The organism is Terrabacter sp. R4-6 (assembly GCF_057529065.1).
This window is the reverse complement of the sequence record NZ_CP197224.1, coordinates 3566143-4488888: the sequence shown is the minus strand read 5'-3', so window position 1 is coordinate 4488888 and position 922746 is coordinate 3566143. Positions and strand designations below refer to the sequence as shown.

General features: G+C 71.2%; 793 protein-coding genes, 8 tRNA genes, 6 rRNA genes, 1 other RNA gene, 3 pseudogenes and 5 riboswitches (3 of these 816 running past the window's edge). Of the genes and pseudogenes, 265 read left to right on the top strand and 546 right to left on the bottom strand.

Annotation, left to right across the window (positions count from 1 at the left end; all coding sequences use genetic code 11):
• Positions 1-2, bottom strand: a 2-nt sliver of a protein-coding gene (sufB, locus tag ACSSS0_RS20705; protein ID WP_435986129.1) for a Fe-S cluster assembly protein SufB. 1420 nt of this gene lie to the left of the window's left edge; a 2-nt sliver of its 1422-nt coding sequence is all that appears in the window; only part of the start codon is in view: it crosses the left edge, with 2 bases visible at positions 1-2; its stop codon lies beyond the left edge, outside the window.
• Positions 1-823, bottom strand: the 5' portion of a protein-coding gene (locus ACSSS0_RS20700) for a helix-turn-helix transcriptional regulator (RefSeq protein WP_435986130.1). 2 nt of this gene lie to the left of the window's left edge; the window shows 823 of its 825 coding nt (coding positions 1-823); its start codon is at positions 821-823; only part of the stop codon is in view: it crosses the left edge, with 1 base visible at position 1. Before ACSSS0_RS20700 ends, sufB begins: the two co-directional genes overlap by 4 nt.
• Before the next feature lie 63 nt (positions 824-886).
• On the bottom strand, positions 887-1858 hold the full coding sequence (locus ACSSS0_RS20695) for a CDP-alcohol phosphatidyltransferase family protein (protein ID WP_487229466.1): 972 nt from the start codon (positions 1856-1858) through the stop codon (positions 887-889).
• Complete coding sequence (locus ACSSS0_RS20690) at positions 1855-2520, bottom strand: phosphatidylserine decarboxylase (RefSeq protein ID WP_487229465.1); 666 nt, start codon at positions 2518-2520, stop codon at positions 1855-1857. The genes ACSSS0_RS20695 and ACSSS0_RS20690 overlap by 4 nt, the downstream gene beginning before the upstream one ends.
• Before the next feature lie 139 nt (positions 2521-2659).
• On the opposite strand from ACSSS0_RS20690, the gene ACSSS0_RS20685 reads away from it, so the two are divergent.
• The 7 genes from ACSSS0_RS20685 (at position 2660) to ACSSS0_RS20655 (ending at position 8633) form a co-directional block, all read left to right on the top strand.
• Positions 2660-3370 carry an ABC transporter ATP-binding protein gene (locus ACSSS0_RS20685; RefSeq protein ID WP_435986133.1) on the top strand — a complete coding sequence of 237 codons (711 nt, stop codon included), beginning with the start codon at positions 2660-2662 and terminating at the stop codon, positions 3368-3370.
• The gene (locus ACSSS0_RS20680) at positions 3367-4146 is read left to right on the top strand and encodes an ABC transporter permease (RefSeq protein ID WP_487229464.1); all 780 of its coding nucleotides are present in this window, start codon (positions 3367-3369) and stop codon (positions 4144-4146) included. Before ACSSS0_RS20685 ends, ACSSS0_RS20680 begins: the two co-directional genes overlap by 4 nt.
• Before the next feature lie 122 nt (positions 4147-4268).
• Positions 4269-4724: a DUF2231 domain-containing protein gene (locus ACSSS0_RS20675; RefSeq protein WP_487229463.1), complete on the top strand. Its 456-nt coding sequence runs from the start codon at positions 4269-4271 to the stop codon at positions 4722-4724.
• Between the two features lie 61 nt (positions 4725-4785).
• A complete protein-coding gene (locus ACSSS0_RS20670; protein WP_435986136.1) occupies positions 4786-5751 on the top strand; it encodes a COX15/CtaA family protein in 966 nt (321 codons plus the stop codon).
• Positions 5752-5862: 111 nt separating this feature from the next.
• Positions 5863-6573, top strand: a complete 711-nt coding sequence (locus ACSSS0_RS20665; RefSeq protein WP_487229462.1) for a response regulator transcription factor — start codon at positions 5863-5865, stop codon at positions 6571-6573.
• The gene (locus ACSSS0_RS20660) at positions 6570-7610 is read left to right on the top strand and encodes a sensor histidine kinase (protein WP_435986138.1); all 1041 of its coding nucleotides are present in this window, start codon (positions 6570-6572) and stop codon (positions 7608-7610) included. Before ACSSS0_RS20665 ends, ACSSS0_RS20660 begins: the two co-directional genes overlap by 4 nt.
• A gap of 9 nt (positions 7611-7619) precedes the next feature.
• Positions 7620-8633, top strand: coding sequence for an NUDIX hydrolase (locus ACSSS0_RS20655; RefSeq protein WP_487229461.1), 1014 nt, complete (start codon positions 7620-7622; stop codon positions 8631-8633).
• Positions 8634-8694: 61 nt separating this feature from the next.
• Here ACSSS0_RS20655 and ACSSS0_RS20650 read toward each other — a convergent pair whose 3' ends face one another.
• On the bottom strand, positions 8695-9669 hold the full coding sequence (locus tag ACSSS0_RS20650; protein WP_435986140.1) for a heme o synthase: 975 nt from the start codon (positions 9667-9669) through the stop codon (positions 8695-8697).
• 189 nt (positions 9670-9858) lie between these two features.
• Here ACSSS0_RS20650 and tkt point away from each other — a divergent pair, with 189 nt between their 5' ends.
• Genes tkt through pgl form a run of 6 tightly spaced genes read left to right on the top strand, consistent with a single transcriptional unit; the run spans position 9859 to position 18685 of the window.
• Positions 9859-12222: a transketolase gene (gene tkt, locus ACSSS0_RS20645; protein ID WP_487229460.1), complete on the top strand. Its 2364-nt coding sequence runs from the start codon at positions 9859-9861 to the stop codon at positions 12220-12222.
• 5 nt (positions 12223-12227) lie between these two features.
• Positions 12228-13340 (top strand): transaldolase, encoded by a 1113-nt coding sequence (gene tal / locus ACSSS0_RS20640; RefSeq protein WP_487229459.1) that lies wholly within the window; start codon positions 12228-12230, stop codon positions 13338-13340.
• Positions 13337-14977 carry a glucose-6-phosphate isomerase gene (locus tag ACSSS0_RS20635; protein WP_487229458.1) on the top strand — a complete coding sequence of 547 codons (1641 nt, stop codon included), beginning with the start codon at positions 13337-13339 and terminating at the stop codon, positions 14975-14977. The genes tal and ACSSS0_RS20635 overlap by 4 nt, the downstream gene beginning before the upstream one ends.
• Positions 14974-16515 (top strand): glucose-6-phosphate dehydrogenase, encoded by a 1542-nt coding sequence (zwf, locus tag ACSSS0_RS20630; protein ID WP_435986144.1) that lies wholly within the window; start codon positions 14974-14976, stop codon positions 16513-16515. Before ACSSS0_RS20635 ends, zwf begins: the two co-directional genes overlap by 4 nt.
• The gene (opcA, locus tag ACSSS0_RS20625) at positions 16512-17954 is read left to right on the top strand and encodes a glucose-6-phosphate dehydrogenase assembly protein OpcA (protein ID WP_487229457.1); all 1443 of its coding nucleotides are present in this window, start codon (positions 16512-16514) and stop codon (positions 17952-17954) included. Before zwf ends, opcA begins: the two co-directional genes overlap by 4 nt.
• Positions 17951-18685: a 6-phosphogluconolactonase gene (gene pgl / locus ACSSS0_RS20620; protein WP_487229456.1), complete on the top strand. Its 735-nt coding sequence runs from the start codon at positions 17951-17953 to the stop codon at positions 18683-18685. Before opcA ends, pgl begins: the two co-directional genes overlap by 4 nt.
• A 141-nt stretch (positions 18686-18826) precedes the next feature.
• On the opposite strand, the gene ACSSS0_RS20615 is transcribed toward pgl, so the two are convergent.
• From ACSSS0_RS20615 to uvrA, 11 genes are all read right to left on the bottom strand, one after another.
• The gene (locus ACSSS0_RS20615) at positions 18827-19177 is read right to left on the bottom strand and encodes an RNA polymerase-binding protein RbpA (protein WP_082081065.1); all 351 of its coding nucleotides are present in this window, start codon (positions 19175-19177) and stop codon (positions 18827-18829) included.
• Positions 19178-19189: 12 nt separating this feature from the next.
• A complete protein-coding gene (gene secG, locus ACSSS0_RS20610; protein ID WP_020144105.1) occupies positions 19190-19435 on the bottom strand; it encodes a preprotein translocase subunit SecG in 246 nt (81 codons plus the stop codon).
• 166 nt (positions 19436-19601) lie between these two features.
• Positions 19602-20414 (bottom strand): triose-phosphate isomerase, encoded by an 813-nt coding sequence (gene tpiA, locus ACSSS0_RS20605; protein ID WP_487229455.1) that lies wholly within the window; start codon positions 20412-20414, stop codon positions 19602-19604.
• Complete coding sequence (locus ACSSS0_RS20600) at positions 20414-21622, bottom strand: phosphoglycerate kinase (RefSeq protein ID WP_487229454.1); 1209 nt, start codon at positions 21620-21622, stop codon at positions 20414-20416. Before ACSSS0_RS20600 ends, tpiA begins: the two co-directional genes overlap by 1 nt.
• Before the next feature lie 105 nt (positions 21623-21727).
• Positions 21728-22732 carry a type I glyceraldehyde-3-phosphate dehydrogenase gene (gene gap, locus ACSSS0_RS20595; RefSeq protein WP_487229453.1) on the bottom strand — a complete coding sequence of 335 codons (1005 nt, stop codon included), beginning with the start codon at positions 22730-22732 and terminating at the stop codon, positions 21728-21730.
• 198 nt (positions 22733-22930) lie between these two features.
• Positions 22931-23911 carry a DNA-binding protein WhiA gene (gene whiA / locus ACSSS0_RS20590; protein ID WP_435986150.1) on the bottom strand — a complete coding sequence of 327 codons (981 nt, stop codon included), beginning with the start codon at positions 23909-23911 and terminating at the stop codon, positions 22931-22933.
• A gap of 78 nt (positions 23912-23989) precedes the next feature.
• Positions 23990-24958, bottom strand: coding sequence for a gluconeogenesis factor YvcK family protein (locus ACSSS0_RS20585; RefSeq protein WP_487229452.1), 969 nt, complete (start codon positions 24956-24958; stop codon positions 23990-23992).
• Positions 24959-24972: 14 nt separating this feature from the next.
• Positions 24973-25890 carry an RNase adapter RapZ gene (gene rapZ / locus ACSSS0_RS20580; protein ID WP_487229451.1) on the bottom strand — a complete coding sequence of 306 codons (918 nt, stop codon included), beginning with the start codon at positions 25888-25890 and terminating at the stop codon, positions 24973-24975.
• Complete coding sequence (gene uvrC, locus ACSSS0_RS20575; RefSeq protein WP_487229450.1) at positions 25887-27953, bottom strand: excinuclease ABC subunit UvrC; 2067 nt, start codon at positions 27951-27953, stop codon at positions 25887-25889. The genes rapZ and uvrC overlap by 4 nt, the downstream gene beginning before the upstream one ends.
• A 164-nt stretch (positions 27954-28117) precedes the next feature.
• Entirely contained in the window at positions 28118-28705 is a 588-nt protein-coding gene (locus ACSSS0_RS20570) for a Rieske (2Fe-2S) protein (protein WP_487229449.1), read from the bottom strand.
• A complete protein-coding gene (uvrA, locus tag ACSSS0_RS20565) occupies positions 28702-31893 on the bottom strand; it encodes an excinuclease ABC subunit UvrA (RefSeq protein WP_487231228.1) in 3192 nt (1063 codons plus the stop codon). Before uvrA ends, ACSSS0_RS20570 begins: the two co-directional genes overlap by 4 nt.
• A 128-nt stretch (positions 31894-32021) precedes the next feature.
• Between uvrA and ACSSS0_RS20560 the strand changes: the two genes are divergently transcribed.
• From ACSSS0_RS20560 to ACSSS0_RS20550, 3 genes are read left to right on the top strand one after another with little or no spacing between them, the layout of a single operon-like run.
• A complete protein-coding gene (locus tag ACSSS0_RS20560) occupies positions 32022-33872 on the top strand; it encodes a glycoside hydrolase family 15 protein (protein WP_487229448.1) in 1851 nt (616 codons plus the stop codon).
• The gene (locus tag ACSSS0_RS20555) at positions 33869-34570 is read left to right on the top strand and encodes a maleylpyruvate isomerase family mycothiol-dependent enzyme (protein WP_487229447.1); all 702 of its coding nucleotides are present in this window, start codon (positions 33869-33871) and stop codon (positions 34568-34570) included. The genes ACSSS0_RS20560 and ACSSS0_RS20555 overlap by 4 nt, the downstream gene beginning before the upstream one ends.
• A 2-nt stretch (positions 34571-34572) precedes the next feature.
• Positions 34573-35259: an MBL fold metallo-hydrolase gene (locus tag ACSSS0_RS20550; protein ID WP_487229446.1), complete on the top strand. Its 687-nt coding sequence runs from the start codon at positions 34573-34575 to the stop codon at positions 35257-35259.
• A 96-nt stretch (positions 35260-35355) separates the two neighbouring features.
• Here ACSSS0_RS20550 and ACSSS0_RS20545 read toward each other — a convergent pair whose 3' ends face one another.
• From ACSSS0_RS20545 to ACSSS0_RS20535, 3 genes are all read right to left on the bottom strand, one after another.
• On the bottom strand, positions 35356-36759 hold the full coding sequence (locus tag ACSSS0_RS20545) for an ATP-binding protein (protein ID WP_487229445.1): 1404 nt from the start codon (positions 36757-36759) through the stop codon (positions 35356-35358).
• 19 nt (positions 36760-36778) lie between these two features.
• Entirely contained in the window at positions 36779-38437 is a 1659-nt protein-coding gene (locus ACSSS0_RS20540) for an NAD(P)/FAD-dependent oxidoreductase (RefSeq protein ID WP_487229444.1), read from the bottom strand.
• Between the two features lie 210 nt (positions 38438-38647).
• Positions 38648-38965 carry a hypothetical protein gene (locus tag ACSSS0_RS20535; RefSeq protein ID WP_435986161.1) on the bottom strand — a complete coding sequence of 106 codons (318 nt, stop codon included), beginning with the start codon at positions 38963-38965 and terminating at the stop codon, positions 38648-38650.
• 137 nt (positions 38966-39102) lie between these two features.
• Between ACSSS0_RS20535 and ACSSS0_RS20530 the strand changes: the two genes are divergently transcribed.
• From ACSSS0_RS20530 to ACSSS0_RS20510, 5 genes are read left to right on the top strand one after another with little or no spacing between them, the layout of a single operon-like run.
• On the top strand, positions 39103-40281 hold the full coding sequence (locus ACSSS0_RS20530) for a C39 family peptidase (RefSeq protein ID WP_487229443.1): 1179 nt from the start codon (positions 39103-39105) through the stop codon (positions 40279-40281).
• Complete coding sequence (locus ACSSS0_RS20525) at positions 40281-40859, top strand: hypothetical protein (protein ID WP_487229442.1); 579 nt, start codon at positions 40281-40283, stop codon at positions 40857-40859. The genes ACSSS0_RS20530 and ACSSS0_RS20525 overlap by 1 nt, the downstream gene beginning before the upstream one ends.
• A 34-nt stretch (positions 40860-40893) precedes the next feature.
• Positions 40894-41688 carry a C40 family peptidase gene (locus ACSSS0_RS20520; protein WP_487229441.1) on the top strand — a complete coding sequence of 265 codons (795 nt, stop codon included), beginning with the start codon at positions 40894-40896 and terminating at the stop codon, positions 41686-41688.
• Entirely contained in the window at positions 41685-42560 is an 876-nt protein-coding gene (locus ACSSS0_RS20515; protein ID WP_435986165.1) for an EamA family transporter, read from the top strand. Before ACSSS0_RS20520 ends, ACSSS0_RS20515 begins: the two co-directional genes overlap by 4 nt.
• A gap of 57 nt (positions 42561-42617) precedes the next feature.
• Entirely contained in the window at positions 42618-43991 is a 1374-nt protein-coding gene (locus tag ACSSS0_RS20510) for an MFS transporter (RefSeq protein ID WP_487229440.1), read from the top strand.
• Between the two features lie 90 nt (positions 43992-44081).
• Here the strand turns inward: ACSSS0_RS20510 and ACSSS0_RS20505 are convergent, their stop codons facing one another.
• Positions 44082-45083: an RNA polymerase subunit sigma-70 gene (locus tag ACSSS0_RS20505; RefSeq protein ID WP_487229439.1), complete on the bottom strand. Its 1002-nt coding sequence runs from the start codon at positions 45081-45083 to the stop codon at positions 44082-44084.
• A gap of 140 nt (positions 45084-45223) precedes the next feature.
• Positions 45224-46153, bottom strand: a complete 930-nt coding sequence (locus ACSSS0_RS20500) for an NHL repeat-containing protein (RefSeq protein WP_435986168.1) — start codon at positions 46151-46153, stop codon at positions 45224-45226.
• Between the two features lie 200 nt (positions 46154-46353).
• Between ACSSS0_RS20500 and ACSSS0_RS20495 the strand changes: the two genes are divergently transcribed.
• Entirely contained in the window at positions 46354-46791 is a 438-nt protein-coding gene (locus ACSSS0_RS20495; protein WP_487229438.1) for a VOC family protein, read from the top strand.
• Positions 46792-46937: 146 nt separating this feature from the next.
• Here ACSSS0_RS20495 and ACSSS0_RS20490 read toward each other — a convergent pair whose 3' ends face one another.
• From ACSSS0_RS20490 to rpsA, 14 genes are all read right to left on the bottom strand, one after another.
• Positions 46938-48050, bottom strand: coding sequence for a TerC family protein (locus tag ACSSS0_RS20490; RefSeq protein ID WP_487229437.1), 1113 nt, complete (start codon positions 48048-48050; stop codon positions 46938-46940).
• A gap of 258 nt (positions 48051-48308) precedes the next feature.
• On the bottom strand, positions 48309-48683 hold the full coding sequence (locus ACSSS0_RS20485) for an MmcQ/YjbR family DNA-binding protein (RefSeq protein ID WP_487229436.1): 375 nt from the start codon (positions 48681-48683) through the stop codon (positions 48309-48311).
• A gap of 7 nt (positions 48684-48690) precedes the next feature.
• The gene (gene uvrB, locus ACSSS0_RS20480) at positions 48691-50805 is read right to left on the bottom strand and encodes an excinuclease ABC subunit UvrB (RefSeq protein WP_020144080.1); all 2115 of its coding nucleotides are present in this window, start codon (positions 50803-50805) and stop codon (positions 48691-48693) included.
• Between the two features lie 40 nt (positions 50806-50845).
• A complete protein-coding gene (locus ACSSS0_RS20475; RefSeq protein WP_435986172.1) occupies positions 50846-51229 on the bottom strand; it encodes a YciI family protein in 384 nt (127 codons plus the stop codon).
• A gap of 77 nt (positions 51230-51306) precedes the next feature.
• Positions 51307-52356: a lipoate-protein ligase LplAB gene (lplAB, locus tag ACSSS0_RS20470; protein ID WP_487229435.1), complete on the bottom strand. Its 1050-nt coding sequence runs from the start codon at positions 52354-52356 to the stop codon at positions 51307-51309.
• A gap of 44 nt (positions 52357-52400) precedes the next feature.
• Entirely contained in the window at positions 52401-53609 is a 1209-nt protein-coding gene (gene coaE, locus ACSSS0_RS20465; RefSeq protein WP_487229434.1) for a dephospho-CoA kinase, read from the bottom strand.
• 167 nt (positions 53610-53776) lie between these two features.
• Positions 53777-54238 carry a PPOX class F420-dependent oxidoreductase gene (locus ACSSS0_RS20460; RefSeq protein ID WP_487229433.1) on the bottom strand — a complete coding sequence of 154 codons (462 nt, stop codon included), beginning with the start codon at positions 54236-54238 and terminating at the stop codon, positions 53777-53779.
• A 2-nt stretch (positions 54239-54240) separates the two neighbouring features.
• Positions 54241-54900: a TetR/AcrR family transcriptional regulator gene (locus ACSSS0_RS20455; protein WP_487229432.1), complete on the bottom strand. Its 660-nt coding sequence runs from the start codon at positions 54898-54900 to the stop codon at positions 54241-54243.
• A 252-nt stretch (positions 54901-55152) separates the two neighbouring features.
• Complete coding sequence (locus tag ACSSS0_RS20450; RefSeq protein WP_435986176.1) at positions 55153-56034, bottom strand: glycerophosphodiester phosphodiesterase family protein; 882 nt, start codon at positions 56032-56034, stop codon at positions 55153-55155.
• Between the two features lie 2 nt (positions 56035-56036).
• The gene (locus ACSSS0_RS20445) at positions 56037-57149 is read right to left on the bottom strand and encodes an ABC transporter ATP-binding protein (RefSeq protein ID WP_435986177.1); all 1113 of its coding nucleotides are present in this window, start codon (positions 57147-57149) and stop codon (positions 56037-56039) included.
• A 109-nt stretch (positions 57150-57258) separates the two neighbouring features.
• Positions 57259-58560, bottom strand: a complete 1302-nt coding sequence (locus tag ACSSS0_RS20440) for an ABC transporter substrate-binding protein (RefSeq protein WP_487229431.1) — start codon at positions 58558-58560, stop codon at positions 57259-57261.
• 68 nt (positions 58561-58628) lie between these two features.
• A complete protein-coding gene (locus ACSSS0_RS20435) occupies positions 58629-59561 on the bottom strand; it encodes a carbohydrate ABC transporter permease (RefSeq protein WP_487229430.1) in 933 nt (310 codons plus the stop codon).
• Positions 59558-60520: a carbohydrate ABC transporter permease gene (locus tag ACSSS0_RS20430; RefSeq protein WP_435986180.1), complete on the bottom strand. Its 963-nt coding sequence runs from the start codon at positions 60518-60520 to the stop codon at positions 59558-59560. The genes ACSSS0_RS20435 and ACSSS0_RS20430 overlap by 4 nt, the downstream gene beginning before the upstream one ends.
• 181 nt (positions 60521-60701) lie before the next feature.
• Complete coding sequence (rpsA, locus tag ACSSS0_RS20425) at positions 60702-62213, bottom strand: 30S ribosomal protein S1 (protein WP_435986181.1); 1512 nt, start codon at positions 62211-62213, stop codon at positions 60702-60704.
• Between the two features lie 172 nt (positions 62214-62385).
• Between rpsA and ACSSS0_RS20420 the strand changes: the two genes are divergently transcribed.
• Positions 62386-63207, top strand: a complete 822-nt coding sequence (locus tag ACSSS0_RS20420; RefSeq protein WP_487229429.1) for a class I SAM-dependent methyltransferase — start codon at positions 62386-62388, stop codon at positions 63205-63207.
• Positions 63208-63294: 87 nt separating this feature from the next.
• On the opposite strand, the gene ACSSS0_RS20415 is transcribed toward ACSSS0_RS20420, so the two are convergent.
• The 3 genes from ACSSS0_RS20415 to polA form a co-directional block, all read right to left on the bottom strand.
• Positions 63295-65985 (bottom strand): hypothetical protein, encoded by a 2691-nt coding sequence (locus ACSSS0_RS20415; RefSeq protein WP_487229428.1) that lies wholly within the window; start codon positions 65983-65985, stop codon positions 63295-63297.
• Positions 65982-66605, bottom strand: a complete 624-nt coding sequence (locus ACSSS0_RS20410) for a hypothetical protein (RefSeq protein WP_435986184.1) — start codon at positions 66603-66605, stop codon at positions 65982-65984. Before ACSSS0_RS20410 ends, ACSSS0_RS20415 begins: the two co-directional genes overlap by 4 nt.
• Before the next feature lie 196 nt (positions 66606-66801).
• Positions 66802-69477 carry a DNA polymerase I gene (gene polA, locus ACSSS0_RS20405; RefSeq protein WP_487229427.1) on the bottom strand — a complete coding sequence of 892 codons (2676 nt, stop codon included), beginning with the start codon at positions 69475-69477 and terminating at the stop codon, positions 66802-66804.
• 77 nt (positions 69478-69554) lie between these two features.
• Here polA and ACSSS0_RS20400 point away from each other — a divergent pair, with 77 nt between their 5' ends.
• On the top strand, positions 69555-69992 hold the full coding sequence (locus ACSSS0_RS20400; protein ID WP_487229426.1) for a PaaI family thioesterase: 438 nt from the start codon (positions 69555-69557) through the stop codon (positions 69990-69992).
• Positions 69993-70021: 29 nt separating this feature from the next.
• On the opposite strand, the gene ACSSS0_RS20395 is transcribed toward ACSSS0_RS20400, so the two are convergent.
• The 19 genes from ACSSS0_RS20395 to hisI all read right to left on the bottom strand — a co-directional run bounded on the left by ACSSS0_RS20395 (position 70022) and on the right by hisI (position 92082).
• Entirely contained in the window at positions 70022-70603 is a 582-nt protein-coding gene (locus ACSSS0_RS20395; protein ID WP_435986187.1) for a GNAT family N-acetyltransferase, read from the bottom strand.
• 192 nt (positions 70604-70795) lie between these two features.
• Complete coding sequence (locus tag ACSSS0_RS20390; RefSeq protein ID WP_435987852.1) at positions 70796-71515, bottom strand: ABC transporter ATP-binding protein; 720 nt, start codon at positions 71513-71515, stop codon at positions 70796-70798.
• Positions 71505-72476 carry an ABC transporter ATP-binding protein gene (locus ACSSS0_RS20385; protein ID WP_487229425.1) on the bottom strand — a complete coding sequence of 324 codons (972 nt, stop codon included), beginning with the start codon at positions 72474-72476 and terminating at the stop codon, positions 71505-71507. Before ACSSS0_RS20385 ends, ACSSS0_RS20390 begins: the two co-directional genes overlap by 11 nt.
• A complete protein-coding gene (locus ACSSS0_RS20380; RefSeq protein ID WP_435986189.1) occupies positions 72469-73617 on the bottom strand; it encodes a branched-chain amino acid ABC transporter permease in 1149 nt (382 codons plus the stop codon). The genes ACSSS0_RS20385 and ACSSS0_RS20380 overlap by 8 nt, the downstream gene beginning before the upstream one ends.
• Positions 73614-74603, bottom strand: a complete 990-nt coding sequence (locus tag ACSSS0_RS20375) for a branched-chain amino acid ABC transporter permease (RefSeq protein WP_487229424.1) — start codon at positions 74601-74603, stop codon at positions 73614-73616. Before ACSSS0_RS20375 ends, ACSSS0_RS20380 begins: the two co-directional genes overlap by 4 nt.
• Positions 74604-74715: 112 nt before the next feature.
• Positions 74716-75858: a branched-chain amino acid ABC transporter substrate-binding protein gene (locus tag ACSSS0_RS20370; protein ID WP_487229423.1), complete on the bottom strand. Its 1143-nt coding sequence runs from the start codon at positions 75856-75858 to the stop codon at positions 74716-74718.
• Between the two features lie 151 nt (positions 75859-76009).
• On the bottom strand, positions 76010-76720 hold the full coding sequence (locus ACSSS0_RS20365; protein WP_435986192.1) for an ANTAR domain-containing response regulator: 711 nt from the start codon (positions 76718-76720) through the stop codon (positions 76010-76012).
• 95 nt (positions 76721-76815) lie between these two features.
• Positions 76816-76898, bottom strand: a tRNA-Leu gene (locus ACSSS0_RS20360).
• Between the two features lie 163 nt (positions 76899-77061).
• Entirely contained in the window at positions 77062-78519 is a 1458-nt protein-coding gene (pyk, locus tag ACSSS0_RS20355) for a pyruvate kinase (protein WP_487229422.1), read from the bottom strand.
• Between the two features lie 182 nt (positions 78520-78701).
• Positions 78702-80159 carry a glutamate synthase subunit beta gene (locus tag ACSSS0_RS20350; RefSeq protein ID WP_435986194.1) on the bottom strand — a complete coding sequence of 486 codons (1458 nt, stop codon included), beginning with the start codon at positions 80157-80159 and terminating at the stop codon, positions 78702-78704.
• Positions 80152-84717, bottom strand: a complete 4566-nt coding sequence (gene gltB, locus ACSSS0_RS20345) for a glutamate synthase large subunit (RefSeq protein ID WP_487229421.1) — start codon at positions 84715-84717, stop codon at positions 80152-80154. Before gltB ends, ACSSS0_RS20350 begins: the two co-directional genes overlap by 8 nt.
• 202 nt (positions 84718-84919) lie before the next feature.
• Positions 84920-85999, bottom strand: a complete 1080-nt coding sequence (gene lgt, locus ACSSS0_RS20340) for a prolipoprotein diacylglyceryl transferase (protein ID WP_487229420.1) — start codon at positions 85997-85999, stop codon at positions 84920-84922.
• The gene (gene trpA / locus ACSSS0_RS20335) at positions 85996-86796 is read right to left on the bottom strand and encodes a tryptophan synthase subunit alpha (protein WP_487229419.1); all 801 of its coding nucleotides are present in this window, start codon (positions 86794-86796) and stop codon (positions 85996-85998) included. Before trpA ends, lgt begins: the two co-directional genes overlap by 4 nt.
• A complete protein-coding gene (gene trpB / locus ACSSS0_RS20330; RefSeq protein WP_435986198.1) occupies positions 86793-88052 on the bottom strand; it encodes a tryptophan synthase subunit beta in 1260 nt (419 codons plus the stop codon). The genes trpA and trpB overlap by 4 nt, the downstream gene beginning before the upstream one ends.
• A 2-nt stretch (positions 88053-88054) precedes the next feature.
• Entirely contained in the window at positions 88055-88882 is an 828-nt protein-coding gene (gene trpC, locus ACSSS0_RS20325; RefSeq protein ID WP_487229418.1) for an indole-3-glycerol phosphate synthase TrpC, read from the bottom strand.
• Positions 88883-88887: 5 nt separating this feature from the next.
• Positions 88888-89157, bottom strand: coding sequence for an HGxxPAAW family protein (locus tag ACSSS0_RS20320; protein ID WP_435986200.1), 270 nt, complete (start codon positions 89155-89157; stop codon positions 88888-88890).
• A 58-nt stretch (positions 89158-89215) separates the two neighbouring features.
• On the bottom strand, positions 89216-89857 hold the full coding sequence (locus ACSSS0_RS20315) for a Trp biosynthesis-associated membrane protein (protein ID WP_487229417.1): 642 nt from the start codon (positions 89855-89857) through the stop codon (positions 89216-89218).
• A complete protein-coding gene (locus ACSSS0_RS20310; protein ID WP_487229416.1) occupies positions 89854-91437 on the bottom strand; it encodes an anthranilate synthase component I in 1584 nt (527 codons plus the stop codon). The genes ACSSS0_RS20315 and ACSSS0_RS20310 overlap by 4 nt, the downstream gene beginning before the upstream one ends.
• Positions 91438-91683: 246 nt before the next feature.
• Positions 91684-92082: a phosphoribosyl-AMP cyclohydrolase gene (gene hisI / locus ACSSS0_RS20305; RefSeq protein ID WP_435986203.1), complete on the bottom strand. Its 399-nt coding sequence runs from the start codon at positions 92080-92082 to the stop codon at positions 91684-91686.
• 92 nt (positions 92083-92174) lie between these two features.
• On the opposite strand from hisI, the gene ACSSS0_RS20300 reads away from it, so the two are divergent.
• Positions 92175-92864: a hypothetical protein gene (locus tag ACSSS0_RS20300; RefSeq protein ID WP_487229415.1), complete on the top strand. Its 690-nt coding sequence runs from the start codon at positions 92175-92177 to the stop codon at positions 92862-92864.
• A gap of 6 nt (positions 92865-92870) precedes the next feature.
• Here the strand turns inward: ACSSS0_RS20300 and ACSSS0_RS20295 are convergent, their stop codons facing one another.
• The 3 genes from ACSSS0_RS20295 to ACSSS0_RS20285 are packed head-to-tail and all read right to left on the bottom strand — an operon-like array spanning position 92871 to position 97647.
• On the bottom strand, positions 92871-94682 hold the full coding sequence (locus tag ACSSS0_RS20295; RefSeq protein WP_487229414.1) for an ABC transporter ATP-binding protein: 1812 nt from the start codon (positions 94680-94682) through the stop codon (positions 92871-92873).
• Positions 94679-96544: an ABC transporter ATP-binding protein gene (locus ACSSS0_RS20290; RefSeq protein ID WP_487229413.1), complete on the bottom strand. Its 1866-nt coding sequence runs from the start codon at positions 96542-96544 to the stop codon at positions 94679-94681. The genes ACSSS0_RS20295 and ACSSS0_RS20290 overlap by 4 nt, the downstream gene beginning before the upstream one ends.
• 47 nt (positions 96545-96591) lie before the next feature.
• A complete protein-coding gene (locus ACSSS0_RS20285; protein ID WP_487229412.1) occupies positions 96592-97647 on the bottom strand; it encodes a GNAT family N-acetyltransferase in 1056 nt (351 codons plus the stop codon).
• Between the two features lie 76 nt (positions 97648-97723).
• Here ACSSS0_RS20285 and ACSSS0_RS20280 point away from each other — a divergent pair, with 76 nt between their 5' ends.
• On the top strand, positions 97724-98365 hold the full coding sequence (locus ACSSS0_RS20280; protein ID WP_487229411.1) for a TIGR03085 family metal-binding protein: 642 nt from the start codon (positions 97724-97726) through the stop codon (positions 98363-98365).
• An 18-nt stretch (positions 98366-98383) separates the two neighbouring features.
• Here the strand turns inward: ACSSS0_RS20280 and hisF are convergent, their stop codons facing one another.
• On the bottom strand, positions 98384-99157 hold the full coding sequence (gene hisF / locus ACSSS0_RS20275) for an imidazole glycerol phosphate synthase subunit HisF (RefSeq protein WP_487229410.1): 774 nt from the start codon (positions 99155-99157) through the stop codon (positions 98384-98386).
• Between the two features lie 54 nt (positions 99158-99211).
• Here hisF and ACSSS0_RS20270 point away from each other — a divergent pair, with 54 nt between their 5' ends.
• The 4 genes from ACSSS0_RS20270 to ACSSS0_RS20255 all read left to right on the top strand — a co-directional run bounded on the left by ACSSS0_RS20270 (position 99212) and on the right by ACSSS0_RS20255 (position 105561).
• Positions 99212-99799 carry a uridine kinase family protein gene (locus ACSSS0_RS20270; protein WP_487229409.1) on the top strand — a complete coding sequence of 196 codons (588 nt, stop codon included), beginning with the start codon at positions 99212-99214 and terminating at the stop codon, positions 99797-99799.
• Positions 99800-99801: 2 nt separating this feature from the next.
• The gene (locus ACSSS0_RS20265) at positions 99802-100998 is read left to right on the top strand and encodes an MFS transporter (RefSeq protein WP_487229408.1); all 1197 of its coding nucleotides are present in this window, start codon (positions 99802-99804) and stop codon (positions 100996-100998) included.
• 142 nt (positions 100999-101140) lie between these two features.
• Positions 101141-105007, top strand: coding sequence for an IPT/TIG domain-containing protein (locus ACSSS0_RS20260; RefSeq protein ID WP_487229407.1), 3867 nt, complete (start codon positions 101141-101143; stop codon positions 105005-105007).
• Positions 105008-105078: 71 nt separating this feature from the next.
• Complete coding sequence (locus tag ACSSS0_RS20255) at positions 105079-105561, top strand: globin domain-containing protein (RefSeq protein WP_487229406.1); 483 nt, start codon at positions 105079-105081, stop codon at positions 105559-105561.
• Between the two features lie 95 nt (positions 105562-105656).
• Here the strand turns inward: ACSSS0_RS20255 and ACSSS0_RS20250 are convergent, their stop codons facing one another.
• From ACSSS0_RS20250 to ACSSS0_RS20205, 10 genes are all read right to left on the bottom strand, one after another.
• Positions 105657-106196 (bottom strand): flavin reductase family protein, encoded by a 540-nt coding sequence (locus tag ACSSS0_RS20250; protein ID WP_435986214.1) that lies wholly within the window; start codon positions 106194-106196, stop codon positions 105657-105659.
• Positions 106193-106705: a PH domain-containing protein gene (locus ACSSS0_RS20245; RefSeq protein WP_435986215.1), complete on the bottom strand. Its 513-nt coding sequence runs from the start codon at positions 106703-106705 to the stop codon at positions 106193-106195. The genes ACSSS0_RS20250 and ACSSS0_RS20245 overlap by 4 nt, the downstream gene beginning before the upstream one ends.
• A gap of 43 nt (positions 106706-106748) precedes the next feature.
• Entirely contained in the window at positions 106749-107594 is an 846-nt protein-coding gene (hisG, locus tag ACSSS0_RS20240) for an ATP phosphoribosyltransferase (protein WP_487229405.1), read from the bottom strand.
• A gap of 14 nt (positions 107595-107608) precedes the next feature.
• Positions 107609-107872, bottom strand: coding sequence for a phosphoribosyl-ATP diphosphatase (locus ACSSS0_RS20235; protein ID WP_028785574.1), 264 nt, complete (start codon positions 107870-107872; stop codon positions 107609-107611).
• 44 nt (positions 107873-107916) lie between these two features.
• A complete protein-coding gene (gene ribH / locus ACSSS0_RS20230; RefSeq protein WP_487229404.1) occupies positions 107917-108387 on the bottom strand; it encodes a 6,7-dimethyl-8-ribityllumazine synthase in 471 nt (156 codons plus the stop codon).
• A complete protein-coding gene (gene ribB / locus ACSSS0_RS20225) occupies positions 108384-109625 on the bottom strand; it encodes a 3,4-dihydroxy-2-butanone-4-phosphate synthase (protein WP_487229403.1) in 1242 nt (413 codons plus the stop codon). The genes ribH and ribB overlap by 4 nt, the downstream gene beginning before the upstream one ends.
• Complete coding sequence (locus ACSSS0_RS20220) at positions 109622-110239, bottom strand: riboflavin synthase (RefSeq protein ID WP_487229402.1); 618 nt, start codon at positions 110237-110239, stop codon at positions 109622-109624. Before ACSSS0_RS20220 ends, ribB begins: the two co-directional genes overlap by 4 nt.
• A gap of 10 nt (positions 110240-110249) precedes the next feature.
• On the bottom strand, positions 110250-111350 hold the full coding sequence (ribD, locus tag ACSSS0_RS20215) for a bifunctional diaminohydroxyphosphoribosylaminopyrimidine deaminase/5-amino-6-(5-phosphoribosylamino)uracil reductase RibD (protein WP_487229401.1): 1101 nt from the start codon (positions 111348-111350) through the stop codon (positions 110250-110252).
• Between the two features lie 3 nt (positions 111351-111353).
• Entirely contained in the window at positions 111354-112112 is a 759-nt protein-coding gene (pnuC, locus tag ACSSS0_RS20210; RefSeq protein ID WP_435986221.1) for a nicotinamide riboside transporter PnuC, read from the bottom strand.
• Positions 112113-112228: 116 nt separating this feature from the next.
• A riboswitch (FMN riboswitch) is annotated at positions 112229-112357 on the bottom strand.
• 96 nt (positions 112358-112453) lie between these two features.
• On the bottom strand, positions 112454-112999 hold the full coding sequence (locus ACSSS0_RS20205) for a hypothetical protein (RefSeq protein WP_487229400.1): 546 nt from the start codon (positions 112997-112999) through the stop codon (positions 112454-112456).
• A gap of 170 nt (positions 113000-113169) precedes the next feature.
• Between ACSSS0_RS20205 and ACSSS0_RS20200 the strand changes: the two genes are divergently transcribed.
• A complete protein-coding gene (locus tag ACSSS0_RS20200; RefSeq protein ID WP_487229399.1) occupies positions 113170-113529 on the top strand; it encodes a YciI family protein in 360 nt (119 codons plus the stop codon).
• A gap of 27 nt (positions 113530-113556) precedes the next feature.
• Here the strand turns inward: ACSSS0_RS20200 and rpe are convergent, their stop codons facing one another.
• The 27 genes from rpe to efp form a co-directional block, all read right to left on the bottom strand.
• Entirely contained in the window at positions 113557-114213 is a 657-nt protein-coding gene (gene rpe / locus ACSSS0_RS20195; RefSeq protein WP_487229398.1) for a ribulose-phosphate 3-epimerase, read from the bottom strand.
• A 29-nt stretch (positions 114214-114242) separates the two neighbouring features.
• Positions 114243-115022 carry a methyltransferase domain-containing protein gene (locus ACSSS0_RS20190; RefSeq protein ID WP_487229397.1) on the bottom strand — a complete coding sequence of 260 codons (780 nt, stop codon included), beginning with the start codon at positions 115020-115022 and terminating at the stop codon, positions 114243-114245.
• Positions 115023-115071: 49 nt separating this feature from the next.
• Positions 115072-116622, bottom strand: a complete 1551-nt coding sequence (locus ACSSS0_RS20185; protein ID WP_487229396.1) for an RsmB/NOP family class I SAM-dependent RNA methyltransferase — start codon at positions 116620-116622, stop codon at positions 115072-115074.
• Positions 116615-117571: a methionyl-tRNA formyltransferase gene (gene fmt / locus ACSSS0_RS20180; RefSeq protein WP_487229395.1), complete on the bottom strand. Its 957-nt coding sequence runs from the start codon at positions 117569-117571 to the stop codon at positions 116615-116617. The genes ACSSS0_RS20185 and fmt overlap by 8 nt, the downstream gene beginning before the upstream one ends.
• Before the next feature lies 1 nt (position 117572).
• On the bottom strand, positions 117573-118118 hold the full coding sequence (def, locus tag ACSSS0_RS20175) for a peptide deformylase (RefSeq protein ID WP_487229394.1): 546 nt from the start codon (positions 118116-118118) through the stop codon (positions 117573-117575).
• A gap of 40 nt (positions 118119-118158) precedes the next feature.
• Positions 118159-119493, bottom strand: a complete 1335-nt coding sequence (locus ACSSS0_RS20170) for an MFS transporter (protein WP_487229393.1) — start codon at positions 119491-119493, stop codon at positions 118159-118161.
• Positions 119490-120026 (bottom strand): ArsR/SmtB family transcription factor, encoded by a 537-nt coding sequence (locus ACSSS0_RS20165; RefSeq protein WP_487229392.1) that lies wholly within the window; start codon positions 120024-120026, stop codon positions 119490-119492. Before ACSSS0_RS20165 ends, ACSSS0_RS20170 begins: the two co-directional genes overlap by 4 nt.
• Positions 120027-120104: 78 nt before the next feature.
• Entirely contained in the window at positions 120105-120647 is a 543-nt protein-coding gene (locus ACSSS0_RS20160; protein ID WP_487229391.1) for a dihydrofolate reductase family protein, read from the bottom strand.
• A gap of 26 nt (positions 120648-120673) precedes the next feature.
• Entirely contained in the window at positions 120674-121942 is a 1269-nt protein-coding gene (locus ACSSS0_RS20155; RefSeq protein WP_487229390.1) for a saccharopine dehydrogenase family protein, read from the bottom strand.
• Between the two features lie 89 nt (positions 121943-122031).
• Positions 122032-124068 (bottom strand): primosomal protein N', encoded by a 2037-nt coding sequence (locus tag ACSSS0_RS20150; protein ID WP_487229389.1) that lies wholly within the window; start codon positions 124066-124068, stop codon positions 122032-122034.
• Positions 124069-124084: 16 nt separating this feature from the next.
• Complete coding sequence (gene metK, locus ACSSS0_RS20145) at positions 124085-125308, bottom strand: methionine adenosyltransferase (RefSeq protein ID WP_487229388.1); 1224 nt, start codon at positions 125306-125308, stop codon at positions 124085-124087.
• A 94-nt stretch (positions 125309-125402) separates the two neighbouring features.
• Positions 125403-126641 (bottom strand): bifunctional phosphopantothenoylcysteine decarboxylase/phosphopantothenate--cysteine ligase CoaBC, encoded by a 1239-nt coding sequence (coaBC, locus tag ACSSS0_RS20140; RefSeq protein WP_487229387.1) that lies wholly within the window; start codon positions 126639-126641, stop codon positions 125403-125405.
• Positions 126642-126667: 26 nt separating this feature from the next.
• Positions 126668-126931, bottom strand: a complete 264-nt coding sequence (gene rpoZ, locus ACSSS0_RS20135) for a DNA-directed RNA polymerase subunit omega (RefSeq protein ID WP_020143994.1) — start codon at positions 126929-126931, stop codon at positions 126668-126670.
• Between the two features lie 101 nt (positions 126932-127032).
• Complete coding sequence (gmk, locus tag ACSSS0_RS20130; RefSeq protein WP_435986236.1) at positions 127033-127653, bottom strand: guanylate kinase; 621 nt, start codon at positions 127651-127653, stop codon at positions 127033-127035.
• Positions 127653-127970 carry an integration host factor, actinobacterial type gene (mihF, locus tag ACSSS0_RS20125; protein ID WP_435986237.1) on the bottom strand — a complete coding sequence of 106 codons (318 nt, stop codon included), beginning with the start codon at positions 127968-127970 and terminating at the stop codon, positions 127653-127655. Before mihF ends, gmk begins: the two co-directional genes overlap by 1 nt.
• A gap of 149 nt (positions 127971-128119) precedes the next feature.
• The gene (locus ACSSS0_RS20120; RefSeq protein WP_487229386.1) at positions 128120-128506 is read right to left on the bottom strand and encodes a hypothetical protein; all 387 of its coding nucleotides are present in this window, start codon (positions 128504-128506) and stop codon (positions 128120-128122) included.
• Positions 128507-128642: 136 nt separating this feature from the next.
• Positions 128643-129110, bottom strand: coding sequence for a hypothetical protein (locus ACSSS0_RS20115; RefSeq protein WP_487229385.1), 468 nt, complete (start codon positions 129108-129110; stop codon positions 128643-128645).
• A gap of 49 nt (positions 129111-129159) precedes the next feature.
• Positions 129160-130005 (bottom strand): orotidine-5'-phosphate decarboxylase, encoded by an 846-nt coding sequence (gene pyrF, locus ACSSS0_RS20110; protein ID WP_487229384.1) that lies wholly within the window; start codon positions 130003-130005, stop codon positions 129160-129162.
• A gap of 33 nt (positions 130006-130038) precedes the next feature.
• Positions 130039-130989 carry a dihydroorotate dehydrogenase gene (locus tag ACSSS0_RS20105; RefSeq protein ID WP_487229383.1) on the bottom strand — a complete coding sequence of 317 codons (951 nt, stop codon included), beginning with the start codon at positions 130987-130989 and terminating at the stop codon, positions 130039-130041.
• On the bottom strand, positions 130989-131879 hold the full coding sequence (locus ACSSS0_RS20100; protein WP_487229382.1) for a dihydroorotate dehydrogenase electron transfer subunit: 891 nt from the start codon (positions 131877-131879) through the stop codon (positions 130989-130991). The genes ACSSS0_RS20105 and ACSSS0_RS20100 overlap by 1 nt, the downstream gene beginning before the upstream one ends.
• The gene (gene carB, locus ACSSS0_RS20095; protein WP_487229381.1) at positions 131876-135292 is read right to left on the bottom strand and encodes a carbamoyl-phosphate synthase large subunit; all 3417 of its coding nucleotides are present in this window, start codon (positions 135290-135292) and stop codon (positions 131876-131878) included. The genes ACSSS0_RS20100 and carB overlap by 4 nt, the downstream gene beginning before the upstream one ends.
• Before the next feature lies 1 nt (position 135293).
• On the bottom strand, positions 135294-136628 hold the full coding sequence (gene carA / locus ACSSS0_RS20090) for a glutamine-hydrolyzing carbamoyl-phosphate synthase small subunit (RefSeq protein WP_487229380.1): 1335 nt from the start codon (positions 136626-136628) through the stop codon (positions 135294-135296).
• A complete protein-coding gene (locus ACSSS0_RS20085; RefSeq protein ID WP_487229379.1) occupies positions 136625-137962 on the bottom strand; it encodes a dihydroorotase in 1338 nt (445 codons plus the stop codon). Before ACSSS0_RS20085 ends, carA begins: the two co-directional genes overlap by 4 nt.
• Positions 137959-138972: an aspartate carbamoyltransferase catalytic subunit gene (locus ACSSS0_RS20080; RefSeq protein ID WP_487229378.1), complete on the bottom strand. Its 1014-nt coding sequence runs from the start codon at positions 138970-138972 to the stop codon at positions 137959-137961. The genes ACSSS0_RS20085 and ACSSS0_RS20080 overlap by 4 nt, the downstream gene beginning before the upstream one ends.
• On the bottom strand, positions 138969-139571 hold the full coding sequence (pyrR, locus tag ACSSS0_RS20075; protein ID WP_435986247.1) for a bifunctional pyr operon transcriptional regulator/uracil phosphoribosyltransferase PyrR: 603 nt from the start codon (positions 139569-139571) through the stop codon (positions 138969-138971). The genes ACSSS0_RS20080 and pyrR overlap by 4 nt, the downstream gene beginning before the upstream one ends.
• Before the next feature lie 215 nt (positions 139572-139786).
• Positions 139787-140200, bottom strand: a complete 414-nt coding sequence (gene nusB / locus ACSSS0_RS20070) for a transcription antitermination factor NusB (protein ID WP_487229377.1) — start codon at positions 140198-140200, stop codon at positions 139787-139789.
• Positions 140201-140216: 16 nt separating this feature from the next.
• The gene (gene efp / locus ACSSS0_RS20065; RefSeq protein ID WP_020143980.1) at positions 140217-140780 is read right to left on the bottom strand and encodes an elongation factor P; all 564 of its coding nucleotides are present in this window, start codon (positions 140778-140780) and stop codon (positions 140217-140219) included.
• A gap of 273 nt (positions 140781-141053) precedes the next feature.
• Between efp and ACSSS0_RS20060 the strand changes: the two genes are divergently transcribed.
• On the top strand, positions 141054-143102 hold the full coding sequence (locus ACSSS0_RS20060) for a HelD family protein (RefSeq protein ID WP_487229376.1): 2049 nt from the start codon (positions 141054-141056) through the stop codon (positions 143100-143102).
• 7 nt (positions 143103-143109) lie between these two features.
• On the opposite strand, the gene ACSSS0_RS20055 is transcribed toward ACSSS0_RS20060, so the two are convergent.
• Positions 143110-143403, bottom strand: a complete 294-nt coding sequence (locus ACSSS0_RS20055; protein ID WP_435986250.1) for a hypothetical protein — start codon at positions 143401-143403, stop codon at positions 143110-143112.
• Between the two features lie 35 nt (positions 143404-143438).
• Positions 143439-144359 (bottom strand): intradiol ring-cleavage dioxygenase, encoded by a 921-nt coding sequence (locus ACSSS0_RS20050; protein WP_487229375.1) that lies wholly within the window; start codon positions 144357-144359, stop codon positions 143439-143441.
• A gap of 154 nt (positions 144360-144513) precedes the next feature.
• On the opposite strand from ACSSS0_RS20050, the gene ACSSS0_RS20045 reads away from it, so the two are divergent.
• Positions 144514-144957 (top strand): hypothetical protein, encoded by a 444-nt coding sequence (locus ACSSS0_RS20045; protein WP_487229374.1) that lies wholly within the window; start codon positions 144514-144516, stop codon positions 144955-144957.
• 8 nt (positions 144958-144965) lie between these two features.
• On the opposite strand, the gene ACSSS0_RS20040 is transcribed toward ACSSS0_RS20045, so the two are convergent.
• The 16 genes from ACSSS0_RS20040 to ACSSS0_RS19965 all read right to left on the bottom strand — a co-directional run bounded on the left by ACSSS0_RS20040 (position 144966) and on the right by ACSSS0_RS19965 (position 163133).
• Positions 144966-145493: a hypothetical protein gene (locus ACSSS0_RS20040; protein WP_487229373.1), complete on the bottom strand. Its 528-nt coding sequence runs from the start codon at positions 145491-145493 to the stop codon at positions 144966-144968.
• Positions 145494-145572: 79 nt separating this feature from the next.
• Positions 145573-146010, bottom strand: a complete 438-nt coding sequence (aroQ, locus tag ACSSS0_RS20035) for a type II 3-dehydroquinate dehydratase (RefSeq protein WP_142178275.1) — start codon at positions 146008-146010, stop codon at positions 145573-145575.
• Between the two features lie 10 nt (positions 146011-146020).
• Positions 146021-147148, bottom strand: a complete 1128-nt coding sequence (gene aroB / locus ACSSS0_RS20030) for a 3-dehydroquinate synthase (RefSeq protein WP_487229372.1) — start codon at positions 147146-147148, stop codon at positions 146021-146023.
• Positions 147145-147675, bottom strand: coding sequence for a shikimate kinase (locus tag ACSSS0_RS20025; protein WP_435986255.1), 531 nt, complete (start codon positions 147673-147675; stop codon positions 147145-147147). Before ACSSS0_RS20025 ends, aroB begins: the two co-directional genes overlap by 4 nt.
• Positions 147669-148889 (bottom strand): chorismate synthase, encoded by a 1221-nt coding sequence (aroC, locus tag ACSSS0_RS20020; protein WP_487229371.1) that lies wholly within the window; start codon positions 148887-148889, stop codon positions 147669-147671. The genes ACSSS0_RS20025 and aroC overlap by 7 nt, the downstream gene beginning before the upstream one ends.
• Before the next feature lie 82 nt (positions 148890-148971).
• A complete protein-coding gene (locus ACSSS0_RS20015; protein ID WP_487229370.1) occupies positions 148972-149685 on the bottom strand; it encodes a prepilin peptidase in 714 nt (237 codons plus the stop codon).
• Positions 149682-150548 carry a shikimate dehydrogenase gene (locus ACSSS0_RS20010; RefSeq protein ID WP_487229369.1) on the bottom strand — a complete coding sequence of 289 codons (867 nt, stop codon included), beginning with the start codon at positions 150546-150548 and terminating at the stop codon, positions 149682-149684. Before ACSSS0_RS20010 ends, ACSSS0_RS20015 begins: the two co-directional genes overlap by 4 nt.
• Positions 150542-151765 carry an endolytic transglycosylase MltG gene (mltG, locus tag ACSSS0_RS20005; protein WP_487229368.1) on the bottom strand — a complete coding sequence of 408 codons (1224 nt, stop codon included), beginning with the start codon at positions 151763-151765 and terminating at the stop codon, positions 150542-150544. Before mltG ends, ACSSS0_RS20010 begins: the two co-directional genes overlap by 7 nt.
• Positions 151762-152268 carry a Holliday junction resolvase RuvX gene (gene ruvX, locus ACSSS0_RS20000; RefSeq protein ID WP_435986260.1) on the bottom strand — a complete coding sequence of 169 codons (507 nt, stop codon included), beginning with the start codon at positions 152266-152268 and terminating at the stop codon, positions 151762-151764. Before ruvX ends, mltG begins: the two co-directional genes overlap by 4 nt.
• Before the next feature lies 1 nt (position 152269).
• Positions 152270-154942 (bottom strand): alanine--tRNA ligase, encoded by a 2673-nt coding sequence (alaS, locus tag ACSSS0_RS19995; RefSeq protein WP_487229367.1) that lies wholly within the window; start codon positions 154940-154942, stop codon positions 152270-152272.
• Positions 154943-155364: 422 nt separating this feature from the next.
• Positions 155365-156417 (bottom strand): ABC transporter ATP-binding protein, encoded by a 1053-nt coding sequence (locus ACSSS0_RS19990; protein WP_487229366.1) that lies wholly within the window; start codon positions 156415-156417, stop codon positions 155365-155367.
• Entirely contained in the window at positions 156414-157484 is a 1071-nt protein-coding gene (locus ACSSS0_RS19985; protein WP_487229365.1) for an ABC transporter ATP-binding protein, read from the bottom strand. Before ACSSS0_RS19985 ends, ACSSS0_RS19990 begins: the two co-directional genes overlap by 4 nt.
• Positions 157481-158467 (bottom strand): ABC transporter permease, encoded by a 987-nt coding sequence (locus tag ACSSS0_RS19980; RefSeq protein WP_487229364.1) that lies wholly within the window; start codon positions 158465-158467, stop codon positions 157481-157483. Before ACSSS0_RS19980 ends, ACSSS0_RS19985 begins: the two co-directional genes overlap by 4 nt.
• A gap of 113 nt (positions 158468-158580) precedes the next feature.
• Positions 158581-160359 carry an ABC transporter substrate-binding protein gene (locus ACSSS0_RS19975; RefSeq protein ID WP_487229363.1) on the bottom strand — a complete coding sequence of 593 codons (1779 nt, stop codon included), beginning with the start codon at positions 160357-160359 and terminating at the stop codon, positions 158581-158583.
• Positions 160360-160430: 71 nt separating this feature from the next.
• Positions 160431-161384, bottom strand: coding sequence for an ABC transporter permease (locus ACSSS0_RS19970; RefSeq protein ID WP_487229362.1), 954 nt, complete (start codon positions 161382-161384; stop codon positions 160431-160433).
• Positions 161385-161732: 348 nt separating this feature from the next.
• Positions 161733-163133 (bottom strand): replication-associated recombination protein A, encoded by a 1401-nt coding sequence (locus ACSSS0_RS19965; RefSeq protein WP_487229361.1) that lies wholly within the window; start codon positions 163131-163133, stop codon positions 161733-161735.
• Positions 163134-163153: 20 nt separating this feature from the next.
• Between ACSSS0_RS19965 and ACSSS0_RS19960 the strand changes: the two genes are divergently transcribed.
• Complete coding sequence (locus ACSSS0_RS19960; protein WP_487229360.1) at positions 163154-165349, top strand: MMPL family transporter; 2196 nt, start codon at positions 163154-163156, stop codon at positions 165347-165349.
• Complete coding sequence (locus ACSSS0_RS19955; RefSeq protein WP_487229359.1) at positions 165346-166110, top strand: GNAT family N-acetyltransferase; 765 nt, start codon at positions 165346-165348, stop codon at positions 166108-166110. The genes ACSSS0_RS19960 and ACSSS0_RS19955 overlap by 4 nt, the downstream gene beginning before the upstream one ends.
• 24 nt (positions 166111-166134) lie before the next feature.
• Here the strand turns inward: ACSSS0_RS19955 and ACSSS0_RS19950 are convergent, their stop codons facing one another.
• The 4 genes from ACSSS0_RS19950 to aspS form a co-directional block, all read right to left on the bottom strand.
• On the bottom strand, positions 166135-166569 hold the full coding sequence (locus ACSSS0_RS19950; RefSeq protein ID WP_435986270.1) for a VOC family protein: 435 nt from the start codon (positions 166567-166569) through the stop codon (positions 166135-166137).
• A gap of 9 nt (positions 166570-166578) precedes the next feature.
• The gene (locus ACSSS0_RS19945) at positions 166579-167031 is read right to left on the bottom strand and encodes a helix-turn-helix domain-containing protein (protein ID WP_487229358.1); all 453 of its coding nucleotides are present in this window, start codon (positions 167029-167031) and stop codon (positions 166579-166581) included.
• Between the two features lie 24 nt (positions 167032-167055).
• Positions 167056-168768 carry a peptide-N4-asparagine amidase gene (locus tag ACSSS0_RS19940; RefSeq protein WP_487229357.1) on the bottom strand — a complete coding sequence of 571 codons (1713 nt, stop codon included), beginning with the start codon at positions 168766-168768 and terminating at the stop codon, positions 167056-167058.
• A gap of 124 nt (positions 168769-168892) precedes the next feature.
• Entirely contained in the window at positions 168893-170722 is a 1830-nt protein-coding gene (gene aspS, locus ACSSS0_RS19935; protein WP_487229356.1) for an aspartate--tRNA ligase, read from the bottom strand.
• 151 nt (positions 170723-170873) lie between these two features.
• Between aspS and ACSSS0_RS19930 the strand changes: the two genes are divergently transcribed.
• The gene (locus ACSSS0_RS19930) at positions 170874-171962 is read left to right on the top strand and encodes an acyltransferase family protein (RefSeq protein WP_487229355.1); all 1089 of its coding nucleotides are present in this window, start codon (positions 170874-170876) and stop codon (positions 171960-171962) included.
• Positions 171963-172060: 98 nt separating this feature from the next.
• Here the strand turns inward: ACSSS0_RS19930 and ACSSS0_RS19925 are convergent, their stop codons facing one another.
• Positions 172061-172984, bottom strand: a complete 924-nt coding sequence (locus ACSSS0_RS19925) for a LysR family transcriptional regulator (RefSeq protein WP_487229354.1) — start codon at positions 172982-172984, stop codon at positions 172061-172063.
• Between the two features lie 73 nt (positions 172985-173057).
• On the opposite strand from ACSSS0_RS19925, the gene ACSSS0_RS19920 reads away from it, so the two are divergent.
• A complete protein-coding gene (locus ACSSS0_RS19920) occupies positions 173058-174059 on the top strand; it encodes an EamA family transporter (RefSeq protein WP_487229353.1) in 1002 nt (333 codons plus the stop codon).
• Here ACSSS0_RS19920 and ACSSS0_RS19915 read toward each other — a convergent pair.
• The 35 genes from ACSSS0_RS19915 to ACSSS0_RS19745 all read right to left on the bottom strand — a co-directional run bounded on the left by ACSSS0_RS19915 (position 173964) and on the right by ACSSS0_RS19745 (position 214059).
• Positions 173964-174389, bottom strand: coding sequence for a YchJ family protein (locus ACSSS0_RS19915; protein ID WP_487229352.1), 426 nt, complete (start codon positions 174387-174389; stop codon positions 173964-173966). The two genes, ACSSS0_RS19920 and ACSSS0_RS19915, sit on opposite strands and share 96 nt — an antisense overlap.
• Entirely contained in the window at positions 174386-175063 is a 678-nt protein-coding gene (locus ACSSS0_RS19910) for an NUDIX domain-containing protein (protein WP_487229351.1), read from the bottom strand. Before ACSSS0_RS19910 ends, ACSSS0_RS19915 begins: the two co-directional genes overlap by 4 nt.
• A 7-nt stretch (positions 175064-175070) precedes the next feature.
• A complete protein-coding gene (gene pyrG / locus ACSSS0_RS19905; protein WP_435986279.1) occupies positions 175071-176843 on the bottom strand; it encodes a CTP synthase in 1773 nt (590 codons plus the stop codon).
• A gap of 20 nt (positions 176844-176863) precedes the next feature.
• On the bottom strand, positions 176864-177997 hold the full coding sequence (locus tag ACSSS0_RS19900; protein ID WP_487229350.1) for a glycosyltransferase family 4 protein: 1134 nt from the start codon (positions 177995-177997) through the stop codon (positions 176864-176866).
• Positions 177994-179835, bottom strand: coding sequence for a lipid II flippase MurJ (locus tag ACSSS0_RS19895; protein WP_487229349.1), 1842 nt, complete (start codon positions 179833-179835; stop codon positions 177994-177996). Before ACSSS0_RS19895 ends, ACSSS0_RS19900 begins: the two co-directional genes overlap by 4 nt.
• Positions 179832-180704: a hypothetical protein gene (locus tag ACSSS0_RS19890; RefSeq protein ID WP_487229348.1), complete on the bottom strand. Its 873-nt coding sequence runs from the start codon at positions 180702-180704 to the stop codon at positions 179832-179834. Before ACSSS0_RS19890 ends, ACSSS0_RS19895 begins: the two co-directional genes overlap by 4 nt.
• On the bottom strand, positions 180701-181645 hold the full coding sequence (locus ACSSS0_RS19885) for a copper transporter (RefSeq protein WP_487229347.1): 945 nt from the start codon (positions 181643-181645) through the stop codon (positions 180701-180703). The genes ACSSS0_RS19890 and ACSSS0_RS19885 overlap by 4 nt, the downstream gene beginning before the upstream one ends.
• The gene (gene steA / locus ACSSS0_RS19880; protein WP_487229346.1) at positions 181642-182823 is read right to left on the bottom strand and encodes a putative cytokinetic ring protein SteA; all 1182 of its coding nucleotides are present in this window, start codon (positions 182821-182823) and stop codon (positions 181642-181644) included. Before steA ends, ACSSS0_RS19885 begins: the two co-directional genes overlap by 4 nt.
• Before the next feature lie 120 nt (positions 182824-182943).
• Positions 182944-184737, bottom strand: coding sequence for a DNA repair protein RecN (recN, locus tag ACSSS0_RS19875; protein WP_487229345.1), 1794 nt, complete (start codon positions 184735-184737; stop codon positions 182944-182946).
• Between the two features lie 9 nt (positions 184738-184746).
• Entirely contained in the window at positions 184747-185694 is a 948-nt protein-coding gene (locus tag ACSSS0_RS19870; protein ID WP_435986286.1) for an NAD kinase, read from the bottom strand.
• Positions 185691-186491: a TlyA family RNA methyltransferase gene (locus ACSSS0_RS19865; protein WP_487229344.1), complete on the bottom strand. Its 801-nt coding sequence runs from the start codon at positions 186489-186491 to the stop codon at positions 185691-185693. Before ACSSS0_RS19865 ends, ACSSS0_RS19870 begins: the two co-directional genes overlap by 4 nt.
• The gene (locus tag ACSSS0_RS19860; RefSeq protein ID WP_487229343.1) at positions 186488-186943 is read right to left on the bottom strand and encodes a hypothetical protein; all 456 of its coding nucleotides are present in this window, start codon (positions 186941-186943) and stop codon (positions 186488-186490) included. Before ACSSS0_RS19860 ends, ACSSS0_RS19865 begins: the two co-directional genes overlap by 4 nt.
• A gap of 41 nt (positions 186944-186984) precedes the next feature.
• Complete coding sequence (locus tag ACSSS0_RS19855) at positions 186985-188055, bottom strand: HAD-IIA family hydrolase (protein WP_487229342.1); 1071 nt, start codon at positions 188053-188055, stop codon at positions 186985-186987.
• 116 nt (positions 188056-188171) lie between these two features.
• Positions 188172-188861 (bottom strand): tetratricopeptide repeat protein, encoded by a 690-nt coding sequence (locus ACSSS0_RS19850; RefSeq protein WP_487229341.1) that lies wholly within the window; start codon positions 188859-188861, stop codon positions 188172-188174.
• A 134-nt stretch (positions 188862-188995) separates the two neighbouring features.
• Positions 188996-189991 carry a hypothetical protein gene (locus ACSSS0_RS19845; protein ID WP_487229340.1) on the bottom strand — a complete coding sequence of 332 codons (996 nt, stop codon included), beginning with the start codon at positions 189989-189991 and terminating at the stop codon, positions 188996-188998.
• A 123-nt stretch (positions 189992-190114) separates the two neighbouring features.
• A 5S ribosomal RNA gene (rrf, locus tag ACSSS0_RS19840) occupies positions 190115-190231 on the bottom strand.
• 82 nt (positions 190232-190313) lie between these two features.
• Positions 190314-193445, bottom strand: a 23S ribosomal RNA gene (locus tag ACSSS0_RS19835).
• A gap of 394 nt (positions 193446-193839) precedes the next feature.
• A 16S ribosomal RNA gene (locus ACSSS0_RS19830) occupies positions 193840-195361 on the bottom strand.
• Together the 16S, 23S and 5S rRNA genes form the textbook arrangement of a ribosomal RNA operon.
• Before the next feature lie 670 nt (positions 195362-196031).
• Positions 196032-197291: a tyrosine--tRNA ligase gene (gene tyrS, locus ACSSS0_RS19825; RefSeq protein ID WP_487229339.1), complete on the bottom strand. Its 1260-nt coding sequence runs from the start codon at positions 197289-197291 to the stop codon at positions 196032-196034.
• Positions 197292-197411: 120 nt separating this feature from the next.
• Complete coding sequence (locus ACSSS0_RS19820) at positions 197412-198059, bottom strand: DNA-3-methyladenine glycosylase (RefSeq protein ID WP_487229338.1); 648 nt, start codon at positions 198057-198059, stop codon at positions 197412-197414.
• Positions 198056-198694 carry a DNA-3-methyladenine glycosylase gene (locus ACSSS0_RS19815; protein WP_487229337.1) on the bottom strand — a complete coding sequence of 213 codons (639 nt, stop codon included), beginning with the start codon at positions 198692-198694 and terminating at the stop codon, positions 198056-198058. Before ACSSS0_RS19815 ends, ACSSS0_RS19820 begins: the two co-directional genes overlap by 4 nt.
• A 22-nt stretch (positions 198695-198716) precedes the next feature.
• The gene (gene argH, locus ACSSS0_RS19810) at positions 198717-200207 is read right to left on the bottom strand and encodes an argininosuccinate lyase (RefSeq protein ID WP_487229336.1); all 1491 of its coding nucleotides are present in this window, start codon (positions 200205-200207) and stop codon (positions 198717-198719) included.
• Positions 200208-200271: 64 nt separating this feature from the next.
• Entirely contained in the window at positions 200272-200757 is a 486-nt protein-coding gene (gene argR / locus ACSSS0_RS19805) for an arginine repressor (protein ID WP_487229335.1), read from the bottom strand.
• Positions 200754-201947 (bottom strand): acetylornithine transaminase, encoded by a 1194-nt coding sequence (locus ACSSS0_RS19800; protein WP_487229334.1) that lies wholly within the window; start codon positions 201945-201947, stop codon positions 200754-200756. Before ACSSS0_RS19800 ends, argR begins: the two co-directional genes overlap by 4 nt.
• Positions 201944-202942 carry an acetylglutamate kinase gene (gene argB, locus ACSSS0_RS19795; RefSeq protein ID WP_487229333.1) on the bottom strand — a complete coding sequence of 333 codons (999 nt, stop codon included), beginning with the start codon at positions 202940-202942 and terminating at the stop codon, positions 201944-201946. The genes ACSSS0_RS19800 and argB overlap by 4 nt, the downstream gene beginning before the upstream one ends.
• Positions 202939-204114 (bottom strand): bifunctional glutamate N-acetyltransferase/amino-acid acetyltransferase ArgJ, encoded by a 1176-nt coding sequence (gene argJ, locus ACSSS0_RS19790; protein WP_487229332.1) that lies wholly within the window; start codon positions 204112-204114, stop codon positions 202939-202941. The genes argB and argJ overlap by 4 nt, the downstream gene beginning before the upstream one ends.
• A complete protein-coding gene (gene argC / locus ACSSS0_RS19785; RefSeq protein WP_435987853.1) occupies positions 204111-205157 on the bottom strand; it encodes an N-acetyl-gamma-glutamyl-phosphate reductase in 1047 nt (348 codons plus the stop codon). Before argC ends, argJ begins: the two co-directional genes overlap by 4 nt.
• A 42-nt stretch (positions 205158-205199) precedes the next feature.
• Positions 205200-207758 (bottom strand): phenylalanine--tRNA ligase subunit beta, encoded by a 2559-nt coding sequence (gene pheT, locus ACSSS0_RS19780; protein ID WP_487229331.1) that lies wholly within the window; start codon positions 207756-207758, stop codon positions 205200-205202.
• A 1-nt stretch (position 207759) separates the two neighbouring features.
• Positions 207760-208869 (bottom strand): phenylalanine--tRNA ligase subunit alpha, encoded by a 1110-nt coding sequence (gene pheS / locus ACSSS0_RS19775; protein WP_435987854.1) that lies wholly within the window; start codon positions 208867-208869, stop codon positions 207760-207762.
• 108 nt (positions 208870-208977) lie between these two features.
• Positions 208978-210105 carry a sensor histidine kinase gene (locus ACSSS0_RS19770; protein WP_487229330.1) on the bottom strand — a complete coding sequence of 376 codons (1128 nt, stop codon included), beginning with the start codon at positions 210103-210105 and terminating at the stop codon, positions 208978-208980.
• A gap of 38 nt (positions 210106-210143) precedes the next feature.
• A complete protein-coding gene (locus ACSSS0_RS19765) occupies positions 210144-210947 on the bottom strand; it encodes a TrmH family RNA methyltransferase (RefSeq protein ID WP_487229329.1) in 804 nt (267 codons plus the stop codon).
• 49 nt (positions 210948-210996) lie between these two features.
• A complete protein-coding gene (rplT, locus tag ACSSS0_RS19760; RefSeq protein WP_435986302.1) occupies positions 210997-211398 on the bottom strand; it encodes a 50S ribosomal protein L20 in 402 nt (133 codons plus the stop codon).
• 96 nt (positions 211399-211494) lie between these two features.
• Positions 211495-211689, bottom strand: coding sequence for a 50S ribosomal protein L35 (gene rpmI, locus ACSSS0_RS19755; RefSeq protein WP_020144695.1), 195 nt, complete (start codon positions 211687-211689; stop codon positions 211495-211497).
• A gap of 105 nt (positions 211690-211794) precedes the next feature.
• Complete coding sequence (infC, locus tag ACSSS0_RS19750) at positions 211795-212397, bottom strand: translation initiation factor IF-3 (RefSeq protein WP_435986303.1); 603 nt, start codon at positions 212395-212397, stop codon at positions 211795-211797.
• Between the two features lie 324 nt (positions 212398-212721).
• Positions 212722-214059, bottom strand: a complete 1338-nt coding sequence (locus ACSSS0_RS19745) for an MFS transporter (protein WP_487229328.1) — start codon at positions 214057-214059, stop codon at positions 212722-212724.
• Positions 214060-214185: 126 nt separating this feature from the next.
• On the opposite strand from ACSSS0_RS19745, the gene ACSSS0_RS19740 reads away from it, so the two are divergent.
• Positions 214186-216252, top strand: coding sequence for an elongation factor G-like protein EF-G2 (locus ACSSS0_RS19740; protein ID WP_487229327.1), 2067 nt, complete (start codon positions 214186-214188; stop codon positions 216250-216252).
• A 111-nt stretch (positions 216253-216363) separates the two neighbouring features.
• Here the strand turns inward: ACSSS0_RS19740 and ACSSS0_RS19735 are convergent, their stop codons facing one another.
• Both ACSSS0_RS19735 and ACSSS0_RS19730 read right to left on the bottom strand, forming a co-directional pair.
• Positions 216364-217365, bottom strand: coding sequence for an NADP-dependent oxidoreductase (locus tag ACSSS0_RS19735; protein ID WP_487229326.1), 1002 nt, complete (start codon positions 217363-217365; stop codon positions 216364-216366).
• Between the two features lie 52 nt (positions 217366-217417).
• Positions 217418-217846: an organic hydroperoxide resistance protein gene (locus ACSSS0_RS19730; protein ID WP_487229325.1), complete on the bottom strand. Its 429-nt coding sequence runs from the start codon at positions 217844-217846 to the stop codon at positions 217418-217420.
• Positions 217847-217905: 59 nt separating this feature from the next.
• Here ACSSS0_RS19730 and ACSSS0_RS19725 point away from each other — a divergent pair, with 59 nt between their 5' ends.
• Positions 217906-218367, top strand: coding sequence for a MarR family winged helix-turn-helix transcriptional regulator (locus ACSSS0_RS19725; RefSeq protein ID WP_487229324.1), 462 nt, complete (start codon positions 217906-217908; stop codon positions 218365-218367).
• A 29-nt stretch (positions 218368-218396) separates the two neighbouring features.
• Here ACSSS0_RS19725 and ACSSS0_RS19720 read toward each other — a convergent pair whose 3' ends face one another.
• The 8 genes from ACSSS0_RS19720 to hisD form a co-directional block, all read right to left on the bottom strand.
• Positions 218397-219812, bottom strand: coding sequence for a DUF445 domain-containing protein (locus ACSSS0_RS19720; protein WP_487229323.1), 1416 nt, complete (start codon positions 219810-219812; stop codon positions 218397-218399).
• A 26-nt stretch (positions 219813-219838) separates the two neighbouring features.
• Positions 219839-220630, bottom strand: a complete 792-nt coding sequence (locus ACSSS0_RS19715; RefSeq protein ID WP_487229322.1) for an SseB family protein — start codon at positions 220628-220630, stop codon at positions 219839-219841.
• Entirely contained in the window at positions 220627-221370 is a 744-nt protein-coding gene (gene priA, locus ACSSS0_RS19710; protein WP_487229321.1) for a bifunctional 1-(5-phosphoribosyl)-5-((5-phosphoribosylamino)methylideneamino)imidazole-4-carboxamide isomerase/phosphoribosylanthranilate isomerase PriA, read from the bottom strand. The genes ACSSS0_RS19715 and priA overlap by 4 nt, the downstream gene beginning before the upstream one ends.
• 130 nt (positions 221371-221500) lie before the next feature.
• A complete protein-coding gene (locus tag ACSSS0_RS19705; protein ID WP_487229320.1) occupies positions 221501-221944 on the bottom strand; it encodes a hypothetical protein in 444 nt (147 codons plus the stop codon).
• A gap of 55 nt (positions 221945-221999) precedes the next feature.
• Complete coding sequence (hisH, locus tag ACSSS0_RS19700) at positions 222000-222638, bottom strand: imidazole glycerol phosphate synthase subunit HisH (protein ID WP_487229319.1); 639 nt, start codon at positions 222636-222638, stop codon at positions 222000-222002.
• A gap of 16 nt (positions 222639-222654) precedes the next feature.
• A complete protein-coding gene (gene hisB, locus ACSSS0_RS19695) occupies positions 222655-223263 on the bottom strand; it encodes an imidazoleglycerol-phosphate dehydratase HisB (protein ID WP_435986314.1) in 609 nt (202 codons plus the stop codon).
• Positions 223260-224429: a histidinol-phosphate transaminase gene (locus tag ACSSS0_RS19690; protein WP_435986315.1), complete on the bottom strand. Its 1170-nt coding sequence runs from the start codon at positions 224427-224429 to the stop codon at positions 223260-223262. The genes hisB and ACSSS0_RS19690 overlap by 4 nt, the downstream gene beginning before the upstream one ends.
• Positions 224426-225793 (bottom strand): histidinol dehydrogenase, encoded by a 1368-nt coding sequence (hisD, locus tag ACSSS0_RS19685; protein WP_487229318.1) that lies wholly within the window; start codon positions 225791-225793, stop codon positions 224426-224428. Before hisD ends, ACSSS0_RS19690 begins: the two co-directional genes overlap by 4 nt.
• Before the next feature lie 229 nt (positions 225794-226022).
• Here hisD and ACSSS0_RS19680 point away from each other — a divergent pair, with 229 nt between their 5' ends.
• Entirely contained in the window at positions 226023-227276 is a 1254-nt protein-coding gene (locus ACSSS0_RS19680) for an endonuclease (protein WP_487229317.1), read from the top strand.
• A 33-nt stretch (positions 227277-227309) separates the two neighbouring features.
• Here ACSSS0_RS19680 and ACSSS0_RS19675 read toward each other — a convergent pair whose 3' ends face one another.
• From ACSSS0_RS19675 to ACSSS0_RS19635, 9 genes are all read right to left on the bottom strand, one after another.
• Complete coding sequence (locus tag ACSSS0_RS19675; RefSeq protein ID WP_487229316.1) at positions 227310-229409, bottom strand: S9 family peptidase; 2100 nt, start codon at positions 229407-229409, stop codon at positions 227310-227312.
• Positions 229410-229435: 26 nt separating this feature from the next.
• Positions 229436-229852: a nitroreductase/quinone reductase family protein gene (locus tag ACSSS0_RS19670; protein ID WP_487229315.1), complete on the bottom strand. Its 417-nt coding sequence runs from the start codon at positions 229850-229852 to the stop codon at positions 229436-229438.
• Positions 229853-229950: 98 nt separating this feature from the next.
• On the bottom strand, positions 229951-233373 hold the full coding sequence (locus tag ACSSS0_RS19665; RefSeq protein WP_487229314.1) for an ExeM/NucH family extracellular endonuclease: 3423 nt from the start codon (positions 233371-233373) through the stop codon (positions 229951-229953).
• A gap of 148 nt (positions 233374-233521) precedes the next feature.
• Entirely contained in the window at positions 233522-234415 is an 894-nt protein-coding gene (locus ACSSS0_RS19660) for a pseudouridine synthase (RefSeq protein WP_487229313.1), read from the bottom strand.
• Positions 234416-234485: 70 nt separating this feature from the next.
• Positions 234486-235601: a winged helix DNA-binding domain-containing protein gene (locus tag ACSSS0_RS19655; protein WP_487229312.1), complete on the bottom strand. Its 1116-nt coding sequence runs from the start codon at positions 235599-235601 to the stop codon at positions 234486-234488.
• Positions 235601-239194 carry a DNA polymerase III subunit alpha gene (dnaE, locus tag ACSSS0_RS19650; protein WP_435986323.1) on the bottom strand — a complete coding sequence of 1198 codons (3594 nt, stop codon included), beginning with the start codon at positions 239192-239194 and terminating at the stop codon, positions 235601-235603. Before dnaE ends, ACSSS0_RS19655 begins: the two co-directional genes overlap by 1 nt.
• Positions 239195-239344: 150 nt before the next feature.
• Complete coding sequence (locus ACSSS0_RS19645; protein ID WP_487229311.1) at positions 239345-240277, bottom strand: RluA family pseudouridine synthase; 933 nt, start codon at positions 240275-240277, stop codon at positions 239345-239347.
• Positions 240270-241046 (bottom strand): signal peptidase II, encoded by a 777-nt coding sequence (gene lspA / locus ACSSS0_RS19640; protein ID WP_487229310.1) that lies wholly within the window; start codon positions 241044-241046, stop codon positions 240270-240272. The genes ACSSS0_RS19645 and lspA overlap by 8 nt, the downstream gene beginning before the upstream one ends.
• Positions 241047-241090: 44 nt before the next feature.
• The gene (locus ACSSS0_RS19635) at positions 241091-241573 is read right to left on the bottom strand and encodes a TraR/DksA family transcriptional regulator (protein ID WP_487229309.1); all 483 of its coding nucleotides are present in this window, start codon (positions 241571-241573) and stop codon (positions 241091-241093) included.
• On the opposite strand from ACSSS0_RS19635, the gene ACSSS0_RS19630 reads away from it, so the two are divergent.
• The gene (locus ACSSS0_RS19630) at positions 241557-242165 is read left to right on the top strand and encodes a hypothetical protein (RefSeq protein ID WP_487229308.1); all 609 of its coding nucleotides are present in this window, start codon (positions 241557-241559) and stop codon (positions 242163-242165) included. The genes ACSSS0_RS19635 and ACSSS0_RS19630 overlap by 17 nt on opposite strands.
• A 130-nt stretch (positions 242166-242295) precedes the next feature.
• Here ACSSS0_RS19630 and ACSSS0_RS19625 read toward each other — a convergent pair whose 3' ends face one another.
• The 18 genes from ACSSS0_RS19625 to mraZ form a co-directional block, all read right to left on the bottom strand.
• Complete coding sequence (locus ACSSS0_RS19625) at positions 242296-243525, bottom strand: DivIVA domain-containing protein (protein WP_435986327.1); 1230 nt, start codon at positions 243523-243525, stop codon at positions 242296-242298.
• Positions 243526-243658: 133 nt separating this feature from the next.
• Positions 243659-243943 carry a YggT family protein gene (locus ACSSS0_RS19620; protein WP_020144665.1) on the bottom strand — a complete coding sequence of 95 codons (285 nt, stop codon included), beginning with the start codon at positions 243941-243943 and terminating at the stop codon, positions 243659-243661.
• A 100-nt stretch (positions 243944-244043) separates the two neighbouring features.
• Complete coding sequence (locus ACSSS0_RS19615; RefSeq protein ID WP_435986328.1) at positions 244044-244526, bottom strand: cell division protein SepF; 483 nt, start codon at positions 244524-244526, stop codon at positions 244044-244046.
• Between the two features lie 40 nt (positions 244527-244566).
• Positions 244567-245307: a YggS family pyridoxal phosphate-dependent enzyme gene (locus tag ACSSS0_RS19610; RefSeq protein WP_487229307.1), complete on the bottom strand. Its 741-nt coding sequence runs from the start codon at positions 245305-245307 to the stop codon at positions 244567-244569.
• Positions 245304-246050 (bottom strand): peptidoglycan editing factor PgeF, encoded by a 747-nt coding sequence (gene pgeF / locus ACSSS0_RS19605; protein WP_487229306.1) that lies wholly within the window; start codon positions 246048-246050, stop codon positions 245304-245306. The genes ACSSS0_RS19610 and pgeF overlap by 4 nt, the downstream gene beginning before the upstream one ends.
• A 145-nt stretch (positions 246051-246195) precedes the next feature.
• On the bottom strand, positions 246196-247491 hold the full coding sequence (gene ftsZ / locus ACSSS0_RS19600; RefSeq protein WP_487229305.1) for a cell division protein FtsZ: 1296 nt from the start codon (positions 247489-247491) through the stop codon (positions 246196-246198).
• A gap of 358 nt (positions 247492-247849) precedes the next feature.
• Positions 247850-248626: a cell division protein FtsQ/DivIB gene (locus tag ACSSS0_RS19595; protein WP_487229304.1), complete on the bottom strand. Its 777-nt coding sequence runs from the start codon at positions 248624-248626 to the stop codon at positions 247850-247852.
• The gene (gene murC, locus ACSSS0_RS19590; protein WP_487229303.1) at positions 248623-250098 is read right to left on the bottom strand and encodes a UDP-N-acetylmuramate--L-alanine ligase; all 1476 of its coding nucleotides are present in this window, start codon (positions 250096-250098) and stop codon (positions 248623-248625) included. Before murC ends, ACSSS0_RS19595 begins: the two co-directional genes overlap by 4 nt.
• Complete coding sequence (murG, locus tag ACSSS0_RS19585; protein ID WP_487229302.1) at positions 250095-251207, bottom strand: undecaprenyldiphospho-muramoylpentapeptide beta-N-acetylglucosaminyltransferase; 1113 nt, start codon at positions 251205-251207, stop codon at positions 250095-250097. Before murG ends, murC begins: the two co-directional genes overlap by 4 nt.
• Entirely contained in the window at positions 251204-252499 is a 1296-nt protein-coding gene (gene ftsW / locus ACSSS0_RS19580; RefSeq protein ID WP_487229301.1) for a putative lipid II flippase FtsW, read from the bottom strand. Before ftsW ends, murG begins: the two co-directional genes overlap by 4 nt.
• Positions 252496-253986 (bottom strand): UDP-N-acetylmuramoyl-L-alanine--D-glutamate ligase, encoded by a 1491-nt coding sequence (gene murD / locus ACSSS0_RS19575; protein ID WP_435986336.1) that lies wholly within the window; start codon positions 253984-253986, stop codon positions 252496-252498. The genes ftsW and murD overlap by 4 nt, the downstream gene beginning before the upstream one ends.
• A complete protein-coding gene (gene mraY / locus ACSSS0_RS19570) occupies positions 253983-255068 on the bottom strand; it encodes a phospho-N-acetylmuramoyl-pentapeptide-transferase (RefSeq protein ID WP_435986337.1) in 1086 nt (361 codons plus the stop codon). The genes murD and mraY overlap by 4 nt, the downstream gene beginning before the upstream one ends.
• On the bottom strand, positions 255065-256486 hold the full coding sequence (locus tag ACSSS0_RS19565) for a UDP-N-acetylmuramoyl-tripeptide--D-alanyl-D-alanine ligase (protein WP_487229300.1): 1422 nt from the start codon (positions 256484-256486) through the stop codon (positions 255065-255067). Before ACSSS0_RS19565 ends, mraY begins: the two co-directional genes overlap by 4 nt.
• A complete protein-coding gene (locus tag ACSSS0_RS19560) occupies positions 256483-258057 on the bottom strand; it encodes a UDP-N-acetylmuramoyl-L-alanyl-D-glutamate--2,6-diaminopimelate ligase (protein WP_487229299.1) in 1575 nt (524 codons plus the stop codon). Before ACSSS0_RS19560 ends, ACSSS0_RS19565 begins: the two co-directional genes overlap by 4 nt.
• An 11-nt stretch (positions 258058-258068) precedes the next feature.
• Positions 258069-260396, bottom strand: coding sequence for a peptidoglycan D,D-transpeptidase FtsI family protein (locus tag ACSSS0_RS19555; protein WP_487229298.1), 2328 nt, complete (start codon positions 260394-260396; stop codon positions 258069-258071).
• 4 nt (positions 260397-260400) lie between these two features.
• Entirely contained in the window at positions 260401-261054 is a 654-nt protein-coding gene (gene ftsL / locus ACSSS0_RS19550; RefSeq protein WP_487229297.1) for a cell division protein FtsL, read from the bottom strand.
• Positions 261051-262061 (bottom strand): 16S rRNA (cytosine(1402)-N(4))-methyltransferase RsmH, encoded by a 1011-nt coding sequence (rsmH, locus tag ACSSS0_RS19545; RefSeq protein ID WP_435986343.1) that lies wholly within the window; start codon positions 262059-262061, stop codon positions 261051-261053. Before rsmH ends, ftsL begins: the two co-directional genes overlap by 4 nt.
• A gap of 388 nt (positions 262062-262449) precedes the next feature.
• Positions 262450-262881: a division/cell wall cluster transcriptional repressor MraZ gene (gene mraZ, locus ACSSS0_RS19540; protein ID WP_435986344.1), complete on the bottom strand. Its 432-nt coding sequence runs from the start codon at positions 262879-262881 to the stop codon at positions 262450-262452.
• A 506-nt stretch (positions 262882-263387) separates the two neighbouring features.
• Between mraZ and ACSSS0_RS19535 the strand changes: the two genes are divergently transcribed.
• From ACSSS0_RS19535 to ACSSS0_RS19525, 3 genes are read left to right on the top strand one after another with little or no spacing between them, the layout of a single operon-like run.
• Positions 263388-264446: an AAA family ATPase gene (locus tag ACSSS0_RS19535; protein ID WP_435986345.1), complete on the top strand. Its 1059-nt coding sequence runs from the start codon at positions 263388-263390 to the stop codon at positions 264444-264446.
• A 16-nt stretch (positions 264447-264462) separates the two neighbouring features.
• Complete coding sequence (locus ACSSS0_RS19530; RefSeq protein ID WP_487229296.1) at positions 264463-265707, top strand: DUF58 domain-containing protein; 1245 nt, start codon at positions 264463-264465, stop codon at positions 265705-265707.
• Positions 265704-268013 carry a transglutaminase TgpA family protein gene (locus ACSSS0_RS19525; protein WP_487229295.1) on the top strand — a complete coding sequence of 770 codons (2310 nt, stop codon included), beginning with the start codon at positions 265704-265706 and terminating at the stop codon, positions 268011-268013. The genes ACSSS0_RS19530 and ACSSS0_RS19525 overlap by 4 nt, the downstream gene beginning before the upstream one ends.
• A gap of 98 nt (positions 268014-268111) precedes the next feature.
• Here the strand turns inward: ACSSS0_RS19525 and ACSSS0_RS19520 are convergent, their stop codons facing one another.
• The 6 genes from ACSSS0_RS19520 to ACSSS0_RS19495 all read right to left on the bottom strand — a co-directional run bounded on the left by ACSSS0_RS19520 (position 268112) and on the right by ACSSS0_RS19495 (position 275452).
• Positions 268112-269743: an RNA polymerase sigma factor gene (locus ACSSS0_RS19520; protein ID WP_487229294.1), complete on the bottom strand. Its 1632-nt coding sequence runs from the start codon at positions 269741-269743 to the stop codon at positions 268112-268114.
• Between the two features lie 362 nt (positions 269744-270105).
• Positions 270106-270504: a universal stress protein gene (locus ACSSS0_RS19515; RefSeq protein ID WP_435986349.1), complete on the bottom strand. Its 399-nt coding sequence runs from the start codon at positions 270502-270504 to the stop codon at positions 270106-270108.
• 164 nt (positions 270505-270668) lie between these two features.
• Positions 270669-271931 carry a homoserine O-acetyltransferase MetX gene (gene metX, locus ACSSS0_RS19510; RefSeq protein WP_487229293.1) on the bottom strand — a complete coding sequence of 421 codons (1263 nt, stop codon included), beginning with the start codon at positions 271929-271931 and terminating at the stop codon, positions 270669-270671.
• Between the two features lie 15 nt (positions 271932-271946).
• Positions 271947-272062: riboswitch (SAM riboswitch) on the bottom strand.
• A 96-nt stretch (positions 272063-272158) separates the two neighbouring features.
• Entirely contained in the window at positions 272159-273709 is a 1551-nt protein-coding gene (locus tag ACSSS0_RS19505; protein WP_487229292.1) for a DUF4192 domain-containing protein, read from the bottom strand.
• 161 nt (positions 273710-273870) lie between these two features.
• Complete coding sequence (locus ACSSS0_RS19500; RefSeq protein WP_487229291.1) at positions 273871-274626, bottom strand: YkvA family protein; 756 nt, start codon at positions 274624-274626, stop codon at positions 273871-273873.
• Between the two features lie 127 nt (positions 274627-274753).
• Positions 274754-275452, bottom strand: a complete 699-nt coding sequence (locus ACSSS0_RS19495) for an EcsC family protein (RefSeq protein ID WP_435986353.1) — start codon at positions 275450-275452, stop codon at positions 274754-274756.
• Positions 275453-275668: 216 nt separating this feature from the next.
• Here ACSSS0_RS19495 and ACSSS0_RS19490 point away from each other — a divergent pair, with 216 nt between their 5' ends.
• Both ACSSS0_RS19490 and ACSSS0_RS19485 read left to right on the top strand, forming a co-directional pair.
• On the top strand, positions 275669-276835 hold the full coding sequence (locus tag ACSSS0_RS19490) for a MalY/PatB family protein (protein WP_487229290.1): 1167 nt from the start codon (positions 275669-275671) through the stop codon (positions 276833-276835).
• The gene (locus tag ACSSS0_RS19485) at positions 276828-278579 is read left to right on the top strand and encodes a DNA polymerase (protein ID WP_487229289.1); all 1752 of its coding nucleotides are present in this window, start codon (positions 276828-276830) and stop codon (positions 278577-278579) included. The genes ACSSS0_RS19490 and ACSSS0_RS19485 overlap by 8 nt, the downstream gene beginning before the upstream one ends.
• An 88-nt stretch (positions 278580-278667) precedes the next feature.
• On the opposite strand, the gene ACSSS0_RS19480 is transcribed toward ACSSS0_RS19485, so the two are convergent.
• Both ACSSS0_RS19480 and hrpA read right to left on the bottom strand, forming a co-directional pair.
• A complete protein-coding gene (locus tag ACSSS0_RS19480; protein ID WP_487229288.1) occupies positions 278668-279606 on the bottom strand; it encodes a proteasome assembly chaperone family protein in 939 nt (312 codons plus the stop codon).
• An 83-nt stretch (positions 279607-279689) separates the two neighbouring features.
• On the bottom strand, positions 279690-283769 hold the full coding sequence (gene hrpA, locus ACSSS0_RS19475; RefSeq protein WP_487229287.1) for an ATP-dependent RNA helicase HrpA: 4080 nt from the start codon (positions 283767-283769) through the stop codon (positions 279690-279692).
• A gap of 137 nt (positions 283770-283906) precedes the next feature.
• Between hrpA and ACSSS0_RS19470 the strand changes: the two genes are divergently transcribed.
• From ACSSS0_RS19470 to ACSSS0_RS19455, 4 genes are all read left to right on the top strand, one after another.
• Positions 283907-284602 (top strand): DUF4232 domain-containing protein, encoded by a 696-nt coding sequence (locus ACSSS0_RS19470; protein WP_487229286.1) that lies wholly within the window; start codon positions 283907-283909, stop codon positions 284600-284602.
• Positions 284603-284671: 69 nt separating this feature from the next.
• Complete coding sequence (locus ACSSS0_RS19465; RefSeq protein ID WP_487229285.1) at positions 284672-285544, top strand: hypothetical protein; 873 nt, start codon at positions 284672-284674, stop codon at positions 285542-285544.
• Positions 285545-285844: 300 nt separating this feature from the next.
• Positions 285845-286432 (top strand): hypothetical protein, encoded by a 588-nt coding sequence (locus ACSSS0_RS19460; RefSeq protein WP_487229284.1) that lies wholly within the window; start codon positions 285845-285847, stop codon positions 286430-286432.
• A 66-nt stretch (positions 286433-286498) separates the two neighbouring features.
• Positions 286499-287476, top strand: a complete 978-nt coding sequence (locus ACSSS0_RS19455; RefSeq protein ID WP_487229283.1) for a hypothetical protein — start codon at positions 286499-286501, stop codon at positions 287474-287476.
• Positions 287477-287509: 33 nt separating this feature from the next.
• On the opposite strand, the gene ACSSS0_RS19450 is transcribed toward ACSSS0_RS19455, so the two are convergent.
• The 3 genes from ACSSS0_RS19450 to ACSSS0_RS19440 are packed head-to-tail and all read right to left on the bottom strand — an operon-like array spanning position 287510 to position 289628.
• Positions 287510-288754 (bottom strand): lipid II:glycine glycyltransferase FemX, encoded by a 1245-nt coding sequence (locus tag ACSSS0_RS19450; protein ID WP_487229282.1) that lies wholly within the window; start codon positions 288752-288754, stop codon positions 287510-287512.
• A gap of 24 nt (positions 288755-288778) precedes the next feature.
• Positions 288779-289273 carry a hypothetical protein gene (locus tag ACSSS0_RS19445; RefSeq protein WP_487229281.1) on the bottom strand — a complete coding sequence of 165 codons (495 nt, stop codon included), beginning with the start codon at positions 289271-289273 and terminating at the stop codon, positions 288779-288781.
• Positions 289266-289628, bottom strand: coding sequence for a hypothetical protein (locus ACSSS0_RS19440; RefSeq protein WP_435986364.1), 363 nt, complete (start codon positions 289626-289628; stop codon positions 289266-289268). Before ACSSS0_RS19440 ends, ACSSS0_RS19445 begins: the two co-directional genes overlap by 8 nt.
• Before the next feature lie 137 nt (positions 289629-289765).
• Here ACSSS0_RS19440 and ACSSS0_RS19435 point away from each other — a divergent pair, with 137 nt between their 5' ends.
• On the top strand, positions 289766-291211 hold the full coding sequence (locus ACSSS0_RS19435) for an ADP-ribosylglycohydrolase family protein (RefSeq protein ID WP_487229280.1): 1446 nt from the start codon (positions 289766-289768) through the stop codon (positions 291209-291211).
• Between the two features lie 49 nt (positions 291212-291260).
• Positions 291261-291716: a hypothetical protein gene (locus tag ACSSS0_RS19430; protein WP_435986366.1), complete on the top strand. Its 456-nt coding sequence runs from the start codon at positions 291261-291263 to the stop codon at positions 291714-291716.
• 58 nt (positions 291717-291774) lie between these two features.
• Here ACSSS0_RS19430 and ACSSS0_RS19425 read toward each other — a convergent pair whose 3' ends face one another.
• Positions 291775-295113 (bottom strand): TM0106 family RecB-like putative nuclease, encoded by a 3339-nt coding sequence (locus ACSSS0_RS19425; RefSeq protein ID WP_487229279.1) that lies wholly within the window; start codon positions 295111-295113, stop codon positions 291775-291777.
• Positions 295114-295356: 243 nt separating this feature from the next.
• Between ACSSS0_RS19425 and ACSSS0_RS19420 the strand changes: the two genes are divergently transcribed.
• Both ACSSS0_RS19420 and ACSSS0_RS19415 read left to right on the top strand, forming a co-directional pair.
• Positions 295357-299325, top strand: a complete 3969-nt coding sequence (locus ACSSS0_RS19420) for a S8 family serine peptidase (RefSeq protein WP_487229278.1) — start codon at positions 295357-295359, stop codon at positions 299323-299325.
• 121 nt (positions 299326-299446) lie between these two features.
• Positions 299447-300124: a VOC family protein gene (locus ACSSS0_RS19415; RefSeq protein ID WP_487229277.1), complete on the top strand. Its 678-nt coding sequence runs from the start codon at positions 299447-299449 to the stop codon at positions 300122-300124.
• 102 nt (positions 300125-300226) lie between these two features.
• On the opposite strand, the gene ACSSS0_RS19410 is transcribed toward ACSSS0_RS19415, so the two are convergent.
• The 3 genes from ACSSS0_RS19410 to ACSSS0_RS19400 form a co-directional block, all read right to left on the bottom strand.
• Positions 300227-300814, bottom strand: a complete 588-nt coding sequence (locus tag ACSSS0_RS19410) for a DoxX family protein (RefSeq protein ID WP_487229276.1) — start codon at positions 300812-300814, stop codon at positions 300227-300229.
• 134 nt (positions 300815-300948) lie between these two features.
• Positions 300949-302181, bottom strand: a complete 1233-nt coding sequence (locus tag ACSSS0_RS19405) for an McrC family protein (protein ID WP_435986371.1) — start codon at positions 302179-302181, stop codon at positions 300949-300951.
• A 19-nt stretch (positions 302182-302200) separates the two neighbouring features.
• Positions 302201-305017, bottom strand: a complete 2817-nt coding sequence (locus ACSSS0_RS19400) for an McrB family protein (RefSeq protein ID WP_487229275.1) — start codon at positions 305015-305017, stop codon at positions 302201-302203.
• Positions 305018-305340: 323 nt separating this feature from the next.
• On the opposite strand from ACSSS0_RS19400, the gene ACSSS0_RS19395 reads away from it, so the two are divergent.
• Positions 305341-305991: a DUF6318 family protein gene (locus tag ACSSS0_RS19395; protein WP_487229274.1), complete on the top strand. Its 651-nt coding sequence runs from the start codon at positions 305341-305343 to the stop codon at positions 305989-305991.
• A 149-nt stretch (positions 305992-306140) separates the two neighbouring features.
• Positions 306141-306905 (top strand): hypothetical protein, encoded by a 765-nt coding sequence (locus ACSSS0_RS19390; protein WP_487229273.1) that lies wholly within the window; start codon positions 306141-306143, stop codon positions 306903-306905.
• Positions 306906-306945: 40 nt separating this feature from the next.
• Here the strand turns inward: ACSSS0_RS19390 and arfC are convergent, their stop codons facing one another.
• The 11 genes from arfC to ACSSS0_RS19335 form a co-directional block, all read right to left on the bottom strand.
• The gene (gene arfC / locus ACSSS0_RS19385) at positions 306946-307821 is read right to left on the bottom strand and encodes a channel accessory protein ArfC (RefSeq protein ID WP_487229272.1); all 876 of its coding nucleotides are present in this window, start codon (positions 307819-307821) and stop codon (positions 306946-306948) included.
• Positions 307818-308099, bottom strand: coding sequence for a channel accessory protein ArfB (gene arfB / locus ACSSS0_RS19380; RefSeq protein ID WP_487229271.1), 282 nt, complete (start codon positions 308097-308099; stop codon positions 307818-307820). Before arfB ends, arfC begins: the two co-directional genes overlap by 4 nt.
• Before the next feature lie 124 nt (positions 308100-308223).
• Positions 308224-308658 (bottom strand): hypothetical protein, encoded by a 435-nt coding sequence (locus tag ACSSS0_RS19375; protein WP_487229270.1) that lies wholly within the window; start codon positions 308656-308658, stop codon positions 308224-308226.
• An 80-nt stretch (positions 308659-308738) separates the two neighbouring features.
• Positions 308739-309491: an SDR family NAD(P)-dependent oxidoreductase gene (locus ACSSS0_RS19370; RefSeq protein ID WP_487231227.1), complete on the bottom strand. Its 753-nt coding sequence runs from the start codon at positions 309489-309491 to the stop codon at positions 308739-308741.
• An 85-nt stretch (positions 309492-309576) separates the two neighbouring features.
• Positions 309577-311043, bottom strand: a complete 1467-nt coding sequence (locus ACSSS0_RS19365; protein WP_487229269.1) for an aldehyde dehydrogenase family protein — start codon at positions 311041-311043, stop codon at positions 309577-309579.
• Positions 311040-311870, bottom strand: a complete 831-nt coding sequence (locus tag ACSSS0_RS19360) for an ATP-binding cassette domain-containing protein (protein WP_487229268.1) — start codon at positions 311868-311870, stop codon at positions 311040-311042. The genes ACSSS0_RS19365 and ACSSS0_RS19360 overlap by 4 nt, the downstream gene beginning before the upstream one ends.
• Complete coding sequence (locus ACSSS0_RS19355; RefSeq protein ID WP_487229267.1) at positions 311867-312889, bottom strand: ABC transporter ATP-binding protein; 1023 nt, start codon at positions 312887-312889, stop codon at positions 311867-311869. Before ACSSS0_RS19355 ends, ACSSS0_RS19360 begins: the two co-directional genes overlap by 4 nt.
• Entirely contained in the window at positions 312886-313794 is a 909-nt protein-coding gene (locus ACSSS0_RS19350) for an ABC transporter permease (RefSeq protein ID WP_435986382.1), read from the bottom strand. Before ACSSS0_RS19350 ends, ACSSS0_RS19355 begins: the two co-directional genes overlap by 4 nt.
• Positions 313794-314741 (bottom strand): ABC transporter permease, encoded by a 948-nt coding sequence (locus tag ACSSS0_RS19345; RefSeq protein WP_435986383.1) that lies wholly within the window; start codon positions 314739-314741, stop codon positions 313794-313796. The genes ACSSS0_RS19350 and ACSSS0_RS19345 overlap by 1 nt, the downstream gene beginning before the upstream one ends.
• 99 nt (positions 314742-314840) lie before the next feature.
• A complete protein-coding gene (locus ACSSS0_RS19340) occupies positions 314841-316370 on the bottom strand; it encodes an ABC transporter substrate-binding protein (protein WP_487229266.1) in 1530 nt (509 codons plus the stop codon).
• Positions 316367-317422 (bottom strand): isocitrate/isopropylmalate dehydrogenase family protein, encoded by a 1056-nt coding sequence (locus tag ACSSS0_RS19335; RefSeq protein ID WP_435986385.1) that lies wholly within the window; start codon positions 317420-317422, stop codon positions 316367-316369. The genes ACSSS0_RS19340 and ACSSS0_RS19335 overlap by 4 nt, the downstream gene beginning before the upstream one ends.
• Before the next feature lie 192 nt (positions 317423-317614).
• On the opposite strand from ACSSS0_RS19335, the gene ACSSS0_RS19330 reads away from it, so the two are divergent.
• The 3 genes from ACSSS0_RS19330 to ACSSS0_RS19320 all read left to right on the top strand — a co-directional run bounded on the left by ACSSS0_RS19330 (position 317615) and on the right by ACSSS0_RS19320 (position 322306).
• Positions 317615-319045: an amidase gene (locus ACSSS0_RS19330; protein WP_435986386.1), complete on the top strand. Its 1431-nt coding sequence runs from the start codon at positions 317615-317617 to the stop codon at positions 319043-319045.
• Positions 319038-319817: a FadR/GntR family transcriptional regulator gene (locus ACSSS0_RS19325; RefSeq protein ID WP_435986387.1), complete on the top strand. Its 780-nt coding sequence runs from the start codon at positions 319038-319040 to the stop codon at positions 319815-319817. The genes ACSSS0_RS19330 and ACSSS0_RS19325 overlap by 8 nt, the downstream gene beginning before the upstream one ends.
• A 62-nt stretch (positions 319818-319879) precedes the next feature.
• Positions 319880-322306, top strand: coding sequence for a Tex family protein (locus ACSSS0_RS19320; RefSeq protein ID WP_487229265.1), 2427 nt, complete (start codon positions 319880-319882; stop codon positions 322304-322306).
• Between the two features lie 79 nt (positions 322307-322385).
• Here the strand turns inward: ACSSS0_RS19320 and ACSSS0_RS19315 are convergent, their stop codons facing one another.
• Complete coding sequence (locus ACSSS0_RS19315) at positions 322386-322766, bottom strand: VOC family protein (protein ID WP_487229264.1); 381 nt, start codon at positions 322764-322766, stop codon at positions 322386-322388.
• A 130-nt stretch (positions 322767-322896) separates the two neighbouring features.
• Here ACSSS0_RS19315 and ACSSS0_RS19310 point away from each other — a divergent pair, with 130 nt between their 5' ends.
• Positions 322897-323331, top strand: coding sequence for an SRPBCC domain-containing protein (locus tag ACSSS0_RS19310; RefSeq protein WP_487229263.1), 435 nt, complete (start codon positions 322897-322899; stop codon positions 323329-323331).
• A gap of 29 nt (positions 323332-323360) precedes the next feature.
• Here the strand turns inward: ACSSS0_RS19310 and ACSSS0_RS19305 are convergent, their stop codons facing one another.
• From ACSSS0_RS19305 to ACSSS0_RS19295, 3 genes are all read right to left on the bottom strand, one after another.
• Entirely contained in the window at positions 323361-324284 is a 924-nt protein-coding gene (locus ACSSS0_RS19305) for a universal stress protein (protein ID WP_435986391.1), read from the bottom strand.
• A 176-nt stretch (positions 324285-324460) separates the two neighbouring features.
• Entirely contained in the window at positions 324461-326008 is a 1548-nt protein-coding gene (locus ACSSS0_RS19300) for a S8 family serine peptidase (RefSeq protein WP_487229262.1), read from the bottom strand.
• A 202-nt stretch (positions 326009-326210) separates the two neighbouring features.
• Positions 326211-326648 (bottom strand): ChaB family protein, encoded by a 438-nt coding sequence (locus ACSSS0_RS19295; protein WP_435986393.1) that lies wholly within the window; start codon positions 326646-326648, stop codon positions 326211-326213.
• A 230-nt stretch (positions 326649-326878) separates the two neighbouring features.
• Here ACSSS0_RS19295 and ACSSS0_RS19290 point away from each other — a divergent pair, with 230 nt between their 5' ends.
• The 3 genes from ACSSS0_RS19290 (at position 326879) to ACSSS0_RS19280 (ending at position 330343) form a co-directional block, all read left to right on the top strand.
• Positions 326879-328342, top strand: a complete 1464-nt coding sequence (locus ACSSS0_RS19290; protein ID WP_435986394.1) for an MFS transporter — start codon at positions 326879-326881, stop codon at positions 328340-328342.
• On the top strand, positions 328339-328893 hold the full coding sequence (locus ACSSS0_RS19285; RefSeq protein ID WP_487229261.1) for a universal stress protein: 555 nt from the start codon (positions 328339-328341) through the stop codon (positions 328891-328893). The genes ACSSS0_RS19290 and ACSSS0_RS19285 overlap by 4 nt, the downstream gene beginning before the upstream one ends.
• Before the next feature lie 139 nt (positions 328894-329032).
• Positions 329033-330343, top strand: coding sequence for a nuclease-related domain-containing protein (locus tag ACSSS0_RS19280; protein ID WP_487229260.1), 1311 nt, complete (start codon positions 329033-329035; stop codon positions 330341-330343).
• Positions 330344-330364: 21 nt separating this feature from the next.
• On the opposite strand, the gene ACSSS0_RS19275 is transcribed toward ACSSS0_RS19280, so the two are convergent.
• The 4 genes from ACSSS0_RS19275 to ACSSS0_RS19260 form a co-directional block, all read right to left on the bottom strand.
• Positions 330365-331213: a universal stress protein gene (locus ACSSS0_RS19275; RefSeq protein ID WP_487229259.1), complete on the bottom strand. Its 849-nt coding sequence runs from the start codon at positions 331211-331213 to the stop codon at positions 330365-330367.
• A 76-nt stretch (positions 331214-331289) separates the two neighbouring features.
• The gene (locus ACSSS0_RS19270) at positions 331290-332231 is read right to left on the bottom strand and encodes a universal stress protein (RefSeq protein WP_487229258.1); all 942 of its coding nucleotides are present in this window, start codon (positions 332229-332231) and stop codon (positions 331290-331292) included.
• Positions 332232-332385: 154 nt separating this feature from the next.
• Positions 332386-333777: a pyridoxal phosphate-dependent decarboxylase family protein gene (locus tag ACSSS0_RS19265; protein ID WP_487229257.1), complete on the bottom strand. Its 1392-nt coding sequence runs from the start codon at positions 333775-333777 to the stop codon at positions 332386-332388.
• A 179-nt stretch (positions 333778-333956) separates the two neighbouring features.
• Positions 333957-334913, bottom strand: coding sequence for an IS1595 family transposase (locus ACSSS0_RS19260; protein ID WP_487229256.1), 957 nt, complete (start codon positions 334911-334913; stop codon positions 333957-333959).
• A 120-nt stretch (positions 334914-335033) separates the two neighbouring features.
• On the opposite strand from ACSSS0_RS19260, the gene ACSSS0_RS19255 reads away from it, so the two are divergent.
• A complete protein-coding gene (locus ACSSS0_RS19255; RefSeq protein WP_487229255.1) occupies positions 335034-336602 on the top strand; it encodes an HNH endonuclease signature motif containing protein in 1569 nt (522 codons plus the stop codon).
• Between the two features lie 31 nt (positions 336603-336633).
• Here ACSSS0_RS19255 and ACSSS0_RS19250 read toward each other — a convergent pair whose 3' ends face one another.
• Positions 336634-337062, bottom strand: a complete 429-nt coding sequence (locus tag ACSSS0_RS19250) for a hypothetical protein (protein ID WP_487229254.1) — start codon at positions 337060-337062, stop codon at positions 336634-336636.
• Between the two features lie 275 nt (positions 337063-337337).
• Between ACSSS0_RS19250 and ACSSS0_RS19245 the strand changes: the two genes are divergently transcribed.
• On the top strand, positions 337338-337814 hold the full coding sequence (locus tag ACSSS0_RS19245) for a tetratricopeptide repeat protein (protein WP_487229253.1): 477 nt from the start codon (positions 337338-337340) through the stop codon (positions 337812-337814).
• 93 nt (positions 337815-337907) lie between these two features.
• On the opposite strand, the gene ACSSS0_RS19240 is transcribed toward ACSSS0_RS19245, so the two are convergent.
• Positions 337908-338918, bottom strand: a complete 1011-nt coding sequence (locus ACSSS0_RS19240; RefSeq protein WP_435986403.1) for an aldo/keto reductase family protein — start codon at positions 338916-338918, stop codon at positions 337908-337910.
• A 226-nt stretch (positions 338919-339144) separates the two neighbouring features.
• Here ACSSS0_RS19240 and ACSSS0_RS19235 point away from each other — a divergent pair, with 226 nt between their 5' ends.
• The gene (locus ACSSS0_RS19235; protein ID WP_435986404.1) at positions 339145-339552 is read left to right on the top strand and encodes a transferase; all 408 of its coding nucleotides are present in this window, start codon (positions 339145-339147) and stop codon (positions 339550-339552) included.
• Positions 339553-339588: 36 nt separating this feature from the next.
• Here ACSSS0_RS19235 and ACSSS0_RS19230 read toward each other — a convergent pair whose 3' ends face one another.
• The 10 genes from ACSSS0_RS19230 to ACSSS0_RS19185 form a co-directional block, all read right to left on the bottom strand.
• Positions 339589-340455 (bottom strand): SDR family oxidoreductase, encoded by an 867-nt coding sequence (locus ACSSS0_RS19230; RefSeq protein WP_487229252.1) that lies wholly within the window; start codon positions 340453-340455, stop codon positions 339589-339591.
• A gap of 135 nt (positions 340456-340590) precedes the next feature.
• Positions 340591-341976 carry an NAD-dependent malic enzyme gene (locus ACSSS0_RS19225; RefSeq protein WP_435986406.1) on the bottom strand — a complete coding sequence of 462 codons (1386 nt, stop codon included), beginning with the start codon at positions 341974-341976 and terminating at the stop codon, positions 340591-340593.
• A 266-nt stretch (positions 341977-342242) separates the two neighbouring features.
• On the bottom strand, positions 342243-343928 hold the full coding sequence (locus tag ACSSS0_RS19220) for an exonuclease domain-containing protein (protein WP_487229251.1): 1686 nt from the start codon (positions 343926-343928) through the stop codon (positions 342243-342245).
• Between the two features lie 140 nt (positions 343929-344068).
• Positions 344069-344620, bottom strand: a complete 552-nt coding sequence (locus ACSSS0_RS19215; RefSeq protein ID WP_487229250.1) for an alpha-ketoglutarate-dependent dioxygenase AlkB family protein — start codon at positions 344618-344620, stop codon at positions 344069-344071.
• Positions 344621-345137: 517 nt separating this feature from the next.
• Positions 345138-346091: an ATP-dependent DNA ligase gene (locus ACSSS0_RS19210; RefSeq protein ID WP_487229249.1), complete on the bottom strand. Its 954-nt coding sequence runs from the start codon at positions 346089-346091 to the stop codon at positions 345138-345140.
• A gap of 247 nt (positions 346092-346338) precedes the next feature.
• The gene (locus ACSSS0_RS19205; RefSeq protein ID WP_487229248.1) at positions 346339-347790 is read right to left on the bottom strand and encodes an anaerobic C4-dicarboxylate transporter family protein; all 1452 of its coding nucleotides are present in this window, start codon (positions 347788-347790) and stop codon (positions 346339-346341) included.
• A gap of 102 nt (positions 347791-347892) precedes the next feature.
• The gene (pcp, locus tag ACSSS0_RS19200; protein ID WP_487229247.1) at positions 347893-348540 is read right to left on the bottom strand and encodes a pyroglutamyl-peptidase I; all 648 of its coding nucleotides are present in this window, start codon (positions 348538-348540) and stop codon (positions 347893-347895) included.
• 25 nt (positions 348541-348565) lie between these two features.
• Positions 348566-349498, bottom strand: coding sequence for a DUF979 domain-containing protein (locus ACSSS0_RS19195; RefSeq protein WP_487229246.1), 933 nt, complete (start codon positions 349496-349498; stop codon positions 348566-348568).
• Positions 349491-350192 carry a 5-oxoproline transporter, DUF969 family subunit gene (locus ACSSS0_RS19190; RefSeq protein WP_487229245.1) on the bottom strand — a complete coding sequence of 234 codons (702 nt, stop codon included), beginning with the start codon at positions 350190-350192 and terminating at the stop codon, positions 349491-349493. The genes ACSSS0_RS19195 and ACSSS0_RS19190 overlap by 8 nt, the downstream gene beginning before the upstream one ends.
• Positions 350193-350469: 277 nt before the next feature.
• On the bottom strand, positions 350470-350928 hold the full coding sequence (locus tag ACSSS0_RS19185) for an aromatic ring-opening dioxygenase LigA (RefSeq protein WP_487229244.1): 459 nt from the start codon (positions 350926-350928) through the stop codon (positions 350470-350472).
• Between the two features lie 262 nt (positions 350929-351190).
• On the opposite strand from ACSSS0_RS19185, the gene ACSSS0_RS19180 reads away from it, so the two are divergent.
• Complete coding sequence (locus tag ACSSS0_RS19180) at positions 351191-353938, top strand: cation-translocating P-type ATPase (RefSeq protein ID WP_487229243.1); 2748 nt, start codon at positions 351191-351193, stop codon at positions 353936-353938.
• A gap of 289 nt (positions 353939-354227) precedes the next feature.
• On the opposite strand, the gene ACSSS0_RS19175 is transcribed toward ACSSS0_RS19180, so the two are convergent.
• Positions 354228-354647 carry a DUF7144 family membrane protein gene (locus tag ACSSS0_RS19175; protein WP_487229242.1) on the bottom strand — a complete coding sequence of 140 codons (420 nt, stop codon included), beginning with the start codon at positions 354645-354647 and terminating at the stop codon, positions 354228-354230.
• A 777-nt stretch (positions 354648-355424) separates the two neighbouring features.
• Between ACSSS0_RS19175 and ACSSS0_RS19170 the strand changes: the two genes are divergently transcribed.
• Positions 355425-356822 carry an MFS transporter gene (locus ACSSS0_RS19170; RefSeq protein WP_487229241.1) on the top strand — a complete coding sequence of 466 codons (1398 nt, stop codon included), beginning with the start codon at positions 355425-355427 and terminating at the stop codon, positions 356820-356822.
• A 41-nt stretch (positions 356823-356863) separates the two neighbouring features.
• Here ACSSS0_RS19170 and ACSSS0_RS19165 read toward each other — a convergent pair whose 3' ends face one another.
• From ACSSS0_RS19165 to ACSSS0_RS19140, 6 genes are all read right to left on the bottom strand, one after another.
• Positions 356864-358690 carry a glycoside hydrolase family 15 protein gene (locus ACSSS0_RS19165; protein ID WP_487229240.1) on the bottom strand — a complete coding sequence of 609 codons (1827 nt, stop codon included), beginning with the start codon at positions 358688-358690 and terminating at the stop codon, positions 356864-356866.
• 1889 nt (positions 358691-360579) lie between these two features.
• A complete protein-coding gene (locus ACSSS0_RS19160; protein WP_487229239.1) occupies positions 360580-363507 on the bottom strand; it encodes a vitamin B12-dependent ribonucleotide reductase in 2928 nt (975 codons plus the stop codon).
• Between the two features lie 92 nt (positions 363508-363599).
• Positions 363600-364097, bottom strand: coding sequence for a transcriptional regulator NrdR (nrdR, locus tag ACSSS0_RS19155; protein WP_435986409.1), 498 nt, complete (start codon positions 364095-364097; stop codon positions 363600-363602).
• Between the two features lie 501 nt (positions 364098-364598).
• Positions 364599-365027 (bottom strand): Crp/Fnr family transcriptional regulator, encoded by a 429-nt coding sequence (locus ACSSS0_RS19150; protein ID WP_435986410.1) that lies wholly within the window; start codon positions 365025-365027, stop codon positions 364599-364601.
• A 111-nt stretch (positions 365028-365138) separates the two neighbouring features.
• On the bottom strand, positions 365139-366419 hold the full coding sequence (locus tag ACSSS0_RS19145; RefSeq protein WP_487229238.1) for an MFS transporter: 1281 nt from the start codon (positions 366417-366419) through the stop codon (positions 365139-365141).
• Complete coding sequence (locus ACSSS0_RS19140; RefSeq protein ID WP_435986412.1) at positions 366416-367066, bottom strand: ArsR/SmtB family transcription factor; 651 nt, start codon at positions 367064-367066, stop codon at positions 366416-366418. The genes ACSSS0_RS19145 and ACSSS0_RS19140 overlap by 4 nt, the downstream gene beginning before the upstream one ends.
• A 131-nt stretch (positions 367067-367197) precedes the next feature.
• Between ACSSS0_RS19140 and ACSSS0_RS19135 the strand changes: the two genes are divergently transcribed.
• Positions 367198-368475: a sensor histidine kinase gene (locus ACSSS0_RS19135; RefSeq protein ID WP_487229237.1), complete on the top strand. Its 1278-nt coding sequence runs from the start codon at positions 367198-367200 to the stop codon at positions 368473-368475.
• On the opposite strand, the gene ACSSS0_RS19130 is transcribed toward ACSSS0_RS19135, so the two are convergent.
• The 4 genes from ACSSS0_RS19130 to ACSSS0_RS19115 all read right to left on the bottom strand — a co-directional run bounded on the left by ACSSS0_RS19130 (position 368372) and on the right by ACSSS0_RS19115 (position 371894).
• Entirely contained in the window at positions 368372-369067 is a 696-nt protein-coding gene (locus ACSSS0_RS19130; RefSeq protein WP_487229236.1) for a hypothetical protein, read from the bottom strand. The two genes, ACSSS0_RS19135 and ACSSS0_RS19130, sit on opposite strands and share 104 nt — an antisense overlap.
• Positions 369064-370812 (bottom strand): alpha/beta hydrolase, encoded by a 1749-nt coding sequence (locus ACSSS0_RS19125; RefSeq protein WP_487229235.1) that lies wholly within the window; start codon positions 370810-370812, stop codon positions 369064-369066. The genes ACSSS0_RS19130 and ACSSS0_RS19125 overlap by 4 nt, the downstream gene beginning before the upstream one ends.
• 50 nt (positions 370813-370862) lie before the next feature.
• Positions 370863-371162 carry a hypothetical protein gene (locus ACSSS0_RS19120; protein WP_435986416.1) on the bottom strand — a complete coding sequence of 100 codons (300 nt, stop codon included), beginning with the start codon at positions 371160-371162 and terminating at the stop codon, positions 370863-370865.
• A gap of 318 nt (positions 371163-371480) precedes the next feature.
• On the bottom strand, positions 371481-371894 hold the full coding sequence (locus tag ACSSS0_RS19115) for a LysM peptidoglycan-binding domain-containing protein (RefSeq protein WP_435986417.1): 414 nt from the start codon (positions 371892-371894) through the stop codon (positions 371481-371483).
• A gap of 228 nt (positions 371895-372122) precedes the next feature.
• Here ACSSS0_RS19115 and lexA point away from each other — a divergent pair, with 228 nt between their 5' ends.
• Complete coding sequence (gene lexA, locus ACSSS0_RS19110) at positions 372123-372848, top strand: transcriptional repressor LexA (RefSeq protein WP_435986418.1); 726 nt, start codon at positions 372123-372125, stop codon at positions 372846-372848.
• A gap of 107 nt (positions 372849-372955) precedes the next feature.
• Positions 372956-373891 (top strand): hypothetical protein, encoded by a 936-nt coding sequence (locus tag ACSSS0_RS19105; RefSeq protein WP_487229234.1) that lies wholly within the window; start codon positions 372956-372958, stop codon positions 373889-373891.
• A 3-nt stretch (positions 373892-373894) separates the two neighbouring features.
• Here ACSSS0_RS19105 and ACSSS0_RS19100 read toward each other — a convergent pair whose 3' ends face one another.
• Together ACSSS0_RS19100 and ACSSS0_RS19095 are read right to left on the bottom strand one after the other, a co-directional pair.
• Entirely contained in the window at positions 373895-374938 is a 1044-nt protein-coding gene (locus ACSSS0_RS19100; protein ID WP_487229233.1) for a phosphotransferase, read from the bottom strand.
• Positions 374922-375884 carry a Sir2 family NAD-dependent protein deacetylase gene (locus tag ACSSS0_RS19095; protein ID WP_487229232.1) on the bottom strand — a complete coding sequence of 321 codons (963 nt, stop codon included), beginning with the start codon at positions 375882-375884 and terminating at the stop codon, positions 374922-374924. Before ACSSS0_RS19095 ends, ACSSS0_RS19100 begins: the two co-directional genes overlap by 17 nt.
• An 84-nt stretch (positions 375885-375968) precedes the next feature.
• On the opposite strand from ACSSS0_RS19095, the gene ACSSS0_RS19090 reads away from it, so the two are divergent.
• The 5 genes from ACSSS0_RS19090 to ACSSS0_RS19070 all read left to right on the top strand — a co-directional run bounded on the left by ACSSS0_RS19090 (position 375969) and on the right by ACSSS0_RS19070 (position 381410).
• Positions 375969-376916, top strand: coding sequence for a LysR family transcriptional regulator (locus tag ACSSS0_RS19090; protein WP_487229231.1), 948 nt, complete (start codon positions 375969-375971; stop codon positions 376914-376916).
• A gap of 65 nt (positions 376917-376981) precedes the next feature.
• Positions 376982-378505 carry a gamma-glutamyltransferase gene (locus tag ACSSS0_RS19085; protein ID WP_487229230.1) on the top strand — a complete coding sequence of 508 codons (1524 nt, stop codon included), beginning with the start codon at positions 376982-376984 and terminating at the stop codon, positions 378503-378505.
• Positions 378506-378584: 79 nt separating this feature from the next.
• Positions 378585-379910, top strand: coding sequence for a class I SAM-dependent methyltransferase (locus ACSSS0_RS19080; protein WP_487229229.1), 1326 nt, complete (start codon positions 378585-378587; stop codon positions 379908-379910).
• Positions 379911-379915: 5 nt separating this feature from the next.
• Entirely contained in the window at positions 379916-380791 is an 876-nt protein-coding gene (locus tag ACSSS0_RS19075; RefSeq protein ID WP_487229228.1) for a DUF1295 domain-containing protein, read from the top strand.
• Positions 380792-380855: 64 nt separating this feature from the next.
• Positions 380856-381410 (top strand): cupin domain-containing protein, encoded by a 555-nt coding sequence (locus tag ACSSS0_RS19070; protein WP_487229227.1) that lies wholly within the window; start codon positions 380856-380858, stop codon positions 381408-381410.
• Positions 381411-381445: 35 nt separating this feature from the next.
• Here ACSSS0_RS19070 and ACSSS0_RS19065 read toward each other — a convergent pair whose 3' ends face one another.
• Positions 381446-381667, bottom strand: a complete 222-nt coding sequence (locus ACSSS0_RS19065) for a hypothetical protein (RefSeq protein ID WP_487229226.1) — start codon at positions 381665-381667, stop codon at positions 381446-381448.
• Between the two features lie 147 nt (positions 381668-381814).
• Positions 381815-383875 carry a hypothetical protein gene (locus ACSSS0_RS19060; RefSeq protein WP_487229225.1) on the bottom strand — a complete coding sequence of 687 codons (2061 nt, stop codon included), beginning with the start codon at positions 383873-383875 and terminating at the stop codon, positions 381815-381817.
• Between the two features lie 594 nt (positions 383876-384469).
• Here ACSSS0_RS19060 and ACSSS0_RS19055 point away from each other — a divergent pair.
• Positions 384470-385240 carry a phosphotransferase family protein gene (locus ACSSS0_RS19055; RefSeq protein WP_487229224.1) on the top strand — a complete coding sequence of 257 codons (771 nt, stop codon included), beginning with the start codon at positions 384470-384472 and terminating at the stop codon, positions 385238-385240.
• Between the two features lie 308 nt (positions 385241-385548).
• Here ACSSS0_RS19055 and ACSSS0_RS19050 read toward each other — a convergent pair whose 3' ends face one another.
• Together ACSSS0_RS19050 and ACSSS0_RS19045 are read right to left on the bottom strand one after the other, a co-directional pair.
• Positions 385549-387924: a ComEC/Rec2 family competence protein gene (locus tag ACSSS0_RS19050; protein ID WP_487229223.1), complete on the bottom strand. Its 2376-nt coding sequence runs from the start codon at positions 387922-387924 to the stop codon at positions 385549-385551.
• Positions 387921-388934: a ComEA family DNA-binding protein gene (locus ACSSS0_RS19045; RefSeq protein WP_487229222.1), complete on the bottom strand. Its 1014-nt coding sequence runs from the start codon at positions 388932-388934 to the stop codon at positions 387921-387923. The genes ACSSS0_RS19050 and ACSSS0_RS19045 overlap by 4 nt, the downstream gene beginning before the upstream one ends.
• 155 nt (positions 388935-389089) lie before the next feature.
• Here ACSSS0_RS19045 and purU point away from each other — a divergent pair, with 155 nt between their 5' ends.
• Both purU and ACSSS0_RS19035 read left to right on the top strand, forming a co-directional pair.
• Entirely contained in the window at positions 389090-389932 is an 843-nt protein-coding gene (gene purU / locus ACSSS0_RS19040; RefSeq protein ID WP_435986431.1) for a formyltetrahydrofolate deformylase, read from the top strand.
• Positions 389933-390038: 106 nt separating this feature from the next.
• Positions 390039-390599 carry a tetratricopeptide repeat protein gene (locus ACSSS0_RS19035; protein ID WP_487229221.1) on the top strand — a complete coding sequence of 187 codons (561 nt, stop codon included), beginning with the start codon at positions 390039-390041 and terminating at the stop codon, positions 390597-390599.
• Between the two features lie 96 nt (positions 390600-390695).
• Here the strand turns inward: ACSSS0_RS19035 and ACSSS0_RS19030 are convergent, their stop codons facing one another.
• From ACSSS0_RS19030 to ACSSS0_RS19005, 6 genes are all read right to left on the bottom strand, one after another.
• Positions 390696-392252: an outer membrane protein assembly factor BamB family protein gene (locus ACSSS0_RS19030; protein WP_487229220.1), complete on the bottom strand. Its 1557-nt coding sequence runs from the start codon at positions 392250-392252 to the stop codon at positions 390696-390698.
• Between the two features lie 174 nt (positions 392253-392426).
• Positions 392427-393029, bottom strand: a complete 603-nt coding sequence (gene plsY / locus ACSSS0_RS19025; protein ID WP_487229219.1) for a glycerol-3-phosphate 1-O-acyltransferase PlsY — start codon at positions 393027-393029, stop codon at positions 392427-392429.
• Positions 393026-393922 carry a DegV family protein gene (locus ACSSS0_RS19020; RefSeq protein ID WP_487229218.1) on the bottom strand — a complete coding sequence of 299 codons (897 nt, stop codon included), beginning with the start codon at positions 393920-393922 and terminating at the stop codon, positions 393026-393028. The genes plsY and ACSSS0_RS19020 overlap by 4 nt, the downstream gene beginning before the upstream one ends.
• A gap of 30 nt (positions 393923-393952) precedes the next feature.
• Complete coding sequence (gene leuS / locus ACSSS0_RS19015) at positions 393953-396892, bottom strand: leucine--tRNA ligase (protein WP_487229217.1); 2940 nt, start codon at positions 396890-396892, stop codon at positions 393953-393955.
• Positions 396893-397174: 282 nt separating this feature from the next.
• Positions 397175-398077, bottom strand: a complete 903-nt coding sequence (locus ACSSS0_RS19010; RefSeq protein ID WP_487229216.1) for a hypothetical protein — start codon at positions 398075-398077, stop codon at positions 397175-397177.
• A gap of 279 nt (positions 398078-398356) precedes the next feature.
• Positions 398357-399004 carry a lysoplasmalogenase gene (locus ACSSS0_RS19005; RefSeq protein WP_487229215.1) on the bottom strand — a complete coding sequence of 216 codons (648 nt, stop codon included), beginning with the start codon at positions 399002-399004 and terminating at the stop codon, positions 398357-398359.
• A gap of 110 nt (positions 399005-399114) precedes the next feature.
• Between ACSSS0_RS19005 and ACSSS0_RS19000 the strand changes: the two genes are divergently transcribed.
• Both ACSSS0_RS19000 and ACSSS0_RS18995 read left to right on the top strand, forming a co-directional pair.
• The gene (locus tag ACSSS0_RS19000) at positions 399115-399489 is read left to right on the top strand and encodes a thioesterase family protein (RefSeq protein ID WP_487229214.1); all 375 of its coding nucleotides are present in this window, start codon (positions 399115-399117) and stop codon (positions 399487-399489) included.
• A 40-nt stretch (positions 399490-399529) separates the two neighbouring features.
• Positions 399530-400432 carry a hypothetical protein gene (locus tag ACSSS0_RS18995; protein WP_487229213.1) on the top strand — a complete coding sequence of 301 codons (903 nt, stop codon included), beginning with the start codon at positions 399530-399532 and terminating at the stop codon, positions 400430-400432.
• A 2-nt stretch (positions 400433-400434) separates the two neighbouring features.
• On the opposite strand, the gene ACSSS0_RS18990 is transcribed toward ACSSS0_RS18995, so the two are convergent.
• From ACSSS0_RS18990 to ACSSS0_RS18970, 5 genes are all read right to left on the bottom strand, one after another.
• Positions 400435-400764 carry a 2TM domain-containing protein gene (locus ACSSS0_RS18990; protein ID WP_435986441.1) on the bottom strand — a complete coding sequence of 110 codons (330 nt, stop codon included), beginning with the start codon at positions 400762-400764 and terminating at the stop codon, positions 400435-400437.
• A 140-nt stretch (positions 400765-400904) separates the two neighbouring features.
• Entirely contained in the window at positions 400905-401516 is a 612-nt protein-coding gene (locus ACSSS0_RS18985; RefSeq protein ID WP_487229212.1) for a hypothetical protein, read from the bottom strand.
• Positions 401517-401607: 91 nt separating this feature from the next.
• Entirely contained in the window at positions 401608-402870 is a 1263-nt protein-coding gene (locus ACSSS0_RS18980; RefSeq protein WP_487229211.1) for a neutral zinc metallopeptidase, read from the bottom strand.
• Positions 402871-402989: 119 nt separating this feature from the next.
• Positions 402990-403385 carry a DMT family transporter gene (locus ACSSS0_RS18975; RefSeq protein ID WP_487229210.1) on the bottom strand — a complete coding sequence of 132 codons (396 nt, stop codon included), beginning with the start codon at positions 403383-403385 and terminating at the stop codon, positions 402990-402992.
• A complete protein-coding gene (locus tag ACSSS0_RS18970; RefSeq protein ID WP_487229209.1) occupies positions 403385-403699 on the bottom strand; it encodes a DMT family transporter in 315 nt (104 codons plus the stop codon). The genes ACSSS0_RS18975 and ACSSS0_RS18970 overlap by 1 nt, the downstream gene beginning before the upstream one ends.
• 10 nt (positions 403700-403709) lie before the next feature.
• Positions 403710-403775, bottom strand: a riboswitch (guanidine-III (ykkC-III) riboswitch).
• A 104-nt stretch (positions 403776-403879) separates the two neighbouring features.
• On the opposite strand from ACSSS0_RS18970, the gene ACSSS0_RS18965 reads away from it, so the two are divergent.
• Both ACSSS0_RS18965 and ACSSS0_RS18960 read left to right on the top strand, forming a co-directional pair.
• Positions 403880-406183 (top strand): CHAT domain-containing protein, encoded by a 2304-nt coding sequence (locus tag ACSSS0_RS18965; RefSeq protein ID WP_487229208.1) that lies wholly within the window; start codon positions 403880-403882, stop codon positions 406181-406183.
• Positions 406184-406222: 39 nt separating this feature from the next.
• Positions 406223-408166: a caspase family protein gene (locus ACSSS0_RS18960; RefSeq protein ID WP_487229207.1), complete on the top strand. Its 1944-nt coding sequence runs from the start codon at positions 406223-406225 to the stop codon at positions 408164-408166.
• A 244-nt stretch (positions 408167-408410) separates the two neighbouring features.
• On the opposite strand, the gene ACSSS0_RS18955 is transcribed toward ACSSS0_RS18960, so the two are convergent.
• The 6 genes from ACSSS0_RS18955 to ACSSS0_RS18930 all read right to left on the bottom strand — a co-directional run bounded on the left by ACSSS0_RS18955 (position 408411) and on the right by ACSSS0_RS18930 (position 411205).
• Positions 408411-408483 (bottom strand) — tRNA-Ala (locus tag ACSSS0_RS18955).
• 83 nt (positions 408484-408566) lie between these two features.
• Positions 408567-409232, bottom strand: a complete 666-nt coding sequence (locus tag ACSSS0_RS18950; protein WP_435986448.1) for a histidine phosphatase family protein — start codon at positions 409230-409232, stop codon at positions 408567-408569.
• Positions 409229-409642, bottom strand: coding sequence for a ribosome silencing factor (gene rsfS / locus ACSSS0_RS18945; protein ID WP_487229206.1), 414 nt, complete (start codon positions 409640-409642; stop codon positions 409229-409231). The genes ACSSS0_RS18950 and rsfS overlap by 4 nt, the downstream gene beginning before the upstream one ends.
• The gene (gene nadD, locus ACSSS0_RS18940; protein ID WP_487231226.1) at positions 409639-410265 is read right to left on the bottom strand and encodes a nicotinate-nucleotide adenylyltransferase; all 627 of its coding nucleotides are present in this window, start codon (positions 410263-410265) and stop codon (positions 409639-409641) included. Before nadD ends, rsfS begins: the two co-directional genes overlap by 4 nt.
• Before the next feature lie 17 nt (positions 410266-410282).
• Positions 410283-410501: a hypothetical protein gene (locus ACSSS0_RS18935; protein ID WP_435986450.1), complete on the bottom strand. Its 219-nt coding sequence runs from the start codon at positions 410499-410501 to the stop codon at positions 410283-410285.
• Positions 410502-410575: 74 nt separating this feature from the next.
• Positions 410576-411205 carry a DUF402 domain-containing protein gene (locus tag ACSSS0_RS18930; RefSeq protein ID WP_487229205.1) on the bottom strand — a complete coding sequence of 210 codons (630 nt, stop codon included), beginning with the start codon at positions 411203-411205 and terminating at the stop codon, positions 410576-410578.
• A gap of 108 nt (positions 411206-411313) precedes the next feature.
• Between ACSSS0_RS18930 and ACSSS0_RS18925 the strand changes: the two genes are divergently transcribed.
• Positions 411314-412468: a glycosyltransferase family 2 protein gene (locus tag ACSSS0_RS18925; protein ID WP_487229204.1), complete on the top strand. Its 1155-nt coding sequence runs from the start codon at positions 411314-411316 to the stop codon at positions 412466-412468.
• On the opposite strand, the gene ACSSS0_RS18920 is transcribed toward ACSSS0_RS18925, so the two are convergent.
• Positions 412453-413148 carry a class I SAM-dependent methyltransferase gene (locus ACSSS0_RS18920; RefSeq protein WP_435986453.1) on the bottom strand — a complete coding sequence of 232 codons (696 nt, stop codon included), beginning with the start codon at positions 413146-413148 and terminating at the stop codon, positions 412453-412455. The genes ACSSS0_RS18925 and ACSSS0_RS18920 overlap by 16 nt on opposite strands.
• Before the next feature lie 46 nt (positions 413149-413194).
• Positions 413195-414478 carry a glutamate-5-semialdehyde dehydrogenase gene (locus tag ACSSS0_RS18915; RefSeq protein WP_435986454.1) on the bottom strand — a complete coding sequence of 428 codons (1284 nt, stop codon included), beginning with the start codon at positions 414476-414478 and terminating at the stop codon, positions 413195-413197.
• A gap of 114 nt (positions 414479-414592) precedes the next feature.
• Between ACSSS0_RS18915 and proB the strand changes: the two genes are divergently transcribed.
• Positions 414593-415705 (top strand): glutamate 5-kinase, encoded by a 1113-nt coding sequence (gene proB, locus ACSSS0_RS18910; RefSeq protein ID WP_487229203.1) that lies wholly within the window; start codon positions 414593-414595, stop codon positions 415703-415705.
• An 84-nt stretch (positions 415706-415789) separates the two neighbouring features.
• Here the strand turns inward: proB and ACSSS0_RS18905 are convergent, their stop codons facing one another.
• The 12 genes from ACSSS0_RS18905 to ACSSS0_RS18850 form a co-directional block, all read right to left on the bottom strand.
• Entirely contained in the window at positions 415790-417436 is a 1647-nt protein-coding gene (locus ACSSS0_RS18905; RefSeq protein ID WP_487229202.1) for a solute symporter family protein, read from the bottom strand.
• Positions 417433-417768 carry a DUF485 domain-containing protein gene (locus tag ACSSS0_RS18900; RefSeq protein ID WP_435986457.1) on the bottom strand — a complete coding sequence of 112 codons (336 nt, stop codon included), beginning with the start codon at positions 417766-417768 and terminating at the stop codon, positions 417433-417435. The genes ACSSS0_RS18905 and ACSSS0_RS18900 overlap by 4 nt, the downstream gene beginning before the upstream one ends.
• A 229-nt stretch (positions 417769-417997) precedes the next feature.
• Positions 417998-419629 carry a sodium/solute symporter gene (locus tag ACSSS0_RS18895; protein WP_487229201.1) on the bottom strand — a complete coding sequence of 544 codons (1632 nt, stop codon included), beginning with the start codon at positions 419627-419629 and terminating at the stop codon, positions 417998-418000.
• Positions 419630-419645: 16 nt separating this feature from the next.
• Positions 419646-420026 carry a hypothetical protein gene (locus tag ACSSS0_RS18890; RefSeq protein WP_435986459.1) on the bottom strand — a complete coding sequence of 127 codons (381 nt, stop codon included), beginning with the start codon at positions 420024-420026 and terminating at the stop codon, positions 419646-419648.
• The gene (locus tag ACSSS0_RS18885; RefSeq protein ID WP_487229200.1) at positions 420023-420796 is read right to left on the bottom strand and encodes a LytR/AlgR family response regulator transcription factor; all 774 of its coding nucleotides are present in this window, start codon (positions 420794-420796) and stop codon (positions 420023-420025) included. Before ACSSS0_RS18885 ends, ACSSS0_RS18890 begins: the two co-directional genes overlap by 4 nt.
• The gene (locus ACSSS0_RS18880; RefSeq protein ID WP_435986461.1) at positions 420793-421917 is read right to left on the bottom strand and encodes a sensor histidine kinase; all 1125 of its coding nucleotides are present in this window, start codon (positions 421915-421917) and stop codon (positions 420793-420795) included. Before ACSSS0_RS18880 ends, ACSSS0_RS18885 begins: the two co-directional genes overlap by 4 nt.
• 166 nt (positions 421918-422083) lie before the next feature.
• Positions 422084-423613 (bottom strand): GTPase ObgE, encoded by a 1530-nt coding sequence (gene obgE / locus ACSSS0_RS18875; protein WP_435986462.1) that lies wholly within the window; start codon positions 423611-423613, stop codon positions 422084-422086.
• 131 nt (positions 423614-423744) lie between these two features.
• Complete coding sequence (gene rpmA / locus ACSSS0_RS18870; RefSeq protein WP_020144532.1) at positions 423745-424014, bottom strand: 50S ribosomal protein L27; 270 nt, start codon at positions 424012-424014, stop codon at positions 423745-423747.
• Between the two features lie 39 nt (positions 424015-424053).
• Positions 424054-424362 (bottom strand): 50S ribosomal protein L21, encoded by a 309-nt coding sequence (gene rplU, locus ACSSS0_RS18865; protein ID WP_028785644.1) that lies wholly within the window; start codon positions 424360-424362, stop codon positions 424054-424056.
• Between the two features lie 125 nt (positions 424363-424487).
• On the bottom strand, positions 424488-427787 hold the full coding sequence (locus tag ACSSS0_RS18860) for an Rne/Rng family ribonuclease (protein ID WP_487229199.1): 3300 nt from the start codon (positions 427785-427787) through the stop codon (positions 424488-424490).
• A 209-nt stretch (positions 427788-427996) separates the two neighbouring features.
• Positions 427997-428770, bottom strand: a complete 774-nt coding sequence (locus ACSSS0_RS18855) for a TIGR03936 family radical SAM-associated protein (protein ID WP_487229198.1) — start codon at positions 428768-428770, stop codon at positions 427997-427999.
• Between the two features lie 52 nt (positions 428771-428822).
• Positions 428823-429596, bottom strand: a complete 774-nt coding sequence (locus ACSSS0_RS18850) for a lysophospholipid acyltransferase family protein (protein ID WP_487229197.1) — start codon at positions 429594-429596, stop codon at positions 428823-428825.
• A 72-nt stretch (positions 429597-429668) separates the two neighbouring features.
• Between ACSSS0_RS18850 and ACSSS0_RS18845 the strand changes: the two genes are divergently transcribed.
• From ACSSS0_RS18845 to ACSSS0_RS18805, 9 genes are all read left to right on the top strand, one after another.
• The gene (locus ACSSS0_RS18845; RefSeq protein WP_487229196.1) at positions 429669-430940 is read left to right on the top strand and encodes a DUF2207 domain-containing protein; all 1272 of its coding nucleotides are present in this window, start codon (positions 429669-429671) and stop codon (positions 430938-430940) included.
• 98 nt (positions 430941-431038) lie between these two features.
• Positions 431039-433705: a valine--tRNA ligase gene (gene valS, locus ACSSS0_RS18840; RefSeq protein ID WP_487229195.1), complete on the top strand. Its 2667-nt coding sequence runs from the start codon at positions 431039-431041 to the stop codon at positions 433703-433705.
• A 103-nt stretch (positions 433706-433808) separates the two neighbouring features.
• A complete protein-coding gene (locus ACSSS0_RS18835) occupies positions 433809-434543 on the top strand; it encodes a DUF4129 domain-containing protein (protein ID WP_487229194.1) in 735 nt (244 codons plus the stop codon).
• Positions 434540-435175 (top strand): hypothetical protein, encoded by a 636-nt coding sequence (locus ACSSS0_RS18830; protein WP_487229193.1) that lies wholly within the window; start codon positions 434540-434542, stop codon positions 435173-435175. The genes ACSSS0_RS18835 and ACSSS0_RS18830 overlap by 4 nt, the downstream gene beginning before the upstream one ends.
• Positions 435176-435178: 3 nt before the next feature.
• Entirely contained in the window at positions 435179-436255 is a 1077-nt protein-coding gene (locus tag ACSSS0_RS18825) for an AAA family ATPase (protein ID WP_487229192.1), read from the top strand.
• A gap of 6 nt (positions 436256-436261) precedes the next feature.
• A complete protein-coding gene (locus ACSSS0_RS18820; RefSeq protein WP_487229191.1) occupies positions 436262-437575 on the top strand; it encodes a DUF58 domain-containing protein in 1314 nt (437 codons plus the stop codon).
• Positions 437576-437577: 2 nt separating this feature from the next.
• On the top strand, positions 437578-438183 hold the full coding sequence (locus ACSSS0_RS18815; protein ID WP_487229190.1) for a hypothetical protein: 606 nt from the start codon (positions 437578-437580) through the stop codon (positions 438181-438183).
• Positions 438184-438343: 160 nt separating this feature from the next.
• Entirely contained in the window at positions 438344-438982 is a 639-nt protein-coding gene (locus ACSSS0_RS18810) for a TetR/AcrR family transcriptional regulator (RefSeq protein ID WP_435986473.1), read from the top strand.
• A 58-nt stretch (positions 438983-439040) separates the two neighbouring features.
• The gene (locus ACSSS0_RS18805) at positions 439041-440588 is read left to right on the top strand and encodes a DHA2 family efflux MFS transporter permease subunit (protein WP_487229189.1); all 1548 of its coding nucleotides are present in this window, start codon (positions 439041-439043) and stop codon (positions 440586-440588) included.
• A gap of 56 nt (positions 440589-440644) precedes the next feature.
• On the opposite strand, the gene ACSSS0_RS18800 is transcribed toward ACSSS0_RS18805, so the two are convergent.
• The 9 genes from ACSSS0_RS18800 to tig all read right to left on the bottom strand — a co-directional run bounded on the left by ACSSS0_RS18800 (position 440645) and on the right by tig (position 448451).
• Complete coding sequence (locus ACSSS0_RS18800) at positions 440645-441283, bottom strand: hypothetical protein (protein ID WP_487229188.1); 639 nt, start codon at positions 441281-441283, stop codon at positions 440645-440647.
• 46 nt (positions 441284-441329) lie between these two features.
• A complete protein-coding gene (clpX, locus tag ACSSS0_RS18795) occupies positions 441330-442607 on the bottom strand; it encodes an ATP-dependent Clp protease ATP-binding subunit ClpX (RefSeq protein WP_020144518.1) in 1278 nt (425 codons plus the stop codon).
• A 148-nt stretch (positions 442608-442755) separates the two neighbouring features.
• Entirely contained in the window at positions 442756-443409 is a 654-nt protein-coding gene (locus tag ACSSS0_RS18790) for a hypothetical protein (protein ID WP_487229187.1), read from the bottom strand.
• 125 nt (positions 443410-443534) lie between these two features.
• Positions 443535-444455 carry a hypothetical protein gene (locus ACSSS0_RS18785; RefSeq protein ID WP_487229186.1) on the bottom strand — a complete coding sequence of 307 codons (921 nt, stop codon included), beginning with the start codon at positions 444453-444455 and terminating at the stop codon, positions 443535-443537.
• Positions 444456-444701: 246 nt separating this feature from the next.
• Positions 444702-444956 (bottom strand): acyl-CoA-binding protein, encoded by a 255-nt coding sequence (locus ACSSS0_RS18780; RefSeq protein ID WP_435986478.1) that lies wholly within the window; start codon positions 444954-444956, stop codon positions 444702-444704.
• Between the two features lie 112 nt (positions 444957-445068).
• A complete protein-coding gene (locus ACSSS0_RS18775; RefSeq protein WP_435986479.1) occupies positions 445069-445722 on the bottom strand; it encodes an ATP-dependent Clp protease proteolytic subunit in 654 nt (217 codons plus the stop codon).
• 28 nt (positions 445723-445750) lie between these two features.
• Positions 445751-446353, bottom strand: coding sequence for an ATP-dependent Clp protease proteolytic subunit (locus ACSSS0_RS18770; protein WP_185744906.1), 603 nt, complete (start codon positions 446351-446353; stop codon positions 445751-445753).
• A gap of 276 nt (positions 446354-446629) precedes the next feature.
• Positions 446630-446932, bottom strand: coding sequence for a hypothetical protein (locus ACSSS0_RS18765; protein WP_435986480.1), 303 nt, complete (start codon positions 446930-446932; stop codon positions 446630-446632).
• A 178-nt stretch (positions 446933-447110) separates the two neighbouring features.
• Positions 447111-448451 (bottom strand): trigger factor, encoded by a 1341-nt coding sequence (tig, locus tag ACSSS0_RS18760; RefSeq protein WP_487229185.1) that lies wholly within the window; start codon positions 448449-448451, stop codon positions 447111-447113.
• A gap of 141 nt (positions 448452-448592) precedes the next feature.
• On the opposite strand from tig, the gene ACSSS0_RS18755 reads away from it, so the two are divergent.
• The gene (locus ACSSS0_RS18755; RefSeq protein WP_435986482.1) at positions 448593-449108 is read left to right on the top strand and encodes a hypothetical protein; all 516 of its coding nucleotides are present in this window, start codon (positions 448593-448595) and stop codon (positions 449106-449108) included.
• Positions 449109-449153: 45 nt separating this feature from the next.
• On the opposite strand, the gene ACSSS0_RS18750 is transcribed toward ACSSS0_RS18755, so the two are convergent.
• From ACSSS0_RS18750 to ACSSS0_RS18740, 3 genes are all read right to left on the bottom strand, one after another.
• Entirely contained in the window at positions 449154-449324 is a 171-nt protein-coding gene (locus tag ACSSS0_RS18750) for a DUF2087 domain-containing protein (RefSeq protein WP_487231225.1), read from the bottom strand.
• Between the two features lie 150 nt (positions 449325-449474).
• The gene (locus ACSSS0_RS18745) at positions 449475-449651 is read right to left on the bottom strand and encodes a hypothetical protein (protein ID WP_487229184.1); all 177 of its coding nucleotides are present in this window, start codon (positions 449649-449651) and stop codon (positions 449475-449477) included.
• A 72-nt stretch (positions 449652-449723) separates the two neighbouring features.
• A tRNA-Gly gene (locus ACSSS0_RS18740) sits at positions 449724-449797 on the bottom strand.
• Between the two features lie 133 nt (positions 449798-449930).
• On the opposite strand from ACSSS0_RS18740, the gene ACSSS0_RS18735 reads away from it, so the two are divergent.
• Positions 449931-450004 (top strand) — tRNA-Pro (locus ACSSS0_RS18735).
• Positions 450005-450107: 103 nt separating this feature from the next.
• Here ACSSS0_RS18735 and trmB read toward each other — a convergent pair.
• The 4 genes from trmB to ACSSS0_RS18715 all read right to left on the bottom strand — a co-directional run bounded on the left by trmB (position 450108) and on the right by ACSSS0_RS18715 (position 453272).
• The gene (trmB, locus tag ACSSS0_RS18730; protein WP_487229183.1) at positions 450108-450848 is read right to left on the bottom strand and encodes a tRNA (guanosine(46)-N7)-methyltransferase TrmB; all 741 of its coding nucleotides are present in this window, start codon (positions 450846-450848) and stop codon (positions 450108-450110) included.
• 88 nt (positions 450849-450936) lie between these two features.
• The gene (locus ACSSS0_RS18725; protein WP_435986486.1) at positions 450937-451998 is read right to left on the bottom strand and encodes a PP2C family protein-serine/threonine phosphatase; all 1062 of its coding nucleotides are present in this window, start codon (positions 451996-451998) and stop codon (positions 450937-450939) included.
• A gap of 99 nt (positions 451999-452097) precedes the next feature.
• Positions 452098-452580, bottom strand: a complete 483-nt coding sequence (locus ACSSS0_RS18720; RefSeq protein WP_487229182.1) for a ribose-5-phosphate isomerase — start codon at positions 452578-452580, stop codon at positions 452098-452100.
• Between the two features lie 56 nt (positions 452581-452636).
• A complete protein-coding gene (locus ACSSS0_RS18715) occupies positions 452637-453272 on the bottom strand; it encodes a mycothiol-dependent nitroreductase Rv2466c family protein (RefSeq protein ID WP_487229181.1) in 636 nt (211 codons plus the stop codon).
• Between the two features lie 139 nt (positions 453273-453411).
• On the opposite strand from ACSSS0_RS18715, the gene pepN reads away from it, so the two are divergent.
• The 4 genes from pepN (at position 453412) to ACSSS0_RS18695 (ending at position 458295) form a co-directional block, all read left to right on the top strand.
• On the top strand, positions 453412-455985 hold the full coding sequence (gene pepN, locus ACSSS0_RS18710) for an aminopeptidase N (RefSeq protein WP_487229180.1): 2574 nt from the start codon (positions 453412-453414) through the stop codon (positions 455983-455985).
• Between the two features lie 179 nt (positions 455986-456164).
• A complete protein-coding gene (locus tag ACSSS0_RS18705) occupies positions 456165-457088 on the top strand; it encodes a mechanosensitive ion channel family protein (RefSeq protein ID WP_487229179.1) in 924 nt (307 codons plus the stop codon).
• Between the two features lie 53 nt (positions 457089-457141).
• Entirely contained in the window at positions 457142-457528 is a 387-nt protein-coding gene (locus ACSSS0_RS18700; RefSeq protein WP_435986491.1) for a globin, read from the top strand.
• A 140-nt stretch (positions 457529-457668) separates the two neighbouring features.
• On the top strand, positions 457669-458295 hold the full coding sequence (locus tag ACSSS0_RS18695; RefSeq protein WP_487229178.1) for a hypothetical protein: 627 nt from the start codon (positions 457669-457671) through the stop codon (positions 458293-458295).
• Between the two features lie 97 nt (positions 458296-458392).
• On the opposite strand, the gene ACSSS0_RS18690 is transcribed toward ACSSS0_RS18695, so the two are convergent.
• Positions 458393-458800 carry an NUDIX hydrolase gene (locus ACSSS0_RS18690; protein ID WP_487229177.1) on the bottom strand — a complete coding sequence of 136 codons (408 nt, stop codon included), beginning with the start codon at positions 458798-458800 and terminating at the stop codon, positions 458393-458395.
• The gene (locus ACSSS0_RS18685; protein ID WP_487229176.1) at positions 458797-460008 is read right to left on the bottom strand and encodes an FAD-dependent oxidoreductase; all 1212 of its coding nucleotides are present in this window, start codon (positions 460006-460008) and stop codon (positions 458797-458799) included. Before ACSSS0_RS18685 ends, ACSSS0_RS18690 begins: the two co-directional genes overlap by 4 nt.
• Positions 460009-460063: 55 nt before the next feature.
• On the opposite strand from ACSSS0_RS18685, the gene ACSSS0_RS18680 reads away from it, so the two are divergent.
• Entirely contained in the window at positions 460064-460561 is a 498-nt protein-coding gene (locus tag ACSSS0_RS18680) for a MarR family winged helix-turn-helix transcriptional regulator (protein ID WP_435986495.1), read from the top strand.
• Positions 460562-460615: 54 nt separating this feature from the next.
• On the opposite strand, the gene ACSSS0_RS18675 is transcribed toward ACSSS0_RS18680, so the two are convergent.
• Entirely contained in the window at positions 460616-461470 is an 855-nt protein-coding gene (locus tag ACSSS0_RS18675; protein ID WP_435986496.1) for an LLM class flavin-dependent oxidoreductase, read from the bottom strand.
• A gap of 119 nt (positions 461471-461589) precedes the next feature.
• On the opposite strand from ACSSS0_RS18675, the gene ACSSS0_RS18670 reads away from it, so the two are divergent.
• Positions 461590-463398: a glycoside hydrolase family 13 protein gene (locus ACSSS0_RS18670; protein WP_435986497.1), complete on the top strand. Its 1809-nt coding sequence runs from the start codon at positions 461590-461592 to the stop codon at positions 463396-463398.
• Between the two features lie 102 nt (positions 463399-463500).
• Here the strand turns inward: ACSSS0_RS18670 and ACSSS0_RS18665 are convergent, their stop codons facing one another.
• Positions 463501-466050, bottom strand: coding sequence for a glycoside hydrolase domain-containing protein (locus ACSSS0_RS18665; protein WP_487229175.1), 2550 nt, complete (start codon positions 466048-466050; stop codon positions 463501-463503).
• 243 nt (positions 466051-466293) lie between these two features.
• Here ACSSS0_RS18665 and ACSSS0_RS18660 point away from each other — a divergent pair, with 243 nt between their 5' ends.
• The 4 genes from ACSSS0_RS18660 to ACSSS0_RS18645 all read left to right on the top strand — a co-directional run bounded on the left by ACSSS0_RS18660 (position 466294) and on the right by ACSSS0_RS18645 (position 470811).
• Positions 466294-466647 carry a hypothetical protein gene (locus ACSSS0_RS18660; RefSeq protein ID WP_487229174.1) on the top strand — a complete coding sequence of 118 codons (354 nt, stop codon included), beginning with the start codon at positions 466294-466296 and terminating at the stop codon, positions 466645-466647.
• Positions 466644-469439, top strand: a complete 2796-nt coding sequence (locus tag ACSSS0_RS18655; protein ID WP_487229173.1) for a hypothetical protein — start codon at positions 466644-466646, stop codon at positions 469437-469439. Before ACSSS0_RS18660 ends, ACSSS0_RS18655 begins: the two co-directional genes overlap by 4 nt.
• Before the next feature lie 20 nt (positions 469440-469459).
• The gene (locus tag ACSSS0_RS18650) at positions 469460-469948 is read left to right on the top strand and encodes a DUF2247 family protein (protein ID WP_487229172.1); all 489 of its coding nucleotides are present in this window, start codon (positions 469460-469462) and stop codon (positions 469946-469948) included.
• A 71-nt stretch (positions 469949-470019) separates the two neighbouring features.
• Positions 470020-470811, top strand: coding sequence for a glycerophosphodiester phosphodiesterase family protein (locus tag ACSSS0_RS18645; RefSeq protein ID WP_487229171.1), 792 nt, complete (start codon positions 470020-470022; stop codon positions 470809-470811).
• 69 nt (positions 470812-470880) lie between these two features.
• Here ACSSS0_RS18645 and ACSSS0_RS18640 read toward each other — a convergent pair whose 3' ends face one another.
• Both ACSSS0_RS18640 and ACSSS0_RS18635 read right to left on the bottom strand, forming a co-directional pair.
• Positions 470881-471519: a DUF8185 domain-containing protein gene (locus ACSSS0_RS18640; protein ID WP_487229170.1), complete on the bottom strand. Its 639-nt coding sequence runs from the start codon at positions 471517-471519 to the stop codon at positions 470881-470883.
• Entirely contained in the window at positions 471516-472001 is a 486-nt protein-coding gene (locus ACSSS0_RS18635) for an acyl-CoA thioesterase (RefSeq protein WP_487229169.1), read from the bottom strand. Before ACSSS0_RS18635 ends, ACSSS0_RS18640 begins: the two co-directional genes overlap by 4 nt.
• A gap of 124 nt (positions 472002-472125) precedes the next feature.
• Between ACSSS0_RS18635 and ACSSS0_RS18630 the strand changes: the two genes are divergently transcribed.
• Positions 472126-474267, top strand: coding sequence for a RecQ family ATP-dependent DNA helicase (locus ACSSS0_RS18630; protein ID WP_487229168.1), 2142 nt, complete (start codon positions 472126-472128; stop codon positions 474265-474267).
• A 52-nt stretch (positions 474268-474319) separates the two neighbouring features.
• Complete coding sequence (locus ACSSS0_RS18625; protein WP_435986506.1) at positions 474320-475288, top strand: acyl-CoA thioesterase; 969 nt, start codon at positions 474320-474322, stop codon at positions 475286-475288.
• A gap of 381 nt (positions 475289-475669) precedes the next feature.
• Here the strand turns inward: ACSSS0_RS18625 and treZ are convergent, their stop codons facing one another.
• The 10 genes from treZ to ACSSS0_RS18575 form a co-directional block, all read right to left on the bottom strand.
• Complete coding sequence (gene treZ / locus ACSSS0_RS18620) at positions 475670-477493, bottom strand: malto-oligosyltrehalose trehalohydrolase (protein ID WP_487229167.1); 1824 nt, start codon at positions 477491-477493, stop codon at positions 475670-475672.
• On the bottom strand, positions 477490-479919 hold the full coding sequence (treY, locus tag ACSSS0_RS18615) for a malto-oligosyltrehalose synthase (RefSeq protein WP_487229166.1): 2430 nt from the start codon (positions 479917-479919) through the stop codon (positions 477490-477492). The genes treZ and treY overlap by 4 nt, the downstream gene beginning before the upstream one ends.
• Positions 479916-482087 (bottom strand): glycogen debranching protein GlgX, encoded by a 2172-nt coding sequence (glgX, locus tag ACSSS0_RS18610; RefSeq protein WP_435986509.1) that lies wholly within the window; start codon positions 482085-482087, stop codon positions 479916-479918. The genes treY and glgX overlap by 4 nt, the downstream gene beginning before the upstream one ends.
• A 181-nt stretch (positions 482088-482268) precedes the next feature.
• Positions 482269-483267, bottom strand: coding sequence for a siderophore-interacting protein (locus tag ACSSS0_RS18605; protein ID WP_487229165.1), 999 nt, complete (start codon positions 483265-483267; stop codon positions 482269-482271).
• The gene (locus ACSSS0_RS18600) at positions 483264-484133 is read right to left on the bottom strand and encodes an ABC transporter ATP-binding protein (protein ID WP_487229164.1); all 870 of its coding nucleotides are present in this window, start codon (positions 484131-484133) and stop codon (positions 483264-483266) included. Before ACSSS0_RS18600 ends, ACSSS0_RS18605 begins: the two co-directional genes overlap by 4 nt.
• 1 nt (position 484134) lies before the next feature.
• Positions 484135-485232, bottom strand: a complete 1098-nt coding sequence (locus tag ACSSS0_RS18595) for a FecCD family ABC transporter permease (protein WP_487229163.1) — start codon at positions 485230-485232, stop codon at positions 484135-484137.
• Positions 485229-486344, bottom strand: coding sequence for a FecCD family ABC transporter permease (locus ACSSS0_RS18590; protein WP_487229162.1), 1116 nt, complete (start codon positions 486342-486344; stop codon positions 485229-485231). The genes ACSSS0_RS18595 and ACSSS0_RS18590 overlap by 4 nt, the downstream gene beginning before the upstream one ends.
• Complete coding sequence (locus ACSSS0_RS18585; RefSeq protein ID WP_487229161.1) at positions 486344-487405, bottom strand: iron-siderophore ABC transporter substrate-binding protein; 1062 nt, start codon at positions 487403-487405, stop codon at positions 486344-486346. Before ACSSS0_RS18585 ends, ACSSS0_RS18590 begins: the two co-directional genes overlap by 1 nt.
• Before the next feature lie 202 nt (positions 487406-487607).
• Positions 487608-488384, bottom strand: a complete 777-nt coding sequence (locus ACSSS0_RS18580) for an SDR family oxidoreductase (RefSeq protein ID WP_487229160.1) — start codon at positions 488382-488384, stop codon at positions 487608-487610.
• The gene (locus ACSSS0_RS18575; protein WP_487229159.1) at positions 488384-489529 is read right to left on the bottom strand and encodes an acyl-CoA dehydrogenase family protein; all 1146 of its coding nucleotides are present in this window, start codon (positions 489527-489529) and stop codon (positions 488384-488386) included. The genes ACSSS0_RS18580 and ACSSS0_RS18575 overlap by 1 nt, the downstream gene beginning before the upstream one ends.
• A 98-nt stretch (positions 489530-489627) precedes the next feature.
• On the opposite strand from ACSSS0_RS18575, the gene ACSSS0_RS18570 reads away from it, so the two are divergent.
• Both ACSSS0_RS18570 and ACSSS0_RS18565 read left to right on the top strand, forming a co-directional pair.
• Positions 489628-490254, top strand: a complete 627-nt coding sequence (locus ACSSS0_RS18570; RefSeq protein ID WP_487229158.1) for a TetR/AcrR family transcriptional regulator — start codon at positions 489628-489630, stop codon at positions 490252-490254.
• Positions 490255-490256: 2 nt separating this feature from the next.
• Positions 490257-490799 (top strand): 2'-5' RNA ligase family protein, encoded by a 543-nt coding sequence (locus tag ACSSS0_RS18565; RefSeq protein WP_487229157.1) that lies wholly within the window; start codon positions 490257-490259, stop codon positions 490797-490799.
• A gap of 4 nt (positions 490800-490803) precedes the next feature.
• Here the strand turns inward: ACSSS0_RS18565 and yczE are convergent, their stop codons facing one another.
• Positions 490804-491532, bottom strand: coding sequence for a membrane protein YczE (gene yczE, locus ACSSS0_RS18560; RefSeq protein ID WP_487229156.1), 729 nt, complete (start codon positions 491530-491532; stop codon positions 490804-490806).
• Between the two features lie 52 nt (positions 491533-491584).
• Here yczE and yczR point away from each other — a divergent pair, with 52 nt between their 5' ends.
• On the top strand, positions 491585-493030 hold the full coding sequence (yczR, locus tag ACSSS0_RS18555) for a MocR-like transcription factor YczR (RefSeq protein WP_487229155.1): 1446 nt from the start codon (positions 491585-491587) through the stop codon (positions 493028-493030).
• Positions 493031-493075: 45 nt separating this feature from the next.
• Positions 493076-494116: a magnesium transporter CorA family protein gene (locus tag ACSSS0_RS18550; RefSeq protein WP_487229154.1), complete on the top strand. Its 1041-nt coding sequence runs from the start codon at positions 493076-493078 to the stop codon at positions 494114-494116.
• Positions 494117-494180: 64 nt separating this feature from the next.
• Here the strand turns inward: ACSSS0_RS18550 and ettA are convergent, their stop codons facing one another.
• The 7 genes from ettA to ACSSS0_RS18515 form a co-directional block, all read right to left on the bottom strand.
• Entirely contained in the window at positions 494181-495863 is a 1683-nt protein-coding gene (ettA, locus tag ACSSS0_RS18545; RefSeq protein ID WP_435986522.1) for an energy-dependent translational throttle protein EttA, read from the bottom strand.
• 69 nt (positions 495864-495932) lie between these two features.
• Positions 495933-496541, bottom strand: coding sequence for a single-stranded DNA-binding protein (locus tag ACSSS0_RS18540; RefSeq protein WP_487229153.1), 609 nt, complete (start codon positions 496539-496541; stop codon positions 495933-495935).
• 152 nt (positions 496542-496693) lie between these two features.
• Entirely contained in the window at positions 496694-498382 is a 1689-nt protein-coding gene (locus tag ACSSS0_RS18535; protein WP_487229152.1) for a GTPase, read from the bottom strand.
• The gene (locus ACSSS0_RS18530; protein ID WP_487231224.1) at positions 498379-500070 is read right to left on the bottom strand and encodes a dynamin family protein; all 1692 of its coding nucleotides are present in this window, start codon (positions 500068-500070) and stop codon (positions 498379-498381) included. Before ACSSS0_RS18530 ends, ACSSS0_RS18535 begins: the two co-directional genes overlap by 4 nt.
• Before the next feature lie 151 nt (positions 500071-500221).
• On the bottom strand, positions 500222-501931 hold the full coding sequence (locus tag ACSSS0_RS18525; RefSeq protein ID WP_487229151.1) for a SulP family inorganic anion transporter: 1710 nt from the start codon (positions 501929-501931) through the stop codon (positions 500222-500224).
• Positions 501932-502092: 161 nt separating this feature from the next.
• Positions 502093-502165, bottom strand: a tRNA-Arg gene (locus ACSSS0_RS18520).
• A 56-nt stretch (positions 502166-502221) separates the two neighbouring features.
• On the bottom strand, positions 502222-503412 hold the full coding sequence (locus ACSSS0_RS18515) for a PrsW family intramembrane metalloprotease (RefSeq protein ID WP_487229150.1): 1191 nt from the start codon (positions 503410-503412) through the stop codon (positions 502222-502224).
• 69 nt (positions 503413-503481) lie between these two features.
• On the opposite strand from ACSSS0_RS18515, the gene orn reads away from it, so the two are divergent.
• From orn to ACSSS0_RS18500, 3 genes are all read left to right on the top strand, one after another.
• On the top strand, positions 503482-504105 hold the full coding sequence (gene orn / locus ACSSS0_RS18510; protein WP_487229149.1) for an oligoribonuclease: 624 nt from the start codon (positions 503482-503484) through the stop codon (positions 504103-504105).
• Positions 504106-504240: 135 nt separating this feature from the next.
• Positions 504241-504316 (top strand) — tRNA-His (locus ACSSS0_RS18505).
• Positions 504317-504516: 200 nt separating this feature from the next.
• Positions 504517-505689, top strand: coding sequence for a glutamate--cysteine ligase (locus ACSSS0_RS18500; protein WP_487229148.1), 1173 nt, complete (start codon positions 504517-504519; stop codon positions 505687-505689).
• A gap of 10 nt (positions 505690-505699) precedes the next feature.
• On the opposite strand, the gene ACSSS0_RS18495 is transcribed toward ACSSS0_RS18500, so the two are convergent.
• Positions 505700-506128 (bottom strand): DUF5994 family protein, encoded by a 429-nt coding sequence (locus tag ACSSS0_RS18495; RefSeq protein ID WP_487229147.1) that lies wholly within the window; start codon positions 506126-506128, stop codon positions 505700-505702.
• 432 nt (positions 506129-506560) lie between these two features.
• On the opposite strand from ACSSS0_RS18495, the gene ACSSS0_RS18490 reads away from it, so the two are divergent.
• Both ACSSS0_RS18490 and ACSSS0_RS18485 read left to right on the top strand, forming a co-directional pair.
• Positions 506561-506633, top strand: a tRNA-Lys gene (locus ACSSS0_RS18490).
• A 153-nt stretch (positions 506634-506786) separates the two neighbouring features.
• Complete coding sequence (locus ACSSS0_RS18485; RefSeq protein WP_487229146.1) at positions 506787-507596, top strand: hypothetical protein; 810 nt, start codon at positions 506787-506789, stop codon at positions 507594-507596.
• Positions 507597-507625: 29 nt separating this feature from the next.
• Here ACSSS0_RS18485 and ACSSS0_RS18480 read toward each other — a convergent pair whose 3' ends face one another.
• The 4 genes from ACSSS0_RS18480 to ACSSS0_RS18465 all read right to left on the bottom strand — a co-directional run bounded on the left by ACSSS0_RS18480 (position 507626) and on the right by ACSSS0_RS18465 (position 508897).
• On the bottom strand, positions 507626-507967 hold the full coding sequence (locus ACSSS0_RS18480; protein ID WP_435986531.1) for a GroES family chaperonin: 342 nt from the start codon (positions 507965-507967) through the stop codon (positions 507626-507628).
• A 26-nt stretch (positions 507968-507993) separates the two neighbouring features.
• Positions 507994-508245, bottom strand: coding sequence for a DUF3618 domain-containing protein (locus ACSSS0_RS18475; RefSeq protein ID WP_435986532.1), 252 nt, complete (start codon positions 508243-508245; stop codon positions 507994-507996).
• 29 nt (positions 508246-508274) lie between these two features.
• The gene (bcp, locus tag ACSSS0_RS18470) at positions 508275-508748 is read right to left on the bottom strand and encodes a thioredoxin-dependent thiol peroxidase (RefSeq protein ID WP_435986533.1); all 474 of its coding nucleotides are present in this window, start codon (positions 508746-508748) and stop codon (positions 508275-508277) included.
• 65 nt (positions 508749-508813) lie between these two features.
• Positions 508814-508897: transfer RNA gene (locus tag ACSSS0_RS18465), tRNA-Leu, on the bottom strand.
• Positions 508898-508998: 101 nt separating this feature from the next.
• Here ACSSS0_RS18465 and ACSSS0_RS18460 point away from each other — a divergent pair.
• Together ACSSS0_RS18460 and ACSSS0_RS18455 are read left to right on the top strand one after the other, a co-directional pair.
• Positions 508999-509223 (top strand): hypothetical protein, encoded by a 225-nt coding sequence (locus ACSSS0_RS18460; RefSeq protein WP_487229145.1) that lies wholly within the window; start codon positions 508999-509001, stop codon positions 509221-509223.
• Positions 509220-509627, top strand: coding sequence for a RidA family protein (locus ACSSS0_RS18455; RefSeq protein WP_487229144.1), 408 nt, complete (start codon positions 509220-509222; stop codon positions 509625-509627). Before ACSSS0_RS18460 ends, ACSSS0_RS18455 begins: the two co-directional genes overlap by 4 nt.
• Here the strand turns inward: ACSSS0_RS18455 and ACSSS0_RS18450 are convergent.
• The 7 genes from ACSSS0_RS18450 to clpS all read right to left on the bottom strand — a co-directional run bounded on the left by ACSSS0_RS18450 (position 509614) and on the right by clpS (position 515569).
• Positions 509614-511179, bottom strand: a complete 1566-nt coding sequence (locus tag ACSSS0_RS18450) for a molybdopterin-dependent oxidoreductase (RefSeq protein ID WP_487229143.1) — start codon at positions 511177-511179, stop codon at positions 509614-509616. The two genes, ACSSS0_RS18455 and ACSSS0_RS18450, sit on opposite strands and share 14 nt — an antisense overlap.
• Complete coding sequence (gene rdgB / locus ACSSS0_RS18445; RefSeq protein ID WP_435986537.1) at positions 511176-511796, bottom strand: RdgB/HAM1 family non-canonical purine NTP pyrophosphatase; 621 nt, start codon at positions 511794-511796, stop codon at positions 511176-511178. Before rdgB ends, ACSSS0_RS18450 begins: the two co-directional genes overlap by 4 nt.
• A complete protein-coding gene (gene rph / locus ACSSS0_RS18440) occupies positions 511793-512536 on the bottom strand; it encodes a ribonuclease PH (protein ID WP_435986538.1) in 744 nt (247 codons plus the stop codon). The genes rdgB and rph overlap by 4 nt, the downstream gene beginning before the upstream one ends.
• Positions 512537-512651: 115 nt before the next feature.
• The gene (locus ACSSS0_RS18435) at positions 512652-513521 is read right to left on the bottom strand and encodes an aldo/keto reductase (RefSeq protein ID WP_435986539.1); all 870 of its coding nucleotides are present in this window, start codon (positions 513519-513521) and stop codon (positions 512652-512654) included.
• Between the two features lie 193 nt (positions 513522-513714).
• Entirely contained in the window at positions 513715-514482 is a 768-nt protein-coding gene (locus tag ACSSS0_RS18430) for an MBL fold metallo-hydrolase (protein WP_487229142.1), read from the bottom strand.
• 56 nt (positions 514483-514538) lie between these two features.
• On the bottom strand, positions 514539-515264 hold the full coding sequence (locus tag ACSSS0_RS18425) for a DUF2017 domain-containing protein (protein WP_487229141.1): 726 nt from the start codon (positions 515262-515264) through the stop codon (positions 514539-514541).
• Entirely contained in the window at positions 515264-515569 is a 306-nt protein-coding gene (gene clpS, locus ACSSS0_RS18420) for an ATP-dependent Clp protease adapter ClpS (RefSeq protein WP_435986542.1), read from the bottom strand. The genes ACSSS0_RS18425 and clpS overlap by 1 nt, the downstream gene beginning before the upstream one ends.
• Positions 515570-515642: 73 nt before the next feature.
• Between clpS and ACSSS0_RS18415 the strand changes: the two genes are divergently transcribed.
• The gene (locus ACSSS0_RS18415) at positions 515643-516956 is read left to right on the top strand and encodes a nicotinate phosphoribosyltransferase (protein WP_487229140.1); all 1314 of its coding nucleotides are present in this window, start codon (positions 515643-515645) and stop codon (positions 516954-516956) included.
• 3 nt (positions 516957-516959) lie between these two features.
• Positions 516960-517571 carry a nicotinamidase gene (locus ACSSS0_RS18410; RefSeq protein WP_487229139.1) on the top strand — a complete coding sequence of 204 codons (612 nt, stop codon included), beginning with the start codon at positions 516960-516962 and terminating at the stop codon, positions 517569-517571.
• A gap of 177 nt (positions 517572-517748) precedes the next feature.
• Here ACSSS0_RS18410 and ACSSS0_RS18405 read toward each other — a convergent pair whose 3' ends face one another.
• Entirely contained in the window at positions 517749-518420 is a 672-nt protein-coding gene (locus ACSSS0_RS18405; RefSeq protein WP_487229138.1) for a helix-turn-helix domain-containing protein, read from the bottom strand.
• A 4-nt stretch (positions 518421-518424) separates the two neighbouring features.
• Entirely contained in the window at positions 518425-519699 is a 1275-nt protein-coding gene (locus ACSSS0_RS18400) for a homogentisate 1,2-dioxygenase domain-containing protein (RefSeq protein WP_487229137.1), read from the bottom strand.
• 82 nt (positions 519700-519781) lie between these two features.
• On the opposite strand from ACSSS0_RS18400, the gene ACSSS0_RS18395 reads away from it, so the two are divergent.
• A complete protein-coding gene (locus ACSSS0_RS18395) occupies positions 519782-520642 on the top strand; it encodes a hypothetical protein (protein ID WP_487229136.1) in 861 nt (286 codons plus the stop codon).
• On the top strand, positions 520639-521892 hold the full coding sequence (gene fahA, locus ACSSS0_RS18390) for a fumarylacetoacetase (RefSeq protein ID WP_487229135.1): 1254 nt from the start codon (positions 520639-520641) through the stop codon (positions 521890-521892). Before ACSSS0_RS18395 ends, fahA begins: the two co-directional genes overlap by 4 nt.
• Positions 521893-521944: 52 nt before the next feature.
• Here the strand turns inward: fahA and ACSSS0_RS18385 are convergent, their stop codons facing one another.
• From ACSSS0_RS18385 to hppD, 3 genes are all read right to left on the bottom strand, one after another.
• Entirely contained in the window at positions 521945-523534 is a 1590-nt protein-coding gene (locus ACSSS0_RS18385; protein WP_435987856.1) for a DHA2 family efflux MFS transporter permease subunit, read from the bottom strand.
• Between the two features lie 142 nt (positions 523535-523676).
• The gene (locus ACSSS0_RS18380) at positions 523677-524522 is read right to left on the bottom strand and encodes an RDD family protein (RefSeq protein WP_487229134.1); all 846 of its coding nucleotides are present in this window, start codon (positions 524520-524522) and stop codon (positions 523677-523679) included.
• A gap of 133 nt (positions 524523-524655) precedes the next feature.
• Positions 524656-525888, bottom strand: a complete 1233-nt coding sequence (gene hppD, locus ACSSS0_RS18375) for a 4-hydroxyphenylpyruvate dioxygenase (protein ID WP_487229133.1) — start codon at positions 525886-525888, stop codon at positions 524656-524658.
• 107 nt (positions 525889-525995) lie between these two features.
• On the opposite strand from hppD, the gene ACSSS0_RS18370 reads away from it, so the two are divergent.
• Entirely contained in the window at positions 525996-526505 is a 510-nt protein-coding gene (locus ACSSS0_RS18370) for an Lrp/AsnC family transcriptional regulator (protein ID WP_435986551.1), read from the top strand.
• A 64-nt stretch (positions 526506-526569) separates the two neighbouring features.
• The gene (locus tag ACSSS0_RS18365) at positions 526570-527880 is read left to right on the top strand and encodes an alpha-amylase family glycosyl hydrolase (RefSeq protein WP_487229132.1); all 1311 of its coding nucleotides are present in this window, start codon (positions 526570-526572) and stop codon (positions 527878-527880) included.
• A gap of 293 nt (positions 527881-528173) precedes the next feature.
• On the opposite strand, the gene ACSSS0_RS18360 is transcribed toward ACSSS0_RS18365, so the two are convergent.
• From ACSSS0_RS18360 to ACSSS0_RS18320, 9 genes are all read right to left on the bottom strand, one after another.
• The gene (locus tag ACSSS0_RS18360) at positions 528174-528797 is read right to left on the bottom strand and encodes a class I SAM-dependent methyltransferase (RefSeq protein ID WP_487231223.1); all 624 of its coding nucleotides are present in this window, start codon (positions 528795-528797) and stop codon (positions 528174-528176) included.
• Between the two features lie 94 nt (positions 528798-528891).
• Positions 528892-530742: a bifunctional metallophosphatase/5'-nucleotidase gene (locus ACSSS0_RS18355; RefSeq protein ID WP_487229131.1), complete on the bottom strand. Its 1851-nt coding sequence runs from the start codon at positions 530740-530742 to the stop codon at positions 528892-528894.
• A gap of 136 nt (positions 530743-530878) precedes the next feature.
• Positions 530879-532639, bottom strand: a complete 1761-nt coding sequence (locus ACSSS0_RS18350; RefSeq protein WP_487229130.1) for a DEAD/DEAH box helicase — start codon at positions 532637-532639, stop codon at positions 530879-530881.
• Positions 532640-532762: 123 nt separating this feature from the next.
• Complete coding sequence (locus ACSSS0_RS18345; RefSeq protein WP_487229129.1) at positions 532763-533731, bottom strand: zinc metalloprotease; 969 nt, start codon at positions 533729-533731, stop codon at positions 532763-532765.
• A gap of 158 nt (positions 533732-533889) precedes the next feature.
• Positions 533890-534216, bottom strand: a complete 327-nt coding sequence (locus ACSSS0_RS18340; protein ID WP_056775799.1) for a DUF3039 domain-containing protein — start codon at positions 534214-534216, stop codon at positions 533890-533892.
• Positions 534213-535016 carry a glutamate racemase gene (locus ACSSS0_RS18335; protein ID WP_487229128.1) on the bottom strand — a complete coding sequence of 268 codons (804 nt, stop codon included), beginning with the start codon at positions 535014-535016 and terminating at the stop codon, positions 534213-534215. Before ACSSS0_RS18335 ends, ACSSS0_RS18340 begins: the two co-directional genes overlap by 4 nt.
• 49 nt (positions 535017-535065) lie before the next feature.
• Positions 535066-535626, bottom strand: coding sequence for a YqgE/AlgH family protein (locus tag ACSSS0_RS18330; RefSeq protein WP_487229127.1), 561 nt, complete (start codon positions 535624-535626; stop codon positions 535066-535068).
• Between the two features lie 28 nt (positions 535627-535654).
• Positions 535655-538000, bottom strand: a complete 2346-nt coding sequence (locus ACSSS0_RS18325) for a DEAD/DEAH box helicase (protein WP_487229126.1) — start codon at positions 537998-538000, stop codon at positions 535655-535657.
• A gap of 291 nt (positions 538001-538291) precedes the next feature.
• The gene (locus tag ACSSS0_RS18320; RefSeq protein ID WP_487229125.1) at positions 538292-538660 is read right to left on the bottom strand and encodes a VanZ family protein; all 369 of its coding nucleotides are present in this window, start codon (positions 538658-538660) and stop codon (positions 538292-538294) included.
• Between the two features lie 72 nt (positions 538661-538732).
• Here ACSSS0_RS18320 and ACSSS0_RS18315 point away from each other — a divergent pair, with 72 nt between their 5' ends.
• Genes ACSSS0_RS18315 through ACSSS0_RS18305 form a run of 3 tightly spaced genes read left to right on the top strand, consistent with a single transcriptional unit; the run spans position 538733 to position 540254 of the window.
• On the top strand, positions 538733-539353 hold the full coding sequence (locus ACSSS0_RS18315; RefSeq protein WP_487229124.1) for an SIMPL domain-containing protein: 621 nt from the start codon (positions 538733-538735) through the stop codon (positions 539351-539353).
• Between the two features lie 39 nt (positions 539354-539392).
• Positions 539393-539797 (top strand): thioredoxin, encoded by a 405-nt coding sequence (gene trxA, locus ACSSS0_RS18310; protein WP_487229123.1) that lies wholly within the window; start codon positions 539393-539395, stop codon positions 539795-539797.
• Between the two features lie 4 nt (positions 539798-539801).
• A complete protein-coding gene (locus ACSSS0_RS18305) occupies positions 539802-540254 on the top strand; it encodes a YccF domain-containing protein (RefSeq protein ID WP_487229122.1) in 453 nt (150 codons plus the stop codon).
• Between the two features lie 109 nt (positions 540255-540363).
• Here ACSSS0_RS18305 and ssrA read toward each other — a convergent pair.
• Positions 540364-540730, bottom strand: a transfer-messenger RNA (tmRNA) gene (gene ssrA, locus ACSSS0_RS18300).
• A gap of 212 nt (positions 540731-540942) precedes the next feature.
• On the opposite strand from ssrA, the gene ACSSS0_RS18295 reads away from it, so the two are divergent.
• Positions 540943-544317, top strand: a complete 3375-nt coding sequence (locus ACSSS0_RS18295; RefSeq protein WP_487229121.1) for a pyruvate carboxylase — start codon at positions 540943-540945, stop codon at positions 544315-544317.
• Positions 544318-544458: 141 nt separating this feature from the next.
• Positions 544459-545073, top strand: coding sequence for a hypothetical protein (locus tag ACSSS0_RS18290; protein ID WP_487229120.1), 615 nt, complete (start codon positions 544459-544461; stop codon positions 545071-545073).
• On the opposite strand, the gene ACSSS0_RS18285 is transcribed toward ACSSS0_RS18290, so the two are convergent.
• Positions 545066-545932: a winged helix-turn-helix transcriptional regulator gene (locus ACSSS0_RS18285; protein WP_487229119.1), complete on the bottom strand. Its 867-nt coding sequence runs from the start codon at positions 545930-545932 to the stop codon at positions 545066-545068. The two genes, ACSSS0_RS18290 and ACSSS0_RS18285, sit on opposite strands and share 8 nt — an antisense overlap.
• Before the next feature lie 53 nt (positions 545933-545985).
• Between ACSSS0_RS18285 and ACSSS0_RS18280 the strand changes: the two genes are divergently transcribed.
• Positions 545986-547194: an MFS transporter gene (locus tag ACSSS0_RS18280; protein WP_487229118.1), complete on the top strand. Its 1209-nt coding sequence runs from the start codon at positions 545986-545988 to the stop codon at positions 547192-547194.
• Between the two features lie 39 nt (positions 547195-547233).
• On the opposite strand, the gene ACSSS0_RS18275 is transcribed toward ACSSS0_RS18280, so the two are convergent.
• The 13 genes from ACSSS0_RS18275 to ACSSS0_RS18215 all read right to left on the bottom strand — a co-directional run bounded on the left by ACSSS0_RS18275 (position 547234) and on the right by ACSSS0_RS18215 (position 558582).
• The gene (locus ACSSS0_RS18275) at positions 547234-549210 is read right to left on the bottom strand and encodes a DUF2207 domain-containing protein (protein WP_487229117.1); all 1977 of its coding nucleotides are present in this window, start codon (positions 549208-549210) and stop codon (positions 547234-547236) included.
• 78 nt (positions 549211-549288) lie between these two features.
• Entirely contained in the window at positions 549289-549762 is a 474-nt protein-coding gene (gene smpB, locus ACSSS0_RS18270) for an SsrA-binding protein SmpB (protein WP_056775785.1), read from the bottom strand.
• 95 nt (positions 549763-549857) lie between these two features.
• Positions 549858-551360, bottom strand: a complete 1503-nt coding sequence (locus tag ACSSS0_RS18265; protein WP_487229116.1) for a peptidoglycan DD-metalloendopeptidase family protein — start codon at positions 551358-551360, stop codon at positions 549858-549860.
• Positions 551361-551506: 146 nt separating this feature from the next.
• The gene (ftsX, locus tag ACSSS0_RS18260) at positions 551507-552412 is read right to left on the bottom strand and encodes a permease-like cell division protein FtsX (protein WP_435986572.1); all 906 of its coding nucleotides are present in this window, start codon (positions 552410-552412) and stop codon (positions 551507-551509) included.
• A 24-nt stretch (positions 552413-552436) separates the two neighbouring features.
• Positions 552437-553336, bottom strand: coding sequence for a cell division ATP-binding protein FtsE (gene ftsE / locus ACSSS0_RS18255; RefSeq protein WP_487229115.1), 900 nt, complete (start codon positions 553334-553336; stop codon positions 552437-552439).
• 183 nt (positions 553337-553519) lie between these two features.
• Positions 553520-553990, bottom strand: a complete 471-nt coding sequence (locus tag ACSSS0_RS18250; protein WP_487229114.1) for a hypothetical protein — start codon at positions 553988-553990, stop codon at positions 553520-553522.
• A 102-nt stretch (positions 553991-554092) separates the two neighbouring features.
• On the bottom strand, positions 554093-555205 hold the full coding sequence (gene prfB, locus ACSSS0_RS18245; protein WP_487229113.1) for a peptide chain release factor 2: 1113 nt from the start codon (positions 555203-555205) through the stop codon (positions 554093-554095).
• Positions 555206-555376: 171 nt separating this feature from the next.
• Positions 555377-555898: a matrixin family metalloprotease gene (locus tag ACSSS0_RS18240; protein ID WP_487229112.1), complete on the bottom strand. Its 522-nt coding sequence runs from the start codon at positions 555896-555898 to the stop codon at positions 555377-555379.
• A gap of 314 nt (positions 555899-556212) precedes the next feature.
• Positions 556213-556671: a lamin tail domain-containing protein gene (locus ACSSS0_RS18235; protein WP_487229111.1), complete on the bottom strand. Its 459-nt coding sequence runs from the start codon at positions 556669-556671 to the stop codon at positions 556213-556215.
• A 246-nt stretch (positions 556672-556917) separates the two neighbouring features.
• Positions 556918-557427, bottom strand: a complete 510-nt coding sequence (locus ACSSS0_RS18230; protein ID WP_487229110.1) for a pilus assembly protein TadG-related protein — start codon at positions 557425-557427, stop codon at positions 556918-556920.
• Entirely contained in the window at positions 557424-557900 is a 477-nt protein-coding gene (locus ACSSS0_RS18225; protein WP_487229109.1) for a pilus assembly protein, read from the bottom strand. The genes ACSSS0_RS18230 and ACSSS0_RS18225 overlap by 4 nt, the downstream gene beginning before the upstream one ends.
• Positions 557897-558370 (bottom strand): TadE/TadG family type IV pilus assembly protein, encoded by a 474-nt coding sequence (locus ACSSS0_RS18220; RefSeq protein ID WP_487229108.1) that lies wholly within the window; start codon positions 558368-558370, stop codon positions 557897-557899. The genes ACSSS0_RS18225 and ACSSS0_RS18220 overlap by 4 nt, the downstream gene beginning before the upstream one ends.
• Positions 558367-558582 (bottom strand): hypothetical protein, encoded by a 216-nt coding sequence (locus tag ACSSS0_RS18215; protein ID WP_487229107.1) that lies wholly within the window; start codon positions 558580-558582, stop codon positions 558367-558369. Before ACSSS0_RS18215 ends, ACSSS0_RS18220 begins: the two co-directional genes overlap by 4 nt.
• 181 nt (positions 558583-558763) lie before the next feature.
• Here ACSSS0_RS18215 and ACSSS0_RS18210 point away from each other — a divergent pair, with 181 nt between their 5' ends.
• Positions 558764-560182, top strand: a complete 1419-nt coding sequence (locus ACSSS0_RS18210) for a recombinase family protein (RefSeq protein WP_487229106.1) — start codon at positions 558764-558766, stop codon at positions 560180-560182.
• A gap of 183 nt (positions 560183-560365) precedes the next feature.
• Here ACSSS0_RS18210 and ACSSS0_RS18205 read toward each other — a convergent pair whose 3' ends face one another.
• Positions 560366-560830, bottom strand: a complete 465-nt coding sequence (locus tag ACSSS0_RS18205) for a hypothetical protein (RefSeq protein ID WP_487229105.1) — start codon at positions 560828-560830, stop codon at positions 560366-560368.
• A 393-nt stretch (positions 560831-561223) separates the two neighbouring features.
• Here ACSSS0_RS18205 and ACSSS0_RS18200 point away from each other — a divergent pair, with 393 nt between their 5' ends.
• Positions 561224-562459 carry an IS30 family transposase gene (locus ACSSS0_RS18200; RefSeq protein WP_487228385.1) on the top strand — a complete coding sequence of 412 codons (1236 nt, stop codon included), beginning with the start codon at positions 561224-561226 and terminating at the stop codon, positions 562457-562459.
• Between the two features lie 275 nt (positions 562460-562734).
• Here the strand turns inward: ACSSS0_RS18200 and ACSSS0_RS18195 are convergent, their stop codons facing one another.
• The gene (locus ACSSS0_RS18195; protein ID WP_487229104.1) at positions 562735-563007 is read right to left on the bottom strand and encodes a hypothetical protein; all 273 of its coding nucleotides are present in this window, start codon (positions 563005-563007) and stop codon (positions 562735-562737) included.
• Positions 563008-563206: 199 nt separating this feature from the next.
• Between ACSSS0_RS18195 and ACSSS0_RS18190 the strand changes: the two genes are divergently transcribed.
• Positions 563207-564244 (top strand): hypothetical protein, encoded by a 1038-nt coding sequence (locus tag ACSSS0_RS18190; RefSeq protein WP_487229103.1) that lies wholly within the window; start codon positions 563207-563209, stop codon positions 564242-564244.
• 1531 nt (positions 564245-565775) lie between these two features.
• Here the strand turns inward: ACSSS0_RS18190 and ACSSS0_RS18185 are convergent.
• Entirely contained in the window at positions 565776-566054 is a 279-nt protein-coding gene (locus tag ACSSS0_RS18185; RefSeq protein WP_487229102.1) for a hypothetical protein, read from the bottom strand.
• A gap of 165 nt (positions 566055-566219) precedes the next feature.
• Between ACSSS0_RS18185 and ACSSS0_RS18180 the strand changes: the two genes are divergently transcribed.
• Positions 566220-567104, top strand: a complete 885-nt coding sequence (locus tag ACSSS0_RS18180) for a hypothetical protein (protein WP_487229101.1) — start codon at positions 566220-566222, stop codon at positions 567102-567104.
• A gap of 8 nt (positions 567105-567112) precedes the next feature.
• On the opposite strand, the pseudogene ACSSS0_RS18175 reads toward ACSSS0_RS18180, so the two are convergent.
• Positions 567113-567453, bottom strand: a pseudogene (locus ACSSS0_RS18175) (ATPase, T2SS/T4P/T4SS family); the annotation flags it as partial.
• Between the two features lie 266 nt (positions 567454-567719).
• On the opposite strand from ACSSS0_RS18175, the gene ACSSS0_RS18170 reads away from it, so the two are divergent.
• Positions 567720-569624, top strand: coding sequence for an MrcB family domain-containing protein (locus tag ACSSS0_RS18170; protein WP_487229100.1), 1905 nt, complete (start codon positions 567720-567722; stop codon positions 569622-569624).
• A 167-nt stretch (positions 569625-569791) separates the two neighbouring features.
• Complete coding sequence (locus tag ACSSS0_RS18165; protein ID WP_487229099.1) at positions 569792-570805, top strand: 5-methylcytosine restriction system specificity protein McrC; 1014 nt, start codon at positions 569792-569794, stop codon at positions 570803-570805.
• A 399-nt stretch (positions 570806-571204) separates the two neighbouring features.
• Here ACSSS0_RS18165 and ACSSS0_RS18160 read toward each other — a convergent pair whose 3' ends face one another.
• The 4 genes from ACSSS0_RS18160 to ACSSS0_RS18145 form a co-directional block, all read right to left on the bottom strand.
• Positions 571205-572620 carry an MBL fold metallo-hydrolase gene (locus ACSSS0_RS18160; RefSeq protein ID WP_487229098.1) on the bottom strand — a complete coding sequence of 472 codons (1416 nt, stop codon included), beginning with the start codon at positions 572618-572620 and terminating at the stop codon, positions 571205-571207.
• Between the two features lie 107 nt (positions 572621-572727).
• Positions 572728-575049, bottom strand: coding sequence for a DEAD/DEAH box helicase (locus tag ACSSS0_RS18155; protein ID WP_487229097.1), 2322 nt, complete (start codon positions 575047-575049; stop codon positions 572728-572730).
• Positions 575049-576998: a site-specific DNA-methyltransferase gene (locus ACSSS0_RS18150; protein WP_487229096.1), complete on the bottom strand. Its 1950-nt coding sequence runs from the start codon at positions 576996-576998 to the stop codon at positions 575049-575051. Before ACSSS0_RS18150 ends, ACSSS0_RS18155 begins: the two co-directional genes overlap by 1 nt.
• Positions 576999-577871: 873 nt before the next feature.
• Entirely contained in the window at positions 577872-578297 is a 426-nt protein-coding gene (locus ACSSS0_RS18145; protein ID WP_487229095.1) for a hypothetical protein, read from the bottom strand.
• 225 nt (positions 578298-578522) lie between these two features.
• Here ACSSS0_RS18145 and ACSSS0_RS18140 point away from each other — a divergent pair, with 225 nt between their 5' ends.
• A complete protein-coding gene (locus ACSSS0_RS18140) occupies positions 578523-579512 on the top strand; it encodes a S1C family serine protease (RefSeq protein WP_487229094.1) in 990 nt (329 codons plus the stop codon).
• A 77-nt stretch (positions 579513-579589) separates the two neighbouring features.
• On the opposite strand, the gene ACSSS0_RS18135 is transcribed toward ACSSS0_RS18140, so the two are convergent.
• Complete coding sequence (locus ACSSS0_RS18135; protein ID WP_487229093.1) at positions 579590-580156, bottom strand: hypothetical protein; 567 nt, start codon at positions 580154-580156, stop codon at positions 579590-579592.
• 702 nt (positions 580157-580858) lie between these two features.
• Entirely contained in the window at positions 580859-580981 is a 123-nt protein-coding gene (locus tag ACSSS0_RS18130) for a hypothetical protein (protein ID WP_487229092.1), read from the bottom strand.
• Between the two features lie 272 nt (positions 580982-581253).
• Here ACSSS0_RS18130 and ACSSS0_RS18125 point away from each other — a divergent pair, with 272 nt between their 5' ends.
• Positions 581254-582321, top strand: a complete 1068-nt coding sequence (locus ACSSS0_RS18125; RefSeq protein WP_487229091.1) for a hypothetical protein — start codon at positions 581254-581256, stop codon at positions 582319-582321.
• A gap of 397 nt (positions 582322-582718) precedes the next feature.
• A complete protein-coding gene (locus tag ACSSS0_RS18120) occupies positions 582719-585010 on the top strand; it encodes a UvrD-helicase domain-containing protein (protein WP_487229090.1) in 2292 nt (763 codons plus the stop codon).
• Between the two features lie 93 nt (positions 585011-585103).
• Here the strand turns inward: ACSSS0_RS18120 and ACSSS0_RS18115 are convergent, their stop codons facing one another.
• The 3 genes from ACSSS0_RS18115 to ACSSS0_RS18105 form a co-directional block, all read right to left on the bottom strand.
• Positions 585104-586003: a tyrosine-type recombinase/integrase gene (locus tag ACSSS0_RS18115; RefSeq protein WP_487229089.1), complete on the bottom strand. Its 900-nt coding sequence runs from the start codon at positions 586001-586003 to the stop codon at positions 585104-585106.
• A gap of 287 nt (positions 586004-586290) precedes the next feature.
• Positions 586291-587181: a DUF7662 domain-containing protein gene (locus tag ACSSS0_RS18110; protein ID WP_487229088.1), complete on the bottom strand. Its 891-nt coding sequence runs from the start codon at positions 587179-587181 to the stop codon at positions 586291-586293.
• 207 nt (positions 587182-587388) lie between these two features.
• Positions 587389-587688 carry a hypothetical protein gene (locus ACSSS0_RS18105; RefSeq protein WP_487229087.1) on the bottom strand — a complete coding sequence of 100 codons (300 nt, stop codon included), beginning with the start codon at positions 587686-587688 and terminating at the stop codon, positions 587389-587391.
• A gap of 679 nt (positions 587689-588367) precedes the next feature.
• On the opposite strand from ACSSS0_RS18105, the gene ACSSS0_RS18100 reads away from it, so the two are divergent.
• The 6 genes from ACSSS0_RS18100 (at position 588368) to ACSSS0_RS18075 (ending at position 595381) form a co-directional block, all read left to right on the top strand.
• A complete protein-coding gene (locus ACSSS0_RS18100; RefSeq protein ID WP_487229086.1) occupies positions 588368-589552 on the top strand; it encodes a DUF4192 domain-containing protein in 1185 nt (394 codons plus the stop codon).
• 102 nt (positions 589553-589654) lie between these two features.
• Entirely contained in the window at positions 589655-590554 is a 900-nt protein-coding gene (locus ACSSS0_RS18095) for a hypothetical protein (RefSeq protein WP_487229085.1), read from the top strand.
• Between the two features lie 68 nt (positions 590555-590622).
• Positions 590623-590892, top strand: coding sequence for a hypothetical protein (locus ACSSS0_RS18090; RefSeq protein ID WP_487229084.1), 270 nt, complete (start codon positions 590623-590625; stop codon positions 590890-590892).
• 130 nt (positions 590893-591022) lie between these two features.
• Positions 591023-591625: a recombinase family protein gene (locus tag ACSSS0_RS18085; protein ID WP_487229083.1), complete on the top strand. Its 603-nt coding sequence runs from the start codon at positions 591023-591025 to the stop codon at positions 591623-591625.
• 836 nt (positions 591626-592461) lie between these two features.
• On the top strand, positions 592462-594633 hold the full coding sequence (locus ACSSS0_RS18080; RefSeq protein WP_487229082.1) for a cutinase family protein: 2172 nt from the start codon (positions 592462-592464) through the stop codon (positions 594631-594633).
• A gap of 148 nt (positions 594634-594781) precedes the next feature.
• Positions 594782-595381, top strand: a complete 600-nt coding sequence (locus tag ACSSS0_RS18075) for a recombinase family protein (protein ID WP_487229081.1) — start codon at positions 594782-594784, stop codon at positions 595379-595381.
• A gap of 54 nt (positions 595382-595435) precedes the next feature.
• Here ACSSS0_RS18075 and ACSSS0_RS18070 read toward each other — a convergent pair whose 3' ends face one another.
• From ACSSS0_RS18070 to ACSSS0_RS18060, 3 genes are read right to left on the bottom strand one after another with little or no spacing between them, the layout of a single operon-like run.
• Complete coding sequence (locus ACSSS0_RS18070) at positions 595436-595906, bottom strand: macro domain-containing protein (protein ID WP_487229080.1); 471 nt, start codon at positions 595904-595906, stop codon at positions 595436-595438.
• Between the two features lie 6 nt (positions 595907-595912).
• Complete coding sequence (locus ACSSS0_RS18065; RefSeq protein WP_487229079.1) at positions 595913-597250, bottom strand: hypothetical protein; 1338 nt, start codon at positions 597248-597250, stop codon at positions 595913-595915.
• A 34-nt stretch (positions 597251-597284) separates the two neighbouring features.
• Positions 597285-598517: an MBL fold metallo-hydrolase gene (locus ACSSS0_RS18060; RefSeq protein ID WP_487229078.1), complete on the bottom strand. Its 1233-nt coding sequence runs from the start codon at positions 598515-598517 to the stop codon at positions 597285-597287.
• 768 nt (positions 598518-599285) lie between these two features.
• On the opposite strand from ACSSS0_RS18060, the gene ACSSS0_RS18055 reads away from it, so the two are divergent.
• The 4 genes from ACSSS0_RS18055 to ACSSS0_RS18040 all read left to right on the top strand — a co-directional run bounded on the left by ACSSS0_RS18055 (position 599286) and on the right by ACSSS0_RS18040 (position 603764).
• Positions 599286-599798, top strand: a complete 513-nt coding sequence (locus ACSSS0_RS18055; RefSeq protein ID WP_487229077.1) for a hypothetical protein — start codon at positions 599286-599288, stop codon at positions 599796-599798.
• 49 nt (positions 599799-599847) lie between these two features.
• On the top strand, positions 599848-601119 hold the full coding sequence (locus ACSSS0_RS18050) for a protein NO VEIN domain-containing protein (RefSeq protein ID WP_487229076.1): 1272 nt from the start codon (positions 599848-599850) through the stop codon (positions 601117-601119).
• An 81-nt stretch (positions 601120-601200) separates the two neighbouring features.
• Entirely contained in the window at positions 601201-601458 is a 258-nt protein-coding gene (locus tag ACSSS0_RS18045) for a hypothetical protein (protein ID WP_487229075.1), read from the top strand.
• Positions 601455-603764 (top strand): DUF262 domain-containing protein, encoded by a 2310-nt coding sequence (locus ACSSS0_RS18040; RefSeq protein WP_487229074.1) that lies wholly within the window; start codon positions 601455-601457, stop codon positions 603762-603764. The genes ACSSS0_RS18045 and ACSSS0_RS18040 overlap by 4 nt, the downstream gene beginning before the upstream one ends.
• A gap of 51 nt (positions 603765-603815) precedes the next feature.
• Here the strand turns inward: ACSSS0_RS18040 and ACSSS0_RS18035 are convergent, their stop codons facing one another.
• The 17 genes and pseudogenes from ACSSS0_RS18035 to ACSSS0_RS17955 all read right to left on the bottom strand — a co-directional run bounded on the left by ACSSS0_RS18035 (position 603816) and on the right by ACSSS0_RS17955 (position 622660).
• Positions 603816-604526: a hypothetical protein gene (locus ACSSS0_RS18035; RefSeq protein WP_487229073.1), complete on the bottom strand. Its 711-nt coding sequence runs from the start codon at positions 604524-604526 to the stop codon at positions 603816-603818.
• Positions 604527-605063: 537 nt separating this feature from the next.
• Entirely contained in the window at positions 605064-606554 is a 1491-nt protein-coding gene (locus ACSSS0_RS18030) for a MarR family transcriptional regulator (protein WP_487229072.1), read from the bottom strand.
• Positions 606555-607587: 1033 nt separating this feature from the next.
• Positions 607588-608784, bottom strand: coding sequence for a sigma-70 family RNA polymerase sigma factor (locus tag ACSSS0_RS18025; protein WP_487229071.1), 1197 nt, complete (start codon positions 608782-608784; stop codon positions 607588-607590).
• A 335-nt stretch (positions 608785-609119) separates the two neighbouring features.
• On the bottom strand, positions 609120-609602 hold the full coding sequence (locus ACSSS0_RS18020; protein WP_487229070.1) for a hypothetical protein: 483 nt from the start codon (positions 609600-609602) through the stop codon (positions 609120-609122).
• Between the two features lie 604 nt (positions 609603-610206).
• Positions 610207-610911: a hypothetical protein gene (locus ACSSS0_RS18015; RefSeq protein WP_487229069.1), complete on the bottom strand. Its 705-nt coding sequence runs from the start codon at positions 610909-610911 to the stop codon at positions 610207-610209.
• Between the two features lie 433 nt (positions 610912-611344).
• A complete protein-coding gene (locus ACSSS0_RS18010) occupies positions 611345-613207 on the bottom strand; it encodes a hypothetical protein (RefSeq protein ID WP_487229068.1) in 1863 nt (620 codons plus the stop codon).
• A gap of 366 nt (positions 613208-613573) precedes the next feature.
• Positions 613574-614488, bottom strand: coding sequence for a type II secretion system F family protein (locus tag ACSSS0_RS18005; RefSeq protein WP_487229067.1), 915 nt, complete (start codon positions 614486-614488; stop codon positions 613574-613576).
• Complete coding sequence (locus ACSSS0_RS18000; RefSeq protein WP_487229066.1) at positions 614485-615354, bottom strand: type II secretion system F family protein; 870 nt, start codon at positions 615352-615354, stop codon at positions 614485-614487. The genes ACSSS0_RS18005 and ACSSS0_RS18000 overlap by 4 nt, the downstream gene beginning before the upstream one ends.
• Positions 615351-616328, bottom strand: a pseudogene (locus ACSSS0_RS17995) (TadA family conjugal transfer-associated ATPase); the annotation flags it as partial. The gene ACSSS0_RS18000 and the pseudogene ACSSS0_RS17995, both read right to left, overlap by 4 nt.
• A 266-nt stretch (positions 616329-616594) precedes the next feature.
• Positions 616595-616921, bottom strand: a complete 327-nt coding sequence (locus tag ACSSS0_RS17990; protein WP_487229065.1) for a hypothetical protein — start codon at positions 616919-616921, stop codon at positions 616595-616597.
• Positions 616921-617805 (bottom strand): annotated as a pseudogene (locus ACSSS0_RS17985) (phage major capsid protein); the annotation flags it as partial. The pseudogene ACSSS0_RS17985 and the gene ACSSS0_RS17990, both read right to left, overlap by 1 nt.
• Positions 617806-617906: 101 nt before the next feature.
• On the bottom strand, positions 617907-618092 hold the full coding sequence (locus tag ACSSS0_RS17980; RefSeq protein ID WP_487229064.1) for a hypothetical protein: 186 nt from the start codon (positions 618090-618092) through the stop codon (positions 617907-617909).
• A 13-nt stretch (positions 618093-618105) separates the two neighbouring features.
• A complete protein-coding gene (locus tag ACSSS0_RS17975; protein WP_487229063.1) occupies positions 618106-618543 on the bottom strand; it encodes a hypothetical protein in 438 nt (145 codons plus the stop codon).
• An 11-nt stretch (positions 618544-618554) separates the two neighbouring features.
• Positions 618555-619115, bottom strand: a complete 561-nt coding sequence (locus ACSSS0_RS17970) for a hypothetical protein (protein WP_487229062.1) — start codon at positions 619113-619115, stop codon at positions 618555-618557.
• On the bottom strand, positions 619112-620398 hold the full coding sequence (locus tag ACSSS0_RS17965) for a phage portal protein (protein ID WP_487229061.1): 1287 nt from the start codon (positions 620396-620398) through the stop codon (positions 619112-619114). The genes ACSSS0_RS17970 and ACSSS0_RS17965 overlap by 4 nt, the downstream gene beginning before the upstream one ends.
• On the bottom strand, positions 620395-621861 hold the full coding sequence (locus ACSSS0_RS17960; RefSeq protein WP_487229060.1) for a terminase large subunit domain-containing protein: 1467 nt from the start codon (positions 621859-621861) through the stop codon (positions 620395-620397). The genes ACSSS0_RS17965 and ACSSS0_RS17960 overlap by 4 nt, the downstream gene beginning before the upstream one ends.
• Before the next feature lie 337 nt (positions 621862-622198).
• Positions 622199-622660 carry a hypothetical protein gene (locus ACSSS0_RS17955; protein WP_487229059.1) on the bottom strand — a complete coding sequence of 154 codons (462 nt, stop codon included), beginning with the start codon at positions 622658-622660 and terminating at the stop codon, positions 622199-622201.
• Between the two features lie 15 nt (positions 622661-622675).
• On the opposite strand from ACSSS0_RS17955, the gene ACSSS0_RS17950 reads away from it, so the two are divergent.
• Entirely contained in the window at positions 622676-623056 is a 381-nt protein-coding gene (locus tag ACSSS0_RS17950) for a hypothetical protein (protein WP_487229058.1), read from the top strand.
• A 212-nt stretch (positions 623057-623268) separates the two neighbouring features.
• On the top strand, positions 623269-623508 hold the full coding sequence (locus ACSSS0_RS17945; RefSeq protein WP_487229057.1) for a hypothetical protein: 240 nt from the start codon (positions 623269-623271) through the stop codon (positions 623506-623508).
• Positions 623509-623867: 359 nt separating this feature from the next.
• Here ACSSS0_RS17945 and ACSSS0_RS17940 read toward each other — a convergent pair whose 3' ends face one another.
• From ACSSS0_RS17940 to ACSSS0_RS17920, 5 genes are all read right to left on the bottom strand, one after another.
• Entirely contained in the window at positions 623868-624071 is a 204-nt protein-coding gene (locus tag ACSSS0_RS17940; RefSeq protein ID WP_487229056.1) for a hypothetical protein, read from the bottom strand.
• A complete protein-coding gene (locus tag ACSSS0_RS17935; protein WP_487229055.1) occupies positions 624068-624598 on the bottom strand; it encodes a hypothetical protein in 531 nt (176 codons plus the stop codon). Before ACSSS0_RS17935 ends, ACSSS0_RS17940 begins: the two co-directional genes overlap by 4 nt.
• A complete protein-coding gene (locus ACSSS0_RS17930) occupies positions 624595-624804 on the bottom strand; it encodes a hypothetical protein (protein WP_487229054.1) in 210 nt (69 codons plus the stop codon). Before ACSSS0_RS17930 ends, ACSSS0_RS17935 begins: the two co-directional genes overlap by 4 nt.
• Before the next feature lie 5 nt (positions 624805-624809).
• Complete coding sequence (locus ACSSS0_RS17925) at positions 624810-624992, bottom strand: hypothetical protein (protein ID WP_487229053.1); 183 nt, start codon at positions 624990-624992, stop codon at positions 624810-624812.
• A gap of 179 nt (positions 624993-625171) precedes the next feature.
• Complete coding sequence (locus ACSSS0_RS17920) at positions 625172-625366, bottom strand: helix-turn-helix transcriptional regulator (RefSeq protein WP_487229052.1); 195 nt, start codon at positions 625364-625366, stop codon at positions 625172-625174.
• Positions 625367-625478: 112 nt separating this feature from the next.
• On the opposite strand from ACSSS0_RS17920, the gene ACSSS0_RS17915 reads away from it, so the two are divergent.
• Both ACSSS0_RS17915 and ACSSS0_RS17910 read left to right on the top strand, forming a co-directional pair.
• On the top strand, positions 625479-625946 hold the full coding sequence (locus ACSSS0_RS17915) for a helix-turn-helix transcriptional regulator (RefSeq protein ID WP_487229051.1): 468 nt from the start codon (positions 625479-625481) through the stop codon (positions 625944-625946).
• On the top strand, positions 625921-627051 hold the full coding sequence (locus ACSSS0_RS17910; protein ID WP_487229050.1) for a tyrosine-type recombinase/integrase: 1131 nt from the start codon (positions 625921-625923) through the stop codon (positions 627049-627051). Before ACSSS0_RS17915 ends, ACSSS0_RS17910 begins: the two co-directional genes overlap by 26 nt.
• Here ACSSS0_RS17910 and ACSSS0_RS17905 read toward each other — a convergent pair.
• Positions 627029-627316 carry a hypothetical protein gene (locus ACSSS0_RS17905; RefSeq protein WP_487229049.1) on the bottom strand — a complete coding sequence of 96 codons (288 nt, stop codon included), beginning with the start codon at positions 627314-627316 and terminating at the stop codon, positions 627029-627031. The genes ACSSS0_RS17910 and ACSSS0_RS17905 overlap by 23 nt on opposite strands.
• A 254-nt stretch (positions 627317-627570) precedes the next feature.
• Between ACSSS0_RS17905 and ACSSS0_RS17900 the strand changes: the two genes are divergently transcribed.
• Positions 627571-631911, top strand: a complete 4341-nt coding sequence (locus ACSSS0_RS17900; protein ID WP_487229048.1) for an FtsK/SpoIIIE domain-containing protein — start codon at positions 627571-627573, stop codon at positions 631909-631911.
• A gap of 28 nt (positions 631912-631939) precedes the next feature.
• Positions 631940-632890: an acyl-CoA thioesterase gene (locus ACSSS0_RS17895; RefSeq protein WP_487229047.1), complete on the top strand. Its 951-nt coding sequence runs from the start codon at positions 631940-631942 to the stop codon at positions 632888-632890.
• 38 nt (positions 632891-632928) lie between these two features.
• On the opposite strand, the gene ACSSS0_RS17890 is transcribed toward ACSSS0_RS17895, so the two are convergent.
• Positions 632929-634113, bottom strand: a complete 1185-nt coding sequence (locus ACSSS0_RS17890) for a glycosyltransferase (RefSeq protein ID WP_487229046.1) — start codon at positions 634111-634113, stop codon at positions 632929-632931.
• Between the two features lie 76 nt (positions 634114-634189).
• A complete protein-coding gene (locus ACSSS0_RS17885; protein ID WP_487229045.1) occupies positions 634190-635383 on the bottom strand; it encodes a hypothetical protein in 1194 nt (397 codons plus the stop codon).
• A gap of 266 nt (positions 635384-635649) precedes the next feature.
• Here ACSSS0_RS17885 and ACSSS0_RS17880 point away from each other — a divergent pair, with 266 nt between their 5' ends.
• Positions 635650-637710 (top strand): PhoX family protein, encoded by a 2061-nt coding sequence (locus ACSSS0_RS17880; protein ID WP_487229044.1) that lies wholly within the window; start codon positions 635650-635652, stop codon positions 637708-637710.
• A gap of 97 nt (positions 637711-637807) precedes the next feature.
• Here the strand turns inward: ACSSS0_RS17880 and ACSSS0_RS17875 are convergent, their stop codons facing one another.
• Positions 637808-640000: an FG-GAP-like repeat-containing protein gene (locus ACSSS0_RS17875; protein ID WP_487229043.1), complete on the bottom strand. Its 2193-nt coding sequence runs from the start codon at positions 639998-640000 to the stop codon at positions 637808-637810.
• Between the two features lie 127 nt (positions 640001-640127).
• Complete coding sequence (locus ACSSS0_RS17870; protein WP_435986590.1) at positions 640128-641054, bottom strand: DNA-3-methyladenine glycosylase family protein; 927 nt, start codon at positions 641052-641054, stop codon at positions 640128-640130.
• A 127-nt stretch (positions 641055-641181) separates the two neighbouring features.
• Between ACSSS0_RS17870 and ACSSS0_RS17865 the strand changes: the two genes are divergently transcribed.
• Complete coding sequence (locus ACSSS0_RS17865; protein WP_487229042.1) at positions 641182-641925, top strand: DUF3105 domain-containing protein; 744 nt, start codon at positions 641182-641184, stop codon at positions 641923-641925.
• Between the two features lie 92 nt (positions 641926-642017).
• Positions 642018-642452, top strand: coding sequence for a nitroreductase family deazaflavin-dependent oxidoreductase (locus tag ACSSS0_RS17860; protein ID WP_435986592.1), 435 nt, complete (start codon positions 642018-642020; stop codon positions 642450-642452).
• 30 nt (positions 642453-642482) lie between these two features.
• Here the strand turns inward: ACSSS0_RS17860 and ACSSS0_RS17855 are convergent, their stop codons facing one another.
• A complete protein-coding gene (locus ACSSS0_RS17855) occupies positions 642483-643445 on the bottom strand; it encodes a lysylphosphatidylglycerol synthase domain-containing protein (protein ID WP_435986593.1) in 963 nt (320 codons plus the stop codon).
• A gap of 33 nt (positions 643446-643478) precedes the next feature.
• Complete coding sequence (locus ACSSS0_RS17850; protein WP_487229041.1) at positions 643479-645509, bottom strand: glycosyltransferase; 2031 nt, start codon at positions 645507-645509, stop codon at positions 643479-643481.
• A gap of 98 nt (positions 645510-645607) precedes the next feature.
• Between ACSSS0_RS17850 and ACSSS0_RS17845 the strand changes: the two genes are divergently transcribed.
• Genes ACSSS0_RS17845 through ACSSS0_RS17830 form a run of 4 tightly spaced genes read left to right on the top strand, consistent with a single transcriptional unit; the run spans position 645608 to position 648609 of the window.
• Positions 645608-646294: a glycosyltransferase family 2 protein gene (locus ACSSS0_RS17845; RefSeq protein WP_435986595.1), complete on the top strand. Its 687-nt coding sequence runs from the start codon at positions 645608-645610 to the stop codon at positions 646292-646294.
• The gene (locus ACSSS0_RS17840) at positions 646291-646719 is read left to right on the top strand and encodes a DUF2304 domain-containing protein (protein ID WP_435986596.1); all 429 of its coding nucleotides are present in this window, start codon (positions 646291-646293) and stop codon (positions 646717-646719) included. Before ACSSS0_RS17845 ends, ACSSS0_RS17840 begins: the two co-directional genes overlap by 4 nt.
• Entirely contained in the window at positions 646709-647881 is a 1173-nt protein-coding gene (locus tag ACSSS0_RS17835; RefSeq protein WP_487229040.1) for an LCP family protein, read from the top strand. The genes ACSSS0_RS17840 and ACSSS0_RS17835 overlap by 11 nt, the downstream gene beginning before the upstream one ends.
• On the top strand, positions 647881-648609 hold the full coding sequence (locus tag ACSSS0_RS17830) for a TIGR03089 family protein (protein ID WP_487229039.1): 729 nt from the start codon (positions 647881-647883) through the stop codon (positions 648607-648609). Before ACSSS0_RS17835 ends, ACSSS0_RS17830 begins: the two co-directional genes overlap by 1 nt.
• 11 nt (positions 648610-648620) lie before the next feature.
• On the opposite strand, the gene ACSSS0_RS17825 is transcribed toward ACSSS0_RS17830, so the two are convergent.
• Positions 648621-650456 carry a peptidoglycan-binding domain-containing protein gene (locus ACSSS0_RS17825; RefSeq protein WP_487229038.1) on the bottom strand — a complete coding sequence of 612 codons (1836 nt, stop codon included), beginning with the start codon at positions 650454-650456 and terminating at the stop codon, positions 648621-648623.
• Positions 650457-650723: 267 nt separating this feature from the next.
• Here ACSSS0_RS17825 and ACSSS0_RS17820 point away from each other — a divergent pair, with 267 nt between their 5' ends.
• From ACSSS0_RS17820 to ACSSS0_RS17810, 3 genes are all read left to right on the top strand, one after another.
• Complete coding sequence (locus tag ACSSS0_RS17820) at positions 650724-651515, top strand: CoA transferase subunit A (RefSeq protein WP_435986600.1); 792 nt, start codon at positions 650724-650726, stop codon at positions 651513-651515.
• A gap of 1 nt (position 651516) precedes the next feature.
• Positions 651517-652173, top strand: a complete 657-nt coding sequence (locus ACSSS0_RS17815) for a 3-oxoacid CoA-transferase subunit B (RefSeq protein ID WP_487229037.1) — start codon at positions 651517-651519, stop codon at positions 652171-652173.
• A gap of 246 nt (positions 652174-652419) precedes the next feature.
• Entirely contained in the window at positions 652420-655566 is a 3147-nt protein-coding gene (locus ACSSS0_RS17810) for a SpoIID/LytB domain-containing protein (protein ID WP_487229036.1), read from the top strand.
• Positions 655567-655628: 62 nt separating this feature from the next.
• Here the strand turns inward: ACSSS0_RS17810 and ACSSS0_RS17805 are convergent, their stop codons facing one another.
• The 10 genes from ACSSS0_RS17805 to ACSSS0_RS17760 form a co-directional block, all read right to left on the bottom strand.
• Complete coding sequence (locus ACSSS0_RS17805; RefSeq protein ID WP_435986603.1) at positions 655629-656030, bottom strand: FAD synthase family protein; 402 nt, start codon at positions 656028-656030, stop codon at positions 655629-655631.
• Positions 656031-656100: 70 nt separating this feature from the next.
• On the bottom strand, positions 656101-657075 hold the full coding sequence (locus ACSSS0_RS17800) for a glycosyltransferase family protein (protein ID WP_435986604.1): 975 nt from the start codon (positions 657073-657075) through the stop codon (positions 656101-656103).
• Positions 657075-657881 (bottom strand): CDP-alcohol phosphatidyltransferase family protein, encoded by an 807-nt coding sequence (locus ACSSS0_RS17795; RefSeq protein ID WP_435986605.1) that lies wholly within the window; start codon positions 657879-657881, stop codon positions 657075-657077. Before ACSSS0_RS17795 ends, ACSSS0_RS17800 begins: the two co-directional genes overlap by 1 nt.
• Complete coding sequence (locus ACSSS0_RS17790; RefSeq protein ID WP_487229035.1) at positions 657878-659782, bottom strand: CDP-alcohol phosphatidyltransferase family protein; 1905 nt, start codon at positions 659780-659782, stop codon at positions 657878-657880. The genes ACSSS0_RS17795 and ACSSS0_RS17790 overlap by 4 nt, the downstream gene beginning before the upstream one ends.
• Positions 659779-660534 carry an ABC transporter ATP-binding protein gene (locus ACSSS0_RS17785; RefSeq protein ID WP_435986607.1) on the bottom strand — a complete coding sequence of 252 codons (756 nt, stop codon included), beginning with the start codon at positions 660532-660534 and terminating at the stop codon, positions 659779-659781. Before ACSSS0_RS17785 ends, ACSSS0_RS17790 begins: the two co-directional genes overlap by 4 nt.
• Positions 660534-661304, bottom strand: a complete 771-nt coding sequence (locus ACSSS0_RS17780; protein WP_487229034.1) for an ABC transporter permease — start codon at positions 661302-661304, stop codon at positions 660534-660536. Before ACSSS0_RS17780 ends, ACSSS0_RS17785 begins: the two co-directional genes overlap by 1 nt.
• Positions 661305-661492: 188 nt before the next feature.
• Entirely contained in the window at positions 661493-662713 is a 1221-nt protein-coding gene (locus tag ACSSS0_RS17775) for a CDP-glycerol glycerophosphotransferase family protein (protein WP_435986609.1), read from the bottom strand.
• A 59-nt stretch (positions 662714-662772) separates the two neighbouring features.
• Positions 662773-663765, bottom strand: coding sequence for a glycosyltransferase family 2 protein (locus ACSSS0_RS17770; RefSeq protein ID WP_435986610.1), 993 nt, complete (start codon positions 663763-663765; stop codon positions 662773-662775).
• Positions 663766-663833: 68 nt separating this feature from the next.
• A complete protein-coding gene (locus tag ACSSS0_RS17765; protein ID WP_435986611.1) occupies positions 663834-664997 on the bottom strand; it encodes an acyl-CoA dehydrogenase family protein in 1164 nt (387 codons plus the stop codon).
• A 74-nt stretch (positions 664998-665071) separates the two neighbouring features.
• Complete coding sequence (locus tag ACSSS0_RS17760) at positions 665072-666571, bottom strand: HNH endonuclease signature motif containing protein (RefSeq protein WP_487229033.1); 1500 nt, start codon at positions 666569-666571, stop codon at positions 665072-665074.
• Between the two features lie 231 nt (positions 666572-666802).
• A riboswitch (SAM riboswitch) is annotated at positions 666803-666922 on the top strand.
• A 90-nt stretch (positions 666923-667012) separates the two neighbouring features.
• On the opposite strand from ACSSS0_RS17760, the gene ACSSS0_RS17755 reads away from it, so the two are divergent.
• The 3 genes from ACSSS0_RS17755 to recQ are packed head-to-tail and all read left to right on the top strand — an operon-like array spanning position 667013 to position 671418.
• Positions 667013-668329, top strand: coding sequence for a bifunctional o-acetylhomoserine/o-acetylserine sulfhydrylase (locus ACSSS0_RS17755; RefSeq protein ID WP_487229032.1), 1317 nt, complete (start codon positions 667013-667015; stop codon positions 668327-668329).
• 44 nt (positions 668330-668373) lie between these two features.
• Positions 668374-669432 carry an LD-carboxypeptidase gene (locus tag ACSSS0_RS17750; RefSeq protein ID WP_487229031.1) on the top strand — a complete coding sequence of 353 codons (1059 nt, stop codon included), beginning with the start codon at positions 668374-668376 and terminating at the stop codon, positions 669430-669432.
• Between the two features lie 36 nt (positions 669433-669468).
• Entirely contained in the window at positions 669469-671418 is a 1950-nt protein-coding gene (recQ, locus tag ACSSS0_RS17745) for a DNA helicase RecQ (protein WP_487229030.1), read from the top strand.
• A gap of 13 nt (positions 671419-671431) precedes the next feature.
• Here recQ and ACSSS0_RS17740 read toward each other — a convergent pair whose 3' ends face one another.
• The 9 genes from ACSSS0_RS17740 to ACSSS0_RS17700 all read right to left on the bottom strand — a co-directional run bounded on the left by ACSSS0_RS17740 (position 671432) and on the right by ACSSS0_RS17700 (position 682612).
• Positions 671432-673318 carry a Na+/H+ antiporter gene (locus tag ACSSS0_RS17740; protein ID WP_487229029.1) on the bottom strand — a complete coding sequence of 629 codons (1887 nt, stop codon included), beginning with the start codon at positions 673316-673318 and terminating at the stop codon, positions 671432-671434.
• 47 nt (positions 673319-673365) lie between these two features.
• A complete protein-coding gene (locus ACSSS0_RS17735) occupies positions 673366-674547 on the bottom strand; it encodes a DegT/DnrJ/EryC1/StrS family aminotransferase (protein WP_487229028.1) in 1182 nt (393 codons plus the stop codon).
• The gene (locus ACSSS0_RS17730; RefSeq protein ID WP_487229027.1) at positions 674544-675713 is read right to left on the bottom strand and encodes an SDR family NAD(P)-dependent oxidoreductase; all 1170 of its coding nucleotides are present in this window, start codon (positions 675711-675713) and stop codon (positions 674544-674546) included. The genes ACSSS0_RS17735 and ACSSS0_RS17730 overlap by 4 nt, the downstream gene beginning before the upstream one ends.
• Complete coding sequence (locus tag ACSSS0_RS17725; RefSeq protein ID WP_435986619.1) at positions 675710-676765, bottom strand: nucleotidyltransferase family protein; 1056 nt, start codon at positions 676763-676765, stop codon at positions 675710-675712. Before ACSSS0_RS17725 ends, ACSSS0_RS17730 begins: the two co-directional genes overlap by 4 nt.
• On the bottom strand, positions 676762-677982 hold the full coding sequence (neuC, locus tag ACSSS0_RS17720) for a UDP-N-acetylglucosamine 2-epimerase (RefSeq protein ID WP_487229026.1): 1221 nt from the start codon (positions 677980-677982) through the stop codon (positions 676762-676764). The genes ACSSS0_RS17725 and neuC overlap by 4 nt, the downstream gene beginning before the upstream one ends.
• A gap of 3 nt (positions 677983-677985) precedes the next feature.
• A complete protein-coding gene (locus tag ACSSS0_RS17715) occupies positions 677986-679044 on the bottom strand; it encodes an N-acetylneuraminate synthase family protein (protein ID WP_435986621.1) in 1059 nt (352 codons plus the stop codon).
• A complete protein-coding gene (locus ACSSS0_RS17710; RefSeq protein WP_487229025.1) occupies positions 679041-679685 on the bottom strand; it encodes a NeuD/PglB/VioB family sugar acetyltransferase in 645 nt (214 codons plus the stop codon). Before ACSSS0_RS17710 ends, ACSSS0_RS17715 begins: the two co-directional genes overlap by 4 nt.
• Positions 679682-681100 (bottom strand): hypothetical protein, encoded by a 1419-nt coding sequence (locus ACSSS0_RS17705; RefSeq protein ID WP_487229024.1) that lies wholly within the window; start codon positions 681098-681100, stop codon positions 679682-679684. The genes ACSSS0_RS17710 and ACSSS0_RS17705 overlap by 4 nt, the downstream gene beginning before the upstream one ends.
• 75 nt (positions 681101-681175) lie before the next feature.
• The gene (locus tag ACSSS0_RS17700) at positions 681176-682612 is read right to left on the bottom strand and encodes an oligosaccharide flippase family protein (RefSeq protein WP_487229023.1); all 1437 of its coding nucleotides are present in this window, start codon (positions 682610-682612) and stop codon (positions 681176-681178) included.
• A 94-nt stretch (positions 682613-682706) separates the two neighbouring features.
• Here ACSSS0_RS17700 and ACSSS0_RS17695 point away from each other — a divergent pair, with 94 nt between their 5' ends.
• The 3 genes from ACSSS0_RS17695 to ACSSS0_RS17685 are packed head-to-tail and all read left to right on the top strand — an operon-like array spanning position 682707 to position 685317.
• Positions 682707-683747, top strand: a complete 1041-nt coding sequence (locus ACSSS0_RS17695) for a Gfo/Idh/MocA family protein (RefSeq protein ID WP_487229022.1) — start codon at positions 682707-682709, stop codon at positions 683745-683747.
• Positions 683744-684532 (top strand): acylneuraminate cytidylyltransferase family protein, encoded by a 789-nt coding sequence (locus ACSSS0_RS17690; protein WP_487229021.1) that lies wholly within the window; start codon positions 683744-683746, stop codon positions 684530-684532. Before ACSSS0_RS17695 ends, ACSSS0_RS17690 begins: the two co-directional genes overlap by 4 nt.
• On the top strand, positions 684529-685317 hold the full coding sequence (locus tag ACSSS0_RS17685; RefSeq protein WP_487229020.1) for an SDR family oxidoreductase: 789 nt from the start codon (positions 684529-684531) through the stop codon (positions 685315-685317). Before ACSSS0_RS17690 ends, ACSSS0_RS17685 begins: the two co-directional genes overlap by 4 nt.
• A 31-nt stretch (positions 685318-685348) precedes the next feature.
• Here the strand turns inward: ACSSS0_RS17685 and ACSSS0_RS17680 are convergent, their stop codons facing one another.
• On the bottom strand, positions 685349-686368 hold the full coding sequence (locus ACSSS0_RS17680; protein WP_487229019.1) for an LLM class F420-dependent oxidoreductase: 1020 nt from the start codon (positions 686366-686368) through the stop codon (positions 685349-685351).
• 129 nt (positions 686369-686497) lie between these two features.
• On the opposite strand from ACSSS0_RS17680, the gene ACSSS0_RS17675 reads away from it, so the two are divergent.
• Both ACSSS0_RS17675 and ACSSS0_RS17670 read left to right on the top strand, forming a co-directional pair.
• Positions 686498-686965, top strand: coding sequence for a CoA-binding protein (locus ACSSS0_RS17675; RefSeq protein WP_435986629.1), 468 nt, complete (start codon positions 686498-686500; stop codon positions 686963-686965).
• 7 nt (positions 686966-686972) lie between these two features.
• Entirely contained in the window at positions 686973-687650 is a 678-nt protein-coding gene (locus ACSSS0_RS17670) for an alpha/beta fold hydrolase (protein WP_487229018.1), read from the top strand.
• A 55-nt stretch (positions 687651-687705) separates the two neighbouring features.
• Here ACSSS0_RS17670 and purE read toward each other — a convergent pair whose 3' ends face one another.
• The 8 genes from purE to ACSSS0_RS17630 all read right to left on the bottom strand — a co-directional run bounded on the left by purE (position 687706) and on the right by ACSSS0_RS17630 (position 694923).
• The gene (gene purE / locus ACSSS0_RS17665) at positions 687706-688239 is read right to left on the bottom strand and encodes a 5-(carboxyamino)imidazole ribonucleotide mutase (protein ID WP_487229017.1); all 534 of its coding nucleotides are present in this window, start codon (positions 688237-688239) and stop codon (positions 687706-687708) included.
• The gene (locus ACSSS0_RS17660; RefSeq protein WP_487229016.1) at positions 688236-689432 is read right to left on the bottom strand and encodes a 5-(carboxyamino)imidazole ribonucleotide synthase; all 1197 of its coding nucleotides are present in this window, start codon (positions 689430-689432) and stop codon (positions 688236-688238) included. The genes purE and ACSSS0_RS17660 overlap by 4 nt, the downstream gene beginning before the upstream one ends.
• A 21-nt stretch (positions 689433-689453) precedes the next feature.
• Positions 689454-690107: a GtrA family protein gene (locus ACSSS0_RS17655; protein ID WP_487229015.1), complete on the bottom strand. Its 654-nt coding sequence runs from the start codon at positions 690105-690107 to the stop codon at positions 689454-689456.
• Positions 690108-690148: 41 nt separating this feature from the next.
• Positions 690149-691177: a sensor histidine kinase gene (locus ACSSS0_RS17650; RefSeq protein WP_435986634.1), complete on the bottom strand. Its 1029-nt coding sequence runs from the start codon at positions 691175-691177 to the stop codon at positions 690149-690151.
• 2 nt (positions 691178-691179) lie between these two features.
• Positions 691180-691857, bottom strand: coding sequence for a response regulator transcription factor (locus tag ACSSS0_RS17645; RefSeq protein ID WP_020145846.1), 678 nt, complete (start codon positions 691855-691857; stop codon positions 691180-691182).
• Between the two features lie 108 nt (positions 691858-691965).
• Positions 691966-692811: an enoyl-CoA hydratase/isomerase family protein gene (locus ACSSS0_RS17640; protein WP_487229014.1), complete on the bottom strand. Its 846-nt coding sequence runs from the start codon at positions 692809-692811 to the stop codon at positions 691966-691968.
• A 20-nt stretch (positions 692812-692831) separates the two neighbouring features.
• Entirely contained in the window at positions 692832-693989 is a 1158-nt protein-coding gene (locus tag ACSSS0_RS17635) for an adenylate/guanylate cyclase domain-containing protein (RefSeq protein ID WP_487229013.1), read from the bottom strand.
• 7 nt (positions 693990-693996) lie between these two features.
• Complete coding sequence (locus tag ACSSS0_RS17630) at positions 693997-694923, bottom strand: biotin--[acetyl-CoA-carboxylase] ligase (RefSeq protein ID WP_487229012.1); 927 nt, start codon at positions 694921-694923, stop codon at positions 693997-693999.
• Between the two features lie 24 nt (positions 694924-694947).
• Between ACSSS0_RS17630 and ACSSS0_RS17625 the strand changes: the two genes are divergently transcribed.
• The 6 genes from ACSSS0_RS17625 to ACSSS0_RS17600 all read left to right on the top strand — a co-directional run bounded on the left by ACSSS0_RS17625 (position 694948) and on the right by ACSSS0_RS17600 (position 703925).
• On the top strand, positions 694948-696588 hold the full coding sequence (locus ACSSS0_RS17625; protein WP_487229011.1) for an acyl-CoA carboxylase subunit beta: 1641 nt from the start codon (positions 694948-694950) through the stop codon (positions 696586-696588).
• Positions 696585-696812, top strand: coding sequence for an acyl-CoA carboxylase subunit epsilon (locus tag ACSSS0_RS17620; protein ID WP_487229010.1), 228 nt, complete (start codon positions 696585-696587; stop codon positions 696810-696812). The genes ACSSS0_RS17625 and ACSSS0_RS17620 overlap by 4 nt, the downstream gene beginning before the upstream one ends.
• A gap of 56 nt (positions 696813-696868) precedes the next feature.
• Positions 696869-698521, top strand: coding sequence for a Stk1 family PASTA domain-containing Ser/Thr kinase (pknB, locus tag ACSSS0_RS17615; RefSeq protein ID WP_487229009.1), 1653 nt, complete (start codon positions 696869-696871; stop codon positions 698519-698521).
• A gap of 69 nt (positions 698522-698590) precedes the next feature.
• A complete protein-coding gene (locus tag ACSSS0_RS17610) occupies positions 698591-700285 on the top strand; it encodes a DUF885 domain-containing protein (RefSeq protein WP_487229008.1) in 1695 nt (564 codons plus the stop codon).
• Positions 700286-700510: 225 nt separating this feature from the next.
• Positions 700511-703159 (top strand): carboxypeptidase regulatory-like domain-containing protein, encoded by a 2649-nt coding sequence (locus tag ACSSS0_RS17605; RefSeq protein WP_487229007.1) that lies wholly within the window; start codon positions 700511-700513, stop codon positions 703157-703159.
• A gap of 94 nt (positions 703160-703253) precedes the next feature.
• Positions 703254-703925, top strand: a complete 672-nt coding sequence (locus ACSSS0_RS17600) for a Maf family protein (protein ID WP_487229006.1) — start codon at positions 703254-703256, stop codon at positions 703923-703925.
• Between the two features lie 10 nt (positions 703926-703935).
• Here ACSSS0_RS17600 and ACSSS0_RS17595 read toward each other — a convergent pair whose 3' ends face one another.
• The 3 genes from ACSSS0_RS17595 to ACSSS0_RS17585 are packed head-to-tail and all read right to left on the bottom strand — an operon-like array spanning position 703936 to position 707943.
• The gene (locus ACSSS0_RS17595) at positions 703936-705243 is read right to left on the bottom strand and encodes a hypothetical protein (RefSeq protein WP_487229005.1); all 1308 of its coding nucleotides are present in this window, start codon (positions 705241-705243) and stop codon (positions 703936-703938) included.
• The gene (locus tag ACSSS0_RS17590) at positions 705197-706768 is read right to left on the bottom strand and encodes an acyl-CoA carboxylase subunit beta (RefSeq protein WP_487229004.1); all 1572 of its coding nucleotides are present in this window, start codon (positions 706766-706768) and stop codon (positions 705197-705199) included. Before ACSSS0_RS17590 ends, ACSSS0_RS17595 begins: the two co-directional genes overlap by 47 nt.
• Positions 706765-707943 carry an acyl-CoA dehydrogenase family protein gene (locus ACSSS0_RS17585; RefSeq protein WP_487229003.1) on the bottom strand — a complete coding sequence of 393 codons (1179 nt, stop codon included), beginning with the start codon at positions 707941-707943 and terminating at the stop codon, positions 706765-706767. The genes ACSSS0_RS17590 and ACSSS0_RS17585 overlap by 4 nt, the downstream gene beginning before the upstream one ends.
• 87 nt (positions 707944-708030) lie before the next feature.
• Between ACSSS0_RS17585 and ACSSS0_RS17580 the strand changes: the two genes are divergently transcribed.
• The 4 genes from ACSSS0_RS17580 (at position 708031) to ACSSS0_RS17565 (ending at position 711063) form a co-directional block, all read left to right on the top strand.
• On the top strand, positions 708031-708462 hold the full coding sequence (locus ACSSS0_RS17580) for a MerR family transcriptional regulator (protein WP_435986647.1): 432 nt from the start codon (positions 708031-708033) through the stop codon (positions 708460-708462).
• Between the two features lie 31 nt (positions 708463-708493).
• A complete protein-coding gene (locus tag ACSSS0_RS17575; protein ID WP_487229002.1) occupies positions 708494-709372 on the top strand; it encodes a sulfurtransferase in 879 nt (292 codons plus the stop codon).
• Positions 709373-709397: 25 nt separating this feature from the next.
• The gene (locus ACSSS0_RS17570; protein ID WP_487229001.1) at positions 709398-709853 is read left to right on the top strand and encodes a SufE family protein; all 456 of its coding nucleotides are present in this window, start codon (positions 709398-709400) and stop codon (positions 709851-709853) included.
• Between the two features lie 529 nt (positions 709854-710382).
• Positions 710383-711063, top strand: coding sequence for a helix-turn-helix domain-containing protein (locus ACSSS0_RS17565; RefSeq protein ID WP_487229000.1), 681 nt, complete (start codon positions 710383-710385; stop codon positions 711061-711063).
• 6 nt (positions 711064-711069) lie between these two features.
• Here the strand turns inward: ACSSS0_RS17565 and ACSSS0_RS17560 are convergent, their stop codons facing one another.
• From ACSSS0_RS17560 to ACSSS0_RS17545, 4 genes are all read right to left on the bottom strand, one after another.
• Positions 711070-712515 (bottom strand): APC family permease, encoded by a 1446-nt coding sequence (locus ACSSS0_RS17560; RefSeq protein WP_487228999.1) that lies wholly within the window; start codon positions 712513-712515, stop codon positions 711070-711072.
• Between the two features lie 108 nt (positions 712516-712623).
• A complete protein-coding gene (gene kynA, locus ACSSS0_RS17555) occupies positions 712624-713499 on the bottom strand; it encodes a tryptophan 2,3-dioxygenase (protein WP_435986652.1) in 876 nt (291 codons plus the stop codon).
• Between the two features lie 22 nt (positions 713500-713521).
• Positions 713522-714034 (bottom strand): DUF3806 domain-containing protein, encoded by a 513-nt coding sequence (locus tag ACSSS0_RS17550; protein ID WP_487228998.1) that lies wholly within the window; start codon positions 714032-714034, stop codon positions 713522-713524.
• Between the two features lie 32 nt (positions 714035-714066).
• A complete protein-coding gene (locus ACSSS0_RS17545; RefSeq protein WP_487228997.1) occupies positions 714067-714891 on the bottom strand; it encodes a class I SAM-dependent methyltransferase in 825 nt (274 codons plus the stop codon).
• Between the two features lie 89 nt (positions 714892-714980).
• On the opposite strand from ACSSS0_RS17545, the gene ACSSS0_RS17540 reads away from it, so the two are divergent.
• Positions 714981-715982: a glycosyltransferase family 2 protein gene (locus tag ACSSS0_RS17540; RefSeq protein ID WP_487228996.1), complete on the top strand. Its 1002-nt coding sequence runs from the start codon at positions 714981-714983 to the stop codon at positions 715980-715982.
• Between the two features lie 138 nt (positions 715983-716120).
• Here the strand turns inward: ACSSS0_RS17540 and ACSSS0_RS17535 are convergent, their stop codons facing one another.
• Positions 716121-717071 carry a polysaccharide pyruvyl transferase family protein gene (locus ACSSS0_RS17535; protein ID WP_487228995.1) on the bottom strand — a complete coding sequence of 317 codons (951 nt, stop codon included), beginning with the start codon at positions 717069-717071 and terminating at the stop codon, positions 716121-716123.
• A 102-nt stretch (positions 717072-717173) separates the two neighbouring features.
• A complete protein-coding gene (locus tag ACSSS0_RS17530) occupies positions 717174-718016 on the bottom strand; it encodes an aldo/keto reductase (RefSeq protein WP_435986654.1) in 843 nt (280 codons plus the stop codon).
• Positions 718017-718134: 118 nt separating this feature from the next.
• On the opposite strand from ACSSS0_RS17530, the gene ACSSS0_RS17525 reads away from it, so the two are divergent.
• On the top strand, positions 718135-719919 hold the full coding sequence (locus tag ACSSS0_RS17525) for an acetyl/propionyl/methylcrotonyl-CoA carboxylase subunit alpha (protein WP_435986655.1): 1785 nt from the start codon (positions 718135-718137) through the stop codon (positions 719917-719919).
• A gap of 80 nt (positions 719920-719999) precedes the next feature.
• Here the strand turns inward: ACSSS0_RS17525 and ACSSS0_RS17520 are convergent, their stop codons facing one another.
• On the bottom strand, positions 720000-720530 hold the full coding sequence (locus ACSSS0_RS17520; RefSeq protein WP_487228994.1) for an antitoxin: 531 nt from the start codon (positions 720528-720530) through the stop codon (positions 720000-720002).
• A gap of 119 nt (positions 720531-720649) precedes the next feature.
• Between ACSSS0_RS17520 and ACSSS0_RS17515 the strand changes: the two genes are divergently transcribed.
• The gene (locus ACSSS0_RS17515; protein ID WP_435986657.1) at positions 720650-720871 is read left to right on the top strand and encodes a hypothetical protein; all 222 of its coding nucleotides are present in this window, start codon (positions 720650-720652) and stop codon (positions 720869-720871) included.
• Positions 720872-720983: 112 nt separating this feature from the next.
• Here ACSSS0_RS17515 and ACSSS0_RS17510 read toward each other — a convergent pair whose 3' ends face one another.
• A complete protein-coding gene (locus tag ACSSS0_RS17510; RefSeq protein WP_487228993.1) occupies positions 720984-722387 on the bottom strand; it encodes an NAD(P)H-quinone dehydrogenase in 1404 nt (467 codons plus the stop codon).
• 99 nt (positions 722388-722486) lie between these two features.
• Between ACSSS0_RS17510 and ACSSS0_RS17505 the strand changes: the two genes are divergently transcribed.
• Together ACSSS0_RS17505 and ACSSS0_RS17500 are read left to right on the top strand one after the other, a co-directional pair.
• Positions 722487-723320: a purine-nucleoside phosphorylase gene (locus tag ACSSS0_RS17505; protein ID WP_435986659.1), complete on the top strand. Its 834-nt coding sequence runs from the start codon at positions 722487-722489 to the stop codon at positions 723318-723320.
• Entirely contained in the window at positions 723320-725005 is a 1686-nt protein-coding gene (locus ACSSS0_RS17500; RefSeq protein ID WP_487228992.1) for a phospho-sugar mutase, read from the top strand. Before ACSSS0_RS17505 ends, ACSSS0_RS17500 begins: the two co-directional genes overlap by 1 nt.
• A gap of 59 nt (positions 725006-725064) precedes the next feature.
• Here ACSSS0_RS17500 and ACSSS0_RS17495 read toward each other — a convergent pair whose 3' ends face one another.
• Complete coding sequence (locus ACSSS0_RS17495) at positions 725065-725718, bottom strand: PH domain-containing protein (RefSeq protein ID WP_435986661.1); 654 nt, start codon at positions 725716-725718, stop codon at positions 725065-725067.
• Positions 725719-725773: 55 nt separating this feature from the next.
• On the opposite strand from ACSSS0_RS17495, the gene deoC reads away from it, so the two are divergent.
• From deoC to ACSSS0_RS17470, 5 genes are read left to right on the top strand one after another with little or no spacing between them, the layout of a single operon-like run.
• A complete protein-coding gene (gene deoC / locus ACSSS0_RS17490) occupies positions 725774-726760 on the top strand; it encodes a deoxyribose-phosphate aldolase (RefSeq protein WP_487228991.1) in 987 nt (328 codons plus the stop codon).
• Positions 726761-726816: 56 nt separating this feature from the next.
• The gene (locus tag ACSSS0_RS17485) at positions 726817-728289 is read left to right on the top strand and encodes an aldehyde dehydrogenase family protein (protein ID WP_435986663.1); all 1473 of its coding nucleotides are present in this window, start codon (positions 726817-726819) and stop codon (positions 728287-728289) included.
• Positions 728286-729173 carry an aldehyde dehydrogenase family protein gene (locus tag ACSSS0_RS17480; RefSeq protein WP_487228990.1) on the top strand — a complete coding sequence of 296 codons (888 nt, stop codon included), beginning with the start codon at positions 728286-728288 and terminating at the stop codon, positions 729171-729173. The genes ACSSS0_RS17485 and ACSSS0_RS17480 overlap by 4 nt, the downstream gene beginning before the upstream one ends.
• A 31-nt stretch (positions 729174-729204) precedes the next feature.
• On the top strand, positions 729205-729921 hold the full coding sequence (locus ACSSS0_RS17475) for a uridine kinase family protein (RefSeq protein WP_487228989.1): 717 nt from the start codon (positions 729205-729207) through the stop codon (positions 729919-729921).
• Positions 729918-730613: an aspartate/glutamate racemase family protein gene (locus tag ACSSS0_RS17470; RefSeq protein ID WP_487228988.1), complete on the top strand. Its 696-nt coding sequence runs from the start codon at positions 729918-729920 to the stop codon at positions 730611-730613. The genes ACSSS0_RS17475 and ACSSS0_RS17470 overlap by 4 nt, the downstream gene beginning before the upstream one ends.
• Before the next feature lie 91 nt (positions 730614-730704).
• On the opposite strand, the gene ACSSS0_RS17465 is transcribed toward ACSSS0_RS17470, so the two are convergent.
• From ACSSS0_RS17465 to ACSSS0_RS17410, 12 genes are all read right to left on the bottom strand, one after another.
• Entirely contained in the window at positions 730705-731862 is a 1158-nt protein-coding gene (locus tag ACSSS0_RS17465) for an adenosine deaminase (RefSeq protein ID WP_487228987.1), read from the bottom strand.
• Complete coding sequence (locus ACSSS0_RS17460) at positions 731859-732257, bottom strand: cupin domain-containing protein (RefSeq protein ID WP_487228986.1); 399 nt, start codon at positions 732255-732257, stop codon at positions 731859-731861. The genes ACSSS0_RS17465 and ACSSS0_RS17460 overlap by 4 nt, the downstream gene beginning before the upstream one ends.
• 94 nt (positions 732258-732351) lie before the next feature.
• Positions 732352-732468, bottom strand: a 5S ribosomal RNA gene (gene rrf, locus ACSSS0_RS17455).
• An 81-nt stretch (positions 732469-732549) separates the two neighbouring features.
• Positions 732550-735681: ribosomal RNA gene (locus tag ACSSS0_RS17450) — 23S ribosomal RNA — on the bottom strand.
• A gap of 394 nt (positions 735682-736075) precedes the next feature.
• Positions 736076-737597 (bottom strand): 16S ribosomal RNA (locus ACSSS0_RS17445).
• A 589-nt stretch (positions 737598-738186) separates the two neighbouring features.
• Positions 738187-739476 carry a thymidine phosphorylase gene (locus tag ACSSS0_RS17440; RefSeq protein ID WP_487228985.1) on the bottom strand — a complete coding sequence of 430 codons (1290 nt, stop codon included), beginning with the start codon at positions 739474-739476 and terminating at the stop codon, positions 738187-738189.
• A 56-nt stretch (positions 739477-739532) separates the two neighbouring features.
• Positions 739533-739979 carry a cytidine deaminase gene (locus tag ACSSS0_RS17435; RefSeq protein ID WP_435986670.1) on the bottom strand — a complete coding sequence of 149 codons (447 nt, stop codon included), beginning with the start codon at positions 739977-739979 and terminating at the stop codon, positions 739533-739535.
• Positions 739979-741247, bottom strand: coding sequence for an ABC transporter permease (locus ACSSS0_RS17430; RefSeq protein ID WP_487228984.1), 1269 nt, complete (start codon positions 741245-741247; stop codon positions 739979-739981). The genes ACSSS0_RS17435 and ACSSS0_RS17430 overlap by 1 nt, the downstream gene beginning before the upstream one ends.
• Positions 741244-742362: an ABC transporter permease gene (locus ACSSS0_RS17425; protein WP_487228983.1), complete on the bottom strand. Its 1119-nt coding sequence runs from the start codon at positions 742360-742362 to the stop codon at positions 741244-741246. Before ACSSS0_RS17425 ends, ACSSS0_RS17430 begins: the two co-directional genes overlap by 4 nt.
• Positions 742359-743828 carry an ABC transporter ATP-binding protein gene (locus ACSSS0_RS17420; protein WP_487228982.1) on the bottom strand — a complete coding sequence of 490 codons (1470 nt, stop codon included), beginning with the start codon at positions 743826-743828 and terminating at the stop codon, positions 742359-742361. Before ACSSS0_RS17420 ends, ACSSS0_RS17425 begins: the two co-directional genes overlap by 4 nt.
• A gap of 327 nt (positions 743829-744155) precedes the next feature.
• Positions 744156-745226: a BMP family lipoprotein gene (locus ACSSS0_RS17415; RefSeq protein ID WP_487228981.1), complete on the bottom strand. Its 1071-nt coding sequence runs from the start codon at positions 745224-745226 to the stop codon at positions 744156-744158.
• A 112-nt stretch (positions 745227-745338) separates the two neighbouring features.
• On the bottom strand, positions 745339-746598 hold the full coding sequence (locus ACSSS0_RS17410; RefSeq protein ID WP_487228980.1) for an amidohydrolase: 1260 nt from the start codon (positions 746596-746598) through the stop codon (positions 745339-745341).
• Positions 746599-746680: 82 nt separating this feature from the next.
• On the opposite strand from ACSSS0_RS17410, the gene ACSSS0_RS17405 reads away from it, so the two are divergent.
• From ACSSS0_RS17405 to ACSSS0_RS17390, 4 genes are all read left to right on the top strand, one after another.
• A complete protein-coding gene (locus ACSSS0_RS17405) occupies positions 746681-747397 on the top strand; it encodes a (2Fe-2S)-binding protein (RefSeq protein WP_487228979.1) in 717 nt (238 codons plus the stop codon).
• 10 nt (positions 747398-747407) lie between these two features.
• Positions 747408-748379, top strand: coding sequence for a pseudouridine-5'-phosphate glycosidase (locus tag ACSSS0_RS17400; RefSeq protein ID WP_487228978.1), 972 nt, complete (start codon positions 747408-747410; stop codon positions 748377-748379).
• A complete protein-coding gene (locus ACSSS0_RS17395; protein WP_487228977.1) occupies positions 748376-749257 on the top strand; it encodes a carbohydrate kinase family protein in 882 nt (293 codons plus the stop codon). The genes ACSSS0_RS17400 and ACSSS0_RS17395 overlap by 4 nt, the downstream gene beginning before the upstream one ends.
• A 170-nt stretch (positions 749258-749427) precedes the next feature.
• Entirely contained in the window at positions 749428-750315 is an 888-nt protein-coding gene (locus ACSSS0_RS17390; protein ID WP_487228976.1) for a DUF559 domain-containing protein, read from the top strand.
• Between the two features lie 100 nt (positions 750316-750415).
• Here ACSSS0_RS17390 and ACSSS0_RS17385 read toward each other — a convergent pair whose 3' ends face one another.
• Entirely contained in the window at positions 750416-752008 is a 1593-nt protein-coding gene (locus ACSSS0_RS17385) for an acyl-CoA mutase large subunit family protein (RefSeq protein WP_487228975.1), read from the bottom strand.
• 163 nt (positions 752009-752171) lie between these two features.
• Entirely contained in the window at positions 752172-752687 is a 516-nt protein-coding gene (locus tag ACSSS0_RS17380; RefSeq protein WP_487228974.1) for a GbsR/MarR family transcriptional regulator, read from the bottom strand.
• Positions 752688-752770: 83 nt separating this feature from the next.
• Between ACSSS0_RS17380 and ACSSS0_RS17375 the strand changes: the two genes are divergently transcribed.
• The 3 genes from ACSSS0_RS17375 to ACSSS0_RS17365 all read left to right on the top strand — a co-directional run bounded on the left by ACSSS0_RS17375 (position 752771) and on the right by ACSSS0_RS17365 (position 756462).
• A complete protein-coding gene (locus tag ACSSS0_RS17375; RefSeq protein WP_487228973.1) occupies positions 752771-753676 on the top strand; it encodes an ABC transporter ATP-binding protein in 906 nt (301 codons plus the stop codon).
• Positions 753673-755301 carry an ABC transporter permease gene (locus tag ACSSS0_RS17370; RefSeq protein WP_487228972.1) on the top strand — a complete coding sequence of 543 codons (1629 nt, stop codon included), beginning with the start codon at positions 753673-753675 and terminating at the stop codon, positions 755299-755301. The genes ACSSS0_RS17375 and ACSSS0_RS17370 overlap by 4 nt, the downstream gene beginning before the upstream one ends.
• A 72-nt stretch (positions 755302-755373) precedes the next feature.
• Positions 755374-756462, top strand: coding sequence for a mannose-1-phosphate guanylyltransferase (locus ACSSS0_RS17365; RefSeq protein WP_487228971.1), 1089 nt, complete (start codon positions 755374-755376; stop codon positions 756460-756462).
• 84 nt (positions 756463-756546) lie between these two features.
• Here the strand turns inward: ACSSS0_RS17365 and ACSSS0_RS17360 are convergent, their stop codons facing one another.
• Positions 756547-757515 carry an SDR family NAD(P)-dependent oxidoreductase gene (locus ACSSS0_RS17360; protein ID WP_487228970.1) on the bottom strand — a complete coding sequence of 323 codons (969 nt, stop codon included), beginning with the start codon at positions 757513-757515 and terminating at the stop codon, positions 756547-756549.
• Positions 757516-757615: 100 nt separating this feature from the next.
• Between ACSSS0_RS17360 and ACSSS0_RS17355 the strand changes: the two genes are divergently transcribed.
• The 5 genes from ACSSS0_RS17355 to ACSSS0_RS17335 all read left to right on the top strand — a co-directional run bounded on the left by ACSSS0_RS17355 (position 757616) and on the right by ACSSS0_RS17335 (position 763963).
• The gene (locus tag ACSSS0_RS17355) at positions 757616-758866 is read left to right on the top strand and encodes a glycosyltransferase family 4 protein (RefSeq protein WP_487228969.1); all 1251 of its coding nucleotides are present in this window, start codon (positions 757616-757618) and stop codon (positions 758864-758866) included.
• 101 nt (positions 758867-758967) lie between these two features.
• Complete coding sequence (locus ACSSS0_RS17350; protein WP_487231222.1) at positions 758968-759627, top strand: succinate dehydrogenase cytochrome b subunit; 660 nt, start codon at positions 758968-758970, stop codon at positions 759625-759627.
• A gap of 3 nt (positions 759628-759630) precedes the next feature.
• Complete coding sequence (locus ACSSS0_RS17345; protein WP_487228968.1) at positions 759631-761664, top strand: fumarate reductase/succinate dehydrogenase flavoprotein subunit; 2034 nt, start codon at positions 759631-759633, stop codon at positions 761662-761664.
• Positions 761661-762404, top strand: a complete 744-nt coding sequence (locus ACSSS0_RS17340) for a succinate dehydrogenase/fumarate reductase iron-sulfur subunit (protein ID WP_487228967.1) — start codon at positions 761661-761663, stop codon at positions 762402-762404. The genes ACSSS0_RS17345 and ACSSS0_RS17340 overlap by 4 nt, the downstream gene beginning before the upstream one ends.
• A gap of 74 nt (positions 762405-762478) precedes the next feature.
• Positions 762479-763963 (top strand): D-alanyl-D-alanine carboxypeptidase family protein, encoded by a 1485-nt coding sequence (locus tag ACSSS0_RS17335; protein ID WP_487228966.1) that lies wholly within the window; start codon positions 762479-762481, stop codon positions 763961-763963.
• Between the two features lie 3 nt (positions 763964-763966).
• Here the strand turns inward: ACSSS0_RS17335 and ACSSS0_RS17330 are convergent, their stop codons facing one another.
• From ACSSS0_RS17330 to ACSSS0_RS17320, 3 genes are read right to left on the bottom strand one after another with little or no spacing between them, the layout of a single operon-like run.
• Positions 763967-764656, bottom strand: a complete 690-nt coding sequence (locus tag ACSSS0_RS17330) for a class I SAM-dependent methyltransferase (RefSeq protein ID WP_487228965.1) — start codon at positions 764654-764656, stop codon at positions 763967-763969.
• Between the two features lie 41 nt (positions 764657-764697).
• Entirely contained in the window at positions 764698-765804 is a 1107-nt protein-coding gene (locus ACSSS0_RS17325) for a YihY/virulence factor BrkB family protein (protein WP_487228964.1), read from the bottom strand.
• 3 nt (positions 765805-765807) lie between these two features.
• On the bottom strand, positions 765808-766338 hold the full coding sequence (locus tag ACSSS0_RS17320) for a 2'-5' RNA ligase family protein (protein WP_435986694.1): 531 nt from the start codon (positions 766336-766338) through the stop codon (positions 765808-765810).
• A gap of 91 nt (positions 766339-766429) precedes the next feature.
• Here ACSSS0_RS17320 and ACSSS0_RS17315 point away from each other — a divergent pair, with 91 nt between their 5' ends.
• Positions 766430-767491 (top strand): glycosyltransferase family 4 protein, encoded by a 1062-nt coding sequence (locus ACSSS0_RS17315; RefSeq protein WP_487228963.1) that lies wholly within the window; start codon positions 766430-766432, stop codon positions 767489-767491.
• Between the two features lie 40 nt (positions 767492-767531).
• Here the strand turns inward: ACSSS0_RS17315 and trpS are convergent, their stop codons facing one another.
• Both trpS and ACSSS0_RS17305 read right to left on the bottom strand, forming a co-directional pair.
• Entirely contained in the window at positions 767532-768581 is a 1050-nt protein-coding gene (gene trpS / locus ACSSS0_RS17310; RefSeq protein ID WP_487228962.1) for a tryptophan--tRNA ligase, read from the bottom strand.
• A gap of 53 nt (positions 768582-768634) precedes the next feature.
• On the bottom strand, positions 768635-769441 hold the full coding sequence (locus tag ACSSS0_RS17305) for an exodeoxyribonuclease III (protein WP_487228961.1): 807 nt from the start codon (positions 769439-769441) through the stop codon (positions 768635-768637).
• Positions 769442-769540: 99 nt separating this feature from the next.
• On the opposite strand from ACSSS0_RS17305, the gene ACSSS0_RS17300 reads away from it, so the two are divergent.
• On the top strand, positions 769541-770536 hold the full coding sequence (locus ACSSS0_RS17300) for a TlpA family protein disulfide reductase (protein ID WP_487228960.1): 996 nt from the start codon (positions 769541-769543) through the stop codon (positions 770534-770536).
• Between the two features lie 58 nt (positions 770537-770594).
• Here ACSSS0_RS17300 and ACSSS0_RS17295 read toward each other — a convergent pair whose 3' ends face one another.
• From ACSSS0_RS17295 to ACSSS0_RS17260, 8 genes are all read right to left on the bottom strand, one after another.
• A complete protein-coding gene (locus tag ACSSS0_RS17295; RefSeq protein WP_487228959.1) occupies positions 770595-771215 on the bottom strand; it encodes a hypothetical protein in 621 nt (206 codons plus the stop codon).
• 108 nt (positions 771216-771323) lie between these two features.
• Positions 771324-771665 carry a hypothetical protein gene (locus tag ACSSS0_RS17290; RefSeq protein WP_487228958.1) on the bottom strand — a complete coding sequence of 114 codons (342 nt, stop codon included), beginning with the start codon at positions 771663-771665 and terminating at the stop codon, positions 771324-771326.
• The gene (locus tag ACSSS0_RS17285; RefSeq protein ID WP_487228957.1) at positions 771662-772441 is read right to left on the bottom strand and encodes a hypothetical protein; all 780 of its coding nucleotides are present in this window, start codon (positions 772439-772441) and stop codon (positions 771662-771664) included. The genes ACSSS0_RS17290 and ACSSS0_RS17285 overlap by 4 nt, the downstream gene beginning before the upstream one ends.
• Positions 772438-773607 carry a glycosyltransferase gene (locus ACSSS0_RS17280; protein ID WP_487228956.1) on the bottom strand — a complete coding sequence of 390 codons (1170 nt, stop codon included), beginning with the start codon at positions 773605-773607 and terminating at the stop codon, positions 772438-772440. Before ACSSS0_RS17280 ends, ACSSS0_RS17285 begins: the two co-directional genes overlap by 4 nt.
• Entirely contained in the window at positions 773607-774626 is a 1020-nt protein-coding gene (locus ACSSS0_RS17275) for a glycosyltransferase family 4 protein (RefSeq protein ID WP_487228955.1), read from the bottom strand. Before ACSSS0_RS17275 ends, ACSSS0_RS17280 begins: the two co-directional genes overlap by 1 nt.
• Positions 774623-775780, bottom strand: a complete 1158-nt coding sequence (locus ACSSS0_RS17270; RefSeq protein WP_487228954.1) for a glycosyltransferase family 4 protein — start codon at positions 775778-775780, stop codon at positions 774623-774625. Before ACSSS0_RS17270 ends, ACSSS0_RS17275 begins: the two co-directional genes overlap by 4 nt.
• On the bottom strand, positions 775777-777123 hold the full coding sequence (locus ACSSS0_RS17265; protein ID WP_487228953.1) for an O-antigen ligase family protein: 1347 nt from the start codon (positions 777121-777123) through the stop codon (positions 775777-775779). Before ACSSS0_RS17265 ends, ACSSS0_RS17270 begins: the two co-directional genes overlap by 4 nt.
• Positions 777120-779132 carry a glycosyltransferase gene (locus tag ACSSS0_RS17260; RefSeq protein WP_487228952.1) on the bottom strand — a complete coding sequence of 671 codons (2013 nt, stop codon included), beginning with the start codon at positions 779130-779132 and terminating at the stop codon, positions 777120-777122. The genes ACSSS0_RS17265 and ACSSS0_RS17260 overlap by 4 nt, the downstream gene beginning before the upstream one ends.
• Positions 779133-779246: 114 nt before the next feature.
• Here ACSSS0_RS17260 and ACSSS0_RS17255 point away from each other — a divergent pair, with 114 nt between their 5' ends.
• Positions 779247-780656 (top strand): tyrosine-protein kinase domain-containing protein, encoded by a 1410-nt coding sequence (locus ACSSS0_RS17255; protein WP_487228951.1) that lies wholly within the window; start codon positions 779247-779249, stop codon positions 780654-780656.
• Positions 780657-780676: 20 nt separating this feature from the next.
• Here ACSSS0_RS17255 and ACSSS0_RS17250 read toward each other — a convergent pair whose 3' ends face one another.
• Together ACSSS0_RS17250 and ACSSS0_RS17245 are read right to left on the bottom strand one after the other, a co-directional pair.
• A complete protein-coding gene (locus tag ACSSS0_RS17250; RefSeq protein ID WP_435986708.1) occupies positions 780677-780985 on the bottom strand; it encodes a PqqD family protein in 309 nt (102 codons plus the stop codon).
• Positions 780982-781875, bottom strand: a complete 894-nt coding sequence (locus ACSSS0_RS17245) for a nucleotidyltransferase family protein (protein ID WP_487228950.1) — start codon at positions 781873-781875, stop codon at positions 780982-780984. Before ACSSS0_RS17245 ends, ACSSS0_RS17250 begins: the two co-directional genes overlap by 4 nt.
• A gap of 68 nt (positions 781876-781943) precedes the next feature.
• Between ACSSS0_RS17245 and ACSSS0_RS17240 the strand changes: the two genes are divergently transcribed.
• Complete coding sequence (locus ACSSS0_RS17240) at positions 781944-782591, top strand: phosphatase PAP2 family protein (RefSeq protein WP_487228949.1); 648 nt, start codon at positions 781944-781946, stop codon at positions 782589-782591.
• Between the two features lies 1 nt (position 782592).
• Here ACSSS0_RS17240 and ACSSS0_RS17235 read toward each other — a convergent pair whose 3' ends face one another.
• Positions 782593-783654 carry a glycosyltransferase family 4 protein gene (locus tag ACSSS0_RS17235; RefSeq protein ID WP_487228948.1) on the bottom strand — a complete coding sequence of 354 codons (1062 nt, stop codon included), beginning with the start codon at positions 783652-783654 and terminating at the stop codon, positions 782593-782595.
• Between the two features lie 102 nt (positions 783655-783756).
• On the opposite strand from ACSSS0_RS17235, the gene ACSSS0_RS17230 reads away from it, so the two are divergent.
• On the top strand, positions 783757-784911 hold the full coding sequence (locus ACSSS0_RS17230; RefSeq protein WP_487228947.1) for a glycosyltransferase family 4 protein: 1155 nt from the start codon (positions 783757-783759) through the stop codon (positions 784909-784911).
• A 16-nt stretch (positions 784912-784927) separates the two neighbouring features.
• Here ACSSS0_RS17230 and ACSSS0_RS17225 read toward each other — a convergent pair whose 3' ends face one another.
• On the bottom strand, positions 784928-786514 hold the full coding sequence (locus ACSSS0_RS17225; protein WP_487228946.1) for a lipopolysaccharide biosynthesis protein: 1587 nt from the start codon (positions 786512-786514) through the stop codon (positions 784928-784930).
• Between the two features lie 67 nt (positions 786515-786581).
• The gene (locus ACSSS0_RS17220) at positions 786582-787547 is read right to left on the bottom strand and encodes a glycosyltransferase family 2 protein (RefSeq protein WP_487228945.1); all 966 of its coding nucleotides are present in this window, start codon (positions 787545-787547) and stop codon (positions 786582-786584) included.
• Positions 787548-787617: 70 nt separating this feature from the next.
• Here ACSSS0_RS17220 and ACSSS0_RS17215 point away from each other — a divergent pair, with 70 nt between their 5' ends.
• Both ACSSS0_RS17215 and ACSSS0_RS17210 read left to right on the top strand, forming a co-directional pair.
• Positions 787618-788802, top strand: coding sequence for a glycosyltransferase (locus ACSSS0_RS17215; RefSeq protein WP_487228944.1), 1185 nt, complete (start codon positions 787618-787620; stop codon positions 788800-788802).
• Positions 788799-789932, top strand: a complete 1134-nt coding sequence (locus tag ACSSS0_RS17210) for a glycosyltransferase (RefSeq protein WP_487228943.1) — start codon at positions 788799-788801, stop codon at positions 789930-789932. The genes ACSSS0_RS17215 and ACSSS0_RS17210 overlap by 4 nt, the downstream gene beginning before the upstream one ends.
• Here the strand turns inward: ACSSS0_RS17210 and ACSSS0_RS17205 are convergent.
• The gene (locus ACSSS0_RS17205; RefSeq protein WP_435986717.1) at positions 789925-790518 is read right to left on the bottom strand and encodes a hypothetical protein; all 594 of its coding nucleotides are present in this window, start codon (positions 790516-790518) and stop codon (positions 789925-789927) included. The two genes, ACSSS0_RS17210 and ACSSS0_RS17205, sit on opposite strands and share 8 nt — an antisense overlap.
• Before the next feature lie 54 nt (positions 790519-790572).
• On the opposite strand from ACSSS0_RS17205, the gene ACSSS0_RS17200 reads away from it, so the two are divergent.
• Positions 790573-791676, top strand: a complete 1104-nt coding sequence (locus tag ACSSS0_RS17200; RefSeq protein WP_487228942.1) for an LCP family protein — start codon at positions 790573-790575, stop codon at positions 791674-791676.
• 30 nt (positions 791677-791706) lie between these two features.
• Here the strand turns inward: ACSSS0_RS17200 and ACSSS0_RS17195 are convergent, their stop codons facing one another.
• The 5 genes from ACSSS0_RS17195 to ACSSS0_RS17175 all read right to left on the bottom strand — a co-directional run bounded on the left by ACSSS0_RS17195 (position 791707) and on the right by ACSSS0_RS17175 (position 795806).
• Complete coding sequence (locus ACSSS0_RS17195) at positions 791707-792630, bottom strand: beta propeller repeat protein (protein ID WP_487228941.1); 924 nt, start codon at positions 792628-792630, stop codon at positions 791707-791709.
• A 118-nt stretch (positions 792631-792748) separates the two neighbouring features.
• A complete protein-coding gene (locus tag ACSSS0_RS17190) occupies positions 792749-793381 on the bottom strand; it encodes an arsenate reductase/protein-tyrosine-phosphatase family protein (protein ID WP_487228940.1) in 633 nt (210 codons plus the stop codon).
• Positions 793339-793944: a dTDP-4-dehydrorhamnose 3,5-epimerase family protein gene (locus ACSSS0_RS17185; protein WP_487228939.1), complete on the bottom strand. Its 606-nt coding sequence runs from the start codon at positions 793942-793944 to the stop codon at positions 793339-793341. The genes ACSSS0_RS17190 and ACSSS0_RS17185 overlap by 43 nt, the downstream gene beginning before the upstream one ends.
• 13 nt (positions 793945-793957) lie before the next feature.
• A complete protein-coding gene (gene rfbA / locus ACSSS0_RS17180) occupies positions 793958-794836 on the bottom strand; it encodes a glucose-1-phosphate thymidylyltransferase RfbA (protein WP_487228938.1) in 879 nt (292 codons plus the stop codon).
• 46 nt (positions 794837-794882) lie between these two features.
• Complete coding sequence (locus ACSSS0_RS17175) at positions 794883-795806, bottom strand: hypothetical protein (RefSeq protein ID WP_487228937.1); 924 nt, start codon at positions 795804-795806, stop codon at positions 794883-794885.
• Positions 795807-795954: 148 nt separating this feature from the next.
• Between ACSSS0_RS17175 and ACSSS0_RS17170 the strand changes: the two genes are divergently transcribed.
• A complete protein-coding gene (locus tag ACSSS0_RS17170; protein WP_487228936.1) occupies positions 795955-797520 on the top strand; it encodes a tyrosine-protein kinase domain-containing protein in 1566 nt (521 codons plus the stop codon).
• A gap of 98 nt (positions 797521-797618) precedes the next feature.
• Here the strand turns inward: ACSSS0_RS17170 and ACSSS0_RS17165 are convergent, their stop codons facing one another.
• Both ACSSS0_RS17165 and ACSSS0_RS17160 read right to left on the bottom strand, forming a co-directional pair.
• Positions 797619-798230 (bottom strand): arsenate reductase/protein-tyrosine-phosphatase family protein, encoded by a 612-nt coding sequence (locus ACSSS0_RS17165; protein WP_435986725.1) that lies wholly within the window; start codon positions 798228-798230, stop codon positions 797619-797621.
• A 154-nt stretch (positions 798231-798384) separates the two neighbouring features.
• Positions 798385-799728 (bottom strand): UDP-glucose dehydrogenase family protein, encoded by a 1344-nt coding sequence (locus ACSSS0_RS17160; RefSeq protein WP_487228935.1) that lies wholly within the window; start codon positions 799726-799728, stop codon positions 798385-798387.
• Between the two features lie 74 nt (positions 799729-799802).
• Between ACSSS0_RS17160 and rfbB the strand changes: the two genes are divergently transcribed.
• The 4 genes from rfbB to ACSSS0_RS17140 all read left to right on the top strand — a co-directional run bounded on the left by rfbB (position 799803) and on the right by ACSSS0_RS17140 (position 803938).
• Positions 799803-800816 carry a dTDP-glucose 4,6-dehydratase gene (rfbB, locus tag ACSSS0_RS17155; RefSeq protein ID WP_487228934.1) on the top strand — a complete coding sequence of 338 codons (1014 nt, stop codon included), beginning with the start codon at positions 799803-799805 and terminating at the stop codon, positions 800814-800816.
• The gene (gene rfbD, locus ACSSS0_RS17150) at positions 800813-801682 is read left to right on the top strand and encodes a dTDP-4-dehydrorhamnose reductase (RefSeq protein ID WP_487228933.1); all 870 of its coding nucleotides are present in this window, start codon (positions 800813-800815) and stop codon (positions 801680-801682) included. The genes rfbB and rfbD overlap by 4 nt, the downstream gene beginning before the upstream one ends.
• A 64-nt stretch (positions 801683-801746) precedes the next feature.
• The gene (locus tag ACSSS0_RS17145) at positions 801747-802673 is read left to right on the top strand and encodes an NAD-dependent epimerase/dehydratase family protein (RefSeq protein ID WP_435986729.1); all 927 of its coding nucleotides are present in this window, start codon (positions 801747-801749) and stop codon (positions 802671-802673) included.
• Complete coding sequence (locus tag ACSSS0_RS17140) at positions 802670-803938, top strand: nucleotide sugar dehydrogenase (RefSeq protein WP_487228932.1); 1269 nt, start codon at positions 802670-802672, stop codon at positions 803936-803938. Before ACSSS0_RS17145 ends, ACSSS0_RS17140 begins: the two co-directional genes overlap by 4 nt.
• A gap of 128 nt (positions 803939-804066) precedes the next feature.
• Here ACSSS0_RS17140 and ACSSS0_RS17135 read toward each other — a convergent pair whose 3' ends face one another.
• The 7 genes from ACSSS0_RS17135 to ACSSS0_RS17105 form a co-directional block, all read right to left on the bottom strand.
• The gene (locus ACSSS0_RS17135) at positions 804067-805035 is read right to left on the bottom strand and encodes a hypothetical protein (RefSeq protein WP_487228931.1); all 969 of its coding nucleotides are present in this window, start codon (positions 805033-805035) and stop codon (positions 804067-804069) included.
• 483 nt (positions 805036-805518) lie between these two features.
• Positions 805519-806481, bottom strand: a complete 963-nt coding sequence (locus ACSSS0_RS17130) for a lipopolysaccharide biosynthesis protein (RefSeq protein ID WP_487228930.1) — start codon at positions 806479-806481, stop codon at positions 805519-805521.
• A gap of 302 nt (positions 806482-806783) precedes the next feature.
• Positions 806784-807611 carry a glycosyltransferase family protein gene (locus ACSSS0_RS17125; protein ID WP_487228929.1) on the bottom strand — a complete coding sequence of 276 codons (828 nt, stop codon included), beginning with the start codon at positions 807609-807611 and terminating at the stop codon, positions 806784-806786.
• 206 nt (positions 807612-807817) lie between these two features.
• Positions 807818-808978 (bottom strand): glycosyltransferase family 4 protein, encoded by a 1161-nt coding sequence (locus tag ACSSS0_RS17120; RefSeq protein WP_487228928.1) that lies wholly within the window; start codon positions 808976-808978, stop codon positions 807818-807820.
• Positions 808975-809604: a sugar transferase gene (locus ACSSS0_RS17115; protein ID WP_487228927.1), complete on the bottom strand. Its 630-nt coding sequence runs from the start codon at positions 809602-809604 to the stop codon at positions 808975-808977. The genes ACSSS0_RS17120 and ACSSS0_RS17115 overlap by 4 nt, the downstream gene beginning before the upstream one ends.
• Positions 809601-810734, bottom strand: coding sequence for a DegT/DnrJ/EryC1/StrS family aminotransferase (locus ACSSS0_RS17110; RefSeq protein ID WP_487228926.1), 1134 nt, complete (start codon positions 810732-810734; stop codon positions 809601-809603). Before ACSSS0_RS17110 ends, ACSSS0_RS17115 begins: the two co-directional genes overlap by 4 nt.
• The gene (locus tag ACSSS0_RS17105; protein ID WP_487228925.1) at positions 810731-812554 is read right to left on the bottom strand and encodes a polysaccharide biosynthesis protein; all 1824 of its coding nucleotides are present in this window, start codon (positions 812552-812554) and stop codon (positions 810731-810733) included. Before ACSSS0_RS17105 ends, ACSSS0_RS17110 begins: the two co-directional genes overlap by 4 nt.
• A gap of 284 nt (positions 812555-812838) precedes the next feature.
• On the opposite strand from ACSSS0_RS17105, the gene ACSSS0_RS17100 reads away from it, so the two are divergent.
• The 6 genes from ACSSS0_RS17100 (at position 812839) to ACSSS0_RS17075 (ending at position 818199) form a co-directional block, all read left to right on the top strand.
• On the top strand, positions 812839-813171 hold the full coding sequence (locus tag ACSSS0_RS17100; RefSeq protein WP_487228924.1) for a hypothetical protein: 333 nt from the start codon (positions 812839-812841) through the stop codon (positions 813169-813171).
• Entirely contained in the window at positions 813132-814505 is a 1374-nt protein-coding gene (locus ACSSS0_RS17095) for a hypothetical protein (protein ID WP_487228923.1), read from the top strand. The genes ACSSS0_RS17100 and ACSSS0_RS17095 overlap by 40 nt, the downstream gene beginning before the upstream one ends.
• Before the next feature lie 196 nt (positions 814506-814701).
• Positions 814702-815544 (top strand): aquaporin Z, encoded by an 843-nt coding sequence (gene aqpZ, locus ACSSS0_RS17090; RefSeq protein ID WP_487228922.1) that lies wholly within the window; start codon positions 814702-814704, stop codon positions 815542-815544.
• Positions 815545-815565: 21 nt separating this feature from the next.
• A complete protein-coding gene (locus ACSSS0_RS17085; RefSeq protein WP_435986747.1) occupies positions 815566-816216 on the top strand; it encodes a SatD family protein in 651 nt (216 codons plus the stop codon).
• A complete protein-coding gene (locus tag ACSSS0_RS17080; protein WP_487228921.1) occupies positions 816213-817055 on the top strand; it encodes a hypothetical protein in 843 nt (280 codons plus the stop codon). The genes ACSSS0_RS17085 and ACSSS0_RS17080 overlap by 4 nt, the downstream gene beginning before the upstream one ends.
• 154 nt (positions 817056-817209) lie before the next feature.
• The gene (locus ACSSS0_RS17075) at positions 817210-818199 is read left to right on the top strand and encodes a malate dehydrogenase (RefSeq protein ID WP_487228920.1); all 990 of its coding nucleotides are present in this window, start codon (positions 817210-817212) and stop codon (positions 818197-818199) included.
• An 87-nt stretch (positions 818200-818286) separates the two neighbouring features.
• Here the strand turns inward: ACSSS0_RS17075 and ACSSS0_RS17070 are convergent, their stop codons facing one another.
• The 8 genes from ACSSS0_RS17070 to ACSSS0_RS17035 all read right to left on the bottom strand — a co-directional run bounded on the left by ACSSS0_RS17070 (position 818287) and on the right by ACSSS0_RS17035 (position 830251).
• Entirely contained in the window at positions 818287-819219 is a 933-nt protein-coding gene (locus ACSSS0_RS17070; protein ID WP_487228919.1) for a glycosyltransferase, read from the bottom strand.
• A 10-nt stretch (positions 819220-819229) separates the two neighbouring features.
• Positions 819230-819550 (bottom strand): DUF3017 domain-containing protein, encoded by a 321-nt coding sequence (locus tag ACSSS0_RS17065; protein WP_435986751.1) that lies wholly within the window; start codon positions 819548-819550, stop codon positions 819230-819232.
• Between the two features lie 9 nt (positions 819551-819559).
• A complete protein-coding gene (locus tag ACSSS0_RS17060) occupies positions 819560-820414 on the bottom strand; it encodes a bifunctional methylenetetrahydrofolate dehydrogenase/methenyltetrahydrofolate cyclohydrolase (protein ID WP_435986752.1) in 855 nt (284 codons plus the stop codon).
• A 34-nt stretch (positions 820415-820448) separates the two neighbouring features.
• Complete coding sequence (locus ACSSS0_RS17055; protein ID WP_487228918.1) at positions 820449-821708, bottom strand: NAD(P)/FAD-dependent oxidoreductase; 1260 nt, start codon at positions 821706-821708, stop codon at positions 820449-820451.
• A 499-nt stretch (positions 821709-822207) separates the two neighbouring features.
• Entirely contained in the window at positions 822208-824238 is a 2031-nt protein-coding gene (locus tag ACSSS0_RS17050; protein WP_487228917.1) for an ABC transporter ATP-binding protein, read from the bottom strand.
• Entirely contained in the window at positions 824235-826133 is a 1899-nt protein-coding gene (locus ACSSS0_RS17045; RefSeq protein WP_487228916.1) for an ABC transporter ATP-binding protein, read from the bottom strand. The genes ACSSS0_RS17050 and ACSSS0_RS17045 overlap by 4 nt, the downstream gene beginning before the upstream one ends.
• A gap of 139 nt (positions 826134-826272) precedes the next feature.
• Positions 826273-829263, bottom strand: a complete 2991-nt coding sequence (locus tag ACSSS0_RS17040) for a bifunctional FdrA/YlbE family protein (RefSeq protein WP_487228915.1) — start codon at positions 829261-829263, stop codon at positions 826273-826275.
• On the bottom strand, positions 829256-830251 hold the full coding sequence (locus ACSSS0_RS17035; protein WP_487228914.1) for an oxamate carbamoyltransferase subunit AllH family protein: 996 nt from the start codon (positions 830249-830251) through the stop codon (positions 829256-829258). The genes ACSSS0_RS17040 and ACSSS0_RS17035 overlap by 8 nt, the downstream gene beginning before the upstream one ends.
• A gap of 114 nt (positions 830252-830365) precedes the next feature.
• On the opposite strand from ACSSS0_RS17035, the gene ACSSS0_RS17030 reads away from it, so the two are divergent.
• The 8 genes from ACSSS0_RS17030 (at position 830366) to ACSSS0_RS16995 (ending at position 840551) form a co-directional block, all read left to right on the top strand.
• Positions 830366-832090, top strand: coding sequence for a PucR family transcriptional regulator (locus ACSSS0_RS17030; protein WP_487228913.1), 1725 nt, complete (start codon positions 830366-830368; stop codon positions 832088-832090).
• 134 nt (positions 832091-832224) lie between these two features.
• Positions 832225-833187, top strand: a complete 963-nt coding sequence (locus ACSSS0_RS17025; RefSeq protein WP_487228912.1) for a type IV toxin-antitoxin system AbiEi family antitoxin domain-containing protein — start codon at positions 832225-832227, stop codon at positions 833185-833187.
• 200 nt (positions 833188-833387) lie between these two features.
• Entirely contained in the window at positions 833388-834875 is a 1488-nt protein-coding gene (locus tag ACSSS0_RS17020; protein ID WP_435986761.1) for a uracil-xanthine permease family protein, read from the top strand.
• Between the two features lie 146 nt (positions 834876-835021).
• Positions 835022-835993, top strand: coding sequence for an FAD binding domain-containing protein (locus tag ACSSS0_RS17015; RefSeq protein ID WP_487228911.1), 972 nt, complete (start codon positions 835022-835024; stop codon positions 835991-835993).
• A complete protein-coding gene (locus tag ACSSS0_RS17010; RefSeq protein WP_487228910.1) occupies positions 835986-836534 on the top strand; it encodes a (2Fe-2S)-binding protein in 549 nt (182 codons plus the stop codon). The genes ACSSS0_RS17015 and ACSSS0_RS17010 overlap by 8 nt, the downstream gene beginning before the upstream one ends.
• Positions 836531-838972 carry an aerobic carbon-monoxide dehydrogenase large subunit gene (gene cutA / locus ACSSS0_RS17005; RefSeq protein ID WP_487228909.1) on the top strand — a complete coding sequence of 814 codons (2442 nt, stop codon included), beginning with the start codon at positions 836531-836533 and terminating at the stop codon, positions 838970-838972. Before ACSSS0_RS17010 ends, cutA begins: the two co-directional genes overlap by 4 nt.
• A complete protein-coding gene (locus tag ACSSS0_RS17000) occupies positions 838969-839625 on the top strand; it encodes an SRPBCC family protein (protein ID WP_487228908.1) in 657 nt (218 codons plus the stop codon). The genes cutA and ACSSS0_RS17000 overlap by 4 nt, the downstream gene beginning before the upstream one ends.
• Before the next feature lie 2 nt (positions 839626-839627).
• Positions 839628-840551, top strand: coding sequence for a carbon-nitrogen hydrolase family protein (locus tag ACSSS0_RS16995; RefSeq protein WP_487228907.1), 924 nt, complete (start codon positions 839628-839630; stop codon positions 840549-840551).
• Positions 840552-840688: 137 nt separating this feature from the next.
• Here ACSSS0_RS16995 and ACSSS0_RS16990 read toward each other — a convergent pair whose 3' ends face one another.
• The 4 genes from ACSSS0_RS16990 to ACSSS0_RS16975 all read right to left on the bottom strand — a co-directional run bounded on the left by ACSSS0_RS16990 (position 840689) and on the right by ACSSS0_RS16975 (position 844060).
• The gene (locus tag ACSSS0_RS16990) at positions 840689-841246 is read right to left on the bottom strand and encodes an RDD family protein (protein WP_487228906.1); all 558 of its coding nucleotides are present in this window, start codon (positions 841244-841246) and stop codon (positions 840689-840691) included.
• A 13-nt stretch (positions 841247-841259) separates the two neighbouring features.
• A complete protein-coding gene (locus ACSSS0_RS16985; RefSeq protein ID WP_487228905.1) occupies positions 841260-842252 on the bottom strand; it encodes a hypothetical protein in 993 nt (330 codons plus the stop codon).
• A gap of 150 nt (positions 842253-842402) precedes the next feature.
• Positions 842403-843596, bottom strand: coding sequence for an RNA polymerase sigma factor (locus tag ACSSS0_RS16980; RefSeq protein WP_487231221.1), 1194 nt, complete (start codon positions 843594-843596; stop codon positions 842403-842405).
• A 23-nt stretch (positions 843597-843619) separates the two neighbouring features.
• On the bottom strand, positions 843620-844060 hold the full coding sequence (locus ACSSS0_RS16975) for a YciI family protein (protein ID WP_435986769.1): 441 nt from the start codon (positions 844058-844060) through the stop codon (positions 843620-843622).
• Between the two features lie 197 nt (positions 844061-844257).
• Between ACSSS0_RS16975 and ACSSS0_RS16970 the strand changes: the two genes are divergently transcribed.
• The 3 genes from ACSSS0_RS16970 to ACSSS0_RS16960 are packed head-to-tail and all read left to right on the top strand — an operon-like array spanning position 844258 to position 849282.
• Positions 844258-846393: a hydantoinase/oxoprolinase family protein gene (locus ACSSS0_RS16970; RefSeq protein WP_487228904.1), complete on the top strand. Its 2136-nt coding sequence runs from the start codon at positions 844258-844260 to the stop codon at positions 846391-846393.
• A gap of 1 nt (position 846394) precedes the next feature.
• Positions 846395-848443 (top strand): hydantoinase B/oxoprolinase family protein, encoded by a 2049-nt coding sequence (locus ACSSS0_RS16965; RefSeq protein ID WP_487228903.1) that lies wholly within the window; start codon positions 846395-846397, stop codon positions 848441-848443.
• Between the two features lie 2 nt (positions 848444-848445).
• Entirely contained in the window at positions 848446-849282 is an 837-nt protein-coding gene (locus tag ACSSS0_RS16960) for an SDR family oxidoreductase (RefSeq protein WP_487228902.1), read from the top strand.
• Positions 849283-849305: 23 nt separating this feature from the next.
• Here the strand turns inward: ACSSS0_RS16960 and ACSSS0_RS16955 are convergent, their stop codons facing one another.
• On the bottom strand, positions 849306-849551 hold the full coding sequence (locus ACSSS0_RS16955) for a hypothetical protein (protein WP_020144810.1): 246 nt from the start codon (positions 849549-849551) through the stop codon (positions 849306-849308).
• Between the two features lie 252 nt (positions 849552-849803).
• Here ACSSS0_RS16955 and ACSSS0_RS16950 point away from each other — a divergent pair, with 252 nt between their 5' ends.
• From ACSSS0_RS16950 to ACSSS0_RS16935, 4 genes are all read left to right on the top strand, one after another.
• Positions 849804-850751, top strand: coding sequence for a carbamate kinase (locus ACSSS0_RS16950; protein ID WP_487228901.1), 948 nt, complete (start codon positions 849804-849806; stop codon positions 850749-850751).
• Positions 850752-850756: 5 nt separating this feature from the next.
• The gene (bar, locus tag ACSSS0_RS16945) at positions 850757-851893 is read left to right on the top strand and encodes a barbiturase (RefSeq protein ID WP_487228900.1); all 1137 of its coding nucleotides are present in this window, start codon (positions 850757-850759) and stop codon (positions 851891-851893) included.
• 188 nt (positions 851894-852081) lie between these two features.
• On the top strand, positions 852082-852435 hold the full coding sequence (locus ACSSS0_RS16940) for a PadR family transcriptional regulator (protein WP_487228899.1): 354 nt from the start codon (positions 852082-852084) through the stop codon (positions 852433-852435).
• Positions 852432-853049 carry an HAAS signaling domain-containing protein gene (locus ACSSS0_RS16935; protein ID WP_435986776.1) on the top strand — a complete coding sequence of 206 codons (618 nt, stop codon included), beginning with the start codon at positions 852432-852434 and terminating at the stop codon, positions 853047-853049. The genes ACSSS0_RS16940 and ACSSS0_RS16935 overlap by 4 nt, the downstream gene beginning before the upstream one ends.
• Positions 853050-853200: 151 nt before the next feature.
• Here the strand turns inward: ACSSS0_RS16935 and purH are convergent, their stop codons facing one another.
• Together purH and purN are read right to left on the bottom strand one after the other, a co-directional pair.
• Positions 853201-854835 carry a bifunctional phosphoribosylaminoimidazolecarboxamide formyltransferase/IMP cyclohydrolase gene (gene purH / locus ACSSS0_RS16930; RefSeq protein WP_487228898.1) on the bottom strand — a complete coding sequence of 545 codons (1635 nt, stop codon included), beginning with the start codon at positions 854833-854835 and terminating at the stop codon, positions 853201-853203.
• Between the two features lie 71 nt (positions 854836-854906).
• A riboswitch (ZMP/ZTP riboswitch) is annotated at positions 854907-854983 on the bottom strand.
• Positions 854984-854991: 8 nt separating this feature from the next.
• Positions 854992-855588, bottom strand: coding sequence for a phosphoribosylglycinamide formyltransferase (purN, locus tag ACSSS0_RS16925; RefSeq protein WP_435987860.1), 597 nt, complete (start codon positions 855586-855588; stop codon positions 854992-854994).
• A gap of 113 nt (positions 855589-855701) precedes the next feature.
• Here purN and ACSSS0_RS16920 point away from each other — a divergent pair, with 113 nt between their 5' ends.
• Positions 855702-856094: a hypothetical protein gene (locus ACSSS0_RS16920; protein ID WP_487228897.1), complete on the top strand. Its 393-nt coding sequence runs from the start codon at positions 855702-855704 to the stop codon at positions 856092-856094.
• Between the two features lie 41 nt (positions 856095-856135).
• Here the strand turns inward: ACSSS0_RS16920 and ACSSS0_RS16915 are convergent, their stop codons facing one another.
• On the bottom strand, positions 856136-857452 hold the full coding sequence (locus ACSSS0_RS16915) for a cell division protein PerM (RefSeq protein WP_487228896.1): 1317 nt from the start codon (positions 857450-857452) through the stop codon (positions 856136-856138).
• 182 nt (positions 857453-857634) lie between these two features.
• Between ACSSS0_RS16915 and ACSSS0_RS16910 the strand changes: the two genes are divergently transcribed.
• A complete protein-coding gene (locus tag ACSSS0_RS16910) occupies positions 857635-858342 on the top strand; it encodes a polysaccharide deacetylase family protein (RefSeq protein ID WP_487228895.1) in 708 nt (235 codons plus the stop codon).
• A gap of 144 nt (positions 858343-858486) precedes the next feature.
• Here the strand turns inward: ACSSS0_RS16910 and sucD are convergent, their stop codons facing one another.
• The 4 genes from sucD to ACSSS0_RS16890 all read right to left on the bottom strand — a co-directional run bounded on the left by sucD (position 858487) and on the right by ACSSS0_RS16890 (position 862630).
• Entirely contained in the window at positions 858487-859380 is an 894-nt protein-coding gene (gene sucD / locus ACSSS0_RS16905; RefSeq protein ID WP_435986781.1) for a succinate--CoA ligase subunit alpha, read from the bottom strand.
• A 31-nt stretch (positions 859381-859411) separates the two neighbouring features.
• Positions 859412-860599: an ADP-forming succinate--CoA ligase subunit beta gene (sucC, locus tag ACSSS0_RS16900; RefSeq protein WP_435986782.1), complete on the bottom strand. Its 1188-nt coding sequence runs from the start codon at positions 860597-860599 to the stop codon at positions 859412-859414.
• A gap of 382 nt (positions 860600-860981) precedes the next feature.
• Entirely contained in the window at positions 860982-861935 is a 954-nt protein-coding gene (locus tag ACSSS0_RS16895) for a hypothetical protein (RefSeq protein ID WP_487228894.1), read from the bottom strand.
• 218 nt (positions 861936-862153) lie between these two features.
• On the bottom strand, positions 862154-862630 hold the full coding sequence (locus ACSSS0_RS16890) for a cobalamin B12-binding domain-containing protein (protein ID WP_435986783.1): 477 nt from the start codon (positions 862628-862630) through the stop codon (positions 862154-862156).
• 79 nt (positions 862631-862709) lie between these two features.
• On the opposite strand from ACSSS0_RS16890, the gene ACSSS0_RS16885 reads away from it, so the two are divergent.
• Complete coding sequence (locus ACSSS0_RS16885; protein ID WP_487228893.1) at positions 862710-863702, top strand: esterase/lipase family protein; 993 nt, start codon at positions 862710-862712, stop codon at positions 863700-863702.
• A gap of 213 nt (positions 863703-863915) precedes the next feature.
• On the top strand, positions 863916-864752 hold the full coding sequence (locus ACSSS0_RS16880) for a M23 family metallopeptidase (protein WP_487228892.1): 837 nt from the start codon (positions 863916-863918) through the stop codon (positions 864750-864752).
• Between the two features lie 205 nt (positions 864753-864957).
• On the opposite strand, the gene pcrA is transcribed toward ACSSS0_RS16880, so the two are convergent.
• On the bottom strand, positions 864958-867447 hold the full coding sequence (gene pcrA, locus ACSSS0_RS16875; RefSeq protein WP_435986786.1) for a DNA helicase PcrA: 2490 nt from the start codon (positions 867445-867447) through the stop codon (positions 864958-864960).
• Between the two features lie 79 nt (positions 867448-867526).
• Here pcrA and ACSSS0_RS16870 point away from each other — a divergent pair, with 79 nt between their 5' ends.
• From ACSSS0_RS16870 to ACSSS0_RS16855, 4 genes are read left to right on the top strand one after another with little or no spacing between them, the layout of a single operon-like run.
• Positions 867527-868015, top strand: a complete 489-nt coding sequence (locus ACSSS0_RS16870; RefSeq protein ID WP_487228891.1) for a GNAT family N-acetyltransferase — start codon at positions 867527-867529, stop codon at positions 868013-868015.
• The gene (locus ACSSS0_RS16865; RefSeq protein ID WP_487228890.1) at positions 868016-869476 is read left to right on the top strand and encodes a wax ester/triacylglycerol synthase family O-acyltransferase; all 1461 of its coding nucleotides are present in this window, start codon (positions 868016-868018) and stop codon (positions 869474-869476) included.
• Positions 869477-869486: 10 nt separating this feature from the next.
• Entirely contained in the window at positions 869487-870470 is a 984-nt protein-coding gene (locus ACSSS0_RS16860; protein WP_487228889.1) for a quinone oxidoreductase family protein, read from the top strand.
• The gene (locus ACSSS0_RS16855) at positions 870467-872038 is read left to right on the top strand and encodes an amidohydrolase (RefSeq protein WP_487228888.1); all 1572 of its coding nucleotides are present in this window, start codon (positions 870467-870469) and stop codon (positions 872036-872038) included. The genes ACSSS0_RS16860 and ACSSS0_RS16855 overlap by 4 nt, the downstream gene beginning before the upstream one ends.
• Positions 872039-872140: 102 nt before the next feature.
• Here the strand turns inward: ACSSS0_RS16855 and ACSSS0_RS16850 are convergent, their stop codons facing one another.
• From ACSSS0_RS16850 to ACSSS0_RS16830, 5 genes are all read right to left on the bottom strand, one after another.
• A complete protein-coding gene (locus ACSSS0_RS16850) occupies positions 872141-873070 on the bottom strand; it encodes a type IV toxin-antitoxin system AbiEi family antitoxin domain-containing protein (protein ID WP_487228887.1) in 930 nt (309 codons plus the stop codon).
• Between the two features lie 156 nt (positions 873071-873226).
• Positions 873227-873436 (bottom strand): hypothetical protein, encoded by a 210-nt coding sequence (locus ACSSS0_RS16845; RefSeq protein ID WP_435986792.1) that lies wholly within the window; start codon positions 873434-873436, stop codon positions 873227-873229.
• Positions 873437-873466: 30 nt separating this feature from the next.
• Positions 873467-873820, bottom strand: a complete 354-nt coding sequence (locus ACSSS0_RS16840) for a hypothetical protein (RefSeq protein ID WP_028785695.1) — start codon at positions 873818-873820, stop codon at positions 873467-873469.
• 52 nt (positions 873821-873872) lie between these two features.
• Positions 873873-874583, bottom strand: coding sequence for an NUDIX hydrolase (locus ACSSS0_RS16835; protein ID WP_487228886.1), 711 nt, complete (start codon positions 874581-874583; stop codon positions 873873-873875).
• Positions 874580-875704, bottom strand: coding sequence for a glycosyltransferase (locus ACSSS0_RS16830; protein WP_487228885.1), 1125 nt, complete (start codon positions 875702-875704; stop codon positions 874580-874582). The genes ACSSS0_RS16835 and ACSSS0_RS16830 overlap by 4 nt, the downstream gene beginning before the upstream one ends.
• 35 nt (positions 875705-875739) lie before the next feature.
• Here ACSSS0_RS16830 and ACSSS0_RS16825 point away from each other — a divergent pair, with 35 nt between their 5' ends.
• The 3 genes from ACSSS0_RS16825 (at position 875740) to ACSSS0_RS16815 (ending at position 880886) form a co-directional block, all read left to right on the top strand.
• The gene (locus ACSSS0_RS16825; protein ID WP_487228884.1) at positions 875740-876561 is read left to right on the top strand and encodes a PIG-L deacetylase family protein; all 822 of its coding nucleotides are present in this window, start codon (positions 875740-875742) and stop codon (positions 876559-876561) included.
• A 176-nt stretch (positions 876562-876737) separates the two neighbouring features.
• Positions 876738-879077, top strand: a complete 2340-nt coding sequence (locus tag ACSSS0_RS16820) for a heavy metal translocating P-type ATPase (protein ID WP_487228883.1) — start codon at positions 876738-876740, stop codon at positions 879075-879077.
• 132 nt (positions 879078-879209) lie between these two features.
• On the top strand, positions 879210-880886 hold the full coding sequence (locus ACSSS0_RS16815; RefSeq protein WP_487228882.1) for a long-chain-fatty-acid--CoA ligase: 1677 nt from the start codon (positions 879210-879212) through the stop codon (positions 880884-880886).
• Between the two features lie 45 nt (positions 880887-880931).
• On the opposite strand, the gene ACSSS0_RS16810 is transcribed toward ACSSS0_RS16815, so the two are convergent.
• Positions 880932-883601, bottom strand: a complete 2670-nt coding sequence (locus ACSSS0_RS16810; protein ID WP_487228881.1) for an asparagine synthase-related protein — start codon at positions 883599-883601, stop codon at positions 880932-880934.
• A gap of 188 nt (positions 883602-883789) precedes the next feature.
• Here ACSSS0_RS16810 and ACSSS0_RS16805 point away from each other — a divergent pair, with 188 nt between their 5' ends.
• A complete protein-coding gene (locus tag ACSSS0_RS16805; RefSeq protein ID WP_487228880.1) occupies positions 883790-884266 on the top strand; it encodes a hypothetical protein in 477 nt (158 codons plus the stop codon).
• Between the two features lie 91 nt (positions 884267-884357).
• On the opposite strand, the gene guaA is transcribed toward ACSSS0_RS16805, so the two are convergent.
• The 3 genes from guaA to ACSSS0_RS16790 are packed head-to-tail and all read right to left on the bottom strand — an operon-like array spanning position 884358 to position 887134.
• Positions 884358-885965, bottom strand: a complete 1608-nt coding sequence (guaA, locus tag ACSSS0_RS16800; RefSeq protein ID WP_435986800.1) for a glutamine-hydrolyzing GMP synthase — start codon at positions 885963-885965, stop codon at positions 884358-884360.
• Between the two features lie 9 nt (positions 885966-885974).
• Positions 885975-886370, bottom strand: a complete 396-nt coding sequence (locus ACSSS0_RS16795; RefSeq protein ID WP_435986801.1) for a DUF3817 domain-containing protein — start codon at positions 886368-886370, stop codon at positions 885975-885977.
• Positions 886367-887134 carry an SURF1 family protein gene (locus ACSSS0_RS16790; RefSeq protein WP_487228879.1) on the bottom strand — a complete coding sequence of 256 codons (768 nt, stop codon included), beginning with the start codon at positions 887132-887134 and terminating at the stop codon, positions 886367-886369. Before ACSSS0_RS16790 ends, ACSSS0_RS16795 begins: the two co-directional genes overlap by 4 nt.
• A gap of 71 nt (positions 887135-887205) precedes the next feature.
• Here ACSSS0_RS16790 and ACSSS0_RS16785 point away from each other — a divergent pair, with 71 nt between their 5' ends.
• The 10 genes from ACSSS0_RS16785 to ACSSS0_RS16740 all read left to right on the top strand — a co-directional run bounded on the left by ACSSS0_RS16785 (position 887206) and on the right by ACSSS0_RS16740 (position 900717).
• Positions 887206-887886 carry a hypothetical protein gene (locus ACSSS0_RS16785; protein WP_487228878.1) on the top strand — a complete coding sequence of 227 codons (681 nt, stop codon included), beginning with the start codon at positions 887206-887208 and terminating at the stop codon, positions 887884-887886.
• Positions 887887-888132: 246 nt separating this feature from the next.
• Positions 888133-890547, top strand: coding sequence for an immune inhibitor A domain-containing protein (locus ACSSS0_RS16780; protein ID WP_487228877.1), 2415 nt, complete (start codon positions 888133-888135; stop codon positions 890545-890547).
• Between the two features lie 178 nt (positions 890548-890725).
• On the top strand, positions 890726-893611 hold the full coding sequence (locus ACSSS0_RS16775) for a Na+/H+ antiporter subunit A (protein WP_487228876.1): 2886 nt from the start codon (positions 890726-890728) through the stop codon (positions 893609-893611).
• Positions 893608-894093, top strand: a complete 486-nt coding sequence (locus ACSSS0_RS16770; RefSeq protein WP_487228875.1) for a Na(+)/H(+) antiporter subunit C — start codon at positions 893608-893610, stop codon at positions 894091-894093. Before ACSSS0_RS16775 ends, ACSSS0_RS16770 begins: the two co-directional genes overlap by 4 nt.
• On the top strand, positions 894090-895715 hold the full coding sequence (locus ACSSS0_RS16765) for a Na+/H+ antiporter subunit D (RefSeq protein WP_487228874.1): 1626 nt from the start codon (positions 894090-894092) through the stop codon (positions 895713-895715). Before ACSSS0_RS16770 ends, ACSSS0_RS16765 begins: the two co-directional genes overlap by 4 nt.
• The gene (locus ACSSS0_RS16760; protein ID WP_487228873.1) at positions 895712-896416 is read left to right on the top strand and encodes a Na+/H+ antiporter subunit E; all 705 of its coding nucleotides are present in this window, start codon (positions 895712-895714) and stop codon (positions 896414-896416) included. Before ACSSS0_RS16765 ends, ACSSS0_RS16760 begins: the two co-directional genes overlap by 4 nt.
• The gene (locus ACSSS0_RS16755) at positions 896413-896739 is read left to right on the top strand and encodes an MrpF/PhaF family protein (RefSeq protein ID WP_435986809.1); all 327 of its coding nucleotides are present in this window, start codon (positions 896413-896415) and stop codon (positions 896737-896739) included. Before ACSSS0_RS16760 ends, ACSSS0_RS16755 begins: the two co-directional genes overlap by 4 nt.
• Positions 896736-897101 carry a monovalent cation/H(+) antiporter subunit G gene (mnhG, locus tag ACSSS0_RS16750; protein ID WP_435986810.1) on the top strand — a complete coding sequence of 122 codons (366 nt, stop codon included), beginning with the start codon at positions 896736-896738 and terminating at the stop codon, positions 897099-897101. Before ACSSS0_RS16755 ends, mnhG begins: the two co-directional genes overlap by 4 nt.
• Before the next feature lie 128 nt (positions 897102-897229).
• A complete protein-coding gene (locus ACSSS0_RS16745; protein WP_487228872.1) occupies positions 897230-898942 on the top strand; it encodes an ABC transporter ATP-binding protein in 1713 nt (570 codons plus the stop codon).
• Positions 898942-900717 carry an ABC transporter ATP-binding protein gene (locus ACSSS0_RS16740; protein ID WP_435986812.1) on the top strand — a complete coding sequence of 592 codons (1776 nt, stop codon included), beginning with the start codon at positions 898942-898944 and terminating at the stop codon, positions 900715-900717. The genes ACSSS0_RS16745 and ACSSS0_RS16740 overlap by 1 nt, the downstream gene beginning before the upstream one ends.
• Before the next feature lie 453 nt (positions 900718-901170).
• Here ACSSS0_RS16740 and ACSSS0_RS16735 read toward each other — a convergent pair whose 3' ends face one another.
• The 3 genes from ACSSS0_RS16735 to ACSSS0_RS16725 all read right to left on the bottom strand — a co-directional run bounded on the left by ACSSS0_RS16735 (position 901171) and on the right by ACSSS0_RS16725 (position 905246).
• Positions 901171-901302 carry a hypothetical protein gene (locus ACSSS0_RS16735; protein ID WP_487228871.1) on the bottom strand — a complete coding sequence of 44 codons (132 nt, stop codon included), beginning with the start codon at positions 901300-901302 and terminating at the stop codon, positions 901171-901173.
• 44 nt (positions 901303-901346) lie between these two features.
• Positions 901347-903014, bottom strand: coding sequence for a GMC oxidoreductase (locus ACSSS0_RS16730; protein ID WP_487228870.1), 1668 nt, complete (start codon positions 903012-903014; stop codon positions 901347-901349).
• Positions 903015-903080: 66 nt separating this feature from the next.
• The gene (locus tag ACSSS0_RS16725) at positions 903081-905246 is read right to left on the bottom strand and encodes an acyltransferase family protein (RefSeq protein WP_487228869.1); all 2166 of its coding nucleotides are present in this window, start codon (positions 905244-905246) and stop codon (positions 903081-903083) included.
• Between the two features lie 169 nt (positions 905247-905415).
• Here ACSSS0_RS16725 and ACSSS0_RS16720 point away from each other — a divergent pair, with 169 nt between their 5' ends.
• Positions 905416-906999 carry a glycosyltransferase family 2 protein gene (locus ACSSS0_RS16720; protein ID WP_487228868.1) on the top strand — a complete coding sequence of 528 codons (1584 nt, stop codon included), beginning with the start codon at positions 905416-905418 and terminating at the stop codon, positions 906997-906999.
• A 12-nt stretch (positions 907000-907011) separates the two neighbouring features.
• Here the strand turns inward: ACSSS0_RS16720 and ACSSS0_RS16715 are convergent, their stop codons facing one another.
• From ACSSS0_RS16715 to ACSSS0_RS16690, 6 genes are all read right to left on the bottom strand, one after another.
• Positions 907012-909669, bottom strand: a complete 2658-nt coding sequence (locus ACSSS0_RS16715) for a bifunctional glycosyltransferase/CDP-glycerol:glycerophosphate glycerophosphotransferase (RefSeq protein WP_487228867.1) — start codon at positions 909667-909669, stop codon at positions 907012-907014.
• A 199-nt stretch (positions 909670-909868) separates the two neighbouring features.
• Positions 909869-912661, bottom strand: coding sequence for a CDP-glycerol glycerophosphotransferase family protein (locus tag ACSSS0_RS16710; protein WP_487228866.1), 2793 nt, complete (start codon positions 912659-912661; stop codon positions 909869-909871).
• 88 nt (positions 912662-912749) lie between these two features.
• Complete coding sequence (locus ACSSS0_RS16705) at positions 912750-913871, bottom strand: GuaB3 family IMP dehydrogenase-related protein (protein ID WP_435986818.1); 1122 nt, start codon at positions 913869-913871, stop codon at positions 912750-912752.
• Between the two features lie 107 nt (positions 913872-913978).
• Positions 913979-915496, bottom strand: coding sequence for an IMP dehydrogenase (gene guaB, locus ACSSS0_RS16700; protein ID WP_435986819.1), 1518 nt, complete (start codon positions 915494-915496; stop codon positions 913979-913981).
• Positions 915497-915538: 42 nt separating this feature from the next.
• Complete coding sequence (locus ACSSS0_RS16695; protein ID WP_487228865.1) at positions 915539-916468, bottom strand: hypothetical protein; 930 nt, start codon at positions 916466-916468, stop codon at positions 915539-915541.
• 14 nt (positions 916469-916482) lie between these two features.
• Positions 916483-917010, bottom strand: a complete 528-nt coding sequence (locus ACSSS0_RS16690) for a sigma-70 family RNA polymerase sigma factor (RefSeq protein ID WP_435986821.1) — start codon at positions 917008-917010, stop codon at positions 916483-916485.
• Positions 917011-917424: 414 nt separating this feature from the next.
• On the opposite strand from ACSSS0_RS16690, the gene ACSSS0_RS16685 reads away from it, so the two are divergent.
• Positions 917425-917712 (top strand): WhiB family transcriptional regulator, encoded by a 288-nt coding sequence (locus ACSSS0_RS16685; protein ID WP_020144864.1) that lies wholly within the window; start codon positions 917425-917427, stop codon positions 917710-917712.
• Positions 917713-917915: 203 nt separating this feature from the next.
• Here the strand turns inward: ACSSS0_RS16685 and groL are convergent, their stop codons facing one another.
• Both groL and groES read right to left on the bottom strand, forming a co-directional pair.
• The gene (gene groL, locus ACSSS0_RS16680; RefSeq protein WP_435986822.1) at positions 917916-919532 is read right to left on the bottom strand and encodes a chaperonin GroEL; all 1617 of its coding nucleotides are present in this window, start codon (positions 919530-919532) and stop codon (positions 917916-917918) included.
• 113 nt (positions 919533-919645) lie between these two features.
• Positions 919646-919942 carry a co-chaperone GroES gene (gene groES, locus ACSSS0_RS16675; protein ID WP_020144866.1) on the bottom strand — a complete coding sequence of 99 codons (297 nt, stop codon included), beginning with the start codon at positions 919940-919942 and terminating at the stop codon, positions 919646-919648.
• 238 nt (positions 919943-920180) lie between these two features.
• Between groES and ACSSS0_RS16670 the strand changes: the two genes are divergently transcribed.
• Entirely contained in the window at positions 920181-921422 is a 1242-nt protein-coding gene (locus ACSSS0_RS16670) for a class I SAM-dependent methyltransferase (RefSeq protein ID WP_487228864.1), read from the top strand.
• A gap of 184 nt (positions 921423-921606) precedes the next feature.
• Here ACSSS0_RS16670 and ACSSS0_RS16665 read toward each other — a convergent pair whose 3' ends face one another.
• The 3 genes from ACSSS0_RS16665 to ACSSS0_RS16655 form a co-directional block, all read right to left on the bottom strand.
• Positions 921607-922095, bottom strand: a complete 489-nt coding sequence (locus tag ACSSS0_RS16665) for an SRPBCC family protein (RefSeq protein WP_487228863.1) — start codon at positions 922093-922095, stop codon at positions 921607-921609.
• On the bottom strand, positions 922092-922427 hold the full coding sequence (locus ACSSS0_RS16660; protein ID WP_435986825.1) for a metalloregulator ArsR/SmtB family transcription factor: 336 nt from the start codon (positions 922425-922427) through the stop codon (positions 922092-922094). The genes ACSSS0_RS16665 and ACSSS0_RS16660 overlap by 4 nt, the downstream gene beginning before the upstream one ends.
• Positions 922428-922562: 135 nt before the next feature.
• Positions 922563-922746 carry the end of a PfkB family carbohydrate kinase gene (locus ACSSS0_RS16655; protein ID WP_487228862.1) on the bottom strand. 647 nt of this gene lie beyond the right edge of the window, so 184 of the gene's 831 nt are visible here — the last part of the coding sequence; its start codon lies beyond the right edge, outside the window; its stop codon occupies positions 922563-922565.

Below are 922746 nucleotides of genomic sequence, written 5' to 3'. Positions count from 1 at the left end.
ATGAGGAACCTTCCTTGACGTGCGTGAGCGTGTCGGTGGTGCTCGGGCGAAGTGGGGCAGCCTCGGGGTCAACACCCGGGGGCTGCGTGGTCTTCCTCGGGCGGGAGCCGATCCCACCGGTCGGGACGAACGTCGTGCAGACGTGGTGTCCGCCCGCGAGGGTCGCGAGGCGCTGGACGTGGACCCCGAGCAGTCGGGAGAACGCGTCGGTCTCGGCCTCGCAGAAGGCCGGGAACTCGGTGGCGACGTGCTGCACCGGGCAGTGCCCCTGGCACAGCTGGACGCCGGTCAGGCCGCCTGCGCCGACGGGCCGGGCGGTCGCGGCGAAGCCGTCCTCGCTCAGCGCCTCGACGAGGGCCTCGGTGCGTGCGGCGGGGTCGTCGCCGACGGCCGCGAGCCGGGCGGCGTACCGCTCCTCGAGCGCACCGACGCGGCTGCGGGCGAAGTCGCCGACGGCCGCGGGTCCCGCGTGCTCCTCGAGGTAGCGCAGCACCTCGACGGCGAGCGAGTCGTAGTCGGCCTCGAGGGCGCTGTGGCCGGCGTCGGACACGACGTAGGCGCGGGCAGGGCGCCCACGACCGCGGCGACCACCGGTGGGCTCGTGCGGCACGACGGCGCCCTGCTCGACGAGCGCGTCGAGGTGACGACGCACGGCGGCGGGTGTCAGGTCGAGATGACGCCCCAGCTCGGCGGCCGAGATGGGGCCGTCGGCGGAGACCATGTGGAGCACTCGCGAGCGCGTGCGCGACTCGAGCGGCGAGACGTGCAGGCCGTCCTCGCCGTCCTTCGTCTCACGCGGGGCATGCGCTCCGATAAACACCACACCATTGTGACGTAATTGGGGCCACGACTCCAGTTAGGGCGTCCTTACCGCCCTACGCCGGGCTCAGCGGTCGTCGTCGTCCCCGTCGTCGTCGTCATCGTCGTCGTCCAGGCCCGGCGGCATGATGACCGACGGCATCCGCGTCCGTGGCGGCGCGACGGCGTCCTCGCCGAACCAGCGCCTGCGCAGCGGCGCCGTGACCCAGCCCAGCGGGCAGGTGAGGACGTAGCCGTAGGCGAGCGCCATGCCCGTCGCCCCGGGGAGGAGCACGAGCCCGAGGACGACGACGATGCCGAGCGGGACCGTGATCCGCAGGTGCCGCGGCGAGAGCAGGTCGCGGAAGGAGCGGAAGCGGAACGACGAGGCCATGAGAGCCGCCGGGACGACCCCGGCCACGACGGGCACGAGGGGCGCCCAGTCGTAGAGCGGCTCGCCGATGGCCAGCACCGTCGAGATGACGACGCCGGCCGCACCGGGACTGGCGAGACCGACGAAGTAGCGCTTGTCGGCGAGCGGGTCGATGGTGACGTTGAAGCGGGCCAGGCGGTAGGCCGCGCAGGCCAGCCAGAACATCGCCCCGGCCCAGGCCCACACCGGGTAGGCCGGCAGCGCCCACGTGTAGACGAGCACGGCAGGTGCGATGCCGAACGAGATGAGGTCGGCGAGCGAGTCGAACTGCAGGCCGAACGGCGTGATGGCACCGACCGCGCGGGCCACCGCGCCGTCGCAGATGTCGAGGACGATCGAGATGCCGACGAGCACTGCGGCCGCCCGGAAGTGCCCCTGGAACGACAGGAGCACCGAGGAGAAGCCGCACAGCATGTTGCCGAGCGTGAAGAGGCTCGGCAGGGTCGCGCGGGCTCGGACGCGCGGGTTGAGCCGCTCGAGCGGGATGACCCGGGCGCCCGTGGCCGACACGAGCCGGATCCGCCGGCTCACGCGGTCGCGCCGGCGGGGGCGCTCGTCGGAGGCGGAGGCGGAGGCGGAGGCCGCGTCGGAGGCGGCGTCGGAGGCGGAGGCCGCGTCGCCGCTCACGAGGCGTCCGCCGCCGGGAAGCGGCCCAGCACGGTCTCGCCACCGATGGCGCGCTTGCCCTTGGTGACCTCCAGCTGCACCTCCGGCGGCACGAAGACGTCCATCCGGGAGCCGAACTTCATCAGGCCCATGCGCTCACCGGTGGCGATCTCGTCACCGGGCTCGATGCGGGTGACGATGCGTCGCGCGAGCTGGCCGACGAGCTGGCGGTAGACGACACGGCGAGGGCGGCCGGCGACGACCCGCTCGACGATGATCTCGCTGCGCTCGTTCTTCGTGGCGCTCTCGGCACGGTAGGCGGCGAGGAAGCGCCCCGGCGTGTGGGTGACGTCGATGACGCGGCCACCGTAGGGCGAGCGGTTCATGTGCACGTCGAGCAGCGAGAGGAAGATGCTGACCTGCTGCCAGTCACCGGGCGGGGCGATGCCCGGCTGCGGCTCCCCCACGTGCATGACGATCCCGTCGGCCGGGGCCAGGACCACGTCGGGGTCGGCCACGGGCGTGCGGTCCGGGGTGCGGTCGGGATCGCGGAAGAAGAGGGTCACCCCTGCGGTCAGCAGGCCGAGGGCGGCGGTCGTGCGCGGTCGGCGGGCCAGCGCGGCGATCACCGTGGGCACGGCGGCCATCGCGGTGAAGGGCTTGGCGGCTGGGTCGATCTTCACGGGTGGGGTCTCCGTCAGGGTCGAGTGGGGCGAGCAGGTCGAGTGGCGCGGGCGCAGCTGGGCACGGCGGAGGGGTACGCCGGTGGCGACCGAGGTGCGGTGACCGGGGTCGTCGGCACCGAGCCTAGACTCATGAGCCATGACCGATGCGGTGACACTGTCCGACCTCCGCCGCACCTTCGGTCAGGTGTCGGCCCTCGACGGGCTGACGTGGACGGCCCCCGCCGGGCGCATCACCGCGGTGCTCGGCCCCAACGGCGCCGGCAAGACGACCGCCATCGAGTGTGCCGTGGGGCTCGCGCGACCCGACGGCGGCACGGTGCGCGTCCTCGGCACCGACCCGTGGCAGGCGGACGCCGACCACCGGGCGCGCGTCGGCGTCATGCTCCAGGCCGGCGGGCTGCCCAACGGCACGAAGCCGCTGCGGCTGCTCCACCACCTCTCCCGCCTCTACGCCGACCCCGTCGACGTCGATGCGGTGGCGCGGCGCCTCGGCGTCACCGACTTCGCCTCGACGACGGTGCGCCGGCTCTCGGGCGGCCAGAAGCAGCGCCTCGCGCTCGCCGCGTCGCTGCTCGGTCGGCCCGAGGTGCTCTTCCTCGACGAGCCGGCGGCCGGTCTCGACCCGCACGGCAGGCTCGACGTGTGGGAGCTCGTGGCCGAGCAGCGCGACGCCGGCACGACCGTCGTCGTGACGACCCACTCCTTCGAGGAGGCCGAGCGCCTCGCCGACCACCTCGTCATCATGAACGCCGGACGCACCGTCGCCGAGGGGACCCCTGCCTCGGTGACCGACGGCCGCTCCCTCGAGGACGTCTACTTCAGCCTGACCCGCAAGGGAGCCGCGTGAGCACCTCAGCCACCCCGACGACGCCGACCGCCGCGGCCGCCGCCGCTCCCCGCCGCCGGGTCCTCGCCCAGGCCGGGTTCGAGGTCGGGAGCCTGCTCCGCAACGGTGAGCAGCTCCTCGTCTCCCTCGTGCTGCCGGCCATGGCGCTCGTCGGGCTCAGCGTCACGACGTCACCGTCGCTCGGCCCGGGCACGCGCATCGACGTGGCCACGCCGGGCGTCATCGCCCTCTGCGTCATCTCCGCGGCCTTCACCGCACAGGCGATCTCGACGGGGTTCGACCGGCGCTACGCCGTGCTGCGCTACCTCGGCGTGACGCCGCTCGGACGGGGCGGGCTCGTCGCGGCCAAGGTGCTGGCCACGCTGGCCGTCGAGGTGCTCCAGATCGGCGTCATCTCGGTCCTCGGCCTCGTCCTGGGCTGGCGACCCGAGGTCGCCGGGATCGCGTATGCCGTCCTCTTCGTCGTCCTCGGCACGTGGGCCTTCGTGGCCCTGGCCCTCCTGCTCGCCGGGACCCTGCGGGCCGAGGCCGTGCTCGCGATCGCCAACCTCGTGTGGGTGCTGCTGCTCGCGGTCGGCGGCGTCATCGTGCCCCGGTCGGAGCTGCCGGCGGGACTCTCGCACGTCGTGGGCTACCTGCCGTCGGCGGGCCTGGCCGACGGGCTCCGGTCGGCCCTGGTGGACGGGCAGCTGAACCTTTTCGCGCTCATGGTCGTCCTCGCGTGGGGACTGGTGGCGACGGTCCTCGCGGCGCGTCTCTTCAGGTTCGACGACTGACCGGACGACACTGGCCGCAGCACGACCGCACGACCGCACGCCCGCACGGAGCAGCCGCACCACCCACCCATGACCCCGACCGGCCCGGAGGCGACGTGTTTGACTACATCTTCGGACTTCCGATGCACGCTCTCGTGATCCACGCGGTCGTCGTCCTCGTGCCGCTCTCGGCGCTGTGCGCGATCGCCTACGTCGTGCGCCCCGCGTGGCGACGACTCCTGCGCTGGCCCACGGCCGCCGGTGCCCTGATCTCGGGCGTCTCGGCGTTCGTCGCGGCCGAGAGCGGCGAGGCCCTGCAGCGCCGGGTGTCCGCCGTGCGAGCGAGCACGACCGACGTCGACCTGCTGCGTGAGCACGTCGAGTGGGGCGACCGTGCCAAGCTGTTCTGCCTGCTCTTCATGGTCCTCACCCTTGTGGCCCTGTGGTTCGCGCGTCCGCCGGAGGAGGAGTCGCCGCGCGGCCACGCCTTCGACGTCATCATCGGCACGCTCGTCGTCCTGTCGGCCGTGGCCGCCATCATCACCGTCGTCCTGGCCGGCCACGCGGGATCCCAGGTGGTCTGGAACGGCCTCGCCTGAGCGCGTCCCCGCGACACGGGGCGATGCGGGGGGACCGGGCCGTGCGGCATACCCTTGCGGGGTGTCCTCCACGCCTACCGTGACCGACGCCGACCCGGCGACCGGTCTCAGCCGTCTCGCCCGGGCCGCCGGCCGTCTCCCCGCCGCCCCCTCCCGTTGGGTGCGTCCGCTGCTGCTGGCCAACCTCGTCGGCGAGGTCGGCATCGTCGTGACCGGGGGCATCGTGCGCCTCACCGGCAGCGGGCTCGGGTGCAGCACGTGGCCGGAGTGCCAGCCCGGCTCGTTCACGCCGGTCCGCACGCCCGAGAGTGAGTTCCACGACCTCGTCGAGTTCGGCAACCGCACCCTGACGAGCGTCGTCACCGTGCTCGCGCTCGCGTCGCTGTGGGTCGTGCTCACGCACTGGCCTCGACGCCGTCGGCTGCACCGCGTCGCCATCGGCGTCCTCGCCGGCATCCCCGCGCAGGCCGTGCTCGGCGGCATCACCGTCCTGACGGGCCTCAACCCGTGGACCGTCATGTCGCACTTCCTGCTCTCCATGGTCCTCGTCTCGCTGTCGACGATGCTCGTGCGCGGTGCGCAGGACGACGTGTCCGGCCCCGGCGAGCTCGTCGTGCACCCGCTCGCGCGAACGCTGGCCCTCGGCACGAGCGCCGTGGGGGCGGTCGTGCTGCTCCTCGGCACCGTCGTCACCGGCTCGGGGCCCCACTCGGGCGACGCCGACCGTCCCGCGCGCACGGGCTTCGACCCGCGGTTCGTGTCGTGGATGCACGCCGACGCCGTCATGCTCTTCTGCGGTCTCGTCATCGCGACCCTCGTCGCGGTGCGCATCACGGCGACCACCGACGAGGCCCGCCGTGCCTGGACCATGGTGCTCGTCGTCACCCTCGCGCAAGGACTCATCGGCTACGTCCAGTACTTCACGAAGCTGCCCGAGCTGCTCGTCCTGCTCCACATGCTCGGGGCCAGCCTGCTCGTCGTCGCCCTGACCTTCGGCGTCCTCGCGACGAGACGCCACCCGGTCTGACCGCACCGACCGCACCTGACCGCACCTGACGCACCCGACAACCGGACGACGTCACCGGACCGCAAGGACTTTCGCGGTCCCCGCAGGACCGTCGCTCCGTAGGCTGATGGCGTGCCCACCGTCCTCGTCGTCGACGACGACCCCACCCTGCGCGAGGTCGTCGCCGGCTACCTGACCCGCGCCGGGCTCGACGTCCTCGAAGCACAGGACGGCCACGACGCGCTGGCCGTCGCCCGGGACCGCTCCCCCGACCTCGTCGTGCTCGACCTGACCCTGCCCGGGCTCGACGGTCTCGAGGTCTTCCGCAGGCTGCGCTCGGAGCGCGGCGACCTGCCCGTCGTCATGCTGACCGCCCGGGGCGAGGAGTCCGACCGGGTGCTCGGCCTCGAGATCGGCGCTGACGACTACGTGACCAAGCCGTTCAGCAGCCGCGAGCTCGTGCTGCGCATCCAGTCGATCCTGCGCCGGGCGACGCCCGCCACCACCCCGCCCGCCGCGACCACCCTCGTCGACGACGACCTGCGGGTCGACACCCGACGCCACCAGGCGTGGCTCGGCGACGGCCTGCTCGCCCTGACCAGCCGCGAGTTCGACCTGCTCGCCCACCTCATGGCGCACCCGGGCACCGCCTTCTCCCGGCGCGAGCTGATGGAGCGGGTGTGGGGCTGGGAGTACGGCGACGAGTCCACGGTCACCGTCCACGTACGCCGTCTGCGCGAGAAGGTGGAAACCGATCCCGCGCGACCGGTCCGGCTGCAGACCGTGTGGGGCGTCGGCTACCGCTGGGACGGCGCGGCTCCCGCGACGGCGGCCGGGCCGTGATCGCCGAGGCGGCGCTGCTCGCCGCGCTCGCGGCCGTCGCCGTCGGGACGGTCGGGGCCCTCGTCGTCCGGGCGCTCGCCGCCCGGTCGCTCGTCGCCGCCGCCGTCGTCGCACCCGTCGTCGTCATCCTCAGCGTCGCGCTCGGCGTCGTCGTCACGGCACGCGCGATGTTCATCAACGAGCACGACCAGGCCGTGGTCCTCGTCGTGACGGCGACCTCCCTTCCCATCGCGGCCGTCTTCGGCTGGCTCATCGCCCGGCGGGTGCAGGAGCTGATGCGCGCCTCCGCCGAGGAGGCCGCCGAGCGCGACCGTGACCGGCAGGTCGAGGAGAGCCGCCGTGAGCTCGTCGCCTGGGTGTCGCACGACCTGCGCACGCCGCTCGCCGGCATCCGTGCGATGGCCGAGGCCCTCGAGGACGGCCATGCCCCCGCCGACGGGTCGTATCCCGCACGCATCCGGTCCGAGGCCGACCGCATGTCCGACATGGTCGGCGGGCTCCTCGCCCTGTCCCGCCTGCAGTCCGGCACCCTGCGGCTCGACCGCGCGCCCGTCGACCTCGGCGACCTGGTCTCCGACGCCCTCGCCTCGGCGCGCGTCCTCGCGGACCGCCGTGGGGTGCACGTGGCCGGCTCCGCCCCGGCCGACTCCGTCACCGCCTCGGCCGACGCGGGCGAGCTCTCGCGGGCCCTCGCCAACCTCGTGACGAACGCCCTGACCCACACCGACGCCGGCGGTAGTGTCGACATCTCGCTCGCGGCCGACCACGACGTGGCTCGCATCGCCGTCGCGGACGGCTGTGGCGGCATACCTCAGGACGAGCTCGACCGGCTCTTCGAGCCGGGCTGGCGCGGCACGAGCGCCCGGACGCCGGCGGCAGGAGTCGGCGCCGGCCTCGGCCTCGCGGTCGCGCGCGGCATCGCCAGGGCGCACGGCGGCGACGTGACCGTGACCAACGTCCGCCCCGGCTGCCGGTTCGAGCTGACCCTGCCCCTGTCGGGCCCCCTCACCCAGCCGCTGCCGGGCGGTCATCCCTAGGCTGGGGCGGTGACCGACCAGCCGACGCTCCGTGAGGGCGAGCTCGTGCTGCGGCCGTGGACGCTCGACGACAGTGACGCCACCCGGCCCCTGCACGACCGCGAGATCGCCCGCTGGTTCGACTTCCCCGCGGTCGAACCGCCCCCGGACGAGCACCGGGCGTGGATCGAGCGCACCCACACCGAGTGGACCGCGCGGTCCAAGGTCACCTACCTCGTCGAGTGGCGCGGGCGCGCCGCGGGCACCGTCGACGTCCGGGTGCAGGACCCCGGGGTGGGCGTCCTGTCCTGGGCGGTCTTCGCGCCCTACCGCGGCCAGGGGCTCGCGTGGCGGGCCGTCCGCCTCCTCGTCGAGTGGGCCTTCGACGCGCTCGGCCTCGAGCGGGTCGAGGCGCACGTCAACCCCGACAACCGCGCGTCCGTGCGCACCGCGCTGCGCGCCGGACTACGGCGGGAGGGCCGCCTGCGGGGCAACGCGACCCTCGCCGGGCTCCGGCAGGACACCGTCGTGCTCGGTCGGCGTCGCGACGACGCCCACCCGGACACGCGTGAGGGCTTCACGGCCATGCTCGACTCCACGCTGCCGACCAAGCGCGCCATCGCCCAGGGCGTCCTCCACTCGGACGCGGGTCACCTGCTCCTGTGCGAGCTCGTCTACAAGCGCGAGTGGGACCTCCCCGGCGGCGTCGTCGACCGGCACGAGTCCCCCGCCGCCTGCGTCGTGCGCGAGGTCCGCGAGGAGCTCGACCTCACCGTCACGGCGGGGCCGCTCCTCGCCGTCAACTGGCTCCCCGCGCTGCACGGATGGGGTGACGCGACGGTCTTCGTCTTCGACCTCGGCATCGTCGGGACCGACGTCGTCGAGGGGGTGCACCTGCAGCAGCGCGAGATCCGCGACATCCACTGGACCGGCCCCGACGACTGGCCGGGTCGGGTCGCCCCCTACAACGAGCGGCTGCTCACCGCCCTGCACGGGCACGAGGGCGGGACCCTCTACCTCGAGGACGGCACGCCGAGCCCCTAGCGAGCCCCTAGCGAGCCCCTGACCGCGCCACGCGGCATACGCCCGCTGTGGGCGCCTCCGGTCAGGAGAAGAACGGCAGCGGCAGGTGCCAGATGGGGTCGAGCGCGACACCCACGAAGAGGACCGTGAGGTACGTGATCGAGAAGTGGAAGAGGCGCATCGGCTTGAGGACGTCCTCGGCCGCACCAGCCTTCGCCTTGGCGAGGAGGCGGTGCGCCTCGGTGAGGAAGAGAGCACCGGCGACCACGGCGGCCGCGGTGTAGACCCAGCCGACCTGCTGGACCGGCACGAGCGCGAGGGACGTCAGCACCATGGCCCACGAGTAGGCCACGATCTGGCGCGCGACGACGACGAAGCGCTCGACGACCGGCAGCATCGGCACGTGGGCCGTGGCGTAGTCGTCCTTGTAGCGCATCGACAGCGGCCAATAGTGCGGCGGCGTCCAGAAGAAGATGACCATGAAGAGGATGAACGCCGACCAGCTGAGCGAGTCGGTCACGGCCGACCAGCCGATGAGCACCGGCATGCAACCCGCGGCACCGCCCCAGACGATGTTCTGGGCCGTGCGGCGCTTGAGCAGGAGCGTGTAGCCGAAGACGTAGAAGAGCAGTGCCCCGAGGGCGAGCCACGCGCTCAGCCAGTTGACGAGCAGGCCCAGCCAGACCGTCGAGACGACAGCGAGCGCCACCCCGAACACGAGGGCGCCGCGCGGGCTGACCGTGCCGGTGACGAGCGGCCGGCGGCTCGTGCGGTGCATGACGGCGTCGATGTCGCGGTCGATGTAGCAGTTGAGCGTGTTGGCCGCTCCGGCGGACAGCGTGCCGCCGACCACGGTGACGACGACGAGCCACAGGTCGGGCACGCCCTGCTCGGCCAGGAACATCACGGGGATGGTCGTGATGAGGAGCAGCTCGATGATCCGCGGCTTCATCAGCGAGACGTACTGTCCGAGGAGGAACTTCAGCCCACTGCCGTCGGGACCGTGCAGCGCCGAGAGGTCGGCGCGGGGGTCCACCGTTGTCACTGAGATCCTCACCGCTGGTACGTCGCTCCGACCCGCTGGGTACGTGAGCATTGCGTCGCAAGTCTAGACCGTCACTGCGGACGGCCGGCACCGCACCAGGAGAACGCTGTACCGACCCCCGGGCGAGGTGTCGTCCCTCACAGCGCGGGCACTAGGCTCGTGGCCGTACGTGATCAACCCTTGTTGAAGGAGACCCGTTCCGTGCCCACTGCTGCGTCCAGCACCGCCACGAAGGCGAAGAAGCCCACCCGATCCGGCACCACGCGGACGGCGAAGACGAAGGGCCTGCTGGCACAGCGCGACCCGGGTCTGCCGCTCCCCGTGGCGAAGAAGGCCGGCTGGAACGACCTCGACGTCCGCGCGGTCGACACCACGCGTCTGCTCGCCGCCGACGCCGTCCAGAAGGTCGGCAACGGCCACCCCGGCACGGCCATGTCGCTCGCGCCGCTCGCGTACCTGCTCTACCAGAACGTCATGACGCACGACCCCTCCGACCCGGCCTGGCTCGGACGCGACCGGTTCGTGCTCTCCTGCGGGCACTCGAGCCTGACGCAGTACATCCAGCTCTACCTCAGCGGCTACGGCCTCTCCCTCGACGACCTCAAGTCGCTGCGCACGTGGGGCTCGCTGACGCCCGGGCACCCCGAGGTCCACCACACGCCGGGTGTCGAGATCACGACCGGCCCGCTCGGCTCGGGCCTCGCGTCGGCCGTCGGCATGGCCATGGCGCAGCGCCGCCAACGCGGCCTCTTCGACCCGGACGCCAAGCCCGGGACGAGCCCCTTCGACCACCACGTCTACGTCATCGCCTCCGACGGCGACATGCAGGAGGGCGTGTCCCACGAGGCCTGCGCCCTCGCCGGCCACCAGGAGCTCGGCAACCTCACCGTCGTCTACGACGCCAACCAGATCTCCATCGAGGACGACACCGACATCGCGTTCAGCGAGGACGTCGCCGCGCGCTTCGAGGCCTACGGCTGGCACGTCGTGGAGGTCGACTGGCGCAAGGACGCCGACGGCGCCACCTACGTCGAGGACGTCGACGCCCTGCTCGCCGCGATCCGCTCCGGCGACAAGGTGACGAACAAGCCGACCCTCGTCGTGCTCCACACGATCATCGCGTGGCCCGCACCGACGAAGCAGAACACCGGCAAGTCGCACGGGTCGGCCCTCGGTGACGAGGAGATCAGCGGGACCAAGGAGCTGCTCGGCTTCGACCCGAAGAAGACGTTCGTCGTCGAGCCCGCCGTCCTCAAGCACGCCCGCGACGTCGTCAAGCGCGGCAAGGCCGCCCACCGCGAGTGGGACAAGGCGTACAAGGCCTGGCGCAAGGCCAACCCCGACCGCGCGGCCCTGCTCGACCGCATCCTCGCGGGCCAGGCCCCGGCCGGTCTCGCCAAGGCCATGCCGACCTTCCCCGCCGACGAGAAGGGCGTCGCGACCCGCGCCGCCTCCGGCAAGGTCCTCACCGCCATCGCCGACGTCATGCCCGAGCTCTGGGGCGGCTCTGCCGACCTCGCCGAGTCCAACAACACGACGATGGAGGGCCAGCCCTCCTTCATCCCGACCTCGAAGCAGACGTCGACGTGGAAGGGCGGCCCGTTCGGGCGCACCCTGCACTTCGGCATCCGCGAGAACGGCATGGGCATGATCCTCAACGGGATCGCGCTCGAGGGGCTGACCCGTCCCTACGGCGGCACCTTCCTCGTCTTCTCCGACTACATGCGCCCCGCCGTGCGTCTGGCCGCGATCCAGCAGGCACCCGTGACGTACGTCTGGACGCACGACTCCATCGGCCTCGGCGAGGACGGCCCGACCCACCAGCCGATCGAGCACCTCGCGGCCCTGCGCGCCATCCCCGGCCTCGACGTCGTCCGCCCGGCGGACGCCAACGAGACCGCTGCGGCCTGGGCCCAGATCCTGACGAACACCGACGGCCCGGCCGCGCTCTGCCTGACGCGCCAGCCCGTCCCGACCTGGGACCGCACGACGTACGGCAAGGTCAGCGGCGTCGCCAAGGGCGCCTACGTCCTCGTCGAGGAGTCGCGCGCCGGTGACCCCGACGTCGTCATCGTCGCGACCGGCTCGGAGGTGCAGCTCGCGGTCCAGGCCGCCGAGCGCCTCGAGAAGTCCCGCATCGCGACGCGCGTCGTGTCGATGCCCTGCCGGGAATGGTTCGAGAAGCAGACCCGTTCCTACCAGGACAAGGTTCTGCCGCCGGCAGTCCGGGCCCGCGTCAGCGTCGAGGCGGGGATCTCGATGGGCTGGCACGACATCGTCGGTGACGCCGGACGCATCGTGAGCATCGAGCACTTCGGCGCCTCCGCCGACCAGGCCACCCTGTTCCGCGAGTTCGGCATCACCGCCGACGCCGTCGTCAAGGCCGCCAAGGACTCGATCAAGGCCGCCAAGGGCGCCGCGACGAAGGCCCCCGGTGTCACCGAGACCAACCCGGCCCGCGCCGCCCAGAGCGCCTCCACCGATGTCATGGGTGGCGACGCGCACACCGGCAGCGGCAACGCCGCCGGCGCGGCAGCCGCATCCGCTACGAGCAAGGGGAAGTGACCAGCATGACCAACCCGAACACCCAGGCCCTCTCAGAGGCCGGCGTCTCCATCTGGCTCGACGACCTGTCCCGCGAGCTCATCGAGACGGGCAAGATCTCCGAGCTCATCGACGAGCGCAACGTCGTCGGCCTGACGTCGAACCCGTCGATCTTCCAGGCCGCCCTCTCCAAGGGTGAGCGCTACAACGACGACCTCGCCGCGCTGACGAAGGACGGCAAGGACGTCGAGGAGGTCGTCTTCGAGCTGACCACCTCGGACGTGCGCCGCGCCTCCGACCTCTTCCTCCCGATCTACGAGTCGACGAAGGGTGTCGACGGCCGCGTCTCCATCGAGGTCGACCCGCGCCTCGCCCACGAGACCGACAAGACCGTCGAGCAGGCCAAGCAGCTGTATGCCGCGGTGGACCGCCCGAACGTGCTCATCAAGATCCCCGCCACGAAGGCCGGCCTCCCGGCCATCACGGCGACCATCGCCGAGGGCATCAGCGTCAACGTCACGCTGATCTTCTCGCTCGAGCGCTACCGCGCCGTCATGAACGCCTACCTCGAGGGCCTCGAGAAGGCCCACGCCAACGGTCACGACCTCTCGACGATCCACTCCGTCGCCTCGTTCTTCGTCTCTCGCGTCGACACCGAGATCGACAAGCGACTCGACGCCATCGGCACGCCCGAGGCGCGCGCCCTCAAGGGCAAGGCCGGGCTCGCCAACGCGCGCCTCGCCTACCAGGCCTTCGAGGAGGTCTTCTCGACGCCGCGCTGGGGCTCCCTGGCCGAGGCCGGCGCCAACGTGCAGCGTCCGCTCTGGGCCTCGACCGGCGTCAAGGACCCGGCCTACCCCGACACGATGTACGTCGACGAGCTCGTCGCCGCCGACGTCGTCAACACGATGCCCGGCAAGACGCTCGAGGCGACGGCCGACCACGGCGACATCCACGGCGACACGGTGACGGGCGGCTACGAGCTGGCCGCCAACGTGCTCGACGACCTCGAGCGCCTCGGCGTCTCCTACACGGAGGTCGTCGACCTGCTCGAGACCGAGGGTGTCGACAAGTTCGAGAAGGCCTGGGGCGAGCTGTTGGACGGCGTCACCGCGGAGATGGAGAAGGTGACGGCATGAGCTCGCTGTCCGTCAGCGCATCGGGAGCAGCGGCGGACGCGATCGGGAGGCACGTGCCGAGCCTCGTCGACGACTCCGTCGCGAGCCGCCTCTTCGCCAAGGACGCCACGCTGTGGGGTCCCGACGCCGAGTCCGAGTCGCGGATCCGCCTGTCGTGGGTGGGTCTCCCGCGCTCTTCGCGCCCCCTCGTCGGCGAGATCGCGGCCTTGCGGGACTCCTTCGTCGAGCAGGGCCTGACCCATGTCGTGCTCTGCGGCATGGGCGGCTCGTCGCTCGCGCCCGAGGTCATCTGCGCGACGGCCGGCAAGCCGCTCGTCGTGCTCGACTCGTCCCAGCCCGACTACGTCCGTCGCGCGCTCGGCGACGACCTCGAGCACACCGTCATCGTCGTCTCGAGCAAGTCCGGCTCCACCGTCGAGACCGACTCACAGCGCCGTGCCTACGAGCAGGCGTTCACCGACGCCGGCATCGACCCCGCGTCGCGCATCGTCGTCGTCACCGACCCGGGCAGCCCCCTCGACGAGGAGTCGCGGGCCAAGGGCTACCGGGTCGTCAACGCCGACCCGGACGTCGGTGGCCGCTACTCGGCGCTGACCGCCTTCGGCCTCGTGCCGAGCGGGCTCGCCGGTGTCGACGTCGAGGCCCTGCTCGACGAGGCCGAGTCCGTCGCCGACCTGCTGGCCGCCGACGACGACGCCAACCCGGGCCTGCGCCTCGGCGCCGCCATGGGCGGCACCGACCCGCTCCGCGACAAGCTCGTCCTCGTCGACGACGGCTCCGGCATCGTCGGGTTCGCCGACTGGGCGGAGCAGCTCATCGCCGAGTCCACCGGCAAGAACGGCACCGGCGTCCTCCCGGTCGTCGCCGGAGGCGAGCAGGACCCGGAGGTCGCCTGGCCCGCTGCCGACGTCACCGTGGCGCGTCTCGTCGCCGCCGACAGCGAGGCGATCCCATCCGACGACGTGGCCTCGGAGGTACGCGTGGGCGGCGCCCTCGGTGCCCAGCTGCTCCTGTGGGAGGTGGCGACCGCCGTCGCCGGCCGCCTGCTCGGCATCAACCCGTTCGACCAGCCCGACGTCGAGAGCGCCAAGAAGGCAGCTCGTGCCCTGCTCGACCAGGGGACGGGCGCGAGCGCCGACCCGGCTGCCACGGAGGGTGCCATCGAGATCCGCGCGCTGGGTGGTCCGAGCGACTGGCTCGGCGACGCGCAGACCGTCCCCGCGGCCCTCGACGCCCTCTTCGCGCAGCTCGACCCGGAGCACGGCTACGTCGCCGTCATGGCCTACCTCGACCGGCTGGCCGACGCCGACCTCGCCGAGTGCCGCGTCCCGCTGGCCCGCCGCACCGAGCGTCCGACGACGTTCGGCTGGGGCCCGCGCTTCCTGCACTCGACCGGCCAGTTCCACAAGGGCGGCCCGGCCGTCGGCGTCTACCTCCAGGTGACCACGGCGCCCAAGGAGGACCTCGCGATCCCCGGACGCGAGTTCACCTTCGGTGACTTCATCGCCTCGCAGGCCGGCGGCGACGCCGCGGTCCTCGCCGACCACGGTCGCCCGGTCCTCCAGCTGCACCTGACCGACCACGACGCAGGGCTCGCGCAGCTGCGCGAGGCGCTGCTGGCCGGGGGCCGCGCATGAGCCCGGCGCGCATCTCGCACGGGAACAACCCGCTGCGCACCGCCGAGGACAAGCGCATCCCCCGGATCGCCGGACCCTGCGGTCTCGTGCTGTTCGGGGTGACCGGCGACCTCGCCCGCAAGAAGCTCATGCCGGCGATCTACGACCTCGCCAACCGCGGACTGCTGCCGCCGGGCTTCTCGCTCGTCGGCTTCGCGCGGCGCGACTGGGCGACCCAGGACTTCGGCCAGGTCGTCCACGACGCCGTCAAGCAGCACGCTCGCACCCCGTTCAGCGAGGACGTCTGGCGCAACCTGTCCGAGGGATTCCGTTTCGTGCCCGGCACGTTCGATGACCCCGCGGCGTTCGACCTGCTCGCCAAGACGGTCGAGGAGCTCGACCGGGACCGCGGCACCGGCGGCAACCACGCCTTCTACCTCTCGATCCCGCCGGGTTTCTTCGCGACGGTCTGCGAGCAGCTCGAGCGCTGCGGCCTGACCACCGCCGAGGGCGACAGCTGGCGACGGGTCATCATCGAGAAGCCGTTCGGCCACGACCTCAAGAGCGCACAGCAGCTCAACGAGATCGTCGAGGGCGTCTTCCCGCCCGACTCGGTGTTCCGCATCGACCACTACCTCGGCAAGGAGACGGTCCAGAACCTCCTCGCCCTGCGCTTCGCCAACCAGCTCTTCGAGCCGGTCTGGAACGCGAACTACGTCGACCACGTGCAGATCACCATGGCCGAGGACATCGGCATCGCGGGTCGCGCGGGCTACTACGACGGCATCGGTGCGGCGCGCGACGTCATCCAGAACCACCTGCTCCAGCTCCTGGCCCTCACGGCCATGGAGGAGCCGGTCTCCTTCGACGCCAAGGACCTTCGCGCCGAGAAGGAGAAGGTGCTCTCGGCGGTCCGCCTCCCTGCGGATCTCGACAAGGGTGCCGCGCGCGGGCAGTACGCGACCGGTTGGCAGGGTGCCGAAGAGGTCGTCGGCTACCTCGACGAGGACGGCGTCGACCCGAAGTCGGTCACCGAGACCTTCGCTGCGGTGACGCTCGAGGTCGACACCCGCCGCTGGGCAGGTGTCCCGTTCTACCTGCGCACGGGCAAGCGTCTCGGCAAGCGCGTCACCGAGATCGCGGTCGTCTTCAAGCGGGCACCACACCTGCCCTTCGAGCACACCGCCACGGAGGAGCTCGGCCAGAACGCCATCGTCATCCGGGTGCAGCCCGACGAGGGTGTCACCATCCGCTTCGGCTCCAAGGTGCCGGGTGCCCAGATGGAGGTCCGCGACGTCACCATGGACTTCGGCTACGGCTCGTCGTTCACCGAGGCCTCGCCCGAGGCGTACGAACGCCTCATCCTCGACGTGCTCCTCGGCGACCCGCCGCTCTTCCCGCGGCACGAGGAGGTCGAGTCGTCCTGGCGGATCCTCGACCCGCTCATGAAGCACTGGGCCAAGGCCGGCAAGCCGGAGCAGTACCCCGCAGGCACCTGGGGTCCGCCCTCGGCGGACCACATGCTCGAACGCGACGGACGAACGTGGAGGATGCCGTGATCCGCGACCTGACCGACACCACGACGACAGGGATCAGCAAGACCCTCGTGCGCCTGCGCAACGAGGTCGGCGCCCTGGCGCTGGGGCGGGTGTTGACGCTCGTCGTCGTCGTCGAGGACACCGACGCCGGGCACGCCATCGAGGTGGCCAACCAGGCGAGCCGCCAGCACCCCTGCCGCATCGTCGTCGTGATCCCCGGCGACCGACGAGGCAAGAACCGCCTCGACGCGCAGATCCGCCTCGGCGGTGACGCGGGTGCGAGCGAGATCGTCGTGCTGCGGCTGTACGGCGCACTCGCGAACCACGGGCCCAGCGTCGTCGTGCCGCTGCTGCTGCCGGACTCCCCCATCGTGGCGTGGTGGCCCGGCCAGGCTCCCGCCGACGTCGCCAAGGATCCCATCGGTGCGATGGCCCAACGCCGGATCACCGACGCCGCCGAGCACCACAACCCGCGGCTCATGCTCAAGAAGCGCGCGGCCAACTACGCGCCGGGCGACACCGATCTCGCGTGGACCCGCCTGACCCGCTGGCGCGGCCTGCTCGCAGCCGCCCTCGACCAGCCGCCCTACGAACCGATCACCGGCGCCGTCGTCAGCGGTGCGCCCGACTCCCCGTCGTCGGACCTCCTCGCGGGCTGGCTCTCACGCCGGCTCAAGGTGCCCGTGCACCGGGTGTCGACGCCACGTGGCTCGGGGATCAGCTCGGTGCGGCTGGAGCGCAAGAGCGGTCCGATCGACCTCGTGCGACCCGGCGACGACGTCGCCACCCTCTCGCAGACAGGTCAGCCAGACCGGCGGATCAGCCTGCCCCGACGCGAGCTGCCCGAGTGTCTGGCCGACGAGCTGCGACGCCTCGACCCCGACGACGCCTACGAGGACTCGCTCCTGCACGGCATCCCGGCGCTCCAGCCGGTGCGTCTCACCGCAGCCGCCGCGGCCAAGGTCGGCAAGGCTCCGGACCCTGCGGAGTCCCGCCGCCTCGCGGCTCGCCTGGGCCGTGACGAGTCGGCGCAGGAGGCGAGCGCGATGATCACGGCTCCCCCGGCGCCCGAGCACGCCGAGACCGCCGACGTGCACGCGGCCACCGCGCGCAAGCTCGCCGGCAAGCGGACGCCCCGCGAGAAGCAGGCCGCCAAGAACCGCAAGGCGTCGACGGGGACCGAGACGGCGTCCACGGGCACGGCAGCGACGAAGCGGGCGCCGGCCAAGCGGGCGACCACCAAGCGGGCGACGACGACCACGCGGACCGCGGCGAAGAAGACTGCCGCGAAGACGGGTGGCGCCGCCAAGAGCACGACGAAGAAGACCGCGTCGCGCACCACGGCCGGCACCCGCAAGGCCACGGCCCGCAAGGCGGCGACGAAGACCGCCGCCAAGAGCACGGCGAAGAGCACGGCGAAGAGCACGACGAAGTCGGCGAGCGGGACGGCGACCTCGTGACCGCCGAGCCCCGCCTCGTCGTCCATCCGGACAAGCAGTCCCTGGCCGACGCCGCAGCCGCCCGGTTCGTCACCGCGCTCCTCGATGCCCAGACCCGCAACCCCGAGGCCCAGGTGGCGCTCACCGGGGGGTCCATGGGCTCGGCGATCATCGCCTCCGTCCTGACGACGCCGGGTCGCTCGGCCGTCGACTGGTCACGGGTGCGGGTCTGGTGGGGCGACGAGCGCTACCTGCCGGCGGGTGACCCCGACCGCAACGACACCCAGAACGACGAGGCCGGGCTCAGCGCGCTGGGGCTCGACCCGGCCAAGGTGCACCGGGTGGCCGGCCCCGACGCGTCGGAGAGCGCCGAGGCCAGCGCCGAGGCGTACGCCCGCACCATCCGCGAGCACGGCCAGAAGGCGTGGGACGTGGTGCTCTTCGGCGTCGGCCCGGACGGTCACGTCGCCTCGCTCTTCCCGCACCACCCCGCTCAGAGGGTCACCGACGCCATCGCGGTCGCCGTGCACGACTCGCCGAAGCCCCCACCGGACCGCGTCAGCCTCACCTTCGAATGCTTCGAGCGCTCCCACGAGGTGTGGTTCCTCGTCTCCGGGGGCGACAAGGCCGACGCGGTCAAGGCCGCGCTCGACCCCGCTGCGGACCGATGGGACGTCCCGGCGTCCGGACCCGCGGGCACCGAGGCGACGCTGTGGCTCGTCGACGCCGACGCGGCCTCGGTCCGCGGCTGACCGACGCGGCCGGCAGCGCCGCCCACGGGACGGCATACACCCGCTGACCGCACGCGCGGGCAGACGGCACACACGACGAAGGGCCCGGGAGGATCTCCCGGGCCCTTCGTCGTCAGGTCACCCGCAGGGCGACCCGTGAGGTCACTGGATGAGGCCGCGCTCGCGCAGCGTGCTGAGGGCCTCGTCGAGGATGGCGGCGCCGTCGGCGTCGCTGCGACGCTCCTTCACGTAGGCGAGGTGCGTCTTGTAGGGCTCGACCTTCGGCGGAGCCGGAGGGTTCTCCTTGTCCTGGCCGGCCGGGAAGCCGCAGCGCGGGCAGTCCCACGTCTCGGGCAGCACCATGCCGGGCTCCTCGGCGAAGCTCGGACGCGTCTCGTGCCCGTTGGAGCACCAGTAGGAGATGTGGACGCGAGGGGCGGCGTCGCCGCGCTCGGCCTCGCCCATCGGGCCGGCGCCGACCCGGCTTCCACGAATGGCGTTACCGCTGGCCATCTGTTCCTTCTCTCAGCTCGCGAAACGGGCCAGCAGGCCCAGACCGATGATCGCCGTCGCCCACACGAGCGCCACGGCCACCGTGAAGCGGTCGAGGTTGCGCTCGGCGACCGAAGAGCCACCGAGCGACGTGGACATGCCCCCGCCGAACATGTCGGACAGGCCGCCACCCTTGCCCTTGTGCAGCAGGATGAAGAGGGTCAGGACCATGCTGGACAGCACCAGCAGGACCTGAAGCACGATGCGAACCGCATCCACGTGGTCACTCCAAATCGTCGGGATCTCGGGGTCGTCGGGCCGGACGGCCACTCCCCCGCGTGTTCCGGGGCTCGGGCAAGGATACCTGCCCGAGTGCCCATCGGCCGAACGGCCCCGTCGGAGTCCGTGGGAGTCCGTCGAAGTGCGCCCGACCGACGGGAACGGGTCAGGACGTGCCGACGTGGTCGCGGTAGCGACAGATCGACGCGAACTCCGTCGGGTCGATCGATGCGCCGCCCACGAGGGCGCCGTCGACGTCCTCCTGGGCCATGATCGCCGCCACGTTGCCCGACTTGACGCTGCCGCCGTAGAGGACGCGTACGCCGTCGGCGACGTCGCCGCTGTAGAGCTCGGCGAGCAGCGTGCGGATGGCCGCGCAGACCTCCTGCGCGTCGTCGGGGGTCGCGACCTCGCCGGTGCCGATGGCCCAGATCGGCTCGTAGGCGATGACGACCGAGGCAGCCTGCTCCTTGGTCACCCCGTCGAGGTTCTCGCGCAGCTGGGCGACGACGTGCTCGACCTGACGGCCCTCCTTGCGCACGTCGAGCGCCTCGCCGCAGCACAGGATCGGCGTCAGGCTGTGGGTGTAGGCCGCCTTGACCTTGGCGTTCACGACGGCGTCGGTCTCGCCGTGGCCCTCACGCCGCTCGCTGTGCCCGACGACGACGTACGTGCAGCCGAGCTTGGCGAGGAAGGCGCCGGAGATGTCACCGGTGTAGGCACCCGAGGGGTGCGGCGACAGGTCCTGCGCGCCGTACCTCAGGTCGAGCTTGTCGCCCTCGACGAGCGTCTGCACGGAGCGCAGGTCGGTGAAGGGCGGCAGCACCGCGACCTCGACGGCCGCGTGGTCGTGCTTCGCGTCGCGCAGTGTCCAGTCGAGCTTCTGCACGAGGTGCGTCGCCTGGAGGTGGTCGAGGTTCATCTTCCAGTTGCCGGCCATGAGCGGCACGCGCCCGACCGGCTTGGTGTCCTTGGCCATCAGGCGTCGCCCTCCTCGAGCACGGTGAGTCCGGGCAGCTCCTTGCCCTCGAGGTACTCGAGGCTGGCACCGCCACCGGTGGAGATGTGGCCGAAGTCGGAGTCGGCGAAGCCGAGCTGGCGCACCGCGGCCGCGGAGTCGCCGCCCCCGACGACGGTGAGCGCCCCCTGGGCGGTGATGTCGACGAGCGCCTGGGCCAGGGCCTTGGTGCCGGCGGCGTAGGGCTCCATCTCGAAGGCACCCATCGGGCCGTTCCAGAAGACCGTGCGGCAGTCGGCGAGCTTCTCGGCGAACAGCGCGCTCGACGCGGGGCCGATGTCGAGACCCATCCGGTCGGCCGGGATGGCGTCGGCCGCGACCACCTCGTGGGCGGCGTCGGCGCTGAACGCGTCGGCCGCGACGACGTCGACGGGCAGGACGATCTCGACGCCCTCCTTCTCGGCTCGGTCGAGGTAGCCCTTGACCGTGTCGATCTGGTCGGCCTCGAGCAGGCTCTTGCCGACCTCGTGGCCCTGGGCGGCGAGGAAGGTGAAGACCATGCCGCCGCCGATGAGGAGACGGTCCGCCGTGCCGAGGAGGTTGCCGATGACGCCGAGCTTGTCGGAGACCTTCGCGCCGCCGAGGACGACGGCATACGGCCGCTCGGGGTCGCGGGTCAGGCGACGCAGCACGTCGACCTCGGTCGAGACGAGGTCGCCCGTGGCGTGCGGCAGCAGGCGCGCGACGTCGTAGACGGATGCCTGCTTGCGGTGCACGACCCCGAAGCCGTCGGAGACGAAGACGTCTGCGAGAGAGGCGAGCTCGCGCGCGAACTCGGCACGCTCGTCGTCGCTCTTGGCCGTCTCACCGGCGTTGAAGCGGAGGTTCTCGAGGAGCAGGACCTGCCCGTCCTCGAGCGCGGCCGCCTTGGCCTTGGCGTCGTCACCGACGGTGTCGTGGGCGAAGACGACGTCACGGCCGAGCACCTCGCTCAGGCGCTTCGCGACGGGAGCGAGGGAGTACCTGGCCTCGGGGGCGCCCTTGGGGCGTCCGAGGTGGGCGCAGACGATGACGCGGGCGCCGGCGTCGGCCAGGCCCTTGATCGTCGGGGCCGAGGCGCGGATGCGGCCGTCGTCGGTGATCGTCGAGCCGTCGAGCGGCACGTTGAGGTCGGACCGGACGAGGACGCGCTTGCCGCGCAGGTCCCCGAGGTCGCTGGTGGTCTTCACGCGGGATGCCTCTTCGTCAGTTGGGAATGGGGCGGGCACGGGTGACAAGGGTGCGGCCACCGCCCGGGGTGCTCAGGAGAGCACCGAGGGCGGTGGCCGAGTGGCTCAGAGGGACGTGCCGACGAGCGCGACGAGGTCGACGAGGCGGTTGGAGTAGCCCCACTCGTTGTCGTACCAGCCGACGACCTTGACCTGGTTGCCGATGACCTTGGTGAGGCCGGCGTCGAAGATGCACGAGGCGGGGTCGGTCTCGATGTCCTTGGAGACGATCTCGTCCTCGGTGTAGACGAGGAAGCCCTTCATCGGGCCCTCGGCGGCGGCCTTGACGGCGGCGTTGACCTCTTCGACGGTCGTCTCGCGGCCGGCCTCGAACGTCAGGTCGGTGGCCGAGCCGGTCGGGACCGGGACGCGGAGCGCGTAGCCGTCGAGCTTGCCCTTGAGCTCGGGCAGCACGAGCGCGACGGCCTTGGCGGCGCCGGTCGTGGTCGGGACGATGTTGAGGGCGGCGGCGCGGGCCCGGCGGAGGTCCTTGTGCGGCGCGTCCTGGAGGTTCTGGTCCTGCGTGTAGGCGTGGATGGTCGTCATGAGCCCCTTGACGATGCCGAACTCGTCGTTGAGGGCCTTGGCCATCGGCGCGAGGCAGTTCGTCGTGCAGGACGCGTTGGAGATCACCGTGTGGGCGGCCGGGTCGTACAGCTCGTGGTTGACGCCCATCACGATCGTGATGTCCTCGTTCTTGGCCGGTGCCGAGATGATGACCTTCTTGGCCCCACCGTCGATGTGGGCCTTGGCCTTCTGGGCGTCGGTGAAGAAGCCGGTGGACTCGACGATGATGTCGGCGCCGACGCCGGCCCAGTCGATGTTGGCGGGGTCGCGCTCCTCGAAGACACGGATGGCCTTGCCGTCGACGATGATCGACGTGTCGTCGTAGCTGACCTCACCGGGGAAACGGCCCAGGATCGAGTCGTACTTGAGCAGGTGGGCGAGGGTCTTGTTGTCCATGAGGTCGTTGGTTGCCACGACCTCGATGTCGGCTCCGGACGCCACGATGGCGCGGAAGAAGTTGCGGCCGATGCGGCCAAAGCCGTTGATACCAACGCGAACGGTCACTGCTGTGCACCTCTTCGGTGAGACTGTGTGTCGGACGAAAATGCCGGACCTCGGACCGCCCCGTTGCGACCTCGATCACACCACACCCTAGTGCGTCGCCTCCGACGCCGAAGCGGCAGTCTCAGCGCTTGGTGAGCGCGCGCTCAGCACGCGCCACCCCGGCGGGCAGGCCCCGACCACCCCCGTGGACGGGCGCGTTCAGCTCTCGAGCATGTCGGGCGTGAGGTTGGCGTCGGTGCCTGCGACGCCGAGCTCCTCGGCCCGCTTGTCGGCCATGGCGAGCAGGCGGCGGATGCGCCCGGCCACGGCGTCCTTCGTCATCGGCGGCTTGGCCAGCTGGCCGAGCTCCTCGAGGCTCGCCTGCTTGTGCTCGAGGCGCAGCACCCCGGCCTCGCGCAGGTGGTCGGGGACGTCCTCGCCGAGCAGCTCCATCGCGCGCTCGACCCGGGCTCCGGCCGCGACCGCGGCGCGCGCCGAGCGGCGCAGGTTGGCGTCGTCGAAGTTGGCCAGTCGGTTGGCGGTGGCCCGCACCTCGCGGCGCATCCGCCGCTCCTCCCACGCCATGACGGCGTCATGGGCGCCGAGACGGGTCAGCATCGCGCCGATGGCGTCGCCGTCGCGGATGACGACGCGGTCGACGCCGCGGACCTCGCGGGCCTTGGCCTGGATGCCGAGCCGACGGGCAGCGCCGACGAGGGCCAGTGCGGCCTCGGGCCCGGGGCAGGTCACCTCGAGCGCGGACGAGCGGCCGGGCTCGGTCAGCGAGCCGTGGGCGAGGAACGCACCCCGCCAGGCCGCCTCGGAGTCGCACGTCGCGGCGCTGACGACCTTGGGCGGCAGGCCGCGGACGGGACGGCCACGGGTGTCGATGAGCCCCGTCTGCCGAGCGAGCGTCGCCCCCTCCTCGACGACCCGGACGACGTAGCGCGAGCCACGACGCAGGCCGCCGGCCGCGAGGACGAGCACGTCACTCTTGTGGCCGTAGACCTCGGCGATGTTGCGGCGCAGGCGGCGTGCGGCGTTCGCGGTGTCGAGCTCTGCCTCGACGACGATCTGTCCCCCGATGATGTGCAGGCCGCCGGCGAAGCGGAGCATCGTCGAGACCTCGGCCTTGCGACAGCAGGGTTTGGTCACCTCGAGGCGTGAGAGCTCGTCCTTCACCTTCGCTGTCATGGCCATGGGCGACATCCTGCCACCCTGATCAAGCACCCTCGTGCGGGAGCGCCGGCCCTCTCGGTGAGCGGCGTCGCCGCGCGCTCAGGAGATGACGTCACGCAGCGCCGCCGCGAGCCGCAGCGGGTCGTGCACCCCGGGCTCTCCCCGGGCCGCCACGGGCGCGACGACGAGCTCGGCCCCGAGCTCGGCCGCGGCCGCGCGCAGGGACGCGTCGTCGGGCACGACGCTCGGGTCGGCGAGGACGACGTCGAGCCGGAGGTCGGGCGCGTTGGCGGCGAAGGAGGCGAGGTGGTCCTCGGCGCGGAAGTCGCGGGTCTCCCCCTTGTGCACCTCGAGGTTGAGGTTGAGCAGTCGTTTGGCCGGCGTCGAGACCAGGGCGTCGACGAGGTCGGGCACGAGCAGGTGCGGCATGACGGACGTGAACCACGACCCGGGGCCGAGCATCACCCAGTCGGCGTCGCGGACGGCCGAGAGCGCCTCGTGGCAGGGCTCCGGGCAGGTCGGCACGATGCCGATGGACGACACGATGCCCGGCGACGACGCGACGCGGTGCTGCCCGCGCACGTCGACGGTGGCGTCGGGGTGGGCGGGGTCGTGGCCGCGGATCTCGGCCACGATCTCGAGCGGCTCGGCCGCCATCGGGAGCACCCGGCCCCGCGCGCCGAGCAGGCGCCCCACGAGGTCGAGGCCCTGCACCGTGTCGCCGAGCAGCTCCCAGATCGAGACGATCATGAGGTTGCCGAGGGCGTGGCCCCGGAGGTCGCCGGTGCCGGCGAAGCGGTGCTGGAGCACGTCACGCCAGGTGTGGCCCCAGTCGCTGTCGTCGCAGAGCGCCGACAGCGCCATCCGCAGGTCGCCGGGAGGCAGCACGTCGAACTCCTCGCGCAGCCTCCCGCTCGACCCGCCGTCGTCGGCGACCGTGACGACGGCGGTGACGTTGTCGGTGAGCAGCCGCAGCGCGGTCAGCGCTGCTGCCAGGCCGTGGCCACCGCCGAGCGCGACGATGCGCCGGTGGTGCGACGAGCCGAGGGGCAGTCTCTGGGTCGTCACCGCGGTCGTCCCGGTCACTCCCGACCCAGGTCGCGGTGGACGACGAACGTGTCGACGCGGTCGCGGCCGCCGAGCCGCTGGCTCAGCGCCTCGGCGATGGCGACGGAGCGGTGCTTGCCGCCGGTGCAGCCGACGGCCACCGTGACGTAGCGGCGCCCCTCTCGGACGTAGCCGTCGATCATCGTGTCGAGCAGGTCGCCGGCGCGGTCGAGGAACTCGTCGGCGCCCTCCTGCCTCATGACGAACTCGCTGACGGGAGTGTCACGCCCGGTCAGCGACCGCAGCTCGGGCACCCAGTACGGGTTGGGCAGGAAGCGCATGTCGAAGACGACGTCGGCGTCGAGCGGCAGACCGTACTTGAAGCCGAACGACATGACGGCGATGCGCAGCTGCACGCGTCGGTCGCCCGCGAAGAGCGAGGAGAGCTTGGCGCTCAGCTGGTGGACGTTGAGGCCCGAGCTGTCGATGACGACGTCGGCCGACGAGCGCAGGTCGAGGAGCAGCTCGCGCTCGCGCTGGATGCCGTCGAGGAGGCGGCCGTCACCCTGGAGCGGGTGCGGCCGGCGCACGCTCTCGAAGCGGCGCACGAGCGCCTCGTCGGTGGCGTCGAGGAAGACGAGGCTGGGACGCTCGCCGCGCTCGCGGGCCGCGCCGATCGCGCCCTCGAGCTGGGCGAACCAGCCGCGTGAGCGCACGTCGACGACGACCGCGACCTGCTGGAGGTGGGCCTCCGGGTGCTGGGCGCGGGCCTCGTCGCGCAGCTCCGCGAGGTGGGTGAGCAGCTGGGGCGGCAGGTTGTCGACGACGAGCCAGCCGAGGTCCTCGAGGACGTTCGCGGTCGTGCTGCGTCCGGCCCCGCTCATCCCGGTGACGATGACGATCGGAGCATCGGCCAAGGGCGTCTGCGGTGTGCGCCTGGTGTCGGCGGTCATTCGAGCACTTCTCCCGTCGTGAGGTTCACGGCTGGCTCCTGGGGTGCTCCCTCAGCCAAGTGGTTGACGACGGCCGAGGCAAGCGACCGGCCGAAGCCGGGTACGGCCATGATGTCCGTTGTGTCCGCCGCGCGAAGGCGTTTGACCGAACCGAAGTGGCGCAGCAGCGCCTTCTGACGGCTCGCGCCGAGCCCGGGTATGCCGTCCAGCTGGGACGTCGTCATCGCCTTGGACCGTCGCTGGCGGTGGAACGTGATCGCGAAGCGGTGCGCCTCGTCGCGCAGCCGCTGGAGCAGGTAGAGCCCCTCGCTCGTGCGGGGCAGGATGACCGGGTGGTCGTCCCGAGGGACCCACACCTCCTCGAGGCGCTTGGCGAGCCCGACGAGCGCGACCTCCTCGATGCCGAGCTCGTCGAGCACGGCCTGGGCGGCGTTGACCTGCGGCAGGCCGCCGTCGACGACGACGAGGCTGGGCGGGTAGGCGAACCGCCGCGGGCGTCCGGTCTCGGGGTCGATCGGGCCGGAGACGGACGGCTCGTCGTCGTCACCGGACGACTCGGCGCCGGTGGACCGGTCCGGGCTGTTGGGGCTGTCGGCCGATCCGCCGACGACCCCGGTGGACAGGTCGAGGTCGCCCGCACCCTCGGCGTCCTCGAGGTAGCGCCGGAACCGGCGGGTCAGCACCTCGCGCATCGCGGCGGTGTCGTCGACGGTGGCGGGCTCGCCGCCGTCCTCGGTGGCCGCGCCACGGACGATGAAGCGGCGGTACTCGCTCTTGCGCGCGAGGCCGTCCTCGAAGACGACCATCGACGCGACGACGTTGGTGCCCTGGACGTGGCTGACGTCGTAGCACTCGATGCGCAGTGGCGCGTCGTCGAGGCCGAGGTAGTCCTGCAGCTCCTGCAGGGCCTTGCTGCGCAGCGTGAGGTCCCCGGCGCGGGCCACCTTGTGCCGGGCCAGGGACTGCTCGGCGTTGCGCCGGACGGTCTCCATCAGCGTGCGCTTGTCGCCCCGCTGCGGGACGCGGACGCTGACGGCCGAGCCGCGCACCGACGAGAGCCACTCGGTGACGGCCTCGACGTCCGCGGGGTCGGTCGGGACGAGCACCTCGCGCGGGATCGCGTCGCGCTCGGCGTCGCCGTAGACCTGCAGGAGCAGGTGCTCGACGAGGGTCGGGAGGTCCTCGCTCTCCTTCTCCACGACCCAGCCGCGCTGGCCGCGGATGCGCCCGCCGCGGACGTGGAAGACCTGCACGGCGGCCTCGAGGTCGTCGTCGGCGAGGGCGAAGACGTCGGCGTCGGTGGCGTCACCGAGGACGACGGCCTGCTTCTCGAGCGCCTTGGTCAGCGCCCCGATGTCGTCGCGCAGACGGGCGGCCTGCTCGAAGTCGAGCTCGGCGGCCGCCTCCTTCATCCGCGTCTCGAGGCGCTTGGCGAAGCGTGTCGTGTTGCCGGCCATGAAGTCGCAGAAGTCCTCGGCGATGGCCCGGTGCTCCTCGGGGGTGACGCGGCCGACGCACGGGGCGGAGCACTTGTCGATGTAGCCGAGCAGGCACGGGCGGCCGCTCGCCGTGGCGCGCTTGAAGACGCCGGAGGAGCAGGTGCGGATCGGGAAGACGCGGAGCAGCAGGTCGAGGGTCTCGCGGATGGCCCACGCGTGGCCGTAGGGCCCGAAGTAGCGGGTGCCCTTGCGCTTGGCGCCGCGCATGACCTGGGCGCGCGGGAACTCCTCGCCCATCGTGACGGCGAGGAAGGGGTAGGACTTGTCGTCGCGGTACTTGACGTTGAAGCGCGGGTCGAACTCCTTGATCCAGGAGTACTCGAGCTGCAGCGCCTCGACCTCGGTGCGCACCACGGTCCACTCGACCGAGCTCGCCGTCGTGACCATCGTCGCGGTGCGCGGGTGCAGCGCCGAGATGTCCTGGAAGTAGGACGACAGCCGCGGGCGCAGCGACTTGGCCTTGCCGACGTAGATGACCCGGCCGTGCGCGTCGCGGAAACGGTAGACGCCCGGGTCGGTCGGGATCTCCCCCGGCTTCGGTCGGTAGGTCGTCGGGTCCGCCACGTTCCCACCCTATGTCGGGCCACCGACGTCGCCGCAGGGCGTCCTCGCGTATGCCGTGTGGCCGCGGGCGCAGGGCCGCCGGGTGGGCGTCCGGCGGGGCACGCACGACGCCCGGCCGGCGCCGAGGAGGCGCCGACCGGACGGCATACGACAGCAGGTGGCTCTCAGCCGACGGTGAAGGTGTCTCCGGTGACCGTGATGGTCTTGGCCGTGAGGCCGGTCGGTGCGGGACCGGACACACGGTCGCCGGTCGACGCGTCGAAGTGGCTCTGGTGGCAGGGGCAGATGATCTGGCCGCCCTCGACGGAGCCGACGGTGCAGCCCTGGTGCGGGCACACCGCGTCGAACGCCTTGAACGTACCGGCCGCCGGCTGGGTGACGACGGTCTTGGTGTCGGCGAAGATCGTGCCGCCGCCGACGGGGATCTCGGACGTCGGGGTGCCGCCCGCCGCGGCCGACGTCGCGTCGGAGGTGGCGCCGGAGGCCGGCGCCGCTGCACTGCTCGACGACGAGTCGGCCGGAGCCGTGGGGACGGGCGGGCTGCTGCAGGCCGCCAGCGCCCCGGCCCCGACGACGACGCCGGCGACGCGAAGGACGCCGCGCCGGTCGGTGAGGATCGAGATGCGGTCGCCGAGGCTCGGCTCGGCCGTGCTGGTGGTGGATGGGGTGGTGGATGGGCTGGTGGATCGGCTGTCGGAGGTGCTCGTGCTGCTGGTCGGCTCGGTGGTGCTGGAGTGCGTGCGCTCGGTCATGCGTTCCTCTTCCGGGTCGGGGTCGACCTCGTCTTGCTCACGGTGGTGCTCGACGTGGTCTTCTTCGCAGCGGCGGTGGTGGCACCTCCTCGTGCGCGACCGCTCGCCTTCGGTGCCGTGGTTGCCTTCGCCGTCTTCGTCGCCGTCTTCGTCGCCGTCTTCGAGGTCTTCACCGTCTTCACGGTGCGGGACGCGGATGTGCCCGCGCCGTCAGCCCGCTGTGAACCGGCCGAGTCCGCGGGGCCCGAGGACGCCGTGGCCTTCTTCGCGCGGGTGCGGGCCGGGCCGCGGGTCGTCGTGCGGGCCGTGCGCTCGAGGATCGGCTTGAGGAACCGGCCGGTGTGGCTGGCGGCCACCTCGGCGACGTCCTCGGGCGTGCCCTCGGCGATGACCGTGCCACCGCCGGAGCCGCCCTCGGGGCCCATGTCGATGATCCAGTCGGCGTTCTTGATGACGTCGAGGTTGTGCTCGATGACGATGACGGTGTTGCCCTTGTCGACGAGGCCCTGGAGCACGTCGAGGAGCTTGCGGATGTCCTCGAAGTGCAGGCCGGTGGTCGGCTCGTCGAGGACGTAGATGGTGCGTCCGGTGGATCGCTTCTGCAGCTCGCTGGCGAGCTTGACGCGCTGGGCCTCACCACCGGAGAGGGTCGGCGCCGGCTGGCCGAGGCGCACGTAGCCCAGGCCGACGTCGTTGAGGGTCTTGAGGTGACGCGCGATCGCGGGAACCGCCTCGAAGAACGTGGCGGCCTCCTCGATCGGCATGTCGAGCACGTCCGCGATCGTCTTGCCCTTGAAGTGCACCTCCAGCGTCTCCCGGTTGTACCGGGCCCCGTGGCACACCTCGCACGGGACGTAGACGTCGGGCAGGAAGTTCATCTCGATCTTGATCGTGCCGTCGCCGGAGCACGCGTCACAGCGTCCGCCCTTGACGTTGAAGGAGAACCGGCCCGGCTGGTAGCCGCGCACCTTGGCCTCCGTCGTCTCGGCAAAGAGCTTGCGCATGTTGTCGAAGACGCCGGTGTAGGTCGCAGGGTTCGATCGGGGCGTGCGTCCGATCGGGCTCTGGTCGACGTGGACGACCTTGTCGAGGTGGTCGAGGCCCGTGACGGACTTGTGCCGGCCGGGCACGTGGCGCGCACCGTTGAGCTTGTTGGCGAGGACGTTGTAGAGGATGTCGTTGACGAGGGTCGACTTGCCCGAGCCCGACACGCCGGTGACGGCCACGAGGTTGCCGAGCGGGAAGTCGACCGACACGTTCTGGAGGTTGTTCTCGCGGGCGCCGTTGACCGTGATCTGGCGACCGTCGTGGCCGCGGCGCACGTCGGGCGACGGGATCTCGCGGCGGCCGGAGAGGTACATGCCGGTCAGCGAGTCGGGGTGCTCGAGCAGACCCTTGACGGTGCCGGAGTGCACGACGTGCCCGCCGTGCTCACCCGCGCCGGGGCCGATGTCGACGACCCAGTCGGCCGTCGCGATGGTGTCCTCGTCGTGCTCGACGACGATGAGCGTGTTGCCGAGGTCGCGCAGACGGGTCAGCGTCTCGATGAGGCGGTGGTTGTCGCGCTGGTGCAGGCCGATCGAGGGCTCGTCGAGGACGTAGAGCACGCCGACGAGGCCGGAGCCGATCTGGGTCGCGAGTCGGATGCGCTGGGCCTCGCCACCGGAGAGGGTGCCCGCGGGCCGGTCGAGCGAGAGGTAGTCGAGCCCGACGTCGAGCAGGAAGCCGAGCCGCGCGTCGATCTCCTTGATGACGCGCTCGGCGATCTGCTTCTCGCGCGCCGTGAAGTCGACGGTGTCGAGGAAGCCGGCGGCCTCGTTGATCGCGAGGCCGCAGACCTCGGAGATGTTCTTGCCGCCGACGAGCACCGCGAGCGACTCGGGCTTGAGGCGGGCGCCCTTGCAGACCGGGCACGGGACCTCGCGCATGAAGCCCTCGTAGCGGTCGCGGCTCCACTCGGAGTCGGTCTCGGAGTGGCGGCGCTTGATGAACGGGACGACGCCCTCGAAGCCGGTCGTGTAGGAGCGGTCGCGGCCGTAGCGGTTCTTGTACTTGACGTGGACCTTGTAGTTCTGGCCGTGCAGCAGCGCCTCCTTGGCGCGGGCCGGCAGCGCCCGGAAGGGGGCGTCCATCGAGAACTTCATGTCCTCGGCGAGCGCGCCCATGACGCGCTGGAAGTACTCGGCCGAGCCGGACCCCTGCGCCCAGGGCGCGATGGCTCCCTCGGCGAGCGACAGGTCGTCGTCGGGCACGACGAGCTCGGGGTCGACCTCGAGCTCGGTGCCGATGCCCGTGCACTCGGTGCACGCGCCGAACGGCGAGTTGAACGAGAAGGACCGCGGCTGGATCTCGTCCATGCCGAGCGGGTGGTTGTTGGGGCAGGCCATCTTCTCGGAGAAGCGGCGCTCGCGCTCCTTGTCCTTGGCATCGCGGTCGACGAAGTCGATGATGACGACGCCGCCGGCGAGGCCGAGGGCGGTCTCGACGGAGTCGGTGAGGCGCCGCTTGGAGCCGGCGTCGTCGCCCTTTGCGACGAGGCGGTCGACGACGACCTCGATCGTGTGCTTCTTCTGCTTCTCGAGGGCCGGGGGCTCGGCCAGGGACACGACCTCGCCGTCGACACGGGCGCGCGAGAAGCCCTTGGTCTGGAGCTCGGCGAAGAGGTCGACGAACTCGCCCTTGCGGCCCTGGACGACCGGCGCCAGCACCTGGAAGCGGGTGCGGTCCTCGAGCGTCAGGAGCTGGTCGACGATCTGCTGCGGCGACTGCCGGGTGACGGGCTCGCCGCAGACCGGGCAGTGCGGCCGGCCGGCGCGCGCGAAGAGCAGTCGGAGGTAGTCGTAGACCTCGGTGATGGTGCCCACGGTCGAGCGCGGGTTGCGGTTGGTCGACTTCTGGTCGATGGAGACCGCGGGCGACAGGCCCTCGATGAAGTCGACGTCGGGCTTGTCCATCTGCCCGAGGAACTGCCGGGCGTACGCCGACAGCGACTCGACGTAGCGACGCTGCCCCTCCGCGAAGATCGTGTCGAACGCGAGGCTCGACTTGCCCGACCCCGAGAGCCCGGTGAAGACGATGAGGCTGTCGCGTGGGAGGTCGACGGACACGTCGCGCAGGTTGTGCTCGCGCGCGCCGCGGACGACGAGGGAATGGGCGTTGCCGGTGGGCGTAGCAGTCACGCGCAACATGCTAGGTGGGGTCACCGACAGTGCCCCCATCGGCGGCTCAAGGCTGGACATGACACGAGACGTACCCACCCCGCCACGCGCCCGGGCGACAGGAGCGCCCGACCCGGCTGGACGGCATACTCGCACTCATGAGTGAGCCCGTGCCCACGCCGATCGAGGACTACGCCGTGCTCGGCGACCTCGGCACCGCCGCCCTCGTGAGCCTCCGGGGCTCGGTCGACTGGCTGTGCCTCCCCCGTTTCGACTCGCGTGCCTGCTTCTCCGCGCTGCTCGGCACGCCGGAGCACGGTCGCTGGCTCATCGCCCCGGTCGACCCGGACGTCGTGACGACGCGCCGCTACGTCGGCAACTCGTTCGTCCTCGAGACGATCCACGAGACCGCCACCGGCCGGGTCCGCGTCACCGACGTCATGCCGCTCGGCGACGGGCGCTCCGACCTGCTGCGCCGGATCGAAGGGCTCGAGGGCACGGTGCGCATGGTCCACGAGTGGACGGTGCGCTTCAACTACGGCCGCACCCGCCCGTGGGTCATGCGCCACACGGACGACCGCGAGGACCACACCGACGAGATCATCACCGCCATCGCCGGTCCCGACATGCTCGTCCTGCGCGGCGCCCGCCTCCCCCACGCCCAGGACGGCCACCACGTCGACGAGTTCGACGTCGTCGCCGGCCAGACCCTCACCTTCTCGACGACGTGGTTCCGCAGCCACGAGGAGATCCCGCCACCGCTGCGGGTGCGCGCCCGCATCGACGAGACGATCGCGCTCAGCGAGGAGTACGCCGCGCGCAGCGACTACGTCGGTCCCTACGAGGAGGCCGTGACGCGCTCGCTCCTCGTGCTGCGCGGCCTGACCCACCAGGCGACCGGCGGCATCGTCGCCGCGGCCACGACGTCGCTGCCCGAGGAGTTCGGCGGCGAGCGCAACTGGGACTACCGCTTCTGCTGGCTGCGCGACGCCGCGCTGACGCTCGAGGCGCTGCTCGGCTGCGGGTACGTCGAGGAGACAGCGCTGTGGCGTGACTGGCTGCTGCGCGCCGTCGCCGGTGACCCCGAGGACATGCAGATCATGTACCGCGTCGACGGGGGCCGTGACCTCCCCGAGCGCGTCCTCGACCACCTGCCGGGGTATGCCGCGTCGCGCCCCGTGCGCGTCGGCAACGCGGCCGTCGACCAGCGCCAGACCGACGTCCTCGGCGAGGTGATGATCTCGCTCGACCACGCCCGGTCGAAGGGCCTCGTCGAGACGGACGACTCCTGGCACCTCCAGCGGGCGCTCGTCAACCACCTCGCCGAGCACTGGGAGGAGGCCGACAACGGCCTCTGGGAGATCCGTGGCCCGCTGCGGCACTTCACGCACTCGCGGGTCATGGTGTGGGCCGCGTTCGACCGCGCGATCCGCGCCGTCGAGCAGCACGGCGTCGAGGGGCCCGTCGAGCTGTGGCGCGAGCTGCGCGACCAGGTGCGCGACGAGGTCATGGCCAAGGGCTACGACCCCGAGCGCAACACCTTCGTCCAGCACTACGACACGACCGAGGTCGACGCGTCGCTGCTGACGCTCTCGTCGATCGGCTTCGTCGCGGGCGACGACCCGCGGATGCTCGGCACCATCGCCGCCGTCGAGTCCGACCTGCTGCGCGAGGGCCTCGTCATGCGCTACCGCACCGACACCGGCGTCGACGGTCTTGCGGGCGACGAGCACCCCTTCCTGGCCTGCTCCTTCTGGCTCGTGACCGCCTACGCCAAGGCGGGTATGAGGACGGAGGCCACCGAGCTGATGGACCGGCTCGTCGGCCTCACCAACGACGTCGGACTGCTCTCCGAGGAGTACGACCCCGTCGCGGGGCGCATGGTGGGCAACTTCCCGCAGGCGTTCTCGCACCTGACGCTCGTCGGCGCTGCACTGGCCCTCGCGAAGGCGTCGGGCGAGGCGTCCGACACGGAGACCGAGAAGCAACCCGGGAGGGCCACGGCATGAGGCACGCCGACGTGACACCCGCGCTCGTCGCGGCCGAGACCGACCGGGTCGCCTCGACGGCGGCCTCCTTCCGCAACGACGCCGTGCTCGCCCCCTCGCTGTGCGCGGGCTGGTCGCGCGGCCACGTCCTCGCGCACCTCGCCCGCAACGCCGACGCCCTCGTGCGGGTGTGCGACGTCGCCCTGACCGGCACCGCCGACACGATGTACGACGACACCGAGTCACGTGACGGCGACATCGAGCAGGGCGCCCGACGCTCGGCGCACGACCACGCGACCGACATCCGCGACACCGCGGCCCGCCTCGCCGAGCGGCTCGAGGCGCTGCGTCCCGAGCACGCCGACGTCCGGGTCGAGCGCACCCCGGGCGGCTTCCCGATCCCGGTCGGGATGGTGCCGTTCATGCGGCTGCGCGAGGTCGTCTACCACCACGTCGACCTCGACGCCGGCTACACCTTCGCCAGCGCTCCGGCCGAGGTCGCGTCCCTCTTCCTCCGCGACGCGGCCAACCGCCTCGCCCACGACGACGCACCGCCGTCGCTGCACATCGTGACGACCGAGGGCGACGAGCACGTCGTCGGTGACGGCGCGACAGGGGTGACCGGGTCCGTCGCCGACGTGCTGCTGTGGCTCGCCCGCGGGCGCACCGACGGCGTGACCTTCGACGGCCCCGTCCCGACCCTGCCCTTCGGAGGCTGACCATGACGCACACACCCGACGACACCTACACCGGCCACGTCACCGCGACCGGTCCGGCGGGCGTCCGCGAGCTCGCCGACCTCACGATCCGCAAGCTCGAGGTCGGCGGCTTCGGCAACAACGCCTACCTGCTGACCTGTCGCGCCACCGGCGCGCAGCTGCTCGTCGACGCGGCCGCCGAGCCGGACCGCCTGCTCGAGCTCGTGTCCTCCGGTGGCGGCGGCCTCGACACCGTCGTCACGACCCACCAGCACCACGACCACGTCGGCGCGCTCGCCGAGGTCGTCGCCGCGACCGGCGCCCGCACCGTGGCCGGCGCCGACGACGCGGACGCGCTGCCCGTCCCCGTCGACGAGCGCGTCGGCCAGGGCGACACGGTGTCCGTCGGCGACGTCACGCTCGACGTCGTCCACCTGCGGGGCCACACGCCGGGCTCGATCGCGCTCGCCTACGCCGACCCGGCGCCCGGTGGGCACACCCACCTCTTCACGGGCGACAGCCTCTTCCCCGGCGGCGTCGGCAACACGAAGAACCCCGGGCAGAGCTTCGACTCGCTCATCGAGGACGTCACGACCCGCGTCTTCGACGTCTACCACGACGACACGTGGTTCTACCCGGGCCACGGCGACGACTCGACCCTCGGCGCCGAGCGCCCTCACCTGGCCGAGTGGCGCGCCCGCGGCTGGTGACCGCCTGAGCCGGCCGGACGGCATACGTCCTCCAGGACGACGCCATGACGACGCCATGGCAGGGCGATGGCGTATGCCGTCCGGCGCGGCGGGCGCTCAGGGGGCAGGTGGGTGGGCGGCGCGGACCGGCAGGCGCACCCGCAGGCGGGTGCCGCCCGGCCGGGACTCGATCTCGATCGACCCGCCGTGGCGGTCGACGACGATCCGGTGCGCGATGTCGAGCCCGAGGCCGGTCCCGCGGCCGACGTCTTTCGTCGTGTAGAACGCCTCGAAGGCGCGCTGCTGCACCTCCGGGCTCATCCCCGCGCCCGTGTCCGCGACCTCGACGACGACCGCGTCACCGTCGAGGCGCGTCGACACGCGGAGGGTGCCGTGGCCGTCCATGGCGTCGACGGCGTTGTCGACGAGGTTGGTCCAGACCTGGTTGAGCTCGCCCGGCATCCCGTCGACGAGGGGCACGTCGGCGCCCCAGTCGCGCACGACCGTGACGCCGGGACGCAGCCGCGGGCCCATGACGAGCAGCGTGCTCTCGAGGCCCTCCCGGACGTCGACGCGCTGGTGCGAGGCGCGGTCCATCTGCGAGTAGGACTTGATGCCGGCGACGAGCTCGGACACGCGACGGGTCGACTCACGGACCTCGCCGAGCAGCGACGCGACGTCGATGGTGCGCGCGACCCAGCCGAGGCAGGCCCCGAGGCCGTCGGGCGGGGACGCGGCGGCGGCCCGCTCGAGCCAGCCGACGTCGGCGCCCGCGGAGACGAGGGACGCGGCGAGCTCCCACGGCCGCTCGACCCCGGCCCGGTCCAGCCACTCCCCCAGCGCCTCCTCACGGTCGGCCGTCTCGAGCGGGTCGGGCAGCGTCGTCGGCGGCTCGAGCTCGCGGCGCAGCGCGTCGAGCTCCCCGAACTGCGCCGCGGTCAGACCGGCCGTCGCCATCTGGCGCAGGGCGTCGAGCAGACCGTCGCAGGCGTGCTCGAGCTCGGCGGACGACCGGGCCGCGGCCGCGGCGGGGTTGTTGATCTCATGGGCCAGACCGGCGGCGAGGGTCCCGAGCGTCACGAGGCCGCTGCGCTGCCGGGCCGTCGCCTCGATCGACCGGGCCGTGCCGTAGAGGCCGGCGACGAGGTGCGCGGCGAAGGGGAACCAGACGTTGGCGAGCTCGTGGAGGCGTTGCGCCGGGACCCGCAGGAGCCGCCCGGGCGCGACGCCCCGAGCCGTCGCGAGATAGACGCCGTGCTCGTCCCAGGCCCGGAACCCACCGGCCCAGCGGCCCGGCACGTCCATCCGGCCGACGACGACGTCCTCGCGGCCGATGTGGCGCGAGAGGTCGAGCGACCCGTCGACGACGACCCACCAGTAGTCGGCGCGGTCCCCCTCGAGCCAGACCACCTCGCCGGGGACGATCGGCACCTCCGAGCCCCCGTCGAGCAGCTGCACGAGCTGGTCGTCGTCCAGCCCGTCGAAGAGCGGCACCGTGCGGAGGTCGGGCAGCTCGAGCATCGCGGGTCCCGTCTGCCGGTCAGATCGTGGCGAGGTAGCGGTGGACGAAGTAGACCGACATCGATCCCTCGCCGACGGCGGACGCGACGCGCTTCATCGAGTCCGAGCGCACGTCGCCCGCCGCGAAGACGCCCGGCAGGCTCGTCTCCAGCGCGAACGGCGGACGGGCGAGCGTCCACCCGTGGGCCTGCTGCCCGGTGACGAGGTCGTGGCCGGTGACGACGAAGCCGTGCTCGTCGCGCACGACGTCGGCACCGAGCCAGTCGGTGCGCGGCGACGCGCCGATGTAGACGAAGAGCCAGGCGGCCTCGACCTCCGCCGTGGCGCCGGTGTGCCGGTCCGCGAGGGTCAGCCGCTCGAGGTGGCCGTCCCCGTCGGCGCCGACGACCTCGGTGCGACACAGCACGCGGATCCGCTCGTCGGCGCGGATCCGCTCGACGAGGTACTGCGACATGCTCGCCTCGAGCGACTCACCACGTACGACGAGGGTGACGCGGCGGGCGTGGCGGGCGAGGTTGAGGACCGCCTGGCCCGCGGAGTTGGCGGCCCCGACGACGTAGACCTCGTCACCCTCGCACGCCGCCGCCTGGCCGGCGTTGGACCCGTAGTGGACGCCGCGTCCGGCGAGCGCGTCGACACCCGGCGCCTCGAGCCGCCGGTAGGAGACGCCGGTCGCGAGCACGACGCTGCGCGCCTCGATGTCGTCGGCGCCGTCGAGCCGGACGGCGCGGACGGGTCCGCGCTGCTCCAGCGCCACGACGTCACGCGCGAGGACCATCTCGGCACCGAAGCGGCGGGCCTGGGCGATGGCCCGCTGGGCCAGGTCGGCACCGGAGAGCCCCCGCGGGAAGCCGAGGTAGTTCTCGATCGCCGCGCTCTGCCCGGCCTGGCCGCCCGGGGCGTCGTGCTCGACGACCACGGTGCTCAGCCCCTCGGATGCGGCGTAGACCGCGGCGGCGAGCCCCGCCGGTCCGCCGCCGACGATGCAGAGGTCGTAGAGCGCGCGCTCGGCCCGGGTGCGCAGCCCCAGGGCCGTCGCGACGGCGACGGGCGTCGGCGCGCGGAGCGTGTCGCCGTCGGGGACGAGGACGAGCGGCAGGTCCTCCGGGCCGGCGTCGGCGAGGTCGCGCAGCCTGGCCCCTTCCTCGTCGCGCTCGACGTCGAGCCAGACGTAGGGCACGTGGTTGTTGGCGAGGAAGGTCTTGACGAGGTGGCTCGCCTCCGACCACCGGTGGCCGACGACGCGGACGTCGGACGAGCGCTCCGGGTGCGCGTTGTGCCAGTCGGAGAGCAGGTCGTCGACGACGGGGTAGAGCCGGTCCTCGGGCGGGTCCCACGGCTTGAGGAGGTAGTGGTCGAGCCCGATGTCGTTGATGGCCGAGATCGCGACGTCCGTGTCGGCATACGCCGTGAGCAGCAGCAGCTTCGCGTCCGGGACGTCGACGCGCACCCGCGCCAGCAGCTCGATGCCGGTCATCCCGGGCATCCGCTGGTCGGAGGCGACGAGCGCGAGGGGCTGACCCCGCAGGACGAGGCGGGCCACGAGGTCGAGAGCCTCGGCCCCGGAGGAGGCGCGCAGGATGCGGTGCTCGGCGCCGTAGCGGGCCCGCAGGTCCCTGGCGATCGCGGCCGAGACCGGCGCGTCGTCGTCCACGGTGATGATCGCGGGTCTCGCCACGCGCTCAGCGTACGAGCGGGACCCGGCGCGTGGGGGTGAGTCGGGCCGGTTCACCCCGTCGAGGTGAGAGGGACGAGAGGGGCGGACCGGGGCACGACGTCACGAACCGGGCACGCGCGGGTGAGGTGGCCGCGTCGGCCGACGCCCGCGGCGCCCGCGGCGCCCGCGGCGGCCCCGGCGCCCTCGGCGCCGCTGCCGCGTGGCGTCCGGCTACTGGGCGTCCTCGAGGTCCGACGTCGCGTCGGGGTCGAGCTCCGCGATGAGCGACTCGAGCTCGGACCGGAGGAAGTCGAGGTCCGGCGGGACGTTGGTCAGGAGGATGTGGCGTCGCGGGTTGCCCGCGACGGAGAGGCCGACACCGAGGCGCGACCGGCCGTGGCGCTCGCGCCAGGCCCGCTCCAGACGGGGCCCGCCGATCCAGTCGACGGGAGCGTGCAGCCAACCCTGGACGTCGACGAGGTCTCCGTCGGGGCCGTGACGTCGGTTCTTCGGGGGATCGAATCCCTCGAGGGTGATTCGCTCTTCCATACCTCTGACGGTACGGGTCCGGGAGCCCGCGGACCAGTACCTCGCGCAGGTCCACACCGATTCGTGAGGGAAGAGACAGGCAGGTATCAGGCAACGCATCGGCGGCCACTGACCGGCAACCGTGCGAAGGAGCCACCATGTCCGTCACCACCCCCGTCGTCAGCCAGGAGTCCGAGCGCCACGTCGCGCTCGCCGCCGCCCACGCCAGCCTCCTGCTCAGTGTCGACGCGCTCCCGCGCTCGCTCGCGGGAGCCGACGTCGAACCGGCCGCGACACCGGTGCACGACCTGTCGGGAGACGTCCTCTTCTGGCGGGCCCGTCTCAGCGGCAGGAAGGCCCGCGGCTACGTCGATGTCGGGGCCAGTCCTGCGATGGGCGCCGTCCTCGTCGCCGCGTCGCCCGACGCCGTCTGGGAGCCCGAGCGTCTCGTCGAGCAGGCCTTCGAGGTGCTCGCCAAGCAGAACGACGGCACCCAGGTCGAGGTCGACGAGGTCCGCTTCGTCGACTACAGCCACCCCAAGCTCGCGCTCCAGCTCCTGCGCGAGGGCCGCGAGGTCGCGATGCTCGAGCTGCACACGTGGGAGGTCGTGCCGCCGGCGAGCAAGCGCGAGCGTGGCGCTCCCCCGGGGAACTTCGAGCGTTGGTCCTTCCTCGGGAGCCTCACGGCGAAGGCGCGCGAGTCCCGGACCGCGCGCTACGACACCGCGGTCGGCGAGCTGTCGCGGCTCGTCGAACGCCTCGACCGGGACCGCTACACGGTCTCCGTCGTCGACACCGTCGACATCCTCCTGCGCACCCGCCGCCGGGACCTGCACTACAGCACGCGCAACAGCGACCACCAGGTCTGCTACGAGCTGCGGGGCCAGCAGACGAACGTGTGGTGCGTCGCCGCGAGCGTCCAGATGGTCCTCGACTTCTACCGCTACGAGTACGGCCAGGTCCGCATCGCCGCCGAGCTCGGGCTCGGGACGCTCGCGAGCCCGACGGGACTGCCGTACGCGAACGACGCGCTCGTCGTCACCGTCCTCGAGCGGCTCAGCAGCAACGCCCTCGACGCGACGATGTACACGACGAACCCCTTCTCGCGGTTCGTCAGCGAGATCAACGCCAACCGGCCGCTCGTCAGCTTCGTCCCAGGCCACTCGCGCACCGTCGTCGGCTACTCCGAGACCGTCTGGCTGCTCCTCACCGCCACCGACCGTGGCCTCACCGTCTTCGACCCGTGGCCGCCCAACGCCGGTGTCATCACGCGGTGGGAGAACTTCGACGCCACGACGTACCGCCGCACCTTCACCGCGCAGGTCACACTGGCCTGATGGAGCGCGACGCCGACCGGACGCGCGAGCCGCCCGACGCGGGTTCGCTCGCGGCGCAGGCCCGGACGGCGACGCTGCGGCTCGTCGCGGACGTGGGCCGGGTCGGTCCGCTCGTCCACGGCCGGGGCGTCGTCGGCCGGCCGGTGCCGGTCCGGGCGCCGGCCCCGCCGACGTCGTCGGGCCCGTCGGGCTCGTCAGGCGGCCCGGTCGCCGGGGTCTCTACGTGGTTCGTGCCGGTCACGACCGGCGACCGCCTCGCCGGTTTCGCGCTCGTCGACGTCGAGACGACCCCGCCACCCGCGGACCGCGCCGACGCGCGCGAGCCCGCTGCACGCATACGCCGGTGGTCGACGTTCCAGCGCCACGAGGGCGACCTCGAGTCGTGTCCCCCGGCCCTTCTGTGGACCGACCCGCCGACGATCACGGCCACGGCCGTGGCCGCCGTCGGCGCGCCCGACGGCGTGGTCACGGGCGAGCCGACCCTGACGTGGGAGCGCACGCCCGAGCACCTCGTGTGGGAGGTGACCGTCGGAGGCCGGTCCGTGCACGTCGCGGGGTCCAGCGCCTGGCCGGCGTGAGCGAGGCGCGGAGCGTGGTGCGAGGATGACGGGCGTGAGCTCGTCCGTCGCCGTCCACGCCGTCACCGCCACCCACCTCGTCCGCGTCCCCGTGACGACGGTGTGGTCCAGTCCCGGGAGCCCCCGGCCCGTCGACGCGCCCGTCGTCGCCGACGAGCCCGATGCCGCCGCCTGGCTCGCGGCGCTCGACGCGCACGCCTCCGACGACGAGTCGGGCCAGGGGCGGCTCGGCCTGCACGGCCGCGTCGAGTCGCAGCTGCTCGCCGGCGAGCCCGTCGTCGTCACCGACACCGCCGAGTCCGGCGCCTGGTCGCACGTCGTCGCGCCGTGGCAGCTCTCCCCGAAGGACGACCGGGGCTACCCGGGCTGGGTGCCGTCGGCCCACCTGGCACCCGTGACCGACCCCCTGATGGAGGGGCCGACGCCCGTCCTCGACGCGGCGGGCGCGGCAGACGGGGACGACACGCACGCGGCCGTCGCCGAGGCCCGCCGCCACCTCGGGCTGCCCTACCTCTGGTCGGGCGTCTCGCCGCTCGGCTTCGACTGCTCCGGTCTCGTGCTGCACACGTGGCGACTCCTCGGCGTCGTCGTCGCGCGCGACGCGTACGCCCAGGCGGAGCTCGCGACGCCGGTCGAGCTCGACGCCGTGCAGGCGGGCGACCTCTACTTCTTCGCCCGGCCCGGTCGGCGCATCCACCACGTCGGCATCGTCGTGCGCCCCGGTCGCATGGTCCACGCCTCGGAGACCGGCGGCGTCCTCGTCGAGGAGGACCTGCCCGCCGAACGCGTCGCCACCCTCGTCGCCGCCGGGCGCCTGCCGATGCCGTGAGCGTCGACCACCGCACTGCTCCCCTTCTCGTCCTCGGCGGCGTCGTCTCCGTCCAGTTCGGCGGCGCCTTCGCCGCCACGCTCGTCCCCCGCATCGGGGCGCCCGGCTCGGTGCTGCTGCGCCTCTTCTTCGCGATGGTCATCCTGTATGCCGTCGCGCGGCCCTCGTGGCGGGGGCGCAGCCGGTCCGACTGGGGCACCGTCGTGCTCTTCGGGCTGGCGCTCGCGGCGATGAACACCTCGTTCTACGCCTCCCTGGCCCACCTGCCCATCGGGGTCGCGGTGACGATCGAGTTCCTCGGCCCGCTCGGGCTCGCGGCCGCCCTGAGCCGTCGGCCGCGGGACGTCGTGGCCGTCGCGGCGGCGGCCCTCGGCGTCGTGCTCGTCTCCGGGGTGCTGCACACGTCGTGGGACCGGCTCGACCTCGTCGGCGTCGGGTTCGCGGCACTGGCGGGCGTCATGTGGGCGGCCTACATCGTCCTCAGCCAGCGCACCGGCAAGGCGTTCGGGGGCCTCGACGGCCTTGCGCTCGCCCTCATCGTGTCGACGGTCGCGGTGGCCCCGCTCGGTCTGACCTCCGTCGACCGCTGGACGCCGCGGGACGTCGCGCTCGGCCTCGGCATCGCCGTCCTGTCGTCGGTGCTGCCCTACTCGCTCGAGCTCGTCGCGCTGCGTCACCTCGCGCAGCGCGTGTTCGGCATCCTGCTCAGCCTCGAGCCGGTCGTCGCGGCCGTGGCCGGCTTCGTCGTCCTCGACCAGGTGCTCGACCGGGGACAGGTCGCGGGCATGGCGCTCGTCGTACTCGCGAGCGTCATCGTGCTCGGAGCCCAGTCCCGGCCCGAGTCGCCGGACGCCGCGATGGGGCCGGGTTGATGCGCCGTGTGGCCGACTGCTTGACCTCAAGTGCGCGTGAGGTCCTAACGTCGCCGGATGACCTCGAGCACGATGCGCCCTGACACCGGCACGACCGTCCCCGAGGAGGGCGGCGGCATCATGGCGCCGGCCCTGCGGGCCACGACCATCGGCGTGCTCGCCCTCGTGTCCCTGCACGCCTTCGAGGCCCTGGCCCTGACGACCGTCATGCCGACGATCGCCCACGACCTCGACGGTGCCTCGCTCTACGCGATGGCCTTCACGGCGACGCTCGCGTCGGGGATCGTCAGCATCGTCTGGTCGGGCAACCTCGCCGACCGGCGCGGGCCACGGCCTCCCCTGCTCCTCGGCCTCGTGCTCTTCGCCGCCGGCCTCGTGGTCGCCGGCCTCGCGCCCTCGATGGGGGTCCTCGTCGCTGCGCGGGTCGTGCAGGGCCTCGGCGCCGGGATGACGAGCACGGCGCTCTACGTCCTCGTGACTCGCGTCTACCCGCAGCGGCTGCACACGGCGATCCTCGCCGGCTTCTCGGCAGCGTGGGTCGTGCCGTCGATCGCGGGGCCGTTCGTGGCCGGCCTCATCACCGAGACGATCGGCTGGCGCTGGGTCTTCGGGCTGGCGCTCGTCGTCCTCGTCGTGGCGTCCGTGCTGCTCGGCCGCATCATCACCGGCCTGCGGCAGGACGTCGTCGACGTGCCGTGGCGGTGGCGGACGATCGCCGCGTCGGTCGTGCTGGCCGTCGCCGTGCTCGGTCTCAACGCGGCCGCCGAGCGTCTCGACGCCGTCGGCGTCACCCTTGCGGTGCTCGCCCTCGTCGTCGTGGGCCTCACCCTGCTGCCGCTCACACCGCGGGGGACGTTGCGGGCCGCCCGTGGGCTGCCGACCGACATCGCCCTGCGCGCGCTCGCCTTCGCCGCCTTCAGCGGCGCCGAGGTCTACCTGCCCCGTCTGCTGACCGAACGCGACGGCCTCAGCCCGAGCCTCGCGGGCGTCGCACTCACCGTCACGGGCGTCACGTGGTTCGCCGGGTCGTGGGTCCAGGGACGGTGGGACCGGCGCTTCGAGATCGGTCGCACCGCGGCCGTCTCCCTCGCGGCGATCGCCCTCGCTCTCCTCGCCCTGGCCGGCGCGGTGGCGCTCGACGCGCCGACGTGGGTCGTCATCGCCCTCTTCCCCGTCGTCGGCCTCGGGATCGGGACGCTCTACCCCCGCGTCACGGCCCAGGCGCTCGCCCGGGCCCAGTCGACGGAGCAGGGCTTCGTCAGCTCGGCCCTGCAGATCGGCGACTCGTCGGGGGCCGCGACGGCGATCGCGCTCTCGGCCATCGTCTTCGCCGGAGCGGGGTCGACCGTCCCCGGGGCGTATGCCGTCGTCTTCGCCGTCACGGCCGTGCCCGCCCTGCTCGGCTGGGTCGTCGCCCACCGGGTCCGCTGACGACCGCGAGCGCCGGGACGAGCGCCGGGACGGGCGCCGTCCTCCGCCCGCCACCTCGTCACCCGCGGTCGTCGCCCGGTCACTGGTCGCCTACTCCGTGCCGAGGGCCGGCAGGCGCTCCGGCAGCCCCAGGCACGGGAACCGGTCGGCGTGGAACGTGGTGATCTCGGCGACGGCCCCGCCCGTGACGCGCAGCGCGTCCACCGTCAGCGGCAGGTACGCGGCCTCCGCCTCCTGCCAGAGGTAGAAGGCCACGGCGGGCTGCCGGTTCAGGGCGGTGGGGACGGTGCGCAGGTGTCCCAGCTCCTCGAAGCCGCCCTCGACCCAGTCCTGCACCACGGCCTCGCGGCCCACGAACAGCCCCGGGGTGGGCGGCATCGAGCAGCGGACGTCGTCCTGCACCAGGGCAGCCAGCCCGTCGATGTCCTTGGCCACGCTGGCCTCGGTGTAGCGGCGCACGAGCTCTCGCGTGCCCGCGTCCTCGTCGCCGCCGGTCCAGTCCTGGCGCTCCGCCGGCAGGTGCTCCCGCAGTCCTGCGCGGGCGCGCTGCAGCGCGCTGTTCACCGAGTTCACGGAGTCCCCGAGCAGGTCCCCGACGTCCTTGGCCGGCCAGCCGAGCACGTCGCGCAGGATGAGCACGGCCCGTGGGCGGGGCGCGAGGTGCTGGACCGCGACGAGATAGGCCAGCTCGATCGTCTCGCGCGCGAGGGCGACGGCTTCCGGCTCGTCCCCGCCGTCGGCGGGCAGCTCGTCGAGCAGCCGGTCCGGATACGGCTGGAGCCACGGCACCTCACCGCCGGTGGCGGCCGTCGGGCGGCGCTTGGCGAGCAGGTCCAGACAGGTGTTCGTCGCGATCCGGTAGAGCCAGGCCCGGAACGTGGAGCGCCCCTCGAAGGTCTCTCTCCGGCGCCACGCCCGCAGGAACGTCTCCTGCACGGCGTCCTCGGCGTCCTCGAAGGACCCGAGCATCCGGTAGCAGTGCACGTGCAGCTCCCGGCGGTGTCGCTCCACCGTTCCCGAGAAGGCCGGCTCGTCGACCTTGTCCAGCTCGTCCCGCTCGTCCAGCTCGTCCACCCGTACGTCCGCGCTCATCACGTCATCCTTCCGTCTCACCGTGTTCCTGTCGTAGGTGAGACGGCTGCCGGGCCCACAACTCATCACCGGCGCCCAGGGCGGTGCGGAGCGGGCGGCCCCCTGTCACTCGTCCGAGATGACAGGGGGCGCGCCGTGCCTCAGAGGATGTAGCCGCTGGAGGCGCTCCAGATCGCGTGGGTGCGGCAGTTCGAGTCGGCGTACTCCTTGGAGGTCGACTCGAAGACGGAGTAGAGCCGCTTGACCGACGAGCCGGCCGACTGCGGGGCCCAGACGATCCCCTCCATCATCGGCAGCGTGTTGTGGCTCGAGCGGGCGCCCGTGGACCGCACCTGCGTCGTCACCTTGCTCAGGTTGTCCCGACCCCACGAGCGGCTGAAGACGAAGTGGCTGCCGGTGACCTGCACGCCCTGGACGATCGAGGGCGTGCCGTAGGCCGCGTTCGACGTCACGGTCACGTAGCCCGCGCTCGACGTCGCGTAGCGGCGCATGAGGTTGGAGTAGAAGTCCCCGACGTAGAGGTTGCCGCCGTAGTAGTCGACGTACGAGGCGTGCGTCAGGCCGCCCATGGTGTACCGCGCGGCATACGACACGGCCCGGCGCGCGCCCGCGGGGACGGCCCGGATGCGGTCGATCGGGATGCGGTAGACGTAGGCACCGCCCTCGCTGTCGGAGACGTAGAGGTTGCCCCGCCCGATGGTCACACCACCCGCGTGCCCCTTCTTGGGGACCCCGCTCAGCTCGATCGTCTTGACCCACGCGGACGTCGACCGCTTGTAGACGACGACGCGCGGCACCTCGAGGGCGTCGCGGTGGTACATCGAGACGTAGAGGTAGTCGCCGTTGGAGTCGTAGGTCATCCCCTGCGGCACCCAGTTGGTGTCCTTGTAGGCGCCGAGCGTGTGCCCCGACCAGTTGTCGAACGCGTTGAGCTGCGGATCGGCGCAGCTGCTGACCTTGGCGAAGCCGACCGGCTCGATCGCGCTGGCGGGACTCGCGGCGACGACGCCGAGGGTCGATGCGAGTGTCAGCGCGAGCCCGGCGGCCGCGGTGCGAAGTCGTGTCCTCATGAGGTTCCCCTGTGCTCGTCGGAGGACCTCTTCCCCCGATGCTCGGACCCTACTCGTCGTCATCGGCCACCGGCGGCAACGTCACGAGGTGATTTCCTCCCGGCACCGTGGTCGACCGGGCGGAACCTGGACCGATGGGTGGTCGAGCGACTCCCCTTCGCCCGAGCGACGCGTCATCTCGCTTCGGTAGCGTGCCCCTCATGCCCATCAAGCTCGAGAACGTCGGGATCGCCGTGCAGGACCTCGAGGCGACGATCGCCTTCTTCACCGACCTCGGACTGACGGTCCTCGGTCGAGACACGGTCAGCGGGGAGTGGACCGACACCGCCGTGGGCCTCGACGGCAACCACGCCAGGATCGCCATGCTCCAGACCCCCGACGGCCAGGGCCGCCTCGAGCTCTTCGAGTACATCCACCCCAGCGCCATCGAGACGACCCCCACGCTGCCCAACGAGATCGGCATGCACCGGGTCGCCTTCTCGGTCGACGACATCGACGAGGCGCTCGAGATCGCCGCGAGGCACGGCTGCCACCCGCTGCGCGGGGTGGCCACGTACGAGGACGTCTACAAGCTCACCTACGTCCGCGGACCCAGCGGCATCCTCGTGATGCTCGCCCAGGAGCTCACGGCGAGCTGAGCCGGGCGGCCTGCCGCCCACGCAGCGTGGACCCAGCTGTTTCGCGGTAGCCCCGGCCGTACGACGGTGGAGGCCTCCCGCACTCCCGACGCGACCCCGCCCGCCGACCAGGCGGTCGGCGGGCGGGGTCGTGACGGCATACGTCGTCAGCGCTGGTCGTGCGTGGCGTGGGGTGTGGTGACACCCTCGTCGCCTGCGAGCCCCGCGGGGTCCTGGGACGCGCCGCTGGTGCCGGCCTCGCCCTCGTCTGCGCTGTCCACGTCGGAGGTGCCGTTCGCGGCCTCCAGCTTGGCGTCGCGGCTGGACTTCCAGAGGCTCGCGACGGTGGTGACACCGAGGATGAGGACGATCGCACCGAGCGAGACGAGGATCGGGATGTCGGGCACGCCCTCGATCGGCTGGCCGCCGTTGATGAACGGCAGGTTGTTCTCGTGCATCGCGTGCATGACGAGCTTGACGCCGATGAACGCGAGCAGGACCGCGAGGCCGATGCTGAGGTAGACGAGCTTCTTGAGCAGGCCACCGATGAGGAAGTAGAGCTGCCGCAGTCCCATCAGGGCGAAGATGTTGGCGGTGAGGACGAGGTACGGCTCGTTGGTCAGGCCGTAGATCGCCGGGATCGAGTCGAGCGCGAAGAGCAGGTCGGTCGTGCCCAGAGCCAGGATGACGATGAGCATCGGCGTGATGAGGCGCTTGCCGTTCTCGATCACCGTGAGGCTCGTGCCGTGCCACTCCTTGGTCGCCGGGAAGCGCTTCTCGACCCAGAGGAGGAAGCGGTTCTCGTGGTACTCGTCGTCGTCGCTCTCGCCGCCGGTCGCGAGCTTGATCGCCGTGTAGACGAGGAAGGCGCCGAAGATGTAGAAGACCCACGCGTACGCGTTGATGACGACCGCGCCGAGCCCGATGAAGATGCCGCGCAGGACGATCGCGATGACGATACCGACCATGAGCGCTGACTGCTGGAGCTTCTTCGGCACCTTGAAGCTGCCCATGATGAGCAGGAAGACGAAGAGGTTGTCGACCGAGAGGGAGTACTCGGTGAGCCAGCCCGCGTAGAACTCGCCGGCGTACTGGCCGCCCCACTCGAACCAGACGAAGAGTCCGAAGAGCACGGCCGCCCCCACGAAGAAGGCCAGGTGTCGGCCCGCCTCGGCCATCGACGGCACGTGCGGTCGCCGCGCGATGACGAAGACGTCGACGAGGAGGAACACGGTCATCAGACCGATCGTGAGGAACCAGCCCCAGGCGGGAACGTTCATGGGCACAACCTTCCGGTCACCAGATCAGCAACCGGAGGTCTCTCCCGCCCGGAGCGCCCGAGGCGCTGCCGGACCGACGGGACCGGGAGCGGCGGTGAGACCCACTCCGTGATGACGAGCCCGTCGTGTCGGGGATACTCCCCTCCGTGAACGCCTGAGTCTTTCACTCCCGGTGCCATGCCTCAAATCGGTCCCGTCCCGTGGGCAGGCCGTGGGCGTCACGAGGCATCCTCCGGCGGGAGCTCACGCCACCGACGCTCAGTCCGTGGGCCCGGGTCGCCTGCTGCGCGGCAGGCCCGACACGACGATCTCGTAGGAGGTCTCGATCGCCTCGAGGAGCTCGTCGGGGTCGATCGCCCCGGTCGTGCGCAGGGTGTTCCACCCGTGCCGGCCGATGTAGGCCATGACCGATGCGTCGTCGGGGTAGCGGTGCAGCCACTCGTCGGCCTCCGTGCGGCTGCGGGCGCTCTTGACCCCGATCGACTCCCCGCCGAGGAAGACGAAGATCTTGTCTCCGACCTTGGCGACGGTGTCACCGTCCCACGGCGAGTCCTCCCACGCCCCGGGCAGCGCGAGGGCGGCGGCACGAAGCCGGGCAGCCACGCTGCCCTTCCCGGCCCCCTTGGGCGTCATCGGGCCATCACCGGGTCGCGGCACTCATCTGCCGGAGCTCCTTCTTGAGGTCGCCGATCTCGTCGCGCAGGCGCGCGGCCAGCTCGAAGTGCAGCTCGGCCGCCGCCTGGTGCATCTGTGTCGTGAGCTCCTGGATGAGACCGGCGAGGTCGGCCGCCGCCATGTCGGCCGGACGGTTGGTCGTGCCGCCGGCCGACACCCCGACGTCGGCGGCCATGGCGCCGCGACCGGCACCGCTCTTGCCGCGGGACTGCATGCGCCCGGAGCCGAGCAGCTCCTGCGTGTCGGCGTCCTCGCGCTCGAGCAGGTCGGTGATGTCGGCGATCTTCTTGCGCAGCGGCGTCGGGTCGATGCCGTGCTCGGTGTTGTAGGCGATCTGCTTCTCGCGACGCCGGTTGGTCTCGTCGAGCGCCTGCTCCATCGACGGGGTGATCTTGTCGGCGTACATGTGCACCTGGCCGGACACGTTTCGGGCCGCGCGACCGATCGTCTGGATGAGCGACCTGGCCGAGCGGAGGAAGCCCTCCTTGTCGGCGTCGAGGATCGACACGAGCGAGACCTCGGGCAGGTCGAGGCCCTCACGGAGCAGGTTGATGCCGACGAGGACGTCGAAGACGCCGGTGCGCAGCTCGCGGAGCAGCTCGACCCGCCGCAGGGTGTCGATGTCGCTGTGGAGGTAGCGGACCCGGATCCCCTTGTCGAGGAGGTAGTCGGTGAGGTCCTCGGCCATCTTCTTCGTCAGGGTGGTGACGAGCACGCGCTCGTTGCGCTTCGTGCGCTCCTGGATCTCGTGCATGAGGTCGTCGATCTGGCCCTTGGTCGGCTTGAGCACGACCTCGGGGTCGATGAGACCGGTGGGTCGGATGATCTGCTCGACGGGCGGGCCGGACTTGGCCAGCTCGTACTCCCCCGGCGTCGCCGAGAGGTAGACCGTCTGCCCGATGCGCTCGAGGAACTCCTCCCACTTCAGGGGACGGTTGTCCATGGCGCTCGGCAGGCGGAAGCCGTGCTCGACGAGCATCCGCTTGCGGGACATGTCGCCTTCGTACATCGCGCCGATCTGCGGGACCGTCTGGTGCGACTCGTCGAGGACGAGGAGGAAGTCCTCGGGGAAGTAGTCGATGAGGCAGTTGGGGGCCGAGCCGGACGTGCGACCGTCGATGTGGCGGCTGTAGTTCTCGATGCCGTTGCAGAAGCCGACCTGACGCATCATCTCGAGGTCGTAGGTCGTGCGCATGCGCAGCCGCTGGGCCTCGAGGAGCTTGCCCTGCTTCTCGAAGAGCGCCAGCTGGTCCTCGAGCTCGAGCTCGATGCCGCGGATCGCCCGCTCCATGCGCTCGGGGCCGGCGACGTAGTGCGAGGCAGGGAAGACGTACATCTCCTGCTCCTCGTTGACGACCTCGCCGGTCACGGGGTGCAGGGTGTAGATGCGCTCGATCTCGTCGCCGAAGAACTCGATGCGGATCGCGAGCTCCTCGTAGACGGGGATGATCTCGACGGTGTCACCCCGGACGCGGAACGTGCCGCGCGTGAAGGCGAGGTCGTTGCGGGTGTACTGCATCTCGACGAACCGGCGCAGCAGGTCGTCGCGCACGACCTCCTGCCCGACCTTGAGGCGGGCCATCCGGTCGACGTACTCCTGCGGCGTGCCGAGGCCGTAGATGCACGAGACCGAGGCGACGACGATGACGTCACGCCGGGTCAGCAGCGAGTTGGTCGCCGAGTGCCGCAGCCGCTCCACCTCGTCGTTGACCGAGCTGTCCTTCTCGATGTAGGTGTCCGTCTGGGGGATGTACGCCTCGGGCTGATAGTAGTCGTAGTAGCTGACGAAGTACTCGACGGCGTTGTTGGGCAGCAGCTCACGGAACTCGTTGGCCAGCTGCGCGGCGAGGGTCTTGTTGGGCGCCATGACGAGGGTCGGGCGCTGGACCTGCTCGATGAGCCAGGCCGTCGTCGCCGACTTGCCCGTGCCGGTGGCGCCGAGCAGCACGGTGTCGGTGTCGCCTGCCCGCACGCGCTTGGCCAGCTCGGCGATCGCCGTGGGCTGGTCACCGCTCGGGGTGTACTCGGAGATCACCTCGAAGGGTGCCACCGTGCGCTGGAGGTCGGTCGTGGGACGCATGGCTCAACCGTACGTCGCACGACCGACAGCGCCCATTCGCCTACTCCTCCCAGACGTACGCCGGACGCAGCTCGATGGTGTCGCCGGGCCCCGCGAAGTTCACGGCGAGCTCCTCCGCCCGCTCCCGCGACGCCACGTCGAGCAGGAAGAAGCCGGCGAGGTGCTCCTTGCTCTCGGCGTACGGCCCGTCCGTCGCGACGGTCCCGCTCTCGCTCCACCGGTAGATGCGCGAGGAGGCGGGGTCGCCGAGCGCCTCACCGCCCTTGAGCTCGCCGCTCTTCGAGAGCTCCTCGAGCATCGCGTCGAAGGCGGCGCCGCCGGCGTCGCGCTCCTCCTGCGGGCGGGCCAGCGCCTCGGCGACGAAGTCACCGGTCGGGTGGCCCCACGGCTGCGGGTTGGAGTGGATGAGGATGACGTACTTCATGGGGTGTCCCTTCGGTTCGCGGGCGGCCAGTCTGCCGCCTCGGGAGGGACGTCGGAGCCGACACGCCGGTCTCGACATCACGGCACGCGGTGGGTCCACTCCGGGGTCGCGAACTTGTCGTCGACGAGCCGCTGGGCCTCGGCGAGCTCGGCGTCGGTGTAGTCGGAGAGCGTCGTCCGGTAGCGCCGGGCGAAGGAGGCCGCGAACGACTCGAGGATCGCGTCACGCGTCATCCCGGTCTGCGAGCGCATCGGGTCGACGCGCTTGTTGGCCGACTTCGTGCCCTTGTCGCTCATCTTCTCGCGGCCGATCCGCAGCACTTCGAGCATCTTGTCCGCGTCGATGTCGTAGGCCATGGTCACGTGGTGCAGCACGGCGCCCGACACGAAGCGCTTCTGCGCGGCACCGCCGATCTTGCCGCGGTCGCTCGCGATGTCGTTGAGCGGCACGAAGTGGGCGGTGACGCCGATGTCGGCGAGGGCCTCGATGACCCACTCGTCGAGGAAGGAGTAGGAGCGCTCGAAGCTGAGCCCCTCGACGAGCGAGGTCGGCACGACGAGCGAGTACGTGATGGTGTTGCCCGGCTCCATGAACATGGCGCCCCCGCCGGAGACGCGCCGCACGACGTCGATGCCGTGCCGTTCGGCCCCGTCGGGGTCGACCTCGTTGCGGACCGACTGGAACGAGCCGATGACGACGAGGGGGCTGTCCCAGTCCCAGAAGCGCAGCGTCGGCGGCCGCTCACCGGCGGCGACCTCGCGGGCGATGACCTCGTCGAGGGCGACGTGGAGGGCCGGGTCGAGCACGCGGGCCGGGATGACGTCGAAGTCGTGGTCGTCCCAGCCGGTCGCCTTGCCCAGGGCGCGGCGGATCGCGATGCCGATCGACTCGGCGGTGAAGCCGATGAGCGACACGTCGTCGGAGAGGGCGCCGGTCACGGCGCCGGCCAGCTGCTCGACCCCGGCGTCGACGGGCATGCCGGTCAGGGCGGCGTTGATGTCGCCCAGCGCCTCGTCCGGCTCGAGGAAGAAGTCGCCCGACACGCTGACGCCTGCGAGCCTCCCGTCCACCTCCTCGACGTCGACCGCCACGAGCTTGCCACCGGGGACCTTGTACTCACCACGCATGTCACGCTCAACACCGCACACGGCGTGGGTATGCCGGCCGCTCCCTACCGCGGCTGCCACCCGGTGCGCTCGGCCCAGTCCGTCGCGCGCTGCCACGCGCCCTCGAACCACGCCTCCTTGGCATCGACGTAGTCCGAGGTGGACTCGTGCAGCCCGAGCAGCCGGTGCTTCTCCGCGGCATACGCGTCCCGCTCTGCGGGCTCGTGGCGCAGCCAGTCACGGAAGAGCAGGGCGAAGCGCCAGCCGGCGGAGCCGTGCTCGCGGACGTGGACGTGGACGTGGTTCGCCGGGTCGCAGCCGCCGAGGAAGCGCTTCGTCCAGTCGGCCGGGTCGGACCCGAGCGGGTGCGCCGTGTCGCTGTGGTTGCCGTGGGAGAACACGTAGCCGGCGTCCCGGAAGGCCTGCTGCACGTCGTCCCGGTCGGCGTCGGACAGGTGGTGGACCCCGACCTGCACGTCGATGACGTCCTTGGCCAGGAGGCCGGGCACGGCCGTCGACCCGACGTGCGACACCTCCGTGGCCACGCCGCACGGCGCGAGGGCCGCGGCGAGACGGGCGACGACGCGCTCGGCTCGTGGCTCCCAGTCCGGGCGGGGGTCGACGACGCAGTCACGGGCGAGGTCGGGCCGCCGTGACCGGGTGCCGGTCACGAGGTTGCTCTCGTAGGGCACGAGCCGCTCGTGCCAGAGCGCGTCGACGGCGCGGACGAGGTCGTCGGGGCTGCCGGTGTTGTCGAGGACGACGTCGGCGACGGCACGGCGCTGGTCGTCGGTCGCCTGTGCCGCGATGCGGTGCCGGGCGTCCTCCTCCCCGAGCCCGCGCTGCTCGACGAGTCGGCGCACGCGCGTCTCGACGTCGGACTCGACGACGACCGTCAGGTGCTCGTGCACCCAGAGCCCCCGCTCGACGAGGAGGGGCATGTCGTAGACGGAGACCGTGTCGTCGGGTGCGGCGGCCCGCTGCTCGGCGACACGGGACGCGATCGCGGGGCCGGTGATGGCGTCGAGCGCGTCGAGTGCGTCACGGTCGGGGAAGACGATCGCGGCCAGGGCCGCGCGGTCGAGGCTGCCGTCGTCACGGATGACCGCGTCGCCGAAGCGCGCCCTGATCCGGTGCAGCGTGGGCTCGTCCGGCTGGACGACCTCGCGGGCGACGGCGTCCGCGTCGATGACGTGCGCGCCGAGCTCGCCCAACCGTCGTGACACCGTGGACTTGCCCGACCCGATCCCTCCGGTGACTCCGACGCGCAGCACGGGGGTCAGCCTACGGGCGGGTCCCGGCGCCCGCCCGGGCGGAGGGCCCCGTCACACCGCCGCCTCCGCCCACCGAACGCCGCATTCGGTCTCGACAGCCGTGCTGGAGCAGCGGGTTCGGCACCGAACGCGGCGTTCGGTGAGGTGGGCGGAGGGGACGGGAGACCTCACGCGAGGCGGGCAGGGAAGCCGCCCCTGGCCACCGGACTCCACCGCGTCGGCGTGACGCGGAGCAGGGACTTGCCCTGGTCGCGCATCGCCTGGCGGTACTCGTCCCAGTCGGGGTGCTCGCCCGAGATGGCGCGGAAGTAGTCGACGAGCGGCTCGACGGAGTCCGGCAGGTCGATGACCTCGCAGTCACCGTCGACCTGCACCCACTCGCCGCCGAAGTCGTCGGAGAGCACGAGGACGCTGACCTGCGGCCGACGGCGGGCGTTCGTCGTCTTGGCGCGCTCGGGGTAGGTGGAGATGACGATGCGGCCCTGCTCGTCGACTCCGCCCGTGACCGGCGAAGCCTGCGGCCGGCCGTCCGCGCGCTGCGTCATGAGCACCATGGAGTGGCGCGGCCGCACGAAGTCGAGCATCGCGTCACGGTCGACCTCGGTGTTGGTCGCGATCTGACGGGGCATGGTCAGTCCTCCTGCTGGGTGCTGGCGCGGTCGAAGATCGCGACGACCGCCTCGGCCAGCCAGGCGGCATACATCGCGTGGGTCCACCCGCAGCGTCGCACGAAGCGGTCGTAGATCTCGGGCGAGGTCACGGTCCAGACGATGTCGATGAACCGCTCGCGGTCGAGCTGCGGCGGCAGCCCGTGCGCAGCCTCCAGGGCGTTGAGGGCATTCGTGTTCCCGGCGCGACGCTCGCGGTCGATCGTCGCGACGAACTCCTGAAGGCCGGCGTCGCCGCCGGCTCCCTGGGCGAGGAGCACGCCGAGGAGGGGCCCGACGCGTTCGTAGATCGTCGCGCACAACGCGGCGTACGCCCGGACGAAGCCCTCGCGGTCGGGGGCCGTCGACATGGCGCAGAACTCCGGGCGGTCCTGCATCGCGACGGGCGCGTCGTCGCCGACGAGGAGCACGTCGTAGACCGCCTTGACGACCGCCGCCTTGCCACCGACGGCGTTGTAGACGGTCTGCGCGCTGACGCCGGCGTTCGCCGCGAGCGCGCTGACCGACATGGCGTGGTAGCCGTCGCGCAGGAGCATCTCGCGGGCTGCCTCGATGATCCGGCGCCGGGTGGCCTGGGCTGCTTCCGCACGCGAGCTGTTGTCGTACGCCCGGTCTGTTGACATCGGAGCCCTTCGAAAGCATCATGAGTTCGCTGGAACGGCGTTCTAGCGAATGGGTGGGGTCCAGGGGTCCCCACCCAGCTGCTGCACCGGACGGTGGCAGCGCCGACATCGGCGCCTGTCGACCGCACGAGTGTGCCACGGGCGCCGAGTCCCCCGCCCCGGCGGGGCACCGGGAGGGGGAGCGAGGGGCCGGACCACGGGGGTCCGGCCCCTCGCTACGGGGCGAAGTCCGGTCCGCGCCGGAGGGTCCGCTCAGGCAGGCGCGGGGGCCAGCACCGACAGGGCGCGGTCGGGGTAGTCCGACACGATGCCGTCGACCCCGGCCTCGACGAGCTCGACCATCCGCCGGGGCTCGTTGACGGTCCACGGCAGCACCGCGAGGCCGGCTGCGTGCGCACGCTCGACGAAGTCCGGGTCGACGAGCACGTGCTCGGGTGAGATGACGGCGGCGCCGACGGCGGCGGCCCCCGCACACATGTCGTCGTGCGACTCCCCCACCGTGACGCTGCCGGTCCACGGGCTGCCCGGCACCCACGTCACCGAGGCCTCGACGAGGGCCGAGCGGACCACGTCGGGTGCCAGCTGCGCCGAGAGCTCGAGCACGGTCCAGTCGAACGAGTGCATGAAGCACTGCCGCTCGAGGCCCGCCTCGTGCACGCTCGCGAGGACGCCCTCGAGGAGCCGACGGCGTCCGGCGGACTCCCCCGCGTCGAGCGGGTTGACCTTGAGCTCGATGGTCCACCACACGTCGGGCGCGCGCTCGAGCCCGTGGGCGAGCACCTCGTCCAGCGTCGAGATGCGGGCGCCCGGCGACGGACGCTGCTCCGGGAAGCCGGCGAGGGTCTGGCTGCCGACGTCGACCGTGCGCAGCTGCTCGAGGGTCAGGTCGGCGACCCGGGCACCGACGAGGTCGGGACCGGTCGGCCGGCACTTGAGCGGCAGGAGCACGGGGTCGTGCCAGACGACGACCTCGCCGTCGGCCGTGAGACGGACGTCGAGCTCGACGCCGGTCACGCCGGCGTCGTAGGCGGCGGCGAAGCTGGCCAGCGTGTTCTCGACGACGAGCCCCTTGGCACCGCGGTGCCCCTCGACGTCGAAGCGGCCCGAGGCCCAGGGGCCGGGGCGTGACGCCATGCTCAGGCCTCGATCCGCTCGCCGGAGGCCGCGTCGAAGAGGTGGACCTCGCCGTGGTTGGGCTCGACGTGCACGGTGTCGCCGACGGTCAGGTGCGTGCGCTTGTCGAGGCGCACGGTGACGCGGTCGGAGCCCTCCTCGGCGCCGACCGGGCGACCGTAGACGAACGACTCCGAGCCCAGCGACTCGACGAGCTCGACGTTGAGCGCGAGGGCCGAAGGGTCGGACCCGTTGCTCCCCCCTCCCGCGGGCGTCTCCACGACGTGCCACGACTCCGGGCGCAGACCGACGACGACCCTCTCCCCCGCGCGACCGGCGACGGCGCGGTCGAGGGGCACCGGGACGCCGTGGACGCGGGCCACGCCCTCGCGCACGTCGGACTCGACGAGCGTGATCGCGGGCGAGCCGATGAAGGCCGCGACGAAGGTGTTGACCGGGTGGTCGTAGAGCCGCTCCGGCGTGTCGACCTGCTGGAGCTTCCCGTCGCGCAGCACCGCGACGCGGTGGCCCATCGTCATCGCCTCGACCTGGTCGTGGGTGACGTACACGGTCGTGATGCCGAGCCGGCGCTGGAGCCCGGCGATCTGCGACCGCGTGGAGACGCGCAGCTTGGCGTCGAGGTTGGACAGCGGCTCGTCCATGCAGAAGACCTTGGGGTTGCGCACGATCGCACGACCCATGGCGACGCGCTGGCGCTGACCGCCCGACATCTGGCCGGGCTTGCGGTCGAGCAGCGGCTCGAGCTCGAGGATCTTGGCGGCCTCGGCGACGCGCTGCTTCGTCTCGGCCTTGCTCACCTTCGCGTTGTCGAGCGCGAAGGCCATGTTCTGGGCGGCCGACATGTTCGGGTAGAGCGCGTAGCTCTGGAAGACCATGGCGATGTCGCGGTCACGGGGGCGCACCCCCTTCTGGTCGTGGCCGTCGACGAGAATGCGCCCGCCGTCGACGGGCTCGAGACCCGCGAGCATCCGCAGGGTCGTCGACTTGCCGCAGCCCGAGGGGCCGACGAGGACGAGGAACTCACCGTCGGCGATGTCGAGCGTGATGCCGTCGACCGCCGGGGCGTCGTCCTTGGAGAACCGACGAGTCGCCTCGTCGAAGTACACGGTTGCCATCGGTGGCCTCTCGGGTCGTTCTGGTTCGGGGGTGGTAGCCGTCCGGCGGGTCCGTGCGGAGCCCGCCGGACGGCATACGACCGGGGTGGAGCGGTGGTGCGGTGGCGCGTCAGGCGCCGAGCTTGCTCTTGATCTGCGAGTCGAAGACCTGCTGGCTCTCGGCGTCGAGACCCTTGAAGACGGTCGCGACGTCCTGGCCCTGGACGATCTGGTCGAGGCCCTTGCCGATGCGGGCGCCGCCACCGGGCAGCAGCACGCGGACGTTGTCCTGCGACCGCGTCTTGGGCAGCTGCTCGATCGCCGTCTTGGCGTTCGGGTTCTTCTCGAGGAAGGCCTGCTCCGCCGGGAGGTCGACCGCCGACTTGCGCACGGGCATGTAGCCGGTGGCCTGCGTGAACGTCACGGTGTTCTCGGCGTTCGTGAGGAACTCGATGAACTTCAGGGCGTTCTTCTTGCGCTCGTCGGAGATGTTCGCCGGGATGCCGACACCCGCACCGCCGGTGGGGCAGTTGCCGTCACCGGGCAGGAAGGCCGTGCCCACGGGGAACTTCGCGTCCTTGGCCACGCCGCCGAGCGAGCCCGTCGACATCATGCTGCAGCCGACGATGCCCGCCGTGAAGTCGGGCGCCGGGTCCTTGGACAGCTTGAGGTAGCCGTCCTTGGCGAGGTTCTGCAGGTAGGTGCCCGCCTTGACCGTGTTGGGGTCCGAGAACGTGGGCGTCCACTCCTTCGAGTAGGCACCGCCGTAGCCCCACACGATGTTCTGGAAGACCCAGTCGAGGTAGTTCGAGCCGTCGGGCAGCTCCATGACGATCTTGTCGGAGCCGGCAGCCGCCTTGAGCTTCGGTGCCCACGTGAGGAACTCGTCCCAGTCCTTCGGGCCACGGTCCTCGAGACCGGCCGCCTTCCAGAGGTCCTTGTTGTAGTAGAAGAGCGGCGTCGACCGCGAGAACGGCAGCGCGTAGTGCTTGTCGTCGAGGTTGTAGTCGTTGTACAGCGCGTCGACGTAGTCGCTCGTGTCGAGCTTCGCCGTCGACAGCAGCTCGTCGAGCGGGCTCAGCTGCTTGTTGAGCGCGAAGTTGAACCACGTGACGTCCGAGACGACGACGACGTCGGGCAGCGAACCGCCGGCGAGGGAGGCGTTGAACTTCTGCGCGACCTCCTCGTAGTTCTTGCCGGCGTCGACGAGCTTGACCTTGAGGCCCGGGTTGGCCGCCTCGAAGGCCTTGATGATCTGCTGCTCGACCGGCTTGCTGTTGCCGGGGTGGTTGCTCCAGAACTCGATGGTGTTGCTCGAGCCGCCACCGCCGCCGGTCGTCGGCGAGGTACCGGTGCCCGCGCAGGCCGCGAGACCGGCGACGCCGGCCGCGCCGGCGAGACCGAGGAAGCCTCGACGTGAGAACTCGTTCATGGATGGTGCCTTTCCCTGTGGTGGTGGGTGGGGTCGTTGAGATGGATCGGTATACAGCAGAGCCGGGTTCAGCTCTTCACGGCCCCCGCCGTGAGTCCCTTGATCATCTGGCGCTGGAGGAAGAGGAACAGCACGAGGATCGGCAGCATCGCCAGCACGGTGCCTGCCATGACTGGTCCCCAGTTCGTGACGCCGTCGTTGTTCTGCAGGAACGTCAGACCGACGGGCAGGGTGGCCGTCGACTCGTCGTCGGACATGAGGAACGGCCAGAGGTACTCGTTCCACTCGTTGACGACCGTGATGAGCGCGAACGCGACCAGCGTCGGCCACGACATCGGCATGACGACCCGCCACAGCAGCTTCATCGGTCCGGCGCCGTCGAGGCGGGCCGCCTCGATGATCTCGCCGGGCAGGTTGAGGAACTGGTTGCGCATGAGGAAGGTGCCGAAGGCGACGCCGGCCAGCGGGATGATGATGCCCTGGTAGGTGTTGCGCCAGCCGAGCTGCGCCACGAGGGCGTAGTTGCTGATGACGGTGATCTGGTTGGGCACCATGAGTGCCGCGATGACGACGAGGAAGACGATCGAGCGTCCCGGGAAACGCAGCAAAGACAGGGCGTACGCGCTGATAACGCCGAGGATGATCTTGGCGAGCGACGTCGCCGTCGTGATGATCACCGAGTTGCGGACGTAGTCGAAGAACGGGATGCGGGTCGTCAGCTCGCTGTAGTTCTGGGTCGTCGCGGGGTCCGGCCACCACTGGGCCGGACGCACGTAGATGTCTCCCCGCTCCTTGAACGAGGTGAGGAGGATCCAGAAGAGCGGGACCGCGACGACGAGGACGACGAGGACCATCCCGGCGTAGCCCGCGGCGGTCCAGACGGGTCCGCGGTTGTGCGTCGAGGCCTCGACGTTGTGGGCTTCCCGGCGACGCTGCCGGCGGGTCCGGGTCGGCGGGGCCTTCTCGTCGTCCAACGTCCCGACGATGGTGGAGGTGCTCATGCCTTCTTCCCCCTGTCCATGAAGCGCACCTGGACGACCGTGACGGCCAGCAGGATGACGAACATGACGGTGGCGACGGTGGCGCCGTAGCCGGCGCGCTGGTTGACGAACGTCTCCTGGTAGACCTGGTAGACGAGGGTGGTCGTGGCGTTGCCCTGCGGGCCGCCGCGGGTCATGACGTTGATGATGTCGAAGACCTGCACCGAGCTGAGCAGCACCGTGATCGACAGGAAGAACGTCGTCGGGCGCAGCTGCGGCATGAGGACGCGCCGGAAGCGGGTCCAGGCGGAGGCGCCGTCGATCTCGGCCGCCTCGTCGAGGTCGGCCCGCCGGCCCTGCAGGGCGGCGAGGTAGATGACGAAGGTGTAGCCGATGTTCTTCCAGATGTAGGTCACGGTGACCATGAACAGGGCCCAGCCCGGCTGCTGGTAGAAGTCCGGCACCCCGACGCCGATGCGGACCAGCAGGTCGCGGATGAGGCCGTAGTTGGGGTCGAAGACGAACTGGAAGGCGATGCCGATCGCGGCGCCCGAGATGACGAACGGCGCGAACACGACCGAGCGGACGAGGTTGCGACCCCTGAGCTTCTGGTCGAGCAGCAGGGCGAGGCCGAGCCCGACGGCCATCGAGATGCCCACCGTCGCGACCGTGAAGACCAGCGTGTTGCGCACGATGATCTTCGTGTCGTCGCGCCCGAACCACTCGATGTAGTTCGACAGGCCCACGGGGTTGGCGATGGGCGAGGAGATGTTCCAGTCCGTGAACGACAGCCTGATGTTGTCGAGCAGCGGACGGTACGTGAAGACGATGAGCAGCACGAGGTTGGGCAGCAGCAGGAGGGCCGCGAGCGACCACTCCCAGGCCCGTCCACTCGACCGTCGCGGGGGCGGCCCCACCTCGGGCGGGGGTCCCCCGGATCCGGGCGTGGCACTGCGGGGTTGGGTCACCGATGACTGCACTCGGCAAACCTAGCCGCGTCGGTGCACCGATTGCGGCTTTGGTGCGTCGGGCATTCAACGCGTGTCTGAACTCCTGTCCCCAGCGGACCCGTGCGGTCCACGCGCGCAGCACGCGAAAGAGCCCCGGACCACAGGGGTCCGGGGCTCTTTCAGAGCGTGTCGCTCCGAGCAGTGACTGGCGTCAGTTGCCCGTCAGCTTCTCGCGAAGCGCGGCGAGCGCCTCGTCCGAAGCCAGGGTGCCCTCGGCCGGGGCCGGGGCGTTGCGCGGTGCGCGCTCGCCACGGTCGGCGTCAGCGGCCTCGGCCACGTCACCGGTCGCGGACGAGTACGACGTCGCGGAGCCGGCGTTGGCCGCAGCCTCGGCGTCGGCCTTCGTCGCGGCGTCGACCTGGGCCTTGTGGGCCTCCCAGCGGGCGTGGGCGTCGGCGTACTGACGCTCCCACTTCTCGCGCTGGGCGTCGAAGCCCTCGAGCCACTCGTTCGTCTCCGGGTCGAAGCCCTCGGGGTACTTGTAGTTGCCCTGCTCGTCGTACTCGGCAGCCATGCCGTAGAGCGTCGGGTCGAACTCCGACGCCGCGACGGCCTGGTCGTTGGCCTGCTTGAGCGACAGCGAGATGCGACGACGCTCGAGGTCGATGTCGATGACCTTGACGAAGATCTCGTCGCCGACGTTGACGACCTGCTCCGGCAGCTCCACGTGGCGCTCGGCCAGCTCGGAGATGTGGACGAGGCCCTCGATGCCGTCCTCGACACGCACGAACGCGCCGAAGGGGACGAGCTTGGTGACCTTGCCGGGGACGACCTGGCCGATGGCGTGCGTGCGAGCGAAGTGCTGCCACGGGTCCTCCTGCGTCGCCTTCAGCGACAGGGAGACACGCTCGCGGTCCATGTCGACGTCGAGCACCTCGACGGTGACCTCGGTGCCGACCTCGACGACCTCGGACGGGTGGTCGATGTGCTTCCACGACAGCTCGGAGACGTGGACGAGACCGTCGACGCCGCCGAGGTCCACGAACGCACCGAAGTTGACGATGGAGGACACGACCCCCGAACGGACCTGGCCCTTCTGGAGCTCCTTGAGGAACGTCGTGCGCACCTCGGACTGCGTCTGCTCGAGCCAGGCACGGCGCGACAGGACCACGTTGTTGCGGTTCTTGTCGAGCTCGATGATCTTGGCCTCGATCTCCTTGCCGACGTACGGCTGGAGGTCGCGGACACGACGCATCTCGACGAGCGAGGCCGGGAGGAAGCCGCGGAGGCCGATGTCGAGGATGAGACCACCCTTGACGACCTCGATGACGGTGCCGGTGACGACGCCGTCCTCCTCCTTGACCTTCTCGATCGTGCCCCAGGCGCGCTCGTACTGCGCACGCTTCTTGGACAGGATCAGACGGCCTTCCTTGTCCTCCTTCTGGAGGACGAGGGCCTCGACCTCGTCACCGACCTTGACGATCTCGCCCGGGTCGACGTCGTGCTTGATGGACAGCTCGCGCGAGGGGATGACGCCCTCGGTCTTGTAGCCGATGTCGAGCAGGACCTCGTCCCGGTCGACCTTGACGATGCGACCCTCGACGATGTCGCCGTCGTTGAAGTCCTTGATGGTGGCGTCGATCGCCGCAAGGATGTCTTCCTGAGAGCCGATGTCGTTGATGGCGATCTCAGGCGCGGTCTTCTCGACCGTGTTGGCAGTCATGTAGTAGGAACTCCGATTGTGGACAGTTAGATTGGGGACCTCGGGGCGGCTGACCTGACGGCCTGCGCCACGATGCCTTGTGGACAGGTGCAACATTGATCGTGCGCACACGGATGTGCACGGCAATCCTATCCGTGCTGTCACCAGCCGGTCAAAAGAGAGCACGTATGCCGTGAGCACGCCCACCGAGGCCACCCGCCGTCCCGCCCCCCCGGACGAGACGGTCGCCGCGAACCGCACGTGGTGGGACGCCGAAGCCACGTCGTACTACGTCGAGCACGGGTCGTTCCTCGGTGACACGGACTTCGTCTGGGGTCCCGAGCGGCTCCGCGAGGAGGACGCCCAGCTCCTCGGCGCCCCCGAGGGCCAGGTCGTCCTCGAGATCGGCGCCGGCTCGGGCCAGTGCTCCCGGTGGCTGGCGGCCCACGGCGCGACCGTCGTGGCCACCGACCTGTCCGCGGGGATGGTCGCCACCGGCGTCGCCGTCAACGAGGCCCTCGGCGACGGCCCGGGCGACCCCGTCCGGGTGCCCTTCGCGCAGTGCGACGGCCGCGCCCTCCCCTTCGCCGACGCGTCCTTCGACACGGTCTTCACGGCATACGGGGTCGTGCCGTTCGTCGCGGACTCGGCCGTCGTCATGCGGGAGGCCGCCCGCGTGCTGCGCCCCGGTGGGCGCTTCGTGTTCTCGACGACCCACCCGGTGCGGTGGGCGTTCCCCGACGACCCGGGTCCGGGCGGCCTGACGGCACGCCACTCCTACTTCGACCGGACGCCCTACGTCGAGCAGGACGACCGGGGCCACGCGACCTACGTCGAGCACCACCGCACGGTGGGCGACCGGGTGCGGGAGATCACGGCGGCAGGGCTCGTCCTCGTCGACCTCGTCGAGCCCGAGTGGCCCGAGGGGCACGAGGAGCCGTGGGGCGGCTGGTCGCCCCTGCGTGGACGGGTCATCCCCGGCACGGCCGTCTTCGTCTGCCACAAGCCCGCTTGACGGCATCGACCCCGGCGACGACCGCGTCCCGGCACACGACGGCGGCCACGGACCCGAAGGATCCGTGGCCGCGTCGTCACACTGCCGTCAGAGGAAGCGGCGCCGCAGGAGGACCGCGCCTCCGGCGAGGCCGAACACAGCGGCTGCCGCCGCGGTCCGACCCAGGTTCGCCGAACCCTGCCCGTCGACACCCGCGAGCTCGTACGAGTACGCCGTGGCGCCCATGGCGCCCTTGGGCGCGCCGTACGCCATCCCCTCGGCCTTGGCCCGCCGCGCACCGATCTCGATGAGGGCGTACTTCTCGCCGTAGTCCGCCGCCGTGGCCTTGCCGGCCGCGACGAGCTTCTTCGTGCCCTCGTCGGAGAGACGCTGCGCGCCGTCCTTGAGCCGGGGCGCGCCGGCTGCCGCGTCGGTCAGGCCGGCAGCGAGCTGGCTCGTGCCGTCCGCCGCGTCGGCAAGACCGTCGGAGAGCTGACCGGCACCGTCACTGAGCTTGCCCGCGCCGTCGTCGAGCTGACCCGCGCCGTCCGCGAGCTTGCCGACGCCGGCATCGAGCTGACCCGCACCCGAGGCGACCTGGCTCGACCCGTCGGCGAGCTTCGAGGCCCCCGCGCCGAGGTCCTTGGCGCCCTGGGCCACCTGCGACGTGCCGCCGTGCACCTGGTCGGCCCCGACCGTGAGCTGGTCGATGGCGTCGAGCAGGTCGAGGCCACCGAGACCGAGGAGGTCCACGCCGTACTGGAGGTCGTTGACGCCCCCGCGCAGCGTCCGGTTCTTCGCCGTGTCGGTCGGGCTGCCGATGCCGCCCTGGACCTTCGTGACGACGCCGTCGACGAGCGTCGACACGCCGGCGTCGACGAGGTCGACGCCCTCGAGCAGGCCCGGCACCTTGGGGTCACAGATCCCCTTGAGCGTCGTGTTGCTCAGGCCGCACTCGACCTTGGCGAGCCCGAAGGCCGCGTCGCTCAGCTTGCCCTTGAGCAGACCCAGACCACCCGACACCTGACCCAGGCCCGTGGACACCTGACCGAGGCCACCGGAGACCTGACCCAGACCGTCCGACACCGAGCCGAGCCCGCCGGCTGCGGCCGTCGTCTTCGTCCGGAGGTCTCCGAGTCCTGCCTGCACCTGCCCGAGGATCCCTTGGCACACCGCGCCGCAGTCGGTGGTCTTGGCCAGCGCCACTCCACCGTCGAGCTGGTCGATGCCGCCCCCTGTCTTCAGGGCGTCCTGGAGGCCGGCGCGGACCTGGTCCACGCCGCCCTTGGACTGGTCGACCCCACCCTTGGACTGGTCGACCCCCCCCTTGGACTGGGTGACCCCGCCCGTGAGCTGGTCCAGGCTCCCGCCGTCCTTGGTGGCCTCCGCCAACCCGCCGCGGATCTGGTCGACGCCGTCGATGAGGGTTCCGGTCTGGCCCTTGTCGCCGAGCCCGGCACGCACCTTCGCGATGCCCGCGTGCAGCGGCTTCGCCTGGTCCGGCAGCGCACCGACGCCGTCGTAGAGCTGGGTGAGACCGGCATCGACCTGGTCGAGACCGTCGGCCACCTGTGCGAGCCCGTCCAGCAGGGCCGGCGCGTTCTCGCCCACGAGGTGCAGACCGCCGGCCACCTGGCCGGCACCGTCGTCGACCTGACCGGCGCCACCGCTCAGCTTCTGTGCGCCCGCGTCCAGCTGCTTGTTGCCGTCCGCGACCTGGGTCGCGCCGTCGGCCAGCTTGGCCGAGCCGTCCTTCGCGTCGCCCGCTCCGGCGCGCAGCTTGGACGTGCCGTCCTTGAGCTGGCCGGCGCCACTGGCGAGCTCGCGCGAGCCCGGCAGGGCCTGGGCCCCGAGGCCGGCATCGAGCTTCTTCGCGCCGTCACGCAGCTGGATCAGCCCCGCGAGGAGCGTGCTCGCCCCGTCACGCAGCTTGAGGAGGTTCGTGTCGATCTCGGTCGCACCGGCCGTCAGGGTGGCACCCGTCGTGGCACCGCCCTTGTAGCTCTCGGCCCCGCCCTTGAAGGACGGGCTCTCGAGCGGGCTGACCGGCAGGGCGGACACGGACGCCTTGGGAAGCGTCCCGTCCACGATGTCGGCGGCGTACCCGAACGTCGCGGTGGGCGTCCCGATGGGGCCGAAGAGCGTCATCGTGAAGGTCAGCTTCGTGCCGCCGCGCCCGTCACCCGCGAGGTTGGCCTCCTTCGAGCTGACGTTCGTGAACGTGCCCGGCAGCGTCGTGGTGAGCGAGCCCACCATGGGGATGACGACGTCCTCCGTCGCCGACGCCTGGTTGCCCGTCCCGTCGTCGAAGGTGACGAGCTGCGAGGAGCCCGTGACGTTCTTGACCGTGTAGCGCACCTCGAGACGGCCGCTGCGGCCGAGCAGGTCACCGGGCTCGACGGGCTGACCGTCCAGCGTGTAGGCGGCCCGGACCTCGAGGGGCAGCTTCTTCGTGAAGTCGCTGACGGTGCGCAGGCGCTGCTCGCCGTCCACGTCGAAGCTGCCGGTCATGACGCCGTCCTTGACGTCGAACCCGCTGAAGCCGTCGAGGTTGCGCAGGCCCTGGGTCTCGATGGGGTTCTGCAGGTCGACGGTGCCGCGGCCCTTCATGGCCACCTGCTCGTAGACGCGCGCGACGTCCACGTTGCCCGTCGCGTCGAGGTAGGCCTGCACCGTCTCCGTGTTGGAGACCTGCACCGATCCGTCCCCGGCGGCAGCCGCCGGCGACGCTGCCAGCAGCAGGAGGGTGGGCATGGTCGCCAGGCCGGCGACGATGGTGGCGAGGGTCCGCTTGCTCACTGTGCTGCTCCCTTCACGAGGTCATCGAGGTCTGTGGTGCTGGAGGAGTCGTCGTGCTGGTCGTGCTGGTCGCGCTGGTCGCGCTCGGCACGCCTCGCCTCGACGGCCGGCTGCGGCCGCGCCGACGCGTGCGGTTCCGACTGTGCTGCAAGCAGGTTCGTGGCGAGATAGCCGAGACCCACGGCGAGCAGCACCGTGGTGGCGGCCGCGGGCGACTCGGTGAGGAACTGCGAGGGCGCGTTCGTGTAGACCGACTCGTAGGCGCCGACGATCGAGGCCGCACCCACGAGCCCGCTCCACAGCGGGAGACGGCCACGGCTGACCGCGGCGACGACGGCGATGAGCGCCACGACGACGAAGGCCGCGACGGCGCGCCCCGCGGACGAGTCCGGGAGGACGGCGGCACGCAGCGCGAAGCCGAGCCAGGCCAGGAGGAAGCCGGCGAGGAAACCCGCCACCTTGCCCCAGGCAGGACGGTGCGGGACGAGCCCGAGAACACCGCCGAGAGCCGCGCCGAGAAGGGCGACGTGCTCGAGGTCGAGACCGAGCAGGTCGCTCAGTCCGATGATGACCGCCGCGAAGACGGCGAGACACAGACCTGTGACCAGGCTTCTGACCATGTCCACCTCACAGTAAAAGCACCCGTCTCCGATGACGGGTGCAAGTTACCGAGCAGTATGCAGGTGCGGTGGGGTCCGTGGTGTGTCAAGTGGTGGACACCACGTCGCCGTTGCCAGAACGTGACCTAACGGACATCGTGAAGTGGGTAGGCGGGCCACGGAGCGTCGCGCGGACGGTGCCGGGTGCCCAGCCCCGTCAGTGGGCGGCGTCGTGCCAGGAGTGACCGACGCCGACGTTGATGTCGAGCGGCACGTCGAGCTCGGCGGCGTGACCCATCTCGTGGCGCACGAGCTTCTCGACGTCGTCGCGCTCCCCTGCGGCGACCTCGAGGACGAGCTCGTCGTGGACCTGGAGCAGCACGCGCGACCGTGCGCCCGCGTCGGTGAGCGCGCGGTCGACGCCGATCATGGCGACCTTCATGATGTCGGCGGCCGAGCCCTGGATCGGGGCGTTGAGCGCCATCCGCTCGGCCATCTCGCGGCGCTGGCGGTTGTCGGACGTCAGGTCGGGCAGGTAGCGCCGTCGGCCGAACATCGTCGCGGTGTAGCCGGTGCCGCGGGCCTCGGCGACGACCTCCTTGAGGTAGTCGCTGACGCCGCCGAACCGCTCGAAGTAGCCGTCCATGAGGCCGCGGGCCTCCTCGGTGCTGATGGTCAGCTGCTTGGACAGGCCGAAGGCCGACAGCCCGTAGGCGAGGCCGTAGGACATGGCCTTGACCTTGGAGCGCATGGCCGAGGTGACGTCGTCGGGCTCCACCCCGAAGACCTTCGAGCCGACGAAGTTGTGGAGGTCCTCGCCGGTGCGGAAGGCCTCGATGAGGCCCTCGTCGCCGGACAGGTGCGCCATGACGCGCATCTCGATCTGGGAGTAGTCGGCCGACATCAGCGCGTCGTAGCCGTCACCGACGACGAAGAGCTCGCGGATGCGTCGACCCTCCTCGGTGCGGATCGGGACGTTCTGGAGGTTGGGCTCGGTCGAGCTGAGGCGGCCCGTGGCGGCGATGGTCTGCAGGTAGGTCGTGTGGATGCGCCCGTCGTCGGCCACCGACTTCTGCAGTCCCTCGACCGTCACCCGCAGGCGAGCGGCGTCGCGGTGGCGCAGCAGCGCCTCGAGGAACGGGTGCTCGGTCTTGGTGAAGAGGTCGGACAGCGCGTCGGCGTCGGTGGTCCAGCCCGTCTTGGTCTTCTTCGTCTTGGGCAGGTTGAGCTGGCCGAAGAGCACCTCCTGCAGCTGCTTCGGCGACCCGAGGTTGACGTCGCGACGGTCGATGGCGTCCCACGCGTCCTCCTGCGCCTGGGCGACCTTGGCGGCGAAGTCGCCCTCGAGGGACTCGAGCCCGGCCACGTCGACGGCGATGCCGGTGCGCTCCATGCGGGCGAGGACGCCGACGAGCGGGATCTCGACCTCCGCGAGCAGCTGCTCCCCGCCGGTGGCGCCGACCTGCTCGTCGAGGACGTCGGCGAGGTCGCGCACGGCGGTCGCGCGCACCATCTCCTTCTGCGCGGCGACCTCGTCGGCGTCGCCGCCGAAGTCGAGCATGCCCTGGCCGTCGGTCGGCGCGGCACCGCTGAGCTCGCGGTGCAGGTTGCGCAGCACGAGGTCGTCGAGGTGGTAGGTGCGCTGGTCGGGCTTGACGAGGTATGCCGCGAGCTGGGTGTCGCTCGTCAGGCCGCCGAGCGTCCAGCCCCGGGCGCCGAGCGCCTCGATCGGCCCCTTGGCGTCGTGCATGGCCTTGGGTCGCGCGGCGTCCTCGAGCCACCCGCCGAGCGCGGCCTCGCCCTCGGGGGTCAGGGTCTGCAGGTCGATCCACGCGGCGCTGCCGTCGGGTGCGGCCACGGCCACGCCGCTCGCGTCACCCGTGCCCCGAGCCCACGTGCCGGCCACGGAGAGACCGGCACGCTGGTCGGACGCGAGGTGCTCGGCCACCCAGGCCGGCACGGCCTCGGGTGCGAGGACCTCGCCGTCGACGTCGAAGCCCTCCTCGGCCTCGGGTGCAGCGGCCTCGACGGTGGCGAAGAGCCGGTCGCGCAGCACGCGGAACTCGAGCCCGTCGAAGACCGTGTGCACCTCCTCGCGGCTCCACTGCGTGCGCTGGAGGTCCTCGACCTCGACGCCCACGGGGCTGTCCTTGACGAGCTGGTTGAGCCGACGGTTGCGCAGGACCTGGTCGATGTGGTCGCGCAGCGACTGCCCGGCCTTGCCCGGGATCTTGTCGATGCTCGCGACGATGCCGTCGAGGTCGCCGTACTGGGTGATCCACTTCGCCGCGGTCTTCGGGCCGACACCGGGCACGCCCGGCAGGTTGTCGGAGGTCTCGCCGACCATGGCCGCGAGGTCGCTGTAGCGGGTCGGCGGGACGCCGTACTTCTCCTCGACCTGGGCAGGGCCCATCCGCGACACCTCGGAGACACCACGGACCGGGTAGAGGATCGTCACCTTGTCGGAGACGAGCTGGAAGGTGTCGCGGTCGCCCGAGCAGATGAGGACGTCGATGTCCTGGGCCTCGGCCTGCGTCGCGAACGTCGCGATGATGTCGTCGGCCTCGTAGCCGTCGAGCTCGACGTAGCGGATGCGGAGCGCGTCGAGGATCTCCTTGACGAGCGGGATCTGGCCCTGGAACTCGTCGGGTGTGCGCGCCCGGCCCGCCTTGTACTCGGCGTACTCGTCGGTGCGGAACGACTGGCGGGCCTTGTCGAAGGCCACGACGACGTGCGTCGGCTCCTCGTCGCGCAGCATGTTGATGAGCATCGAGGTGAAGCCGTAGACGGCATTGGTGTGCTGCCCCGTGCTCGTCGAGAAGTTCTCGGCGGGGAGCGCGAAGAACGCGCGGTAGGCCAGCGAGTGTCCGTCGAGGAGGAGAAGTCGGCTCACACCGCAACCCTAGTGGCGGCCACCGACGGGGTGAGCCCCGGCACCGGGAGGGCGGGAGGGCGGCATACGATCCCGGCATGACCGACTCTTCGACGCAGGCAGCCGACCATAACCTCGACGACATGCGGTCGATGGCCGAGGGGACGCTCCTCGAGCGGATGCACATCGAGCTGACCGAGGTCTCCCCAGAGCGCCTCGTCGCGACGATGCCCGTCGCCGGCAACACCCAGCCGTACGGCCTGCTCCACGGCGGGGCCAGCGTCGTGCTCGCCGAGACCCTCGGCTCCGTCGGCGCCCAGATCCACGCCGGCCCGGGTCGCGTGGCCGTCGGTCTCGACATCAACGCGACGCACCACCGTGCCGCTCGCACGGGCGTCGTGACCGGCACGGCGACGCTGCTGAGCGCCGGCCGCACGCTCGTCAGCTACGACGTCGTCGTCACCGACGAGGACGGCAGGCGCGTCTGCACGTCACGGATCACCTGCCTGCTGCGCGACGCGGCCCCGGGGGCCTGACGCCGGACGCGCCGACCTCCTGAGCGGTCTCAGCCGGCGATCTTGGGGTCGTGCCGCGGCGCCCGCGCCCGCAGGTCACGACGCCGCTGGAGCAGGTCGAGCGAGACCCGCTGGGGTCGCGGCTCCCCCGCCAGCTTGCGCTGCATCGTCGCCGAGGTCGCGACGCGCCGCACGGTCTCGGGTGCGAAGCCGAGCCGGGCGAAGAAGCGGTTGGCCTCGCGGTCACCTGCGGGCACCGAGCTGGCCAGGTGCTCGCAGCCCTGGCGGTCCGCGTAGCGCCCCGCGGCCGTGAGCAGGGACCGGCCGACGCCCTGACGGCGGAACTCGGGGTGGACGAAGAGCATGTCGATCGACACGCAGGGCGAGTCGACGAGCAGGCTCCGCGTCGAGTCGGCGAGGACGACGTAGCCCGCCGGACGTCCGTCGATGGACGCGATGAAGGCGCAGATGTCGTTGCGCTGCAAGGCATTTCGCAGGGTTCCGTCGAGCGCCAGCCGCTGGGCCGCCTCTGGGGTCGTGCCACCCTCGATCCGGTGCGTGATCCACAGCTCGATGAACTGCGAGTGCAGGCTCTCGTCGACCCGCTGCACCGAGACCAGTGCTCGACCCATCATCCCTCCCGTTCCTGCCCCGAGGTCACCCGGGAGACACTACGACCAACGAGGCCGGGGCGGAAGAGGAACGCGCAGGTGCACAGCTGGCGAACGGGGCGTCACGACCGTGGTCGTGACGCCCCGTTCGGATTGCTGGACCCGGCACCAGGTGCCGGGATGCCGAGCCGACCGTCCGGCCCGGAGGCCGTCCTAGACGTCGCCGCCGAGGTAGGCGGCCTTGACGGCCGGGTCGTCCGCGAGGTCCTTACCCGTGCCCTCACGGACGATCTCGCCCGTCTCGAGGATGTAGGCGCGGTGCGACCTCTTGAGCGCCTGCGCGGCGTTCTGCTCGACGAGCAGCACGGTGGTGCCCTGGCTGTTGATCTCCGTGACGATGTCGAAGATCTGCTTGATCAGCTTCGGCGCAAGACCCATCGACGGCTCGTCGAGCAGCAGCAGCTTCGGCTTGGCCATGAGCGCGCGGCCCATCGCGAGCATCTGCTGCTCACCGCCCGACATCGAGCCGGCGGCCTGATTGCTGCGCTCCTTGAGCCGCGGGAAGAGCTCGAAGACCCGGTCGAGGTCGTCCTTGACGGCCTTGCTCTTGCGGTCCGGACGGGCATACGTGCCCATCTCGAGGTTCTCCATCACGGTCATGCCGACGAAGCACCCACGGCCCTCGGGCGACTGCGAGATGCCGAGGACCGGCCGCTCGTGCGATGGCAGGTGCGTGATGTCCTTGCCGTCGAAGACGACGGACCCGGCGCGCACGGGGCGCAGACCGGAGACCGTCTTCATCGTCGTCGTCTTGCCCGCACCGTTGGCGCCGATGAGGGTGACGATCTCACCCTCCTCGACGGTGAAGCTGATGTCGCGGATGGCCTCGATGCGCCCGTAGTTGACGCACAGGCCCTTGACCTCAAGAAGCATCTTCCTCATCAACTCCCAGGTAGGCGGCGATGACCGCCGGGTTGTCGCGGATCTCCGCGGGCGAGCCCTCGGCGATCTTGCGGCCGAACTCGAGCACGACGATCCGGTCGGTCACGCCCATGACGAGCTTCATGTCGTGCTCGATGAGCAGCACCGTGTAGCCCTGGTCGCGGATCGTGCGGATCAGCTCCATCAGCTTGGCCTTCTCGGCCGGGTTGAAGCCGGCCGCCGGCTCGTCGAGGCAGAGCAGCTGTGGGCTCGTGGCCAGGGCGCGCGCGATCTCGAGACGACGCTGGTCGCCGTACGGGAGGTTGCGGGCCAGCTCGTCGGCCTTGCCGTCGAGCCCCATGAACGTCAGCAGCTCCATGGCCCGGGCATAGCCCTGGGCCTCCTCCCGGCGGTGCTTCGGCAGGCGGAACATCGCCGAGACGACCCCGGTCGAGTGGTGCGCGTCGACCCCGACGAGGACGTTCTCGAGCGCCGTCATGTTGGCGAAGAGGCGGATGTTCTGGAACGTCCGCGCGATCCCGAGCTTCGTGATCGCGAACTTCTTGCGCTTGCCCAGCGGCTTGCCGAGGTAGCGGACGCCACCCGAGGTGGGCTGGTAGACGCCGGTCATGACGTTGAAGCACGTCGTCTTGCCGGCACCGTTGGGCCCGATGAGGCCAAGGATCTCGCCCTTGTTGATGTGGAAGCTCACCTCGTTGAGGGCCACGACACCGCCGAAGCGGAGGGTGACCTCGTCGACCTCGAGCAGTCGCTCGCCCTCGGACACGACGGGGACGCCGATGTCCTCGGGGGCGATGTCGACCTCGGGGTTGATCTCGGTGACCTCGTCGGCCGGGTCGGCGAGCGTGCGCTCCCCGGCCGGTTCGGCGAGCGTGCGCTCCCCGGCCGGTTCGGCGAGCGTGCGCTCCTCGGCGGGCTCGTCACCCGTGGCGGGTCGTGTGGGGTCAGACATGGGCTTCTCCTTCCTCGAGGACGGCCTGTCTGTCGTCGGCCCGCTTGGCGCGGACCGTGCGCCGCGGGGGCAGCAGCCCCTGAGGACGGAAGATCGCCAGCAGCATCAGGGCGAGACCGAAGACGAGCACGCGGAAGTCCGCGAACTCGCGGAAGCGCTCCGGGAAGTAGGCGACGACGATCGCACCGACGATGACGCCCCAGCGGTTGCCGGCGCCACCGACGACGACGGCGGCGAGGAACAGGATCGACAGCAGCAGCTGGAAGCTGTCCGGCGAGATGAAGCCTGCCTTCGTCGCGAAGAGGGCACCCGAGAGGCCACCGATGGCAGCGCCGAGGGCGAAGGCGAGCAGCTTGAACCGGAAGGTCGGCACACCCATGAGCTCGGCGGCGTCCTCGTCCTCACGCGTGGCCTCCCAGGCACGACCGACCCGGCTGCTCTTGACGAGAATGTCGAAGAGCAGGACGAGCCCGATGATGCCGAGGGCGAGCCAGTAGTACGGCACGAAGTCGTTGATCCCGAACTTGAGGAACGTCGAGGTCGTGTCGAGGTCGACGACCGGGGTACCGCTGCTCCAGTCGATGCTCGGGACCTCGAACAGCTCGAGTCCGGGCGGCTTCGGGATGTCGGAGATGCCCTGGGCGCCGCCCAGCCACTGCGAGTTGACGAGCGTCAGACGGACGATCTCCCCGAAGCCGAGCGTCACGATGGCGAGGTAGTCGCCGCGCACGCGCAGGGTCGGAGCACCGAGGATGATGCCCGAGATCATCGCGACGACGATCGCGATGGGCACGACGACGATCCACGACATGTGGGCGTGCTCCGAGGTCAGGACGCCGACCGTGTAGGCGCCGATCGCGTAGAACCCGACGTAGCCGAGGTCGAGCAGTCCGGCGTAGCCGACGACGATGTTGAGGCCGAGGGCGACGAGCACGTACGTCGCGACCGTGAAGAGGACGCCACCGAAGTCGGAGCCCTCGGTCGTGATGAACGGGATGTTGAGCAGCGGGAGGAGGAACAGGAAGATCGCGAAGAGCACCCAGAGGGCGATCTTGACGGCCTTCGGCAGGGTGTCGACCCGCTCCTTGAACCCCGGCGAGGACGGCTTGCGAGCCGCCGGGGCTGACGTCGAGGTGCTCATGCGCGCGCCTTTCCGAGGGACTCACCGAGCAGGCCGGTGGGTCGGAAGAGCAGGATCAGGACGAGGAGCACGAAGGCCACGACGTCCTTCCACTGCGAGCCGACGACGGCGGAGCCGTAGTTCTCGGCCAGCCCGAGGATGAAGCCACCGAGCAGCGCGCCGCGCAGGTTGCCGATGCCGCCGAGGACGGCCGCGGTGAAGGCCTTGACGCCGAGGATGAAGCCGGCGTCGTAGCGGGTGATGCCGATCTTCAGCATGTAGAAGACGGCTGCGGCACCGGCCATGACGCCACCGACGAGGAACGTCACCTGGATGACGCGGTCGCGGTTGACGCCCATGAGGGCGGCGGACTCGGGGTCCATCGCGACGGCGCGGATGCCGCGGCCGAGGCGTGAGCGCTTCACGAACTGGTCGAGGACGACCATGATGACGATGGCCCCGACGATGACGAACACGTCGACGTTCGTCACGTTGTAGCCGCCGATCGTGAAGATCGGCTGCGGCGCGATGATCGTCGGCATGCCCGCGTTGTTGCGCGAGTTGCGGACGTAGTCGCGCAGGTTGTCGTCGAGGCCGACCCAGCCGCTGATGCGGCTTCGCAGACCCATGATCTCCGCGAGGACGAACGAGGCACCGATCGCCGAGATGAGCGCGATGAGCGGTGGCGCGTTGCGTTTGCGGAGTGGCCGGTAGGCCACCCGTTCGAGCAGCACGGCGATGAAGCCGGACATCGCCATGGCCGCCACGAACATCATGGCGACCCAGAAGACGACCTGCCCGACGCCGGCACCGGGTCGGCCCCCGAGGAGCATGACGACCCACAGCGCCGCGAAGGTGCCGTACATGAACACCTCGGAGTGGGCGAAGTTGATGAGGCGCAGGACGCCGTAGACGAGGGTGTAGCCGAGGGCCACGAGCGCGTAGACCGCGCCGATCGTCAGGCCCGTGATGGTGTACGCGAAGAAGTTGTCGATCAGGTTCTGCATCCAAGACCTCCTGGGCCGGGTGCGGTGGACGGGACCAGAGCTCGCGCGTCAACCGAACGGAGGGGCGGTCGGAGCGTACTGCCCCGACCGCCCCCCTTCGATGACGTTCGCGCTACTTGATCTCGCCGGTGCCGACGATCTTGCCGCCCTCGACCTTGTAGGCGAAGACCTTGATGTCGGCGGACTCGCCCTTGTCGTCGAACTTGAGCTGCTTCGTCACGCCCTTCTTGTCGTACGCCTTGACGAAGTCGACCATGCTCGCGCGGTCCTTGCCGGCGGCGATGCCGTCGAGCAGGATCGTGGCGGAGTCGTAGCCCTCACCGGAGTAGGTGTTGGGGTCCTCGTTGTACTTCGCCTTGTAGGCGGCCTGGAAGTCCGGGGCCACGTCGGCCGGGACGCACGGGCAGGTGATGACGGTGCCCTCGGCGGCGTCCTTGGCGTTGTCGATGAAGGACTGGTCCTTGACACCGTCGGCCACGACGAACGTGCCCTTCCAGCCGGCGTCGCGCAGCTGCTTGATGAGCGGCGCGGCCTCAGGCGAGTAGCCACCGAAGAACAGCGCGTCGGCGCCCGAGCTCGTCACCTTGGTGACGGAGGCGCTGAAGTCGGTCTGCTTCTGCTGGATGGTGTCGTTGCCGGCGACCTGGGCGCCGAGGTCCTGACGGACGATGTCGGCCAGGCCCTTGCCGTACTCGGACGCGTCGTCGATGACGAAGGTCTTCGTCGACTTGACGGTGTCCTTGATGTACTTGGCGGCGGCGGGACCCTGCGTCGCGTCGTTGCCGAGCGCGCGGAAGAACGTCTTCCATCCGTTCTCGGCGAGCTTCGGGTTGGTCGCGGACGGCGTGATGGTGACGAGGCCCGCCTCGTTGAACGCCGGGTCCGCGGCCTTGGACTCACCGGAGAACGCGGGACCGACGATGCCGACGACCTTCTTGTCGTCGATGGCCTTCTTGGCCAGGGCCGGAGCCTGCGTCGGGTCACCCTGCGAGTCGTAGTTCTCGAGCGTGACCTTGCAGTCCGCGTGCTTCTTGTTGTAGTCGTCGAGGGCGAGGTTCACGCCGTTCTGGATGTAGATGCCCAGGTTGGCGTTCGGGCCGGTGAGGGCGCCGAACATGCCGATCTTGTAGTTGCCGCAGGCTGCAGCACCACCGCTGGCGGCAGGTGTAGCAGTGTCGCCACCCTTGGTGCCACAGGCGCCGAGGGCAAGCGCTGCGACCGCGAGCGGCACAGCGAACTTGAGGGTAGAACGCACGGGTGTCCTCCTGATGTCACACATCCCTCGGTCGAGGGCTGACTGGAGACTAAGCCCCACCCTGCGCCGGGGTCACGGGAAACTCGCGATGAGTGACCGTGTCGTGACCTGTTCGGGACGTGCTCCCGGAGGATGTGCGGTCGAGGACGCGTCAGGACGCCGGAAAGCCGTTGATGACGGCCTCGGCGACCTCCTTCATCCCGAGGCGGCGGTCCATCGCGGTCTTCTGGATCCAGCGGAAGGCGTCGGACTCGCTCAGCTTGAGCTGGGTCATGAGCACACCCTTGGCACGGTCGACGAGCTTGCGCGTCTCGAGGCGCTCGCCGAGGTCGGCGATCTCGGCCTCGAGCGCCTTGAGCTCCTGCCAGCGCGAGGTCGCGATGTCGATGGCGGGGCGCAGGTCGTCGGCGGTGAACGGCTTGACGATGTAGGCCATGACGCCGGCGTCGCGGGCGCGCTCAACGAGCTCGGTCTGCGAGAAGGCGGTGAGCATGATGACGGGGCACAGCTTGGCCTCGTGGAGCTGCTCGGCGGCCGAGAGCCCGTCGAGGACGGGCATCTTGACGTCCATGATGACGAGGTCGGGCTTGACCTCCTTGGCGAGCTCGACGGCCTGCTCGCCGTTGCTCGCCTGGCCGACGACGTCGTAGCCCTGCTCCCCGAGCATCTCGACGAGGTCGAGACGGATGAGCGCCTCGTCCTCGGCGACGAGGATGCGGGTGGCCCCGCTGACCGGCGCAGCGGCGCCGGCGTCCTCGGGTGCCGGCGTCGCCTCGGGGACGGCCGGGGCCGCGGAGGCCGCGGAGGCATCGGCGGCGGTGGCGGGGGTCGGCCTGGGGGTCGTGCTCTCGTCAGTGCTCACGGGCAAAGCGTAGCCGGGGCCACGTTTCCGGCGCGTTTCGGGACCGTCGACCCGGCAGTCGCGCCGGGAGCGGGCGCGGTCGTGGGCGCCCAGGGTGCCGAGGGCGGGACTCGAACCCGCACGGCCTTGCGGCCAGAGCATTTTGAGTGCCCCGTGTCTGCCATTCCACCACCCCGGCCGGAGTGCCGCGCCAGCATACCCGTGGCGACGTGGGAGCCGCGGCCGCCGGCCGCGCCGCACTCCCCCGGACACACGTATGCCGCCGGGCGGGCCCGGCGGCATACGTCATCGGTCGCTTCTGGCGAGCCGTGCGTGACGTGCGTGACGTGCGGTGGCACGCCTCAGCTCGTGACCTCCTCCGGCCGGTAGGCCGGGGCCGCACGGTTGACGGCGTCGCCGACCCGGTGCACGCGCAGCGCGTTCGTCGAGCCGGGGATGCCGGGGGGCGACCCGGCGACGATGACGACGCGGTCGCCCTCGGTGACGCGGCCCTCGGGGATCAGCTTGAGGTCGACCTGCATGGCGAACTGGTCGGTGTGGTGCATGCGCGGCACGAGGTAGGTCTCGATGCCCCAGACCAGCGCGAGGCGCGAGCGGACGCGGGGCTCGGAGGTGAAGGCGAGCATGGGCAGGCGCGGACGGATGCGGGCCATCCGCGTGGCCGACCCACCCGTCTCCGTGAAGGTGATGAGGAACTTCGCCCCGACGACCTCGCCGATCTCGGCCGCGGCCTTGGTCACCGCTCCCCCGACCGTCTTGGGGTTGGTCTTCATCCGGGCGATCTTGTCGTAGCCGTGCACCTCGGTGGACTCGATGATGCGCGCCATGGTGCGCACCGAGTCGATCGGCCAGGCACCGACGGACGTCTCGCCCGACAGCATGAGCGCGTCGGCGCCGTCGAGCACCGCGTTGGCGGCGTCGGACGCCTCGGCGCGGGTCGGACGGGGGTTCTCGATCATCGACTCGAGCACCTGCGTGGCGACGATGACCGGCTTGGCCTCGCGGCGGGCCAGCTCGATGGCGCGCTTCTGCACGAGCGGGACGTCCTCGAGGGGCATCTCGACGCCGAGGTCGCCGCGGGCGACCATGATGCCGTCGAACGCCGCGATGATGCCCTCGAGGTTGTCGACGGCCTGCGGCTTCTCGATCTTGGCGATGACGGGGATGCGCTCGCCGAACTCGTCCATGATCGCGTGCACGTCGTCGATGTCGTCGGCCGAGCGGACGAACGACAGCGCGATCATGTCGACACCGAGGCGCATGGCGAAACGGAGGTCCTCGCGGTCCTTGTCGGACAGGGCCGGCACGCTGACGGCGACACCCGGCAAATTGATGCCCTTGTTGTTGCTGACCTGGCCGCCGATGACCGTCTCGGTGAGCACGTCGGTGTCGGTGACCTCGACCGCGCGGAGCATGACCTTGCCGTCGTCGATGAGCAGGACGTCGCCGGGAGTCACGTCACCGGGCAGCCCGTCGTAGGTGGTCCCGACGATCGTGTCGTCGCCGTCGACCGCGCGGGTCGTGATGGTGAAGCGCTGGCCGGGGCTCAGCGTGACCGGACCGCCGGAGAAGCGACCGGTGCGGATCTTGGGGCCCTGGAGGTCGACGAGGATGCCGACGGCTCGGCCGGACGCGTCGCTGGCGGCGCGGACGTCGCGGTAGACCTGCTCGTGCACGGAGTGGTCACCGTGGGAGAGGTTGAGGCGGGCGACGTCCATGCCGGCGTCGACGAGGGCGCGGAGCTGGGTGGGTGATGAGGTCTTGGGTCCGATCGTGCAGACGATCTTGGCGCGACGCATGCTTCAACCTTATGGGTGCTGTGACGTGGGTCACCACACGGGTTCGTCCTGTGGACGCCCCGCGGCGTCGTCGGCGCGGGCTCCGTTGTGGCTCAGGGTGATCATGAGCGTATGCCGTGTCGCCGAGGTGGCGACACGGCATACGCCGGGATGCGGCGGGGTGGCCGGATGCCGGCCGGTGGTCAGACGGTGACCGGGCGGTCGCTCGGGCCGATCGGACGCGGGAGCGAGCTGGACCCGGTGAGCCACGCGTCGACGCCGGCGGCCGCGGCGCGGCCCTCGGCGATGGCCCAGACGATGAGCGACTGGCCACGACCGGCGTCGCCGGCGACGAAGACGCCGGGGACCGAGCTCATGAAGTTCTTGTCCCGCTGGACGTTGCTGCGCTCGTCGAGGGCGACGCCGAGCTGCTCGACGACACCCGGGCCCTGCGGACCGAGGAAGCCCATCGCGAAGAGGACCAGCTGCGCCGGGATCTCGCGCTCGGTGCCGGGCTTGGAGGTCGGGCGGCCGTCGACGAACTCGACCTCCGTCAGGCGCAGCGCCGAGACGTTGCCGTCGTCGTCACCGACGAACTCCGTCGTGCTGACGGCGTAGAGGCGCTCGCCCCCCTCCTCGTGGGCGCTCGCGACGCGGTAGAGCATCGGGTAGGTCGGCCACGGCTGGTTGCCCGGGCGGTCCTCCCCCGGCTGCGGCATGATCTCGAGGCTCGTGACGGACGCCGCGCCCTGGCGGTGCGCGGTGCCGATGCAGTCGGCGCCGGTGTCACCGCCGCCGATGACGATGACGTGCTTGTCGGTGGCGAGGATCTGGCCCTCGACCTGCTCGCCGAGCGCGGCCCGGTTGCCCTGCGGGAGGTAGTCCATCGCCTGGTGGATGCCTCCGAGCTGACGGCCCGGCACGTCGAGGTCGCGCGGGACCGTGGCCCCGAGGGCGAGCACGACGGCGTCGTAGCGGTCGCGGAGCTGTCGGCCCGTGATGTCGACGCCGACGTTCATCCCGTTGCGGAAACGGGTGCCCTCGGCCGTCATCTGGTCGAGTCGCCGGTCGAGGACCGACTTCTCCATCTTGAACTCGGGGATGCCGTAGCGCAGCAGCCCGCCCGGCTTGTCGGCTCGCTCGAAGACGGCGACGGTGTGGCCCGCGCGCGTCAGCTGCTGGGCCGCGGCGAGGCCGGCGGGGCCCGACCCGACGACGGCGACCGTCTTGCCCGAGAGCCGCTCGGGCGGGAGCGGCGTGACGAGACCCTCGTCGAAGGCACGCTCGATCGTCGTCACCTCGACCTGCTTGATCGTCACGGCAGGCTGGTTGATGCCGAGCACGCACGCGGTCTCGCAGGGCGCCGGGCAGAGACGTCCGGTGAACTCCGGGAAGTTGTTCGTCGCGTGGAGCCGCTCGATGGCGTCGGACCAGTCACCGCGCCAGGCGAAGTTGTTCCACTCGGGGATGAGGTTGCCGAGCGGGCAGCCGGAGTGGCAGAACGGGATGCCGCAGTCCATGCAGCGCCCGGCCTGGCGCTGGAGCTGCCCGAGCTCCTGCTCCTCGTAGACCTCCTTCCAGTCCCGGATGCGCACGGGGACGGGGCGGCGGGCCGGGAGCTCGCGCTCTCGGGTGGTGAGAAAGCCTTGGGGGTCAGCCACGGGAAGCCTCCATGATCCGGTTCCACACTTCGGGTCCGTCGAGGTCGAGGCCTTGCGCCTCCGCCTCGGCCCGGACGTCGAGGACACGCTGGTAGTCGCGCGGCAGCACGAGCGTGAAGCGCTCGCGGGCGTCCGCCCAGTCGTCGAGCAGGGCTTGCGCGACCGGCGACTCGGTCCACCTGACGTGTCCCTCGAGCAGCTCGCGGAGCGGCTTCTCGTCGTCGGGTCGCAATGGCAGGAGGTCGACCATCTCGCGGTTGACGAGATCGGCGTCGAGGTCGAGGACGTAGGCGACGCCGCCGGACATGCCGGCCGCGAAGTTGCGACCGGTCCGACCGAGCACGACGGCCGTGCCACCCGTCATGTACTCGCAGCCGTGGTCACCGACGCCCTCGACGACCGCGTGCGCGCCGGAGTTGCGCACGCAGAAGCGCTCGCCGACGATGCCACGCAGGAAGAGCTGGCCTGTCGTCGCGCCGTAGGCGATGACGTTGCCGCCGATGACGTTCTGCTCGGCCACGAGCGAGGCGTCACGGTGCGGCCGGACGGCGACGCGACCACCGGAGAGGCCCTTGCCGACGTAGTCGTTGGCGTCACCGAAGAGCTGCATCGTGACCCCCGCCGGCAGGAAGGCCCCGAAGGACTGCCCACCGGAGCCGGTCATCGTCAGCTCGATCGTGTTGTCGGCGAGACCGTGCGGGTGCGCCTTGGTGACGTGGTGCCCGAGCATGGTGCCGACCGTGCGGTTGACGTTGCGGACGGCGATCTCGGTGCGCACCGGCTCACCGGTCTCGATGGCCGACAGGGCGCGGCTCAGCAGCTCGTTGTCGAGGGCCTTGTCGAGGCCGTGGTCCTGCGTGGCCGACTGGTGGAGCGTGCCACCGGTCGGGTTGTCGGCGACGGCGAGGATCGGGCTCAGGTCGAGACCCGACGCCTTCCAGTGCGCGATGGCCTTGTCGAGGTCGAGGCTGCCGACCTGGCCGACGGCCTCCTCGATCGAGCGGAAGCCGAGCGAGGCGAGGTGCTCTCGCACCTCCTCGGCGATGTACTCGAAGAAGGTCTCGACGAACTCCGGCTTGCCGGAGAAGCGCGAACGCAGCTCGGGGTTCTGGGTCGCGATGCCGACCGGACAGGTGTCGAGGTGGCAGACGCGCATCATGATGCAGCCCGAGACGACGAGCGGCGCGGTGGCGAAGCCGAACTCCTCGGCGCCGAGCAGCGCGGCCACGACGACGTCGCGACCGGTCTTGAGCTGCCCGTCGACCTGGACGACGATGCGGTCGCGCAAGCCGTTGAGCACGAGGGTCTGCTGGGCCTCGGCGAGGCCGAGCTCCCACGGCGCACCGGCGTGCTTGAGCGAGGTGAGTGGCGAGGCGCCCGTGCCGCCGTCGTGGCCGGAGATGAGCACGACGTCGGCGTGCGCCTTGGACACGCCCGCCGCCACGGTGCCCACGCCGATCTCGGAGACGAGCTTGACGTGGATGCGGGCCGCCGGGTTGGCGTTCTTGAGGTCGTGGATGAGCTGCGCCAGGTCCTCGATCGAGTAGATGTCGTGGTGCGGAGGCGGCGAGATGAGGCCCACGCCCGGCGTCGAGTGCCTCGTCTTGGCCACCCACGGGTAGACCTTGTGGCCGGGCAGCTGTCCGCCCTCGCCGGGCTTGGCGCCCTGGGCCATTTTGATCTGGATGTCGTCGGAGTGGGTGAGGTAGAGGCTCGTCACACCGAAGCGTCCGGACGCGACCTGCTTGACGGCCGAGCGGCGCTCGGGGTCGAGCAGGCGGTCGATGTCCTCGCCGCCCTCGCCGGTGTTGGAGCGACCGCCGAGGTGGTTCATCGCTACAGCGAGGGTCTCGTGCGCCTCCTTGGAGATCGAGCCGTAGCTCATCGCGCCGGTGTTGAACCTCTTGACGATCTCGCTGACCGGCTCGACCTCCTCGATCGGCACGGGAAGGCGCCCGGTGACCCCGGTCGGCCGGAAGCCCATGAGACCGCGCAGCGTCATGAGGCGCGACGTCTGGTCGTCGATGCGCCCGGTGTACTGCTTGAAGATGTCGTAGCGACGCTGGCGCGTCGAGTGCTGGAGGCGGAAGACCGTCTCGGGGTCGAAGAGGTGCGGCTCGCCCTCGCGTCGCCACTGGTACTCGCCACCGACCTCGAGGGTGCGGTGCGGCTGGTGGACGCCGTCCGGCGGGTAGGCCCGGGCGTGGCGCTCGGCCGTCTCGCGGGCGATGACGTCGAGACCGACGCCGCCGAGCTGGCTGACCGTGCCGGTGAAGTAGCGGTCGACGAGCGGCTGCGCCAGGCCGATGGCTTCGAAGACCTGCGCCCCGCGGTAGGAGGCGACGGTCGAGATGCCCATCTTGGACATGACCTTGAGGACGCCCTTGCCGAGTGCCTTGATGAGGTTGGCGACGGCCTTCTCGGCCGTGACGCCCTCGATCTCGCCGGCCCGGACGAGGTCCTCGACGGTCTCCATGGCGAGGTACGGGTTGACGGCAGCGGCGCCGAAGCCGATGAGCAGGGCCACGTGGTGCACCTCGCGCACGTCGCCCGCCTCGACGAGCAGGCCCACCTGGGTGCGGGTCTTCTCGCGGATGAGGTGGTGGTGCACGGCGGCCGTGAGCAGCAGCGACGGGATGGGCGCGAGGTCACGGCCCGAGTCACGGTCCGAGAGCACGACGAAGCGGGCTCCGCGGCGGATCGCCTGCGAGACCTCGGCGAAGATCTCCTCGAGGCGGTCGCGCATGGCGGCCGCTCCCCCGGTGACGTCGTAGAGGCCGCGGACGACGTGCGTGGCGTAGCCGGGCAGGTCGCCGTCGGCGTTGATGTGCACGATCTTGGCGAGCTCGTCGTTGTCGATGACGGGGAAGTCGAGGACGAGCTGGCGGGCGTGCGACGGCGTGGCCGACAGCGCGTTGCCCTCGGGGCCCATGTAGGTGCCGAGGGAGGTGACGAGCTCCTCGCGGATCGCGTCGAGCGGCGGGTTGGTGACCTGCGCGAAGAGCTGGGTGAAGTAGTCGAAGAGCAGCCGCGGCCGCGACGACAGGACGGCGATGGGCGTGTCGGTGCCCATCGAGCCGAGCGCCTCGCCGCCCGAGCGGGCCATCGGCGTCAGCAGGATGCGCAGCTCCTCGGCGGTGTAGCCGAACGTCTGCTGACGTCGCGCGACCGAGGCCGCGGTGTGCACGATGTGCTCGCGCTCCGGGAGGTCCTCGAGACGGATGAGGCCCGCGTGCAGCCACTCGGCATACGGCTTGGCGGCGGCGAGCTGGCTCTTGATCTCCTCGTCGCTGACGATCCTCCCGTGCTCGGTGTCGACGAGGAACATCTTGCCGGGCTGCAGCCGGCCCCGCTGGACGATCGTCTCGGGGTCGAGCTCGAGCACGCCGGACTCCGACGCCAGCACGACGAGGCCGTCGTCGGTGACGGTGTAGCGGCCGGGGCGCAGGCCGTTGCGGTCGAGGACCGCGCCGACGAGCGTGCCGTCGCTGAAGCAGACGTTGGCCGGCCCGTCCCACGGCTCCATGAAGGTCGAGTGGAACTCGTAGAACGCCTTGCGGGCGGGGTCCATCGTGGCGTGGTTCTCCCACGCCTCGGGGATCATCATGAGCACGGCGTGCGGGAGCGAGCGGCCACCGAGGTGGAGCAGCTCGAGCACCTCGTCGAAGCTCGCCGAGTCGGACGCCTCCGGCGTGCAGACCGGGAAGATCCGCTCGAGGTCGCCCGGGATGATGTCGGACGTCAGGAGGCTCTCCCGGGCGTGCATCCAGTTGCGGTTGCCCTTGACGGTGTTGATCTCGCCGTTGTGCGCGATGAACCGGTACGGGTGCGCGAGGGGCCACGACGGGAACGTGTTGGTCGAGAAGCGCGAGTGCACGAGCGCGAGCTCGCTCTTGAACCGCGGGTCGGACAGGTCGGGGAAGAACGGCTCGAGCTGGCCGGTCGTCAGCATGCCCTTGTAGACGATGGTGCGCGAGCTGAGCGAGGCGAAGTAGACGTCGACCTCGTGCTCGGCACGCTTGCGCAGGCAGAAGGCGAGCCGGTCGAGACCGAGGGCCACCTGGCGACCGATCGAGCTGCTGACGAAGAGCTGCTCGAAGAACGGCATGCAGTCGCGTGCGACCGTGCCGACGAGGTCGGCCTCGACGGGGACCTCGCGCCAGCCGAGCACCTTGAGGTTCTCGGCGACCGCGATCTCCTCGATGCGGGCCTTGGCCGCCGCCCGCTCGATGGGGTTCTGGGGCAGGAAGGCGATGCCGGCGGCATACGCCCCGCTGTTGGGGAGCGTGAAGGGGACGCTCGCCCGGAAGAACTCGTCGGGGACCTGCGTCAGGATGCCCGCGCCGTCACCGACGAGCGGGTCGGCGCCCGTGGCGCCACGGTGGTCGAGGTTGCGCAGCGCCGTGAGGGCGTGGTCGACGATGTCGTGACCTGCCGTCCCCCGCATCGTCGCGATGAGGGCGACGCCGCAGGCGTCGTGCTCGAACTCGCGTCGGTAGAGACCGGAGTTCTCCGGGTGTGCACTGAAGAGGGCACGGGTGCGGGTGTGCGGCGGCATCTTCACCGTCCTTCTGCTGGGTCCCAGGCGGGCGACCGCGACGGGGCCACGCGACATGACTGAGGGCATGTGGACGGCACTGGCCACAGGCGTTGCTGACGACGATATCGGAGGGACCGCTCGTCCTACCTGTTGATACGGCGGATTCCGAATCGTGAGACGTCGTGCTCACGTCCACGGTCGGGACGTGACGCAGACCGCATCAGCACTGCGCCGGACGGTCCACCTTCGACGCGGTGTCCGCGGTGTCGTTCGGCCGGTCGGCGAGGGTCTCCGCCGAAGGATCTTCGGAGCCGTCGGCGTCCGGGCGCTCGCCCGCCTCGGTGGCCTGCTCACCCTGCTCGGCCCGCTCGTCGCCGTGGTCGGGCTGGTCACTGCCCTCGGCGAGGGCCGGGTCGTCCGGAGCGGTCGGGCCGGGGGGCTGCTCCATCCGGCCGAAGTGCCGCCACAGGTAGACGCCGAGGAGGAAGACGAGGATCGAGACCCACGTGTTGACGCGCTGCCCGAGGATGAGGTTGGCCGAGTCGGTGCGCATGTTCTCGATCACGATGCGGCCGATCGGGTAGCCCATGACGTAGGCCGCGAAGACCTGGCCCGCCTTGAGCCGGCGGTGGTGGCCGAGCCAGATGAGGAAGGCCGCGAGCAGCAGGCACCAGAGGGCCTCGTAGAGGAAGGTGGGCTGGAAGTAGCCCTTGACGACCGGGTTGCCCTGCGCGTCGACGACGGCGCGACCGAGCGAGGTGTCCCACTCGTAGATGCGCAGCCTCCACGGCAGGTCGGTGGGCGCTCCGTAGATCTCGTTGTTGAACCAGTTGCCGAAACGGCCCATCGCCTGGGCGATCGCGAGACCGGGAGCCGCCGCGTCGACGAAGTCACGGAAGGCGACGCCGTTCTTGCGGCAGCCGATCCACGCGCCGACGGCGCCGAGCGCCACGGCGCCCCAGATGCCGAGCCCGCCCTCGTAGATGGCGAACGCCTTCCACGGGTCGCCGTTCTCGCCGAAGTACGGCTGCGGCGTCGTGATGAGGTGGTAGATCCGTCCGCCGACGATGCCGAACGGCACCGCCCACGCCGAGATGTCGATGGCGATGCCCTTGCGGTGACCACGGGCCTCGAGACGCTTCTGCGTCAGCCAGACCGCGACGACGATGCCGGCGAGGATGCACATGGCATAGCCGCGGATCGGCAGCGGGCCGAGGTGCCAGACCCCGACGCTCGGCGACGGGATGTCGGCGGGCAGGGCGGCGCCCAGTGCGGCGGGGACGCCCGCGAGCACGCTCATGACCGGCCCCGACGGACTCCGTCGGCGAGCTCACGGGCCAGGGCGCCGAGCGCCTCGAGACCCTGCTCCTCGGAGTCGGCCTCGGTGAGGCAGCGCACGAGCGCCGAGCCGACGATGACGCCGTCGGCGTAGCGGCCCACCTGCGCGGCCTGGTCGCCGGTGGAGACGCCGAGCCCGACGCAGACGGGCAGGTCGGTGTGCTCGCGGGTGCGGGAGACGAGCGCGTCGGCGGCCTCGCCGACGCTGGCGCGCGCGCCCGTGACGCCCATGACGGCGGTCGCGTAGACGAAGCCGCGGCACTGGGCGGTCACGGCCTCGAGGCGCTCGGGCGTCGAGCTGGGCGCGACGAGGAAGACCTTGTCGAGGTCGTGGGCGTCGGCGGCAGCGATCCAGTCGCCGGCCTCGTCGGGGATGAGGTCGGGCGTGATGAGCCCGGCTCCCCCGGCCGCCGCGAGGTCGGCGGCGAAGCGCTCGACGCCGTAGCGCAGGACGGGGTTCCAGTACGTCATGACGAGCGCACCGGCGCCGGCGGCCGAGACCTCACGGGCCGCGGTGAAGATGTCGGTCAGGTGCACCCCGGCGGCCAGGGCACGCACGGCGGCGTCCTGGATGACGGGGCCGTCCATCACGGGGTCGCTGTAGGGCACCCCGATCTCGACGATGTCGACGCCGGAGTCGACGAGGACCTTCATCGCGGCGATCGACCCCTTGACCGACGGGAAACCGACGGGGAGGTAGCCGATGAGCGCGGCGCGGTCGTCGGCGCGGCACTTCTCGATGATCGTGGCGACGCTCACTGCTGCACTCCCATGCCCTTGGCGCCGTCGTCGTCGGGCAGGCGCGCCGACCCGTCGTCGCCGATGAGGCCGAACCACTCGGCGGCCGTGTGGACGTCCTTGTCGCCGCGGCCCGAGAGGTTGACGAGCAGCACGGCGTCGGGGCCGAGCTCGCGTCCGACCTTCATCGCGCCGGCGAGCGCGTGGGCGCTCTCGATGGCGGGGAGGATGCCCTCGGTGCGCGAGAGCAGCGAGAACGCCTCCATCGCCTCGACGTCGGTGACGGGGCGGTACTCGGCCCGCCCCGACTCGAGCAGGTGGGCGTGCTCCGGACCGACGCTGGGGTAGTCGAGACCGGCCGAGACGCTGTGCGACTCGACGGTCTGGCCGTCCTCGTCCTGCATGACGTAGGTGAAGGCGCCGTGGAGCACGCCGGGGATGCCGGCCGAGAAGCGCGCGGCGTGCTTGCCGGACTCGACGCCCTCGCCACCCGCCTCGAAGCCGATCAGCCGGACGGCGCGGTCGTCGATGAAGCGGTGGAAGATCCCCATCGCGTTGGAGCCGCCGCCGACGCAGGCGAGGACGGCGTCGGGCAGTCGACCGACGAGGTCGAGGACCTGCTGGCGCGCCTCGACCCCGATGACGCGGTGGAAGTCGCGGACCATCTCCGGGAAGGGGTGCGGCCCGGTCACCGTGCCGAGGACGTAGTGCGTCGTCGACACGTTGGCGACCCAGTCGCGGAACGCCTCGTTGACGGCGTCCTTGAGCGTCTTGCTGCCGTTGTCGACCGGGACGACCTCGGCGCCGAGCAGGCGCATCCGGGCGACGTTGAGTGCCTGGCGCTCGGTGTCCTTGCGGCCCATGTAGACGACGCACTCGAGACCGAGCAGGGCCGCCGCGGTCGCCGTCGCGACGCCGTGCTGGCCCGCGCCGGTCTCGGCGATGACGCGGGTCTTGCCCATCCGCTTGGTCAGCAGCGCCTGGCCGAGCACGTTGTTGATCTTGTGCGAGCCGGTGTGGTTGAGGTCCTCGCGCTTGAGGATGACGCGGGCTCCGCCGCAGTGCTCGGCGAAGCGCGGCACCTCGGTGATGATGCTCGGCCGTCCCGTGTAGGTGCGCTGGAGGCGCTCGAGCTCGCCGACGAACTCCGGGTCGACGACGGCCTTGCGCCAGACCTCCTCGAGCTGCTCGAGGGCGGGGATGAGCGCTTCGGGGACGTAGCGTCCGCCGAAGCCCCCGAAGCGGCCGTATGCCGGCACGTTGGATGTCGTGGTCATGCTCACTCTCCTGCCGCGCCGGGGCGGGCCGTGGCCCGGACCGCGGTCGCGGCGTCGATGAAGCCGCGGATCGCGGCCTCGGGGGCGCCGTCCTTGACGAGGGCCTCGCCGACGAGCACGGCGCCGGCTCCGGCGCGCACGTAGACGGCGACGTCCTCGGGGCCACCGACTCCGGACTCGGCCACGCCGACGACGCTCTCGGGCACGCGGGGCAGCAGATCGGTCACGGTGCGGGGGTCGACCTCGAGGGTCTTGAGGTTGCGGGCGTTGACGCCGACGAGCGCGGGGTCGAGCGCGAGGGCCCGGTCCAGCTCGGCGGCGTCGTGGACCTCGACGAGCGCGGTCATGCCGAGCTCGCGGGCCTGGTCGTGCAGGTCACGCATGAGCGCGTCGTCGAGAGCCGCGACGATGAGGAGGATGAGGTCGGCGCCGTGGGCCCGGGCCTCGGTCACCTGGTAGGCGTCGACCATGAAGTCCTTGCGCAGCAGGGGGGTCCGGACCGCCGCGCGCACCTCGTCGAGATCGGCGAGGCTGCCGGAGAACCGGCGCTCCTCGGTGAGCACGCTGATGGCGCTCGCTCCCCCGGCGGCATACGACCGCGCGAGCAGGCCGGGCTCGGGGATCTCGGCGAGCGCACCCTTGCTGGGGCTGGACCGCTTGACCTCGGCGATGACGGCGACACCCTCGGCGGAGCGGATGCCCGGCATCGGGTCGAGCGCCGGAGGGACCGAGGCGAGGCGCGCCTCGAGGTCCGGGAGCGACAGCGCGGCACGACGGCGCCCGAGATCCTCGCGGACGCCGCTGATGATCCCGTCGAGAACCGTCGGCACTGCTCTCAGCTCTTGCCGATGGTGTCGGCGCCCGCCTCGTCGGGGGCGTCGACGATCGAGCCCGCCTGCGCGTGGTGGCCGTTGCTGCCGTAGCCGGCCATGGACATCGTCTTGCCCGCTGCGACCCCGGCGACGATGACGGCGGCACCGATGATGCCGAGCAACAGGCTGGGGATGACGACGGCCACGGACGCGATGGCCGTGCCGAGCAGGATGATCCCGACCCCGGTCCAGGCGGCGGTGCTGTGACCGTGGTCCTCGTGCTGCTCTTCCATGGCGTCCTCTCTGGTCCGGTCGGCTCCACTCTCGTGCGGGCCGACGACGTTCATTCTGTCAGGTCTCGTCGGGGGCGTCGCGCAGGGTCGGGTCCCGGCCCTCGGACAGCTCGTCCCACGTCGTGCGGACCTCTCCCCGGGGCCCGCTCGTGGGCTTGTCGCCCCGCTCGTAGCGACCGGAGAGGCCGGCCCACGTGCGGCTCGACACGGCGGCGAGCACGGAGCCGAGGACCAGCAGGACCGCCGCGGCGACGGCGAGCCAGACCCAGACGGTGCTCGCCCCGGTGGCGGCCGGCGCCGTCGTGCGGGCGAGCTCGCGGGCGACGGCGTCGGCCACGGTGTCGACGGGGCGCAGGGCCACGAGGAGCGTCATCCCCAGCGCCCCGAGCGAGGCGAGCACGATGACGGCGGCGGCGACGGCGCGGATGACCCGACCGCCCGTCATGAGGCCGAGCAGCGCGACGACGCAGACGACCGTCAGGCCGACGACGCCCGGTGCCGCGGTGCCGCCGGTCACGTCGGTGACCGCCTGGCTGAGGACGTCCTTGGACTCACCACTGGCCCACGTGCGCGTCGTGAGGCCGAGCAGCAGGGCCGCGGGCACGAGGACGACGAGGGCCGCGCGCTTCTTGTCGAGCGCGACGGGCCGGGTGTCGGACGGGGTGCCGGACGAGGTGCCGGACGGGCTGCCGGAGGTCATGGGCGGTGCTCCCCCAGGGGTCGCAGGCCCGCGGCGGCGGCCACGGCGCGCAGGGCGGCGGCGGCCTTGTTGACCGTCTCCTCGTACTCGAGGTGCGGCACCGAGTCGGCGACGATGCCGGCGCCGGCCTGGACGTGCGCGAGCCCGTCCTTGATGAGGGCGGTGCGGATCGCGATGGCCATGTCGAGGTCGCCGGCGAAGTCGAGGTAGCCGACGACGCCGCCGTAGAGGCCGCGGCGCAGCCCCTCGTAGGCGTCGATGAGCGCCATGGCCCGCGGCTTCGGCGCCCCGCTCAGGGTCCCGGCGGGGAACGTGGCGACGAGCGCGTCGTAGGCGCTCTGGTCGTCGCGGAGGTCACCCACGACCGTCGACTCGATGTGCATGATGTGGCTGTAGCGCCGGATCGCCATGAAGTCGACGGTGTCGACGGTGCCGGCGCGGCAGATGCGCTGGAGGTCGTTGCGGGCGAGGTCGACGAGCATGAGGTGCTCGGCGCGCTCCTTCGCGTCGCCGAGCAGCTCCTCGGCGAGGTGCGCGTCGTGGTCGGGGCTCTTGCCACGCGGGCGCGACCCGGCGATCGGGTGCGTGATGGCCTGGCGCCCGGTCACCTTGATGAGGGCCTCGGGGCTCGAGCCGACGATGTCGTAGGCCGTGCCATCCGGGTGGGGCAGCCGCAGGAGGTACATGTAGGGGCTGGGGTTGCTGACCCGCAGGGCGCGGTACACGTCGAGGGCGTCGGCGCGGCAGGGCACGGTGAAGCGCTGCGAGACGACGATCTGGAAGGCCTCGCCGGCGCGGATCGCCTCCTTGGCCTCCTCGACCATCTCCTCGTACTCGGTCTGCGTGTGGCTGCTCGTCGGGTTGCTCGGGGTGGGCTCGATCGTGGCCACGGTGCTCGGCGCGGGGGCCGCGAGCTCGTCGGTCATCCGGTCGAGGCGGCTGACGGCGTCGGCCCACGCGTCCTCGATGCGCTCGTCAGTCGCGTCGTGGTTGACGGCGTTGGCGATGAGCAGCAGGGACCCGTCGCTGTGGTCGAAGACGGCGAGGTCGGTGGCGAGCATCATCGCCACCTCCGGCAGGTCGAGCTCGTCGCGACCGCCGTCGGGCACCTTCTCCCAGCGCCGGACGGCGTCGTAGGTGATGGCGCCCACGAGGCCCCCCGTCAGGGGCGGCAGACCGGGCGTCCGGGGCGTGGCGAGGGCGGCGACGGTGTCGCGGACCGCTGCGGTCGGGTCGCCGTCGGTGGGGAGCCCGACCGGCGGCTCGCCGATCCAGTGGACGCGGCCGTCCTTCTCCGTCAGCGTCGCGGCGCTCCGGGCGCCGACGATCGAGTAGCGCGACCACACTCCGCCGTGCTCCGCCGACTCGAGCAGGAAGGTGCCCGGGGCGTCCTTGGCGAGCTTGCGGTACACGCCCACCGGCGTCTCCGCATCGGCGAGCACCCGCCGCACGACGGGGATGACACGTCGGTGCTCGAGGGCGAGCTCGGTGAAGACCTCGAGGCTCGGCCACGTGCGGCCCCACGCGAGGTCGGCGTGTGGCGCGGGCGCGGCGGCGAGCGAGGTGTTCGAGTCGGGCACCGAGCCATTCTGGCCCACGCGGTGGTATGCCGTGTCCCCGCCTCACCCGTCGAGCACCACCCCCGCTCGCGAACCCACCTCGAGCGAGCGCGCAGCCACGGACGCTGCGCGTAACCACCGACGAGCGAGCGCCACCTCCGGAGCCGGCGGGACGGAGCGCTCACTCGAGTGGGACGGAGCGCTCACTCGACGTGGGGGGTCTGGCTGTGGCGGTGGGGTCAGGCGGTGGCGTCAGGCGGTGGGGGGTCAGGCGGTGGGGGTCGGTTCGCCGACGGTGGCGGGGAGGACCCGCGCGTCGAAGCACGTGCGGTCCCCGGTGTGGCAGGCCGCGCCGACCTGGTCGACGGTCACGAGGAGGGCGTCCCCGTCGCAGTCGAGGCGCACGCCCTTGACCCACTGCACGTGGCCGCTCGTGTCGCCCTTGCGCCAGTACTCCTGCCGGCTGCGGGACCAGAAGGTCACGCGGCCCTCCCCGAGTGTGCGACGCAGGGCCTCGTCGTCCATCCAGCCGACCATGAGCACGTCTCCCGTGTCGTGCTGCTGCACGACCGCGGCGACGAGGCCGTGCTCGTCACGCTTGAGCAGCTCGGCGATCTGCGGGTCGAGCGTCGTGGGGTCGGGGATCGGGTCGAGGGCGTCGGTCACCCACCCATTGTGCCGGGCCACCCGTCAGCCTTCCGGCCCGGTCCCGGTCCGGCCCCGGGCCGAACCGGACCGCCCGGACCTACGATCGGCGGGTGGTGACCGACCGAGCGACCCGGGCCGTGCTCCTGCTCCCGAGCCCGCTCCTGCCGGGCTCGGTCCACGACGGCCTGCGCGACGCCCTCGGTCGCCACCGCCTCGAGGCCTCCGTCGCCCCAGCACGACTCAACCGGGGCGAGGGGGCCGTCGACCTCGTCACGCGCTGGCTGCGCCTCGTCGGTCCCGGCACGGTCCTCGTCGCCCACAGCAACGCCGGCTACCTCGCACCGCTCGTCCGCGCGGCCGGCGACGCACCGCCTCCGGTCGTGTTCATGGACGCAGCGCTGCCGCCGGCCGACGGGTCGTGCGCTCTCGCTGCGGCCCCGTTCCGCTCCTGGCTGGCGACGCTCGCCGACGCCGAGGGGCTGCTCCCGCCGTGGACCCGGTGGTGGCCGCGGACCGACCTCGAGGAGGCGCTGCCCGCGGACCGTCTCGACGCCGTCGACTCGGTCTGCCCGCGCCTGCCGCTGGCCTACTTCGACACCGAGGTGACGGCGCCTCCCGGATGGGTCGACGGGCCCAACGCATACCTCGCCTTCGGCGACACGTACGGGGACGAGCGGGCCTTCGCCGAGCGCCACGGCTGGCCCGTCGCCGACCTCGAGGGGTCGCACCTGTGCTTCGTCACCGAGCCGGACGACGTGGCCTCGACCATCGCCTCGCTCGTGGAGCGGCTCAGCGCGTAGGAGCGGTCAGACCGCCTGCTGCTGGGCGACCCACGACTCGTGGAGCTTGGAGTAGACGCCTCCGAGGCGGACGAGCTCCGTGTGGTGGCCGCGCTCGACGATGCGCCCGGCGTCGACGACGATCACCTCGTCGGCGGCCTGGGCCGTCGAGAGCCGGTGCGCGATCGCGATGGACGTGCGGCCACGGGTCAGCGAGTCGAGGGCGCGCTGGATGCGCACCTCCGTGCTCGGGTCGACGGCGGACGTCGCCTCGTCGAGGACGAGCAGGTCGGGGTCGGCGAGGTAGGCGCGAGCCAGGGCCACCAGCTGCCGCTCGCCGGCCGAGAGCGACTCGCCGCGCTGGCCCACGTCGGTGGCCAGCCCGAGCGGCAGGGTCGAGACCCACGGGTCGAGGCCGAGCTCGGTGAGGGTGAGCCGTACGTCCTGCTCGCTCGCCTGGGGCCGCCCGAAGCGGATGTTGTCGAGCAGGGTGCCGTCGAAGAGGAACCCCTCCTGCGGCACGAGCACCACGCGCGACCGCAGGGACGAGAAGCGGATCGTGCGCAGGTCGACACCGTCGAGGAGGACCTGGCCGCTGCTGGAGTCCATGAGCCGCGTGAGCAGCTTGGCGAGGGTCGACTTGCCCGAGCCGGTCTCGCCGACGATCGCGACGCGGCTGCGCGGCGCGATGGTGAGGTCGATGTCGTGGAGCACGGGAGCCCCACCGGGGTAGGCGAACCCGACCTCGTTGAACTGGACGGTGATCGGTCCGCGGGGCAGCGTCACGCCTTCGTCGCCGGGGTCGGAGACGTCGGCCGGGGTGTCGATGATGCCGATGACCCGGCGCCAGCCGGCGACGGCGTTCTGCATCTCGTTGAGGATCTCGGTCGCCTGCTGCACCGGCTGGGTGAAGAGGTTGACGAGGAAGAGGAAGGCGAGCAGCTCACCGAGCGTCAGGCTGCCGCGCGCGGCCAGCACGGTGCCCACGACGAGGACGACGGCCGTGGTCAGCCCGGAGACGAGCTGGCCGGACGTGAAGGCCACGACCGAGCGGGCCTGCGCGCCGATGGCGGCCTTGCGGTGGGCCTCGACCGCGGCGTCGATGCGCTCGGCCGTGCGGTCCTCGACGCCGTAGGCGCGGATGGCCTGGGCCCCGACCACGGCCTCGGAGATGGCGCCCAGCATGTCGCCGACCCGCTCGCGGACCGTGGTGTACGCGCGCCCGACGATGCCCTGGAACTTGCGGATGATGACGAAGAGCGGCACGAAGCAGAGCCACACGACGAGGCCGAGCAGCGGGCTGTAGACGACCATGAGGACCGTCGCGAGCGTGATCTGCGCGATGTTGATGAGGAGCATGAGCCCGCCGAACTGCACGAACATCGAGATCGTGTCGACGTCGGAGGTCACGCGGGAGACGAGCGACCCGCGGCGCTCGGTGTTCTGGGTGAGCATCGCGAGGTCATGGATGTGACGGAACGCCTTGAGGCGCAACGTCGCCAGGCCGTTCTCGGAGGACCGGAAGAGGCGGATGTTGACGAAGTAGGCGGACACCGCCGTCACGGCGACGCCGACGAGGGCGATGCCGATGTAGACGGCGACGACCTGGGTGTCGGGGCCTCCCTCGGCGAGGATGCCGTTGTCGGTGATGCGCTGGACGACGAAGGGCACGAGCACCCGGCCGAGGGTCGAGAGCACGGCGAGCAGCACCGTGACCCAGATGCCCCTGCGCAGCTCGGGTGAGAGCTCGACACCCCGACGCAGCGTCTGCGCCGTCGTCATCTCCTTGCCCGTGGCGACACCGTGGTGCTCGACGAGGACATGGGACCGCATGCTCATCGGGAGACCTCCTCGGCCGCGTCGGCGCCACGGCCGTGGTCGTCGAGCTCCTCTGCGGCCGCGATGGCCTCGCGCTCTGCCGCCTCGCGGGCGTATGCCGTGACGAGCCTCTCGTAGCCGACGCACCGGCCGAGCAGCTGCTCGTGGGAGCCGTGGTCGACGACGCGTCCGCCCTCCATGTAGACGACCTCGTCGGCGAGCAGGATCGTGGCCATGCGGTAGGCGACGACGAGGACGGTCGTGCCCGAGCTCGCCTCACGCAGTCGGGCGAGGATGGCCTGCTCGACGCTGGGGTCGACGGCCGAGGTGGCGTCGTCGAGGACGAGCAGCTGGGGCTCGCGGATGACGGCGCGGGCCAGGGCGATGCGCTGGCGCTGCCCGCCCGAGAGGCTGGCGCCGCGCTCGCCGACGTGGGTCTCGAGACCGTCGGGCAGGCGCTCGACGAAGCCGGCGCCCTGCGCGACGTGCAGCGCACGCCAGACGCTCACGTCGTCGTGCTCGGCCCCGAGCGTGATGTTGCCGCGCACGCTGTCGTCGAACATGAACGTCTGCTGCGCGACGAGTGCGGCGACGTCGCTGACGCCACCATGGCGAACCTGGCGCAGGTCGACCCCGTCGACGAGCACGGCTCCCGAGTCGGGGTCCACGAGCCGCATGACGAGGTTGGTCAGCGTCGACTTGCCGCTGCCGGTGGGCCCGACGATCGCGACGGTGGCGCCGGGCGCGACGTCGAGCGTCACGTCGACGACCGCGGGGTTGAGGTCGGGCTCGCCCGTCTCGGACTCGATCTCGTAGGCGTACGCGAGGCGCTCGGCCTGCAGGTGGCTCGCGGCGCCTCGGGGCAGCGACCGGTCACCGAAGGTCATGCTGCCCGTCGCGTCCAGGACGGCCGAGACGCGATTCCACCCGACGACGGCCCGCGGCAGCTCGGCGAGGACCCACCCGAGCGCACGGACGGGGAAGGCGAGGATGGAGAAGAGGTAGGCGATCTGGACGACCTGGGCGGCCGTGATCTGGCCGCTGCTGACCCGCAGGGTGCCGACGAAGAGCACGGCGAGCGTGCCGATCGTCGGGATGGCCTCGATGGCGGGGTCGAACCGGCCGCGGGTGCGGCCGACCTCGATGTTGGCGTCGCGCAGCTCGTGGGTGACGACGCGGAAGCGCTCGGCCTCGTGGTCCTCACGGCCGAGCGACTTGACGATGAGGGCCGCCTCGAAGCTCTCGTGCGCGACCTCCGAGACGTCGGCGCGCAGCTGCTGCGCGCGGGTGACCCGCGGCGACATGGCCCGCTGGAAGGCGACGTTGGCCAGGAAGAGCATCGGGAAGACGGTGAGCCCCACCAGCGCGAGCCAGGGGTCGACGATGACCATCTGGACGATGCCGAAGACGAGCATGACGACGACACCGAGGGCCATGGGCAGGGGCGCGAAGATGTTCCACGTCGCCTCGACGTCGGCGTTCGCGTTGGAGAGCAGCTGACCGGACGGGTGCTTGTGGTGCCAGCTGAGCGGGAGCCGGAGGTACTGGCGGGTGACCTGGCGGCGGTACATCGCGCCGAGGTTGTACATCGCGACGCCGCCGGCGATGCGGCGGCCGATGACGCCGATGATCGTCGTCAGCACGACCGCGGCCATGACACCGCCGATGAACCACAGCTGGGACGCGGTGACGTAGCCGGCCTCGATGGCGGGCGAGATGGCGTGCTGCACGACGAAGCCGATGGCCGCCGCCGTCAGGCTCGTCATGACGCCGTAGACGACGCTGCCGACCACGGCGAGGGAGAACCAGCGCGGCTGGCCCTTGATGCCCCGACCGATGACGGCGAGACCCTCCCGAAGGGTCGAGGTGGGCGGGACGTTCACGGTGTTGCTCCCCTGGTGACGTGCTCTGTGGTCGACCCCTCAGCCTCTCACGCGTCACCGACACCTCTGACATCCGACCGTCTGGCCCAGAGCCACTCGGCGCCCGCCTCCCGGGGCCGCACCGGCTCCCCCGGCTCCCTCGGCTCGTCGGCCCGCTCGAACCCGAGGCGGGCGAGCACGCGGTGGCTGGCGACGTTCCCGGGCTCGGTGTGGGCGACCACGGAGAGCCCGGCGGCCTCGAGCGAGCGCACCATCCCCGACAGGACGTCGGTCATGAGGCCACCTCCCCGGGCCTGCGGGACGAGGCCGTAGCCGACCTCGACGACGCCCGCGTCAGGCGGTCCGAAACAGCCGATCGAGCCGACGACGAGCCCGTCGGACCTCCGGACGACGTGGCGCGGTGACCACGCGTCCGGCCCCGAGGCCATCATCCCGACTGCATCGAGGTCGTCCTCGCGCGGGTAGCCCTCGGCCCAGCCGGCCCGCCTCTCCCCCGCGCGCATCGCCGCGGCCTCCTCGGACGTGACGGGCACGAGCCGGGCCTCACGCGTCTCGACCGGGCCGGGACCGATCGGCCGCGCCGGCGCGCCGGTCCGGACCCAGTGCCGCAGGACCCCGTCCCGCTCGTCCTCCAGGACGCCCCCGCACGAGGTGATGGTCCTCGCGGACGCCGTGTTCGTCGCGTCGCACGTCACGAGGACCGGGTCGATGCCGCGGGACGCGGCGAGGCCCAGTGCGAGTCCCAGCGCCTCGCGGGCGATCCCCTGCCGCCGCACAGCCGGCGCGACGGCATACCCGATGTGGCCGCCCTCGACGAGGAGGGACGGGGTGAGCGCGTGGCGCACGGCGATCGTGCCGACGACGCGACCGTCACGGACGATCCACCGGTTCGACGACGGCACCCGGCCCTCCGGGAGGGCCTCGTCGGAGCGCTCCATCCGCCCGAGCCAGTCGACCCACTCCTCGAAGGCCGTGCGGTCCCGGAGCAGCTCCCGGTCGCTCGAGCGGTAGCTCGAGCCGTGGACGGTCTCGCCGCCGAAGTCGTCGACCATCTCCCACCACGAGTCCGACAGGTCGACGGTGGGGCGCACGAGCTCGATCACCGTCCGACCCTAGGGACCACGCACCGCCGGGTGCCACCGGATTCGACTCGCCCCGCGACCCTGAGAGGATGGGGCCATGACGCGCCACGCCCAGTCCGAACGCCTCCAGCTCTGCGACGAGCTCGACCGGCTCGGCCCCGACGAGCCGACGATGTGCGGCGGGTGGGACACCCGCGACCTGGCGGCGCACCTCGTCATCCGTGAGGGCCGGCCCGACCTCGCCGTCGGCACCCTGGTGCCGTTCCTCGCGGGTCGGCTCGAGAGGGAGCAGCGCCGGATCGCGCACGGCGACTACCCCGCCCTCGTCGAGCGCATCCGCAAGGGCGCCCCGGTCTGGAACCCGATGGCGCACCCGAAGGTCGACGAGCTGACCAACCTCATCGAGTACTTCGTGCACCACGAGGACGTGCGCCGCGCCCAGTCCGGCTGGGAGCCGCGCGAGCTGCCCGCGGCGCTGCAGGGCAAGCTGTGGTCGGCGCTCAAGCGCTCCTCGCGCCTGATGTTCCGCAAGTCGGCGACGGGCATCGTCCTCATCGGCGAGGGGCAGGGCCGGTACGCCGCCAAGCTCCCGGACGAGCACGGCACCGTCGTGCTCCGCGGGACGCCCGCCGAGCTCGTCCTCTACGCGTACGGACGCAAGAGCGTCGCGCGGGTCGAGTTCGAGGGGGACGCCGACGACATCGCCGCCCTCCAGAAGGCCGAGCTCGGCATCAGCTGAGCCGGCCGGCCCTCACGCTCAGCGCACGGTCACGCCGGCTGCCCGCAGGGCGTCCTTGACCTCACCGACGGTGAGCTCGCGGAAGTGGAAGACGCTCGCGGCGAGCACCGCGTCCGCGCCCGCCTCGACGGCCGGGGCGAAGTGCTCGACGCGCCCGGCTCCCCCGCTCGCGATGACGGGCACCGACACGGCCGCACGGACGCGGCGGATCAGCTCGAGGTCGAAGCCGTCCTTCGTGCCGTCGGCGTCCATCGAGTTGAGCAGGATCTCGCCGGCGCCGAGCTCGGCGGCGCGCGCGCACCACTCGACGGCGTCGAGATCGACGGGCGTGCGCCCGCCGTGCGTCGTCATGACGAAGTCCTCCGTGGGGCGGCCGTCGTCGCCGATGCGCCGGCGGACGTCGGCCGACAGGACGAGCACCTGCGCGCCGAACCGCGCGGCGATCTCGGCGATCAGCTCGGGTCGGGCGATGGCGGCGGTGTTGACGCCGACCTTGTCGGCGCCGGCCCGCAGCAGCCGGTCGACGTCGTCGACGGTGCGGACGCCGCCCCCCACCGTGAGCGGGATGAAGACCTGCTCGGCGGTCCGGCGCACGACGTCGTAGGTCGTCTCCCGGTCTCCGCTGCTCGCCGTGACGTCGAGGAAGGTCAGCTCGTCGACGCCCTGGTCGTCGTAGAGCTTCGCCAGCTCGACGGGGTCGCCCGCGTCACGGAGGTTCTCGAAGTTGACGCCCTTGACGACGCGCCCCGCGTCGACGTCCAGGCAGGCGATGACTCTCGTGGCGACCGGCATACGACAAATCTAGGGCAGCCCGGGTGACACCCCCGGGTCGGTAGGGTCGCGCCCATGTGGGACGAGGTGACGCGGCCGCCGCGCGAGGAGCACGTTGCCGCCGTCGTGTCCCTCGCGCTCGCGGCCCAGGCCCGCTGCGGCGACGTCGTCGTCATCGCCCTCGACGGGCCGAGCGGCGCCGGCAAGACGACCCTGGCCCGCGGCATCGAGCTCGCGCTGGCGCCGTCGGGCCCGGTCGCCGTCGTGCACATGGACCACCTCTACCCGGGCTGGGACGGGCTGGGCCAGGCACCAGGGCTGCTCACGACGCAGGTGCTCGAGCCGCTCTCGCGCGGCGCGCGGGCGGCCTACCGGCTGTGGAGCTGGGTCCGCGAGGAGTGGTCGGGCACGCGCGAGGTGCCACCGTGCCGTTTCCTCGTCGTCGAGGGGTGCGGTTCCAGCGTCGAGCCGGCGGGGTCGTATGCCGCCGTGTCCGTCTTCGTCGACGCCGACACCGCCCTCCGGATGCGCCGCGGGATCGAGCGCGACGGCGAGGCCTACCGGCCCCAGTGGCAGCGCTGGGCCGACCAGGAGGCGGCCCTCTTCAGCGCCGACGCCACGAGGGAGCGCGCGGACCTCGTCCTCGACACATCTAGTCTCTGATGGTGCTTCGACGAGACCGACCGCTCCGCCCGCTCCCGCCCGTCTGGGTCATGGCGCTCGCGCTGGTCGCGGTCGCCGCCAACCTCCGGATCGCGATCACGAGCGTCCCCCCGCTGCTCGACGCGATCTCCGCCGACCTCGGCCTCAGCCACGCCGCCGCCGGGGCGCTCACGACGTTGCCGGTCCTCTGCATGGGCCTCTTCGCCCCGGTCGCGAGCCGCATCGCCCACCACATGGGGGCGGCCGCCGCGGTCCTCGGTGCCGTCATCAGCATCCTCGTCGGCACGGCCAGCCGTTTCGCCGGCGACCACGTCGTCGTCCTCTATGCGGGGACCTTCCTGTGCGGCGTCGGGATCGCTGTCGCCGGCACCCTGCTGCCCCGGCTCGTCAAGACGTTCTTCCCACCCGAGCGGACCGGGCTCGTCACGGGCCTCTACATGCTCGCGATGATGGGCGGCGCGGCCCTCAGCTCCGCGGTCGCCGTGCCCCTGGCCGACCGCTTCGGCAGCTGGCAGGCCTCGCTCGGGTCGTGGTCGCTCGTCGCCCTCGTCGGCGCGCTCGCATGGGCGCCGTTCACGGTCCGGGCCAACCCGCACCACACCCCCGACGAGGAGGGTCCGGGCCGGTTGCCCTGGCGGCACCCGACGGCCTGGCTCGTCGCCGGCTACCTCACCCTGCAGTCCTGGTGCTTCTACTCGGCCGTCACGTGGCTCGCGCCGACCTACGTCGAGCACGGGTGGTCGCGGGGCTCGGCCGGCTACCTCGCAGCGGTCTTCAGCGGGGCCCAGATCGTGTCGGGCCTGCTCGGACCCGTCCTCAGCGACCGGACCCGGGACATGCGCCGCCTGCTGTGGCCGGCCGCCGTGCTCGGGACCATCGGGTCCCTCGGGATCTGGCTGTCGCCCCTCACGGCGCCCTGGGTCTGGGCGGTCGTCACCGGGCTCGGCCAGGGCGCGGCGTTCTCCCTCGCGCTCGTGCTGCTCGTGCGCTACGCCGTCACCCCCGAGGCGAGCGGGCGCCTCACCGGGATGGCCTTCCTCATCTCCTACGGCATCGCCTCGATCGGACCGCTCGCGATGGGGCTCGTGCGCGACGTCACCGGCAGCCTGTCGCTCGTGTGGGGCATCCTCGCCGCGATCGGGATCGTCCAGATCGTCGTCGTCGTGCGCCTGCGCCCCGACCTGCGTCGCGTGGAGTAGCCCGCCGGACCACCGTGCCGACCCCTACATCTGGGGCTCGTGGTGCGTCTGGGACGACCCAATTAGGGCGAAACGGCGTACAAGGGACGATTTGCCTGTGCAGAATGCTCGCCGGACGTGCTGACTGCAAGGAGACGGACGAATGCTGCCCCGCCCCACCCCGCTGACCGAGCGTCACCGCGACGTCGACCGCAGGACGACGACCGGGCGCCTGCTCTCCGTCCTCGTCGTGACCGCCCTCCTCGCCGGCGTGCCCGGGCTCGCGACGGCACCGACGGCGTCCGCGGCCGGGCTGTCGGCGGTCCCGTCGCTGTCCGCCGTCACCGGCACCGCCCCGACGGCCGTCAGCCTCTCGGTCGTGGCGGGACCGACCCGAGGCGGCACGACGGTCGAGCTGTCGGGCACCGGCGTGGGGGCCACGACGACGGCCTGGTTCGGCTCGACCGCCGTCACACGCATCACGAAGGTGTCGAGCACCCGGGTCCGCGTCGTCACCCCGGCACACCCCGCCGGCGTGACCGGCGTCCGCGTCACCACCCCGGCCGGCACGTCGCCCCTCTCGTCGCGCGCGAGCTTCGCCTTCGACGCCGTCCCGACCGTCACCGCCCTGTCGTCCCGCACGGCAACGACGCGTGGCGGCACCACCGTGACGCTGACCGGCACCGGCCTCTACCGCACGAGCGTCGTGCGCTTCGGCACCACGCCTGCGACGGGCCTCACCCGTCTGTCCGCCACGCAGGTCCGCGTCACCGTGCCGGCACACACGGCCGGCGCCGTCGACGTCCGCGCCACGACGCCGGGCGGCACCTCGCCGGCGACCGTGGCCACACGGTTCACGTACACGACCCCGCCGGTGGTCACTCCGCCCACGGTCACCCGGCTGTCCGTCACCGCCGGCCCCGTGCGGGGCGGCACCGTCGTGACCCTCACCGGCACCCGGTTCACGGGCGCGAGCGCGGTGACCTTCGGTGCGACCGCGGCGCGGTTCACGGTGCTGTCGAGCACCCAGATCCGCGCGACGTCGCCGGCGCGACCGGCCGGGCTCGTCAACGTGCGGGTCCGGACCGCGGCCGGCACGTCGTACGGCTACTCCGCGAACGCCTTTGCCTACGAGTCAGTCCCGACCCTCACCGGGATCTCCTCCACGACGGGCCCCACGGCCGGTGGCGTCACCGTGACCCTGACGGGCACCGGTCTCGGCCGAGCCACCAGCGTCGCCTTCGGCTCCACGACGACGACGAAGGTCGTGCCGGTCTCGGCGACGACGCTGCGCGTCACCACCCCCTCGCGCCCGGCGGGCACCGTCGACGTCCGCGTGAACACACCGGGCGGCACCTCGGCCGTCACCTCGCGAGCCCGCTACGGCTACCAGGCGCCGCCTGCCGTCGCGTCCCTGTCCACCACGGCCGGGCCGGTCCGCGGTGGCACGGTCGTCACGCTCACCGGGGCGAGGTTCACGGGCGCGACCCGGGTCGCCTTCGGCGGCACGGCCGCCCGCTTCACCGTCCTGTCGGCCACGAGCATCCGGGCCACGGCGCCGGCCCACACGGCCGGGGTCGTCCCCGTCACGGTGACGACCCGCGACGGGACGTCGGCCCAGCACACGTCGAGCACCTTCGCGTACGTCCCGGTCCCGACCATCACGTCGCTGACCCCCCAGACGGGCCCACCGGCCGGCGGCACCGTCGTGACACTGACCGGCACCGACCTGGGCCGCGCCACCGCGGTCCGCTTCGGCACGGCCGCCGCCACCACCGTCGTGCGGGTCTCGGCGACGACCGTGCGCGCCACGACACCGCGCCACGCATCCGGCCCCGTCGACGTCCAGGTCATCACCCCGGGTGGCACGTCGGCCACCGGGGTCGGCGCACGCTTCGCCTACGGCTCTCCGCCGGTGGTCACGGGGCTGTCCATCAAGGCCGGCCCGCTGCACGGCGGCACGGTCGTGACGATCTCGGGTGCCCACCTGGCCGACGCCACGTCGGTACGCTTCGGCGCCGTCGCGGCCACCGGTCTCGTCCGGCTCTCCGACACCAGCATCCGGGTCACCGCCCCGGCACAGGCCGAGGGAAGCGTGGCCGTACGCGTCACCAACCCCAACGGCACGAGCCCCGAGAGCGCGACCGGCCGGTTCACGTACGTCGGCGTGCCCGCCGTGTCCGCCCTGTCGGTCCCGGCGGGTCCGCTCCGCGGCGGTGCCGTCGTCACGGTGACAGGCACCCGGCTGGGCCTCGCGACCGGCGTCGACTTCGGCGGCGTGGCCGGGACCGGGCTCGTGCGGGTCTCCGACACGACACTGCGGATCACGGCACCCGCCCACGCCGTCGGCACGGTCGACGTCCGCGTCACGACCCCCGGCGGCACGTCCCCCGTCATCCCGGCCGGTCGCTTCACCTTCCAGGCCGTGCCGACCGTCGTCGCTGTCTCCCCCACCCTCGCCCCGACGCAGGGGGGCGGCACCGTCGTCCTGACCGGCACGGCATACGACCGCGTCTCGTCCGTGACGTTCGGCGGTGTCGCGGCCACGGCGGTGACCCGCCTGTCCGCGACCCAGCTGCGGGTCACCCTTCCGGCCCATGTCGAGGGGGACGTCGACGTGCGCGTCACGACCCCCGGCGGCACCTCTCCCGTCGTCCCGGCCGGTCGCTTCAGCTTCCAGGACCCGCCCGTCGTCGCGTCGGTCTCGCCGGCCGCGGGGCCGCTCGCCGGTGGCACGGTGGTCACCCTGCGCGGCACGTCGTTCACCGACGTGCGCGACGTCCTCTTCAACGGCGTCGCGGCGACCGCGTTCACCCGGGTCTCGGCGACGCAGCTGACCGCGGTCGTCCCGGCGCGGATCGCGACCGGCACCATCCCGATCCGGGTCACGACCCGGGCGGGAACCGTCGTGCGCACCGACGGGTTCACGTACATCGCGGGGGCCACCCTGCGGACCGGGCAGTACCTCTCCTCCGCCACGGCCCTGCGCTCCTCGACGGGCGCGTTCGTCGCGACCATGCAGGCGGACGGCAACCTCGTCATCAGCACCTCGGCTGGCGTCCGTCGGTGGTCGAGCGGCACGACGGGCGCCGGCAACCGCCTCGCCGTCCGGGCCGACGGCAACGTCGTCATGCTCCGCACCAACGGCACGGTCGCGTGGTCGAGCGGGACCAACGGCTGGACGGGAGGCCTGCTCACCCTGACCAACGACGGCCTGCTCCAGGTGCGCCAGGGCACGACGACGGTGTGGGACCAGCGCGGCTACCGCTACGACCGGATGCTGCCGGGACAGGTGCTGCGTTCCGGTGAGTCGATCCTGTCCACGAGCCAGGCGTGGCGTCTGACGATGCGCTCCGACGGCAACCTCGTGCTGACGTCCGCCGCCGGTGTGCGGGAGTGGGCGACCTTCACCACGGGGACCGGCAGCACGGCCACGATGCAGACCGACGGCAACTTCGTCGTGCGCAACTCCCGCGGTGTGACGCTGTGGTCGACCGGGACGAGCGGGAGCGGGTCGGTCGTGCGCGTCCTCGGCAACGCCAACGTCGCCGTCTACCGCTCCACGACCGTCACGTGGGCCATCACCGGCGGCCCCGCACCGTCGAGCTGGAAGTGCTACTCGCGCGCCACCCAGGACTGCATCGAGCGGTTCGGCTACTACGGCCAGCGCGCGTGGAACTACCCCGTCGACCCGTGGGGCAACAACTGCACCAACTTCTCCGCGTACCGGCTCTCGCGGGACGGGGTGAAGAACCCGGGCAACCTCGGCAATGCCACGAGCTGGGACACGAACGCCCGGGCCAAGGGCTTCGCCGTCGACCAGAAGCCCCGCGTCGGCGACATCGCCCAGTGGAACTCCAACCACGTCGCCTACGTGGACTGGGTCAGTGCCGACGGCGACACCGTCGCGATCTCCGAGAGCGGTTACGGCGGAACGGTCCTAGGGGCGACGTACACGTCGATGAGCGGTCGCCGCATCCTCGAGCGCGGCAGCTACTCCTGGCCCTCGAACTTCATCCACTTCCGCTGACGACGAGGCCTCGGGACCCCGGACGGTCCCGAGGCCTTGTCGTGCCGCGCGCCGGGTGGGAGCCTGCGACGGTGACCCGGACCCTCTACGACGCCGTCGGCGGGATGCCCGCGCTCGTCTCCCTCGCGCACGCCTGGCACGAGCGCTGCCTCGCCGACCCGGTCGTCTCGCACGCCTTCTCGCACGGCTTCCACCCCGACCACACCGCGCGGCTCGCGGCCTACTGGGCCGAGGCGCTCGGCGGCCCACGGACCTACACGGAGTCCGTGACGAGCGAGTCGGAGGTCGTGCGGATGCACTCCGGCAACGGCCCGCACCGCGAGATGGACGAGCGTGCGGTCACGTGCTTCGAGCGGGCCGTCGAGGACGCCGGCCTCGCCGGCGACACGGACGTACGCGATGCGCTCGTGGCGTACTTCACCTGGGCCGTGGGCTACATGGGCTCCTACCACGGCTCGGCGGGCGAGGTCCCCGACGACCTGACCGTGCCCCGGTGGTCGTGGGACGGGCTCGTCGACGGCACCGACGCCCGTCTCCCGCAACACACCGAGTAGGTCACAACCCACCGCGATCCGATCCCGGTGGGCTGTGACCTGCTCGGTGTGTTGGCGGCGTTGCGTCGTGAGCGGGGTGGCGCTCGGCGGGTGGGTCAGCCCCAGTAGTCGTCGATCGTCTCGGGTCCCTCGTCGGTCCCGGCAGACGTGCGCCGCTCGGTGACCGTCAGACGCCCGCGGTAGAAGAGCATCGGCCGGCCGGACTCACCGTCCTCGAGGTCGAGCACCCGACCGACGACGACGTCGTGGTCACCGGCGACATGGACCTGCTCGACCGAGCAGTGCACGCGCATGAGCACACCGGGCAGGCTCGGACCACCGTGCTGCGACGGCTCCCAGTCCAGAGACTCGAACCGCGCGCCGCCCGCGGAGCCGAACCGTGCGATGAGGTCGTGCTGCTCGTGCCCGAGGACGTTGACGGTGAAGCGCCCGTCGTCACGCATCCGCGGCCACGACCTGCCGCGGTGGTCGGCACAGAAGAGCACGAGCGGCGGGTGCAGGGAGACCGACGCGAAGGACTGGCAGGCGAACCCGACCGGCTCACCGCCGTCGGCGAACCCGGTCACGATCGTCACCCCGGTGGCGAAGTGGCCGAGCGCGTGGCGCATCCGCTCCGGAGTCGGCTGATGCGTCATGCCGGATCCTGCGGACGGCCGGGCTCACGCGCCTCGCCGAACGCCTGCACGAGGGCTGCCAGGCGGGACGCCTCCCGGCCGGCGAGCGGACCGTCGGCCTTCTGGATCGCCATGACGGCGACCGTGTCGCCGTCCTCCAGGTCGAGGGTGACCCAGGGCTCTCCCCCACCGAACTGGATACCGACGATCTCGGCCCACTCGAGCGTGCGGGTGAGCACGAGGTTGCGCACGACGAGACCGGCGCGGCTCGGCACCGCGCGGATCGACGCGTAGCGCCAGGCGAGGAAGGCGACCACGACACCGAGTCCGAAGAACATGAGACGGTCGCCGAGGCCCCACCGGCCGTCGACCTGCGCCGGCATGACGACGGCGATGATGCCGAAGACGGCGAGCGAGGCCCAGACGACGCCGAGCGCGACGGCGCGACCCCGCTTGGGCCGGAAGGGTGCCCACGCGGCGGAGTCCGCAGCCGGGTCGTGCTCCGGCCGGGAGGAGGGTTGCTGCGTCATCGGGTCACGTCCGTCGCCCACCGTTGCCCACCCTTGCCGACCGTCACAGCCGGCAGGCGGCGATGTCGGTCACGAGGATCGCCCGCGCGCCCAGGTCGTAGAGCTCGTCCATGAGCCGGTTGCGGCCGACGCGCGGCACCATGGCCCGCACGGCGACCCAGGCCTCGTCCTGCATCGGCGAGACCGTGGGCGACTCGAGGCCCGGCGTCAGCCGGCAGGCCCGGTCGACGAGGTCCCGGGGGCAGTCGTAGTCGAGCATGACGTAGGTACGGGCCGTGAGGACGCCGGCGACGCGTCGCTGGAGCACCTCGATGGCCTGGTCCTCGCCGGGGCCGTCGCCGCGGATGAGGACGGCCTCGGACTGCAGGATCGGCTCGCCGAACACCTCGAGCCCCTGCTGGCGCAGGGTCGTCCCGGTCTCGACGACGTCGGCGATGCAGTCGGCGACCCCGAGGGTGATGGCCGTCTCGACCGCGCCGTCGAGGCGCACGACCTCGGCCGACAGCCCTCGCGCGGCGAGGTCTGAACGGACCAGGTCGGCATACGACGTCGCGACGCGCCTCCCGGCGATGTCGTCGACGGTGGCCACGTGGCCGGGCTTGCCGGCATAGCGGAAGGTCGAGGCCCCGAAGCCGAGCGACATGACCTCGACCGCGCTCGAGCCCGAGTCGAGGAGCAGGTCGCGGCCGGTGACGCCGGCGTCGACCGTGCCGGAGCCGACGTAGACCGCGATGTCGCGGGGGCGCAGGTAGAAGAACTCGACGTCGTTCTCGGCGTCGGTGACGACGAGCTCCTTGGTGTCACGGCGCACGCGGTAGCCCGCCTCGCGCAGCAGCTCGACGGTCGCGTCGGAGAGAGAGCCCTTGTTGGGCACGGCGATTCGCAGCATGGGGATGGGAGTCCTCAGAGGTGGGAGTAGACGTCGTCGAGCGAGATGCCCTTGGCGAGCATGAGGACCTGCAGATGGTAGAGGAGCTGGCTGATCTCCTCGGCGGCCTCGTCGTTCGACTGGTACTCGGCGGCCATCCACACCTCGGCCGCCTCCTCGACGATCTTCTTGCCGATCGCGTGGACGCCGGCGTCGAGCTGCGCGACGGTGCCCGAACCCTCGGGTCGCGTCTGCGCCTTCTCGGCCAGCTCGGCATACAGCTGCTCAAAGCTCTTCACGGTGCCCCAGCCTACGGGCCGGGCAGCCGTGCCCCCGACGGTGCTCACGTCGTGGCGACGCCACGGAGGGCGGCGACGGTCGCCACGGCCGCCGACGCGGCCTCGTGACCCTTGTCCTCCGCGGACCCGGGCAGCCCGGCCCGGTCGAGGGCCTGGGCCTCGTCGTCGCACGTGAGGACCCCGAAGCCGACCGGCGTGCTCGTGCGCACCGAGACATCCGTGAGGCCGACGGTCGCGGCCTGGCAGACGTAGTCGAAGTGGGGCGTGCCACCGCGGATGACGACGCCGAGCGCGACGAGGGCGTCGTAGCGGTCGGCGAGGCTCGCGCACGCGACGGGCAGCTCGAACGTCCCGGGGACGCGGACGACGTCGACGTGCGTGACGCCGGCGTCGGCGAGGCCGCGGCGCGCGCCGTCGAGCAGGCCGTCCATGACCTGCTCGTGCCAGCTCGCCGCGACGACCGCGACCCGCAGCCCGGTGCCGTCGGTGGCGATGGTGGGGGCGCCGTCCTTCATGCCGTCTCCTTGCCGTGCCGGTCGGTCGTGACCGGGATGTCGTGACCCATGCGCTCGCGCTTGGTCGTGAGGTACTGCTCGTTGTCCGCGCCCATCGGCCCGTGCAGCCGCTCGACCGCGACGACGTCGAGACCGAGGTGCCGCAGGGCCGAGACCTTGTTGGGGTTGTTCGTCAGGAGCACGACCTGCGTCGCACCGAGGTCGTGCAGGATGGCCGCGCCCGCGGCGTACTCCCGAGCGTCGACGGGCAGCCCGAGCGCCGTCTGGGCGTCGACGGTGTCGGCGCCCCGGTCCTGCTGGGAGTAGGCACGGAGCTTGTCGACGAGGCCGACGCCGCGGCCCTCGTGGCCGCCGAGGTAGACGACGACGCCCCCGTCGCGCCCGACGCGCGCCAGCGACGCCTGCAGCTGGGGCCCGCAGTCGCAGCGCAGGGACCCGAAGGCGTCGCCGGTCAGGCACTCGGAGTGCAGGCGCGTGACGACGGGTCCGCTGCGGCCACGGCCCTGCAGCCCGCGCGGGCTGACGAGGGCGACGTGCTCGTCGCCGGTGAGCGTGTCGCGGTACCCGTGCGCGGTGAACGTGCCGTGGACGGTCGGGATGCGGGTCGTCGCGAGCCGCTCGACCCGGTCGAGGCGCTGGCGGTGGTCGATGAGCTGCTCGATGGTGATGACCGGGAGGCCGAACTCGCGGCCGAGCTCGAGGACGGCGTCGAAGCGCATCATCGTGCCGTCGTCGTGGACGAGCTCGCCGATGACCCCGACGGGCGAGAGGCCCGCGAGCCGAGTCAGGTCGACGGCCGCCTCCGTGTGGCCCGGACGCGTCAGCACGCCGCCGTGGCGGGCACGCAGCGGCAGGATGTGCCCGGGCCGGATGAGGTCGGCGGGCGTCGAGTCCACGTCGGCGAGCACCCGGACGGTGTGCAGGCGGTCGGCCGCGCTGATGCCGGTCGTGACGCCCGAGGCCGCGTCGACCGACACGGTGTAGGCGGTGCGCAGCGGGTCGCGGTTCTCGGCGACCATGAGGGGCAGCTCGAGCCGGTCCGCGATCTCGTCGGGCATCGGCGCACAGAGGTAGCCGGACGAGTGGCGGATCGTCCACGCCATCCAGTCCTCGGTGGCCGTCTCCGCCGCGAGGACGAGGTCGCCCTCGTTCTCGCGGTCCTCGTCGTCGAGGACGAGGACCGGCCGGCCGGCCTGGAGTGCCTCGAGGGCCACCTCCACGGTGGAGAGGCTGGTCATGACTCGACCTCCTGTCGGTCGCTCCGTCGGCGGGTGAGCAGTCGCTCGACGTACTTCGCGATGACGTCCACCTCGAGGTTGACGACGTCGCCGACTCCCTTGTGCCCCAGGGTGGTCAGGTCGAGTGTCGTGGGGATGAGCGAGACGCCGAACCCGTCGTCGCCGACGTGGGCGACGGTGAGCGAGACGCCGTCCACGGTGATCGAGCCCTTCTCGACCACGTATGCCGCGAGGCCGGGCGGGAGCGTGAAGTCGACCGTCTCCCAACGGTCCCCGGGCGTGCGCGCCGTGATGGTGGCGGTGCCGTCGACGTGCCCCTGCACGACGTGACCGCCGAAGCGGCCGTCGGCCGGCATGGCGCGCTCGAGGTTGACGCGGTCGCCGGGGGCGAGGGCCCCGAGGCTGCTGCGGTCGAGGGTCTCGGCCATGACGTCGACCGTGAAGCCCGACGCGTCGTGCTCGGTCACGGTGAGGCAGACACCGTTGACGGAGATGGAGGCGCCGTGCGTGGCGTCGCTGACGACGAGGGGGCCGTCGATGCGCAGCACGGCCGAGTCGGCGCCGTGCTCGATGGCTGCGACGGTGCCGAGCTCTTCGACGATTCCGGTGAACATGTCTGTCTCCTCAGGGTTCTGCGTGCACTCGCTGGGTGGCGCCGTCCGGCTCGTCCCTGGTCAGGGCGTCTCCCGTCGCGCCGTCAGCGCTCGGCTCGTCGGCGGCGGGCACGGCGTGGATGCGAACGTCTCCCCCGACGACCGTCACGTCGACGAGGTCGAGGCGGCGGACGTCCGCGATGGTGGCGATGCCCAGGTCGGCCACCGCGGCCCGGCCCGAGCCGAGCAGCGCGGGCGCGACGTAGGCGTAGACGTCGTCGACGAGCCCGGCCCGGAGGAACGCTGCCGCCAGCCTGGGGCCGCCCTCGAGCCACACGTCGCGGACTCCTCTGTGCCACAAGCGATCCAGGGCCTCGCGAGGGTCACGGGTGGTCAGGTGCAGCACCTCTCCCGGCCCGTCGTGGAGACGCGCCCCGGCCGGCAGGGGGCGCTCTCCCATGACGACGCGGAGAGGCTGCTGCGGCGCGAGCGCGCCACCCGGCATACGCACGGTGAGGCGGGGGTCGTCGGCGAGCACGGTGCCGGTCCCCACGAGGACGGCGTCGCGGGTGGCGCGCAGCGCGTGCACGTCGGCGCGAGCCGCGTCTCCCGTGATCCACTGGCTGCTCCCGTCGGCCGCCGCACTCCTGCCGTCGAGGGTCGTCGCGAGCTTCCACGTGACGAGCGGTCGACCGCGGGCCACGCTGCGCGCCCAGCGCTCGTTGAGGGCGGCCGCCTCGTCGGCGAGCACTCCCCCGGTCACCTGGACCCCGGCGGCGTGCAACCGCTCGGCGCCGCCGGCGGCGTCCGGGTTGGGATCGGACTGCGCGAAGACCACGCGGGCGACACCCGCCTCGACGAGAGCCTCCGCGCACGGGCCGGTGCGGCCCGTGTGCGAGCAGGGCTCGAGCGTGACGTAGGCGGTCGCCCCCCGTGCGGCGGCACCGGCCGCGCGCAGGGCCTCGATCTCCGCGTGCGGCGTGCCGGCCCCGTGGTGGTGGCCCTCACCGACGACGGCGCCGTCCGCGGCCACGATGACGCAGCCGACCCGCGGGTTGGGGTCGGGCCACGGCCCGGAGGCGGCGAGCCGGAGGGCTCGTCGCATCCACGCCGGGGCGGCCGTGTCACCCATGGGTCAGCTCGACGTCCCGGTCAGCTGCGGCTCGACGTCGGGCTCGCTGACCCGCGAGACCTTGACCCACTGGGTGAAGCCGTAGATGACGAAGAGGCCGTAGAACGTGTAGAGGACGCCGGTCGGCACGTAGTCGGTCGCGAAGGCGAACGGCACGCCGACGAGGTCGACGGCGATCCAGGCCAGCCAGAACTCGTTCCAGCCGCGCGCCATGGCGTACGTCGCGACGATCGATCCGACGAAGATCCAGGCGTCGCACCAGTAGAACCACCACTCGGGCGTGAAGAACGGGTTCGGCGAGAGGTTCCACAGCCAGACGAACGCCTGGTGCACGACGACCGTGGCGACGAGCCAGAAGGCGACGACGGCGACGCGCTCGCGGGTCGTGGCCCACCGCGGGGTGATCGCGACGCCGCTCGAGTCTCCGGCGTGGTTGAGCCGGCGCACCTGCGACCAGCGCCACCAGCCGTAGATGCTCGTGATGATGAAGAAGACCTGCCGGCCGGCCTGCCCGAAGAGCGGGATGCGCTCGTCGGCGCCGAAGACGGCGCCCAGGTAGACGAAGAACAGCATGATGTTCGCGAGGATCCCGACGGGCCAGGCCCAGACCCACCGGCGCATGCCGAGGTAGGCGGAGGCGAGTCCGATGAGGACGCCGATCAGCTCGAGCCAGTGCAGTTGGTAGGGCCCGATCGGGATGGTGGCGTCGATGGCCTGTTGGAAGACGTTCTTCGTCTGGTCAGCCAGAGCAAGAGCCTGCATGTGGTGTTCGTCCTTGGTCGTTCGTCGTGGCACGGACGAACTCCGGGGTAACTCCACACGCCAACGTGGTCGAGCCGGAACGGACGACGCCGACGGCCCAGGCCACGACGGCCTGTTTCGTGCTGCCTCCCATCCGGACTTTCACCGTCGGTCCCGGAATTTCACCAGGTCAACCGGCCGCTGGATGCGGTCGGGTCGCGGACTGTAACCGCCGGCTCGGAATTACACCGACCCCGGAGCACGTACAGCCAGTATGCACCCGCGTCGGTGGGCGACGCACGTCGCGCCCGCGTGACGGCCACCACGACAGGTCTGCTCACCGTCCGTGGGCGCCCCCCTGTTCAGCGCTGCTGCCCCCGCTGCAGTGCCAGATGGACGGTGGTCGGGTCACCGGGGTCCACGAGGGCGTACCGGGACCACGCGGGATGCGTGGTCGAGGTGCTCGCGCACCATCGGGATCCCTCGGTCACGCGAGGACTGCCGAGGGCGACCATGACGTCGTCCGACACGTCGCCGGGCACCGCGACCGCGCCGCCGAGACCACCCTGCTCGCAGAACGCGGTCGCTGTCGACCGGTCGACCCGGAAGGCGAAGAGATAGCTCTCGGTACCGATCGGACCGCCGTGGGTCCCGACCTCGGTGACCGTGGCCGTGGCCGGCAGTCTGAGCCCGGACCGCTCGACCGCGTCGACGGGTGTGCCGACCGGCCTGCCGGACGCGTCCGTCGAGCCGAGCGGCGCGTAGGCGAACCAGCCGAAGCCGACGCCTCCGTCCGGCACGGCCGTCGTGCTTCCGCCCGGCTGGTTCGGGGTGCCGCACCCGGCGACGGCCGCAGCGGTGGCGACGGACACGAGCGCGGCCATGAGGACTCGTGGCCCGCGTGTCATGTCTCCCCCGTCCCGGCCATGTGTGTCACCGCCCTGGGCTCCAGTGTGGCGCGCCGCGTCCACCGACCACGGCACAACACGATCCTCGATCGTGTCGAAATCGCCGTCAGCCGTTCGTGTAGTAGGCATGACGCGGACAACAGGGTCCGCCGCAACAGAAGGAGCCCGTCGTGGCCGAGTACCTCCTCTACTTCAACCAGCAGTGGGTCGGTGACCACTCCGAAGAGTGGTTCCGTGGTCGCGGACCGCTCGCGATGGCGGTCGTCAACGAGATGAAGGCCGCCGGCGTGTACGTCTTCGCCGGGGGCCTCGAGGAGGAGGACGGTCCCGTCTACCACGCCGACCCCACGAGCGGCAGCGTGCTGGTCACCGACGGGCCGTACGTCGAGACCAAGGAGTTCCTCGGTGGCTTCGCCATCGTGAGGGTGCCCGACGACGAGACGGCGAAGATGTGGGCCGGTCGGATCGCCGAGGCGTGTGGCTGGGCGCACGAGGTCCGCCGCTTCAAGCCGCAGCCGAAGGTCGACTGACCGCGGCGGTCGCCGTGGCTGGCGTCGTCAGTGCCGGTGCGTGAGCGCCAGCGCGCGCAGCTCGTCGACGGCGGCCGCGGCGTCCTCGGCCCCGTAGACCGCGGAGCCGGCGACGAACACGTCGGCGCCCGCCTCGGCGCACTGCTCGATCGTGTCGGCGCTGACGCCACCGTCGACCTGGATCCAGATCTCGCCGCCGTGGCGGCGCACCGCCTCGCGCACCTGGCGCACCTTCGGCATCTGGTCGGCCATGAAGGACTGGCCGCCGAAGCCCGGCTCGACCGTCATGACGAGCACCATGTCGAGGTCGGGCAGCAGGTCCTCGTAGGGCGCGAACGCCGTGCCGGGCTTGAGCGCCATCGACGCCCGGGCCCCGGCCGCGCGCAGGGTCCGCGCCAGCGCCCGGGGGTCGCGGGCCGCCTCGACGTGGAAGGTCACCGACTGGCAGCCGGCCTCGGCGTAGGCCGGCGCCCATCGGTCCGGGTCCTCGATCATCAGGTGCGCGTCGATCGGGACCGGGGTCACCTTCAGCAGCGCCTCGACGACCGGGAGGCCGAGGGTGAGGTTCGGCACGAAGTGGGCGTCCATGACGTCGACGTGCGCCCAGTCGGCGTTCGCGATGCGCCCCAGCTCCGACTCGAGGTTGGCGAAGTCGGCGGAGAGGATGCTCGGTGAGATCTGCACGCGCACAGCCTAGGGGCCGGTGGCCGGCGTCAGGCAGCACCCTTCGTCCACACCGACACGTGCGACTCCGACTCCGCGGTGAAGGGAGTGCGGTCCCAGTCCGCCCAGCGGTGCGTCAGGGTCAGGCCCGCGATGCGCGCCATGAGGTCGAGCTCCGACGGCCACACGTAGCGGTGCGCGGAGCCGGCATACCTCGCCACCTCCCGACCCTGGGCGTCGTGCAGCCCCTCCCGGACGTAGTGGTGCGACACGCACTGCTGCGTGACCACGTCGACCGTGTCGAAGCCGACGTGGCGGCTCCCGACGTGGAAGGGCACGGCGGTCTGCCCGGGCGGCATCCGACGCAGCTGTGGCACGAAGACCTCGACGACGAAGCTGCCGCCGGGCGCGAGCTGCTCGGCGACGGTGCGGAAGCACTCGACCTGCTCGTCCTGGGTCAGCAGGTTCGTGATCGTGTTGTAGACGAGGTAGGCCACGCGGTAGCCGCTGCCGACGCGGGTCGTCGCCATGTCACCGATGGTGACGGGGATCCCGTCCCCGCCGGGCTTGCGTCGCAGCTCGGCGACCATCGCCTCCGAGACGTCGATGCCGTGCACCTCGACGCCGCGCTCGGACAGCGGCAGCGCGACCCTGCCCGTGCCGATGGCGAGCTCGAGCGTGGCTCCGTCGCCGGCGAGGTCGTGCAGCACGTCGACGGTCGGCCCGAGGACCGCCGGCGCGAACATGTGTGCCGATCCCGCGTCGTACGTCGGTGCCACCCGCTCGTCGAAGGGGGTGGGCTCGAGGTCGTCGATCGCGTATGCCGTCACGGCCCCACCCTGCCCACGGCTGCGCGGGCGCGCGAGCGCTTTTCGGGCGCTACCGCTTGCGGAGCAGGGCGAAGAACATCGCGTCGGTGCCGTGGACGTGCGGCCAGAGCTGGACGTAGGGCCCCTCGCCGAGACCCGTCAGCTCGCGACCGGACGCGTCGACGAAGAGCGGCCGTGCGTCGATGAGCTCCACGTCGTCGCGCCGCTTGAGGATGTCGGTGACGACGAAGCGTGTCTCGTTGAGGTGGGGGCTGCACGTGGCATAGCCGACGAGCCCTCCCGCCGCGGTGGCCTCGATGCCGGACTCGAGCAGCTCCCGCTGCAGCCCGGCCAGGGCCGCCACGTCTCCGGGGCCGCGCCGCCAGCGCGCCTCGGGACGACGCCGCAGCGCCCCGAGACCCGTGCACGGGGCGTCGATGAGGACGCGGCTGAAGCCGCCGGGCTCGAGCTCGCCGAGCTCGCGCCCGTCGCCGTGCCGCACCTTGAGGCTCGTGTCGAGCTCGCGCGCCTCGGCGCGCGCGGCCGCGAGGGTCTGCCAGACGAGGTCGGCGCGGTGCTCGCTGATCTCGTTGGCCACGAAGGGGATCCGGCGCTCGATGGCGAGGGCTGCGAGCAGCCCGGCCTTGCCGCCGGGTCCGGCACAGAGGTCGAGCCACCGCTCGTGCTCGGCGGCCTCTCCCTCGGTGTCGGCAGCGGCCAGGGCGAGCACGAGCAGCTGGGAGCCCTCGTCCTGCACGGCCGCGCGACCGTCGCGCACGGCCGCGATCGCTCCGGGGTCGCCCTCGGGCAGCGTGGCACCCACGGGACTGAGCCCGGAGCGCTCTGCGCCGGCATCCTCGAGCTCGTCGAGCGAGGCGAGGCCCGGGCGCGCGACGAGCGACACCTTGGCCGCGGCGTTGTCGCTCTCCAGGAGCGCTGTCAGCGACTCCCCGACGTCGGTCGGTCCCGCGGCACCGTGCCCGATGAGCGCGGCCCTCAGGGCCTTGGCGATCCACACGGGATGAGACGTGCGCAGCGCGAGGCGCTCGACCGGGTCGGCGACGTCCCGGGTGACGAGGTCGGTCCACTCCTCCGGCTCGCGCTCGCTGATGCGCCGCATCACGGCGTTGACGAAGCCGGCGGCACCGGCGCCGTTGACCTGCCGCGCCAGGGCCACGGTCTCGTCGACGGCGGCGTGGCTGGGCACGCGCATGCCGAGCAGCTGGTGCGCCCCGAGGCGCAGCGTGTCGAGCACGTTGGCGTCGATCTTGTCGACGGGCCGACCGGCGGCCGACGCGATGATCGCGTCGTAGAGACCGGACAGGCGCGTGGCGCCGTAGACGAGCTCGGTGGCAAAGCCTGCGTCGCGGCCGCTGATCCGCTTCTCGCGCAACAGCTTCGGCAGCGCGAGGTTGGCGTAGGCACCGTCGGCGATCTCGCGCATCGCGGTGTAGGCGGCGAGCCTGGGCGCGTCGGTGCGCCGGGCCCGCTCTGACGGCCGCTGCTCGGACCGGTGACCGGCCGATCGCTCCCGGGCCTGGGGCCGCTGGCGCTCTCCCCGGCGCCCGTCGCCCGGTCGTCCGTCGCCCGGTCGTCCGTCGCCCCGTCGCCCGTCACTCATCGCCGACCCGCTCCCCCGCCTCGATGCGCGTGCCTCGCGCCCAGTCGGCGGCCGGCATCGGCTTCTTGCCGTGCGCCTGCACCGTGCCGAGGCGCACCGGCCCGGTGCCGGTGCCGACGAGGACGGCCTTCTTCGTCACCCGCAGCTCGCCGGCGCCGAGGGCGTCCCCGGTGGACGCGTCGGCGCCGTCGGCGCCCTCCGCGAGGGTCACCGGCGACACCTTGAGCCGCTCACCGCGGAAGGTGGTCCATGCGCCGGGCGCCGGCGTGCAGCCCCGCACGAGCCGGTCGACGGCGGTCGCCGGACGGGTCCAGACGATGTGGGCGTCCTCGACCTCGATCTTCGGGGCGAGCGACACGCCCTCGGACGGCTGCGGCACGGCGACGAGGTCACCGGACTCGAGCCCGTCCAGGGTCGCGACGAGCAGGCCGGCCCCGGCTGCCGACAGCCGACCCAGCAGGTCGCCGGCGGTGTCGGTGGGCCGGATCGTCTCGGTCATGACGCCGAGGACGGGGCCGGTGTCGAGACCGCGCTCGATGACGAACGTCGACGCTCCGGTCACCTCGTCGCCGGCCATGATCGCGTGCTGGACCGGCGCCGCCCCCCGCCACGCGGGCAGGAGCGAGAAGTGCAGGTTGATCCAGCCGAGCCGCGGGATGGCGAGCGCGTCGGGCGGGATGAGGTTGCCGTAGGCCACGACGGGGCACGCGTCGGGCGCGAGCGCCGTGAGGGCCTCGAGGAAGTCGGGGTCCTTGACCCGTGCTGGGGTGAGCACCGGGATCCCGAGCTCGTCCGCCCGGCGGCGCACGGGCGAGGCCTCGAGCCGCCGGCCCCGGCCCGAGGGGGCGTCAGGGCGGGTGACGACGCCGACGAGCTCGTGGCCCGAGGCTGCGACGGCATCGAGGCTGGGCACAGCCGCCTCGGGGGTGCCTGCGAAGACGACTCTCATGTCACATCGCCCGGCCGAAGGTCGAGTGCGGGCTGATCCGCACCTCGGGTGGGTCCTCGGCGAACCACTCCGCTGCTCGGATGGCCCGCATCGCCTCGCGGCGTGCCTCGGGGTCGAGCCGGTCGAGGAAGAGGATGCCGTCGAGGTGGTCGGTCTCGTGCTGGACACAGCGCGCGAGCAGCTGGGTGCCCTCCAGCACGACGGGCTCCCCCCACATGTTCTGGCCCTTGGCGACGACGGACAGGGCGCGTCTGGTGTCGAACGCCAGACCCGGGATCGAGAGGCAGCCCTCGGGACCGTCCTGCTCCTCGTCGGAGAAGTCGAGGACGGGGTTGACGAGGTGGCCGAGCACGCCGTCGACCCAGTACGTGAAGACCCGCAGGCCGACGCCGATCTGCGGGGCCGCGAGGCCGGCGCCGGGGGCGTCGAGCATCGTGTCCTCGAGGTCCTTGACGAGCACGCGCAGCTGCTTGTCGAAGTCGGTGACCTCGGCGGCGGCGGTCCGCAGGACCGGGTCACCGAAGAGTCGGATGTCCTTGATCGACACAGGTCTCCAGGGGTCGGGAAAGGCGTGGGGCGCCGCCAGTCTAGGACCGCGGCGGCCCGTCGGCCTCGGCGCCGGCGGCTGCACCGGTCACGTCGCGGGTCGGGTCAGGCGTGGCTGCATCTCCGGGCGACCCGACCGCGGCCGGGTCTTCGCTGCTGCGCCCCAGCTCACGCACCGACCGCGACAGCAGCGCGGAGAGGGAGATGACGACGTAGACGCCGGCGCTGACGAGCATCAGCACCTCGGTGTCGACGGTCGTCGCGAGCCAGCCGTAGAGGAACGTCCCGATGGGGATGGCGACGAACGACCCGAGCGCGTCGTAGCTCGACACGCGTGAGAGCACCGAGACGGGGACGTGCTCGTGCAGGGCCGTGCTCCAGCCGACGCCGAAGACCTCCACGGCCGCGCCGGCGAGGAAGAACCCGATCGCGACGGGTACGATCGCCGGCGCGACGCCGAGGAGGACCATGGGGACGGCAAGCACGCAGATGGCGAGCATCCCGGCGCGAAGCGGTCTCCGCAGCTGCAGCCGCAGCATGACGATGGTCATCAGGACGGTGCCGGCGGCCTCGGCACTGAGCACGACGCCCCACCCCGCCTCGCCGATCGAGGCGGACGACTTCGCGATGAGCGGACCGAGCACTCCGACGATGCCGGAGTGGATGGCGTTCGTCAGCCCGAAGACGAGGACGATGACCCACAGCCACTCGCGGCTCGTGAACTCGCTCCACCCCTCGCGCAGCTCACGCACCATCGAGTGCTGCGGGCCGCCTGCCTCCTGGGACCGACGGGGCAGACCGACGCGCGTCAGGCAGACGATCGCGACGACGTAGGTCAGTGAGTCGACGGCGAGGGCCCACCCGGGCCCGACACCGACGACGAGCAGGCCGGCGATCGCCGGTCCGATGATCGACAGGCCGCTGCGGCTGAAGGAGAGCAACGCGTTGGCCTGCTGGAGCCGTCGGCGGTCGACGACGAGCGGGACGATGCCCATCATCGCGGGCATCGTGAAGGCCGACACCGCGCCGTTGACGCCCTCGATGACGGTCAGCTGGGTCAGTGTGGCGTCGCCGCTGATGATGAGGTACGCCGAGAGCGCCTGGGTGAGGCACGTCAGCACGTGTGAGACCTGGAGCACGACGATCCGCGAGAAGCGGTCGGCGACGACTCCCCCGACGAGGAGGAAGACGACCATCGTCAGGGTCCGCACGCCGAGCACCTGCGCGAGCGCCGCCGCCGACTGGTCGATGTGGAGCACGGCGAACGCGAGGGCGACGGGCACCATGACCGAGCCGGCCGTCGAGACCGTCCGGGCCGCGAAGTACCACGCGAACCTGCTGTCGGCCAGGGCGCCCAGCGACTCCCGGACCTTCATGACGTCTCCTTCCCGTCGCGGAGCCGGAAGGCGGCCACGGACAGGGCGGTCCGGATGGTGCCCTCGGTGCGTGGCGGGCGTGCCGACGCGTGCAGCAGGGCGCTCGCCTCGTGGACGAGCGCCGTGACCTTCTCCCAGACCTCCGGCTCGACCCAGAGGTCGGCGTCGGTGAAACGGCTCTGCGTGCCGGGAGCGAGCTCGAGGAAGCGCCGCGGGATCATGTCGGCGAGCACCCGCACGTCGGCGAGCCGGTCCTCGTTCCGCGCGGCCTGCGGACGCACGACCGCGGCGTCCCACGGGTGGCGGTACTTCTTGGCCCTGCCGCCGCGCACCGTCTCCTCCCCCGCGACCTCGAGCAGGCCTGCGGCGTGCAGCAGGCGCAGGTGGTAGCTGGCGTTGGCCTGGGTGACGTCGAGCTCGCGTGCGACCTCGGCCGCGCTCAGCTCGGCGCCGGTCAGCAGCGAGAGCATCTGCAGCCGCAGCGGGTGGGCCGTGGCGCGGAGCTCGCTGATCCGCTCTTCCTCCAAAGACATGTTTGGGAGTATGCCGTCCGGCTCAATCGACCGTCAAGCATTCCTTTGGAGGTCGTCCCTTCGGTCGGTCCGAAGGCTTCAGCCCTGGCCGTAGGCGAGGTGCACGACGCCGCTGTCGTAGGCCTCGGTCTCGAACAGTCGCAGCCCCGTGACGCCCTCGTCGGCGAAGAGCCGCTCCCCCGCGCCGAGCACGACGGGGAAGACGAAGAGGTGCAGGCCGTCGACGAGCCCGTCCCGCAGCAGCGCCCGGACGAGCGTGCCGCTGCCGCTGACGTAGAGCGACCCGTCCACCTCGTCGCGCAGGCCGCGGATCACGTCCGCGTCGTAGGGGCCCAGGACGCGGGAGTTGTTCCACTCGGGATCGCGCAGCGTCGAGGAGACGACGTTCTTGCGGGCGCCGTTGAAGAAGGACGCGCCGGGGTCGTCGTCGTCGCTGCGGGCCGACCAGGCGGGCGCGAACATCTCGTACGTCCGGCGCCCGAGGAGCAGCTCGGAGCCGGGGGCGGTCAGGCGCGCGATGGCCTCGCCCATCTTCGGATCGAAGGGGAACTCGGCCGTCCAGCTCGGGCTCTCGTACACCCCGTCGAGCGAGATGAACTCGTGGACCTCGATGCGTCCCATGTGCTGCCTCCTGTCGGTCGTGGTGCTCAGTCGGTGGGCCGGTCGTCGCGCTCGACGTCGAAGGTGAAGCCCTGCTCCCGCAGCCGCTCGACGAGGACCTCCCCGAGCGCCGTCGCGGGCGTGCAGACACCGCTCCGTCGCGGCAGTCCGTCGTCGAGGGCAAGGGCCAGGGCGGTCTGGCCGAGCATGACCGCCGTGCCGCCGTAGCCCGGGTCGTAGTCGGCCCCCACGCGCGTGCGGTAGCGCGCACCCGTCGTCGTCGTCGAGCGGATCTCGAGCCGGAAGCGGCCGGCGGCCTGAGCCTCCGGGCTGGGACCCTCGCCGGGCCTGGGCAGGAAGCGGTCGATGACGGCCCGGGTCGGACGGAACGCCATGCCTGCCACCACCCCGCCGAGCCCGACGGCCATGCCACCGGCGAGGACTGGCGACATCGGGCCGGAGCCGAAGTCGGTCGCCTCGCGGTAGCGCAGGTCGCGGCCGTAGGACCAGTCGGTGAGCGTGTTCGACAGCCGCACGATGCGCGTGTTGAACGACGCCATGACGAACGGCCCGGTCCAGCGACCGGTCGACGGGTCGCGGTCGACGGGCACGAGCCGACGGAGCCGACCGAGGACGCCGGTGGCCGGGCGACGACCCGAGGACGGCTCCTCGGAGCGTCGGGGGCTGAGCGCATACGAGTCGCCCAGCACGCGGCGGGCGCCTGCGTCGGCACGGGCCGTGATCGCCTGCTGGCGGGCGGAGTCGATGGTGCCGCCGGAGAAGCCGCCCTTGAGCGAGCGGACGAGCAGCGTCGTCTCCGCCAGGGTGCCCTCACCGTCCGCGGCCACGCGCTGGGCCGTCGTGAGGACGCCGAGGTCGGAGGGGATGGAGTCGAAGCCGCAGGCGTGCACGATGGCGGCGCCGGTCTCGCGGGCCCGGGCGTCGAGCTCGTCGAGGGACCACCGGACGAAGAGCACCTCGCCGGTGAGGTCGGCGTAGTGCGTCCCTGCCTCCGCACAGGCACGCGCGACCTCCTTGCCGTACGTGGCGTACGGGCCGACGGTCGTGGCGAGGACGCGCGTGCGTCCCGCCAGGGCGCGGAGGGCGGGAGCGTCGGTCGCGTCGACGGCCACGAGCTCCCAGCCGGCCGCGGCCCGGCCGAGCTCGATGCGCAGGGCCTCGAGCTTGGGGCGCGACCGGCCGGCCAGGGCGATCCGCACGTCCGGCCCGGCGTGGGCGGCGAGATGGGCGGCGGTCAGGGCCCCGACGAAGCCGGTGGCGCCGTAGAGGACGATGTCGAGCTCGCGTTCGGGCATGCCGTCACTCTGTCACGACGGCGTCCCCGTGACGCCACGGAGACGCCCGCGAGACGCCGGCGAGACATCACCGGAGACCCGACGGCGGGTCAGAACGTGTCGAGCGGGTCGACCCGCACCGCCACGACGTCCGCCTCCTTGCGCGCCGAGCGAAACGCCTTGAGCGCCAAGAGCGCCCGGGTCAGGGACTCCGTCTCTGAGGCAGGCACCCGCACGAGCACGTGGTGGTCGGCGACGGCACGCTCGGGCTCGCCGTCGACCGCGGACCGACGGGGCGGGGCACCCGCGTGCGAGAGGCGGACCGGACCGAGCACCTGGGCGGCTGCGGGGAGGTCGGCCTGCTCGAGCGCCTCCTCGAGGGCGCGCCGGCCACCGGTCAGCTGGGCCACGCGCACGGCCGGCGGGAGGCCGAGCTCACGCCGCTCCGCCAGCTCACGGGCCGCGAGCCACGCGGGGTCCCATCGCACGAGCGCTTCGACAGCAGGCAGCGCGACGGCCTCCGGGGCGCCGCTCAGCACGACGGCACGCCCTTCGCGGGCCAGCGCGGCCGCAGCCATCCACCGGCGCACCGCCTCGAGGGGCGCATCGAGCACGGGGAGGTCGAGGCTCGCCCACGCGTCGAGCAGCAGCACCGCGGTGTAGCCGCCGTCGGCGACCGGCTCGGCTCCAGGGGTCGCGATGACGAGGGACGGCTCGCGCCCGACGACGGCGAGCACCTCGCCGGAGCCCGACGTGTGGACCGGGAAGCCGGGGAAGGCGCGGCCGATCTCCTCGGCGGTGCGCCGCGCGCCCGTGACCGACGAGCGCAGGCGTCGCGAGCCGCAGTGCCCGCACTCGAAGCCGTCTCCGGTCAGTGCCAGCCCGCACCACCGGCAGGCCGGGGACGTGCCCGCGGCACCGAGGGCGACCGGGCCCTGGCATCGGACGCACCGCACCGGTGTCCGGCACTCGGCACAGCTGAGGGAGGGCAGGTAGCCCCGCCGCGGCACCTGCACGAGGACCGGTCCGTCGACGAGGGCGTCCTTGGCGACCCGCCACGCCCGGGAGGGGATGTGGGCCCGAGCCGCCGGGCCGTCGCGCTCCTCGTCGACGCCCTCACCCGCGATGGTGACGCGGGGGGCAGCTGCGCGCACGGTCGGGGCGTCCGCCTCGACGGGCACGAGGGCGCCCGCCTCGACGGCGACCTGGACGCGCAGGCTCCGCCCGAAGCCTCCCGTGAGCAGGGCCGCCCCCGTCGCGGCGGCCCGCAGCCCGAGCACGACCCCCACGTGGTGGTAGGGGGCACGCGGCTCGGCGAGCAGGTCGTCACCGTCGTCCCACCAGACCACGAGGCCGAGGTCGTGCACGGGGGCGAAGGCGGCCGCGCGGGTGCCCATGACGACCCGGACGTGGCCGCGCAGCACCTTGAGCCAGGCGGTGTAGCGGGCCTGCGGGCCCTGGTCGGACGTCAGCCGCACGTGCCGTCCCTTGCCGAGGACGGCGGTCAGGGCCGCGTCGAGGCGGTCGACGTCGCGGTGGTCGGGCACGACGACGACCGCGCCCCTCCCCGCGGCCAGCGCCGTGGCCACGGCGACGGCCAGGGCGGCCGGCCAGTCCGCGACTCCCGCGCGCCCAGGCAGTGCGGCCCACGCCGCGGCGGGAGCCTCACCGGAGGCGACGCGACGCAGCCACGCCGGACCCGCCGGGTAGGCGGCCCACGGCCCGGGGTCCGGCGCGGCGAGCTCGTCCTGGGGCGGGCACTCCATCGCGAGGTTGCGCTCGGCCGTGGCGTGGCGCTTCGGCACCGCGAGGCGCAGGACGTCGCTCAGCGTGCCGGCATACCGGTCGGCGACGGCGCGGCAGAGGGCGAGGACCTCGGGGGTCAGCACCGGCTCGGGACTGACGACCCGGCGCAGCGGCGTCAGGCGGCCGTCGTGCTGCGGCCGATCCCGTCGTTCGACGACGAAGCCGTCGAGCTCACGGCCCGAGAAGCGCACACGCACCCGCGCACCGGGGACTGCGGTCGCGTCGAGCTCCTCCGGCACGGCGTACTCGAAGACGCGGTCGAGGTGCGCGAGCGGGGTCTCCACGACGACGGCAGCGACCGGCCGTCCGGCCGGTCGCTGCTTGGTCTCGTCGTCGCCCACGGGGGCGAATCTAGCCTCAGCGGGAGACGGCCGTGCGCAGGGCCTCGACGCGGTCGGTGCGCTCCCACGTGAACGGGTTCTCGACGCCGTCGGCCTTGGTGCGGCCGAAGTGGCCGTAGGCGGCCGTCGGGCGGTAGATCGGGCGGAGCAGGTCGAGCGCGTCGACGATGGCGGCCGGGCGCAGGTCGAAGACGTCGCCGATGGCCTGCTGGATCTTGTCGACCGGGACGGTCTCGGTGCCGAAGGTCTCGATGTAGAGGCCGACGGGCTGTGCCTTGCCGATGGCGTAGGCGACCTGGACCTCGCAGCGACGGGCCAGACCCGCGGCGACGACGTTCTTGGCGACCCAGCGCATGGCGTAGGCGGCCGAGCGGTCGACCTTGCTCGGGTCCTTGCCCGAGAAGGCGCCGCCGCCGTGGCGGGCCATGCCGCCGTAGGTGTCCACGATGATCTTGCGTCCGGTGAGACCGGCGTCGCCCATGGGGCCACCGATCTCGAAGCGGCCGGTCGGGTTGATCAGGGCCCGGTAGGCGGAGACGTCGAGGTCGGTGCCGCTCTCGCGCAGCTCGGCGAGGACGGGCTCGATGACGTGGGCCCGGATGTCGGGCTCGAGCATGCCCTCGAGCGACACGTCGGGGGCGTGCTGGGTCGAGAGCACGACGGTGTCGAGGGAGACGGCGCGGTCGCCCTCGTAGGCGATGGTGACCTGCGTCTTGCCGTCGGGGCGCAGGTAGGCGAGCTCGTCGCTCTTGCGCACCTGCGTCAGGCGCTCCGAGAGGCGGTGCGCGAGGTGGATCGGCAGCGGCATGAGCTCGGCCGTGTCGTCGCACGCGTAGCCGAACATCAGGCCCTGGTCACCGGCGCCCTGCTTGTCGAGCAGGTCGTCGACGTCACCGGTGCGGTGCTCGTGCGCCGTGTCCACGCCCTGGGCGATGTCGGGCGACTGCGCGCCGATGGAGATGGAGACGCCGCACGTACGACCGTCGAAGCCCTTCTGCGAGCCGTCGTAGCCGACCTCGAGGATGGTCTCGCGCACGATCTTCGGGATCTCGACGTAGGCCGTCGTGGACACCTCGCCGGCGACGTGGACGAGTCCGGTCGTGACCATCGTCTCGACCGCGACGCGCGCCTGCGGGTCGTCGGTGAGCAGCGCGTCGAGGATCGAGTCGCTGATCTGGTCGCAGATCTTGTCCGGGTGTCCCTCGGTGACGGACTCGGACGTGAACAGACGTGCGGACACTTGCTCTCCCTCGGTCGGGTGCGGAGTTGGTGCGGGTGGTTCGGCGGCCCCGGTCCTGCGGATGGCAGGCCATGCTGGGGCGAGAGTCTAGTGCTCAGTCCAGCAGGGGCGAGATGGTGTCCCACAGCGCGTCGGCGACGGCGTCCTTGGATGCCGGTCCGACCGTCGTCGCCTCGTCGCTGCCGCGGCGGAGCAGGTGCACCGTCGTGTCGTCCTTGCCGAACGTCAGGTCGGTGCCCACCTCGTTGACGACCTGCAGGTCGCTGCCCTTGCGGGCGAACTTCGCGCGCGCGTGGTCCATGACGCTGCCCCGGGCATCGCCCGTCTCGGCGGCGAAGCTGACGATGAAGGGCGTGGCCTCTCCACGCGCCTCGCGTGCTGCGACGAGACCCCGGACGATGTCGGGGTTCTCGACGAGCTCGACCCGCAGGCCGGCGTCGGGGTCCGAGGACTTCTTGATCTTGCTCTCGCTCACGTGTGCCGGGCGGAAGTCGGCCGGCGCGGCAGCCATGACGACGACGTCGGCGTCGGCCGCCGCGTCCTCGACGGCGCGCTGCAGCTCGAGCGTCGTCTCGACATGCACGACGTCGATGCCCTCGGGCACCGGGAGAGCGACGTTGGCGGCGACGAGGGTGACCTTCGCCCCGCGGTCGGCGGCGGCGCGCGCGATGGCCACGCCCTGCTTGCCGGACGAGCGGTTGCCGAGGTAGCGCACCGGGTCGAGGGGCTCGCGCGTGCCGCCGGCGGACACGACGACGCGGCGACCCTCGAGGTCACGCGGCGGCTCGCCCGCCACGACGGCGCCGTCGCCCGACACGATCGCCAGGCACGCGGCATACAACGCCTCGGGCTCGGGGAGCCGGCCGGCGCCGGTGTCCTTGCCGGTGAGGCGTCCGACGGCGGGGTCGATGACGTGCGCCCCGCGCGAGCGGAGCGTGGCGACGTTGGCCTGCGTGGCCGGGTGCTCCCACATCTCCGTGTGCATCGCCGGCGCGAAGGCGACCGGGCACCGGGCGGTGAGCAGGGTGTTGGTGAGGAGGTCGTCGGCGAGGCCGTGCGCGGCCTTGGCGAGCAGGTCGGCGGTGGCCGGGGCCACGACGACGAGGTCGGCGGACTGGCCGATGCGCACGTGCGGGACCTCGTGGACCGACGCCCACACCTCGGTGCTGACGGGCTTGCCCGAGAGGGCCGACCACGTCGGCGCCCCGACGAACTGGAGCGCCGCCGCGGTGGGGACGACGGTGACGTCGTGCCCGTGCTCGGTGAAGAACCGGAGCAGCGAGCACGCCTTGTAGGCGGCGATGCCGCCACTCACCCCGAGGACGACGCGCATCGGCTGCTCCGGACCCGTCGGGTGGCTCAGGCCTCGGTGGGCGTCGAGGTCAGCAGGCCCTCGTTGATCTCGCGCAGCGCGATCGACAGCGGCTTCTCGTGGACCTCGGTCTCGACGAGCGGGCCGACGTAGTCGAGCAGGCCCTCCTGCAGCTGGGAGTAGTAGGCGTTGATCTGGCGCGCGCGCTTGGCGGAGTAGATGACGAGCGCGTACTTCGAGTCGGCGGCGGTCAGGAGGTCGTCGATCGGCGGGTTGGTGATGCCGATGGGAGCAGCCTGGGTACCGGACACAGTGATCTCGTTTCGTTGGTTTCAGCGGGCTTGAGGTGCGTGCCGCGACGTCGACGGCGGTGCGGTCGTATGCCGTCGGCTGGCACACATCACGTCGGGACTCACCGGTCGGCGCGTCCCGATCTCATCAATGATACGAGTTCTTCGCTCGCCCGACGAACATCGTCGTTGACGATGACCTCGTCGAACTCGCTCTGGGCGGCCAGCTCGGCCCGCGCGGTCGACAGGCGACGCTCCCGCTCGGCCTCGTCCTCGGTGCCGCGGCCGACGAGCCGCCGGACCAGCTCGTCCCAGCTCGGCGGCGCGAGGAAGACGAAGAGCGCCTCGGGCCACGTGTCGCGCACCTGGCGGGCACCCTGCAGGTCGATCTCGAGCAGGGCGTCGCGGCCCTCGCGGATGACGCGCTCGACGGGACCCCGTGGGGTGCCGTACTTGGCGGCCCCGTGCACGACGGCGTACTCGAGGAACTCCCCCGCCTCGACGAGGCGGTCGAACTCGTGGTCGTCTACGAAGTGGTAGTGCACCCCGTCGACCTCGCCCGGACGCGGGCGGCGGGTCGTCATGGAGACGGAGAACCACACGCCCGGGAAGTGCGTGCGCACGTAGGCCGCGATGGTGCCCTTGCCGACGGCGGTTGGGCCGGCCAGCACCGTGAGACGGCCACGCCGGGGGCCGGCTGCGTCGTGCTGGGGCTCCGCGGGCGTCGTCGGGTCAGCCGACATCACGGCTTCTCGAAGCGGTGGAGCAGGGCTGCGACCTGGTTGGCCCCGAGACCACGCACGCGGCGCGACTCGGCGATGCCGACCTCGGCCATGATCGCCTTGGCGCGGACGCGTCCGACGCCGGGCATCGACTCGAGCAGCTCGGTGACCTTCATCTTGCCGATGACCGGGTCGGCCTTGCCGTCCTCGAGGACCTCGGCGAGCGAGCCGCTGGAGTACTTGAGCCGGTTCTTGACCGCTGCTCGCTCCCGACGTGCGGCTGCAGCCTTCTCGAGTGCTGCGGCCCGTTGCTCAGGGGTGAGCGGTGGAAGCGCCACGGTCTTCGGTCTCCTCGCTGCCTGCGGGGAGCGCCCTGCGCCCCCTGCCGTTCTTCACGCCTCGCGTGTTGTCTCCGCCGAACCTAGCGATCCGGCCGTCCGCGCCGCAACGCGGGGGCCCAGCCCGACGGCCGCCCGTCCCGCTCTGCTCAGCTGCCGAGGTCGATCCCGCACGTCTCCTTGGCGTGGGTCTCGATCCGCTTGGCCGAGCTCTCGAAGCCCTGCATCTGCTTCGTCAGCGCCGTGAGGTCGGGCTGGTCCACCGTGAACTTCGCCACGAGGGCGTGCAGCGAGGCCCAGTCGGCCTTGACCTCCTCGGGGGCGCTCGCCTCGACCTGCGTGATGGTGGCGACGAACCGGGTCGCGGCGGCGGGGTCCTTGAGCGTCGCGCCCGCGTCCTTCCAGTCCGCCTCGGCGGTCGTCAGGGCGTCGCAGTAGGAGCCGGTCGACCCCGACGAGCAGGCGCCGAGGGAGGTCGCCGAGAGGAGCAGCGCGAGCGCCACCGAGGGGCCCCTGCGCATCGCGGTCGTTCGCATCCCCACACCGTATGCCGTGGGGTCGGCGCCGGTCCCGCGACTGCCCGAAGCGAGTCGCTCCGGCCGGTGGAGAGCCGGTGACGTTTGGAGCCACCCCCGGGGGCGTGGGGAGCCCGGGGGCGTGGGGAGCCCGGGGTCAGGAGATGTCGAGGTTGCAGGTCGCCTTGGCGTGCGCCTCGATCTTCGTGCTGGAAGCGTCCATCTTCGCCGTCGCAGCGGTGACGGCGCTCTTGTCGCCCGACGCCGCGGCGTCGACGAAGGCGATGAGGTCGCCCCAGGCCTGCTTGACCTCGTCGGGTGCGGCGGCCTCGATCTTCTCGAGCACGACCTTGCCCTGCTCGAGGGCGGCCTTGTCGCTGATCTTCGACGACATCGACTCGAGCTCCCTCTGCCCGGACTCGAGCGCCGTGCAGTAGGCGGAGTCGGCTCCGGACGGGGCACTCGTCGTGCTCGGCGTCGCGCTCGGTGCCGAGGACGCGGATGACGAGCTGCTGCCGGCGGCGGTCGTCGGCGGGGTGCTGGAGCCGCACGCCGTCGCGAGCGGGATCGTCGCGGCGAGGGCGACGGTGACGAGCAGTCGGCGTACGCGTGGAGTGTGAGTCATGCCACATCGCATACCCGGCTGGGAACGTGCTGTGACACGGCTGGGAACGTCAGGTCGACCGGAGCGTCTCGGCGACCTCCGCCGTCCGGGCGACGAGGCGGCGCGGATCGGGACCGGCGCCGAGGATCTCGCGGCTGGAGGCGGCGAGCACCTGACCGCGGGCTGCACCGAAGGTCGACGCGAGCGACTCGACGGTGCCGCCCTGGGCTCCGAAGCCCGGTGCGAGCACCGGCGTCGCGGCTCCCACGAGGTCGAGCCCGAGGTCGTGCACGGCCGTGCCGACGGTGGCGCCGATGACGAGTCCGATGCTGCCGAGCTCGCCCCTGCCTCGCGCCGGGGCGTTGTCGCCCGCGGCGCCGTCGACGACGGACGCGGCAACGGACCGGCCGTCGCGGACCGCGTGCTGGACGGAGGCGCCCTCGGGGTTCGACGTCAGGGCGAGGACGAAGAGCCCACGTTCCGTCTGCTCCGCGAGGTCGATCGCGGGACGGAGCGACTCGTAGCCGAGGTAGGGGCTCACGGTGAGGGCGTCCGGTGGGGCGACGGCGTCCGGGCCGAGGTAGGCCTCGGCGTAGGCACCCATCGTCGACCCGATGTCGCCGCGCTTCGCGTCGAGGACGGTCAGGGTGCCTGCCTCGCGCAGCTCGGTGAGCACCCGCTCGAGCACGGCCAGGCCGCGGCTGCCGAAGACCTCGAAGAAGGCCGACTGAGGCTTGACGGCCGCGACCCGGCCGGCGAACGCCTCGACGCAGGTCAGGGCGAAGCGCTCGAGGCCGGCGACGTCGTAGGACAGGCCCCACGACTCCACGAGCCCCCGGTGGGGGTCGATGCCGGCGCACAGCGGCCCGTGGGTCTGCATGGCGTCGTGGAGGCGGGCCCCGAAGGCCTTGCTCATCGTCGGTCTCCGTTCAGGGTGTCAAGTGGCTCGTCAGCGGCCGTGGGCCACGGCGACGGCATCGGTGAAGTGCTCGAAACCCTTGGCGTCGAGCAGCTCGCAGAGCTCGCGCAGGACGCGGACCGGCGCCGAGGGGTCGTTGAAGACCGCGGTGCCGACCTGGATCGCGCTCGCGCCGGCAGCGACGAGCTCGAGGGCGTCACGACCCGTGCGCACTCCCCCGACGCCGATGATCGGCACGGTGGGGATGCGCCCCTCGAACATCGCCTGGCGCACCTGCCAGATGGCACGGACCGCGACCGGCCGGATGCCCGGACCCGAGAGGCCGCCGGTGACCCCGCCGAGCTGCGGCCGCATCCGGTCGGTGTCGATGACCATGCCGAGCAGGGTGTTGATCATCGTCAGGCCATCGGCGCCGGCCTTGACGCAGGCGGCCGCGATGGCGGTGATGTCGGTGACGTCGGGGCTCAGCTTCGCGAACACCGGGATGTCGCGCGGGAGCTGCTCGCGCACGAGGGCGATGACCTTGGCCGAGGCCAGCGGGTCGCAGGCGAAGACCAGTCCGCGGTTGGCGACGTTGGGGCACGAGATGTTGACCTCGACGCCGATGACGGCGTCGAACGCCCGGCTCGCGCGCAGCGTCGCCGCGACGTGGGCGTACTCGGTGCTCGAGCTGCCGGCGATCGAGGGCAGCACGCGCGCGCCCACGGACTGGAGCCACGGCAGGTCCTCGTCGACGAACGCCTCGATGCCGGGGCCCTGCAGGCCGATCGAGTTGAGCATCCCCGACGGGGTCTCCGCCATGCGGGGCGTGCCCCGGCCGGAGCGCGGGTCGGCCATGACGGACTTCGTGACGAACGCGCCGAGGTCGGCGACGTCGAAGAAGCGGTGCAGCTCCCTGCCGTTCGCCGCGCAGCCGGAGGCGGTCATGAGCGGGTTGGGCAGCCGGTGGCCGCCCCCGAGGTCGACGGAGAGGTCCACCATCAGTGACCACCCACCTTCGGGGCGCCGACGGCATCGTCCGGGACGCGCGCATGACCTCCGTCGAAGGCGTCCCAGCGGACGCGGTCCCCGCGGAAGACGGGTCCCTCGACGCACGAGCGCACCATCCGGGTCCTGCCGTCGGAGCCGACGACGGGCATGACGCACGTCATGCACACGCCGACGCCGCAGGCCATCGACTCCTCGACGGCGACCTGTGCGACGGCGCCGTGCGCCTGGGCGACCCTGGTGATCGACTCGAGCATCCCCATCGGACCGCAGCCGTAGACGACGCCCGCCTTCGTGCGCTCGATGATCTCGGGCAGCGGGTCGCTGACCCAGCCCTGCTGACCGGCGGAGCCGTCGTCGGTCGTCACCGTGACGCCGTCGCAGCTGCGGCGAGCCTCGACGACGCCGAAGAGGCGGTCCTCGCTGGCGGCGCCCAGGACCATCTCGACGTGGCAGCCGCGCTCGCGCAGCTCGCCGGCGAGCCAGAAGAGGGGCGCGCTGCCGTAGCCGCCGCCGACGAGGACGCAGGCGACGGGCTCGGTGGGCAGCGGGAACGCCTTGCCGAGGGGTCCGACGACGTCGATGGTGTCGTGCGGCGCGCGGTCGACGATCCATCGCGTACCGGTGCCCACCGCCGAGACGACGACCTCGACGGTGCCGCCGTAGGTGCCGCTCGGGCTGACCTTGTGGATCGAGAAGGACCGGCGCAGCAGGGTGCCGGACGTCTCGCCGCCGACGGCCAGCGCGACGAACTGGCCCGGGCGGGCGAGCTCGGCGACGCCGGGGGCGACGAGGGTGAGGTGCTGGTAGGCACCGACCCGCCGGGTCGCGATGACCTCCGCGACCTCCTGGGTGACCCGGGCCCGCAGCTGGCGCTCGCTCATGCGGTCGCTCCGGCCGTCGCCGTGGCTTCCGCCGATGCCGTGGGCGTCGCCGTGGACCGCGCCGTGGTCGCTGACGTGGTCGCTGAGGTGGTCGCTGAGGTGGTCGCTGACGTGCCGCGTCCGTAGAGGTCGAGGTCGCGCGCGTGGTCCTGCAGCGACTTGACCCGGATCTCCTCGGTGAGACCCGCCTCGATGCCGAGGACGGCGGCGGCGAGCGTCGCGATGGTCGTGATGATCGGCTTGTCGGCGCTCGTCGTCGCGGCACGGATCGCGTAGCCGTCGGCACGCGCGTCCTGCCCCGACGGCGTGTTGACGACCATCTGGACCGTGCCCTCACGGATGAGGTCGACGATCGACTTCTCGCCCGGCGCGTCGCCGTCCCGCTCGGTGATCTTGCGGACCAGCGTCGCGGGGATGCCGTTGCGCTTGAGCACCGCGGCCGTGCCGCTCGTCGCGAGGATCGTGAAGCCGAGGTCGACGAGGCGCTTGACCGGGAAGAGCATGGCGCGCTTGTCGCGGTTGGCCACCGACACGAAGATCGCACCGGAGCGCGGCAGCGCCGACCCGCCTCCCTGCTGGGCCTTGGAGAAGGCAGAGCCGAAGTCGACGTCGATGCCCATGACCTCGCCCGTCGAGCGCATCTCGGGGCCGAGGAGCGAGTCGACCGCGACGCCCTCCTTGGTGCGGAAGCGCTTGAAGGGCAGGACCGCCTCCTTGCACGAAACGGGTGCGTGGTCGGGCATCCGGCCGCCGTCGCCGGTCGGGGGCAGCATGCCCTCCTCACGCAGCTCCTTGATCGTGGAGCCGAGCATGACCCGGGCCGCGGCGCTCGCGATGGGCACGCCCGTCGCCTTGGCGACGAACGGCACGGTGCGCGAGGCGCGTGGGTTCGCCTCGATGACGTAGAGGATGTCCTGGGCCAGCGCGAACTGGACGTTCATGAGGCCGCGGACGCCGATGCCCTCGGCGAGCTTGCGCGTCGCGATGCGCACGCGCTCGAGCTCGCCGTCGCCGAGCGTCGCCGGCGGCAGCGTGCACGAGCTGTCGCCCGAGTGGATGCCAGCCTCCTCGACGTGCTCCATGATGCCGCCGAGGTACATGTCCTCGCCGTCGAAGAGCGCGTCGACGTCGATCTCGATGGCGTCGTCGAGGAAGCGGTCGATGAGGATCGGGTGGTCGGGCGAGGCCTCGGTCGCCTTCTCGACGTAGGTCACGAGCGAGTCGTCGTCGTAGACGATGACCATGCCGCGGCCGCCGAGGACGTAGGACGGACGCACGAGCACCGGGTAGCCGATCTCTCGCGCGACGACGAGGGCCTCGTCCGAGCTGTAGGCCGTGCCGTGCTTCGGGGCGATGAGACCCGCCCGGGACAGGACCTGACCGAACGCACCACGGTCCTCGGCGAGGTGGATCGCGCTCGGCGACGTGCCGACGATCGGGACCCCCTCGTCCTCCAGCGCCTGCGCGAGACCGAGGGGCGTCTGCCCACCGAGCTGCACGATGACACCCGCGATCGGGCCGGCCTGGCTCTCGGCGTGGATGACCTCGAGGACGTCCTCGAGCGTCAGCGGCTCGAAGTAGAGACGGCTGCTCGTGTCGTAGTCGGTCGACACCGTCTCGGGGTTGCAGTTGACCATGACCGTGTCGAATCCCTTGTCGCGCAGGGAGAACGACGCGTGGACGCAGGAGTAGTCGAACTCGACACCCTGACCGATGCGGTTCGGGCCCGAGCCGAGGATGATGACGGCGGGGCGATCGCGTGGCGCGACCTCGGTCTCCTCGTCGTACGAGCTGTAGTGGTAGGGCGTCGTCGCGGCGAACTCGGCCGCGCACGTGTCGACGGTCTTGTAGACCGGGCGCACCCCGAGGGCGTGGCGCACGCCGCGGACCACGGCTTCCGGCATACGCCGGACGGACGCCACCTGCGCGTCGCTGAAGCCGTGGCGCTTGACGAGGCGGAGCAGCTCCGGCGTCAGCTGGGGGGCGTCGGCGAGCATCGTCGCGACGTCGTTGATGAGCGCGATCTGGTCGAGGAACCACGGGTCGATGCCGGTGGCGTCGTGGACCTCCTCGACGCTGCACCCGCCGCGCAGCGCCTGCTGCACGAGCACGATGCGGCCGTCGGTCGGGACCGTGGCCTCCTCGAGCGCCCGCTCGGCGGCGGCCTTGGTGATCTCGCCGTCCCAGTGGAAGCTCGCGCCCTTCTTCTCCAGCGAGCGCAGCGCCTTCTGCAGCGCCTCGGTGAAGTTGCGCCCGATCGCCATGGCCTCGCCGACCGACTTCATCGTCGTCGTCAGCGTCGGGTCGGCCGCCGGGAACTTCTCGAAGGCGAAGCGCGGCACCTTGACGACGACGTAGTCGAGCGACGGCTCGAAGCTCGCCGGGGTCTCGCGGGTGATGTCGTTGGGCACCTCGTCGAGCGTGTAGCCGATCGCCATCTTCGCCGCGATCTTGGCGATCGGGAAGCCGGTCGCCTTGGAGGCCAGGGCGCTCGACCGCGAGACGCGCGGGTTCATCTCGATGACGATGATGCGTCCGTCGTCGGGGTTGACGGCGAACTGGATGTTGCAGCCGCCGGTGTCGACGCCGACCTCACGGATGACCGCGATGCCGATGTCGCGCAGCCGCTGGTACTCGCGGTCGGTGAGCGTCAGGGCCGGCGCCACGGTGATGGAGTCACCGGTGTGCACGCCCATCGGGTCGAGGTTCTCGATGGAGCAGACGACGACGACGTTGTCGGCGTGGTCGCGCATGACCTCGAGCTCGTACTCCTTCCAGCCGAGGATCGACTCCTCGAGGAGCACCTCGGTCGTCGGGCTGTACTGGAGGCCGGCGCCGCCGAGGAGGCGCAGGTCCGCCTCGTCGTAGGCGAAGCCCGACCCGAGGCCGCCCATCGTGAACGACGGGCGCACGACGACCGGGTAGCCGAGCTCGTCGGCGGCCGCGATCAGCTCGTCCATCGAGTGGCAGATGAGGGACTTCGCGGACTCCGCGCCGCACCGCTCGACGACACCCTTGAACTTCTCGCGGTCCTCGCCGAGCTGGATCGCCTCGACGTTGGCGCCGATGAGCGGGCAGCCGTACTTCTCGAGGACGCCGTTGTCGTGCAGGGAGATCGCGCAGTTGAGCGCCGTCTGACCGCCGAGGGTGGCGAGCACGGCGTCGGGACGCTCCTTGGCGATGATCGCCTCGACGACCTCGGGGGTGATCGGCTCGACGTACGTGGCATCGGCGAACTCGGGGTCGGTCATGATCGTCGCGGGGTTGCTGTTGACGAGGATGACGCGGATGCCCTCCTCGCGCAGCACGCGGCAGGCCTGGGTGCCGGAGTAGTCGAACTCGCAGGCCTGGCCGATGACGATCGGGCCGGACCCGATGACGAGGACGCTCTTGATGTCGTCGCGCTTGGGCATGTTAGTTGCTCCCGCTCTGCTCGTGGCTTGCTTCGCTCGCGTGTCCGGCGCTCTTGTGCGTAGCGCCTTCCCGCCTCGGCTCGCTCGCTTCGCTCGCATCGCTCGTCTGTCCGGGCGCTACGCGCGCCGGACCGTTCTGCTGGGTGGTCTTGCCAGTGCCGCTGGCTTCCATCAGCTCGATGAAGCGGTCGAAGAGGTAGGCGGCGTCGTGCGGTCCGGCCGCGGCCTCGGGGTGGTACTGGACGGAGTAGGCGGGACGGTCGAGGCACTCGAGACCCTCGACGACGTCGTCGTTGAGGCACACGTGCGAGACACGCACGCGGCCGTATGCCGTGTCGCTGTCCTCGTCGAGGGGCGCGTCCACGGCGAAGCCGTGGTTGTGGGCGGTCACCTCGACCTTGCCGGTCGTGCGGTCCATGACCGGCTGGTTGATGCCGCGGTGGCCGTACTTCAGCTTGTAGGTGCCGAAGCCGAGGGCACGCCCGAGCAGCTGGTTGCCGAAGCAGATGCCGAAGAACGGGATCCCCCGGTCGAGCACGTCGCGCAGCAGCGCGACCTCGCGCTCGGCGGTGGCCGGGTCACCGGGCCCGTTGGAGAAGAAGACGCCGTCGGGGCCGGACTCCCCCACCGCGAGGACGTCGTCGATCGTCGCGGTGGCCGGCAGCACGTGCACCTCGATGCCGCGCTGCGCCATGAGCGCCGGCGTCATCGCCTTGATGCCGAGGTCGACGGCCGCGACGGTGAACCGCTTGTCGCCGACGGCCGGGACGGCATACGGCTCGGTGGTGGTGACCTCGGCGGCGAGCGCGGCGCCCGCCATCCGGGGGCTCGTGCGGACCGCGTCGAGCAGCTCCGCCTCGGGGCGCGCGGCGGCGTCACCGCTGAAGATGCCGACCCGCATCGCGCCGCGCTCGCGCAGGTGGCGTGTCAGGGCACGCGTGTCGATGTCACAGATGCCGACGACGCCCTGGTCGACGAGCTCGTCCTCGAGGTCGCGGGTGGCACGCCAGTTGGACGAACGGATGGCGGGGTCGCGCACGACGTAGCCGGCGACCCAGATGCGGGTGCTCTCGTCGTCCTCGGTGTTGACGCCGGTGTTGCCGACGTGCGGGGACGTCATGACGATGACCTGCCGGTGGTAGCTCGGGTCGGTCAGCGTCTCCTGGTAGCCGGTCATGCCGGTGGAGAAGACCGCCTCGCCGACGGTCTCGCCCAGAGCGCCGTAGGACGACCCGCGGAAGGAGCGGCCGTCCTCGAGGACGAGGGTCGCCGCCACGCGAGTGCGGGTGGGCCACCCGTCACGGCTGGGCACGGTCAGGGGGGTCTGGGTGGTCACAGGTCTGCTCCCGAGGTCGTCGCGTTCGTCAGTTCTCGTCGGGTGCCCGCGCCGTTGCGGACGTCGTGGGTGACGCGTCCCGCGTGGACCGTCGCGAGGACGGCTCCGCGCAGGGTGCGCCCGTGCCACGGGTTGTTGCGCGAGCGGCTGCGGCTCGCGGCGGCGTCGACCGTGATCTCGCGGTCAGGGTCGACGAGGGTGATGTGGGCGGGGCTGCCGACGGCGAGCTCCCTTCCCTGGTGGGCGAGCCCGCCGATCCGGGCCGGGGCGGTCGACATGACGCGCGCCACGTCGGCCCAGTCGAGCAGGCCCGGTCGCACGAGGACGTCGCTGACGACCGAGAGGGCCGTCTCGAGGCCGAGCATCCCGAAGGCTGCGTCGACGAAGGCGTGCTCCTTGTCGTGGCGGGCGTGCGGCGCGTGGTCGGTGGCCACGGCGTCGATGGTGCCGTCGGCGAGGGCGGAGCGCAGGGCCTCGACGTCCTCGGTCGGGCGCAGCGGCGGGTTGACCTTGTAGACGGGGTCGTAGCCCAGGAGCAGGTCGGTCGTCAGCGCGAGGTGGTGCGGCGTGACCTCGGCGGTGACGTCGATGCCCTGGGCCTTGGCCCAGCGGATGACCTCGACCGTGCCGGCGGTCGAGACGTGGGCGACGTGGACGCGGGAGCCGGTGTGGCGGGCGAGCATGACGTCGCGCGCCACGATCGACTCCTCGGCGATGCCGGGCCAGCCGGGCAGGCCGAGCCGGCCCGAGACCTCGCCCTCGTGGCAGCAGGCCTCGCGGCCCGCGAGGCGAGGGTCCTGCGCGTGCTGGCTGACGACGCCACCGAAGGGCTTGACGTACTCGAGCGCCCGGCGCATGATCCGCGCGTCGTGCACGCAGTGGCCGTCGTCGCTGAAGACCCGCACCCTGGCCCGCGAGCGGGCCATGAGACCGAGCTCGGCGAGCTCGGCGCCCTCGAGGCCCTTGGTCACGGCGCCGACCGGGACCACCTCGGTGAGCCCGCAGGCGCGCCCGAGGTCGAGCACGCGTTCGGCCGCCTCGGCGGTGTCGGTGACGGGGCTCGTGTTGGCCATGGCGAAGACGGCGGTGAAGCCGCCGGCGGCCGCCGCGGCCGAGCCGGTGGCGATGGTCTCGGCGTCCTCGCGGCCCGGCTCACGCAGGTGGACGTGGAGGTCGACGAGGCCGGGCAGCGCGACGAGTCCGTCGGCGTCGAGCACCTCGGCGTCCGAGGGTGCCGAGACCGAGCCGACCTCGGTGATGACGCCGTCCTCGACGAGCAGGTCGGCCGAGTCGGCGCCGAGCAGGCGGGCGCCGCGGATCACGAGGCGGGTCATCGGACGGCTCCTTCACTGGGCGCGGTGGCGGCGGTGGCGGCGGGCACGGGCGCGGGCGTCTCCTCGCCGGCGAGCAGGTGGTAGAGCACGGCCATCCGGACCGCGACGCCGGCCGAGACCTGGTCGAGCACGACCGACTGCGGGGAGTCGGCCGCCTCGGGGGCGATCTCGAGGCCGCGGTTCATCGGGCCGGGGTGGAGCACGAGCACGTCGTCGTTGCGGGCGACGAGCCGCTCGAGCCGGTCGCGCGTCAGGCCGTAGCCGACGGTGTACTCGCGCGCCGTCGGGAAGTAGCCGCCGCTCATCCGCTCGCGCTGGACGCGCAGCATCATGACGGCGTCGACGGGGCCGTGCTCGCCCTCGCCGTCGAGGACGGGGTCGAGGTCCCAGCTCGTGGCGAAGCCGTCGGCCGCGCTCCACGCCCCGATACCGCTCGGCATGAGCGTGGGCGGAGCGACGACGGTGACGCGTGCACCGAGGGTCTTCAGCGTGATGACGTTGCTGCGGAAGACCCGGGAGTGGGTCAGGTCGCCGACGATGACGACGTGCTTGCCGTCGAGGTCGCCGAGGCGGGTGCGCAGCGTGTAGGCGTCGAGCAGGGCCTGCGTCGGGTGCTCGTGGGTGCCGTCGCCCGCGTTGATGACGCTGCACCGGACCCACTGCGCGACCTGGTGGCAGGCGCCCGACGCGTTGTGCCGGATGACGAGGGCGTCGACGGCCATGGCGTCGACGGTCATGGCCGTGTCCCGCAGGCTCTCGCCCTTGCTCGTCGAGGAGCCCTTGGCCGAGAGGTTGATGGTGTCGGCCGACATCCACTTGCCCGCGATCTCGAACGAGCTGCGGGTGCGAGTCGAGTCCTCGAAGAAGAAGTTGATGATCGTGCGCCCGCGCAGGGTCGGCACCTTCTTGACCTCGCGTCGCTGGAGGTCGTGCATCGAGGCCGCGGTCTCGAGGATGTCCTCGACCTCGGCGCGGCTGAGGTCCGCGGAGGAGATGAGGTGCTTGGTCATCGCGCGTCACCCCCGCTGATCCGTACGATGTCGAGACCGTCGACCTCGGCGACCCGGACGTGGACGCGCTCGTCGCGGGAGGTGGGGAGGTTCTTGCCCACGTGGTCGGCGCGGATCGGCAGCTCCCGGTGGCCCCGGTCGACGAGGACCGCGAGGCGCACGGCGCGGGGACGGCCGAGCTCGGAGAGCGCGTCGAGGGCGGCGCGGATCGTGCGCCCGGAGTAGAGGACGTCGTCGACGAGGACGACGACCTGGTCGTCGATGCCGCCCGCCGGGATGCGCGAGCGGTGGGCCGTGCGCACCGGGTTGCGGCGCAGGTCGTCGCGGTGGAGCGTGATGTCGAGCTCGCCGACGGGGATCGCGGTCCCCTCGACCTCCTCGATGCACGCGGCGAGACGGCGCGCGAGCGGGACCCCGCGCGAGGGGATGCCGAGGAGGACGAGCCCCTCGCTTCCCTTGTTGCGCTCGAGGATCTCGTGACCGATGCGCCGCAGCGCCCGGGAGATGTCCCCCTCGCTCATGACGTCGCGAGCGTCCTCGGGGATGCTCGAGCGATCTGTCGATGACTGGTCGGGTGCGCTCAGGTCAGGGCAGGGCATCGCCGCTGGACCTCCTTCCCCGCCTCACAGGACGGTGGTTAAAGGATGTCTTCGCGAGGGAGTCTAACGCGGCCCCGCTCCCCAGCCGACACCGGTCCGCCCCTCGGCACGGCGCCACCCGCGGTGTCGGTCCGCGGAGCCCCCTGCACCCGGGACGCCGCGAAGCCACCCGCGCAGGGGTGGCTTCGAGGAGTCGTGCGGGCACGGTCGGGCGTTCAGACGATGGTCGCCTTGACCTCGGCGATGCGCGCGAGCAGCCCGTTGACGAAGGCCGGAGACTCGTCGGTCGACAGGTCGGTGGCGAGCGCCACGGCCTCGGAGATCGCGACGCCGTCGGGGATCTCGTCGTTCCAGAGCACCTCCCACGCGCCGAGGCGCAGGATCGCGCGGTCGACGGCGGGCATCCGCTCGAGGGTCCAGCCCTGGCTGTAGTCGGTCAGCGCCGCGTTGATGTCGTTCCAGCGCCCGACGACACCGCGGACGAGGTCCGCGGTGTAGGGGTTGTTCGCCGCCCGGGACTCGCTGTCGGCCAGGCGCTCGTCGAGGAGCGTCTCGGCGTTGAGACCGCGCTGGTCCGCCTCGAAGAGGATGTCGAGCGCCCGCGTACGGGCCTTGCTGCGTGCTGCCAAGGGAATTCGCGTCCGCTCAGTCGTTGACGCGGCCGAGGTACGACCCGTCGCGGGTGTCGACCTTGACGCGGGTGCCGGACTCGAGGAAGAGCGGCACGTTGATCTGGGCACCGGTCTCGAGCGTGGCCGGCTTGGTGCCGCCGGTGGAGCGGTCGCCCTGCAGGCCCGGCTCGGTGTGGGTGATCTCGAGGACGACCGACGCGGGCAGCTCGACGTAGAGCGGCAGGCCCTCGTTGGTGGCGACGAGCGCGTTCTGGTTCTCGAGGAGGTAGTTCGCGGCGTCACCGACGACGGTCTCCGACACGTTCAGCTGGTCGTAGGTGTCGGTGTCCATGAAGACGAAGTCGGTGCCGTCCTTGTAGAGGTACTGCATCGTGCGCTTGTCGACGTTGCTCGTCTCGACCTTGGTGCCAGCGTTGAACGTCTTGTCGACGACCTTGCCGGAGAGGACGGCCTTGAGCTTGGTGCGCACGAACGCGGGGCCCTTGCCGGGCTTCACGTGCTGGAACTCGACGACGGACCAGAGCTGTCCCTCGATGTTGAGCACCATGCCGTTCTTCAGGTCGTTGGTCGAAGCCATCGTCACAAACCACTTTCGTATGCCGGCCGGTCGGGGCGCGCGCCTGCGGGCACGCCGGATCGCCGGGCGTTCACTGTCTTGGGGAGTTGCCGCACGAGTCTAGCCGTGCGGCCACCGGATCGCGGAATCGCGCCCGTCCGCGCGACCCCTGCGCGGTGTACCCTGGTCCGTTCCCCCCGCCCCGCAACACACCGAGCAGGTCACGACCCACCGGCGTCCGATCCCGGTGCGCCCACACCTTCTCGGTGTGTTCCGCTGCAGAAAGGTCCTCGCGTGCCCTCGCCCGACCACGGACTCGCCACCGAACTCGCCCGGGAGCAGGCCTACCTCGACGACGCGCGCGAGCAGCTGGCGCGGATGCGCCGGCTCGCGGAGTCGCTCGACGCGTCGAAGGCGAGCGACGCGGTGTCGGGTGAGGTCCTCGGCTGGGTGCTCGCGCGACGCATCGCCTCGCTGCAGGACGACCCGCGCACGACCCTCTTCTTCGGCCGCATCGACGTCGACCCTGCCGACGGGCCGGCCGAGCAGTTCCACATCGGCCGGCGGCACGTGTCGGACGAGGCGGGCGACCCGGTCGTCGTCGACTGGCGCGCCCCGATCTCGACCGCGTTCTACCGGGCGTCGCCCCTCGAGCCGATGGACGTCGTGCTGCGGCGACGGTTCGGCGTCGACCGCGGGCGCCTCACCGCCCTCGAGGACGAGCACCTGCGCGAGCCGGAGCAGTCCCGCGGCACGGCCGGCTCGATCCTCGCCGCCGAGATCGAGCGCCCGCGCACCGGCCCCATGCGCGACATCGTCTCGACGATCCAGCCGGAGCAGGACGAGATCGTCCGCAGCGACGTCGCCGTCAGCGTCTGCGTCCAGGGCGCGCCGGGCACGGGCAAGACCGCCGTCGGACTGCACCGGGCGGCCTGGCTGCTCTACTCCTTCCGCGAGCGGCTCGACCGCTCGGGAGTGCTCGTCGTCGGCCCCAACCGCGCCTTCCTCGACCACATCGGCGCCGTCCTGCCGTCGCTCGGCGAGGTGCGGGTCGGCCACGCGACGATCGAGAGCCTGCTCGACCACGGCCGGGTGCGCGCCGACGAACCGGCCGACGTCGCCACCCTCAAGGGCGACGCACGGCTGGCGGCGGTGCTGCGCCGCGCGGTGTGGTCGAGCATCGTGCGCCCGACGGATGCGGTCGTGGTGCCGCGCGGCGTGCGCAAGTGGCGCGTACCGGCATACGAGGTCGCTGACGTCCTCGACGAGCTCGCAGCCCGCGGCGTGCGCTACTCCGCCGCACGTGACCTGCTCCCCCAGCGGCTCGCCCACCACCTGCTGCTCGAGATGGAACGCGCCGGCGACGCGCCCGACGACCGGGTGCAGGACGCCGTCGCGAAGTCGGCCGCGGTCAAGAAGTACGTCTCGTCCGTCTGGCCCGCCCTCGACCCGCAGGGGGTGCTGCACCGGCTGTGGTCCGACGCCGACGCGCTGCGGGCTGCCGCCGGTGACGACCTCACCGAGCGGGAGCAGTCGATGCTGCTGTGGGACAAGCCCGCCCGCACCAAGGGCGCAGCGCGCTGGTCGCGCGCCGACATGGCCCTGCTCGACGAGCTCGACGACCTCCTCCGTCGCGTGCCGAGCCTCGGCCACGTCGTCCTCGACGAGGCGCAGGACCTCTCCCCGATGCAGCTGCGCGCCGTCGGCCGACGGTGCTCGACGGGGTCGGTGACCGTGCTCGGCGACATCGCCCAGGGCACGACGCCGTGGGCGACCGCGTCCTGGGACGACGCGATGCGACACCTCGGCAAGGACGACCACGACCTCGTCGTGCTCGACCGCGGCTTCCGCGTCCCCGCTGTCGTCATCGAGTACGCCGCCCGGCTGCTCCCCGTCATGGCGCCGGGGCTCGGCGCGCCGGTGTCGGTGCGCGACAACCCGGGGCGGCTCGAGATCCGGCCGGCCGACCCGAGCGCCCTCGACGCCGAGGTCGTGCTGGCGGTCGAGCGGGCTGCGAGCGCCGTCGGTTCGGTCGGCGTCATCGCGCCGGACGCCGACGTCGAGCGGGTCTCGGCCGCGCTCGCGGCCGCCGGGGTCTCCCACGGTCGGCTCGACCGCGACCACGGCGACGACGAGGACCACCAGGTCGAGGTCGTGCCGGCGAGCGTCGCCAAGGGTCTGGAGTTCGACCGCACCGTCGTCGTCGAGCCGGCAGCGATCGCGGCGGCCGAGCCCGACGAGCGAACCGGCCTGCGGCGCCTCTACGTCGTGCTGACCCGCGCGGTGTCGGAGCTGACGATCGTGCACGCCCAGCCGCTGCCAGAGGCTCTCGACGCCGCCTGACGCCCGCTCAGCGGAGGCCCTGGTGGGCCGCCCACCTGTCAGCGGCTCGGTCCGCGGCGGCCGCGACGAGCGCCGCGAGCTCGGGTCGCTCCGGCACGGTGAACGAGACGTAGGCCCCGCGTCCGCCCTCGACCGGTCGCCCGTAGGCCTTGGCCGCGAGGTGTCCGTCGGGGAGCATGCGGACGTTCAGGGTGTCGAGCCGGAACTCCTGTCCGCGGCGGCTGTCGGTCCAGCGCAGCGACTCGGGGATCGTCACGTTGATCGCCATCGCGCTGACGACGAGGTCCTCGTCCTCACTCATGGGAGCAGGCTCCCACGCGCGGGCCGGTCGGCGGGTCAGACGCCGATCGTCAGCGCTGCCGTGTAGCCGGACGTCGCGTTGCCCGACATCGTCGCGAGCTGGTGGATGCCGCCGTCGTCACCGAAGACGTTGTCGCGCTGGAGACTGACCTGCGAGAGGTTGCCGACGCTCTGCTCGTAGCCGCTCGTGGCATAGACCGTCTCGCAGGTAGCCTGGGGCAGGGCGATCTGCGAGGTCTTGACGATGGGGCCTCTCGACGTCGCGTCGCTCACCTTCGAGTAGACCTCGAAGTGGATGTGCGGCCAGCGTCCCGAGTAGCAGGCCGGGAAGATCGACGTGAAGGTCGCCGTGCCCGAGTCGTCGGTGGCCTGCACGCCGCGCAGGTAGTTCTCGTCGGCCGCGCCCTGGCTGTACATCGAGTAGCGCCCGTCCCGGTCGCAGTGCCAGACGTAGACGGCAGCGCCGACGAGCGCAGAGCTCGTCGCGAGGTCCTTCACCGTCAGCTTGATGGTGAGGGGAACACCCTGGGCCGTCGTCGTCGAGGAGCCGAAGCTGCTGCGGATGTCGCGGCGCACGATCCCCGAGTCGTCGAGGACGTTCTGGCCGTTGGAGCCGTCGCCCGGGAAGGGCCCGGCCGTCTCGTCCGGGGCCTCGACGAGGTCGGCGTCGGTCACGGCGGCGGCTGGGGTCGTCGAGGTCGCCCCACTCGTCGTGACCGCCGAGGATGTGGCGCTCGTCGGGATGCCCGTCGAGCCGCTCGTCGCGACCGGTGCGGCGCCGGTGCTGCATGCCGCGAGCGCGCCCGCGACGCCGAGACCACCGAAGAGGGACAGCGCCCGACGCCGGTCGACGAGCGTCTGGAGGTCGTAGACGAGGCCTCGGTCGTGGTCCTCGATCTCGTTGCCGTGCTCGTCGAGCCACTCGTGCTCAGGAGCCGAGGGAGTGCGCGGTGCCATGGTCCGACCTTTCGTCGTGGGCCCGGCGGGCCCGTCTGGCAAGACTCTGGGAGCCAGGCCGTTGAGACAGCGATGCAGCGTCTGTGCCGTCGCTGTGAAGGGGACGGACCGCGCTCGGCGGACGGGCCGAGCCTGCCGGTGCTCTCATGATGAGGTGAGATTCGACCTGGAGACGCGAGCGTCACCGGGACAGGTACGTCACGCCCTGACGGACTTCAGCGAGCACCGTCTCCAGACCTGGCGCCGGAGCCTGGACCCCAGGACGTATGAGCTGCGCGACCACGGGGAGGGGTCGGCGGTCGCCCGCGAGAGCAGCTCGGGATCGCCCGCCTGCGTCGTCTCCCGCTACGACTGGTCCGATCCCGACGTGGTCCGCTGGACCGTGGTGGAGAGCAGCTACGGGGGCGGTGGCGACGGGTTCGTCCGGATCACGCCACGCGAGGACGGTGGGAGCAGCCTGCACGCCGAGTGGAGCGCTGCGGACCCCACGCGTCAGAAGCTGCTCCTCTTCCTCATCCACCACGGCCCCATGAACAGGCTGATCGCCCGGATGTGGGCGTCCGCGCTGGACGACGTAGGCACGGAGGGCACGCACTGACCGTGAGGTCATGAGCGCGCGTCCTGCGTCGACCGTCCCGGGTCGAGCGCACACTCCTTGAACCTCGAGGCCTCGGGAGTGTCGACCGTGGCGAGGTAGACGAACCAGCTGCCGTCGTGCTGCGCCGCGAGACGGCACGCGGTCGGCCAGCCCGACAGCCCGTAGACGGGTGACCAGGCCGGGATGAAGCCGGCCGAGTGCTCGGTCGCCTCCGGCAGCTCCGACTGCGTCAGCTCGTTGAGACTCGAGTACGTGCAGGAGACGCGGAAGACCTTCGGTCCGAGCCGGTCCGGCGTCAGAGCCTGCGACCGGTCCGGGCGCGAGCTGTACGTGACTCCGTCGTGCACCACGAAGTCCGTGAAGTCGATGAGCGCCCGCTGCACCGGCTTGACCACCACCGGCGGGCAGCCGGGCACCACCACGGTCGTCGACGCCGGGGCCCGGGCGGGCTGCGGAGACGGTTGGGCGCACCCCGACAGCACGGCCGCGGCGACGAGCACCGCGGTGCCGATGCCGAGCCGCCCCGCGTGGGTCACGTCGGCACCGTACGACGCCCCGTGGCGGTGAGGATCGGGACGGTCGTTGCCGTCACCACATCGTGACGGCCGTCGCCCCTCAGACGAGGGCGCGCAGGGCCAGCAGGTAGGACTGCAGGCCGAAGCCGGCCACGGTCCCGGTCGCGACGCCGGCGACGACCGACGTGTGCCGGAACTCCTCCCGCGCGGCCGGGTTGCTGAGGTGCACCTCGACGAGGCTGCGACCGCTCGTCGTCACGATGGCGCACGCGTCGCGGACGGCATACGAGTAGTGCGTGAACGCGCCCGGGTTGAGCACGACGTCGGCGCCGACGTCGACGGCCTCGTGCAGCCAGTCGATGAGCTCGCCCTCGTGGTTGGTCTGGCGGCAGTCGGCGACGAGGCCGAGGTCACGCGCCTCGCGCTGGACGGCCGCGTGCACGTCGTCGAGCGTGTCGGAGCCGTAGACCTCCGGCTCGCGGGTGCCGAGACGGTTCAGGTTGGGGCCCGACAGGACGAAGACCGTGGGTGCCGTCATGCCCGCGAGTCTAGTGAGCGGACGCGTCGGGGCGCCGCGACACGAGGCCGTATGCCGCCCGGAGCAGTGCGTCGTCAGGCCCGGCCAGTCGGCTGGGCCGGCCCAACCCGTCGAGCACGACGAAGCGCAGCGTCGAGCCGCGGGACTTCTTGTCGCGGCGCATGGCCGTCAGCAGATCGTCCCATCGCCCGGCGGCATACGTCGTCGGGAGGCCGAGCGACGCGAGGACGGAGCGGTGTCTGGCCACGAGGGCGTCGCCCTCCGTGCCGGTGAGGTGACCGGTGAGCCGGGCGAGCTCGGCGACGTAGACCATCCCGACCCCGACCGCCTCTCCGTGCCGCCACGAGTAGTGCTCGACCTGCTCGATGGCGTGGCCGAACGTGTGGCCGTAGTTGAGGATCTCGCGCAGCGAGCTCTCGCGCAGGTCGGCCGCGACGACGTGCGCCTTGACCCGGACCGCGCGTTCGATGAGCTCGCGCAGGTGCGGGTTGCCCGCGGTGCGGGCCCGCTGCGCGTCGTCCACGACGGAGGACTCCACGAGGTCGAGGATGACGGGGTCGGCGATGAAGCCGCACTTGACGACCTCGGCGAGGCCTGCGACGAGGTCGGCCTCGGGCAGTGTCGAGAGCACGTCGACGTCGCACAGCACCCCGGCCGGCGGGTGGAAGGCACCGACGAGGTTCTTGCCCTCGGCGGTGTTGATGCCCGTCTTGCCGCCGACGGCCGCGTCGACCATGCCGAGCAGGGTCGTCGGCACCTGGACGACGCGCACCCCCCGCAGCCAGGACGCCGCGACGAAGCCGGCGAGGTCGGTGACGGTGCCGCCACCGACCCCGACGACGGCATCGGTGCGGGTGAAGCCGGCCCGGCCCAGCTGTGCCCAGAGGGCCGCCGCGACCTCGGCCGTCTTGGCGGCCTCCGCGTCGGGGACCTCGGCCACGTGGACGGCATACCCCTGCTCCGCGAGGGCAGCGGTCACCCGCGACGTGAGATCCGGCAGCGTCGGGGGGTGGACGACGAGGACGCGCTCGACGTCGTCGCCGAGGAGGCCACCGACCCGGTCGAGCACACCGGACCCGATGACGACGTCGTAGTCGTCGCCGACGGGGATCGTCGTCGGGTCGGTCGCAGCGCTCACGCGCGGGCCGCCTCGAGCTCGGCGACGACGACGTCGACGACCTCGTCGGGCGTGCGTCCCGCGGTGTCGACGCGCACGGTCGCCACGCGCTCGTAGGTGGGACGGCGGTCGTTCATCATCCGCACCCACGAGGCACGCGGGTTGACCGACAGCAGTGGTCGCGAGCGGTCGAAGCCGATGCGCCTGCTCGCGTCGGCGATGGCGACGTCGAGGAAGACGACGGCGTGACCGGCGAGAGCCACCTCGGTGAGCGGGTCCATGACGGCTCCCCCGCCGAGCGAGACGACGCCCGGCTCCTCGCTCAGCGCGCGAGCCACCTCGGCGCGCTCGAGGTCGCGGAAGACCGACTCGCCGTCGTCGACGAAGATGTCGGAGATCGAGCGGCCCTCGGCGGCCTCGATCGCGGCGTCGACGTCGTGGAAGGCCACGCCGAGGCGCGCCGCGAGGGCCTGGCCGACGGTGGTCTTGCCGGCGCCGGGCGGCCCGACGACGACGGCGACCGGGCGGGTCACCTGCTCGTTCACCATGTGCGCAGCCCCTCCCGGATGCCGGCGAGGTATGCCGTGTGGTTGCGTGACGTCTCGGCCACCGAGTCTCCCCCGAACTTCTCGAGGCACGACTGCGCGAGCACGAGCGCGACCATCGCCTCGGCGACGACGCCGGCAGCCGGCACCGCACAGACGTCGGAGCGCTGGTGGATCGCGGTGGCGGCCCCGCCCGTCGCGACGTCGACCGTCGACAGGGCGCGGGGCACCGTGCTGATCGGCTTCATCGCGGCGCGGACGCGGAGCACCTGACCGGTCGACATGCCGCCCTCGGTGCCGCCGGCCCGACCGGTGCGACGGGTGATGACGCCGTCGACCATCTCCATCTCGTCGTGCGCCTCCGAGCCTCGACGACGGGCCGTCTCGAAGCCGTCGCCGACCTCGACGCCCTTGATCGCCTGGATGCTCATGAGGGCCTGCGCGAGCTGGCCGTCGAGCTTGCGGTCCCAGTGGACGTGTGACCCCAGGCCCGGCGGTACGCCGTAGGCCAGCACCTCGACGACGCCGCCGAGGGTGTCACCGTCCTTCTTCGCCGCGTCGACCTCTGCCACCATGGCCGCCGAGCCCGACGGGTCGAAGGCCCGTACCGGGTCGGCGTCGAGACGCTCGACGTCGTCGGGCGTCGGCAGGGCGGCGCCCTCGGGCACGCCCGCCGTGCCGATCGAGACGGTGTGCGAGACGAGGCGGATGCCGTAGGACTGCTCGAGGAATCGGGCGGCGATCTCGCCGAGGGCCACGCGGGCCGCGGTCTCGCGGGCCGAGGCGCGCTCGAGCACGGGGCGGGCGTCCTCGTGGCCGTACTTCTGCATCCCGACGAGGTCGGCGTGACCGGGCCGCGGGCGGGTCAGCGGCTTGTTGCGCGCGACCTCCTTCTCGGCGTTGACGTCGTCGGAGGCGGCGTACGCCTCGTCGCTGACGGCCTCGGGACTCATCACGGTCGTCCACTTGGGCCACTCGCTGTTGCCGATGCGCACCGCGATCGGCGAGCCGAGGGTCAGTCCGTGGCGCAGGCCGCCGAGGAACTCCACCTCGTCCTGCTCGAACTTCATCCGCGCGCCGCGGCCGTAGCCGAGACGGCGACGGGACAGGGCGGCCTGCAGGTCCTTCGCGCCGACCTCGACGCCGGCGGGGAGTCCCTCGATCATGGCGACGAGTGCGGGACCGTGCGACTCACCGGCCGTCAACCAACGCAACATGACCCGATCCTCCCACGCGGTCCGTCGTCGCCCCCGACCCGCCCGCTCCGCGGGACCGTCGGGCGGTGGCCGGCTCCGGCCGTCAGACGAGCGGGCGCACCTGGACGACGAGGGAGATGAGCAGACCGAGCAGCATCCACGGGCCGAACGCGATGTCGTCCTTGCGGGTGCCGCGTCGCAGCACGAGGCGGACGAGGCCGTAGACCCCCGCGAGGATGAACGCGGCATACGAGGCGACGAGGGTCGTCGACACGCTGACGTAGCCCGTCGCGAGACCGACGAGCCCGGCGAGCGTCACGTCGCCGTAGCCGAAGCCGCTGCCGAGCAGCGCCGCCACGAGGGCGAGCACGAAGTAGATCGTCCAGAGGACGGCGCCGGCGACGGCCGCCCGGCGCAGCGCCTCCCAGTCGCCCGAGGCGAGGGACGCGAGCGCGAGCTGGGCGACGAGCAGGGGGTATGCCGGCCGCGTCAGTCCGCGCGGGAGGCGGTGCACGTCCGCGTCGATCCAGGCGAGGGCGACCGCGACGAAGGCGAACGCGAGGTAGGCGGGCGTCAGCGCCCACTCCGACAGGGGTCCGAACCGCCAGCCGAGCAGCGCCCAGAGGACGGCGAGGGCGACCGGCACGACGGCCGACGGGACCCGCGGCAGCGGACCGGTCTCGTCGTCGAGGCGGTAGCCACCCGTCGCGAGGCGACGCCGGAGCACCTCTCCGACGAGCCCACCGGCCACGGCGAGGGCGACGACGAACCACCACGGCGCCCCGGGCCCCTCGGCCCACATGAGCGGCGGGATCACGAGCCGTCGCGCCGTTCGCGCAGCGCCGCGCGGAGGGCGTCGGACATGGCGCCCAGGGGTGCCTCGCGACCCGTCATGAGGCGTACCTGCTCGGTGGCCTGGTGCAGGAGCATGTCGGTGCCCCGGGCGATGGCCCAGCCCCGCTCGCGGGCCGCGCGCTGGAGGGGCGTCTCGCCCGAGCCGTAGACGACGTCGAGGAGGACCGGCCGGCCGCCGCCGGCCTGTGACGCGACGGGGAACACCCCGAGGTCGGGCACCGACGTGGGTGGCACGGTGCTGACGACGGCGTCGACCTCGCTCGCTGCGGCCCACTCCCCCAGCCCGACGACGTCGACGGCCAGTCCGGCGGCCTCGGCCTGTCGGAGCGTCGCCGGACGCACCCGGTCACGGACCATGAGCACGATGCGGCCACCGTGGGCCGTCACCGCCGCGACCGCCGAGCGCGCCGTCGCGCCCGACCCGACGACGAGCAGGCTCGCGGGGGCGGTGCACCCGGCGAGACGCAGTGCCGTGGTGAGGCCGTGGACGTCGGTGTTGTGCGCGGTCCAGCGAGACGGGTCGTCCGTGTCCCGGACCAGCGTGTTGGCCGCCCCCGTGGCCACCGCGAGCGACGTCGCCGTGGTCGCGGCGCGCAGCGCGACCTCCTTGAGCGGCATCGTCAGGGAGAGGCCGACCCAGGTCTCGTCGAGCCCCGCGAAGGCGTCCGCGAAGCCGGCCTCGTCGACCTCGCGCCGCTCGTAGGACCAGCCGTCCAGGGCGAGTGCCGCATATGCCGCCCGGTGCAGCAGGGGCGAGAGCGAGTGCTCGATCGGGCTGCCCCACACCGCGCAGTGCCGGGCGACCCCGCGCCCCTCGCTCAGCACTTGCCCTTGTTGTCGGTGCACCACTTCTGGAACTGCGCCACGTTGCGCTGGTGCTCCTCGTACGTCGCGGCGAACTTCGTCTCGCCCGTGTCGAGGTTGACCGTCACGAAGTAGAGCCACGGCCCGGCCACCGGGCTGGCGGCCGCCTCGAGGGCGCTCTCGCCCGGGTTGGAGATCGGTCCGGGCGGCAGGCCGGTGAAGCGGCGCGTGTTGTAGGGGTTGTCGCTGTCGAGCATCTGCTGGGTGGGCACGCCACGCTTCTTGAAGATGTAGTTGACCGTCGAGTCGAACCCGAGCGACATCTTCGCCGCGAGCCGGTTCTCGACGACGCGCGCGACCTTGGAGCGGTCGGCCTCGATCTGGGCCTCACCCTCGACGAGGCTCGCGACCGTGACGACGCGCTCCATCCGGTCGGGCGTGATGCCGAGCGCATCGAGACGCTTCGTCGACTCGGCGACCATCTGCTTGAGCTGGTCGAGCGCCGTGGCCGTCGGGCCGAACTCGTAGCTGGCCGGGAAGAGGTAGCCCTCGAGGTTGCCCTTCGCGGACGGCGGCAGGCCGAGCTCGTCGACCTGCTTGGCCGCCGCGGTGTACTGCGCCACCGGGATGCCCGAGGACTTGGAGAGCTTGGCGTAGATCTCGCTCGCCCACAGCCCCTCGGGGATGGTGACGCGGGTGATGAGGCGGTTCTTGGGGTCCACGAGGATCGAGAGGGCGTCGGACGCCTTCATCTGCTTCTTCATCTCGTAGACGCCCGGCTGGATGCCGGCGCTCTTCGGGTCGTTGTTGGCGGCCTCGATGAAGGCCTTGCTCGACTTGACGACGTCCTGGTCGGCGAGGGTCTTGGCGATCGCGCTGCCGCCCGCGCCCTGGTCGACGGTCACGCGGACCTCTCCCGTGCCCGGCCCCGGGTAGTCGTTGGACTCGAGGAAGCCCTCGACGACGGGCCTCAGCGCCTTGTAGGCCACGGCCACACCGCCACCGATGACGGCGAGCGCCAGCACCATGACGACGAGCCTGCGGAAGATCGAGGGCTTGCCCTTGGGAGCGCCACTCTTGGTGTCCTTGCCGGACCGGCGGCCGCCGCGCTTGCGGGCGGCGAGCTCCTGCTCGCGCATCTCGCGTCGGCTCATCGGGGGCGCGGCGTGCGTCTCCTCGACGTGCTCGACGGTCTCTTCGTGGTCGCCGAAGATGGATGTCTCGAGATGGTCCTTCATCGGCGACGTTCCTTCTTCCGTTTGCCCCCCGGCGTGACGGTCTCCCCGGGCGGCCTGCCCGACAGCGCTTCCGTGTCGAGGGCCGATTGCAGGATGAGCACCGCGGCAGCCTGGTCGACGACGGCCCGTTGCCCCCGACCCGGGACGCCGCTGTCGCGTAGTCTGCGATGCGCATCCACGGTGGTCAAGCGTTCATCGACCATCCGCACCTCCACCGTACCCAGACGGGCCGCCAGCCGACCGGCGTAGTCGCGCGCGATGCGTGCGGCCTCGCCCTCCTGGCCCGACAGCAGCCGAGGCAGGCCGACGACGACCTCGATCGCGTCCAGTTCCTGCGTCAGGGCGACGATGGCCTCGACGTCGCTGTCGGCCTCGACGTCCCGGGGCAGGGTCCGCACCGGGTGGGCGAGCACCCCTGAGGCGTCGGACGCCGCGACGCCGACGCGGGCATTGCCCACGTCGACGCCGACGCGTGCACCGGGACGGGTGCGGGGTTCGGTCAAGTCAGGCGCCTCGGTTGCGGAGCTGGTCCTCGACGGTGCCGAGAGCCACCGAGACACGAGTCGCGTCGGTGCCTCCGCCCTGGGCGAGGTCGTCCTTGCCGCCGCCACCGCCGCCGAGTGCCTGGGCGGCGAGCTTGACGAAGGCGCCGGCCTTGAGACCGATCTCGCGGGCGCGCTCGTTCGTCGCGACGATGACGACGGGTCGACCGGAGGCGACGGAGGCCATCGACACGAGCACCGGCCGGTCGTTGCCGAGGCGACCGCGCACGTCGGTGACGAGCTTGCGCAGGTCCTCGCCGGTGACGCCCTCACCGGCGTCGTGGCTGACGAACGTCACGCCGTCGATGTCGCGAGCCGACTGGACGAGACCGGACGCGGCCCCCAGCACCTGGCTCTGGCGCACGGCGGCGATCTCCTTCTCGGCCTCGCGCAACCGGCCGAGGATGCCTGCGATGCGGTCGGGCAGCTCGTCCCGACGGACCCCGAGCGTGTCGGTCAGCTGGCTGACGATCGTGGCCTCGCGCGCCAGGTGGGTGTACGCGTCGGCACCGACGAGCGCCTCGACGCGCCGCACGCCGGAGCCGATCGAGCTCTCACCGAGCAGCTTGACGACACCGATCTGGCCGACGCGGGGCGTGTGCGTGCCGACGCAGAGCTCGCGCGACCACTCGCCGATGGACACGACGCGGACCCGCTCGCCGTACTTCTCGCCGAAGAGCGCCATGGCTCCGAGCTTCTTCGCCGCATCGATGTTCATGACGTCGGCCGTGACGGGCAGGTCGTCGAGCAGCACGGCGTTGATCCGTCCCTCGATCTCGCCCATCGCCGCGGCCGGGACGGCCTGGAGCGACTTGAAGTCGAAGCGGAGCCGGCCCGGGGAGTTCTCCGAGCCCGCCTGCGTCGCCGTGTCACCGAGCTCGTCGCGCAGGGCCTGGTGCACCATGTGCGTCGCGGTGTGCGCGCGCGAGATCGACCGGCGGCGCACGACGTCCACCTCGGCCTCGGCGTCCTCGCCCACTCCCGCCTCGCCCTCGAGCACCGTCGCGCGGTGGACGACGAGCCCGGTGATGGGACGCTGGACGTCGGTGACCTCGATGAGGGCGCCGTTCGCGAGACGGATGTGGCCGTGGTCGGCCTGCTGGCCACCGGACTCGGCGTAGAGCGGCGTCCGGTCGAGCACGATCTCGACCTCGTCGCCGGGGCCGACCCGGTCGACGACGACGCCGTCGCGGATCAGGCCACGGATGCGGGTGTCGGTCTGGGTCTGGTCGTAGCCGGTGAACTCGACGTCGTGGCCGATGGTGTCGGACAGCTGCCGGTAGACGCTCGTGTCACCGTGCGCCGACTTCTTCGCCCTCGCGTCGGCCTTGGCGCGGTCACGCTGCTCACCCATGAGCCGGCGGAATCCGGGCTCGTCGACCTGCAGGCCCTGCTCCGCGGCCATCTCGAGGGTCAGGTCGATCGGGAAGCCGTAGGTGTCGTGCAGCGCGAACGCCTCCGCCCCACCGAGGGTCGTCGCCCCGGACGACTTGGCCCGCGCCACCGCCGTGTCGAGGATGGTCGTGCCCGAGCTCAGCGTGCGCCGGAAGGCCTCCTCCTCGGCGTACGCGACCTGGCTGATCCGGTGGAAGTCGGTCTCGAGCTCCGGGTAGGAGGCCTTCATCCGCTCCATGCTGACCGGCAGCAGCTGCTCGAGGGTGGGCGCGTCGACGCCGAGCAGGCGCATCGAGCGGACCGCGCGGCGCAGCAGACGGCGAAGGACGTAGCCGCGGCCCTCGTTGCCGGGAGTGACGCCGTCACCGATGAGCATGAGCGAGCTGCGCACGTGGTCGGCGACGACGCGGAAGCGCACGTCGTCCTCGTGGTCGGAGCCGTAGCGACGGCCCGTCAGGTCCTCCGCGGCCGCGATGACCGGGAAGACCTCGTCGGTCTCGTAGATGTTGTCGACGCCCTGGAGCAGGAACGCGACGCGCTCGAGCCCCATGCCGGTGTCGATGTTGCGCTTGGGCAGCTCGCCCGCGATGTCGAAGTCCTCCTTCGACCGGACGTTCTCGAGCTCGTACTGCATGAACACGAGGTTCCAGAACTCGAGGTAGCGGTCGCCCGCCTCCCAGTCGCCGTCGGCGCCGAACTCGCGGCCACGGTCGAGCAGGATCTCGGAGCAGGGGCCGCCGGGACCGGCGACGCCCATGTTCCAGTAGTTGTCCTTGCGTCCGAGGCGCACGATGCGGTCGTCGGAGAGGCCCGCGATCTTCTTCCAGAGCGCGATGGCCTCGTCGTCCTCGTGGTAGACGGACGCGTAGAGGTCCTTCTCCTCGAAGCCGAGACCGCCCTCGGCCTGGCTGCGCGTGATGAGCTCCCACGCGAGCTCGATGGCGCCTTCCTTGAAGTAGTCGCCGAAGCTGAAGTTGCCGTTCATCTGGAAGAACGTGCCGTGCCGGGTCGTCTTGCCGACCTCCTCGATGTCGAGGGTCCGCACGCACTTCTGCACGCTCGTGGCGCGCGAGAACTGCGGGGTCTCCTGGCCGAGGAAGTAGGGCTTGAAGGGGACCATGCCGGCGTTGACGAACAGCAGGTTGGGGTCCTCGTGCACGAGCGGGGCGCTCGGCACGACGGTGTGGCCGCGGCTGCCGAAGTACGAGAGCCAGCGACGCCTGATCTCAGCGGTTTCCATGATGAGTCCTTGGGGTCGACGGGTGTGGTCTGCGGGAGGCCCGTCGCACGTGCGGACGGGCAGGCGGGGCGGGGTCAGCGAGGCGCCTCACTCGGGCGCGGCTGACCCCCGGAGAGCTCGCCTCGCCGGCTGCAGGCCACCGCTGCGGGTCGGCCTGGGTCCCTTGTGGGCCACGGTCATCGTCCTTCGGTCGTCGGCGCACGCTCGCGCCGAGGTGGTTCAACCCTAACGGACCGCGTGAGACTCGTCCCACCACCTTTGACCGGGTATGCCGCTGGGCCGGCTCCCGCGTGCGGGAGCCGGCCCAGCGGCATACGTCATCGGGCAGCAGCCCGTCGGTCAGGCGGAGTCTCTGCCCGCCTGAGCCGAAGCGGCGCTCCGCTCCTCCCTCGCTGGCGCTCGGTCGATGCTCACGCCTTGGCTCAGGCGGTGTGCTCGACCTCAGCCACGAGGTCGGTCTTGACCTCCGGGAAGTGGCACGCCTGCAGGTGCACGCCGGCCTCGCGGTACGTGCGGGTCGACGCCTCCGAGGTCGCCGAGACGAGCGGCGGCTCCTGCTGGGCACAGATGTCCTGGGCCTTCCAGCAGCGGGTGCGGAAGCGGCACCCGCTCGGCGGGTCGATCGGGCTCGGCACGTCGCCGACGAGGCGGATGCGCTCCTTCGGGGCGATGCCGCGGGCGACGTTGATGTCGGGCGCCGCCGAGAGCAGGGCCTGGGTGTAGGGGTGCTCCGGTGCCTCGTAGATCTTCTTCTTGTCGCCGTACTCGACGATCTTGCCGAGGTACATCACCGCGACCTGGTCGCAGAAGTGACGCACGACGCCGAGGTCGTGGGCAACGAAGATGAACGCGAGGTCGAGCTCGTTGCGCAGCTTGGCGAGCAGGTTCATCACCTGCGCCTGGATCGACACGTCGAGGGCCGAGACCGGCTCGTCCGCGATGATCAGCTTCGGCTCGACCGCGAGGGCGCGGGCGATGCCGATGCGCTGGCGCTGACCGCCGGAGAACTCCGAGGGGTAGCGGTTGATGTGCTCCGGGTTGAGGCCGACGAGCTCGAGCAGCTCCTGCACGCGGGCCTTCTCCTTGCCCTGGTGCAGGCCGTGCACGCGCAGCGGCGTGCTGAGGATCGCCCCGACCGTCTGCCTCGGGTTCAGCGAGGAGTACGGGTCCTGGAAGATCATCTGCACGTTGCGACGGATGTCGCGCAGCTCGTGCTCCTTGAGGTGCGTGATGTCACGCCCCTCGAACTCGACCGTGCCGCCGGTGGGCTCGTCGAGCCGCGTCACGAGCCGCGACGTCGTCGACTTGCCGCACCCGGACTCGCCCACGAGGCCGAGGGTCTGGCCCTCGTTGACCGTGAAGCTGATGCCGTCGACGGCCTTGACCGTCGCCTTGACCATCCGCAGGCCCTGGACCTCGCGGAACGGGAAGTAGCGCTGGAGGTCGGTGACCTTGAGCAGCGTCTTGTCGCTCATCGGGCTCCCTCGTCGTGCTGCAGCGTGGCCACGGGGTCAGCCAGGTGGCAGCGGATCTCACGGTTGGACAGACCCGGCGTCGGACGCCACTCAGGGAGCCGCGTCCAGCACGCGTCACCCTCGACCTGCGTCTTGAACTCGCAGCGCGGGTGGAACGAGCAGCCGGTGGGCAGGTTGAGCAGGCTGGGTGGCGTGCCCTTGATGGCCTTGAGCTCTGCGAGGTCCTCGGAGTGGGAGGGCAGGGACTGGAGCAGACCGTAGGTGTAGGGGTGCGACGGCTGGGCCAGCACCTCCTTGGCACTGCCCTTCTCGACGCCGCGACCGGCGTACATCACGAGGATGTCGTCGGCCGTCTCGGCCACGACCGCGAGGTCGTGCGTGATGAGGATGACCGCCGAGCCGAACTCCTTCTGGAGGTCGTTGACGAGGTCGAGGATCTGCGCCTGCACCGTGACGTCGAGAGCCGTCGTCGGCTCGTCGGCGATGAGCAGCTTCGGGTTGTTGACGAGGCCGAGCGCGATCATCGCGCGCTGGCGCATGCCGCCCGAGAACTCGTGCGGGTAGGAGTTGGCACGTCGCTGCGGGTTGGGGATGCCGACGAGGTCGAGCATCTCGACCGCGCGCTTGAGCGCGACCTGCTTGCTCACCTTGTTGTGGGCCTGGTAGGCCTCGGCGATCTGCTTGCCCACCTTGTGGAACGGGTGGAGCGAGCTCTGCGGATCCTGGAAGACCATCGCCGCCTTCGTGCTGCGGATCTTCTGGAAGGTCGAGTCCGGGGCACCGACGAGCTCGATGCCGTCGAGCTTGATGCTGCCCGTGATCTGGGTGCGCTTGGGGTTGTGCAGGCCGAGCACTGCCATGCTGCTCACGGACTTGCCGGAGCCGGACTCGCCGACGATGGCGAGCGTGCGACCCAGGCGGGCCTGGTAGTTGAGGTTGGAGACGGCCCTGACCACGCCCTCCTCGGTGGGGAAGGCCACCGAGAGGTCGGTGACGTCGAGGACGACGTCGCCGGCGTTGCGGGCTTCGGCGCTCTGGGTCGAGATGGTGTTGACGGTCGCGGTCACGAGAGCCTCACTCGCGGGTCGATGAAGGAGTACGCGATGTCGACGACGAGGTTCATGACTACGACGACGACGGCTCCGATGAGAACCGTCCCCATGATGACCGGCAGGTCGAAGGTCTTCAGGGCCAGGAGGCCGCGCTTGCCGATGCCGTCGACACCGAAGATCTGCTCGGTGATGAGCGTACCGGTCAGCAGGGCGGCGATGTCGAGGCCCAAGATCGTGGCGATCGGGCTCATCGCGGCGCGGAAGCCGTGCTTGAACAGGACGGTGCGCTCGTTGATGCCCTTGGACCGGGCCGTGCGGATGTAGTCCATCGACAGCGTCTCGATCATCGAGTTGCGGGTGTAGCGGACGTAGGACGACGCCGTGACGAGCCCGAGGATCAGGGCCGGGGCGAGCATGCCCATGAAGTAGGGGCCGACTCCGGCGGATATGGAGGAGTACTGGGGAAGGATGTTCCACAGGATGACCGGGTAGAGCGCGACGAGCAGCGCGAGGACGTAGTACGGGATCGAGCCCATCACCTGGGAGGCACCGACGAGACTGCGGTCGGCTGCGGAGCCGCGGCGAACCGCGGCGATGATGCCCAGGGTCACACCCACCGTGACGAACACCACGGCGGCCATGAGGGCCAGCACGACGGTGTTCGGGAAGCGGGTGAAGAGCTCCTCGTTGACGGAACGACGCGTCACGAAGGAGAACCCGAGGCAAGGGGCGCCGCAGTGGACGGTGTCGCCGGCGTACACGAAGTCGCGTCCGACGAAGAGGCCCTTGAAGTAGGTGAGGAACTGCTCGATGAGGGGCTTGTCCAGCCCGATGCTCTTGGTGATCGCCTCGAGCCGTGCGGGGTTGCACTTGGTGTCCGGGCACATGGCCTGGGCCGGGTCGGAGGGCCCTGCGAAGAACAGCAGGAACGCCGAGACCAGGGTGGCCATGATGACGCTCAGGGCGAGAGCCAACCGCCTGAGGATGTACGTGAGCACGTTTTGCCTTCCAAACGAGGTGGGCGCCGGTGGTGGGGGCCCGGGAAACCCGGACCCCCACCACGGCTTCAGTTCAGATCCTGCTCCCCCGGAGGAGAACTGTCACTGACGACTTACTGGTCGAGCCACACGTCGGTGAGGTCCGGCATGCCCTTGTTCGGGTTGTTGTGGACGTTCATGACCTTCGTGCCGAAGACCGAGTTGCCCTTGTCGTTGTTGTCCGGGATGGCCAGCAGGTAGTTCTCCGTCAGCCACTTGTCCATCTTGCCCCACTCCGGGCCCTGCTCCGTGATGGAGAGGTTCTGGATGCGCTTGATCTCGGCGTCGATCTTGGCGTCGGAGAAGTTACCGAACGTCGTGCCACCCTGCGAGAGGGCGATCGTGCCGAAGGTGGGCGGGATGATCGAGTCGGCGGACGGCCAGTCGAAGCACCAGCCACGCGGCGACTGGAGCATGTTGTACTTGCCCTTGGGGTCGCCGACGAGCTTGCGACGCTCGGCGTTCGGCACACCGATGTCCTGAACCTTGAAGCCCGCGGCCTCGAGCTTCTGCTTGCGGACCTGGTTGACCTTCTGCGCGATGTCGTCGTCGTTCGTGTAGTAGTAGATGAGCTCGAACGGCTTGTCGGGGCCGTAGCCGGCCTTGGCAAGCATGTCCTTGGCCATCGTCGGGTTGCCGTCGCCCTGGCCGTTCATCTTGAAGCCCGGGGCTGCCTCGGCCGTGTAGTCCAGGTGGCCCGCGATCTGCGGCGGGATGATCGTGCTGGCGGGCGAGAACGAGTGCGTCGTCTCACCGCCGGCCTTGTGGATCGAGTCGAAGGGCCACGCGACGGCGATGGCCTTGCGGATCTCGAGCGGGATCTTGCGGGCGTCCATGTTGACCATGAGCACGCACGAGGAGGGGCCCTCCTCGAACTGGGCCTTCTTGTCGCCCTCGATCTGCGGGATGAGCGAGGAGTCGATCGGGTCCCAGTTGAGGCTCGTGGCGTCGTCGCCGTTGGAGGCGAGGATGGCCGTCTGCGTCTTGATGGTGTCGACGCCCCACTTGAAGTGGAACCCGTCGGGGTAGGCGTTGCGCGCCGGGTCGGTGGCCGGGTCCCAGTTGGGGTTGCGCTTGAGGACCAGCTCGGTGCCCGGGGTGTACTTGTCGAACATGTACGGGCCGGTGGCGAGCGGGTGCAGCTGGTAGTCGGCCTTCTTGTCCTTCGCCTCGGGGATCGGCGTGAACTGGTTGAAGGAGACGAAGTAGGGCAGCGTCTCGAAGCGCTTCTCGAGGTGGAAGACGATCGTCTTGTCGTCGGTGGCCTCGACACCCTTCCAGTTCTTGTCGCCCTTGTAGGGGCCCTGGTAGTCGGCGCCACCCTTGAAGAACTCGCGCTGGTACGTCGGGCCGTTCGCCGCGAGGTCGGGGTCGAAGGACCGCTTGGCCGCGAAGACGATGTCGGCGGCCTTGACCGGCGCGCCGTCTTCGTACTTGATGCCGTCCTTGAGCGTGAAGGTCCAGGTCAGGCCGTCCTCGGACGCCTTGCCGAGGTCCGTGGCGAGGTCCGGAACGAGGACCTGCTTGCCGTCACGGCTGACGTAGGTCGTCAGGGCACGATGCGTCAGCGAGAAGATGACGGCCGTGTCCTGGTAGAACTGGTCGCTCGGATCCATGTTGGCGGGCGTCGAGGCGTAGGGCACCGTGAGGATGCCACCCTTCTTCGCACCGGGGACCTCGGGGGCGGGGCCCTTGGCGTTCGGGTCGAGGGCGGCACCCGCCTGGTCGACCGGCGCGTTTCCGCCGTTGGTGCCGTTGCCGGCACCGCCGTTGTTGGCTGCGGGGGCGCCGCAGGCCGCGACGAAGCCGAGGGAAGCCGCGGCTCCCACGGTCAGGACTTTGGTCCAGCGCATTGTTGTTTGCTCCCTTTTGTGCTTGTCCCGGCGCTTTGCCGAGAACATCTGGTGACCGTGACCCGGTGGGGTCAGCGGCGGCTGGTGGGGTCGAAGGCGTCGCGGATCGAGTCGCCGAGCAGGCTCAGGGCGAGCACGAGGAGCGACAGGCCGATGACCGACGGCCAGAGCCACAGGGGGTACGTGGCGAAGAGGTTCTGCGCGTCGGCGATGGTGCGGCCCCATGACGCGGTGGGCTCGACGAGACCGGCACCGAGGTAGCTCAGCGTCGCCTCGTAGGTGATGTAGGCCGGGACCGCGATCGACGCCGAGACGATGATCGGACCGACGAGGTTGGGCAGGATCTCGCGGAAGAGGATCGAACGGGTCGGGACACCGATGGCCCGGGCGGCCTGGACGAACTCTCGCTCGCGCAGGCTCTTGACCTCGCCGCGTACGAGTCGCGCCAGGCCCATCCAGCCGAAGACGACGAGGATGACGATGAGGACCCAGAACCGGACCGTCGAGGTCTCCTGAGCCGTCAGGTTGCCACCCGCGGCGATGCGCTTCTGCATGATCGGGATGATCGCGAGGACGAGCAGCAGGATCGGCAGCGACAGGAAGAAGTCGATGACCCACGAGACGACCTTGTCGGAGGCGCCGCCGAGGTAGCCGGCGACAAGTCCGAGCGTCACGCCGATGAGGGTCGACGCGAAGGCCGCGACGAAGCCGATGATGAGCGAGGGCCGGGCGCCGTAGGCCCAGCGGGCGAAGAGGTCGCGTCCGAGGCGCGGCTCGACGCCGAGCCAGTGGGCCGAGCTCGCCCCGACGGTCGGCAGGCCGTTGAAGTCGACGAGCTCGGTGTGCACGGTGCTGGGATCGGCCTTGGCCCCGGTGATGGGGTCGACGGCCTCGAGCGAGACGAGGAACGGGGCGAAGATCGCGACGAGCAGGAAGAAGAGGATGATGGCGGAGCAGACGATCGCGACCTTGTCCCGCTTGAGCCGGGCCCAGGCCACCTGACCGGGAGAACGGCCGGTGCGCACCTCCTGGTGCTCAGGCGCGGTGGTCGAAGCGTTCTCCTCGGATTCCTCTACCAGCGTGGCTGCTGAGGGCTCCGGCATTGCGTTCAACGCGTTGTCTCCATCCTTGTGGGATCACATCCGACCCGGGGATTGGTCACCCGAGCCGCCCTCGGGAGCACACCAGATGATCCGGATGCCACCCCCGCCGGGACGACGCGAGCCTGCCACACAGTTTCGCGCTGTCCAAGCATCGAGACGTGCATGGATGACAAATCGTTACCGAGCACGACGTCCCGCCACACATTGTCCGTTCATGCCGCGCAGGCCCGAAACAATCCCCGACGACGCACGGGCCGACGGTCCCTCCGGTCACTCCCCGCGCGTGCGCCCCAGTCGTCCCGAGAGCCATTCCCAGCGCGCCCGGAGACGCTCCTCGAACCCGCGGTCGGTGGGGCGGTAGTAGCTGACGGCGTCGTGGAGGTCGTCCGGGAGGTACTGCTGCGCAGCGACCCCGTCGGGCTCGTCGTGGGCGTAGACGTACCCCTTGCCGTGGCCGAGCCGCTCGGCCCCGGCGTAGCCGCTCCCCCGCAGGTGCGCGGGGACGACGCCACCACGGCCCGCGCGCACGTCGGCGATCGCCTCGTTGATCCCGAGGTATGCCGCGTTGGACTTGGGTGCCATGGCGTTGTGCACGACCGCCTGGGCGAGGATGATCCGCGCCTCCGGCATGCCGATCTGGGCCACCGCGTGCATCGCGGCGACGGCCGTCTGCAGGGCGGTCGGGTCGCCCATCCCGACGTCCTCGCTCGCCGAGATGACGATGCGGCGGGCGATGAAGCGGGGGTCCTCCCCCGCCTCGAGCATCCGCGCGAGGTAGTGCAGGGCGGCGTCGACGTCGCTGCCCCGCATCGACTTGATGAGGGCGCTCGCGACGTCGTAGTGCTGGTCTCCGGCGCGGTCGTAGCGGACGGCCGCCTGGGCGACGGCCTGCTCGACGTGGGCGAGGGTGATCTCGACGGGGTCGTCGGACACGCGACCGGCAGGCTGCGCGTCGAGCGCGACGCCGGCAGCGGCCTCGAGGGAGGTCAGCGCCCGGCGGGCGTCGCCGCCGGCGATCCGCACGAGGTGCTCGGTGGCGTCGGCGGCCATCGTGTGCGCGCCGCCGAACCCCCGCTCGTCGGTGAGGGCCGCGGCGAGCAGCTCGGCGATCTCGTCGTCGGACAGCGACTCCAGCGTGACGAGCACCGACCGCGACAGCAGCGGCGCGATGATGCTGAACGACGGGTTCTCGGTCGTGGCGGCCACGAGGATGACGGTGCGGTTCTCCACCCCGGGCAGGAGCGCGTCCTGCTGCGCCTTGGTGAAGCGGTGGATCTCGTCGAGGAAGAGCACCGTCTGGCGGGCGTAGAGGTCGCGCTCGCGCACGGCCGACTCCATGACCGAACGGACGTCCTTGACCCCGGCCGTGACGGCCGACAGCTCGACGAAGCGGCGTTCGGCGGCCGTGGCGACGAGGTGGGCGAGGGTCGTCTTGCCCGTCCCGGGAGGGCCCCAGAGGATCGCCGACAGCGGGCCGGCGGCACCGCCCGAGCCCTCGATGAGCCGGCGCAGCGGACTGCCGGGACGCAGCACCTTGGCCTGGCCCCGCACCTCGTCGAGGGATCGGGGGCGCATCCGGACGGCGAGCGGGGCGACGCCGGCCGACGCCGGCTGCTCGCCGCGCTCGGCGGCGGAGGCCGCACCGAAGAGGTCCTCCGTGCTGTTCGACATCACTGTGGAAGGCTATCCGCGTGCAGAACCCCTCACCCGCGGGCCCGGCGCCGCGCACCCGTCTGGCTCGTCTCGGTGCACTCATCGCGCGGCACCCGCGCTCCTGGGTCGCCGCCTGGGCCGTCGCCGCGATCGCGTGCTTCGCCGTCGCCGTCGGCGGTGTGACCGGGGAGTCGCTCTTCGAGCGGCTGCACTCGGGTGCCCCGACCGTCGAGTCGGAGTCGTCGCAGGCTCAGGAGATCATCGCCGAGACCCAGCCGGCGCTCGAGACGCTGACGATGCAGGTGAACGGAGCCGACCTGGCCGATGCCGCGACGGTGCAGGCCGGGGCGTCGGCGACGCGCGAGGTGGCGCAGGTCCCCGGGGTCAAGAGCGTCCGCTCGCCCCTGCTCGCGCCGGCGGGCCTCACCGACCCGTCCGTGGCGCCCCTGCTCAAGGGCGGGACCCCGACGGCGGGCGGGTTCGTCACCGTCGTCGACTTCGAGCCGGGGCTCGACAAGGCTGCGCAGGACTCGGCCGAGACCCAGGCCGAGACGCGACTGCTCGCGGTCGCCACCGCCATGGACGCCCAGGGGTCGGTGGGCAGCACGAGCAAGGTCATCCAGGCCATCACGAGCACCGTCGAGCGCGACCTCCTCCGCGGCGAGGGCATCGCCCTGCCACTCACGTTCATCGTCATGTTCTTCGTCTTCGGCGGCTTCGTCGCGGCGGGCATGCCCATCGTCGGGGCGATCGTCTCGATCGGTGGTGCGCTGCTGTCGCTCTTCGGCTTCTCGCACGTCGTCGAGCTCGACGCGACCGTCGTCAACATCGTCACCCTGCTCGGTCTCGGGCTCTCCATCGACTACGGCCTGCTCACCGTCAGCCGCTTCCGCGAGGAGCTCGCGCACCGGGAGCACGAGGTCCCGACCCGCGAGGAGGTCGCCCACGCAGCCGAGCGGACGGTCGCGACGGCCGGACGCACCGTCCTCTTCTCCGGCCTGACCGTGGCGATCGCCCTCGCGGGTCTGCTGATCTTCGAGGCGTCGATCATGCGCGCCATCGGGGTGGCCGGGGTCAGCGTCGTGCTCGTCGCGATGGTCGTCGCCATCACGCTGGTGCCGGCGCTGTGCGTCGTGGGAGCAAAGCGGTTGTCCCGCAAGGCAGTCGAGAAGCCGTCCGACGTAGGGCTCTTCTCGCGCCTCGCCGTCGGCGTGCAGCGGCGCCCGGTGGCCGTCATCATCGGTGTCGTCGTGGTGCTCGTCACGCTGGCGCTGCCCACCCTGTCGATGAAGCTCACCTCCTCGGGCACCGAGCTGCTCCCGAAGGACGCCCCGCAGCGGGTCTTCTTCGAGCAGCTCGACCGTGACTACCCGGCCCTGTCCGCCCCGGAGGTCACCGTCGTCGCCCGCACGGCCGACACCGCCGCCGTCACGGCGTGGGCCGAGCAGTTCCGCACCCGACCGGGGGTCGAGGGTCTCGTCGTGCGCCCGCTCGGCAGCGGCGACCAGCGCGTCGACATCCGGGTCGCCGGACGTCCGACCTCCGACGAGGCGCAGGACCTCGTGTCGACCATCCGCGGGACGAGTGCCCCGTTCGAGACACTGACGACGGGCCAGGCCGCAGGACAGATCGACTTCCTCGACTCGATGTCGGACCGGGCGCCGTATGCCGTGGCGCTGGTCGTGCTGGGGACGTTCGTGCTGCTCTTCCTCATGACGGGGTCCGTCGTCCTACCGATGAAGGCGTTGCTGCTCAACGTCATCTCGCTCGGGGCCGCGCTCGGCGTCGTCGTGTGGATCTTCCAGGAGGGCCACCTCGAGGGCCTGCTCGGCTTCTCGTCGGTGGGCGCCCTCGAGTCGATGGTGCCCTTCCTCGTGCTCGCCTTCGGGTTCGGGCTGTCGATGGACTACGAGGTGTTCCTGCTCTCGCGGATCGTCGAGTTCCACCGGCACGGCGCCGACAACGACCGCGCCGTCTCACTGGGCCTCCAGCGCACGGGCCGCATCATCACGTCAGCCGCACTGCTCATCGTCATCGTCTTCGGCGGCTTCGTCGCCGGCGACATCCTCATCATCAAGCAGATGGGCGTCGCGCTCGTCGCAGCCGTCGTCATCGACGCGACACTCGTGCGGATGCTGCTCGTCCCGGCGACGATGACGGTGCTCGGCCGGTGGAACTGGTGGGCACCGGCGCCGCTGCGTCGCCTGCACGACCGGTTCGGGATCACGGAGTGACGGCCGTCGTCACGGCGCACGGCCTCGACGACCTGCTCGACGCGACCGGTCGCCACCCGTTCGTCCGCTGGGAGGTCACCGACGACCTCGCCGCGACGTGGTGGGCCTCGTCCGACGCCGTCGCCTTCCAGCGCACCCGCAAGGCCGTGCACCGCACCGTGAACGTCCTCGGCGACGACGACGGGGTCACGACGCTGCTCGACCACCTGCCGGAGATCGCGGCGACCGTCTCCCCCGCGCGCCGCGCCTTCTCGGTCAGCGTGCCGCAGCACCTCGAGCCGCGGCTCCGGGAGCGCTACCGCGTCATGGACGGCGGCGACTGGGAGTGGTTCCACACGACCACCGCCCCGGACGAGCACCCCTCGTACGAGCGGGTCGTCGTCCTCGACGACGTCGCGCGAGCCGATGAGGTGAAGGCCTTCCTCGAGGCGCACTCCCCCACAGCCGACACCGTGCCGGGACAGGGAGAGCGCTGGTTCGCCGTCGAGGCTCCCGACGGTTCCCTGCAGGCCGTCGCGGCGTGCGGCACCACGCGGGGCGGCGCACCACACCTGTCGTCCGTCGCCGTCGACACCGACCTGCGCGGGCACGGCCTCGGACGCACGATCGTCGGCGCGGTCACGAGGAGGGCCGTGGCCGAGAGCGGCGTGTGCACGCTCGGGATGTACTCCCACAACGACGTCGCGCGCGGGCTCTACCTCTCGCTCGGATACGACCGGCTGTGCGCGTGGTCGAGCCGCCCGGTCGTCATCGACCGCTGACCGGGCGGCGCACCGCGTCGCGCGTCAGGCGAAGTCGGCCGCGGTGACGGTCCGGTCGGCCGGTTCCACGAGGACGACCCAGTTGCCCGAGTTGTCGCGGCAGACCGCCTCGGTGCCGTAGGGGCGGGCCGACGGCGGCTGGAGGAACTCGACGCCCTTGGCCGACAGGTCGGCATACGTCTGCTCGCAGTCGTCGACGGTGAGACCCAGGCCGTTGAGCCCGCCGGCGTCCTGCGCCCGCTTCATGGCGGTGACGAGCTCGTCGGGGAAGGGCGGCCCGGGGATGGCGAGGCTGACCTGCAGCTCCGGCTGGCTGGGGTGCACGACCGAGCACCAGCGGTAGCCGTCGCCGAGCGTGATGTCGTCCTTCTCCTCGAAGCCGAGGACGTCGACGTAGAAACGCTTGGACTCGTCGATGTCCTTGACGAAGACGCTGACGATGGAGATGTTCGTGATCATGCGACCACGCTAGGCCGGGTCCGGCGCCTCGCGCTTCTCCTGGGTTGCGGAGCCCTCCACGAGCCCCCACATGAACAGGACGCAGCCGGGGATGTGCGGCGCGCCTGTCGCGGCATACCTCGCCTGGAAGTCGCTGGGGCTCTCGCCCACGACCGACCGGAAGCGGCTGCTGAAGGAGCCGAGGCTCGAGAAGCCGACCGCGTGGCACACCTCGGTGACGGTGAGGTTGGTCGCGCGGAGCAGGTCCTGGGCGCGCTCGATGCGGCGGCGCGAGACGTACTCGGCCGGCGTCACGCCGTACGTCGCGCGGAAGAGCCGGAGGAAGTGGTACTTCGAGAGGCGCGCCTCGGCGGCGAGCCCGTCGAGGTCGAGCGCCTGGGCGTAGTTCCGGTCCGCGTGGTCGCGAGCGCGGCGCAGGTGGACCAGCACGTCATCGGGCGCGCGTCGCTCCGTCGTGGTCACCCGCCCATTGTCGCTCTCCGCGCCTCAGCCGACGGCATCCGTGACGAAGGTGCCGTTGACGGCGCGCAGCCGGTGGTCCCAGGACGTCGCGGGCCGGCCGAGGACCTTCTCGCTCAGCGTGGCCCGGGCACTCGTGTCGGCGGTCGCGTGCCGCTGGTCACGCGGCACCCCGTAGATCCAGCTCGCCTGCCCGTCGTAGGACGAGGTCTCCGACCTGCTCGACAGGCGCGCAGCACCGCGCGTCAGCGAGTCCTGGCGCGACCACGTGATGGCCAGGTCGCCCGTGACGTCGTACGCACCGGCGACGTCACTGCGCGGGTGGAAGCCGAGGACGCCGTCCTTGACCCAACGGTGCTGGGTGCGCTCGACGGTCGGGGTCGCGTTCCCGTGGCCGGTCGCCACCTCCTGGGTGTCGGTCCACGACGCCGCGAGCGTGTCGTCGGCCTCGTCGTCGGTCCACGAGTGTCGCGACGTGTTCTCGAGCCGGCGCGTGACCGTGGTCGTCACCGGGCCTCGTGACGTGGACAGGGTCCCCGTGACGCGGAGCTGACGTCTCGCGTCCAGATCGACGTGGCCCGCCTGGTCGCCGGCACCCGACACGGTGCTCTCGACGACAGGGTCACCTGCGTATGCCGTTCCGGTCGTCCCTGCCACGACGCTGCGGCCCGCGTCGCGCCAGACCCGAAAACGTGGAGCGAGCGTCCAGCCGCCCTGCCCGGCCGGCAGTCCTACGACGGAGATGCGCACCTCGTGGGGGCGACCGTCGTTGAGGCGCCCGAGGTAGGGGGTGAGGTCGTAGCCGAGCGAGGGGATGTCGAACGCCTTGGGCGAGGGGATCGTGTACCAGAGGAAAGGGTTGCTCCAGCCGCCGGTGTAGACGACGGGGTACGGCGCCGCGATCCCGGCGAGCTGCCCGTCGATGCGCACGTCGACCTCGCGGTACGGCAGTCCGTCCGGACACGAGTAGCCCGTGCTCGCAGGGGCGCTCGTGTCCCAGAACTCCTCGCAGCCACCGCCGGACCCGGTCGCGAAGACGTCCGCGAGCAACCGCGTCGAGTTGCGGGGCACCGTCAGCGTGCCGACGAGGTCGGTGCCGTCGCGGGAGGTGTCGGAGAGGGGAAGGACCGCGTCGGACGTCCGGGCCGCCGGGGCGTCGCGGCCCGTGGTGTAGAAGTCGAGGTCGACCGTCACGTGGATGACTCCGGTGTACGTGGAGTCGACGACGTTGCCGATGAACGCCTGCACCTGCTGCGGGTCCGCGAGCAGCGGTGCAAGGTCGGTGACGTCCTTCTCGACGTGCCACCGGATCCCGTCGACACTCGGCTCCGGCGTCGAGAGCGTCAGCATGCGCACCCCCCCGACGTCGACGTAGCCGATGCGGTCGAACTGCCTCCCGGCCACCGAGCCCTCGAGCCGCATGACCACCGTGGACCACGGACCCGCGCACCCGGCGGGCGGGGTGTAGCCCCGTGTGTGGACGTCGAAGTCGTCGAACGCGTCGTCGACGACTCGCACGGTGCAGTGGCGTGTGGCCGGCACGGGGACGGGCGGCTCCGGCGTGCGCGGGTCGTCCCAGTCGGTGCCGAACTCCGGTGGCGGCGCGGCGGCGGGCACCACGGACGGGCCGGCGGTGGGGGCGGCGGCGGAGGGCAGGCCCGTTGCCGCGGTCGCACCGGACAGGACGAGGACCGTGCCCAGGAGCACCGCCGTGACCGGACGCCGACGTGGTGTGCGCATGGCTCCGACCGTAGGACGGCGCAGGTCAAGGATGGGCAAAGCGCGTGGCAGGTGACGGCATACGTGCGGAGGGGCTGTCGTCACCGAGGTGACGACAGCCCCTCGCCGGGCACGGGTGCCGAGGTCAGCTCTGCTTCGGGTTCACCTCGGGGGCGCCCTGGGCGGCCGGTGCGGAGGCCGCCGGCTTCGCGTCGACGCCGGCCTCCTTGCGCTGGGCGGGGGTGATCGGCGCCGGGGCCGCGGTCAGCGGGTCGTAGCCGCCACCGGACTTCGGGAACGCGATGACGTCGCGGATCGAGTCGGTGTGCGCGAGCAGCGAGACGATGCGGTCCCAGCCGAAGGCGATGCCGCCGTGCGGCGGGGCACCGAAGGCGAAGGCGTCGAGGAGGAAGCCGAACTTCTCCTGCGCGTCCTCCTCGGACAGGCCCATGACCTGGAAGACGCGCTCCTGAACGTCGCGGCGGTGGATACGGATCGAGCCGCCACCGATCTCGTTGCCGTTGCAGACGATGTCGTAGGCGTAGGCGAGCGCCGGCGCCGGGTCGGTGTCGAAGGTGTCGAGGAACTCGGGCTTGGGCGAGGTGAAGGCGTGGTGGACGGCCGTCCACGCGCCGGCACCCACGGCGACGTCGCCCGAGGCGACGGCGTCGGCCGCCGGCTCGAAGAGCGGGGCGTCGACGACCCAGAGGAAGCTCCAGGCCTCCTCGTCGATGAGCTCGCAGCGACGGCCGATCTCGAGACGGGCGGCGCCGAGGAGGGCCCGCGACGGCTTGGCCGCACCGGCGGCGAAGAAGATGCAGTCGCCCGGCTGGGCGCCGACGTGCTCGGCGAGGCCCGCGCGCTCGGCGTCGGTGAGGTTCTTGGCGACCGGGCCGCCGAGCTCGCCATGCTCCTGGACGAGGACGTAGGCGAGGCCACGGGCGCCGCGCTGCTTGGCCCACTCCTGCCACGCGTCGAGCTGCTTGCGCGGCTGGCTCGCACCACCGGGCATGACGACGGCACCGACGTAGTCGGCCTGGAAGACGCGGAAGGTCGTGTCGGCGAAGTAGCCGGTGCACTCGACGAGCTCGTTGCCGAAGCGCAGGTCGGGCTTGTCGGAGCCGTAGCGGGCCATCGCGTCGGCGTAGGTCATCCGCTGGAACGGGGCGTCGAGCTCGACGCCGATGAGGCGCCACAGGGCCTGGACGATCGACTCGCCGAGCTCGATGATGTCGTCCTGCTCGACGAAGCTCATCTCGATGTCGAGCTGGGTGAACTCCGGCTGGCGGTCGGCGCGGAAGTCCTCGTCGCGGTAGCAGCGGGCGATCTGGTAGTAGCGCTCCATGCCGGCCACCATGAGCAGCTGCTTGAACAGCTGCGGGCTCTGCGGAAGGGCGTACCACGAGCCGGGCGCGAGGCGCGCGGGCACGAGGAAGTCGCGCGCGCCCTCGGGCGTGGAGCGAGTCAGGGTCGGCGTCTCGATCTCGACGAAGTCGCGGGCGCCGAGCACGGCTCGCGCGGCGGCGTTGACCTTGGAGCGCAGGCGGATCGCGGCGCCGGCCGAGCTGGCACCGGGTCGGCGCAGGTCGAGGTAGCGGTGCTTGAGGCGCGCTTCCTCGCCGACGGTGACGCGCTCGTCGATCTGGAACGGCAGAGGGGCGGCGGGGTTGAGGACCTCGAGCTCGCTGACGATGACCTCGATGTCGCCCGTGGGCAGGTCGGGGTTGGCGTTGCCCTCGGGGCGCTCGCGCACCTCCCCGGTGACCTTGACGCAGAACTCGTTGCGCACGTCGTGGGCACCGCCCTGGGCGAGCACCTCGTCACGCGCGACGACCTGGGCGACACCCGAGGCGTCGCGCAGGTCGAGGAAGGCGACCCCGCCGTGGTCTCGACGCCGCGCCACCCAACCGGTGAGGGTGACGGTCTGGCCTGCGTGGTCGGCGCGGAGAGTGCCGGCCTCGTGAGTGCGGAGCACGGAGGGTCCTTCCGGGACGTGGTTCCCGCGGCACGAGGGCCGCCGGGGCTGAGCGAGGTGGTGAGCGAGTGTCGTGAGCAGGTGCCCGGCCGCTGGTCGGCCGTGGGCACCGAGGACCAATCCTAGACCGCCTGCACCTAGGCTCTTCGCCGTGCAGCACTCCCGCAACCGCGACCTCGACGGCGTCCGAGGTCTCGCGATCCTCCTCGTCGTCGCCGCCCACTCCGGGTTGCCAGTGCGCTGGGGCGGGCTGTCCGGGGTGACGCTCTTCTTCGTCCTGTCCGGCTACCTCATCACGAGCCTGCTCATCCGGGAGTGGGACCGCTGGGGCTCGGTGAGCCTGTGGCGCTTCTGGGGACGTCGGGCCCTGCGCCTGCTGCCCGCCCTCGTGCTCCTGCTCCTGCTCGCTCCCGTGCTGCTGTGGGCGACCGGCGACGACCGGCTCTCGACCTACCCGACGGCGGCGCTCGCGTCGCTCTTCTACGTCGGCAACTGGGTGCGCATCGCCGGGACGGACCTCGGGGTGCTCAACCACCTGTGGTCGCTCTCCGTCGAGGAGCAGTTCTACGTCGTCTGGCCGGCGATCTTCATCGTCCTGATGACGTGGCTACGCAGCCGGGCGCTCGCGGTCGTCCTCAGCCTCGCGGCGCTCGCGACCTTCTACTCGGTGTGGACGGTCGGCAGCGCGATCCGCCTCGACATCTCGACCGAGACGAACGCGTTCGCGCTGCTGCTGGGCGTGGCGCTCGCCTTCGCGCTGGCGGCTGTGCAGTCCCGGGGCTGGGAGCTGCCGGCCACGAGCCCCCTCGTCCCGTTCGTCGTCATGGTCGCCGTCTCGGCCTTCCCGGGCCACGGGCTCGCGGTCGACCACCCGCTCTTCCGCCCCCTCGGGGCCGTCTACGCCGTCGTCGGGGTGTGGCTCGTGTATGCCGCCGTGTCGGGTCACTCGCGGGTCGTGGGCTCCCGCTTCATGGTCTTCTTCGGCACCGTCAGCTACGCGCTCTACCTGTGGCACCAGACGTTCATCAACAGCTTGCTGCTCGGTGAGCACACGACGCCACGCAACCTGCTGCTCATCGCGGCCGCGGTCCTCGTGTCGTGGCTGTCGTGGGTGCTCGTCGAGCGGCCCGTCGGTCGGCTGCGCGGACGTCTCCGCCTCGACCAGCCGTCTCGACGCCAGCAGCAGTTCGCCGAGGCGCGCGACGTGCCGGCCGGTCCGCGCGCCAATCCGACGGCGTAGGGAGGGGGTCCCACAGGGCGTGGCCCTTCGGTCCTGAGAGCTCCCATGCGGTCCCGGCCGTCGTCGGCTTCGTCGTCGGCACGGCCGACACGGGCCGGTCACTGTCCTGAGAGGGGCTGGAGATCCCGGGAGGCTTCTGCCGCAAGGCAGTCCACGGCCACGGCCAGCGCGGGACTCGCCGTCATGGTGCGCCGCCAGACGAGGCTCACGGTGCGCTCGGAGACCGGGTCGACGATGGGGACGGCGACGACACCCGCGGGCAGCGGTCCCCGGCCGAGGCGGGGCACGAGGGCGATGGCCTCCCCCGCCGCGACGAGGGCGACGTGCGTGGCGAACTCGAGCGCGACATGGGCGATCCGCGGAGCCCGGCCGACGTCGGCATACATCTTCTGGAGCCACTGGTGACAGATGGATCCGGGCGCGACGCTGGCCCAGTGCACGTCGAGCACGTCCCTCACGCCGATGCTCCGTCGCGTGGCGAGGGGGTGGTCCTCGTGGACGAGGACGTCGGCGCGGTCCCGGCCGAGGTGGCGCACGTCGAGGTGGTCGGGGATGGCGAGCGGCAGCGGCTCCCAGTTGTGCACGAGGGCGAGGTCGTGGGTGCCGGCCGCGACGGCATCGACGGCGTCCCAGGGGTCGATCTCGTCGGGCCGCAGCACCACCTCCGGCGCGGCCTCCCGCAGGCGACCGATGGCGCCGACGACGACACCCCGGTAGGCCGTGGCGAACGTCGCGAGGCGCACCGTGCCCACGGTCTCGCCGCTGGCGCCGTGGAGACCGGCCTCGAGTCGCTCCATGTCGGCCAGCAGTCCCCGCGCCGCCCCGGAGAGCGTGCGACCGGCCTCGGTCAGCAGCACGCCGCGCCCCTGCCGCTCGAGCAGCTGCACCCCCGTCTGGGTCTCGAGGCGCTTGATCTGCTGGGACACCGCGCTCGGGGTGTAGTCGAGCGCGGCCGCGGCCGCGCCGACGGAGCCGTGGGCCTCGACGGCGACGAGGGAGCGCAGCGCGACCGGATCGATCATGCAGTGATGCTACACATTCGATGCCAGAACAGTTTGATGGACGTGAACAGTCCCGGGCCGCCACGATGAGGACATGCGCCGCCGTGACACCGCCCTCGCCGTCCTCGTCGCCCTCATCTGGGGCACGAACTTCGTCGCCATCCGCACCGGCATAGACTCGGTGCCGCCGCTGCTCTTCCTCGCGGTGCGCTTCGTCGTCGTCTGCGTCCCTGCGGTCTTCCTCGTCCGGCGCCCTGGCCTCCCCTGGCGCGACCTCGCGCTCATCGGGCTCTTCACGAGCCTCGGACAGTTCGCCCTCATGTACCTCGCCCTGCACCTCGGCATGCCGCCCGGGCTCGCCTCGCTCGTGCTCCAGGCGCAGGTGCTCCTCACCGTGGTCATCGCCGCGGTCTGGCTGCGCGAGCGCCCTTCGACGGCGCAGCGCCTCGGCGTCGCCCTGGGCGGGGCGGGACTGCTGACGATCGCGGTCGGGCGCGGGTTGTCGGCGCCGCTGCTCCCCCTCGTCGTGCTCGTCCTCGCCGCCGCGTCGTGGGCCGTCGGCAACGTGCTGACACGCCGAGCCGGAGCCCTCACGGGTCCGGGAGCCGGCCTCGGGGTCACCGTCTGGTCCGGCCTCGTCGTGCCGCTGCCGGCTCTCGCCCTGTCGTTCGTCTTCGAGGGACCCGATGCCATCGGGGCCGCTCTGGGCCATCTCCAGTGGCAGGCCGTGGCCTCGACCGCGTTCACGGCCTACCTCTCGTCACTCGTCGGCTACGGCATCTGGAACACCCTGCTCAGCCGCCACCCCGTCGCGAAGGTGACGCCGTTCGCGATGCTCGTCCCGGTCTTCGGCATGGCCGCCGCGGCCGTCGCCTTCGACGAGCGGCCCAACGCCCTCGAGCTGACCGGCGGGCTGGTGCTGCTGGCGGGCGTCGCCGTCGCCGTCATGCGCCGACGCGGTGACGTGACGGCTCCTGCGCCGACCGTCCCCGCGGACGGATCACCCGTGCTCGCCGTCGACGTAGAGCCAGCGGCCACCCCGGCGGCCGAAGCGGCTCACCTCGTGCAGCTCGCCCCGACCCACGGTCCCCGCTGACGGCTCGGCCCACCGGGCCACGAACTCGACGACGCCGTCGACGTCATCGGGCCCGCCGCGCTCGGTGCGCAGCACCGTCAGGCCCGTCCAGCGGGTCTGGGGGTCGAGCCCCACCCGCTCGGGCCGCGTCCGCGGGTGCCAGGTGCGCAGGAGGTACGCCTCGTCCCCCACGACGAAAGCCGTGTAGCGCGAGCGCATCAGCTCGTCCGCGGTCCCGGCCGGACGGTCGCCCGCGTGGAGCGGACCGCAGCACACGGCATACGCGAGCCCCTCGGTGCCTCCTCCGCACGGACACGTTCCGAAGAGCCCGGGGCCGAAGGGACCGCTCACGACCGCTGGGCGCGCTGGGCCTCGCGGGCGGGCCACGGCGCGTCGTGCGGCCGCAGGGTCGACCAGCCACGCCTGCGGGACAGCCCCGCGGACAGCAGGCCGACGAGCGTGGCCGAGTTGCTGATGCGTCCGTCGAGCGCCGCGTCGACGGCGTCGTCGAGGGACACCCAGAGCGGCCGGATCCCCAGCTCCTCGGCGGTGCGCTGGTGGGCGTCGGCGGCGGCGACCTCGTGGAGGCCACGAGCGAGGAAGATCCGCACCGTCTCGGGGAAGGCCCCCGGCGACGTGACGTCGTCGGCGAGCACGTGCCACTCGTCGGCGGTCAGGTCGACCTCCTCGGCGAGCTCGCGCGCGGCAGCCTCCCACGGCGGCTCACCGTCGACGTCGAGCAGGCCCGCGGGCAGCTCCCACACGTGGCCGCCGCTCGCGTGGCGGTACTGCCGGATGAGCAGCACGTGCGGGGTCCCGTCGAGCTCGCGCAGGGCAAGCACGGCGACGGCGCCGGGGTGCGTGACGAAGTCACGCGTCACGAGACCCCCGGCGCCGAGGTCGACGCGCTCGCGCACGACGTCGAAGATGATCCCCTCGAAGGGCGTCGACGACTCGACCACCGGCTCGGCGGTCCAGTCCTCGACGAGGTCGGCTCCAGTGCCTCGCGGCGCGTCCAGGCTCACCCGCGGCTCAGTCGGCGTCCGGGCCGGCACCCGACGCGGACACCGAGGCGAGCTCGTCGTGCGCGGCCCGCGCGCTCGCGTCCCGCTCGACCTGGCCGGCGTCGACGGCGGCACGGTGGCGCTCGACCTCGACGAGACGTTCGCTGCGCTGGCGCTCCAGGGCGGCCCCGACGAGACCCGCGAAGAGCGGGTGCGCGCGGTTGGGGCGCGACAGGAACTCCGGGTGGGCCTGGGTCGACACGTAGTACGGGTGGACCTCGCGCGGCAGCTCGACGAACTCGACGAGGCTGCCGTCGGGCGAGGTGCCGGAGAAGACGAGACCCGCCGTCTCGAGGTCGGCCCGGTAGGAGTTGTTGACCTCGTAGCGGTGGCGGTGGCGCTCCTTGACCTCGGCCTCGCCGTAGGCCTCGCGGATGACACTGCCCTCCTTGAGAGCGGCCGGGTAGAGGCCGAGGCGCATCGTGCCACCGAGGTCGCCGGCGCCCTCGACGAACGCCTTCTGCTCCTCCATCGTGGCGATGACGGGGTGCTGCGTCTCGGGGTCGAACTCCGTGGAGCTCGCGTCCTGGTTGCCGAGGACGCTCCGGGCGTACTCGATGACCATGCACTGCAGGCCGAGGCAGATGCCGAGGGTCGGCACCTGCTTCTCGCGGGCCCACGTCAGCGCACCGAGCTTGCCCTCGATGCCGCGCACCCCGAAACCGCCGGGCACGAGGACGGCGTCGACGCCGCCGAGCGCCTTCTGGGCGCCCGCCGGGGTCTGGCACTCGTCGCTGGCCACCCAGCGGATGTTGACCTTCGCGTCGTGGTGGAAGCCGCCGGCGCGCAGTGCCTCGGTGACCGAGAGGTAGGCGTCGGGCAGGTCGATGTACTTGCCGACGAGGGCGATCTCGATGTCGTGCTCCGGGTCGTGGACCCGCTCGAGCAGCTCGTCCCACTCGGTCCAGTCGACGTCGCGGAAGTTGAGCCCGAGCCGGCGGATGACGTAGGCGTCGAGACCTTCGCGGTGCAGCACCTTGGGGATGTCGTAGATGCTCGGGGCGTCGACCGCCGCCGCGACGGCGGTGACGTCGACGTCGCACATGAGCGAGATCTTGCGCTTGATGGGGTCGGGGATCTCGCGGTCGGCGCGCAGCACCAGGCCGTCGGGCTGAATGCCGACCTGGCGCAGCGCGGCGACGGAGTGCTGGGTCGGCTTCGTCTTCAGCTCGCCGCTCGGCGCGAGGTAGGGCACGAGCGAGACGTGCAGGAAGAAGCTGTTGTCGCGACCGATGAGGTGGCGCACCTGGCGCGCGGCCTCGAGGAAGGGCAGCGACTCGATGTCGCCGACCGTGCCGCCGATCTCGGTGATGATGACGTCCGGGGCGTCCGGACCTCCCGTGGCGAGCGCGCGCATCCGGGCGACGATCTCGTTGGTGATGTGCGGGATGACCTGGACGGTGTCACCGAGGTACTCGCCGCGGCGCTCCTTGGCGATGACGTTGTTGTAGACCTGCCCCGTCGTCACGTTGGCACTGCCGACGAGGTTGACGTCGAGGAAGCGCTCGTAGTGGCCGATGTCGAGGTCGGTCTCGGCCCCGTCGTCGGTCACGAAGACCTCGCCGTGCTGGAACGGGTTCATCGTCCCGGGATCGACGTTGATGTAGGGGTCGAGCTTCTGCATCGTGACCCGCAGGCCCCGCGATCTGAGAAGTCGTCCGAGGCTCGAGGCGGTGAGCCCCTTGCCGAGCGAGGAGGCGACGCCCCCGGTCACAAAGATGTGCTTCGTCGTATCCACCACGGGCTTTGAGTCTACGTCACTCAGCGAGGGTCCGTGACGTAGCGTTCCACCCACCGGCGCGTCTCGTCGTCGGGAGTGGGCCACCCGGCGGCCCGGGCACGTCCCGCGGCGCCCTCCCGGAGCCGGGCGTCGGCGTCGGTGAGCAGGCGGTCGACCTCGGCTGCAACTGCGGCCGGGTCCCCCACGGGGACAAGGGATCCCGTGTCACCGACGAGGTCGGGCAGACCGCCGGTGCGGGTCACCACGACCGGCACGCCGGCGGCCATGGCCTCCTGCACGACGAGCGCCCGGGCCTCCCAACGGCTCGTGAGGACGAACACGTCGGCCGCTCGGAGCCATTCCGACACATCGGTGCGCGCCCCCACGAAACGGACCTCCGCCCCCGCGCCCTCCCCGTGTCGTATGCCGTCCGCCTCCTCCTCGAGCCGCGCGCGGAGCCGCTCGTCCCCGCTTCCGATCACGACCCACGTCGCGACCGTGCGGGAGAGCCGGGCGGCCTCGACGAGCGTCGGAAGGTCCTTCTGGGGCGCGAGGCGCGACACCGTGAGCACGAGCGGACGGTCGGTCGGCACGCCCGCCCCGGCGAGGAGCTCGGCCCGCTCAGCCGGTTCGAGAGCGTGACGGTGGAGCAGGGCGGCGACGGCGGAGGACGGCACGAGGGCCAGCTCGGTCCGCCGGGCCCCGAGCGCGTCGGCGAGCGAGACGAGGTCGGCGCTCGCACCCGTCACGAGGTCGGCGCGCCGCAGGGACCAGGCGAGCAGTCGCCGGGCGGCGGACCCCCCCGCGCGTGCGGCCGCCGAGCGGGAGACCGGTGGGAGGTCGTTGTGGAGCGAGACCACGAGCCGCGGCCGGGGCCGCGCCCGGGCGACGGCCACGGCGGCGACGACCGCACCCTGGTGTCCGTGCGCGTGGACGACGTCGACCGTGCCCGCGAGGCGCATGATGCGGTGCCAGTCGATGAGGCCGCGAGGCGCGCGCAGCCCCCCGTAGACCGGCCAGAGGCGATGGGCGTCGGCCCAGCCGAACGTCCGCGCCGTCGAGTCCGCCGTCACGACCTGCACGTCGTGACCGTGCTCGCGCAGCCCCGACACGAGGGTGTCGACGTGCGCGCCGACACCGCCTGCGGCGCGGCCGAGGACCATGAGCACCCTCATGACGTCTCCGAGGGCCCGGCCGCGCGGGGGTCGGACCCTCCGGTCGGGGAAGACGTGGACGCGGCGTCGTCGGCCGGACCCCGACCCGGCGAGGTCGGTGAGGTCGGTGAGGTCGGTGAGGTCGGTGAGGTCGGTGAGGTCGTGGCGGGCGTGGTCGACGTGGTCGTGGTCGACGAGGGCCGGCGCAGGCGGGTGAGGACCGAGCGGTCGAGGAGGAGGACGACGACGACGAGCGTCACCGCGGCCGCGAGCGCCACGGCGAGGCCCTGCGCTGCGGCGACGAGCAGTCCGTCCGCGGTCCAGAGGCCGCCGAGCCACCAGCCGAGGACGGCTGCCGACGCGGCGCCGGCCAGCCCGGCGAGGACGGGCCGGGCGGGGACGGCCAGCGCCGCCGCGCCCCAGCTCCAAGCGACGAGGACCGCGAGGGCGAGCGCCCCGGCCACGAGCCCGACGCTGGTGCCGAGGGCAAGGGTGCGCACGGTCGCCGCGGGTCCGGGCGCGCCGTCGAGGGCCAAGAGCGGGACGACGGTCGTCGCGAGCCACGCGACGGCGACCACGGCGCCGGCGACCCGGGCGCGGCCGCGCACGTACGACGCGCGGGTCAGCAGGCCGATCGCGCAGAGCCCCACGATGCCGGGCGCCACGAGCACGAGAGCGTCGGGGATGGCGGACAGCGCGTCGGCTCCGTCGCCGTCCGCGCGCCCCGCGTCGAGCAGGGCGAAGAAGGCGCCGACCGGGCGGGCGACGGCCACGAGCAGGCCCCCGGCCAGCAGTCCGGCCAGCAGGGTGGCGAGCCACGTGCGCCGCAGCACGTCCGCGGCAGCGGGCCCCGGCTCGGACCCCACGGGATCGCGCTCCGGGCCCCGGCGGCCGGCCTCCGCACTGCCCGCCAGCGTCGGGAACGCCGCGGTGGCGAGCGGGACGGCGAGGACGGCATACGGCAGCAGGGAGACGGCCTGGACGTAGGTGTAGACGTTCAGCGTCCCGGGTCCGCCGCGGTCGTTGGCGAGGCGGATGAAGACGAGGGTCGCGAGCTGCTGACCGGCCACGGCGAGCAGCCCCGCCACCGCGAGCCGCCGGACGCGGGCGGCCACGCCGTGCGGGAAGCGCGTCGTCACGGTGAGGTGGACCCCGGCGCGACGCACCGGCACGAGGAGCGGCAGGGACAGCGCGACGACTCCGAGGGTCGTGCCCACGGCGAGCACCGTCGTCGCGGACGTCGGGACCTCCGCGATCGGAGCGGCGGGGTCGGTGGCGGCGGCGGCGTAGGCGACGTACGTCGCGATGACGACGAGACTGGACAGGAGCGGTGCCAGGGCCGCCGCGACGAAGCGGTGGTGCGACTGGAGCACCCCACCGAGCACGATGCCGATGCCGTAGAGCGGGATCTGGATCGCGAACACCCTCAGGAGGTCGGCGCCGAGACCCACCGCGCCGGGACAGGCGTCTCCCGCTCCGAGCAGACCCCGCGCGATCGGCTCGGCGGCGAGGGCGACGAGCAGGCCCAGCGGCACGAGGACGACGACCACCCACGTGAGCAGGGCGGAGGCGGTGTGGTCGGCCTCGACCCGGTCGCCCCGAGCCAGGGCGCCGGCGACGAGAGGCACGGCGACGGCCGCGAGCACTCCCCCGGCCGCGATCTCGAAGAGCACGTTGGGCACCGCGTTGACCGACTGGTAGACGCTGCCGACGCAGGTGGCGCCGACCGAGTGCGAGAAGACGAACCACCGTCCGAAGCCGACGACCCGGGCCACGAGCGTGATCACCGCGATGGTGCCCGCGGCGGCGAACATCCCGCGGCGGGAGACGGGCCCGGTCCCCGGGGTCCGCTCGGTCATCGGAGGTCCCGGCCCCACTCGTCGAGACGGCGCAGGACGGGGTGGTCCTCGATGACGCGGGTGAAGCTGACGCGCTCCGAGGCGATCGTCAGGGCCGCGAGGCCGGCGAGCGCGACGGCCCGGCCGGCGAGCCCGGTGCGCTCGACGATCGCGAGACCGACGAGCGCCCCCGCGGCGTTGGCGCCGGTGTCGCCGAGCATGGCGGTGGCCCGGAGGTCGTCGCGGACGACGCCGAGCGAGGAGCCGACGGCGGCCGCGGCCGGCAGCCCGCCCACGAGCGGGAGGCCGGCGGCGACGGTGACCTTGAGCGCCCGTCCGGGACGCAGGTCGAAGAGGTTGACCGCGTTGGCGGCCCCCGCTACGACGGCACCGCCGACGAGCGTGGCCAGCACCCCCGGACGGGAGGGACGGGTCGCGTCGGAGAGCGCCGCACCGATGAGACCGGCGGCGCCGAGACCGACGATCTTGACCGTGCCAGTCGTGACCTCGCCCCGCGCCAGGGCGCCGAGGTGGCCCTTGAGGCCCTTGTCCGATGTCCCGCCCGCGAGGTCGTCGAGCGCCCCCAGAGCGCCCGCGGCCACCGCGACCACGACCGCAGAGCGCGCCGACCCCCGGACGGCTCCGCCGGGTCCGACGGGTCCGCCGGCCAGACGTGACGCGGCGGCTCCGGCGACGGCACCGCCGACCCAGGCGGGACCCTCGAGCAGGGTGACCGGGTGGCCGGCGTGGTTGATGCGCTCCCAGGGCTCGCGGAGGGCAGGTGCCCCCCTCCGGCCGAGGCGCAGGAGGGCCCAGGACGCCGCCGCCGAACCGAGGACGGCGGCCAGCGACGCGACGGCGGACGAGCCCGCGCGCGAGGTTGGCGTCACGGAAGCACCCGCGGGACGGTGGCCGTGGCTCCCGCGGCGACGCCGTAGTGTCCGACGCGCTCGTCGAGGACACCCTCGATCGCGAGGACCACGGTCGCCGGACCGTCACCCGCCCGGGCGTGGTCGACCGTGGAGGCGATCCCGGCCGTCTCGGACTTCTCGCGGACGGCCTGGACGGCGTTCGACGTCACGGGCTGGCCTGCGGCCGCGGCCGTCTCGCCACCGGCGACGACGGTCGCCCGGGTCGAGCCGGCGAAGGACGTGACCAGGGCGCGGACTGCGTCGGAGCGCGCGTTCACGACGGACTCGGTGCCGGCGTAGTCGCCGGACACGACGACGGCGAGGTCGGCGGGCGCGAGATCGGCCACCGAGCTGTCGACGAGGTCCGCGTCGACGAGCACCTTGAGGGCGGCGGTGCGCTGGGCCGAGGTGCCGGTGTCGCTCGTCGAGACCGTGAGATCGGTGAGCACCTGCACGAGCAGGTCGTCGCCCGTCGCGGTCGACTCGACGCCGTATGCCGACGCGGCCTCCTTGGCGGCCTGCGCGCGATCGGCGGCCTGGGTGGGGTCGAACCAGTCGGGGCTGAGCGTGACCGTCCCGGTGAGGACCGCGCCGCTCTGCGTGACGACACCCTCGAGGTTCGTGACCATCGTGCCGTCGGCGGACGGCAGCACGACGACGACCGTGCGGTGACCGGACAGCCGACCCTTGACCACCCGCTGCTGCACGGCGGTCGCGTACTCGTCGGACGCGTCCACGAGCTTCTCGCTCGTGGCCAGCTTGTCGTTGAGGGTCTGCTTCTCGGTGCGCAGGGCGGCGACCTGGTCGCTCAGCTGGTCGCCGAGGTTGGCCTGCAGGGGCCCCGCCCCGAGGACGATGCCCACCGCGAGCGCGAGGAAGACCGAGATGATCGAGACGAGGTGGTAGCGGAAGTCGATCACGTGAAGATCCCAACGATGGCGGTCCAGAGGTCGTCCCAGCGGGCGGCGAGGACCTGCAGCCACGCCTGACCGGCCGGTGTCGACGCGAGGGCTGCGAAGAAGGCGAGGACCCCGGCGAGCAGCATCGTCACGAGCAGCCGGCCCGGGATGCGGGCGCGGTAGAGCTGGCTGACACCCTTGGCGTCGACGAGCTTGCTGCCGACGCGCAGGCGGGTGAGGAACGTCGACGCCTGGCCGTCGCGCCCCTTGTCGAGGAACTCTACGAGCGTGACGTGGGTCCCGACGGCGACGATGAGCTCGGCACCGGAGTCGTCGGCCAGGAGCATCGCGACGTCCTCGCTCGTGCCCGCCGCGGGGAAGACGACGGGAGTGATCCCGAGGGCCTCGACCCGCGCGAGGCCCGGGGCGCGCCCGTCACGGTAGGCGTGCACGACGATCTCGGCGCCGCAGCGCAGCGCCTTGTCCGAGACGGAGTCCATGTCGCCGACGATGAGGTCGGGCTGGTGACCGGACTCGAGGATGGCGTCGGCGCCGCCGTCGACCCCGATGAGGATCGGACGGTACTCGCGGATGTAGGGCCGGAGGGTCTCGAGGTCCTCGCGGTAGTGGTAGCCGCGCACGACGATGAGGCAGTGCCGGCCGTCGAGCTGGGTGGTGATGGGTGGCACGCCGATGCCGTCGAGGAGCAGGTCGCGCTCCTTGCGGATGTACTCCATCGTGTTCGTCGCGAAGGCCTCGATCTGCACGGCGAGCCCGGCCCGAGCCTCGTGCATCTGGGCCTGGACGGCCTCGGCGTCGAGCAGCGTGCCCGTCGCGACCTGGGTCTCGCCCGCCCACAGGTCGCTGCCGTCGAGGCGCACCGTCTGGCCCTCGGTGAGAGCCATGACATCGGGCCCGGCGGCGTCGAGCACGGGGATGCCTGCCTCGACGAGGATCTGCGGACCGAGGTTCGGGTAGCGACCGCTGATCGAGGCGCTGGCATTGACCACCGCGGCGGGCCGGACGGTGACGAGGGCGTCCGCACTCACCTTGTCGAGGTCCGCATGGTCGATGACGGCGATGTCGCCCGGCTGCAGCCGCTTCGTCAGCGCCTTGGTGCGCCGGTCGACACGCGCGGGGCCGACCACGCCGGGACCGGTGTCCCGGGCGTGCGAGCGACGTCGGATGGAGAGGGCCATGATGGCCTCAATCGTGCCACGTCGGAGGATCGGCGACCCCATCGGTCCGGGCCGTGGCGCGGCGCTCGGGACGCCACTCGGAACGGCGGTCCGACCGATGCTCGGAGGCGTGTCCCAGGATCAGGCGCGGGCGCCGCTGCGGTCGGTCGGACGCGTGCCGACCCGGGCGCCGCTGGTCTGCTCGAGCAGGTCACCGGCGTGGGCCAGCCCGGCCTCGGAGTCGGGGTCGCCGCCCATCATCCGGGACAGCTCCCGCAGCCTCGCGTCACCGTCGACGACGGTGACGCTGCTCGAGGTGATGCGGCCGTCGTCGGCCTTGTGCACGACGAGATGGCGGTCGGCGAAGGCCGCGACCTGGGCGAGGTGGGTGACGACGATGACCTGGGCGTGCTCGGCGAGAGCGGCCAGTCGCGCACCCACGTCGAGAGCCGCCCGACCGCCGACCCCGGCGTCGACCTCGTCGAAGACGAACGTGGGCGGTCCGCTCGCGGCCTCGCCCGACGCGCTGCGCGAGCCGACGACCTCGAGCGCGAGCATGACGCGGGAGAGCTCACCGCCCGAGGCGGCCCGGGCGACGCTGCGCGGCGTGGCTCCCGGGTTGGCCGCGAGCAGGATCTCGACGTCGTCGATGCCGTGTCGGGCCAGCCGTACGCGGTCGCCGTCGGGCAGCGCCACGCCCTCGGGGTCGGTGCGGCGGCGCAGCTCCACGTGGACGACAGCCTTGCCCATGGCCAGGTGCGAGAGCTCGTCGGAGACGCGGGTGCCGAAGTCGTCCCCCGCGGCGCGGCGGGCCTCGGACAGCGAGACGGCGGCCGCGACGACGGCGGCCTCGAGCTCGGCCACCTCGGCGCCCAGCCGCTCGACGCGGTCGTCGGCGGTCACGAGCTCGTCGAGGCGAGCAGCCCCTCGACCCGACCACTCGAGGACCTCGTCGACGGTCTCGCCGTACTTGCGGGTGAGGACCCCGAGCGCCGCCCGACGCTCCTGGACGTAGCCGAGCCGCTCCGGGTCGAGGTCGACGTCCTCGAGGTATGCCGTGAGGTCGGCGGACAGGTCGGTGACGAGCGTGCCCACCTCGTGCAGACGCTCGTCGAGGCCCGCGAGGGCCTGGTCGTGCGCCGTGGCCGGACCGAGGGCACCGCGCGCCGAGCCGATGAGGTCACGGACGTTGGGAGCCGGCTCGGCGGCATACTCGTCGCCGCTGAGGTCGGCGAGTGCCTGGGCTGCGGCCAGGCGAAGGGTGTCGGCGTGCGCGAGGCGCTCGTCCTCGGCACGCAGGGCCGCGTCCTCGCCCGGCTGGGGGTCGACGGCCTCGATCTCCTCGAGCGAGGCGGTGAGCGAGTCGATCTCACGGGCACGCTCGCGAGCCTCCGAGACGAGCCGCTCGTGCTCTCGAGCCGACCCGCGCCAGCGGTCGTAGAGCTCGCCGACGCGGTCGCGGAGCGCCGTGAGGTCGGGCCCCCCGAAGTCGTCGAGCACCACCCGGTGGGCGTCACCCTGCTTGAGCCGCCACTGGTCGGCCTGCCCGTGCACGGCGACGAGCATCTGGCCGAGCTCGGCGAGCACGGAGACGGGCGCCGTGCGACCACCGACGTGCGCGCGCGACCTGCCGGCCGCGGCGATGGTGCGGGCGATGACGAGCTCGCCGTCCTCGTGGTCGGCGCCCGCCTCGTCGGCCCGGACGAGGGCCGGGTGGTCCAGGGGCAGCTGCACGACTCCCTCGACGAGGGCCGAGGCGGATCCGGTGCGCACGAGGCCGGAGTCTGCTCGCTCACCGAGCAGCAGTCCGAGACCCGACACGACCATGGTCTTGCCGGCGCCGGTCTCACCGGTGAGCACGTTGAGCCCGGGGCTCAGGTCGAGGACGGCGTCGTCGATGACACCGACGCCCCGGATCCTCATCTGGCTGAACACGGGTCCACCTTAGGGCCGGGCACCCTCACCGCCGTCGACGTCGTCCACGGGCGGGGCGGTGTCGCCGTTGCCGCGCCACCCGGCGACCGAGAGGTTGAACTTCGCGACGAGGCGGTCGGTGAACGGTGCGCTCGTCAGCCGGGCGAGGCGCAGCGGACGCAGCCCGCGGCGTACCTCGATGCGGGCACCCGGCGGGAGGTCGACGTGGCGCCGGCCGTCGCACCACATGACCCCCGCTCCCTCGGTGGCCGCCTTGATCTCGACGGCCAGGTGGGTGTCGGGACCGAGCACGAGCGGCCGGGCGAAGAGGGCGTGGGCCGCGCTGGGGACGAGGAGCATGGCCTCGACCTGTGGCCACACGACCGGCCCACCGGCCGAGAAGGCGTATGCCGTCGAGCCCGTCGGCGTGGAGACGATGACGCCGTCGCAGCCCCAGCTCGACAACGGTCGGCCGTCGACCTCGACGGTGACCTCGAGCATGCGCTCGCGGGCCGCCTTCTCGACGCTGACCTCGTTGAGGGCCCAGCTGCTCGCGATGAGGTCGCCGTGCAGCTTGGCGTCGACGTGGAGCGTCATGCGCTCCTCGACGGCGTAGTCGTTGCTCGCGATGTGCTCGACCGTGGCGTCGAGGTCGTCGCGCTCGGCCTCGGCGAGGAAACCGACGTGGCCGAGGTTGACGCCGAGCAGCGGCACGTCGACGCTGCGCGCGAACTCGGCGCCGCGCAGGATGGTGCCGTCGCCGCCGAGCACCACGACGAGGTCGCACCCCTCCGCGACCTGCTCCTCGGCCGACGCGACGTGCACGCGCGAGCTGTCCTTGAGGTCGAGGGCCTCGGCCTCGTCGGCCTGGAGCGACACGTCGATGCCGAGGTGCGTGAGGCGTTGCACGACGCCCTTGGCGACCGTCAGCGCCTCGGGGCGCCTCGGGTGGGCCACGAGCAGGATGCGGCGCGTCACGGGGCTCCTTCCAGGTCGACGGCCTCCAGCATGTCATCCACCGCCGTCACGGAGGCGCCCGGGACCGGTCTCGGCGCGAGCCAGAGGAGGAACTCGCGGTTGCCGTCACCGCCCGCGATCGGGCTGGCCGTCGCGCCGTGCAGGTGCAGGTGCAGGTCGGTCGCGACCTGGACCACGTCCCGCAGCACTCGGCGGCGCTCGTGCGGCGAGGTGACCACGCCCGTGCGGCTGAGCCGCTCGCGCCCCACCTCGAACTGCGGCTTCACGAGGACGACGACGTCGCCCTCGTCGGTGACGAGGGGTCGCATGGCGGGCAGGGCGATGGCGAGTGAGATGAAGCTGAGGTCGGACACGACGAGGTCGAAAGGGCCTCCGAGCGTCTCGGCGTCGACGTCGCGGATGTTGGTGCCGGGCAGGTCGCGCACCCGCGGGTCGGCACCGATCGACGCGACGAGCTGGTCGTGGCCGACGTCGAGCGCGGTCACGTGAGCGGCGCCGCGCTCGAGGAGCACCTGGGTGAAGCCGCCGGTGCTCGCCCCGACGTCGAGGCACCGCCGGCCCTCGACGGGGACCGGCCACGCGTCGAGGGCGTGGAGCAGCTTGACGGCCGCGCGCCCCACCCAGCGGTCGGGCTCGCGGGTCAGCTCGACGGTCGACGAGTCGTCGACGGGCAGGGCTGGCTTGCTGGCCTGCCGGCCGTCGACGAGCACCACACCGGCGGTGACGAGCTCACGGGCCTGGGTGCGCGACCGGGCCAGGCCACGGGCGACGAGCTCGACGTCGAGACGACGCGTCACGCGCCACCCAGACCGCCGAGGCGGCTCTGCAGGCTACGGTGGGCGTGCTCGCCCGACTCGATGCGCTCGGCGAACGACCCGGCCTGCGACTCGGCCAGGCGCATCATCGCCTCGTCGACCGCCTGGTCGCCCGTCAGGGGCGGGGTGGGCACGTCGGGCGTCGCGTCGAGCGGGGCATAGGGCACTTCGGCCGTCGCGGTGTCGGCGTCGCTCGCGTCGTCGGACGGGTCGTCCTCGTCGTCCTCGTCGTCCTCGTCGGTGAGGTCCTCGAGGTCGTCTCCGGACACGTCCGCATCGCTCGAGTCGTCGGACTGGTCGTCGGAGTCGTCCCACTCGTCGGTGGTCTCGTCGCCCGCGTCGGAGTCCGAGTCCATCGGGTCGAGCTCCTCGGCGACCTCGAGCGGTTCGCCGGACCCGAGGTCGTCGCGCCGAGCGTCACTGTCGCCGAACATGTGCTGCCTCCGTGCCGAGTGGTTGGTTCGCTGCGGTCACGCTACCGGGTCGGGGTCGCCGAGTCGTCGACCAGGCGGTCGAGCGTCGCTGCCTCGCGGCGCAGCTGCTCGCGCGGCACTCCCTCGCCACGCGCGTCCAGCAACGCCGCCAGGCCGGCCCGCACGAGCTGAATGCCGCCCGCACCCCGCCGCTCGATGACGAGGTCGTCGCCGTTGCGGGTCACCCGCGCCGCACCGCACCGCCAGCCTCCGGCGTCGGCCACCGGAGCGGCATACGGCATGAGCAGCTCGGCCAAGGAGGCGATGACGTAGGTCGGTGACGACTCGCTCACGACGAGGTCGGAGGGTCGGTCGACGCCGGTCACGACCCACGCCGAGTCGAGACCGGTCGCCTCGGCGCCGACGATGTCGGTGCCGATCCGGTCGCCGACCGCCAGCGTCCTGGCGGCGGTGGTGCCGAGACGCTCGAGAGCGAGGCCGTAGAGCGGCGGGTGCGGCTTGCCGACGACGTCTGGGCGACGCCCAAGCGCGGCGGCGAGCAGGTCGACGTAGGCACCGTTCCCCGGGGACTGGCCCCACGGCAGCGGCAGGGTGGCGTCGTCGTTCGTCGCGACCCACGGCAGGCCGGTCGTCAGGAGTCGCGTCGCCGTCTCGAAGTCGCGCACGCGCAGGTCCTTGCCGAAACCCTGCAGCACGGCATCGACCTCGTCCGGGCCGGGTCCGTCGTCGTCGCCGACGACGACGGGCGTGAGGCCGGCATCACGCAGCGCCTCGACGACACCCTCTCCCCCCAGCGCGAGGACGGCAGCGCCCGACGGAAGGTCGTCGGCGAGGCGGGCAGCGCCTGCCTGCGCACTCGACACGACGTCGGATGCCGTCGCTGGAGCGCCGAGGCCGGCGATCTGGGCGGCCACCTCGGTGGGGACCCGGGAGGCGCTGTTCGTCGCGTAGACCACGCGGATCCCGCGACTCACCAAGTCCTGCAGCGCTTCCGGCGCCCCGGGAACGGCGTCCGCACCTCGGTACACGACGCCGTCGAGGTCGCACACCACTGCGTCGTAGCCCGCGATGAGCGGCTGCGCCGGCGCCTCCGTGGCTGTCTCCGTGTCCATGCGACCTCCTGCGCCAGACCCTACGACGAGCGGTGGCCAGGCACGCCGGTCGGTCCGGAACGCAGAACGGGCCCGACCGCGGCGGTCGGGCCTGTTCTGCGTTCACCGCTTGGTGCTCAGCGCTCGTCGGCATCCTCGTCGGCGTCGGCGTCGGCGTCGTCCTCGTCGGCGTCGTCCTCGTCGGCGTCGTCCTCGCCGTTGCCGTAGGACTCGAAGGCGTCGTCCTCGTCCTCGTCGCCGAGCAGGTCGGTGACATCGACTCCGTCGAGCTCCTCGAGACGTTCCGCCGCGTCGGTGGTCAGCTCGTGGTCGGCGTCCGCGGCCCGTGCGAACCAGTCACGCGCGACCTCGAGGTCACCGGCGGCGAGCTTGGCGTCCGCGTAGGCGTAGAAGAGCCGCGCTGCCGAGGGACGGTTCGGGTTGATCCGCTTGACCAGGTCGCTGAGGCCGGCGACAGCGGCATCGAGCTGACCGAGGTCACGGCGGATGCCGGACACCACGATCGCCAGCTCGACGCGGTCGTCGATCGCCAGGTTGGCAGCCTCGTCGGACTGGGCGAGCTCGAGCGCCTTGTCGTGACGACCGAGGGCTCGCTCGCAGTCGACCATGAGCGGGAGCAGGTGGCTCGAGCCGGAGAGACGCCGGACCGTGCGGAACTCCCCCAGCGCCCGAGCCCAGTCGCCGAGGCGGTAGGCGACGAGACCCAGTGACTCCCTGGCCGCCGGGACACGGCCGGCGCGGCGCACCGCGGTCTCGGCGTGGGCGAGGGCGGCCTCGGGCTCGACGTCGAGCAGCTCGGCCACCATGACGAGGTGCTGGGCGACGCCCTCGGCGTTCTCCTTGGAGAGCGTGCGCAGCTGGTTCTTGACGCCTCGGTCGACCTCCTGGCCGGTGACACCCTCGCGGATGGCGGGCTCCGGCTTCCTCGGCGACTTCGGCGTCAGACGAGCACCACCGCGCCGCTCGTCGTCCTGAGGACGGCCGGACCCGCCGCGCGGCCGGTCGTCGAAGCGACGCGGGCCTCTGTCGTCACGACCGCCACCGGAGCGACGGTCGTCAGAGCGGTAGCCACCACGGTCGCTGCTGCCACCGCCGGAGCGACGGTCATCGGACCGGTAGCCGCCACGGTCGCTGCTGCCACCGCCGGAGCGACGGTCGTCAGAGCGGTAGCCCCCACGGTCGCCGCCGCCACTGTTCGAGGGGCGGTAGCCGCCACGGTCGCTGCTGCCACCGCCGGAGCGACGGTCGTCAGAGCGGTAGCCCCCACGGTCGCCGCCGCCACTGTTCGAGGGGCGGTAGCCGCCACGGTCGCTGCTGCCACCGCCGGAGCGACGGTCATCGGACCGGTAACCACCACGGTCACTGCCACCGCCCGAGCGACGGTCGTCCGACCGGTAACCACCACGATCACTGCCACCGCCGGAGCGACGGTCGTCCGACCGGTAACCACCACGATCACTGCCACCGCCGGAGCGACGGTCGTCCGACCGGTAACCACCACGATCACTGCCACCGCCGGAGCGACGGTCGTCCGACCGGTAACCACCACGATCACTGCCACCGCCGGAGCGACGGTCGTCCGACCGGTAACCACCACGATCACTGCCACCGCCGGAGCGACGGTCGTCCGACCGGTAACCACCACGATCACTGCCACCGCCGGAGCGACGGTCGTCCGACCGGTAACCACCACGATCACTGCCACCGCCGGAGCGACGGTCGTCCGACCGGTAACCACCACGATCACTGCCACCGCCGGAGCGGCGGTCGTCAGACCGGTAGCCCCCACGGTCATCTCGACGCGGTCCCGCTGAACGGGGGGCGCCCGACCGGGGAGCCCCCGAGCTCCGGCCGGCGCCGCTGCCCCGTGCGGGACCTCGCTGGCCGCCGTCGCGGTCGCGTCGGTCGCCTCGGCTGTCGTTGCCGTCCTGGTCACTCATGTTGTTCATCCTTCCGCGCCGACCGCGGTCGGCGCCACCTCTGGTGTCGTCGAGCACAAAAAGAAAGAGCGCCCCAGTCGGATCAATGAAGTTCCGTCTGGGGCGCTCTGACAAAGTGTGTCCGGCTGCGTCCTACTCTCCCACACCGTCACCAGTGCAGTACCATCGGCGCTGAAGGGCTTAGCTTCCGGGTTCGGAATGGAGCCGGGCGTTTCCCCTTCGCTATGACAGCCGAAACTCTATGGAGATATCAATTCAGTGGGTGTTGGTGTCCCGTTTGTATCTCGGGAACCGCACAGTGGACGCGTAGCATCTTTGTAAGTCAAGTTATCGGCTTATTAGTACCGGTCAGCTCCACACATTGCTGTGCTTCCACATCCGGCCTATCAACCCAGTAGTCTAGCTGGGAGCCTCTCGCCCTCGCGGGCCTGGAAACCTCATCTTGAAACGTGCTTCCCGCTTAGATGCTTTCAGCGGTTATCACTTCCGAACGTAGCTAATCAGCGGTGCTCTTGGCAGAACAACTGACACACCAGAGGTTCGTCCATCCCGGTCCTCTCGTACTAGGGACAGCCTTTCTCAAGTTTCCTACGCGCACAGCGGATAGGGACCGAACTGTCTCACGACGTTCTAAACCCAGCTCGCGTACCGCTTTAATGGGCGAACAGCCCAACCCTTGGGACCTACTCCAGCCCCAGGATGCGACGAGCCGACATCGAGGTGCCAAACCATGCCGTCGATATGGACTCTTGGGCAAGATCAGCCTGTTATCCCCGGGGTACCTTTTATCCGTTGAGCGACGGCGCTTCCACAAGCCACCGCCGGATCACTAGTCCCGACTTTCGTCCCTGCTCGACATGTCTGTCTCACAGTCAAGCTCCCTTGTGCACTTACACTCGAAACCTGATTACCAACCAGGCTGAGGGAACCTTTGGGCGCCTCCGTTACCTTTTAGGAGGCAACCGCCCCAGTTAAACTACCCACCAGGCACTGTCCCTGATCCGGATCACGGACCGAGGTTAGATATCCAGAACGACCAGAGTGGTATTTCAACGTTGACTCCACCATCACTGACGTGACGGCTTCACAGTCTCCCACCTATCCTACACAAGCCGTACCGAACACCAATACCAAGCTGTAGTAAAGGTCCCGGGGTCTTTCCGTCCTGCTGCGCGTAACGAGCATCTTTACTCGTAGTGCAATTTCGCCGAGTTCGTGGTTGAGACAGTGGAGAAGTCGTTACGCCATTCGTGCAGGTCGGAACTTACCCGACAAGGAATTTCGCTACCTTAGGATGGTTATAGTTACCACCGCCGTTTACTGGCGCTTAAGTTCTCAGCTTCGCCGTGAGGCTAACCGGTCCCCTTAACGTTCCAGCACCGGGCAGGCGTCAGTCCGTATACATCGTCTTGCGACTTGGCACGGACCTGTGTTTTTAGTAAACAGTCGCTTCTCCCTGGTCTCTGCGGCCGATCACGCTCAGGAAGCAAGTTCCGTCACGATCAGGGCCCCCCTTCTCCCGAAGTTACGGGGGTATTTTGCCGAATTCCTTAACCACGATTCACTCGATCGCCTTGGTATTCTCTACCTAACCACCTGAGTCGGTTTGGGGTACGGGCGGCTCGAACCTCGCTAGAAGTTTTTCTCGGCAGCATAGGATCACCCTCTTCCCGCATTCGCGGTCACTATCAGGTCTCAGGCTTATGTGCGATCCGGATTTGCCTGGATCGCGCCCTACACCCTTGGACGTGGACAACCATCGCCACGCGGAGGCTACCTTCCTGCGTCACTCCATCGCTTGACTACTACCAGATCGGGTCGTGCGCTCCACGCGCCCTGTGGACCCGAAGGTCCGGTGGGCGTGCTTCAGGCACTGAGCATCACTGGGTTCATCATGGGCGGTCCTTCGCCGGTTCCGGAATATCAACCGGATGTCCATCGACTACGCCTGTCGGCCTCGCCTTAGGTCCCGACTTACCCAGGGCAGATTAGCTTGACCCTGGAACCCTTGGTTATTCGGCGGACGGGTTTCTCGCCCGTCATTCGCTACTCATGCCTGCATTCTCACTCGTGTGGCCTCCACGGCTGGTTCACACCGCCGCTTCCCTGGCCACACGACGCTCCCCTACCCATCAACACGCCTGGACACCGAACCCGCAGGTGTCGGTGCCGAGCAGTATGTCAATGCCACAGCTTCGGTGGTGTGCTTGAGCCCCGCTACATTGTCGGCGCGGAATCACTTGACCAGTGAGCTATTACGCACTCTTTAAAGGGTGGCTGCTTCTAAGCCAACCTCCTGGTTGTCACAGCAACTCCACATCCTTTCCCACTTAGCACACGCTTAGGGACCTTAGCTGGTGATCTGGGCTGTTTCCCTCTCGACTACGGAGCTTATCCCCCGCAGTCTCACTGCCACGCTCTCACTTACCGGCATTCGGAGTTTGGCTAACGTCAGTAACCTGGTGAGGCCCATTAGCTATCCAGTAGCTCTACCTCCGGCAAGAAACACGTGACGCTGCACCTAAATGCATTTCGGGGAGAACCAGCTATCACGGAGTTTGATTGGCCTTTCACCCCTACCCACAGCTCATCCCCTCAGTTTTCAACCTAAGTGGGTTCGGTCCTCCACGCAGTCTTACCTGCGCTTCAACCTGGCCATGGGTAGATCACTCCGCTTCGGGTCTAGACCCAGCGACTATGGGCGCCCTGTTCGGACTCGCTTTCGCTACGGCTTCCCCACACGGGTTAACCTCGCCACTGAGCACTAACTCGCAGGCTCATTCTTCAAAAGGCACGCTGTCACCCCACACGCCCAACGGCGGGAGGCTCCAACGGATTGTAGGCACACGGTTTCAGGATCTATTTCACTCCCCTCCCGGGGTACTTTTCACCTTTCCCTCACGGTACTTGTCCGCTATCGGTCACCAGGGAATATTTAGGCTTAGCAGGTGGTCCTGCCAGATTCACACGGGATTTCTCGGGCCCCGTGCTACTTGGGAAATCCACCGGGAGTCCACACCATTTCGTCTACGGGGGTCGCACCCTCTATGCCGAGCCATTCAATGCTCTTCGACTATGACGCAGATTTCTTACTCCCCGACGACCTGTCAGAGCCGGCTGGTGGGTCCCACGACCCCGAACGTGCAACGCCTGACAGCTATCACACACGCCCGGTTTAGCCTCATCCGCTTTCGCTCGCCACTACTCACGGAATCACATGTTGTTTTCTCTTCCTGTGGGTACTGAGATGTTTCACTTCCCCACGTTCCCTCCACACACCCTATATATTCAGGTGCGGGTGACTGGACTTGCCTCCAGCCGGGTTTCCCCATTCGGAAATCCTCGGATCACAGTCTGGTTATCGACTACCCGAGGCTTATCGCAGATTCCTACGTCCTTCTTCGGTTCCTGGTGCCAAGGCATCCACCGTGTGCCCTTAAAAACTTGACACTACAAAGATGCTCGCGTCCACTGTGAAGTTCTCAAAATACAACCGGCACCCCACACCCACCACAAGCACAGCTCGCGATCTCGGCAGGGCCCACAACCAGAAGAACCAGCCCACACACACCACCCGAACCGTCCCGACCCCGCAAGGCCAAGACCGGCTCGAGCCGGCATGCGTCGTCCGATCCTTCAGGACCCAACAACGTGTCAAGCACCGCCCTGCCCAGACCCCCTCGTTCCACTGCTGTCTCCAGCTTGTACTTGAGGAAGGCCGACCAGGTCGGTGCCAAAATCGATGTTCCACCCTTGAGCACCCGCTGCCCCACATTCGGGGACAGACCGGGCTCTGGCACCACACCCGGATCCACGAGGGACCGGTGTGGGCAGTGCTCCTTAGAAAGGAGGTGATCCAGCCGCACCTTCCGGTACGGCTACCTTGTTACGACTTAGTCCCAATCGCCAGTCCCACCTTCGACGGCTCCCCCCACAAGGGTTGGGCCACCGGCTTCGGGTGTTACCGACTTTCGTGACTTGACGGGCGGTGTGTACAAGGCCCGGGAACGTATTCACCGCAGCGTTGCTGATCTGCGATTACTAGCGACTCCGACTTCATGGGGTCGAGTTGCAGACCCCAATCCGAACTGAGACCGGTTTTTTGGGATTCGCTCCACCTCGCGGTTTCGCAGCCCTTTGTACCGGCCATTGTAGCATGCGTGAAGCCCAAGACATAAGGGGCATGATGATTTGACGTCATCCCCACCTTCCTCCGAGTTGACCCCGGCAGTCTCCTATGAGTCCCCACCATGACGTGCTGGCAACATAGAACGAGGGTTGCGCTCGTTGCGGGACTTAACCCAACATCTCACGACACGAGCTGACGACAACCATGCACCACCTGTACACCAGTCCGAAGACGCACCCATCTCTGAGTGATTCCGGTGTATGTCAAGCCTTGGTAAGGTTCTTCGCGTTGCATCGAATTAATCCGCATGCTCCGCCGCTTGTGCGGGCCCCCGTCAATTCCTTTGAGTTTTAGCCTTGCGGCCGTACTCCCCAGGCGGGGAACTTAATGCGTTAGCTGCGGCACGGATCTCGTGGAATGAGACCCACACCTAGTTCCCAACGTTTACGGCATGGACTACCAGGGTATCTAATCCTGTTCGCTCCCCATGCTTTCGCTTCTCAGTGTCAGTAATGGCCCAGAGACCTGCCTTCGCCATCGGTGTTCCTCCTGATATCTGCGCATTCCACCGCTACACCAGGAATTCCAGTCTCCCCTACCACACTCTAGTCTGCCCGTACCCACTGCAAGTCCGAGGTTGAGCCTCGGATTTTCACAGCAGACGCGACAAACCACCTACAAGCTCTTTACGCCCAATAATTCCGGACAACGCTCGCACCCTACGTATTACCGCGGCTGCTGGCACGTAGTTAGCCGGTGCTTCTTCTGCAGGTACCGTCACTTGCGCTTCTTCCCTGCTGAAAGAGGTTTACAACCCGAAGGCCGTCATCCCTCACGCGGCGTCGCTGCATCAGGCTTCCGCCCATTGTGCAATATTCCCCACTGCTGCCTCCCGTAGGAGTCTGGGCCGTGTCTCAGTCCCAGTGTGGCCGGTCGCCCTCTCAGGCCGGCTACCCGTCGTCGCCTTGGTGAGCCACTACCTCACCAACAAGCTGATAGGCCGCGAGTCCATCCCAGACCGAAAAACTTTCCACACCATGGTCATGCGACCTGGTGTCATATCCGGTATTAGCTCCGGTTTCCCGGGGTTATCCCAGAGTCTGGGGCAGGTTACTCACGTGTTACTCACCCGTTCGCCACTGATCAGACCAAGCAAGCTTGATCGTCACCGTTCGACTTGCATGTGTTAAGCACGCCGCCAGCGTTCGTCCTGAGCCAGGATCAAACTCTCCGTTGATGTTCAAACACCCACCACCAGGCCCGAAGACCCAAACAGTGAGCAAACTTTGAACCCGTTGAAGGGCTCGAAAACCCGACTGAAGTCGAACAACCAGCTCAAAAAGAGTTGATCATTCAGTTTCAACCAAAGGATAATTCGTTCCGAAACAGACACAGACACCACCAAACGGTGGCACCGCGCCAGCCCCGAGACGAGGTAATTGGCATCGATTTTTGACACGCTGTTGAGTTCTCAAGAATCGGACACACACCATCAACCACGTCAACGAGGAGGCCTCCGGGGCAACCCTTCAAACTTACCCGCCGCAAGCTTGGGAGTCAAACCCGCGAACCGTCCTTCAGGACGACCGGATCCGACCCGCTTGGTGTCAGCGGTCCTGCTCTCCGAGAGTACCCGATGAGATCGAGTGCCGCGGACCTTCTGCCACCCCCGGGACCGGCCTGCTTCGCGTCGCGATCACTCGCTCTGCGGTGGTGTCCGGTGCTCCCCGTCGGGCTGACGAAGAGAACATTAACCCGGCCCTCCGGGGAAACACAAATCCGCCTCCCCGAACGGAGCGGGCAGGCACGGAAGGGGCGGATCCCGTTGCGGCCCAACGGAATCCGGCCCTGTGTGCGCTTGCAGACGCGTGGTTCAAGCCCAGGTGGGTGCCGATCCACGCCCGGTCTCAGGCGCGTCGCGCCGCCGCCAGGTTGCGCCGACCTCGCTTGAGGACGGCCACGCTCCCGTGCAGGAAGTCACCCTCCCCCAGCACCTGATCCGGGTCGGTGACCTTGACGTTGTTGAGCGAGGCTCCACCGTCGCCGATCGCCCGCCGCGCGGCGTTGCGCGAGTCGACGAGACCGACGGCCACGAGGGCGTCGACGACCGATGTCCCGACCGCCACCGCGGCCCCCGGCAGCTCGGCGGTGGCGTCCCGCAACGTCGATGCGTCCAGACCGGCCAGGTCGCCCTTACCGAAGAGCGCCTCGGAGGCCGCCTGGACCGACGCCGTGGCCTCGGCTCCGTGGACGAGGGTCGTGACGTCGGCGGCGAGCGCCTTCTGGGCAGCCCGGCGGAACGGCTCCTCGGCCACCTGCCTCTCGAGCTCCTCGATCTCCTCGCGCGAGCGGTCCGAGAGCGCCTTGAGCATGCTGACGACCGAGGCGTCCTCGACGTTGAGGAAGTACTGGTAGAAGACGTACGGGCTCGTCATGTCGGCGCTGAGCCAGACGGCGTTGCCCTCGGACTTGCCGAACTTGCGCCCGGTGGAGTCGACGAGCAGCGGCGTCGCGAGCGCGTGCACGGACGTGCCCTCGACCCGGTGGACGAGGTCGACGCCGGCCGTGATGTTGCCCCACTGGTCGCTGCCACCGATCTGGAGGGTGCAGCCGCGGCTCCGGTGCAGCTCGAGGTAGTCGAGCGCCTGGAGCATCTGGTAGCTGAACTCCGTGTAGGAGATCCCCTGGTCGCTCTCGAGCCGGCGCGCCACCGCCTCCTTGCGGATCATCTGGTTGACGCGGAAGTGCCGGCCGACGTCGCGCAGGAAGTCGAGCGCGCTCATCGGCGCCGTCCAGTCGAGGTTGTTGACGAGCACCGCGGCGTTCTCGCCCTCGAAGTCGAGCAGCGGCCCGACGAGCTGCTGGATCCGGCTCACCGCAGCAGCGATGGTGTCCTTGTCCTGCAGGACGCGCTCGGCGTCGGGCTTGGGGTCACCGATGAGTCCCGTCGATCCCCCGACGAGGCAGATGACGTGGTGGCCGGCAGCCTGCATCCGGCGCATGACGGACAGCTGGACGAAGTTGCCGAAGTGCAGCGAGGGCGCGCTCGGGTCGAAGCCGCAATACAGCGTGAGGGGTCCCTCCGCGAGTGCTTCGCGCAGCGCCGCCTCGTCGGTGGTCTGTGCCACCAGGCCGCGCCACTGCAGCTCGTCGAAGATGTCCGTCACGGGTATCGGTGTCCTCTCGTTCGAGTGGGCTCCCTGCCCACCGGCACACAGCCTGCCGTATGCCGCCGCGCCCGGGCCACCGAGTACCACCGAGTACCGCCGGGTCCCGCATGGCGGGCGTCACGGACGTCGCCGACGGGCGCCCGGTCGGTAGGCCGAGACGGTGGGGTCACCGTCGAGCCAGAAGCGCCACGGGAAGGCGGTCCCGTCTCCCCCGGGACCGCTGACGCCCACGCGCGGTCCGGTCCGGACCGAGCGCCGGTGCACCACGTCGCCGTCACCGTCGCCGTGCACGTCACCGAGCGCGTCGCCGTGGCCGAGGACGAGTGGCGATCCCGTGCGGCAGACGTCGACCCCGGAGATCGAGCCCGTCACCGCCAGAGCGCTCGTCAGCCGGCCCGGGCCACGGCACCAGTCGCGCTCACGCACGCCCGCGCGGCGAGCGGCGGCGACCTCGTGGCCGGCCACGACCTCACCCGCGCGGAGCAGGACCACCTCCGGCACGCCCTCGTCGCCCGTCGCGACGCAGAGCATCCAGTGGTGGCCGTAGGTGACGTAGACGAAGGCGTGCCCGGGCGGCCCGAAGACCGGGGCGTTGTGAGGGTTCGGCCGGCTGAGCACGCGTGACGCGGGGTCGACGAGACCGGCATACGCCTCGGTCTCGGTGACGCGCACGGTGACCCCGCCGTGCTCGACGTGCCGGCCGAGCAGGTCGGGTGCCACGTCGAGCACGGGGCGGGCGAAGAACGACCGCGACAGCCGACTCACGGACGTCGGCGCCGCTCGACGCCGGGACGGTAGGTCGAGACGAACGGGTCGCCGTCGACCCAGAAGCGCCACGGGTATGCCGTCCCGTCGCCCCCGGGCCCGCTGACCCCGACCCGGGGTCCCACGCCCACGCGCGCCGCCGCGACCGGCTCGCCCCCGGACACGATGAGGTCGATCGGCTCCCCCACCGGCGGGCGACAGAAGTCGAGACCGGTGTGCTCCTTGGTCATCGCGAGCGCCTGCCCGAGCCGGCCCGGGCCGCGCGCCCAGTCACGCTCTCGCACCGGCCCCCGTCGGGCCCGGACGAGGTCGTGACCAGCCACCACCTCACCGGCCCGCACGAGGACGGCCGAGGCGGCGCCCTCCTCGCCGACGACGAGGTTGACGCACCAGTGGTGGCCGTAGGTGAAGTAGACGTAGGTGAACCCGGGGGGCCCGAACATCGGTCGCGTGCGTGGCGTCTCGCCCCGGTAGGCGTGCGACCCGGGATCGAGGGCACCGGCATACGCCTCGAGCTCGGTCAGGCGCAGCACGACGCCACCGAACGCCAGGTGCCGACCCAGCAGGTCGGGCGCGACCTCGACGGACGGCCTGGCGAAGAACGCGCGCGGCAGGCGGGTGTCGTCGGGGCTCACGGACGACACGCTAACGGCAGGGTCAGACGGTTGCCGAGGTCCAGGTGCGGGCGCCGGCGAGACGCTCGCGCGCGGCCGCCAGCTGCTCGGTGACGCGCACCGGGGCAGTGCCGCCGAGGGCGTCGCGCGACGCGAGCGACCCCTCGACCGACAGGACGGATCGCACCTCGGGGGTCAGGTGCTCGCTGATCCGGGCGAAGTCCTCGTCGGTGAGGTCCCACAGCTCGATGCCGCGCGGCTCGCACTCGCGGACGCACGCACCGGCGACCTCGTGAGCGACCCGGAACGGGACCCCCTGGCGCACGAGCCACTCCGCGATGTCGGTGGCGAGGGCAAAACCCTGCGGCGCGAGCGACGCGAGGCGCTCGGTGTCGAAGGTCAGCGTGTCGACCATCCCGGAGAAGGCCGGCAGGAGCACCTCGAGCGTGTCGACGGCGTCGAAGACGGGCTCCTTGTCCTCCTGCAGGTCGCGGTTGTAGGCGAGTGGCAGGGCCTTGAGCGTCGTCATGAGGCCCGCCAGGTCGCCGACGAGACGACCTGCCTTGCCGCGGGCCAGCTCGGCGACGTCGGGGTTCTTCTTCTGGGGCATGATGCTCGACCCCGTGGAGTAGGAGTCGTGCAGCGTGACGAAGGAGAACTCCTTGGTCGCCCAGATGACGACCTCCTCGGCGATCCGGGAGATGTCGACCGCGGTCATCGCCGACACGAAGGAGAACTCGGCCACGAAGTCGCGCGAGGCGGTGCCGTCGATGGAGTTCTCGACCGCATGGTCGAAACCGAGGTCGTGGGCGACGGCCTCCGGGTCGAGCCCCAGGGAGGAGCCGGCGAGGGCGCCGGAGCCGTAGGGCGAGGCGTTGGCACGGACGTCCCAGTCGCGCAGCCGGTCGACGTCGCGGAGCAGCGCCCACGCGTGGGCGAGCAGGTGGTGCGAGAGGAGCACGGGCTGGGCGTGCTGCAGGTGCGTGCGCCCCGGCATGGCGACACCGAGGTGGCGGTCGGCCTGCGACACGAGGGCGTCGACGACGTCGAGGACGAGGCCTCCGACCACGCGCGCGTGCTCGCGCAGGTACATCCGGAAGAGGGTCGCCACCTGGTCGTTGCGGGACCGCCCGGCGCGCAGCCGTCCGCCGACGTCGGTGCCGACGCGCTCGAGGAGACCGCGCTCGAGCGCCGTGTGGACGTCCTCGTCGTCCTCCGCCGGCGCGAAGTCGCCCGACAGCACGTCGGCCTCGAGCCGGTCCAGGCCCTCGAGCATCGCCGTGAGGTGCTCGTCGGAGAGCAGCCCGGCGGAGTGGAGCACACGGGCGTGGGCGCGGGACCCGGCGATGTCGTGCGGCGCGAGACGCCAGTCGAAGTGGGTGCTCTTGGACAGCGCGGCGAGCGCCTGGTCGGGACCGCCGGCGAAGCGTCCGCCCCACAGGCTCACCCGCGCGGCCGGTGTGCCCTCCGTGCCCTCCGTGCCCGGCGCGCTCTCCGGGTCGTCGGTGGAGCTCGGGTGGGTGGGGTCGGTCATCGCTGGGTCTCCTCGTCCGTGGGTCTGGTGGTGCTGCGTCGGGTGCCGGCAGGTGCCGGAGGTCTCAGTCTCGCGTGCCGGAGAGCGCCTGGAGCCGCTCGGCCACGGCGCTCGCCTGCTCGGCGCTGCCGGTCACGAGCAGGATCGTGTCGTCACCGGCGATCGTGCCGACCACCTCGGGGTCGCGGGTCTGGTCGATGGCCGACGCGAGGTAGTTGGCGGCGCCCGGAGGGGTGCGCAGCACGACGAGGTTGACGGCGGCTGCGGCCGACACGAGCAGCTCTTCGCAGGTGCGCCGCAGGCGCGCCGAGGCCGCGTCGCCGATGGACCCGACGGCGGCGACCTCGCCGCCCTCCCCCGGGACGGCATACGCCAGGGCGCGGCCGCGCCTCACCTTGACGGCGCCGAGCTCGACGAGGTCCCGCGAGAGGGTCGCCTGGGTCACCTCGGTGCCCTCGGCAGCGAGGAGGTCGGACAGCTCGCCCTGGCTGTGCACCTCGTGAGCGCCGAGCAGCTCGACGATGCGGCGTTGTCTCTGGGTGCGGCTCACGGCGTCGCCTCCCCCGCCGCGCGAGCGGCCTCGAGGATCGAGGGTAGGGCGTCGAGGAAGCCCTGGAGCTCGTCCGTCGAGATGACGAGCGGCGGCGCAAGGCGCAGCGCGGTCGGGGTCACCGCGTTGACGATGAAGCCCGCGTCGCGGGCGGCCGCCATGACGGCCGGAGCAGGTATGCCGTCCAGCTCGATCGCCCGCAGCAGACCGCGTCCGCGCGTGCCGCTCACGCCCTCGATCTCGACGTCGTCGAGCAGCGCGGCGACGTCGCGGACGTGCTCGAGCAGGTGGTCGCGCTCGATGGTGTCGAGGACGGCGAGGCCCGCTGCGCACGCGAGCGGGTTGCCGCCGAAGGTCGTGCCGTGCTGGCCGGCGCTGAGCAGGGCGGTGACCTCGGGGCCGAACGTCACGAGCGCGCCGATCGGCACGCCACCACCGAGACCCTTGGCCAGCGTCATGGCGTCCGGGACGACGCCCGACTGCTGGTGCGCGAACCAGTCGCCGGTGCGGCCGATGCCGGTCTGGATCTCGTCGACGACGAGGAGGGCACCGTGGGCCGAGGTCACCTCGCGGGCGAGGCGTAGGTAGTCGGTCGACAGCTCGCGGACGCCTGCCTCGCCCTGGACCGGCTCGACGACGACCGCTGCCGTCGTGTCGTCGACGGCCGCACGCAGGGCGTCACCGTCGTTCGGCGGGACGAAGACGACCTCAGGGATCAGTGGCTCGAACGGCTCGCGGTAGGCGGCCTTGTGGGTCAGGGCCAGCGCCCCCGTGGACCGGCCGTGGAAGGACCCCTCGAGCGCGACGATGCGGGTGCGACCCGTGCGCCGCGAGAGCTTGATCGCGGCCTCGGTGGCCTCGGTGCCGGAGTTGGCGAAGAAGACGCCGGAGCCCTCCGGCGCCGCCGCGACGGCGAGGATGCGCTCGGCGAGCGCGATGGCCGGCTCGGACGTGAAGAAGTTGGACACGTGGATGGCCGACTCGGCCTGCTTCGTCACGGCCTGCACGAGCGCCGGGTGCCCGTGGCCCAGGGCGTTGACGGCGATGCCGGAGAGCAGGTCGAGGTAGCGCTTGCCGTCGACGTCTGTCACCCAGCAGCCGTGGCCGGAGGCGAGGACGAGCTGGGGCGTGCCGAAGACCTGGACCATCGAGCCGGCGTAGCGGCCGAGCAGGTCGCTCCCTGCGGTCATGAGACCTCCTCGGTCGTGGCGGGTGCGCGCGGTGTCGTCGGCTCGGAGCCGGTGATGTCGGGCAGGACCATGGTGCCGATCCCCTCGTCGGTGAAGATCTCGAGCAGGATCGAGTGCGGCTTGCGGCCATCGACGACGTGCGTCTGGGGCACGCCGCCCTCGACGGCGCGGATGCACGCCTCGAGCTTGGGCACCATGCCGTGGTCGACGCGCGAGAGCAGCTCCCGCGCCGCGCTGACCGTGATGGTCGAGAGCAGCGACCCGCGGTCGGGCCAGTCGGCGTAGATGCCCTCGACGTCGGTGAGGACGACGAGCTTCTCGGCACCGAGCGCGACGGCGATCGCCGCAGCGGCGGTGTCGGCGTTGACGTTGAGCACCTGTCCCTCGACGTCGAGGTCCGGCGCCACCGTCGAGACCACCGGCACGCGGCCGGCGTCGAGGATGTCGATGATCGCGGACGGGTTGACGCTCTCGACGTCCCCGACGAGCCCGAGGTCGACCTCCTGGCCATCGACGATCGTGCCGCGACGTCGAGCGCCGAGCAGCGCGGCGTCCTCGCCCGACAGTCCGACCGCGATCGGGCCGTGCTGGTTGAGCAGGCCGACGAGCTCGCGCCCGACCTGACCGGTGAGCACCATCCGGACGACGTCCATGACCTCGGGCGTCGTGACTCGCAGGCCGCCCTTGAACTCGTTCTCGAGCCCGACCCGCTCGAGCATGGCCTTGATCTGCGGACCGCCGCCGTGCACGACGACGGGGAGCAGGCCGGCATACCGGAGGAAGGCGATGTCCTCGGCGAAGGCGGCCTTGAGGTCGTCGTCGACCATGGCGTTGCCGCCGTACTTGACGACGACGAGGGCGCCGCGGAAGCGCTCGAGCCACGGCAGTGCCTCGACGAGGGTCGCGGCCTTGCCCGCGGCGACACGGAGGGCCGCGGCGTCGATGAGGCCCCGCAGGTCGGCGGGCTGGTCGGGACGCGTGCTCGTGCTGCTCATGTGCTGTAGGCCGAGTTCTCGTGGACGTAGTCGTGGGTCAGGTCGTTGGTCCAGATCGTGGCGGCCTCGGGGCCGGCATGGAGGTCGACGAGGACGTGGACCTCGCGCGGGGCGAGATCCACGAGGCTGCGGTCCTCCCCGACCCCGCCGGCGCGGCACACCTGGACGCCGTTCATCGTCACGTCGAGCGTGGCCGGGTCGAACGCCGCCTTCGTCGTGCCCACGGCCGCGAGCACGCGCCCCCAGTTGGGGTCGTAGCCGAAGATCGCGCACTTGAAGAGGTTGTTGCGGGCCACCGAACGCGCCACCTCGAGCGCGTCGTCGACGCTCGCCGCGCCGACGACCTCGATGGCGACGTCGTGCGCCGCGCCCTCGGCGTCGGCGATGAGCTGGCGGGCGAGGTCGGAGCAGACGGCGGTCAGGCCCTCGGTGAGGTCGGCCCGGTCGACGGTGACACCCGAGGCCCCGGAGGCGAGGACGACGACGGTGTCGTTCGTCGACATGCAGGCGTCGGAGTCGATGCGGTCGAAGGAGACGGCGGTCGCGGCCCTCAGCGCCGCGTCGAGGTCGCCCTGGTCGACGACGGCATCCGTCGTCACGACGACGAGCATCGTCGCGAGTGCCGGCGCGAGCATGCCGGCGCCCTTGGCCATGCCGGACACCGACCAGCCCGCGCCCGCGTGGGTCGACACCTTGTGCACCGTGTCGGTCGTCTTGATCGCGACCGCGGCCGCCTCGTGCCCGTCCGGCGACAGGGCTGCGGCCGCGGCGTCGACGCCGGCCGTGACCTTGTCCATCGGGAGCAGCTGGCCGATGAGGCCGGTCGAGCAGACGACGACGTCACCGGCCGAGAGGCCGAGCGTGCCGGCGACGTGCTCGGCGGTGCGGTGGGTGTCGAGGAAACCCTGGGCGCCCGTGCAGGCGTTGGCGCCACCGGAGTTGAGGACGACGGCGTCGACGCGGCCGTCGGCGACCACCTGGCGCGACCACGTGACCGGAGCCGCCTCGACACGGTTGGTCGTGAAGACCGCTGCCGCGTGGTGGTCGGGACCGTCGTTGACGACGAGCGCGAGGTCGGGGGTGCCGCTCGCCTTGAGGCCGGCGGTGACTCCCGCGGCACGGAAGCCCGCGGGCAGCCGGACGGGCGGGTGGACGGGCGGGTGGCCACTCACGGTGCGACTCCTGCGATCGGGAGGCCGAGGGTCTCCTCGAGGCCCAGGGCGAGGTTGGCGCACTGCACGGCGGCGCCCGCCGTGCCCTTGGTGAGGTTGTCGATGGCCGACACGACGACGACGCGACCGAGGCGCTCGTCGACGGCGACCTGGAGCTGCACGTGGTTGCTGCCCACGACCGATGCCGTGGCGGGCCACGAGCCCTCGGGCAGCACGTGGACGAAGGGCTCGTCGGCGTAGGCCGTCTCCCAGGCGGTGCGCACGGCTGCAGGGTCGGTGCCGGGGCGCAGGCGAGCCGTGCACGTCGCGAGGATGCCGCGCGGCATCGGGGCGAGCGTTGGCGTGAAGGACACCGTGACCGCCTCACCGGCGGCCCGGGAGAGGTTCTGCTCGATCTCGGGGGTGTGACGGTGCACGCCGCCGACGCCGTAGGGGGACATCGAGCCCATCACCTCGCTGCCGAGCAGGTGGGGCTTGAGGGACTTGCCGGCACCGGACGTCCCGGAGGCGGCCACGACGACGACGTCCTCGGCCTCGAGGAGCCCGGCCGCGAAGCCGGGAGCCAGCGCGAGCGAGATGCCCGTCGGGTAGCAGCCAGGCACGGCGATCCGGCGCGCGCCGGCGAGGCGTTCGCGTTGCACCGAGCCCGCTGGCCCGGGGAGCTCGGGGAGGCCGTAGGGCCACGAGCCGGCATACGCCGTGTCGTAGAAGGTGGTCCAGGCCGACTCGGACTCGAGCCGGAAGTCGGCCCCGCAGTCGATGACGACGACCGAGTCGGGCAGCTGCGCGGCGAGCGCGCCCGAATGGCCGTGCGGCAGCGCGAGGAAGACGACGTCATGGCCGGACAGCGTCTCGAGGGTGGTCACCTCGAGCACGCGGTCCGCGAGAGGGACCAGGTGCGGGTGGACGCCCCCGAGTCGTTCACCCGCACTGCTGGCCGCCGTGACGGCGCCGACCTCGAACTGCGGATGGGCGAGCAGCAGCCGGAGGATCTCTCCTCCGGCGTAGCCGCTCGCCCCCGCCACTGCTGCCCTGATCACGATGCATGACTATACACGCTCATGCATATTCGTGCATTCAAGATCTCAGCGCTGCACGGCTCCCGTGGCCGAGGCGGCCGCCGCGACGGCCGCGTCACGGAAGTCGTTGACCTCGTCGGTCGTCAGCGTGCGGTCGGGTGCCCGGAAGGTGAGGCGGTAGGCCAGCGACCGGTGCCCGGCCTCGATGCGCTCCCCCTCGTAGACGTCGAACAGCACGACCGACTCGAGCCACTCCCCCGCGCCGGAGCGCAGGGCGGTCTCGACGTCTGCGGCGGGGACGTCGGCCGCGACGAGCAGCGCGATGTCGGTCATCGCCGGCGGGAACGTCGAGAACGGCCGCGCCTGGACGGGCTCGGCGCTGGCGGTGACGAGCACGTCGACGTCGAATTCGGCGGCCACCGTGCGTGCCGGCAGCTCGAGGGCGGCGACGACCTTGGGGTGCAGCTCGCCCGCGTGACCCACGAGCGTGCCGTCCTCGAGCGTGATCCGCGCGCACCGGCCGGGGTGCCACGGGGCGTGGCCGGGGTCGTTGGCCACGAGGATCGGCACCGCGAGCGCGGCGGCGACGGTCTGCACGGCGGCGACCATGTCGCTCCAGTCGGCGGCGCGTCCCGGGCCCCACCAGCCGGCCTCCTCCGCCTGACCCGTCGCGAGGATGCCCGCGCGACGCGGCTGGGGGGGCACGGCGGCATACAGCTGCTCGAGCGTCTCGGCGTCGGGTCGCTCGGAGACGCCCGGGATCGGCGCGGTGCCGATCGGGCCACCGGGACGGAAGACGAGACCGAGCTCGTAGATCGCGACGTCCTTGAGACCGCGGGCGATGTTGCGTCGCAGCGGGTCGACGAGGCTCGCGAGGACCGACGTGCGCAGCAGGGGCCGCTCCTCCGACAGCGGGTTGGCCAGCCGGACGGCGTGGCGACGGTCGTCGTCGGCGGGCAGCATCAGCTGGTCGGCGAGCTCCTCGGACACGAACGGGTAGCTGAGGACCTCGGTGAGACCCGCGCCGGCCAGCGCGTCGGCAACGACCCGACGGGCCTTCTGCGCATGGGTGAGGCCTCGGCCGTCGCTCGGCGTCGGGGTGATCGACGGGATGTTGTTGTAGCCGTCGATCCGCGCGACCTCCTCCGCGTAGTCGGGGGCGTCGACGAGGTCGGGTCGCCACGACGGCGGGGTCACGAGGACGTGCGTGCCGTCGGCACCCTCGCCGGACTCGTCGACGACGCAGCCGAGGTCGCGCAGGATGCCGACGACCCGCTCGCGGGGGTAGTCGACGCCCACGATGCGCGCCGGCTCCGTGACGTCGAGCAGGTATGCCGTCCGGTCAGTCGTGCGGTCGACGTCGGTCACGGCGTCGTCGACCGTGCCGCCACCGTGCTCGACGAGCAGGTCGACGGCGAGCTGGGCGGCCGCCGCGGTCACCTTCGGGTCGACGCCGCGCTCGAAGCGCTTGGACGCCTCGGTGACGAGGCGGTGCCGGCGCGACGAGCGCGCGACGGTCGTCGGGTCGAAGTGCGCCGCCTCGATGAGCACGTCGGTCGTCGTGTCGGAGACCTCGGAGGAGGCACCACCCATGACACCGGCGATGGCCAGCGGCTGCTCGCCCCCGTCGGTGATGAGCAGGTCGTCGGCGTGCAGGGTGCGCTCGACGTCGTCGAGGGTCGTCAGCACCTCGCCCGAACGGGCCCGCCGCACGACGATCGAGCCCGAGAGCCGGTCGACGTCGAAGGCGTGGAGGGGCTGGCCGACCGCGAGCATGACGTAGTTGGTGACGTCGACGGCGAGCGAGATGGGACGCATGCCCATCTGCGTGAGGCGCCTGCTCATCCACGGCGGCGAAGGCCGCGTCGGGTCGATGCCGCGCACGATCCGCGCGACGTAGCGGTCGCACCCCTCGTTGCCGTCGATGGGAGAGTCGTCCTTGAGCTCCACCGGGTAGCCGCCAGGCGTGGCCGCCGGCGTCGCGACGTCGGCCGGGTCGCGGTAGCCGCCCTCGGGGCTGCCCTGCGCGTGCCAGTACTCACGGGCCAGGCCGCGGACCGAGAAGCAGTAGCCGCGGTCGGGCGTCACGTTGGTCTCGACGATCTCCTCGCCCAGGCCGAGGAGCGCGATCGCGTCGTCGCCCGGCTGGAGGGTCGCCGCCTTCTCCTCGCCGAGCAGGCGGCTGAGCACGATGATGCCCTCGTGGTCCTCGCCGAGACCGATCTCGTCCTCGGCACAGATCATCCCGTGGGAGACGTGGCCGTACGTCTTGCGCGCGGAGATCGCGAAGCCCCCGGGCAGCACGGCGCCCGGCAGCACGCACACGACGAGGTCGCCGACCTCGAAGTTGTGGGCGCCGCAGACGATCTCCTGGTGCTTGCCCTCGGTCAGCATCTGGCCGTTCTGGCCGACGTCGACGGTGCACCAGCGGATCGTCTTGCCGTTCTTCTGCGGCTCGAGCTCGAAGGACAGCACGCGCCCGACGACGAGCGGACCGACGATGTCGCCGCCGTGGAGGTCCTCCTCCTCGAGACCCACGCGGACGAGGCTGGCGGCCACGTCGGCGCCCCGGGTCCCGGGCGCGAGGTCGGTGTACTCGGCGAGCCAGCTCAGTGGCATACGCATGTCAGACCCCCATCCCGAACTGCCGCGAGAAGCGGACGTCGCCCTCGACGATCTCGTGCATCCCCTGGACCCCGTGACGCAGCTGGAGCGCCCGCTCGATGCCGAGCCCGAAGGCGAAGCCGGAGTAGACGTCCGGGTCGATGCCGCACGTCCGCAGCACCTTGCGGTTGACCATGCCGGAGCCGCCGAGCTCGATCCACCCGGAGCCGCCGCACGTGCGGCACGGCTCGGCGCTGCCCCACGTCTCCTCGCCGTGGCAGGCGAAGCAGAGGAAGTCGGTCTCCATGCTCGGCTCGGTGAACGGGAAGTAGTTCGCGCGGACGCGGGTGCGCGTCTCCTCGCCGAACATGATGCGCACGAACGCGTCGAGCGCGCCGCGCAGGTGGGCCATGGTCAGGCCCTTGTCGATGGCGAGGCACTCGATCTGGTGGAACACCGGCGTGTGCGTCGCGTCGAGGTCATCGGTGCGGAACACCTTGCCGGGCGCCACGACGTAGATCGGCGGCTCCTGTTCGAGCATCGTCCGGATCTGGACCGGTGACGTCTGCGTGCGCAGGACGAGACCGGAGTCGACGGGGTCGAGGAAGAAGGTGTCCTGCATCTGCCGGGCGGGGTGGTCGGGCCCGAGGTTGAGGGCGTCGAAGTTGAGCCACTCGCTCTCGAGCTCCGGGCCCTCCGCGACCTCCCAGCCCATGCCGACGAAGGCGTCGACGAGGCGCTGCGAGACGAGCTCGATCGGGTGGCGTGCTCCGGGCTCGCGACGGAGCGCCGGGAGGGTGACGTCGACGCGCTCGTCGACGAGGATGCGCTCGTCACGCTCGGCCTCGAGCTCGGCCTGTCGGACGGCCAGGGCCTGTCCGACGCGACCCCGGGCCTGTCCGACGCGCTTGCCGGCCTCGGCCTTGGCGCTCGGCGGCAGGGCGCCGATCTCGCGGTTGGCGAGGGCGAGCGGGCTCTTCTCGCCCTGGTGGGCGATGCGGGCGGCCTTGAGGTCGTCGAGGGACGCGGCCGCGCTGATCGCGGCAAGGGCATCCTGCACCGCTGCGTCGACGTTCGCCGGGTCGAGCGCGGAGACCTCGACCGGGTCGTAGTTCGTGTTGGGTCCGGACATCGGCGTGCGTTCGCTGCTCTCGCTCGGGTTCACGGGTGGCTGTCGTGCGGGTGCCCAGTCTAGGGGCGGCGTCGAACCGGTGTGCCGGGCCATCCGCCCCGCGGAGGGTCAGCTGCCGACGACGTCGGGCAGCCCCGCCGGGAGCGTCACGACGAAGCGCGCGCCGCCGGCGTCGTTGTCGCGGACGAGCACCGAGCCGCCGTGGGCCTCGACGAGACCCCGCACGACGTAGAGACCCAGGCCGGTGCTCGCGTTGGAGGGGCCGTGCCAGAAGCGCCCGAAGATTTTCTCGCGGTCGGACGGGGGGATGCCATCCCCCTCGTCGTCGACCTCGACGACCACCGACTCCGGCGCCTCGCCGAGGGCACCGCCGCGGTCGAGGGTCACCGTGACCTTGCCGGCGCCGTGCAGCAGGCCGTTCTCGATGAGGTTGAAGAAGATCTGCTCGAGGCGGTCGGTGTCGGCCCACATCTCCGGCAGCCCGTCGGCGAGGGCGGCCTCCCCGAGCCCGAGCTGGACGACCCCGGACGAGCGACCGAGCTCGTAGCGCACGACGTGCGTCGTCAGCAGGGCGTGGAGGTCGACGGGACCCCGCCGCAGGTTGAGGCTGTCGGAGTCGAGCCGCGAGATGTCGAGCAGCTCCGTGATGAGCCGGGTCAGGCGGGTGGCGTCGGCCTCGATCGTCTCGATCATGAGGCGCTTCTGCTCGTCGGTGAAACGGTCCCAGCGGCGCAGCAGGCTGCTCGTGAAGCCGGTCACCGACGTCAGCGGAGCGCGCAGCTCGTGCGCCACGGTGGACAGGACCGTCGCCTGGTCGCGCTCGGCCCGCTGCCGCGCCTCGGCGTCACGCAGCCCGAGCATGACCCGCTCGACCGTGCCGCCCGGCTCGGACCGCACGTAGCGCGCCGTGACGAGGACGTCCTGGCCCTTGGGTGCGACGAGCAGCTTCTCGCGATGGCCGGGCCGCGTGGCCAGGCCGTTCCAGGGGTCGGTGTGCGCCCACCAGTCCCGGCCGTACTTGTCGGTGAGCGGCAGCCCTTCGTGGAGCGTGCGACCGACGACGTCGGCGTGGTCGCAGTCGAGGATGCGCAGCGCCTCGGCGTTGGCGAACCGGATGTGCCGGTCGCCGCCGATGACGACGAGCCCGTCGGGGAGCAGCTCGCCCAACATGGCGACCGGGGCAGTCGCGCCCGCCGATCCGGGCAGCTGCGCACCGGTCCCGTCGACGGAGGTCATGGCCCGAGGATAGCCATGAGGCTGCCGGGAGGGGTCGGTCAGCGGCTCGTGCGGCGCGCCTCGGCGGAGGCGTAGAGACAGATCGTCGCGGCCATGGCGAGGTTGAGCGACTCCGCGTGGCCGTGGATGGGGACACGGACGACGTCGTCACAGGCGTCGCGCACCTCCTGCGGCAGTCCCCACGCCTCGTTGCCCATGACCCAGGCGTGGGCCCCGGAGAGGTCGGCGTCGTGGAGCAGGGTCGTCCCCGCCCCGTCGGCGGCGAGCAGCCTGACCCCGCGCTCACGCAGCGCCGCGAGGATGTGGGGCACGGACGCGCCGAGGCTGAGGGGAAGGTGCCACAGGGACCCGACGGTCGACCGGACGACCTTGCTGTTGTAGACGTCGACGCTCGCGTCGCTGACGATGACGGCATCGGCGCCGGCCGCGTCGGCGCCCCGGATGACGGTGCCCGCGTTGCCGGGGTCACGGACGTTCGTCAGGACGCACACGAGCGCGTCCGGCGGCAGGTCCGCGAGGACGGCGTCGAGCGGCACGTCGAGCACCCGGCACACGGCGGCGATCCCCTGCGGGGACTCCGTGTCGCACATGGCGGCGAGGACCTCCGGGGTCACCTCGTGCACCCAGAGCTCGGCGGAGCGGGCGGCCTCGACGATGTCGGGGTGCCGGTCGGCCGCCTCGGGCGTCACGTAGACGTCGCGGACGAGGTCGGGACGGAAGGCGACCGCCTCACGGACGGCCTGGGGCCCCTCGGCGAGGAACTCACCCGTGCGCGAACGCACCGAGCGCCGGGACAGCGCCCGCACCGCCTTGACCCGATCGGATCGGGTGTTGGTCAGCACGGGGGTGTCCCGGCGCTCGTGATGCTGGTGCGTCGTCGGTCGACGTTGCTCAGGCGGCGTCGCCGGCGACCTTCGCCTCGGCTGCGTTGACAGCGGCCGGGACGTTGGCGCGGGAGAGCTCCACGAGCGCGGCGAAGGCCGGCGCGTCGTTGACGGCGAGGTCCGCGAGGATCTTGCGGTCGACCTCGACACCGGCGACCTTGAGGCCCTGCATGAACCGGTTGTAGGTCATGCCGTTGGCGCGGGCCGCGGCGTTGATGCGCTGGATCCAGAGGCGGCGGAAGTCACCCTTCTTGGCGCGACGGTCACGGTAGGCGTAACCCAGCGAGTGGGTGACCTGCTCCTTGGCCTTGCGGTAGAGGCGCGACCGCTGACCGCGGTAGCCGCTGGCGCGCTCGAGAACGACTCGACGCTTCTTCTGGGCGTTGACCGCCCGCTTCACGCGTGCCACGTGAATACTCCTTCTCTGCTTGACGCAGTGCTTGCTGCTGCTGGCTTACCGGAGACCCGGCTGCTCAGCGAATCGCTGATGGGTGGGGGTCCCGGCTCACTTGCCGAGGAGCTTCTTGGCCTTCTTGGCGTCCGGCTTGGCGAGCTCGACGTCGTTCGCGATGGAACGCATCTTCTTGCTCGACTTGTGCTCGAGCAGGTGGCGACCGCCGGCCTGCTCACGCATGACCTTGCCGGTGCCGGTGAGGCGGAAACGCTTCTTCGCACCGCTGTGCGTCTTCATCTTCGGCATGGGGGCCGATCTCCTTCGTGTTGCGTGCGCCAGTGGACGCACGTGGTGTGTCGTGCCGGTGGCTCGAGACTGGGCTCGCGCCTCCGGCGGGTCACCGCCCGCCGATCACTCGGCGGCGGCGGTGGCCTCGTCGGTCTGCGGGGCCTGGGCCTCCGGCTGCTCGCCGGACGCGGCCGGCTCGCTCGCGGGGCGCTGGTCGTGCTGCTCGCGGGAGCGACGCTGCTCGGCCTTGGCCTCCGCCTTCTTCTTGGTCGGGCCGATCACCATGATCATGTTGCGGCCGTCCTGCTTCGGGGCCGACTCGACGAAGCCGAGCTCGGCGATGTCGTCGGCGAGACGCTCGAGCAGGCGGCGACCGAGCTCGGGACGCGACTGCTCGCGACCGCGGAACATGATCGTCACCTTGACCTTGTCGCCGGCCTTGAGGAACCGCTCGACGTGGCCCTTCTTGGTGCCGTAGTCGTGCGGGTCGATCTTCGGACGGAGCTTGATCTCCTTGATGACCGTGTTGACCTGGTTCTTGCGCGCTTCCCGTGCCTTCATGGCGGCTTCGTACTTGAACTTGCCGAAGTCCATGAGCTTGGCGACCGGCGGCTTGGCCATGGGGGCCACCTCGACGAGGTCGAGGTTCGCCTCCTCGGCCAGACGCAGCGCGTCCTCGACGCGGACGATGCCGACCTGCTCGCCGTTGGGGCCAACCAAGCGCACTTCCGGGACCCGGATGCGCTCGTTGATGCGAGGCTCGCTGATGTGGTGCTCCTAAGTTCGATGAATGGTGTGACCAGACGGGGTGGTGCCTGTCCTGCTGCGACCACAACGAGAAAAGGGCTCCCCGTGTGTGCACGAGGAGCCCAAGGGTCGCGTATGCCGGACGGTCGCCGTCGCGTCACACGGCTCGAGGCGCATGCCGCGGACGGCATCCGGTCGAGCAGACCTTGACCCGGCGACCGTGAGGTCGACGCGGGTGGAAGCGAGCTTCTCTTGCACGTCGTCACCGGCCTCCGCCGGAGCGGGAGCATGGGTGACGGCTGGTCAGTGCTCCATGCTAGCAGTCGTGACGCCGTGCTCCGAATCGGTGGCGGCGCCGCGGCTCGCCCGCCGGCCCGACCTCCGAGTGGTGCGCGACCCGAGGAGGCCGGCGACGGCGACGAGGACACCGAGCGCGGACACGACGAGGAACCCCCACTGCCAGCCGCCCTGGTCGATCGCGAAGCCGGCCACGGGGGCCCCGACGGCCGAGCCGGCCGTCATGGCCGACCCGTGCCAGCCCATCATCTCTCCCCGGAACCGCTCCGGGACCTGACGGCTCAGCTGCTCGACCGTGGCCGTGATGGTCGGGGCGCACAGGAAGCCGGACACCGTGATGAGCACGGCGAAGCTCGGCACGCCGACGGCGAGGGCGACTGGGGCGGTCGTGGCCGCCAGCCCACCCAGGAGCCAGAAGACGGAGAAGGACCGGTGCCAGGCGCCGTAGAGGATGCCGCCCACGAGGGACCCGGCGCCCCAGAGCGCGAGGACCCAGCCGATCGAGCCGGTGGCCCCGAAGGAGCGCAGCGCGGCGACGATGCCCACGTCGGTGCCGCTGAGGACCAGGGTCGAGCAGGCGGCGGCGAGGTAGACCGCGGCGACCGGGACCGTGATGAAGCCGCGGACCCCCCGGCTCGGCGCGGGGTCGTCGGGAACGGCCGGGGCGGCGATGGACTCGGCCCGGGCGGCCTCGCCCTGCTCGTCCAGGGCACCGGACTCCCCCGTCGGCCCACGGTCGGAGTCGGCGTCTCCGTGACCGGGCTCCGACGTCAGGCGAGGGTTGACGACCCACAGGACGAGTCCCGCTGCGGCGGAGGCGAGCTCGCACACGAGCAGGGCCCACGCCGTGTCCCAGGACGTCGCGAGCCACACGCCGATGGCGGGACCTGCCATGAACGACAGCTCGGTCGCCGACGAGTCGAGCGAGAGGGCCGTGCGGCGCTGCTCGCTCGGCACCGACCGGATGATGACCTGGCGCAGGATCGAGAAGGTCGGCACGACGAAGAGCCCGGCGAGCGCCGCGAAGGCGACGAGCGGGGCGTAGCCCACCCACGGCGCGATCGACCAGCAGACGACCTGGACCACGAGCGAGGGGCCGACGGTGCGGCGCAGGCCGATCCGGTCGAGCAGCCGGCCTCGCCACGGGCCCGAGACGGCGATGGCGACGGTCGACGCGGCGGTGACCAGGCCCGCCGCGCCGTAGCTGCGCCCGAGGGACGACACGACGTGGAGGGTGAGGATCACCCCGCCCGCCCACATGGGCACGCGGATGAGGAAGCCGAGCAGCAGCGCGTTGCGCGTGTCCCGGTTGGCCAGCACCGGCCGGTAGGCCCCCAGATCCATGGCGCCAGCCTGTCACCCCGCGCCGACGGTCCGCACGCGGGTTTGCCGGACGGGACGCGCGGGAGGTGTCGGCCGGCATACGCCCGGGGTCTTGTGACGGCTGGGCGACAGGTGAAGGGTGGGGGCATGGCAAAGACGCCCGGCAGATCAGACCTTCCTGCGGCCCCCAACCCCGCCTCGCCGCAGGACATCCGCAACGTCGTGCTGGTCGGACCCGGCGGGGCCGGAAAGACCGCACTCTTCGAGGCGCTCGTCGCGGCACGCGTCCCCGGTCAGCGCACCGGCACGGGTGACCACGTCCGCACCACGACCCTCACCGCCGCCTCGTTCGAGTCCGGCCAGGTCACCCTCAACCTCCTGGACACCCCCGGCTACCCCGACTTCGTCGGGGACCTCCGCGCCGGTCTCCGGGCCGCCGACGCCGCGGTCTTCGTCATCTCGGGCGCCGACGACATCGACCGACCCGTGTCGCTGCTGTGGCGCGAGTGCGCGGCCGTCGGCATGCCACGAGCGGTCGTCGTGACGCACCTCGACCAGCCGCGCGCCGACTTCGCCGCGACCGTCGAGACGTGTCGTCGCACGTTCGGCGACGCCCGGGCCACGCACTGGCCGGTCGTCGAGGACGGCTCGGTCACCGGGGTCGTGGGCCTGCTGACCGGCGAGACGTCCGACGAGCACGAGGACGCGAGGTCCGCCCTCATCGAGTCCGTCATCGAGGAGTCCGAGGACGCGACCCTGCTCGACCGCTACCTCGAGGGCGAGACCATCGACACCGAGTCGCTGCTCGGCGACCTGCGCACCGCCATCGCGCAGGGAACCTTCTTCCCCATCGTCCCGGTGTCACCGCTCACCGGTGCGGGCGTCGCGGAGCTGCTCGCGATGGTCGAGCAGGCCTTCCCCGACCCGACCGTGCACCCGCTCCCGGCCGTCACGTCGCCCGTCGGTGGTCCCCTGTCCGGGGTGGCGTGCGACCCGTCCCAGCCACTCGTGGCCGAGGTCGTGCGCACGACGACCGACCCCTACGTCGGGCGCCTGTCGCTCGTGCGGGTCTTCTCGGGGACGCTGCGGGTCGACGAGACCGTGCACGTCTCGGGTCACCTCGGGGACTTCGTCGGGCACGAGGTCGCCGGCCACCCGGCCCACGACGACGACGAGCGCGTGGGCCCGCTCGCGTCACCTTTCGTCGACGGGCACCGCCCGCGGGGCACCGCCATCGCCGGTGACCTCGTGCTCGTAACCAAGCTGACCCGGGCCGAGACCTCCGACACCCTCTCCTCGGTCGACCGGCCCGCGGTCGTCGCCCCGTGGCTGCTGCCCGAGCCGCAGCTGCCCGTCGCGATCCGCGCCGCGACGAAGTCCGACGACGACAAGCTCGGTGGCGCCCTACAGCGCCTCGTGGCCGAGGACGTGACGATGCGCATGGAGCACTCCCACGAGACCGACCAGGTGGTCCTCTGGACGATGGGCCAGGCGCACGTCGACGACCTCATCGGCCAGCTCGCCGAGCGCTACGGCGTCACCGTGACGGCCGAGCCCTACCGGACCTCGCTGCGCGAGACCTTCGTGCGCCGGTGCTCGGTGCAGGGCCGCCACGTCAAGCAGTCGGGCGGCCACGGACAGTACGCCGTGTGCTCGATCGACATCGAGCCGCTCCCCCGGGGCGCGGGCTTCGAGTTCGTCGACAAGGTCGTCGGCGGCTCCGTGCCGCGCCAGTTCGTCCCGTCCGTCGAAAAGGGCGCCCGGCTCCAGCTCGAGAAGGGGCTGCTCACCGGCCACCCGGTCGTCGACGTGCGCGTCACGCTCACCGACGGCAAGTCGCACTCCGTCGACTCGTCCGACGTGGCCTTCCAGACGGCCGCGGCGCTAGCCCTCAAGGAGGCCGCGAACGCCTCGACGATGGCACTGCTCGAGCCGATCGACCGCGTCGACATCACCATCGCCGACGAGTATCTCGGCGCGGTGATGTCGGACCTGCGTGGACGGCGGGGCCAGGTGCTCGGCACCGAGCCGGCCGACGGGATGGGCCCCGAGGGCGGCTGGACCGTCGTGCACGCCGAGGTGCCGCAGGCCGAGCTGTCGCGCTATCCCATCGACCTGCGCTCGGTGTCGCACGGCACCGGGTCGTTCGTGCGCGAGCCACTGCGCCACGACCTGCTGCCGGCCGACAAGGCCAAGGAGCTGCTCGGGGGCTGAGCGGCGCGAGGACGTGCGAGGACGTGCGAGGACGTGCGAGGACGGAGGAGGGCGGGCGCCGCAGCACCCGCCCTCCTCCGATGCGTCCGTCGGACGTCCGGGTCGTGCGCCTCAGAGGCGGACGACCATCTTGCCGACGTTTCCCCCGCGCAGGACGCCGAGGAAGGCGTCGACCGCGTGGTCGATCCCGTCGCCGAACGTCTCGCGCGAGGTCAGCGTGCCCTCCGCGATCCACCCGGCCGCGCGCTGGGCGTACTCGCCGGCGAGGTCCCAGTGGTCGCCGACGAGGAAGCCCGTGATGGTGCCGCGGGTCTGGATGAGGCGCGCGAGGTTGCGCGGCCCCGGGGCGGGCTCGGTGTTGTTGTAGACCGAGATCGCGCCGCAGATCGCGATGCGGCCGCCGAGGCGCAGCGAGCCGATCGCGGCCTCGAGGTGGTCGCCGCCGACGTTGTCGAAGTAGACGTCGATGCCGTCGGGTGCCGCCTCGCGGAGCAGGTCGGAGACGCGGCCGTCCTTGTAGTTGAACGCGGCGTCGAAACCGAGGTCGTGCAGAAGGTGGTCGACCTTCTCCTGGGAGCCGGCACTGCCGATGACGCGGCTCGCGCCGAGCGCCTTGGCGATCTGCCCGACAGCGCTGCCCACGGCGCCTGCGGCGCCGGACACGAAGACGACGTCGCCCTCCTTGATCCGGGCGACGCGCGTCAGGCCGGCGTATGCCGTGAGGCCGGTCATGCCCAGCACGCCGAGGTAGGCGGACGCCGGGGCCACCGACGTGTCGACGACGCGGACGGCGGAGCCGTCGACGACGGCCTCCTCGCGCCAGCCGAGGCCGTGCAGGACGTGGTCGCCGACGGCGACGCCGTCGGCCCGCGACTCGGTGACGACGCCGACCGCGCCGCCGTGCATGGCCTCGCCCAACGCATACGGCTCGGCGTAGGACTTGGCGTCGCTCATCCGACCCCGCATGTAGGGGTCGACCGACATGACCTCGTTGCGGACGCGGACCTGGCCGTCGGCGAGGTCGACGGGCGCGCTCTCGACGAGGGCGAAGTCGTCAGGCGTGGGCCAGCCGACGGGGCGGCTGACGAGCTGGACCTCACGGGGATTGGTCATCGGGTCTCCTTCTGGGACAGGGGTGCTGGGTCGTTGCGTGTGGCGCCGGCAGTCAGTCGACGACGATCTCGACGGGGATGTTGCCGCGCGTGGCGTTGGAGTAGGGGCACACCTGGTGTGCGGTGTCGACGAGCTCACGGGCCAGCTGGGGGTCGAGGCCCTCGGGCAGCTCGACGTGGAGGACGACCCCGAGTCCGAAGCCGGTGCCCGACGACCCGGAGAGGCTGACGTCGGCGGTCACGGCGACGTCGAAGTCCTCGACGCGGCGCTTGCGCGCGACGAGCCCGAGAGCGCTCGCGAAGCACGCGGCATACCCCGCGGCGAAGAGCTGCTCGGGGTTCGTGCCCTCCCCGCTGCCGCCGAGCTCGCGGGGTGCGGCGAGCGTGACGTCGAGGCGGCCGTCGGAGGTGACGGCACGGCCCTCACGTCCGGAGGCGGTGGCCGAGGCGACGTACTGGGCGGTCTGGGTGGTGGTGCTCATCGGGGCTCCTTGTATTGCCAACAATTAGATTGTGCGCAATTTGATAGTACGCTTGGGTCATGAGCCCGTCCAATCCGCCGTCCGCCGCGACCGGCACCCTGAGCCTCGAGCAGCAGATCTGCTACGCCATGCACACGACCGTGCGCGCCTTCGACGCCGTCTACCGCGAGCTGCTGTCGAAGCACGGGCTCTCCTACCCGCAGTACATCGCCCTCATGGCGGTCGGCGAGCACGGGCCGCTCACCGTGAGCCGTCTCGGCGAGCACCTGCGCCTCGACTCGGGGACGCTGTCGCCGCTGCTCAAGCGGATGGAGGCAGCCGGGCTCGTGGAACGCGTCCGCGACCCCGAGGACGAGCGCCGCGTCCTCGTGTCGGCGACCGCCGCGGGCCGCGACCGCCTCGCGGGCCTCGGCGACCTGCCGCACCAGATCGCGGTCCGCAGCGGGCTCTCGCGGCAGGAGCTGCTGGACCTGCACCGCACGCTCCGCCAGGTCACCGAACGACTCGACACCGGGGTCTGAACGCGTCCGGGTCGACCGGCAGGGCCACCTCAGGAGGGCAGCACGATCGAGACGGCGTGGATGAGCATCCCGATGAGCCCGCCGACGAGGGTGCCGTTGATGCGGATGAACTGCAGGTCGCGACCCACCTGGAGCTCGACGCGCTCGGCCGTCTCCTTGCCGTCCCAGCGGTCGACGGTGTCGCTGATGATCCTCGTCAGCTCGGTGCCGTAGCGGTCGATCGCATAGATCGTCGCGTCGCAGATGCGGGTGTCGATGCGCTCGCGCAACGACGCGTCGGCGAGCAGCCGCTCGGCCAGCGCCGCCACCTCGGTGACGGCGCGGGCGCGCACCGGCCCGTCCTCGTCCTCGAGGGCGGCGACGACGACGGCGCGGAGCGAGCCCCACAGCGACATCGCCGTGTCGGCCACCTGCGGGTGCGACAGGACCCGTTCCTTGAGGCGCTCGGCCTTGGCCTGCGTCACGGGGTCGTGCTGGAGGTCGTCGGCGAGGTCGATGAGCAGCTTGTCGAGCGCGAGGCGCACGTCGTGCCGCGGGTCGTTGCGGATGTCGGCGAGCCACTTGAGCGCCTCGACGTGGACCTTGCGGGCCACGATGTCGTTGATCGCGTCGGGCACCCACGCCGGGGCGCGCTGCGTGATGAGCGACTCGAAGACGTCCTCGTTGTCGACGAGCCAGACGCGGACCTCGTCGAGCGCGAGGTCGACGAGGCCGACGTGCGCCTCGTCGCGCACCACCTGGTCGAGCAGCCCACCGGCCAGGGAGCTGATCGGCTCCTGCGCGAGACGCGGGAGCAGGGCCTGCTCGATGACGGCGCGGACGTCCTCGTCGGGGATGCGGTGCAGCGCGTGGACCGTGACCGTGGCCACCTCGTCGACGAGCCGCTTCGCGTGACCGGGGGCCAGGGCCCACTCGGCCGCCCGCCGGGTGGGCTCGGCGTCGAGCACCCGCTCACGGATGATGTCCTCGCGCATGAAGTTCTCGCTGACGAACTCCTCGAGGCTGCGGCCGATCATCTCCTTCTTGCGCGGGATGAGGGCCGTGTGCGGGATCGGCAGGCCGAGCGGGTGCCGGAAGATCGCGGTCACGGCGAACCAGTCGGCGCAGGCGCCGACCATCGAGGCCTCGGCACCGGCGTTGACGAAGCCGAGCAGGCCGTCGTCGTGTCCGCGGGTGAGGACGTAGACGATGGCGGCGAACACGAGGAGCCCGGTGGCGACGAGCCGCATCTGCCGGAGGTCACGGCGGCGCTGGGCCTCAAGGGCCGGGTCGACGATGAAGCCGAGAGGGCCGCTGGCACCTCCCGACCGTCCGCTCGAGCGTCCGCCCGACCGCCCGCCGGAACGGCCGGGGCCGGTCGAGGCGTCACGGGCTCCTGCGGCGCCGCCCGTCGCGGGAGGGACCTCGGGGTCGCGCTCCCGAGTCGCCTGGGGTGTGGTGTCCACGTCCGGCACCTCCACGGGTGATGTGCTCAGCGCGCCGCTTCGAGCGCGAAGGTCAGAGCATCGATCCTCGCACGGGTCTCGCCGTCGGTCGCGATGCGCTCCCCGATCCGTGTCGCGACGGCCCCGACGAGGGCGGCGTCGAGGCCCGGCTCGAGGGTCAGCACGACCCGCAGCACGCCGGCCCCGGCCGGGTCTCCGGCCTCCAGTCGGTGGCTCGTGACCTGCGGCTCGCGCTCGACGGCCGCTCGCACGGCCGCCGCGACATGGGCGTCCCGGTGGCTGGGCTCCCACGCCCGCTCCTGCGCGAGCGCCCACAGCATGCTCGGCCGCAGCACCGTCGCGTGGGACGAGGCGACGTCGACGAGGAGCACGTGGCAGTCCTCGCCGATCGCCGCCTGCGCGGCGGCGGCCGCGCGCACCGGCACGGGCCGGGCGCCGGCGTCCCACGCGGCGAGGCTCTCGAGGGAGGTGAACATCGGCAGCGCCCGCGACCCGTCGGGGGAGGTCAGCGTGACGGCGGCCATGTCGCTGCGCGTGTCGACGGCGTGCGGCCCGGAGTCGTCGACCTCCGACGCCACGGCGACCACGGGGACGAGCCAGCGCGCCTGCGCGACGTGCTCCATGACGGCGGTCTCCGCGTCGTCGCCCGGGGTCGCGTGTGCCGCCACCAGCGCCGCGACGAGCGCCGCGTCGGCCGCGCCCGGGTCGCCGGAGAAGCCGTGGGACGGGATCGACTTGCCCTCCCACGCCTGGCCGGCCGAGTCGGCGGGACGACCCTGCCCGTCGTGACGGCCCGAGCCGGGCGGCGGTGTGGTCATGCGCCCGGGCGCCCGGCGACGTCGAGGGCCTCGGGCAGCGTGAACGCGCCGCGGTAGAGGGCCGAGCCGACGATGGCCCCCTCGACCCCGTCGCCGACGAGCTCGCGGATCGTCACGATGTCCTCGAGGGTGGAGACGCCGCCGCTGGCGACGACCGGACGGTCCGTGCGGGCACACACGTCGCGGAGCAGGTCGACGTTGGGACCCTGGAGCATGCCGTCCTTGTTGACGTCGGTGACGACGTAGCGGGCACAGCCCTCGGCGTCGAGGCGCGCCAGCGTCTCCCACAGGTCCCCGCCCTCGCGGGTCCATCCCCGGGCCGCGAGCGTCGTCCCCCGGACGTCGAGGCCGATGGCGACGCGGTCACCGTGCGTGGCGATGATCGTCGCCGTCCACTCGGGGTCCTCGAGCGCGGCGGTGCCGATGTTGACGCGGCGGCAGCCGGTGGCGAGCGCCGCGTCGAGGGAGTCCGTGTCGCGGATGCCACCGGAGAGCTCGACCTGCAGGTCGAGCCGGCCGACGATCGAGGCGATGAGCTCGCGGTTGCTGCCGCGACCGAAGGCTGCGTCGAGGTCCACGAGGTGGATCCACTCGGCACCCTGCTCCTGCCAGCGCAGCGCCGCCTCCCACGGGTCGCCGAACTCGCCACCGCTGCCGGCGACACCCTGCACCAGCTGGACGGCACGGCCACCGGCGATGTCGACGGCGGGCAGCAACTCGAGATGGGGCTGGTCGGTCATGGCGTCGTGTGCTCCTCGGGTCGTGGTGTGGCCACCCGAGTATGCCGTGGGCCACCTCCCCCGTGCCGTCCGGCCCACGTCGTGGCCGGGTCGACGGGCACCCTCGACCTCGTCGGGGTCGGGTGTCACCTCACGCTGTCGGCGGGGCGGGGTCCGCCGGGTCGCCGGACGCCCCGTCAGGACGCGTGTCCGTGCCCGCCGAGAGGGCTGGGGGTGCGTCGGCAGCCGCCCCTGCGCCCTCCTCTGCAGCGCTGGGTGCGGCCGCGATCTCGGCCCGGTGACGCCAGAGGACGTAGCCCAGCCCGGCGACGACGACCACGACGACGAGGGCGATGCGCACCGGCCACGACAGGTCGAGCAGGGTCGTGACGAACAGCGTGCCCAGCGCCGTGCCCACCGTCGTCGGCAGGCCCGGCTGGCTGCGCCGACGCCTCGGGTAGAGCGCGCCGGACGACGTGCGCCTCGCCGACGACGTGGTCCGCCTCGTCGTGCTCCTCGTCGTGCTCTTCGTCGTCCTGGCCGTGCGCTTCCGGCCCGCACTGCTGGAGCTGCTCGCCGTCTTTCTCGTCGCCACGGGTCCACTCTCGTCGAGGCCGCGGCCGCCGGTCAGTCGGCGGACGTCGGCACGGTCACAGGTCGCGGACCCAGTTCTCGAGCAGGTGCAGCCCGGCGTCGCCGGACTTCTCGGGGTGGAACTGGGTCGCGCTCAGAGGCCCATTCTCGACGGCGGCGACGAACTTCGCACCGTGGCGCGCCCACGTGACCGCAGGCGCGACGCGGGCGAAGGCGCCGGTGGCCTCGAGCGACCACTGCTGCACCGCGTACGAGTGGACGAAGTAGAAGCGCTCGTGCTCGACGCCGGCGAAGAGACGCGAGCCCTCGGCGACCTCGACCTCGGACCAGCCCATGTGCGGCACGACGTCGGCCGGGAGCCGCTCGACGGTGCCGGGCCACTCCGCGAGCCCCTCGAGGGGGTGGTCGGAGGGCTCGGTCGAGCCGTCGAAGAGGGCCTGCATGCCGACGCAGACCCCGAGGACGGCTCGGCCGCCGCTGATCCGCCGGCCGATGATGCGGGGACCGTGCGCCGCCGCGAGTCCGGCGATGCAGGCGTGGAAGTTGCCGACACCCGGCACGAAGAGGCCGTCGGCCTCGAGCGCCCGGACGGGGTCGGACGTCAGGGTGACCGTGGCGCCGACGCGCTCGAGGGCGCGCACCGCCGAACGGACGTTGCCGCTGCCGTAGTCGAGGACGACGACGTCGGCGCTCATCGACGACCCACCATCGTCAGAGCGCTCCCTTGGCGCTCGGGATGCCGACGACGCGCGGGTCGGGAGCGATGGCGGCCCGGAGCGCCCGCGCCACGGCCTTGAACTGCGCCTCGACGATGTGGTGCGGGTCGCGGCCGGCGAGGACGCGCACGTGCAGGCAGAGGCCCGCGTTGTAAGCGAAGGACTCGAGGACGTGACGGGTCATCGAGCCGGTGAAGTGTCCACCGATGAGGGCGTACTGCTGCCCCTCCGGCTCGCCCTCGTGCACAACGTACGGACGGCCGGCGACGTCGACGACGGCGTGGCACAGCGCCTCGTCCAGCGGGACGGTGGCGTCACCGAAGCGGGAGATCCCGGACTTGTCTCCGAGCGCCTCGCGCAGGGCCTGTCCGAGGACGATCGCGGTGTCCTCGACCGTGTGGTGCACGTCGACGTCGACGTCACCGGTGGCCTTGACCGTGAGGTCGATGAGCGAGTGCTTGCTCAGCGAGTGGAGCATGTGGTCGTAGAACGGCACACCGGTCGAGATGTCGGACGTGCCGGTGCCGTCGAGGTCGAGCCAGAGCTCGACGGAGGACTCGGAGGTCGCACGGCTGATCTTCGCGGTGCGGCTGGTGGGGCTCATGCGGATGGCTCCTGCCGGTCGGCGCTGCTGGGGAGGACGTGGGTGGGAGCGAGGCGGGTCATGGCCTCGAGGAAGGCCGTCGTCTCGTGGGGGTTGCCCGCCGTGACGCGCAGGTGGTGGGCGATACCCATGTCGCGGACCAGGACTCCCTCGTCGAGCAGGGCGTTCCACGTGGCCTTCTCGTCGCGGAGTCCGCCGAAGAGGACGAAGTTGCTGTCGCTGGCGACGGGCCGCGCGCCGAGCTCCGCTAGACGGTCGACGATGCGGTCGCGCTGGTGCTTGATGACCTCGACCGTGCCGAGCATGACGTCGGCGTGCTCGAGCGCGATCCGGGCGATCGTCTGCGTCGGGCTGCTCAGGTGGTAGGGCAGCCGCACGAGACGGAGCGCGTCGACGAGCTCCGGGGCCGCGACGAGGTAGCCGAGGCGGCCGCCCGCGAAGGCGAACGCCTTGCTCATCGTGCGCGTCACGACGAGCCGAGGGTGCTCGGCGAGCAGCGTGAGCGCCGATCGCGTGCCAGGGCGGGCGAACTCGGCGTAGGCCTCGTCGACGACGACGACGGCGTTCGGGGCCGCGTCGAGCACGGCACCGATGACGTCGAACGGCAGCGCCGTGCCGGTCGGGTTGTTGGGCGAACAGAGGAAGACGATCGACGGGTCGTGCTCCCGCGCCTGCTGCGCTGCCGACTCCGCGGTCAGGTCGAAGGCATCGGGATCGGTTGCCGCAGAGCGAAGCCCGTCGACCCACGTCGTGCCGTGCGTCTCGCTGATGATGGGGTGCATCGAGTAGCTCGGCGTGAAGCCGAGCGCGACCCGGCCGTGGCCGCCGAAGGCCTGCACGATGTGCGAGAGCACCTCGTTGGAGCCGTTGCCGGCCCACACCTGCTCGGGCGTCACCGACACCCCCGACTGCTTCTCGAGGTATGCCGTCAGCGCCTTGCGCAGGTCGGTGAACTCGCGGTCGGGGTAGCGGTTGAGCGAGGCCACGTCGTCGGCGAGGGCCGCGACGACGGCGTCGACGACGACCTGCGGCACCGGGTAGGAGTTCTCGTTCGTGTTGAGCCGCACCGGCACGTCGAGCTGCGGCGCGCCGTACGGGGTGCGACCCCGCAGGTCGGGACGGAGCAGCCGCTGCACCTCGTCGGCGGCGCTCGGCCGTTCGCTCACCGGGGCACCTCGTCGCCGAACCGCGCCGTCACGGCCTCGCCGTGGGCCGGGAGGTCCTCGGCCTGGGCGAGCGTCACGACGTGGCGGGCGACGTCCCGCAGCGCGGGCTCGTCGTAGTCGACGACGTGGATGCCACGCAGGAAGGACTGCACGGACAGGCCGCTCGAGTGGCACGCGCAGCCGGCGGTGGGCAGCACGTGGTTGGACCCGGCGGCGTAGTCGCCGAGGCTGACCGGGCTGTGCGGACCGACGAAGACGGCACCCGCGTTGCGCACACGGGCAGCGACGCCCGCGGCGTCGCGCGTCTGGATCTCGAGGTGCTCGGCGGCATAGGCGTTGACGACCTCGAGGCCGGCGTCGACGTCGTCGACGAGGACGATCCGCGACTGCGTGCCCTCGAGGGCCTCGGTGACGCGCTCCGCGTGCTTGGTGGCGGGCACCCGGCGCGCCAGGGCACGTCGGGTCTCCTCGGCGAGCACCTCACTGTCGGTGACGAGCACGGAGGCCGCGAGCGGGTCGTGCTCGGCCTGGCTCACGAGGTCGGCCGCCACGTGGTCTGGGTCGGCGGAGTCGTCGGCGAGGATCGCGATCTCGGTGGGGCCGGCCTCGGCATCGATGCCGATGAGTCCCTTGAGCAGCCGCTTGGCGGCGACGACCCAGATGTTGCCCGGGCCTGTGACGAGCGACACCGGGTCGCACACGACCTGCTCACCGTCGACGTCGCCCCACTGCGGGTCGTCGTCGACGAAGCCGTGCGCGAACATCGCGACCGCCTGGGCGCCGCCGACGGCATACACCTCGTCGACGCCGAGCAGGGCGCACGCCGCGAGGATCGTCGGGTTGGGGTAGCCGGCGAACTCGCCGACGTTCTCGCGCTGCGGCGGCGAGGCGACGGCCAGCGAGCCGACCTCCGCGAGCTGGGCCGGGACGACGTTCATGATGACGCTGCTCGGGTAGACCGCGAGGCCACCGGGCACGTAGAGGCCGACGCGGTCGACGGGGACCCAGCGCTCGGTCACGGTGCCGCCGGGCACGACCTCGGTGGTCGTGTCGGTGCGGCGCTGGTCGGCGTGGACGATGCGGGCGCGACGGATGGACTCCTCGAGCGCGGCACGCAGGTCGGGGTCGAGGCGGTCGAGGGCGGACTGCAGCACGGCCCGCGGCACCCGCAGGTGGGTCGGCCGGACGCCGTCGAACCGCTCGCCGAGGTCGCGCAGTGCGGCGGCCCCGCGATGCTCGACGTCCTCGCAGATCGGCCGCACCTGCTCGAGGGCTGCCGTGACGTCGAACTCTGCTCGTGGCAGGGCCTTGCGCAGGAAGCGCACGTCGAGCGTGCGACCGCGCAGGTCGAGGGAGGACATCATGGGTCACCAGTCTAGAAGGCGTCGCGCGGGGCGCTGACCACTGTCCAGGGTGCGGAGCGAGCGGCGCAGGGACGACCGCTCGGCCTGCCGAATCTTGGACCGGGCCTGACGAAGGTCAGACCAACGACTGACCCGGCGTTCACGGGCGGTCCGCCACGCTCGTGCTGCCGCCGTCCGACCGGGCGAGAGGCGCACACGCCCACCGACTTCCCGTCCCGACAGGAGAACCGTGCCCGTCGTCATCCCCCGGCGTCGCATCGCAGTCGTCGTCACCGGCCTCGCCATCGCCCTCGTCCCACCGAGCGTCGCCCTCACGAGCGCCGCCGGCGCGCCGGCCACGACCCTGCCGGTCCCCCACGTCGCCGCCGCGCCGGCCCTCGCCACGGCTGCCCCGCTGACGGTCTCCCAGGCCATCGGCTCGCAGACCGGCGAGAGCGCCACCGTCCGCGGCTACATCGTCGGACAGCCGACCGCGACGAGCACCGTCGTGCGGTCGGGCTTCCCCAACGACTACGCGCTCGCCATCGCCGACTCCGCCGCCGAGACGTCGACGAGCCGGATGCTCTACGTCCAGATCCCCTCCGCGTTCCGGTCCTCGTGGGGCCTGCGGAGCAACCCCTCGCTCATGGGACGCCAGCTCGACGTCACGGGTGCGCTGTCCGCGTACTTCTCCCACCCGGGTATGACCTCGACGAGCGCCTTCGCGTTCAGCGGCACGTCGACGACCACGACGACGAGCCCGACGAGCACGACGACGAGCCCGAGCCCCACCGGCACGACGAGCCCCTACGACTCGACGTACTACGCATCGGCCATCGGCAAGTCCGGCTCGGCGCTGCACACCGAGCTGCACCGGATCATCTCGAGCGGCGTCACGACCCTGACCTACGACCAGGTCTGGACCGCCCTCAAGGACACCGACCAGGACCCGAACAACACGAGCAACGTCATCGAGATCTACTCGGGACGCTCGATCGCCAAGTCCGACAACGGCGGCGGCGTCGACCAGTGGAACCGCGAGCACGTCTGGGCCAAGAGCCACGGCGACTTCGGCACCGTCAACGGCCCCGGCACCGACGTGCACCACCTGCGTCCCGAGGACGTCACGGTCAACAGCACCCGCGGCAACCTCGACTTCGACCTCGGCGGGTCGGCGGTGTCGCAGTGCACCGGCTGCCTCAGCGACGGGGACTCCTTCGAGCCGCGGAACGCCGTCAAGGGCGACGTCGCCCGGATGATCCTCTACATGGCGGTGCGCTGGGACGGCGGTGACGGTTTCGCCGACCTCGAGCCCAACAACCTCGTCGGCAACGGCACCGCGTCCTACATCGGCAAGCTCTCGGTGCTCAAGCAGTGGAACCTGCAGGACCCGCCCGACGCGTTCGAGAAGCGCCGCAACCAGGTCATCTTCGACACCTGGCAGCACAACCGGAACCCGTTCATCGACCACCCGGAGTGGGTCACGGCGATCTACGGCTCCTGACCCGCGCCACGGTGCGGCCGGGGGACGGCCGGCTCACGACGTCTGGTCGATGAGAACGGCCGTCTCCCACGCCCACTGGCGCCACAGGTCGTAGCGGCCGGAACGACCACCGTGGCCCGCGGACATCTCGGTGCGGAAGAGGATCTGCGCCGGGTCGTCGACCTCGAGGTCGGCGTGCCGCAGCGCCGCGACCCACTTGGCCGGCTCGGTGACGTAGACGCGGGTGTCGTCGAGACCGGCCGTCACGAGCAGGCTCGGGTGACGCGTCGGCCGGACGTTCTCGTAGGGGCTGTAGGACTTCATGAGGGCGTATGCCGCGGGGTCCTCGAGGGGGTTGCCCCACTCCTCCCACTCCACGACAGTGAGCGGCAGGCTGGGGTCGAGCACCGTCGTCAGCGCGTCGACGAACGGCACCTGGGCGTGGACGAAGCGGAAGCGCTCGGGCGCTAGGTTGACGACGGCCCCCATGAGCAGGCCGCCGGCCGAGCCGCCCTCTGCCGCAAGACGGTCCGGGGCGACGATCCCGGTCTCGACGAGGTGGTCCGCGCAGGCGATGAGGTCGGTGAAGGTGTTGGGCTTCGCCTCGAGCTTGCCGTCGTCGTACCACGACCGCCCCATCTCCGACCCGCCGCGCACGTGCGCGATGGCGAAGACCCAGCCGCGGTCGAGCAGCGAGAGGCGCAGGACCGAGAACCACGGGTCGCTCGAGATGCCGTAGGCGCCGTACGCGTTGAGCAGGCCGGGCGCCGAGCCGTCGGCCGTGACGTCGTGGCGGTGCACGACGGAGATCGGGATGCGGGTCCCGTCGGGCGCGGTGGCCCACTCGCGTCGCTGGCGGTACTGCGCCAGGTCGACGTCGCCGCGCACGTGCTGCTGCTTGAGGAGCGTGAAGGTGCGCGCGCGCACGTCGTAGTCCTCGACGGTGCGGGGCGTGACCAGGGACTCGTGGACCACCTGGAGCGTCGGCGTGTCCGCCTCGGGGTTGACGCCGACGTGGAGCGTGCCGATGGGCTCGCCGACGGCGATGTCGTGGGCCTCCCCCAGACCGTTCGGGGCCGCAGGGTCGCGCAGCACGACCCGCACGCCCGTGCCGCCCTCTCGTCGCAGCGAGACCGCGATGAAGTCGTCGAACCCCTCTGCGCCCGTGACGTACTCGTCGTCCGTCGTGACACCCAACGGCACCCAGTCGTCGGCCGTCGTGCTCGTCACGGGAGCGGTGGCGAGCTCGAAGTTGACCCGGTTGGCGTTGTGCGTGACGAGCAGCTGGTCGCCGAAGGGCTCGATGTCGTACTCGACGCCCTGGCGGCGCTCGGCCACGACCCTGGGCGTCCCCAAGGGATCGTCGGCGTCGAGGAGTCGGAACTCGCTCGTCGTCTTGGACCCGATGGCGATGATGACGAGCCGGTCGTCGCGCGAGGTCCCCACCCCGACGAAGAAGCGCTCGTCGGTCTCCTCGTGGACGAGCACGTCGTCCGCGGCGGCGGTGCCCACCTCGTGGCGCCAGACCTGGTACGGACGCCAGGCGTCGTCGACCCGCGTGTAGAAGAAGTGTCCGGCGTCGAGCGACCACGCGAACGAGCCGCCGGTGCGGCGCACGACGTCGTCGAGGACCACGCCGTCCTCGATCCTGCGCACGCGCACGTCGTAGCGCTCGTCGCCGACGACGTCGACGGCATACGCGAGCAGGTCGCCGGACGGCGACACCTCGCTCACGCCGACCGCGAAGAACTCGTGGTGCCGGCCCTCCTCGTTCTGGTCGAGGAGCACCTGCTCACCGGCCGGCGGACCTCCGTCGTCAAGGGTCGGCCGCTGCGGGTGGTCGGCGACGAGCACCCGCGCCTCGACGGCGTACTGCTCCCCCTCGACCGTGCGCGAGTAGTACCACCAGCGGTCGTGGCGCACCGGCACCGACAGGTCGGTCTCCTCGATGCGCGAGCGGAACTCCTCGAAGACCTGCTCGGCGAGCGGACGCAGGTGCTCGGTGCGCTCGGTGGCGTGGGCGTTCTCGGCCGCGAGCAGCTCGCGCACCGCGGCCGAGTCCCGGTCGGCCATCCACGCGTAGGGGTCGTCGAAGCGGTCGCCGTGGTGCTCGCGGGCGACGGGGTCGCGCCGAGCGGTCGGGGGGTGCTGCATCCGCGCAGTCTAGGTCGCGGTCCCGGTCAGTCGGTCGTCGGCGTCAGTCTCACGACGGCGATCCGCCGGCTGACCTTCGCCTGGTAGGAGTCGAAGTCGAAGACGCGGTCGTTGAGCTCGGCCCAGAGCCGCTCCCGCTCGGGGCCGGTGACCTCCTCTCCGCGCACCGGCACGGCCCGGCCGTCGACCTCCACCGTGCCGACCCCACCGGCTCGGAGGTTGAGCCACCAGCCCGGCTCCCAGTCCGCTCCGCCATTCGAGGCCACGACCAGCCAGCCCGCGTCGCGCGCCAGGTGCAGCAAGGGCGTCGTGCGGCGCTTCCCGCTCCTGCGTCCGATCGTCGTCAGCATGAGCAGGTCGCCGCCCCGGAAGCGGCGCAGCCCGAGCCGACGCACGACGACGTTCGCGACCCTGTTGACCCGCACGAACAGCGTTCGTCTCATGGGGTCACGGTAGCCGCCGCACGGCCCCGCGCAGGGCCGTGCGGACACGCCGTGCGGCCCGGGATCCGAAGATCCCGGGCCGCACGTGTCGTGGGCGGTCAGTGGATGACGATCTGACCCTTCACGGCCTGCGTGCCGGAGTCGTAGGCCACGGAGCCCGAGGCGGCCGTCACGACGAGGCGGAACGTGTCGTTCCTGCCCTTGTCGGTCACGGTGACGACGGCACGGTAGCCGACGGTTCCGTCGACCGTGACCGGGGCCGAGAACGTCGCCGTCGTGCCCGTCACGACGAGCCAGTCGAACGTCGTCGCGGCGACGGCGAAGGACGTGCCCGCGAGGCTGTACGTGAACGACCCTGACGGGACGGTGGCCCCGCGGCCGTAGGCGACGGACAGCTCCAGGCTGCCCTTGCCGCTGTGCGACGGGTTGTCGGCCAGAGCGCCGGCCGGGGACGCGATGGTGCCACCCCCGGTGACGAAACCGGCCGCGCGGTCGTAGACGACGACGGTCGTCGTGCCCGCGCCCGCGTTGCCCCACTGGTCCGTGACGGTGACGGTCACGGTGTAGATGCCGGCCGCGGTGTACACGTGGCTGCCGCTGACGGTGCCACCGGTCACGGTGCCCGCCAAGGACTGCCCGTCACCCCAGGCGATGCTCGCCGAGTGGGTGTCGAGGCGGTCGGCGTCGGTGAACGTCGCGCTGACGCCCGCCGGGGCGCCGACCGAGACGGCCGAGGTCGGCCCGGTGACGGTGCCGACGACCGGGGCGGCGTTGGTCAGGTCGAGCCCCACGACGACCGGGTCGTGGTCCGAGACGCGGAACTGGTCGGGCGCGTACAGGCTCGTGACCTGGGCCGCCGTCTTGAACTCGGTGTTGTAGTCGAGGATCGAGGGCTCGTCGGCGTTGACGTGCCAGTCGCCGACTCCCGTCACCTGGCTGGTGATCGACGCCGAGCCGAGCGCGTGGTCGAGGTAGCCCCACTGCCCGTCGAAGGCGTAGGAGTACGCCTCGCGCCCGTTGCGCTGCTCGATGAGGTTGGTGAAGCCGGCCTTCTCGAGCGTCGTGATCGGGTCCTCCTTGGCGTAGGAGTTCATGTCGCCGAGGATGAGGACGTCGGGGTCACCCGTGCCCGTCGGGTCGCCGGCCAGCCACGTGGCGAGCAGCTGTGCCGAGCGGACGCGGACCTCGGTGCAGTTGCCCTGGCCGTCGCCGGCATCGGGCTTGTCGCACGCGCTTCCCTTGCTCTTGAGGTGGTTCGCGACGGCGACGAACGTGCCACCGGTCGTGTTGTCGCGGAACGCCTGGGCGAGCGAGGGACGGTTGCGGGGGCCGGAGTCGCCGCCGTTGACGAAGTCGACGGAGTTGAGCGCCGCGGTCGTGCCCACCGGTGTCACCGCGCCCGGCTTGTAGAGCATGCCGACCTTGATGGCGTCGTTGCCGAGGGCGTCGGTCTGACCCGTGCGCGCGTCGGCGTCGATGAAGGCCCACGTGCCGGCGCCGTCCTTCTCGTTGAGCTTGCCGACGAGGAACTGCTCGGCGCTGTCGGCGCCGTAGCCGTCGTTCTCCATCTCCATGAAGGCGACGACGTCGGCCTGCGTGCCCGAGACGGCGGCCAGCGTCTTGTGCCACTGGCGGTCGAACTCCGTGGCGGTGTTGGCGCCTCGGCAGTCCATGGCCGCGCCGGTGAGCCCGCCACGACAGTTGTTGCCGGTCGTGTCGAGGGTGTTGAAGAAGTTGAGCAGGTTCATCCCGACGACGCGGGTGTCACCGCCGACGGCCGGCGGGGTCGTCGGTCGTGGGTTGGTCGGCTGGAAGTCGACCGTCGCCGCCGGGGACACCGGGCGGATGCGGTAGGCGTTGCCGCTCGCGGCGTTGCCGCCCCACGTGTAGTTGAGGACACCGGTCAGGTCGGTGACGGTGTCGCCCCCGCGCAGCGTGTTGGCCGCGGTGAGCGGCTGGCCGCCCCGACCGAAGACGATCGGGTCGACGTTCTGGGCCTGCGTCGTGTCGTCGAGGATGATCTTGCGCAGGTTGTTGGACGCCTGGAGCGCGGCGGCGGGGGCGCCCGGGGCGACGACGTTGGTCGGCTGCTCGAGGCGGCCGCCCTCCGAGAGCGTGACCTGGCCGAAGCGGCCGAGCTGGAAGTGCTCGGTGACGGACATGTCCTGCGGCAGGGTGACGAGCATGCCCTCGTAGCGCTCGAGCGCCGTCGGGCTCGCCACGGGGAACCGCACCTCGGTCGGGGCGACCGTGCCGGTGCCGCAGACCGTGATCGCGCCGGCGCTGACCTGGGTCTGGCCCTGGTTCTCGCCCGCGTTGCCCGTCACGGTGACGAGGTCACCGAGCTTGACCGTGTTGGCGTTGCTGCCCTCGAAGACGAAGATGCCGTCGGACGTCGCGGCGTCGCCGTCGCCGTTCGGGTCCTGGATGAAGAAGCCGCGCAGCGCGGGCGACGGGCCCTCGTAGTCGCCGACCACGACGCCGCGCGTCGTGACCGAGCCGGTGACCGCAGCCGTGTCACCGCTGCCCTGGATGGTCGGGATCGAGGTCGGGGTGACCTCGCACGGGCTGACGGCGGGGACCGAGAAGCGCACGACGACGTCGCTGGCCAGGGAGTCCGGCGGGTCGATGGCGTCCTGGTCGGTGACGGCGGCCGCCGAGACCGTCAGGCTGCACGCGTCGCCGAGGGCGAAGTCGGCCGACGGGTCGAGCGTGAACGTCGAGGGACCGCCCGTGACGGCCAGCGTCTTGGCTCCCGAGAGGGAGCAGGTGACGGTGAAGGCTCCGGCGGCGTTGACCGGCTCGGAGAAGGTGACCGTGGGGCTCGCGTCGACCGCGACGTTCGAGGAGCCGTCGGCCGGGGTCGTCGAGGTCACGCTCGGGGCGACGTCGGTCGCCGGACCGCCGTCGACGGTGTGGGTGCCGAGGCCGTCGAAGGTGCCAGCAGGGAAGGAGTCCCACTCAGTGGCCGGGTCGAAGGCGTCAGCACTGTTCGTGTCGCCGACAGTGATGCTCGACTTGCGCCGCAGCGTGTGGTCGGCCGTCGTCACGGGAGAGGTCCCCCACGCAGTGCCCGGGTCGACGCCGACCTGGCCGATCGAGTCGACGACGGTCGATCCCTTTCGCAGCTCGATGGCGTCGTCACCGTTGAAGGTCAGGGAGCCGCTCAGCTGGTCAGCCGCGAGGATCGCCGGGTCGTTCGTCGTGCTGCTGTTGCCCACGAAGAAGGCGTCACCCGGCTGCACCGTGCCGACCAGGGCGATCGTCGAGTTCGACGAACCGCCGTTGATCGAGGTGTAGAGGCTGTAGGTGCCGGTGAGCGTCACCGGAGCACTCGTCGGGTTGTAGATCTCGATGGCCTTGTTGTTTCCGGTGGCCGGTTCGACGTACTCGCTGATGAACAGCTCCGTCGGGGCCGCCGCCGAGGCCGGTGCGGCCACGACGAAGGGGGTGACGCCCACAGCGAGTGCGGCGGTGGTGACCGCGGCGACCCGGCGCAGGGCAGGACGAGAATGACGCATGGATTTCCTCCCTGGGACCGGCTCTTCCGCGCGGTCTGCGGGTCACCCTAGACCGGAGCGGTCCGTCTCGCGCGTCGAGAGGCCCACGGGATCCTGAACACCCGGTGACATCGCGCGGTCGGCCCCGAGGCAGGCCCGGGGGCGGGTCTCAGAGCGCCGGCCAACGGCCAGGCCACCGGGCGAGACGGCGTCGCGTCACGAACCGGCGCGGCGTCCCGTCGACGGGGTCGTCGAAGGCCAGCACGGCCGCGAGCAGCTGCAGCGGGGCGCTGAAGTCCTCCGCCGGCACGTCCCGCTCCACCGGGTAGAGGGGGTCGTCGACGATGGGGATGTCGAGCCCCTGGAGCTGGCACCGCAGCTGGTGCGTGCGCCCGGTGCGCGGCGTGAGGCGGTAGAGCCCCAGGTCCGCTCCCGATCCTCCGGGACCGGACGCCGTGCCCACGAGCTCGACGAGCGTCTCGGCGTTGGGCTCGGCCCCGTCGACCTCGTGCGCCTGGTGCGTGCCGTGCTCCTTGACGAGGTGCGTGCGCCGCACGAGGGGCAGGGCGAGCCCGTCGCGGACGGGCGCGACCGCGAGGTACTCCTTGTGGGCGAGCGCCTCCGCGAAGACGCGTTGGTACGGGCCACGCCACCGCTGCTCGGTCGTGAACATCAGGACGCCTGCCGTGGGTCGGTCGAGCCGGTGGGCCGGGGTGAGGCGGTGCTCGCCCGTCAGGACGCGGGCACGGGCCAGGGCGCTCTGCACGACGTGCCGACCCCGCGGCATCGTCGCCATGTCGTGGGGCTTGTCGACGACGACGATCCGCTCGTCACGGTGCAGCACGACGAGCTCTTCGGGGTGCGCGACCTCGACCGGCAGGTCGCGGTGCGCCCACACGGCCGACTGGGGCACGAACGGGGCGTCCGCCGGCACCGGCGCTCCCGAGCCGTCGACGAACTCCCCGGCCTCGAGCATCCGGTCGACCTCGTCGGGCGTGAGCCCGGGCGCGAGCCGCTCGACGAGGTGGTCGCGCAGCGACGACCAAGGGCCTGCCTGCGGCATCCGGAAACGCTGGGCGTCGACACCGTGGCGCGGGGGCAGCGGGGAGGGTGGGACCGGCCCACGCGCCACGTCAGCCGGTCCTCTCAGCCGGCCCGACGCGTACGACCTCGGCCTCGGTGTCGAGGAACGTGCCGTAGGCGGCCGCGGCCGTCTCGACCTCGCGCCACCGGCGCGCCGAGAGGTCGACGAACGGCGAGACCTCGATGACCACGTGCTCCCGCTTCTGGACGCGACGCCACGTGCCGGCAACCTCGCCGTCGACGACGAGCGTCGGCTTGAACACCATGTTGCGCCCGGGCACGACCTTGACGAAGTGCTCGGGCGGCAGCGTCACCTCGCGCGACTTGTAGCCGAGGAGGAACTCGTCCCACTGGGGCAGCAGGTGCACCCCGCCGGGACCGTCGGGGACCGGGCGCGCGTCCACGTGAGTGAGCCACGTCTGCCCGTCGAGCTCCGCGCGCACGATGCGGTCGCCGACGAGCGCGAGCGCCTCGCGCGTGAGTCCGAGCGGCTTGAGGAGCCAGCCGGCAAGGTCCTTCTCCGTGACGGGTCCGTGGCTCCGGACGTAGCGCTCGGCCACCGTCGCGAGTCCCTCCTCACGGGAAGGCTTGCGGGAGTGGGGAACCCACGAGTCGATGAGGACGAAGCTCGGTTGCCTGCCGATGACCGGCCCCTGGCAGATGAGACCGCTCATGCAGTGGTGGCCGATGAGGTGGTAGTTGCGCTGGTCGGTGGGGTCGATGCCGTGGGCGACGAGCAGGGCGGCGACGTCGGGACGGCTCATCGGCTCCCGCAGGTGCTCCTCGAAGAGCCGTCCGGACAGCTCGACGTCGGCCTCGGTGAGGCCGAGCTGGGCGAACCGCGTGGCCAGCGTCGTGCTGCGGGGCGCCGCGAGCAGCTCGCACATCCAGCGGGCGTCCTCGGCCGGGACCCAGTGGATCGTGCCGCGCATCGGCCACGTGCGCACGACCTCGCGGTCGACGACCGCCCGCTCGACCTGCTCGAGCGTCAGGCCCGAGCGCACCCCGAGCGACCACGCGCCGCTGCCGTAGTCCTGGGCCTGCAACGCGCCGAGCTCCCGGGCGACCGCCAGCGCCGACACGGGCCCGTCGCTGCCGAGCGCGGGCGCCAGTCCGAGCGCGGCCATCCGCGTCCGGCGCATCTGCCGGCGGTCAGCCTCGCGCATCAGCTGAGGCAGGCCGGACCGAGGAGGGCCTTGAGGTCACCGAAGAGCGCGGAGGTGGCGTTGACCCGGAGGGAGTCGTCGAGGGACATGAGCACCGAACGCCCGGGCTGGGTCAGCTTGACCTGCACCTCGGTGGCACCGGGGTGCTCCCCCAGCACGCGCTTGAGGCTCTCGGCCACGGCCGGGGTGGCCCGACCGAGCGGGAGGGTCAGCACGACCGGACCGCGCGGGCCCTCCTTGATGTCGGGGATCGTCAGCTCCTGGGCGAAGATCGAGATCGAGTCGTCGCGGGCGCTGATGCGACCCTTGACGGCGCAGACGGTGTCCTGGGCCAGCATCGTCGAGTAGGTCATGTAGGCCGAGGGGAAGAAGAGGCACTCGATGGCGCCGTCGAGGTCCTCGACGGTCGCGATGGCCCACAGGTCGCCCTTCTTCGTGCGCTTGAGCTGGAGGCTCGTGATGAGCCCCGCCACGGTCACCGGCGTGCCGTCGGCCTTGGGGTCGTCGCCCATGAGCGAGGCGATCGAGGTGTCCGCGTGCGTGGCGAGGATGTGCTCGATGCCGAAGAGCGGGTGGTCGCTGACGTAGAGGCCGAGCATCTCGCGCTCGAAGGAGAGCAGGCTGGCCTTGTCCCACTCGAGCGTCGGCACGGGCGGCAGGCCGTCGAAGGCCCCCGGCCCGTCGGCGGCACCGGCGTCGGCGTCGTCGCCGAAGCTGCCGAAGAGGCTGTCCTGGCCGATGGCCTCCTGCTTCTTGACCTCGACGAGCGCGTCGATGTAGCGCTCGTGCACCTCGACCATGCCGCGACGGCTCTCGCCGAGGGAGTCGAACGCGCCGCCCTTGATGAGCGACTCGATGGTGCGCTTGTTGCAGACGACGGCCGGCACCTTCGAGAGGAAGTCCTTGAACGAGGCGAAGGCGCCCTTCTCCTCGCGGGCCTTGATGATGGCCTGCACGACGGGCAGGCCGACGTTGCGGATCGCCGCGAGCCCGAAGCGGATGTCGGTGCCGACGGCGGCGAAGTTGGCGATCGACTCGTTGACGTCGGGCGGCAGCACCTTGATGCCCATGTGCCGGCACTCGTTGAGGTAGAGCGCCGACTTGTCCTTGTCGTCGCGCACGCTCGTCAGCAGGGCCGCCATGTACTCGGCGGGGTAGTTGGCCTTGAGGTAGCCCGTCCAGTACGACACGAGGCCGTATGCCGCCGTGTGCGCCTTGTTGAACGCGTAGTCCGAGAACGGGACGAGGACGCCCCACAGCGCCGCGATCGACGCCTCGTTGAAGCCCTGGGACTTCATGCCCTCGGAGAAGGGGACGTACTCGGCGTCGAGGACCTCCTTCTTCTTCTTGCCCATGGCCCGGCGCAGCAGGTCGGCGTTGCCGAGGGTGTAGCCGGCAAGCTTCTGGGCGATCTCCATGACCTGCTCCTGGTAGATGACCAGGCCGTAGGTCATCCCGAGGATGGGGTCGAGGGCGTCGATCATCTCCTGCTGGAGCTTGCCCTTGAGCTGGGGGTCGAGCGGGACGACCTCCTGCTTGCCGTTCTTGCGCAGCGCGAAGTTCGTGTGGGCGTTGACGCCCATCGGGCCCGGTCGGTAGAGCGCGAGGGCGGCCGAGATGTCCTCGAAGTTGTCGGGCTGCATGAGGCGCAGCAGCGAACGCATGCCGCCGCCGTCGAGCTGGAAGACGCCGAGGGTGTCGCCGCGACCGAGCAGGTCGTAGGTCGCGCGGTCGTCGAGGGTCTTGGACAGCTCGTCGAGGTCGATGTCCTCGTCGCGGTTGAGCTTGATGTTCTCGATGGCGTCGTCGAGGATCGTCAGGTTGCGCAGGCCGAGGAAGTCCATCTTGACCAGGCCGAGCGACTCGCAGCTGGGGTAGTCGAACTGCGTGATGATCTGGCCGTCCTGCAGGCGGCGCATGATCGGGATGACGTCGACGAGCGGCTCGCTGGACATGATGACGCCGGCCGCGTGCACGCCCCACTGGCGCTTGAGGCCCTCGAGGCCGAGCGCCGTCGCGACGACCTCCTGCGCCTGGGGGTCCTCGTCGTGGACGACACGGAAGTCGGCCGCCTCGTTGTAGCGCTTGGAGTCGGGCTTGAAGACGTCGGCGAGCGGCATGCCCTTGCCCATGACGTCGGGCGGCATCGCCTTCGTGAGCTTCTCACCCATCGCGAAGGGGTGGCCGAGGACGCGGCTCGCGTCCTTGAGGGCCTGCTTGGCCTTGATCGTGCCGTAGGTGACGATCTGGGCGACGCGCTCCTCGCCGTACTTCTCCGTCACGTAGCGGATGACCTCACCGCGGCGGCGCTCGTCGAAGTCGACGTCGAAGTCGGGCATCGACATGCGCTCGGGGTTGAGGAAGCGCTCGAAGATCAGGCCGTGCGGCACCGGGTCGAGGTCGGTGATGCCCATGGCGTAGGCGCACATGGAACCGGCACCGGAGCCACGGCCGGGTCCGACCCGGATGCCGTTGCGCTTGGCCCAGTTGATGAAGTCGGCGACGACGAGGAAGTAGCCCGGGTAGCCCTTGGAGACGATGACGTCCTCCTCGAAGGCCGCCTGCTTGCGGGCGTAGTCGGGCACCCCCTCGGGGAAGCGGCGCGAGAGGCCGGTCTCGACCTCCTTGATGAACCACGACGTCTCGTCCTCACCCTCGGGGCAGGGGAAGCGGGGCATGTAGCGCCCCTCGCCCTCGGTGAAGGAGACCTCGCAGCGCTCGGCGATGAGCAGGGTGTTGTCGCACGCCTCGGGCAGCTCGCGCCAGAGGTGACGCATCTCCTGGGCGGACTTGAGGTAGAAGTCGTCGGCGTCGAACTTGAACCGGTTGGGGTCCATCAGGGTCGAGCCGGACTGGACGCAGAGCAGGGCGGCGTGGGCCTTGGCGTCCTCGGCACGCGTGTAGTGCAGGTCGTTGGTGGCCACGAGCGGCAGCTTGAGGTCGCGCGCGAGCCGGATGAGGTCCTTCTGCGTGCGCCGCTCGATGTCGAGGCCGTGGTCCATGAGCTCGACGTAGACGTTCTCGTTGCCGAAGATGTCGCGCAGCTCGCCGGCGACCTCGCGCGCCTCGTCGTACATCCCGAAGCGCAGCTTCGTCTGGATCTCGCTCGACGGGCAGCCCGTCGTGACGATGAGGCCCTTGCCGTAGGTCGAGAGCAGGTCGCGGTCGATGCGCGGCCACTTCGTGTAGACCTGGTCGAGGCTCGCGATGGAGCTCATCCGGAAGAGGTTGTGCATGCCCTGGTTGTTCTCGGCGAGCATCGTCATGTGCGTGTAGGCGCCGCTGCCCGAGATGTCGTCGCGCCCGCCGTCGCCCCAGCTGACCTTGGTGCGGTCGGTGCGGTGCGTGCCCGGCGTGATGTAGGCCTCGACCCCGATGATCGGCTTGACCCCGGTGCCCTGCGCCTTCTTCCAGAACTCGTAGGCGCCGAAGACGTAGCCGTGGTCGGTCGTCGCGAGGGCCGGCATGCCCATCCGCGCCGCCTCGCTGAAGAGGTCGCCGATCCGGGCGGCCCCGTCGAGCATGGAGTACTCCGTGTGCACGTGGAGGTGCACGAAGTTCGGGTCGTTGCGCGGGGCGGCTTCGGTCGACATCGTGGACGAGTCTAAGCCTCCGCGAGGACACTCCTCGGCGTGTCGGGACCGGGTGTCGTGGGCCCGGTGGGCCGAGACGCCGACGACCCCACCGTGCCGACCCGACGGCATACGCCATCAGCCTTGACGGTGAGGTCGAAGGTCAAGCTCTCAGAGGGTCCCGATGATGTCGAGGGCGCGCTGGAGGTCGTCCGGGTAGGTGCTCTCGAAGTGGACGTACTCCCCCGTGCCCGGGTGCTCGAAGCCGAGGCCCACGGCGTGCAGCCACTGGCGGTCGAGCTTGAGCCGCGCCGCGAGCGTCGGGTCGGCGCCGTAGGTCGGGTCGCCGCAGCAGGGGTGGTGCAAGGCCGCGAAGTGGACGCGGATCTGGTGGGTGCGCCCCGTCTCGAGGTGGATGTCGAGCAGGCTCGCGTAGCGGAACGCCTCGATCACCTCGTAGTGGGTCACCGACGGCTTGCCGCTCTTCATCACGGCGAACTTGTAGTCGTGACCGGGGTGCCGGCCGATCGGGGCGTCGACGGTGCCGACGACCGGGTCGGGCAGGCCCTGGACGAGGGCGTGGTACGTCTTGTCGACCGTCCGGCTCCGGAAGGCCTGCTTGAGCCGCGAGTAGGCGGCTTCGCTCTTGGCGACGACCATGAGACCCGACGTGCCGACGTCGAGACGGCTGACGATGCCCTGGCGCTCCGGGGCTCCCGAGGTGGAGATGCGGTAGCCCGCCGCGGCGAGCCCGGACACCACGTCGGGACCGCTCCAGCCGACGCTCGGGTGCGCGGCGACCCCCACCGGCTTGTCGACGACGACGATGTCGTCGTCGTCGTGGACGATCGACATGCCCGGGACCGGCTGGGCGACGACCTGCAGGCCCGGGCGGTCCTCGGCGCGCGGCAGCGACACCTCGAGCATCGAGCCGGCCGAGAGCCGCTCTGACTTCGCGACCGCCTTGCCGTCGATGACGACGTGGCCGTCGGCGGCGAGGTCGGCGGCCTTGGTGCGCGAGACACCGAAGAGCCGCGCCACACCGGCGTCGACGCGCTCGCCCTCGAGGCCGTCCGGCACGAGCACGGTGCGCACGTCAGGCATGGTCGCCCCCGTGGCGCCGCGCCTCGTGCGTCTCGGGCGCGTCGGGCGTCAAACCGGCCTGCTGCGTCATGTCGGTCTCGCCGTTCGTGGTGGTCGCGCCGGTGGTGCGGGCGGTGGTGTCGTCGATGGTCTGTCCGGAGGCCTCGCCGGTCGTGGTCTCGCCGGTCGTGGTCTCGCCGGACTGAGGCTCGGTCGCTGTCGCGGTGGCGGCGCGACCGTGATCGCGCCGGCCGTCGACGCCGATGCCGAGCAGCGCCAGGAGGACGACGAGGCAGGCCGCCGAGACGATCCAGATGTCGGCGACGTTGCCGATGAACCATCGGTTGTAGTCGATGAAGTCCACGACGTGGCCCTGGCCGCCACCCGGCGGGCGGACGAAACGATCCGTGAGGTTGCCGACCGCGGCGCCGAGCAGCAGGCCGAGCGCGACGGCCCAGGCCAGCGACCCGAGCTGGCGAGCGACGACGATGATCGCGACGAGCACCGCGAGGGCGATGCCCGTCATGACCCAGGTGTTGCCCGCCCCGAGCGAGAGGGCCGCTCCGGGGTTGCCGATGAGCTTGAGCCGGATGAAGTCTCCGACGAAGGGACGGGACTCGCCGTCGGCGAGCACGTCGAGGGCGACCATCTTCGTCAACTGGTCGGTGACGAGGGCGAGGACGGCGACGACGCCGAGGACGACGAACAGTCGCCTGCGCCGGTCAGGCGTGGGACGGCTGTCGTCGGCGGGCGTCGAGCTCACGATCTCGGTCGAGGTAGTGGTGGACACGCCGTCGACCCCCGCGCGGGGGGTCGACGTGGCGTGCGTGGACGTCAGTGGCGGTCTTGCTTCTCCTGGCATGTCATGCACAGGGTCGCACGAGGACGGGCCTGAAGTCGAAGCTTGCCGATCGGGTTGCCACAGTTCTCGCAGATGCCGTAGGTGCCGGCCTCGAGCTGCTCGAGCGCGTGCTCGGCCTGGCGCAGGCTCGCGCGAGCGTTGGCGGCGACCGAGATCTCGTGCTCGCGCTCTGCCGTCTTGGCACCGGCGTCCGCCTGGTCGTCACCCGACCCGTCGCCCGAGGCGCGCAGCAGGTCGTCGAGCTCGTCCTCGGCGAGCTTGAGCTCGACGCGGTGCTGCTCGATCTCCTCGAGGAGGACACCGCGCACCTCGCTGATCTCGTCCTCGCTCCAGGGGCTCTCGTCGTCCTTGACCCGCAGCTGCTCGGCGATCTTGCGGGCGCTAGTCCGGTTCGTCGTGGTGCTCGCGGCCTTCTTGGTGGCCGTGCGGGGTCCTGCAGTGGAGCTCGTCGTCACGGATGCCTTCTTGGTTCGGGTCGCCGGGGCCTTGGCGGCGGACTTCGCGCTCGCGGCACCGGCTCGGGTGGACGTCGTGGCGGACGGCTTCTTCGCCGCCGTGGACCTGGTGGTGCTTCCAGCCGCCGGAGCGGACTTCTTGACAGGCGCGGTCTTGGTCGCGGTCTTCTTGGCCGGCGCGGCCTTCGTCGCGGTCTTCCTGGCCGGCGCGGCCTTCGTCGCGGTCTTCCTGGCCGGCGCGGCCTTCGTCGCCGTCTTCTTGACCGGCGCGGCCTTCGTCGCCGTCTTCTTGACCGGCGCGGCCTTCGTCGCGGACTTCTTGACCGGCGCGGCCTTCGTCGCCGTCTTCTTGACCGGCGCGGCCTTCGTCGCGGCCTTCTTGACCGGCGCGGCCTTCGTCGCCGACTTCTTGGCCGGCGCGGTCTTCGTCGCGGACTTCTTCGCAGTCTTCGCCGCAGGCGCCGCCTTCCCGGCTGCGCCCGTCGTCCTGCTCGCGGTGGACCGCTTGGCCGCGGTCGTCGCCGCTGCCGTCTTCTTCGCCGCCATCAGACCCTCCGTCGCTCAATCCGTCGACGCTGACAAGTGGGGCTGACAATAAGCCCCGCACGGGTCGTGCACAAACGCGAAACGCTTATGCGGGCGAAGTGTTCGCTCTTCGGATACACCTCAGGCCGCCCGGGACGATGCCCGGACGGCCTGCGTGCGTCTGTTCGAGGTGGGACTCAGCCCTGGTTGCCGTCTCCGGCACCGGCGTGCGCCGGCTCCTGGACGCTCGAGTCGAGGTCGTGCAGCTGGCCCTCGATGTAGGACTTGAGGTTGCTGCGGTAGTTCTTCTCGAAGCCACGCAGCTCGGCGATCTTGCGGTCGAGCAGGCCCTTCTGCTTGTCGAGCTCCTCGAGCAGGGCCGCCTTCTTCTGCTGTGCCTCGGCGACCATGCCGGTGGCGCGCTCGCGTGCCTCGGTGAGCATCTCGTCGCGCTTGGACGTCGCCTCGGCGATCATCTGGTCGCGCTGCGAGGTGGCCTCGGCGATCATCTGGTCACGCTGGGACGCGGCTGCGGCGGAGATCTGCTCGGCTTCCTGAGTGGCCTTGTCGTGACGGCTCTGCCCGGTGTTGATGAGGTCGTCGTGGCGGGCCTGGGCCGCGGCGAGCAGCTCACGGTGACGGTTCTCGGCCTCGGAGATGAGCTCGTCGCGGCGGGTCTCGCCGGCGGCCACGTGCTCGTCGTGGAGGCGCTGGGCGAGCGCGATGACGCCCGCGGCGTCGACGTTGCCGGTCGCGGCGGCAGCAGCCGGTGCGGCAGCGGCAGCGGCGGCAGCAGGGGCGGCCGCCGGCGCCTTGGCGGCCTCCTCGCGCAGGCGGGCCGCGGTGGCGGCGGCTGCCTCGGCGTCGGCCTGGGCCTTGGCGGCCCGCTCCTCGGCGGCGCGGGCGTTCTCCTGGGCCTTGGTGAGCTTGCCCTCGGCGTCGGCGACCTGGGAGTTGAGGCCGTTGAGCTTGGCCTGTGCGTCGTTGAGCGCCTGCGAGTCGACGGCGGACTTGGCGGCTGCCTCGGCGCGGTCGGCCTCGGCCTTCGCACGGTCGATGCGCTCCTTGGCGACGCGCTCGGCGTTCTCGGCGTCGGCCTTGGCCTTGGCCGCGCGGTCGGTGGCGGCCTTGAAGGCACGCTCCGCGTCCTGGATCTTCGCGGTGAGGCCGCCGAGCTTGGCGTCGTCACCGGGCCGGCCGACGGCCGGCATCGCCGCGGTCGCGCCGTCGGCTCGCACGGCCGACTGGTTCTTGCTCGCGCGGCAGTCGTTGAGCTGCTTCAGGTAGTCGTCACGCTGCTCGATGAGCGAACGCATCTCCGCCACGATCTCGTCCAGGAAGTCGTCAACGTCCCGCTCCTCGTAGCCACGACGGAACTGCGTGGTCTGGAAGTGCTTGTTGAGCACCTGTTCAGGCGTAAGCGCCATGTGTCACCTCGATACAGACGTAATGGTTCGGGTCAACGGTATCTAACGTTCCGGTCACGAACCAAAGCCATGCTCACCGGTCGGCGTGTGGACACCCGCGGTCCGTGCTGCGGGACGGGTGACCGCCGGTCGGTCAGAAGAAGCTCGGCACGTTGAGAGCGAGAGAGGTCAGCAACATCAGGACGAGGAAGCTGAGGTCGAGTCGTACGCCACCGAGGCTCGGTGACGGGATGACCTTGCGCAGGGCGCGCAGGGGCGGGTCGGTCACGGTGTAGACGGCCTCGGCGAGGACCAGGACGACCCCCGTGGGTCGCCACGACCGGGCCAGCACCTGCACCCAGTCGATGACGAAGCGGCCGATGAGGGCGATGAAGAAGGTGAAGACCACCACCCCGTAGATCGTCCAGAACGCGTCCATGTCGGTCAGTGTCCCTGATGTCGGGGCAGGAGTGTGAACCGGGGCCCAGGTCGATGGTCCTGTGACCCCGGTTCGCGCTCACGGCGGTGGACGGTCGGGCTCAGCTCTGGTTGAAGAAACCGCGCGTCGAGGCGGCCGGCGCCTCGGGCTCGTCGGCGGAGATCTCGACGTGGGCGGGCGAGAGGAGGAACACCTTGGAGGTGACCCGCTCGATCGTCCCGTGGAGGCCGAAGACGAGGCCGGCCGCGAAGTCGACGAGACGCTTGGCGTCGGCGTCGTCCATGTCGCTGAGGTTCATGATGACCGGCACCTGGTCGCGGAACCACTCGCCGATGTTCTTGGCCTCGTTGTACGTGCGGGGGTGGATCGTCGTGATGCGGTTGAGCGAACCGACCTCGACGTCGCGCACGACGGCGGCGACCGGCCGCTTCGTGGGCAGCTGCGTCACGGCAGCGGTGTGCTCGGTCTCGTCGTCGTAGCGGTCGGACTCGTCGTACGCGTCGTAGTCGTCGTAACGGTCGTGACGCTGGTCCTCCTCGCTCAGTCCGAGGTACACCATCGTCTTGCGCAGTGCCCCTGCCATGGCCAACTCCCAAAACGTCGGATTGTGATCGTTGACGACGTTACAGAAGTGACGGGCGTGAACCGAGGATTGCCGTGCCGACACGCAGGAGTGTCGCTCCGTGGCGCAGCCCCGCCTCGAGGTCGCCGCTCATGCCGGCGGAGATCCAGTCGGCACCGGGGTGCCGAGCACGTATGCCGTCCGCCACCTCCCGGAGGCGCGCGAACGCCGCGTCGGGGTCGGCACCCAGGGGCGCGACGGCCATGACGCCGCGCAGCTGCAGGAGCTGTTGTGCCGCAACGGCATCCGCGAGGGCCTCCGCGTCGGCGGGCAGGACGCCGCCGCGCGAGGTGTCGCCGTCGAGGCTCACCTGCAGCAGCACCTGGACGGTCCGGTCCGCGGCGTGGGCGCCCTTGGCGAGCGCGCCGACGAGCTTCGGGCGGTCGACCGACTGGACGACGTCGGCATAGCCCGCGACGTGCGCCGCCTTGTTGCTCTGGAGCTGCCCGATGAAGTGGAGGGTCAGGCCCGGCGCGCCGGCCTCCGAGAGGGCGAGGCGGACCTCGCGGAACTTCTCGGCCGCCTCCTGGTCGCGGTTCTCGCCGAAGTGCCGGACGCCGAGCTCGTGGAGCAGCAGCACGTCGGAGGCCGGGAAGTACTTCGTGACGACGACGAGGGTGACGTCGCCGGGATCGCGTCCGGCCTCGGCACAACCGCGCTCGATGCGCTCGTGCACGGCGGCGAGACTGTCGCGCAGCTGCTCCCGCCGGGCCGGGTCACCTCCCGACACCACGCCGGTCATGGACCCACCGGCCGCAGCGCGACGATGCCGGCGAAGCGGCCGGTGCGGCCGTCGCGCCGGTAGGAGTAGAGGTCACCGGTCTCGCGGGTGCATCCCGGAACCCATTGCACCGCGACGTCGGCCGCAGCAAGCTGCTCGACGACTCCGGCTGCCACGTCGATGGCCGGCGTGCCGGTCCAGGAGCGTGCAGCGGCCGCCGCCGAGGTCTCGGCGGCGGTGCGCGCCATCTCGGCGGGGACCTCGTAGCAGCGGCCGCAGACGGACGGTCCCACGGTCGCCGAGACAGTCGTCGCGCCGAGGTCACGCATCGCCGAGACGGCCCGACCGACGATCCCCGCGAGCATCCCGGGGCGGCCGGCGTGCACCGCCCCCACGACGCCGGCGTCGGCATCGTGCAGCAGCACGGGGACACAGTCGGCGACCAGCACCCCGAGGGCGAGATCGGTTGCGCGCGTGACGATTCCGTCGACGGCAGGCGGCTCACCGACCCACGGCCCCTCGACCTGCACGACGTCGGCGCCGTGCACCTGGTTCATGAGGACGAGACGCTCTCGCGGGAGGTCGATCTCGTGGGCGACGGCGGTGCGGTTGCCCTCGACGTCAGCGGGGTCGTCGCCGACGTGCCCGCCGAGGTTGAGGCCGGCATACGGCCCGCTCCCCCGGCCGGCCGACCGGCCCGTGAAGGCGAGGTCGACCGCACGGGCGTCGCCGTCGCTGGGGGTGGTGGTGCGCCAGTAGAACACGATGACAAACCTATCCCGCGGACCCGCCGGGCCCTGCGACGGACCTCCCCGTGGCGGGTCCGGCGCCGGGACGCCGACGGGTGGGAGACGCTGAACGCGTCTCCCACCCGTCGAAGCGGATCTCGGCCTCGGGCCGCCCTCGCTCCTACTTGAGGAAGTCGGGCACGTCGAGGTCGTCGCCCTCGTCGAACGTCACCTGGCGTGGCGGCTGCTGCGCCGGCTGGGCCGCGGGGGCCGGAGCGTGGTGCTGGGGCTGCTGCGCCGGGGTCGCAGGCTGCTGGGTCGGCAGCTGCTGGGCGGGCTGCTGCTGGTGGTGCACCGGAGCCGGCTGGCCCTGCTGGGGCGCTGCCGGCTGCGGAGCGGCCTGTGGCACGCCGTTGGAGTGCTGCGGCGCCGACTGCTGCGGGGCCGGCGTGGCCGGACGCTGCTGGGCCGGCTGCGACCGGCCCATGACCTGTCCGAGGGCGCGGTCGTCGTGCCGCTGGCTGGGGCCGCCGCTGTCGAAGCCCGCAGCGATGACCGTGACCCGGACCTCGTCGCCGAGCGCGTCGTCGATGACCGCACCGAAGATGATGTTGGCCTCCGGGTGCGCGGCCTCCTGGACGAGGCGGGCGGCCTCGTTGATCTCGAAGAGGCCGAGGTCGGAGCCGCCCTGGACCGAGAGCAGGACGCCGTGGGCACCGTCGATGGACGCCTCGAGCAGCGGGCTGCTGATGGCCAGCTCGGCGGCCTGGACGGCCCGGTCCTCACCGCGCGCGGACCCGATGCCCATGAGGGCCGAGCCGGCACCCTGCATGACCGACTTGACGTCGGCGAAGTCGAGGTTGATGAGTCCGGGGGTCGTGATGAGGTCGGTGATGCCCTGGACACCGGAGAGCAGGACCTGGTCGGCCGAGCGGAAGGCGTCCATCATCGAGACGTTGCGGTCGCTGATCGACAGCAGCCGGTCGTTGGGGATGACGATCAGGGTGTCGACCTCCTCGCGGAGGCTGCCGATGCCCGACTCGGCCTGGTTGGCGCGACGGCGACCCTCGAAGGTGAACGGGCGCGTCACGACACCGATCGTCAGGGCACCGAGCTCGCGGGCGATGCGGGCCACGACGGGAGCGCCGCCGGTGCCCGTGCCGCCGCCTTCACCGGCGGTGACGAAGACCATGTCGGCCCCCTTGAGGACCTCCTCGATCTCCTCGGCATGGTCCTCGGCGGCCTTCTTGCCGACCTCGGGGTCGGCGCCGGCGCCGAGTCCGCGCGTCAGCTCGCGGCCGACGTCGAGCTTGACGTCGGCGTCGCTCATGAGCAGCGCCTGGGCATCGGTGTTGATGGCGATGAACTCGACACCCTTGAGGCCGACCTCGATCATGCGATTGATGGCATTGACGCCGCCGCCGCCGATGCCGACGACCTTGATGACGGCCAAGTAGTTCTGCGGTGCTGCTGCCACGAGAGTGGGCCTTCCTGACTGGTGGTGCCGGTGCTGCGGGTGGTCTGGGGGACGGGCGGTGCGTGGTGTGGGTGGTGCGGCTCGTTCCGAGCCTGTAGCCCTCAAACCTTAAACGTAGACATAAAGGTTACAGTTTGGTCACGAACCAGTGCCCTGACGGTATGACGAGGCACAGGGTCGATCAACCCACGGCGCGGCGTGTCGTCGCGGGGATTGCCCCAATTCCGAGGGCCGCGCCCCAAGGGCCACACCAGCACCACCGGACACTCGGGTCCCGACCGCCGGGATCACCCTCCCACGGCCGGACTGCGGCCCCGTGGCCGGGTCCCCGCGTCGGACGGCCGGCACCACGTGGGCGTCAGCGGGTCACCGGCGACGACGGGACGCTGACGTCGATCGTCGAACCCGGTTCTGGCAGAAGGATCTTCACGAGGTCGGCCTTGCGCTTGCCGTGATCGGCGCCACCCCAGACGACCGTCTTGCGCTTCTCGCCCTTGGCCTTGACCGTGAAGGAGACCTGGTCCGCCGTCGACACCGACACTCCGGAGACCTCGGCGCGCAGGGTGGGGTCGAGCGACCCCAGCGCCGCCAGCGCCGCCTCGACCCCGGCCTTCGTGACCTGCGACGCCCCGGAGCTGACGAGCGGCACGCCGGCGGGGGCGCGGTCGACGGTGCGGAAGGCGACCCCGTCGCGGTCCACGACGTCCACCTCACCCTGAGGGTTGCGGACCGCGAGCACGGCGACCCGGGGGGTCACGGTGATGACGACGGTGTCGGGCAGCCCTCGGCCCACCGTGACCGCGCTCCATGCCTTGCCGGCGAGCAGCCGCTGGGTGACGGCGTCGGTGTCGACGCGCATGAGGGGCCCGCCGAGCGGCACCCGGGCGACGGCGCGCACCTGTGCCGAGGCGGCCGCGCTCACACCGTGGACCTCGATCCGCGACGCCGTGAGCGCGTTGCTGAACCAGCCGACCCACACGAGCAGGCCGGCGAGCAGCACCACGCCCGCGAGCACCCCGGCGACGAGGCGGGGCCGTCGACGGGCGGCTGCCGCGCGTCGCTCGAAGCGCGTGCGCGACGAGGCGAGGCCGGTGCCCGCGACGCGACGACGGGCGGTGCCGTGCTCGAGCATCATGGCGTCCCTCCCCCGAGGATCCGCAGCACCTCCGGGCCGATCATGGTGACGTCGCCCGCGCCCACGGTGAGCACGAGGTCCCCGGGACGGGCGAGGGCGGCGACCCGACCGGCGACCTCCGACCACGAGGGCACGTAGTGGACCTCGACCTCGGGGCGGGCGGCGGTCACCGCATCGGCGACGAGGCGGCCGGAGACCCCGGGCACGGGATCCTCGCGTGCGGCGTAGACGTCCATGAGCACCACGACGTCCGCCGGCGACAGGCCGGCGCCGAGCTCGGCGGCGAAGTCGCGCGTGCGGCTGTAGAGGTGCGGCTGGAACACGACGACGAGCCGGCCGCTGTCACCGACGAGGGCCTTGGCGGTCTCGACGACCGCCGCGACCTTGCCCGCGTTGTGGGCGTAGTCGTCGACGACGACGACTCCTCCGGCCTCCCCCTTCGGCTCGAAACGGCGACGCGTGCCCGTGAAGGACGCCAGCCCGGACAGGACCTGCTCCGGTGCCTGACCGAGGCCGTGGACGGCGGCGGCGTACGCGGCCGCCGCGTTGAGGGCGTTGTGGCGCCCCGGCACGCCGAGGGTCATGCGTCGCTCGGTGCCCTCGTCGAGGAGGGTGACGGAGGACGTGACGCCGTCCTGCTGGTGGTCGGCGAGGACGACGTCGGACGACGGGTCGAAGCCGTACGTGACGACACGCGTCCCCGCCGCGCGGGCACGCTCCGCGAGCGCCACCGCCCCGGCGTCGTCGTCGCACGTGACGAGCAGGCCTCCGGGACGGATCGTGCCGACGAACGCGTCGTAGGCCGCCTGGACAACATTGAAGTTCGAGTAGAAGTCGAGGTGATCCGGCTGCACGTTCGTGACGATCGCGACCTCGGGACGGTAGACGACGAACGAGCCGTCGCTCTCGTCGGCCTCGACGACGAAGATGTCGTCGGAGCCGTCGTGGGCGTTGGTGCCGTGCTTGGCCAGCTCACCGCCGACGGCGAACGACGGGTCGAGTCCGCAGCCCTGCAGCGCCACCGTCAGCATCGAGGTCGTCGTCGTCTTGCCGTTGGCGCCGGCCACGGCGACCGGTCGGCGACCCTGCATGAGCGCAGCGAGCCCCTGGGCGCGGTGCAGCACGGGCACGCCCCGCTCCCGGGCGGCGACGAGCTCGACGTTGTCGTCACGGATCGAGGAGCTCATGACGATGGCGTCCGCGCGCTCCTGGTGCCCCTCGTGGAAGCCCACCCAGACGCCGGCGCCCTCGCTCTCGAGAGCCTTGAGGACGGGCACGTCCTTGGCGTCGCTGCCCGTGACGCGGATGCCGCGCGCGAGCATGATGCGGGCGACCCCCGACATGCCGGCCCCGCCGATGGCGAGGAAGTGCACACGACCGAGCTCGTCGGCACCGGGCACGGGAGCCCGGAAGTCGAAGCGCGCCGCCGCGAACGGGTCGTCGACGGTGGGGGTGCGCGGGGTCTGGGTCACGTGCGGTTCCTGCCTTCTGCGGCCTGGTCGACCAGGTCGGCGAGCTTCTCGTCGGCGGCGGGTTCGCCCAGCGTCCGGGCGGCCGCCGCCATCCGCGACACCCTCTGGCGGTCGGTCGCGAGCCCGACCAGCACCGCGTCGACCCACGCCGGGCTCAGGTCGGCGTCGTCGACGAGCAGGCCGCCACCGGCGGCGACGACGTCGGCGGCGTTGACGCGCTGCTCGCCGTTGCCGACGGGTAGCGGGACGTAGACGGCCGGCAGGCCGACGGCCGTCAGCTCGCACACCGTGTTGGCACCGGAGCGTGCGACGACGAGGTCGGCGGCGGCATACGCCAGCTCCATCCGGTCGGCGTACGGCACCACGACGTAGGGGGCACCACCGGAGGTGGGCTCGGGGACGAACTCCTTGCCCAGGCCCGTCACGTGCAGCACCTGCACTCCCGCGCTGCTCAGCTCGGTCACGCGCGCCCGGAAGGCGTCGTTGAGGCGCTGCGCGCCGAGGGATCCTCCGGTGACGAGGACGGTGGGCCACTGTGGCTGGAGCCCGAAGTGCTCGAGGGCCTCGGCACGGACGGCAGCGCGGTCGAGCGTCGCGACCTCTCGGCGCAGCGGCATGCCGATGCGCTGCGCGTGCGGCAGCGAGGTGACCGAGAAGGTCGTCGCCACGGCGCTCGCCCAGCGGGCGCCGAGACGGTTGGCCAGACCCGCACGGGCGTTCTGCTCGTGGACGACGATGGGGACGTGACGGCGCCGCGCGGCGAGGTAGGCCGGGGTGCTGACGTAGCCGCCGAAGCCGACGACGACCTCGGCGCCCGTCTCGTCGATGGCGGCACCGGCGGCGTCGACAGCCGCCTTGAGCCGGCCGGGGAGGCGGAGCAGGTCGACGCTCGGGCGACGCGGCAGCGGCACCTTGGGCACGACCCGCAGGTCGTAGCCGCGCGCGGGGACGAGGCGCGCCTCGAGCCCCTCCTGCGTGCCGAGCGCCGTGACCTGCAGATCGGGGTGGCGCCGACGGAGCGCGTCCGCGAGGGCCAGCAGCGGCGACACGTGGCCGGCACTGCCTCCCCCGGCGAGCAGGACGGAGGTGGGCGAGGACAGGGGGATCACCGGCTTCTGCGACGTTGCGGGACGGACCGCACGCGGGACGGGAGCACCGCGAGCGACCGACGGACGAGACTCGGGCGCGCGTCGAGCAGGGCCTTGCAGCCCGGCTCGTTGCGCGCGAAGGACAGCAGGATGCCGAGGGCGAGCAGGGTCGTCACGAGGGAGGACCCGCCGGCCGAGACGAGCGGGAGCGGGACCCCGATGACGGGGAAGAGCCCGATGACGGCCCCGATGTTGATGATGGCCTGGCCGAGGAGCCACGCCATGATGCCGAAGCCGGCGATGCGCACGAACCGGTCCTGGGTGCGGCTCACGAGCCGGAAGCAGGCCCACGCGAGGATGCCGAAGAGGAGCAGCACCATGAGCGTGCCCGGCAGCCCCAGCTCCTCGCCGATGATCGCGAAGATGAAGTCGTTGTGGGCCTCGGAGAGCCACTCCCACTTCTCCTTGGACGCGCCCAGGCCGACGCCCCACCACCCGCCGTCGGCGAGGGCGTAGAGACCGTGGACGGACTGGCCGCACCAGCCGTCGGGGTCGGCGTTGCACGAGGGGCTGAGCCAGTTCGCGATGCGGCTCGTGCGGTTGTTGCTGCCGGTCACCATGACCACGACCCCGAGGGCGGCGAAGCCACCCGCGATGGCGAAGACGCGCTTCGGCGCGCCCGCCACGAGCAGGACCGCGGCGACGATGACGAGCACGACCATCGCCGTGCCGAGGTCGTGCCCGGCGAGGATGAGCCCGATGACGATCGTGGCGATGGGCACGAGGTAGGGCAGCACGACGTGGAGCATGCTCGCCATGCGCGACGACTTGTTGGCGAAGATCACGGCACCGACGAGCACGAGACCGACCTTGGCGAACTCGGCCGGCTGGAACTGGATCGGCCCGATCGCGAGCCAGTTGCGGTTGCCGTTGACGGTCTTGCCGAACGGGATGACGGCCGCGAGCAGCAGCACCGACACGATCATCGTCGGGAAGGCGAGGCGCTTCCACGAGGCCACCGCGACCCGGCTCGCCGCTCCGGCCGCGGCGGCGCCGATGACGGCGAAGAGCAGCTGGCGCAGGAAGACGGTGTAGGAGGCCTCGTCGGCGAGCAGCTGCTCGACGCTCGAGGCCGAGAAGACCATGATCAGCCCGAAGACGACGAGCGTCGACGTGGCGCCGAGGATGAGGTAGTACGTCGTCAGCGGCGACTCGAGCTTGCCGATGACGGGCAGCGACCGGTGGCCCGTGTCCACAGCGGCGCCGTTGGCGCCCGGGGCGCCCGACTTCTCGTCAGCGGTGGTCGCGCTCACTCCAGCCCCCCGTGTGCCTCGAGGTGCCGCCGGACCGCCTCCTCGAAGGCGTCGCCGCGGGCTCCGTAGTTGGTGAACATGTCCATCGACGCCGCGGCCGGCGCGAGCAGCACGACGTCGCCCGGCTGGGCGAGGCGGGCAGCCTCCCTGACGACACGGTCCATGACCCCAGTGTCGGTGTCGGACACGTCGACCACCGGGACATCCGGCGCGTGTCGGGAAAGGGCCTGGGCGATCTGGTCGCGGTCGGCACCGATGAGCACGACGCCCCGAAGCCGGGACGCCATCTCCTCGACGAGGCTGTCGACGTCGGCTCCCTTGAGCAGGCCGCCCGCCACCCAGACGACGGAGTCGAACGAGCGGATCGCCGCGGCGGCGGCGTGCGGGTTGGTGGCCTTGGAGTCGTTGACGAAGCGGACGCCCTTGACGGTCGCGAGCTCGGCGATGCGGTGCCGGTCGGGACGGAAGGCCCGCAGACCGTCGCGCACGGCGATGGGTCCGACGCCGTAGGCCCGGGCCAGCGCGGCGGCCGCCAGGGCGTTCGCGACGTAGTGCGGTGCCACCGAGGGAGCGTCACCCCGCAGGTCGGCGATCGTGCACAGCTCGGCCGCCGAGCGCTGGCGCTGCTCGACGAACGCGCGGTCGGCGAGCACGTCCTCGACGACGCCGACCATCGACGGGGCCGGGATGCCCGTCGTGAAGCCGATGGCGCGGCACCCCTCGACGACGTTGGCCTCCATGACGAGCTGCTCGGTCTGGATGTCGGCCACGTTGTAGATGCACGCGAGGTGGGTGTTCTCGTAGATCTTGCCCTTGGCCCGGAGGTACTCGGCGTAGCTGCCGTGCCAGTCGATGTGGTCGGGCGCGACGTTGAGCACGGCGGACGCGACGGCCGAGACCGACCGCTGCCAGTGCAGCTGGAAGCTCGAGAGCTCGACGGCCAGCACGTCGTAGGGCTCGGGGTGGAGCACGGCCTCGAGCAGGGGGGTGCCGACGTTGCCCGCGGACGTGGCGCGCAGGCCGGCCGCGCGGAGGATCGAGGCGAGCATGTTGACCGTCGTCGTCTTGCCGTTGGTGCCGGTGACCGTGAGCCACGGGGCGGCGCCCTCCTGGGCGCGCATGCGCCAGGCGAGCTCGACCTCCCCCCACACGGGTATGCCGGCCGTGGCCGCCGCGAGCATGAGCGGGTCGTGCGGGGGCACCCCGGGCGAGGTGACGACGAGCTCGGTGCCTGCCGGCGGCTCGACGACGTGCTCGGGGCCGAGGCGGACGTCGACGTCGAGGATCTCGAGGATCGTCGCGCGCTCGCGGATCGCCTCGGTCTCGTCGCGGGAGACCGCCGTGACGCGGGCGCCGCGGTCGGCGAGGGCGTCGGCCGCGGCGAAGCCGGAGACCCCGAGACCGACGACGAGGACGTTGATGCCCGACCAGTCGGCGTCGCGGTGGGTCAGCCCCTCGCGGGGCTCGTAGAGCGGGTCGAAGCTCACTGGGACCCCACCACCCACTCGGCGTAGAAGACGCCGAGGCCGAAGGCGACGAAGAGCCCGGCGATGATCCAGAAGCGGACCACGACCGTCACCTCGTTCCACCCGACCATCTCGAAGTGGTGGTGCAGCGGCGCCATCCTCAGCACCCGTTTACCGGTGGTCTTGAACGACGCCACCTGGGCGACCACCGACAGCGTCTCGAGGACGAACATGCCGCCGAGGATGATGAGGAGCAGCTCGGTGTGGGTCGTGATGGCGAGACCGGCGAGCGCGCCACCGAGGGCGAGGGAGCCCGTGTCGCCCATGAAGATCTTGGCGGGCGTCGCGTTCCACCAGAGGAACCCGAAGCAGGCGCCCATGCCCGCGGCGGCGACGAGCGCGAGGTCGTGCGAGTCGCGCACCTCGTAGCACTTGATGCCCGGGTTGGTCTGGCAGTTCTGGTTGAAGGTCCAGATGCTGATGAGGACGTAGGCGCCGAAGACCATCGTCGAGACGCCCGTCGCGAGGCCGTCGAGGCCGTCGGTGAGGTTCACGCCGTTGGACGCGCCCGCGATCATGACGTTCGCGAAGATGACGAAGAGGATGACCCCGACGACGGTGCTGCCACCCAGCGCGAGGCTGATGTTCGTGTCGCGGACGAACGACACGAGCAGGGACGCAGGCGTGCGGTACTGCTCGTTGGGGAACTGCAGCGCGAGCCCGGCGAAGGTGACGCCGACGAGGGCCTGCCCCAGCAGCTTCTGCTTCGACCGGAGGCCGAGGCTGCGTTGCTTCGTGATCTTGATGAAGTCGTCGAGGAAGCCGACGAAGCCGAGCCCGGCCATGAGGAAGAGCACGAGCAGGCCGCTGGCCGTCGGCGGGTTGAACGTCAGCAGGTGTGCCAGGAAGTAGGCACCGAGCGTCGCCGCGAGGATGACGGCACCACCCATGGTCGGCGTGCCGCGCTTCGTGTGGTGCGACGTCGGGCCGTCGTCGCGGATGAACTGGCCGTAGCCGCGCTTGACGAGGAACTTGATGAACAGCGGGGTGCCGAACAACGAGATGAGCAGCGAGATCGATGCTGCGAGAAGGACGCCCTTCACCGCGAGACCGCCTCTCCGGAGGTCGTGGGGACGGGTGTGGTGGTGCGCGCGCCACCCTCGGAGGCGAGGCGGTCGCCGAGCCAGCGCAGTCCGCTGTCGCGGCTCGACTTGAGCAGGACGACGTCGCCGGCCCGCACGCGGGCGGCGAGCAGGTCGTGCGCTGCGTCGGTGTCGGGCACCCACTCCGAGCCCGGGACGGCATCGGCGAGCGGGCGGGCGCCCTCGCCGACGGCCACGACGTGGTCGAAACCGCGCGACACGGCATACGAGCCGACGGCCGCGTGATCGGCGTCGCTGTCGGGACCGAGCTCGAGCATGCCGCCGAGGACGGCCCACCGCTCCCCCGTCGCGTGCATCGCGGCGACGGCGTCGAGCGCGGCCCGCATGGAGTCGGGGTTGGCGTTGTAGGCGTCGTTGACGACGACCACGCCGTCGGGCCGGTCGGTGATCTCCATCCGCCAGCGGCTCACGGCCTCGGCGGCGCCGAGCCCGGCCACGACCTGGTCGAGCGACAGCCCGAGCTCCAACGCAGCGGCGGCAACGGCGAGAGAGTTGCCGACGTGGTGGGCACCGCTCTGGCGCAAGGAGACCCGGGCCGAGCCCTGCGGGCACACGAGGGTGTATGCCGCCCTCCCGCGCTCGTCGAGGCTGACGTCCTCTGCCCGGACGTCCGCCTCGGGCGAGAGCCCGACGAGCTGGACCCGCGACGCGAGACCGGTGGCCATGGCGGCGACGACGGGGTCGTCCGCGTTGAGGATCGACAGCCCCTCGGCGGGGACGGCCCTCGGCAGCTCGGCCTTGGCGCGGGCGATGTTCTCGCGCGACCCGAACTCGCCGATGTGCGCGGTGCCGACGTTGAGCACGATCGCGACCTGGGGCGGTGCGATGCGGGTGAGGTAGTCGATGTGTCCGATGCCCCGGGCGCCCATCTCGGCGACGAGGAAGCGGGTGGACGGGGTGACGCGGCACACCGTGAGCGGCACGCCGATCTCACCGTTGAGGGAGTTGACCGGTGCGACCGTCTCGGCCACCGACGACAGGACGGAGGCGAGGAGGTCCTTGACGCTGGTCTTGCCCGACGAGCCGGTGACGCCCACGACCCGCAGCTCCGGCGCGCGGTCGACGACGCCGCGGGCGAGCCGGCCGAAGGCCGTCTGGACGTCGTCGACGACGACGCACGGCACGCCCTCGACCGGACGCGAGGTGAGGGCGGCGACGGCTCCGGCCGAGACGGCGGCCGCGACGAAGTCGTGGCCGTCGGCGGTCTCGCCGAGCCGTGCGACGTAGAGGCTGCCCGGGCCGCACTCGCGGGAGTCGGTGCTCACCGGGCCGTCGACGACGACCGCCTCAGGCGTGTCGGTGCCGTGGACGGAACCGCCGGTGAGATCGCGAACCTCGCTGAGGGACAAGGCGATCACGACGTCACCCCCGACGAGGTCACGGCTGCGAGGGCGGCGCGCACGGCGTCGCGGTCGTCGAACGGGTGCTTCACTCCGTGGATCTCCTGACCCTTCTCGTGTCCCTTGCCGAGCACCACGACGGTGTCGACAGGGCGGTCCTCCCCCGTGTCGACCACCGCGAGCGCGATGGCCTCGGCGATCGCGCTGGAACGCGCGCCGCCGTCGATGATCTCGGACGCCCGCGCCGACCCGGCACCGACCTCCTCGCGAGCCCCGGCGATGACGGCCGAACGGATCTCGGCGGGGTCCTCGGAGCGCGGGTTGTCGTCCGTGACGACGACGACGTCGGCGCGGCGGGCTGCGGCAGCGCCCATCGCCGGTCGCTTGCCACGGTCACGGTCGCCCCCCGCGCCGAGGACGGCGATGAGCCGTCCCTCGGTCGAGGCACGCAGCGCGGCGAGGGCCGCGTCGACGGCGTCGGGAGTGTGGGCGAAGTCGACGACGCAGCGCGGACCCTCGGGGCCGCCGGCCGCCACGACCTCCATGCGGCCCGGGACGTCCGGTGCCACGGACATGGCGGCCTCGACCTCGGTCGGCGAGAGGCCGATCCGCAGGAGCGCGAGCGCGGCGAGGGCGGTGTTGGCGACGTTGAAGTGGCCGGGCAGGTGCGAGACGAGGCGCAGAGCACGGCCCGACGACCGCTCCCGCAGGGTGAACGCGCCACCGTCGCCCTCCTCGGCGACCCAGTCGGCGTCGCGGCCGCCCTCGGTGGTCGTCGCGAGGGTCGTCACCGGGACGGTGGTCTCGGTCGCGAGGCGTCGGCCCCAGGCGTCGTCGACGCACACGACCGCGGCGCGGGAGCGCAGCGGCGTGAAGAGGGAGGCCTTGGCCGCGAAGTAGTCGTCCATCGAGGCGTGGAAGTCGAGGTGGTCCTGCGAGAGGTTGGTGAAGAGTGCGACGTCGTAGACGACGCCATCGACCCGGTGCAGCTCGAGGGCGTGGCTCGACACCTCCATGATGCAGGCGTCGATGCCCCGCTCGGCCATGAGTCCCAGGAGGGCGTGCAGGTCGGTCGCCTCGGGCGTCGTGCGCACCGACTCGACGCGCTCGTCACCGATACGCGTCTCGACGGTGCCGATGAGCCCCGTGCGCTGGCCGTGCGCCCGCAGCGCCGACTCGACGAGGTAGGCCGTCGTCGTCTTGCCGTTGGTGCCCGTGACACCGAGCATCGTCAGCGACTCCGAAGGCCGGCCGTAGACCTGCGCCGCGACGTCGCCGAGGACGCCCCGAGGGTCCTGCGTCACGATGACGGGCACCGGGAGGTCGGCCAGCTCGGCGAGGCCGGCCGTGTCGGTGAGGACGGCGACGGCTCCGGCGGCCACGGCGTCGGCGACGAAGCGCGCGCCGTGCACGTTGAAGCCGGGCAGGGCCGCATACAGGTCGCCCGGGAGCACGGCTCGGCTGTCGAGCGTGACCCCTGTCACGACGGCGTCGACGCCGGCTTCGGAGGCCACCTCGGCCCGGATCCGGGTCGTCAGGTCGCGGAGGTGCACACCCGACGTGGCGGGTCGAAGGGGGGAAGGTGACACGTCATCCCAACTTACAGGCCATCCCGCTTCGCCCGCGCATTGCTGATGACCTCGGGGTCGTCGGACGACAGGGGCTTGTCGGCCCAGACGTGGTAGTCGAGGGTCGACTTGGGGCTGGGCGGTGCGCCGGTGCGCTCGAGCAGGTAGGACATCACCTGGTTGAAGACGGGTCCGGCGAGCGCGCCACCGAACATGCCGGCGCTGGGCTTCTGGATGAAGACGGCGACGACGTACTTCGGCGCCTCGGCCGGGGCGAAACCGATGAACGAGGCGGTGAAGCCGTTGTAGCGCCCCAGCTTCTCGTCGTAGCGGTCGGCCGTGCCGGTCTTGCCGGCGACGCGGTAGCCCTTGATGCGGGCCGCGCTCGCGGTGCCGTTCTCGCCCGTGACCTCCTCCATCATCCGCGACAGCTTCACCGCGGTGTCCTCGGTCACGACCCGGCTCGGCGTCGTCGGCGTCGACGGGATGAGGGTGCCGCTCTCGTTGACGGTGCCCTCGACGAGCGACGGCGGCACGCGGACACCCTTGTTGGCGATGGTCTGGAAGACGCCGGCCTGCTGGATCGCCGTCACGGCGTAGCCCTGGCCGAAAAGGATGGTGTAGCGGCGCGTCGAGACCCAGTCCTTGGCGCCGGCGAGCAGACCCGCCGACTCCCCGGGGAAGCCGACGGGAGTCTTGGAGCCGATGCCGAACTTGCGGTAGTACGCCTCCATGATGGCCGGCGAGACCCGCTCGCCGATGAGCATGGTCCCCATGTTGGACGACTTGGCGAGCACGCCGGTGGCCGTCATGTTCTCGACCCCGTGCGGCTCGTTGTCCTTGAACGACGTGCCGGCCCGAGGCAGGCGCGACGGCACGATGACGCCGGTGTCGGGGGTGATGACGCCCTGCTCGAGGGCGGCCGCCATCGTCATGAGCTTGCCGGTCGAGCCGGGCTCGAACGCGTCGTTGAAGGCGTAGTTGCCGAGCGAGGCCTTCGTGGCGTCGCCGAGGTCGTTGGGGTCGAACGTCGGGTAGCTCGCGGCGGCCCGCACCTTGCCCGTGGCCACCTCGATGACGACAGCGGTGCCGGACTCGGCCCCCACGCCGGTCACCTGCTTGGCGAGGGCGTTCTGGGCGTACCACTGGAGGTCGGCGTCGATCGTCAGCTTGACGTCGCGCCCGTTGGCGACGGGTGTGTCGACGCGCTGCGAGCCGGGGATGATGTAGCCGTCGCGGGCCCGCTCGGCGACGCTGACGCCGGGGGTGCCCTTGAGCGCCATGTCGAGCATCTGCTCGACGCCGCCGGCACCGCTCTGGTCCGAGGGGCGCACGAAGCCGACGAGCTGACCCAGGGCCATGGAGGTCGGGTAGATCCTCTGGGCCGTGCGCTCACCGGTGATGCCGGGGATGCCCAGCGCCCGGATCTCACGGTAGATCGCGGGGTTGACCTCCTTCTTCACCACGACGTAGCGCGTGTTGGAGCGCGTGAAGAGCTTCGTCAGCGCCGACGGCGTCATGTCGAGCAGGGGCGCGAGGTCGGCGGCGGCCCGGGTGACCCCGACCTCCTGCCGCACCCCGTCGATCTTGACGGTGTAGCCCGGGATGATCTTCGGGTCGGCGGCGATGGTGAACCGCTCGACCGAGTCGGCGAGGACCTGCCCGTTCGTGTCGAGGATCTGGCCGCGCATGGCCGGCGTCGTCGTCTTGACCGACCGCTTGAAGAGCGCGGCCTCCTGGGTGGCCGAGGCGTCGAAGGCCTGGATGCGCAGCAGCTGCCCGGCGAAGATCGTGAAGACGAAGAGGATGGCGACGAAGATGACGCGCGCCCGACGACGCGGGTTGGCGCGCGAGATCTTGAGCGGGCGACGGGGCCCGCGCGGACCCCGCGGACCTCGTGGACCTCGTGGTCCGCGTGCCGCAGCGGCCCGCTGCTGGGCCGGCCCGCGATCGCGGCTCGGCGCCGCCTGGGTCCGGGGAGCGTTCGTACGCGTGGTGGCTCGTGCGCTGCCGCCCGACGTGCCGCTGCGGCTGCGGGCCGGCGCGGCGCCCCGACCCGCCGGGGTCGCGCGCGCCGACGAGCTCGCGCGTGCGCCGGCGGCCGCGCCCGACTTCTGGCCGGACTTCGGGCTGGGCTTCTGGCCGGGCTTCGGGCTGGGCCTCTGACCCGTGGAACGCGCGGGAGCGCCCTGCCGGACGGCGGCCGGCTGACCGGACCGAGTCGGGGTGGCTCGACCCTGGCTCGTGCGCGCCTGGCCCACGCGGGTCGTACCCGTCGCGGAGGAGGCGCGACGGTTGTCCGCTGCGGGCGCAGGACCGCGACCGGTCCGTCGTGGATCGGTCGCTCGGTTCTGCGTCACGGGATCACCTCACCGTCGTCTGCTGGGCCTGCCCTGCCTGGCCCGCCGCGTTCCCGCCCGTGGCCCGGCCGGACGCTCCGGGCGTCGTGCCCAGTGTGGGCGCTGCGGGGGCCTCCGGCTCGGCACCCGGCGTCGTCGGCGTGGCGGCCTGGGCCGGCTTGGCGGAGGCCGCCTTGCTGGCCTTCGTCGCCGAGGACAGGACCTTCTTGACCTTGGCCGTCACCGCGGGAGGCGTCGGGCTCGTGACGATCGGGAAGGCGTTGTTCTTCGTCGCGGGCTCGGGCTCACCCGACACCGTGCCCGTGGAGAGGTCGATGTAGCCGCGGGTGTTCATCCGCACCATGCCGATCTCGGCGGCGCTGCGGGCGAGGGCGCCCGTGGCCGAGGCACGGTCGATGTCCTCCTGGAGGTTGCCGGCCGTGTCGCTGAGGCGCGCCGACTCGCGCTGGAGGTCGCCGAGCGCGAGCGATCCCTGCGCGAGGGCCGTGTTGAGCAGGAGCAGGGCGATGAGCCCGGCGGTGAGCAGGCCGATGCAGATCGTGGCGAAGGCGCCGTTGCCGGTGCGCGTGATGCTGCTCGGGATGACCCGGAGGGGCGTGGGGGCTGGGCCGCGTCGCGGCGCGCGGAGCGGCCGGGCCGTGGCGGTCATCTGGCTCATCGGGTGGGTCCCTTCCTGGTCCTGCTGGCTGAGGTGTGCGTGGAGGTGTCGCGCACGCGCTCTGCGACGCGAAGTCGGGCCGAGGCGGCCCGTGGGTTCGTGGTGACCTCGTCGTCCCCGGGCGCCTCGGCGCCGCGGGTGACGAGCGAGAGGTAGGCCGCGTGCTCGGCGAGCTCGACCGGCAGCCCTGCGGGGGTGCTCGAGGTGGCGCCCGCGGCGAAGGCCCGCTTCGTCGCGCGGTCCTCGAGCGAGTGGTAGGACAGGACCGCGATCCGGCCGCCGACGGCGAGGACGTCGATCGCCTCGTCGATGGCGCGGCGCCAGACCTCGAGCTCGTCGTTGACCTCGATCCGCAATGCCTGGAAGGTGCGCTTGGCCGGGTGGCCGCTCTGGCGCTGCGAGGCCGCCGGGATGACGCGTCGCAGCATGTCGACGAGACGACCGGACGAGGTGTACGGCTCGACGGCGCGGTCCTGCACGACGGCCCGGGCGATCTTGCGCGCGTAGCGCTCCTCGCCGTAGTCGCGCAGGATGCGGGTGAGGTCCTCGACGGAGTAGGTGTTGAGCACGTCGGCGGCGGTCATGCCCGTGGACTGGTCCATCCGCATGTCGAGCGGCGCGTCGACCCGGTAGGCGAAGCCACGGTCGGCCTCGTCGAGCTGGAGCGAGCTGACGCCGAGGTCGAAGAGGATGCCGTCGACGGCCGGCACGTCGAGGTCGGCGACGACGTCCTTGATGTCGTCGTACACGGCGTGGACCGGACGGAAGCGGTCACCGAACCGGGCGAGCCGCTCCCCCGCGAGGGCGAGCGCCTCACGGTCGCGGTCGATCCCGACGACGACGCACTCCGGGAAGCGCTCGAGCACGCCCTCCGCGTGGCCGCCCATGCCGAGCGTGCCGTCGACGTGCACGGCGCCGGGACGCTCCAGGGCGGGCGTGAGCAGCTCGAGGATCCGGTCGCGCATGACGGGGACGTGACGCTCCTGCGCCTGTCCTCGATCGCTCATGGTGCGTCCCTCTCACGCTCGTGCTGCTGGGCCCGTTGTGGTGCGCCTGTGGTGCACGGGGCTTGTGTGACTCGTGTGACCTGATGGCGGATAGGCATCCGCCTTGGCTGGTGGTGGTGGTGGTGGCCGGTCGGCCGCAGTGGCAGCGATCAGGTGGAGGGAGCTGATCGGGTGCCGGGGGGTGTGGTCGTGTGGTGCCGGTCTGCTGGTGCCCGTCGACCTGGGGGCTGGTCCCCATCCGCTGCCTCGCCCGGGACGGGGGAAGTCGTCCCGGGAGTGGAGCGGCTGGAGGCCGGCGCTCAGGTGCTGGCGGTGGTGTCGGGTGGTCCGGGTGGCTGGTCTCGCCGGCGGGTCTCGTGGCGGTGTCGGTGGAGGTGGTCGTCCGGACTCAGAAGAGCCCGGGGATCACCTCCTCCGCCGTGTCGGCGAAGCTCTGCTCGGTCTGCTCGAGGTAGGCGTTCCACACCGCGCTGTCCCAGACCTCGAGGCGGGCGCCCGCGCCGATGACCGTGACCTCGCGGTCGAGGCCGGCGTACTGGCGCAGGTTGGCCGGGATGGTGAACCGGCCCTGCTTGTCGGGGATCTCGTCGGACGCACCGGAGAGGAAGACGCGCATGTAGTCGCGGGCGACCTTGCTCGTCGTGGGGGCCTGGCGCATCTGCTCGGCGACCTTGACGAACTCGTCCATCGGGTAGATGAACAGGCTGCGTTCCTGGCCGCGCGTGACGACGAGCCCGCCGGCCATCCGCTCGCGGTACTTCGCGGGCAGGAAGAGCCGGCCCTTCTCGTCGAGCCGGGGCGTGTGCGTCCCGAGAAACATGGTCCGCCACCTCCCCTTTGTCGACCCGAAGGCGTCCCCATTCCTTACCTTGGAGCCCCACGATACTCCACTTTGCTCCACCGTCAACGAACCTTGCCCTTTCTGGGAGCGGCGAGTCCCGTGTTTTCGCAGGTCAGCAGGGGTGGAGCGAAGTGGAGGGGTTGGGGCGCCGCCGCGCGACGGAGGCCCATGCGACGGTCACGGTGACGCCCGACCAGGGCGGACGGCATACGGCCACGAGCCTCGGCTCGTGCTCAGCGGCGGCCACGGCGTCACGTCGAACCGCTCGGACCCGCACGGAACCGAACCGAACGGCCACCCCGGACGTTGGAGGTGGAGGAAAGTGGAGGTGGTCCCGGGAGCGCTCCCGGGAGCGTCCACCACGAGCCCTCGGGCAAGGTCTCCATCCGGTCACGACCGGAGCAGCCCTACCGGTGTCGAGGGTCCATGGGAGAAGATCACCTGACGGGTCGCGCAGCCCGCCACGAGCAGTGCTGCGCCACGACATGGGGACGACGACGGAGGACAGTGTGACGACGACGGACACGGGGCTCGGGACCACGGCATCACCGGGCTCGGGGACGGGCTCGACCGCGAGCCCCACCACGGGCGCGGCCGACCTCGGCCTCATCCATGACGTGGCAGAGCGCCTCATGGGCGCCATGACGAGCGTCATCGAGGGCAAGCCGGACGTCGTCCGCACGACCGTGACCGTCCTCTTCGCCGGCGGTCACCTGCTCATCGAGGACGTCCCCGGCGTCGGCAAGACGATGCTCGCCAAGACCCTGGCGCGCTCGATCGACGCCACGGTGCGCCGCATCCAGTTCACGCCCGACCTGCTGCCGAGCGACGTCACGGGCGTCAGCATCTTCAACCAGGACGCCCGGCGCTTCGAGTTCCGACCCGGCGCCATCTTCGCCAACGTCGTCGTCGGCGACGAGATCAACCGCGCCTCCCCGAAGACGCAGTCGGCCCTGCTCGAGTCGATGGAGGAGCGCCAGGTCACGGTCGACGGGACGACGTACACCCTGCAGGCCCCGTTTATCGTCATGGCCACCCAGAACCCCATCGAGATGGAGGGCACCTACCCCCTCCCCGAGGCCCAGCGCGACCGCTTCATGGCCCGCATCTCGATGGGCTACCCCGCACCCAGCGCCGAGCTCGACCTGCTCGAGACGCACGGCTCGAGCTCACCGCTCGACGCCCTGACACCGGTGACCGACGCCGAGACGATCAACCGCGTCGTGCACGCCGTCAGCCAGGTCCACGCGAGCCCTGCGATCCGCCAGTACATCGTCGACCTCGTGACCCGATCCCGGTCGACGACCGCGCTGCGGCTCGGCGCGTCGCCGCGTGCCGCCCTGCACCTGCTGCGCGCGTCCCGGGCCTTCGCCGCGCTCGAGGGGCGTGACCACGTGATCCCCGACGACGTGCAGGTGCTGGCCGGACCGGTCCTCGCCCACCGGCTCATGCCGTCGAGCGAGACCCAGCTCGCCCGCCGCACCACCGCCGAGGTGGTCACCGACCTGCTGCGCCAGGTGCCGGTGCCGCCCGCAGCCCGCTGAGCGGGGGCGCGCGCCCATGCGCTCGCTGCGCAGCGTCCTGACGACGAGGGGCCGGGCCTTCACGGGCTCGGGTGCCGTCCTCGTCCTCGCCGGGGTCATCTTCGGCTTCCGCGACCTCACCCGGTTCGGGGTGCTCCTCGTCGCGCTCCCCCTCATCTCCGCCGTGCTCGTGCGCACCCGCAAGACGCGCATGCGCATCGAGCGGCACACCCACCCCGAGCGCATCAGCGTCGGGCAGGACGCACACGTCACGCTCTCGTTCGAGAACGTCTCGACGAACACCACGCCGATCTTCCTCGCCGAGGAGCGGCTCGACTACGTCCTCGGCGACCGGCCGCGCTTCGTCGTGGGCCGGATCCCCCCCGGCCGCGTCCGCGCCATCGACTACGCCGTCCGCTCCCACCTGCGCGGACGCCACCACCTCGGGCCGCTCGGCGTCCAGGTGCAGGACCCGTTCGGTCTCGCCAACCGCAACGCCGTGCTCGAGGGCACGGCCGACCTCGTCGTGCTGCCGGCGGTGCACCCGCTGTCGTCGAACCGGCAGCCGAGCGCGGGCGTCGGCTCCGAGGGCGAGCAGGCCCACCTCATCGCCCTGCACGGAGAGGACGACGTCACGATCCGCGAGTACCGCGACGGCGACGACCTGCGCCGCATCCACTGGCCCGCGACCGCGCGCACCGGCGATCTCATGGTGCGCCAGGAGGACCGTCCGGCGCAGCGTCGCGCCGTCGTCCTCATCGACCCGCGGCCCTCGGCACACGGGGGGACGGGCGTGAGCAGCTCGTTCGAGTGGGCGATCACCGCGGCCGCCTCCATCGCTGTGCACCTGTGCGACTCGGGGTACGCCGTCCACCTCGTCTGCGCCGAGACGGTCGAGACGTCTCGCGCGGCCGAGACGATGACGCCCGAGGAGATCCTCGACGTGCTCGCCGTGGCGACACCGCGCGACGACACCGGCGAGGACGAGATCCTGCGCGCCGGACAGGCGCTCGCCGCGGCCGGAGGCTTCCTCGTCGCCATCGTCGGGCCGTCGGGACGCGACATCACCTCCCGCGTGGCGAGCCTCCGCCAGCCGGGCACGACGGGCCTCGCGCTCGTCCTCGATGCCCGAAGCTTCGGCACGACCGATGCCGACGAGGCCGAGCCGCACGTCGACACGCTGCGCCTCGCCGGGTGGCGAGCCGTGTCCGTCCAGCGCGACGAGGACGTCGCGCACGTCTGGGCCGTGCTGACGGCCGCCACCGTGGGAGGCAGCCGATGACCCGCCGTCGCTGGAGGATCACCGTCCTCGCCGCGCTCGCGACCCTGGCTGCGGTCTACCCGATCACGAGCCTCTTCGTCGAGACGACGTGGCTGCCGCAGGCGGCGTTCGTCATCGCCCTCGTCGCCGGACTCGGCCTCGTCGGCCGCGGACTCACCCGCTCGCGCGGCCTCGTCGTGCTCCTCCAGGTGCTCGTCACGGCCTACGTCATCCTCGCCCGCTACACCGGCGAGACGTTCACCCTGCTCGTGCCGACCCCGGCGACGCTCGAGGCCGCCAACACCCTCGGGCTGCAGGCGCTCGAGACGATCAACCGCTACTCGGCGCCCGCGCCACTCAACGACGGCATCACGTTCTGCCTCGTCGTCGCCGTCGCCCTCGTGGCCATCGCCGTCGACGCGATGGCGGCCACGTGGCGCAGCCCCGCGGCCGCGGGACTGCCACTGCTGACGGCATACCTCATCACGGCGGCCAACGGCGACGCGGCCCTCGCGCTGCGCTACTTCGTCGTGCCCGTCGTGCTGTGGCTCGTCATGCTGCACACGACCGCCCGAGCCCAGTTCGGCCGCTGGGGCACCGCCAGCGCGGCCGACCACAGCGAGATCGACGAGGCCGCGCACGACCGTGACGCCCTGCGCTCGTTCACGGCAGGGGCGCTCAAGCTCGGGGCCGTCGGTGTCGTCGTCGCGCTCGTCGTGCCGGCCGTCATCCCGCACTTCCCTCCGCGCTACCTCACCGAGGGGCTCGGCCGCTCGGGCGGCGGCGGCGGCGAGGGGTCCGTGGGGTTCAACGACACGCTGGACCTCTCGCGCAGCCTCAACAACCAGGACCAGTCGCCCGTCCTCACCTACACGACGACCGCCTTCACGCGGTCTCCCCTGCGGGTGCTCGCGACGTCGTACTACTCCCGCGGGCAGTGGAGCGTCGCCGGCGCCACCGGCGACCGTCCCGACAGCCCGGCGCCCCTCCCGCCTCCGGACAAGCGGCGTGACTACGAGATCACCGTCACGGACAACACGCTCGCCGCTCCCCGTGTCGCCGCGCCCTACCCCGTCGTCGCCGTCGCGATGGAGGGCACGCCGTGGAGCATCGACCCCGTCACGCGCGACGTCCGCGTCGACCGTGCCGTGAGCAGCTACCGCGTGACCTACTCCGACCTCGCCCCGTCACCGCCGCAGCTGCGGGAGTCGGGAGCGCCGGACTCTCCCGACATCACCGACGACGACCTCACCATCCCCGACCGCTCACGTGACCTCATCCAGCAGTGGTCCGACGAGGTCACCCGCGGCGAGGACAACCCCCTCGACAGGGCCATCGCGATCCAGAACCACCTGCGCGACACCAGCCGCTACACGTACTCGCTCGACCTCGGCGAGCAGCTGCGCGACAGCCAGGGGCGCCTGCTCGAGCCGATCCAGAACTTCTACCAGACCCGGCGCGGCTACTGCGTGCAGTTCGCGACGGCGATGATCATGCTCGCTCGGGCCCAGGGCATCCCCGCCCGCATGGCGATCGGCTTCCTGCCGGGACAGCTCTCGGGCGAGCGCTACATCGTCCGCGCCAGCGACGCCCACGCGTGGCCCGAGCTCTACTTCCAGGGATACGGCTGGCTGCGCTTCGAGCCGACCCCGGGTGCCCGCGCGGGCTCACCGCCGCCGTATGCCGTCCTCGGCGCGGACGGCGGGGCGACCGGTGGTGGCCGCGAGGTCAGCGAGACGAACACCGCGAGCGGCGGATCCACCGCCACGCCCTCGACCACGACGGCCACGAACGCACCCGTGCAGCCCGAGACGTCGTTCCTCGACTCGGTCGGGCAGGCGTTCACGCTGCGCAACGTCGTGCTCGCCCTCGCGGTGCTCGTCGGGCTGCTGGCCGCCTTCGCGATGCCCATCACGGCGTGGCTGCTGCGGCTGCGCCGCCGACGCGCAGCCGTGACCCAGCAGGACCTCATCGAGGCGGAGTGGGACGACCTCACCTCGCACTTCGGTGACCTCGGGCTCAGTGCGCCCGAGGGCGTCACCCTGCGCCAGCTGCGCGAGCGCTACGTCGCCGACGGGCACCTCGACGAGGAGAACGCCACCGCCATGCGACGGGTCACGGCCACCCTCGAGAAGTCCCGCTACGACCTGCCCGAGCGCACGACCCCGCAGGAGGCCTTCCGGCTGCACGACGACATCCGGTCGATCCGGCGTCAGGTCGGCCGCACCCGGGCCTGGCAGACCCGGGCACGGTCCTTCTTCTGGCCCGAGGCGGGCGTGTCGTTCTGGCGCTCGCTCCCGGACCGCCTGCTCCCTCGGCGCCGCTGACCCCGGCACACGGCAGCCTGCCGAGCACGGACGCGAAGGAGCCCACGACGACGAGTCGTGGGCTCCTTCGGTGCCGGACCGACCGGCGCGGCGCGACCTCAGTCGAGGTAGTCGCGCAGCACCTGGCTGCGGCTCGGGTGACGCAGCTTGCTCATCGTCTTGGACTCGATCTGGCGGATGCGCTCGCGCGTCACGCCGTAGACCTTGCCGATCTCGTCGAGCGTCTTCGGCTGGCCGTCGGTCAGGCCGAAGCGCATCGAGACGACGCCGGCCTCGCGCTCGGACAACGTGTCGAGCACCGAGTGCAGCTGCTCCTGCAGGAGCGTGAAGCTCACGGCGTCGGCCGGGACGACCGCCTCGGAGTCCTCGATGAGGTCACCGAACTCGCTGTCGCCGTCCTCGCCGAGGGGCGTGTGCAGGGAGATGGGCTCGCGGCCGTACTTCTGGACCTCGACGACCTTCTCAGGGGTCATGTCGAGCTCCTTGGCGAGCTCCTCCGGGGTGGGCTCGCGGCCCAGGTCCTGAAGCATCTGACGCTGCACGCGGGCGAGCTTGTTGATGACCTCGACCATGTGCACCGGGATGCGGATGGTGCGAGCCTGGTCGGCCATGGCGCGGGTGATCGCCTGGCGGATCCACCACGTCGCGTAGGTCGAGAACTTGTAGCCCTTGGTGTAGTCGAACTTCTCGACCGCACGGATGAGGCCGAGGTTGCCCTCCTGGATGAGGTCGAGGAAGAGCATGCCGCGACCGGTGTAGCGCTTGGCGAGCGAGACGACGAGTCGCAGGTTGGCCTCGAGCAGGTGGTTCTTGGCCTTCTTGCCGTCCTGGGCGATCCACCACAGCTCGCGCTTGAGCTTCATGTCGATCTTGTCGCCGGAGTTGAGCTTCTCCTCGGCGAACAGGCCGGCCTCGATGCGCTTCGCGAGCTCGACCTCCTGCTCGGCGTTGAGGAGGGCGACCTTGCCGATCTGCTTCAGGTAGTCCTTGACCGGGTCGGCGGTGGCGCCGGCGGTCACGACCTGCTGGGCCGGGGCGTCGTCCTCGTCGTCGTCACGGATGACGAAGCCGGACTCCTCGGTCTCCTCGGTCTTCGCCGCGGCGGCCGGGGTGGCCTCGTCGCCGTCCTCGGCGTCGTCGTCCACGTCGACGGGCTCGACGACGACCTCCTCGAGCTCGCCGACCGGGGCGTCCTCGGGCTCGGCGTCACCGGCGACGACCGTGCCGTCGGCCGACGTCGTGGCCTTCTTCGCCGCCGTCTTGCGGGTGGCCGTCTTCTTGGCTGCGGGCTTCGCAGCCGCCTTGGCGACACCCGCGTTGGTGGCGGCCTTCTTGGCCGTCCTGGCTGCGGCCGCCTTCGGCGCGGCAGCTGCCTCGTCGTCGGTGGCGGCGGCCCGGGCCGGCGCTGCCTTGGCCGTCGCCTTCTTGGCGGCGGTCTTCGTCGTCGCGGTCGTGGTCCGCGTCGCGGACTTCGTCGCCGCGGCGGTGGTGCTGCGTGCGGTGGCCACAGTGCCTCCCTTGGTCCCTGTACGGGTCTTCTTCGTCGTGCTGGAGTGCGGCGCGTCGACGACGATCTCGATGTCGTGGGCCTCGAGGGTCGTGAGGACCGGCTTCATCTGCTTCAGGTCGAGTCCTGCATCGACCTGGGCACGCGCGATCTCCGTCCCGGTGATGGTGCCGCTGGTGCTGCCCTTGACCAGGAGCTGCATGATCGCCTCGTGCTGGAACACCTTCGGCAGGGTCTTGGGAGCTCCAGCGGTTGTTGCCTTAGGCACGGATGCAGTCGCCTTTCGTCGCAGGTCTCGTCAGATGATCGACCCGAATCCGGGCATGCACCATCACAACGAACGAGAATGGGGGTTGGTGCCGGAAGAGCTTGGCCTGTCGGAGTCGATCCCTGTTTCGAGCTCTCGGTGCGCCTCGTGCGATCCGGTACTCGGACATTATAAAACGGCGCACGCCCTCCGAGCGAACGCACGTCGAACCCGCGCGCCGGACCAGGCCCACACGGCCGCTCTCCGGGCCACCGGGACGGAGGCCGGGCGCGGGTAGACGGGCCCGCAGGAAGGGCTCGGGAGGCCTGCCAGGAAGGTCAGTCGCCCTTGACCGCGAGCACGGGACAGCTCGCGTCGAGCAGGATGCGCTGCGCGTTGGATCCGAGGATGAGCTTGCCGACGGGGCTGCGGCGACGCAGGCCGATGACGATGAAGTCGGCCTTCTCCTCCTCGGCGACGGAGATGAGGTCCTCGGCGGGGTCGTTGCCCCGGACGAGCTGGCGCACCTCGTGCTCCAGGCCCTTGTCCTCGAGGAGCGCCTGCACGCGGCTGAGCTCGCTCTCGAACTGGCTGGCCTCGTTCGCGTCGAAGTCCTTGCCACCCCGGTGGGAGCTGATGACGACGAGCTTCGCTCCGCGCAGGACGCACTCCTCGGCGGCTCGCTTGAGCGCCGCGCGACCTTCCTTGGTGGCGACATAACCAACGACGATGGCCACTTTCCCGGACCTCCTTGGGACGGAAACAACCAGTGCTCGCACCGTACCCGATAACGCGACGTCCGGCGCGTCCCGCGCGAAGTCTCACCGCGTCGTCGGCGGCGCACACGACTGGGCCGTGGCCTCGGCACGGATCTGCGAACCCGCCCGGGCCGCAGAAGGGTTCAGTCGCGACGGCGCTCGAGCGCGTCGCGGACGATGCGACCCACCTGGTCCTCCTCGATGAGGAAGCCGTCGTGCCCGAACTCGGAGGTGATGTGCGCGCGCCGCGACCCGGGAAGGGCCGCGTGCAGCTCGTCCGAGAGCCGGGGCGGGTAGAGGCGGTCGGTGTCGACCGAGACGATCGTGCAGTCGGCGCGCACGCGCTCGAGGGCGGCCTCGAGACCGCCGCGGTCGCGCCCGACGTCGTGGGAGTTCATCGCCTCGGTCAGCACGACGTAGGAGTTCGCGTCGAAACGCCGGGCCAGCTTGCCTGCGTGGTGGTCGAGGTAGGACTCGACGGCGAACCGTCCGCGGTCACCCGCACGCAGCGGGTCCTCGCCGAGCTGGGCCTCGCGTCCGAAGCGCGAGCCGAGCTCGGTCTCGGTGCGGTAGGTGATGTGGGCGATGCGCCGGGCGAGGCCCAGGCCGGTGTCGGGACGCGCGTGGCCCTCGTAGTAGTCGCCCCCGGCGAAGTCCGGGTCGTTGCGGATCGCGAGCAGCTGCGGCTGGCACCAGGCGATCTGGTCGGCGGTGGCGTACGCGGTCGACGCGAGCACGATGCAGCGGTCGACGTCGTCCGGGTGCGAAACGGCCCACTCCACCGCGCGCATCCCGCCCATCGACCCGCCGACGACGGCTGCGAGGCGGCGGATGCCGAGCCCGTCGAGGAGGCGGCGCTCGACGGCGACCTGGTCGCGGACCGTGACGTAGGGGAACCTGCTCCCCCACGGCCGACCGTCGGGTGCGGGGCTCGCGGGGCCGGTGCTGCCCTGGCAGCCGCCGAGGACGTTGGACGCGATGACGAACCATCGGTCGGGATCGACCGGGCCGCCGGGGCCGATGAGGGCGTTCCACCAGCCGGGCGAGGCGTGTCCGTCACCGGCCTCGCCGATGACGTGGCTGTCGCCGGTCAGTGCGTGCTCGACGAGGATGACGTTGTCGCCGGCGTCGTTGAGCCGGCCCCACGTCTCGTAGGCGATGCGGACGTCGGGCAGCATGCCCCCGCGCTCGAGCTCCACGTCGCCGATGTCGGCGAACTGGCGCCGACCGACGGGGTCCCCGTCGCGCCAGGCGCCGTCGGGCCGGCGCGGCCCCGGGGCCATCGGGTCGACGTGGCTCCTCGCTGCACGGGCGGGCGCTGCTGCTGCGTCGCCGGTCTGGCCGGTGCCAGCGGCCGCGAGCCGCGCGGGTCGGCGCGTGCTCTGCTTCCGGTGGGTGACGGTCATCGGGGTACTCCTCGGTCCTCGCGCTTGCGCACACCCGGGGACAGGTGCGGCCTGGTCCTCACCCGGGGCACCCCACCGCGAAGGAGGGTTGCCGACCAGCGAGCCGGGGCTTGTCGCTGGTACTCATGACCTGGTCCAACCATACGCGAGGCCTCCGCCCGACGAGATCGACCGGTCCACGACATGGACTCCCGCGCCGCGACCCGCCACGCCGGAGCGCGGGTGGGTCAGGCACACCGGCGGGGCCGGAGGCCGTGGTCGAGCGCGTCTCGCACGAGCGTGCCCAGCGAGTGGTCCGGCTCGAGCGCGAGGGCGTGGTCGACCGCGACACCGGCACGCGCGCCGTCGCCGCACCACCAGGCGAGCGAGGCGACGACCGACAGCAGCGGAGCAGCGTGGGCCGCCGGGGTGAGGCGACACACCTGCTCGAGCCGCGACAGGAGCAACCGGGGCGTCGCGGCCCCGTCCCAGTCGTCCCAGCCGGGCTCGCCTGCCGGCCCGTCGATGCCGTCCCACGCCTCGCGCTCGACCCGCTCGAGCAGGCACGCGAGCGCGTCGAGCTCGTCCAGCTCGTCCGTCTCGTCCAGCTCGTCCATGTCCTCGAGCTCGTCCAGCTCGTCCAGTGCGCGGCGGGTCGCGAAGGCGTCACTCTCGGGCACCTCGTCACCCCCTTCGTCGGCGTGCTCGCCGCCGTCCGTATCGGGACCCGTCCCTGACGCCGCGTCCTCGCGGGCCAGCAGCTCGCGCAGGGCGCGCAGGGCGTCACGGTCGGGGTCGGGCAGTCGGGCCCCGACGTCGGCCCCGAGCCCGCGGCCTGTCGCCCCACCACCGGTCCGCCCGGACGGCCCCGGGACGTCGTCGAGGTCGCCCGAGGCCGGGGCCATGCGCACGTCCGGCCCGAGCAGGAGCTCGAGCAGCACGGCGACGTCGTCGGAGCAGGTGTCGGTCGGGAGCATGCCCGGGCACAGCCAGCTCATGAGGGCGTCGCGGACCTCGCGGTCACGCAGCGGTCCGACGAGGGACGGCAGCCAGTGCTCGACGCCGAATCCCTCGATCTCGCCGCGCAGCACCCCGCCCCACGCCACGAGGGACTCGTTGACGAGGAACTGCCGGGCCGTCGGTTCGCCGCCGTCGAGGAGCCCCAGACGCAGCTCGGCCGGTCGAGTGCGACGTCGCGGGCTCGGGCGGCGCCCGGGCGGGTCGGGCTTCTCGGAGATCGGCCCGCCGGCGGCGGCATACCGACGCTGCCAGTCCTCGATGGCCGCGACCGCCAGGTCGTGCCGGGGCTCCGAGGAGTCCAGCGGGGCGACGAGCCGCGCGAGCTCGTCGCGGTCCGGCAGCACGGCGTGACCCAGGGCGACATAGCTCGCGACCGCGGGCACGTCGGCCTGCTCGGGGAGGCGCCACCCCTCGTCGGGACAGCAGTCGCAGCCCACGGAGCGCCACCGTCCGTCGCGCACGACGAGCCGCTCCCGGACGACCACGCGCTCGGACTCGACCCCGGCGGCCAGCGCCTCGAGCAGCGGCAGGGACTCGTCCTCGTCGTCCTCGAAACCCACGAGGGCCACGGACGACGGAGAGCCCTGCAGGAGGGTCGGCAGCGTCTGGGCGACGGCCTCAGGGGCCAGGGTCTCGTCCACGAGGTCGAGCCGGGCGACGAGCCCGAGCCGTTTGCCGTGGAAGCACACGACGACGACGCTCCGCGTCGGCTGGAAGCCGAGGTGGAAGGGGATGACGGTCAGCAGCTCGGCCGGCCCGGACAGTGAGATCTTCGGCATGTCCCGAGCCTGTCCACCGAGCGTGGCGGCCGACAGACCCGACCGCGCGCCTGTGGACCACCGCCCTCCCCCGGAAGGGGGTGTGGATCGACGTCCTCCGAAGGACGCCACGTCCCAGGCCCCCAGGCCCTCTCAGCACCCGGGGCGGCCGCCCCGGGTGCTCAGCGCTCGAGGCGCTTGCGGACCGACTCGAGCACGTAGTCGGTCGCCGCCTGGCGCGTGCCCTCGGGCAGGCGCACCCGCTCGTTGCCACCGGGCCCACCGGGCCCACCCGGCCCATCGGGCCCGCTCGCGCTCCCGGCACCGCTCGCGGTGCTGCCGCTCCCACCCCGGGCACCGCCCGGCCGGCGGAACGAGCCCGTGACGCGCGTGACGCGTCCGGCGATGCGGCCGGGCGCTGCGGCACCGGTGGTGTCGCGGTCACGGCGGAGGCCGTCCTCGAACCCTCCGGTCCACGCACGCGTCTGCGCGTCCTGCTCCCCACCCAGGGGCACACCGGGAACGGTGGCCCGTGACGCATCCGACGGGACGCCGCTCGCGGGCGCCCACGGCGCGGGCCCCCGCCGGGAGCGCGGAGGGTGCAGTCCCTGACCGGCCTCCCACGCGATGAAGCGCTCGGTCTCCTCGAAGAAGGCCTTGACCGCCCACGAGATGACGACGGCGTCGTCGGCCGCGCCGATGACGGGCAGGACCGCCTCGGGCAGAAGGTCGACGGGCGAGGCGACGTAGACGACCGCCCCCGCGACGAGCCCGAGTCGCTTGAGGGTCGTGCCGGCATACGACCCGTCGCGCGTGGCGCGCACGAGGCGCGGCACGGCCTGCACCCGCTCGGGGAGGCTCGGGGCGCCGGGGCGCGTGGAGGCACGCACGACCGACGCGACGGTCGCGGCCATCTTGATGCGGGACGCGCTCTTCATGCCTGACCCAACGAACGGCCGCCCGGGGCGATTCCCCGGCGCGGACGGCGATGCGGAACGGTGATCTCGGGGCTCATCACGGGCTCATCACCGGCTCATCACGGGTCAGGCGTTCCCGTCGGGGCGGTCAGCGACCGAACGTCTCGACGGGAGGGAACTCCTTGGCGGCCTGCTTGCCGATGCGGCCCAGCATGTAGACGTCGACCGCCGCGCCGATGAGTCCCCCGACGACGGGCACGAGGCGACCGAGCCGGGCGAAGGTGCCCTGCCCGATGCGACCCAGCAGGCGGAAGCCGATGGCCTTGTTGAGGACCATGAGCGCCGGGGCCGGCAGACGGTCGAGGGCGACGGACGACAGCTTGCCCCCGGGGGCCTGCAAGCCGGCCTTCTTGAGGAGATCGTCGCTGTCGGCGCCGGCGAGGGTCAGCAGGATCGCGGAGCGGATCTCGGGCTGGTCGATGTCGTAGCCGCGCACCTTGGCGGTCGCCGCGGTCATGCGCGTGGCCAGCAGGTAGAACTCCAGGACGTTGGCCGGCAGCGAGATGGGCATCGTGAAGAAGCCGCCCAGACCCGTGACGAAGCCACCGACGGCACCGAGCTGCCGGTGGTCGCGGACGATGATCCGTAGCGCCTGGTCGCTGTCGCCCCGGGCGTGCTTGAGCGCGTTGGCGGCGATCTCGTGGGCCGGGTCGAACGGGCCCTGGCCGTCGATGCCGACGTCGAGGAGGCGCTCGACCAGCCGGGTCGCGGCTCCCGAGAGTCCTCCCTCGGCGGGCATGGCGGCACGCTCGAGCGCGCCGGCGTCCTTCGCCGTCCGCAGCTTCACGGCGGTCGCGTCCGATGCCTCGACGGTCTCGTCCCTGCCCCAACCCAAGATGCCCACCGGCTCCACCCCTTCGTCCGTCGTCCCTGTGTGGCGGCTGTCGATTCGCCGCCGACGACACCGTATGCCGCCCGGGTCGCTCGTGGCACCCTCGTACCCAGTCGAGTCGCCCGGGGACCGCGGGAGACGACGTCGGCTGGCTCTCGTAGGGTCGATCCCATGGGTGAGAGCCGCGGGAGCAGCGCGACGATCTTCGGCGTGCCGCTGGCCGACCTCCGGCGCGACCGCACATCGGTGAAGTGGGGACGCTACGACCCCGACGTCATCCCGATGTGGATCGCCGAGATGGACTGCGCGCCGTGCCCGGCCGTCGTGGACGCCGTGAGCGCCGCCGTGGCCCGGGGCGACACGGGCTACGCCCTGACGCAGGAGTATGCCGCCGAGATCGCCGCGTTCGCCGATGCCGAGTGGGGCTGGGGCTTCGACGCGCACACGACGACACGGGTGGCCGACGTGCTGACCGGCGTGACCCACCTGCTCGGCCTCCTCACCGACCCGGGCGGTCCGGTGGTCGTCAGCCCGCCCGTCTACAACGCCTTCTACGAGGTCATCGAGGCGTGCGGGCGCACGGTCGTCGAGGCGCCGCTCGGCCCCGACCACCGACTCGACCTCGACCGTCTCGCCGACGTCTTCGCCGAGGTGACCGCGCGGGGCGACCGGGCGGCATACCTTCTCTCCAACCCGCACAACCCGACCGGCACCGTGCACACGCCCGACGAGCTGGAGGCCCTCGCCCGGGTCGCCGACGAGCGCGGCGTCCGGGTGGTCTCCGACGAGATCCACGGTCCGCTCGTCCTGCCGCCGAGCACGTTCACGCCCTACCTCACCGTCGCGGGCACCGAGCGCGGCGTCACCGTCACGTCGGCCTCCAAGGCGTGGAACCTCGCCGGGCTCAAGGCCGCGATCATCGTCCCCGGCGCCGAGGCCGTCGACGACGTGCGCCGGCTGCACCCGTGGGTGACGTTCGGCGCGAGCCACCTGGGCGTCATCGCGCAGACGGCCGCCTACCGCGACGGCCGCGAGTGGGTGCACCGTCTCGTCGGCGAGCTCGATGCGAACCGCCGTCTGCTCACCGACCTCGTGGCCGAGCAGCTGCCCGGCGCCCGTCTCGTCGTGCCCGACGCGACCTACCTCGCGTGGCTCGACCTCTCGGGGCTGGGGCTCGGCGACGACCCGGCGGGTGAGGTGCTGCGGCGCGCACGCGTCGCGCTCTCCCCCGGGCCGATCTTCGGCTCCGGCGGTGCGGGACACGCAAGGCTCAACTACGCGACCTCGCCCGACATCCTCCGCGAGGCGATTGAGCGGATCGCGGGCTGCCTTGACTGACAAGGCTTCCGGTCCGCCGCTCGTCGCGCTCGTGGTCGGCCCCCAGGGAGCGTGTGCCGTGGGGCCGGGTGTCGACGAGGCGTGGCCGCTGGGCGACGTGGTGCGGCGGTTCGTCGACACGACGACGCGTCTGGGCCCGCGCTGGGTCGTCTGGTCGGCCGCGTCGACCCTGACGGGCGTCGTCGCGGCCGGGGTCGACGTGTCCCGCACGTGGGACCTGGCGGAGGCGCACCGGATCATCCACGGCGGATGGTGGGCCACACCCGGTCACGTCGTGGCTGGGTGCCGCGGGCTCGACGAGGCCGACGTGCCGGCGCCTCGCTCGCCCCGGCTCAGCGGGTTCGACGGCGACCTCTTCGACGTCGCGGCCGGCGAGGACGTGTCCTTGCTGACCGCCGCCGGCCACCTCCGTGCCGACGCCCTCGCGTGGGCCACCGACGACGCCCGGCTGCGTGAGCTGGCGGTGCTGGCCCTCGACTGCCGGTCGGCGCAGCTCGAGGCGCTCGCCCGCCTCGGCGGCGTCCACGTCGGCCGCCTCGAGCGCACCGTCTGGTCCGAGTCCGCGGCGGCCGTGCTCTGCCTCGAGCTCGAGCGCGACGGGCTGCCCGTCGACCGCCCCGCCGCCGAGGACCTCATCGCGGCGTCGGCCGGGGCCCGTCCGCACGACGAGGCCGACGCGGCGCGCATCCGGGCCGAGCGCGACGCCGTCGTGCTGCGCCTCGCGCCCGGCCGTGAGCGCACCGACCTGCGCAACCCTGGCCAGGTGCGCGACCTGCTCCTCTCCGTCGGCGTCGACGTGCCCAACACGCGCGCCTGGGTGCTCGAGCCCTACCGGCACACGCACCCCCTCGTCGACGCCCTGCTGCGGTGGCGCAAGGACGAGCGGATCGCGACCACCTACGGCTACCGCTGGCTCGACGACCACGTCGGCGCCGACGACCGGCTCCGCGGCGGATGGACCGCGTGCGACGGGGCAGCCGGGCGCATGACGGCGCAGAACGGCCTGCACAACCTCCCCGCTCCCCTGCGCCCCGCGATCTGCGCCGCCCCGGGTCACATCTTCGTCCGCGCCGACCTCGGCCAGATCGAGCCGCGGGTGCTCGCCGTCGTCAGCGCCGACCGGGCGTTCGCCGAGGCGACCAGGGCCGACGACCTCTACGCTCCCGTCGCCGCCAAGCTCGGGGCCGACCGGCCGCGGGCCAAGGTCGCCGTGCTCGCAGCCATGTACGGCCAGCGCTCCGGTGCGGCGGGCGAGGCCCTCAAGGACCTCGAGCGGGCCTATCCCGTGGCCATGAGCCTGCTCGACCGGGCCTACGCCGACGGGGTCGCGCGTCGTCCGGTGCGCACGTGGGGTGGCCGGCTCATCCGCTTCGGCGGAGTGCCCGTGCCTGCGCTCGAGCCGGGCGCGCCCGAGCCCTCGGGGAGCGCCGAGTTCTCGGCGACGGGCGCGGACGGAGCGCGGGGACGCTACGCGCGCAACGCGATCATCCAGGGCTCGGCCGCCGAGCTCTTCAAGGCCTGGGCGGCGACGGTGCGCCACGCGGTGCGCCCGCTCGGCGGCCAGATCGTGCTGTGCCTGCACGACGAGCTGCTCGTCCACGTGCCCGAGCAGCACGCGGCGGCCACGGCGGCCGCCGTCGAGGGCATGCTGACGAGTGCGGCGCGCACGTGGGCCGGCACCGACGAGGTCCGGTTCGTCGCCGACACCTCGGTCGTCCGCCGCTGGAGCGAGGCCAAGGCCTGACCCGAAGCGGCCGGCCGGGCGCGAGCGGCCCCAGCATCACGAAGGCGGGCCCGACCAGCTGGTCGGACCCGCCTTCGTGATGACTGCGTCAGCTCCGGTCGTCGCCGGACTCGTCCTCGGTGACGTCCTTGAGGAACGCCTCGAACTCAGCGCCGATCTCGTCGGCGGTCGGCAGGTCCGAGAGGTCGGTCGCGAGCAGGTTGCGCTGCTGGCGACCCTCGAGGAAGGTGTCGTACTGCTGCTCGAGGGCGTGCACCACCGCGGTGATCTCGTCGGACTCCTCCATCTGCCGGGTGATCTCGGCGCGGTTGAGCCCGGCGGTCGCGGCGAGCTCGCGCAGGTCGAGGTCGAGGCCGGTCGCCGCCCGCACCCGCTCGAGTCCGAGCACGGCCGCGTCGGCGAACTCGCTCTGGCCGAGGTAGTGCGGCACGTGGACGGCGAAGCCGATGGCGTCGAGGCCCGCCTCGCCGAGCCGCAGCTCGAGCAGGGACGAGAAGCTCGCCGGCACCTGGACCGTGCCGAAGGCCGGGTCGTTGCCGGTGACGAGGCGCGGGTTGGTGCCGTGGGCGGTCACGCCGAGGGGGCGGGTGTGCGGCACCGCCATGGGGATGCCGTGGACGCTCACGGTGAGGTCGACGCCGAACGCCTTGACGAGCATCGAGGTCGCCTCGACCATGCGGTTCCACTGGTAGTCGGGCTCGGGGCCGACGAGGAGCAGGAAGGGCACGCCCTCCTTGTCGAGGACGCGGTGCAGCAGCAGGCTCGGGTCGTCGTAGCTGCTCCAGTGGTCGCGGTCGAAGACCATGACGGGACGGCGGCCGCGGTAGTCGAGCAGCTGGTCGACGTCGAAGGAGGCGATGACGCGCGACTCGTGCGTCTCGAGGATGTGGTCGGCCATCAGTCGCTGGGTGTGGCCGGCGTCGATGAATCCGCCGAGGGCGACCACGAGCACCGACGCCTGCAGCTGCTGGAGCTGGCTCGGTGAGGTGTCGCTCTCGAACTGGAAGAGCTCGGTCGGGTCCTGCACGGGTCTGGCCTTTCGTCGTACGGGGTCCTTCGTGCAACGCTCCGCTGCATCCCATGATTCCCCACCGGTGGGCGCGGGACGGGTCAGGCGTCCACCTTGGCGATCGCCTTGAGGATGCGCTGCGGCGAGACGCTGTATGCCGTGCCGACCGTCTGCGCGAAGAGCGAGACCCGCAGCTCCTCGATCATCCAGCCGATGTCGACGACGGCAGCGGCGCCGCGCTGGGCGGGCCGTAGTGCGTCGAGCAGGTCCGCGTAGCGGCCCTCGACGAGGTCGACCTGCTCGAGCGCCTGGGCGTCGCGTGCCAGGTTGGCCGGTGCCTTGTCGAGCCGGTGGGCGATGCCCCGCAGGTAGCGGTCGAGGTCGGGCAGGCGGCGCAGCCCGGTGTCGGCGACGAAGCCGGGACGCACGAGCTCGCGCAGCTGGGCCCGCACGTCGGCGAGCATCGGCCGCACGGCCGGGTTGCTCGACCGGTCGAGCTCGGCGAGCCGGTTCGTCAGGGCGAGGTGCTTGGCGAGGATCGGCTCGACGAGCCCGACGACCTGGACGACCTTGGCGGTGGTGTGGGTGCGCACGGCCGACAGGGCCCACTCGAAGTCCTCTCGGGTGCGCACCGTGTGGTCGGACCGGTCGGTGACGGCGTCGTCGCGGATCGCGTCGATGGCCGCGGCCAGGCAGTCGTCGAGCAGGGCCGGGACGCTGCCGTGCGGGTTGTGGCCCAGGGCGAGCTTCTGGGTGTTGGTGAGCCGGGCGAGGATCTGCTTCCACGGCGGCGAGATGCCCAGCAGCAGCAGCCGTCGCACGCCGAGGCGGTGCTCGGCGTCGGCCTCGGCACGCGTCGGGAGCACCCGGAGGTCGACGGCCGAGCCGGTGTCGACGAGGGCCGGGTAGCCGTGGACGCCCTGCGCGCTCTCGAAGGACTCGGCCACGCCCTCGTCGGGGAACGAGGTGAGCCCGGTGCGCTCGAGACCGGAGCCCGCGCGGCTGACCTGTCGGCGCAGCTGCGGCGCTGCGGTGTCGCGGACGGCCTCGAGGTCCTTGCCGGTGGCGACCGGGCGACCGTCCACCCCGTCGACGCTGAAAGTGACCTGCAGGTGCGCGGGGACGCGTTCGACGTCGAAGTCCGCCGGGGTCACCGCGACACCGGAACGGCGCCGGAGCACGGCTGCGAGCGCCGCGAGGAGCGGGCCGGAGGTCGGGTCGAGCTCGGGCAGGACGGCGCGGGCGTGGTCCGGCGCCGGGACGAGGTTGCGGCGGATCCCCTTGGGCAGGCTGCGGATCAGGGCCGTGACGAGCTCCTCGCGGAAGCCGGGCACCTGCCAGTCGAAGCCGTCCGGCGTCACCTGGTTGAGGCGCTCGACGGGGATGTGGACGGTGACGCCGTCCTGTGCCGAGCCCGGCTCGAACTGGTAGGTCACCGCCAGGACGTTCTCGCCCTGCGTCCACGTCGTCGGGTGGTCCTCGTCGGCGATGCTGCCCGCGCTCTCGCGGAGCAGCAGCTCCTCGGTGAACGTCAGCAGGTCGGGCGTCTGGCGCCGGGCCTTCTTCCACCATGTGTCGAAGTGGCGCCCCGACACGACGTCGGCGGGAATGCGCTTGTCGTAGAAGGCGATCAGCGTGCTGTCGTCGACGACGATGTCGCGGCGTCGGGTGCGGGCCTCGAGCTCGCCGAGCCGCTCGACGAGCGCGGCGTTCTCGCGCAGGAAGGCGTGCTCGGTGTGCCAGTCGCCCTCGACGAGGGCGTGCCGGACGAAGAGGTCGCGCGCGAGCTCGGGGTCGACCTTGCCCAGCCCGACGACCCGCCCGACGACGAGCGGGACGCCGTAGAGCGTGACCCGCTCGGTCGCGACGGCCGAGCCACGCTTGCCCGACCAGCGCGGCTCGGAGTACTGCCGCTTGACGAGGTGCTCGCCCAGCTGCTCGGCCCACACGGGGTCGATGCGGGCGTTGACCCGCGCCCACAGGCGGCTCGTCTCGACGAGCTCCTCGGCCATGACGAACTGGGGCTGCTTGCGGAAGAGCGCCGACCCGGGGCTGATGCCGAACCTCGTGCCGCGCGCACCGGCATACTCCCGCTTCTGCTCGTCACGGACGCCGACGTGCGAGAGGAGGCCGGCGAGCAGCGACTGGTGGATCGCGTCGACGTCGATCTCGCCCTGCGCCACGTGGGTGCTCCCCCGGCCGAGGTCCAGACCGGCCTGCTTGGCGGCCTGCTTGACCTGGCTGTGGAGGTCCTGCCACTCCCGGATGCGCAGGTAGTGGAGGAACTCGGCCTTGCACATCCGTCGGAAGGCGCTGCTGCTCAGCTCGTGCTGCTGCTCCTTGAGGTAGGCCCAGAGGTTGAGCCACGTGACGAAGTCGCTCGTCTCGTCGGCGAAGCGCTTGTGCGAGGCGTTCGCGAGCTCCTGCTTGTCCTGGGGGCGCTCGCGCGGGTCCTGGATCGAGAGCGCGGCGACGATGACGAGCACCTCGCGGAGCACGCCGCGCCGGTCGGCCTCGATGACCATGCGGGCGTGGCGCGGGTCGATCGGGAGCGCCGCGATGGTGCGGCCGTATGCCGTCAGGCGACGTCCCGGACGTCGCCTCCCCCGCGCGGCGGCGGGTTCGTCGTCCTCGGGCGAGAAGGCCTGGAGCTCCTCGAGCAGCCGGACGCCGTCGGTGATCTGGCGGCTGTCGGGCGGGTCGACGAAGGGGAAGCGCGCGATGTCGCCGAGCCCGAGGCTCGTCATCTGGAGGATGACGGACGCGAGGTTGGTGCGCAGGATCTCGGGGTCGGTGAACTCGGGACGGCTGTCGTAGTCGTCCTCGGAGTAGAGGCGGATCGCGATGCCGTCGGAGACGCGGCCGCAGCGACCCGAGCGCTGGTTGGCCGACGCCTGGCTGACCGGCTCGATGGGAAGGCGCTGGACCTTGGTGCGCTGGCTGTAACGACTGATGCGCGCCGTGCCGGTGTCGATGACGTAGCGGATGCCCGGGACCGTCAGGGAGGTCTCGGCGACGTTGGTGGCCAGGACGATCCGCCGGCCGGTGTGCGAGGAGAAGACGCGGTGCTGCTCGGCCGCCGAGAGCCGCCCGTAGAGCGGGACGACCTCGGTGACCGGCAGCTTCATCCCGTTGAGGGCGTCGGCCGCGTCGCGGATCTCCCGCTCGCCGGAGAAGAAGACGAGGATGTCGCTGCTCGTGCCGGTGTGTCGCTCGGTCCACAGCTCCTCGACCGCCTCGCAGACTCCGGTCACCATGTCGCGCTCCTCCGCGTCGGGGCGGTCGGGGTCGACGAGGGGGCGGTAGCGGATCTCGACGGGGAAGGTGCGGCCGGACACCTCGATGATCGGCGCCGGCTCGCCCGTGGTCGGGTCTGCGAAGTGCTCGGCGAACCGCTGGGGGTCGATCGTCGCCGAGGTGATGATCACCTTGAGGTCGGGGCGCCGAGGCAGCAGCTGCTTGAGGTAGCCGAGGATGAAGTCGATGTTGAGGCTGCGCTCGTGGGCCTCGTCGATGATGATCGTGTCGTAGCGGCGCAGCTCGCGGTCGCGCTGCATCTCGGCGAGCAGGATGCCGTCGGTCATGACCTTGACGAGGGTGTCGCGGCTGCTCTGGTCGGTGAAGCGCACCTGGTAGCCGACGGCGGTGCCGAGCTCGACGGCGAGCTCCTCGGAGAGCCGCTCGGCGACCGCTCGGGCAGCGATGCGCCGGGGTTGGGTGTGCCCGATGACCCCGTCGAGCCCGCGCCCGAGCTCGAGGCAGATCTTCGGGATCTGGGTCGTCTTGCCCGACCCGGTCTCACCCGCGATGACAACGACCTGGTGGTCCCGGATGGCCGCGGCGATGTCGTCGCGCCGCTCGACGACGGGCAGGTGCTCGGGATAGGTGATGGGAGGGACCGTGGCGGCGCGCGCAGCGCGCCGGGCCTCCCTCTGCTCGGGTGTCAGGGTGCGGCCGCCCTGGCGGCGAGGGGCCCCGGCACGGCCGTGGTCGCGCCTCCCCCGGTCGTCGGGCCGGTCGGGGCGGTCGGGCCGGTCATGGCGATCGCCGGATGCCTGGGGAGCAGCCGTTCCCGGGGCTGCAGACGTCGACGGCGTCGGCTCCGCGCCGGCCGGGCGTCGGCGTCCTCTCCGACGGGGTGGCCGCGAGCGCGCGCGTGCGGTCGCAGGCTCGTCGGACATGCTCGACAGGATAGGCGGGCCACGAGGCCGGCTCCGAACGGATATCCCGGCCTCCGGCTGTGTGGTGACGGTGAGGACCTCGTCGAGGACTCGTGGGACCGGTTCGATACAGCCCGGCCCTCGCCTAGCGTGGAGGCATGGGAGCGACGGGCGTGGACGGGGCGGCAACAAGGACGCGGACCGGATCCCTCGCGGCCGCGGCAGCCCTCACGTTCGTCGCCGTCCTCGTCGCCGGCTGCGCGAGCCCGCCGCCCGAGCCCACCCTCGACGCGACCGCCCCACCGGCCACCGAGCCACCGACCGGGCAGACGCCGACGGTGCTGCCCACCGAGCCACCGCTCGCGCTGCCGCCGAGAGGGAGCCCCAGCGCACCGGGAGGCGACCTCGACGCGGCGCCACTCTTCCCGGACGGGCCGTGCCAGCCGAGCCGGCTCGACGTCGCGGCGAGCCCGGTCGACCCCGCACTGGGGTACCGCCAGATGCGCGTGCGCGTCACGAATGCCGGCCGGGTGCCGTGCGTGCTCACCGGGTACGCGGTGGTCTCCGCGCGCGGATCGTCCGGGACGGTCTTCGCCAACCCTCGCGGTCGCATGCACGACTCCGAGACGGCGAGCGCGCAGACCGTGCCCCTCGACCCCGGCGACACCGCCCACGTCGACCTCGGGTGGCGGGGTGACCTCGCTGCCGCCGGTGTCGAGCAGACCGCGTCGATGACGATCGTCGTCACCGAGGGGTCGTCACCCGTGGCCGTGCCGCTCGACCCGACCTCGTCCGTCGACATCGTCGACGGCACGGAGATCAGGGTCGGCGGCTGGAGGCCCGGCGCCGACTGACCAGGCCACCACGCGGGGTGGGCCCGGTGGTTGGATGGGCGGACCGTCACCACGAACAGGGGCTCCGCCGTGACCAACCATCCTCCGACCGACCCGTCGTCGGCCACCGTCGACCCGATCAGCTCGGACCCGCTCGCCGACGACTACGGCTCGGTCCTGCAGCCTGCGTCCTCGGGATCGGCGATCCCGCCTGCGCCGTCAGGGTCTGCGATCCCGCCTGCACCGTCGTCCGCGCCGATGCCGGACCCGACCTCCGACCGGTTCTCGGCGTTCGACGACCCCGCGGCCACGCCGCCCCCGAAGCCCGCGCGGGGCACCCGCAGGCGTAGCCGCACCAAGGGCCGCGCCGGCTCCGCAGCGTCTCGCCCGAAGACTGCGCCGCAAGTGGGCAGCCCCTCGGGTCAGGGTGGTTCGCCGTCCTCCACCCCACCTGCCCGTCCCTCGGGCCGTAGGACGTCCGGCGTCGCGCGCGGCGTCATCCTCGTCGTCGGGGCCCTCGTGCTGCTACCCGTGGTCGTCGGGTTCGCGCTGAGCCGCCTCGTCGGTGGCGATGACGGTGACGGCGCGGACTCCTCCGACCCGGCCGACCGTCCCCTCGTCGCCACCGAGGTCTCCGTGCCGGCGTCCTCCGTCGCGGAGGTGCCGGCGACCGTGACGTCGGTGCGTGTCGAGCTGCAGGGGCCCGGCCGCACCGCGGACGTACGCCTCTTCACCCCCGACGGGACGAGCAACCTCAGCAACCGGGTGCTGCCGTATGCCGTGGACGTGCCGGTCGCCACCGACGACGCCTACCTCTCGGTGTCGGCCGACGACTACGGCTACCGGGGGAGCCAGCCGATGCGATGCACCATCTCGGTCGGCGACACCGTGCTGGCGACCGCGGTCGGCACCCGGTCCGTCGACTGCAAGGTCACCGACTCGACGTGGAGCCGCGTGCGCTGAGCCCGCACCATCGCCCGCGGTCCGAGTGGACCGAAGCACGGAACGCGCCGGGCCTGCGCACGGTCTGAGGTGCGACGACCCCGGCACCGAGGACCCACCGGGGTCCCACCCGTCTGAAGCGAGGCATCGTTGTCCGAGCCCGACCGCACGCGCCCGGCCCTCCCGGACCCTCAGCGGGACCGCCACGTGTCCTTCCCGGACGACCGGCCGAGCGCAGACCCCGCCCCCTCCGGCACGTCGATGCCACCGGAGGCCTGGGCACCGCGGTCCTCGCCCACGCCACCCTCGTGGCAGACGCCCGTGCCGCCCGTCCTCGCGTCCGCGCCGGTTCGGCAACCGCCACGACGGCGCCTGCCGGGCTGGGTCGCACTCTTCCTCGTCCCGCCGCTGCTGCTCGGCATCTCGAACCACACCGACGCGACCGAGGTCGACGGCTGCTGGTCCTACGACACGGGCGCGGGCCCCGGCGTCTCCGACTGCAACGGCACGATCGACGGCAACGGTGAGGTCCCCGGATCCGTGGAGGGGGTCTGGGTCGAACCCATCACCGACCCCACCGGCTTCGCCGAGGTCCTGACCGGCACGCCGCAGGTCCGACGCGTTCCCGTCGACGCCTCGCTCCTGCGGGTCGAGGTCGTGTCGACGACGGGACTCGACGGTGACCCGATCGAGGCGCAGGTCGACACCACGGTCGGAGACGTCACGCTGGACTCGTCGTACGGCCCGCTCCCGACAGCCTTCGAGATCCATCTGGACACGCACCCGAAGGATCTGTCCGTCTCCGTCGTCGTCGGCTCGGGCACCGTGCAGTGCCGCGTCTACGCCGACGACCTCCTCGTCGCCGTCTCCACGTCGACCAGCCACGCGACGTGCAGCCCGAAACTCTGACATGGCCGGGTCCGACGCCGGGCCGCACTACATTGAGCAGTCGCACGCACGAGACGAGGGGACCCCGTGTCTGAGATTCCGCCCTACCAGCCCGACCCGACGCGCGACACGACAGGAGATGTCGCGCCCGAGCGGACCGACGCCGCTGACGGGGGCCTCAGCACCGACACCGGCGACCCGGCCGGGTCGCTGGACCCGGCCGACCTGCCCGCCGACGCGTCGGCGCCCTCGGATGTGACGGCATACGACACGAGCTTCGGCCGGGAGCGGCCGGCGGCGACGAGCTGGGTGCCGCAGAAGGCGGGGCCACCCCTCGCGGCGCCGCCACCCCCGCCTCCCCCACCGACCTCGCCGGCCGTGACCGAGCGCCTGCGCACCGTCACCCTCCCGGGCGTCGCGGGACGGTCGCTCGGCGGCCGACTCCAGGCGTGGCACGTCGTGGCGGTCGTGGTGGGGCTGCTCGTCCCCCTCGGCTTCTGGGCGGCGACGAGCCTCGTCGACGACCTCGACCCGGTCGCCCGACCCGCCATCAGCGTGACCCGCAACCGTCCCGTCGTCACCCGCACCTTCCAGGTCCCCACGATCACCCCCGTCGTGCCCGGCGTCAGCCCGACCCGGTCGGTCCCCGGTGCGACCACGAGGCCGACCACCCCGACCCGCGGCGCCATGACGTCGCCGCCCACGCTCCTCCCGGTCCCGGCCGTCCCCGTGACGCCCGTCCCCGCGGACGCGCGGACGATCCGCTTCGAGGCGTACGCCGAGAAGGGCGCTCGCATCGAGGTGTCCCTGTCGGACGCGACGCACCAGCGCTACGACTACCCCGCTCAGGCCGCGCCCCTCGGCTTCGAGGTGCCCGTCAAGCCGGGGGCCACGAGCAACGACTACTTCAGCCTCCGGGTGCGCACGAGCGACCCGACGGGGTCAGGCGCCCGCGGCGCCGTGTCGTGCCGGGTGCTCGTCGACGGGATCGTCGTCACGGCGCAGCAGGGGCAGGGCTACGCCACGTGCTACATCAGCCCGTACTTCGACATCCAGCGCCGCTGAGCCGCCGTCAACCGGGTCTCCGCCACGGTCCGTTCAGATGTCGGCGGCGTCGGCCGAGGCGCGAGCGGCCTTGCGGCGCTTGTTGATCGCGATCCGGGCAGCCATGGCCTTCTCGAAGGCGAGGTGCCAGAACCTGCTGATGACGAGCTCGCGCTCCCCCACCATCTCGACGACGTCGGCCCCGGCCCCGAGCTTGAAGAGCAGCAGACCGGTGAGCGGGCTCGTCGCACCGAGGGAGGTGTTGAAGCCGCGGAAGTCGTAGGCCTCACAGCCCGCCGCGGCTGCGTCACGCATCGCCTGCCACTGCAGGGCGTTGGAGGCTCGGGCATCGCGGTTGCGCTCGGTCGAGCCGCCGTAGAGGTAGGAGAACGTGCGGCCGAAACGGATCATCAGCGCCGAGGCGAGCACGTCACCGTCGACGTGGGCCTCGTAGAAGCGCGCCGACACAGGTCCGTCGGAGTCGCCTGAGCCGTCGGACGCGAACGAGCGCGCCATGACGTCGAAGTACGCCTTGGGGCGGGGCAGGAAGTTGTCGCGCTCGGCCGACTCGACATAGAGCGCGTGGAAGGTGTCGAGACCCTCGGGCCCGACGGCACGCACCTGGACGCCGGCCTTCTCGGCCTTCTTGACGTTGCGACGCCACTGCTGGTTCATGCCCTTGAGCAGCTCGGCGTCGGAGCGGCCCCGGAGGTCGACGATGCAGAGCAGACGGGGCTGGCCCACGGCGACGCCGTCGGCGCCCAGCGGGAGCCAGTGGTTGCGGTCGAGCCAGGCCTCGAGGGTGCGTGCGGCCGGGTTGTCGACGGCCGTGGGCAGGCTCGTGAAGCTGAGCAGACCGTTGTCGACGACCTGCTTCTTGACCGGCTCGCGGTCCCAGATGCGGGAGACCACGGGGTAGCCGAGTCGGAGCGCGAACGCCTTGTTGGCCTTGGCCCAGGCGACGAGCGGGTCGAGCCACGCGGCCGGGTCGGTCGCCACGACGTCCCACGGCAGTCCGGGCCCCTCGGGCAGGTAGGCGTAGGAGCGGGAGAGGCGCGGGATGGTGCGCGAGAGCGCGAGGCCCGCGCCGACCCGGGCACCGGAGGCGTCGAACCAGCCGAGGTGCGTGCGCCGCCAGCCCGCCTTCGCCCGGCCCCAGGCGGGCGTCTGGAGGAAGCTGCCGCCGAGCTCGAGGAGTGTCTCGACAGCCTCGTCTGCGCTGATCTCGCGCACGGTGAGCGGGCCGGCGACGGGTGTCGCGTGCGGGGTCGGCGCAGGGGCAGGGGTCTGCTCGGTCATGGCGGCAACCCTATCGGCGGCGCGTCACTCCGCCGACCGCGCCACCTCGGCGTCGGACGCGGCACTCGCGCGGGCCGTGCGGCGGATCCACCACAGGCCGACGAGCGGCAGCACGAGGGGCACGTAGCCGTAGCCCGCCCCGAAGTGGGACCAGACGGTCTTCTCGGGGAAGGCGGCCGGCTGCCTGACGCTCCATGCGCCCACCGCGAGCACCCCGACGAGCTCGACGGTCAGGGCCACCGTCGCAAGTCGCACGGAGGCGCGGTCACCGCGGGCCAGGCCGATGGTCGCGACGAGGTAGATGAGCGCGGCGAGCGCGGACAGCAGGAACGGGACCGGCGCCCGGTCGAAGTACTCCGTGATCTGCAGGATCGACCGGCCGGTGGCGGCGAGGGCGAGCAGGCCGTAGACGGCGACGAGCACGCGACCGAAGCCGTGCCCGGTGTGGGGTCGCTCAGCGGTCTCCGGGCCCGGGGTCTCCGGGGCAGGGGTCTGCGGGGTGGGGGTCGGCTCAGACATTGAGGGTCCAGACCTGCTGCAGGCGGGCGACGAGGATCGCCACGACGAGGGCCCCTCCGAGCACGACGGCCATGGCCCACTGCGTCTTCTCCTTGACGGCGATCACGATCGTCGCGGGGATGACGAGCAGGACGGTGAAGAGGTAGGCGATGAAGGTGGCCCGCTCGGCGCCGTCGCCGATCGCGGACGCCTTGGTGAGTCCCACGACGAGCTGCACGAGGAGGGCCACCTCGATGGCGGCGCCGACGATGATGAGCGGGTCGTCGACGAGACGGCCCCGGAGCAGGTGGTGGGCGGCCAGCAGGCCGAGCAGTCCGCTCGCGACGAGGAGCACGACGGTCAGGGGTTGGAGCACGCGAGAAGCCTACGGCGTCGGTCACACGCTGCCGGAGCCGGCGTCGAGGGTTGGACCGGGCCTCGGGCCGGCCCCGCGCGGGCGGTAGTTTCTTCCCGGAGCATCCCCACCCACCCCAGCGTCACCGAGGAGCCGTCGTGTCGATCCGCCCCATCGCCGTCGATCGCGCGGCGGGGGTGCTGCTCGGCGAGGCCTGCGGAGACGCTCTCGGTGTGCCCTACGAGATGGCCGCTCCCCCGGTCGGCGAGGCCGTCATGAAAGGTGGTGGCCTCGGGCCGTACGAGCCCGGCGAGTGGAGCGACGACACCCAGATGACGCTCTGCGTGGCGCGCATCGCCGCCCAGGGCATCGACCTCACCTCCGCCGAGGGACTCGACGGCGTGGCCGACGCGTTCACGGCGTGGCTCGACGGTGGCGCAACGGACGTCGGGATCCAGACGCGCTCGGTGCTGACCGAGGCCAAGGAGCTCTCCGGCGCCTCGCACGAGCGCCTGACCCGGGCGAGCGAGGCGCTGCACGCCCGCACGGGGCTGACCGCCGGCAACGGCGCGCTGATGCGGACGCCCATCGTCGGCCTGTCGGCTCTCGACGACCGTGACGCGACGGCGCGCGCCGCACGCGCCATCGCCCTGCTCACCCACGCCGACCCGCTCGCCGGCGACTCGGCGGTGCTGTGGTCCGAGGCGATCCGGGTCGCCGTCACCGAGGGACGTCTCGACCTCGCGGCCGGTCTCGACCTCGTGAGCGCCGCGAACACCGGGCGGTGGGGTGACTGGATCGAGGCCGCGACCGGCGCCGAGCCGGGACAGTTCGGCAACAACGGGTTCACGGTGACCGCGCTGCAGGACGCGTGGGCCGCGATCACGACCACCGACCGCGGCGACGGGTCGGCGATGCACCTGCAGCGGGGACTGCAGGCGGCCGTCCGAGCCGGCAACGACACCGACACCGTCGCGGCCATCGCCGGCTCGCTGCTCGGCGCCCGCTACGGCGCGTCCGCCGTGCCCACCCAGTGGCGTCGCATGGTGCACGGGTGGCCGGGTCTGCGCGCCCACGACCTCGTCGAGCTCGCCGTGTCGACCTCGGAAGGTGGGCGTCGAGTCGGTGAATGGCCGTCGGTCGTCTCGATGGGCGACGCGCAGATCCCGACGCTGGGCATCCCGCACCCGATCGACCCCGACATCGTGCTGGGCACCATCAGCGATCTCGCACGCGTGCGCGAGCTCGACGTGCAGGCGATCGTCTCGCTGTGTGCGCTCGGCCTGGAGGACATCCCCGCCGCCGGCATGACCGCCCGCGACCACATCGAGTTCTGGATCAACGACGAGGAGCAGGAGGAGAGCAACCCCCACCTCGACTTCGTCCTCGACGACGCCTCGTCAGCGCTGCGACAGTTCCGCGCCGAGGGCAAGCGGGTGCTCGTGCACTGCCGCCAGGGTGTCCAGCGCACCCCGGCCGTCGCGCTGCGGTATGCCGTCGACCTCGGCGTCGCACCCGAGCTCGCCGAGCGGTCCATCCGGGAGGCCCTGCCGGGCATCCGCGGTGAGGGACGCCTCTGGGACGTCGCCGCGCACGGCGCCTGACGCACGTCGGGTCTCGCCGCGACGACGGGCACGGGACTAGGTTGCGGCCATGAGCGAGATCGACCACCGCCGCCTCGGCGTGGACCTCTACAACGCGACGTGGGATCTGCTCGAGCAGACCGACCGGTCACGGGAGGACGACGACGAGATGCTCGCCCGCGCGCACGCGTCGATGTACCACTGGGGCAGGTTCGAGGGGGTGCAGCCGGAGAACCTGGGCCGTGGTCACTGGCTCGTCTCCCGTGTGCACGCAGTGCTCGGGCAACCCGACGCCGCGGCGTACCACGCGGGCCGGTACGTCACGATCGCGCGGAGCGGGGCCGGCGAGCCCTGGGACCTCGCGGCTGCGCTGGAGGCGTCCGCGCGGGCAGCCGCGGTCAGCGGGGACTTCGACGCGGCCGAGCGCTTCGAGGCGGAGGCCCGTGACGTGCTGGCCACGATGGACGACCCGGAGGACCGCGAGGTCGTCGAGAAGGACCTGGCCACGCTCCCACGCCGCGCCTGACGGCTCGGATCTGACGGCCCGGACCGCAGCGGGCCGGCGATGACGACGGCGTCGCGGGTCAGACCGTCTTGGCCTCGTCGACGAAGCGGCACAGCGCGTTGACGGCCCGCAGCTCCTCCGGCGTGTGGACCTCGGCGTCGGTGAGCAGCGGACTGCCGACGATGACGGCCATCGCCCGGGCCCGGGAGATCGCGACGTTGAGCCGGTGCAGGTCGTAGAGGAACGAGACGCCGCGGGGGGCGAGCGCAGCCGTGGTGCTCGCCATCGAGTAGATGACGACGGCACCCTGCTGGCCCTGGAACTTGTCGACGGTGCCGACGCGGGCGCCGTCGGGCAGCTCGGCCGCGAGCGTCGCGACGTGCGCGTTGTAGGGCGCGACGACGAGGATGTCGGCGAGACCGATCGGGCGTGAGTCGCCTTCTGCGGTGGTCCAGCTGCCGCGGAGCAGGTCGTCGACGAGGGCGCGCACGACTCCGGCCTCCTGGCGGCTCGACTGCTCGCACAGGGCCTCGTGCTCGACGGGGACCCAGCGCAGACCGTCGCCCGACAGGGCACCCGGCGCCTCGATGCGGAGCCGCTCGCGCCCCGGCGCCGACTCGAGCCGGCCCTCGTAGGCGAGCTGCGACACGAACGCCGTCAGGCTCGGGTGCATCCGGTGCGTGCGGTCCAGGAAGACGCCACGGTCGTCCGGGATGACGTCGTGGACGAGCCCGTCGTCGTCGGTGCGGAGGTGGTCGAGGGCCGAGACGCCGGACCCGTAGGGGTGGACGGCCTTGGTGGGCTGCGTCAGCTGCTGCGGGTCACCGAGCAGGACGAGCGAGCGGGCCGCCGGGGCCACGGCCACGGCGTTGGCGAGCGAGAACTGACCTGCCTCGTCGATGACGAGCACGTCGACGGCGTCGACCATGTCCTCACGCGACCACAGCCAGGCCGTGCCCCCCACGAGCGCCGCGTCCCCGCTCGCGAGAGCGGCCGCGATGGCGGCGTTGTCGGAGGTGTGACGGATCAGGGCGTCGGGGTCGTCGGGCTCGTCGCCCTCCTCGACGTTGGTGCCGTCCTTGTGCCAGGCGGGCCGCGCCACCTCGTCGAGGAGGTTGAGCACGACGGCATGCGACTGTGCGGTGACGCCCACGCGCAGACCGGCATCGAGCAGCTCGCGGATCAGGGCCGACCCTGCATACGTCTTGCCGGTGCCCGGGGGGCCCTGCACCGCCAGCACCTCACCCGCCAGGCCGCGACCGACGCGGACGACGACGTCCTTCGGCGACTCGCCGCCCCGGGCGGCGAGGACCTCCGGGGCCGGGACGACCCGGTCGACGAGCCGCGTCGCGAGGTTGGTGCCGCCGGCCAGGGCGAGCTCGCCGGTGCGGGCGATGCTGGCCCGCAGCGCCTGGTCCATGACCGGGCCGGGGCCACCGAGCCCGCGCGGGCGTGGCGGCTCGAGCGACTTCTTCATCGACAGCTCGACCCAGCCCTCGACCGGGTCGAGGTCGACGACCTTGCCGACGGGCGCGTGGGTGTCGACGTCGGGGACGTACTTGCCGACCGACACCTTGCAGTCCTGCGGCGGGAAGGGGTAGCGCCAGACCTTGGAGAGCTTGACGATCCGCATCTCGCGGGGCTCGCCGAGGTCACCGATGGCGGTGCCGTCCTCGACGAGCTCGGCCGTCTCGAGCTCCTTGTAGCGGAAGAAGTCCCACCACTCGGGTCGCTTCTCGCGCCGGTGCCACCCGACGAGCCCGGCGAGGAGCGGGTGTTCGTCGGCGACGAGCCGCTCGGAGAGCGCGATCTCGGCGCGCTCCTCGTCACCGATCTCGCGCAGCTGCTCCGGCACCGGCCGGCTCAGGGTGTGCCCCGTGCGCGCGAGCTCGGTGCGCCGCTCCTCGAGCCACTCGTGCAGCGCGAGCGTCGAGCGGACGTCCTCCTCGTTGTAGCGCCGGATGTCGTCGAGGATCGCCTGGTCTGCCGACCCGTCGTCGCGACCGGCGAGCCAGCGTTCGTACTCGACGACGGACGACAGGCCGTCGGCGACTCCGGCCCCGTCGGCGGATCGCGTGTGACCCCAGTAGAACTCCTCGAGCTTCTTGATGGAGTAGGAGCCCTTGCTGATGCGCACGCCCTGGCGCACGACGGCGTAGAGGTCGACGAAGACCTCGTGGCGCAGCAGCTGGTCGAGCTCGGCCTCGCGGGTCGCGTGCTGCCCGACGAGCCGCTTGAGGGCCGTGGTCTCGTAGGGGGCGTAGTGGTAGACGTGGAGGTCGGGGAATCGCTGCCACCGCTCGGTCAGCCAGTCGACGAGGTCGGTGGTCAGGCGCCCCTCCTCGGCGAAGTCGTGGGCCCAGAACTCGACGAACTCCCCCTGCCGCGTCCAGATGCCGGCGAGGTACTCGCGTCCCGCGCCGCCCTCGGCCCACGGGTCGCCCTCGAAGTCGAGGTAGACGTCGCCCTCGTCGGGCTCGGGCAGCATCTGCAGCCCTCGGGCGGGCTCCGGGTCGAGCAGCTCGTACTGGGCCTGTCCGGTCTCACGCTCGGCGAGCTGGAGCCGGGCCTGCTGGAGCAGGCGCCGTCGGCTCGCGGTCGACAGGGCCGGGGCCAGCCGCTCCTCGCTGGACTCGGCGAGCGAGCGCAGGGTCGGGATGCCGAGGTCGATGAGAGCGGCGCGGTGGTCGGCGCGCATGCCCGCGACCTGGATGAGGTCGTCGCGGTCGAGCCACTCCTGGGCGCACCGCTCCTTCCACCGGCACTGGCCGCAGTGCTGGACGCGCGCTGACTCGGTCTCGCGGGGGTTGGCGATGGCGTCGAGCAGCTCGGCACGTCGACGGCGGGCGTAGGGCGCCACGTCGACGAGCCGCCACGGGTGCGACTCGGTGTCGCCGGTGACGACGGTCAGCCACTGCGGCGGCACGCCCTGGAGCACCTCGAGCCGGGCGGCATACGTCGCCATCTGGAGCAGCGCCGGCACCTTGAGCCGGCGGGCGAGCTTGGTGTCGGCGATGTCGTAGCGCCACGGGCCGAGGTCGCTCGGCTCGTCGACGCGCAGGAGGAAGTCGGCCAGGCCCACCCAGTGCCCGTCGAAGAAGGTCGCCTGGTAGATGACGTCGACCCCCCGGCGCATGGCGTCGAGCGTCGCCGCCTCCGCCTCCACACCGCGCACGCCGAGGGCCGCGATGTCCTCGACCACGCGGCCCTCGGCGACGAGACGCTCGAGGTAGGCGCGCTCGTGGTCGAGGCCCTTGGCGAAGACGAGGTTGAGGGAGTCGTCGGCCCCGCTGGCCCGGGCAGGCGTCCCGCTCCCGGCGTCGAGGGCCTCGAGGTCGAGCGTCGTTATGTGCGCGCAGGCCACGTGCTTCGTCAGGTCCGTGGGGCTCAGGACGAGGTGACCGTCGATGCGCTGCATGGCGCCGAGTATGCCGTCCGGCACCGACACCCTCGACACCCCGCGAATCAGTTTCTCCCGAACGCGCACGAACGACCCGAACGGGGATAGGTTGCATCCGGCGTGGCAGGCAAGTTCGGGGGCGAGCGTCCCTGCGCACGCGATGCGCTGACGCGTCGCGTGCGAATGGAGCCACGCAAGGAGGATCCGTTGTCCGACAACACTCGGGGACCATGGCGCTCGCGCCGTGGCGTGATGAGCTCGGTGAGCGCAGGTGCCATCGCGGCCCTGGCCGCCACCACCCTCGGGGCCACGCCGGTGTCGGCGAGCCCTGACCCGTCCGTCAAGCACCGCAGCGACCGCTCGGTTCCCGACGGCCTCACGAGCGCCGGCTCCCTCGCGCTCGGCACGCAGCGCGTGGCGTCCGGCGACAAGGTCGACGCCGGCCTGCGCAAGGCCACGGGGCCTGTCGACGTCATGATCGAGCTCGACGCCGCGCCCGCGACGACGGCGTTCGGCCAGGCTCGCGGACGCGGTCTCGCCGCCGCCAAGAGCGCGGCGCGCACCCAGACCTCGACGGTCAAGGCCGCCCAAAAGGGGGTCGAGTCCCGCTTCGCCGCCACGGCGACGAAGGCACGGACGCTCTACAAGGTGCACGCGGCATACGCCGGCATCGCAGTGCGCACGGACGCCGCGAAGCTCAGCGCCCTCGCGGCGATCCCCGGCGTCAAGGCGATCCACCGCCTGACGCCCAAGGCGCCGACCAACTCCTCGTCCGTCCCGCTCATCGGCGCACCCAAGGTGTGGCAGGCGATGTCGCAGACGGGCAAGGGCGTCCGCGTCGGCATCATCGACACCGGCATCGACTACACCCACGCCGACTTCGGCGGCCCGGGCACGGTCGACGCGTTCGAGGCTGCGGGAGCCTCCAACACCTTCACGCCGACCGCCAAGGTCGTCGGCGGCTACGACTTCGCGGGAGACGACTACAACGCCGACCCGGCCTCGGACACCTACGACCCGAACCCGCAGCCTGACCCCAACCCGCTCGACTGCAACGGCCACGGCTCGCACGTCGCCGGCACGACCGCCGGTCTCGGCGTCGCGTCCGACGGCACGACGTGGTCCGGCGGCTACAGCTCGGACATCGACCCGGCCAGCCTCGACATCGGCCCCGGCGTCGCCCCCGAGGCGAGCCTCTACGCCCTCAAGGTCTTCGGCTGCGACGGCTCCACCAACGTCGTCGGCGAGGCCCTCGACTGGGCAGCCGACCCCAACGGTGACGGCGACCTGTCCGACCGCCTCGACGTCGTCAACATGTCGCTCGGCAGCTCCTACGGCTCGCCCGAGGACCCCGACGCCGTCGCCGCCAACAACCTGGCCGCGCTCGGGACCGTCGTCGTCGCCTCGATGGGCAACTCCGGCGACGTCTACGAGGTCGGCGGCTCCCCGGGCGACGCGCCGCGCGTGCTCGCGGTCGCCGCGTCCGACGACGGCAACGACGTCGTCGACGGCCTCAAGGTCGACTCCCCCGCCGGCATCGAGCCGGCCGACACCGTCGACGGCACGCAGGACAACGTCTTCGCCGCCCTCAAGTCGGTCGCCTACGACTGGGCCGGCCAGCCCGGCGTGACGAACGTCCCGGTCGTCACCGTCGGCGACTGGTCCCAGGACCCCAGCGCCGGCAACAACACCGACGGCTGCTCGCCCTACTCCGTCGCCGACCAGGCGAAGGTCACCGGCAAGGTCGTCATGCAGATGTGGCTCGACGGCACCGGGCGCCGATGCGGCTCGAAGGACCGCGCTGGTCTCGCCAGGGATGCCGGCGCCGTGGGCGTCATCTACGGCAGCGACGTCAACGCCTTCTCGGCCGGAGTCACCGGTGACACGGTCATCCCCGCGATGCTCGCCGTCAACCAGGCGACAGTGGCCATCAAGGCCCAGCTCGACGCCTCCACCGAGGTCCGCGTCACGCTGACGAACGACCTCCGCAACGGTGTCACCATCCGCAACCCCAAGGCCATCGACCAGCTCGCCGGCTTCTCGTCGCGTGGCGTCGGGGTGGCCGGTGGCGTCAAGCCCGACGTCGCTGCCCCTGGTGTCACGACGTTCTCCGCGGCCGTCGGCACGGGCAACGAGGGCATCGCCGAGAGCGGCACCTCGATGGCCTCGCCGCACGTGGCCGGTGAGGCGGCGCTCGTGCGCGGCTCTCACCCGACGTGGACGGTCGAGGAGGTCAAGGCCTCGATCATGAACACCGCGACCCAGGACGTCTTCGTCGGTCCCGACCACACGGGCGACGTCTACGGTCCCGAGCGCGTGGGCGCCGGCCGCGTCGTGGCCGACGCCGCCGTCGGCACGAGCACGCTCGCATACGTCGCGGACGACAAGGGCGCCGTCAGCGTCTCGTTCGGTCCCGTCGCGGTGACGGCTCCGACGCAGACCCTGACGAAGACCGTGCGCATCGTCAACAAGCGCCCCGTCACGTCGGCGGCCTACGTCCTGTCCTACGACGCGGCTCACCCGACGCCGGGTGTGACGTACTCGTTCAGCCCGTCGCAGGTCCGCGTCCCGGCCAACGGCTCCGTCGACGTCACGGTCACGGCGACGTTCACGCGCTCGGCGCTGCGGGCCGTCGCCGACCCGACGACCCAGGCCGACCCGCTCGAGATCGGCATCCAGCGCAGCTACCGCGCCGACGCGAGTGGCCGCATGGTCCTCGAGCCTGCCCAGGGCACGTCGGGCGGCGCGCTGCGCGTGCCGGTCTGGTCCGCGCCACGCGCGGCGTCGACGATGTCGTCGCCCGCGAGCACGACGGTGACGAGGCAGTCCGGCCTCCCGGCCGGCATCGCCACCTCGACGCTCCCGCTCACGGGCACCGGCATCGACCAGGGCAGCGACAGCACGTCGTACGTCTCGACGGTCTCGACGTTCGAGCTGCAGGGCACGAGCCCGCGCCGCGCGGACTGCTCGGCCACTCGCGTCGTCGACTGCAACGCGACCGCCGACGACCGTGGGGCCGACCTGCGTTACCTCGGAGCGGCCACCGACGCGCCGCTCATGCCCAGCCTCGACCAGGCGATGCTGACCTTCGGGATCAGCACCCACGGCCCGTGGCGCACGCCGGCCACGTCCACGGAGTTCGACGTCTTCCTCGACACGAACGCCGACGGCACGGCCGACGCCGCCGTCTACAACACGCGGCTCTCGACGACCGACGACTACGACTACTTCGTGGCCGAGCTCGTCGACCTGCGACCGGGTGACGGCTTCGGCGACGTGCTCGACCAGGCGCTCGTCAACGGCGTGGACGGGTCGTTCGACACGAACGTCTTCAACAGCGACTCGCTCGTCATGCCGGTCTCGGTCAAGGTGCTCCAGGACGCGGGCCTCGTGACGGGCTCCGCACCGAAGGTCCGCTACTGGGTCAGCTCCTACGCCCAGGGCGCGTCCGTCGACGCCGTCGGCTCCGCCGCGAAGCCGATGACGATCAGCCTCGCGTCCCCCGGCCTGTCGGCCTACGGGGACTACGGCACCCTCCTCAACACCGACCTCCCCGGCGAGAAGCTCGAGGTCCGGCGCGACGAGGCCACGGCCGCGGTCGACAAGCCGCAGGGTCTGCTCCTGCTGCACCACCTCAACACCAACGGCTCCCGGGCCAAGGTCGTCACGGTGCGCACGACGTCGGCCACGAAGCTCACGGCGAGCCCGTCGAGCTACACCTACGGCGGGCACACGACGCTCACGGCGACGGTGTCCCCGTCCACCGCGACCGGCACCGTGACGTTCATCCTGAGCGGCAAGGTCGTGCGCACGGTGGCCGTCACCGGCGGCAAGGCGGTCCTGCCCCTCAGCAGCAGCCTCGGCCGCGGCGCCCACGCGTTCACCGCCCGCTACAACGGTGACGCGAACCTCGCCGGCAGCACCTCGGCCCCCGCCGTGGTGACCGTCAAGGGGCTGGCGAGCCGCACGAGCGTCTCGTCGAGCAGCACCGGCTACCGCTACGGCGGGCGACCGGTGCTGACGGCGACCCTGTCGCCGAGCGCGGCCACGGGCACCGTCACCTTCCGTGACGGCTCGCGCGTGCTGGGCACCTCGACGGTGAGCAAGGGCAAGGCCACCCTGTGGGCCCCCGTCCTCTCGCGCGGGACGCACTCGGTCAAGGCGACGTACAACGGCTCCGGCGCCTACGTCCCCTCGACCTCCACGGCGGTGACGCTCCGCGTGAGCTGAGCGGTCTCCCGCACCATCCCGACGACGTATGCCGTCCGGCCCCCTCGGCCGGACGGCATACGTCTGCCCGTGGTCGGCGAAGGCCGGGCGGCACGGCGGCGCAAGGGACTACGGTCGGTCCATGCCGCTCGCGACGTACAAGGACCTGTGCATCGATGCCGTCGACCCGCACGCCCTGTCGGCGTTCTGGGGACCCTTGCTCGGCTGGGAGTCCCACCCGCACGAGGACGGGGACTCGTGCCTGCGCGTCGGCGAGGAGGTCAGGGTCTGGGTCAACCGCGTACCCGAGCCCAAGACGGTCAAGAACCGGCTGCACCTCGACGTCCGGGCCGCCTCGCTCCAGCCGGCGCTGGACGCCGGCGCCGTGGTCCACGACGAGCAGGCCCGCTGGACCGTGTTGCTCGACCCCGACGGTCAGGAGTTCTGCGTCTTCGTCCGGGACGAGTCCGTCGTCGACCCGGTCTACGAGCTCGTCTGGGACGTCACGGGCGAGGAGGGCGACGCCCTCCGGGTGGCGCAGTGGTGGGCCGAGACCCTCGGCGGCACGGCCGTGCGCGACGAGGGTTGGAGCCACGTCGAGGGCATCAGCGGGCTGCCGTTCGAGTCGATCGTCTTCCAGCCGGTGCCCGAGGACAAGACGGCGAAGAACCGCATCCACGTCGACGTCACGACCGACGACGTCGGGACCCTCGTGGCCGCGGGTGCGACGTCGGTGCGCGAGAAGGGCGACGGGGGCATCGGCTGGACCGTCATGGTCGACCCGGCCGGCAACGAGTTCTGCGCCTTCACGCCGGACTGACGCCACGCAACAGAAGGCGGCCCTCCGAGGAGGACCGCCTTGCTGCTCGGGCCCGAGGGCCCGTGCTGGTGACCGTGTCAGGGAACGCGGCCACCGACCCATTCACCGAAGGAAGCCGTTACCGACGTGGCGGCCCCACCACTTGCCAAGGCCCCAGGTGTCCCCGGCGAGCGTCGTGGCGAGAACCGCAACGCCCAGTGCCTCGATCCAGTGGCTGTCGATGAGCGGGTTCGTGTAGGCGCCGGTGGTGCCGAGGGGGAACTCGGCGAGGTACATCAGCGCGAGGAGGAGGCCGGCGGTCCAGGCGGCGATCTTGAGGCCGGCGCCGGCAAGGAGGGCGATGCCGATGCCCAGGAGGCCGGCCATGAACAGCCAGTCGGCCCACGGGCCGGCGATGTTCTTGAAGAAGGAGGCGAACGGGCCCTCGGCGTTCTTCATGAAGCCTTGGGCGGGCGTGCCGCCGTTGATCCAGGCCCTCGCCGTGGGGGTCATGTAGCCGAGACCGAACATCTTGTCGATGAAGGGCCAGAGGAAGGTGAAGCCGAGCACGATGCGCAGACCAGCGAGGAACTTGCGAGCAACGGCCGAACGGACCACCTCCTCCTGGAAGGTGACGACGCCCTGGGTGGGGTCGTGCGCGCTGACTGGCGTGGCGCCTTGGGCGTGCGTTCCGCGTGGGATGGTGCTCATTGAACTCAACTCCAGAACTCGGTGTGTGTTCCGGCAGCTTCTCTGTCGGTACTACAGAGCGTAGTAGCAGCTTCCTGACAGGCGCTACACAATCGCGTGTGATGTAGAGGACAGCGGCCAGCTCTCCGGCGGGGTCAGCGGCGCGAGCGGATGAGGGTCGGGACCTCGAGCTCCCCTGGTGTCTCGGCTAGCTCGCGCACCAGCTCGGCGAGCGCGTCGAGCGAGCGGCACACGGCGGCATACGAACCGTCGAGGCGGATCGGGCGGCAGAGGATCCGCGTGCCGGCGTTGCGGATGACGATCTCCGACTCCGGAGCCCGGTCGGTGTTGCAGTGGATGAGCAGGCCGGTCGGCAGGCCCATGGCGGTCGTGTACGCGATCAGCTCGAGGTAGTCGCGCGACGCCATGTAGCCGTCCGCACCCATCGAGTACTTCGCGTCGCCGACGAGGACGACCTCGCTGCCGCGGCGCACGACGAGGTCGGGCGCCATCGTGACGGCACGACCCTCGTCGAGCCAGACGTCCTCGTCGCGCTCGATGCGCATCTGAGGGGCGAGCCGGAGGTCGAGCTCCTGCGCGATCCAGCGCTGGAAGAGGTCGTCCATGTCGACCATGAGGCTGTTGGCCTGCTGGTCCCCGGCCTCATGGCTGAGCGACATCGCCTGCAGGACAAGGCGACTGAGCCGCATCGCGTCCTCGTAGTGCTCGTTGAGCCGCGTGATCGGCAGCGGCGCCGCGTGCTTCGTCGCCGGTGTGTCGGCGACGCCGTCGAAGCGGCCGAGGACACGCAGGGCCTCGCGGCGGACGTGCGGCGCGAGCTGGGGCCACGACAGCATCGCCTGCAGGGTGCAGCGGAAGAGCTGGTTCTCGACGATGTCGGCGGTGAAGTCGTCGAAGCGGCACTGCGGCTCTGCGGCGCTCCACGGCCGGCGCGCGAACTCCTCGACGAGCAGCCGCCCGCGGATGGTGCGCATCCGCTCCTCACGAGGGACGTAGCCGTGCACGAGGCCGCGCATCGTCGCCGAGTCGATGAGCCGGATCGCGAAGTAGGCGACGCCGTCGATGAGCTCGTCCGTGTCGCTCCACGTCACGTGCTCGTGGTCGAACGCGTCGGGTGAGACGCCCGCGCCGAGCATCGCGAAGAAGTTGGTGACCGACACCTTCGGCGTGACCCGCACGACGAGGCCCGGGACGGCGAGCGCGCCGACCCAGCTCGTCGCACCGATCGTGACGACGTCGGGGTCCGCGGTCGCGTGGATGACGAGCCGCTCCCCCGCCGCTGCGACGAGAGCCGCACGGGTCTCCCGGGACAGCCGGACCGGCCCCGAGCGTCCGTGCTCGGGGATCGGGGCCAGCTCGATGGTCATCGGCGCGTCGACTCCACCGTCACGGCCTCGTCAGGTCGAACTGGCCGTAGCGGGCTCGGACGTTCTCCCAGCGGAACTGGGCCAGCTCGTGCTCGCGACCGTAGAGCTGGTCCTCGATGAAGGGGTAGACGTTGTAGTCCCAGATGCGGCGCAGGGTCGCCTCGTCACCGTCGAGTCCGGGGCGCATGAAGTAGCTGTGGCCGATCTGCAGGTGCGGGCCGCGCAGCGCCCGGCGCAGGTCCTCGTTGACGCGGTCGACGAGCTCGGCGACCCACACCGGCCCGTCGTGGACCTCGAGCCACCGGCGCAGCAGACCCTCCATCGGCCCGTCGTGCGGCATGAACGGCACGAAGTCGAAGCGCCGTCGCAGGGCCGCGTCGACGAGCGCGATGGACCGGTCGGCGGTGTTCATCGTGCCGATGAAGTAGAGGTTGGGCGGCAGCTCGAAGCCCTCGTCGGGTCGGTAGCTCGTCTTGACCGAGTGCGAGCGGTACTCGAGCAGGAAGAGCAGCTCACCGAAGACGCGCGGGAGGTTCGCGCGGTTGATCTCGTCGATGATCATGATGTGCGGCGTCAGCGGGTCGGCCTCGGCCGCCTCGGCGAGGAGGGCGAGCGGACCCTTGCGCAGCTCGTAGACCATCTGGCCCTGGTGGTCGATCTGCGGCCGGAAGCCCTCGAAGAAGTCCTCGTAGCTGCTGCTCGGGTGGAACTGGACGATGTCGCGCTTGGCCGGGTCGGGCTGCAGCGCCTGCGCGAACCGCTGCGCGAGGTAGGTCTTGCCGGTGCCGGGGGGACCGTAGAAGATGACCTGCTTCTTCTCCTCGAGCAGGCCCTGGATCTCGCGGAGGAAGTCCTCCTCGATGAGCAGCTCCTGCGCGGCCTCGCCGAGGGCGTCGTGGTCGGGCATGAGCGCCTTGTCGGAGCGGCGCATGAGCCAGTAGGCGAGCTGCGCCTGGCCCCACGGGTCGTCCGGCAGCAGCGGGTCGAGCGTCTGCTTGAGCAGGGCGTTGGTCTCGACGTGCGTGCGGCCGCGGGACTTGCCCTCGGTCCAGCGCGCCGGTCCGCCGAGGCGGCCGAGCATCGCGATCTTGCCGGAGTCGCCGCCGAGGGCGAAGAGCGGCAGCCAGTGCTCGGGGTGCGCGATCGAGAAGAGCTTGAGCACGACGCTCTCGCCGAAGCCTTGGACCGGCACGTCATCGGAGCCGAGCACGCGGTTGATCCGCTCCTCGTCGCGCCCCTCGCCCCAGAGCAGGTCGCGCACCATGACGCGCAGCTCGTCGATGCCGGCGGCGTCGAGGGCGTTGATGCTGCTGATGAGGACGGACTGGGCGCCGATGTCGCCGTAGCCACGCGTCGACACGATCCGCTTGAAGGTCGGCAGGTCGAAGGCCTCGAGGCCTTCACGCGACAGGCAGGCGGCGAAGACGCGACGCTGCTCCTGGTGCCAGGCGTCGCGCTCGCTCGGGTAGGGCCTCTCGGTCTTGAAGATCTCGACCTCGCTGTCGAGGTCGACCATGGAGGCCAGCTCGAGGCTGGGGTCGTCGAGGGGCCCGCGCTGGCTCGAGGTCATGAAGCGCAGCAGCGGCGTCAGGGCACGGGCGGTCGCGATGACGTCGTCGGCGAAGTCGGCACGGCCGACCGCCTCCTCACCCTTCCACCACCGGCCGACGAAGGCCTCGCCGCCGGGGTACTCGCGCCCGACCGGCTCGAGCCGGTCGGTGCGGCCGTCCTCGTGGACGCGCAGGAAGCTGAGGCCGCGCGGGAGGTGCTCCTGGACGATGGTGCCGACCTCGCGGTGCTGCTGGTCGCTCTCGCCCTCCCAGCCGCCGTGCAGGCCGAACGCGACGCCCGACGGGGTGACCCAGAGCCGGAAGCCGGGGGCGCCGGCGCCGCCGACGAGGATCCACGCGGCATACAGGTCGGAGCGGTAGGCGGCGTCCTCGCCCGCGTGCTGCTGAAGCGCGAGCGTCGGGGCCTCGAGGTAGAGGCCCGTCTCGCTGGAGAGCCGGTCGATGAGGCTGTCGCTGATGTGGTCGGCCTCGCCGCGCAGCTGGCGGGCGAGGTCGGCGGCGCGGTCCTCGCGCTTCGCGTCGCCGTAGCCGGTCGACGCGCGGAAGTCGGCCGCGATCTCGGCCGCCTCGACGCACACGTCGAGCACCTTGGGGGCGATGCCGACGAACGCCCCGGTCTCCTTGAGGTACCAGAGGATGCGGGCGGCATACTTCGGGTCCTCGGGCCGCAGGGCCGCGCAGAGGTCGGCGAAGGCGACGTAGCGCTCCGCGTGGCTCAGACCGCGCTCGAGCCAGCCGAGGCGCTGGAGCATGTGCGGGGCGTTCTCCCACATGAGCGGCCACTCGCCGCCGTCGTCCGTGGACCAGAAGAGCGAGAGGACGTATGCCGTGTGGCCGGGTCCGGGGGCCCGCTGGCCGCGCGAGCCGCCGCGGGCGAGGAAGGCCTCCATCGCCTGGAGCTTGTCGCCCGCGTCCTGCGGGGAGGCCGGGGTCTGGAGGGTGAGCTTGAGCAGGCCGACGACCTCGGCGTACTCCTCCTCGGCACGCCGCACGAGCGAGGCGAGCCACGGGCCGCCGATGGGGCCGAAGCCGACGTAGGGACCGTCCTTGCGGGTCCACTGGTTCATCGCCTCCTTGAAGGCGACGAGGTCGCTGGAGGCCACGAGGTCGGCGAGGATCTCGCGCAGCTCGCCGTTGCGGGCGCCCCGCTCGGAGTCGAGCTCGGCGAAGAGGGCCTGGGCGTCCTTGTCCGCCTCAGCGGCACGCTCTATGAGGGCGTACTTGGCGCGCCAACGCTTGACGTCGACGGTGTCGGTGCGAGACATGGGGCTCCCTTGCACGCCCACTTCTAGGGCGCATAGCTACTGCGCGCGTGGAGGTGCGCGCAGGACCGCGAAAAGGTTACCTGCCGGTCGCCCATGCTCCGAACTCGTGGGTGTGTCGCCGGTGAGACCCCAGTAATCGCAGCGTCGAACGGCCCCTGACGGCAGCGAATCGCCACCATTGTCACCCGAGCACCCGGGCACTGCGCACCCGGGGTGCCTGTGGATGACGGATCGGCCTCGGCGTGCGGGTGCGGCACGATCGTCGTAGGTTGCCGTCGAGGAACGAAGGGTGCGAAACGCACCTCACACGACACAACCGCACGATGATCGACGATCGACAGGGGACGCCGATGACCGCCGCCGCACGCCCGCACCGACACCGCTCGCTCCTGGCGTATGCCGTCGCCCCCGTCGCGCTCGCGACGCTCGGTGCGTGCACGGGCGGCGACCCGGCTCCCGCGGTGACGACTCCCCCGTCGACCTCGGCCGTCCCCAGCTCCGCAGCCCCCACGACCACCACGTCGACGGCACCCAGTCCAACTGGCTCGGTCGACCCCGTCATCGCCAAGATCCCCGCCGCCGCCCGCCCCCATACACAGGATGGGGCCGAGGCCTTCGCACGCTTCTACATGGAACAGGTCAACCAAGCTTTCACGACCGCTGACCCAACGGCGCTGACAGCGCTGGCGGGAGCCGACTGCAAGACGTGCTCAGCATTTCTGGCTGGTGCCAAGGACCTAAAAGACAAGGGTCACCGGCACAAAGGCGTCTCGATAAGCGTCGACGGGGCGCCAGCGAACACTTACACGCCGACAAAGGCCGTGGTCCAGATCTTCGTGACGCAGCATTCCGTACCTGTCATCGATCAAAGCGACAACAAGGTGGAGCAGACGAAGGAAGGGCAGGGCATCTTCCTCGCGACCTTGACCTTCGACAAGCATTGGGTGGTCCAGCGACTGCAGGTCGCAAAGTGAGGCCCTTGCGATGGATCCCGACGTGCGCGATGGCCTTGTTGGCTAGTCCGCTTGCAGTGGCACTGCCTGCTACAGCGGACGATCAGCCGTGCACGATTGACATCTTTCACGAGTGCGAGACCGATCCCGACGCAGTCACAATCGGGCTGATGACCCGAGATGAGGTGCTGGCCCTCGAACAGTTCCCTGGGGATAAAGGCGGCCCGATCGTTGACAGGCCCAAGAATGCCCCCGTGTACGAGTACGTGTCTCTCAATGACTGTCCACAGGCAAAGCCGGAATCCATGACCGAGCAGGTTTCGTGCGCTCACGCGCTGCGCGACTGTCCTGAAGGCGAGCTCGGCCCCCTTCTTCGTATCTGGCGACGCACCATGACGGCCGGCGAGGTGACCGAGCCCTGGCGCGCCCGCGGCCTCACCTGCGCGTCCGACGTCGCACCGGGCGCCCGGCCGACGTTGACGATGGCTGACCTCAAGGCAGCGTTCATGCGGACGCCGTGGTCGAAGCCGCAGATCTCCAGCCAGCCGGCCGGCAACACGACCCTCGTCAACCTCCGCACCTTCTACCGGGTGAACTGGACGTCGCAGGGCTTCCAGCCGGGCGAGGTCGACCGGTCCGTGCTGCGAGGGATCCCGGTCCAGATCCGTCCGAAGCTGGTCGGTTTCACCTACGTCTTCGGCGACGGATCGAGCACCGGCCCCACCACGTCGACCGGTGGTGTCTACCCGGACGGAGACATCACGCACCTCTATCGCGCCAAGGGTGAGTATCCCGTTCGCGTCGACACCACGTTCGGGGCCGACTTCAGCCTCGACGGGTCGACCTGGGACGAGATCCCCTCGACGGTGACCGTTCCCGGCCCGTCGACGACGGTCACGGTGCGGGAGGCGAAGGGCGTGCTCGTCAACCACTGACCCCTTCCCAGCGGTCGCGTGCGAGCGAGAGGGAGCCGGGTCAGGGTTGGTCCTCCGGGGGGACGGACTCCTCGGGCTCGTCGAAGGTGAGCTCGCCCTGCGTCGGCCGTGCCCGCGACCCGCCGACGCCTGCCACGTCGCCACTCGGGGTCGCGTCCGCGACGGGCACGACGCCGTCGGCCGGCTCCACCGACACGTCCGCGTCGAGGTCGTCCTCGGGGCTCAGCCCCACGTCCGGCACCTCGTGCGCGCTGGACGCCGCGTCGTCGGCCTCGACCGCCTCGTCGAGTGCTGCCACCACGACCGGCTCACCGACGCCGGCCACGTCACCGTTCGGGGTCGCGTCGACGACAGGCGCGGCGTCTGCGACCCCATCACCGTTCGGGGTCGCGTCGACGACAGGCGCGGCCTCGTCCCGCTCCGTCGAATCCTCGGTCAGCAGCGCATCCTCGTCCTGTGCGTCACGGTCCCACGACTCCGCCGCACCTCGAGGCTCGGAGAGCGGCGTGTGGGCCCCACCGAATCCGGTCCCGTCCGCGTCATCCGCCTCGTCGGCGTCCGCCCCCGCGGCCGCGGCGACGTCGTCCGCCTCGTCCCGCGAACCAGCATCCGGAGCGGCTTCGGTCGTCTCGGCGGCCATGGCCCCTGCACCGGCCGCGGCGGCGAGGTCGGCGCCTCCGGCGATGCCCACGGCACCCGTCACCGGCTCGCCCGGGGAGACCACCGGCGTGAGCTCAGGCCCCGTGGGGTCGGCGTCAGCCTGCACGCCGGCGCCGGCCTGCTCGCTCGCTGCAGCGGCAGGCGATGCACCCGCGCCCGTGCCTGCCTGGACCGTCCGGCTCGCGCGCCTGACGGTGAGGAACCACGTGATCGCCGCACCGAGGACGAACGCCAGCACGAGGAGCAGCCACTTCATCGCGTGACCTCCGAACCGCTCGCGGCGCCGAGATCGGCGAACGCCTCGTCCTCGGAGCGCGCCGGCACGAGCCGTCCGGCCACCGCGATGGCGACGAGCGACCCCACGACGAAGCCGACGATGCTCCACAGGAAGCCGCTCCAGAAGCCGCTGTCGCTACGACCGAGGAAGCCGAGCAGCACGGTCACGACGACGAGAGCCGCCCACCAGGTGCCACCGACACCGGTGCGGTACGAGCGCGTCACGGTCTTCCCACTGCTGTGGGCCTGCTGGGCCATCGGTCCTCCACGGGTCGGGCGTCGCGCGGTCGCGACCACGGCTTGGACGCTACCTCGCCCACCCCCGACGACGCAGGGAACGCCACGGCATCTTCCCCACGAGGTGGCGCCCTACGTGCCCGTCTCAGGCCGCGGCGCAGTCACCCTGCGGCGGCAGCACCGCAACGGCTTCCGGGGCCGCGATCGCGACGGCGTGCAGGGTGAACCCAGCCGTGCGGCAGGCGCCTTCGAAGGCTGCGCGCAGGTCGTGGTCGCGCGGGGTGGGCGTGGCCCGGCCGGGGCGGGCGATCACCATGACGACGTCGTGCACGTCATGGCGCGCCACCTCGGCGAGCAGCAGGCCGACTCCCTCGAGGACCTGGCCGACGTCGACGCGGCGCGGCTCGTCGGGCAGGCAGATCGGCTGGAGCAGCCGCCCGTTGGGGTGCATTAGGAGCAGGTAGGTCGCTCCGTCGGACCTCGTCTGCTCGGTGACGATGAGGTCGACGACCCCCTCGAAGACGTCGGGGTCGGTGATGGGTCGCTGGGCCCAGTCTCGCGGTAGCTCGTCGAAGCGCATGCCACGAGCATGGCCGCGACCGGTGACAGTCGACCGGCGTCGTCCACAGCCCCCGAGCCCGCCGGGAGCCTCACAGCACGTCAGGTCGGAGGCGTGTACCGGCCGTCGATGACGGTCCAGCCGCCGTCGACGAAGAGCTGGCTCCCGGTGACGAACGACGACGCGTCCGAGGCCAGGTAGACGACGGCCCCGACGAGCTCGTCCGGCCGTGACCAGCGTCCCAGGGCACTCTTGCTCGCGTACGCCTCGGACCACTCCGGTACCGAGCGGATCTGCGCCGTGAGGGGTGTGTCGACGATGCCGGGGGCGATGGCGTTGACGCGCACGCCCTGCTGACCCAGCTCGACGGCCGCCGTCCGCAGCAGCTGCACGAGCCCGGCCTTGGTGGCCGCGTAGACGCCCTGCCCCGGCTCGACCGTCACCGCACGGATGGAGCTGAACCCGACGATGCTCCCGCGTCCCCGCTCGGCCATGCCCGCACCGAAGGCCCGCACGAGGTCGAAGGAGGCGCGCAGGTTGAGCCCGACGACCCGGTCGAACTCCTCGGGTGTGTAGTCGAGCAGCCGCTTCCGCACGTTGGTGGCGGCGGTGAAGACGAGCACGTCGACGTCGCCCAGGTCCGCTGCGGCGCGGCTCACGGCGTCGCCGTCGGTCACGTCGAGCTCGTACGCCTCCGTGCCGGCTCCCAGGGCCACCGTCTCCTCGGCGGCGGCGAGGTCGCGGTCGGCACAGACGACGTCCGCGCCGTGGGCGGCGAGCGCCAGGGCGCTCTCCCTGCCGATGCCGCTGCCGGCGCCGACGACGACCGCGCGCCGTCCGTCGAGCCGGAACATCCTCGAGTAGTCCGGGCGCCCGGTCGGGTCGGTCGTCGTGTCGGTCGTCGTGTCGGTCGTCGTGTCGGTCGTCTGGGTCATCTGGTCACTTCCTCGTGCGTGCTGACGGGCGGATGATCGCCATCCGGGTCACGGTCAGCTCCTCGATGGCGAAACGGGGCCCCTCGCGGCCCACGCCGCTGTCCTTGACCCCGCCGTACGGCATGACGTCGGACCGGAAGCCCGGCACCTCGTTGACGACGACGCCGCCGGCCTCGATGCGGTCGATCGCCGCGAAGGCCGAACCGAGCCCCTCGGTGAAGACGCTCGCGTGCAGTCCGTAGCGCGAGCGGTTGACGACGTCGATGGCGGCGTCGAGGTCGGGCACCGAGCGCACGACGACGACCGGCCCGAAGACCTCCTCGTCCCAGGCGAGCTGCCCGTCGGGGACGTCGAGCAGCACCGTGGGCTCGATGACCCCGTCCCGTATGCCGCCTCCGTGCACGAGAGTGCCCCCGGCGTCGCGGGCCGCGCGCACCCACTCGACGACGCGCTCGGTGGACCTCGGGTCGATGAGGGCCGAGACGCGGGTGGCCTCGTCGCGCGGGTCGCCGACGACGACCTGGCCGATCCGTGCCGACAGGGCGGCGAGGAAGCCCTCCCGTGCGGACTCGACGACGACGACGCGCTGCACGCTGATGCAGGCCTGGCCGGACGCGTAGTAGCCACCTCGCACGACGGCGTCGGCGGCCGCGTCGAGGTCCGCGTCGGCGGCCACGACGAGCGCCGCGTTGGAGCCGAGCTCGAGGAGCACCTTCGTCGGCGCGGCATCTCGCGCGATCCGGTGCCCGACCGAGGCCGAGCCGGTGAACGAGACCGCAGCGACGCGCGTGTCGGTCGTCAGGGCGACGCCGACCTCCACCCCGCCGGTGACGAGCTGGATGCCGGCCCGGGGTCCGCCGGCCGCGGCCAGGGACTCCCTCAGCACGTGCACGAGCCACAACGTCGCGAGCGGCGTCTGCGGGGCCGGTTTGACGACGACCGGGCAGCCCGCCGCGAGGGCAGGAGCGAGCTTGTGGACTGCGAGGAGCAGGGGGTAGTTGAAGCCGGCGATCCCGACGACGACCCCGACGGGCTTGCGCACCCAGAAGCCGATGAGTCCCTCGCCGCTCGGCAGCAGGTCGAGGGGCACCGTCTCGCCGTGCAGACGGGCGACCTCCTCGGCGGCGGTCACCAGCGTCAGCAGGGTGCGGTCGACCTCGACCCGGCAGTCGACGAGCGGCTTGCCGGTCTCGAGCACGAGGAGCCGCTCCACGTCGTCGCGCCGCTCCGACAGGATGCGGTGCGTCTCGGCGAGGGCGGCGCGGCGGACGTGCGACGGGAGCGAGCCCATCTGCTCACGGACGTCAGCGGCATACGCAATCGCTCGTGCGGCAACGTCGCTCGTGCCGACGGGCGCTTCCGCGACTGCCTCACCGGTGAAGGGGAAGGTCACCGTCGCCGTCTCGTCGACGGCGACCCAGCCGTCGCCGACGGGCAGGCCTGCAGGGTGCTCAGGGGTGTACGTCGTCACGATGCGTCTCCGAGGAGGTCGGCCGCGCCGGCCCCGGCGAGGGCGCGGCGCATGCTGGGCGCCGCCCGCAGGAGGCGCTGGGTGTAGGGGTGCTGGGGGTCGTCGAAGATCTGCTGCGTCGGCCCGGTCTCGACGATCTCGCCGTCGCACATGACCACCACCCGCTCGCACACGTGACGCACGACGGACAGGTCGTGCGAGACGAAGACCAGGGTGAGCCCGAGGTCGCCGACGAGGTCGGTGATGAGGTTGAGCACCTGCGCGCGCACCGACACGTCGAGGGCGCTGACCGGCTCGTCGGCGAGCAGGATGGACGGCTTCGGTGCGAGGGCCCGCGCGATCGAGATGCGCTGGCGCTGACCGCCCGAGAACTGGTGGGGGAAGCGGTCGCCCGCCTCGGGGCCGAGACCGACGGCCTCGAGCAGCTCGGCGACGCGGGCCTTCCGGTTCGGGAGACCCTGGGCCACCAGGGGTTCCGCGATGATGTTGCGGACCCGCATCCTCGGGTCGAGCGAGCCCATGGGGTCCTGGAAGACGAGCTGGAGGCTCGAGCGCAGGAAGCCGAGCTGCTTCTCGGGTAGCCCGGAGACGGTGCGCCCCTCGACCTGCACCTCCCCGCTCGTCGGCTGGTCGAGTCCGGCGAGCAGGCGCATGAGCGTCGACTTGCCGCAGCCGGACTCGCCGACGATGCCGAAGCGCTCCCCGGGCGCCACCTCGAACGACACGCCCTTGAGGGCCTCGACGACCGGCCCGGGGCTGCGCAGCGAGGATCGTGGCCGCCGGTAGTCACGGCGCAGGTCGCGCACGCTGATCGCGGGGGTCGTCATGACGCACGCTCCTCGTCGGCGGGGTGGTGGCAGGCGAACCCGTCACCCGGGTCGGGGCCGGTCCACGGGGGCTCGGTCGCGCACTCGTCGGTCGCGTGGTCGCACCGGCTGCGGAAGACGCAGCCGTCGGGGAAGGACCCCGCCGAGGGGACCGTGCCCCGGATCGTCGGCAGGCGACCGCCCGGGGCGGCGGAGTCGAGGTCGGACGCGGCGAGCAGTCCCTGCGTGTAACGGTGGCGCGGCCGTCGGAAGACGTCCGTCACGGGCCCGGCCTCGACGACGCGACCGCCGTACATGACGAGGACGCGCTCGCACACGGTCGCGACGACGGAGAGGTCGTGGGTGATGAAGAGCATCGCGGCGTCGCGCGCGGCCACGCCCTTCACGATGAGGTCGAGGACCCTCGCCTGGACGGTGACGTCGAGAGCCGTGGTCGGCTCGTCGCAGACGAGCAGCGCCGGGTCGTTGGCCAGGGCGATCGCGAGGACGACGCGCTGGCGCTGCCCGCCCGACAGCTGGTGGGGGTATGCCTTCGCCGCCTCCCCGGGGTCGGGCAGGCCCACCTGGTCGAGGAGCTCCACGGCACGTGCGCGGGCGGCGCGCCGGTCCGGCCCGGTCCGGCCCGCGTGGACCGTGATCACCTCGGCCACCTGGTCCCCCACGCGCATCGTCGGGTTGAGGGCCGTCATCGGCTCCTGGAAGACCATGGCGACGTCGCGGCCGCGCACCGCGGCCAGGTCGCGCTCGCGCGCCCCGACGAGGTCGTATCCGACACCGGCCAGGCGGATCGAGCCGCCCACGCGCGCGTCGTCCGGGAGCAGGCCGAGCAGTGCGAGGCTCGTCAGCGACTTCCCGGAGCCCGACTCGCCGATGAGGCCGACCCGCTCCCCACGGTCGATGCTGAAGGTCACGTCGTGGAGCAGCTGGAAGCGTCCGAGCCGCACGTCGAGCCCCTGCACGTCGAGCACGCGCGACGTCGGGACCTCGACCGAGCGGGTCTGTGCTGCAGGGGCGCTCATCGACGGTCCTCCATCCGGGGGTCGTAGTGGTCGCGGAGACCGTCGCCGAGCAGGTTGAAGCCGAGCACGGCCAGCGCGATCGCGACACCGGGCACGATGGCCAGGCGCGGAGCCGCGAAGAGCAGCTCCTGGCTCTCCTGGAGCATCCGGCCCCAGCTCGGCGTCGGCGGCGGGGTGCCGAAGCCGAGGAACGACAGCGCGGCCTCCGCGAGGACCGCGATGGCGAAGGACACCGACGCCTGCACGATGACGAGGCCGTTGACGTTCGGCAGCACGTGGTGCACGCCGATCGCCCAGGGGCCGCGCCCGGCTGCCCGTGCCGCCAGGACGTACTCGGTGCTCATGACCTGCAGCGAGCCGCTGCGGACCACTCGCACGAAGCTCGGCACCGACGCGATACCGATCGCGACCATGGCCACGAGGGTGCTGCCGCCGTAGACCGCGCTGAACATGATGGCGAGCAGCAGTGCCGGGAAGGCGAGGAGGAGGTCGATGCCGCGCATGAGCGGCTCACCGATCCTGGCCGGGGCCATCGCGGCGACGATGCCGAGCGGCACCCCGACGAGCCCGGCGACCCCGACGGCGACGAGCCCCACGAAGAGCGTCGTCCGGGCGCCGACGAGGATCTGGCTCAGCACGTCGCGGCCGAGCTTGTCCGTGCCGAGAAGGTAGTCGGGGTCGCCGATGGGGCGCAGCCGAGCGGACGCGTCGACGAAGGTCGGGTCGTGCGGCGTCCACACGAACGATACGAGCGCCATGAGCGCGACGACGCCGACGATCGCTGCCCCGACGAAGAAGCTGGCACCGGGCCGACGCCGCGTCGGCGGCGCCCCGGGCGGCCCGGGCGGCGCCCCGAGTGGGGCGACGGCCGCGTCGGCGGGACGGGGCGTCAGGTCTGCGCTCATCAGGTGGCCACCTTCAGTCTCGGGTCGATGACGAGGTAGAGCAGGTCGACGACGAAGTTGACGAGGAGGACGGCGAGGACGAGGAGCATGACGATGTCCTGCACGAAGATGAGGTCCCGGTTGGCGACCTGGTCGAGCAGCAGGCTGCCGAGACCGGGGATGACGAAGACGCGCTCGACGACGACGGCCCCGATGAGCAGGGTCGCGAGCTGGAGCGCCAGGACCGTGACGACGGGGATGGCCGCGTTGCGGAAACCGTGCCGTCGCAGCGCCCGGGAGGGCCCGAGCCCCTTGGCACGTGCCGTGCGGATGTAGTCCTCGCGCTGGACGTCGAGGACCGCGCTGCGCACGTAGCGGGTGAGGACCGCACCCTGGACGAGCCCGAGGGCGAGCACCGGCAGGATGAGCTGGCGCACGAACTGCACGGGGTCCTCGCTGGGTGGGGTCCAGCCGTTGGCGGGCAGCCACTGGAGCTTCACGGCGAAGACCGTGATGAGCAGGATGCCGGCGAGGAACGCGGGCACGGCCACACCCACCTGCGAGAGCGCCGAGAGCACGAGGCCGCTCGGCCTGCGGTGCCGCAGCGCCATGACCGTGCCGAAGGGCACGGCGATGACGAGGGCGAGCACCATGGCGCACACGACGAGCCACAACGTCACCTGGAGCCGGTCCAGGATCTGCGGGGCGATCTCGGCCTGGGAGACGTAGCTCGTCCCGAGGTCGAACCTGACGAACCCGCCCATCCACGAGAGGTACTGGCTCACGAGCGGCCTGTCGAGACCGAACTCCTGACGCAGCTGCGCGACCGACGCCTCGGAGGCGTTGACGCCCAGGGCGACCCGGGCCGGGTCGCCGGGCAGCAGCGCCATGAAGACGAAGACGAGCATGGAGCTGACGACGAGGCTCGCGACGAGGGTCGCCGTGCGTCTGAGGATCTGGAGCAGCATGATGTCCTGTCCTGGGTCAGGCGGGTCGGCCGCGGACGGCCACCGGGTCGTGCGGGACCGGCCGGCCCGGTCGAGCAGCCACCGGCCGGTCCCCGACGGTCACGACCGGGCCAGCGGGGCGAGCTCGAACGACTCCGTGATCGCGTTCTTCGGCAGCCCGGTGATGCCCTTCTCGGCGACGATGAGGTTCGGCAGGACGAAGAGCACGTCCCCGGCTGCGTCCTCGGACAGCTCCTTGGCCGCCTTCTTCATGAGCGTCACCTGCTCCTCCGGCGTGCCGGAGTCGGCGGCGGCCAGGTCCGACTGCAGCTGCTTGTTGTCGTAGCGCGTGTAGTACTTCGGGTCGCCGAAGACGGCCGGCAGGTCCCGGGGCTCGACGTGCGCGACGATCGACATCTCGTAGTCGGCGTCGGTGAAGACGGTCGAGAGCCACACGGCCGGGAACTCGAGCTGGTCGAGGGTGACCTTGAAGCCTGCCTGCTCGAGCTGGCTCTTGACCACCTGACCGCACGACACGGCATACGGCAGGGACGGGATGCGCAGGCGCACGGGCGTCGCGGCGGCGTTCGTCTGCGACAGAAGAGACTTCGCCTTGGCGACGTCGTGGGGGTAGAGGCCGGTGAGGTCCTCGTACCACGGGTCCGTCGGCGGGACCATGCTGCCGACGAGCGTGCCGCGGCCGGCCCAGCAGGTGTCCATCAGCGCCTTGTGGTCGATGGCGTAGCGCGCCGCCTGGCGGACCTTGAGGTCGTTGAAGGGAGCCTTGCCGTTGTTGAACGACAGCAGCACCTCGCCGTTGGTCGTCCCCTCGATGATCTGGTACGCGTCATTGCCCTGGAACTGCGCCAGCGACTCGGGTGCCTGCACCGTCCCGATGACGTCGATCGTCTTCGTCAGCAGCGCGTTGTTGAGGGCCGTCGGGTCCTTGAAGTACTTGAGGGTGACCTGCTGGAAGTAGGGCTTCGTGCCCCAGTAGGCGGGGTTGGCCTTGAGGCTGATCGAGTCGCCCCGGCGCCACTGCTCGAAGACGAACGGGCCGGTGCCGACGGGCTTGGTGGCGAGGTCTGCCACGGCCGTCTCGGTCATCATGGCGCCGACGCGCGTCGACATCCGGTAGAGCCAGTTGTTGCTCGGCTTGCTCAGGGTCACCTGGAGCTGGGTGTCGCTCAGCGCCTTGGCGTCCTGGACGACGTCCATGGCCGCCTTGAGCGAGACGGTCCAGTCCGTCTTGACGCGGTTGATCGAGTAGACGGCGTCCTTGGCGGTGAAGGGCTGGCCGTCGGTGAACTTCGCGTTGTCGACGAGGTCGAACGTGTACGTCTTGCCGTCGTCGGAGACCTTCCACGACTTCGCGAGCGAGGGCTTGAGCTCACCCTCCTGGTCGACGGTCACGAGGGTCTCGTAGACGTTGTCGAGGAGGGCCTGCGGGATGGCCGCGCCGTCCTTCGTCGTGAAGTCGAGGCTGACGGGCTCGGCGACGAGCCCGACCGTGAGCGAGGTGTCAGCACCGCCGCCGCCCCCTCCCCCGGTGCCGCCGGAGCCCGATGAGCCGGAGCCCGCGGAACAGGCCGCCGTGAGGACGAGGAGCAGCGCCGCGGACGCCGCCGTGCCGATGCGGGTGGGCTTCATCGTGACTCCATCTCGTGCAGGACCGCTGCGGCCAGCTGCGAGGTGCTCGCAGTGCCGCCGAGGTCGGGGGTGTGGTGGTGTGCTGAGCGGAGGGTCGCGGCCAGGGCCGCGCGGACCGCTTTCGCGGGTCCGGTGTGGCCGAGGTCGTCGAGGAGCATGGCCCCGGAGAGCAGGCAGGCCGTGGGGTTGGCGATGCCGCGTCCGGCGATGTCCGGCGCGGAGCCGTGCACCGGCTCGTAGATACCCGGCACCGTGCCGCCGGGCAACACGTTGGCGCTGGGCGCCATCCCCATGCCACCGGCGAGCACGGCCGCGAGGTCGCTGAGGATGTCGCCGAAGAGGTTGCCGGCGAGGAGCACGTCGAGCGAGTGGGGGTGCTGGACGAGCCGGGCTGCCATGGCGTCGACGAGCACGATCTCGAGCTCGACGTCGGGGTGCCGCTCTCCCACCTCGCGCACGACGGCGTCCCAGAGCGGGTAGCCGTGGCGCATGGCGTTGGACTTCGTCACGAGGGAGAGGCGACCGCGCCGCTGCTCCGCGAGTCCGTACGCGTGCTCGGCGGCCCGCTCGATGACGCGCCTCGAGTGGACGGCCACCTCGATGCCGAGGTCGTGGCCGGTACCGGCATGGGCGAGGCCACCGGCGCCGACGTACTCGCCCTCGGTGTTCTCGCGGACGATGACGAGGTCGACGCCCTCGACGTCGCGGACGCGGCTCGGCACGCCCTCGAAGGCGCGCACGGGTCGCACGTTGACGGCGAGGTCGAGCTGCTGGCGCAGGCCGATGATGAGGCCCCAGACGAGCTCGTGGTCGGGCACGTCGGGACGTCCCACCGCGCCGAAGAGGACGGCGTCGTGGCGGCGCACGATGTCCGCGCCGTCGGCCGGCATCGCGGCTCCCTCACGGAGGAACCGGTCTGCGCCCCAGTCGAGCTCGGTGACCTCGAGACGCTCGCCGTGGCTCTCGAGTGCTGCGTTCAGCACCGGGAGGGTGGCGGCGACGACCTCGGGACCGACACCGTCGCCCGGGATCGCTGCGAGTCGCACCGTCATGGCTCTCCTTGTCCGGGGCAGGTCGTTCGTGGAGGGTCCGACGTCGTCATCGTCGCCGGTCCGCGATGTTCACTGGTCTGACCAGTGGACTTTCTCGCCGTGAGAGGTACCGTTGCCCTCATCAGGCCGGATGTCAAGACCTCGTCCGGCGGACCAGGCGGCCCGAGGGCCGTCCGACGCGGAAGGACGTCCATGCCGCACCCGTCTGGCCGACCGGCCGGTCTCACCGCCACCGAGCTCGTCGCCGCGTACGCATCGCGAGACCTCTCCCCCGTCGAAGTGCTGCACGACGTCGCCGACGTCATCGAGGCCCGTGAGCCCGAGCTCAACGCCTTCTGGCACCTCGACCTGGAGGCCGCCGCGACTGCGGCACGTGCGAGTGAGGAACGTTGGCGCAGAGCGGAACCCGCGGGTCCCATCGACGGCGTCCCGGTGACGGTCAAGGAGAACCTCGGGCGCGCCGGCGTGCCGATGCCTGCAGGCAACGCCGGTGTCGAGCCGGTCGTGCCGACCCGCAGCAGCCCCGTCGTCGAGCGTGTCGAGGAGTCCGGCGGCGTCATCCTCGGCTCCACCGTCATGCCGGACTGGGGCATGCTCAGCTCCGGCGTGTCGAGCCTGCACGGCATCACACGCTCCCCGTGGGACCCCACCCTGACGACGGGCGGCTCGAGCTCGGGCGCCGGTGCCGCGGCCGCGGGTGGCTACGGGCCGCTCCACGTCGGCACCGACATCGGCGGCTCGATCCGCCTGCCCGGCACGTGGCTCGGCCTGACGACGCTGAAGCCCAGCGCGGGTCGCGTGCCCCTCGACACCCCCTACCTCGGACGCGTGGCGGGACCCCTCACCCGCTCGGCCGGAGACGCGGCGCTCCTGCTCTCGGTCATCAGCCGACCTGACGCGCGTGACTGGACGAGCCTCCCCCCTGTCGACCTCGGCACCGTGCTGCCGGCCGAGCCGCTCGACGTCAGCGGGCTGAGGGTCGGTCTCCAGCTCGACGCCGGGTGCGGGCTGCCGCTCGACCGCGAGGTGCACGCCGCCGTCGAGGCGGCCGCCGAGGTCTTCGCCGCAGCCGGTGCCGACGTGGCGCCCCTCGGGCCCTTCATGACGCCCCAGATGCTGCGCGACCTCGACGAGTTCTGGCGGGTGCGGTCGCTGACCGACTTCGACGCCCTGTCGCCGGAGGCCCGCGATCGCGTCCTCCCGTTCATCCAGCGGTGGGTGCTCGCGGTACGCGACGTCGACGGGCGCTCCGTCCTGCGCGACTACGCGAGCATCATGCAGCTCCAGCAGGCGACGGTCGCGGCCACTGAGGCCTTCGACCTCGTCCTGTCTCCCGTCGCCCCGGTCACGGCCTTCTCCGCCGAGTGGCCGATGCCGTGGGGCGAGGACGACAAGGGCATGGCGCACATCGGCTTCACGGCGCCCTACAACATGTCCGGCCAGCCGGCCGCGTCCGTCAACTGCGGCTTTACCGCCGACGGGCGGACCATCGGCCTGCAGGTGTCCGGACGTCGCTTCGACGACGTCGGTGTGCTCCGCGCCGTCGACTGGTACGAGCGACACCGCAGCGAGGCGGCGACACCCCGGTGGCCCATCCCCCAGACAGGAGCAGCACGTGCCTGACGCCCCGGTGACCCCAGCGGCCACGACCGGCTTCGAGCCGGTGCGCTCGGTCCGGCTCTACGAGCGCATCGTCGAGCAGGTCGAGGAGGCCATCGCGCGAGGCGAGCTGCGCCCCGGCCAGCGGCTGCCGAGCGAGCGCGAGCTCGTCGTGCAGTTCGGCACGAGCCGCGCCACCGTCCGCGAGGCCCTCCGGGTGCTCGAGAGCAACGGCGTCGTGCGCTCACGGGCCGGCGACCCGAACGGCCCCGAGATCATGCCCTTCACGACCGGCGGCCTGACCAAGCAGATGCGCCGCCTCGCTCGCGCCGACGGGCTGTCGCTCTCGCAGCTGCTCGTGTCGAGGATGATGCTCGACTCGACCGCCAACCGGCTCGCCGCCGTGCTGCGCACCGAGGCCCAGCTCGCCGAGATGGACGCCGCCATCGAGCAGATGCGCGCAGCCGTCGAGGGCGGCTACGGCTCGTTCAGCGAGGCCGACTTCGCCTTCCACGAGGCGATCGCCCGCGCGAGCGGCAACACCCTCATTCAGGTGTGCAACTCCGTCGTCCGCGACACGGTGCTCTCCCTCATCTCCGACAAGATCGCCCACGCCCGCAACGCTCAGGCGCTCATGAAGCGCTCGCTCGGCCACCACGAGCAGGTGCTCGCCGCGATCCGCGCCGGCGACGGTCCCGAGGCGGGTCGGGCCTCGCTCCACAGCCTCTACGACTACTACGCGAGCTACGTCCCCAAGGCCGAGCGCGTCGCCCTCGAGGCCCTGCTCGACGACTGACGGGGCCCGCACGGCAGAATGCGGGGCTCGGTGTGTCGTCGACGTCAAGGAGTTCAGCCCCCGTGAGCGTGCAGGTGAAGGTGCAGTCCATCGAACGTCGCATCGCAGAGGAGCTCGGCGTCCGCGACGGACAGGTGACCGCGGCCGTGGGCCTGCTCGACGGCGGATCGACCGTCCCCTTCGTGGCGCGCTACCGCAAGGAGGTGACGGGCGGCCTCGACGACGCCCAGCTGCGCACCCTCGAGGAGCGCCTCGGCTACCTCCGCGAGCTCGAGGAGCGGCGCGCAGCCGTGCTCGCCTCCGTCGACGAGCAGGGCAAGCTCGACGACACACTGCGCGCGCAGATCCTCGCCGCCGAGACCAAGGCGCGCCTCGAGGACATCTACCTCCCGTTCAAGCCCAAGCGACGGACCAAGGCCCAGATCGCCAGGGAGGCCGGCCTCGAGCCGCTCGCCGAGCTGCTGCTCGGCGAGCCGGGCACCGACCCGGCCCAGGCTGCGGCGCGGTTCGTCGACACCGACCGCGAGGTCGCCGACGCAGCCGCTGCCCTCGACGGGGCGCGCGCCATCCTCGTCGAGCGGTTCGCCGAGGACGCCGACCTCATCGGCGACCTGCGCGAGCGCGTCTGGAAGCAGGGCCACGTCGGCTCGCGCGTCCGCTCCGGCAAGGAGGAGGAGGGCGCCAAGTTCTCCGACTACTTCGACTTCTCCGAGCCGCTGTCGAAGCTGCCGTCCCACCGCATCCTCGCGCTCTTCCGGGGCGAGAAGGAGGACGTCCTCTCGCTCGAGATCCACCCCGAGGACCCGGCGGCCGAGCAGCAGCCCGGCCCGACGGCATACGAACGGGCGATCGCCCACCGCTTCGGCATCGAGAACGCCGGGCGGCCGGCCGACCAGTGGCTCGCCGACACCGTCCGCTGGGCCTGGCGCACGAAGATCCTCGTCCACCTCGGCATCGACGCCCGGATGCAGCTGCGTCGCGCCGCCGAGGAGGAGGCCGTACGCGTGTTCGCCGCCAACCTGCGCGACTTGCTGCTCGCCGCCCCCGCCGGTGCCCGGGCCACGATGGGCCTCGACCCGGGCTTCCGCACCGGCGTCAAGGTCGCCGTCGTCGACGGGACCGGCAGGGTCGTCGCGACCGAGGTCATCTACCCCCACGTCCCGCAGCACCAGTGGGACCGCTCGCTCGCGACCCTCGCGCGGCTCGCCGAGGAGCACTCGGTCGACCTCATCGCCATCGGCAACGGCACCGCGTCGCGGGAGACCGACCGCCTGGCGGCCGACCTCATCAAGGCACACCCCGAGCTGCAGCTGACGTCGGCGGTCGTCTCCGAGGCCGGCGCCTCGGTCTACTCCGCGTCGGCGTTCGCCTCGCAGGAGCTGCCCGGGATGGACGTGTCGCTGCGCGGAGCCGTGTCGATCGCCCGTCGCCTCCAGGACCCGCTCGCCGAGCTCGTCAAGATCGACCCGAAGTCGATCGGCGTCGGGCAGTACCAGCACGACATCAGCCAGACGGCCCTCTCGCGCTCGCTCGACGCGGTCGTCGAGGACTGCGTCAACGCCGTGGGCGTCGACGTCAACACCGCCTCGGCTCCCCTGCTCACCCGCGTCTCGGGCATCACGCCCGGGCTCGCCGAGAGCATCGTGGCGCACCGCGACGCCACCGGCCCGTTCCGCACGCGGAAGGCCCTCAAGGACGTGCCGCGCCTCGGGCCCAAGGCCTTCGAGCAGGCGGCCGGCTTCCTCCGCATCCCCGGCGGCGACGACCCGCTCGACGCGTCCGCCGTGCACCCCGAGGCCTACCCCGTCGTGCGTCGGATGCTCGAGTCGACCGGGCAGAAGCTGACGTCAATCATCGGCAACACCGTTGCGCTGCAGTCGATCCGACCCGCGGACTACGTCGACGACACGTTCGGCCTGCCGACCGTCACCGACATCATCAGCGAGCTCGACAAGCCCGGCCGCGACCCGAGACCGACGTTCAGGACGGCGACCTTCAAGGAGGGCGTCGAGGAGATCAAGCACCTCCGGCCCGGCATGACCCTCGAGGGCGTCGTGACCAACGTCGCGGCCTTCGGCGCGTTCATCGACATCGGTGTCCACCAGGACGGCCTGGCCCACGTCTCGGCCCTGTCGAAGAGCTTCGTCCGCGACCCGCACGACGTCGTCAAGTCCGGCGACGTCGTCATGGTCAAGGTGCTCGACGTCGACGTGCCCCGCAAGCGGATCTCGCTGACCCTGCGCCTCGACGACGAGGTGACCCCGGGCGCGCCGCGGGAGCGCAGCGGGCAGGGGCGCGGCGGGCAAGGGGGCAGCGGACAGCCGCGCGGCGACGGGGGCGGCAGCGGACAGGGTCGCGGCGGCCAAGGCCGTGGTGGCCAGGGCCGTGGTCAGGGTCAGGCCGGTCAGGGCACCCGCCCCCGCAGGGACGAGGCCCCGGCCGACAGCGCCATGGCCGACGCCCTGCGCCGCGCCGGCTTCACCGGCTGAGCGCCGGACCGGGCGCCGGGTGGGCGCGTCGCGCGTCACACGCAGCGTGGGTGAGACGCAGCGTGTCAGGCGCGGCGCGTCACGCGTCGGGTCCGGCGCGGTGGAAGACGGCCTCGACGTTGTTGCCGTCGGGGTCGCGGACGAAGGCGCCGTAGTAGCCGGGGTGGTACTCCGGCCACAGCCGCGGCTCGTGCAGCGACTCCACCCCGAGCTCGAGCCCCTTGGCGTGGAAGGCTCGCACGGCCTCGACGCCGTCCGCCTGGAAGGCACAGTGCATCTCGCGGTTGGGCTCGGTGCCCGACCAGCGGCTGATCCAGAAGTCGGGGTGCCCCTCGGTCCCGTAGCCGATGGCCACGCCGACGTCCATCTGGCGGCTGTAGCCGAGCACGCCGAGCACCTCGTCGTAGAAGCGGGCGCTGGCCTCGAAGTCGGAGCAGTTGATCCCGAAGTGGTCGATCATCCCCCGAGGCTAGGCCCGGACGGGACCGAAGAGGGGCCCTTGACCCATTGTCATCGGCGCCAGTCTTTGGTCGACTGTCTGTGGTGGGTCCGGCCCATCAGGGGGCCGGTCCGTAGACCCGGAGGTGCCCATGAGCAGTTCAACGCAGTCGATCCCCGAGAACGCAGAGGATGCCGAGCTCGAGGGATCTCCCGCGGGCGTGCACTCGACGCTGACCGTCGAGGCGCCCGTCGACCGGGTGTGGCAGCACCTCATCAGTGCCCGCGGCACCGAGGCCCTGCTCGGCCCCGGCGTCACGCTCGGCAACAAGGGCGAGTCGTGGCACAGCGCGGACGGCCCGCACGGCGTCGTGCGCAGCTACCACCCGATGGAGCAGGTCCGCGTGTCGTGGCACCCGCACGAGGACGGCCCCCTCAGCATCGTCGACCTCCAGCTCAAGCCCGACGGCGACCGCACCCGCGTCGACCTGTACCACGAGGGCGAGGGCATCGCCGAGGACGGCGCAGGCGACAAGTCGCGTTGGGACGACGCGCTCGGCCGTTTCGCGCAGGCCCTGGACGCCTGAGACGGACGCCCGGAGCTCAGCGGGGACGCTCAGCGGACGACCATGACGGGGCAGGCCGCGTCATGGATGGCGCGATGGCTGACCGAGCCGAGCAGCATGCCCGTGAACCCGCCGTGCCCGCGCGAGCCGACGACGATGAGCCCTGCCGTGGCGCCCAGGTCGGCGAGGGACTGGCCAGGGTCGCCGTAGAGCACCTCGGTCGTCACGATGACCTTGGGGTTGCGCGCGCGCACGCGCTCGGCCGCGCGCAGCACCGACTGCTCGGCGTGGTCGCGGATCGCGTGGGTCTCCTCGGTGCCGCCCTTGGCGGTCTCCACGTACGTCCATGCCTCCATCGAGCGCGAGTGGGCGACGCGGACGATGTGGAGCACGGCGTGCTCCCGCTCGGCGACCTCGACGGCGGCATCGACGGCGCGCATCGACGCGTCCGAGTCGTCGATGCCGACGACGACGTCGTGTCCGCGGCCCGGTCGAGGCGGGGCGGGGACGTCGTCGGGTGCCTTGCCCTCGGGTCCGCGCACGACGACGACGGGGCAGTGCGCGTGCGCGGCGACGGCATACGACGTCGAGCCGAGCAGGCCGGCCAGCAGGCGTCCGCGGCCGCGGCTGCCGACGACGACGAGGTCGGCGTCCCTGGACATCTCGACGAGCTGGGCGGCCGGGCTGCCGAGCCAGTACTGCGTCGTCACCTGGGACGCGTCCAGCGTGGCGCCGGCCCGGACCGCGCCCTCGTCGACGATCGCCTTGGCGGCGTGCTCGAGCGAGGGCTCGATCTCCGAGAGGTCCATCGCCGGGAACGCCGGGGTGGAGGCCAGGTTGACGCTGTGCATGAGGGTCAGGTGCTTGCCCTGCTGCCGAGCCGTCTCCGCGGCCCACTCGAGCGCGAGCTGTGATGATGCCGAACCGTCGTAGGCGACGACGATCCCGTTCGTGGTCCGCACCGGGCCGTTCATGGTGCTCCCCTTCTCTCGTTCGCATGGCCGGGCCTCTGCTCCGTCCACCTCCATCGTCCCGCCCGGCCCGCGGCCCGTCGGTCCTTTGTGACCACTCAGACAGGGGGACGCGCCCCCCGAGGGCGTATGCCGCCGGGCCGGGTCATGCGCCCCGGCCCGGCGGCAGACGTGGTGGGTCAGCCGACGGCCTTCAGCGCGTCGACCTCACCCGCCCCGAACCAGCTGTTCTGCGTCAGCGTGCCCTCGCAGGTCTGCGGCGCTCCCCCGTCGACCGCCGGGTAGAAGGCGTACATCGAGACGTCCGTCGGGCACGGCATCGGGTTGACAGCGTCCTGCAGCGCCGCGGACAGCGCCCCTCCCGTCTTGCCGGTGACGCTGGCGACGAGGGCTGCCACGCCTGCCGCGTGGGGTGACGCCATGGAGGTGCCCTGCTGGTAGCAGTAGGCCGCTCCGCTCGCGTCGACGACGCGTCGTGCCGGGAGGCACGTCACGGTGAGCACGGAGGCGGGCCACGTCGAGAGGACCCGTCCGTTGGGAGCGGCCGGCGTCAGCTGCAGGACGGAGTCGCCGCCGGGTGCTGCGACGTCCACCTCCGAGATGCCGTAGGACGAGTAGAACGACTTCATCTGCTTGTTCCCGGTGGCGCTGACGCCCACGACGCCGGGCACCTCGGTCGGCACGACGGCGCACGCGTTGCTGATGTCGCGGAGGACCGGGGTCGAGTCGTCGGGGCTCGTCGCGTCCTGGGTCGGGTGCGACAAGTCGTCGGCCTGGTTGCCCTCGGCCGCGACGACGAGCACGCCCTTGTTCTGGGCGTACTTGATGGCGCGACGCTCGGCGGTCCAGATGGCTCGCTGCTCGGCGTCGTTGCGGCAGTTGAAGAGCCACGGGTCGGCGAAGTAGCTGTTGTTCGTGACGTCGACGCCGTGGTCGGCCGCCCACATGAACGAGCAGACGACGGCCTCGGGGAAGAAGAAGCCGGCAGCATTGCCTGCCTTGATGCCGGCGATCCTGACGCTCGGTGCGACACCGACGATGCCGAGGCCGTTCGCGGCTGCGGCGATCGTGCCGGCCGTGTGCGTGCCGTGGCCGTTGTCGTCGGCCGCGGCCGCAGCGCCGGGCACCGCCGCCCCGCTGACGCAGTTGGCGCTCGCGGCGGAGTCGACGTTCGGTGCGAGGTCGGGATGCGTGTAGTCGAGGCCGGTGTCGATGTCCCCGACGAGGATCGAGGGGTCACCGGTGCTGACGGCGTGGGCCTCGCCGACCTTGATCTGGGTCATGTCCCACTGCAGGCCTGACAGCGAGTCGGCGAGGCCCGGGAGCCCGGCGCCGTTCTGGGTGGTCTGGGTCGTCGTCGAGTCGTCCGCGCTGTCGCCCGAGACCGCTCCACCGTCGATCGCGCTGGCGAACCTCGTCGTGGCGACGGCGCCCTCGACACCCTTGACGTTGCGCATCTTCGCGGCGAAGTCGGGGCTGGCCGACCGTGCGACGACGACGCTGATGGGGGCGTAGGTCGCGACGACCTGGCCGCCCGCTGCGGTGACGGCGCTCCCGGCGCCGTTCGTGGAGGTCTTCTCCCTGTAGACGACCAGATAGGTCGAGCTCGCACCGGTCGTGGAGGCGTCGGCCGACGCCACCCCGGTTGCGAGGGCGGCGGCCGCGACGACCGCGACCGCCCCGAGTACTGCAGTTCCCCGAGATCCACCCCTTCGTGACACGGACATGGCTCTCTCCTCCGCGGCGGCGGCGTGTGCGTCCCGCCGCTCCGGGCCGACTCCTGTGGCGGCCCAGTTGTCCACGCTAGGGCCGTCGAGTCGCCGGCACGGCTCTTCGCCGGAGCCTGTGAGTCCGCTCGGAGATCGCTGGGACCGATTCAGGCCATAAGGGCCCCGTCGGGCGAATCCTCCCGTGGGAGTGGCGGACTCGTCAGCCGGAGTCGCGGGCTGCCGCCGTGGCGCGGTCGTTGGCGCGTTGGATCGCCTCGACGAGCTCGTCCTTGCTCATGCTCGAGCGGCCCGGGACCTCGAGGCGTCTCGCGATGTCGTAGAGGTGCCGCTTCGAGGCGTTGACGTCGACACCCCCGGCGGAGTCGCCGTCGTCCCGGTGGGCGCGCGCCTCGGCCCCTCGCCGTTCGGCCTGGGGGTCGCTCGGGCCTTTCTCGGCCTTCTCCTCCCAGTGGTCGCCGACCTTCTCGAAGGAGTGCTTGAGAGAGGCGAACGCCGTGCGGTGGGCACGCTCGCCCTCCCCGTACTGCTCGACCGCGGCGTCGTGCGTCGCGAGCCACGTCTCCTGCGCCTTCTTCGAGGACCGCTCGAGGGTCGAGGGCAGGTCCGTGCTGGCGCTCGATCGCTTCTTGCCCGGCATGTCGTTCCTCCTGCGCTGTCGAGGGGGGCGTCGGTGCCCTCGCCCGTGACGTACCCAGCCGGAGTGCGTCAGGGCACCCCACGGCATACGCACCACGGGAGCGCACCGGGACAAACCGTCACGAAGCACGTTCGTCGCGCCCCGGCCCGGGGTACGACCTCCCGCGGTGAGGACGCGGCGCCGCGCGCCCTACCCGACGGTTCACTGCGATTCGGATCGAAGGAGATGGGATGAGCGAGGCTGTCGCACAACGCACGGACGGTGCCATCAGGAGTCTGGTGCCCGCCCGCATGGACCGGCTTCCGTGGACGAAGTTCCACTGGTCGGTCGTTCTCGGACTCGGGGTGTCGTGGATCCTCGACGGACTCGAGATCCAGATCGTGTCCGAGTCGGGCTTCCAGAAGACGCTCGGCATGTCCGCCGCGCAGGTCGGGCTGACGGGCACCGTCTACCTCATCGGCCAGGTGGTCGGAGCGCTGACGTTCGGTCGCCTGACCGACCGCCTCGGGCGCCGCAAGCTGTTCATCATGACCCTCGTCATCTACCTGGTCGGGTCGGGTCTCGCAGGCCTCTCGCCGAACATGTGGTTCCTGTGGGTCTGCCGGTTCGTCGCCGGCATGGGCATCGGCGGCGAGTACACCGCCATCAACTCGGCGATCGACGAGCTGATCCCGTCCCGCTTCCGAGGCCGGGTCGACATCGCGATCAACGGGACGTACTGGTTCGGCGCGTTCTTCGGTGCGCTCGCCAACCTCTACCTGCTCAACCCCGACAACGTCGCCGAAAACGTCGGCTGGCGTCTGGCGTTCTTCATCGGCCCGATCCTCGGCCTGTCGATCATCTGGCTGCGCCGGCACATCCCGGAGAGCCCGCGGTGGCTCCTGACGCACGGTCGCGCAGAGGAGGCCGAGCGCACGGTCGACGAGATCGAGGAGCGGGTGCGTCGCGAGGGCGGCGACATCCCGGAGGTCGATGACAGCAAGGCGATCCTCGTCAAGGCCGAGGACCGCATGGGGCCGAAGGTGCTGTGGGACGTCTTCGTGCGCCGCTACGGTCGCCGCACGGTGCTCGGCCTGACGATGATGGTGACGCAGAGCTTCCTCTACAACGCGATCTTCTTCACGTACGCGCTGGTCCTGACGAACTTCTACGGCATCAGCAAGGCCCAGACGTCGCTCTACTTCCTGCCGTTCGCGGCCGGCAACCTGCTCGGGCCGCTGCTGCTCGGTCATCTCTTCGACACCATCGGGCGCCGCAAGATGATCTTCAGCACCTACACGATCGCGGGCCTCGTCCTGCTCGTGTCGGCCTGGGCGTTCCACGCCGAGATCCTCACCGCGACGACGCACACGATCTTCTGGTGCGTGTCGTTCTTCTTCGCGTCGGCCGGCGCGTCCGCGGCCTACCTCACCGTCAGCGAGATCTTCCCGCTGGAGGTGCGCGGCCAGGCGATCAGCTACTTCTTCGTCGTCGCCCAGTGCGCCGGCGCCGTCGCGCCCGTGCTCTACGGCGTGCTCATCGGCGAGGGCACGGACCGCGGCCCGCTCACGTGGGGCTACGTCGCCGGTGCGGTGATCATGATCATCGGCGGGGCCGTGGCCCTGGCGATCGGGATCGACGCCGAGCAGAAGTCCCTCGAGGACGTCGCCGACCCGCTGAGCAAGGTCTCGGAGGAGTCGGGGGTCAGGGTATGAATGTCGCGGACCTCGGGCGCGAGCACACCATCGTCGTCGGTGTGAGCCCGACGAGCGGCTCCCCCGGCGCCCTTCGGTGGGCCGTCGAGCAGGCCGCGCTGCGCGGTGGCCGCGTCGTGGCCGTCAGGGCCTGGCGCCCGCACGCCCCCGAGACGGCGACCGGCGGCCGCGTGCCGTCGGTCGTCTCCGACGACAGCGCGCTGTCGGCCGAGCAGTCGCGCCTGGCCGAGGACGTCGCGCACGTCCTCGGCCGCGACAACCTCGTCGAGACGCGCGTCGTGGCGGGCAAGCGCCGCGCCGTCCTCGTCGAGGAGAGCCGCGGCGCCGACCTCGTCGTCATCGACGCCGGCCACTCCACCGAGGTGGGCGCCCGCTGGCTCGGAAGCCGCCTCGTGCGCGCCTCCCACTGCCCCGTCGTCGTCGTGCCGCCCGCGCTCGGCGACCGTGGGTCGAGTCCTCTCGGGGCCGCGGCAGGACGCTTCGGCCGCTCGGTCGAGCGTGCCGCCGGCACGGCCGGTCGCCCGGGCTTCCAGCGCCCGCCCTCGGGCTGACGTCTTCGTCACCCCCACGCGGCCGTATGCCGTGTGGCCCGGTCCCGGGACCCGAGTCCTCTGCGAGTTGCATCGATTCGGGCCCGGGACCCACCGCGCCGTGCCTAGAGTCTCCGGCGACAGGGCACAGGGGGCTCGGATGGCAGCAGGTGGTTCGGCGCAGTCGCGCGCCGAAGAACTCAGGGCACAGGCCGCGCAGGCGCGTGCCCACGCGGACGCACTCGAGGAACAGGCCGGTGCCTGGGCAGCCGGCGCCGACGGTGAGCGGCGCGTGGCCGCGACTCTGGCACGTCTCCCGCTCGGGTGGCACGTCCACAACGACCGTCTCCTGAGACCGGGTCGCACGCAGACGAACCTCGACCACGTCGTCGGACCGTCCGGCGTCTACCTCGTCGACACGAAGAACTGGGCGGGTGGCACCAGCGTCCACGAGGGAGACCTGTGGCAGCACACGAGCAGCAGCTCATCCAAGGGACGAGAACTCGACGCCGTGGCGCGCTTCGCAGGTGAGATGGAGAAGACGCTCGGCCTGCCCGTCGTACCCGTCGTCGTCCTGGCCGGTGCGCGCTCCACGTCCTTCCCGAGACAACGCGTGCGTGGGGTCGAGATTATCCCTCTCGACGACCTCGTGGCCTGGCTCCTGACCCAACCCTGGACGGCCGAGGCCGAGGGCGCGGACCTGTTGTCCCGCAGAGTCGCCCACACCTATCCCTCGGCGTCGGAAGAGCCTGCAAGCACAGACCCCGACGTGCTCACGGTCGCCGACGTCCTCGGCGCAGAACGATCGACCTCACGTCGCACGCCGCCGCCGGCCCACCTCCCCTTTCGGCCCCCTCGCCGGCAGACCCACCGCCGGTCACGTCGGCGCGGGTCGGTGGTCTCTTGGCTCGTGGGACTGGTGGCCCTGTGGGCTTTCAGCCAGGTCGGTCCGCACCTCTTCACCGGTCTGCTCTCACCCCGGGGAGGCGACTCCGTGCCGAGGTCGGTCGGGGCCCTGACGCCGACGGGGGATCCCGGCCTGTGCCGATCCTTGACCGCTACGACCATTCGGAAGGTGACCGGTGCGAAGACGGCAATCGAGAAGCCCACGGCCAACAACGGCATCTGCATGTGGTGGTTGTCCAAACCGAGGTACTCGACCGACGGTGCTGACGTCACGGTGGAGATGGGGCGGGTGGTCCTGGTTCGCTTTGCAGCATCCGGAACCGCGAGACCTCGCACCGACATGAGTCCCGGCGGGGTGTCAGCGTGGCTGCCCCAGAACACTGCCCTGCCGGGCTGGAAGGCGGGGCTCCGGACGAGTCAGCCGTTCTTCCTCTCGTGCCGCTTCAGCTACCCCGAAGGTGCGAGTGAAGCCAAGGCCCGGGCTGCCGAGGCGGCTGCCGAGAAGAAGGTGACGCGGTTGGCCGAGGAGCTCGCGAAGGCCCTCGCCCCTCGGCGAGCCACCTGACCCCGGCGGAGGGGACGTCCGTCAGGGCACGAGCATGACCGGGCAGGTCGCGTCGTGGATGAGCCGGTAGGACGAACGCCCGGCCAGCACCGCCCCGACGCCGCCTCGGTGGGGAGCGCCGACGACGAGCAGACCCGAGCCACGCGTGGCCTCCGCGAGCGTCGGAACCGGATCACCGGTGAGGGTCTCGACGGTGACCACGAGCCCGGGATGCCGTGACGTGAGGGACGTGACGGCATACGGAAACCGCTGTCCCCCAGCGTGACCGCGACTTCCGGGCAGGACCGTGACGAGTCGCAGCGGGGCCGCGCAGGCGGCCGCGATCCGAGCCGCAGCGGACACGATCCGCTCCACCCGCGCCAGGTGCGCCTCGTCTCCGCCACCAGTGACGGCGCAGACGACCTCGTGGCGCAGACCGGGAATCGGGATCTCGTGGTGGGCACCGCGCGCGAGGTGACCGAGGTCGTGCAGGACGACGACGGGGCAGTACGCGTGGGCGACGACCGCGAAGGACACGGAGCCGATGAGCGCACTGCGGGTCCGTCCGCGCCCGCGGGTCCCGAGCACCACGAGCTCGGCCGACATCGACGCGTCGACCAGCCCGGCGGCCGGACCACCGAAGGCGTGGACGGCACGCACGCGCGACCGGGCGAGCGGTGGGCCGGGCCAGGTCGACGGACCGCCGACGAGCGTCTCGGCCACCATCTCCAGCGACGGGCTCAACGGACGCAGGGCATAGCCGCGTCGGCTCGGCACGAGGTCGAGCTCGACGGCGTGGACGATCTTGAGCGAGTCGTCGAGCGCCCGTGAGACCGCCGCGGCCCAGACGAGGGCACGCTGCGAGGCCGCGGACCCGTCGTAGCCCACCACGACCTGACCGTCGGCCGGAGCGACAGCGTGGACGCGAGTTCCCTTGACCACCAGCAACGTCGACTCACTGATCGCGTCAGCGGATCACCATGACCGGGCACGGCGCGTCGTGGACGACCCGGTGGCTCACGGATCCCAGGAGCATCCCGGTGAATCCGCCGTGACCGCGGGACCCCACGACGACGAGGCCTGCCTTCTCGTCCACGGCGTAGGCGGCGATCGCCGGGCCGGCACCTCCACCGAGGACAGCGGTCTGCACGTCGAGCCCGGGGTGAGCGCGCCGCGCGTCGTCCGCGACGTCGCGCAGCACCTGACCGACGCGGCGGTGCATCTGGTCGATCATCTCCTCGCGCCCGAGGATCGTGTCGGTCTCGGGCCACGCCTCGAGGCCACCCACGTTGTCGACCGCGACGATGTGCAGCGACGCCTCCGCAGCCGTGGCGATCTGGACGGCCGTCTCGAGCGCCCTCGGCGAGTACTTGGAGTCGTCGAAGGCGACGACGACAGGGTTCGACGGACCCGCGTGGATCACGGACGACCCGCGCACGACGACCGCGGGGCAGTGTGCGTGGGCGGTGACGGCATACGACGTCGAGCCCAGCAGACCGGCGGAGACCGCGCCATGACCGCGCGACCCGGTGACGACGAGGTCGGCCCGGGACGAGATCCCGACGAGCTCGGCAGCCGCGCCTCCGATGACGCTCAGTGGGTGGACGTCCTTGCGATCCAACGTCTTCGCGGCGATGTCGATGGCCTCCGCGAGGACACCCCGGGACATCTCGTCGTACGCGTGAGCCTGGACTCCGGGGTCGTAGGCTCGGAAGGTCGGCGTCATCGTCAGGCCGACGCAGTGCAGGAGCGTCAGCTGGCGGTCGTCCCGCTTCGCTGTCTCGATGGCCCAGTCGAGGGCCAACCGTGCTCCCGGGGACCCGTCGTAGCCCACGACGATGCCCAGGTCCGTCGTCTCGTCGGTCGACTCGTGCGTCGACTCCGTCGTCGAGCTCTCTGCGGCGCTCATCGCTCTCCCCTTCCACGGCGGTCGGGGCCGCATGCTCCGGCCACCCCCATCGTCCCGCGTCGGGCGTGAGTCGGCAGGCGGTTGTGACTGCTCTGACATGCCGGATGCGAGAGCAGGCCGCCGTCACGGGTATCGGTCCGGCCGACCGGCACCCTCAGGGCAGTGTCGCGGTGCCGGCGGCCCGGAGGATCCCATCGGCGGACACGTCGATGTCACGCTCGGTGGTGGTCGCGTTGGACACCGAGACGCGGATGAGTCGCCGGCCGTGCCACGTCGTGCCACCGACCCAGCACGTGCCCTCGCGCTGGACGGTGTCGACGATGGTGTCGGTGCGGCTGGGGTCGCCGATGCTCACGAGCACCTGGTTGAGGACGACGTCGTTGTGGACGGTCGCCCCACCGGCCGCGAGGCGTTCGGCCATGCGGACCGCCAAGGCGCACGACCGGTCGACGAGGTCCGCGACTCCGTCCGTGCCGAGCTCCCGCAGGGCGGCCCAGACCGCGAATCCCCTTGCCCGTCTTGATGACTCGGGCGTCAGATCGCCGAGGACGGGGTCCGACACCGCGCCCGACCCCGTGAGGTATGCCGCCGCGTACGACATCGTGGCAGCGTGCAGCTCCGCGTCGGCGCAGAAGGCGAGCCCGCAGTCGTAGGGGACGTTGAGCCACTTGTGGGCGTCCGTCCCCCACGAGTCGGCGAGCTCGACGCCGTCGACGAGGCGGGCGGTCCGGGGGCTCGCGGCCGCCCAGAGTCCGAAGGCGCCGTCGACGTGCACCCATGCGCCGTGCTCGTGCGCGACGGTCGTCGCCGCCCTGAGGTCGTCGCACGCTCCGGTATTGACGTTGCCTGCCTGGAGGCAGACGATCACCGGTCGGTCGCGGACGGCATCGAGGGTGGTCCGGAGACCGTCGACGTCGATGGCGCCCTGCGAGGTGGCGGCGACCGGCTCGATGCTGCCCGTGCCGAACCCGAGCAGCCGCGCGGCCCGGTCGATCGTGGCGTGTCGCTCCTCGCTCGCGACGACGGCCACACGGGGCGCACCGAAAAGACCATCCCGCGCGACGTCCCACCCGACGTCGGCGAGCACGCGTTGTCGCCCGACCGCGAGGCCGACGGTGTTCGCGGCCTGCGCGCCGGTGACGAAGCCGACCGAGGCGGTTTCCGGCAGCCCCAGCAGGGCCTTCGCCCAGCCGCCGGCCGCCCGCTCGGCGGCTGCGACAGCCGGCGAGAGGACCTCGTTGTAGGCGCACTGGTCCCAACCCGCGGCGAGCAGGTCTGCGGCCGTGGCAGCCGGCGACGCGCCGCCGATGACGAAGCCGAAGAAGCGAGGACCGACGGTGCCGACGAGACCGGGGCGGGCTGCAGCGATCAGCTCGTCGACGACCTCACGCGGATCGGTCGGTGCGGCTGGTAGCGCGCCACCGAATGCCGCCGCCAGGGCTGCGTGGTCGGGCGATGGCTGGACCGGGAGGTCGGCGACGGCAGCGCGGTGCCGAGCCCCCTCGGCGGCGGCCCGGGCGAAGAGCTGGTGCAGGTCGACATCCATCCCTGCACGTTCCTCCGCACGGCGGCGGGGGCGCAAGGGGATGGCCGGGCTCCGTCGATGCTCGGCTGGGACTAAGACGTTCGAGAGCGCGTATCGCGAGTCAGTTCCTCTGTGCAGCAGCGGATCTGAGGTGGCTTGGGTCTTGACGGTGAATTCGAACACATGTACTACATATCTGCTTAGGTGAAGTCCGGTATGCCGGTTTCTGGCTTGAGGAGGTCCTTCAGCGGATGCGGGGTTGTGTCGACGGCTTGCTCGAGCAGGCGATAGAAAAGGAGGCCGCGTGACTTGGCGTTGCGGCGGTTGAACCGGAAGGTGTACTCGTCGAGGTAGTAGGGCAGGTGCGCTTCCTCGACGCGGAAGTGCAGGGTGCCGATGAGCCAGCGCTTGAGCAGCGATGCGACCAGGTGTACGCCGGGCAGCACGCTGGCCTTGTCGGGGGCGGAGTAGCCGAGGGTGAACTCGTGGGTGTAGCCGAGGTCGGCGAGCCGGCGCAGGGTGCGGGCGCCGTCGGTGCGGATCGTGGAGCCGGGCTCGATGACGGTGGTGGCGAAGTCGACGAGCTGGGCTGTTCCGGGGTGGTCGGCGACGGCGAGCCGCACCCGGCCCAGACGATGAGTCTCGTTGCGCTCTATGGCAATCATGACCGCGACCTTGTCGCCGTAGCCCCCACCGCTGTTACGAGTGGCGCCACCGATCATCGTCTCGTCGAGCTCCACGATGCCGGAGAGCTTGTCGCGTTCAGGCCGGACCATGGCCCGGCGCAGCTTGTGCATCCACGCCCACGCCGTCTCGTACGAGCCGAACCCGAGGACCCGTTGCAGCCCCAGCGCGGACATCCCGTTCTTCTGCGAGGTCAGGAACCAGATCGCCGCGAACCAGGTCGACAACGGCGTCCGCGTCCGGTCGAAGATCGTCCCTGCGGTCACCGACGTCCGCCGCCCGCAGGCCCGGCACATCCACAACCCGGCACCCGTGCGCCAGAACTCGCGCTGCTCACACTTGGGGCACACGAACCCGTCCGGCCACCGCAGCCCGGCCAGGTAGTCCAGGCACGACTCGTTGTCCGGGAACCACTCCAGCAGCTGCTGATACGTCGACGGATAATCCACACCCCGAACCGGATTCGCGGTCATCCACAGATCCTACTTCACCCAAGCAGATATGCAGAACACATGTTCTAATTGACCATGGACGACGCGCTGGAGGTGAGAGGCCACTCTCCGCTCCATGCTGTGCGAGGTGCCGACGCCATCGTGGATCTCGAGCGTCTGGCCGATGTCTACCGCTCGCGCGCCGTCGGCCGCGTGCCGCTCCGCCAACGCCACCTGTCGCTCCTCGAGCGGACGCTGCGCAAGCAGGTGGCAGAGACGCTGCTCACCCACCTGCTGCCGGCGCTCGTCAGCGAGCTGCTCGAGGCCGCAGCCGACGACCTGTCCCACGCGGGGCCCGAGGATCCGCTGTCGGAGCTCGAGTCGCTGGCCGACGCCGAGCTCGGGGTCGTCGAGTCGGTCGAGCGCTGCAAGGCGGTGCTCGACGCCGCGGGCCTAGAGTCACTGGCCCGGCTCCGCTCGACCATCGAGTCGGCCGAGCTGGCGCGTTTCGCCGAGCTCGACCGACCGCGACCCCCGGGCTGGGTCGACGCCGACGAGCTCACGGCCATGGAGGTCTCCACGGCCACCGGCCTCGGCACCTACGAGGTGCGGGCACGGCTCGACCTCGCCACTGCGCGCACGCCCGGCGCGACCGCGCTCCGGGGACGCCTGCGGCAGGGCGCGGTCACGCTCTACCGGGCGTGCACGATCCAGAGCGAGATTGCCACGTTGCCACCCGAGTCCGGGCCCGGCATCGTCGACGCGGCGCTCCGGTTCAAGGACGACGCTCCGCCCTCCCCCAGCCTCTTCCGCCAGCGGCTCACGCGCGCCTGCCTTGCCGCCGACCGCGAGGCCGCCGAGCGCCGACGCGCAGCCCGACGGCGTCGGAGCGCCTACGCACAGATCGACCGCGACGGCCTCGGGGTGCTGACCGTCGTCAACGACGCCGACAAGATCATCGCCGCGATGGAGCGAGCGGATGCCGTGGCCAGGGCAGCGCGGGCGCAGGGCGACCCACGCGATCTCGACTCCCTGCGCGCCGACGTCATCACCGACACCCTGATGTTCGGATGGCCCGTGCCCGCCCCAGACGCTGCTTCGTCTGCCCGGAGCACGGTGGACGATGACGTATGCCGCCCCGGCAGTGAGTGGTTCACGCGCCTCGGTCGCCGGCCGGCGGCGACGGTGACCCTCGTGGTTCCCTTCACGACGGCGGTCGGCCTGACCGACGCGCCGTGCGAGGCCCCGGGCCATGGCTGGGTGACGGCCGAGCACGCCCGTCAGATCATGCTCAACGACGGCTCGACGTGGCGCCGCCTGGCCGTCGACGCCGACACCGGCGCCGCCGTCCATCTCGAGACGCTCGCCTACCGGCCGACGGCGGAGATGCGAGCCCATGTCGAGGCCGTCGACGGGACGTGTCGCGCACCCGGATGCACCGTGCCGGCCGCGCGGTGCGACCTCGACCACGACGTCCCGTGGCCGCATGGCCCGACCGACGTCACCAACCTCACGAGCAAGCACCGGCAGCACCACAACGTGCACACCCACGGCCACTGGCTCGTCCGCCGCGATGGTGACCGAGTCCGTTGGCGCACCAAGGCCGGGCGGGTCTACGACACCCACCCGAAGGACTGGCTCGACGGGGTGCGCGACGCGCGACCGCTGGCTCCCACACCGGGACGACCAGCCATCGGGTCGTCGCGCGAGAGCGAGCCGCCGCCCTTCTGAGCCCGTGCGTCATGCCCGCCCTCGCCTGCGCTCAGGATGCCGCCGTGAGCGGCTCGGGCAGACGGAAGACGCCGTCACGGGTGGCGAGGTAGAAGCCGAGCAGGTCGACCCCGTGGACCGCGCAGCGGTCGATCGCCAGCTGGTGCCACGCCCGGTCGACGTCATCAGGCCCCGTCCCTCGAGGGCGGCCTCGACCGATGAGGACCGAACCGTCGTTGTCGGCCACGAGCGGCAGGAGCAGGCTGAGCAGCTGGGCCAGACCACTCGCCTCGGCGTCGGGCGGCACGTCGTGGAGCAGGATCGGCTGGATGCCCCGAGCCTCGGCGTCGCAGATCACCAGGGCGACACAACCGGTGGCGCGGTCCGTCTCGCCGACGATGAGGTCGATCACGTCCGAGGCGACGCGGCGGTTGGTCAGTGGGATCTCGCTCGCCCGAGGGGGCAGGTCGTGGAAGGTCATGCGCCTCATCGTCGCCAGAGTCGGGCGAGGCGTGCCGGAGTTGTCCCCAGCCCCGTCGCGGGCCACTGTCGTCGGCACCCTCCGGTCCGCGGTCGGCCACGATCTACGGCGAGCAGCGAGCCGGCGCGCGGGACGCGTCGACAGCGAGGGACCGCCTCTCGGGCCTCATCGCCCGCCTCGACGCCCTCCCCAAGGAGAACGCCTCTCTGATCGCGCAGTATGCCGACGACCCCCAGACCCTGGCCAACCTCGGGTCATCCACCCAGACCGAGCTGGTGGTCACCTCGCAGCAGGCAGCGGACATCACCTCGGTGATCCCGGACGATGTGTCCGGTGCCGAGTACTACGCCGTCGGGGCCGGACTCGCGTTGGCAGGCAACTACGGCAGAGCCCAGGCGATGTTCGATACCGGACTCACGCGAGAGAGCGACCCTCAGACGCAGGCCGCCATCTGGCGTACCAAGGCAAGCATCTACTTCGGTTCAGGCGATCTGGATCGTGCCCGCACGGCGATGTCGGAGGCGTTGAGCGTCTTCACCAGCGCCGGTGACAGCGGCTCGGAGCTGCAGGCCACCTACACCGAATGGCAGTGGTCGCTCGGCGAGCTGTCCGCCCGCCAGTGCTCGGACGCCCAGGTGCACCTCGGTCGCGCGCGCGAACACCTCGCCAGGACGCCCGCGAGCCCGGTCGCGCAGATGTACGACGGGCTGGTGACGCAGACCGAGTCGGCCGCCCAGGAGTGCGTGCCCTGAGGGCCCGGTCCGGGATGGACCGGACACGACAGGGCCGGGAGCACCGCCATCTGGCGCGGCTCCCGGCCCCCTCCCGCTGGCTTACGGCATACGTCAGGCGACGCGCTGCTGCGGCGCGGTCTCCTTCGTCTTGCCCGGGTCCTTCTCGACGATGTCGCCGAGGACGTCGTCGATCTTCGTCATGAGCTCGGGCTCGAGCTTCACGCCGGCCGCCTTGACGTTCTCGGCGACCTGCTCGGGACGCGAGGCGCCGACGAGGGCAGCCGCGACATTGGGGTTCTGGAGCACCCAGGCGACGGCGAGCTGCGCCATGGTCAGACCGGCCTCGTCGGCGATCGGCTTGAGGTTCTGCACACGGGTCAGCACGTCGTCGTTCATGAAGCGCTTGATCATGTCGGCGCCGCCCTTCTCGTCGGCGGCACGCGAGCCCTCGGGCGGCTGCTGACCGGGCTGGTACTTGCCCGTCAGCACGCCCTGGGCGATGGGGCTCCACACGATCTGGCTGACGCCGAGCTCCTCGCACGTCGGGACGACCTCGCCCTCGATGACGCGCCACAGCATGGAGTACTGGGGCTGGCTCGAGATGAGCTGGAAACCGAGCTCCTTTGCGAGAGTGACGCCCTCACGGATCTGGTCGGCCGTCCACTCGCTGACGCCGATGTAGAGCGCCTTGCCCTGGCGGACGACGTCGGCGAAGGCCTGCATCGTCTCCTCGAGCGGCGTCTCGGTGTCGTAGCGGTGAGCCTGGTAGAGGTCGACGTAGTCGGTCTGCAGACGTTCGAGCGAGCCGTTGATCGACTCCATGATGTGCTTGCGCGACAGGCCCGTGTCGTTCTTGCCACCGGGGCCGGTGGGCCAGTAGACCTTCGTGAAGATCTCGAGGCTCTCGCGCCGCTCGCCCTTGAGGGCATCGCCGAGGACGCTCTCGGCCTTGGTGTTGGCGTAGACGTCCGCCGTGTCGAAGGTGCTGATGCCGGCGTCGAGCGCGGCCCGGACGCACTGGGTCGCGACGTCGTTCTCGACCTGCGACCCGTGGGTCAGCCAGTTGCCGTAGGTGATCTCGGAGATCTTGAGTCCGCTGTTGCCGAGGTATCGGAAGTTCATTCTTCTACCGTATGCCGCCCCGCAGACGGCGCCAGAGGCGCCCGGTCGACTGGTGAGACGGTGCGCGACGAGTGCACGCGGAACTGCCGGGGCGGGTACGAGCGTTGCTCAGTGACCGGCGGCCCGACCGCCGCGTGAAGCGGAATCTTCACGTTCACTTGAACGTTGGACTGCTTGAGGAACGCGTGGACAGAGGGTCCACGCCCGAACCCGGAGGGGGTGCACCATGAGGCGAAGGAAGTACGAGGAGTTCGAAGAGGACAACGGAACCGTGCTGCGCTACGCCCGCCACGACAACGGTGGCGGTTTCGTCGAGTCGCACGCCCACGTCGACCCGGCGGCCTACGTCGCCGAGAACGCCTATGTCGACCGCGGAGCCGTCGTCGGCGCAGGGGCACGCATCGCGACCGGCGCCTGGATCGACCGCGGCGCGGTCGTCCACGCCGGAGCCAGCATCGGCACGACGGCCCACGTGGCCGCGGGCGCCGTCGTCGGACGCGACGCCCGGATCGGCGCACGCGTCAAGATCGGCGCCAACGCCCATGTCTGGGACGGCGCCCGCGTCGACAGCGACGACGTCATCGCCGAGAGCTCCGTCGTCCGCACCGGCTCGCAGCGCCGCCGCGCCGCCTGACCCGCGCCACCCGACGCGCGGACGGCAAGGCCGGAGTCACCCGGCCCGCCGTCCGGCGTCGCCGGCGAGCGAGCGCACCGACGTGCACGACAGCCAGGGGTATGCCGTCCGGCTGGCTGACGGGTCGAAACGCAGGTCGGCGCGGTCCATCGCCAGGCTCATCCGGGCCAGGCGGGCCAGGGACGGCCGAACGGGGCGCGCGGCCTGACCCATGACGTGCAGCACGAGTCGCGGCACGTGACGCGGAGCCTGACCCGGCCGGACGAGACCGGCGAGCTCGTCGAGCGTGAGGTCGTCGGGGCCGCCGACGTCGACCACCTTCCCCCTCAAGGTCTCGTCGGTCGCCGCACGCGCGACGGCGGCCGCGACGTCCTCGACGCTGACGAAGTTCATGGGGTTCTCCCCGTCGCCGAAGACCTGTGGTCCCTTGCCGCCCGCGGCCGACTGCTGAAGCATCTCGATCCACATCTCGGCGAACGCCGAGGCCCGCACGATGGTCCAACGGACCCCGCTGGCACGGAGGTGCTGCTCGGCGGCCCACTTCATGCGGTGCAGCTCGAGCGCATGGTCGGGTGACGCGTCGACCACGGAGACGAGCACGACGTCGGCCCCCCGGGCTCGCGCTGCGTCGATGAGCGCGATGTTCCCATCGCGGTCGACGCCAGCCGGCGACTCGCCCTTGGTCGGGTCCATCCCGTGTGCCGCGGCGACGACGACGCGGGCCCCTTCGAGTGCCCGATCCAACGTCTCAGGGCGGCGCAGGTCCGCGGCGACGAACTCCGCACCCGGGACCGGGGACGCGGGAGCAGCGCGGGCAACGACCCTGACCCGGTGCCCTCCGTCGACCAGCCGAGCGGAGACGAGACGTCCGAGGCGGCCGGTGCCGCCGATGACCGCGATCATGGCCACTGTCCTTCCGTGGACTGCCCTGGCGTGGGCGCGCGGCGCGGGAAGATGCTCGCGTCCCTCCCAGACTCCCACCCGGCCGGGCGCGAGGGCAGCGCGTCGCGGTGATCTCCCGGTCACACCGGTCCGCCGTCAGTGGGTGCCGGCCACCCGGCATACGGCAGCGGCGACGGCCGGGGCGACGCTGGCGTCGAAGACACTGGGGATGATGAAGCTCGGGTTGAGCTCACCCGGCTCGACCGAGTCGGCGATGGCGCTGGCCGCGGCGACCATCATCGCGTCGGTGATGTCGGAGACACCCGCGTCGAGCAGGCCCCGGAAGAAGCCCGGGAAGACGAGGACGTTGTTGATCTGGTTCGGGTGGTCGGAGCGACCCGTGGCGACGACGGCGGCGTGCTCGCTCGCGGCGATGGGGTCGACCTCGGGCACGGGGTTGGCGAGCGCGAAGACGATGGCATCCGGCGCCATGGTCGCGATGTCGTCACCCGTGAGCAGGTCCGGCGCCGAGACGCCGATGAAGACGTCCGCACCTACGAGGACCTCCTTGAGCGTGCCGCTCTGGTGACTGGTGTTCGTGTGGTCGGCGATCCACTGGCGGAAGGGCTCCATGCCCTCGTTGCCGTTGTGGACCGCACCGGTGCGACCGCAGGCGACGATGTCGCGGGCACCCTGGGTGAGCAGGAGCCGGATGATGGCGTGGCCGGCGGCGCCGACGCCGGAGACGACGATGTGCACGTCGTCGATGGACTTGTTGACGACGCGCAGGGCGTTCTTCAGGGCGGCAAGGACGACGATCGCCGTGCCGTGCTGGTCGTCGTGGAAGACCGGGATGTCGAGGAGGTCACGCAGTCGTGACTCGATCTCGAAACACCTCGGGGCAGAGATGTCCTCGAGGTTGATGCCGCCGTAGACCGGGGCGATCGCGCGCACGATGTCGACGATCGCGTCGGGGTCCTGGGTGTCGAGGCAGACCGGCCAGGCGTCGACTCCCCCGAACTGCTTGAAGAGCGCTGCCTTGCCCTCCATCACCGGCAGCGCCGCGAGCGGGCCGATGTTGCCGAGCCCCAGGACCGCCGACCCGTCGGTGACGACGGCGACGGTGTTGCGTTTGATGGTGAGCCTGCGGGCGTCCTCCGGGTGGTCGACGATGGCCTGGCAGATGCGCGCGACGCCTGGCGTGTAGGCGCGCGACAGGTCGTCACGGTGCTTGAGTGGCACCTTGGGGTTCACCTCGATCTTGCCGCCGAGGTGGAGCAGGAAGGTCTGGTCGCTGACCTTGCGGACGACCGCCCCCGGGATCGCCGCGATCGCCTCGGTGATGAGGTGACCGTGGGCCTCGTCCCGTGTGTCGCACGTGACGTCGACGACCAGTCGGTCGGTGCGGCTCTCCGCGACGTCGAGCGCCGTGAGGGCTCCACCGGTCGAGGAGACGGCGGTCGTGAGGGCCGAGGTCGCGTTGGCGGCAGCAGGCACCTCGACCCGGACGGTGATCGAGTAGCCAGGACTCGGGATGGCCATGACAGTCCTCTCGCGCAGAGCAACGTTGCCTGACGAGCCCATCCTCTACCCGCCACGCCGACGCGGCGGGACCTCGCGGATCTGTGGGCCGGCCACCAGGGCTCTGACACTCCATGACTGCACGAAGAGGGTGACCCGGACGGGTCACCCTCTTCGTGGTGGGCCTACGGCGTGGTCAGCTGTCATCGGTCAAACGATGTCCGTTCGACTGTCACGATGACATTGCGACGTGCTCGATCACACGCACCAGTCGTATCGGCGGGCGCTCACGCAGGAGCCGACGACGCCGCCTGCGCGTCCACGAAAGCTTGCACCACGTCTCTCGGAAGCCTTCCACGGACGCCGACCTCGAGGCCGTTCGCGCGAGCCCAGGAGCGAACGTGCGCTGGGTTCGGTGCCGCGAGGTCCGGGCCGCCAACCGCGGGCTTCACGAACGGCGTGCCGATCGACACCTCAGCGGATGCCGGCGCCTCATCAGGCTGCCCAGCCGATGCCGGACGGGTGCTTCCCCACGTCCGCGGAAGTGACGGCTGAAGGTAGGTCAGCATGACCCCGTAGACGTCAGGATGCACGACGCGAGTGCCCAGCTCCGCGGCCCTTCGCGCCTTGCCGCCATCCATCGAGCCGTCACTGACCAGGAGAGCTACCTTGGCAGACACCGCTCCCAGCACCCGTACTCCGAGCCGCTCGGACTGTGCCTCCAAGCGGGTCCTCTCCGCTTCACCGCACCCGGTGAAGACGACCTTGTCCCCGACGCGAAGTGGCTCCCCGTGCTGCCACGTGTCGGGCAGGGCCTTGAGGCCTTCGCTGAGCCGCATGTGCCGCGCATCCTCTGCTCGATCCAGCAACGCTGGGATGACCGTCGGACTCACGCCCAGCAGGTGCGCGACGGTCGTCAGCTCCTCGCGTTCAGCCCGGGTGACCTTGCCATCGGCGAGGGCCTCGTGCGCCAGCGCCTGGACGAAGGCCTGGTTGGCTGCGGCAACGTCGTCTGGCGTCAGCGCCATCGCGGTCGTGACGGCGGCGAGGTCCGCAGCCTCTTCCTCGGTGATCTCACCGTCCTCGAGCACTTCCGCCAGCTTCTCGAGGTAGGCCAGTGACCCCTGCGGCGCACCCTCGTCGAGCGCGTCGACGAGGGAGAACCGCTCGATCAGCTCCAGCAGGCTGGCAGCGGGCGTCGCGGTCGACTGAAGCGCGATCACGTGCCGCGCCCGCGGGCTCAGCGCCCCACTCCCGCCGGAGGCGGATCCCACGACAGGCACCGGCGGCAGGTCGGCTCGTGTTGGCCACTCGACCGAGAACGCCTGCTTGAGCATCGTCGTGTGCTGAGGCAGGGGCGGGTACCCGGTGGTGGAATGCATGAAGGCCGCAAGGAGCGAGGCTGTCGCTCTCGCGTCGCCCAAGGCCGAGTGAGCCCCGTCCAGGCGAGAGCCGACCGCCCAGCAGCAGTCGGACAGACGTCGCCGGTCAAGCGTTGGCAAGTGGTAGGTGGACGCCTCCAGGGTGCAGAGTGCCGGCACGAAGGGCAGGCTCCAGCCCGCCCTGCGGTACTCATGGCGCAGGAAGGCCAGGTCGAACCTGGCGTTGTGCGCCGCGACCGCCGCCTTCGACAGGCGTCGGTTCAGCTCCGGGAGCACCTCGGCGAAGACGGGTGCGTCTGCGACGTCGTCCTGCGTGAGTCCGTGTATGCGGGTCGCACCGACTGGCCCTTGCGGATTCACGCGCGTCGACCACTCGTCGAGCACGCGGCCACGTGCGTCCGTCGTGACCACCGCGACCTCGACGACTCGGTGCTCGTCCGCACGCAACCCTGTCGTCTCGACGTCGACCACCGCGAACCGCGGGAGTTCCCAGAGATTCCCGGAGGAGGCACCGGGCGCCTCGCCGCTCCGCGACTGCGATGGCGTCGTTGTCGGCCCTTGTCGGCCCAGCAGCCGTCTGAAGAAACCCATTCTCGCTCCCCTGTCCTGTCCGGTTTGATCCAAGGGGATCCAAGGGGATGATGCCAGCGACGGCCTCCGCGGACAGAGAAACGGGGTGCGTGTCCCCGGCCCACTCGAGCCTGCTCATGGCGGCCAGGAGTGGGCCGGCGTCACTGCAGCGATTCGGTCGGCGCTTCTCCCTCGGTGTTCAGGGCGTACCGCCTGAACGTCAAGGAAAGCCGCGGCCCGGCATCGGCCTGTCGGTTGATGGCGTGCTGGAACTCGGACTGGGTGGCGCCACCCATCATCAGCAGGTCTCCCGCCGCGAGATCGAGCGTTGTGAGCGTTGGACCCGGCCCCGGGGGCTTGAACCGCATCCGCCGGGTGGCCCCGAACGAGACGCTCACCACGACCGGGTCCACGCCGAGCGCCGGCTCGTCGTCCGCGTGCCACCCGATGGAGTCCGTCGCGCCGCGGAAGAAGTTGGCTATGAGTCCGTTGGGTCGCCAGCCGTCAGCGACCGTGCGGACCGCCCCGGCGACGGCGTCACGCAGCTCACTCGCGGTCGGCGTCCAAGGCACGTCGGGGTTGGGGCGCCGGTAGCGGCTGGCGGGGTCCATCGACCGTCCGGCCACGGCGGTGAGGCGTGGCTGCTCAAGCACCCTGCCGTACATGGGGATGTGCTCCTGCCGCAGGCGCAGCTCGCGCAGTAGCTGCTGCATCGTCTCGTCCGGGCTGGGCCACCAGCCGGGGCAGTGGATGAGCCAGCTGCGGGCGCTGAGCTGGATGCGAGGCGAGTCAGGGGTGAGGGCATGTCGCATTGGTCTTCCTTCGGTGCGGCTGAGTGTGTCAGTGGGAGAGTCCGAGGTCAGCACCTCGGCGCAATCCCCCAGCGAGCGCATTGCCCTGGAGATGTCCCGTCAGCGGCCGACCGGGCGGCACCGCCTCGCCGGGCAGCCACTGCTCGACGAGCCGGCACTGCTCGGTGTCCAGGTACACCACGCGCGCCCACCACTGGGAGTCATGCTGGCGCCATTCGACGAGCAGGGCCGGGTGGGGTCCGCCCCGCCCCGGGTGCCGGGTGACCCAGCAGTGCTCACGCGCTGGAGGAACAGGTGGGATGGGATGCTCATGCCCTCGCCCGGAACCACCCGCCATGATTCAAGTAGAACACGTGTTCGAGGCACGGGGTGAGGAGGCACTCATCAACCGGCCGAGGCTGCAGGCCGGTACAGAGGGTCAGTTCGCCTCCGCCGGGTCGACATCCGGCCTGGCCCGGTGCAGCTGGGCCGCGTGACGCAGCACGCCAGCCGGCGCCGAGGCGTCTGCTTCGACTTCGACGACGAAGGGCGTCACGACCGTGACTCGCGTCGGCGCGCCGGCCCGCCACGCAAGGGTGCGCTCGAACGTCTCCCCCGTCGGCTGCAGCAGGCGCGACAGGCGCTTGCCGACAGCCTTCGACAGCACGGTGGTGGACCCTGCCGTGACCGGGCGTCCTTCCTCGTCGACATCGCCGGGGAACGCGAGGACTAGGGCGTTGGGAGCGTCCGGGTCACCCGTGAACCCGACGACGAGCATGTCCAGCATCCGTTGCGCCTTCACCTTGGCCCACACGCGCTGCTTCGGCACCGTCGGGTAGCTGCCGCCGGCCTCCTTGATGACCAGCCCCTCGATGCCCCCGGCGGTGAGCGTGCGGAACCACTCACGGGCCAGCGTCACATCGGCTGTCTGCTGACACAGGACGATCGGAGACGACAGCCCGGCCAGAACCTCCTCGAGCACCGCCCGGCGCTCCCGCAGCGGTTGGCCTCGCAGGTCCTGCGTTCCGGCTGCCAGAACGTCGAAGGCGACCAGCTGCGCCGGGCGTCGAGCGGCGACCGCCCGGATCCGTCGTCCTGCGGTCATCCGTGCCTGCAGCCCCTCGAAGTCGAGTCGACCACCGCCCGGGTCCCACGCGATGATCTCCCCGTCCAGCACCAGGTCCGACGGCAGTCGGGCCTTCAGGACTGGCGTCAGGTCCGGGAACAACGGCGTGAGATTGATGCCGTTGCGCGAGTAGATGCGCCCGCCGGAGACCAGCACCCGGTACCCGTCCCACTTGGGCTCCCACACCAGGTCCCTGGCCCCGGCAGGGATGAGGTCATCCACTCGACGGGCCAGTGCGACCGGCGCATGCAGGGAGACCGCGGGCATGCTCACACCCTCCCACTACGTCACAGCCCGACGGGAACACGCTTTAGCCGGGCGGCAGCCAGCGCGCCGACACATCCGGGTGAGCGGTCGCAGGCGTCGCAAGCCCTTCCGCGATGGCGCGCACCGTGATGCGATCTGATGCGTGCGCGGAACGCGGAAGCAGTCTTCCTGTCATGCCGATGTCCGCGCGTTCTGTCATCGCTGCGGAGGTGAGCAGGTGAGGCAACTGGGCTCTCGAGCCCTGGTCTCAGAAGAAGACCGCTCCGATGGCCGTGCCGACCACGACGGTGGTGAACGACAGGACGAGCATCGGGATGAAGTAGCTGTGGTCGATGAGCTTCGTGCCGAGCTTCGTGGTCCCGGACAGATCGAAGTTGGCGCCGGCGATCTGGGGGCCGCCGGTGGGGAGCGTGTAGACGCCGCCGATGGCTCCTGCCCACATGCCGGTGACGACGCCCGTGGGCAGGCCGGCCGCCAGACCGATCGGGACCATGGTCCGCGTCGCCGTCGACTGGCTCGTCGTCAGAGCAGCGACGATGAAGACCGAGAGCGCGAAGACGAACCGGTAGTCGTTGACCCACCCTCCGACGGTGTTGACGATCGCCTCCTCGTTCGCCGAGATGAAGGTGGCGGTCAGCCACGCGATGCCGAAGAGGGCGATGGCCGACATCATGCCGGCCTTGAACACCGACTGGTCGGGCACGGTCTTCACCGACGGCTTGCCCAGGAAGAGGATCGCGACGCCGACCACGAACATCACCATGACGATCGTCGTGGTCATGTCGATCGGGACCGCTCCCTCGCCGGTGTCGAAGGCCGGACGCAGGTCGGGGAAGAGACCCAGGACAACGATCAGTAGCACGCCGGACAGGAACGCCATGGCCGCGTTGCGCCCTTCCTTGGTCGCGGTCAGCCGCGCGGAGGCCGGCTCCACCGGGTCGCTGACGACGGCGTCGGGCCCATCGGGGCCACCCGGTCCACCCGTGGCTCCCGCCACCCCGCCCGACGACAGTGCCACGGCTCTGGCCGGGGCGCCGGCGTGGCCGGGGGCGGTCAGGAGCCCGGTGCGGATCCGCTCCTGCACCTCGGGGTCGTCGTCTAGCTCCGGACCCAGGCGGTTGACGACGAGAGAAGTCACGACGATGCCGATGACACAGGCCGGGAAGGTGATGAGCAGGATCTGGGTGAGCCCCAGGCCGTACGTCGGGGTGTCCGTGAGCGTGAGCATGGCCGCCATCGCTGCCGACACCGGGGAGGCCGCCAGAGCCACACCGGACTGGACCACGCTGACGCTGATCGGCCGGGACGGGCGTATGCCGTTGCGGTACGACACGTCGTAGATCACCGGCAGGAGGGGGTAGAGGATGTTGCTCGTCCCCGCCCCGACCGAGAAGAGGAAGGCCGTCAGCGGGGCGATCAGGGTGATCTGCTTCGGTCGGCTCTCGATGATCTTCGCGGCCACGAGCACCATCCAGTCGATCCCTCCGGCCGCCTGCATCATCGAGGCAGCCGTCACGACGGCCAGGATGATGGCGATGGCTGCCGCGGGCGGCTCACCCGGGGGCTCACGGAACACGAAGACGAGCACGAACACGCCAAGGCCTCCCCAGAGCCCGACGCCGACGCCGCTGACCCGGGTGCCCATGAGGATGCACCCCAGGACGACCAGCGCTTCCAGGACGAAGATGATGCCGTCCATGCCTGGACCTGCCTCTCGAGACGAAGTGTCCGGGGCGGACCGTGGTCCACCTGTGACGTGTGATGAGGCACGAGTACCGGAGCTGAGGCTCCGGGACGCCGCCTAGTGGATGGATCCGCCGACGGTGCGCTCGTCCGGTTTGCCGTCGTACTCGACGATGGCGCCGATGCCTGCGGCGAGCGCCGTCGTCATGTCGTCGATGCCCATCGACGGTTGGGGAGGCTGGTTGACGACCTGTTGCGGCGAGTAGGGCACGTGGATGAAACCGGCTCTCTTGCCGGGGAACTCGTGATCGCTCATGTAGAGGGACTGGTACATGATGTGGTTGCACACGTACGTCCCCGCCGTGTTGGAGACCCGCCCCGGGATGCCGGCCTGCCGCATCGCGGTCACCATCGCCTTGACGGGCAGCGAGGTGAAGTAGGCCGCCGGGCCGTCCTCGCGGATCGGGGTGTCGATGGGCTGCTGCCCGTCGTTGTCCGGGATGCGTCCGTCGTCGACGTTGATGGCGACGCGCTCCGGGGTCACCTCGAACCTGCCGCCGGCCTGCCCGACGTGGAGCACGACGTCGGGGTCGTGCTTGACGATGGCCTCGTGGACGACGTCTGCCGACCGACCGAACACGACCGGGATCTCCACCTTGATGATCTCGGCGCCGGAGATCGTGTCGGGGAGGTGGCGGACTGCTTCCCACGAGGGGTTGATGGGCTCGCCGCCGAACGGCTCGAAGCCCGTGACCAAGATCTTCATTGGGAGCTACCTCCACCTTCCCTGGTCAGAACGCCCAGAAGTACATCAGGACGACCTGGATGACGAACAGGATTGCTGCAAGTGGTGCTTGCGCCTTGATGACCCCGTAGGTGTTCTTCATCTCGAGCAGGCCGACGGGCAGGGCGTTGAAGTTGGCCGCCATGGGGGTGACCAGGGTGCCGCAGAATCCCGTCGTCATGGCGATCGCCCCGACGATGACGGGGTTGCCCCCGAGCGCGATGACGAAGGGGATGCCGATGCCGGTCGTGATGACGGTGAACGCGGCGAACGTGTTGCCGACGATGATGGTGAACAAGGCCATCCCGACGCAGTAGGCGATGACGCCGGCGAGCTGGTTGCCTTCCGGGACGATCTTGGCGATGCCGTTGGCGACGACCTCTCCGACGCCTCCGTTGGTGAAGACGACCCCGAGCATGGCGAGGAACTGCGGGAGCATGCCGATCGGTCCGACCTGCTGGATCATGCGGTCGGACTGCGCCACGACCACGGGGGCCGGAGCACGCGTCAGGACCCAGGCGATGACCAGGGCGAGGACGGACGCGATGCCGATAGCGATCGAGCCCGACTGGTCCCCGAACGGCGCCCAGGTCGAGATGAGGACTGCGATGGCGGCCAGGGACAGCGCTGGGGCGAAGAGCCAGTTCCCGAGCCGTCGGGCGTGTGCTCCTCGGTCCTCGGGTGTGCCCTCGTCGAACGTTCCGGTCTTGACCCCCCGCGCCAACGACAGCGCGCCGATGGCCAGGACGATGACGCCGGCGAGCCGGTCCGGCAGCACGGCACCGAAGGCGAACGTGATGCTGAGCAGCAGCCAGAACGCTGCCGTGGTCACCCGGCGGGGGTTCGAGTGGTCGAGGAACGCGCGGATGCCGGTGACAGCCAGCAGGACTCCGATGAGCACGAAGGTGGCTTCGAGGAGCCCCGGTCCGAGGTCACTCATCGCGGGCCACCTCGCTCCCCTCAACGTCAGCGGTGTGTTTGGTCAGGCGGCGGTCGACGTTCCAGAAGTGCACGCCTGCGACGATGGCTGCGATGAAGATCATCGGCAGTGACGCTGCCGCGATGAGCTCCGGGGTGACGTCGTAGCCGGCCTCCGTCAAGGTACCGACGATCAGCAGGACGCCCGATGCGGCGACGAAGCCGTTCTGTCCGAAGAAGTTTCCGATGTTCTCGGACAGCGCGCTCTCCGCCTTGACCAGCTCGGTGTCCGACTCCGAGCTCGCGCCACGGCTCCTCGCCGCGGCCGAGCTCATCGGGTGCACGATCGGACGCACGAACTGCACCATGCCGCTGATCCGGATCCCGAATATGCCGGTGAGCTGCCGGATCACCGTGTAGATGGTCAGGAACCTGCCCGGCGTGAGCGCATGCAGCTTGCTGATGAGGTTGATCGCCTGTTCCTTGAGGCCGTACCGCTCCGACAGGGCGATCATCGGCAACGTCAGCAGGAACAACGACACCGCACGGTTGTCCACGAACGCCTTGCCGAGCAGGTCCAGGAACGCCAGGAACGACTCCCCCGCCGCAAGGGTCGTCACCAGTGCAGCGGCGATGACCACGGCGATGACGTCGAGTTTGAGAAGAAACCCGACGACGATGACCAAGACACCGACAAGCACGAACCATTCCGGCATGGCGACCTCCCTGTATCGGCTGACCTGCCCGGGCACAGCTCCCGAATGGGAACCACGTTCATCCCGCCCGACCACCGTGACAGCGCACAACTACTCCGTACTCAGCCCTTGAGAGTGAGAAGTCGCTTCGGCCTTTCGCAGGACTCGACGTCCTCGCGACGTTGCCACGGGAGCCAGAGTCTTAGCGCTAAGTCCACCGCACGGGTGTCACCGGCCAGATGGAGGTTGCTTGTCCAGGTGCCCCGCGCGTCGGCTTCTCCCCAGCAACGCGGGGCAGCTAGAGGTCTTCTTCCGTCGGTCGCGTCATGCTGACGACCGCGCGGGAGTCGCCCAGCGACCTGAAGGCCCAGCCGATCATCACGAGCACGATGCCCAGCACGACGGCGAGGGCGGCCACGCCGAAGGCGACGACCGAGGTGAAGAGCGAGGCTCGCAGGAACGAGGCCTGCATGGCCGTCGTCCGGGCGGGGTCGTCCTTGGCGAGCTCGGCATAGGTCTTGCCGCCGGTGGCCTCGAGGGCGTGCTTGTTGATCACCTGCGCCTGGGCGTAGGCGGTGAAGGGCCCGGTGACGTCCTGGCCGGCCAGGAAGTCGGCGTCCTCGGACACCGTGATCTTCTCGGCGGCGAGCTGGTTGTCGACGACGATCCACGTGACCACACCTGCGACTGCGAAGATCACCCCGACGATCGCGATGATCATGCCGATGGTTCCGACCCGTCCTGCCGTGCGCGCCATGGGAGTCCCTCTCGCTCTGTCGATGTCGACCCGGCAAGTCTGGCGCTCGCCCCCACCTGAGGTGGTCACTCGCGCGGGGTGAGAACGACGGCCGCTTGTGGGACGCACGAGCTCGACTTAGGTCGCCCTGATGGGGTGATCCCTTCGTGGCTTCTCATCCGTAGCGTCACACCTGCACGGACATCACGACGGCCGCACGGATGCCATCTCCACCACCTCGGAAAGAGGCTGGGTCGGTCGTCCTCACCTGAAGGAGCGCGTCGTGACGACACCGATCCGGACAGAGGCGTCGGACCCGGGTCCGGCACGCGATGAAACCGTGTGGCATGTGCTCGGCGCCGACGAGGTGCTGCGACGCATCGGTGCCGACGCCGCGGGCGGCCTGACCTCCGCCGAGGTGGAGGACCGGACCCGACGCTTCGGTCCCAACCGGTTCACTGCCGGGGCGTCGGAGACGCGGCTGCACGCGTTCCTGCGCCAGTACGCCGACCCGATGCAGGTCGTGCTCCTGGTGGCGGGGATCGGGAGCCTGTATCCCCTCAAGGAGCTCGGGACCGGCATCCTGCTGCTGCTGCTCACCGTGTTCAACGCCGTGCTCGGCCTACGCCAAGAGGGCAAGGCCGCCGCTGCGGTCGCGGCACTGCAGAAGATGATGATCGTCAAGGCCAGGGTCACGCGGGACGGACAGCTCACGCAGCTGCCCGCCGAGCAGCTGGTGCCGGGCGACATCGTCGCGATCGAGGCGGGCGACATCGTCCCGGCCGACGGGCGGTTGCTCCGTGCCGCCACGCTTGAGGTCGCCGAGTCGGCTCTGACGGGCGAGAGCCTGCCCGTGTCGAAGGGCACAGCAGCCGTGGAGCAGCCGGAGACGCCGCTCGGAGACCGCAGCGACATGGTCTACATGAACACCAGTGTCACGCGAGGTTCCGGCGTGTTCGTCGTCGTCGCCACCGGGATGTCGACGGAGGTAGGCCACATCTCGGGCATGTTGCAGTCGACGGAGGAGGCCAAGACCCCTCTCACGCGCCAGCTCGATGCGCTGACCCGACAGATCTTCCTCATCGCCGGACTGGCGCTTCTCGTGTCGGTGGTCCTCAACCTCGCGAGGGGCGAGACCTCCACGGCCATCTTCCATGCCGCGGTCGCCTTCGCCATCGGTGCGCTTCCCGAGAACATGCCCGCGGTGGTCACGACGATCCTCGCCTACGGCACCCAGGCGCTGGCCAAGGTCGGCGCGATCATGAAGCGTCTGCAGTCCACAGAGACCTTGGGCTCCACCTCGGCGATCAACTCCGACAAGACCGGCACGCTCACCCTGAACGAGATGACGGCGGTCCAGATGGCCTTGGTCGGGCGGCGCTACTCCATCGAGGGCTCGGGCTACTCACCCCAGGGGCGGATCACCCGGGTGGCTGGTCAACCCGAGATCGGCCTGGACCCGTTCCTGCTGCCGATGGTCCTTGCCTCTGACGCGGTCCTCGACGGCGGCGCCCTGATCGGTGACCCCACCGAGGGTGCGCTGGTCGCGCTGGCCGCCAAGGGCGGAGTGGACGCCGTGTCCACTCGTCAGGCATACCCGCGCGTGGCCGAGCTCCCGTTCGACGCGGCGTACAAGCTGATGGCCACCTTCCACCGCATGTCCGACGGGTCCGGCACCGAGGTCGTCCGGTGTTTCGTCAAGGGCGCCCCGGACGAGCTGCTGGCGCGGGCCGCCTTCGTCCACGACGCCGACACGGGCCCGGTCCCGGTCGACGAGAACGCCCGGGACCTCTACCTCGCCGAGAACGCCCGACTGGGTCAGGAGGGGCTGCGCGTGCTGGCCACGGCACGCAAGGACTTCGACGCCGCGACCTTCGACTCCCGCGCGGACCTGCTGCCGCTCGTGTCGGACGGTCTCGAGCTGATGGCGCTGGTCGGGATCGTCGACCCGCCCCGGCCGACCGCGAAGGCCTCGATCGCGTCGGCCCGTGGTGCCGGCATCAGGGTGCGGATGATCACAGGAGACCACGCCGTGACGGCCGGCGCCATCGCCCGCCAGCTCGGCATCGAGGGGGGCGTCATGACGGGGGCGGAGTTCGCCGGCCTCGACGATGACCAGGTGCTCGGGCGAATCGACGAGGTCGGGGTCATCGCCCGGGTGACGCCGGAGGACAAGGTCCGACTCGTCGACCTGTTGAAGCGACAGGGACACATCGTTGCGATGACGGGTGACGGCGTCAACGACGCGCCCGCCCTGAAGAAGGCGGACATCGGCATCGCGATGGGGATCACCGGCACCGAGGTCGCCAAGGATGCGGCGGTCATGGTCCTCACCGACGACAACTTCTCCTCGATCGTCAAGGCCGTGGAGCTGGGTCGTGGGCTCTACGACAACCTGGTGAAGTACATCCGGTTCCAGATGGGCTGCCTCTTCGGCTTCATCGTCTCCTTCCTCGGGGCGGCCATCCTCAACATCGCCGGCGGGGTCCCGTTCCTCCCGCTGCAGACGCTGTGGATCAACTTCACGACGATGCTCTTCCAGGCGGTCGGCCTGGGCTACGGCGAACCCGGCGCCGGCCTCATGGAGCGGCGCCCGCGCGACCCGGAGGAACCGATCCTGTCCCGACCGACGATGCTCTGGCTCGTCACCATCGGCCTCGTCATGGGCGCTGCCACCTTGGGCACCATCGCGGCGGCCGAGAGCGCCTACGGCCGTCCGGTCGCGCTGACGATGGGTGTCGTGACCTTCTCGTTGGCCTGCCTGGTGTTCTCCCTCGCCACCAGGGACGAGGCCCGCACCGTCTTCAGCCTCGACACCCTGGCCGACAAGACCCTCGTCCGGTGCACCGCGGCGACGGTGGTCACGCTCCTGCTGACCACCGTGTTCGGGCCGCTGCAGACCTTCCTCGGGACCGTCGCGCTGAGCACCATCCAGTGGCTGATCTGCGCTGGTGCCCCGCTGCTCGTGCTGATCGCTTCCGAGCTGCGGGTTCTCGTCCGTCGCAGGCAGGCCGGCGTCATCGCCGCATGATGGGGCCCGGTTTGGTGGTGGCTTCCGTGTTACACCAGACGCGGTACCTAGGACCGGGGATGGTCCAGCATCGGCTAGGGGTGATGCGCCGGATGCCTGCAAGCCGGATAGAGCTCCTCGGTGCGAGGCCGTCGGAGGCACCGTGCGCCGCACCAGCGCGACCGCATACGGGGATACGTCGCCGGTGCCACCCACTCGACGACGACACCACGTCACGCGCTGGGACGCCGTCCGACCGTCGTTGTGAAGGACGGTCGCAATGATCTCGCGTCGGCCCCATGACCGGGCGTCACATGTGGCCGAGGTTGCTCTTGGTCAGCCCCCAGACGACCAACACGTCTAGGGCGATCACGATGATGCCCCACAGCGGGTAGTAGGGCAGCCACATGAAGTTGGCGATCGCCGACAGGATCGCCGCCGCGATGCCGACGGACCGCGCAACCACGTTGCCGGTGAAGATGAACCCACCTGCCAGGGCGAGCACGAGACCGAGGATGAGGTGGATCCAACCCCACGTGGTGGCGTTGAAGGTGAAGACGAAGTTCGGCGTCCTCACGAGGAAGTCGGTGCCGTTGATGAGCGCGGTGAGACCCTGGATGATCTGGAACACGCCGGCTGTGAGCATCATCAGGGCGGCGAAGATGCTTGCTCCGCCCGCCCAGAGAGACTGGGTGCGACCGGCGGCGGGGACAGGGCGGGCCTGGGACATGGAATCCTCCGTTTCACACGGTGTGCAGGTGACTTCGAGGCTATGAAGTGCGTACGCCGCGGCGCGCCATCCCAAAAGGGTGAGATATGCCGGGGTCCGCCGGCGGGGTCAGTCGAGGCGGTCGCGACCTCGACTCGCACGGTGCCGTGATGCCAGAGACTGACGGACGCGCAGGTGGCGCCGCCGATCGCTGCCACCGCTGCGGCGGCGACTTCGGTCAAGGGCCCTGCGCTGCGTTCGGGTCGGGCATAGAAGTGGTCCAGCAGTGCGAACTTGGCCAACAGCCGCTTCGGATCCTCGCTGGCAACACTGGCCGCCCCCCTGCGTGCCACGTCGGCGGGCACGTCACCGGGCACGGCCGGGGCGGCGCGTCAGGGGTCTGGTGTCCCCGTCCCTGCTGGGTCGAACGTGCGCGACCACCTACGCCTCAAACTGCGGATCTAGAGCAGCCCGCTCGGTGACGGTGCAACCGGGTAGGTCGTGCGGATCGCTGGTGTCAAGGCCCGTGACATGAGCGATGTCAATGATCCGTGCCGGGACTCCCACACGTTACGGACGGCGCTCGAGGCGGAGATGCCCGACGGTTGGCTGGGGAACCAAGGCGTCCAGCGAGGGGTGACTGACCTGCGACGCCTGGTAGCGCCGTCGTCGCTCGCGCCGGCTCGCTGCCTCGGTGTCGCGCCAAACCCGAGAGCGTGGGACCTGTCGGTGCCGGGAGAAAAAGGGCAGCATGGCTCCCAGTCGTCCCAAAGCTGGTTGTCCGGGCTTGGAGGATCTATGAGTCAGTCCAAGATGTCGCCGGTCGCCCCGTCCCTCCGGGCGGCCTTGGTTCCGCTCGCGCTGGCACAGTTCATCTGCAGCTTTGCCGGCTCGAACATGAACGTCATGATCAACGACATCAGCAGGGACCTCGGCACGAGCGTCCAAGGGGTGCAGCTCGCCATCACGTTGTTCCTGCTGGTCATGGCCGCGTTGATGATTCCGTGCGGCAAGCTCACCGACCGTTACGGACGAAAGAAGTGCTTCGTCACAGGGCTGGTCGTGTACGGCGCCGGGGCGCTGATGAGCGCAGTGTCGCCCGGTCTGGGGATCCTCATCCTCGGGAACTCCCTTCTCGAAGGCATCGGTACCGCGCTGCTGATCCCGCCGGTCTACATCCTCACGACGTTGCTGTTCAAGGAGCTGACCAGCCGTGCTCGCGCCTTCGGCGCCATCAGCGCGATGGGCGGCATCGGGGCGGCTGCCGGACCCCTCATCGGCGGCTTCATCACCGCGGCCATCAGCTGGCGGGCCGCGTTCGTCTTCCAGACGGTCGTGATCGCGGTGATCGTGCTGCTCAGCCGTTCGGTCGACGACCCGCTGCCGCCGGAGCCCGACCGCCCGTTCGACGGTGTCGGCGCGGCGTTGTCGGCCACCGGGCTCGTCCTCGTCGTCACCGGCATCCTCGCCGCCGACGACAACGGCTGGCTGTGCGTCGCCCTCATCGTCGCGGGCGCTCTGGTTCTCCTGTGGTTCTTCGCGTGGATCCGGGCCAGGGAGCGTGACGGGGTGGAGCCGCTGCTGTCGACGAGCATGTTCCGCAACCGCACTTCGAACCTCGGGCTGGTGACCCAGAACGCCCAGTGGCTCCTGCTCACCGGCGTGTCTTTCGTCGTGTCTGCGTACCTGCAGGTCGTGCGGGGGTACGACGCCATCGAGACCGGCGTCATCTTCACGGCCGTGACAGCGGGGCTGCTCGTCACCTCGCTCGCGGCAGAACGCCTTGCCAAGCGGCGCCCGCAGCGCACCCTCATCCTGACCGGCTTCCTCGTGACCATCGGCGGGATCGTGGGGCTGCTCGCCATGGTGATCGGCAACCCCAGCGTGTGGGCGTTCATCCCGGGCCTGCTGCTGGTCGGGCTGGGGCTCGGGCTGATGCTCACACCGTCTGTCAACGTCGTGCAGTCCAGCTTCGCCGAGGACCAGCAGGGCGAGATCTCTGGCCTTTCGAGGAGCATCTCCAACCTGGGCTCGTCGCTCGGGGCGGCAGTCGCAGGCACGGTCCTGGTGGCCGGCCTGACCGCGACGCCGGAACGGGCCTATGGGTTGGCCATGGCAGTGCTCGGGGCTGCGGGACTGCTGGGGCTCGCGGCGGCGCTGCTGCTACCGCGCGAGCCGGCACCGCACCGGCCCTAGGCCCTTCCCGTCGCCTGCTCGCCCTCGCACGTCCCCGGTCGTCAGGAATCCAGTGCTGCGTCGAGGTTGATGGCGGCGTCGATCAGCGCCAGATGGGTGAAGGCCTGCGGGAAGTTGCCGAGCTGTTCGCCGGACGGCCCGATCTCCTCGGAATAGAGGCCCAGATGGTTGGCGTAGGTCAGCATCTTCTCGAACGTCAGCCGTGCGTCGTCGACGCGGCCGCCACGAGAGAGTGCGTTCACGTAGTTGAAGGTGCACAGCGAGAACGTGCCTTCCGAGCCCTGCAGCCCGTCGGGGGTCGCCGAGGGGTCGTACCGGTAGACCAGGCTGTCCGTCACGAGCTCTTTCTCCATCGCGGCGAGGGTGGAGGTCCACATGGGGTCTGTTGCCGAGACGAATCCGACCATGACCATCTTCAGCAGGGACGAGTCCAGGACGTCGCTGTCGAAGTGCTGCCGGAACGCCTGTCGTTCGACACTCCACCCGCGCTCCATGATCTGGGCGTAGATCGCGTCGCGTTGCGTCGTCCAGTTCTCGATCGAGCCCGGCCGGGACCGGCTCGTGGCCAGGCGGATGGCGCGGTCCAGTGCGACCCAGCTCATCAGGCGCCCGTAGGTGAAGTGCTTCTGGCCCCCGCGGGTCTCCCAGATCCCCTCGTCTGTGGCGTCCCAGTGGGCAGCCACCCAGTCCACGACCTTGCGCAGTGCCAGCCACCCCTCGTGACCGAACTGGAGACCCTGCTGGTCGGCGGCATAGATGGCATCGAGGGCCTCGCCGTAGATGTCCAGCTGAAGCTGGTCACTGGCACCGTTGCCGATCCGCACCGGGCGCGACCCGCGGTATCCCTCCCAGTGCTCCAGGGACTCCTCGTCCAGGTCGGAGGACCCGTCCACCCGATACATGATCTTCAGTGGCCCGCTGGACTCGCCCACCTGCTCGGTCACCCGGTTCCGCAGCCACCGCGCGAACGCGGCGGCCTCGTCCGTGAAGCCTAGGCCGAGCAAGGCCGAGACCGAGAACGACCCGTCTCGCACCCAGGTGTATCGGTAGTCCCAGTTCCGCTCGCCGCCCACCTGCTCCGGCAGGCCCGCCGTCGGCGCAGCGATGATGGCACCGGTGGGCGCGTAGGTCAGCAGCTTCAACGTCACCGCTGAACGAAGCACCGCCTCGCGCCACCGACCCCGGTACGTGCAGTGTCCGAGCCAGCCGTCCCAGAACTGGCGCGCCTCGCCCATCGCCGCATCGGCTTCTTCCGGCGAGATCCGCCGTGGCGGTCCGGAGGAGGCGTACTCCAGGACCACGCCACGCAGCTCGCCCACCCTCAGTGACAGCGAGGCGCGTACGTCCCCTTCCTCGTCAAGACCGGCCAGGGCAAGCGGTTCGTCGCTCGCGTCTCGCACCACGTGGAGGGTGACGGCCTCCTCGCCCGACTCGAACACGGCCCCGAACTCATGGAGCTGGGTGCGGTGCTCACGCCGGCCGTAGTCGAACCGTGGGGCGACCTCGATGTCGAAGGTCATCTGTCCCCGCACGCAGCGCACCAGGCGGTACAGATGGTGTCGCTCGGAGGCGCTCTCGCCGAGCACCGGCATGAAGTCCAGGATCTCGCCCACGCCCTCCTCGGACATGAACCGGGTGATGAGAATCGCCGAGTCGGGCAGGTAGAGCTGCCGCGACGTGAACGGCCCCCTGGCCGGAGAGATCCGGAAATGGCCGCCCTTGCCCGCGTCGAGAAGGCCCCCGAAAAGACTGGGCGAGTCGAACCGGGGACAGCAGAACCAGTCGATCGTGCCGTCGCGGGCGACCAGCGCACACGTCTGGAGATCTCCGATCAGCCCGTGGTCCTCGATCGCGGGGTAGCCGTCCACGGGGGAATCCTCTCGCCGGGTGCAGAGTCATTCCGAACGCTATGCGAGCCGCCTTGTGAAAGGAAGGTTGTACGGCTCGGCCCCGGAGGCCGTGTCGCACTCGCCTGCGCGGCCCGAGGCACCACAAGAACTGGATAGCCGCCCGAAGCACTAGACGAGGTCACTGAACCCGTCGTCTACAGGTGATAGAGCCGACGTGAGGCTGAGATGCTTCCCCACGAGGGCCGCGTCACTTTCAACGGTGGTTTCCCGCTCCGGCCATGCGGCAAGCGCGATGCCTCTGGGATGTGTCGATCCCATCAGTGATTCGATCGACTCATCCGCTCATGCCGCTGTCGGCGCAGCGCCGGATGTCGTGGATGTCGCAGTCGGGCACGTGTCACCACGGTGCGAGCACCGTCGGGGGCCGGGCGTCATGGGAGACCGTTGACCCGCTGAACGGAACATCTTTCACAGCGCCTGCGCGCTGCAGGCCTCGGAGGGACGATGGGGGTGCGACAGAGGACCGACTCACCCCCTGAAAGAAGGTGGCCCTCGATGACCACAAACACTCGACCGAACCCAGGCCCAGCACGAGCTGAAGACGACGTCCCGCCGCCGGCCCCGGCGGAGAAGCGGCCATGGCTCATCCCGGTCGTGGTCGGCGTCGTCGCCTTCGGCGCCGGTGTCGGTGTCGGCTCGAAGCTGTCCTGGCGGTTCTCGGCCTGGTGGAAGCCGACCTGACGGCAGGAACGTCAGAGTTCTGCAGCCTCTGTCCAAGACGATCGCGGCTCAGCGTGCTGCGGCAGGCGCGAGCTCTACCTCACCTGCAGGGCTGTTCACGTTGCTGAGGGCGTCTCGCGAGGTCGGCGCCGGGGTGGGCCGTGGATGGTGGATCGCCCATACATGCTCTGGCCACGCGGCCACCTGCTCCGTCGCCGCGTAGCCCTCGACGGTCGTGTCGAAACCGGCCGCCGCCCAGGATGGTCTCGTCAACGGACATCACCTGGATCCTCAGTCTGCGCCTGTGCGGGTCCTTCGCGAAGACGACCCGCGGAACCTGCGGCACCATTGCCATCGACGGCCGGTGGGAACCACGTGCAACGCAATCGTTCGGGAACGCTGCGCCTCCGCTCTTCAGAGATGATTGCGTTGCTCCCGCCTCGCCGGAGGCAATCCCGATTGTGTTTTTGCCGGGCCTTGAGTACCGCTCCGCGAGTGGCGCCACCCTGAGTCTCGCGATGCACTGGCTGCTCGAGCGCCGAAGGGCGCGCCAGCCGGATGTCGACGACCGGCAATAACGAGTTCAGGGCTCGTCGTAGCTGGTGATGACCGAGCTGATTACGGCACCAAGGGCGCGTCGTGCCCAGTTCCGATGGTCCCAGCGGTCGGCGTGTGGCGCCTGGCCAGCGAGCTGCGCGAACGCCCGCGCGGCGTGGCCCGCACCTGGACTGCTGCCCAGCTCGCGCACAGGGATGGGCCGCCCCTGGACTCGAGCTGGTGGTGTATGCCGGGGACGTGCCGCCACGAACATGAGATCCAACGTCCACGACTTCAGCGGCCCCGACTCGCTCCCATCCCGGGCGACCGTCATCCGCCGCGCATGCCGCCTTGCTGACAACAACAGCGATCTCGATGAAGACCAGAGCCGCGTCAATGACTCCTAGCGCTGGCAGTACGCGCGGGTCCAAGGCGCGAACCGCCACTGCGAAGCTGGACGTGTCGCGCGTATCGACCGACGACTCACGCCCGGTAACGCTCTTGCTCACCCTTCACCCCCAACCTCATTCGGGTGGTGGCCCTCCCCAGGGCCACCACCCGAATGTCACAGTGCCTCAACCAACGACATTGCTGACCAAGCGAATGTCACTCGTGACCGAGGTCCGCATGACATTTCTTGACCGCTGACATCAGCTGCAGCCGCTGGTGCTTCCGCAGCCCTCGCAGACGTAGCAGGAGCCGGCGGGACGCATCTTCGTGCCGCAGGTCATGCAGATCGGCGCGTCGGCGGTGATGCCACCGAACTTCTCGAGCAGCTCGGCCGAGCTGTGCACGTCGTTCGAGATCTCGCGGGCCGAGGCCGCGCCGGCACCCGACTTGACCTCGGCGGCCGCGGCCGGGGACTCGGCCTGGACCTCCTCGGCCTTGTGCTCGGCCTTCTTCGAGACCGGCGCCGACTGCTGGAGCGACTCGAGCTCGTCCTCGAGGTCCTCGTCGGACTCGTCGGACTCGGTGGCCTCGTAGGAGCCGGTCTCGACCTGGCGGGCCCGCTCCGACGCCGTGTGGATGCCCATGAAGGAGCGCGTGTCGAAGTCGAGGTAGTCGAGCGCGAGGCGGCGGAAGACGTAGTCCATGATCGACTGCGCCATGCGCACGTCCGGGTCGTCCGTCAGGCCGGCCGGCTCGAAGCGGAGGTTCGTGAACTTCTCCACGAACGTCTCGAGCGGCACGCCGTACTGCAGGCCGATCGACACCGCGATCGAGAAGGCGTCCATCACGCCGGCCAGGGTCGAGCCCTGCTTGCCGAACTTGAGGAAGATCTCGCCGAGCTGCTGGTCGTCGTAGGTGCCGGCCGTGAGGTAGCCCTCAGCCCCACCGACGGCGAACGACGTCGTCTGCGAGGTGCGGCGCTTGGGCAGGCGGCGACGGACCGGGCGGTACTCGATGACCTTCTCGACCTTGACCTCGGCAGCAGCAGCGTCAGCAGCGGCCTTGTTGTCCTTGGCCGTCGAGCCACCGTCGGACAGCGGCTGACCGACCTTGCAGTTGTCGCGGTAGATGGCGAGCGCCTTGATGCCGAGCTTCCAGCCCTGCATGTAGACGTCCTGGATCTCCTCGACCGTGGCCGTCTCGGGCAGGTTGACCGTCTTGGAGATGGCACCGGAGAGGAACGGCTGCGTCGCGGCCATCATGCGCACGTGGCCCATGGCCGAGATCGAGCGCGCACCCATCGCGGTGTCGAAGACCTCATAGTGCTCGGGCTTGAGCCCGGGGGCGTCGATGACGTGGCCCTTGTCGGCGATGTACTCGACGATCGCCTCGACGGTCTCGCCGGTGTAGCCCATCTTGCGCAGCGCGCGCGGGATCGTCAGGTTGACGATCTGCATCGAGCCGCCACCGACGAGCTTCTTGAACTTCACGAGCGAGAAGTCCGGCTCGATGCCGGTCGTGTCGCAGTCCATCATGAAGCCGATGGTGCCGGTCGGGGCCAGCACCGACGCCTGGGCGTTGCGGTAGCCGTGCTTCTCACCGAGCTTGACGACGTCGTCCCACGCCTTCGTCGCGAGCTTGTGGACGTCGGAGTCCATCGTGTCGAGCGTCTTGATGTTGTCGTTGGCGGCCTGGTGCTTGCGCATGACCCGCTTGTGCGCGTCCGCGTTGCGGGCGTAGCCGGCGTAGGCGCCGACGACCGAGGCCATCTCGGCGGAGCGCTTGTAGGCGGCACCCGTGAGCAGCGACGTGATCGAGGCAGCGAGCGCGCGGCCACCCTCGGAGTCGTAGCCGTGGCCGGTCGCCATGAGGAGCGCACCGAGGTTGGCGTAACCGATGCCGAGCTGGCGGTAGTTGCGCGTGGTCTCGCCGATCGGCTCGGTCGGGAAGTCCGCGAAGCAGATCGAGATGTCCATCGCCGTGATGACGAGCTCGACGACCTTCTGGAAGGTGACGGCGTCGAACGTGTCGTCGTCGCGCAGGAACTTCAGCAGGTTGAGCGAGGCGAGGTTGCACGAGGAGTTGTCGAGCGACATGTACTCCGAGCACGGGTTGGACGCGGTGATGCGGCCCGTCTCGGGGTTGGTGTGCCACGCGTTGATCGTGTCGTCGTACTGGATGCCCGGGTCGGCGCACTCCCACGCGGCCTTGGCGATCTTGCCGAAGAGCTCGCGGGCGTCGACGGTGTCGATGACCGAGCCGTCGCCGCGCGAGCGCAGCCCGAACTCCGTGCCGTCCTCGACGGCCTTCATGAACTCGTCGTTGACGCGGACCGAGTTGTTGGCGTTCTGGTACTGGACGGAGACGATGTCCTTGCCGCCGAGGTCCATGTCGAAGCCGGCGTCACGCAGGGCGCGGATCTTGTCCTCCTCGCGCGCCTTCGTCTCGACGAACTCCTCGATGTCGGGGTGGTCGACGTCGAGCACGACCATCTTGGCTGCACGACGCGTGGCGCCGCCCGACTTGATGGTGCCGGCGGACGCGTCGGCGCCGCGCATGAAGGACACCGGACCCGAGGCCGTGCCCCCGGAGGAGAGCAGCTCCTTGGAGGAGCGGATGCGGGAGAGGTTGAGGCCGGCGCCGGAGCCGCCCTGGAAGATCTTCCCCTCCTCCTTGTACCAGTTGAGGATCGAGTCCATCGAGTCGTCGACGGCGAGGATGAAGCAGGCGGAGACCTGCTGGGGGCTCTTGGTGCCGACGTTGAACCACACGGGCGAGTTGAACGAGAAGACCTGGTGCAGCAGGGCGTGGGTCAGCTCGTGCTCGAAGATCTCGGCGTCGTCGGGCGCGGCGAAGTAGCCATTGCTCTTGCCGGCGGCGACGTAGGTCAGCACGACGCGGTCGATGAGCTGCTTGAGCGAGACCTCACGGGCAGCCGTGCCGACGGCGCCGCGGAAGTACTTGGTGGTGACGATGGTGCTGGCGTTGACCGACCAGAAGTCGGGGAACTCGACCCCGCGCTGCTCGAAGATCGTCTCGCCCGTCTTCCAGTTCTGCTGGACGACGTCGCGCTTCTCCCACGTGACCTCGTCGTACGGGTGCACGCCGGGCGTGGTGTAGATGCGCTCGATCTTGACGCCCTTGGCGCCTGCCTTCGAGCGTGAGCTGCGGTTACCGATCTCCGTCATGTCGTGCGGCCTCCCTGACCGAATCTGCTGCTGGTTTAAGTGTTGCGTGGGCCACCGACAGTGCGGGGCCCCGGACGTGCTGTGGAGGGTGGTTACCGCTGGACGTCGAGCCGGGACGGAGCGGTGGGCTCCTCCCCCAGCGCGTCGTGCTCGGCTCGGAGGAGCGCGATGGCTCCCTCGAAGTCCTCGAGGCTCTCCCACGCCTGGTAGACGCTGGCGAACCTGAGGTACGCGACCTCGTCGAGCTCGCGGAGCGGTTCGAGGACGGCCATGCCGACCTCGTGCGCCTCGATCTCGGCGTTTCCCTGCGACCGGATCGTCTCCTCGACCTTCTGGGCGAGAAGGGCCAGGTCGTCCTCGCTGACGGGCCGCCCCTGGCATGACTTGCGCACGCCGGAGAGGACCTTGGCCCGACTGAACGGCTCGGAGGCCCCCGACCGCTTGATCACGTTGAGGCTCGAGGTCTCGAGCGTCGTGAAGCGGCGGTTGCACTCGGGGCACTGGCGCCGACGCCTGATGCAGGCGCCGTCGTCGGTCGTGCGTGAGTCGATGACCCGCGAGTCGGTGTGGCGACAGAACGGACAGTGCACGTCTGGTCACCTTCCCTTCCCCGAGACCCAGTCGTTCAACGGTTCCAGGCCCTCCCGTATGCCGCCTCGAGCCCGGCCCGCACCCGCCCGGTGTTCGTGGGACCGGTCGGGCCTTGGGGACGGATCTGGGGATGACGTGGGGATGACCTGTGCGTAACCCCCGCTTGCCTGGGGACTACATGTGGATGTCTTACATCTGTGTAACTACTAGATGTAGGGGTAACTGTAGGCATGGTGTGACCCCGATCGCAAGCACGTCAGCGCGGTCCGGCGCGTCGCGCCCCTGACCTGCACAAACGTCACTCCAGTCCCAGCCCTCCCGGCGCGTCGCGAGACGTCGACCCCCAACATCTAGGGGTGGACCATGCCCTCCACTCCCCCATCTGCGGGTCCACGAGCGTATGCCGTCCCGCCGCGATCGCGGTCAGCGACCCCTGCGCGCCCGGAAGTCCCACCCGGCCCGGCGGACCGGGCGCGGGCGCGACCCGCGCCGCGGGCGCGTCAGCGGGCTGCGTCCTCGCCGACCTGTGCCTCGAGCTGGCGAACGCGGGACACGAGGCCCTTGAGAAGCAGCACGGCGGTGTGCGGGTGCTGGTCGATGAGGTCGGTGAACGCGGCCGGCGACAGCCGGAAGGCGGTGAGGCCCTCGGGCCCGCTCGTGACGGTGGCCGTGCGCCCCGACCCGTCGATGAGGGACATCTCCCCGAAGTAGTCGCCCTTCGCCAGCGAGCCAACGGCACGACCGTCGACGTCGACGTCGGCCGAGCCGTCGAGCAGCATCACCATGCCGGCGTCGCGGTCGCCCTGCTTGACCATCGGCACACCGGGGCTGACCTTGACGGTGGAGCCGCGGGCGATCACCTCCTCGACGAGGTCGTCCGGCAGCTCGCAGAAGAGCTCGACCGCGCACAGAGAGTCCTTCAGGCTCATGCTTGCCTCCCACACCCGGGCCCGCCACACGGGCCAGCCCTTCGACGGTAGCCCTCCGGGGCACGCGTGGGGTCCGCATTCGACGAAGATCCGTGGAGGCTCAGGGGTCGGTCAGCGTAGCCGCGCGATGCCCGGCCGCGTCGCGAACCACAGGCAGAGCACCGACATGGCGGCACCGTAGACACTGGCGGCCGTGAGGACGGAGGTGGCGGCCGCGAGCGCACCGAAGGCCGGGATCGCGAGCGGCACCAGCGCCATGTCGCCGAGGCTCGAGACCGACGAGACGCGTCCGAGGTGGCTCGGCGCGATGGTGCGCTGGTAGGTGCCGGACAGCCAGACCGACGCCGCGCCGGCCGCGACGCCGACGAGGAGCATCGACACCAGCAGGACGGCGCGCGAGCCGACGCCGGTCCCCGCGATGCACACGCCCTGCCCGACGAGGACGGCGAAGCCGGCGCGGGCCGGGCGGGCCACGCGCCACCGGATCCCGAGGACGCTCCCCGAGATCGCGCCGACCGCGAACGCGGCCTCGGCGGCGCCGAGCCAGGCCGGGCCCCACCCCGAGCCGCTGACACGCAGGGCGATCCCGAGGGCGATGACCGGCGAGACGAAGACGTTGAGGGCCGCGAGCCCGAGCACGAGAAGCCGGGCCGACTCGTCCCGACGCAGGTATGCCGCCCCGTCCCTCAGGCTGGCCGTCCACGACGAGAGGGGCACCCGAGGCATCCGGAAGCGTGGACGCACCACGACCGCGAGGACGGCGGCGACCGCGAGGAAGGTGACGGCATTCGCGAGCATGGCCCCGGCGGGGCCGAACGCGGCCACGGCCACGCCCCCGGCCGGGGCGCCCAGCAGGCGCGCGACGCGTCCCCCGATCTGGTTCCAGCCACTCACGGTCGCGAGGTCGGCGGGCCGCACGAGCTGGCGGGCGAGCGTGGCCCCCGCCGGCAGGGTGAGCCCCGTGGCGGTGCCGAGCAGGACACCCATCGTGACGAGGAGCGGTGCGCCCTTGACTCCGGCGGCCCACGCGGCTGCGCCGCCGAGCAGCACCACCGCCTGGGCGAGCCGGCCCGTCACGAGGATGCGACGGGTGTCCCACCGGTCGGCGATGACCCCGCCGAGGAGGACGAACACGGCCTGCGGCAGCGTCTCGGCCCCGAGGACGACGCCGGCCATCGCCGGGGACAGCGTGTGCACCGCGGTCCAGGCCAGCGCCACCGTCCACACGGCGTCGCCGAACCACGAGAGCGCCATCGAGCCCACCCAGGTCTGCACCATCCGGTCGCGGGTGACGGGCGGAGGTGCGGCGCCGAGGAGGGTCGGCTCGGCCGGCTGCGGGTCCGCGGCCGCGCGCGCGGTGAGGGTGGTCGTGGCGTCGGTGCGGTCGCTCACGGCTTCACCGGCCCGCTCGGGAAGACGCGCGCTGCGACGCGGACCGGGAGGCGCTCGGCGTCCGGGCGCGCCTGCGCGTCGGCACGGCACTCCTCGCTCCACTCGACGACGAGGTCGGTGAGCCGGCGACTCAGCTCGCCCATCTGGTCGACCGTGGCGGTGACGAGCGTGTCGGACGCGACCGACGCGTGCCGCACGTCGGGCGGGGCGGACTCGCCCTCGGCCAGCCACCGCTGGACCGCCCGCACGTGGTGGCGGAAGTTCTCGGCCTCCGCCGCCCCGGCGATCCGTCGCGCCACGGTCCCCTCGCCGTAGTCCGTGGCGTCCCACGAGAGCTGCCGAGGACGACTGCGCCACCAGCTCTCCCGGGTGTCCCGGGCCAGCTCCGGCGCCGGTTCGACGAAGCCGTAGCGGTGCAGCGTCCCGAGGTGGTGGCTCACCGAACCGGCCGCGAGGCCCGTGCGCTGTGCCAGCCGCCCGACGGTCGCCGGGCCCTCGACGGCCAGCAGCTCGCACAGCCATCGGCGCGTCGGGTGGTGGAAGGCCGTGAGCACGTCGAGCAGGGCGTTGCCCCTCTCGCTGCCGAGCTCGTCGCCGTCAGACGGACGAGTGGCGGTGTGGCGTTCGGAGGCGGTGCGACGTGGCATGCGACCCACCCTCAGGGTCCGCGGCCACGTTGCACAAGACTTCTTGTATAACTGGGTGGGCGTCGCCGACCACGAGACATGGCGGGGTGGGTTCTTGCCCTCGAGCGCCTCCATGACAGAGTCTGCCTATCGTGACAAACCGGACATCATCACCAGACGTCCTCGACCCCGCCCAGCGACGCGAGGACGCGTTGGCGGGCTACGACGTGCTCGGCAACGCGCCCGAGCGCGAGCTGCAGGCCCTGGTCGACATCGCGGCACAGGTGTGCGCCGTCCCCCGGGCGGCGATCAACCTCATCACTGCGACGCACCAGCAGCAGATCGCCACCACCGGCTTCGCCGCCTCGATCTGTGCCCGCGAGGACTCGATGTGCGCCGCCGTGCTCGAGCACACCGACCGGGTCGTCGTCCCGGACGCCAGCCTCGACGCCAGGTTCCGCGAGAACCCTTTCGTGACAGGCATCCTCGGCACCGTCCGCTTCTACGCGTCAGCACCACTGACCACACCGGACGGCGTCATCATCGGTCGCCTCTGCGTCTTCGACTCCCAACCCCGTGAGCTCGACGAGTCGCAGGAGGAGGCCCTCGTCGCCATCGCCGAGCGCGTCGTCGACGTCCTCGAGCTGCGCCTGCGCACCCGGGAGCTCGAGGACTCGCTCGCCGCACTCACCGAGACGAGGGACGAGCTCCACCGTTCCAACGAGGCCCTCTCGGTCTTTGCCGGACAGGTGAGCCACGACCTGCGCACCCCGCTCACCGCGATCATGGCGAGCACCGAGATGCTGGGCCAGCAGCCCGCGGTCGCTGCGGACGAGTGGTCCGAGCGTCTCGTCGCCACGGCCTTCCGTTCCGCGACACGCATGGCCGGCATGATCGAGCAGATCCTCGCCCACGCCAGGGTCGGGGCCGAGCTGCACCGCAGCGACACCGATCTCGACGGCGTCCTCTCCTCGGTGCTCGAGGACCTCGCCCCGACGCTCAGCGCCCGGTCGGCCACCGTCACGGCCGGCGCCCTCCCGACGCTGCCCGCGGACGGGCAGCAGCTCTACTCGGTGCTGCTCAACCTCGTGTCCAACGCCGTGAAGTACGCCCGGCCCGGTGTCGCTCCCCTCGTCGAGATCTCGTCGACGCGGGTCGACGGTTCATGGCGTGTCTCGGTGCGTGACAACGGGATCGGCATCTCGGCTGCCGACCGTGACCGCGTCTTCGGTCTCTTCAACCGGGTCGAGACCTCCGTCGACGGCAGCGGCATCGGCCTGGCCACGGTCAAGCGCATCATCGAGGCCCACGGCGGGTCGATCGGGATCAGCTCGGTGGACGGCCCTGGGACCGACGTGTGGTTCGAGCTCCCGGCGGAGCTGCCGGGCCGGGACGGTCAGGACCAGCCGGACGGCACCCGCGCGGACTGACCGGACGGCGCGCCCGGGTGAGCACGACGAGCGCGACGACGGCGGCCAAGGGGGCCCGCACGTCCATGAGGAGCACGTGCAGGACCGTGGCGACGTAGGCCCAGACCGCGGATCCGTCGTCGAGGGCCTCGCCCACGGCGAACGCCCCCGAGCGTGCGGCGTCGTCGAGCAGTACGGCCCCCGCGTGGGCCGCGGCGCCACCGATGGACGCGAGACCCGCCCACCGCAGTCGCGTCAGCACCGACCTCGTCGTCCGGGCCGCCCCCGTCCCGCCCGACGCCAGGAGCGGACCGGCTGTGCCGCCGCCGGCGGCCGCTCCAGAGTCGACCCGTGGCCGCAACCCCGGCCGGGACAGTGCGACGGCGAGGACGACCCCGAAGCCGACGACGCCCAGCAGTGCGCGGGGCGAGAGCGCGTACAGGGCCCCGTCTCCGGCAGCGGTCCCGCCGTCGATGACCCAGCCCACCGCGACGTAGGGCAGCGTCTGGAGCGCGACGAGCCACCCGCACGCCCAGAGGACGAGGCGATCTCGGCGGATCGCGACAGCCAGCGCCTCGAGGTCGCGGGTCGGGCCGTCGGCGACGGTCCTCACGGGACGAGCCTCGGCCAGCGCATCGGGTCGGTCCCCAGACTCGGGCCGGTCGTCGTGCACGCTCGTTCGTCGGCGCCCTGGAGCACCCGCAGGTCGGGACGACCCGCCGCGACGGCGACGAGGTTGCGCGCACTGTCGGTGCCGGCCCGGAGGTAGTCGGAGTGGCCTCCCGACGTGCGGCCCGTGTCGACGAAGTCGGATCGCGAGTGGAGCCAGTGGTTGCACCCCGTCCCGGACAGCTTCAGGGCGAAGGTCGAGAGCCGGGTCGCGCCGGAGACGTCAGCCGCCGACGTGCCGTGCACCAGCCAGCCGTAGCTGAAGACGTCGTCTCCCACCGCGCCGAGGACGTTGAGGGACCCGGGCTTGAGAGCCGTGCGGGCGACGTCGCTGAACGGCAGACCCGGCACACCGAAGACCGCGACGTCGTCGACAGCGCTCGTGCGCAGCGCGGCGTAGCCGGCCAGGGTCCCGCCGTAGGAGTGGGCCCAGAACGTCTGGTGGGCCGGTCGTTCCCGAGCCGCCTCGACGCCGGTGACGAAGTCGGACAAGGCACCGGCGTTGTCGCGGGCGAGCTTGGCGCTGAGGACGTTCCGGTCGACGGAGGTGACGATCTCGTGGACCTGCGGCGCGTCGTAGCCCATCCACGTCACGACCGCGACGTCCTCGCCGCGCGCCACCTCGCGGGCCTCCGAGCGCATCCGCACGAAGGTCTCGTCGTAACGACGCAGGTCGGCGCCGACCATGGTCGAGAGCCCACCGACGAAGGTGACGACGTGCTCGGCCCGGTCGACGTCGCCGACCGCGACGACCGCCTTGACGTCGGGCCCGGTCGCGTCGACGAGGAGCAGGCGCCGCTGTCCGCCGTCGCGCCGTGACAGCACGTCGCGCACCGCCTGCAGGGCCGCGACGTGCTCGGCCGAGCGGGTGCGCTCGGCGGCATTGCTCACGGACGCCCGAGCCTGCGCCTCACGAGCACGGGCCCGGGCTGCCTGCTCCGCTCGGGCCAGCAGGGTGAGGTTGGCCTCGTGGCGAGCGGCGGCGGGCACCCCGTCGCGGGGACCCACCCACTCCGGACGATCGCGGACGACGCGGCGCCGCTCCTCGTCGGTCAGGGACCGCCACCAGGCGGCGGAGGCGAACACCTCGCCGCCGGGTCCACCGGCCGCCGACTGCTCCGCCGGTGGGGGTGGCAGCGGCGCCGGGAGCACATGGGCAGCGGTCCCCGGCGGCGCGGTAGAGCCACGAGCCGCGGTCAGCAGTGCCCGCCACAGCTCGTCGTCGGTCTCGAACGCCGATCGTCGGGCCTGCGTCAGGCAGGCGTGCACCTCCACCCTCAGCAGCTCGTCGAGCCGGGCCCGGTGCGCCTCGCCCGCAGGGTCTCCGAGCGAGGCGCGCACCGGCAGGAAGAGGCGACCCTCACCGTCGACCCAGGCACCCTCGTCGGCGGCCCGCCGGTCGGCGCGACCGACGAGGTCGAGCGCGGACTGGAGGCGTGACGCGGCGTGCCCGACGGCGTGACCCGTCGCGGCGATGCTCCCCGCGAGCCTCCCGAGCCCGGCGACGACGAGACCGTAGCGGTCGACTGCTGCCGACGAGGCGGCACCGGACCACCGGGGAGCAGCCGAGCGACGCCAGAGCACGAGCTCGGCCAGACCGAGCACCCGGCACCGGCGCTCCTCGAGACGCCGACTCAGCTCGACCAGGGACTGCGGCCGGCAGGCGCGCAGGTCACCGACCGTCATCATCAGCGACGCGCTCGAACCGGTCCCGCCCGGGCTCCCCGGGCTCCCCGGGCTCATCGGGCGCCACCGGGCGACCGCACGGCCAGACGCGCCGCCTGCTCGACCGCGTCATAGGTGTCGGCCGCGGCGGCGAGGCAGCGACCCAGCTCGCGCAGCTCCCAGCGCATCCCGGCCAGCCGCGCCTCCCAGGCCGCCGCCACCTGACCGAGGCCCGAGGCGACACGACCCCCGGGCACCGCCGCGCCCAACGGCCGCAGCTCGGCGGCGATCTCCAGCCGTTGCACCCGCGCCAGCACCTCACCGATCGAGGTGGCGTCGTCGCGCAGCGCGTCGGTGTCCACGTCGTAGCGCATCCCCTGCTCCCTTCCCGAGGCAGCAACGCTAGGCCGGGCCCGGGACGGCGGGAGCCCGTCATCCACGGGACCGCGGTCGAGCCCGGTCGCGCGGGCGACCTTGCGCCACAAGGACGGCGCCACGGCCAGGGGTGGGGACAGCAGGACGCCGCACCCCCGGTCAGGGGTGCGGCGTCCGGGGCAGGAACGGCGGGGTCGAAGCGCCGCTACCGCCAGCCGCTGAAGGTGGAGCCAACGCGGCGGATCAGGAGGGCCGGGACCGGCGCAGCCGAGCACACGGCATACGACACGGGACGGGCCCTGGACGGGCTGGACGGGTCAGCGACCCGGGACGACGAGCTGCTGGCCGCTGTGGATCGCTGTGGTGCTGAGGGCGTTGGCGATCTGGAGCTCGACGACGCCCTCGGCCGTGGTCAGCTCGGGAAGCTCGCGGGCGGCGATGCCCGACAGGGTCTGGCCGGACTGGACCGTGATCGTGCGTGGCTCGCCCGTGGCCGACGCGAGCTGGCCCGCCAGGCCGACACCGAGGACGGAGACGACGCCCGCGACGAGGAGCGTGACGACGAGGCGGCCGAAACGCGTCAGGCGCATCGGCGGCCTCGCGGCACGGGCCGCACGCGCGGCCTCGGGCCCGGTGGGGACGAGGACGAGGCGAGGCCGGCCGGTCGACTGCGACCGCGCGGGCTCCTCGGTGTGCGGCTGACGAACGGCCTCGAGGACGATGGCGCTCATGGTGACCTCCCCTTGCTCCTGAACTGGCGAACACATGTTCGATAGAACGTCTGTACGAGTTGTAGCACGGATGTTCGACGAAGTCGAGACACGCATCGAACAGGTGTTTGGCAACTGTGTTCGAACTGCGTAGTCTTTCCTCACACCACAGACCTCACCAGCCACCACTGACACTGGCCCCACACCCAGCGTCACGACGCGGTCTGACGAGCCGACGAAGGGGACACCATGGGCGTGACCGAGCTTCCCGATCGCGAGACCGGCGACGGTCTCACCGTCCGCCAGCGGCGGGTGCTCGAGGTCATCCGCAACTCCGTCGACCGGCGCGGCTACCCGCCGAGCATGCGCGAGATCGGCGACGCCGTCGGCCTCGCCAGCCCCTCGAGCGTCTCGCACCAGCTCAACGCCCTCGTCGCCAAGGGCTACCTGCGCCGCGACCCGAACCGGCCGCGGGCCCTCGAGGTCGTCTCGCCCGACGCGAAGGCCGAGGAGCTCGGCTACCGCGGGGGCGACGCCACCGCGCCGCGTCCGCGCGGCGACCACTACGACACGGAGACCGACTCGGGCGATGCCCGCCCCGAGGCGTCGTACGTGCCGGTGCTCGGCCAGATCGCGGCCGGTGTGCCGATCACGGCCGAGGAGGTCGTCGAGGACGTCTTCCCGCTGCCCAAGCAGCTCGTCGGCGAGGGCGACCTCTTCCTCCTCAAGGTCAACGGCGACTCGATGGTCGAGGCCGCGATCTGCGACGGTGACTGGGTCGTCGTGCGCCAGCAGCAGCACGCCGAGAACGGCGACGTCGTGGCCGCGATGCTCGACAACGAGGCCACGGTCAAGACGTTCAAGCGCACCGACGGGCACGTGTGGCTCATGCCGCACAACCCCGACTTCTCGCCCATCGACGGCGACCACGCGACGATCCTCGGCAAGGTGACGGCGGTCCTGCGCCGGCTCTGACAGCGCCCGCTCCCCCACCGACGACGATGCCGTCGGCGCCCTCCGCGCCGACGGCATCGTCGCGTCCCGGGAGGCGTATCGGGTGAGGCGGCGACAGACTCTGACCCGTGAGCCCTGCGAAGGAGACCGCCATGGCACCTGGCCGCACCCGCGACGTCGTCCTCACCTACCGCTACCTGCGCGGCGCGATGATCGCGCTGCTGCTCATGCTGCTGCTCTCGGTCGGCTACCAGTGGTGGTGGGAGACCGACCACTCGTGCTGGCTCGGCTCGATCAGCGCGTACTACTACACGCCGGCGCGGACCGTCTTCGTCGGCTCGCTCTGCGCGCTCGGGGCCAGCCTCATCGCCTACAAGGGCCACTCGCCCGAGGAGGACGTGCTGCTCAACTTCTCGGGCTTCATGGCCTTCGTTGTCGCCATGGTGCCGACGGTGCCGGACGGACGGTGCGGGCCGAACGCGTACACCCAGACCCCGGCCGAGATCGCCGCGGCCGTGCGCAACAACATCTGGTCGCTCGTCATCGTCGCCGTGCTCGCGGCCCTGGTGGCCGCCTGGCTCAAGCGGGGCGCGATGACGCGCGACCCGTCCGAGCGGCCCACGGTGCGCTCGGTGGTCGTCTCCGTCGTGTGCGGTGCGGTCCTGCTCGGTGAGCTGACCCTCTTCCTCGTGCTGCGCGACCGCTTCATCGCGCTGAGCCACGGCGTCGCCGCGGGCACCATGGTGGCCGGGGTCATCGCCGTGATGGTCCTCAGCGCGCTGAGGGCCGAGGAGCGGCACCGGGGCGCAGCCGGGGCCGCGGGGGCGAGCGGGACCGCCTACAAGCGCATCTACATCGCCATCGCGGTCGCCCTGGCCGTCGCCCTCGGGGTGACGGTGCTGACGGCCCTGACGGTGAGCGGCTTCGACCACCTCGTCCTCATCGCCGAGGTCATCATCATCGTGCTCTTCGCGGCGTACTGGGGCGTGCAGACCAAGGAGCTCTGGGACTTGCGCGAGGCCGACGGCGCCGAAGCGCGGTCGGCCCGGTCGGTGGCCGAGTAGCCCTCAGGACAAAGGCGGTTCGTCGCCCAGGGCACCGAGCCACCAGGTGCCTGCATCGCCGTGCTCGACGGCCTCGGCCGGCGTCAGCGTCGCGGTGACCCGTAGCCACGACTCGGCCCGGCCGAGCCGACCGAGCCGCAGCGCGGACGGCAGCGCCGCCCGCAGCTCACCGGCCGGGACGACGTCGCCCCAGACCTCGAGCGCGGCGTCCCCCACCCGCCGCAGCCGGGGATCGTCGGGGGTGGTCTCGAAGCGGTGGAGCAGCACGTTGAGCGGGACGAAGAGCGCCGAGAGCGGGTGCGCGAGCAGGGCGTCGCCGAAGTCGAAGAAGCGCATCCCGTCCGCCGTCGCGAAGACGTTGCTGGCGTGGAGGTCGTTGTGCACGAGGCTCTCGGGCAGGCCGAGTGCCTGGACGTCCTCGGCCCACGCCGTGACCGCGGGGAGCAGGGCGCGCAATCGGTGCGCGACGTCGCCGGACATGCGGCGCGGGTCGTCCGTGGGCAGCCCCGTCAGGGACGCGACCCGCGCCTCGACGTACGCCGCCGCCTCGGCCGGGCACAAGCTCGTGACGCCCGCAGCGACGAGGTCTGACCCGTGGCCGACGAGGTCACGTTGGAGGCGCATCGCCTCTGCGGCGACTCGGCACCAGGCATCGACGTCATCGTCGTCGACCGTCTCGGCGAGGACGGGACCCTGGTCGGGGACGAGGTGCAGAGCCCGCTCGAGGTCGACCGCGACGACCGGGACGACCCGGCGGGGCGAGAGCCGGTCGAGCACGACGAGCAGCGCCGCCTCGAACGACTGGTGGTCGCAGTTCTGCTTGGCCCAGTAGGTGGCGCCGTTCGACGCGACCGCGCGCCACACCGTCGACCACGGACGCTGGTGCACCGCCTCGAGCGACACGAGGTCGGCGCCGAGACCGCCCAGGACCCCACCGACCCAGTCGCGCAGCTCGCCCTCGAACGCGGCCGAGGTCCAGCGGACGGACGGCCCGGGCCCGGACTCCGGGAGGGCGGCATACCAAGGAAGCTCAGTGCCCGAGAGCATCACGCAGCTCCGTCAGGGTCGTGCCGAGAGGCGCGTGGAGGCGCAGGGTGGCCTCGGCGTCGCCGCGCGTCGCCGAGCGGGTGACGATCGCGACGGGCACGTCGCGCTGGTGCGCGCGACGGACGAAGCGGTAGCCGCTCATGACCGACAGCGACGACCCGAGGACGAGGACGGCGCCGGCACCCTCGACGAGCGAGAAGCAGTGCTCCACCACCGCCTTGGGCACCGACTCGCCGAAGAAGACGACGTCGGGCTTGACGGTGTCGTGGCCGCAGACGAGGCAGCGCGGGGCGTGGAAGGACTCGACGAGCGCGTCGGCGAGCACGATGTCTCCGTCGGGACGCACCTGCTCCCCCCACTGCGAGCCCACCGCGTGCGCCGCCTCGGCGAAGCGGTCCATGAAACCGGGGTTGGCCTCGGTCATCCTCTCGTGCAAGCCGATTCGGGAGGTGTACTCACCGCACGTGAGGCAGACCGCGCGCTCGAGCGACCCGTGCAGCTCGATGACGTCGGTGGCGCCCGACGCCTGGTGCAGGCCGTCGACGTTCTGGGTGATGATCGGCCCGACGTAGCCCGCGCGCTGGAGGTCGGTGACGACGCGGTGGCCCTCGTTGGGAGCGGCGGCGTTGAACCGTTGCCAGCCGATGTAGCTGCGGGCCCAGTAGCGTCGACGGGCGTCGCTCGACCCGGCGAACTCGCCGTACGTCATCGGCTCGACGCGACGTGTCCCGTCGGGTCCGCGGTAGTCGGGGATGCCGGAGTCGGTCGAGAGCCCCGCGCCGGAGAGCACGACGACCCCTCCGCCGCTGACGAGGTCGACGAGGTCGTCGAAGCTGCCGAGGTCGTGCGTCCGGAGGGGAAGAGTGCGCGACGTGGACAGCCGGGTGGTCGCCGTGGTGACCGCCGCGGCCGTCGTCTGCGCGGGTATGCGGTCCGGCTGCTGCACCCGGTCAGCCTACGTGCCTCTCGGGGACCATTGCCTGCCGACCGGATCCCGCATGATTCCATAATCATCGGTTATGATCAGGGCATGATCGATGCTGCCGGCCTGCGGGTCATGAAGGCGATTGCCGACGAGGGAAGCTTCACGAGCGCCGCCAACGCGCTGGGCTTCACGCAACCGGCCATCTCGCAGATGGTCCGGCGCCTCGAGCAGCGCACCGGGACCGTCCTCGTCGAGCGCTACGGCCGCCAGGTCCGCCTCACCGAGGCCGGTCAGGTGCTCGCGCGCCACGCCGTCGGCGTCCTCGCCGCCCTCGACGCGGCCGAGGAGGAGATCACCGCGATCGCCGGCCTGCGCGCGGGACGCGTCCGCCTCCAGGCCTTCCCCAGCTCGTCGGCGACCCTCGTGCCTCGCACGCTCGCGATCCTCAAGGCCCGCCACCCCGACATCACCGTCACCTTCACCGAGGCCGAGCCGCCCGAGTCGCTCGCGGCCCTGCGCAACGGCGACTGCGACGTCGCGGTCGCCTTCGCCTACGAGGGAGGCGACCTCGGCGAGCTCGAGGAGGACCTCTCGCTCCTCGTGACGCGCCGGCTCATGGACGACGAGGTGCGTCTCGTCGTCCCCGGCACGCACCCGCACGCCGACGACGCGGCCGCCTCCCTCGCCGACTTCTCGGACGAGGAGTGGATCGCCGGCTGCCCCCGCTGTCGCGGCCACCTCCTGTCGCTCGCCGACACCGCCGGCTTCCGCCCCAACGTCGCCTTCGAGACCGAGGACTACGTCGCCCAGCTCGGGCTCGTCACGGCCGGGCTCGGCGTGGCCCTCGTGCCCGACCTCATCCTCAACGCGGCCAAGCACGACGAGGTCGCGACCCTTCCCCTCTCCCCCGCGTCGCGCCGGCAGATCCTCGCCGTGACCACGCCCGACCTGCAGCGCGTCCCCGCCGTCGCCGCTGCGCTCGACGCGCTCTGCGAGGCGGCCGGGGCCGACCCGCTCGTCTCCACCGCCGAGCTCGTCGGCGCCAAGGCCTGAGGGCCGACCACTCCGGCAACCAGCACCACCACGCGCCCGGCCACGACCCGGCATACGGTGGCCTCATGACCAGGGTCGCCCTCGCCGCTCCCAACGCCTCCGCGCTCGACGCCGGTCTCGAGGTGGCCGCCGAGGGTGGGAACGCCGTCGACGTGGCCGTCGCCGCATCGGTGGCCGCCATGAGCACCGAACCGGGCGTCGTCAGCCTCATGGGCGGCGCCTTCGTCAACGTCTGGCTCGCCGGCGCCGAACCGGTCGTCATCGACGGCAACGTCGAGATGCCCGGGCGCGGCCTCGACGCGTCGGCGTTCGGGCACGGCGTGCGAGAGGTGCGCACCGACTACGGCGGCGGCGTGGCGATCGGGGCGGGCCACGGCTCCGTCGCCAACTCCGGCGCGCTGCAGGCGCTCTCGGCGGCACGGGACCGCTTCGGAGTCGTCCCGTGGCGCCGCCTCGTCGAACCCTCGGCGCGGGCGTGCCGCGAGGGCTACCGGATCGGCGCGGCCGCAGCGCTCTACCTCGGCCTCGTCCGCGAGAGCCTCTTCGGCGACGACCCCGAGGCGCACGCGCTGGTGACGGGGGCCGACGGGGGTCCCCTCGAGCCGGGCGAGACCTCGCTCAACCTCGACCTCGCCGACATCCTCGACCTCCTGGCGGCGCAAGGCGTCTCGCTCGTCACCACGGGCGCCGTCGGACATGTGCTCGTCGACGACATGGCCGCGAACGGCGGGCTCGTCACCCAGGCCGACCTCACGGCATACGCGCCCGTCGTGCGCAGCCCCACGATGCGGACCGTCGGGTCGTGGCGCATCGCCCTCAACCCGCCGCCCTCCGTGGGCGGCCCGATGCTCGCCGTCATGCTGGGAGAGCTCGCGCGGCACGAGCACTGGACGTGGAGCGAGGTCATCGAGATCCAGCGCCGGGTGCTCGCCTACCGCCTCTCGGTCCACGACCGGAGCCACGACCTCGAGGCCGACGGCCACGCCCTCCTCGAGGCGGTCGAGCGATACGGCCTGCCGGGCCTGCCGACATCCGCCTCGACGGCCCACGTCTCGGTCGTCGACGAGCACGGAAACGCCTGTGGCATCACGATGTCCGCCGGCTACGGCGCCGGCATGGTGATCCCGGGCACGGGCATCCTGCTCAACAACGCGCTCGGCGAGCCTGAGCTCAACGGGCTCGGGCTCCACGCCGTCGCGCCGGGCACGCGTCTCGCGTCCAACATGGCGCCGACGACCGGCCGCAGCGCCAGCGGTGGGGCGCTCGCCGTCGGCTCGCCCGGCGCCGACCGGATCACGACCGCGCTCATGCAGGTGCTCGGGCGGGGCCTGCTCCGCGGCGACGACCTCCAGCACTCGATCGACGCCCCGCGGCTGCACGTGCGCTTCATGGCGGACGGCTCCCCCCGGGTCGAGCACGAGCCCTCCGACGACATCGCTGCGGCCGTGCAGGCGAGCGGCCTGCCCTCCCACCACTACCCCGGACCCCACATGTACTTCGGTGGCGTCGGTGCGGCCGTGCTCGGTCCGGACGGCCTCGTCGCCGCCGGGGACGCGCGACGGGAGGCAGCCATCGGGGTATCTCCATGAGGACCTGCCGAGCGGTCCCATCCGGGACGCGGCCGGCACCGAATCATCTCGAGTCGACCCCCAACGAGAGGCCACCCCGATGACCATGACCGACGACCGCCCCGACGCTCCCGCCCCCTCCACGGCGTCCTCCCGTCCGAACGGCATCGCCGCCCGGCTGGCGGCCGTCGTCGAGCCCCTCTTCGGCGGGCAGCTGCCGGTGCGCCTCAAGGCGTGGGACGGCACCGTCGCCGGACCCACCGACGCCCCGACCGTCGTCCTGCGCGACCCGGCCGCCCTGCGCCGCCTCGTGCGCCACCCCGGCGAGCTCGGTCTCGCGCAGGCCTACGTCACCGGCGAGCTCGACGTCGAGGGTGACCTGCTCGACGGCTTCCGGCGCGTCTGGTCGACAGCCCGCACGCTCGCGGGTGGGCGTCCTTCGGCCGGCACGGTGGCCGCCGTCGCGAAGAACGGCATCCGGACCGCGTTCGACCTCGGGGTCGTCGGACTGCCGCCCGAGCCTCCCGTCTCGCAGGCCCGCCTCCGCGGTCGGCTGCACACCAAGACCCGCGACCGCAGTGCCATCGAGCACCACTACAACCTCTCCAACGACTTCTACTCGCTCATCCTCGACCCGCACATGGCCTACTCCTGCGGCTACTGGACGAGCACCGAGCCCGGCTACACCGTCGAGGACTCCCAGCGCGACAAGCTCGACCTCGTGTGCCACAAGCTCGGCATCGAGCCCGGCGGCCGGCACCTCGACATCGGCTGCGGCTGGGGCTCGCTGTCGCTCCACGCGGCCGAGAAGTTCGGCGCCCAGGTCGTCGGGGTGACGATCTCGAGCGAGCAGAAGGCCTTCATCGACGAGCGGATCCGCGAGCGTGGCCTCCAGGACCGCGTCGAGATCCGGCTCCAGGACTACCGCGAGGTGCCGGACGGCCCCTTCGACACCATCTCCTCGATCGAGATGGGCGAGCACGTCGGAGAGAAGAACTACCCGACGTTCACGGGCCAGATCCACCGTCTGCTGCGACCGGGTGGCCGCGCCCTGATCCAGCAGATGTCGCGCACGACGCGTCCGGGCGGCGGTCCCTTCATCGAGGCCTTCATCGCCCCCGACATGCACATGCGCCCCGTCGGCGAGACCGTCGACCTCATCGAGCAGGCCGGCCTCGAGGTGCGCGACGTCCACGCCCTGCGCGAGCACTACGTGTGGACCGTCAACGCCTGGTACGACACGTTCGAAGCCAACTGGGACCGCGTCGTCGCCATGGTCGGCGAGGAGGTCGGCCGCGTCTGGCGCCTCTACCTCGTCGGTGGCGCCCTCGCCTTCGAGGAGGGTCGCATGGGCGTCGACCAGATCCTCGCCGTCAAGCCGACGGCCGACGGCCGCAGCGGTATGCCGCCCGTCCGGGCCGGGTGACCACCGTGACCTCGGTCTGGGCGACCATCGCCCCCGGTGTGGCTCCGGCGGCCGAGGCCGCCGGCTTCGACGGCGGCGCCTTCGGGCGCACGCTGCTGCTCACGGCCCTCGCGGTCGTCGTCGTCCTCGGCATCACCTTCGCCGTGGCGATGCGCGTCGGCAAGCAGGCCGTCATCGACGTGACCTGGGGGCTGGGTTTCGTGGCGATCGCGCTCACGGCCTTCGTGACGAGCGGCGGTCATGGCGACGCGCTCCGCCGCTGGCTCGCGCTCGTGCTCACCGCGCTCTGGGGACTTCGTCTCGCGGCCCACATCTTCAGCCGGTCGCGCGGCAAGGGCGAGGACCCGCGCTACGAGGCGATGTTGAAGCGCGCCGACGGCAACCCGAGCACGTACGCGCTGCTGCACATCTACCTGCCGCAGGGCGTCATCATGTGGTTCGTCTCGCTGCCGGTCCAGATCGCGATGTTCGTCGAGGGCGGCATCGGCTGGGTGCTGTGGCTGGGCGTCGTCGTCTGGGTGATCGGCTTCTTCTTCGAGTCGGTGGGCGACCTGCAGCTGACGCGCTTCCGCAACGACCCGGCCAACAAAGGCACGGTGCTCGACACTGGCCTCTGGCGCTACACCCGGCACCCGAACTACTTCGGCGACGCGAGCGTCTGGACAGGGCTCTTCCTCGTCGCGGCGAGCGCCTGGCCCGGCGTGCTGACGGTCCTGTCGCCCGCCGTCATGGTGTGGAACCTCTACGGCGGCACCGGCAAGAAGCTGCTCGAGAAGGACATCGGCGACCGCCGCCCGGACTACGCCGACTACGTGCGGCGGACAAGCGGCTTCTTCCCCTGGCCGCCGAAGCCCGCCGACCCGTCGGTGAAGCGCGGCTGATCGCGGCCGAGCACGGCCGAGCACGGCCGAGCGGACGGTGCGAGGGGCGGGGATGATGGACGGCATGCGCCCGCCCCTCGCCGACGTCCTCGACCTGCAGCCCCACCCCGAGGGTGGCTGGTTCCGCCAGACGTGGGTCTCCCCCGACAGCGTGACGCTGCCGGACGGTCGCGTGCGCGCGACCGCCACCCTCATCCACTTCCTGCTGCCCGCCGGCCAGTCCTCGGCGTGGCACCGGGTGGCCTCGGACGAGGTCTGGCTCGCCCACACCGGCTCGGTCGTTCTCGAGCTCGGCGGGGCCGGGGCACAGCCGCCGTCCGACGGTGACGTGGAGTCGGTCGTGCTCGGCCTCGACCTCGCGGCAGGCGAGGTGGCCCAGGCGGTCGTCCCCGCGCACGTCTGGCAGCGCACCGTGCCGGGCGGCGCCGACGCGCTCGTCAGCTGTCTCGTGTCGCCCGGCTTCGACTTCGCGGACTTCGAGCTCGCCGGGCCTGCCACCGAGGTCGCCGACGAGGTCGCCGACGAGGTCGCCGACGATGTCGACGGCGACGTGCCTCGCGCTCCGGCAGGCCCGGAGGACGCGCCGGTCGACCCCTCGACACCGACGAACCCCGCCTGACGGGACCCGGCGCGGGGTGTCACCCGCGACGGCCGTCATCCCGAGACGGCCCGGACGCCGTCGGCGTCGCTGACGATCGCGACGTCGCCCTCGAGGTCGGTGCGGTGCACCTCGAACCCCCGCTCCTGCAGGGCCTTCATCGTCGCGGGCGCCGGGTGGCCGTAGTCGTTGCCGGCGCCGACGCTGATCAGGGCCAGCCGTCCGTCGACGTGGTCGAGGATGCGGTCGTCGCGGTTGCTCGACGCGTGGTGGGCCACCTTGAGCACGAGGAACGGGCGGCATCAACGAGCACGAGGCAGACCTGACGGCGAACGGAGCTGATGCGCTCGGGGAGGGCATGGTCGGACGTCCCGTTCTCAACCCCACGGGCGAGCGTCAGCACCGTCGAGGCATGCTCGGCAGATCTATTCCACGGGGAGCGTCGAAGATAGGCGATCAGGGTTTTGGCACTCGTAGTGGGCTGCTAGCCGGTCCTGCAGTTCGGCGTGGCGGAACTGGTACACCGTCCCTGCCTGCCGCAGGACCTGCCGGTCAAATGCTTGGTCAAGCAGGGGCATGAAGCGGACTTGTCGCCGGGTGGTCAACCACAACCTAAGTTCGGCGACTGACAGGATGACCGCCGGGCTCTCAGAGCCGATCCAGAGCATGCCGCATGTCCCGGCCACGATCCCGGTCGCGAGTCCGCCCACGAGTCCGAGCTGGAGATAGCCCGAGCGCCCGAAAACGAGCCCCATGGCGAGGCAAGTCCCGAGCCCGACCACCAGCCCGACCGCGACGGCCGCAGTGAGCGAGTAGCGCCTGTCCGCCCGATGAGTACGCCGCGGCGACATGTCCGTTGCTGCAGACGTCGGCCCCGCCCAGATTTCGAAGAGAGCAAGGCCGAAGGACATGAGCCCGATCAACAGCCCGACGACGAGGCCTGCCAAAGGCCCGTCCACAGGCCCGCCTGTAATCTTGCGCGCGAGCCCGACCGCAAGTCCACTCGCGAGCCCAGTCACGAGCATGGTCGGAAGCGTCCATCGGAACACCTCCGCGACTTCCTGTCGCGACAGCCGTCGCGGCGCAAACACTTTGGGTTCGAGCACTTCTGGCGCCGTCCGGGCAAAGGGCCGGCGGCGGCGCGGGAAGTAGGACGGGATGTGCCACCAGGGAAGGTCGCGCGTGGGTCCCCCGGGGCGGGTGTTCATGTGGTGGGCGAGCGAGCCGAGCCAGTATCGGGCGTGGTCGCGCTCCTGCCGGTCGGGGTAGGCGTTCGTGAAGGCATGGTCAATCAGGTGTCCCCGCACGGCCCGCGGGGTGTCGAGGTCTTGATGAAGGAGCAGGCCGGGGTCGGTGTCGGGGTGCTGATAGGCGGCCCGGGCCAAAGACAGGGCCAAGGGGGTGCTCAAGGCATCGGCGAGGACGCCCTCCGGATGGGTAGTGAGGTGGGCGGTGAGCTTGGTCCAGCGGCCGGCGTCGGTGGGGGTGCGGTCCGCAAGCAGGTATTGGGCGGAGGCGCCGACCCCGACGGGCCGCATCTCGAGGACGGCGGTGTTGGGTACCTGCTCACCGGCATGCAAGATGGCGCGGTACTCATCAGGTCGGCTTGTGAGCACCACGCGCAAGCCGGCGGACTCCTCCCGCAGTCGCTGCGCGGCGCGTGGGCGCTGGGCTTCCGGCATCTCGTCAAGGCCGTCGAGAAACAGCGCGATCCTGGCCGTGTTGAACAACCGAGCGGGCGCATCCGGGCCGAAGTTGGCGGCCCTCAGGTAAGGGTGGTCCCGTTGCAGAGAGCGAATGACCCAGTCCTGCAGTCCTTGCTGATCGGGGTCCCATGATCCAAGGGTTAGCCAGACCGGCACGGGCACCTGAGCACGATGCTCGCGGGGGGAACCGCTGCGGTGGCGCAGGGCGGCGAGCAAGAGCAGGAGCATCGCGCCGGTCTTTCCCGTGCCCGCGCCCCCGATAAGCACGAGCCGGCCGTGCCGCAGCCGGGTGTATACCTCGTCGTGCAAGCGGGCCACCACACCGGAGGCAAGCACCTCGCCGCCCAGTTCGCGTATCGGTGCGGGGTCGACGGCGAGTGCGGGGGACCGGTTCACCTCATCCCGGGACGCGCCGAGGTCCGAGGTCGCCCACCGCCAGCGCACACGGGCAGGGGCGGGGGTCACGATGCCCCGCGCGGTGGCCTGCTGCGCCCAGGTTTGGAGGGTTCGCTCGGCGAGAAGGTCCGCGGCGGCCTCGACCTGGTCCAGAGTCGCGGTCGCGATCTCCGCGCTGGTGATGTTCTGCCACCGTGAAACGAACCAGACGATGAGCGCCACCACCGCAGCACCGATCGCCCAGAATGTCCCGTTCACCTGCGCAAGGTCCGCCGCGGTCACGGGCGCGGTACCTTGCCGAATCCACAGCACGACGACCACCGCGGCTATTAGCACGAGAGCGACGCACAGGATGAGCACCGCGCGCCGCCACCACTTGTTCATGTCGGACATCGTCGCAGCCGGAGGTGGCCCGCGGGGCGGGGACGGACGGGTGCCCTCGTGGCAGGTCCCATCTAAAATGCCCGGTCATACGCTTGACGGGCTTGCCGAACGTCCCGGCCAGAAGTCAGTTATCGATACCCGTCGCCCGTCACCCGGTGAGAGCGCTCGGCATCCGCGACCCAAACCCACACACGGCCAGACCTGTCGATACGCCAGGGGTCGTCGACACAGCCTGCTCCAGGCGCTCGTGTATGAGCTCAGCATCTTCACGGGTCGTGTCCTGCGGCCGAGGCGCTCGCTCCCGGTCATGGTTCCCTGTCGGTATAGGCCCGGCACTCAAACTGTCTGATGTCTCCTCTACACACTTTCGGTACGACGATCGGGAAGCATCAACGACGCATGAGGCTGACCTGAAGGTGAATGGAGCTGATGCCCTCAGCGCGGCAGATGCGCATGTCCTCGCCGGCCGGTTCAAGATGTGCGAATCCGCTGGGCTCGACGCACCTAGACTGGTTCGCCGTGTCTCTTGAAACGAGCAGGCTGCGGCCCGACCAGGTGGCGCTCCTAACCCGCTGGGTCCCAGATGCGCGGGTGGTGGCCGACCTCAGCTGGGGCTTGGTCGAGACGAGAGTCCTGAAACTGACGAGCGCAGAGGGCCCGCTGATCCTCAAGGCGGGCGGCCCCAGTGATGGACACATCGTCCGTGAGCTCCGAGCCCACCGCGAGTGGCTGCAGCCGTGGGTCAGCACCGGTCGCGCCCCGCAGATCCTCTTCGGCGATGAGGCAGCCAAGGTACTTGTGACCGGCTATCTGCCGGGCGAGCTCGTCGAGGGCACAGCCGCGCAGGACGACCCCGACACATACCGTCAGGCCGGTTCGCTGCTGGCGCGCTACCACGCGCAGACGGCGACGTTCGACCGCGCGTGGAACCGCAACTTGGGCGCCCGCGTCCAGCGGCACCTCTCGATGCCACACCGGATCGACCCTGAGGTCGTGAGCGACGTCCGCGAGGAGTTGTCTCACTGGCCCGACGAGGGCGCCTGGGTAGTCCCAACGCACGGTGACTGGCAGCCGAGGAACTGGCTCGTTGACGGCGGACTGGTCCGGATCATCGACTTTGGGCGTGCGGACCTCCGGCCTCCGAGTGAGGATTTCGTGCGTCTCGCGCGACAGGACTTCGCGCGGAACCCGGAGTTAGAGACCGCTTTCATGACCGGCTACGGCGAGGATCCACGCGAGCCACAGGACTGGCGCCGAGCGATGGTCGCCGAGGCAGTGGGGACAGCCGTCTGGGCGTTCGGCGTTGGAGACCAGGACTTCGAGCGGGTGGGCCATCGCATGCTGGCCCAGCTCTACTCAGCCTGACCGTCGGGTGAGAGCCCGTCCCACTCGCCGCGCTTACGGCCCCCACGTAATCATCCTCCAGGCGGCGAACCGGAACGCCCTGACATCGGCATGACAGGAAGTTGTCGAACGTCCCGGCCCTGGGACCTACCGGTGGGCGCCCTCCGGTCGTCTGGAGAGAGCGCTTCGGCAGCCGCGAACCAAACGCAGGCGCAAAGTCGGTCCCGTCGGGACGACAGCGGTCGTCGACACGGCCTGCTCGAGGCGCTCGCGTATGAGCTCAGCGTCTTCACGGGTCGTGTCGTGCGGCTGGTGGCGCTCGCTGGCTGTCATGGTTTCCCCTGTCGATCTAGGCTCGGCTTCTGCCGCGGTCCGATGTCTCCCATACACACCTTCGGTACGTCGACGCGGCCCCAGCGCTGCGGGTCGAGCTGCGACTCGTGGAGCACCTGCCCGGCGGCCTCGCGCTCGATGTCACCCGCGAGCAGCACGGTCAGCCCGTGGACGTGCATCGTCATCACGACCGAGCCGTTGTTGGGCACGGAGCCCGCGTCGATGCGCCGGGCGGGCCACCAGACGTCCGCGCTGACCGCGCCGACTGTGAGGCGCTCCCCCGCCCGCAGCTCGCCCAGAGGGATGCGACGGGCCGCGGCCAGCCGGGCGACGCGGGCTGCCTCGGCTGGCGGGTCGAGGACGGGCGAGGCCCGGATCTCGGCGACCGGTCGCTCGAGCACCGCGGCCAGTCCGCCGACGTGGTCGGCGTGGTAGTGGGTCAGCACGACGAGGTCGACGGCCGTCGCGCCGATGCGGTCGAGGCACGCCCGCATCGGCTCGGGGTCGGGGCCGGCGTCGACGACCACGACGTGCCCGCCGCCGTTGTCGACCACGAGCCCGTCGCCCTGCCCGACGTCGCAGGCGATGAGGGCCCAGCCGGGTGGGGGCCACGCGATCGGGGCGGTCGGCGCTGCGAAGCCCGCGGTGAGCACGACCACCGCGACCGCGACCGTGGGTCGGTGTCGGGTGCGGAGCCACGCCCAGGGCGCCGCTACGACGACGCCGACCGTGAGGAGCGCGAGCAGGATCGCCGCGCCGGCGGAGTCACCCCAGGCGATGGCACCGAAGGGCAGGTCGGCGCACGACCGGGCCACGGCCGCGATGGCCTGGGCAGGCAGGGCCGCCACCCACGCGAGCCAGCCCGCACCCGTGACCCAGACGACCGAGACGAGCGCGACGATGACTCCCACGACGGTCGTCGGCGCGACGAAAGGCGCTGCGAGGAGGTTGGCGAGCACGGCGACGACCGAGACGCTCCCCTGCAGCGGCACGACGACCGGTGCGCAGACCACCTGTGCCGCCACCGGGATCGCGAGGACGGGTCCCAACGGCTTGAGCGGGCCGGGGAGTCTTCGCGCGAAGACACGCCCCCACGGGCGGGCCAGGACGAGCAGACCGAGCGTGGCGATGCTCGACAGGGCGAAGCCGTAGGAGCGGGACAGCCACGGGTCCCAGACGAGCAGCACGACGATCGCCCCCGCGAGCGCCGGGATGCCGGCTCGGCGCCGTGACGTCGAGAGCGCGAGCAGCCCGACGAGACCCATGACGGCGGCGCGCACGACGCTGGGCTCGGGCCGCGCCAGGATGACGAAGCCGAGCAGGCCGAGCGCAGCCGCCGGCGGGCGCCAGCGGCGCCGGACGCCGACCAGTCCGCAGAGCCAGACCACCGCGGCGAGCACGAACGTGACGTTGCTGCCGGACACGGCGCTGAGGTGGCTGAGGCCCGTCCCGAGCATCGCCGCGGTGAGGTCGGCCGGGGTCTGGGTGGTGTCGCCGACGACGAGCGCCGGGACGAGGCCGCGCGCATCGGGCCAGAGGGACTCGGTGGCGGCCCGGAAGCGCTGACGCACGACATCGGCCGCCTGGAAGACCCCGCCGGCTCCCCCGACGACCTGCACGGCTCCCTTGGGCGTCGCGACCGCGACGACGTCGTCACCGGGCTCGGCCGGCCCGAGCCGCAGGACGACGTCGACCTCGTCGTGCCAGTGGAGCCTCGACCATTGCGGGCCCCGTCCGATGACGAGCACGGGAGCCGTCACCGCCGTCGTCCGGCCCCGGCCCGCGACCTGGGTCACGTCGAGTCGCACGACGCTCACGGACGGGGCGTCCGGACGGTCCGTCCCCGCCCCGGTCCCGCTGCGGACCGCCCGGGGATCGGCGGCCACCGTGGCCCGGACCGTGACGATGGCCCGCTCGGCGGCGAGGTCCCCGACCGGACCGGCGGTGCGCACGGCCCGGTGGCCGACGGCGGCGCCGAGCAGGAGGGAGAGGACGGCGCAGACGGCTGCGACGCCGCGCAGGGCAGGCGGACCGAACGCCACCGCACTCGCGCGCACGCCCCCACCGCGACGCGGCAGCCGCACGCAACGCAGGCACGCGGTGACCCCGCGCCGTGCCGCGGTGGCAGCAAGGACCCCTCCAGCGATGGCGGCCAGGGCGACCGTGGCGACGACCCAGGTCGGGGCGAGGAGTCCCCAGAAGGCCACGGCGGGCCAGGCGAGCAGCACCGGCACGAGCAGCCGCAGGTCGAGACGGCGCGAGGCGCGTGGCCGGACCCGACGCACGGTCTCCCGACCGGTCAGCACGACGAGCGACGGACCCCGTGGCGCCTGCTCGCGCTCCCTCGGCGGCACGGGTGCCCGCCGCGTCACAAGGTCACCTTCGGGCGTAGCTGCGCCATGAGCTTGTCGCCGATGCCGCTCACCTCGCCGAGCTCGTCGACCGAGGTGAAGCGGCCGTGCTCGGTGCGCCAGTCGATGATCCGCTGGGCGAGCACCGGACCGACACCGGGCAGCGTGTCCAGAGCGGCTGCGTCGGCAGCGTTGAGGCTCACGGGACCGCCCGAGCCCCCGGACGAGCCGGACCCGCCCGTGCCCACCGTCCCGGCGCCGCCGGACCCACCGGCACTCCCGACAGCAGCCGGCGGCTCTCCCGGCCTGGGCACCCGGATCTGCTCCCCGTCGACGACGAGCCGCGCCAGGTTGAGGGCCGCGAGATCCGCCCCCGAGCGGGTGCCCCCGGCCGCCGTGATGGCGTCGGCCACGCGAGCGCCCTGCCGCAGCCGCACGAGCCCCGGACGCACGACCTGCCCCACGACGTGCACGACCAGCTCCGCGCCGGAGGTCGGCGCACCCGTCGGCGCACCCGTCAGGGCGGCCGGTGACCCACCCGCCGGCGCACCCGTGGAGTCGACCGCCGCCGTCCCACCCACGACCTGGACCGTCCTCGACGGTCCGGGCGTGACGTCGGGCGCCGACGCCGATCGTTCGGCCCACAGCACGCGCAGCACGAAGACGCAGCCCACGGCCACGACGAGGGCGAGCAACGAGACGACGGCGGAGCTGCTCACCCCACGCCGCCCACTGCGCAGCTCGTCCGGGACCGTGAGCACGCCCGGCCGGCGGGCCCGGCGCAGGTCGGCGTCGAGACGCTCCACCTCGTCGTCGTCCGTGGCCCGTTGGGTGAGCCTCCGCACCGCTGACGCCACCGGGCTGCCAGCCTCACTCGCACCGGGGGCGCGCGGCACCCAGCCACCGGCCTCCTCCTCCGCCACGACGAAGCCGGCCGCGTCATCGCTCGGCCCCGCCCGCACCCCGCCGGCCCCGAGGATCCGCGCCACCCGCTCGAGGTCCGGCGGTCTCTGGGCGAATCGGAACGGCATACCCCGACGCTAGGAAACCGGCCGCGCACCCGCCCGCGCCCGGGCACCCGCTGGGGACAACCGGTCCCGCGCCGGATGGGGTGTGGACGGCCACGGCCCGAGACGGCCCGCGCGTCGATTCACGCCCTCACGCCCGGCTGGTCCAGACTGCTCCAATGGCTCGGCACATCATGACCCTCACCTGCGACGACCGACCCGGCATCGTGGCGGCCGTCTCCGCGGCGCTGCTCGCCGTCGACGCGAACATCGTCGAGAACCAGCAGTACTCCGACGAGGACACCGACCTCTTCTTCATGCGCACGGTCTTCGACGCCGAGCCGCACGAGGTCGAGCAGGTCCTGGCCGCGGTCCGCGAGAGCCCCGCCATCGCGCACCACCACCTCGCGGCCCGGCCCGAGGACGAGCACTGCCGCACCGTCATCCTCGTCAGCAAGTTCGACCACTGCCTCCTCGACCTGCTCTACCGCTGGAAGTCCGGCGACCTGCCCATCGACATCGTCGGCGTCGTGAGCAACCACGAGGACTGCCGCGGGCTCGTCGAGTACTACGGCCTGCCCTTCACCGTCATCCCCGTCACCAAGGACACCAAGGCCGACGCCGAGGCCGAGCTCCTGCGTCTCGTCGAGGCCGAGGACGTCGGGCTCGTCGTGCTCGCGCGCTACATGCAGATCCTCAGCGACGACCTGTGCCGCGCGCTCGAGGGCCGCGCCATCAACATCCACCACTCGTTCCTGCCGGGCTTCAAGGGCGCCAAGCCCTACCACCAGGCGCACGACCGTGGCGTCAAGCTCATCGGCGCCTCGGCCCACTACGTCACGGCCGACCTCGACGAGGGCCCGATCATCGAGCAGGACGTCGTGCGCGTCACGCACGCCGAGTCACCCGAGCGGCTCGTCGCCATCGGCCGCGACGTCGAGCGCCGCGTGCTCTCCCGCGCGGTCCGCGACCACGCGGAGTCCCGCGTCTTCCTCTCGGGTCGCCGCACCATCGTCTTCTGAGCCGTCACCCGCTCGCGTATGCCGTGTGCCCCGGGACGCTGACCGGGCACCGCCGGCCACGTGGCTCGGTCACCTGCCGGACCCAGCCGGTCTGTAGCGTGCTGGCATGAGTGGGTCGAGGTTCGTCGTCGGGGACCCGCACTTCGGACGGTTCACCCGGACGGCGGAGGAGGACGACGCTGCCCTCGAGGCCGCTCGCGCCGACCTCGCGTCCGCCGTCGAGGCAGCGCCCGGCGACGGCGCGGGCGCAGCGGTGCTCGACGCCGCCGTCGACCTCGCCGAGGCCCTCACGATCGCCGGGCAGGAGCAGGAGGCGGTCGCGCTCGCCCGCCCGGCCGTCCGCGTCGCCCGGGAGACAGGCCGCGACGAGACACTGCGCTGGGCGCTCCTCGTGCTCGGGACGGCCGAGCACTACGCCGACGAGACCGCCGCCGCCGAGGCGCACTTCCGCGAGGCCCTCGACCACGCCCGCTCGTCCGGCGACCGGGTCCTCGAGCACTACACGTTGCACCACCTGGGCCGGTTCCTCGTCGACACGGGCCGCACCGACGAGGCGGTGGTGTGCTTCGAGGCGTGCCTCGTCATCCGCGAGGAGCTCGGCGAGCCTCGGGCCGAGACGACGCGGGCGGCCTTGGCCGCCCTCACCGCCCTGACCGAGGGCTCCTGACGGCCGGCGCGGAGCCGCTGACCACGTCGGACGGGGTTTGGGGCGCGGCTCGTCCCGCCGTGGTGGCAGCACCACGGCGGGACGAGCCTGCACACGTCAGAGCCCGAAGGCGTACAGCTTGTTGTTGAAGGTGCCGAAACCGAAGTTGCTGTAGCCGGAGCCCCAGTAGACGCTGCCGTTCGAGATGGCCGCGCCGGAGAGGCATGACCCGCCGCTCTCGAAGCTCCACAGCACGCCGCCCGTCGCAGCGTCGAGGGCGTACATGTGCCCCAGCGAGTCGAGGGAGCAACCGAACACGACGCCGTTCGCGGTGGTCACGGGTCCGGAGGTGCTGCCGCCGTCCGGCGGACGCGTCTCCCACACCCTCTGTCCGGTGACCGCGTCGAGCCCCGACCAGACGCCGCTCGTCTGACCGCTCGGGCCCCACGGGACGAGGTTGCTGTTGGCGTTGGCGGTGTAGACCCGCTTGCCGTCTACGGCCGACCCCCACTGCAAGCCTCCGGCGGTGCCGCCGGGACCGGCCTGGGTGCGCCAGATGAGCGCACCCGTGTCGGCCCGCAGGGCCCAGTACTGACCGCTCTTCTGACCGGCACCGACGACGTCGACCGAGCGGCCGCCGGCGTCCTTGACGGTATAGAGGTTGGGTGCCTGCCCGAAGTCGTAGTCCGGACCGGCCGGCTCGGGACAGTTGACACCGTCACCGAAGAACGGGATGCACCCGACCGTCCAGGCATCGAAGGGCAGGGCTTGAGTGGCCCACTTGATCGCGCCCGTGCGCATGTCGAGCGAGAGGATCGAGTCGAAGTGGTCGTCGGCCGGCAGGCAGGCTCGCTTGGCCGCGTCCGTGGGCGCCGTCGCAACGCAGTCGAGGACGGTGTCGGGCACGTCGTAGTTGTTGCCCGTGGCGATGTAGACCGAGCCGCGCTTGGTGTCGATCGCGGGCGAGCTGCCCCACACCGCGTTGCCCGGGTAGCCGACGGGAGTCAAGAACGTCTTCCAGAGGATCGCTCCGGTCGCGAGGTCGAGCGCGGCCATGCTGCCGCGGAACGAGCAACATTCGTAGTCGCCAGACGCCGAGAAGGCCTCCTCCTGCGAGGCGACGCCGACGTAGACGACGCCGTCGAACACGGTCGCCGACTGCGTGATGATCGCTGCGGGGTGGCTCTCGACCTGGGTCTTCCACAGCAGGGCGCCGGTGTTCTTGTCGACGGCCATGACGGCACCGCCACCGCCGAACGGCCCTTGGTTGCCGATGACGAGCGCGCTGTCGGTCACGGCCGGGGTGGCCCGGGCCTTGTCCCCGGGGATTCCCGTGTAGCTGGTGATCGTGCGCTGCCACACGACGGCACCGGTAGAACGGTTGACGGCGTAGAGGTTGCCGGCCCAGTCAGGGACGTACACCCGGCTCCCGTCGACGGCAGGAGTGGCCGACACGTCGCCACCGGTCGTCAGCTCCCACTTCTTCGTCAGTCCCCCGACCGTCGCCGCGGAGATCTTCGTCTCGCTCGCGGCGTACCTCGTGTTCTGCCGGTCCCCGCCGGCAGAGTTCCATCCGTTTCCCCCTGGAGCGGCTGCTGCCTGTCCCCCGACGAGCAGGGTCCCTGCGATCCCTGCTGCCACCCACAGCCGTGCATGACGCATCATCCTGGTCATCTCAGCTCCTAGCCCGACGACCCCTCGGGGGTCGCCATGGTGACCCCCGAGTGGACGTCTTCGAAAATAGACCCGTCGGACGGGCGCGGTACGCGGTTCCGGCCAGACTGACGACGGACTCGGGGGACGCAGCGGTCGAAGTGGGACAAGCCGCTCAGGGCAGCTCAGGGCAGCTCAGGGCAGGTGTCGCTGGCGCCACCAGCCGACGACGTTGTTCTTGTGGCGAGCGAGGACCAGCAGCCCGATCGCCATGAGCCACAGGCCAGTCCACACATCACCGGGTGCATGGCCGGTCCAGATGAGGACGGCCACGACGAGCATCGCGAGGGCGCCGAAGATCGAGCCGGCCGCGACCCAGCGGGTGACGGCGACGGCGACGCCGAAGACCACGACGACGACGAGGGCCACCCACGGGTGCACCCCGAGGATCGCGCCCAGCGTCGTCGCGACCCCCTTGCCGCCGCGTCCCTTGAGGAAGGGCGACCAGATGTGTCCGAGCACCGCGGCGATGCCCACAGCGTAGGCCGCGTGGGCGCCGAAGAGATGACCCGCGACGAACGTCGGGACGAGTCCCTTGAGGACGTCGAGGACGCCGACGACGACACCCCACTTGCGCCCGAGGACCCGGCCGGCGTTCGTCGCACCCGGGTTGCCCGACCCGGACGAGGCGAGGTCCTCGCCGAGGAGACGGGCGATCATCGTCGCCGGGTTGAGCGAGCCGACGAGGAAGGCGGCGACCACCCCTCCCGCCCAGGCGAGACCCGTGCCGACGTTCACGACCCGGGGACCTCGCCGGGTGACGGACGGTGAGCGAGAGCGTCGCCGGGACGCGGGCTGACGGCGATGGCCACGGTGCCGGGCCCCACGTGGGCGCCGACGACCGCGCCGAGCTCGACGACGAGCACCTCCGGCGAGCCCGGGACCATCGTGCGCAGCTCCGACGCGATCTGCTCGGCACGAGCCGGTGCGTCGAGGTGGTGGACGGCGATGTCGACGACGACGCCGCCCTGCTCGACCTGCTCGACGACCATCGCCTCGATGCGGGCGACGGCACGCGAGGACGTGCGCACCTTCTCGACCGGCACGATCCGGCCCCCGCGCACGGCGAGGATCGGCTTGATGGCGAGGGCCGACCCGAGCAGGGCCGACGCGGCGCCGATCCGGCCGCCACGGCGCAGGTGCTCGAGCGTGTCGACGTAGAAGAGGACGCCCGAGGGCTCGAGCCGCGAGCGCACGGCCTCGAGGACGGTCGGCACGTCGGCTCCCCCGGCGGCCGACTCGGCGGCGGCGATGACGGCGAAGCCCATGGCCATCCCGATGGTCTCGCTGTCGACGACCTCGACCGGGACCGGCGCCTCGGCCGCCGCCAGCCGGGCCGCCTCCACGGTCCCCGACATCTGCGACGACAGGTGGATCGACACGATCGCCGTCGCGCCCTCGTCGGCGAGCCGCTGGTAGGTCTCGGCGAACACCTGCGGCGTCGGGCGCGACGTCGTCACGATCGTGTATTCGCGCAGGGCCGCTGCGACCCGCTCGGCGGAGATGTCCCGCCCCTCGACGTGGTCACGGCCCCCGACGACGACGTGGAGCGGGACGACCTCGATGCCGTGCTCCTCGACGACCTCACCGGGCAGGTAGGACGTCGAGTCGGTGACGATCCTCGTGGTCACGTCCCGCTCCCTCCGTCGTCGGTCAGGTCGTCACATCGGGACGACGTTGACGAGCTTCGGTGCCCGCACGATGACGGTGCGGATGCCGCCCTCCGTCGCCGCCCTCACCTTGTCACGACCGAGCGCCAGCTCGCGCAGGTCGTCCTCGGAGATGTCGGGGCTCACCTCGACGCGGTCGCGGACCTTGCCCTTGATCTGGATGACGCAGGTGACCTGCTCCTCCACGATCTTCGCGGGGTCGCTGACGGGGAAGGCGGCATACGCCACCCCACCGTCGTGCCCGAGCCGCTGCCACATCTCCTCGGCGATGTGCGGGGCGACGGGCGCGAGCATGAGCACCATGGCCTCGACGACCTCACGCGGCGGCGCGTCGAGCTTCGTCACGGCGTTGTTGAGCTCGATGAGCTTGGCGATGGCCGTGTTGAAGCGCAGACCCTCGAAGTCCTCGCGCACGCCGGCGATCGTCTGGTGCAGCTGCGTCGTCAGGGCCTGGTCGAGTGGCGCGTCGACGACCCGCACCTCGCCCGTCGTCTCGTCGACGACGTTGCGCCACAGGCGCTGCAGGAAGCGCTGGCTGCCGACGACGGCGCGGATCTCCCACGGCTTGCTCAGCTCGAGCGGGCCCATCGACATCTCGTAGACACGGAAGGTGTCGGCGCCGTACGCGTCGTACATCTCGTCGGGGCTGACGGAGTTCTTCAGCGACTTGCCGATCTTGCCGTACTCACGGTTGACCTGCTGCCCCTGCCACGTGAACGTCGGCTCGGCGCCGTGGCTGCCCGCGTGCTCCTCGACCTCGGACGCGGTGACGTACTGGCCGCGGCTGTCGGTGTAGGCGTACGCCTGGATGTAGCCCTGCGAGAAGTACTTCCGGAAGGGCTCCTCGCTGCGCACGTGGCCGAGGTCGTAGAGGACCTTGTGCCAGAAACGGGCGTAGAGCAGGTGCAGCACAGCGTGCTCGACCCCGCCGACGTAGAGGTCGACGCCACCCGGGTCGCGGGTGCCGGGCGGGGCGCCCTCGACGGGGGTGTCGTGCCGGCCCAGCCAGTACGCCTCGTTGGCCGGGTCGACGAACGCGTCGTGGTTGGCCGGGTCGAGGTAGCGCAGGTAGTACCAGCACGAACCCGCCCAGTTGGGCATGGTGTTCGTCTCGCGGCGGAACTTCCGCAGGCCCCGGCCGTCGCCGAGGTCCTGCTCGACCTCGACCCACTCGGGCACACGCGACAGCGGCGGCTCCGGGCTGCTCTGGGAGTCGTCCGGGTCGAACGTCTTGGGGCTGTAGTCCGGCACGTCCGGGAGGGTCAGGGGCAGCTCGTCGTCGGGGACGGCATACGCCACCCCGTCCTCGTCGAACATGATGGGGAACGGCTCGCCCCAGTAGCGCTGGCGGCTGAAGAGCCAGTCGCGGATGCGGTAGCTGATGGTGCCCTCGCCGAGCCCCTCGGCCTCGAGCAGCTCGATGATGCGCGCCTTGGCCTCGGCGACGTGGAGGCCGTCGAGCGAGACGCGGTCGTTGGCCGAGTTGATCGCGACGCCGTCGCCGAGGAACGGCTCGTCGTCCGGGTGTCCCTCGGTGGGCTGGACGGTGCGGACGATCGGGATGTCGAACTTCTCGGCGAACTCCCAGTCGCGGGTGTCCTGACCGGGCACGGCCATGATCGCGCCGGTGCCGTAGCCCATCAGGACGTAGTCGGCGACGAAGACCGGGATGCGCTCTCCCGTCAGGGGATTCGTGGCCCACGAGCCGGTGAAGACACCGGTCTTGTCCTTGCCCTCGGTCTGCCGCTCGACGTCACCCTTGCGCGATGCCGCGAGCTGGTATGCCGTCACGGCCTCCGTCGGGGTGCCGGCCGCGTCGGCGTCCGCCCCCTTCCAGGCGTCCTGGGTGCCCTCGGGCCACGGGCCGGCGGGGACGAGCGCGTCGACGAGCGGGTGCTCGGGAGCGATGACCATGAAGGTCGCGCCGAAGATCGTGTCGGGGCGGGTCGTGAAGACGTCGATGCCGTCGTCCTCGCCGGTGCCGGTGACGACGGGGAAGGTGACGCGGGCGCCCTTGGACCGACCGATCCAGTTGCGCTGCATGAGCTTGACCTTCTCGGGCCAGTCGACGCCGTCGAGGTCGTCGGCCAGGCGGTCGGCGTACGCCGTGATGCGCATCTTCCACTGGCTGAGGTTGCGCCGGAAGACCGGGTAGTTGCCGCGCTCGGAGCGACCCTCGTTGGTGACCTCCTCGTTGGAGAGCACCGTGCCGAGGCCGGGGCACCAGTTGACCGGGGCCTCGTCGGTGTAGGCCAGACGATGACCCTCGAGGACCTTGGCGCGCTCGGTCGCGGAGAGGTCGGCCCAGCCGCGGCCCTCCGCGTCGACGACGCCGCGGGCGCCGGACTCGAACTGCTCGACGAGCTCGCTGATGGGGCGGGCCTTCCCGCGGCCGCCGTCCTCGCGCACGGCGTCGACGTCGTACCACGCGTCCCAGATCTGCAGGAAGATCCACTGCGTCCAGCGGTAGTAGTCGTCGTCGATCGTCGCGAAGGTGCGGCGGTTGTCGAAGCCCAGCCCGAGGCGGCGCAGCTGGCGCTTCATGTTCGTCATGTTCTCCTCGGTGGTCTTCCGAGGGTGCTGCCCGGTCTGGACGGCGTACTGCTCCGCGGGCAGGCCGAAGGCGTCGTAGCCGAGGGCGTGGAGGACGTTCTTGCCGAGCATCCGGTGGAAGCGGCTGTAGACGTCGGTCGCGATGTAGCCGAGCGGGTGGCCGACGTGCAAACCGACCCCCGAGGGGTAGGGAAACATGTCGAGGACGACGAGCTTCTCGCCGCGCGCCGCGACCTTCTCCGGCTCGGCCCACGGGCCGGCGGGGTTCGGGGCGTTGAACGTGCCCTCTTCCTCCCAACGGTCCTGCCAGGAGGTCTCGATCTGCTGCGCCATCGCCGCGGTGTAGCGGAACGGCGTGTCGTTGCTCTGCTCGCTCATGTCTTCTCTTTCGTCGCTGCTCGGTCTGGGCAAAAGAAAACCCCTCGCACAGGAGGGGAAGCCGCGTTGATGTCGGGAGTCCCGACCTTCGTCAACGCGGCTGCGGAAGGAGCAGCAGGCCAGCCATGCGCCCAAGGTTAGCGCAGCCCCGCTCCCCACCCATGTCGAGTGGCCCCGTAGTCACAGGCACGAGCGCCGCATGCAGTCGAGTGGCCCCGTAGTCACAGGCACGAGCGCCGCATGCCGTCGAGTGGCCTCGTCGTCACAGGGCGGCGAGGGGTGTCAGCCGCACGCGGAGCGCCGCATCTGCCGTTGGATCGCGACGTCGATGGCGTGGCTCGAGAAGAAGCGGGCATCGACGTCAGCAAGCCTCAGCGTCTCGTGCGGCACGCGCAGGGCATCGGCGAACCGCACCAGCGTCGCCCTCCGGGACGTCGAACCGTTCAGGTCGTCGTTCCAGATCTCCTGCACGTCCCAGCCATCGGCCTCCAGCCCATCTCGGCGGTAGCCGTCCGCGACCCGTTGCTCGTCGTCGGAATGGTAGAGCGCGCCCTGGTACTCGCCGACGACCTTGACCACCCTGCCGTCGAGGTCCAGCACCCGCCAGACGAGGTCACCGACGCCGAGCAGCACCGTGGGGTCCCAGGAGGCGTGGATCGGCTCGTTCAGCGTTGGCTCCGGGAGACCGCCACGCGTCAGGATGAGCCGAGCGAGCGACTCGCGCGGCGACGCCGAACCGACCCGGATCTCCTCGTACGCCTCGAGCAACGTTTCCTTGCCGCGTGGCCGGTTACGGCTCAGACACCTCTGCATGAGTGGAGTCCGCGCGTTGAGTCGTGTGGCACAGGCGTCCCCGAGCACCACCAGGTCGTCGAGTCCCACCGGTTTGCCCCGACCGACCAACTCACCCAGGTCGACCCACGTGTCAGCGACATCGACGACGGGAAGACCGTCGATGTCGACGATCTGCCGAGCATGCAGAGCCCGATGTCCGATGACCCCGGGGAGCCTCACCCGGTTCCTGACGATCGGGCGCATCACGTGGAGGCGCACGTCCTCCTCCACGGCATACGACATCGGGAGTCCGAGGAGCCGGGCGGCGGTCACGTGGGAGAAGGCACTGTCGGCCGGGAGCGCCGACAGGGTCACGCGACACTCCTGCAACAGAGCCTGCCGCGCAGCCATGACTGCCTCGTCTGAACCTGAGGCCCGGGTTGTCGATGGTGCCGCCACGCTCACACCTTGCGCCGTCGGCTCCCCCTCGGGCACGGCGAAGTCCGCGCCTGTGCACAAGCCCGCGAGTGAGGAGAGGGATGTGGACGGTGCCGTGTGACGACGGGGCCACTCGACGGCATACGTCGTCTGGTCCTCGCGACGACGGGGCCACTCGACGAGGTGGGTGGGGACGCCGGTGAGGCGGATGGGACGGGGAGGCCACTCGACGGGCTGGGGTGGGTGGCGGCGTCAGCGGTAGAGGGCTACGACGATGAGGGTCTGGGCCACGTGGTAGGTCACGATGACCGTGAGCGGCGCCCAACGCCTCTCGTGGACGAAGCGGTCGTGGCCCAGCACGGTGTCGGAGACGACGAAGACCATGCACCCGAGCAGCAGCAGCCAGTCGCCCGTGCCGGCCGCGACGAGCACGAGCACGAAGAGGACGAGCTGGTAGACGAACACCGGCCCCCGCTGCGTCCCGGAGTGGCGCACGATGTCCCGCCCGGCCTTCGCGTGCAGCACCGCGAGGAAGGGCACGGCCACGAGGATCGGCCAGGGGAAGCCGTCCGCTCGGACCGTCTCGAGGATCGCCCAGACGTAGGCCAGGTGGCCCACGAGGAAGGCCCCGAGCCCGACGAGGAACCGCGTCTCGGTCGCGTGCAGCAGCGCGACGTCGCCGAGGAGGCAGAAGGCGAGCGCCACGATGACGGGCAGCAGCGGCGGAGAGCCCGGCACGCGTCCTTCCCAGTAGAGCGACCAGGCCAGCCCCATGAGGAGCAGCACGACGAGCGGCTTCGTGATCCGCTCGACGACGTGGTCGCCGCGCAGGACGGAGCCCCAGTTGATGAGCGCCGTCACCCCGAGCGCCACGCTGATAACCCACAGATGGGTGGTCACGTGCCCACGTTCCCAGCCGCGGCTCAGGTTGGCGGCGCAGACACGCTGCGGAGGCCCACCACCTGTCGAGACGAATCGGCGTACGTCCAGTTCTCTGCCAGACTCGTCCAATGCCCATGCGCAAGTTCCAGCACACGGTCACTGCCGACGACACGTCTGCCCGGGTCGGCAGCGGTGACCTCGACGTCCTCGCGACCCCGCGTCTCATCACGTGGTGCGAGAACGCCGCGTTCCAGGTCTGCAAGCAGAACATCGACGCCGACCACACGACGGTCGGCACCATGGTGAAGATCGAGCACGTGAGGGGCAGCGCGGTCGGCTCCGAGATCACCGTGCTGTGCGCCGAGCCGATCAACGACGGACGCCGGCTCGTGTGCCACGTGACCGTCAGGGACTCCGACGGCGAGGAGCTCGCCAAGGGCGAGTTCCACCGGGCCGTCGTCGACCCGGACCGCTTCATGAGCAAGTGCCAGCGGGTCCTCTGACCCGCAGCCACCTCCCAGCCGCGGTTGCCACGATGACCGTGTGACGCTCGGACTGCTCGGTGCGCTCCTCGCAGCGCTCGCCTACGGTGCGGCCACCGTGCTCCAGGCCGTGGGTGTACGTCGTGCCGCCGCACTGCCGCCCGGCACTCCCTGGCGCGGGCGCGTGCGGGCCGGCCGGCCGTATGCCGTGGGCCTCGCCCTCGACGGGATCGGCTTCCTCGCGTCCGTGGCCGCCCTGCGCACGCTGCCGCTCTTCCTCGTCGAGTCCGCGGTCGCCTCGTCGGTCGCGGTCACCGCCGTGCTCTCCGTCGTCGTGCTCGGCGTCCGTCTCGGAGCGGCCGAGGTCGTCGCGCTGCTCGTCGTCGTCGCCGGCCTCACCGGCCTCGCCCTCACCGCGGCGGCCGGACCGGCCGTGCAGCCCGGACCCGGGGCGACCTGGTGGCTGCTCGCGTCAGCAGCGGTCGTCGCCGTGCTGGGCGTCGTCGGGACCATCGATCACGACCGACGACGCGGGTCCGTCGTCCTCAGCATCGCGGCAGGCCTCGGCTTCGGCGGTGTCGGCGTGGCGGCCCGTCTGCTCGAGGTCCCCACGCCGGTGTGGCGCCTCGCGACGGACGGCGCCACCTGGGCCCTCGTCGCCCACGCCGTGCTGGCCACCGTCGCCTACGCCCTGGCCCTGGCCCGGGGCCGGGTCACGACCGTCGTCGCCCTGACCTTCGCCACCGAGACGGTCGTCCCCGCCCTCGTCGGGGTGATCCTGCTCGGCGACCGGGTCGGACCGGGCCGTGGTCCCGCGGCCGTGCTGGCCTTCGTCGCCACGCTCGGAGGGTGCGTCGCGCTGGCCCGTCGCGCCGAGCCCACCGCCGCCCGATCCCCACCCCCCGGGCGACGAGGCGAGGCGCCAGACCGCCCCGCAGGACGCGTCCCGGCGGCGCTGACCTGAGGTCACCGACGCCGCAGGCGCTCCATCTCGGTCTCGATCTGATCCTCGGTCGGCGCGTCGACCGCATAGGCATCGACGGCGTTCGCCACGATGCCGATGCCCCACCCTGCGATCGGGAAGATGGGCCAGAAGAAGGCCGCGCCGGTCACGGCCCAGAACACCACGAGCATCCCGTTGACGAGCACGTAGATGAGCAGGTGGGTGCGGAAGTCGGCCTTCTTCTTGAGCCTGGCGAGCGCTCTGCCGCGCAGGTCGACCTCCGTGACGGCGCGGTCGACCGTCGGGTCGGGCACGTCGTGGTCGGGTTCGACCGGAAGCTGGTTCGCGGTCATGGTCGTCACCGCTCCTTCGCGGGCCGCTGCGCAGGAACTCCGCGCAGCTCCCTGCTTCCAGCGTAGGCCGGGCGCGGTCGCCCGGTCGGCGAGCGTGCCGGACGTCACCGTCGCACCGGCACCGCCGGGCTCTCGTGCCGTCAGAGCACGTACGCGTCGCCGTCGCGGCGGTAACCGAGGCTCTCGTAGTACGGCTCGACCATGTCCGGTGGCGTCAGCACCCGCCGGAACCCGCGCCGACGGAACGGCCCCTCGGGACCGAAGACGAACTCCCCCGGCATGACGTCGCGGTGGCGCGGGGTCACCCAGTCGAGCAGCAGCTGGGCGGTGCCCTCTCCCGCGTCGTGAATGAGGACGACGCCGACCATCTCGTCGCCGCGCAGCACGAGGTAGGACGGGTTCCCCGCGAACGGGTCGTGCACGAACTCCGGGTTGTAGCGGCGGATGTCGCCCTCGTGCACCCGCAGGACGTGCCGCAGGTAGGTGTCGTCGCCGGCGACCTCGAGCACCTCGTAGACGCCGGAGTCGTGCTTCTCACGCGACATCCGCGTCAGGTAGTAGACGTTGATGCCGGCGAGGACGACGTTGAGCCCCACCATCGGCCAGACGTGGTTGACCGCGTTGTAGGCGATGAGGACGACGCAGCCGACGAGGTTGATGATCCGCAGCCGGCGCAGCTGCGTCTGCAGCAGCGACCAGACGAGGATCGCCGACCCGATCCAGCCGACGGCCTCGAGCCACCAGGTACCCATGGCCGCGACCCTAGCGCCCGGGACGCCCCGGCTCGCCGGGATCGGGGTGGTCCGCGTCGTGCCCGGCGCGGGCCACCCCCGTCACGACGACTCAGGCGTCGGGCGCGACGAACTGCGGGAGTGCCGCCTCGAACCGGGAGTCGAGGGTGAGCGACGGCAGGACCTGCCCCTGCTTCTGCGCATCGGCCGCGACCGACGCGCCCCACGACGAGGCCCGGAGCCGCTGGTCGGGCGTGCCGTGGTGACCCGCGCTCGCGAAGTCGCAGTCGCCCACCTGGTACAAGGACTGCTCTGCCTCGAGGACGCGCCGCGTGTTGAGGGCGAGTCCGCGCTTGTGGGTCACGAAGTACGTGCCGAACGCGTCGGCCATGAGCTCGGTGCGGCGCGTCGCCTCCGGACCGGTGAGCGGCGAGGCGAACAGGTTCTGGTCGTACTGCACGTGGTGGCCGTACTCGTGGCCGAGGACGGCACGGGGCCCGACGTCGCCGACCCCGATGGCGGCGAGCGCGTCGAGCATGCCGTCTCCGAAGACGAGCTTGTCCGGCAGCGAGGAGATGACCGGGTCGGGGTCGCTCACACCGCTGAAGGCGAAGGCGTTGAGGGTGAAGATCGGGCTGGCTCCGCCGGCGAGGCCGGGGTCGGACGTCACGACGTCGACGACGATGGCGCCGAGCTCCGCCGCGTCGGCGTCGGACACCCCGTAGAGCACCGCGATGAGCCGGGCGAGCCGAGCCGGGTCACGCATGACGTCACCGTGCATCGCCATGAGGTGGATGTCCGTGCCGTCGGTGTCCCAGAACCTCTGCGCGGCCCGGAACGAGCTCGTCAGCTCGTTGCGGGACGCCTTCGTCAGGGCGTAGGCCGGGTCAGCCGTCGACCCGAAGAGGAGCGCGTCGTAGGTCGGGAAGTCGAAGCCGCCGAGCAGTGAGAGCACGAAGAGGCTCGACGGGTCGATGCCGGCGATGATGCCGTCGACGTAGGCGTCGAGCCGGGTCGGCGCGCACTGGTAGGTCGTCGGGTCGATCGCGCGCCCCAGGGCGTCCTGCGCTGCGGAGGGCTCGACACCGAACCTCTCGAGGGCGCTCGCCCGGCGGGTCCGCCAGTCGGCAGGCAGGTGGGCCCGCGCCGCGGCGATCAGCGCCGACGCCCTCGGGTCGTTCGTCGTGCCCGCGACGTAGTCGTACGTGTGGCCGGTTCCGGCGACGGACGTCGGGACGGCCGTGCCTGTCGCTCGGGTCTGGTCCTGGGTCTGGGTCTGGGCTGCGGGAGCCGCCGTGGCGACCGCCGATCCGGTGGCCCCCGAGATGGCCAGCGACGTGACGAGAGCGATCGTCCTGGTCGTGGTCCTGCGCACGTGAGAGCTCCTTCGTGTCGTGCCCCCGCCCGATGCCGGGGCGACGCGCCCATCATCACCGCCGAGGACGACACCAACCCCCGAAACAGCCCATATCCGGGTGAACGGTGCGATGCGTCTCAGCCCGCGGGAGCGTCGTCCGTCCCGGAAGCCTCGGAGGCCTCGGAGGCCTCGGAAACCTCCGCGGTCCCGGAGGGCTCGTGACCGACGAGCTTGAGCCCCACGACGGCGCCGACGATCCCCGCGAGCAGGACGACCTTGACGGCCGAGAACGCCTCCCCGCCCGTCGTCATCGCCCACGTCACGGTGAGCGCGGCCCCGAGACCGGTCCACACGGCATACGCCGTTCCGATGGGGATGGAGCGCACGGCGTGCGCGAGCCCGGCCATGCTCAGCGCGCCGGCGACGAGGAACACGACGGCGGGGACGGGGCGCGAGAGTCCCTCGGACGCGGCGAGCGCTGAGGCCCAGACTGCCTCGAGGACGGCGCTGGCGAGCAGGACGACCCACGGCATCACGCCACCGCCTTGAGGCCGGCGACGCACGCGACGAGCACGAGCAGCAGGGCGGCACGGGCGCCGCCGAGGCGCTCCTCGCCGCGGGCGACCGCGAGCAGGACGGTGCCGACGGCGCCGATCCCGACCCAGACGGCATACGCCGTGCCCGTGGGCAGGCCGGTCATGGCCCACGCGAGGCCGACCATGCTGAGCACGAGCGAGACGGCGAAGAGCGCGGTCGGTCGGGGACGGCGGAAGCCGTCGGACGCGGCGAGCGCGGTGGCCCAGACGGCCTCCAGCGCGCCGGAGAGGATGAGGACGAGCCAGTGCACGGCGATTCCGATCCGGCCGTCTTGTCGCTGTGCGGGTACGGCTCCCTCGTCCGCGAGCGCGGCTCGCGCGCTCACCGACGATTCTACCGAAGGGGCGCGTCCCGGTCGAAACGGCGTATCAGGAGCACCCGCCCGGCGTACTGTCGGGTGCAGGCGCGCTCCTGCGAACAGAGGATCGCCATGAGCCGTGACTATCTCGACTTCGACGTCGCCGTCACCCGTGAGGGCCAGGGGTATGCCGCTCACGTCCTCGCCTCGCCCGCTGGCGAGGCGTCGGCTCCCTTCACGCTGCCGTTCGCGGCCACGGACCTCGCCCAGTTCATGATCGCGGTGGGCCCACCGCGCGTGTCCTCGAGGCGCCTCGTGCCGGCGGAAGCACGGGTCGTCGACGTCAAGGAGTACGGCCGCCGCCTCGGTGACGCCCTGCTCTCGGGCGAGGTCGGACGGGCCTTCCGTGACAGCCTCACGACCGCCACCGGCCAGGGCAAGGACCTGCGCCTGCGGCTGCGCCTCGACGCCGTCCCCGACCTCGACCCGGTGCCGTGGGAGTACCTCTACGACTCGCGGCTCGGCCGCTTCCTCACGCTCTCGCAGGAGACCCCGATCGTGCGCCTGCTCGACTCGCTCGAGCGCCCGCCGGTCGTCCACGTCGACGCGCCGCTGCGCGTCCTCGTCATGATCTCGAGCCCGAGCGACATGCCCGAGCTCGCCGTCGACCGCGAGCGGCAGCTACTCACGGCGACGACCGGCGACCTCGTCGCGAGCGGACGTCTCACCGTCACCGGCCTCGAGGACGCGACCCTGACGGGGCTGCAGCGGGCCCTGCTCGACGACTTCCACGTCTTCCACTTCATCGGCCACGGCGGCTTCGACCAGCAGGCGCAGGAGGGGGTTCTCGTCCTCGAGCGCGAGGACGGCACGGCGCACCGGGTCTCGGGCGCGCGGCTCGGGACGCTGCTCCACGACGCCCGCACCATGCAGCTCGCGGTGCTCAACGCGTGCGAGGGGGCGCGCACGTCAGGACGCGACGCGTTCTCCGGGGTCGGCCAGGCCCTCGTGCGCCAGGGGCTGCCCGCGGTCGTCGCGATGCAGACCGAGATCTCCGACCGGGCTGCGCTCGTCTTCAGCCACGAGTTCTACTACTTCCTGACCCGAGGGCTCGGCATCGACGCCGCGATCTGCGAGGTGCGCAAGGCCATGGCCGTCTCCGACGAGGCCTCGGAGTGGGGCACCGCGGTGCTGCTGCGGTCGGGTGCCGACCAGCCGTTCTCCTTCACGGCGAGCGCCGGCGTCGCGACCGAGCGGCCCGAGAGCCGGCTCGAGTCGCTCTACGACGCCGCCAAGGACGCGCTGCTCGCCCGGGCCCCGGCGACCGCGCTACCGCTGCTCGAGCAGATCGCGGCTGAGCACCCCGACTACCAGGACGTCACCCAGCTGCTCGAACGGGTCCGGCCGGAGGCAGCCCCCGTCGACGACGGGCCGGTGCCTCGGCCGCGGCCCGAGACGGACACCCAGGGCGGCCGCACGCCGCCGCCGACCGAGCCCGACACAGACACCGACACAGACACCGACACCCACGACACCGACACCGACACCGACACCGACACCGACAACGACACCGACAACGACACCGACAACGGCCGGGGGCGCAGGGGCAACGGCTTCGTGCGCAGCCTCATCGGCCTCGTCGTGCTCTTCGGCCTCTTCTGGCTCGGGGCGACCCAGGTCCCGAAGTGGTTCAAGGGGGCCACGGGCGACGTCACGAGCGCCTGCGGGCCGGCGCCCGCCGCCGCGAGCAGCGCGGCGACGACGTTCGTCGCGGGCTGCGCCACGACGACTCCTGCCGTCGACGGGGACTTCGCCGACTGGGACGGCGTGCCCTCGCACTCGATCCCTCACGTCATCGCCCAGCAGGGCACGCCGCAGCGCGAGTTCGGCGGCGACTGGCAGGTCGTCTGGGACAGCAGCGCGCTCTACCTGCGCGTGCACGTCGTCGACCCGGACGTGCGCAGCGTCAACCTCGCGACCCCCGGCGCCTGGTTCAACGGCGACGGCTTCTCCTTCGAGTTCGGCCCTGACGCGCGGGGCCTCGACCCCGCCGCGACGACCCGGCGCGGGCAGGACGTCCACGTCATGGTGGGGCTGTCCCGTGACGCGCCCACCTCCGGCGTCGCGTCGATCAACCCGGCCGGGCGCGGCACCTTCACCACCGGCACGCGCCACCCCGAGATCACCGTCGGACGCGCCGACACCCTGACCGGCTACGACCTCGAGGCCCGGGTGCCGTGGTCGTCCCTGCAGCTGAAGAAGGCGCCGGTCCGTGGCTCGGTCTTCTCGATGAACGTCAACCTCAGCGACGCGACGAGCGCCCCGGCGGCGTGGAAGCTGCGCACCATGAAGAGCACGAACGCCGCGCGCACCGCCGAGACGCAGGGCTTCCCGCACGGCTGGCAGACGATCACCCTCGCCGACGAGGCCTCCTGAGATGACCCCTGAGATGACTTCCTGAGATGACTTCCTGAGATGGCCGGACGACTCCTCGCCCTCCTCGTCGGGATCGACGCCTACCCGGCACCGATCCCGCCCCTGTCGGGCTGCGTCAACGACGTCACCGGGTTCGCCGAGGTCCTGCGCGACCGCGTGGGCGCGGACGCGCTCGACCTCGTCGTGCTCACCGACGCCGAGGCCACCCGCGCCGCCGTGACCGGCCGCCTCGCCGAGCACCTGGGCCGGGCCGGCCCGCAGGACGTCGCGCTCTTCTACTACAGCGGCCACGGTTCGCAGCAGACGACGCCGGAGGAGCTCTGGTCCATCGAGCCCGACCACCGCAACGAGACCCTCGTCTGCGTCGACAGCCGCTCCCCCGGCAGCTGGGACCTCGCCGACAAGGAGCTGGCGGGCCTGCTCGACGCCATCTCGTCATCGGGCTGCCACACGCTCGTCGTGCTCGACTGCTGTCACTCGGGCGACGGGACGCGTGACGCGGAAGAGGTGGTGCGGCTGGCGCCGCCGGACCCGCGCGCCCGACCCGCGTCGACGTTCGTCGGGCTGGGCGACGTGACGACCGGCTCGCCCACCCGCGGCACGGCCAGATGGACCCCGGCCGGCCGACACGTGCTGCTCGCCGCGTGCCGGTCGTCGGAGAAGGCGAAGGAGGTGACCGTCCTCGGCCGTCAGCGGGGCGCCCTGTCGGCGGCCCTCGAGGCAGCGCTCCTCGGCAGCGACGGACGCCCGTCCTACCGCGACGTCCTGCGGATGGTGACGGCCGACGTGACGAACCGCGTCACCGACCAGCACCCCCAGGTCGAGACGGCCGACGCGACCGAGCTCGACCGGCCCTTCCTCGGCGGCGCGATCCCGGCCACCGCGAGGCCGCTCACCCTGAGCCGGCTGCCCGACGGCTGGTCCATCGACTCGGGCGCCGTCCACGGGGTGCCCGAGCCCATCGGTGACGACACGACCGAGCTCGCCGTCTACCCTCTGACCGGCGAGACGTCGGGCTCACCCCTCGCCACGGCGCTCGTCACGAAGGTCCTGCCCGACCGGAGCCTGGTCCGCCTGACCCCCGAGCTCGACGAGGCATACGTCTATCGCGCGGTCGTCACGTCCATCCCGCTCGCACCGCTGCGCGTGGGAGTCGTCGGCGACGCCGCCGGGACCGCCGCGCTCCGCACCGCGGCGGACGCCGCCGACGAGACGCTCGTCGACCTCGTCGAGGGTGCGGGAGACGAGGACGGCGGGGCCGACCTGCTCGTCGAGGCCACCCCGGACGGCTTCGTCATCACCCGTCCCGGCGTGACGCGTCCGCTCGTCCCGGTCGTCGCCGGCGAGGCCCGTGAGGAGCGCACCATCCTCGCCCTCGAGCGCGTGGCCCGCTGGCTGCGCCTGTCCGCCCTGACCAACCCCGCGACCCGCCTGCCCGACGGCGCCGTGCGTGTCGAGGTGGACGCGGGCACGGGCCCCGTCGGTGCCGGCGGCACCCTCCGGATCGCGTATGCCGGCACGGACGCCCCGCGCTTCACCGTCCGTCTCGCGAACACCACGTCCACCCCCCTGTGGGCAGCGCTGCTCGACCTCACGGAGACCTACGGCATCTTCACCGACGCCTTCCCTGCCGGTTCGGTCGCGCTCGGACCGGGTGAGGCGGCGAGCGTCGACCTCATCGGGCAGGTCGCCGACGCGCTGTGGGAGGCGGGGACCGTGTCGCTGCGCGACCAGCTCATGGTCGTGTCGAGCACGCTGGAGTTCGACCCGCGGTCGCTCGAGCAGGAGGAGCTCGACGTCAGCGCGGTGCCTGCTGCCGGGACGACGAGAGGCGCCGGCGTGCCGCCCGCGCTGCGCTCCAACCTCGAGCGGGTGCTCGGCGGCACGCGGACGCGGCGCCTGGGCCCGAGCGCCGCGGCCGCCGCGGTGGCCGACTGGCGCACCGACTCCGTCTTCGTCGTCACGACCCGACCCCGTCCCTGACCGACCACGGACGCGCCACGGACGGGCCACGGACGGGCCACGGACAGGCCACGGACAGGCCACGGACAGGCCACGGACAGGCCACGGACAGGCCACGGACAGGCCACGGACAGGCCACGGACAGGCCACGGACAGGCCACGGACAGGCCACGGACAGGCCACGGACAGGCCACGGACAGGCCACGGACAGGCCACGGACAAAAAGAAGGACCAGACGGATTCCGTCTGGTCCTTCTTCGTTCGGTGGAGCTGAGGGGACTCGAACCCCTGACCCCCTGCATGCCATGCAGGTGCGCTACCAGCTGCGCCACAGCCCCTTGCGGGTGTCACCTCGTCGAAGCGACTGCGTAACCATAGCGGGTCTCCGGCCGAGAGCCAAAATCGGGGGCGGCCTTTCGGGTCAGACGTTCCAGGGCCCGAGGTTCCAGCCGCTGATGCGCCACCGGGTGATCTCGGAGAAGCTCTTGCCCGCCTCGACGAGCTCGATCCAGTGGCAGTTGTCGAGCCCGCGGAACACGGCGTCCGACACGTCCTGGTCGAGCCCCACGAGGGCGCTGGCCGCGACGCGGGCGGAGACCCCGTGGGCCACGACGACGGCGGTCTCGCCCGGGAGCAGCTCACGGGCGACGTCGCGCAGGGCAGCACCCGCCCGCTCGGCCACCTGCGCCCGGGTCTCCCCCGTGACGCCGCGCGGGGTGTCCTCGCCACGGTCGAGGGCCGCGATGACGTCCGGGTAGCGCTCACGCACCTCGTCGGCGTGCATGCCCTGCCACTCGCCGACGTGCACCTCGCGCAGGCGGGCGTCGAGGCGCACCTCGAGGCCCGTGAGGCCCGAGATGGCGTCGGCCGTCGAGGCCGCGCGCCGCAGGTCGCTCGAGACGATGAGGGCGGGCGCGTAGGCGGCGAGGTGCGGCGCCGCAGCCTCCACCTGCTCGTGTCCGCGGTCGGACAGCTCGGTGTCCTTGTGGCCCTGCCAGACCCGGGCCGCGTTGTCGACCGTCTCGGCGTGCCGGACGATGACGATGCGGCGCGGCCCCACGGGCGGCACGGACCCGGCTGCGGTCACGCCTCGTCGGCCTCGTCGCTCGCGCCGTCGGCACCCGGACGGGCCGGCGCCTGGACTGCCCCGAGGTCGATCTCGGGGCAGTCCTTCCAGAGGCGCTCGAGCGCGTAGTACTCGCGCTCCTCCTCGTGCTGGACGTGGACGATGATGTCGCCGAAGTCGATGAGGACCCAGCGGCCCTCGCGCTCGCCCTCGCGGCGGATCGGCTTGCTGCCCAGCTCACGCAGCCGGTCCTCGACCTCGTCGACGATGGCGCCGACCTGCCGCTCGGACGGTGCCGAGGCGATGACGAACACGTCGGTGAGCGGCATCTGCTCGCTCACGTCGATGGCCATCACCTTCTCGGCGAGCTTCTCCTCGGAGGCCAGGGCGGCCACCTTCGCGAGCTGGATCGAATGGTCTGCTGCGGTCACGAATCTCCTCGGGGCGGTGCCGGCGACAGGTGCGTCGGCACGGTGCCTGCGCTCGCCAGGTCGGCGGCATACAGGCGGTACTTGTTGATGTACTGGACGACCCCGTCGGGCACGAGGTACCAGACCGGGGCGCCGTCGGCGACGCGCGCCCGGCAGTCGGTGGAGCTGATCGCCATGGCCGGCACCTCCTGCAGCGTGACGCGGTCCTCGGGCAGCCCTTTGTCGGACAGCTCGTGGCCGGGCCGGGTGACGCCGATGAAGTGGGCCAGCTCGAAGAGGTGCTCGGCGTCCTTCCAGGACAGGATCTCGGCCAGGGCGTCGGCGCCGGTGATGAAGAACAGCTCGTCGTCGGGCCGCTCGGTCCTGATGTCGCGCAACGTGTCGATCGTGAACGTCGGCCCGGGCCGGTCGATGTCGACCCTGCTGACGGTGAAGCGCGGGTTGGAGGCCGTCGCGATGACGGTCATGAGATAGCGGTCCTCGGCGGGCGAGACGCGACGGTCCGCCTTCTGCCACGGCTGTCCCGTGGGGACGAAGACGACCTCGTCGAGCTCGAAGCGCGACTGGACCTCACTGGCGGCCACGAGGTGGCCGTGGTGGATCGGGTCGAACGTCCCGCCCATGACGCCGAGGCGCATGGTCAGTGGTGGGCCCCGTCGGATCCGCTCGTGCTGCCGTGCGTGCCCTCACCGCGCCGCGGGGACTGCACCTTGTAGGCGGTGTTGCGGAAGCTCCACGTGACGCCGAGCGCCACGAGGAAGAGCGCGAACGTGATGAGGAAGTAGGCGATCACCGGCATGGGAAGCTCGCGAGCGGCTTCCTCCCCCTCGGTGACGAGTGCGAGGACACGATCAGACATGCGCCCAGCCTAGCGCCCGCACGCCCCGGCCGACGCAGCGCGTGCCCACCGAGGGCGTATGCCGTCCGCCCGGCTCAGTGCCCGCCCGTCCCCTCGGCGCCACCGGGCGCCTCCTCCCCCGGGTCCGCGCCTCGCAGCCACGCATGACCCACGGTCGCGAACGGCTCGTCACCGGCGACCACCGCCGCGAGGACGAGGTCGCGCCAGCGCTCGGCGAGAGCGACCACGTCCGCCGGGTAGCCGAGCTCGACCCGGTGCTCGGCGAACTCGTCCTCGTCGTCGACGAAGAGATGTCCGTCGCGGGTCAGCACGACGTCGAGGTCGAGGTCGACCATCGTCACCTCCCACTCCGGCCCGCCGTGGGTGGCCTCGCGGCGCTGCCAGACCGGTTCGGTCGTCATGTCGACGTAGACGCTGATCTCACGGTGCCCCGGGTAGAAGCCGCCGACGTACGCCCCCTCGTGCGGCACGAGCGAGACCCAGCCGCTGGACTCGACGAACTCCGCACCGGGGCGCGCGCAGCGCGTGCCGGCCGGCGCGTACCACCAGTGGCCGTGCTCGTCGGACCCGAGGTAGCGACCGTCCCACTCCCAGTGACGGCCCCCGCCCCACTTCGTGAACCGACCCGCGACCGGGGTGCCGGGCTCGAGCCCGCCCGGCGGCATACCTCGTCGGGACGGGCGGTCAGCGGCGGAGGCGGTCACGCCCGGCACGTTACCGGCGGCGCCGTGGACTTGCAGGGTACGAGCGGGAACAGCATCCGCACAGCGAGGTGACAGGCGCAGCCCATCGGCGGCCGTACCCTAGAACCCATGGTTCCCGAGTTGTCCGTGGTCATCCCGATGTACAACGAGGAGGAGGTGCTCCCCCTCCTCGTCGAGCGGCTCCGACCGCTCCTCGACGGCATGGGCACCACCTACGAGGTCGTCGCCGTCGACGACGGCAGCAAGGACCTGACGGCCGCGCTCCTGCAGCGCTACCACCGCGAGTGGTCCGAGCTGCGCGTCGTGCGCCTGCGCGCCAACGCCGGGCACCAGGCCGCGATCTCCGCCGGCCTCGTCAGCGCCCTCGGCGACTACGTCGTCACCATCGACGCCGACCTGCAGGACCCGCCCGAGATCATCCCGCAGATGCTCGCGGCCGCGAAGGACGACGGCGTCGACGTCGTGTACGGCGTGCGCAACGACCGCTCGACCGACACGTGGTTCAAGCGGGCCTCGGCCCAGGCGTTCTACAAGCTCATCGGGCTCATGTCGCAGACCTCGGCGCATGCCGACGCCGGCGACTACCGCCTCATGTCGCGCGCCACCGTCGACGCCATCAACAGCCTCCCCGAGCACAACCGCGTGCTGCGCTTCATCGTGCCGGCCCTCAACTTCCCGTCCGACACGGTCGAGTACAAGCGCGAGGAGCGCGCCGCCGGGGACTCGAAGTACCCGCTGCTCAAGATGATCAAGCTCTCGCTCGACTCGCTGACCGGCTTCTCGACGGCGCCGCTGCGGCTCGCGACGTTCGCCGGCTTCGGCGGTGCGGTCCTGGCCGTGCTGCTCGTGCTCTACACCCTGATCTCCCGGTCGCAGGGCCACACCGTCGCCGGCTGGACCTCGACGGTCGCCATCGTCGCGGGCGTCGGCGCGGTCCAGCTCGTCTGCGTCGGCATCCTCGGCGAGTACATCGGCCGGATGTACGGCCACATGCAGGGCCGCCCGACCTACTTCATCGCCTACGACTCGAAGACCGCCGACACCGGCGCGCACGGGCCGACCGACACGCCCCTGCCGGCCCAGCCGAGCGAGGCGCACATCCGCACGACGTCGGAGGAGCCGGACACCGACGCCGTCGACACCATGCCCGACACCGCGTCCGACACCGTGCACGACACCGCGTCCGACACCGTGCCCGACACCGTGACGGTGCTGGACCCAGAGCCCCGGACCGAGCCCGAGCGCACTCAGCTGCGAGGCTGAGCCCGCACGAGCAGGCTGACGCCGGGCAGGCCTCCGACGGGCAGGTAGCGCTCGGCAGTGATGATCGTGCGCAGGCCGAAGTTGACGACCGGGTGCAGGTTCTCGAGGTCCGAGCCGGAGCTCGTCCGGCGCCGCATCGCCACGACGGGGCGCAGGAGCACGTTCCACGACCGTACGTCGGTGACGTCGAAGCCGCCGCGGTCGAGCAGGTCGAGCAGGCCCTCGCGGGTGTAGCGACGCACGTGGTCGACGGCCTCGTCGTGCTCTGACCACAGCCTCGGGTCGGCCGGCACGGCCACGAGGTACGTGCCGGTCGGCTTGAGCACGCGACGCACCTCCGCGACGGCGGCGTCGTCGTCCTGGAGGTGCTCGAGCAGGTCGAAGGCCATGACGAGGTCGAGGGAGTCGTCCGCGAGAGGCAGCCGCGTCGCGTCGCCGCGCAGCGTCGCGAGTCCGCGACCGTGGGCGACCTCTGCGCCGTCAGAGCCGTACTCGAGCGCGACGGCGTCCCAGCCGTGCTCACGCAGGACACGGGTGTTGCCCCCGCCTGCGGCGCCGATGTCGAGGGCGCGTCCGGGCACCAGCCCCGCGATGGCCTTGGCCAGGAGGTGACGCCGCTCGCGGTACCACCAGTGGTCGTCCTCGAGCTCAGCGAGCTTGCGGACCTCGGTGCCTTCCATGGTGGGCCATCATGCCATCCGGGGTGCCCGGATGCGGCAGCGCCCGTCAGCGGGTGTGGCCGTCGCCCTCGACGATCCACTTCGTCGTCGTCAGCTCGGGCAGCGCCATCGGTCCGCGCGCGTGCAGCTTCTGGGTCGAGATGCCGATCTCGGCGCCGAAACCGAACTCGCCGCCGTCGGTGAACCGGGTGCTCGCGTTGACCATGACGGCCGCCGCGTCGACCTCCGCGGTGAAGCGCCGGGCGGCCGCCCGGTCCTCCGTGACGATCGCCTCGGTGTGCCCGGTGCCGAACCGACGGATCCGGTCCATCGCCTCGTCGAGGTCGTCGACGACGGCCACGCTCATCTCCAGGCCGTGCCACTCCGTCCCGAAGTCCGCCTCGCTCGCGAGGTCGTATGCCGCGCCGGCCGCCTCGGCGTACTGCGTGACCTCGGGTGCCACGTGCAGTCGCACCCCGGCGCCGGCGAGGTCGGTGAGGGCCTTGGGCAGGAAGTCCGCGGCGACGTCACGGTGGACGAGGAGCGACTCGGCGGCGTTGCAGACGCTGGGCCGGTGCGTCTTGGCGTTGAGGGTGATGGCCCGGGCCCGGTCGAGGTCGGCGGCACGGTCGACGTAGACGTGGCACACGCCGACGCCGGTCTCGATGACGGGGACCGTCGACTCGCGGACGACGGTCTCGATGAGGTCGGCTCCCCCGCGCGGGATGACGAGGTCGACGTGGCCGCGAGCGGTCATGAGGGCCCGGGCGGCGTCGCGACCGCCCTCCTCGAGCAGCGTGACGGCGTCGACCGGAAGGCCCTGGGCGGCGAGGGAGCCGCGCATCGCCTCGACGAGGGCGTGGTTGCTGCTGGCGGCCGCGGAGCCACCGCGCAGCAGGACGGCGTTGCCGGACTTGAGGGCCAGGCCTGCGGCGTCGACGGTGACGTTGGGCCGCGCCTCGTAGATCATCCCGATGACACCCATCGGCACCCGCACCTGACGGATCTGCAGGCCGTTGGCGAGGGTCGAACCGCGCACGATCTCACCGACGGGGTCGGGCAGGGCCGCGACGTCGCGCAGCGCCTGGGCGACGGCGGCCACGCGCGGCTCGTCGAGCCGGAGCCGGTCCTGCAGGCTCTCGCTCATGCCGCCCGCGCGACCGCGCTCGATGTCCTCGGCGTTGGCCGCGATGACCTCCGGCGCGGCGGCGTCGACGGCGTCGGCGAGCAGCAGCAGGGCCGCGTCCTTCTCCGCGCGGGACATGAGGGCGAGCCGTCGCGAGGCGGTGCGCGCGCGCTCCGCCAGGGCCGTCACGTGCTCGACGACGGCAGGGTCGATCGTCTGGGACATGCCTCCAGCGTAGGTCGTCGTGCAGGCCGTGAGCCGTCCGTCTCCGGGGGCTGGACCGAAGGCCCGGTCCGGACGGCCCTGCGTGCGCCCCTGCCCGTCACTAGAGTTCGACGTGTGTCGCCCCACTCCGTCATCAGCACCGCGCGACGGCTCGTCGTCAAGGTCGGCTCGAGCTCGCTGACCGGCGTCGACGGCGGCATCGACCACGGCCGCCTCGTCGCCCTCGCGAACGCCTTGGCGCACAAGCACCTCGACGGCACCCAGATCGTCCTCGTCAGCTCCGGTGCCATCGCGGCCGGCATCCACCCGCTCGGCCTGACCGCCCGACCTCGCGACCTCGCGACCCAGCAGGCCGCCGCCTCGGTCGGCCAGGGCGCCCTGCTCGCCGGCTACACGCAGGCGTTCGGCCGGCACGACATCACGGTCGGTCAGGTGCTGCTCACCGCCGACGACGTCACCCGGCGCACGCACTACGCGAACGCCCGCCGCACCCTCGAGCGGCTGCTCGACCTCGGGGTGCTGCCCATCGTCAACGAGAACGACACCGTGGCCACGAGCGAGATCCGCTTCGGCGACAACGACCGGCTCGCCGCCCTGGTCGCGCATCTCATCGACGCCGACGCGCTCGTCCTGCTCTCCGACGTCGACGCGCTCTACGACGGGCCTCCGAGCCGACCGGGAGCCCAGCGCATCCCCGTCGTCCGCGGACCGCAGGACCTCGTCGGCGTCGAGATCGGCGGCAGCGGCTCGAAGGTCGGCACGGGCGGCATGACGACGAAGATCGAGGCGGCCCGCATCGCGACCGCCGCCGGCGTCGTCACGTCCGTGACGGCGGCGGACCGGGTCATCCAGGTCCTCGCGGGCGAGGACGTCGGCACCGTGTTCCTGCCGATCGGGGTCCGCGGCCGGTCGAGACGGCTCTGGCTCGAGCACGCGACGACCGCACGCGGCCGCCTCATCATCGACGACGGCGCCGTCACGGCGCTGGTCCAGCGCAAGAAGTCGCTGCTCCCGGCCGGGATCACGGCGGTCGAGGGCAGCTTCCACGACGGCGACCCCGTCGACGTGTGCTCCCCCGACGGCACCGCGATCGCCCGTGGTCTCGTCAACTACAGCTCCGCCGAGCTGCCCTCGCTGCTCGGCCGGTCGACGAGGGAGCTGGCCCGCGAGCTCGGCCCGGAGTACGAGCGCGAGGTCATCCACCGCGACGACCTCGTCGTCATCTGAGGCAGGACGCGCGAACGGCCGCGCACACCCCTGGCGTGCGCGGCCGCTCCGCGTCCCCCGCGACCTCGCGGGGGACGCGTCGGATCAGTGGTGGGTCGCCGTCTCGGCTCCGTGACCGGTGAGCGAGCGCACCTCCATCTCGGCGTACTTCGCCGCGTTGTACTCCTTGCTCGTGACCGTCCCGATGTAGCCGAGGACGAAGCCGAGCGGGATCGAGATGATGCCCGGGTTGTCGAGCGGGAACCAGTGGAAGTCGACCCCCTGGAGCATCGAGGGGCTCTTGCCGGTCACCGGGTCGTTCGGCTTGCCCGAGACCACGGGGCTGAAGATGATCAGCGTGATGGCGCTGATCAGGCCGCCGTAGATGCTCCACAGCGCACCCCTGGTGTTGAACCGCTTCCAGAAGAGCGAGTAGAGGATCGTCGGCAGGTTCGCGCTCGCCGCGATGGCGAACGCCAGCGCCACGAGGAAGGCGATGTTCTGGCCGAGGGCGAAGATGCCGCCGATGATGGCGATCGCGCCGAGGACGAGCGCTGCGATGCGCGCGACCTTGACCTCCTCCTCCGGCGTGGCGGTCCCCTTTTTGACGACCGTGTTGTAGATGTCGTGCGACAGGGACGCGCTCGCCGTGATCGTCAGACCGGCGACGACCGCCAGGATCGTCGCGAAGGCGACCGCCGAGATGATCCCGAGCAGGATCTCGCCGCCCAGCTCGAAGGCGAGCAGCGGGGCCGCCGAGTTGACGCCACCCGGTGCCGCCTTGATGGCTGCCGCTCCGACGAGCTCCGCCGCCCCGAAGCCGAGGATGAGGGTGAAGATGTAGAAGATGCCGATGAGCCAGATGGCCCACACGACGGACCGACGGGCCTCACGCGAGGTCGGCACCGTGTAGAAGCGCATGAGCACGTGCGGCAGGCCGGCCGTGCCGAGGACGAGCGCCATCGACAGGGAGATGAAGTCGACCGGGTTCTTGTACTGAAGCCCGGGCTGGAGCAGGTCCTTCCCGCCCGCCTCCTGCGAGGCGGTCGTGGCCTCGCCGAGCAGGTTCGAGAGGCTGACGCCGAACTTGGCGAGGACCCAGAAGGTCATGATCGCCGCGCCGATGATGAGCAGCACGGCCTTGATGATCTGCACCCAGGTCGTGCCCTTCATGCCGCCGAAGATGACGTAGAAGATCATGAGGATGCCGACGACGACGATGACGAGCCGCTGTCCGACGGCCCCCTCGACGCCGAGCAGCAGGGCGACGAGACCACCGGCCCCTGCCATCTGGGCGAGCAGGTAGAAGAACGACACGACGAGCGTCGAGATCGCCGCGGCGATGCGGACCGGGCGCTGTCGCAGCCGGAAGCTGAGCACGTCGGCCATCGTGTACTTGCCGACGTTGCGGAGCAGCTCGGCGACGAGCAGCAGCGCGACCAGCCAGGCCACGAGGAAGCCGATGGAGTAGAGGAAGCCGTCGTAGCCGTTGATGGCGATGGCGCCGGCGATGCCGAGGAACGAGGCCGCCGACAGGTAGTCACCGGCGATGGCGATGCCGTTCTGGCGGCCGGTGAAGGCACGCCCACCCGCGTAGTACTCCGCGGCACTGCGGTTGTTGCGCGAGGCGCGGATGACGATGGCGAGGGTGACGACGACGAACAGGGCGAAGATGCCGATGTTGATCGCCGGGTTGCCGACCGTGGTCGCCGCGGGGACGAGCGACGGGGCGGTGGTGAGGAGGGCGCTCACTGCTGCACCCCCATCTTCTGGGCGAGGGCTTCGGCCTCGGGGTCGAACACGCGGTCGGCCCAGCGGGCGTAGACCATCGTGATCGTGAAGGTCGAGACGAACTGGAGGAGGCCGAGGATCAGGCCCCACGTGATGTTGCCGACGACCCTCGTCCCCATGAAGTCCTTGGCGAAGACGGACAGCAGGACGTAGAGGAAGTACCACGCGAGGAACAGCGCGGTCAGCGGGAACACGAACTTGCGGAACTTGCTGCGCAGCTGGGCGAACTCGGGCGAGTCCTGCATGGCGACGTTGGGATCGTCGGCCACGCGCTCTGGAGCGTCTTTGCTCACTGGGGCCACCTCCGGGGCGGTTGGGTCGTGCCTGGTCTGCTGGGCGGTCGGCGCGGGTCCTGCTGCCGCCGACGCTCCCCGGACGGTCCCGTGGTGAGTCGACGCCCCTGTCGCTCCGCGCTGCCGGCACACGGCCGGCGAGAGCCAAGGTAGGAGCCGGCGGGGTGCCACGGCAGGCTCGGCGGAGGCGACATCGCTCAGTGGGGCCGACGGCTCGCCGTGCGCGGGATCAGCTGCGACGAGCGGTCGTCCCCGGGCGACGAGCGGTCTCCTCCGTGCTGCCGTATGCCGGGTGCTGCGTGCCGTCGGACGCCCCCTCCGCGGTCGGCGGGCGGCGGTACCAGCGCTCGGGGTGGAACGAGCCACGGTTGAGGTCGATGTGCTCGGGGGCGTGCAACCGGACCATCGTCTGCACGACGTGCTCCGGGGTGCTCGACCGGGTGGCCAGCGACACGAGCACCATCGTCGTGAAGGCCAGCGGCACGCTGACGGCCGCGGGCTGCGTCAGGACGACACCGAACCAGCCACCGGTGGCGATGCCGAACGTCGTCGTGACGACGGCGCCCATCGACAGCGCACCCCCGACGACGAGGCCGGCGATCGCCCCGCGCGAGGTGAGTCCCCGCCACCAGATCCCGAGGAGGAGCATCGGGCAGAACGTCGATGCAGCCACCGCGAAGGTCAGCTCGACCGCGTGGGCGACCGGGACCCCGGCCGAGACGACGGTGAGAAGGAGGGCACCCGCCACGACGGCGACCGTCGTCAGACGGAAGGTGCGGATGCCCTGGCGGTGCCCCGCGCCCCAACGCACGAGGTCCTGGCTGACGACGCCGGCGACCGACACGACGAGACCGGTCGACGTCGACAGGAACGCCGCGAAGGCGCCTGCGGCGAGAACGGCGGTCAGCCCCTCCGCGACGGGACCGTCGAAGAGCCGGCTCGGCAGCTCGAGCACGACCGAGTCCGCACGCCCGGCGGCGACGAGGTCGGAGGCAACGTAGCGGCCGATGACGCCGTAGACGACGGGCAGCAGGTAGAAGCCGGAGAGGAGCACGAGCACCGCGAGCGTCGTCCGCCGGGCGGCCCGCCCGTCGGGGTTGGTGTAGAAGCGGACGACGACGTGGGGCAGGCCCATGGTCCCGAAGAAGGTCGCCAGGACGAGGGAGTAGGTCAGGTAGAGGGCGTGGTCGCCCTGGAGCGGCTCGACCCAGTCCGACACGAACACCGCTCCGACGTCGGGGTCGTCGCGGCGCTCGCCGACGGCGCCGAGCAGGAGGAACAGCGGCGTCAGCAGTGCGAGCAGCTTGAGCCAGTAGTGGAAGGCCTGCACGAGCGTGACGCTCCGCATGCCACCGGGCAGGACGTTGAGGCAGACGACGAGGGCGACGGCGAGCTGCCCGACCCAGGACGGGGCCCCGGTGAGGGTGCGCAGGGTCAGTCCGGCGCCCTGGAACTGCGGGATGAGGTAGAGCAGGCCGATCGCGACGACGAGCAGGCTCGACGCCCGGCGGGCCACGACGGACTCGAGGCGCAGCTGGGCGAAGTCGGGAAGCGTGTAGGCCCCGGAGCGACGCAGCGGCGCGGCGACGAAGACGAGCAGCAGCAGGTAGCCCGCGGTCCAGCCGATCGGGAGCCAGAGCATGTCGACGCCGCGCGCGAGGATGAGCCCCGCGACCCCGAGGAACGATGCGGCAGAGAGGTACTCGCCGCTGATGGCCGATGCGTTGAGCACCGGGCTGACCCCGCGCGAGGCGACGTAGAAGTCGCTCATGGTCCGCGAGAGGCGCAGCCCGAAGGCGCCGACCACGAGTGACGCGACCGAGACGAGGACCACGGCGACGATGCTCGCGGAGTTGTTCACCCGTGACCCACCCGGCTCATCGACCGTCGAGGAGGTCGCTGAAGGTGTCCTCGTTGCGCTCGGACCGCCGCACGTAGAACCAGCCGAGGCCGATGATCTCGGCGAAGGCGACGACCGTGAGCAGCATCCAGGGCAGGGGCACCCCGAGCACGTCGACGTCCGCGATGCCGGGGACGGCCGTGAAGAGCAGCGGCAGCAGACCCAGCGTCGAGGCGAGCACGAGGAGCACGCCGAGCGCCAGCCGCAGCTGGCTGCGCATGAGGGAGGTGATGTAGACCTCGCCGAGCCGGGTCTGCTCGTCGATCTCGGAGGCGATCGAGACGCTCCGGGTGCGCGCGGCCGAGGTCCGGGGGCTCGTGACCCGGACCCGCGCCCGTGGCGGCTCGGGCGGCGTCATGACCCGCCGCGCCCGAGGGGCTGGGCACGCCGCACGAGCAGGTCGCGCAGGGCGCGCGTGTGGCGGCGGCTCACGACGAGCTCGTGGCCGCCGACGACGACCGTCGTGCGCCCACCCTCGGTGCGCCACTCGGTGATGTGGCCGAGCGAGACGAGCGAGGACCGGTGGATGCGCACGAACCCCGCCTCGCGCCACTGGTCGGCCAGGGTCGTCAACGGCACGCGGACGAGATGGCTCTCGCTCGCCGTGTGCAGGCGGGCGTAGTCGCCCTGCGCCTCGACGTAGAGGACGTCGGACCGCGGGACGAGCCTGCTCACCCCGGCGAGCTCGACGACGATGCTCTCGTCGGCCGCCGACGGGGCCGGTTCGCGGCCCTGGATCTGCCGGACGACGCGGCGCACGGCCTGGTCGAGCCGCTCGTCGCGCACCGGCTTGAGGACGTAGTCGACGACGTTGAGCTCGAAGGCGTCGACGGCGTGCTGCTCGTGGGCCGTGACGAAGACGATCGGGGGCTGGGTCGTGAAGCGTGAGAGCACGCGGGCGAGGTCGAGCCCGCTCAGGCCCGGCATCTGCACGTCCATGAAGATCGCGTCGACCTGCTCCTCGTGGAGCACCCGAAGCGCCGCCTCCCCCGAGCCGGCGGGGACGACCTGGCGCACGCACTCGTGCCGGCCGAGCATCCAGGTGAGCTCGTCGAGGGCCGGCGCCTCGTCGTCGACGGCCAGCACCCGCAGCAGCGGCGCCGGCTCGGTGTCCGGGGCGGCGGTCACACGTGCACCCCCGGCCGGAACTTCGGCAGCCGCACCACGACCTTGGTGCCGGCGCCGGGCGCGGTCTCGACGACGAGCCCGTAGTCGTCGCCGAAGGCGGTGCGGAGGCGCTCGTCGACGTTGGCCAGGCCAACGGAGTCGCTCCCCGGGTCGCCGGCGAGCACCCGGCGCACCCGCTCGGGGTCCTCGCCGACGCCGTTGTCCTCGATCGTGACGACGCACTCGTGGTCGGCGTCCTGGGCGAGGATGCTGATCTCGCCACTGCCCGCGCGGCCCTCGATGCCGTGCTGCACGGCGTTCTCGACGAGCGGCTGGAGGCACAGGAACGGCACGACGACGGGCAGCACCTCGGGGGCGACGCGGACCGTCACGGTGAGGCGGTCGCCGAAACGGGCCTTCTCGATGACGAGGTAGGCCTCGATGGACCGCAGCTCCTCGGCCAGCGTCGTGAACTCGCCGTGCCGTCGGAAGGAGTAGCGCGTGAACTCGGCGAGGTCGACGAGCAGCTCACGGGCCCGCTCGGGGTCGGTGCGCGTGAACGACGCGATCGCGGTCAGCGAGTTGTAGATGAAGTGCGGGCTGATCTGCGCCCGCAGGGCGCGCACCTCGGCCTCCATGAGCCGGGTGCGTGAGGCGTCGAGCTCGGCCAGCTCGAGCTGGCCGGAGACCCAGCGCGCCACCTCGTTCGTGGCGCGGACCAAACCCGCCGAGGCCCGGCCGGTGAAGACCTGCAACGTCCCGACGACCTTCTCGTCGACGTCGAGGGGCGCGACGATGGCCTGTCGCACGACGCACGACGGCTCGGGGCACGCGACGTCCGCGCCGTCGACGACGGTCGTCCGCCCGTGGCCGAGCGTCCCGGCCGAGATGACGGCGGGCTGGTGGGCGTGGTGCGAGCGACCGCCCTCCCAGGCGAGCAGAGAGCTCGTGTCGGTCATCGCGACCGCCGGCGCGCCGAGGAGCGAGCGCAGGTGCCTGAGCGACCGCTCGGCAGCCGCCGGCGTCAGGCCCATCCGCAGCGGCGGCGAGGCCAGCAGCGCGGTGTGCAGGGTGCGGTACGTCGCGCGGTCGGCCTCGGTGCCGAGGTGACCGCGACGCAGCAGCGCGCCCCACGAGCTCATGCGGCCACCCTATGCGGTCACCCATCGTGGGGGCGCGGTCCTCGCGGACCTCCCGGAGCAACCCAGCCCCAAGCGCAACACACCGTGCAGGTCACAACTCACCGAGATCGGATTCGGGCGAGTTGTGACCTGTTCGGTGTGTTGCCGCAGGAGAGGTGCGGTGGGCTCAGGCGTCGTCCTCGTCGGCGGCGACGTGCCACAGACCGGACCGGCGCTCGGCCTCGAGCTCCTCCTGCGTGGCCGCGCGGGCCGCGTAGCGGTCCTTCTGGGCCTCGCGCTTCTCGTCACGCGTCGGTCGCGAGGACTCCGCGAGGCGCAGGTCGGTGCCGCGGGTGCCGAGCAGCTCGGCGCCCGCCTGCAGGGTCGGCTCCCAGTCGAAGACGACGGCGTCCTCGGCGGTGCCGATGACGACGGTGTCGCCGGCGACGGCGCCGACCTTGTAGAGCTCCTCCTCGACACCGAGACGGCCGAGACGGTCGGCGAGGTAGCCGACGGCCTCGTCGTTGGAGAAGTCGGTCTGGCGCACCCAGCGGTACGGGCGCTCGCCGGCGACCCGGAAGATCGGCCCGTCGGGACCGTTCTCCTTGACGATGGTGAAGCCCTTGTCGTCGACCGACTTCGGGCGCAGCACGACGCGCTTGGGCACGGCGGCCTCGGCCTCGATCTCGGCGCGGGCGGCGTCGACGTGGCGGGCCATCGCGAAGCTGAGCTCGCGCAGGCCCTGGTGGGCCACCGCGGAGACGATGAAGACCTCGATGCCGCGCGCCTCGAGGTCGGGCTTGACCATCTCGGCCAGCTCGCGGGCCTCGGGCACGTCGGCCTTGTTGAGCACGACGATGCGGGTGCGGTCGGCGAGCGGCTTGCCGCCGAGGTCGGCGTCGGGCACGTAGAGCGACAGCTCGTTCTCGATGACGTCGAGGTCGCTCATCGGGTCACGGCCCGGCTCGAGCGTCGCGCAGTCGATGACGTGGACGAGGACCGAGCAGCGCTCGACGTGGCGCAGGAACTCGAGGCCCAGGCCCTTGCCCTCGTGGGCGCCCGGGATGAGGCCCGGGACGTCGGCGACGGTGAAGCGGGCCGAGCCCGCCGTGACGACGCCGAGGTTGGGCACGAGGGTCGTGAAGGGGTAGTCGGCGATCTTCGGCTTCGCGGCCGACAGCACCGAGACGAGCGAGGACTTGCCGGCGCTCGGGAAGCCGATGAGCGCGACGTCGGCGAGCGTCTTGAGCTCGAGCACGACGTCGACCTCCTCGCCCGGCTCGCCGAGGAGCGCGAAGCCGGGCGCCTTGCGCCGGGCCGACGACAGCGCCTTGTTGCCGAGACCGCCGCGGCCACCACGCGCGATGACGTGCTCGGTGCCCATGCCGACGAGGTCCATGATGATCCGGCCCTCGCCGTCCTTGACGACCGTGCCCTCCGGCACCGACAGCACGAGGTCGTCGCCGTCGGCGCCGTTCTTCTCGTCGCCGGCACCGGGCAGCCCGTTGACCGCCTTGCGGTGCGGGTGGCGGTGGTAGTCGAGCAGCGTCGTCGCCTGCGGGTCGACCCGCAGGATGACGGAGCCGCCGTGGCCGCCGTTGCCGCCGTCAGGACCGCCGAGCGGCTTGAACTTCTCGCGCTTGACGGAGGCGACGCCGTGCCCCCCGGCGCCGGCGCTGAGGTGCAGCACGACGCGGTCGACGAAGGTCACTGCCATGGGGTCACTCTTCCAGATCAGGGTGGGCGGACGGCATACGCCGGTTGGGGGATGCTGTGTGCCCGGGAAAGGCGGAAGGGCGGGCCACGCGGGCCCGCCCTTCCGGTACAAACTCAGTGGTGATCAGCAGATCACTCGGCAGCTGCGGTCTCGACCTGCTCGATGTTGACCGTCTTGCGGCCGCGCTTGGAGCCGAACTTCACGGCGCCGGCGACGAGGGCGAACAGCGTGTCGTCGCCACCGCGACCGACGCCCTCGCCCGGGTGGAAGTGCGTGCCGCGCTGACGGACGAGGATCTCGCCCGCGTTGACCTTCTGGCCACCGAAACGCTTGACGCCGAGGAACTGTGCGTTCGAGTCGCGACCGTTGCGGGTCGAGGACGCACCCTTCTTGTGTGCCATGTCAGTCCTTCTCTCGTGAGTCTCTGGGTTCCGGGTGGATCACGCGTTGATGGCGGTGATCTTGACCTGGGTCAGCGGCTGACGGTGGCCCTGACGCTTGCGGTAGCCGGTCTTGTTCTTGTACTTCATGATGACGATCTTGGGGCCCTTGGCGGCCTTGACGACCTCGGCCTTCACCGACACCTTGGACAGCTTGTCGGCATCGGACGTGACCGTGGTCCCGTCCACGAGGAGCAGCGGCGTGAGCTCGATGGCATCGCCGGGCTGACCCGTCACCTTGTCGACGAGCAGGACATCGCCCACCGACACCTTCTCCTGGCGACCGCCAGCGCGAACAATCGCGTACACAGTGAAACTCACTCTCTCATCAAGGGTTGGTATCGCCGCTTTCGGCACCGGCCCGTCAACACGGGCCCGGTGGGCGCACCAAGGAAGAAGATTACCGGCTGAACGGCCCCAGCTCCAAACCGAGGTCAGCCCTCGCCCGAGGCGCCGGGCTCGCTGCTCCCACGCGGCGGGCCGGCGGGCGCGACGACCCGGCCACGACGGCGACGGCCGCGTGCAGCGGGCTGCACCTCGACCGCGGCCTCGACGGGTGCGGCGCCGCTCGTCTGCACGCTCGCCTCCGGCTGCGTGGCCGGCGGCTCGTGCTCCGCGTCGGCGGACGAGGACACGTCGTCACTGGCATCGGGAACGTCGGCGGCACCGGCCACGTCGGACTCGAGCTCGACGTGGGCGCCGCCCTGGGTCGCCTGCTCGTCGCCGGGGTCGACGTCGTGCGCGTCGTCCCCGGACCACGGGCCGTCGTCCTGCGGGAAGCCCCGGCCGCCGCTGACCTCGGCGACGGCCTCGGCGGCAGCCTCGCCCACCGGCTGGCCGGACGCGCTCTTGAGCGCGGCCGCGTGCGCCGCTGCTGCGATCTGGGCGGCGGTGGGGCCGTTGCTCTTCGACTCCGGCTGACCCTGGCCCGACTGCTGGCCCGACTGCTGGCCACCGTTGTTCTGGTTGCCGCCCTGGCTCGCACCCTGACCGGTGTTCTGGCCACGGCCCCGACGACGGCTGGTGCTGCTGCCGACGTTCTCGCCCGGGCTCTGCTCGTGCTGGTGCGCGCCCTTGTCGACGGGGTCCGTGTGGATGATGAAGCCGCGGCCGTTGCAGTGCTCGCACGTCTCGGAGAAGACCTCGATGAGGCCCGACCCGACACGCTTGCGCGTCATCTGGACGAGACCGAGCGAGGTGACCTCGGCGACCTGGTGCTTCGTGCGGTCGCGGCCGAGGCACTCGAGCAGCCGACGCACGACGAGGTCGCGGTTGCTCTCGAGGACCATGTCGATGAAGTCGATAACGATGATGCCGCCGATGTCGCGCAGCCGGAGCTGGCGCACGATCTCCTCGGCCGCCTCGATGTTGTTCTTGGTGACGGTCTCCTCGAGGTTGCCGCCCGAGCCGACGAACTTGCCGGTGTTGACGTCGACGACCGTCATGGCCTCGGTGCGGTCGATGACGAGGGAGCCACCGCTCGGCAGCCAGACCTTGCGGTCCATCGCCTTGGAGAGCTGCTCGTCGACGCGGTGGTGCGTGAAGAGGTCCTCCTCGGAGGTCCACTTCGTGACGCGGTCGGCGAGGTCGGGAGCGACCGAGGAGATGTACGGGTGGATCTCGTTCCACGCCTGGTCGCCGGCCACGACGAGCTGCTTGAAGTCCTCGTTGAAGACGTCGCGGATGACCCGGACCGTGAGGTCGGGCTCGCCGTGCAGCAGCATCGGGGCCTGGCCGCCCGTGGCGGACCCGGCCGCGCCGTTCTTCTTCTTGCCCTTGCTCTTGCCCGCGCGCGGGGAGGAGGCCGCCTCGGCCTTGGCCTGGATGTCCTCCCAGGTGCGCGTCAGTCGCTCGACGTCGGCGCGCAGCTCCTCCTCGCTCGCGCCCTCGGCCGCGGTGCGGACGATGACGCCGGCCGAGTCCGGCACGACGTCGCGCAGGATCTTCTTGAGGCGGGCGCGCTCGGTGTCGGGCAGCTTGCGGCTGATCCCGGTCATCGAGCTGTTGGGGACGTAGACGAGGTAGCGGCCCGGCAGCGAGATCTGCGAGGTGAGGCGGGCACCCTTGTGGCCGATCGGGTCCTTCGTGACCTGGACGAGCACGGTCTGGCCGGAGCCGAGGGCGTTCTCGATGCGCTTGGGCTGGTTGGCCTCGAGACCGGCGGCGTCCCAGTTGACCTCACCGGCGTAGAGCACCGCGTTGCGGCCCTTGCCGATGTCGACGAAGGCGGCCTCCATCGAGGGCAGGACGTTCTGCACGCGACCGAGGTAGATGTTGCCGGCCATGGAGACGTTCGTGGCCTGGTCGATGTAGTGCTCGACGAGGACGCCGTCCTCGAGGACGCCCATCTGGGTGCGCCCCTCCTTGTTGCGCACGACCATGACGCGGTCGACGGCCTCGCGGCGGGCGAGGAACTCGGCCTCGGTGATGATCGTGCGTCGGCGTCCGGCCTCGCGTCCCTCGCGGCGGCGCTGCTTCTTCGCCTCGAGGCGGGTCGAGCCCTTGACGGCGACGGGCTCGTCGCTCTGGCTGCGCGGCTGGCGCACCCGGGTCGAGACGTTGGGGGTGTCGTCACCGGAGTCCGAGGAGGAGCCGGCCCGACGGCGGCGACGGCGACGACGGCTCGAGCCGCCCTCGTCGTCCGAGTCGCCCTCGGAGTCGGCGTCGCCGGTGCTGTCGTCGCCGGAGTCGACGGAGTCGTCGGTGTCGAGGGTGTCGCCGGACCTGCCGCGCGCGTCGCCCGAGCCACGGGAGTCCCGCGAGTCACGGGAGTCCTTGGAGTCCTCGGCGTCGGGCTGCTGGTCCTGGGTGTCCTCGTCGTCGGCGGCGCGGCCGCGACGGCCCTTGCCTCCGCGGCGACGGCGCGACCGGCGGGGGCTGGTCTCCTCGTCGGGCTGCTCGTCGGCCTGTCCGTCGAGCTCGGTCTGGTCCTCGTCGGCGACGGTGGGCTCGTCCTCGACGTCGGGGGCCGGCTCCTCCGCCTCGACCGGCGGCGTGCCGCGGCGTCGGCGCGTCGGCACGGCCTGGCTCGCGTCGGGCGCCTGGAAGAGCACGCTGAAGCTGGGCACGACGGCGGCCTGACGGGCGGCGTCGACATCGCCCGCGGCGGCCGCGGCGTCGTCGGTGTCCTCGGACTCGTCCAGGGCGTCGACGTCGATGAGGTCGGAGATGTCGATCGCGCCGGGGTCGGCCGCGGTGGACGTCGCCGTGCTCGTGTCGGCGGACGTCTCGGGGGCGGTGCCTGCGTCGCCCGAGAGGGTGCCCGCGACGAGCTCCTCGACGGCGGCGCTGGCCCGGTCGGCCTTGGTGCGCGAGCCACGCTTGGTGGCCCGAGCGGCCCGCGGGGCCTTCTCGGCCTTGGGTGCCTTCTCGACCGGCGTCGCCTCGGCGGACCCCTCGGTGACCTCGGCGGTCACGTTCGTGCCGTCGGTGTCGGAGGTCGGCGCGTCCGGAGCGACGGTCGTCTTCTTGCGCGTCGCGCGCTTGCGGGCCGGACGCTTGGTCTCCGGGGCGGCGTCAGCCACGGCCTCGCCGGTGGAGCTGTCCTCGGGTGCTGTGGCGACCGAGGGCTCCTCGGCGGGAGCCACGGCCGGGGTGTCGGCGGTGGGCACGATGGTCGTGGCCTTCTTCGTCGTGCGACGCGTCGCACGACGACGCGGTGCCGGAGCGTCAGTGCCCTGCTCGGAGGGGAACAGCGTGGCTTCGTCGCCGTTGGTGGTGTCGTTGGGTGCCATCAGGCAGCCTCCCGTCAGGTGCGGTGTGACCCACACGCGGCCGGGGCCGTCGACACCGCACGAGTGCGGTTGCAGTCGTCGCGCCGCGTGTGCGACGGGACGGAAGTCGTCTCGCTACACCCGAAAACGGTTCGCGCTGGGCGCGGCCCCGTGATCGAATGCCGTCGGCGTCCTGGTCGGCAACCATTTCGTCGTCATGACCTGGCAGGTCATTCCAGCGGGTCGGTCACCCGCACGTTTGCGGTGTCGAGCGGTCCCTGCGCCAGTCGCGTCACCAGTGGGGGGCGCGGAGGCTGCAGGTCGGCGATCTCACGCAGCGCGGTCAGAATGTCGTCGGGGCGTACAGCAGGTGTGGTGTGCCGTACGACCATGCGCAGTATCGCACAGTCGGTCCCGACTTCGTGAGTCGTGACCGTGTCGTCGAGCGCGTCGCGCGGGTCCAGCACGCGTGCGGCCACGATCGAGCCACGCACGTCGAAGGTGCGCGGACCCGACTTCGTCAGGCGTGTGACCTCGGCTGTGGCGCGCCCCATGAGGGCCGCGACAGCCGCCTCGAGGACCTCGAGGGAAACCCCGGCGAACTCGAGCACCCAGTCGCTCGCCTCGAGACGGTCGGCGAGCGCCCCGGGGGCGGCTTCGACGACCTGGAGGATGTCGATCCCCTCGGGCAGGGCCTCGTCGAGCGCGGCGCGCACCGACTCGGGCTCGACGCGCTGGGTCACCGAGATCTCGAAGTACTCCGCCTCGCTGCCCGTGCCCGTGGCCGCCGCGTTGGCGTAGCTGATCTTCGGGTGCGGGTGGAAGCCGGCCGAGAAGGCCATCGGCACGTCGGCGCGGCGCAGCGCCCGCTCGAGCGCGCGCTGGAAGTCGCGGCTCGAGGTGAACCGCAGCCGACCCCGCTTCGTGTAGCGGATCCGGAGCTTCTGGACCGCGGGGTCCGGGGCCGGACCCTCGGGGACGCGCTGACGTGCCTGACGAGCCATGCCCGGAAGGCTACCGGCGCCGAGGCGCCGGCCCGAACCACCGGCCACCCGCTCAGTCGGTCGCGAAGCCCCGCTGCTCGTCGGCTCGGCGCTGACGCTCCACCGTGTCGGCCTCGTCGAGGCGGGTCGCCTCGGCGAGGGTCGGTGCGGTGCCGCCCATGCTCGCCGGGAGGAACTTGAGGTCGGGCCCGGTGAGCGGCTCGTACGCCGCCCGGGCGACCGCGAGCAGGTCGGCCAGGACGGCCTTGTACTGCTCGGTGACGGCCACGGGGTCGGCGTCGGGCGCGACGGCGATCGGCTCGCCGACGTTGATGAGGATGGGCACGTTGGTGCGGCCGAGGCGCTTGGGGTGCCCCTTGGTCCAGACGCGCTGCGAGCCCCAGATGACGACGGGCAGGATCGGGACGCCGGCCTCGATGGCCATCCGGGCGGCGCCGGTCTTGAACTCCTTGAGCTCGAACGACCGGGAGATCGTCGCCTCCGGGAAGACCCCGACGATCTCGCCGGACCGGAGCGCGTCGACCGCGGCGGCGTACGACGCGGCACCGGCGGTGCGGTCGACCGGGATGTGGTGCATGCCGCGCATGAGCGGACCACTGACGGCGTGCGAGAAGACGCCGTCCTTGGCCATGAACCGCACGAGGCGGTCGGACTTCTGGGCGGCGAGGCCTGCGTAGGCGAAGTCCATGTAACCGGTGTGGTTGATCGTCATCACCGCACCGCCGACGCGTGGGACGTTGTCGTCTCCGAGGATGGTGAACTTCAGCCCCTGCATCGCGAACACCCCGCGGGCGAAACCGATGACGGACGAGTAGACGGGCTCCATGGGGACACTCTGCCCTGCGTCGCTACGCTTCGGCACGCCGATGGGTCGATCGGCCCTGCCGACGAACAGGGGATGACCGTGATCGCGAGCGCCGCAGTGACGCACGCCACGCCGGACAGGGGCCTGAGGGCCCTCGGGTATGCCGCGGCGCCGGCTCTCGTGGACCGTGACACCGTGGTGGGCGCCGCACTCCTCGGGCTCGTCCCCCTCGCCGTCGCCGGTGTCGTCGTGCTCGTGAAGTGGTGGCGCGGACGAGACGAGATGTTCGACGACGTGACTCCCGGTCTGCTGCCCGCCGATCCCGCGCGGGCCTCCCGGCGCCGTGTCCGGGGCGGCGAGTGGTCCGGCGTGGTGGCCCCCGCCTTCGCTCCCCCGCGCGACGTCCGGCCCGGCGCCGTCGGCACGGTCGTCGACGGCGTGGCCGATGCCCACGACGTCAGCGCCACGCTGCTCGACCTCGCGGTCCGCGGTTGGTTCCGCATCGTCGACGTCCGCGAGCAGGAGGGCGAGCGTCCTCGCGACTGGGCGCTGCGCCGCAGCGAGCCGGCGCCGGACGAGACGCCGACCGCCTTCGAGCAGCTGCTCCTCGACCGGATCTTCGACGCACGGGACCGGGTGCGGCTCTCGGCGCTCAGGGGCTCGTTCGGCCTGACGATGCGCGAGGCCCAGATCGGGCTCTACCGGGAGGTCGTCGACCGCGGCTGGTACGCCCGGCACCCGCGCGCCCGCAACGGCCGGACGCGCGCCGCCGGACTCGCCGTCCTCGTCCCGCTCACGGTCGTCGCGGCCGTCGTCGTCGGAGCCGGGCTCGTGGACGCCCACGACTGGTCGCTGACCCCGGTGCTCGTGGGGCTGGTCGCGGCGCTCGTCGTGCTGGCCCGCTGGGGCGGTGCACGGACCCCGCGCACCGCCGAGGGCACGGCACTGCGCATCCAGGCGCTCGGCTTCCGCGAGTACCTCGCGACGGCCGAGGCCGACCAGCTGCGCTTCGAGGAGAAGCGGGCGCTGCTCAGCACCTACCTGCCGTATGCCGTCGCCTTCGGGCTGACCGCCCACTTCGCCGACCTGCTCCGCGCCCTCGCGCAGGAGAGCCACTGGACCGACTACGTCGACGGGCTCGACTGGTACGACTTCGGCGGCTCCGGCCCGGACGGCGCGGACCTCTCGCTCGGTGACGCGCTCGGCGACATCGGCGACGCCTCGACCTGGCTCACCGACCCCGGCGACCTCCTCGACGGTGTCGACGGGTTCACCGACGCCGCCGACTCGCTCTTCTCCTTCGACGGCCTCCCCGGCTGCGGTGACGGCTGCGACGGGTGCGACCTGCCCGGCTGCGACGTCTGAGCCGGCGCGCGGGCCGCGCCGGACGGCATACGCCCGCTGCTCGCCCGCTGAGGAAAGGCGGTCGAGGGCACCCCCGCGCGCATGGAAGGATTGGGCGCATGACTGACACACCTGCACCCACGACCTCGCGGATCCCCGAGCGGCCCACGCTCGACGGGCTCGAGGAGAAGTGGATGCAGGTATGGGCCGACGAGGGCACCTACTCCTTCGACCGCGAGAAGGCCCTGTCGCTGCCCCGCGACCAGGTGTTCGCCATCGACACCCCGCCGCCCACGGCGAGCGGCAGCCTGCACGTCGGCCACGTCTTCAGCTACACCCACACCGACTGCATGGCCCGCTACAAGCGCATGCGCGGCCTCGAGGTCTTCTACCCCATCGGCTGGGACGACAACGGCCTGCCCACCGAGCGCCGGGTGCAGAACTACTACGGCGTGCGCGGCGACGCGAGCCTCCCCTACGAGGAGGGCTTCACGCCGCCCTTCGAGGAGGGGGTCGACAGCAACGGCAAGGCCATCAAGGCCGCCGACCAGCGCCCCATCAGCCGCAAGAACTTCATCGAGCTGTGCGACGTCCTCACCGTCAAGGACGAGGTGACGTTCGAGTCCCTCTTCCGTCGCCTCGGCTTCAGCCTCGACTGGGACATCTCCTATCGCACCATCGACGAGCGCTCGCGCGCCGTGGCGCAGCAGGCCTTCCTGCACAACCTCGAGCGCGGCGAGGCCTACCAGAGCGAGGCCCCGGGCCTCTGGGACGTGACGTTCCAGACGGCCGTCGCGCAGGCCGAGCTCGAGGCGCGCGACTACCCCGGCGCGTACCACCGGGTCGCCTTCCACCGGGACGGCGGGGAGCCGGTCTTCATCGAGACGACGCGACCCGAGCTCATCCCGTCGGTCGTGGCCCTCATCGCCCACCCCGACGACGAGCGCTACCAGCCGCTCTTCGGCACGACGGTCACCTCGCCGCTCTTCGGCGTCGAGGTGCCGGTCCTGGCCCACCGCGCCGCCGAGATGGACAAGGGTGCCGGCATCGCCATGTGCTGCACCTTCGGCGACCTCACCGACGTCATGTGGTGGCGCGAGCTGCAGCTGCCGATCCGGTCGCTCATCACCCGCAACGGCCGCCTCCAGGCCGAGACGCCCGAGTGGCTCGCCGGTGGTCCCGGCGAGGCGTTCTACGCCGAGTCGCTCGCGACGAAGACGACGTTCAGCGCTCGCGAGGCCGTCGTGGCCGCGCTCCGCGAGTCCGGCGACCTCGACGGCGAGCCGCAGAAGACCCAGCGCAAGGCGAACTTCTACGAGAAGGGCGACAAGCCGCTCGAGATCGTCACCTCGCGCCAGTGGTACATCCGCAACGGCGGCCGCGAGGAGGCCCTGCGCTCCAAGCTCGTCGGCATGGGCGACGAGGTCGACTTCCACCCCGCCTTCATGCGCTCGCGCTACAAGAACTGGGTCGAGGGCCTCAACGGCGACTGGCTCATCTCGCGCCAGCGCTTCTTCGGCGTGCCGTTCCCCGTGTGGTATCCCGTCGACGCCGCCGGCGAGGTCGACCACGACCACCCGCTGACGCCGCCGGCCTCGGCGCTGCCCGTCGACCCCCAGATCGACGTGCCGGAGGGCTACGAGGAGTCACAGCGCGGCCAGGCGGGTGGCTTCGTCGCCGACCCCGACATCATGGACACGTGGGCCACGTCGTCGCTGACCCCGCAGATCGCCGCCGGCTGGCCGGTCCGCGAGGGCGCCCCCGACGGCGACCGGCTCGGGTCGGACGAAGCGCTCTTCGCGAGCATCTTCCCCTACGACCTGCGCCCCCAGGGCCACGACATCATCCGCACCTGGCTCTTCGCCACGGTGACGCGCTCGTACTTCGAGCACGGCGTGGCTCCGTGGAAGCACGCCGCGATCAGCGGCTGGATCCTCGACCCCGACCGCAAGAAGATGAGCAAGTCCAAGGGCAACGCCGAGACGCCCGAGGACGTCGTCAAGGCGAACGGCGCCGACGCGGTGCGCTACTGGGCGGCCTCCGGGCGCCTCGGCACCGACGCCGCCTACGACACCGGCCAGATGAAGGTCGGGCGCCGGCTCGCCATCAAGGTGCTCAACGCGAGCAAGTTCGCCCTCGGCTTCGGCGACGTCGACGGCGACCTGCGGGCAGCCGTCACCCACCCCCTCGACCTGTCGATGCTCGCGGCCCTCGCCGACGTCGTCGACAAGGCCACGCAGGGCTTCGAGGGCTGGGACTACACCCGCTCGCTCGAGGCCACCGAGACCTTCTTCTGGACGTTCTGCGACGACTACCTCGAGCTCGTCAAGGACCGCGCCTACGGCGGCCAGGGCGACGAGGCGGCCGCGAGCGCCCGGGCCGCGCTGCGGCTCGCGCTCGAGACGCTGCTGCGCCTGCTCGCGCCGTTCATCCCCTACGCGACGGCCGAGGTGTGGTCGTGGTTCGGTGAGGGTTCGGTGCACCGCCAGCCCTGGCCGACCCGCGACGAGCTGCCGACCGGTGGTGAGCCCGCGCTCCTCGCGTCGGTCGGCGCCGCCCTCGCCGGCGTGCGCAAGGTCAAGTCCGAGGCCAAGGTCGGCATGCGCGCCGAGGTGCGCACCATGACGCTGGTCGCCCCCGCCGCATCGGTGGCCCACGTGCAGGCGGCCGAGTCCGACCTGCGGGCCAGCGGCCGCATCAGCGAGCTCGCGTATGCCGAGGGTGAGGTCGTCGAGGTGCGTGACGCCGAGCTCGTCCCCGTCGAGAAGGCGCCGGCCCAGGGCTGACCCCCGAGCGACCCGTCGGTCGTTGCCACCCCGACCTATCGGGACGGCAACGATCGGCCGGCTCCGCGACTGTCGGCGACCGCGCTGGCATAGGGTCACTCGCATGTCGAGGCGGGGGGCTCAGGTCACCATCGTGGGTGGCGCCGTCGTCATGGCCGCTCTGGTCGTGGCCGCGCTCGGCCAACCCGTGTCGCTGCTCTCCCGCCCGGTCGACACGCAGACGTTCACGCCGCTGCCGACCCTCACGTCGCTGCCGCCGTCCGCCACGTCGTCGCGGCCCACGTCGACGTCGACGGCGATGCCCTTCGACCCCTCCCCCGTGCTCGTCACCCTCGTCCAGATCGTCCTCGTCCTGGCCGCCCTCGTCGTCCTCGTCGTCCTCGCGCAGCTGGTCCGGTCGCTGCTGCGCCGACGACCGCACCTCGAGCTGCACGAGGAGCCGGACTTCGCGATCCCCCTCGTGCCGATCGAGCTGCTCGAGGGGGCCCGGGACCGGCTGCGGGACCTCGAGACCGGCGAGCCCCGCAACGCCATCGTCGCGGCCTGGCTCGGCCTCGAGACCTCGGCCGCAGCGACCGGCCTGCCGCGCCTGCCCGCCGAGACGTCGACGGAGTACACCGAGCGCGTCATCGGCGTGTGGCCCGTCGACTCCGCCCGCCTCGGCGACCTCGCGGCCCTCTACCGCGAGGCGCGTTTCTCGGTCCACGACCTCGGCGAGAGCCACCGCGACCGGGCGATCACCGACCTCCGGGTCCTCATCGCCGACCTCGAGCAGGTGGCCTCGCGCCACGCGGCCGAGCGGGGCGCGTCCGCTGCCGTCGGGGAGGAGGGATCGTGAGCAGCGAGCCGGACGGTACACCTCCTCGGACCCGGCGCGAGGCGCGCGAGCGCGCAACGGCGGCGGCAGGACGGCCGCTGCCCCGCGGCGCGGTCCGGCGAGCGCCCTCCCGGACGCGGGAGCTCGCCGCGGTGCTGCGCCCGTGGCGTCGACGCCTCGTCGGGTTGCTGCTCACCTGGGTCGTGCTGGCTGCGCTCACGGCCGGGCTCGGCCTCGCGCCCGACGTGCCGGTGCTCCTCGCGATCCTGCTCGCGGGGGCGCTGCTGGTCTGGCACCTCATCGACCACACCGCGCCACAGCACCTCACGGTCTGGCCCCTCGTCGACGGCGACCTCGGTGGACACTCCCGCGGCAACGACTTCCGCGTCACCAACCTCGCCGGGCGCCTCGAGGCGGCCAACACCCGGCGAGAAGGACGCGAGAGCGTCGTGCACGACCTCCACCTGCAGCTGCAGGTGCTGATCCGCGAACGGCTCTACGCCCGCCACGGCATCGTCGCGGAGGAGGAGCCGAAGTGGGCCCAGAGCGTGACCCCACCCGAGCTGTGGGACCTGCTCGTCGGGCTCCCCCCGACCGACCTGTACCGTCCCCAGCGCCTCGACCCCATCCTCCGACGAATCGAGCAGTGGTAGAGCATGACCGAGATGAACCTGACCCGGGTCAGTGAGCTGAGCAGCGCCGTCCTCGACGAGGTCGACCGGGCGGTCGTCGGCAAGCGCGAGGCGCTGCGGCTCGTCCTCTCCGGCATCCTCGCCGGCGGCCACGTCCTCATGGAGGACTTCCCCGGCCTCGGCAAGACGCTGGCCGCGCGCAGCTTCGCCCAGACCCTGGGGCTCGACTTCAAGCGCGCCCAGTTCACGCCCGACCTGCTGCCCGGCGACATCACCGGCTCGTTCATCTATGACCAGCGGGCGGGCGAGTTCGAGTTCCGCGCGGGGCCGCTCTTCGCGGGGCTGCTCCTCGCCGACGAGATCAACCGCACGCCACCGAAGACGCAGGCCGCGCTCCTCGAGGCGATGCAGGAGAAGCAGGTGACGGTCGAGGGCCGCACCTTCCAGCTGCCCCGCCCCTTCCACGTCCTCGCGACCGCGAATCCCGTTGAGTACGAGGGCACCTACCCGCTGCCGGAGGCACAGCTCGACCGCTTCCTCATGCGCATCTCGTTCGGCTACCCGACCCTCGACGAGGAGTGGGAGATCCTGTCGAACCGCATGGCCCGCCAGCGGGAGGAGCAGGAGCTGGGCCGCATCGTCGACGCCGAGCAGCTGCTCGCGATGCAGGCGGCCATCGAGGCAACGGCGGTCGACGAGTCGGTCGGGCGCTACTGCGTCGCGCTGACGGCGGCCAGCCGCACCCACGGCGACGTCCTCATGGGCGCCTCTCCCCGTGGCGCCCTCGGTCTGCTCCTGTGCGCCCGGGCGTATGCCGTCGTCGACGGCCGCGACTACGTGACCCCCGAGGACGTCAAGGCGGTCGCCGTGCCGGTCCTCGCGCACCGCATCACGGTCAAGCCGGAGCTGTGGATGAGCAACGCGTCGGGGCGCAGCATCGTCGAGAGCCTGCTGCGCACCGTGGCCACCCCGTCGGCCCGCGAGCACCTGGCACCGGGGCCGGCCGCCGACCCTTCCGCGAGCCCGGCAGCGGGCCGGGCAGCGGGCCCGGCAGCGGGCCCTTCGATGGGCCCTCCAACGGGCTCGGCAGCGGGCGGCTGAGGACCCGTGCAGCCCTGGCGTCCGCACCGGACCGCCACGCGCCGGCTCGGCGGGTGGGAGCCGACCGCTGCCCACCAGCGGGCGATCCTCCTCGCGGCGGGGGGCGCGATCGTCGCCGTCGTCGGCCGGCGCGCCGACCTGCTCGTCATCGTCGCGCCGCTCGTCGTCGCCGCCCTGTGGGGTCACCTCGTGCGGCCGCGCACCGAGGTGACCGGCACGGCCCGCCTCGGCGACACGACGCTGCGCGAGGGGTCGGTGACCGGGGTCCACGTCACCACCGAGCCGTCCCTGCCCGACGTCCACGGCATCGTCACCCTGGCCCGGGCCCCGTGGGTCGAGCGCAAGCCGTCGAGCGGGATCGCCGAGCTCGAGGACGGCCGCGCGACCCTCGGGCTGAGGTCGACGCGCTGGGGGCGCCGCCGGGTCGGCACCGTCAGCGTCGCGCTCGTCAGCACGTGGGGAGCCTTCCGCGCCGGTCCCGTCGACCTGCCCGACCTCGACTCCGCCACCCTCCCCGTGCCTGCGTCCTTCGACGCGAGCGCCCCGACACCGCACCCGCGCGGCATCGTCGGGCTGAACCGGTCGAACCGGCCCGGCTCCGGCTCGGAGTTCAACACGATCCGCCGGTTCCACCCGGGTGACCGTCTGCGGCGGATCCACTGGCCCGTCTCGATGCGCACCGGGGCCCTGCACGTCACCTCGACGTTCACCGACGAGGACGCCCACGTGTTCCTGCTCGTCGACTGCTTCAGCGACGTCGGCCCGCGCGAGGGCATCGACGGACGCCCGACGAGCCTCGACGTCACGGTGCGTGCCGCGGGCGCGATCAGCGAGCACTTCCTCCGGAGCAACGACCGGCTCACGCTGCGCACCGTCGGTGCGGCCGAGGTGCCGACGCTCGGCGTCGGCTCGGGCACAAACCACCTGCGCCGCGTGCTCGACACGCTCGCGGCGATCTCGCCGGCCACCGAGCGCCGCGACACGGGTGAGCACGCGATCCGCGGCGTCGACCCGCATGCCCTGTGCCTCGTGCTGTCCCCGCTCATCGACCCGACCATGGTGACCCTGGCCCACACGCTGGCCGCGCGCGGCATGACCGTCGTCGTCGTCGACACCTTCCCCGACCACCTCGTCGCCGACCCCTCGAACGTCTACCAGGCGCTGGCCTGGCGGATCCGGCTGCTGTCGCGCGACGCCGAGGTGCACAACCTGCGGCTGCGCGGCGTCCCGGTCGTGCCGTGGCGTGGCGCCGGCTCGCTCGACCAGGTGCTGCGCGACATCGCACGGCGAGCGTCGGCGCCCCGGATGGCGAGGCGGTGACCGTGCCCGGACCTGCTGACGACCCGCTGCGCTCGACCCGGACGCCGTGGAGCCCCCGCCGCGTCCGGCTGCGCCGGACCGTGCGGTTCGGCGCCGGCCCCGAGTGGTCGCTGAGCCAGCTCGGTGTGACCGCCGCGGCCATGGGCGGCGTCGCCGTCTACCTCGCGAGCCTCTCCCTCGCGGTCGGCGGGTTCGACTCCCTCTGGTGGGGGCTCGTCCTGCTGCCGCTGGTCACGATGACCTGGGCCGGCTCGGCCGGCCCGCTCGCCTACTGGACCCTGCTGCTCTACGGCTGGTTCACGCTCACCCCGGCCGGGAGCTTCTCGTGGTGGTCGCTGCCGGCCGCGGCCGGGTGCGTCGTCGGCCACGCGGCGACCGCGCTCTCCGCGTCGTCGCCGCCGGCCGGCTCCTTCACCGCCTCCACCGCCCGTCGCTGGGTGCGGCACACGGCCCTCGCCTTCGCGGCGGCCGTCCCGGTGGCGATCCTCGCGGGGCTGCTCGTCGGGCGTTCCGCGGGACTCGTCCCGGCGGCATACGTCATCGGGCTCGGCGGCGTGGCCGCCGGCCTGTGGTTCGTGCGCACGAGCCCGCCCGTCGAGCGGGTCTGAGCCGCGCCGACCGTCGCTGAGGGCACTGACGGGGACGAACGGGGACGGACGGGACGTCCGGGCCCGAGGCTCGACAACGGGTTTGCCAACGCCGTCGACCCGACCTACTCTTTGATGAAACGAAACAGTTTCGTTTCATCGGGGTGGGACCGGGGTGAGCATGAGCACGACCAGCGCGAGCACGACGGACGCGGCACACGCGAGCCGTCCACGCGTCGCCGGTGACCGCGAGGTCGAGATCCTCGAGGCCGCGATCGACGTCCTGCGCGAGACCGGCTACGACCGGCTCACGTTCGACGCCGTCGCCACGGCTGCACGGGCGTCCAAGGCGACGCTCTACCGACGCTGGCCGCACAAGCGCGACCTCGTCATCGACGCCGTCGGGCTCTTCATCGACTGCCCCGCCGAGCAGGACCCCGACACCGGGAGCCTGCGCGGCGACCTGCTCGCCCAGGCCTGCGCCGACGGGGGCCTCGACGACGAGGTCGTCATCGGCACGTGGGGGGCGCTGCTCCCCGTCATCCACCGCGAGCCAGAGCTGGCACGCGGCATCCACGAGCGGTTCCTGGCCCCGAAGATCGAGGCCACCCGCACCATCTTCGAGCACGCCCGAGAGCGCGGTGAGGTCGCCGCCGACGCCGACCTCGACACCCTGCTGATGATCCTCCCGTCCCTGTCGATCCACGAGGCGCTGCTCTCGGGACGTCGACCCGGGCCGGACCGCATCGCCGAGTTCGTGGACAGCGTCGTCCTCCCGGCCTGCGCCGCCACCCTCGCGCCCGCGCCCAGCACTCGCTGAGCCGGCCCGCGACGGGCGACACCACCACCACACCTGCACGTCTTCGAGAGGAACACCCATGTCTTCGACCACGGTCGAGCAGGTGGACGAGCCCCAGGGCGAGTTCACCTCCCACGACACGCCGCCGAAGCGCCTCGGCCTGGCGCTCTTCGTCATCTGCGCGGCCCAGCTCATGATCGTGCTCGACGGCACCATCGTGAACATCGCGCTCCCCCACATCGAGGCCGACCTCGGCTTCAGCCAGGCGAACCTCCAGTGGGTCATCACCATCTACACGCTCGCCTTCGGTGGCGTGCTGCTCCTCGGCGGTCGCCTCGGCGACCTCTACGGCCGGCGTCGGCTGTTCTTCTGGGGCATCGTGCTGTTCACGCTCGCCTCGCTCGTCGCCGGTCTGGCCCAGAACGAGGCGATGATGCTCGGCGCCCGCGCCGTCCAGGGCCTCGGTGGCGCGCTCGCCGCCCCGAACGCGCTCGCGCTCATCACGACGACCTTCCCGGCCGGCAGGGAGCGCAACCGCGCCATGGGCGTCTTCGCCGCCATGTCCGGTGCCGGCGCCGCCATCGGCCTCATCCTCGGCGGTGCGCTGACCGAGATCGACTGGCGCTGGAACTTCTTCATCAACCTGCCGATCGGCATCGTCGTCGCGTTCCTGGCCCAGCGGATCCTCACGGAGTCCGAGGACGGCGGCGGCACGCTCGACATCCCCGGCGCCATCACCTCGATCGCGGGCCTCTCCTCGCTCGTCTACGGCCTGACCCACGCCGCGAGCACCTCGTGGAGCGACCCGACGACCGTGACCTACCTCGCCATCGGCGTCGCCCTGCTCGTCGCGTTCGTCGTCATCGAGACGCGGGTCAAGCACCCGCTCCTGCCGATGCGCATCCCCGGCGACCGCACCCGCGGCACGTCCTACTTCGTCATGCTCGTCGTCGGCGCCGGCATGTTCGCGATGTTCTACTTCCTCGGCATCTACATCCAGACGATCCTCGGCTACTCGCCGCTCAAGACGGGCCTCGCGTTCCTGCCCTTCTCGGTCGGCATCGTCGTGGCCGCGCAGGTCGCGTCGTTCCTCATCGCCAAGGTCGACCCGCGCTGGATCTCCGGCGCGGGCGCGGGCTTCGCGGCCCTCGGCATGTGGGGCTTCACCCACCTGACGCCGCAGAGCACGTACGCCGCAGACCTGCTGCCGTGGATCGTCGTCCTCGCCTTCGGCCTGGGCCTGATCTTCGTGCCGCTCACCCTGACGGCTGTCCACGGCGTCGCGCACGAGGACTCCTCGGTGGCCTCGGCGGTGCTCAACACGATGCAGCAGGTCGGCGGCACGCTCGGCCTCGCGACGCTGAGCACGATCTTCGTCAACAACATGGGCGACAAGGTCGCCGAGCTGACCGCGAAGCTGCCGCAGGGTGGCCCGGCTCCCTCCAAGGAGCAGCTGGCAGCTGCCCAGAAGATGATCGCCGACGAGGCGTTCACCTACGGCGCCAGCCGCGCCTACCTCGTCGCGGCGATCATGATCGCCGTCGCCGGCGTCGTCACCCTCGTCGCGCTGCACGTGCGACACGAGGAGCTCGCGACCGACGGGGCGGCCCCGGCCCACATGGGCTGACCCGCACCACCCGCCGAGAGGCCACCGTTCGTCGCGAACGGTGGCCTCTCGCCGTGTCAGGGGTGGGGATCGGCCCAGACGGCGGCCCACGGGACGTCCCAGCCGGCGATGGCGAGGCGACGCTCGACGAACGCGTGCTCCGGCAGGTCGACGACGCGCCCGACCGAGGGCTCGTAGACGTCGAGCTCCTGCTCCCCCGTCGGCGGCAGGACGAGCACGACGTGCCGCGGCGCCCACGCGTTGCCGACGTAGAGCAGCGCGGGACGGCCCGGGCGCACCCGGGCACGGAGGGCGGCATACGTGTGCTGGAGACCGACCCGACCACGCTGGCGGAACCACGCGAGGTCGTAGTCGGCCGCGGGGTCGGCGGCGCCGTACTCGAGCTCGTTCAGCGCGCCCCACGGGGGCGTGCCGAGCGCGCGCGGCCACGGCAGCTGGAGGCGGCGCCCCGCGCCGACCAGGGCGTTGGTGCGCGACGCGACAACCTGCTCGTAGGCGGCGAAGCGCTGGGCCTCGCTGCCACCGTCGGGGACGTCGCCGTCACGTGCGTCCTTGCGTATGCCGTCCCGGATCCACTGCGCGAACGCGGGGTTGGCGAGCATGCGGGCCACGGTCAACGACGCCGACCCGCACGTCGTGCTCGTCTGCTGCACGGGCGCATGGTCACCGGCGACGAGCCGGAAGGGAGCGGTCACGGGTCAGTCTCCGTTCACGCGGACGCGGCGCGGGCGACCTCGAGGGTCAGGCGGACTCCTTGCGCGGACGCTTGGCCCGCGGCTCGGCCTCGCGGCGCACGATCGTCGGGTTGACGTTGTCGAGGACGACCTCGCGGGTCACGACGACCTTGGCGATCTCGTCGTCGCTCGGCACGTCGAACATCACGGGGAGGAGGACCTCCTCCATGATGGCGCGCAGGCCGCGGGCACCCGTGCCGCGCAGCAGCGCCTGGTCGGCGACCGACGCGATGGCGTCGTCGGTGAACTCGAGGTCGACGCCGTCGATCTCGAACATCTTCTGGTACTGCTTGACGAGCGCGTTGCGCGGCACCGTGAGGATGTTGACGAGGGCCTGCTGGTCGAGCGGCGCGAGCGTCGTCAGGACGGGCAAGCGGCCGATGAACTCGGGGATGAGACCGAACTTCAGCAGGTCCTCGGGCATGACGTCCTGGAAGGAGTCGCCGAGGTCCTTGGGGTTGTGCAGCGGCTGGCCGAAACCGAGGCCCTTGCGACCCGAGCGCGACTCGATGATCTTCTCGAGGCCGGCGAAGGCGCCGCCGACGATGAAGAGCACGTTGGTCGTGTCGATCTGGATGAACTCCTGGTGCGGGTGCTTGCGCCCGCCCTGCGGGGGCACCGAGGCGGTCGTGCCCTCGAGGATCTTGAGCAGCGCCTGCTGGACGCCCTCACCGGAGACGTCGCGGGTGATCGACGGGTTCTCGCTCTTGCGGGCGATCTTGTCGACCTCGTCGATGTAGATGATGCCCGTCTCGGCCTTCTTGACGTCGTAGTCGGCGGCCTGGATGAGCTTGAGGAGGATGTTCTCGACGTCCTCGCCGACGTAGCCGGCCTCGGTCAGGGCCGTCGCGTCGGCGATGGCGAACGGCACGTTGAGCATCTTGGCGAGCGTCTGCGCGAGGTAGGTCTTGCCCGAGCCCGTGGGGCCGATGAGCAGGATGTTGGACTTCGCGATGTCGATGTGGTCGTCGTCGCGCTTGACGCCCTCACCGGCCTGGATGCGCTTGTAGTGGTTGTAGACGGCGACGGCGAGCGACTTCTTGGCGACGTCCTGGCCGATGACGTAGTTCTCGAGGAAGTCGAAGATCTCGCGCGGCTTCGGCAGGTGGTCGAGGCCCAGCTCGCTGCTCTCGGCGAGCTCCTCCTCGATGATCTCGTTGCAGAGGTCGATGCACTCGTCGCAGATGTACACACCGGGACCGGCGATGAGCTTCTTGACCTGCTTCTGGCTCTTCCCGCAGAAAGAGCACTTGAGGAGGTCTCCGCCTTCTCCGATGCGTGCCACCGATTCGCTCCTGGTTCGTCGGCGCCGAACGCTGGGGTGCACCCGGCCGGCCCCAACGTAGGGGCCGACTCCTATTAGACGACGGAGGGGGCCACCCCCGCTCGCGCAACGCCGTTTGTCCGCTGATGGCGGACAAACGACGAGGCTGTCACTTGAACGGCGTTCCAGCCGAATCGGGCTGTGTCCCATCGTCGCTGCCGCCGGTCCGTCCACGCCGACGTCGCGTCAGGAGCCCGAGCCCGACCGCCAGCGCGAGACCCCCGAACGTCACGACGAGCAGGCCCACGAGCCCGATGACGAGCATCGTCGTCAGCGACATCCCTTCCCCGTCGCCCAGGTCGAGGTCGGCTGAACCCGGTAGGGCCGTGCCGCCTACCGCCGGCGCGTGTGCGGGCCCCGCAGCGTCCGTCAGGGCGGCGGCCTCGTCGGTGCCGGCGGCCACGACGTCCTGGCAGCCACTGGCCGTGAGCGCGCTGCCGGACACGACGAGGGCGAAGACGTAGCTGCCGCCGATGCTCACGAGGTCGGGGCTCTCGGGCGTCGCCCAGACGTGCGTGGTCTGTGCGGCGTCGCCCTGGTGCACCGCGCTGACGGCGACGGTCCACGCGACCGGCCGGGGGTTGTAGTCGCCTCCCGGGTCGTCCACGGCGGTGACGCGGCCGGTGAGGACGACGTCCGCGTCGGCGACCACCTGTGCCGGCTCGCGGCCCGCGCACGACGCGTCCGCGGCCGACGGTGCGGCACCCAGCGCGACGGCGAGCAGACCGAGCACCGCGACCAGGCGCACGGCATACGTCCTCATGCGCTGAAGCGTACGCAACGTCATGGGGGCATCCGCCTGCGCGCAACAACCGACCAGGTGGTGCGATGCGGTGGTCCCAGCGGTCGGTCGGACGCGTCAACCGACCAGATGGTGCTCTTCCCGGTTCACGCGGGCATCGAGGCGTCTCCCGGCAGGCTCGGGAAGTGCCGCCGCCACTCGTCCGCGAGCCGCGGCACGCGCATCCCGCGAGAGCGCATCACGGCAGTGATCCGAGAGAGCGTGCGAGCGGGGGTGCGGTAGATGTCCTTGGACCGCACGACGACGAGGCGCACGCCGTTGCCGTCCATCCACTCGCGCCGGTCGATGTCGCGGTCCCACTGCTCGTCGGACTCGGCGTGCTGTCGACCGTCGTACTCGATGACGATCCCGACGGCCGGGAACGACAGGTCGAAGCGCCACCGCACCCGGCCGTCGGGCCACCGCACCGTGTGATTCACCACCGGTTCCGGCAGCCCTGCGAGGACCATGAGCATCCGAACACGCGACTCCATCGGGGAGTCCACGCCGTCACGGACCAGCGATGCCGCTCGGCCTGCCAGCCTGCGGGCCTTGCCAGCGTAGGTCGCGGCGGCCTCGACGAGCTCGCTCGGCGTGGTGCGTCGTGCGCGGACGAGGGAGTCGCCGAGGACGACAAGGTCCACGAGCCCGAGCTCGTCGCTGAGGTCCAGGAAGGTCGACGCCGGTGTCGTCACGGCGACGTCGGCCATCACGGTGCCCCGCTGACCCGCCTTGGGGCGATGCGCCTTGAGGCCGGCTCCCCTTGGACGTCGCACACAGGTGACGTGGACGAGGCCGTCGTCGGGCACGATGCCGCCCCAGAGCCGCGCCGCGGTCTGGTGTGACACCACCGCTCCCTCCCCCGCGGCGAGAGCCCCGGCCCGAGCCAGGACGAGGGGCGTCACCGACACCGACGCCTCGACGTAGACGCCGCGCAGCAGCCGGCGGTAGCGCCCCGAGCGCAGGTCCCACGGTGTGATGCCAGGAGGCGGGTCGGGCACGCGCCGACCGGTGGCCGCGTCGGTCACGGAGCCGACGCGAAACGGTCCACGGGTCGAGGTATCCACGCCAGCGATCGTGGATCACGGACGTCGACGTCCGGGCCGCTCATCCACAGGCCACCCACGGTCGCCACGACACGGCACCAGATGGTCGGTTGATGTGGCGCCCGGTCGCGGTCCGACACCACGAGCCGCCACGTGGCGGAGTGTGGCGGGGTGGCGGGGTGTGGCGGGGTGGCGGGTGGCGGGGTGTGGCGGGGAGCGCCGGCCCGGTCAGGCGGACGTGAGGTCGCGGACGATCGCGACGTACTGCTCCTGGGCCGCCTCGGGCGAGGTGCCCGAGAGCTTGGCCCACGCGTCGTACTTCGCGCGCCCGACCGGGTTGGTGAAGCCCGGACGCGAGCCGCTCACGTCGCCGGCCGTCGCCTGCTTGAACAGGCCGTAGAGCCGCAGCTTGACCTCGTTGCCGGGGTCGGTCGTCAGGCCCTTGACCGACTCGACCGCCTGCTCGAACTCCGCACTAGCCATGACCGGACCTCCACGCTCGACACCAGGTTCAGGCCCATCCAAGCAGGTACGCCGAGGGCCGGGTCCCAGCGGAACCCGGCCCAGCGGCATACGTGCTCTGACGAGCGGGAGGTCAGTCCTCGAGCGAGGCCTTGCGCGAGGCGAGGACCTCGTCGATGAGGCCGTAGGTCTTGGCGTCCTCGGACGACAGGATCTTGTCGCGCTCGATGTCGGTGCGGACCTGCTCGGACGTGCGGCCCGTGTGGTGCGCGAGGGTGTCCTCGAGCCACGTGCGCATGCGCAGCACCTCGTTGGCCTGGATCTCGATGTCCGAGGCCTGCCCGTAGTCGCCACCCGAGAGCGCCGGCTGGTGGATGAGGATGCGGGCGTTCGGCAGGGCGAAGCGCTTGCCCGGCGCACCGGCGCCGAGGAGTACCGCGGCCGCCGAGGCCGCCTGGCCGATGACGAACGTCTGGATGTCGGGCCGGACGAACTGCATCGTGTCGTAGATCGCCGTCATGGCGGTGAACGAGCCACCCGGGCTGTTGATGTACATGAGGATGTCGCGGTCGGGGTCGAGCGACTCCAGCACGAGCAGTTGGGCGATGATGTCGTCGGCCGACGCGTCGTCGACCTGCACGCCGAGGAAGATGATGCGGTCCTCGAAGAGCTTGTTGTAGGGGTCGGACCGCTTCATGCCGTAGGAGGTGCGCTCCTCGAACTGGGGCAGGATGTAGCGGCTCGAGGGCTGGGCCACCGCGAGGCGGTTGGTGGGTTCGATGTTCATGTGTGTCTCCAAGTCCTGGTGGCCGCGGTCAGTTCTCGGCCTTGGCGTCGGCCTGGCCGACGCCCTTGCCCTCGACCGCCTGGTCGGAGCGGCTGAAGACGTGGTCGACGAAGCCGTACTCCTTGGCCTCCTCCGCGCTGAACCAGCGGTCGCGGTCGGAGTCCTTCTCGATCTGCTCGATGGTCTGGCCGGTGTGCTCGGCGATGAGCCGCGCCATCTGCTTCTTGACGTAGAGCATCTGCTCGGCCTGGATCTTGATGTCGGTGGCCGTGCCGCCGATGCCGCCCGAGGGCTGGTGCATCATGACGCGGGCGTGGGGCGTCGCGTAGCGCTTGCCCTTCGTGCCGGCCGAGAGCAGGAACTGGCCCATCGAGGCGGCCATGCCCATCGCGACGGTGGCGACGTCGTTGGGGATCCAGTTCATCGTGTCGAAGATGGCCATGCCGGCGGAGATCGAGCCGCCGGGGCTGTTGATGTAGAGCCAGATGTCCTTCTCGGGGTCCTCGGCCGAGAGCAGCAGCAGCTGCGCCGCGATGGCGTTCGCGTTGTCGTCGCGCACGTCGGACCCGAGGAAGATGATCCGCTCCTTGAGCAGGCGGTTGTAGATGTGGTCGTCCAGACCACCCGGCATGCCGTTGCCGTTGGCGGAGGTCTCCGAAATCACCGTGTCTCCATCGTCGAAGTGGTCCAGCCTCTCGCCACGGGATGTGGCGCCTGGCTGGCTCGTCACTGACCCTAACGCCCGACCCCTCGGCCAGATTTCCCGAACCGCGCCGTGTTCGCCGTGAGCGCACAAACCTGAGCGGAAGCGGCGCAACCACACGCACGGACCCCACCGGTCGTATGCCGTCCGGCGGGGTCCGTGACCAGGTGCGGTCCCCGGGTCGGTGCCCGGGCGGTCAGGCGCTCAGCTGTTCAGGCCGTTGTCCTGGCCCGAGTCGCCGAGGTCGGAGGCGTCGCTCTCGGTGCCGGTCTGATCCGACGCGTCGTCGAACGAGCCGTTGCCGCCGGCGTGGTCGAGCGAGCGGTCCCGCGGCTCGTCCACGGCGTTGCTGCCGTCGAGGTTGCCGCGCTCGGCGTCGTCGCCCTGTCCCTGCGGCGTGGGGCCGTCGCTGCCGTCGTCGTGACCGGGCACGTTGGTGCCGTCGGCGTCGGTGCTGTTGATGTCGGTGTCCGCCATGCCGGCGCCCGACTCGTCGGTGCTGCTCATGTCTGGCTCCCTCGTCGAGGTGCGTGCCGCCGGACGGCGACCGTAGGCGACGTACCCGGGCCACCGGGTGGACAACCGTGGGGACCGTCTGCCGGACGAGCGGTCGGCCGAAGCCGGACACGGCGAGAGGCCGGCTCCCGAGCGGGAGCCGGCCTCACGGCACACGTGGTGGTGACGCTCAGGCGTCGGCCTTCTCGGCCTTCGGCTCGTCGGCGTCCGTCGCGTCGGCGGCCTCGTCCTCGTCGCCCTCGGTGCCGGGGACGGCCTCGTTGAGGTCGATGACGTTACCGGCGGTGTCCTTGACGGAGACCTTCTCGAGGACCGTGGCGAGCGCCTTGCGGCGGGCGACCTCGGCGACCATGGCGGGGATCTGACCCTCCTGGTCGAGCGACTGCGCGAACTGGTTGGGGTCCATGCCGTACTGCTGCGAGCTCATGACGAGGAACTCGATGAGCTCCTGCTGCTCGACCTTGACCTCTTCCTTCTCGGCGATGGCGTCGAGGACGAGCTGGGTCTTGAGGCCCTTGCGGGTGCTCTCGCCGACCTCGGCACGGTGCTCGTCGTCCTCGAGACGACCCTCACCCTCGAGGTGGCTGTGCACCTCGGCCTCGACGATGCTCTCGGGGATCGGGACCTCGATCTTCTCGAGGATGGCCTCGAGGAGCTGGTCGCGAGCCGCGACGCCCTGGGCGAACTTCGCGTCGACCTCGGCCTTGGCCGTGAGGTCGGCCTTGAGCTCGTCGAGCGTGTCGAATTCCGAGGCCAGCTGGGCGAACTCGTCGTCGAGCTCGGGCAGCTCGCGCTCCTTGACCGCGGTGACGGTCACGGTGCAGTTCGCGTCCTGGCCCTCCTGGTCGCCGCCGGCGAGCGGGGCGGTGAACTGCTTGGTCTCGTCGGCCGTCATGCCGACGAGCGCCTCGTCGAGGCCCTCGAGCATGTTCTTGCTGCCGACCTCGTAGGAGACACCGGTGACCTCGTCGATCTGCTCGCCGTCGATCTCGGCGGACAGGTCGATGGAGACGAAGTCGCCGTCCTGGACGGCACGGTCGACGCCCTTGAGCGTGCCGAAGCGCGCGCGCAGGTCGGTGAGGCGCTGCTCGACGGCCTCGTCCTCGACCTTCGCCTCGTCGACGGTCAGCTCGATGTCGCTGAAGTCGGGCAGGTCGATCTCGGGGCGCTTGTCGACCTCGGCGGTGAAGACGAAGTCCTCGCCGTCGGTCGCGGGCACCTGCAGGTCGGTGATCTCGGGCTGGCCGAGCGGGCGGACCTCGTTCTCCTCGAGGGCCTGGCCGTAGAACGTCGGGAGGGCGTTGTTGACGGCCTCCTCGAGGACGGCCGCGCGGCCGACGCGCTGCTCGATGATGCGGGCAGGCACCTTGCCCTTGCGGAAGCCGGGCACCTGGATGTGCTCACCGATGTGCTTGATGGCCGCGTCGAGGCTCGGCTTGAGCTCCTCGAACGGGACCTCGACGGTCATCTTGACCCGGGTCGGGCTGAGGGTCTCGAGCGCACTCTTCACTGCGGGGTACTCCATAGGGGCTGGTGCCGACGTGGTCGTCGACGGTGAACGGACGGGCCAGCGCACCATGCTATAGGCCCCGCGGCCGATGGCTAAATGCGCGGATCGTCCGCGGGCCGCCCCCGCCTATGCTCGGTAGCCATGAGCACCCCTCCCGGCCCCTTCGCGTCTCCCGAGAGCGCGGCCCTGCGCCCGATCCAGATGGTGTCGGTCGCGGTCGGCATGGGAGCGCTGATGCTCAGTGCCGTGCGCATCCTCGTCGACCCGTCGGCGCCGCTGCCGTCGGCCTGGGCCGTCGGCATCGTGCTCGCCTCGCTCGTCGGCTCGGCCACCCTGATCCGCTACGTCGGCTACGCCGTGCCCGCTCTCCCGCACGGCCTGCCGCGCGAGAACGCCGAGGCCACGAGCCTGCGCTACTTCACGTCGACGACGACCCTGCGCACCGCGCTCGCCGAGGCTCCCGTGCTCGTGGCGTTCGCGTGCTCGTTCGTCTTCACCCCGCACTCGTGGCTGACGCTGCTCATCGCGCTGCCGGGCGGGCTCGCGCTCTTCTGGGTGCACGGGTGGCCGTCGCCGCGCACGGCCGCCGCCGTCGAGGAGGGTCTCGAGGCCGACGGCGCGGAGAGCTGGCTCAGCGAGGCGCTCGGCTTCCGCTGAGGCGCCTGTCGTATGCCGTGTCGCCGGCTCGGGTCGGGGGTGCGGTCAGTCGACGGTGCCGCCACTGCGCCAGTAGAACCCGTCCGCCCGGTCGAGGAAGCCCTCCTCGACGAGGTAGCGGCGCAGGGCCGCCACGTCGGGGTGGAAGGCGCGGAGCCGGTTGTTGACCTGGGTCTCGTCGTAGCGCTCCCCCGGCTCGAACTCCTGCGAGAGCAGGTCGAGGACGACGAGGCGCTTGCGGATCTTGGTCGGGGATGCTCGTCAGGGTGCCGTCGGAGGCGACGAAGGAGCGGAGGACGGCGTCGCGGTCACGCAGGGCGTCCTGCAGGTCTGGGCGGAACATGCGTCCACGCTAGGCGCGGGTCCTCAGGCGTCGCCATCCGTTTTGGGCGCCCGGCGGCGGTCGCGCCGCTTCGGCAGCGGGCTCAGGATCGTCGACTGCACGGCGGGGTCGTGGGTGGCCATCGCGTCGTGCGTGCGGGCGACGACAGCGAGCGGGAAGAGCAGCACCGACGTGGCGCCCTCGACGAGCCAGGTCCTCACGCGCCCCCCCTCGGGCCTCGTCCCGTGAACGGCGCCACCCCCGCCCGAGGATCCGGACGGGGGTGGCGATGCTGGAGCGGGCGACGAGAATCGAACTCGCGTGATCAGTTTGGAAGACTGAGGCTCTACCATTGAGCTACGCCCGCGGGGCACCGGTCGAGCCGGCGATCCGAGGCGTCAGCCTACTGGTTCGCGCCCGATCCGCAGAAATCGACCCGCCCGCGCCGCGTGGGAGCCGGTCGGTCCGCCGGCCGGTTGTCGGCTACGATTCCGACGCCACGGGGTGTGGCGCAGCTTGGTAGCGCATTGCGTTTGGGACGCAAGGGCCGCAGGTTCAAATCCTGTCACCCCGACTTCGCAGCACGGCAGCATGGCAGCACGGCCCGGGGTCGTGGAGGTCCACCGGCACCAGGTGCCGACAGGACTCCACGACCCTCGCGTCCCTCACGACCGACGTCAGGGCAGCAGGTCGAGGCGGAGCTCGTTGATCGTGCGCCCGGCCGCAATCCCCTTGGCCTCGAAGCCGTCCCGCGGCCGCCACTGCGGCCGGTCAACGCGGTGGGCCTCGAACCGGGGGTGAGCCGCGACCTCGGCGAGGGCGTGCTCGGCGTAGAAGTCCTGGTCGGTGGCGACCAGCACGTGGCCGCCGGGCTTGAGCACGCGCGCGAGCAGGTCGAGGTTCGCGGGGCTGACGAACCGTCGCTTCGTGTGCTTCTGCTTGCGCCACGGGTCGGGGAAGAACAGGTGGACGGCGTCGAAGGTGGCGGCGGCGACCCGCTCCTCGAGGAAGAGCACCGCGTCGCCGATCTCGACGCGCAGGTTCGGCACGCCGGCCTCGTCCGCGTCGGCGAGCATCCGGGCGAGGCCGGGGGTGTGGACGTCCATGGCGAGGATGTCGCGCTCGGGGAACGCGGCGGCATACGCGATGGCGGCGTGGCCGTGCCCGCAGCCGATCTCGAGGACGACGGGGGCGGTGCGGCCGAAGGCGGCAGCGGCGTCGAAGGGGCCCTCGGGCAGGGAGCGGGCGGGCGCGAGCCGCTCGACGCGGTCCTTGGTCAGGGACGACAGCCGCCCCCGGCGCACGAAGGTGCGCACCCGGGCGGGGGTGACGCCCGGCGGCAGGTCGGGCACGACGTGCTCCTTGCGCCGTTCGGGGCCGGCCTCGTGGATCGTCGCTTCGGGGGGGTGCTCGCTCACGCAGGCATCGTAGTGACGGGGGCGCGTCGACCCGAAGTCTGCGGCGACGGCTCCCCGCTCCGGACGGGAGGACGGCTACTCGGACGGGTCAGGTACGCCAGATCGTGACGACGGCGCGGTCGTCGCCGAGACCCGCCGCAGCCTGGTCGCAGAGCCGTTGGGCGAGCCCCTCGAAACCGGTGCGGATGAACGACTCGGCGCGGCCGAGCATGCGGTCGATGCCGTCGACGAGGGCCTTGTCGCGGGCCTCGATGACGCCGTCGCTGTAGAGCACGAGGGCGTCGCCGCGACGGATCGTCCCGGACTCGCGGGGGTACTCGGCGTGGTCGATGACGCCGAGCAGCGGTCCGCGGCCGCCGGAGAGCATCCGCCAGCGGCCCGACCCGGCGGCGAACTGCGCGGCGGCGGGGTGGCCGGCATACCCGATGGTGAAGTTGCCGGTCTCGAGGTTGACGGCCACGTGCACGGCCGTCGCGAAGCCCTCGGGCCAGCGCAGCCGGAGCAGGTGGTTGTTGGCGGACTGGAGGAAGCCGCGCTCGCTCATCTCGCCGAGCAGGCCACCGAGTGCGCCGGACAGGAGCAGCGACCGGGCACCGACCTCGCGCCCCTTGCCCGAGACGTCGACGAGGGCGATCTCGAGGGTGCGGCCGTCGGTGGAGCGACTGGCGACGACGAAGTCTCCGGCGAAGCTGTCGCCGTAGGCCGACTCGAGGGCGACCTCGGCCCCCCACTGCGGCGGCAGCGGGGGCAGCTCGCCCTGGGCCCGGAGGCGGTCGCGCATGTCGACGAGCATGGACTCACCCGTGACCCCGACGACGCCGACCTGGGCCCTCGCGTGCGAGAGCCAGATCATGAGGAGCATCGTGACGACGGTGACGATCTGCGCGCCCGTCGTCGTCGGCTTCGCGGGACCGAGGTAGGCCCCGAGGATCGCCATGGCGAGGAAGAGGCCGATGTAGACGACGAGCAGGTAGCGCGGCTCGAGGAACAGCCCGGCGGCCACGACGATGAGGCCATACACGCCCCAGGGGATCACCGTCGGCCACACGAAGACGGCGGCCGTCGCGAGGATGCTGAGGACGAGGAAACCGGTGACGACGGCCCACGGGGCACGGCTCAGCCACGGGCCCAGGAGTCGGAGTCGTCGCATCGGTCCGGCAGCGTAGCGCGGGCGTCGAGAGACGGAGCTCTCGTTGTGGGCCACGTGCCTCCCTTGCGGCGATGAAGGGGGACGGCGGACGTCGCGACGTCAGCGTGCGTCCGAGTCCGGCAAAGCCGGCAAGTCCCCCGTGGTCTCGTACGCGGAAACCATACCCAGACGGCGGCTGTGGCGCGCCTCATCGGTGAAGTTCGTCGCCACGAAGGTGTCGACGATCTCCTTCGCGACGTCGTCGGGGGTGAAGCGTGCCCCGATGGAGACGACCTGCGCGTTGTTGTGCTCGCGCGCAAGGCTCGCCAGCTCGGCGTTGTAGGCGAGCGCGGCCCGGATGCCGGCGACCTTGTTGGCCGCGATCTGCTCGCCGTTGCCCGACCCACCGAGCACGACGCCGAGCGATCCCTCGTCGGCCGCGACGGCCTCGGCGGCCCGCAGCACGAACACCGGGTAGTCGTCCTGGGCGTCGTAGGCGAAGGGGCCGTGGTCGACGACCTCGTGGCCTGCGTCGCGCAGGTGGGTGACGAGGGACTGGTGGAGCTCGTATGCCGCGTGGTCGCCGCCGATGTGGATGCGCATGTCCGTCCTTGGTTGCGTCGGTGGATGTCTCGGGTGGAGCTGGAGGGCGTGGGTGCTCAGGTGAAGATGGGTCCGAGGGTGCGGGTGCGCTTGAGCTCGAAGAAGCCGGGCGTGCTCGCGACGAGCACGCAGCCGTCCCAGAGCCGGGCGGCGTCGTCGCCCTTGGGCGCGGGGGTCACGACGGGGCCGAAGAAGGCGACGCCGTCGACGGCGATGATCGGCGTGCCGACGTCGGTGCCGACGAGGCCGATCCCGCGCTTGTGGCTGCGGTGCAGGGCCGCGTCGTGCTTCTTGTGGTGCGCCTCCTTGGCCAGCTCGGCGGGCAGGCCCACCTCCTCGAGCGACTCGCGGATGACCTCGTCGAAGTCGTTCATCCTGCGCAGGTGGATGCGGGTGCCCATGGCGTCGTAGAGCGGCTTGATGACGGAGTCGCCGTGCGCCTCGACGGCGGCGATGATGACCCGGACCGGGCCCCACGCCTCGTCCATGCGTGCGCGGTAGGCGGCGTCGAGGTCGTGCCGGTGCTCGTTGAGCACGGCGAGGCTCATGACCGACCACGTCACCTCGATGTCCCGCAGGGTCTCGACCTCCATGAGCCAGCGTGACGTCATCCACGCCCACGGGCAGATCGGGTCGAACCACATCTCGACGGCGTCGCGGCTCGTCTTCGGGCTGTCCTTCGCATCGGCCATGCGGCCCATCATGGCACTGCCCCCTGCATGCCCATCGCGGTGGTGGACGGGTCGGGGTTCCGTGCGAGGATGGCCCGCGACGACGGCGTCCGACCGACGATCCGTCGCGCCCCCAGCACCCTTCCCAGGAGGTCCCTACGTGCCCGGCAAGAACCTGACCCGCGACGAGGCGGCGAGCCGCGCCAGCATCCTGCGCGTCGACTCCTACGACGTCCGTCTCGACCTGACGACGGGTCCGGAGAACTTCCACACCGTCACCACGGTCACGTTCACCTGCTCCGAGCCCGGCGCCGACTCGTTCATCGACCTCATCGCCGACTCGGTCGAGAAGGTCACGCTCAACGGCGTGGACCTCGACCCCGCCGCGGTCTTCGCGGACTCGCGCATCGCGCTGCCCGGTCTGGCCGCCGAGAACGAGCTCACCGTCGACGCCACCGGCCGCTACACCAACACCGGCGAGGGGCTGCACCGCTTCGTCGACCCGGTCGACAACGAGGTCTACCTCTACACGCAGTTCGAGGTCCCGGACTCCCGCCGGATGTACGCCGTGTTCGAGCAGCCCGACCTCAAGGCGTCCTTCCGCTTCACGGTGACCGCACCGGCGCACTGGAAGGTCATCAGCAACTCCCCCACCCCCGCCCCCGAGGCGGCCGGTGTCGCCGACGGCGTCGAGCGCGCGACGTGGGCGTTCGAGCCGACGCAGCGCATCTCGTCGTACATCACGGCACTCATCGCCGGCCCCTACGACGAGGTCCGTGACGAGGTCGAGACGCGCAAGGGTGTCGTGCCGCTCGGTGTCTTCTGCCGCAAGTCGCTGACGCAGTACCTCGACGCCGACAACATCTTCGACTGCACCAAGAAGGGCTTCGCGTTCTTCGAGGAGGAGTTCGACCAGCCGTACCCCTTCGAGAAGTACGACCAGATCTTCACGCCCGAGTACAACATGGGCGCGATGGAGAACGCCGGCGCCGTGACCTTCGTCGAGGTCTACGTCTTCCGGTCCAAGGTGTCCGAGGCGAAGATCGAGCGCCGGGCGCTGACGATCCTGCACGAGCTGGCCCACATGTGGTTCGGCAACCTCGTGACGATGAAGTGGTGGGACGACCTCTGGCTCAACGAGTCGTTCGCCGAGTGGGCGTCGACGACGTGCCAGGCCGAGGCCACCGAGTGGACGAGCGCGTGGACGACCTTCGGCACGTCGGAGAAGGCGTGGGCCTACACCCAGGACCAGCTCTCCTCGACGCACCCGATCGCAGCCGACATGCGCCACCTCGAGGACGTCGAGGTCAACTTCGACGGCATCACGTACGCCAAGGGCGCGTCGGTGCTCAAGCAGCTCGTCGCCTACGTCGGGCGCGAGCCCTTCGTGGCCGCGCTGCGCGAGTACTTCCGCAAGCACGCGTGGGGCAACACGACCCTGGCCGACCTGCTCGGTGAGCTCGAGAAGGCCTCGGGCCGCGAGCTGGGCGAGTGGAGCAAACTGTGGCTCGAGACGGCCGGCGTCAACACGCTGCGTCCCGTCTTCGAGGTCGACGCCGACGGTCGCTACAGCTCGTTCGCGATCACGCAGACCGCGACCGAGGAGTACCCGACGCTCCGCCCGCACCGCATCGGCATCGGGCGGTATGCCGTCCGGCCGGGTGCGGACGGCGACGTGCTCGAGCGCGTCGGCTACGACGAGGTCGACATCGCCGGCGAGCGCACCGACCTGTCCGAGCTCGTCGGCCAGGAGCAGCCCGACCTGCTGCTCCTCAACGACGACGACCTCGCCTACGGCAAGATCCGCCTCGACGAGCGGTCGCTCGCGACGGCGCTCTCCCTCCCCCGCGGTTTCACCGACTCGCTGCCGCGCTCGCTCGTCCTCGGCGCGACGTGGGACATGACGCGCGACGGCGAGATGCCGGCACGCGACTTCGTCCGCTTCGTCCTCGAGTCGATGCCGGGCGAGACGGACTCCACCCTGCTGCGGGTCCTGCTCGGCCAGGTGTCGACGGCGGCCCGGCTCTACACGGCCCCGGAGCACCGCTCCGAGGTCTCGGCTCTCCTGTCGTCGTCGCTGCGCTCGCTCGCCGAGACGGCCGAGGCCGGCAGCGACGCCCAGTTCCAGCTCGTCGAGGCGTGGGCGGGCTCGACGTCCGACCCGGCCGACGAGGCCCGCCTCCGCGCCCTGCTGACCGGGGCCGAGTCGCTGCCGGGCCTCACCACCGACACCGAGCTCCGGTGGACCTTCGTCAAGGCCCTCGCGGCCCTCGGGGTGGCCGACGACATCGAGATCGAGACCGAGCTCGACCGTGACCCGACGGCCACGGGCAAGGAGCGCGCCGCCGAGGCGCTCGCCGCGCGCCCCACGGCGGAGGCCAAAGCCGACGCCTGGGCCAAGGCCGTCGAGCGCAACGACCTGTCCAACCAGATGGTCGAGGCCGTGAGCGCCGGCTTCCGTCGCAGCAGCGACCTGTCGCTGCTCGAGCCCTACGTCGAGAAGTACCACGCGATGCTCGTCGACGCGTGGGCCGAGCGCAGCGTCGCCATCGGCGAGCGCGTCGTCGGCGGCTTCTACCCGTTCTCGCTCGCCAGCCAGGAGCTCAAGGACGCCTCGGACGCGTGGCTCGCAGCGAACGCCGACGCCGCTCCCGGCCTGGTGCGCACCGTCGCCGAGAACCGCGACACGATCTCGCGCGCCCTCGTGGCGCAGGAGCGCGACCGCCGCGGCTGAAGCCCGGGTGCGGGGCCGTCCAGCCGGGCGGCCCCGCACCAGTCTCCACCTGAACCCGACCCCTGACTGAGACCTCTGTGATCGACGCCTTCACGAACCTGACCCCCTTCTCCTCCACGCCGACCCCGACTCCACCCCCGACTCCCGGCCCGAGTCCGTCTCCCTCGCAGGAGCTGCCCGTGACCCTCTCGATGCCCGACCTGGCCAGCCTCACGTGGGAAGAGGTCACTGACTGGCTCGTCGGCACACCGTTGCTCATCATCACGGTCATCGTCGTCGGCCTCGTCGCGCGGTTTCTGCTGCACCGGCTCATCAACCGGGTCGTCTCGACGGCAACGTCACGCCGCGCGGAACGCCTCGCGAGCATCCCGGGCGCCGGCCGGGCGCTGCAGGCCGTCGGGGTCGCCAACGTCCGCCACGTGCAGCGCACCCAGACGATGGGCGCCCTGCTCAAGAGCATCACGACGTTCGTCGTGGGGGGCATCACCGTCCTGACCGTCCTCTCACTCGTCGGGATCCCCCTCGGCCCGATGCTGGCCTCCGCCAGCGTCGGCGGAGTGGCCCTGGCCTTCGGTGCCCAGAGCCTCGTCAAGGACTTCCTGTCGGGCGTCTTCATGATCGTCGAGGACCAGTACGGCGTCGGTGACGTCATCGACACCGGCGAGGTCGTCGGCACGGTCGAGAACGTGTCGCTGCGCGTCACCCAGCTGCGCGACGCGGGCGGCATGACGTGGTACGTCCGCAACGGTGAGATCGTCCGCATCGGCAACAAGACGCAGGGCTGGTCGACGGCGATCGTCGACGTGCCGATCGCCTACGACCAGGACGTCGAGAAGGCGATCGCCGTGATCCGCGACGTCGTCGGCTCCATGGACGACGACGACGCCTTCAAGGACATCCTCCTCGAGGAGCCGAACGTCGTCGGCGTCGAGTCGATCGCCAACGGCGTCATCACGATCCGCATCATCGCCAAGACGATCGCCAACGAGCAGTTCGGCGTCCAGCGCGAGATGCGCGAACGGGTCAAGGCCGCCTTCGACCGTGCGGGCGTGCGCAGTCCCGTGCCCGTCATGCCGCCCTACGGCGGGGCGGCCCCGCAGTGACCTCGCAGTGACCCCGCAATGATGACGGGCACCGCTCTGGGAGACTGGCCGACGTGACGTACTACGACGACTTCGGTGGCCACGAGACCTTCGCCAAGCTCGTGCACGAGTTCTACCGCGGCGTCGCCGAGGACGAGCCGCTGCGCGCCCTCTACCCCGAGGACGACCTCGGGCCGGCCGAGGAGCGCCTGCGGATGTTCTTCGAGCAGTACTGGGGGGGACCCACGACGTACTCCGAGCAGCGTGGCCACCCGCGGCTCCGGATGCGCCACATGCCGTATGCCGTGACGCCAGACATGCGGGACCGCTGGCTGCTGCACATGATGAACGCCGTCGACACCCTCGGGCTCTCCCCCGAGAACGACGACCGGCTGCGCGACTATCTGACGCGGGCGGCCTACTCCCTCGTCAACGCGCCGGGGCCCGACGGCACCTTCTGACGAGCTTCTGACGGCTTCGCGACTCTCACAGCAACTCACAGCCCATTCACGGGTCACGGCCCTCGCTGCGGGTGTTCTCTGGAGTCAGGTGTTTCCACGGTCGGGCCGCGCGTCCGACGACCACGACGGAGGGATGCGGCATGGTGTCGATCAACAAGAAGGTGGCAAGCGTCGCGGCGGTCGGTGCCGCAGCCGCCGCCATCGGCCTCGGCGTCTCCCAGGTGGCCCGCGCCGACGACGCGACGACGACCCCCACCCCGTCGGCGACCTCGACGCAGGGCGACCCCAACCAGGGCACGACCGACAGCACGCCGGGCAACGGCCGGGGCTGGGGTCCCGGCGGCCGCCACGGCGGCCTGGGTCCCGGCATGGGAATGGGCAAGGGCATGGGGAAGGGCGCGGACCTCGCGGCGCTCGCGACGACGCTCGGCGTCGACCAGACCAAGCTCGAGGACGCCCTCAAGGCCGTGCGGGACGAGCTGAAGGCCGGCCGCACTCCCGGGCAGGGCGCTGCCACGAAGCCCGACCCGGCGACGATGCAGGACGAGCTGGCGACGAAGCTCGCGAGCAAGCTGGGCATCGACGCGGCCAAGGTCAAGGCGGCCTTCGCCGACCTGCGGGCTGCCCACGAGGCCGACGAGCAGAAGGCGTTCGACGACCGCCTCGCCCAGGCCGTCAAGGACGGCACGCTGACGCAGGCGGAGGCCGACGCGGTCGAGAAGGCGGCCAAGGCCGGCGTCATCGACATGCACGGCGGTCCTCGCTGACCGTGCCGTGAGCGTGCCGTGAGCGTGCCGTGAGCGTGCCGTGAGCGTGCACGGAAGGTGCGAGCAGGGCGTCACCCGGGTCCCGGGTGACGCCCTCTCAGCGTGTCGCGAGGTGCGCCCGCAGCGACGGCACGACGTGGTTGCGCAGCAGGGGCGCGAGGTCTGCCGGGAGCTCGTCGTCGAGGCCCAGCCACCGCTGCTCGGCGATCTCGGCGAGCGGTGCCGGGGCGTCGTCAGGGCGCAGGTGCGTGACGTACACGGTCGCGTCGACCCAGGCGTCCGGCTCGTTGGCCGCGACGTCGTGGAAGCGCCCCAGCGGTTCGCCGACCCCCGAGACGTCGAGCCCGACCTCCTCCATGACCTCGCGGACGGCTGCCTCCCGCGCGGACTCCCCCGGGTCGATCTTGCCGCCGGGCAACATGAAACGGGTCGAGCCGGCCTTGCGCACGGTCAGCAGCCGACCGTCCCGGACGAGGCAGAAGGCAGCGGTGACAAACGTCGTCATGACCCCGACGGTAGTGCGGGCGCGTCGGCGGGCTCCCAGCGGACCCGGTGGCCGGTGACCCAGGCGCTCGAGCGCTCGGTGACGACGAAGCGGAAGACGAGGCGCATCATCGCGTCGCGCACCGCCCGCCCGGCCCGACCCGGGATCTTCGAGCTGCTGCTGCGCGCTCCGGCGGCCACGATGCGCTCGACGCGTCGCCGCCGCGCGGTGTCGTATGCCGTCAGGGCCTCCTCGACCGTGCCGGCGTCACGCAGGCACGTGGCGAGGACCACGGCATCCTCGAGGGCCAGGGCCGCTCCCTGACCCGAGCTCGGTGACGGCGCGTGCGCGGCGTCGCCCACGACGACCATGCGGTCGCGGTGCCAGCGGGCGACCCGGGGCAGGTCGTGGGTGTTGTCGGCCCACAGCTCGAGCCGGCCGGTGCGCACGAGCTCGGCAGCGGGGCCGGCATCGTCGGCGAGCAGGTCGACGAGGAGGCCGCGCCACTGCTCGGGGGTGCGGGCGGCGCGCTCGGCCGGCGTGATCGCCGGGCCGGGCACGTTGACGAACCACACGACGTCACCGTCCGGGGTCGGGTGGGCACCGAAGAAGGCGCGGGACCCGAAGACGAAGTGCCACTCCCGGGCAGGGAGCGTCGCGGCGACCGATGTCCTCTCGGTGATGCCACCGAAGTTCGTCAGCCCGACGTAGCGCGCCGCAGCCGCCTCGGGGTCGATGGTGCGACGGACCAGCGAGCGGACACCGTCGGCGCCGACGAGCAGGTCGCCGTCCGCCGTCGACCCGTCCTCGAGGGTCACGGTCACCCCACCGGGCCGGCTCGCGACGTCGACCACCCGGCTCCCGTGGCGCACGACGATCCCGCGTCGTTCGGCCTCGTCGACGAGAGCCGCGGCGAGGCGGGAGCGCTTCATGGTCACGGCGACGGTGCCGTCGTCGAGCGGGACGCCGAGGCTCATCGTGCCGAGCACCCGACCGGTGGCGCCGACCATGACGTTGCGCTCGCTCGGGAAGCCGATCGGTGTGACGAGTCGCCGGGCGCCGACCAGGTCGAGGGCGTGCAGGCCGTTCGGGGCGAGCGTGAACCACGAGCCGGCCTCGCCGTCGGACCGCGGCCAGGCCTCGAGGACGACGGCCTCGATCCCGGCCTGCTGCAGGGCAAGCGCGGTGGCCGGACCGGCGATGCCGCCTCCCACGACGAGAGCCTTCATCTTGGTAGCCTTCCTTACGAGAATCGAATGTTTCGAGATTCGAAAGGTAAGGCCGATGTCGTCCGCCCGTCAACCCCCGCTCCCCGACAGCCGCGAGCAGCTCGTCCACGCGCTCGGCGACGCGATGCAGCAGTACCAGCGCTCCGTGCAGGCGTTCGACGACACCGTGGGGCGCGCGCTCGGCCTGGGGCCGGCCGACCTGCGCTGCCTCGACTGGCTCGTCGACGGACCGAAGTCGGCGGGCCAGCTGAGCACCGCGACGGGTCTGCGTCCGGCCGCCACGACGGCGCTCATCGACCGCCTCGCCAAGCGCGGGCTCGTGCGGCGGACGCGTTCCGAGACCGACCGACGCACCGTGCTCGTCGAGATGACCGAGCTCGGCCAGACGCGGACGTGGGAGGCCTACGGGCCTCTCGTCCGCGCCGGGCAGCCGATGCTCGACGAGCTGAGCACCGAGCAGCTGGGGTTCATGGCCGACTACCTGCGCCGGATCACCGCCCTGACCGACGAGCACCGGGCGCTGCTCGCGCAGCACCCGCCCGAGCCCGCCTGAGCGGGCGACGCCGCCCCCGGCATACGCCGTCGTCGTGGCCCGGCGGAGCCGCGCTCAGCGGGTCGCGGGCGGTCCTGCCTCGACCCGGCGACGGACCTCGGCGAGGCCCTGCGGCCCCGGATCGAGGTCCCACCAGCTCTCGATCCACCACGTGGCGCCGGCCTGCTCCCAGGCGGCGGGCTCTGCCGGCTCGAGCGAGGTGAACGAGCCCCACGAGTCGGCCTCGATGACGACGTCGTAGTGCTCCCAGGGCAGGCCCGCCTCGGTGCGGAGCCGGCGCACCGGGTCGACGACGGCCGCGAACGCCTCGACCGTCTTGGCCTGCCCGTCGGGTGGCGCGATCGCGGGAACGAGGCCCTGCCATCGGGCGGCGCGCTCGAGCGAGCGCTGGCGCCCACCCCCCGGCGTGGGCGCCCCGACGACCCAGACCGGCGGGTGGGGGCGCTGGGGGGTCGCCGGCGGCAGCATGAAGTCGTTGGGGCCAGCGCTGTAGTGCTCACCCGCGTACGTGAAGGTCGCGGCGTCCTCGAGCAGCCCGGCGTAGATCGCCAGGCACTCGTCGAGCTTGCGGGCGCGCACGGCGCGCCCCTCGTCTGCCTCGAACGCCGTCCAGCCGGGATGGAGGGCCCCGAGACCGACCGACATGAAGGCCCGCCCGCCGCTGATGCGGTCGACCGAGCCGACCCGGGAGGCGAGGTCCCACGGCCGGTGGCGGGACGCCGGCGTCAGGAGCGTGCCGAGCCGGATGCGCTCGGTGACCATGGCGGCCGCGCCCAGCTGCACCCAGGCGTCGACGCCGTAGAGGGCCTCCCAGCCCAGGACGGCGTCCCACCCCCGCTCCTCGCCGAGGCGCGCCAGCTCGGCGAACTCGCGCTCGGTGGCGTACGGGACGACGAAGCCGCTCTTCATGCTCCGTTCCTACCAAGGGGTGGGGACAGCGGGGCCCTCGTCGCGCGAGAGACGACGCGTTGCAAGAAGTTGCAGAACTTTCTTTGAGTTTTCGGCCTGATGCGGAACGATGGTGGCCCGTGACGCGATCAGCAACCCAGACCCTGACCCACCCGGCGCGCGACCTCGAGGTGCGCGAGGAGGCGACCCCCGTGCACGCCGCGGACCGCCCGGACGCCGCCTGGTGGCGCCAAGCGGTGATCTACCAGATCTACCCGCGCTCGTGGGCCGACAGCGACGGCGACGGCATCGGCGACCTTCCCGGCATCACCTCGCGCCTGCCCCACCTGCGCGCGCTCGGCGTCGACGCCATCTGGCTCTCGCCCTTCTACACCTCGCCGCAGGCCGACGCCGGCTACGACGTCGCCGACTACCGCGACATCGACCCCATCTTCGGCACGCTCGCCGACGCCGACGCGATGATCGCGCGCGCCCACGAGCTCGACCTCAAGGTCATCGTCGACATGGTGCCGAACCACTCCTCCGACGAGCACGTGTGGTTCCAGGCCGCCCTGGCCGCCGGCCCCGGCTCGGCCGAGCGTGAGCGCTACATGTTCCGCGAGGGCCGCGGCGAGCACGGCGAGCTGCCCCCGAACAACTGGGAGTCCGTCTTCGGCGGCGCCGCGTGGACCCGGGTCACCGAGGCCGACGGCAAGCCGGGCCAGTGGTACCTCCACATCTTCGACACGAAGCAGCCCGACTTCAACTGGGAGCACCCCGAGGTGCGCGCCGAGTTCGAGTCGATCCTGCGCTTCTGGCTCGACCGCGGTGTCGACGGCTTCCGCGTCGACGTCGCGCACGGCCTCATCAAGGAGCAGGGCCTGCCCGACACCGAGGAGGAGCGCACGACGATGCTCGGCCACTCCGAGCACGAGCACGGCCTCGAGGGCCTGCACGAGGCGGCTCCGGTCGAGGAGGCACCGCGGATCGACCACACGAAGCGCAGCCCCATGTGGGACCAGGACGGCGTGCACGAGGTCTACCGCGCGTGGCGGCGGATCCTCGAGTCCTACGGCACGCCCGACCGCATCCTCTGCGCCGAGGCGTGGGTCGAGCCGCAGGAGCGGGCCGTCGCCTACGTCCGTCCGGACGAGATGCACCAGGCGTTCAACTTCGACTTCCTCACCGCCTCCTGGACGGCCGAGGACCTGCGCACCGTCATCACCTCGTCGCTGCACGCCGCCGACTCCGTCGGCGCTCCGTCGACGTGGGTGCTGTCCAACCACGACGTCGTGCGCCACGCCTCGCGCCTCGGCTTCGCGCCCGGCACCCCGCGGATGAACGGTATCGCGGCCACCGACCCGCAGCCCGACCGCGAGCTCGGCCTGCGTCGGGCGCGGGCCGCCACGGCGCTCATGCTCGCGCTGCCCGGCGGCGCGTACATCTACCAGGGCGAGGAGCTCGGCCTGCCCGACTCCACCGACATGCCGGCCGAGTTCCGGCAGGACCCCACCTTCGCGCGCACCGACGGTGCCGAGACCGGCCGCGACGGCTGCCGCGTCCCGATCCCGTGGTCCGCCGACGGCCCGTCGCTCGGCTTCGGCCCCGGCGACAGCACGTGGCTGCCGCAGCCCGACGTCTACGCCGACTACGCCGTCGACCGCCAGGAGGGTGTGGCCGGCTCGACCCTCGAGCTCTACCGCGCGCTCCTCGCCGCCCGTCGTGAGCTGTCCCTCGGGACCGGCTCGCTCACCTGGGTCGAGGGGTATGCCGGCGACGTCGTCGCGCTGACCAACGGCTCCTCCCAGCGTGGCCGGGTCCTCGTCGTCGCGAACCTCGGGGCCGAGCCCGTCGCCCTCCCCGAGGGCGCGGAGCTCGTCGTGGCCTCCGGGCCGCTCGAGGACGGTCTCGTCCCGACCGACACGACGGTCTGGGCCCGCTGGTCCTGACGTCCTGACCACAGGTCCCCGACCCGCTCGCGCGTGAGGCCCCCGTCCTGCTGGACGGGGGCCTCACGGCATACGTGCTCGCGACCTGCGGCGCCGGTCAGGTCACCGGCGCCCGGGCCCGGACCCCGTCGACCGGGTGTAGTCGGCGGTGGCGCCCGACGGTGGGGTCAGGGAGTCCGCCGACGCCCAGGTCGTCGGCCGGGGCGCCAGCGCGAACCTCACGTCGGCGCCGTTCCTGACGGAGCGCAGCGGCAGCCACGAGCCCGGGTGGGTCGCGCCGTCGACGGTCATGCCGGCGATGAAGGGCGACGACGCCGCGTCACGGTCGGTGGTGATGCGAACCGCCTTGTTGCGCAACCACATCGTGACGCCCGGGAACTGGGGCGTGGACAGCGCCAGCCCGGACGACGAGCCGACCGTCGGGTACATCCCGAGGGCGGCGAAGACGTACCAGCTCGACAGGGCTCCCATGTCGTCGTTGCCGGGCAGGCCGTCCCGACCGGTCCCGAACGTCACGTCCATGAGCTTCTGCACGATGTACTGCGTGGACGCCGGCGCGCCGGCCCAGTTGTACGCCCACGGGGCGTTGAACCCCATCTCGTTGCCCATGTAGAAGGTCTCGGAGTCCTGGCCTCCGTTGAGCTGCTGCATCGTCGGCACCGTCGAGAGGGAGGCGTCGATGGAGAAGAGCCGGTCGAGGCGTGCGACCGCCTGCTCCTTGCCGCCGATCGCCCTGATGAGGTCGGTCCACGCGTAGCCGAACGACCAGAAGTAGTTCGGCTCCGTCGACTCGTGGAAGGTGCCGGGCTGGAGCGCCCCCGGCGTTCCCGGGGTCGTCGGGGCGGCGCGCGTCGCGATGCGGCCGTGGTCCGCGTCGAAGATGTGACGCCACCAGCCCGTCCGGTCCACCAGCGTGTCGAGGTCGGACTGGGTGACGTCGACACTCGGGTCGGTACGCACGGACTGCGGGATCTCGGCGAGGAAGGCCGCGGCGGCACGGTCGCTGTTCCAGCGCTCGATGTTGCTCGAGGACCACTCCGGGCTCGGGTAGTAGCCGTCGCGGAGGTACTGCTCGGAGCTGCTCATGCTCTTGTTCGCGTTGCACGTGCTGCTCTGGTCGAAGACGGACTGCTTCACCAGTCGGGCCGCGTTCCTGACGTCGAAGTCCCTGGCCCCGAAGGAGTAGACGCCCGCGAGCACCGGAAGGGCGTTGTCGCCGGCCATGGGGGTCGAGTCGTCGCTCGCGTCGACCCAGTGCGGGAAGGCACCGCACTGCTCGGCGTCCACGACGAGCGACTGCATCATCTCGCTCGACTCCTTGGGCGCGAGCAGTGCGAGCAGCTGGGCCTGGGAGCGGTAGGTGTCCCACAGGGAGAAGCTGCTGTAGTGCGTGCCGTAGCCACCCGTGCTGCCGTCCGGGCGGGTGTACGCGTAGTCCGCCACGTTGGCGACGGGTCGCTGCTCGATCCCGCCCGTCGTGTCGACACCGGTGGCGAGGGGCCGCCCGGCCTTCATGCTGCGGAAGTCCCCGTTGACGTCGGAGTAGACCGTGGGCGAGCCGAAGACCCGGTAGAGCGCCGTGTAGAACTTCACGAGCCCGTCGCGCTGCCCGGGCGTGAGCGTCGTGGGGTCTGCCGCACGGTCGACCTGGATCGTGTTGAGCCGCGCGTTCCAGGCGGCGTCGGCGGCCCGGCGGGTCTGCTCGAAGCTGTTCCGGGCGTTCTCGGCGTGGAGGTTGCGCTCGGCGTTGGCCACGCTGACCGCGGAGATCCCGACCCGCATCGTCAGGGTCGGGTCCGAGGCGGGCAGGTCGTAGTGCAGCAGGGCGGCCCCGTCGCGGACGGTGTTGACGCCGGGCTCGGCGGCGTGGGTCAGCGGACGGTCGAGCTCCGCGTAGAAGTGGACCGGCGAGTTGTACGGCGTGCCGTACGGGGTGCAGAACGCCGGGGCGACCGACGTGCCGGACAGGACCCGCCCGGAGCTGCTCACGGTCAGCGACACGTGGTCCGACGTGATCTTGCCGGCCTCGGTGGCGCGGTTGCTGTTCCCGTTGAGCCTGGTGTCGATGGAGAAGTAGCCGGAGCCGGCGTCCGGGTAGGTCAGCTGCGCCATGCCCGTGCGGGTCGTCGCCGTCAGGTCGACCTTGACCTTGTTGTCCATCGTCACGCCGTAGTAGCCGGGTGACGCCGACTCCGTCTCGGTGTGGAAGCCGACACCCGTCGGGACGCCCGTGCTCGATGCGACGGCGGTGGGCGTCGAGGCGGGCATCATGCCGACAGCTCCCTGCCCGGGGCAGCCCACACCATTGAGGTGCGTCAGGCTGAAGAAGTTGATGCGTCCCGTGGGCGCCTCGGGCGGGTTGAGGTAGCCGCCGGACCCGTTGAAGTTCGTCCGCGGCATGTCGGGGCCGAAGTTCGTGAAGCCGAAGGGGACCTTGGCGCCGGGGTTGTTGTTCCCGGCGTAGCCGCTCGTGGCAGAGACCGCCGTGCCGATGAACGGGTCGACGTACTGCGTCAGGGGCAGCACCTCCCGGTGGTGCGGGGGGACGGCCGGATGGCCCTCGGCGAGAGCCGTCGCCCCCGAGCTCGCTGCGAGGAGGCCGACGGCCACGAGCGCGACGGCCCGCCTCCTCCGGTAACTGGGATGGGACATGGTTGGCGCTCCTTCTCCCCCGACGCTGGGGGGTGGTCGTCTGGCCGGGCCACCGTATGGGCGTGCCGGAACGGCGGACAAGGCGGATTGCCCTCTTTGTCCGATCAGGACGTCCGGCGGGACACGTCGTGTCGGCCACCGGCCACGAGTCCTGCGCCTGCCCCGGGACGCGCTCGTCACGGCATACCCGGGCCTGTGGATGACGGCCGAGGGGGCACGCGCGGCTCTCCTACGGTCGAGGACATGACGCGCTACGCCATCGACGCCCACGGGGTGTCCCGTGAGCGGCTCGCGCTGGCGCACGACCCCGCCGAGCTGCGCGAGTGCGCGTCACTCGTGGGCGCGTCGACCTCTGGTGGGCTGGCCTCGCTGGGTGACGAGGGTGACGTCCTGAGGGTCGCGCTCGAGCGGTTCCGCGTCGTCCACACCCACGCCCTCGATGCCGTCGCCGACGCGGCCGACGCGCTCGGCGGCCGGCTCGACCGGTCGACGCTCGAGGCACGGGCGGCGGAGCTGTTCGTCACCGCCCAGTTCGCCGGAGTGACCACGAGCAGCGCTGTGGCTCTTGGTGATCCGACCAACGCAGCGGCGTCGTGAGTCGCGTCCACGAGACCGGTCACGCGTCCGTGACGATCCCCGGCGACGTCGCGCTCCCGCTACCGAGGGGTGACGTCGCAGGCCTCCGAGCGGCCGCGCGCTCGCTCGACCGGGCCGCATCTCGAGCCCGTTCGACGGCCACCGTGCGCGGGACGCTGGGGACGCGGCTCGCAGCCGTCTGGACCGGGGACGCCGCGACCGCGGCCTGTTCGGAGGCCGACGAGCTGGGCGTCCGGGCGCGTCGCGTGGTCGGCGCGCTGCCCGTCGCGTCCCGGTCCCTGCTCACGTATGCCACCGCGCTCGACCACGCCCAGGCGCGCGTTCGCTCGTTGCAGCGTCAGTGGGACGCACTCGACACCGAGCACGCGCTGGCTCTCCTGCGTGTCGCGGCGCTGCCCGACCCGACGGGCGCCGTCGGACTGCTGGCGACGGAGCAAGCCCGCTCGGAGCAGGCGGTAGGCCGCAGCCGGCTGAGCCGCACGTACGCCGGCGTCCTCGACGACCTGCGCGCGGCGGCACGACGTGGTGCGGGGCTCGTGGCCGGCGCCACCGACGTGACGCTCCCGTCCGGCACGGTGGCCGGTGCGGAGCGGGTGCGGTCTGCCGTCACGGGTGGCCTGTGGTTCGCGGATGGCGTCGTGACCGCACGCGTGTCACGTGACGCCGCGCTCGCCGACAGCCTCCTCGTGCGCCGGGCCCTGACCGCGGTGGGGGCAGCGCGCGCGACGGGCGACGGGAGCACCGCGCAGGTCGTGAGCCGTGTCCGGGCACGAGTCGACGACCCGGTCTACGCGCAGGCGCTGCTGTCGGAGCTCGGTCCCGACGGGCTCGCCCGGCTCCTCATGGCCGCCGGTGTGACCCGGAGCGCATCGGGTGCCCGCGTCGACAGGGTGCGCGATCTCCTGGGCGCGTTCGGTTCGCTCGTCATCACGGCCACGAGCCACGCAGCGCCCACCGGGACCGACCCGCGGACTCGTGCCCAGCTGGCGTCGAGTGCCGCCCTGCTCGCGGACGACCTCGTCGCCGGTGTCGACACGGTTCACGTCGACCCGGTGGGCGGGGGCAGGGCGACCGGGGCGTGGCTGCTGGGCCAGCTGCTCTCGGGGGCCCGGTCCGCCGGCGACGACCGCCGGCTCCCGCCCGGGCTCGCACGACGCGCGGCCGCCGCGGCAGCCACCGCGGAGATCGCCGGGACCCGCGACGCCGACGTCGCGCTGACGCACGGGACGACGCTGCTCGCCGACGCCGGGGCGGCCTTCGCCTCGTGGTACGACGACGGCACGCTCACCGGTGACCCGGTGCACGTGCTGCTCGGTCAGGTCGGCAACGACCCCGTGGAGCAGTCGGCTCTGCTGGCCGAGCCGCTGCCCGGGTCGCCGACCGCCGGGGGTGCGTTGTCCAACGCACGGGGCGACCGCCTCACCCTCGGTGAGCACCTCGTGCGTCGATGGGTCACCCACGAGGCCAACGGGATCGAGAGCCACCCTGATCTCCGGCTGTCGACCGACACCGACCTCGTGCGGCTTCTCACGAGCGTCGCGACGTCCACGGACGAGGGAGCAGCCGAGACCCGCGCGCGGGTGATGCTCGAGGTCTCGCGCACGAGCGCGCACGCGATGCTCGAGGCGTCGACGACGCGCATCTACGCCGGGGCGACGGCGCCCGTGGAGCACCTCGTCGTCGACTGGTTCTCGGCGATGCGCGAGAACGTCGACCGCGCTCTCCGGGCGCCGATGCTGGGCTCGGAGCCTGCCTCGGGCTATGCCGTCGCGACCTCACACGGTATGCAGCCGTGGCTCGACGGTCCGGAGCTGACCGGAGTCGTCGGCGCCCTGGCGCTCGACACGGGCATGGGCCTGCGCGCCAAGGACACTGGTGTCGCCTACCAGCGACTCGTCGACCGCGAGCTCGGGGCGGCGCGGGAGACCGTGGAACGCGGGGGCGACGTGAGTCGCGACGTCGTGCGGGTGGGCTTTCTCGACCAGGCGGCGTCCGCGTCGCTCGTGGCCGTCGCCCGACGCCAGGACGCGCTGAACCGCTCGGCGTGGCAGTCGCTCGCCGAGGCCGGTCACGTCATCGCCGAGGTCCGACGCAGGGGCGTCAGCGGCCTGGTCGCGACGGTGCACACCTACGTCGACGGCGGGACGATGCGCACGTCGACCGACGACCTCGTCATCGCCCTCGTCCGTTCCCACGTGGAGCTGGCCCAGACCGAGCTCGACGACGGTCGTCGCGCGGAGCTGGTCGCCCGCATCGAGGCGATCACCGGAGACTGCACCGACGTGCTCCCGGCCATCCGACTCGGGGCCGGCCGCGCTCCTCTCCTCCCGACGGTCGCCGACCTGCGGGCGGCTCGGGACGCCGAGATCCGGGCCGCGTTCGACGCCGCCGTCAAGGACGGCGCAAGCAGCAGCGCGAGCTCGGCCACGGACCGCCTCAGACAGCACACGGGCCCTCTCGACCGGACCCATGTCGTCCCCGGGCGGGCGCAACCGTGGGAGCCTTCGCCCGCCGATGCGGAGACTCGAGTACGCGACGCGCCGCTGACGGGGTCGGCGCAGAAGGCCGATCCGTGGCATCGCGCCGGTTCCTGGGTGATCGACGACATAGGCGAGCGCGCAAGCGTGTTCCCCCTGCTCGGCGGGGACGGGCGACGACGGACGCTCATCCAGATGCCCGGTAGCGTGAACGGGGTGCCCGGCCGGTTCGAATGGATCCTCGACGGGGACCACCTCACTCATCAGCTGTTCGTCCGAGACGGAAAGATCAACGGGGTGCCCATCAAGCCATGAGTCACGAAATCCGGACACCGATGGCGGCCGACTTCGTCGCAGAGCACGTCGAGCTGACGCCCGCTGAGCTGGCTCGTGGCTTTCGCCTGCGGTTCGTGGACGAGGCCGCCGTCGTCCACCTCGCCGAGCGGTCGATCTCCGACGGAGGCTCGCCCGATCCCGCCCTCGACGCGCTCAGTCTGCTGCTCGCCGACGAGCTCGACCGCGTGGAGCCATTGATCTCCGACGTCGAGGAACGACATGCGGTCGACGGCACCGAGGCCAGCAGGATCTGGCTCTACCTCGTGCTGCTCCTCGCCTTCGAAGGACGCAACGCCTCCGGCAATCCGATGTCCGAGATCGAGCGAATCTACGCCGACTTCGACTATCCCGAGGAGATCGAGAACTTCGTTCCCTTCCTCCCCGCGCCAGAGGGGCAGGCTCCGGGACCCGAGGGGATCGAGGCGCGCTGGGTTTCCTACCTTGAGGCTCGTGACATCGAGTTCCGCGAGCGCGGCAGGAGTGACTGACCCGTCGCGCACGAGGCAGACGGACGTGGTGGTCCGACGTGACCACCACACAGGCGGATAGCCTCGGAGACATGGTGACGACGCGGGCCTACCTCGCACACACGCCCGTGGCACTCGCCCACCGAGGCGGGTCGCTCTATGCGCCGAACGTCGGCCTCGAGAACACCATGACCGCCTTCAGCAACGCCGTCGACCTCGGCTACACCCACCTCGAGACCGACGTCCACGTCACCCGTGACGGGGAGCTCGTCGCATTCCACGACACGAGGCTCGACCGGGTCAGCAACGCCCGCGGACGCATCCGCGACCTGCCCTGGTCGGAGGTCTCACATGCGGAGGTCGGCGACGGTGGCCATGTGCCGCTGCTCACCGACGTGCTCGACGCGTGGCCGGAGGTCAACCTCAACATCGACCTCAAGGCGCCCGGCACGGCCGAGCCGCTCTGGCGCATCATCGAGGAGCGCGGCCTGCACGACCAGGTCTGCGTCGGCTCCTTCTCCCAGCGCAACATCTCGCACTTCCGCCGTCTGTCGCGGGGCACCGTCGCGACCGCTGCGGCTCAGGTCGGCACCGCCCTGGCGCGCTTCGGGCCCGGCGCGCTCACCGCGGTCTTCCGCACCCCGGCGGACGTCTTCCAGGTGCCGCCGTCGGTCCCGCTGCGAGGGCGTTCGGTGCCGGTCGTGACCCGGCGCCTCGTCGACACGGCCCACCGCTTCGGCAAGCAGGTCCACGTCTGGACCATCGACGACGCCGACGAGATGCGGCGCCTGCTCGACCTCGGTGTCGACGGGCTCGTCAGCGACCGCATCGACGTGCTCAAGGAGGTCCTCGTCGAGCGCGGCGCCTGGACCGGTCGCGCCTGAGCGCCGGTCCTGCACCACGGCGCGACCTGGCGGAGACGTCAGCCGCAGCGGACGGCATACGCCATCGGGTCAGCGGACGAGGACGTGCCCCCGCGACGTGCTGAGACGCGTCCAGCGGCCGTGGGCCGCGATCGACGCCGGCTCGCCCGGCGCCGTGAAGCCGAGCACGTGCGCGCCGAACGCGAGTCCTGCCGCGATGGGCGGCACGGTGTCGCTCATCGTGCCCCAGGTGCGCCGCCGGAGAGCGTCGACCGCGTGACCCCCGGCATTCTCTGGAGTGCCCTCTGCGACCTGCGAGATGCCTTGGCGCGCAATGGAGTCGATGACCTCACCGTCGAGCTGACCGACTGGCTCCCATCCGTCCCGTGGAGGGGTGAGCCCGCTCCATGGCGCGCGGACGGTCGTCGGCGGGACGCTGAGGACCGCACCCGCACCGTCGCGGGCGAGTCGGTCGCTGACCGACGCGAACGACACGGTGGTGTCGACCGCGTCGGACGGCGCGATCGTCACGACGCGCATGCCGAGCACCGTGCCGTCCCCCATGAGACCGGTGCCCTCGATGACCGCGACCGTGGTGACGAGGAGGGTGCCGAGCACCTGGAGGCGCACGGCGCCGTCGGGGTTGGCGCGGCCCGCGCGCGCGAGGTAGGTGCCGAGGTCGGCGAGCCCTCGCTGGTCGCCGAAGTCGATCTGCGGCGTGCCCGTCATCGACGTCGCCTCCGGAAGGGTGCGGGGGCACCGACGTGGGACTGCACCGATGCACGCTCGTCGGGTCGCATGCGCCTCGGCGACTCGCTCGCGAAGTCGTAGAGGGCGAGCTCGGTCTCGGCGACGGCGTAGACGGGCCGCTCGCCCTCACCGACGTCGTCGGGGTCGGTGACGATGTAGGCGACGTCGAAGCCCGCACCCCCGACCCGCGAGACCCACATCTGGATCTCGACCGGTGCGTGCCGGAAGCCGAGGGGGCGGCGGTACTCGATCTCGTGGCGCGACACGAGCACGCCCTCGTCGAGCATCGTCTTGTCTCCCGCTCCCCCGCCGTCGAACCAGTCGCGGAACGCGATGACGCGCGCGTCCTCGAGCAGGCGCAGGAACTGCACGTTGTTGATGTGCGCGTACGCGTCCATGTCGGACCAGCGCAGCGACACGTGCGCGGCATACGGCGTGGTCTGCGGTTCCGTCTCCGTCATGCCCCCATCCTTCCAGCCGCGCGGGCGCGGCCTCGTCCACATCCCCCCCGTGGACCGGCCGTCGGTCCACAGCCACGGGGTATGCCGGTCGGCCCGGTCGCTGGCGCCCCGTAGGTTGGGTGCCATGACGTCACCCCCCGCCGCTCCCCCCGTTGCCGACGTCGACCCCGACCTGCGCGAGCGCGCGACGACCGCGCTCCGGCGCCTCGTCGGCCGCGACGACGTCGACTTCCGCGACGGTCAGCTCGAGGCGGTCAACGAGCTCGTCGCCGGACGACGGCGCGTGCTCGTCGTGCAGCGCACGGGGTGGGGCAAGTCCGCGGTCTACTTCGTGTCCACCGCGCTGCGTCGAGCCGAGGGTGCCGGGCCGACCGTCATCGTGAGCCCGCTCCTCGCCCTGATGCGCGACCAGATCGCGGCCGCCGAGCGAGCCGGCATCAAGGCCGTCACCCTCAACTCGACGAACGCCGACGAGTGGGGCGCCGTGTCCGGCGCGCTCGCGCGTGGCGAGGTCGACGTGCTGCTCGTCAGCCCCGAACGCCTCAACAACCCCCGGTTCCGCGACGAGCAGCTCCCTGCGCTCGCGGAGTCGTGCGGTCTCCTCGTCGTCGACGAGGCCCACTGCATCAGCGACTGGGGTCACGACTTCCGCCCGGACTACCGGCGCATCCGCGACCTGCTGACGACGCTGCCCGAGCGCACTCCCGTCCTCGCGACGACGGCCACCGCCAACGCTCGGGTCGTCACCGACGTCGTCGAGCAGCTCGGCGCCGGCGGGCGTGACGTCCTGACGCTGCGCGGCCCGCTCGCCCGGGCGTCCCTTCGGCTCGGCGTGCTGCCCCTCGCGGCACCCGAGCAGCGCCTCGCCTGGCTCATCGCGCACCTCGGTGAGCTGCAGGGGTCGGGCATCGTCTACGCCCTGACGGTCGCCGCCGCGGAGGACGTCGCGGTCGCGCTGCGCGAGGCGGGACACCAGGTCGCCGCCTACACCGGACGCACCGAGCCCTCCGAGCGGATCCGGCTCGAGGAGGCCCTGCGCGACAACGAGGTCAAGGCCCTCGTCGCCACCTCGGCCCTCGGCATGGGCTTCGACAAGCCCGACCTCGGCTTCGTCCTGCACCTCGGGGCCCCCTCGTCGCCGGTCGCCTACTACCAGCAGGTCGGTCGAGCCGGCCGAGCCACGGAGCGCGCCGACGTCCTGCTCATGCCCGGGCCGGAGGACAAGGACATCTGGCGCTACTTCGCCTCCGCGTCCATGCCCAGGCAGGACCAGGCCGACGCCGTCATCCGCGCACTGTCCGAGTCCCCCAAGGCGCTGTCCACGGTGGCCCTCGAGTCCATCGTCGACGTGCGCCGCACGCGCCTCGAGCTGCTGCTCAAGGTCCTCGACGTCGACGGCGCCGTCCACCGCGTGCCCGGAGGATGGACCGCCACCGGACAGCCGTGGACCTATGACGCCGAACGCTACGGCCGCGTCTCCGAGGCCCGTGAGCGCGAGCAGCAGCTCATGGTCGACTACGAACGCACCGACCGCTGCCGCATGGCCTTCCTGCAGGAGACTCTCGACGACGACTCGGCCGAGCCTTGTGGTCGCTGTGACCGGTGCACCCAGCCCTGGTTCGACACGACGATCCCCGAAGCCGCCGTCAACACCGCCCGGTCGCGCCTCGAGCGCCCCGGCGTCGTGCTCGAGTCGCGTGCGCAGTGGCCGTCGGGCATGGACCGCCTGGGAGTCCCCCTCAAGGGCAGGATCGCACCCTCGGTGTCGATGCAGGAGGGGCGAGCCGTCGCCCGCCTCAGCGACCTCGGGTGGGGCCAGCGGCTCCGCGAGCTGCTCCGCGGTGAGGACCGGGAGGTCCCGGCCGAGGTCGTCCGCGCCTGCGTCGACGTGCTCGCCGGGTGGGGCTGGCAGGAGCGGCCAACCGCCATCGTCTCCGTGCCGTCGCGTCGGCGCCCGATGCTTGTCGAGTCGCTCGCCACCGGCCTCGGACAGCTCGGACGTCTCCCCTACCTCGGGGCGCTCGACCTCGTCGAGGGCGGGCCGGTCGGCGAGCCCGGCGGCAACAGCGCCTTCCGGCTCGCCAACGTGTGGGGTCGGCTCGCCGTCGGCTCCGAGCTCGCGGCCTCGCTGAGCGGCGTCCCGGGTCCGGTGCTGCTCCTCGACGACGTCAGCGACTCACGGTGGACGCTCACCGTCTGTGCCGGGCTCCTGCGCGAGGCCGGCGCGCCGGCCGTCCTGCCGATGGCCTTGGCGATGGAGGCGTGACGCGGGTCGGGGGTCGCAGCGAGCACTCGCCCGGGGCCACTAGGGTCGACCTGTGAGTGCCGACGCCCCCGCCGAACCGCGCCCGCTGCCCCCGCTCGAGGACCTCATCGAGGTGCTGACCCTCCGCGACGTCGGCACCGCGCAGATCGCCGTCACCGACGTCCAGGGACGTGACGCCGCCGAGTCGATCGGCGCGTCGTCCGCCCGCGTCTTCGAGGGTCGCAGCCAGAAGATGCCCCACGGGCGCGTCTTCGGTGGCCAAGTCCTCGCCCAGTGCGTCATGGCCGCCGGCATCACCGTGCGCGACCTCAACGACGGCGACGGTGCACGACCGATCCACTCGCTCCACGGCTACTTCATGCGTCCGGGCGACGACACCCTGCCGATCCGCTTCGCCGTCGAGGAGATGCGTGACGGCAACTCGTTCTCGACGCGCCGGGTCCACGCCGTCCAGAAGGGCGCGCCGATCATGTCGATGGTCTGCTCGTTCCAGGAGCGTGCCGGGGGTCTCGACCACCAGAACGCGATGCCCCAGGTCGCCGGACCCGACGGGCTCACGTCCCTCGCCGACGCCTTCCGCGGGGTCGACCACCCCGGCGCCCGGCACATCTCCGAGTCGCGCCCGATCGAGCTGCGACCCGTCGAGAGCAACATGTTCCTCGACGCCGGGCCCGAACAGGTCGCGACGAACCACGTGTGGATGCGGGCCATCGACCGGCTCCCCGACGACCCGCTGCTGCACGCCGCCGTCCTCGCCTACTCCAGCGACTACTCGCTGCTCGAGCCGGTGCTGCGCCGGCACGGCCTCGTCTGGACCGACCGTCGCCTGCGGGTCGCGAGCCTCGACCACTCCATGTGGTTCCACCGCGACGTGCGCCTCGACGAGTGGCTGCTCTACGCCCAGCAGTCGCCGTCGGCCGTGAGCGGCCGTGGCCTGTCCATCGGCGAGATCTTCAGCCAGGACGGCACCCTCGTCGCCACGACGGCCCAGGAGGGCATGGTCCGCGTCAAGGAGTCCTGACACACGAGGTCGGCTCCGCCCCGGAGGGCATGGTCCGCGTCAAGGAGTCCTGACACACGAGGTCGGCTCCGCCCCGGAGGACGGGCAGCCCGCCCGTTCAGCACATCGCCTCGCAGACGCGCACGCCGCCGCACTCCTTCGCCTTGGGCGGGCCATTCCCCCTCGCTGCTCGCCCGCTCGCCCGCCCGCTCGCCGGCTCGAGCGAGCCCTCACAGTCGAGTGGCCTCGTGGCCCCACGTGCACCAGGTAGGCATGGGACCACTGTGACGTCGCGGCCACTCGAGCGGCGAGCGTGGTGGGGCCACTGTGACGTCGCGGCCACTCGAGCGGGGAGCGTGGTGGGACCACTGTGACGTCACGGCCACTCGAGTGGGGGTGAGGTCAGACGGCTGTGCGCAGGACCGCGACGTCGTGGCCGTCCAGCCTGACCCCGTGGGAGTCGACGATCGGCGATCGGCCCCACGACGCGAGCACGTGCTCGACCTCGCCCGCGAACGGGACGACGCCGGCGCGCCCGGCGAGGTTGGCGACGACGTGGACGGACCCGCGCGACATGATGAGCCACCGGGCGTCCTCGTCGTAGGTCACCGACGTGCCGCGCAGGTCGCCGGAGGCGACGTCGGGCTGCGTGCGCCGCACCTTGATGAGCTCGCGGTAGAAGTGGAGCATCTCGTTGTGTCCCGGAGCGTTCGGCTCGCTCCAGTCGAGAACGCTGTGCGCCCGGGTGGCCGGGTCCTGCGGGTCGGGGACGTCGGCCTCGTTCCACCCGTGAGCGGCGAACTCGGCACGCCGGCCCGTACGCACGGCCTCGGCCAGCCACTCCTCCTCGAAGGAGGTGAAGAAGGCGAATGGGGTGCTCGCTCGCCACTCCTCTCCCATGAAGACCATCGCCGTGAACGGGGAGAGCAGGTAGAGGGCGGCACCGATCGCCTGCTGACCGGGCGAGACCTGGTCGCTGATGCGGTCGCCCGTGGCACGGTTGCCGACCTGGTCATGGGTCTGGAGGTAGGCGAGGAACTCGTGCCCTGAACGCACCTCCGGGTCGACCCGTGCGCCCCAGACCTCGCCGCGGAAGGTGGAGAGGCGCCCGTCGTGGAGGAACGCGTCGGTGAGCGTCTTGGCGAGCACCGAGATCGAGCCGCCCTCGGGCCACGCCTCGTTGCTGCCGGCGAAGTCGGCGTAGTACCCCTGCGTCTCCCCGGTGAGGGCGACGTGGAGCGCGTGGTGGATGTCGTCGTCCCACTGGGCCGTCATGCCGCGACCGCCCTCGACGGTGGGCGTCACCATGATGGCGTCGTTGAGGTCGCTCTCGGCGATGAGGTCGAGCGGTCGCCCGAGCTCTGTTGCGAGAGAAGCGGTCTCGTCGGAGAGCTGCGCGAGGATGTGCGGCTCCGACGCGTCGCGCAGCTCGTGCACGGCATCGAGCCGGAGGGCGTCGACGTGGAAGTCGCGGAACCACCGGAGGGCGTTGTCGACGACCCAGCGCCGCACCTCGTGGCTGCCGTCGGCGTCGAGGTTGACGGCCGGGCCCCAGGGCGTCGTGTGGGTATCGGTGAAGTAGGGCCCGAACTCGGCGAGGTAGTTGCCGGTGGGACCGAGGTGGTTGTAGACGACGTCGAGGCACACGCCGAGGCCACGACCGTGGCACGCGTCGACGAAGCGCTGGAAGGCGGCCGGTCCGCCGTAGGCCTGCTGCACGGCATACGGCGCGACCCCGTCGTAGCCCCAGCCGTGCGTACCGCCGAAGGCGGCGACGGGCATGACCTCGACGACGTCGACGCCGAGGTCGACGAGGTGCCCGAGGTGGGCGATGGCTGCGTCGAAGGTGCCCTCCGGCGTGAACGTCCCGATGTGCAGCTCGTAGAGGACGCCGCCGAGGACGCCACGGCCGTCACGGGTGCCACGCCACTCACCGTCTCCCCAACGGTGCGCCGCCGCGTCGAAGGTGCGGCTCGCGGCGTGGACGCCGTGCGGCAGCCAGGCGCTGCGCGGGTCGGGCCGCGGGTCGCCGCCGTCGATGCTGAACGCGTAGTCCAGGGTGACGTCGTCCGGACGCGCCCACGTCCACCACCCGTCGTCGCCGGCCGTCATGGCGTGCCGTTGCGCCGCCGAGGTCGGCTCCGCGCCGGACCCGTCGACACGGGCGACGACGACGTCGACCCTGGACGCTGATGGGGCCCAGACGCTGAGCATGTCGGAGGTCATGACTCGTCCCGTACCCGCACGAGCAGCGCGACGGGCAGGGCGCCGTCGCCGACGAGGTCGGCCAACGGCGTGGGTCCCCCGTCGAAGGTGCGCGCGGAGACGACGTCGGACCATGGTCCCTCGGGCAGGTCGAGGGCTGCGTCCCCGAAACCCCCGCTGTCGGCGAGCCGACCGGCGAGACGCGTCACGACGGTCACGACCTCCACGTCCTCGCCCGTGCCCCGCCCGAAGGCGACGACGTGCTCGGAGCCGGTCACGACAGGGACATACGTCGCGTCCTCACCGGTGAAGCACTCGGGCCATTCACGACGCGTGCGCAGGGCGGCTGTCGTGACGAGGAGCTTCTCGTCGTCGAGGTCCGCCGGGGAGCCGCCGCCGTCGAGACGCGCCAACCGGTCGCGACGGTCGTCGTAGTCGACGAGCCGCCGGTTGTCGGGGTCGACGAGCGACAGGTCGACGAGGTCGGTGCCCTGGTAGACGTCGGGCACGCCCGGCATCGTCAGCTGGACGAGCTTCTGGCCCAGCACGTTGGCGCGTGTCTCGCGCTCCGTCGAGCCGACCCAGGCCTCGACGTGCGCCACGATCTCGGGTGTCGTGACGACGCCCGAGACGAACCGCTCGACCGCGGCCTCGTAGGCCTCGTTCGGGTCGGTCCACCGCGTGTGCAGCTTCGACTCGCGAATCGCCTTGAGCGCGTAGCCCTGCAGCCGCTCCTCGCTGATCGGCCAGGCGCCGACGACGGTCTGCCAGAGGAAGTACTCGGTCAGCGCGTCGAGCTCGGCGGCCCGCACCGGTGCAGCGATCTCTCGAGCCGCCCGCACCCAGGTCGCCCACGCCTCGGGCCGCTCGGCGAGCACGAAGAGCCGCGCCCGCACGTCCTCGGCACGCTTGGTGTCGTGGGTCGAGAGCGTCGTCATCGACTGCGGCCACTGCGCGAGCAGGTCCTGCGCGAACGAGTGGAACTCCGCGGTCGGAAGGCCCACCTGCGTCGGGTCGCCGCCGACCTCGTTGAGCCCGACGAGCCGGACGTAGCGGTAGTAGGCCGTGTCCTCGATCGCCTTGGCCATGGCCGGACCGCACGTCTGCTGGAAGCGCACGACGAACTCGTCGCGCGCCGCGTCGTCCCGGACGTCTCCCTCGCCGAGGGCGAGCCCGACGAGGCCCTGGACCACCGCGTCGTCCAGGGCACCTGAGGCGCTCCTCGCACCACGTGCGGCGGCCGACCGGAGCTCGGCCGCGTCCTCGCTCGCAGCGGGGACTCCCGGCCGGACGTAGACGCGGTAGCGGTCCATCCCGACGAGCATCGCCTCGAGCACCTCCCGCGCGGCGGCCTCCTCGAGGTCCGGGCGCGCGCGGGCGACGAGCCTCATGAGCCGGCTCACCTCGGTGGCGAGCATGACCTGCACGACCCATCGCTTCGACTCGGTGACGATGGCCCCAAGGTCCTGCCGCTCGCCGAGCAGCTCGGTCGAGAGGTCGTCGAGCGGGGCCGCCCCGGCGGGGTCGACGAAGAGCCCGCTCATGCGCAGCAGGGCGTCGTAGCCGGTCGTGCCGGCGGTGCGCCACGCGTGCGGCAGCGGCTCCTCCCCCTCGAGGATCTTCTCGACGACGACCCAGGCGTCGCCCGTGGCAGCACCGAGCCGCTCGAGGTAGCCCTCGGGGTCGGCGAGGCCGTCGGGGTGGTCGATCCGCAGGCCGTCGATGGCACCCGAGCGGATCCCGTCGACGAGCAGTGCATGGGTCGCGTCGAAGACCTCGGGCTCCTCGACCCGCACGGCGATGAGCGAGGTGACGTCGAAGAAGCGGCGGTAGTTGAGCTCGGAGTCGCCGACGGTCCACGACGCCAGGCGGTAGTGCTGCGCGTCCAGCAGCTCACCGATCGGCAGCCTCGGGTCCGTGCCGGGCGCGAGGGGGAAGACGTGGTCGTAGTACTGCACGACCGGTTCGCCCTCGTGCTCCGCGATGGAGATCTCCCCGGCCGCAACCGCCTCGTCGAGCGAGGCCCCGAGCACCGGCATGAGGATGCGGCCGTCCTGGGCGTCCCAGTCGACGTCGAACCACGTGGCGTATGCCGACTGCCGGCCCTCGCGGAGCACCGACCACAGCGGGCGGTTGAGCGAGAGCGGCGTCGGCGTCGTCATGTGGTTGGGCACGACGTCGACGACGACGCCGAGTCCGGCCGCGTGCGCCGCCTCGACGAGCCGCTCGAAGGCGGCGTCGCCGCCGAGCCCCTCGGCCACCGTCGTGTGGTCGGTGACGTCGTAGCCGTGCTTGGAGCCCGCCGTGGCCTGCAGCACCGGCGACAGGTAGAGATGCGTGATCCCCAGTGCCGCGAGGTGCCTCACCTGCGCGACCGCGTCGTCGAGCGTGAAGTCCGGTTCGAGCTGGAGCCGGTGGGTCGAGACGGGTGCGCTGGCATACCTCACGCGGTGGCCTCCTCCGTGACGCCCGGGATGATCGGCGAGACGATCTCGCGCGGGCACCTCAGCACGACGATGCTGCGCGGCTGGACCTGGATCTGCCACGTCGCGTCGAGGTGGTTGGCCTCGACCTCGTGCAGTGCCGTGTCGATGACCGGGATCCACTCCGCGCCGTACTCCTCGTCGGGCAGGGTGAAGGTCAGCGGCTCGTCGTGGGCGTTGAACATCACGAGGAACGAGTCGTCGAGGATCTGCTGGCCGCGCGGGTCCGGCTCGGGGATGGCCGAGCCGTTGAGGAAGATCATGAGCGACTTGGCGAGGCCGTTGCTCCAGGCCTCCTCGTCCATGTGCTGCGCCTCGGGCGTGAACCAGGCGATGTCACCGAGCTCGCTCTCGCCGCCGTGGTCGGCGTTGCCGGCGAAGAACCGGCGGCGACGGAACACCGGGTGCTCGCGGCGCAGCTTGACGAGCGACTGCGTGAAGACGAGGAGCTTCTGGTCGTCCTCGTCGAGGACCCACTGGATCCACGAGATGTCGTTGTCCTGGCAGTAGCCGTTGTTGTTGCCGCCCTGGGTGCGGCCGAGCTCGTCACCGTGCAGCAGCATCGGCACGCCCTGGGAGAAGAGCAGCGTCGTGAGGAAGTTGCGTTGCTGGCGCAGGCGCAGGTCGCGGATCTCGGGGTCGTTCGTCGGCCCCTCGACGCCGCAGTTCCACGACCGGTTGTGGCTCTCGCCGTCGTTGTTGCCCTCGCCGTTGGCCTCGTTGTGCTTCTCGTTGTAGGACACGAGGTCGCGCAGGGTGAAACCGTCGTGGGCCGTGACGAAGTTGATCGAGGCGATCGGCTTGCGGCCCGAGTGCTCGTAGAGGTCGCTGGATCCCGTGAAACGAGAAGCGAACTCGCCGAGCGCGCCGCCCTCGCCGCGCCAGAAGTCGCGCACCGTGTCGCGGAACTTGCCGTTCCACTCGGTCCACAGCGGCGGGAAGTTGCCGACCTGGTAGCCGCCCTCGCCGACGTCCCACGGCTCGGCGATGAGCTTGACCTGGCTGACGACCGGGTCCTGCTGGATGAGGTCGAAGAAGGCCGACAGCTTGTCGACCTCGTGGAACTGGCGGGCCAGGGTCGCGGCGAGGTCGAAGCGGAAGCCGTCGACGTGCATCTCGGTGACCCAGTAGCGCAGCGAGTCCATGATGAGCTGCAGGACGTGCGGGCTGCGCATGAGGAGGCTGTTGCCGGTGCCGGTCGTGTCGTAGTAGTGGCTGAGATCGTCGCTGACGAGGCGGTAGTAGCTGTTGTTGTCGAGCCCGCGGAACGCCAGCGTCGGGCCCATGTGGTTGCCCTCGGCCGTGTGGTTGTAGACGACGTCGAGGATGACCTCGATGTTCGCCGCGTGCAGCGCCTTGACCATGGCCTTGAACTCGAGCACCTGCTGCCCGCGCTGGCCACCGGCGGCGTACTCGTTGTGCGGGGCGAGGAAGCCGATGGTGTTGTAGCCCCAGTAGTTGGACAGGCCGCGGTCGACGAGCGGCGCGTCCTGGACGAACTGGTGCACGGGCATGAGCTCGATGGCAGTGATGCCGAGGTCGCTCAGGTGCTTGATCATCGCCGGGTGCGAGATGCCGGCATAGGTGCCGCGGATCTCCTCGGGGATCTCCGGGTGGAGCATCGTCAGGCCCTTGACGTGGGCCTCGTAGATGATGGTCTCGTGGTACTCGTGGCGCGGCGGGCGGTCGTCGCCCCAGTCGAAGAACGGGTTGATGACGATGGAGTGCATCGTGTGGCGCACGTTGTCGTCGGTGTTGATCTTCGTCGTCGTCGCGGCCTTGGCGTCGCCGAAGGTGTACGAGTAGAGCGACTGGTCGTTCTCGGCCTGGCCCTCGATGGCCTTGGCGTACGGGTCGAGCAGGAACTTGCTCGGGTTGCAGCGGTGACCGTTCGCGGGGTCGTAGGGCCCGTGCACGCGGAAGCCGTAGCGCTGCCCGGGCTGCACGTAGGGCACGTAGCCGTGCCAGACGAAGCCGTCCGTCTCGGGCAGGTCGAGGCGCGTCTCGTTGAGGTCGTCGTCGAGCAGGCAGAGCTCGACGCGTTCGGCGACCTCGGAGAAGACGGCGAAGTTGACCCCCGAGCCGTCGTACGTCGCTCCGAGTGGGTAGGGCTTGCCCGGCCAGATCTCCATGGACCTTCTTCCGTCGTTCGGTCGCGGCAGCGCCGCGGCGCCACGGCGTGGCGACCTGCGGACGACGGTGGCCGCACAGCGCATTCTCCCCTGCCGAGGCCCGTCGAGCGCAAGCGGCCGTATGCCGGTCGGCGCGCCGCGCGGCGACGCGCCGTCCGGGGCGTGGTGGAGAGGGCGCTGGTCAGCCGGCGCGTCCCTGCTTCCAGTACCCCATGAAGGCGACCTGCGGACGGGGCATGCCACCCTCGCCGACGAGGAGGCGCCTACAGGCCTTGACCGTGTCGGAGTCCCCGGCGACCCAGGCATACGTGTCGACACCGCCTGATCGGGGCCGCGCTCGGGCCGTTGCCGTGACGTCGTCACCCGAGGAGCTGTAGGCCGGCGTCTCCCACACCTCGTCGTCGTCGAGGTCGGCGGACGGTCCGAGCAGCCCACGGTCCGCGACAGGACGCGCGTCCGCGTCGAGGCCAAGGCACTCCCGCAGGGCAGCGAGGGTCTGCTCACCCCGGGGGTGGGACCCCCGCGCGATCCAGTGACACCGGACCCCGGCCGGGAAGCGGACGTCGAGGAAGTCCGCCGCGCCCGGCACCTCCACGACCGCCACGCCGCGAGTGCCGGCCGGCAGGGACTCGACGATGGAGGCGAGGGCGGGCAGGGCCGTCTCGTCGGCAGCGAGCAACAGACGCCGCCCGGTCCCCGGCTCGAACTCGATCCCGCCGAAGGCGCGTTCGTGACCGCGGCGGGGGGCGAGCAGGCCGATCTCGTCGCCGACGGTCGCAGCCGCCGCCCACGTGCCCGCCGGTCCCGCAGCCGCGTCGGACGCGCCGGGCGTGGCGGGCATGCCGTGACCGTGCAGCACGAAGTCGACGACGAGCTGGCGCTCGTCACCCTCCCCCTCCACGGCGCGGGCGGTGTAGGTGCGCAGGTGCCCACGCTCGGCCTCGGGGAGCGCGAGCCACGCGGCATACCACCCGTCGGGTTCGAGGAGCATGCTCGGAGCCGGCTTCCCCGGCGACGGGATGAGCAGCTTGACGCGCTGGTCGAGCGTCGGCCCCTCGGGGCCGAGGTGCTCGAAACCGTTGCCGCCGAAGCGGATCCGGACGAAGGACGGACTGAGTCGCTCGACCCGGCGGACGACGGCGGTGAGCAGCAGGACGGGACTGACGGTGGTCGTGGTCACGAGGTGGGTCCGCTCTGGTGGTGGGTGGAGGTGGGCACGACGAGCGGGGAACCGGTGACGGGGTCGGCGATGACGCGGCAGCCGAGGCCGAAGACCTCCGCCACGAACTCCTCGTCGACGAGGTCGGCCGGTGCGCCGCTGCCGACGAGACGGCCGTCGCGCAGGGCGACGACGTGGTCGGCGTAGCGGGCCGCGAGGTTGAGGTCGTGCAGGACCATGACGACGGTCGTCCCCCGGCTGCGGTTGAGGTCGCGCAACAGGTCCAGGACGTCGACCTGGTGGGCGAGGTCGAGGTAGGTCGTGGGCTCGTCGAGGAGCACGACGTCGGTCTCCTGGGCAAGGGTCAGGGCGATCCAGACGCGCTGTCGCTGGCCGCCGGACAGCTCCTCGACGTGTCGCTCGGCCAGCTCGACGGTCCCGGTCGCCTGCATGGCGCGGACGACGGCCTCGTCGTCCGCCGCCGACCAGCGCCGGACCAGCGTGTGGTGCGGGTGTCGGCCCCGACCGACGAGGTCCACGACGGTGATGCCCTCGGGCACCGGCGGACTCTGCGGGAGGAGCGCGACGCGACGGGCGAACTCCTTGGGTCGCAGCGACCACACGTCGTCGTCCGTGCTGCCGGGCCCCCCGGGGCCGCCGGAGACGAGGTGGACGCTGCCCTCGGCGGGACGTAGCAGGCGTGAGAGGCCGCGCAGGACCGTCGACTTGCCGCAGCCGTTGGGCCCGACGACGACCGTGACCCGGCCGGCCGGCACGTCGAGGTCGAGCCCCTCGACGACCCGGCGACCGTCGTAGGAGAGCGCCAGTCCGCGGGCCTGCAGGGCGACGCCGTCCGTCCTCGTGCGGGCCAGGGTCGTGGAGGTCATGTCAGGCCTTTCCGGCTCGGCCCGCGGTGACGACGACCGCGAGCATGAGGGGGGCACCGAGGGCGCCGGTGACGACGCCGACGGGGAGGTTGACGTCGGGGATGAGGTAGTCGCCGGCGAAGTCGGCCAGCACGACGACGACGGCGCCCACGAGGGCGGCCGGCCACAGGGAGGGCCGGCCACCGCAGAGCCGGCGCGCGACCGGACCCGAGAGGAAGGCGACGAAGGCGATCGGGCCGGTGGCGCTCGTCGCGACGGCAGCCAGCGCCACGGCCACGACGAGCCCGAGACGAGCCCGGCCCGCGGGCGCCCCGAGGGTCGTCGACAGGTCGTCCCCGAGCTCGGCGAGCCGCATCCACCGGGCGCACACCGCGAGCAGGGGGGCCAGCACGAGGACCCCGGCCGCGAGCAGCCCGATGGCGGGCCACGTGGCGCGCGCGAGGCTCCCGGTCAGCCACACGAGGGCCGCCTGGGCGTCCTGGATCGACGTGCGCGTCATGACGAACTGGATGACGCTCGACAGGAGCGCGGCGATGCCGATGCCGACGAGCACCGTGCGCTGGCCGGCGAGGACGGTGCCGCGGCCCACCGCATACATGAGCAGGCTGACCGCCACCGCGCCGACGAGGGCCGCCGCCGGAAGCCAGAGCCCCTGGGCGTCGAGGAACGTCAGGGCGATGACGGCGGCGGCGGACGCGCCGAGGCTGATGCCGATGATGTCGGGGCTCGCGAGCGGGTTGCGCAGGGTCGTCTGGAACATCGCCCCCGCGGCCCCGAACGCCAGCCCCGCGAGGAGTCCCATCAGGGCCCGCGGCAGCTTGGCCTCCATGACGATGAAGGAGGCGCCCGGGGCGTCCGGCAGCGTCTCTCCACGCAGGATGGGCAGCAGGTCGGCGAGCGCGACGACGTAGTCCCCGAGGAGCACGCGCACGAGGACGGCCGCGACCGCGGCCACGGCGAGGGCCGCGATGACGAGGCGCACCCGACGCGCGGGAGCTCGCCGGGCCCGGACGACGCGCGCGAGGTCGGCCGGACCGTCCACCGTCCCGCCGTGGGCACCGGCCTGAGCCGCGGTACGGGTGCGCACGTCGACGGTCACAGGCTCGCCATCCGTCCCCGGCGCACGAGCACGACGAAGAAGGGCACGCCGACGACGGCGGTCATGATGCCGGCCTGCACCTCGCTCGGCTGGGCGACGAGCCGGCCGACCGTGTCGGCGGCGAGCAGCAGCGTCGGCCCGGCGACGAGGCACACCGGGATGATCCGACGGTGGTCGGGGCCGACGACGAAACGGGCGACGTGGGGCACGACGAGGCCGAGGAAGCCGATCGGCCCGGCGAGCGCGGTCGAGGCACCGCAGAGGACGGCGACACCCACGGCGACGGTGGCCCGGGCCAGCAGGACGTTCTCGCCGAGACCGCGGGCCAGGTCGTCGCCGAGGGCGAGGGCGTTGAGCCGGCGGACGGCGAGGAGCACGACGACGAGCCCCACGGCGAAGAACGGCAGCACGGAGACGACGAGGTCGAGCCCCCGCCCCCCGATGGTGCCGACCTGCCAGAAGCGGAAGGAGTCGAAGGACTGCCGGCTGGAGACGAGCAGGCCCGACGACCAGCTGGCGAGGCCTGCCGTGACGGCAGCGCCGGCGAGCGTGAGGCGCAGGGGCGTCACGCCCCCGCCGAGGCCCGCGAGCGCGTGGACGAGGACGGCCGCGAGGCCCGCGCCCACCATGGCCCACCAGACGTACCCGCTGAGCGAGCCGACGCCGAAGACCGAGATCGCGACGACGACGGCCAGACCGGCGCCGGCGTTGACGCCGAGCAGGCCGGGGTCGGCGAGCGGGTTGCGGGTGAGCCCCTGCATCGCGGCACCCGCGAGGGCGAGCGCCGCGCCGACGAGGACGCCCACGACGGTGCGCGCGACTCTGGCCTCGACGATGCCGCGGTCGGCAACGGTGTCGCCGTGCCCCGTGAGCACCTGGAGGACGTCGCCGAGCGGGATGGCCTTGGAACCCAGCACGATCGAGGCGACGACGGCCACGACGAGCAGCACGAGGAGCAGGGCGGCGAGCGCGGGGGTGCGGCGGCGCGCACCCCCGGCTCCCCCGCTCCGACCTCCGCGGCCCCCGCCCACGGAGGTCGACGGGGCCGCCGGCAGGGTCGCTTCGGCCGAGGCCGTGAGCCCCTCCCGGTCGGCGGTCCGGGTGGCGCCCATCAGGCTGCGTCGGCCTTGTCGGCCGCGGCCGCCACGAGCGGCACGAAGAGCCGGGTCATGTACGGGATGGACAGCGGCGTCGGCGAGCTCATCGTCAGCCCCACCTTCTGGTCCTTCGTCGCCACGATCGCACCCGCCTTGATCGCCGGCACCTGTCCGACGAGCGGGTCCTTCGTCATGACACCGACCTCCGAGTCCTCCGTGATGTAGGTGAGGAAGACGTCGGCCTCGAGCGTCGAGGCCTGCTCGGCGCTGACGGTCAGGTAGAACTCCTTGGAGCCCTTGGCCTTCTCCTCGACGACGGGCGCGTTCTTCATGCCGAGCTCGGTCAGCATCTGAGGTCGCAGGTCGCTCGGGGTGTAGAAGCCGATCTGCGAGAGGTCGGTCGGCGCGACGTAGCCGTAGATGAAGGTCTTGCCGGCGAGCTGCGGGTACTTCGCCTTTGCCGCGTCGAGCGCCGCGACGGTCTTCGCCGCGACGGCGTCAGCCTGCGTCGAGCGGCCGAGCGCCTTGCCGATCGTCTCGAGCGAGTCCTGCCACGGCGTGCCGTAGGCGACGCCCGGGTAGGCGACGACGGGGGCGAGCTTGCTCAGCTTGTCGTACTCGTCCTTCGTGATGCCGGAGTTCGTCGCGAGGATCAGGTCCGGCTGGAGCCTCGCGATCTCCTCGACGGGGTTGCCGTCGGCGTCGTCGAAGCGCGTCGGGGCGGCGCCGCCGAAGGTGGCGAGCTGCGCGTCGAACCAGTCGGTCGAGAGGTTCGCGTTGCCGCCCCAGGTCACCTTGGGAGCACCGACGGGGGCCACCCCCAGCGCCGCGACGTGGTCGGCGTCGGACCAGCCGAGGGTGACGACACGCTGCGGCTCCTTCGTGATCGTGGCCGTGCCGAAGGCGTCCTCGAGGGTGACCGGGTATGCCGCCGGGTCGGCTCCCGGGGCGCCGGCAGCTGCCGCTGCCGTGCCCGCGGGAGTCGGGGCGGCGCCCCCGGTGGGGCCGGTGGTGCAGCCGGCGAGGACGAGGGCCGCGGCGACGGCGGCGAGGAGGGCGGTGCGAAGGCGCGACACGGTGACGGTCTCTCTGTCGGGGACGGGACCCACGCCACCCCTGTCGGACACTCCCCCGAGACGGCATTAGGTGAGGCTTACCTTAGTAAGTCTCACCTAACTGATGTCAAACCCGGCCCGGCATGCGTCCGGCCCCGTGCGAGCGCACGGGGCCGGACGGCATACGTCGTCGTCGAATCGCCTTGTGGCGGAACGGATCCGCCTAGAGCGCGCCACCGAGGGTGACGCCGCCGTCGATCGTCAGCGTCTGACCGGTGACCCACGACGCGTCGCTGCTGAGCAGGAAGCTGACGGCGCCGGCGACGTCCTGGGGCAGGCCGAGACGCTTCATCGGGTACGCGCGGACGACCTTCTCCTCGCGCCCCTCGTAGAGCGCCTCGGCGAACTTCGTCTTGACGACGGCGGGGGCGACGGCATTGACCCGCACGTCGGGACCGAGCTCGTAGCCGAGCTCGGTCGTCAGGTGGATGAGCGCCGCCTTGGACACGCCGTACCAGCCGATGACGCCGCTCGCGCCCTGCCCCGCGACGGAGGCGAGGTTGACGACCGACCCGGGATGCGCCTCGTCGCCGAGCCCCGCCGCGACGGCCTTCTTGATCCACGAGAAGGCGGCGACGACGTTGACGTCGAGCACCTTGCGCGCGATGTCGAGCCCGGAGTCGAGCATCGGCCCGTAGACGGGGTTGATGCCGGTGTTGTTGACGAGCAGGTGCAGGCCGCCGAACGTCTCGCGGGCCGCCGCGATCACCTCGTCCTGGTGCGCCTCGTCCGCCGCGTTGCCCGCGATGCCGAGGGCGTGCTCGGGGCCGCCCAGCTGCTCGACGGCCTCCGCCAGGGCCTCGGGCCTGCGAGCCGTGATGACGACCTTGGCCCCCTCGGCCACGAGGCACTCGGCGATGCCGAGGCCGATCCCCCGGCTGGCACCCGTGATGATCGCGACGGCGCCCTCGTGGCGCGCGCCGCGTGCGTCGACCCCCATCAGAAGCCGAGGTCCCGGCCGATGAGCTCCTTCATGATCTCGTTGGAGCCCGCCCAGATCTTCGTGACGCGGGCGTCGCGCCAGGCGCGGGCCACGCGGTACTCGTTCATGAAGCCGTAGCCGCCGTGCAGCTGCACGCAGTGGTCGAGCACGTCGTTCTGCACCTCCGAGCTCCACCACTTCGCCTTGGCGGCGTCGACGGCGGACAGCTTGCCCTCGGCGTGCGCCGCGATGCAGTCGTCGACGTAGGCCTCGGCGACCTCGATCTTCGTCACGAGCTCGGCCATGAGGAACTTGTTGTGCTGGAAGGCGCCGATCGGCTGGCCGAAGGCCTTGCGGTCCTTGGCGTACTGGATCGTCTCCTCGAGGATCGCCTTGGCGTGGGCGACGTTCGAGACGGCCGCGCCGACGCGCTCCTGGGGCAGGCGCTGCATCATCGAGATGAAGCCCATGCCCTCCTCACCGAGGCGGTTCTCGTCGGGGACGCGGACGTTCTCGAAGACGAGCTCGGCCGTGTCGGACTCGTCCATCCCGACCTTGTCGAGCTTGCGGCCGTTCTGGAAGCCCTCCATGCCGCGCTCGACCATGAGCAGCGTGATGCCCTTGGCACCCTTGGACGGGTCGGTGCGCGCCGCCACGATGACGAGGTCGGCCTGGTAGCCGTTGGTGATGAAGGTTTTGGAGCCGTTGAGGATCCACGAGTCACCGTCACGGACCGCGGTCGTCTTGAGAGCGGCGAGGTCGGAGCCGCCGGAGGGCTCGGTCATGGCGATGGCACAGATGAGCTCGCCGCTCGCCATGCCGGGCAGCCAGCGCTGCTTCTGCTCCTCGGTGCCGAGGTCGACGATGTAGGGCGGGCACACGTCGGAGTGGATGCCGAAGCACGAGCTCGTCGCCGCGTTGAAGCGCGACATCTCCTCGGCGACGACCGCGTTGAAGCGGTAGTCGTCGACGCCGGCGCCGCCGAACTCCTCGGGGATGTCGAGGCCGAAGAAGCCCTGCTTGCCGGCCTCGAGCCAGATGTCGCGCGGGATCGACTTGCCTTCGATCATCTCCTCGGCGCGGGGCGCGAGCGTGCGGGCGACGAACTCCCGCGCCGACGCGCGCATCGCCTCGTGGTCCTCGTCGTAGATGTTGCGGGGCATGGCGTCCTCCATCGGGCGTGCTCACGGGTGCGATGCGCCGGTACCCGTCGGTAACTAAGCGCTTGCTTAGTTTCCCTCCCCTGCGGCATGCTGTCAACGTGCCGCAGCCCACCACGACCCCGCCGACCGTCGGCGCCCGGACGTCCGACCCCGACGCCTCGACCGTCGAGCGGCTCCTGCAGGCCGCGGCCCATGCGTTCGCCGACACGGGCTTCCACGCGACGACCACCCGCGACATCGCCTCCGGGGCGGGCCTCTCCCCGGCCGGCGTCTACGTGCACTTCGGCTCCAAGGAGGAGCTGCTCTTCGCCCTGAGCCGCAGCGGGCACGAGTCGGCCCTGCGTCTCATGCGCTCGGCCATCGCCGACGGCTCGACACCCGCCGAGCAGCTCGTCACCGTCATGGCGCGCTTCACCGAGTGGCACGTCGAGCAGTACCAGGTGGCACGCGTCGTGCAGTACGAGCACCACCACCTGACCCCCGAGCACCACGCCGAGGTCCTCGCCCTCCGCAAGGAGATGGACTCCCTCGTGCGCGACGTCCTCGACCGCGGCGTCGCCGACGGCACCTTCTCCGTCGACGACAGCGCCGACACCGCGCTGGCGCTGCTCTCGATCGTCGTCGACGTGGCCCGTTGGTACTCCCCGACGATCCGACGCACTCCTGCCGAGATCGGCGCGACGAACGCCGCCCTCGCGCTGCGGCTCGTGGGCGCCGGGCACTGAGCGTGACGCCGGCCGTCACCGGCCACACGGTCCTCCAGGTGCCGGTGCCCGCGCTCGAGCCGTTCGTGCTCGCCCGCACGCAGCACTACGACACCGACTACGTCTCCGCCGACCCGGACTTCGTCCACGCTCACGTGACGGCCCTCGCGCCGTTCCTGGGCGAGGAGGCCCTGACGGGGGCGGATCTCGACGTCGTCGCCGACGTCGCGGCCACGACGACGCCCTTCGACTTCGTGCTCCGGACCGTCGACACCTTCCCCAACGGCATCGTGCACCTCCTGCCCGAGCCATCGGGCCCCTTCGCGGCGCTCACCGCGACGCTCTGGGCGGCTTTCCCGCAGTGCCCGCCGTATGCCGGCCGCTTCGGTGACGTCGTCCCCCACCTGACGCTCGACGCCCTGTCCGACGAGGTCACCGAGCGGTCGACGCGCCGACTGGTCGCCCCGCACCTCCCGGCCCGCTGCCGGGCCAGGCGACTCGACCTCGCGTGGTACGAGCCGGGCGCGTGCCGGGTGCTCCGCTCCTGGCGCCTCGGCGGCACCTGAGGGGTCAGCTCGTCGTCGAGCCCAGCGCCGACGTCGGCGTCACGGGCACGACACCCTCCTCGGGGACGGCCAGGGGCGCCTGCTCGCGGCGCAGCTCGACGGTCAGGCGGGGGAGGAAGAACTGGACCAGCGGGCCGATCGACACGGCATACAGCACCGTGCCGAGGCCGACGGGTCCACCGAGCAGCCAGCCGACGGCCAGCACGACGACCTCGATGGTCGTGCGGACGAGTCGGATCGACAGTCCCGTGCGCCGCGCGAAGCCCGTCATGAGCCCGTCGCGGGGGCCGGGACCGAGCTGGCTGCCGATGTAGAGCCCTCCGGCGACGCCGTTGAGCACGATGCCGGAGCCGAGCAGCAGCACGCGCGCCCACATCGACTCGGGCGGCGCGATGAGCGCGAGGCCGGCGTCGGCGGCGAGACCGATGACGACGACGTTGGCCACGGTGCCGAGGCCGGGCCACTGCCGCAGCGGGACCCAGAGCAGCAGGACGAGGGCCCCGACGATGATCGTCACCTGCCCGAACGACAGCGGCACGTGCGAGGCGATGCCGGCGTGGAAGACGTCCCACGGGTCGAGGCCGAGCGTCGAGCGGATCATCATCGCCATCGAGACGCCGTAGAGCACGAGCCCCACGAGGAGCTGGACGACGCGGCGCGGGAGGTGGCCGGCGCGCAGCTGCTGGCGCGGGGTGAGGTTGGCGAGGGGGACGTGACGTCTCACACCGTCCATGATGGGTGCCGGTGGACTGCCTTTTAAGGGCCAGTCGTGGGACAGTGGACCGGTGCGCACCATCTCGGCCCGGTCACTGGCCCTTCTTCTCGGGTCCGGTCCACTCCCCCGGCCGGCCTACCGCGGCCTCGCCGACGGCATCCGCCGGCTCGTCTCCGACGGACGGCTCCTCGTCGGGACGCGGCTGCCGAGCGAACGCACGCTGATGACCGAGCTGGGCCTCAGCCGCACGACCGTGGGCGCGGCCCTCGACACCCTCCGCGACGAGGGCTTCGTCGCGACGCGCCGTGGTTCCGGCAGCGTCGTCTGCCTGCCGGCCGGCCCGTCCGGCCTCGCGCTCTCGCAGGCGGGCCTCATCCCCACCGACGTCCCGCCGGACGTCATCGACCTCACGTATGCCGCCCTCCCGGCCGCGGCCGGCGTCACCGCGGCCTACGAGCGGGCACTCCTGGAGCTCCCGCGCTTCCTCGCGACCGCGGGCTACGACCCGCGGGGGCTCCCCGAGACCCGCGCCGCCGTGGCTGCCTGGTTCGAGGGGCGGGGGCTGCCCACGTCACCGGACCAGGTCGTCATCACCTCGGGCGCCCACGGCGGCCTGTCGGCCGTGCTCCGCTCCCAGCTCGAGATCGGTGACCGGGTCCTCGTCGAGAGCCCCACCTACCCGAACGCCTTGGTGGGGGTGCGCCGTTCGGCGTACCGAGCGGTGCCCGCCCAGCTGACGGCGACGGGGTGGGACGTCGAGGCGATCGAGGTCGGGCTCCGTCAGAGCGGCGCGCGGGCGGCATACCTCATCCCTGACCACCAGAACCCGACCGGGCTCGTCATGGACGGGCCGACGCGACAGGCGCTGGCGGGCGTGCTCGCCCGTGCGAGCTCCGTCCCGGTCATCGACGAGACGTTCGTCGAGCTCGGCCTCGAGGACCACCCGACGACGAGCCGGCCGTCGCCCTTCGCGGCCTCGTCCGCCACCGCCCACACCCTCGGCAGTGCCGGCAAGACGTGGTGGGGCGGTCTGCGCGTCGGGTGGGTCCGTGCTCCCCGCGGCGGCGCCGAGGCCGTCATCGAGGCCCGCCACAGCCTCGATCTCGGCACGGCCATCCTCGAGCAGCTCGTCGTCACCGACCTGCTGCACCAGGGCGAGAGCCTGCTGACCGAACGCCGGCGCGAGGCGCGCGCCCGACGCGACGCCCTCGTCACGGCGCTGCGCGAGCACGTGCCCGACTGGCGCCTGACCGTGCCGACCGGCGGCCTCAACCTCTGGTGCGAGCTGCCGGAAGCACGCGGCGACGAGCTCGCGCGCGTCGCCGAGTCCGCAGGCGTCCGACTGGCCCGAGGTGGGCAGTTCGGGGTCGAGGGCGGCTTCACCCGCTGGGTCCGCGTGCCCTTCTGCGTCGCACCTGACGAGGCCGACGAGGTCGGCCGACGGCTCGCCGCCGCCTGGCAGCTCGCGCTCGGCGAGCGCCCCACGACCCGCGAGGTCACTCCCCTCATCGCCTGACCGTCCCTGACCGTCCCTGAGCCGTGGGGCTGCGAGACTGATCGGGTGAGCAACGACGGAGCCGGGCGCATCACCTCCTTCCGGTGGGAGCACGGCAAGGTCGTCGACGAGGGCTTCCCGCTCGAGGACGTCTCCGAGCTGCTCGGGCGCGAGGACTCGCTGATCTGGGTCGACCTGTGCGAGCCGGACCACGCCGGGCTCCGGGCCCTGTCCGAGGAGCTCGGGCTCGACCCGCACGCCGTCGAGGACGCCGTCTCCGCGGGCGAGCGACCGAAGGCGACCCGGCACGCCAGGCACACCTTCCTCACCGTCTACGCCACGCGGCTCGAGCCCGGCGTCACCCCGACCGGAGCCGAGGACCGCGAGCCGCTCGGGCCGGAGTCCCGGCTGCGCACCGCACGGATCTCGGCCTTCGTGCTCCCCGGCGGCATCATCACCGTCCGCGGCAGCGACGACGTCGACATGCAGCAGGTGCTCGACCGGTGGAACGACGACCCCCAGCTGCTCGAGCTCGGCGTCGGCGCGCTCGTCCACGGGCTCCTCGACACCGTCGTCGACGGGCACTTCGAGGCGATCCAGCAGCTCGACGACGCGATCGAGGACCTCGAGGACCTCCTCTTCGACGAGAGCGGCCGCACCCACGCCGTCCAGGTGCGCACCTACCGGCTGCGCAAGGAGCTCGTCGAGCTGCGACGCGTCGTGCTGCCGATGCGCGACGTCGTCAACGCCGTGCTGCGGCACCGGGGCGAGCTGGACCAGCGGCACACCGAGCTCGACGGCTTCTACGACGACCTCTACGACCACGTCCTCCGGGCCGCCGAGTGGACCGAGTCGCTCCGCGACATGGTGACGACGATCTTCGAGACGAACCTGTCGCTGCAGGACGCCCGCCTCAACACGGTCATGAAGAAGCTCACCGGGTGGGCCGCGATCATCGCCGTCCCGACCGCGGTGACGGGCTGGTTCGGCCAGAACGTGCCCTACCCGGGCTTCGGGCAGCCCTGGGGTGTGCTGTTCAGTGCGGCCGTCATCGGCGGCGTAGCCCTCACGCTCTACGGCGTCTTCCGGCGCAAGGGCTGGATCTGACGCGAGAGGGCCGGGATGCGGTGCATCCCGGCCCTCTCGTCGACGGCGTGGCCGACGCTCGCGGTCAGTCGCGTGTCAGCTTGCGGTAGGTGACGCGGTGCGGGCGAGCGGCGTCGGGGCCGAGACGCTCGACCTTGTTGGCCTCGTAGGACTCGAAGTTGCCCTCGAACCAGTACCAGCTGGCCGGGTTCTCCTCGGTGCCCTCGTAGGCGAGGATGTGCGTCGCGACGCGGTCGAGGAACCACCGGTCGTGGGTGATGACGACGGCGCAGCCGGAGAACTCGAGCAGCGCGTTCTCGAGGGAGCCGAGGGTCTCGACGTCGAGGTCGTTGGTCGGCTCGTCGAGGAGCAGCAGGTTGCCGCCCTGCTTGAGGGTGAGCGCGAGGTTGAGACGGTTGCGCTCGCCACCGGAGAGGACGCCCGAGAGCTTCTGCTGGTCGGGGCCCTTGAAGCCGAACTGCGACACGTAGGCCCGCGACGGGATCTCGACGTTGCCGACCTTCATGTGGTCGAGGCCGTCGGAGACGATCTCCCACAGGCTCTTCTTCGGGTCGAGGCCCTCGCGGCCCTGGTCGACGTAGGAGATCTTGACGGTCTCGCCGATCTTGACCTCGCCGCCGTCCGGCTCCTCGAAGCCGACGATCGTCTTGAAGAGCGTCGACTTGCCGACGCCGTTGGGGCCGATGACGCCGACGATGCCGTTGCGGGGCAGGGAGAAGGAGAGGTTGTCGATGAGGACGCGCTCGCCGAAGCCCTTCTTGAGGTTCTTGACCTCGATGACGGTCGAGCCCAGGCGCGGGCCCGGCGGGATCTGCAGCTCCTCGAAGTCGAGCTTGCGGGTGCGCTCGGCCTCGGCCGCCATCTCCTCGTAGCGGGCCAGACGCGCCTTGCTCTTGACCTGACGGCCCTTGGCGTTGCTGCGGACCCACTCGAGCTCGGTCTTGAGCCGCTTGGCCAGCTTGGCGTCCTTCTTGCCCTGGATGGTGAGTCGCTCGGACTTCTTCTCGAGGTAGGTCGAGTAGTTGCCCTCGTACGGGTAGAGGCGGCCTCGGTCGACCTCGGCGATCCACTGCGCGACGTTGTCGAGGAAGTAGCGGTCGTGGGTGACGGCGATGACGGCGCCGGGGTAGCCCTCGAGGTGCTGCTCGAGCCAGAGGACGGACTCGGCGTCGAGGTGGTTGGTGGGCTCGTCGAGCAGCAGCAGGTCGGGCTTCTGCAGGAGCAGCTTGCACAGGGCGACGCGGCGGCGCTCACCTCCGGAGAGGTTGGTGACGGGCGAGTCCGGCGGCGGGCAGCGCAGTGCGTCCATCGCCTGCTCGAGCTGGCTGTCGAGGTCCCACGCGTCGGCGTGGTCGATGTCCTCCTGCAGCTTGCCCATCTCGGCGAGCAGCGCGTCGTAGTCGGCGTCGGGGTCGGCCATCTCGGCGGAGATCTCGTTGTAGCGGTCGAGCTTCGCCTTGATCTCGCCGGCGCCCTCCTCGACGTTGCCGAGGACCGTCTTGTCCTCGTTGAGGGGCGGCTCCTGCAGCAGGATGCCGACGGTCGCCCCGGGGGCCAGACGCGCCTCGCCGTTGCTCGGCTGGTCGAGTCCGGCCATGATCTTGAGGATCGTCGACTTGCCGGCGCCGTTGGGGCCGACCATGCCGATCTTCGCGCCGGGGTAGAAGGACATCGAGACGTCATCGAGGATGACCTTCTCGTTGTGTGCCTTGCGCGCACGGGTCATGGTGTAGATGTACTCGGCCATGCGCAGAAGGCTATCTGTCAGCGAGCGCGGCACCGAATCGGTGTCCGCGCTCGCGGACCGTCACCGACCTCAGGCCGTGAGCCGCTCGACGACCTCGTAGTCGTCGGTCTCGGGATCGCCGGTGGCCAGCACCGTGCCGGTGTCGTCACGCGCGCCGTCGACCGCGTCCGCTCCGGGGTCGTAGTCGTCGTCGACGACCCCGTCGGCGTCGACGTGGGCCGGGCGCTGACCGGCCACCGCCGACTCGCCCTCGGCCATGGCACGCACCGTCGCCTGGACGTCGGGGTCGGCCGTGCGGTCCTGGCCGAGCGCGGCCGCGCGGCTGACCCGCTCGAAGCTGGCGCGACCCCACGACAGGTCGTGCCCGACGTGGTCGGCGTCGATCTCGGGCGAGGTGCGTGGCTGGCCGTCGTTGCCGACGTACTGCTTGATCGACAGGTTGCCCTCGACGATGACGGGCTGGCCCTTCCGCAGCGCCGAGGCGGCGTTGGCCGCGAGCGCGTTGAAGGCGATGACGCTGTAGAAGCTCGTGTCGCCGTCGACGAAGCGTCCGTCGGCCGTGCGGCGGTAGGGCGTCGTGGCGACGCGGAAGGTCGTGAAGATGCTGCCGTTGCGTCCCTGACGCTCGACGGGCTCGGACACGACGTTGCCGTGCACGGTGATGCGGGTCTCGTTCATCGCTGCTCCTCGGGGGTTCCAGGGGCGGCCTCGCGCCGCCTGCAACCACCTTCTGACCCGGCGGGACGGCACGACAGTCGCCACCGGTCCCCTGTGGACAGAAGGGCATCGGGCCCGAGGGGTGTGGACGACGCCGAGGCGCCGGAGCCGCGTCAGCCCGCTGCGGCCTCGAGGTGCTCGCGGGTCTCGCGGTGACGGAGGAGGACCTCGTCGACGGGGATGAGGATGTGCTCGTCGGCCACCGCTGCGACCGACTCGGTGAGCCGCTTGCCGACCACGGTCCGTCGGTGCCTGGCACCGACGCGCGCCCACCACCGCGACAGGATCCCGAGCCCGACACCGAGCAGCACGCCGAGGATGAGCATGACGAGCGGCAGCGGCAGGATGCCGACGGCGGGGGTCTCGGGGCGCGGGAGCTGCAGCAGCGCGAAGACCCACAGCACGGCGTACCAGACGAGCCCTGCGAGGGCGACGAGACCCAGCACCCACTGGAGGATGTTGACGACGAACCACCAGACCGGGCGACGTGCGCGCAGGGACGTGCCGATGACGGCGCGGTCGAGCGAGTCGCTCAGGGCGCCGTCGCCGCCGTCGACGGCGTCCTCGACGGCCTGGGCCCAGCGCACCGGCAGTCCCTCGGACGCGTCGCGCACGAAGCTGCGCGTGGCGAGGTCGACCGCCGACACGGTCGACACGGTCGGTGCCGGGATCGACGAGCGGCCGAGCACGGCGCGCACGTCGGCGCCGTCGATCTCGACGGGGATCGGCGGACGTCCACCGGTGCGGTCGAGCCGGAGGCGACGCAGCGGGTCGGCGGCGAAGCCCTTGGTCCAGCGAGCGAAGAGCCAGCCGGTGTGCGCGAACGCCTCGCGGCGGTAGTCGCGCGCGACGGCGTCGAGGACGATGGGCACACCGGCCGCACGAGCCAGCGACGCGTCGAGCGCCTCACGCGGGACCCGTCCCACGTCGGCCTCGGAGTCAGCGACACCCGGGCGAAGAGCCGTCGCCGCACCGACCACGTCGGCCTTGAGGCGCTGACGCGAGGCCGCATGTCCTGCAACGGCATTCGCGAGTCGCTGCTTGAGCTCGAGGATGCCCTGACCGGTCACGGTGGAGGTCGCGAGAACCTTCGCGTCGGCGACGCCGTCGGCCACGAGGAGCTTGGCGAGATCCTGGGTCACGGTCTTGGCGCTCTCCCCGGTCAGGCGGTCGGACTGGTTGAGCACGCCGAGCGTCACGGCGTCGTGGTGCGACATGAGGCTCACGAACTCGTCGTGCAGCCGGGCGTCGGCGTACTTCTGCGGATCGGTCACCCAGACGAAGACGTCGACGAGCTCGAGCACCCGCTCGGCCTCCCGTCGGTGCTCGAGCTCACGGGAGTCGAAGTCCGGCAGGTCGAGGAGCACGAGCCCGTCGAGCGAGCCGGCGACCTGGACCGGCCCCTCCCCCGCGTCGGCCGGCGTGTCGACGACGTGACGGGCGGCGACCCCGAGCCAGTCGAGCAGCTCGGACGCGTCGGCGTCACCCCAGAGTCCGGCCGTCGGGAGGGAGGTCGTGGGCCGGCGCGCGCCGATGGTGGCGACGTCGGCGCCGACCAGGGCGTTGAAGAGCGAGGACTTGCCGCTGCCCGTGGCACCGGCGAGCGCGACGACCGTGTGGTCCCCGGCGATACCGGAACGCTCGACGGCCTTGTCGACGACCCGCCGGGCGACATCGACGCCCGAGGGGTCGAGCTCGTCGGCACCCGACACGAGCGCCATCGACAGCTCCGTCGTGCGCGTCCCGAGCTCGGCCGCCGAGACCGTCGCCACCTTGGCGCGGCCCATCCTGATCGGGCTCATCGCGCAGCCTTGACCGCTGCAGCGGCCGCGGTCAGGTGCTCGGTCTGGTCGGTGTCGACGTGCAACGTCGTGACAGCTCCTTCGTAACGGGCGAGCTCGGCGGCATACAGCTCGTCGACGCGCGCGGTCAGCTGCTCGCGGGCCTTGCGCGCGAGCTCTCGGACGGCCTGGTCGCCGAAGACCGCCTCGAGCAGCTTCTGGCCGACGACGGCCGTGCCACCGGCGATGCCGACCTCGGCGCCGGTGATGCCGGCCGTGCTCGCGAAGGTCACGAGCATGAGGACCACGCCGAGGCCGTTGACGCCGTAGGCCATGATCCGGGCGGTCGTGCGTCGGTCGCGACCCTCGTCGCGAACCATCTGGAGGATGTCGCCCTGCCAGTCCCGCACGAGGCGCTGGATGCGCTTGTCGACGTCGGTACCGGACCGCGCGAGCGTCGGGTCGGCCGTGAGCAGCTGGTCGCCACCGGGCAGGGTGCGCCACGAGCGCGCGATGGCGCCGGCGGCGAGCTCGGCGCGGTTGACGACGAGGGACTCGACGCCGGACTGGAGCGCCTCACCGAGGTGGTCGGCCCGTGCGGGCTCGCCCTTGAGGAACGAGGTGAACCGGTCGCGCACCCGGGAGACGGTCGACTCGACCTGCCGGAAGAACTCTCCGGTGCCGACGAACTCCTGCCACCGCGCGAGGACCTCGCCGCGAAGCAGCGTGCCGTCGAGCATGCCCTCGTGGACCTGCGCCTTCGCATCGTCGTAGGCCGCAGCGGCCGCGGCGACGAGCGCCTGGCCCGCCGCCGTCTGCTCCTTCGAGGCGGTCACGAGCGACTGCGTGCGGGTGTCGAGGGAGACGAGCGCACCCTGGAGCGTCTGGCGCACGACGTCGGCCCGGGCCTGCGCGTCGCCGGCGAGCGCCGCGAGCCAGCCCCGCAGGCGCTCGGTCTGGTCGGCGGGCAGCAGACCGTCGACGAGCTCGGACTCCACGACCGTGAAGATCGGCGCCTGGTCGAGCCCCTGCTCGCGCAGCATCGACGCGAAGTGCGTGCGGATCTCGTCGACGGCCCCGACGGGCACGCGGTCGAGGACGACGGCGACGGCGGTGCCGCGCTCCGAGGCCTCGCGCAGCAGCTCCCACGGCACGGCGTCGGCGTAGCGGGCGGCCGTCGTGACGAAGACCCAGAGGTCGGCGGCGGCGAGCAGCTGCGTCGCGAGGTCGCGGTTGGCCTCGACGACGCTGTCGATGTCCGGCGCGTCGAGCAGGGCCAGGCCGGCGGCGACCTCGTCGGTCGAGACGAGGCGCACCGCGCCCGGGCCGTCGGACGACGAGTGGCGACCCGTGATGCGCGCCAGGGTCGGCAGGATCCGGGGCCCGGAGAACCACGCCGCGTCGGAGGGGTGGTGGATGAGCACCGGCGAACGGGTGGTCGGTCGCAAGACGCCGGGCAGCGTCACCTCGCGCCCGACGACCGAGTTGACGAGCGTCGACTTGCCGGCGCCCGTCGAGCCGCCGACGACGGCGAGCAGCGGGGCGTCGAGCGAGGTCAGCCGCGGGATGACGTAGTCGTCGAGCTGGTCGAGCAGCCGCGTGCGCGCCAGCCGGGCAGCCGGGGCGGACGGGAGGTCGAGGGGCAGGGTGGCGTCGTCGACGGCAGACCGAAGTGCCTGAACGCTCGAGAGGAGACGGGCATTGCCCACCCCTGAATCACCTGCCACGCCCGTATCCTTCCGTGTCGCACTGGCACAACCAAACCGAAAGGCGGCGCGCCACCACGACATACCCCGAGTCGTGACCTGAGAGTGCCACGGGCAGACGTGATCCGCCCTGCTGACACGGCTGTCCGGCGGGTCAGTCCTCCGGCGGTCCGGCCTGCACCCGGCGCTCGGCCTCCACCGCCCGGGCGACGTTGCCGTGGACGTGGTCGGCACCGAGACGCTCCATGACGCCGTCGACCTCGAGCGTCGACCGCACCGCCGCCTTGAGCCTGGCCAGTCGCAGGACGACACCGGAGTCCTCGGCGAGGTCGAGCACGTCGGCCATCTTGGCCGACCCCTGGGAGTCGACGAAGTCGATGCCGCCGCAGTCGAGCACGATGGCCTTGACCCCCGGGTTCTCGTGGATGACCTCGCGGACGCGGTCCTCGAGGGCGTCCGACGTGGCGAAGAACAGCCCGCCGTCCATCCGGATCACCACGATGCCGGGGATCGTCTCGCCCTCCGGGTGGTCGGCGAGGTCGCGGTAGACGTCCGTGCCCGGCTCGCGAGCGAGCGTCGGGATGTACGGTCGGGTGGAGACCTTGATGAGCCAGAAGATCGACAGCGCCACCCCGATGACGACGCCGGCCAGCACGCCGAAGACGAGCGCGCCCAGCAGTGCGGCGACGGCCACCGCGAAGTCGAACGGCTTGACGCGCAAGAGGCGTCGCATCTCCGGCAGGTCCATCATCCCCATGACGACGGCCTCGATGATGATGGCGGCCAGCACCGGCTTGGGCAGGTCGGAGAAGAGCGGCGCCAGCAGCAGCAACGTCAGCAGGACCGCGAACCCCGTCGTCAGCGAGGCGAGTCCCGACCTGGCTCCCGAGTGGTCGTTGAGCGAGCTCGCCGACAGGCTGGTCGACACCGGCATCCCCTGGAGGACCCCCGACCCGGCGTTGGCGAAACCCTGCGCGACCGACTCCTGGTCGATGTCGATCTGGTAGCGGTGCTTCGCGGCGAAGGCGCGTGCGTCGCCGGCCGTCTGCGAGAAGCCGATCAGCACGAGGGCGAAGGCCGCCACGGCCCCGACACCGACGTGGTCCCACATCAGCTGCATGTCGGGCAGGACGACCGTCGGCAGACCTCTCGGGACCTCGCCGACGAGCGCCACACCACGGTCACCGAGACCCAGCAGCCACGAGCCGAGCAGGCCGCCCACGACGAGCACGAGGGCGCCCGGCACCTTCGGGGCGACGACGCGCAGACCGAAGACGACGGCGAGGGAGACGAGCCCGACCACGACGGTCGTGCCGTGCGCGTCACCGAGGGTCGTGAACCAGGACCGCAGCTCCTGCAGGGGGTTGCTCCCCGAGACCTTCGTGCCGGTGAGCTTGGGCAGCTCGCCGATGACGACGTCGATGGCAGCACCGAAGAGGAACCCCGTGACGACCGCACGCGAGAGGAACTGCGCGATCCACCCCATCTTCAGCACCGCGACGAGCAGGTAGAGCACCCCCGAGGCGAGGGTGATGCCGGCGACGAACGACGCGACGGCCTTCTCGTCGACGATGCCGGCGGCGAGGACGGCGCTCGCGGCGACGGCCGCCAGTCCTGAGCTCGGCCCGACCGAGATCTGCCGGCTGGTGCCGAAGATCGCGTAGAGGATCGCACCCGCGGCCGCGGCGTAGAGACCGTTCTGGACGGGGATCCCGGCGATGCCGGCGTAGCCGAGGTTCTTCGGGACGACGAGGGCCAGCACCGTCACGCCGGCGATGAGGTCGCCGCGCAACCAGCTGCGGTCGTACGAGCGCAGCCAGCCGAGGATGGGGATCCGGCTCGTTCCCGTGGTCCGACCCGCCATGAGAGCGTCATCCCTCCCGTCAGGCCGCGAGGCCGAGACCGTTGGGTGGACGAGGTCCCTCGCGGGCCGGCTGACGACCCCATGATCGCAGCAGGTGGCGGCGTACGTCCCGGTTTCCGAAGCGTCGCCGGCGGCGCGCGTGCTGCGTCGCCATCGGAGAGTGCCCCCGGCAGGACTCGAACCTGCGACCAAGAGATTAGAAGGCTCTTGCTCTATCCGCTGAGCTACAGGGGCGGGTCGCCCGATCCGGGCGCCGTCCAATGATAGGCACCGCGGGGCGGCACGCCCGCTCAGGTCACGGGCGAGCCGACGAAGTCACGGCGGTGCGAGGTGATCGCCTCGAGCAGCACCATCTCGCGCTGCGACGCGTCGTCCTCGGCCGTGCCGTGGACGAGCCGCGAGCGCAGCAGCGCCAGGTCGCTCGCGCTGTCCTGGAAGGCGTCCATCGAACGCCTCGCCGGACGACCACCGTTCTGCCGCGCCCAGGCTCGCGCCGCCCGGCGCAAGCGCAGGTTGGAGAGCATCATGACCTCGGCGTGCGTGAGCCAGCCCGCGTCGGCGTACGGCGAGAGGTAGCGACCGATGAGCCGGCCCTCGCGACGACGCAGCCAGAAGAGGAAGCCGACGAAGGCGAGGAAGAGCGGCACCTGGTAGGTGACGTACGCCGCGAAGAAGCCGTCCATGCCGGCGAGCGCGGAGAGGTTCCAGAGCCCGTGGAGCAGCATGGCGAGGACCCAGCCGGCGAGGATCGCGACGACGCGCACCGCCGGGCGTCGGGCGGACACGGCGATGCCGATCCCGATGCCGGTCAGCGACGTGAAGAGCGGGTGGCCGAACGGGCCCATGAGGCCGCGGACGAGGAAGGTCGACGTCAGGCCTTCGCCGCCGTACTCGTTGTAGGCCTGCCCGAGGTAGAGGATGTTCTCGCTGAAGGCGAAGCCCGCCCCGATGAGCCCGCCGTAGACGATGCCGTCGATGATCCCGTCGAACTCGCGCCGACGGACGAGGTAGATGAGCAGGATGCCGAGGCCCTTGAGCGTCTCCTCGGTGACGGGCGCGAGGTAGACGGCGCCCGTCTCGAGCGGGTCGGTCCAGCGCGCCTCGACGAGCATCTTGAGGCCGAAGGTGTTGAGGAAGAAGGCACCGACGACGGCGACGAGCGCGCCCCAGAGGAACGCGAAGACGATGTAGCGCGCCGGCTCCGCCTCGTAGCGGTCGAGCCAGAGGAAGGTCGGCACGATGATGAGCAGCGGGATGACCGCCATGAGCGCGGACGTGATGATCGTCTGGGCCGTCAGCCGCTCGCCGAGGATGCCGACGAGGATGAGCAGGCAGACGAGGAAGGCGGATGCCGCGACGCCGATGGTGAGGGCGGTGCGCAGCATCGGCCGCCGGGTCGGGTTGCGCACCGGGCTCCACTGCTGCGCCTGCCCGTCCGGGCTCGCGCCCGTCCCCTGTGTCGTCACGTCCCCTGAGGTCATGAGGGCAGGCTAGTGCAGCGCCGGGGCCGCGCACCCGGGCTCGTCCTCCTCAGCCTCTATGGTGGACCGGTGAGTGACACCAACCACCGAGCCATCGCCGACCGGATCATCTGGATCGACTGCGAGATGACGGGCCTGTCCCTGAAGTCCGACGCCCTCGTGGAGGTGGCCGCCCTCGTCACGGACTTCGAGCTCAACCAGCTCGGTGACGGCATCGACGTCGTCGTCAAGCCGCCGGACGAGGCGCTGGAGCAGATGGACGACTTCGTCCGCGACATGCACACGAGCTCGGGCCTCATCACCGAGCTCGACTCCGGGGTGACGCTCCAGGAGGCCGAGCACATCGTCCTCGACTACGTCCGCACGTTCGTCCCCGAGCCGCGCAAGGCCCCGCTCGGCGGCAACACCGTCGCCACCGACCGTGGCTTCCTCTCGCGCGACATGCCGGTGCTCGAGTCCTACCTCCACTACCGGATCATCGACGTCAGCTCCATCAAGGAGCTCTCGCGCCGGTGGTACCCCCGCGTCTACTTCAACGCCCCGAAGAAGTCCGGCGGGCACCGGGCGCTCGCCGACATCCGCGAGTCGATCGCCGAGCTGCGCTACTACCGTCAGGCGGTCTTCGTGCCGCAGCCCGGCCCCGACAGCGCCACCGCGAAGGCGCTCGCGTCGCCTCACGTCATCGAGCACTGAGTGCTCCCGGGCAGCCCTTCGGGCGATGGCGTATGCCGTCGGGCGGGGTGGTCACGAGCACCTCACGAGAGCCTGTAGCATTGTCGACGCCGTGACACGGCGCCGAGCCTTCGGGCCCGGCTCGTGTTGTGCATGGTGGGTGTAGCTCAGCTGGTAGAGCACCTGGTTGTGGTCCAGGTGGCCGCGGGTTCAAGTCCCGTCACTCACCCCACGGTCCTGCTCGTCAGGACGAACGCATGGCCCGGTTCCCCCGCGGGGGAACCGGGCCGTGCTGCTTCCACGGCACGGTCCGAGCCTGGTCCGAGGCGGGTCCGAGCCTGCGCGGCTAGGCTCGTGGCAGCCGCTCACACCAGCCCGCAGCCCGCAACGCTGCCCTGCGGTCGCTTCCCCGCCGACCCCCGAGGTGACCCCATGAACGACCCGAGCGTGCCGTCGGTGGACGCGCGGTTCTCCCCGTCTGCAGGTCAGACGCTGGGCGTCGAGTGGGAGATCGGCCTGCTCGACCCGGCCACGCTCGACCTCACCTCGCGCGCCGTCGAGCTGCTCGGCCTCGCCAACGGGCCCGAGGACACCGGGCATGCCCGACCGACGAAGTCGCGGTCGACCGTGACGCAGGAGCTGCTGCGCAACACCGTCGAGATCGTCACCGGCATCTGCGCGAACGCCGAGGAGGCGGCTGCGGATCTCGCCGACGGCCTCGGGCGCGTCCAGCGCGCGGCCTCCGAGCTCGACGTCCTGCTCTACGGGGGTGGGGCGCACCCGTTCGCGCGGTGGGAGGACCAGGAGGTCACCGAGGGACAGCGCTACGCGACCCTCATCGACCGCACCCAGTGGTGGGGCCGGCAGATGGTGATCTTCGGGGTCCACGTGCACGTCGGCGTCCGGTCCGCCGCGAAGGTGTGGCCCCTCGTCAACGCCCTGCTGACCTACCACCCGCACCTCACGGCGCTGTCGGCGTCGTCGCCCTACGGCTCGGGGGCCGACACCGGCTACGCGAGCAACCGCACGATGCTCTTCCAGCAGCTGCCGACGGCGGGCCTGCCCTTCCAGTTCGAGACGTGGGCGCAGTACCGCGCGTACCTCCACGACGTCTTCACGACCGGGGTCGTCACCGACGCGAGCGAGCTGCGCTGGGACGTCCGACCGTCGCTGCGCCTCGGCACGATCGAGGTCCGGGCCTGCGACGGCTTCTCGCGACCGCAGGACGTGGCCGCGATCGCGGCGCTCATCCACTGCCTCGTCGCCCATCTCGAGCACCAGCTCGACGAGGGCGTGCTCGCGCGCCCGCTGCCGCCCTGGCACGTGCAGGAGAACAAGTGGCGGGCGGCGCGCTACGGGCTCGACGCCATCATCATCCGCGACGCCGACAACACGGAGGTCCACGTCGTCGACGACATTCACGACCTGCTCGAGCAGCTGCAGCCGACGGCGCGACGCCTCGCCTGCACGCGCGAGCTCGCGGGCGTCGAGGACATCCTGAGCGACGGGGCCGGTTACCAGCGGATGCGCGCGGCCGTCACGGACGACGGCACCGGTGACCTGCGGGCCGCGGTGCGCGCCATGCTCGTCTCCGACGGCCGGTGAGACCTGACAGTTACTCCGCGACGCTCGCCATCGCCGTCCGGGCGGTCTCGCCGTCGGTGTCGGGGGGCAGGACCGTGAGCACGAGCCGGCCGTAGTTGCTCAGGGACAGCAGGACGTGGTCGGGGAAGCGGCTGTGCTCGAACCAGCCGAGGTGCGTGATGCCGATCGGGCTGCGCACGGTCCGGGGTCCGTCCTCCCACCCGGCGCGCTCGTAGCCGAACCGGGCGATCCGCGCGCGGGTGCGGTCGTTCACCGCGACGTCGAGCAGCGGCACCTCGACGCGGAGGTCGCTCGACCGGGGCCACCACACGCCGTCGGAGGCGTCGACCCCCGGACGGGGCGACAGGGCGAGGCGGCTCGAGAGATCGTCTCCGGGCGACTCGGCGGCGGGGGCCGGCAGGGGGGTGGACACTGGCGGGGACAGGGGCAGGGCGTTCACGGTGGCTCCTCGGGGAGCAGGTCGAGATGGGTGGCCGCGGCTCGCTCGTCACTTCCTGCCCTGGAGGACCGACGCCGCGCAAGGGTCGGTTCCTCTCCTGCCGACGGGCACCCTGACCGGGTGACCCTGTCTCCACCCCAGCGTACGCCCGCGTCGTCGCACCGGCCCCGCGACGGCATACCGCACAATGGGGTCATGCTCATGGGAAACAAGAAGGCCCAGCGGATCACGGTCGGTGTCATCATCGGCGTCATCGTCGTCAGCCTCGCGCTGTCCCTCATCTCGACGGCGAGCGCGACCCCGTAGGCACGCGAATCCGCCCGCAGCGCCGGGTCGCCCGGTCAGAGGCAGGGGTGGGTCGCGCGGCTTTGGACGCCTCGCGCCGACCGATTTTGTCCCGGCCCGGGACGGCTGCTAACGTTTCCCCTCGTTGCGCCGCTAGCTCAATTGGCAGAGCAAGTGACTCTTAATCACTGGGTTCGGGGTTCGAGTCCCTGGCGGCGCACTTCAAGACCCCCGTTCTGAGCGATCTGGACGGGGGTCTTCCCTTTGCCCGTCCTGATTCGCGTATCAGGCTGACAACGCCACGACTCCCTTGGACGATGGACGTACCACCCGGGACGCGGGTGACCGCGTCACCGGCTCGAGGGGAGATGCGATGAGCGGCTGGGACGACGAGCTGGACCGAGGCGACCAGGGCGAGCGTGAGGTCACGCCCGACCTGCCGTGGACCGACGAGCCCCCGCCGCCGGGCGGGGGCGACCGCGACGTGACGGTGCGCGGGCCGGGTGCGAGCGTCGGCAAGGCGCGGGCCTTCACGACGTACCTGCCCGTCGGAATGTGCTGCAACTTCGTCTGGAACTGCATCGCCGCCCCGCACCGGTTCGGGCTGGCCGACGCCAACGCCGCCTGGGCGCGTGCCGCGAAGCGGCGCGGCGGCACCGACGCCCCGGCCGGCGCCCCGGTCTACTGGGCGGGCGGCAAGCACGGCCACATCGCCCTCTCCGTCGGCGGGGGCCGCGTCCGCTCGACGGACTGGCCCGCCAAGGGCAAGGTCGGCGAGGTCGGCATCGCCGAGATCACCAAGGCGTGGGGCATCACCTACCGTGGCTGGTCGGCCGACTTCGCCGGCACGACGATCCCAGGGCTCGGCGGCGACGGCCTGACCGCCCTCGCCGGTGGCGGCGCGGCCGTCGACGACGAGGCGATCCGGCCGGGCAAGCGCAACGCGGCGGTGCGGCGCTTCAACAAGGCGCTGTGGGACTCGATGCCGGCCGACTACCGCGCGTCGCACCAGAAGGCGTGGATGAGCGAGGCGGCCGACCTCTACGGACCCGTCGCCCAGCAGGTCTGCTTCGACAAGTACGTCATGCTCAACCGCAAGGACCCGAAGAAGTGGCCGCTACCCAGCAAGCCGGTGTGGCCCGGTCCCGGCCTGCTGCGCAAGCTCGGGCTGCGCCCCGACTGACGTCGGCCCGCACGGCGGGCGAGGGTGGCTCAGAGGTAGAGGCCGGTCTGGCCGTCCTCGACGCGCCGGGCCGCGACGGCGTGGATGTCGCGCTCGCGGAGCAGGATGTAGTCCTTCCCGTGCAGCTCGACCTCGCCACGGTCCTCCGGGTCGAAGAGGACGCGGTCGCCCAGCTCGACCTGGCGCACGTTGGCGCCCGTCGCCACCACTTCGGCCCACGCGAGGCGCTTGCCGACCGACGCGGTGGCGGGGATGAGGATGCCGCCGCCGGAGCGCCGCTCCCCCTCGCTCTCGATCGAGACGAGGACGCGGTCGTGCAGCATCCGGACCGGCAGCCTGGCCGCCGACGCGGCAGCATCCTTCTTCGCCATGGGACTGGTCGGACCCGCCGGCCGGCTCAGCGCCGGCGGCGCAGGAAGCCGATGGCGACCACGACGACGACGGCCGCCGCCACGACGGCACCGATGCGCTCGATGCGCAGCTCGCCGTCCTCGGTGTGCGTGGCCGCGGCGAGACGCAGCCGGAGGCCCTGCACCTGGCGCTGGGCGATGACCTGCGGCTGGGCGCGGTAGGCCAGCTCGTTGACGGTGCCCTCGAGGCGCGCGCGGGCGGCCTGGATGTCCTGCTCGATCCGTACGGTGTCGCTCATCTGGCTTCCTTTCGGGGGACGGTGCGACTCTAGTCGGCGATGCCGAGGTCGCGACGGAGCTTGGCCACGTGGCCGGTCGCCTTGACGTTGTAGAACGCGTGGCTCACCTTGCCCTCCTCGTCGACGACGAAGGTCGACCGGATGACGCCCTCGACCGTCTTGCCGTAGAGCTTCTTCTCACCCCAGGCGCCGTATGCCGTGTGGACTGCGAGGTCCTCGTCGCTGAGCAGCGGGATGGTGAGGTGGTCACGCTCGCGGAACGCGGCGAGCTTGGCCGGCTTGTCCTTGGAGATGCCGACGACCTCGTAGCCGTCCTTCTTCAGCGAGTCGAGCGACTCGCTGAAGTCGCAGGCCTGCTTGGTGCAGCCCGGGGTCATGGCGGCCGGGTAGAAGTAGACGATGACCTTGCGGCCCGCGAAGTCGGCGAGGCTGACGGTCTGGCCGGTGTCGTCGGTGAGGCTGAAGGCAGGGGCCTGCTCGCCGGGCTCGAGTCGTGCGGTCACGATCTGCTCCTTCGTCGTCATGTCTGCCGGGCTCGTACCCGTTCCGGACACCAGGTCGGTCCGGCTGGTGCGGACGGCGGGACTCGAACCCGCACACCTAGGGCACAGGAACCTAAATCCTGCGTGTCTACCAGTTCCACCACGTCCGCTCGCGTCATGCGCGGCCCCCACTGTAGTTGGCGGCCCCCGGGTATCAGGAGCCACCGTCCCGCCCTCCGTCTCCCATGAGCCACGGACCAGGAGGTACGTCATGGACGGCACGAACGCACCGGCGGGGGCCGCGCTCGACACGACGACGTGCCCGGAGTGCGGTGCCCTCGCCGAGGTGACGGAGCGGGCGGTGCTCGAGAGCACCGGCGGGCCGGTCGAGCACGCCCGGGTGCAGTGCGTCGCACGGCACTGGTTCCTCCTGCCCGCCGCGTCGCTGACGAGCCCCTCCGCTCCCACGCCGGTCAGGACTAGCCTTCGGTCATGAGGCGGAACATCGCGACGGGCAGCGCCTGGGAGGGTGTCGTCGGCTACTCGCGGGCCGTCCGCGTCGGGGACACCGTCCACGTGGCGGGGACCACGGCGATCCGCGACGGACGCGTCGTCGCGCCCGGCGACGCCTACACCCAGGCGAAGGTCGCGCTCGAGATCGTCGTCGAGGCCCTCGCGGCCTGCGGCGCCGCACCGGCCGACGTCGTGCGGACCCGGATGTTCGTCACCGACATCCGCGACTGGGAGGCGGTGGGCCGCGCACACGGCGAGGTCTTCGCCGACGTGCGACCGGCCTCGACGATGGTGCAGGTGACGGCGCTCATCGACCCCGACCTTCTCGTCGAGATCGAGGCCGAGGCCGTCGTGGGCTCGGGGGCGACCGAGGTCACTCCACCCTGACGTTGACGACGTGGATGCCGGTGGCGCCGTCGGGCGCCGGCGCCGCCTCGAGCGGCGACTGCACCTGCCCCTTGGCGTCGTAGGCCCGCACCCGGATGTCGTGGCTGCCCGGCGTGGCGTCCCACTCGTAGACCCACTGCCGCCACGTGTCGATGCTCGCGTCGGCCGCGAGACGGGCCTCGGTCCACGGCTGCTGGTCGACCTGGACCTCGACCTTGGAGACGCCGGTGTGCTGCGCCCACGCGACCCCCGCGACGGCGACGGTTCCGGCCTTGACGCTGGCCCCCGCCGTGGGGACGTCGATGCGCGATGCCGTCTTGATGGGTCCCGTCGCCGACCAGCCACGCGGCGTCCAGTAGGCCACGTCGTCGGCATACGTCGTCACCTTGAGCTCGGTGACCCACTTCGTGGCCGACACGAAGCCGTAGAGGCCCGGCACGACGACGCGCACGGGGAAGCCGTGCTCGAAGGGCAGGGGCTCGCCGTTCATCCGGATCGCGAGCAGGGCGTTGCGATCGTCGGTGAGCGCGCCGAGCGGGGTCGAGGCGGTGAAGCCGTCGATGCTCGTCTGCAGCACCATGTCGGCGCCCGCCTGGGGGCCGGCCATCGCGAGCAGCTCGCGCACGGGCCAGCCCGTCCAGACGGCATTGCCGACGAGGTCGCCGCCGACCTCGTTCGAGACGCACGTCAGGGTGACCAGCGCCTCCTGCATCTGCTTGCCCTGCAACGTCTTCCAGTCGATCTCGACCTCGCGGTCGACCAGGCCGGTGACCTTGAGCTTCCAGTCGTTGGCGTCGATGCGAGGCACGACGATCGCCGTGTCGATGCGGTAGAAGTCGGCGTTCGGGACGATGTACGGCGTCAGGCCCGGCACCTTGAGGTCGGCGCCGGCCGGGATGGCGAGCTTCGTGCCCTTGAGCGGCGTGCTCTTGAGGGCGTCGCGCGAGACCGTGGCCGCCGCGGAGTCACCACCGAGGTAGCTGCCGGCGTATGCCGCCACGGCACCGACCGCTCCCCCGATGATCCAGCGTCGGCCGGGACCGGCAGCGCCCGTCGCGCTCGCCGACGGGGCCGCGGCGCGGCTGAGGAACCAGAGACCGGCCGCGGTGCCGAGGATCGTCGGCAGCACGTCCGCCGGGCCGGCGCCGGGTCGGGTGAGCACCGCGGCCGCGCCGATGACACCGATGACGGCGAAGACGACGAGTCCCGCGACGAGCCGTCGGCTGGCGAGGATCCCCACCGCCGCACAGGCCAGGGCGAGCACGACGACCGTCCCGACGAGCAGGGCCCGTTTGTCGTTGGTGCCGAAGGTCGCGATGGCGAAGTCCTTGAGCCACGGCGGCGTCCGGTCGATGAAGGCCCCGCTCACCGCGGCGATGGGCGCTGGCTGGCCGGAGGACTGCCCGACGGCCGTGAGCAGCGCCGCGGCGAGCGTCGCCAGCCCGACGGTGAGCAGCCCGGCCACCAGCCCGTCGAGGGCTCCCCACCAGAGCGGACGGGCCGCCTGCTGCGGGGCGGTCTCGGGACGCGTGGCCGGGCTGGTCGTGGTCATGGCCTCAGGTGCTCCTTCAGGTGTGGCACGAGTGCACGGAAGGCGAGCGCCCGGTGCGAGACGTGGTTCTTCTCGTCGGCGTCGTACTCCGCCAGTGTGCGTTCGTTGCCGTCCGGCTGGTCGGATGGGACGAAGATCGGGTCGTAGCCGAAGCCGTTGGTCCCTCTCGGCTCACGGCCCACGGTGCCCGGGAAGCGCCCGAGCTCGGCGGCCGAGCGACCATCGGGCAGCACGAGGGCTGCGGCGCAGACGAACGCCGCGGCGCGGTGCTCGTCGCGGACGTCGCCGAGCTGAGCGAGGAGCAGCTCGAGGTTGGCGCGGTCACCGCCGCCACCGGACCAGCGGGCGCTGAAGATGCCGGGTGAGCCGCCGAGCACGTCGACGGCCAGGCCCGAGTCGTCGGCGAGTGCCGGCAGGCCCGTCACGTGTGCCGCGGACGCGGCCTTGAGGATGGCGTTCTGCTCGAACGTCACACCGTCCTCGACGACGTCCGGCGCGTCGGGGAAGCCGTCGAGCCCGATGATCTCGAGACCGAGGTCGGCGCTGACGTCGGCGAGGATCTCGCGCAGCTCCTCGACCTTGTGGGCGTTGCGGGTGGCGAGGACGACCCGCGTCACGAGGCGACCTCCTGGGCGGCCAGGGCGGCCTGCTGCCGGTCGGTGAGGTCGGCGCAGCCCTTCGTGGCGAGGTCGAGCAGCTGGCCGAGCAGGTCGCGGTCGAAGGGCGCACCCTCGGCGGTGCCCTGGACCTCGATGAACCGGCCGTCGCCGGTCATGACGACGTTCATGTCGGTCTCGGCGGTCGAGTCCTCGGGGTAGTCGAGGTCGAGGACGGCACGTCCGCCGACGATCCCGACGGAGACGGCTGCGACCGAGCCGGTCAGCGGCTGGGCCTTCGCGCCGATGAGGCCCTTGGCTCGGGCGTGCTCGACGGCGTCGGCCAGGGCCACGTACGCGCCGGTGATGGCGGCGGTCCGGGTGCCGCCGTCGGCCTGCAGGACGTCGCAGTCGAGGACGATGGTGTTCTCGCCGAGGGCCTTGGTGTCGATGACGGCGCGCAGGCTGCGGCCGATGAGTCGGCTGATCTCGTGGGTGCGGCCGCCGATGCGGCCCTTGACGCTCTCTCGGTCGGAACGGGTGTTGGTGGCGCGGGGCAGCATGGCGTACTCGGCGGTGACCCAGCCGGTGCCCTTGCCCTTGAGCCAGCGCGGGACGCCCTCGGTGAAGGACGCCGCGCACAGCACGCGCGTGCGCCCGAACTCGACGAGGACGCTGCCCTCCGCGTGGTCGAGCCAGTTGCGGGTGATCCGCACCTCTCGGGTCTCGTCGGGGGCACGGCCGTCATGTCGGTCAGTCATGCCCACGAGGCTAGCCATGACTCCACGCTAGGCCTCAATCGCGGGTGCGGGGACGGGCCCCGACGGCTCGTTCGCGAACCGTAAGGACCCGTCCCTGCGACGCCGCGAGGGCTCGTCAGTCGAGCGTCTCGGCCGAGAGACGCTCGACCTCGTCGGCCGTCAGCTCGAGGTCGGCGGCCTGCACCGAGTCCTCGATGCTCTCGGGACGGGAGGCACCCGGGATGGGCACGACGGTCGGGGCGAGCGCGAGCTCCCACGCGAGCGCCACCCGCTGGGGGCTCACGTCATGGGCCTTCGCGACCTCCGCGAACGCGTCGTGCCGGCTGCCGAGGTCGCCCGCCCTGCTGATGCCGCCGAGCGGGCTCCACGGCAGGAAGGCGATGCCGAGCTCGGCGCAGAGGTCGAGCTCGGCCCGGCTGCTGCGGAAGGCGGGCGAGAACTGGTTCTGCACGGAGACGAGCCGGCCACCGAGCACGTCCTGGGCCTCGCGGATCTGCGCGGGGTCGGCGTTGGAGATGCCGGCCATCTCGATGACACCCTCGTCGAGCAGCTCGACGAGCGCACCGACGGACTCGGCGTAGGGCACGTCGGGGTCCGGCCGGTGGAACTGGTAGAGCCCGATCGCGTCGCCGCCGAGCCGCTGGAGCGAGGCCTTGGCCGCCTCCTTGAGGTGGTCGGGGCGGCCGTTCTGCGTCCACGAGCCGTCGCCGGGGCGCAGGTGGCCGCCCTTGGTCGCGACGAGCACGTCGGCCGCGCTCCCGGACCACGACGAGAGCGCCTTGGCGATGAGGGACTCGTTGTGACCCACCTCGCCCGCGTCACGGTGGTAGGCGTCGGCCGTGTCGATGAGGGTGACGCCGGCGTCGAGCGCGGCGTGGATGGTCCGGATCGAGCGGTCCTCGTCGGGCCGGCCCTCGATGGACATCGGCATGCCCCCGAGACCGATCGCGCTGACCTTCCTCGATCCGATGGTTCGCTGCTGCAACGGTGCCTCCTTGGTTCGGTCGTTCCGGTCGTCGGCGCTCGGCCCGGCGACTGCCGGGCGCGCGCCGCACCGTCACGGTCCATACCCGGCTGCTCGGGCGGACCACCCGCGAGGTCAGGCCCGTCAGCGCCCGTCAGCGCCCGTCAGCGCCCGTCAGCGCCCGTCAGCGCTCGTCAGTGCCCGTCAGCGCCTGTCAAAGGCGGTAGGTGGCGTCGGGCTCGGCGAGCTCGACGCAGCCGGGCCACACCGCGGCGGCCTGCTGACGGCACACCTCGGGGTCGTTCCAGGCAGGGATGTGGGTGAGCATGAGTCGCCCCACTCCCCCGGCCCGGACGGCCGCCTCGGCGGCGCGACGACCGGAGAGGTGGATGTCGGGCACGGTGTCGCGCCCCTCGACGAAGGCCGAGTCGGCGAGCACGAGGTCGGCGCCCGCCATGAGCTCGTCGAGCTGGTCGCACGTGTCGGTGTCGCCGGTGTAGGCGAGCACGCGGCCGTCGGCCTCGACGCGGAAGCCGTAGGCCTCGACGGGGTGGTTGACGCGGACCGGGGTGATCGTGAACGGCCCGACCGTCACCGGCTCGCGGTGGCGCAGGTCGTGGAAGTCGAAGACGCCGAGGACGTCCTCGGCCTCACCGCCGCCGTAGGCCCGGGCGAGGTGCACCCCGGTGCCGGGTGGGCCCCAGACCGGCATCGTCGCGCGACCCGGCCCGCCGGGGAGGTAGCGCATCATGACGTAGAGGCCGCACATGTCGATGCAGTGGTCGACGTGCAGGTGGCTGAGCAGGACGGCGTCGACGGCATACGGCTCGACGTGGCGCTGGAGGGCGCCGAGGGCGCCGTTGCCGAGGTCGAGCACGATGCTCCACGTGCGGCCCTCGTGCTCGGCGCGGACGAGGTAGGACGAGGCGGGCGAGCGGGGCCCCGCGAAGGATCCCGAGCACCCGACGATCGTGACGTCCACGTGACGAGCCTAGGTGCCGACGCCGACGACGGCCCGACGACGTGGCGTCGGGTGCGTCACATCGTGTCGTCCGGCCGCGCGCCTTCGTCGTCGTCGAGGTCGTCGTCGACGCCGTCGTCGAGGTCGTCGTCGTATGCCGCCACGACGTCGCGCAGGTCCGTGCCCATGAGCGCCTGGGTCAGGGTCTCCTGCAGCCAGGTGAGGAAGTCGTACCACGCCATGGCGTAGCCGAGGGGGTCGTCGTCGTCGATGTCGTCCATCGCGGCGTGCAGCGCCTCGGCGTCCTCCTCGGTGCGCATGCCCATCCGCTCGCCGAGCAGGAGGCGGACGTCGGTGAGGGCCATGAGGAAGGCCGGCGCCTGGGACTCGTCGAGCACGACCCGGTTGCCGACGGCCTCCTCGACGCACGCGAGAGCGACGTCGAGGTTGCCGCTCTTGCGCTGCCGAAGGCCCTCCTCGGTCAGGCGACGGAACTCCGCCGCGATCTGGTCGTCACCCCGATGGGCCGTCGGCAGGAGCCGGTCGAGGGCTGGGTCGCGGTCGGCCAGCGATGCCGAGTCGGCCTGTGCGGCAGGGCCGCCCGCGTCGTCGGCCTGCTGGTCCGCGGCACTCAGCGACAGGCCCATCGACGCCACGAGGTCGTCGAACGCGTCGCCGGTCGGCTCGATCTCCGGAGAGAGCAACAGTCGCGTCTGCTGCATGAGGCCGAGGAGCACGGTGCGCTCGGTGGACTCGAGGAGACCGACGTAGTGGTCCTGCTCGCGCAGGAAGGCGCGTGCCATCAGCGGTCCTTCTCGAACGTGGCCCAGAGGCCGTAGCCCTGGAGCGCCTCCGCGTCGCGCTCCATCGACTCGCGGGGGCCGTTGGAGACGACGGCACGGCCCTTGACGTGGACGTCCATCATCAGCTTCTCGGCCTTCGGGCGGGCATAGCCGAAGTAGGTCTCGAAGACCCACGTCACGTACGTCATGAGGTTGACGGGGTCGTTCCAGACGATCGTCACCCACGGCACGTCGGGTGCGACGACCTCGTCGGTGGAGGTCACCTCTTGCTCGGCGGGCGCGAGGGAGAGGGTGGCTGCGGTCACAGGGCCACCCTAGGTCCACCGAGGCGCGTGGGGCAGACGGTCCCCGGGACCTGCTGACACCTAGGGTGGGCACGTGAGCCCGACGAGCCCTCGCGCCGCGAGCACGGCGCTGCTGACCGACCACTACGAGCTGACGATGCTCCAGGCCGCCCTCGCCTCGGGCGAGGCGCACCGGCGCTGCGTCTTCGAGGCGTTCGCCCGCCGGCTTCCCGACGGGCGCCGCTACGGGGTCATCGCCGGAACGGGCCGGGTGCTCGAGGCGCTCGAGGAGTTCCGCTTCGGCGACGACGAGCTGCGCTTCCTGTCCGACCGGAAGGTCGTCGACCGCGCCACCGTCGACTGGCTGGCGGACTACCGCTTCTCCGGTGACGTCAGCGGATACGCCGAGGGTGAGTGCTACTTCCCGCAGTCGCCGGTCCTCGTCGTCGAGTCGACCTTCGCCGAGGGCGTCATCCTCGAGACGCTCGTGCTCTCGATCCTCAACCACGACACGGCGATCGCCTCCGCGGCCTCGCGCATGACGACCGCGGCCATCGGCAGGCCCTGCATCGAGATGGGCTCACGACGCACCCACGAGGAGTCGGCCGTCGCGGCCGCTCGCGCGGCCTACGTCGCCGGCTTCGACGCGACGAGCAACCTCGAGGCCGGGCGCCGTTACGGCGTGCCGACGACGGGCACGGCCGCGCACGCCTTCACCCTCCTCTACGACTCGGAGAAGGAGGCCTTCACCGCCCAGGTCGAGTCGCTCGGCAAGGGCACGACCCTCCTCGTCGACACCTACGACGTCCGGACGGCCGTCGCGCTCGCGATGGACATCGCCGGCCCCGAGCTCGGGGCGGTCCGTCTCGACTCGGGCGACCTGCTCATCCAGGCCACCGAGGTGCGCGCCCAGCTCGACGCGGCGGGCAACACCGACACCAGGATCATCGTCACCTCCGACCTCGACGAGTACGCCATCGCGGGCCTCGCGGCCGGCCCCGTCAGCGGATACGGCGTCGGCACGGCGCTCGTGACCGGCTCCGGGGCACCGACGGCGTCCATGGTCTACAAGCTCGTCCAGCGCGAGGACGCGTCGGGACGGATGCAGGGCGTCGAGAAGAAGAGCAAGGACAAGACGTCGGTCGGCGGGCGCAAGTGGGCCATGCGCCGCCTCAGCGACTCCGGCGTCGCCCAGGCCGAGGTCATCGGCATCGGTGAGCAGCCGCACGACGACGGCAACGACCGACGCCTGATGATCGACCTCGTCCGCGGCGGCGAGGTCGTCGACCACCAGGACATCCACGAGGCGCGCGCGCGACACGAGGCGTCGCGGGCGGAGCTGCCCCGGGCGGCTGCCCAGCTGTCACGAGGCGAGCCCGTGATCCCCACGATCTACGAGAAGGACTGAGCCATGGCCGGATCCACGCATGACGGCGGACGCGCGCTGATCATCGTCGACGTGCAGAACGACTTCTGCGAGGGCGGGTCCCTCGCCGTCACCGGCGGCGCCGAGGTGGCGCGGGAGGTCACCGAGCACGTGAGTCGCCACGCTGCCGACTACGACCATGTCGTCGCGACCGCCGACTGGCACGTCGACCCCGGGCCGCACTTCTCGTCGACCCCCGACTTCGTCGACTCGTGGCCGGTGCACTGCGTCGCGGGCAGCGAGGGCGCGGAGTTCCACCCGAGGCTCGCGGGTGCCCTCGGGCACGTCGAGGCGGTCTTCCGCAAGGGCGAGCACGCCGCCGCCTACAGCGGCTTCGAGGGGCGCTCCGACGACGGCCGGGACACCACGCTCGCCGCCTGGCTCACGGAGCGCGACGTCTCCCGCGTCGACGTCGTCGGCATCGCGACCGACCACTGCGTCCGGGCCACCGCGGCCGACGCGCGACGCGAGGGCTTCGAGACCACCGTGCTGCTCGACCTCACGGCCGGCGTCTCCCGGCCCACGACCGACGCGGCCCTCGCAGAGCTGCGCGAAGCCGGCATCCACCTTCTCGGCGCCCCCAGGGTCGGCGGCTGACCCAACCGTTCCCCCACGTCGCCGGCTGACCCCAGCCCGTCCCCAGCTCGAGTGGCCAAGCAACCCCATCAACCCCATGGGTCACCGATTCGGGGTGTGACGACGCGGCCACTCGACGAGCCTCGGATGTCTGGCGTGTGACGACGGGGCCACTCGACGTGAGAGGAGGCCGAGGGGTCATCGGAGGACGGCGCGCAGGGCCCGGGCCGCGTGCTCGAGCCGTGGACCCACGGTGCGCACGTCGAGGGGCTCGAGGGAGACGACCCCGACCGAGGCCTCGACGCCTCCGGGGGCGGGGTCGGTGCGGGTCGACAGCGACACGGCCAGGCCGTGCGCCCCCGCCTGCAGCTCGCCGTCGGTGCCGACGACACCACGCTCCCCCGCCCGACCGGCGAGGATCGCCCGCCCGGCGGCGCCCTGGTCGAGCCGGTGCCGGGCCCCGGAACGGTAGGCGACGTGGACGTCGGTCCACGACGGCTCGACGACGACGAGCGCGAGCGCCTCCTCACCCTCCGCGATCGTCAGGTGCGCCGTCGCCCCCACGGCGTCGGCGAGGTCGCGCAGCGCGGGCCGTGCCTCGGTGCGCACGACGGGAGTGACGGCCGACGCGAGGCGGCTGATGCCGAGCGCGAGACGGACCCTCCCGTCGGCGGCCCGTGAGACGAGGTGGTGGTCCTCGAGCGTCCTGACGAGGCGGTAGACGACGGGCCGACCCACACCGAGCCCGGCCGCGAGCTCGGTGATCGTCAGGCCTGCCGCTGCGCCGGTCCCGGCCAGCGCCTCGAGCACCCGGATGCCACGGTCGAGCGTCTGGGAGGACTCGCCCCGCGGCGCAGCCTGTCCTGGCACGCGCTCAGCCCTCGGAGTGGGGGCGGCCCGTGGGCGAGCCCCGGTCGCTCCCCTTCGACCACGACATCGCGTAGAGGCCGTCGTCGACCGCGAGGCCACCCTCGCCGAGCTCGAGCGGGCGGAACGTGTCGACCATGACGGCGAGCTCGTCGAAGCTCTCGACGCCGATCGAGCCCTCGGTCGCACCGGGCTGCGGCCCGTGGGGGTGCCCACCCGGGTGGACAGAGATCGATCCCCTGCCGATGCCCGAGCCCTTGCGGGCCTCGTAGTCGCCGTCGACGTAGAACATGATCTCGTCGCTGTCGACGTTCGAGTGGTAGTAGGGGACGGGGATCGCGAGCGGGTGGTAGTCGACCTTGCGGGGCACGAAGTTGCAGATGACGAAGTTCGAGCCCTCGAAGACCTGGTGCACCGGCGGCGGCTGGTGGATGCGGCCGGTGATCGGCTCGAAGTCGCGCACGTTGAAGACGTAGGGGTAGAGGCAACCGTCCCAGCCGACGACGTCGAGCGGGTGGAACGGCAGCGTGTGGATGGTGCCGACGACACCGCCGGGGGCGTTGCCCCGGTGCTTGATGTAGACCTCGGTCTCCTCGTCGGGGCTCGCGCCGACGTCCTCGGCGAGGAGCGGACCGTCCGGCTGGCGCAGGTCGCGCTCGCAGTAGGGGGCGTGCTCGAGGAGCTGGCCGTACTTGCTGAGGTAGCGCTTCGGCGGGGCGATGTGGCTGTTGGCCTCGATGCAGTACGCGCGGAGCGGGTCGGTCGTCGACCGCTCGGGGAGCCACCGGTGGGTCGTGGCGCGCGGGATGACGACGTAGTCGCCCTCCCCGACCTCGAACGAGCCGAAGACGGTCTCGACGCGGGCTCGGCCGCGCTCGACGTAGACGCACTCGTCGCCGATGCCGTTGCGGTACCACGGGCTCGGCGCGCCGGCGACGGCATACGAGATGCGCACGTCGCCGTTGCCGAGCACGAGGCGGCGGCCGGTCACGACGTCCGTGCCGTCGACCGAGGCGGCGTCGAAGAGGTCGTGGAGCTTGAGGTGCCGGGGCGTGAGCGGGTGGTTCGGGGTCGTCGACTGGTCGGGCACCTCCCAGACCGCGGCGCCGACCGTCGTCGACGGGATGTTGCGGTGGTAGAGCAACGAGCTGTCGGAGCTGAAGCCCTCCTCACCCATGAGCTCCTCGTAGTAGAGCTCGCCCGGCGTGCTCCCCGGCCCAGGACGTCGGTGCTGGGTGTGCCGCTTGGGCGGGATGCTTCCGACTGCCTGGTAGTGCGCCATGGGCGGGGGCCTCTCCGTCGAGCGCGTCCGTTGAGCGGACGCTGGTGTATCACTATTGCAACAGTGGAGTACGCTCCCAGTCATGTCAAGGACGCCCTTCGCGCCCCTCTTCGACCGCCTCGTCGACGACGCCGCGGTCTTCCCACCGGGGCTGGCGCCCCTCGACGTCGCCGTGCGCGAGCACCTCGATCGGCGCACGGGGCCGTATGCCGTCCACATCGGCCCGCTGCTCGTCCCCGCCACTGCGGCGGGTGAGCTCGCGACCCTGGCCGCCGCGGACCCGCGCACCGCGCAGGAGCCCCTCGAGGTCAGCCTCGTCGTGCGCCCCGGAAGCCCGGCGCAGCCCCTCCTCGACGCCCTCACCACGCTGCGGCACGACGACCGGGTGCTCGTCACGGCCGCCGAGCTCGGCTGGGCCGGCGGGTGGCGGCAGGTCCTCGACGCGGAGGTTCCCGTCGTCGTCGAGGTCGGCCTCGGCGACGACCAGGCGCGCGGGCTCGACGACATCGCCGCCGCCGTCGACGACGAGCACGACGTGACGGCGAAGTTCCGCACGGGACCGACCCCGGCCTGGCCGTGGCCCGACGAGGCGGCGCTCGGCGGCTTCCTCGACGCGGTCGTGCTGCACGGACTCCCCTTCAAGCTGACCGGAGGCCTGCACCACGCGATCCGGGGCACCCACGGCGGCGAGCCGATGCACGGCCTGCTCAACGTGCTGCTCGCGACGCACGAGGCGCTGGGCGGTGCCGAGGCGCACGAGCTGTCCGGTGCCCTGGCCCGCCGCGACACGGAGGTGCTCGTCACCGCACTCTCGAGCCTGTCCACCGAGGACGCCGAGCAGGTCCGCGACAGCTTCACGGCCTTCGGCTGCTGCGGTGTGCTCGACCCGCTCACCGAGCTCGAGGCGCTCGGGCTGATCACCATCGAGGAGTCCCACGCATGACGCCGCCCACCCGGACGAGCACCTGGCTCGACGTCCCCGCCGACCACCCGTTCGGCATCGACACCCTCCCCTACGGCGTCTTCAGCACCGCCGGCGACCCGGTCCGGCGCGTCGGCGTGCGCATCGGCGACCACGTGCTCGACGCCGGCGCCGTCGCCGCGATCGGCCGGGACGCCGGGCTCGTCGGTGACGGACCCGACCTCGCGACGGCGTGGCAGACCCCGACCCTCAACGCCTTCCTGGCCCTCGGCCGCCCCGCCTGGACCGTGGCCCGGGAGTGGCTGACCGAGGTCCTGCGCGACGACGTGCACCGCGACGGCGTCTCGCCGCACCTGCACCCCCTCGCCGAGGTCACGCTCCACCTGCCCGTCGAGGTGGCCGACTACGTCGACTTCTATGCGAGCGAGGACCACGCGAGCAACGTGGGCCAGATCTTCCGGCCCGACAACGCCGCCCTGCCGCCCAACTGGAAGCACCTGCCCATCGGCTACCACGGCCGCGCCGGCACCGTCGTCGTGTCCGGCACCGACGTCATCCGACCGACGGGGCAGCGCAAGGGTCCGAACGACCCCGCCCCCGTCTTCGGCCCGAGCATCCGCCTCGACATCGAGGCCGAGCTCGGCTACGTCGTCGGTGGCGCGACCGCGCTCGGGTCCCGCGTCTCGGTCGACGAGGCGCAGGACCACCTCTTCGGTGTCGTCATCCTCAACGACTGGAGCGCCCGCGACCTGCAGGCCTGGGAGTACGTCCCGCTCGGTCCGTTCCTCGGCAAGTCCTTCGCCACCTCCGTCTCGGCGTGGGTCACGCCGCTCGAGGCCCTCGCTGCGGCGCGCGTTCCCCTTCCGGGACAGGCGGATCCGCAGGTCCTGCCCTACCTGCGTGGTGACGCGTTCGGCCTCGACGTGCACGTCGAGGTCAGTCTCAACGGGACCGTCGTCTCACGCCCGGAGCACGCGGGGATGTACTGGTCTCCGGCGCAGATGCTCGCGCACCTCACGGTCAACGGTGCGTCGATCCGGGACGGCGACCTCTTCGGCTCCGGGACCATCAGCGGTCCCAGCCGCGACACCCGCGGCAGCCTGCTCGAGCTGACGTGGAACGGCACCGATCCGCTGACGCTCGGCGACGGCACGACGCGCGGCTTCCTCGAGGACGGGGACACCGTCACGATGACGGCGTGGGCACCCGGACCGGGGGGCGCGCGCATCGGTCTCGGCGAGGTCACCGGCACGATCCGCCCGGCCGTCTGAGCCGTGCCCGCTCCCCGACGTCGGGGAGCGGGCTCTCGGTACCGCGACGGGATCAGTGGATGACGACCGGTGCCGCGTCGGCCTGGTCGTCGAGGAAGTGCGACTCCTCGTGCTTGCGGGGCAGGAACGAGGCGGGGATCAGCGTCAGTGCGACGAGGATCGCGGCGACGAGGAAGGTGGCACCGAACGCGTCAGCGGCCTCGACCAGGCCCTGCTGGACGGCGGCCGGCCCACCGACGTCGTCGACGAGGGTCGGGTCGTGCAGCGCCGCGATGGCCGGCCCCGCCAGCGCCGAGGCGCTGAGGTAGTTCGTGAAGACCACCGAGATGACGGCGACGCCGACGGAGCTCGCGATCTGCTGGGTGATGTTGAGCAGCGTCGAGCCACGCGCCACCTGGTGGCTCTGGAGCGTCTTGAGCGCCGAGGTCATGAGCGGCATCATCGTGCCGCCCATGCCGAGTCCCATGACGAAGAGCACCGGGATCATGAAGCCCCAGTACGGGGTGTCGACGCCCACCTGCGTCAGGGCGAACATCCCGCCCGTGATGGCGAGCAGACCGAAGGGCACGATGCGGCCCACCGGGATGCGGTCCGACAGGGCGCCGGCGATCGGCATCGTCACCATCGCGCCCAGGCCCTGAGGCACCATGAGGAAGGCCGCGTGGAGGGTGTCGAGCCCCCGCACCTGCTGGAGGTAGGTCGGCACGAGGAGCAGGCCACCGAAGAAGGCGGCGGCGAAGAGGAACATGGTGATCGTCGCGACGCTGAGCCGCCGGTTTCGGAAGAGCCGCAGGTCGAGCAGCGGGTGCTGGGGGCGGAAGCTGTAGAAGACGAAGGTCACGAGCATGGCGAGCCCGATGCCGAGCGGGATGAGCACCTTCTTCGAGACGAAGGTCCCCTCACCGGGGATCGAGCTGATGCCGTAGAGGAAGAGCGCGAGGCCGGGCGACATGAGCAGCATGCCGACGACGTCGAAGGACTCCGACGGCTCCGGCGCGTCGGACGGCAGGGCCCACAGCGCGTAGAGCGCCGCGACGACGCCGATCGGCACGTTGATGAGGAAGATCCAGTGCCAGCTCGCGACCTCGATGAGCCAGCCACCGAGGATGGGTCCGAAGATCGGGCCCAGCAGCATGGGGACGCCGAGGATCGCCATCAGCCGACCCATCCGGGCCGGGCCCGCGGCGCGCGTCATGATCGTCATGCCGAGCGGCATGAGCATGCCTCCGCCGAGCCCCTGGAGCACGCGGAAGCCGATGAGGAGCTCGATGGACCCGGCCGTGGCGCACAGGGCCGAGCCCGCCGTGAAGAGGACGACGGCGAGGACGTAGAGCCGCTTCGTGCCGAAGCGGTCGGCGGCCCAGCCCGTGAGTGGGATGACCGTCGCGAGCGCCAGGGTGTAGGCCGTCACGGTCCACGCGACGGTGGAGTAGGGCAGCGGCTGGTCGGGACTCTCGGCGAAGACCGTCTGGAAGGTCGGCAGGGCGATGTTGACGACGGTGATGTCGAGGATCGACATGATCGCGCCCAGCACGACCACGCCGGCGATCTTGAGGACCGGCCCGTCGATCTTGTCGGGGTAGGTGGACTGGCCGGTGGCGCTGGGAGCAGACACGATGACTCCGGTTCGGGCGAGGGGCATCGACGGCATCGGGTCGTCGACGCCGAGGGCGCGGGCCTGCCCGCGCACCCTCCATTCTCGCGCCGACCACCGACAGCGACGCAACCGAGTTACGCCGTCGGCCGACCCACCCGGACCGCGGCGCGGAGCCCCGTCAGACCGGTCAGCCCTGCTTGCGCGGCTGCTTGCCCTCGACGACCTGAGTGCTCGCGACCTTGTCGTGCAGGGCCTGGCGCTTGTCGTCCCAGAGCGGCCACAGGCCGTCGAGCAGCGACAGGAAGGGGACGAACTGGCCGGCCAGCGGGACGAGCCGACGCATGACCGCGGTCCCGAGCGGCAGGGGTCCGGGCTCGGCGGCCCGGCGCACGCTGATGCCGAGCGCCATCTTGCCCGGGGTCTGCGCGATCGTCGTCCAGAAGACGAGGCAGTAGGCCGTCGCCACGAGCCACAGGAAGAGCGAGAACTGCACGGCGGGTCCCGTCAGCTCGTTCTGGATCTCGACGAGGCGGGTCTGGTCGCCGGCCTGTGCGGCGGTGACCATCTGGGAGAAGAGCTCGGACAGTCGCGGCGTCGCGGCCCACGAGATGATCCCGCCGACGACGGCGAGGATGAGGCCGTCGATCACCCAGGCAGCGAAACGCTTGCCCCACGAGGCGAGCGGCACGCCGTCGGCGGTGGTCTTGATGTCGTGCATCCACTGGGTGTTGGCCGGCGCCTGCTGGTAGTAGCCCTGCGGCGCCTGCTGCTGCGGCACCTGGGACTGCGTCTGCCACCCGCTGCCCTGCGGCATCGGTGTCGTCGGCGTCGGCGCCCCGGTGCGGTCGGACGGCACCTGCCCCTGCTGGCCCGCCTGGCCCTGCGGGCTCTGCTGCGGCAGGCCGATGGTGCTCTGCGCGATGGTCGGCGACTTCTTCGGGGCGGTGTGGTTGGTCCACGACACGCCGTCCCAGTAACGGAGCATGTCGGTGTTGCTGGGGTCGTCGTACCACCCGGAGGGCTGCTGGCTCATGCCCCAACTGTGCCACGGCATCGGCGTTCCCAGACCGGCGGCGCCCCGACTGGTCCCGGGCGCGCCTCGGCCCCGGCCGGTTCCCGCCCGAAGGCAGGGACCGGACCGGGGCCGAGGGCCACGTCGGAGCGGGTCAGAGGTTGCCGCGCTTGTCCTGCTCTCGCTCGATGGCCTCGAAGAGCGCCTTGAAGTTGCCCTTGCCGAAACCGAGCGAACCGTGCCGCTCGATGAGCTCGAAGAAGACCGTCGGGCGGTCGCCGAGCGGCTTGGTGAAGATCTGGAGCAGGTAGCCGTCCTCGTCGCGGTCGACGAGGATCTTGCGCTTCTGCAGCTCCTCGATCGGGACCCGGACGTTGCCGATGCGCTCGCGCAGCTCGGCGTCCTCGTAGTAGCTGTCGGGGGTGTCGAGGAACTCGACGCCGTTGGCGCGCAGGGCGTCGACGGAGGCGAGGATGTCGTTCGTCGCGACCGCGAGGTGCTGGGCGCCGGCGCCGCGGTAGAACTCGAGGTACTCGTCGATCTGGCTCTTCTTCTTGGCGATCGCCGGCTCGTTGAGCGGGAACTTGACGCGGTGGTTGCCGTTGGCGACGACCTTGCTCATGAGGGCCGAGTAGTCGGTGGCGATGTCGTCGCCGATGAACTCGGCCATGTTCACGAAGCCCATGACGCGGTTGTAGAAGGAGACCCACTCGTCCATGTGACCGAGCTCGACGTTGCCGACGATGTGGTCGAGGGCCTGGAAGAGGCGCTTCGGCTGGCCGTCGCGCTTGACGTACGTCGACGCGGTCGGGACGTAGCCGGGGAGGTACGGGCCGGCATACGTCTGGCCGTTCACCTGACGCTGGACGAGGGTGTGGCGCGTCTCGCCGTAGGTCGCGATGGCGGCGGTGCGGACCGTGCCGTGCTCGTCGGTGTGGTCCGTGGGCTGCTCGAGGACCGTGGCGCCGGCCTTGACGGCCTGCGCGACGCACCTGTCGACGTCGGGCACCTCGAGGGCGATGTCGACGACGCCGTCGCCGTGGCGGCGGTGGTGGTCGGCGAGCGGGCTGTCGGGGTCGACCGCGCCCTTGATGACGAAACGGATCGAGCCGCTCTTGAGGACGAACGCCTTGTGGTCGCGGTTGCCGTTCTCGGGACCCGAGTAGGCGACGAGCTCCATGCCCCAGGCGCTCTGGTAGTAGTGCGCGCTCTGCGTCGCGTTGCCGGCGACGAAGACGATCGCGTCCCATCCGGTGACGGGGAAGACGTCGGTGTTCTCGTCGTACTCGACGAGACCGACGAGCTGCTTGAGCTGGTCGAGGTCGAGGTCGGCCTCGCGCTCCTGGTCGGTGAGGTCGGTGGCCGGAGACGGCATCGTGTCGGTCATGGAGCGAGAGTGACCGAGAGCGTCGAGGTGTGCAACAGCAGCCGGGGCGGCTGAACACAGTGCACAAAGTGTTGCCTGTATGCCGGATCGTGCTGGACACTCTGTCCATGACGTCTCCGGCGACGCCCTCGGCGCGCGCACCTGTCGACGCGCTCGACTGCCGCATCCTGCTCCTCCTGCTCACCGAGCCGGGCATCGGCGTGCTCGGCGCCTCGCGCCGGCTGGGCGTGGCTCGCGGCACGGTGCAGGCCAGGCTCGACCGGCTCCAGCGGACCGGCGTGCTGCGCTCGATGGCCCCGGACGTCGACCCGGCCGCCATCGGCTACCCCGTGACGGCGTTCTGCACCCTCGAGATCCGGCAGGGTCGCGGCGGGCACTCCCCCGTCGTCGACCACCTCGCCGCGATCCCCGAGGTGCTCGAGGCGCACACGATCACCGGCTCCGGAGACGTGCTCATCCGGATCGTCGGGCGCGACAACGCCGACCTCCAGCGGGTCATCGACCGCGTCGTCGACGACGCGCACGTCACGCGGGCCTCGACCGTGATCTCGCTCGCCACCCGCCTCGACCACCGCACCATCCCGCTCGTCGAGCACCTGCTCGACGAGTCGTCCTGACGTGCGACCCTCGCACGAGCCCCACCGCACCGCCGATCCCACCGACCCGGACCAGGAGCCACCCGTGACCGCCAACCCCTACGCCCCCCGGCCCGACGTCGAGCTCACCCACCCGGAGTGGAGCCGCAGCGCGACGATCTACCAGATCAACCAGCGCCACTTCACGCCCGAGGGCACCTTCCGGGCCGCCGAGGCCCACCTGCCGCGCCTGCGCGACCTCGGCATCGACATCGTGTGGATCATGCCGGTGCACCCGATCGGCGAGCTGAACCGAAAGGGCGTGCTGGGCAGCCCGTACGCCGTCAAGGACTACCTCGGCGTCAACCCGGAGTTCGGCACGCTGGAGGACCTGCGCCACTTCGTCGACACGGCCCACGCCCTCGGCCTGCGCGTCATCCTCGACTGGGTCGCCAACCACACCGCGTGGGACAACCCCCTCGTCGAGGAGCACCCCGACTGGTACGCGCGTGACTGGAAGGGCGACCTGCGTCCCACGCCCTGGTGGGACTGGGACGACATCATCGACCTCGACTACGACAACCCCGAGCTGCGCCGCTACATGACCGAGGCGATGAAGTTCTGGGTCCGTGACGTCGACGTCGACGGCTTCCGTTGCGACGTGGCCGGATTCGTGCCGGTCGACTTCTGGGACAACGTCCGCCGCGAGCTCGACGAGATCAAGCCGGTCTTCATGCTCGCCGAGTGGGAGTCGCGCGACCTGCACGTCCGCGCCTTCGACATGACGTACGGCTGGAGCTGGAACGAGACGCTGCACAAGATCGCGCACGGCAAGGCCGACGTCGAGGCGCTCAAGGTCTACTACGCGTGGAACGACCGCTTCTACCAGCGTGACGCCTACCGGATGCTCTTCGTCAGCAACCACGACAAGAACGCGTGGGAGGGCACCGAGTACGAGCAGTTCGGCGAGGCACTCCTGCCCTCGATCGTGCTGTCCGTCGTCAGCGAGGGCATGCCGCTCGTCTACAACGGTCAGGAGGCGGGCAGCGACAAGCGGCTCGTCTTCTTCGACAAGGACGAGATCGACTGGCGCGAGGACGATCAGGGCGAGCTCTACCGGCAGCTCTTCGCCCTCAAGAAGGCGCACCCCGCGCTGTGGAACGGTGCCGCGGGCGGGCGCATGGTCCGCGTCCCGAACTCGGCCGAGGCGTCGGTGCTGAGCTTCGTGCGAGCCGTCGGCGACGACCGGGTCTTCGGGGCCTTCAACTTCAGCGACGAGGACCGGACCGTGACGCTCGGCGACGGCCCGCAGGTCGGAGCGTGGCGCGACGCCTTCACCGGCGAGACGCTCGAGCTCGAGCAGGGCCAGGAGTACTCCCTGCCCGCCTGGGGCTACCAGGTGCTCGTCGGCGCCTGACGCCTCGGAGCAGGACCCCGAGCCGCTCCTCCACGGGCGGCCCGAGGCCCCGGACGGCACAGGGGTCGTGTCCCGTCGACTGGTAGACGATCGAGCGCGCAGATCATGACGTGATCCCGTCGAAACCGTTCACGCAGCGGCCCTCGATCCGAGAGAATGGAGCTGCGTACCCGTCGGTGCTCCCCTGTCCCGGCGGGTACGCCTCTGCCGTGCCGACGTCCCACCAACCGGTCGGCCGGGGCGGGGCGTCCTGCTGAACTCCCAAGCGGCGGGACGCCCCCGGGCAGGCCGGGTCAGCGGCGGCGGCGCGCCTCGATCAGGTGTCGCGTCGAGTGCGCCACGAACGGACGGCCGGCCCTGAGCTCGGCATCGAGGCGCTCCAGCGCGTCACGGTAGCCCTCCACCGAGAAGTCCGGCACCCACCAGACGCACGTGCGCAGGAGCCACACCACCGCGCCCACGTCGCGGATCTCCATCCGGCACCGCGCGGTCCGCAGGTCGACGACCTCGAGGCCCGCCGCGCGGGCCGCCCGCGCCTCGGCGTGCGGGTCGCGACCGAGCCGCTCCTGAGGGAGGGGCCCGAGGAAGTACTCGATGAGCTCGAACGCCGAGGCCGGGCCCACGTGCTGGGCCAGGTAGGTGCCGCCCTCGACGAGGACCCGGGCGATCTCGTCCCAGTCCGGTCGCACCGGGTGCCGGCTCGTCACGAGGTCGAAGCTCGCGTCCGGGAAGGGCAGCGAGTCGCCCTGCGCGACCGGCACCACCTCGACGCCTCGGTCCGCGAGCAGGGCGCGCGCCCGCTCGACGTTGGGAGCCCAGCCCTCGGTGACGACCATGCGGTCCGGCAGCACCGGTTCCTCCGCGACGATCTCGCCACCGCCGGTGTCGAGGTCGAGGGCCGCCGCGGCCTTCGGCAGCCGAGCGGCGAGCAGCCGCGCGTCGCCCCGGCCTCCACCGGATATCGACCGACGTGCCGCGGCCCGGCCGGTGACTCCGGCCGGGCCATCGACATCAGGGCGTGACGGTGATCGCGCTGCCGTTGCTGACGAGCCTCCAGTCGAGGCTCGAGAAGGCCGCCGGGTCGATGACCTTGTTGGCGGTCGCCCAGTCGATGAGCAGCTGGCGGATCTCGATCTGACGGTTGTAGACGACCGGGGCGGCCACGACGCCCGGGAAGTTGCCGCCGCCCGACTGGCGGTAGTTGTTGATCGCGACGACGAAGCGCGCGTCGAGCGCGACCGGGCTCCCGGCATACGCGAGGTTCACGATGCGCGAGCCGACCCCCTTGGCAAGGTCGATGTCGTAGGTCAGGTCGGCGTCGAGCCCGCCCATGACGTCGTAGTTGTAGTCGGGCGTCGCGTTGGCGTTGGTGATCGCGTCGGCGGCGACCGGGCCGGTCGTCGTGCACGGCTTGAAGTACTCCGCGCTCTTCTCGAGGTAGGCCTTGACCTGGGCGCCGGTGAGGACGATGCCGAGGAGGGTGTTGTCGTAGATGTAGAGCCCGGCCACGTCGCGGATCGTCACGTCGCCGGCCGGGATCGCGGCGAGCTTGTTGAACGGCGCGGCGATCGACAGGACCGGCAGCGAGGCCTCCGGCGTGCCGGCGAGGGCCTTCTTCACCGCGTCGGCCTGGACGTAGTTGATGAAGTCGATCGCGGCGGTGTCCTCGTAGCGCGACGTCGCCGCCGACATCGCCTGCGTGCACGTCCCGATGACGCCGTTGACGTAGGTGAGCACCTTCTGGTGGGCCGCGGCCACGGCTCCGGTGACGGCGGGGTCCTCGGGCGCGACGTTGCAGTTGTAGAGCGTCGCCTCGGAGTGGACGACCTGCCACTGGCCGCGGACCTTCTGGACGTCGATCGACATCCGGGTCACGCGCATGCCCCAGTAGTAGGGCTCGGAGAGCAGGACCTGCTTGCCGGTCGCGGCGTTCGTGACGTAGCGCTGCGGGATCTCGAGGTGCGCGTGGCCGACGAGCACGGCGTCGATGCCGGGGACCTGCTCGGCGAGGAGCGCGCTCGCGTTCTCGACGTAGGGCAGCGCGTCGCCCCACGACGACTTGCCGTTGTCTCCGGAGTGGCACGCGACGATGACGACGTCGGCGCCGGCGGCCTTGAGGCGGGGCACCATGACCTTCGCCTGCTCGATGATGCCGGGGAACTTCACCTTGCCCTCGACGTTGGCCTTGTCCCAGATCGCGACGCCGGGGGTCACGAGACCGAGGATGCCGACCTTGATCGCCTTGGTGTCGGGCAGCTTGACCGTCTTGATGACCCACGGCTTGAAGACGGGGGCACCGGTGTTCCAGTCGACGGAGTTGGCCGAGAGCAGGGGGAAGTCGAGCTGCTTCTCGAACGCCCGCAGCGTGTCGAGGCCGTAGTTGTACTCGTGGTTGCCGAGGGCGGCGGCGTCGTAGCCGACCTGGTTCATCGCCGCGGCCATCGGGTGCGTCGAGCCGCCGGTGACGGGGTCGATCTTGGCGTAGTAGTAGGCCAGCGGCGTGCCCTGGATCGTGTCGCCGGCGTCGATCGTCAGGGTGCGCTCGGCACCGACCTCGGCCCGGATCGCCTTGATGATCGAGGAGGCCTTGGCCACGCCGATGTCGTTGGCCTTGGAGTCGGTGTACTCGGCGTTCTTGAAGTAGTCCCAGTTGTAGACGTTGCCGTGCAGGTCGGTCGTGCCGAGCACGGTCAGACGGACGACCTCGCCGTTGGTGCCGGGGCCGGCCGCAGCAGCAGCGGCGTCGGCGGGCGCGGCCGAGCGCACGGCCGCGAGGCCCGCGCCACCGACGGCGGCGAGGGCCAGCAGCTGGCGACGGGTGGTGGAGGATCCGAGGAGGTCAGGGGTGGGGTCGGTGCTCATGTCGTCCTTCGCTGTCAGGTGCTCGATCGGAGCAGTCCCGGTTCACGGTGCGCGGCTCGCCCCCGAGGCGCAGGGCACGACCATAGCCGGACACGTCCGCCGACAGGCCGACAGCACCGGTCGGTTTCGTGAACCCTCAGCGTCGACCGACGAGCCAGAGCCGGATCTTGTCGATCCGCTCGGTGACCTGCTCGGACGAGGCGGCCGCCAGGTCGGGTCCGCCGCAGACGCGCCGGAGGTCCATGTGGACGTTGGCGTGCGGCAGGCCCTTCTGGCGGGCGTACGTCGAGACGAGCTTGTTGAGCTCCTTGCGCTGCGCGGCGAGGGCGCGGTGCGCGGCGACGGGCACGGGGGCGGAGGCGCCCTGGGGCGCCTTCCTGACCTGCCGGCTCTGGCGCTCGCGGAGCAGGGCCGACACCTGGTCGGGCTCGAGGAGGCCGGGCAGACCGAGGTACTCCTCCTCGTCCTCCGACCCGATCTGGGCGTGCATGCCCCACTGCTGCTTGTCGAAGAGCACGTGGTCGAAGTGGGCGTCCGACTCGAGCGCCTCGAAGGCGCCCTCGTCGAGGGCACCGCTCGCCTTGTCGGCGCGGTTGGCCTCGTCGAGCAGGCTCTGCTCCTCGGCCCACATCTGGCCGATGTCGTCGGGGTTCGGCTTGCGGTCGAGCGCGTGGTCGCGCTGCTCCTCGAGCCGCGCCGCGTGGTCGAGGACGACCGGCACCGACGGCAGGAAGACGGACGCGGTCTCGCCGCGCCTGCGGGCACGCACGAAGCGTCCGACGGCCTGGGCGAAGAAGAGCGGCGTCGACGTCGACGTCGCGTAGACCCCGACCGCGAGGCGGGGCACGTCGACGCCCTCGGACACCATGCGGACCGCGACCATCCAGCGCTCGTCGCTCGCGCCGAAGTCCTCGATGCGCTTGCTCGCGCCGAGGTCGTCGGAGAGGACGACCGTGGGGGCCTCGCCGGTCAGCGAACGGAGGATGGCGGCATACGCCCTCGCCTGGGTCTGGTTGGAGGCGATGACGAGCCCGCCGGCGTCCTCGACGTGACGGCGGACCTCGGTGAGGCGCCGGTCGGCGGCGGCGAGGACCGCGGGGATCCACTCGCCCTTGGGGTCGAGGGCCGTGCGCCACGCGTGGGCCACGAAGTCCTTCGTCATCGGCTCGCCGAGGCGGGCCTCGAGCTCGTCGCCGGCCTTGGTGCGCCAGCGCATGCTGCCGCCGTAGGCCATGAAGAGGACCGGTCGCACGACGCCGTCGCGCAGCGCCTCGGCGTAGCCGTACGTGTAGTCGCTCGAGCTGACGAGCGTGCCCTCGGCGTCGAGCTCGTAGGTGACGAACGGGATCGGCGAGGTGTCCGAGCGGAACGGCGTCCCGGTCAGCGAGAGCCGGCGGGTCGCGGGCTCGAACGCCTCGCGGATGCCGTCGCCCCAGCTCTTCGCGTCACCACCGTGGTGCACCTCGTCGAGGATGACGAGGGTCGAGCGCGACGTCGTCAGCTCGCGGTGCAGCGACGGGCGCGACGCGACCTGGGCATAGGTCACGGCGACCCCGTGGTAGTCGTCACTGTGCCGGCCGATGCTGTTGCTGAACTTCGGGTCGAGGCTGATGCCGACGCGGGCGGCGGCGTCGGCCCACTGGGTCTTGAGGTGCTCGGTGGGGGCCACGACGGTGACGCGCGAGACGATGCCCGCGCTCAGCAGCTCGGTGGCCACGCGCAGGGCGTACGTCGTCTTGCCGGCGCCCGGCGTCGCGACGGCGAGGAAGTCGCGCGGCGCCTTGCCGAGATAGAGGTCGAGCGCCTCCTGCTGCCACGCGCGCAGCTTGCTGGCGGTACCCCACGCAGCCCGCTCTGGAAAGGCGGGTGGGAGGTGGAAGGCGGCCCCTGAACTCATAGAGAGGCCACCGTAACGAATCCCCGGGGACGACATGCCGAGGCCCCGCCTTGCGGGCGGGGCCTCGGACTGGATGGTAGGCCGCTCAGTCGCTTTCGCGGCCGGGCGCAGGTGGGAGGGGGCTCAGTTGCCGGCGCGGTAGGCGGTCCACTGGGCCTGCATGCGCGAGACCTGGCCGGTCGTGAAGGTGTTCATGCAGGAGTCGTAGGTGTAGTCCATGAAGTTCTTGATCGGGTCGAGGCCGGGGCTCGTGCACGTGTCGCGACCCGTCGGGCACTCGTAGGCGGGGCTCGCCTCGGCGGGCGTGTCGGCGACGTAGTCGCCGTTGCCGTTACAGCCGCCCTGGAAGGTGTGGTAGAGCCCGACCCAGTGGCCGACCTCGTGGGTGGCCGTGTCGCCCTGGTTGTAGTTCGTCGCGCTGCCGCCCGGGAGGGACGCGGTGAGGACCACGACGCCGTCCATGGGGTCGTAGGTGCTCTTGGGGAAGGTCGCCCAGCCGAGCAGGCCCTGACCGATGTTGGCCGAGTAGAGGTTGAGGTCGGCCATCGTGCCCTTGCGCAGCGCGGTCTTCATGTTGCGCTCGGCGCTCGAGCCCGGCGTCACGGTGTACCAGGACGAGTTGCTCGTCGAGTCGGACCCGGCGAGGCTGAAGCTGAGACCCGTGCCGGCGTAGGCGTTGTTGAGGACGTTGATCTGGCTGCTGATCGTGCTGCTGCTGACGGAGCCGGTCGTGCCGTTGGTGATCGTGTGCCAGTAGACCTTGACCGTCGTGGGCGCGAACGTGCCCCCGGTGCCGGGCTTGCCCTTCTGGCCCTCCTTGACGACCTTGCCCGACGAGTCGCGGGTCAGGCCCTTGGCCTCGAGGGCCTTGGTCAGGGCCGCCTCGTTGGCGCGCACCTGTGCGTCCGTGAGCTCGTGCGGGTCCTTGGCGGTGCCGTGGGTGCCGCGGGCTCCGACCGCGCCGACGGCCGCCGGGTCGAGGCACGCGGCGCTGCCGCGGCCGTCGAGCACGGGCGCGGCCTGCGCCGGCGCGCCGAGGGATACCGCGGCGAGTGCGAGCGGTGCCGCGAGCATCAGGGAGCGAAGCTTCATGGGGTGACCTTTCTCGTCCGACACGACACCCGATCGGGGGTCGATCCCAGCGACTGTAGGTACGCGACCGTCAGTGGCGGAGCCGGGGCGAGTAAAGAACCGTTAAGGAAAGCGCAGCCGGTCGGGTGCCGGGGTTCGGGCGAGGAGGGAGCCGCCGGTCAGGACTGGCCGCCGCCGCCCTGGTCGCCGTCGCCGCCGTCCTGCGGGTCGCGCAGGCCTTCGTAGATCTCCTTGCAGACCGGGCAGACCGGGAACTTCTGGGGGTCGCGGCCGGGCACCCAGATCTTGCCGCAGAGGGCCACGACGGGCTCGCCCGACAGTGCGCTCTCGAGGATCTTCTCCTTGCGCACGTAGTGCGAGAAGCGCTCGTGGTCGCCGGGCTCCTGGAGCTCCTCGCGGACCTCCTCGCGCTCGATCGTGGCCGTGCTCGTGCGCCGCAGGGGCTCGGGCTCGGGCTCGAAGGGGTCGGGAGGCATCGTGCTCATGACGAGAGTGTATGCCGCCCTGCCGCACCCCGAAGGAGCCGCTCCCCCGCCGGGTAGGCCCCCCAGGACGCGGGCAGCGAGCCGGGTCGGCCGCTGAGCAGCACCGCCTCGACACCGGCCTCGGGGGCCGTGGGGTCGGGCTCGAGGCCGATGCGGCGGAGGGTCTGTCGGGCCACCGCGACGGGCGAGTCGAAGATCGTCACGCCTCGACCCAGGGCCGCGACGATGCGCTCGACGACGAGGCCGTAGTGCGTGCAGCCGAGCACGAGCGAGCGCACGCCCGCCGGGGTCTGCGACGCGGCATACGCGATGCACTCGTCGACGGCGTCCGGGTCACCGGACTCGATGGCCTCGGCGAGGCCGAGCGCCGCGACCGCGTAGGTCTCGACGTCGGCGGCGAAGGCGTCGACGAGTCCCCGGAGGTAGTCGCTCGACGTCGTGGCCGCCGTGGCCCACACGGCGACCGGCCCACCCCCGGCGGCTGCCGGGCGGATCGCAGGCACGGTGCCGATGACGGGGACGGCCGGCTCGAGCTCGGCACGCAGGGCCCCGAGGCCGTGCACCGAGGCCGTGTTGCACGCGACGACGATCGCGGCGGGCTCGTGGGGCAGCGTGGCGCGCGCCGAGGCGAGGATGAGGCGCTGGACCTCCTCCGGCGACCGCGGGCCGTAGGGCATGTTGTCCGGGTCGAGCGACAGCACGAGGCCGAGGTCGGGTCGCAGCGCATGGAGCGCGTCGGCATACCCGAGGAGCCCGAGCCCGCTGTCGACGAAGGCAACTCGCCTGGTCGACGTCGGCATCTCGGGATGCTCCTCGGTGTCGGGCCGCACGGGCTCCGTGACGCCCACGTCAGTTCATCGACGGGTCGTCGGGGAAGTTCGCGACGTACGCGAGGCTGTCGCGCTGGCGTCGGAGCACCTCGCGCCACAGCCCGTCGGGGCGCGGGGTGAAGGCGTCGCGCACCTCCGCGTCGACGACGTACCAGTCGCCTCGCAGCACCTCGTTCTCGAGCTGGCCCGACTCCCACCCGGAGTAGCCGGCGAAGATCCGCAGACCCGCCAGCTCGGCCGCGACGACGGGGGTCGGCACGTCGAGGTCGACGAGACCGATCGAGCCGAAGAGTCGCTTGACCCCGAGCGGCTCGGGCTCGTCGCCCGGCACCGTGACGAGCCCCAGCGCCGACGACGTCGACACCGGCCCGCCCTGGAAGAGCACGTGCGGCGCTGTCACGACGCGCTGCCAGCCCGGCAGCACCGAGTCCACCTCGGCCGACAGGGGCTTGTTGAGCACGACGCCCTGGGCGCCGCCGTCGTCGTGGTGGAGCATGAGGATGACGGACCGGTGGAACACGTCACCCCCGACGGACGGCGTCGCCACGAGGAGGCGGCCGGTGTGGAACGTCGAGCTCACGGGCCCAGCCTTCCACACCGGCGACTGCTCAGAAGCGCGCGCCCCGCTGACCACGGCGGTCGTCGTCGCCCCAGCGGGACACGAGACCGTCACCGCGGTCGTTGCGGCGGCCCCGACGGTCGTCGGAACGACCGCCACCGTGCTGCGGACGCGAGCCGCTGCGCTGGCCCTGGCGCGGACCGCGCGGGCCGGCAGGTCCTCGATGGTGCTGCTTCGGACCGGCGATGAGGCGCTGGAAGTCGTCCTCGGCGATCGCGACACCACTGGGGGTCGTGGCACCGGTCGCCGCGATGATCGCGTCGCCAGGCGTGGCCCGGACGGGCGAGATCTCGAGTCCGGCGTCCTTGAGCTGGCGCTCCATCGTGCGGCGCTGGTGCGGCAGGGCGAGGGTCACGACGGTGCCCTTGTCGCCGGCGCGGGCCGTACGGCCGGAGCGGTGCAGGTAGTCCTTGTGGTCGGCCGGCGGGTCGACCTGCAGGACGACCGAGACGTCGTCGACGTGGATGCCGCGGGCGGCGACGTCGGTGGCGACGAGCACCGGGAGGGTGCCGTCACGGAACGCACCGAGGACGCGGTTGCGCTGGCCCTGGTTGAGCCCACCGTGCAGCGCCGCCGCCATGACGCCCTGCTCGCGCAGCTGGAGCGCGATGCGGTCGGCGCCGAGCTTGGTGCGGCAGAACACGACGGTGCGGCCCTCGCGGTTGGCGACCTCGGCGGTGATGACCTTCTTGTGCTGCGGGTCGATGAGCAGGACGTGGTGGTCCATGCCCTCGACCGATGCGGTCGCGTCGTTCGTCGAGTGCGTCACCGGGTCGGTGAGGTACTTCTCGACGAGCGCGTCGATGCCGCGGTCGAGCGTCGCAGAGAAGAGCAGGCGCTGGCCGTCGGACGGGATCTTGTCGAGGCTCGTCGTGATCTCGGCCATGAAGCCCATCTCGGCCATGTGGTCGGCCTCGTCGAGCACGGTGATGGCGATGTCGTCCATCTCGACCGCGCCGCGCTCGAGCAGGTCGTTGAGGCGGCCCGGCGTCGCGATGAGGATGTCGACGCCCTTGTTGAGCGCGTTGATCTGCGTCGTGTAGCTGAGGCCACCGGCGACGAGCTTGTGGCGCAGGCCGGCGACGTGCACGAGCGGCTCGAGCGCGTCGGAGATCTGCATGGCGAGCTCGCGGGTCGGCGTGAGGATGAGGGCGTGGGGCTTGCGCGGGCGACGCTTGAGGTCGGCCTCGAGCAGCCGCGCGATGAGCGGCAGGCCGAAGGCGAGCGTCTTGCCCGAGCCCGTCTGGCCGCGGCCGAGGACGTCCTTGCCGGCCAGGGCGTCGGGGATCGTCGCGGTCTGGATGGGGAAGGGCGAGGTGATGCCCTCGCGGGCGAGACGCTCGACGATCCGCTCGGGCAGGCCGAGGGCGGCGAAGCCGTTGTCGGCGGCGACGTCGACGGGTCCGTCGGACACGTCGGCGCGGGTCGACTTGGTCCAGCTGTCGGCGTCCATGCGCTCGGCCTCGGCGTCGTCGAAGCTCACGGGAGCACGGTCGGGGAAGCGGTCGGCGCCGCGGTCGGTGCGGCGGTCGAACGACGGACGGTCGTCACGACGCTGGAAGCCACGGTCACCACGGTCGTCACGGCGCTGGTAGCCACCACGGTCGCCACCGCGGTCGTCACGGCGGTCGAAGCTCGGGCGGTCCTCACGACGCTGGAAGCCACGGTCACCACGGTCGTCACGACGCTGGTAGCCACCACGGTCACCGCCACGGTCATCGCGGCGGTCGAAGCTCGGGCGGTCCTCACGACGCTGGAAGCCACGGTCACCGCGGTCGTCACGACGCTGGTAGCCACCACGGTCACCGCCACGGTCATCGCGGCGGTCGAAGCTCGGGCGGTCCTCACGACGCTGGAAGCCACGGTCACCGCGGTCGTCACGACGCTGGTAGCCGCCGCGGTCGCCGCCACGGTCATCGCGGCGGTCGAAGCTCGGGCGGTCGTCACGACGCTGGTAGCCACCACGGTCGCCACCGCGGTCATCACGGCGGTCGTACGACGGACGGTCGTCACGACGCTGGTAGCCGCCACGGTCGCCACCGCGGTCGTCGCGGCGGTCGTCGCGGCGGTCGAACGACGGACGGTCGTCACGACGCTGGTAGCCGCCACGGTCGTCACGACGGTCGGAGGAGCGGTGCTCGTCACGCGGGGCGCGCCACTCGCGGCCGCCGACGTGCGAGGAGCCCGACGATGCCGGGCGGGAGGTCTTGGGACCGGAGAAGGAACCGGACTTCGGTCCGCCCTGTCCGCGGTGCGGCTTCTTGGTCGCGGCGGACTTCTTCTCGGTGGACCATCGGGCCTTCTTGGGCGCGCCGGAGGAGGTGTGCTTGGGCATTGCGTATTCAACTCTCTTGACTCGATGCAGACTTCGCCTCGAGCCGTGAGTCACACCACGACCATGCAGACGAGCCTCAGGCGCAGGAATCTCTGCGCCCCATGTGTACCGGTCCCCGGCATCTGTGCCGTCCGGTGTTCGGATCCGCTCCGCGTCGGTGCCGGGCCGCGCCGTCTGCGCGATCTTCCGGTAGGGGTGTCACCCCGTCGGACGAGCCTGCCCGCCGGGCATCCCCGGCGCCATCTCTTCCGTCGTGATCCGAGGAGACCTCGGAGTCGGATGCCGGCAAGTCTACCAGCGACGCAGCCTGGCCCCGACCACGAGCGCGACCGCCCCGAGGGCCACGCCGACGAGGTCGAGGACGGCGTCCCACACGTCGCCGGAGCGGCCGGGGAGCAGGAAGTGCTGCACGAGCTCGCTCACCGGGGCGTGGATCGCGAAGACGACGACGGCGGTCCGCACGGACCCCAGGGCCCGCCCGACGGCATACGTCGGCACGGCGAAGACGAGGAGGTGGACGACCTTGTCGGTCCAGCTCACCGGGCCCTCGACCGTGACGACGGGCCAGTAGAGGACGAGCAGCTGCGCCACGACGGCCACGACCGCCAGCCCCACGACGAGGCGCGAGGCGGGGGCGGAGCGTCGCGGAAGGCTCGTCATGGCACCGCAGTCTAGGTAGGTTGCGACGAGGGCCCCGACCCCCTCGGCGAGGGCCGCGACGAGAGGAACCCCATGGGCAAGCGCACGGTCACCGTCAACGGCGTCGGCAGGGCGGCCGTCTCCCCCGACGTCGTGCGGCTCGATCTCCGCGTCGGGCACGACGCCGACGACGTCGCGGCGGCGCTCGCCGGCGCGGCCGAGGGCATCACGAAGGTCGGGGCGGTCGTGCGCGACCACGACGTCGCCGACGCCGACATCCGCACGCTCGACGCCGGCGTCAACCAGCGCTGGGACGACACCGGTGTGGCCGTCGGCTTCACGGCCCAGCAGCGGCTCGCCGTCACGGTGCGCCGGCTCGAGTCGGTCGGCGAGATCCTCGAGGCCGCCGCGTCCGCGGTGGGCAACGCCCTGCTCGTCGACCAGGTGCGGCTCGACGTGTCCGACCGCAGCGACGGGCTGCGACGCGCCCGGGACGCCGCCTTCGCCGACGCCAGGGACAAGGCGCAGCAGTATGCCGTCCTCTCCGGCGCCGAGCTCGGCGCGGTCCTCGGGGTGGCCGAGGCGGGCGCCGTCCCGGTCCAGCGCCGCGAGATGAAGCTCATGGCGGCGTCGATGGACGCCGGTGGCATGCCGGTCGAGGGCGGTGACCTCGACCTCGGGGCCTCCGTCACCGTCACCTGGGAACTGCGCTGACGGCGGAATACCGCTCACACACCGATCGTTGGGAGAGACATGGCTACCACTGACCTGACCGCGCAGTCCTTCGAGAAGACCGTTCTCGACAACGACATCGTCCTGGTCGACTTCTGGGCGTCCTGGTGCGGCCCGTGTCGACAGTTCGCCCCGGTCTACGACGCCGCCTCGCAGAGCGGCGACAACGAGGGCATCGTCTTCGGCAAGGTCGACACCGAGGCCGAGCAGTCCCTCGCGTCGGCGGCGAACATCACCTCGATCCCGACCCTCATGGCCTTCAAGGAGGGCGTGCTCGTCTTCGCCCAGCCCGGTGCGCTGCCGCAGTCCGCGCTCCAGGACGTCATCGAGCAGGTCAAGAACCTCGACATGGCCCCGATCAAGGAGCAGATGGCGGCCGAGGCCGCCGCGGGCGCCGCCCCCTCCGACTCGACCGGGCAGGCCTGAGTCCTTGCGGCTGGTCCTCAACGTCGTCTGGGTCGTCTTCGGCGGCTTCTGGCTCTGGCTGCTCTACCTGCTGGCCGGGGTCGTCGCCTGCGTGACGATCGTCGGGATCCCGTTGGGGCTGGCCGCCTTCCGCATCGGGTGGTTCGCGCTGTGGCCGTTCGGGCGCACGGTCGTCGACCACCCGGCCGCCGGCGTCGCCTCGACGCTCGGCAACGTGCTGTGGGTCGTCTTCTTCGGCTGGTGGCTCGCACTCGGGCACGTCACGACGGCCATCGCGCAGGCCCTGACGATCGTCGGCATCCCGCTGGCCCTCGGCAACCTCAAGCTCATCCCGGTCTCGCTCTTCCCGCTCGGGAAGCGGATCGTGCCCGTCGACGGCGGGTCCTGGTCCGCGTTCGGACCGGACCTCGTCGGACCGGGCCGCACGGGCGGCAGCGAGGACCTGCGCCTGCGCTGAGCCGGCCGGCCCGCGCGACCGGCGTGACGGCATACGACAGGAGGGCGTCCCGCGAACGGGACGCCCTCCTGCGCTTGTCGGCGACAGCGTGACGTGGCCACCACGTGAGTGGTGGAGGTGGCGGGAATTGAACCCGCGTCCGATGACGAGAAACCAGGGCTTCTCCGGGTGCAGTGCGCTATGGCTTTTCTCGGCCCCAGGGCTCGCACGCACGCGTCCCCTGACAGGCCCAGTTGAGTAAGAGTCCCGCGCAGCCCCCCAACATGACTGCGCAGCAAGTTTCCTAGCTGATGCCAGACACTGAGTCGGAAACTAGCTCAGGCTGACAGACTTCGAGGCTCGCTCAGGCGGCGAGGGCGAAGTCGGTGCGCTTGGAATTGGCACCTATTGTTGTGCAAGGAGCGTTTACGAGATAACCCTGCATCCTCGACCCGCTTCCCCTGATGTGTCGACCACCGTCGAAACCGATCACCCCCGTGAGGGGTGTCCACGTCGCGCTGTTCACTTGTCAAGCTGCCCTGTGCTCCACCGGGGTGAAGTCCACAGTATGCAGGAGGAACGTCGGGACGGTCCAAGGCATTCCCGTCTCGAAGGGGAGCACCGCGCCCGGGGGTCAGGGGCCCGCCACTAGGCTGCCGACCGTGGTCGACGCGGACCACACCAGTCGCCCCCGCACCCTGGAGGTCCGATGTTCCGCAAGGTACTCGTCGCCAACCGTGGCGAGATCGCCGTCCGCGCCTTCCGGGCCGCGACCGAGCTCGGCGCGCGGACGGTCGCCGTCTTCCCCTACGAGGACCGCAAGAGCGAGCACCGGCTCAAGGCCGACGAGGCCTACCAGATCGGCGAGGAGGGCCACCCGGTCCGCGCCTACCTCGACCACGGGGCGATCGTCGCGAAGGCCGTCGAGGCGGGTGCCGACGCGATCTACCCCGGTTACGGCTTCCTCTCGGAGAACCCGCTTCTCGCCGAGGCGTGCGACGCGGCCGGCATCACCTTCATCGGGCCCCCGGCCTCGGTGCTGCACCTCACGGGCAACAAGGCCCGCGCCATCGCTGCCGCGCGTGACGCCGGCCTGCCGACGCTGCGCGGCTCCGAGCCCGGCACCGACCTCGACACCCTCGAGGCCGCGGCCGAGGACATCGGCTTCCCCGTCTTCGTCAAGGCGGTCAGCGGTGGTGGCGGCCGGGGCATGCGCCGCGTCGAGGCCCGCGAGGGTCTGCGCGACGCGCTCGAGGCCGCCCAGCGCGAGGCCGAGTCGGCGTTCGGGGACCCGACCCTCTACCTCGAGGAGGCGGTGGTCAACCCGCGCCACATCGAGGTCCAGGTGCTCGCCGACAGCACCGGCGAGGTCGTCCACCTCTACGAGCGCGACTGCTCGCTCCAGCGCCGCCACCAGAAGGTCGTCGAGATCGCGCCGGCGCCCAACCTCGACGCGGCGACGCGAGAGAGCATGTGCGCCGATGCCGTCGAGTTCGCGCGCTCCATCGGCTACGTCAACGCCGGCACCGTCGAGTTCCTCCTCGGTGAGGACGGCCGCTACGTCTTCATCGAGATGAACCCGCGCATCCAGGTGGAGCACACGGTGACCGAGGAGGTCACCGACATCGACCTCGTCGTCATGCAGATGCAGATCGCGTCGGGCGACACCTTCACGTCGATGGGTCTGCGCCAGGACGACATCCGCACCAAGGGCTTCGCCCTGCAGTGCCGGATCACGACCGAGGACCCCGCCAACGGCTTCCGTCCCGACGCCGGGACCATCACGGTCTACCGCTCGGCCGGTGGCAGCGGTGTGCGCCTCGACGGCGGCACCGTCTTCGTCGGCGCCGAGATCAGCGCCCACTTCGACTCGATGCTCGTCAAGCTGACGTGCCGCGGGATGACGTTCCCGATCGCCGTGCGACGGGCGCAGCGCGCGCTCGCGGAGTTCCGCATCCGCGGCGTCTCGACCAACATCCCGTTCCTCGAGGCGGTGCTCGGCGACCCGGTCTTCCAGGACGGCCTGGCCACGACGTCGTTCATCGACCAGCGTCCCGAGCTGCTCTCGGCGCGCGTCAGCGCCGACCGTGCGACGAAGCTGCTCAGCTACCTCGCCGACGTCACGGTCAACCAGCCCAACGGCCCGGTCACGACGCGGATCCGCCCCCGCACCAAGCTCCCCCCGCTCCCGGACGCCCCGCTGCCTCCCGGGGCCCGGGGCCGGCTCGTCGCCGAGGGGCCGGCCGCCTTCGCGCGTGCGCTCCGCGCAGCGAACGACGTCGCCGTCACCGACACGACCTTCCGCGACGCGCACCAGTCGCTCCTCGCCACGCGCATGCGCACCCGCGACCTGCTCCACGTCGCCACGCACGTCTCGCACCTGACCCCGCAGCTGCTCTCGATGGAGGCCTGGGGCGGCGCCACCTACGACGTCGCGCTGCGTTTCCTCGCCGAGGACCCGTGGGAGCGCCTCGCCGCCCTGCGCGAGGCGATGCCCAACATCCCCCTCCAGATGCTGCTCCGCGGGCGCAACACCGTCGGCTACACGCCCTACCCGACGGCCGTGACCGACGCCTTCGTGCGCGAGGCCGCGTCGACGGGCCTCGACATCTTCCGCATCTTCGACTCGCTCAACGACGTGTCGCAGATGCGCCCGGCCGTCGAGGCCGTGCTCGCGACGGACACCGCGGTCGCCGAGGTCGCGCTCTGCTACACCGGCAACCTCATGTCGCCCGGCGAGAAGCTCTACACGCTCGACTACTACCTCCGCCTCGCCGAGCAGATCGTCGACACGGGGGCCCACGTGCTCGCCATCAAGGACATGGCCGGACTGCTCCGCGCCCCGGCCGCGGCCCGCCTCGTCCGGGCGCTGCGCGAGCGCTTCGACCTCCCGGTGCACCTGCACACCCACGACACGGCCGGAGGCCAGATCGGCACGCTGCTGGCCGCCATCAACGCCGGGGTCGATGCCGTCGACGCGGCCACGGCGACGATGGCGGGCACGACGAGCCAGCCCTCGCTCTCGGCACTCGTCGCCGCGACCGACGACACCGACCGCCCGACGGGTCTCGACATCGAGAACGTCTTCGCCCTCGAGCCCTACTGGGAGGCGGTGCGTCACCTCTACCGGCCCTTCGAGTCGGGTCTCGACTCCCCCACCGGGCGCGTCTACTTCCACGAGATCCCCGGTGGCCAGCTGAGCAACCTCCGCCAGCAGGCGATCGCCCTCGGCCTCGGCGACCGCTTCGAGGCCATCGAGGACATGTATGCCGCCGCGAACCGCATCCTCGGCAACGTCGTCAAGGTGACACCGAGCTCGAAGGTCGTCGGTGACCTCGCCCTCGCGCTCGTCGGCGCGGGCGCCGACCCCAAGGACTTCGAGGACGACCCGCAGCGCTTCGACATCCCCGACTCGGTCATCGGCTTCCTCAACGGAGAGCTCGGCGACCCGCCCGGTGGGTGGCCGGAGCCCTTCCGCACCAAGGCCCTCGCCGGTCGCCGCTCCAAGCCGCGGCTGACCGAGCTCACGCCGGACCAGGAGCGTGCCCTCGACGAGGCCCCCCGACGCACGCTCAACGAGCTGCTCTTCCCCGGACCGACGAAGGAGTTCGAGAGCTCCCGCGAGTCCTACGGCGACCTCTCCGTGCTCGGCACCGTCGAGTTCCTCCACGGCCTCGAGGCCGGCGAGGAGTACGAGGTGGAGATCGAGCCGGGCAAGCGGCTCATCCTCGGCGTCCAGTCCATCGGCGAGGCCGACTCCAAGGGCATGCGCACCGTCATGTGCACCCTCAACGGACAGTTCCGCCCGATCCAGGTGCGCGACCGGTCCGTCGAAGCCGACGTCAAGTCCGCCGAGAAGGCGGACCCGGGGGCCACGGGCCAGGTCGCTGCACCCTTCGCCGGCGTCGTGACGCTCGCGGTGGCCGAGGGCGACGCGGTCGAGGCCGGCGGCGTCGTCGCGACGATCGAGGCCATGAAGATGGAGGCCAACATCACGAGCCCCACGGGTGGCACCGTCTCGAGGGTCGCCATCGGTGCGCACCAGCAGGTCGAGGGCGGAGACCTGCTCGTCGTCATCGGCTGACCGCGGGTTCGCCCACCGCAGCAACCCACGCACGGCGCGTATGCCGTCACCCCCGCCCGGCGGCATACGCCCGGTTCTCGTGTGCACCGGTGTCCGACGTCGCTACGCTCGTGGTCTCGGGGAGATCGAAGCAGGTGCGTCATGGGCGATCCCGAGGAGCTCCGCCCGGACCCCGAGCCATCGGGACGCGGAGGGCTCAGCGCGAGCGGATGGGCGGCCGTCACGGCGCTCGGAGCCGCCGCGATCACCGCTGCCGCGACGCTCGTCACCCACTTCCTGCCGCCTCCGGGGTCGCAGCAGGACGTCGTGGCCGGGTCGGAGGCCTCGGGTTCGTCGCGAGCCGGGTCCCTGGGCAGCGCCTCCTCCACAGCGCGACCCCTGACGCCCGTCCCCGCACCGGTGCCCGCGCCACGGTCGGAGCTGCTCGAGCGGCTGACCGGGACCTGGTCGGGTCCCGCCCGGTCGGGGGCGCTCGACTACACGCTGACGCTCGTCGTGACGAGCACGTGCGCCGAGAGACGGCCGTGCGGCACCATGACGACGAGCCTGCTCCCCTGCGTCGGCAGCATCACGCTCGTCAAGATCGACGACGGCCCGGCCTTCGACTTCGCGACAGGGTCGTTCAGCCCGGACAGCTCCTCGTCCTGCGAGCTGCGGACGGGCGGGGGTGACTACTTCGTGCTCGGGGATGAGGTCCTCGCGTACCGCACCGGCTACGACAGCGGCACGCAGGGCATCCTGCACCGCGTCAGCTAGGCCTCACGTCGGGCTCGGCGACGGACGCCAGCTCGCGGACGAGCCGCAGGGCGTCCTCGACCGAGCCGGTGACGTCGGGGATCGGGAAGAGCGTCGCGCGCACGACGCGGTCGCGGTCGACGACGAGCGTCTGGCGCTTGAGCCGGGTCGTGCCACCGGCGCGGAAGGTCGGCAGGCGCAGCGCCGTCGTCAGCTCGAGGTCGGCGTCCGAGAGCAGGGGGAAGCGGATGCCGTTCGCGGCGGCGAACTCGGCCTGCTCCGCCGGGCGCTGGGTCGAGACGCCGACGACGGCGGCCCCGAGGCCGGCGAGCTCGCCGAGCCGGTCCCGGTAGGTGCACGACTCCAGCGTGCACCCGACGCCGCCGGGGATCTCGTCGGCCCCGGGGAACGCGTTGCCGGGGTAGCAGTAGACCACCGTGAACGGCTGGTCGGTCACGGGGTCGAGCGCGTGCAGGCGCGGGATCCTCTGTCCGATGAGGCTGCTCACCCGCATGACCTCGTTGGAGTCGGTGGCGGCACCGGCGTCGGGGCGGCCGTCGCCGAGCAGCCAGGTGTCGCCGAACTCCTGCAGGGCGCTGAGGACCGGGAGGGCGCCGCGGCCGAGGGCGGTGAGGACGTACTCGTGACGGGGCGGACGCTCGGAGTAGGCGCGGCGCTCGAGGACGCCGTCGGCGACGAGGGCGTCGAGGCGTTGGGTGAGGACCTTGCGGGAGATCCCCGTCTCGGCGACGAGCTGGTCGAAGCGGGTGCACCCGCCGGCGACGTCGCGCAGGACGAGCAGGCTCCACGGGTCTCCGAGGACACCGACGGCGTGGGCGATGCCGCACGGGTCGACGGCGCTCGCGTGTCGCCTCGTCATGTCGCCATCCTAACTTAGTTCCCAAAAGAGACTCACTGTGGTCTGATGTCGGGGTGCGCGACCTGCGAGACCTCCCGAGAGTCGTCTGGGTGCTGGCCGCCGGGCGGTTCGTCAGCTCGGCCAGCGCCTTCCTCATGCTCTTCCTCGTGCTCTACCTCACCGGGCCCCGAGGACTCGGGGTCGTGCCGGCCGGCATCATCGCCGGCTCGAACGGCGTCGGAGCGCTCCTCGGGAACGTGACGGGCGGTCGGTTCGGCGACCGCTACGGCCACCGCCGCGTCCTGCTCCTCGCGGCGAGCGTCGTCGGCGTGCTCACGGCGCTCATCCCGTGGCAGCCGGTGTGGCTGCTCGCCGTGACGATGCCGGTAACCGGCTACCTCGGGGCCGTCGCCTCCCTCGGGCAGGGTGCGCTCGCGGCCCTCGCCGTCCCGGCTGGGTCGCGTCGGTCGTCGGTCGCCGTGAGCCGCGCCGCGTCGAACGCCGGCTTCGTCATCGGCCCTCCCGTCGGAGCACTGCTCGCCGGCCACGGCTACGACACGCTCTTCGTCCTCGACGGCGTCCTCACCCTCGTGCTGCGCCACGTGACGTCGCGCTTCCTGCCCGAGGACGCGCCGGTGGCGCCCGCACCCGACGCCCCGGCCGGGCTCTGGCGGGCCGTCCGTGGCGATCGCTCGCTCCTGATGCTCCTGCCGGGGGTCGTGCTCGTCGACCTCGTCTACCGTCAGCTCTACTCGACGCTGCCGCTGCACCTGCGTGACCACGGCCAGCCACTGGCGCTCTACACGCTGCTCGTGGCGGTCGGGTCGGGGCTCATCCTCGCCCTCGAGATCCCCGTGGCCCTGTGGCTCCGGGACCGGCCCTCCATCCCCATCATCGCGACCGGATACGCCCTCGTGGCAGTCGGCTTCGTCATCTTCGGGCTGACCTGGCTGGGTGTCGCGGCCGCGGCCGTCGTCGCCATGGTGGTGCTCACCGCCGGCGAGATCCTCTACAAGACGACGGCCACCGCGCACGTGCTCGACGCAGCACCCGCTCACCTCGTCGGGCAGTACCAGGGCCTCTACACCGGCGCCGCGACGAGCGGGACGATGCTTTCCGCGCCGCTGGGCGGGATCGTGTATGCCGCCGCCCCCAATCTGCTGTGGCCGCTCTGCGGCGTCGTGGCGGGCGTCGGGGCCCTGCTCGCCCTGGCCTCGGCACGGGTCCCGGCGCGGGTGCCCGCGCCGGCGACGCACGAGGCCCGGGCCGCCCGACAGCGCTGAGGGGACACCTTGCGCCGGGCGGTGCCGTGTCTCACTGACCTACCACGAGCCGGACGACGAACCGCCGCCACCACCACCGGAGAAGCCGCCTCCGCCTGAGAACCCGGACGAGCCGGACGATCCAGGCGTCGAGGTGAAGGTGCCGGTCGACGTCGTCGAGAAGGAGTCGACGCCGTCGGCGATGCTCGTGAAGTCGGGGAACGCGTTGCCGCTCCAGACGTACCACGTCGGCATCACGAGCGGACGGTTCGCGGCCTCGGCCGCCCTCGCGACGTCGGCGAACGTGCTGGCCCAGCGGTCCGCGACACCGAAGACGACGGCATACGGGAGGTACCGGCTGAAGATGTTGGACGCCTCCTCGAACTCGATCTGCCCGGCCTCGGCGGTCGTGAGGTACTCCTTGAAGCCGAGGGACTGGGCGAGCACGGCCGAGCCCTCGGCGGTCTTGGCGGCCATCCGCCCGCCGAGGATCCAGACGATGAGGCCCGCGACGACGAGGCCGATGCCGAGGGCGACCCCGCCACCGAAACTGCCGCCGAGGATCGCGCTGATCGCGGGGCGGCCGTAGAAGAGCATGAGGCCGCCGAGCACGGCGATGACGAGCCCGAGGCCCTGCCACGCGCTGCGCTGGGTCTGGGGTGAGGACCGGAACCAGCCACGCGTGACGACCTCCTCGTACATCCCGGCCTGGATGCGCTTGAGGGTGCTCGCGAAGGTGTTCTTCAGCTCCGAGAGGCGCACGACGTCGCCTCGGCTGGCGAAGATGCCGTCGAGCAGCTGGCGCTCGTAGGGCAGCAGCCGCTCGTCCGGGGGTGGCGCGAGCCGGGTCAGCGTCCAGTCCGTGCGGCTGAACACTCCCCCGCCGCCGCTCTCCTCGATGCGGATGAAGCCGCGCACCGCGAGGTCGATGACCGTGGCCGAGACGTCGATGGGGTTGGCGGTCTCGTCGATGATGGTGCCGACCATGCCCGGCTGCACGCCCTTCGGCGGCTGGAACTGGACCGCGACGGTGGACGACCCGCCGCGCACCGTGGTGGCACTCGGGGTCCCGTCGCCGGTGGCGCCGGTGCCGTAGGCGGGCGAGAGGCCCGGCGTGAGGTCGGCGTAGCGCTCGTCGCGGCCGCGGGTCCACACGAGGGTCCCCATGACGGCCAGCGCGAGGACGGGGGCTCCCACACCGCCCACCCAGGCGGCGGCGTTGGCGGCCGGTGCCGCGTCGGAGCCGATCGTCGAGCCGGAGTCGCCCTCGCGCACGTCGGCGCGCACGTTGTCGAACGCCGAGGCGGGGTAGGCGGCGAGCACAGACATGGCATCGCCGGCGGTCAGACCGCTCGCGGAGAAGCGGGCCGGGTCGCCGGCCGTCGCCTGGCAGGGCGTGTCGGACCGGTTGACACCCTGGTAGCAGGCCACCTGGCTCGGGGTCGCCGGCGACTTGACGGTGATCGACACCCGGTCCCGGGCGGTCATCTCGTTGGTCCCGAAGACGTTGTAGTAGAGCTCGACGGTGTCGGCCTGGCTCGAGTCGGGGGCGGGCTTGCCGTCGGCGGTGATCGGGTTGAGCACGTCGTGCAGGGTGTAGCTGACGGTGTAGACCTGCGTGCCGCTCGTGAGCTCGTCGGCCGAGCCGATCCGGATCTCCTTGGCGGCACCGTTGTCGCTGACGCGGAAGGCGTCCGGTGCGCCGCTCGGGCTCGACACCGCGACGTCGGTGAGGTCGTAGTAGCGGTAGCGGTTCTCCTCGCCGTTCCACCCCATCCGGACGACGATGTCGCGGAAGATCCCGTGCCGCTCCTCACCGCTGGGGAAGCGCCAGGTGATCGTCTCGGTGACCTTCATGCTGCCGTCGGGCTGCAGGTCGTAGACCGCCGCGAAGGAGTCCATGCCCTCGTCGGCGGCGGCCTGCGCGCCGGACGCGGGGGCGAGCAGGAACAGTGCGGCCGCCAGGAGCAGTGCCAGCACGCCGACGCGCCGGGCGCGGGTCACGCTCGATCGGGTCGATCCGGTCGGTCCAGCCATCGGGGTCCCTCCACGTCGTTGGTCCCTTGCATCCTGACACCGGACGCGGGATCGGGGCCCGTGGTTCCGGTCGGAGGGTCAGCGCCGGCGGTTGGCCGCGCTCATCGCCCGGTCGGCCTCGCGGTTGTCCTGGCGCTCGCGCAGCGCATGGCGCTTGTCGTACTCCTTCTTGCCGGTCGCGATGGCGATCTCCACCTTGGCGCGGCCGTCCTTGAAGTAGAGGGCCAGCGGCACGATGGTGCGCCCGCTCTCACGGGTCTTGTGCGCGATCTTCGTCAGCTCGGCGCGGTGCAGGAGCAGCTTGCGCTTGCGGCGCGGCGCGTGGTTGTTCCACGTGCCGTTGAGGTACTCGGGGATGTGGACGTTCTCGAGGTAGAGCTCGTCGCCGGTGAACATGGCGAAGCCGTCGACGAGCGACGCGCGCCCCATCCGCAGCGCCTTGACCTCGGTGCCGGAGAGGACGATGCCCGCCTCGAAGGTGTCGTCGATGAGGTAGTCGTGTCGGGCCTTGCGGTTGCTCGCGATGAGCGACCGCCCCTTCTCCTTGGGCACCGGACCGTCCTTCCGCCTACTGGGTGTGTGGTCAGCGCACCAACGCTACCCCGAAGGGACCCTCGGCTCAGAGTCGGTTTTGTCCGCGGGCCGGCTCAGAGCCACTTGCGCGGGTTGACCGGCGTCCCGTCCTCGTAGGTGCCGAAGTGCAGGTGGCAGCCCGTCGAGTAGCCGGTCGTGCCGGAGTAGCCGATGAGCTGGCCACGCCTCACACTGCCGCCGAACTTCACGATGCTCGACAGGTGGTTGTAGCTCGTGACGAGGTCGACGCCCCGGTGGATGCCGTGGTCGATGAGGACCTGGTTGCCCCAGCCGCTCGCGCGCCAGCCGGCGCGGATGACCTCGCCGGGCGCCGCGGCATACACCGGGGTGCCGCAGGCGATGCCCCAGTCGAGACCGTCGTGGAGCATCCACTTCTGCAGCACGGGGTGCCACCGCATGCCGAAGCCGGACGTCGTCGGGCCGATGGCCGGGTAGCTGAGGTAGTTCGAGGGCGTCGGGTCGCTCTGCACCGGCGGCGGGGTCTTGGGGATGTAGACCTGGCCCCGCTTCTTGGCGGCTGCGGCCTTGGCCCGCTCGGCGCGGATCTTGGCGGCGCGCTCGGCGCGCAGCTTGGCCTGGCGCTTCTGCTCCGCGATCCGGGCCTGGCGGGCCCGCTCGACGAGGATGGCCTGCAGGCGGGACGACTCTGCGCGGGCGGCGGCGAGGTCGGCGGCCTCGCTCTTCCTCTGCACGGCGAGGTCGGCGGTGTAGGCCGACTGCTTCGACTTCAGCTGGTCGAGCTGGGTCTTGGCGGCGGCGGCGTTCTGCGCTGCGGTGACGGCGTTGTTCTTGGCGATGATCGCCTGGTTCTTGGCCTGGGTGGCTGCCGCGGCCGCAGCCTCGGCGCCGCGCAGCGCGGCCTCGGCCTGGCGCTTGAGCTCGGCGATCTCGCCCCGCACCGACGTGAGGTAGGAGCGGGTCGAGGTGTTGTCGGCCGTCATCGCGGCGAGCTTGTCGATGGTGTCGCTGGCGACCGCGCTCGCGGTGTCGGCCATGACGAGCCGGTTGGCGAAGTCCTCCGGCGAGGTGGAGCCGAAGACCATCCCGAGCTGGGACTCCTGGCCGGACCCCTGGAAGACCTCGGCGGCATACGAGTCGAGGGCGTCCTGGCTGCTGACGAGGTCGGCCCCGCTCTTGGCGAGCTGCTCCTTGGCGCGCTGCTCGTTGGCCAGGGCCACGGCGAGCTTCTGGGCCACGGCCTCGTTGTGCGCGCGGGCCTTGGCCTCGGCGGCGATCGCCCTGGCCTCGGTGGCCTCGGCCGCGACCTGGGCGGCCTGGGCGCGCATCTGGGCCGCCTGGGCCGAGGCGACCCGCTGCTGGGCGATCGGGAGCGCTGCGTTGGTGCGCTGGAGGTTGACGTAGGCGCGCGCGAGAGCGGCGTTCGTGCCCTCGAGCTGCTGGCCGAGCGACGCGATCTTCTGGTCGTTGCGCTTCTTCTGGTCCGACACCGAGTCGGCGCGGGCGACGAGCGCCGAACCCAGGGAGACGGAGCACGCGATGACGAGCCCTGCGGCCGTCAGTCGGGTCGCGGGTCCGCTCGTCTCAGAACGCCTCATGAGCCACATATGCTCCATTGGTACCACACGTCACTCGCGTTGGGGAGAGTTCGTCATGATCAGGGCCGAAGGTCGGCCCGGGACAGCATGCGACGGCGCCCGATCGCCCCGCGGCGAATTCGGGAAATCTTGCAGTTCGTGCCGGGTCAGACGCGCAGGTAGCGGCGCAGCGTCACCCAGGACGTCAGGCTCGAGAGCACGATGACGCCGAGGATGACGAACGGTGCGACGTAGTAGACGTCCGCGACCCCGATGAACGCCGTGTCGGTCAGCGTCTGGCTCAGGAAGCCGACGACGCCGTAGCGCACCGTCGCCCACAGCATTCCCATCGCCAGGACCGCCCCGAGCACGCTCGACAGGACGGTCTCCATGACGAAGGGGAAGCGGATCGTGAAGTTCGAGGCACCGACCAGCCGCATGATGCCCGTCTCGCGCCGGCGGCTGAAGGCGGTCTGGCGAATGGTCGTCGAGATGAGCATGACGGCGGCGAGCACCATGAGCGAGGACAGCGCGATCGCTGCCCAGGACACGGTGTTCATGAAGGTGAAGAACTTCTCGAGGAGCTTCTTCTGGTCCTGGACGTCGGCCACGCCGGGCATGCCCTTGATCGAGCTCGCGACGACGTCGAACTTGCCGGCGTCGTTGAGGTTCACCCGGTAGGAGTCGGCGAAGTAGGACTCCCCCGCCCGCGCGAGCGGCGAGTTCTTGTAGGTCTGCTTGAACCGCTCGTACGCCTCGTCGCGCGACTCGTAGTACACCTCCTTGACCGTCGGCTTGAGGGCCTCGAGCTCGGCCTTGATCGCCGTTCGCTGGGCGTCGGTCGTCGCCTCGCCCGCGCAGTTGGTGAAGCGGGTCTTCTCGGCGCAGAGCATGACCGTGACCTGGACGCGGTCGTACCAGTAGTCCTTCATGGTGTCGACCTGCCGCTGGCCCATGAGGCCGAGGCCGAGGAGGTACATCGAGATCATCGTGACGATGACGACCGAGACGGCCATCGAGAGGTTGCGTCGGAGGCCGTTGCCGATCTCGCCGAGGAGGAACTGGAATCGCATGTCGTGTCTCGCTTCGTCTCGCGCTCAGCGGTCGCTCGTCTGGACGGCCTTGTGCCGCCGGAAGATTCCGCCCTTGCTGCGTGGCGCGTCGGCGTCGCGCCCGATGGGCGGCAGCCCGTCCGGCTCGTCGTCAGTGTCGTATGCCGTGGGGTCCCCGTCGTCGTAGCCGTCGGACACCTCGGGCTCGACCGCGCGGCGCGGCGCCTCGGGCTCCTCGTCGAGCCGGATGCGCGGGATGGAGCCGGTCGTGTAGTCGCCGGCCTCCATGTCGCTGACGAGCACGCCACGGTCGAGGCGGATGACGCGCTTGCGCATGGCGTTGACGGTGACGGTGTCGTGGGTGGCCATGACGACGGTCGTGCCGGTGCGGTTGATGCGGTCGAGCAGCTGGACGATGCCCAGGCTCGTGTCGGGGTCGAGGTTGCCGGTGGGCTCGTCGGCGAGGAGGATCGGCGGCCGGTTGACGAAGGCGCGGGCGATGGCGACGCGCTGCTGCTCGCCACCCGAGAGCTGGTGGGGCAGGCGCTTCTCCATGCCGGCGAGGCCCACCAGCTCGAGCGTCTCCGGCACCGTCTGGCGGATGCGGGCGCGGCTGCTGCCGAGGACCTGGAGGGCGTAGGCCACGTTCTGGAAGACCGTCTTGTTGGGCAGCAGGCGGAAGTCCTGGAAGACACAGCCGATCTCGCGGCGCAGGGCCGGGACCTTGCGCTCGGGCAGGCGGTCGAGGTCACGCCCGGCGACGAGGATGCGGCCGCGGGAGACGTCCTGCTCCTTCATGACGAGCTGCATCATCGTCGACTTGCCCGAACCGGACGTGCCGACGACGAAGGCGAACTCGCCGCGCGGGATCTCGAGGCTGACGTCGTCCAGGGCCGGACGAGTCGTCCGCGGGTAGGTCTTCGTGACGTTCTCGAAGAGGATCATGCGACGGGCCTCGACTCGTACTGGACATCAGCTGGGCATCAGCGGGACAGCGGCTGGGCCGGGAGGCACGTGACGGCATACGCCGGCGTGCACAGGGCCGGCTCCGAGGCTACGGGCCGACAGGCGAAACCCCCGGAAAACGGCCGGGCCCGGCGTGGCGGCGTGCTGCGCCCGTCCGGGCGCTCAGCAGACGAGCGTCGTGAGGCCCTGGGCCGACTCGGAGCCGGCGCGGTAGAGCTTGCCCCAGCCCTGCGTGCAGAGCGAGGTCGTGCGCACCGGCGTCGAGTAGCTCAGCTGCTGGCGGTTGGCGCTCGAGGTGAAGCCGCGAGTCTCGGGCTCGCCGCGGACGGCGACCCCGGAGTACGAGCGGTAGGCGAAGCCCCGCGCGTGGTACTGGTCCCAGACGTAGACGGACGCGAAGTTCATCCACGCCGAGCCGCGGGAGTCGCTGCACCACCCGATGTACTGGCGGACCGTGAAGGCGGACATCCCGAGGTCGGAGACGACCTTCCGGTCGCCGATCTGGCGGACGCTGCTGCACGGCTGGGAAGCGCTGCCGGTGGCCGCGGACGCCGCGGGAGCCAACCCGACGGCGACGACGGCGGCCGCGACGAGCGCGGCGAGGGTCATGACGAGACGGTGGAGGGGTGACATGGGTGGAACCTCTCGAGCGGGAGCCGTCGGGTGGAGCCGACGACGCGACCCTACGAGGGCTGCGGCCGGCGCGCCCGGCGAAAGCCGAGATCGCCCGAGATGTCAGTCCTCGCGGCGGTTCTCACCGATCTGCCACCGGATGCCGGCCTCGATGAAGCCGTCGATGTCGCCGTCGAAGACCGCGCTCGGGTTGCCGGTCTCGAACTCGGTGCGCAGGTCCTTGACCATCTGGTACGGGTTGAGCACGTAGGAGCGCATCTGGTCTCCCCAGCTCGCCTTGACGTCGCCCGCCATCTCCTTCTTGACCGCGGCCTCCTCGGCCTTGCGCTGCAGGAGCAGGCGCGACTGGAGCACGCGGAGGGCGGCGGCGCGGTTCTGGATCTGGCTCTTCTCGTTCTGCATCGAGACGACGATGCCGGTCGGGATGTGCGTCATGCGCACCGCCGAGTCGGTCGTGTTGACGCTCTGGCCGCCGGGACCGCTCGAGCGGAAGACGTCGACCTTGAGCTCGTTCTCGGGGATCTCGATCGAGTCGTCGCTCTCGATGAGCGGGATGACCTCGACCGCAGCGAAGCTCGTCTGGCGACGGCCCTGGTTGTCGAACGGGCTGATCCGGACGAGGCGGTGCGTGCCGGCCTCGACGGAGAGGTGGCCGAAGGCGTACGGCACGTTGACCTCGAAGGTGGCGGACTTGAGGCCGGCCTCCTCGGCGTACGAGGTGTCCATGACCTTCGTCGGGTAGCCGTGGCGCTCGGCCCAGCGGAGGTACATCCGCATGAGCATCTCGGCGAAGTCGGCGGCGTCGACCCCACCCGCGCCGGCGCGGATGGTGACGACGGCCTCGCGCTCGTCGTACTCCCCCGACAGCAGGGTGCGGACCTCGAGCTCGCCGACGTCCTTCTTCAGCGTGGCGAGGTCGCGTTCGGCCTCCTCGAGGGTGGCGGCGTCGCTCTCCTCCTGGCCCATCTCGACGAGGGTCTCGAGGTCCTCGATGCGGGCGTCCATCCCGAGGATGCGGTCGCGCTCGGAGTTGGCGCGGGACAGGGCGCTCGTCACCTGCTGGGCCGCGTCGGGGTCGTCCCACAGGTCGGGGGCGGAGGCCTGCTGCTCGAGCTCGTCGATGGTCCGGGCGAGCTCGTCGAGGTTCGTGACCCCGCGCACGGAGTCCATCGTCGCGCGCAGGTCCTTGATCTCTTGCGTGAAGTCAACAGCCACGATGGAACAGCCTACGGCAGCGGCGAGCCGCGTCGCGCACGCCGGGCTCCGCTCCGGCGCCGTCACTCACGCCGCGGACTGGGTCGCCGGGACGCGCATCGGGCCCACGGCGTACGCCGTGGGCCCGATGTGGTTGCGGTGCAAGCTCCCCCGAGCAGTGGTGCGGGTCGATCAGTAGTTGCCGCCCATCCAGCGGATGTCCTGCGCTGTGGGCTTGGTCAAGGCCGTGTTGGAGTTCGTCGACGGGTACATGACGCTCTTGGACGACGTCGAGTGCGGCAGCCCGCCGCAGTGGCCGAGCTCGTGGATCGCAAGGTGCTCACCGGCGTACATCGTCGCGAACAGGGGGTCGAGACGAACCGTGCAGCCAGTGATGGCGCTTCCGCTCGTTACGAGCGTGGCGTCACCGATGGCCCCATCTGATGTTGCCTGCGCCGCGAGGACCTTGATGTTGGCCTTGGTGGCGTCCGACGTCATGACGACGTTCCAGCCTGACTTGCGCCACTCGGACACGGCCTCAGGGACCTTGAACGAGTTGTTGCCTCCGGTCGCGTCGTAGACGAGGGCCTGGGTCGTCCAGTGACCCCAGTAGGCCGCCGTGACGGTGGGGCTGGGCTTGGCGGCCTGCGAGGGCGCGGCCGCGCCGACGGCGAGACCGATGGCTGCGAGGACGACGAAGATGATCCGCTTCATGTGCCTTCTCCTGCTGTGGGGGATGTGCTGGGGGCTCAGGACTGATGGGGCTCCATGCGGTGTGTTCGGACAGACGCCGAGACCACCCGTGGGGTAGGTGGTCTCGAGGGGGTTGGCGCTGTTTGTCCAAATTATCGATTTCGTGGCGTAATGAGACCTTTTTGACGATCTCTTGACCTTTACTGGCGGGTTGCTGGGACAACTCCCAGTTCCGCGGGGACGACGAAGGCCCGCCCCCGGGTGCGGGGCGGGCCTTCGTCGTGCGCTGTCTCTCGTGCCGGGCGGGTCGTGCCGGGCGCGCGGGGCTGGCTGGCTCAGCAGTACTTCGCGGTGCCGCCGCCGCTCCATGCACACGTGTCGACCGTCGTGCCCGAGGCGTTCTTGAGGTATGCCGTGTCGCCCGAGTTGTTCCAGACGTACCAGGTCTTGTTGTAGTAGCGGTGCGTCGACGTCGCCGACCCGCGGCCGGTGTGGACCGTCACGGTGGCGCCGGCCTTGAGGGTGAAGGTCGGGAACCGGTAGGTGTAGCCGGTCTTGTCGCGCAGGGTCCAGCCGGTGAGGACGCGGTTGCTGCGCGTCGTGTTCTTGATGACGACGTACTCGGCGTTGAGGCTCGTGTTGCTGCCGGTGTCGGAGCCGGGCGAGTCGTACTGGACCTTGTAGATCATGATCGCCGGCAGGGCCTGGGCCGAGCTCGCGGTGGCGATGGGAGCGGCCACGGCGAGGCCGAGTCCGGCGGTGGCCACGAGGGCCTTGGTGATGAACGTGCGCATGCTTCCCTGTCTGTCGTCGCGGCCCCGTGGCCGCGGCACGTGCGGATGGCGCCGCCCGAGGGGCGGCGCCATCACTCCCTGTCTCGACGCGCCACGCCGCCGGGCCTTGGACGTGCTGGGCGGTGCGGGCGTCGTCAGCGGACGCTAGTGCGTGTCCACCTGTCGCGTGAGCGTTTTGGGGTTTTTGCGTCCTTGCTGCGCGGGCCGTCCGCGGGCCGGAGTGCGACGGACGTCGTCAGACTCACGTCACCCGAGCGGAGCGCGGGCCCGCGACGTCACGGTGATGGTGACGCTGCCCCCGAGCGACTCGAGGACCCAGCCGCTCATCGGCAGGGTCGCCGTGCCCTGGATCGTGACGACGGCGGTCGCACCGTCACTCATTCCGGTGTCGGGGACCACCGACCAGGACGTGATGCCCGACGGCAGCGGCGTGCGTGCCAGGTGCGCGGCAGCCGCGTCGGCCACGGACTCGTCGGTGAGTGCGAGCTGGTCGAGGACGCCACCCTCGTAGGCGTCGCGCTCGTCGAGGGCGTCAGCGGCGTCGAGTGCCGCGGAGTCGGCAGTGTCGAGCAGGCGCATCCGCGCGAGCTGGGCCGCCGTGACGTCGACGGTCCCCAGGACCAGGAGTGCCGCGAGCACGAACAGGCCGAGGGCGAGCACGCCGATCTGGCCGTCGTCGCCGGCTCGACGGTGAGCCGACCGGGAGCGGAGCCGACGGTGGACGTGCCGGAGGCGGACGGCATACGTGCTCGTCATCGCGCCACGAACCGGTCGACCGAGGCGACGTGCGTCGACGTGATGGTGACGGAGGCCGGGACGTGGGCCGCGATGAAGTCCGGTACGAGCGGGAGCTGGACCTCGATGGACGCGGTGGAGGTGACCGTTCCGTCGGGGCGCAGGCACGGGGAGCCGTCGCACGTCACCGAGACGGCCGCGCCGTCCTCGAAGGAGAAGTCGGTGAAGGCGAGCTGGGCCGCTGCGCGGGCCCGGGCGTAGCCGTCGTCGTCGGACGGCGCCGTGACGAAGGCCCGGCCGGCCTCCCGGCCTGCCAGCGACGCCGAGAACGACGCAGCCTGCAGGCGGGCCGCCGTGAGCACGAGGTAGGTCAGCGGCAGCAGGAGCAGGATGCCGAGGAAGATGAACTCGAGGATGGCGCGGCCGGCCTCGCCGTCGGTCCGGGTCACGGCTCGGCCGGCGGCCCTGGTAACGACGTCCTGCGGCCGGATCATCGACTCGCTCCGGCCGTGACCTGCTCCTCGCTGAAGGCGCGGCCGGACACCGTGAGCGCACCCGCCGGCCCGACCGGACCGATCACGGGCAGGGGTGCAGTCACGCGGACCTCGACCACGCGCACTCCCGAGGCGGTCACGGAGCGGGTGGCGCTCACGTCCTGGGCGAACGTCGAGCTCAGCGCCGAGGTGATCAGCGCCTCGGTGCGCGCGATGCCGTCACCGGGCTGAGCATCGGCTCGAGCGCCGTAGCGGGCGCCCTCGGACGCCGCCGAGATGAGCGTGTTGCGCACGTAGAGCGCCAGACCGAGCTGGAAGACCCCGAGCGCCACGAACAGCAGGAGCGCCGCCACCATCACGAACTCCGCGATGGCGGAGCCGCGCTCGCGGTCCGCGGCCGTCGTCGAGCGGCGCTCCAGACGAGCCAGGACCGTCCCGGGGCTCGGCACGGCCGGGCCGACGAGCCTCACGGGCCCTTGACGTCCGAGATGGCGTCGCTGAAGAGCTGCCCCAGCTGGGGGCCGGCGAGGGCCCAGAGCGCGGTGACGAGACCGGCGGTCATGATCGTGATGAGGACCCAGCCTGGGACGTCGCCGCGGTCACGAGGGCCGGCGATCCGACGCGATACGACGGTCGCGACGGCTGCCAAGGCTCGGGTGCGGGCCGTGATGATGTGGTTCATTCTCTTTCTCCCTGTGTCGGATTCGTGCCGGATTGCGATGAGGACACTCGGTGGCCCGGGTGTCAGAGCTTGAGGTGGAGGAAGCTGAGTCCTGGGTAGAGCGCGAAGAGCACCGTCACCGGCAGCGTGAGGAAGACGATCGGGAGTATGTTTGTCTAGACCTTCTCTCTCGGAGCGTGCCATGACTCTGCCAGCAGGCATCTACGTGCGGATCTCTCGTGACTCCGAGGGTCTGGGTCTCGGGGTCAAACGTCAGCTCGCCGACTGCGAGCGGCTAGTCGCGCAGCTGGGCTGGGCCGTCGCCGGCCTCTACGAGGACAACGACGTGAGCGCCACCCGCGGCAAGCCCCGGCCGGCCTACGAGCGAATGATGCGCGACGTCGGTCACGGGGTCATCAAGGCTGTAGTCGTGTGGGACGTCGACCGACTCACCCGGACGCCGAGAGAACTCGAGGACGTCATCGACCACGCAGACCGACTCGGGCTAAGACTCGCGTCCGTCGGCGGTGATATCGATCTGGCCACCGAGCAAGGCCGCATGATGGCCAGGATGAAGGGCACGGTCGCCCGGTACGAGGTCGAACAGCAACGCCGCCGACTCAAGGCCAAACACCGCGAGCTCGCGGCCAACGGTGCTCATATCGGCAAGCGCCCCTACGGGTGGGACTTCCGTTCCGACCGAACGCTTGCGATCAACCCAGAGGAAGCAGCGGTCGTCCGCGAGTGCGTCGACCGCGTGCTCTCCGGCCAGGGGCTGTGGAAGATCTGCAAGGACCTGAACCGTCGCGGCATCCGCACGAGCACCGGGAAGCCCTGGCAGACCGTCGTCCTGCGCCAGATGCTGCTGCGCTGGCGCAACTGCGGGGTGCGCACCCACCTGGGCAAGGAGGTCGGGCCCGGACAGTGGGAGCCGATCATCGACCGGCCGACCCATGAACGCGTCGTCGCCCTCCTCACCGACCCCGGACGGCGAAGCAACAACCGCGGCACCGAACCCAAGTACCTGCTCACCTCCATCGCCCACTGCGGCGTCTGCGGCGGCCCGCTGGTCGGCACTAACGAGTACACCTACGTGGTCAAGAACGGACGAACGCGCGTCTACCCGCACAGCTACACCTGCGCCCACGCCGGATGCATGAAGGTCCGCCGCCGCATGGCTGACCTCGACCAACTCGTCACCAGCGTGGTCCTGGGTGTCCTCAAGCGCGACGGCGTCCGACTCCTCGGCGGGGATCCCGCCGCCGATACCCGCGCCCGGGACCGAATCGGAGGCCTGGAGGCAAAGCTCGCCCTTGCAGCCGACCAGTTCGCCGACGACACCATCACCGGCGACCAGCTCCGCCGGGTCTCTGAGCGCCTCAAGCCGCAGCTCGCCGAAGAGCGCGCCCGGCTGGCCGCGGCCCAACCCAACCCCGAGCTGGCGGAATTCGCCGGTACGACGGTCGACGGCGCCTGGAACACGGCCGACATCGAGACGCGTAAGCGCATCATCCGTCTCCTCGGCATGCGCATAACCATCAACCCCATCGGCTCGGGCCAGGGACGGACCTTCGACCCCGAATCCGTCACAATCGAGTGGTCGGCCGCAATCGAAGCATAGGAGCCCATTCCAGCCGCGAGCCGCCTTGCCGTGTACGGCATGAGCCCCGAAGGGGCCTGCAGTCTTGAGGTCGGCGGCCGGTCCCGGTCCCCGCGGCTTCCACATCTCTTGAGCCTTTGTCCTCATCGCTTGCCAGCGTTGGCCGCGGACTGCTCCACCATCGCACAAGCCCAGGGGACCTCGTTACAGATGGCTTAACGTGACAACTTCCCATCCAGGTTCATACGTGAGAATCGCCCCCGAGAATTTGTCAGTGAACTCGTCCCGAATGAGGTTGACGACGGCCGGAGAGTTCGTTGCCACGTCCAGCATCATCTGCGCCGATGTCTGAACCCCCGGCGCGATCCAGGAGTTTCGCACTTTAAAGGACCACACGACGATCCACGTCCCGGCCGAATCTGGCGCAAGCTTCACAGCGCCGAACGGGATCGTGGAGTTGATATCAGCCACCGCATTAAGGAGCTCGACCGTGGCGCCCATCTCAGTCATGACGAGGGCCCCAAACTGCGTTATATCGTCTGCGACTGTGCCAACGACTCCCACGTTGTCACGAACGTAGGAGAATCCAAACTGGGGGACAAACTCAGAAACGTAGACACCGAATGCATGCGTCGCAGCGCCGAGGGCGAAGTCGTAGTGCTCGCTCATTTCTACTGCTCGATAATCTTGCGACAGTGTTCACAAGGATCGTTATACCCACGACGCACCCAGGTCTGCCTCCCGCAGTGAGGGCAAGTCACTTTGATGTTTTCCCACATTTCCCCTCCGGAGTGCCAGTGTCTGGATCGACTCTCAAGGCCCGACCGCTTGGCCTCAGACTAGGAGGGGATCGCACGGGGCGAACCCCAAACCGCAACATGTGTTCACCGGCTTGGCCGTGACGGTTCGCCTCCCTGTCGCACATCCGGGGTCCATCAAAAGCCACAAGGTGTACGCCGCTCGTGTCCACCTCCAGCACCGCCGACTGAGCGCTCGCGTAACCTTGAGGCGGGGCGGTCTCAGATCGTCTGCGCAACACGGATGTCGTGTGGAGGCGGGACGATGGCTGGTGGACTGAGGAGGTATTCGCTATCTCAGCGGGAGCAGGCGTTGGGGCTGCTCGAGCAGGGGCTGTCGGGGCTGGAGGTCGCCCGGCAGGTCGGGGTGGACCGGTTCGCGGTGGCCCGGTGGGCCAAGGTGGCCGGCATGAGGATGCGGATCGGACCGGTCGGTGGGATGGTCAACCCGACCTTGGCGGCGCCGTCGGTGCGCGGTGACTTCACCGACCCGCGGGGCCGGTTGACCGAGGCCGGTCGGGGCCTGATCGCGCTGCGGCTGCGTGAGGGCCGGTGCCCGGCCCGGATCGCGGCCGAGCTGGGCGTGCACCGCTCGAGCGTGACCCGGGAGCTGCACCGCAACCGCGTCGCCGGGGTGTACTCGGTGCGGGTCGCGCAGGCCCGCACCCGCGCCAACCGGGCCCGTCCCCAGCCGCGGAAGCTGGACCGGCCCGAGCACGCCGCGCTACGCGCGGTCGTCCTGCACGGGTTGACCTCGCACTGGTCCCCGCAGCAGATCCAGGGCGAGCTGGTCCTGCGCTTCCCGGACGATGAGTCCATGCGGATCTGTCACGAAACTCTCTACCAGGCCCTCTACGTGCAGGGCCGCGGCAGCCTGCGCGCCGAGCTGGCCCGGGAGAAGGCGCTGCGCAGCGGGCGCACCTCGCGGGTGCCGGCCTCGAAGCTGGCCGCCCGGCCCCGGGGGAAGTCCTGGGTCGGGGACGCCGCGATCACCGCCCGCCCGGCCGAAGCGGCCGACCGCGCCGTTCCCGGGCACTGGGAAGGCGACCTGGTCATCGGCGCCCGCGGCTCCAGCGCCGTGATCACGCTGGTCGAGCGGGCCACCCGGTACCTGATGCTCGCGCGGCTGCCGGGCCGGCGCGACGCTGCCACCGTCACCGACCGGCTCACCACGATGATCACCACGCTCCCGGCCCACCTGGCCAAGACCCTGACCTGGGACCAAGGCGCCGAACTGGCCGACCACGCCCGGTTCACCGTCGCCACCGACTGCACGGTCTACTTCTGCGACCCGCACTCGCCCTGGCAACGCGGCACCAACGAGAACACCAACGGCCTGATCCGCGAGTTCTTCCCCAAAGGCACCGACTTCACCACCGTCCCCGACGAGGAGATCACCCGCGTCGAGCAGCTGCTCAACACCCGGCCCCGAGCCACCCTCGGCTTCCAGACCCCCGCCTCTAAACTCAACGAACTACTCACCGTTGCGCACACGCCCTGAAACCGCCCGGTGTCGCTCAGCGACCTCAATCGCGTCTGCGGCGATTCGCGAGCGTCGTGCTGGCGGACCATCTCCCGCCAATCCGCGACCGTTTGACGGCAAGGCTGGGCTCGACGATCGGCAGGCCGACGCCGAGCGGGTCGGAGCCCACGGGTCGTCTCGAGGACCGTTCCGAGGCTGAATGGAGTCAAGCTGGCCTGCACCGAGTGGCGCAGGACGCGCTCCACGGCTCAGGGCTGCCAGTTTTCGGACCGGCCGGCCACCCTCGGGACGCCCTACTCGGTGAGCCGCAGCGCGGTCGAGTAAACCCTGTGGCCCTCCCGCGCGCGCCGGACAGCCTCGCGCAGCCATTCGGCGGCTTCGGGGGGCCTTGTCGACCACCTTGCCGCCCACGACGCGGCCCTGCTGGAACAGGCGCCCGCAGGGGCGCGGCGACGTGCTCGCTGAGGTTCAGTGCCGTCATCGGCGACGCCGGCGAGGACCGAGGCGATGATCGTGCTCGTGTCGGTCCAGAGGTCGACGTTCTCCAAGGCGCTCGCGAGGCTCATCCGTACTCCTGCAGGTCGCGCACCGTGTCCCAGAACCGGAGGAAGTTCCGCGGCCCTTCAGGCCGTCATGCGTGCGGTATCTGCCGGCCGATACCCCCCCTCCCCCCCGAGCGCGAGCCGCCACGCTGCGTCCAAGACGGCGACTGCGAGGGCGCGAGGAATGCCTTGTCCTATGTATCCCCGACGCAAGCCCTAGCAGATGCGTGGTCAGTCCAACGTCCAGCGGCGCGCGACTGAACACGGTTCAAACTTCGATTTCGCCGATGCCGGAGCTCATCTGGCTTACTCTTGCCGCGTGACGCCTTCCCGGGGAACAACGCCAGTGTCCTCTCTCATTGTCGATGGACAGAACGCGGAGCGCGGGAGAACCAAGTCGACAATTATTGCCTCCATCCTCGCGATCATAGTGCTGAGTGGGCTCTACTTTCTCGCGGCCAGTTGGGATGCGCCTGATTGGAAGACTTTCGCGCAGAGCCTCATACCGAACGTAATAATCGTGCTGATCGCGTTCGTCTTTGTCGCCCTGTCCAAAGGGCTTGGCCTTTGGGGTCGAGGGGACAAGTTGGACGCGATCGTGGAGTTTCTTGAAGCGGAGATGCGAGCGCGAAGGGATGAGATTAAGGCATATTCGTCGCCCCATGAAGTGCCTTGGAACACCGTTTTCGGCCCGCCGGGCCCGATCCAAGTGCTGTGCAACTTCGCTGCACTGCCGCTTAGGCAAGGTTCCCATGCCTTGCGGCAGACTCTGGCGGACCACCGTTCTGGCCACATGTTTGTCTTCTTGGATCCGAACGCAACCGATGCGGTTTCGTCGGTGGCCACCATTCGATCGAAACTGAATTTCGCAAATGACGCTGACAGTGTGCAGGCAGCCATCCACGAATCGATCGCCCTGCTGCTCGAGCTGCTCCCCCATGCTGGTGGCGATCCGACTCGCCCCATCCCTGGCGTCAGAGTTGTCCTTGCATCATCTCCGGTACCGTACACGAGCTACTGGACACCATCTGTTGTGGCTCTCATTGGCCACGAGGTCTCCCCGTTAGGTCTTCTAGGCGCTCCCAAACTGTTTACTCGAGGGGAATCGAGTTCATCCCTGCGCGAGTTCAATGACCTGTTAGTCAAGTCAATCCTGGAAGACAATTCCACAGAACCGACCCTAGATGAATTGTTGGATATAGCCACCCATGTGCGAGACGCCAAATGGGCGGCTCGGATGAAGCGGAAGTTGGTGTCGTGAATGAGTGAGTTTGTAACGATGGTGCGCGAACGTACGGGGGACGACCCCCTGACGGCTTCACATCGCTGCACTGAGCTGGTTCGTTTTCTACGCCTCGTCCATGAGTCAGGAGAACCTCAGGTTCCCTCTAGGTGGGTAGACGAGGCCTGGCATGTGCTGCTCGAGAATAGGGAAACATATGCCGCCTTTCTTGCGCAGAATGCACTCTCCTACGTGCTTCATGTTCCCGGCACCTCGACGCCAGAGCGATACTCCGGCACACGATCCCGGGTGCTCAGGCAAGCAGGCACATACGTTCCCGGTTGGCCACCGGCCCAGGGCGCGGAATGTGAAGGATGTAGCGGAGATGGCGGGGGCACTGGCTTGTAGCGCCATACAGATGAACTGCCCGGGCTCCCCGTCGGCGCAGAAGTGGATCCTGCCGACGCGATCCGCGCTTGGCTGCGTCCCGGCGTCACTGTCCCGAGGAGCCGCCGGAGGTTCTAGCCAAGTAGCCGATCGCCATCATCGACCCTGCCCGGAGGCGCGGAAAGGTCACCTTGCCCCAGAACTGCATGGTTAAGGGTTTCAAGGGGTCAGTGCTTCGGCCAGCGCTTTAGCGCCGCCTCTGCGAGCGTCTTCGTCCGCGCATCGATTCGGTCCGGAAGTCCATCGCTTTCCTCTCGAAAACGAGTTGTGCAACTTGAGGTCAGCGGTCGCTGCGACTAACAGTTGCTTCTCGGCAAACCGCTTCTTGCCAGACGGAGATGACCATCGTCGCGGCTGACCTCGGTCGACGGCGCTGTGACGGCAAGCGACTTCGCGGTCGGTGCCGCCTCGCTCCCCCGCGGCTACCGAGTTCGAGCGGAGAACACAGCGGCGTCCGCCACGATCGGCACGACGGTCGGCGCCGCAACCACCAGCGAGTTGAACCGACTCATCTGGACACGTCATGTTGTTGACGTTTGCCATGAAGAGGTGGCACGGCGGGTCATCGATCACGAGCCCCGGCGCCCAATGTGAGCCCGACCCTGCCCTGTGTTGGCGATCGGTAATACAGTGAGGCCGTACCGACGAGCGTCGATACGGCCTCACGCGGCTACCGGATGGGCGGCCAGTAGGTCTTGAGGAGATCGACCGCGGCGAGCATGTACGGGACCAGGGCTATCAACCAGATCCGTACATCCGCCGCGGTCGGCCACTCCGACCTGTGTCGCTTGGGGCCTTCGGGCTCCCGCGACGCTCGTGGTCTTCGTCTCTTTGCCAATCGTCCTCCTTGGCTTGCCATCCGTGGGATCCGCTGCTCGGAGCCCTCCTCAATTGGACAACGTGACGCCGACAGCGCTCGGTGTCCCTGAGGTCACCCAGGCTGGTAAATCCCAGCGGTGTTGTTCTCCTCCATTGTCACGAATCCCGGGGACCTGCACCACAGACACTCCTCCCTGCACGTGTGGGCCTGTGGACAACCGGTGGACCCAGATGCACGACACGCCGTCCACGGGTGTGGACAAGCTGTGTGGATTACTGTGCAAACTCATCGGCCATGTCGGGCTCACATGCCTGCTGAGCAGGGCAAACATGTATCCACGCCCTGTGGACAACAAATAACGCACCCGTGTGTGTCGTCCACAGATGCCCAGGACACGCCGATAGCCGTGCAGTCGGCGTCGTCGACCTTCTCGCCGTCGATGTCGATCTCGACGAGGTTGAGGGCCTCGTCGTAGATCAGCTCGTAGTCGCGACGGTAGAACCCCTCGCGGCCCCACGAGTCGTTGAGCACGATCTCCCTGTTCATCACGCCGATGACGATGTCCTCGTGCTTGAGCATCATCTTTAGTCCCGTCCTGTGGGGCGCGGACGCTTCGCCTGCACCTTGCCGCATCGCTCGCCGCCCGCCTGTTCATCTCGTTACACGAGAGGTATGGATGCATGCGACGCGGCGATCCATAGTCGGGTCCGCCACCGTGGGACGTCGCCGGGTGGTTCGGTATGGGACATGCAGATTCTTGCCAACGCCCTGCCAGGCTTCCGCGACATGCGCGCACCGCTGACCGCGGGGTACCTGTGGCTGGTGTTCGCGTGGCTCGTGGCGCGGCCGGACGTCTCGAAGACGCCGGAGAACCCCATCGCTCGCTCGGCATACCAACTTGCAACCGGGGTGGGTCCGCTATGGGTGGGTATTGCGGTGGGCACTCTCGCGTATCTCGCTGGGTCGGTGACGCAGATCGTCACCGACTACCTCGAGCGTGAGCTTTCCCCCTCCGCGAGGCGGCGCATGGCCCGGGAGTTCCAGGCCGACCCGGCACACCAGAATCTGCGTGTTCGAGACATGCCGAGCGGCGCACTCATCGAGGAAACACGGATGGCGGTAGATGAGGCGATTCTGGGCGCCAACCCAAGCGATGTGGAGCTAGAGCGGTGGGTGTTGCGCGCCCAGTCGGCACATCGCGAGGCGCTGGACCGAGCGACATCGGAACTCGACCTACCTGCAACTCTCCTCGTCGGCAACGAACCCGCCCTCTTCGCCGAGGTCGATCGCATGCGTGCCGAGGGCGAGCTTCGAATTACGACAGCCCCAGCACTGATCCTGATCACAATCCTCATCGCGGTCGACTGGACCCCTTGGGCATGGTGCGGGCTCCTGGCCGTGGTCGCCCTCGTTTGGCAAGGCGGCAGCCGTAAGGCCGAGTCTCGTCAACTGATCGAGGATGCCATGCGCACCGGGCGCATCGAGTCTGCCGCCGCAAGGGCCTACAAGGACTCAATGGATCGACTGCTGGCAGAAATAGCAGCTGCGGTGGCCGCACGGACGTCAAACGCAGAGATCGCGACCCCCTATGACGTCACGATGACCCGCGCGCGCCTTCAGAACAATGATTAAGCAGCATTCTCCAACTCGAAGACCTCCTCGCACGTGACGATGCGCTCGCGCGGCAGATGGCTGCGGCGAGGCAGTTGAGGAGCGTCGTCTTGCCTGCCTGAGTTCCTCCTGCGACGAGCACGTTGAGACCGCTCGCTACCGCGGCCTCGAGGAACGTCGCCGCCTGTCGTGGCATCGTGCCGAGCCGGACGAGATCGTCGAGGTGGTCGGCCTTGACGACGAACTTGCGGATGTTGACCTGCCAGTGGGCTCTGCTGATGTCGGGGATGACGACATGGAGCCGTGAGCCGTCGGCGAGCGTCGCGTCGACGAAGGGGCTGCTGAGGTCGACGCGCCGGCCGCTGCTCTTTGAGCATCCGGGTCCGGGTGAGTCGGTCGACGTCCCACACGACCTGAGATCCGGAGAGCCCGCATGTTGGCCCGCGACGCCGCCTGAGTGTTCTGCGCTACTTCTACGTGGCGAACCATGCGTGAGAGGTCCTTGAGACCTCACGAGAACTTGGCCAATAGATACGGACTGTGTCCGCGGCAGGCGAGGGGCTGGCGCGTATAGGTTGCCTGACATGCCCAAGAGGGCGGTATCGCGTGGAGGTAGAGATGGCATCATTGCGTTCGTTGCTGCTGACTGCGGCCAGTCGTACCAAACCTGACCGCAGCCAGGACGAGCGAACGGCTCTTCAGGTCGCATTGAAGGAGGTCCGCGCGGCGATCGAGGAGCTCTCGCCAGGCCATGTCACCCGACACAGCGAGGGACAGACCATTCCCGCCGACATCCCTTGGGTGATTGCCTTCCCGAAGGGCGTAGAGACCCCTGACCCGCAATCGGGCTACTACGTGGTGTACCAACTCGCGTCGGACGGGAAGGCGGTGAATCTGAGCTTTGGTCTGGGAACCTCCAAGGTAGGGAGCCTCGGTGCCCTCCGGGCACGTACGACTGCCTTGCGCGAGTTCTGCCCGAACAGCGCGGACCTCTCCTTGGTCCCCGAGCTCTCGAAACAGGGGGGGCGAGCGGCGGAGTACATCAAGGGAACTGTGGTGACAAAGGTCTACCCCAGGGAGCAGATGCCGCCCGAGGAGGAACTGCGTGAGGACCTCGACCGATTCCTTGAGTTCGCCGACAACGCATACGCGGCAGGACTCCGATTCCACGAATCGATGGAGCCGACGCATCTTGTCTACCCATGGGTTGAAGACCTATCGGGGCCTGGCATAGTCACGTCGCGCAAGGCGATCGCGGACTCTAATGGCTCTGCCTGGTGGGTCACGAACACCCGGATCGCGACCCCCAAGCTGGAGCAGATGCGAGCGCAGCTCGCACAGGACATAGACACATACGTGTACCTGTACGCCGCCGGCGACTCGTGGCGGACCCGACTTGTCGACCTGACCACTTCCAAGGTCGACGTTGAAGCGGAGCCCCAGTTGCTTGCGCCAGGCGCCGCGCCCATCGATGGTCGGCTGGCCATGAAGTTGGCCGACTTCGAATCAATGCCTACCTCGTGGGCCGGCGAGGGCTTGTTCTCGGCCGGCAACGGAACGTCGGTGCAAGAGAGCTTCGCTGGTCGACCTAGCTTCACCTACGTCCACAGCGGCTTCCCGGGTGATGCAGGCACCCCCACAGCATCGATGCCCAAGCCCGAATCGATCAGGAAGCCGCTGTCCGCCACGAGCCCAACCAACGCAGGCGACGAAATTGAGAAGCTAGCAGCGGATTCGGGCATCTCCGTTGATGTACTGCAGGAGATGGTTGACGTACTCCGAGGCCGCCAACCTCAACTGATCCTTGCGGGACCTCCCGGGACAGGGAAGACATGGCTCGCGAAGCGTCTCGCCCAGATTGGCTCCTCGGCCGCATCATCGGCATATGACCTGGTCCAGTTCCACCCCTCCTACGCATACGAGGACTTCATCCAGGGCCTCAGACCTGTGGCGAAGGACGGGACCGTGGTCTTCCAGAACGAGCCTGGGCATCTCTTGAACCTGGTTCAGGCACTCCCCAACGGCCCAAGCACGTTGATCATCGATGAGATGAACAGGGCAAACATTCCGTCGGTGTTCGGGGAACTCATGTATCTGCTCGAGTACCGGGGTGAACGAGCGAGGCTCCGACTCTCAGGTGAATTCGCGTTACCTGCGGAGGTGCGGATCCTCGCAACCATGAACACCGCCGACAGGAGCATTCGCTCGGTGGACGCGGCGCTCCGCAGGCGGTTCGAGTACTTCGAGGTCTTCCCAGACCATGCGGCCCTGGCCAACTACTACGCCGGGTCTGCCGTCCTTGAGGTGCCTGATCTCATCCAAGGGTTCGTTGAATTAAACAGGCGACTGGAGGCTGCCATCGACCGTCACCACGGCGTCGGCCACAGTTTCTTCATGCGCGAGCGTCTGGACTCCCGGACCCTACGGGGAGTCTGGCATCGCCAAGTACGACCGCTCATCGAGGAGTACTTCTTCGATGAGCCGAACCGCGTTGACGCCGAGTTCCAGCTGACCGAGCTATGGCCCAGTCAGTCGGTTTGACCCGGCTCCGCGAGTCGACTTGGTGCCGAGTCCCAGGGCTCACTCAGGAGGGTGCTCGGGCGCTAGAGGGTCTAGGCGAGGAACTCTCCGCAGCCGACCAGGAAGGCGAACTCGCGACGAGCCTCATCCAGTGTCGGTTCACGACATCGGGCCAATGGGAGGTCCGCGTGGCGGAGGCAATCGGACTGGTTGGAGTCGGATCGGACTCTTGGCCGGTTGACCCGAAGATCGAAACCGACCACCTCTTCTACCTCCTGCAGCGTGGCCACATGCTCCCAACGACGTCGAATCTGGCGGCGGAGATGGCGTCGGGAGAGAGCCTATGGCACCTCCTCTACGACTGGTTCCTGCGCAGTACGGAAGCTGTTGTGAGATCGGACCTCGCCAAGGGCTACGTCTCCGAGGCTCGGGAACTGTCCTACATCAGAGGGACCCTCGACTCCTTGAGCCTCTCGAGGGCCTTGCTTCGCGGCCACACACGGATCCGATGTTCATATGAGGAATTCCGTTCGGACATCGCCCTCAACAGGGTCCTAAAGTCCGCCCTGCTACTTGGGCTCAGTTCCGGGACTCTCCCCGCCGACGCTGCGCGGCGCACCAGACGCCTCCTCGCCCGCTTCACTGATGTATCAGAGGCGTCGGCACATGACCTTCGCGTCGGGATCGACAGGCAGACAACCCGCTATCGGGACGCCGTCCCCCTCGCGCTCCACATCCTCCGTGGCCGACAGCGAGAGCTTGCCATCGGCACGACTCGCGCCTGGTGCTTCCTCTGGCGCACACCGGAAGCCGTTGAGGCCGGCATACGTGAAGTCCTTCGCGAGGGCCTTCTAGACACGACGGGGGTCAGCAAGGAATCGAGGCACTACCCCCCGTTGCGGTTCACCCCTGACCTAAGACTGGGTGACGCTGCGATCGGGGATGTGAAGTACTCGATCGACTCGGGGTCGTGGAGGCGCACGGACGTGTACCAGCTCCTGGCCTTCGCAGTCGCACACCAGTGCACTCGCGCACTGCTGGTCAATTTCAACCCTGCATCTCCCCCGCCGGCGCGCGTGAATGTCGCCGGGATAGAGCTGGAACGGTTTTCGTGGCAGCTCGACGCCGCCCCTGAGAAATCCGCCGAGCTGCTGGTCCACCAGACCCGCGTGTGGTTGGCTGCCTCGGGGCCGGTCAGCTGACCAACGCCATCGGGATGACGTCCTCAATGGGTCGGAGACAGTCGAGACGCCGACACCGAGGCGCTCCGCTGAGTCGTGTAGACGGCGACGGCGACGGATGGTCACGTGGGCGCATCACCTTCAAGCACGGCACTCGAGAAAAGGCAGTGCAGCTCCATCGTCATGCCGGTGGTCCGCTCCAAGCAGCGCTGGCGACGGACGTGGAGACCCGGCTGGCCTAGGTCGCACGCCCGCCGGCTTGGCTGGTCCGCCCCCCGGTGAGCCGAGATCTGGGCCGGAACTTCCGCCCGCACGGACGCGAAAGTGAACCGCCCGGTAAGTCCGGAGACTTCTCTCGGCATCGCGCCACGCGTTCTCCGAGCGCTTCGCGCTTTGGCCCACGCTGGATGAGTTGCTGCACTAGTTACGACATGTAGGGCTGATCGTGATTGTCGGACCATCGACCGCGAACACGACGGTTTTGCTCGACTTGTCTTTGAGGTGGCGGCAGCGGGTGCACGCTCGGAGTTCGCGGTGCATGTCGAGGTACTGCTGCGAGGTCCCCTGCGATCCGGTTCCGCCCGCAAGGAGCACGGGAATCTTCCGGTCGAATACCTTCTCGGCCTCGGCAAGTGCAGCCCAGATCTCCTGATGTGGCTCCCCCTTCGAGCCGTGATGAGGGGCCGTCATCGCGGCGATGTGCTCCCAGGGCACAAGGTCGTTCTCCACTCCCCCTACCCATCCGACCCGACAGGACTCGCCAGCGCCGTCGCTCCAGATCAATACGCCCCATGGCTTGACGTACTGGTTGCGGACGAGTGGGGTCTCCCAGATGTTCATGGGGATGTCAGTGGCTCGTTCCAGGTCCAATCTGGCGCGGATCTGTTCGACCCCGCAGAGGCAGGCTCGCTCCCACAGGAACACGGCCAATGCCCGACGGTTCTGCACAGTCAGCTGGTGTGCGAGGTAGAGGGCAAGCGCGGGTTCACGGAACTTCGCGGGGAGCCGATGGACCTCGACGGCGTTAACGACGGTGGCGACCCCTGCCATCCCCTCGATGGTCCAGGGTTCGGCTCGGTCTCCTCGGACCGCGTCTGTCGAGAAGTAGCGGACCCGCGCCCCGTGCAATGCAGCGTTGGCAAGGATTTCAAGGATCGCACCCGACTTCTTGATGACATCCTTCGCAACGCGCTGCGCCTTCGCAGGGTTCGGTACCGGCGGCCAGGTGGGGTTGGCCTCACGCTCCTTCTCGATGACCTCGGTGATCGCACCCTCGAGGACATCGGAGTCGATCACCTCGTCTACCTCGCCGTGGACCAGGTGGCGCATTTGCCCCCACGTGAACTCGAATGGATATCCCAGTACCTCGTCATCGCTGTCGCCGTTGATAACTACGGCGGCTGGCACAGGAACCGGTTCTTCAATCACCCCGAGCGCTCGAATCTGATGAGGCCGCAGCTCTCGTTCTGGTTGAGGGTGATCCCGTCCCGTCACCGCAGCGCGCGCCTCGGCGAGAAGACCCCACTCATACGGCACCCAGACCTCACGTAGCCGATCCGGCCATGCGCTCGCAAGCGCCTCGAAGCCTCCGATATGGTCATCATCTGAATGAGTCAGGATCAAGATGTCCGGGTTGAACTCGGCCGCCCGCTCGCCGGCGCCGCTGCTCCGCTTGCCGAGGTCCACAACCACCTTCGCGGCTTGGTCGCGGATGAAGCCCAAGGCGGAGCCGCAGTCCCCGCACCAAGCCGTGGATGCGGCCCACATGTGCGACTCCCCGAGGAAGGCATCCTGTCCCCGTCTCCCCGTCCCGCCAGGGTTGATCAGCGTTGCCACAAAGTCACCCTGCCTTCCGAATCATGACTCCTCTACAAGCGACTCCGCGAATCATCCGGGTCGGAGCTGTGCCGTTCGGGATGGCGCGAGCCAGCGCCCCGCCGTGCTCAGGGGTGCAGCTTGTCGTCCACCAGGTACTTGATCAGCGCCTTGAGGTCATCGAAAGACCTCACCGTGATGGTGCCGTCGTCCGCGAGACCCCACGCCGTGTACCCCTCCCGGCTCGTCTGGTTAAGGCCGTCGTCGTAGTGGCCAACGGAGACGAACTGCACGTCCAAGCGAGGACCTATCGAGGCCGCCTTGATCCTGAGCATCTTCCGCGCTGCGGTTTCTCTGATCAGGTGCTCGCCCTTCGTGTCCACCAGGACGACCCGCTCCTCCGTCCAGACCAGGAAGTCCGGGTAGAAAAAGGAGGTGGGTCCGACGGTGATCAGGGGCAGCTTGTAGCCGCTTCGGACGGGGTTCCGGGCCCAGGTCAGTCCGGTGTCGTCGATGGCGGCTGCGAATGCCTTCTCCTCACCGTTTAGCCCTGAGTACCCGTCGTGCACCGCGTTGTCGTACTTAATCAGCTCATCAGGTCTGCCCATAACGGAGCCGACTGTGAACGGGTTAGATCTACGCTGCACGAGACGGACACCTTTTACGTAGGCCTTCACAACGTCATCGGCCAGCCTGATCACCTGCTTCTGCGCGGCAGAGCCGATACCGATGATGGCGTCCAGTTTCTTGTCCGCGAGGTTGACCACACCGAGAGCCTCTTTAAACTGCCGCTGTATCTCTCGGTGAAAGACCCATCTCGCCGATGCCTCTGCGGAGTGCTGGTACTCCTCCCAGCCCTCCGCCTGGCCGGACTGGCCGACCCTCAGGCGGAGCACACGGCGGCTGCCGGCACCCCTGGTGTTGGTCTGATCCGTACGGTAGTCCGCGAACCCATCCAGCAGCGTGGCGATGTCAGACTGGGCCAGTGAGGAGTCGGAACCAGTTTCGGGGACGGTCACCGTCACCTTGGGCATGTATTCATCGGGCTTAGTAGCACCTGGTTTGGTGACCACGATCCTGATGCCGGATTCGTCGCCACCCAGCTGCTTCTGGACGTCCTCCATGACGTCGTTGAAGACAGAGTTCTTGTCCACCCGAACGTAGAAGTGCGCAGAGTTGAGCCGATCCGAGGGGTAGTGCTTCGCCCCCGGTTGACGGAGCACGCGGCCGATCACTTGTGTGATCTGAACCGTGGACTCCATGGACTTGTCGATATAGGCGAAGTAAACCGAGGGGTCATCCCAGCCCTCTTGCAGCGTCAGGTTGAAGATGACGTGCTGGTAGTCCCCGGAAGTGAACGCCTCGTAGTCCTTGTCCCCACCCTTGAAGAGGACAAAGTCGTCCGGGAGCGGGAACTCCTTATCGGTCTTCAAGTCCGAGTACACCGCCACCTTCACCGGGTCTACACCCATCTGCTCGGTGAGATACCGCCAGATCAAGATGGGCGGGGCCTGGCGCTGCGCGAAGGGTTGCTTCGGGCTGTCGATCTGGTTGGGCGTGTTCGCGACCACGTTGGTGTTGCAGACGTAGATCGCCTTGGGGTGGAGGTCCAGACCCAGAATGGTCGCCTCATCCGTGGCCGACTTCATGTCCGCGAGGAGCTGAGCGACGGTCTCCTCCATCGGGGTGTTGTACCCCTCCAGGAGGACCGTGCTCTTGACCAGACCCTCTTTGACCACGTCCGCCGTCTTCACTTTGGTGATCAGCTCGGACTCGGGGTATCCGGCGGTCTGGATGTATCCGATCTCGGTGCCGATCTTGGTGGGCAGTCGCATCGTCGCGGAGGCGACCAGAAAGCCGTCCGGCTCCAGCTCCATCAGCAGGTCGGTCTGCTGATTGGAGAGGTTCTGGGCCTCGTCGTAGACCACGATCAGCGGACGCCGGTTGCCCTCGGAGTCGAGGCGCTTCCCGAGCGCCTTCCAGACGGACTGCTCCATGTTGTCCACTTCGGACTTGTGGATCAGGAGGGTGGACCCCTCCTTGTCTTTCTGGTTGAACGTCCCCACCGTGGCGAAGTAGACCAGCGGCTGGCTGGCTTCCTCCACGACCTCCGGCTTGTAGTTGGCCAGTGCATCGACGGCCATGCCATCGAGGAGATGGTGGTACTTGCCGCCCGCCGAGAGGTTGGCGTAGGTCTGCTGCACCACGACCTTGCCCTTAGACAGCCACAATATGACTGGCTTGATTGGCATCAGATCCGAGATCTGAGACACGGCCTCAGCGAGGATCACGGTCTTGCCGGCGCCGGTGAGCGCGCCCAGCGACTGGAAGAACGGCGCCACGTGCGGCTTCCGGTTGACCGTCATCCTGGCAGGGGCCTCCAGGTAGTCAGACACCCGCTGCGAAATGGTCGCCGCCGCATCCTCCTGGAACTGGAACAGAGACAGCATCAGTGATCCTCTTCAGTGAATGCCTCGGTGCGGATGTCTAGGCCGAAGTCGGCCAGAATCCGATCCGGGATTTGGTACCAGTGCACCCCGGGGGTCATGAACACGTTGAATCGCGAATATACGTGGTACACCGGCTTGAGGCTGGCCTTCTCCCCTTCGGCGACGCATGCCTCGTACACGTCCTCGTTGAAGTCGGTGTTGCCATCCACACCGCCCCAGACGAGGTAGAACCCTTCGTCCTCGGCGTTCCGGGCGACGAGATACTCGTAGGCAGGGTCGGAGACTCGGATCAGCGACTGGCCCCGTCGTCGGGCGGAGTCGAAGTAGGACGCGACCACCGTGTCCACCATCTCCTCACGCTCCATGGCGAGTAGTGCGGTAGCGTCGACGGTTTTGGTTAGTGAGCGGAACTCGTAGCCGCCACCCAAAGGCACGCCCTTGCGATTCGCCCAGTCGCCGGACACGACGCGCTGCAGCCGATCCGCGGTGAGGGTCTTGGCGTAGGAGTCACCCTTCTCAGGGCGCCCCTGCTCGATCAGGACGAACCGCCGATCGGCGCCGACTGCGTCGTTGAGGGCAAGAACGGCATGGCCGCTGGTCCCAGATCCTGCGAAGGGGTCCAGGACGGTGCCGCTGTCCGGGCACCAGATCTGGATGATCTTCTCGAACAGCCTGAGTGGCTTGACCGTCTTGAAGTTGTGATCCTTGCCCACGATGGCGCTCAGCTCGTTGACCCCGGTCTGGGAGTGCCCCGACTGTTCGTGCTCCCACGACACCGAGCCGAGCATCTCCGGAAACTCGTGCTCATCGCTGGCCCAGAAGGTCATCGGCACGACACCCTTCTTGACGTCCTCGAGGTACCGCTTGTGGGCCGGCCGTCCCTTGCCATCGACCCCGAAGTACACGATGGGCCACGGCCCCGTGTCGAGCACCTTCGCCGCCGCCGCCTTGGCCACATTCAGTTCGTCAGCGAGCACCAGGCCCTTGACGCGGGGCTGGATCTCATCGGCCCGCACTCCCGCCGCCGTAGCACGACGGGCGTCGTCCTCGAGGTCACGCTCCACATAGCGAACGCCCCACTGCTCCAGAATCTTCTTGACCTCGCGGCGAGGGATCCGCCAGCAGTTCCCCTCCGGCGGGTAGTGCATCTCGCCGGTGAACGGCGACTGGATCGCGTACACCATCGGCTGGTTGGTGGGCCCCTTACCCGCCGAGAGATCACCGGACTTCCATGCGCGCTCGTCCCCATCACGGCGCTGGTACCGGGCGTCCATCTCCTCGCTGCGAGGCATCAGCGCAGTCTTTGCCCGCTCCTCGTCCTTGGCGTACACGAGGACGTACTCGGTGGCAGTGGAGACGTGCTCCTTGTCCGAGCGGGGCGAGTACGACTTCTCCCAATTGATGATCGCCAGGCGGTTTGTCTCGCCGAATAGTTCATCGAGCATCTGCCCGAGGTGGAACAGCTCGCGGTGGTCGATGCAGATGGCCAGCACCCCGGTCGGCTTGAGCATCTGCTTCATTAACAGCAGCCGCGGGTACATGAACTTCATCCACTTGGTGTGCTTAGCGGTGTCATCGCTCCGGACTAAATCACCGATGCCGGGGTCGTTGGGGTCTTCGTCCCACTTGTCGTTGTACCGCCAGTCGCCACCGGTGTTGTACGGCGGATCGGTCAAGATCAGGTCGACCTGACCCCGCTCTCGGTACAGCGTGGCGAGAGCTTGGAGGTTGTCGCCCTCGATCAGCAGGCTCTTAGCGCGTTGCTCCGCGGAACCAGCGCCGTACTTGGCGATGGTCCTCTGCACCCGCGGCCGGACCCGTCGCGTGATCCTCCGGGACATCGCCTTGCCAGGGAAAGTTAGCTTGACCCCGGCCTCGGTGGCCTGCGCACGGAGCATCTCGATGAGTTCATCCTTGCTCAGCAGTTCAAGATCATCCAGCGCGTCCACGTATCCCTCTTTCGTTCCACAAGTCGTAGCCGACCCTAGTCGCCCGTGCTCCTCGCATAGTCGATCAACAAGGACCGACAGTGCCCATCCTTCCCGTGCCCGACCGTCGTCGAGACGGTGGGGTCGATTGGTCGGGCGTGATGCCCGCGCCGGGGCGAATGATGGCCGCGGCTCAAGGGTCAGCGCCTGACGGCACCTTCTAGAAGGAGCATCGCGCCCACCTCATCCTCCGCGGCCGCAGAGGTGGGTGTTGTCGCCGCGAGCCGTGCGCACGACGCGATGAGGCGGCTGGATGAGGGTGGATCTCTCGCGTGGTAACCACCTGATCGCAGGCAGGTTTGCTCCTCGCGGAACGGGCGCCGCAGGCCGCTCAGCTCATCGGCGACGTCGCAGCGCCGTGATTGACGCTCTGTTAGCCGCTTCAGGAGGGCGGCTGACGGCCATCCTCCTGAACTTCACACCTTCGGAGGTCGCGGCGCAGCTGGACCAGCGCGCCCGCTCGGCCTTCCTCCTGAGTTGGGTGATTTTCACAGGGCGCGGCAGAGTTGGCTTGCAGGGTCGCTGACCTGCTGTTAACAGGCCACTTGCCCACGGGCCCCGGGTTACTCATCCTGCTGGCTGCACTTGTCACTGCCGTGTGGGAGCCCGGACCGACACCGTCGTGAGTCGTCCGATCCGACGAACCTTGTCGACTGGTCGTGCCGCGAAGATTGCGTGGAACGACCGTCGGAAGCAATACGTCGAGCCCGCAGGTACGAGCCGCCAACGACCCCCCTCCACCTCTGCGGGAGGGGGCCGGTGCCCTTTTTGCGTCCACTGGTCCCTGATCACATCGCCCTAACGGCGCAACGCAAGACATGCAACGAATAGGCGCTAGAGATCGAGCAGCTCGCGGTCCTCGTCTGACAAGACCACGGTCAGCGGAGTAAACCCGGCAGGGGGCTTCGACTGCTCCCTCAGCCCGAGCAGCCGGCAGCGAGCTTCAATGATCGCCCGGACTTCACGCGCCGCTTCCACATCGCCGGCCATCGCCTTATCCCACAGGGCGGCCTGCAGAACGTCCAGCCGTGCCAGCTCGAGCTGCTGGTGGTCGTCGACAGCGTCCTTGCGGTCACGGGCCAGCGCGTCGTGCACGATGTGGTGCACCGTGCCGCGGTTGGCGTAGCCGAGCTCGTCGGCGATCTCCTGGTAGGTGCGGCCCTCGGTCGCGAGCTGGATGGCGCGGGCATGACGGGCAGAGGCGAGGGCCCGATTGCGGTGACGGCCGCTGACAACCGGAAGGGCTGCGAGAACGCTCATGGCAATCATTCTCGCTGTGAGTCTCGTCGTCGTGCAGCAACCCCGCCGGTCACGTCAACCCTCGACGCGTGCCGATCGTCCGGCCATCCTCGGCGCGGCCCGTGGCTCGAAAGTCCCGCACGGCGTGAAAACCGATAACGACAAATCACCCGCTCCTGTGGTGCGACGATCAGTGGACAGGGGGCCAGGGATCTCGAGGCCCGGATATACCGTGTGGAGGATCTCGTGAGCACCAGCCCATACCGACCCGTTCGTGAACCAGAAACGCTGAACGGTTCACCGTTGCCCGAAGCCCTTTCTCCGGTACCTGGCCGAGGTCAAGGAAGAGTCGCGACCTGGGTGGTCGCGGTTCTCCTGCTCGTGAACTTGGGGGTTGTGGGTTACGGTGCCGCGCAGCAGCGTCAGGGCGATGCCAAGGTCACCGAGTTGACAGCGGCTTTGGGTGAGCAGGCCTCACTGATCAAGGATCTGCGCACGGACCTCGGTACCGTGAGCAAACGAGCGGCGGGGGCTGAGGCTGCAGCCAAGGCCGCCAGCAAAGACGCGGGGAATGCAAATGACGCCGCGTCGAAGGCAAACAGTGAGGCCTCCAAGGCGAACGACCAAGCCTCGAAGGCCACTAAGGCGCAGCAGGAGGCAAAGGCAGCCACGCTCGATACCAAGAGCGTCGCCGACAAGGCGACGCCTTCCATCGTCACCGTCCACTGCGGCACGGCCCTCGGGTCAGGGTTCGCCATCAAGGCCGCGTCACCCAGCGGTTACCAGACGGCCATCCTGACCAACGAGCACGTCGTCGACGAGTGCACGTTCGTCGGCGGGCCCGACCCTTACGCCTCGCAGGGGACCACCAAGTTTGCCGCGACGCTAGGCGATTACGACACCTACAACGACCTCGCGATCCTCTACATCAAGCCGAAGCTCTCACCACTTGAGGTCGCCGCATCCGCGACCGTCGGCGACCCCGTCGTTGCTATCGGCTCCCCGTACGGTCTGGAGGGGACTGTCACCACCGGGATCATTTCGCGCATCGAGCGGGACTGGTACCAGACCTCTGCGCTCATCAATCACGGCAACTCAGGCGGACCACTGCTCGATCGGAAGGGCGACATCTTGGGCGTGAACACGATTGACGTCGGGGGCGGGGGCACCGGGCTCGGTGGCTCGATCAGGTTCCGCCTCGTATGCCAAGTCATCGCCAAATCGGCGTGTAGCTGACCTGCTCAGCTACCAGGCAGTCCGGCCGCCCGAGCGCGAGGTCGGACCACAGACTGAGCGCTAGTGCTCCACGGCGGTCACTGCCTGAACGCGGCCTCGTACTTCTTGGCGACAGATGGCTTCAGCTTCCCCGTGACGCGCAGCAGGACTGGCCCGTTCTGCGTGTGATACTCCTCCCCCAGCGCCCCGTTAGCGCCCTTCAGGATCGCGAGGATGTACTGGGAGCGCTGCGTGGCCGACGCCTCGTCCGGCCAGACCTCGACAGATGCGCCGCACTCAGCTCCGAGCTGGGAACAGGACACGCCCTTGTCGTACAAGGTTGCGGCCGACACGTACCCGCCCGGACGGCCGACCTTGTTGTTCGGATCGTTGTCCTCCGTAATGGTGACGACCTTGGTCACGGACGGCACCGCCGCCTTCACCCGGGCAGCCACCGCCGACGCGTCACGCGCGGCTGACATGGTCGCGGTCGTCGTCGTGGCCGACGGAGGCGAGCTCACGGTGGCCGACGTCGCCACCGACGGGCGCGGGACCGATGGCGAAGCGGCTGCCGGCGCGGCTGTCTGGTCAGCCGCGGTGCCGCAACCAGTCACCGCCAAGGACACCAGAAATAGAGGTACAGCTGCCCGCGCCAGGTTCGTCATGGCGCTCAACGTACCCGCCAAGGGGACAAATGAGCGCAAGTGCCTCGTCTGGGCCCACGGCGGAACTCCGGAAGGTGACGAAGGTCCCGCCAACGTCCAAGGGCCCAAGCCCCGACACGGATGTCGGATGCAGATGCCCAGCCATAACGTGAACAACAGAAGACACCTCCGCCAGTGGTGTTCTCTGTTGTTTCCTTGTGGCTCGTTGTTTCCTTGTGGCTCCGAAGACCCGACCCAGACCGATAGCCGACACTAGCTCGCAGGGGAAGCCCTGGGCCCGAGCGGCGCGGTGCCCGGATGAGCTCTGTTTGGGACGGCACAACAGGAAGCCTCAGTGACGATGCTGATCTCACTACCGTCTCCCCGTCCGTGGAGAACCACCGAAGTTGACGCCGCTCAGCCCTCCGCGCTCCATGTAAGACCGCACCGCTCGCATTGCCGGTCGTACCCCGGGTGCATGCACCCGACCCACTCCACCCAGGACGGCGTCGCGGTCAAGGCATCTGCCGCTGCGGGGAGCCCGATCACAAGATGCCGGACATGGCTGCTCCCGCAGGCCGGGCAAGCGCCCCGAGGAAGGTCATAGGGCGAAGCGTCGTCGGCGTCGCTTCCACTGGTGGGAATCATGATCATGCCCGATTCTCTGTCTAGGCGGTGGCACTGCGCAGCGCTTCGGTGACCAGACCGGGAGGCAGGCGCCGGTCAACCGATTCGGGTGAGCAGCTCGGCCGAGAGCCACTGCTGCACGAGGACGCGGTCGGCCTCGACGACGTAGGCGACGAGGGCGAACCATGCGCCGTCGCGCTGCTGCCACTCGAGCACCATGCCGGGGTGAGGCCCAGGCGCATCCGAACCACCTCGAACCCAGCAGTGGCGGCGGCTGGGTGGCACGGGAGGGATCGGGTGCTCGTGTCCCCGTCCTGAACCACCTGCCACGTCACCAGTGTGGCGCATACTCGAACGCGTGTTCGACAGTGGCTTCTCCTGCATGACACGGGGCTGGTAGCCGCGGTCCGGGGCATTTGCTACAAATCCCATGCCGCGGGGGGAGATGCGCGACAAGATCGGGTATCAGCTCGTTGAACAGGGGAACCACCGTGATCATTGGCCTCATCTGCCTTCTTCTCGCCCTGGGCGCCTTCGCATCAGGCAGTCCCGCAGTCGGGGTCGTTCTCCTGGTGGTCGGTCTCGCTGGTATTGCTTGGAACCGCCTGGGCAAGACACCGCCGGAGGCGCAGGTCCGCGACGGCGCGGCTTCGCCATCGGCCGGACAGCTCCACGACGCCACGCCGGCGCCTGCGCCGGGGCAGGCCTCGGCCCCACGGCCATCGTCGAAGAAGAACTACCGGAGTCCGGCGCCGACCGGCCGCGCGGTGGAGTCGTGGGCACCGAGCTCGGTCTACACAGCCGTCGTTGGCGAGGCGTATCGGGATGACGAGATCAGGTCGCTGTTCAAGAAGCGCGGGATGCGCATCCCTCAAGAGGGGCGGGAGATCGACGATGCCACCGCACATCTGGAGCCCGACCCGACCAACCCCGACGACCCACAGGCCGTGTCGGTGTGGGTCGAGGGTTGCATGGTCGGCTTCCTCGCCCGGGAGACCGCCAGTGAGTACCACGGGCCGCTCTCCGAGCTTGCTGAGGAGGAGACCCACCTGGCAGTCCCGGCGCGGGTGTGGGCCATGCCGCGGCACGGGGGCGGGCTGAACTCCAACGTCGTGGTCTGGCTCCCGCCGGCTCGTGGGGTTCAGTCCTTCAGCGCGTTTCCGGATGAGCCGTACCACGTACTCCCGCGCGGCAAGTCGGTGCAGGCGACCCGCGAGGAATACCACATGGAGGTGCTTACTCGGTACGTCAGCGACCACGAGCGCTACTTGGCGGTCACTCTCCACCTAGCACAGGAGGCGAGGACGCAGCGTTCGACGCCCTACGAGGCCGTTGAGGTCCGACTGATGGGCGAGCGGGTTGGCGTGCTGACGAAGGCCATGTCGGCGCAGATGCGAGATCTCGTTGCTCAGGTCGCCGCTCGAGGCAGGATGCCTGTCTGCCGGGCCACGCTCCGGGGGTCGCCGCTCCGAGCGGAGGTCACCCTGCAGGTCGCTAGGTCTACCGACGTGACCCGGGACTGGCTCGAGGACGTCCCGCTCGCCCTGCCTCACGCCTGACGGTCCGGGAGACCTCAACATGAAGGTCGACGCGCCGGCATGGTCTCCGGCGAATGAGCGCTGGTCCCTCTCGATCACCAGGGACGGGCTTCTCGTGCGGGACGACCAGGGCGAGGTTCTCATCCCGGCCGAGCAGGCGAGCCACATCCGAGTGAGCCGGCAGCGATGGCGGTGGTGGCGGGCTGACGTGACCGTTCAGGACCACGAGGGGTCCGACCGTGACGTCCTTCGCGGGCTGCCTTGGTCACAGGCACGGACCCTTCGTCGTGCGCTGCGCCAAGCCGGGGCGCGGGCCCAACTCGCCGCCACTGCCGCATGGTCCGCTGAACTCGATGCGGTCCTCGCCAGCGCGACGCATGCCCTCCGGTGGGTGACCACTGAGCAGGTAGACGACCTGGTGGCGAGCCGCCCAGAGCCGCCCGTTGGATTGACGCAGGAGCTCGGGCCCCTGACGCCCGCGGAGGAGCACGCCCTCGGCACCACGGGGGCCGACGTCAGAAGAAGAGCCGCGGCCGACAACGAGGCGATCGCTGCCCGAACCGTCCAGGAATACAAGTCCTTCTTCGATACCATCGAGACCAGCCCGCTCACCGCGGAGCAGGCCCGAGCCGTCTACACGTACGACAACAGGGTCCACGTCATCGCCGCCGCCGGCTCGGGCAAGACGTCCGTCATGGTGGGGCGTGCCGCGTACGCCGTGCACCGCGGCCTCACCACCCCAGACCGGATCCTGCTGCTGGCATTCAACAAGGCCGCAGCCGCCGAGATGAAGGAGCGCATTCGCGCCCGCTTCAGAGCGGCCGGCATCCCTTCATCCGGGGTGCACGCCACCACGTTCCACGCCTTCGGGCTCGAGGTCATCAGTCACTCGACCGGCACCCGGCCCTCGGTCGCGCCGTGGGTCGCCGAGGGCCACGACGCCGAGATGCTCGCCGACATCGTCGCCGAGCTGCGCCGCTCCGACGCGGCCTTCGCCGTGGCGTGGGACAGCTTCCGGCTGCTCCACTCGCGTCTGCCGGATGACCCGGACGCGGAGCCGGAACCCGATGCGTGGGATCCGAAGCGTCACCTGGCCGGGTTCGCCACCTTCGGCGGGCACGTGGTTCGCAGCCACGGCGAGCGGATGCTGGCCGACTGGCTGTACCTGCACCATGTCCCGTTCGAGTACGAGCGGCCCTACACGCACCGCACCGCCACGGATCGCCGACGTCAGTACCACCCGGACTTCTACTACCCGAGCATCGACGTGTGGCACGAGCACTGGGGCATCGACGCCGACGGGAACCCGCCGGCGCACTGGCACGGCTACGTCCAGGACATGGCCTGGAAGCGCGACCTGCACCGCCGGCACGGCACGAAGCTGCTCGAAACTACATGGGCCGGTGTCATGAACGGGACCGACCTTCCGCGCCTGGAGGACGAACTGCGCCGCGCCGGGGTGCATCTGCGCTGGGACCCGACCCGCGCCGACTCCCATCGGGCGCTCCCGGAGGAACAGCTGATCCGACTGGTCCGGACCTTCATGACGCACGTGAAGTCGAACTCGCTCACCGCCGAGCAGGTCCAAGGCAGGGTTTCAGGCCGGCTGCGCAACGCCCACCGGGCCCACCTGTTCCTTGATCTGTACTGGCAGATCCACCACGAGTGGCAGCGCCGGCTGGCGGCCGGTGGCTACGTCGACTTCGAGGACATGCTCGTGCAGGCCGCGGAGCACCTCGAGGCCGGCGCCTGGAGAAGCCCCTACGACCTCGTCATGGTCGATGAGTTCCAGGATGCGAGCCAGGCCCGGGCCCGGCTCACCCGGGCCCTCGTGGACGGCCGTGGCCGACACCTGCTTGCGGTCGGCGACGACTGGCAGTCGATCAACCGGTTCGCCGGCGCCGACGTCAGCCTCATCACTGGCTTCCACGACTACTTCGGCCCCGGGCCCGACCTGCAGCTGAGCACAACGTTCCGGTGCCACCAGTCGATCGCAGACGCTGCCAGTGGGTTCATCATGAAGAACCCGGCCCAGTTGGCGAAGACGGTCACCTCGGAGCACACGGCGCCAGCCCGCCCCGAGGCGCTCGAGGGCATCCACCTTCGACAGGTCGCCACGAGCGCTGACACGCAGGCTGCGGTCGGTGACGTCCTGGCCCAACTGGAGAGGGACGTCGCCGCCGGGGCAGTTCGGGGGCGCGGCTCCGAGATGGTGAGCGTCGACGTCCTCGGTCGGTACGGCTTCGACCGCAAGCACGTCCCGACTCGCCCCTACCGCAACCTGCGCGTCACGTTCCGCACCGTGCACGCCGCCAAGGGCCTCGAGGCCGACTACGTCATCGTGCCGAACCTGACTTCCGGCACCTACGGGTTCCCTTCGACCATCACCGATGACCCTGTGCTCGCATTGGCGATGACCGACCCCGACCCGCACCCGCACGCAGAAGAACGTCGACTGCTCTACGTGGCACTCACCAGAGCTCGACGTGGGGTCGTGCTCGTCTTCCCGGACGCGACTCCATCCCGTTTCGTCGCGGAACTACTGCGCGACGGGACGGTGACGGTCGCGGGCGGCGTCGGCCCGCCACCGGTTGTGTGCCCCTCGTGTGGCACCGGAGTCCTGCGACAGCGGCAGGGTAGGTACGGGAGGTTCTGGGGGTGCAGCACCTTTCCCCGCTGCTTGCACACCACCAATAGGTCGCCGACGTAGCCGAGCAAGGAGTCTCAGACCTGTCTCTGCCCTCCCCCCGGCTCGAGACGCTCGCCCGAAGTGGGGCATCGCTCGCGATACGAGCCACGTGTGTCACGTCGCTTCGCGCTCTCCCTCGCCGGGAACGATGAACGAGACGAGCGCGTGGACGGCATGGTCGTCCAATTGAGTGCGATTCCGGTCGTAGCGCATCGTCGTGCGTGGCTCGCTGTGCCGGGCCAGATCCATCACCTTCCTGAGCGACGCCCCCGCCTCCAGGGCGTTGGTAATGGCGCTGTGGCGCAAGACGTGAGAGCTGATCCGGTGCTCGATGCCTGCCCGTCGTCCCATCGTGGCCACGATCGTGTTCAAGCCGGAGCGGCCCAAGGGCAGGCCATCCAGGCGAAGCAGGATGTGACCGTCGGTTCGCTCGCCCACCGCGGCGTCCAGAGCGCGGAGCACTGGCACGGGTAGCGGCATCTGGGCGGGCAGACTCGCCTTCCCGATGAAGTCGAGGACCCGATGCCCGCGCACCGTCTGCTGGTAATCGCCCACTTGCAGGGAGCAGGCTTCGCTGGCGCGCAGGGCCATGCAGCCGAGGAGGAAGGCGGCCGCGTAGTAGCGCCCGCCCATGGAGGCCCCCGCGGTAAGGAAGGCCGTAAGCTGAGCCCGCTCGAGCCCCAAGGTATCGCTGGGGCGGTAGTAGTACCGGGGGCGCCGGGCGTGGACGGCAGGATCCCGGTCCATGGCCCCCTCGTGATACCCGAAGCGGTAGAACCCGCGGACCGGGGTCAGGGCCGTGGCCACGCTCGACGGGCGCAGGCCGAGCTCGATGTGGAGGTGGTGGACGTAGCGCTCGACGTCCGCTCGTGTGACAGTCAAGGGCTCGTACGTCTGGAGAACGCACCAGTCGAGGTACCGGTCGAGGTAGTAGGTGTAGAGGGCGCGGGTGCCGCCGACGTAGGGCAGCAGGTACTCGTCGCGAATCACTTGGACATCTGTGTTGAGGGTCATCTACCTCATGGAACTCCGCCACGCACGCTTCTTGCCAGAGTGCCGGCAGTCGCGGGGGACGGACGGGCAAGGGGCCTCTCGCTTGACCCGCTCGAGGTTGCATCCCTTGCTTTGGGGCCTGAGCAGCCAGCTGGATGGCACTGGCGTGCCGGGCAGCAGCCAGGGCCCGGTTCCGCCGCCGACCGCTGACCAAGGGTCCAGTACTGGGGCGACGCTCACGGAAATCATTATGGGCGCGCTCCTCCCCAAATTCACGAACGCGCAGCCTCAGTCGCACGTCGCCTGAGTTAGCCGAGGTTTTCCAAATCGTGTCCAGCTCTGTGCGCGAGGACCAGGGCAGCGCTTTCGGCGAGTAGCCGGCCGGCCTTCTTACTCAAGTCCAGAGGCTCAGGATCGCTGTCGGCGACCCGCAGCGCGGCCGCCATTGACACGTCAAGGCTCACCTCTCCCCCGAAAAGCAGGTGCCTTCTCAAAGCGCCGTTCACTCGCAGGCTCGTCTGTTGTCGCGGTCCGGGGTTGCGGTAGTTGGAGCCGAGCCGACGGCGCAGGTTGTCTGTCTCCCCAATGTAGTAGCGCTCCACTTCGCGGCCTGCACCGGTGAAAACCAGCCGGTACAGCCCCGGAGTCATCGGCAGAGGACGGGGGAACTCGAGCTTGCCGACAGAGTCCAAATGCAGGACGCCGAGCCGCTGCCAGACAAAACTCACTGCCACCACCACGTCACGTGCCTGGCCGAAGAACTGCACGGCACCGACGACGGCCGAACCAGAAGATGCCGTGGCCGGGAGCGTGCCGCCCGAGGTGACCGCGGCCCTGCCCTGGCTAGCGATGGCGGAATGGCTCTCCATGAGCTCGATGGTTGGGTCCGCGACGTCCGGCGTTGTACCGGGCGCCTGGGTCGCGGCTGCCCAGTTGTCGGCGCGCGAGCCCCCGACGCGGCCGCGACCGAAGCGGACTCGGCGTGCCGCCATCTGTACGGTTTCGACATGCCAACCAGCGTCGCGCCAGGCCAAGGCGTGACCATGGGAGTTGTTCGCCCACCATGTGCGGTGGATCCGTGCCGACGTCGGCAAGCCACCAACCAGTCGGTCAACTCGCTCAAATGTCAGGTCCACCGTCGCCTGGGCCGCCGGCAACTGCGCCAAGTAGTCGGCCAGAGGTAGATACTTGCCTGCCATTGATCCCACCCCTTCTGGCGGACCGCACTGGCTCCTAAGCCGAGCCTACGGCGACTACGCCGCACAGGCGGCTGTGGCCAACGCCATGTGTCGAGCCGGCAGCCAACCTCTTCCTCGAAGCCCCAACTGGCGGCGTTGCTCGGCGGTGCTTGCGGCTGACCTTGCTACCCGGTCAGCCGCAAGTAGCGGACGGCTAACTGCTCCTTGTCAGGAGCTGGAAACGCTCTGCGAGCGGTCCGGCTCCTGGTCGATGCGGCGGTGCAGAACGTCAATCTTTTCGGCCATCGATGTCAACCCGTTGGCGAACACGAGGAATCCGATCAGTGCCATGACGGCGCCGACGAGGACGAATACGACAGGCGCGGACGAATTACTTGAGTAGCCGTACGTGGGCTGCATGGAGATTGGCAGAGCTATGCCGAAGGCGAGGCTGCCAATGAACCAGAGGAAGATGCCCCATCCCATCTGACGGGAAGTTGACGTGCGAGCAAGGCGGGTGGTTTCCACAGTTCTCCTTGGGGTGGGACGGGATGACAATGAGGGCCAACATAACGCCGCACACACATTCCTATGAGCAACTTGTGCGGGACGCCGTCGTTCTTGACGAGCACGCGGCGGCCTGCGCGGCCCGGAGGGCGACGGCTCGGGTGTCCGGACCGGAATCGGCGCGTTCGACGTCCTCCGGGACTTCAGTGAGGCGCGGAAACTCAGCCCTGCCCACCTCGGGACGCCGTGCACGGTTCGAGTTGGCGCCAGTTGCAAGCCGATCGACAGCCCGAGTCCTTTACTACCGGCGCGACCCGGGTGTGCACTTAGTTGCCAGCACCAAGCGGAGCGCCGCTCTTGAGGGGCGGTCAAGCCCGTGCGTGCTCGATTCTCCGGAGGACGTTCTCGAGCCGATTGATTGCGATCTCGCTGTTGGCCCGACCGCGTTCCATGTCCGCCTCGATCTGGGCCATCGCCGCCACCAATCGGTCCGTGCGCGATCGCACAGTGTCCACCTTCGCGGATCCCCAGCGCTGGCGAGCCGCTTCGATGGCGCAGGCCCAGCACCACCGCCGCGAGCTCCTGCGGGTAAACGAGGTGCTTGTCATGCACCTAGAGTACGAAGGTAGAGCGGATCCAGCCACGAGCCACGCCGCACTCGCCGCACTCGCCGAAACCTATTCTCTCGCAACGTAATTGGATGGTAGAATGGGTACCACGAGGCATTGGGACAACCACGTCCAACAAAGGACTGGAGAAACCCCTCGCACGAGTTCACGAAGGGCCTGTCACATCAGTGGCGGGCCCTTTTGCATGCCCGGACTCGCCGGGCCCCATCGAAAGGAAGACCATGACCGCACCACCTGTCACCCTGCGCACCCCCGCCGATCTGCTCGCCGTCATCCCCCACCTGCTCGGCTTCGAGCCGCGGCAGTCCATCGTCGTCGTGGCCATGCGCGACAACAAGATCGGCCTGACCCAGCGGATGGACCTCCCCGATGCCGAACGCGTCCAGGAGCTCGGACGCGCCCTCGTCGCCCACGTCCTCAGAGATCGCGCCAACGCTGCCCTGCTCGTCGGCTACGAAGAGTCCGACGGCGAGAGCCTGCCCCTCGTCGAGACGGTCAACGAACGACTGCAGCGGAGTGACGTGTCGGTCCGGGACCGGATCGTCGTCCGCGACGGTCGGTGGCGCTCCCTCGACTGCGACCGCCCGTCCTGCTGCCCACCCGAAGGCAACCCGCTACCGTCCCCAGCCCAGGCCGCGTCCGTAGTCGCCGAGTTCATCGGCGTGGGCAGCGCTCCGCTACCCGACCGGCAGACACTCGCAGCCCAGCTCGAACCTGGCCCGGCCGCTTATGTGGTCGCCGAGCTGCTGCGTCGCGGACAGGAGGCAATGTCGACCATGACTGACGCGGAGGCGCGTGATCGGCTCGCTGACGTCTGGGCCCGGGTCCTCACCATCGGGGATGCTCCGATCACAGCGACGGACGCAGCCGTCGCCCTGCAGTCCCTGACCGACGTCAGCACCCGGGACGGCATCACTTCGCTACTCATCCCGAACAGCCTCGGCCTCGACGTGCTGCCTGAGGGCATCCAGTCGCTGATCCGACGCATCCACACCGTCCGTGGCACCCACGAAGATCACGACGCGGACCCGACGGCAGGGGCCATGAAGGCCCGGCTGATCGACCTGTGCCAGCAGGCTACCGACGAGCATGCAGCACCCGTGACAACCCTGCTGGCCACTTACTCCTGGTGGCACGGCGACGGAGCCCTCGCCCGGGTCGCGATTGAACGGGCGCTGGCGTGCGATCCCAGATACCGACTGGCCCGGCTGTTGTGCCTGATGCTCGACGAGGGCATCCGACCCGAACCTTCCTGACACCTCACCACCCGAAGAACCAGGCCTGCCGCCCGATGCGGCAGGCCTTTCTCATGCCCGAACGCAGCACGCGGCCGGGTTTCAACCAGAAGGAGACCCACCATGTCCACAGCCACACCCATCGACCGGGGCCTCTACGCCGTCCCGGCCCCACCACAGCAGAAACGGTTCGCGCTCCTGCTCCGCCTCCGACGGGCCGCCCGACAAGCTTTTGACACCCTCCTCGCCCTACCCCGCGGCGCTGCCGGCTGGGTCTTGCGACAGGCCCGCACAGTCCTGACGGCAGTCGGTGGCAACCCGGTCCTTCAGCGTCTTGGCGCACGGCTCGCGAGCCTCAGCGACCTCCTCAGGTCCGTCGGCCCCCTCACAGCCGCGGCAGCTGTCCTCAGCATCCCTGCCGTTTGGAACGCGATGCTTCGAGGGGGACGGTTCCTCGGGTCGAAGATCGCCGCCGGCGCCGGCACCCTGTGGCAGCAGACCACCTCGCTGCTCGGGAAGCTCGGGCCGACCGGCATCCGTGTCGCTTCCGGCCTCGCCAACGCTGGCACGGTGGTCCGCCGAGTGTTCGCCGCATTCGTCACCCACCCGGTCACCCAGTATGTGGCCCGCGGGGTGGCTGCCCTCGCTGGCCTGGTTCGTCCGGTCAGCCAGACCACCGTCCTGCACCGGCTCCTCGGCCGGCTCGTCGGGTCCGCCTGGCTGCGCTGGGGTCTCGAGGTGATCCTTCTGCCGCTGGTCCTGCTTCCGGGCATGCTCGCGGATCTCACCGGCGGACTGCGCGCTACGCCAGCGTCCTCGACGAGGGCCACGTCACAGCATGCGGACCGTTCGGCGCCCTTCGCCCCCGACCTTCACACGCCCATGGACGAGAACGCCGTCCCATCAGAACCCCCAATCAAGTCGGACAACTGGGGCGACACCTCTGGTCCACGCAACCGGGCCGAACGCCGCGCTGCACAGCAGGCCCAGACCCACGCCAAGCGCACCCGCGCCCGGCATTGACCGAACACCCTTGGGAGGAGGTTCGCCGCGCTACGGCGGGCCTCCTCCCCTGTGCCAGAGGAGAACCCATGCTCATCGTCCTGTCCGTGGCCGCCGCGGCGGCCCTGGTCGTCGTCGCCTATAGCAGGCTCCGAGAACACGAACCCGAGACCGCGACAGCAGGTCTGCGAGCCGTGCGCGACCTCGCGGACGTCGTCATCGTCTGCGTCAAAGCCGTGGAGGGCGTCGTAGACGTGCTTTCACGTCCCGCGCGCCTCAAAGACGGAACGCGGGACCGCCACTGGTCCTACGGTTCCGAAGAGGGCAGCGACTACGACCTTGAGGACGAACCGCTGTGAACGCCACGCGTCCTCACCTCGAGGTGTCCAGCGGGGTAGACCCCAAGGAGACACCACGGGCCCACTGCGCAGCGCGTCGGACTGGGGTCCCTTTCGATGTTGCTGGACACATTCGAGCGGTGGTCTAGAGATGCCTGGACAGGTCCTCGCCTACGTCCGTGTCTCCACCGTCGACCAGCACCCCGACCGGCAGGTCGCCGCCATCCGCGATGCGCTTGGGGGCGAGCCGGACCGGTGGTTCACCGATCACGCGTCCGGGGCAAGCACCGACAGGGCCGCCCTGACCGCCATGCGGCAGCACGCCCGGGACGAGGACACGCTCGTCGTCTCCTCGATGGACCGCCTCGCGCGCAGCGTCGTGGACCTGGACCGGCTCGTCACCCAGCTCACCAGCGAGGGCGTCACCGTGCGCTTCCTCAAGGAAGGCTTGATCTTCCAGCCGATGACGCGCGCCGATCCGCTGGCAGTGTTTCAGCTCCAGGTCATGGGCGCGTTCGCTCAGCTCGAGCGGGCGCTCATCCGTGACCGGCAACGGGAAGGCATCGAGGCGGCCAAGGCGCGCGGTGCCTACCGAGGCCGCCGGCGCAGCCTCACGCCCCAGCAGGTGGACTCCGCAGTGGCCGACATCGAGGCCGGCGTGCCGAAGGCTGCTGTCGCTCGCCGGCTTGGTGTCGCGCGACAGACGCTCTACACCGCCCTACGCCCTGGTCCTTCCTCGTCCACGGGGGCGTGAGACTACGGCCCGTTCCACGAACCACCATGACCGGAACCCACTCTCGCACTCGCGGCGAAAGGGCCACGCGGTCCCTTTCTTAGCCTGAAGGGGCTTCAACGACATCGGCAAGGGCGAGTCCGCGCGGTGGCCGAGACAGCTTGGCAAGCGCGCCATCCTTTGGTGTCAGCGCTTGGGTGAGACGGGCCTATCGTCGGCGTCACTCGACTGGATCTGGAATCGACCGCATGGCGGTGAAGGTCAGATCAACGTCCCGCGCCTGGCGACCTTCGGCGGTGGACCGGACTCACGAGCGAACTTTCGTTGGGTGGGACATTGACAACGCTGTCCGGGCACCGTCCCCTACCGTAGTAGTGGATTGCGTGGCCCCTTCAGGCTGCCTAGAGATCGCCCACAGACGCGCTTGAAAATCGATCGTGGGCACGCCAGCGGCCACCGACTCGCCCCGAGTCAGCGGCAGCAAGGTCACTCGGTTCGAGCTCAGCCGCCGGACCCGTCGAGAGGCCCGTCAATGGCGACAACGTCGACCTCGAGACCCGCTTCCTGCTCATCGCCACGCTCGCGAGGTTCATGCCCGCGACTCCGTCAACGTTGCCGGGGCACTGCTGAAGCTCAGGTGCAAGGCTGCCACTCCGTGACAACGTCCAAGGTGTGGCTGAGCCGCCAGTAAGGATGTCGCGTTGGTGGCGACGTCCAAGGCCTGTCGTCACTTCGCGGTCACAGCGCCTGCGGCGCGATGAACTTTGTCGCGGCTCGCGCGGGCGCCAGGATCGTGGCCTGACCCAATAGTTCATGTTTCAGCAGTGAGAGCGATTTTAAGGTGCCATCCTCCTTCCATGCGTCGCCGAATAGTCGCCCTCCTGGTCGTCCTCTGCGCTGTGACGATGGCTGGCTTAGCTCAGGGAGAGTTGCCCCTAGCGGTTGCTTCGGTGGGACCTCGACAACTGGCCGCCAGGTCAGACGCTTGTCAAGACGTGCTATTTGTAGGCGCCCGAGGGTCTGGCCAACCGTTCGATGCTTCAACTCGGTTCATGGGTCAGCAAGTCTCCGGCGCACTGACCGAATACGCGAACCGTGTCACTGCGCGTCGCGTCGGCTACTGGCCAATCGCCTATCCAGCTCAGCCGGTGTCCAAATTGCTCACTGACCCGAAATCATACTTCCAGGGTTTGGACCAGGGCGTTACATCGACACTCAGCCTGCTAAAGGCTCGGACCGCAATCTGCCCTCGGGAGAGGTATGTCTTATCTGGCTACTCTCAAGGCGCGATGGTAATGCATCGGGTGCTGTCGCGCCTCCCCGGAGCTGGCATTAGTTGGCGAAAGCTCGATGGAGCGATACTAATCGCGGATGGTGACAGGCAAAGGAATCGTACCGAAGTGAGCCTAGGGACCGCCGTGAGCCCAGCCGGGCGGGGAATAACCTGGCGCCTGTATTCAGTTTCGCAAGCCATTACGGCGCAAGACGCTTTTACGTCACTTCTTCCGAGCGATTGGGCAGCTCGAACTTATTCCATTTGCGACCTTGGAGACTCCGTTTGTGACGCCGATTATGCATTGGCCACTCTCGCTAGGACAAAGGCGGGCTTTGCAGTTCACACTTCGCACTACCTCAGATCTGGCGCTATCCAGACTGCGGCTATTGGGACGGCGAGACGCACTATGGCTATAGCGGCGGTCCCCGCAATGGCGATATCGCCGAGCGCGCTCGCAAGCGCCATTTGGGGCAAGCCTTACGCTCTCCAACTTGCCGGTCTACATGGCGTCTCACCCTACCGATTCTCCCGCACCAACGCAGGCGCTTGGCCTGCGGAGCTCTCAATCTCGGCGAGCGGCCTGATCTCAGGTCTTCCAATGTCTTCTGGCGCCTATTCATTGGGCGTGTCGATGACTGACGCGAAGGGTCAATCCATCACGCGAAGCTTCAAACTGCAGGTCGGAGCGCCAGTCGGCCTTGGACCTGAGCGCGGGCACATCAGTGCTGAGTTCGACCAGACATGTGTCATCAGGGATGCCGACGGCGTATCATGCTGGGGCCCTGGCACGACGGTCCTGCCTTTGGGCGGATTTGGATCGTCAAGCATCCCAGTTCCCGTTCCGGGACTGCAGGGCGCCACGTCCGTGTCCGCTGGTCCGGACGCCGCTTGCGCCGTCGCCAACTCTTCTTTGTACTGCTGGGGAAGCATTCCACTTGATCAACCGGAGGGCTACACGAGGGTCGACACGGCGTCTCCCGTGGTCTTCAGCGTTGGGGCACCCGTTATAGGATCCAGCGCTGGCTTCCTTCATTCATGCGCTACGACCACGGAACAAGCCGCTACCTGTTGGGGAAGGAACACCGAGGGTCAAGTGGGGCCATCGGTGGAAAGGTTTGGGTTGCAGCGACCCAGCATCGTGCCCGGGATATCGGATGCGATACAGGTTGCTGCCGGTGGCCATTACACATGCGCTCTGAGGGCTTCAAGGAAAGTTTCTTGCTGGGGCAACAATGGAGCCTGGGGCTTGGGCGACGGAACGACGAACGCAAGCCGTACCCCTGTTGATGTCAGCGGCGTCACAGATGCCATCCAAATCAGTACAGGGAGTGCGACCACCTGCGTAGTGACCGTAAGAGCCACGGTACAATGCTGGGGCGACAATTCCTATGGCCAACTGGGAATCGGCGACAACGCGCCACCGGTAGCACTAAGTGCGGTGCCAGTACCGAACTTGTCAGGCGTGACACAGGTCTCGGTCGGCTCGTTTCATGCCTGCGCACGTATCGTCGATGCAACGGTGAAATGTTGGGGATACGGTCCTTTCGTGGGTCTTGAGCAGCCTGTCAGGGCCTACGCCCCCATAGCCATCCCGACTCTTACAAGGGTAGATGAAGTTGCCGCTGGCCAGTTTCACACTTGCGCCCTGCTTCTAGACGACTCGGTGAAGTGCTGGGGATCGAATGAGTCGGGGCAACTTGGCAACGGGTCCACCGTCGCTGCCGTGCTCCCCCAGGCGGTCGCCTTCCCTTAACGACGGCCACGGATGCCGCCACGACTGCAATAGGGCTGCTCCATTGATACAAGCGGTTTTGAGACGCCCCGCCACCAGCCCGGTGGCGGGGCGTCCTGCTGCTCCATAACCCGTCTTCAGAAACAACGTCTCAGAAGGAGGCTCAACCATGAGAAGTGAGACACCCAGCGCTGGCTACCGAGTCGGGTACGCCCGCGTCTCGACCCTCGATCAGGACGCCGCCCTGCAGAACGACGCCCTGGAAGCGGCCGGCTGCCAACGGGTCTTCCGCGACCAGGCCTCCGGCAAGCTCGAGCATCGTCCGGCCCTCGACGCGATGCTCGACCAGCTTCGATCGGGTGACACCGTCGTGGTGTGGCGACTCGACCGGCTCGGCCGCAACCTGCGTCACCTCATCGACACGGTCCAGACGCTCGAGAGCCGCGGCGTCGCCTTCCGCAGCCTCACCGAGAGCATCGACACGAGCACCCCCGGTGGCAAGCTCATCTTCCACGTCTTCGGCGCCCTCGCCGAGTTCGAGCGCGACCTCATCCGCGAGCGGACGATGGCCGGTCTCGCCGCGGCTCGCGCCCGTGGCCGCAATGGTGGTCGGCCGACCGTATGGACTCCCGAGAAGCTGAAGGTCGCACGCAGCATGTACGACAGCCGTGAGCACGACGTTGCCAGCATCGCTCGCGTCGTGGGTGTGAGCAGAGCAAGCGTGTATCGCGTGCTTTCACAGGCGAACACCGCCGGGCCCCCGACTTGACCAACTGGCCGGCTCCTCTCGTTCCAACTGGACGGGCGGAGCCGGCGAGGCAATTTATTCGTGCGTTCGGGAGTCGTTGCCTCGACGTGCCAGAGAGACAACGACGAGCTCCACGGGAGACGCTTCCGCTAGATCCCGCAGGGATGTTTTGACGTCCGCCCAGGCGGGGCCGCCAATGCCAGCACCAAGCCTCGGCAGCCCGAGTTCGCCGATTCCCCGCTGGGCCAGGTCGGCAAGGGCTGCGGCGACGGCGGCATCGACCGCATCGAGACTCGCGTCCGGGCCGGGACGTACCTGGGTGGCCAGGTTGTATATGAGCTTGTCCCCGACATCGAAGGCGTGGAAGGACCCGAGCGGGAACTGCCCGGTACGGCACCGTTGCGCGGACTCGGCGTACAGCTGCGGCCACCGGTCCGCGATCTGGCGTGCGATCCCGCCGGCCATGGAGCCTGCGGTGTTGCAGCCGTGCCCGATCGCGGGAAGATCGAGTGTGAGCAGGTCGCCGGTGATCTCGGTGTACCCCACGGGTGGCTACACCGCGTGCGGGATCGCGTGCAGGGCTGCGTAGGTGGCCGGCACCAAGAAGAGTTCGAGGCCGAACATCTGGCAGAGCGCTAACTGGCGGTCGGCCAGGTTCCCCGAACCTGCGGTCAGCTCGGGGAGCACGACTCCGGCGCGGACCTTGACTTGATCGAGGCCGTAACGGTCGAACCAGGGCCGCAGCGGGGTGGCGGTCTTGATGAACTGGGCGTAGAGCACGGCCTGGCCGACCGCGTGCCGGTAGTAGCCCCGCAGACCGCTGCCGGGGAGCGCCGCCTTCAGCTCGAGGGCCCACGGGGTGTCGCCGTCGCGCAGCAGCGCGTCGAGGTACCGGGCCGAGTTGCCGCCGTCGTGTCCCCACCGGGTCGGGAACTGGCTGCCCCAGTTGACGACTCGCGTGTGGTCGCCGCCGCGCTCGCCCGGGTCGAGCAGCTGCAGGCGCGTGCCACCGCCGCGAGGCGTGAGCGCGACGAGCCCGCGCAGCACCCGGGACTCCAGGGCGTGCTCTTCCTGCTTGGCGTCGGCGTGCAGGCTCCCGCGGGCGGGCAGCCAGGCGTCGGCGAAGGCGGCGAGCGCGGTGACGGCAGCGGAGAGGTCGTCGTCCTCGCTGATTACCAGCGGCGACGTCAGGCCGGTTGCCTGCTGCCATTTGGCGCGCGGCGAACTCAGCCGGCGAGTGCCAGAGACGGGGTCCGTGGCTCCGTCCTTGCCGACGCTGAGGGTCAGCTGGCCCTTGGCGTACCGGCCCGCCTCGACGCCCTCGATCCGCAGGGACCACTGGCCCTTGGCGGTGAGCTGGGGGTAAGCCCGCAGCTCGGGGCGGCCGGCCTTGTCGAAGACCTCGGCGAGCAAGGCAGGGGGCGCGCCGACACCCATGAGCAGGTCGTGCCACCGGGTGTACCTGTACTCCTTGACCGGGTCCGCTCCGGCGCCGAAGTCGACCGGCTCGGGCTCGACGCGCGTCGAGGATCCGTCCGGGGTGACCTGGACGAGGTTGACGCGGGGCCCCGCCACGACGCTGCCGGCGAGGGTTCGGAGCGCGTCCGCCCCTTCCCGATGCTGCGGGTCGGCCGCGAACATCATCGTGACCTCGTCCGGTGCCACCGAGGCGTCCCCGGGAGCCGGCTGGTTTGACGCGTGCAGGTCCAGCAGATCGAGCAGGGCCCCGCACATGAGCTTGGTGTCGCCCGACACGGCGACCGCGCGTGTCCCCTCATAGACCCCGCGGATCACCGCGGTCCCGATGCCGTTCGTGAAGTCCTTGCGGTTGTGGGCGTGCTCGAGGCCGAGCAGGGTCGCGGCATCCATCAGGTCTTCACGGGTCAGCATGTGGCGGTCCTTCTCTGGTGGTGGATCAGACGGCTCACCAGTCGCCGTCGGCGACCGGGGCGGCGCGGGGGAACATGCCGGCGAACGCGTGCGGTGTGTCGGTGTGGATGGGCACGACTCGGCCGGGGTTGATGACGGCCACGAGCCGTTGCAGATCGGGCACGGTCGCGTGGCCGGAGCTGTGGGCCTCGATCAGCCGCACCCCTGCAGTCGCGAGCGTCTCCTTTAGGCGTCGGCCGGAGGCCTCGCGCAGGTATCCGGACCAGAGTGACCATATGACGGCCCCGTCCGGTCCGAGGGCGCTTTGTGAAATGAGCTCGGGGACGGTGGATCCGCTGGAGAGCACGACGTACCGGCTGGGGGCCTGGGCGATCTGCTCGGGGAAGACCCGCACCGAGCGGATCTGCTCGGTGCGGTGGAACTGGCGGCTGGCCTTGACCGCGACACGCTGCCGGTTCGGCACGTAGACGACGAGGTCGGGGAATCCGGGCTGCGGGATGGTCGCCCGCCCGGTTGCGACTGCGACGGTCGCCGTGTACAGGTCCACCAGCAGGATGCGGTTGCAGCGTCGGGCTGCGCGATAAACGGTGACCAGCCGGTCGATGTTCTGGGCCGAGGACGCCACCGCGAGCAACCCCTCGGTCAAGCTGAAGATCTCCGTCATGCGCTGCTCGAGGTCATCCTCGGACCCGCCCCGCGGTGCGTCGCCCCCCGACGGCGTCGGGACTGTTGAGGGGTCGGCGACCTGGGTTCCCTCCATCAGTAGGACGTCGACGTCCTCGGGGGGAGTCCGGAGCATCGCCTCGAACAGCGACTTCTTGCGGCCGAGACCGCGCACGTCGCCGGTGTACAGCAGTCGGCGACCGCCGGCCTCGACGAGCAGCGCGTACGAGTCGAACGCAGAGCGGTCCACGAGATACGGCGTCACCGTGAAGGGGCCGAACGGTTGCGGAGTCAGGTGGCGCCAGTGGCCAGCAGGCGTCAGAAGGGGTCCTGAGGTGTTGAAGAACGAGGCCGCCTCGATGATCGCTGCCGCCTCACTGCCCACGAAGAGCGGCACAACCGCCGAGACCTGATCTACAAGGCCGTAGTGGTCCAGGTGCGGGTGCGAGATCAAGAGGCCCAACAGGCCCGGGTCAGAGCCATCCGCCAGACCCGGCACGTCAGGCAGCGGAATGGTCTCTCCCCAGCCTGCGGTCAGTGGCTTGCCGACGTCCAGGACCAGCCGAGAACCGTCGTGCTCGACCTCGACACAGGAGCCGCCCACCTCGTGGCTGCCTCGATAAACCCTCACTCGCAACTCCAACCCTCCTGCGTCGTGGCTGGACCGTAGCGCTCGGTTCGGACAGCGCTGAGCCGACACAGGTAGTGGCCCATTCCGCTGTCAGTTGAGAATCAGGACACGGCTCGTCGACCCGGGACTCAGCGAATTTGCGGGCTTGGGCCTCGCCCATGAGATTAGGGTCGCCCGCAGCATGTATGACAGCCGTGAGCACGACGTCGCTGCCATCGCTCGCGGCGTCGGCGTCAGCCGGGCCTCCGTATACGGAACCTCGCACAGACGAACATCGACAAGCTCCCGCCTTGAAGGACCGGTCGGCTCCTCTCGTCATGCGTCGGGCGGGGCAGGACATTACCCTCTCTGCGTTTCCGGTCCCGCTCGAATTCCGCTTCCCACTTCGCCACTCGGCCAGGACCTGCTTGGCGGTCTTCGGCCTCGCCAGGTTCGGCGCCCTCACACTCCTCCCTGATCAGCGGCGCTCGCTCCAGCTCCGTAGCCTCCTCGTCCATCGGCCAGCGGTTCCAGCGCTGGTCCTTGGTGCAGATTGATGAACAGCGCTCTGGCTGCGACGTGCTCCTCGAACGACGACATCGCCCCCGCCTTGGCACGCCACGCGCGGCCCTCAGGCTCAAACTCTTCGTCCGGGTGATGCAGTAACCGTCGACTTTGGGCGTGCCTCCGACTGCGTCCGGCCCCTGCCTCGCGCGCCAGGGACCGTCTCAATGCCGTGCGATCGGCCCTACCCTGAGTCTCGTGGACGATCTTCCTGACCCGCTCCTCCGCCTCCCGGACGAGACCATCCGCGTCCCCGAGGGACTCACTGGCGACGAGAAGCGCGAAGCCGTCATGCGGGACGCGCTTGACCACGTGAACTTCCACGCCATGTCGTGGCCGGCCAAGAACCGCGAGGGTGCGCTCGTTCCTCCGCCGCCCGAGCATGTCCTCGACCAACTCGCGCGGGATCACGACTTGGCCGACGAGATCGAGATGCTGGTCCACCCTGGAGCTTGTACTACCGCCATCCTAACGGAGCTGCCCACCTGCGACTTCTGTGACAACTTGGCGCGCTACGACGGTCGCGTCGGGCTAGAAGAGGGACGGACGGGGGGCGCCTACCTCTGCCCGGACCACTACCTCGAGTTCGGATGCGGCTCGCTCGGCGCGAGCGGCGACACCTACCTCATGCTGTACTCGGAGGTGCCCGCGTCCGTTCAAGCGACCTGCAACCGGATACGCGCGGCCCAGGGCAAGGACCCGATCTTCTGACCCTAAGTCCTCCCAACTCGGCCGAGGTCGTCCTGACACACTGATCTCCGTGGCTGTGAACATCAAGGTGACTCCGCGATTCGACATCGACACCGCGACCGACTCGATGGGGCGCAACTGGGCGGGTTGGGACGAGAATGGCTCTGACCAGGTCAACTGGGACCACAACCGCGGGCGTCACACCTTGGGCCGACGCGTAGATGGCGAGCGATACGCCACGATCTCGTTTGACGGCCACATCCGCCTTGTCGCACAGATCACCGGGCGGAAGGAAGAGTCGAACCCCAATGGCACCGGTCGGAAGTGGTCATTGGAGGGCGCAGTCCTGCCACCTGGTCACCCGGTGCGCGAAGCCTTCCTCAAGCTCCCAGCCCCGACCAGCCGCAGCACCATCGAGTACATCCAGGATCCGGACGTCGCGACTGCGACCGACACCTTCCTGCTCACCAACAACCCGAGCAAGTGGGATCTCGATCCCGACGAGCTGGCCGACTGGGTGGATGCCACCACGGCCGGGCACCCGGTTGAAGGACGGTGGTCGACGGGAGCGACTACCAAGAAGATCGCCCCTGGAGACCGGGCGTTCCTGCTCCGCCAAGTCGTACCGCAGCGCGGCATCTTCGCGAGCGGCATGTTCGACTCGCACGTCTACCAGACTGAGCACTGGGACGGCCAGGGTGGGTTCGCCAACTACGCCGATGTCCTGTGGGACACGGTGCTCGACCCTGAGGATGCCCTTCCCATCGAGACGCTCTTCGCCGAACTCCCAGAGGGTCAGTGGGAGCCCCAGGCAAGCGGAAGTCAGGTCAAACCTGCGGTCGTCGAGCCGTTGGAGAAGCTCTGGGCCGAGCACGTCGTCCTCGTTCGCGGCGCTCTGGCGCCTTCAACTGGCCCGAAGCTCAGCACCGGGCAGGGACGGCATCTGGACGCCAAACTCCGCAGCGAGATCGAGAATCTCGCCCAGGCCCGCCTGACGAAGCTCTACGAGAACCACGGCTGGTCGGTGGACGACCTGCGCTATGGCAACCCCTTTGACGCGAAGGCGACCAAGGGCGACGACGTGATCTACCTCGAAGCCAAGGGCACGGTCACCAGCGGCGAGCGCGTCATCGTCACCCGTGGAGAAGTGGCTTGGGCGCGCAGCCACCCTGGCCAGTGCATCATGGGGATCTTGTCCGGCATCACGCTTCAGAAGGATGGCTCGGTCGACCCAACGAGCGGCACGATCCGGCAGTACACCTGGGAACCCGAGGACGATGACCTCGATCCACTGGACTACGACTTCTACCCGCCGGACGACGCCAGGATCGAGGAGAGCTGAGAAGAGCCGTGGCGAACGGCTTCCGCGGCGCCCAATGCGCCGCGTTACGTCAACAGCGCCTTGAACAACAGCGTTTTCGAGGTGAAGCGGCGCAACATCATCGAGCAGGACAAGGCAGGCGCCTACATCCCGGTCTGCACGCGCAACGCGTTCTTGAAGTACTACACAGCGGCCGAGGCTCAGCAGATCCACTTCTGGAGCGCTCAGGACCGGGAGGGGTACCTCGAGGAGCTGGTCGCCACCGTGGCTCCGTACCTGCTCCCGAACCCACAGCCCGAAGACACCGGGGCGACAGGCGCGGGGTCGGCAAGCCAGCCTGAGGGACGGGACGGACAGTGACTGAGAAGCGCGAGGGCTACCTCACTTCCTATGTCGGCTTGTTCGACGGTCCTCCCGACCGCCCGCCGATCACGAGCATCCGCATCCCTCTGATCCAGCGCGACTACGCTCAGGGTCGACCCGGACGCCAGGTCGCCGAGATCCGGACGTCCTTCCTCGAAGTCCTTCACAGTGCCGTTAGTGGAGGCGAGCCCGTGGGTCTCGATTTCGTCAATGGCGATGTCGACAACGGCACGCTGCTTCCACTCGACGGGCAGCAGCGCCTCACCACCTTGTTCCTGCTGCACTGGTACTTGTGCACCCGGGCGGGCAACGCCCCCGCCGCTCAGGCATGGAGCCGATTGAGTTACGACACCCGGGCTAGCGCGCGGCGCTTCTGTGAACGCTTAGTCGCCCACACCCCACCGGCGAACCAGGTCGAACTTGCCGACTGGGTCCTCGACCAGCCATGGTTCCTGCACGGCTGGACTCTCGACCCCACGATCAGCTCGATGCTGACCATGATCAAGAGCATCGAGCACCGATTCGCTGACACCGATCCTGTCGCCGCCTGGTCTCGCCTCGTCGACCCGGACCAGTCCGCGATCTCGTTCCTGCTCCTGCCGATCGACGAGATCGGTGCCGGCGACGAGCTCTACATCAAGATGAACTCGCGCGGGAAACCGCTGACACCGTTCGAGAACTTCAAAGCGCGCCTGGAGCAGACACTCGCGTGGTCCCCGGATCGAGCCGACGAGCTGGCCCACAAGATCGACGGGCCCTGGGCAGACCTGCTCTGGCCCTTGCGTGGCGACGACGACATCGTCGACGACGAGTTCATGCGCCTGCTCGAATTCGTCACCGAGCTCTGCGAATGGCGAGAGAACCGCACCGACGCCGATGACCTCCTCCACTGCCGCGCGGCCACGGTGTTTGGTGCCGACAACCCAAGGACGGAGCAGCATCTGTCGGTGCTCTTCGACACCTTCGATGTCTGGCCGGACTACCAGGAGATCAACCGCACCTTCCGAGCGTTGCTCACCACGACCCACCGTCCTGCCGCGGAGGGTTCTCCGCAGTCCGTGGTCCTCTTCGGGAACGACGTCCAAATCGACCTATTCGCCGAATGCTGCAACGAGTACGGCACCATGCGCGGGAAAGTCCGAGTGTTCCCACTCATGCAGACCCTCCTGCTGTACGCGGTCCTGCTCCATCGCATCAAGGCCAGCGCTGACCTCCCGCGCCGATTGAGGATCCTGCGCAATCTGCTCGCTGCCTCTGGCGATGAGGTGCGCCGCGAAAACATGCCCAAGCTCGTCGCTGACGTGGAGGCGCTCGTCCTCGGAAATTCCGCGACGCAGGCCCTCAGCGAGACCAGTGGCTTCACCCGGGCACTGGTGGCCGCGGAGCGCGAGAAGCTGGACTTCCTGCAGGCACACCCAGAGCTCGCGCCGGTCGTCTATCGCCTCGAGGACCACGACCTGCTCCGCGGATCCCTCGGCGTCTTCGAGCTCGACGCGGATCACCTGTCGCGTCGTGCGGACGCATTCACGGAACTCTTCAGAGACCCCGCGCATTGGCCGAGCCTGACCGGCGCCCTGCTCGCGGCAGGCGACTACCAACGACGCCGGCCGAACTCCGAGGCGTGGCAGTTCGGCACCGGATCTGCCGCCAACGACGGGGTGTGGCGAACCGTCTTCACCGCCGCGCGCGCCGACCTCACCTCAACGCGCGAAGCGCTCACAGTTCTGCTTGACGACCACAGCGCAGCCGCCCGTCCGCCCGCCCAGTTCCTGTCAGCCTTCACCGACACTTGGCTGCAGCAGCGCCGACAGCAGGCGTACTTGGACTGGCGGTACTACCTGGTCCGTTACCCCTGCATGCGCGAGGGCGCCACCGGCATCTACTTCGGCAGCGACGGCACACTCGGCTACTCCCTGTGCATGTTACGTAGGACACAACTGAACAGTCTTTATCGAGACCCGTTCCTGCTCGCCATCCTGCGGGAAAGCGCAATGGCCGAGCACGTGACCGACCCGTGGTTCACCGGGTATCCCAACACGCCCCGCTGGATGCAGTTGCGACGTAGCAGCACCGGGCTGCGTTCGGTCCAAGCCGGCATCGCACTCGAGGCCCCGGGTCTTGCGGATCACCGGAGCATCTTCGAAAGGTTCTGCTCCGAGCGAGAGGACGTCGTCGCCGACGATGAGGGTTTCCGCATCCGAATCGCCCAACGGGAACTCGAGGACGGTGCCCTTGTCGACCTGGAAGACAGGGTCGTCAAGGGAGCCGAAGTTCTGCAAGGCCTGGTCGACGCCGGCCTCTAGTTCAATCATTTCAACGCAGAACAACGCGCCTCGCGCCTTCGGCGCGAGCGGTCAGGTCGATGTGAACCAGTCGTACGGCCGCGGTTCCGCCGGGCCGGGGCGTCCGTGCCTCAGACGGTCCTGGTGGCTCCACTCCGGGACGTCATCCGGCGGTGGCGAAGCGGTCTGGACGGGATGGGTGGCCTCAAGGTGCGCCTTCCCCCACTCGATGTAGGTCGCGAACGAGACCGCGCGAGGGCTCGCCTCCAAGGCCTCCAGCCACGCCGCTCTGCGGTTGTGAAGCTCCCACGCGTCTGCACCCGCGTCGAGCTCGACCTCCCACGCTTCGTAGGCGGCTCGCAGCCTTGCGGTGCGCTCTCGTTCCTTCCGGTGTTCCTCGGCGGCCATCGCCTCGAGGCGTTGGCGTTCCCGTCCCTCCCGAACCAGGTGCGTGGCCGTCGCGATGGCCTGGATGACCCGGGCCAGCTTGTGCTCGATCGGCGTCCGCGTGGTGTCCTCGAAAGCCTTCACCTTGGAGCCGCCGTGAGTCAGATGGAGCCTCAGGACGTCGGTGGGCACTTGGTCCCAGCGCGGCGCCCACGAATACCGTCCCGCCTCCCGAGCACTTCGCTCCCGGTCAGTCTCCACGTGGTCGATCCGTTTGGTCTTGATCGTGAACTGAATTCCCACGGGGCATGCGCCGGCGTCGACGACAACCAGGTCGGGCGCGTCGTACTGCGACTCCGCCTTCCCCCACGCGTCGCGCCGCGTCCGTGCGCTCACTGTCCGTACGCTCCACCCGCGCCGGACCGCTTCCTGTCCAAGTGTGTGGAGCATGAGCTGGCACCGACGACGGTAAGGGCTCGGGAGCCGGCCCGGCCTGTCGATGACCGCTCGGATCGCCGGGTGCGGTCGACGCAGTGAAGTTGACACAGGGAGCTCGGGCGGCCGGTCCAGCCGTTCAACCTTCGTAGGCGGTGACAGCGACGGTGTCGGCGCCACTGACGTCAACCGCTCTGGCACATGCCGACCGGAGCGCCTTGCTGGGCGCGCGGCCGGGTAGTCCCCATGCTGGACGTAGTGGAGACCCGCCTCCGTGAGCGCGGCCGTCCAGACACCGCCAGATCGCCGCACCTTCATCAGCCCCCGCGACTTCAACGCCGCCGCCGAGATCTTGTAGGTCTCCGATGGTGGTTCCCCCTGCGAGCCGGCGGCGACCCACGCCAGCCCGCCTTTCTGGGCATCGTTCAAGGGGCGATTCATGTCCACGACGCTACGACGATGTATCCAGGGCAATCTCCTGGGCTGCGGCGCTCATCGTCAGTCGCCGCCTGTCCCGCCGAGGACGTAGGTGGACTGGCATCCCAGAGCCGCCCACGAATTCTCGGTCGACCAGGCCGGCTCTGGTGGGAGCGCCCACCAGGAGATGCTCGGGTTGTAGGACCAGAGGCCGGTGGCCGGTCCTCGGCGCTGAAGGACAGTGCCGGCCCTGCCCAGTTGCACCAGTGTTCGGCTGATGTACGCCGAGGCTGTGTAGCCCGGCACTGACAGCATCCGATGTCCGTACCTAGCGAGGAGCAGTTCGAAGGCCTCCGGATTCGCGTGGGCGTATTCATGCTCGAGAACCCCGTACTCCACCCAAGAGCCAGCAAAGGGACAGAGGGCTTGCAGCAGGCCGGCGGCCAGCCCAAGCTGCGAAGCGATCGTGTCTACAGCAACATCGAGGGGAGCTTGGGCGCGGGGGAAGGCACCCCGGACTTCACCAGTTGAGGTGTCGACGAACATCGAGCCATCAGCGTTCTCGTGTCTCTCCACCAGCGGCCGTTCAGTGCGAGACAGTGCCTCGAGGTTCGCTTCCCTCTGCCTTTCGTGCCGCTCCCTGCGTCGCAGGGTGCGCGTGCCAGCGTTGCCTCCTCGAGAAGGTGCCTGATCGACCGGTAGGCGCCACCAGTGCGATGCACCTGACGTGCGCGTCGCTTTGCGGGCAAGATCTTTCGTGGCCAGTTCGTCCAGGTGCCGGGCGACCGTTGTCCGGTGTAGCCCCGCCGCGTCTGCCAGAGCGGCCACGGTGAGGCCCACAGCGTTCTCCTCCCCAGTCCATTCCGTAAGCATTGAATAGGTCGGTGCCAGCGCTCCGGAGATCCCGACTCCGGCGAGGGCCTGAAGTGTCCGCGTGTGCGTTAGAGCATCAATCCCAGTACCCGCGGATAGGAGGGTAATGGGGGTGGCGTCGCTCTCGACGTTTGCGTCGTCCTGACTTGAGTTTGGCGGCGGCAGGAGGCGGAAGGGATCTGGCGCAAGAGGGTCGACGGCCCGCACCTTCCGGATCCAACCAAGTTCCTCGAGGCGGTCTGTGGCTCGGGAGACGGTGGACTGCTCCAGGTCTATCGCCTCGGCGATGTAGCGCTGTGACTCGCGCACGAGTTGGGAGCGAGCCTTGGTGGCGGCGTGGATCAGGTGGGCCACGATGCGTCGTTGGGTGGTTCCTTTACGTCCGCGGTCGAACCGGGTGGGGTCGTGAGCGGCTCGAGTCAGGTCCTGCAGGAAGCAGTCACAAGCCTTGTCGCGAGGGAAGGAGCCTGCGGTCCCGAGCACCTCGGCGAGCGCACCGACGAGGGCCCGTTGGAACTCCGTGTGAGCTTCGGATGCGCCGCCCGGTCGATCGGGCGCGACGAGGTGAACGAAGTCCTTCTCCAGGCTGACCAAGCCTTTCACCAGGCCCTGATGGCCTTCCCTGCCGAGACGGATCAACTGGACCAGGGGTCCGAGGATGACTTGGTGCCGGTTCGAGGACTGCAACTGCTCCGACATCGTTGTGACCTGGGCTTGCGTTGCGGTGCAGGGCTGCTCGCGAGAATTCAGCACCTCAAGGCGATCGAGGACGTGCCGCCCAGGGGCTGATCCGCTCTTGCTTGGCTCTGACTGACGATTGTTTGCAAGGAGATCTGCGATCGCCGAGCCGGATCCGTCGGGTCTTGGCGGAGGGCCGGTGGGTGGGACCGTCCAGCGGTAGGCGATGAGCCCGCCTGTCGACTTGGACTTCCGGATCGTGGGGGCGATGAAGGCGAAGCCATGGCCTCGTCCGTCGACGCCGGCCTTCAGGTCCAGGCCGGGCAGCACGGCGTCGCGCGAGCGCAGGCCAAGTGGCGCGGTGAACTCGTGGCGTCCGCCGGAGGGGGTCGCCGCCTCACACCACACTGTCGGCCAAGCTCCGGCACGCACCAAATGGTCCCGAGAAGCCTCAGCCCCATTCCGGGGGTCGGTGTCCAAGAGATCGATCCCGAATCCCATGACGGCGCACAAGGCCACGCCGGGGCGCCAGCGCGAGAGCACCGTCGGTCTCGGCCGTGTTTTGTGCCAACGCTTCGGGAACCAGTAGCCGGTGCCGCGGTGACCCCCGTCCGGGTCCCAGAGCCCGTCGGGTCCGATGGCGGGATAGGCGAGGAACAGGGGCACCCTCCATGCGAGGAGTTGTCGGGCAGCCTGCATGGCTGCGCGCATCTCGGGGCCTGATAGCGCCGGTGCGGAGACCTGCCTCGACGACCGACGGGAGGAGCGTGCGTCTCCCTTCCTCACGATTCGCCCTCCAGCCAGCACGCGGCACACCGTGCGACGAAACGGTCGGCCAGCTCGACGGGAACTGAGTAGAACCCGCCGCTGGCCCACTGCCTGTCGATGGCCCGAGCACGGCCGGCGCGCAGGGCGGGGCAGTCAAGACTGCGATGACTGGCCTGCCCCCGGCCCGCCACGACCACCTCTCCGGGTCGGGGCGTCTCTCCCAAGTGGATCCGGCGACCGCCGTTCCAGGACCAGCGGATGTGGCTGGGAAGGTCTCTGCTGGAGCTCATAGCTGCTGCTCCAGATCCGGGGGTGCTGACGCCGGGTGGCTGGGGACCTGTCCATGGAGCTGCTCTGGCTCAGGTACGTGGGCGCGATCATGGCTGACCGCCAGCCTGGGTCGAAGGCGGGACAAGGCAGCGCTTTCGATCTGGCGTACGCGCTCCGCAGTGACACCCAGCCTGCGCCCAACGTCGTGTCGGCTCAGCGGCCGGCCGTCTTCGAAGCCGAAACGGAGCCGGATCACCTCCGTCTGACGGATGTTTAGAACCGTCATGGCGGCACGAACGTCAGGTCGGGTGCGGGCCACGGCGCCGGGGACGCGTAAGCTCGGCTGCCCGCCAATGAGCTCGTGCATAGGCGCGAACCGCTCCGACTGCTGCTCGTCGTCATCCATCCATCGCCGTCCCAGCTTCCGGTCAAGAAGGCAGAGCCTGTCAAGGGAGCCTGGAGTGTCCGCCAAGCTGAGCGCGGCATCCAGCTCGCTGCGCAAGACGCCCAGGTGGTCAGCTAGCTCCTGACGGGCGGGGGTCCTGCCTAGGTCAACTTGAAGGCATGCCTCGGCTCGGCGGATCGCTCGTAGGTCTTCAACTACGTGGTGTGGGAGCTGGATCAGTCGATGCTGCCGGCCCCCTCGCTGGAGGGCCTGCCAGATCCACGGGGTCGCGTAGGTCGAGAACTTGTGGCCCTTGGTGTAGTCGAACTTCTGCGCCGCATGGATGAGGCCAAGATTGCCCTCCTGGATGAGGTCCAGGAACTCCGTGCCGCGCCCGATGTGGCGCTTGGACAGCCTGACGACCAAGCGAAGGTTCGCCTCGATGAAGCAGGACTTGGCGGCCCTGCCCTCCTCTGCGATCTGCGAGAGGTCTCGCTCAAGCTCGGGATCCCTCCCGCGGCCGTCGGCCAGCTGGTGCTCGGCGAACAGCCCCGCCTCAATTCGCTTGGCGAGCTCGACCTCCTGCTCGGCGTTGAGGAGGGCGACCTTGCCGATCTGCGACAGGTAGACGCTAACGGCGTCCGGACCCGACGGGACCGCCGTCGCGTGCGGCGTCGGAGTCCGCCCCAGTTGTGCTGCCTTCGCAACGGCCAATACGTCGCGTCCGGCGACATGCGACTCGACTGCGGAGGGAAGGTCAGTGGCTGGCCTTGATGTTGAGGCAAGCGTGAGGTTGGCAGCCGAATCGCCCTGCGCTGCTTCGGACATGCGTCCGGGGCGGCGCAACCCAGCGCTCACCGCTTACCGCCATGCAGAAGAGCCGAGATGGCGTCTCGCTGATCCTGCGTGAGCCGGGGGGAATCGGCCAGAACTCGCTCGACGTAGTCGCTGATTCTCGCGGCAGCGAGGTCCCTGGGGGGCGCCTCGTCGGGCGACCGCCACCTCTTTGCGGCACCAGCCTTGGCTACAGCAACGCGAAGGTGCTTGCGGTTTGCGGGCATGTAGAGACTCCTATTGAGCCTCAGACCGCTACCCGTCTGCCAAAGTGCGCCGCCCACGGCGCGTCGGAGGAGCTTATGTGTTTGTGCTGTCGACGATAGCAGTCAGACGTCGATCTGAGCTGCTGCCGGCGAGTCTCCCTCGTCGAGGTGAGCAGAGAGCCATGACTCAAAGGTGCCTGGCTCAGTAAGGTACCGGCTCTTCTCGGCCTCGAACTCCGACAATTCGAGCTCGTACTGGGCGATCTCTTCGGGTGATGCGTAGCGGCGCGGCCGGACCAATCGGGGACGGCGGCCGATGACGGTCTCAGCGTCCCTGTCGTATGCCTTGCGCACCGCCGCCACCATGCTCGCCCTACTAGGCGGGTTGAACTCGCGGCACGACGCGCAGGTTGCATCTCGTACATCCAACTGGCGCCACTGACCATGGGACAGAGCGTCGTCACTTGAGGAAGTGCGGGACTTGTCCACGACAAAGTAGGCCCGGCGCTTGTGACACTGGTCGCACCGTGCTAGCAGCACCCTTCTCTCCGGAATCCCCGCAGCGACGTCGGCCGCGATCATGCGGCCGAAGGGGTTCTCCAGCATCGGACCTCCTGGGGGATTCGTTGTTGCAGACAGTGTGAGGCGCCTCTCTCAGCTGGCTCGCCGGCTGCGACGGGCCCAGCCCCCGTGTGCAGGGTCAACGCTACGTCGCGCGGCTGGGGCGATGAAGCCGCGGGCTGTAGCGATCGTCGGGCCAAGGCAAGGGACGAGTCTGCCACTCCCCTGGCCCTGGCCGCCGTCCCGACATCCCACCTAGATGCTGTGCCTTCAGCTACGTCGCCCTAGCACGCTCGGACTGCGGGTCTCCGCGTTGCAGGGTCACGGGCCACGGAGGAGTGGTCTGCTGCACGAACGGGTGACAGGTTCGGTTAGGCCGCCTGGGTGGCGGTTGTCGTCATGATCAACCCGTATTCGATCCGGCCCCAGACCGGTAGCCCGTCTCACGCATCTCGCAGCCACATGGAAGGACGGCCCTGTTTTCACAGGCTCGACGTCGCCGGACGCGGGCGAGGACGGCTCCTGATCGTCGCCCGCAGTGTGGACCCGTGTCGGCCTAACCGCGAGAGGCGCACAAGCACGGGGCCCAGCCCGAAGCGGCACACGCGCCCACACTGCGCCACGAGCGCGCCAACTGCGCCCCGGCCGATCACGGCTGAGGCGCAGCCGTCGTCGCTGTGGGAGCGCTGAGGTGGTCGTAGAGCTTCCAGCCGAATCTGGTCGTCACGAACGCGACGTGCCACGCCTTCCACGTGTACAGCGGGCTGCCGCCGCTGCTCATAACGTGCAGACCGCCGGGCGCCCGGTTGTGAATCGTCGGCCGTCGCGCGGTGATCGACCAGCCCGACCCGTGAGCGTCAGCACTCGTGCTGTGCCAGAGCCCTGCCGCCTGGTCCACCCAGCCGCTCACCTTGCCCCCCAGCTCAATCCTCATGGCTGCGTGCTCTATGACCGCCCCACCGCCGCTCTTGCCGACCCTCCGTGGGTCCAGCGTGAGCTTCAGCCCTGCGCTCCGCAGCCGAATATGACCGCCCAGCAGCGCCGCCTTCTCCCAGATAACGCCGGCCCCGGACGCCGTCCGCTTCAGCCATTCGAGGCGATACCGAAGGTCGCGATCAGCGACGCTCATCCCACGCTGCTGACGAGTCGGCGGGTCCGGGTCCATCAGCCAAACCGCCTCACTGGCCGACAAGAGCGCAGACCGTGTCAGCGTGAACGACGCGCTTGGATGCCACGAGTCGGCCTCACACAGCACCCGCAGAGCTTGCAGGTGATCGACCGCAGACGCGAGCCGCACCCCAATCTGAGCCGAAAGCGGCTCATACGGCCAGGCCATGTCGTCGGCGGCGAGCACCGAGGTCGGCGCCGGGAGTAGTCCACTCGGTGATCGAACCCGCTGCCTCCACCGATCCAGAAGTGGGTAGTCCCCGGCAAGCTCAGCTCGAGCCGAAGCATCGTCGGTGGGGGGCCTCGAGGACCGGCCGGTCATGGGAGAGCTCCGTCCGTCACGGCTGACGTCTATCGGCCTTGATCCTCTCCCCTCTGGCCCGGTCCACCGAGCAGCCACGCCCAGAAGGGCACCTGCCGCGCCGGCTTGTGGTTGCGCGTAACGGTCGCCAACTCCGGCCCGATTGTCACGGTGCGGTGGCTTATCCATGACGCCCTACAGCGGTGTTGTACTACCGCTAAAGTAGAGGGCAGCCGCCGGTAGCCCCGAGTTGCGACTTTTCTGGTCGTCTCAAAGGAGGCGAGCCACGGGCGCCGGCGGCCCCCCATCCAACACCTGCTCAGCTAGCTCGCGTCCCCCTGCGTCCCGGAACGACTAGGACCGGAGATAGGTCCCACAGATCAAGGTCCGTGGACAGATTGAGGGCTTCTCGTAGTTGTTCGATGTGTTCACCCTCGGGGCTCGACGTGTAGAGGTTGTGAGCGAAGCCTGCAAAGCCACCTCCTGGTTTCTTGAGCGCGAGCTCACGTATCCACGATCCGAAGATGTTGTGCAATGGTCCGCCGATCGGGTCGCCCTTGACGAAACCTTCAACTGGAAAGTACATATTCGTCCACCTCGTGAGCGCGAACAGGGCGCCGAAGTGCGGCACGAGGACAGACCGGGAACCTTGACCACTAGGGTCTGGGTAGGCATGCGTGAAAGTGAACGCGTCTCGCGTGCGGCCGTGGGTCGCCGTCCTAGTCGGTTCAGTTTGCGGCGGGCAAGTAGGGAACGTTCTATCGCCGACAAGCTCACCAAATGGTGTCTGCCGGTCGAGATTCAGCAGCATCCTCGCGTGCGTTAGCGGGGAGCCCGCTGTCACGAAGTCTGACACGCGCCAGTCGAACCCATTACGGCGGTACTCTCGCCAAGCTGAATGCTGCCTCGCTTGAACTACATCGATGGACGGCGCTGGCGCATCGGGGATCCGAGGATTGAGCAGGTCCTCGACCCGCAGCAACCCCCTGCTGCTCATGGCGCGATCTGACCTATGCATGCGGGATCGGCGGATCCAAGCGAAGCTCAGGATGTCGTAGGCAATGACGCTACCCAGGCTGTGACCGTAGACAATGATGCGGTTGTAACGGCCAGAGTTATGCAGGGAATCAATTAGCTCCGCCCCGGACTCACGAATTGCTTGCCGCTGCAAAATGTTCCCGGGAAGGGGCTCCAGATAGCGCGCCGCATCACCAAGAAAGCCAAGCACGAATCGGTTCTGCATGAGCTTCCCGACTGACCAAAACAGCCCGGGAATAAGCGCAAATGCACTCACGGCGACCGCGCCTCCCCACGCGGCCCAGACACCACTAACGGACAGGCCCAAAAAGGTCAGCGCGACGATTACGGCAACGATGCGCAGAACCCAGACTTTGCCTAGGAGCTCCGATGAAAGGCTCCGGTTCGGGGCGATCATAAGCCGTGAAAGCCACCCATATACTTGAGCAAGGGTTGTGTCTCTAATCAGGTGGGCCCAGTACAGCTCGTAGACGTCTGTCGTGGGACGCCTCATCTCTTTGCTTCCCGGAACCGAGACGCTACGCAGCTCGAACAACTTCGACACGTAGTCAGGCTTGAAATATCGCCGCTGTTGACTTGAGGCATCCGGGAACACGGCGTCGACGAACCGACGCAGGGTTTGCCCCGGACGTTGTTCCCCGATCCCATGCACGACTATGAGCGCCTGTCGCATCCTGCGTCGATCCCGAGCTAGTGGGGCCAAGAGGCTATCCAGCCGGTTAAGCGCGGCCTGCCAGTACCGGAGGACGAGAGCGCGGCTGTTCCCGTCGAGCACCCCCGACTCTGAGATGCGAACGTAGCTCCGCCCGCCGGGCCGTGGTGTCACCAAGAGCCGGAATCCTCTCGGACTGGCGGCGTTGAACTCTATGACTAGTTCGAAGACCTCGCGAGTGAATCCCGAGTGATAGACGACCCCATGCTGCGGAAGTGGCTCATCGGGGGGATAGAGCGCATCGAGGTCGCGCCGGGGCAAGCGCACATTGTCGCCAGGTGCGATGCTAAGTACCCCTCCCGCCCCGAGCCACTCGCCCTGGATGTCCGCGCGAATCATGAATCGGATCAGGTCCTGCGGAGCAAATTCCGTAGGGAGGCTGACCTTGACGTGGCGGGCAGCTGGTCCCTGCACTTCGGAAGACGCGGTCACGCGGAGCCCCTCTTCTTTAACCTACGCGTGCTGCCCACCACAGGACTCTCCTAGAACCAGCACCGTCGGACGTTGTTTGAGACGATTCATAAGCCTAACGGTCGGGTCACCTATACAGCCGGCGCAACGGCAGATTCGATCAATTCAGGCCATGCTCGAGCGCTTGCGGCGACCAGCCATTATTCGCGCGGTCCCGCCGATCTTGGCCGACGTGGCGGCAGCTTGTCGGCCGGACCTGGGAAACACGTTGCCTGGGCGCATGGCGCGGACTCGCGGACGGAGCGGTCCTGAGACACGCGACGCGATCTCCTGGCGGACGTCGTGCGGGAACCGACCGACCCTTACGACAGGGACGGAGAAGGCGGTCTAAAAGATGACAGCTGGGACCATCATGTAGATCTCCTTCTTCCCGCCCTCCTCCATGAGCGTGCGTCGCCCGTCCTCGCGGACGTCCTGCGCCTGGGCCCGGAGCACGTCGGCAAGAGGCGTTCCGCGCTCGACCGCGACGACGATGCCGTCGACGAAGCGGGTCAGGCTCATCAGCCCGGTGCGGTCGGCGAGGCCTTGGAGCGCCGTGGGCAGGTTGGCCCCCGCGCGTGCGTCGGCCAGGCACCGGCGCAGCTCGTCGGACAGCTCTCCGCGGGAGAGACGGCAGACGCGTTCGAGCGCGCCGACGGCTCCTTCTCCTGCGCTGACCGCCAGTGCGAGCAGCTCGGCGACGGTGGGGAACTCGGTGAGCATGCGGGCCTCGCGCCGGGTCGCGGCACGGCTGAGGAGGTAGTCGCGCCCGGCGATGCCGCCGAGCACGCCGACGAGCACCATCGACACGAGGACCGGCACCGGGAATCGTCGTTGCGCGACGGCGACGACGGCGGTGAAGACGAGCCCACCGAGTGCCCCGATCGCCCCGAACATGACCTGCTCGGCGCGGAAGCGGTCGACGTCCGCGGCCTGGCCGGCCCGCAGCTGACGACGGACCACGGAGGGGGCACCACCGACGAGCGAGCCGACCCCGGACCCCAGCCGGGCCACGTAGGGGGCGAGCAGCTCACCGAAGCCGAACGGCCCACGAGGAGGAGCCGGCCGGGCGAGCAACGTCGACGGGCGCGGGGTGTCACGCAGGTAGGGCTCCAGGCGGTCGTCGAGAGTCGGGCGACGGCTCGCCGGCAGACCGGCGACGACGAGTGCGAGACCCGCGACGACGAGCACACCGGCCGTCGCGCCCGCCCACGACCACCCGTCGCCGAGGAGCTCGCCGAGTCGACCCGTCAACCCGTTCACCGCAGGACCCGCTCTTCCTCGGGAAGCCGACCGATCCAGACCATGACCCGGTAGGCCACGACGCAGAGGCCGGCGCCGACCGCGAGGACGGCCCAGCCGGTGGGCGACGAGTAGGCCGCGAGCGAGCTGCCGTTGAGGGCGAGCAGACCGAGGATGACCCAGGGCGCGAAAGCCGCGAGGCGGGCCGCGTTGACCGTCCAGCTCTGCCGGGTCTCGAGCTCGGAGCGGGTGCGGGCGTCCTCCCGCAGGAACGACGAGAGCGTGCGCAGCAGCTTCCCGAGGTCGCTGCCACCCACCTCGCGGGCGATCCGGAGCGACTCGACTATCCGGTCACCGACCGGGTCGCTGAGCCGGTCCTTGAGACGGTCCAGGCAGTCATGGAACCGACCCGTCGTCCGGTAGTCCTCCGCGAACGCGGCGAAGGCGGGACGCAGCTCGGCCGGACCGCGGACAGCGAGCTGAGAGAGCGCCTCGGGCAGCGCCAGTCCCGCTCGCACACCCGACGTGATGTTGTCGACGACGTCGGGCCACAGGTCACGGAGCTTGTTGCGGCGCTTGCGCGCCCGCATCCGCACGAGCGACAGCGGGATCGCGCCGGCCATGAGGGCGAAGCACAGCGAGATCGGCACGACCCGTGTCAGGGCGAGGACCATGACGAACGCGATGACCAAGAGGACGACCGATCCGACGACGACGTTGCCGGGTGTGACCGAGGAGTAGCCGGCCTGGGTGAGGTGGTCACGCAGCTCGACCGTGAAACCGCCCTTGCCGGTCTTCGCGCGCGCGGGCTCCTGCGGCCAGAACGACCAGTAGACGAAGAAGACGCCTACGCCGAGCACCAGGCCGACGACCAACGGCGAGATCATGAGCTCGCCTGCCCGAGAAGGGCCGCCACGTCGTACCCGGCCCGCTCGAAGGCCTCTCGGTGGGGTGGGAACCCGTCGGCGCGTCTCAGAGCACCGTCACGCGTGACGAAGAGGTCGGCGATCTCGATGACGTCGCCCTCGGCCCGTCCCGGGATGGCGACGATCTCGCGGACCCGCCGGACGCCGTCACGCTCGAGGGCCACGTGGACGACGACGTCGACCGCGGCCGCCACCGTCGGCACGACGAACCGGCTCGAGACGTTCTCACCGGCGAGGAGAGGCAGCGTGCACATCTTCGTGACGGCCTCGCGGGCGCTGTTGGCGTGCACGGTGCACATGCCGGGCACGCCGCTGTTCAGGGCGATGAGCAGGTCGAGGCTCTCCTCCTGCCTGACCTCGCCGACGATGATCCGCGACGGACGCATCCGCAGCGCCTCCTTGACGAGGCGGCGTAGCGGGACCTCCCCGGTGCCCTCGAGACTGGGCTGACGGCACTGCATGGCGGCCACGTCACGCTGCGGGATCTTCAACTCGAAGACCTCCTCGCACGTGACGATGCGCTCACGCGGCGGGATTGCGGCGGCGAGGCAGTTGAGGAGGGTCGTCTTGCCCGCCTGGGTGCCTCCGGCCACGAGCACGTTGAGGCCGCTCGCGACCGCGGCCTCGAGGAAGGTGGCCGCCTCTCGGGGCATCGTGCCGAGCCGGACGAGGTCGTCGAGGTGGTCTGCCTTGACGACGAACTTGCGGATGTTGACCTGCCAGTGGGCCCGGCTGATGTCGGGGATGACGACGTGCAGCCGCGAGCCGTCGGTGAGCGTCGCGTCGACGAACGGGCTGCTGAGGTCGACGCGACGGCCGCTGCTCTTGAGCATGCGCTCGACGAGGTCGCGCACGTCGTCCGCCGTGAGGATCGTCGGGGTCAGCTCGGCGATACCGCCGCGGGCCACGAACACCCGCGAGGGTTCGTTGATCCAGAACTACCCCAGCGTGATTGACGATTCATGGTGATGACGATCGCTGGCCGTCTGACGTGCGCAAACACGATGGGGAGCGTTGGCAGCGTCCGGCGGTGTTCGACTCTCTTGCGGACTTGGGGCGGACTAAGCACGAGACCCCCGGAGCGGGCACTCCGGGGGTCCCTTGTTCGGCGCAGGTCGACACCCGGGGGGCCATGTGCTGTCGGCCATCGTTCCTGGACTCGGCCGAAAGTAGACCCCGCGAGGTGGCCGTTTACGCCGGCCTACCGAGCGCGAGCTCGGTAGGAGTGCAGGATGGCCAGCTCGGGCAGGGTCCAGCCGTTGAAGGTGCCTTGCCGGACCTGCGCGTCGTCGACGGCCGCGAACTGGGTCATGGTCGGGTTGCTGACGAGGCGTGCCGTCGAGGACACGATGACGGCGGCCAGAGCGTCATCGGGCTGGCCAGGGTCGGCGAGGCTGAAGCCGACTCCTCGCACGTACCGCTTGACCATCTGGGTCACGACGGCGAGGTGTGCCTCGATCTGGGTGCTGGAGGCTCCGGCGTCCCGACCGAGGAAGGCCTGCACGTCGGCGACCGTGGGTGTGTCCATCAGATCGTGATGCCGGTGAGCTTGATGATCGCCTCGGGGTTGAGCGGGGCGGCGTCGTAGCGGGCCACGACGCGGATCGCCTGCTGGTCGTAGTCTCCGAATGTCTGGTCGAGGATCTTGACGCTGGGGGCGAGGTCGCGGGCGACGACGATCTGGGAGAAGTCGACGAGGGCGGCGCGGCCGGTGTTCGGTGTGCCGGTCGTGTCGGGGACGCGGTTGGTCACGACGACTGGCTTGCCGAAGATCGTGTAGCCGCCGGCCCTGGTCATGTCGGGCTGCAGGACGTAGGCGTTGGAGCCGGTGCCCTGCTTGATCTTGCGGAGGGCGATGAGCTCCCGAGACGTCATGACCCACTTGAGGGCGTCGGTGTTGACGTTGGCACCGAGAGCCAGGGCCTCGGCGTCGAGGAGGGCGTCGAGGGTGAGGGTGCCGATGGTAGGGAGGGTCTGGGTGCCGGGGTAGGCGAAGAGGCCTCGTGGCTTGGTGGTGCCGTCGCCAGAGGCGCTCCAAAGTTGCGCGTCGAGGGTGTCTGCCACGTCCTTGACGAGCCGTTCCTTGAGGGCGGCGTCGAGGGCGATGACGGACTGGCGGGCAAGCTCATTGCTGAATCGGGTCAGTGTCTTGATCGACTTCATCGTCGAGGGCAGGAGGGTGACTTCGTCGAAGTCGGGGTCGACCTCGGTGATCTGCTCGTTCTCGCCGTGCCAGGCCGGGGCGGTGGCTCCGCCCATCTTGGGCAGGCGCAGCGGGCCGGCTGTGTCGATGATCCGCGGCCCGGCGGCGAGAAACGTCGAGCGGGCCTCGAGGGGCTGGACGAGGACGGCCTGGACCTGCTCGGCGGTGAGCTCGGCGGCGGAAGATGCGGAAACGGCCATGACGGGACTCCTTGGGACTGAGGCGGATTGGTCACGCGCTCCGTCCGGGAGCCACGAAGGGGAGCCGCACCAGGCGACTCCCCTTCATTGTATCAGACTGAGAACGATTCTCAACTCAGGACGCGGCCCGGCTCTCGCGGCGCGTTCCCATCGTGCTGTGCGACGAGGGCGAAGGCCTCCGCCAAGGACCTCAGACCATCCGTGTTCCTATTCTGTATGGTCGGTGCTGCTTCCTTTATGGCGTCGAGGAGGACCTTCGCGGTCTCCGAGATGAGATCGGCGTTCTGCTTGGCCATGTGAGCTGCCCTTTCAGCCGGCGTTGGTGCGGAGGATTCCGCTCAAATCGACAATAGGTGTGACCGGCGACGCTCCCTGCCCAACGTCTCCGAGGATGCGGCGTGTCGCGAGGTAGGGCTTGCGGGCGAGGAGGTCGTCGATCGCGGCCGTGAGGCCGTCCGGGTCGCTCAGGTGGCCTTCGTCGAAGGTGAGCTCGTCTGGGGCGGCGAGACGGCCGTCTGCGGCGGCCAGGGCGGCGTGGAGACGCAAGGCGAGGGCGTCTCGGTCCTTGGCTCGGTCGCGGTAGCCGGCGTTCTCCTTGCGGAGCTTCTCGACGTACTCGCGCGGGAAGGCGTCTGGCTCGTCCTGGATCTCGTCTGCCTCGGTGGGGTCGAGTTCGGTGGGCTCGTCGGTGGGCTCGAGCTGTGCGTCGGGGACGTTCCCGGTGGCGGGGGTCTGGTTGTCGGGCAAGGGGTTTCCCTTCAGTGCTGGACCGGGCGGACGCGCTCGGTCACGACGGGGACTTGGGTGCAGGTGCAACCCTTGTGGCGGGGCATGGTGTGGTCGGCGGGCCAGACGCGGCCGTCGCGGCTCCACCAGGTGCAGAGCTGGCAGCCGGAGCCGGAGACTGATCGGACCCATCCCTCGACGAGGTCGGATCGGGCGATGCCTTCCCCACGCGCCGTCTGAGCGCTTGTGAGCAGCTCTGAGCGGCCGAGGCGCTCGACTCTGGCTTGCGGGTCAGGCGTGTCCGGTAGGAGCGTCAAGAGCGTTCTGGCCGCCTTGTTGAGCCGTGCGACGTCGTCGGCCGCCGGAAGGAGTCCCAGGGGCGGCACCGGCGTCCTCGTGGCGAGAGTGAGGGTCGCGGCGAGCCCGAGGTCGGCCAGGACGGTGGCGCGGCTGTTGGCGGTGGCGACGATCGCAGCGATCAGGGCGACGGCCTCATCCTCGCTGATATGGCCGGCTTCGTGGGCGGCGAAGGCTGCGAGGACCTTTGCGGCGGTGGCGTCCCCGAGCTGGCGGAGGATGTCGCGGTAGGTCATGAGGCCAGCGCGGTCAGGTCGAGGCCAGCTCCGTCGAGAGCTTCGGCGCGGCGGGCGGTTCGGATGGCGGTGATTTCGTCGTCGGAGTAGCCGAGGCGGGCCAGGGCGTAGTTGGTCGGGAGGATGCCTGCGGCGTGGAGCTTGACGATGGCGTCAGCCTCTTGCGCCACGGACCTTGTCGACGGGTCGGCCCACTTGACCTTCACGTCGACTCTGGCCGGGTCGACGCGGTCGCGGACGGCGACGACGAGACGGGCGACGTCCTCCCACGACCTGCCGAAGGTGCCTTGCCGTGATTCGGCTTTGGCGGTTAGGGCGGCCTCGGAGGCCCGGATCGAGTCGGCGCTGGTGGGGTTGTCTCCGCCGATGCCGAGCATGTGCTCGGGGAGGCCGGACACGGCGGAGATCTGGCGCATGATGACGCCGACCGCGTTCTCGTAGCCGGCGAGGTCGGAGCCGGGGAGCTGGCCGAACTTCGACTCGGGGGCCTCGGAGACGAGCATCCGGTCCCCTTCGGGGAATGGGTTGACGGCTTCGCCGGTGTCCTCGTCCTCGACGAGCTCGACGCCGGTGGCCCAGCGGCGGGGGCGGGCGCCGTACTCGCTCGCGGTCAGCAGGTCGGTGGTGAGCTTGGTGACGGCGTCGGTCAGGGTCAGGACGTCGGTCATCTCGGAGACGCCGTCGTCGAGGAGGCGGCCGCCGTTGCGGAACCGGACGACCGGGACGACGCCGAGCGGGTTGTCGAGGGTCTCGACGAGGCGGAAGCCGGTCGTCGTGGCTCCGGGCTGGTTGCTCGCGTAGCGATCGATCCGGTCGGGGCGGTAGAGGACCGCGAGAGTGCCGGTCGGGGTTTGCCAGCGCTTGACGGCAGTAAGGATCTTCCTGGTGCCGGGGTCGGTGAGGGCAATCACCTGTTCGGCGGACTCGATGCTCACCTTCGGGGTGCCGTCTGGGTTGGCCCACACGATCGCGTAGGCGTCGCCCAGGACGAGGGCCTCGCGGTGGGCGACTCCGGCGAGCTGGTCGAGGTCGTTGCGTGTCCAGTCGGCCCAGAGGTCGGCGCCGGCGAAGCCGCTCACGCGGAGGCGCTCGGCGATCGCGTCGACGAGCAGGCGTGGAACGTTGACCGAGACGCGGGACAGACGGTTGTTGAGCTGGCTCCGGATCTCTGGGGCCAGGAACGTCAGAGGCTGCTCGCCGGCGTAGTAGCGGTTCAGCGTGCCGTACCGGGCGGTCCGCTCGTCGAGGGACTGCAACAGGGTGGTCAGGGTGTCGGTGCTCATGCGGCGAAGCTCCTTGCTCGTCGTCTGGTCTTGGTATTGGTGTGGAAGGCGGCTCGGTCGAGGGCGACGATCGCGGCGACAGCGGCGTCGATCTTGCGCGGAGACCCGCGTTTGTCCTTGGAGACGAGGTCGCCCATCGGGGTCCGTTTGGCGATGCAATGCGCGACATGCGCGGCCAGGCGCGGGTCGCCGTCGTGGGTGAAGCCGTGGTCTGCGGCGGCTTGGTACAGCCGGTCGGTGGCCGGGGCCATTCGGGCCGCGTGAGCGGTGTTCCACTCGATGACCCGCTTCTCGCCGTGCCGCTCGGCCCAGGCCTCGAGCTCAGATCGCCACCCCCACGGGTCCGCGGCCAGCTCGAGGACGTCCCAGGTGGCGAAGGCGGTGTCGACGGCCTTGTCGACGTCACCGCGCGGGACTCTCCAGCGCGGTTCGCCGGGGTTCTCCCAGAGGCCGATCACAAACAGGTGAGGATCCGAGCCAACGGTGCAGCCGACGAGGGCGGTCGAGTCGCCGGAGGCGCTGCCGTCGAACGCCAGGACGACCTTGGACCTGGGCTCGACGTGACCATGGTCGTCCTTGAGCTGGTCCCACAGGCCGAATGGCATCCATGCGTCGGAGCCGGTGACCCACTGGCCAAGGCGAAGCTGCCGGAAGACGGGCTCGCGGAGCGTCCGCCTCGCGGCGGCCATGCCGTCCTCGGAGAGGAAGGGCCGCTTGCACGCCAGGGCCGGGTTCGCGGTCCGCCACGCCTCGACGTCGTCGGTCGCGCACCCGGCCGGCGCGGCGAACTCCCGGAGGTAGAAGGCCGGGTCATCGCGGTGGCGGCCGTGCGCGACGAGCTTCCACATGATGCTGTCCGGCGAGGATGCCGGCGTCGAGATCGCGAGCGTCAGGGACTCAGGGCGTTTGCCGGTCACGGATGAAACGGCCTCCCAGACGTCCTCGGTGACAACGTGCAATTCGTCCACGACGAGGAGGCTCGGGTCGTGACCGTGCAGCGCTCCCGGCTCCGCCGGCAGGGGCAGGAGCAGCCCGTCGTTCTCCGGTACGACGATCCGGTCGGCGTAGATGTGAGCGCGCTCGGCCAGCTGTGAGTTGAGCTCGATCATGCGCTTGGCCATTCGAAGCGTGATACCAGCCTGACGGGCATCGGAGGCCACGACGAGGACCTCGGGCGACGGGTCCCCGACCCAGAGCTCCGCGACGGCCAGCATCGCGGCAAGGGCGGTCTTGCCGTTGGCGCGCGGGAGAGACACGAGCGCAGTCCGGACGCCCGGAGCAAACGAGCCGCGCACGATCTCCTTCTGGAACTCCCGGAGCGCTATCGGTTTGCCAGCGCCGACACCTTTCGGGATCACGAGGTACTCGCGGATGAAGCGCTCTCGGCGCTTGGCGCGGTCCTTGGGCCAGCCGGTGAAGTCCAGTGGCTCGACGGTGATCTCGCCCTTAGGGCCGGCTCTCATGAGAGGCTCGCGAAATGAACGCGGAGATCCAGGGTCCGGGACCGGGCGGAGTCGATAGGCAGCCACAGGAGCTCGTCCAGAGTCCCGTTGTGCGAGTCGTCCAGAGTCCCGTTGTGCGAGTCGTCCAGCGTCCCGTTGTGCGAGTCGTCCAGCGTCCCGTTGTGCGAGTCGTCCAGCGTCCCGTTGTGCGAGCTTCGGACGAAACAGACGGGCCGGCTGAGGGGGAATGACCTAGCGAGGTCTTCGTCAATCAGACGCTCACGACTACCCGCGCGGTCTTTGGGCCAGCCGGCGAAGTGGAGCGGCTTGGCCCTGATCTCACCCTTGAGTCCAGCCCTCATGAGAACCTCGGCCAATGACGGACCAAAGTGCTCCCGAGCCGCCGGGAAGGCAGCGCCAACAGCGCCAACAGCGCCAGGTCGAGGCGGTGGTCGAGCGCACTCCAGCTGAGAGAACGCAGCCTGAGCGCCGGCAGCCAGAGCGCCGGCAGCCAGAGCGCCGGCAGCCAGAGCGCCGGCAGCCAGAGCGCCGGCAGCCGGAGCGTCGCCAGCATGAGCGAAGGCGACACGAGCGACGGCAGCATGAGCGAACGCAACACGAGCGACGGCAACCTCCTCCCGAAGGCGTCGACAGTCTCGACTGACCGAGACTCCGCCTTACGGAACCTCCTCGCGCCCTCACCCAGGGTCGGGCGCAATGGTGTGCGGCTGACGCAATTCCGTTGCCGGGCGCGGTCCTTGTGCCGCCGGATGAAGTCCAGCGGTTCTGCTTCAATCACACCCTTCGGGCTGGCCCTCATGGCAGGCTCCCGCGCATGAAGAAGATCGACTACGCGGACGGCGTCGAGCGTTGGCGTGCCGCGAACCACGACCTGTTGATGGGCCTGGTTGGCGTCGTGCAGGGGCGCCGGGACGTTGTCGAGGTCTACGACGATTTTTGGGCCACGGACACCACGGGCAAGATGAAGTCGCAGATGATGTTCCAGGTGCTCCTGGGGCTCCTCGGGGCGCACGTGCACGAGGTCGGGGAGCAAGCCGCCTCTGCGAGGCTTATGGAGATCCTGTCGAAGACAGACGACCGTTTCGCCGAGATGGAGAGCGAGGAGGCCCTCGATTTCGTTGCCCAGCTTGAGAAGGCGATTGCGAAGAAGGAACGCAAGAAGGCAAGGCAGGAGCGCAAGGAAGGTCACAGCTGACGTGCAGGTAGCCACCGTGGCGGCGAAGCCTCCCGAGACTGAATCGAACTTCGCGATCTCCGGGCTGCCAGTACCACCGCTCTTGGACACCAGCTGGAACTCCCGGACGAAGCGCTCGCGACGCTCGGCTCGGTTAGCCGACCAGCCCGACAAGTCGGGAGGCTCAGCCTTGATGGTGCCCAGAGCGGCAGCCTTCATGACAGACTCCCGCGATGGACATCAGAGTCGAGCTGCCGAGCGGCGAGAGCGAAATCTTCCGTGATCAGCACAACGGCAGGGCTGGACGTAACGAGATGACGATCGTTCACGAGTTCACCGTCGATGGTGACATCCTCACCATCTCGGCTCAGGAGCATTGGCCCTATAACGGCGAGCTCAGCGAGCCCTTCCCAGTCGCCCACTACAGGGCCAAGACGTGGGTCACAGTCCGACGGGCCCGCCTGGATGAGTGACTCGGACTCTGCCTTCCCCGGGGGTCCTGCCGAGGCGGGGGGCGGGTCGACTCGGGCTGGTCTCGCTGCTCCTCGTCTCGCGTTGCATCCGCGGCAGACGACCGCCACGTCGCTGAGCCTGATGGGCTTGCCTTCGGCTTTGCGCTTCCATGCCGCGGGCGTGTGGTCGACTGTGAGGTCCTCGGTGGTGCCGCAGTCGGTGCAGAAGGGCTGGAGCCGACGGGCTCGATGCGAGAGCCGGTTCCAGGCGGCGTCGTAGCCTCGCCTTGTGGCGCTCGGCTTGTCCTGGGGCGGGCGGCAGTCCTCGCAGCGTGCGCGGTCGGTGAGCTCGCCGCAGTCGGCGCAGGCCTTGAGCAGGTTCACTGGTCGTCGCCTAGGACTTTGGGGTGGAGGAGCGCGACGACCGCTTCGACGTGGTCGCATACGTCCTCGTCCGCCTCAACGAGGCAGTCGCAGTCCCAAGCGGTGCGCGGCTGCCATCGGACCCGGAGCTCGTCGACGATCGCTTGGACGACGGGACCGCGTGCGCGGACTCCGAGAACGCGGAGGATCTGGACCTTCACGAGGCCTCCCTGTTTGGTGTGTCGACGGGTGGGTGGAGAAGAGAAGAGGGATTGAGCGTGAAACGACGTTCGCGAGATACGTCGTTCTGACCAAAACGACCAGTTTCGTTAACGTCGTTTCGAGGGAAAGGACGTTGTTCAGGTACGTCCTTTCGCAGGCGCGTCCGGACCGCGTGGTCGCGGTCGCAGCGCCGGTCCGGGTCGCCGATGCCGCCTTGGACGTGGTGGCTGCTCACCACCAGACACAAGGCCTTCGAGCCGGCCGTGAGGTACCCGAGGCCGATGGCCCGGTCGATTGAGTGCCGCACGTTGCGTCGGTCTGGCAGGGTGCCGTCCTTGCGGACGAGGAAGCGTGACAGCTCACCTTGGTCGAGGCGCGCGTGACCGTTGGCGGCGTGCCGCCCGTATGCGACGAACACGATGCGCAGATAGTCGGGGAAGTTGGGGTTGCCGGCGAAGTCGAGCCAGTGGTCCTGGGCGTGTGCTGCCCAGTCGCGGCCGCCGAAGTCGATCCTCCTGATGCTCAACCGATCGGGCCTTTCGCCGTGACCCGGAAGCCATCAAACTCTGCCCTTGCGATGAGGTCGGCAACGCGCTCGGTCCGCACATGCCAGCCGCCGTTGGCCGCAGACCACATCGCTGGGATTCTGTTGTGGCGCAGCCAATCTCGGATGCTTCCTTGTCCTCGCAGTAGTGAGTAGCGCTCGTTCTGCGGCAGTTCGTACAGATACACGATTCTCATCGGCCATCACCGAAACCGCGCTCCAAGGCGCTCAACAGGGCGTGGATGCCTGCGGCGTTGTGTCCGACGACCTCGACGCCGGCGCAGGCGCGCAGCTCAAGGGCCAGCGGCCCGGGCGTGACTACGAACGATGCATGACCGATCTCGAGGCGCACGAGGCGGCCGGTGACGTCTCCCATGTTCAGAACCAGGCGGGCCGCCTCGCGGCCGTCGAGGCAGTGGCTCTCGACGCAGCGCGACAGGTCGAGTGTCGCAATGCCTCGAAGTGCTGGGAGCCCGATGGCTCGTTGGGGTCTTGCGCTTACAGACACTCGATCACGACCTCTTTGCTGGCGAGGGTGGTGGTCATGAGGGCGGCCTAGGCCGTGGCCCTCGGTTCGGCGTCGAACTGGGCGTCGATCCAGTCCTCGACGTCCTGCTCGCGGTACATGATTCGGCCGGCGATCTTGGCTGATCGTGGCCCAGAGTCGTTGTGGCGCATCCAGCGCAGTTGCGCAGGTGAACGGCGGAGCCGGTTAGCCACCTCATCCAGGGTGAGCAACTTCTGGAACATGCTTGATCCTCTGGTGCTTCATTGGTGTGTGCTGCATGACACTGAAATGGTACACCCAAACTGGTTGCTACTGTCTAGTGCCGTTCTGGTGTGTCGCGCTATGGTGTGACGCGTGACGACGAGAGACGAGTTGATCGGCAAGAACATCAAGGCCCTTCGAGAACGAGTCGGCCTTTCTCAGGCGACACTCGCAAGTGCCCTCGCTAGCGAGGGAGTGCCCTCGATGCATCCGCAGACGATCACGAAGCTGGAGGCAGGGACCAGAGCCTTGAAGTTCGACGAAGCGGTGGCGCTCGCTCGAGTCTTCGAGGTCAGACTGGACGATTTGGCGACGCTTGCCATGGGCGATGACGCAGCATCCGAGATGGCAGAAGCAGAGAAGCGTCGTGTGATGTTGGAGGCTGAGTTTGCCCACTTAAGCGCCGAACTCAGGGCAGCCGAGAAGCGAGCAACCGAGACGATCGCAGAACTCTCCAACCGTCGGGAGCGAGCGCGACGCGAACTGCAGCTCATCCGATCGCGGATCCCATCCACCGCGACAGGGGGTGGAATCCATGGCAAGCATCAAGAAAAGGACTGACGGCGTCTGGCGCGCCCGTTACCGAGACGCGGCCGGCAAAGAGCACGCTCGACACTTCAAGCGGAAGATCGACGCTCAGGGCTGGATCGACGAGGTCACAACGGCGGTCGTGACCGGGATGTACGTCGACCCACGGGCGGGCACTGTTACCTTCGACGGCTACTTTCAGAAGTGGGCGGCGAGGCAGATCTGGGCTCCCATGACCGAGGTGTCGAACAACCTGGTCCGCAGGTCAGTCCCGTTCCGCTCAATGAAGATTGGCTCGATCCAAAGGTCGACTCTCGAAGAGTGGGTCAAGGACATGCAGGTCGCGGGGTACGCGCCTACGACGATCGCCACGAGGATGAACATCGTCAGGGCCGTATTGAAGGCCGCTGTCGCGGACCGCGTGATCGCGGTGGACCCCTCCCCCGGCATCAAGCTGCCAAGGCGCCGTCGGGCGGAGGTAGGGATGAGCATGCCTTCCGAGGACCAAGTCGCGTCGCTCATCGAGGCATCGGACGAGTCAATGCGGGCTTACATCGGGGTGTGTGCCTTCGCTGGACTACGCCTCGGCGAGGCGTCTGGGCTGAAACTCGACGACGTTGACTTCCTGCGTCGCACGCTCACCGTGGCCAGACAGATCCAGCGGCGCGTCGGAGGCCCCGCCGAGATCCGGCCGCCGAAGTATGAGTCAGAGCGGATGATCTTCATCCCCAACGAACTGGTGGGGATGCTTTCGGCCCATGTCGATCGCTTCGGGACAGCGTCGGAAGGATGGCTCTTCTTCTCGGGATCGGGGCGCGCACTGCCACCGACGACGGTGAACTCGTGGTGGCAGCGGACGACGAGGGGGGCCGGAGTCTCTGGCGTCCACATTCACGGACTGCGTCACTTCTATGCATCGGGCCTGATCGCGGCTGGGTGCGACGTGGTGACGGTGCAGCGGGCCCTCGGGCACTCGAAAGCGAGCGTCACGCTCGACACCTACGCGCACCTGTGGCCCACCGCGGAAGACAAGACACGAGCGGCTGCAGCCGGGATGGCGGCGGCGGTGCTTCGTCCTGCGGACTCTGAGCGGACTTTGGCGTCTCCGCTGCAGGTCAGCCACCGTTTAGGTCGTTGATCCAGATCTCTTCGACCGTGGGGTCGTCGAAGTACTGCTGGAGCGGACCGTAGCCGGCGACGACCGCGAGGATGGAGTGGACCGCCAGGCGCTGGTCGCCGAGCGACGGCAGCCCCCCGTGGAGGGAGCGCTCGTCGTAGTCCTGGACGGCGTCCTGGACGAGGCGGCGGACGGCCTTGGCGTCGCTGGCGGGATCGAGACCAGAGCGACGGATCAGCTCACGGACCTCGCCCTCGACGTGGCGCACCGCTTCCTGTGTGGACATGCGTTCCCCTGAACCCTGTGAGTTGCTACGCCCGACATCCTGCCCGGACTGTCGTGATCTGGCGCGTCCAAGCTAGGTCAAATGCGCGCAAACACGTGGTCCTCCTCCACAGGCGTGCCGTGGACTCGCGGGTGGGCCGAGCACCGTAGCGGGCGCCGGGACAGCCCCGCCGTCGTCGTCCACACCTGTGCACGCGACGGTGGGCGGCCGGCTGGCCGGCGGTCTCATGGGGGCACCACGAGAAGGAGGAGCCGGTGCGCCTGACCATGACCGTCGTCGCCCCCCGTCAGGTCGGCGTGCCGCCGCGACACGTCACGGTCGAAGCCCCGTCGGGCACGACCTTCGGCGCGGTCCGTCCCGAGCTCACCGCCGTCGCCGGTGTCCCGGGCTGCGGCTTCAGCGTCGGCGGCCGCGTCGTCACCGACGATGCCGTGGTCGGGTCACCGCCGCTTCTGCGGGGGGCCCTGCTGACCATCACCCGGCCGGACGACCCCGTGGAGGCCGCGCCGGGTCGCGGCGCCGTGGAGCTGCGCCTGGCCGGTGGGGTCGGGGCGGGAAGAGTCGTGTCTCTCGGCCGCGGTGAGCACGTCATCGGCCGGGCCGCGTCCGCGGACGTCCGCCTCGACGACCCTGGCGTCTCGCGCGTGCACGCGGTCGTCACCGTGGCCCCCGACCACATCAGCGTCACGGACCACCACCCGACCAACGGTTCGCGCATCGACGGGGTCTTGTTGCCGAGCGAGGGTGCGCGGCTGGAGCCCGGCCGGCTGTTGACCGTGGGGTCGACGACGCTCGTCCTCGGCAGCGTGGACGTCCGCAGCGGGCACCACGACATCGTGGACGGTGAGGTCCGGATCCACCGCCAGCCACGCTTCCGCGACCCGGGCACGCCGCCGTCGGTGATCTTCCCCGAGGCCCCGTCGCGCCCGGAACGACACCGGATGCCGCTGCTCACCTCACTGGCTCCCGTGGCCCTGTCGGCCGTTCTCGCCGTCGCGCTCTCCTCACCGGCCCTCCTCCTCTTCGCCCTCATGTCACCGCTCCTGCTCGTCGGCCAGTGGTGGAGCGACCGGCGCGCCGGTCGGGTGTCGTACCGCAGGCAGGTCCGGGACCACGCCGTGCTGCTCGCCCGGGCCCGCGCTCACCTCGCTGAGGCTGCCGCGGCGGACGCCGAGCGACGACGCGAGCACCATCCCGACCTCGGCCACCTCCAGGCCGTCGTGCGGCGGCGCGGCACCCGCCTGTGGGAGCGCCGCTCGTCGGACGACGACCACCTGGTGCTCCGGCTCGGCACGGCGACGCAACCGGCCGCGGTCGACGTGTCCGGTCCGGCGCCCGAGGGCATCCCGCTCGTGGACGGACTGCCTGCCCTGCTCAGTCTCGGGACGTCCGGCGTCGTGGGGATCGCCGGCCCACGTGAGCACACGGTGTCGCTCGTCGGCAGCCTGCTCCTGCAGGTGGCGACCTGGCACACGCCGCGCAGCGTCCAGGTGCACGTCCTCGCCGACACGCACCAGCGCGCGCTCGACTGGGAGTGGGCTGCGCACCTCCCCCACCTCCGGGAGGACGACGGCTCGGGGGCGCGTCTCGCCGGCGCCGCGACCGACGTGGCAGGACACGTGTCCGCGCTCCGCGAGCTCGTCGACAGCCGCCTCGCGGCGGACGACGGTCGTTGGACGGGCACGCACCGTCCCTCCCCTGACCTCGTCGTGCTCCTCGACGGAGCCAGCGGGCTGCGTGCCCGTCCCGGGGTCGCAGACCTGCTGCGGGCCGGGCCCCTGGCCGGGCTCACCTTCGTCTGCATCGACCGCGACGTCGCCTCGCTCCCGGCCGAGACCCGTGCCACGGTCGAGCTCGCCGACGCGGCAGCCTCGGCCACGGTGCGCGAGGACGGCCACACGCTCACGGGAGTGGTCCCGGACCTACCCGCCGACAGCTGGCTCGAGGACGTCAGCCGCTCCCTGTCGCCCTGCGTCGACGCCACGCCGGAGGCCGGGTCTGCAGCCCTGCCGCGCACCGTCTCGTTCGTCGAGCTGCACCGGGGCGTGGGCATCGACCCCACGACCGCCGACGGTCTGGCGCGGTCCTGGTCGCGAAGCACGGGTCGGCCGATGGCTCTCCTGGGCCGGACCACAGATGGCGACCTCGCGGTCGACCTGGCGACGGACGGTCCGCACGTGCTCGTCGGCGGAACCACCGGCTCCGGCAAGTCGGAGCTGCTCCAGACCCTGGTGACCGGCCTCGCCGTCAGCAACCCGCCGGACGAGCTGGGCCTGCTGCTCGTGGACTACAAGGGCGGCTCGGCCTTCAGCGACTGCGCGCGACTACCGCACACGGTCGGCCTCGTCACCGACCTCGACGCGCACCTCACCGCACGAGCGCTGACCTCGCTCGATGCCGAGATGAAGCGCCGCGAGCGGCTGCTCTCACAGGCGTCCGCGCGCGACCTCGACGACTACTGGCGCACCGCGGGCGTATGCCGTGAGCTCCCACCGTTGTCCCGGCTCGTCATCGTCGTCGATGAGTTCAAGGCCCTCGCGGACGAGTTCCCGGAGTTCGTCGCCGGCCTGGTGCGCGTCGCGGCCCTCGGCCGCTCGCTCGGGCTCCACCTCGTGCTGGCGACCCAGCGCCCGGCCGGCATCGTCTCCGCCGACATGCGTGCCAATGTGGCCCTCCGCATCGCCCTGCGGGTCCGTGACCGCGCCGACAGCGAGGACGTGGTGGACGCCGCAGACGCCGCGTCGCTCGACCCGCGAGCGCCCGGACGGGCCTGCGTGCGCTCGGGCGACCGAAGCCTCACCACGGTGCAGACCGCCTACCTCGGGGATCCCCTGGGCGACGGCCGCGAGACCACGGACCGCGTCCGTGTGGTCGTGCGCGACCTGCTGTCCGCGGTCGAGGCGCCCGCGGACGCCGCGGACGAGCCACGCCCACCGAGCGAGCTCCTCGCCGTCGTAGACGCGGCGCGCGCCGCCGCTCACCGCTCCGGCGTCGGGACCCAGCCCCCGCCCTGGCTGCCGCCGCTCCCGACAGAGCTGACCCCGACCGAGCTGACCCCGACCGAGCTGACCCGGGCCGAGCCGACCGGGCGTGACGAGGCCGCCGACGGCGGGCACTGCTCGGGCTCGACGGAGGCACTCGACGTGCCCATGGGCATGGTCGACGTGCCCGACGAGCAGCGACGTGACACCTTCCGGTGGTGTGCGAGCGACCATGGGCACCTCGGGATCGCCGGCGGTCCACGGTCGGGTCGCTCCACCGCCCTGCTCACGCTCGCCCTCGGCCTCGCCGCGAGCGCCTCACCCGACGATCTGCACGTCCATGTGCTCCAAGGTGTCGCCGGACCGTGCTCCGCCCTCGGGTCGCTTCCCCACGTCGGGACGGTGACCGACGGTGGCGACCCGACCCGCACCCGACGCCTCGTCCGCCGTCTCCTGCAGCTCGTCGAGGGGGACGAGCCCGGACCGCCCCGCACAGTGGTGCTCGTCGACGGCTGGGAGTCGGTCGAGGAGTCCTTGTCGCGACTCGACCACGGCGCACCCGTGGACGAGCTGCACCGCCTGCTCCGTGACGGGCCCGGCGCCGGCGTGAGGTTCGCCGTGACGGGTGGCCGGGCGATCCTCTCCGGCAGGCTGCCCGGGCTTCTCGACCACCGGCTGGCCTTGCAACTGCCCGACCCGCTGGACCTCACCCTCGCCGGCGTCTCCCCCGAGCTCGCGGCCACGGCAAGGCCGCCGGGACGGGCGGTCGACCTCCGCACCGGACGCGAGGTGCAGCTGGCCACGCCCGGCCCCGGCCTCTCCGCCGTCGCGGACGCCGTCGAGCGCACCGCGGCAGCACATCGCGCGACCCCGGGCCAGAGGCCAACCCGCGCCCCGTGGCGCCTCACGGCGCTGCCGGAGCGGGTGCGGCTCAAGGACCTGACGCCGACGCGCGACGGCGTGTGGGTCGGCGTCGGGGGTGACGACGCGGTCCCTCTGGCGGTGCCGCTCGGTGCCGGCCACCGTCGCGTCCTCGTCGCCGGCCACCACCGGTCCGGTCGATCGACGACCCTGGTGACCATCGGTGAGCAGCTGCTCCAGCAGGGACGACACGTCTGCGTCGTCAGTCCGCGACACTCCATGCTGTCCGTCTGGGCGGCCGGCCAGGAGTGCCCACTGCTGGCCCAGCACGACTCCACGGACCTCATCCGCATGAGGCGCCACGACCCCGACCTGTGTCTGCTCGTCGACGACGCGGAGCTCGTGGACGGCAGCCCCACCGAGGCCGCGCTCGTCGAGGCGGCTCGGGTCGTCGACGGCACGGACGGGGTCGTCGTGGTCGCCGCCGACCTTTCGCGCGCCAACGGGGCCTTCCGCGGGCTCGTGCCGGAAGTGGCCCGCGACGGCGTCGGCATCCTCCTCGGTGCGACGTCCTCCGGTGACGGCGACGTGCTCGGCGTCCGCCTCGAGATCGGGACGACCCGTCGGCCCGGCCAGGGCCATCTCGTGCTCGACGGCCGCTCGACACCGGTCCAGGTGGCCCAGCTGGACCCGCCGGCGTGCCGGACGTCGGACTCACCACCCACGACGGCTCCCTCTCTGCCACTCTCGTGACCCACACCCCAGGCCCCGAGGAGGACCCATGCCGCGTGGCGCCCGAGAGATCACCCTCCGTTTCCTCGCCGCGCCCACCGACGCCGGGTACTCCGGCACGGTCGGCGGTGGACGCGTCCTCGAGTGGATCGACAAGGCGGGCTACGCCGCAGCCGCGGGGTGGAGCGGGACCTACAGCGTCACGGCATACGTCGGCAACGTGCGCTTCACCCGGCCCGTCGAGGTCGGCGACCTCGTCGAGGCCACGGCTCGTGTCATCCACACGGGCACGACGAGCATGCACATCCTCGTCACGGTCTCGGCCGGCAACCCCAAGGACGGCGACCTCCGGCCGACGACCGACTGCATCATGGTCTTCGTCGCCGTCGACGAGCACGGCCGGCCGACCCCGGTCCCCCAGCTCGTCCCCGAGGACGAGCACGACCGCGAGTGGCAGGAGAGCGCGGTCACCCGGATCGGGCTGCGCAACGAGATCGCCGCCGCGATGTCCGCCCAGACCTACAGCGACGCCGGCACCGCACCCCGCGCCGTGCTGCGTTTCCTCGCCGCCCCGACCGACGTCAACTGGGGAGGCAAGGTGCACGGCGGGATCGTCATGCGCTGGATCGACGAGGCCGCGCACGTGCTCGCCACCCAGTGGACCGGCTCGGCGTCCAACGTCGCGGTCTACGCCGGCGGGGTCCGCTTCTACCGGTCGCTCCGCATCGGCCACCTCGTCGAGGTGGAGGCGCGGCTGCTGCTCACGGGCACGTCGAGCATGCACATCAGCGTGCACGTCCGCTCGGGCGACCCGTCCACCGGCGACCTCGACCTGACGACCCACTCGCTCATCGTCTTCGTGCCGCTCGACGTCGACGGCAACGCCGTCGCCGCGCGCCCGTGGGTGCCGGTGAGCGACGAGGACGTCGCCCTGCGCGACCATGCGCAGTCGCTCGTCGAGATGCGCAACGAGGTCGATGCCGAGCGCCACATCCCCTGACGCCGGGACGTGCCCCACCCGTCACGCCGATCGCGGCGTCACGTCACGTTGGGGCGGCCCACGGCAAGCCCTTCGACGACCTCGACGACCTCCGAGATGTCTGGCAGAGAGGCGATCTCGTCAGCAAGTCCTCTGGCCGCCGCTCGCATGGTCGGGTCCGCGAGGACCCGTGTCACAGCCTCGGCCAGGTGCTCCGTCGCCCGTGTCCGGCCGCCCAGTCGTATGCCGGCACCTGCCTCGTGGACGCGCGTCGCGTTGATCTCCTGGTCGGACGCGAAGAGCGGCAGGACGACCTGCGGAACCCCGGCGGCCACTGCCGTCATGGTCGTGCCGAAACCGCCGTGCCCGACCATCGCCGACGCGAGCGGCATGATCTCGTCCTGGGGCCACCACTGCTCGACGTGCGCGTTGTCAGGCCACGGACGGAGCGCCTCCGGGTCGCCGGCGTGGCCCGTGGTCAGCAGCACCCGGACGGGCAGGCCCGCAAGCGCCTCGAGCGATCCACGGAAGACCGGGCTCAGGTCATCGAGCCCGCCCGTGACCGACCCGAAGGTGACGTAGACGAGCGGCTGGTCGCCGTCGCCCCACGCCGCCGGGAGCGAGCCCTCACGAGCCTCGACCGGTCGGGCGCGATAGCGGATCGTGGCCTGGCTCGGCGATGTCCCCGCCTCGCCGTCGAGCGACGCCGGGACGGAGGTGAGCACCGGCGCCGTCGTCGACCCGCGAGTGCACGTGCCGGACGCGAGTCCGGCCATCTCGTCGAGCTCGAGCAGCGGCTCCACGAGGTACTCCCCCGCCCAGGCGCGAACCCGGCCCACCCCGATCGCCACCTCCGCGTGTGGCACACCGGACCGCTCGGCGGCGGCGAGCGACCCGAACTCGCAGGGCTCGCGGAGGATGACGTCCGGCGCCCAGTCATCGACGACCTGCTGCACCCGCGGATAGGCCGCTCGGGCGTCGAGCCGGCCGAAGACCTCCCGGACGACCGTGGCGTTGGCCTCCTCCGGCGTCATCGACGGGATCCGGGCGAACACCGCACCCATGACCTCCGGTGGCACGTCGTCGAACGGGACGTGCTCGAGACCGGCCCGGGCCACGTGATCCGCGAAGGATCCCGGTGCCGCGACCCGCACCTCGTGTCCCGCAGCCACGAGGGCGTGGGCCACGGGGACCATCGGGCCGAAGTGTCCTGCCCCTGCAGTCGACGCGAAGAGCATGCGCATGGTTCTCAGCGTCCCACCGCCGCGCCGGCCCCACACCGGTTCCTCACCATCCAGGGTGACGCGTCACCGGCGGCGATCACTTGGCGAGGGTGTACCGGGCCAGCTCGGTCGGCGGGCTGCACGCGGCTCCTGAGTCGCAGAAGACGCCGGCTACCGTCCACGTCTGGCCCTTGACGGGCTTCACCGTGCCGGTGAGCGAGAAGGTGCCGTCGGCCTTCGCCGCGACGACGGACACGCTTCGCGTCGCGGACGGCGCCGTCGACGAGACGACGACCCGGTACGTCCTGCCCGGCAGCACGTCGTAACCCTCGACCGCATAGGCCACCTCGGCTCCCGTCGCCGAGGTCATCGAGGCCGTCACCCGCTCGCCGGCCCGGGGCACCTGCAGCGTCACCTGGTCCGTCCACTCCGTGCAGTCCTGGGAGCCTGGCCGGGGAGCCGCCGCGTCGGTGCTGTCGGGGACATCCGCCTGCACCGACGGCTGCTTCTGACAGGTGTGCACCACGACCTTCGCTGCGCTCATGGGAATCAGGACCGCCGTCGACCCCTCGAGCTTGCCACCGCGATCCGGAGCGAACTGGGCCGAGCCGAAGGTGCTCGCGCCGCCGTCGTCGACCTTGACGTAGACGGTCGAGTAGATCGCGTCGCCACCGACCTTCACCGTCAGCTGCCCGGGGCTAGGTGCATCGCCGAAGGACGCGGTGGCGGTGATGGCGCCCTCGGTCGTGCTGTCCAGGATCGTCGTCTTCGCCGCGATGTAGAGGCCGGCACTGACCAAGGCCACCGCGAGGACGGCGAAGGCATAGGACCACGGCATCCTCAGGCTCGTGAACCTGAGCAGGACGATGACCGCGACGGACACCACGGTGAGGGTGATCTTGGCGGTGTTGAACTGGCCTGACCACGGGGAGCCTGCGAAGTCCTTGCTGAGCCACTCCGTCGCCAGCATGAGCGCCACGATGACGAGGAGCAGGAACCACAACGGCGCCCGGGCCGCCCCGGCTCCCATCTTGATCGACGGCGCAACGACGGCCAGCAGCACCCCCAGCCCGAGAAAGAGCAGGATGCCCATGGCGGCGAGGGGGTTGTCGTGCACGACCCGGGCCAGCACGCCTTCCTTGATGCCGAAGAAGGTGAGCAGTCCTGTCAACAGTGCGAATCCGCCCCCGGCCCAGGTGAACAGGGTGTTGCCACTGCTCTCGTCGACCTCCGGCGCGCTCGCTCGGAGGGCTGCGTCGACACGATTCAGCGGGGTCACGGGTTCGGTCATCGGACGCTCACTCTCACTCGCGTTGCGATGGGCTCTCAGTGTCGTCCAGATGCACGAACGGCGTGTCCTGATACGAGAAGTCGACCGCCGGCCGCAGCACGAGGCGCCCTCGTGGCCGTCGTCGGCCTGAGCAGACACGCGGAGTTCACCAGATGGCCACCGCAGCAGCACCCGACCGCTCCCCCACCGCTCATAGCGTCACAGGCGGATCCCGGCCGCGCCGACCCCAGGGGCGCGGCGGACTCACTCGCCGAAGGAGCGCCCGCGTGACCCCCAAGCTTCTCCCCCTGATCGCCACACCCCGGCACGGCTCGCGCAGCCGCATGACGTGCCACTACCGCTGCAACAACGCCTGTGACGCGCCCGTCCCCAACGAGTCGGCCGGTCCCGCCATGCGCGACCTCGTCGAGAGCGCCCTCGCCCGTCGGTCCCTCCTCAAGGGTGGCGCCATCGGCGCCGGAGCCCTCGTCGTCGGCAGCCTCGCGAGCGCCACGCCCGCCGCGGCGGTGGGCACCGGCGCCGGCACCGCGGCCGGTCGCAGCCGCACCTCCGGCGACGTCGGGCGCGCTGCCTTCACGCCGGTCGCGCCGAACCGCGCCGACACCGTGACGAACGCCCCCGAGTTCACCCACAACGTCGTCATCCGCTGGGGCGACCCGGTCGAGGCCGGTGCGCCGCGCTTCGACGCACACGCCCAGACGCCCGAGGGCCAGGCCAGGCAGTTCGGCTACAACAACGACTACGTCGGCGTCCTGCCCCTCGACGGCCGGCGCGCGCTGCTCGTCACGAACCACGAGTACACGGACGAGAACCTCATGTTCCCGACGGGCGAGTACGACGACGCCACCATCAAGAAGATCGCGATGGCCGCCCACGGCATGTCGGTCGTCACCATCGAGCGCGGCCGGGCCACTGGCTCGTGGATCCGCTCGGACCACCGCCGCGCCCACCACAACCGCCGCGTCACGGTCCACACGGAGTTCGCCTTCCACGGCCCGGCTGCGGGTCACGAGCTGCTCCGCACCGCCGCCGACCCGACCGGCACCCGCGTCCACGGCACGTTCGGCAACTGCGCCGGAGGCACGACGCCATGGGGCACCGTCCTGTCCGGCGAGGAGAACTTCAACGGCTACTTCGACGCGAGTGGCACCGTCGACCCCGCCGACGCGACCTCGTTCAAGCGCTACGGCCTCGCGACGGCGGCCGTGACGAACCGCGGCTGGTCGACCGTCGACGAGCGCTTCGACCTCAGCAAGCACCCGCACGAGGCCTACCGCTTCGGCTGGGTCGTCGAGGTCGACCCCTTCGAGCCCGACTCGACGCCGGTCAAGCAGACGATGCTCGGCCGCTTCAAGCACGAGGGCGCCAACGTCACCATCTCCGACTCCGGCCACGCCGTCGCCTACATGGGTGACGACGAGCGCGGCGACTACCTCTACAAGTTCGTCTCGGCCGACCGCTTCCGCAAGGGCGGCTCGCGGGCTGCCCGCGCGCACAACAAGACCCTCCTGACGAAGGGCACGCTCTACGTCGCGAAGTTCGTCGGCGACGGCACGGGCGACGGCGAGTTCGACGGTGCCGGCACGTGGGTCGCGCTGACCTCGGACACGACCTCCCACGTCGCGGGCATGAGCGTCGCCGAGGTGCTCGTCAACACCCGCCTCGCCGCCGACACGGTCAGCCCGACGAAGATGGACCGTCCCGAGGACGTCGAGCCCAACCCCGTCAACGGCAAGATCTACGCCGCCCTCACCAACAACTCCGACCGCGGCGTGAAGTACCCGACCGACGAGACCAACCCGCTCGCGTCGAGCATGGTCCGCTCGGCCCTCGGCGCCCCGCTGACGAGCAAGTCGGGCAACCGCAACGGCTACGTCCTCGAGCTCACCGAGCACGGGAACGACCACACCGCAACGACGTTCACGTGGGACCTCTTCCTCGTCTGCGGTGACCCCGCGGCCCCGGAGACGTACTTCGCCGGCTACGACAAGTCGAAGGTCAGCCCGATCAGCTGCCCCGACAACGTCGCCTTCGACGCCGTCGGTAACCTCTGGATCTCGACGGACGGCAACGTCCTCGGCTCCAACGACGGCCTCTTCCGGGTGCCGGTCGCCGGCCGCGACCGTGGCCGCGTCGAGCAGTTCCTCACCGTGCCGTTCGGCGCCGAGACGTGCGGCCCGCTCGTCTCCGAGGACCAGCGCTCGGTCTTCATCGCCGTGCAGCACCCCGGCGAGACGGACGGCGCGACCTTCGAGACCCCGTCGAGCACGTGGCCGCACACCGACGGCTTCCCGCGCCCGAGCGTCGTCGTCTCCTACCGCCGCTGACCGAGCGTCACGACCGGCGAAGGCCCGGCACCGTCAGGGGGTGCCGGGCCTTCCTGCGTCCGAGGACGTATGCCGTGTGCTGCGACCGAGGGGACGCTCAGGCCGTGAGCAGCATCGTCTTCCAGCCGCCGCCCTCGCTGAAGACCTCGCCGGGGACGAAGGTCCCGTCGGCGTAGAGCTCGTAGCCGACGAGGTCGCCCGTCGCCGTGCGGGCCCACACCTGAGCGCGGCCGTAGGTCGTCTCGGTCACCGTGAGCGAGGTGAAGCCACCCCAGCCGGTGCCGATCTGACGACGGGCGAGGAAGCCGCCCGTGCCGTTGCCGGGGTAGACGAAGAGCTTGCCGAGGCCGTCGCGGGCGATGAGGTCGGTCTTGCCGTCGAAGTCGGCATCGCCGCTCGCGACGATCGCCGTGATGCCCGACCAGCCCGTGCCGATCTGGACGCGCGGCGCGAGCGAGCCACGGCCGGTGCCGGCGTAGAGCCAGAGGACACCCTTGCCGTCGCGGGCCACGATGTCGGCGCGGTCGTCACCGTTCCAGTCGCCGGGGCCGACGATCGTGTAGCTGCCCCACCCGGTGCCGAACTGCGTGCGGGCGAGGAACCCGCCACCGCCGGGACGTCCGCGGTAGAGCCACAGGGTCCCGGCCGAGTCGCGGGCGACGAGGTCTGCCTGGTCGTCGCCGGTCAGGTCACCGACGGCGACGACGGTGTTGTAGATGCCCCAGCCGGAGCCGATCTGTGCCCGGCCGGTGAGCTCCCAGCCCGTGTTGCGGTAGGCCCACAGCGCGCCGGCGCTGTCGCGGGCGATGAGGTCGTGGTGGCCCTCGGCGGTCCGGTTCGAGCTGCCCTTGGACTGCGGCTGGCGCACGTCCCAGCCGGCGAGGCCGGTGCCGTCGGGGGCGTCCTCCCAGCCGATCGCGGTGAGCTCGTCGTCGTCGCCGTTCGTGGCGCCACCCGGGGCCACGACGTACACGCCGACGGAGTACGCGTCGGGCGTGACGGGGTCGGGGGTGTCACGCTCGACGTAGAGCGTGCCGTCCAGCGTCAGGCGCGGCGAGGTGTACGAGTCGGTCGTCGACGTGCGCAGCGTGGTCACGGCGCCCGCGGCCGTGCGCTTCTTCAGCGTGCTCGCCGTCCCGTTGTCGGTCGTGAACCACACGGTGCCGTCGGGGCCGACCTCCGCGGTGTAGCCGCCGGCCGTCCCGGACAGCGGGGTCACCGTCGCGCAGGTGGCGCACAGGGTGCCGAGGCCGTCGGCGTCGGTGCCGAAGGTGCTGACGACGAGGGTCCCGTCGGGACGCCAGGCCGGCTCGGCCGCGGCCGGCTCCGTCGTGACGGAGCGCTTGGTGTGGGACCCGAAGACGTCGACGAAGCCGAGCCCGACCGGCTCGCCGTTGGCGTCGTAGCGGGAGTACGCGAGCGTCTGCCCGTCGTAGGAGAAGGCCGGGTCGGCCGGGATGAAGCTGCTGCCCAGGTCGACGGTGAAGGCGACCGCGGACGTCGACGAGCGACGGACCTCGAGCACCGGGTGGCCCACGGCCGCGTCGGTGCGCGTCACCGCGAAGAGCCGGCCGTCCGTGGAGTAGGCCGGCCCGACCCAGTCACCGGTGGTCGAGCGGTCGCCCGGGTCCCAGCGGCCCTGCTGGTAGATGCCGGACGTCGTCGCGACGACGGCGTCGGACTCTCCCCAGCCGTCGCGGGTCCAGGTGCCCTGGAAGTCCTCCGTGACGCAGTCCTCGAGGACGGCGCCCGACGAGGTCTTGGCGATGAGGCGGTACTTCGTGAAGGCGCGCTGGTTGTTCGTCCGGTCGTCGACGACGACCGAGCTCGTCGACGCCGAGCCGACGGTCCGCCACGTGCCGTACTCGCGCTGGCGCTGGACGGTGATGCTCGCGGCGCCGGCCGAGCTCGCGTGCACGACGGTGCGATCGGCGAGGGTGTTGAGCCAGAAGTCGTCGGGCACGCACGCCACCGCCTGGGCGGAGTAGGTGGTGTCGCCCGGGGCCGCCAGCGACGCACCGTCGCGCGCGCTCGGGTCCTGCTTCGTGCGCGACGGCTTGGTGCGCCCCGTCGACGCGGCGGCGACCTTCTCGGCACCCGTCCGGACGTGGGCGTCCGAGGCGTCGAGCTGGCCCGCGAGGACCTGGCCGGCTCGGCCGCGCAGGTTGCCGGGGTCGATCGAGCCGGCATCGGTGGCGGCACCTGCCGGTGCCGAGACGGCGATGGGTGCGAGCAGCGCCGCGGCGAGCCCGATGACGAGGGCGCGCGCCCCCTGATGCTGACGAGCCACGTGGCTGTCCTTCCCTGTGTGGACGAAGGCCGTTCCCCCGGACGGCCGACGCAGAGCATAGATGACATCCCCGACGAACCGGGCAGCGAGCGAGCGACCGCCTCGGTCGGTCCCCCGGCGGCGCGGGTCAGCGGGTGCGCGTCGGCAGGTGCGTGCGCGGCGCCATCCTCGGACCACGGCGCGGCCGGTGGTGGCCCGCGAGGCCGAGCAGCTGCTGCACGCGGTAGCGGTGACCGCGGTAGGGCTCGAGCAGCTCGGCGAGCCCGTCGTCGTCGACCGGGGTCCCCGTCAGCGCCCACCCGATGTCCTTTGCCACGTGGTAGTCGCCGAACGACACGGAGTCGGGGTCGCCGAGAGCCCGCTGCGCCACCTCGGCCGCCGTCCACACCCCCACGCCCGGCAGGGCGCGCAGGCGACGGTTCGCCTCGGCGACGGACACGGAGGCACCCTGCTCGAGCCGGCCGGCATACCCCGCCGCCCGCACGATGGTGCGCGAGCGCGCGCCGTCGACGGACGCCTGCAACCACGCCCACGACGGGACCGCCGCCCACCCGGCCGCGGTCGGCGGGGCCATGAGCCCCGGGAACGGCCCCGGCGCCGGCTCGCCGAAGCGGCGCACGAGCACGCGGTAGCCCGAGAACGCCTCCTGGCCGGTGACCTTCTGCTCGATGACGGCCGGCGCGAGCGCGTCGAACACGAGGCCCGACCGCGGCACCCGCCAGTGGGAGAAGCGCCGCCACGCCTCGGCGACGAGGTCGTGGTGCGGCTCGAAGCCCGAGGGGTCGTCCTCCTCGCCGAGCAGCGCCGGCACCGCGTCGAGGAGCCACGCCGCCCCCGGACCCCACGCCTGCGCGTGCACCTCCGAGTCGCCCGGGCGGCACGCGAGGTGGAGGGTGCCGACACCCTCGGGCGTCTGCGCCGCGCGCGTCACCGTGCCCTCGCGTCCGAAGCGCGAGGTGGGGTCGCCCGAACCCCGGCGGAAGACACCGAGCTGGGCGCGCAGCGCGATCTCACGGTCGCTGCGCCACAGGCGGGTCGAGGCTTCGGGCACCACAACATCCTCGCTTACACTCGGCACCGTCGCCGCACGGGACGACCCGTCCGTCGACAGTGCGACTCACACCGCCCCGCCCCACCGGCCCCACCGGCCGCCGCCGACAGACCGACAGGAACGAGGAACGATGGCCCGCGAGACGAGCCGAGACCGCCGCGAGCGCGTCGCCGAGATGCAGGCCGCCCAGAAGAGGGCCGAGCGACGTCGCCTCCTCGTCGTCATCGGGGCCTGCGTGGCCGTCATCGCCATCATCGGCGCAGCCGTCGCCTGGGCGATCATCGGTGAGCAGAACAAGAAGGACGAGGCGCTCCAGAACATCAGCGGCGACGTCGCGGCCGCATCGTGCGACCCCGTCACCAACGACCCCGCCAGCGGCTCGAGCGACCACGTCGGACCCGGCACCAACCAGGCCGACGTCACGAAGATCGAGTACTCCACCGTCCCGCCGTCGAGCGGCAAGCACTTCGCGGTCCCGGCCGTCGACGGGCGCCGCGTCTACACCGTCGCGGACGCCCCGCAGATCGAGACGCTCGTGCACAACCTCGAGCACGGCTACACGATCCTCTGGTACGACCGCTCCGTCGAGAAGGAGCAGGCGGCCGCGTTCGAGGCGCTGTCGACGAAGGTCAACGCCATGAAGGAGTCGGCCAACAAGTTCCTCATCAGCCCGTGGGACCCCGCCTACGGTGCCCTCCCCGCCGGCAAGAAGTACGCCCTGTCGCACTGGTCGGCCGACGTCGACCAGGCGAGCGGCAAGGTGTCGAACCAGATGGGCCACCGCCAGCTGTGCGGGGGCCTCAACACGACGGTCGTCGAGGACTTCGTCAAGAAGCACCCGTGGAGCTCCGCCCCGGAGCCCGGCGCCGCCTGAGCAGCCCGCTGGGCGACGCCCACGCACCCGCCTCCCGGCCCCCGGTGACCCACCGGGGGCCGGTCGCGTGCCCGCCGGGTTACCCTGCCGTCATGGCGATCACCGGCGAGTACGTCCCCAGCCCCAGCGAGTGGGTCCGCAACCAGGTCGAGACGATCGAGAGCACCGGCACGACCGACTCCGTCGACATCATGGGCCTGCCCGTCGTCATGCTGACGATGCGCGGCGCGAAGACCTCGGCGATCCGCAAGGTCCCGCTCATGCGCGTCGAGCACGACGGCTCGTTCGCGGCGGTCGCGAGCCAGGGCGGGGCGCCGACGCACCCGAACTGGTACCACAACCTCCTCGCCCACCCCGACATCGACCTGCAGGCCGGCACCGAGACGTTCCCCGTGCACGCCCGCGAGCTCGAGGGCGAGGAGCGCGAGCAGTGGTGGGAGCGGTGCGTCGCGGCCTACCCGCCCTACGCGGAGTACCAGACGAAGACCGACCGCCTCATCCCGGTGTTCGTGCTCGAGCGCCGCTGACCGCGGGCGCGGGCCTGCTCACACGCCGGCTCAGACGCTGACGTCGCTCTCCGCGGCGGCGTGCCGCTCGCTGATGAGGTGGTGCGAGCGGGCGTAGAGCCACCCGCCGAGCGCTGCGACGACGTCGACGATCGTCACGATGAAGCGCGACATGATCGCGACGGCGGCCGCGGCCGGCGTCGGCATCGCCGTGGACAGGATCAGGGTGAGCAGTCCCTCGCGGGCACCCAGGCCGGCCGGCAGGACGATCGTCAGCATGCCGAGCGACACCGACAGGGCGTAGCCGGTCATCGCCGCGGTCGTCAGGTCGGGGTGCGGCGAGGCGTCGCCGGCGACGGCCCGGGCCAGCAGCAGGGTGTGCACGCCGAAGGCGACCCACACGAGGATGAAGATGACGACGGCGCGCAGCACGGCTCCCGCCGACAGCCCGTGCTCGAGCGGCTCGCGCTTGATGGTGCGCAGCATCTTGTCGATCACCGCGTTGAGCAGCTTGGGCACGCAGAGCACGACGAGGATCGGGATGCCGAGCAGCAGCCACCAGTCGAAGCCGGCCGAGCTGCTCGTGAGCAGGAACGATGCGGCCGGGAGCCCGACGAGCAGGCCCGTGAGCAGGGCGAGGCCGAGCGCGAGGAGACCGGTCACGGCGGTGCGCCGGCGCGGGACCTTGAGGTGGCTCGCGATGTCGGCCTGGACGAGCACCGACCACAGCGACCCGGGGAGGTACTTGCCGAGCTGGCCGACGAAGTAGACGCCGGAGGCGGGTGCCAGGTGCAGGTCGGACCCGAGGTCGCGCAGCAGCGTCTTCCAGCCGATCATCGTCAGCCAGGTGCCGAGGGCCGCCGCGAGGGTCGACCACACGAACGTCGTCCACGAGATCTTGTCGAGGTGCACCGACACGTCGGCCCAGTTGTGGACGACCGCGTAGACCACGGCGGCGAGGGTGATGACCGCGATGGCCACGCGGAGGGCGGTGAGGATCTTCTTCCGGGTCATGTCGCCACCATCATCGCAGTGTCACCCGGGTGCTCAGCGCCGTCGCAGGGTCAGGCGCACGAGACCGTATGCCGCGTCGTCGGCTCGCGCGCGTGACGCGGCCTCCCGCATCCGGGCGTTGACGTCGCCGTCGAGGTCCCCGATGAGCACGAAACCGAGGTCGTGGGCGCGGGCCAGGATGCCGCGCACGTCGGCGGGCCCGACGGCGCCCTCGGCCGCACGCGGGCCGATCGGGACGGTGACGACGAGAAGCCCGCCGGAGCGCAGCGCCCACGAAGCCTGCTCGAGCACGTGGTCGACGTCGTCGGCGTCGCACCCGTGGGGATGGATGCGCACGATGACGTCGAGGGAGCCGGTGTCGACGTCGAGCGCCGCGACGCTCGGGTGCGATCCCGTGAAGTCGATCTCGACGGGAGCGAAGCCGACCGCACGGGCCCACCGCGACAGGAGCGAGCGCGTGCCGCCCTCGTCGACGATGACCGCGCTGCGACGGCCGTCGTCGCGCACGCGCAGGATCGCCGCGAGGCTGCCGAGCGCCGCCCACGCCGAGACGCTGTCGAGCGACCGGGGCAGGCCGAGGATGCGCGAGAGACGGCGGGCGTCGTCGGCCTCGTCGGGCTCGCCCAGCACGTCGGTGGCGAGCACCCACTCGGGCAGGTCGTCGGGACGGAGGGAGACCAGCGGTCGCCGCGCCGCGATGGCCCGGGTCGCGCTGCGTCGGGCCCGGCCGGCGACGCGGCGGGCCCCTCGACCGAGGACGCGACGCGCCCGCGGGACCAGGCCCCGGCCTGCTGCCTCGGCGCCGTCCGCGACCTCGAGCGCGTCGGGGTCGTCGGGGTCGTCGGGTCCATAGGGGTCATGGGCACCCACGACGGGGTCGGGGTCGTCGGCGGGCGCGCCGACGTCGCCGAGCAGCACGCTCTCGTCGACGGACAGCGCCTCGAGCGTGCCGAGGTAGTGCGCCCACGGTCCCGAGAGGTCCGGCGTCTGCACTCCCTCGGCGAGACGGCGGCGGACGTCGGGGTCACCGAGTCGCCGCAGGGCTCCGGCGAGCGCCCGCTCGTCCTCCGGCGGGACGAGGATCCCGTTGACGCCGTCGGCCACCTGCTGCGAGAAGGGCGCGATGTCGGAGGCGAGGACGGGCAGGCCGTGGGCGTGCCCGAGGATGACGTTCTGCGAGGCCGTCGCCGAGCGGTAGGGCAGGGCGAGCACGTCGTGGTCGGCGAGGAGCGAGGCCAGGGCGTCGGCCGGGACGTAGCCGTCACGGATCTCGACCCGGCCGGCGAGAGCCGGGTCGGACGCCAGGCGGGCGATGACGCCGCGGTTGGCGCCCCAGATCTCGCCGGCAATGGTGAGGGTCACCTCGGGCACGGTCCGCATCGCGCGCAGGAGCACGTCGATGCCCTTGTACTCACGGATGAGACCGAGGGCGAGCAGCCGGGTGGGCCCGGGTCGCGGGCCCCGGTGGATCGGGTCGCCGCCGGGCAGGTGGGGCGGGAGGTCGGCCACGGACACGCGACGCGCCCCGAGGTCGTGGGCCACCGTGGCCTGCTCGGCGCTGTGCACGAGGACGGAGTCGACGCGCGAGAAGAGCACCGACATGAGCCTGGCGTCACCCGGGTGCGGCTCGTGGGGCAGGACGTTGTGACAGATGACGACCGACTGGGGTCGCGGTCCGGCCCCGCCCGGCACGGCGCCGGCGGCCCGCAGCAGCGCGAGGTGCGCCGGCACGACGGGGGGCATGACGTGGACGACGAGGATGGCATCGACGTCGCGCAGCCGCCGACCGGCTCGCACCCACGTGTCGGGACGAGCCCAGCTGAGCGCCCGGATCGTCCGCGGGAACGGCGGCACCTCGGGCACCCCGTCGGGCACCGAGGCGTCGGCGTGGTGCAGCTTCGAGGGATACAGGTGCGCCCACGACACGAGCGTCACGTCATGCCCGGCGTCCGCGAGGTGGTGGGCGAGCATCGTCGTGTGCGCGGCGACGCCGCCCTTGTGCGGGTGGGTCGGGCCGACGATCGCGATGCGGAGCGCGGCCGATCCCGTCGAGTCGTCCGTCATGGTGTCCCGACTCTAGTTCCCGGTGGGAGCCCTCAGGCGTGCTGCCGCGCGCGCCTCGCGTGTCGGTCAGAGCACCGGCGGCGCTCTACGCTGGGCGCATGCAGAACGAGGACGTGTGGCTGGTCGTGCCGCTCTACGACGAGGCAGCCGTCATCGCCGACGTCGTGCGCGAGGCCCGCACGGTCTTCCCCAACATCGTGTGCGTCGACGACGGGTCGCACGACGCCTCGGCCGAGCGTGCCGAGCAGGCCGGTGCGGCCGTCGTGCGCCATCCCGTCAACCTCGGGCAGGGAGCGGCCCTGCAGACCGGCTTCGACTACGCCCTCGGTGACCCGGCCATGCGCTACGTCGTCACCTACGACGCCGACGGCCAGCACCAGATCCATGACGTCGAGGTCATGGTCGAACGCATCCGACGGGGCGACGTGCGTGTCGTCTTCGGCTCCCGCTTCCTCGACGAGCGCACCGAGGCCTCGGCCTCCAAACGGCTCGTCCTGCGGGCCGCGGTCGCCTACACGAACTTCACGACGGGCACCCGCCTGACGGACGCGCACAACGGCCTGCGCGTCCTGCATCGTGACGTCGTGCAGCGCCTCGACATCACCCAGAACCGGATGGCGCACGCGTCCGAGATCGTCGCCCAGATCGGCTCGATGCGCTTCGACGGCGCGAAGGTCGCCTACGCGGAGGAGCCCGTGCACATCCTCTACACCGACTACTCCAAGGCCAAGGGCCAGTCGCTCTGGAACGCCGTCAACATCCTCGCGGAGCTGATCTGGCGATGAGTCGACAGAGCGTCATCCAGATCCTGCTCATCGCAGCCGTCCTCGCCATCGCCTGGCGGCTGCTCATCGGCTCGGGCCAGCGCACGCAGGCGCTGCGACGGCTCGGGCTGCTCTTCCTGCTCGGCATCGTCATCTACTCGATCATCGACCCGAGCAAGACGTGGACCAACCTCGCCAAGGCGCTGGGGATCGGACGTGGCGCCGACCTCATCCTCTACGGGCTCGTCGTGGCCTTCCTCGGCTTCGTCGTGACGACGTACAAGCGCTTCCGCGCGATGGAGACCCGCTACACCCGCCTCGCGCGGCGCATCGCGCTCGACGAGGCACCGACCGCGGCCGAGCACGTGAGGTCGACAGGTTCGGCTGTCACACTGTCCGGCGAAGTTCCCCCGTCCCCGAGCGTGAAGGCAGCCGATGCCGACTGATCCGAGCACTCCGCGCCGTCCCGGCCGCGACGACGCCTACGTCGTCGACACGCGCCGTCGCCCCAGGCGACCCGGTGGAGGGGCCATCGCCCCGTCGCGCGACGACGAGCGGGACGCCCGGCCGGAGGCCCGGCCCCGGGAGCCCCGGGAGCCGCGCGAGCCCCGCTACCGCTGGCGCCGCGGACGCATCGCGCTCATCGTGCTGCTCGTGCTGGTCATCGCCTGGATCGGCTTCATGGTCTGGGTGCCGATGCACGCCTGGGGCGCCGTCAACAAGGTCGACAACATCCCCGACGGGGAGCGCCCGACCGACACGTCGGGCTACAACTACCTGCTCGTGGGCTCCGACAGCCGCGAGGGCCTGACCAAGGAGCAGCGCAAGAAGTACGCGACGGGCAACGCCGCGGGCAACCGCACCGACACGATCATGCTCGTCCACGTCCCCGAGAGCGGCGGCAAGCCGGTCATGGTCTCGCTCCCCCGCGACTCCTACGTCCCCATCCCGGGCCACGGCTCCAACAAGATCAACGCCGCGTACTCCATCGGTGGACCCAAGCTGCTCACCAACACCGTCGAGCAGGTCACCGGCATCCACGTCGACGGCTACATCGAGATCGGCCTCGGTGGCTTCGCCGCCGTCGTCGACAGCGTCGGCGGCGTCGACCTCTGCGTGCCGCGCGACATGAAGGACAAGAAGGCCGGCATCGACCTCAAGAAGGGGTGCCAGACCCTCGACGGCGGCAACGCGCTCGGCTACGTCCGCTCCCGCTACGAGGACCCGCTGGGCGACATCGGCCGCGCCGCCCGCCAGCGCCAGTTCCTCGGCGCCCTCATGAAGAAGGCGGCCACGCCCTCGACCGTGCTCATCCCGTGGCGCTACAAGAGCTTCGCCGACGCCTCCGCCGCAGGCCTCGCCGTCGGCCAGGAGACGGGGATCATGGACGCCGTCCGCGTGCTCCAGGCGATGCGCGCCGTGAGCAACGACGAGGGCCTCTCGCTCTCCGTCCCGACCTCCGACCTCGCCTACCGCACGAGTGCCGGCGCCCTCGCCGTCAAGTGGGACACCGAGCGCGCCAAGGCGCTCTTCAAGGCGCTCAAGGACGACGAGCCGCTGACGGAGCCGCCACCCGGCACCACCGTCGAGGGAGCGAAGAACAGCTGATGGCCGACCTGCTGCCCGCCGACGTGCTCGCGCGGATGGTCGTCTCCGACCCGGGCCGGCCGCGCCTGACGTGGTACGACGACGAGCCGGGACCGACGTCGGGCGAGCGCATCGAGCTCAGCGCGCGCGTCCTGGCCAACTGGGTCTCCAAGGCCGCGAACCTCCTGCAGGACGACGCCGCGGCGGGACCGGGCACGACGGTCGGCCTCGACCTGCCGACGCACTGGCGCTCGCTCTACTGGGCCCTGGCGACGTGGTCGGTCGGCGCGACGGTCGTCCTCGGCAGCGCGGCCGCCGGCGCCGACGTGCTCGTCACCGACTCCCCCGCTGCCGCCGCCGGGCACGGGGGCGACGCGGTGCTCGTCTCCCTGCCGGCGCTGGCCCGCCGTCACCCGGAGGCGGACGAGGCCGGTGGCGCCGTCGACGAGGCCCGCGAGCTGGCCACGCACGGCGACCTCTTCTCGCCGATGTCCGACCCCGAGCCGGGCGACGTCGCCCTGGCCGCGGACGGCGTCGACACGGCATACGGCGCCGTGGTCGTGCCCGACGAGGGCTGGGGCACCCTCCCCCGCGTCGCGCTCGGCGGCCGGCTCGAGCCGGTGCTGCGCCTGGCGCTCGCCGCGTGGGCGGTCGACGGGTCGGTCGTGCTCGTGCGTGGCCGGCGCGACGACCTGGCGGACCGCTTCGCGTCGGAGGGCGTCACCGTCGACGCGCGCGAGACCGCCTGAGCCCCAAGGGTCTACGCCGAGAGCCGGTCGAAGAGCGACCAGGTGCGCGACGCGACGACACCGGTGCTCGCGAGGCCCGCTCGCGCCTGGGCGGACTTGACCGCCTCACGGGTGGCCAGGTCGAACACGCCTGTCTGACGCACGCCGAGGAGGCGTTGCACGGCGACGACCTGAGGCCCCGTGTCACCCGCGCGCAGGACCGTCGAACGGTCGGCCACGAACGGGAAGTCGCGCGCCTCGAGCACGTCCCACAGGTCGGGTGTCATGACCCCGGTCTGCGGCAGTGCGAGCGAGCGCTGGAGCGAGACGACCTTGTCGCGCGTCACGGAGCCGAAGACGCCGTCGACGGCGAGGCCACCGAGCGCCCGCTGGAGGACGCGCACCGCGGCGCCGCGCGAGCCGGTCGCGAGCGTCAGGCTCTTGTATGCCGTGTAGCTCGTGCCGATGTCGACGCTGGCGACCCCGGCGCTGCTGCGTGACGACGTGCTGGCGTAGGCGGTCATGGCGAGGTCCCTCCCGGTCGTGGTGCTGCTGGTGACGAGCGCGACGGTGCTCGCCGTGGCGGACCAGCCGCGCGTGTAGAGCCGCTGCTGCGTGGCGGAGTCCGCGACACCGGTCTGCGGCAGCCCGGCGAAGCGCTGGTAGGCCGTCACCCGGGCCCGGGTCATCGTGCCGTAGTAGCCGGTCGTCGGCAGCGAGCCGAGCCGGGCCTGGAGGGTCTTCACGGCCGCGGAGGTCATCCCGAACCGCAGGGTCGGGTAGGCCTTCGTCGTCGTGCCGGACGCCGCCGCGGTCCCGGTCCAGCCGCGGACCCACAGCCGAGCCTGGGTCACGGGGTCGGCGACGCCGGTCTGAGGCAGCCCCACGAACTTCTGGTACGCCGTGACCCGGGCCTTCGTCAGGCTGCCGTAGTAGCCCGTCGTGGGCAGCGAGCCGAGCTTGGTCTGAAGGACCTTGACGGCGGCCGAGGTCATGCCCGGCTGCAGCGTCGGGTAGGCGGCGGTGACGCTCTTCCAGCCGCGCGCGGCGAGGATCTCCTGGGTGCGCAGGTCGGCGACGCCGGTCCGGGCCAGCCCGACGAAGGTCTGGTACGCGATGACGCGGGCCTTCGTCTGGTCGCCGAAGTAGCCGGTGGTGGGCAGGTTGCCGAGCCGGACCTGCAGCTGGCGCACGGCCTCGGAGCGCATCCCGTAGGACAGCACGACGGGCTTGGTCGTCACCGGGGTCGTCGGCACCGTCGACGCAGCCGCCGGCGGCAGCGAGGTGAGGTAGCTGCGGGTCGCGACCCCGGTCCACCACGACGTGCGGCCGGCGGCCCCGTCGTAGTTGAAGCTGAAGTGGATGTGGTCGGTGTGCGGCGAGGTGCCGTAGTACGGCGCCCAGCCCCGCTCCGGTGCGTACGAGCGCCACATCTTCCGGTTGTGGATGATGTACATGATCCCGAAGCGGCGGGCCATGGCGCCCTTGACGCCGTTCCTGTCCGGCGCCGTGAGCCACGCGAGCACCGACTGGGCGACCGCCTCCTGCGAGGGGTTGCTGACGTTGAGCATCCAGTCCCAGGCCCGGCCGTCGTAGTGCTCGGACGGGCCGCTGCCGCAGGTACGTCCGATGAGTCCCGTCGACCCCATCCCGTAGTGCGAGGTCATGAGCCGGGCGAAGGCGAGCACGCCGGGACGCGCCACGGGGTCGCAGATCGTCTGCTCCTGGTAGGGCACGTACACGTCGAGCGCGCTCGGGAGCGTCCGGGTCGGTGGTGCCTGGACCGCCGCGGCCGGGCTCGCCGCCAGGGGCACCGTCAGTGCGGGCAGGGCGAGGACGAGGCCCATCGGGCGTCGGCGCAGGGCCATGGTGAACCTCTTGTCAGGGGTGGAACGGGGCGGAACAGGGGTCGAGCAGGTTTACTCCCGCACCATTTATGCACTCCAGTCACACCCATCACAAGGCGGTCCGCCGAATTACAGCGCTGTTCTTATCGGAGGGGTGCACATGACAGCGCTGCCATTCGGCACCCGCCCGCGCCGGACGGCATACGTGCTCGGCGACCACACGTCGGTCCGCTCGTGTGGGTCGACCCCACGGCACCGACGCGCGGCGGCGCGGATAGAGTCCGACCCATGGACAAAGTCGTCTCCACCCCCCAGGAGGCCATCGCCGGGATCAGCGACGGAATGTCGCTCTCGGTCGGCGGCTTCGGCCTCTGCGGCATCCCCTCCGTCCTCATCTCGGCGATCCACGACGCCGGCCTCACCGACCTCGAGGCCGTCTCGAACAACTGTGGCGTCGACGACTGGGGGCTCGGCATCCTCCTGCGCGACAAGAGGATCCGCCGCATGGTCAGCTCGTACGTCGGCGAGAACAAGGAGTTCGAGCGGCAGTACCTCTCCGGCGAGCTCGAGGTCGAGCTGACGCCGCAGGGCACGCTCGCCGAGCGGCTGCGCGCCGGCGGCTCCGGCATCGGCGCCTTCTTCACGATGACCGGCGTCGGCACGCAGATCGCCGAGGGTGGGCTCCCCTGGCGCTACGACGACTCCGGCAACATCGCCGTGGCGTCCCCGCCGAAGCAGACCCAGGACTTCGAGTGGATGGGCGAGACGAAGACCTTCGTCCTCGAGCAGGCCATCACGACCGACTTCGGGCTCGTGCGCGCCGCCAAGGGCGACCGGCACGGCAACCTCGTCTTCAACCAGTCCGCCCGCAACTTCAACCCGCTCTGCGCCATGGCCGGCCGCGTCACGGTCGCCGAGGTCGAGGAGCTCGTCGAGCCGGGCCAGCTCGACCCCGACGAGATCCACCTGCCGGGCATCTTCGTCCAGCGCGTGCTCCCGCTGACCCCCGAGCAGGCCGCCGAGAAGCGCATCGAGCGGCGCACCGTCCGCCCGCGCACGACCACCGAGCAGGAGGCCTGAGATGGCTCTGACCCGTGAGCAGATGGCGGCCCGCGCCGCCGCCGAGCTGGCCGATGGCGCCTACGTCAACCTCGGCATCGGCCTGCCGACCCTCGTGCCCAACTACGTCCCCGACGACGTCGAGATCGTGCTCCAGTCCGAGAACGGCATCCTCGGGGTGGGCGCCTACCCGCTCGACGGTGACGAGGACCCCGACCTCATCAACGCCGGCAAGGAGACCGTCACCCTGCGCAAGGGCGCGGCCTTCTTCGACTCGGCGACGAGCTTCGGGATGATCCGTGGCGGCAAGGTCGACGCCGCCATCCTCGGCGCCATGCAGGTCTCGCAGGGCGGCGACATCGCCAACTGGATGATCCCCGGCAAGATGGTCAAGGGCATGGGCGGCGCGATGGACCTCGTGCACGGCGCCAAGAAGGTCATCGTGCTCATGGAGCACAACGCCAAGGACGGCTCCTACAAGATCGTCAAGGAGTGCTCGCTGCCCTACACGGGGCGCGGCGTCGTCCAGCGCATCATCACCGACCTCTGCGTCCTCGACGTCACCGGGGCCGGCCTCGTGCTGCGTGAGCTCGCCCCCGGGGTCACCGAGGACGAGGTGCGCGAGAAGACCGAGCCCGAGCTCACGGTCGACCTCCAGCCGGCACCCACGCACGGCTGACCCTTCAGTCGGCCCGGACCTCCCGAGAACGCCGAAAGGCGCGGTCATGAATGTCATGACCGCGCCTTTCCGTTATTCGGCGCGGACCGCGGAATTTACCTCCCGCTGACATTTCATGGACGGATCATGGCGCCTTTCCTGTGAATTCGGCTGGCACGGTCACGAATTGGCCACCAAAGCCTTGCGCTCACCGCGATGAATGGGACATTTGGGACCATTGTGTCTTCCGACCCAGGAGTGACTTCCGTGCGCCCCATCCCCACCTCGCTCGCCGTCGTCGCGATGGCGGCCACCTTCATGGTGGTCCCCACCGTGACGTCCGGCGCCACGCCGCGCCCGGTCTCTCCGGTCGTCCACGACGTCGCCATCCCGGCCGTGGCCGGCGTCGGCGCGGGCACCGCGAAACGGTCCGCGACGACCTCCACGGCGACCTCCGGGACCGGCGTCGCGGCCGGGGACCGCCACGGCGCGGGCGACCCCGTCGTCGCCACGAAGCAGGTCCAGGGCGTCGACTTCGACCTCGCGGGCGTCACCTTCGACGCGGCTCCGCCCGCCGGCACCCACGTCGAGGTGCGCACCCACGGCGAGAGCGGCTGGTCGGGCTGGACCGACCTCGGCCTCGACGGTGACGGCCCCGACCCGGGATCCGCCGACGCCCGCCACGCCCGCCCCGGCACCGAGGCCGTCGCCGCGGCGGACTCGGACGGCATCGACATCCGGGTGACGACCCCCGACGGCACCGTGCCGCGTGGCCTGCGGGCGAGCCTCGTCGACGGCGGCCGGTCGAGCGCCGACGACGCGCTGTCCGCACCCGCCGGCTCGGCCGTCGCCGCCGTCACGCGACCGACGATCATCTCGCGCGCGCAGTGGGGAGCCGACGAGAGCCTGCGCACGTGCGACGCCGAGCGCCTCCCCGGGTTCAAGGCCGTCGTCGTGCACCACACCGTCAACTCGAACACCTACAGCGCCGACCAGGCTCCCGCCATCATCCGCTCGATCTACGCCTACCACACCCAGAGCCAGGGCTGGTGCGACCTCGGCTACCAGCTGCTCGTCGACCGGTTCGGTCGCGCCTACGAGGGCCGCAAGGGCAGCCCCACCGGCTTCGTCCAGGGCGCCCAGGCCGGCGGCTTCAACGCCGAGACGACCGGCATCTCCGTCATCGGCGACTTCACGTCGGTCCCCTTCCCGGCCGCCACCCAGAGCACCGTGACCAAGCTCGTCGCCTGGGAGGCCGACCGCTCCCTCTTCGACCCGACAAGCTCGGTGACCCTGACCTCCGCGGGCAACTCGAAGTTCGACCCGGGCGAGAGGGTGACGCTGCCGCGCACGATCGGCCACCGCAACCTCAGCCTGACCGGCTGCCCGGGCGACACGGCATACGCCCAGCAGCTGCCGGCGATCCGCAGCAACGCCGGCACGATCTGGCGCGACGGCCAGTGGGACCCCCAGCCGGCCGTCACCGCCGTCGAGACGTACGCGCTCCCGGCCTCCTCGACGTACGCCCTCTCGGGCCGCGGGTTCGGCCACGGCGTCGGCCTCTCGCAGTGGGGTGCCTACGGCGCGGCCACCAAGGCCCTGACGTGGCAGGCGATCGCCGGCTTCTACTACCCCGGCACGACGCGCACCTTCCAGAGCGACCCGACCCTGCGCGTCTGGCTCTCGGCGGTCGGGACGTCCGGCGTCCAGCTCTCCCAGCTGAGCGGGCTCGTCGTCAGCGACGGCACCCGGACCTCGTCCCTGTCGAGCTCCTACCGCTGGCGGGTCGTGCCGGAGGGCTCGGCCGTGACGCTGCAGGCGAACTCGGGCTCCGGTTGGGCCCCCGCGACGAACTGGCGCGGCTCGACGAAGCCGCTGACCGTGAGCCGCCCCTCGACGTCGTCGATCCGGGTCCTGCTGCCCAGCGGCACCCAGCGCGAGTACTCCGGCTCGGTGCGCGTCGTGCCCGTCTCGGGCAAGGCGTATGCCGTCAACATCCTCGGCTTCGAGCGCTACACCCGGGCCGTGGTGCCCGTGGAGATGTCCCCGAGCTGGCCGGCTGCCGCCCTGTCCGCCCAGGCCGTCGCGGCGAGGACGTACGCCGCCCACTCACGGGCGGCCGCCGGCTCGCGCGTCTACGACATCTGCGACGTCTCGTGCCAGGCGTACAACGGCGTCGCCGACTACAGCTCGACGGGCACCCTGGTGCGCCGCTACGAGGACAGCCGCTCGACGAACGCCACGGCGGCGACCGCCGGCACCGTCCTGACCTACGGCGGCAAGCCGGCCTTCACCCAGTACTCCGCCTCGAACGGGGGTCGCACCGTCAGCGGCGGCACGGCCTACCTCCCGGCGAAGACCGACCCCTACGACGGCGCCGTGGCGTCCTCGGCCAACCCGGGCCGATGGACGTTCTCGCTGCCCGCCGCCTCGGTCCAGAAGGCCTTCCCGACGGTCGGGACCCTGCGCACCGTTGCCGTCGGCTCCCGCTCGGGCGGCGGCGGCACGGGGACGTGGGGCGGGCGCGTGGCCTCCGTGACGGTCACCGGGTCGGCCGGCACGAGCACGGTGAGCGGCGAGACGTTCCGCACCCGGCTCGGTCTGCGCAGCACGTGGTGGACCGTGACGTCGGCCCCAGTCCGGTCCGTCCCGATCTCACCGCGCGATGTCACGGGTGAGACCCTGCCCGACGTCATCCTGCCCTACGGCTCGACGCTGAAGACCGTCAGCTACACCGGCTCGATGGCCTTCACGACGAAGCAGATCCTCTCCGGCGGCTTCAGCGGGATGCGAGCCGCGGCGGCCGTCGGGCCGTGGAGCCAGGACAGCCTCGGGGACGTCGTGGCCATCGACGGTGCCGGCACCGCGTGGTACTACCCCGGGCTCGGCAAGAGCGGCCTCAACGCGGGCCGCTACCAGCTCGCGACCGGCTGGGGGTCGGTCAACCTCGTGGTCCCCGTCGGCGACTGGGACGGCGACGGCAAGACCGACATCGCCACCCGGACGACCGACGGTCGACTCGTACTGCACCGGGGCGACGGCACGGGACGCATCGTGTCGAGCGCGACGATCGGGACCGGATGGAGCGGCCTGAGCCAGGTGACCTCCGGCGAGTACGACGGCGACGGCCGACGGGACCTCGTCACGGTGCGCGCCAAGGACGGCGCCCTCGTGCTCTACCCGGGCAACGGCACCGGCGGCTTCCGCTCCCCCGTCGTCATCGGCTGGTCCGGCTGGAACGCCATGAGCGCCGTCCGTGGCGTCGGGGACATCACCGGCGACGGGCGAGACGACATCCTGACCCGACGCGCGAGCGACGGGAAGCTGCTCGTCTACCGCGTGCAGGGAGCGGCCCGGCTCACGCCGCCGCTCTCCGCGGGGACGTATGCGTCGACGGCCGCCTGGGGGCAGTGAGGCCGTCGTCGGCGGGACCCGGGACCGGGTGCATCGGTCCCGGGTCCTCTGCGCGACCGGCCTCAGCCGAGGCTGGCGATGTGCTCGATGAGGCCCGTGGTCGACACCGAGGGCGTGCGCGGCAGGTAGACGACCTCGCAGACGTCGCCGACCCAGTCGAACTTGCCGGCCCAGTCGTCACCCATGACGAGGACGTCCGCGCCGTGCTCGACGATGTAGTCGCGCTTGAGCTCGAGCGACTCCTCGACGAAGACCTCGTCGACGACCTTGAGCGCCGAGATGATCTCGAGGCGCTCGTCCTGGTTGAAGACCGGCGGCCGGCCCTTCTTCGCGATGTTGAGGGCGTCGGCCGAGACCCCGACGACGAGGCGGTCGCCGAGCTCGGCGGCTCGCTGGAGCACTCGGACGTGCCCGACGTGGAAGACGTCGAAGGTCCCGAAGGTGATGACGGTCCGCTGGCTCACTCTTCTCCTAGGGCAGGTGGACGGGTGGGGAGGCCCACCGCGTCGTCAGCGAGGGTACCGGTCCCCGTGCTTAGCGACGAGCCGCCGCGGACTCGGCGGCCCGCACCGCGTCGGCGAGCGTCGTCTGGGCGAGACCGCTGCCGTCGCTCACGGGTCCCCCGTCGGTGACGGCGGTCGCGAGAGCACGCGCCTCGAGCGGGGCCAGCACGACCCCGGCCGGCCGGGGTGCCGCGTCGCTGGCCACGACGGTGGCGCCGGCAGCCTGGGCCTCCCGGACGATGACGGAGTCACCGTCCCAGCTCGTGGGGCGCAGGAAGGTGCCGACGCGCGACAGGACGGCCGACACCTCGTCGGCGCTCGAGTCGAAGGCCACGGTCAGCCACGGCTCCGCGTCGGCGAGACGACGGAGCGCCTCGACCTCAGGCGTGTCGTTGCCGTAGGCGAGGACGGTGAGCGTCGCGTCGCCCCAGCGCTCGCGCACGACGCGGGCCGTCTCGATGCCGAGCAGCGCGTTGTAGTGCGGCAGCCCGGCGTTCGTGGCGAGGGCGAGGGCGTGCGGCTCCCGCTCGTAGGGGCTCGGCACCGGTGCCGCGGACGAGTCGAAGGGCGTCACGACGGTGATGCGGGCGCGCAGGGCTGCGGGGAGGATCGCCCCGATCTCGTCGTTGACGGCCCAGATCTCGTCGTAGGCGTACAGCGCGAGCACGAGAGCCCGCCGCCGCCAGGCCGTCATCCGCGCGACCTGCCCGCCCGTGGAGCCCGAGTGGAGCACGAGGACGGTGCGACCGGGCAGCAGTGCGAAGGCCGGCGCGAGCAGCATGGCCCGCCACAGGCGCGTCAGGTGCAGCAGGTGGAGGGACCGTCGGGCCAGTCGTGGCAGCATCGCGGCCGCGCGCCGGGCCGAGCCGGTGTCGACGTAGGAGACCGGGATCCCCTCGGCACGCAGGACGGACGTCAGCTGGGCATGGCTCGTGCGCACGCCGCCGACCTCGCCGTGCTCCTGGGCCCACTGGACCACGGGCAGCGGCGTGGCGTCGGCCGACATCAGTCGAGCCTCGAGCTGGACAGCACGCCCAGCAGGTGACCCCCGGCGGTGACGACGATGAGCGGCACCATCGCGACGACGAGGACCTGCGTGCCGAGCAGGTCGCCGTGGACGGCGTCGACGACGGCTGCGACGAGCGCGAGGATCGAGGCCTCGACGGCGACGAACGCCCGGAAGATCGGCACGTAGTCGAAGGCGCGCCGCAGCCGCGCCATGCCCGACGCCTTGGGGCGGGCCGTGCCCTCGACGTCCTCGAGCGGCGGGCGTCCGGTCTTGGCCCGGGCCACGTGGACGAGGTCGGTGAAGGCCTTGTTGAGCAGGACGCCGAGGGCCACGAGCATGCCGAGCGCGGTCCAGCCGCCGACGTCGCCCGGCGCCGACAGGCTCCACCCGTCGGCCCGCAGCCCGATCGCGACGGGGATCGCGCCCTCGGTCACGTAGTGCCCGATGCGGTCGAGGTAGATGCCGGCGGGCGAGAACCGCTGGCGCCACCGGGCCACCTCGCCGTCGGAGCAGTCGAGCAGGATCTGCAGCTGCATGGCGACGACGGCGACGATCGGGCCGACGAGGCCGCCGAACGGGATGGCCAGCGCGCCGACGAGGCCGGTGAGGATCATCAGCCAGGTCACGCCGTTGGGCGAGATGTGCGTCGGCAGGAGGGCGCGCGTCGCGTAGATCGAGAGGTGACGGATGTAGAGCGCGCCGGCCCAGTGCTCCGCGTTGTAGCGGGCGATGTGCTCGGGCGGCTGGGCGACGGCCTTGAGCTCGGCGATGCTCGGGCGGTCGTTCGTCGGGTCGTGCGTCACGAGGAGCCATCCTGCCGTGTCGCCGGGCTCGACGCCGCATCGGCCGGCGCCCCGATGACCGCGCGCCACGCGCGGGCCGACTCCGCGGCATACGCACCGAGGAGCAGGACGGCGCCGACGAGCAGCGGCACGGCGGGGCGGTCGGTGAAGCCGCCGATGACGGCGAGGACGACGACGCGACCCTCGACGCCGAGGGTGGCGCGCACCAGGGAGAGCGGCGTGCCGCGGCCGGTCTCGCGCAGCCGGTAGACGTTGTCGTAGACGTGCCAGCACACGGCGGCGAGCCAGGCGTAGGCGGCCGCGCGCGCGACGGGGTCCCCGCCGGCGGCGAGGAGCAGCGCCGCCGCCTCGACGGCGACGAGCAGGCCGGGCACCTGCCAGGCGAGCCTGCTCCGGCCGGTCGGTCGCGGCAGCACGGCGAGGTCGACGAGGTGCGGCAGCGTGGGGTCCGGCTGGTCGGCGCGGAAGCGGTCTCGCCCGGTCAGGGCCTTGCCGAGACGTCCCACCTGGGTCCAGGCGAACGCGAGGGCCGACGCGATCCCGAGCGCCCACAGCAGGAAGGCGGGGCTGAAGACGAGGAGCCCGACCGACATGACGAGGTAGCGCTCGGCGATGGGCAGGTGCAGCACCTGCTTGACGTCGCGGACGACGCGGGCGCGGCCCCTCGGGGCGGGCGGCACGTCGGTGCGAGCTCCCTGCGCTCCCCCGTCGCCCGGCACGTCGAGTGCCCGTGGCACGACCGGGCGGGCCGACAGGGCACGGTGGCGCATCGCGTAGGCGAAGTCCTCGGCGTGCCGGGCCGCGAGGAGGGTCAGGACGACGATGGCGAGCCACCACAGGTCGTCGCCGCGGCGCGCTGCGACCCAGGCGACCGCCGCCACGAGGGTGAACTCCTTGATGCGGTCGCTGACCGCGTCGAGCCACCCCCCGAGCGGGCTGTAGCGACGGGTGAACCGGGCGATCTCGCCGTCGACGCAGTCGACGACGAGCGACGCCTGGAGCAGCACGGCGGCGAGCACCCACGTCCAGCGCGTGTCGACGGCCGCGAGACCGCACGCCATGAGGCCGAGGAAGAGGCTGACGAAGGTGACGACGTTGGGCGTCCAGCCGCGCCCGAGGCCGTATGCCGTGAGGCGCCGTGAGAGCGGACGGATCGCGTGCGTCGAGAAGACCCCGTCGTTGCCGCGCGACGCGGCCCGGAGTCGCTGCTGCCACGCGGACCCGGCGGCACCCGGACGCTGCTCGTGCCCGCGCTCGACGGTGACGTGGGCCAGGGGCAGGGCGGCGACCGGGACCGTGGCGTCGCGGACCACGGCCAGGAGCGCCAGGTCGAGGGGCTGCATGCCGGGCTCCCGCGCCGACTCGCTCGTCGCCGCCGCGCGCAGGACCTCACCCGCCCGGGCCCGGTGGGCTGCGGCGACGCGGAGGATCCCGGCGGCATAGGTCGTCGGTCCGCTGACGACGTGACGCACGGTCCCCACGGAGGTGACCCGCCGGGACACCGGGTCGACACGCACGGGGGTGAACCCACCCGGTGCCTCGTCGGACCCGTCGCCGCGCAGGTCGGTGACCGGGCCGTCGACGACCGCCGCCGAGGTCACGTCGCGCGGGCCGTCCAGGACGTCGAGGAGGGCCACGGGGCTGATCCGCAGGTCGTGGCTGACGAGGACGAGCGGGACGTCTGCCGACCTCGCGGCCGCGTCCGCCGCGGCCGCGAGGGCCGAGGAGACGTCGTGCCCGTCGCTCGGGCCGGTGAGGTCGGTGAGGCCGAAGGGCTCGAGCGACTCGAGCAGGTCGGTCACCGGGGCACCGCCGAGCACGACGAGGTCACCACCGGACGACCGGCCGTGCACGGCCCGGGCACGAGCGTCGCCGACGAGCGGGCGCTCGTCGAGTCTCACGAAGCGGCGTCCGCGTCGGCGTCGGCGTTGTACTGGGCGATCACCTCGTCGATGGGGCCGTCGTCCTTGAGCTCGCCCGCGCGCAGGTAGAGGCCGCGCTCGGAGAAGCGGCGCAGGTCGTGCTCGCTGTGCGACACGAGGAAGAGGGTCTTGCCGCCCGACAGCATGTTCTCCATGCGCTGGTAGCACTTCTCGCGGAACGTGCGGTCACCGACGGCGAGCACCTCGTCGACGAGGACGACCGGCTGGTCGAGCGTCGTGATGAGCGCGAAGGCGATGCGCACCTGCATGCCGGACGAGAAGTGCCGGAAGGGCATGTCCATGCCCGCCTGCACCTGGGGTCCGGCGAAGTCGACGATCTCGTCGTAGCGGGCGTCGATGTCGCGCTTGGTCAGGCCGTGGAGGCCGGCCGCGAGGTACACGTTCTCGCGCGCGCTGAGGTCTCCGAGGAAGCCACCCGTCAGCTCGATGAGTGGGGCCACCCCGCCACGGATCTTGGCATGGCCCTCGTCCGGGAGCATGACGCCGGCGATCATCTTGAGCAGCGTGCTCTTGCCGCTGCCGTTGCCGCCGACGAGACCCACGGCCTCACCCTTGTTGACGTCGAAGGAGATGTTGCGCAGGGCCCAGAACGTCTCGTTGGTCGCCCCGGACCTGCCCTTGAAGACCATCTCGCGCAGCGACATCCGCCGCCGCCGCGAACGGTAGAACTCGATTCCCAGGTCTCGGACCTCGATCACCGGCTTGGCCATCAGATCTCCTTGAGCACGGCCGGCTCGAGCCGCTTGAACACGAACGCCCCGGCGAGGAGCAGGACGACGGTGAGGACGCACGCCGACGCGACCGAGAGCAGGTTCATCTCACCCTTGAAGAAGCCGGACCGGAAGAGCTCGAGGATGCCGCTCATCGGGTTGAGAGCGAGGACGGTGCGCAGGGTCGGCGGTGCCATGTCGGCGCTGTAGAGGACCGGTGTCGCGTAGAACGCGAGCCGCAGCACGATGCGCACGACGCGCGCCATGTCGGTGACGAGCACCGTGACGGGCGCGAGGATCATGCCGATCCCGACGGACAGCAGGAAGGTCAGCAGGAGGGCGACCGGGATGAAGACGAGCGTCCAGTGCAGCTTCGTCTGGCCGGTGGCCACGTAGTAGATCGTGAACGCGATGATGACGGGGAGCGTGAGGATGAACTCGATGCCCTTGGCCAGGACGACCCGCACGACCCACAGCTCGCGGGGCAGGTTCGCCGAGCGCACGAGCTTCGACTCGGACAGCAGCGCCCTGGAGGTCTCCGACATGTTGGAGGCGAACCACTGCCAGAGGAAGAGGCCGGTCACGAGGTGGAGGAAGTAGGGCTGGTTGCCGCTCGTGCGCGCCGTGAAGATCACGGTGAAGACGACGAAGTAGACGAGGGCCATGAGCAGGGGGTCGAGCACGGTCCAGATGTAGCCGAGCACGCTGCCGGCGTAGCGGACCCGCAGGTCACGCTCGACCAGGGTGCGCAGCACTTGGCGTTTGGCCATCAGGCCTCGGAACTGGGACACGCCGATCATGCGCGCAGACCACCTTCTCCTTCGTGCTCGGGGGCCCTCTGCATCCAGGGCCGGGCTGGGCGATCCCCTGCCCGATCCTCGCCGAAGTCTAGGGGTGCTCGCCGTGTGCCGCGTCCAGGCCCGCGCGGGGCGCGTGGCGGGGCACGGTCAGGACGGACTCAGGTCTGGTGCACCATCCGGTCGACCCGCGCGTCGATGAGCTCGGTCGCGGCCTGCACGAAGCGCTGTGTCGCCGCGCCCGGGCTGGTGTCGCCGAAGTAGTGACGCACGACCTCGGCACGCGAGTCCTCGGGGGCCGACATCGCGTCGTCGAGGATGCTGACGATCTCGCGGGCGCGGTCGACCTCGACCATGGGCACGCTCGTGTTGAGCCGGGTCGGCTCGACGTCCGCGAGCGGGCTCGCGGGACGCGTCAGCACGAGCGGCTTCCCCGTGGCGAGCCAGTCGAGGGCGACGGCGGAGATGTCGGTGACGCACGCGTCGAGGCGGGCCAGGTGCCAGCCGAAGGCCGTCTCCGTGTCGACGAGGTGCCCGGCCGTCGGGTCGGCGTGGTTGGCCTCCGCGACGAGGCGGGCCAGGTGGGTGGACGCCGTGCCGTATGCCGGGTCGAACGTCCCGGAGCGCGGGTGCGGTCGGTAGACGACACGGAACCTGCGGTCGGCGAGCAGGCTGGTCAGCAGCGCCGCGCCGTGGCTGGCGATCGACCCGTAGGCCATGCTCTGGCGGTCGCCCTCCCAGGTCGGGGCGTAGAGGACCGTAGTGCGCCCGTCGTCGGGCAGCTGCGGCGCCTCGTAGGTCACGTCCGCCTGGGGCCGACCGATCTCGACCGCCCGCGTGGCGACGTCGAACTCGACGAGCGCCCCGCGGAGGCGCTCCGCGGCGGCCGGTCCGGCGATGAACACCCGGTCGTAGGCCTTGAGCTGGTTCGAGGCCATGTAGGACTTGTCGCTCTCGCCGTGGCTCACGAACACGTGGGCCGGGTCGGCGAAGCGGAGCATCTGGAAGTTGCGGACGTTCTGGTTGACGTAGAGCACGAGCCCGATCTCGTGTCCCGCCATGAAGGCCTCGATGTCGGTGACGCGCGGGCCGTGCACGACGGGGAGCGGGCACTCGTCGAGCAGCAGGCTCGTCGTCTCGGGCATGCGCGAGATGACGACCACGGGCTGCGTCTTGGCGAGCTCCTGCAGCGGGGCGTACCACTGCCGGATCTGGTAGAGGTTCACCGGGTCGTCGGAGAAGTAGACGGCGCACCGGAACGGGGCGTCGGCGCCCGGCTCGAGGCCGGATCGCTGCAGGCGCTCGGAGAGCCTGCGCTTGGCCAGCTGGCGGCGAACGACCTGTTGGCCCAGCTGCACCAGCAGCTTCGCGTTGTCGAGCACGATCGACGTCCCTTTCCGATGCGGTGTCGTGAGGTGAGGTCGGGCGGTGGCGCCCTGGGTCAGCGCTTGAGGCGGCTCGGGCTCGTCAGGAACCCTATGCCCCACGACCAGTGCATCGTCGCCAGGACGACCGGCGTCACCGCTCGGGTCGCGGGTGACTCTCCCCTGCTGATGGCGAGGCCTCCTGCGGTCACGCCCGCGGCATACGCCGCCGGGACGAGCCAGGCAGGCGCCCAGACGAAGCCGGCGATCGTGGCCACCGTGGTGACACCGACCATGGTCGGTGGTGCGAGGTAACGCGGGTTGATGGTGCCCTCGTGGTGACGGGCGACGACGCGGCGCCAGCGTCCGTAGTGGAAGTACTGCTTGGCCAGGGCCTGGACGGACGCACGAGGGCGGTAGGTGACCTTGAGCGCCGGGGTGAACCACACCTTGCCGCCCGTCTCGCGGATGCGGTGGTTCATCTCCCAGTCCTGGGCCCGGGCGAAGTGCGGGTCGTAGCCACCGACCCGCTCGAGGGCTGCGCGGCGGAAGACTCCGAGGTAGACGGTGTCGGCGTCACCGGCCTCACCACCGGTGTGGAAGCGTGCGCTGCCGACGCCGAGCGGGCTGCGCATCGCTGCGGCCACGGCGCGTTCGAAGGGCGACGTCCCCTGGGCGTCCATGATCCCGCCGACGTTGTCGGCGCCGACCCGCAGCAGCTCACCGACCGCGACGCTGATGTAGTCGTCGGGGATCTCGGCGTGGCCGTCGACGCGGACGATGACCTCACCGGTGCTGGCGCCGATCGCGGCGTTGAGCGCGTCGGGCGTGCGACCGGTCGGGTTGGCCACGACCCGCACGCGGGCATCGGCTGCGGCCAGCTCGGCGGCGACCTCGTCGGTGCGGTCCGTCGACGGCCCGAGCGCGAGGACGACCTCGAGAGGTCCGGGGTAGTCCTGCGCGAGGATCATCGCGACGGCGTCGCGAAGGTGCCTCTCCTCGTTGAGGATCGGCATGATGACGCTGACCGTGGGCTGGGGGTCCGGCTGGGGGTCAGGACTCAGGTCCACAGGCGTCCTTCTCGTCGTCGGGTGTCATGGCGCGATGGCCCGGCCTCCCCGCGCGAGCGGCGCCCAGCCTACTTGAGGACCTGGCGGGCCATGACCAGGCGCTGGACCTGGTTGGTGCCCTCGTAGATCTGGGTGATCTTCGCGTCACGCATCATCCGCTCGAGCGGGAAGTCGCTCGTGTAGCCCGCCCCGCCGAGCAGCTGCACGGCATCGGTCGTGATCTTCATCGCGACGTCGGAGGCGTAGCACTTGGCGGCTGCGCCGAAGAAGGTGAGGTCCTTGTCGCCACGCTCGGACTTGGCGGCCGCGACGTAGACCATCTGACGGGCGGCCTCGAGCTCCATCGCCATGTCGGCGAGCATGAACTGGATGCCCTGGAAGTCGGCGATGCGCGTGCCGAACTGCTTGCGCTCCTTGACGTAGGCGACCGCCTGGTCGAGGGCGCCCTGGGCGATGCCGACGGCCTGGGCCCCGATGGTGACGCGCGTGTGGTCGAGCGTGCGGAGGGCGATCTTGAGGCCGTCGCCGACCTCGCCGACGACGCGGTCGCCGGGGATCCGCACGCCGTCGAAGATCAGCTCACGGGTGGGGCTGCCCTTGATGCCGAGCTTGCGCTCCTTCTCACCGAACGTGAAGCCCTCGTCGGACTTCTCGACGACGAACGCCGTGACGTTGCCGCCGCGGGGTCCGTCGGGGTCGGTGACGGCGAGCACGGTGTAGTACTCCGACACACCGGCGTTGGTGATCCACGACTTCTGGCCGTTCAGCACCCAGCCGTCGCCGTCCTGGCGGGCACGGCACTTCATCGCGGCCGTGTCGGAGCCGGCCTCGCGCTCGGACAGGCCGTAGGAGAAGGTCGTCTCGCCCTTGGCGAGCGGCGGCAGGTAGCGGGCCTTGACGTCGTCACTGGCGGCGAGGATGAGCGGCAGCGACCCGAGCTTGTTGACGGCCGGGATGAGGGACGCGGAGGCGTCGACGCGCGCGACCTCCTCGATGACGATGCACGTCGCGAGGGCGTCGGCCCCGACACCGTCGTACTCCTCGGGCACGTGGGGGGCGAAGAAGTCGGACGCGACGAGGGCGTCGTGCGCCTCCTGGGGGTAGCGCGCCTCCTCGTCGACGGCCGCGGCGTACGGGGCGATCTTGTCCTCGGCGACCGCGCGGACGGCCTCCCTCAGGGCCTCGTGGTCCTCGCTGGTCCGGAACAGGTCGAAGTCGGCATTCGTGCTCACGGATCGTGATCCTACTCGCGAGTTCGGTTTAGTAGGACGTCCTCGTGATTCACGCCACGGAGGCTTCGACCGGGTCAGAAGGGCGGCGACTCGTCGTCGGTCGCGGAAGGGGTCTGCGGGGTCGGGCTCTGGAGGCGTCGTGCGTCGGGAGGGTCCGGTGGGGAGACGCCGGCGCGCCAGTTCTTGGGGTGGGTGGTGTAGCTGCGGCCGGTGAGGGTGGTCCAGGTGAGGCCGTGGTCGGTGTCGGGTGCGGAGGTCCAGGTGCCGGTGGTCTTGAGGTTGTGGTGGAGGCGGTGTTTGGCGTGGAGGTTGTCGGTGCTGGTGGGTCCGGTGGGCCAGGGGGTCTCGTGGTCGAGGTCGCAGCGGGTGGCGGGGACGTGGCAGCCGGGTCCGCGGCAGGTGCCGTCGACGGCTTGGACGTGCTCGAGGACGGCTTGGGTGGGGCGGTAGGTGCGGGTCGGTCGGGTGAGGGCTCGGCCGGTGCGCAGGTCGACGGGCAGGGTGGCCCAGACGGAGCCGGGTCGGGTGATGATCTCGCGGGCGTGGGTGGCGGTGACCCAGCCGTGGCCGGGCAGCTCGCACGCGGTGTCGGACTGTCCGGTGGCGACCTCGAAGGGCACGACGATCCACGCCAGCGATGCCGCCTGACCAGCGGCCGCGTGGGCGGGAGCGGGCTCGGTGGTGCCCGATCCGCGCAGGAGGGCGTCGGTGGCGAGGTCGGCGCGGAGCTGGTCGAGGCTGCGCGGGTCGCCCGCGACGCGCAGTCCCCGTGCGCTGGTGTCGAGGCGGTCCATGACCGCGGCGACGGACGCGGCGTCGGTGGTGACGGTCAGACAGCCCATCCCGTCGTCGGTGACCCGGCCGAACACCCCGCGTCGGGCCCGGGCGTGCGCGTGCCGCTCGGCGCTGCCCCGGGCATCGACCGAGGCGACCGCGCGCCGCAGCCGGGCGGTGAAGGTGCGCTGCGGGACGGGCTGACCGTCCCGGGACGGGGCGAGCACCGCGTCCGTGACGATGGCGAGGTCCGCGTCCGGGAGCGGGCCGGTCTCGGAGGCGACCTGCAGCACCCGGTGCAGCGAGGTCGCCCCGGCGCGGAGCGCGCCGAGCAGCGCCCGGTGCCGTCGCGGGCGGGTGGCCACCGCGAGCCGGCGGCCGACCTCACCGGTGCCGACGCCGGTCGCGAGCGCGATCTCCTCGGTGACGACCCGCTCGGGAGAGACCCGCGCGGACACCCGGGCGGCGGCACCGGCGGGCAGGGCCTGGATCTGCTGGGCCTCGATGGTGGCCAGTGCGCCGTACGCGGCGAGCAGGTCGGCCTCGAGGCGGGCCTTGGCGACCTCGAGCGCCTGGATCTCGGCGAGCACCCGCTCCCCGGCCCGCGCCAGCCCCTCCAGCGCCGCCGCCGCTCGGGCCCGCCCGCGCCCCGCGCGCAGCCGCTCCAGGACGGGGTCGAGGACGGGGTCGAGGGTGCGCGCCCAGTGGTCCGGGTCGGAGGACCATCGGGCACGCAGCACCGGCCAGGGCCCTCCGGAGCGCGCGCCGGGCGGCTCGACCGGTGACGGGGTGAACGGCACGGTGAGCCTCCTCTCGATGGTCCTTGCCTCTCCCTCGATGAGAACACGTGTTCGAACGACTCGCAAGACCCGCTGGCACATCTGTGGACAACGAACTCCTCTGCCCTGCAAGCGATCCCACCCGAGCCGGCACTTCCCAACACGCGCCAGGCGCCCACGCCGGTGACGACGCGTCCACGATGAGGACACGCCCTCCCACGTGGCGGACACGCATACGTAGACTCGCCGGTAGGTCATGAGCGCCAGCGACAAGCCCCGGCTCGCTGGCCGGCAACCCTCCAACCGCGGTGGGGTGCCCCGGGTGAGGACCTGGCCCGTCGACGCCACCCGGCGCGCGGGCAAGCGCGGAGAGCCTCTCTCCCGCACCGACCCGTCGGTGCACGGGGCCCGGTGACACGGGACCCCGGTCAGCGACACGACCCAGGAAGAGCAGGACGACCGATGACCGAGCCCAACTGGTCCTTCGAGACCAAGCAGATCCACGCCGGCCAGGCCCCTGACAGCGCCACCGGAGCGCGCGCGCTGCCGATCTACCAGACGACGAGCTACGTCTTCAACGACACCGACCACGCCGCGAACCTCTTCGGGCTCAAGGAGTTCGGCAACATCTACACCCGCCTGATGAACCCGACGACCGACGTCGTCGAGCAGCGCATCGCGGCGCTCGAGGGTGGCGTCGGCGCCCTGCTCGTCGCCTCGGGCCAGGCGGCCGAGACCCTCGCCGTGCTCAACATCGCGGAGGCCGGCGACCACGTCGTCGTCTCCCCCAGCCTCTACGGCGGCACCTTCAACCTCTTCAAGCACACGCTGCCCAAGTTCGGCATCGAGGTCGGCTTCGTCGAGGACCCGACGTCGATCGACTCGTGGCGCGCTGCCATCCGGCCCAACACGAAGCTCCTCTTCGGCGAGACCATCGCCAACCCCAAGAGCGAGATCCTCGACATCGAGGCCGTCGCGGCCCTCGCGCACGAGCACGGGGTCCCGCTCGTCGTCGACAACACCGTCGCGACGCCCTACCTCATCCGCCCGATCGAGTGGGGAGCCGACGTCGTCGTGCACTCCGCGACGAAGTACCTCGGCGGCCACGGCACCTCGATCGCCGGTGTCATCGTCGACGCGGGCAGCTTCGACTTCGGAGCCGACCCGGAGAAGTTCCCCAACTACAACACGCCGGAGGAGAGCTACCACGGGCTCGTCTTCGCCCGCGACCTCGGCGTCGGCAGCACCCTCGGGGCCAACCTCGCCTTCATCCTCAAGGCGCGCGTCCAGCTGCTGCGCGACCTCGGCCCCGCCGCGTCGCCCTTCAACGCGTTCCTCATCGCCCAGGGCATCGAGACGCTGTCGCTGCGCATCGAGCGCCACCTCGAGAACGCCCACAAGGTCGCAGCCTTCCTCCAAGGGCACGACCAAGTCGAGAAGGTCGTGTGGGCGTCCTTGCCGGACAGTCCTTTCCACGCCCTGGCGGAGAAGTACACGCCGCGCGGCGCGGGTGCCGTGCTCTCCTTCGAGATCGCGGGCGGCCTCGAGGCGGGCAAGAAGTTCGTCGAGGCGCTGACCCTGCACAGCCACGTCGCCAACATCGGTGACGTGCGCTCGCTCGTCATCCACCCCGCGTCGACGACGCACTCCCAGGGCCCCGACGAGGACCGTCTGGCCGCCGGCGTGACCCCGGGCCTCGTGCGCCTCTCGGTCGGCATCGAGCACATCGACGACATCGTCGCCGACCTCGAGCAGGGCTTCACGGCCGCCAAGGCCTGAGGCACCGACGGGCCGGGCCCGATATCGGGCTGAAGCGGATCGGCATGGCTGGCACGATGGCAGCCATGCCGATCCGCTACCCCGCCCCGCTGCGCCCCGGCGACCGGATCGGCGTCACGTCGCCGAGCTCCGGCGTGTCCGATGCCCTCTGGGGACGGTTCGCGTATGCCGTCCAGTCCCTCCGCGACCGTGGCTTCGACGTCGTCGTGGGCGAGCTCAACCACGCGCCCAGCCACGTCAGCGGGCCGCGCGAGGCACGTGCCGCCGAGCTGATGTCGATGCTCCTCGACCCGAGCATCCGTGCGGTCGTCCCGCCGTGGGGCGGTGAGACCGGCATCGACCTGCTCGACCTGCTCGACCTCGACGCGGTCGCCGCCACCGAACCGACGTGGTGCGTCGGCTTCTCCGACACCTCGACGTGGCTGACCCCACTCACCCTCACCACGGGCATCGCGACGATCCACGGGCAGAACCTCATGGACACCCCGTACGCCCTGCCGGACGGCATACTCCACTGGGTCGACGTCGCGGGCACCGCGGGCGGGGACGAGCTGCGCCAGCACTCCCCCGGCCGGCACCGCTCCGGCGGCTGGGACGACTACGCCGACGACCCGACGGTGTCCGAGATGACGCTCGACGGCCGTGGCACGTGGACGCGGATCGACCCGGGCCACGAGGACGAGCCGGTCACGTTCTCCGGGCGTCTCGTCGCGGGCTGCGTCGAGACGGTGAGCTTCCTCGCGGGCGGGCGCTTCGCCGACATCGGCGCCTTCACCCGCGACCACGCGCCCGAGGGCACCGTCGTGCTGCTCGACATCGCCGAATGGAGCTCCTACGACATCTGCCGAGCCCTGCACGCCATGCGCCTGAGCGGCTGGTTCGACGCCGCCAACGGCGTGCTCGTATCGCGCACCAGCGCACCCGAGCCGCACGGTTTCACCCAGCACGCCGCCGTCGTCGACGCCCTCGGCATGCTCGGCGTGCCGATCGTCGCCGACGTCGAGTGCGGCCACGTGGCCCCGTTCCTCGCCCTCGTGCAGGGCGCGACGACGACGGTCGTCCAGGACGGCGGCACGCACACCGTCACGCAGCGCCTCGACTGAAGGCCGGTCCGCGGTGACGGGTACGCTCGCCGCGTCATGGAGAAGCACCTGGTCGGGTCCGAGCTCGAGGTCGTCGCCGCCGAGGTGACGGGCGACGCGCCCGTCGCTCCGGACGAGCGCCCGCACGACGGCGGGGCCGCAGGTCGCGTGCTGCACGACGTCTTCGGCTTCAGCTCGTTCCGCGGCGCCCAGCAGGCGATCGTCGACCGCGTCGTGACGGGTCACGACACGGTCGTCCTCATGCCCACCGGTGGCGGCAAGTCGCTGTGCTACCAGCTGCCCGCGCTCGTGCGGCCCGGCGTCGGCATCGTCGTCTCGCCGCTCATCGCGCTCATGCACGACCAGGTCGAGGCCCTGCGCCTGCTCGGTGTGCGGGCGGCCTTCTGGAACTCCACGTCGTCCGCCGAGGAGTCCGACGCCGTCCGCCGCGACGTGCGTGAGGGCCGCCTCGACCTGCTCTACGTCGCGCCCGAGCGCCTGCTCATGCCCTCCTTCCTGCGTCTGCTCGACGACGCGGCCACCGGAGCCGGCATCGCGCTCTTCGCCATCGACGAGGCGCACTGCGTGTCGCAGTGGGGCCACGACTTCCGGCCGGAGTACCTCCGCATCGCCGAGGTCACCGCACGCTTCCCCGGGGTGCCGCGCATCGCGCTGACCGCCACCGCCGACGCGCTCACCCGCAGCGAGATCCACCAGCGGCTGCGCCTGGACGGCGCCGCCGAGTTCGTCTCGAGCTTCGACCGGCCCAACATCCGCTACGTCGTCGAGGAGAAGAGCGACGCGCGCGCCCAGCTGCTGCGCTTCCTCGAGAGCGGCAACGACGGTGCGAGCTTCCGCGGCTCCGCCGGCATCGTCTACTGCCAGTCACGCAAGCGCACCGACGAGATCTCGGCGTTCCTGCGCCAGCAGGGCTACGACGCGATCGCCTATCACGCCGGCCTGCCCAGCGAGGCGAGGGCCGCCGCCCAGCAACGGTTCCGTCGTGACGAAGGCGTCATCGTCGTGGCCACCATCGCCTTCGGGATGGGCATCGACAAGCCCGACGTGCGCTTCGTCGCGCACGTCGACCTCCCGAAGAGCCTCGAGGGCTACTACCAGGAGACCGGTCGGGCGGGCCGCGACGGCGAGCCGGCGGTGGCGTGGATGGCCTACGGCCTCGCCGACGCCGTGCAACAGCGCTCGTTCATCACGAGATCCGACGGCAGTGCCGAGCACCAGCGCGTCGACTCGATGAAGCTCGACGCCATGCTGGGCTACGCCGAGGCCTCCACGTGCCGCCGGCGGCTGCTGCTGGCGTACTTCGACGAGGAGTCAGGCGACTGCGGCAACTGCGACACCTGCATGGAGCCGCCCCAGATGTGGGACGCCACCGTGCCCGCGCAGAAGGTGCTCTCGGCCGTGATCCGCACCGGTCAGCGCTTCGGCGCCGGGCACGTCATCGACGTGCTGCTCGGCAAGCGCACCGACAAGATCGCGAGCTGGGGGCACGACCAGCTGCCGACCTTCGGGGTGGGCAGCGACCTCGCCGACCGGGAGTGGCGCTCGGTCATCCGCCAGCTCGTCGCGCGCTCGGTGCTCGTCCCCGACCCGGGTCGGATGGGTGCTCTCACCATCACGGAGGCGGCCCGTCCGATCCTCGACGGAGCGGAGAAGGTCGAGCTGCGTCGGCTCTCGGCCGCGCCGGCACGCAGCCGTTCGTCGTCGGGCTCACGCTCGGCCGGGTCCGGGTCTGGAGCCGCGACTGGGGCCGGAGCCAGCCCTGCCGACCGGGCGCTCTTCGAGCTGCTGCGCACCGAGCGGCGGGCGATCGCCGACGCCGAAGGCGTGCCGGCCTACGTCGTGCTGCCCGACCGCACGCTGTGGGAGCTGGTGAGGGCACGACCGGGCAGCACCGCCGCGCTGCTCACGGTCAACGGCATCGGGCCGGTCAAGGCGGAGAAGTACGGCGCCGCGTTCCTGGACCTGCTGGCCGAGCACACCGGCTGAGCGATCCCGGGGTTCAGCCGACGACCTCGTCGACGAAGCACCAGCGCCACGCCTCACCCGGCTCGATGGAGCGCATCACGGGGTGCTGCGTCTCGTGGAAGTGCGCGGTGGCGTGCTTCATCTCGGAGGAGTCGCAGCAGCCGACGTGCCCGCACTGGAGGCACAGACGCAGGTGCACCCACGTCGTGCCGTCGCGCAGGCACTCCTCGCACCCCTCCGGCGTGCGCGGCTCGACGCACGTGTCGGTCTCCTGCAGGTGCTCGCACGGGGCTTCGATCGTGTCCACGGGCAACATCTCACTCTCTGCCAGGCGGCTCTCCTGGTCGTCGATGCGGTCGAGCATGGTCTCTTCGAGGTCGAGGGTGCTGAGGACGACACGGAGCACGACGTGGTCGGCTCGCCCCTCGTCGCGCAGCCGGAGGACCTCGTCGCGCTCGGCCTGCAGCATCTGCATCCGGGCCCGTCGGTAGCGGACGCTCGGCGTCTCGTCGTCGTTGCCGCTGCGCGGTCCGAGGCGCTCCCACATCTGGTTGAGCCGGTCCTCGGAACGGGACCGCAGCATCTCCCGCGTCGCCTCGTCGACGTCGTCCATCCGGTCGAGCACGTCGAGGCCGGACCGCGTCGCGGCCTGCAGCACCGTGGCCGCTTGGAGCGCGTCCTCGCGGGGGTCGGGTCCGCGCACGTCGAGCCAGCGGGCCAGGGCAGGCAGCGTCGTGCCCTGGATGAGCAGCGTGCCGATGGTGACGACGACCGCGATGAGGACGAGCACCTTCTGGTGCGGCGTCTCCGGGGGCAGCAGCAGGGCCGCGGCGAGCGTCACCACACCACGCATGCCGGCCCACGACAGGACGACGGTGTGCGTCCACGGGGCATGGGCCTCGATGCGGAACACGCGTGTGCTGAGGAAGCGGAACGGCACGATCCAGAGCGGCCGCAGGACCAGCACCGCGACGAGCGTGCCGACCGCGGCGAGCGTGATCTGCCCGGCCGACAGGCTCGAGGTGCGGACGTCGGCGATGACGTAGAAGACCTGCAGGCCGATGAGCAGGAAGACGGCGTTCTCGAGGAGGAACTGGATCGAGGTCCAGTTGATCCGCTCGCTGAGGCGCGAGGCGCCGGTCTGGGTGCGAGGCGACTTGTGGCCGAGGACGAGACCGGCCGTGACGACGGCGATGACCCCGGAGGCGTGCAGCTCCTCCGCCGGGACGTACGCCGCGAAGGGCACCATGAACGACAGCACCGTGTCGAAGGCGGGCTCGGTCGAGAAGTGCCGGCGCAGCACGGAGACGACGAGCGCCACGGCGACCCCGATCGCGATGCCTCCGACCGACGCCCAGGCGAAGTCGAGCACGACGCCACCGAAGGACACCCCGCCGGAAGCCACCCCCGACGCGAGGCCGGCCGCGGCCAGGGCCGTGCGCAAGGAGACGAGGGCCGTGGCGTCGTTGACGAGCGACTCGCCCTCGAGGATCGACACGAGGCGTCGTGGCAGCCCGATGCGGCGGCCGACCGCCGTGGCCGCGACCGCGTCGGGCGGCGCGACGACCGCGCCGATCGCGAAGGCGACCCCGAAGTCGAGACCGAGCACCCACCGGAGGAAGAGCGCCACCCCGAGCGCCGTGAAGAGCACGAGCCCGACGGACAGGCTGAGGATGACGCCCCGGTTGTTGCGGAAGTCCACGAGCGAGGTCTGGATCGCGGCGGCATACAGCAGCGGCGGGAGGATGCCGAGCAGCACGATGTCGGGGCTGAGGGCCACCTCGGGCACGAACGGCAGGTAGGAGCCGAGGATGCCGATGACGATGAGGACGAGGGGCGGCGGCAGGTCGAACCGGTCAGCGAGCCACGACCCGCCCAGGACGGTGGCTGCGATCGCGAGCAGCCCGATGGCGATCTCCACGTCGACATCCTGCCCCACCTCGGGGCTCGGCGCGTCGGCCGTCCGGACTAGACGAAGAAGGAGCGCACCGCCGCGACGACGCGGTCCTGGTCGGCCTCGGTCAGCTCGGTCGCGCAGGGCAGCGAGAGACCGCGCGCGAAGAGGCCGTCACCGACCGCCCCGCCGACCAGTGGCGCCGACAGGAACGGCGGCTGGTCGTGCAGCGGCCGCCACAGGGCCCGCGCCCCGACGCCGAGCCCGTTCAGGTGGTCGAGGAACTCGTCGCGTCCACGCCCGTCGGACTCGGGCACGAGGACCGAGTAGAGCCAGTACGTCGCGTCGAGCCCCTCGACGCGCGGCGGCAGGACGAGCGGGAGGTCGGCGAAGGCCTCGTCGTAGTGGGCCGCGATGCGGTGCTTGGCCGCGACGAACTCGTCGAGCCGCTCGAGCTGGGCCAGGCCGAGGCCGGCCGCGATGTTCGTGAGGCGGTAGTTGTAGCCGACCTCGTCGTGGAGGTAGCCGACGTCGGGCACCTTCGCCTGCGTCGTCAGGTGACGGGCGCGCGCCGCGAGGTCGTCGTCGTCGGTGACGATCATGCCGCCGCCGCCGGTCGTTGCGATCTTGTTGCCGTTGAAGGAGAAGCAGCCGATCCGGCCGACCGTGCCCGTGTGGCGTCCGGCGTACGGTCCGGCCGTCCACGTCGCGCCGAGCGACTCCGCCGCGTCCTCGAGCACGGGTATGCCGTGTCGGTCGCAGGCGTCCATGAGGGGTCCCATGTCGGCGGGCTGCCCCAGCACGTGGACGACCTCGACGACCTTGGGCTGGGTCTCGCCCGCGGCGGCGCGGCGGTCGAGCTCGGCGGCGAGCAGGGCGGGGTCGATGTTCCAGGTCGTCCACTCGGCGTCGACGAGCACGGGCCGCGCGCCGCAGTAGGCGATGGGGTTGACCGAACCGACGAAGGTGAAGTCGGAGCAGACGACGTCGTCGTCGCGTCCGACCCCGAGCAGGAGCAGGCCGATGTGGATCGCGGCGGTGCCGGTGGCGCAGGCGATCGCGTGCCTCGACCCGACCCGCTCGGCGAAGCGCTGCTCGAACTCCGAGACGAAGGGTCCGACGGACGAGACGAAGCCCGACTCGACGGCCTCGAGGACGTAGCGGCGCTCGAGCTCGCCGATGTTGGGCACGGCGAGCGGGATCGTGCCCTCGGGGCCGCGCGCTCCGGGAGCGTGGGCCTCGCCGGTCGCCGTCACCGGTGGTACCGCCCGGCGGTCTCGGGGTCGACGCGCGGCCGCAGCCACTCGGCCGTGGCCGCGAGGCCCTCCTCGAGCGACACCGTGGGCGCCCACCCGAGCACCTCGTTGGCGAGCGAGGGGTCGGACAGCAGGATCTGCACCTCGGACCCCTCGGGCCGGATGCGTTCGCTCTCGGTGACGATCTCGGCGTCGCTGCCGGTGACCTTGCGGCACAGCTCGACGACGTCGCCGACCGAGACCGTGCGTCCGGTGCCGAGCTGGATCGTCGTGCCGGGGGCGACGTCGGCCAGCGCAGCGCGGACGAAGCCGTCGGCCGTGTCGGCGACGAAGGTGAAGTCGCGCTTGGGCGTCACGTCACCCAGCCCCAGCTGACTCGCCCCGGCGAGCAGCTGCGACAGAACGGTCGGGATGACGGCGCGCGTCGACTGGCGGGGACCGAACGTGTTGAACGGGCGCAGCGTCGTCACCGGCGTCTCGAAGGACAGGGCGTACGACTCACACATCTTGTCGGCCGAGATCTTCGTCGCCGAGTAGGGCGACTGGCCGCGCAGCGGGTGCGCCTCGGTGATCGGCACCGACTCCGGCGTGCCGTAGACCTCGGAGGTCGACGTGTTGACCATCCGAGGCGTCCCGTGACGGCGTACGGCCTCCAGGACGTTGAGCGTGCCGATGACGTTGGTCTCGACGTAGGAGCGGGGAGCCACGTAGGAGAAGGGGATCGCGATGAGCGCCGCGAGGTGGAGCACGACGTCGACGCCCTCGGTGGTGGCCATGACGTGCTCGGGATCGCGGATGTCGCCGAGGACGACCTCGGCCTGCCCGTCGCGGACGGCGGCCTTGAAGGCGTCGGACTCGTCGAGCCAGCCCGTCGACCCGTTGGAGTTGTAGAGGCAGAAGGCGCGCACGTGCGCGCCGTCGGCGAGCAGCCGCTCGACGACGTGCGACCCGATGAAGCCGTCGGACCCGGTGACGAGGACGGTCTTGCCGGCGACCGATCCCTCGACGGGTCGCGCGGCCAGCTCGATCTCGGGGATGTCGCCGTTGGTGCTCTGGCCGGAAAGTGTTGTCACAGCTGCCTTTTCGTCGTACGTGTGTGCTCGTATGCCGTCCGCCACGTCGAGCGTGACCGTGGCGCTCGCGTCGTCGCTCACGCGGGCGCTCACGTCTCGCCCTTCGCGCGGGCCAGGTCCTTGGGGGTGCCGACGTCGATCCAGTCGCTCTGGATCGGCCACGCCGTCACCGGCTCGTCGCGCTCGAGGCACGTCTCGACGAGGCCCGGCATCGTGCTGGCGCGCCCGGTGGGCAGCCAGGCGAGCGCTCGCGGCTCGACGGCATACACGGCGGCGTTGATGTCGAAGCTCAGCGTCGGCTTCTCCGAGACGCCGGTGACGCGCCCGTCGGTGCTCTCGACGACGCCGAACGGCACCTCGTGCTGGTAGGTGCGGGTCGCCACGGTGACGGCGGCGCCGGTGCGTCGGTGGGCGTCGAGCAGGTCGCTCGCGTCGAACTCGACCATGAGGTCGCCGTTCATGACGAGGACGGCGTGCTCGAGGTCGGGTCGCTCGTCGCGCAGCAGCGTCAGGGAGCCCGCTGTACCGAGGGGTCGCTCGGGGTCCTCGCGGAGGTAGCGCACGGTGCAGCCGAGGCGCGACCCGTCCCCGAGGTGCTCCTCGATCTGCTCGGCGAGGTAGTTGACGCTGACGTAGATCTCGCGGATGCCGTCCCCGACGAGCCCGAGGACGATCCACTCGAGGATCGAGCGCCCCGCCACGGTCATGAGCGGCTTCGGGGTGTCCTTCGTCAGGTCACCGAGGCGCGTGCCGCGGCCGCCGGCCATGACGACCGCGACGTTGGGCAGCGGCGCCGACCCGACGACGTCGGAGAGCGTGTGGAGGCCGACGAGGGTGCGGTCGTCGGCGAGCTCGGGCACGGCCGAGATGCGCAGCGCCTGCATGAGGTCGAGGACGAGTGCCCGCGGTGACCCGGCGGCGACGAAGTGCGGCGTGCGCGTCGCGTGGTCGAGGGCGAGGTCGTCGAGGCTCGTGCCCTTGAGGAAGGCACGGCGCAGGTCTCCGTCGGTGAGCAGCCCGGCGAGGCGGTTCTCGTCGTCGACGAGCAGGCACACGAGGTTGCCGCTGCGGTCGACGACCTCGAGGGCGTCGCGGATCGTCGCGGTGGTCGGCGCGCACGCCGCGCGCAGGTCTCGCGCCGTCACTCCTCCTCCTCCTCGTTCGTGTCGCGGGTCCGCTGCCGGCCCGGCGTCGGCGCCGGCCGCAGGTCCACGAAGTGCTTGGACCGCGGGGCGAGCGCCGCTGTCCGAACGATATCGAGGATGGCGGCACTCGCCCTACCGGTGCCGTAGGGGTTGGCGACGTGCGCCGAGTGCTCCCGCCACCGGGGGCTGAGCGCGGTGCGCAGCGCGGCCTCCACGGCCTCCCGCCCCTCCCCCGCGTGCACGACGTTGTCGCCGCGCAGGCGACCGCGCTGGCGCTCGCCGATGTCGACGGCAGGCACGTGCAGGGTGGCGGCCTCGATGACTCCGGAGCTCGAGTTGCCGACGACGACGTCGGCGGCCGCGAGGACGCGCGGGTAGTCGCGGCCGAGGGCGGCGACGAGCCGGAGGCGGGGCTCGCTCTCGGCGAGAGCGCTCAGCGCCGTGAGGATCTCGTCGCGCCCCTCGTCCATGCCGGGGTGGGTGGCGACGACCGTGCCGCACGTGGCCAGCGCGGCCTCGGCGGCCTCGCGCGCCCACTGCCCGACGGGCGCATCGGGCTGGGCGGTCGGCGGGTGGTAGGTGAAGAGCCCGAGCGGTCGCTCGACGCTCGTGCCGAGGAGGTCGCCGAGGTCGGCGTCCGAGATCGGCGACGCGCTGGCGAGCCGGTCGAGGCCGGGCGCTCCGGTCACGTGGACGCGGTCGGCCGGCTCACCGAGCTGGCGCACCCGCGCCGCGGCGTCCTCGGACGCGACGCAGTGCTGGTCGGCGAGCTTGGTCACGGCGTGGCGCACCCGTTCGTCGAGCGCCCCTTCGGTCACCTCTCCCCCGTGCAGGTGCACGACCGGCACGCCGAGCAGGACGGCCGGTGGCACGACGTAGAGCAGCTCCCAGCGGTCGCCGAGGACGACGAGGACGTCGACGTGCCCGTCACGGAGGGCACGGCCGGCGGCGCGGGCGAGCAGCGCACCCTGCTCGAGCTGGGCGTCGACCGTCACGTCGGACATCGGCTCGGCGAGCGGCACGACGATCTCGCGCCAGACCCCCCGCGGGGCGCTCGTCGGCAGGGCCGCGACGAGGTCGTCGGCGGCATACATGACCCCGGTCAGGACGCGCAGCGTCACGTCGTCGGCCGACTGCAGGGCCTCGAGGACCGGCGACAGAGGTCCGAGGTCGGCGCGGGTGCCGACGAAGACGGCGACCGTGGGCGTGGCGGCCACAGGTCAGCCGACGAGGTCGGTGTCGGTCACGGGAGCCCCGGCCTCGACGGCGCGGGCCAGGACGCGTCCGCGGATGTCGACGGCCGGGCTGACGCCGCCCTCGGGGCGCAGCAGCTGCAGGTCGGTGCCCGCGAGCTCGGTGCCGGCCGGCATCGCGTGCGCGGCGTGCCACGACCGGCGGACGAGGACGGCGTTCTCCTCCTCCGAGGGCATGCGCACCTTGACGCCGTCACCGAGAGCCAGGGCGAGCTGCTTCGTCGTCGCGACGTAGTCGGTGAGGGCGTCCGGCTCGAGGCTGGCGAGGTGGTCCGGGCCGGGGAGCGTGCGGTCGCTCGTGAAGTGCTTCTCGAGGATCGGCGCCCCGAGCGCCACGGCGCCGAGCGCCGTCGTGAGCCCGGGGGTGTGGTCCGACCACCCCACGGGTATGCCGTGCAGCTCGGTCAGGCGCGGGATGACCCGCAGGTTGCACTCCTCGACGGGCGCCGGGTAGGCCGAGACGCAGTGGAAGAGCACGAGCCCCGGCGCGTCGGCGCAGGCCTCGACGGCTGCCTCGACCTCGTCCTGGGTGCCCATACCGGTGGAGACGAGCAGGACGACCCCGAGCCGTGACATCTCGCGCAGGTAGGGCAGGTTCGTCAGCTCTCCCGAGCTGACCTTGAGGGCGGGCAGCCCGAGCTCGACGAGCATCTCGGCGCTGTCGAGGTCGAACGGGGTCGACAGGAAGGTCGTCCCCGCCTCGGTCGCGTGGTCGCGCAGCTCGACCCACGCCTCCTTCGGCAGGGTGAGCGCCTCGAGCAGGCTGCGCTGGTCGGCGCTGCCGCCGCGGTCGCGCTGGTAGGGCGTCGTCGCTGCCGCCGACGAGACGAGCTTGTCGGGTGAGAACGTCTGGAACTTCACGGCATCCGCGCCGGATGCGGCTGCGATGTCGACGAGGCGGTGGGCCAGCTCGATGTCGCCGTTGTGGTTCACGCCGGCCTCGGCGATGACGTAGACGTCGCCGGGGGTCGGGACGTCGACGTCGCCGATCGCGACCGGTGTGACGGCGTTCAGGTGGTCGCTCATGCGGTGCCTCCGGTGGGGCGCGTGGCTGCGGGGACGCCGACGACGGTCTCGCCGTCGGCGACGTGGGCGGTGACGACGGCGCCGGCCCCGACGGTGACGCCCGCCCCGACGGTGACGCCGGGCAGGACGCGGGCGCCGCTGCCGACGAGCGTGCCCTCGCCGACGGTGGCGGCGCCCAGGAGCACGGCGCCGGGCGCGACGTGGGTGCCGGCGCCGACGGTGCAGTCGTGCTCGACGACGGCTGCGGTGTTGACGACGACCGCGTCACCCAGGCGGCTGGCGGGTCCGACGTGCGCGTGCTCGAGCACGACGCTGCCCGCCCCGAGGAGGCTGCGGGGCGAGACCGTCGCGGTCGCGGCGACGACCGGCGGGACGGAGAGCCCGCGTGCCACGAGCTCGCGCACGAGCCGCGCCCGGGCCGGGTTGGCGCCGATGGCGACGACCGCGTGCAGCCCCTGCGCCGCGACGAGCTCGAAGGCCGCCCGGTCGTCGGCGAGCACGTCGACGTGCCAGGGCTCGCCCGCCGGGGCGGCGCCCGAGACCGCGACGACGGTGTGGCCGGCGCGCTCGAGGACGTCGACGACCGAGCGAGCGTGACCGCCCGCGCCGAGGACGACCCAGCCGGGCTCGCCGGACGTCATGTCGGACCGCCCCCGTGGCCGAGTGACGCCGCGGCCTCGCCGAGCGCACCACCGACCTTGCGGATGTTGTCGGGCTCGAGGACGGCGGGCACGCGCGGCGGGTCGAGCACGAGGCCCTCCCACGAGTTGCGCACGTAGTCGTGGACGAACCAGTCGTCGATCGAGGTCTGGTCGGCGCGCAGCGACTCCCAGCCACGGTCGGCGACGAACTGCGTCAGGTCGTCCGGCGAGTCGAGCCGCGCGACGTTGCCCAGGCCGCTCCACGGCATCTCGGCGCCGGTGACGACGGGCAGGCCGAGCAGGCCCGCCTCGAGGCCGACCGTGCCGGTCGCGGTGACGGTGAAGACCGCCTGCTTCATCAGCTCGCGCGAGTCGGCGAACGGGTCGATCGTCGCGATGTTGGGGTGGGCGTCGAACTGCGGCCAGTAGTCGGGGTCGCGGCGCCACATGAAGTGCGCGTGCTCCTTGACGGCGACACCGATGTCGAGCGGCGCCAGCGCCTCGGCGAGCACGCGGGCGGTGTAGGCCTGGTCGCGCCACTCCTGGCCCATGACGTCGGCGCTGGACTCGGGCTGCACCTGCAGCGGCAGGAAGACGAACTTCTCCGGCACCGGGTCCCACCGCCGGTCCTGGTACTCGCGCAGGTTGAGGCGGGCCTTGACGGGGTTGAGCCACGGCAGTCGGGCGTAGTCGGAGGGGCGGGGCAGCTGGAGGTTCGCTCCCCGGTCGACGGCGAACTCCTTGAGGCGGTCGCTCGCGAGACGCCAGATCTCCTGACCGGTCTCGACCCGGAGGTTGCGGGCGAAGCCCATCGGGCGGCCCTGCTCGGCCCGCCACGTGTCGATGAACGCCCGGCCCGCGGCCTCTGCCGACGGGTCCTCGACCTGCCGCTCCCACAGGGTGATCCCCTTCGGCGCGCCGATGAGGCCGAAGCGGTCGGACGGGAGGCGTATGCCGCGTGGCCAGGTCGCGAGGCCGCCGTGGTGGGTCACGAGGCCCGCCGTGAGCAGCTCGGAGGTCACCGTGAACTCGACGAGGGCGAGCACGGGGCCGCGACCGGCGACGGCCACCTCGAGCTCCTCGGCGGCGAGGTTGAGGAAGTTCATCGCCGTGTCGACGCGGTTGCGGCGCAGGGCCCGCTCGGACACGAGCAGGTCGAGCGGGTCGAGCCCGACGCCGGCACAGGCCCGCTTGAGAGCCGCGTGGGGCGCGAGGCCACTGACGACGTTGGCCTTGCGCGCGGCGGCATACGGCAGCCGGACGGTCGTGGCACGCGGCGCGTGCCTGCGCACCCACGCGAGGTTGGCGTCCGTGCGGACGACGAGGATGAGGTCCTTCGTCTCGAAGCCCGCGTGCACGAGGGCCGGGACGAGGAGGTCGTCGTAGCCCAACCCCATGTGGACGAGCGGTGTCACCACGAAAGCGTCTCTCCTGCGGTCGGTGCGGGTCGGTGCGTGCCGGATCGAGGTGAGCCGGGCGAGCGCCTCATCCTATCCGCGCAGCGTGCGCAGGATCCGCGGCGCGACGGCGGCGGCACCCGCCCCGACGAGGACGGCGAGGACGACCCGCAGCCACGCGGCGGGCCCCTCGAGCGGCAGCACCGCACCGACGAGCGCCAGGGCGACGCCGGCGAGCGCCACGGCGGCGGCCCGCGGGGGCCAGCGCAGCGGCGAGTGGGTCCGCGCGAACCACGTCGTCAGCGCCATGAGCACGACGTAGCCCACGGCCTTGGCGACGGCGACGCCGACGACCCCGCCCGTCGGGCCGGAGCCCGGTGCGAGCCAGAGCGAGACGAGGACGAGGACCGCGAGGGCGACGAGGGCCGCCCACGCGAGCCGGCCGGTGCGCTCCGCGTCGAGCACGGCGAGCGACGATCCCTGGTAGAGCATGTACGACACCGACACGGTGCAGATGACGCCGAGCGCGCCGACCATGGCGACGTGGTCGAAGCCGGGGTCGGCCATGACGGCGACGAGCCACGGCCCGAGCAGCGCCACTCCCGCCGCGCCCGCGGCGACGACGGTCGTCAGGGCGGTGCCGGTGCGTGCCGTCCAGGCCCAGCGCCGCTCCAGGGGGTGAGAGAGCACGAGCGGTCCCCAGGCGTTGAAGAGGGCGACCGCGAGGACGAACGGCATGTTCCCCAGCTGGAGCGCCACCTGGTAGGTGCCGGCCCCGGCCTCACCGACGAGGACGCGGGCGAGCAGGACGTCGCCCGAGAGCAGGCCGAGCATCGCGGCCGCCTGCGGCAGCAGCGGCGTGGCCAGGCGGATGCCCGCCCGCACCCGCTCGCGCTCGACCGTGGGCGGCAGCGGGCGACCGAGGACGAGTGCCAGGACGGCCGTGAGCACGACGACCCCGGCGTATGCCGTGAGGTACGTCCCCGCGGTGGGCTCGTCACGCGCTGCGAGGAGTCCCGCGAGCTGTGCCCCGACGGTGGCGAGCACGGCGAGCGCGAGGAAGCCCCAGGGCTGGAGGCGCGCCCGCATCAGCGTCTGGCCGGCCACGACGGTCGTCAGGGCCACCGCGGCCACGACGAGCGGCACCCACTGGCGGAGGTCGGCGTGCCCGGCTGCGGAGAGGACGAGCGCCAGGACCAGCCCGACGACACCGAGCGCGAGGGCGAGCAGGACCATCGTGCCGGCGAGCGCCCGCGCGACGCGCGGCCCCTCGGCGCCGCGGTGGTGCTCGCGGAGCACGACCTGGGGCAGTCCGGCGGCGGCGATGGTGCCGACCATCTGGACGACGACGAGACCCGTTGCGACGCGACCGAACTCGACGGCTCCGAGCACGCGCGTGGCGAAGGGCAGGACGAGGAGCACGCCGAGGCCCTGCAGGGCCGTGCCGACGAGGTAGACCACCGAGTGCGCCCCGAGCGAGGCGCCGGGACGGCCGTCGGGGGGCGCGGGGCTTCCGGGCGGGCTCGTCACAGACCGAAGGTACCGGTGCCGGGCCTGCCGACCGGTCAGCCGCACAGGGCGGTGGACGTGCGCGCCCGGACCTCGCGTCCTCTAGCCTGCAGGTGTGCCCAGCCCGTCTCCGTCGCCACTGCCCGTGGTCGTCCGCGGCTCCGGCTCGATCGGGCAGCGTCACGCACGCGTCTTCCGGCAGGAGGGCGCCGACGTCGCCCTGTGGCCGGTGCGCGACCGTGGACTCGGGCCCGACGCCGTCGACGACGCCACGGGAGCGCGCCTCCTCGACGACGCGACGGGCCGGGCCGCCATGGCCGACACCCTCGTCGTCGTCGCGACCGACACCGCCCGGCACGTGGCCGACGCGATCGAGGCGCTCGACGCGGGGGCGCTCGCCGTCCTCGTCGAGAAGCCCGTCGCCGCGACGGTCGACGACGTCCTCGCCCTGCGCGACCACCCGCGGGCGGTCGACGTCTGGGTCGCGGCCCCGCTGCGCGCTCACGAGGCGTTCCGGCACCTGCGCCGTCTCGTCGGGCGCATCGAGGGCAGCGCATCGGCGCACGTGAGATCCCAGTCGTGGCTCCCGGACTGGCGACCCGACCGCGACTACCGCGCGTCCTACTCGGCACGACCCGGCGAGGGCGGCGTGCTGCGCGACATGGTCCACGAGATCGACTACGCCACCGTGCTCTTCGGCCGTCCCGACCTCGTCGGCTCCCACCTCGAGACGACCGGCCCGCTCGACATCGAGGCAGAGCAGGCCGCCACCCTCCTCTGGACGACCGAGCACCCCTTCACCGTCACCACCCGGCTCGACTACGTCACCCGTCCCACGTCCCGCGGGGTCGTCGTCCACTCCCCCGACGGCATCCTCGAGTGGGACGTCACGCGGGCGGTGGTGCGGCACACGACCTCCGAGGGCGAGGTCAGCGAGCAGGTCTTCGACCACGACCTCGACCGCGACATCGTCATGGGCACGCAGGCCCGGGCCGCCCTCGACCTGCGGCCGTCGGCACCCGCCGCCCAGCGCCTCACCCGGGGTGCCCCGGCCACCCTCGCCGAGGGCATCGACGCCGTGCGGCTGTGCGACGAGGCCCGTGCCGCCGGGGTCCGAGCGGCCCCCACCGACACCGACCCCGAGGACGCCTCGTGACCGACCTCCGTCCACCCCGCGTCCTGGCGGTCATCCCCGCGCGCGGTGGCTCGAAAGGCCTGCCGGGGAAGAACATCCGCCCGATGTGGGGTCTGCCGCTCATCGCGCACAGCGTCCGCGCGGCAGCCCTGACACCGGAGGTGACGCGCTGCGTCGTGACGACCGACTCGGCCGAGATCGCCGACGTCGTGCGCGCCCACGGCGGGGACGCCCCCTTCCTGCGCCCGGCGGAGCTCGCGGCCGACGACACCCCGATGGCCCCGGTGGTCCGGCACGCCCTCGAGTGGGTCGAGCACGAAGAGGGCACCGCCTACGACGCCGTGCTCCTGCTCGACCCGACGAGCCCGGCCCGCGTGCCCGCCCAGCTCGCCGGGGCCGTGACGCGCCTCGCGGGCGACCCGGCGCTCGACGGCGTCATCAGCGTCTCCGAGCCCACCTTCAACCCCGTCTGGGTGGGGGTGCGGCCCGACGACGGGCGCGCCGGCGCCCTCTCGCGCTACTTCGAGGCCGGCACCGGCATCACCCGACGCCAGGACGTCGGACGCTTCCTCCGGATCAACGGCAACTTCTACCTCTGGCGGGCCGACTTCGTGCGCCGCCTCGAGGCCTCGTGGTTCGACGAGGGCACCCACGCGGGCCTCGAGATCCCCGAGGCGCAGGCCTTCTCGATCGACGACGAGTACGAGTTCCGGCTCATCGAGGCCCTGATCGGTGCCGGCCTCATCACGCTGCCCTGGCTGGACGTCCCTGCGCCGGCCCAGGCCCCGACGGAGGAGTCCCGATGACGACCGCACCCATCACGTCCCTCGAGGGTCGCACCGCGGTCGTCACCGGAGGCGCCGGCCCGCTCGGCCGCGTGCTCGCCGACGCCCTCGCGACCGCGGGCGCCCGCGTCGTCGTCGTCGACCTCGACGAGGCCGTCTGCGCTGCGACCGCGAACGGGCTCCCCGGCGCCACCCACGTGCCGCTCGGCGCCAACCTCCTTGATCCGCAGGGAGTCTCGCGCGTCGTCGATGCCGTCCGTGACATCGGCGCCTGTGACGTGCTCGTCAACAACGCCGCCTTCACCGGCACCTCCGGGGTCCCCGGGTATGCCGTCCCGTTCGACGAGCAGACCGACGACGCCTTCGCGATGGCGCTGGCGCTCAACCTCACCGCGCCCTTCTCGCTGACCCGGCAGCTCGCGCCCCTCCTGCGCGCCTCGGGACACGGGAGCGTCGTCAACGTCTCGAGCATCTACGGGCTCGTCGGGCCCAACATGGGCCTCTACGAGGGGACCCGGATGGGCAACCCCGCCGCCTACGCCGCGAGCAAGGGCGGCATCGCCCAGCTGACGCGCTACCTCTCCACCGTGCTGGCCCCCGAGGTGCGGGTCAACGCCTTTGCCCCCGGCGGCATCGCCCGTGGCCAGGACGACGCCTTCGTCGAGCGGTACGAGCGCCTGACCCCCCTGGGCCGGATGGGCACCGAGGACGACTTCCGCGGTGTCGTCACGTGGCTCGCGTCGGATGCCTCGGCCTACGTCACCGGCCAGGTCGTCGCCGTCGACGGCGGCTGGACGGCCTGGTAGCAGGCCGTCCAGCCGAGCGCCACGAAGACCGTCAGCCCTTGAGCTCGGGAGCGACCGTCTGCTCGAAGAGCTCGATGCCCGAGCGGTCGTAGGCGGCCTCCGCGAAGTACGTGATGGCATACGTCATCCCGCGGGCCTCCATGTCCTTGAGGGTCGTGACGATCTTGTCCGGCGTGCCCACCGCGGGCTGCTTGCGGAGGTCCTCCACGGACGCGGCGGCTTTGTCGTCGGCCACACCGCCCTTGCGGAGCAGCTCGCCGTAGAACTGGAGGCGGTCCTCGACGTCGGCGTCCGTCTCGCCGATGACGACGTTGTAGTTGGCCGAGCGCACGATCTCGCCGAAGTCGCGGCCCCGGTCGTTGCAGTGGCCCTTGAGGATCGCGCTCTTGTGGTCGAAGCCCTCGGCGGTGCCGTCGAAGTTCGTGTAGTCGGCGTACTCCGCCGCGATCTTGAGCGTCACCTTCTCGCCGCCTCCGGCGATCCACATCGGGATCCCGTTGAGGGCGCTGCCCGGGTGGCTCGTGCCCTGCAGGGGCCGCGGGGCGCAGAGGGCGCCGTCGACCTGGTAGTACTTTCCGTCCAGCGTGGCCGAGCCCGTCGTCCACATGTCGCGGAAGACCTGGACACCCTCGCGCAGGGCGCCGAGGCGGTCGCCGGCCTTGGGGAAGCCGTAGCCGTAGGCACGCCACTCGTGCTCGTACCAGCCGGCGCCGATGCCCATCTCGGTGCGGCCGCCCGAGATGACGTCGACGGTCGCGGCGACCTTGGCGAGGTAGGCGGGGTTGCGGTAGGCCATGCACGTGCACATCTGGCCGAGTCGCACCCGGCTCGTCGCGGCCCCGAAGGCGGCCATGAGCGACCACGCCTCGTGCGTCGCCTCACCCGACGGCTGCGGCACCGTGTGGAAGTGGTCGTAGACCCAGATGGACTCGAAGACGTCTCCGTCGTCGGCGTGCTTGGCGAGGTTGACCATGGCTTCCCACTGCTGGGCCGGCTCGATGCCGACGAGGTCCATACGCCAGCCCTGGGGAACGAACATTCCGAATCGCATCCCGCCATCCAATCACGGCCGGCTGGACGTCGTCGGGGCGCGATGCGCGCGGGATCCGGGCGCGATCCGGGTCCGATCCGGGCGCGATCCGGGCGCGATCGGTGGGACGACGCGTGTGAGGATGGCGACATGAGTCCGCACCACCACAACGACCCGGACGTCATCCGGGACCTGCTGCACACCCCGGCCACGTGGGCCGTCGTCGGCCTCGGTGACAACCCCGACCGCACGGCCTACCGCGTCTCCCTGTGGCTCCAGCGCGAGCTCGGCATCCGTCTCGTCCCGGTCCACCCGAGCGCGGCCACGGTGCACGGCGCGACGGGTCACCAGACCCTCGCCGACATCCCGGACGGCACGGTCGTCAAGGTCGTCGACTGCTTCGTCAACAGCAGGCGCGTGGGTGCGGTCGTCGACGAGGCGATCGCGGAGCGGGAGCGGCTCGGCATCGAGGCGCTGTGGCTGCAGCTCGGCGTCGTCGACGAGGACGCCGCCGCCCGCGCCGAGGCGGCCGGGCTCTCGGTCGTCATGGACACCTGCCCCAAGATCGAGTACCCCCGCATCCAGCCCGGTGACGGCGCGTCGGCCGTGACCGACTGACCCGACCGTGGCTGCGGTCGCGCTCCACGCCCGGCGCTGGGGCGGGCCGGGCGGTCTGCCGCCTGTCCTGCTCGTCCACGCCACGGGAGACACCTCGGCGGACTGGGGCGAGGTGGCCGAGGGCCTCGCGGACGACCGCCTCGTCGTCGCCGTCGACCTGCGCGGTCACGGCGCGAGCCCGTGGCCCGGCAGCTACGCGCTGTCCGAGCTCGCCGACGACCTCGTCGTGGTCGCCGCCGACCTCGCGGCCGAGGCCGGTCGACCGGTCGACGTCGTCGCCCACTCGCTCGGCGGCCTCGTCGCGTGCCTCCTCGCGAGCCGTCGGCCCGATCTCGTCCGGCGCCTCGTCCTCGAGGACGTGCCCGTCCCCCACCCGCGCGAGCCGCGTCCTGCGCACCGTCCCGGCGGCGACCTCCCCTACGACTGGGAGGCGGTGCTCCAGGTGCGCGCCCAGATCGACGACCCCGACCCGCACTGGCCGCACGTGGTCGCCGGGGTCACGGCCCCGACGCTCGTGGTGTGGGGCGGTCCGAGCAGCCCGATGCCGGCCGAGCACGTCACGGAGATGGCCGGGACCGTCGCCGACGGCCGCCTCGTGCGCATCGACGCGGGACACCTCGTCCACGCCCACCAGCCCGGCGTGTTCACGGCCGCCGTGCGCGGCTTCCTCGCGCAGCCGGACTGACGACGGGCGTACGCGGGCAGCCCGGTCCGCAGCCGCCGCGGGGTGGGACGACGGCTCAGTCCGTGAGGCCGCGGGCGACCTGATCGCGCAGCGACGCCCCCTTGGCGTGCGCCTGGTCGCGCAGGTCGGCCTGGAAGGTGACCATCCGCTCGCGCACGTCGGCGGCGAGTTCGTCGGTGCCGGTGCCGACGATGCGTGCGGCCAGCAGTCCGGCGTTGCGCGCGCCACCGATCGACACGGTCGCGACCGGCACGCCCGCCGGCATCTGGACGATCGAGAGCAGGGAGTCCATGCCGTCGAGGTACTTCAGCGGCACCGGCACCCCGACGACCGGCAGCGGCGTCACGGACGCGAGCATCCCGGGCAGGTGAGCGGCTCCCCCTGCGCCGGCGATGACGACGCGCAGGCCGCGCTCGGCGGCGTTCTGGCCGTAGGCGATCATCTCGTCCGGCATCCGGTGGGCCGACACGACGTCCGCCTCGTAGGGGATGCCGAACTCCTCGAGCGCACGGGCGGCCTCGCGCATGACGGGCCAGTCGCTGTCGCTGCCCATGACGATGCCGACGACGGGCGCGGGGCTCTCGGTCATTCGGTGATCACTCCTCGGAGGTAGTCGGCGGCGTGCCCGGCACGCTCGCGGGCCTCGCCCAGGTCGGGGCCGCTGACGTTCACGTGCCCGATCTTCCGGCCGGGGCGCACCCCCTTGCCGTAGACGTGCACCTTGGCGCCGGGGTCGCGAGCCATGATGTGGCGGTAGGCCGGGTAGAGGTGCTCGTAGTCGCCGCCGAGGACGTTGGCCATGACGGTCCAGGGCGCCCGGGGGCGGGGGTCGCCGAGCGGCAGGTCGAGCACGGCGCGCAGGTGCTGCTCGAACTGCCCCGTGACGGCGCCGTCCATGGACCAGTGGCCGCTGTTGTGCGGCCGCATCGCCAGCTCGTTGACGACGTAGGCGGACGTGCCGCCCGTCCCGGGCCGCACCTCGAACATCTCGACGGCGAGCACTCCGGTGACACCGAGCTCGCCGGCGATCCGCAGGGCGGCCTCGGTGGCCACCGAGGCGAGGTCGGCGTCGAGGGCCGGGGCGGGGGCGAGCACCTCGGTGCAGATCCCGTCGGTCTGGACCGTCTCGACGACGGGCCACGCCGCGGCCTGGCCGGACGGACTGCGAGCGATGAGGACGGCGAGCTCGCGGACGAAGTCGACCTTCTCCTCGAGGAGCAGGCCGTGCTCGAGCGGGCCGGGCTCGCCGATCCGCGAGATCCAGTCCGTGAGGTCGCTCGCCGAGGACGCGACCGCCACGCCCTTGCCGTCGTAGCCGCCCCGCGGGGTCTTGGCGATGATCGGCCAGCCGACGTCGTCACCGAAGGCGGTGACCTCCTCGGCGGTCGTGGCCCGCACCCAGCGGGGGCACGCGATCCCCAGGGCGGTGAGGCGCTCGCGCATCGCGAGCTTGTCCTGGGCGAAGTTGAGGGCGGCGCGCGTGGGGTGGATGGCCACGCCGTCGGCCTCGAGCGCCTCGAGCACGGCCGGCGGCACGTGCTCGTGGTCGAAGGTGATGACGTCGCAGTGCTGCGCGAAGGCGCGGACCGTCTCGAGGTCGGTGTGCTCCCCCACGGGTGAGCTCGGCACGACGAGGGCCGCTGCCGCGGTGTCGCTCTCGGCGAGCACCGACAGCTGGACGCCGAGCTCGACCGCTGGGCCCTGCATCATGCGGGCGAGCTGTCCGCCGCCGACGACGCCGACGACGGGGAATCCTCCGGGGGCGCGCTTCGGCTGGGTCACGACGCCCAAGCGTAGCCGTCGTCAGCCGAGCGGGTCGTGGCGGCCCGGGACGGCGCCGGCCCTCCGGTCCGCGTCGCTCGGCTCCGGCAGCTCCTCGCCCTCGTCGGAGAGCACCGCCTCGACGTGGCTGGGATCGGCGAGGTCGGGGTGGTGGGCGCGCACGGCGGCGAAGGTCCACAGCTTGTTGAGCACGAACGAGACGGGGGTGACGACGGCGATGACGATGAGCTGCGCCCAGTAGAGCCGGGTGCGGAAGCCCGTGGAGTCGTCGAGCACCGTGGGCGAGAGGTGGATCGGTGAGTCGAGGTGCATGAGCAGCGTCAGCAGGACGAGGCCGATGACCTGGCCGAGCAGACCCACGGCGAGGAACGGCCAGTACTCGTGCCACCAGCGGGCGTGCTTGCTCGTGCGGAACGTCCACGTGCGGTTGAGCTGGAAGTTCCAGAGGTTGGCGACGAGGAAGGCGATGGTCGAGTAGACGTGGTACCAGCGGACGTTGAACTCGGTGCCCGGCACGCCGACGATCGCCTGGTCGAAGCTCGGTCCGAGCTTCTTGACGACGACGAGGGTGAGGAGGTTGACGAGCACGCCCGAGGCGCCAACGGCTCCGAACCGGAGCAGCAGCAGCCAGTTGTGCCGGTGGCGCACGAACAGGAACTCATGCAGGCGCCTCACCGGGGCACCCTACCCCGGCCGGTAGGGGGTCCCGTGGGCGTTCAGTCGGTCTCGGCCTCGGAGAGGAAGAGCGCGAAGCGTGCCGGCTGGGCCTGGACGAGGTCGAGGCGACCGCCGTTGGACTCGGCGAGGTCGCGCGCGAGGGCCAGACCCAGACCGGTGCTGCCACCGGCGCCGCTGCTGACCGAGCGCTCGAAGATGTGGGGGGCCATCGCGGCGGGCACGCCGTCGCCCTGGTCGCTGACCTCGACGATGACCGACGGGCCGGAGCGGCGCGCGTGCACGTCGACGGTGCCCCGACCGTGCACGAGGGAGTTCTCGAGGAGCGTCGAGAGCACCTGGGACAGCGCGACCGGCGTCGACCGGACGAAGAGGCCGCGCTCGCCGCGCACCCGCACCGACCGGCGGGCCTGCTCGAAGGCGGGCTGCCACTCGCGCTGGAGGGCGGCGATGACGGAGTCGAGCGACACGGCCGGCGACGGCCCACCGGATCCGCGGGTGCGGCCGAGCAGGTCGTCCACGACCCGGGTCAGCCGCTCGACCTGCGCGATCGCGATCGTCGCCTCCTCCTTGACGACCTCGGCGTCATCGGTCTCGGAGATCTCCTCGAGGCGCATGAGCAGGGCCGTGAGCGGGGTGCGCAGCTGGTGCGAGGCGTCGGCGGCGAAGTCACGCTCGGCCGCGAGCGACTTCGTCATGTCGTGGGCCCGACGGGTCATGACGCCCGACACGTGGTCGATCTCGTCGATGTCGGAGTGCACCGGCGTCAGACGGGCCTCACCGGCCGCGAAGCGGGTGGCGAGGTGGACGAGCTCCTGGGAGGACCGCTCGACGTGGGCCCGGGTGCCCGAGGTGGCGAGGTAGGCGGCGGCGCCGCTCAGCGCACCGACCCCGAGCATGACCGCACCGAACCGGGCGATCCCGACCGAGGGCTCCGAGGCGATCCACGCGGTGACGGTGCCGGGTTGCTGCGTCACCGCCCAGACGACGACCACCGTCGAGAGCAGCACGAAGAGCCCGGCGCAGACGACTGCCCCGACGAGCGCCATCCGGTCGAGCACCCGGCGCACGGTCAGTCGACCTGGGGACGCTCGAAGCGGAAGCCGACACCACGCACCGTGGCGATGTACTGCGGGGAGGTCGCGTCGTCGCCGAGCTTCCGGCGCAGCACCGAGATGTGCATGTCGAGGGTCTTCGTCGACCCGAACCACGCGGTGTCCCAGATCTCGCGCATGAGCTGCTCGCGAGAGACGACCTTGCCCTGCTCGCGCACGAGCACCCGCAGCAGGTCGAACTCCTTGGCCGTCAGCTGCAGCTCCTCACCCTTGAACCAGGCGCGACGCCCGTCGGAGTCGATGCGGACGAGCTCACCGGAGGCGACGACCTCGGTGGGGGTGCGCCGCAGCAGCGCCCGCACCCGCGCGAGCAGCTCGGCGAGACGGAAGGGCTTGGTGACGTAGTCGTCGGCCCCGGCGTCGAGCCCCACGACCGTGTCGACCTCGTCGGCGCGGGCCGTGAGGATGAGGACGGGGATCGCGCGCCCCTCGGCCCGGATGCGGCGACACACCTCGAGCCCGTCGATCTTCGGCAGGCCGAGGTCGAGGAGCACGAGGTCGGGGTTCTCCTTGGCACCGTCGAGCGCAGCGACACCGTCCTCGCGCACGTCGACGTCGTAGCCTTCTCGCCGCAGCGCACGCGCCAGCGGTTCGGAGATGGCTGGGTCGTCCTCCGCCAGGAGCACTCGGGTCATGTCACCGTCCTCAGGATCTGCCGGCCCGGGGGTGCACCGACCGTCGTGAGCCTATCGACAACGGCCCGATTCGCACCCTGACGCCCCCGCGACACGGCAGATGGGGCCTCAGCGACCCGGCCAGACCGGGCGCCGCTTCTCCGCGAAGGCGGCCACACCCTCGCGGCGATCGCCCGAGAACGCCGTCGCGCGCCAGCAGCCGTCCTCGATCTCCAGGCCCGCGTCGAGACCCACGTCGGCGCCGAGACGCATGGCCCGCTTGGCGTTTCGCAGCCCGATCGGCGAGTTCGCCGCGATCGTCCGGGCCAGCTCGAGGGCCCGGTCACGCGCGGCGCCGGCCGGGACGACCTCGTCGACCGCGCCGAGCTCGAGGGCCTCGGCGGCCGGGAGGCGCGCGGCCGTGAAGATGGCCCTCGCCGCGCGCGACCACCCGACCCGACGCACGAGCAGCTGGGTGCCACCGCCCCCCGGGATGACACCGACGCTGACCTCCGGCAGCCCGACGACGGCGCCCTCGCCGGCGACGACGAGGTCGCACGACAGGGCCAGCTCGAAGCCACCCCCGAGCGCGAAGCCGTCGACGGCGGCGATGGCCGGCACCGGCAGGTCGAGGACGCCGCCGTAGGCCGCCCGGGCGACGGGGCGCTGCTCCATGAGGTCCGCGTCCGAGAAGGCGTTGCGCTCCTTGAGGTCGGCGCCGACGCAGAACGCCTTAGCGTGGCTCGAGGTCAGCACGACACAGCGCACCGACTCGTCCGCCGCGACCTGAGCCGTCGCCGCCGCGATGGCGCGGGCCATCGCCGTCGACACGGCGTTCATCGCCTCGGGTCGGTCGAGGACGATCTCGGCGACGTGGGCGAGCTCGGGGTCCTCGAAGCGCTCGACGCGCACGAGGGCGGGCTGCCCCGACCCCGCGCTCGCGGTGGCGTCGGCTGCGGTCGGCTCTGACGGCATGCGTTGGTCTCCTTCGGGGGTCACGCGTCGGTGCGCGACGTGGCTCGGTGGGTGGTGTCGGGGAGCGGCTCGCCCGAGACGGAGCGGCGCCCGGCCGACGTCGCACGGCGGAGCAGCGAGGGCGTGACGGGCCCGACGCCGCGCAGGATGCGCCGGCGCTGCCCCGTCAGCTCGAACCCGGAGAGGCTCGCGAGCTCTCGCGCCATCGTCGCGTCGACGAGGACGCTGCCGGCCTGGGCCACGGCGGTCAGGCGCGAGGCGCGGTTGACGGTGGTGCCGAAGACGTCGCCGAGGCGCGAGATGATCGGGCCGCGCGCCATCCCGCACCGCACGTCCGGCAGCACGTCGTCGTCGGTCATCGTCTCGACGAGGTCGAGCGCGATCGCCGCGGCGGGTGCGGCCCCCATCGTCGTGAAGAGCACCTCGTCGCCGACGGTCTTGATGAGACGGCCGCCGTGGGCCGTGATGACGTCGGCCGAGAGCGCCTCGAAGCGCGACACGAGTCGGGCGAGGTCGCGCTCGGACATGCGGCGCACGAGCGCCGTGAAGTTGACGAGGTCGGCGAAGCCCACCGAGCGCATCTTCGTCATGCCGTAGGACTCCGGGTCGGCGTCGGCGAGCATGCGCGCGACGGTGGCCGACAGGTGCCGGCGCCAGGCGTAGACGAGGAGCGGCTCGAGGCGGTCGGTGAGCACGGCGAGGCGCTTCGCGGTCTCGGTGGCGGTCTCGAGGCTAGGGACCGAGCGCGACTCGTGCTCGTCGTCGTCGCCCTCGTCGGCCAGCGCCGCCGTCATGTGGTTCTCGACGGCCTCGGCGATGAGCTGCGACTGCCAGCCGGCGAGGCGGTCGGCCGAACGCGCGAAGGCACGGGTCATGGCGAGCGCCGTGGGCTCGTCGAGCAGACCGTCTCGCACGATGCCCGCGACGGCGGCGAGCGCCTTCTGGTCGGCCTCGGTGAACAGCTCGTCGTCGGTGTCGACGACGGGGAAGCCCAGGGCGTGCCAGAACTTGCGCGCCGAGAGCAGGGAGACCTCGGCGCCGCGGCTCACCTCGCGGCGGCGCAGCTCGAGCGGACGCCCCAGCAGCCGCTCCGTGTAGTCCTCGCTCGCCCGCCCGACCGGCTCTGAGCCCTCTGCGCCCTTCGAGCCCTGGGTGGCCTCGGTGCCCGGCTCGGTCATGGCCCGATCATGCCAGTCCGCCGGCCGCGGGCCGGACGTGGACGACGTCACCGGCCGCGAAGGTCCGCACGCCGTCGTCGGTGCGCACGACGAGGGCGCCGGCGTCGTCGACGCCGACCGCGGTGCCCTCGACCGCGACCCCCGTGGGCAGGTGCACCCGGACCGTGAGCCCGATGGTCGAGCAGGCCTCCCGGTATGCCGTCCGCACCCCGGCGGCCCCGGCCGCCCCGCCCACCCCCTCCACCCCGTCCGCGCCCGACGGGCCGGTGCCGACACCCGCTCCGGCGAGCACGGCCGTCAGCTCGTCGAGGTAGGCGACGAGCACGTCCTCGCGCCGCACCCGGGCCCCGGCGAGCGCCAGGGACGTGGCGGTGTCGACCGGCAGCTCCTCGCGGGTCTGGTCGACGTTGACCCCGGTGCCGACGACGACCGCCTGCCCCCCGACGCCGGACCCGAGCGTGACGAGCTCGCAGAGGATGCCGCTCAGCTTGCGGTCACCGTCGTCGGCCAGGAGCACGTCGTTGGGCCACTTGAGCCTGGCCGTGAGGGCGTGCCCGGAGGACTCCGTCACCCGGCGCACGGCCCGCGACAGCGCGAGCCCGGCGAGCAGCGGCATCCAGCCCGCCTGCCCCGGGTCCGTGACCGGCACGGCCACGCTGACGGCGAGCGAGGCCCGGTCGGGCACCGTCCAGGCCCGGCCGAGACGCCCGCGCCCGCCGGTCTGGTGGTCGGTGACGACGACCCACCACAGCCCGCGGTCGTCAGGAGCCCGCCCGGCGGCATACGCCCCCGTCGGCTCGGCCGCGCCGGTCAGCAGCTCGCGCAGGCGGGTGTTCGTCGACCCGAGGGCGGGGTGGAACTCCACCCCGCGCCACGGCCGTCCGGACGTGACCAAGGCCGCACTCACAGTCTCGATGTCGAGCGAATCGCGCACGTCCACAAGGCTAGAGTGCCGAGCATGGCCACCGATCACGCCGTCGCAGAACAGCCGACCAGCACGTCGCCGGAGAGCCCCGGGCCCGACCTCGGCACGACCGCCGGAAAGCTCGCCGACCTCAAGCGGCGCGTCGCCGAGGTCGCCAACGCCGGCTCGGAGCGCGCCGTCGAGAAGCAGCACGCCCGCGGCAAGAAGACCGCCCGCGAGCGCATCGAGATGCTCCTCGACGAGGGCACCTTCATCGAGCTCGACAAGTACGCCCGGCACCGCAGCAACACCTTCGGCCAGGACAAGAACCGTCCCTACGGCGACGGGGTCGTCACGGGCTACGGCATGGTCGACGGTCGCCAGGTGGCGATCTTCGCGCAGGACTTCACCGTCTTCGGCGGGTCCCTCGGCGAGGTCTTCGGCGAGAAGATCGTCAAGGTCATGGACTTCGCGATGAAGATCGGCTGCCCCGTCATCGGCCTCAACGACTCCGGCGGCGCCCGCATCCAGGAGGGGGTCGTCTCCCTCGGCCTCTACGGCGAGATCTTCTTCCGCAACGTCCGCGCCTCGGGCGTCATCCCGCAGATCTCGCTCGTCATGGGCCCGTGCGCGGGCGGCGCGGTCTACTCCCCCGCCATCACCGACTTCACCGTCATGGTCGACCAGACCTCGCACATGTTCATCACCGGTCCCGACGTCATCAAGACCGTGACCGGCGAGGACGTCGGCTTCGAGGAGCTCGGCGGCGCCCTGACCCACAACAGCAAGTCGGGCGTCGCGCACTACATGGGCACCGACGAGCAGGACGCCATCGACTACGTCAAGGCGCTCCTGTCCTACCTGCCGAGCAACAACCTCGAGACCCCACCCTCCTACGGCGAGGGTGAGGCCGACCTCTCGGTCACCGACGACGACCGCTGGCTCGACACGTGCATCCCGGACTCGCCGAACGTCCCCTACGACATGAAGCAGGTCATCGAGCACGTCGTCGACGACGGCGAGTTCCTCGAGGTGCAGCCGCTCTTCGCGCCCAACATCCTCACCGGGTTCGCCCGCATCGACGGCATGTCGGTCGGGATCGTGGCCAACCAGCCGCTGCAGTTCGCCGGGTGCCTCGACATCGACGCGTCTGAGAAGGCCGCGCGCTTCGTGCGCACGTGCGACTGCTTCAACGTCCCGGTGCTGACGTTCGTCGACGTGCCCGGCTTCCTGCCCGGCACGAGCCAGGAGTGGGACGGCATCATCCGTCGCGGCGCGAAGCTCATCTACGCCTACGCCGAGGCCACGGTCCCCAAGATCACCGTCATCACGCGCAAGGCCTACGGCGGCGCCTACGACGTCATGGGCTCCAAGCACCTCGGTGCCGACATCAACCTCGCCTGGCCGACCGGCCAGATCGCCGTCATGGGCGCGCAGGGGGCCGTCAACATCCTCTACCGCAAGGAGCTCAAGCACACCGCTGAGCAGGGTGGCGACGTCGACGCCCAGCGCCAGGAGCTCATCACGCACTACGAGGAGACGCTGGCCAACCCGTACGTCGCGGCCGAGCGCGGCTACATCGACACCGTCATCAGCCCGTCCAACACGCGGATGAACGTCACGCGGGCCCTGCGCGCGCTGCAGAACAAGCGCGAGACGCTCCCGCCCAAGAAGCACGGGAACATCCCGCTGTGAGTGATCCCACGACGTCCGCTGCGGGGCCCGTCCCGCCCACGATCCGTGTCTCCGGGCGCCCGACGCCCGAGGAGGTCGCGGCGCTCGTCGCCGTGCTGTCCGCCGTCGGTGGGGACGAGCCTGCTCCCGAGCACGACCGCTCGGCCTGGTCCGACCCGTCCTGGCGGCTCGTCGGGCCGTCGGCCCGCAACGGCGGGTGGCGCCGCACCGGCCTGCCGCGCTGAGGCGGGACCCGTTTCGGTTGGCCGTCACCCGACCCGCTGCCCTACGCTCGTTGCCCATGTCTGTCGAGTCGAGCCCCACCGTCCGGATCGCCGAGCGCTACTCCCTGCGTGAGCGCCTCGCCGTCGGCGGCATGGGTGAGGTCCACCTCGCGACCGACGACCGCCTGGGTCGGCTCGTCGCCGTCAAGGTGCTCGCCGCCGGCTTCGCCGACTCCCCCGACTTCGTCGAGCGCTTCCGCCGCGAGGCCCTGACCGCCGCCGCGCTCTCGCACCCGAACATCGCGCAGGTCTACGACTACGGCGTCGACGGCGACTCCCACTTCATCGTCATGGAGTATGCCGAGGGCCAGGACCTCGCCCACGTGATCCGGGAGCACGGCCGGCTCACCCCCGGCGACGCGGTCCGCGTCGCCGAGCAGGTCTGTGCGGCGCTCGGCGCCGCCCACCGGGCCGGCGTCGTCCACCGTGACGTCAAGCCCGGCAACGTCATCGTCCGTTCCGACGGCACCGTGAAGGTGACCGACTTCGGCATCGCCCGGGCCCTCGGGCAGGCCTCGCTCACCGACACCGGCACCATCATGGGAACGGCCGCCTACGTCGCCCCCGAGCAGGCCCGTGGCGAGGCCACGACGCCGTCGTCCGACCTCTACTCGCTCGGCATCCTGCTCTTCCAGATGCTGACCGGCTCGGTGCCCTTCGAGGGCGACACCCCGGTCGCGATCGCGATGCGCCACCTCGACGAGCCGGTGCCGCTGCCCAGCTCGCGCGTCGCCGACCTCCCCGCCGACCTCGACGAGGTCGTCGTCCGCGCCACGGCCAAGTCTCCCGCCGACCGTTACGCCGACGCCGACGCGATGGCCGCCGCCCTGTCCGGTCACGAGACGCGCGCCGACGCCGCCACCCGCGCCCTGCCGGCCGGCGAGGCCACCTCGGTGCTCGACCTCGCCGCCGGCGGCGCCGGCGCCAGCACGGCGATGATGCCCACCGTCGGCGTGCCGTCGAGCGTTGCGCGCACCGCTCCGACGACGCCCGTTCCGGCCGCGACGCGGCGCGGCGCGGCACACCGGCGCAGGTCCGGACCGAGCCCTGTCGTCTGGGTGCTCCTCGCCGCCGTCGTGGCCCTCGTCGGGATCCTCGGCTACGTCCTGCTGTCGGGCTCGGACGCGCCGACGGCGGCCGCCCCCGGCAGGCGCCCGTCGGCGACCTCCGGAACGCCGAGCTCCCCGCCGTCCACGACGGCCGCGCCGTCCGACGGCAGCACCGTCCCCGGCGGGCTCGTCGGCCAGCAGCGCGATGCCGCGGTCGACGAGCTGATCGGGCTCGGCGTCAACGTGCGCTGGGTGCTCGTGCGCTCCACGCAGCCGGACGGAGCGGTCATGGGCAGCTACCCCGCCGAGGGCCAGCCCATGACGAAGGGGCAGACCGTCGCCCTCGTCGTGAGCCGCGGCCACGCCCCCGACCGGGTCAACTCCTCCTTCGTCGTCCCCGACGGTCTCGTCGGCACGGACGCCAAGGACGCGGAGAAGACCATCGACGGCGAGGACGTGCGCGTCACCCGGGTCACGGTCCCCTCCGACGGGGACGGCGGCCAGGTCATCGCGACGTGGCCCGCGGCCGGCACCCCGACGGCCGACGGGATCGTCGTGCTCGTCGTCTCGGGCGGCGACAAGGGCGGCGACAAGGGCGGCTCGTCCGACGGGGACGGCTGAGTCCCGGCCGCTCCACCCCGGGCCCACAATGCACTGGCACGTGACCGCGGGCTGGATTACGTTCGCCGGGTGACCGCCAACACCCAGACCGCGCGACCCCAGACCGACGTCGACCGCATCGCGGAGACCTACTTCGACGCCTCCGTCGCCCTCAGTCCCATCAACGCGACCTTCCTCGGTGTCCCCGGCGCCGAGGAGGAGCTCGACGACCTCTCCCCTGCCGGCAACGCCGCCGCCTCCGAGCTGCGCCGGGCGACGCTGGCCCGGCTCGCCGCCGCGAGCCCGACCGACGACGTCGACCGGGTCACCGTCGACGCCATGACCGAGCGCCTCCAGCTCTCCGAGGACCGGTATGCCGCCGGCCTTGACGAGATGTCCCTCAACGTCCTCGCGTCGCCGCTCCAGGCCGTGCGCGACGTCTTCGACCTCATGCCGCAGGAGACCGAGGACCACTGGCGCACCTTCGCCGTCCGACTCACGAAGATCCCGGCCGCGCTCGAGGGCTACAAGGAGTCGCTGCTCCTCGCGCGAGAGCGCGGACAGGTGTCGCCGCGCCGCCAGGTCGAGGCCTGCGCCGAGCAGTCCCGTGACCTCGTCGCCGACGACGGCTACTTCGCCAAGGTCGTCACCGACGCGACGGTGGGGGACGCGCCGCTCGCGGGCGACGTCAAGGACCAGCTCGCCGAGGGCGCGAAGGTGGCCGCTGCGGCATACGGCGACATCGCGGACTGGCTGGAGCGTGAGCTGCTGCCGCACGCCCCGGAGGCCGACGCCTGCGGCATCGAGCGCTACCGGCTCGAGTCGCGCTACTTCCTCGGCGCCACGGTCGACCTCGAGGAGACCTACCGTTGGGGCCAGCAGGAGGTCGCGAGCCTGCACGCGCAGATGAGCGAGATCGCCGAGGGCCTCGAGGCCGGCGCGAGCGTGCAGCGCGGTGTCGAGATCCTCGACGCCGACGACCGCTACGCCCTGCACGGCACCGACGCGCTCAAGGCCTGGATGCAGGAGCGCGCCGACGAGGTCATCGCCGACCTCAAGGACGTCCACTTCGACATCCCCGAGCCGGTCCAGCGCATCGAGTGCATGATCGCCCCGACGCAGACCGGCGGCATCTACTACACCGGCCCGTCCGACGACTTCAGCCGGCCCGGCCGGATGTGGTGGTCGGTGCCGAAGGGCAACACCGAGTTCCGCACGTGGAACGAGCTGACGACCGTCTACCACGAGGGCGTCCCGGGCCACCACCTGCAGGTGGCCCAGACGGTCTACCGCTCCGAGCTGCTCAACAAGTGGCGGCGCCTCGAGGCCTGGACCTCGGGTCACGGTGAGGGCTGGGCGCTCTACGCCGAGCGGCTCATGGCCGAGCTCGGCTACATGGACGACCCCGGCAACCGGATGGGCTGGCTTGCGGGACAGTCACTCCGGGCTGCCCGCGTCGTCATCGACATCGGCGTCCACTGCGGCTTCGACGCCCCCGAGGAGGTCGGTGGCGGCGCGTGGGACTACGACAAGGCCTGGGCCTACCTCACCCGCTACGGCTTCATGGACGAGAAGATCCTCCGCTTCGAGCTCAACCGCTACCTCGGCTGGCCGGGGCAGGCGCCCAGCTACAAGATCGGCGAGCGACTGTGGCTGCAGCTGCGTGACGAGGTCAAGCAGCGCGAGGGCGACGCCTTCGACCTCAAGGCCTTCCACCGTCGCGCCCTCGACATCGGCGGCGTCGGCCTCAACACCCTCCGCGGCGCGGTGCTGCAGGAGATCTGACGGTCTCAGGAGGCCCCCGACCCAGCCGGTCGGGGGCTTCCTGCGTCCCGGGCACCGCTCCCCATGGTCACCGTGTCGACACGCACCTATGCTGACGTCGCGTCCGACGACAGCGCGGGCGCCGACACAGCTCACACAGGGGAGACAACAGTGTTCAGCCACCGCCTTGCGGTCGGCCGGGCCCGGGGGACGATCGCGCGCCGTGCTGCGCGCCGCCTCCTGACCGTGCTGACCGCCACCACCGTCGCGCTCGGGCTGCTGCCGCTGGCAGCCCCGTCCGCCAGCGCCGCCACCTACACCATCACGGGCAGGGTCACCGGACTGTCGTCGACCGGCACCGTCGTCGGCGTTCCCGACGCGGGTCTCTGGATCTACGACGCCGACTACGACTACGCCGGCTCGGTGACGTTCAGCAGCGATGGCACCTACACGGCGACGTTCGGCTCGCCGGGCCCGTACAAGATCCAGGCGGGCTGCTGGGGCACCATGACGTGCGCCTCGCAGTGGGGCATCGAGTGGTATCTCGACAAGGGCAGCTTCGAGGACGCGGCCGAGGTCACCGCCGGCGCCACCCCGACCGTCGCCGACATCCGGCTCGACCGTCGCTCGACGATCAAGGGCACGGTCCGGAACATCCTCGGCCAGCCCGTCCAGGCCGCCGAGGTCAGCGTCTCCAAGAGCACGGGTGGGCAGGTCGTCACGGCCACCCCGGCTAGCGATGGCACCTTCACGCTCACCGGTGTCGAGGCCGGCCCGAGCAACCTGCACGCCGAGGACACCTCGGGCCAGCACCTCTACGAGGGCGAGAGCTGGAACGGCACCGCGAGCACGCCCGACTACGTCGACTGGTCGGTGCCTGCCGGCGCCACCGTCACGGGCGTGAACTTCGTCCTCGACCCCTGGACCGGCGTCGTCGTCACGGTCACGGACGCCGCAGGCACCCCGCTCCAGAACATCAACTGGAACCTCTACGAGTACCGCCCCACCGAGGGCGACTGGTTCGGCCGGCAGTACGGCCCCCTGCTCACCGGGGCCGACGGCACCTTCGCCGAGGGCACCGACGTCGGCACGACGTACAAGATCTGCGTCTACGACACGTGGTACCAGGACTGGGCTCCCGCGACCCGCTACCAGGACCGGTGCTACGACGACGCGGCCACCCTCGAGACGGCGACGCCCTTCACGGTGACCACCGACACGCGGCGACGTGAGCTGACCCTGGTGCTGCCGGTCGCGGGCAAGGGCCTGACCGCCCGCGAGCCGTTCGTGAGCGGCACCGGGTCGGTGGGCAGCACGCTCAGCGTCGACGCCGGAGCCTGGGGACCCTCAGGAGTGGCCCTGTCCTACCAGTGGATGAGCGCCAAGGGCAATGGGGGCCTCGTCGCCATCCCCGGCGCCACGGGCCCGAGCTTCACGCTGACGAGCGACCTCGCCGGCGCCTACGTCACGGCCCGGGTCACCGGCACCCTCGCGGGGTACCGCACCGCCCAGCTCCTGTCGAACGGCGTCGAGGTCCGCACCTCGGCCGCCACGTTGTCGAGCCCGCTCACCATCTCGGGCACCGGCGTCGTGGGATCCACGCTGACGGCGAGCCACGGCACGATCAGCCCGGCCGACGACTGGTACCCGACCTACACCTGGGTCGTCGGCGGCGTCCCGCGTCCGACGGACTACGGCGGCGTCCAGCCGCTGACCGTCACGAGCGACATGGTCGGCAAGCGGGTCACCCTCCGCATGGCCGGCTGGACGGAGACCAACGGCAGCCTCCAGCAGGCCGCCACCGGACCCGTCGTCACCGCGGGCACGCTCACGGCCGCGACCCCGACGGTCACGGGCACGGCTCGTGTCGGCACGGCGCTCACCGCGGCGCCGGGGACCTGGGGTCCGGCACCGGTCAGCCTCGCCTACCAGTGGCTCGCGGGCGGCGTCGCCGTCAGCGGTGCCACGGCGAGCACCTTCACCCCGACGGCGACCGAGCTCGGCAAGACGATCACGGTCCGAGTCACGGGCAGCAAGGCCGGCTACACGAGCGTCTCGCGGACCTCCGCGGCGACCGCGGCCGTGGTCGCCGGAACCCTGACGGCACCGACACCGACGATCAGCGGCACCAAGGCCGTCGGCTACACCCTGACGGCCGTGCCCGGCACGTGGGGCCCGGCACCGGTCACCCTGGCCTACCAGTGGTACCGCTCCGGCGTCGCGATCTCGGGTGCCACGGCGAGCACGTACAAGCTCACGACCACCGACCAGACCAAGACGGTCACCGTCCGGGTCACCGGCAGCAAGAGCGGCTACACGACGGTCGCCCGGACCTCCGCGGCGACGACGGCGGTCCTGGGCGCGCTGACGGCACCGACACCGACGATCAGCGGCACCAAGGCCGTCGGCTACACCCTGACGGCCGTGCCCGGCACGTGGGGCCCGGCACCGGTCACCCTGGCCTACCAGTGGTACCGCTCCGGCGTCGCGATCTCGGGTGCCACGGCGAGCACGTACAAGCTCACGACCACCGACCAGACCAAGACGATCACCGTCCGGGTCACCGGCAGCAAGAGCGGCTACCTCACGACGGCGCGCACGTCAGCCGCCACGACCGCCGTCCTCGCCGTCTTCACCGCGCCGACCCCGACACTGTCGGGCACGCAGCGGGTCGGCTACACCCTGACGGCCAACCCCGGCACGTGGAGCCCGACCCCGACGACCCTGACCTACCAGTGGTACCGCTCGGGCACGGCGATCTCGGGAGCCACGGCCAAGACGTACAAGCTGACGACCACCGACAAGGGCACCTACGTCAAGGTCCGCGTCACGGGCGCGAAGTCCGGCTACCTCACGAAGTCGATCTACTCGGCTCAGACGGCAGCGATCGGCTGACGTCGGTCCCGCGCAGACGGCCGACGGCGCCGCTCCCCATGGGGGGCGGCGCCGTCGGCCTTCCACCCGCGGGCGTGCCGCCTACCATGGCGTCATGCCGCCGAGCCCCCTCCCCGACGTGCCCGCCGTCCAGATCGTCCTCGCCTCCGCGTCGCCCGCTCGCCGCGCGACGCTCCGCTCCGCCGGCATCGAGCCGGTCGTCGTCGTGAGCGAGGTCGACGAGGACCTCACCGTCGCCGAGGCCACCGACCGCTACGGCCCGCTCGAACCCGCCGACATCGCGCTGCTCCTCGCGCGCGCCAAGGCCGAGGACGTCGCGGCCCGGGTCGACGCCGGGGTGGTCGTGCTCGGCTGCGACTCGGTGCTCGAGCTCGACGGTGAGGTCCACGGCAAGCCGGGTGACGCCGCCGAGGCCGTGTCCCGGTGGCGCCGGATGCGAGGCCGGTCAGGGGTGCTGCACACGGGGCACTGGCTCGTCGACGAACGCGGCAGCGGCGGGGCGACGCTCGGCGCGACGGCGTCGACGACCGTCCACTTCGCGACGCTCTCCGACGAGGAGATCGAGGCCTACGTCGCCACGGGCGAGCCGCTCACGGTGGCCGGGGCCTTCACCATCGACGGTCTGGGCGGAGCGTTCGTCACGGCTGTCGAGGGTGACCACCACAACGTCGTCGGCCTGTCGCTCCCGCTGCTGCGCGATCTGCTGGCCGACGCCGGCATCGAGTGGTTCGACGTCGTCGGCAGGCTCCGTCGCGAGGCCGAGTGACCAGGGCCCGTCAGGGGTAGAGGTCGTCGGTGAGGTTCTCGATGACGAGGTAGTGCTCGGTCCACCACCACATCTGGGCGGCGCCGATGACGACGATGAGCCCGAGCAGCCAGTAGCGGTAGCGCCGCCACCACCGCAGCTTGAGGAACCACGCGATGATGAGCGTCATCGGGAAGGCCAGCAGGGCGTAGCGCACTCTGCTGGGCGTCGTGCTCGTCACGAGGACGATGTAGGCCGGGTAGGCGCCCGCCCAGCCCCAGATCTCCGGGCCCCAGCGCCACGAGTTCTTCGTCAGCATGAACCACGTGAACGCCGCGATGCCGAGCACGCCCGCGACCTGTCCGACGACGCCCCAGTAGTCGTAGAGCAGGTTCCACCACAGGTAGAGCTTGATCTTCGTCTCGATGTTCCAGGCGAGCATCGTGTCGTTGTACGCGTTCGGCGTGTCGGTCGCGATCGTCACGATCGTCGGCCAGAGGAAGGTCAGGGCGCCAGCGTATGCCGCGAGCGCTCCCAGCGCGACGCGCAGGCGCACCGGGTGCTCCCCCTCGTCACCCTGCCGCCAGCGGACGACCGCGTGGGCGATGATGACGGGCACCATGGCGATGACCACGTTGCGGCTGAGGGAGAGCACGAGCAGCGCCAGGGCGACCCACCAGTACTGCCGCCGGCGCAGCAGCCACAGGACGGTGACGACCCCCAGCAGGGCGGTCGACTCGGTGTAGGAGGCCGAGAAGGCCGGCGACGCGATGAAGAAGCAGGTCGCGACGACGGCGACGATCGCCTCCCAGCGGCCCACGGCCTGGTCGACGAGCTTGAAGAGGACGTGCATCGCCGCGAAGCCGATGACGATCGAGAGCGTCGGCGCCACGACGGCGAAGGGCAGGCCCGTCACCGTCATGATGAGGCCGGCCGTCATCGGGAACACCGGGAAGAAGGCCCACGGGTTCATGTCGATGCCGCCCCAGCCGACGCGGGGCAGCACGGCGGGATAGCCCTGTTCGGCGATGACGCGGTACCACTGGCCGTCCCAGCCCGTCATGACCGCGGCGTAGCCGGGGTCGGCGGGCGAGGGGTAGAAGATGCGGATGTTCGCCGTCCCGATGGGCAGCGGGATCTGGTAGCGCGAGAGGTAGGTCGCGGCGACCCAGACGAAGAGACGGGAGATGCCGAAGACGGCGAACGGGAACCACACCGGGAAGCGGCGCCAGAACGGCTGCTTCCGCTCGAGGTCGCGGTCCGGGTGCTCCAGCTGGTGACCGAGGCGCGGCTCAGACCGGCGGGACGGCGCGTCGGCGCTCGCTGAAGTGACGGTCACGCCGGGAAGCATAGGCCAGTCGGCGCACCAGGTCCGAGCGCAGCTCATCGGCCTCGATGATCGAGTCGAGCACGAGGTCGGCCGCGAGACGCTCGATGTCGACGTCCTCCTCGTACTCCCGGCGGCGGTCTGCGACGAATCGTGCCTGTTCGTCCGGGTCGGCGATCTCGGCGATCTTGTTGGCGTAGACGGCGTTGACGGCGGCCTCCGGTCCCATCACCGCGATGCGCGCGGTCGGCAGCGCGATGGTCGCGTCGGGTCCGAAACCGGGCCCGCCCATGGCGTAGAGCCCGGCGCCGTAGGCCTTGCGCACGACGACGCAGAACTGCGGCACGGTCGCGGACGAGACGGCGCTGACCATCTTGGCGCCGTGGCGGATGATGCCGCCGCGCTCGACCTCGGATCCGATCATGAAGCCGGGCACGTCGGCGAGGTAGACGAGCGGGATGTTGAAGGCGTCGCACAGCCAGATGAAGCGCGCGGCCTTGTCGGCGCTGTCGGTGAAGAGCACGCCGCCCTTGACCATCGAGTTGTTCGCGACGATGCCGACGGTCTGGCCCTCGAGGCGGCCGAAGCCGATGACGAGCTCGGCGGCCCACAGGGGCTTGAGCTCGAAGAAGGAGTCGTCGTCGACGAGACCGTCGATGACCTCGTGGACGTCGAAGGGGACCGACTCCCGCTCGGGCACGGTCTCGCGGGTCAGTGGCGTCGCGGGCTCCTCGGCGGCATACGTCGGCGGGTGGTCGCGCCAGCTGCCGGGGACGTAGGAGAAGTAGAGCTTGGCCAGCTCGATGGCCTCGGCGTCGTCGTGGGCGAGCAGGTCACCGACACCGGAGACGGTGCAGTGCATCCGGGCGCCGCCCATCTCCTCGAGCGAGACCTTCTCCCCCACGACCATCTCGGCCATGCGCGGGCTGCCGAGGTACATCGAGGCGTTGCCCTCGACCATGATGATGAGGTCGCAGAAGCTGGGGATGTAGGCCCCGCCGGCGGCGCTCGGGCCGAAGAGGCAGCAGATCTGCGGCACCTTGCCCGAGAGCGCGACCTGGTTGTGGAAGATCCGGCCCGCGCCGCGGCGACCGGGGAACATCTCGACCTGGTCGGTGATGCGGGCGCCTGCCGAGTCGACGAACCAGAAGACCGGAAGCTCCTCGCGCAGCGCCATCTCGGTGGCGCGGACGATCTTCTCGACGGTCCGGGCTCCCCAGGAGCCGGCCTTGACGGTGGGGTCGTTGGCGATGACGATCGCGGCCCTGCCGTCGACGGTGCCCCGGCCCGTGACGACGCCGTCGGCCGGCAGCCCCGGCTGCAGGGCGTTGGCGTAGCGGCCGTCCTCGACGAAGGAGCCCTCGTCGAAGAGCAGGGCGATGCGGTCGCGGACGTAGATCTTGCCCTGCGCGTCGAGCTTGGCCTGGGCCTTCTCGGGCGCGGCCGCCGACGCCGCGTGGGCGGTCGCGAGCCGGGCCCGGACGTCGGCCACGCGCGGGTCGCCCTGCGAGCTGGGGCTCGCTGCGGCCTCGTTCATGCGGGCAGCCCCAGACCACGGGCGATGAGCATGCGCTGGACCTCGGAGGTGCCCTCGCCGATCTCGAGGATCTTGGCGTCGCGGTAGAAGCGGGCCACGGGGTACTCCTCCATGAAGCCGTTGCCGCCGAAGACCTGCGTCGCGATCCGGGTGGCGGTGACGGCGGCCTCGGTCGAGTAGAGCTTGGCGATGGCGGCGGCCTGCTTGACCTCCTTGACCGATCGCTTGCCGGCGTGGAGCTCGTCCTTGAGCCAGGCAGCCTTGTAGGTCAGCAGGCGGGCACCCTCGACCATGACGGCGAGGTCGGCGAGCTGGAAGGACACGCCCTGGTTGACGCTGATGGGGCGGCCGAACGCGATGCGGGTCTTCGCGTAGTCGGTGGCGAGCTCGAGGCAGGCCTGGGCGCAGCCGACGGCGAGCGCCGAGATGGCGATGCGGCCGTCGTCGAGGGTCTTGAGGAACTGCTTGAAGCCCTCCCCCTCCTCGCCGAGGAGGTGGTCGGCGGGGACGCGGCAGCCCTCGAAGGTGAGGCCGTGGGTGTCGGAGACGTGCCAACCGAGCTTGTGGTAGGCCGGCTCGACGACGAAGCCGGGGGTGCCGGCGGGCACCATGATCGCCGAGATCCGGGGCGAGCCGTCCTCGTTGGTGCCGGTGCGTGCAGTCACGGTGACGACCGACGTGATGTCGGTGCCGGAGTTCGTGATGAAGGCCTTGGCGCCGTTCACGACCCACTCGTCCCCCTCACGGACCGCACGCGTGCGGGTCGCTCCGGCGTCGGAGCCGGCCTCGGGCTCGGTGAGGCCGAAGCCGGCGAGGGCGCGGCCCGCGACGAGGTCGGGCAGGAAACGCTGCTTCTGCTCCCCGGTGCCGTAGGTGAGGATCGGGTTGATGCCGAGGCCCACGCCCGCGGACAACGTGATGCCGATCGACTGGTCGACCCGCCCGAGCTCCTCGATGGCGACGCAGAGACTCGTGAAGTCGCCGGAGTCTCCCGCGCCGCCGTACTCCTCAGGCACGACGAGCCCGAACAGCCCGAGGTCACCCATCTTCGGCACGAGGTCGGCCGGGAAGTGGGCGGCGGCGTCCCACTTGGCGATGTGGGGCGCGACCTCCTTCTCGGCGAAGTCGCGGACGACCATCCGGAAGTCCTCGTGGTCCTGGCTGAGCTCGAACATCGCTGTTCTCCTGAAGGGTGGTGGCGGCCATCACGCGCTCGTGACGCGTGCTTGACGTTGACGTAAACGTAAAGCACTATCGACCTCATGACAAGCGACACCGCGACCGCGTCGACGGGGCGCCCGTCCTCGCGGACCGGCGAGACCTGGACCATCGCCCAGGTGGCCGAGGAGTTCGACGTCACCCACCGGACGGTGCGCCACTACGAGGACCTCGGGCTCATCTCCCCCGAGCGTCGCGGCACGCAGCGCGTCTACCACCGCCGCGACCGCACACGCCTCGGCCTCATCCTGCGCGGCAAGCGGCTCGGCTTCCCGCTCGAGGAGATCCGCACGATCATCGACCTCTTCGACGCCCCGCGTGGGCGGCGGACCCAGCTCGAGTACGTCCTCGGGCAGATCGACGAGCGCCGCACCGACCTCGAGCAGCGCCTGAGAGACGTGCAGGACGCCATCGCCGAGCTCGGCGAGTTCGAGCGGCGCTGTCGCGACGACCTCGGGCGCCTCGACCACGTGTGAGAGGCTCGGCCCCGCGTGACACGATGGGGTCATGAGCGCTGAAGACACGAAGATCTCCGCCTACGCCCACCCCGAGCGCCTCGTCACGACGGAGTGGCTCGCGGAGCAGGTCGCAGCCGGTGGCATCGGTGGCCCGGACGGCATCGTGCTGCTCGAGTCCGACGAGGACGTCCTCCTCTACGACACGGGCCACATCCCGGGCGCGCTCAAGATCGACTGGCACGTCGACCTCAACGACCCGGTGACGCGCGACTACGTCGACGGCGCCCGGTTCGCCGAGGTGATGGGCCGGCGCGGCATCAGCCGCGACACGACCGTCGTCATCTACGGCGACAAGAGCAACTGGTGGGCGGCATACGCCCTGTGGGTCTTCAGCCTCTTCGGACACGAGGACGTCCGCCTGCTCGACGGCGGCCGCGCCAAGTGGGTCGCAGAGGGCCGCGAGCTCACCCGCGACGTCACGTCGCCGGCGACGGCGGACTACCCCGTGGCCGAGCGTGACGACGCGCCGATCCGCGCCTTCAAGGACGACGTGCTCGCCCACATCGGCAAGCCGCTCGTCGACGTCCGCTCCCCCGGCGAGTACTCCGGCGAGCTGCTCCACATGCCCGACTACCCCCAGGAGGGGGCCATGCGCGGCGGTCACATCCCCGGCGCGAAGTCGGTGCCGTGGGCGCGCGCCGCCGCCGAGGACGGCTCGTTCAAGTCGCGGGAGGACCTCGAGGCGATCTACCTCGAGGAGCAGGGCCTCGCGCCCTCGGACGACGTCGTCGCCTATTGCCGGATCGGCGAGCGCTCCTCGCACACGTGGTTCGTCCTGACGCACCTGCTCGGCTTCGAGGCGGTGCGCAACTACGACGGCTCGTGGACCGAGTGGGGCAACGCCGTGCGCGTGCCGATCGAGAAGTGACCCGGACGCGAGTCAGGAGCCTCTCGTGAGCGACACCCCACTGCCGGCCTCCCTCGCCGAGATCGTCGAGGACTTCCGCTCGGCGAGCAACGACCTCAAGCTGCAGCTGCTGCTCGAGTTCAGTGACGAGCTGCCGGGACTGCCCGAGCGGTATGCCGGCCACCTCGACCAGCTCGAGCGGGTCGACGAGTGCCAGTCGCCGCTGTTCCTCACGGTCGAGGTCGCGGACGGCACCTCGCTCGACGACCGCGTCGTCAGCCTCTTCTTCGACGCTCCCGCCGAGGCTCCGACGACCCGCGGTTTCGCCGGCATCCTCCACGAGGGGCTCGACGGCCTCTCGGCCGCCGAGGTGCTGGCCGTCCCCGACGACGCCCCCATGCGCTTCGGCCTCGCCGAGGCGGTGTCACCCCTGCGCATGCGCGGCATGGTAGCCATGCTCGGCCGCATCAAGCGCCAGGTCCGCGCCAAGACCTCTGGCTGAGCACCTGAGCTCGGCGCCTGCTACGTCACTGCCCCACTCACCGGAGCACTGACGTAGCGGCCGCGCACCCCCGACCCCGCGAGCCCCACCCACGGGCTACGTCACTGCCCCGCCCACGGGAGCACTGACGTAGCGGCCGGGCACCCCCGACCCCGCGAGCCCCACCCGCGGGCTACGTCACTGCCCCACTCACCGGAGCACTGACGTAGCGGCCGCGCACCCCCGACCCCGCGAGCCCCACCCACGGGCTACGTCACTGCCCCACCCACCGGAGCACTGACGTAGCGGCCGGGCACCCCCGACCCCGCGAGCCCCATCCACGGGCTACGTCACTGCCCCGCCCACGGGAGCACTGACTAGCTGGTGACGCCGCTCCTCGACGGTTCCACGCCCACAGGGTCGGTCACTGCTCCGTGGTGCGGGGCACTGACGTAGGGGTCGTCCACATCCCCTGCCCTGACGGCTGCGTCTGTGGATGTGCGGCCGGGGAGACCCGTGACCTGTCGGTGCGCGTCCTCAGGATCACCTCATGAGCGCCGATCCCGCGAATGAGCAGAGACGAGATGAGGTCGCGCGCTACGTCGTGCGCGCCCGACGGATGGCTGACCTCAGCCAGCGCGATCTGGCCGCGCTCCTCGGTGTCTCCTCGAGCACGGTCGGCAGGTACGAGACGAACGTCGCGGCGCCGCCTCTTCGGCTCTTCGAGGAGATCCTGGCCGTGGCCGGGTTGCGTCTCGTCGTCGTCGACGGCGACGGGAACGAGGTGCGGCCCGTGCCGGTCGACACCGTGCGGGACAACCAGGGCCGACGGTTCCCGGCCCACCTCGACGTCGCCCCACCCGACGAGGTGCCGTTCGAACGCTGGGCCTTCCCGCGGTACGACCGGCCCGAGGCTCGGGGCTGGTTCCGCCACCGCGCCGCCCGGGACGACCTGGCCGAAGCCGCACCGCACCGCGAACGCCCGACCGACCACCCGACCGAGCCCACGCTCGCCCTCCGGCGCCGTCTCATGCGAGGACGGCAGCCACGCGTCGAGGCACCACCCGTCGCCGACGTCGAGTGCGCGTGCCCCGACGTCTGCTTCGAGGAGCTGTGCATCGCCGAGTGCCCGTGCCAGTGCGAGCCGCGCCGATACCGGGACCGCAGACACCTCGCGCTCCCCGTCGAGACCGACGAGGAGCGCGAGGGCACCGATGGCCGGGCGAGCTGAGCAGGCCTAGTTGACGGGCCCACCGCCGCTGAGGTCGTCCGTGTCCCGGAAGTACGTCTTCTTCGCGCGCAGGCCACGGTTGGCCATCCACGTCAACGCCCAGAGCACGACGCCGAGGGCGAGCAGGCCGCCGCCGATCGTGTAGTGCTCTCCGGGTCGGCCGGAGAAGGGCAGCACGAGGAAGAAGCAGCAGATCGCCCCGATGACCGGCAGCACCGACGGGGTGACGAAGTGGTCGCTCTGCTGCGGGTCGCGACGCAGGACGAGGACGACGATGTTGACGATCGTGAAGACCCCGAGGAGCAGCAGCGACGTCGTGCCACCGAGGGCCGAGACCGCGTCCTCGCTCGCTCCCGACACGTAGATGATGAGCCCGAAGGCCAGGAGCGTCGTGAAGACGATGGCCGCCCACGGCGTCTGGCGGCGCGGGTGCACCTTGCCCAGGAAGTGCGGCAGCACCTCCTGGCGGCTCATCCCGTAGAGCAACCGCGACGCCATGAGCATGTTGATCAGGGCCGAGTTCGCGACGGCGAACATCGAGATGAAAGGGAGCAGGTCCTTGATCGGCACACCCGGCGCCGCCCGTTCGACCACCGTCACGAGGGGCGTGTCGCTGGCCGCGAGGTCGCCCACGGGCACGATCGCGACAGCGCACAACGACACCAGGACGTAGATGACCCCGGTGATGCCGATGCCCGTGATCATCATCTTCGGGAAGATGCGCACCGGGTCCTTCGTCTCCTCGGCCATGTTGACCGAGTCCTCGAAGCCGACCATCGCGAAGAACGCCAGCGAGGTCGCCGCCGTGACGGCGAAGAAGGTGGACTTGTCGCTCGGCGACTCGAAGATCATCGTTCGCGAGAAGTCACCCTTGCCCGCGAAGATCGCGAAGAAGCCGACGAAGATGACGAGCAGCAGCCCCGACAGCTCGACGAGCGTCAGGACGATGTTGGCCTTGACGCTCTCCCCCACACCGCGCAGGTTGACGAGGGCCACGACGGCCATGAACCCCAGCGCGACGAGCATGATCAACGTCGCGTTCTCGTCGTCGAGGCCGAAGCCCTTCGCGAGGTTCGACGCGAACGCGCGCGACGCAGTCGACGCCGACGTGATGCCCGAGCACATGACGGTGAACGCGACGATGAACGTCAGGAAGTGGATGCCGAACGCCTTGTGCGTGTAGAGCGCCGCCCCCGCCGCCTGCGGGTACTTCGTCACGAGCTCGAGGTACGAGAAGGCCGTGACCATCGCGATGGCGAACGCGACGATGAACGGCGCCCACGCCGCTCCCCCCACCTCGGCAGCGACGTCTCCCGTCAGGGCGTAGACGCCCGTCCCGAGGATGTCGCCGACGATGAAGAGCAGGAGCAGACCCGGCCCCATGACCCGTTTGAGCTCGCCGCCCTCGTGCGTCTCCTGATCCGTTGCAACCTGAGCCACGTCGCCTCCCATGCGTCTGGTGTGGTCGCGCCACGAATGTCGCTGTGACACCACCGTGGCGCATGACACCTACCCCGGCAACGTCAGACACGAGGGCGGCACACCGGAAGGACCCTCCGGTCAGCCCCCGATGCGGGTGCGCACCTCATAGAGCTCCGGGAAGAAGGTCAGGTCGAGCGCACGACGCAGGAAGTCCACTCCGGTCGAGCCCCCGGTCCCGGTCTTCTGCCCGATCGTGCGCTGCACCACCTGGAGGTGCCGGAACCGCCACTGCTGGAAGTTGTCCTCCAGGTCGACGAGCTCCTCGCACGTCTCGTAGACGCCCCAGTGCTCGTCGGGCTGGGCGTAGACGGCCGCGAAGACGTCGACGAGGCCCTCGTCGTGGCGGTAGGGCTGCGTCCAGTCACGGTCGAGCAGGCCGGCCGGGACGGCATACCCCCGTCGTGCGAGGTAGGCGAGGAACTCGTCGTAGAGGCTCGGCTCGTGCAGCAGCGCGTCGAGCGCCGAACGGGCGCCCTCGTCGTGGGAGAACACCGCCACCATGTCGGGGTTCTTGTTGCCGAGGAGGAACTCGACCTCGCGGTACTGCGCCGACTGGAAGCCCGAGCTCGCGGCGAGGAAGGGTCGGATCTCGGCGTACTCGCTCGGCGTCAGGGTCGCGAGCACCGACCACTGGTCGGTCAGCGTGTGCTGGATGTGCTTGACGCGCGCGAGCCGCTTGAGCGCCGGCGCCAGCTCGTCCGCCTTGAGCAGGCTTCGGGCAGAACGCAGCTCGTGGATCAGGAGCTTGAGCCACAGTTCCGAGGTCTGGTGCTGGATGATGAAGAGCAGCTCGTCGTGCTGCGGCGGCTCGCTCAGCGGCTGCTGCGCGCTGAGGAGGGTGTCCAGCCGCAGGTAGTCGCCGTAGGACATCTTGCGCGTGAAGTCGCGCTGGATCCCCTCCTCCAGGTCGCGCTTGCTGCGTCGGTCGGGCCCGTCCGGGGCGGCACTGTCCATGCCGGCGATCCTAGGGGCCTGCTCAGCGGGAGCGAGGGCGGATGCCGACGAGGTGGGAGACGACGCCGGGGATCCAGCCGGTCTCGCCGCGCATCCACCGTGCTCCGACGAGGTTGTGCGGCACGACCACCGTGTCGGCGCGTGCCGCCACGAGGCCGAGATCGGTGCCGAAGACGTCGGTGACGATCGCCCAGTCACGCGCGCTGTGGCGCGCGAGGTGCTCGCCGATGGCGACCGCATACGTCTCGACGACGACGTCGGGCCCCTCCCCGGAGCCGCCCTCGTCGGCCCAGCGACGGTAGGCCGAGTCGTAGTGGGCGCCGATCGACGTGAGGTCGTCGACGTCCACCCCGTCGGCGGCGGCGTGCTCGAGCGCCGAGGCGATGCGCGCCCGCTCCTCGTCGCCGAGCGGCACCGCCACGGGTCGTCCGGTGAAGTCTGGGCCGAGTGCATCGTCCGAGTCCTCGCCGACCGCGGGCTCGACGTCCGAAGGCTCGTCGGTGTCGTCCTTGCCCTTGCGCGAGAACAGTCCCATGGCCCCAACGTACTGCCGCCCCCGGAGTCCTCCTAGGGCCGCACCCTGCGGATGGCGATACGTGGCGCGGGGCTGCCAACCGGCTCGAGTTCGGGAAACGCATCGTCCCATGCCGCGACGGTACGACGCTCGTCGTCTCGGTCGACATCGTCGAGGACGACGATGGCGCCGGGAGCGAGCCGGTCGCGAAGGAGTGGCAGTGCAGCATGTCTGGCCTCCGGGCCCGTCGCCCCGGGCGGCCCGTCAACGACGAGCATTCCGATGGGTTCGACCCCGCTCAGCGCGGACAGGTCGTACCACCGCACCGAGCGACCCCCCACCTCGATGTCGACCAGAGCGGCCACGACCACCGTGCACGTGTCCCCCAAGCCGTGCGCGTCGACGGCCTCACGGGTCGCCCGACCGAACGCCTCTTCATGGTCCAGCGAGACAACGCGGCCGCCGAACGACCGGACCGCGTGACCGAGGATGACGGTGGATGCGCCACTGCCGAGCTCGACGACGACTGCCGGACGATTCCTCCGCGCGAGGTGAAACATCGTGACGAGGGCGCTCGGCTGCATGGCCCAATCGCCCATGGCGGGTAGCGGAGCGGTCGCGTCTATGAGCGAGACGAGCTGGGTCGCCGCGGTCGACTCGCGGACGGCCTCACCGACGTGGAACCGGGTTGCCTGATGTTCGAGGCGCAGCTTCCGGCGCACCTCGACGAGCAAGACCGCAATCAGTCCCAGCAGCACGAAGCCGACGACGTAGGGCAGGATGGATTCGCGGAGCACGATCGACGTGGCTCCGATGACGCACAACAGCGCCAACGAGATCAGGGCGACCTGTTCCAGACGGTCGTAGCGTCGACGCACGCGTGGAGGCTAACAGGTGCGGATGGCTGCGCGCCTGCGCGTTGCTCGCTAGCCTTGGTCCCGCCCGGCAACGTCTCTGGAAGGTCGCGATGCGGGAATTCGAATACACCGTCGTCATCCCGACACACAACCGGCGCGACCTCGTGCTCCAGGCGGTCGAGAGCGCATGGGCGCAGACATGGCCACCCCTCGAGGTTATCGTGGTCGTGGACGGCGACGTCGACGGCACGGCGGAGGCCCTGGGGTCGGCCTACTCGCATACGCGCGTGCACACCCTCGACGGCAACACGGGTGCGGCGGGCGCCCGCAATGCCGGCATCGCGCTCGCCACTGCGCCGTGGATCGCTTTCCTCGACGACGACGACTTGTGGCACCGGGACAAGCAGGACGTGCTTCGACGGTATGTCGAGGCGCATCCGGACTGCCTGGCAGTGCGCCCGGAGTTTTGGTTGTTCCACACGCCCGACGAAGACCCGGGCGGCGCATTTGGCCTGCTCCCAGAGCTCGTTGGCGCCAGTCGTGAGCAGCTCGAGCGAGCAGCCGTGGGCGCGACGCCCCTCAACGACCTGTCGTACCTCGACACAGAGGGACGCAGCCTCGAGCTCATGCTCGAACGCAACCGTGGGGTGATCTCGGGCTCCGTCGTTCGACGGGAGGTCATCGACGCGTTACCGCCTGTGCCTGACGGGCTCCGACGCGGGCAGGACTGGCTTCTGTTCATCAACATCGCTGCAGTGACCGAGTGGCACCTCGTTCCGGAGCGGCTCGTGTTCATCCGGCTACACGCTGCGCAGATCACGCGCACCAAGCGAAGCGCGGGCCCGGAATACATCACCGCCGTGCTCAACGAGGTTTGGGACCGTTACGGCAGTCGGCCCGCCATCGACCTCGACGACTACCGTCGTGAGTACCGCGGCATGGTCCAGGGATGGGTGTGGTCACGAATTCGAGCCGCCGACGTGCCCGGTGCGCTGTCCGCGTACCGGGGCGCGCGGCGGTTCCTGCCCCACGTGAGCGACCGCGTGCATGTGTGGACCCCACCCCCCCTGACCTGGCGACTCGAACGCCTGCGTTTCAAGCTCGTGCACTGATCCCCCCGTCGGAAGGGGATGTCGGTCACATCGGCTCTGGTCCATTCGGCCTCGGCTCCATCAGGCGCCCTGACGTTCAAGGCGGGGTAGTCGTGGCCGACTTCTTTGCCACTTCTAGATCGCAGGATCGCAGCCGGTCTAGGTCTCCACGTCCCTGTTGACTCCGCGGCTAAGGACGACGCGGGCCAGTGGTCGGCGGGGGATCAGGGCCGCAGCGCGCATCAGGTCGTCCTGGCTCGCCCGTACGCGATCTGCGTCTGCGGTTCGGACCGACCGGAGCACCTCAGCCAGTGTTGTCGACGGGTCGAGCGCGATCTCGCGAGTACGGCCCGGAGTGACGACCTTCTCGTAGTCCTCGAACTTGAAGCGGCCCCCCATGAGCTCTTCCGGCATGGCCCAGGCCGCTGGAATGCCGAAGGAATCCGCGACGATGAGTCCATGCAGCGACGTCGTCAGAATCGTTTCGCACGAGGCGATGTGACGCAGCACGCGATGGACGGGTTGGTACGTCAGCACCTGACTCACCTCGCCCGGTGCTGCTGATGTGAGTGCCGCGAACTCTGGACGGCCTCGGTGGCTGCCGTGCGGGACGACCCCTACTGCGTGCTTCACGGAGGGGCGACGCATCAAACGCGCGACGAGCAGGCCCGGATCCCCAAGCGCCACCGATCCCTGTTGCTCCACATCGAGCAGATCGCGCGTCAGCGGTCCCCGGACGGCCGCCACGGTCGCATCAGGGAGCCGCAGGGGCAGGCCATACATGCTCCCTGAGCCCCAGATGACTCCCCCGAACTGCTCAGGGAGCATCTCGAGGATGCTGCCGACGCCCGCGACCTGAGCATCGGAGGGTGCTGCAAGGACCGGCACGACGCCGAGGTGGGGCAGGAGCCACGGCGTGAGGGCGTCGCCGAAGTTGGGGTGGCCGTCCCACCAGAAGGTGCCGACCCCGCTGGGCAATGGCCAAACCTCCGGGCGAGTCAGCGCTAGAGCTGTGCGCAGCGCCTGGCGGGCACGCCGCCGCGGCGGCGCCTCGTACGCAGGCAGCCGTGCGCGGAATGCCGCCAGCCTTCGTACCTCCGCGGGTGACACGTGTCCTCCTTTCCGGGCCAGGCGCCGTATGTCGGCTTCGGTCCCGACGCTGCCAGTCGGCGCGGCGCGCCGAGCGTACCCGACCGGGTGCTTGACGGAGCCTCAGCCGAAGGTGTCCGGGTCGGGTCCGGTGCGCGTCCCCCGGTCGAGCCCGGCGAGGGCCTCGAGGTCGTCCTCGCCGAGGCTGAACCCGAAGATGTCGACGTTCTCGACGATGCGGGCCGGGGTGACCGAACGCGTCAGCACGACGTTGCCGAGCTCGACGTGCCAGCGCAGCACGAGCCGGGCCGGCGTCACCGCGTGCTTCGCGGCGAGGTCGACGACGACCGGGTCGTCGAGCAGACCGGCACGCACGGCGAGCGGGCTCCAGGCCTCGGTGACGATGCCGTGCTCGGCGTGGAAGGCGCGCAGCTCCCGCTGCTGGAGGTACGGGCTCAGCTCGACCTGGTTGACCGACGGCAGGACCCCGGTCTCGTCGAGCAGCCGCTGCAGGTGGGGCACCTGGAAGTTGCAGACACCGACCGAGCGGACCCGGCCCTCGCGCTGGAGCTCGAGCATCGCCCGCCAGGCGTCGACGTAGGCGTCCTGCTGCGGGGCCGGCCAGTGGATGAGGTAGAGGTCGAGGACCTCGATGCCGAGGCGCTGCATCGACGCGTCGAAGGCGGCGGGCACCTGCGCGTGGTCGTCGTTCCAGACCTTCGTCGTGACGAAGACGTCGTCGCGGTCGACGTCGTCCCGGGCGAGGACCCGACCGACGCCCTCCTCGTTCCCGTAGATGCGGGCGGTGTCGATGTGGCGGTAGCCGGCGTCGAGGGCCTGCCCGAAGGCGGCGTCGACGGCGGCGTCCGGCACCTCCCAGACACCGAAGCCGATCTGCGGGATCGTGAGGCCGGGGGTGGAGGCGTGGCCGAGCTCGAGGGTGGGGACTGACCCGTGTGTCGTCATGGCGTCCACGCTAGGCCGGACCCGACCGCGGTGGTGTGCGCGACCTCACTCCGAGACGACCGGGAATACGGCCGAGGAGGCCGAATTGACGTGACGTCAGCCCGATAGAGTCCGAGCCATGGCACCCATCAGCAAGGTACTGATCGCAAACCGTGGTGAGATCGCCGTCCGCATCGCGCGGGCGTGCGCGGACAGCGGGATCGCCTCGGTCGCGGTCTACGCCGACCCGGACCGGGATGCCCTGCACGTCAAGGTCGCCGACGAGGCGTACGCCCTCGGGGGCTCGACCCCCGGCGAGAGCTACCTCGTCCAGGAGAAGCTGCTCGACGTCGCCCGCCAGGCCGGCGCCGACGCCGTCCACCCCGGCTACGGCTTCCTCGCCGAGAACGCGTCGTTCGCCCAGGCCGTCATCGACGCCGGACTGGTCTGGATCGGCCCCGGGCCGCAGGCCATCGACTCGCTCGGCGACAAGGTCAAGGCGCGCCACATCGCGACGAAGGCCGGCGCCCCGCTCGTGCCCGGGACGAAGGACCCCGTGTCCGGGGCCGACGAGGTCGTCGAGTTCGCCAAGGAGCACGGGCTCCCCGTCGCGATCAAGGCGGCCTACGGCGGCGGCGGACGCGGCCTCAAGGTCGCCCGTGCGATGGAGGAGATCCCCGACCTCTACGACTCTGCGGTGCGCGAGGCCGTGACGGCCTTCGGCCGCGGCGAGTGCTTCGTCGAGCGCTTCCTCGACCACCCGCGCCACGTCGAGACGCAGTGCCTCGCCGACCAGCACGGCAACGTCGTCGTCGTGTCGACGCGCGACTGCTCGCTCCAGCGCCGCAACCAGAAGCTCGTCGAGGAGGCTCCCGCGCCCTTCCTCACCGAGGAGCAGCACACCGAGCTGCTCCGCGCGAGCAAGGCGATCCTCAAGGAGGCCGGCTACGTCGGCGCCGGCACGTGCGAGTTCCTCGTCGGTCCGGCGGGCGACATCAGCTTCCTCGAGGTCAACACCCGCCTGCAGGTCGAGCACCCCGTGACCGAGGAGGTCACCGGCATCGACCTCGTGCGCGAGCAGTTCCGCATCGCGAACGGCGAGTCCCTCGACTACGGCGACCCCGAGCCGCACGCCCACTCGATCGAGTTCCGGATCAACGGCGAGGACGCCGGTCGTGGCTTCCTCCCGGCACCGGGCACCGTGAGCCGCATGGTCGTGCCGCAGGGACCCGGCGTGCGCTGGGACGCCGGCATCGTCGAGGGCGACACCGTCGCCGGCGCGTTCGACTCGATGATCGCCAAGCTCGTCGTCACCGGCCGCACCCGGGAGCAGGCCATCGAGCGCTCCCGCCGGGCGCTGGCCGAGCTGACCATCGAGGGCATGCCGACCGTCGTCCCCTTCCACCGGGCCGTCGTCGCCGACCCCGCCTTCGCGCCCACCGACGGCGCGCCCTTCTCGATCCACACGCGCTGGATCGAGACGGAGTTCGACAACACCATCGAGGCGTATGCCGGTGGGTCGGCCGAGTCGGCCGAGGCCGAGGAGCGTCAGACCGTCGTCGTCGAGGTGGGGGGCAAGCGCCTCGAGGTCTCGCTCCCGGGCGGCCTGTCGCTCGGTGGTGGCGGGACCGCGTCCGCGGCGAAGAAGAAGGCGCCGAAGCGGTCCGGTGGGGGCAAGTCCGGTGGCGCGGCCTCCGGCGACTCCCTCACGGCGCCGATGCAGGGCACCATCGTCAAGATCGCCGTCGAGGAGGGCGCGACCGTCGCGGCGGGCGATCTGGTCATCGTCCTCGAGGCGATGAAGATGGAGCAGCCGATCACCGCGCACAAGGCCGGTGTCGTCTCCGGCCTGACCGCGAAGGTCGGTGAGACCGTCACGTCGGGCGCCGTGCTCGCCGAGATCGCGGACGCCGCCGAGGGCTGAGCGCCGCAGGACACACGACGAGGGCCGACCTGCCGCGAGGCAGGTCGGCCCTCGTGCGTCGCCGGGTGGGCGGTGTCGCGTCAGCCCTGCTTGGCCGGCGGGTCGCCGAGGGTGATGTCGCCCTCGCCGGTGCCGGGCAGGTTGGGGTCGGGGACGCCGGGCAGGTCCTGCTCACCGGCGGGCTCGCCCGCGGGCGGGATCTCCGAGGGGCCGGGTCCACCGGGCAGGTGGGGGTCGACGGGGGCCGGGTCGGTCGGGTCGACCGGGGGCCTCGGCTCCGAGGGCCCCGGACCGGGGGTCGGGGTGGGAGCGGGTTCCGGTGTCGGCGCCGGCTCCGGGGTCGGCGCGGGCTCGGGCGTCGGCGTCGGCGCAGGGCTCGGGGCCGGCACCGGCGGAGCCGGCGGCTCGGGGGTGCCGGGCGGCTGCGTGCCCTCGGCGTCGGGCGGCAGGCCGAGGCCCTCCTTGAGCTTGTCGGTGCCCTGGTCGACCTTGTCTGCGTACTTCCCGCCGGTGCGCTCGTTGATGAGCTCCTCGGCCTTGTCGAGACCCTGCTGGGCCTGCTCGGGGTGCCCCTTGACGAAGTCCTTGGCCTTCTGGATCCAGTCGCTCACTGCGTGTGCCTCCACGGTCCGACCTGCTCAGGGACCTCCGCCCGCAGCACGGGCGGCCTCCCTGACGTGGCGACGACGCCGCCACGGGCCCGACGCTACGCCTCTGGCACACTGCTCATGTGTTTGCGACCCTCCCCACTGCCACGGCCGACCAGCCCGTCTTCTCCGTGGCGAACCTCGTCATCCTCATCGTCGTGGCCGCGGTCGTGTACCCGCTCCAGAAGAAGCTGCGCCAGGTGGTCTCCCGTCGCCGCCGCGAGCGGTGGGCCGAGGAGGACCGTCTCGCCGAGCTCGAGCGCGAGCAGGCGGACCGCCCCGCGCCGGGCGACGAGCGGCACTGACCCGCCACCGACGACGTATGCCGTCCGGCCGGGTCCCGGGGCGGCGCGCAGTGCCGCGGGCCTCCGGGGTCGCCGACGCGCCAGTCGGGGCGCCGGTCGGGCGTCGGTCGGGTCAGTCGGACTGGTGCAGCTGGCGCGCCGCCTCGGCGATCGAGCCGGAGAGCGACGGGTAGACCGTGATGGTGCTCGACACCTGGTCGACGCTGAGCCGGTTCTGCACGGCGAGCGCCACGGGGTAGATGAGCTCGGAGGCCTTCGGCGCGACGACGACGCCGCCGAGCACCGTGCCGTAGACCTTGCGGCAGAAGAGCTTGACGAAGCCGTCGCTGATGCCCTGCATCTTGGCGCGCGGGTTGCGGGCGAGGGGCAGGGTGACCGACTCGACGTCGGGTGACTCGTCGGCCGCGTTCTGGCTGATCCCGACGGTCGCGATCTCGGGCTCGGTGAAGATGTTGGCGGCGACGCCACGGACGTTGAGCGGCGACACGGCGTCGCCGAGCGCGTGCCACATGGCGATGCGTCCCTGCATGGCCGCGACGGAGGCGAGCGGCAGCACCCCGGTGCAGTCGCCGGCCGCGTAGACGCCGCCGACGCTGGTGCGAGAGACGCGGTCGACCTGGACGTGCCCGGAGGGGCTGAGCTCGACGCCCGCCTCCTCGAGGCCGAGGCCCGCGGTGTTGGGCACGGAGCCGACGGCGAGCAGGGCGTGCGAGCCCTCTACCGTGCGTCCGTCGACGAGCGTCACGACGACGCCGTCGGCGGTGCGCTCCACCGAGGCCGCCCGGGACTTGCCCATGACCTCCATGCCGCGCTTGCGGAAGACGTCCTCGATGACGGTGGCGGCGTCGGCGTCCTCGCCGGGGAGCACCCGGTCGCGGGAGGAGACGAGCACGACCTGGGAGCCGAGGCCGAGGTAGGCCTGGGCGAGCTCGGCGCCGGTGACGCCGGAGCCGATGACGATGATGCGCTCCGGGAGCTCGTGGAGGGAGTAGATCTGCTGCCACGTGAGGATGCGCTCGCCGTCGGGTCGCATCGTGTCCATGATGCGGGGCGCCGCGCCGGTCGCGACGAGGACGACGTGGGCGGTCAGCTCCTGCGTCGTGCCGTCGGCGAGCTCGGCCGCGACACGTCCGCGGCCGGCGAGCCGGGCGGTGCCACGCAGCACGGTGACGCCGACCTGCTCGAGGCTGCCCTGGATGTCGGCGCTCTGGGCGGCGGCGAGCTCGAGGATCCGGTCGTTGACGGTGTCCGCCTGGGCGACGGCGTCGGACACCTCGTCGCCGTCGTCGTCCTGCAGCCGCACCCCGAGGCGCGAGGCCGTCTCGAAGTCGGACATGTAGTCGGCGGTCGCGATGAGGGCCTTGCTGGGCACGCAGTCGGTGAGGACCGCCGCGCCGCCGAGGCCGTCCTTCTCGACGATCGTGACCTGCGCCCCGAGCTGGGCCGCGACGAGGGCCGCCTCGTAGCCCCCGGGGCCGCCGCCGATGATGACAACGGATGTCTCGCGCGTGATCACGGGACCATCCAACCATCCTCCGCGCCGGGCCCGGTCGGCCCCTGCGGCACCACCGGGGATCGGTTCCTGCCCCGCGTCGACCTCGCTAGAGTCCTGAGCGTGACCCGTTCCCACCGTGATCTCAGCGACCCCTCCACCGACCCCTTCGACGTCGCCGCCGACGCCGCCGCCGTCATCGCCGAGCGCACCGGCGTCGACCACCACGACGTCGCGCTCGTGCTCGGCTCGGGCTGGGGCCAGACCGCCGACCTCATCGGTGAGACGCTCGCGACCGTCGAGAACGCCGACGTCCCCGGCTTCCACAAGGCCGCCGTGGCCGGCCACTCGGGCAGCATGCGCTCCGTCGCGATCGGCGACACCGGCCGTCGGGCTCTCGTCTTCGGCACCCGCACCCACTTCTACGAGGGACGCGGCGTGCGCGCGGTCGTCCACGGCGTCCGCACCGCGAAGGCCGCGGGCTGCTCGACGATCGTGCTGACCAACGGGTGCGGCGGCCTCAACCCCGCGTGGTCGCCCGGCACCCCGGTCCTCATCCGCGACCACATCAACCTCACCGCGCACTCCCCCATCGAGGGGGCGAACTTCGTCGACCTCACCGACCTCTACACCCCGCGGCTGCGCGACCTCGCCCGCGAGGTCGACGCCGACCTCGACGAGGGCGTCTACGTCCAGTTCCGCGGACCGCACTACGAGACCCCGGCCGAGGTCCAGATGGCCAAGGTCATCGGCGGCGACCTCGTCGGCATGTCGACGACGCTCGAGGCCATCGCGGCCCGCCAGAGCGGGCTCGACGTGCTCGGCATCTCGCTCGTCACCAACCTCGCCGCGGGCATCTCGGACCAGCCGCTCAGCCACGCCGAGGTGCTCGAGGCCGGCCAGGCCGCCGCCGATCGGTGTGGCCGGCTGCTCGCTGCGGTCGTGGGGCGCCTCTGATGACGACCGTCGACACCACCGAGACCCTGTATGCCGCGGCGCGGGCCTGGCGCGACGACGACCCGGACCCGACGACGCGTGACGAGCTCGACGCCGTCCTCGCGCGTGCCACGGAGGGTGACGCGGACGCCGCGGCCGACCTCGCCGACCGCATGTCCGGCCTGCTCGAGTTCGGGACCGCGGGGCTGCGCGGAGCCCTCGGTGCCGGTCCCAACCGGATGAACCGCAGCGTCGTCATCCGGGCGGCCGCCGGCCTCACGGCATACCTCAAGGACGAGGGGCGCTGCGGCGACGCACCGACCGTCGTCGTCGGCTACGACGCGCGCTACAACTCCGACGTCTTCGCCCGTGACACCGCGGCCGTCGTCGTCGCGGCCGGTGGCCGGGCGCTGCTGCTCCCCCAGCCGCTGCCCACGCCGGTCCTCGCCTTCGCGATCCGCCACCTCGGTGCCGACGCGGGCGTCATGGTGACGGCGAGCCACAACCCGCCCCAGGACAACGGCTACAAGGTCTACCTCGGCGACGGCAGCCAGATCGTGCCGCCCGCCGACGCGCAGATCGCCGCCCACATCGGACGGGTCGAGCGGGTGGCCGACGTGCCCCGCGCCGCCGAGGGCTGGGAGACGCTCGGCGACAACCTCCTCGAGGACTACGTCGACGCCGTCGTCAGCGTCGTCGACCCGCACTCACCGCGTGACCTCCGCATCGTCCACACGAGCCTGCACGGCGTCGGCCACGGCACGGTGCACACGGCCTTCGTCCAGGCGGGCTTCGCGGCACCCGTCGTCGTCGACGAGCAGGCCGTGCCCGACCCGGACTTCCCGACCGTCGCCTTCCCCAACCCCGAGGAGAAGGGTGCGATCGACCTCGCACTCGCGCGAGCCCGCGCCGTCGGGTGCGACCTCGTCATCGCCAACGACCCCGACGCCGACCGGTGCGCCGCGGCCGTGCTCGACCCCGCCCTCGGCGACTGGCGGATGCTGCGCGGCGACGAGGTGGGGGCGCTGCTCGGTGCGCACATCGTGCGGCGCGGCGTCTCGCGCCGGGACGTCTTCGCCAACTCGATCGTGTCCTCGCGCCTGCTCGCCTCGATCGCCAAGGCCGCCGGGCTCGCCCACGAGGAGACGCTGACCGGCTTCAAGTGGATCTCCCGCGTCGACCGGCTGCGCTACGGCTACGAGGAGGCCCTCGGCTACTGCGTCGCCCCGCAGCTGGTGCGCGACAAGGACGGCGTCAGCGCCGCCCTGCTGCTCGCCGAGCTCGCGGCCACCCTCAAGGCGCAGGGCCGCACCCTCATCGACCTGCTCGACGACCTCGCGATCGAGCACGGGGTGCACGCGACCGACTCGTTCTCGGTGCGCGTCTCGGACCTCGCCCAGATCGAGACCCTCATGGGACGGCTGCGCGCCGAGCCGCCGACCACCGTGGCCGGCGTCGACGTCGACCGCGTCGACGACCTCGCCGAGGGCGACGGAGGGCTGCCGCCCACCGAGGGCCTGCGCTACCACCTGACCGACCTCTCGCGGGTCATCGTGCGCCCGAGCGGGACCGAGCCCAAGGTCAAGGTCTACCTCGAGGTCATCGAGCCGGTGGCCGGTCCGGCCTCGCTCGGTGAGTCCCGCGCGGTGGCCGAGACCCGCCTGGCCCGGGTCCGGGCCGACCTCGAACGCCTCACGTCCCTGTGAGCGAGCCCCGTGCGTAGCCGTCGACGGCGTACGCGTGGGGCGGGGTCACCCGCGGACCGTCAGACGACGAACGTCCCGATGACGAAGAAGGCCGCGGCGGCGAGGAGCAGGCCGACGGAGACCGGGTCCCAGACCTGGTGGGCGATGCGCGGCGTCCGGCCGTCCTTGCGCTTGCGGTCGGCGCTCATGCGCGCCTCGACCTCGGCCGCGACGGCCTGCGCCTCGACCTTGGACTTCGTCGGCTCCTCGGTGGTCCCCTTGCCGCGCACCTTGTTGGCCCCCACGGTCAGCATGCCGCGGCCGTACCTCGGGCGGCCCGGGTCGGCCGGGACGCCCCACGCGGTGTAGCGACGGCCGTCCGCGACGAGCTCGAGGGCCCATCGTGACCGGACCTCGCTGATGGCGGGCCACGTGACGTCGACGACGCGCACCGGGTTGACGAGGCGGATGCCCTCGGCGTGGATGACGACGCACGGGCGCACGACGAACAGCCACAGCAGCACGAGGGCGAGCACCACCGTCGAGATGAGGGTCCAGCTGCGCGGCTCGGTCAGCACGGCGGGCACGAGCAGGGCGACACCGGCGACCGCGCCGATGACGCCGACGGTGACCGACGAGCCCGGCCGGAGCGTGCGGGCGTCGCGCAGGGCGACGCGCTCGAGGTGCTCCTCGGCGGGTGAGTCGGAGGGCGGCGGGGACACGTCGGGGCTCACGGACAGACTCTCTCACGCGTCACGGGCCGTCTCGATAGGTGGATAGACTCCGGTGGTGACAGTTAGCACCACGACGCGCTCCGCGCAGGACCTCACCGCGCAGGCGCGGGACGTCCTCGGGGTGTCGCGCCTGACGAACCATGCCCTGACCTCCTGGCTGCACGGCCTCCCCGGCGTCGACCAGGTCGGCTGCGAGGCCCGGGCCGCGTCGCTCGGCACCCGCTCGATCAAGACGACGAGCAAGGCCTGGGCGATCGACACCGCCATCGGGATGATCGACCTGACGACCCTCGAGGGCTCCGACACGGTCGGCAAGGTCCGGTCGCTGTGCGCCAAGGCCCTCGTGCCCGACCCGCTCGACCCGACGACGCCGCGGCCCGCCGCGATCTGCGTCTACGGCGACATGGTCGCGACCGCGAAGGCCGCGCTCGGCGACAGCGGCATCCACGTCGCTGCCGTGGCGACCGCCTTCCCGTCCGGGCGAGCGAGCATGCCGGTCAAGCTCGCCGACACCCGCGACGCCGTCGAGGCCGGTGCCGACGAGATCGACATGGTCATCGACCGCGGGGCGTTCCTCTCGGGCGACTACCTCACGGTCTTCAACCAGATCGCCGAGGTCAAGCAGGCCTGTGGCACGGCGCACCTCAAGGTCATCATGGAGACGGGCGAGCTCGTCACCTACGACAACGTCCGCCGTGCCTCCTACCTCTCGATGCTCGCGGGCGGCGACTTCATCAAGACGTCCACCGGCAAGGTGCAGCCCGCGGCCACCCTCCCGGTCACGCTCATCATGCTCGAGGCCGTGCGCGACTGGCGCGAGCTCACCGGCAGCCAGGTCGGGGTCAAGCCGGCCGGTGGCATCAAGACCACCAAGGACGCCGTCAAGTACCTCGTCATGGTCAGTGAGATCGCCGGCGACGACTGGCTCACGCCCGAGTGGTTCCGCTTCGGCGCCTCGAGCCTGCTCAACGACCTCATCCTGCAGCGTCAGAAGCTCGCCACGGGTGCCTACTCCGGCGCCGACTACGTGACGATCGACTGACCGCGCCTGACTGACCGACCGCGCCTCACACGACAGCGCCCACGAAAGACACCCTGATGCCGAAGTTCGAGTACGCCCCCGCGCCGGAGTCGCGCGCCATCGTCACGATCGAGAAGTCCTACGGGCTCTTCATCGACGGCGCCTTCACGCGGCCCAAGGCGACCTTCCCCACGATCAACCCCGCCGACGAGACGGTCCTCGCCGAGGTGAGCCAGGCCGGCCCCAAGGACGTCGACAAGGCCGTCGCCGCGGCCCGCCGCGCCTACGAGGGGGTCTGGGGCCGCATGAGCGGCGCCGAGCGCGGCAAGTACCTCTTCCGCATCGCCCGCATCCTGCAGGAGCGGGCCCGCGAGTTCGCCGTCCTCGAGACGCTCGACAACGGCAAGCCGATCAAGGAGACCCGCGACGTCGACGTGCCGGTCGCCGCCGCCCACTTCTTCTACCACGCGGGCTGGGCCGACAAGCTGGAGTATGCCGGCCTGTCCGCCTCGGGCGCCGACGTGCCGCGCCCGCACGGCGTGGTCGGCCAGGTCATCCCGTGGAACTTCCCGCTGCTCATGCTCGCCTGGAAGATCGCACCGGCCCTCGCGACGGGCAACACCGTCGTGCTCAAGCCCGCCGAGACCACCCCGCTGAGCGCGCTGCTCTTCGCCGAGGTCTGCCAGCAGGCCGACCTGCCGGCCGGCGTCGTCAACATCATCACCGGTGACGGCCGCACGGGTCAGGCGCTCGTCGAGCACCCGGACGTCGACAAGATCGCCTTCACCGGCTCGACCGAGGTCGGCAAGGCGATCGCCCGGTCCATCGCGGGCACGTCGAAGAAGGCGACGCTCGAGCTCGGCGGCAAGGCTGCCAACATCGTCTTCGACGACGCCCCGCTCGACCAGGCGGTCGAGGGCATCGTGGGCGGCATCTTCTTCAACCAGGGCCAGGTCTGCTGCGCCGGCTCGCGCCTGCTCGTCCAGGAGAACGTCCACGACCAGGTCGTCGCCAAGCTCAAGCGTCGCCTCGGCACGCTGCGCGTCGGTGACCCGATGGACAAGAACAGCGACCTCGGCGCGATCAACTCCAAGGCCCAGCTCGACCGCATCACCTCGCTCGTCGAGGCCGGTGTGGCCGAGGGCGCCGAGCGCTGGAGCCCCGAGTGCACGCTGCCCGCCAAGGGCTACTGGTTCCCCCCGACGGTGCTCACCGGTGTCTCGCAGACGCACCGCGTCGCGACCGAGGAGATCTTCGGGCCGGTCCTGTCGGTGCTGACCTTCCGCACGCCTCAGGAGGCGGTCGCCAAGGCCAACAACTCGGCCTACGGCCTCTCGGCCGGCGTCTGGACCGAGAAGGGCTCGCGCATCCTCTGGATGGCCGACCAGCTCCGCGCCGGCGTCGTCTGGGCCAACACCTTCAACCGCTTCGACCCGACCTCGCCCTTCGGTGGCTACAAGGAGTCGGGCTACGGCCGCGAGGGCGGCCGCCACGGCCTCGAGGCCTACGTCACCACCGCCCCTTCGACCCTGACGGGAGCCGCCCGATGAGCCGCCTCGACGTGCGCAAGACCTACAAGCTCTACATCGGTGGCGCGTTCCCGCGCAGCGAGTCCGGTCGCTCCTACGAGGTCGTCTCGGCCTCGGGCGAGTTCCTCGCCAACGCCGCGATGGGCTCGCGCAAGGACGTCCGTGACGCCGTCGTCGCGGCGCGCGGCGCGCTGGCCAAGTGGTCCGGGGCCACCGCGTACAACCGCGGCCAGGTGCTCTACCGCGTCGCCGAGGTGCTCGAGGGCCGCCGCGCCCAGTTCGTCGAGGAGGTCGCCGCGAGCGAGGGCCTGTCGGTCCGCGCCGCGGGCGCCGTCGTCGACGCCTCCGTCGACCGCCTCGTCTGGTACGCCGGGTGGACCGACAAGATCGCCCAGGTGCTCGGCAACCTCAACCCCGTCGCCGGCCCCTTCTTCAACGTCTCGGCGCCCGAGCCGACCGGTGTGGTGGGCGTCCTTGCACCGCAGGCCTCCTCGCTGCTCGGTCTCGTGTCGGTCGTCGCCCCGGTCATCGCGTCGGGCAACACCGCCGTTGTCGTGTCGTCGGCCGCTCGTCCGCTGCCCGCCGTGACGTTCAGCGAGGTGCTCGCGACGTCGGACGTGCCCGGTGGCGTCGTCAACATCGTCACGGCCCAGACCGGCGAGGTGGCGACGTGGCTGGCCGCGCACCGTGACGTCAACGCCATCGACCTCACGGGCATCGCGGGCGCCGAGGGCGTCGACTGGGCCGCCCTCGAGGCGGAGGCCGCAGGCAACCTCAAGCGCGTCTACCGTCCGGCGCTGGCCGACGGCGCTCCGGTCGAGCCCGACTGGAACGCCGACCCCGGCCTCGGTCGCATCCGGGCCTTCGTCGAGACGAAGACCGTCTGGCACCCCAAGGGTCTCTGACCCGGGTCCCTGGGTCGGTTGAGGAGGCGAGGTGGCGTCGGTCGACCACCGCTCGGGCGGCACCGCGGGCGAGCAGCCGGCGGGGCAGCCCGTGGCCGACCCCGTGAGTGCACCCGAGGCCGGTGCGACCGATCGTGACCGTCGCCGGGTCATCCTCCTCACCGGGCCGAGCGGCGCGGGCAAGAGCCGGCTCTCGGCCCGGCTGAGTGCCACCCACGGGTGGCCCGTCGTCCGCCTCGACGACTTCTACCGCGAGGCGAGCGACCCGGCCCTGCCCCGCTCCCCCCTGGGCATCCCCGACTGGGACCACGCCGACTCGTGGGACGCGGGGGCGGCCGTCGACGCCCTCCGACAGCTCGTCGACGAGGGGCACGTCGAGGTGCCCGTCTACGACATCGGGGCCTCCGCGGTGACGGGTCGGCACGTCCTGGACGCGCGCCCGACCGACTTCGTCCTGGCCGAGGGACTCTTCGCCGGACGCCTCGTCGAGCCTCTGCGTCGCGAAGGCCTGCTCGCAGACGCCCTGTGCGTGCGACAGAACCGCACCCTGACGGCCCTGCGCCGCCTCGTGCGTGACCTCTCCGAGCGTCGCAAGCCTCCGCACATCCTCGTGCGCCGTGGGCTCGCCCTCTGGCGAGACGAGCCCCGGGTCGTCGGGCAGGCTCGCGCCGACGGTGCCCGCTGCCTGCACCCCCGCGAGGCGGAGTCCGAGCTCAGCGCCCTGCTCGGCGTCGGCACGTCGACGTGAGGCTCGTCGGCCTGCTCGGCGGGATGAGCTGGGAGTCGAGCGCGGAGTACTACCGGCTCGCCAACGAGCTGGTCCGTGAGCGTGTGGGCGGCCTCGCCTCTGCGCGGCTGCTGCTGCACTCCGTCGACTTCGCCGAGGTCGAGCGGCTCCAGGCCGAGGCCCGCTGGGACGAGGCGGGGGCGCTCCTGGCCACGGCTGCTGCGGGACTCGAGGCCGGAGGCGCCGAGCTCATCGTCCTGTGCACCAACACGATGCACAAGGTGGCCCCCGCCATCGAGGCCGCCGTCACGGTCCCCCTGCTGCACATCGGCGACGTGACAGGCCGGGCCGTGCGTGCCGCGGGCCTGGGACGCGTCGGGCTGCTCGCGACGGCCTACACGATGGAGCAGAACTTCCTGCGCGACCGGCTCGCCGGTCACGGGCTGACCGTGCTCGTGCCCGACGGCGACGACCGCGCCGTGGTGCACCGCATCATCTACGAGGAGCTGTGCCTCGGGGTGGTCACCGAGGAGTCCCGGCAGGCCTACCGCGAGGTCATCGCCCGGCTCGTCGCGGCGGGAGCCCAGGGCGTCGTCCTCGGCTGCACCGAGATCGAGCTGCTCGTGGACCAGTCCGACGCGGAGGTGCCGGTCTTTCCCACGACCCGTCTGCACGTCGAGGCCGCGGTCGAGGCTGCTCTCGCCCTCGACTGAATCTCCTCACCGGGCGCTCTCGGCTTCGAAGTGATAGCGCGCCACCGCGGTGGGCGCCGCGACCACTTCGCACCGTGACGGATCGACGGCCTCAGGCGACGGGTGCGGCCTCGTAGCCGAGAGCGGCGTACCCCGGCTTGATGACGTCGTCGATGAGGGCGAGCCGCTCGTCGAAGGGGATGAACGCCGACTTCATCGCGTTGATCGTCACCCAGCGCAGGTCCTCGAGGGTCCAGCCGGCCTCGTCGCGCAGCAGGGCCGCCTCCTTGCTCATCGACGTGTCGCTCATGAGCCGGTTGTCGGTGTTGAGCGTGACGCGGAAGCGCAGGCGACGCAGCAGGGTGATCGGGTGCAGCGCGATCGACGGAGCAGCAGAGGTCTGCAGGTTGCTGCTCGGGCACATCTCGAGGGGGATGCGCTTGTCTCGGACATAGGCGGAGAGCCTCCCCAGCCGCACCCGGTCCAGCTCCAGGGACGTCAGGGCACCGGGGTCGTCCTTGTTGTCCTCGACCCACTGCGCGAACGGTGCGCCGTCGATGGTGATGTCGTCGACGATGCGGACGCCGTGGCCGAGCCGGTCGGCGCCGCACCACTGGATGGCCTCCCAGATGGAGGGCAGCCCGAAGGCCTCGCCGGCGTGGATCGTGAAGTGGAAGTTCTCGCGGCGGAGGTACTCGAACGCGTCGAGGTGGCGGGTGGGCGGGTAGCCGGCCTCCGCGCCCGCGATGTCGAAGCCCGACACACCCTGGTCGCGGTAGCGGATCGCCAGCTCGGCGATCTCGGTCGACTTCGCCGCATGGCGCATCGCCGTCAGCAGCGAGGTGACCCGGATGGGGTGACCGTCAGCCGCAGCCTTCGCCTCCCCGTCGAGCAGACCGGCGTTGACGGCCTCGACGACACCCTCGAGCGTCAGGCCACGCGTCAGGTGCTGCTCGGGGGCATAACGGCTCTCGGCGTAGACGACGCCGTCGGCAGCCAGGTCCTGCGCGCACTCGCTGGCGACGCGGAACAGGCCCTCGCGGGTCTGCATCACGGCCAGGGTGTGGTCGAAGGTCTCGAGGTAGCGCGGCAGCGACCCGGAGTCCGCGCTCTCGCGGAACCACGTGCCCAGGGCCTGGGCCTCGGTCTCGGGCAAGGCGTCGTAGCCGACGTCGGCCGCGAGCTCGATGATCGACTGGGGGCGCAGGCCGCCGTCGAGGTGGTCGTGGAGCAGGACCTTGGGGGCCCGACGGACGTCGTCGGCGCTCACGAGGCGTCCTCGGTGGCTCCGGCGTCGCCGTCCTCCTCGCGGTGGACGGAGTCCGGACCGAAGGCGGGAAGGCAGACCGCGACGTACTCGGCCCCCTCGGGACCGCACGAGTAGCGGATGCGCTCACCCCCGCGCGTGATCACCGACTGGCCAGCTCCGACCTCGAGCGTGCCTCCGTCGTGGTCGATGAGCACCGTCCCGGCCAGGACGAGCGTGATCTCGTCGAACTCCGGGGTCTGGAAAGGCTCGGACCACCCGGCCGGCGCCACCATCCGGGCGACCGACACGGAGGCCTGGAGGTCGGCGTCCGGGGTGTTGACGGCACCGACGTGCTCGTCGATGACCTTGCCGCCGGGGACGGGGATACGGGTCGGAGAGGGAACGAGTTCAGGCACGAGCCCAGACTAGTGGACATCAAATGCATCCGGGAATGGACATGGGAATGCGACAACCCCGCCAGGTGTCCTGGCGGGGTTGTCGTGAATGGTTGTCCGGCTGCGTCCTACTCTCCCACACCGTCACCAGTGCAGTACCATCGGCGCTGAAGGGCTTAGCTTCCGGGTTCGGAATGGAGCCGGGCGTTTCCCCTTCGCTATGACAGCCGAAACTCTATGGAGATATCAATCAGTGGGTGTTGGTGTCCCGTTTGTATCTCGGGAACCGCACAGTGGACGCGTAGCATCTTTGTAAGTCAAGTTATCGGCTTATTAGTACCGGTCAGCTCCACACATTGCTGTGCTTCCACATCCGGCCTATCAACCCAGTAGTCTAGCTGGGAGCCTCTCGCCCTCGCGGGCCTGGAAACCTCATCTTGAAACGTGCTTCCCGCTTAGATGCTTTCAGCGGTTATCACTTCCGAACGTAGCTAATCAGCGGTGCTCTTGGCAGAACAACTGACACACCAGAGGTTCGTCCATCCCGGTCCTCTCGTACTAGGGACAGCCTTTCTCAAGTTTCCTACGCGCACAGCGGATAGGGACCGAACTGTCTCACGACGTTCTAAACCCAGCTCGCGTACCGCTTTAATGGGCGAACAGCCCAACCCTTGGGACCTACTCCAGCCCCAGGATGCGACGAGCCGACATCGAGGTGCCAAACCATGCCGTCGATATGGACTCTTGGGCAAGATCAGCCTGTTATCCCCGGGGTACCTTTTATCCGTTGAGCGACGGCGCTTCCACAAGCCACCGCCGGATCACTAGTCCCGACTTTCGTCCCTGCTCGACATGTCTGTCTCACAGTCAAGCTCCCTTGTGCACTTACACTCGAAACCTGATTACCAACCAGGCTGAGGGAACCTTTGGGCGCCTCCGTTACCTTTTAGGAGGCAACCGCCCCAGTTAAACTACCCACCAGGCACTGTCCCTGATCCGGATCACGGACCGAGGTTAGATATCCAGAACGACCAGAGTGGTATTTCAACGTTGACTCCACCATCACTGACGTGACGGCTTCACAGTCTCCCACCTATCCTACACAAGCCGTACCGAACACCAATACCAAGCTGTAGTAAAGGTCCCGGGGTCTTTCCGTCCTGCTGCGCGTAACGAGCATCTTTACTCGTAGTGCAATTTCGCCGAGTTCGTGGTTGAGACAGTGGAGAAGTCGTTACGCCATTCGTGCAGGTCGGAACTTACCCGACAAGGAATTTCGCTACCTTAGGATGGTTATAGTTACCACCGCCGTTTACTGGCGCTTAAGTTCTCAGCTTCGCCGTGAGGCTAACCGGTCCCCTTAACGTTCCAGCACCGGGCAGGCGTCAGTCCGTATACATCGTCTTGCGACTTGGCACGGACCTGTGTTTTTAGTAAACAGTCGCTTCTCCCTGGTCTCTGCGGCCGATCACGCTCAGGAAGCAAGTTCCGTCACGATCAGGGCCCCCCTTCTCCCGAAGTTACGGGGGTATTTTGCCGAATTCCTTAACCACGATTCACTCGATCGCCTTGGTATTCTCTACCTAACCACCTGAGTCGGTTTGGGGTACGGGCGGCTCGAACCTCGCTAGAAGTTTTTCTCGGCAGCATAGGATCACCCTCTTCCCGCATTCGCGGTCACTATCAGGTCTCAGGCTTATGTGCGATCCGGATTTGCCTGGATCGCGCCCTACACCCTTGGACGTGGACAACCATCGCCACGCGGAGGCTACCTTCCTGCGTCACTCCATCGCTTGACTACTACCAGATCGGGTCGTGCGCTCCACGCGCCCTGTGGACCCGAAGGTCCGGTGGGCGTGCTTCAGGCACTGAGCATCACTGGGTTCATCATGGGCGGTCCTTCGCCGGTTCCGGAATATCAACCGGATGTCCATCGACTACGCCTGTCGGCCTCGCCTTAGGTCCCGACTTACCCAGGGCAGATTAGCTTGACCCTGGAACCCTTGGTTATTCGGCGGACGGGTTTCTCGCCCGTCATTCGCTACTCATGCCTGCATTCTCACTCGTGTGGCCTCCACGGCTGGTTCACACCGCCGCTTCCCTGGCCACACGACGCTCCCCTACCCATCAACACGCCTGGACACCGAACCCGCAGGTGTCGGTGCCGAGCAGTATGTCAATGCCACAGCTTCGGTGGTGTGCTTGAGCCCCGCTACATTGTCGGCGCGGAATCACTTGACCAGTGAGCTATTACGCACTCTTTAAAGGGTGGCTGCTTCTAAGCCAACCTCCTGGTTGTCACAGCAACTCCACATCCTTTCCCACTTAGCACACGCTTAGGGACCTTAGCTGGTGATCTGGGCTGTTTCCCTCTCGACTACGGAGCTTATCCCCCGCAGTCTCACTGCCACGCTCTCACTTACCGGCATTCGGAGTTTGGCTAACGTCAGTAACCTGGTGAGGCCCATTAGCTATCCAGTAGCTCTACCTCCGGCAAGAAACACGTGACGCTGCACCTAAATGCATTTCGGGGAGAACCAGCTATCACGGAGTTTGATTGGCCTTTCACCCCTACCCACAGCTCATCCCCTCAGTTTTCAACCTAAGTGGGTTCGGTCCTCCACGCAGTCTTACCTGCGCTTCAACCTGGCCATGGGTAGATCACTCCGCTTCGGGTCTAGACCCAGCGACTATGGGCGCCCTGTTCGGACTCGCTTTCGCTACGGCTTCCCCACACGGGTTAACCTCGCCACTGAGCACTAACTCGCAGGCTCATTCTTCAAAAGGCACGCTGTCACCCCACACGCCCAACGGCGGGAGGCTCCAACGGATTGTAGGCACACGGTTTCAGGATCTATTTCACTCCCCTCCCGGGGTACTTTTCACCTTTCCCTCACGGTACTTGTCCGCTATCGGTCACCAGGGAATATTTAGGCTTAGCAGGTGGTCCTGCCAGATTCACACGGGATTTCTCGGGCCCCGTGCTACTTGGGAAATCCACCGGGAGTCCACACCATTTCGTCTACGGGGGTCGCACCCTCTATGCCGAGCCATTCAATGCTCTTCGACTATGACGCAGATTTCTTACTCCCCGACGACCTGTCAGAGCCGGCTGGTGGGTCCCACGACCCCGAACGTGCAACGCCTGACAGCTATCACACACGCCCGGTTTAGCCTCATCCGCTTTCGCTCGCCACTACTCACGGAATCACATGTTGTTTTCTCTTCCTGTGGGTACTGAGATGTTTCACTTCCCCACGTTCCCTCCACACACCCTATATATTCAGGTGCGGGTGACTGGACTTGCCTCCAGCCGGGTTTCCCCATTCGGAAATCCTCGGATCACAGTCTGGTTATCGACTACCCGAGGCTTATCGCAGATTCCTACGTCCTTCTTCGGTTCCTGGTGCCAAGGCATCCACCGTGTGCCCTTAAAAACTTGACACTACAAAGATGCTCGCGTCCACTGTGAAGTTCTCAAAATACAACCGGCACCCCACACCCACCACAAGCACAGCTCGCGATCTCGGCAGGGCCCACAACCAGAAGAACCAGCCCACACACACCACCCGAACCGTCCCGACCCCGCAAGGCCAAGACCGGCTCGAGCCGGCATGCGTCGTCCGATCCTTCAGGACCCAACAACGTGTCAAGCACCGCCCTGCCCAGACCCCCTCGTTCCACTGCTGTCTCCAGCTTGTACTTGAGGAAGGCCGACCAGGTCGGTGCCAAAATCGATGTTCCACCCTTGAGCACCCGCTGCCCCACATTCGGGGACAGACCGGGCTCTGGCACCACACCCGGATCCACGAGGGACCGGTGTGGGCAGTGCTCCTTAGAAAGGAGGTGATCCAGCCGCACCTTCCGGTACGGCTACCTTGTTACGACTTAGTCCCAATCGCCAGTCCCACCTTCGACGGCTCCCCCCACAAGGGTTGGGCCACCGGCTTCGGGTGTTACCGACTTTCGTGACTTGACGGGCGGTGTGTACAAGGCCCGGGAACGTATTCACCGCAGCGTTGCTGATCTGCGATTACTAGCGACTCCGACTTCATGGGGTCGAGTTGCAGACCCCAATCCGAACTGAGACCGGTTTTTTGGGATTCGCTCCACCTCGCGGTTTCGCAGCCCTTTGTACCGGCCATTGTAGCATGCGTGAAGCCCAAGACATAAGGGGCATGATGATTTGACGTCATCCCCACCTTCCTCCGAGTTGACCCCGGCAGTCTCCTATGAGTCCCCACCATGACGTGCTGGCAACATAGAACGAGGGTTGCGCTCGTTGCGGGACTTAACCCAACATCTCACGACACGAGCTGACGACAACCATGCACCACCTGTACACCAGTCCGAAGACGCACCCATCTCTGAGTGATTCCGGTGTATGTCAAGCCTTGGTAAGGTTCTTCGCGTTGCATCGAATTAATCCGCATGCTCCGCCGCTTGTGCGGGCCCCCGTCAATTCCTTTGAGTTTTAGCCTTGCGGCCGTACTCCCCAGGCGGGGAACTTAATGCGTTAGCTGCGGCACGGATCTCGTGGAATGAGACCCACACCTAGTTCCCAACGTTTACGGCATGGACTACCAGGGTATCTAATCCTGTTCGCTCCCCATGCTTTCGCTTCTCAGTGTCAGTAATGGCCCAGAGACCTGCCTTCGCCATCGGTGTTCCTCCTGATATCTGCGCATTCCACCGCTACACCAGGAATTCCAGTCTCCCCTACCACACTCTAGTCTGCCCGTACCCACTGCAAGTCCGAGGTTGAGCCTCGGATTTTCACAGCAGACGCGACAAACCACCTACAAGCTCTTTACGCCCAATAATTCCGGACAACGCTCGCACCCTACGTATTACCGCGGCTGCTGGCACGTAGTTAGCCGGTGCTTCTTCTGCAGGTACCGTCACTTGCGCTTCTTCCCTGCTGAAAGAGGTTTACAACCCGAAGGCCGTCATCCCTCACGCGGCGTCGCTGCATCAGGCTTCCGCCCATTGTGCAATATTCCCCACTGCTGCCTCCCGTAGGAGTCTGGGCCGTGTCTCAGTCCCAGTGTGGCCGGTCGCCCTCTCAGGCCGGCTACCCGTCGTCGCCTTGGTGAGCCACTACCTCACCAACAAGCTGATAGGCCGCGAGTCCATCCCAGACCGAAAAACTTTCCACACCATGGTCATGCGACCTGGTGTCATATCCGGTATTAGCTCCGGTTTCCCGGGGTTATCCCAGAGTCTGGGGCAGGTTACTCACGTGTTACTCACCCGTTCGCCACTGATCAGACCAAGCAAGCTTGATCATCACCGTTCGACTTGCATGTGTTAAGCACGCCGCCAGCGTTCGTCCTGAGCCAGGATCAAACTCTCCGTTGATGTTCAAACACCCACCACCAGGCCCGAAGACCCAAACAGTGAGCAAACTTTGAACCCGTAGAAGGGCTCGAAAACCCGACTGAAGTCGAACAACCAGCTCAAAAAGAGTTGATCATTCAGTTTCAACCAAAGGATAATTCGTTCCGAAACAGACACAGACACCACCAAACAGTGGCACCGCGCCAGCCCCGAGACGAGGTAATTGGCATCGATTTTTGACACGCTGTTGAGTTCTCAAGAATCGGACACACACCATCAACCACCTCAACGAGGAGGCCTCCGGGGCAACCCTTCAAACTTACCCGCCGCACCCCACCGAGTCAAACGACGGTCATGCGGGCGGATCCTGCTCACCGGAGCCCGACACCGTCGGACACTCCGGACACTCATCAGGCCCCGGGACCGGCCAGCTTCGCTCGACGATCTCTCGCCGCCGCGGTGGCGTCCGTTCCTCCCTGTCGGGCTGACGAAGAGAACTTTAGCCCGCTCCCCGGGGAATCCCCAAATCGCTCCCCTCGCGGGGGTACGGACCCGTGGTGGGCGGTCGGCCGGAGCGCCGGCCGCCTCCCTGCGGGCCCGCACGGCGGGGTCAGGACACCCGGTCGATGACGATCGGCGGGAGGTCCGGCCGCGACCCTTCGGGGGCGATCGTGAAGCCACCCTCGAGCGCCTCGAGAGCGCGGGCGAACCGCTCCGGCTCGTCGGTGTGCAGCGTCATGAGCGGCTCTCCGCCACGCACCGTCGCGCCGGGCTTGTGGTGCAGCTCGACGCCGGCGCCCGCCTGCACCGGGTCCTCCTTGCGGGCTCGCCCGGCGCCGAGACGCCACGCAGCGACCCCGACCGCGAGCGCGTCCAGCTGGACGAGCACCCCGTCGGCGGGCGCCAGCACGCGGTGGGTCTCCTTCGCCGTCGGCAGCTCCGCGTCCGGGTCTCCCCCCTGGGCGCGGATCATCCGGCGCCAGACGTCCATGGCCCGTCCGTCCGCGAGCACGTCGGCCGGGTCGATGTCGGAGCGACCCGCACCCGCGACCATCTCGCGTGCGAGGGCGAGCGTGAGCTCGACGACGTCTTCCGGGCCCCCACCGGCGAGCACCTCCACGGACTCCCGCACCTCGAGCGCGTTGCCCGCCGTGAGCCCGAGCGGCGTCTCCATGTTCGTGAGCAAAGCGACCGTGTGCACCCCCGCGTCGGTGCCGAGGCGGACCATCGTCTCCGCGAGCTCGCGGGCCTGTCCGAGCTCCTTCATGAACGCGCCCGACCCGACCTTGACGTCGAGGACGAGGGACCCGGTGCCCTCGGCGATCTTCTTGCTCATGATCGAGGTGGCGATGAGGGGCACGCAGGAGACGGTCCCCGTGACGTCACGCAACGCATACAGCTTCTTGTCGGCCGGGGCCAGGCCCGAGCCGGCGGCGCAGATGACGGCACCGACGTCCTCGAGCTGCGCCATCATCTGCTCGTTCGTCAGGTCGGCCCTCCACCCGGGGATCGACTCGAGCTTGTCGAGCGTGCCGCCCGTGTGCCCGAGGCCGCGGCCCGAGAGCTGCGGGACCGCGACGCCGCAGGCGGCCACGATCGGCGCCAGGGGCAGCGTGATCTTGTCGCCCACTCCCCCGGTCGAGTGCTTGTCGCTCGTCGGGCGGGACAGGCCCGAGAAGTCGAGCCGCTCACCCGAGCGGATCATCGCGTCGGCCCACCGGGCGATCTCCCGCGGGGTCATCCCGTTGAGGTAGATCGCCATCGCGAGCGCCGACATCTGCTCCTCGGCGACGGCGCCCCTCGTGTACGCGTCGATGACCCAGTCGATCTGGGCGTCGGACAGCTCGGCCCGGTCGCGCTTGGCGGAAATGACGTCTACGGCATCGAAGGCTTCACTCACGGGACCATCATGTCCCAGCGTCGGCGGCGCCGGAGCACGACCGGGTGCGGAGCCGTTCAGCCCTCGGCGTGACGCAGGTCCTCGGCGCCGAACGCCTGCGGCAGCACCGCCGACATCGGCAGCACGCCCTCGGGGGTCATGAGCAGGCACTGCGGGCCGCCGTTCTCCCAGAGCAGCTGGCGGCAGCGGCCGCACGGCATGAGCGCCTGCCCGTCACCGCCGACGCAGAAGACCGCCGTCAGCCGCCCGCCGCCGGACGCGTGGAGGTCGGAGACCATCCCGCACTCGGCACAGAGCGCCACGCCGTAGGCGGCGTTCTCGACGTTGCACCCGCCCACGACCCGGCCGTCGTCGACGAGGCCGGCGACACCGACACGGAACCGGGAGTACGGCGCGTACGCGCGCTCCATGAGCTCGACCGCGCGCCGGCGCAGCGATTCCCAGTCGACCGCGCCGGCATCGGTGGTGTCGACAGTGCCGGGCTGCGGGCTCGTGTCGGCCACTAGTGCCCCTCGCCCTTGCGGTAGATCTGTCCGTCGGCCGCCGGCATGCGCAGGCGTTGCGAGGCGAACGCGAGCACGAGCAGCGTCGTGACGTAGGGCAGCGTGCTCGACAGCTCCGGCGGGACGATGTCGGTCAGGGCGTACCAGACACCCACGACGACACCGACGACGAGGGCGATGACGCCCTGCACCACGCGGCCCTTGCGGACGATCTGCCAGATCCCGATGCCGATGAGCAGCACGGCGAGCAGCAGGAGGAAGGCGTGCACCGTCGTGCCGCCACCGCGCAGCTGTGCCGCGTCGGTGTAGCCGAAGAGGACCGACCCGGCCATCAGGCCGCCGGGACGCCAGTTGCCGAAGATCATGGCTGCCAGACCGATGTAGCCGCGGCCACCCGTCTGCCCGTCACGGAAGACGTTGGCGGCCACGAGGGCGAGGAAGCCACCGCCCAGGCCGGCCAGACCGCCGGAGACGAGCACCGCCGTGAACTTGTAGCGGAGCACGTTGACACCGAGGGACTCGGCCGCGACCGGCGACTCGCCCACCGAGCGCAGGCGCAGGCCGAAGGCCGAGCGCCACAGGATGTAGGCGGTCGCGATGAAGAGCAGGACGGCGAGGATCGTCACGACCGACACGTTGGTGCAGAACGCACGGAGCACGCCGGCGAGGTCGGAGATGAAGAAGATGTGCTGCTGCTCCAACTCACCGAGGGCGTCGGACAGCCACGGGATGCTGATCGTCGGCAGCTCCTCGAGGGGCGGTGACTGCGTCGGACCGCCGCCGGGGAGCGTGCTGAAGAAGCGCACCGAGAGGTACTTCGCGAAGCCGAGCGCCACGATGTTGAGCGCGACACCCGAGACGATGTGGTCGACGCCGAAGGTGACCGTGGCGATCGCGTGGATGAGACCGCCGACGGCACCGCCGATGACCGCGCCGACGAGGCCCCACCAGGGGCCGAGGTGGTAGCCGAGGAAGCCGGCGCCCCACGTGCCGAGGATCATCATGCCCTCGAGGCCGATGTTGACGACGCCCGCTCGCTCGGACCACAGACCGCCGAGACCGGCGAGGGCGATGGGCACAGCGAGACCGAAGGCTGCGATGAGCAGCCCGGACGAGTCGACGTCGTTGGCGCCGGTGACGACACGCAGGATCGAGAGCACGAGGACGGCGCCGAGGCCGACCCCGACCCACTGGAGCGGGCTCAGCCGGAGCCGACGCGGGGTGGCGGTGACCTTCTCGACGCCGGCGTCGAGACCAGTGACACTCATGCCGTCGCTCCTTCCGGGGTGGGGGCATCGGATCTCGTCGCGGCCAGCTCCCTCGCCACCCGCTGCTGCTCGAGGCGCACGTCGGCGCGACGGATCAGCTCGTAGGCGATGACGACGGCGAAGAGGATGACGCCCTGGATGATGAAGACGACCTCGGACGCGACACCGGCCCGGATCTGCAGCGCGTTGCTCTGCACGTCGAGGAACGACCACAGCAGCGCCGCGGCCGCGATGCCAAGCGGGTGGTTGCGACCGAGCAGCGCGATGCCGATGCCCGCGAAGCCGAGCCCGGCCTGGAAGGTCGTGCCGTAGCTGTGGTCCTGGCCGAAGAGCAGCGGCATGCCGATGAGACCGGCGAGCGCACCCGAGGCGATCATCGTCGTGACGATCATGCGGGGCACCTTGACGCCGCTGGCGACCGCCGCGCTCTCGGAGCGGCCCGTGGCGCGCAGGTCGAAGCCGAACCGGGTCTTGTTGATGACGAACCAGTAGAGGGCGCCGACGAGGACGGCGAGCAGGATGAGCGTGTAGACCTTGTTCGTCGCGCCGGGGATGAGGCCGAGGCCCGAGAGCTGCGACGACTCGGGGATGGGCTTGGTCGAGATCGTGTTGCTGCCCTGTTGCTTGACGGCGACCTTGAGCAGCAGCCACTGCACGACGCCGGTCGCGATGGCGTTGAGCATGATCGTGCTGATCACCTCGGAGATGCCGCGGCGGATCTTGAGGTAGGCGGCGATGCTCGCCCAGAAGCCACCGGCGACCATCGCGACGACGATCGTCAGGATGACGTTGAGCGGGCCGGGGAACCAGGCCTGCCCGGCGAAGGCTGCTCCGGCGAACACCGCGACGCGGTACTGACCGTCGACGCCGATGTTGAAGAGGTTCATCCGGAAGCCGACGGCGACCGCGACGGCCGAGAGGTAGTAGACGGTGGCGCCGTTGACGATCTGGACGAGCTGACGCGGCTTGGGCCAGCTGAGGATCGTCTGCCAGACCTCGACGACGGGGTCGCCGAGGGCCAGCAGGATCGCCGAGGTCACGAGGAACGCGACGACGAGCGCGAGCAGGGGCGCCGCGACGGCGAGGAGGAGCTTGCGGGGACTGAACGTGCTCATCGGGTCTCCTCCGGGCTGCCAGCAGCTCCGGTCATGGCCGCGCCGAGGTCCTCGGCGGTGACGGTGTCGGGGTCGAACGTGCCGGTCAGGCTGCCGCGCAGGATCACCTCGATGGTGTCGGAGAGGCCGATCAGCTCCTCGAGGTCGGCCGAGATGAGCAGCACGGCGAGGCCGTCGCGTCGGGCCTGCCGGATGATGTCCCAGATGCTCGCCTGGGCGCCGACGTCGACGCCTCGCGTCGGGTGCGCGGCGACGAGCACCTTGGGCTGGTGGCTCATCTCGCGGCCGACGATGAGCTTCTGCTGGTTGCCGCCGGAGAGCGACCCCGCCTTGACGTTGATCGAGGGCGTGCGGACGTCGTACTCCTTGACGATCCGCTCCGTGTCCGCCTTGGCGCCGGCGGCGTTGATGATGAAGCCCCGGACGTTCGGCTCCTCGGTCTGGTGACCGAGGATGCGGTTCTCCCAGAGCGGCGCCTCGAGCAGCAGCGCGTGCCGCTGGCGGTCCTCGGGGATGTAGGCGACGCCGGCCTCACGGATCTCGCGCGTGCGCCAGTCGGAGATGTCGGTGTCGCCGAGGAAGACGAGGCCGGAGGTGGGCTCACGCATGCCCATGATGACCTCGACGAGCTCGGCCTGGCCGTTGCCCTCGACGCCGGCGATGCCGAGCACCTCACCGGCGTGGATCGTCAGCGAGATGCCGTCGAGCACGTTGCGTCCGGCGCCGGGGCCGGCGAGCACGATGTCCTCGGTCCGCAGCACGACGCGGTCGGTGACCGTGGACTCCTCGGTCTGGGGCGTCGGCAGCTCCGCGCCGACCATGAGCTCGGCGAGCTGGCGCGCGTTGACCGACGACGGGTCGACCGTGTCGACGGTCGTGCCGCGCCGGATCACCGTGATCGAGTCGGCGACCGAGAGCACCTCGTCGAGCTTGTGCGAGATGAACAGGACCGTCAGGCCCTCGGACTTCAGCTCGCGCAGGTTGTCGAAGAGCTCGTCGACCTCCTGCGGCACGAGGACGGCGGTCGGCTCGTCGAGGATGATGATCTTGGCGCCGCGGTAGAGGACCTTGAGGATCTCGATGCGCTGGCGGGCGCCGACACCGAGGTCGGCGACGAGGGCGTCCGGCGCGATGTCGAGGCCGTAGTCGTCGGAGATGCGGCGGATCTCGGCCCGCGCGCCCTCACCGATCCCGTGCAGCTTCTCGGCGCCGAGGACGACGTTCTCGAGGACCGTGAAGTTGTCGGCGAGCTGGAAGTGCTGGAACACCATGCCGATGCCCTCGGCAATGGCGTCGGACGGCGAGTGCAGGTGCACCTCGCGGCCGTCGATCGCGATGGTCCCCTCGTCAGGGCGCTGGACGCCGTAGAGGATCTTCATCAGGGTCGACTTGCCGGCGCCGTTCTCACCGACGATGGCGTGGACCGTGCCCTTGCGGACCTTGAAGCCGATGTCCTTGTTGGCCACGACTCCGGGGAAGCGCTTGGTGATGCCTTCCAGCTCGACTGCGTAGTCGGCCCCAGCGGGGGCGGCCGGTCGCTCGGGTGCGGATGCAGTGATGGCGACAACTCCTCGTCCGGGCCCGGAGTGCGGGCTCCGGGCAGCAGGTGGTCAGGGCACCGGGCCGGCCGTCACGGGACCGTCCCCATGTCCGGTCGGACCGACCGGCGGTGCTGGGGACGGACACGGCCCGCGACGACGCTACCGCGCCGCACGGGCCGTGTCTCCCCATCAGGGTGTGATGCAGATGGTGGTGCTGAAGGTGGTGCTGAAGGTGGTGCTGGGTGCGGCTGACTACGGCTTGGTCGGGACCGTGATCTCGCCGGAGATGATCTTCGCCTTGAACCCGTCGAGCTGGCTCTTGATGTCGTCAACCTTGCCACCGGTGGTCGCGTAGTCGACACCGTTGGCCTTGAGGTCGTAGACCTTGTTGCCCGTGATGTCGGTGCCCGCGGAGGCCGACTTGAGGAAGTCGTAGACCGCGACGTCGACCTTCTTGATCATCGAGGTGAGGATGACGTCACGCACGTCGGGCGTGGCCGTCAGCGCCTGGTCGGAGTCGACACCGATGGCGAGCTTGCCGGCAGCCTTGGCGGCCGTGAAGACACCGCTGCCCGAGCCGCCCGCGGCGTGGTAGACCACGTCGGCGCCGCCCTGGTAGAGGCCCTCGGCGGCCGTCTTGCCCTTGGCCGGGTCGTTGAAGCCCGAGAAGTCCGGCGGCTGCGAGAGGTACTGGCTCTTGACGACGATGGACGGCTTGGCCGCCTTGGCGCCGGCGACGTAGCCCGCCTCGAACTTCTTGATGAGGTCGACACCGACACCACCGACGAAGCCGACCGTGTTGGTCTTGGACTTCAGGGCGGCGGCCGCGCCGACGAGGAAGGAGCCCTGCTCCTCGGCGAAGGTCAGCTGGGCGACGTTGGCGCCGGCCGAGTCGGGGGACGCGTCGTCGATGATGGCGAACTTGACGTCGGGGTTGGCCTTGGCGACCGTGCCGATGGCCTTGGCGTAGGCGAAGCCGACACCGATGACGTGGGTCGCGCCCGCGTCGATGAACTGCTGCAGGCGCTCCTCGGTGGCAGCCTCGCTCTCACCGTTGACCTGGGTGGCCTCCTTGAACTCGACACCGAGGTCGGCCTTCGCCTTGTCGAGGCCCACGGCCGCCGACGCGTTGAAGGACTGGTCACCACGACCGCCGACGCCGTAGGCGATACCGACGACGAGCTTCTTGCCGGCGGCCTGCGTGCCGGTGCCGCCGGCGGAGGTGTTGCTGCCCGCGGGCGTGTTGTCGCTGCTGCTGCCGCAGGCCGCGAGGCCCAGCGCGGCGGCGGCGACAACGGCCGCGACCTTGGTTGCGTGACGCAAGAGGTGCTCCTTAGATTCCGCGGGGCCGACGACGACATCGGCCCAGATAGCACGGAACTGTAGACCCCGGCACGACAAGATCTGAACGGCTCGGGGGAAGTCGCAGGAAGTGTTACCGATCCGCGACCGCGCTCAGAGGAGAGACCCCTCCGAGGGCCGGTGTCCCGGCCAGCCGGGCCGCTGCGGCGAACACGACGCCGGCCAGCGTCCGCGCCCCGACCGCGATGGCGCCCTCGTCGACGACGAGGTCGCCCCGGTGCAGGTCGTAGGTCGGACCGCCGGGCGAGCGGGTACCGAGGCGGGCCATGGCGCCGGGCACGTGGGTGAGGTACCACGCGAAGTCCTCGCCGCCGAGCGACTGCGGCGTCGGCGCCACGAACGACCCGGTGCCGGTGACGGCCGCCGTGAGGGCGTCGATGCAGCCGGCGTCGTTGACGACCGGGGGCACGCCCTTGGTGATGAGCACGTCCGCCTGGACGGCATACGGCTTGACGACCTCGTGGACGACGGCCTCGAGGAGGCGCTCGACGCCCTCCCAGATGCCGGCGTCGAGCATGCGGAGCGTGCCGCCGACCTTCCCCGAGGACGGGATGACGTTGTGCGCCCCGCCGGAGTGGATCGACCCCCACACGAGCGCGGCGCCCGCGCGCGGGTCGAGCCGCCGCGACAGCACGGCCGGCACGTCGGTGACGACCTTGGCGAGGGCGTACGTCAGGTCCTGGGTCAGGTGGGGTCGCGAGGTGTGTCCGCCCCGGCCGGAGAGGGTCACCTCGATCTGGTCCGCGGCCGCCGTGATGGCGCCGACGCGCAGGCCCACCTGGCCCGCGTCGAGGCTGGGGTCGCAGTGGAGCGCGAAGATCCGGTCGACCCCGACGAGACCGTCCTGCGCCACGACGTCCTCGGCGCCACCGGGCATGAGCTCCTCGGCCGGCTGGAAGACGAGCCGCGCGCCGACGCCGGCGGCGACGAGCCGGTCCTCGACCCCCTTGAGCGCGAGCGCCGCGCCGATGAGCGCGCTCGTGTGGACGTCATGACCGCAGGAGTGGCTGACACCGTCGGTTCGCGAGGCGAAGTCGAGGCCCGTCTGCTCACGGATCGGCAGGGCGTCGATGTCGGCCCGCAGGGCGATCCGGTGCGAGGGGTTCGCGGCGCCGAGGTCGGCGACGAGCCCCGTGCCGCGCAGCCGGCGGACGCCGATGCCGGCCCGCTCGAGACGCTCGGCCACGACGGCTGTCGTGCGCACCTCGCCACGTCCGAGCTCCGGGTGCGTGTGCAGGTCGCGACGGATCGCGACCAGCTCCGCGGCATGCTGCTCGACGGTTCGGGCGATGGCCTCGAAGGGCAGCGGAGCGGAGCGGTCGGTCACGAGCACGGGAGTCTAGCGAGAGGATGGACCGGACCCCCGCACGCCGGGGTCGCCGGGACCGGTCTGACGACGGAGAGAGGGGCCACGCGTGGAGTCGGCAGCACCTACCGGGACGTCCCTCGGCACGGATGCCGTCCGGCACGTCGTCGGGCTCGTCGACCGGGCGCTGCCCTTCACCACCGTGACGAGCCGAGCCTCCTCCGCGACCGTCTGGAGCGCCGACGTGCTGACCCACGTGCGGACCGGCGCCGACCCCCTGGCGCCGTGGCGGTCGGCGCTGCTGACGCAGATGGAGCAGCGCAACGCGGCCACGGTGCGCCCCCACGTCGCTGCCGCCTTCGTGCTCCAGTGGTGGTGCGAGGTGGCCGCCACCCCGATCGCGTATGCCGCCGTGCTCGGTCCCTGGCTCCTCGTCCCGTCGGGTGCCGGGCTGGGCTTCGAGCTCGCGCCGGCCCTCAACCCGTTCCGCATCGTCGTCGCCCCCGAGCGGACCTCGCTGGAGGTCGACGACGACCCCGCACGGCGTCTGGAACGCAGCCGGGCGGCATACCTCGCGCTCGTCAGGGAGGTCGTGACGGCATACGCACCCGACGTGAGGATGGGTTCGCGGCAGCGGTGGGGTGTCGTCGACGACATGTGGGACACGGCCGTGCGGCTCGCGCGGGGCGCCGCCGGGGGGAGCGTCGGCCCCGAGCCGACCCGCGTGTCGTGCTGCTTCATCTACGCGATCCCCGGGATGCGCGAGTGCGCCGCGTGCCCCCGCAGCGGCCGGGGTCACGGCGGTGACCGGACCGCACCGAACTAGGCTCTGCGCCATGCCGCAGCACCTGCCCGAGTCCGACCTGCTCGTCGTCCACGAGGAGGTGCGCGAGGCCCTCGATGCCGGGGTCGGCGTCGTCGCCCTCGAGAGCACCATCCTCGCCCACGGCCTCCCCCACCCCGACAACATCGAGATCGGCGGGCAGATCGAGGACGCCGTGCGCGCCGGCGGGTCGGTGCCCGCGACGATCGCCGTGCTCGACGGCGTCGTGCACATCGGCCTCGGGGCTGCCGAGGTCGAGCGCATCTGCACCGACCCCGACATCGCGAAGCTGTCGGTGCGTGACGTGGGCGTCGCTGCGGCACTTGGCCTTTCGGGTGCGACGACGGTGGCGTCGACGTCCGCGCTCGCACACCTGGCGGGCATCCGCGTCTTCGCCACGGGCGGGCTCGGCGGCGTGCACCGCGGCGCGTCCGAGACCTTCGACGTCTCCGCAGACCTCGGCGTCATCGCCTCCACGCCGGTGCTCGTCGTGTGCGCCGGCGTCAAGTCGATCCTCGACGTGGCAGGCACCCTCGAGACGCTCGAGACGCTGTCCGTGCCGGTGCTCGGCTACCGGACCGACGCCTTCCCGGGCTTCTACCTGTCGGACTCGGGCCAGCCCGTGCCGTGGCGGGTCGAGTCGGCGGCAGAGGCGGCGCGCGTCGTCGTCGCGCGGGCCCGGCTCGGGACCGACGCCGCCGGGGTCGTGCTCGCCAACCCCCTGCCCGCCGACCGCCAGGTCGAGCGAGGGCTGCACGACCGTCTCGTCGACGAGGGCCTGGCGCTGCTCGAGCGCGAGGGCGTGCACGGCAAGGACGTCACGCCGCGGCTGCTCGAGTACTTCCACGACCACTCCGGCGGCGAGTCGCTGCGCGCGAACGTCGAGCTCGTCCTGTCCAACGCGCGCCTCGCCGGCGAGGTGGCGGCCGAGGTCGCCGCGCAGTCAGCGGGTGTGGTCGGCACGGCGCAGTCGGCGGGCGCGTGACGACGCGGCCGGTCGTCGTCGTCGGTGACGTCGGGCTCGACGTCATCACCCGTCCGTCCGGCGACATCCGCTGGCACTCCGACACCCCGTCGGCCGTGGCGCTCGTGCCGGGCGGGGCGGGCGCCAACTCCGCCTCGTGGCTCGCCGGCCTGGGCGCCGACGTGACGCTCGTGGCCCGAGTCGGCGACGACGCGGCCGGCACGACGTGTCGTCGTGAGCTCGAGTCGGCCGGCGTGACCTGCGCGTTCGCGGTCGACGCCGCCCTGCCGACGTGCATGGTCGTCATCCTGCTCGACGCCCATGGCGACCGGACGATGTTCCCCGACCGCGGGGCCAACAAGGCCTTCGCGGTCTCGGACGTCGACCTCGCGGCGCTGCGGCTCCCGGCCGAACCGCGGCCGCACCTGCACCTCTCGGGCTACGTGCTCTTCGACGCCGGGTCCCGCGCTGCCGGCCTCGAGTCGCTGCGCCAGGCACGGTCGCTCGGGTGGACGACGTCGGTCGACCCGCAGTCGCCCGCGCTCATCGAGCGCGAGGGCGTCGAGTCGTTCCTCGGGTGGGTGTCGGGCGTGGACCTGCTCCTGCCGAACGAGAACGAGGTCGCGGCGCTCGGGGGGCTGGCCGCGATCCTCGCGCACACGAACGAGGTCGTCGCGACCTACGGCGCGGCCGGGGCGCGGTGGGTGGGTGCCGACGGCGTCGACGAGTCGGCCGAGGCGCCGGTCGTCGAGAACGTCGACGCCACCGGGTGCGGCGACGCCTTCAACGCCGGGCTCCTCTCGGCCTGGCTCGGCGGCCAGGACCGGTCGAGCGCGTTGCGTGCCGGGGTCGCGGCCGGCAGCGCCGCGGCGGCCCGCGTCGGAGCGCGACCCGGCTAGGCGGCATACGCCCTCAGCGACCCGACGGGTCGACGAGCCGACGGACCTCCACGATCTGGCGTACGCCGTCTGCGGGCGCGCGACGAACGCTGCGGCCCCGAGTCATGGCGGTCCGTCGGTCCTGTGGATGACCTCGGCCGAGGTCGGCGGCGGCCGGGCAGCCTGAGTCCGTGGACGTCGCGACGGTGCTGGCCCAGTGCGGTGGCAGCGCCAGGTGGTCGCAGCTGCGGCCGATCGTGCGCCGCCGCCAGCTGCGGCGCGCGCTCGAGGACGGCAGCGTCGTCCGGCTGGGCCGGGGACGCTACGGCTTGTCGAGCCTGCTCGCGGCCCGCGCTGCGGCCGAGTCCGTGAGCGCCACGGCGTCACACCTCACGGCGGCGCTGCACTGGGGTTGGGCGGTCAAGCACGAGCCCGACGTCGCCCACGTGACACTGCCGCGCGGCCGCGGGCTGCGGGAACGGGCGAGGAGCGGGGTGGTGCGTCACTGGCGCGACCTGGCGTCGGACGAGATTGCCGAGGGCTGGGTGACGAGTCCCGCGCGCACGGTCATCGACTGCTGCCTCGATCTGCCGTTCGACGAAGCCCTGGCCGTGGCTGACTCGTCGTGGCGCGCCGGCCTGTCACCGCTCGTCGTACGGGACCTGGCGCTGCGCCTGCCGTCCCGGTCACGACGCAAGGTCGGCCGGGTGCTGCAGCACGTCGACCGTGGCGCCGCCAATCCCTTCGAGTCGGTGCTGCGCGCGTTGTGCCTGCAGGTGGACGGACTTCGCGTCGAGACCCAGTTCGTCGTCAAGGGGCCCGGCTTCTTCGCCCAGGTGGACCTTGCGGACGAGTCGTCGCGCATCGTGATCGAGGCCGAGGGTTTCGAGAACCACGGCACCCGGCCGGCGCTCAAGCGCGACTGCCGGCGCTACACCGGGCTCGCCGCGCGCGGCTGGGTGGTGCTCCGGTTCACGTGGGACGAGGTGATGTTCGAGCCCGACTACGTCCTGACCGCCCTGCGCGAGACGGTTGCCGTGCGCCGACCGACCGCCACGAACCTGCCGACAGTGTCGTAACCGTGCTGAGCCGCCAGCCGTGGCGGAGCTCGTGGCGGTCCGTCGGGCCGTGCGGCACGGCATACGGCATACGGCATACGGCGGGCGTATGCCGTGCGTCTCAGAAGGTCTCGCGGGGCTGGTAGACGCCCCAGACCTCGCGCAGGGCGTGCGCGACCTCACCGCCGGTCGCGCGGGCCGCCAGCGCCTCCTTCATCGGGTAGAGGAGGTTGTCGGTGCCGCGCGCCGCGTCCTGGAGGCGACCCAGTGCCGCCTTCACCGCGTCGTTGTCGCGGTCGGCGCGCAGCGCCTCGAGCCGGGCGCGCTGGTCGGCCTCGATCGTCGGGTCGACGCGGAGCGGCTCGTAGCGGTCCTCCTGGTCGAGGACGAAGCGGTTGACCCCGACGACGGTGCGCTCTCCGTTGTCGATCTCGAGCTGGACGCGGTAGGCCGAGCGCTCGATCTCGCCCTTCTGGAAACCCTGCTCGATGGCGGCGACCGCGCCACCCTTGTCCTCGACGGCCTGGATGAGGGCCAGCGCCGCGGTCTCGATCTCGTCGGTCATCGACTCGACGACGTACGAACCGGCAAACGGGTCGACGGTCTTGGTCACGTCGGTCTCGTAGGCGATGACCTGCTGGGTGCGCAGGGCGAGCCGCGCGGCCTTCTCGGTCGGCAGGGCGATGGCCTCGTCGAACGAGTTCGTGTGCAGCGACTGCGTGCCGCCGAGCACCGCACCGAGACCTTGGAGCGCGACCCGGACGAGGTTGACCTCGGGCTGCTGGGCGGTCAGCTGCACGCCGGCGGTCTGCGTGTGGAAGCGGAGCATCATCGACTTCGGGTTCTGGGCGCCGAACTCCTCCTTCATGATCCGCGCCCAGATGCGACGGGCCGCACGGAACTTCGCGACCTCCTCGATGAGGGTCGTGCGGGCCACGAAGAAGAAGGAGAGGCGCGGCGCGAAGTCGTCGACGTGGAGGCCCGCCGCCTGGGCGGCGCGGACGTACTCGATGGCGTTGGCGATGGTGAAGGCGATCTCCTGCACGGGCGTCGCCCCGGCCTCGGCCATGTGGTAGCCGGAGATGGAGATGGTGTTCCAGCGCGGCATCTCCTTGTGGCAGTAGGCGAAGATGTCGGCGATGAGGCGCAGGGACTCGCGCGGCGGGTAGATGTAGGTGCCGCGTGCGATGTACTCCTTGAGCACGTCGTTCTGGATCGTGCCCGTCAGCTGGTCGCCGGCGACGCCCTGCTCCTCGGCGACGAGCTGGTAGAGCAGGAGCAGCGTCGAGCCGGGCGCGTTGATGGTCATCGACGTCGAGATCTTGTCGAGCGGCAGGCCGTCGAAGAGCGTGCGCATGTCGTCGAGGCTGTCGATGGCGACGCCGACCTTACCGACCTCGCCGTGCGCGATGGCCTCGTCGGAGTCGTAGCCCATCTGCGTCGGCAGGTCGAAGGCGACGGACAGTCCGCCCGTGCCGGCCTTGACGAGCTGGTGGTAGCGCTGGTTGCTCTCCTTCGCGGTGCCGAAGCCGGCGTACTGCCGCATCGTCCACGGACGTCCGGTGTACATCGACGGGTAGACGCCCCGCGTGAAGGGGTAGCTGCCGGGCGCGCCGAGCTTGCTGTCGGCGTCGAAGCCGGCGAGGGCCGATGCGTCGTAGACGGGCTCGATGGGCAGGTCGGACTCGGAGCGCGCACCAGTGCTGTCAGCCATGCTGCCGAGCGTATCGGCGTGGCGGTCCGCCGCTGCCGCCCGCCGGGTGAACGTTGCCGATCTCACGTCACCGATGGCGTATGCCGTCGGGCCGGGTCCCGACGGGACGTGGCCCCCTCGACGGGTGCCGTGGGGGCAGATCGTGGCCTCTCGACGGTTGGGGTCAGGCGTCGGTGGGCCAGTCGCGGGTGATCTCTGCCTTGTGGGCGGCCCACTCCCCCTCGAGCGCGGCGAGCCGGTCGCCGAGGAACTCGAGGAAGGCGACCGAGAGCTGCAGGCGCCGCCCCGCCTCGGTGTCGAGGCCACCGACGGCGGGCACGCCCGCGCGCAGGCTCGTCTCGATCTGGGCGAGCATCCGGTCGCGGGAGAGCATCGCGCCGTGCCAGGCGTCGGCCTGCACGACGTAGACGTCGCGGCGTGACCCCCGCTCGCGCTCCTTGCCGATGAGGTAGGTCTGGGTGAGGTAGCGCACCGCGCCGGACACGGCGGCCGGGCTGACGTCGAGTGCCTCGGTCAGCTCCGCGGCGGTCATCCTGCCGTCGTCGTCGGCGAGCAGCTGGGCGAAGACACGGGAGGCCAGGCGCGGCATCCCGGCGTCGGTGAGGGTGTCGCCGAGACGCTCGACGTAGGCGGAGACCGCCCGCTCGTCGCGGGTCACACGCTGTCGCACTGTCGTCACCACTCCTCCTCCGTCTCGTGGACCGACCCTAACCCAACTCTCATTGCATTCAGTAAACCGTGAAAGTTGTGTACCGTCGACACATGACCTCCGCCATCCAGGTCCACGACCTGCACAAGAACTTCGGGCACACGGTCGCCCTCGACGGGCTCGACCTCGACGTGGCCACCGGCGAGATCCACGGCTTCCTCGGCCCCAACGGCGCGGGCAAGTCGACGACGATCCGCATCCTGCTCGGCCTGCTCCGCGCCGACGGCGGCACCGCCACGCTGCTCGGCGGCGACCCCTGGCACGAGGTCGAGACGCTGCACCGGCGACTCGCCTACGTCCCCGGCGACGTCGCGCTCTGGCCCAACCTCACCGGAGGCGAGGTCATCGACGTCCTCGCCCGGCTGCGCGGCGGTGTGGACGAGAAGCGCCGGGCCTCGATGATCGAGCGCTTCGACCTCGACCCCACCAAGAAGGGTCGTTCGTACTCCAAGGGCAACCGGCAGAAGGTCGCTCTCGTCGCGGCCCTGTCGTCCGACGTCGAGCTGCTGCTCCTCGACGAGCCGACCTCTGGCCTCGACCCGCTCATGGAGGCGGTGTTCCGCGACGTCGTCCACGAGTTCCGGCACGCCGGCGGCACCGTGCTCCTGTCGAGCCACATCCTCTCCGAGGTGGAGCAGGTGTGCGACCGCGTCAGCATCATCCGCGCCGGCGTCAACGTCGAGTCGGGCACCCTGACCGAGCTGCGCCACCTGTCCCGGACGACGGTGCGCGCCACGCTCGCGCGCCCCGTCGACGCCGCGCAGGTGTCCGGCCTGCCCGGCGTCGACGACGTCGTCGTCTCCGGGGACCAGGTGAGGTGCACCGTCGGTGGCGACGACCTCGGCCGCCTCCTCGAGGTGCTCGGCACCCACGGGATCACGGCCCTGACGAGCGCCCCGCCGACGCTCGAGGAGCTGTTCATGGACCAGTACCGCACGCCCTCGACGGCGACGTCATGACGACCCTCGCCGCGCCAGCGCGCTCGGTGGGTGCCGGACTGACCGGGACGACCTCGCTGCTCCGGCTCGCCGCCCGACGCGACCGGGTGCTCGTGCCGGTCAGCGCGTTCGGCCTCGCCGCCTTCGTCGCCCTCTCCGCCCAGGCGACGTTCGCGCTCTTCCCCGACCTCCGGGCGGCACAGCAGTCGATGGCCTCCACGCTCGCCAACCCGGCGCTCGTCGCGATGTACGGGCCGATCTCGAGCCTCGGCATCGACTCGATCGCGACCTTCAAGTCGGTGCTCCTCGGCGGTGTCTTCCTCGCGCTGCTGGCCTACGTCGTCGTCCGGCGCCACACGCGCACCGAGGAGGAGGCCGGGCGGCTCGAGCTGCTCGGGGCCGGCGTGGTCGGCCGCCGCGCCGCACTGACGGCCGCCGTACTGCTCGGCACGGCCGCCGTGCTGCTCACGGTCGTCCTCACGGTCGTCTGGTCGGTCGCCGTCGGGCTCGACCCCGCCGGCTCGGTCGCGCTCGGCGTCTCCTGGCTCGTCATGGGACTCTCGTGGGTCGGCGTCACCGCGGTCGCCGCCCAGCTGACCTCGAGCACCCGCGGCACCGCTGCGTGGTCGCTCGGTGCGCTGGCCGTCGCCTTCCTCGTCCGGGCCGTGGGCGACACCGCCGCGGCCGACAGCCCGGCGCGCGCGCTGTCCTGGCTGTCACCCCTGGGCTGGGGCGTCCAGGTCTCGCCCTACGGGGAGAACCGGTACTGGGTCGTGGTGCTCAGTCTCGCGCTCTACGCCGCGCTCGTGTCCGCCGCCTTCGTGCTGCTCGACCGGCGCGACCTCGGGTCCGGGGTGCTGCCGAGCCGGGCGGGTCACGAGCGCAGCCCCATCAGCACCGCAGGAGCCCTGACCCGACGCCTCGCCCGCGGCACGCTCGTCGGCTGGGTCGTCGCGTACGTCGTGCTCGGCGTCGTCCTCGGGTCGATCGCGGGGAGCGTGGAGACGTTCGTCGACTCCCCCGAGGTCGCCGACATGCTGCGGGCGATGGGCGGTGACGCCGGCTCGATCACCGACATCTACTTCGCCACCGAGCTGCACTTCGCGGCCGTCGGCGCGTCGGCCCTGGCCGTCGCCCTGGTCACGAGGATGCACACCGAGGAGACGACGACCCGCCTCGAGTCCCTCCTCGCGACACCCGTGCGGCGGACCGGGTGGGCCCTCGGGCACATCGCGGTCGCCGTCGTCGCCTCCGCCGTCGTCATGATCGTCAGCGTCGCCGTGGCCGGCCTCGTCCACGGAGCCGACGTGGGCGACATCGGCGGTACCGTCGGGCGCCTGACCGGAGCCGCTCTCTCGACGCTCCCCGCCGTGTGGGTGGTCCTGGCCGTCGCCGTGCTGCTCTACGGGGCGCTGCCGCGGTTCACCGGCCTGGCCTGGGCCGCGCTCATCGTCTTCCTCCTGCTCGGCGAGTTCGGCGACCTGCTCGACCTGCCGGGGTGGCTCGTCGACCTCTCACCGTTCACGCACCTGCCGGCGCTGCCCGGCGGGGCCTTCGAGGGGGCACCCCTCGTCGGGCTCACCCTCGTCGCCGCCGCCCTGGGCGCTGCGGGTCTCGCGGCCCTGCGCCGTCGCGACATCGGCTGACCGGTCCCGACGGGTCGCCGGCGCGTTCGGACGGGTTCGGGCATCGCCGCACGGGTCGGTACGGTGTCCCCCATGACAGGCATCCCCGGCTTCTGGGCCGTGATCCCCGCCGGCGGCTCGGGCACCCGGCTGTGGCCCATCTCGCGCCGGAGCTCGCCGAAGTTCCTGCACGACCTGACGGGGTCCGGGCAGTCGCTGCTGCGGGCCACGTGGGACCGTCTCGAGCCGCTCGTCGACGACCGGATCCTCGTCGTCACCGGCGTCGCCCACGAGGAGGCCGTCCGCCGCCAGCTGCCGATGCTCGGATACGACGCCGTCATCGGCGAGCCCTCGCCGCGCGACTCCATGCCCGCCATCGGCCTCGCCGCCGCCGTCCTCGAGCGACGTGACCCCGAGGCGGTCCTCGGCTCGTTCGCCGCCGACCACGTCATCACCGAACCCGTCAACTTCCAGCGAGCCGTCGCCGAGGCCGTCGTCCTCGCCCGGCGCGGCGAGCTCGTCACCATCGGCATCGAGCCGACCGAGCCGGCGACCGGCTTCGGCTACATCCGGCTCGGCGCGCAGCTCGACGTCGAGGGCGCTCCGAGCGCCCACCGCGTCGACGACTTCGTCGAGAAGCCCGACCTCGAGACGGCGACCCGCTACCTCGAGAGCGGCGAGTACCGCTGGAACGCAGGCATGTTCGTCGTCGGCGCGACCACCCTGCTCGAGCTGCTCGCCGAGAACCACGCCGAGATGGTCGACCACCTGCGCACCATCGCCGCCGACCCCCGCCGGATGCGCGACCTCTGGCCGAGCCTGCAGAAGATCGCCATCGACCACGCCGTCGCCGAGCCCGCTGCCGCCGCAGGCCGCGTCACCGTCGTGCCCGCCGCGCTCGGCTGGGACGACGTGGGCGACTTCAACTCGCTCACCAAGCTCGTGGCCGAGTCGACGGAGCTGCCGGGCATCACCGCCATCGGCCCGGCCGACGACATCATCAGTATCGACTCGAACGCCACGGTGTCAGCAGGAGGGCGGCTCGTCGCCCTCATCGGTGTCAACGACCTCGTCGTCATCGACACGCAGGACGCCCTGCTCATCACCCGACCCGACCGCGCCCAGGAGGTCAAGAAGGTCGTCGAGACCCTGACCGCCCGGGGCCGTACCGACCTCCTCTGAGAGCTCGGCTACCTGCGCATCGAGCGGTGGACCTGCTGGCTGCGCCCCTGACGGGCGGCCGAGGACGGATGCCGTCCGGCCGGCTCAGGCGCCCGCCGCCGGCACCCCGGTCGCCTCGCGAACGAGCTCCCAGAGCCGCTCCGCCTGCTCCGGCGTCTCGACCCCGACGGGCGCGTAGTGCGTCGCGCGCCGGCGCCGGTCGTGCCAGAAGCCCCCGGTGCCGATGACGTCGGCGGTCGCCGTGAGCCACACCGCGGTGTCGGCGCCCGCGTCGGCGTCGCGCAGCAGCGGACCCGTGAGCGCGGCGAAACGAGGGAGCGAGTCGGTGACGCCCGGGGTGTCGGCCCAGCCGGGGTGCATCGAGTGGACGCGGATGTCGTCGGAGGCGAGGTCTCGCGCCCACAGCTCGGTGAGGACCAGCTGCATGCGCTTCGTGCGGGCGTACGCCGTGACACCGGAGTAGTCGCCCGAGGCGTACTCCCAGTCGTCTACGTCGAGCCGCTGGCCGTAGGCACCGCCGGACGTGACGAGCACGACTCGCCCCCCGGCGAGCGACGCGCGGAGCCCGTAGGTGAGCACGTGCGGGCCGAGCACGTGGGTGGCCAGGGTCAGCTCGTGGCCCTCCGGCGTGACCGTGCGCCTCGGTGGCATGACGCCCGCGTTGTGCACGACGGCGTGCAGCCTCGGCACCTCCGCGACGAACCGGCGCGCGAACTCGGCCGTCGCGGCGAGGTCGCTGACGTCCGCGACGTGCGCGGTGACCTCGGCGAGAGGCTGCTCCTCGAGCAGCCGGGTGCGGGCGTCGTCGAGACGGGAGGCGTCGCGGCCGGTGATGTGCACGACGGCGCCGAGGTGTGAGAGACCGCGAGCCGTCGCCAGACCGAGGCCACCGCTCGCGCCGGTGACGAGGACGTGACGCCCGACGAGCGCCCCGGGCACCGGGTCGTGCGGCCACCAGGCGCGGCGCACGGCAGGCCCGATCTTCGTGTAGCCAAGGACCAGGGACTTGTCCATGGCCCAGTCGAGAGCCGCGGCCGCTGCGTGGAGCACCATGGGACCACCCTAGGTGCGCGCACGAGCTCGTCACCGAGGTGTCACCCCACGCACCCCGGGGCGTCGCCCGGACCGAGCCCGACCTCGGGAGGGTGGAACCGTGCGCGTCGCCATCGTCACCGAGTCCTTCCTGCCGACCGTCAACGGCGTCACGACGAGCGTCTGCCGCGTCGTCGAGGAGCTGCGACGCCGCGGTGACGAGGTCGTCGTCATCGCGCCCCGGACCCGCGAGGACGGCCCGGTCGTCCTCCACGGGACGCCGGTGCATCGGGTGGCCTCCGTCCCGGTGCGCCAGTTCGACGTCGGCCTGCCGACGCCGGAGATCGAACGGCTGCTCGAGGGTTTCGCGCCCGACGTCGTCCACGTCGCGAGCCCGTTCGTCCTCGGCGCCCGGGGGCTCGCGGCGGCCCGCCGGCTCGACCTGCCGACCGTCGCCGTCTTCCAGACCGACGTCGCCGCCTACGTCCGGCAGCACACCCCTGGGCCTGCCGGTGCGGCAGCGGCCGCGACGACGTGGCGCTGGATCCGGCGCATCCACGGATGGGCGGACCTCACCCTGGCCCCGTCGTCGGCGGCGCTCTCCGACCTCCGGGACCAGGGGGTGCCGCGGACCGCCTTCTGGGGACGTGGCGTGGACGCCACCCTCTTCAACCCGGCGTGGCGGCTCGACGCCCTGACCCGCGCGCTGCGCCGAGAGCTGGCCCCCGACGGCGAGCGGCTCGTCGGCTACGTCGGGCGGCTCGCACCCGAGAAGGAGGTCGAGCGCCTGGCCGAGGTCGCGGACCTGCCCGCGACCCGGCTCGTCGTCGTCGGCGACGGGCCCTCGCGCCGCGCGCTCGGAGCCGTGCTCGCGGAGGCCGTGGCCGCCTCACCGACGCGGCCGAACCGGCCACCCGTCTTCCTCGGCCCCCGCCACGGTGACGACCTCGCCCGGGCCTACGCCTGCCTCGACCTCTTCGTCCACACCGGGACCGCCGAGACGTTCGGGCAGACGATCCAGGAGGCCGGCGCGACCGGTCTGCCCGTCGTCGCGCCGCGCCGGGGAGGCCCGGTCGACCTCGTCACGGACGGCGACAACGGCTACCTCTTCGACCCGGACCGCGCCGATGACCTGCGCGAGCAGGTCTCCCGGGTGCTCGGCTCCCCGACCAGGCGGCCGGCCTCGGTCGGCGCGGGCGCCTGCGCGTCCGCGCGCGGTCGTGGTCCGCCCTCGTCGAGGACCTCGCGGGGCACTACGGCCAGGTCGTCCGGGACCGCCGCGGCGTCCGCGCGGCCTGAGCGGACGGCATACGCCCTCCCTGTCGAGGGTTCTTGTCGTCATTGTCACAACAAGCCGTTTACCAGCGGGTAGGAATTCGGGTGCGGAAACCGCGGCGATAGGGTGCGGACGTGGCCACCAACACTCTCCCAGCGACGGGAACTCCTCGACCTGCGTCGGCACGCCGCACCACCGTGTTCATGAAGCTGCTCATGGCCCTGTCGGGCGCGCTCTTCGTGTTCTACGTGCTGCTGCACATGTACGGCAACCTCAAGATCTTCGGCGGTGTGGAGGCGTTCGACGAGTACGCCCTGCACCTGCGGACGCTGCTGACGCCGATCCTGCCCTTCGGCGGGTTCCTCTGGCTCTTCCGCGCCCTGCTCGTGGTCGCGCTCGTCGCGCACGCCTGGTCGGCGTTCTACCTGTGGAGCAAGGCCCGGGGCGCGCGCACGAACCGCTACGTGGCCAAGGAGGCCGCGAAGGCGACCCTCAAGAGCAAGATGATGCGCTGGGGCGGCGTGGCCCTGCTCCTCTTCCTCGTGTGGCACCTGCTCCAGTTCACGATCCTCAAGTTCAACGTCGGCCCCGACGCGGTCGGCGACAGCGCCGGCAAGCTCGTCATCTCGAGCTTCCAGGTGTGGTGGGTCGTCGTCATCTACCTGCTCGCGCTCGTCGCGCTGGGCATGCACCTGTGGCACGGCGTGTGGAGCGCGTCGCAGACCCTCGGCTGGACGGGCAGCGCCAGGTCGCGCCGCACCGCCAAGGCGACCGCCACCGTCATCGCCCTGGTGACCGCCGTGGGCTTCGCGCTCCCGCCGCTCGCCATCCTGTTCGGAATCGTCAAGGGGAACTGATCCATGACCGACACCCAGACAGCCAGCACCGTCGCGCCCGAGGCCCCCGCGGCTCCCGCCCGCGAGGCGGCGCCCGGCGTCGTGCACGGGCTCTACACCGAGGGTGAGCCGATCGTCGACACGAAGGCGCCCGGCGGCCCGATCGACAAGCGGTGGGACAAGCGCAAGTTCGAGGCTGCGCTCGTCAACCCGGCCAACCGGCGCAAGCTCACCGTCATCATCGTCGGCACCGGCCTCGCCGGTGGCGCCGCGGCGGCCACGCTCGGCGAGGCGGGCTACAACGTCAAGTCCTTCTGCTACCAGGACTCCCCGCGCCGCGCGCACTCGATCGCCGCGCAGGGTGGCATCAACGCCGCGAAGAACTACAAGGAGGACGGCGACTCGACGTTCCGTCTCTTCTACGACACCGTCAAGGGCGGCGACTACCGCTCCCGCGAGTCGAACGTCTACCGCCTCGCCGAGGTCAGCGCCAACATCATCGACCAGTGCGTCGCCCAGGGTGTGCCCTTCGCCCGTGAGTACGGCGGCCTGCTCGACAACCGCTCGTTCGGTGGCGTGCAGGTCTCGCGCACCTTCTACGCGCGCGGCCAGACGGGCCAGCAGCTGCTCATCGGCGCCTACCAGGCGCTCGAGCGACAGGTCGCGGCCGGCACCGTCGAGATGTTCAGCCGTCACGAGATGCTGGAGGTCGTCGTCGTCGACGGGAAGGCGCGCGGCATCATCGCCCGCGACCTCGTCACGGGCGAGATCGAGACCCACCTCGCCGACGCCGTCGTGCTCGCCTCCGGTGGCTACGGCAACGTCTTCTTCCTCTCGACCAACGCGATGGGCAGCAACGTCACCGCGACGTGGCGCGCGCACCGCAAGGGCGCCCACTTCGCCAACCCCTGCTACACGCAGATCCACCCGACGTGCATCCCCGTCGCCGGCGAGCACCAGAGCAAGCTGACGCTCATGTCGGAGTCGCTGCGCAACGACGGCCGCATCTGGGTGCCGAAGAACGCCGCCGACTGCGAGAAGGACCCGCGCGAGATCCCCGAGGAGGACCGCGACTACTACCTCGAGCGGATCTACCCCTCCTTCGGCAACCTCGTGCCGCGTGACATCGCGAGCCGCCAGGCCAAGAACGTCTGCGACGAGGGTCGCGGCGTCGGCCCGAAGGTCGGCGACTTCCGTCGCGGCGTCTACCTCGACTTCACCGACGCCCTCAAGCGCATGAGCGCCGAGGCCGTGGCCGAGAAGTACGGCAACCTCCTCGACATGTACCAGCGGATCACGGGGGAGAACCCCTACGAGGTGCCGATGCGCATCTACCCCGCCGTGCACTACACGATGGGTGGCCTGTGGGTCGACTACGACCTCCAGTCGAGCATCCCCGGCCTCTTCGTCACCGGTGAGGCGAACTTCTCCGACCACGGGGCAAACCGCCTCGGCGCCTCGGCACTCATGCAGGGCCTGGCCGACGGCTACTTCGTCCTGCCGAACACCATCCGCGACTACCTCGCCAAGGGGCCCTTCCCCAAGCTCGAGGAGTCGCACGAGGCGGTCGTCGAGGCGCGCGCCTCGGTCGACGCGCGCGTGGCCAAGCTGCTGTCGATCAACGGCGACCGCTCGGTCGACTCCTTCCACAAGGAGCTCGGCAACATCATGTGGGAGTTCTGCGGCATGGAGCGCTCCGAGGAGGGGCTGCTCAAGGCCATCGACCTCATCCGCGGCCTGCGCGACGAGTTCTGGCGCAACGTCAAGGTGCTCGGCAGCGCCGACACCCTCAACCAGAGCCTCGAGAAGGCCGGCCGCGTCGCCGACTTCCTCGAGCTCGGTGAGCTCATGTGCATCGACGCGCTGCACCGCCGCGAGTCGTGCGGTGGTCACTTCCGCGCCGAGTCCCAGACCGAGGACGGCGAGGCCCTGCGTCACGACGACGAGTACGCCTACGTCGCCGCGTGGGAGTGGGGCGGCCAGGACGGTACGCCGGTCCTGCACAAGGAAGACCTGGTCTACGAATTCGTCGAGATGAAGCAGCGGAGCTACAAGTGAACCTGACCCTGAAGATCTGGCGCCAGTCCGGCCCCAAGGCCAAGGGCGAGATGGTGACCTACCCGGTCACCGACATCTCCGAGGACATGTCCTTCCTCGAGATGCTCGACGTGCTCAACGAGCAGCTCAACGCCCGCGGCGAGGAGCCGATCGCCTTCGACTCCGACTGTCGCGAGGGCATCTGCGGCATGTGCGGCCTGATGATCTCCGGCAAGGCCCACGGCCCCGAGGTCACGACGACGTGCCAGCTGCACATGCGCAGCTTCTCCGACGGCGACGAGATCACCATCGAGCCGTGGCGCGCCGACGCGTTCCCCGTCATCAAGGACCTCGTCGTCGACCGCAGCAGCTTCGACCGGATCATCCAGGCCGGCGGCTTCATCAGCGCCAACACCGGCTCGGCCCCCGAGGCCCACTCGGTGCCGGTGCCCAAGCCGAAGGCCGACCGCGCCTTCATGGCGGCGGCCTGCATCGGCTGCGGCGCCTGCGTCGCCGCGTGCCCGAACGCGTCCGGCATGCTCTTCATGGGCGCGAAGATCACCCACCTCGGCGAGCTCCCCCAGGGCCAGCCGGAGCGTGACGCCCGCGTCGTCAACATGGTGAGCCAGCACGACCACGAGGGCTTCGGCGGCTGTACGAACATCGGCGAGTGCTCCTCGGCGTGCCCGAAGGAGATCCCGCTCGACGTCATCAACCAGCTCAACAAGGACCTGCGCGGCGCCCTGATGCGCGGCGAGTGACGCGCGACGCGCCACCTCGCAGGACCACCGCTGACCCGCCCCGGAACTCCGGGGCGGGTTAGTCTGTCCCGGCCATGACGCCTCCCCATCGCCGCCGACGCCGACCGTGGACCGTGCCCGCCGTGGGTGCGACGCTCAGTGCCGTCGCGCTCGGGCTCGTCGTGACGACGTCGTATGCCGCCCCGTTCGCCGGCGGCAGTCCGCTCCCCCGCGTCGTAGGCCCGGTGGCCGCCCCTGCGGTGACCCCGTCGTGCCAGCCGTGGCAGACGCGGCAGGCCGTCCCGTCGGGTGTGACGCTGACGCCGCGGGTCTTCCCCACCGACGAGCCCGCGGCGAGACCCACTGCGAGACCCACTGCGACGACTGCGACCGCGACCGCGCCGAAGCCACCGAAGGTGCGGGTCGTGTGCCGCAACGCCCCGCCCACCCCCTTCGCGCACCCCGCCTGGGAGCCCGAGAGCGTCGTCGGCGGGTCCCGCATGGCCGAGACCGGCGTCCTCGTCGACCGGCCGGCGTCCGTGCCCGCGCCGCCCGAGGTCTACGACGTCTCGTACGTCGTGGCCGACCTCGAGACGGGTGAGATCCTCGCGGCCAAGTCACCGCACGCGTGGCTGCGCCCGGCGAGCACGCTCAAGACCCTCACCGCCCTGACGCTGATGCCGCGGCTCGACCCGCGACGGGTCGTCGTCGCCGGCCAGGACGCCCAGGACGCGGCCGGCTCGCGCGTCGGCATCCTCGCCGGGAACCGCTACCCCGTCTCCAGCCTCTTCGACGCCATGCTCATGTTCTCGGCCAACGACGCCGTCTACGCCCTGGCCGACGCCGCCGGGGGCTACGACGCCACCGTGGCGCTCATGAACGCCAAGGCCGAGCAGATCGGCGCGCACGACACGCTCACCGTCGACCCGAGCGGCCTCGACGACGGCGCCCAGCGCTCGAGCGCCTACGACCTCGCCCTCATCGGGCGCGACGCGATGCGGCTGCCCGCCTTCCGCGCCGCGATCACCAAGCGCGACGCCGTCTTCCCCGGCGGCAAGGACAAGCAGGGCAAGGTGTGGCCGGCGTTCCACGTCTACAACATCAACGAGCTGCTGCGGCACTACCCCGGCGCCATCGGCATCAAGCCGGGCCGCACCGACCGCGCCCAGCACACGTTCGTCGGGGCGGCGACCCGCGGTGGGCGCACCCTCGTCGTGACGCAGATGGGCAGCATCACCGGCTCGTGGAAGCCGACCGCGGCCCTGCTCGACTGGGGCTTCACCAACGCGGACCGGGTCACACCCGTCGGGCGGCTCGTCGAGCCCGGCGAGGCCGCCGCGCCCGCCCCGGCGCCGGAGCTTCCCGCGCTGCCCACGGGCGGCGCGACCGGCACCGGCGGTGACCCGGGCACCGCACCCCCGTCCGGGACGGGCACCCCCGCCCCGGCGGCGGCCCCGACGACCGAGGCGACGGCATACGACCGCACCCTGTCGCTCGTGGTGCTCGCCGGGGCCGGCGTCGTCGTCACCGCGGCCGTCGCGCTCCTCGCGCTCGCACGGCGCCGCGGCCGCGCAGCCTGACGCTCACGCGCCGGCGGGGGCCGATCCCTGCACGGGCCTCGCGACCACGACGAAGTGCACGAAGCGCATGTCGCCGAACGGCACGGGCAGCACGCGAGCGGCTGCCCGAAGGAGTGGGTTGCCGCTCGCCGCCCAGCGTCGGCCCATCGTGTTGGCCCCGACGCAGGAGAGCACCTCGTAGCCGCAGCTCTCGAACATCTCGACCATCGTGGCCCTGGTGAAGAAGCGGACGTGCGTGCGGTCGAGGGTGCCCTGGTCGACGTAGTCCCATCGACCGCGCAGCAGCTTGAACACCACGGGGGCGTACTGGATGCTCGGGATCGCTGCGACGACGCACCCGTCGGGCGAGAGGAAGCGCGGCACCTCGCGCAGCACCTGCCAGGGGTCGACGATGTGCTCGAGCACGTCGTTGAAGAAGATCGCGTCGAACGTCCCCGGGCGGTCGAGGGCCTCGGGGAAGTAGCCCGTGACGACCTCGTCGAACCCGTGGCCGTGCCGCGCGGCCTCGGCCTGGCTCGCGACGGCCTCCAGACCGACGACGGTGGCGCGGTCACCGAGCGCCGCCCGGAGGGTCGGGCCGAAACCCCCGGCTCCGCACCCGACGTCGAGCACGCGGGTCGCGCCCGGCGGGATGAACGGAGCGACGTCGAGTCGGGCGTTGTCGACGTAGACGTCCTGCTGTGGCGGCTGCACGGGACTCCCCTCGGTCGTGGGCCTGCCGGGCCCTCGGGGCCCTACTGTCGCCTGACCCTACGCAATCCTCGGACGGCCGACGCGAGGAACGCACCGATGACGACGCCGGCCGCGACACTCACACGGTCCGCCGCTCGCGTCGGCTGCCGGCGCCCGTGGTCCTGCGCCGCCGACCCGACCGGGGCCGCGGCATACGGGACGAGGCTCGTGTCGGCACCGTCGGCGAGCGAGGAGACGAACACGGGGCGGGAGGCCCTCGACGGCATCGAACGGACCGTGTCATCGCCCTGCCCGCCGAGGTCGACGTCGTTCGCGGCCCACGCGGCAGAGAGGAGGATGACCTTGGACATGAGGTCGAGCCAGAAGAGCAGCCCCACCGAGAGGGCCACGGCCCCGAGCAGCGGGTTCGCGGTGGCGTGGCTGACGAGGAAGCCGCCGAAGAGCTTGAGGAGCGTGAGGATGACCGCGCCGATGACGGCGCCCTGACGGATGTCGCGCAACGGCAGCGATGCTGCCGAGAGTGTCCGCAGGAGGACGACGAGGATGAAGGTGTCGAAGACGACGCCGACGAGCAGTCCCAGCAGGCCGACGAGCAGTCCGTTGCCCTCGAGGCCGACCCATCCGGCGACCTGTTCGGCCAGACCTCCGATGCTGCTCGTGATGATCGCGGAGACCGCGACGGCCGTGCCGACGGTCACGAGGACGAGGAGGTCGCTGGCCATCGTCCGCACTATGGCGTGCGTCGCGACCTCCAGTCCGAAGACGCCGCGGATGCCGGTGCGCAGGGCCCGGACCCACCCCATGCCGGCGAAGAGCAGCGTCACGAACGAGATGATGCCGGTCAGGGTCAGCGTGAGGCTGGCCGGCGCCTCGATGCTGATGATGCCGTCGGGGTTGCTCGGCGTCTTGACCATCCCGGGGAGGGCGTTGTTGAGCGAGTCGGCAATCGCGAGGACGAGGTCGGGGCGGTCCTGCAGGACGAAGCCGAAGATCGCGAAGGCGAGGGCGAGGGCCGGGAAGATGGAGAAGAAGGCGTAGTAGCTGACCCCGGCCGCGAGCAGGTTGCCGCTCGACTCGCTGAACCGCGTCCACGCCCGGTACGGCGCCAGGGCCTTGAGCCGGTCGAGGAGGGGCCGCCACGCCGGCACCCGTCAGCCCCCGGTGAGGGCGAACTCGTGCACGGGACGCCACACGTCGTCCTCGCCCAGCTCGTAGAGGTGGTACGCGCCGACCGCGAACGCGACGGAGTAGTCGGCGAGGTCGGTGAAGGCCCGGTCGAGCGACTCGGCCGGCACGTTGTGCGCCACCGTGACGTGCGGGTGGTAGTAGAAATCGAGGTCGCGGCTCACCGGCCCCGAGCGCAGCGACACCTCGAGCGCCTCGCAGTTCGAGACGCCCTGGGCCACCTGGATGAAGACGACGTCGGACAGCGGACGGAAGGTCCCCGTGCCGCGCAGCACGACGTCGAAGGGGGCGTGTGCGGCGGCCACGTCGGCGCAGTGGCTCCGGAAGGCGGCATACGCCTCCGCGTCGACCTCGGTCGGCGGAAGCAGCGTGATGTGCGCGGGGATCTGCCAGGCCTGGGGATCGCCGAAGTCGGCCCGGCGGTGCTGGAGATAGTCACCGTGCGGGGCCGGGATCGGGATCGAGACACCGATCGTCGTGGGGCGCGCAACACTCACGCACCCGACCGTACCGAACTCGACCGGCTGTCGCGGTTCCGGGCCGGGCCTTTCGCATGATCGGGGCCACGGACGCTCCTAGTCTGGGCGCATGACGGACACCACCGGGACTCCTGCGCGCGAGCACCTGCGCATCGCAGCCCTCTTCGTGTCCGACTGGGACCACGAGTTCGCGGCCGTCGCCGCGGGAGAGGTCCCCTCCCACCGGCTCTTCGGGATGCGCGAGCTCGAGAGGCGCGGGCACACCGTGCTGCACCACACCCGGAGACCACAGGCACGCCTTGCCCGACGAGTGGGCTGGCGGCTGTCCCAGCTGCTGTGGCTCTTGCGGGTCCAGCGCGACGTCGACGTCGTCATCGCCACGCACGAGGCCGCGGCTCTGCCGGCGCTCCTGCTCCGACGACTGGGTGTCGTCCGCCGACCCGTGATCGCCATGACGGTCGCAGCGCTCGAGGCCACCTCGCGCCCCGGGGTCGCGGGAGCCCTCCAGAGGACTGCCCTGCGAGGCGCCGACGCCATCACGGTCTTCTCGTCGTCGCAGCGCGACGACCTCGCGAGGCGCCTCCGGAGACCGCTGCAGGACCTGCGGCCGGTCCCGCTCGGCGTCGACACGGAGTTCTTCACGCCTCGATCGGGCGCGCGTGGCGGTGGTCTGTTGTCCGTCGGCACCAACGCCGGCAAGGACTACCCGACGCTCATGGCGGCCCTGCGCCCGGGCGAACGCTGCGTCGTCGTCACCGACGCGTGGAACCGCGCCCAGGCGACCCCTCTGGCAGAAGGTCTCGACGTCTCGTTCCGCAGCGACGTCCCGATCGCCGAGCTGCGTGAGCTCTACGCGGACGCCGACGTCATGGTGCTCCCCCTCCGCGAGGCCGAGATGTCCTCCGGCCAGACCGTGCTGCTCGAGAACCTCGCCATGGGCACACCGGTCGTCATCAGCGACGTCACTGGCGTCTCCGACTACCTCGACCCGCAGGTGACGAACGTCGTGCAGGCCGGCCGGCCCCTGCTGCTCAGAGAGGCCCTCCTCGACACGTCGTGGCACGACCGCGCGCGGGGCGGCCCGGCGCTCGTCGCCCGACGGTTCACCGTCGAGCACCTGGCATCGGCCGTCGAGTCGATCGCCCACGAGCTGGTGGCCGACCGGGCCTGAGGCGACACCGGCCCGTCGCCCTGCGGTGCGGACGAGTGGGTCAGGGACGCAGCGTCGAGGGCAGCAGGCCGACCTTGTCGTAGACGCGGCGGACCGTGGCCTCCGCGACGGCACGGGCACGCTCGGCACCGTCCGCGAGGATGCGGTCGAGCTCGGCGCGGTCGGCCATGAGCTCGAGGGTGCGGGTGCGGAACGGCGTGACCGCCTCGACGACGACCTCGGCGACGTCCTTCTTGAGGTCGCCGTAGCCCTTGCCGGTGTACTGCTCCTCGAGGATCGCCACCGGCGTGCCCGACAGGGCCGAGTGGATCGAGAGCAGGTTGGAGATGCCCGGCTTGTTCTCCTCGTCGAAGCGGATCTCGCGCTCGGCGTCCGTGACGGCCGAGCGGATCTTCTTCGCGATGCGCGCGGGCTCGTCGAGCAGGCTGACGAGCCCGGTGTCGGAGGCCGCCGACTTGCTCATCTTGGCGGTCGGGTCCTGGAGGTCCTGGATCTTGGCCGTCGCCTTCATGATGTGCGGCTCGGGCACGACGAGCGTGTCACCGAAGCGCTGGTTGAAGCGGCCCGCGAGGTCTCGCGAGAGCTCGAGGTGCTGGCGCTGGTCCTCACCGACGGGGACGACGTTCGCGTCGTAGATGAGGATGTCGGCGGCCTGGAGCACGGGGTAGGCGAAGAGGCCGACGTTGGTGTTGGTGCCCTTGGCGGACTTGTCCTTGAACTGCGTCATCCGGCTCGCCTCACCGAAGCCGGTGAGCGTGCCGAGCACCCAGTAGAGCTCGGTGTGCTGGGCGATGTGGCTCTGGACGAAGAGCGTCGAGCGCGCCGGGTCGACGCCGCCGGCGATGAACTGGGCCGCCGTGATGCGGGTGCGCTCGCGGAGCACCTCGGGGTCCGGGGCGACGGTCAGGGCGTGCAGGTCGGCGACGAAGTAGAAGGCGTCGTGCGTCTCCTGGAGGCGCACCCACTCGACCAGCGCACCGATGTAGTTGCCGAGGTGGAGCGAGTCGCTCGTCGGCTGCATGCCCGAGAGGCTTCGCGGCGTCGTGGTCGGGAGGGAGGGCGTCGAGGACATGGGTGCATTCTGGCCCATGGGCGGCCGGGGTCCCCAAACCGGCCCGGCTCGAACGGGCTCCGCGATGCGCGTCAGGCGGGCTCGAGCGCGTAGTCGGCGACGACCGGTGCGTGGTCGCTCCAGCGCTCGGCGTACGTCGGCGCCCGCCCGACGACGACGTCGGTGACGGTCTCGGCCAGCCGGCGCGTGGCCAGCTGGTAGTCGATGCGCCAGCCCGCGTCGTTGTCGAACGCCTTGCCGCGCCAGGACCACCACGAGTACGGACCGGCGACGTCACCGGCGTGACGGCGCTGGACGTCGACCCAGTCGCCGCCTGCGAACCACCCGTCGAGCACGGCGCGCTCCTCCGGCAGGAAGCCGGCCTTCTTGAGGTTGCCCTTCCAGTTCTTGAGGTCGGCCTCGCGGTGCGCGACGTTGAGGTCGCCCGTGACGAGGACGAGCTCGTCGGCCTCGGCGGCACGGCGCATCCGCTCCGTCATGGCGGCGAGGAAGGCCATCTTGACGTCCTGCCGCTCGGTGCCCGCCTCCCCGGTGTGGACGTACGCGGAGACGACCGTCAGCGGACCCGCCGCGGTGACGACGTCGGCCTCGACCCAGCGGCCGTCGTCGGCGAACGCGCCGTCGATGCCGACGCGCACCGCCGTCTGGGGCTCGCGCGTGACGACGGCGACGCCCGCACGTCCCTTGGTCGAGCCCTCCGTGTGCGCGACCGACCAGTGGGCCAGGCCGGCGTCGGCGAGCACCTTGGCGAGCTCGACGTCGTCGGCCCGCACCTCCTGGAGGCACAGGACGTCCGGCTCGGCCAGCTCGAGCCACGGCACCATGCCGCGCCTGGCGGCTGCCCGGATCCCGTTGACGTTGGCCGTGACGACGCGCATGGCCCCGATTGTGCAGGAGGTGCCCGTCGCCCTGCCGGCCGGCCCGTGGGATCGCCCGATCACCCCCGGTGGTATGCCGTCCCCTGCCTAGAATGCGACGTGCCCTCCGACGCCCTCGCCCTCGCGCCCGTCATCCTCGCGGTCGTCCTCGTCGTCAGCGCGGTCGGCAAGCTGCGGTCGCCGAGCGCCTCTGCCGAGGCCTTCCGGGACCTCCGCGTGCCGGCGCCCCTGTCCCGGCGGCTCGTCGTCGAGGCACTGCCGTGGGGTGAGCTGCTGCTCGCCGCCCTGCTCGTGCTCGTCGGCGGACCGGTGGGCACCGTCGGCGCCGTGGCCGCGCTCCTGCTCTTCACGGCATACCTCGTCCTCGTGGTGCGGGCCCTGGGCTTCGACGAGGACGTCGAGTGCGCGTGCTTCGGGGAGTTCGCACCCGGACGCATCACGCGTCGCACGGTCGTGCGCAACGCGTGGCTCGTCGCGCTCGCGGTGACCGCCTTCGGGGTCGCGACCCAAGGGTCCTCGGTGGTGGCGCGCGTCGTCGACGGACGGTTGCCGTGGTGGTGGCTATCCGCGGCGGTGGCCGCGGCGCTGACGACCTGGCTCGTCGCCGGAGCGACGCCGGAGACCGACTATGCCGCCAGGACCACGCCACCGGCCGACGAAGAGGGCGAATACCTGCGCCAGCGCACCCCTGCCCTGCCAGTCGTGCTGGGTGACGGTTCGGAAACTGACCTACGTCGGCTCAGCGCCGCGCGCGCCCAACTCCTACTGTTCGTCTCTGAAGGGTGCGGGCCGTGCGTCGACGTCATCGCAGCGACATCGAAATGGCGAGCTCAGCTACCCCAGATCGACATTCGCCACGTGATCAGCCTCGAGCCCGGCATAGGCACTCTTACCAGGACTCATGAGCCAAGGAGCGTCCATGACCCTGCCCGGCGGATCTTCGAGAGCTTCGACTTCCGGGGGACGCCCTCCGCGCTGCTGTTGGGCGCCGACGGGATGCTGGCCGGCGGACCGGTCGTCGGTGACCTCGACGTGGTTTCGTTCATCGCTCACGTGGCAGAGGAGCTTCAAGGCGCCGCAGCCGAGCCGGGATGACGAAGAGGCGCCGTCCACATATGGACGGCGCCTCTTCGATTCTTTCAGTTCCTGGAGCTCAGAGTCCCGTAGGAATCGGGAAGATATTCTCGACCTTGCAGTTGCCCTGGTTGGGACCAGGCGCAGACGGGGTGCTTCGTTCCCCGCTGCTGAGTGGTGTCGCTTCGCCGATCGCCTGGCATACACCGCCGGCAAGACAGTCGTAACGCTGGTACGTCAGCGACATCTCAGCGTTTTGGCTATTGCCGGTGGGCTTGTCTGCGGTGTATATAAGCACCTGCTGTGTGGCTCCATCCGGCGTGCAGAACACGTGATCCGGATCAAAGCCGCAGTTGGTCGTAGCACAGGTGCCGACGCACTCGTCACCATCGCGCACGTCGACACTAAAGCCCGAGACAGACACACCGTTGATCTTGACGTCGCTGATCACAGTGATGCCTGTGGTGGGCAGCGGCCCGGTGGTGTTAACAGCAGTCAGTTCGAAGACGTAACCCTTGAGCACGTCCGTCGAGTTGCCAGGCAGCTTGCACGCCCCGCCGGTGAAGCTGAGCGGCCCCGCCGATGCGGCGACCGTGGGCGCGGCCCCCGCGACCACGACTGCGGGCACGGCCCACGCCGCGCCCTTAACGACCGAGCGACGGCTCGGAGGCGCCGTGTCGGCGCCTTGATTCTGTGACATGTGTGAATCCCCCACTCGATGACTGAAACCCCCGCGTGCCTCGTCAACATACCGGAACAAGGGGCCCCCGATGCCGGAAATCGCACACTGTGCGACCTTGGTCGTACATCACGATCGCATGACGCCCGAATTGTCGGCTTTAGGCCTCTGACCTGCGACGATGACGTGCTCGTCCATGAGCGCGAGCACCGCCGAACGGACCAGTTCTGACACTCCCCCGGCCGGCGGGGCCCCGAGCCTGGACACCAGCTCGACCTCGAGCTCGGCGAGGGTCCGGCCCGTCCCGACAGCCGACCGGACGGCGTGGCCCAGGGGCGAGAGGCGCACGACGCGGTGTCCGGAAGTGCCCGCGACGAGGACGACCGTGCCGTCGTCCGTCGAGTACGTGTCGAGCACGTCACCCGAGCGCAGGAGGGTGTGCGGCGTGAGGACCCCGGCGGTGTCGCTCATCGTGACCTCCCGAGGACCTCGCGCAAGACGGGCTCGACGTCGGCGGCGTCGTGGTAGCGGACCCGTCGCAGACCGCCGACCGACTGGACGAGGTCGGCGAGCCGGTGGAGCGGGCGGTCGAAGGACGCGAGCGACGACGTCTCCGGCGCCAGCAGGACCAGGGCGTCGAGCACGTCCACCTCCTCGACGACGACGGGCTCGCCTGCCTCGCGGTCGCGTCGCAGGATCACCATCCCGGCGAGCCAGGGCCGTACCTGCGGGCGTTGGAGCCCGAGATCGGAGGGAGCGACCTCGTCCTTGGGCTGGCCCACGTCGGGCCGCCGCACCGACAGGGGCTTGCAGTACGTCGAGATGGAGCCGTCCGCGGCGACCCCGGTGGTCTCGTCCGTGACGTAGCCGCGCCCGGGCCCGAGCGTGCGGACGAGCGTCGTCTTGCCGGTGCCGCCCGGCGCGACCATGGCGATCGTCGCGCCCGACCGCTGGTCGCAGAGGGCGGACGCGTGGAACATCATCAGCTCGCCCGCTCGGGCGAGGATCGCCGCGCGGGTGACGAGCTGCGTCAGGGACTGCAGGGCCTGCGCCACGTGGTCGGCACCCGCGTCCGGCGAGAGCTCGGGCGCCGCCGCGACGGGGCACCCCTGGACGGGCGTCGTGCGACACGCCGACCACGCGTGCTCGACGGCCGGCCGTAGGCGGTGGTCCGGCACCTCGATGGCGATCGTGGCGCCGAGCGCCTCGACGTGGAGGAGGCCCTCGGTCGGCTCCGCCGACGTCACTCGGCCGCCCCCCGCTCGATCAGCCGGTGGAGCACCTCGGCGACCTGGTCGACGCGGCGCGACCAGTCGGCACCGGCAGCGCGCTCCGGGTCCACGACGCGGCCGGCGTCCGCGCCGACGCCGCCGAAAGCCCCGACGGCCGCGACAGCCCCGACGACAGCAGCCACGAACGTCTCCTGCCCGGCCACCGTGACCCGGTCGTCGACGACGTCACGGAAGCCGGCCACCGGCGTCGCGACGACGGGTCGACCCGCCGCCTGGTACTCGTAGAGCTTGATCGGGTCGAGGCTGTCGGTGAACGGGCTCACGACGTGCGGCACGACGAGCACGTCGGCGTGCTGGAGGTAGGCCGGCACATCGGCGCTCGGGCGTGCACCGAGCATGACGACCCCGGCGGCCTCGAGACGCGAACGTTGCTCTGTCGCAAGCGCGTTCGGCCCAACGAGCACGAGGGTGCCCGACCCCGACAGGGCTCTGGCCGTGGCCGCGCAGAGGTCGACGTCGAGACGGTCACCGTGCAGCGTGCCGACGTAGATGGTCACGGCTCCGCCGGGAAGGTCCGCGGGACGGTCGCGGGCGACGAGGTAGGCCGCCGTGTCGACCCCGTTGGGCACGAGCGTCACCTCGCGGAGGGCGCCCTTGCTCGCCGAGAGCGCCGGCGAGCACACGACCACCTCGTCGCACCGGGCCAGCAGCACCTGCTCCTGGGCGATGACCCGCTCGGTCTCGGCGTTCGACCGGTCGGCGAGCGTCCAGTCGTCGGTGACGTCGTAGAGCGAGCGCCACTGCGTGGCCTCGACGAGCAGCGAGCCGGTCGGGTCGTTGACCCAGAGGACCGGTTCGGCCATGCCCAGCGACCGGGTGGTCCGGAGCACCTGCCGGGCCCAGCGCTCGTCGACGCGACGGTCGACCCGTCGCGGCAGCCACTTCGTCGGCTCGAGGAGCCACAGCGCCTCGGGCCGTATGCCGTCGAGCGGCGGCCCGGCACGCAGGCCGCGCCCCAGCCTCGGCTGGCTGGCGCCAAGAGCCGCGTGGAGCGGGTCGGTCGCCGGCTCGACGAAGAGCACCCGCAGGTCGGGGTCGCGGCGCAGCAGTCCGGCCACGAGGTGCTGGTTGCGGCGCCAGACGCCGTCCCAGGCCTCGAGGGAGGTCACGACGAGGTCCATCAGAGGACCTCCCCGTAGACCGCTGCGGTCTCCCGCGCCTGGTGCGCGGGAGTGAAGAGGTCGCGCTGGACGGCCTGCAACGCGGCTGCGTACGTGTCGCGGCGCCCCGGGTCTCCGGCGAGAGCTGCGAGCAGCTCGCCGGCCCTCCGTGCGTCACCGGGTGGGTGGAGTGCAGCACCGGCGACGGCGCCGACGGTCTCGAGGTGGCCCCCGGCACCCACCGCGACCACCGGCAGCGCGGCAGCCATCGCCTCGAGGACCGTCAGCCCGAGCCCTTCGATGCGACAGGGTGCGAGCAGCACCCCGGCCCGCTCCATGAGCTCGGGCACGTCACGTCGGTGACTGAGGAAACGCGTCGAGTCCGTGATGCCCAGGTCGTCCGCCAGGGCGGTCAGCCGGTGACGCTCCGACCCGTCTCCCGCGATCTCCAGGCGCCACCCCTGCGCAGCGACACCGGAGGTGGCGAACGCACGCAGCGCCACGTCGGTGTCCTTCTCGGGCTCGAGGCGCTGGGCCACGAGGACGACGCGGTCGCGCCCCTCGGCGGGTGTCGTCGACGTCGTCGAGTCGACGCCCGGATGGATGACCACGCTGCGGCCGGCGACGGTGTCGGCCACGTAGTGACTGATCGCGATCTGTGCGTCCACCCGTCGTCCTGCAGCGTTCGCCGCGACCGTGGACACCGGGTTGCTGCCTCGGGCGCGGGCAAAGTGACGCGTGACGACCAGTGGAGTGCTCACACCGAGCATCGCTGTGGCACAGGCGATCTCGGCTGCCGTCATGTGCGCGTGGACCACGCCGGAACCCTTCGCCCAGCGCCGAACTGCCGCCAGCACCCCGTGGACGGTGGACGCCGGTAGCGTCCGGACGCCCGGTCCTGCGGCCAGGGCCATGCGGGTCGGGTCACCGCCGACGACGAGCACGTCGTTTCCCGACTCCAGCTGGGCCCGGGACAGCCTGGCGATGTGGCTCTCCACCCCGGCGAACGCGTCGGAGCGGACCGCGTGGACGATCCTCACCTCACGTCCTCCTCGGTGCCTGCCGACGCGACACCCGTCCCCACCGGAACACGGAGCACCTCGAGGTAGTGCCGCGCCACCGAGGCCCACGAGTGCTGCTCCGCGGTCGCGCGGGCCGCGCGACGGGTCGGCTCCTGCTCGAGGCCGAGCACCCGGGAGAGCCCGGCGGCGAGTCCGGCCACGCTCGAGTCGACGACGGCGCCGTTGACGCCCTCGACGACGACGTCGGGCACGCAGCCCGTGGCCGTCGCCACCACGGGCACCCCACAGGCCAGTGCCTCGAGGACGACCAGGCCGTAGGACTCGTAGGCGCTCGGCATGGCGAGGACGTCGGCGGCGTGCAGCCAGGACCGCGGATCGGGATCGGAGCCCGCGAAGCGCAGGCGCCCACCGACACCCCGGGAGGCGGCGCGTGCCGACTCGGCCTGGATCATGTCGGCGGTGCCGCCGACGACGACCAGGTGCACGTCGTCGTCGAGGGCTGCCACGGCGTCGACGAGGACTGGCAGCCCCTTGCGCCCGAACTCGTTGCCGATGAAGAGCACCATCCGGTCCTCGTCGCGGAGGTCGAGCGCCTGTCGCGCCAGCCGACGCTCCTCGTCCGTCGGCGGCCGGAACCGGTCGACGTCGACGCCGTTGCCGATGACGACGGTCGGGATGGCGAGCCGCGGGTAGGTCTCGCGCAGCAGCCGCTCCTCGTCGGTGACGAGGTTGACGACGACCCGGTGCGTCCCCGCGCGGGAGTAGCGGATCCGGTCGCGCGTGGTGGTGAAGAGATGGAGGGGGTTGCGCACCATGCGCAGCCGGTGGTGCCCCCGCGCGCGCATGGCCACGGCGACCAGCCCATGGTTGACGTAGACGTCGCCCGCGACCGCGTCGTTGTGGCACACCGACAGCTGCTCGGGGTGCTGACGCAGGTGGCGTCGCGCCCGAGCCGTGCCCACGGTCGAGAACCAGACGACGCGCCCGACGAGCGCCAGACGTCCCACCACGCCCCCGCCCGGGGTGGGGAGCCACCCGCCGCCGGCCTCGACGAGCGTGAACCGCCGGACGTCGACGCCGAGCCGCTGCCACTCCTGCTCGAGGTGGTGCGCGACAGCACCGACGCCCGTGCCCGGGCCGATCTCGGGCGTGATCTGGACGATGGTCGTCATGCCGTGTCCGCCGGCACCCGAGGGGTCGCGGCGACGTCGACCGACCGCGCCCTCTCGCGTTCCGCGTGCCAGCTCGCGCCGAGGCAGATCCCGAGCACGACGAAGGGAACGGAGCCCTGAACCGCCGACCAGAACAGGTCGAACTGGCCCTGGACCAGACGCGACACGAGCACGGCGACCGCCAGGGAGCCGTAGGCCGGGTCGAGCCGCCAAGCCACCCGGAGGGCGACGACCATGAGCAGCACGAAGGCCGCGAGGCCCACCACGCCGGCCGAGGTCAGCACCTCGATCTCGGCGTTGGGCGGCTGGAACTGGAAGGGGAAACGGTCGGTGTACCACCACCGCAGCCCCACGCCGAACCACGGGTCCGAGGACCACACGGTCATCGAGTCCTGGAACCACGTCAGACGCTGGAAGACGGAGTTGAACTGGTTGCCCGACTGGACCTGGTCCTGCACGAGGTTCGTCACGAAGAGCACGAGCGGGGCGACGAGGAGCAGCACGAGCTTCGACCTCTTCCGGTCGGTCTTGGACCGCAGGACGAGGACGAAGACGGCCGCCACGAGCCCGATGAGGGCCTGCCTCGACTGCGTGAACAGCACGGCGGTGAGCATGAGCACCATGAGGACGACGGACCAGCGCCGGTTGATCCCCGCCCACGTCGGCCGGGCGTAGACCATGATGGCCCCGGTCGCGCAGACCGTGCCGGCGAAGTTCTTGTGCATGCCGTAGGGAAAACTCGGGTAGACCGGTGAGAAGTTTCCCTGGGCGAAGTGCACACTGCCCTCCATGACGGTGATGAGGGCGAGCACCGCGATCGTGCCGACGAGGAGCCGTACGCCCACCCGGCCGTGGCCGTTGGCGCCGACGGCCCATCCGACGACGAGCGACCCCGCCACCATCATCCACGCGTGCGCCCACTCGACGGCGTTGGCGGCATACGGGTTGTTGACGACGGTGACCAATGTCGCGAACTGGTAGATCGCCGAGGCCCAGAGGACGGCGCGCATCCCCGGTGAGAACGGACGCTTGGCGAGGAAGAGGGCCGGGAGCACCGCGGCGGCGAGGGCGAAGTCCGACAGGGACAGGTCGATGCCGCCGGTGCCGACACGGAGCACGACGAGCAGCAGGGGCAGGACGGCGACCGGGATGAGTCCCGGCTGGACAGCGGTGAGCCCGACGCCCAGGACGCCGACGGCGATGATGACCGCGGCCTCGGGCAGCGTGACGGCGAGGTGACCGACCACCGCGACGAGCACGAGACCACTGAGCACGAGGGCCCCCTGGACGAGCAGGTCACGGCGTCCGGCGCCGCGGAGCCCGACGGGGACAAGGCTGCTCACGACGCCTCCCCCTCGGCGGTCGAGCGCGGTCGCCGCCCCCGGGCCGACGCCGCGGCGGAGTCCGCCGGCCGCAGCTCGGACCGGGCGGGCCCGGAGAGGTAGAGGCGGACGCGGGCGCGAGCCGCCCGACCGCGCTCGCCGGGGAGCACGACGCCACGCACGGTCGAACCGACGAGCTGCCCGGCGCGCGCCACCTGCCAGCCGACGGCACCGAAGTGCTTGCGGAGGTAGACCTCCTGTGCGGCGTGGAAGTGCCCCTCCCGGCGCGCCGGGTCGGTGCTCGTCGCGGCACCCACGTGCGTGGCCCGCGCGGCGGGCACGAGGGCATGTCGCCAGCCGAGCAGGACGGCGCGGTGCGCCCAGTCGGTCTCCTCCGCGTAGAGGAAGAAGCGCTCCTCGTCGAAGGGACCGACGTGGTCGAGGGCCTCGCGGCGAAGCAGCAGCACCGAGCCGATGACGTAGCGGTTGCGCCGCAGGCGTCCGAGACCGGCCGCCTCGACCCAGGTCGCGAGCGGTGACGGGAAGGGCCAATCGACGCGGGAGGGCGTGCCCGTGGCGTCGACCTGCGACGGCCCGACGCTCGCGAGGTCGGGCTCGGCGTGGAGGGCTGCGCGCAGGACCTCGATGTCGCCCGAGGCGACTACCGCGTCAGGGTTGACGAGCAGGACGTCGGCGCGGGGGTCGACCCGTCGCAGCCCCTCGTTGACGCCGGCCCCGAAGCCCCCGTTGCGACCCGGGTCCACGTAGCGGGCGCCCGCGGCCTCCACCACGGCGCGCACCGCAGGCGAGGAGGAGTTGTCGACGACCGTGACCGACAGCGAGCCCAGTGGAGCCAGCGCGTCGGCGAGCAGGTCGGGCTGGCCGTAGGCGACGACGACGACCTCGAGCGGCCGGTCGTCCGGTCCGGCCTGCGTCCACTGCTTCGTCGCGGCGCGGTACATCGCGTCGTGCTCCACCGCGATGCGGTCCCACGACGTCGCCGCGGCGCGGGCGAGGCCGGCTGCTCTGAGCCGCCCGGCCACGTCGCCGTCGTGCACGACCTCGCTGATCGCCTTGGCGAGCTCGACGGCGTCGCCCTCTGCGACGACCAGGGCGGCGTCGCCGACGACCTCGGGCAGCGCGCCGCTGTCGCTGACGACGACCGGGGTGCCACAGGCCATCGCCTCGACGGCGACCCTGCCGAACTGCTCGACCCAGGAGGGTGTCGTGAGAGACGGGACGGCCAGCACGTCGAGGGAGCGGTAGAAGTCGGGCAGTCCCTCGGGCGCCAGTGCGCCGACGAAGTCGACGCGGTCGGCGATGCCGAGCCGCGCCGCGAGACCCATCAGGACGTGCTTCTCGGGTCCGTCGCCGGCGAGGCGTACGCGCACGGCGGGCTCGAGGGCCACAGCGCGCAGGAGCACGTCGGCCCCCTTGCCGGCGTCGAGGCGACCCGCGAACCCGACGACGGGCACCTCACGGGCCGCGACGGCATACGGCGGCGGGGTGAAGACGGTGAGGTCGGTCCCGAGGTCGAGGGTGCGGGCCCGACCCGGGAAGCCCTTGCGCTCGACGATGCGGCCCGCCGCGTCGTTGCAGACGTTGACGCCGCTCGCGTGCCGCAGCGCGGCCCGCTCGAGCCACCGGAAGGGCACGGGGTGGCGCTTGTCGATGTTCTGGGCCGAGTAGAGCAGGTAGGGTGCCCGCTGGCGCCGCAGCCACCGGAGCAGCAGCACCTCGGCGGTGGCGAGGGCGAAGGGCTCCTCGTGGACGTCGATGACGTCGACGGGGCGGCCGAGGGCCCGCCACAGCGGGCGCGGGTCGTAGAGGAAGAGGGCCGGATGGGAGCCGACGGTGCCCGCCGGCACGACCGGCTCGTCGGGGCGCACGGACAGCGCGACGCGGCGACCGCCCTCGGGCCACGCCGCAGCCGACACGACGTCGACACGGTGGCCGAGGCGTCGCAAGGCCCGCTCCCGTTCACGCCACGCGTCGACGACGGCGCTGTGGGACACGCGCAGTGCCCACATGACCACTCACCCCTCTCCCCGTGCCGTCCCCCGGATGTCCGCGACTCGGCACAACCCCTTGGATGATATGGGAGGATCACCGCACGTACTGTCGAGTTGGGCCGGGGGGGCAAAGTGACGTTCCGGGAGTTCCTGGGCGTTCTGGGGGCACGGTGGCGCATCATCGCGGTGAGCCTGCTCGCCGTGGTGGCAGCGGCTGCCGTCCAGACGATGCTGACGCCTGCCGTCTACACGTCCACGGCCAAGATCTTCCTGTCGGCGACCCAGCCGGCCGGCGCGTCCACCAACAACCAGGTGACGACGTATGCCGTGAGTGCCGACGACCTCGCCCGTTACCTCGACGTCCTCAACGCACCGTCGGTCATCGAGCCGCTCCGCGAGCGACTGGGCCTCGCGCCCGGCGCCCCGCTGTCGGTGTCCGGCGAGGTGGCCCAGACGTCCAACATCATGACGATCACCGCCACCGGTGGTGATCCCGTGCTGCTGGCCCGCATCGCCAACGAGGCAGGGCCCGTGCTCGCCGAGGTCGCGACGAAGAAGTTCTCGCCGCTCCTGGCCGCCAACGGGCAGTCCGTCGAGGCAACTCCGATCGCCCCGGCCACGGTGCCCACCGAACCTGTGTCGCCTAACGCGAAGCGCAACCTGCTGCTCAGCGGCCTCCTCGGTCTGGCGCTCGGCATCGGCCTCGCTCTCCTCCGGCACACCCTCGACACGAAGGTGCGCACGGAGGACGACATCAAGGCGCTGTCCAACCGGCCCATCCTCGGCGACATCCCCATGGTGAAGTCGGTCAAGAACGGTCTGCTCTCGCTCGAGAGCGACCCCCACGGCCGGCACGCCGAGTCGATCCGGCGGCTGCGCACCAACATCCTCTTTGTCGACGTCACGACGGCCGGCCACTCGTTCGTCGTCACCTCCTCGGTGCCGGGCGAGGGCAAGACGACCACGACGGTCAACCTCGCGATCGCCATGGCCGATGCCGGGTCGAAGGTGCTGCTCATCGACGGCGACCTGCGCAACCCGTCGGTCGCGAGCACGATGGGCCTCGACGGCTCCTTCGGCCTCACCACCCTGCTGCTCGGGCAGGCGGACACCGAGGACGTCATCCAGCGCTGGCGCGAGAGCACCCTCCACGTGCTGCCGGCCGGGCCGGTGCCGCCGAACCCGAGCGAGCTGCTCGGCTCGGAGCCGATGGAGGTCCTCTTCGGCAAGCTGTCGCACGACTACGACTTCATCCTCGTCGACAGCCCGCCCGTGGTCCCCGTCATCGACGCCGTGCTCATCAACAAGCTGACCCACGGCCTCATCATGGTCGTCGGCGCCGAGCGCACGAAGAAGCGCGACCTCGCCAGCGCCGTCCAGTCGCTCGAGACCGTGGACGCCCCCGTCGCCGGATTCGCCCTCAACATGGTGTCGTCCGGCTCCTCGACGGCCCACCGCTACGGCTACTACGGCTACAACCGCGACGCCGACGTGAAGCTGAGTCGGCGCGAGCAGCGGGCGCGAGCCAAGCACCAGGCCTGACGACGCGGTCTCGCTCCGGCTCAGCTCGTGGTGTCGGCCCGGGGGTCGGGCTCGTCCGCGGTCTGGGGCACGAGCAGCCTCCGCGCGCTCAGGTCGGCGACGAACGCCGTGACGTCGGCGGCGATGGCGTCCTCGGGCTGCCCGACGAGCTCGGCGACGCGGGCGACCCAGCCCGTCGCCGGAGCCGTCGTGGCCTCGACCCAGATGACCGCTGCGGCACCGTCGAGGACGACGAGCGGTCCCCCGGGCAGGTGCGCCACGTAGACGGAGCTCCCGTCGTCGCTCAGGGTGACGCCGGCTTCGGGTCCGGGCCGGAAGGCGGCGGTCACTGCCGGCCCCCACGCGCCAGACGGACGACCTGCTCGCGCAGGCCGCGGACCGGCCGGTCGAAGAACTCGGCGACGATCTCCCGGCGCGAGACCGGTCGCCCGCGAACGATCGTCAGGTGCTCGACGTTGACGAGCACCGACCGCGAGGCGACCGTGAGCTTGCCGCGGATTCCCTGCGCCGCACGCACCCGAGCCTGCCACTCCTCCATCCGCGTGCCGCCACGTGACGCGACGCGCCAGAGGTCGTAGGCCGGGTCGTCCCGGTGGTCGTCGAGGGTGCCGGTGATGACGGAGAAGCCCAACCCGGCGTCGAGCCGGTCGACCCAGTCGAGAATGGCGGCACGTCGGGCGTCGTCGGCCGAGGTCCACACCCACTCGACGTCGTGGGCGGCCTTGGGGTCGCTGCCACCCCGAGCGGCGTGGAGCAGCAGGAGGGCGGCCTGGGCGTCACGCGGCGGGACCGCGCACTCGACCCCGCCCAGCACCGTCGTCGTCCGATCCGCCCAGAGCGTGTCGAAGGCGCGCTCCGGCGTGGGACCGGTGCCCGGGAAGATCCGGTGCAGGTCGAGGAGGCCGAAGTCGTCGTGGCGCAGGGTCGCCGAGTGCTCGAAGGACGAGCCGTAGGCGAAGGAGTTGATGAGCTCCCAGCCGTGCCTGCGCAGCTCGTCGAGCAGCATCCGCACGTGCTCCGGCCTGGCGAGCACGTCCGCGTCGGAGAAGCCACGCCCGGGGACCAGGGTCGGGTCGAGGGCGGCGCCCTTGACGTGCAGCAGGTCGGCGCCGCACCGGTCAGCGACCCACTGGAGGCAGGCGTGCGCGAATCCGATCCGGACCTCGAGAGGCACCGTGACCCCCTCCGCGGGAGCCTCCGTCGCCTCGTGGGCTGCCATCGCGCGAACCCCCATAGACTGCAAGCGGACTGGTCGATCGCACCCTAACAGCCCCGTAGGAGGCGCACGTGTCGCATCGCGATCGGCTCCGCTGGGGCGGCATCGCGGTGATCGCGGCCACGGCCTTCGTGCTCCTCGCCCTCGCGTCGACCCGCACCGGCGCCGGGGTGTCGCTCGACGCCACGCTGCGCGGATGGATCCTCAACGGGCTCCCCACACCGCTGCGTCAGGGACTGGACCGGCTGGCCCGTCCGCTCGTCATTGTCGTGCTCGCCCCGACCGTGATCGTCCTCGCCCTGCTCGCCCTCGTGCGTGGGGGCTGGCGGCGCGCGCTGGCCGGCGTCGTCATCCCCGCCGCGGCGACGTTCGTCGCTCTCGAGCTGCGCGTCCGCGACGTCTTCGGCATCGGGGGCGACGCCTTCCCCTCGAACCACGCGGCCGCCGGCCTCGGCCTCCTCGTCGGGGTCGCGGTCGTGTGGGCGCGCCCCGTGACGCGACGCGGCCTGGTCGGCGTGGCGGTGGCGGCGTCCTGCATCGGGCTCGGCAACGTCACGTGGTACGCCCACCAGCCCCGCGACGTCGTCGGCAGCGCGCTGCTCGTGGCGGCCGTCGCGGCGGCGACCTTCGCGGTCGTCGGCGGCGACTCCCCCAACCTCGCCCCGGACGTCCGGGGCTCGCGTCGCGCGGCGCGGGAGACGGCGGGGCCCGTCGGCTGAGTCAGCCGCCGACCGAGCGCCAGACCCGGGCGTGGCCCGCGGCGCTCGCCTCCCACGTGAACCGGCGTGCCCGCTCGAGACCGCGTCGGGCCATCGCCGTGACGTCGTCGCCACCGGCGAGGACGTCGAGGATCCCGTCGGCGAGTGCCATGCCGACCGGCTCCACGAGCAGCCCACCGTCACCGACGACCTCGGGGAGGGACGAGCGGTCGGAGGCGACGACGGGAACACCCGTGGCCATGCCCTCCAGCGCCGGCAGGCCGAAGCCCTCGACGAGGGAGGGCACGACGACGAGGGACGCGGCGGCATACAGCCTCGGCAGCACGTCGTCGGCGACGCGTCCGACGAGGCGCACGCCGGGGAGCGCGGCGAAGAGCTCGGTGCGACGCGGGTGCGCCGGCCCGGCGAGCACGAGGGTCAGGTCGGGACGGGCGGCGTGCACCCGCGGCCAGGCGTCGGCCAGCGCGGCGAGGTTCTTGCGCTCCGACGCACCCCCGGCCGTGAGGACGAACGGGCCCTCGATCCCCAGCCCGGCCAGCGTCTCGGCGCCCATCGGCCGGGCGCCGAAGAAGCGGTCCTCGACGCCGTTGGGCACGACGACCGGGTCGACGAGCCCCAGCAGGTCGACGGCCTCGGTGGCCGTGAACGTCGACACGCACACGACGGCCGCTGCACGCCGCAGCTCCTCGGCCGCCGCGGCCACCGGCGGGGACTCGTCGGCGTAGCGCCACGCCACGACGTCATGGAGCGTCACGACCTCGTGGGGTGCCGGCGGCAGCTCGAGGTCCATCCGGTGCACGAGGTCTCCCCCGGCGTACGCGAGACGCCCGGCCCCGGCCCGAGCGCGCGGCGAGGCGCCCGTGAGCCAGCCCATCGGAAGACGCCGGGTGCCCGGGAGCGGGGAGCGGAGCGAGCGGGCGACCGCGTGTCGCACGGACCACGTCTCGTCGGGTCCGGACAGCGCGTCGAGCGCCGCGGCGGCGCGGGAGGCGATGTGCCGCTGGTAGGCCTGCGCACCCATGGGCACCGCCGTCGCGGTCGTGGCGATCGTGAGCCGGGGCACGCGGGGCCTGCCTGTCTGAGAGCGGTTGGGGATGCCCTCGCATCGTAGGGTGGAACCGTGCAGGAGCCGGTGACCACGCGTGCCCGAACGGGAGGAGCCGCGATGCGCCGTCGCGTCGCCCTCGTGACGTCCTCGTACCACCCGCACCTCGGCGGCGTGGAGTCGCACGTGCGTCACGTCGCGCGCGAGCTGCGGGCTGCCGACACGCAGGTCGAGGTCTGGACCGTCGACCGCGGTGAGCACCTCGGTGTCACCGAGCTCGACGGGATCGTCGTGCGACACCTGCCGACCCCGCTGCCGGCACGCTCCGCCCGCGCCCTCCTGAGCTTCACGAGTGCGGCGCCGCCTGCGTGGCAGACGTGGCGGTCGGCGTTCCGCGAGTTCCGTCCGGACCTGCTCCACGTCCAGTGCTTCGGACCCAACGGGGTGTATGCCGCCGCGCTGGCCCGCCGGACCGAGGTCCCTCTCGTGGTGTCGAGCCACGGTGAGACGACGGCCGACGACCACGCCGCGTTCGACACCTCCGCCCTGATCCGGTGGGGGCTGCGGCGGGCGATCGCGACCTCGACGGCGACGACGGGGTGCTCCGAGCCCGTGCTCGACGACCTGCGCCGGCGCTTCGGCCTCGTGGGCGGCGTCGTCGTGCCCAACGGCGTCGGACCCGTGCCGTCGGCGCCACCGTCGGGCGTCCGGCCGGACGAGGTCGACCTCGGCGACCGCCCCGTCGTCCTCGGCGTCGGACGGCTCGAGTCGGCCAAGGGCTTCGACCTGCTCGTCGAGGCCGTCGCGGCCTCCCCCCTCGAGACCAGCCTCGTCCTCGCCGGCGACGGGTCGCAGCGGGAGCCGCTGCGGCAGCTCGGCGCGCGGCTCGGCCTCGGTGAGCGGCTCCAGCTCGTGGGTCCGGTCGACGAGGCCGGCGTCCACGCGTGGATGCGTCGCGCCGACGTGGTCGTCGTGCCGAGCCGCAAGGAGGCCTTCGGCATCGTCGCCCTGGAGGCGTGGCGCGCCGGGACACCCCTCGTGGCGACGAGTCTCTGCGGCCCGTCCTCGTTCGTGACCGACGGCCACGACGGCCTGCTCGTCGACCCGGTCAACACCGGGGCCCTGGCCCACGCCATCACGACGGTGCTGGGTGACCCCGGACGCGCGGCCGAGCTGGCCGCCGCGGGTCGGTCGAGCGTGCTCGGCTACTCGTGGACGACGGTGGCCCAGAGCTACCTCGAGATCTACGACCGGGCCCGCGGCGCGTCCGACTGACCGCTGACCCCGGGCGTCACGAGGCGCGGCGGTCGGGCACGGAGACCCACTTCAGGAGCAGGTCGGCGAACCGACCGGCGCGGGACGGAATGGCCCGACCGACGGCCCCGCGGTCGTCCGACGTCAGGCCCACCCGCAGCAACCCCATGACGGTGACGCACAGCAGTCCTCCGACGAGACCCGCTCCGACCGCACGGGCGACCACCGGAGCGTGGATCTGGGCCCCCACGACGAACACGACGGCCGCGCACACAGAGCCGATGATGGCCGGCAAGGCGTCACGCAGGGCCGTGCGTGCCGGGAGCTCGAGCGCCCGCAGCTCCCGGGTGCCGAGGATCGTCAGGGTCGTGGCGGCGCCGCCGGCGTTGGCGATGACCGCTCCCCACGTGCCGAGCGGCGGGATGAGCAGGACGGCCAGACCGATGTCCACGACGAGGGCGACGAGGTTCGCGGCCAGGATGGCCTTTCCCGAGAGCCTCGCGGAGACGAACGCGAAGACCGGCCCACCCACCGTTGCGAGCCCAGCGGTGATGCCGAGAGCCAGGACGACCGGGGACGCGGCTTCGAACTCCGGCCCGTAGAGCAGCGGCACGAGCAGGGCCAGCGGAGCCAGGGCGGTGGAGAGGATGAGGGCGACGACGGTGGACCCGGCTCTCGTGACGCGGCGGAACGCAGGTCTGACCGCTGCCTCGTCCACCTCCCGCAGACCGGAGATGGCGGGGATCAGCGGACCCACGAGGGCTTGGGCGGGCGCGAAGGCATGCACGGCGAGACCGAACGCCAGGGCGTAGATGCCGAGCGCGGCCGGGTCGGCCAGCCAGCTCATCACGAAGACCTCGCTCCGCGAGGAGATGAGGCCGCTGACGACGCCCGCGAGCCCCATCGGCACGGCGAACGCCCAGAAGCCCGGCGGCAGCCCGCGCGGCAGCATGGGCCGAAGGACGGCGACCCGGTAGGCCGGTGAGATCCGGAACAGACACAGCGCCACGGTCGAGCCTGACACGACCAGTCGAGTCGCCCACACCGCGTCGGGCGTCCGCGCGAGCCACGCCACGGCGAGGACCGCGACCTGGGTGATGAGAGTCGTCAACAGGGCGATCTTGGCGCCGTCGGCGGTCTTGTTCTCGATGCCGAGGCAAGCCGCCCCGCCGTCCAGGGCCGCCGGGAGCACGACGCCGAACACCAGGGCGAGGACCATGGCCTCTGGCGGGACGTCTGCGACGACGAAGACGACGGCGCCGAGCACGGGCATGGCCACGAGTAGTCGGAAACCCTGCCACTGCGACAGCAGGCGCGCCACGTCGGCGGTGCGGCCGGCGGCGTGCTCCTTCGACCCGAACTGGATGACCGCCGTGGCCACACCCCTCGTCAGCACCGCGCTCACAAACTCCATGAGTGCCGTCAGAAGCGCGAGGCGGCCGTAGTCGGCGGCGCCTAGGACCCGGGCCACAACGAGGTTGACCCCGAAGGCGATCGGGATGCCGACGAACGTGTTGATGACCGTCCAGGCGGCACCCTGGACCGCTCGCTGCTGCAGGTTGCCGGCACTCATCACCTCCTGCTCGTCCCCGATGCCGTGCTCCGCGGACAGCGGAGGCGGCATGATCAGTCCGTCCGCAACCTGGGCGGCAGGGCTCTCCTCGGGCTCCCCCGGGTCGGTGGAGGGCACGTCAGCCGTGGCGGCGGTCGCCGAGTCGGGTGCGGACCGCCGCGGTGGTACCGACCGCGAGGCCGCCGAGCACCGCGGAGGCATGCAATGCCTTGCCACCCACCGAGCGGACCCGCTGGCGCGGCGAGCGCTCGCCGTCGACGACCGTCTTGACGCCCTCGACGACGCTGCCCCCGACGCCCTGCAGGGCCGTGCCGTAGTAGCGACGGAGGATGGGGGCGGTCATGCCGAACGCGTGCGCGAGCAGCACGACGTGGTTGCGGTGCCCGTAGAAGGTGTAGCGCACGTCGAAGCGGCGCCCCCGCGTGTAGGGCGCCGCGACGTGCTCGACGAGGGCCGTCGGCGTGTAGACGATGCGATGGCCGGCTCGGCCGAGGCGCAGCATGATGTCGCTCTCCTCGCGCAGGCAGGTGCCCGGGAAGAGGTCGACGATGCCGCCGATCTCGTCGAGCGCGGAGCGCCGCACCGACATGTTGGCGCCGAGGACGTGGTCGACGTCGAGGTCGCGACCGGTGTCGGCGGCGAAGTTGCCCGTCAGCGTGCCGTCGGGCAGGAGGCGTCCGACGGCGTCGAGCCCCTCGTGCTCCTCGCCGGGGCGGCCGTTGCTCGCGCGACCGCCCACGGCACCGACGGCAGGGTCGGCGTAGCGGGCGACGATGTTCTCGAGCCAGTCGGGCTCGGCGTAGGCGTCGTCGTCGACGAAGGCGACGATGTCGGACCGGGTCTCGGCGACGCCGATGGCGCGCGAGGTGGCCAGGGTGCCCGGACCGGCGTCGTTGCGGATGTAGCGCACGCCCGGGAAGTCGGCGACGACGTCGGCGGTCAGCCGGTGCGGGGACGAGTCGACGACGACGATCTCGTCGGGCGTGAGCGTCTGGCGGCCGAGGTGCTCGAGGCAGATCCGCACGTTGTCGGGGCGGTTGAACGTCGCGACGACCACGTCGACGGAGGGCGAGGAGGCCGGCATGTGCGGAAGTATGTCAGCAAACCTGCACGGATCGACCGAGTTCGACGAGGTCCGTGGGTAGCCTCGGGGCGTGCCTCCCGCCGCCCCTCGTCCGCCCCGTCCCGTGCGCGTGGCGATCCTCGACCACACGGCCGAGCTGGGCGGGGCAGAGCTCGCGCTCCTGCGGCTGTTGGACGCCGTCGACCGGGCTCGCATCGACCCCGTCGTCGTCCTCTTCTCGTCGGGGCCGCTCGAGGAGCGGCTGCGCGACGCCGGCCACCGGGTCGTCGTCGTGCCCCTGGACCCGACGGTGCGCGACCTCAGCCGAGCCGCGGGACCGCTCGGTGTCCTGCGCGGTGCTGCGGCCGGGTCGGCCTTCCTCGGTCGACTCGTCGCGTCCGTGCGTCGGCTGGACGTCGACGTGGTCCACACGACGTCGCTCAAGGCGGACCTGCTCGCGGTCCCGGTGGCCCTGCTGCTGCGCAGACCCCTCGTCTGGCACGTCCACGACCGGATCGCCGAGGACTACCTGCCGGCGCGGACGGTGCGGTTGCTGCGAGCCCTGGCCCGGTCCGTGCCGCGAGCCGTGGTCGCCAACTCCGAGGCCACGGCCGCCACGCTGCCCGGAGCCCGCGGCCTCGTGGTCGCCTACCCCGGCCTGGCCGTCGGCCAGCTGGCTGCGACTCCCCGTCAGGCTCAACCCGAGGGGGACCCGGTCGTCGGGATGGTGGGCCGGCTGAGCCCCACCAAGGGCCAGCTCGTCCTCGTCGGCGCAGCCCGGCGCGTCGTCGACGCGCGCCCGAGGGCCCGGTTCAGGCTCCTGGGGGCCGCGGCCTTCGGAGCCGAGGAGCACGAGCGCGCGATCCGCTCCGAGATCGACCGGCTCGCGCTCGGGGCCAGTGTGGAGCTGGTCGGCTTCGTCGAGGACCCGCGGACCGAGCTCGACGCCCTGTCCGTGTGCGTTCACGCGTCGACGGTCCCCGAACCCTTCGGCCAGGTGGTCACGGAGGCGATGGCGTGGGGCGTGCCCGTCGTGGCCACCCGTGGAGGCGGCGTCGACGAGATCGTGCGGACGGCTCCTCCCGGAGCAGAGACCGGACTCCTCGTCGACCCCGGCGACGAGGAGGGGATGGCCCTCGCCCTCATCGACGTCATCGACCACCCCCGGGAGGCGCTGGCGCGCGCGGCCCGCGCCCGTGCCGACGTCTCCGGGCGCTTCGACCTCGCACGGACCGCAGAGACCGTGACCCGGGTCTGGGAGGACGCCGCCTCGTGAGCCGACAGGAGCCCCCGGCCGACCGACCACGCGTCGCCATCGCGCACGACTACCTGACCCAGCGCGGCGGCGCGGAACGGGTCGTCCTGGCGCTGCACCGTGCCTTCCCCGACGCCACGATCCACACGACGCTCTACGACCCGGCCGGCACCTACCCGGAGTTCCGCGACGCCCGCGTCGTCGTCTCCCCCATCAACCGCATCGGCGCGCTGCGCCGCGACCACCGGGCCGCGCTCCCCCTGCTCCCGTATGCCGTGTCGCGCCTTCCCGTGGACGCGGACGTCGTCGTGGTGTCGAGCTCGGGCTGGGCGCACGGCGTGCCGACGACGGGGCGCAAGCTCGTCTACTGCCACGCCCCGGCGCGCTGGCTCTACCAGGCCGACGCCTACCTCGGGGACGGGGCCGGCCGGTCCGTGAAGGCACGCGCCCTGGGCCTGCTCGGCGGGTGGCTGCGTCGCTGGGACCGCCGCGCCGCGGCGTCCGCAGACCGCTACCTCGCGAACTCGACGGTCGTCCGCGAACGCGTCGCGGCGGCATACGGCATCGACGCCCAGGTGCTCGCCCCGCCCTACGGCATCGACCCGGCCGACCCGCAGGAGGCGGTGGCCTCGCTCGCCGACTGGGCCGACGACGGCTACCTGCTCGTCGTGTCACGGTTGCTGCCGTACAAGAACGTCGACGTCGCGATCGACGCCGTGCGCGACCTCCCCGAGCGGCTCGTCGTCGTCGGCGCCGGTCCCCTCGAGGCGCGGCTGCGGGCCGAGGCTCCGGACAACGTCCGCATCGTCTCGGGCCTGTCGGACGCCGAGCTGCGCTGGACGTATGCCCACGCGCGCACCCTGCTGGCGCCGAGCCTCGAGGACTTCGGGCTGACGCCGCTCGAGGCCGCGGCCTTCGGGCTGCCGACGGTGGCCCTGCACGCCGGCGGCTACCTCGACACGATCGACGAGCGCGTCAACGGGACGTTCTTCGAGGAGCCGACCGTGCCGGCGATCCGGGCCGCCCTCGTCGCCGCCCGAGAGCGGGCCTGGGACGCCGCCGCGATCCGGGCGCACGCCGAGCGCTTCTCGGAGGCGCGCTTCTGCGAGCGGATCCGGGCGGAGGTCGACAGCCTCCTGTCGGTCAGCTGACGGCGCGCACCACGAGGAGCCAGGCGACGACGGGTGCCCCGACGACGAGGATGATCGCGAGGACCCGCAGTGCCGCCGCGTGGCTGTAGACCTTGGCGACGACGGCTCCGAGGATGCCGACGGCGAAGATCGCGAGCGAGTAGTTCGCGAACATCGCGCTCAGCTCGACGATCTCGGGGGACTTCGTGATGTTGGCGATCGTCGCGGCCTTGCCGGCGGGGCCCCACGGCGCCGGCAGCGGGACCTGGGCGAGGAGCAGGGCCGCGAGGCCGAGGACGTCGGTCCGCACGTAGGAGCGCCTCAGGGCCGAGGCCTGACGACGACTGCGGACCGACGGCTGCACCGTCGACGCGGGCGGCGTGAACGCCCGGGGCAGCGTCAGCAGGAGCCCGGGCAGTCCGGCCAGCGCGGCCAGGAAGGCCGCGTACAGCTTGGGGTGCCCGTCGGAGGCGAAGCCGAAGACGGTCACGAGCGGCACCGTCGCGTGCATGAGCACCCAGACGTAGACCACGAAGCCCAGCACCGCCCCGACCGCGACGGGGAGGTCGGCGCTCACACGTCGGGTCTCTCCTCGCGCTCCGGGCATGGCGGACAGTGTAAGCAGCAGTGCGAACGACTCCCGACACCTACACTTGGCGCCGTGGACAGCACCCGAGAACGCGACACCGACCTGTTCGATTCCGAGCAGGTCGCTGCCGGCGACGGCTCCTCCGGGGGCTCGGGCGGGTCCGGCGACGACGGCGACGGCGGCACGCCCGCCGACGGTGGGTCCGGCCGCCGGGAGAAGAAGCGCAACCGCAAGGTCCTCGTGGCCGCGCTCGTGCTGCTCCTCGTCCCCGTGCTCGCCGTCGGCGGCTACCTCGCGTGGCTCAACCACATCGTCACCAACAACGTGAAGCAAGAGCTGCTCCTGCCCGACGACACGTCGGCCGGCAGCCAGCCGACCGACAAGAACGGCAACGTCGTCGCGCAGCCGGTCGGCAACGGCACGAACTACCTCGTCGTCGGCAGCGACGCCGGGCCGGGCCGCGTCGGCGGCCGGTCCGACGTCATGGTGCTCGTGCACGTGCCTGCCGACCACTCGAGCGTCACCCTGATCCACTTCCCCCGTGACCTCTACGTCTCGATCCCTGGCAAGGGCAAGAACAAGCTCAACGCCGCCTACGCGTTCGGTGGTCCCCCGCTGCTCGTCAAGACGATGCAGAACATGCTCGGCATCCGGATCGACCACGTGGCGCTCGTCGGCTTCGAGGGGTTCAAGGCGATGACCGACGCGGTCGGCGGCGTCGACGTCAATGTCGAGGAGGGCAGCAACCAGCCGCCGTACGTCTTCACCGAGGGCGCGCAGCACATGGACGGCGCGATGGCGCTGGCCTTCGTCCGGGAGCGCAAGCAGCTGAGCGACGGCGACATCTCCCGCGGCCAGCGGCAGCTCGCCTTCATCAAGGCGCTCATGCTCAAGACGCTGAACAAGGACGTGCTGCTCAACCCCGTGAAGTTCAAGGACTTCGTCGAGGCGGCCACGACCAACCTCACCGTCGACCAGAAGCTCGACGTCGGCACGATGCGCTCGGAGGCGCTCGCGCTGCGTGACCTGCGCGGCGGCGACATCCGGTTCATCACGGCGCCCTTCACCGGCTTCGGCACGAGCCCGGCCGGAGCGTCGATCGACATCGTCGACGAGGTGAAGATGGCTGAGCTCGGTGACGCCATCCGCAACGACGAGCTCAACGCCTACCAGTAGGAGCCGTCGCGGCCGCCCGGTCGGCCGGGGTCAGACCCGCTTCCACGAGTTCAGGTCACCCTGCGAGAGCCAGGTCTGGTTGCCGGAGACGATCCAGCCGGCGCGGTCGGTGACCGACAGGCCCACGCTGCCGCGCTCCGGGTTCGCGACGGGGACACAGGCCACGACGTCGGCGTTGCGGCCCTTGGCCACCTCGACGAGCTGGACCCCCTTGCACGCAGCGACGATGCGGACGGCATACGTCTTCAGGGAGCCGTCGACGAGGAGGTTGCTGAGCGCCACCGCGCCCGGCGCGTCACCGGAGTCGGTCCACCTCGTGCCGCCGTCCTCGGTGACGACGACCGAACCGTCGGCGCACAGCGCCTGCGCCTGGGTCGCCGAGGTGCGGGAGAGGTCGACGACGACGGCGTCACCGCAGGGCGTGGCCGCGGTCTCCCGGGGCGCCAGGACCTGGGTCGGCGCGTCGAGGCGGCGGGCCCAGCCCCCGACGACCGCCGTGGGGGCCTGCCACGTCTGGCCCGCATCGCGCGAGGCGTACTGCTTGGGGGTGCAGTCGGCGCCGGCCCCGATGACGAAGGCACGGGCCTCGTCGAGCGGCTGCACGCGCACGAGGGCCCGGGCGGGCGACCGCACCTTCGTCCAGGTCTGGCCGCCGTCGGCGGTCACCTCGACGGTCGCTCCCCCGGCGTCGCAGGCGCCGGTCGTGGCTCGCCAAGCCGTCGCGGCGTCGAGCGCGGAGACGAGACGGGTGACCGGGACGGACTTGGACGCCGGCGGCGTCGTGCCCTCGGTCGGGTCGGACGTGCCGGTCGCGGGCGGGCTCGTGGTCAACGCCGCGGTGCGCGTCGTCGAGACCGGGGGCAGCGCCTCCGAGATGTGGTGGCCCGACCGCAGCGCGAGCGCGACGAGCGCGACGTCGACCGCGAGGAAGGCAACGAGACCTGCCGTCGCCACTCGGTTATTCATTGCTCCAGCTTCCCCTCGACACGCCTGATGACCCTTCCCCCGGGGACATGCTAGGGGCGAATCCGGCTGTCGGACGCGGCAGTCCGCGTTCGGATCGGCGCTCGTGTCAGACGGCGGGAGGCGTGAGGGCTGCGACGACGACGGGCAGCTGCGACTCGATCTCGGTCGACATCAGGTCATAAGCCGCAGATCCGCGTCCGTATGGGTCGGGTATGTCCGATTCGGCCGCGGAGCGTGCCGGGTTGAGCCCTCGGCGGCCACGAGCCACCTCGGCCACGATCGCGGCCCACGGCGTGTCGCGGTCGGCCGCCGCCACCTCGGGCCCCGCGGCTGCTCCGTCGAGGTCGGCGTCGCGGACGAGGTCGGCGAGCTCACCGAGGGTGAAGGTCTTGCGCAGGGCCCGCGGGTGCAGGGCCACGGCGTCGGCGCGGTGCTTCTGCGTCGCGGTGATGACGATGTCGGCCGCGTCGAGCATGGCGGGAGACAGTTGGCGCGAGGCGAAGCCCGTCGTGTCGGCGCCCAGAGCCTCGAGCGCCGCCACCGACCCGGGTTCGATGTCGGCTCCGACGAGGGCGCGCGTGCCGGCGCTCTCGACCTGGATGTGCTGGCCGTCGAGGAGCTGCCGCAGGCGGCGCTCGAGGTAGGGCGAGCGGCAGACGTTGCCCGTGCAGATGACGAGGACGCGACCCACCGACCTCACCGGCCGGCCCCGGCGAGCGAGGAGGTGTGGGCCAGGCATGCCTCGAGCGTCGGCAGGAGCCCGGACTCTGCGGCGGCCGCCAGCGTCGGGGCGGCGGCATCCTTGGGCGAGAGCACCGGGGTGAAGCCGTCGGGCAGGCGCAGCCCCACCGTCGGGTCGAGCGGGTTGATGCCGCGTTCGACCGAGGGGGTGAACACCTCCGAGCAGAGGTAGACGGCCGTGCCGTCCTCGATGCAGGCGAGCGCGTGGCCCAGCCCCTCGGCGAGGTAGACGGCCCGGCGGTCGACGGTGTCGAGCACGACCGAGTCCCACTCCCCGAAGGTCGGTGACCCGACCCGGACGTCGACGACGAAGTCGACGAAGACCCCGCTCGTCGCCGTGACGTACTTCGCCTGCGAGGGCGGGACGTCGGCGAAGTGGATGCCGCGCAGGGCTCCGGCCGACGAGACGGAGATGTTCGTCTGGCGCACCTGCAGCTCGTGGCCGATCGCCTCGGCGAGCCGGTCGACGCGGAAGCCCTCGGCGAAGACTCCTCGGTCGTCGGGGAACTGGCGCGGCGTGATCTCGAAGGCCCCGTCGATGCGGAGCGGGCGGATGTCCATCAGGTCCTTGCCTTCACGGGGTGTCCTTGCCCTCGGCGAGGAGGGCGTGCAGGTAGAGACCGTAGCCGCTCTTGGCCTGGTCGTCGGCGTGCCGTCGCATGCCGTCGTCGTCGAGCCACCCGTTGCGCCAGGCGATCTCCTCGACGCAGCCGATCTTCTGGCCCTGCCTGGCCTCGACGACGTGGACGTACTGGCTGGCCTCGATGAGGCCCTCGAACGTGCCGGTGTCGAACCACGCCGTGCCGCGGGGCAGGACGCTGACCGACAGGGTGCCGCGACGGAGGTACTCGTCGTTGACCGCCGTGATCTCGAGCTCGCCGCGGCCGCTCGGCGTCAGGTGGCGGGCGATGTCGACGACGTCGTTGTCGTAGAAGTAGAGGCCCGGCACGGCATAGCTCGACTTCGGGTGCTCGGGCTTCTCCTCGATGGAGATGACCTGCCCGTCCGGGTCGAACTCGACGACGCCGTAGGCCGTGGGGTCGGCGACGCGGTAGGCGAAGACGTGGCCGCCCTCGACGTCGACGTGGTCGGCGAGGCGGGTGCCGAGTCCCGGGCCGAAGAAGATGTTGTCGCCGAGGACGAGGGCCACCCGGTCGTCGCCGATGAAGTCGGCACCGAGCACGAACGCCTGGGCCAGGCCCTCGGGACGCGGCTGGACGGCATACGTGATCGACATGCCCCACTGCGACCCGTCACCGAGGAGGCGCCGGAACTGCTCCACGTCGACGGGGGTCGTGATGACGAGGACCTCCCGGATGCCGGCCATCATGAGCGTCGACAGCGGGTAGTAGACCATCGGCTTGTCGTAGACGGGCATGAGCTGCTTGCTGATGCCGCGCGTGATCGGGTGCAGCCGGCTGCCCGTGCCCCCCGCGAGGATGATCCCCTTCATGGTCGGCCAGCGTATGCCGTGGGCGACGTCGTCGTGGACGGGTGCGTCACGCGACCGCGCGCCACGTCTCGAGGCTCGTGTCGGAACGCCAGGTCGCGTCGGCGACGGCGAGCCAGCCGCCCTCGTCGACGACGCTGATCGAGACCTTGCCGTCGGCGCCGCCCAGAGAGGTCTTGACGCAGGCGACCTTCGAGGCCGCCGCGCCGGAGACCTTGGCGACCTCGACGCCGGCGCAGTCGTCGGTGGAGCGGGCGACGTAGACGGCCACCGTGCCGGCGTCGTCGCGGGCACCGACGGCGAGCGCGCCCTCGACCCTGGCCAGCGTGGTCCACTTCCCGCCGCCGTCGCTCGAGCGGACGAGGCGCCCGTCGGCGCAGACGACGACGGCCCGGGTGGCGCTGACCCGGGCGAGGTCGACGACGGTCGTGCTGCCGCAGGGGCGGGCGTCAGGACGCTTCGGGGTGATGACGGTGGTGGGGTCGCTGCCCGGGAGGCGTGACCAGCCGCCCTCGACGTCGCGCGGGCCTCGCCACGTCGCGGCGTCGTCGTCGGTGGCGTACTCCCCCACCGAGCACCCGGCACCCTTGGCCCCGATGACGAAGCCGCGGTCGGCGTCGACGGGCTGGACGCGCCCGAGGGCCTGCACCGGGGTGGCGCGCGTGGTCCACGTGCGGCCACCGTCGGCGGTGACCGTCAGCCTCGCTCCGCCGTCACGGCACGAGCCGAGCGTCCCGCGCCAGGCGCGCCTGCCGTCGACGGCCGCGATGACCTCACGCACGGGCGTCACGCCGGCGGGGGGCGCTGCGCTGCTCGTCGAGGCGATGGTGGTCGGCGTGGACACGGGCGTCGGGGCCTGCGCGGACGCCCCCGCGGCGTCGGGACGGAACGCGAGCGCGACGAGGAGCAGGTCCACGATGACGAGGGCCAGCAGGCCCACGAGCGCCAGCCGACCCACCGAATTGTCCGACATCCACCGAATCACGACCTTCACTCTACGGACCCACTGGACTGAATCCGTGCATCTCGGACAGTCGGCACTAGGATGCGCGGGAGTGATGTGTCGGAAATGTCCGACTGAGTCGTGACACCAGGGCACGACCGACGAGAAAGAAACGACTGTGGAGCTGCAGGACTACCTGAACGTCATCAGGAAGCGGTGGATGATCATCGCAGCCGTGGCTCTCGTGACCCTCGGCCTGGCGGCCGCCTACACGGCTTTGACGCCACGGACGTATGCCGCGACGACGCAGTTCTTCGTCTCCACCTCGGGCGACGACACGACCTCCTCCCTCGCCCAGGGCAACACCTTCACGCAGGCGCGCGTCAAGTCCTACTCGCAGCTGCTCGAGTCGCCCAAGGTCCTCGATCCCGTCATCAAGAAGGTCGGGCTCGACACGACCGCCGACCGCCTCGCCTCGCAGGTGACCTCGACGATCCCGCTCGACACCGTCATCATCGACGTCAGCGTGACGAGCGGCTCGCCGGCCAGCGCCCAGCGCATCGCCGCGGCCGTCGGCGATGTCTTCCCCCAGACGATCCAGGAGATCGAGCGCAAGCAGGGCCAGGAGAGCCCGGTCAAGGTCACCGTCGTCAAGGAGGCCGCGGTCGACACGACGCCGGTCAGCCCGAAGCCGACCCGCAACCTCGCGCTCGGCCTCGTCCTCGGCCTGCTGCTCGGCTTCGGCGTCGCCCTGCTGCGCGACGTGCTCGACAAGTCCGTGAAGTCCCAGCGCGACCTCGAGGCGGTCACCGACCGCACCATCCTCGGTGGCATCGCCTTCGACACCGACGCATCGGCCCACCCGCTCATCGTCCAGGTCGACCCGCGGTCGCAGCGCGCCGAGGCCTTCCGCTCGCTGCGCACCAACCTCCAGTTCATCGACGTCGCCAACCCGCCGAAGTCGATCGTCGTCACGTCCTCGCTCCCCGGTGAGGGCAAGTCGACGACGACCGCCAACCTCGCGCTCAGCCTCGCCGAGACCGGCCTCAAGGTCGTCGTCATCGAGGGTGACCTCCGCCGGCCGCGCCTGCTCGACTACCTCGGCTTCGAGGGCTCGGTCGGCCTGACCGACGTTCTCGTCGGGCGGGTCGAGGTCGACGACGTGCTCCAGCCCTTCGGTCGCACGGGGCTGCGCCTGCTCGGCGCCGGCCCGATCCCGCCCAACCCGAGCGAGCTGCTCGGGTCGGCCAACATGGAGCAGCTCGTCGAGGACCTCAGCGAGCGCTTCGACTACGTCCTCATCGACGCCCCGCCGCTGCTGCCGGTGACGGACGCCGCCGTGCTCAGCACGATCGTCGACGGCGCCATCGTCGTCGTCGGTGCGGGCGTCGCCCAGCGCGAGCACGTGCGGCGGGCGCTCGACTCGCTCGAGGCCGTCAACGGCTCGGTGCTCGGCCTCATCCTCAACCGGGTCAAGGCCAAGGAGAGCGGCGGCGGCTACGGCACCTACGAGTACGACTACCGCCCCGAGAGCGAGCGACAGCGGGCCAAGGACCGGTCTCCTCGCGCTCAGCATCGCCCGATCGCGTCCGAGGACGACCTCGGCCCCGTCACCCCGCGCCCGTCGACGACCGGCGCCAGGCCGGGTGTCGAACCGGGCGTGGAGCCCGGACGGGCCACGACCGCGCCTGCGGGCCCGCAGCCGCAGCAGCCGTTCCCGGCGGGCGACTCGGTCTACCGCTGACTCAGGGTGACGCGCGGGGTGACCCGGGGCAACCGCCCTCGTTGAACGCAGACGACGGAAGACCCCGTGACCGGACGGTCGCGGGGTCTTCCGTCGTCTCAGCCCAGGGTCTGGACGCGTGAGGAGCCGGCGACCGTGCCGAGCGCCGCCACGACCACGGCGAGGAAGTCCTCGATCCGGTCGAAGGCCTCCGTGTGCGTCTTGCTGGAGCGTCCGTAGGGGTCGACGACGTCGACGTCGACCGCCTCCTGCGGCGCGACGGTGCCGCGGGCGGCGGCGGCCTCGGTGACGACCTGGGGCAGCCAGGGATGCGTGGGGACGATCGGCCGCCACGTCTGGGACGAGCGGCACAGGTCGGCGAAGTCGCCGAGCGCGAAGATCCGGCGCATCGCGGCCGGGTGCAGGCGCGCCACCTCCCCACGCTGGGCGCGCGTCATCGTCAGGACGAGCTCGGACCCGTCGAGCATCTGCGCGGTGGCCGCCCGAGCGGCGAAGCCGGTGACGTCGGCGCCCAGCCGCCGCAGCTGCTCGCTCGTCTCGGACTCGATGCCGGACCCGACCATGGCGCCGGTCCCGGCGCTCGATATCGGGACGCCGGTGTCGGGCAACAGCTGTCGCAGTCGCCGCTCGGCGTAGGGCGACCGGCAGATGTTGCCAGTGCAGACGAATAGGATGCCGCGGGTGTTGCGAGGGGTCTCCCCGAGCATCATGCCCCCAAGTTTCTCTCGGCGTGATCGGGTGAGACTCGATCCTAGGTGTCGCTCCTGTGACGGACGTGCCCAAAAGGCCGTATTGGGGGGTTTGTCTCAGGAAGCTGCCAGCCGGGCCGAATCCGGGCCGAGGCGGGTCAGCCCGACAGCACGCTCACCAGATCGAGCTGGACCTGCGCCCCATGCCCCGGTAGTCCCAGCCGGCGTCGGTCCACGCGCGCGGGTCGAGCACGTTGCGCCCGTCGATGATCCGCGGCGTCGCGACGAGCGACTTGGCGTGCGCCGGGTCGAGCTCGACGTAGTCCTTCCAGGCCGTGAGCAGCATGACGAGGTCGGCGCCGGTCAGCGCCTCCTCCGCCGAGTCGACGATCTGCATGTCAGGTCGCGCCAGGCGAACGGCGTCGGCGCCCGCGGGGTCGGTGGCGACGACGTTGGCGCCGCGCCCCCAGAGGCGGCCGGCGATGTCGAGGGCCGGCGAGTCGCGCACGTCGTCGCTGTCGGGCTTGAAGGTGAGGCCGAGCACGGCCACCTTGACGCCGACGAGGCGGCCGCCGGCCATCTCGGAGGCCAGGTCGACGGCGTGGTCGCGGCGGCGCATGTTGATCGAGTCGACCTCGCGCAGGAAGGTCAGCGACTGGTCCACGCCGAGCTCGCCGGCGCGGGCCATGAAGGCGCGGATGTCCTTGGGCAGGCAGCCGCCCCCGAAGCCGATGCCCGCCTGGAGGAACTTCGCGCCGATGCGGTCGTCGTGGCCGATGGCCTCGGCGAGGCGGGAGACGTCCGCCCCCGACGCGTCGCACAGCTCGGCCATCGAGTTGATGAAGGAGATCTTCGTGGCGAGGAAGGAGTTGGCCGCGACCTTGACGAGCTCGGCCGTCGGGTAGTTGACGAGCAGCCGCGGGATGCCGGCCTCGATGATCGGGGCGTAGACCTCGTCGACGACGGCGCGGCCGATCTCGCCGCGGTCGCGGTCGTCGGGCAGGCCGTAGACGACGCGGTCGGGGCGCTGGGTGTCCTGGACGGCATACCCCTCCCGCAGGAACTCCGGGTTCCACACGACGACGGCGTCGACGCCGGCCTCGGCGAGGCGGTCGGCGACGGCCTGGGCCGTCCCGACGGGGACGGTCGACTTGCCGACGACGACGATCGGGCCGTCGGGCGACGGGGTCGCGTTGGCGATGATGTCCTCGACGGCGGTCCACACGTAGCTCATGTCGGCGGCGTAGCTGCCCCCGCGCTGCGGGGTGCCCACGGCGATGAAGTGGACCCGGGCGCCCGCGAGGGCGGTCTTGTCGGTCGTGAAGCGCAGGGAGCCGTCCGCGACGCCCTGCCTCAGGAGCGGTTCGAGGCCGGGCTCGTGGAACGAGGGCACGCCGGCGGCGAGCTTGGCCACCTTGCGCTCGTCGATGTCGAGGCCGACGACGTCGTGGCCGAAGTCGGCCATGCACGCGGCATGCACCGCTCCGAGATAACCGCATCCGATGACCGAGATCTTCACGCCGGGCAGCATATCGAGCGCGGGAGAACGGCTGGTGGCCGTGAAGTTGCCGGCGCTTCGTTACCCTCGGCCCCATGCGCGTGCTCGTGACCGGCGGGGCCGGCTTCATCGGATCGAACTTCGTCCTGCGCGCCCGCGAGGTGCGGCCGGACTGGGGCCTGACCGTCATCGACTCGATGACGTATGCCGCCAACCGCCGTTCGCTCGCGCCCGTCCTCGCCGACCTGGGCGGTGACGGCTCGGTCGAGCTCGTCGAGGGCTCGGTCGCCGACGCGCCGCTCGTCGACCGGCTCGTCGCCGACCACGACGTCGTCGTGCACTTCGCGGCCGAGTCGCACAACGACAACAGCCTCGACTCGCCGTGGCCCTTCGTCGAGTCCAACGTCGTCGGCACCTTCACCCTCCTCGAGGCGATCCGCCGGCACGAGAAGCGCCTCCACCACATCTCGACCGACGAGGTCTACGGCGACCTCAAGCTCGACGACCACGAGCGGTTCACCGAGAAGACGCCCGTCAACCCCTCCTCCCCCTACTCGGCCACCAAGGCCGGCGCCGACCTGCTCGTGCGTGCGTGGATCCGCTCCTTCGGGATCCGGGCGACCGTGTCGAACTGCTCGAACAACTACGGTCCGCGCCAGCACGTCGAGAAGTTCATCCCGCGCCAGGTCACGAACGTCCTGGACGGCATACGGCCCAAGGTCTACGGCTCGGGGCTCAACGTGCGCGACTGGATCCACGTCGACGACCACAACGACGCCGTCATCGCGATCCTCGAGCAGGGCCGCCTCGGCGAGACCTACCTCATCGGCGCCGACGGCGAGCGCAACAACCTCGAGATCGTCGGGATGATCCTCGAGCTGCTGGGCAAGCCCGATGACTGGTTCGAGCACGTCGACGACCGCCCCGGCCACGACCTCCGCTACGCCATCGACGCGACGAAGCTGCGCCTCGAGACGGACTGGAAGCCGCGCTACGGCGACGTGCGCGCGGGCCTCGAGGCGACGATCGAGTGGTACGCCACGCACCGCGACTGGTGGGAGGCCGCCAAGGTCGAGTCCGAGCGCACCTACGCGAGGCTCGGGCGATGACCGCCTCGGCGGGTGGTCCGGCGGGCGCCGGGCGCGCGCTCGTCACCGGGGCGGGCGGCATGCTGGCGCACGACCTCGTCCCGGCGCTGAGTGCGGCCGGATGGGTCGTGACGGCGCTCGGTCGCGGTGACCTCGACGTCACGGACCCGGCGCAGTGCGTGGCCGCGGTGGACGGGCACGACCTCGTCGTCAACGCCGCCGCCTACACGGCCGTCGACGCCGCCGAGACCGACGAGGCGGCCGCCTTCGCCGTCAACGCGGTCGGCGCCGCCAACGTGGCGCGCGCGTGCTCGCGCGCCGGGGCACGACTCGTCCACGTCTCCACGGACTACGTCTTCGACGGCACGGCCACCGAGCCGTATGCCGTCGACCACCCCGTCGCGCCGCGCTCGGCCTACGGCCGCACCAAGGCCGCAGGTGAGTGGGCCGTGCGGGCCCTGTGCCCCGAGTCGTGGGTCGTGCGCACGGCGTGGCTCTACGGCGCCGGCGGCCCGAACTTCGTCTCGACGATGCTGCGGCTCGCGGGCGAGCGAGAGACCGTGTCGGTCGTCGACGACCAGGTGGGCCAGCCGACGTGGACGATCGACCTCGCCGACCTCGTCGTGCGTCTCGTCGCCGGCGATGCGGCATACGGCACCCACCACGGCACGGCGAGCGGGCAGACGACCTGGTTCGGGCTCGCGCGGGCCGTCTTCGAGCTCAGCGGGCTCGACCCCGAGCGGGTGCTCCCGACGACGACGGACACCTTCCCGCGGCCGGCGCCGCGGCCGGCCTGGAGTGTCCTGTCGCACCACAGCCTCGAGGAGGCGGGCATCGCTCCCGTCGCCGACTGGCGCACGGGCCTTCGGACGCACCTGGACGCCTGACGGCAGCAGGGGTCGAACTGCCCTAGAATCGGGCAAGTCGGTCAGACTGCTACGGAAAGCGCAAATGCGACTGCTCATCACGGGGGGCGCCGGGTTCATCGGCTCGAACCTCGCACGACTTGCCCTCCAGTCCGGTCACGCGGTGACGGTGCTCGACGACTTCTCGACCGGCTACCGGGAGAACGTCGACGACATCGACGTGCGCCTCGTCGAAGGCTCCGTCGCCGACCGTGACGCCACCGACGACGCCGTCACGGGGGCCGATGCCGTCGTGCACCTCGGCGCCCTCGGGAGCGTCCCGCGCAGCATCGTCGACCCCGTCGCCAGCCACGTGGCCAACGCCACCGGCACGCTGACCCTCCTCGAGTCGGCACGCGCCGCCGGCGTCTCCCACGTCTCGTGCGCCTCGTCGAGCTCGGTCTACGGCATGAACCCCGCGCTGCCGAAGCACGAGCGCGAGTGGGTGCGCCCCATGAGCCCGTATGCCGTCACCAAGCTCGCGACCGAGCAGTACACGCTCTGCTACCAGCAGGCGTACGGCATGGACACCCTCGCGTTCCGCTTCTTCAACGTCTACGGGCCGCGCCAGCGCGCCGGACACGTCTACGCGGCCGTCATCCCCGTCTTCCTCGAGGCGCTCCTGCGCGGCGAGGCCCTGCCGATCAACGGTGACGGCAGCAACTCGCGCGACTTCACCTACGTCGGCACGGTGTGCAAGGTGCTCCTCGACGCCGCCGAGCGTCGGGTGACCCACCCCGAGCCGGTCAACCTCGCGTTCGGCACCAACACGACGCTCCTCGAGCTCGTGTCGCGCATCGAGCACGCCGCCGGCAGTGCCGCGGAGGTCGTGCACCGCGACCCCCGACCGGGCGACGTCAAGCACTCGCAGGCCGACAACGCGAGCCTGCGCGCCCTCTTCCCCGACGTGTCGCCCGTCTCCCTCGACGAGGGCCTGGCCGAGACCGTCACCTGGTTCAAGGAGATCTCATGAGCAAGACCCTCGTCGTCGTCGGACAGGGCTACGTCGGCCTCCCGATGGCGCTGCGTGCCGCCGAGGTCGGGCTCAAGGTCCACGGCCTCGACACGAACTCCGCGACCGTCTCGGCGCTCAACTCGGGCGTCTCCCACATCGACGACGTCAGCGACGCCGACCTCGCCGCGGGCATCGCCAACGGCTACGAGGCGACCGACGACCCCGGCTGCATCGCCAACGCCGACGTCGTCGTCGTCTGCGTGCCCACGCCGCTCGCGGCCGAGGGCGGCCCCGACCTGCGCCCGGTCGAGGGCGCCGCCCGCGTCATCGGTGAGCACCTCGCCCCCGACACGCTCGTCATCCTCGAGTCGACGACCTACCCGGGCACGACCGAGGAGATCTTCGCGCCCCTCGTGACGCGCGGGCGGTTCGACGTCGGCAGCGACGTCTTCATCGCCTTCTCCCCCGAGCGCATCGACCCCGGCAACGCGACCTTCGGCGTGCGCAACACGCCCAAGGTCGTCGGTGGCATGACGCCCGAGTGCACCCACCGGGCACGGGAGTTCTACGCGCTGTTCATCGACACGGTCGTCGAGGCTCGAGGCGCCAAGGAGGCCGAGATGGCCAAGCTTCTCGAGAACACCTTCCGGCACGTCAACATCGCCCTCGTCAACGAGATGCTGCGCTTCTCGCAGGAGCTCGACATCGACCTGTGGGACGCCATCGACTGCGCCGAGACCAAGCCCTTCGGCTTCATGGCCTTCCGCCCCGGCCCCGGCGTCGGCGGGCACTGCATCCCCGTCGACCCGTCGTACCTCTCGCACCGCGTCAAGGCCAAGCTCGGCTACGCCTTCCGGATGGTCGAGCTCGCCGAGGAGATCAACCACGCGGCCCCCGACTACGTCGCCTCGCGCGTCTGGTCGCTGCTCAACGACCAGGGCAAGGCCGTCAACGGCTCGAACGTCCTGCTCCTCGGCGTCACGTACAAGCCGAACATCGCGGACTGTCGCGAGAGCCCGGCCGACCCGCTCGCGGCGCGGCTCGCGTCGTGGGGAGCGAAGGTCTCGTACCACGACCCGTTCGTCCCGCAGTGGAGCCCGCGAGGCAGCGCGGCCGTGCTGACGTGCGCCCCAGACCTCGACGCTACGCTGGCCGCGGCCGACGTCGTGGTGCTGCTCCAGCCGCACGCCCAGTACGACCTCGACGCCATCGGCGCGAGCGGCGCCAAGATCCTGGACACCCGCGGCGCCCTGGAGCCCGAACTCGGGGTCCAGCGTCTGTAATGGTTGTGCTGGTTGGATGCCGCCCTGGACCCGCATATCTGGCGGCGCGCGGCTGAAGCCCTTCGGCGGCGTCCTGTCCGCGAGAGGTCGCGGCCTGCTTGCATCGCTCACGTGTTGGAGCTAGCCGGTCAACTCCCGCGGTGGGGAACTTGACGAGATGCGTTGGCCGATTGCATCCGCACGGCCGAACGCCGCGCTTTCTCCTCACGACTCGCCTTGGTTTCCCTTGCACTCCTCATGCGACCCAAGGCGAAGATCGCGAAATATAGGACGATGGACATGGTCGATCCGTAACGGTTGTTGAATCCGGCCAAGCCAGAAAAGCCTAAGAGCAGACCAGCAAATAGAAGAGCCTCTGGGGATGAGAGCGCTCGCCTGCCCATCTGGCCCAGGACCAACCCCAGGGCGGACACTGCAATAAGCACACCCCACGTCTGGAAGTCCCGATACCAAGGCTCTAGCCATGTGAAGACGTTCGTCGGAACTGGTGTCACGACAAAAGGCGAGACCTCTTGCCAATTTGGTTCAATCGCCATGCGGGATGTGACGGCGGAAAACGTCGCTAGCCCGTTAGTAGGCGGGTTGAAGTCCCCATACACCGGCCCCACTGTCTCAGTGGGAGGCCAGGACGCGTTGTCGCTGCGCACGAGCTTATCGAAACCCACGACGCCACTGGACGCGTAGATGAGAACCCCAGTAGCTTGACTTCCCGCCAGGGTTGTGCCAACCGTCGAGGTAATTGCCGTATTCTCCGTACCAGTTTTCCCAAGCGCCACTGCCAAACCTTGAAAGATGATGAGGGCGAGCGCTCCCAGCGCAACGAACCTTCGGATCGGCAACTTAACACCCTCAGCGCCCCAGCGCAGACGCAAGATTGCGATGCCTGCGGCCCACATCAGGCAAACGAAGATGTTGGTTCTCTGGAGAAGCGCCGCCTGCAAGATAAGAATTCCTGCCGCGACAATCCCGCGCACCAAGGGCTTCACTCGTTGCCCTCCCTCAACGAGCCAAGGAAAGATCGTCAGGGCGAAGCAGAGCGGGCCCAGGTAAACGAGCAGTTTGCCGTAGATAGGGAATTCTTCTAGGTACTTGACCACCCGAGAACCTCTGATACTCGACGGATCCGTGACCAGAGTCGAGAGGCCAAAGAGACTGGCCATTCGGTAGATATATACGGCGATCCCGACCGCGAAGGCAAACAACAACAGACGATATATCGTGCGTGTCACTAGGGGCTTCGACGCACCCCTCGATGATTCTTCGGAGCTATTTAAAGCGGCCGCAGCAGGACTAGTAGCTCCGTAGCCCAACGCCACCGCTCCATTGAAAAGCACCACGCTGGCCACAATTATCGAAATTGCCGTGAGAGAGACCTCGTCGTACGCAACAAGACCCGATCCAACGATCAGTAGCGCCGTCGCCCAGCCGGCATTGTGGAGCAGCGCTCCTCGGAGCCGTGGACTCTTGGCACACGTAGGGAGAGTGGCGAGTATGGCGAGACCAAGGAAGAAGCACCACCAGTTTGCATTCATCGGCACACGGCTTGTCGTCGATCGGACGGGCTCCAGCCCAGAGAGAGATCAGTCATCTGCTGACACACCCACTAGTGACGCTCGACGGACCTTAAGCCTGGCGAGTACCGCAAGAACGACGTAGGCGACGAAACTTGCGATCGCCGCCCCCATGGCGCCGAACGGAGGGATCAGAATCACACAGAACGCCGCCAACACAACCGATCCTGCAGCCGTTATACGCCCGGCGCTACTTAGCTGTCCGAGGCCGTTGATCACTGCAACATCGAGCTGGTAGCTGGCCATCGGCAACGCTGCGGCACTGAGGAGCCACACCAGCGGGATGGCCTCTCGGAACGCTTCGCCCAACAGGGCCGGCACCAGCACTGGAGCCAAGGCAGACATGATGAGGCATCCGAGCCCAGTCAGCACTAGCGCATATCGTCGGTTTCGCTCGCTCGCACCGCTGGAATTCGTCTGGGTTGAGCGCTTGAATGCAACCTGTCCCACTCCGGTGGCGATCAGCCAGAGGAGCTCCGTGAACGTGGCGGCCGCTCCGTACACCCCAACAGCAGCTGGAGCGGAGATGGCACCGAGGATCAAGCGATCTCCGCGAATGACGAATGCCTGCCCGAAAAGCATGGGCACTGCGGAAAGGCTGAACCGGATCACGTCGACGGCCGGACGGTCGGCATAATCGACCGGATCCCCCAGGCGCTGCGCCTTCTGCTCTCGTCGCAGATTCCACAGGTGGTGCACGACTTGCAGGGCTTGACCGGCGAGCATGGCCCCAAGCACGAACCGCAAGCTAACGAGGCCTAGGGGCGCCGCAGCTAACACCAGGACGGTCTGCGCGGAGGTGGTCACGATGTCGCCGCGAACCGCAGTCGTGTGTTTGCCTAGGCCATGGAGACCCTCGCGCAACAGATACGTCATCAGCATGAGAGCCGCGTAAGGCACGAAAATCAGGCCGACGACGGGGTCGTCCAGACTTTTGGTGACCCATAAGATGCCAAGCCCGACGATTGTCACAGTCGCGACATGTGAAGCCGTCAACCGTGCCACTACGGACATGTATCGGGTGAGCGGCAGAGCCGGCCAGCGACCCAGTAGTACTCGGCCTCCGGTACTGACGCCAAGTGAGCCGATCAGCATTAGGAGAGACCCTGTGGTCGCCGTCACAACGACGATGCCGCGGTCAGCCGGACCAAGCCACCGGGAAGTGAGGACCGCGAAGATGCTCGCGCTAGCGGCCATGAATCCCATGGCGACAACAACCGACGCCTCTCGACTGCGCGCCGTTCTCGACAGCTTGGCGTACGCGGACAGAGCGCTCACCCCTCAAGACCTGTTGCGACAGACCACTGCCGCTTCCAGGAAGTGAAGGCGTAGTGCTGTTCCACACCAGTACGCGCGGCCCTTCCGCGCCTCTCCCGCTGGGATGCCGGCTCCGACAGCAACGTGGTCATGGCTTCCACCCAGTCAGCGGGCGTCGACGCCGACAACCCTTCAAAACGCTCCAGCGCGAGACTGTTCGCACCTACAGGGCTAGCCGCGATCGGCAGCGATGCAGCGGCATATTGAAGAAGCTTGTAGGCACACTTGCCTCGCGCGAAGGGGGTGTCGGTCAGCGGACCGATAGCGATGTCGCTACTTGCGAGTGCGGGCGCGAAGGACGTGGGGCTCCACGGGATGCGATCAATCATGTGGTTGATAGAGCCGAGAGCTGGGTTTTCGCTCGCTCCACTCACTAGGCGAAGGCGCGCTCCCGTCATCTCATGAACCGTTCTAAGAGGGCCTGCGATGTCTGCGACGTACTGCTCCGTCGATGGAGAACCCAGCCATACGATGACAGGCCGCTCTGCGGCTTCCCAAGATGACTTCTCCAGGTAGTCGTCTGGTTCGACGCAGGAGGGCACCATGGTGACGTTGGACGAGAATGATGAAGCCCAATCAGCCAGATAGTCATTCCCAGCAATGACGACGTCCGCAGTCGAGACCAGACTCTGGCACTTTCCACGTTGACCCAAGTATCGACGGACCGCCGAGAGATCGTGAAACAGGGCATCGTCGAAGTCATACACCGAATGCCCTGCGTCATGCAGCAATTGGCGCTCGACTCCACCCGAACTCAACGGACTCGCCTCGCGAGACATGATCACGGTGGATCCCCGGACGTCTTCTCGCCGCAGACGCAGCTCTGCCCTAACCACGTCGGAGACATTCCGGACAAGAGTGGAACCTCGCGCGTCGCGCTGCCCAATGAAGGTGTGGCTCACGGTCGCCAGGCCCAAGTGCCGGAACCAGTCATACAGCCGAACGCGCGTGCTTCCTGCCTCCGGGCTGTACGAAGAGAACGCGTGGACCGTCACAGCCGCTCCTCGAGCGCGGGAACGGACACGCCGTTGACAATCTGTCCGGCGATGCGATCAGGCAGGAACTCAGACGTGACCCATGCGCGAGCAGCGCGACCAAGTGCATCGCGAGCTTCGGCACTTGCAAGAAGTTCTCCTAGAGCATCGGCCAGGGCTCGTCCATCCTCGGCCGGACAGAGCAGCCCTGTTGTCCCGTCGAGCACTGAGTCTCGACATCCTGTAGCAGTCGTCGTCACTGTGGGGATCTCCATGGCTGCCGCTTCGAGCACCACGTTCGGGAACCCTTCGCGCAGTGACGGTAGGACGTGAACCTGCATGAGCGCAAAGTAGGGCCGCACGTCTTCTGCGGGGCCGACCACGGTCGCGGCAAGGGTTGTCTGCCGGATCCGCTCCACGTAGGCGGCAGAATCTGGCTCGTCCTGAGGACCCACAATGAGGAGTTGGAATGCTCGCCCCTCCTCCTCCAGCAAGACAGCAGCCTCGATCAGGGTGTCGATGCCTTTGTCCCGAGTCAGGCGCCCAACGAAACCCACCACAGGGACGTCAAGATTCAGACCCAACGAGAGCCCAAGAGCCCGATCAGCGGGCCGCGGGACAAAGTGCTCTGAGTCGACACCATGGCTGCTGCCAGGGACGGTCTGACGCAGCGCTGCCGGCCTGACCAGTCCGGCAGCGAGCACCTCGTCGTGGAGCGACCGGGAGTTCACGACGACTTCTGTAGCCGCCCCCATGGCGATACGTTCCATGGCGACGAGAAGCCTTCTGCGCCAGCCGCGTTCGCCCTCGAGCCGCAGTCCACCGCACATGTAGACCCGTCTCGGCACGCGCGTCGCTCGTGCTGCGGTTAGTGCCAGAAGGGCACACTTGGGTGTGCCTGCGACGACGACCCCCGGCCTGACCCGGGCGAGTAGGCGCAGCCAACGAATCAGGGCGGCGACATCGCTCACCGGCGAGATGGCGCGGGACATGGCGATGGGGTGGGCGGCCCCGCCGCTCTGCTCGGCGGCCTCGGCCAGGTCAGCACCGTCGGACGACACGAGTGTCACGTCGTAGCCCCGCGCCCTGAGCATGCGGACGGTGTTGACGTGGAACTTCAGGATGGTGACCGGAACCGTGGAGGCGAAGACGGCCCTCCCGTTGAGCACCGGCCTCACGCCGCGGCCTCTTTGGTGACGTCGCTTCCGCGGAACTCGGGCATGGTCACCGAGTCGGCGGCAGACACCCCGTCCCGCCGCAGGACGGCCATCACCGTGTCGCGAAGGATGCGCATGTCCATGCCGAGGCTGCGACGGTCGACGTACTCGACGTCGAGACGGAACTTCTCCTCCCACGTGATCGCGTTCCGGCCGGACACCTGGGCGAGGCCGGTGAGGCCCGGGCGCACCTCGTGGCGACGGGCCTGCTCGCGGGAGTACAACGGGAGGTACTGCATGAGCAGGGGCCGCGGACCCACGAGCGACATGTCCCCCCGGATCACGTTCCACAGGGTCGGGAGCTCATCCAGGCTCGTCGACCGCAGCACTCGTCCGAAGCTCGTCATCCGGGAGGCGTCGTCGACGTGCCCCAGGGCCTCGTCGACCGGGAGCATGCTCCGGAACTTGCGCATCGTGAACGGGTGGCCGTGCAGCCCCGGTCGTCGCTGCTCGAAGAGCACGGGGCGGCCGAGCTTGCGGCTGACGAGGAGGCCCACGAGTCCCTGGACGGGAAGGGACACGACGAAGGCCGGCACCGCGATCGCCAGGTCGAGGACCCGCTTGCTGTCGGGAAGCCGTGCGCTCATGAGTCGAGGTGCCCGGTCAGGGCGCCGATGACCCGGTCGATGTCGTCGTCGGTGAGGCTCGCACCACTCGGGAGCGTGACACCCGTGCGGAAGAGCTCGTCGGAGACGCCGTTGACGAAGGCGCGGTGGTTCGCGTAGATCGGCTGGAGATGCATGGGCTTCCACACGTGGCGCGCCTCGATGTCTGCGAGGTTGAGCGCGGACACCGCCGCGTCAGCGACCCCCGGGCCTTCGCGATCGATGACGATCGTCGTGAGCCAGCAGTTGTCACCGTCGTCGGTGTCGGTCCCTGAGCGCCCCAGCAGGCGTACGTCGCCGTAGGGGGCGAGCGCCTTCGCGTAGCGGTCCCTGATCTCACGACGACGGGCGACCATGGCATCGAGTCGCTCGAGCTGCCCCCGCCCCAGCGCCGCGAGGATGTTGGACATCCGGTAGTTGTAGCCGACGTCCGTGTGCTCGTACCACGGCACCGGCTGGCGGGCCTGGGTGGAGAGATAGCGCGCCCGGTCAAGCAGGTCGAGGTCGTCGCTGAGCAGCATGCCGCCACCCGACGTCGTCATGATCTTGTTGCCGTTGAACGACAGCGCGGACGAGCGGCCGAACGACCCGGCGGCGCGGCCGGCGTGGGAGGCGCCCAACGCCTCGGCGGCGTCCTCGACGACGACGACGTGCCGATCCGCGAGCAGCGGGAGCAGTCGGGAGTAGTCGACACAGCGACCGAACAGGTCCACGGGCACGACCGCGGGGACGGACCTGCCTTCTTCGCGCAGCACGTCGACGGCCCGGACGAGCAGGTCGACGTCGACGTTGCCGTCGGCGGCCTGGGAGTCCACGAGCACCGGCTCGGCCCCGGTGTAGAGGATCGCGTTGACCGTCGCCGCGAAGGTCAGGCTCGAGACGGGGACGTGGGTGCCCGGCCCCACTCCCGCATCCAGCAGCGCGAGGTGCAGGGCGGCCGTACCCGACGACAGGGCGAGGGCGCCGGCCACGCCGACACGCTCGGCGATCGAGGCCTCGAACGCGTCGACATGGGGACCGAGCGGAGCGATCCATCCCGAGCGGAGGGCATCGAGGACGTAGGCCTCCTCGACCTCGGTGACCTCGGCCTTGGACAGGTGGATACGGCTCACCGCTGGATCGCTTCCGTCGTGAGTTGCCCGTTGAGGAGTGCCTCGCGCTTCATCCACTCCCGGCCACCCTCGGCTCCTGCGAAGGCGGTCTCGAGCACGGCTTCCGGCTGGATCGAGGGAACGCCGACGCTGTCGACGAGCGGATGACCGGTGCTGCGGCGATCCTCGCTGGGTGAGAAGAGCTCCTCACCCATCTTCTCGCCGGGCCGCAGGCCGGTGAAGACGATGTCGATGTCACGCCGCCCGCTCATCCGGATGAGGGTCTGGGCGACCTCGAGGATCTTCACCTGCTCCCCCATCTCGAGCACCATGACCTCGCCGTCGACGCCGATGGACGCCGCTTCGAGCACGAGCTGGCAGGCCTCGGGGATGAGCATGAAGTAGCGGCACACGTCGGGGTGGGTGACCGTGATCGGGCCGCCAAGCTCGATCTGGGCCGTGAAGGCGTGCACGACCGAGCCGCGCGAGCCGAGCACGTTGCCGAAGCGCACCGACACGTAGCGGCCGCTGGCGCGGTGGGCGAAGTCGGCGGTCAGTCGCTCGGCGAGGCGCTTGCTGTAGCCGAGCACGCACGTCGGGTTGGCGGCCTTGTCCGTGGAGATGTTGACGAACGTCGAGACACCTGCGGCCTCGGCAGCGGTGAGGACGTTGAGGGTCCCGATGACGTTGCTCTTCCAGGCTTCGAGTGGGTGCGCCTCGAGCAGGGGCAGGTGCTTGAGGGCCGCGGCATGGAAGACGACCTCGGGCCGGGCCCGGTCGAAGGCCTCGGCGAGCGCCTTGGGGTCGCGGATGTCGGCGAGGATGAGGTCGTCGGAGTCGAGCAGCCCGTGGCCGGAGAGGCTCATCTCGGTCGCCTGCAGACCGGACTCGTCGCGGTCGAGCATGTAGAGCCGGGACGGGCCGAAGCGCGCGATCTGACGGCAGAGCTCCGAGCCGATGGAGCCGCCGGCTCCGGTGACGAGGACGCGACGACCGGAGATCTGGTCAGCGATGGCCGTCGTGTCGAGCTGCACGGGGCGTCGACCGAGCAGGTCGGCGACGTCGAGGTCACGCAGGTCGTTCGGGGTCGGCCGTCCGCCGATGATGTCCTTGAGCGGCGGCAGGCTGACGACGTCGAGCCCGGCGTCGGCGGCACGGGATGCCAGGTCGCGCAGGGTGGCCGCCTCGGCGTTCGGGAGCGCGAGCACGAGGGTGTCCGCCTCGTAGCGCTCCGCGACCGCTGCGAGGTCGGCGCGGGTGCCGCGGACCCGCAGTCCCTCGAGGCGCAGGCGGTGCTTGGAGGGGTCGTCGTCGAGCAGTGCCACGGGCACGAAGGGCCCGGCACCGTCGTACTTCATGCTGCGCAGCAGCCGACGTCCGGCCTCACCGGCACCGAGGACGATGGCCCGGCGCTCCGCCGCGGTCTGCATCGCCCGGTGGGACCGCACGGTGCGCACGACGAAGCGGAGGGCGAACATCAACCCGATGGCAAGCGCCCCGGCGGTCACGGGCACGCCGCGCGGGATGACCAGCGGCTCCGCCAGGAGCGACCAGAGGAAGAGGACGGTCCCGACGATCGCGGTCGTCGTCATGAGCTCGACGATCTCCTCGAACGAGCCGAGTACGTGGCTGATCGAGTAGGGCCCGACGAGGTAGCCGACGGCGAGCTGTCCGACCATGGCCGCGAGCGCGAAGTAGGCCGTGCCCTTGAGGTACGTCTCGTCGATGCCGAAGTCGAGGCGGATCCAGAGCGCCGCGAAGAGCATCACGACCCAGATCAAGGCGTCGACGGCGGCCCAGCCGAGGCGGACCCATCGAGCCCTGCGTACCTGTGCTGTCACCCTGTACTCACCACAATCCCTGACGTGCCCCGATTTCACGTACGCGTCTTGGGTTCAGCGACGGCGACGACCTTTGTCCCGGAACCCGACGTGACTGGTGACTTTCCCACCAATTCGGTCAAACCACGCGTAAGCCGAATGATAGCCGTGAATCCGTACATCGCCGGACATGTCGGCATCGTGGACACCCCCCGCGCCGGCGAACGACAGGATCTCCGGGACCGCCACGAAGACGCCCCACGCGCATCCGGCCCTGACGCACCGAGCGCGGCGATGATGAGGCGGTGACCGAGTTCACCGAGCGGGGCCGTGCAGCGGGAGTCACGCCCCTGCGGTCGAGGCCGGGCGCCGCCGCGGTCGGCCTCTGCCTCGTCCTCGTGCTCGCGTGGCGCCTGACGCTGGGCGCCAGCTCGGACGACGACGGTCACGTCGTGACGCTGGCGCTGCGGCTCTCCCGTGGCGACACCGCGTTCGGAGACGAGATGAACCTGCAGGCGACGGGTGCGCTCCTCGCCGTGCCCTTCGTCTGGGTGTGGGACCACACGGTCGGGACGACGGGCATCGTGCTGCGTCGCGCGTGTGGTTCGTCGTCGTCGCCCCGGTCGTCGCGCTGGTGACGTCACGCGCGCTGCGCACGAGGTATGCCGCCGGGCCGGCTGTCGTGGCCACGGTGGCCGCCCTGCTCGGCCTGCCCTACCAGCTGCCGCTCGTCAGCTACAGTTCGGTGCCGGTGCTCGCCCTCGTGCTGGCCGCCGCGTCGGGAGTCGCGCTCCGGGAGACGCGCTCGGCAGCCTGGGCCGGGGTTTTGGGTGTCTCGACCGCGATGGGCACCGTCGCGAGCCCGCAGCTGGCGCCGGCGTTCGCCCTGGCACTCGCCGTCGGGGTCGTCCGGGTGCGAGGCGCCCGCCCCAGGGTCGTGGCACTGGCGTCGAGCGCCGGGCTCATCGCGGTGGCGGCCGCGTGGGTGCTGCTGGCCGCCGGCACCGAGCCCGTTGCCGACACGATGCACTACCTGCTGGCGGTTCGCGGAGACGGCCTGTCGCCGCTCGAGCGCGTCGGCCGGGCGGTCGGGACGTACGAGGGTCTGCGCTTCCCGCTCTACTGGCCGCTGCTCGGGTGCATCGGGCTGACCGTCGGGTGCCTCCGCCCGGACTGGCGCGCGCTGCGGGTCGGCGCGAGCGGCGCGGGCGTCGCGTGGTGCACCGCCGTGACCGTCGCCGCCGCGCTGGGGTTCCTGCCGCAGCTGTGGTTCGGCAACACCGTGGCCGCCCTCGAGACCCTCCTGGTCCTCACCCTCCTGCTGCCCGTCCTGGCCGAGCTGCGCTGGTCCCACCGGCCCGGGGATGCCGGCGACCTCGCCGCGGCCGCCGCGCCCGGCCTCGTCGCAGCGACCGTCATCGCTGCCACGACCAACTCCGGCCCGGCTTACTCCGTGCACGGAGCCGCCCTCGGCGGCCTCCTGCTCGTGCTCGTCGTCCAGTGGTCCACGGCCGCGCGCCGACTCGTCGGGGTGCGCGCACGACGCGGGGCGGGACCCGCTCGGGCGACGAGCGCCCTCGCGGCCCTCCCCGCCGTCGCGATGTCGCTCGGGCTGCTGGCCCTGCCGTTTCGACGACCCCGGCTCCGTCCGCGTCGACACCCGGATCCTGACCGGGCCGTGGGCCGGCCTGGTCACGACGTCCGACCAAGCCGCACGCCTCACGGCCCTCTCGTCCACCGTCGACGAGGTGACCCGTGGCGGGCGTCCCGTCCTCGTCCTGGGCGCCTCCGGCGGCTACCTCGCCGCCAACGGCCCGATGGCCACCCCGTCGGTGTGGCTCGACGACCACGGAGCCGCCAACCAGTGGGCGGTCGACTGGTACCAGCGGACCGGACGCGCTCCGGACGTCGTCGTCGTCACGGCAGCGGCGGACGCCCGGGCCGGGGGTGCAGCGGCCTGGTCGGCCCGTGACCCGCTGCGCGCGTGGGTCGCGACGGCATACCCCGTCGTGCGCACGGTCCCGGGTGTCGGCACGGTCCTCGAGCGACGCTGACGGGGCACGCGGCGCAGCTCTCATCCCCCGCTGGGGCGGTGACGGTCCACTACGCTGCGGGCACCGGGAGCCTCCCGGGCGGTTCGGCCTCGACGTCTGTGCTGGAGGAGCCCGATGTACACCCCCAAGATGAGTTCACGCCTCGCCGTCGAGGCGCTCGGGACCTTCTGGCTCGTCTTCATCGGCTGCGGCTCGGCCATCTTCAACGCGAAGTTCGTCGCCCGGACCCTCGACGGACAGGTCATCGACTACGGCATCGGCCACCTCGGCGTCGCCATCGCCTTCGGCCTCGCGGTCACGACGATGGCGTATGCCGTGGGGCACGTCTCCGGGGCGCACTTCAACCCCGCGGTCACGATCGGCATCGCCGTCGCGAAGCGCTTCGAGTGGCGTGAGGTGCCGGCCTACGTCGGCGCCCAGCTCGTCGGCGGCCTGCTCGCCGGAGGCGCACTCGCCGGGCTGCTGTCCTCGACGGGACGCCCCGTCACCGGCAACCTCGCGGCCAACGGCTTCGGCATCCACTCCCCCGGCGGGTTCGCACTCGGCGGGGTGCTCATCGTCGAGGCCCTCGTCACCGCCTTCTTCGTCTACATCATCCTCGGCGCGACGAAGGACGACGCCCCCAAGGGCTTCGCCCCGCTCGCCATCGGTTTCGGCCTGCTCCTCGCGCACCTCGTGGCCATCCCGATCAGCAACGCCTCGATCAACCCGGCCCGCTCGACGGCCGTCGCCTTCTTCAACGGCAACGGCGCCCCCGGGCAGCTGTGGGCCTTCTGGGTGGCGCCGATCGTCGGTGGCCTCATCGCCGGCAGCACCTACGCCTGGATCACCGGCGAGCGCCGCGACGACATGGACATCAGTGGCTCGACCGACATGGTCGAGAACGCCGCGGTCGACGACGAGGGCCGTCCCGTCCTCGACGTGGACTCTGGTGAAGGCCAGCGCTCCATTTCCTGAATATGAAGATATGATCTTCACATGTCAGATCTGAAGGCAAAACCTTCACCGGTGGCGCTCATCGGGGACATCGTCGAGTCCCGCACCCACCGCGAGCGCCAAGCCCTGCACGACGCCTTCCAGGCCGCCGTCGCCCGCGCCAACGCCGAGGTCCCGATCGACGACCCGGCTGTCATCACCGTCGGCGACGAGTTCCAGGGCGTCTACCCCAGCCTGGGAGCAGCGCTGCGTGCCAGCTTCGTCGTCCGCAGCGAGCTCTTCCCCCGGGCCGACGTCCGTTTCGGGCTCGGCCGCGGCGCCGTCTCGACGCTCGACCCCGTCCGCGGCATCCACGACGGGCCGGCCTACTGGAACGCCCGCGAGGCCATCACCGTGGCCGAGGAACGGGCGCAGCGCGCACAGACGCGGACGTCGCGGACCGCCTACGTCGCTCCGGACGAGCCGCCGGCCACCGTCGCGGCCGTGCGGGCTGCGCTCGACTGTCTGGACTTCATGGTTGGCTCCATGTCGACCACCTCACGCGAGATCCTCGGAGGACTCATGCACGGCCACGCGCAGCAGGACGTCGCCGACCGGGTCGGCATCAGCCCGTCCGCGGTCTCGCAGCGCGTGCGGCGCGACGGCATCGGCGTCGCGCTCGAGGCCATGACGACCCTGGGTGACCTGCCGTGACGTGGCTGTCGATCGCCCTCGCCGGCATCGGCGTCGGCGACGTCGTCCGGTCCACGACGTGGCGACCGGGCCGCGTCGTCGGGCACGTCGCCGCACCTGTCGTCGTGGTCGCCCTGGCCCTCGTGGCCGGGATGCACGGCTGGGCCGACCTGCTTGCCCTCGCCATCGCCGCGGCCGCCGGTGCCGGATGGGCCGAGCTCTCACGTCGCACGCAGATGACGGGTCGAGGCGCCCTCGCGCCGCTGGCCGTCTTCGCGGGCCTCGTCGTCGGGCTGCTCGCCTTCTCCGGGGCGGCGTCACCTGCGGGTGGCCCCCTCGCCACGTGGCTGCAGTGGGCCGACCTGCCCGGCAGCGGCCCGCTCCCCGCCGCACGGGTGCTGCTGCTCACCGGGCTCGTGCTCTTCAACGTCGCGACGGCCAACGTCATCGTCCGACTCGTCCTGCTCACGATCGGGGCCCTGCGCCCGTCCGACGTCACCAACGCCAACGCGGCCGCCGCGGCTGCCGCCTCCCTCACCGGGCGGGCCGCTCCCCCGACCGGCGGCCAGCCCGCCGACCGCCTCAAGGGTGGGCGTCTGCTCGGGCCCATGGAGCGTCTCGTCATCCTCGGCCTCGGCGTCGCCGGTGAGTTCGGCGCCGCCGGTCTCGTCATCGCCGCCAAGGGGCTGCTCCGCTTCCCCGAGATCCAGGCGGCTGCCCGCTCCGCCAGCGGTGGACCGGCAGGCACGGGCTCCTACCCCGGCGGCCCGGCCGGCATCGACGACGTCACCGAGTACTTCCTCGTCGGCAGCTTCGTCAGCTGGCTCATCGCCCTCGGCTCGCTCGCCCTCACCGTCTGACGCATCGCTCTCGGCCAGCATGCGTGATCGTCGTCACGGCTCTTGCGTGTGCGTGCTGGGGGCTCGCGCTGAGCACGGGCGCCCGTCCAGCCCGGCACGCAGCCACTGATAGCGTCGGAGCGTCCAGCGCCACACCGATGTGAAGGGCCTACCTGTGAGCACTACCCCCGTCAAGGTCGCCGTCACCGGCGCCGCCGGCCAGATCGGCTACAGCCTCCTGTTCCGCATCGCGAGCGGTGCCCTGCTCGGGCCCGACACCCCGGTGGAGCTGCGCCTGCTCGAGATCACCCCCGCGCTCAAGGCGCTCGAGGGTGTCGTCATGGAGCTCGACGACTGCGCCTTCCCGACCCTCGCCGGCGTCCAGATCGGCGACGACGCGACGAAGGTCTTCGACGGCGTCAACCACGCCCTCCTCGTCGGCGCCCGCCCCCGCGGCCCGGGCATGGAGCGCGGTGACCTCCTCGAGGCCAACGGCGGCATCTTCGCCCCGCAGGGCAAGGCTCTCAACGAGGTCGCGGCCGACGACATCCGCATCACCGTCACCGGCAACCCCGCCAACACCAACGCGCTCATCGCCATGAGCAACGCCCCCGACATCCCGACCGAGCGCTTCTCGGCCCTGACGCGCCTCGACCACAACCGCGCGATCAGCCAGCTCGCCGCCAAGCTCGGCGTGCCGGTCACCGAGATCACGAAGATGACGATCTGGGGCAACCACTCCGCGACGCAGTACCCCGACCTCTTCCACGCCGAGGTCGGCGGCCGCAACGCCGCCGAGACCGTCGGCGACCAGGACTGGCTCGCCGGCACCTTCATCCCGACCGTCGCCAAGCGAGGCGCGGCGATCATCGAGGCGCGCGGCGCGAGCTCGGCCGCGTCGGCCGCCTCCGCCACGATCGACCACGCCCGCACCTGGGTCCAGGGCACGCCCGACGGCGACTGGGTCTCCATGGCCGTGCGCTCCGACGGCTCCTACGGCGTGCAGGAGGGTCTCATCTCCTCCTTCCCCGTCACCGTCAAGAACGGGCAGTGGAGCATCGTCCAGGGCCTCGACATCGACGACTTCTCGCGCGGCAAGATCGACGCGTCGGTCGCCGAGCTCGCCGAGGAGCGCGACGCCGTCAAGGGCCTCGGCCTCATCTGAGCAGGCCCCCTCACGTCGAAGGGCGCCGTCCACCACGAGGTGGGCGGCGCCCTTCGCGTATGCCGTATGCCGTGCGCCGTGTGCCGCTCAGCGACGCCAGCCGAGCCGGGCGGCCCCGGCCTTGACCACCTCGGTCAGCGGAGGCGTCGTGCCCTGCGGCCGCACGTGCGTGCCACGCAGTCTCCAGTACCTCGCCTCGGCCCACTTCGTCATCTCACCCGGGTGCTGCACCCACAGGCGGACGAGGCGGGCGCGGTGGACGGCTTTCTGCCGCAACAGGTCCCGGGTCGACACGTCACGGTCGTAGACGAGCTCGAGGTCGAAGCGCTCGTTGACCACGCGCGGGGAGACGCGTGCGCCGACGGTCATGTTGAGCAGGTTGGTGCCGTGGATGACCTGCACCCACATCGGCGGTGCGCTCACCTCCCGCACGGGACCCCACTGGCGCGCACGGGCGTGGCGGGCGGCATACACGGTGCTCGGAGGCGAGTCGGGGCGGCGCTGCTCGACGAGGGTGAGGAACGGGCTCGAGAGCTGGTCGTAGCGGTAGGTCGCGCCGCTCCGGTCGATCTGGATGCCGCGCGGGAAGTCGACGAAGAGGCCCTGGGTCGGCGTGAACTCGCGCTGGGCCGCTGCCATGAAGTCCCGGGCGATGGCGTCGTCGCTGTCGAGACGGGTCGTGAGCAGCCAGGACGGTGCAGTGTCGGCCGGGCTGAGCTCGGCGATCGCCTGCCCGAAGATCCAAGGCGACCACGGCTCGTGGCTCCAGACCGGGGTGAACGTGCCCTCGGCGAGCGCCTCGACGTCGCCGCGGAAGTCGTCGCTGCAGCGGTCGTCGAAGAGGACGAGCCACGTGAAGTCCGCGCCCTGCTGGCTGCGCACGGATGACCAGCACGCGTCGACGAAGAAGCCGAGGCGGTAGCGCAGCCACTCCTCCTGGGCCGGGACGTCGGGCGAGAAGGCCGCGCTGAAGCGCGTCAGGAGGTAGTGCTCGAACGCCTGCGGCTGGGGGCTCGGCACGGTCGTCCCGTCAGCGGGCGCTGCGGCCGACGGACGTCCGGTCCGGCACGTCGGCGCGCACGTTGACCGTGGCCGACGCGATGAGCACGCCGATGCCCAGGGTCAGCAGGATGACGACGTCGAGGGTGCGAGAGCGGACGTTGAGACCGCCCGCCTTGCGCGAGGGCCGGGCCACGAGGCGGATCAGGGCGCCGACGAAGAACGCCGTGGCCATGATGCGCCCGCCCCAACGGACGTCGAGGAAGGCCATGACGAGGACGCCGACGGCGGCCATCCCCGCGACGAGGTACCACCAGCTGAGGACGACGAAGCCGCTACCCCGCCACTGCATCGGAGCCGCTCAGGCGCCGGACGCGACCGAGGACTCGGCCGCCTCGACGATGTTGGTGAGCAGCAGGGCCCGGGTCATCGGTCCAACGCCGCCCGGGTTGGGGCTGACCCAGCCGGCGACCTCGGCGACGTCGAGGGCGACGTCTCCGGCGATCTTGCCGTCGACGCGGCTCACGCCCACGTCGAGCACGGCGGCGCCGGGCTTGACCATCTCCTTGGTGACGATGCCGGGCACGCCGGCCGCGGCGATGACGATGTCGGCCTGGCGCACCTCGGCGGCGAGGTCCTTCGTGCCGGTGTGGCAGAGCGTGACGGTGGCGTTCTCGCTCTTGCGCGTGAGGATGAGGCCGAGCGGGCGGCCCACGGTCAGGCCGCGGCCGATGACGACGACCTTCGCGCCCGCGATCGGCACGTCGTGGCGCCGGAGCAGCTCGATGCACCCCATCGGCGTGCACGGGAGCGGGGCAGGCTTGCCGAGGGCGAGCCAGCCGAGATTCATCGGGTGAAGGCCGTCGACGTCCTTGGCGGGGTCGACGCGCGAGAGGAGCGCCATCTCGTCGAGGCCGGTCGGCTGCTGGACGAGGAACCCCGTGCACGTGGGGTCGGCGTTGAGCTCGTCGATGACGGCCTCGACCTCAGCCTGCGTGGCCGTGGCCGGCAGGTCGCGGCGCAGGCTCGTGATGCCGATCTCGGCGCAGTCCTTGTGCTTGGCGTTGACGTACCAGTGGCTGCCCGGGTCGTCGCCGACGAGGACCGTGCCGAGGCCCGGGACGACCCCCTGCTCACGCAGGCGAGCGACCCGCTGGGTCAGCTCGACCTTGATCGCCTTGAGGGTGGCCTTGCCGTCGAGGATCTGTGCCGTCACGGTGCACATCCTGCCACCCCCGCCGCTCGGGCGGTCAGGTCAGGTCGGCGAGCGGGACGCCGGGGTCGGCGAGCCGGTCGCGGTCGACGACGGTGCGGTCGCGCACGAGACGCTGGACGTCGTCGATGGTGTCCCAGACGTTGACGTGCATGCCGGCGAGCACGCGCACGCCGTCCCCCTCCGGGACGACCCAGAACGCCATGAACTCGTTGCCCGACGGCTCGCCGCGCAGCACCACCTCGGCGTCGGTCCCGCGCGGGACGTAGCCGGCGTACTCGAGGCCGATGTCGTACTGGTCGGAGAAGAAGAACGGGATGGGGTCGTAGGTCACGTCCTGGCCCGCCATCGACCGGCCCGCCGCGAGCCCGCCGTCGTGCGCGTTGGCCCAGTGCTCGACGCGGACGAACGCGTCGAGCGCCGTCGACCGCCAGCTCGCGACGTCGCCGGCCGCCCACACGCCATCGGCCGACGTGCGCAGCGCCTCGTCGGTCGTGATGCCGTTGGCCGTGTCGATGCCGGCGCCCTCGGCCAGTCCGGTGTTCGGGGTGATGCCGACGCCGACGACGACGGCATCGGCCGGCAGGATGTCGCCGGACGTCGTGACGACCCCGGTCACCGAGGTCTCACCCTCGATCCGCTCGACGCCCTCGCCGAACCGGAAGTCGACGCCGTGACCCCGGTGCAGCTGCGCGAACCAGCCACCGACCTGCTCGCCCATGACACCGAGGAGCGGCGCGGCCTGGGGCTCGATGACGGTGACGCTGCAACCGGCGTCGCGGGCGGCTGCGGCGACCTCGAGGCCGATCCACCCGGCGCCGACGATGACGATGCGCGCCCCGCCGGTGAGGCGGGCCTTGAGCGCCTCGGACTCCTGCATCTCGCGGAGGTAGAGCACGCCGTCGAGGTCCGCGCCGGGCACGTCGAGAGCGCGTGCCGACGAGCCCGTGGCGATGAGGAGCCGCTCGTAGGAGAGCACGTCGCCGTCGGCGAGCGTCAGCGTGTGCTGCTCGGCGTCGAGGGAGGTGGCGGGGCTGCCCAGACGCAGCTCGACCCCCTGCTCGGCGTACCAGTCCCGGTCGTGCGTGAACGCCGTCTCCATCTCGTCCTCGCCCTTGAGCACCGCCTTGGACAACGGCGGCCGCTCGTAGGGCAGCCGGTCCTCCTCCGTCACCAGGACGATCGCGCCGTCCGTGTCGCTCTCGCGGATGCCCTCGATGGCCTTCGCCGCGGCGAGTCCACCGCCGACGATGACGTATGCCGTGCGCTCCTGCTGTGCGGTCGTGTCAGTGCTCATGTCCACACCTTCACACGCGGGCCGGTGCCCGTCGAGACCCGTCGTCGGCCCTCGTCGTCGAGTGGCCCCGTCGTCACACGTGCCCCTCGTCAGGTGTCAGGTCGGTCCGGACACTGCTGGGACACGTGGGGTTGCGGGGCCACTCGAGCAGGGAGGCGCACCCACTCGAGTGGCCCCGTCGTCACACGCGACACACCCCGGGGGTCGCCCAGCCGTCGTCGAGTGGCCCCGTCGTCACACGGGACACACCCCGGGGGCGCTCCCCGTCGTCGAGTGGCCCCGTCGTCACACGGGACACACCCCGGGGGGCGCTCCCCATCGTCGAGTGGCCCCGTCGTCGCACGGGACACGCCCCGGGGGCGCTCCCCGTCGTCGAGTGGCCCCATCGTCACGCGTGCCCCTCGTCAGGTGTCAGGTCGGTCCGGACACTGCTGGGACACGTGGGGTTGCGGGGCCACTCGAGTGGGGCGGGGCGCTCGTTCGAGTGAGGGTGGCGGGGTCAGGAGGTCCAGGCGCGCCAGAGGGCGGCGTACTCGCCGTCCTGCTCGACGAGCTCGTCGTGGCTGCCGAGCTCGGCGACGCGACCGTCGATGACGACCGCGATGCGGTCTGCGTCGTGCGCCGTGTGGAGGCGGTGCGCGATCGCGACCACGGTGCGCCCGGTGAGCAGCGCGTTCATCGAGCCCTCGAGGTGGCGTGCGGTGCGCGGGTCGATGAGCGAGGTCGCCTCGTCGAGGACGATCGTGTGCGGGTCGGCGAGGATGAGGCGGGCCAGGGCGATCTGCTGGGCGCGGCCCGGCGTCAGCACCTGGTGGCCCGACCCGAGCTTCGTGTCGAGACCCTCGGGCAGCCGCTCGACCCAGTCGAGGGCGTCGACGGCCCGCAGGGCCTCACGGACCTCGTCGTCGGCCGAGCCCTCGCGCGCCAGCACGACGTTGTCGCGCACCGACCCGATGAAGACGTGGTGCTCCTGGGTCACGAGGGCGACCTCGGTGCGCAGCTGGTCGAGCGGGAGCGACGTCAGCTCGACGCCGCCGACCGTCACCGACCCGGTGCGAGGGCCGTGGATGCCCGACAGCAGGCGCCCCAGCGTCGACTTGCCGGAACCGCTCGGGCCGACGATGGCGAGGCGCTCCCCCGTGCTGAGGTCGAGGTCGATGCCGTGCAGCACGTCGTGGCCGGCGCGGTAGGCGTAGCGCAGGTCGGTGCCGACGAGCTCGGGTCCGGTCGGCCGGTCCTCGCCCGCCTCGCGGTCGGCCGGCACGGTCGCGATGCCGAGCAGGCGGGTCGTCGACGCGATGCCGACCTGCACCCGATCGACGGTGTGGACGAGCATGTCGAACGGGCCCCAGAGGGCCTCGGTGTAGAGGATCGCCGTGGTGATCTGCCCGAGCGTGGCCCAGCCCTGGGCATACCCGATGGCGCCGAACAGCAGGACGAGCACGCGCGGCAGGCTGAAGGCGACGTCCATGACGGCGAAGAGCAGGTTGCGCAGCGTCATCGTGTAGCGCTCGGCCTGGCCGGACACCTCGATGTCCTCGTCCCCGCGGCGCAGGCGGTGCTCCGTCAGGCCCAGCGCCTCGACGGTGCGGGCACCCTCGACCGTCTCGGTGAGCGTGGTGTTGATGCGCGAGTAGGTGCCGCCCTCGGTGAGGTAGCCCTTCGGCGCGCGCCCGAGGTAGCGGCGCACCTGGAAGAGCGCGAGCGACATGAGCACGATCGACGGCAGGGAGAGCACCGGCGAGTTGCTGACCATGGCCACGAGGGTCAGCACGACGGTGATGCTCGCGATGATGGCCTCGGGCAGGGCCCAGCGCACGCTCTCGCTCATGGTGCCGACGTCGCGGGTGACGCGCGTGACGAGGTCGCCCGAGCTCGCGCTCTCGACGCGTGAGAGCGGCAGCCGGAGGATGGCGCGCACGATGTACTCGCGCGCCGTGGCAAGGACGCTCTGGCCGAGCACCGTCGAGGACATCTTGGCCGCGAAGGTGAAGGCGCTCTGCAGGACGACGAGCCCGGCGACGACGAGCGCCGCCGAGTTGGCCCCGGCGAGGGCGGCGTCGACCCGGCCCGCCTCGACGTCGGCGACCGTCGAGTCGACGAGCTCGCCGAGCAGTCGCGGGACGAGCAGGCCCGCCGTGGCGGCGAGCGCGTTGGCGAGGATGACGGCGACGACGAGCAGCCGCTCCTGCGAGAGCAGGCCACCGATGAAGCGCACGACGCGCGCGTTGTCGGCGATCGGCAGACCCGTGCGCGCGTTCATCGTGTCGGCGACGAACTCCTGGGCCCGCCGCTCGCGCAGCAGGTGCCGTCGGTGCAGCGCGCTGAGGCGCTGGCGCATCGAGGCGGACCGGGGCGGCCGCAGCTCGTCGGGCACGGCCGGGGCGTGGACGGCCGAGTCCCACGTGCGCGCGGACTCGGCCGCGAGCACCTCGGGCAGCGGAGAGACCCACGTGGTGTCCACGGGGTCCACGGTGTCCGCGGCGCCCGTGACACCGGTCGTCGCGACCGTGCTGTCGGCGCGGCTCATCGGGACTCCTCGGCGAGGTGGGAGAGGACGGACGGGTCGGCGTCTCCGCCGCGGACGACGACGGAGCGGTATGCCGGCGACTCGGCCAGCAGGTCGGCGTGCCGTCCGTGGGCGGTCGCGACACCACCCTCGAGGAGGATCACCTCGTCGGCGTGGTGCAGCAGCAGCGGGGACGCGGTCATGACGACCGTGGTGCGCCCGCGCCGGTGCTCCCCGAGACGGGAGGCGATGCGGGCCTCGGTGTGGGCGTCCACGGCGGACGTGGGCTCGACGAGCACGAGGACGTCGGGGTCGGCTGCGAGGGCGCGCATGAGCACGAGTCGCTGACGCTGCCCGCCGGACAGCCCGCGACCGCGCTCCTCGAGCTCGCCCTGCCACCCGCCGGGGAGGGCGTCGAAGACGTCGTCGGCGGCGGCCGTGTGGAGCGCCCGCTCGGCCTGCTCCCGCGTCAGCCGGCCGATCGGGTCGACGGCGGAGCGCAGGGTCCCCGCGAAGACCTGGGGTGAGGTGTCGCTGACGAGGATGCGCCGGCGCACCTCGTCGAGCTCGACGCGCGAGAGGTCGACGCCGCCGACGGTGACCCCCCACGGTTGGCGGGCCCGCTCCTCGTCGCGGAGGGCCTGCTCCTCGCGGGCCTTGGCGCGCGCCGAGCGCTCCCGCCTGGCGGCACGGCCCTTGAGCGCTTCGGGGATCTCGTCGCTGACGAGCGCGCCCTCGTCGCTCGGCAGGTAGCGGCCGAGACGGTCGGCGAGGGCTGCCGAGTCGTCGGGCACGGCCGAGACGACCATGGTGAGGATGCCCGGGCGGATGGTGGCGCCGGACTCGCCGTCGACGATCTCGGCGCTCGTGTCGAGCCCGGCGGGCTCGTCGGGGTGGACCCACGGCGGGCGCTGCGACAGCACGGCGACCGCCTTGCGGGCCGAGACCACCGAGCGCGTCCACTTCTGGGCGAACTCGACGAACGTGCGCATCGGCTGGACGAGGAAGAGGCCGTAGCCGAGGAAGCTGACGAGCTGGCCCACCGTGAGCCGGCCCTGCGCGACCTCGCGCGTGCCGAGCCACATGAGGGCGACGACGAAGCCACCCGAGAGCAGGACGCCGACGGACTCGACGGCGGCGAGCCAGCGACCGGCCGAGACGCCGGACTGGCGCACGCGCTGGGACTGCCCGGCGTAGTTGCCGCCGAAGGTCTCCTCACCACCGATGCCGCGCAGGATCCGCAGGCCGCCGACGATGTCGGTCGCCATCGACGTCAGCTCGGAGTTGCGGGAGCGCTCGACTCCCTGCCAGCGCTGCATCGGCCGGAGCAGCGGCGTGCCGAGGACGACGAGCAGCGGAGCCGAGACGAGGACGAGGACGCCCATGCGCACCGACGTGCTGAGCACGATGGCGGCGACGACGAGGTAGGCGGCGAGCTGCGAGATGGCGCGCGTGCTGATCTCCATGAGGGCGCCGAACTGGTCGCCGTCGCTGCCCGAGACCGAGAGCACCTCGCCGGTCGGCGTGCGCCGCGTCAGCACGTGGCCGAGCTGGAGCGCCTTGCGCGTGACGAGCTTCGTCGTGCCGTAGAGGGCGATGAGCCACTCGCGGACGATGACCGTGTGGAAGAGGATGCCACTGCACGCGCCGAAGACGGTGACGACGGCCAGCACGAGGACCCACTGCATGGTCGCCGCGGGGTCGCCCGCGACGATGCCGGTGTCGATGGCGCGGCCCACGATCCACGGTCCGACGGTCTGCGGCACCATCCAGATGAGGGCGACGAGCAGCCCGGCCCAGAACAGACCGCCGTTCTGCCTCACCATCCACCAGAGGAAGGCCCGCGGCGGGCGGGTGTCGGGCGTCTCGGCGCCTCGGTCGGTGTAGGCCCGGATCTGGGGCGGAAAGTCTCGCATGGCCTGTCCACCCTAGGTCGCGGCGCCGACAGCGCCCCACTTCTTTTCTCTGTCGGCAGATGCGTGTCGGATCCGGAGTGAGGGTCGGGCCGCGCGGCCGACGACGACCGCGCGACCCGAGCTGTGGGGGCCTGCCCGGTCAGTCCTCCCGCGCGGCCGCCGCGAGAGCGGTGAGCGCCTGCGTGAAGCACTGCTCGGGAGGGGTCACGAGACCCGCGCCGACCTGCCCCGTGCCCGCGACCCGCCCGGCCATGCCGGTGTTGATCTGGGGCAGGATGCCGGTCCGCGCGACGGCGGCCACGTCGATGCCGGTCGGCGTGCCGCGGAACTCGAGGATCGGCACCTGGTAGGCCGTGTGCTCCCCGACCGTGATCTCGTACATCGTCTGCGTGGCCCGCAGCGCGAACGGCACGTCGCCGCCGACGAACTTCACGATCGCCGGTGCCGCCGCCATGGCGAAGCCGCCGATGCCTGCGGTCTCGGTGATGGCCGAGTCGCCGATGTCGGGGTTCGCGTCGTCCGGGCCGTAGGAGCCGAGGAAGAGCCCCTCGGGTGTGTTGGCCGGGCCCGTGAACCAGGCGTCACCCGTCCCCGACACGCGGATGCCGAAGTCGGTGCCGTTGCGCGCCATCGTCGTCACGACCGAGGATCCCGGGATGCCATGGGCGGCAAGGGTGCTCAGCTTGCAGGCCGGCATACCGAGGTTGAGGAAGAAGTGCTCGTTGGCGCCCGAGAAGCGGACCGCCTCGGCGATGTCGGCGGACGACGCGTCGGCCGTGATCATCGTCGGGAGCAGCTCGCGCAGCAGCATGAGCGAGCCGGCGCGGTTGCGGTTGTGGCCCTCGTCGCCCATCTGGAGCATCTGGGCGATGATCGCCTTGACGTCGATGGAGCCCTGCTGCTCGACCCGGGCGCGCACGGCCTGCTGGAGGATCGGGCCGAGGACGGTGTTCATCCACCGCAGCCGGTCGATGACCTCGGGACCGTAGGCGCCGTAGCGCAGCACCTTGCCGAGCCCCTCGTTGAGCGAGCACCACGACGTGTTGTCGTGCACCTCGTCGCGCAGCTCGTAGACCCACATCGACGGGCTGATGACACCGGCCATCGGGCCGACGGCGTCGCGGTGGTGGCACGGCTCGAGCGTGATGCCGTCGCCCTTCTCGAGCTTGGCCTCGGCCTCCTCGGCCGTGTCGGCGAGGCTCTCGAAGAGCATCGCGCCGATGAGCGCACCCTTGAGCGGCCCTGAGGCGCGGGCGAACTCGATCGGTGGCCCGGCGTGCAGGAAGGTGCCCCGCTCGAGCCCGAGCACCTCGTGGGCCGGTCGGACGTCGACGAGGTCGGCGCCCGCGGCGGTCATCCGGCGCAGCGCCTCGGCGTTGGCTGCGTCGCGGCGGGGGTCGGCGAGGACCCGGCCGAGCTCGCCGGCCGTGCCCGGCATCGGCGGCTGCCACGAGGCCTCGGTGACCGAGACCGCCTGCGCCCGAAGGGCGTCCGAGAAGAGTGACACCCCGGCGGCCGCGACCGTGACGTCCGCGGACAGCAGCCCGTGGAGCGGCTCGGTCCCGGCGCCGGTCGCCGTCCCGGCGCCGGGGGCGTATGCCGTGTCGCCCGGCGCGCGCTCCGGCGCGGGCACGTCGTGGCCGAGCAGGTGCAGCGCCCGGCGCGTGGCGGCGGCGTTGGAGAGCAGGACGTCGGCACCGGCGTCCGCGAGGGCCCGGGCCGACCGCTCCAGGCCCTGGGGGTCCGACGCCGTTCCGGTGACCGAGACGACGACGAGCAGGTCGCGTCCGGCCGCAGCGGCCGTCTCACGGGCGGCGCGCACCGCTGCTGCGAGCTCGGGGGCCGGGTCGGCGTGCGCCCCGTGACCGAGCACGAGGTCGAGGAGGAGCACGCCGCACGTCGGGTCGGCCGCCTCGACGGCGATGCGGTCGAGGCGCAGCGACGGGTCGATCATCGGGTGGGCGCGCCCGCGGGTCATCGTGTCGTCGCCGAAGTCGATGACGACGTGGCCGGGGTCGCGCAGGTCGGCGCCCAGGGCGAGCTCGGGCCGGAGCGGGATGTTGGACCGGATGTCGCCGAGCACCTCACCGGCGACGAGCATGGCCTCGTCGGCGAGGGTGCCGCCGCAGAAGAGCCCGCGCAGCGACCCCGACGACCCCGACGACCCCGGGGCCGCGGGCGAGCCCGAGGCCTCCCAGGTCGGCCACTCCGGCACGGTCGCGCCGACGGCGGACAGCACCGGCTCGACGGCTGCCGTGAGGTCCGGCCGCCCGGCCCCGAGCGTGGCCCAGTGGACCGGCTTGCCCAGCCCGGCGGCATACGCCTGCAGGTCGGCGAGGACCTCGGGAGCGGGGGGCTTGGAGACGACGACCACGGACGTCGTCTCCGGGTCGGCCGCGAGGGCGGCGAGGGCCTGCTTCGTCGAGCGGGCGGCGACGGCGGACGACAGGTCGCGGCCGCCGACGCCGAGGCAGTGGCTGATCCCGACCCCGGCGGCGTCGAGCAGGCACATGACCTGCTGGGCACCCGTGCCGGACGCCGCGACGAGGCCGACGGAGCCCGGCCGCACGACGTTGGCGAAGCCGAGGGAGACGCCGCCGACGACCGCGGTGCCGCAGTCGGGGCCCATGACGAGGACGTCCGCGGCGGCCGCGGCGTCCTTGAGGCGCACCTCGTCCTCGACCGGGACGTTGTCGGAGAAGACCATGACGGACACCCCGGCACGGACCGCGTCGAGGGCCTCGGTGACCGCGTGCTCGCCGGGCACCGAGACGAGCGCGAGGTCGGCGCCCGAGAGGCGGATCGCACCGCCGAGCGTCCGGGGCGCCGGCGCGTCGCCGAACCCGCCGGAGGAGCCCCCGGCGGCACGGCCCTGGGTGAGGGCGGTCTCCAGGGCGGCCTGCCCCGCGGCGATGCCCGCCGCGTCACCGCGGATCGCGACGACGAGGTCGTTCGGCGCCGAGTCGGGCACGTCGAAGCCCATGCCGCGGATGACCTCGAGGTTGAGCTCGGTCGCCATCGCGACCTGCGCGGCCTCGACGCCGGGCGCGGAGGCGACGGTGCGTGAGACCTGCATGAGGGTCACGGAGTCGAGGTAGGCACCGGTTCTCAGCTCGACGTGGTCAGCCACGGTGGAGTCCTTCCTGGGGTTCGGGTCGGTGTGGGCGTCCGGGTTCGGGTCGGGGGCTGGGCTCGAGGACTGCGTCGACGGCACGGAGGGCACCGCTGACACCGGACAAGAGGTCGCGGCCCGACGTGTGCCCGATGGCGAGCACCCGGTCGACGAGGTCGGCCAGCTCGGACAGGTCGGAGGGGTCGCTGACGTCACTGAGGTCGGTGGGCCCGCTTCCCTCCGGCGGGTCGAACGGATTCGACGGTGCAACGGCCCGGGCAACGCGCGGCGAGGCGCCGGCCGACCTGATGGTTGACCCCTCTCGGGAGACCAGACGGGTCACGAGGCGCGCGACGTCCGGGACGGCATACCCGGCCCCGGCTGCGACGAGGAGGGCGGCCGACAGGCTCGTCGTCCACGGCAGCACGCCGCGGACGGCGGTGCGCACGGCCGACAGGGCGCGCCGGGACGGTGGCGCGTCGACCGCGGCCAGGGTGAGCAGGACGCCGCAGAGGGCGTCGTCGCCACTGGGGGTCAGCCCACGCCCGACGCCGACGAGGCCGCGGACGCCGGGGTCGGCCGACCGGCCGGCGAGCGCCTCGGCGGTGAGGTCGTGGGCCAGGTCGCCCAGGACTCCGGGCTCGGGGAGACCGCTGTCGCGAGCGGATCCGCGAGGCGCGGGGCGCACGCGCGCCGGCCGGAGCAGCCGGGCCGCGACGACGTCGGCGCGCGGCAGGCGTACGCGCCCCTCCCCCACGACGACGTGCGCGCCGGCCTCGACCCCCCACCGGACCGCGCTCGACGGCAGGGCCAGGCGCAGGCCGATGGGCAGCGCGACGGCGTCGGAGGCGAGCACGGCGAGGACCCGCTCGTGGGCGCCGAGGTCGAGGTAGAGGCAGGTGGGGAAGGCGGCGAGGACGCGGCAGCGCCGCGGGGCACCGGCCACCTCGCCAGCCACGAGGGGCGACACGGCGGCCGGCAGCAGCGTCAGGTCGAGGTCGTCCATGCTCGCGCTCACCTCCACCGTCAGACCCCCGTGCCGGCACGAACCGGCTCCGTCACGGTCCGCCCCGGCGCGGACCGCTGACGCGACGCTATCGACGGTGGGTAGGGTGCGCTCATGGTGAAAGTTGCCAACGATCCGGCCCTCCCCGAGGGTGACTTGCCAGCCGCGGGTCGCTCCGGCGAGGCCGAGCCCGAGGTGTCCGGCATCTCGCTGCGGCTCATCGCCGGCCTCGCCGCGACGGCGCACGGGGTCGTCCGCGCCGAGGCAGCGCGCCTCGACGTCAGCGTCGACAGCACGACGCCGCTGCGCTCCGCCGTGCGCGACGGCGGTCCGGCTCGGCTGACCCACCGGCTCGTGCTCGCCGACGCCGCAGCCCTCGCGGAGCAGGACGGCGACGCCCGCTCGCTCGGCGACACCGTGTCGGCCCTCGATGCCGCCGGCGCCGCAGGTCTCGTCGTGTCCGGGCTGTCGGGCAAGCCCCTGGCCGCCCTCGTCACGGCCGCCAAGTCCACCGGTCTGCCGCTCATCGACGTCCCGCTCGACCACATCGCCACCTTCACGACCGACGTGCTGAGCGCGATGCTCGAGCACCAGACCGCGATCCTGCGCCGGCTCGAGGACGCCGACCGCGCCCTCGTGCAGATCGTCCTCGCCGGCGGCTCCCTCGACGACCTCTGCGAGCAGGTGGTCGGCTTCCTCGACGGCGCGGCGATGGTGACGACGACCGACGGTCGCGTCATCGCCCGCGCCGGGTCGCAGCGCGAGCTCGACCACGCCCTGTCCCTCGAGTGCTTCGACCGCACGGGGCGCCTGCTCACCGAGGCCGAGCCGATGGGGCCCCGACCCGACGGCCCGACCGCCAACCGCTCGGCCGTGCGCATCGTCGCCGGGCACCTCGACCACGGCGTCCTCATGGCCTTCTGCAGCCACCGGCACCTGACGGTCGACGACGTGCGTCTGCTCGAGCGCGCCGCGACGGTCGCCGCGCTCGCCATCACCAAGGACCAGGCCGTCTCGGCCGTCGAGAGCAAGTACCGCGCCGAGTTCCTCCGCGACGCCCTCGCCGGACGCGCCGGCTCCCCCGTCGACGCCGTGGCCCACGCGAGCTCGCTCGGCTGGGACATCGACCGGCCCATGGTCGTCGTCGTCGCCGAGACCGACGAGGACGACGACCGGTCGACGCGCGACGCGGAGGAGGTGCGCTTCCTCCAGCAGCGGTTCGCCCGCGCCTGGACGCACGCCGTGGCCGTGCGCGACTCCCGTTCTCCCGTCATGGGATTCAGCCGTGAGGTGGTCGCCCTCATCGGTGTGCCGGCCGGGGCCGACACCGAGCAGGTCATGCGGATCGTGGGCGAGTACGTCCGGGTCGTGCGTGGCGACGGCGGAGGCGGTCGACGCAGCTTCTCGGCCGGCGTCTCCCGGCCGATCACCTCGGTCGCCGGCCTGCCCCAGGCGTACGACGAGGCGCTCTCGGCGGTCACCGTCGGTCGCCAGATGCACGGCGACGGTGCGACGACGCACGTCGACGGCCTCGGCATCTACCGCCTGCTCGCGCTCATCCCCGACGGCGCCGACCTGCGCCGCTTCGTCACCGAGTCGCTGCGCGAGCTGGCCACCGACGACTCACCGGAGTACGCCGGCCTGCGCCAGACCCTGAGCATCCTCATCGACACCAACATGAACGTCGCCGAGACCGCCCGACTGCTCTTCTTCCACTACAACACCCTGCGCTACCGCATCGGCAAGCTCGAGAAGATCCTCGGCCCCTTCACGACCGATCCCGACCTGCGCCTGACTCTCGCGCTCGCGCTCAAGATCCACCAGATGCGCGGCATCTGACCGCCGCCCCTCGCGTATGCCGTGTCGCCCGGTCCGCGGAACATCGCACCCCGGTGAGGGGGTGCGACCTTCCACGGGCCGGCTCCTGTGGAAGCAGCGCACGCTGTGGCACGCGATCCGGTGACGATCCAGGGGTGGACGCACTCCTCCGCGCACGCGCCGCAGGTCAGTCCGGCCTGGTGACGCGGACCCAGGCACGGGACGCGGGCCTGAGCCCGAAGGCGATCGAGTGGCGTCTGGGCACTGGCCGGTGGCAGGTCGTCCACCCGGGCGTCTACCGGACGCTGCCGGGCCGCGGTGGCTGGGAGACCCGTGCCGTGGCAGCACTGCTCCACGCAGGTCCGGGGGCAGCACTCACGCACGAGAGCGCGGCGCACGAGTGGGGGCTCATCAGACAGGCACCGGGCACCATCACCGTCGTGATCCCGGCCGAGCGGAGGGCGCGACCGGTCGAGGGCGTCCTGATCCGGCGCAGCAGGCACGCCGCGGCTCGGACGGACCCCCGCGCCTGGCCGCACCGCACCCAGGTCGAGCACACCGTGCTCGACCTGTGCTCCGGACGAGGTCCGGATCGTGCGATCGCCTTGGCCGCGCAGGCCGTCGGTCTCGAGCTGACGAGCACCGGGCGCCTGAGGTCGGCGCTCGGCAACCGGCGGGGACAGCGGGACCGGTCCCTGCTGCTCGAGGTCTTCGCCGAGGTCGCCGACGGGTGCGAGAGCCCTGCCGAGCGACGCTACGTCCGCGACGTCGAGCGCGCCCACGGTCTGCCCCACGGACGTTCGCAGTCGCCCTTCGGTCGTGTCGGGCGGCGGGACCGCGAGTACGAGTGGGGAGTCGTCGTGGAGGTCGACGGGCGGCTCGGGCACGCATCGTGGACGGACGTGCAGCGCGACGGCCGTCGGGACCGCTCGGCGCTCGTCGCCGGCCGCGTGACCCTCCGGTGCTACTGGACCGACCTCGTCCCGAGCCCCTGCGGTCTGGCCGGCGAGGTGGCGCAGGTGCTGCGCGCCCGGGGGTGGGCGGGCCGGCCACGGAGGTGCGGGCCGGGGTGCAGCATCGACGACGGCGCCCGGCTGTGGAACCTCGCCCCCCGGTGAGGGGGTGCGACCTTCCACGTCGGGGCGGTGGCGGACCGCCGGGAACGGGGGTGACGGCATACGTCATGACGTGCCAGAGGGGCACCCTCGGCGTGTATCAACGTTTGACGAACGCAATCCCTTGCGGTGGGAGTAGTTTTCGCCCATCCCGGAGTGGGACGTGACCCACATCACCGAATGTGGCAACCATAGGAGTCGGAATGGCTTTGGGCTGGAAACTGCACGGGGACGGCAAGACGATGGGCCCCGACGACGTCGTCGCACCAGACGAGCGGCTGTCGTGGGGCAAGACGATCGGTCTCGGTGCGCAGCACGTCGTCGCGATGTTCGGTGCGACGTTCGTCTTCCCCCTGATCATGGGTCTCAACGCCCAGCTCGCGATCATGATGAGCGGCATCGCGACGATCTGCTTCCTGCTGATCGTGAACGGCAAGGTCCCGAGCTACCTCGGCACGTCGGCGAGCTTCGTCGGTGCCGTGGCGGCCATCCGGGCGCAGGGCGGCACGTCCGCCGAGGTCACGGGCGCCATCCTCGTCGCGGGCCTCGTGCTCGCGCTCGTCGGTGTGGCGATCCACTTCCTCGGCTCGTCCGTGCTGCACAAGGTGCTGCCGCCGGTCGTGACCGGCGCGGTCGTCATGCTCATCGGCTTCAACCTGGCGCCGGTCGTCGCCAACATCTACTGGCCGCAGGACCAGTGGGTGGCGCTGCTCGTCATGGCGTTCACGATCATCTGCGCCGTCGCCTTCAAGGGCTTCATCTCGCGCATCGCGGTCTTCCTCGCCCTGATCTTCGGCTACGTCATCTCGTGGCTCTTCGACCAGGTCTTCGGTCAGATCACGTCCTACGACGCCGGCGCGGGCAAGGTCACGACGCACTTCCGCACGAACTTCGACAACCTCGCCAGCCAGCCGTGGTTCGGCCTCCCGCCGTCGACGACGACCGGGGCCGACGGCAAGGAGCTCGTCGGCATCCACGCGCCGTCCTTCTCCGTCGCCGCGATCCTGCTCGTCCTGCCCGCCGTCATCGCGCTCATCGCGGAGAACACCGGCCACGTCAAGGCCGTCGCCGAGATGACGAAGACCGACCTCGACCCCTACATGGGCCGGGCCATCGCCGCCGACGGCATCGGCACGGTCATCGCGAGCTCCGTCGGTGGCTCGCCGACGACGACGTACGCCGAGAACATCGGCGTCATGGCGGCGACCCGCGTCTACTCGACGGCCGCCTACTACGTCGCCGCGGTCGTCGCCATCGTCTTCGGCCTCTCGCCGAAGTTCGGTGCGCTCGTCGCGTCGGTGCCGGGCGGCGTCCTCGGCGGCATCACGGTCGTGCTCTACGGCATGATCGGCCTCCTCGGCGCGAAGATCTGGAAGGAGAACGGGGTCGACTTCGGCAACCCGATCAACCTCGTCCCGGTCGCGGCCGGCATCGTCATCGGTATCGGCAACGTGTCGCTCGTCTTCACGTCGGACTTCTCGCTCGGCGGCATCGCCCTCGGCACCATCGTCGCGGTCGGCGCCTTCCACGTCGCCCGTGCGCTCGCCCCGGCCGACCTGCGTGAGCGGGCTGACGCCGCAGGAGGCACGATGATCTCGCTCGGGGAGCGGGAGGGCGACTACGGCGATGCCGACGGCATCGACGACCTCTACCAGGACCGCCCCGGCGGTCCGGACCTGCGGCGACGCTGACCCACCAGGAAGCACCGGCCCGTGGGCTCCCGATCTCGGATCGGGGGCCCACGGCCCGTTCAGGGCAGAAGTTGCCAAAAGCCCACGGGCAGCGATGCACAACCCTCACTAGTCCCCACCGGGGGTCGGAAGGCAGGATCAGTTCGGTGAAGCCCGCCCCCTTCGAGCACCACGCACCGCTCACCGTCGAGCAGGCCGTCTCCGTCCTCACCGAGGTCGGGCACGACGGCAAGGTCCTCGCGGGCGGCCAGAGTCTCATCCCGATCCTCAACATGCGCCTGGCCTCGCCGGCCCACCTCGTCGACATCAACCGCGTCGCCGGCCTCGACACCGTCGAGGTGACGCCCGAGGCCGTCCGCGTCGGCGCGCTCGTGCGGCACGCGGGCCTCGAGCGCTCCGAGGAGGCGTATGCCGCCCTACCCCTCCTGCGCCAGGCGCTCGTCAACGTCGCGCACCCGGCCATCCGCAACCGCGGCACGACGGTCGGCTCCATCGCGCACGCCGACGCGGCGGGTGAGATGCCGGCGATCCTCGCGCTGACCGACGGGGTCGTCGAGGTGGCGGGCCCGTCCGGGGCGCGCGAGATCGCGTGGTCCGACTTCTTCCTCGGCGCCCTCGAGACGTCGCTCGCCGCCGAGGAGCTGGCCGTCGCGGTGCGTTTCAGTCGGTTCCCGGCCGGCACCGGCACGGCCTTCACCGAGGCGGCCCGTCGCCACGGCGACTACGCGATGGCCGGAGTCGGGGTCGCGGTCACGGTCACCGACGGGGTCGTCTCCGCCGCCCGCGCGTCCTTCGTGTCCGTCACCGACGTGCCGTCGGTCCTCGACCTCACGCCGTCGCTGGGAGGGGTCGAGCCAGGCACCGCCGCCTGGGACGCGGCTCTCGACGCCGCTGCCGAGGCGGTGCGCGGGCACGTCGACCCCGAGGGCGACATCCACGCCAGCGCCGACTACCGCCGCATGCTCGTCACGGAGCTGACCCGCCGGGTCCTCCCCCAGGCCGCCGACCGCGCTCAACCCACCGCACCGAACGCAGCGTTCGATCGCGAAAGCGCTGCTACACCACTGAGTTCGCCATCGGACGCTGCGTTCGGTGGAGAAGGAGCAGGCGATGACTGACACGACCAGCGAGACCCTCCACGACGTGACGGTCTCCGTGAACGGCGTGCGCCACTCGGCCGCCGTGCCCGCCCGCCGCCTGCTCTCGGACTTCCTGCGCCACGACCTCGAGCTCACCGGCACGCACGTCGGCTGCGAGCACGGCGTGTGCGGCGCCTGCACCGTCCTCGTCGACGGGCAGCCGATGCGCTCGTGCCTCATGTTCGCCGTCACGGCGCAGGACCACGCGATCACGACCGTCGAGGGCCTCTGCTCGGCGCCCGACGCCCGGCTGGCACCGACCGGCGAGTCGATGAATCCCGTCCAGCAGGCCTTCGCCGAGTGCCACGGGCTCCAGTGCGGCTTCTGCACCCCGGGCTTCCTCACGACCGTCACGGCCTACCTGGAGGACAACCCGTCACCGACGAGCGAGGAGGCGCGAGAGGCGATCTCGGGCAACCTCTGTCGCTGCACCGGCTACCAGAACATCGTCAAGAGCGTCCTGCGCGCCGCCGAGATCAAGGCCGAGCGGGCGGACGAGACGGCCGAGGTGCACTCGTGACCACGCAGATGTTCGGCGCGCCGATCAGGCGCAAGGAGGACCCCCGCCTCGTCACCGGCGGCGGACGCTACCTCGACGACCTCGGGCACGACGCGCTCGCGGCCGCCTTCGTCCGCAGCCCGCACGCCCACGCCCGCATCGTCGACATCGACGCGTCCGAGGCCGTCGACGTCGAGGGTGTCGTCGGCATCTACGTCCACGAGGACCTCCCGGGCCGGGTCGGCGAGCCGCTGCCGCTGCTCATCCCGCACCCGACGCTGACCCACGGCCGCACCGGCTACGCGCTCGCCAAGGACGAGGTCAACCACGTCGGCGAGCCGATCGTCATGGTCGTCGCGACCGACCGCTACGTCGCCGAGGACGCGTGCCAGCGCATCCGCGTCACCTACGACCAGCTGCCCGTCGTCGTCGGCATCGAGGCTGCCCGCTCGGGCGAGCTGCTCGTGCACGACGACGTGCCCGACAACGTCGCGGCCCACATGCTCCAGGAGGTCGGCGACGTCGAGGCCGCGATGGCCGCAGCGCCCCACACCCTGACCCTCGACCTCGACATCGAGCGCAGCGCCTGCATGCCGATGGAGGGCAAGGGCGTCTACGCCCGCTGGGACCGCGACCGCGGCGAGCTGCGGATGTACTCCTCCACCCAGACCTCGACCGGCGTGCGCGCCGCCGTCGCCGCCAAGCTCGACCTGCCGCTCGCGAAGGTCGAGTGCATCGCCCCCGACGTGGGCGGCGGGTTCGGCGTCAAGATCGTCCACCCCTGGCCCGAGGAGGTCCTCGTCCCGTGGGCCGCGATCCTGCTCGGCCGCCCGGTCAAGTGGGCCGAGGACCGGCGCGAGCACTTCATCAGCGCGGCGCACGAGCGCGGCCAGCTCCAGCGGGTCACGGTGGGCTTCGACGACGAGGGCCACCTGCTCGCGCTCGACGTCAAGCTCTGGCACGACAACGGCGCCTACACCCCCTACGGCATCATCGTCCCGATCATCACCTCGACCCAGCTGCTCGGCCCCTACAAGCCGGGGACCTACCGCTGCGAGTTCTGGTCGCTCTACACGAACACCGTCCTCGTGACGCCGTACCGGGGCGCGGGCCGTCCGCAGGGCTGCTTCGCCATGGAGCGCACGATGGACGCGATCGCCGACGAGCTCGGACTCGACCGCGCCGAGGTCCGCTCGCGCAACTTCATCCTCCCGACCGAGATGCCCTGGGACCACGGCCTGCTCTTCCAGGACGGCCGCCCGCTCAAGTACGACTCGGGTGACTTCCCGGCGAGCCTCGCCAAGCTCAAGGACCTCGTCGGCTGGGACGACTTCGCCGACTACCGCCGCCAGGCCGAGGCCGAGGGACGCAAGGTCGGGCTCGGGATCGGCTGCTACGTCGAGGGCACCGGCGTCGGTCCCTACGAGGGCGGCCACATCCAGATCGAGACGAGCGGTCGCGTCAACGTGTCGACGGGCCTGACCTCACAGGGACAGGGTCACGAGACCGTCTTCGCGCAGATCGTCGCCCAGGAGCTCGGCGTGCGCATGGAGGACGTCTACGTCACGACCGGAGACACGCGCAAGATGGCGTATGCCGTGGGCACCTTCGCGTCGCGAGCCGCGGTCATGAGCGGCAGCGCCATCGCCCTCGCCGCGCGCAACGTCCGGGCCAAGGCGCTGCGCATCGCCGCGGACGCCCTCGAGGTGTCGCCCGAGGACCTCGAGATCGTCGAGGGCACGGTGCGCGTCAAAGGTGCCCCGGCGACGTCGATGAGCCTGGGCACGGTGTCGGTGCTGTCCAACCCGCTGCGCTACGCGTTCGACGAAGCGGCAAAGGCCGCAACGCAGTTCGCCGGCACCTTCGACCCCGACAAGCCGCCCGTCGCCGACGACGATGAGCCGGGTCTCGAGGGCAAGGACTTCTACTCCCCCACCCAGGCGACCTTCGCCAACGGCATGCACGCGGCGATCGTCGAGACCGACCCCGTCACGGCCGAGATCACGATCCTGCGCTACTGCGTCATCCACGACTGCGGCACGATGATCAACCCGATGATCGTCGAGGGCCAGGTCCACGGCGGCGTCGCGCAGGGGGTCGGCGGCGCGCTCTACGAGCGGATGGCCTACGACGAGTCGGGGCAGCTGCTCAACGCGAGCTTCATGGACTTCCTCATGCCCTACGCGTCCGAGGTGCCGACCATCGAGGCCGACCACCTCGAGACCCCCAGCCCGCTGAACCCCTTGGGCATCAAGGGCGCCGGTGAGGCGGGCTGCATCCCCGTGTCCGCCGTCATCGCGTCGGCCATCGAGGACGCCGAGGGCTTCCCCATCACCCGGATGCCGATCTCGCCCTACGACCTCTGGGAGCTGCGCCGCCGACACGCGGACGGCGAGATCCCGTCCCTGCACCGCACGACACGCACGACGAGCACGTCACCGAAGGAGCCGACCGCATGAAGATCACCGGATCCGCCACCCTCGCGGCCGACCCGCAGCAGGTGTGGGACGCCTTCCACGACCCGGCCGTGCTCGCGCGCTGCCTGCCGGGCTGCGAGCGCCTCACCGAGCTCGGGCCCGACCACTACGCGATGACCGTGACGGCGGGCGTCGCCGCGATCAAGGGCACCTACGACGGGGAGGTGTCCCTCCGGGACCCGCAGCACCCCGGCTCCTTCACGATGAAGGCCTCCGGCGCCGGCGCTCCGGGCACCGTCGACGCCGACGTCGTCGTGCGCCTTCGCCCCTCCACCGCCGGCGGCACCGACCTGACCTACGACGCCGACGCGTCCGTCGGTGGTGTCATCGGCGGCGTCGGTCAGCGCATGCTCGCCGGTGTCACGAAGAAGATGGCGGGACAGTTCTTCTCCGCCGTCGACGCCGACATCTCGGGCGTCCGCCCGGTCACCCCGAGCGCTCCCGCGGCCGCCGCGCTGGGCCCGGCACCCGGCATACCTGCTGGCGCTGCTGCGCCCGGCACCCCGGTGTCGTATGCCGGCCGGCCGGCTCCCGCGGGACCGTTCGCCGGGCGCGAGTACGCCCTCGGCGTCGTCACCGGCGGGGCCGTCGCGCTCGTCGGTGTCCTCGTCGGCTGGGCGATCGGGAGGCGATGACGATGCGCGCCTTCACCGCCGCGGCCGTCCAGGTCGCCCCCGTCGCGGGGCCGCTGACCGCCGACTCGATCCGCGCCAACCTCGACAGGTGCGTCGACATGACGCGCCAGTGCGTCGCCGCCACCGGGGCCGAGCTCGTCGTGCTCCCCGAGTCGGCGACGACGGGCTTCACCCCGGGCTGCTCCAAGGAGGAGCTCTGGGACCTCGTCACCGACCTGCCGGGCGCGATGGCCGAGCCGATCCAGGCCGTGGCCCGCGAGCTCGGCGTGCACATCTGCTTCGGCACCTACGAGCGCGGGCCCGAGCGCGGGGTCGTCTACAACTCGTCGGTGCTCGTCGGACCCTCGGGTGACGTGCTCGGCGTCTACCGCAAGACGCACCCCTTCTGCTCCGAGATCGTCAGCGGCGGCGGGTGGGTCACTCCGGGCGACACGGTCACGGTGTGCGACACCGAGCTGGGCCGCATCGGCATGATCATCTGCTTCGACGGCGACTACCCGGAGCTCGCGCGCATCCAGGCCGTCCAGGGCGCCGAGGTCATCTGCCGGCCGTCGGCGCTGCTGCGCTCGGCCGACATCTGGGACCTCACGTCGCGGGCGCGGGCCTATGACAACCACGTCTACGTCGTCGGGGCCAACGCCGTGGGCGCGGACCCCGCTGGCGTGCTCTACTTCGGCAACTCGCACATCGTGACGCCGATCGGCCACATCGTCGCCAAGGCCGCGACTCACCCCGGCTGGGTCTCGGCCCGGCTCGACCCGGCCGATGCGCTCGCGTCGCTGACGCCGGGCTCCAACGTCGGCCAGGCGTTCGACCACCTGCGCGACCGCAACCTCGACCTCATCCGCAACCACCGGGCCGAGCTCGAGGGCCGCGCCGAGACGTCGTTCCCGCACGCGCCGATCCACCGCGGCGAGGCCGGCTGACCTCCGCGCCCCGCCCGCGGCGACCGGCCGACCGACCGACGACCGTTGGTCGGTATGGCCGCCCGAGACCGGCGTGTCGTGCGGCGTGTCGAGCCGCACACGCCACCAACGGTCGTCCGTCGGCGCGGCCCGTCGGCTCAGTCCTCGGGTGGCAGCACGATCGCCCGGGGCGTCGACGTCGGCTCCTCGCCCCGTCCGCGAGTGGACGTCCAGTCGTAGACGACCGACGTGCGCAGCAGCAGGTCGGGCAGCGACCTGTTCTCGCGGCTGACGACGACCCAGAAGAGCACGATCGGGAACATGACGCAGGCTGCGGCGCGCAGGAACGCCCGCGTGAGCCCGATCGTGCGCCCGCCGTCGTCGACGACGCGCAGGCCGAGCAGGCGGTTGCCGAAGGTGCGGCCCGTCGTCGCCCACGCCACCGTGAGGTATGCCATGAGCAGCCCGAGCACGAGCAGGAGCAGCCTCAGCCCGCCCGGGTCCGGGAAGTGGAAGGACTGTGGACCGAGCAGGAAGATCGTCCCCGACCACGCGGCATACATGAGGGCGACGCCGAGGAGCGCGACGGTGAGGTCGACGGCGCCGGCAGCCACCCGGGTGACGATGCCCGCCCGGTGGCCCTGGACCGAGCGCGCCGGGCCGGGCAGGACGATCCGGGACACCGGGTCCCGGCCGGGCCGCGACGGTGACGTCATGACGTCGCGCCGCTCATCCGGCCGACCCCGGCAGCACCGGATGGCTCGCGATCTCGGTAGTCGGGAGGGCCGGCCCCGGCGTGCGCGGACGACGCCGAAGCATCCGGTCGACGACGTGCGCGACGCGCTCGTCGGCACCGACGCCCTGCCAGCGCACCTCGCGCATCCCCTCGGAGGCCATGGCACCCGACGAGCTCTGGATGATGCCCGGGAGGTCGATCTCCTCGACGACGTACTCGGCGAGGGCGATGAGGTCGATCCTGGCCACGACGGCGTCGAGGTCGAGACGCGCGGCGATGGCGTCGATGTCGACCCGGTCGATGATCGCCCCGATGTCCACACGCCCCACGATCGCGTCGATGTCCACCGCCGCCACGGCGCGGTCGAGGTCAGCACGCGCGACCACCGCATCGACGTCGACCCGGTCGATGATCGCCCCGATGTCCACACGCCCCACGATCGCGTCGATGTCCACCGCCGCCACGGCGCGGTCGAGGTCAGCACGCGCGACGACCTTGTCGACGTCCACGCGCTCGATGATCGCGTCGACGTCGACGCGGTCGACGACGGCCCCGATGTCGACCCGCGACACCGCCCGGTCCAGGTCGACCGCCTGCACGACCGCGTCGAGGTCGACGTGGTCGACGACGACGTCCGTGAGGTCCACGAGGTCGAGGACGGCCTCGACGACGGCTGCCGCCAGCCGTTGGGCCACCAGCTCGGCCCGTCGACCGATGTCGTCGCGTCGCGACCGCCCACGACGGCGCAGCTCCTGCGACCAGTCGGCGTCTCGCACCAGGGCGGACAGATGGCTCAGCGCAGCCGTCACCGGTGCCGTCACCACGGCCGTGACGAGCATCGGCGGCCGAACCCGCTCGACGACCCTGCCGGCCGTCTCGACCCCGACCGCGGCCAGACCGAGCACCACCTCGGCAAGGTCCGAGACGGTCAGCGGCTCGAAGCGCCCCACCGGCTCGTCCGGCCCGGCTGCCGTGGTCTCGTCCATGCCTCGTCCTCACCGTCCCGGGGCACCGTGACCCACACCGACCGGCGCCGCTGACTCGTTCTGTCTCCAGCATGCGTCCGACTGGCCCGGGCGGGCATCACCCGCGACGAGTGAAGGAGCGCCGATCCCGCGGATCGGCGAACGAGGCGCTCAGGACCCGGACGACCGCAGTCGAGCGGCCCGGGACGCAAGGTGCCGGCGCTCCGCCTCGTTCGTCGCGGTCGCGGCGGCCCGGTCGAGGAGGTCGGCCGCCTCGGGGGCGTCGCCCGCCATCTCGAGCAGCTGCCCACGCACCGCCATCCAGCGGTGCGTCGTGCCGAGCCGGTCCTCGACCTCGTCGACGACCTCGAGGGCCGCCTCGGGTCCGTGCGCCATGGCCACCGCCACGGCCCGGTTGAGGGTCACCACCGGGTTGCCCGTGACCTGCTCGAGCAGACCGTAGAGCGAGAGGATCTCGTCCCAGTCGGTGTCGGCGGCCGTCGATGCACGGTCGTGGACCGCGGCGATGGCGGCCTGCAGCTGGTACTCCCCGACCGCCTCTGACGCCATGGCCCGGCCCAGCAGGTCGAGACCCTCCGCCACGAGCGAGACGTCCCACCTCGACCGGTCCTGGTCGGGCAGTGGCACGAGAGCTCCCGAGGCGTCGCTGCGGGCCGGGGCGCGCGCCTCGAGCAGCAGCATGAGGGAGAGCAGGCCCAGGGCCTCGGGATGGTCGGGAGTCCCGTCCACGAGCATCCGCGTCAGGCGGATCGCCTCCCGGGACAGCGAGGTCCGCTGCACCGTGTCGCCGTGCGTGCTCGCGTACCCCTCGTTGAAGACGAGGTAGAGGACGTGGAGCACCGAGCGGACACGCTCCTCACGGTCGCCACCGGACGGCATACGAAAGCCGGCGCCGGAGGCGCGGATCGTGGCCTTGGCGCGGCTGATCCGCTGCGCCATCGTCGCCTCCGGCACGAGGAAGGCCTGGGCGATCTCGGCGGTCGTCAGCCCCCCGACGGCGCGCAGCGTCAGCGCGATCGCCGACGCCGGGGTCAGTGACGGGTGGCAGCAGAGCAAGAGCACCGTGAGGCTGTCGTCGCGGTCGACCGGGTCGTGAGCCGGCACCTCCCAGGCGATGACGCGCGCCTCGCGCTCACGCCGGGCCGCGTCGCTGCGCCACCGGTCGACGAGGCGTCGGGAGGCCGTGGTGACGAGCCACGCGCGCGGCTCGTCGGGCAGCCCGTCGACGGGCCAGTGCCGGGCTGCGGCGAGCAGGGCCTCCTGGACGGCGTCCTCGGCCGAGTCGAAGTCGCCGAAACGGCGGCTGACGATGCCGACGACCTGCGGCGCGAGCGTGCGCAGCAGGTCGTCGACGGCGGGCTCTGTGCTCAGCGGGTGCCGCCCGCCGTGCGCAGGAAGGCATCCATCTCGTCGGTGTTCGCCGGCGCCTCCTCCATGACCTGGCGCACGTGGATCGGCTGCCGCGTGGGCACGCCGCCACGGCCCGGCACCGCCGACATGAGCGACGCGATCTCCAGTGCGCGCTCCTCCGAGTCGACCTCGACGACCTGGAAGCCGGCGAGCCACTCCTTGAACTCCTGGAAGGGTCCGTCCGTGACGACCGGTGCGGCACCGTCGGACCGCACGATCTTGGCGAGGTCGGGCCCCGTGAGGATCGTCGACGAGACGAGCTCGCCGTTGGCCTCGAGCTCGCCGACGAGCTTCTCGTAGTAGTCGAGGTGGGCCTGGACCTCTTCTGGTGTCCAGTCGGACATCGGGGCCGGGTCGTCGCCGGCCTGGAAGTCGACGCCGATGAGGTACTTCGCCATGTCTCACTCGCTCCTTCGTCGCGTCGTGCCAGCGTGGCACGCTCACCCCGGGGACGGAGCGGACGGCGCGCCCTCGACATCGACCGTGCCCGACCGTTCGGCCCGAACGGATCTGGCGAGGGTTGGCGCGGAACCGGGCAGGTGTTGGCAGCATGTGCCAACGCCCCAGGAGGCGTCCCGCGGGTTGAATCCTCACCATGACAGCAGGCACCTCCGCACGCCGCCGGATCCGCATCGGCATCGACACGGGTGGCACGTTCACCGACGTCGTCGCGCTCGACGAGGACTCGGGCGAGCTCGTCACGACGAAGACCCCCTCGACGCCGAGCAACCCCGCCGACGGCTTCCTGGCCGGCGTCCGCAAGGTCCTCGACCTCATGGACGCGGGCGGCGACGACATCAGCGCCGTCTCGCACGGCACGACCGTCGCGACGAACAAGCTGCTCGAGGGCAAGGTCGAGGCCCTCGGCTTCATCACGACCGAGGGCTACGAGTTCATCCTCGAGATCGCCCGCCAGGCGGTGCCCGACGGCTACGGCAACTCCTACTTCTGGGTCAAGCCCGCACGCATCGTGCCGGCCGACTACGTCAAGACGGTCGGCGGCCGGTTCGACTTCGAGGGCAACGAGATCCGCCCGTTCGACGAGGAGCGCGCCGTCACCGTCGCGCGGTGGTTCAAGGAGCGCGGCATCACGACGATCGGTGTGTGCTTCCTGCACTCCTACGCCGACGACAGCCACGAGCTGGCGATGCGTGAGGTGCTCCGCCGCGAGCACCCCGACGCCGTCGTGTCGATCAGCTCGGAGGTGCTGCGCGAGTACCGCGAGTACGAGCGCTCGATGACGACCCTCGTCGACGCCGCGGTCAAGCCCAACGTGTCGCGCTACGTCGCCAACATCCACCACCGGCTCGACGAGTTCGTCGGCAGCAGCGAGAAGCTGCCCTTCTACATCATGAAGTCCAACGGGGGTGTGCTCTCGGCCGACGAGGTCGTGCACCAGCCGATCACGACCGTCCTCTCCGGACCTGCTGCCGGTGCGCTCGGTGCCGGTCTCATCGCGAGCCGCGCCGGCTTCGACAAGGTCCTGACGTGCGACGGCGGCGGCACCTCGACCGACGTGTCCGTCGTCCTCGCCGGTGAGCCGACGCTGACGACCGAGGGCACGGTCGGTGCCTACCCGAGCAAGATCCCGATGATCGACGTCGTCACCGTCGGAGCAGGCGGCGGTTCCATCGCCTGGATCTCACCCGAGGGCTCGCTCAAGGTCGGTCCGCAGTCCGCGGGCGCCGACCCCGGCCCCCTCTGCTATGCCAAGGGCGGCACCGAGCCGACGATCACCGACGCGCACGTGACGCTCGGGCGCATCCCCCCGCACCTGCTCGGCGGCGAGATCCCGCTCGACGTGGAGGCCGCGCGCGCCGGGGTCTCGGCCCTGGCCGAGCGCCTCGGCCTCGACTTCGAGCGCTGCGCGACCGGCATCCTCGAGATCTCCGCGTGGAACCAGGCCAACGCGCTGCGGCAGGTGTCGGTCAAGCGCGGACTCGACGTGCGCGACTTCATGCTCGCCACCTTCGGCGGCTCGGGCTCGCTGCTCGCCTGCCGCCTCGTCGACATCCTCGGCCTCGCCGGCGTCGTCGTGCCGCAGAACCCCGGCAACGTCTCCGCCTTCGGACTGCTCACCGTCGACGTCAAGAACGACTACGTCCAGACGTCCGTCGCGCGCCACCACGCGCTCGACCACGCCGCCGTGCAGAAGACCTTCGACGACCTCACCGCCAAGGCGGCGAGCGCCCTCGACGGCGAGGGCTTCCCGCGCGAGAGCCACCGCTACACGCGCACCGTCGACCTGCGCTACTTCGGCCAGGCATACGAGGTCCGCGTCGCCGCGCCCGAGGGCGACATCGACGAGGCATATGCCGCCGGCGTCGCCTCGCGCTTCCACGACGAGCACCGCGCGCTCTACGGCTACGACTTCCGGGGCGACCCGACGCAGCAGGTCGAGTGGGTCAACCTCCGCGTCACCGGCGTCGGCCCCATCACGCGGCCCGAGCTGCGCGACCTCGCGCCGTCGCACGGCGCGGCCGACGTGCGCGAGCGTGCCCACCGCAGCGTCCGCCCGGTCTGCTTCGACGCGGATGCCGGCTACGTCGACACGGACGTCTGGTGGCGGCCCGACCTGCTCGCCGGCGACACCGTCGAGGGCCCGGCGGTCATCGAGGAGTTCGGCTCGACGGTCCCGGTCCACCCCGGCTTCGTCGTCCGCGTCGACACGCTCGGCAACCTCGTCATCACCCGGTCCACCGCCGCCCCGACGACCACCCCGGAGGCCTGACATGTGCTTCTCCTGCCAGACCGCGGCCACCCGCCTCGCCCCCGTCGACGCCGCCACCGGGTCGCAGGGCACTGCCCCCCACGTCACGGACGCCGGCAGCTCCGGCCACGAAGCCACCTCGGTGAACCCCGCGGGGCTCCCCACGGCATACGAGCACGGCAACCGGCTGACGCCCGAGGGCACGACCGTCGACCCGATCCTCGTCGAGATCGTCGAGGGCACGCTCGCGAGCGTCGAGATGGAGGTCGAGACGGCCATCGCCCGTACCTCCCGCTCTCCCATGATCCGCGACGCGCACGACTTCCGGGCCGGCATCCACGACCGTCAGCTGCGCAAGCTGACGGGTCGCTCCTACAGCGCGCTCGTCCACCCGATCGCCCGCGACTTCCCGCTCGCCGAGATGAGCGAGGGGGACGTCTTCTTCCACAACGACGTCTACGAGTCCGAGGGTGGCATCGGCCACCTGCCCGACCTCTGCGTCACGGTCCCGGTCTTCTCCGGCGGCGAGGTCGTCGCCTTCGTCCAGGCGTTCGGCCACCACGACGACATCGGTGGCGCCGTGCCCGGCTCGATGCCGAGCAACGCCCAGACGGTGTTCGAGGAAGGGCTCTCGGTCCCGCCGATCAAGCTCTGGGACAAGGGAGTTCCCAACCAGGCGGCCCTGCGCATCATGACGCGCAACAGCCGCATGCCCGACAGCCTCGCTGCCGACCTCGACGCCGAGTGCTCGGCCTGCCTCATGGGCGCCCGGCGTCTCGGCGAGCTCTTCGAGCGCTACGGCCGCGACACGATCGAGGCCGCCTTCGACGCGATCCTGGACAAGACGACCGAGACCTACCGTCGCGAGATCCTCAGCAAGATCCCCGACGGCACGTACGTCTGGGAGGACTACGCCGAGCACGACGGCGTCGACGAGCCCAAGCTGCACACGCAGCGGATCACCCTGACCAAGCAGTCGACCGGAGGCCCCGGCCCCGGTGACGGCGGGCCCCAGCTCATCATCGACTTCACCGGCACGGCGCCGCAGGCCAAGGGCCCGATCAACCACTGCGGCGACTACGTCGGCGGCAACTTCCTCAAGAAGTGGCTCGCCCCGATCCTGCGCAACCTCGCCGACACCCCCGAGCGGATGGCCGAGCTCGACGTCAACGAGGGCATCGTGCCGCTCATCGAGATGAAGTTCCCCGAGAAGGGCACGCTCCTCACGCCGATCTACCCCGCGCCGACGAACGCCCGCACGTTCGTCATCCTGCGCCTGCTCGGCGTTCTCGCCGGGGTCGTCGCCAAGGCCGTCGACGGCAAGATGCCGGCCGACCAGGAGACGATCCGCTACACCGGCGTCTACGGCAAGGACCGCGACGGCAACGACTACCTCATGCGGGAGGTGCTCGGCGGCGGTTCGGGCGGGCGGTACTACGCCGACGGCGAGGACACGATCCACGTCGTGCCCGACAGCCGCAACCTTCCGACCGAGTTCACCGAGAGCCGCTTCCCGTTCATCGTCGAGCGCCTCGGCCTCGCCGTCGACTCGGGCGGAGCCGGCCGGCACCGCGGCGGTCTCGGCTACGAGAAGCACATCCGGATGCTCAAGGACGCCCACTTCATGTCGATCGCCGACCGGTCGATCCTCGCGTGCTGGGGCGTCAAGGGCGGCAAGGCCGGTCGCCCGTTCGAGGTCACCGTCGACGTGGGCGGACCCGAGGAGCGCACCGTTGACGCCCTCGCCGACGCGGAGGTCGTCAAGGCGGGACAGGTCATCCGCATCCGGACCACCGGTGGAGGCGGCTGGGGCGACCCGCTCGAGCGTCCCTACGACGAGGTCGAGCGCGACCTCCGTTGGGGCAAGGTCTCGTTCGAGGGCGCGCGCCGCGACTTCGGCGTCGTCGCCACCGGGGACCTCGACGAGCCCGTCATCGACGCGGCCGCGTCGGACGCCCTGCGTGAGCAGCTGCGCGGCGACCGCGCGGACGAGCAGCCGTTCTTCGACCGTGGCCCCGGCTACGCGACGCTGGCCGCGGGACGGTCGGCGGCGGATGTCGACTGGGTCTGAGCGTGACGACGGTCCTCGTGATCGGCGCGGCCGGCAAGACCGGCCGCGCCGTCACGCGCGCCCTCACGTCACAGGGCGTCACCGTGATCGCTGCCGTTCGCTCGCTGGAACGGGCCGAGAGAGCGTATGCCGTTGGGGCCCGGTCGATCTCGGTCATTGACCTCTCGACGGGGCAAGGGCTCGACGAGGCCGTGACCGGTGTCGACGCCGTCTACCACCTCGCGCCCAACGTCCATCCGGACGAGGTCGCCATCGCCGACCGGGTCGCCGGCGCGGCAGCGCGGGCAGGCTTGTCCCACTTCGTGTTCCACTCGGTGCTGCACCCGCACGACCCGTCGATGCCGCACCACCTGCGCAAGGCCGAGGCCGAGAAGGTCGTGCGCACCCACGTGCCGGGAGCCACGGTGCTGCGCCCGGCGGCATACCACCAGAACCTCCTCGACGCGGCCCACGCCGGGCGGCTCGCGGTCCCCTACTCGCTCGACGTCCCGTTCACGAACGTCGACCTCGACGACGTGGCCGAGGTCGCGGCGACGGTGCTGACCTGTCCCGGCCACGAGGGCGTGACCTACGACCTCGCCGGCCCCGAGGTGCTCTCGGTGCGCGAGCAGGCCCGCGTCGCGGCCGACGTGCTCGGGCACCCCGTCGAGGCCGTACGCGTGGAGCTCGCCGAGTGGGTCGCCGGACCCGGGGCGTCCCTCACGTCCCAGGCGCGCGACGACCTGTCGGCGATGTTCGCCTCCTACGACCGCGGCGGTCTCGTCGGCGACGCCAGGACGGCACGACGTCTCCTCGGACGCGAGCCGCGCTCATGGGCGGACGCGCTCAGCCGCTCCTGACCGGTCGCGGACCGGCCTGTCGCTCAGTCGATGTCGCGTTCCTCGATGGTCTGGCGCACGGTGCTCGTCGGCGTCGTCGCGCCGCTGGGGCGCTCCTCACGCGTGATGATGCGCTTGCGCCGGGTGCCCTTGCTCCCGTGCCAGATGAGCGCGGCGCCCGCGACCATGAGGATGACGCCGACGATGGGCAGGCTGATGACGGACGTGTTGGCCCGCACCGCGAAGGTCAGGATGGCCCCCACGACGGCGAGCAGGACTCCGACTCCCACGGTCCCCCACCTCTCGGCTCGGTCGGCGGCGCCCCGGACGGCGCCCCCTCGGACATTATGTTCCTCGTACCCGCCCGACCGGTATGCCGCGCGTCGTCCCGGCTGCCGCCCACCCGGCAGGCTCGGCACGGTCGCGGGCCGCACCCGACGGCATACATCTGCCAATGTCGGGGGCCGCGTTGGGCAGGAGGTGACAACGCGCCCGCTCGGCCGCGCTCCCTAGGCTCACGCCATGACGACCGAGGACGCGCCGTGAGGGTGCTCGTGGCGCTGGGCGGCAACGCCATGACCGGGCCCGACGGCAGCGCCACACCCCAGGCCCAGCGCGAGGCCATCGCCACCGCGAGCCACCACCTCGCCGAGCTCGTCGCCGCCGGGCACGAGGTCGTCGTCACCCACGGCAACGGGCCCCAGGTCGGCAACCTCCTCGTCAAGAACGAGCTCGCCGCGAGTGTCGTGCCGCCGGTCCCGCTCGACTGGTGCGGCGCGCAGACGCAGGGGACGATCGGCTTCACGCTGCTCGACACCCTCGAGGCCGCCTTCGCCGCCCGGGGCATCGAGCGTCGCGTCGCCGCCATCATCACGCGCACCCTCGTCGACGCCGACGACCCCGGCTTCACGCACCCGACCAAGCCGATCGGGCGATTCCTCCCCCGCGACCAGGCACAGACGCTCATCGACCACGGCGAGCGCTGGGAGGACCGCGGCGAGAAGGGGTGGCGCCGGGTCGTCGCCTCGCCCGAGCCCGTCGAGGTGCTCGAGACGCACACGCTCCACACGCTCCTCGCCGCCGGCTACGTCGTCGTCACGGCCGGCGGCGGCGGCATCCCCGTCGTGCGTGCCGCCGACGGCAGCGTGCACGGTGTCGAGGCGGTCATCGACAAGGACCTCACGGCAGCGCTGCTCGCCCGCGCCGTCCACGCCGACGTCCTCGTCATCGCCACCGACGTCGCACACGCCGTCGCCGGCTGGGGCACCCCCGGGGCCCACGACATCGGCCGGGTCACGCTCGACGACATGGAGGCGTATGCCGCCGCCGGCCACTTCGCGTCCGGATCGATGGGCCCGAAGGTCGAGGCCGCCCTGCGCTTCGTCCGCTCGGGCGGGTCGCGCTCGATCATCACGGCCCTCGAGCAGCTCGCGCCGGCCATCGACGGCCACGTCGGAACCGTCATCGAAAACCCTGAAAGAGAAAGGTGATTCACGTGCCCGAAGCCATTGAGGTGCGCAAGGTCCCCATCCACTCGGTCGCCGACGCGTCAGAGCTCGCGAAGCTCATCGACGACGGTGTCATGGAGGCGAGCCGTGTCGTCGCCATCATCGGCAAGACCGAGGGCAACGGCGGCGTCAACGACTACACGCGCATCATCGCCGACCGCGCCTTCCGCGAGGTCCTCGTCGAGAAGGGCGCCCCGGCCAAGCAGGTCAAGCAGGTCCCGATCGTGTGGTCCGGCGGCACCGACGGCATCATCAGCCCGCACGCGACGATCTTCGCCACCGTCCCGGCCGACAAGGCCGAGCAGTCCGACGAGCCGCGGCTCACGGTCGGCTTCGCGATGAGCGAGCCGATCAAGCCCGAGGAGATCGGCTACGTCGCGATGGTGCAGAAGGTCGCCGACGCGGTGAAGGTCGCCATGGAGCGCGCCGGCATCACCGACCCGGCCGACGTGCACTACGTCCAGACCAAGACGCCGCTGCTGACGATCCACACGATCCGCGACGCGAAGTCCCGCGGCCACGAGGTCTGGACCGAGCACACGCACGAGTCGATGGACCTCTCCAACGGCACGACCGGCCTCGGCATCGCCGTCGCCCTCGGTGAGATCGAGATGCCGACCGACGCCGACATCATGCACGACCGGTCGCTCTTCTCGTCGGTGGCCTCGTGCAGCTCGGGCGTCGAGCTCGACCAGGCGCAGGTCGTCGTCGTCGGCAACACGACGGGCATCGGTGGCCGCTACCGCATCGGCCACTCGGTCATGCAGGACGCGCTCGACGCCGACGGCGTCTGGGGCGCGATCAAGGACGCCGGGCTCGACCTGCCGGAGCGCCCGCACAGCAGCGACATCCAGGGCCGGCTCGTCAACGTCTTCCTCAAGTGCGAGGTGAGCCAGGACGGCACCGTGCACGGCCGGCGCAACGCGATGCTCGACGACTCCGACGTGCACTGGCACCGCCAGATCAAGTCGGCCGTCGGTGGCGTCACGGCCTCGGTCACCGGCGATCCGGCGGTCTTCGTGTCCGTGTCGGCAGCCCACCAGGGCCCCGACGGTGGTGGCCCCGTCGCCGCGATCGTCGACCTCGGCGAGGGCGAGCCCACCGGCTACCGCTGGACCCGCTGACCTCGCACCTCCACCACCGCCACACCGTCGAAAGACCACGCGTGGCCCCCCTTGTTCGGTCGAGAGGCCAGTTCTCGGTGACGAGTGCTGGCCTCTCGTCACGTCCGAGGTGGCGCGACGTGGCTTCTCGACGGTGGCGGCGAGGCGTGTCCTTGCCGGCCAGCGTCTGCGCCGCTACCTTGTGTCGCATGGTACCGGGCGACGAACGCATCCTGACGCACCTCCGTCGCGGTGCGGTCGAGCACTGCGTCCTCGCGATGGTCGCCGACGAGCCCACCTACGGGCTCGACATCGCGCGCCGGCTCGCCCGCGACGGCATCCTCATGACCGGCGAGGGCACCCTCTACCCCCTGCTGTCTCGGCTGCGGACCGCCGGGTTCGTCGAGACCAGGTGGGAGGAGTCGACCGAGGGGCCGCCCCGCCGCTACTACGCGATCACCGCCTCGGGACGGGAGACGCTCGACGCCTTCCGCCGCACGTGGGCACCATTCCGCGACGCCGTGGACGCGGCCGTCGACCTGCAGACAGGGAGCAGACCGTGAACCAGACCCACCCCCGCGTCGACGCGTATCTCCAGCACCTCGACGCCCTCCTCGAGGGCGCGCCGCCCGCAACCCGGACCGAGGTCGTCGCCGGCGTGCGCGAGCACCTCCACGACAGCCTCCCGGCCGACGCGGACGACGAGCAGGTCCGCAGCGCGCTCGCCGGGCTGGGCACGCCCGAGCAGATCGCCGACGAGGCCTGTGCCGCGGATCCGGGCTCCCGCACGGGCGCAGCGACGCCCACACAGGACCGGCGTTGGCTGCCGGTGGTCGTCATGGTGCTCGGCTTCCTCGTCCTGCTGCTGCTGACGTTCTTCGCCGTCACGGGCCCCCACCCGGCCGAGCTGCTCTTCGCCCTCTTCTATCCGCCGCTGTGGCCGGTGCTCGCCGTCCTCGTCGTGATCGCCCGCGGATGGACGACGCGTGAGAAGGTCGTGCTCATCGGCGTCTTCCCGGCAGCCTGCGCCCTGGTCGCGATCGTCGCCGGGGTCGCCTGGAGCGTCAACGAGACGGTCGGCGCAGCGGCTTCGGTCACGGCCTTGCTCCTGTCCGTCGTGGTCGCGGCCACGGTGGTCGTCGTCCTCGGTCGGAGAGGGCTGCGCCGCGCCGGCTGAGCCGCCCAGCACCCAGGCCAGCTCCGCCCAGACGACATACCCCGCCGCGGAGATGGGCGCGCGGGCTCTCCGCCGCGGCACACGGCATACGCCCGCGTGGAGACGACGACGGCCACGACCCGGGCGTGGGGCGTGGCCGTCGATCGGAGTCTCAGTGCGCGAAGTGGCGCGTCCCCGTGAAGTACATCGTGACGCCGGCGGCCTTGGCCGCCTCGATGATCTCCTCGTCGCGGATCGAGCCACCGGGCGCGACGACGGCGCGCACCCCGGCGTCGAGCAGGATCTGCAGGCCGTCGGCGAACGGGAAGAACGCGTCGGACGCGGCGACGGAGCCACGGGCGCGCTCCTCCCCCGCGCGTCGCACGGCGAGGTAGCACGAGTCGACGCGGTTGACCTGGCCCATGCCGACGCCGACCGCGGCGCCGTCCTTGGCGAGCAGGATCGCGTTGGACTTCACGGCACGGATCGCGCGCCAGGCGAACTGCAGGTCGGCGATCGTCGCGTCGTCCGCGGCCTCACCCGCGACGAGCCGCCAGTTCGCGGCGTCGTCGCCACCGGTGACCGCGTCACCCTCGCCGCGCACGACGGCGTCGACCTTGTCGACGGTCTGCACGAGCAGGCCACCGCTGATGGCGCGCGTCTCGATCGGGTCGTCCGCCTGCGCCATCCCGGCGGGCAGGCGCAGGACACGGAGGTTCTTCTTGGCCGTGAGGATCTCGAGGGCCTCGGGCTCGTAGTCTGGCGCGATGATGACCTCGGTGAAGACCGGCTTGGCAGCCGCCGCCATCGCCGCGGTGACGGTCCGGTTGGCCGCGATGATGCCGCCGTAGGCGCTCACGGGGTCGGTCGCGTGGGCCCGCTCGTAGGCCTCCTCGATGGTGCCGCCCACGGCGATGCCGCACGGGTTGGCGTGCTTGATGATCGCCACGGTCGGCTGGTCGCCGTGGTCGTGCGCGGCACGCACGGCGGCGTCCGTGTCGACGTAGTTGTTGTAGGACATCTCCTTGCCGTGCAGCTGCTCGGCGCTCGCCACGCCGGGACGCCAGTGGCGGTAGAGCGCCGCGCTCTGGTGCGGGTTCTCGCCGTAGCGCAGCGCCGCTGCGCGGTCGAAGGTCGCGCCCGTCCAGGCCGGGAAGCCGGTGCCGTCGCTCGTGTCGGCGACGACGTTGCCCATCCAGCTCGCGACGGCGTTGTCGTAGCTCGCGGTGTGCACGAACGCCTCGGCCGCGAGGCGACGACGCTCGGCCAGCGTGAAGCCGCCTGCGCCCAGCGCCTCCGTGACGTGGGCGTATGCCGCCGGGCTCGTCACGATGGCGACGCTCGCGTGGTTCTTGGCGGAGGCGCGCACCATCGACGGGCCGCCGATGTCGATCTGCTCGACGCACTCGTCCTCGCTGGCGCCCGACGCGACGGTCTCGCGGAAGGGGTAGAGGTTGACGACGACGAGGTCGAAGGCCTCGACGCCGAGGTCGGCGAGCTGCTGCATGTGGTCCTCGTTGCGCGTGTCGGCGAGGATGCCGGCATGCACCCTGGGGTGCAGCGTCTTGACCCGGCCGTCGAGGCACTCGGGGAAGCCGGTCAGCTCCTCGACCTGCGTCACGGGCACCCCCGCGGCGGCGATCGTCTTCGCCGTCGAGCCGGTCGAGACGATGGCGACCCCCGCGGCGTCGAGGGCCCGGGCCAGCTCGTCGAGGCCGGACTTGTCGTAGACGGAGACGAGGGCCCGCTTGATCGGGCGGCGGCCGTCGGTGTCGGTGGACGGCGCGGCGGACGGGGCAGCGGTCATGGGTGCACTCCTGGTTCGGTGACATCGGTCGCGGCGCGTCCGGTCGGTCTGGCCGGACGGCATCCGTTCTCGCGAGGCACCCAGGCGGTCGATGCTCCCGACGTCACTCCCCGGTGGTGTCCCACCCGCGCCAGTCGTGTGCGACCAGCGTAGCGGTCAGCCCCGCCCGATCCGAACTCGTCGACCGTCGACGGCGAAGCCCTCGCGCGCGAGCCGGCTCACGACGTCGACGAGCAGGTCGCGCTCCTGGACCTTGATCCGCTCGTGCAGGCTCTCCTCGGTGTCGTCGTCCTCGACCGCGACGACCCGCTGCTCGATGATCGGTCCGGTGTCGACGCCGGCGTCGACGACGTGGCACGTCGTGCCGGTCACCTTGACGCCGTACGCGAGCGCGTCGCGCACGCCGTGCGCCCCGGGGAAGCTCGGCAGGAGGGCGGGATGGGTGTTGACGACAGGCTGCGCCCCGAGGGTCGCCGGGCCGAGGATCCGCATGAAGCCGGCCGTGACGACGAAGCGCGGTCCGGCCGCGGCGACCTGCTCGGCCAGGGCGAGGTCCCACGCGGCGCGGTCCTCGAAGTCGGCCGGGCGCACGACGAAGGTCGGTATGCCGGCCCGCTCGGCCCGCTCGAGCCCCGCGCACGGGCGGTCGGCCCCCACCGCGGCGATCCGCACGCCGTACGCCGGGTCGGCCGAGGCGTCGAGCAGGGCCTGCAGCAGCGTGCCGGAGCCTGACACCAGGACGACGACGGGCACCGCGCCGTCGGTCGTCACGGACGTGCTGGCGAGGGCGTCGGTCGTCACGCGCCGGAGTGTAGCGCTGCGGCCCGATGCGGGTCCGGGCTCATCCATGGGCGAGGATGGACCGCATGACCGAGCCGCAGCAGGAGCAGGAGATCGCGTTCGCCCGTGAGAAGGCGAAGCGCACCCTGCCCGTCGCGCTCCTCGTCCTGCTCGGCCTCGTGGCGATGTATCTCCCGCTCCCGAAGCGCTTCGTCGCCGTCATGCCGCTCGTGCTCGCGGTCGTGCTGACGGTGCGCCTGCTCCGCTTCCTGTCGACGCGCGGCGGCAAGGAGAAGGTGTGGCCGGTCGTGACGCTCGTCATCTCCGCGATGCTGCTGTCGACGCTGGCGCTCCAGGTCGTCTTCTACGACTCGGTCCGCGCCTACGAGGAGTGCGTCGCCGGCGCTCAGACGAGCATCGCCGAGGGCGACTGCGCGCAGATGAGGGACGCCGGGATGATGGGCTTCGTCGTGCGCTGAGCGCCCGACCCGGTCGGCCGTTCCCCCCTCGTCAGCCCTCGTCAGCCCTCGTCGGACGTCGAGGTGTCCGCCTCGGGCCCGGCCTCCGCGGCCTCCACCGGCGGCTGCTCGCGCTCGGGCTCCTCGCCACGACGCTCTCGCAGCACGAGCACGCCCGCGAAGAGCAGCGCGCCACCGACGACCTCAGCCGTCAGGGCCGCCGCGAACGACCACAGGTGCGCGCCGACGGCCGAGAGGCGGTCGACGCCGACCGCACCGTTGCCGAGCGCCGTGAGCACGATGACGACCGCGACCGCGACGACCGCCGCGACAGCGGTGGCCGACAGCCGGGCCCGCACGTTGCCGAAGAACTCGAGCTCGGCATCGACCCGGCGACCGAGCCAGACGCCGACGAGCACGGGGGCCAGCACGACGGCATACATCGCCGCCGGGTAGTCGCCGGCCTGCGGCAGGGCGCCGAGGACGGGCACGAGCGGCAGCAGCCCGGGCTGGGCGGCGCCGGCCGAGATCGTCGAGCCGAGGGCGACCTGGAAGCCCGGGCCGGCGAGGAACGAGAGCGCCCACGTGGCCGCGTTGCCGAGGAGGGCGAGCTGCGCGAGCGCGATGACGACGACCGCGCCGAGGTTGGCGCCGTACTGGTCCTGGGTGTCGGCGACGGTGGACCACGACACGACGAGTCGCACCACGACGACGACGAAGCCGAGGGCGAGCAGCACGCCCGCGCCGCGCCAGCCGGTGCGCCACACCGTCGGCAGCCACGTCGGGCCGCGACGGAACCACGTGCGCACGAACGCCGGCGCGGTCTCGTCGTCGGGCCGGAGCATGACGAAGCCGAGCGCCGAGAGCGGCACGAGCAGGGACCCCACGACGGCGGCGGCTCCGGGCGTCGCCGGACCCCCGAGGGTGAAGAGCGCGAAGACCGCCGACACGAGGCCGTAGCCGATGACGAAGCCCGGCACGACGCCCCACTGCGCGACGCGGCTCCAGTCGCCCGCACCCACACGCAGCCGCTCGGTCGCCGCGAGACGACGGGCCCAGCGGTAGGCGATGAGGACGAAGACGAGCAGGAGGACCAGCGGTGTCATGGATATCGACACGTCGCCGGCGCCGACGGACTGGCCGTGGCCGAGGAACCAGACGGCGCTGGCGACCGAGACGGCCGAGAACCACCCGACCGAGCTCTCGGGCGCGGCCACCCAGCCGATGAGCGCGGGCAGGACGACGACCGCCCACGTGCCGACGGCGGCGAGGGCGCCGGCGCGCAGGGCGGCCGGCATCGCCGTCGACGGGCTGGTCGACGAGGTCGCCGACGTGGTCGTCGACGTCGTGGTCGTGCTCGGCGGGGCCAGTGGTCTCACTCCTGCGCTGCGGGTCCTGCGGCTCGTGCGGGGTCGCTCCCATGGTCACAAGATCGCCGCCGCGGAGCGAGCACCCACGCCGATGGGCACCGAGAGCGCCGGATGTGAGGCACGGATCAGCCCCGAACCCACGCGCCCCCGGCCCGGCAGAGGGACGATGGAGGTGAAAGGGATGACCCATCATGAGCAGCAGAAACCTCCACCTGCTGGCGACCCTCCTGGCAGTGCTCGCCCTCACCGTCACCGCCGGCGGCCCGACCGCCTCGACCCCCACCTCGTCCACGCCACCCGGCGTCGTCGCCACCGCGCCCGTCGAGGTCGACTCCGTGCCCGTGGCCTACGTGGGCACCGTCTACCTCACGTTCGACGACGGGCCGCACGCGACGTGGACCCCGAGGATGCTGTCCGTCCTGCGGAAGTACGGCGTGCACGCCGTCTTCTTCGAGGTCGGCCAGAACGTCTCGTGGTACCCGTCCATCACCCGCAGCCTGCGCACCTACGGCAACCTCATCGGCAACCACACGTGGAGCCACCCCGACCTCACGACCCTGTCGAGCTCGGCCGTCACGTCCCAGCTGAACCGGATGGAGTCGGCGCTCGGCTACCGGCCGCGCTGCGTGCGCCCGCCCTACGGGGCGACGAACTCGCGCATCGCGACGATCATCGCCAACCGTGGCCAGCGCCAGATCCTCTGGACCGTCGACCCGCGCGACTGGTCGCGACCTGGGACCTCGGTGATCGTGAGCCGCGTCCTCGCCGCGGTGCGTCCGGGCTCGCGGATCCTGCTCCACGACGGCGGCGGCGATCGGTCCCAGACCGTGGCCGCGGTCGACCTGCTCATCCCGAAGCTGCGCGCCCGCGGCTACGTCATCGGCCTCATGGCCTGCTGACCGGATCGCGTATGCCGTCCCGCCGGGCCACGCTCGCGGGCACCGTGGGCGCCGGGCTCACCACACGGCATACGCCCTCCGAGGACAGCGAAGCGGGCGGCCACCCGAGGGTGACCGCCCGCTCGAGATCGCTTGTCGCGCAGCTTACTTCGCGAGGTCCTTCATGATCTCGCGCATGAGGTCGGCCGTCTCGGTCGGCGTCTTGCCGACCTTGACGCCGGCGGCCTCGAGGGCCTCCTTCTTGGCCTGCGCGGTGCCCGACGAGCCGGAGACGATGGCGCCGGCGTGGCCCATCGTCTTGCCCTCGGGGGCGGTGAAGCCGGCGACGTAGCCGACGACCGGCTTCGTCACGTGGTCCTTGATGTAGGCGGCCGCACGCTCCTCGGCGTCGCCACCGATCTCGCCGATCATGACGATCGCGTCGGTGTCGGGGTCGTTCTGGAACGCCTCGAGACAGTCGATGTGCGTCGTGCCGATGATCGGGTCGCCACCGATGCCGACGGCCGAGCTGAAGCCGAAGTCACGCAGCTCGTACATCATCTGGTAGGTCAGCGTGCCCGACTTCGAGACGAGGCCGATGCGGCCGGTGCCCGAGATGTCGGCCGGGATGATGCCCGCGTTGCTGACGCCCGGGGTGATGAGGCCGGGGCAGTTCGGGCCGACGATGCGCGTCGTGCCCTTGTCCTTGGCGTAGTTGTAGAACTCCGCGGTGTCCTTGACGGCGACGCCCTCGGTGATGACGACGGCGAGCGGGATCTCGGCGTCGATCGCCTCGACGGCCGCGGCCTTGGTGAACTGCGCGGGCACGAAGATCACGGACACGTTGGCGCCGGTGGCCTCGACAGCCTCCTTGACCGTGCCGTAGACGGGGACGGAGACGCCGCCCTCGAAGTCGACCGTCGTGCCGGCCTTGCGGGGGTTGACGCCGCCGACGATGTCGGTGCCCGACTTGAGCATGCGCTGGGTGTGCTTCATGCCCTCGGACCCGGTCATGCCCTGGACGATGACCTTCGAGTCGGCGTTGAGGAAGATAGCCATGTTCGTCGTTCTCTCTTCTGTGGCTCGGGGGTCAGTTGGCGGCGGGGCCGGCGGCGAGCTCGGCGGCGCGGCGCGCGGCGCCGTCCATCGTCGGCTCGATCGTCACGAGCGGGTGGTTGCGCTCCTGGAGGATGCGGCGACCCTCCTCGACGTTGTTGCCGTCGAGGCGCACGACGAGCGGACGGTCCTCCTCGTCACCGAGGGCGTCGAGCGCACCGACGATGCCGTTGGCCACGGCGTCGCAGGAGGTGATGCCACCGAAGACGTTGACGAAGACGCTCTTGACCTGGGGGTCCGACAGGATGATGTGCAGGCCGTTGGCCATGACCTCGGCGCTCGCGCCGCCACCGATGTCGAGGAAGTTGGCCGGCTTCTGGCCGCCGAACTCCTCACCGGCGTAGGCGACGACGTCGAGGGTGCTCATGACGAGACCCGCGCCGTTGCCGATGATGCCGACGGAGCCGTCGAGCTTGACGTAGTTGAGGTCCTTCTCCTTGGCCGCTGCCTCGAGCGGGTCCGCGTGGGCCGTGTCCTCGAGCGCCTCGTGGTCCGGGTGGCGGAAGCCGGCGTTCTCGTCGAGGGTCACCTTGCCGTCGAGGGCGACGATCTGGCCGTCCTCGGTCTTGACGAGCGGGTTGACCTCGACGAGCGTCGCGTCCTCCTCGCGGTAGACGGTCCACAGCTTCTGGATGACGTCGGCGATCGCGGCCTTGTCGGCGTCGTCGAAGCCGGCGGCGTCGACAATCTCCTGCGCCTTGGCGGCGTCGATGCCCGTGTTGGGGTCGACGGCGATGCGAGCCAGGGCCTCCGGGCGCTCGACAGCGAGCTGCTCGATCTCCATGCCGCCCTCCTTGGAGCACATCGCGAGGTAGGTGCGGTTCGCGCGGTCGAGCAGCACGGAGAAGTAGTACTCCTCGGCGATGCGGGCGCCCTGGGCGATCATCACGGTGCCCACGGTGTGGCCCTTGATGTCCATCCCGAGGATCGCCTCGGCGGCGGCCTGCGCCTCCTCGGGGCTCTTCGTGACCTTGACGCCACCGGCCTTGCCGCGGCCGCCGGTCTTCACCTGCGCCTTGACGACGGTGACACCGCCCGACTTCGGTCCGATCTGCTCAGCGGCCGCTCGGGCCTGCTCAGGGGTGGTGGCGATGGCGCCGGCCAGCACGGGCACCCCGTGCTTCTCGAACATGTCGCGGGCTTGGTACTCGAAGAGATCCACGGGTGGGGTCCGTCCTCGTCGTCGATTCGAATCGTCGTCGATCGCGTCGCTGCGGCGTCCCGGGGCTCACGTGCTCACGCTCTCGCGCTCGGACGTGCCCTGCGCCGAGGCGCAACCGAATCAGGCTGTCCCTCGGACTCTAGTGGCTCTGACCTGTGGCGACGTCATCGGGTGCGCGCGACCGGACGAAGATCACACCGCCACCTCCCCCTCCGCTGCCTCCGTTTCGCGCGCTTCTGGTGCGAGCGCGCGAAACACACCGAGTGCGCGGGACTTTTCGCGCGCCCCGTCGGCGGATCGCGCGCTTCTGGTGTGAGCGCGCGATCCGGGCGTATGCCGGGTGAGTCACGCGTCAGTGGCGGCGCCGACGACGTGCACCCTTTCAGGCGGCGACGGCCGCCAGGCGTAGGGCCTCGAGGACGCGCCCTTGCACGAGCTCCGGCCGTGCGAGCTCGGACCAGGTGAGCCGAACCACGACCCACCCGGACCGGCGCAGCGCGTCCTCCCGACGCTTCTCGTCGAAGAGGACGGCGCCGGCACCCGAGGCGTACTTCACCCTGCCGTCGAACTCGACGAGGACGCGGGTGCCGGCGATCCGGAAGTCGGCCCGGTAGGTCTTTCCCTCGGTCACCACCGTGAACTGCGGCTCGACCTCGTGGCCGAGCCCACGCAGGACGTAGGCCGTGAGTGACTCACCCGGAGACTCGTGACGGGCGTCCGCACACCGAAGCGCGGCGCGCACGGGGCCCACGCCCCGGTGGCCCTCGAAGTCGGCAAGGGCTCCGGACAGCGACTCGGTCGTCAGCAGACCTCGGGCGAGGGCGGCGTCGGCAGCCACGAGGGCTCCCGTGGGGTCGCCCACGAGCCCGCTACCGACGACGGCGTACGCGACAGGTGCCAGTGGGACCGTCTCCCCGTGGGCACCATCCGGCTCGACACCGCTCCACGAGACTCCCTCCTGCTCGCGGTGGACCAGGAGGCCGGAACGACGGCGCGACTGACCACTCCAGGGTTGAGGCGGCTCGGCGTCGGCTGGCCTCACGCGAGTCAGGTGTACGACATCGAGGTCGACGCGGTGCAGGGGCAACCCGAGCAGGACGAGCGCCGAAGAGTGACTCACCACGGCGGCCCCTTCGTAGGCTCGGGACAGCGCGATGGCCGTGAGCCTGTGACGGTCACGCTCGCTCGCGGGGACGCCCACGGCATACCACCCATGGGTCAGCCGCGTGCAGGTCGAGCGGCGGCACAGCAGGGCCAACGCCCGTCCGTCGATGCCGGCGCGCAGGGCTTCTCGTGCGCTGAAGACTCCGTGTCTGGCGATGAGCTCGAGGTTCACCCTCGCAGGCTGTCGGCTCGAGGTGGTCGCGCGCAGGCGACGTCGGCCGGCTGTGGACGACGAGGCCTCGGGTCAGTGGGGTGTGGACAGTGGCCGGGAGGGTCCGGGCGCGCGAACCAGGCATCAGGCGCGCAGAATTCTGCGAGCTCGTGTCAGATTTCGCGCGCTCGGGCGTCGAGCGCGCGAAACGTCGGGCCAGCGCGGGGGTGGTCAGGCGGTCAGGCGGCGTGGACGTGCTCGCGGACCCAGCCGACGATCTCCATCGTCGTGGCGCCCGGCGTGAAGACCTTGGCCACGCCGAGCTTCTCGAGCTCGGGGATGTCGTCCTCGGGGATGATGCCGCCTCCGAAGACGATGATGTCGCTCGCGTCGCGCTCGGCGAGGAGCTCGACGACGCGGGCGAAGAGGGTCATGTGGGCGCCCGAGAGCACCGAGAGCCCGACGACGTCGGCGTCCTCCTGGATGGCCGCCTCGACGATCTGCTCGGGCGTCTGGTGCAGGCCGGTGTAGATGACCTCCATGCCGGCGTCGCGCAGCGCCCGAGCCACGACCTTGGCGCCCCGGTCGTGCCCGTCCAGGCCCGGCTTGGCCACGACCACGCGGATGACGTCGGTCGACGTCGACCCCGCTCCGGTCGCGCCCGCGGTCTCGTCGTCGGTCACGGCAACGGCGTCGGCGCCCAGGGACTCGCTCATGCCGGGCACTCTAGCCAGCCCCGCGAGACGCGACGCGCAATAGTGATGCATCGCCCACCGGTCGGGGTACGTTCGAGGCGTGGCAGTGGCAGCACGGGCGGCGATGACGCCGCGACAGGCCGGCACCCCGACGTGTGACGCGTCGGGACCTCGGGGCTTCCTCGCGGCCGTCGGGGAGGTGGCCGGTGCGCTCCTGACCCCGACCGGGATCGCCGGCGCGGCCCTCGAGGCGACGTGGATGGGCCTGCACCTCGGGCTCTACCCGCTCGGGCTGTTCGGGTCGCGCGCCAGCGACCGGCGCCAGGGCTACCGGCTCGGGCACCTGCCACCGAGCCAGCGTGGGCTCGCGATCCAGAACGTCGAGGCGGCCGAGACGCCGATCCTGCTCGTGCACGGCATGGTCGACAACCGGTCGATCTTCACCGTCCTGCGGCGCGGGCTCGTGCGCCGCGGCTTCGGGCGCATCGAGACGATCAACTACTCCATCTTCACCGGCGACGTCCGCGCCGCGGCGGCTGCCCTCGGCGCAGAGGTCGAGCGCATCGTCGAGGAGACCGGCTACGAGCGGATCCACGTCATCGGCCACTCGATGGGCGGCCTCATCGCGCGCTACTACGTGACCCGTCTCGGTGGCGACCAGCACGTGCACACCCTCGTCACGCTCGGCACACCGCACCAGGGCAGCTACCTCGCCTACACGTGGAACAACGGCCTGACCCGCCAGCTGCGCCCCGGCAGCGCCCTCATGGACGAGCTCGCCGCCCCGGTCAAGGAGTGCCAGACCCGGTTCCTCGTCTACTGGTCCGACCTCGACCAGGTCGTCGTGCCCCAGCGCAACGCCGCGCTGCACCACGACGACCTCACCGTGCACAACATCGCCCTGCACGGCGTCGGCCACATGAGCCTGCCCATCACGAGCAGCGTCGTGCACGGGATCTCCACGGCCCTCGCCCACCTCGACACCTCGGGGGCGACGGTCACGCCCGGCGTCAGCTCGCTGGGGAGCCGGCGCACTAGCACGTCGACGGCCCGTCGTGCTAGCACCGCGGGGCGTGTCGCACCCACGCGTTGACGACGTCACACGCCGGTCACGTCACGGTGCGAATTCGCGCAGATCCGCCTGTGCAAATCCTTCACCGAGGGCTCGGCATGCCCTAGTGTCGAGCGCAGTCGCGAGCCCTCCACCGCGACGCCGGGACGTCCAGATACGTGGCGTGATTTTGGATAACGAAATGGTCACGTTAGGCTGGCGGCTCGCAATCTGTGACCGTTAGGTAGTTCTTTCGTGCCCAAATCCAGTTACACCGGCCGGCACAGGCCGGCAGCCAAGCCTTCACGGGGTCGACAGTTCGTCGTCCCCGTTGCTCTGCTCTCCTCGACCGTCGCCGGTGGCCTCGTCATCCGCGACGCCGGCGCGAGCCAGCTCAGCCCCGAGGCGGCTGCCATGAAGAACGTCTCCAACTCGGTCGCCGGTCTCGGCCTGGCCGCAGACCCCGACGTCGTCGCTGCTGCCGCCGCGAACCGGTCGGGCGCCCGCTCCTCGCGGGACATGGCCCGCGACGCCAAGTCGCTCATCGTCAGCGCGACCGCCTCCGCCGAGCAGACCGCCGAGCAGGCCCAGGCCGCTGCGGCGAAGGCCGCGGCCGCCAAGGCCGCCGCCGAGAAGGCGAAGGCCGAGGCCGCCGCCAAGGCCAAGGCGGCCGCCCGCGAGCGCGCCATCGCCAAGGCCCACCGTTGGGTCTCCCCGGTCGCCGGCTACACCCTCACCTCGGGCTTCGGCTTCCGCTGGGGCAAGATGCACCCCGCCCAGGACCTCGCGTGCCCCACGGGCAGCACGGTCCGGGCCCTCTCGAGCGGCACCGTCGTCTTCGCCGGATGGTCCAACGAGGGCTACGGCAACATGGTCAAGATCCGCTACTGGGACGGCACCGTCTCGTGGATGGCGCACAACAGCCGCCTGCTCGTGTCCGTCGGCGAAGAGGTCTCCCCCGGTCAGCGCATCGCCTACAGCGGCAGCACCGGCAACTCGACCGGCCCGCACGTGCACCTCGAGATCCACCCCGAGGACGGCGGCGCCGTCGCGCCCCGCACCTGGCTCGCCAAGCACGGCGTCTACCTCTGACGAGGCCCGCTCACGTCACGCGGCCCGTCCCCTTCGGGGGACGGGCCGCGTCGCATCTGCCGTCCCGCCGGAGCCGGAGCCCGCAGTTGCTCTGCCGTATGCCGTATGCCGTTGTGCCGCAACGGAGCCCGGCTGACGCGGGGGCCCGGTCACACGGCATACGCCATCGGCTGAGACGAGCTCGACCCCAGCGGGCCCCGCGACCTCAGAGCTTGACGAGCGGGGCGTAGCGCAGCAGGAGGCGCTTCGTGCCGGTGTCGGCGCCGAAGTCGACGTGTGCCATCGACTTGTCGCCGTCGCCCTCGACGCGCACGACGGTGCCGAGGCCGAAGGAGTCGTGGCTGACGCGGTCGCCCGACTGGAGCGCGATGACCGGCCGCTTGCCGGCGCTGCGGACCCCGGGGCGGGCCGCGAGCGTCGCCACGGCGGGACGGTCGGAGCCGCGGGCGCCACTGAACGACGGGCCGAGCCGCTGCCAGTCGAGCAGGTCGCCCGGGATCTCGTCGAGGAAGCGCGACGGCGGGTTGTACTGCGGCGCACCCCAGGCGGACCGTACGGCCGCGCGCGAGAGGTAGAGCCGCTCACGGGCCCGCGTGATGCCGACGTAGGCGAGCCGGCGCTCCTCCTCGAGCTCCTTGGGGTCGCCGAGCGCGCGCATGTGCGGGAACGTGCCGTCCTCCATGCCGGTGAGGAAGACGACGGGGAACTCGAGGCCCTTGGCCGTGTGGAGCGTCATGAGGGTGACGACGCCCTGCGCCTTGGCCTCGGGCTCGTCGGGGATCTCGTCGGCGTCGGCGACGAGCGAGACCTGCTCGAGGAACTCCTCGAGCGCGCCTGCGGGACCGACGTCCTCGGGCTCGACGCCCGGCGCCAGCTCGCCGCCCGACTCCTCGAGCTCGGTGGCGCGGCGGTCGTCGTACTCCTGCGCGACGGCGACGAGCTCGGCGAGGTTCTCGACGCGGGTCTCGTCCTGCGGGTCGTGGCTCGCGCGCAGCTCGGCGAGGTAGCCGCTCTCCTCGAGCGTCATCTCGAGCAGGGCCGCGACGCTGTCGTCGGCCTCGTAGGAGGTGCGGAGCTTCTCGAGGAGCGCCGTGAAGCCCTGGATGGCCGCGACCGAACGGGTGGCGATGCCCGGGGCGTCCTCGGCCCGACCGAGCGCTGCGACGAACGGGATGCGTTCGCGCTCGGCGAGGGCCGCCACGCAGGCCTCGGCGCGGTCGCCGATGCCGCGCTTGGGGGTGTTGAGGATGCGCCGCAGGTTGACGGTGTCGATGGGGTTGGAGACGACCCGGAGGTAGGCCAGGGCGTCCTTGACCTCGCGCCGCTCGTAGAAGCGCGTGCCGCCGACCACCTTGTAGGGCAGGCCGACCCGCACGAGCACCTCCTCGATGGCGCGGCTCTGGGCGTTGGTGCGGTAGAAGACGGCGACGTCGCCGGGCTTGACGCCGTGGTCGGCGAGGTCGTCGATCTCCTTGGCCACGAAGGCGGCCTCGTCGTGCTCGTTGTCCCCGACGTAGCCGGTGATCATCGCGCCGTCGCCGGAGTCGGTCCAGAGGTTCTTGGCGCGGCGGCCCTCGTTGCGCTCGATGACGGAGTTGGCCGCTCGCAGGATGCGCTGGGTCGAGCGGTAGTTCTGCTCGAGCAGGATCGTGCGGGCGTCGGGGTAGTCGTTCTCGAACTCGAGGATGTTGCGGATCGTCGCACCGCGGAAGGCGTAGATCGACTGGTCGGAGTCGCCGACGACGCACAGCTCGGCCGGCGGCACGGCGTAGGCGCCCTCGGGGCCCTTGACCTCACCGACGAGCTCCTTGATGAGCTGGTACTGGGCCTGGTTGGTGTCCTGGTACTCGTCGACGAGGACGTGGCGGAAGCGGCGGCGGTAGTACTCGGCGACGTCGGGGAAGGCCTGCAGGATGTTGACGGTCATCATGATGATGTCGTCGAAGTCGAGGGCGTTGGCCTGGCGCAGGCGGCGTTGATACTGGGTGTACGCGTCGGAGACGGTGCGCTCGTAGTGGTTGCCCTCGGTGACCTGCGCGGCGTAGGTCTCCTCGTCGATGAGCTCGTTCTTGAGGTTGCTCACCTGGTGGGAGAAGCCGCGGGGCGGGTAGCGCTTCGGGTCGAGGTCCAGGTCGCGCAGCACGAGGCTCATGAGGCGCTGGCTGTCGGCGGCGTCGTAGATCGAGAAGGTCGACTTCATCCCGACCTTGGCGGCCTCGCGGCGCAGGATCCGCACGCAGGCCGAGTGGAAGGTCATGACCCACATGGCGCGCGCGCGGGGCCCGACGAGCGCCTCGACACGCTCGCGCATCTCGGCCGCGGCCTTGTTGGTGAAGGTGATGGCGAGGATCTGGCCCGGCTGGGCCCCCCGCTCGCCGAGCAGCCACGCGATGCGGTGCGTCAGCACACGGGTCTTGCCGGAGCCGGCACCCGCGACGATGAGCAGCGGCGTGCCCTCGTGGACGACGGCCTCGCGCTGCTCGGGGTTGAGCCCCTCGAGCAGGACCGTCGGGTCGAGGTCGGCGCGTCCCTGCGGTGCCGTCTCGACGCCGCCGCGGGCCGCGGCCTCGGCCCACGTGGGGACGCCCTGGTCGGTGACGTCCGCGCCACGCCCGGGGCGCCCGGACCCGCCGGAGGGCGCGCCCTGACCGTGCTCGAAACCGGGGATGGGGAGGTCGTCGAAGAGCGTGCTCATGATCGACCAAGCCTACGTCGAACCACCCACAGCACCGGACCACGACGCACAGCCACGCGCGACGGGAGAGGATGGCGCCGTGAGCGACTTCCTGATCCGTGAGGCCTCGGCCGACGACGTACCCGACCTCATCCGCCTCGTCCGGGGGCTCGCGACCTACGAGAAGGAGCCCGAGTCGGCCACGGCGACGCCCGAGCAGTTCCGCGAAGCCCTCTTCCCCGCCCACGGCGACCCCACGGCATACGCCCTCGTAGGGGTGCGGGAGGGCTCGGTCGTCGCCATGGCGATCTGGTTCCGGAGCTTCTCGACGTGGACCGGCCGGGCCGGCATCTGGCTGGAGGACCTCTTCGTCGACCCCGAGCAGCGCGGGCACGGCCTCGGCAAGGCCCTGCTCGCCCGGCTCGCCGCGATCTGCGTCGAGCGCGGCTGGACCCGGCTCGAGTGGTCGGTGCTCGACTGGAACACCCCGTCCATCGACTTCTACCGCGCCCACGGCGCTCGGTCCCTCGACGACTGGACGACCTTCCGCCTCGACGGCGACGCGCTCTCGCGACTGGCGGGCCCGTAGGTGGCACGCCCGCCGCGGCGGATGGGGTCGGCCGACGTCCTCTGGCTCAACATGGACCGCCCGACCAACCTCATGGTCATCGTCTCGGTCGTCCTGCTCGAGTCGGTGCCCGACTGGGACCGAGTGCTCGACGTGGTCCGCGAGCGGATCATCGAGCCCTACCCCGTCTTCAGCCAGCGTGCGAGGCGGCGCCGGGGGCCGTCCGGGCACCGCTGGGAGGACGACCCGGACTTCGACCTGGCGCGGCACGTGACGCGGGTGACGCTCTCCGGCGCGGGGACCCCGGCTGACGCGGACGCCGAGCTGCAGGCGTACGTCGAGGAGCACCTGCCTCGCCCGTTCGACCGCTCCCGCCCGCTCTGGGAGGTCCACCTCGTCGACGGTCACGGGCCGGGCGCCGCGCTCGTCTTCCGCATCCACCACGCGCTGGCCGACGGCATCGCCCTGACCCGGGTGCTGCTCGGCCTCACCGAGGACGCCGATGGCCGGCCCGGCGACCTCGTCGGACCGCCGGCGACCACCGACCTCGCGACCCTGCCCCTCGCCGCGTCGTCGAACGCGGGGGCCGGGGCCGTCGCGTCGGGTCTCCGGCTCGCCCGGGCGACCACCCTGTCGGGCTGGAACCGTCTGCGCACCAAAGGCGCCCGGGCCGCCGTGACGGACGCCGCCGGACTGGCCCTCCGCACCGGACAGGTCGTCTCCGACCTGCTGCTGACCACGAACCCGAGGAGTGTCGTCGGCGGCGTCCCGGGCCACCGCAAGCGCCTCGTGTGGACCGAGCCACTCCCCCTTCCCGGGCTCAAGCAGGCCGGCCGCCTCGTCGGTGCGACGCTCAACGACGTGCTCCTCAGCGCCGTCGCGGGCGCCCTGCACACCTACCAGGACGAGCGTGGCCGAGAGCCTGTCGACCTCGTGACGATGGTGCCCGTCAACGTCCGGCCGCTCGACGAGCCGCTCCCCCGCGAGCTCGGCAACCGCTTCGCGCTCGTCTTCCTGCGCTTCCCGAGCCGCGACGCCACGCCCCTCGGGCGCCTCGCCCTGTCGAAGGCACGGATGGACTGGCTCAAGGCCTCGCCCGAGGCGGCGCTCACCTTCGCCCTCATCTCCGTCATCGGCCGCTTCCCCGCCACGCTGGAGCGTCGGGTCGTGGACTTCTTCGCCGACAAGGCGATCGGCGTGACGACCAACGTCGCCGGACCGCGGGAGGTCCGCTACCTCGGCGGCGTCGCGGTCACCGGTGTGCTCGGCTGGGTGCCCGGGTCGGGGCGGCACACGCTCGGCTTCTGCATCGTCACCTACGCCGACGCCGTGCGCATCGGGATCATGGCCGACGAGTCCGTCGTCCCCGACCCCGAGGCACTCCTCACGGCGCTCGAGGACGAGGTGGCACTGCTCGTGCGCATCGGCGAGGCCGGGTCCGACGGGCCCACCGGCCCGAGGAGGAGGCGGCGGCGGTCGTAGGGTGGCGAGCATGAACCGAGCGACCAGCGTCTTCGTCTCCGAGCCCGGCGACCGCAGTGTCCTGCAGGTGCGCGACCACGACCTCCCCGACCCTGCCGAGGGTGAGGTCCAGGTCGAGGTGGCCGCCGCCGGCGTCAACTTCATCGACGTCTACAAGCGCCAGGGCATCTACCCCGTGCCGACCCCCTTCGTCCTCGGCGAGGAGGGCACCGGCACCGTCACGGCCGTCGGCCCGGGCGTCACCGACCTCTCCGTCGGTGACCGGGTCGCGTGGTGCCAGGCGACCGGGAGCGAGTCGACGCTCGTCAACAAGCCCGCCCACCTCCTCGTCCCCGTCCCCGACGGCGTCGACCTCGAGATCGCGGCCGCCGCCATGCTGCAGGGCCTCACGGCCCACTACCTCGTCACGAGCACGTATGCCGTGGGCCCCGGTGACATCGCCCTCGTGCACGCCGCGGCGGGTGGGGTGGGGCAGCTCCTCGTGCAGATGGTGACGGCCCGCGGCGGGACCGTCGTCGCGACGGCCGGGTCCGACGAGAAGCTCGAGGTCGCCAGGGCGCTCGGTGCCCAGCACCTCGTCAACTACTCGACCGTCGACGACCTCGCGGGCGCGGTCCGCGAGGCTGCCGGACGCGGGGTCGACGTGGCCTACGACGGGGTCGGGAGGTCGACCTTCGACGCGTCGCTCGCCTCGCTGCGCCCGCGCGGCACGATGGTCCTCTTCGGCGGGGCGAGCGGGCAGGTGCCCCCCTTCGACATCCAGCGCCTCAACAGCGGCGGGTCGCTCTTCCTGACGCGTCCGACGCTGGCGCACTACGTCGCCGAGCGCGCGGAGTACGAGTGGCGGGCCGGCGAGGTGCTCGGCGCGGTGGCCGACGGCTCCCTGAAGATCGACGTCGGCGGTCGATACCCGCTGGCCGAGGCGGCCGCGGCGTACGAAGCCCTCGAGGGTCGCCGCACGACGGGCAAGCTCATCCTGGTGCCCACCGCATGAGCCGCACGCTGTTCCGCCACGAACGCATCTGGACCGGCGACGCCGGTGACCCCTGGACCGACGCGCTGCTCGTCGAGGACGGCCGCGTCGTGGCGGTCGGCGCCGAGGCCGTCGAGGCTGCTGGGGCAGGCACCGACACCGTCGACCTCCCCGGCGCGCTCGTCATGCCCGGCCTGCACGACGCCCACATCCACACCGAGTGGCTCTCGCGCGACCTGTCGTCCGTCGACCTGCGCGAGGCCCGGTCGCTCGAGGAGACGCTCGAGCTCGTGCGCGCCCACGCCGAGGGGCTGCCCGAGGGCGAGTGGCTGCACAGCGGACGCTGGAACCACAACCGCTGGGCCGTCCCCGAGCAGCCCGACCGCCACGCGCTCGACTCCGTCTCGGGCGACCGCGTGGCAGCGCTGTCGAGCGTCGACGGCCACACGATCTGGGCCAATTCCCTTGCACTGCAACAGGCCGGGATCACCCGTGACACCCCCGACCCCGTCGGCGGCGAGATCGTGCGCGACGCGTCGGGCGAGCCGACCGGCATCCTCCGGGAGTCGGCGCAGGAGCTGCTCGACGTCATCCCGCGCGAGGAGTCCCCGCTGCGCCCCTGGCTCGAGCGCTGTCAGGACTGGCTCCTCTCCGTCGGCCTGACGAGCATCACCGACATCGACGGCGAGGACGCCCGCGCGGCCTACGCCGAGCTGCACGCGGACGGTGCCCTGCGGCTGCGCGTCACGAAGTGCACGCGCGACCCCGACCTCGAGCTCGCGATCGAGGAGGGCCGCCGTTCCGGCCAGGGCGACGACGTCTTCCGCGTCGGCCCCGTCAAGTTCTTCAGCGACGGCGCGCTCGGCTCGCACACGGCCCACATGACCGAGCCGTTCATCGGCCACGAGGGCTGCGGCATCGCCGCGATGCCCTACGACGTGCTGCTCGAGCGCACTCTGCTGGCCGCACGCAACGGTCTCGACGTCGTCACGCACGCCATCGGCGACGAGGCGAACCGGCTCGTGCTCGGCACGTTCGAGGCGGTGCGGGCCGACGGTCTCGACAGCCTGCTGCGCATCGAGCACGCCCAGCACGTGCTGCCGGTCGACATCCCGCGCTTCCGCGCCCTCGACGTCGTCGCGTCGATGCAGCCGACTCACTGCACCGCCGACCTCGAGCTCGCCGACGAGATCATCGGCCCGCGTCGCCTCGCCTCCTACGCCTGGCGCAGCTTCCTCGACGCCGGGGTGCGGGTGGCCTTCGGCTCGGACGCGCCCGTCGAGGACCCCAACCCCTTCTACGGCCTCCACGCCGCCGTCACCCGTCAGCGGGCCGACGGCCAGCCCCTCGGCGGCTGGCGGCCGGAGGAGCGGGTCACCCTCACCGAGGCCGTCCACGCCTTCACCGTCGCCGCGCACGAGTCGGTCGGGCGCACCGACGTCGGCCGCCTCGTGCCCGGCCAGCTCGCCGACCTCGTCGCGGTAGACCGCGACCTGTGGGCGCTCGAGGAGGCCTCGGCGGGCGACATCCGCGACACCGTGGTGCTGCAGACGTGGGTGGGCGGCGAGCTCGCCTACCAGCGGGGCTGAGCCACCCGGCATACGCCATCGGCCGTGGGCGCCACTGCCGACGGACGACCGTTGGTCGCGGACACGCGACGACACACCGGCACGACACGCGGGTGGTGCGGGTCAGGCACGACCAATGGTCGTCGGTCGGCGGAGGGGGCCGCGACGGCGAAGCAGGTCACCCCCCAGCCTGAGGTCCTGTCGGGTGGCCGCGCGGGTCAGCACGGAGGCGACCCACTCCTGCTGGAACATCGCCTGCACCCACGAGACCCTGATGAGGAGCCAGTCGTCGAGGACCAGCTCGTCGTAGCGCCAGCAGTCGGCATCGATGGCCCGCTCGCTCGTGTGGAACTCGCGGCTGTCGCCCTCGACGACGAGCCGCAGCTCCCGGTCGACGAGGTCCGGCCGGATCCGCCGGCCACCGACGAGCAGTCGCACCTGAGGCACGAGTCGCAGCCCCGGGACGTCGAGCGAGACTGCACGGATCACGGACTCGAAGGCGTTGGCCGGTCGCTCCCGGGCGAACCAGGCCACCTCCAGTGCCGCATCCCGTCCGCGTCCGGGCAGGCGCTCGGCCGCCATCAGCAGATCCGCCTGCGTGAGCCGCCGCGACCTCAGTGCCGAGTCGGCGACCGCCAGCGCCTCGTCGAAGGGCAGGGTCGTCGCGCAGTCCATCACCGTGCGCAGCGGGCTGGTGCGCCAGCCGTCGACGTCCGAGGGCTCGAGCCGCTGCCACCTGATCCTCGCCACCGACTGGTCACCGGCGCCCATCTTGCGGCCTCGGGGCACGACGAGCTCCGGACGATCCGGAGGCGCCTTGAGGGACCAGCCGTAGGAGGCTGCGGCACTGCGGAGTCCGACGACGGCACAGAGCCGATGGGCCTCGACCCGCGCGCCGTCGACGACGTCGGGGAGCACGTAGCGGCCCCGAGCCACCCTCCGGATCACCTGTGCGCGCAACGCCTCGTCGAGGGCAGGTCGCCCCGCGGCCGCCTTGAGCTGGCGATGGGTCGCCACCCCTCCCTGTCGGCGCATGGCCGTGAGGATGTCCATGGCGGCAGCGTGCCCGGGGCCGGGCCGCGCGCGCGGACGTCATCCACAGCCGACGGACGACCGTTGGTCGCCGACACGCGACGACACGCCGGCACGACACGCGGGAAGCGCGGTCCAGCGCGACCAACGGTCGTCGGCCGGTCGTGACGCGCCGGGTCAGCCGGGGACGACGGCGAGCAGGAGGGTCGCGAACCACGTGAGCCCGCCGACCACGAGCAGGAAGACGCCGATGACCGCCATGTTGCCGGCGCCGTCGGCGCGGGACACCCGGCGTCGCCGACGACCGACGACGACGAGCGCCAGCCCCACGACGAGCCACACGAGACCGATGAGCAGACCGGCGAGGACGCCTGCGTTCCAACGCATCTCAGCCGCCGAACCGGCCGACGAGCGAGGTCACCAGAGGGCGGCGACGAGCACGTTGACGACCGCCGCGCCGCCGGCGATGTCGAGCAGGTTGCCGGTGTCCTGGCCCTTGCGGCCGCGGGCGGCACCGATCTCGGCGGCGACGAGCACGACGAGCGCGATGACGAGCTTGACGGCGATCTTCGTGTTGTTGACCGTGTGGTCGTCGTCCTTGATCGCCGAGGCGATGCCGACGAGGGCCAGGCCCGTGACGAGCTGCGCCCGGGCGCCCCAGACGATCGGCGCGATGACGGTGCGGCCGCTGCGGACGGCGATCCAGCCTCCGACGACCGCGGCCATGCCGAGCAGGTGGAGGGCGACGAGGAGGTTGTAGACGAGGTCCATGGCCGACATCCTACGGAGCGTCGTACTTCGCGCGAGCCGGCCCCTCCGGGCGTCAGGAGCCGGGCCGGGCCGCGAGCTCGTGCAGAGCGGCCAGGCGCCGCCACGACGACGACAGCGGGTAGTCGCCGATCCGGTCGAACGGCACCCAGCGCGCGTCGGACGTCGTGCCACCGACGTCGTGGATGACGACCTCGGCCGGCTCGGGACACGTTGCGGCATAGACGATCCGGACCGCGTGGAAGTCCTCGAGCAGGCCGGACGGCGCCCGCCCCACCCAGTGCTGCGACTGGACCGTGAGCAGCTCGCCGAGCTCGATGCGCTGCCCCGTCTCCTCCCACACCTCGCGGTGCACGCCCTCGACGGGCGACTCGCCGTCGTCGAGCCCACCGCCCGGCAGCCCCCAGTCGCCGGACACGTGGGTCTGGCTGTTGAACTGCGTCAGCAGCAGACCGCGCCCGCTCGTCACGACGGCGTAGGCCGCGACCCGCTGGTACGGCTCGCCCACCTCGTCGTCGCCGACCCCGGCGTCCCTGGGCACCACTCCGTCCCGAGGGCGTATGCCGTCCAGCTCGCGCACGCGGTAGCCGAGCTCGAGCGCACCGTCCTCGACGACCGTCGCGAAGACCGGCGTGTCGACGAGCCAGCCGGCCGCGCCGAGCACGACGTCCGGGTGCTCGCCGTGGCCCAGGCGCGCCTCGGCGACACGGGTGCCGTCGGCCCGGACCGCGACGACACGCAGGCCACCGGGCACGTTGGTCCTCATCGCCGCACGAGCCCGACGGCGCGCTCGTACTCCGCCACGGCGAGCGCAGCGACGCGCGACCACTCCTGGTCGGGCGGGTTTTCGACGTTCCACCGACGCAGCCGTGCGACCTCGTGGGGGTCCTTGGCCAACCGTGCGATTGCGCTGGTCATCTCCGAGTCACTTGCCACGACAAGGCCGTTCACGCCGTCAGTGACGAACTCGCCGACACCAGAGCCCGATCGACCGATCACGGGCAGGCCGACCGTCCGCGCCTCGAGGGCTGCGATCCCGAACGACTCGAGTCGGGCAGGTGAGAGGTAGACGTCGGCGGCGGCATACCGCTCGCGCAGCTCGTCGCGTGACACGCGACCGGGCAGGGACACCCAGTCGAGGCCACGATCGCGCACGAGGGCCTCCACCTTGCGCCGGTCCGGCCCCTCCCCCAGGACCGTGAGCGTCACGGATCCGGGCCCCGCCACCCGCTCGGCCTCGGCGACGAGCTCGACGAGCGCGGCAGGTCGCTTGCGCGCTGCGAGCCGCATCGCGGTGACGAGGCGCAGCGGCCCCGGCTCGCGCGCGACGGGACCGGCGGCCCAGCGCGCCACGTCGATGCCGTTGGGCAGCACTCCGACCGACGCCCCCGGCCCGACGAGCCGACGCAGCGGCTCGGCAGCGACGTCGGAGACTGCCGACATCGCGACCCCTCGCGCCGCCCACCGCCGGACGAAGCGGACCACGTCGAAGACCGGCGCCATTCCGGCGAGCATGCAGTGCCACGTCATCGCGGTCGGCAGCCCCAGCCCCACGGTGACCCGGGTGCTGTCCCACGCGAAGGGCGAGACGACGCCCGTCTGCACGTGGGCCACGTCGAAGCCACCGGCCACGAGCCGTCGCCGCAGCTCGGCCGGGGCGAACGGATTGACCGGCAGCTCCCACGGCATCCGGGCCGCGAGCCGGTGCACCGGGACGCCGTCGACGACGGTGACGGCGCCGTGCATCTCCCCGCCGGCCCCACGGGTGGCCGTGAACACCTCCACGTCGTGGCCGGCCACCTGCAGGTGCTGCGCGAGGTCATGCGTCTGGACCTCGATCCCGCCCAGTCGGGGCAGGTAACAGTCGGACAGGAGCGCCACCTTCACGGAAGACACTGTGCCATGGGCCAAGATGGGTGACTGTGCCGCACACGCTCCTCGCCTTCCACGCGCACCCCGACGACGAGGCCCTGCTGACCTCGGGGACGATGGCGCGCGCCGCAGCGGAGGGCCACCGGGTCGTCGTCGTCGTCGCGACCGACGGCGAGCTCGGCCTGGCCTCCACCGACTTCACCGGTGACGGGACGCTCGCCGCCACCCGGATGGACGAGCTGCGCGCGAGCGCGCGCGCCCTCGGCGTCGCCCGCGTCGAGCACCTGGGCTACGCCGACAGCGGCCTCGGCCCGGACGTGGCGCCCGACCCGCCCGGCACGACGCGCTTCGTGCGCGCGGACGTCGAGGAGGCGGCCGAGCGCCTGGCCGCGATCCTCCGCGAGGAGCGAGTGGACGTCCTCCTCCACTACGAGCCCAACGGCGGCTACGGGCACCCCGACCACAAGCAGGTCCACGTCGTCGGGAGCCGCGCCGCAGAGCTCGCCGGCACGCCCAAGGTCCTTGAGGCGACGGTCCCGCGCGACACCATCTGCCGGGCCATCGACCTGGCCGCGAAGGTCTACCGCTTCCCGCCCGAGTTCGACCGGTCGAGCTTCGACCGCGCCTTCTCCGCGCGCAGCGAGATCACCCACCGGATCAGCGTGCGTCGCCACATCGCGGCCAAGCGCGCCTCGATGCGCGCCCACGCCTCGCAGGCCAGCGCCGACGGCGGCGCCGACCGGACCCTGGCGGCCTTCCTGCGGATCCCCCGCCCGCTCTACGACCTCGTCTTCGGTCGGGAGTGGTTCGTCGACCGCTCGTTGCCGCCGGGGGCCGCGGTCCGTCGCGACGTCTTCGACGGGCTCGCCTGACGCAGGTTGTGGCCTCTCGACGGTGGCCCACCGGCAGGTTGTGGCCTCTCGACGGTGGCCCACCGGCAGATTGCGGCCTCTCGACGGTGGCCTACCGGCAGGTTGTGGCCTATCGACGGTTGTGACGCGGGTCCCCAACGACGTCCACGCACTCGCGGGCGGCGGATCATGGAGGTGTGACCTGGTGGCGCGGCCGCTCCCCGGCGGTCTTCTTCGTCGCGTCCGCCGTCCTGCTGACCGGCGGCGCGCTCGCCGCCCTGTCGGGCCGGGACGACCTGTCCCGCACCCTGTGGGTCGCTGCGACGGTGCTGGGCCTCGCGCTCTCGCTCCTCTGGACGGTGCGGTCCGTCGTCGAGCGTCGCGCCACGGTCGACGTCATCGCCGTCCTGGCCCTGGCGGGGGCGCTGTGGGTCGGTGAGGAGTTCGCCGGCGCCATGGTCACCCTGATGCTCGCGAGCGGTCGCCTGCTCGAGGCGCGGGCTGCGGCACGGGCAGACCGCGAGCTGCGGCTGCTCGTCGAGCGCACGCCACGGACGGCCCGACGGCGCACCGGCCGCCGGGTGGACGGCATACCGGTGGAGGAGGTGGCCCCGCGTGACGTGCTCGTCGTCGGCACGGGCGAGGTCGTGCCGGTCGACGGTCGGCTGCTCGCGGCCGGCACGTTCGACGAGTCGGCCCTGACGGGCGAGCCGATGCCCGTCGAGCGCCCGAACGGCGACGACGTCCGCAGTGGAGTCGTCAACGTCGGGCCGCCGGTCGACGTCGTGGCCACCTCCTCGGCGTCGGAGTCGACCTATGCCAACGTCGTCCGGCTCGTCGAGCAGGCCCAGGCGACGTCGGCCCCGTTCGTCCGGACGGCCGACCGCTTCGCAGCGCTCTTCGTCCCGCTGACGCTGGGGCTCGCCGGCGCGGCCTGGGCCCTGACCGGGTCGCCGCTGCGGGCCGTCGCCGTGCTCGTCGTCGCGACCCCGTGCCCGCTGCTGCTCGCGGCCCCGGTGGCGATCATGTCGGGCCTGTCGCGGGCGTCGCGGATCGGCGTCGTCGTCAAGGGCGGCGCGGCCCTCGAGGCCCTCGCGGCCGGCGAGGTCGTGCTCTTCGACAAGACCGGGACGCTCACCCACGGTCGGCCGGAGCTGGCGTCCGTCGTCGTCGCCCCGGGCGCCCCACCCGCAGCGGACGTGCTGCGTCTCGCGGCCTCGCTCGACCAGGTGTCACCCCACCCGCTCGCGACCGCCCTCGTCGGGTCTGCTCGCGCCCGCAGCCTCGACCTCGTGCTCCCGACGGACGTCCACGAGGTGCACGGCTACGGCCTCGAGGGCCGCGTCGGCGACACCGGGGTCCGCCTCGGCAAGGCTCGGTGGATCGTCGGCGCCGACGACCCGGCCTGGCTGCGACAGGTGCGCCGCCGCGCCGCGCTCGACGGGTGCCTCACGGTCTTCGTCGCCGTCGACGGCGCGCCGGCCGGCGCGTTCCTGCTCGAGGACCCCGTGCGCGCGGACGCGCCACGCATGGTGTCGGCGCTGCGCGAGGTCGGGATCCGCCGGACCGTCCTGCTCACCGGTGACCGTGCCGACATCGCCGAGACGGTCGGCCGGATCGTCGGCGTCGACGCCGTCCTCGCCGACCGAGACCCCGCCGACAAGCTCGCCGCGATCCGCGACGAGTCGGCGGCAGCGCACACCATCATGGTCGGCGACGGCGTCAACGACGCTCCTGCCCTCGCGGCCGCCGGGGTCGGGGTCGCCTTGGCCGCGCGAGGTGCAACGGCGTCGTCCGAGGCGGCCGACGTCGTGCTCACGGTCGACCGGGTGGACGCCGTCGCCGACGCGATCCTCATCGCCCGTCGCTCCCGTCGCGTCGCGCTCGAGGCGGTCGTCGTCGGGATGGGCCTCTCCCTCGTGGCGATGGTCGCTGCTGCGGCCGGGCTGCTGCCACCGGCGTCGGGCGCCGTGCTGCAGGAGGGCATCGACGTGCTCGCGATCGGCATCGCCCTGCGTGCCCTGCTCCCGACCCGGCTGCACACCATCCCCATGTCCGCCGAGGACGTCGCCACGGCCCGTCGCCTGCGCGAGGGGCACGACGTCGCCATCGCCGCCGTCGAGCAGGTCCGTGCCGTCGCCGACGGGCTGCACACCCGCGACTGCGACCTCGCTCCCGTCCGAGCGCTCCTCGCCCGGCTCGAGGTCGAGCTCCTCCCCCACGAGCGTGCCGACGAGGCCGAGCTCATGCCCCTCGTCGCCCGGGCGCTCGGCGGGCCGGCCACGACGACCATGCGCCGGACCCATGCCGAGATCGAGCACCAGGTCTCGCGGCTGCGTCGCCTGCTCGACGGGATCGAGCCCGGCTCCGTCGCGCCCGAGGACGTCACCGAGCTGCGCCGGCTGCTCTACGGCCTCTACGCCGTGTGCCGACTGCACAACAGCCAGGAGGAGGAGGGCGCCTTCGCGCTCGTCCCAGCCGGCCGCCTCGTGACCACACCCACCCGACGCGGCGGTCGCCACCGTGCCCCCGGCTGACCGGGCGGGCGCCCTGAGCCGACGGACGGCGTATGCCGTGTGCTCCGGGGCGACCGTCGGTCCCGGTCCCCGCGCCGACGCCATACTGTTCGTGCCGCACTGGGCGGCAGCACCACCGGAGCGGAGGCTCGGATGACGGCTGGACTGGAGCACACGTGGGTGGCCCACTACGCCAAGGGAGTCCCGGCCGAGATCGACCCACCCGACTCCTCGCTCGTCGACCTGCTGGCGGAGGCCGTGGCGACCTACGGCGACCGTCCGGCGCTCGAGTTCTTCGGCGCCGAGATGGCCTACGCCGAGCTCGGGCGGCGGGTCGACCTCGCGGCCGAGGGCCTTCGGCGGCTCGGGGTGCGGGCAGGCGACCGGGTGGCGCTCGCGCTGCCGAACTGCCCCGAGCACATCGTCGCGTTCTACGCGGTGCTCCGGCTCGGTGCCGTCGTCGTCGAGCACAACCCGCTCTACACCCCGACCGAGATGGCCCACCAGTTCGGCGACCACGGTGCGTCGGTCGCGATCGCCTGGGACCGCATGGCCACGGCCGTCACCGCACTGGCCGGCGTCGAGCACGTCGTCGCCGTCGACATCACCGCGTCGATGCCCTGGACGAAGCGCGTCGCCCTGCGGCTGCCGGTCGCCCGGGCCCGGGCGCTGCGTGCGCAGCTCACGGGACCCGCGCCGGGCACGACCCCCTGGTCCGACCTCCTCGGCCACGGCCCGCTCGACCCGTCGACCCCCGGCCCGTCCGTCGACGACCTCGCCGCGATCCAGTACACGAGCGGCACGACCGGCGTTCCCAAGGGCGCCATGCTGAGCCACCGCAACCTCATGGCCAACGCGGCGCAGGGACGTGCCTGGGTGCCCGGCCTGACGCCGGGACAGGAGGTCGTCTACGCCGTGCTGCCGATGTTCCACGCCTACGGGCTCACCCTGTGCCTGACCTTCGCGATGAGCATGGGAGCCCGACTGGTGCTCTTCCCCCGGTTCGACGTCGACCTCGTGCTCGCAGCCGCGAAGAAGCACCCACCGACGTTCCTGCCCGCCGTGCCACCGATCTACGAGCGCCTCGCCGCCGCCGCCCGGGAGCGCGGGATCGACCTGACGGCAACGCGTTTCGCGATCTCCGGTGCCATGGCACTGCCGCGCGAGACGCTCGAGCTCTGGGAGGAGGTGACCGGCGGGCTGCTCGTGGAGGGCTACGGACTCACCGAGACCTCACCCGTCGCGATCGGCAACCCCATCGGCAGCGACCGTCGGCCGGGCGCCGTGGGGGTGCCCTTCCCCAGCACCGACATCCGCGTCGTCGACCCCGACGACCCGTCCCGGGACCGCGAGCCGGGCGAGCGCGGCGAGCTGCTCATCCGGGGCCCGCAGGTCTTCGGCGGCTACTGGCGCCGTCCCGAGGAGAGCGCTGCGGCGCTGCTCGACGGCGGCTGGTTCCGGACCGGTGACATCGTCGTCGTCGACCCCGACGGCTTCGTCTCGATCGTCGACCGCATCAAGGAGATCATCATCACCGGCGGCTTCAACGTCATGCCGTCGGAGGTCGAGGCCGTGCTGCGCACCGTCCCGGGCATCACCGATGCCGCGGTCGTCGGCCTGCCGAAGCCCGACGGCAGCGAGGACGTCGTTGCGGCCGTGACGACCGAGCCGGGCGTCGAGCTCGTCCCCGAGGACGTGCGCGCCCACTGCCGGGCAGAGCTCGCCGCCTACAAGGTGCCGCGCCGCGTCGTCGTCGTGGACGAGCTGCCCCGCTCACAGATCGGCAAGGTCCTGCGCAAGCAGGTGCGCGACTCGCTCATCGCGAGCTGACGCGCGGCACGCCACCGCACCGGACGGCATACGCGTGAAAAGCCTTCAGGCAGAAGGCGTCTCGAAGACGATCGCCATCGGCGTCTGCTCGGACCCCTGGCCCAGCGGGTTGTCGGCGAACATCAGCTCGTAGCGCTCCTTGGGTCCCGGCGCATCCTTGCCGAGGACGTTGCGCCCGATGTCGTTGGCGTCCATGACGACCGTGCCACCGAACGACTCGCGGTACGCCTCGGGCACCCGCGCGCGGATGGCGGCGGACAGGTGCGCGGCCACGTCGTCGGGGTCCTTGGGACCGAGCTTCGCCGACACGTTGGCCGGGTAGACGGAGTACTCGGTGGGCCCGTCGATGGCGCGGATGTCGCCCCCGACGAGGTCGTAGAAGAGTCCCCGCTTGCCGAGCACCTTGCCGACGGCACCGCCCGCCGAGGCGAAGAGCACCCGCGGCAGACCGGCCTCCTCGATGGCGAGCTGCATGGTGAAGGGCGAGCCGAGGCCGATCCCGGCCGGCGTGCGCGTGACGTAGCGGCTGAGCAGCCGGGCGGGACGACCGACCTTGATGTCCCAGATGAAGTACGAGCGGCCCTGGGTGATGGCGACGATCTTCTCCGAGATGAAGAAGTACCAGCGGCCGCTCGTCGCGGCTGCGTGCTCCGGACCGGCGTCGGGGAGACCGGCGAAGAAGCGCTCGATGTAGCCGAGCGTCTTGGCCTCGAGGTCGTCCTCGCGGGCGTAGAGGTCGGTGCGCAGCGGGTAGCGACGGACCGCGGTGCCGTCTGCGGTCACGAGGTCGAGCTGCTTGCGGGCGTTCGGCTCGTAGTCGGTCTTGACGTGCTCGGCCTGCCCGGCGTCCTCCGGCTCGCGCTCGTCGAAGAACTCCTGGAGCCACAGCTCGAGGTTGAGCATCCGCCAGACCGTCATCGAGTCGATCGAGTTCGTGCCCTTGATCCAGCCCTCGAAGGCGTGCAGCACGGCCGTCTGGTCGAAGTAGGGCCGGTTCGCGAACGACTCGGAGAGGAACTCCCCGTAGATGTGGTTCTTGAGGCGCATGAACCACTCCCCCTGCGGGGTCGTCGCGCCCACCTTGTCGCGGCGGTCGACGACGGAGGCGGGGAGCAGCCCGCGCATGGCGGCGCGGAGCACGCGCTTGCCGACGCCGTCCTTGACGAGCGCGTCGTCGGCCAGCCCGAAGACGAAGCGCACGAGGTCGCGGTCGACGAAGGGCATCCGCACGGCGAGGCCGAAGCGGCGGGCGTTCTTGTCGGTGTAGCGCAGTCGGGCCGGAAGCGAGCCCGCGAAGACGTCGTCGACGAGGCGGGCCCGCAGGTCGGCCTTCTCGACGTCGTAGCCCTCGGCGGCGTGGGCGCGCGCGAAGTCCGCGTCGAGCAGCGAAGCCACCGGCACGTCCTTGCGACCGTGCAGCCGGTCGCCGATGAGCGGACGGCCGCGGCGGTAGAGCACGTCGAGCGAGCGCCCGAGCTCGGAAGCGGCGCTCAGCGCGCTGCGGTGGCGCAGCTCGCGCAGGTGGATCAGGTGGTGCGGACCGAAGCCCGCGAGGGTCTCGTCGCCGCCGTGGCCGTCGAGGACGACGCTGTCGCGCTCGGACGCCGCACGCAGGACGCGGTACTGCGTGTACGCACCGGTCGAGACGAGCGGCTCCTCCTGGGTGCGCACGAGGTCACGGAGGTCCTGCTTGAACTCCGTCGGTGTGGGCTCGACGCGGTGCTCCCGCACCCGCTCGCCGAGCGCCGCGACGACGGCGTCGATGTGCTCCCGCTCGTCGTTGCGCGAGCCGGGATAGATCGCGGACCACGTGTCCTGCACGCCGTCGGCGGCCGACCGACCCGGCTCGTGCTCGACGACGTCGAGCAGCGCCGCGATGGCGGCGGAGTCGAGGCCACCGGACAGGGCCGTGCCGACGCGGCCCGACGAGGTCGCGCGGCGCCGCACGGCCGCGGTGAGGAGCGTGCGGAACTCGGCGGCGACCGCCGGGGAGTAGGCCCGTGGAGCGCTCCCGAGGGCCGCGAGCTCCTCGCGCAGCCGCGTGTAGGGACGACGCTCCAACCCGCCCGGCAGGTCGGCGCCGAGGGTGACGACCTCGCCCGCACCGACGCGCTCGATGCCGGCGAAGAAGGTGGACGTGCCGTCGTCGTGGACGCGGAAGCGCAGGTAGCGGTAGATCGTGCGGTCGTCGGGGCGGCGCTCGTGCAGACCGCTGTCGAGGATGCCGCGGATCTCGCTGGCGACGAGCCAGCCGTCACCGGCCCGGGCGAGGTAGAGCGGACGCACGCCGAAGTGGTCACGCGCCACCGTCATCCGCCGCGTGTCACGGTCCCAGACCGCGAGCGCGAAGGCGCCGTCGAGCCGGTCGAGGCCGTCGGTGCCCCACTCGGTGAACGCCGCGAGGACGACCTCGGCGTCGCTGCCCACGCCGAAGTCGTGCCCGAGGGTCTCGAGGTCGGCGCGCAGCTCGGCGCGGTTGTAGAGCTCGCCGTCGAGGGCGAGCGTGAAGCGCCCACCGGGGGCCACCGCGAGCCGGGCGACGCCCTCGGCGCCGTCGTCCGCAGACGCCTGGGCCGGGCGTGCGTCACGCACCCCCAGACCGGCGTCGCCGTCCCGTGCGGTCGCCGCCTCGCCCGAGCCCGGATGCGTCGCGAGCAGTCGGTCGAGCTGGGCCTCGTCGGCGTGGACACCAAGGTGTCCGGCGATTCCGCACATGATCTCCACCCTAGTTGGACCCGGGCGCCGGCCCGGACCCCGCTCCGCCCACCGGACCCGCCTCGCCACGTGCCGCTCCGCCCAGAGCCTCATCCCGGCGGACCGGGCGCCCGGTGAACCGCCCGCCCTCGCGTCGTCGTCCTCGCAAGGGGGTCACCTCCCCCGCCCTCGACCCACAGGAGCACGACATGCACGCGATCTCCCGCACCTCAGCCTTCCTCGCCGGTGCCGTCTTCGGCGTCTCCGCCCTCGCCGCGTCCACGAGCGCCTCGGCTGACGCCGGCGGGGTCCCGCGGAGCGACATCCTCCGCGCCCCGATCCAGGGGAGCCAGCTCGCCGACCCGCCGCTCTTCGGCCTGGTCCGGGGCGGCGCTCCCTGGGTCATCTCCGGGGGCACCGCCCGCCTGCGCGCGAACGGCGACCTCTCGGTGGAGGTCGAGGGACTCGTCATCCCGACGCGGGGCGACAACCCCCTGGCCACCCTGTCGGCCACCGTCGTGTGCAACGGCAGGGACCTGCGCATGACGTCGCCGGTGACCTTCAGCACGTCGGGCGACGCCGTCATCGACACGCACGTGACCCTGCCGGAGCGGTGCCTGGCCCCGGTCGTCCTGCTCAACCCGCTGGGCAACGCCGGCACCTACATCGCCGCCACCGGCCGCTGACGACACCCACCACCCACGGGGGCGTATGCCGTGTGGCCGGTCCCACGGCATACGCCATCTCTCGACGGGCCGGAGCGTCAGTCGGTGGAGGTCACTCCCACTCGATGGTGCCCGGCGGCTTGCTCGTGACGTCGAGGACGACGCGGTTGACCTCTTCGACCTCGTTGGTGATGCGCGTCGAGATCGTCGCGAGCACGTCGAAGGGCACCCGGGCCCAGTCGGCCGTCATGGCGTCCTCCGACGCGACGGGGCGCAGCACGACCGGGTGGCCGTAGGTGCGGCCGTCGCCCTGGACGCCGACCGAGCGGACGTCGGCGAGGAGCACGACGGGGCACTGCCAGATGTCGCGGTCGAGGCCGGCCCTCGTCAGCTCCTCGCGGGCGATGGCGTCGGCGCGGCGCAGGATCGCGAGGCGCTCGGCGTCCACGGCTCCGATGATCCGGATGCCGAGACCCGGGCCGGGGAACGGCTGCCGCCACACGATGACCTCGGGCACGCCGAGCTCGAGACCGACCTGGCGCACCTCGTCCTTGAAGAGGGTGCGCAGCGGCTCGATGAGCGAGAACTGGAGGTCGTCGGGCAGTCCGCCGACGTTGTGGTGGCTCTTGATGTTGGCGGCTCCCTCGCCGCCCCCGGACTCGACGACGTCGGGGTAGAGCGTGCCCTGGACGAGCCACTTGACGGGGTGCTCCTCGTCGCCGCGGTCGTGGACGACGTCGCGCGCGGCCTGCTCGAAGACGCGGATGAACTGCTCGCCGATGATCTTGCGCTTCGTCTCGGGGTCGGTGACCCCGGCGAGCGCCTCGAGGAAGCGCTCACGGGCGTCGACGACGACGAGGTCGACCCCCGTCGCCTGCACGAAGTCCTCCTCGACCTGCTCGGCCTCGCCCTCGCGGAGCAGGCCGTGGTCGACGAAGACGCAGGTCAGCTGGTCACCGACCGCCTTCTGCACCAAGGCCGCCGCGACGGACGAGTCGACGCCGCCGGACAGGGCGCAGAGGACGCGGTCCTCGCCCACCTGCTCACGGATCGTCGTCACGAGGTCGTCGACGACGTGCCCGGGCGTCCAGTCGGGCGCGATGCCCGCGCCCTTCCAGAGGAAGTTCTCGAGGACCCGCTGGCCCTGCTCGGAGTGGAGCACCTCGGGGTGCCACTGGACGCCGTAGAGGCGTCGGGCGTCGTCCTCGAAGGCGGCGACGGGCGTGCCCGCGGTCGTCGCCGTGACGGCGAAGCCCTCGGGTGCCGCGCTGACGGAGTCGCCGTGCGACATCCAGACGGTCTGGCTCGGCGGCTGGCCGTCGAAGAGCGTCGACCCGACGTCACTGATGGCTGCGTGGGTCTTGCCGTACTCGCGGGCGCCGGTGCGGGCCACGGTGCCGCCGAGGGCCTGCGCCATCGACTGGAAGCCGTAGCACATGCCGAAGACGGGGACACCGGCCTCGAGCAGGGCCGGGTCGAGGCGCGGGGCGCCGTCCTCGTAGACCGAGCTCGGCCCACCGGACAGGATGATCGCGGCCGGCTCCTTGGCGAGCAGGTCGGCCACCGCCATGGAGTGGGGCACGACCTCGCTGTAGACCTGGGCCTCACGCACGCGCCGGGCGATCAGCTGGGCGTACTGGGCGCCGAAGTCGACGACGAGGACGGGGTGGCTCTGCAGGTCGGTCGGCTCGGTGGGCTCGTTCGGCTCAGCGTCGGTCACGCGCCAAGCCTATCGGCCCTGCGGGGCCTCCCCCGACGACGTCCCGTCGCCCGCGACGTAGGCCCGTGAGAGCAGCGCCTCGGTCTGGACGGTGTTGCGCCGCTCGGCGATCCACGGGACGACGGGCACGAAGCCGGCGAGGAGGTTCTTGACGATGCGGACCGGGCCCCACGCGGCCTTGAGGCCCAGGTTGGCGACGGACGCGGCATACGCCATGTAGATGATCCCGTGGATCGGGCTCCAGTACTCGGTCAGGACGTTGGTCTGGTCGAAGACGTACTTCATGACCATCTCGAGGATGAGCACGAACAGGGCGATGCCGGCGATCGTCGCGAGGACCCGGTAGATCGACAGCGCCGACCGGATCTGCTGCGGCTTGGCCAGGGTCTGGGGATACGTGCTCACGTCGTGACGCCTTCTCTCGGTGCAGCGACGGGCTCGTCCGCCTGCTGCTCTGCTCGGAACATCTTCCACCACATCCAGATCGCGAAGATCCCGAAGACCCACCACTGGACCGCGTAGGCGGCGTTGCGCAGGTTGAGGGGAGCATCGAGCGTGGGCGGCGGGACGCGGGTCAGGTCGGCAGCCGCGATCGGGCTGCCGACGGTGGGCCCGGCGGACTCGGCCGACGCCAGCACGACGACGTTGTAGAGGTCACCGGGCCACTCGTTGACGAGGGAGGCGAGATCGACCGAGCGCACCTGCGGGGCGGGCAGCGGGGCGCCGTCACGGGGCGACTCACCCGGCCCCAGCGTCCCGCTCACGGTGACGACGCCGGACGGCGGCTCGGGCACGGACGCCGGCGTGCCGGCGACGAAACCGCGCAGCACCGGGACGGTGCCGCCCGCGGTCTCGAGCGGCGTCACGACCCACGACCCGACCCGGCCGTCCAGCCGACGGTCGACGACGAGCAGGCTGCGCTCCGCGGCATACGTCCCCGTGACGGTGACGGCGCGGTTGGAGTAGTCGCCCTTGAAGTCGCTGTGCGGCGCGGTGACCTGCTGGAGCGGCGCCCGCTCGAGCGTCGAGGCGGCGGCCACGGCGTCCTTGCGGCCGGAGTCGCGGGCCACGCCGAGCTGCCACAGGCCGAGCAGGACGCACGCGGCGACGACGACGGCGAGGGCGGCGAGCATGCCGACCCAGCGAGGGGTGAGCAGGCGCCGGAACACCTCCCAAGGGTAGGTCACCCCACGGGCTCCGACCTGACCCGGGGCGCCGATCCGTGCCAGACTCCCGAGCCATGTCCTCGCTGCGCCGTCGCCGAGCAGGTATGCCGGGTGGCACCGTCGTCGTGCTGGTTGCCCTCGCCGTGGTGTCCCTGCTCGCCTCGTGCGGGGCCACCGACATCCCGTCTCCCCGACGCACCGTCACCGTGACCGTCGACGCCCCGGGCACCGCACCGGCCACGACGCCGGCGGCGACCTCGACCCCGCCGGGCACGGTCGAGCCGCAGGCCTCTCCGAGCGGCGTCCCCACCTCTCTCTCGGCGGGCCGTCAACGGGGCGCCCCGCACTCGTACGCCGAGGCGAAGGCTCGCATCGACGCCGCGCGGCCCGCTCCACGGGTGACCGACCGCTTCGAGAGCCCCTCGGGCAACATCGTGTGCAACCTCGGCGGGTCCCCACGGCCCATGGCGGCCTGTGAGGTGGGGCAGGGCCGCATCGACCCCCCGCTCCCCTCCATCTGCCCACCCGACGGCCCGCCGGACATCGGCCGCATCGAGCTCGACGAGTCCGGCGCCTTCCCCGCCTGCAGCTCGGACTCGATCCGCGAGGGCGACGAGCCGAAGCTCGGCTACGGCTCACGGACCGGGTCGGAGGACCCCGTCGCGTGTCTCAGCGAGGAGTTCGGCGTGACGTGCGTCGACACGACGACCCGGCACGGCTTCTTCCTCGCCCGCGACACCTTCGTCACCTTCTGACACCCTCCCGCGGCGCTCCGACGGCAGGACCGAAGGGCACAACCGGGCGCAGACGCGGACAAACACGCGTCGACCGGACGAACGGGCCACGTCGCAATATCTCGAATTGGTAACGACGATGGCTCGAATCGGCCACATCCCCTCTCGGCGGTCTTGACTGCGAAGGTCGCGCTTCGGGGGCGAAGCGGAAGAACAGCGGCGGGCACGACATCCCACAGGAAACTCACACTTCTAGGGACGGTCCTCGTGAGGCAATCACTGCACTCCGGGCGTCGCAGGCTCATCGGCCTGCTCGCCTCGGGAGCTCTCGTCACCGGCGCCGTCGCGGCGTCTCCGGTGCAGGCGGCTCCCAGCGTCGGCAAGACCAAGGCCGACAACGCGGCATCGGGCAAGGCCCGCAACGACAACTTCCGGTCGCCCATGGCGGTCAAGCAGGACTCGATGCGCCAGAAGGCGCTCGAGAAGCGGCTCAAGGGCGACCCGAGCGCCCAGGGCAAGGTGGCCAAGCTCGGCAAGGGACAGTACGTCCAGCTCGAGCGCGAGGGCACCGACCGGATCTTCGCGGTCATCGTCGAGTTCGGCGACAAGCAGTACGCCGGCGGTGCCGGAGCCACGGCGCCCCCCGGGACCTTCCTCGGCGCGCCCAAGGACGGCAGCACGACCGACGTCACCGGGCCGCTCCACAACCAGATCCCTGCGCCCGACCGCGCCGTCGACAACTCGACGCTGTGGCAGAAGGACTACAGCCAGGCGCACTACGACGACATGTACTTCAACCGGATGGCGAAGTACTACGAGGCACAGTCCTCGGGTCGCTACTCGGTCGACGGCGACGTGACCGAGTGGGTCAAGGTGCCCTTCAACGAGGCGCTCTACGGCCGCAACTACTGCGGCGGCATCGTCTGCGCGACGAGCAAGGCGCTCGTGCGCGACGCCCTCGCCATGTGGGTCGACACCCAGCTCAAGAGCGGCAAGACGATGGCGCAGGTGCGGGACTACCTCAAGACCTTCGACATCCAGGACCGCTACGACATCGACGGCGACGGCAACTTCAACGAGCCCGACGGCGTCATCGACCACTTCCAGATCGTCCACGCCGGTGGCGACGAGGCCGCCGGCGACCCGAACCAGGGCACCGACGCCATCTGGAGCCACCGCTGGCAGACCAACCTCCAGCTCGGCGGTCCCTTCGGCGTCGGCGTCGACGTCGGCAGCAACGGCGGGCTTGTCTCGAGCACCGACGTGCCCAACAACCCGACGGGCATGTGGGTCTACGACTACACCGTCCAGCCCGAGAACGGCGGCCTCGGCGTCTTCGCCCACGAGTTCGGCCACGACCTCGGCCTGCCCGACCTCTACGACACCTCCGGCAACACCGGCGGCGCCGAGAACAACACGGCCTTCTGGACGCTCATGAGCTCCGGCGCCAACATCGGCGACGGCGGTCCCGACGGCATCGGCGACGCCCCGACCGACCTCGGCGCCTACGAGCTCTTCCAGCTCGGCTGGCTCCAGCCGCAGGGCAAGCAGGGACCGTTCTACGACGTCGCGTACGCCGGCAAGCGCTCGTCCCACACGCTCGGCTCCAACGTGCCGGCGACGAAGCAGGCCCAAGCTCTCTTCACGGTCCTGCCCGACAAGCAGGTGCCCCTCAACCTCGGTGCTCCGTTCGCCGGGTCCAAGATGTACTGGAGCACCCAGGGTGACGAGATCGAGACGACGATGACCCACGCGGCGACGCCGGGTCCGCTCGCCGCCAAGGTGAACTACCAGATCGAGAAGGACTGGGACTACGCCTACCTCGAGGCCAACGTCGGGGGAACCTGGACGCCGGTCGCGACGAACCGCTCGACGACGACCAACCCCAACAGCCAGAACCAGGGCCAGGGCATCACCGGCTCGACTGCCGGCGCCTGGGTCGACCTGACGGGCACGCTGCCCGCCGGCACGACGCAGGTGCGGTTCCGCTACTGGACCGACGTCGCGGCGACCGAGCCGGGCATCAAGATCGACAATGTGACCCTCAACGGTGCGCTGATCGGCACGGCCGAGACCGACGAGGGCTGGACCTTCGACGGCTTCGTCACGACCACGGGCCAGGAGACGCAGTCGTTCTTCAACGCGTACATCGCCGAGAACCGCCAGTACGACGGCTACGACACGTCGCTGAAGACGGCCTACAACTTCGGTTACGCCAACACCCGGCCCGACTGGGTGGAGACCTACCCGTACCAGAACGGCCTGCTCATCAGCTACTGGGACGGCTCGCAGTCCGACAACAACGTCGGCGACCACCCCGGCAAGGGCCTCGTCCTCCCGGTCGACGCCCACCCGGAGTTCAGCCACTGGCCGGACAACACCTTGATGCGCAACCGGATCCTGTCCTACGACTCGACCTTCGGGCTCGAGCGGACCGACGCGATCACGTTGCACAACAACGGCGTGGCCGGTTCGATCGCGAGCAAGCCGGCGCAGCCGGTCTTCGACGACACGAAGACGTGGTGGTTCAACTCCGACGCCCACGGCGTGACGGGATCGCACCCGGGCCGCTACCAGCCCGGCTGGTACAGCGTCGACGTGCCCAAGACGGGCACGACCATCCGCGTCGTCGGCAGCTCCAAGCAGGGCAACTCGCTCAACGTCCTCGTCGCCCCCAAGTGACCGGACGGCACGACCGCAACGACACGGCGACACGGCCCGGAGCGATCCGGATCCGCCGCTGACGAGGGAGGGCCCCGCCGACCAGTGGTCGGCGGGGCCCTTCGCTGCACCTAGGATTGGGTCACGACCGACGCAGACCTGGACCGAGCTCGACACACCCGACGACCGAGGGGCCGCCGTGGCGCAACTGTTGCTCCTGCACCTGCTCGCCGCCGCCCTCGCGCCGTGGCTCGCGAAGGTCCTGCGCACGAAGGCCTTCCCCGTCCTCGCGCTCGCACCCGCCGCGTCGTTCGTCTGGCTCCTGTCCGTGTCGAGCGACGTCCGCGCGGGCAACCTTCCGACACAACGGATCTCGTGGGTCCCGGGACTGGGGATCGACCTCGACTTCCGCGTCACGACGCTCTCGTGGGTGCTCGGCCTGCTCGTCACCGGCGTCGGCGCCCTCGTCCTGCTCTACTGCACGTGGTACTTCACCGACCGCGACCCGACGCTGTGGCGCTTCACGTCGGTGTTCACGGCGTTCGCCGGCGCCATGCTCGGCCTCGTCCTCACCGACAACCTCCTCGTGCTCTACGTCTTCTGGGAGCTGACGACGGTCTTCTCCTACCTGCTCATCGGCCACAACCCGGCGAGCTCGACGAACCGCCGCGCGGCGATGCAGGCGCTCATCGTCACGACGTTCGGCGGCCTGGCGATGCTCGTCGGCATCATCACCCTCGGGGTCCACCACACCTACTCCATCTCCGCCCTGACCGCCGACCCGCCGCCGCTCGACGCGCTGACCGTCACCGCCGTGGTGCTGCTGCTCGTGGGGGCCCTGTCGAAGTCGGCGCTCGTGCCCTTCCACTTCTGGCTGCCCGGCGCCATGGCGGCGCCGACACCGGTCAGCGCCTACCTCCACGCGGCCGCGATGGTCAAGGCCGGCATCTACCTCGTGGCGCTGCTCGCCCCGGCTTTCGCGGGAGCGCCGGCCTGGCACGCCCTGACCGTGGGCCTCGGCCTCTTCACGATGCTCGTCGGCGGCTGGCGGGCCCTGCGCCAGCACGACGTCAAGCTGCTCCTCGCCTACGGCACCGTGAGCCAGCTCGGCTTCATCGTCGCCATCGCCGGCCTCGGCACCAAGGCGTCGGCCCTCTCGGCGCTGGCCCTCGTCATCGCGCACGCGCTCTTCAAGTCGACGCTCTTCCTCACCGTCGGGGTCGTCGACAAGTGCACCGGCACCCGCGACCTGCGCGAGCTGTCCGGCGTGGGTCGGCGGCTGCTCCCCGTCGCCGTGCCGGCGACGCTCGCCGCGCTCTCCATGGCCGGGATCGTGCCGCTCGCGGGCTTCGTGTCCAAGGAGAGCGCGCTCGAGTCGCTGTGGGAGGACGTCCAGACCTCCGCCCCGCTGCCCGCTCCGTGGAGCTGGATGGCGATCGTCGCCGTCGTCGCCGGCTCGGCCCTGACGGTGGCCTACACGGCGCGCTTCCTCTGGGGCACGTTCGCCACCAAGCCCGGAGTGGCCCCGACCCCGGTCAAGGCCGCGCACCCCGGCTTCGTGCTCGCGCCCGTGCTCCTCGGCGTGGCGTGCCTGCTCGTCGGCCTGCTCTCGCCCCTCGAGTCCCCGTGGCTGCTTCCGTATGCCGTGGGCTTCCCCGCCGGGGCCGAGCCCCAGTCGCTCGCCCTGTGGCACGGCGTCACCGTGCCGTTGATGCTCTCGCTCGTGTCGGTGGCCGTCGGGCTCGTCCTCTTCGCCCAGCGCGACCTCGTCGCCCGGGTGCAGTCCGGCGTGCCGTCGGTCGTCGACGGCGAACGCGGCTTCGCCCGGACGCTGCGGTGGGTCGACCGCGGCGCCGTCGAGACGACCGCCGTGACCCAGCGCGGCTCGCTCCCGATCTACCTCGCCGGCATCCTCATCGTCTTCGTCGCCCTGCCGGGGCTCGCGGCGGTGACCCGCGGCACGATCCCCGACGTGCGGCTCTGGGACAACCCCGGGCAGGCCGTCGTCGGGGTCGTCGTCGTCGCGGCCGCCGTGCTCGTGCTCGTGACCCGGCGGCGACTCACGGCGGTCATGCTCGTGGGTGCCACGGGCTACGGCGTCTCGCTGCTCTTCATCCTCCACGGGGCGCCCGACCTCGCGATCACGCAGATGCTCGTCGAGACGGTGTCGCTCGTCGTCTTCGTCCTCGCGCTGCGCCGCCTGCCCACGAAGTTCACCCGCCACCCCCACTCGCCCTCGCGCACGTGGCGCATCGCGCTCGGCGTGGCCGTCGGCGCGTCGGTCGGCGCCATCGCCCTCGTCGCCTCCGGGGGCCGCACCGCCGAGCCGGTGTCGGCGGGGTTCCCCACAGAGGCCTACGCGTTCGGTCACGGCAAGAACATCGTCAACGTGACGCTCGTCGACATCCGCGCCTGGGACACCCTGGGCGAGGTGTCGGTGCTCGTGGCCGCCGCGACCGGCATCGCGAGCCTCATCTTCGTCCGCACCCGCAACACGAGGCTCTCGCGCGCGACGTCCAAGTCGCTGCCGTCGAGCAACGCCGCCCGCGGCACGTGGCTGCACGGGGGCCGGACGATGCGCAAGGAGAAGCGCTCGGTCATCTTCGAGGTCGTGACGCGGCTCGTCTTCCACATCATGCTCGCCGCCTCGCTCTTCCTCCTCTTCGCCGGCCACAACCAGCCCGGCGGTGGCTTCGCCGGAGGACTCGTCGCGGGCCTCGCCCTCGTCGTGCGCTACCTCGCCGGCGGCCGCTACGAGCTCGACGAGGCGGCCCCCTTCGACGCCGGGCTGCTCGTCGGCCTGGGCCTGCTCGTCGCGGTCGGCTCGGCCCTGGCCCCGCTCGCGTTCGGCGGGACGATCCTCGAGACGACGGCCATCGACTTCACGCTCCCTCCGTGGGGCGACGTGCACCTCGTGACCTCGCTCGTCTTCGACATCGGCGTCTACCTCATCGTCGTCGGCATGATGCTCGACATCGTCCGCAGTCTCGGCACCGGCATCGACCGGCAGATCGCCGAAGAGGAGGCCGACGAGGCCGAGGAAGCCGACGCCGCGGGCGAGCAGGAGGGGGCGGTCCGCTCATGACGACCATCGCGCCAAGCCTCATCGAGTCGACCCTGCAGCCCAACATCACGCTCGTCCTCGTCACCGTCGGCCTCGTCGCCGCCGGCACGGCCCTCGCCCTCGACCGCAGCCTCGTCCGGGTCCTGCTCGGCATGGTGCTCATCGGCAACGGCATCGCCGTGCTCTACCTCGTCATCAGCGGCCGCGCCGGGCGCGCACCGTTCGTCGGCGAGGACCCCGCCGCGATGAGCGACCCCCTGCCGCAGGCCATGGTGCTGACCGCCATCGTCATCTCGCTCGCGACCATCGGCTTCCTGCTGGCCCTGTCCTACCGCCTCTGGCAGATCTCGGGCACCGACGACGTCCCCGACGACGCCGAGGACGCGCGTATCCAGCGCCTCGCCCTCGAGGACCAGACGTCCTCGACCTACGACCCGTCCGAGGAGTCGACGACGACGTCGGACGAGCTCGCGGCCGGCGACGGGAGCCCGCGACGCCCATGAGCCCCACCGACTTCGCCGTGCCCAACCTCGTGCCGCTGCCCGTGCTCCTCCCCCTGCTCGGGGCCGCCCTGACCCTCGCGTTCCGACGCTCGCCGCGGCTGCAGCGGAGCCTCAGCATCGCCGTGCTCGCCGCCGTGGTCGTCGTCGCAGGCGTCCTCGTGTGGCAGACCGACGTCAACGGTCCGCAGGTGCTGTGGCTCGGCGCGTGGCAGGAGCCGCTCGGCATCTCGCTCGTCGCCGACCGCCTCAGCGCCCTCATGCTGCTCGTCTCCGGCATCGTCACGTTGCTCGTGCTCGTCTTCGCGATCGGCCAGGGCCAGGCCGACAGCGACGACGAGACCGAGAGCGAGACCCCGCTCACGATCTTCCACCCGACCTACCTCGTGCTGTCGGCCGGCGTCGCCAACGCGTTCCTGGCCGGAGACCTCTTCAACCTCTTCGTCGGCTTCGAGATCCTCCTCTTCAGCTCCTACGTCCTCATCACGCTGGGCGGCTCCGCGGCCCGCATCCACGCGGGCACGACGTACGTCGTCGTCAGCCTGCTCAGCTCCGCGCTCTTCCTCGTCGCCATCGCCGCCGCGTATGCCGCCACCGGCACCGTCAACCTCGCGCAGCTGGCGATCCGGATCGGCGACCTGGCCCCCGGCGTCGCCCTCGTGCTCCAGCTCTCGCTGCTCACGGCGTTCGCCATCAAGGCCGCCGTCTTCCCGATGTCGGCGTGGCTGCCCGACAGCTACCCGACGGCCCCGGCGCCGGTCACGGCCGTCTTCGCCGGCCTGCTGACCAAGGTCGGCGTCTACGCGATCATCCGCACGCAGACGCTCCTCTTCCCCGACTCACCGCTGCAGGGACTGCTCATGTGGGCCGCGCTGCTGACGATGGTCATCGGCATCCTCGGCGCCGTCTCGCAGTCGGGCCTCAAGAGGATCCTGTCCTTCACCCTCGTCAGCCACGTCGGCTACATGATCTTCGGCATCGCGCTGGCGACGCCCGAGGGCACCGCCGGCGCCATCTTCTACGTCGCGCACCACATCACGATCCAGACGGCGCTCTTCCTCATCACCGGCCTCGTCGAGCGGCTGGCCGGCACGACGTCGCTCGACCGGCTCGGGGGCCTGGCGGTCGCCTCGCCCGTGCTCGCGACCCTCTTCTTCGTCTCGGCGATGAACCTCTCGGGCATCCCGCCGCTCTCGGGCTTCCTCGCCAAGGTCGGGCTGCTCCACGCCGGCATCGAGCTCGGCACCCCCCTCGCGTGGCTGCTCGTCGTCGGCGGCATCGTCACGAGCCTGCTCACCCTCTACGCCCTGACCAAGGTCTGGAGCCAGGCGTTCTGGCGCACCCTCGCCGACGCCCCGCGCTCGACCGAGACGGCGGCCGCCCTCCAGGCCGGCACCCTCGACGTCGAGCCGAGCGCCGACCCTGCCGGCACCGTCCTCGTCGACACGGCTCCACGGGCCCTGCCCCGCACCATGCTGGGGGCGACCGCCGCGATGACGATCGTCGGGCTGCTCATCACCGTCGTCGCCGGACCGCTCTTCGCCTACACCCAACGAGCGGCCACCGACCTCATGAGCCGCGAGCCCTACGTCACGAGCGTCCTTCCGGTGGAGGTCCGCCGATGAGCGACGTCCGGATGGCCACGGCCCCGCGCGGGCCGGAGTCCCCGCACCGCCGCAGGCGGGTGCTCCAGCCCCGTGCCGTCGCGGCGATCGCCCTCGCCTGGGTGCTGCTCTGGGACCGGGTCACGTGGGGCAACGTCGTCAACGGGGTCCTCGTCGGGCTCCTCGTGACGTACGCCTTCCCGCTGCCCTCGATCGAGTTCCAGGGCCGGCTGCGACCGCACCGCGTGCTGCTCCTCATCGGACAGTTCCTCGTCGACCTCGTCGGCGCCTCGTGGCAGGTCATGCGACTGGCCTTCGGCCGGCGCAGCCCGCGCAACGCCGTCATCGAGGTGCAGCTGCGCTCGCGTTCGGACTTCTACCTCACCCTCACCGCCGAGCTCGTGGCCCTCGTGCCCGGCTCGGTCGTCATCGACGCGCGGCGCTCGACGTCGGTGCTCTACCTGCACCTGCTCGACGTCGAGCGCGAGGGGGCCATCGAGGCCCAGCGCGCCCACGTGCTCGCGGTCGAGCGGCGCGTCGTGCGCGCCCTCGGCTCGCGCGAGGAGATCGCCGCGCTCGAGACGGGCGGCCCGTGGCCGACGGCGCCGGCGAGCGCCCCCCGCGGCGCGGGCGAGCACCGGGAGCCCACCGGCGCCGCTGCCGAGACCGAGGCCACCGACCGTGACGACACCGCCCACCGCGACGGGGAGGAGCGCCCGTGACCATCGTCCTCGGCATCTCGCTCGTCATGCTCGGCGCGGCAGCGGCGCTCGTCCTCGTGCGCCTCTTCCGGGGCCCGAGCAACCTCGACCGCATCGTCGCGGCCGAGATCCTCCTCGTCATCGTCATCGCGGGGGTCGCCCTCGAGTCGGCGCGCCAGCGGACGACGACCTACCTGCCGCTGCTCATGATCCTCGGGCTCGTCGGCTTCGTCGGCGGGGTCGCCGTCACCCGCTTCCTGTCCCGTGACTCCGACGAGCCCGACGCCGTCGAGGTCGACCACCCGGAGCCGCGTCAGCAGCCCGAGGGGCGTGAGCAGTCATGACGTGGTCGTCCGTCCTCGACGTCGCCGGAGCCGTGTGCCTCCTGCTCGGCTCGTTCCTCTGCCTGGCCGGAGCCATCGGTCTGATCCGCTTCCCCGACACGCTCTCCCGCCTGCACGCCGCGACGAAGCCGCAGACCCTCGGGCTCATCCTCATCCTCGCGGGGCTCGCCCTGACGCTGCGCACCTGGGCCGCGGTCACGACGCTCGTCCTGCTCGCCGCGACGCAGTTCTTCACCTCCCCCGTGTCCGCGCACCTCGTCGGTCGAGCGGCCTACCGCAATCGCTGCGTCGACCCCGAGACCCTCGAGGTCGACGAGCTCTCCGACGCCCTCGACCGCTCGGGCTGGGACCCCACGCGCTGACGCGAGGTGACCCCACGGCATACGCCGTCGGTCGTTGACCTCAAGCGTGCTTGAGCTCCTACGGTCGGCTCGTGACCCCGACGAAAAATGGCATGAGGCATGCCCTCGCCGAACGTACGATGAACCAAGTGATCTCGCTGCCCCACGCCGACCCCGGCACTCCCGACCTGACCAGCCCGACGGCATACCTCCGCTGGGTCGGCAAGGGCCAGTGGCGCACCCTCGTGGTCGCCATCGCCTTCGGCATCGTGTGGCTCGTCAGCCAGGCGCTCTTCCCCGCCGCGATGGGCAAGGCCATCGACGAGGGCATCATCGGCGGCGACGCCGGGTCCCTCGTCCTCTGGTGCGGCATCCTCATCGGCCTCGTCACCATCAGCGCCCTCTCCGGCGCGATGCGCCACAAGTACGCCGTCGCCAACTGGATGCAGGGCGCCTTCCGCTCGGCGCAGCTCATCGGGCACAAGGCCGCCGACACCGGTGAGGCCCTGTCGCGCACCGTCCCGACCGGCGACGTCGTCGCCACCGTCAGCTCGGACGCCATGCGCATCGGCGGACTCTACGACGTGACAGCGCGATTCGCCGGTGCCGTCGTGTCCTACGTCGTCGTCGCCCTCATCCTGCTCGGCGCGTCGACGCCGCTCGGCCTCGTCGTGCTCATCGGCGTACCGGTGCTCGTCGCGTGCCTCACCTTCATCGTCCGCCCGCTCCAGGCTCGCCAGCTCGCCCAGCGCGAGGAGTCCGGCAAGCTCATCGGGCTCGGCGCCGACACCGTCGCCGGCCTGCGCGTGCTGCGCGGCATCGGCGGCGAGCACACGTTCCTGCGTCGGTATGCCGTCCAGTCGCAGTCCGTGCGCCAGGTGGGCAACAAGGTGGCCGGCTACCAGGCGGCGCTCGACGCCGCGCAGGTGCTGCTGCCCGGGCTCTTCGTCCTCGTGGTCGTGTGGCTCGGCGCACGTTTCGCCATCGATGGTGAGATCACCGCGGGCCAGCTCGTGGCGTTCTACGGCTACACCGCCTTCCTCGTCATCCCGCTGCGCACCGCGACCGAGATGGTCGACCGGGCGACCCGCGCCCACATCGGCGCCCGCAAGCTGACGAAGATCCTGCGCGTCCAGCCCGACCACGTCGAGACACCGGACGCCCAGCCGCTGCCCTCCGGGCCCGCGCGCCTCTACGACCCGCGCAGCGGTGTCACCATCGAGCCCGGCCGGTTCACCGTCGTCGTGTCGGCACGCCCGGAGGAGTCCGCGGCCCTCGCCGACCGGCTCGGGCGCTTCGGTGCCGGCGAGACCGACGTGCGGCTCGACGGCACGCGCCTCGCCGACGCCTCGCTCGCCGAGGTGCGCCGCCGCGTCGTCGTGTCCGAGACCGACCCGCGCCTCTTCACCGGCACGCTGCGCGACGAGCTCGACCCGTGGGGCGACCACGACGACGTGTCCATCCTCGAGGCCCTCTCGGTCGCGAGCGGCGACGACGTGCTCGAGGCGCTGCCCGGCGGTCTCGACAACGAGGTCGAGGAGCGGGGCCGGGCCTTCTCCGGCGGCCAGCGCCAGCGGCTCGCCCTGACGCGCGCCCTCCTGACCCAGGCGGACACCCTCGTGCTCGTCGAGCCGACGAGCGCCGTCGACGCGCACACCGAGGCCCGCATCGCCGGGCGCCTCACCGCGGCCCGCGCCGGACGCACGACGGTCGTCATGTCCGCGAGCCCGCTCATCCTCGACCAGGCCGACCTCGTCGTCTTCCTGCGCGGGGGCACGGTGGCCGCGAGCGGCACCCACAGCCAGCTCATGGCGGGCGTTCCCGACTACCGACGCACCGTCGTCCGAGGAGAGGAGGACTGATGTCGCTGACACCAGCGCCGTCCACGCGCACGCTTCCCGTGGCCGACATGGAGTCGGTCAAGGACCACACCCGTGGCCTGCTCCGTCGCCACCGCGGCAGCCTGCTCACGGTCATCGGCCTGCACGCCGTCGCCGCCTGCGCCGCACTCGTCGCGCCCCGCGTCATCGGTCTGCTCGTCGACGAGATCAGCCACGGCCGATCGCTCGACGTGGTCAACCGGCTCGCGCTCTGGATCGCCGGCGCGGTCGTGGTCCAGACCGTCGTCACGTGGTTCGCCCGGCGCGCCTCGTTCGTCATGGGCGAGACGATCTTCGCCGAGCTGCGCGAGCAGTTCATGGGTCGGGTCGTCGAGCTGCCCCTGTCGACCGTCGAGCGCGCCGGCACCGGTGACCTCGTCTCGCGCACGACGAACGACGTCGAGGCGCTCTCGCACGTCATCCGCTTCGGCATCCCGTCGATCTTCGTCGGCGCCGTCACGACGACGATCACCGTCGTCGCCGCCTTCCTCACCGGGTGGCAGGTCGCGCTGGCCATCGTCGTCGGCGTCCCGATCCTCGTGCTGTCGACGCGGCGCTACCTGAAGTACGCCCCCGACGGCTACCTGCGCGAGCGCGCGACGTATGCCGTGCTCAACGGCGTCGTCACCGAGTCGGCCGACGGTGCGCGCACCGTCGACGCGCTCGGCCTGCGCAGCCGTCGTCGCCGGCGCATGGACGACGCGCTGCACGACTGCTACGACGCCGAGCTCTACACGCTGAAGCTGCGCATGCGGTGGTTCCCCTCCGTCGAGTTCGCCTTCTTCGCACCCGTCGCGGTCACCCTCCTCTGGGGTGGCTACCTCATCTCGCGCGACATCGCGACGGCCGGCACCGTCACGGCCGTGGCGCTCTACGTGCAGCAGATGGCCGGCCCCCTCGACGAGCTCATCTCGTGGCTCGACGAGATCCAGGTCGGCGCGACCTCGCTCGCCCGCGTCATCGGCATCGCCGACGTCCCGGCTGACCGCGCTGCGACCGGTGAGGAGCCGGAGGACGACCACCTCGAGGTCGAGGACGTCCACTACTCCTACCGCGCCGGCCGCGACGTGCTGCGCGGCGTCTCGCTCGACCTCCAGCCGGGCGAGCGCCTCGCCATCGTCGGTCCGTCCGGCGCGGGCAAGTCGACGCTCGGACGGCTCATGGCGGGCATCGACGGTCCCCGGCAGGGCCGCGTCGACGTCGGCGGCGTGCGCCTCGTCGACCTCGAGCTGGCGCAGCTGCGTGGCCAGGTCGCGCTCGTGACGCAGGAGCACCACGTCTTCGTGGGGTCGCTCGAGGACAACCTGCGTCTCGCCCGGCCCGAGGCGTCGCGCGAGCAGCTGCTCGAGGCGCTCGCCGCCGTCGACGCCCGCAGCTGGGCGCTCGAGCTGCCCGACGGCCTCGACACCGTCGTCGGCTCGGGTGGACACCGCCTCACCGAGCCGCAGGCCCAGCAGCTCGCTCTCGCGCGGCTCGTCCTCGCCGACCCGCACACGCTGGTCCTCGACGAGGCGACGTCGCTGCTCGACCCGCGCGCGGCCCGGCACCTCGAGCGCTCCCTCGCGGCGGTCGTCGAGGGGCGCACCGTCGTCGCCATCGCGCACCGTCTCATGACGGCGCACGACGCCGACCGCGTGTGCGTCGTCGAGGACGGACGGATCAGCGAGATCGGCTCGCACGAGGAGCTGCTCGAGGCCGACGGCGCGTATGCCGCCCTGTGGCGCTCGTGGCGCGACGAGCCCCAGCCCGCTCGCTGACGACCAGCCGGCAGCATCCGGGGACACCCGGGACGACGGGGCCACTCGACGATCACGTCGAGTGGCCCCGTCGTCACACCGGACCTCGCAGCCAACCGTCGAGTGGCCCCGTCGTCACACCGGACCTCGCAGCCAACCGTCGAGTGGCCCCGTCGTCACACCGGACCTCGCAGCCAACCGTCGAGTGGCCCCGTCGTCACACCGGACCTCGCAGCCAACCGTCGAGTGGCCCTGTCGTCACCCCTTCCGAGAAGAGTTTCGACAACTTCGGGAAATAAATGACAGATGGCGTAACCCCCCTCCGGCTGCGTCGTTGTCAGCGCGGTGCCGGGCTGTTTCTCGACCGGTTGCTAGCCCGCACCGCCGGGTGGGGCCGTCTCTGAGGGGTGACGGCCTCACCCTCCCTCATCTCTCGGGTCGACCGGCCACCCGCCCGCCGGCCGGCGAGTCGGGTCAGGGGTACCACAGGCTCCCGGTCACGGCCGAGAAGAGCAGGAGCGGCACCCCCGCCGAGACGAGCAGGATGCCCACCCACCTCGGGCAGTGCACGAGGGGCCGTCCGGGCAGGTGCGGGGGTCGGGGCACCACCGACCCGCACCCGGCGGGCCCGACGTCGGACGCTGAGGACGTCAGGCGTCGACGAGACGGTAGGCCTCGCCCTGGGCCGGGCGCCGGTCGACCTCGCCCCGAACCGGCCACAGGGACACGGCCCGCTCGGCCTGCGCCGTGATGGTCAGGCTCGGGTTGACCCCGAGGTTCGCCGAGACCGCCGCCCCGTCGAGCACGTGCAGGCCGGGGTAGCCCCACACCCGCTGGTACGGGTCGATGACCCCGTGCTCCGGCGAGTCGGAGATGACGGCGCCGCCGAGGAAGTGCGCCGTCATCGGGATGTCGAGGACCTCGCCGACCGACGACCCGGGCCAGGCCCGCTCCCCCGTCGTGCGCTCGAGCCGCGACGCCATGGCGCGCACCGCCACGTTGCCCTCGGGGATGTACGTCGGGTTGGGCTCGCCGTGGCCCTGCGTCGACGTCAGGTGCCACCCGAGGAGGCCACGTCTGCGACGGACCGAGATCGAGTTGTCGCTGCTCTGCATGACGAGAGCGATCACGGTGCGCTCGCTCCAGCGCCGGGTCGACAAGGACCGGGCGAAGACCCACGGGTGACGCGCCGCGGTTCCGGCGAACCGCAGCCAGCGCGGCACCCGGCCACCGCCGTCGACCTGCATCACGGCGAGGGCCCCCATGAGGTTGGAGCCCTTGCCGTAGCGGACGTTCTCGACGTGCGTCGTGTCGGTGACGTGGAAGCTCGACGTGATCGCGACACCTCGCGTCAGGTCGACACCGTCGGACACCCTGGCCGTCATCGCCCCGCCGAGGGCCTCGGAGTTCGTGCGGGTCAGCCTCCCGAGCGCGTCGGACAGGCGCGGCAGCCCCCGCCCCTCGGGCTCGGCCTTCATCGCCTGGAGCAGCTGGGCCGTGCCCCACGCCCCGGCCGCGACGACGACCTGGCCCGCCGTGACGGTACGCTCCCCCGCCCGGCGCCGACCCCACGATCCGCTGCGCACGGTCGTGACGGCATACCCCTGCTCCGGCGCAGCCGGGTCGAGTGGCCGCACGCGGGTCACCGTGCGCAGGGGCTCGATGGTGACACCACGTCGCTCGGCGAGTGCGAGGTAGTTCTTGACGAGGGTGTTCTTGGCGCCGACGCGGCAGCCGACCATGCAGTTGCCGCACTCCGTGCAGCCGGTGCGCGCGGGTCCCTCGCCACCGAAGTAGGGGTCGGGGACGCGCTTGCCGGGCTCGCCGAAGAAGACCCCGACCGGCGTCTTGCGGAAGCTGTCGCCGACGCCGAGGTCGGTGGCGGTGTCACGCATCAGCTGCTCGACCGGGCCGTCGCACGGGTTGACGGTCACGCCGAGCATGCGCTGGGCCGTCGCGTAGTGCGGTGCGAGCTCGGCCTGCCAGTCGGTGATGTGACCCCACTGCCGGTCGCCGAAGAACGGCGCCGGTGGCACGTAGAGGGTGTTGGCGTAGTTGAGCGACCCACCTCCGACCCCGGCGCCCGCGAGGACGAGGCAGTCGGGCAGGCGGTGGATGCGCTGGACGCCGAAGAGCCCGAGCCGTGGCGCCCAGAGGTAGCGGCGCACGTCCCAGCTCGTCCGGGCGAAGTCGTCGTCCTCGAAGCGGCGACCCGCCTCGTAGACATGGACGCGGTAGCCCTTCTCGGCGAGCCGCAGTGCGGCCACGGACCCGCCGAAGCCGGACCCGATGACGACAACGTCGTGGTCGAACTCCATGCCCACACCCTAGGCAGCGGACGGCCGTAAGGCTACCGTCAGTAACCTTTGCCACACGGCCAGCCGTCAGGCGTCCGGCACACCCTCCAGGGCGCCGCGCAGCGCACGCGACACCTCGGGGAAGAGCGTGAGGGAGAAGGACTTCGTCATGTGCCCGTGGTCGAAGTAGGTGATGAGACCCCCGAGCACCGCCGGGCACGAGCCGTCCTTGCACAGCAGGTCGGTCACCTCGAGGAGGCTGACGGCCGTGCCGGCACGCGCCCGCGCCGCCTCGGCGAGCGGGTCGGGCTCGAGGCCCTTCTTCTGCGACGTGGCGCACCGCTCGACGTCGTCGGCGTAGCGGGCCACGCAGTCGGGCACGCTCGCCGCGGCGGCCGGTGTGTCGCGGATGGCGAGGACGCGGGCACCCGACGCGACGAACCCGTCGATGACCCGGTTGTACGCCTGCTTCGCGACGGCCGGCTTCTCGGCCGCGGCGACGTCCTTGAGCGGCTGGAACGTGCGGTCGGACATGACGACGAGGTCGTACTTGCCGCTCGTGATCTCACCGCGCGCCCACGCGTTCCAGTCCATGCAGTTGTCCTCGAGCGTCGTCGTCGGGAAGAAGATCGGGACGTCGACCGAGTAGCACTCGGAGGCGATGTAGGTGTCGACCCTCCACCCGCGCTCCTTGGCCGTACGCACGATCGGCGGCTGCCACTGGCCGGCGTGCGAGTTGCCGTAGAGGGCGACGCGCACCGGCGCGTTGCGGGGGCCGTAGGTGCAGACCTTGTGCCGGGTGAAGGGCCGGTTGTTCCAGCAGTCGTCGGCGTAGACGTCGGGCTTGTCGTCGGCCGCGCGCACCGGGTTGGTGAGCATCTCGGTCTGACGACCGGCGCACGACGCGGTGCGCAGGGCGTCGGCCCCGACGCACGCCGCGTCGGAGTCGATGACGACGGCGTCGGTCGCCGCCGTCGCGCGGGCGGTCTGCCACAGCGCGAGGCCGGAGGCCGACGCGGAGACGGCGAGGCAGACGGCCAGCAGGACGAACGAGCGCCGCGTGCTCCGTGCCAGCCTCGGCGTGAACCGCATGGCGTCCTCGACCCACCGCTTCGTCACGGCCGAGAGCACGAGCACGACGACGAGGATGAGCAGCTTCTGGGGCCAGGTGACGTTGTCGTCGTCCAGGACGAACGGCGCGATGGCGATGGCGGGCCAGTGCCAGAGGTAGACCGAGTAGGACACGTCGCCGAGCCACTGCACGGGCCGACCGGACCACAGCCGGCGCGGACCGGCCCGCAGGTCGTCGGACCGCGCCGCGATGACCGCAGCCGCTCCGACGGTGGGCAGCAGGGCAGCGACGCCGGGGAACGGGGTCGCTCCCGTGAACGCGACCGCCGACCACAGGATGGCCGCGAGACCGCCCCAGACGAGCGCCGAGCGCACGAGCACACCACGGGGCCGCAGGCCGGCGTGGACCGCCGCCGCGAGCGCCGCGCCGACGCCGAGCTCCCAGACGCGGGTGGTCGTGACGAAGTACGCCTGGGCCGCGTCCTCGCCGGTGAACCAGGCCGACCAGGCGAGCGAGGCGAGGCTGACGGCGCCGATGACGAGCAGCGGCGGGAAGCGGAAGGACCGGCCGAACCGCCGGGAGACGAGGTAGGCCAGGCCGATGAGCACGGGCCAGACGATGTAGAACTGCTCCTCGACGGAGAGCGACCAGTAGTGCTGGGTGGGCGAGTGCAGCTGGTCGGTCGCGAGGTAGTCGGTCGAGGTGAGCGCCAGCATCCAGTTCTCGACGTAGAACGCCGACGCGAGCACCTCCTTGGCCACGCGGGCGTGGACGGTCTGCGGCAGCCAGACCATGCTGGCCACGAGCGTGACCAGCAGCACCACGGTGGCGGCCGGGATGAGGCGCCGGACGCGGCGAGCCCAGAAGGCGAAGAGGTCCTTGGTCCCGCGGATCGGGCGCTCGAGCAGGTGCAGCGTGATGAGGAAGCCGGAGATGACGAAGAAGACGTCGACGCCGACGTAGCCGCCGGTGAGCCGCTGGGGCCAGAAGTGGTAGAGCACGACCAGGGCCACCGCGACCGCACGCAGTGCCTGGATGTCCTTGCGGGGACCCGCTGGCACGGACGGGGCAGCCGTCGCCGGGGCCTCGTCGCGCGCTGCGCTCCCGGGAGAGGCAGGCTCGGCCGCGACGTCCGTGGGTGCGCCGACGACCGCTGCGCTCGTTCCGTCGGGTGCTGCCAAGGGATCTGCTCCGAACTACTGGTGGTCCTGCACGGGCTGCCCCCGTTCAGCCGCGAATTGACCCCGACAAACTAACGCACGAACCTGCTGGGGACCGATTCCGCGCTGATGGTGGACCCGGAGCCGCCCATAGGATGAGCCGACCCTCCTCGACCGGAAGAGAACCTGCGTGCCCCACGCCGCTCCCCTGCTGACCGTCATCTGCAACGTCCACAACGACGCCGAGCGACTCCCGCGGGCCGTGCGGTCCGCCCTCGCCGCGTGCGAGGGGCCGGACGTCGAGGTCCTCGTCGTCGACGACGGCTCGACCGACGACACCGGCGCGGTCGCCGACCGGCTGGCCGCCGAGGACGACCGCGTACGCGTCGTGCACCGGGGCGTCAACGACGGGGCCCCGGGGGCGCCGCGCAACCTCGGCATCGACGAGGCACGCGGCGACTGGGTGGCCTTCGTCGACAGCGACGACACGTACGTCGCCGGTTCGCTGCGCCGGCTCGTCGAGATCGCGGTCGCCGAGGACGCCGACGTCGCGGCCGGGGCGGTCGCCCGCTACAACGAGCGGACCGACCGGCTCACACCGCTCCCGGCGACCGACTACACGGCTGGTCCCGTCGAGCCCCTGTCACCCGGCTCGCCCCTGTGGCAGGACACGATCGCCGTCGCGAAGGTCATGCGCCGGAGCCTCCTCGACGAGCACTCCATCCGCTTCCCCGAGCGCATCCTCTACGAGGACCAGCCCTTCACCGTGGCGCTCTGGGCCACGGCCCGACGGATCGCGACCCTCGACGAGGTCGTCTACCACTGGTACGTCAACAACGTCTCGGGCGAGGAGTCGATCACCGCCAGACGCCACGAGATCGCCAACTTCGACGACCGCCTCGCCGCCAACCGGGCCATCGACGTCCAGCTCGCCGGGCGGCCAGACCTCGCGGCCGCCAAGCTCGACAAGTTCGTGCGCCACGACCTGTCGCTCTACGGCAAGGACCTCGACGCCCGCGACGCCGACTACCGGGAAGCCTTCCTCGCCGCGGTGCGGGACTACCTGACCGGGCTGCCGGCCGAGCTGCGTGAGGGTCTGGACCAGCCCTACCGGCTCGTCGTGCGCGAGCTGGTCGACGGCAGCGCCGAGAGCGCCGTCGCGGCCTGCCTGTTCGCCTACCGCCGCAAGCACGTCGAGCGTCCCCTCGCGCACCGCGCCGACCGTTGGTGGTGGCCCTACCGCGCTGCGGACGAGACGTCCGCCGACCACGACCTCACCAGAGTCGTCACCAAGGAGCACGCCAAGGGCCGGCGCCTCCGCACGACGACGTGTCGCGACGTCCGCGTGGCCGGCGACAGCCTCCTGCTCGGCGGCACCGTCGTCGACGGTGACGACGGCATCGGGTCCCGCTCACGTCTCGCGTTCACGCTCGTCGACCGCGACACCGCGGACGTGCTCGCGACGTCCACCACACGCGTACGCCGTGGGGGCGCCTTCGAGACGGACCTGCGGCTCCCGACACCCGGCCCGGACGCCCCTCGCACCACGGCGTGGGACGTCAAGGTCGACGTCGTGGGTGCGCTGCGCTCCCGGCTCCCCGTCCGTCCGCGCAAGCCGCGCCCGGTCGAGGTGCCCGCCGACGTGGCCCTGCCTGCGCTGGACGGCGGGATCGAGCTCTACCGGACGCGCAACGGCAACCTGTCGCTGCGTCCGACGAGTGCCAGCGGCGACGAGGACGGCGACGGGGCGGGCCCGACCGGCGACGCCGGCTGAGCCCGCCCGACGTCAGACGCTCGCGGCCGGGGCTGCGGCGGAGGCCTCCGCCGCGGCCGGCGACTCGGTCCGGGCCTTCTTCGACCGGCTCGGGTCGCCCTGACGCGGCGAGTCGAGCTGCTCGATGGCTGCCGTGACCCGTGCGCAGCACTGGCCGTCACGCATCGGGAACGTCGCGTCGATGCGGCCCTGGAACTCCGGGCGGGCGGCATACCCGTTGTCGGCGATGTCGACGACCGCGGCGACCGCGGCGTCGACGTCCTCGACGACCGGGCCGAAGCCGTCGCGCGGGTACTGGAAGTAGCCCGCGCGACCGACGTGTCCACCGGCCATGACGCGCTCGGCGTCGAACTGGAAGTAGACGACCGGACGGTCCATGTAGGCCGCGTTGAAGGCCATCGACGAGTAGTCGGTGACGAGCACGGCCGAGCGGGCGAAGTACTCCTGCACGTCGGCACCGTCGAACGACAGCCGCAGCACCGAGTCCGGCAGGTCCATCTTGGCCAGGACCGGCTGGATGTTCGGGTGCGGCAGGAAGGCCACGGTGCGACCCGTGCGGGCCGCGAGCTCGGTCAGCTCGGGGCTGCTGAGGAAGGCGGTCCACGCCTTGGCGTACTCGGTCTCGAAGAAGTGCGAGTCGATGACCCGACGCTGGCTGCCCGGCTTGAGCGGCGGCACGAGCCAGTTGCGCCACGTGGGCGCGACGAGGATGAGGTCGCACGCGTCACCCTGGATGCGCTGCGCCTTGGCGTGCAGCCGGTCGAAGCGCGGCAGCCCGGTCAGCGCCACCTCCTTGCCGGTGAAGACGTAGGGCGAGCCGTCGCCGGCGATCGACTCGTACTCCCCCGGCGTCGACGTGACGAAGACGTCCACCTGCTTGGGGTTGAGCCACCGCGACAGGTCGTCCTTGATGACGCCGTGCTGGAGGAAGGTGAACTTCCACTTCGGCTCGACGTGCTTGAGGATGGCCGGCGGCTTCTGCACCGGCGCGTCGATGTGCGAGGAGATGAGGTGGGCCGCGTTGATCATGAGCAGCTTCCAGCGCAGCGTGCCGTGCGCGACGAGGCGCGAGCCGTAGCCCTCGGCCCTGAGGCGCTTCCAGTCCGGGGTGTCCTTCTCGAGGACGAACCACGCGTTGACGTCGGGTCGGTTGTCCCGGAGCCAGCGGTAGAGGATCTCGCCCGAGTCGTTGGCGTCGTGGATGCGGTCCATGAGCACCCAGGCGCCCCCGAACTGCTTGCGCACCTGGGACCGGGCGGCGAGCACGCGCACCGGGTCGACGAGCAGACGGTCGATCGCCTCGCGGCGCCGACGGCCCGGGCGGCGGAACCGGTTGGCGATGGCACGCGCACCGAGGGCCCGTGTGCGCACACCCTGCCAGCCGGTGAGCAGCTCGACGCGCGAGCCGTCGAGGCGCAGCTCGAGCGTGCCGCGGGCGTCGACCCAGAGGATGCGCTCCCACATGAGCACGTCGCCGAAGAACTCGATGGCGCGCGTCTTCGCGTAGCGCGGCGCCTTGAGCTCGCCCCGCAGGTACAGCCCCTCCTCGGGGGCCTCCCCGGTGTAGCGGTAGAGCACGCGCACCATGCGCTTGGTGCGGTCGTACTTGTCGGTGACGGCATACGGGGTGTGCCACGGCTGGCCGCCCAGGCCGTGCTGGAGGATGTCGCGCCAGTGCGGCTGGAACTTGCGGATCGTGAACGAGTCGACGACGTCCGGGGAGAGCAGCTCGGCGATCTCGCCGAGGGTCTTGCGGAAGCCCGCGGCCAGGTCACCACTGATGGCCGACGCCGAGTTGGCCATCGCGTCCTCGGACGAGAAGTACCACGACAGCTCGTAGAGGATGACGTGCTGCACCCACATCGGCGCGGTGCCGTGGCGTTCGGACGCCTCGCGGAGCAGCCCGAGGTAGCCGTCGCGCGGCACCGTCGAGTAGCGGCCCACGGCCGAGATGCCGGTCTGCAGCGTCGAGCTCTGGTCGGCCCGCTTGCGGTAGTAGTAGCGCGCCGACCCGATGAAGCCGGTCTGGCGGCTGGGTGCCCCGAGCAGGTAGCGCACGGCGAAGTCGCCGTCCTCGAAGTTCGGGCGCAGCCCCGGGTTGAACCGGAGGTCACCGATGACGTCGCGCCGCATCACGGACGTCGTCGAGCTGCCCGGGATGTAGGACGTCGCGACGTCGAGGTCGACGAGACGGTCGTCGGAGTACATCTTCCAGCGCGGGTGCTTGCCCAGCTCGCCCGTGCCCTCGTTGCGCAGCACGACGTTGGCCGAGAGGAACTGCACCTCGGGGTTATCGGCGGCGAACGCGGCCATCGAGGCGAAGAACTTCGCGTTGACGGTGTCGTCGGGGTCCATGAACGTGACCCACTCGCCCGTGGCCCGCTCCAGGCCGGCGTTGCGGGCGGCAGCCTGGCCGGCGTTCTCCTGGTGGAGCACGACGACCTCGCAGCGGGCTCGGGCGGCCCACTCCTCGAGGACGGCTCGGGAGTCGTCCGTCGAGCCGTCGTCGACGAGGACGACCTGCAGGCGGGAGAGGTCGAAGGTCTGCTCCTCGATGGCGGCGATGTACTCGTCGAGGTAGCGCGAGACGTTGTAGACGGCCGAGACGATCGAGAACAACGGCCTGCCCGGACTCGAGGGGGTCGCGTGCTCGGAGGTCGCCTCGGTCATGTCTGGTGCCTTTCCCGCACGGGGCAGCCACATGGCTCCCGCACTCTGGTGGATCTGGTCTCGCGGTGGACGTCCCCTGACGCCATCCCGACCGCGCCACCCCGTTCAGGGGCGTGTGCCGGACGAATACTATCCGGTGCGCCCGTGGGCCTGACCGGGGCGCGGGCCCTCGTGGACCCTCGCACGGTCGTGAACGGCGTCAGGCCCTGCTGTCGGCGAGCTGCTCGTCGCGAAGGGCCGCGATCTCGGCGAACACTCGTTCGCTCGCCCGGCCGTCGCGGTGCGCGAAGGCGTCCCGGAGCCGCTCGGCGTAGCCCGCCAGCAGGACCCCGTCCTCGGACACCAGGTCGACCGTGGCGTCGACGGCCTCGTCGACGGTGTGGCGCACCGGACCGAATCCGTCGTCCTCGTAGGAGAACTCGCCCCGGCGGAATGCGTGCTTGCCGGAGAAGAACTCGTCGCGGTCGAACTGGAAGTAGGCGACAGGGGTTTCGAGGAAGGCCGCCTCGAAGGCGAGTGAGGAGTAGTCGGTGACCATGACGCGGGCGCGGGCGATCGTCTCCTGGACGTCGACCTCGGAGTACCTGACGACCCGTACGTGGTCCGGCACCTCGAACGCGTCGAGGTGCAGCTGGAAGTTGGGGTGCGGCGCGAAGCAGATCTCGAGACCCCGCTCTTCGGCGGCCCGGCGCAACCGCTCGGAGCCGAGGAACGCGCGCCACTGCGTCACGTAGGTCGTCTCGGCGAAGTCCTCGCGAAGCCGACGCATGTGACCGGCCTCTGCCGGGAGCTGCAGCTCCTGACGCCACGTCGGCATGACAAGGACGAGGTTGCGCTGCTCGGGCGCCACCGCCTCGGCCTTGCGTTGGAGGGCGTCGTGGCGAGGGAAGCCGGTCAGACGCGTCTCCTTGTCGGAGTAGCGGTAGGGCGAGCCGTCGCGCACGATCGACTCGTGCTCCTTGGGGGTGGCCGTGAGCAGCAGGCTGACCGGCTTGCCGTTGATCCACCGCGACAGGTCGTTGTGCGTGACACCGTGCTGGAGGAAGACGTACTTCCACGAGCCGCGGCCGTACCTCCGCGAGGAGTACGGGTTGACGATGTAGCGGTCGATCTGCGAGCTGATGAGGTAGCTCGCCCGCTTCATGAGCAGCACGTGCTCGATCGAGCCGTGGTCGACGAGCCGGAAGCCGTCCTTCTCCAGGCGTTCCCAGTCCGATGACGACTGCGACAGCACGAACCACGCGTTGACGTCTGGCCTCTCGTCACGCAGGTACCGGTAGAAGGCCTCCGCGTTGTCGTGCGCCATGGTGTCGCGGTCGATGAGCACCCACGCGTCGCGGTACTTCTCGCGCGTCGAGCGAAGGCGCAGCAACCAGCTCACCCGCTCGGCCTGCGTCATGCCGCCCCGGTTGATCCGGATGTCGACGCCGAGGAAGGCGGCGCCCTTGCGGGCGACCTTGCCGTATGCCGGCCGCTTGAGTCGCCGGCGACGGCGCGGTCGGGTCTGTGGCGGCTGCTCGATGGCGGGCAGGCCCTCGGCGACGGGCACCGTGGTGAGGTCCTGCAGCTGCGTGTCACCGCGGTCGGCCTTGGGCAGTGCCGGCTCGGGGTCGCGCGGCACGACGACGGGGAAGCGCGCCTTGGTGAAGCGTCGCCACAGTCCGGCGGGGTCCGTCTCGAAGATCGGCGCGAACGGGCCGAGCACCTCGATCGGCACGTTGCGTCCGTCCACCTCGACAGACACAGCGTTGAGCGCCGAGACCCAGAGCTCGCGACGGTAGAGCCAGGGCTGGCGGAAGTAGACGAGTGCCGTCGTCTTGGCGAAAGTCGGCTCGGCGATGACGCCGTCGTAGCGGACTCTCTCGACGGGGTTCGGGTCGGACGTGAAGTAGTCGATCTTGAGCAGCCGCTGGAAGCGGTCGAGCTGGACGACGTGCACCGTGTCCGGCGCGACCGCGCTGCCCTTCAGGGCGAGCAGCGCCAAGCGGATCCGCAGTGGGACACCGGTCGAGTTGTACGTCAAGAAGCACGAGTCCTGCACGTGCGACAGGATCCGCCTCAGCAGGTCGTGGAGCGTGTCGAGCAGCTCGTGCGGGACGGCCGCGGTCTCGGAGACGTTGCGCTCGTCGGCCCTGGGGTACCACTGGATGTCGTAGAGCACGAGGTACTGCAGCCAGATCGGCGGTCCGTCCGGGCATCCGGTGAGCAGCGCGAGGTGGCCCTTCTCGAGGACCGTCGAGTACTTGTCGGGTCGGCTCCACACCGACTGCATGACGGACGAGTTGTCCTCGCGCTTGCGGTAGTGGTACTTCGCGTTGGGCACGAGGGTCACGAGCGGCGCGCCGAGCGCCAGCAGGTAGTGGGCCGTGAAGGTGGCGTCCTCGAAGATGTGCAGCCCCTCGACGAAGCGCAGGCCGTGCGCTTCGATGACGCGCCGGTTGAAGGTGGCGCTCGCCGCGTGCAGGTGGATGTGCTTGGGAGAGACCGCGAGGTCGACCGTCGTCAGGCCCTTGGAGAAGCGCCAGTCGAGCGGGTGGGCCCCGAGCAGCCGGGCGGTGTCGACAGAGAACTGCAGCAGCCGCGAGGCGAAGAGGCGCTCGTCGCCGCCGTCGGTCGCGACGGCACGCCGCAGCTCGAGGAGGTAGTCGGGGTCCAGCACGTCGTCGGGGTCGGGGAAGGTGACCCACTGACCTGTGGCCCGGTCGAGCCCGGTGTTGCGGGCCGAGCTGACGCCGCCGTTGGGCTGGACGAGGACCTCGGATTGCACGGCGCTCGTCGTGGCCCAGTCGCGGATGACCTGCTCGGAGTCGTCCGGGCTGCCGTCGACGACGAAGACGACGTCGAACTGCTGGGGGTCGAGGGTCTGCGCGTCGAGGGACGCGAGGAACTCGGGCAGGTAGTCCTCGACGTTGTAGACGGCGACGACGAGAGAGACGACAGGCGCGCCGTCCTGGTCGGTCAGGGCGCGCGGAGTCAGGTCATGGCGTGGCAAGGCAGAGTCCCCTGTTGCGGTGTGAGTTGTCGTTCAGCCCCCGGGCGCGTCACCCTCGTCCCCCGTGTCGGGCGGCGCCGGGGACATCCTAGCCGCCGAGATAGGGCGAGACGACGACCTCGACGCGCTGGAACTCCTTGACGTCGGAGTAGCCGGTCGTGGCCATGGCCCTCTTGAGGGCGCCGATGACGTTGGTCGCACCATCGGCCTGGCGACCGGGCCCGAAGAGGATCTCCTCGATGGAGGCCTGCGTGCCGAGGGCGATGCGCTCGCCGCGCGGCAGCTGCTGGTGGTGCGCCTCGGGGCCCCAGTGGTAGCCGCCGCCCGGTGCGTCGGTGGCCCGGGCCAGCGCCGCGCCGAGCATAACGGCGTCGGCCCCACATGCGACCGCCTTGACGATGTCGCCCGACGTGCCGACGCCGCCGTCGGCGATGACGTGGACGTAGCGTCCGCCGGACTCGTCGAGGTAGTCGCGGCGCGCCGCCGCGACGTCGGCGACGGCCGAGGCCATCGGGGCGTGGATGCCGAGGGCCGTGCGCGTCGTGTGCGCCGCGCCGCCGCCGAAGCCGACGAGGACGCCGGCCGCACCGGTGCGCATGAGGTGCAGCGCCGCCGTGTAGGACGCAGCGCCGCCGACGATGACCGGGACGTCGAGCTCGTAGATGAAGCGCTTGAGGTTGAGCGGCTCGGCGCGGCCCGAGACGTGCTCGGCCGAGACGGTCGTGCCGCGGATGACGAAGAGGTCGACGCCGGCGTCGACGACGGTCTTCCAGTGCTGTTGCGTGCGCTGCGGCGACAGGGCGCCGGCGACGGTGACCCCGGCCTCGCGCAGCTGGCGCAGGCGCTCGGTGATGAGCTCGGGCTTGATCGGCTCGGCGTAGATCTGCTGCATGCGGGCCGTGGCGGCCTCGGGCTCGATCTCGGCGATCTCACGCAGCTGCGCGGTCGGGTCCTCGTAGCGGGTCCACAGCCCCTCGAGGTCGAGGACCGGCAGGGCACCGAGCTTGCCGAGCACCGTCGCGCTCTCGGGCGAGACGACCGAGTCCATCGGCGCCGCCATGACCGGGATGTCGAAGTGGTAGGCGTCGATCTGCCACGACACCGAGACCTCCTCGGGGTCGCGCGTGCGCCGGGAGGGCACGACGGCGATGTCGTCGAAGGAGTAGGCGCGCCGTCCGCGCTTGCCTCGGCCAATCTCGATCTCGGTCACCGGCCGATCCTACCGACCCGGCCGGCAGCGGTCGTATGCCGTCCCGCGGGCTCCGCGGGACGGCATACGTCATCGGGTGGTGCGTCGGGCGACGCCTCGCGCGGCGGTCAGCCGATCGAGTAGTTGGGCGCCTCGACGATGCCCTGGATGTCGTGCGGGTGGCTCTCCTTGAGCGAGGCCGACGTGATGCGCACGAACTGGCCCTTGTCCTGCAGCTCGGGAATCGTCCGCGCACCGACGTAGAACATCGACTGGCGGAGGCCGCCGAGCATCTGGTGGGCGACGGCCTGAAGCGGCCCGCGGTAGGCGACCCGGCCCTCGATGCCCTCGGGCACGATCTTGTCGTCGGAGTCGACCTCGGCCTGGAAGTAGCGGTCCTTGGAGTAGGACTTCTTGCCGCGCGAGCTCATCGCCCCGAGCGAGCCCATCCCGCGGTAGCTCTTGAACTGCTTGCCGTTGACGAAGATCAGCTCTCCCGGGCTCTCCTCGCACCCGGCGAGCAGCGAGCCCACCATGACGGAGTCGGCGCCCGCGACGATCGCCTTGGCGATGTCGCCGGAGTACTGCAGCCCGCCGTCGGCGATGACCGGCACCCCGGCGGCCTTGCACGCCTGGGCGGCCGCGTGCACCGCGGTGATCTGCGGCGCTCCGACGCCGGTGACGATGCGGGTCGTGCAGATGGAGCCCGGCCCGACGCCCACCTTGACGGCGTCGGCGCCGGCGTCGACGAACGCCTGCGCGCCCTCGCGGGTGGCGACGTTGCCGCCGATGACCTGGACGTGCCTCGTCGCGGGGTCGCTCTTCAGCCGGTCGACCATCTCGATGAGCAGGCGCACGTGCCCGTGGGCGGTGTCGGCGACGAGCACGTCGACGCCGGCCTCGATGAGCGTCGTCGCACGCTCCCACGCGTCGCCGAAGTAGCCGATCGCCGCACCGACCATGAGGCGGCCGTCGGCGTCGTTGCTCGCGTCGGGGAACTGCTCGCCCTTGACGAAGTCCTTGACCGTGATGAGCCCGGCGAGGTGGCCCTCGGAGTCGACGATCGGCAGGCGCTCGCGCTTGTGCTGGCGCAGCAGCGCGGTGGCCTCGTCGCGACCGATGCCGACGGGACCCGTGATGAGCGGCATCGGCGTCATGACGTCGCGCACGAGGGTCGTGGCCCACTCGGCGACGGGCGTGAAGCGCAGGTCGCGGTTGGTCACCATGCCGATGAGCTTCTTGTCGTCCCCGATGACCGGCAGGCCCGAGACGCGGTACTCGCCGCAGATCGTGTCGAGCTCCTCGAGGGTGCGGTCGGGACCGATGGTGATCGGGTTGGAGATCATCCCGGTCTGGGTCCGCTTGACGAGGTCGACCTGGTAGGCCTGGTCCTGGATCGAGAGGTTGCGGTGCAGGACGCCGAGACCGCCCTGGCGAGCCATCGCGATCGCCATGCGGGCCTCGGTGACGGTGTCCATCGCCGCGGAGATGAGCGGGGACCGGATCGACAGCTCGCGCGTTAGGCGCGTCGTCGTGTCGATGTCGTTGGGGGCGAGGTCGCTGTAGCCCGGCAGGAGCAGGACGTCGTCGTACGTCAGCCCCATCGTGGCGAAAGCAGCGGGCACGTCAGACGATCCGAGGCTCATTGCCCGATTCTACGGGCTGGCGCGGGCGCGGCCGAACGCGCCTCAGGGGGTGGGCACGACAGGCGCCGTGAGGGTGTCGACGACGCCCTCCACGCTCGAGGCGGCGCCGGATGTGGACGACTCAGAACCGCCCGAGCTGCCCGAACCGCCGGTGGGGCGCGGCTTGACCGGCCCGGTCGTCCGCGTCTTCGTCGTCGGCGCGGTGGGGGTGGTCGTGGCGAGCGTCGTCTGGGGGACGACGGCGTCCGTCGTGGCCGTCGGCGTGGACGTCGGGGTCGGGGTGGGCTTCTTGCCGCCCTTGGTGCCGGCTGCCGGCTTCTTGCCGTTGTTCGTCGCCTGCGGGGTGCCGGTCTGGCTCCCCCCGGCCGTGGTGCCGCCGGAGTCGGCCGGCTTGCCGCCGGGGACCACGGCGCCTCCCGCGCCGCCCTGGCCGTTGCCGGTCTGGCCGGTCTGGCCGTTGCCGTTCGCGACCGGGCCACCACCCGGCGTCCCGGCGACGCCGGGGATCCCGTGGGTGCCGGCGGCCGCCGCGCGGCCGCGGGCCGCGACCACAGCGGCGGGCAGCAGCACGATCGTGCCGTCATCGGCGCGCGCGAGGACGAGTCCCTTGGCCTGCGTGGTGCCGGTCGTCTGGGGCAGGCCGAGGCGCGCGAGCAGCGCGCTGGGGGCGCCGCTCCGGGCGCTCTCGTCCATCTTCTTGACGATGGCGGCGCGGTCGGCCTGGCTCGGTCCGTTGGACGGCAGGGTCACGGCGGCCGCGACACCGGCACCCGAGGCCGCGACCGCGAGCGCCGCGAACGCGCCGAGGTAGCGGTGCTTGTTGGCGATCCGCCGGCGTCCGGTGCGCGAGGGCAGCGGGGTGTCGGCGTGGGCCGCGAGGGCGCCGAGCAGCCCGGCGACGGGCTCGGACCCGGCATCGACGCGGCCGGCGAGGCGGTCGAGCAGCAGGTCGTCGGCGATGAGGTCGCTCATGGGAGACAGGTCGTTCACGCGACGTCACCTGCCCCGGCCTCCGCGATCATCGCGCGGAGCTTCGTCAGTGCCCGGTGCTGGGCCACGCGGATGGCGCCGGCGGACATGCCGAGCGCGGCGGCGGTCTCGTCGGTGCTCATGCCGACGGCCACGCGCAGCGTGAGGATCTCACGCTGCTGGGATGGCAGCTGCTGCATGAGGGTCATCGCCATGGCGGCGTCGTCGCGCATGACGGCGACGGACTCGGGCGAGGGCCCGTCGTCAGGGCCGTCGGGCACGTCGGCGACGGGTGCGGGTCCCCGCATCGCGGCGCGCTGGGCGTCGGCGAGCTTGCGGGAGGTGATGGTGTAGACGAACGCCTCGAAAGGCAGGCCGCGCTCCTGGTAGGTCGGCAGGGCGGTCACGACGGCCATGCACACCTCCTGGGCGACGTCCTGGGCTGTGTCCTCGGCACCGAAGCGACCGAGGCGGACGCGGGAGTACCGCAGGGCCATGTCCCTGACGCGCGCCAGCAGGACGTCGCGTGCGTTGTCGTCACGCACGGCGAGCGCTGCAAGCTCACGAAGCGATGGAGCGTCCAACCGCTCCATCGCGCCGACGCCGCCGGGCGTTACGCCCGTGTGCGTGGACCAACCAAGACCCATGTGAGTCCTCGTCCCCCCGAACTGTCGTCTGTGCGGACGGCGCCTTCGCCTGCGCCACCGCCGGTGCTCGCGCAGAGCGGCCCCATGCTAGTGCGAACGGGCCCCTCAGGACGAGTACGGATGGTCGGATCCACCTCCTTGGACGAGCATGCCATCCAGATGGCAATTCTTGAACAAGTCCTTAAGATTCCGCTCTTTATCCGTGATCGCGTGCCCGGTTAGCGTCGATTCGGCGGCCCCGCGACCCACCACACGCACCGAGCGGGCCGGTACGACACGGCGGGCACCCCCGCCCGACCGAGAGACGAGTTCATGGCCGAGATCACCCGCTTGCCCGGACCGGTAGCCGACCTCTGGGACTGGCAGCTGGACGGGGCCTGCCGAGGCGTCAGCCCCGAGGTCTTCTTCCACCCCGAGGGCGAACGCGGCCCGCGCCGTCGCAACCGGGACGCCCAGGCCAAGGCCGTGTGCGCCGCCTGCCCCGTCGTGGCCCAGTGCCGCTCGCACGCCCTCGAGGTCCGCGAGCCGTACGGCGTCTGGGGCGGGCTGACCGAGGCCGAGCGCGAGGTCCTCTACGACGGCATCCAGGAGGCCTCCTGACCGTCTGACGGTCGCCGGCACACGCCGCCGGCGACCCACACAACCGCTCGACCGGACCGCGAGACACGACGGGGTCGCGGAGGTCGAGACGCAGCGAGGGCCGCTCCCCGTCGGGGAGCGGCCCTCGCTGTCGTGCCGGGTGCTTCACGGCCTACGACCGAGGCCCGTCAGGACCCCGGTCGTATGCCGTGTGGCGGGCTCGGTCAGTGACCGTGGCCGTGGCCGTGGCCGCCGGCCGCGGGCTCCTCGTTCTCGGGCTTGTCGACGACGAGCGTGTCGGTCGTGAGGATCATCGACGCGATGGACTCGGCGTTGCGCAGCGCGGAACGGGTGACCTTGACCGGGTCGATGACGCCGGCGGCGATGAGGTCGCCGTACTCGCCCGTCGCGGCGTTGAGGCCCTGGCCGATCGGCAGCTCGGCCACCTTGGAGGTGACGACGTAGCCCTGGAGGCCGGCGTTCTCGGCGATCCAGCGGAGCGGCTCGGCGACGGCCTTGCGCACGATGGACGCGCCCGTGGCCTCGTCACCGGTCAGCTCGAGGGCGTCGATGGCCGACGCGGCGTGGATGAGGGCGGTGCCGCCACCGGCGACGATGCCCTCCTCGATGGCCGCGCGGGTCGCCGAGATGGCGTCCTCGATGCGGTGCTTCTTCTCCTTGAGCTCGACCTCGGTGTGCGCACCGACCTTGATGACGCAGACACCGCCGGCGAGCTTGGCGAGGCGCTCCTGGAGCTTCTCGCGGTCCCAGTCGGAGTCGGTGCGCTCGATCTCGGCCTTGATCTGGTGGACGCGACCGGAGACCTCGGACTCGTCGCCCGCGCCGTCGATGATCGTCGTGTTGTCCTTGGTGAGGACGACGCGGCGCGCCTGGCCGAGGACGGTCAGGTCGGCCTGGTCGAGGCTGAGGCCGACCTCGGGCGCGATGACCTGGCCACCGGTGAGGATGGCGAGGTCCTGGAGCATGGCCTTGCGGCGGTCGCCGAAGCCGGGGGCCTTGACGGCCGCGACGTTGAACGTGCCGCGGATCTTGTTGACGACGAGCGTCGAGAGGGCCTCGCCGTCGACGTCCTCGGCGATGATGAGCAGCGGCTTGCCGGACTGCACGACCTTCTCGAGGACCGGGAGCACCTCGGCGACCGAGGAGATCTTGCCTTGGTTGATGAGCACGTAGGCGTCCTCGAGGACGGTCTCCATGCGCTCGGTGTCGGTGACGAAGTAGGCCGAGAGGTAGCCCTTGTCGAACTGCATGCCCTCGGTGAACTCGAGCTCGGTCGCCGTCGTCGAGGACTCCTCGACGGTGATGACGCCGTCCTTGCCGACCTTGTCGAACGCCTCGCCGATGAGGCCACCGAGGGTGGCGTCCTGGGCGGAGAGCGTGGCGACGGAGGCGATCTCGTCCTTGCCGTCGACCTCGCGGGCGTTCTCGAGGAGGCGGTCGTTGACCGCGGTGACGGCCTTGTCCATGCCGCGCTTGAGCGCGGCCGGGGCGGCGCCGGCGGCGACGTTGCGCAGGCCCTCCTTGACCATGGCCTGGGCGAGCACGGTCGCGGTCGTCGTGCCGTCACCGGCGACGTCGTTGGTCTTGGTCGCGACCTCCTTGGCGAGCTGGGCGCCGAGGTTCTCGTAGGGGTCCTCGAGCTCGATCTCGCGGGCGATGGTCACGCCGTCGTTCGTGATCGTGGGGGCGCCCCACTTCTTGTCGATGACGACGTTGCGGCCCTTCGGGCCGAGCGTCACCTTGACGGCGTTGGCGAGCGCGTCAACGCCGCGCTCGAGCGACTTGCGGGCGGAGTCGTCGAACTCCAGCTGCTTGGCCATGGTGTTCCTTTGGCTCGGGTTGCTTTGCGGTTGCTGTGATTCGGTCGAACGAGACGCACCCCGGGGAGACCCCAGCGGGGCTCACCGGGGTGCGGTCACGGCATACGGCTGGGTCAGCCGACGATGGCGAGGACGTCGCGCGCGGAGAGGATCAGGAACTCCTCGCCGCCGTACTTGACCTCGGTGCCGCCGTACTTGCTGTAGATGACCTTGTCGCCGACCTTGACGTCGAGCGGGACGCGCTCGGTGCCGGTGTCGTTGAAGCGGCCGGGGCCGACAGCGAGGACCTCGCCCTCCTGGGGCTTCTCCTTGGCCGTGTCCGGGATGACGAGGCCGGATGCAGTGGTCTGCTCGGCCTCGAGGGACTTGACGACGATGCGGTCTTCGAGCGGCTTGATGGAAACCGACACGGTGGTGACCTTCCCTTCGGGACAGTCGGAAAACTGACTACGGACTGTGGGCTCTTCGAGGCTGGCCGCCGTCGCGGGGGTCGACCTCCCTCGAGGAGGGTGCTGGCACTTTCAGGTCGAGAGTGCCAACAAGATGAAATCTAGGTTTGTCATTAGCACTCGGTCAAGTCGAGTGCCAGATTCGTCGGCGCGCCGCGGCCCGGTCGGGCGCACCCACGGGCGCTGGCAGGATGAGGCCATGGACGCCGCCATGGTCGATCGCCTCTCCGCAGGTGAGGGCTGGGCGCTGCTCCAGTCGCTGCCTCCCTACGACGAGGACGGCTCGCTGCACCTGCAGGGTCGGCTGCGCGAGGCGGGCTTCGCGGCCGACCTCGTCGCGGCCGCCATGACCCAGTCGCGGCTGCGCTCGCGCGGTATCGAGAAGTTCGGTGACTTCGCCGCCGGCATGCTCTTCACCCCCGACGGCCTCGAGCAGTCGACGCGCCTCGCGATCGCCGCACGCCACGCGCACCGGTACGCCGCGGCCGGGGTCCGCGACGTCTACGACCTCGGCTGCGGGCTGGGCGCCGACGCGATGGCGTTCGCCGGCCTCGACCTCACGGTGCACGCCGTCGACGCCGACGACACGACCGCCCGCATCGCCGCGGTCAACCTGCGCCACTGGCCGTCCGCGCGGGTCACGCACGGGCTCGCGGAGGACGTTCGCCTGCCGCAGGGTGAGGGCCGACGGCACCTCGGGCTGTGGCTCGATCCGGCCCGCCGCGTCACCGGGGTCGCCGACATCACCGGGCGCACCAAGCGCGTCTTCTCCCTCGACGCCATCTCGCCGTCGTGGTCCCAGGTCCTCGACTTCGCCGAGCAGGTCCCGGCGACGGGCGCCAAGCTCTCCCCCGCGTTCCCGCACGGGTCGGTCCCGTCGGGAGCCGAGGCACAGTGGACGTCATGGCACGGCGAGGTGCTCGAGTGCGCGGTGTGGTGGGGCCCGCTCGTCGCGACCCCGGGGCGCACCGCCGCCGTGTGCACCGAGACCTCGACCGCCGTCGTCACCGAGCAGGACGCGGCCGACGGCAGCCAGAGACCCGGGCTCGGGTCGGTCACCGACATCGGCGAGTGGCTCTACGAGCCCGACCGGGCCGTCATCCGGGCCGGTCTCACGGGCGCCCTCGTGGCGGCCGTCGACGGAGCCGAGCTCGCGACGGGCGTCGGCTACGTCTCGAGCGGCGTCGCGCGCGAGCTGCCGTGGGCGCGGCGCTTCCGGGTCGTCGAGGCGATGCCCCTGTCGACGAAGCGCCTCGCCCGTTGGCTGCGCGACCACGGCCACGACCGGGTGACGATCAAGAAGCGCGGGGTGACGCTCGACGCCGACCTGCTGCGCCGGCAGCTGAAGATGACCGGCCGGGGCAAGGGCGGGTCCGAGGCGACGCTCGTGCTGACACGCGTCGGCGGCGGCCAGGTCGCCCTCGTCGTCACCCCCGCCTGACCGGCAGCCCCGGCTGACCGGCGCGCCCCCGGCTGCCAGGGCGACCGCCACCGCTCCCGGCGTGGAGCGTCGGCGGGCGCCCGTCTCCGACGTGGCGTTCCAGCGTCAGCGGCCCGCCGCCGATGCCGCTCCCGGCAACGGACGCCTCGGCGCTCCTCGACTGAGCGCGACGCCGCCACGGGCCTCAGGCGATGGCGGCGTAGAGCGCGTGCAGGGCGCTCCACGTGGCGTCCCAGTCCGCCATCGCAGCACCCGCGACGTCCGACTCCAGGCGACGCACGTAGGTGTCCCAGCCCGCGGCATACCCCGCTGCCTGGGCGCCGGTGAGCCGCTGGTGCCGCAGGTGCAGGCGGGCGCCCTCCCCGTCGGCGATGACCTCGGCGGTGACGACCGACCGCACGTCGCCGAGCAGCCACTCCCAGACGAGCCGGGTCGGCGCCTCGCACGCCACGACGCGGCACACCGGGGTGTCGGCGTCGTCGAAGTGGATGGTGAAGTCGCCACCGGGTCGCAGGTCACCCACCACCGGGGCGAACCACCGCGCGAGGCGGTCGGGCTCGGTGCACGCACGCCAGAGGTCGTCGGGCGACGTCGCGTAGTGCCGGTCGAAGACGACCGCCACCTCCTCGCCGTCTTGCTCGATCCGGCCCAGCACCTGCGTCAGCTCGCTCATCGGTGTCCCTGTCCTTGTCGTCGGGCCCGCGCGCCGCGGGCGATCTCGGTGTCGAGGGCGTCGAGGCGCTGCCCCCAGAACGAGCGGACCTCACGGCACCACTGCTCGACCTCGTCGAGGGCGCCCGGCGTCAGCCGGTAGACGCGCCGCTGGCCGGCCGCCTCGGCCTCGACGACGCCGGCCTCGCGCAGCACCCGCAGGTGCCTCGAGATGCCGGGCCGCGAGGCGTCGAAGAGCGCCGCGACCTCGCCGGCCGTCAGCTCCTCACGCGCGAGGTGCTCGACGATGGTGCGCCGCGTCGGGTCGGTCAGTGCTTCCCAGGTCCCGCTCACGAGTGAAGAGTAACTCGTGAGTTACGTAACGCGCAAGGTACGCCTGGTCCCCAGCACGCCGAGTAGGTAGCGACCCACCGGGATCGGATCCCGGTGGGTCGTGACCTGTTCGGTGTGTTGCGGGGTCGGGTGGGGTCAGAGGGCGGCGTCCGGCTGTGCCCCGACCCACCGCACGGCGGCCGCGCCAGCCGCGTTGGCCGCCTCGAGAGCAGCCTGACGGTCCGCTCCCCCGGCGAGCGCTGCGGCGAGCGCCCCGCAGAACGCGTCCCCGGCACCGACCGTGTCACCGAGGTCGCGCTGCGCGACGGGTATGCCGTCG

Bases quoted from the DNA above. Each gene is read 5' to 3' on its own strand.
- ACSSS0_RS19300 (WP_487229262.1), bottom strand. From the start codon at position 326,008: ATGTCCGTGTCACGAAGGGGTGGATCTCGGGGAACTGCAGTACTCGGG.
- pcrA (WP_435986786.1), bottom strand. From the start codon at position 867,447: ATGAGCACGCTCTTCGACGACCTCCCCATCCCCGGTTTCGAGCACGGT.
- ACSSS0_RS20260 (WP_487229407.1), top strand. From the start codon at position 101,141: ATGCTGCCCCGCCCCACCCCGCTGACCGAGCGTCACCGCGACGTCGAC.
- rpsA (WP_435986181.1), bottom strand. From the start codon at position 62,213: ATGACTGCCAACACGGTCGAGAAGACCGCGCCTGAGATCGCCATCAAC.
- ACSSS0_RS16860 (WP_487228889.1), top strand. From the start codon at position 869,487: ATGAACCGAGCGACCAGCGTCTTCGTCTCCGAGCCCGGCGACCGCAGT.
- ACSSS0_RS17375 (WP_487228973.1), top strand. From the start codon at position 752,771: ATGACCTCCGCCATCCAGGTCCACGACCTGCACAAGAACTTCGGGCAC.
- lgt (WP_487229420.1), bottom strand. From the start codon at position 85,999: ATGAGCGTGCTCGCGGGCGTCCCCGCCGCACTGGGCGCCGCCCTGCCC.
- ACSSS0_RS19735 (WP_487229326.1), bottom strand. From the start codon at position 217,365: ATGACCAATCCCCGTGAGGTCCAGCTCGTCAGCCGCCCCGTCGGCTGG.
- ACSSS0_RS20435 (WP_487229430.1), bottom strand. From the start codon at position 59,561: ATGAGCACCTCCACCATCGTCGGGACGTTGGACGACGAGAAGGCCCCG.
- ACSSS0_RS19625 (WP_435986327.1), bottom strand. From the start codon at position 243,525: ATGGCGCTTACGCCTGAACAGGTGCTCAACAAGCACTTCCAGACCACG.
- ACSSS0_RS17710 (WP_487229025.1), bottom strand. From the start codon at position 679,685: ATGACGTCCGGCGAGCCCGGCTGGGTCGTCCTCGGCGCGGGCGGTCAC.
- ACSSS0_RS18185 (WP_487229102.1), bottom strand. From the start codon at position 566,054: ATGATGCTCAAGCACGAGGACATCGTCATCGGCGTGATGAACAGGGAG.
- ACSSS0_RS19430 (WP_435986366.1), top strand. From the start codon at position 291,261: ATGAGCGAGATCGACCACCGCCGCCTCGGCGTGGACCTCTACAACGCG.
- ACSSS0_RS16815 (WP_487228882.1), top strand. From the start codon at position 879,210: ATGACGGCTGGACTGGAGCACACGTGGGTGGCCCACTACGCCAAGGGA.
- ACSSS0_RS17480 (WP_487228990.1), top strand. From the start codon at position 728,286: ATGAGCCGCCTCGACGTGCGCAAGACCTACAAGCTCTACATCGGTGGC.
- ACSSS0_RS20485 (WP_487229436.1), bottom strand. From the start codon at position 48,683: ATGACGCCCAAGGGGGCCGGGAAGGGCAGCGTGGCTGCCCGGCTTCGT.
- ACSSS0_RS18770 (WP_185744906.1), bottom strand. From the start codon at position 446,353: ATGCCGGGTGGTCTGGACGACCACATCTACAACCGCCTGCTCAAGGAG.
- aqpZ (WP_487228922.1), top strand. From the start codon at position 814,702: ATGTACACCCCCAAGATGAGTTCACGCCTCGCCGTCGAGGCGCTCGGG.
- ACSSS0_RS19170 (WP_487229241.1), top strand. From the start codon at position 355,425: ATGAGTCAGTCCAAGATGTCGCCGGTCGCCCCGTCCCTCCGGGCGGCC.
- ACSSS0_RS17205 (WP_435986717.1), bottom strand. From the start codon at position 790,518: ATGCCCGGAGCGCGAGGAGAGACCCGACGTGTGAGCGCCGACCTCCCC.
- ACSSS0_RS18155 (WP_487229097.1), bottom strand. From the start codon at position 575,049: ATGCTGTCTCTGTTCCAGTTCCAGGAGGATGCGGCGGCGACCATTTCG.
- ACSSS0_RS18215 (WP_487229107.1), bottom strand. From the start codon at position 558,582: ATGAACCACATCATCACGGCCCGCACCCGAGCCTTGGCAGCCGTCGCG.
- ACSSS0_RS17425 (WP_487228983.1), bottom strand. From the start codon at position 742,362: ATGAGCACGTTCAGTCCCCGCAAGCTCCTCCTCGCCGTCGCGGCGCCC.
- ACSSS0_RS18975 (WP_487229210.1), bottom strand. From the start codon at position 403,385: ATGCCGTGGGTCGTCCTGCTCGCCAGCGCCGTCCTCGAGGCAGTCTGG.
- coaBC (WP_487229387.1), bottom strand. From the start codon at position 126,641: ATGCGCGTCGTCCTCGGGGTGAGTGGCGGCATCGCCGCCTACAAGGCG.
- ACSSS0_RS19425 (WP_487229279.1), bottom strand. From the start codon at position 295,113: ATGCAGCGCATCGACGGTCACCTCGTCCTGAGCCCCACGGACCTGACG.
- ACSSS0_RS16920 (WP_487228897.1), top strand. From the start codon at position 855,702: ATGACCGAGCCGCAGCAGGAGCAGGAGATCGCGTTCGCCCGTGAGAAG.
- ACSSS0_RS17590 (WP_487229004.1), bottom strand. From the start codon at position 706,768: ATGAACGAGGCCGCAGCGAGCCCCAGCTCGCAGGGCGACCCGCGCGTG.
- ACSSS0_RS18880 (WP_435986461.1), bottom strand. From the start codon at position 421,917: ATGAGCTCGTGGGGCGCGCTGCTGCGTCGCGGTCACCTCGGCACCGAG.
- guaB (WP_435986819.1), bottom strand. From the start codon at position 915,496: ATGAGCCTCGGATCGTCTGACGTGCCCGCTGCTTTCGCCACGATGGGG.
- ACSSS0_RS17860 (WP_435986592.1), top strand. From the start codon at position 642,018: ATGGCGATCACCGGCGAGTACGTCCCCAGCCCCAGCGAGTGGGTCCGC.
- ACSSS0_RS19410 (WP_487229276.1), bottom strand. From the start codon at position 300,814: ATGAGCACCATCCCACGCGGAACGCACGCCCAAGGCGCCACGCCAGTC.
- efp (WP_020143980.1), bottom strand. From the start codon at position 140,780: ATGGCTTCGACCAACGACCTGAAGAACGGCATGGTGCTCAACATCGAG.
- ACSSS0_RS17675 (WP_435986629.1), top strand. From the start codon at position 686,498: ATGAGTCCGCACCACCACAACGACCCGGACGTCATCCGGGACCTGCTG.
- ACSSS0_RS19655 (WP_487229312.1), bottom strand. From the start codon at position 235,601: ATGCGCGAGGCTGACCGCCGGCAGATGCGCCGGACGCGGATGGCCGCG.
- ACSSS0_RS19500 (WP_487229291.1), bottom strand. From the start codon at position 274,626: ATGAAGAGCGCGTCCCGCATCAAGATGGCCGCGACCGTCGCGTCGGTC.
- ACSSS0_RS19965 (WP_487229361.1), bottom strand. From the start codon at position 163,133: ATGTCGAACAGCACGGAGGACCTCTTCGGTGCGGCCTCCGCCGCCGAG.
- ACSSS0_RS18025 (WP_487229071.1), bottom strand. From the start codon at position 608,784: ATGTCCGAAGCAGCGCAGGGCGATTCGGCTGCCAACCTCACGCTTGCC.
- ACSSS0_RS20160 (WP_487229391.1), bottom strand. From the start codon at position 120,647: ATGGGACGCATCGAGGTCCACGAGTTCATCTCGCTCGACGGGGTGTAC.
- ACSSS0_RS16740 (WP_435986812.1), top strand. From the start codon at position 898,942: ATGTCGCTGACACCAGCGCCGTCCACGCGCACGCTTCCCGTGGCCGAC.
- ACSSS0_RS18580 (WP_487229160.1), bottom strand. From the start codon at position 488,384: ATGGGGGTCGACGCACGCGGCGCGCGCCACGAGGGCGCCGTCGCGATC.
- ACSSS0_RS18475 (WP_435986532.1), bottom strand. From the start codon at position 508,245: ATGAGCGACACCGTACGGATCGAGCAGGACATCCAGGCCGCCCGCGCG.
- ACSSS0_RS16850 (WP_487228887.1), bottom strand. From the start codon at position 873,070: ATGGACATCCTCACGGCCATGCGCCGACAGGGAGGGGTGGCGACCCAT.
- ACSSS0_RS18090 (WP_487229084.1), top strand. From the start codon at position 590,623: ATGCTCATCGTCCTGTCCGTGGCCGCCGCGGCGGCCCTGGTCGTCGTC.
- ACSSS0_RS17585 (WP_487229003.1), bottom strand. From the start codon at position 707,943: ATGTTCGAGCTCAGCCAGGACCACGAGGACTTCCGGATGGTCGTCCGC.
- ACSSS0_RS19855 (WP_487229342.1), bottom strand. From the start codon at position 188,055: ATGGACACGGAGACAGCCACGGAGGCGCCGGCGCAGCCGCTCATCGCG.
- ACSSS0_RS20550 (WP_487229446.1), top strand. From the start codon at position 34,573: ATGACGCACACACCCGACGACACCTACACCGGCCACGTCACCGCGACC.
- ACSSS0_RS18450 (WP_487229143.1), bottom strand. From the start codon at position 511,179: ATGACCACGACCAGCCCGGCCACGCGTCCCGAGACCGCCCCGCAGCAG.
- ACSSS0_RS17850 (WP_487229041.1), bottom strand. From the start codon at position 645,509: ATGACGGACGACTCGACGGGATCGGCCGCGCTCCGCATCGCGATCGTC.
- ftsL (WP_487229297.1), bottom strand. From the start codon at position 261,054: ATGAGCCAGATGACCGCCACGGCCCGGCCGCTCCGCGCGCCGCGACGC.
- ACSSS0_RS18715 (WP_487229181.1), bottom strand. From the start codon at position 453,272: ATGGCCGATGCGAAGGACAGCCCGAAGACGAGCCGCGACGCCGTCGAG.
- ACSSS0_RS17640 (WP_487229014.1), bottom strand. From the start codon at position 692,811: ATGCCGTCAGAGCCGACCGCAGCCGACGCCACCGCGAGCGCGGGGTCG.
- ACSSS0_RS19620 (WP_020144665.1), bottom strand. From the start codon at position 243,943: ATGGACGCGTTCTGGACGATCTACGGGGTGGTGGTCTTCACCTTCTTC.
- ACSSS0_RS19925 (WP_487229354.1), bottom strand. From the start codon at position 172,984: ATGATCGATCCGGTCGCGCTGCGCTCCCTCGTCGCCGTCGAGGCCCAC.
- ACSSS0_RS18130 (WP_487229092.1), bottom strand. From the start codon at position 580,981: ATGGTGCTCGAGTGGCAGCAGCGCGACGGCGCATGGTTCGCCCTCGTC.
- ACSSS0_RS19610 (WP_487229307.1), bottom strand. From the start codon at position 245,307: ATGACCGGCGTGGTGTCGGGAGGTGACCCGGCCCGGCGGGAGCAGCTG.
- ACSSS0_RS18575 (WP_487229159.1), bottom strand. From the start codon at position 489,529: ATGCCCCGCAACATCTACGACGAGGACCACGAGGCGATGCGCGCGTCG.
- ACSSS0_RS17000 (WP_487228908.1), top strand. From the start codon at position 838,969: ATGAAGATCACCGGATCCGCCACCCTCGCGGCCGACCCGCAGCAGGTG.
- ACSSS0_RS18695 (WP_487229178.1), top strand. From the start codon at position 457,669: ATGGTGTCGATCAACAAGAAGGTGGCAAGCGTCGCGGCGGTCGGTGCC.
- ACSSS0_RS19000 (WP_487229214.1), top strand. From the start codon at position 399,115: ATGCCCATGCGCAAGTTCCAGCACACGGTCACTGCCGACGACACGTCT.
- aroQ (WP_142178275.1), bottom strand. From the start codon at position 146,010: ATGACGGCACCCACGGTCTTCGTCCTGTCGGGCCCCAACCTGAACCGT.
- ACSSS0_RS19215 (WP_487229250.1), bottom strand. From the start codon at position 344,620: ATGCAGCAGCTACTGCGCGAGCTGCGCCTGCGGCAGGAGCACATCCCC.
- ACSSS0_RS19770 (WP_487229330.1), bottom strand. From the start codon at position 210,105: ATGACCTCCGTCGACGGGACCGGTGCGCAGCTGCCCGGATCGGCGGGC.
- ftsX (WP_435986572.1), bottom strand. From the start codon at position 552,412: ATGCGATTCCAGTTCCTCCTCGGCGAGATCGGCAACGGCCTCCGACGC.
- ribD (WP_487229401.1), bottom strand. From the start codon at position 111,350: ATGGGTGACACGGCCGCCCCGGCGTGGATGCGACGAGCCCTCCGGCTC.
- ACSSS0_RS19940 (WP_487229357.1), bottom strand. From the start codon at position 168,768: ATGCGCACACCACGTCGGCGTCCGGTCACGGCGGTGCTCCTGGGCACG.
- rfbB (WP_487228934.1), top strand. From the start codon at position 799,803: ATGCGCGTGCTCGTGACCGGCGGGGCCGGCTTCATCGGATCGAACTTC.
- ACSSS0_RS20245 (WP_435986215.1), bottom strand. From the start codon at position 106,705: ATGACGCAGCAACCCTCCTCCCGGCCGGAGCACGACCCGGCTGCGGAC.
- ACSSS0_RS19190 (WP_487229245.1), bottom strand. From the start codon at position 350,192: ATGCCGGAATGGTTCGTGCTTGTCGGTGTCTTGGTCATCGTCGTCGGG.
- ACSSS0_RS20460 (WP_487229433.1), bottom strand. From the start codon at position 54,238: ATGCCCCGTCAGATCGCGACCAACACCGAGGTCGACCGTGACGCGATG.
- ACSSS0_RS16940 (WP_487228899.1), top strand. From the start codon at position 852,082: ATGGTACCGGGCGACGAACGCATCCTGACGCACCTCCGTCGCGGTGCG.
- ACSSS0_RS18665 (WP_487229175.1), bottom strand. From the start codon at position 466,050: ATGTCCCATCCCAGTTACCGGAGGAGGCGGGCCGTCGCGCTCGTGGCC.
- ACSSS0_RS17955 (WP_487229059.1), bottom strand. From the start codon at position 622,660: ATGAGGGCCAGCCCGAAGGGTGTGATTGAAGCAGAACCGCTGGACTTC.
- ACSSS0_RS17315 (WP_487228963.1), top strand. From the start codon at position 766,430: ATGACGGACACCACCGGGACTCCTGCGCGCGAGCACCTGCGCATCGCA.
- valS (WP_487229195.1), top strand. From the start codon at position 431,039: ATGACTGACACACCTGCACCCACGACCTCGCGGATCCCCGAGCGGCCC.
- ACSSS0_RS16665 (WP_487228863.1), bottom strand. From the start codon at position 922,095: ATGAGCGAGCTGACGCAGGTGCTGGGCCGGATCGAGCAAGACGGCGAG.
- ACSSS0_RS19335 (WP_435986385.1), bottom strand. From the start codon at position 317,422: ATGACGGTGCGACTCGCAGCGATCCCGGGCGACGGTGTCGGTCCCGAG.
- ACSSS0_RS20295 (WP_487229414.1), bottom strand. From the start codon at position 94,682: ATGAGCATGCGGTCCCATGTCCTCGTCGAGCACCACGGTGTCGCCACG.
- ACSSS0_RS19175 (WP_487229242.1), bottom strand. From the start codon at position 354,647: ATGTCCCAGGCCCGCCCTGTCCCCGCCGCCGGTCGCACCCAGTCTCTC.
- ACSSS0_RS20505 (WP_487229439.1), bottom strand. From the start codon at position 45,083: ATGAGCGCGGACGTACGGGTGGACGAGCTGGACGAGCGGGACGAGCTG.
- ACSSS0_RS18525 (WP_487229151.1), bottom strand. From the start codon at position 501,931: ATGGCGGGTCGGACCACGGGAACGAGCCGGATCCCCATCCTCGGCTGG.
- tpiA (WP_487229455.1), bottom strand. From the start codon at position 20,414: ATGGCCAAGGACACCAAGCCGGTCGGGCGCGTGCCGCTCATGGCCGGC.
- ACSSS0_RS18250 (WP_487229114.1), bottom strand. From the start codon at position 553,990: ATGTCACCCCTCCACCGTCTCGTCATGACCCTCGCCGCGCTCGTCGCG.
- ACSSS0_RS16975 (WP_435986769.1), bottom strand. From the start codon at position 844,060: ATGGCGAAGTACCTCATCGGCGTCGACTTCCAGGCCGGCGACGACCCG.
- rpmA (WP_020144532.1), bottom strand. From the start codon at position 424,014: ATGGCACACAAGAAGGGTGCGTCCTCGACCCGCAACGGTCGCGACTCG.
- ACSSS0_RS17260 (WP_487228952.1), bottom strand. From the start codon at position 779,132: ATGTGGGCACTGCGCGTGTCCCACAGCGCCGTCGTCGACGCGTGGCGT.
- ACSSS0_RS18195 (WP_487229104.1), bottom strand. From the start codon at position 563,007: ATGAGCCTCGCGAGCGCCTTGGAGAACGTCGACCTCTGGACCGACACG.
- ACSSS0_RS18780 (WP_435986478.1), bottom strand. From the start codon at position 444,956: ATGGCTAGTGCGGAGTTCGAGCAGGCGGTCGAGTCGGTCAAGGGCCTG.
- ACSSS0_RS18000 (WP_487229066.1), bottom strand. From the start codon at position 615,354: ATGATCTCGCCGTTGGTCGTCGGCCTGGTGCTCGGCGTAGGCGTCTTC.
- rph (WP_435986538.1), bottom strand. From the start codon at position 512,536: ATGACTGACCGACATGACGGCCGTGCCCCCGACGAGACCCGAGAGGTG.
- ACSSS0_RS17950 (WP_487229058.1), top strand. From the start codon at position 622,676: ATGAAGAAGATCGACTACGCGGACGGCGTCGAGCGTTGGCGTGCCGCG.
- ACSSS0_RS18685 (WP_487229176.1), bottom strand. From the start codon at position 460,008: ATGAAGGCTCTCGTCGTGGGAGGCGGCATCGCCGGTCCGGCCACCGCG.
- ACSSS0_RS18315 (WP_487229124.1), top strand. From the start codon at position 538,733: ATGGGCAAGCGCACGGTCACCGTCAACGGCGTCGGCAGGGCGGCCGTC.
- ACSSS0_RS16785 (WP_487228878.1), top strand. From the start codon at position 887,206: ATGTCCTCGCTGCGCCGTCGCCGAGCAGGTATGCCGGGTGGCACCGTC.
- ACSSS0_RS20560 (WP_487229448.1), top strand. From the start codon at position 32,022: ATGAGTGAGCCCGTGCCCACGCCGATCGAGGACTACGCCGTGCTCGGC.
- ACSSS0_RS19295 (WP_435986393.1), bottom strand. From the start codon at position 326,648: ATGCCGGGCAAGAAGCGATCGAGCGCCAGCACGGACCTGCCCTCGACC.
- ACSSS0_RS20320 (WP_435986200.1), bottom strand. From the start codon at position 89,157: ATGGAAGAGCAGCACGAGGACCACGGTCACAGCACCGCCGCCTGGACC.
- ACSSS0_RS18355 (WP_487229131.1), bottom strand. From the start codon at position 530,742: ATGAGCACCGACCCCACCCCTGACCTCCTCGGATCCTCCACCACCCGT.
- ACSSS0_RS16840 (WP_028785695.1), bottom strand. From the start codon at position 873,820: ATGGACCTCGTCTACAACCTCCTCGTCGCCCTCCACCTGCTCGGCATG.
- ACSSS0_RS19120 (WP_435986416.1), bottom strand. From the start codon at position 371,162: ATGCGCTACGACGTGGACACCGACGCGCTGCGCGACGACGCCACCTCG.
- ACSSS0_RS19660 (WP_487229313.1), bottom strand. From the start codon at position 234,415: ATGCCGCAGGCAGGCCCTTGGTCGTCGCTGCGCGACCACCTCGTCGAG.
- ACSSS0_RS19670 (WP_487229315.1), bottom strand. From the start codon at position 229,852: ATGAGACGAACGCTGTTCGTGCGGGTCAACAGGGTCGCGAACGTCGTC.
- ACSSS0_RS20390 (WP_435987852.1), bottom strand. From the start codon at position 71,515: ATGCTTCTTGAGGTCAAGGGCCTGTGCGTCAACTACGGGCGCATCGAG.
- ACSSS0_RS20495 (WP_487229438.1), top strand. From the start codon at position 46,354: ATGCCCATCAAGCTCGAGAACGTCGGGATCGCCGTGCAGGACCTCGAG.
- nadD (WP_487231226.1), bottom strand. From the start codon at position 410,265: ATGGGCGGGACGTTCGACCCGATCCACCACGGCCACCTCGTGGCCGCC.
- ACSSS0_RS17050 (WP_487228917.1), bottom strand. From the start codon at position 824,238: ATGAGCCGCGCCGACAGCACGGTCGCGACGACCGGTGTCACGGGCGCC.
- ACSSS0_RS19415 (WP_487229277.1), top strand. From the start codon at position 299,447: ATGCCGCTCGCGACGTACAAGGACCTGTGCATCGATGCCGTCGACCCG.
- ACSSS0_RS19725 (WP_487229324.1), top strand. From the start codon at position 217,906: ATGAGCCCGTCCAATCCGCCGTCCGCCGCGACCGGCACCCTGAGCCTC.
- hrpA (WP_487229287.1), bottom strand. From the start codon at position 283,769: ATGTCCGACGAGCCTGCGACCGCACGCGCGCGCTCGCGGCCACCCCGT.
- glgX (WP_435986509.1), bottom strand. From the start codon at position 482,087: ATGGAGATCTGGCCGGGCAAGCCCTACCCACTCGGAGCGACGTACGAC.
- ACSSS0_RS17925 (WP_487229053.1), bottom strand. From the start codon at position 624,992: ATGGGAGACGTCACCGGCCGCCTCGTGCGCCTCGAGATCGGTCATGCA.
- ACSSS0_RS19240 (WP_435986403.1), bottom strand. From the start codon at position 338,918: ATGAACTTCCGATACCTCGGCAACAGCGGACTCAAGATCTCCGAGATC.
- ACSSS0_RS17175 (WP_487228937.1), bottom strand. From the start codon at position 795,806: ATGTCGGACAATTCGGTGGGTCGGCTGGCGCTCGTGGGCCTGCTGGCC.
- ACSSS0_RS17045 (WP_487228916.1), bottom strand. From the start codon at position 826,133: ATGCGAGACTTTCCGCCCCAGATCCGGGCCTACACCGACCGAGGCGCC.
- ACSSS0_RS19675 (WP_487229316.1), bottom strand. From the start codon at position 229,409: ATGCAGCACCCCCCGACCGCTCGGCGCGACCCCGTCGCCCGCGAGCAC.
- ACSSS0_RS18890 (WP_435986459.1), bottom strand. From the start codon at position 420,026: ATGACGCCGCCCGAGCCGCCACGGGCGCGGGTCCGGGTCACGAGCCCC.
- ACSSS0_RS19115 (WP_435986417.1), bottom strand. From the start codon at position 371,894: ATGAGCGCCATCGTCCTCGAGGCCGTTCGTCAGCCGCACACCGAGGAG.
- ACSSS0_RS18660 (WP_487229174.1), top strand. From the start codon at position 466,294: ATGACGCGCTACGCCATCGACGCCCACGGGGTGTCCCGTGAGCGGCTC.
- ACSSS0_RS18635 (WP_487229169.1), bottom strand. From the start codon at position 472,001: ATGACGGAGACGGAACCGCAGACCACGCCGTATGCCGCGCACGTGTCG.
- ACSSS0_RS19230 (WP_487229252.1), bottom strand. From the start codon at position 340,455: ATGATCGCGGTCATCGGCGGCACCGGCCGCCTCGGACGTCTCGTCTCC.
- ACSSS0_RS17140 (WP_487228932.1), top strand. From the start codon at position 802,670: ATGAGCAAGACCCTCGTCGTCGTCGGACAGGGCTACGTCGGCCTCCCG.
- ACSSS0_RS18395 (WP_487229136.1), top strand. From the start codon at position 519,782: ATGTCAAGGACGCCCTTCGCGCCCCTCTTCGACCGCCTCGTCGACGAC.
- ACSSS0_RS17085 (WP_435986747.1), top strand. From the start codon at position 815,566: ATGTCAGATCTGAAGGCAAAACCTTCACCGGTGGCGCTCATCGGGGAC.
- ACSSS0_RS20500 (WP_435986168.1), bottom strand. From the start codon at position 46,153: ATGAGGACACGACTTCGCACCGCGGCCGCCGGGCTCGCGCTGACACTC.
- ACSSS0_RS18985 (WP_487229212.1), bottom strand. From the start codon at position 401,516: ATGGGTACCTGGTGGCTCGAGGCCGTCGGCTGGATCGGGTCGGCGATC.
- rsmH (WP_435986343.1), bottom strand. From the start codon at position 262,061: ATGAGCGATCGAGGACAGGCGCAGGAGCGTCACGTCCCCGTCATGCGC.
- ACSSS0_RS17290 (WP_487228958.1), bottom strand. From the start codon at position 771,665: ATGAGCGACACCGCCGGGGTCCTCACGCCGCACACCCTCCTGCGCTCG.
- ACSSS0_RS20185 (WP_487229396.1), bottom strand. From the start codon at position 116,622: ATGAGTGACGGGCGACGGGGCGACGGACGACCGGGCGACGGACGACCG.
- ACSSS0_RS19450 (WP_487229282.1), bottom strand. From the start codon at position 288,754: ATGACCGAGCAGACCCCTGCCCCTGCGCCGACCCCGCACGCGACACCC.
- ACSSS0_RS20545 (WP_487229445.1), bottom strand. From the start codon at position 36,759: ATGCTCGAGCTGCCCGACCTCCGCACGGTGCCGCTCTTCGACGGGCTG.
- ACSSS0_RS18920 (WP_435986453.1), bottom strand. From the start codon at position 413,148: ATGGAAGGCACCGAGGTCCGCAAGCTCGCTGAGCTCGAGGACGACCAC.
- ACSSS0_RS17190 (WP_487228940.1), bottom strand. From the start codon at position 793,381: ATGCCTGGCCCACACCTCCTCGCTCGCCGGGGCCGGCCGGTGAGGTCG.
- ACSSS0_RS18110 (WP_487229088.1), bottom strand. From the start codon at position 587,181: ATGGCAGGCAAGTATCTACCTCTGGCCGACTACTTGGCGCAGTTGCCG.
- ACSSS0_RS18275 (WP_487229117.1), bottom strand. From the start codon at position 549,210: ATGGCTGGACCGACCGGATCGACCCGATCGAGCGTGACCCGCGCCCGG.
- ACSSS0_RS20315 (WP_487229417.1), bottom strand. From the start codon at position 89,857: ATGACCTCCGGCAGCCCGTCCGGCACCTCGTCCGGCACCCCGTCCGAC.
- ACSSS0_RS19975 (WP_487229363.1), bottom strand. From the start codon at position 160,359: ATGCGCTGGACCAAAGTCCTGACCGTGGGAGCCGCGGCTTCCCTCGGC.
- pyrR (WP_435986247.1), bottom strand. From the start codon at position 139,571: ATGCCCTGCCCTGACCTGAGCGCACCCGACCAGTCATCGACAGATCGC.
- ACSSS0_RS18540 (WP_487229153.1), bottom strand. From the start codon at position 496,541: ATGAACGAGACCCGCATCACCGTGCACGGCAACGTCGTGTCCGAGCCC.
- ACSSS0_RS19745 (WP_487229328.1), bottom strand. From the start codon at position 214,059: ATGGATCTGGGGGCCTACCGGCCGGTGCTGGCCAACCGGGACACGCGC.
- pheS (WP_435987854.1), bottom strand. From the start codon at position 208,869: ATGTCCGGACCCAACACGAACTACGACCCGGTCGAGGTCTCCGCGCTC.
- ACSSS0_RS18825 (WP_487229192.1), top strand. From the start codon at position 435,179: ATGACCGAGATGAACCTGACCCGGGTCAGTGAGCTGAGCAGCGCCGTC.
- ACSSS0_RS18515 (WP_487229150.1), bottom strand. From the start codon at position 503,412: ATGACCTCAGGGGACGTGACGACACAGGGGACGGGCGCGAGCCCGGAC.
- ACSSS0_RS19290 (WP_435986394.1), top strand. From the start codon at position 326,879: ATGAGCGAGGCTGTCGCACAACGCACGGACGGTGCCATCAGGAGTCTG.
- tal (WP_487229459.1), top strand. From the start codon at position 12,228: ATGACCAACCCGAACACCCAGGCCCTCTCAGAGGCCGGCGTCTCCATC.
- pcp (WP_487229247.1), bottom strand. From the start codon at position 348,540: ATGAAGATCTTGGTCACGGGCTTCGAGCCGTTCGGCGGCGAGCCCATC.
- ACSSS0_RS16995 (WP_487228907.1), top strand. From the start codon at position 839,628: ATGCGCGCCTTCACCGCCGCGGCCGTCCAGGTCGCCCCCGTCGCGGGG.
- ACSSS0_RS19535 (WP_435986345.1), top strand. From the start codon at position 263,388: ATGGGGACGACGACGGAGGACAGTGTGACGACGACGGACACGGGGCTC.
- ACSSS0_RS20440 (WP_487229431.1), bottom strand. From the start codon at position 58,560: ATGAACGAGTTCTCACGTCGAGGCTTCCTCGGTCTCGCCGGCGCGGCC.
- ACSSS0_RS18385 (WP_435987856.1), bottom strand. From the start codon at position 523,534: ATGCCCCTCGCCCGAACCGGAGTCATCGTGTCTGCTCCCAGCGCCACC.
- ACSSS0_RS18775 (WP_435986479.1), bottom strand. From the start codon at position 445,722: ATGAACATCGAACCCACCAACCGCCTCGCGGTGGCCCAGCCCTCGAGC.
- ACSSS0_RS18650 (WP_487229172.1), top strand. From the start codon at position 469,460: ATGGCGGCCGACTTCGTCGCAGAGCACGTCGAGCTGACGCCCGCTGAG.
- ACSSS0_RS20025 (WP_435986255.1), bottom strand. From the start codon at position 147,675: ATGGTGAACGAGCAGGTGACCCGCCCGGTCGCCGTCGTCGTCGGGCCG.
- ACSSS0_RS18480 (WP_435986531.1), bottom strand. From the start codon at position 507,967: ATGGCGAAGAAGGATGCTGCCGCGTCGGCGGCCAGGCTGCCGGTCCGG.
- ACSSS0_RS17305 (WP_487228961.1), bottom strand. From the start codon at position 769,441: ATGCGCGTCGTCACGGCCAACGTCAACGGGATCCGGGCAGCCGCCAGG.
- ACSSS0_RS17905 (WP_487229049.1), bottom strand. From the start codon at position 627,316: ATGTCCACACAGGAAGCGGTGCGCCACGTCGAGGGCGAGGTCCGTGAG.
- ACSSS0_RS18350 (WP_487229130.1), bottom strand. From the start codon at position 532,639: ATGAGTTCAGGGGCCGCCTTCCACCTCCCACCCGCCTTTCCAGAGCGG.
- ACSSS0_RS18095 (WP_487229085.1), top strand. From the start codon at position 589,655: ATGTCCACAGCCACACCCATCGACCGGGGCCTCTACGCCGTCCCGGCC.
- ACSSS0_RS19070 (WP_487229227.1), top strand. From the start codon at position 380,856: ATGCGCCCGCCCCTCGCCGACGTCCTCGACCTGCAGCCCCACCCCGAG.
- ACSSS0_RS17910 (WP_487229050.1), top strand. From the start codon at position 625,921: ATGGCAAGCATCAAGAAAAGGACTGACGGCGTCTGGCGCGCCCGTTAC.
- ACSSS0_RS19355 (WP_487229267.1), bottom strand. From the start codon at position 312,889: ATGAGCGCCCCTGCAGCACAGACCCGCTCGGTCGAGGTCCCGACGTCG.
- ACSSS0_RS19715 (WP_487229322.1), bottom strand. From the start codon at position 220,630: ATGACCACACCGCCGCCCGGCTCGGGCCGTCACGACGGGCAGGGTCGT.
- ACSSS0_RS20530 (WP_487229443.1), top strand. From the start codon at position 39,103: ATGTCCGTCACCACCCCCGTCGTCAGCCAGGAGTCCGAGCGCCACGTC.
- ACSSS0_RS20165 (WP_487229392.1), bottom strand. From the start codon at position 120,026: ATGTCTTTGGAGGAAGAGCGGATCAGCGAGCTCCGCGCCACGGCCCAC.
- ACSSS0_RS20410 (WP_435986184.1), bottom strand. From the start codon at position 66,605: ATGGTCAGAAGCCTGGTCACAGGTCTGTGTCTCGCCGTCTTCGCGGCG.
- ACSSS0_RS17825 (WP_487229038.1), bottom strand. From the start codon at position 650,456: ATGGCCCTGCGCCGACGCCCGATGGGCCTCGTCCTCGCCCTGCCCGCA.
- ACSSS0_RS20380 (WP_435986189.1), bottom strand. From the start codon at position 73,617: ATGAGCACCTCGACGTCAGCCCCGGCGGCTCGCAAGCCGTCCTCGCCG.
- ACSSS0_RS17385 (WP_487228975.1), bottom strand. From the start codon at position 752,008: ATGGCTGACAGCACTGGTGCGCGCTCCGAGTCCGACCTGCCCATCGAG.
- ACSSS0_RS19090 (WP_487229231.1), top strand. From the start codon at position 375,969: ATGATCGATGCTGCCGGCCTGCGGGTCATGAAGGCGATTGCCGACGAG.
- ACSSS0_RS19900 (WP_487229350.1), bottom strand. From the start codon at position 177,997: ATGAGGGTGCTCATGGTCCTCGGCCGCGCCGCAGGCGGTGTCGGCGCG.
- ACSSS0_RS20555 (WP_487229447.1), top strand. From the start codon at position 33,869: ATGAGGCACGCCGACGTGACACCCGCGCTCGTCGCGGCCGAGACCGAC.
- uvrA (WP_487231228.1), bottom strand. From the start codon at position 31,893: ATGTTGCGCGTGACTGCTACGCCCACCGGCAACGCCCATTCCCTCGTC.
- ACSSS0_RS20675 (WP_487229463.1), top strand. From the start codon at position 4,269: ATGCACGCTCTCGTGATCCACGCGGTCGTCGTCCTCGTGCCGCTCTCG.
- ACSSS0_RS18030 (WP_487229072.1), bottom strand. From the start codon at position 606,554: ATGTCGGAGCAGTTGCAGTCCTCGAACCGGCACCAAGTCATCCTCGGA.
- uvrB (WP_020144080.1), bottom strand. From the start codon at position 50,805: ATGCGTCCCACGACCGACCTCCAGCGCACGGTGGCACCCTTCGAGGTG.
- ACSSS0_RS18915 (WP_435986454.1), bottom strand. From the start codon at position 414,478: ATGTCCCAGACGATCGACCCTGCCGTCGTCGAGCACGTGACGGCCCTG.
- ACSSS0_RS19665 (WP_487229314.1), bottom strand. From the start codon at position 233,373: ATGCGTCATTCTCGTCCTGCCCTGCGCCGGGTCGCCGCGGTCACCACC.
- zwf (WP_435986144.1), top strand. From the start codon at position 14,974: ATGAGCCCGGCGCGCATCTCGCACGGGAACAACCCGCTGCGCACCGCC.
- ACSSS0_RS17895 (WP_487229047.1), top strand. From the start codon at position 631,940: ATGCCGCGTGGCGCCCGAGAGATCACCCTCCGTTTCCTCGCCGCGCCC.
- ACSSS0_RS19350 (WP_435986382.1), bottom strand. From the start codon at position 313,794: ATGAGCGCAGACCTGACGCCCCGTCCCGCCGACGCGGCCGTCGCCCCA.
- ACSSS0_RS19360 (WP_487229268.1), bottom strand. From the start codon at position 311,870: ATGACGACCCCCGCGATCAGCGTGCGCGACCTGCGCCGTGACTACCGG.
- ACSSS0_RS20050 (WP_487229375.1), bottom strand. From the start codon at position 144,359: ATGGCACCGCGCACTCCCTCGGCTCCTGAGCACGAGTGGCTCGACGAG.
- ACSSS0_RS20400 (WP_487229426.1), top strand. From the start codon at position 69,555: ATGACCGACTCTTCGACGCAGGCAGCCGACCATAACCTCGACGACATG.
- ACSSS0_RS20250 (WP_435986214.1), bottom strand. From the start codon at position 106,196: ATGACGCATCAGCCGACTCCGGAGCGGATGCGCCACGCGCTCGGCCAC.
- aroC (WP_487229371.1), bottom strand. From the start codon at position 148,889: ATGTTGCGTTGGTTGACGGCCGGTGAGTCGCACGGTCCCGCACTCGTC.
- ACSSS0_RS18960 (WP_487229207.1), top strand. From the start codon at position 406,223: ATGGCCGGACGACTCCTCGCCCTCCTCGTCGGGATCGACGCCTACCCG.
- ACSSS0_RS16760 (WP_487228873.1), top strand. From the start codon at position 895,712: ATGAGCGACGTCCGGATGGCCACGGCCCCGCGCGGGCCGGAGTCCCCG.
- ACSSS0_RS20570 (WP_487229449.1), bottom strand. From the start codon at position 28,705: ATGACCGAGCGCACGCACTCCAGCACCACCGAGCCGACCAGCAGCACG.
- ACSSS0_RS18115 (WP_487229089.1), bottom strand. From the start codon at position 586,003: ATGACCCTCAACACAGATGTCCAAGTGATTCGCGACGAGTACCTGCTG.
- ACSSS0_RS18790 (WP_487229187.1), bottom strand. From the start codon at position 443,409: ATGAGGACGTATGCCGTGCGCCTGGTCGCGGTGCTCGGTCTGCTCGCC.
- ACSSS0_RS19250 (WP_487229254.1), bottom strand. From the start codon at position 337,062: ATGACCTTCCACGACCTGCCCCCTCGGGCGAGCGAGATCCCACTGACC.
- hppD (WP_487229133.1), bottom strand. From the start codon at position 525,888: ATGACCGACACGATGCCGTCTCCGGCCACCGACCTCACCGACCAGGAG.
- ACSSS0_RS19220 (WP_487229251.1), bottom strand. From the start codon at position 343,928: ATGGGTTTCTTCAGACGGCTGCTGGGCCGACAAGGGCCGACAACGACG.
- groL (WP_435986822.1), bottom strand. From the start codon at position 919,532: ATGGCCAAGCAGCTGGAGTTCGACGACTCCGCCCGCAAGTCGCTCGAG.
- ACSSS0_RS19525 (WP_487229295.1), top strand. From the start codon at position 265,704: ATGACCCGCCGTCGCTGGAGGATCACCGTCCTCGCCGCGCTCGCGACC.
- rapZ (WP_487229451.1), bottom strand. From the start codon at position 25,890: ATGACCGCCGACACCAGGCGCACACCGCAGACGCCCTTGGCCGATGCT.
- ACSSS0_RS17370 (WP_487228972.1), top strand. From the start codon at position 753,673: ATGACGACCCTCGCCGCGCCAGCGCGCTCGGTGGGTGCCGGACTGACC.
- ACSSS0_RS19400 (WP_487229275.1), bottom strand. From the start codon at position 305,017: ATGTCTCGCACCGACACCGTCGACGTCAAGCGTTGGCGCGCCAAGTAC.
- ACSSS0_RS18855 (WP_487229198.1), bottom strand. From the start codon at position 428,770: ATGGCTCGTCAGGCACGTCAGCGCGTCCCCGAGGGTCCGGCCCCGGAC.
- ACSSS0_RS19850 (WP_487229341.1), bottom strand. From the start codon at position 188,861: ATGGTGGCCGAGCTGCTCGACGTCGAGCCCGAGGCCGCCCTCGCCCAC.
- ACSSS0_RS18340 (WP_056775799.1), bottom strand. From the start codon at position 534,216: ATGAGCACGATGCCTCCCGACCCCTTCGAGCCCGAGCCCGAGCCCCTG.
- ACSSS0_RS18720 (WP_487229182.1), bottom strand. From the start codon at position 452,580: ATGCGCATCCACATCGGCGGCGACCACGCGGCATACGAGCTCCACCAG.
- ACSSS0_RS17815 (WP_487229037.1), top strand. From the start codon at position 651,517: ATGGCTCTGACCCGTGAGCAGATGGCGGCCCGCGCCGCCGCCGAGCTG.
- ACSSS0_RS17185 (WP_487228939.1), bottom strand. From the start codon at position 793,944: ATGGACATCCGCCCGCTCCGCATCGACGGGGCCTTCGAGATCACGCCG.
- ACSSS0_RS19730 (WP_487229325.1), bottom strand. From the start codon at position 217,846: ATGAGCACCACCACCCAGACCGCCCAGTACGTCGCCTCGGCCACCGCC.
- ACSSS0_RS17750 (WP_487229031.1), top strand. From the start codon at position 668,374: ATGGCTGGCACGATGGCAGCCATGCCGATCCGCTACCCCGCCCCGCTG.
- ACSSS0_RS17115 (WP_487228927.1), bottom strand. From the start codon at position 809,604: ATGAGCGCACGGCTTCCCGACAGCAAGCGGGTCCTCGACCTGGCGATC.
- ACSSS0_RS18235 (WP_487229111.1), bottom strand. From the start codon at position 556,671: ATGCGCACGTTCATCACCAAGGCCCTCGTGGCCACCGCCGGACTCGGC.
- ACSSS0_RS19740 (WP_487229327.1), top strand. From the start codon at position 214,186: ATGGCAAAGACGCCCGGCAGATCAGACCTTCCTGCGGCCCCCAACCCC.
- ACSSS0_RS18225 (WP_487229109.1), bottom strand. From the start codon at position 557,900: ATGATCCGGCCGCAGGACGTCGTTACCAGGGCCGCCGGCCGAGCCGTG.
- ACSSS0_RS18265 (WP_487229116.1), bottom strand. From the start codon at position 551,360: ATGAGGCGTTCTGAGACGAGCGGACCCGCGACCCGACTGACGGCCGCA.
- ACSSS0_RS19330 (WP_435986386.1), top strand. From the start codon at position 317,615: ATGCCGCACCCGTCTGGCCGACCGGCCGGTCTCACCGCCACCGAGCTC.
- ACSSS0_RS17220 (WP_487228945.1), bottom strand. From the start codon at position 787,547: ATGCCGGCCTCCTCGCCCTCCGTCGACGTGGTCGTCGCGACGTTCAAC.
- ACSSS0_RS17965 (WP_487229061.1), bottom strand. From the start codon at position 620,398: ATGAGCACCGACACCCTGACCACCCTGTTGCAGTCCCTCGACGAGCGG.
- ACSSS0_RS18535 (WP_487229152.1), bottom strand. From the start codon at position 498,382: ATGAGCCCGATCAGGATGGGCCGCGCCAAGGTGGCGACGGTCTCGGCG.
- lexA (WP_435986418.1), top strand. From the start codon at position 372,123: ATGGGCGTGACCGAGCTTCCCGATCGCGAGACCGGCGACGGTCTCACC.
- hisF (WP_487229410.1), bottom strand. From the start codon at position 99,157: ATGCCGGTCGCCACGAGAGTCATCGCCTGCCTGGACGTCGACGCGGGG.
- steA (WP_487229346.1), bottom strand. From the start codon at position 182,823: ATGGCCCTCTCCATCCGACGTCGCTCGCACGCCCGGGACACCGGTCCC.
- ACSSS0_RS18380 (WP_487229134.1), bottom strand. From the start codon at position 524,522: ATGAGCCAGCAGCCCTCCGGGTGGTACGACGACCCCAGCAACACCGAC.
- ACSSS0_RS18345 (WP_487229129.1), bottom strand. From the start codon at position 533,731: ATGAAGCTTCGCTCCCTGATGCTCGCGGCACCGCTCGCACTCGCCGCG.
- hisD (WP_487229318.1), bottom strand. From the start codon at position 225,793: ATGATGTCCTCCCTCGACCTGCGCGGTCGCACGCTCGACGTGCGCTTC.
- ACSSS0_RS19060 (WP_487229225.1), bottom strand. From the start codon at position 383,875: ATGAACAAGTGGTGGCGGCGCGCGGTGCTCATCCTGTGCGTCGCTCTC.
- ACSSS0_RS16855 (WP_487228888.1), top strand. From the start codon at position 870,467: ATGAGCCGCACGCTGTTCCGCCACGAACGCATCTGGACCGGCGACGCC.
- ACSSS0_RS18925 (WP_487229204.1), top strand. From the start codon at position 411,314: ATGGTTCCCGAGTTGTCCGTGGTCATCCCGATGTACAACGAGGAGGAG.
- ACSSS0_RS17360 (WP_487228970.1), bottom strand. From the start codon at position 757,515: ATGGTGCTCCACGCAGCGGCCGCGGCTCTCGACTGGGCCATGGACAAG.
- ACSSS0_RS20535 (WP_435986161.1), bottom strand. From the start codon at position 38,965: ATGGAAGAGCGAATCACCCTCGAGGGATTCGATCCCCCGAAGAACCGA.
- ACSSS0_RS18690 (WP_487229177.1), bottom strand. From the start codon at position 458,800: ATGACGACGTTTGTCACCGCTGCCTTCTGCCTCGTCCGGGACGGTCGG.
- metX (WP_487229293.1), bottom strand. From the start codon at position 271,931: ATGACCGTCACCCACCGGAAGCAGAGCACGCGCCGACCCGCGCGGCTC.
- ACSSS0_RS20105 (WP_487229383.1), bottom strand. From the start codon at position 130,989: ATGGTGGACCTCTCCGTCGACCTCGGGGGCGGCCACCGGCTGCCCAAC.
- ACSSS0_RS17560 (WP_487228999.1), bottom strand. From the start codon at position 712,515: ATGGGAGGCGACGTGGCTCAGGTTGCAACGGATCAGGAGACGCACGAG.
- ACSSS0_RS18205 (WP_487229105.1), bottom strand. From the start codon at position 560,830: ATGAGCGAGCACTACGACTTCGCCCTCGGCGCTGCGACGCATGCATTC.
- whiA (WP_435986150.1), bottom strand. From the start codon at position 23,911: ATGGCCATGACAGCGAAGGTGAAGGACGAGCTCTCACGCCTCGAGGTG.
- ACSSS0_RS19185 (WP_487229244.1), bottom strand. From the start codon at position 350,928: ATGGCGCGCACGGCAGGACGGGTCGGAACCATCGGCATGATCATCGCG.
- argH (WP_487229336.1), bottom strand. From the start codon at position 200,207: ATGACCGACCCCACCCACCCGAGCTCCACCGACGACCCGGAGAGCGCG.
- ACSSS0_RS17430 (WP_487228984.1), bottom strand. From the start codon at position 741,247: ATGAGTGTCACTGGTCTCGACGCCGGCGTCGAGAAGGTCACCGCCACC.
- ACSSS0_RS17830 (WP_487229039.1), top strand. From the start codon at position 647,881: ATGGCCGACCTGCTGCCCGCCGACGTGCTCGCGCGGATGGTCGTCTCC.
- hisB (WP_435986314.1), bottom strand. From the start codon at position 223,263: ATGAGCCCCACCAGCCGCACCGCGAAGATCAGCCGTGCGACCTCCGAG.
- ACSSS0_RS17970 (WP_487229062.1), bottom strand. From the start codon at position 619,115: ATGACCTACCGCGACATCCTCCGCCAGCTCGGGGACGCCACCGCCGCA.
- ACSSS0_RS16990 (WP_487228906.1), bottom strand. From the start codon at position 841,246: ATGACGTCACCGTCGCGGCCCGGCCGGGACCCGGTGTCCCGGATCGTC.
- ACSSS0_RS18400 (WP_487229137.1), bottom strand. From the start codon at position 519,699: ATGGCGCACTACCAGGCAGTCGGAAGCATCCCGCCCAAGCGGCACACC.
- hisG (WP_487229405.1), bottom strand. From the start codon at position 107,594: ATGCTGCGAATCGCCGTGCCCAACAAGGGCTCTCTCTCCGACGCGACC.
- ACSSS0_RS19010 (WP_487229216.1), bottom strand. From the start codon at position 398,077: ATGGCTGCGCGGCAGGCTCTGTTGCAGGAGTGTCGCGTGACCCTGTCG.
- ACSSS0_RS17145 (WP_435986729.1), top strand. From the start codon at position 801,747: ATGCGACTGCTCATCACGGGGGGCGCCGGGTTCATCGGCTCGAACCTC.
- ACSSS0_RS19030 (WP_487229220.1), bottom strand. From the start codon at position 392,252: ATGACCAGGATGATGCGTCATGCACGGCTGTGGGTGGCAGCAGGGATC.
- mnhG (WP_435986810.1), top strand. From the start codon at position 896,736: ATGACGTGGTCGTCCGTCCTCGACGTCGCCGGAGCCGTGTGCCTCCTG.
- ACSSS0_RS19920 (WP_487229353.1), top strand. From the start codon at position 173,058: ATGCGCCGCCGTGACACCGCCCTCGCCGTCCTCGTCGCCCTCATCTGG.
- ACSSS0_RS19895 (WP_487229349.1), bottom strand. From the start codon at position 179,835: ATGACCGAGCGGACCCCGGGGACCGGGCCCGTCTCCCGCCGCGGGATG.
- ACSSS0_RS19530 (WP_487229296.1), top strand. From the start codon at position 264,463: ATGCGCTCGCTGCGCAGCGTCCTGACGACGAGGGGCCGGGCCTTCACG.
- purU (WP_435986431.1), top strand. From the start codon at position 389,090: ATGGCTCGGCACATCATGACCCTCACCTGCGACGACCGACCCGGCATC.
- ACSSS0_RS18325 (WP_487229126.1), bottom strand. From the start codon at position 538,000: ATGCCCAAGCACACCTCCTCCGGCGCGCCCAAGAAGGCCCGATGGTCC.
- ACSSS0_RS18935 (WP_435986450.1), bottom strand. From the start codon at position 410,501: ATGTCTGATCGTGTCCTCGCACTCGTCACCGAGGGGGAGGAAGCCGCT.
- ACSSS0_RS18100 (WP_487229086.1), top strand. From the start codon at position 588,368: ATGGTAGAATGGGTACCACGAGGCATTGGGACAACCACGTCCAACAAA.
- ACSSS0_RS18755 (WP_435986482.1), top strand. From the start codon at position 448,593: ATGAGCACCCCTCCCGGCCCCTTCGCGTCTCCCGAGAGCGCGGCCCTG.
- ACSSS0_RS17600 (WP_487229006.1), top strand. From the start codon at position 703,254: ATGCCGCCGAGCCCCCTCCCCGACGTGCCCGCCGTCCAGATCGTCCTC.
- ACSSS0_RS19265 (WP_487229257.1), bottom strand. From the start codon at position 333,777: ATGGATGTCGACCTGCACCAGCTCTTCGCCCGGGCCGCCGCCGAGGGG.
- treZ (WP_487229167.1), bottom strand. From the start codon at position 477,493: ATGACCTCCGACATGCTCAGCGTCTGGGCCCCATCAGCGTCCAGGGTC.
- ACSSS0_RS18460 (WP_487229145.1), top strand. From the start codon at position 508,999: ATGGACGGCACGAACGCACCGGCGGGGGCCGCGCTCGACACGACGACG.
- ACSSS0_RS17645 (WP_020145846.1), bottom strand. From the start codon at position 691,857: ATGACCCGAGTGCTCCTGGCGGAGGACGACCCAGCCATCTCCGAACCG.
- mraZ (WP_435986344.1), bottom strand. From the start codon at position 262,881: ATGTTTCTCGGGACGCACACGCCCCGGCTCGACGAGAAGGGCCGGCTC.
- trpB (WP_435986198.1), bottom strand. From the start codon at position 88,052: ATGACCACGACATCCAACGTGCCGGCATACGGCCGCTTCGGGGGCTTC.
- ACSSS0_RS17625 (WP_487229011.1), top strand. From the start codon at position 694,948: ATGGCCACCGATCACGCCGTCGCAGAACAGCCGACCAGCACGTCGCCG.
- ACSSS0_RS17785 (WP_435986607.1), bottom strand. From the start codon at position 660,534: ATGGCCAAGCCGGTGATCGAGGTCCGAGACCTGGGAATCGAGTTCTAC.
- obgE (WP_435986462.1), bottom strand. From the start codon at position 423,613: ATGGCAGTGACCTTCGTCGACCGCGTCGTGCTGCACCTCAGCGCCGGC.
- ACSSS0_RS19490 (WP_487229290.1), top strand. From the start codon at position 275,669: ATGGGTGAGAGCCGCGGGAGCAGCGCGACGATCTTCGGCGTGCCGCTG.
- ACSSS0_RS18180 (WP_487229101.1), top strand. From the start codon at position 566,220: ATGCAGATTCTTGCCAACGCCCTGCCAGGCTTCCGCGACATGCGCGCA.
- ACSSS0_RS19270 (WP_487229258.1), bottom strand. From the start codon at position 332,231: ATGAGCGCCGCAGAGAGCTCGACGACGGAGTCGACGCACGAGTCGACC.
- ACSSS0_RS18845 (WP_487229196.1), top strand. From the start codon at position 429,669: ATGACCGTGATCGCGAGCGCCGCAGTGACGCACGCCACGCCGGACAGG.
- ACSSS0_RS20385 (WP_487229425.1), bottom strand. From the start codon at position 72,476: ATGTCTGACCCCACACGACCCGCCACGGGTGACGAGCCCGCCGAGGAG.
- ACSSS0_RS16685 (WP_020144864.1), top strand. From the start codon at position 917,425: ATGGCCGAGATCACCCGCTTGCCCGGACCGGTAGCCGACCTCTGGGAC.
- ACSSS0_RS16730 (WP_487228870.1), bottom strand. From the start codon at position 903,014: ATGGAGTTCGACCACGACGTTGTCGTCATCGGGTCCGGCTTCGGCGGG.
- ACSSS0_RS18210 (WP_487229106.1), top strand. From the start codon at position 558,764: ATGACTCTGCCAGCAGGCATCTACGTGCGGATCTCTCGTGACTCCGAG.
- ACSSS0_RS17980 (WP_487229064.1), bottom strand. From the start codon at position 618,092: ATGGCCAAGCAGAACGCCGATCTCATCTCGGAGACCGCGAAGGTCCTC.
- rpmI (WP_020144695.1), bottom strand. From the start codon at position 211,689: ATGCCGAAGATGAAGACGCACAGCGGTGCGAAGAAGCGTTTCCGCCTC.
- carB (WP_487229381.1), bottom strand. From the start codon at position 135,292: ATGCCCAAGCGCGACGACATCAAGAGCGTCCTCGTCATCGGGTCCGGC.
- ACSSS0_RS20220 (WP_487229402.1), bottom strand. From the start codon at position 110,239: ATGTTCACCGGAATCGTCGAAGAGCTCGGCACCGTCGCAGCCATCGAG.
- ACSSS0_RS19160 (WP_487229239.1), bottom strand. From the start codon at position 363,507: ATGACGGAGATCGGTAACCGCAGCTCACGCTCGAAGGCAGGCGCCAAG.
- ACSSS0_RS17500 (WP_487228992.1), top strand. From the start codon at position 723,320: ATGACGACCGTCGACACCACCGAGACCCTGTATGCCGCGGCGCGGGCC.
- ribB (WP_487229403.1), bottom strand. From the start codon at position 109,625: ATGACCAGCCTCTCCACCGTGGAGGTGGCCCTCGAGGCACTCCAGGCC.
- ACSSS0_RS19615 (WP_435986328.1), bottom strand. From the start codon at position 244,526: ATGGCAGGGGCACTGCGCAAGACGATGGTGTACCTCGGACTGAGCGAG.
- ACSSS0_RS17890 (WP_487229046.1), bottom strand. From the start codon at position 634,113: ATGCGCATGCTCTTCGCGTCGACTGCAGGGGCAGGACACTTCGGCCCG.
- rfbD (WP_487228933.1), top strand. From the start codon at position 800,813: ATGACCGCCTCGGCGGGTGGTCCGGCGGGCGCCGGGCGCGCGCTCGTC.
- ACSSS0_RS17540 (WP_487228996.1), top strand. From the start codon at position 714,981: ATGCGGGAATTCGAATACACCGTCGTCATCCCGACACACAACCGGCGC.
- ACSSS0_RS16810 (WP_487228881.1), bottom strand. From the start codon at position 883,601: ATGTGCGGAATCGCCGGACACCTTGGTGTCCACGCCGACGAGGCCCAG.
- ACSSS0_RS16695 (WP_487228865.1), bottom strand. From the start codon at position 916,468: ATGAGCGACCTCATCGCCGACGACCTGCTGCTCGACCGCCTCGCCGGC.
- ACSSS0_RS18230 (WP_487229110.1), bottom strand. From the start codon at position 557,427: ATGACGAGCACGTATGCCGTCCGCCTCCGGCACGTCCACCGTCGGCTC.
- ACSSS0_RS19035 (WP_487229221.1), top strand. From the start codon at position 390,039: ATGAGTGGGTCGAGGTTCGTCGTCGGGGACCCGCACTTCGGACGGTTC.
- alaS (WP_487229367.1), bottom strand. From the start codon at position 154,942: ATGGAAACCGCTGAGATCAGGCGTCGCTGGCTCTCGTACTTCGGCAGC.
- ACSSS0_RS18500 (WP_487229148.1), top strand. From the start codon at position 504,517: ATGAACGACCCGAGCGTGCCGTCGGTGGACGCGCGGTTCTCCCCGTCT.
- ACSSS0_RS17245 (WP_487228950.1), bottom strand. From the start codon at position 781,875: ATGGCAGCCCACGAGGCGACGGAGGCTCCCGCGGAGGGGGTCACGGTG.
- ACSSS0_RS19990 (WP_487229366.1), bottom strand. From the start codon at position 156,417: ATGAGCGACAAGACGCTGCTCAAGGTCACCGACCTCCAGCGCTACTTC.
- ACSSS0_RS18485 (WP_487229146.1), top strand. From the start codon at position 506,787: ATGAGCGGCTGGGACGACGAGCTGGACCGAGGCGACCAGGGCGAGCGT.
- ACSSS0_RS16965 (WP_487228903.1), top strand. From the start codon at position 846,395: ATGTGCTTCTCCTGCCAGACCGCGGCCACCCGCCTCGCCCCCGTCGAC.
- ACSSS0_RS18020 (WP_487229070.1), bottom strand. From the start codon at position 609,602: ATGCTGGAGAACCCCTTCGGCCGCATGATCGCGGCCGACGTCGCTGCG.
- ACSSS0_RS17065 (WP_435986751.1), bottom strand. From the start codon at position 819,550: ATGCAGTGGCGGGGTAGCGGCTTCGTCGTCCTCAGCTGGTGGTACCTC.
- ACSSS0_RS20375 (WP_487229424.1), bottom strand. From the start codon at position 74,603: ATGCAGAACCTGATCGACAACTTCTTCGCGTACACCATCACGGGCCTG.
- ACSSS0_RS20080 (WP_487229378.1), bottom strand. From the start codon at position 138,972: ATGACCAAGCACCTCATCTCCTCCGCGGACCTCAGCCGCGCCGAGGTC.
- ACSSS0_RS18285 (WP_487229119.1), bottom strand. From the start codon at position 545,932: ATGACGAGGCGACACGCGAGCGCCGTCGACCCGTGCGGCATCGCCCAC.
- ACSSS0_RS17715 (WP_435986621.1), bottom strand. From the start codon at position 679,044: ATGAGCGACCACCTGAACGCCGTCACACCGGTCGCGATCGGCGACGTC.
- ACSSS0_RS18335 (WP_487229128.1), bottom strand. From the start codon at position 535,016: ATGCCGACGTCGACCAGGCGAGTTGCCTTCGTCGACAGCGGGCTCGGG.
- ACSSS0_RS18200 (WP_487228385.1), top strand. From the start codon at position 561,224: ATGGCTGGTGGACTGAGGAGGTATTCGCTATCTCAGCGGGAGCAGGCG.
- ACSSS0_RS18080 (WP_487229082.1), top strand. From the start codon at position 592,462: ATGCGTCGCCGAATAGTCGCCCTCCTGGTCGTCCTCTGCGCTGTGACG.
- purH (WP_487228898.1), bottom strand. From the start codon at position 854,835: ATGACCGCTGCCCCGTCCGCCGCGCCGTCCACCGACACCGACGGCCGC.
- ACSSS0_RS19370 (WP_487231227.1), bottom strand. From the start codon at position 309,491: ATGTTCCGGCTCGACGGACGGCGCGCGGTCGTCGTCGGCGCCGGCAGC.
- ACSSS0_RS18190 (WP_487229103.1), top strand. From the start codon at position 563,207: ATGCGTGGTCAGTCCAACGTCCAGCGGCGCGCGACTGAACACGGTTCA.
- ACSSS0_RS18990 (WP_435986441.1), bottom strand. From the start codon at position 400,764: ATGACCGCGAACCAGCTTCCGGTCGAACCCGACCACGACGTGCCCGAC.
- ACSSS0_RS16985 (WP_487228905.1), bottom strand. From the start codon at position 842,252: ATGGACGAGACCACGGCAGCCGGGCCGGACGAGCCGGTGGGGCGCTTC.
- ACSSS0_RS18290 (WP_487229120.1), top strand. From the start codon at position 544,459: ATGGGCGATCCCGAGGAGCTCCGCCCGGACCCCGAGCCATCGGGACGC.
- ACSSS0_RS17845 (WP_435986595.1), top strand. From the start codon at position 645,608: ATGCAGAACGAGGACGTGTGGCTGGTCGTGCCGCTCTACGACGAGGCA.
- ACSSS0_RS17010 (WP_487228910.1), top strand. From the start codon at position 835,986: ATGACTGACACGACCAGCGAGACCCTCCACGACGTGACGGTCTCCGTG.
- ACSSS0_RS20615 (WP_082081065.1), bottom strand. From the start codon at position 19,177: ATGGCCAGCGGTAACGCCATTCGTGGAAGCCGGGTCGGCGCCGGCCCG.
- ACSSS0_RS17780 (WP_487229034.1), bottom strand. From the start codon at position 661,304: ATGGCCAAACGCCAAGTGCTGCGCACCCTGGTCGAGCGTGACCTGCGG.
- ACSSS0_RS18675 (WP_435986496.1), bottom strand. From the start codon at position 461,470: ATGAAGAGCGGCTTCGTCGTCCCGTACGCCACCGAGCGCGAGTTCGCC.
- ACSSS0_RS18320 (WP_487229125.1), bottom strand. From the start codon at position 538,660: ATGACGAGCCTTCCGCGACGCTCCGCCCCCGCCTCGCGCCTCGTCGTG.
- ACSSS0_RS19405 (WP_435986371.1), bottom strand. From the start codon at position 302,181: ATGACCATCGAGCTGGCCCCGATCCCCGAGCACGGACGCTCGGGGCCG.
- ACSSS0_RS17280 (WP_487228956.1), bottom strand. From the start codon at position 773,607: ATGGACCTCGTCGTGACCTCCCTCGAGGCCTGGGACGGCGTCTGGCGC.
- ACSSS0_RS20280 (WP_487229411.1), top strand. From the start codon at position 97,724: ATGACGCGCCACGCCCAGTCCGAACGCCTCCAGCTCTGCGACGAGCTC.
- ACSSS0_RS18240 (WP_487229112.1), bottom strand. From the start codon at position 555,898: ATGAAGCGGATCATCTTCGTCGTCCTCGCAGCCATCGGTCTCGCCGTC.
- ACSSS0_RS17960 (WP_487229060.1), bottom strand. From the start codon at position 621,861: ATGAGAGCCGGCCCTAAGGGCGAGATCACCGTCGAGCCACTGGACTTC.
- ACSSS0_RS18410 (WP_487229139.1), top strand. From the start codon at position 516,960: ATGGCCGGATCCACGCATGACGGCGGACGCGCGCTGATCATCGTCGAC.
- purE (WP_487229017.1), bottom strand. From the start codon at position 688,239: ATGACCGAGAGCCCCGCGCCCGTCGTCGGCATCGTCATGGGCAGCGAC.
- ACSSS0_RS20055 (WP_435986250.1), bottom strand. From the start codon at position 143,403: ATGAGTGAGGACGAGGACCTCGTCGTCAGCGCGATGGCGATCAACGTG.
- ACSSS0_RS19595 (WP_487229304.1), bottom strand. From the start codon at position 248,626: ATGATGCTCGAGCACGGCACCGCCCGTCGTCGCGTCGCGGGCACCGGC.
- ACSSS0_RS16805 (WP_487228880.1), top strand. From the start codon at position 883,790: ATGCACGCGATCTCCCGCACCTCAGCCTTCCTCGCCGGTGCCGTCTTC.
- ACSSS0_RS17885 (WP_487229045.1), bottom strand. From the start codon at position 635,383: ATGACCGAACCCGTGACCCCGCTGAATCGTGTCGACGCAGCCCTCCGA.
- ACSSS0_RS17400 (WP_487228978.1), top strand. From the start codon at position 747,408: ATGCCGCAGCACCTGCCCGAGTCCGACCTGCTCGTCGTCCACGAGGAG.
- ACSSS0_RS17575 (WP_487229002.1), top strand. From the start codon at position 708,494: ATGAGCGCTGAAGACACGAAGATCTCCGCCTACGCCCACCCCGAGCGC.
- ACSSS0_RS20450 (WP_435986176.1), bottom strand. From the start codon at position 56,034: ATGGCGTCACGCCCCGGCCCCTGGGCCTCGGGCCGCTTCGACGTCGAG.
- ACSSS0_RS17035 (WP_487228914.1), bottom strand. From the start codon at position 830,251: ATGGACGACCTCGACCTGACGCTGCTGCCGGCCGCCGTGTCGCCCCTC.
- ACSSS0_RS19045 (WP_487229222.1), bottom strand. From the start codon at position 388,934: ATGCCGTTCCGATTCGCCCAGAGACCGCCGGACCTCGAGCGGGTGGCG.
- fmt (WP_487229395.1), bottom strand. From the start codon at position 117,571: ATGAGAGTCGTCTTCGCAGGCACCCCCGAGGCGGCTGTGCCCAGCCTC.
- pnuC (WP_435986221.1), bottom strand. From the start codon at position 112,112: ATGCAGGCTCTTGCTCTGGCTGACCAGACGAAGAACGTCTTCCAACAG.
- ACSSS0_RS17055 (WP_487228918.1), bottom strand. From the start codon at position 821,708: ATGAGCACTGACACGACCGCACAGCAGGAGCGCACGGCATACGTCATC.
- ACSSS0_RS17920 (WP_487229052.1), bottom strand. From the start codon at position 625,366: ATGTTCCAGAAGTTGCTCACCCTGGATGAGGTGGCTAACCGGCTCCGC.
- ACSSS0_RS17865 (WP_487229042.1), top strand. From the start codon at position 641,182: ATGGCCCGCGAGACGAGCCGAGACCGCCGCGAGCGCGTCGCCGAGATG.
- ACSSS0_RS17365 (WP_487228971.1), top strand. From the start codon at position 755,374: ATGACAGGCATCCCCGGCTTCTGGGCCGTGATCCCCGCCGGCGGCTCG.
- ACSSS0_RS18805 (WP_487229189.1), top strand. From the start codon at position 439,041: ATGTCTTCGACCACGGTCGAGCAGGTGGACGAGCCCCAGGGCGAGTTC.
- gmk (WP_435986236.1), bottom strand. From the start codon at position 127,653: ATGTCGGCTGACCCGACGACGCCCGCGGAGCCCCAGCACGACGCAGCC.
- yczE (WP_487229156.1), bottom strand. From the start codon at position 491,532: ATGGACGGTGTGAGACGTCACGTCCCCCTCGCCAACCTCACCCCGCGC.
- ACSSS0_RS17800 (WP_435986604.1), bottom strand. From the start codon at position 657,075: ATGTCGGCCGACGCCACGCCGCTGCCCGTGGTCCAGTGGGCCCAGGAG.
- ACSSS0_RS16835 (WP_487228886.1), bottom strand. From the start codon at position 874,583: ATGAGGACCAACGTGCCCGGTGGCCTGCGTGTCGTCGCGGTCCGGGCC.
- ACSSS0_RS19375 (WP_487229270.1), bottom strand. From the start codon at position 308,658: ATGCGCTTCGACGAGCTACCGCGAGACTGGGCCCAGCGACCCATCACC.
- ACSSS0_RS16765 (WP_487228874.1), top strand. From the start codon at position 894,090: ATGAGCCCCACCGACTTCGCCGTGCCCAACCTCGTGCCGCTGCCCGTG.
- mltG (WP_487229368.1), bottom strand. From the start codon at position 151,765: ATGAAGGACCATCTCGAGACATCCATCTTCGGCGACCACGAAGAGACC.
- ACSSS0_RS17270 (WP_487228954.1), bottom strand. From the start codon at position 775,780: ATGACGACCATCGTCCAGATCACGCCCGAGATCGGCCCGGGCACGGGC.
- ACSSS0_RS18810 (WP_435986473.1), top strand. From the start codon at position 438,344: ATGAGCACGACCAGCGCGAGCACGACGGACGCGGCACACGCGAGCCGT.
- ACSSS0_RS18370 (WP_435986551.1), top strand. From the start codon at position 525,996: ATGACGTCTCCGGCGACGCCCTCGGCGCGCGCACCTGTCGACGCGCTC.
- ACSSS0_RS18680 (WP_435986495.1), top strand. From the start codon at position 460,064: ATGTCGTCCGCCCGTCAACCCCCGCTCCCCGACAGCCGCGAGCAGCTC.
- trpS (WP_487228962.1), bottom strand. From the start codon at position 768,581: ATGGGCCAGAATGCACCCATGTCCTCGACGCCCTCCCTCCCGACCACG.
- ACSSS0_RS19390 (WP_487229273.1), top strand. From the start codon at position 306,141: ATGACCCGAGATGAGGTGCTGGCCCTCGAACAGTTCCCTGGGGATAAA.
- ACSSS0_RS19860 (WP_487229343.1), bottom strand. From the start codon at position 186,943: ATGTTCGGCGACAGTGACGCTCGGCGCGACGACCTCGGGTCCGGCGAA.
- arfC (WP_487229272.1), bottom strand. From the start codon at position 307,821: ATGAAGTGGCTGCTCCTCGTGCTGGCGTTCGTCCTCGGTGCGGCGATC.
- ACSSS0_RS18455 (WP_487229144.1), top strand. From the start codon at position 509,220: ATGAGGCGGAACATCGCGACGGGCAGCGCCTGGGAGGGTGTCGTCGGC.
- ACSSS0_RS17345 (WP_487228968.1), top strand. From the start codon at position 759,631: ATGACCGACACCCAGACAGCCAGCACCGTCGCGCCCGAGGCCCCCGCG.
- ACSSS0_RS17295 (WP_487228959.1), bottom strand. From the start codon at position 771,215: ATGTCACAGAATCAAGGCGCCGACACGGCGCCTCCGAGCCGTCGCTCG.
- ACSSS0_RS19310 (WP_487229263.1), top strand. From the start codon at position 322,897: ATGAGCAGTTCAACGCAGTCGATCCCCGAGAACGCAGAGGATGCCGAG.
- ACSSS0_RS17635 (WP_487229013.1), bottom strand. From the start codon at position 693,989: ATGACCGAGCCGGGCACCGAGGCCACCCAGGGCTCGAAGGGCGCAGAG.
- arfB (WP_487229271.1), bottom strand. From the start codon at position 308,099: ATGGCCCAGCAGGCCCACAGCAGTGGGAAGACCGTGACGCGCTCGTAC.
- ACSSS0_RS16715 (WP_487228867.1), bottom strand. From the start codon at position 909,669: ATGACCGAGGCGACCTCCGAGCACGCGACCCCCTCGAGTCCGGGCAGG.
- ACSSS0_RS20455 (WP_487229432.1), bottom strand. From the start codon at position 54,900: ATGTCAACAGACCGGGCGTACGACAACAGCTCGCGTGCGGAAGCAGCC.
- recQ (WP_487229030.1), top strand. From the start codon at position 669,469: ATGGAGAAGCACCTGGTCGGGTCCGAGCTCGAGGTCGTCGCCGCCGAG.
- ACSSS0_RS19950 (WP_435986270.1), bottom strand. From the start codon at position 166,569: ATGATCACGAACATCTCCATCGTCAGCGTCTTCGTCAAGGACATCGAC.
- lplAB (WP_487229435.1), bottom strand. From the start codon at position 52,356: ATGCGTGGTGAGTACAAGGTCCCCGGTGGCAAGCTCGTGGCGGTCGAC.
- ACSSS0_RS18965 (WP_487229208.1), top strand. From the start codon at position 403,880: ATGAGCCGTGACTATCTCGACTTCGACGTCGCCGTCACCCGTGAGGGC.
- hisH (WP_487229319.1), bottom strand. From the start codon at position 222,638: ATGAGCGCCGACGTCGTCGTCCTCGACTACGGCAGCGGCAACGTCCGT.
- ACSSS0_RS20490 (WP_487229437.1), bottom strand. From the start codon at position 48,050: ATGAACGTTCCCGCCTGGGGCTGGTTCCTCACGATCGGTCTGATGACC.
- ACSSS0_RS17755 (WP_487229032.1), top strand. From the start codon at position 667,013: ATGACCGAGCCCAACTGGTCCTTCGAGACCAAGCAGATCCACGCCGGC.
- trxA (WP_487229123.1), top strand. From the start codon at position 539,393: ATGGCTACCACTGACCTGACCGCGCAGTCCTTCGAGAAGACCGTTCTC.
- ACSSS0_RS18630 (WP_487229168.1), top strand. From the start codon at position 472,126: ATGACGTCACCCCCCGCCGCTCCCCCCGTTGCCGACGTCGACCCCGAC.
- ACSSS0_RS18640 (WP_487229170.1), bottom strand. From the start codon at position 471,519: ATGACGGGCACGCCGCAGATCGACTTCGGCGACCAGCGAGGGCTCGCC.
- ACSSS0_RS18645 (WP_487229171.1), top strand. From the start codon at position 470,020: ATGGTGACGACGCGGGCCTACCTCGCACACACGCCCGTGGCACTCGCC.
- priA (WP_487229321.1), bottom strand. From the start codon at position 221,370: ATGACCGACCAGCCCCATCTCGAGTTGCTGCCCGCCGTCGACATCGCC.
- ACSSS0_RS19645 (WP_487229311.1), bottom strand. From the start codon at position 240,277: ATGCCTGACGTGCGCACCGTGCTCGTGCCGGACGGCCTCGAGGGCGAG.
- ACSSS0_RS17820 (WP_435986600.1), top strand. From the start codon at position 650,724: ATGGACAAAGTCGTCTCCACCCCCCAGGAGGCCATCGCCGGGATCAGC.
- ACSSS0_RS18850 (WP_487229197.1), bottom strand. From the start codon at position 429,596: ATGGAGCCCGTCTACTCGTCCGTCATCGGTTTCGCCCGCGGGGTGTTC.
- ACSSS0_RS17840 (WP_435986596.1), top strand. From the start codon at position 646,291: ATGAGTCGACAGAGCGTCATCCAGATCCTGCTCATCGCAGCCGTCCTC.
- ACSSS0_RS19210 (WP_487229249.1), bottom strand. From the start codon at position 346,091: ATGCCCGCGGTCTCCCTGCATGCGCCGGTCGCACTGGCCCGTCGAGTG.
- ACSSS0_RS17230 (WP_487228947.1), top strand. From the start codon at position 783,757: ATGCGCCGTCGCGTCGCCCTCGTGACGTCCTCGTACCACCCGCACCTC.
- ACSSS0_RS20475 (WP_435986172.1), bottom strand. From the start codon at position 51,229: ATGAAGTACGTCATCCTCATCCACTCCAACCCGCAGCCGTGGGGCCAC.
- ACSSS0_RS18075 (WP_487229081.1), top strand. From the start codon at position 594,782: ATGAGAAGTGAGACACCCAGCGCTGGCTACCGAGTCGGGTACGCCCGC.
- ACSSS0_RS19800 (WP_487229334.1), bottom strand. From the start codon at position 201,947: ATGACCGCAGGGAGCGACCTGCTCGGCCGCTACGCCGGCTCGATGGTC.
- ACSSS0_RS18600 (WP_487229164.1), bottom strand. From the start codon at position 484,133: ATGACCTCCACGACCCTGGCCCGCACGAGGACGGACGGCGTCGCCCTG.
- ACSSS0_RS19235 (WP_435986404.1), top strand. From the start codon at position 339,145: ATGAGGCGAAGGAAGTACGAGGAGTTCGAAGAGGACAACGGAACCGTG.
- argB (WP_487229333.1), bottom strand. From the start codon at position 202,942: ATGAGCAGCACGAGCACGCGTCCCGACCAGCCCGCCGACCTGCGGGGC.
- pheT (WP_487229331.1), bottom strand. From the start codon at position 207,758: ATGCGTATGCCACTGAGCTGGCTCGCCGAGTACACCGACCTCGCGCCC.
- ACSSS0_RS19205 (WP_487229248.1), bottom strand. From the start codon at position 347,790: ATGGACGGCATCATCTTCGTCCTGGAAGCGCTGGTCGTCCTGGGGTGC.
- ACSSS0_RS17685 (WP_487229020.1), top strand. From the start codon at position 684,529: ATGACGACCGCACCCATCACGTCCCTCGAGGGTCGCACCGCGGTCGTC.
- ACSSS0_RS19305 (WP_435986391.1), bottom strand. From the start codon at position 324,284: ATGAACGGCCCGGTGCGGACCACGAACGGGATCGTCGTCGCCTACGAC.
- ACSSS0_RS17030 (WP_487228913.1), top strand. From the start codon at position 830,366: ATGGTGAAAGTTGCCAACGATCCGGCCCTCCCCGAGGGTGACTTGCCA.
- ACSSS0_RS20100 (WP_487229382.1), bottom strand. From the start codon at position 131,879: ATGAGCGAGCGCCAGCTGCGGGCCCGGGTCACCCAGGAGGTCGCGGAG.
- ribH (WP_487229404.1), bottom strand. From the start codon at position 108,387: ATGAAGGACGGCGCCCCCACCATCGCCACCGACGGCACCGGGCTGCGG.
- ACSSS0_RS19340 (WP_487229266.1), bottom strand. From the start codon at position 316,370: ATGAAGCCCACCCGCATCGGCACGGCGGCGTCCGCGGCGCTGCTCCTC.
- fahA (WP_487229135.1), top strand. From the start codon at position 520,639: ATGACGCCGCCCACCCGGACGAGCACCTGGCTCGACGTCCCCGCCGAC.
- ACSSS0_RS19100 (WP_487229233.1), bottom strand. From the start codon at position 374,938: ATGCTCTCGGGCACTGAGCTTCCTTGGTATGCCGCCCTCCCGGAGTCC.
- ACSSS0_RS18425 (WP_487229141.1), bottom strand. From the start codon at position 515,264: ATGGCACGCGCCTTCCTGCGCGAGCAGGACCACTACGTCGGTCTCCTC.
- ACSSS0_RS17945 (WP_487229057.1), top strand. From the start codon at position 623,269: ATGGACATCAGAGTCGAGCTGCCGAGCGGCGAGAGCGAAATCTTCCGT.
- ACSSS0_RS19505 (WP_487229292.1), bottom strand. From the start codon at position 273,709: ATGCCGAAGATCTCACTGTCCGGGCCGGCCGAGCTGCTGACCGTCATC.
- ACSSS0_RS17225 (WP_487228946.1), bottom strand. From the start codon at position 786,514: ATGCCGCCTCCGCTGTCCGCGGAGCACGGCATCGGGGACGAGCAGGAG.
- ACSSS0_RS18765 (WP_435986480.1), bottom strand. From the start codon at position 446,932: ATGAGCAGCACCGACGAGTCGGGCGCCGGCATGGCGGACACCGACATC.
- ACSSS0_RS18085 (WP_487229083.1), top strand. From the start codon at position 591,023: ATGCCTGGACAGGTCCTCGCCTACGTCCGTGTCTCCACCGTCGACCAG.
- ACSSS0_RS18590 (WP_487229162.1), bottom strand. From the start codon at position 486,344: ATGGGCGCCACCCGGACCGCCGACCGGGAGGGGCTCACGGCCTCGGCC.
- ACSSS0_RS19195 (WP_487229246.1), bottom strand. From the start codon at position 349,498: ATGAGTGACCTCGGACCGGGGCTCCTCGAAGCCACCTTCGTGCTCATC.
- ACSSS0_RS19125 (WP_487229235.1), bottom strand. From the start codon at position 370,812: ATGATGACGGTCGGTGACCTGCGCGCCTGCCGGCCGCAGTCCCTGGTC.
- ACSSS0_RS20510 (WP_487229440.1), top strand. From the start codon at position 42,618: ATGACCTCGAGCACGATGCGCCCTGACACCGGCACGACCGTCCCCGAG.
- sucD (WP_435986781.1), bottom strand. From the start codon at position 859,380: ATGGCTATCTTCCTCAACGCCGACTCGAAGGTCATCGTCCAGGGCATG.
- ACSSS0_RS17550 (WP_487228998.1), bottom strand. From the start codon at position 714,034: ATGGGACTGTTCTCGCGCAAGGGCAAGGACGACACCGACGAGCCTTCG.
- ACSSS0_RS18145 (WP_487229095.1), bottom strand. From the start codon at position 578,297: ATGAGCGTTCTCGCAGCCCTTCCGGTTGTCAGCGGCCGTCACCGCAAT.
- ACSSS0_RS16970 (WP_487228904.1), top strand. From the start codon at position 844,258: ATGACAGCAGGCACCTCCGCACGCCGCCGGATCCGCATCGGCATCGAC.
- ACSSS0_RS17165 (WP_435986725.1), bottom strand. From the start codon at position 798,230: ATGATGCTCGGGGAGACCCCTCGCAACACCCGCGGCATCCTATTCGTC.
- ACSSS0_RS20635 (WP_487229458.1), top strand. From the start codon at position 13,337: ATGAGCTCGCTGTCCGTCAGCGCATCGGGAGCAGCGGCGGACGCGATC.
- ACSSS0_RS20115 (WP_487229385.1), bottom strand. From the start codon at position 129,110: ATGACTCACACTCCACGCGTACGCCGACTGCTCGTCACCGTCGCCCTC.
- ACSSS0_RS19280 (WP_487229260.1), top strand. From the start codon at position 329,033: ATGGCAGCAGGTGGTTCGGCGCAGTCGCGCGCCGAAGAACTCAGGGCA.
- ACSSS0_RS17525 (WP_435986655.1), top strand. From the start codon at position 718,135: ATGGCACCCATCAGCAAGGTACTGATCGCAAACCGTGGTGAGATCGCC.
- ACSSS0_RS20525 (WP_487229442.1), top strand. From the start codon at position 40,281: ATGGAGCGCGACGCCGACCGGACGCGCGAGCCGCCCGACGCGGGTTCG.
- ACSSS0_RS16890 (WP_435986783.1), bottom strand. From the start codon at position 862,630: ATGAGCGAGTCCCTGGGCGCCGACGCCGTTGCCGTGACCGACGACGAG.
- ACSSS0_RS19395 (WP_487229274.1), top strand. From the start codon at position 305,341: ATGATCGACGATCGACAGGGGACGCCGATGACCGCCGCCGCACGCCCG.
- ACSSS0_RS20205 (WP_487229400.1), bottom strand. From the start codon at position 112,999: ATGACACGCGGGCCACGAGTCCTCATGGCCGCGCTCGTGTCCGTCGCC.
- ettA (WP_435986522.1), bottom strand. From the start codon at position 495,863: ATGGCCGAGTACATCTACACCATGACCCGTGCGCGCAAGGCACACAAC.
- ACSSS0_RS17020 (WP_435986761.1), top strand. From the start codon at position 833,388: ATGGCTTTGGGCTGGAAACTGCACGGGGACGGCAAGACGATGGGCCCC.
- ACSSS0_RS17485 (WP_435986663.1), top strand. From the start codon at position 726,817: ATGCCGAAGTTCGAGTACGCCCCCGCGCCGGAGTCGCGCGCCATCGTC.
- ACSSS0_RS17580 (WP_435986647.1), top strand. From the start codon at position 708,031: ATGACAAGCGACACCGCGACCGCGTCGACGGGGCGCCCGTCCTCGCGG.
- ACSSS0_RS18835 (WP_487229194.1), top strand. From the start codon at position 433,809: ATGTCGAGGCGGGGGGCTCAGGTCACCATCGTGGGTGGCGCCGTCGTC.
- ACSSS0_RS19225 (WP_435986406.1), bottom strand. From the start codon at position 341,976: ATGGCCATCCCGAGTCCTGGCTACTCGATCACCGTCCGGGTCGAGGTG.
- ACSSS0_RS17565 (WP_487229000.1), top strand. From the start codon at position 710,383: ATGAGCGCCGATCCCGCGAATGAGCAGAGACGAGATGAGGTCGCGCGC.
- ACSSS0_RS19315 (WP_487229264.1), bottom strand. From the start codon at position 322,766: ATGATCGACCACTTCGGGATCAACTGCTCCGACTTCGAGGCCAGCGCC.
- ftsE (WP_487229115.1), bottom strand. From the start codon at position 553,336: ATGATCCTCTTCGAGAACGTCACGAAGACCTACCCGCGGACGACTCGT.
- ACSSS0_RS20155 (WP_487229390.1), bottom strand. From the start codon at position 121,942: ATGCCCGAACGCGAGCTCGACATCGTCCTCTACGGCGCCACCGGCTTC.
- pyrF (WP_487229384.1), bottom strand. From the start codon at position 130,005: ATGAGCAAGGCCTTCGGGGCCCGCCTCCACGACGCCATGCAGACCCAC.
- ACSSS0_RS18860 (WP_487229199.1), bottom strand. From the start codon at position 427,787: ATGGCACCCAACGACACCACCAACGGCGACGAAGCCACGCTGTTCCCC.
- ACSSS0_RS20445 (WP_435986177.1), bottom strand. From the start codon at position 57,149: ATGGCAACCGTGTACTTCGACGAGGCGACTCGTCGGTTCTCCAAGGAC.
- pyk (WP_487229422.1), bottom strand. From the start codon at position 78,519: ATGCGTCGCGCCAAGATCGTCTGCACGATCGGACCCAAGACCTCATCA.
- ACSSS0_RS20685 (WP_435986133.1), top strand. From the start codon at position 2,660: ATGACCGATGCGGTGACACTGTCCGACCTCCGCCGCACCTTCGGTCAG.
- ACSSS0_RS19140 (WP_435986412.1), bottom strand. From the start codon at position 367,066: ATGCCACGTCGCACCGCCTCCGAACGCCACACCGCCACTCGTCCGTCT.
- ACSSS0_RS19260 (WP_487229256.1), bottom strand. From the start codon at position 334,913: ATGACCGCGAATCCGGTTCGGGGTGTGGATTATCCGTCGACGTATCAG.
- ACSSS0_RS18065 (WP_487229079.1), bottom strand. From the start codon at position 597,250: ATGCTGACCCGTGAAGACCTGATGGATGCCGCGACCCTGCTCGGCCTC.
- ACSSS0_RS17855 (WP_435986593.1), bottom strand. From the start codon at position 643,445: ATGACCCGGAAGAAGATCCTCACCGCCCTCCGCGTGGCCATCGCGGTC.
- ACSSS0_RS17990 (WP_487229065.1), bottom strand. From the start codon at position 616,921: ATGGACACACCCACGGTCGCCGACGTGCAGGCCTTCCTCGGTCGGGAC.
- ACSSS0_RS19470 (WP_487229286.1), top strand. From the start codon at position 283,907: ATGGGAGCGACGGGCGTGGACGGGGCGGCAACAAGGACGCGGACCGGA.
- ACSSS0_RS20395 (WP_435986187.1), bottom strand. From the start codon at position 70,603: ATGGGTCGAGCACTGGTCTCGGTGCAGCGGGTCGACGAGAGCCTGCAC.
- ACSSS0_RS18135 (WP_487229093.1), bottom strand. From the start codon at position 580,156: ATGACGAACCTGGCGCGGGCAGCTGTACCTCTATTTCTGGTGTCCTTG.
- ACSSS0_RS19345 (WP_435986383.1), bottom strand. From the start codon at position 314,741: ATGCTGCTCCAGATCCTCAGACGCACGGCGACCCTCGTCGCGAGCCTC.
- ACSSS0_RS19150 (WP_435986410.1), bottom strand. From the start codon at position 365,027: ATGAGCCTGAAGGACTCTCTGTGCGCGGTCGAGCTCTTCTGCGAGCTG.
- ACSSS0_RS20085 (WP_487229379.1), bottom strand. From the start codon at position 137,962: ATGACCCGCCTCGTGATCCGCGGCGCCCGCCTGCTCGGCGCCGACTCG.
- leuS (WP_487229217.1), bottom strand. From the start codon at position 396,892: ATGAGCGAGCAGAGCAACGACACGCCGTTCCGCTACACCGCGGCGATG.
- ACSSS0_RS18295 (WP_487229121.1), top strand. From the start codon at position 540,943: ATGTTCCGCAAGGTACTCGTCGCCAACCGTGGCGAGATCGCCGTCCGC.
- ACSSS0_RS20120 (WP_487229386.1), bottom strand. From the start codon at position 128,506: ATGCGAACGACCGCGATGCGCAGGGGCCCCTCGGTGGCGCTCGCGCTG.
- ACSSS0_RS20270 (WP_487229409.1), top strand. From the start codon at position 99,212: ATGTGGGACGAGGTGACGCGGCCGCCGCGCGAGGAGCACGTTGCCGCC.
- ACSSS0_RS19285 (WP_487229261.1), top strand. From the start codon at position 328,339: ATGAATGTCGCGGACCTCGGGCGCGAGCACACCATCGTCGTCGGTGTG.
- gltB (WP_487229421.1), bottom strand. From the start codon at position 84,717: ATGCCGCCGCACACCCGCACCCGTGCCCTCTTCAGTGCACACCCGGAG.
- ACSSS0_RS20170 (WP_487229393.1), bottom strand. From the start codon at position 119,493: ATGAAGGTCCGGGAGTCGCTGGGCGCCCTGGCCGACAGCAGGTTCGCG.
- ACSSS0_RS16845 (WP_435986792.1), bottom strand. From the start codon at position 873,436: ATGCGTTGGAACGCAGGCGTCCTCGCCGGTCTGCTCATCGGTCTCGTG.
- ACSSS0_RS17335 (WP_487228966.1), top strand. From the start codon at position 762,479: ATGACGCCTCCCCATCGCCGCCGACGCCGACCGTGGACCGTGCCCGCC.
- ACSSS0_RS19445 (WP_487229281.1), bottom strand. From the start codon at position 289,273: ATGTCTGAGCCGACCCCCACCCCGCAGACCCCTGCCCCGGAGACCCCG.
- ACSSS0_RS16910 (WP_487228895.1), top strand. From the start codon at position 857,635: ATGAGCAGCAGAAACCTCCACCTGCTGGCGACCCTCCTGGCAGTGCTC.
- rfbA (WP_487228938.1), bottom strand. From the start codon at position 794,836: ATGAAGGGGATCATCCTCGCGGGGGGCACGGGCAGCCGGCTGCACCCG.
- ACSSS0_RS17530 (WP_435986654.1), bottom strand. From the start codon at position 718,016: ATGACGACACACGGGTCAGTCCCCACCCTCGAGCTCGGCCACGCCTCC.
- ACSSS0_RS16770 (WP_487228875.1), top strand. From the start codon at position 893,608: ATGACGACCATCGCGCCAAGCCTCATCGAGTCGACCCTGCAGCCCAAC.
- ACSSS0_RS17835 (WP_487229040.1), top strand. From the start codon at position 646,709: ATGCCGACTGATCCGAGCACTCCGCGCCGTCCCGGCCGCGACGACGCC.
- ACSSS0_RS19080 (WP_487229229.1), top strand. From the start codon at position 378,585: ATGACCATGACCGACGACCGCCCCGACGCTCCCGCCCCCTCCACGGCG.
- pknB (WP_487229009.1), top strand. From the start codon at position 696,869: ATGTCTGTCGAGTCGAGCCCCACCGTCCGGATCGCCGAGCGCTACTCC.
- dnaE (WP_435986323.1), bottom strand. From the start codon at position 239,194: ATGTCGACCGAAGCCGCCCCGCGCAACGACCCGAACTTCGTGCACCTC.
- ACSSS0_RS18725 (WP_435986486.1), bottom strand. From the start codon at position 451,998: ATGCGACGACTCCGACTCCTGGGCCCGTGGCTGAGCCGTGCCCCGTGG.
- ACSSS0_RS16670 (WP_487228864.1), top strand. From the start codon at position 920,181: ATGGACGCCGCCATGGTCGATCGCCTCTCCGCAGGTGAGGGCTGGGCG.
- ACSSS0_RS19085 (WP_487229230.1), top strand. From the start codon at position 376,982: ATGACCAGGGTCGCCCTCGCCGCTCCCAACGCCTCCGCGCTCGACGCC.
- ACSSS0_RS17680 (WP_487229019.1), bottom strand. From the start codon at position 686,368: ATGCGATTCGGAATGTTCGTTCCCCAGGGCTGGCGTATGGACCTCGTC.
- kynA (WP_435986652.1), bottom strand. From the start codon at position 713,499: ATGGACAGTGCCGCCCCGGACGGGCCCGACCGACGCAGCAAGCGCGAC.